At 45.6% G+C, this 664,525-nt stretch carries 681 protein-coding genes, 7 tRNA genes, 9 pseudogenes and 1 riboswitch; of the genes and pseudogenes, 315 read left to right on the forward strand and 382 right to left on the reverse strand.

Annotation, left to right across the window (positions count from 1 at the left end; all coding sequences use genetic code 11):
- The coding region (locus ACOGW3_RS04500) for an extracellular solute-binding protein (protein WP_419901878.1) at positions 1 to 504 on the forward strand (504 nt) is incomplete at its 5' end.
- Positions 505 to 722: 218 nt separating this feature from the next.
- On the opposite strand, the gene ACOGW3_RS04505 is transcribed toward ACOGW3_RS04500, so the two are convergent.
- A complete protein-coding gene (locus ACOGW3_RS04505) occupies positions 723 to 920 on the reverse strand; it encodes a hypothetical protein (RefSeq protein ID WP_419901879.1) in 198 nt (65 codons plus the stop codon).
- Here ACOGW3_RS04505 and ACOGW3_RS04510 point away from each other — a divergent pair.
- Positions 907 to 2,139: an ISL3 family transposase gene (locus tag ACOGW3_RS04510; protein ID WP_419901077.1), complete on the forward strand. Its 1,233-nt coding sequence runs from the start codon at positions 907 to 909 to the stop codon at positions 2,137 to 2,139. The genes ACOGW3_RS04505 and ACOGW3_RS04510 overlap by 14 nt on opposite strands.
- A gap of 169 nt (positions 2,140 to 2,308) precedes the next feature.
- Positions 2,309 to 2,701 carry a c-type cytochrome gene (locus ACOGW3_RS04515; protein ID WP_419901880.1) on the forward strand — a complete coding sequence of 131 codons (393 nt, stop codon included), beginning with the start codon at positions 2,309 to 2,311 and terminating at the stop codon, positions 2,699 to 2,701.
- Here ACOGW3_RS04515 and ACOGW3_RS04520 read toward each other — a convergent pair.
- Positions 2,661 to 2,789 (reverse strand): hypothetical protein, encoded by a 129-nt coding sequence (locus ACOGW3_RS04520; protein WP_419901881.1) that lies wholly within the window; start codon positions 2,787 to 2,789, stop codon positions 2,661 to 2,663. The two genes, ACOGW3_RS04515 and ACOGW3_RS04520, sit on opposite strands and share 41 nt — an antisense overlap.
- Here ACOGW3_RS04520 and ACOGW3_RS04525 point away from each other — a divergent pair.
- The 5 genes from ACOGW3_RS04525 (at position 2,776) to ACOGW3_RS04545 (ending at position 7,589) form a co-directional block, all read left to right on the forward strand.
- Positions 2,776 to 4,008 (forward strand): ISL3 family transposase, encoded by a 1,233-nt coding sequence (locus ACOGW3_RS04525; RefSeq protein WP_419901077.1) that lies wholly within the window; start codon positions 2,776 to 2,778, stop codon positions 4,006 to 4,008. The genes ACOGW3_RS04520 and ACOGW3_RS04525 overlap by 14 nt on opposite strands.
- Before the next feature lie 45 nt (positions 4,009 to 4,053).
- Positions 4,054 to 4,695 (forward strand): ABC transporter permease subunit, encoded by a 642-nt coding sequence (locus ACOGW3_RS04530; RefSeq protein ID WP_419901882.1) that lies wholly within the window; start codon positions 4,054 to 4,056, stop codon positions 4,693 to 4,695.
- Between the two features lie 11 nt (positions 4,696 to 4,706).
- Entirely contained in the window at positions 4,707 to 5,561 is an 855-nt protein-coding gene (gene ugpE / locus ACOGW3_RS04535) for a sn-glycerol-3-phosphate ABC transporter permease UgpE (protein ID WP_419901883.1), read from the forward strand.
- Positions 5,561 to 6,637, forward strand: coding sequence for a sn-glycerol-3-phosphate ABC transporter ATP-binding protein UgpC (gene ugpC / locus ACOGW3_RS04540; protein ID WP_419901884.1), 1,077 nt, complete (start codon positions 5,561 to 5,563; stop codon positions 6,635 to 6,637). Before ugpE ends, ugpC begins: the two co-directional genes overlap by 1 nt.
- 184 nt (positions 6,638 to 6,821) lie before the next feature.
- Positions 6,822 to 7,589: a DeoR/GlpR family DNA-binding transcription regulator gene (locus ACOGW3_RS04545; protein WP_419901885.1), complete on the forward strand. Its 768-nt coding sequence runs from the start codon at positions 6,822 to 6,824 to the stop codon at positions 7,587 to 7,589.
- A 30-nt stretch (positions 7,590 to 7,619) separates the two neighbouring features.
- On the opposite strand, the gene ACOGW3_RS04550 is transcribed toward ACOGW3_RS04545, so the two are convergent.
- The 5 genes from ACOGW3_RS04550 to ACOGW3_RS04570 form a co-directional block, all read right to left on the reverse strand.
- Positions 7,620 to 8,387 carry a substrate-binding periplasmic protein gene (locus ACOGW3_RS04550; RefSeq protein ID WP_419901886.1) on the reverse strand — a complete coding sequence of 256 codons (768 nt, stop codon included), beginning with the start codon at positions 8,385 to 8,387 and terminating at the stop codon, positions 7,620 to 7,622.
- Positions 8,388 to 8,599: 212 nt separating this feature from the next.
- Positions 8,600 to 8,953, reverse strand: a complete 354-nt coding sequence (locus tag ACOGW3_RS04555; protein WP_419901887.1) for a VOC family protein — start codon at positions 8,951 to 8,953, stop codon at positions 8,600 to 8,602.
- Between the two features lie 47 nt (positions 8,954 to 9,000).
- On the reverse strand, positions 9,001 to 9,474 hold the full coding sequence (locus tag ACOGW3_RS04560; RefSeq protein ID WP_419901888.1) for an SRPBCC family protein: 474 nt from the start codon (positions 9,472 to 9,474) through the stop codon (positions 9,001 to 9,003).
- A complete protein-coding gene (locus ACOGW3_RS04565) occupies positions 9,475 to 9,816 on the reverse strand; it encodes an ArsR/SmtB family transcription factor (RefSeq protein WP_419901889.1) in 342 nt (113 codons plus the stop codon).
- 75 nt (positions 9,817 to 9,891) lie between these two features.
- Positions 9,892 to 11,268 carry a PLP-dependent aminotransferase family protein gene (locus tag ACOGW3_RS04570; protein WP_419901890.1) on the reverse strand — a complete coding sequence of 459 codons (1,377 nt, stop codon included), beginning with the start codon at positions 11,266 to 11,268 and terminating at the stop codon, positions 9,892 to 9,894.
- 103 nt (positions 11,269 to 11,371) lie between these two features.
- On the opposite strand from ACOGW3_RS04570, the gene ACOGW3_RS04575 reads away from it, so the two are divergent.
- A complete protein-coding gene (locus ACOGW3_RS04575) occupies positions 11,372 to 12,112 on the forward strand; it encodes a pyridoxine 5'-phosphate synthase (protein ID WP_419901891.1) in 741 nt (246 codons plus the stop codon).
- A gap of 108 nt (positions 12,113 to 12,220) precedes the next feature.
- A complete protein-coding gene (locus ACOGW3_RS04580; protein WP_419901892.1) occupies positions 12,221 to 12,637 on the forward strand; it encodes a DUF1801 domain-containing protein in 417 nt (138 codons plus the stop codon).
- A gap of 2 nt (positions 12,638 to 12,639) precedes the next feature.
- Here ACOGW3_RS04580 and ACOGW3_RS04585 read toward each other — a convergent pair whose 3' ends face one another.
- Together ACOGW3_RS04585 and ACOGW3_RS04590 are read right to left on the reverse strand one after the other, a co-directional pair.
- Complete coding sequence (locus ACOGW3_RS04585; RefSeq protein WP_419901893.1) at positions 12,640 to 12,906, reverse strand: metal-sensing transcriptional repressor; 267 nt, start codon at positions 12,904 to 12,906, stop codon at positions 12,640 to 12,642.
- A 255-nt stretch (positions 12,907 to 13,161) separates the two neighbouring features.
- Complete coding sequence (locus ACOGW3_RS04590; RefSeq protein WP_419901894.1) at positions 13,162 to 13,290, reverse strand: hypothetical protein; 129 nt, start codon at positions 13,288 to 13,290, stop codon at positions 13,162 to 13,164.
- Between ACOGW3_RS04590 and ACOGW3_RS04595 the strand changes: the two genes are divergently transcribed.
- Positions 13,277 to 14,509, forward strand: a complete 1,233-nt coding sequence (locus ACOGW3_RS04595) for an ISL3 family transposase (protein ID WP_419901077.1) — start codon at positions 13,277 to 13,279, stop codon at positions 14,507 to 14,509. The two genes, ACOGW3_RS04590 and ACOGW3_RS04595, sit on opposite strands and share 14 nt — an antisense overlap.
- A gap of 78 nt (positions 14,510 to 14,587) precedes the next feature.
- On the opposite strand, the gene ACOGW3_RS04600 is transcribed toward ACOGW3_RS04595, so the two are convergent.
- From ACOGW3_RS04600 to ACOGW3_RS04635, 8 genes are all read right to left on the reverse strand, one after another.
- Positions 14,588 to 15,412 (reverse strand): hypothetical protein, encoded by an 825-nt coding sequence (locus ACOGW3_RS04600; RefSeq protein ID WP_419901895.1) that lies wholly within the window; start codon positions 15,410 to 15,412, stop codon positions 14,588 to 14,590.
- A gap of 28 nt (positions 15,413 to 15,440) precedes the next feature.
- Positions 15,441 to 16,454 (reverse strand): RDD family protein, encoded by a 1,014-nt coding sequence (locus tag ACOGW3_RS04605; protein WP_419901896.1) that lies wholly within the window; start codon positions 16,452 to 16,454, stop codon positions 15,441 to 15,443.
- Positions 16,439 to 17,446: a stage II sporulation protein M gene (locus ACOGW3_RS04610; RefSeq protein WP_419901897.1), complete on the reverse strand. Its 1,008-nt coding sequence runs from the start codon at positions 17,444 to 17,446 to the stop codon at positions 16,439 to 16,441. Before ACOGW3_RS04610 ends, ACOGW3_RS04605 begins: the two co-directional genes overlap by 16 nt.
- A gap of 20 nt (positions 17,447 to 17,466) precedes the next feature.
- On the reverse strand, positions 17,467 to 18,702 hold the full coding sequence (locus ACOGW3_RS04615; RefSeq protein WP_419901898.1) for a DUF58 domain-containing protein: 1,236 nt from the start codon (positions 18,700 to 18,702) through the stop codon (positions 17,467 to 17,469).
- Positions 18,703 to 18,782: 80 nt separating this feature from the next.
- On the reverse strand, positions 18,783 to 19,739 hold the full coding sequence (locus ACOGW3_RS04620) for an AAA family ATPase (RefSeq protein ID WP_419901899.1): 957 nt from the start codon (positions 19,737 to 19,739) through the stop codon (positions 18,783 to 18,785).
- Positions 19,726 to 20,982, reverse strand: a complete 1,257-nt coding sequence (locus tag ACOGW3_RS04625; protein WP_419901900.1) for a hypothetical protein — start codon at positions 20,980 to 20,982, stop codon at positions 19,726 to 19,728. The genes ACOGW3_RS04620 and ACOGW3_RS04625 overlap by 14 nt, the downstream gene beginning before the upstream one ends.
- On the reverse strand, positions 20,982 to 21,800 hold the full coding sequence (locus ACOGW3_RS04630) for a hypothetical protein (RefSeq protein WP_419901901.1): 819 nt from the start codon (positions 21,798 to 21,800) through the stop codon (positions 20,982 to 20,984). The genes ACOGW3_RS04625 and ACOGW3_RS04630 overlap by 1 nt, the downstream gene beginning before the upstream one ends.
- A 226-nt stretch (positions 21,801 to 22,026) precedes the next feature.
- On the reverse strand, positions 22,027 to 22,545 hold the full coding sequence (locus ACOGW3_RS04635; RefSeq protein WP_419901902.1) for a TetR/AcrR family transcriptional regulator: 519 nt from the start codon (positions 22,543 to 22,545) through the stop codon (positions 22,027 to 22,029).
- Positions 22,546 to 22,687: 142 nt separating this feature from the next.
- On the opposite strand from ACOGW3_RS04635, the gene ACOGW3_RS04640 reads away from it, so the two are divergent.
- The 3 genes from ACOGW3_RS04640 to ACOGW3_RS04650 all read left to right on the forward strand — a co-directional run bounded on the left by ACOGW3_RS04640 (position 22,688) and on the right by ACOGW3_RS04650 (position 25,167).
- The gene (locus ACOGW3_RS04640; RefSeq protein WP_419901903.1) at positions 22,688 to 23,377 is read left to right on the forward strand and encodes a cupin domain-containing protein; all 690 of its coding nucleotides are present in this window, start codon (positions 22,688 to 22,690) and stop codon (positions 23,375 to 23,377) included.
- Positions 23,378 to 23,507: 130 nt separating this feature from the next.
- Complete coding sequence (locus tag ACOGW3_RS04645) at positions 23,508 to 24,506, forward strand: D-cysteine desulfhydrase family protein (RefSeq protein WP_419901904.1); 999 nt, start codon at positions 23,508 to 23,510, stop codon at positions 24,504 to 24,506.
- A 22-nt stretch (positions 24,507 to 24,528) separates the two neighbouring features.
- A complete protein-coding gene (locus ACOGW3_RS04650) occupies positions 24,529 to 25,167 on the forward strand; it encodes a GDSL-type esterase/lipase family protein (protein WP_419901905.1) in 639 nt (212 codons plus the stop codon).
- Positions 25,168 to 25,190: 23 nt separating this feature from the next.
- On the opposite strand, the gene ACOGW3_RS04655 is transcribed toward ACOGW3_RS04650, so the two are convergent.
- Entirely contained in the window at positions 25,191 to 25,649 is a 459-nt protein-coding gene (locus ACOGW3_RS04655; RefSeq protein WP_419901906.1) for an Lrp/AsnC family transcriptional regulator, read from the reverse strand.
- 193 nt (positions 25,650 to 25,842) lie between these two features.
- Between ACOGW3_RS04655 and ACOGW3_RS04660 the strand changes: the two genes are divergently transcribed.
- On the forward strand, positions 25,843 to 26,748 hold the full coding sequence (locus ACOGW3_RS04660; RefSeq protein WP_419901907.1) for a DMT family transporter: 906 nt from the start codon (positions 25,843 to 25,845) through the stop codon (positions 26,746 to 26,748).
- A 110-nt stretch (positions 26,749 to 26,858) separates the two neighbouring features.
- A complete protein-coding gene (locus ACOGW3_RS04665) occupies positions 26,859 to 28,859 on the forward strand; it encodes a hydantoinase/oxoprolinase N-terminal domain-containing protein (protein WP_419901908.1) in 2,001 nt (666 codons plus the stop codon).
- Positions 28,860 to 28,886: 27 nt separating this feature from the next.
- Here the strand turns inward: ACOGW3_RS04665 and ACOGW3_RS04670 are convergent, their stop codons facing one another.
- Positions 28,887 to 29,303: a PilZ domain-containing protein gene (locus ACOGW3_RS04670; RefSeq protein ID WP_419901909.1), complete on the reverse strand. Its 417-nt coding sequence runs from the start codon at positions 29,301 to 29,303 to the stop codon at positions 28,887 to 28,889.
- A 133-nt stretch (positions 29,304 to 29,436) separates the two neighbouring features.
- Between ACOGW3_RS04670 and ACOGW3_RS04675 the strand changes: the two genes are divergently transcribed.
- On the forward strand, positions 29,437 to 30,402 hold the full coding sequence (locus ACOGW3_RS04675) for a lipid II:glycine glycyltransferase FemX (RefSeq protein ID WP_419901910.1): 966 nt from the start codon (positions 29,437 to 29,439) through the stop codon (positions 30,400 to 30,402).
- Between the two features lie 12 nt (positions 30,403 to 30,414).
- Here the strand turns inward: ACOGW3_RS04675 and ACOGW3_RS04680 are convergent, their stop codons facing one another.
- Complete coding sequence (locus ACOGW3_RS04680; protein WP_419901911.1) at positions 30,415 to 31,575, reverse strand: YeeE/YedE family protein; 1,161 nt, start codon at positions 31,573 to 31,575, stop codon at positions 30,415 to 30,417.
- A 277-nt stretch (positions 31,576 to 31,852) separates the two neighbouring features.
- On the opposite strand from ACOGW3_RS04680, the gene ACOGW3_RS04685 reads away from it, so the two are divergent.
- Positions 31,853 to 33,232 (forward strand): tetratricopeptide repeat protein, encoded by a 1,380-nt coding sequence (locus tag ACOGW3_RS04685; protein WP_419901912.1) that lies wholly within the window; start codon positions 31,853 to 31,855, stop codon positions 33,230 to 33,232.
- Positions 33,233 to 33,271: 39 nt separating this feature from the next.
- Here the strand turns inward: ACOGW3_RS04685 and ACOGW3_RS04690 are convergent, their stop codons facing one another.
- Positions 33,272 to 34,603: an NAD(P)/FAD-dependent oxidoreductase gene (locus ACOGW3_RS04690; protein WP_419901913.1), complete on the reverse strand. Its 1,332-nt coding sequence runs from the start codon at positions 34,601 to 34,603 to the stop codon at positions 33,272 to 33,274.
- A 416-nt stretch (positions 34,604 to 35,019) separates the two neighbouring features.
- Between ACOGW3_RS04690 and ACOGW3_RS04695 the strand changes: the two genes are divergently transcribed.
- From ACOGW3_RS04695 to ACOGW3_RS04705, 3 genes are all read left to right on the forward strand, one after another.
- Positions 35,020 to 35,751, forward strand: a complete 732-nt coding sequence (locus ACOGW3_RS04695; protein ID WP_419901914.1) for a substrate-binding periplasmic protein — start codon at positions 35,020 to 35,022, stop codon at positions 35,749 to 35,751.
- A gap of 94 nt (positions 35,752 to 35,845) precedes the next feature.
- Entirely contained in the window at positions 35,846 to 36,085 is a 240-nt protein-coding gene (locus ACOGW3_RS04700; RefSeq protein WP_419901915.1) for a DUF2798 domain-containing protein, read from the forward strand.
- A gap of 88 nt (positions 36,086 to 36,173) precedes the next feature.
- The gene (locus ACOGW3_RS04705; protein WP_419901916.1) at positions 36,174 to 36,557 is read left to right on the forward strand and encodes a DUF1761 domain-containing protein; all 384 of its coding nucleotides are present in this window, start codon (positions 36,174 to 36,176) and stop codon (positions 36,555 to 36,557) included.
- Between the two features lie 29 nt (positions 36,558 to 36,586).
- On the opposite strand, the pseudogene ACOGW3_RS04710 reads toward ACOGW3_RS04705, so the two are convergent.
- Together ACOGW3_RS04710 and ACOGW3_RS04715 are read right to left on the reverse strand one after the other, a co-directional pair.
- A pseudogene (locus ACOGW3_RS04710) lies at positions 36,587 to 37,516 on the reverse strand (alpha/beta hydrolase).
- A 45-nt stretch (positions 37,517 to 37,561) separates the two neighbouring features.
- Positions 37,562 to 38,791, reverse strand: coding sequence for an OpgC family protein (locus ACOGW3_RS04715; protein ID WP_419901917.1), 1,230 nt, complete (start codon positions 38,789 to 38,791; stop codon positions 37,562 to 37,564).
- 351 nt (positions 38,792 to 39,142) lie between these two features.
- Between ACOGW3_RS04715 and ACOGW3_RS04720 the strand changes: the two genes are divergently transcribed.
- Positions 39,143 to 40,648 carry a glucan biosynthesis protein gene (locus ACOGW3_RS04720; RefSeq protein WP_419901918.1) on the forward strand — a complete coding sequence of 502 codons (1,506 nt, stop codon included), beginning with the start codon at positions 39,143 to 39,145 and terminating at the stop codon, positions 40,646 to 40,648.
- Positions 40,649 to 40,662: 14 nt separating this feature from the next.
- The gene (gene mdoH, locus ACOGW3_RS04725; protein WP_419901919.1) at positions 40,663 to 42,507 is read left to right on the forward strand and encodes a glucans biosynthesis glucosyltransferase MdoH; all 1,845 of its coding nucleotides are present in this window, start codon (positions 40,663 to 40,665) and stop codon (positions 42,505 to 42,507) included.
- Positions 42,508 to 42,595: 88 nt separating this feature from the next.
- Here the strand turns inward: mdoH and ACOGW3_RS04730 are convergent, their stop codons facing one another.
- Both ACOGW3_RS04730 and ACOGW3_RS04735 read right to left on the reverse strand, forming a co-directional pair.
- Entirely contained in the window at positions 42,596 to 44,077 is a 1,482-nt protein-coding gene (locus tag ACOGW3_RS04730) for a sensor histidine kinase (RefSeq protein ID WP_419901920.1), read from the reverse strand.
- Positions 44,077 to 44,826, reverse strand: coding sequence for a response regulator (locus ACOGW3_RS04735; protein WP_419901921.1), 750 nt, complete (start codon positions 44,824 to 44,826; stop codon positions 44,077 to 44,079). The genes ACOGW3_RS04730 and ACOGW3_RS04735 overlap by 1 nt, the downstream gene beginning before the upstream one ends.
- A gap of 244 nt (positions 44,827 to 45,070) precedes the next feature.
- On the opposite strand from ACOGW3_RS04735, the gene ACOGW3_RS04740 reads away from it, so the two are divergent.
- The 9 genes from ACOGW3_RS04740 (at position 45,071) to eda (ending at position 54,773) form a co-directional block, all read left to right on the forward strand.
- Complete coding sequence (locus ACOGW3_RS04740) at positions 45,071 to 46,333, forward strand: ABC transporter substrate-binding protein (RefSeq protein WP_419901922.1); 1,263 nt, start codon at positions 45,071 to 45,073, stop codon at positions 46,331 to 46,333.
- 195 nt (positions 46,334 to 46,528) lie between these two features.
- The gene (locus ACOGW3_RS04745; protein ID WP_419901923.1) at positions 46,529 to 47,437 is read left to right on the forward strand and encodes a carbohydrate ABC transporter permease; all 909 of its coding nucleotides are present in this window, start codon (positions 46,529 to 46,531) and stop codon (positions 47,435 to 47,437) included.
- Entirely contained in the window at positions 47,430 to 48,317 is an 888-nt protein-coding gene (locus tag ACOGW3_RS04750) for a carbohydrate ABC transporter permease (RefSeq protein WP_419901924.1), read from the forward strand. Before ACOGW3_RS04745 ends, ACOGW3_RS04750 begins: the two co-directional genes overlap by 8 nt.
- A gap of 14 nt (positions 48,318 to 48,331) precedes the next feature.
- Entirely contained in the window at positions 48,332 to 49,456 is a 1,125-nt protein-coding gene (locus tag ACOGW3_RS04755; RefSeq protein ID WP_419901925.1) for an ABC transporter ATP-binding protein, read from the forward strand.
- Positions 49,457 to 49,463: 7 nt separating this feature from the next.
- On the forward strand, positions 49,464 to 50,339 hold the full coding sequence (locus ACOGW3_RS04760; RefSeq protein WP_419901926.1) for an SMP-30/gluconolactonase/LRE family protein: 876 nt from the start codon (positions 49,464 to 49,466) through the stop codon (positions 50,337 to 50,339).
- Between the two features lie 17 nt (positions 50,340 to 50,356).
- Positions 50,357 to 51,172: an SDR family NAD(P)-dependent oxidoreductase gene (locus ACOGW3_RS04765; RefSeq protein WP_419901927.1), complete on the forward strand. Its 816-nt coding sequence runs from the start codon at positions 50,357 to 50,359 to the stop codon at positions 51,170 to 51,172.
- A 57-nt stretch (positions 51,173 to 51,229) separates the two neighbouring features.
- Positions 51,230 to 53,023, forward strand: coding sequence for an IlvD/Edd family dehydratase (locus tag ACOGW3_RS04770; protein ID WP_419901928.1), 1,794 nt, complete (start codon positions 51,230 to 51,232; stop codon positions 53,021 to 53,023).
- 89 nt (positions 53,024 to 53,112) lie between these two features.
- Positions 53,113 to 54,105: a sugar kinase gene (locus ACOGW3_RS04775; protein WP_419901929.1), complete on the forward strand. Its 993-nt coding sequence runs from the start codon at positions 53,113 to 53,115 to the stop codon at positions 54,103 to 54,105.
- A gap of 23 nt (positions 54,106 to 54,128) precedes the next feature.
- Positions 54,129 to 54,773: a bifunctional 4-hydroxy-2-oxoglutarate aldolase/2-dehydro-3-deoxy-phosphogluconate aldolase gene (gene eda / locus ACOGW3_RS04780; protein ID WP_419901930.1), complete on the forward strand. Its 645-nt coding sequence runs from the start codon at positions 54,129 to 54,131 to the stop codon at positions 54,771 to 54,773.
- Positions 54,774 to 54,800: 27 nt separating this feature from the next.
- Here the strand turns inward: eda and ACOGW3_RS04785 are convergent, their stop codons facing one another.
- The 3 genes and pseudogenes from ACOGW3_RS04785 to ACOGW3_RS04795 form a co-directional block, all read right to left on the reverse strand.
- Positions 54,801 to 56,186, reverse strand: a complete 1,386-nt coding sequence (locus ACOGW3_RS04785) for a tetratricopeptide repeat protein (RefSeq protein ID WP_419901931.1) — start codon at positions 56,184 to 56,186, stop codon at positions 54,801 to 54,803.
- A gap of 44 nt (positions 56,187 to 56,230) precedes the next feature.
- Positions 56,231 to 58,618 carry a transketolase gene (locus ACOGW3_RS04790; RefSeq protein ID WP_419901932.1) on the reverse strand — a complete coding sequence of 796 codons (2,388 nt, stop codon included), beginning with the start codon at positions 58,616 to 58,618 and terminating at the stop codon, positions 56,231 to 56,233.
- An 86-nt stretch (positions 58,619 to 58,704) separates the two neighbouring features.
- Positions 58,705 to 59,936: pseudogene (locus tag ACOGW3_RS04795) on the reverse strand (methionine gamma-lyase).
- Positions 59,937 to 60,172: 236 nt separating this feature from the next.
- Between ACOGW3_RS04795 and ACOGW3_RS04800 the strand changes: the two are divergent.
- Positions 60,173 to 61,741, forward strand: a complete 1,569-nt coding sequence (locus ACOGW3_RS04800; RefSeq protein WP_419901933.1) for a sigma 54-interacting transcriptional regulator — start codon at positions 60,173 to 60,175, stop codon at positions 61,739 to 61,741.
- Positions 61,742 to 61,759: 18 nt separating this feature from the next.
- Here ACOGW3_RS04800 and ACOGW3_RS04805 read toward each other — a convergent pair whose 3' ends face one another.
- Entirely contained in the window at positions 61,760 to 63,784 is a 2,025-nt protein-coding gene (locus ACOGW3_RS04805) for an elongation factor G (protein WP_419901934.1), read from the reverse strand.
- Between the two features lie 259 nt (positions 63,785 to 64,043).
- Between ACOGW3_RS04805 and ACOGW3_RS04810 the strand changes: the two genes are divergently transcribed.
- Complete coding sequence (locus ACOGW3_RS04810; RefSeq protein WP_419901935.1) at positions 64,044 to 64,697, forward strand: glutathione S-transferase family protein; 654 nt, start codon at positions 64,044 to 64,046, stop codon at positions 64,695 to 64,697.
- An 89-nt stretch (positions 64,698 to 64,786) separates the two neighbouring features.
- Here the strand turns inward: ACOGW3_RS04810 and xsc are convergent, their stop codons facing one another.
- Both xsc and ACOGW3_RS04820 read right to left on the reverse strand, forming a co-directional pair.
- Entirely contained in the window at positions 64,787 to 66,562 is a 1,776-nt protein-coding gene (xsc, locus tag ACOGW3_RS04815) for a sulfoacetaldehyde acetyltransferase (protein WP_419901936.1), read from the reverse strand.
- Between the two features lie 419 nt (positions 66,563 to 66,981).
- The gene (locus ACOGW3_RS04820; RefSeq protein ID WP_419901937.1) at positions 66,982 to 68,364 is read right to left on the reverse strand and encodes an aspartate aminotransferase family protein; all 1,383 of its coding nucleotides are present in this window, start codon (positions 68,362 to 68,364) and stop codon (positions 66,982 to 66,984) included.
- Between the two features lie 502 nt (positions 68,365 to 68,866).
- Here ACOGW3_RS04820 and ACOGW3_RS04825 point away from each other — a divergent pair.
- Positions 68,867 to 69,244, forward strand: a complete 378-nt coding sequence (locus tag ACOGW3_RS04825; protein WP_419901938.1) for a hypothetical protein — start codon at positions 68,867 to 68,869, stop codon at positions 69,242 to 69,244.
- Between the two features lie 104 nt (positions 69,245 to 69,348).
- On the opposite strand, the gene ACOGW3_RS04830 is transcribed toward ACOGW3_RS04825, so the two are convergent.
- The 5 genes from ACOGW3_RS04830 to ACOGW3_RS04850 all read right to left on the reverse strand — a co-directional run bounded on the left by ACOGW3_RS04830 (position 69,349) and on the right by ACOGW3_RS04850 (position 73,865).
- Positions 69,349 to 70,152, reverse strand: a complete 804-nt coding sequence (locus ACOGW3_RS04830) for an ABC transporter permease (protein WP_419901939.1) — start codon at positions 70,150 to 70,152, stop codon at positions 69,349 to 69,351.
- Between the two features lie 82 nt (positions 70,153 to 70,234).
- Complete coding sequence (tnpA, locus tag ACOGW3_RS04835; RefSeq protein WP_419901154.1) at positions 70,235 to 70,669, reverse strand: IS200/IS605 family transposase; 435 nt, start codon at positions 70,667 to 70,669, stop codon at positions 70,235 to 70,237.
- A 183-nt stretch (positions 70,670 to 70,852) separates the two neighbouring features.
- Positions 70,853 to 71,902 carry an ABC transporter permease gene (locus ACOGW3_RS04840; RefSeq protein WP_419901940.1) on the reverse strand — a complete coding sequence of 350 codons (1,050 nt, stop codon included), beginning with the start codon at positions 71,900 to 71,902 and terminating at the stop codon, positions 70,853 to 70,855.
- Entirely contained in the window at positions 71,895 to 72,986 is a 1,092-nt protein-coding gene (locus ACOGW3_RS04845) for an ABC transporter ATP-binding protein (protein WP_419901941.1), read from the reverse strand. Before ACOGW3_RS04845 ends, ACOGW3_RS04840 begins: the two co-directional genes overlap by 8 nt.
- A gap of 114 nt (positions 72,987 to 73,100) precedes the next feature.
- A complete protein-coding gene (locus tag ACOGW3_RS04850; protein WP_419901942.1) occupies positions 73,101 to 73,865 on the reverse strand; it encodes an extracellular solute-binding protein in 765 nt (254 codons plus the stop codon).
- Positions 73,866 to 73,993: 128 nt separating this feature from the next.
- Here ACOGW3_RS04850 and ACOGW3_RS04855 point away from each other — a divergent pair, with 128 nt between their 5' ends.
- The 4 genes and pseudogenes from ACOGW3_RS04855 to ACOGW3_RS04870 form a co-directional block, all read left to right on the forward strand.
- Entirely contained in the window at positions 73,994 to 74,383 is a 390-nt protein-coding gene (locus ACOGW3_RS04855; RefSeq protein ID WP_419901943.1) for a hypothetical protein, read from the forward strand.
- A 123-nt stretch (positions 74,384 to 74,506) separates the two neighbouring features.
- Positions 74,507 to 76,015, forward strand: coding sequence for an IS21 family transposase (gene istA / locus ACOGW3_RS04860; protein ID WP_419901087.1), 1,509 nt, complete (start codon positions 74,507 to 74,509; stop codon positions 76,013 to 76,015).
- Positions 76,012 to 76,824 (forward strand): IS21-like element helper ATPase IstB, encoded by an 813-nt coding sequence (gene istB / locus ACOGW3_RS04865; protein ID WP_419901088.1) that lies wholly within the window; start codon positions 76,012 to 76,014, stop codon positions 76,822 to 76,824. Before istA (ACOGW3_RS04860) ends, istB (ACOGW3_RS04865) begins: the two co-directional genes overlap by 4 nt.
- Before the next feature lie 74 nt (positions 76,825 to 76,898).
- Positions 76,899 to 77,807 (forward strand): annotated as a pseudogene (locus tag ACOGW3_RS04870) (ISL3 family transposase); the annotation flags it as partial.
- 2 nt (positions 77,808 to 77,809) lie between these two features.
- Here ACOGW3_RS04870 and ACOGW3_RS04875 read toward each other — a convergent pair.
- Positions 77,810 to 78,184 carry a twin-arginine translocation signal domain-containing protein gene (locus tag ACOGW3_RS04875; RefSeq protein ID WP_419901944.1) on the reverse strand — a complete coding sequence of 125 codons (375 nt, stop codon included), beginning with the start codon at positions 78,182 to 78,184 and terminating at the stop codon, positions 77,810 to 77,812.
- 790 nt (positions 78,185 to 78,974) lie between these two features.
- On the reverse strand, positions 78,975 to 81,173 hold the full coding sequence (locus tag ACOGW3_RS04880; protein ID WP_419901945.1) for a methyl-accepting chemotaxis protein: 2,199 nt from the start codon (positions 81,171 to 81,173) through the stop codon (positions 78,975 to 78,977).
- Between the two features lie 191 nt (positions 81,174 to 81,364).
- Between ACOGW3_RS04880 and ACOGW3_RS04885 the strand changes: the two genes are divergently transcribed.
- The 5 genes from ACOGW3_RS04885 to ACOGW3_RS04905 all read left to right on the forward strand — a co-directional run bounded on the left by ACOGW3_RS04885 (position 81,365) and on the right by ACOGW3_RS04905 (position 88,794).
- A complete protein-coding gene (locus ACOGW3_RS04885; RefSeq protein ID WP_419901946.1) occupies positions 81,365 to 82,873 on the forward strand; it encodes a PLP-dependent aminotransferase family protein in 1,509 nt (502 codons plus the stop codon).
- 225 nt (positions 82,874 to 83,098) lie between these two features.
- Positions 83,099 to 84,016 carry a bifunctional enoyl-CoA hydratase/phosphate acetyltransferase gene (locus ACOGW3_RS04890; protein WP_419901947.1) on the forward strand — a complete coding sequence of 306 codons (918 nt, stop codon included), beginning with the start codon at positions 83,099 to 83,101 and terminating at the stop codon, positions 84,014 to 84,016.
- Between the two features lie 101 nt (positions 84,017 to 84,117).
- A complete protein-coding gene (locus ACOGW3_RS04895) occupies positions 84,118 to 87,075 on the forward strand; it encodes a molybdopterin oxidoreductase family protein (RefSeq protein WP_419901948.1) in 2,958 nt (985 codons plus the stop codon).
- Positions 87,072 to 87,821, forward strand: a complete 750-nt coding sequence (locus ACOGW3_RS04900; protein WP_419901949.1) for a 4Fe-4S dicluster domain-containing protein — start codon at positions 87,072 to 87,074, stop codon at positions 87,819 to 87,821. Before ACOGW3_RS04895 ends, ACOGW3_RS04900 begins: the two co-directional genes overlap by 4 nt.
- 19 nt (positions 87,822 to 87,840) lie before the next feature.
- Positions 87,841 to 88,794: a dimethyl sulfoxide reductase anchor subunit family protein gene (locus ACOGW3_RS04905; RefSeq protein WP_419901950.1), complete on the forward strand. Its 954-nt coding sequence runs from the start codon at positions 87,841 to 87,843 to the stop codon at positions 88,792 to 88,794.
- 68 nt (positions 88,795 to 88,862) lie between these two features.
- On the opposite strand, the gene ACOGW3_RS04910 is transcribed toward ACOGW3_RS04905, so the two are convergent.
- The gene (locus ACOGW3_RS04910; protein WP_419901951.1) at positions 88,863 to 89,948 is read right to left on the reverse strand and encodes a Glu/Leu/Phe/Val dehydrogenase dimerization domain-containing protein; all 1,086 of its coding nucleotides are present in this window, start codon (positions 89,946 to 89,948) and stop codon (positions 88,863 to 88,865) included.
- A 378-nt stretch (positions 89,949 to 90,326) separates the two neighbouring features.
- Between ACOGW3_RS04910 and ACOGW3_RS04915 the strand changes: the two genes are divergently transcribed.
- The 3 genes from ACOGW3_RS04915 (at position 90,327) to ACOGW3_RS04925 (ending at position 92,470) form a co-directional block, all read left to right on the forward strand.
- Complete coding sequence (locus tag ACOGW3_RS04915; protein WP_419901952.1) at positions 90,327 to 90,815, forward strand: Lrp/AsnC family transcriptional regulator; 489 nt, start codon at positions 90,327 to 90,329, stop codon at positions 90,813 to 90,815.
- A gap of 194 nt (positions 90,816 to 91,009) precedes the next feature.
- Positions 91,010 to 91,570, forward strand: coding sequence for a hypothetical protein (locus ACOGW3_RS04920; protein ID WP_419901953.1), 561 nt, complete (start codon positions 91,010 to 91,012; stop codon positions 91,568 to 91,570).
- 180 nt (positions 91,571 to 91,750) lie between these two features.
- Positions 91,751 to 92,470 carry a hypothetical protein gene (locus ACOGW3_RS04925; protein ID WP_419901954.1) on the forward strand — a complete coding sequence of 240 codons (720 nt, stop codon included), beginning with the start codon at positions 91,751 to 91,753 and terminating at the stop codon, positions 92,468 to 92,470.
- 117 nt (positions 92,471 to 92,587) lie between these two features.
- Here ACOGW3_RS04925 and ACOGW3_RS04930 read toward each other — a convergent pair whose 3' ends face one another.
- The 8 genes from ACOGW3_RS04930 to ACOGW3_RS04965 all read right to left on the reverse strand — a co-directional run bounded on the left by ACOGW3_RS04930 (position 92,588) and on the right by ACOGW3_RS04965 (position 101,460).
- The gene (locus ACOGW3_RS04930) at positions 92,588 to 92,929 is read right to left on the reverse strand and encodes a hypothetical protein (protein WP_419901955.1); all 342 of its coding nucleotides are present in this window, start codon (positions 92,927 to 92,929) and stop codon (positions 92,588 to 92,590) included.
- Positions 92,930 to 93,045: 116 nt separating this feature from the next.
- Positions 93,046 to 94,278, reverse strand: a complete 1,233-nt coding sequence (locus tag ACOGW3_RS04935) for an ISL3 family transposase (protein ID WP_419901077.1) — start codon at positions 94,276 to 94,278, stop codon at positions 93,046 to 93,048.
- Positions 94,279 to 94,352: 74 nt separating this feature from the next.
- Positions 94,353 to 95,012, reverse strand: coding sequence for a serine hydrolase domain-containing protein (locus ACOGW3_RS04940; protein ID WP_419901956.1), 660 nt, complete (start codon positions 95,010 to 95,012; stop codon positions 94,353 to 94,355).
- A gap of 25 nt (positions 95,013 to 95,037) precedes the next feature.
- A complete protein-coding gene (locus tag ACOGW3_RS04945) occupies positions 95,038 to 96,654 on the reverse strand; it encodes an acyl-CoA synthetase (RefSeq protein WP_419901957.1) in 1,617 nt (538 codons plus the stop codon).
- 70 nt (positions 96,655 to 96,724) lie between these two features.
- The gene (mmsB, locus tag ACOGW3_RS04950; protein ID WP_419901958.1) at positions 96,725 to 97,606 is read right to left on the reverse strand and encodes a 3-hydroxyisobutyrate dehydrogenase; all 882 of its coding nucleotides are present in this window, start codon (positions 97,604 to 97,606) and stop codon (positions 96,725 to 96,727) included.
- Between the two features lie 44 nt (positions 97,607 to 97,650).
- Positions 97,651 to 98,724, reverse strand: coding sequence for an enoyl-CoA hydratase/isomerase family protein (locus tag ACOGW3_RS04955; RefSeq protein ID WP_419901959.1), 1,074 nt, complete (start codon positions 98,722 to 98,724; stop codon positions 97,651 to 97,653).
- The gene (locus ACOGW3_RS04960; RefSeq protein WP_419901960.1) at positions 98,721 to 99,872 is read right to left on the reverse strand and encodes an isobutyryl-CoA dehydrogenase; all 1,152 of its coding nucleotides are present in this window, start codon (positions 99,870 to 99,872) and stop codon (positions 98,721 to 98,723) included. Before ACOGW3_RS04960 ends, ACOGW3_RS04955 begins: the two co-directional genes overlap by 4 nt.
- 88 nt (positions 99,873 to 99,960) lie before the next feature.
- Positions 99,961 to 101,460 carry a CoA-acylating methylmalonate-semialdehyde dehydrogenase gene (locus tag ACOGW3_RS04965; RefSeq protein ID WP_419901961.1) on the reverse strand — a complete coding sequence of 500 codons (1,500 nt, stop codon included), beginning with the start codon at positions 101,458 to 101,460 and terminating at the stop codon, positions 99,961 to 99,963.
- A 222-nt stretch (positions 101,461 to 101,682) separates the two neighbouring features.
- Between ACOGW3_RS04965 and ACOGW3_RS04970 the strand changes: the two genes are divergently transcribed.
- The 3 genes from ACOGW3_RS04970 (at position 101,683) to ACOGW3_RS04980 (ending at position 104,065) form a co-directional block, all read left to right on the forward strand.
- Positions 101,683 to 102,588 (forward strand): LysR family transcriptional regulator, encoded by a 906-nt coding sequence (locus ACOGW3_RS04970; RefSeq protein ID WP_419901962.1) that lies wholly within the window; start codon positions 101,683 to 101,685, stop codon positions 102,586 to 102,588.
- A 59-nt stretch (positions 102,589 to 102,647) separates the two neighbouring features.
- Positions 102,648 to 102,953, forward strand: coding sequence for an ArsR/SmtB family transcription factor (locus ACOGW3_RS04975; RefSeq protein ID WP_419901963.1), 306 nt, complete (start codon positions 102,648 to 102,650; stop codon positions 102,951 to 102,953).
- An 80-nt stretch (positions 102,954 to 103,033) separates the two neighbouring features.
- A complete protein-coding gene (locus ACOGW3_RS04980) occupies positions 103,034 to 104,065 on the forward strand; it encodes an NADH:flavin oxidoreductase/NADH oxidase family protein (RefSeq protein WP_419901964.1) in 1,032 nt (343 codons plus the stop codon).
- A 6-nt stretch (positions 104,066 to 104,071) separates the two neighbouring features.
- Here the strand turns inward: ACOGW3_RS04980 and ACOGW3_RS04985 are convergent, their stop codons facing one another.
- Positions 104,072 to 105,304: an ISL3 family transposase gene (locus ACOGW3_RS04985; RefSeq protein ID WP_419901965.1), complete on the reverse strand. Its 1,233-nt coding sequence runs from the start codon at positions 105,302 to 105,304 to the stop codon at positions 104,072 to 104,074.
- Between ACOGW3_RS04985 and ACOGW3_RS04990 the strand changes: the two genes are divergently transcribed.
- The 14 genes from ACOGW3_RS04990 (at position 105,291) to ACOGW3_RS05055 (ending at position 120,572) form a co-directional block, all read left to right on the forward strand.
- Positions 105,291 to 105,605 carry a hypothetical protein gene (locus ACOGW3_RS04990; RefSeq protein ID WP_419901966.1) on the forward strand — a complete coding sequence of 105 codons (315 nt, stop codon included), beginning with the start codon at positions 105,291 to 105,293 and terminating at the stop codon, positions 105,603 to 105,605. The two genes, ACOGW3_RS04985 and ACOGW3_RS04990, sit on opposite strands and share 14 nt — an antisense overlap.
- Before the next feature lie 370 nt (positions 105,606 to 105,975).
- On the forward strand, positions 105,976 to 106,362 hold the full coding sequence (locus ACOGW3_RS04995) for a MerR family transcriptional regulator (RefSeq protein ID WP_419901967.1): 387 nt from the start codon (positions 105,976 to 105,978) through the stop codon (positions 106,360 to 106,362).
- Positions 106,363 to 106,392: 30 nt separating this feature from the next.
- Positions 106,393 to 106,890, forward strand: a complete 498-nt coding sequence (locus tag ACOGW3_RS05000; RefSeq protein WP_419901968.1) for a PaaI family thioesterase — start codon at positions 106,393 to 106,395, stop codon at positions 106,888 to 106,890.
- Positions 106,891 to 106,940: 50 nt separating this feature from the next.
- Entirely contained in the window at positions 106,941 to 108,116 is a 1,176-nt protein-coding gene (locus tag ACOGW3_RS05005) for an isovaleryl-CoA dehydrogenase (RefSeq protein ID WP_419901969.1), read from the forward strand.
- Positions 108,116 to 109,723 (forward strand): carboxyl transferase domain-containing protein, encoded by a 1,608-nt coding sequence (locus ACOGW3_RS05010; RefSeq protein ID WP_419901970.1) that lies wholly within the window; start codon positions 108,116 to 108,118, stop codon positions 109,721 to 109,723. Before ACOGW3_RS05005 ends, ACOGW3_RS05010 begins: the two co-directional genes overlap by 1 nt.
- A 4-nt stretch (positions 109,724 to 109,727) precedes the next feature.
- Positions 109,728 to 110,513 carry an enoyl-CoA hydratase/isomerase family protein gene (locus ACOGW3_RS05015; RefSeq protein ID WP_419901971.1) on the forward strand — a complete coding sequence of 262 codons (786 nt, stop codon included), beginning with the start codon at positions 109,728 to 109,730 and terminating at the stop codon, positions 110,511 to 110,513.
- A gap of 30 nt (positions 110,514 to 110,543) precedes the next feature.
- The gene (locus ACOGW3_RS05020; protein ID WP_419901972.1) at positions 110,544 to 112,526 is read left to right on the forward strand and encodes an acetyl/propionyl/methylcrotonyl-CoA carboxylase subunit alpha; all 1,983 of its coding nucleotides are present in this window, start codon (positions 110,544 to 110,546) and stop codon (positions 112,524 to 112,526) included.
- Position 112,527: 1 nt separating this feature from the next.
- Positions 112,528 to 113,436 (forward strand): hydroxymethylglutaryl-CoA lyase, encoded by a 909-nt coding sequence (locus ACOGW3_RS05025; RefSeq protein ID WP_419901973.1) that lies wholly within the window; start codon positions 112,528 to 112,530, stop codon positions 113,434 to 113,436.
- Between the two features lie 56 nt (positions 113,437 to 113,492).
- On the forward strand, positions 113,493 to 114,245 hold the full coding sequence (locus ACOGW3_RS05030; protein ID WP_419901974.1) for an SDR family NAD(P)-dependent oxidoreductase: 753 nt from the start codon (positions 113,493 to 113,495) through the stop codon (positions 114,243 to 114,245).
- 60 nt (positions 114,246 to 114,305) lie between these two features.
- The gene (locus ACOGW3_RS05035) at positions 114,306 to 115,490 is read left to right on the forward strand and encodes an acetyl-CoA C-acyltransferase (RefSeq protein ID WP_419901975.1); all 1,185 of its coding nucleotides are present in this window, start codon (positions 114,306 to 114,308) and stop codon (positions 115,488 to 115,490) included.
- Between the two features lie 317 nt (positions 115,491 to 115,807).
- On the forward strand, positions 115,808 to 116,140 hold the full coding sequence (locus ACOGW3_RS05040) for a hypothetical protein (protein WP_419901976.1): 333 nt from the start codon (positions 115,808 to 115,810) through the stop codon (positions 116,138 to 116,140).
- Between the two features lie 123 nt (positions 116,141 to 116,263).
- A complete protein-coding gene (istA, locus tag ACOGW3_RS05045; protein WP_419901087.1) occupies positions 116,264 to 117,772 on the forward strand; it encodes an IS21 family transposase in 1,509 nt (502 codons plus the stop codon).
- The gene (gene istB, locus ACOGW3_RS05050) at positions 117,769 to 118,581 is read left to right on the forward strand and encodes an IS21-like element helper ATPase IstB (RefSeq protein ID WP_419901088.1); all 813 of its coding nucleotides are present in this window, start codon (positions 117,769 to 117,771) and stop codon (positions 118,579 to 118,581) included. Before istA (ACOGW3_RS05045) ends, istB (ACOGW3_RS05050) begins: the two co-directional genes overlap by 4 nt.
- A gap of 110 nt (positions 118,582 to 118,691) precedes the next feature.
- A complete protein-coding gene (locus ACOGW3_RS05055; protein ID WP_419901977.1) occupies positions 118,692 to 120,572 on the forward strand; it encodes an ATP-binding protein in 1,881 nt (626 codons plus the stop codon).
- Between the two features lie 6 nt (positions 120,573 to 120,578).
- On the opposite strand, the gene ACOGW3_RS05060 is transcribed toward ACOGW3_RS05055, so the two are convergent.
- Positions 120,579 to 121,811 carry an ISL3 family transposase gene (locus ACOGW3_RS05060; RefSeq protein ID WP_419901077.1) on the reverse strand — a complete coding sequence of 411 codons (1,233 nt, stop codon included), beginning with the start codon at positions 121,809 to 121,811 and terminating at the stop codon, positions 120,579 to 120,581.
- On the opposite strand from ACOGW3_RS05060, the gene ACOGW3_RS05065 reads away from it, so the two are divergent.
- Positions 121,798 to 121,956: a hypothetical protein gene (locus ACOGW3_RS05065; protein WP_419901978.1), complete on the forward strand. Its 159-nt coding sequence runs from the start codon at positions 121,798 to 121,800 to the stop codon at positions 121,954 to 121,956. The genes ACOGW3_RS05060 and ACOGW3_RS05065 overlap by 14 nt on opposite strands.
- 9 nt (positions 121,957 to 121,965) lie before the next feature.
- Here the strand turns inward: ACOGW3_RS05065 and ACOGW3_RS05070 are convergent, their stop codons facing one another.
- The 10 genes from ACOGW3_RS05070 to ACOGW3_RS05115 all read right to left on the reverse strand — a co-directional run bounded on the left by ACOGW3_RS05070 (position 121,966) and on the right by ACOGW3_RS05115 (position 133,307).
- On the reverse strand, positions 121,966 to 123,213 hold the full coding sequence (locus tag ACOGW3_RS05070) for a phenylacetate--CoA ligase family protein (protein ID WP_419901979.1): 1,248 nt from the start codon (positions 123,211 to 123,213) through the stop codon (positions 121,966 to 121,968).
- Positions 123,214 to 123,292: 79 nt separating this feature from the next.
- The gene (locus ACOGW3_RS05075; protein ID WP_419901980.1) at positions 123,293 to 124,120 is read right to left on the reverse strand and encodes an ABC transporter ATP-binding protein; all 828 of its coding nucleotides are present in this window, start codon (positions 124,118 to 124,120) and stop codon (positions 123,293 to 123,295) included.
- Positions 124,121 to 124,199: 79 nt separating this feature from the next.
- The gene (locus ACOGW3_RS05080) at positions 124,200 to 125,426 is read right to left on the reverse strand and encodes an ABC transporter substrate-binding protein (protein WP_419901981.1); all 1,227 of its coding nucleotides are present in this window, start codon (positions 125,424 to 125,426) and stop codon (positions 124,200 to 124,202) included.
- 70 nt (positions 125,427 to 125,496) lie between these two features.
- On the reverse strand, positions 125,497 to 126,636 hold the full coding sequence (locus ACOGW3_RS05085; RefSeq protein WP_419901982.1) for a branched-chain amino acid ABC transporter permease: 1,140 nt from the start codon (positions 126,634 to 126,636) through the stop codon (positions 125,497 to 125,499).
- Positions 126,637 to 126,655: 19 nt separating this feature from the next.
- Positions 126,656 to 127,549, reverse strand: a complete 894-nt coding sequence (locus ACOGW3_RS05090; RefSeq protein ID WP_419901983.1) for a branched-chain amino acid ABC transporter permease — start codon at positions 127,547 to 127,549, stop codon at positions 126,656 to 126,658.
- A 1-nt stretch (position 127,550) separates the two neighbouring features.
- Positions 127,551 to 129,527, reverse strand: coding sequence for an AMP-binding protein (locus tag ACOGW3_RS05095; RefSeq protein ID WP_419901984.1), 1,977 nt, complete (start codon positions 129,525 to 129,527; stop codon positions 127,551 to 127,553).
- On the reverse strand, positions 129,524 to 130,345 hold the full coding sequence (locus tag ACOGW3_RS05100; protein WP_419901985.1) for an ABC transporter ATP-binding protein: 822 nt from the start codon (positions 130,343 to 130,345) through the stop codon (positions 129,524 to 129,526). Before ACOGW3_RS05100 ends, ACOGW3_RS05095 begins: the two co-directional genes overlap by 4 nt.
- Before the next feature lie 122 nt (positions 130,346 to 130,467).
- A complete protein-coding gene (locus tag ACOGW3_RS05105; protein ID WP_419901986.1) occupies positions 130,468 to 130,920 on the reverse strand; it encodes a MerR family transcriptional regulator in 453 nt (150 codons plus the stop codon).
- A 521-nt stretch (positions 130,921 to 131,441) separates the two neighbouring features.
- The gene (locus tag ACOGW3_RS05110) at positions 131,442 to 131,597 is read right to left on the reverse strand and encodes a hypothetical protein (RefSeq protein WP_419901987.1); all 156 of its coding nucleotides are present in this window, start codon (positions 131,595 to 131,597) and stop codon (positions 131,442 to 131,444) included.
- Between the two features lie 672 nt (positions 131,598 to 132,269).
- Positions 132,270 to 133,307: a helix-turn-helix domain-containing protein gene (locus ACOGW3_RS05115; RefSeq protein WP_419901988.1), complete on the reverse strand. Its 1,038-nt coding sequence runs from the start codon at positions 133,305 to 133,307 to the stop codon at positions 132,270 to 132,272.
- 213 nt (positions 133,308 to 133,520) lie between these two features.
- Between ACOGW3_RS05115 and ACOGW3_RS05120 the strand changes: the two genes are divergently transcribed.
- The 9 genes from ACOGW3_RS05120 to ACOGW3_RS05160 all read left to right on the forward strand — a co-directional run bounded on the left by ACOGW3_RS05120 (position 133,521) and on the right by ACOGW3_RS05160 (position 141,612).
- On the forward strand, positions 133,521 to 134,525 hold the full coding sequence (locus ACOGW3_RS05120; RefSeq protein ID WP_419901989.1) for an alpha/beta hydrolase family protein: 1,005 nt from the start codon (positions 133,521 to 133,523) through the stop codon (positions 134,523 to 134,525).
- 26 nt (positions 134,526 to 134,551) lie between these two features.
- A complete protein-coding gene (locus tag ACOGW3_RS05125; protein ID WP_419901990.1) occupies positions 134,552 to 135,235 on the forward strand; it encodes an alpha/beta fold hydrolase in 684 nt (227 codons plus the stop codon).
- A 164-nt stretch (positions 135,236 to 135,399) separates the two neighbouring features.
- On the forward strand, positions 135,400 to 136,908 hold the full coding sequence (gene istA / locus ACOGW3_RS05130; RefSeq protein ID WP_419901087.1) for an IS21 family transposase: 1,509 nt from the start codon (positions 135,400 to 135,402) through the stop codon (positions 136,906 to 136,908).
- Entirely contained in the window at positions 136,905 to 137,717 is an 813-nt protein-coding gene (gene istB / locus ACOGW3_RS05135; protein WP_419901088.1) for an IS21-like element helper ATPase IstB, read from the forward strand. Before istA (ACOGW3_RS05130) ends, istB (ACOGW3_RS05135) begins: the two co-directional genes overlap by 4 nt.
- Before the next feature lie 60 nt (positions 137,718 to 137,777).
- Complete coding sequence (locus ACOGW3_RS05140; RefSeq protein WP_419901991.1) at positions 137,778 to 138,029, forward strand: alpha/beta fold hydrolase; 252 nt, start codon at positions 137,778 to 137,780, stop codon at positions 138,027 to 138,029.
- Positions 138,030 to 138,198: 169 nt separating this feature from the next.
- On the forward strand, positions 138,199 to 138,966 hold the full coding sequence (locus tag ACOGW3_RS05145; protein ID WP_419901992.1) for an SDR family NAD(P)-dependent oxidoreductase: 768 nt from the start codon (positions 138,199 to 138,201) through the stop codon (positions 138,964 to 138,966).
- Between the two features lie 108 nt (positions 138,967 to 139,074).
- Positions 139,075 to 139,770 carry an SDR family NAD(P)-dependent oxidoreductase gene (locus ACOGW3_RS05150; protein WP_419901993.1) on the forward strand — a complete coding sequence of 232 codons (696 nt, stop codon included), beginning with the start codon at positions 139,075 to 139,077 and terminating at the stop codon, positions 139,768 to 139,770.
- Positions 139,770 to 140,309, forward strand: coding sequence for an FAD-dependent oxidoreductase (locus ACOGW3_RS05155; RefSeq protein ID WP_419901994.1), 540 nt, complete (start codon positions 139,770 to 139,772; stop codon positions 140,307 to 140,309). Before ACOGW3_RS05150 ends, ACOGW3_RS05155 begins: the two co-directional genes overlap by 1 nt.
- A gap of 70 nt (positions 140,310 to 140,379) precedes the next feature.
- The gene (locus tag ACOGW3_RS05160; RefSeq protein ID WP_419901077.1) at positions 140,380 to 141,612 is read left to right on the forward strand and encodes an ISL3 family transposase; all 1,233 of its coding nucleotides are present in this window, start codon (positions 140,380 to 140,382) and stop codon (positions 141,610 to 141,612) included.
- Positions 141,613 to 141,671: 59 nt separating this feature from the next.
- Here the strand turns inward: ACOGW3_RS05160 and tcyJ are convergent, their stop codons facing one another.
- The 3 genes from tcyJ to ACOGW3_RS05175 all read right to left on the reverse strand — a co-directional run bounded on the left by tcyJ (position 141,672) and on the right by ACOGW3_RS05175 (position 144,978).
- Positions 141,672 to 142,478 (reverse strand): cystine ABC transporter substrate-binding protein, encoded by an 807-nt coding sequence (tcyJ, locus tag ACOGW3_RS05165; RefSeq protein ID WP_419901995.1) that lies wholly within the window; start codon positions 142,476 to 142,478, stop codon positions 141,672 to 141,674.
- Positions 142,479 to 142,648: 170 nt separating this feature from the next.
- On the reverse strand, positions 142,649 to 143,605 hold the full coding sequence (locus tag ACOGW3_RS05170; RefSeq protein ID WP_419901996.1) for a LysR family transcriptional regulator: 957 nt from the start codon (positions 143,603 to 143,605) through the stop codon (positions 142,649 to 142,651).
- Positions 143,606 to 143,745: 140 nt separating this feature from the next.
- Entirely contained in the window at positions 143,746 to 144,978 is a 1,233-nt protein-coding gene (locus ACOGW3_RS05175; RefSeq protein WP_419901077.1) for an ISL3 family transposase, read from the reverse strand.
- Between ACOGW3_RS05175 and ACOGW3_RS05180 the strand changes: the two genes are divergently transcribed.
- Both ACOGW3_RS05180 and ACOGW3_RS05185 read left to right on the forward strand, forming a co-directional pair.
- Positions 144,965 to 145,138, forward strand: a complete 174-nt coding sequence (locus ACOGW3_RS05180; protein ID WP_419901997.1) for a hypothetical protein — start codon at positions 144,965 to 144,967, stop codon at positions 145,136 to 145,138. The two genes, ACOGW3_RS05175 and ACOGW3_RS05180, sit on opposite strands and share 14 nt — an antisense overlap.
- Positions 145,139 to 145,246: 108 nt before the next feature.
- Positions 145,247 to 146,494 carry a threonine synthase gene (locus ACOGW3_RS05185; RefSeq protein WP_419901998.1) on the forward strand — a complete coding sequence of 416 codons (1,248 nt, stop codon included), beginning with the start codon at positions 145,247 to 145,249 and terminating at the stop codon, positions 146,492 to 146,494.
- A gap of 79 nt (positions 146,495 to 146,573) precedes the next feature.
- Here the strand turns inward: ACOGW3_RS05185 and ACOGW3_RS05190 are convergent, their stop codons facing one another.
- Positions 146,574 to 146,930 (reverse strand): GNAT family N-acetyltransferase, encoded by a 357-nt coding sequence (locus ACOGW3_RS05190; protein ID WP_419901999.1) that lies wholly within the window; start codon positions 146,928 to 146,930, stop codon positions 146,574 to 146,576.
- 156 nt (positions 146,931 to 147,086) lie between these two features.
- On the opposite strand from ACOGW3_RS05190, the gene ACOGW3_RS05195 reads away from it, so the two are divergent.
- Together ACOGW3_RS05195 and ACOGW3_RS05200 are read left to right on the forward strand one after the other, a co-directional pair.
- Positions 147,087 to 147,464, forward strand: a complete 378-nt coding sequence (locus tag ACOGW3_RS05195; RefSeq protein ID WP_419902000.1) for a hypothetical protein — start codon at positions 147,087 to 147,089, stop codon at positions 147,462 to 147,464.
- 183 nt (positions 147,465 to 147,647) lie between these two features.
- Positions 147,648 to 148,031: a hypothetical protein gene (locus ACOGW3_RS05200; protein WP_419902001.1), complete on the forward strand. Its 384-nt coding sequence runs from the start codon at positions 147,648 to 147,650 to the stop codon at positions 148,029 to 148,031.
- A 77-nt stretch (positions 148,032 to 148,108) separates the two neighbouring features.
- On the opposite strand, the gene tnpA (ACOGW3_RS05205) is transcribed toward ACOGW3_RS05200, so the two are convergent.
- Positions 148,109 to 148,543, reverse strand: a complete 435-nt coding sequence (gene tnpA / locus ACOGW3_RS05205) for an IS200/IS605 family transposase (protein WP_419901154.1) — start codon at positions 148,541 to 148,543, stop codon at positions 148,109 to 148,111.
- A 237-nt stretch (positions 148,544 to 148,780) separates the two neighbouring features.
- On the opposite strand from tnpA (ACOGW3_RS05205), the gene ACOGW3_RS05210 reads away from it, so the two are divergent.
- Positions 148,781 to 149,773: a rhodanese-related sulfurtransferase gene (locus ACOGW3_RS05210; RefSeq protein ID WP_419902002.1), complete on the forward strand. Its 993-nt coding sequence runs from the start codon at positions 148,781 to 148,783 to the stop codon at positions 149,771 to 149,773.
- A gap of 82 nt (positions 149,774 to 149,855) precedes the next feature.
- Here the strand turns inward: ACOGW3_RS05210 and ACOGW3_RS05215 are convergent, their stop codons facing one another.
- Together ACOGW3_RS05215 and ACOGW3_RS05220 are read right to left on the reverse strand one after the other, a co-directional pair.
- A complete protein-coding gene (locus ACOGW3_RS05215; RefSeq protein ID WP_419902470.1) occupies positions 149,856 to 150,431 on the reverse strand; it encodes an FAD-dependent oxidoreductase in 576 nt (191 codons plus the stop codon).
- Positions 150,432 to 151,664, reverse strand: coding sequence for an ISL3 family transposase (locus ACOGW3_RS05220; RefSeq protein WP_419901077.1), 1,233 nt, complete (start codon positions 151,662 to 151,664; stop codon positions 150,432 to 150,434).
- 100 nt (positions 151,665 to 151,764) lie between these two features.
- Here ACOGW3_RS05220 and ACOGW3_RS05225 point away from each other — a divergent pair.
- A pseudogene (locus tag ACOGW3_RS05225) lies at positions 151,765 to 152,025 on the forward strand (polar amino acid ABC transporter ATP-binding protein); the annotation flags it as partial.
- A gap of 48 nt (positions 152,026 to 152,073) precedes the next feature.
- Here the strand turns inward: ACOGW3_RS05225 and ACOGW3_RS05230 are convergent.
- The gene (locus ACOGW3_RS05230; protein ID WP_419902003.1) at positions 152,074 to 152,616 is read right to left on the reverse strand and encodes a GNAT family N-acetyltransferase; all 543 of its coding nucleotides are present in this window, start codon (positions 152,614 to 152,616) and stop codon (positions 152,074 to 152,076) included.
- A gap of 310 nt (positions 152,617 to 152,926) precedes the next feature.
- Here ACOGW3_RS05230 and ACOGW3_RS05235 point away from each other — a divergent pair, with 310 nt between their 5' ends.
- Complete coding sequence (locus tag ACOGW3_RS05235; RefSeq protein WP_419902004.1) at positions 152,927 to 154,177, forward strand: leishmanolysin-related zinc metalloendopeptidase; 1,251 nt, start codon at positions 152,927 to 152,929, stop codon at positions 154,175 to 154,177.
- 204 nt (positions 154,178 to 154,381) lie between these two features.
- Positions 154,382 to 155,188, forward strand: coding sequence for a serine O-acetyltransferase (cysE, locus tag ACOGW3_RS05240; protein ID WP_419902005.1), 807 nt, complete (start codon positions 154,382 to 154,384; stop codon positions 155,186 to 155,188).
- 66 nt (positions 155,189 to 155,254) lie between these two features.
- On the opposite strand, the gene ACOGW3_RS05245 is transcribed toward cysE, so the two are convergent.
- Positions 155,255 to 156,130 (reverse strand): MurR/RpiR family transcriptional regulator, encoded by an 876-nt coding sequence (locus ACOGW3_RS05245; protein ID WP_419902006.1) that lies wholly within the window; start codon positions 156,128 to 156,130, stop codon positions 155,255 to 155,257.
- Positions 156,131 to 156,350: 220 nt separating this feature from the next.
- Here ACOGW3_RS05245 and ACOGW3_RS05250 point away from each other — a divergent pair, with 220 nt between their 5' ends.
- The 5 genes from ACOGW3_RS05250 to ACOGW3_RS05270 all read left to right on the forward strand — a co-directional run bounded on the left by ACOGW3_RS05250 (position 156,351) and on the right by ACOGW3_RS05270 (position 161,681).
- The gene (locus ACOGW3_RS05250) at positions 156,351 to 157,181 is read left to right on the forward strand and encodes an N-formylglutamate amidohydrolase (RefSeq protein WP_419902007.1); all 831 of its coding nucleotides are present in this window, start codon (positions 156,351 to 156,353) and stop codon (positions 157,179 to 157,181) included.
- Positions 157,182 to 157,263: 82 nt separating this feature from the next.
- On the forward strand, positions 157,264 to 157,704 hold the full coding sequence (locus tag ACOGW3_RS05255) for a TRAP transporter small permease subunit (protein WP_419902008.1): 441 nt from the start codon (positions 157,264 to 157,266) through the stop codon (positions 157,702 to 157,704).
- Positions 157,704 to 159,026 carry a TRAP transporter large permease gene (locus ACOGW3_RS05260; protein ID WP_419902009.1) on the forward strand — a complete coding sequence of 441 codons (1,323 nt, stop codon included), beginning with the start codon at positions 157,704 to 157,706 and terminating at the stop codon, positions 159,024 to 159,026. Before ACOGW3_RS05255 ends, ACOGW3_RS05260 begins: the two co-directional genes overlap by 1 nt.
- Before the next feature lie 156 nt (positions 159,027 to 159,182).
- A complete protein-coding gene (locus tag ACOGW3_RS05265) occupies positions 159,183 to 160,235 on the forward strand; it encodes a TRAP transporter substrate-binding protein (protein WP_419902010.1) in 1,053 nt (350 codons plus the stop codon).
- Between the two features lie 75 nt (positions 160,236 to 160,310).
- Positions 160,311 to 161,681 (forward strand): glutamine synthetase family protein, encoded by a 1,371-nt coding sequence (locus ACOGW3_RS05270; protein WP_419902011.1) that lies wholly within the window; start codon positions 160,311 to 160,313, stop codon positions 161,679 to 161,681.
- Between the two features lie 137 nt (positions 161,682 to 161,818).
- Here ACOGW3_RS05270 and ACOGW3_RS05275 read toward each other — a convergent pair whose 3' ends face one another.
- From ACOGW3_RS05275 to ACOGW3_RS05290, 4 genes are all read right to left on the reverse strand, one after another.
- A complete protein-coding gene (locus ACOGW3_RS05275; RefSeq protein WP_419902012.1) occupies positions 161,819 to 162,445 on the reverse strand; it encodes an AAA family ATPase in 627 nt (208 codons plus the stop codon).
- Entirely contained in the window at positions 162,442 to 163,230 is a 789-nt protein-coding gene (locus tag ACOGW3_RS05280) for an ATP-binding cassette domain-containing protein (protein WP_419902013.1), read from the reverse strand. The genes ACOGW3_RS05275 and ACOGW3_RS05280 overlap by 4 nt, the downstream gene beginning before the upstream one ends.
- The gene (locus ACOGW3_RS05285) at positions 163,227 to 164,327 is read right to left on the reverse strand and encodes an ABC transporter permease (RefSeq protein WP_419902014.1); all 1,101 of its coding nucleotides are present in this window, start codon (positions 164,325 to 164,327) and stop codon (positions 163,227 to 163,229) included. The genes ACOGW3_RS05280 and ACOGW3_RS05285 overlap by 4 nt, the downstream gene beginning before the upstream one ends.
- 170 nt (positions 164,328 to 164,497) lie before the next feature.
- Positions 164,498 to 165,589, reverse strand: coding sequence for a sugar ABC transporter substrate-binding protein (locus ACOGW3_RS05290; protein ID WP_419902015.1), 1,092 nt, complete (start codon positions 165,587 to 165,589; stop codon positions 164,498 to 164,500).
- A gap of 181 nt (positions 165,590 to 165,770) precedes the next feature.
- On the opposite strand from ACOGW3_RS05290, the gene ACOGW3_RS05295 reads away from it, so the two are divergent.
- The 3 genes from ACOGW3_RS05295 to ACOGW3_RS05305 are packed head-to-tail and all read left to right on the forward strand — an operon-like array spanning position 165,771 to position 168,648.
- Complete coding sequence (locus ACOGW3_RS05295; protein ID WP_419902016.1) at positions 165,771 to 166,994, forward strand: ROK family protein; 1,224 nt, start codon at positions 165,771 to 165,773, stop codon at positions 166,992 to 166,994.
- 26 nt (positions 166,995 to 167,020) lie between these two features.
- Positions 167,021 to 167,707: a D-lyxose/D-mannose family sugar isomerase gene (locus ACOGW3_RS05300; protein ID WP_419902017.1), complete on the forward strand. Its 687-nt coding sequence runs from the start codon at positions 167,021 to 167,023 to the stop codon at positions 167,705 to 167,707.
- A gap of 2 nt (positions 167,708 to 167,709) precedes the next feature.
- Positions 167,710 to 168,648, forward strand: coding sequence for a carbohydrate kinase family protein (locus ACOGW3_RS05305; RefSeq protein ID WP_419902018.1), 939 nt, complete (start codon positions 167,710 to 167,712; stop codon positions 168,646 to 168,648).
- On the opposite strand, the gene ACOGW3_RS05310 is transcribed toward ACOGW3_RS05305, so the two are convergent.
- Positions 168,645 to 169,625, reverse strand: coding sequence for a GlxA family transcriptional regulator (locus ACOGW3_RS05310; RefSeq protein WP_419902019.1), 981 nt, complete (start codon positions 169,623 to 169,625; stop codon positions 168,645 to 168,647). The genes ACOGW3_RS05305 and ACOGW3_RS05310 overlap by 4 nt on opposite strands.
- An 86-nt stretch (positions 169,626 to 169,711) precedes the next feature.
- Between ACOGW3_RS05310 and ACOGW3_RS05315 the strand changes: the two genes are divergently transcribed.
- Complete coding sequence (locus tag ACOGW3_RS05315; protein ID WP_419902020.1) at positions 169,712 to 170,563, forward strand: TauD/TfdA dioxygenase family protein; 852 nt, start codon at positions 169,712 to 169,714, stop codon at positions 170,561 to 170,563.
- Positions 170,564 to 170,573: 10 nt separating this feature from the next.
- Positions 170,574 to 171,305, forward strand: coding sequence for a class II aldolase/adducin family protein (locus ACOGW3_RS05320; protein ID WP_419902021.1), 732 nt, complete (start codon positions 170,574 to 170,576; stop codon positions 171,303 to 171,305).
- 46 nt (positions 171,306 to 171,351) lie between these two features.
- On the opposite strand, the gene ACOGW3_RS05325 is transcribed toward ACOGW3_RS05320, so the two are convergent.
- The 4 genes from ACOGW3_RS05325 to ACOGW3_RS05340 are packed head-to-tail and all read right to left on the reverse strand — an operon-like array spanning position 171,352 to position 174,924.
- Positions 171,352 to 172,101, reverse strand: a complete 750-nt coding sequence (locus ACOGW3_RS05325) for a sensor histidine kinase (protein WP_419902022.1) — start codon at positions 172,099 to 172,101, stop codon at positions 171,352 to 171,354.
- A gap of 17 nt (positions 172,102 to 172,118) precedes the next feature.
- Positions 172,119 to 173,435: a cache domain-containing protein gene (locus ACOGW3_RS05330; protein WP_419902023.1), complete on the reverse strand. Its 1,317-nt coding sequence runs from the start codon at positions 173,433 to 173,435 to the stop codon at positions 172,119 to 172,121.
- The gene (locus ACOGW3_RS05335; RefSeq protein ID WP_419902471.1) at positions 173,425 to 173,691 is read right to left on the reverse strand and encodes a helix-turn-helix domain-containing protein; all 267 of its coding nucleotides are present in this window, start codon (positions 173,689 to 173,691) and stop codon (positions 173,425 to 173,427) included. Before ACOGW3_RS05335 ends, ACOGW3_RS05330 begins: the two co-directional genes overlap by 11 nt.
- A complete protein-coding gene (locus ACOGW3_RS05340) occupies positions 173,692 to 174,924 on the reverse strand; it encodes an ISL3 family transposase (protein WP_419901077.1) in 1,233 nt (410 codons plus the stop codon).
- Between ACOGW3_RS05340 and ACOGW3_RS05345 the strand changes: the two genes are divergently transcribed.
- Entirely contained in the window at positions 174,911 to 175,042 is a 132-nt protein-coding gene (locus ACOGW3_RS05345) for a hypothetical protein (protein WP_419902024.1), read from the forward strand. The two genes, ACOGW3_RS05340 and ACOGW3_RS05345, sit on opposite strands and share 14 nt — an antisense overlap.
- On the opposite strand, the gene ACOGW3_RS05350 is transcribed toward ACOGW3_RS05345, so the two are convergent.
- On the reverse strand, positions 174,995 to 176,239 hold the full coding sequence (locus tag ACOGW3_RS05350) for a sigma-54-dependent transcriptional regulator (RefSeq protein ID WP_419902025.1): 1,245 nt from the start codon (positions 176,237 to 176,239) through the stop codon (positions 174,995 to 174,997). The genes ACOGW3_RS05345 and ACOGW3_RS05350 overlap by 48 nt on opposite strands.
- A gap of 484 nt (positions 176,240 to 176,723) precedes the next feature.
- On the opposite strand from ACOGW3_RS05350, the gene ACOGW3_RS05355 reads away from it, so the two are divergent.
- Complete coding sequence (locus ACOGW3_RS05355; RefSeq protein WP_419902026.1) at positions 176,724 to 177,062, forward strand: hypothetical protein; 339 nt, start codon at positions 176,724 to 176,726, stop codon at positions 177,060 to 177,062.
- 142 nt (positions 177,063 to 177,204) lie between these two features.
- Entirely contained in the window at positions 177,205 to 178,461 is a 1,257-nt protein-coding gene (locus ACOGW3_RS05360) for an MFS transporter (protein ID WP_419902027.1), read from the forward strand.
- Between the two features lie 102 nt (positions 178,462 to 178,563).
- Here the strand turns inward: ACOGW3_RS05360 and ACOGW3_RS05365 are convergent, their stop codons facing one another.
- The 53 genes from ACOGW3_RS05365 to ACOGW3_RS05625 form a co-directional block, all read right to left on the reverse strand.
- Positions 178,564 to 178,980 (reverse strand): hypothetical protein, encoded by a 417-nt coding sequence (locus ACOGW3_RS05365; protein WP_419902028.1) that lies wholly within the window; start codon positions 178,978 to 178,980, stop codon positions 178,564 to 178,566.
- A 160-nt stretch (positions 178,981 to 179,140) separates the two neighbouring features.
- A complete protein-coding gene (locus tag ACOGW3_RS05370; RefSeq protein ID WP_419902472.1) occupies positions 179,141 to 181,144 on the reverse strand; it encodes an acetyl-CoA carboxylase biotin carboxylase subunit in 2,004 nt (667 codons plus the stop codon).
- A 79-nt stretch (positions 181,145 to 181,223) separates the two neighbouring features.
- Positions 181,224 to 182,756 (reverse strand): acyl-CoA carboxylase subunit beta, encoded by a 1,533-nt coding sequence (locus ACOGW3_RS05375; RefSeq protein WP_419902029.1) that lies wholly within the window; start codon positions 182,754 to 182,756, stop codon positions 181,224 to 181,226.
- A gap of 96 nt (positions 182,757 to 182,852) precedes the next feature.
- Entirely contained in the window at positions 182,853 to 183,584 is a 732-nt protein-coding gene (locus ACOGW3_RS05380; protein WP_419902030.1) for an ATP12 family chaperone protein, read from the reverse strand.
- A gap of 55 nt (positions 183,585 to 183,639) precedes the next feature.
- Entirely contained in the window at positions 183,640 to 184,290 is a 651-nt protein-coding gene (locus tag ACOGW3_RS05385; protein ID WP_419902473.1) for an HAD-IA family hydrolase, read from the reverse strand.
- Positions 184,291 to 184,402: 112 nt separating this feature from the next.
- Positions 184,403 to 185,479 (reverse strand): RluA family pseudouridine synthase, encoded by a 1,077-nt coding sequence (locus ACOGW3_RS05390; RefSeq protein ID WP_419902031.1) that lies wholly within the window; start codon positions 185,477 to 185,479, stop codon positions 184,403 to 184,405.
- Complete coding sequence (gene crcB / locus ACOGW3_RS05395; protein WP_419902032.1) at positions 185,476 to 185,856, reverse strand: fluoride efflux transporter CrcB; 381 nt, start codon at positions 185,854 to 185,856, stop codon at positions 185,476 to 185,478. Before crcB ends, ACOGW3_RS05390 begins: the two co-directional genes overlap by 4 nt.
- Positions 185,857 to 185,986: 130 nt before the next feature.
- The gene (locus tag ACOGW3_RS05400; protein WP_419902033.1) at positions 185,987 to 186,664 is read right to left on the reverse strand and encodes a cysteine hydrolase family protein; all 678 of its coding nucleotides are present in this window, start codon (positions 186,662 to 186,664) and stop codon (positions 185,987 to 185,989) included.
- 159 nt (positions 186,665 to 186,823) lie between these two features.
- A complete protein-coding gene (locus ACOGW3_RS05405) occupies positions 186,824 to 188,110 on the reverse strand; it encodes a replication-associated recombination protein A (protein ID WP_419902034.1) in 1,287 nt (428 codons plus the stop codon).
- A 58-nt stretch (positions 188,111 to 188,168) separates the two neighbouring features.
- Positions 188,169 to 189,587: a Do family serine endopeptidase gene (locus ACOGW3_RS05410; RefSeq protein ID WP_419902035.1), complete on the reverse strand. Its 1,419-nt coding sequence runs from the start codon at positions 189,585 to 189,587 to the stop codon at positions 188,169 to 188,171.
- A gap of 157 nt (positions 189,588 to 189,744) precedes the next feature.
- Entirely contained in the window at positions 189,745 to 190,164 is a 420-nt protein-coding gene (gene rplQ, locus ACOGW3_RS05415; protein ID WP_419902036.1) for a 50S ribosomal protein L17, read from the reverse strand.
- Positions 190,165 to 190,292: 128 nt separating this feature from the next.
- Positions 190,293 to 191,309, reverse strand: coding sequence for a DNA-directed RNA polymerase subunit alpha (locus tag ACOGW3_RS05420; protein ID WP_419902037.1), 1,017 nt, complete (start codon positions 191,307 to 191,309; stop codon positions 190,293 to 190,295).
- Positions 191,310 to 191,475: 166 nt separating this feature from the next.
- Positions 191,476 to 191,865, reverse strand: a complete 390-nt coding sequence (gene rpsK, locus ACOGW3_RS05425; protein WP_419902038.1) for a 30S ribosomal protein S11 — start codon at positions 191,863 to 191,865, stop codon at positions 191,476 to 191,478.
- A 15-nt stretch (positions 191,866 to 191,880) separates the two neighbouring features.
- Complete coding sequence (rpsM, locus tag ACOGW3_RS05430) at positions 191,881 to 192,249, reverse strand: 30S ribosomal protein S13 (protein ID WP_419902039.1); 369 nt, start codon at positions 192,247 to 192,249, stop codon at positions 191,881 to 191,883.
- A 263-nt stretch (positions 192,250 to 192,512) separates the two neighbouring features.
- Positions 192,513 to 193,085 carry an adenylate kinase gene (locus tag ACOGW3_RS05435; protein WP_419902040.1) on the reverse strand — a complete coding sequence of 191 codons (573 nt, stop codon included), beginning with the start codon at positions 193,083 to 193,085 and terminating at the stop codon, positions 192,513 to 192,515.
- The gene (gene secY, locus ACOGW3_RS05440) at positions 193,082 to 194,410 is read right to left on the reverse strand and encodes a preprotein translocase subunit SecY (protein WP_419902041.1); all 1,329 of its coding nucleotides are present in this window, start codon (positions 194,408 to 194,410) and stop codon (positions 193,082 to 193,084) included. The genes ACOGW3_RS05435 and secY overlap by 4 nt, the downstream gene beginning before the upstream one ends.
- 89 nt (positions 194,411 to 194,499) lie before the next feature.
- On the reverse strand, positions 194,500 to 194,964 hold the full coding sequence (rplO, locus tag ACOGW3_RS05445; RefSeq protein WP_419902042.1) for a 50S ribosomal protein L15: 465 nt from the start codon (positions 194,962 to 194,964) through the stop codon (positions 194,500 to 194,502).
- 46 nt (positions 194,965 to 195,010) lie between these two features.
- Complete coding sequence (rpmD, locus tag ACOGW3_RS05450) at positions 195,011 to 195,199, reverse strand: 50S ribosomal protein L30 (protein WP_380249529.1); 189 nt, start codon at positions 195,197 to 195,199, stop codon at positions 195,011 to 195,013.
- A 6-nt stretch (positions 195,200 to 195,205) separates the two neighbouring features.
- Positions 195,206 to 195,775: a 30S ribosomal protein S5 gene (rpsE, locus tag ACOGW3_RS05455; RefSeq protein WP_419902043.1), complete on the reverse strand. Its 570-nt coding sequence runs from the start codon at positions 195,773 to 195,775 to the stop codon at positions 195,206 to 195,208.
- A gap of 13 nt (positions 195,776 to 195,788) precedes the next feature.
- Positions 195,789 to 196,151, reverse strand: a complete 363-nt coding sequence (gene rplR, locus ACOGW3_RS05460; protein WP_380249525.1) for a 50S ribosomal protein L18 — start codon at positions 196,149 to 196,151, stop codon at positions 195,789 to 195,791.
- A 3-nt stretch (positions 196,152 to 196,154) separates the two neighbouring features.
- Positions 196,155 to 196,688, reverse strand: a complete 534-nt coding sequence (gene rplF / locus ACOGW3_RS05465; protein WP_419902044.1) for a 50S ribosomal protein L6 — start codon at positions 196,686 to 196,688, stop codon at positions 196,155 to 196,157.
- Positions 196,689 to 196,700: 12 nt separating this feature from the next.
- Positions 196,701 to 197,099 carry a 30S ribosomal protein S8 gene (rpsH, locus tag ACOGW3_RS05470; protein ID WP_380249521.1) on the reverse strand — a complete coding sequence of 133 codons (399 nt, stop codon included), beginning with the start codon at positions 197,097 to 197,099 and terminating at the stop codon, positions 196,701 to 196,703.
- Between the two features lie 15 nt (positions 197,100 to 197,114).
- Complete coding sequence (gene rpsN, locus ACOGW3_RS05475) at positions 197,115 to 197,420, reverse strand: 30S ribosomal protein S14 (protein ID WP_380249519.1); 306 nt, start codon at positions 197,418 to 197,420, stop codon at positions 197,115 to 197,117.
- A gap of 22 nt (positions 197,421 to 197,442) precedes the next feature.
- Positions 197,443 to 197,988, reverse strand: coding sequence for a 50S ribosomal protein L5 (gene rplE, locus ACOGW3_RS05480; protein WP_419902045.1), 546 nt, complete (start codon positions 197,986 to 197,988; stop codon positions 197,443 to 197,445).
- Positions 197,989 to 198,000: 12 nt separating this feature from the next.
- Positions 198,001 to 198,309, reverse strand: coding sequence for a 50S ribosomal protein L24 (gene rplX / locus ACOGW3_RS05485; protein ID WP_419902474.1), 309 nt, complete (start codon positions 198,307 to 198,309; stop codon positions 198,001 to 198,003).
- An 11-nt stretch (positions 198,310 to 198,320) separates the two neighbouring features.
- A complete protein-coding gene (rplN, locus tag ACOGW3_RS05490; protein WP_047763793.1) occupies positions 198,321 to 198,689 on the reverse strand; it encodes a 50S ribosomal protein L14 in 369 nt (122 codons plus the stop codon).
- 16 nt (positions 198,690 to 198,705) lie between these two features.
- Positions 198,706 to 198,951, reverse strand: coding sequence for a 30S ribosomal protein S17 (rpsQ, locus tag ACOGW3_RS05495; protein WP_419902046.1), 246 nt, complete (start codon positions 198,949 to 198,951; stop codon positions 198,706 to 198,708).
- 12 nt (positions 198,952 to 198,963) lie between these two features.
- A complete protein-coding gene (gene rpmC, locus ACOGW3_RS05500) occupies positions 198,964 to 199,158 on the reverse strand; it encodes a 50S ribosomal protein L29 (protein ID WP_380249509.1) in 195 nt (64 codons plus the stop codon).
- Positions 199,158 to 199,580, reverse strand: coding sequence for a 50S ribosomal protein L16 (gene rplP, locus ACOGW3_RS05505; RefSeq protein WP_419902047.1), 423 nt, complete (start codon positions 199,578 to 199,580; stop codon positions 199,158 to 199,160). The genes rpmC and rplP overlap by 1 nt, the downstream gene beginning before the upstream one ends.
- A gap of 26 nt (positions 199,581 to 199,606) precedes the next feature.
- Entirely contained in the window at positions 199,607 to 200,287 is a 681-nt protein-coding gene (rpsC, locus tag ACOGW3_RS05510; protein WP_419902048.1) for a 30S ribosomal protein S3, read from the reverse strand.
- Entirely contained in the window at positions 200,287 to 200,667 is a 381-nt protein-coding gene (gene rplV / locus ACOGW3_RS05515; protein ID WP_046510024.1) for a 50S ribosomal protein L22, read from the reverse strand. Before rplV ends, rpsC begins: the two co-directional genes overlap by 1 nt.
- Before the next feature lies 1 nt (position 200,668).
- The gene (gene rpsS / locus ACOGW3_RS05520; RefSeq protein ID WP_419902049.1) at positions 200,669 to 200,947 is read right to left on the reverse strand and encodes a 30S ribosomal protein S19; all 279 of its coding nucleotides are present in this window, start codon (positions 200,945 to 200,947) and stop codon (positions 200,669 to 200,671) included.
- 16 nt (positions 200,948 to 200,963) lie between these two features.
- Positions 200,964 to 201,794 carry a 50S ribosomal protein L2 gene (gene rplB, locus ACOGW3_RS05525; protein ID WP_419902050.1) on the reverse strand — a complete coding sequence of 277 codons (831 nt, stop codon included), beginning with the start codon at positions 201,792 to 201,794 and terminating at the stop codon, positions 200,964 to 200,966.
- A gap of 4 nt (positions 201,795 to 201,798) precedes the next feature.
- A complete protein-coding gene (locus tag ACOGW3_RS05530) occupies positions 201,799 to 202,131 on the reverse strand; it encodes a 50S ribosomal protein L23 (protein ID WP_419902051.1) in 333 nt (110 codons plus the stop codon).
- Positions 202,128 to 202,745, reverse strand: coding sequence for a 50S ribosomal protein L4 (gene rplD, locus ACOGW3_RS05535; protein ID WP_419902052.1), 618 nt, complete (start codon positions 202,743 to 202,745; stop codon positions 202,128 to 202,130). The genes ACOGW3_RS05530 and rplD overlap by 4 nt, the downstream gene beginning before the upstream one ends.
- Before the next feature lie 2 nt (positions 202,746 to 202,747).
- A complete protein-coding gene (rplC, locus tag ACOGW3_RS05540; RefSeq protein ID WP_419902053.1) occupies positions 202,748 to 203,461 on the reverse strand; it encodes a 50S ribosomal protein L3 in 714 nt (237 codons plus the stop codon).
- A 3-nt stretch (positions 203,462 to 203,464) separates the two neighbouring features.
- On the reverse strand, positions 203,465 to 203,779 hold the full coding sequence (rpsJ, locus tag ACOGW3_RS05545; protein ID WP_380249491.1) for a 30S ribosomal protein S10: 315 nt from the start codon (positions 203,777 to 203,779) through the stop codon (positions 203,465 to 203,467).
- A 157-nt stretch (positions 203,780 to 203,936) separates the two neighbouring features.
- The gene (tuf, locus tag ACOGW3_RS05550) at positions 203,937 to 205,127 is read right to left on the reverse strand and encodes an elongation factor Tu (RefSeq protein WP_419902054.1); all 1,191 of its coding nucleotides are present in this window, start codon (positions 205,125 to 205,127) and stop codon (positions 203,937 to 203,939) included.
- A gap of 36 nt (positions 205,128 to 205,163) precedes the next feature.
- Positions 205,164 to 207,239 (reverse strand): elongation factor G, encoded by a 2,076-nt coding sequence (fusA, locus tag ACOGW3_RS05555; RefSeq protein WP_419902055.1) that lies wholly within the window; start codon positions 207,237 to 207,239, stop codon positions 205,164 to 205,166.
- Positions 207,240 to 207,257: 18 nt separating this feature from the next.
- Complete coding sequence (rpsG, locus tag ACOGW3_RS05560; RefSeq protein WP_419902056.1) at positions 207,258 to 207,731, reverse strand: 30S ribosomal protein S7; 474 nt, start codon at positions 207,729 to 207,731, stop codon at positions 207,258 to 207,260.
- Positions 207,732 to 207,746: 15 nt separating this feature from the next.
- Positions 207,747 to 208,118 (reverse strand): 30S ribosomal protein S12, encoded by a 372-nt coding sequence (gene rpsL, locus ACOGW3_RS05565; protein ID WP_419902057.1) that lies wholly within the window; start codon positions 208,116 to 208,118, stop codon positions 207,747 to 207,749.
- A 289-nt stretch (positions 208,119 to 208,407) separates the two neighbouring features.
- On the reverse strand, positions 208,408 to 212,586 hold the full coding sequence (rpoC, locus tag ACOGW3_RS05570; protein WP_419902058.1) for a DNA-directed RNA polymerase subunit beta': 4,179 nt from the start codon (positions 212,584 to 212,586) through the stop codon (positions 208,408 to 208,410).
- A gap of 71 nt (positions 212,587 to 212,657) precedes the next feature.
- The gene (gene rpoB, locus ACOGW3_RS05575; protein WP_419902059.1) at positions 212,658 to 216,827 is read right to left on the reverse strand and encodes a DNA-directed RNA polymerase subunit beta; all 4,170 of its coding nucleotides are present in this window, start codon (positions 216,825 to 216,827) and stop codon (positions 212,658 to 212,660) included.
- Positions 216,828 to 217,055: 228 nt separating this feature from the next.
- The gene (gene rplL, locus ACOGW3_RS05580; RefSeq protein ID WP_419902060.1) at positions 217,056 to 217,430 is read right to left on the reverse strand and encodes a 50S ribosomal protein L7/L12; all 375 of its coding nucleotides are present in this window, start codon (positions 217,428 to 217,430) and stop codon (positions 217,056 to 217,058) included.
- 50 nt (positions 217,431 to 217,480) lie between these two features.
- Positions 217,481 to 217,999, reverse strand: coding sequence for a 50S ribosomal protein L10 (rplJ, locus tag ACOGW3_RS05585; protein WP_419902061.1), 519 nt, complete (start codon positions 217,997 to 217,999; stop codon positions 217,481 to 217,483).
- Between the two features lie 313 nt (positions 218,000 to 218,312).
- Entirely contained in the window at positions 218,313 to 219,011 is a 699-nt protein-coding gene (gene rplA, locus ACOGW3_RS05590) for a 50S ribosomal protein L1 (protein ID WP_419902062.1), read from the reverse strand.
- Positions 219,012 to 219,015: 4 nt separating this feature from the next.
- Positions 219,016 to 219,444 (reverse strand): 50S ribosomal protein L11, encoded by a 429-nt coding sequence (rplK, locus tag ACOGW3_RS05595; RefSeq protein ID WP_419902063.1) that lies wholly within the window; start codon positions 219,442 to 219,444, stop codon positions 219,016 to 219,018.
- A 106-nt stretch (positions 219,445 to 219,550) separates the two neighbouring features.
- Positions 219,551 to 220,081 (reverse strand): transcription termination/antitermination protein NusG, encoded by a 531-nt coding sequence (nusG, locus tag ACOGW3_RS05600; protein ID WP_419902064.1) that lies wholly within the window; start codon positions 220,079 to 220,081, stop codon positions 219,551 to 219,553.
- A gap of 4 nt (positions 220,082 to 220,085) precedes the next feature.
- Positions 220,086 to 220,283 carry a preprotein translocase subunit SecE gene (gene secE, locus ACOGW3_RS05605; RefSeq protein WP_419902065.1) on the reverse strand — a complete coding sequence of 66 codons (198 nt, stop codon included), beginning with the start codon at positions 220,281 to 220,283 and terminating at the stop codon, positions 220,086 to 220,088.
- A 134-nt stretch (positions 220,284 to 220,417) separates the two neighbouring features.
- Positions 220,418 to 220,493 (reverse strand) — tRNA-Trp (locus ACOGW3_RS05610).
- 97 nt (positions 220,494 to 220,590) lie between these two features.
- A complete protein-coding gene (gene tuf, locus ACOGW3_RS05615) occupies positions 220,591 to 221,781 on the reverse strand; it encodes an elongation factor Tu (protein WP_419902054.1) in 1,191 nt (396 codons plus the stop codon).
- Between the two features lie 98 nt (positions 221,782 to 221,879).
- Positions 221,880 to 221,953, reverse strand: a tRNA-Gly gene (locus tag ACOGW3_RS05620).
- A gap of 41 nt (positions 221,954 to 221,994) precedes the next feature.
- Positions 221,995 to 222,080: transfer RNA gene (locus ACOGW3_RS05625), tRNA-Tyr, on the reverse strand.
- A gap of 193 nt (positions 222,081 to 222,273) precedes the next feature.
- Here ACOGW3_RS05625 and rlmB point away from each other — a divergent pair.
- Together rlmB and ACOGW3_RS05635 are read left to right on the forward strand one after the other, a co-directional pair.
- Positions 222,274 to 223,137 (forward strand): 23S rRNA (guanosine(2251)-2'-O)-methyltransferase RlmB, encoded by an 864-nt coding sequence (rlmB, locus tag ACOGW3_RS05630; RefSeq protein WP_419902066.1) that lies wholly within the window; start codon positions 222,274 to 222,276, stop codon positions 223,135 to 223,137.
- Between the two features lie 293 nt (positions 223,138 to 223,430).
- A complete protein-coding gene (locus tag ACOGW3_RS05635; RefSeq protein ID WP_419902067.1) occupies positions 223,431 to 224,051 on the forward strand; it encodes a TetR/AcrR family transcriptional regulator in 621 nt (206 codons plus the stop codon).
- Between the two features lie 8 nt (positions 224,052 to 224,059).
- Here the strand turns inward: ACOGW3_RS05635 and ACOGW3_RS05640 are convergent, their stop codons facing one another.
- Positions 224,060 to 224,620, reverse strand: coding sequence for a cupin domain-containing protein (locus tag ACOGW3_RS05640; protein ID WP_419902068.1), 561 nt, complete (start codon positions 224,618 to 224,620; stop codon positions 224,060 to 224,062).
- A gap of 220 nt (positions 224,621 to 224,840) precedes the next feature.
- Between ACOGW3_RS05640 and ACOGW3_RS05645 the strand changes: the two genes are divergently transcribed.
- Together ACOGW3_RS05645 and ald are read left to right on the forward strand one after the other, a co-directional pair.
- Positions 224,841 to 226,130, forward strand: a complete 1,290-nt coding sequence (locus tag ACOGW3_RS05645; protein WP_419902069.1) for an aspartate aminotransferase family protein — start codon at positions 224,841 to 224,843, stop codon at positions 226,128 to 226,130.
- Positions 226,131 to 226,273: 143 nt separating this feature from the next.
- Entirely contained in the window at positions 226,274 to 227,392 is a 1,119-nt protein-coding gene (ald, locus tag ACOGW3_RS05650) for an alanine dehydrogenase (protein WP_419902070.1), read from the forward strand.
- Positions 227,393 to 227,705: 313 nt separating this feature from the next.
- Here the strand turns inward: ald and ACOGW3_RS05655 are convergent, their stop codons facing one another.
- Positions 227,706 to 227,924, reverse strand: coding sequence for a hypothetical protein (locus tag ACOGW3_RS05655; RefSeq protein ID WP_419902071.1), 219 nt, complete (start codon positions 227,922 to 227,924; stop codon positions 227,706 to 227,708).
- Between the two features lie 465 nt (positions 227,925 to 228,389).
- Between ACOGW3_RS05655 and ACOGW3_RS05660 the strand changes: the two genes are divergently transcribed.
- Positions 228,390 to 228,465: transfer RNA gene (locus ACOGW3_RS05660), tRNA-Thr, on the forward strand.
- Positions 228,466 to 228,586: 121 nt separating this feature from the next.
- Here the strand turns inward: ACOGW3_RS05660 and ACOGW3_RS05665 are convergent.
- The 39 genes and pseudogenes from ACOGW3_RS05665 to ACOGW3_RS05855 form a co-directional block, all read right to left on the reverse strand.
- A complete protein-coding gene (locus ACOGW3_RS05665) occupies positions 228,587 to 229,609 on the reverse strand; it encodes a tyrosine-type recombinase/integrase (RefSeq protein WP_419902072.1) in 1,023 nt (340 codons plus the stop codon).
- A 32-nt stretch (positions 229,610 to 229,641) separates the two neighbouring features.
- Positions 229,642 to 229,788 (reverse strand): annotated as a pseudogene (locus tag ACOGW3_RS05670) (helix-turn-helix domain-containing protein); the annotation flags it as partial.
- A gap of 179 nt (positions 229,789 to 229,967) precedes the next feature.
- Positions 229,968 to 230,285 (reverse strand): hypothetical protein, encoded by a 318-nt coding sequence (locus tag ACOGW3_RS05675; protein WP_419902073.1) that lies wholly within the window; start codon positions 230,283 to 230,285, stop codon positions 229,968 to 229,970.
- A 571-nt stretch (positions 230,286 to 230,856) separates the two neighbouring features.
- On the reverse strand, positions 230,857 to 231,726 hold the full coding sequence (locus ACOGW3_RS05680) for a hypothetical protein (protein WP_419902074.1): 870 nt from the start codon (positions 231,724 to 231,726) through the stop codon (positions 230,857 to 230,859).
- Positions 231,719 to 232,243 (reverse strand): hypothetical protein, encoded by a 525-nt coding sequence (locus ACOGW3_RS05685; protein ID WP_419902075.1) that lies wholly within the window; start codon positions 232,241 to 232,243, stop codon positions 231,719 to 231,721. The genes ACOGW3_RS05680 and ACOGW3_RS05685 overlap by 8 nt, the downstream gene beginning before the upstream one ends.
- Entirely contained in the window at positions 232,236 to 233,483 is a 1,248-nt protein-coding gene (locus ACOGW3_RS05690) for a hypothetical protein (protein WP_419902076.1), read from the reverse strand. The genes ACOGW3_RS05685 and ACOGW3_RS05690 overlap by 8 nt, the downstream gene beginning before the upstream one ends.
- 28 nt (positions 233,484 to 233,511) lie before the next feature.
- Positions 233,512 to 233,817, reverse strand: a complete 306-nt coding sequence (locus ACOGW3_RS05695; RefSeq protein WP_419902077.1) for a hypothetical protein — start codon at positions 233,815 to 233,817, stop codon at positions 233,512 to 233,514.
- Positions 233,807 to 234,079, reverse strand: coding sequence for a hypothetical protein (locus ACOGW3_RS05700; RefSeq protein WP_419902078.1), 273 nt, complete (start codon positions 234,077 to 234,079; stop codon positions 233,807 to 233,809). The genes ACOGW3_RS05695 and ACOGW3_RS05700 overlap by 11 nt, the downstream gene beginning before the upstream one ends.
- Positions 234,076 to 234,369, reverse strand: coding sequence for a hypothetical protein (locus ACOGW3_RS05705; RefSeq protein WP_419902079.1), 294 nt, complete (start codon positions 234,367 to 234,369; stop codon positions 234,076 to 234,078). The genes ACOGW3_RS05700 and ACOGW3_RS05705 overlap by 4 nt, the downstream gene beginning before the upstream one ends.
- A 95-nt stretch (positions 234,370 to 234,464) precedes the next feature.
- Positions 234,465 to 236,549, reverse strand: a complete 2,085-nt coding sequence (locus ACOGW3_RS05710) for an LPD29 domain-containing protein (RefSeq protein ID WP_419902080.1) — start codon at positions 236,547 to 236,549, stop codon at positions 234,465 to 234,467.
- Between the two features lie 29 nt (positions 236,550 to 236,578).
- Positions 236,579 to 236,755, reverse strand: a complete 177-nt coding sequence (locus ACOGW3_RS05715) for a hypothetical protein (RefSeq protein ID WP_419902081.1) — start codon at positions 236,753 to 236,755, stop codon at positions 236,579 to 236,581.
- The gene (locus ACOGW3_RS05720) at positions 236,752 to 236,973 is read right to left on the reverse strand and encodes a hypothetical protein (protein WP_419902082.1); all 222 of its coding nucleotides are present in this window, start codon (positions 236,971 to 236,973) and stop codon (positions 236,752 to 236,754) included. The genes ACOGW3_RS05715 and ACOGW3_RS05720 overlap by 4 nt, the downstream gene beginning before the upstream one ends.
- Positions 236,970 to 237,458, reverse strand: a complete 489-nt coding sequence (locus ACOGW3_RS05725; RefSeq protein ID WP_419902083.1) for a hypothetical protein — start codon at positions 237,456 to 237,458, stop codon at positions 236,970 to 236,972. The genes ACOGW3_RS05720 and ACOGW3_RS05725 overlap by 4 nt, the downstream gene beginning before the upstream one ends.
- Before the next feature lie 25 nt (positions 237,459 to 237,483).
- The gene (locus tag ACOGW3_RS05730; protein WP_419902084.1) at positions 237,484 to 238,017 is read right to left on the reverse strand and encodes an HNH endonuclease; all 534 of its coding nucleotides are present in this window, start codon (positions 238,015 to 238,017) and stop codon (positions 237,484 to 237,486) included.
- Complete coding sequence (locus ACOGW3_RS05735; protein WP_419902085.1) at positions 238,014 to 238,334, reverse strand: hypothetical protein; 321 nt, start codon at positions 238,332 to 238,334, stop codon at positions 238,014 to 238,016. Before ACOGW3_RS05735 ends, ACOGW3_RS05730 begins: the two co-directional genes overlap by 4 nt.
- Positions 238,335 to 238,591: 257 nt before the next feature.
- Entirely contained in the window at positions 238,592 to 238,963 is a 372-nt protein-coding gene (locus tag ACOGW3_RS05740) for a hypothetical protein (RefSeq protein ID WP_419902086.1), read from the reverse strand.
- A complete protein-coding gene (locus ACOGW3_RS05745; protein WP_419902087.1) occupies positions 238,960 to 239,670 on the reverse strand; it encodes a hypothetical protein in 711 nt (236 codons plus the stop codon). Before ACOGW3_RS05745 ends, ACOGW3_RS05740 begins: the two co-directional genes overlap by 4 nt.
- A gap of 485 nt (positions 239,671 to 240,155) precedes the next feature.
- A complete protein-coding gene (locus tag ACOGW3_RS05750; protein WP_419902088.1) occupies positions 240,156 to 240,449 on the reverse strand; it encodes a hypothetical protein in 294 nt (97 codons plus the stop codon).
- Between the two features lie 40 nt (positions 240,450 to 240,489).
- Complete coding sequence (locus ACOGW3_RS05755) at positions 240,490 to 240,810, reverse strand: hypothetical protein (protein WP_419902089.1); 321 nt, start codon at positions 240,808 to 240,810, stop codon at positions 240,490 to 240,492.
- Positions 240,794 to 241,009 (reverse strand): hypothetical protein, encoded by a 216-nt coding sequence (locus ACOGW3_RS05760; RefSeq protein ID WP_419902090.1) that lies wholly within the window; start codon positions 241,007 to 241,009, stop codon positions 240,794 to 240,796. The genes ACOGW3_RS05755 and ACOGW3_RS05760 overlap by 17 nt, the downstream gene beginning before the upstream one ends.
- Before the next feature lie 272 nt (positions 241,010 to 241,281).
- Positions 241,282 to 241,527, reverse strand: a complete 246-nt coding sequence (locus ACOGW3_RS05765; protein ID WP_419902091.1) for a hypothetical protein — start codon at positions 241,525 to 241,527, stop codon at positions 241,282 to 241,284.
- Entirely contained in the window at positions 241,524 to 241,943 is a 420-nt protein-coding gene (locus tag ACOGW3_RS05770; protein WP_419902092.1) for a hypothetical protein, read from the reverse strand. Before ACOGW3_RS05770 ends, ACOGW3_RS05765 begins: the two co-directional genes overlap by 4 nt.
- A gap of 42 nt (positions 241,944 to 241,985) precedes the next feature.
- A complete protein-coding gene (locus ACOGW3_RS05775) occupies positions 241,986 to 242,216 on the reverse strand; it encodes a hypothetical protein (protein WP_419902093.1) in 231 nt (76 codons plus the stop codon).
- Between the two features lie 46 nt (positions 242,217 to 242,262).
- Entirely contained in the window at positions 242,263 to 242,499 is a 237-nt protein-coding gene (locus ACOGW3_RS05780; RefSeq protein ID WP_419902094.1) for a hypothetical protein, read from the reverse strand.
- 9 nt (positions 242,500 to 242,508) lie between these two features.
- On the reverse strand, positions 242,509 to 243,114 hold the full coding sequence (locus ACOGW3_RS05785; protein WP_419902095.1) for a hypothetical protein: 606 nt from the start codon (positions 243,112 to 243,114) through the stop codon (positions 242,509 to 242,511).
- Positions 243,111 to 243,431 carry a hypothetical protein gene (locus ACOGW3_RS05790; RefSeq protein ID WP_419902096.1) on the reverse strand — a complete coding sequence of 107 codons (321 nt, stop codon included), beginning with the start codon at positions 243,429 to 243,431 and terminating at the stop codon, positions 243,111 to 243,113. The genes ACOGW3_RS05785 and ACOGW3_RS05790 overlap by 4 nt, the downstream gene beginning before the upstream one ends.
- Entirely contained in the window at positions 243,424 to 243,765 is a 342-nt protein-coding gene (locus tag ACOGW3_RS05795) for a hypothetical protein (protein WP_419902097.1), read from the reverse strand. The genes ACOGW3_RS05790 and ACOGW3_RS05795 overlap by 8 nt, the downstream gene beginning before the upstream one ends.
- The gene (locus ACOGW3_RS05800; protein ID WP_419902098.1) at positions 243,762 to 244,133 is read right to left on the reverse strand and encodes a hypothetical protein; all 372 of its coding nucleotides are present in this window, start codon (positions 244,131 to 244,133) and stop codon (positions 243,762 to 243,764) included. Before ACOGW3_RS05800 ends, ACOGW3_RS05795 begins: the two co-directional genes overlap by 4 nt.
- A gap of 47 nt (positions 244,134 to 244,180) precedes the next feature.
- Entirely contained in the window at positions 244,181 to 244,633 is a 453-nt protein-coding gene (locus ACOGW3_RS05805) for a helix-turn-helix domain-containing protein (RefSeq protein WP_419902099.1), read from the reverse strand.
- A gap of 580 nt (positions 244,634 to 245,213) precedes the next feature.
- Complete coding sequence (locus ACOGW3_RS05810; protein WP_419902100.1) at positions 245,214 to 245,453, reverse strand: hypothetical protein; 240 nt, start codon at positions 245,451 to 245,453, stop codon at positions 245,214 to 245,216.
- Complete coding sequence (locus ACOGW3_RS05815) at positions 245,450 to 245,857, reverse strand: hypothetical protein (RefSeq protein WP_419902101.1); 408 nt, start codon at positions 245,855 to 245,857, stop codon at positions 245,450 to 245,452. The genes ACOGW3_RS05810 and ACOGW3_RS05815 overlap by 4 nt, the downstream gene beginning before the upstream one ends.
- Complete coding sequence (locus ACOGW3_RS05820; protein WP_419902102.1) at positions 245,854 to 246,165, reverse strand: hypothetical protein; 312 nt, start codon at positions 246,163 to 246,165, stop codon at positions 245,854 to 245,856. Before ACOGW3_RS05820 ends, ACOGW3_RS05815 begins: the two co-directional genes overlap by 4 nt.
- Before the next feature lie 147 nt (positions 246,166 to 246,312).
- Positions 246,313 to 247,329 carry a DUF551 domain-containing protein gene (locus ACOGW3_RS05825; protein ID WP_419902103.1) on the reverse strand — a complete coding sequence of 339 codons (1,017 nt, stop codon included), beginning with the start codon at positions 247,327 to 247,329 and terminating at the stop codon, positions 246,313 to 246,315.
- Positions 247,326 to 247,517 carry a hypothetical protein gene (locus ACOGW3_RS05830; protein WP_419902104.1) on the reverse strand — a complete coding sequence of 64 codons (192 nt, stop codon included), beginning with the start codon at positions 247,515 to 247,517 and terminating at the stop codon, positions 247,326 to 247,328. The genes ACOGW3_RS05825 and ACOGW3_RS05830 overlap by 4 nt, the downstream gene beginning before the upstream one ends.
- A gap of 54 nt (positions 247,518 to 247,571) precedes the next feature.
- Entirely contained in the window at positions 247,572 to 248,429 is an 858-nt protein-coding gene (locus ACOGW3_RS05835) for a hypothetical protein (protein ID WP_419902105.1), read from the reverse strand.
- Positions 248,430 to 248,777: 348 nt separating this feature from the next.
- Positions 248,778 to 249,038: a hypothetical protein gene (locus ACOGW3_RS05840; protein ID WP_419902106.1), complete on the reverse strand. Its 261-nt coding sequence runs from the start codon at positions 249,036 to 249,038 to the stop codon at positions 248,778 to 248,780.
- Positions 249,025 to 249,225 carry a hypothetical protein gene (locus ACOGW3_RS05845; RefSeq protein ID WP_419902107.1) on the reverse strand — a complete coding sequence of 67 codons (201 nt, stop codon included), beginning with the start codon at positions 249,223 to 249,225 and terminating at the stop codon, positions 249,025 to 249,027. The genes ACOGW3_RS05840 and ACOGW3_RS05845 overlap by 14 nt, the downstream gene beginning before the upstream one ends.
- 226 nt (positions 249,226 to 249,451) lie before the next feature.
- Entirely contained in the window at positions 249,452 to 249,586 is a 135-nt protein-coding gene (locus tag ACOGW3_RS05850) for a hypothetical protein (RefSeq protein WP_419902108.1), read from the reverse strand.
- 171 nt (positions 249,587 to 249,757) lie between these two features.
- Positions 249,758 to 250,627 (reverse strand): hypothetical protein, encoded by an 870-nt coding sequence (locus tag ACOGW3_RS05855; RefSeq protein ID WP_419902109.1) that lies wholly within the window; start codon positions 250,625 to 250,627, stop codon positions 249,758 to 249,760.
- Between the two features lie 384 nt (positions 250,628 to 251,011).
- Between ACOGW3_RS05855 and ACOGW3_RS05860 the strand changes: the two genes are divergently transcribed.
- Positions 251,012 to 251,317 carry a hypothetical protein gene (locus tag ACOGW3_RS05860; RefSeq protein WP_419902110.1) on the forward strand — a complete coding sequence of 102 codons (306 nt, stop codon included), beginning with the start codon at positions 251,012 to 251,014 and terminating at the stop codon, positions 251,315 to 251,317.
- A gap of 15 nt (positions 251,318 to 251,332) precedes the next feature.
- Here ACOGW3_RS05860 and ACOGW3_RS05865 read toward each other — a convergent pair whose 3' ends face one another.
- From ACOGW3_RS05865 to ACOGW3_RS05880, 4 genes are read right to left on the reverse strand one after another with little or no spacing between them, the layout of a single operon-like run.
- The gene (locus ACOGW3_RS05865) at positions 251,333 to 251,713 is read right to left on the reverse strand and encodes a hypothetical protein (protein ID WP_419902111.1); all 381 of its coding nucleotides are present in this window, start codon (positions 251,711 to 251,713) and stop codon (positions 251,333 to 251,335) included.
- A 50-nt stretch (positions 251,714 to 251,763) separates the two neighbouring features.
- Positions 251,764 to 251,898, reverse strand: coding sequence for a hypothetical protein (locus ACOGW3_RS05870; RefSeq protein ID WP_419902112.1), 135 nt, complete (start codon positions 251,896 to 251,898; stop codon positions 251,764 to 251,766).
- On the reverse strand, positions 251,862 to 254,297 hold the full coding sequence (locus tag ACOGW3_RS05875) for a phage/plasmid primase, P4 family (RefSeq protein ID WP_419902113.1): 2,436 nt from the start codon (positions 254,295 to 254,297) through the stop codon (positions 251,862 to 251,864). The genes ACOGW3_RS05870 and ACOGW3_RS05875 overlap by 37 nt, the downstream gene beginning before the upstream one ends.
- On the reverse strand, positions 254,294 to 254,782 hold the full coding sequence (locus tag ACOGW3_RS05880; protein ID WP_419902114.1) for a hypothetical protein: 489 nt from the start codon (positions 254,780 to 254,782) through the stop codon (positions 254,294 to 254,296). Before ACOGW3_RS05880 ends, ACOGW3_RS05875 begins: the two co-directional genes overlap by 4 nt.
- A gap of 165 nt (positions 254,783 to 254,947) precedes the next feature.
- Here ACOGW3_RS05880 and ACOGW3_RS05885 point away from each other — a divergent pair, with 165 nt between their 5' ends.
- The 15 genes from ACOGW3_RS05885 to ACOGW3_RS05955 all read left to right on the forward strand — a co-directional run bounded on the left by ACOGW3_RS05885 (position 254,948) and on the right by ACOGW3_RS05955 (position 270,065).
- The gene (locus ACOGW3_RS05885; protein ID WP_419902115.1) at positions 254,948 to 256,687 is read left to right on the forward strand and encodes a phage terminase large subunit family protein; all 1,740 of its coding nucleotides are present in this window, start codon (positions 254,948 to 254,950) and stop codon (positions 256,685 to 256,687) included.
- A 34-nt stretch (positions 256,688 to 256,721) separates the two neighbouring features.
- A complete protein-coding gene (locus tag ACOGW3_RS05890) occupies positions 256,722 to 258,185 on the forward strand; it encodes a hypothetical protein (RefSeq protein ID WP_419902116.1) in 1,464 nt (487 codons plus the stop codon).
- Positions 258,182 to 258,511 carry a hypothetical protein gene (locus ACOGW3_RS05895; protein ID WP_419902117.1) on the forward strand — a complete coding sequence of 110 codons (330 nt, stop codon included), beginning with the start codon at positions 258,182 to 258,184 and terminating at the stop codon, positions 258,509 to 258,511. Before ACOGW3_RS05890 ends, ACOGW3_RS05895 begins: the two co-directional genes overlap by 4 nt.
- 2 nt (positions 258,512 to 258,513) lie before the next feature.
- The gene (locus ACOGW3_RS05900; protein WP_419902118.1) at positions 258,514 to 258,912 is read left to right on the forward strand and encodes a hypothetical protein; all 399 of its coding nucleotides are present in this window, start codon (positions 258,514 to 258,516) and stop codon (positions 258,910 to 258,912) included.
- A 15-nt stretch (positions 258,913 to 258,927) separates the two neighbouring features.
- On the forward strand, positions 258,928 to 259,431 hold the full coding sequence (locus ACOGW3_RS05905) for a hypothetical protein (protein ID WP_419902119.1): 504 nt from the start codon (positions 258,928 to 258,930) through the stop codon (positions 259,429 to 259,431).
- Positions 259,431 to 260,894, forward strand: a complete 1,464-nt coding sequence (locus tag ACOGW3_RS05910) for a hypothetical protein (RefSeq protein ID WP_419902120.1) — start codon at positions 259,431 to 259,433, stop codon at positions 260,892 to 260,894. Before ACOGW3_RS05905 ends, ACOGW3_RS05910 begins: the two co-directional genes overlap by 1 nt.
- A gap of 21 nt (positions 260,895 to 260,915) precedes the next feature.
- Positions 260,916 to 264,314: a LamG-like jellyroll fold domain-containing protein gene (locus ACOGW3_RS05915; protein WP_419902121.1), complete on the forward strand. Its 3,399-nt coding sequence runs from the start codon at positions 260,916 to 260,918 to the stop codon at positions 264,312 to 264,314.
- Between the two features lie 95 nt (positions 264,315 to 264,409).
- Positions 264,410 to 265,612 (forward strand): hypothetical protein, encoded by a 1,203-nt coding sequence (locus ACOGW3_RS05920; protein WP_419902122.1) that lies wholly within the window; start codon positions 264,410 to 264,412, stop codon positions 265,610 to 265,612.
- A gap of 11 nt (positions 265,613 to 265,623) precedes the next feature.
- Positions 265,624 to 266,046, forward strand: coding sequence for a hypothetical protein (locus ACOGW3_RS05925; protein WP_419902123.1), 423 nt, complete (start codon positions 265,624 to 265,626; stop codon positions 266,044 to 266,046).
- A 90-nt stretch (positions 266,047 to 266,136) separates the two neighbouring features.
- Positions 266,137 to 267,219: a hypothetical protein gene (locus ACOGW3_RS05930; RefSeq protein WP_419902124.1), complete on the forward strand. Its 1,083-nt coding sequence runs from the start codon at positions 266,137 to 266,139 to the stop codon at positions 267,217 to 267,219.
- A 52-nt stretch (positions 267,220 to 267,271) separates the two neighbouring features.
- On the forward strand, positions 267,272 to 267,688 hold the full coding sequence (locus ACOGW3_RS05935; RefSeq protein WP_419902125.1) for a hypothetical protein: 417 nt from the start codon (positions 267,272 to 267,274) through the stop codon (positions 267,686 to 267,688).
- Positions 267,688 to 268,407, forward strand: coding sequence for a hypothetical protein (locus ACOGW3_RS05940; protein ID WP_419902126.1), 720 nt, complete (start codon positions 267,688 to 267,690; stop codon positions 268,405 to 268,407). The genes ACOGW3_RS05935 and ACOGW3_RS05940 overlap by 1 nt, the downstream gene beginning before the upstream one ends.
- Position 268,408: 1 nt before the next feature.
- The gene (locus ACOGW3_RS05945; protein ID WP_419902127.1) at positions 268,409 to 268,939 is read left to right on the forward strand and encodes a hypothetical protein; all 531 of its coding nucleotides are present in this window, start codon (positions 268,409 to 268,411) and stop codon (positions 268,937 to 268,939) included.
- Positions 268,939 to 269,616 carry a hypothetical protein gene (locus ACOGW3_RS05950; RefSeq protein ID WP_419902128.1) on the forward strand — a complete coding sequence of 226 codons (678 nt, stop codon included), beginning with the start codon at positions 268,939 to 268,941 and terminating at the stop codon, positions 269,614 to 269,616. The genes ACOGW3_RS05945 and ACOGW3_RS05950 overlap by 1 nt, the downstream gene beginning before the upstream one ends.
- Positions 269,613 to 270,065: a hypothetical protein gene (locus ACOGW3_RS05955; RefSeq protein WP_419902483.1), complete on the forward strand. Its 453-nt coding sequence runs from the start codon at positions 269,613 to 269,615 to the stop codon at positions 270,063 to 270,065. The genes ACOGW3_RS05950 and ACOGW3_RS05955 overlap by 4 nt, the downstream gene beginning before the upstream one ends.
- On the opposite strand, the gene ACOGW3_RS05960 is transcribed toward ACOGW3_RS05955, so the two are convergent.
- Entirely contained in the window at positions 269,983 to 270,201 is a 219-nt protein-coding gene (locus ACOGW3_RS05960) for an Arc family DNA-binding protein (RefSeq protein ID WP_419902129.1), read from the reverse strand. The genes ACOGW3_RS05955 and ACOGW3_RS05960 overlap by 83 nt on opposite strands.
- 105 nt (positions 270,202 to 270,306) lie before the next feature.
- Between ACOGW3_RS05960 and ACOGW3_RS05965 the strand changes: the two genes are divergently transcribed.
- From ACOGW3_RS05965 to ACOGW3_RS06035, 15 genes are all read left to right on the forward strand, one after another.
- Positions 270,307 to 271,095 carry a hypothetical protein gene (locus ACOGW3_RS05965; protein ID WP_419902130.1) on the forward strand — a complete coding sequence of 263 codons (789 nt, stop codon included), beginning with the start codon at positions 270,307 to 270,309 and terminating at the stop codon, positions 271,093 to 271,095.
- 85 nt (positions 271,096 to 271,180) lie between these two features.
- Positions 271,181 to 271,612: a hypothetical protein gene (locus tag ACOGW3_RS05970; RefSeq protein WP_419902131.1), complete on the forward strand. Its 432-nt coding sequence runs from the start codon at positions 271,181 to 271,183 to the stop codon at positions 271,610 to 271,612.
- A gap of 2 nt (positions 271,613 to 271,614) precedes the next feature.
- Positions 271,615 to 271,878, forward strand: a complete 264-nt coding sequence (locus ACOGW3_RS05975) for a hypothetical protein (RefSeq protein ID WP_419902132.1) — start codon at positions 271,615 to 271,617, stop codon at positions 271,876 to 271,878.
- On the forward strand, positions 271,868 to 277,414 hold the full coding sequence (locus tag ACOGW3_RS05980; protein WP_419902133.1) for a phage tail tape measure protein: 5,547 nt from the start codon (positions 271,868 to 271,870) through the stop codon (positions 277,412 to 277,414). Before ACOGW3_RS05975 ends, ACOGW3_RS05980 begins: the two co-directional genes overlap by 11 nt.
- A 1-nt stretch (position 277,415) precedes the next feature.
- Positions 277,416 to 277,805, forward strand: a complete 390-nt coding sequence (locus ACOGW3_RS05985) for a hypothetical protein (protein ID WP_419902134.1) — start codon at positions 277,416 to 277,418, stop codon at positions 277,803 to 277,805.
- Positions 277,802 to 278,287, forward strand: coding sequence for a hypothetical protein (locus ACOGW3_RS05990; RefSeq protein WP_419902135.1), 486 nt, complete (start codon positions 277,802 to 277,804; stop codon positions 278,285 to 278,287). Before ACOGW3_RS05985 ends, ACOGW3_RS05990 begins: the two co-directional genes overlap by 4 nt.
- Complete coding sequence (locus ACOGW3_RS05995; RefSeq protein WP_419902136.1) at positions 278,284 to 278,778, forward strand: NlpC/P60 family protein; 495 nt, start codon at positions 278,284 to 278,286, stop codon at positions 278,776 to 278,778. The genes ACOGW3_RS05990 and ACOGW3_RS05995 overlap by 4 nt, the downstream gene beginning before the upstream one ends.
- Complete coding sequence (locus ACOGW3_RS06000; RefSeq protein ID WP_419902137.1) at positions 278,762 to 279,118, forward strand: hypothetical protein; 357 nt, start codon at positions 278,762 to 278,764, stop codon at positions 279,116 to 279,118. The genes ACOGW3_RS05995 and ACOGW3_RS06000 overlap by 17 nt, the downstream gene beginning before the upstream one ends.
- On the forward strand, positions 279,087 to 279,860 hold the full coding sequence (locus ACOGW3_RS06005; RefSeq protein WP_419902138.1) for a hypothetical protein: 774 nt from the start codon (positions 279,087 to 279,089) through the stop codon (positions 279,858 to 279,860). Before ACOGW3_RS06000 ends, ACOGW3_RS06005 begins: the two co-directional genes overlap by 32 nt.
- Positions 279,857 to 283,093, forward strand: a complete 3,237-nt coding sequence (gpJ, locus tag ACOGW3_RS06010) for a TipJ family phage tail tip protein (RefSeq protein WP_419902139.1) — start codon at positions 279,857 to 279,859, stop codon at positions 283,091 to 283,093. The genes ACOGW3_RS06005 and gpJ overlap by 4 nt, the downstream gene beginning before the upstream one ends.
- A gap of 1 nt (position 283,094) precedes the next feature.
- Complete coding sequence (locus tag ACOGW3_RS06015; RefSeq protein ID WP_419902140.1) at positions 283,095 to 283,706, forward strand: hypothetical protein; 612 nt, start codon at positions 283,095 to 283,097, stop codon at positions 283,704 to 283,706.
- 2 nt (positions 283,707 to 283,708) lie between these two features.
- On the forward strand, positions 283,709 to 284,548 hold the full coding sequence (locus ACOGW3_RS06020) for a hypothetical protein (RefSeq protein WP_419902141.1): 840 nt from the start codon (positions 283,709 to 283,711) through the stop codon (positions 284,546 to 284,548).
- Complete coding sequence (locus ACOGW3_RS06025) at positions 284,545 to 285,162, forward strand: hypothetical protein (protein WP_419902142.1); 618 nt, start codon at positions 284,545 to 284,547, stop codon at positions 285,160 to 285,162. Before ACOGW3_RS06020 ends, ACOGW3_RS06025 begins: the two co-directional genes overlap by 4 nt.
- Positions 285,163 to 285,822 (forward strand): hypothetical protein, encoded by a 660-nt coding sequence (locus ACOGW3_RS06030; RefSeq protein ID WP_419902143.1) that lies wholly within the window; start codon positions 285,163 to 285,165, stop codon positions 285,820 to 285,822.
- On the forward strand, positions 285,819 to 286,058 hold the full coding sequence (locus tag ACOGW3_RS06035; protein WP_419902144.1) for a hypothetical protein: 240 nt from the start codon (positions 285,819 to 285,821) through the stop codon (positions 286,056 to 286,058). The genes ACOGW3_RS06030 and ACOGW3_RS06035 overlap by 4 nt, the downstream gene beginning before the upstream one ends.
- Here the strand turns inward: ACOGW3_RS06035 and ACOGW3_RS06040 are convergent.
- A complete protein-coding gene (locus ACOGW3_RS06040) occupies positions 286,033 to 286,596 on the reverse strand; it encodes a GapR family DNA-binding domain-containing protein (RefSeq protein ID WP_419902145.1) in 564 nt (187 codons plus the stop codon). The two genes, ACOGW3_RS06035 and ACOGW3_RS06040, sit on opposite strands and share 26 nt — an antisense overlap.
- Positions 286,597 to 286,715: 119 nt before the next feature.
- On the opposite strand from ACOGW3_RS06040, the gene ACOGW3_RS06045 reads away from it, so the two are divergent.
- From ACOGW3_RS06045 to ACOGW3_RS06070, 6 genes are all read left to right on the forward strand, one after another.
- Positions 286,716 to 287,072 carry a hypothetical protein gene (locus ACOGW3_RS06045; RefSeq protein WP_419902146.1) on the forward strand — a complete coding sequence of 119 codons (357 nt, stop codon included), beginning with the start codon at positions 286,716 to 286,718 and terminating at the stop codon, positions 287,070 to 287,072.
- Positions 287,062 to 287,247, forward strand: coding sequence for a hypothetical protein (locus ACOGW3_RS06050; RefSeq protein ID WP_419902147.1), 186 nt, complete (start codon positions 287,062 to 287,064; stop codon positions 287,245 to 287,247). Before ACOGW3_RS06045 ends, ACOGW3_RS06050 begins: the two co-directional genes overlap by 11 nt.
- Before the next feature lie 66 nt (positions 287,248 to 287,313).
- Positions 287,314 to 287,631, forward strand: a complete 318-nt coding sequence (locus tag ACOGW3_RS06055; RefSeq protein ID WP_419902148.1) for a hypothetical protein — start codon at positions 287,314 to 287,316, stop codon at positions 287,629 to 287,631.
- Positions 287,628 to 288,215 (forward strand): glycoside hydrolase family 108 protein, encoded by a 588-nt coding sequence (locus ACOGW3_RS06060; RefSeq protein ID WP_419902149.1) that lies wholly within the window; start codon positions 287,628 to 287,630, stop codon positions 288,213 to 288,215. Before ACOGW3_RS06055 ends, ACOGW3_RS06060 begins: the two co-directional genes overlap by 4 nt.
- Positions 288,215 to 288,763: a holin family protein gene (locus tag ACOGW3_RS06065; protein WP_419902150.1), complete on the forward strand. Its 549-nt coding sequence runs from the start codon at positions 288,215 to 288,217 to the stop codon at positions 288,761 to 288,763. The genes ACOGW3_RS06060 and ACOGW3_RS06065 overlap by 1 nt, the downstream gene beginning before the upstream one ends.
- Before the next feature lie 96 nt (positions 288,764 to 288,859).
- Complete coding sequence (locus ACOGW3_RS06070) at positions 288,860 to 289,264, forward strand: hypothetical protein (protein ID WP_419902151.1); 405 nt, start codon at positions 288,860 to 288,862, stop codon at positions 289,262 to 289,264.
- Between the two features lie 69 nt (positions 289,265 to 289,333).
- Here ACOGW3_RS06070 and ACOGW3_RS06075 read toward each other — a convergent pair whose 3' ends face one another.
- From ACOGW3_RS06075 to ACOGW3_RS06150, 16 genes are all read right to left on the reverse strand, one after another.
- Positions 289,334 to 291,724: a hypothetical protein gene (locus ACOGW3_RS06075; protein WP_419902152.1), complete on the reverse strand. Its 2,391-nt coding sequence runs from the start codon at positions 291,722 to 291,724 to the stop codon at positions 289,334 to 289,336.
- A gap of 101 nt (positions 291,725 to 291,825) precedes the next feature.
- Positions 291,826 to 292,353 carry a hypothetical protein gene (locus ACOGW3_RS06080; protein ID WP_419902153.1) on the reverse strand — a complete coding sequence of 176 codons (528 nt, stop codon included), beginning with the start codon at positions 292,351 to 292,353 and terminating at the stop codon, positions 291,826 to 291,828.
- An 18-nt stretch (positions 292,354 to 292,371) separates the two neighbouring features.
- The gene (locus tag ACOGW3_RS06085) at positions 292,372 to 292,953 is read right to left on the reverse strand and encodes a hypothetical protein (RefSeq protein WP_419902154.1); all 582 of its coding nucleotides are present in this window, start codon (positions 292,951 to 292,953) and stop codon (positions 292,372 to 292,374) included.
- On the reverse strand, positions 292,950 to 293,885 hold the full coding sequence (locus tag ACOGW3_RS06090) for an FAD-dependent thymidylate synthase (RefSeq protein ID WP_419902155.1): 936 nt from the start codon (positions 293,883 to 293,885) through the stop codon (positions 292,950 to 292,952). The genes ACOGW3_RS06085 and ACOGW3_RS06090 overlap by 4 nt, the downstream gene beginning before the upstream one ends.
- Positions 293,885 to 294,256, reverse strand: coding sequence for a hypothetical protein (locus ACOGW3_RS06095; protein WP_419902156.1), 372 nt, complete (start codon positions 294,254 to 294,256; stop codon positions 293,885 to 293,887). Before ACOGW3_RS06095 ends, ACOGW3_RS06090 begins: the two co-directional genes overlap by 1 nt.
- 29 nt (positions 294,257 to 294,285) lie before the next feature.
- Complete coding sequence (locus tag ACOGW3_RS06100) at positions 294,286 to 296,307, reverse strand: hypothetical protein (RefSeq protein WP_419902157.1); 2,022 nt, start codon at positions 296,305 to 296,307, stop codon at positions 294,286 to 294,288.
- A complete protein-coding gene (locus tag ACOGW3_RS06105; RefSeq protein WP_419902158.1) occupies positions 296,304 to 297,293 on the reverse strand; it encodes a metallophosphoesterase in 990 nt (329 codons plus the stop codon). Before ACOGW3_RS06105 ends, ACOGW3_RS06100 begins: the two co-directional genes overlap by 4 nt.
- Before the next feature lie 12 nt (positions 297,294 to 297,305).
- Positions 297,306 to 297,554: a hypothetical protein gene (locus tag ACOGW3_RS06110; RefSeq protein WP_419902159.1), complete on the reverse strand. Its 249-nt coding sequence runs from the start codon at positions 297,552 to 297,554 to the stop codon at positions 297,306 to 297,308.
- 2 nt (positions 297,555 to 297,556) lie between these two features.
- A complete protein-coding gene (locus ACOGW3_RS06115) occupies positions 297,557 to 298,114 on the reverse strand; it encodes a 3'-5' exoribonuclease domain-containing protein (RefSeq protein ID WP_419902160.1) in 558 nt (185 codons plus the stop codon).
- Positions 298,107 to 298,538: a hypothetical protein gene (locus ACOGW3_RS06120; protein ID WP_419902161.1), complete on the reverse strand. Its 432-nt coding sequence runs from the start codon at positions 298,536 to 298,538 to the stop codon at positions 298,107 to 298,109. Before ACOGW3_RS06120 ends, ACOGW3_RS06115 begins: the two co-directional genes overlap by 8 nt.
- 71 nt (positions 298,539 to 298,609) lie before the next feature.
- A complete protein-coding gene (locus tag ACOGW3_RS06125; protein ID WP_419902162.1) occupies positions 298,610 to 301,402 on the reverse strand; it encodes a DNA polymerase in 2,793 nt (930 codons plus the stop codon).
- Positions 301,403 to 301,419: 17 nt separating this feature from the next.
- Positions 301,420 to 302,235, reverse strand: a complete 816-nt coding sequence (locus tag ACOGW3_RS06130) for a hypothetical protein (protein WP_419902163.1) — start codon at positions 302,233 to 302,235, stop codon at positions 301,420 to 301,422.
- 97 nt (positions 302,236 to 302,332) lie between these two features.
- The gene (locus tag ACOGW3_RS06135; protein ID WP_419902164.1) at positions 302,333 to 303,019 is read right to left on the reverse strand and encodes a hypothetical protein; all 687 of its coding nucleotides are present in this window, start codon (positions 303,017 to 303,019) and stop codon (positions 302,333 to 302,335) included.
- Between the two features lie 138 nt (positions 303,020 to 303,157).
- A complete protein-coding gene (locus ACOGW3_RS06140; protein WP_419902165.1) occupies positions 303,158 to 304,600 on the reverse strand; it encodes a helicase-related protein in 1,443 nt (480 codons plus the stop codon).
- A gap of 95 nt (positions 304,601 to 304,695) precedes the next feature.
- Positions 304,696 to 305,196 carry a hypothetical protein gene (locus ACOGW3_RS06145; protein WP_419902166.1) on the reverse strand — a complete coding sequence of 167 codons (501 nt, stop codon included), beginning with the start codon at positions 305,194 to 305,196 and terminating at the stop codon, positions 304,696 to 304,698.
- A 454-nt stretch (positions 305,197 to 305,650) separates the two neighbouring features.
- Positions 305,651 to 306,073 carry a helix-turn-helix domain-containing protein gene (locus ACOGW3_RS06150; RefSeq protein ID WP_419902167.1) on the reverse strand — a complete coding sequence of 141 codons (423 nt, stop codon included), beginning with the start codon at positions 306,071 to 306,073 and terminating at the stop codon, positions 305,651 to 305,653.
- A 527-nt stretch (positions 306,074 to 306,600) separates the two neighbouring features.
- On the opposite strand from ACOGW3_RS06150, the gene ACOGW3_RS06155 reads away from it, so the two are divergent.
- Together ACOGW3_RS06155 and ACOGW3_RS06160 are read left to right on the forward strand one after the other, a co-directional pair.
- Complete coding sequence (locus ACOGW3_RS06155; RefSeq protein ID WP_419901077.1) at positions 306,601 to 307,833, forward strand: ISL3 family transposase; 1,233 nt, start codon at positions 306,601 to 306,603, stop codon at positions 307,831 to 307,833.
- A 90-nt stretch (positions 307,834 to 307,923) separates the two neighbouring features.
- Positions 307,924 to 308,574, forward strand: a complete 651-nt coding sequence (locus tag ACOGW3_RS06160; protein WP_419902168.1) for a tetratricopeptide repeat protein — start codon at positions 307,924 to 307,926, stop codon at positions 308,572 to 308,574.
- A gap of 135 nt (positions 308,575 to 308,709) precedes the next feature.
- Here the strand turns inward: ACOGW3_RS06160 and umuC are convergent, their stop codons facing one another.
- The 4 genes from umuC to ACOGW3_RS06180 all read right to left on the reverse strand — a co-directional run bounded on the left by umuC (position 308,710) and on the right by ACOGW3_RS06180 (position 311,290).
- Complete coding sequence (gene umuC, locus ACOGW3_RS06165; RefSeq protein ID WP_419902169.1) at positions 308,710 to 309,984, reverse strand: translesion error-prone DNA polymerase V subunit UmuC; 1,275 nt, start codon at positions 309,982 to 309,984, stop codon at positions 308,710 to 308,712.
- Complete coding sequence (locus ACOGW3_RS06170; protein WP_419902170.1) at positions 309,962 to 310,399, reverse strand: LexA family protein; 438 nt, start codon at positions 310,397 to 310,399, stop codon at positions 309,962 to 309,964. The genes umuC and ACOGW3_RS06170 overlap by 23 nt, the downstream gene beginning before the upstream one ends.
- A 231-nt stretch (positions 310,400 to 310,630) precedes the next feature.
- Positions 310,631 to 311,014 carry a helix-turn-helix domain-containing protein gene (locus ACOGW3_RS06175; RefSeq protein ID WP_419902171.1) on the reverse strand — a complete coding sequence of 128 codons (384 nt, stop codon included), beginning with the start codon at positions 311,012 to 311,014 and terminating at the stop codon, positions 310,631 to 310,633.
- Positions 311,015 to 311,146: 132 nt separating this feature from the next.
- Positions 311,147 to 311,290 (reverse strand): hypothetical protein, encoded by a 144-nt coding sequence (locus tag ACOGW3_RS06180; RefSeq protein WP_419902172.1) that lies wholly within the window; start codon positions 311,288 to 311,290, stop codon positions 311,147 to 311,149.
- Here ACOGW3_RS06180 and ACOGW3_RS06185 point away from each other — a divergent pair.
- The 3 genes from ACOGW3_RS06185 (at position 311,277) to ACOGW3_RS06195 (ending at position 313,702) form a co-directional block, all read left to right on the forward strand.
- Complete coding sequence (locus ACOGW3_RS06185) at positions 311,277 to 312,509, forward strand: ISL3 family transposase (RefSeq protein ID WP_419901077.1); 1,233 nt, start codon at positions 311,277 to 311,279, stop codon at positions 312,507 to 312,509. The genes ACOGW3_RS06180 and ACOGW3_RS06185 overlap by 14 nt on opposite strands.
- Positions 312,510 to 312,703: 194 nt before the next feature.
- Complete coding sequence (locus ACOGW3_RS06190; protein WP_419902173.1) at positions 312,704 to 313,057, forward strand: DHCW motif cupin fold protein; 354 nt, start codon at positions 312,704 to 312,706, stop codon at positions 313,055 to 313,057.
- A 90-nt stretch (positions 313,058 to 313,147) separates the two neighbouring features.
- Positions 313,148 to 313,702 carry a GNAT family N-acetyltransferase gene (locus ACOGW3_RS06195; RefSeq protein ID WP_419902174.1) on the forward strand — a complete coding sequence of 185 codons (555 nt, stop codon included), beginning with the start codon at positions 313,148 to 313,150 and terminating at the stop codon, positions 313,700 to 313,702.
- A gap of 155 nt (positions 313,703 to 313,857) precedes the next feature.
- Here ACOGW3_RS06195 and ACOGW3_RS06200 read toward each other — a convergent pair whose 3' ends face one another.
- Entirely contained in the window at positions 313,858 to 314,436 is a 579-nt protein-coding gene (locus tag ACOGW3_RS06200; protein ID WP_419902175.1) for a carboxymuconolactone decarboxylase family protein, read from the reverse strand.
- Positions 314,437 to 314,561: 125 nt separating this feature from the next.
- Here ACOGW3_RS06200 and ACOGW3_RS06205 point away from each other — a divergent pair, with 125 nt between their 5' ends.
- A complete protein-coding gene (locus ACOGW3_RS06205; RefSeq protein ID WP_419902176.1) occupies positions 314,562 to 314,951 on the forward strand; it encodes a winged helix-turn-helix transcriptional regulator in 390 nt (129 codons plus the stop codon).
- 126 nt (positions 314,952 to 315,077) lie between these two features.
- Positions 315,078 to 315,416 carry a hypothetical protein gene (locus ACOGW3_RS06210; protein ID WP_419902177.1) on the forward strand — a complete coding sequence of 113 codons (339 nt, stop codon included), beginning with the start codon at positions 315,078 to 315,080 and terminating at the stop codon, positions 315,414 to 315,416.
- 46 nt (positions 315,417 to 315,462) lie between these two features.
- On the opposite strand, the gene ACOGW3_RS06215 is transcribed toward ACOGW3_RS06210, so the two are convergent.
- From ACOGW3_RS06215 to ACOGW3_RS06225, 3 genes are all read right to left on the reverse strand, one after another.
- A complete protein-coding gene (locus tag ACOGW3_RS06215; protein ID WP_419902178.1) occupies positions 315,463 to 315,684 on the reverse strand; it encodes a hypothetical protein in 222 nt (73 codons plus the stop codon).
- A gap of 140 nt (positions 315,685 to 315,824) precedes the next feature.
- Entirely contained in the window at positions 315,825 to 316,154 is a 330-nt protein-coding gene (locus ACOGW3_RS06220) for a DOPA 4,5-dioxygenase family protein (protein WP_419902179.1), read from the reverse strand.
- Between the two features lie 130 nt (positions 316,155 to 316,284).
- Positions 316,285 to 317,391 (reverse strand): cytochrome-c peroxidase, encoded by a 1,107-nt coding sequence (locus ACOGW3_RS06225; RefSeq protein ID WP_419902475.1) that lies wholly within the window; start codon positions 317,389 to 317,391, stop codon positions 316,285 to 316,287.
- Positions 317,392 to 317,506: 115 nt separating this feature from the next.
- Here ACOGW3_RS06225 and ACOGW3_RS06230 point away from each other — a divergent pair, with 115 nt between their 5' ends.
- From ACOGW3_RS06230 to ACOGW3_RS06250, 5 genes are all read left to right on the forward strand, one after another.
- Positions 317,507 to 318,199, forward strand: a complete 693-nt coding sequence (locus ACOGW3_RS06230; protein ID WP_419902180.1) for a plastocyanin/azurin family copper-binding protein — start codon at positions 317,507 to 317,509, stop codon at positions 318,197 to 318,199.
- 77 nt (positions 318,200 to 318,276) lie between these two features.
- Positions 318,277 to 318,918 (forward strand): MarC family protein, encoded by a 642-nt coding sequence (locus ACOGW3_RS06235; protein WP_419902181.1) that lies wholly within the window; start codon positions 318,277 to 318,279, stop codon positions 318,916 to 318,918.
- Between the two features lie 200 nt (positions 318,919 to 319,118).
- A complete protein-coding gene (locus ACOGW3_RS06240) occupies positions 319,119 to 320,606 on the forward strand; it encodes a PAS domain-containing sensor histidine kinase (RefSeq protein ID WP_419902182.1) in 1,488 nt (495 codons plus the stop codon).
- A 162-nt stretch (positions 320,607 to 320,768) separates the two neighbouring features.
- Complete coding sequence (locus tag ACOGW3_RS06245; protein WP_419902183.1) at positions 320,769 to 321,587, forward strand: phosphodiesterase; 819 nt, start codon at positions 320,769 to 320,771, stop codon at positions 321,585 to 321,587.
- A 429-nt stretch (positions 321,588 to 322,016) separates the two neighbouring features.
- Positions 322,017 to 322,589, forward strand: a complete 573-nt coding sequence (locus tag ACOGW3_RS06250; RefSeq protein ID WP_419902184.1) for a sigma-70 family RNA polymerase sigma factor — start codon at positions 322,017 to 322,019, stop codon at positions 322,587 to 322,589.
- 103 nt (positions 322,590 to 322,692) lie between these two features.
- Here the strand turns inward: ACOGW3_RS06250 and ACOGW3_RS06255 are convergent, their stop codons facing one another.
- On the reverse strand, positions 322,693 to 323,346 hold the full coding sequence (locus ACOGW3_RS06255; RefSeq protein WP_419902185.1) for a hypothetical protein: 654 nt from the start codon (positions 323,344 to 323,346) through the stop codon (positions 322,693 to 322,695).
- A 241-nt stretch (positions 323,347 to 323,587) separates the two neighbouring features.
- Between ACOGW3_RS06255 and ACOGW3_RS06260 the strand changes: the two genes are divergently transcribed.
- The gene (locus ACOGW3_RS06260; protein ID WP_419902186.1) at positions 323,588 to 324,373 is read left to right on the forward strand and encodes an amino acid ABC transporter permease; all 786 of its coding nucleotides are present in this window, start codon (positions 323,588 to 323,590) and stop codon (positions 324,371 to 324,373) included.
- 158 nt (positions 324,374 to 324,531) lie between these two features.
- On the opposite strand, the gene ACOGW3_RS06265 is transcribed toward ACOGW3_RS06260, so the two are convergent.
- Both ACOGW3_RS06265 and ACOGW3_RS06270 read right to left on the reverse strand, forming a co-directional pair.
- Positions 324,532 to 324,873 (reverse strand): PilZ domain-containing protein, encoded by a 342-nt coding sequence (locus tag ACOGW3_RS06265; RefSeq protein ID WP_419902187.1) that lies wholly within the window; start codon positions 324,871 to 324,873, stop codon positions 324,532 to 324,534.
- 60 nt (positions 324,874 to 324,933) lie between these two features.
- Positions 324,934 to 325,332, reverse strand: coding sequence for a response regulator (locus ACOGW3_RS06270; RefSeq protein WP_419902188.1), 399 nt, complete (start codon positions 325,330 to 325,332; stop codon positions 324,934 to 324,936).
- Positions 325,333 to 325,724: 392 nt separating this feature from the next.
- Here ACOGW3_RS06270 and ACOGW3_RS06275 point away from each other — a divergent pair, with 392 nt between their 5' ends.
- Positions 325,725 to 326,318: a pentapeptide repeat-containing protein gene (locus ACOGW3_RS06275; RefSeq protein ID WP_419902189.1), complete on the forward strand. Its 594-nt coding sequence runs from the start codon at positions 325,725 to 325,727 to the stop codon at positions 326,316 to 326,318.
- 46 nt (positions 326,319 to 326,364) lie between these two features.
- A complete protein-coding gene (locus ACOGW3_RS06280) occupies positions 326,365 to 326,790 on the forward strand; it encodes a DUF983 domain-containing protein (RefSeq protein WP_419902190.1) in 426 nt (141 codons plus the stop codon).
- Positions 326,791 to 326,825: 35 nt separating this feature from the next.
- On the opposite strand, the gene ACOGW3_RS06285 is transcribed toward ACOGW3_RS06280, so the two are convergent.
- The gene (locus ACOGW3_RS06285) at positions 326,826 to 327,077 is read right to left on the reverse strand and encodes a hypothetical protein (RefSeq protein ID WP_419902191.1); all 252 of its coding nucleotides are present in this window, start codon (positions 327,075 to 327,077) and stop codon (positions 326,826 to 326,828) included.
- Positions 327,078 to 327,299: 222 nt separating this feature from the next.
- On the opposite strand from ACOGW3_RS06285, the gene hutI reads away from it, so the two are divergent.
- Positions 327,300 to 328,517 carry an imidazolonepropionase gene (gene hutI, locus ACOGW3_RS06290; protein WP_419902192.1) on the forward strand — a complete coding sequence of 406 codons (1,218 nt, stop codon included), beginning with the start codon at positions 327,300 to 327,302 and terminating at the stop codon, positions 328,515 to 328,517.
- A gap of 1 nt (position 328,518) precedes the next feature.
- On the opposite strand, the gene ACOGW3_RS06295 is transcribed toward hutI, so the two are convergent.
- From ACOGW3_RS06295 to ACOGW3_RS06305, 3 genes are all read right to left on the reverse strand, one after another.
- The gene (locus tag ACOGW3_RS06295) at positions 328,519 to 328,947 is read right to left on the reverse strand and encodes an EamA family transporter (RefSeq protein WP_419902476.1); all 429 of its coding nucleotides are present in this window, start codon (positions 328,945 to 328,947) and stop codon (positions 328,519 to 328,521) included.
- Positions 328,948 to 329,038: 91 nt separating this feature from the next.
- Entirely contained in the window at positions 329,039 to 329,473 is a 435-nt protein-coding gene (gene tnpA / locus ACOGW3_RS06300; RefSeq protein ID WP_419901154.1) for an IS200/IS605 family transposase, read from the reverse strand.
- A 103-nt stretch (positions 329,474 to 329,576) separates the two neighbouring features.
- Positions 329,577 to 330,008, reverse strand: coding sequence for an EamA family transporter (locus tag ACOGW3_RS06305; RefSeq protein WP_419902193.1), 432 nt, complete (start codon positions 330,006 to 330,008; stop codon positions 329,577 to 329,579).
- A gap of 98 nt (positions 330,009 to 330,106) precedes the next feature.
- Between ACOGW3_RS06305 and ACOGW3_RS06310 the strand changes: the two genes are divergently transcribed.
- Positions 330,107 to 330,577 (forward strand): Lrp/AsnC family transcriptional regulator, encoded by a 471-nt coding sequence (locus ACOGW3_RS06310; RefSeq protein ID WP_419902194.1) that lies wholly within the window; start codon positions 330,107 to 330,109, stop codon positions 330,575 to 330,577.
- Positions 330,578 to 330,744: 167 nt separating this feature from the next.
- On the forward strand, positions 330,745 to 331,605 hold the full coding sequence (locus ACOGW3_RS06315) for a dienelactone hydrolase family protein (RefSeq protein WP_419902195.1): 861 nt from the start codon (positions 330,745 to 330,747) through the stop codon (positions 331,603 to 331,605).
- 44 nt (positions 331,606 to 331,649) lie between these two features.
- Here ACOGW3_RS06315 and ACOGW3_RS06320 read toward each other — a convergent pair whose 3' ends face one another.
- The gene (locus tag ACOGW3_RS06320) at positions 331,650 to 332,108 is read right to left on the reverse strand and encodes a deoxycytidylate deaminase (RefSeq protein ID WP_419902196.1); all 459 of its coding nucleotides are present in this window, start codon (positions 332,106 to 332,108) and stop codon (positions 331,650 to 331,652) included.
- 190 nt (positions 332,109 to 332,298) lie between these two features.
- Here ACOGW3_RS06320 and ACOGW3_RS06325 point away from each other — a divergent pair, with 190 nt between their 5' ends.
- The 3 genes from ACOGW3_RS06325 (at position 332,299) to ACOGW3_RS06335 (ending at position 336,818) form a co-directional block, all read left to right on the forward strand.
- A complete protein-coding gene (locus ACOGW3_RS06325; protein ID WP_419902197.1) occupies positions 332,299 to 333,624 on the forward strand; it encodes a glycosyltransferase family 87 protein in 1,326 nt (441 codons plus the stop codon).
- A gap of 30 nt (positions 333,625 to 333,654) precedes the next feature.
- The gene (locus ACOGW3_RS06330; protein WP_419902198.1) at positions 333,655 to 334,965 is read left to right on the forward strand and encodes a glycosyltransferase family 87 protein; all 1,311 of its coding nucleotides are present in this window, start codon (positions 333,655 to 333,657) and stop codon (positions 334,963 to 334,965) included.
- A gap of 77 nt (positions 334,966 to 335,042) precedes the next feature.
- Positions 335,043 to 336,818 (forward strand): SLC13 family permease, encoded by a 1,776-nt coding sequence (locus ACOGW3_RS06335; protein WP_419902199.1) that lies wholly within the window; start codon positions 335,043 to 335,045, stop codon positions 336,816 to 336,818.
- A 12-nt stretch (positions 336,819 to 336,830) separates the two neighbouring features.
- Here ACOGW3_RS06335 and ACOGW3_RS06340 read toward each other — a convergent pair whose 3' ends face one another.
- Complete coding sequence (locus ACOGW3_RS06340) at positions 336,831 to 337,424, reverse strand: DUF1415 domain-containing protein (protein WP_419902200.1); 594 nt, start codon at positions 337,422 to 337,424, stop codon at positions 336,831 to 336,833.
- 109 nt (positions 337,425 to 337,533) lie between these two features.
- The gene (locus ACOGW3_RS06345; RefSeq protein ID WP_419902201.1) at positions 337,534 to 339,204 is read right to left on the reverse strand and encodes a formate--tetrahydrofolate ligase; all 1,671 of its coding nucleotides are present in this window, start codon (positions 339,202 to 339,204) and stop codon (positions 337,534 to 337,536) included.
- A gap of 389 nt (positions 339,205 to 339,593) precedes the next feature.
- On the opposite strand from ACOGW3_RS06345, the gene ACOGW3_RS06350 reads away from it, so the two are divergent.
- Entirely contained in the window at positions 339,594 to 341,624 is a 2,031-nt protein-coding gene (locus ACOGW3_RS06350) for a PAS domain-containing sensor histidine kinase (RefSeq protein WP_419902202.1), read from the forward strand.
- On the opposite strand, the gene ACOGW3_RS06355 is transcribed toward ACOGW3_RS06350, so the two are convergent.
- Both ACOGW3_RS06355 and ACOGW3_RS06360 read right to left on the reverse strand, forming a co-directional pair.
- Complete coding sequence (locus ACOGW3_RS06355; RefSeq protein WP_419902203.1) at positions 341,607 to 342,317, reverse strand: ferredoxin; 711 nt, start codon at positions 342,315 to 342,317, stop codon at positions 341,607 to 341,609. The genes ACOGW3_RS06350 and ACOGW3_RS06355 overlap by 18 nt on opposite strands.
- Before the next feature lie 46 nt (positions 342,318 to 342,363).
- Positions 342,364 to 342,858, reverse strand: coding sequence for a YcgN family cysteine cluster protein (locus tag ACOGW3_RS06360; RefSeq protein ID WP_419902204.1), 495 nt, complete (start codon positions 342,856 to 342,858; stop codon positions 342,364 to 342,366).
- 151 nt (positions 342,859 to 343,009) lie between these two features.
- Here ACOGW3_RS06360 and ACOGW3_RS06365 point away from each other — a divergent pair, with 151 nt between their 5' ends.
- Complete coding sequence (locus ACOGW3_RS06365) at positions 343,010 to 343,879, forward strand: hypothetical protein (protein WP_419902205.1); 870 nt, start codon at positions 343,010 to 343,012, stop codon at positions 343,877 to 343,879.
- A gap of 181 nt (positions 343,880 to 344,060) precedes the next feature.
- Positions 344,061 to 344,765, forward strand: coding sequence for a DUF899 domain-containing protein (locus ACOGW3_RS06370; protein ID WP_419902206.1), 705 nt, complete (start codon positions 344,061 to 344,063; stop codon positions 344,763 to 344,765).
- Between the two features lie 45 nt (positions 344,766 to 344,810).
- On the opposite strand, the gene ACOGW3_RS06375 is transcribed toward ACOGW3_RS06370, so the two are convergent.
- Positions 344,811 to 345,707: a LysR substrate-binding domain-containing protein gene (locus ACOGW3_RS06375; RefSeq protein WP_419902207.1), complete on the reverse strand. Its 897-nt coding sequence runs from the start codon at positions 345,705 to 345,707 to the stop codon at positions 344,811 to 344,813.
- 159 nt (positions 345,708 to 345,866) lie between these two features.
- On the opposite strand from ACOGW3_RS06375, the gene ACOGW3_RS06380 reads away from it, so the two are divergent.
- Positions 345,867 to 346,205: a hypothetical protein gene (locus ACOGW3_RS06380; protein ID WP_419902208.1), complete on the forward strand. Its 339-nt coding sequence runs from the start codon at positions 345,867 to 345,869 to the stop codon at positions 346,203 to 346,205.
- A 6-nt stretch (positions 346,206 to 346,211) separates the two neighbouring features.
- Here ACOGW3_RS06380 and ACOGW3_RS06385 read toward each other — a convergent pair whose 3' ends face one another.
- Positions 346,212 to 347,444, reverse strand: a complete 1,233-nt coding sequence (locus tag ACOGW3_RS06385; RefSeq protein ID WP_419901077.1) for an ISL3 family transposase — start codon at positions 347,442 to 347,444, stop codon at positions 346,212 to 346,214.
- Between ACOGW3_RS06385 and ACOGW3_RS06390 the strand changes: the two genes are divergently transcribed.
- Complete coding sequence (locus tag ACOGW3_RS06390; RefSeq protein ID WP_419902209.1) at positions 347,431 to 347,997, forward strand: glutathione S-transferase C-terminal domain-containing protein; 567 nt, start codon at positions 347,431 to 347,433, stop codon at positions 347,995 to 347,997. The genes ACOGW3_RS06385 and ACOGW3_RS06390 overlap by 14 nt on opposite strands.
- A 5-nt stretch (positions 347,998 to 348,002) precedes the next feature.
- On the opposite strand, the pseudogene tnpA (ACOGW3_RS06395) reads toward ACOGW3_RS06390, so the two are convergent.
- Positions 348,003 to 348,425: pseudogene (gene tnpA / locus ACOGW3_RS06395) on the reverse strand (IS200/IS605 family transposase); the annotation flags it as partial.
- Between the two features lie 180 nt (positions 348,426 to 348,605).
- Between tnpA (ACOGW3_RS06395) and istA (ACOGW3_RS06400) the strand changes: the two are divergent.
- The 3 genes from istA (ACOGW3_RS06400) (at position 348,606) to ACOGW3_RS06410 (ending at position 352,678) form a co-directional block, all read left to right on the forward strand.
- Positions 348,606 to 350,114, forward strand: a complete 1,509-nt coding sequence (gene istA / locus ACOGW3_RS06400; protein WP_419901087.1) for an IS21 family transposase — start codon at positions 348,606 to 348,608, stop codon at positions 350,112 to 350,114.
- A complete protein-coding gene (gene istB, locus ACOGW3_RS06405) occupies positions 350,111 to 350,923 on the forward strand; it encodes an IS21-like element helper ATPase IstB (protein WP_419901088.1) in 813 nt (270 codons plus the stop codon). Before istA (ACOGW3_RS06400) ends, istB (ACOGW3_RS06405) begins: the two co-directional genes overlap by 4 nt.
- A 960-nt stretch (positions 350,924 to 351,883) precedes the next feature.
- Positions 351,884 to 352,678 carry a ferredoxin--NADP reductase gene (locus ACOGW3_RS06410; RefSeq protein ID WP_419902477.1) on the forward strand — a complete coding sequence of 265 codons (795 nt, stop codon included), beginning with the start codon at positions 351,884 to 351,886 and terminating at the stop codon, positions 352,676 to 352,678.
- 96 nt (positions 352,679 to 352,774) lie between these two features.
- Here ACOGW3_RS06410 and ACOGW3_RS06415 read toward each other — a convergent pair whose 3' ends face one another.
- Positions 352,775 to 353,674 carry a LysR substrate-binding domain-containing protein gene (locus ACOGW3_RS06415; protein WP_419902210.1) on the reverse strand — a complete coding sequence of 300 codons (900 nt, stop codon included), beginning with the start codon at positions 353,672 to 353,674 and terminating at the stop codon, positions 352,775 to 352,777.
- 111 nt (positions 353,675 to 353,785) lie between these two features.
- On the opposite strand from ACOGW3_RS06415, the gene ACOGW3_RS06420 reads away from it, so the two are divergent.
- Entirely contained in the window at positions 353,786 to 354,739 is a 954-nt protein-coding gene (locus ACOGW3_RS06420) for an EamA family transporter (RefSeq protein WP_419902211.1), read from the forward strand.
- A 25-nt stretch (positions 354,740 to 354,764) separates the two neighbouring features.
- Here the strand turns inward: ACOGW3_RS06420 and ACOGW3_RS06425 are convergent, their stop codons facing one another.
- On the reverse strand, positions 354,765 to 357,500 hold the full coding sequence (locus ACOGW3_RS06425; RefSeq protein WP_419902212.1) for a PAS domain S-box protein: 2,736 nt from the start codon (positions 357,498 to 357,500) through the stop codon (positions 354,765 to 354,767).
- A gap of 483 nt (positions 357,501 to 357,983) precedes the next feature.
- On the opposite strand from ACOGW3_RS06425, the gene ACOGW3_RS06430 reads away from it, so the two are divergent.
- The 6 genes from ACOGW3_RS06430 (at position 357,984) to ACOGW3_RS06455 (ending at position 363,903) form a co-directional block, all read left to right on the forward strand.
- Positions 357,984 to 358,676, forward strand: a complete 693-nt coding sequence (locus ACOGW3_RS06430) for a corrinoid protein (RefSeq protein WP_419902213.1) — start codon at positions 357,984 to 357,986, stop codon at positions 358,674 to 358,676.
- A gap of 30 nt (positions 358,677 to 358,706) precedes the next feature.
- On the forward strand, positions 358,707 to 359,324 hold the full coding sequence (locus ACOGW3_RS06435) for a DUF1638 domain-containing protein (RefSeq protein WP_419902214.1): 618 nt from the start codon (positions 358,707 to 358,709) through the stop codon (positions 359,322 to 359,324).
- A gap of 9 nt (positions 359,325 to 359,333) precedes the next feature.
- Complete coding sequence (locus ACOGW3_RS06440; RefSeq protein ID WP_419902215.1) at positions 359,334 to 359,639, forward strand: virulence factor; 306 nt, start codon at positions 359,334 to 359,336, stop codon at positions 359,637 to 359,639.
- Between the two features lie 11 nt (positions 359,640 to 359,650).
- Positions 359,651 to 360,577 (forward strand): methylenetetrahydrofolate reductase, encoded by a 927-nt coding sequence (locus ACOGW3_RS06445; protein WP_419902216.1) that lies wholly within the window; start codon positions 359,651 to 359,653, stop codon positions 360,575 to 360,577.
- A 176-nt stretch (positions 360,578 to 360,753) separates the two neighbouring features.
- Complete coding sequence (locus ACOGW3_RS06450; protein WP_419902217.1) at positions 360,754 to 361,653, forward strand: methyltetrahydrofolate cobalamin methyltransferase; 900 nt, start codon at positions 360,754 to 360,756, stop codon at positions 361,651 to 361,653.
- A gap of 237 nt (positions 361,654 to 361,890) precedes the next feature.
- Positions 361,891 to 363,903 (forward strand): ASKHA domain-containing protein, encoded by a 2,013-nt coding sequence (locus ACOGW3_RS06455; RefSeq protein WP_419902218.1) that lies wholly within the window; start codon positions 361,891 to 361,893, stop codon positions 363,901 to 363,903.
- A 118-nt stretch (positions 363,904 to 364,021) separates the two neighbouring features.
- Here ACOGW3_RS06455 and ACOGW3_RS06460 read toward each other — a convergent pair whose 3' ends face one another.
- Positions 364,022 to 365,191, reverse strand: coding sequence for an RNA-guided endonuclease TnpB family protein (locus ACOGW3_RS06460; RefSeq protein WP_419901410.1), 1,170 nt, complete (start codon positions 365,189 to 365,191; stop codon positions 364,022 to 364,024).
- A 22-nt stretch (positions 365,192 to 365,213) separates the two neighbouring features.
- Here ACOGW3_RS06460 and tnpA (ACOGW3_RS06465) point away from each other — a divergent pair, with 22 nt between their 5' ends.
- From tnpA (ACOGW3_RS06465) to ACOGW3_RS06475, 3 genes are all read left to right on the forward strand, one after another.
- Positions 365,214 to 365,636 (forward strand): IS200/IS605 family transposase, encoded by a 423-nt coding sequence (gene tnpA / locus ACOGW3_RS06465; protein ID WP_419901409.1) that lies wholly within the window; start codon positions 365,214 to 365,216, stop codon positions 365,634 to 365,636.
- Between the two features lie 136 nt (positions 365,637 to 365,772).
- Entirely contained in the window at positions 365,773 to 365,952 is a 180-nt protein-coding gene (locus ACOGW3_RS06470) for a hypothetical protein (RefSeq protein WP_419902219.1), read from the forward strand.
- A 560-nt stretch (positions 365,953 to 366,512) separates the two neighbouring features.
- The gene (locus tag ACOGW3_RS06475; protein WP_419902220.1) at positions 366,513 to 366,932 is read left to right on the forward strand and encodes a PAS domain-containing protein; all 420 of its coding nucleotides are present in this window, start codon (positions 366,513 to 366,515) and stop codon (positions 366,930 to 366,932) included.
- Between the two features lie 50 nt (positions 366,933 to 366,982).
- Here ACOGW3_RS06475 and yaaA read toward each other — a convergent pair whose 3' ends face one another.
- Complete coding sequence (yaaA, locus tag ACOGW3_RS06480; RefSeq protein ID WP_419902221.1) at positions 366,983 to 367,756, reverse strand: peroxide stress protein YaaA; 774 nt, start codon at positions 367,754 to 367,756, stop codon at positions 366,983 to 366,985.
- 209 nt (positions 367,757 to 367,965) lie between these two features.
- Here yaaA and ACOGW3_RS06485 point away from each other — a divergent pair, with 209 nt between their 5' ends.
- From ACOGW3_RS06485 to ACOGW3_RS06530, 10 genes are all read left to right on the forward strand, one after another.
- Positions 367,966 to 369,186: an alpha/beta fold hydrolase gene (locus tag ACOGW3_RS06485; RefSeq protein ID WP_419902222.1), complete on the forward strand. Its 1,221-nt coding sequence runs from the start codon at positions 367,966 to 367,968 to the stop codon at positions 369,184 to 369,186.
- 42 nt (positions 369,187 to 369,228) lie between these two features.
- Positions 369,229 to 369,624: a RidA family protein gene (locus ACOGW3_RS06490; protein ID WP_419902223.1), complete on the forward strand. Its 396-nt coding sequence runs from the start codon at positions 369,229 to 369,231 to the stop codon at positions 369,622 to 369,624.
- Between the two features lie 72 nt (positions 369,625 to 369,696).
- On the forward strand, positions 369,697 to 369,930 hold the full coding sequence (locus tag ACOGW3_RS06495) for a ParD-like family protein (RefSeq protein ID WP_419902224.1): 234 nt from the start codon (positions 369,697 to 369,699) through the stop codon (positions 369,928 to 369,930).
- A gap of 10 nt (positions 369,931 to 369,940) precedes the next feature.
- A complete protein-coding gene (gene map / locus ACOGW3_RS06500; protein ID WP_419902225.1) occupies positions 369,941 to 370,729 on the forward strand; it encodes a type I methionyl aminopeptidase in 789 nt (262 codons plus the stop codon).
- 358 nt (positions 370,730 to 371,087) lie between these two features.
- Positions 371,088 to 372,167 carry a hypothetical protein gene (locus ACOGW3_RS06505; RefSeq protein WP_419902226.1) on the forward strand — a complete coding sequence of 360 codons (1,080 nt, stop codon included), beginning with the start codon at positions 371,088 to 371,090 and terminating at the stop codon, positions 372,165 to 372,167.
- Positions 372,168 to 372,176: 9 nt separating this feature from the next.
- Positions 372,177 to 373,298, forward strand: a complete 1,122-nt coding sequence (locus tag ACOGW3_RS06510; protein WP_419902227.1) for a hypothetical protein — start codon at positions 372,177 to 372,179, stop codon at positions 373,296 to 373,298.
- Positions 373,299 to 373,324: 26 nt separating this feature from the next.
- Positions 373,325 to 375,286 carry an ATP-binding protein gene (locus ACOGW3_RS06515; RefSeq protein WP_419902228.1) on the forward strand — a complete coding sequence of 654 codons (1,962 nt, stop codon included), beginning with the start codon at positions 373,325 to 373,327 and terminating at the stop codon, positions 375,284 to 375,286.
- 5 nt (positions 375,287 to 375,291) lie between these two features.
- Complete coding sequence (locus ACOGW3_RS06520) at positions 375,292 to 376,710, forward strand: DUF6638 family protein (protein WP_419902229.1); 1,419 nt, start codon at positions 375,292 to 375,294, stop codon at positions 376,708 to 376,710.
- A complete protein-coding gene (locus tag ACOGW3_RS06525; RefSeq protein ID WP_419902230.1) occupies positions 376,711 to 376,995 on the forward strand; it encodes a hypothetical protein in 285 nt (94 codons plus the stop codon).
- Positions 376,996 to 377,002: 7 nt separating this feature from the next.
- The gene (locus ACOGW3_RS06530; RefSeq protein WP_419902231.1) at positions 377,003 to 377,674 is read left to right on the forward strand and encodes a DUF1523 family protein; all 672 of its coding nucleotides are present in this window, start codon (positions 377,003 to 377,005) and stop codon (positions 377,672 to 377,674) included.
- A 24-nt stretch (positions 377,675 to 377,698) separates the two neighbouring features.
- On the opposite strand, the gene ACOGW3_RS06535 is transcribed toward ACOGW3_RS06530, so the two are convergent.
- Positions 377,699 to 378,112 (reverse strand): GNAT family acetyltransferase, encoded by a 414-nt coding sequence (locus ACOGW3_RS06535; RefSeq protein ID WP_419902232.1) that lies wholly within the window; start codon positions 378,110 to 378,112, stop codon positions 377,699 to 377,701.
- A 164-nt stretch (positions 378,113 to 378,276) separates the two neighbouring features.
- Positions 378,277 to 378,467: riboswitch (FMN riboswitch) on the forward strand.
- Positions 378,468 to 378,600: 133 nt separating this feature from the next.
- On the opposite strand from ACOGW3_RS06535, the gene ribB reads away from it, so the two are divergent.
- Positions 378,601 to 379,296 (forward strand): 3,4-dihydroxy-2-butanone-4-phosphate synthase, encoded by a 696-nt coding sequence (gene ribB, locus ACOGW3_RS06540; RefSeq protein ID WP_419902233.1) that lies wholly within the window; start codon positions 378,601 to 378,603, stop codon positions 379,294 to 379,296.
- A 134-nt stretch (positions 379,297 to 379,430) separates the two neighbouring features.
- Complete coding sequence (locus tag ACOGW3_RS06545) at positions 379,431 to 379,919, forward strand: DUF1203 domain-containing protein (protein ID WP_419902234.1); 489 nt, start codon at positions 379,431 to 379,433, stop codon at positions 379,917 to 379,919.
- Between the two features lie 93 nt (positions 379,920 to 380,012).
- On the opposite strand, the gene ACOGW3_RS06550 is transcribed toward ACOGW3_RS06545, so the two are convergent.
- From ACOGW3_RS06550 to ACOGW3_RS06560, 3 genes are all read right to left on the reverse strand, one after another.
- Entirely contained in the window at positions 380,013 to 380,597 is a 585-nt protein-coding gene (locus ACOGW3_RS06550) for a FlgO family outer membrane protein (RefSeq protein WP_419902235.1), read from the reverse strand.
- A gap of 12 nt (positions 380,598 to 380,609) precedes the next feature.
- A complete protein-coding gene (locus ACOGW3_RS06555; RefSeq protein ID WP_419902236.1) occupies positions 380,610 to 381,404 on the reverse strand; it encodes a hypothetical protein in 795 nt (264 codons plus the stop codon).
- A 151-nt stretch (positions 381,405 to 381,555) separates the two neighbouring features.
- Positions 381,556 to 382,128, reverse strand: a complete 573-nt coding sequence (locus ACOGW3_RS06560; protein ID WP_419902237.1) for a hypothetical protein — start codon at positions 382,126 to 382,128, stop codon at positions 381,556 to 381,558.
- Positions 382,129 to 382,430: 302 nt separating this feature from the next.
- On the opposite strand from ACOGW3_RS06560, the gene cysQ reads away from it, so the two are divergent.
- Both cysQ and ACOGW3_RS06570 read left to right on the forward strand, forming a co-directional pair.
- The gene (cysQ, locus tag ACOGW3_RS06565) at positions 382,431 to 383,303 is read left to right on the forward strand and encodes a 3'(2'),5'-bisphosphate nucleotidase CysQ (protein ID WP_419902238.1); all 873 of its coding nucleotides are present in this window, start codon (positions 382,431 to 382,433) and stop codon (positions 383,301 to 383,303) included.
- A 37-nt stretch (positions 383,304 to 383,340) separates the two neighbouring features.
- Complete coding sequence (locus ACOGW3_RS06570) at positions 383,341 to 384,372, forward strand: L-threonylcarbamoyladenylate synthase (RefSeq protein WP_419902239.1); 1,032 nt, start codon at positions 383,341 to 383,343, stop codon at positions 384,370 to 384,372.
- Between the two features lie 17 nt (positions 384,373 to 384,389).
- On the opposite strand, the gene ACOGW3_RS06575 is transcribed toward ACOGW3_RS06570, so the two are convergent.
- Positions 384,390 to 385,058 (reverse strand): HAD family hydrolase, encoded by a 669-nt coding sequence (locus ACOGW3_RS06575; RefSeq protein WP_419902240.1) that lies wholly within the window; start codon positions 385,056 to 385,058, stop codon positions 384,390 to 384,392.
- Between the two features lie 115 nt (positions 385,059 to 385,173).
- Between ACOGW3_RS06575 and ACOGW3_RS06580 the strand changes: the two genes are divergently transcribed.
- From ACOGW3_RS06580 to ACOGW3_RS06590, 3 genes are all read left to right on the forward strand, one after another.
- Positions 385,174 to 386,616, forward strand: a complete 1,443-nt coding sequence (locus ACOGW3_RS06580) for an FAD-binding oxidoreductase (RefSeq protein ID WP_419902241.1) — start codon at positions 385,174 to 385,176, stop codon at positions 386,614 to 386,616.
- 33 nt (positions 386,617 to 386,649) lie between these two features.
- Complete coding sequence (locus ACOGW3_RS06585) at positions 386,650 to 387,111, forward strand: GNAT family N-acetyltransferase (RefSeq protein WP_419902242.1); 462 nt, start codon at positions 386,650 to 386,652, stop codon at positions 387,109 to 387,111.
- 176 nt (positions 387,112 to 387,287) lie between these two features.
- Positions 387,288 to 389,348, forward strand: a complete 2,061-nt coding sequence (locus ACOGW3_RS06590; RefSeq protein WP_419902243.1) for a methyl-accepting chemotaxis protein — start codon at positions 387,288 to 387,290, stop codon at positions 389,346 to 389,348.
- A 56-nt stretch (positions 389,349 to 389,404) separates the two neighbouring features.
- Here the strand turns inward: ACOGW3_RS06590 and ACOGW3_RS06595 are convergent, their stop codons facing one another.
- Positions 389,405 to 390,904 (reverse strand): CoA-acylating methylmalonate-semialdehyde dehydrogenase, encoded by a 1,500-nt coding sequence (locus tag ACOGW3_RS06595; protein ID WP_419902244.1) that lies wholly within the window; start codon positions 390,902 to 390,904, stop codon positions 389,405 to 389,407.
- A gap of 312 nt (positions 390,905 to 391,216) precedes the next feature.
- Between ACOGW3_RS06595 and ACOGW3_RS06600 the strand changes: the two genes are divergently transcribed.
- Together ACOGW3_RS06600 and ACOGW3_RS06605 are read left to right on the forward strand one after the other, a co-directional pair.
- Positions 391,217 to 391,582, forward strand: coding sequence for a GntR family transcriptional regulator (locus ACOGW3_RS06600; protein WP_419902245.1), 366 nt, complete (start codon positions 391,217 to 391,219; stop codon positions 391,580 to 391,582).
- Positions 391,542 to 392,693, forward strand: coding sequence for a PLP-dependent aminotransferase family protein (locus tag ACOGW3_RS06605; RefSeq protein WP_419902246.1), 1,152 nt, complete (start codon positions 391,542 to 391,544; stop codon positions 392,691 to 392,693). The genes ACOGW3_RS06600 and ACOGW3_RS06605 overlap by 41 nt, the downstream gene beginning before the upstream one ends.
- Positions 392,694 to 392,745: 52 nt before the next feature.
- On the opposite strand, the gene ACOGW3_RS06610 is transcribed toward ACOGW3_RS06605, so the two are convergent.
- Complete coding sequence (locus tag ACOGW3_RS06610) at positions 392,746 to 393,207, reverse strand: hypothetical protein (protein WP_419902247.1); 462 nt, start codon at positions 393,205 to 393,207, stop codon at positions 392,746 to 392,748.
- 190 nt (positions 393,208 to 393,397) lie between these two features.
- On the opposite strand from ACOGW3_RS06610, the gene ACOGW3_RS06615 reads away from it, so the two are divergent.
- The 4 genes from ACOGW3_RS06615 to ACOGW3_RS06630 all read left to right on the forward strand — a co-directional run bounded on the left by ACOGW3_RS06615 (position 393,398) and on the right by ACOGW3_RS06630 (position 396,185).
- Positions 393,398 to 393,736 (forward strand): hypothetical protein, encoded by a 339-nt coding sequence (locus ACOGW3_RS06615; RefSeq protein ID WP_419902248.1) that lies wholly within the window; start codon positions 393,398 to 393,400, stop codon positions 393,734 to 393,736.
- On the forward strand, positions 393,736 to 394,098 hold the full coding sequence (tnpB, locus tag ACOGW3_RS06620) for an IS66 family insertion sequence element accessory protein TnpB (RefSeq protein WP_419901186.1): 363 nt from the start codon (positions 393,736 to 393,738) through the stop codon (positions 394,096 to 394,098). The genes ACOGW3_RS06615 and tnpB (ACOGW3_RS06620) overlap by 1 nt, the downstream gene beginning before the upstream one ends.
- 55 nt (positions 394,099 to 394,153) lie before the next feature.
- Positions 394,154 to 395,707, forward strand: coding sequence for an IS66 family transposase (gene tnpC, locus ACOGW3_RS06625; protein WP_419902249.1), 1,554 nt, complete (start codon positions 394,154 to 394,156; stop codon positions 395,705 to 395,707).
- Positions 395,708 to 395,858: 151 nt separating this feature from the next.
- The gene (locus ACOGW3_RS06630) at positions 395,859 to 396,185 is read left to right on the forward strand and encodes a PilZ domain-containing protein (protein WP_419902250.1); all 327 of its coding nucleotides are present in this window, start codon (positions 395,859 to 395,861) and stop codon (positions 396,183 to 396,185) included.
- Positions 396,186 to 396,266: 81 nt separating this feature from the next.
- Here the strand turns inward: ACOGW3_RS06630 and ACOGW3_RS06635 are convergent, their stop codons facing one another.
- Positions 396,267 to 399,749, reverse strand: coding sequence for a response regulator (locus ACOGW3_RS06635; RefSeq protein WP_419902251.1), 3,483 nt, complete (start codon positions 399,747 to 399,749; stop codon positions 396,267 to 396,269).
- Positions 399,713 to 399,946 carry a hypothetical protein gene (locus tag ACOGW3_RS06640; RefSeq protein WP_419902252.1) on the reverse strand — a complete coding sequence of 78 codons (234 nt, stop codon included), beginning with the start codon at positions 399,944 to 399,946 and terminating at the stop codon, positions 399,713 to 399,715. The genes ACOGW3_RS06635 and ACOGW3_RS06640 overlap by 37 nt, the downstream gene beginning before the upstream one ends.
- On the opposite strand from ACOGW3_RS06640, the gene ACOGW3_RS06645 reads away from it, so the two are divergent.
- From ACOGW3_RS06645 to istB (ACOGW3_RS06655), 3 genes are all read left to right on the forward strand, one after another.
- Positions 399,933 to 401,165: an ISL3 family transposase gene (locus tag ACOGW3_RS06645; protein WP_419901077.1), complete on the forward strand. Its 1,233-nt coding sequence runs from the start codon at positions 399,933 to 399,935 to the stop codon at positions 401,163 to 401,165. The genes ACOGW3_RS06640 and ACOGW3_RS06645 overlap by 14 nt on opposite strands.
- 295 nt (positions 401,166 to 401,460) lie before the next feature.
- Positions 401,461 to 402,969 carry an IS21 family transposase gene (gene istA / locus ACOGW3_RS06650; protein WP_419901087.1) on the forward strand — a complete coding sequence of 503 codons (1,509 nt, stop codon included), beginning with the start codon at positions 401,461 to 401,463 and terminating at the stop codon, positions 402,967 to 402,969.
- Positions 402,966 to 403,778 carry an IS21-like element helper ATPase IstB gene (gene istB, locus ACOGW3_RS06655; RefSeq protein ID WP_419901088.1) on the forward strand — a complete coding sequence of 271 codons (813 nt, stop codon included), beginning with the start codon at positions 402,966 to 402,968 and terminating at the stop codon, positions 403,776 to 403,778. The genes istA (ACOGW3_RS06650) and istB (ACOGW3_RS06655) overlap by 4 nt, the downstream gene beginning before the upstream one ends.
- 23 nt (positions 403,779 to 403,801) lie before the next feature.
- Here istB (ACOGW3_RS06655) and ACOGW3_RS06660 read toward each other — a convergent pair whose 3' ends face one another.
- The 3 genes from ACOGW3_RS06660 to ACOGW3_RS06670 all read right to left on the reverse strand — a co-directional run bounded on the left by ACOGW3_RS06660 (position 403,802) and on the right by ACOGW3_RS06670 (position 407,474).
- Positions 403,802 to 404,446 (reverse strand): CHASE domain-containing protein, encoded by a 645-nt coding sequence (locus ACOGW3_RS06660; RefSeq protein ID WP_419902253.1) that lies wholly within the window; start codon positions 404,444 to 404,446, stop codon positions 403,802 to 403,804.
- A gap of 154 nt (positions 404,447 to 404,600) precedes the next feature.
- Positions 404,601 to 405,596, reverse strand: a complete 996-nt coding sequence (locus ACOGW3_RS06665; protein ID WP_419902254.1) for a GlxA family transcriptional regulator — start codon at positions 405,594 to 405,596, stop codon at positions 404,601 to 404,603.
- Positions 405,597 to 405,905: 309 nt separating this feature from the next.
- Positions 405,906 to 407,474: a trimethylamine methyltransferase family protein gene (locus ACOGW3_RS06670; RefSeq protein WP_419902255.1), complete on the reverse strand. Its 1,569-nt coding sequence runs from the start codon at positions 407,472 to 407,474 to the stop codon at positions 405,906 to 405,908.
- 560 nt (positions 407,475 to 408,034) lie between these two features.
- Between ACOGW3_RS06670 and ACOGW3_RS06675 the strand changes: the two genes are divergently transcribed.
- Positions 408,035 to 410,554, forward strand: coding sequence for a GcvT family protein (locus tag ACOGW3_RS06675; protein ID WP_419902256.1), 2,520 nt, complete (start codon positions 408,035 to 408,037; stop codon positions 410,552 to 410,554).
- A 226-nt stretch (positions 410,555 to 410,780) separates the two neighbouring features.
- Positions 410,781 to 411,533, forward strand: coding sequence for a substrate-binding periplasmic protein (locus ACOGW3_RS06680; protein WP_419902257.1), 753 nt, complete (start codon positions 410,781 to 410,783; stop codon positions 411,531 to 411,533).
- Between the two features lie 49 nt (positions 411,534 to 411,582).
- Here the strand turns inward: ACOGW3_RS06680 and ACOGW3_RS06685 are convergent, their stop codons facing one another.
- The 3 genes from ACOGW3_RS06685 to ACOGW3_RS06695 all read right to left on the reverse strand — a co-directional run bounded on the left by ACOGW3_RS06685 (position 411,583) and on the right by ACOGW3_RS06695 (position 414,735).
- Positions 411,583 to 412,392: a substrate-binding periplasmic protein gene (locus tag ACOGW3_RS06685; RefSeq protein ID WP_419902258.1), complete on the reverse strand. Its 810-nt coding sequence runs from the start codon at positions 412,390 to 412,392 to the stop codon at positions 411,583 to 411,585.
- Positions 412,361 to 413,302 (reverse strand): hypothetical protein, encoded by a 942-nt coding sequence (locus ACOGW3_RS06690; RefSeq protein ID WP_419902259.1) that lies wholly within the window; start codon positions 413,300 to 413,302, stop codon positions 412,361 to 412,363. The genes ACOGW3_RS06685 and ACOGW3_RS06690 overlap by 32 nt, the downstream gene beginning before the upstream one ends.
- A gap of 200 nt (positions 413,303 to 413,502) precedes the next feature.
- Positions 413,503 to 414,735, reverse strand: coding sequence for an ISL3 family transposase (locus tag ACOGW3_RS06695; RefSeq protein WP_419901077.1), 1,233 nt, complete (start codon positions 414,733 to 414,735; stop codon positions 413,503 to 413,505).
- Here ACOGW3_RS06695 and ACOGW3_RS06700 point away from each other — a divergent pair.
- Positions 414,722 to 414,946: a hypothetical protein gene (locus ACOGW3_RS06700; RefSeq protein WP_419902260.1), complete on the forward strand. Its 225-nt coding sequence runs from the start codon at positions 414,722 to 414,724 to the stop codon at positions 414,944 to 414,946. The genes ACOGW3_RS06695 and ACOGW3_RS06700 overlap by 14 nt on opposite strands.
- A 741-nt stretch (positions 414,947 to 415,687) precedes the next feature.
- Here the strand turns inward: ACOGW3_RS06700 and ACOGW3_RS06705 are convergent.
- Positions 415,688 to 417,499, reverse strand: a complete 1,812-nt coding sequence (locus ACOGW3_RS06705) for a gamma-glutamyltransferase family protein (protein WP_419902261.1) — start codon at positions 417,497 to 417,499, stop codon at positions 415,688 to 415,690.
- A gap of 216 nt (positions 417,500 to 417,715) precedes the next feature.
- Here ACOGW3_RS06705 and ACOGW3_RS06710 point away from each other — a divergent pair, with 216 nt between their 5' ends.
- Positions 417,716 to 418,543, forward strand: a complete 828-nt coding sequence (locus ACOGW3_RS06710) for a sulfite exporter TauE/SafE family protein (protein WP_419902262.1) — start codon at positions 417,716 to 417,718, stop codon at positions 418,541 to 418,543.
- Between the two features lie 40 nt (positions 418,544 to 418,583).
- Positions 418,584 to 419,321, forward strand: a complete 738-nt coding sequence (locus tag ACOGW3_RS06715; RefSeq protein ID WP_419902263.1) for a FadR/GntR family transcriptional regulator — start codon at positions 418,584 to 418,586, stop codon at positions 419,319 to 419,321.
- A 7-nt stretch (positions 419,322 to 419,328) separates the two neighbouring features.
- Here ACOGW3_RS06715 and ACOGW3_RS06720 read toward each other — a convergent pair whose 3' ends face one another.
- From ACOGW3_RS06720 to ACOGW3_RS06740, 5 genes are all read right to left on the reverse strand, one after another.
- A complete protein-coding gene (locus tag ACOGW3_RS06720) occupies positions 419,329 to 420,837 on the reverse strand; it encodes an FMN-binding glutamate synthase family protein (protein ID WP_419902264.1) in 1,509 nt (502 codons plus the stop codon).
- A gap of 181 nt (positions 420,838 to 421,018) precedes the next feature.
- Positions 421,019 to 422,413, reverse strand: a complete 1,395-nt coding sequence (lpdA, locus tag ACOGW3_RS06725) for a dihydrolipoyl dehydrogenase (RefSeq protein ID WP_419902265.1) — start codon at positions 422,411 to 422,413, stop codon at positions 421,019 to 421,021.
- A 3-nt stretch (positions 422,414 to 422,416) separates the two neighbouring features.
- On the reverse strand, positions 422,417 to 423,703 hold the full coding sequence (locus tag ACOGW3_RS06730; RefSeq protein ID WP_419902266.1) for a dihydrolipoamide acetyltransferase family protein: 1,287 nt from the start codon (positions 423,701 to 423,703) through the stop codon (positions 422,417 to 422,419).
- A 3-nt stretch (positions 423,704 to 423,706) separates the two neighbouring features.
- Positions 423,707 to 424,720, reverse strand: coding sequence for an alpha-ketoacid dehydrogenase subunit beta (locus tag ACOGW3_RS06735; RefSeq protein ID WP_419902267.1), 1,014 nt, complete (start codon positions 424,718 to 424,720; stop codon positions 423,707 to 423,709).
- Between the two features lie 2 nt (positions 424,721 to 424,722).
- Positions 424,723 to 425,955, reverse strand: coding sequence for a 3-methyl-2-oxobutanoate dehydrogenase (2-methylpropanoyl-transferring) subunit alpha (locus ACOGW3_RS06740; protein WP_419902268.1), 1,233 nt, complete (start codon positions 425,953 to 425,955; stop codon positions 424,723 to 424,725).
- Between the two features lie 150 nt (positions 425,956 to 426,105).
- Here ACOGW3_RS06740 and ACOGW3_RS06745 point away from each other — a divergent pair, with 150 nt between their 5' ends.
- Positions 426,106 to 426,576 (forward strand): Lrp/AsnC family transcriptional regulator, encoded by a 471-nt coding sequence (locus tag ACOGW3_RS06745; RefSeq protein WP_419902269.1) that lies wholly within the window; start codon positions 426,106 to 426,108, stop codon positions 426,574 to 426,576.
- Positions 426,577 to 426,725: 149 nt separating this feature from the next.
- Here ACOGW3_RS06745 and ACOGW3_RS06750 read toward each other — a convergent pair.
- Positions 426,726 to 427,292: pseudogene (locus ACOGW3_RS06750) on the reverse strand (substrate-binding periplasmic protein); the annotation flags it as partial.
- Positions 427,293 to 427,583: 291 nt separating this feature from the next.
- Entirely contained in the window at positions 427,584 to 429,194 is a 1,611-nt protein-coding gene (locus ACOGW3_RS06755) for a hypothetical protein (RefSeq protein WP_419902270.1), read from the reverse strand.
- Positions 429,195 to 429,478: 284 nt separating this feature from the next.
- Between ACOGW3_RS06755 and bmt the strand changes: the two genes are divergently transcribed.
- Positions 429,479 to 430,567 carry a betaine--homocysteine S-methyltransferase gene (gene bmt / locus ACOGW3_RS06760; RefSeq protein WP_419902271.1) on the forward strand — a complete coding sequence of 363 codons (1,089 nt, stop codon included), beginning with the start codon at positions 429,479 to 429,481 and terminating at the stop codon, positions 430,565 to 430,567.
- 88 nt (positions 430,568 to 430,655) lie between these two features.
- On the opposite strand, the gene ACOGW3_RS06765 is transcribed toward bmt, so the two are convergent.
- From ACOGW3_RS06765 to ACOGW3_RS06775, 3 genes and pseudogenes are all read right to left on the reverse strand, one after another.
- Positions 430,656 to 431,093, reverse strand: a complete 438-nt coding sequence (locus tag ACOGW3_RS06765) for an HAD family hydrolase (protein WP_419902478.1) — start codon at positions 431,091 to 431,093, stop codon at positions 430,656 to 430,658.
- Positions 431,045 to 431,266 (reverse strand): annotated as a pseudogene (locus ACOGW3_RS06770) (transposase domain-containing protein); the annotation flags it as partial. The pseudogene ACOGW3_RS06770 and the gene ACOGW3_RS06765, both read right to left, overlap by 49 nt.
- Positions 431,181 to 431,369: a hypothetical protein gene (locus ACOGW3_RS06775; RefSeq protein ID WP_419902272.1), complete on the reverse strand. Its 189-nt coding sequence runs from the start codon at positions 431,367 to 431,369 to the stop codon at positions 431,181 to 431,183. The gene ACOGW3_RS06775 and the pseudogene ACOGW3_RS06770, both read right to left, overlap by 86 nt.
- On the opposite strand from ACOGW3_RS06775, the gene ACOGW3_RS06780 reads away from it, so the two are divergent.
- Positions 431,356 to 432,588 (forward strand): ISL3 family transposase, encoded by a 1,233-nt coding sequence (locus ACOGW3_RS06780; RefSeq protein ID WP_419901077.1) that lies wholly within the window; start codon positions 431,356 to 431,358, stop codon positions 432,586 to 432,588. The two genes, ACOGW3_RS06775 and ACOGW3_RS06780, sit on opposite strands and share 14 nt — an antisense overlap.
- 2 nt (positions 432,589 to 432,590) lie before the next feature.
- On the opposite strand, the gene tnpC (ACOGW3_RS06785) is transcribed toward ACOGW3_RS06780, so the two are convergent.
- The 7 genes from tnpC (ACOGW3_RS06785) to ACOGW3_RS06815 all read right to left on the reverse strand — a co-directional run bounded on the left by tnpC (ACOGW3_RS06785) (position 432,591) and on the right by ACOGW3_RS06815 (position 438,382).
- Positions 432,591 to 433,955: an IS66 family transposase gene (gene tnpC, locus ACOGW3_RS06785; protein ID WP_419902273.1), complete on the reverse strand. Its 1,365-nt coding sequence runs from the start codon at positions 433,953 to 433,955 to the stop codon at positions 432,591 to 432,593.
- A 55-nt stretch (positions 433,956 to 434,010) separates the two neighbouring features.
- A complete protein-coding gene (gene tnpB / locus ACOGW3_RS06790; RefSeq protein WP_419901111.1) occupies positions 434,011 to 434,373 on the reverse strand; it encodes an IS66 family insertion sequence element accessory protein TnpB in 363 nt (120 codons plus the stop codon).
- On the reverse strand, positions 434,373 to 434,711 hold the full coding sequence (locus ACOGW3_RS06795; RefSeq protein ID WP_419901112.1) for a hypothetical protein: 339 nt from the start codon (positions 434,709 to 434,711) through the stop codon (positions 434,373 to 434,375). Before ACOGW3_RS06795 ends, tnpB (ACOGW3_RS06790) begins: the two co-directional genes overlap by 1 nt.
- 44 nt (positions 434,712 to 434,755) lie before the next feature.
- Positions 434,756 to 435,130: a hypothetical protein gene (locus ACOGW3_RS06800; protein WP_419902274.1), complete on the reverse strand. Its 375-nt coding sequence runs from the start codon at positions 435,128 to 435,130 to the stop codon at positions 434,756 to 434,758.
- Between the two features lie 18 nt (positions 435,131 to 435,148).
- Positions 435,149 to 436,348 (reverse strand): choline ABC transporter ATP-binding protein, encoded by a 1,200-nt coding sequence (choV, locus tag ACOGW3_RS06805; RefSeq protein WP_419902275.1) that lies wholly within the window; start codon positions 436,346 to 436,348, stop codon positions 435,149 to 435,151.
- Positions 436,349 to 436,368: 20 nt separating this feature from the next.
- Positions 436,369 to 437,229, reverse strand: coding sequence for a choline ABC transporter permease subunit (gene choW / locus ACOGW3_RS06810; RefSeq protein WP_419902276.1), 861 nt, complete (start codon positions 437,227 to 437,229; stop codon positions 436,369 to 436,371).
- Positions 437,230 to 437,431: 202 nt separating this feature from the next.
- Positions 437,432 to 438,382, reverse strand: a complete 951-nt coding sequence (locus ACOGW3_RS06815) for a choline ABC transporter substrate-binding protein (RefSeq protein ID WP_419902277.1) — start codon at positions 438,380 to 438,382, stop codon at positions 437,432 to 437,434.
- A 351-nt stretch (positions 438,383 to 438,733) separates the two neighbouring features.
- Here ACOGW3_RS06815 and betI point away from each other — a divergent pair, with 351 nt between their 5' ends.
- The 3 genes from betI to ACOGW3_RS06830 are packed head-to-tail and all read left to right on the forward strand — an operon-like array spanning position 438,734 to position 441,294.
- Positions 438,734 to 439,321: a choline-responsive transcriptional repressor BetI gene (gene betI, locus ACOGW3_RS06820; RefSeq protein WP_419902278.1), complete on the forward strand. Its 588-nt coding sequence runs from the start codon at positions 438,734 to 438,736 to the stop codon at positions 439,319 to 439,321.
- Positions 439,322 to 439,376: 55 nt separating this feature from the next.
- Positions 439,377 to 440,843, forward strand: a complete 1,467-nt coding sequence (gene betB / locus ACOGW3_RS06825; protein WP_419902279.1) for a betaine-aldehyde dehydrogenase — start codon at positions 439,377 to 439,379, stop codon at positions 440,841 to 440,843.
- 34 nt (positions 440,844 to 440,877) lie between these two features.
- Complete coding sequence (locus ACOGW3_RS06830; protein ID WP_419902280.1) at positions 440,878 to 441,294, forward strand: HIT domain-containing protein; 417 nt, start codon at positions 440,878 to 440,880, stop codon at positions 441,292 to 441,294.
- Positions 441,295 to 441,545: 251 nt separating this feature from the next.
- Here ACOGW3_RS06830 and znuA read toward each other — a convergent pair whose 3' ends face one another.
- Entirely contained in the window at positions 441,546 to 442,490 is a 945-nt protein-coding gene (gene znuA / locus ACOGW3_RS06835) for a zinc ABC transporter substrate-binding protein ZnuA (RefSeq protein ID WP_419902281.1), read from the reverse strand.
- A 159-nt stretch (positions 442,491 to 442,649) separates the two neighbouring features.
- Here znuA and ACOGW3_RS06840 point away from each other — a divergent pair, with 159 nt between their 5' ends.
- From ACOGW3_RS06840 to ACOGW3_RS06850, 3 genes are all read left to right on the forward strand, one after another.
- A complete protein-coding gene (locus tag ACOGW3_RS06840; RefSeq protein WP_419902282.1) occupies positions 442,650 to 443,147 on the forward strand; it encodes a Fur family transcriptional regulator in 498 nt (165 codons plus the stop codon).
- A gap of 71 nt (positions 443,148 to 443,218) precedes the next feature.
- Positions 443,219 to 444,097 (forward strand): ATP-binding cassette domain-containing protein, encoded by an 879-nt coding sequence (locus tag ACOGW3_RS06845; protein ID WP_419902283.1) that lies wholly within the window; start codon positions 443,219 to 443,221, stop codon positions 444,095 to 444,097.
- Positions 444,098 to 444,102: 5 nt separating this feature from the next.
- Positions 444,103 to 444,918: an iron chelate uptake ABC transporter family permease subunit gene (locus ACOGW3_RS06850; RefSeq protein ID WP_419902284.1), complete on the forward strand. Its 816-nt coding sequence runs from the start codon at positions 444,103 to 444,105 to the stop codon at positions 444,916 to 444,918.
- Positions 444,919 to 444,923: 5 nt separating this feature from the next.
- Here the strand turns inward: ACOGW3_RS06850 and ACOGW3_RS06855 are convergent, their stop codons facing one another.
- Both ACOGW3_RS06855 and ACOGW3_RS06860 read right to left on the reverse strand, forming a co-directional pair.
- Positions 444,924 to 447,299, reverse strand: coding sequence for a CoA transferase (locus tag ACOGW3_RS06855; protein ID WP_419902479.1), 2,376 nt, complete (start codon positions 447,297 to 447,299; stop codon positions 444,924 to 444,926).
- Positions 447,300 to 448,532 (reverse strand): ISL3 family transposase, encoded by a 1,233-nt coding sequence (locus tag ACOGW3_RS06860; RefSeq protein WP_419901077.1) that lies wholly within the window; start codon positions 448,530 to 448,532, stop codon positions 447,300 to 447,302. It abuts the gene before it with no gap.
- Here ACOGW3_RS06860 and ACOGW3_RS06865 point away from each other — a divergent pair.
- Complete coding sequence (locus tag ACOGW3_RS06865; protein WP_419902285.1) at positions 448,519 to 448,653, forward strand: hypothetical protein; 135 nt, start codon at positions 448,519 to 448,521, stop codon at positions 448,651 to 448,653. The two genes, ACOGW3_RS06860 and ACOGW3_RS06865, sit on opposite strands and share 14 nt — an antisense overlap.
- Positions 448,654 to 448,659: 6 nt before the next feature.
- On the opposite strand, the gene ACOGW3_RS06870 is transcribed toward ACOGW3_RS06865, so the two are convergent.
- Positions 448,660 to 449,892 (reverse strand): ISL3 family transposase, encoded by a 1,233-nt coding sequence (locus tag ACOGW3_RS06870; RefSeq protein WP_419901077.1) that lies wholly within the window; start codon positions 449,890 to 449,892, stop codon positions 448,660 to 448,662.
- Positions 449,893 to 449,962: 70 nt separating this feature from the next.
- Complete coding sequence (locus ACOGW3_RS06875) at positions 449,963 to 450,241, reverse strand: CoA transferase (RefSeq protein ID WP_419902286.1); 279 nt, start codon at positions 450,239 to 450,241, stop codon at positions 449,963 to 449,965.
- A gap of 79 nt (positions 450,242 to 450,320) precedes the next feature.
- Between ACOGW3_RS06875 and ACOGW3_RS06880 the strand changes: the two genes are divergently transcribed.
- On the forward strand, positions 450,321 to 451,178 hold the full coding sequence (locus ACOGW3_RS06880) for a LysR family transcriptional regulator (protein WP_419902287.1): 858 nt from the start codon (positions 450,321 to 450,323) through the stop codon (positions 451,176 to 451,178).
- A gap of 29 nt (positions 451,179 to 451,207) precedes the next feature.
- On the opposite strand, the gene ACOGW3_RS06885 is transcribed toward ACOGW3_RS06880, so the two are convergent.
- Both ACOGW3_RS06885 and ACOGW3_RS06890 read right to left on the reverse strand, forming a co-directional pair.
- A complete protein-coding gene (locus ACOGW3_RS06885) occupies positions 451,208 to 452,152 on the reverse strand; it encodes a LysR substrate-binding domain-containing protein (RefSeq protein WP_419902288.1) in 945 nt (314 codons plus the stop codon).
- Between the two features lie 354 nt (positions 452,153 to 452,506).
- Entirely contained in the window at positions 452,507 to 453,901 is a 1,395-nt protein-coding gene (locus tag ACOGW3_RS06890) for a PLP-dependent aminotransferase family protein (protein WP_419902289.1), read from the reverse strand.
- Positions 453,902 to 454,021: 120 nt separating this feature from the next.
- On the opposite strand from ACOGW3_RS06890, the gene ACOGW3_RS06895 reads away from it, so the two are divergent.
- A complete protein-coding gene (locus tag ACOGW3_RS06895; RefSeq protein ID WP_419902290.1) occupies positions 454,022 to 454,990 on the forward strand; it encodes a threonine dehydratase in 969 nt (322 codons plus the stop codon).
- Positions 454,991 to 455,002: 12 nt separating this feature from the next.
- Here ACOGW3_RS06895 and ACOGW3_RS06900 read toward each other — a convergent pair whose 3' ends face one another.
- From ACOGW3_RS06900 to ACOGW3_RS06915, 4 genes are all read right to left on the reverse strand, one after another.
- Complete coding sequence (locus tag ACOGW3_RS06900) at positions 455,003 to 455,671, reverse strand: hypothetical protein (protein ID WP_419902291.1); 669 nt, start codon at positions 455,669 to 455,671, stop codon at positions 455,003 to 455,005.
- Between the two features lie 1,117 nt (positions 455,672 to 456,788).
- The gene (gene phnY / locus ACOGW3_RS06905) at positions 456,789 to 458,222 is read right to left on the reverse strand and encodes a phosphonoacetaldehyde dehydrogenase (RefSeq protein ID WP_419902292.1); all 1,434 of its coding nucleotides are present in this window, start codon (positions 458,220 to 458,222) and stop codon (positions 456,789 to 456,791) included.
- Positions 458,223 to 458,244: 22 nt separating this feature from the next.
- Positions 458,245 to 459,495, reverse strand: coding sequence for a phosphonoacetate hydrolase (gene phnA / locus ACOGW3_RS06910; RefSeq protein ID WP_419902293.1), 1,251 nt, complete (start codon positions 459,493 to 459,495; stop codon positions 458,245 to 458,247).
- A 30-nt stretch (positions 459,496 to 459,525) separates the two neighbouring features.
- On the reverse strand, positions 459,526 to 460,680 hold the full coding sequence (locus ACOGW3_RS06915; protein ID WP_419902294.1) for a 2-aminoethylphosphonate--pyruvate transaminase: 1,155 nt from the start codon (positions 460,678 to 460,680) through the stop codon (positions 459,526 to 459,528).
- A 198-nt stretch (positions 460,681 to 460,878) separates the two neighbouring features.
- Between ACOGW3_RS06915 and ACOGW3_RS06920 the strand changes: the two genes are divergently transcribed.
- The 5 genes from ACOGW3_RS06920 to ACOGW3_RS06940 all read left to right on the forward strand — a co-directional run bounded on the left by ACOGW3_RS06920 (position 460,879) and on the right by ACOGW3_RS06940 (position 464,276).
- The gene (locus ACOGW3_RS06920; RefSeq protein WP_419902295.1) at positions 460,879 to 461,757 is read left to right on the forward strand and encodes a LysR substrate-binding domain-containing protein; all 879 of its coding nucleotides are present in this window, start codon (positions 460,879 to 460,881) and stop codon (positions 461,755 to 461,757) included.
- 103 nt (positions 461,758 to 461,860) lie between these two features.
- Positions 461,861 to 462,658, forward strand: a complete 798-nt coding sequence (locus tag ACOGW3_RS06925) for a substrate-binding periplasmic protein (RefSeq protein ID WP_419902296.1) — start codon at positions 461,861 to 461,863, stop codon at positions 462,656 to 462,658.
- Positions 462,659 to 462,863: 205 nt separating this feature from the next.
- The gene (locus ACOGW3_RS06930; RefSeq protein ID WP_419902297.1) at positions 462,864 to 463,154 is read left to right on the forward strand and encodes a chorismate mutase; all 291 of its coding nucleotides are present in this window, start codon (positions 462,864 to 462,866) and stop codon (positions 463,152 to 463,154) included.
- Between the two features lie 298 nt (positions 463,155 to 463,452).
- Positions 463,453 to 463,956, forward strand: coding sequence for a cytochrome c oxidase subunit 3 (locus ACOGW3_RS06935; RefSeq protein WP_419902298.1), 504 nt, complete (start codon positions 463,453 to 463,455; stop codon positions 463,954 to 463,956).
- Positions 463,957 to 463,958: 2 nt separating this feature from the next.
- Positions 463,959 to 464,276, forward strand: coding sequence for a cytochrome C oxidase subunit IV family protein (locus ACOGW3_RS06940; protein WP_419902299.1), 318 nt, complete (start codon positions 463,959 to 463,961; stop codon positions 464,274 to 464,276).
- Here the strand turns inward: ACOGW3_RS06940 and ACOGW3_RS06945 are convergent.
- The 10 genes from ACOGW3_RS06945 to ACOGW3_RS06990 form a co-directional block, all read right to left on the reverse strand.
- Positions 464,268 to 464,672, reverse strand: coding sequence for a YchJ family protein (locus tag ACOGW3_RS06945; RefSeq protein WP_419902300.1), 405 nt, complete (start codon positions 464,670 to 464,672; stop codon positions 464,268 to 464,270). The two genes, ACOGW3_RS06940 and ACOGW3_RS06945, sit on opposite strands and share 9 nt — an antisense overlap.
- Positions 464,673 to 464,686: 14 nt before the next feature.
- Entirely contained in the window at positions 464,687 to 465,211 is a 525-nt protein-coding gene (locus ACOGW3_RS06950; protein ID WP_419902301.1) for a TerB family tellurite resistance protein, read from the reverse strand.
- Positions 465,212 to 465,346: 135 nt separating this feature from the next.
- On the reverse strand, positions 465,347 to 465,712 hold the full coding sequence (locus ACOGW3_RS06955) for a nuclear transport factor 2 family protein (protein WP_419902302.1): 366 nt from the start codon (positions 465,710 to 465,712) through the stop codon (positions 465,347 to 465,349).
- Positions 465,713 to 465,857: 145 nt separating this feature from the next.
- Positions 465,858 to 467,561, reverse strand: coding sequence for a putative 2-aminoethylphosphonate ABC transporter permease subunit (locus tag ACOGW3_RS06960; RefSeq protein WP_419902303.1), 1,704 nt, complete (start codon positions 467,559 to 467,561; stop codon positions 465,858 to 465,860).
- A gap of 1 nt (position 467,562) precedes the next feature.
- Positions 467,563 to 468,726: a putative 2-aminoethylphosphonate ABC transporter ATP-binding protein gene (locus ACOGW3_RS06965; RefSeq protein WP_419902304.1), complete on the reverse strand. Its 1,164-nt coding sequence runs from the start codon at positions 468,724 to 468,726 to the stop codon at positions 467,563 to 467,565.
- Between the two features lie 230 nt (positions 468,727 to 468,956).
- Entirely contained in the window at positions 468,957 to 469,994 is a 1,038-nt protein-coding gene (locus tag ACOGW3_RS06970) for a putative 2-aminoethylphosphonate ABC transporter substrate-binding protein (RefSeq protein ID WP_419902305.1), read from the reverse strand.
- 240 nt (positions 469,995 to 470,234) lie between these two features.
- Positions 470,235 to 471,917 carry a Na/Pi cotransporter family protein gene (locus ACOGW3_RS06975; RefSeq protein WP_419902306.1) on the reverse strand — a complete coding sequence of 561 codons (1,683 nt, stop codon included), beginning with the start codon at positions 471,915 to 471,917 and terminating at the stop codon, positions 470,235 to 470,237.
- A gap of 292 nt (positions 471,918 to 472,209) precedes the next feature.
- On the reverse strand, positions 472,210 to 472,644 hold the full coding sequence (gene tnpA, locus ACOGW3_RS06980) for an IS200/IS605 family transposase (protein ID WP_419901154.1): 435 nt from the start codon (positions 472,642 to 472,644) through the stop codon (positions 472,210 to 472,212).
- 570 nt (positions 472,645 to 473,214) lie between these two features.
- On the reverse strand, positions 473,215 to 474,030 hold the full coding sequence (locus ACOGW3_RS06985) for an LOG family protein (RefSeq protein ID WP_419902307.1): 816 nt from the start codon (positions 474,028 to 474,030) through the stop codon (positions 473,215 to 473,217).
- A 298-nt stretch (positions 474,031 to 474,328) separates the two neighbouring features.
- The gene (locus tag ACOGW3_RS06990; RefSeq protein WP_419902308.1) at positions 474,329 to 474,802 is read right to left on the reverse strand and encodes a hypothetical protein; all 474 of its coding nucleotides are present in this window, start codon (positions 474,800 to 474,802) and stop codon (positions 474,329 to 474,331) included.
- A 307-nt stretch (positions 474,803 to 475,109) separates the two neighbouring features.
- Between ACOGW3_RS06990 and istA (ACOGW3_RS06995) the strand changes: the two genes are divergently transcribed.
- From istA (ACOGW3_RS06995) to ACOGW3_RS07010, 4 genes are all read left to right on the forward strand, one after another.
- Positions 475,110 to 476,618: an IS21 family transposase gene (gene istA / locus ACOGW3_RS06995; RefSeq protein ID WP_419901087.1), complete on the forward strand. Its 1,509-nt coding sequence runs from the start codon at positions 475,110 to 475,112 to the stop codon at positions 476,616 to 476,618.
- Positions 476,615 to 477,427 (forward strand): IS21-like element helper ATPase IstB, encoded by an 813-nt coding sequence (gene istB, locus ACOGW3_RS07000; RefSeq protein WP_419901088.1) that lies wholly within the window; start codon positions 476,615 to 476,617, stop codon positions 477,425 to 477,427. Before istA (ACOGW3_RS06995) ends, istB (ACOGW3_RS07000) begins: the two co-directional genes overlap by 4 nt.
- A 339-nt stretch (positions 477,428 to 477,766) precedes the next feature.
- The gene (locus ACOGW3_RS07005; RefSeq protein WP_419902309.1) at positions 477,767 to 478,126 is read left to right on the forward strand and encodes a hypothetical protein; all 360 of its coding nucleotides are present in this window, start codon (positions 477,767 to 477,769) and stop codon (positions 478,124 to 478,126) included.
- Between the two features lie 115 nt (positions 478,127 to 478,241).
- Positions 478,242 to 478,919, forward strand: coding sequence for a ribbon-helix-helix domain-containing protein (locus tag ACOGW3_RS07010; RefSeq protein WP_419902310.1), 678 nt, complete (start codon positions 478,242 to 478,244; stop codon positions 478,917 to 478,919).
- Positions 478,920 to 479,169: 250 nt separating this feature from the next.
- On the opposite strand, the gene tnpC (ACOGW3_RS07015) is transcribed toward ACOGW3_RS07010, so the two are convergent.
- The 9 genes from tnpC (ACOGW3_RS07015) to ACOGW3_RS07055 form a co-directional block, all read right to left on the reverse strand.
- Positions 479,170 to 480,723 (reverse strand): IS66 family transposase, encoded by a 1,554-nt coding sequence (gene tnpC, locus ACOGW3_RS07015; protein ID WP_419902249.1) that lies wholly within the window; start codon positions 480,721 to 480,723, stop codon positions 479,170 to 479,172.
- 55 nt (positions 480,724 to 480,778) lie between these two features.
- Positions 480,779 to 481,141, reverse strand: a complete 363-nt coding sequence (tnpB, locus tag ACOGW3_RS07020) for an IS66 family insertion sequence element accessory protein TnpB (protein ID WP_419901186.1) — start codon at positions 481,139 to 481,141, stop codon at positions 480,779 to 480,781.
- Positions 481,141 to 481,479, reverse strand: a complete 339-nt coding sequence (locus ACOGW3_RS07025; protein ID WP_419902248.1) for a hypothetical protein — start codon at positions 481,477 to 481,479, stop codon at positions 481,141 to 481,143. Before ACOGW3_RS07025 ends, tnpB (ACOGW3_RS07020) begins: the two co-directional genes overlap by 1 nt.
- Before the next feature lie 78 nt (positions 481,480 to 481,557).
- A complete protein-coding gene (locus tag ACOGW3_RS07030) occupies positions 481,558 to 481,839 on the reverse strand; it encodes a hypothetical protein (RefSeq protein WP_419902311.1) in 282 nt (93 codons plus the stop codon).
- Positions 481,840 to 482,119: 280 nt separating this feature from the next.
- Entirely contained in the window at positions 482,120 to 483,499 is a 1,380-nt protein-coding gene (locus tag ACOGW3_RS07035; protein ID WP_419902312.1) for a TolC family outer membrane protein, read from the reverse strand.
- 688 nt (positions 483,500 to 484,187) lie between these two features.
- Positions 484,188 to 484,263: transfer RNA gene (locus tag ACOGW3_RS07040), tRNA-Phe, on the reverse strand.
- A gap of 126 nt (positions 484,264 to 484,389) precedes the next feature.
- The gene (locus ACOGW3_RS07045; protein ID WP_419902313.1) at positions 484,390 to 484,575 is read right to left on the reverse strand and encodes a DNA gyrase inhibitor YacG; all 186 of its coding nucleotides are present in this window, start codon (positions 484,573 to 484,575) and stop codon (positions 484,390 to 484,392) included.
- Between the two features lie 14 nt (positions 484,576 to 484,589).
- Positions 484,590 to 485,783: a ribonuclease E/G gene (locus ACOGW3_RS07050; RefSeq protein ID WP_419902314.1), complete on the reverse strand. Its 1,194-nt coding sequence runs from the start codon at positions 485,781 to 485,783 to the stop codon at positions 484,590 to 484,592.
- 6 nt (positions 485,784 to 485,789) lie between these two features.
- Positions 485,790 to 486,380 (reverse strand): Maf family protein, encoded by a 591-nt coding sequence (locus ACOGW3_RS07055; protein ID WP_419902315.1) that lies wholly within the window; start codon positions 486,378 to 486,380, stop codon positions 485,790 to 485,792.
- A 305-nt stretch (positions 486,381 to 486,685) separates the two neighbouring features.
- Here ACOGW3_RS07055 and ACOGW3_RS07060 point away from each other — a divergent pair, with 305 nt between their 5' ends.
- Positions 486,686 to 487,459 (forward strand): substrate-binding periplasmic protein, encoded by a 774-nt coding sequence (locus ACOGW3_RS07060; protein WP_419902316.1) that lies wholly within the window; start codon positions 486,686 to 486,688, stop codon positions 487,457 to 487,459.
- Positions 487,460 to 487,510: 51 nt separating this feature from the next.
- Here the strand turns inward: ACOGW3_RS07060 and ACOGW3_RS07065 are convergent, their stop codons facing one another.
- From ACOGW3_RS07065 to ACOGW3_RS07100, 8 genes are all read right to left on the reverse strand, one after another.
- A complete protein-coding gene (locus ACOGW3_RS07065) occupies positions 487,511 to 487,954 on the reverse strand; it encodes a low molecular weight phosphatase family protein (RefSeq protein ID WP_419902317.1) in 444 nt (147 codons plus the stop codon).
- Between the two features lies 1 nt (position 487,955).
- Positions 487,956 to 488,453, reverse strand: a complete 498-nt coding sequence (locus ACOGW3_RS07070) for a UPF0262 family protein (RefSeq protein WP_419902318.1) — start codon at positions 488,451 to 488,453, stop codon at positions 487,956 to 487,958.
- Positions 488,454 to 488,657: 204 nt separating this feature from the next.
- Positions 488,658 to 489,950, reverse strand: coding sequence for a histidinol dehydrogenase (gene hisD / locus ACOGW3_RS07075; RefSeq protein WP_419902319.1), 1,293 nt, complete (start codon positions 489,948 to 489,950; stop codon positions 488,658 to 488,660).
- The gene (hisG, locus tag ACOGW3_RS07080; protein WP_419902320.1) at positions 489,940 to 490,602 is read right to left on the reverse strand and encodes an ATP phosphoribosyltransferase; all 663 of its coding nucleotides are present in this window, start codon (positions 490,600 to 490,602) and stop codon (positions 489,940 to 489,942) included. The genes hisD and hisG overlap by 11 nt, the downstream gene beginning before the upstream one ends.
- Before the next feature lie 75 nt (positions 490,603 to 490,677).
- On the reverse strand, positions 490,678 to 491,289 hold the full coding sequence (locus ACOGW3_RS07085; RefSeq protein WP_419902321.1) for a DUF2948 family protein: 612 nt from the start codon (positions 491,287 to 491,289) through the stop codon (positions 490,678 to 490,680).
- Positions 491,290 to 491,307: 18 nt separating this feature from the next.
- Positions 491,308 to 492,597, reverse strand: a complete 1,290-nt coding sequence (murA, locus tag ACOGW3_RS07090) for a UDP-N-acetylglucosamine 1-carboxyvinyltransferase (protein ID WP_419902322.1) — start codon at positions 492,595 to 492,597, stop codon at positions 491,308 to 491,310.
- A gap of 148 nt (positions 492,598 to 492,745) precedes the next feature.
- Positions 492,746 to 493,291, reverse strand: a complete 546-nt coding sequence (gene dcd / locus ACOGW3_RS07095) for a dCTP deaminase (RefSeq protein WP_419902323.1) — start codon at positions 493,289 to 493,291, stop codon at positions 492,746 to 492,748.
- Positions 493,292 to 493,467: 176 nt separating this feature from the next.
- Entirely contained in the window at positions 493,468 to 493,695 is a 228-nt protein-coding gene (locus ACOGW3_RS07100) for a hypothetical protein (protein WP_419902324.1), read from the reverse strand.
- Positions 493,696 to 493,856: 161 nt separating this feature from the next.
- Between ACOGW3_RS07100 and ACOGW3_RS07105 the strand changes: the two genes are divergently transcribed.
- Positions 493,857 to 493,931 (forward strand) — tRNA-Thr (locus tag ACOGW3_RS07105).
- 94 nt (positions 493,932 to 494,025) lie between these two features.
- Here the strand turns inward: ACOGW3_RS07105 and ACOGW3_RS07110 are convergent.
- The 12 genes from ACOGW3_RS07110 to ACOGW3_RS07165 form a co-directional block, all read right to left on the reverse strand.
- Entirely contained in the window at positions 494,026 to 495,168 is a 1,143-nt protein-coding gene (locus tag ACOGW3_RS07110; RefSeq protein ID WP_419902325.1) for a tyrosine-type recombinase/integrase, read from the reverse strand.
- Complete coding sequence (locus tag ACOGW3_RS07115; RefSeq protein WP_419902326.1) at positions 495,155 to 495,487, reverse strand: hypothetical protein; 333 nt, start codon at positions 495,485 to 495,487, stop codon at positions 495,155 to 495,157. Before ACOGW3_RS07115 ends, ACOGW3_RS07110 begins: the two co-directional genes overlap by 14 nt.
- The gene (locus ACOGW3_RS07120) at positions 495,484 to 495,855 is read right to left on the reverse strand and encodes a hypothetical protein (RefSeq protein WP_419902327.1); all 372 of its coding nucleotides are present in this window, start codon (positions 495,853 to 495,855) and stop codon (positions 495,484 to 495,486) included. Before ACOGW3_RS07120 ends, ACOGW3_RS07115 begins: the two co-directional genes overlap by 4 nt.
- Positions 495,856 to 495,960: 105 nt before the next feature.
- Complete coding sequence (locus tag ACOGW3_RS07125; protein WP_419902328.1) at positions 495,961 to 496,146, reverse strand: hypothetical protein; 186 nt, start codon at positions 496,144 to 496,146, stop codon at positions 495,961 to 495,963.
- Positions 496,143 to 496,811, reverse strand: a complete 669-nt coding sequence (locus ACOGW3_RS07130; RefSeq protein WP_419902329.1) for a hypothetical protein — start codon at positions 496,809 to 496,811, stop codon at positions 496,143 to 496,145. Before ACOGW3_RS07130 ends, ACOGW3_RS07125 begins: the two co-directional genes overlap by 4 nt.
- Before the next feature lie 157 nt (positions 496,812 to 496,968).
- Positions 496,969 to 497,430, reverse strand: coding sequence for a single-stranded DNA-binding protein (ssb, locus tag ACOGW3_RS07135; protein ID WP_419902330.1), 462 nt, complete (start codon positions 497,428 to 497,430; stop codon positions 496,969 to 496,971).
- Positions 497,431 to 497,433: 3 nt separating this feature from the next.
- Complete coding sequence (locus ACOGW3_RS07140) at positions 497,434 to 497,793, reverse strand: DUF2312 domain-containing protein (RefSeq protein WP_419902331.1); 360 nt, start codon at positions 497,791 to 497,793, stop codon at positions 497,434 to 497,436.
- Positions 497,794 to 497,804: 11 nt separating this feature from the next.
- On the reverse strand, positions 497,805 to 498,989 hold the full coding sequence (gene dnaN / locus ACOGW3_RS07145; protein WP_419902332.1) for a DNA polymerase III subunit beta: 1,185 nt from the start codon (positions 498,987 to 498,989) through the stop codon (positions 497,805 to 497,807).
- A 14-nt stretch (positions 498,990 to 499,003) separates the two neighbouring features.
- Positions 499,004 to 499,597, reverse strand: a complete 594-nt coding sequence (locus ACOGW3_RS07150) for a hypothetical protein (RefSeq protein WP_419902333.1) — start codon at positions 499,595 to 499,597, stop codon at positions 499,004 to 499,006.
- A 14-nt stretch (positions 499,598 to 499,611) separates the two neighbouring features.
- Positions 499,612 to 499,839, reverse strand: a complete 228-nt coding sequence (locus ACOGW3_RS07155) for a hypothetical protein (protein ID WP_419902334.1) — start codon at positions 499,837 to 499,839, stop codon at positions 499,612 to 499,614.
- Positions 499,836 to 500,051, reverse strand: a complete 216-nt coding sequence (locus tag ACOGW3_RS07160) for a hypothetical protein (RefSeq protein WP_419902335.1) — start codon at positions 500,049 to 500,051, stop codon at positions 499,836 to 499,838. Before ACOGW3_RS07160 ends, ACOGW3_RS07155 begins: the two co-directional genes overlap by 4 nt.
- Before the next feature lie 127 nt (positions 500,052 to 500,178).
- Complete coding sequence (locus tag ACOGW3_RS07165) at positions 500,179 to 500,634, reverse strand: hypothetical protein (RefSeq protein ID WP_419902336.1); 456 nt, start codon at positions 500,632 to 500,634, stop codon at positions 500,179 to 500,181.
- A 167-nt stretch (positions 500,635 to 500,801) separates the two neighbouring features.
- Between ACOGW3_RS07165 and istA (ACOGW3_RS07170) the strand changes: the two genes are divergently transcribed.
- Together istA (ACOGW3_RS07170) and istB (ACOGW3_RS07175) are read left to right on the forward strand one after the other, a co-directional pair.
- Complete coding sequence (gene istA, locus ACOGW3_RS07170) at positions 500,802 to 502,310, forward strand: IS21 family transposase (protein WP_419901087.1); 1,509 nt, start codon at positions 500,802 to 500,804, stop codon at positions 502,308 to 502,310.
- On the forward strand, positions 502,307 to 503,119 hold the full coding sequence (gene istB, locus ACOGW3_RS07175) for an IS21-like element helper ATPase IstB (protein WP_419901088.1): 813 nt from the start codon (positions 502,307 to 502,309) through the stop codon (positions 503,117 to 503,119). Before istA (ACOGW3_RS07170) ends, istB (ACOGW3_RS07175) begins: the two co-directional genes overlap by 4 nt.
- Before the next feature lie 259 nt (positions 503,120 to 503,378).
- Here the strand turns inward: istB (ACOGW3_RS07175) and tnpA (ACOGW3_RS07180) are convergent, their stop codons facing one another.
- Together tnpA (ACOGW3_RS07180) and ACOGW3_RS07185 are read right to left on the reverse strand one after the other, a co-directional pair.
- On the reverse strand, positions 503,379 to 503,813 hold the full coding sequence (tnpA, locus tag ACOGW3_RS07180; protein WP_419901154.1) for an IS200/IS605 family transposase: 435 nt from the start codon (positions 503,811 to 503,813) through the stop codon (positions 503,379 to 503,381).
- Positions 503,814 to 504,131: 318 nt separating this feature from the next.
- Positions 504,132 to 504,728, reverse strand: coding sequence for a LexA family protein (locus ACOGW3_RS07185; RefSeq protein WP_419902337.1), 597 nt, complete (start codon positions 504,726 to 504,728; stop codon positions 504,132 to 504,134).
- Positions 504,729 to 504,843: 115 nt separating this feature from the next.
- On the opposite strand from ACOGW3_RS07185, the gene ACOGW3_RS07190 reads away from it, so the two are divergent.
- Positions 504,844 to 505,071 carry a hypothetical protein gene (locus ACOGW3_RS07190; RefSeq protein WP_419902338.1) on the forward strand — a complete coding sequence of 76 codons (228 nt, stop codon included), beginning with the start codon at positions 504,844 to 504,846 and terminating at the stop codon, positions 505,069 to 505,071.
- 7 nt (positions 505,072 to 505,078) lie between these two features.
- On the opposite strand, the gene ACOGW3_RS07195 is transcribed toward ACOGW3_RS07190, so the two are convergent.
- Entirely contained in the window at positions 505,079 to 505,234 is a 156-nt protein-coding gene (locus ACOGW3_RS07195) for a hypothetical protein (RefSeq protein WP_419902339.1), read from the reverse strand.
- Between the two features lie 98 nt (positions 505,235 to 505,332).
- Here ACOGW3_RS07195 and ACOGW3_RS07200 point away from each other — a divergent pair, with 98 nt between their 5' ends.
- The 7 genes from ACOGW3_RS07200 (at position 505,333) to ACOGW3_RS07230 (ending at position 511,378) form a co-directional block, all read left to right on the forward strand.
- A complete protein-coding gene (locus ACOGW3_RS07200; protein ID WP_419902340.1) occupies positions 505,333 to 505,827 on the forward strand; it encodes a phage regulatory CII family protein in 495 nt (164 codons plus the stop codon).
- A 1-nt stretch (position 505,828) separates the two neighbouring features.
- The gene (locus ACOGW3_RS07205) at positions 505,829 to 505,999 is read left to right on the forward strand and encodes a hypothetical protein (RefSeq protein ID WP_419902341.1); all 171 of its coding nucleotides are present in this window, start codon (positions 505,829 to 505,831) and stop codon (positions 505,997 to 505,999) included.
- A gap of 331 nt (positions 506,000 to 506,330) precedes the next feature.
- A complete protein-coding gene (locus tag ACOGW3_RS07210; RefSeq protein WP_419901194.1) occupies positions 506,331 to 506,894 on the forward strand; it encodes a recombinase family protein in 564 nt (187 codons plus the stop codon).
- A 10-nt stretch (positions 506,895 to 506,904) separates the two neighbouring features.
- Positions 506,905 to 508,524, forward strand: coding sequence for an IS481 family transposase (locus ACOGW3_RS07215; RefSeq protein ID WP_419902480.1), 1,620 nt, complete (start codon positions 506,905 to 506,907; stop codon positions 508,522 to 508,524).
- 2 nt (positions 508,525 to 508,526) lie between these two features.
- Positions 508,527 to 509,498, forward strand: coding sequence for an AAA family ATPase (locus ACOGW3_RS07220; RefSeq protein WP_419902342.1), 972 nt, complete (start codon positions 508,527 to 508,529; stop codon positions 509,496 to 509,498).
- Positions 509,499 to 509,750: 252 nt separating this feature from the next.
- Positions 509,751 to 510,902 carry a CHC2 zinc finger domain-containing protein gene (locus ACOGW3_RS07225; protein WP_419902343.1) on the forward strand — a complete coding sequence of 384 codons (1,152 nt, stop codon included), beginning with the start codon at positions 509,751 to 509,753 and terminating at the stop codon, positions 510,900 to 510,902.
- The gene (locus ACOGW3_RS07230) at positions 510,902 to 511,378 is read left to right on the forward strand and encodes a hypothetical protein (protein ID WP_419902344.1); all 477 of its coding nucleotides are present in this window, start codon (positions 510,902 to 510,904) and stop codon (positions 511,376 to 511,378) included. The genes ACOGW3_RS07225 and ACOGW3_RS07230 overlap by 1 nt, the downstream gene beginning before the upstream one ends.
- Before the next feature lie 2 nt (positions 511,379 to 511,380).
- Here ACOGW3_RS07230 and ACOGW3_RS07235 read toward each other — a convergent pair whose 3' ends face one another.
- A complete protein-coding gene (locus ACOGW3_RS07235) occupies positions 511,381 to 511,680 on the reverse strand; it encodes a HigA family addiction module antitoxin (protein ID WP_419902345.1) in 300 nt (99 codons plus the stop codon).
- Between the two features lie 60 nt (positions 511,681 to 511,740).
- Positions 511,741 to 512,022 carry a type II toxin-antitoxin system RelE/ParE family toxin gene (locus ACOGW3_RS07240; protein WP_419902346.1) on the reverse strand — a complete coding sequence of 94 codons (282 nt, stop codon included), beginning with the start codon at positions 512,020 to 512,022 and terminating at the stop codon, positions 511,741 to 511,743.
- 293 nt (positions 512,023 to 512,315) lie between these two features.
- Between ACOGW3_RS07240 and ACOGW3_RS07245 the strand changes: the two genes are divergently transcribed.
- Positions 512,316 to 512,630: a KilA-N domain-containing protein gene (locus ACOGW3_RS07245; RefSeq protein WP_419902347.1), complete on the forward strand. Its 315-nt coding sequence runs from the start codon at positions 512,316 to 512,318 to the stop codon at positions 512,628 to 512,630.
- A gap of 7 nt (positions 512,631 to 512,637) precedes the next feature.
- Here the strand turns inward: ACOGW3_RS07245 and istB (ACOGW3_RS07250) are convergent, their stop codons facing one another.
- On the reverse strand, positions 512,638 to 513,450 hold the full coding sequence (gene istB / locus ACOGW3_RS07250; protein ID WP_419901088.1) for an IS21-like element helper ATPase IstB: 813 nt from the start codon (positions 513,448 to 513,450) through the stop codon (positions 512,638 to 512,640).
- Positions 513,447 to 514,955, reverse strand: coding sequence for an IS21 family transposase (istA, locus tag ACOGW3_RS07255; RefSeq protein WP_419901087.1), 1,509 nt, complete (start codon positions 514,953 to 514,955; stop codon positions 513,447 to 513,449). Before istA (ACOGW3_RS07255) ends, istB (ACOGW3_RS07250) begins: the two co-directional genes overlap by 4 nt.
- A 145-nt stretch (positions 514,956 to 515,100) precedes the next feature.
- On the opposite strand from istA (ACOGW3_RS07255), the gene ACOGW3_RS07260 reads away from it, so the two are divergent.
- From ACOGW3_RS07260 to ACOGW3_RS07300, 9 genes are all read left to right on the forward strand, one after another.
- Complete coding sequence (locus ACOGW3_RS07260) at positions 515,101 to 515,748, forward strand: KilA-N domain-containing protein (protein ID WP_419902348.1); 648 nt, start codon at positions 515,101 to 515,103, stop codon at positions 515,746 to 515,748.
- A 229-nt stretch (positions 515,749 to 515,977) separates the two neighbouring features.
- The gene (locus ACOGW3_RS07265; RefSeq protein ID WP_419902349.1) at positions 515,978 to 516,211 is read left to right on the forward strand and encodes a hypothetical protein; all 234 of its coding nucleotides are present in this window, start codon (positions 515,978 to 515,980) and stop codon (positions 516,209 to 516,211) included.
- On the forward strand, positions 516,192 to 517,730 hold the full coding sequence (locus tag ACOGW3_RS07270) for a DNA primase family protein (RefSeq protein WP_419902350.1): 1,539 nt from the start codon (positions 516,192 to 516,194) through the stop codon (positions 517,728 to 517,730). Before ACOGW3_RS07265 ends, ACOGW3_RS07270 begins: the two co-directional genes overlap by 20 nt.
- Before the next feature lie 165 nt (positions 517,731 to 517,895).
- A complete protein-coding gene (locus tag ACOGW3_RS07275) occupies positions 517,896 to 518,672 on the forward strand; it encodes a hypothetical protein (protein ID WP_419902351.1) in 777 nt (258 codons plus the stop codon).
- Positions 518,673 to 519,158: 486 nt separating this feature from the next.
- A complete protein-coding gene (locus ACOGW3_RS07280; RefSeq protein WP_419902352.1) occupies positions 519,159 to 519,749 on the forward strand; it encodes a hypothetical protein in 591 nt (196 codons plus the stop codon).
- Positions 519,736 to 521,757 carry a phage terminase large subunit family protein gene (locus tag ACOGW3_RS07285; protein ID WP_419902353.1) on the forward strand — a complete coding sequence of 674 codons (2,022 nt, stop codon included), beginning with the start codon at positions 519,736 to 519,738 and terminating at the stop codon, positions 521,755 to 521,757. Before ACOGW3_RS07280 ends, ACOGW3_RS07285 begins: the two co-directional genes overlap by 14 nt.
- A 3-nt stretch (positions 521,758 to 521,760) precedes the next feature.
- Positions 521,761 to 521,958 carry a phage head-tail joining protein gene (locus ACOGW3_RS07290; protein ID WP_419902354.1) on the forward strand — a complete coding sequence of 66 codons (198 nt, stop codon included), beginning with the start codon at positions 521,761 to 521,763 and terminating at the stop codon, positions 521,956 to 521,958.
- A gap of 5 nt (positions 521,959 to 521,963) precedes the next feature.
- On the forward strand, positions 521,964 to 523,445 hold the full coding sequence (locus tag ACOGW3_RS07295) for a phage portal protein (RefSeq protein ID WP_419902355.1): 1,482 nt from the start codon (positions 521,964 to 521,966) through the stop codon (positions 523,443 to 523,445).
- On the forward strand, positions 523,426 to 525,480 hold the full coding sequence (locus ACOGW3_RS07300) for a ClpP-like prohead protease/major capsid protein fusion protein (RefSeq protein WP_419902356.1): 2,055 nt from the start codon (positions 523,426 to 523,428) through the stop codon (positions 525,478 to 525,480). The genes ACOGW3_RS07295 and ACOGW3_RS07300 overlap by 20 nt, the downstream gene beginning before the upstream one ends.
- Before the next feature lie 132 nt (positions 525,481 to 525,612).
- Here the strand turns inward: ACOGW3_RS07300 and ACOGW3_RS07305 are convergent, their stop codons facing one another.
- Positions 525,613 to 526,845, reverse strand: a complete 1,233-nt coding sequence (locus tag ACOGW3_RS07305; protein ID WP_419901077.1) for an ISL3 family transposase — start codon at positions 526,843 to 526,845, stop codon at positions 525,613 to 525,615.
- On the opposite strand from ACOGW3_RS07305, the gene ACOGW3_RS07310 reads away from it, so the two are divergent.
- From ACOGW3_RS07310 to ACOGW3_RS07320, 3 genes are all read left to right on the forward strand, one after another.
- Positions 526,832 to 526,975 (forward strand): hypothetical protein, encoded by a 144-nt coding sequence (locus ACOGW3_RS07310; RefSeq protein ID WP_419902357.1) that lies wholly within the window; start codon positions 526,832 to 526,834, stop codon positions 526,973 to 526,975. The two genes, ACOGW3_RS07305 and ACOGW3_RS07310, sit on opposite strands and share 14 nt — an antisense overlap.
- A gap of 231 nt (positions 526,976 to 527,206) precedes the next feature.
- A complete protein-coding gene (locus ACOGW3_RS07315; RefSeq protein ID WP_419902358.1) occupies positions 527,207 to 527,767 on the forward strand; it encodes a GNAT family N-acetyltransferase in 561 nt (186 codons plus the stop codon).
- A gap of 58 nt (positions 527,768 to 527,825) precedes the next feature.
- A complete protein-coding gene (locus tag ACOGW3_RS07320; RefSeq protein ID WP_419902359.1) occupies positions 527,826 to 528,983 on the forward strand; it encodes an amidohydrolase in 1,158 nt (385 codons plus the stop codon).
- A gap of 21 nt (positions 528,984 to 529,004) precedes the next feature.
- Here ACOGW3_RS07320 and ACOGW3_RS07325 read toward each other — a convergent pair whose 3' ends face one another.
- The 3 genes from ACOGW3_RS07325 to ACOGW3_RS07335 form a co-directional block, all read right to left on the reverse strand.
- Positions 529,005 to 529,382, reverse strand: a complete 378-nt coding sequence (locus ACOGW3_RS07325) for a hypothetical protein (RefSeq protein ID WP_419902360.1) — start codon at positions 529,380 to 529,382, stop codon at positions 529,005 to 529,007.
- Positions 529,382 to 530,524 carry a trans-sulfuration enzyme family protein gene (locus ACOGW3_RS07330; protein WP_419902361.1) on the reverse strand — a complete coding sequence of 381 codons (1,143 nt, stop codon included), beginning with the start codon at positions 530,522 to 530,524 and terminating at the stop codon, positions 529,382 to 529,384. Before ACOGW3_RS07330 ends, ACOGW3_RS07325 begins: the two co-directional genes overlap by 1 nt.
- A gap of 141 nt (positions 530,525 to 530,665) precedes the next feature.
- Entirely contained in the window at positions 530,666 to 531,361 is a 696-nt protein-coding gene (locus tag ACOGW3_RS07335) for a glutathione S-transferase N-terminal domain-containing protein (RefSeq protein WP_419902362.1), read from the reverse strand.
- A 226-nt stretch (positions 531,362 to 531,587) separates the two neighbouring features.
- On the opposite strand from ACOGW3_RS07335, the gene ACOGW3_RS07340 reads away from it, so the two are divergent.
- Positions 531,588 to 532,343, forward strand: coding sequence for a hypothetical protein (locus ACOGW3_RS07340; RefSeq protein WP_419902363.1), 756 nt, complete (start codon positions 531,588 to 531,590; stop codon positions 532,341 to 532,343).
- A gap of 49 nt (positions 532,344 to 532,392) precedes the next feature.
- Here the strand turns inward: ACOGW3_RS07340 and ACOGW3_RS07345 are convergent, their stop codons facing one another.
- Positions 532,393 to 532,716 (reverse strand): HlyU family transcriptional regulator, encoded by a 324-nt coding sequence (locus tag ACOGW3_RS07345; protein ID WP_419902364.1) that lies wholly within the window; start codon positions 532,714 to 532,716, stop codon positions 532,393 to 532,395.
- A 182-nt stretch (positions 532,717 to 532,898) separates the two neighbouring features.
- Between ACOGW3_RS07345 and ACOGW3_RS07350 the strand changes: the two genes are divergently transcribed.
- Positions 532,899 to 533,384, forward strand: a complete 486-nt coding sequence (locus ACOGW3_RS07350; protein WP_419902365.1) for a hypothetical protein — start codon at positions 532,899 to 532,901, stop codon at positions 533,382 to 533,384.
- Between the two features lie 132 nt (positions 533,385 to 533,516).
- On the opposite strand, the gene ACOGW3_RS07355 is transcribed toward ACOGW3_RS07350, so the two are convergent.
- The 6 genes from ACOGW3_RS07355 to ACOGW3_RS07380 all read right to left on the reverse strand — a co-directional run bounded on the left by ACOGW3_RS07355 (position 533,517) and on the right by ACOGW3_RS07380 (position 538,813).
- Positions 533,517 to 533,909, reverse strand: a complete 393-nt coding sequence (locus ACOGW3_RS07355) for a hypothetical protein (RefSeq protein WP_419902366.1) — start codon at positions 533,907 to 533,909, stop codon at positions 533,517 to 533,519.
- Between the two features lie 148 nt (positions 533,910 to 534,057).
- A complete protein-coding gene (gatB, locus tag ACOGW3_RS07360) occupies positions 534,058 to 535,512 on the reverse strand; it encodes an Asp-tRNA(Asn)/Glu-tRNA(Gln) amidotransferase subunit GatB (protein ID WP_419902367.1) in 1,455 nt (484 codons plus the stop codon).
- Position 535,513: 1 nt separating this feature from the next.
- Positions 535,514 to 536,995 (reverse strand): Asp-tRNA(Asn)/Glu-tRNA(Gln) amidotransferase subunit GatA, encoded by a 1,482-nt coding sequence (gene gatA / locus ACOGW3_RS07365; RefSeq protein WP_419902368.1) that lies wholly within the window; start codon positions 536,993 to 536,995, stop codon positions 535,514 to 535,516.
- On the reverse strand, positions 536,995 to 537,282 hold the full coding sequence (gene gatC / locus ACOGW3_RS07370) for an Asp-tRNA(Asn)/Glu-tRNA(Gln) amidotransferase subunit GatC (protein ID WP_419902369.1): 288 nt from the start codon (positions 537,280 to 537,282) through the stop codon (positions 536,995 to 536,997). The genes gatA and gatC overlap by 1 nt, the downstream gene beginning before the upstream one ends.
- A 225-nt stretch (positions 537,283 to 537,507) precedes the next feature.
- Positions 537,508 to 537,936, reverse strand: coding sequence for a YbaN family protein (locus ACOGW3_RS07375; RefSeq protein ID WP_419902370.1), 429 nt, complete (start codon positions 537,934 to 537,936; stop codon positions 537,508 to 537,510).
- 181 nt (positions 537,937 to 538,117) lie between these two features.
- Positions 538,118 to 538,813 (reverse strand): NnrU family protein, encoded by a 696-nt coding sequence (locus ACOGW3_RS07380; RefSeq protein ID WP_419902371.1) that lies wholly within the window; start codon positions 538,811 to 538,813, stop codon positions 538,118 to 538,120.
- A 171-nt stretch (positions 538,814 to 538,984) separates the two neighbouring features.
- Here ACOGW3_RS07380 and ruvX point away from each other — a divergent pair, with 171 nt between their 5' ends.
- The gene (gene ruvX / locus ACOGW3_RS07385) at positions 538,985 to 539,467 is read left to right on the forward strand and encodes a Holliday junction resolvase RuvX (protein ID WP_419902372.1); all 483 of its coding nucleotides are present in this window, start codon (positions 538,985 to 538,987) and stop codon (positions 539,465 to 539,467) included.
- Between the two features lie 209 nt (positions 539,468 to 539,676).
- Here ruvX and ACOGW3_RS07390 read toward each other — a convergent pair.
- Both ACOGW3_RS07390 and ACOGW3_RS07395 read right to left on the reverse strand, forming a co-directional pair.
- A pseudogene (locus tag ACOGW3_RS07390) lies at positions 539,677 to 540,660 on the reverse strand (ISL3 family transposase); the annotation flags it as partial.
- A gap of 39 nt (positions 540,661 to 540,699) precedes the next feature.
- Positions 540,700 to 541,932 carry an ISL3 family transposase gene (locus ACOGW3_RS07395; RefSeq protein WP_419901077.1) on the reverse strand — a complete coding sequence of 411 codons (1,233 nt, stop codon included), beginning with the start codon at positions 541,930 to 541,932 and terminating at the stop codon, positions 540,700 to 540,702.
- Here ACOGW3_RS07395 and ACOGW3_RS07400 point away from each other — a divergent pair.
- Entirely contained in the window at positions 541,919 to 542,203 is a 285-nt protein-coding gene (locus ACOGW3_RS07400; RefSeq protein WP_419902373.1) for a hypothetical protein, read from the forward strand. The two genes, ACOGW3_RS07395 and ACOGW3_RS07400, sit on opposite strands and share 14 nt — an antisense overlap.
- Before the next feature lie 124 nt (positions 542,204 to 542,327).
- Here the strand turns inward: ACOGW3_RS07400 and istB (ACOGW3_RS07405) are convergent, their stop codons facing one another.
- Complete coding sequence (istB, locus tag ACOGW3_RS07405; protein WP_419901088.1) at positions 542,328 to 543,140, reverse strand: IS21-like element helper ATPase IstB; 813 nt, start codon at positions 543,138 to 543,140, stop codon at positions 542,328 to 542,330.
- Positions 543,137 to 544,645, reverse strand: coding sequence for an IS21 family transposase (istA, locus tag ACOGW3_RS07410; protein WP_419901087.1), 1,509 nt, complete (start codon positions 544,643 to 544,645; stop codon positions 543,137 to 543,139). Before istA (ACOGW3_RS07410) ends, istB (ACOGW3_RS07405) begins: the two co-directional genes overlap by 4 nt.
- A 119-nt stretch (positions 544,646 to 544,764) precedes the next feature.
- On the opposite strand from istA (ACOGW3_RS07410), the gene ACOGW3_RS07415 reads away from it, so the two are divergent.
- Both ACOGW3_RS07415 and ACOGW3_RS07420 read left to right on the forward strand, forming a co-directional pair.
- Positions 544,765 to 544,980: a PLD nuclease N-terminal domain-containing protein gene (locus ACOGW3_RS07415; RefSeq protein ID WP_419902374.1), complete on the forward strand. Its 216-nt coding sequence runs from the start codon at positions 544,765 to 544,767 to the stop codon at positions 544,978 to 544,980.
- A 125-nt stretch (positions 544,981 to 545,105) separates the two neighbouring features.
- Positions 545,106 to 545,285, forward strand: a complete 180-nt coding sequence (locus ACOGW3_RS07420; RefSeq protein WP_419902375.1) for a PLDc N-terminal domain-containing protein — start codon at positions 545,106 to 545,108, stop codon at positions 545,283 to 545,285.
- Between the two features lie 7 nt (positions 545,286 to 545,292).
- Here the strand turns inward: ACOGW3_RS07420 and ACOGW3_RS07425 are convergent, their stop codons facing one another.
- Positions 545,293 to 547,521 carry an ATP-binding protein gene (locus ACOGW3_RS07425; RefSeq protein ID WP_419902376.1) on the reverse strand — a complete coding sequence of 743 codons (2,229 nt, stop codon included), beginning with the start codon at positions 547,519 to 547,521 and terminating at the stop codon, positions 545,293 to 545,295.
- A gap of 296 nt (positions 547,522 to 547,817) precedes the next feature.
- On the opposite strand from ACOGW3_RS07425, the gene ACOGW3_RS07430 reads away from it, so the two are divergent.
- From ACOGW3_RS07430 to ACOGW3_RS07465, 8 genes are all read left to right on the forward strand, one after another.
- Positions 547,818 to 549,044 (forward strand): CaiB/BaiF CoA transferase family protein, encoded by a 1,227-nt coding sequence (locus ACOGW3_RS07430; RefSeq protein ID WP_419902377.1) that lies wholly within the window; start codon positions 547,818 to 547,820, stop codon positions 549,042 to 549,044.
- Between the two features lie 94 nt (positions 549,045 to 549,138).
- Complete coding sequence (locus ACOGW3_RS07435) at positions 549,139 to 550,113, forward strand: aspartate carbamoyltransferase catalytic subunit (protein WP_419902378.1); 975 nt, start codon at positions 549,139 to 549,141, stop codon at positions 550,111 to 550,113.
- On the forward strand, positions 550,110 to 551,420 hold the full coding sequence (pyrC, locus tag ACOGW3_RS07440) for a dihydroorotase (RefSeq protein ID WP_419902379.1): 1,311 nt from the start codon (positions 550,110 to 550,112) through the stop codon (positions 551,418 to 551,420). The genes ACOGW3_RS07435 and pyrC overlap by 4 nt, the downstream gene beginning before the upstream one ends.
- Before the next feature lie 35 nt (positions 551,421 to 551,455).
- Entirely contained in the window at positions 551,456 to 552,073 is a 618-nt protein-coding gene (gene plsY, locus ACOGW3_RS07445; RefSeq protein WP_419902380.1) for a glycerol-3-phosphate 1-O-acyltransferase PlsY, read from the forward strand.
- Between the two features lie 117 nt (positions 552,074 to 552,190).
- On the forward strand, positions 552,191 to 553,324 hold the full coding sequence (dprA, locus tag ACOGW3_RS07450) for a DNA-processing protein DprA (protein WP_419902381.1): 1,134 nt from the start codon (positions 552,191 to 552,193) through the stop codon (positions 553,322 to 553,324).
- A gap of 105 nt (positions 553,325 to 553,429) precedes the next feature.
- Positions 553,430 to 556,126 (forward strand): type I DNA topoisomerase, encoded by a 2,697-nt coding sequence (gene topA, locus ACOGW3_RS07455; RefSeq protein WP_419902382.1) that lies wholly within the window; start codon positions 553,430 to 553,432, stop codon positions 556,124 to 556,126.
- Positions 556,127 to 556,142: 16 nt separating this feature from the next.
- On the forward strand, positions 556,143 to 558,413 hold the full coding sequence (gene rnr / locus ACOGW3_RS07460; RefSeq protein ID WP_419902383.1) for a ribonuclease R: 2,271 nt from the start codon (positions 556,143 to 556,145) through the stop codon (positions 558,411 to 558,413).
- A 148-nt stretch (positions 558,414 to 558,561) separates the two neighbouring features.
- A complete protein-coding gene (locus ACOGW3_RS07465; RefSeq protein ID WP_419902384.1) occupies positions 558,562 to 559,608 on the forward strand; it encodes a S41 family peptidase in 1,047 nt (348 codons plus the stop codon).
- 2 nt (positions 559,609 to 559,610) lie between these two features.
- Here ACOGW3_RS07465 and ACOGW3_RS07470 read toward each other — a convergent pair whose 3' ends face one another.
- Complete coding sequence (locus ACOGW3_RS07470) at positions 559,611 to 560,843, reverse strand: ISL3 family transposase (protein WP_419901077.1); 1,233 nt, start codon at positions 560,841 to 560,843, stop codon at positions 559,611 to 559,613.
- Here ACOGW3_RS07470 and ACOGW3_RS07475 point away from each other — a divergent pair.
- The 3 genes from ACOGW3_RS07475 (at position 560,830) to rpmG (ending at position 561,832) form a co-directional block, all read left to right on the forward strand.
- Complete coding sequence (locus ACOGW3_RS07475) at positions 560,830 to 560,991, forward strand: hypothetical protein (protein ID WP_419902385.1); 162 nt, start codon at positions 560,830 to 560,832, stop codon at positions 560,989 to 560,991. The genes ACOGW3_RS07470 and ACOGW3_RS07475 overlap by 14 nt on opposite strands.
- Positions 560,966 to 561,523: a S41 family peptidase gene (locus ACOGW3_RS07480; RefSeq protein WP_419902481.1), complete on the forward strand. Its 558-nt coding sequence runs from the start codon at positions 560,966 to 560,968 to the stop codon at positions 561,521 to 561,523. The genes ACOGW3_RS07475 and ACOGW3_RS07480 overlap by 26 nt, the downstream gene beginning before the upstream one ends.
- A gap of 141 nt (positions 561,524 to 561,664) precedes the next feature.
- On the forward strand, positions 561,665 to 561,832 hold the full coding sequence (rpmG, locus tag ACOGW3_RS07485; RefSeq protein WP_026261645.1) for a 50S ribosomal protein L33: 168 nt from the start codon (positions 561,665 to 561,667) through the stop codon (positions 561,830 to 561,832).
- A 103-nt stretch (positions 561,833 to 561,935) separates the two neighbouring features.
- On the opposite strand, the gene ACOGW3_RS07490 is transcribed toward rpmG, so the two are convergent.
- Positions 561,936 to 563,345, reverse strand: a complete 1,410-nt coding sequence (locus ACOGW3_RS07490) for a PleD family two-component system response regulator (RefSeq protein WP_419902386.1) — start codon at positions 563,343 to 563,345, stop codon at positions 561,936 to 561,938.
- Positions 563,346 to 563,381: 36 nt separating this feature from the next.
- The gene (locus ACOGW3_RS07495; protein ID WP_419902387.1) at positions 563,382 to 563,759 is read right to left on the reverse strand and encodes a response regulator; all 378 of its coding nucleotides are present in this window, start codon (positions 563,757 to 563,759) and stop codon (positions 563,382 to 563,384) included.
- Between the two features lie 334 nt (positions 563,760 to 564,093).
- Between ACOGW3_RS07495 and ACOGW3_RS07500 the strand changes: the two genes are divergently transcribed.
- Entirely contained in the window at positions 564,094 to 565,395 is a 1,302-nt protein-coding gene (locus ACOGW3_RS07500) for a DNA polymerase IV (RefSeq protein WP_419902388.1), read from the forward strand.
- 34 nt (positions 565,396 to 565,429) lie between these two features.
- On the opposite strand, the gene ACOGW3_RS07505 is transcribed toward ACOGW3_RS07500, so the two are convergent.
- Positions 565,430 to 566,269 carry an EipB family protein gene (locus ACOGW3_RS07505; RefSeq protein WP_419902389.1) on the reverse strand — a complete coding sequence of 280 codons (840 nt, stop codon included), beginning with the start codon at positions 566,267 to 566,269 and terminating at the stop codon, positions 565,430 to 565,432.
- Positions 566,270 to 566,599: 330 nt separating this feature from the next.
- On the opposite strand from ACOGW3_RS07505, the gene ACOGW3_RS07510 reads away from it, so the two are divergent.
- The 6 genes from ACOGW3_RS07510 (at position 566,600) to ACOGW3_RS07535 (ending at position 572,397) form a co-directional block, all read left to right on the forward strand.
- Complete coding sequence (locus tag ACOGW3_RS07510; protein WP_419902248.1) at positions 566,600 to 566,938, forward strand: hypothetical protein; 339 nt, start codon at positions 566,600 to 566,602, stop codon at positions 566,936 to 566,938.
- The gene (gene tnpB, locus ACOGW3_RS07515; RefSeq protein WP_419901186.1) at positions 566,938 to 567,300 is read left to right on the forward strand and encodes an IS66 family insertion sequence element accessory protein TnpB; all 363 of its coding nucleotides are present in this window, start codon (positions 566,938 to 566,940) and stop codon (positions 567,298 to 567,300) included. The genes ACOGW3_RS07510 and tnpB (ACOGW3_RS07515) overlap by 1 nt, the downstream gene beginning before the upstream one ends.
- Before the next feature lie 55 nt (positions 567,301 to 567,355).
- Entirely contained in the window at positions 567,356 to 568,954 is a 1,599-nt protein-coding gene (gene tnpC, locus ACOGW3_RS07520; RefSeq protein ID WP_419902390.1) for an IS66 family transposase, read from the forward strand.
- 97 nt (positions 568,955 to 569,051) lie between these two features.
- Positions 569,052 to 570,560, forward strand: a complete 1,509-nt coding sequence (gene istA, locus ACOGW3_RS07525) for an IS21 family transposase (protein WP_419901087.1) — start codon at positions 569,052 to 569,054, stop codon at positions 570,558 to 570,560.
- Positions 570,557 to 571,369: an IS21-like element helper ATPase IstB gene (gene istB / locus ACOGW3_RS07530; RefSeq protein ID WP_419901088.1), complete on the forward strand. Its 813-nt coding sequence runs from the start codon at positions 570,557 to 570,559 to the stop codon at positions 571,367 to 571,369. The genes istA (ACOGW3_RS07525) and istB (ACOGW3_RS07530) overlap by 4 nt, the downstream gene beginning before the upstream one ends.
- A 266-nt stretch (positions 571,370 to 571,635) precedes the next feature.
- The gene (locus tag ACOGW3_RS07535; protein WP_419902391.1) at positions 571,636 to 572,397 is read left to right on the forward strand and encodes a GGDEF domain-containing protein; all 762 of its coding nucleotides are present in this window, start codon (positions 571,636 to 571,638) and stop codon (positions 572,395 to 572,397) included.
- Positions 572,398 to 572,589: 192 nt separating this feature from the next.
- On the opposite strand, the gene ACOGW3_RS07540 is transcribed toward ACOGW3_RS07535, so the two are convergent.
- Positions 572,590 to 573,090 (reverse strand): hypothetical protein, encoded by a 501-nt coding sequence (locus ACOGW3_RS07540; protein ID WP_419902392.1) that lies wholly within the window; start codon positions 573,088 to 573,090, stop codon positions 572,590 to 572,592.
- A gap of 241 nt (positions 573,091 to 573,331) precedes the next feature.
- Positions 573,332 to 575,119 carry an aspartate--tRNA ligase gene (gene aspS, locus ACOGW3_RS07545; RefSeq protein ID WP_419902393.1) on the reverse strand — a complete coding sequence of 596 codons (1,788 nt, stop codon included), beginning with the start codon at positions 575,117 to 575,119 and terminating at the stop codon, positions 573,332 to 573,334.
- A gap of 307 nt (positions 575,120 to 575,426) precedes the next feature.
- Here aspS and rnd point away from each other — a divergent pair, with 307 nt between their 5' ends.
- Entirely contained in the window at positions 575,427 to 576,578 is a 1,152-nt protein-coding gene (rnd, locus tag ACOGW3_RS07550) for a ribonuclease D (protein ID WP_419902394.1), read from the forward strand.
- Positions 576,579 to 576,636: 58 nt separating this feature from the next.
- Positions 576,637 to 577,656, forward strand: a complete 1,020-nt coding sequence (locus ACOGW3_RS07555) for a M23 family metallopeptidase (RefSeq protein ID WP_419902395.1) — start codon at positions 576,637 to 576,639, stop codon at positions 577,654 to 577,656.
- A 38-nt stretch (positions 577,657 to 577,694) separates the two neighbouring features.
- On the opposite strand, the gene ACOGW3_RS07560 is transcribed toward ACOGW3_RS07555, so the two are convergent.
- On the reverse strand, positions 577,695 to 579,872 hold the full coding sequence (locus tag ACOGW3_RS07560) for an RNA degradosome polyphosphate kinase (protein ID WP_419902396.1): 2,178 nt from the start codon (positions 579,870 to 579,872) through the stop codon (positions 577,695 to 577,697).
- Between the two features lie 133 nt (positions 579,873 to 580,005).
- On the opposite strand from ACOGW3_RS07560, the gene ACOGW3_RS07565 reads away from it, so the two are divergent.
- Positions 580,006 to 580,515, forward strand: a complete 510-nt coding sequence (locus tag ACOGW3_RS07565) for a SixA phosphatase family protein (RefSeq protein WP_419902397.1) — start codon at positions 580,006 to 580,008, stop codon at positions 580,513 to 580,515.
- A 6-nt stretch (positions 580,516 to 580,521) separates the two neighbouring features.
- Here ACOGW3_RS07565 and ACOGW3_RS07570 read toward each other — a convergent pair whose 3' ends face one another.
- The 3 genes from ACOGW3_RS07570 to ACOGW3_RS07580 are packed head-to-tail and all read right to left on the reverse strand — an operon-like array spanning position 580,522 to position 583,636.
- Positions 580,522 to 581,214 (reverse strand): HdaA/DnaA family protein, encoded by a 693-nt coding sequence (locus ACOGW3_RS07570; RefSeq protein WP_419902398.1) that lies wholly within the window; start codon positions 581,212 to 581,214, stop codon positions 580,522 to 580,524.
- Between the two features lie 38 nt (positions 581,215 to 581,252).
- Positions 581,253 to 582,350: an AI-2E family transporter gene (locus ACOGW3_RS07575; protein WP_419902399.1), complete on the reverse strand. Its 1,098-nt coding sequence runs from the start codon at positions 582,348 to 582,350 to the stop codon at positions 581,253 to 581,255.
- Positions 582,351 to 582,397: 47 nt separating this feature from the next.
- Positions 582,398 to 583,636, reverse strand: coding sequence for a DUF2066 domain-containing protein (locus ACOGW3_RS07580; RefSeq protein WP_419902400.1), 1,239 nt, complete (start codon positions 583,634 to 583,636; stop codon positions 582,398 to 582,400).
- Between the two features lie 255 nt (positions 583,637 to 583,891).
- On the opposite strand from ACOGW3_RS07580, the gene purM reads away from it, so the two are divergent.
- Together purM and purN are read left to right on the forward strand one after the other, a co-directional pair.
- The gene (gene purM, locus ACOGW3_RS07585; RefSeq protein WP_419902401.1) at positions 583,892 to 584,962 is read left to right on the forward strand and encodes a phosphoribosylformylglycinamidine cyclo-ligase; all 1,071 of its coding nucleotides are present in this window, start codon (positions 583,892 to 583,894) and stop codon (positions 584,960 to 584,962) included.
- Positions 584,950 to 585,594 carry a phosphoribosylglycinamide formyltransferase gene (purN, locus tag ACOGW3_RS07590; RefSeq protein WP_419902402.1) on the forward strand — a complete coding sequence of 215 codons (645 nt, stop codon included), beginning with the start codon at positions 584,950 to 584,952 and terminating at the stop codon, positions 585,592 to 585,594. The genes purM and purN overlap by 13 nt, the downstream gene beginning before the upstream one ends.
- A 60-nt stretch (positions 585,595 to 585,654) precedes the next feature.
- Here the strand turns inward: purN and ACOGW3_RS07595 are convergent, their stop codons facing one another.
- The 6 genes from ACOGW3_RS07595 to ndk form a co-directional block, all read right to left on the reverse strand.
- A complete protein-coding gene (locus ACOGW3_RS07595; RefSeq protein WP_419902403.1) occupies positions 585,655 to 586,671 on the reverse strand; it encodes a J domain-containing protein in 1,017 nt (338 codons plus the stop codon).
- Positions 586,661 to 588,139 (reverse strand): Hsp70 family protein, encoded by a 1,479-nt coding sequence (locus tag ACOGW3_RS07600; protein WP_419902404.1) that lies wholly within the window; start codon positions 588,137 to 588,139, stop codon positions 586,661 to 586,663. The genes ACOGW3_RS07595 and ACOGW3_RS07600 overlap by 11 nt, the downstream gene beginning before the upstream one ends.
- Positions 588,140 to 588,167: 28 nt before the next feature.
- Complete coding sequence (locus ACOGW3_RS07605) at positions 588,168 to 588,350, reverse strand: Hsp70 family protein (RefSeq protein WP_419902405.1); 183 nt, start codon at positions 588,348 to 588,350, stop codon at positions 588,168 to 588,170.
- A 138-nt stretch (positions 588,351 to 588,488) separates the two neighbouring features.
- Entirely contained in the window at positions 588,489 to 589,532 is a 1,044-nt protein-coding gene (locus ACOGW3_RS07610) for a zinc-dependent alcohol dehydrogenase family protein (protein WP_419902406.1), read from the reverse strand.
- 422 nt (positions 589,533 to 589,954) lie between these two features.
- On the reverse strand, positions 589,955 to 591,082 hold the full coding sequence (locus tag ACOGW3_RS07615; protein ID WP_419902407.1) for an aminotransferase class V-fold PLP-dependent enzyme: 1,128 nt from the start codon (positions 591,080 to 591,082) through the stop codon (positions 589,955 to 589,957).
- A gap of 200 nt (positions 591,083 to 591,282) precedes the next feature.
- Positions 591,283 to 591,705, reverse strand: a complete 423-nt coding sequence (ndk, locus tag ACOGW3_RS07620; RefSeq protein ID WP_419902408.1) for a nucleoside-diphosphate kinase — start codon at positions 591,703 to 591,705, stop codon at positions 591,283 to 591,285.
- 244 nt (positions 591,706 to 591,949) lie between these two features.
- Between ndk and ACOGW3_RS07625 the strand changes: the two genes are divergently transcribed.
- Positions 591,950 to 593,863 (forward strand): ATP-binding cassette domain-containing protein, encoded by a 1,914-nt coding sequence (locus ACOGW3_RS07625; protein WP_419902409.1) that lies wholly within the window; start codon positions 591,950 to 591,952, stop codon positions 593,861 to 593,863.
- Positions 593,864 to 593,884: 21 nt separating this feature from the next.
- Here the strand turns inward: ACOGW3_RS07625 and ACOGW3_RS07630 are convergent, their stop codons facing one another.
- Together ACOGW3_RS07630 and ACOGW3_RS07635 are read right to left on the reverse strand one after the other, a co-directional pair.
- Positions 593,885 to 594,739 carry a substrate-binding periplasmic protein gene (locus ACOGW3_RS07630; protein ID WP_419902410.1) on the reverse strand — a complete coding sequence of 285 codons (855 nt, stop codon included), beginning with the start codon at positions 594,737 to 594,739 and terminating at the stop codon, positions 593,885 to 593,887.
- Between the two features lie 231 nt (positions 594,740 to 594,970).
- Complete coding sequence (locus tag ACOGW3_RS07635) at positions 594,971 to 595,807, reverse strand: cysteine hydrolase (protein WP_419902411.1); 837 nt, start codon at positions 595,805 to 595,807, stop codon at positions 594,971 to 594,973.
- 151 nt (positions 595,808 to 595,958) lie between these two features.
- Between ACOGW3_RS07635 and ACOGW3_RS07640 the strand changes: the two genes are divergently transcribed.
- The 3 genes from ACOGW3_RS07640 (at position 595,959) to ACOGW3_RS07650 (ending at position 598,093) form a co-directional block, all read left to right on the forward strand.
- The gene (locus tag ACOGW3_RS07640) at positions 595,959 to 596,906 is read left to right on the forward strand and encodes an AraC family transcriptional regulator (protein ID WP_419902412.1); all 948 of its coding nucleotides are present in this window, start codon (positions 595,959 to 595,961) and stop codon (positions 596,904 to 596,906) included.
- Positions 596,907 to 597,044: 138 nt separating this feature from the next.
- Positions 597,045 to 597,356, forward strand: a complete 312-nt coding sequence (locus tag ACOGW3_RS07645; protein ID WP_419902413.1) for a hypothetical protein — start codon at positions 597,045 to 597,047, stop codon at positions 597,354 to 597,356.
- Positions 597,323 to 598,093 carry a universal stress protein gene (locus ACOGW3_RS07650; RefSeq protein ID WP_419902414.1) on the forward strand — a complete coding sequence of 257 codons (771 nt, stop codon included), beginning with the start codon at positions 597,323 to 597,325 and terminating at the stop codon, positions 598,091 to 598,093. The genes ACOGW3_RS07645 and ACOGW3_RS07650 overlap by 34 nt, the downstream gene beginning before the upstream one ends.
- 45 nt (positions 598,094 to 598,138) lie before the next feature.
- Here ACOGW3_RS07650 and ACOGW3_RS07655 read toward each other — a convergent pair whose 3' ends face one another.
- Both ACOGW3_RS07655 and ACOGW3_RS07660 read right to left on the reverse strand, forming a co-directional pair.
- Positions 598,139 to 598,594: a DNA polymerase III subunit chi gene (locus tag ACOGW3_RS07655; protein WP_419902415.1), complete on the reverse strand. Its 456-nt coding sequence runs from the start codon at positions 598,592 to 598,594 to the stop codon at positions 598,139 to 598,141.
- Between the two features lie 57 nt (positions 598,595 to 598,651).
- Positions 598,652 to 600,151 (reverse strand): leucyl aminopeptidase, encoded by a 1,500-nt coding sequence (locus tag ACOGW3_RS07660; RefSeq protein WP_419902416.1) that lies wholly within the window; start codon positions 600,149 to 600,151, stop codon positions 598,652 to 598,654.
- A 203-nt stretch (positions 600,152 to 600,354) separates the two neighbouring features.
- Between ACOGW3_RS07660 and ACOGW3_RS07665 the strand changes: the two genes are divergently transcribed.
- The 6 genes from ACOGW3_RS07665 to rsmA are packed head-to-tail and all read left to right on the forward strand — an operon-like array spanning position 600,355 to position 608,028.
- Entirely contained in the window at positions 600,355 to 601,491 is a 1,137-nt protein-coding gene (locus ACOGW3_RS07665; RefSeq protein WP_419902417.1) for an LptF/LptG family permease, read from the forward strand.
- Positions 601,491 to 602,615, forward strand: a complete 1,125-nt coding sequence (lptG, locus tag ACOGW3_RS07670) for an LPS export ABC transporter permease LptG (protein WP_419902419.1) — start codon at positions 601,491 to 601,493, stop codon at positions 602,613 to 602,615. The genes ACOGW3_RS07665 and lptG overlap by 1 nt, the downstream gene beginning before the upstream one ends.
- A gap of 3 nt (positions 602,616 to 602,618) precedes the next feature.
- A complete protein-coding gene (locus tag ACOGW3_RS07675) occupies positions 602,619 to 604,826 on the forward strand; it encodes an LPS-assembly protein LptD (RefSeq protein ID WP_419902420.1) in 2,208 nt (735 codons plus the stop codon).
- A gap of 54 nt (positions 604,827 to 604,880) precedes the next feature.
- A complete protein-coding gene (locus ACOGW3_RS07680; protein ID WP_419902421.1) occupies positions 604,881 to 606,146 on the forward strand; it encodes a peptidylprolyl isomerase in 1,266 nt (421 codons plus the stop codon).
- Positions 606,146 to 607,162, forward strand: coding sequence for a 4-hydroxythreonine-4-phosphate dehydrogenase PdxA (pdxA, locus tag ACOGW3_RS07685; protein WP_419902422.1), 1,017 nt, complete (start codon positions 606,146 to 606,148; stop codon positions 607,160 to 607,162). Before ACOGW3_RS07680 ends, pdxA begins: the two co-directional genes overlap by 1 nt.
- Positions 607,163 to 607,167: 5 nt before the next feature.
- Positions 607,168 to 608,028 carry a 16S rRNA (adenine(1518)-N(6)/adenine(1519)-N(6))-dimethyltransferase RsmA gene (gene rsmA, locus ACOGW3_RS07690; protein ID WP_419902423.1) on the forward strand — a complete coding sequence of 287 codons (861 nt, stop codon included), beginning with the start codon at positions 607,168 to 607,170 and terminating at the stop codon, positions 608,026 to 608,028.
- A gap of 38 nt (positions 608,029 to 608,066) precedes the next feature.
- On the opposite strand, the gene gmk is transcribed toward rsmA, so the two are convergent.
- Both gmk and ACOGW3_RS07700 read right to left on the reverse strand, forming a co-directional pair.
- Positions 608,067 to 608,711 (reverse strand): guanylate kinase, encoded by a 645-nt coding sequence (gmk, locus tag ACOGW3_RS07695; protein ID WP_419902424.1) that lies wholly within the window; start codon positions 608,709 to 608,711, stop codon positions 608,067 to 608,069.
- Between the two features lie 4 nt (positions 608,712 to 608,715).
- Positions 608,716 to 609,609 carry a YicC/YloC family endoribonuclease gene (locus tag ACOGW3_RS07700; RefSeq protein ID WP_419902425.1) on the reverse strand — a complete coding sequence of 298 codons (894 nt, stop codon included), beginning with the start codon at positions 609,607 to 609,609 and terminating at the stop codon, positions 608,716 to 608,718.
- 118 nt (positions 609,610 to 609,727) lie between these two features.
- Between ACOGW3_RS07700 and ACOGW3_RS07705 the strand changes: the two genes are divergently transcribed.
- Complete coding sequence (locus tag ACOGW3_RS07705; RefSeq protein ID WP_419902426.1) at positions 609,728 to 610,489, forward strand: SDR family NAD(P)-dependent oxidoreductase; 762 nt, start codon at positions 609,728 to 609,730, stop codon at positions 610,487 to 610,489.
- A 92-nt stretch (positions 610,490 to 610,581) separates the two neighbouring features.
- Here the strand turns inward: ACOGW3_RS07705 and infA are convergent, their stop codons facing one another.
- The 6 genes from infA to fabD all read right to left on the reverse strand — a co-directional run bounded on the left by infA (position 610,582) and on the right by fabD (position 615,522).
- The gene (gene infA, locus ACOGW3_RS07710) at positions 610,582 to 610,800 is read right to left on the reverse strand and encodes a translation initiation factor IF-1 (RefSeq protein ID WP_046507661.1); all 219 of its coding nucleotides are present in this window, start codon (positions 610,798 to 610,800) and stop codon (positions 610,582 to 610,584) included.
- A gap of 187 nt (positions 610,801 to 610,987) precedes the next feature.
- A complete protein-coding gene (mltG, locus tag ACOGW3_RS07715; RefSeq protein ID WP_419902427.1) occupies positions 610,988 to 611,989 on the reverse strand; it encodes an endolytic transglycosylase MltG in 1,002 nt (333 codons plus the stop codon).
- A gap of 11 nt (positions 611,990 to 612,000) precedes the next feature.
- Complete coding sequence (gene fabF / locus ACOGW3_RS07720; RefSeq protein ID WP_419902428.1) at positions 612,001 to 613,263, reverse strand: beta-ketoacyl-ACP synthase II; 1,263 nt, start codon at positions 613,261 to 613,263, stop codon at positions 612,001 to 612,003.
- A gap of 71 nt (positions 613,264 to 613,334) precedes the next feature.
- A complete protein-coding gene (locus tag ACOGW3_RS07725; protein WP_380254852.1) occupies positions 613,335 to 613,571 on the reverse strand; it encodes an acyl carrier protein in 237 nt (78 codons plus the stop codon).
- 185 nt (positions 613,572 to 613,756) lie between these two features.
- Positions 613,757 to 614,497, reverse strand: coding sequence for a 3-oxoacyl-[acyl-carrier-protein] reductase (fabG, locus tag ACOGW3_RS07730; RefSeq protein WP_419902429.1), 741 nt, complete (start codon positions 614,495 to 614,497; stop codon positions 613,757 to 613,759).
- A gap of 83 nt (positions 614,498 to 614,580) precedes the next feature.
- Positions 614,581 to 615,522 (reverse strand): ACP S-malonyltransferase, encoded by a 942-nt coding sequence (gene fabD / locus ACOGW3_RS07735; RefSeq protein WP_419902430.1) that lies wholly within the window; start codon positions 615,520 to 615,522, stop codon positions 614,581 to 614,583.
- A gap of 395 nt (positions 615,523 to 615,917) precedes the next feature.
- On the opposite strand from fabD, the gene rpsF reads away from it, so the two are divergent.
- The 10 genes from rpsF (at position 615,918) to ACOGW3_RS07785 (ending at position 625,182) form a co-directional block, all read left to right on the forward strand.
- The gene (gene rpsF, locus ACOGW3_RS07740; RefSeq protein WP_419902431.1) at positions 615,918 to 616,397 is read left to right on the forward strand and encodes a 30S ribosomal protein S6; all 480 of its coding nucleotides are present in this window, start codon (positions 615,918 to 615,920) and stop codon (positions 616,395 to 616,397) included.
- Between the two features lie 11 nt (positions 616,398 to 616,408).
- Complete coding sequence (gene rpsR, locus ACOGW3_RS07745) at positions 616,409 to 616,666, forward strand: 30S ribosomal protein S18 (protein WP_419902432.1); 258 nt, start codon at positions 616,409 to 616,411, stop codon at positions 616,664 to 616,666.
- 15 nt (positions 616,667 to 616,681) lie between these two features.
- Positions 616,682 to 617,251 (forward strand): 50S ribosomal protein L9, encoded by a 570-nt coding sequence (gene rplI / locus ACOGW3_RS07750; RefSeq protein WP_419902433.1) that lies wholly within the window; start codon positions 616,682 to 616,684, stop codon positions 617,249 to 617,251.
- A 197-nt stretch (positions 617,252 to 617,448) separates the two neighbouring features.
- Positions 617,449 to 618,972, forward strand: coding sequence for a replicative DNA helicase (locus ACOGW3_RS07755; protein WP_419902434.1), 1,524 nt, complete (start codon positions 617,449 to 617,451; stop codon positions 618,970 to 618,972).
- Positions 618,973 to 619,149: 177 nt separating this feature from the next.
- On the forward strand, positions 619,150 to 619,923 hold the full coding sequence (locus ACOGW3_RS07760) for an MlaE family ABC transporter permease (RefSeq protein WP_419902435.1): 774 nt from the start codon (positions 619,150 to 619,152) through the stop codon (positions 619,921 to 619,923).
- A complete protein-coding gene (locus tag ACOGW3_RS07765; protein WP_419902436.1) occupies positions 619,920 to 620,732 on the forward strand; it encodes an ABC transporter ATP-binding protein in 813 nt (270 codons plus the stop codon). The genes ACOGW3_RS07760 and ACOGW3_RS07765 overlap by 4 nt, the downstream gene beginning before the upstream one ends.
- A 98-nt stretch (positions 620,733 to 620,830) precedes the next feature.
- Entirely contained in the window at positions 620,831 to 622,243 is a 1,413-nt protein-coding gene (gene radA / locus ACOGW3_RS07770) for a DNA repair protein RadA (RefSeq protein WP_419902437.1), read from the forward strand.
- 22 nt (positions 622,244 to 622,265) lie between these two features.
- Positions 622,266 to 622,955, forward strand: coding sequence for a CvpA family protein (locus ACOGW3_RS07775; protein ID WP_419902438.1), 690 nt, complete (start codon positions 622,266 to 622,268; stop codon positions 622,953 to 622,955).
- A 34-nt stretch (positions 622,956 to 622,989) separates the two neighbouring features.
- Positions 622,990 to 624,447, forward strand: coding sequence for an amidophosphoribosyltransferase (gene purF, locus ACOGW3_RS07780; RefSeq protein WP_419902439.1), 1,458 nt, complete (start codon positions 622,990 to 622,992; stop codon positions 624,445 to 624,447).
- A 12-nt stretch (positions 624,448 to 624,459) separates the two neighbouring features.
- Positions 624,460 to 625,182 (forward strand): SDR family NAD(P)-dependent oxidoreductase, encoded by a 723-nt coding sequence (locus tag ACOGW3_RS07785; RefSeq protein WP_419902440.1) that lies wholly within the window; start codon positions 624,460 to 624,462, stop codon positions 625,180 to 625,182.
- Positions 625,183 to 625,234: 52 nt separating this feature from the next.
- Here ACOGW3_RS07785 and der read toward each other — a convergent pair whose 3' ends face one another.
- Genes der through ACOGW3_RS07800 form a run of 3 tightly spaced genes read right to left on the reverse strand, consistent with a single transcriptional unit; the run spans position 625,235 to position 628,723 of the window.
- Positions 625,235 to 626,704: a ribosome biogenesis GTPase Der gene (gene der / locus ACOGW3_RS07790; RefSeq protein ID WP_419902441.1), complete on the reverse strand. Its 1,470-nt coding sequence runs from the start codon at positions 626,702 to 626,704 to the stop codon at positions 625,235 to 625,237.
- A 37-nt stretch (positions 626,705 to 626,741) separates the two neighbouring features.
- Positions 626,742 to 628,076: a PQQ-binding-like beta-propeller repeat protein gene (locus ACOGW3_RS07795; protein WP_419902442.1), complete on the reverse strand. Its 1,335-nt coding sequence runs from the start codon at positions 628,074 to 628,076 to the stop codon at positions 626,742 to 626,744.
- A 5-nt stretch (positions 628,077 to 628,081) separates the two neighbouring features.
- Positions 628,082 to 628,723: a tetratricopeptide repeat protein gene (locus ACOGW3_RS07800; RefSeq protein WP_419902443.1), complete on the reverse strand. Its 642-nt coding sequence runs from the start codon at positions 628,721 to 628,723 to the stop codon at positions 628,082 to 628,084.
- Between the two features lie 261 nt (positions 628,724 to 628,984).
- Between ACOGW3_RS07800 and ACOGW3_RS07805 the strand changes: the two genes are divergently transcribed.
- From ACOGW3_RS07805 to ACOGW3_RS07815, 3 genes are all read left to right on the forward strand, one after another.
- Entirely contained in the window at positions 628,985 to 629,353 is a 369-nt protein-coding gene (locus ACOGW3_RS07805) for a hypothetical protein (protein ID WP_419902444.1), read from the forward strand.
- Between the two features lie 164 nt (positions 629,354 to 629,517).
- Positions 629,518 to 629,856 carry a DUF2794 domain-containing protein gene (locus ACOGW3_RS07810; RefSeq protein WP_419902445.1) on the forward strand — a complete coding sequence of 113 codons (339 nt, stop codon included), beginning with the start codon at positions 629,518 to 629,520 and terminating at the stop codon, positions 629,854 to 629,856.
- A 109-nt stretch (positions 629,857 to 629,965) separates the two neighbouring features.
- Positions 629,966 to 631,009, forward strand: a complete 1,044-nt coding sequence (locus ACOGW3_RS07815; RefSeq protein WP_419902446.1) for a GGDEF domain-containing protein — start codon at positions 629,966 to 629,968, stop codon at positions 631,007 to 631,009.
- A gap of 152 nt (positions 631,010 to 631,161) precedes the next feature.
- Here the strand turns inward: ACOGW3_RS07815 and istB (ACOGW3_RS07820) are convergent, their stop codons facing one another.
- Positions 631,162 to 631,974 (reverse strand): IS21-like element helper ATPase IstB, encoded by an 813-nt coding sequence (istB, locus tag ACOGW3_RS07820; protein WP_419901088.1) that lies wholly within the window; start codon positions 631,972 to 631,974, stop codon positions 631,162 to 631,164.
- Entirely contained in the window at positions 631,971 to 633,479 is a 1,509-nt protein-coding gene (istA, locus tag ACOGW3_RS07825; RefSeq protein WP_419901087.1) for an IS21 family transposase, read from the reverse strand. Before istA (ACOGW3_RS07825) ends, istB (ACOGW3_RS07820) begins: the two co-directional genes overlap by 4 nt.
- 234 nt (positions 633,480 to 633,713) lie before the next feature.
- Between istA (ACOGW3_RS07825) and ACOGW3_RS07830 the strand changes: the two genes are divergently transcribed.
- The gene (locus ACOGW3_RS07830) at positions 633,714 to 634,091 is read left to right on the forward strand and encodes a GNAT family N-acetyltransferase (protein ID WP_419902447.1); all 378 of its coding nucleotides are present in this window, start codon (positions 633,714 to 633,716) and stop codon (positions 634,089 to 634,091) included.
- A 10-nt stretch (positions 634,092 to 634,101) separates the two neighbouring features.
- Here ACOGW3_RS07830 and ACOGW3_RS07835 read toward each other — a convergent pair whose 3' ends face one another.
- From ACOGW3_RS07835 to tnpA (ACOGW3_RS07870), 8 genes are all read right to left on the reverse strand, one after another.
- On the reverse strand, positions 634,102 to 634,311 hold the full coding sequence (locus ACOGW3_RS07835; RefSeq protein ID WP_419902448.1) for a SlyX family protein: 210 nt from the start codon (positions 634,309 to 634,311) through the stop codon (positions 634,102 to 634,104).
- A gap of 88 nt (positions 634,312 to 634,399) precedes the next feature.
- Entirely contained in the window at positions 634,400 to 634,711 is a 312-nt protein-coding gene (locus ACOGW3_RS07840) for a hypothetical protein (RefSeq protein ID WP_419902449.1), read from the reverse strand.
- 457 nt (positions 634,712 to 635,168) lie between these two features.
- Positions 635,169 to 636,722 carry a glutamine-hydrolyzing GMP synthase gene (gene guaA, locus ACOGW3_RS07845; RefSeq protein WP_419902482.1) on the reverse strand — a complete coding sequence of 518 codons (1,554 nt, stop codon included), beginning with the start codon at positions 636,720 to 636,722 and terminating at the stop codon, positions 635,169 to 635,171.
- 206 nt (positions 636,723 to 636,928) lie between these two features.
- The gene (locus tag ACOGW3_RS07850) at positions 636,929 to 637,750 is read right to left on the reverse strand and encodes a TSUP family transporter (RefSeq protein ID WP_419902450.1); all 822 of its coding nucleotides are present in this window, start codon (positions 637,748 to 637,750) and stop codon (positions 636,929 to 636,931) included.
- 217 nt (positions 637,751 to 637,967) lie between these two features.
- The gene (locus tag ACOGW3_RS07855; RefSeq protein ID WP_419902451.1) at positions 637,968 to 638,402 is read right to left on the reverse strand and encodes a hypothetical protein; all 435 of its coding nucleotides are present in this window, start codon (positions 638,400 to 638,402) and stop codon (positions 637,968 to 637,970) included.
- 163 nt (positions 638,403 to 638,565) lie between these two features.
- Entirely contained in the window at positions 638,566 to 639,000 is a 435-nt protein-coding gene (gene tnpA / locus ACOGW3_RS07860) for an IS200/IS605 family transposase (RefSeq protein ID WP_419901154.1), read from the reverse strand.
- Positions 639,001 to 639,103: 103 nt separating this feature from the next.
- Positions 639,104 to 639,655: a hypothetical protein gene (locus ACOGW3_RS07865; protein WP_419902452.1), complete on the reverse strand. Its 552-nt coding sequence runs from the start codon at positions 639,653 to 639,655 to the stop codon at positions 639,104 to 639,106.
- Between the two features lie 220 nt (positions 639,656 to 639,875).
- Positions 639,876 to 640,310, reverse strand: coding sequence for an IS200/IS605 family transposase (gene tnpA / locus ACOGW3_RS07870; RefSeq protein WP_419901154.1), 435 nt, complete (start codon positions 640,308 to 640,310; stop codon positions 639,876 to 639,878).
- A gap of 342 nt (positions 640,311 to 640,652) precedes the next feature.
- On the opposite strand from tnpA (ACOGW3_RS07870), the gene istA (ACOGW3_RS07875) reads away from it, so the two are divergent.
- Positions 640,653 to 642,161 (forward strand): IS21 family transposase, encoded by a 1,509-nt coding sequence (gene istA / locus ACOGW3_RS07875; protein ID WP_419901087.1) that lies wholly within the window; start codon positions 640,653 to 640,655, stop codon positions 642,159 to 642,161.
- Positions 642,158 to 642,970 carry an IS21-like element helper ATPase IstB gene (istB, locus tag ACOGW3_RS07880; RefSeq protein WP_419901088.1) on the forward strand — a complete coding sequence of 271 codons (813 nt, stop codon included), beginning with the start codon at positions 642,158 to 642,160 and terminating at the stop codon, positions 642,968 to 642,970. Before istA (ACOGW3_RS07875) ends, istB (ACOGW3_RS07880) begins: the two co-directional genes overlap by 4 nt.
- A gap of 72 nt (positions 642,971 to 643,042) precedes the next feature.
- Here the strand turns inward: istB (ACOGW3_RS07880) and ACOGW3_RS07885 are convergent, their stop codons facing one another.
- The 6 genes from ACOGW3_RS07885 to ACOGW3_RS07910 form a co-directional block, all read right to left on the reverse strand.
- Positions 643,043 to 644,038 carry a tetratricopeptide repeat protein gene (locus ACOGW3_RS07885; RefSeq protein ID WP_419902453.1) on the reverse strand — a complete coding sequence of 332 codons (996 nt, stop codon included), beginning with the start codon at positions 644,036 to 644,038 and terminating at the stop codon, positions 643,043 to 643,045.
- Positions 644,025 to 644,408: a hypothetical protein gene (locus ACOGW3_RS07890; protein ID WP_419902454.1), complete on the reverse strand. Its 384-nt coding sequence runs from the start codon at positions 644,406 to 644,408 to the stop codon at positions 644,025 to 644,027. Before ACOGW3_RS07890 ends, ACOGW3_RS07885 begins: the two co-directional genes overlap by 14 nt.
- A 483-nt stretch (positions 644,409 to 644,891) precedes the next feature.
- Positions 644,892 to 646,193, reverse strand: coding sequence for an RsmB/NOP family class I SAM-dependent RNA methyltransferase (locus ACOGW3_RS07895; protein WP_419902455.1), 1,302 nt, complete (start codon positions 646,191 to 646,193; stop codon positions 644,892 to 644,894).
- Between the two features lie 130 nt (positions 646,194 to 646,323).
- Positions 646,324 to 647,787, reverse strand: coding sequence for an IMP dehydrogenase (guaB, locus tag ACOGW3_RS07900; RefSeq protein WP_419902456.1), 1,464 nt, complete (start codon positions 647,785 to 647,787; stop codon positions 646,324 to 646,326).
- Between the two features lie 271 nt (positions 647,788 to 648,058).
- The gene (locus ACOGW3_RS07905) at positions 648,059 to 648,757 is read right to left on the reverse strand and encodes an RlmE family RNA methyltransferase (protein ID WP_419902457.1); all 699 of its coding nucleotides are present in this window, start codon (positions 648,755 to 648,757) and stop codon (positions 648,059 to 648,061) included.
- A gap of 203 nt (positions 648,758 to 648,960) precedes the next feature.
- Positions 648,961 to 649,992, reverse strand: coding sequence for a Ppx/GppA phosphatase family protein (locus ACOGW3_RS07910; protein WP_419902458.1), 1,032 nt, complete (start codon positions 649,990 to 649,992; stop codon positions 648,961 to 648,963).
- A gap of 277 nt (positions 649,993 to 650,269) precedes the next feature.
- On the opposite strand from ACOGW3_RS07910, the gene ACOGW3_RS07915 reads away from it, so the two are divergent.
- A tRNA-Gln gene (locus ACOGW3_RS07915) sits at positions 650,270 to 650,343 on the forward strand.
- Positions 650,344 to 650,360: 17 nt separating this feature from the next.
- On the opposite strand, the gene ACOGW3_RS07920 is transcribed toward ACOGW3_RS07915, so the two are convergent.
- A complete protein-coding gene (locus ACOGW3_RS07920; protein WP_419902459.1) occupies positions 650,361 to 650,483 on the reverse strand; it encodes a hypothetical protein in 123 nt (40 codons plus the stop codon).
- On the opposite strand from ACOGW3_RS07920, the gene ACOGW3_RS07925 reads away from it, so the two are divergent.
- From ACOGW3_RS07925 to ACOGW3_RS07935, 3 genes are all read left to right on the forward strand, one after another.
- A complete protein-coding gene (locus ACOGW3_RS07925; RefSeq protein ID WP_419901077.1) occupies positions 650,470 to 651,702 on the forward strand; it encodes an ISL3 family transposase in 1,233 nt (410 codons plus the stop codon). The genes ACOGW3_RS07920 and ACOGW3_RS07925 overlap by 14 nt on opposite strands.
- Positions 651,703 to 651,896: 194 nt before the next feature.
- Positions 651,897 to 652,397, forward strand: coding sequence for a tetratricopeptide repeat protein (locus ACOGW3_RS07930; protein WP_419902460.1), 501 nt, complete (start codon positions 651,897 to 651,899; stop codon positions 652,395 to 652,397).
- 210 nt (positions 652,398 to 652,607) lie between these two features.
- The gene (locus ACOGW3_RS07935) at positions 652,608 to 653,354 is read left to right on the forward strand and encodes a tellurite resistance TerB family protein (RefSeq protein WP_419902461.1); all 747 of its coding nucleotides are present in this window, start codon (positions 652,608 to 652,610) and stop codon (positions 653,352 to 653,354) included.
- 83 nt (positions 653,355 to 653,437) lie between these two features.
- On the opposite strand, the gene ACOGW3_RS07940 is transcribed toward ACOGW3_RS07935, so the two are convergent.
- The 6 genes from ACOGW3_RS07940 to argE form a co-directional block, all read right to left on the reverse strand.
- Positions 653,438 to 655,183, reverse strand: a complete 1,746-nt coding sequence (locus ACOGW3_RS07940; RefSeq protein ID WP_419902462.1) for an ABC transporter ATP-binding protein — start codon at positions 655,181 to 655,183, stop codon at positions 653,438 to 653,440.
- A gap of 14 nt (positions 655,184 to 655,197) precedes the next feature.
- A complete protein-coding gene (locus ACOGW3_RS07945) occupies positions 655,198 to 656,133 on the reverse strand; it encodes an ABC transporter permease (protein ID WP_419902463.1) in 936 nt (311 codons plus the stop codon).
- Positions 656,133 to 657,101, reverse strand: a complete 969-nt coding sequence (locus ACOGW3_RS07950; protein ID WP_419902464.1) for an ABC transporter permease — start codon at positions 657,099 to 657,101, stop codon at positions 656,133 to 656,135. Before ACOGW3_RS07950 ends, ACOGW3_RS07945 begins: the two co-directional genes overlap by 1 nt.
- 63 nt (positions 657,102 to 657,164) lie before the next feature.
- Positions 657,165 to 658,760: an ABC transporter substrate-binding protein gene (locus ACOGW3_RS07955; RefSeq protein ID WP_419902465.1), complete on the reverse strand. Its 1,596-nt coding sequence runs from the start codon at positions 658,758 to 658,760 to the stop codon at positions 657,165 to 657,167.
- 69 nt (positions 658,761 to 658,829) lie between these two features.
- Complete coding sequence (locus tag ACOGW3_RS07960; RefSeq protein WP_419902466.1) at positions 658,830 to 660,002, reverse strand: M20 aminoacylase family protein; 1,173 nt, start codon at positions 660,000 to 660,002, stop codon at positions 658,830 to 658,832.
- A 36-nt stretch (positions 660,003 to 660,038) separates the two neighbouring features.
- Entirely contained in the window at positions 660,039 to 661,202 is a 1,164-nt protein-coding gene (argE, locus tag ACOGW3_RS07965; protein ID WP_419902467.1) for an acetylornithine deacetylase, read from the reverse strand.
- A 301-nt stretch (positions 661,203 to 661,503) separates the two neighbouring features.
- Between argE and ACOGW3_RS07970 the strand changes: the two genes are divergently transcribed.
- The gene (locus ACOGW3_RS07970; RefSeq protein WP_419902468.1) at positions 661,504 to 662,409 is read left to right on the forward strand and encodes a LysR family transcriptional regulator; all 906 of its coding nucleotides are present in this window, start codon (positions 661,504 to 661,506) and stop codon (positions 662,407 to 662,409) included.
- A 70-nt stretch (positions 662,410 to 662,479) separates the two neighbouring features.
- Positions 662,480 to 663,712, forward strand: coding sequence for an ISL3 family transposase (locus tag ACOGW3_RS07975; RefSeq protein WP_419901077.1), 1,233 nt, complete (start codon positions 662,480 to 662,482; stop codon positions 663,710 to 663,712).
- Positions 663,713 to 663,760: 48 nt separating this feature from the next.
- Here the strand turns inward: ACOGW3_RS07975 and ACOGW3_RS07980 are convergent.
- Positions 663,761 to 664,525, reverse strand: a 765-nt coding sequence (locus ACOGW3_RS07980) for an ROK family protein (RefSeq protein WP_419902469.1), incomplete at its 5' end; no start/stop codon positions are given.

The raw sequence follows: 664,525 nt of genomic DNA on the forward strand, positions 1-664,525 counted from the left end.
TCATCAGGCTCTTTCGGTGGTCTGACAAAAAGCGCTGAATTTAAATTCGGAGGTTCTTTCCTTCCCTATTGGAAGTCAATCGTTGATGAACCAAAAGGCACCTTTATCGGTGGCGCAGCCCTTTTCACAATGGCTGGTCATGATGACGAAGAGTACAAAGGTGTAGCTGACTTTATGAAGTTCCTAACCAGCCCGGAAATGCAGTATTTCTGGCATAAAGAAACCGGTTATGTTCCGATTACCAATGCAGCTTACGACCTGGCTAAATCTTCCGGTTATTACAAAACAACACCAGATGCTGAAATTGGAATTCTTCAGTTGAACCAACCTGGTGGCGATTGGACTAAAGGCTATCGTCTTGGTTATTATGTCCAAATCCGTGAAGTGCTTTACAAACATTACGATGATATTTTCGCAGGAAAATCATCTGTAGACGATGCTTTCTCTAAAATCGAAGAAGAAAGTAACGAATTGCTAGAGCGCTTTGACGCGACCTACAACTAAGTTGAGTTATGGACGGTGACTGAAAGGTCATCGTCCATAATTTTAGATACTACCGACGAATACGGAGCGCGCTTTCTGCTATGAAACGAGTTCAATTTAGCCACAGCCCGATACCTTATCTCTTTATCGCTCCGCAAATTATTATTATTTGTATCTTTTTCCTATGGCCTGCAGCTCAGGCCATATATCAGTCATTTTTGCTTGAAGACGCTTTCGGCCTATCTTCGCAGTTTGTCTGGTTTAGAAATTATGAAGACACCATTTTTAAAGATGCCTGGCTTCAATCCGCTGGCTTTACGATTGTTTTGGCTCTTCTCCGCTTTGTTGAGTAGAAAAAGATGCCGACCGCCAAGTAACCTGTTGATATGTATGGTTTCTGATAACTTTACATAGAGCAGGTATATGACAATCAACATCTCGCAGCATATTTTAGGCCTCAAAGGGCAACGTGTAAATGAAATTAAACTGGATGACGGCGGTGTTAAGATTGTCATTCACTGCAGCCGAGACGCGCGTAGGAGGGCTATAGACCCTGCTACAGGCCAGAAGGGAAGCATCAACCAGCATGTCCGCCGACAAGTAAACGACATCCCCCTTTTTGGGTATCCTTGTGTGGTCGAGATTGAGCTGGCGCAGGTTTATATTAACAAGGGCGAACGCCGCATTGAGGGGTGTGATTTTGTTGATAAAGGGTGCCGTTTCACTCACCGATTTTGCCGACTGATCAGTGGATTATGTCGGCATATGTCTATTCAAGCGGTTTCCAGACATTTGGATATACGATGGGAAACGGTCAAGAATATCGACAGGGCATACCTTATTGAAACTCTCCCTACGCTTGATCCTGCAGAGCTAACTGGCTTGGAATATATTGGTGTAGATGAAGTTGCCCGGGCGAAAGGTCATGACTACATGACGGTGGTCTACGATATGGTTGGCGGTCATCTGATCTGGGTTGAAGCAGGCCGAACTGCCGAGGTTTTTTCAAGGTTTTTGAAACAACTGCAACCAGATACAGCCTGCAAAATAAAGGCCGTAGCGATGGATATGGGGCCTGCCTACCAAAAGGCTGTCAGAGAGTCCTTGCCGTTGGCCGACATAGTATTTGACCGTTTCCACGTCATGAAAAACTACAGCAAAGCTATCCATAATCAGCGTCGACTTGAGTTCAGAAAGGCCGATCCAAGTGGTAAAGAGTTGATGAAAGGGACACATTATCTGTTGCTCAAAAATGCGGATAAGTTGAGTGAAAAACAAAGTGACAAGCTGCAAAGGTTGCTGGAGAGCAATAGCAACCTGAATGCACTTTACGTCTTGAAAGAACAGCTTCAGCTGCTGTGGAGTGCCGCTTCATTTGAGGCGATGGCGGAGCAACTGGAACGTTGGTGCCTGATAGCAGATCAGTCACAGATGCTCTATCTAAAAAAGTTCGCGAAATCCCTACGGAAACATTGTGTGGGCATCTGCAACTACGCCAAACACAAGCTCACAAGCGCCAGGATAGAGGCTGGTAATGTCAGTATAGGAATGATCCGTAAGCGAGCCAGAGGCATCAAGGATACCGAATACTTCAAACTCAAAATTAGACAATCATCCATTCCAGATAATCAATCTATGCTCTATTTGAAATCCTAAATCTACTCAACAAAGCGGAGAAGTGCCTAGAAAAAACGATAAAGTTGAGCAGAATCAAATCAAAACTAGATTCAAGAATCTATGCTGCGTCAAGATGGCAAACTAGGATCTGGTGACACGGTTAGCTATTTTTTCATTTATTTGATGTTAGTTCTTTTGTGAAAACAAAATGGCATCAACAACTCAGGAGAGAGTTATTATGGCGAAAGTTGCCAAATTGGTCCTAGGACTTGCAGTCGGTTTTGGTCTTAGCCTTAGTGCTGCCCAAGCCGGGGATGCAGCTGCAGGCAAGAAAGTTTTCAAAAAATGTAAAGCCTGCCATACTGTAGATGCTGGTGGGAAAAATAAAATCGGCCCGAACCTTCACGGTGTTGTTGGCAAAGCTGCTGCCACCGTAGAAGGCTATAAATATTCAAAAGCGATGAAAGCTTCCGGCTTAACTTGGACAGAAGAAAACCTGACTGGATTCCTAACCAAGCCAAAGAAATTTCTCCCAAAAACGAAGATGTCTTTCGGTGGACTTAAAAAACCAAAACAAATTGGCTCTTCTCCGCTTTGTTGAGTAGAAAAAGATGCCGACCGCCAAGTAACCTGTTGATATGTATGGTTTCTGATAACTTTACATAGAGCAGGTATATGACAATCAACATCTCGCAGCATATTTTAGGCCTCAAAGGGCAACGTGTAAATGAAATTAAACTGGATGACGGCGGTGTTAAGATTGTCATTCACTGCAGCCGAGACGCGCGTAGGAGGGCTATAGACCCTGCTACAGGCCAGAAGGGAAGCATCAACCAGCATGTCCGCCGACAAGTAAACGACATCCCCCTTTTTGGGTATCCTTGTGTGGTCGAGATTGAGCTGGCGCAGGTTTATATTAACAAGGGCGAACGCCGCATTGAGGGGTGTGATTTTGTTGATAAAGGGTGCCGTTTCACTCACCGATTTTGCCGACTGATCAGTGGATTATGTCGGCATATGTCTATTCAAGCGGTTTCCAGACATTTGGATATACGATGGGAAACGGTCAAGAATATCGACAGGGCATACCTTATTGAAACTCTCCCTACGCTTGATCCTGCAGAGCTAACTGGCTTGGAATATATTGGTGTAGATGAAGTTGCCCGGGCGAAAGGTCATGACTACATGACGGTGGTCTACGATATGGTTGGCGGTCATCTGATCTGGGTTGAAGCAGGCCGAACTGCCGAGGTTTTTTCAAGGTTTTTGAAACAACTGCAACCAGATACAGCCTGCAAAATAAAGGCCGTAGCGATGGATATGGGGCCTGCCTACCAAAAGGCTGTCAGAGAGTCCTTGCCGTTGGCCGACATAGTATTTGACCGTTTCCACGTCATGAAAAACTACAGCAAAGCTATCCATAATCAGCGTCGACTTGAGTTCAGAAAGGCCGATCCAAGTGGTAAAGAGTTGATGAAAGGGACACATTATCTGTTGCTCAAAAATGCGGATAAGTTGAGTGAAAAACAAAGTGACAAGCTGCAAAGGTTGCTGGAGAGCAATAGCAACCTGAATGCACTTTACGTCTTGAAAGAACAGCTTCAGCTGCTGTGGAGTGCCGCTTCATTTGAGGCGATGGCGGAGCAACTGGAACGTTGGTGCCTGATAGCAGATCAGTCACAGATGCTCTATCTAAAAAAGTTCGCGAAATCCCTACGGAAACATTGTGTGGGCATCTGCAACTACGCCAAACACAAGCTCACAAGCGCCAGGATAGAGGCTGGTAATGTCAGTATAGGAATGATCCGTAAGCGAGCCAGAGGCATCAAGGATACCGAATACTTCAAACTCAAAATTAGACAATCATCCATTCCAGATAATCAATCTATGCTCTATTTGAAATCCTAAATCTACTCAACAAAGCGGAGAAGTGCCATTGTTTTTTCCTTCCTTGTGACATTTCTTTCTCTCGCTTTGGCTATGTTGCTCGCTGTAAAAGCCAACGAAGTCATTCAAGGCGCACGCACCTATAAAACCATGTTGATGTGGGCCTATGCCATCGCTCCTCCTGTTGCAGGTTTGATGGGGAACTTGATGTTCAACCCACTGATTGGTGATTTATATTATTTCCTTAATGCCATGGGGTGGGACTTTAACCACAAGCTTGATTCTTTTGATGCAGGCTTTGTTGTTGTCCTTATTGCCGTCTGGAAACAGGTAAGTGTGAACTTCATTTTCTTCCTGTCCGGTCTGCAAGGAATTCCAAAATCAGTGATTGAAGCGGCAACAATCGACTGCAAAAGTAACCTAAGACGCTTTTGGACAATGACTTTTCCACTTCTGGCCCCAACGACATTTTTCCTCGTTGTCATCAACATTACCTATGCCTTTTTCGAGACCTTCGGCATCATTGACACCACAACAGGTGGCGCACCGGGTGGATCCACGAACACTCTCGTCTACAAAGTCTTTACCGATGGCTTTAGAGGTAACGATCTCGGCGGGTCATCCGCTCAATCCGTTGTTCTAATGCTTATGGTACTAGCCCTGACAGTCGTTCAGTTCCGTTTAATCGAACGTAAAGTTCATTATTAAGGGTGATGAGGATGTTTAAATTTTCTTGGCATACGATTTCTGGTCACCTGATCCTTATCCTAGGGGCCCTCTTTATGACGGCCCCGGTATGGGTCGCCTTTATGTCTTCAACCCATTCTGCAGAAACCCTCTTCAGAGACGGGCTTCAGGCATGGCCTGGAAGCCATTTTCTGTCGAACTATAACGAAGTACTCTTTGAAGAAGGTGGCGTGATGAAAAGGGTCACCGCCAGCATGATGCTCTGGAACAGCCTTATTCTGGGTATCGGATTTGCCGTGGGGAAAGTCGTCATTTCCATGCTTGCCGCTTATGCCATTGTCTATTTCCGCTTTAGACTGGCTGCGCCTTTGTTCTGGATTATCTTCATGACCCTTCTCTTGCCTCTAGAAGTGAGGATTATCCCCTCCTATGAGGTAGTTGCGGGCATGGGTTTGCTCGATACACACACAGGATTGATACTCCCGCTTATTGCTTCAGCAACAGGTACTTTCTATTTCCGACAGTTCTATAAATCTGTGCCAGAAGAGTTATTGGAAGCAGCACGTCTTGACGGTGCGAATGCCTGGCGGTTTTTCATAGATATTCTGGTCCCAATTTCCAAAACGATGATTGCAGCTATTTTGATCATTATGTTTGTCGTTGGCTGGAACCAGTATCTGTGGCCCCTGATCATGACAACTCAAGAAGACAACTACACTTTGGTAATCGGAATTAAGCAGATTTATCAGGTATTGTCTGAAGGGGGTGAACTCCCTCAATTCCAAAAAGCATATGCCCTTACCATTCTGGCTACGCTGCCCCCTGTTGTTGTGGTGCTCGTATTCCAGAGTTGGTTTGTTAAAGGTTTGGTAGAAAGTGAAAAATAATGGCCGATGTTAAACTTACCAATGTAAACAAGACTTACTCTAACGGCGCCCATGCCGTTCGGGGAGTGAATATGGATATTGCCAACGGCGAGTTCATCGTGTTTGTCGGTCCAAGCGGTTGCGGAAAATCAACACTATTACGAATGGTCGCGGGATTAGAGTCCGTTACAGAAGGCGATATTCACATCGATGACCAACGGATCAATGATGTCTCTCCTTCCGAACGCAATGTCGCCATGGTCTTCCAGAATTATGCCCTCTACCCACATATGTCTGTCCGCGGGAATATGTCCTACGGCCTCAAAAACAGAGGTGATAGCAAAGAAGAAATAAATAATAAGGTCGTTGCGGCTGCCAAGACGCTTCACATTGAGGAATTCTTGGACCGACGCCCCAATCAATTATCGGGCGGGCAAAGGCAACGCGTTGCCATGGGCCGTGCAATTGTTCGAAATCCCAAAGTATTTCTCTTTGATGAACCCTTAAGTAATCTGGATGCCAAGCTGCGTGTGCAAATGCGCATTGAAATTAAAAAACTACAACGAAAAATGGGTGTGACCAGTATTTACGTTACCCATGACCAGACTGAGGCTATGACTCTCGCTGATCGTCTTGCCGTCATCAACAACGGACAAATCGAACAGATGGGAAAACCGATAGAGCTCTATAAAGATCCCAAAACCTTGTTTGTAGCCAGTTTTATTGGATCCCCTCAGATCAACCTTATACCTGTGCGTTTTGATGGCAAACTCCTCAAAAGCGGAAACCTGGAAGTAAAAGGTTTTAACAACCTTCCTGAAGGGGAAAATCTGGCCTTGGGTATCCGACCAGAACACCTTCGTATAGACGACAAGGGGCCACTAAGTTTCAGGATCGATTTGGTCGAACAACACGGCGCAGATAATCTCATCTATGGAACATTAATCGATGCCGCGACTGAAGAAGGTCATGATTTAGAAATTTGCTTGCGGGTTAATCAAAAACAGGAACCCAAAATTGGAGAAACCCTAAAGCTTGAATATGATCATGAAAATGCTTTGATTTTCAACAAAGAAACAGGGCTTCGATTAGTTTGAACACAGATCACAGTTAGGTAATTTGATTTTGGTACACGGTCTGGGGTATAGATTTTCCGCACAACAGGTGATCTATATTTCAGACCCAAACCCAATACCGAGAAATGGCAATAAAAGGGCAAGTTCTGAATATTATATAAATTGATACGACAGTATAAATTTAACACTTACAACGGAAATTGGCATGACCATGCGCCTGAGTGAAAGACAGAACAAAATTCTCGAGTGGACCAGCAGAGAAGATGCCTTAAGCATCGATGACCTTGCTCAACACTTTCAATTAAGCACTCAGACTATTCGCAAAGACATTAATTCTCTTTGTGAAACCGGCATGCTCAGACGTGTTCACGGTGGGGTTTGCCTACCTTCGGCAATCGAAAATTTGTCCTTTAATACCCGGCAGGTCATGAACGCAGGCAATAAAGAACAAATTGGCCAAACAGTGGCAGAACAAATACCCGATGGCTCAACCATTTTCCTTGGCATTGGTACAACTGTTGGATCCGTTGCCAAAGCCCTTATGCAACATAACGATCTCAGGGTCTTGACCAACAACCTCAAGGTAGCAGCCATACTCTGTAACAACGATCGCATTGATACCCATGTATCCGGTGGAAAACTACGACAAAGCGACCATGATCTCGTCGGTGTCGAAACTATTCGGTTCTTCTCTTCCTTCAAGGCTGACTATGCCATCGTTGGTACAGGGGGCCTTGATCCGACATTTGGTATGATGGATTTCAAACCAGATGAAGCATATGTAACTCAGTCCATCCTAGAAAATAGTCGGCGTAAAATCCTGGTTGCCGACAACACAAAATGGAATCGACAGGCCAATGTCAAAGTAGCAGCCTTTAATGAACTCGACTTGATGGTCACAGATCACCTACCGAATAACACTATAAAAATTCAACTCGAGATGAATGACCTTGAAGTCAAAGAGTGTTGCTAGTTTTCAATTACTCTTATCACTCTCCAGACATCATAAAGCAGGTTTCGCATTTTCGCCAAGATGCTTAACCCATATTTTCTTTAGTGTCCCGTCATCTAATAGCAATTGATAGGCTCTATTAAATTCCAATATTAATTTTTCTCCATCAGGGTGATGTCGTGAAATAATCACGTGTTCTGTTGAGGTATTTAGAGGTTTTTCAGCTTCCTCGATGCCCCCTTGCCCTATCCAAATTCGTTTAGCCGCAGCCCATACGACCAAATTATTCAAAGCAACGAAATCTGCGCGTCCGGATCCAAGTCTGTCTATACAGCTATCAACGGTGTCTGCTCGAAAACGATTTATCACGCTTGCTTCGAGAAGAGGTATTAACTCATCTTCAGTTTTATACCCCAAGGGTTGGCAATAGGTAAGGCCGACAAGATCTTGAGGTTCGTTAAAATCTCTGGCGCTCCCTGTCCTCTGGAAGATACTAACAGTAAGCAGATTTACCGGCCGGGAGTATAAATAATCTTTCTCTCGTTCTGCAGTCTTTGCGTAGGGAAACGTCACATCGCTTTCAAGCGAGGCGACACGTTTCATTCCGCGGTTCCATGGATAGTACTGAAGGTCAATTCCGTAGCCCATCTTCCGAAAAACATGAGATACAACATCTGTGATAACACCCCCTTCAGGCAGATCTGGGCTGGTAAAGGGTGCGTAATCTGTTCCGGTAACAAGCTTCATGTCTTTTGCCACCGCATAAGACATAGATAACAAGCCGAGACATATTAGCCATAAGAAGCCAATTAACTTCATGTGATGCCCCAACATTTCATTCACTCCCTAATTTGGGATTCTGCGCTTATGAAAACAAAACAGAACCTACGTTACAATTACCAGCAACGGGTAAATGTAACTTATTAAGTAACATGAAAATTGTCAGTACAAATAGTATTACAATAAAAAAGAGCCTGCTTCTTTTTATGCAGACTCTTTTTACACTCACTTACTTTTGTCTAACGTAATTGTTAAGCCTCAATCACTCCCACACGTCGACCGTCGGGATCGTTAAACAAACCTATGGTCGGTCCGCCGGGTATTTCCATGGATTCCAAGACAATGGTTCCGCCTTTTTCAACAGCCCTTTTTAAAGTGTCTTCGACATTCGGCACCTCAACGTAAAATGTCAGATGCCCACCAGTATCAACCATGTCTTCACCGATACCGCCGTTAATTCCTTTATCTTCACTTTCAGTGTCGACCATACCGTAATTCATCGGATTATCAGCATCGATATTCCAACCGAATAAATCACCATAAAACTCCTGCGCTTTACCCGCATCATCAGAAATAATCTCAAAATGAACAACAGGACACCCCATTTTCTTCTCCCTACATAAATGATCCAGCTTAAACTTCCGGACACATTTTATTGTGAATTCAACAAATATAAATCAAGACAATCACAGGCACTCTCCCAACCATACCGATGTTTTTGACACTGATCCGCGTCAGAAAATACCGCCTGAGAAAATTCCATAAGTGTTTTTTCACCTTCATCAAACAGGTGAATAGTAACCACTGTTTCATCGCCGCGTGAACCATCCGGTTGCGTCCAGGCCCAGGTAAATACGAGCTTAGAAGGGGTATCTATTTCTTGATATGTACCGCCCACCTTATTGGTTTCACAATCATCAGCCCCGATAAGAGTAGTTTGCCAGGTCCCGCCTTCACGGAGATCAATCTCACACTCCGAACAATCACAGCCTTTAGGCCCCCACCATTGTTTAAAAACACTCGGTTGAGTAATAGCCTCGAAAACAACAGAACGAGGCGCAGAAAATCGACGCGTAATCTCAAGCACCTGTGCTGAATTAAGCTCAATACCTTCCACTTGTGCCATTCAGCCTTCTCCTTCAGCTTTTTTATCTATTACCATCTTTTTTAAGACCCCATCCAACTGATCAAAGCTCTCTTCCCAGAATTGACTATAGTGATCAAGCCACTCTGATGCTCCTTTCAAAGGTGCTTGTTGCAAGGTGCAACGTCGTAACTGCCCGTCCTTTTCCTTACGGATAAGACCGGATCGCTCCAGAACTTTAAGATGTTTGGTAATAGCAGGAGCCGACATATCAAATGGCTGCGCCAATTCACCAACAGTTGCTTCGCTCACAGACAAACGTTGTAATATTGCTCGACGGGTAGGATCAGAAAGGGCAAAAAAAGTATCGCTTAGCGCATCCATATTAACTACTCAGTTAATTAACTCATACGTTAAGTTATAATTTTAAATATAATTGTCAAACAAGTAATTTTAATTTCACATATGGAACTTGGTTGCTTGCGGACTGCTATTCCATAATTCAACGATCGATGATAACGATTTTTTCAGTAGGTCATCATCAATGTTAGTCAGATTTATCCTAACACCCGAAGGTGCAGAGACGGGATCAACCGCAAATATCTGCGAGGGTGAAACCCGTACACCTCTAAGCCCAAGTGTTTCGGCAAACTCTTCAGCCTTCCAAGCCCCAGACAAAGGTATCCAAAGATGTGAAGTCGCTTCATTAAAGCGATAGGGCATGTCCGCTAAGGCAATGCTCGCCTGGCGTAAAAGGTTTGCGGTAATTGTTGTACGTTGTCGCTCTAACTCAGTAGCTGTGCCATCCTTGATCCAATGACATGCCACTTCAGCCATCAATGGAGGCGCCATCCAACTTGTGGTTTGGCTAGCTGCGAGGAATTGAGATAACAAACCCTGAGGCGGCATAAGAGTACCAACCCGCAAACCTGGAGAAATCGTTTTGGACAGACTACTGATATAAACTGTTCGTTCAGGGTTAAAGGCCGCAATGGGCTTAAAATCAGAGCTCACAGGGCGCGGATTAACGTCATCCTCGATCACAAAGAAACCATAACGATCCGCCATGTCAGCTATCTCGGCGATACGCTCTTCAGACATTGTTGCTGTTGTCGGATTATGAGCAAACGGCATGCAATAAAGCGCTTTGACAGAATGTCGAAGACAGGCTTGTTCTACGGATTCAGGTACCAACCCGCCCTCATCCAAAGATACCGGAACAAGATTGATGCCAAAAAAGCGTGCGTAATTTTTAATACCTGGATAAGAAAGCTCTTCAACCAGAACAGTATCGCCCGGTGAAGTCAGTGCACCCAGAGCAGCGGTCAAGGCTTGCTGTGCCCCGCCCGTGATAATGACCCTGGCTGGATCGGCTTTAAAACCGCGACCATCAAGCCATTCACATAATACTTCTCTATGACGCAGCAGTCCCTGACTTTGCCCGTACTCCAACATGCCATCAAGATTGCTGTCCTTGCTGATCTCCATAAGAGAACGACGCAATTGAGCTTCCAAATTGATAAAGGGAGGCGCATTTCGACTTAAATCGACAGCACCTGTCTCGTCCAAGGCTTCCCGGACATGTTGTGCTTTAACATTTTTAGCGCGGACAAAACTCCCCCGCCCTGTTTGCTTGATAAGGAGACCTCTTTGCTCAGCAAGGTCATAGGCGCGAAGAACAGTGCCGACAGTAACACCGAGCTCATCTGCAAGCTCCCGCATTGGCGGAAGCTTCTGCCCCTCAGAAAGGCGTCCCTGCTCTATATCCACAGCAAGGCATTCGCATATAGCACGATAGACAGATAGATCTGGATCAAGATTTTGTGGAACCCACATTGTTACCCCAACAATGTTTTCATTGACTACAACAATAATAAGAACATTATTCTAACAATAACAGCAACCACAAATATTGTTACCATAACAATTCGAGGCAAACATGACTGTCCTGAGCATTAATTTAAACAAAGTCGCCCTATTGCGTAATCAACGTGATATCAACTACCCAAGCGTAACAGGGATGGCCAGAATTGCTTTAGAGGCTGGTGTTGGCGGTATTACAGTTCATCCCCGCCCGGACGAACGCCATTGCCGTAAAACTGACGTTTATGAGCTCGCCGAAATGCTTGAAAAAGACTATCCCGCCCCGATTGAGCTCAACATAGAAGGCAACCCAACCGAGGATTTTATGTCACTTGTGGCGGAAACCAGACCTCAACAAGTAACATTGGTTCCTGATGATCCCGATCAAAATACTTCGGATCATGGCTGGGATATTCTTGGCAACAAAGAACGACTAACTGAGATTGTTGAACGGCTTCATGCACAAAATGCCCGTGTATCCGTATTTATTGATCACGAACCTGAGATTGCACTCGCTGCCGCAGAAATCGGCGCTGACAGGGTTGAGCTTTATACAGGCCCTTACTTTGAATGCTACTTCAGAGAAGACCGGGAACAGGTTCTCTCACAATATAAGAACACTGCCATTGCGGCACGCGATGCTGGCCTCGGTGTAAATGCGGGCCACGACTTAAACCTCGACAACCTCGCTCATTTCCTCAAGGCAATCCCCTGGACCGATGAAGTTTCAATCGGCCACGCGCTAACCGCTGATGCCCTGATTTATGGTATGGAAGGTGCGATTAAAGCTTACCTAGGCGAAATTGCGAAGAAGTAAACCCAACGAGACAATGAGACACATTACGGGTGATTTTGCACAAGAAGGGGATCCTTTGTTAGGATTGCCCTTCTTAAGAACTTTCAAGAAGAAAACCGTATTGAGCAGATGTCAAAATACACCTTACCAAATACCCTAGAGCAGACGTTTCAAAACTACCCAGAGAATGTACGGGAAAAATTGTTATCCCTAAGGGATCTGATTTTGGAAACCGCCCAAGTTACTGACGGTGTGGGAAATATTGAAGAAACCCTTAAATGGGGACAACCAAGCTTCCTCACATCAGAGTCAAAAAGTGGCACAACAATTCGAATAGACCAAACCAAGGCAGATAACGGTCAATATGCAGTCTATTTCCACTGCCAAACAAATCTTATAGATCGATTTCGAGAACTTTATCCGCAAGAAATGAACTATGGCGGAAACCGGTGCATTATGTTCGAGCTCAATGACGATGTCCCAACAGACGCACTACAACACTGTTTCGCCATGGCCCTGACCTACCACTTAAACAAGAAACAATAAACTCAGAGGTATTTCGTAATTTCTTTGAACTCGCTCAAGACATCAGGCGTATTTTCTGTCCCATTGCGGTTCTCAAGACAATGATCAATATGATCATGAATTAGTACCCGCTTTGCTTGAACCACAGCCTTCTCAACGGCATAAAGCTGCTGGGCCACATCCACACAAGACTGTCCACTTTCCAACATATCCATAATTTTATGCATATGACCGTGCGCCCGCTTTAAACGGTTAAGTACCTGTTTGTGGGATTGATGAGTGTCATTCACAAGATATGCCTATTTTACTTTCCGAATAAAAGATACTTTTAGCTTCAAATCTCTTAAAAGGTCCACAGTATCAGTGGTCCTTGAAATACTAGCACGATGAGATTTAAAGGAATTAATTTACCGATAAATACACTAAATATTTTCCCTAGTGTATCACCAATACGAAAACCGATTGAACCACTCACATCGATCATAGTCATGTTTTCCCCAGAGAAATATAACAAAAAAACAACCACGTCTAACGGGTATAGAAGCCTAACTGAAGAGAAAAAAAAGGCTCTTCTCCGCTTTGTTGAGTAGAAAAAGATGCCGACCGCCAAGTAACCTGTTGATATGTATGGTTTCTGATAACTTTACATAGAGCAGGTATATGACAATCAACATCTCGCAGCATATTTTAGGCCTCAAAGGGCAACGTGTAAATGAAATTAAACTGGATGACGGCGGTGTTAAGATTGTCATTCACTGCAGCCGAGACGCGCGTAGGAGGGCTATAGACCCTGCTACAGGCCAGAAGGGAAGCATCAACCAGCATGTCCGCCGACAAGTAAACGACATCCCCCTTTTTGGGTATCCTTGTGTGGTCGAGATTGAGCTGGCGCAGGTTTATATTAACAAGGGCGAACGCCGCATTGAGGGGTGTGATTTTGTTGATAAAGGGTGCCGTTTCACTCACCGATTTTGCCGACTGATCAGTGGATTATGTCGGCATATGTCTATTCAAGCGGTTTCCAGACATTTGGATATACGATGGGAAACGGTCAAGAATATCGACAGGGCATACCTTATTGAAACTCTCCCTACGCTTGATCCTGCAGAGCTAACTGGCTTGGAATATATTGGTGTAGATGAAGTTGCCCGGGCGAAAGGTCATGACTACATGACGGTGGTCTACGATATGGTTGGCGGTCATCTGATCTGGGTTGAAGCAGGCCGAACTGCCGAGGTTTTTTCAAGGTTTTTGAAACAACTGCAACCAGATACAGCCTGCAAAATAAAGGCCGTAGCGATGGATATGGGGCCTGCCTACCAAAAGGCTGTCAGAGAGTCCTTGCCGTTGGCCGACATAGTATTTGACCGTTTCCACGTCATGAAAAACTACAGCAAAGCTATCCATAATCAGCGTCGACTTGAGTTCAGAAAGGCCGATCCAAGTGGTAAAGAGTTGATGAAAGGGACGCATTATCTGTTGCTCAAAAATGCGGATAAGTTGAGTGAAAAACAAAGTGACAAGCTGCAAAGGTTGCTGGAGAGCAATAGCAACCTGAATGCACTTTACGTCTTGAAAGAACAGCTTCAGCTGCTGTGGAGTGCCGCTTCATTTGAGGCGATGGCGGAGCAACTGGAACGTTGGTGCCTGATAGCAGATCAGTCACAGATGCTCTATCTAAAAAAGTTCGCGAAATCCCTACGGAAACATTGTGTGGGCATCTGCAACTACGCCAAACACAAGCTCACAAGCGCCAGGATAGAGGCTGGTAATGTCAGTATAGGAATGATCCGTAAGCGAGCCAGAGGCATCAAGGATACCGAATACTTCAAACTCAAAATTAGACAATCATCCATTCCAGATAATCAATCTATGCTCTATTTGAAATCCTAAATCTACTCAACAAAGCGGAGAAGTGCCAAAAAAAATAAGACAGATCAATACCTACTAAAAAGAAACCACACCCAGATATTAATCAAACACAGAAACTATTTGATCAGTAGGTGCCCCTTCCTTTTGGGCACGTAAGTTATAGTAGGTAATAGCAAAAAATACTGACAAGAATGCGACATACAGAGAACCTATGAACGTTGTCATAGCTACACCAGCAAGATCAAATCCTATAGCTATAGTATGAACAATGATAAGTTTTTCTAACAGTCCAAGACCATATGCCCCTGCTATAATCATCAATGACACTGCCAATAAAGACCAGTGATGTCCCTTGGTAAGTTCGCTACTTCTTTTAAAACTCGCAATAATACCAGGCTGTTCAACAACTATTACCGGGAATAGTACAAAAAAATACAACCCAAAATAAACGCCCGGCATAAGTAATAAGATCGTTAAGTTTGAATGATATAAAAGAGCATATATTTCTGGCATGAAATAAATCAAGTAACCAGAGTAAGACAGAAAAATTGACAACAATCCTGCCACGAGCACAGGGACAAACACAAATATACTGGCCGTTAAACATTCGGATATTGTGACAGCACGTCCCGTAATATGTAAAAAGACACCATATATAATTGCCACATCAGATATGAAAGACAGGATTATTGATAGAAACATTATCCCATAATGATCTAGCCAATTAACGGCAGCTACCGCATCCTCGTCTTCAAAGTTAATCGCGTAATCACCAGATGAGAAAGACCAAACAACGGCTGGAATCTGAAATAAGATAACGAGAAAGGTAAATCCATAAATATTTTGAGAGAAAATCTCATAACTTCTCTCAATGACTTTACCGATCTTGAACTCTTCCCCAAATTGCTGGTTTGTTGTCGTCACTTTTTACCCCCTTCCCTTATGCAAACTTTTATTTTGTATCGTATTTATTTTCCCGGCGCTTACCAAAGAGCATCTTTGCCTCCAGCCGTCGCCGCAAGGCTGCATAATAAGCTTTAAGAAACTCAGTATCCTTATGAATTTTTCCTTGATGGTTTTTCCAGTAAAAACTAGATGAGCTATTATCAACAGGTTCAACCCAGCTAATTTTGCTTTTAATTCGATCAGCCACTTCTTTAATGGTCTTCGGCGCAACCGCGGGTTTTCGTAGGAGCTCTTCCAAGGTTTGCAGTTCGTAAATACCATAGGCATCAACCTGTTCATCAGAGAAAACATAACGCTCTTTCTCTGCTTGTTCATTGCCGTCGATGTAAGATTTTCCTGATATCTGAGCACTATTCTCCTGGGCTATATCATCCATTAAAATGGTCTTTGGGATTTTGACCACCCAGGTTCCGGCGATCATATCTCCGGTACGGAGGCGATCCTTGTTAAAAAAGGGAATACAAACAAACAGCCCCACCCATATAATTGTCAGCAAGTTGATAAGCCCCTCACTACCTGAACTAAAAGGAGAGAAAAGGATAGAAATGGGTAAAAACATTTCCAGCTCTCGCATCAGGTTGCGTGCAAAAACCGCATCTGATTTCAACTGCCCGCCATGACGATCAACGACTTTAATCCCCAGCGCTTTTTTACCTGGTGTTCTTCCCTGCCATTTTATTTCAAAAAAAGTGAAATAAAAATTATACCAAAGAAACAGGACAACATTACTCAGAGCGAAGAGGATCTGTATTGATCCTTCATTACCGACAAGAGGCGTCCACATCGTAGAGAAAAAGAAACCAATAATCAAAACGACAGGCAAGCCGTAGACGATCATCAAATCCAGCAACAGGGCCGCGAAGCGATCACCTCTGGAAGCTAATTCCAACCTGACAGGAACCCCTTCGGGGGTAATAACCCGGCGCCAAGCTCCCTCAACCGTCTTCTTTACCTTTTTAGTGTTAGTCTGATCTTGAGCAGGAGTTAATGCCTTTGACATCTCTTCCTCCCGAGGTACCCAAAATAACCCAGCCATAAAACCAGCATCAGACCACCAATGGTAAAGCGGGCCGTAATATCTGTGATCCACTCACGACCAAAGCTCTCAAGCAAGGCCGCGACAAGAAGCATCAACACCGCCCCGATGACAATTCTTCCCGCCTTCTTGCCTTCACTTGCCAAGTTAGAAAGTCGTGATTTTCGCCCGGGCGAGATAACCCCCTTCGCAAGGCCCAACCCCGCAGCACCACAGAGAATAATAGCAAAAAGTTCTGTCGTGCCATGAATTGATAGCCAGGCTGCGATATCAACACCAAGCCCCCGACTTGCATAGAGCGCGACAAAAGACCCAAGTATCAAACCATTGTAAAATATAAGAATAAATGTCGGTACCCCCAAGGCAAAACCAAGGGCGAATGAAAACATACCAACAGAAGAGTTATGGGAAAAAAGCCCCGAGGCGAAATAATTCAGATCTTCCGCATCAATATCACCCCCATCATATAACCCTTTGCGAAGATCTTCTGTCGCACTTGCCGGTGTGCGCCCACTGGCCATGCCATCGCCGACCATCGTGTAGTACCATTCTTCATTACCTATGGTCAGATAATAAGCGATTAGAGCCCCGACCAGCATAATAAGGGTCGTTAACAATACCCGCCAACGCGCGTCCCAAACCGCAGCTGGGAGTTCTTCAAGAAGAAACTTAAAAACGGTTCCCCCAAAAGTATTATGTACACCGTAAATACAAAAGTAGGCTCTGGTAGAGAGTAGTTCCAAATATTCCAAAAGGTTACGGTCGAGCGACACCCCACGCGCCACTGAAAGCGAAGAAAGGGTAAAGCGGTAGAGATTGGGCAATCGGGTAAGCTCCTCAGCACTCAGGGCTTTTATGCCTTTTTTCTCAATAACCTCAACCAAGTGCTGGAGTTCTTTCCAGGACCCTTCCCGTTCCTTGCGAAACTGGGAGCTCTTGAGGATGCTATCTGACATTTAACCCGCTCCCTTCATGATCAGATAAGCTCCTGATGTTTGATCTCAAGATAACGTTCAACCAGCGCTGCACTTACAGAAGCTGCAGGCGCTTGCAGACAATGAACACCTAACCGACGCAGTCTCTCGAAGACAACTTGTCGGTCCCTTAAAAAATCATCTGCGACAACGGACTTAGCTATTTCGTTGATTGAGCTGGGCCTTTGATTGGCGACGTCAGCAAGCTCTCTGTCTTCCAAGGTGACAAAAATAATCAAGTGTCGCTTTGCTAATCGCGTTACATTCTCAATCATCAACTCTGCAGTCACCGTGTCGACAAAATCGGTATAGAGAACAATAAGGGATCGCCGTTGTAGCTTACCCATCAAATTAGAAAGGCCGAGGGTAAAATTTGTCTCGTTGTATTGATAGTCGAGCTTGGCACAATTTGACTGTAAGTGGTTAAAAGCCTGATTACCGCCCAGAGGCTCTGCGTGCATCCGGACCTTTGCATCAAATCCATAGAGACCAACACGATCTCCGCCTCGTAAAGCCATAAATCCTAACAGAAGCCCCGCATTAATCATATGATCGAGTTGTGGCAGGCCGTCCAATGGACGAGTCATAAGATGCCCGGTATCAAAAGCCAAAATCACATTATGATTGCGTTCGACCTGAAACTCTTTGCAGACCAGTTTTCTATGTCGGGCAGAGTGTTTCCAATCGATTGATCTCAAATCAAAGCCCGGTACATATTCTTTCAGAGCATCAAATTCAGTACCATCCCCCCGATGCTTTTGTATTTTTGTCCCATGGAAAGCATCGCGACTATTAATTTGAAGAGCAGCCGCTTTCACAGCATGGACATTAGGCAGGATCGATACTTTGTGATCGAGATCCCAGGTCGTTTGTCTTTGAACAAGCCCCCAGGGACTATACCACCTGACACAAAGACGAGAAATAATTGCTACTCCTCGACGTTTAACGACCAAAGGAAAAGCAATTTCGCCTTCCTGAGATCGATCCAGGTGATTTATTGTACCAACACTGGGTCTAACAAAATATTCATCATCAACTTCAATCAAAGCTTCTAGTCCATAAGCTTTGTTGCGACTGCCAACCGACAAAGAAAAATAAGCGTAATCTTCATGACCTGCGTAGAGAAGCGGCGTAATATTTTGAGAGAGAGTAACCCGTGAAGGTGCCAATGAGTTTAAAAAATCGATACCAACAAGCAACAGAACTAAAAACAAATAGACAATGCCAAACAACCACAAACTCTCATCCCATATAATTAAGACAAGACTAAGAGGGATCCCTAAGGATATCAGTAAGGCGGCGCGAAGAGTGGGGCGCATTATCTTGGTGCAGCCGTTTGTTCTAGAATTTCGCGAACAACACTGGTGGTTCGAATGCCTTCAATCTCTGCACTTGGGGCGAGGACAACACGATGATGCAATCCCGGAATGGCGACAAATTTCACATCATCAGGGATGACATAATCCCGCCCCTGCAGTGCTGCATAAGCTCTAGAAGCCGCAGCCAGCATGGTCGCTGATCGAGGTGAAGCCCCGAACTGAAGCGAGGGATGCTCTCGGGTAGAGCGAACGACAGAGACAATATAATTTGTAATTTCTGGACTTAGTTTAATTCCGCTAACAACCTCACGCATCTCCTCCAACTTCTCCAGAGTAGCGACACTTCTCACCCCAAACTCATCCAGCTTTGGCATCGAAGTTTGGTGGCCATGCCTGGACACAATTGCTCTTTCTTCCGCTTCGCTCGGATATTCAAGAACATACTTGAACATAAATCGGTCTAGCTGAGCCTCAGGTAGCGGGTAAGTACCTTGTTGTTCAATCGGATTTTGGGTTGCAATCACCAAAAATCCATCACCAAGATCATGACTGGTGCCATCGATTGTGACAGTGCGCTCACTCATGGCCTCAAGTAATGCAGACTGAGTTTTAGGAGGTGTTCGATTGATTTCATCAGCCAAGAGAAGATGGGTGAATATCGGCCCTTTTGTCAGGGAAAATTCATTGGTCTGAAAGTTGAACAGGTTTGTTCCCAGCACATCACCCGGCATGAGGTCAGGGGTAAACTGGATACGACCGAAATCAAGGCTCAGGGCCTTGGAAAATGATCTCACTAACAGCGTTTTACCCGTTCCCGGCACACCCTCCAAAAGCAAGTGCCCTTTACACAGCAAGCTGACGAGCATCAGATCCAATGCACCTTCTTGTCCAACGATTGTACGGCGGACTTCTGTTTTCAAACCGTTACTGATGGTCCGGATATCATCCAGTTCCATGCAACATCTCCTGTTTCCAACGATGAATATCCTGAGCTGCTTTTATCGCTGCCAGAGTATTAAATGAATTTGACGTAAACTGTTGTTCGGCTCTTCGAATGACATCACTGCCATTCATTTCCAATCCACGAGCCTGACCAACACGGTCTAGCCATTGAAGGAGCTCGTATTCTTCAAGGTTTTTTGGCGCGTGTAGGTTCGTTACCACAGAGTGTAACGACCGTTCGACATACTGGCGCAGCATCAAGGCACCATGCCCCCCAAAAGCCAATAGCTCAGCCGTGTTTCCGATCAAAAACTCTTTGCCAACCTGATAGGATTTTTCCGTTTTTTCCGCTGCACCAAATCGTGACACCGATCCCCATGCAAGCAATAAGACAGAACAAACCGCCAAAAGAGTTACCACAGCAAAAGGGAATTCGAACATCTTGCGCCATAAACTCGGCTCAGATGCATAACCATGAGACGTTTCGTCAACGATCACGCCTCCAGCCTTACCCAAGGTTAGCTCTTTGATGACATTAACGATGAACTCTGCATTGCCGCCATCATCCAAGCCGTGATTGGATAGAATATCGGGGTCACTTAATATCCATGTCCGATCAATATCATACAAGAAGCCGGGCTTAACAACCTCTGCCAACAATACGCCGTTATCGTTATAAACCAAAGGCCGGATAAGATCGGTATCTCCCTTGATCAATTGAGCCGCAATCAAGGTAGGCTGTTGATCTAAAGAAAAAAGTTCAGGATCCCATGTAAAACTTTCTGCTCGGACACTTATGTCACTTCGAACAAGTGCTATATCATTTGAAACATAATCAATGATTTTCTCAACCTGTGAAGGATGCCGCAGTTGAATTAGCTTTATCCATTTTGGTTTCTCACGATCTTGTAGGGCTTCCCATTTAGGCAAAACAATTAAGGACCCGACACCACTAAAACCAGATAATGCCTCAGACAATCCCTTTTCACTCTCGGGCTCAATAACGAGTTTGACATCTGAAAAATTAAAACCACTACGGGCTTGGCGACTGATCCGAACCCGGAAATCGAGCTGTTTAAGTAGTTTGGTAAAAGCCTTGTGACCAATGGCAGATTCAGAATAGGAGTTCGCCCCATAAGAACTGAGTTGAATTAATTTATCCTGAAATATTGAAGCAATAAATGCCCCGGCAAAAGATAAAGACCCAATTAAAATCAACCAGAAAAGAGTGCGTTTTGAAAAAATCCGATCATCCATCAGATGGTTCCCCCTTCACCCGCAGAGGATGAACGCTCGGGATTCACGAAAATATGGAACGCTTCCCTGCAAAGACTATATTCGTTTACCCCGGCAGAGCGCCCCCCGAATTCGGTGAGTTCTTCGGCTTCCACAATAACACTCATCTTAAGGCGGACATCTGAAGGCAACCAATCTGCTTTCAATATCTCTCTATTGGTCAAGGCCGCCGGAAGTCTTGAATGATAACTATCTTTGACGTGCTTTAAGCAGCAAAATAGCAAAGCACGGATCGCGGCTTCGAACTGGCCTTTTTCGGCCAATAGATCTGCGTATCCCAAAGTCTCTTTACTTAACTCCTCTGGCATATCGGTTACTCGGGAATAAGCCGCGGGGTTTTCCTCAAGTACGATTTTGTTTTGTGGGCGCCGTTTCAAATCATTGATATAGTTATAAATTGCTTTAACTATAAGCACCCCGGCTAAAGCCAAAAATCCATACATTAAAATTTTTCCAAGAAATTCTAATGCAGAAAGATCCGTCTTTTCCGTCTTTTCCGTGTTTTTTTCTTTACGGAGCGGCTGCGGTGGAGATTTTTTTTCGACCTTGGTTTCTTTTATTTCCAGGGGAAGTTCATTTTGATAGCGGTCATCTGAGTACAAACTCTCAATTGCCGGATCAATTTCGGAACTAGAGGCATAAGCAGAGAACGGAGGAGAAAAAATCCCCCCGAAAGCAAAAATAAGAAAGCAAAAAACAAACCACCCTCGGAACAAACCTTGGACTTTAATCTGCGTAATATTTTTTCCAGATGGCAACACTGGATAAGCAACCCCCAACAAAACAACCTAAACGCCTGGATGTTACAGGTGGCTTAAGAGACCGACACAGCCCAGCAACACAACACCAAAACTTTTACGAGCATTGGCCAAACAATGACACAGCCATAGGAAATCTGTCTAGAGATTTTCTCTCAATCAAATCAAGTAAAAAGCCATCACACCATTCTTCAGGATGCCCCTCGAATAACTTACGAAAACCAGCCAAAGCGAAAACGGCGATAGCTTAAGTTAATTCTTGAGAAGTTAGCTGATCGAAGGTTTCCAGTCCATCGAGCGAACGTGCAACGATAAGGCCCCCTTCAAGTAGAGCAAGAAGACGAAGTGATTTTTTTCGCGCTTGTTCAATAGTTAGGCTTTCCTCACCCTGAGAAAGATATACCTCATCAAGCCACAAAAGGTTTTTTACAAAAAAGACTTTTGATACTTTGATCATATTCTCTGGCAAAGATGAAATTTCAGCCCCAAGCATTCCGCAGAGACACATCTGATCACCTGCTGAATAAGAAGATCTAAAGGCCGAAATATATCGAGTTATTTGTTCTTTAAAGGGGTTACTATCTGCTGGCCCCAGACTTTCCAGAAAACGTTCTGTATAACGTTCTGCAACAGCAGCTCCAAGGTCCGCTTTGGATGAAAAATGATAGTGTATGCTGGCCGTTTTGATACCGACATCTGCCGCAATATCGCGAAAGCTAAAAGCGTTATAGCCTTTGGTACGAATATAACCTTCTGCTGCATCCATGATTTTTGTCGACGTGTCTGCTGTACTACTCATTTCAACCTCTTATCTACTACTTGATAGATAACCTCTTGCAGAATAAATTTAAAGACCTAAGTATAGAAACAATAGCCTACCTACTGATAGATTAGTACTGGATTTTCTTATGCGCATTAATGCAGACTTCAAACAAAAAGTGATAAAAAAACCAGAAAATACAAGCTGGATCCCCTCTCCCGCCAAAGGTGTTGATAGGATTATGCTCGACCGTGTCGGTGAAGAAGTAGCAAGAGCAACAACAATAGTGCGTTTTGCAGAAGGTAAGTATTTTCCAGAACATCAGCACGATGGAGGTGAAGAGTTTTTTGTATTAGAGGGTGTCTTCTCTGATCAATATGGTGATTTTCCGGCAGGGACTTATGTACGCAATCCCATCGGAACAAGCCATTCTCCCCATACTGTTGAAGGCTGCACTATTTTTGTAAAACTCTGGCAGTTTGAAAAAGAAGATAACAAACAATTTTCAATCAATAGCAATTCAGCGCACTGGACAGCCGGTGAAATTCCCACTCAAAAAATCCTTCCCCTGCATCAATATAAAAATGAGGTTGTCCAAATAGAAAAATGGGAAAAGGGCTCTGCAATAAAACGAGTTGCCCCTTTAGGAGGCCTTGAAATACTCGTTATCCGAGGCTCGCTTGAAAGCGAGGGAGAACAGTATCCAAAACGAACTTGGCTGCGATACCCTGAAGGAGAGGCCTTGGATTTCACCACGTCAGAAGGCTGTGAATTTTTCTGTAAATCAGGTCACTTGCTCAATCTTGATACCGAATTTGATTCCCCCTCAAAGGTATAGAGATTCAAGAATCATAATATTTTTATCGCAATTTCATAAAAGGGGATCGTATTTCGATCTCCTTTTTTGTTAGAGTACCATAACACGCCTTACGGTTTGAAACTGATACCTCTTTTCATACGGATTTCTAATGCTGACAGAATTCAATCCTTCCGTCCCCCTCGCGTTTCTCCCAACCCCTCTTCAGCCGTTGAACCGCCTTTCAAAAGACCTCGGCGGCCCTATGATCTATATGAAACGAGATGATTGTACCGGTCTAGCGGGTGGTGGAAATAAAACCAGGAAATTAGAATTCTTAATCGCTGATGCACTTGATAAAGGAGCAAACTGCGTAATTACAGCAGGCGGTTTGCAGTCAAACCATGTCAGGCAAACTGCGGCTGCCGCAGCACGTTATGGATTAGATTGCCACTTAGTTCTTGTTCGGAATGTCGCCTGGGATGATCCCGGCTATCAAACATCTGGAAACATTGTTCTGGATCACTTGCTTGGGGCTAATATTTCAATCCACCCAGCAGGTGCAGACCGTGATAAAATTATGGATGATTTAGCGGCTGAGTTAAGTCAAAAGGGACAGACGCCCTATATTATCCCGGTTGGCGGATCGAATGCAGTGGGTGCATTAGGCTATGCCTCCGCAGCTATTGAAATATTAGAACAGTGCCGCGAACTCAAAATCACTCCCTCTGCTCTTTACCATGCAACATCCAGTGGTGGCACCCAAGCAGGACTAATCGCTGGTTTAATAACGGCTAAACGCCCCTTCCCTGTTATAGGTATAGAGGTCGATGGTAAAGTCGGCCCGGTGACAGAAGCCATAGAAAATATTGTTCCCCACACCCTCGAAAAACTTGGCCGATTTGAAGTCTGGAACCCCGATCCTGATCTAAACGTCATTACGGGTTATGGTGGCGAAAATTACGGTATCCCCACCCCATCGGGAAAAGAAGCCCTGGAACTCGTTGCCAGAACAGAAGGTATCTTATTAGACCCAGTTTATTCTGGAAAAGGTTTTGCTGGCCTAATCGATCACATCCGACAAGGCAAATTTTCCAAGGACGAAAGCGTGGTCTTCCTTCACACTGGCGGCGCTCAGGCCATTGGAGCTTATCCATCCATTTTCTCTTGAAATACGAACAGGTTAGATTGAAATGAAACGCGTTTGTTTTGTTGGTGCCTCCATTATGGAAGGCATGGGCGACGAAGAGAAACTTGGGATGCCAGGACGGCTTGCGCGTCTTGAGACTCAGAACGACACCCCCATTATTCATTATAATCTTGGTGTTCGTGGCCAGACAATTCGCGAGATATCTGCAAGGGCCACCGCTGAATGTAATGCCCGATTGGTTACTCCTGAAACTGACTTTATCGTATTCGCTACGGGATCAAACGATTTTGCGCGAACAGAAACTGGTATCCCCCGGACACCCCGACACCGGGCGATGAAACATTTCAGAGAACTTGTACTTGATTTAAGAAGAATCGCCCCCTTAATGGTGTTTGGCCCAACACCTGTGGACGAAGAGAAAATGCCTTTTCTATCCTCACTAACCGGTATGAGTTTTGATTTTAATAACGAAGATCTTCTTGGGGGAGCAGATGAATACCAGAAGATCTGCGAAGAAGAAAAAATCCCCTTCCTTAACATGCATAAAGCGCTAAACAAGGACAGAGACTATATGGAAGGGTTAAGAAATAACGACGGATTGCATTCTACAGGTATCGGATATCAAGCAATGGCTCTGGCAGTTCATCATTCGCTCCAGTGGAAAGAGCTTCACAGGGTATAAATCCATATTTGAATGTGTTTGACTTAAATTGGAATTTCGAGGCCAACCTTAACTTTCTCCATAACAACAGTCGTCTCAAATTCTTTAATCGCTGGTTTATCAAAAAATAATCTACGCGTGAATTGCTCATAAGCTTCCATATCTTTGACCGTCACGATTGCAACAAAGTCGAAAGCGCCGGTTACATTGTAGCACTGTTGAATTTCTGGCAGGACAATGAGGTCTTGTTTTAGTCGGTCAAGCACCTCGGCACCACAACGCCCAACGACCAGTTGTACGATTAAGGTAACAGGCTTACCTGCAATTTCAGGATTTATGACAGCCACTTCCTTTTTAATGGCACCAGAATCTCTTAAACGTTTGATACGACGCTGACAGGCCGTAGCAGAAAGCCCTACTTTCTCGGCTATATACTCCGATTTAAAACGAGTGTTTTCTTGTAAACATCGCAATATCGCTTTATCGAAATTGTCTATCGTCATAACTCGCTTTCCGGCTTAACTTTTGTGTGTACTTAAGAGACCTGGGTCGTTAAAACTCATGTATGGCTCTTTTATGCAGTTTTTATACGCATAAACCACTTATTTTGCAGCCGATCATTTTTTATTCCCAGTAATATGCTTCCAGTTAATGAAGGAATTTCCTTTAGTAAAATTGGCGGACCAGGAACAAGTAATGTTAAATACACTCAAAGCAGATCAAAATACACTGACTATGGGTATAGTTTACGGCCTAATGGCCGCTTTACTATGGGGGGCCTGGCCTGTTGTTTCCAGTCTTGGTCTAAAGCAAAATACCCTAACGCCTTATGATATAACCGCATTACGGTTTGCTGTTTCCGGGACTGTTTTACTTCCTCTCGTTTTACGCAAAGGTTTTGGCAACATAGGATGGGCAGGCGCCTTACTTTTTGCCTTTGGTGCAGGCGCCCCTTACATGCTCATCACAGTAACAGGGCTAAACTATGCCCCAGCCAGTCATATGGGGATAATCGCGCCCAGTTGCATGATGACCATCTCAACAATAGGAAGCTGGTTTATCCTGGGAGATCGCCCAAATAAAAATCGTTTATTTGGACTCGCAATCGTTATTCTTGGCGTTGCCATTCTCGGCTGGCAAGGTCTATCCGCTGCAGGGGAAGATCAGTGGATGGGGCATCTTCTTTTTGTTGCAGGTGGAGGATGCTGGGCTTGCTATACTGTAAGCACAAAGTATTTCCAAGCAGACCCTCTACATGCCACAGCCCTTGTCGCCGTCTTATCAATGGTTATCTATCTCCCCCTATACTTCTTGTTTGGTGACCCACAAATTTTCACGGCCCCAATAAAAGAGTCCCTGTTCCAGGGCATCTTCCAGGGTTTTGGCTCTGCCATACTCGCCCTTTTGTTTTACACAAAAGCAGTTGCCTTGCTTGGTGCATCACGTGGCGCAGTATTCGCAGCTCTTGTCCCTGGAATTGCTGTCATACTGGCGTTTCCAGTACTTAGAGAGGAGCCAACAATCGTAGAAATAATCGGCGTTTGTGTTGTAACAATGGGCATGGTTGCCGCGCTTGGGCTAATTAAATTTAGGAAAAGCTGATCGCGTTTTCCTATTTGCGCCAAATGATTTCGTCGTTTTTAGTGAAGCAGCTGCCCGAGTAATTTGCTAGGTCTTTCGCATCATAAGAAATTTTCAGGGAATACCGAGTAATGTTGTTAGGGATTGATACAGGTGGCACTTATACAGATGCCGTCCTTTTTAATGAAGAAGAAGGTGTTCTTCGCACCGCCAAATCCCTTACAACAAAGCACAACCTTTCCCTAGGTATCTGTGACGCCGTAAATACCATTTTGGACGAGGAAGGCGATCACATCCGAATGGTATCGCTTTCGACAACACTGGCGACCAATGCGATTGTCGAAGCACATGGCAGTCCGGTTTGCCTCATTCTTATTGGGTATGATGAAGGCGCTCTTCAACGCTCAAATCTTGGTGAAGCGGTTGGTAAAAACCCCTGCCTATTCATTCAGGGTGGCCACTCTCCAATGGGCGATGAGCAGGCACCATTAGACATAAAAGCTGTCGAAGAAGCCGTAAAAAAGTATGCACCCTCTGTATCCTCCTTTGCCATTGCCGGGTATTTTTCAGTAAGAAATGCCTCTCACGAAGAAGCGGTTCGGGACATAATTTTCAAGGAAACAAATCTTCCAGTCTCTTGCGCTCACGAACTCTCATCCAGCCTTGATGCACCCAGACGTGCGTTAACGGCTTTGCTCAACGCCCAGCTCATCCCTCAATTACAACAGTTGGTTCTTGCGGTCGAAACAATGCTTGAGGAAAAAGCAATCAAGGCGCCCTTAATGGTGGTCAAAGGCGATGGATCCCTGATAACGGCGAAAACAGCCCTCGCTCGTCCGGTAGAGACTATCTTATCAGGTCCTGCGGCTTCAGTTGTTGGCGCGCATTATTTGTCCGGAGAAGAAAACGTTTTTGTCGTAGATATGGGCGGTACCACTACTGATATTGCCGTCTTGAAAGATGGCGAACCCCAATTGAGTAAAGAAGGCGCAATTGTTGGTGGCTGGCGGACAATGGTCGAAGCAGTTGACGTTCATACATTCGGCCTTGGGGGCGATAGTGAAATTGCACTCAACATTCCATCAAAATCCCTAACTATCGGCCCACGGCGTGTCCAACCTGTTAGCCTTTTGGCCATGCAATATCCTGAAATTCTCTCCGTTATGGAGCAACAGCTCCTTAACGATAGAGTTTGGCCAAATGATGGGCGTTTTGCCTTAAAATTGCGTGAACTCGATGCCGGTATATCTAGTCTTTCTCGGCTTGAACAAGAAATATGGGGAGGCCTTCAAGCTGGGCCAGTCGCCCTCAACAAAATCCTTGAAAGACCAGCTATGGCCCGCCCTCTTCAACGCTTGATCGATCGGGGTCTTGTTATTGTATCCGGCCTGACACCAAGTGACGCGAGCCATCTTCTCGGCCTTCAAGGTTCATGGAATAAAAAAGGCGCTGATCTATCTTCGCAACTCTTTATACGTCATGCAGAAAAAGAAGGGGTGTTCTCTAATCTAACTCCCAATACCCTTGCAGAGATGATCTACGAAAAAACTGTAACCGGATCCGCCACGACTATTTTGGAAACTGCCCTGTCGGAAATCAACTATACACCACTCGGTGAAAATCAAAAATTAGGGCAAGATCTCATCAACAATGCCCTAAGAGATAAAAGTAACAAAGACGGGCACTCAGTTATCGATATCGCGATCAATCTCGGAAGACCAATCGTTGCCACAGGCGCACCAGCGAATACTTACTACAAAGATGTTGCTACCCGTTTAAATGCGTCTCTTAACTTACCAGAACATGCAGAGGTATCCAATGCCGTCGGAGCTGTTGCAGGGGGCGTTGTTCAAAAGTTATCTGTGTTGATTTCCTCACCGGAAAAGGGACGCTATCGTGCACATATAGGTAAGGATCAGATTGATTTCACCGACAGTGAAGTCGCCATTGAATACGTGTTAACCTATGCAGAAAAAACGGTTAAAGCTCTGGCTCAGGAATGTGGTGCTACAGACATAACAGTAAAAGTCGATCGTCATGACAACGTCATAACCGATGCTGGGGGTGATAAACTCTTCATAGAGAGTCGAATATTCGCCACAGCAAAAGGCCGCCCTGTTTTGGCGGCCTAGTATATTCCAAAATTCAAAATCGGTGTATTACCTTAGGCGACCGAGAACAATTTTCTCCAAGGTGTTAAAATCCTTATTCCCGATATTAATAAAACGGGCACCGATTTTTCCTTGGCCGTGATCTGCTCGACGGATTTCAATATCAATAACAAAGGGATCGGATTTTTCTAAAATTATTTCCAACCTTGCGGAATCTCCAACCGCAAGGCCAAGCGCGGCAATATCAAGTTTTTCGCCGTCATCAAGAATGACGTCCATGCCAGCAAAATCTTCGAGGTCGGCTTCTTCACCCGATATACCAACTCCGCCTGGGCTTATATCATTAATTGTAACATTTGTACCATTAAGGCGGGCATCAAGGCCATTTAACTTGGCGGCCAAATGTACTGCTCTCCGTTGATCACGCCTTCTATCTTTATTAAATACGGCAACAACCTTCGCCATAGATCCTGTTATCCTAAGTTAATTAATCTTCATGTAGATCTACAAATAGCATGAAAATATGCAGAAAGCATTTACAAAACCCATAGTTAAGCATTATGGATACAAATAATGTTTTTCCTGCCCTGATGGTCCAATGCCAGATAAATCCTTAAACACCCCTGTTGAAATCAAGTGGAATTGTGTTTCTGTAAAGGAATGGCGGGAACTCGTTCGAAGGGCAGAAAAATCAAACTTACTTCAAAGCTGGCCTTACGCTCAGGCTGCTTTGGTAACAGAGCGATTGGTCGGTAAATTTGCAACCATCCATTACGACAACCGCATCGTTGGTATTTGCCAGGTTCTTGAGCAACGCTTGCTAAAAGTGTTTCATAAAGTCCGGCTTTATCGAGGGCCCCTCTGGCTGGAAGATAATCTTCCAGAGCATGTCCAAGAAATTTTTTGGCAGGAAATTCGAAAAAAATATCCCTCACGACTATGGCGTTTTACATATTTCCTACCTGAGACAGCAGATTCAAAAGAAAATCGTAATGTCCTGCTCAAGTCTGGTTTAAAACGGATTGATACCGATGGATATGCCTCGATTTGGCTCGATCTTACAAAGTCAGAAAATGATCTCAAAGCAAACCTAAAGTCAAATTGGAGAAACCAACTTAATCAATCTTACAAAAAAGGGCTTTCACTTGAGGTTGATACGAAGGGCGATCATCTAAACTGGTTGTTAGCTCGAAATGAAATGGATAAGCAGCTAAAGGAATTTAGGGGACCGAGCCCTGCATTGGTTGGCAATTTAAAACGTTTCACCAAAGATAGAAATGATTTCCTATTATTAAGGGCGATAGAAAAAGCGACACCTGTAGCAGCCGTTTTGGTCATCCTTCACGAAGCAAGTGCAACATACCTTATCGGCTGGAATAGCTTGGAAGGAAGGAAATCAAGGGCGCATAACTATCTTATATGGAATATGATACTGGAGCTTAAGAAACGTAACATTAAATGGCTGGATCTTGGAGGCATCAACCCCAAAGAGGCCGCAGGGGTTACGGCCTTTAAACGCGGTATTGGTGGTAAAGAATTCACCCTTACGGGAAGTTACAACTAACCTTACCGGTTCTTAAAGATTGATTTTTTTCCGTATACGAACCCCGATAAGATTGCCAGCCAAAGCCGTAAAAAGCCAAAGCCACCCATGAAGACTGCCAGAAGCAACCCCACTAAAAAATGCGCCAATATTACAACCATAAGCAAGGCGGGCACCGTACCCCAACATTAGCCCCCCTATAAGTGCTGTGATAATCCCTTTAGTATTAACATTTTGAGATTTACCAAATTTTCCAGCCAAGACAGCGGCGCTCATTGCCCCTGCAATAATACCTATATTGGTCGCAGAGGAATCACTCTTAAAAAGAGATCGATCTATGGCAGCGACCCGTCCCGACCAATAAGGGATATCCGAGAGATCCGCACCAAAAAACGTAACTAATTTCCCACCCCATAAGGTAATACCTGATGTAATTCCCCAAGGATGCCCCAAAGAGGCCAACATCGCAAAATTCAACAAGGCCAGCGCAACCGCCCCCAAAACTAAAGGCCAAGGCCCCTGGGTTATACGAATAGTGAAAGAGGTTTCATTACCCCCAGCCTCAATTTGAGTGGGAACCTTTCTCTCTATCTTCCGAATAAACAAATAGAGAACGAGAAAAACAATTAAGTGAAGAACCAGGGCGAATTCCCACCCCCAAAGAGATACCATTGAAAGGGGCTTTAGCTTCGGCAGGCCATGCCAGAAGGGTAAATTAATCGTCGCGAGTACAGACCCCAGCATAAATGTTATAAGAGTTACGACCATCCGAATACTGCCACCACCAACCGTAAACAGTGTCCCACTTGCGCAACCACCCGCAATTTGCATCCCGATACCAAAGATAAAAGCTCCGACAGCAACGCCAGTACCCGCAGGAGCTACAAATCCACCAGCTCTATGGCCAAAAATGCTACCGCTATCCAATACAGGGAAAAATAGCGTAACAACGATAGCCAGCATGATAACTTGTGCCTTTAGCCCTGCTCCCCACCTTTCGGTTAGAAAACGGCGCCAGGCAGAAGTAAATCCAAAAGCAGCATGGTACAGACTAATTCCCAGTGCCACACCTAAACCTGTTGCAATAGCTGCACGTTCACCAACAAATAAATACAGGTACCCAACAATACCAACGGAAAGGATCAGGGGTATAAATCGATTTAACATTGTAACAGGACGGGAACCAACGAACATAAATGAACCTTAATCATTACGAATCTTACTGTATATTAATCCGAAAAACCCTCTCGTTCCTTTCACAATTATGTCAGATCACTGTGTCCACGAATTTTAGACTTGGACTTGGTTCAGCGAAAATCGTGACTTTTCTGCCAGTTTCAAGAAATTACTGAGATCACAGAGATCACAACCTCCTAATCCACTCAACTTTGACACCTTTTGGGCACTGGAAAACAACGGTAGTTACATGCCATATGGAGTTAAGTTATTAAATTTCCTATGGAGGCATACCGTGTTGTTTGATTGTCGTGGACACGAAGTAACAGCTTTAAACCAAAACGCCGTTGATCATTTCGACAACACTGTCTCTTTATTTTTGGCGCATTCAAAAAAGACACCTGAAGCACTTGGTCGCACTCTTGATACTGACCCGCAGATGGTTATAGCTCTCGTCTCCAAGGGGTTCTTCTATAAAATGCTTGCCAAGGTAACCACTGATCCGGTTGCCTTAGAGGCTTTGTTTAAAGCGAAACTAAGTGTCAGAGAACGCGGTGCAAACCATAGAGAAAGAGAGCTCCTTCAAGCACTCGATGACTGGTGTTATGGCGAACTGGATAAAGCCATCACCCGCCTGGATAATCTATTAGATGTCTATCCTCTTGACGCCCTGATCGTTAAACTCACCCACGCATGTCAATTTCTCCGTGGCAAAAGCCTTGAAATGCGCGCATCGACAAGCAAAGTCCTTTCTGCTTGGAACGAAGGTGTTCGAGACTATGGCTTTGTTCTTGGTTGTCACAGTTTCGGCTTGGAAGAAACCGGGTCGTATACTGAAGCTGAAAAGGTTGGTAAATACGGCGTTGAACTTGCGCCGAATGATGCCTGGGGCACCCATGCAGTCGGACACGTTCTCGAGATGTCCAACCGCCCTTCAGAGGGATTAGAATGGCTAAGCCAATATCAAGATCAGTGGGAGCAATGCAACAACTTCTCGTATCATATGCACTGGCATAAGGCTTTGTTCCATTTAGAACTTGGTCAAAAGGACGAGGTTTTAAAACTATATGATTCTTACATTCGCAAAGACCATACAGATGATTTCCGCGACATAAGCAACGGTGTTTCCCTACTTTATCGTCTGGAACTCGAAGGTGTAAATGTAGGAAGCCGTTGGGAAGAAATGGCAACCCTATCAGCAAACCATGTCAACGATCACAGCCTTGCATTTGCCGATGCGCATTATCTCCTGGCAATTTTAAGCAGCGGCAACCGCAATGCGGCTGATGCTTTTATCGATACGATGCAACAAAAAAGTATGGGGGAAGGTACTTCACAACAGGTATTTCGCGACTTTGGAATGCCGCTCGCCAAAGCAATACGCGCTTGTAAAACTGGCGATGACGATAAATGCGTTGACCTTCTTTTACCTGTTTTTGATAACCTTCAACAAATTGGTGGCAGCCACGCCCAGCGCGATGTTTTCCACCGTCTACTCATTGATGCGACAATCCGATCCGGCCGTCATTCCACTGCCAAGAACCTCCTTAACCGTCGTCTTGAGGCCCGCCCAGATAACATGTGGGCGTTAAAGCGTATGGAGAAAATTTCTCACATACCAGAGACCGGAGCATCTGAGAACAATGCTCTAAATGATATGGAAATGACGGCTTAATAGTTTAATTTATTCCTAAAATTTTAGTCCCCATAGACCTTAGGCAGCATTACTAAGGTCTATAGGGGTACCATCAACAAAACGTTTTAGCTCAAACCTCTTCAGGTCATGCCCTGTCGGTCTGCCAATCAACTGATCCGCAACGATACGCCCAATAGCGGGCCCGATACCAAACCCATGCCCACTCAAACCTGCGACAACATGGAACCCTGGAATAGAATTAACCTCAGAGATAATCGGCAGGACATCCGGTGATGTTTCAATCATCCCCGCCCATGTTTCTTCAAAAGGAGTATCTGCCAATTCAGGAACATATGCCGTAAGATTTTTGCGCATCTGATCCAATAATCTTGGATCCGGAAGCGGATTTAATACCCGTGTTTTTTCAAAGGGAGTTACGTCACCTTCACCCCAGGTACTTTTACGGCCGATATCAGAAAAGAAAGATTTATCCAGCTTAAGGGAAACATCTCGGAAAGATTTTCTCATAAGCGGTAAAAATTTAGGAAAATACCTGAAACTATTAGGTGTAATATTGTGTGTCGTGTGATCGGCTAGTGCAATTGTGTATCCACCGTCCAGTCTTTTCCGAAAGGCAATATTTTCAGAGACTGCATTTCCTTGATAAAAACCAGGTACAGGAGCCGTTCTTGCAACGCAGCCTTTAACCTTTAATTGAGGTAGATAAACGTTATGGTGTCCAGCAAGGAGAGAAGACCAAGCCCCAGCTGCGGATACAACACGACGCGCCCTCACTCTGCCCAACTCGGTAACAACACCCTTTAATTTTCCTGCTGATAAATCAAGAGAGCGAACAGCACAGTTTTCAATAATTTTAACATCAAGTTTTTGAGCCGCACGAGCTAATCTTGGAACCGCAACAGAAGGTTCTGCGCGACCATCACTCGCCGTATAAAGAGCCCCTTTCCAAGGACCGTTAGATTGTCCAAGAAGACTGTTGGTTTCCTGAGTACTGAGAAGTTGCGTATCTAATTGATGTTGTCGAGCAACCTCAAGCCACCGTTCATTCTCGCCCTGCATAGCATTGGTCTCAGCCAAATAAAGGCAACCAGTTTGCCGAAAGCCAAGATCGTCACCAATTTCTTGCCCAAGACCTTTCCAGATCTGAAGGCTCTCTTTCATGATCGGAAGCTCAGAGGGATGACGTCCCTGTTGACGTACCCACCCCCAATTACGGCTCGATTGTTCCCCTGCCACACGACCTTTTTCGCAAACAAGGACAGATACCCCCTGCTTACCCAGGAAGTACGCAATAGAAATACCGATAATGCCTGCGCCAATTACAACGATATCAACTGCTTCAGGTAATTTATCCCTGAATGTAATTGGCGTTTTGTCATTTATTACCATTACCAAACTCAAAAAACACACCGACAAGAGAAATTTATATAGGATTTCCCGCAATCATGACAGTCTTGGGTCGTACAAATATAAAGCCTCAATTATACCAATGATTTTTTTATATTTTATTTCATAGAGTTAATACGGAATACAACATCCATCAATTATCTGTTATTCAGTACAACCTGGCCCCAAAACGCACAATAATTAGCAATTTGAATCATTATTGGCTGGTCACAATATACACAGGCACTAGATCTAGCTTTAAGTAATCAATAGCAGACCAGTAGACTCCCTCCTTCAATTCACATAGATAAAAATTAGTCTATGAACAAAATCCCTGCTATAATTCAGGCCTCAGGTGAGGTTGCCCTTAGTCGAATTACAATTGGTAATATTCTATGCTCGCGCATGAGGATAAGACTTTGTACAAGACATTCTCCATCTTACTATGCTTACTCTTCAGCCTCAGCATGACATCTTCGAGAGCCAATAACGGTTACGAACTTACCCTTACCACTGAAGAGTACCCGCCCTTCAATTTCACAGACAAAACAAATAACAAAATCACCGGGATTGTCACCGACATTGTCCGCGAGGCTTTACACAGGTCAAATATAAAGTACAGCCTGCGTTTATTGTCCTGGCAGCGTGCTATTTTTCTTGCCAGGCACAAGGAAAACACTTGTGTCTATTCGACAACAGTTACCCCGGAACGTTTACCTGAATTCAAATGGGTTGGACCTTTGATCAACAATAAATGGGTATTCATGGGCAGACGTAATTCTGCCATAACGCTGAATTCAATTGAGGATGCAAAACCATACAAAATTGGAGGTTATCTTGGGGATGCTACAGCTCTATATCTGGAAAAATTGGGTATGAATGTCGATGCAGCTGATAACGATCTGCAAAACCCCACAAAGCTTAAAATGGGTCGAATAGATTTATGGGCGACGGGACACCTTTTAGGCCCTTACTATGCCCGTGAAGCGAATGTCAAAAATCTTGAAATTATTTATATCTTCAAAGAAATTGAAATGAGTTTAGCCTGTAACAAATCTGTCCCAGATCAAGTTATATCCACTTTGAACTATACGTTAAAAAAAATGACAGAAGACGGTTTTATGCTTGAAATACAAGCGAAATACCGCTGAACAGAGCCACCCTCCACTTGAATTATTCAACTTATCAATTAAATTTAAAACCCTATGACAGTATATATCTGATAATTTATAAAAAGACCTGTTTATGAAGCCTTTCATTCCCTCCAGATTAGAATTCATCCTCTTTGGTTTTCTACTATCAGGCATGATGTCGAGTATCGTAACATTTATTGCAATGGTACAAACTATTGGCTTTACCCCTGAACTCTTGTTGGCTTGGCTAGAAACATGGCTATCGTCCTGGATCGTGGCTTTTCCTGTTGTACTCGTAGTTGCTCCATTAGTTAGAAAAACCATTCATAAATTAATTATCCCCTCGAGTTAAGCCCCCCTTCATATTATTATAATCTTGGGGTTGATTAGTCCTTTTATACGCAGACACTAAACCCAATGGTTTAATAAGGGGAAATTAGATGACTGAAATTGCGAATGTTAACTGGCTTGCAATAATTGTGGGTACACTCGTATCATTTTTTATCGGGTGGGCGTGGTATAGCCCCAAACTCTTTGGGAAAAAATGGGCTGAAGGTTCTGGGGTTTCTCTTGAAAGTGCAGAAAAAATGCCCGTATTCGCGATGGTTTCTCAGTTTATCGCTCTATTTCTTCTTGCATTGGTTATTGGGATAACAGCCACAAATAACGCATTATTCACAGCAATTTTCATGATTTTTGCAATTGCTGCTTTTATCGCTTCTGCAGGGGGTTTTGTTCGGAAATCAACTTATGCAATTGTCGTTGATTTTGCTTACATTATTGTGGCTGGCATCAGCATGATTATTATCCAAGGAATTTTTTAAAAACCTTCCACTATTAAAACAAACGTATGTCAGTTATCTGGACAAAACAAAAACCGTGGCGCATCGGCGTTGATATTTTCGGATAGATCCATTGCGGTTGCAGGAGAGAGATTACTCGCTAAAAACTCAAGCGCAGGCTCAATCTCTTTCGACCAAAGCTTCCAATCGTGATTACCGTCAATAACTCTAAGTTCTGCAGGAATTTTTCTGCTTTTCAACGCTTTGTAAAAAGCAAAAGTGCCATCGTAGAGACCAAACCAATCGTCATCCCCCACCGATAAATAGGTCGCGGGTGCATTTGATACCTTTTCCACAAGAGGAAATACGTTCTTAGTATTAAAAAGCTGTGTCGAAAACGGATCATCGAAAGCCCCTGCAAACAACTTGATTTGAACGGGCCTGAATTCATCTTCACTGCCAACATTTTCAAATATAGCAGGGCTTAACGCAGCCACAGCTGCGTAACTTTCCGGTGAAATAAAGGCAAACTTCAATGCCCCATAGCCCCCCATGGAAAGCCCTGCGACCGCTCGACCTTCTTTGCTATTTAAACTATGCAAATCGGGTTCAAGTAGCTTTGGAAGCTCGTACAACAATGCTGTTTCATATTTCCCGTGTTTAGATGAATTTACATACTAGGATTTATGTGCCGAAGGCATAACAACAATCATGGGAGAAATTCGTCCACTTGAAATCAAGTGATCGAGAGCTTGTCCAACACGGCCCGCCTTTAACCAATCCTTATGGCTCCCTCCGTAGCCGTGAAGGAGATACAAAACCGGGTAAGACAGTTCACCTTTACAATAACCATCGGGGAGATAGAGGGAATACGGCATAGGATTTGCCAAGGAGGGCAGTGTAATTACCCCGTCATCAATAACCTTGCTACCAGCAATCGCACCAGAATTTATGTAAAATATCAGAGAAAATGAAGTTACGAGAGAGCGCAATCTTAACATTGAGAATACACTTTCATATTAGATCCCCTCATTCTCTACGAAAATTTATTCGGCAGGCTGAACCGTGCTATCCCCAATCCTCGTATGTGCTATTGGCTTTGGGGCGGGTTTATTATCCCCGACTTTCTTTCTCCAGGGCGAGGATTTTGACCAAGCCATAACGTACGCAAAAGCGATCAAAATAATAATCCCGCTTATGTTTATTATTGTAAGACCAAAGGCATCGCGGCCAATTTGATCAAGGATTATCCCCCCAATCCAAGAAAGCGTCATGCTCAATAGAAATACCGGTAGAGCTTGTTGGCCACATTTAACGATGGGATCAAAATAACGATGTTTGAGTATCTGTTCACGCCCTTTGAGCAAAGTCACACATATGTACGCTAATGCCAGGAAATGTACCCAACGCAACAACCCAAAATTGGTTTTCTTAAACCCATAAATCAATTCAGACCTGACCTCTTTCAATACCGGGAACTCCCGCATAATGGGCCAGTTACTAATGGGAACAAGGGCAAGAACAAAGACGATACAAGCTATCAACAAATACTTATTAGGTGGCGGCGTTTTAATCCAACCTGCAGATATGGCAAAACCCGTAAAAAACAACAGCTGCCAAGCTAAAGGGTTGAAAAACCAGGGCCTATTCGAAAAGGGTTCAGCTGGAAATTGTAATTCCCAATACCAGGTCGCCACGTAAAGACCAAGAGAGAAGATGGGGACCAATAAAGGGTGCATGCGTGCTAATAATATTACCACAGGAACAAGGGCTAATACTCCTATGTACATCGGCATAATGTCAAAGAAGTTTGGTACGTAGGTTAAGGTGAACAAACCAACCAGGGCCTCGCCCGTATTATTAAAGAAGTATGTGAGGTTTAGTTTTCCGATATAATTAAAATCCACAAAATATGCGGTTGCTACCGCACAAACTGTAGCTAGAACAAAAAACAACCCTAGATGAGCCATGTAAATTTGAATACAGCGGATGACAATTCGTGCCGTACCCATAAAGAATCCTGAGCGTCGAAACGTTCCACCAAATGCAATCGCCGCTGCAAATCCAGAACAGAAGACAAACATTTCAGCAGCATCACTCGGCCCAAAACGAGCCGGTATGAATTTAGCCCAATAATTTCCAGGAACATGTGCAATAAAAATAATAAGCATTGCCACCCCCCTGAAAAAATCCAACCGAGGATCGCGTACTTTCTTCACCGCAGTTGCTGCTTCAGACAATTTTGGTTCTGTTGCAAGCGCTTTATCTTTATTCATTCACTCGTAACCCAGTTCATTTTTCATGGCTATCGCCTTCTCTATATTTAAAATGATACCTGAGCAATGCCCTATACAGTAAACCCTGTTCGCGAAGTTGTGATGAGGATTGTATATCCTCCCTCTTCCAGAAAGCTTACAAAAAACCAATCTAACACAGATGACAGAATAAATTTTGGAAGAGCGAATAACTTTTTATTTTTCAATGACACAGAAATAACCCTTGAAAAACCATTACATTTCAGCGACTTCCTCTGCAACATGGATTACATAGAATAAGAACTGATGAACCGTAGAGACTTCCTTCTGACTACCATCTCTTTAACTGGCGCTTTAGCTGGAGCCAGTGTCATGCCTGTAGCACTCGCAAATGCTGGGCCTGAGAATCTCTCTGCAAGTTATGATGATGTCATAGCAAAGGCAGAGAAACTCGCAAAAAGAGCTTATTCAGAATCAAATAATGGTTTAAGTAATTTTTGGAAAAACATGTCTGTAGAACAATTTTCAAAAATTTATTACAACCCACAAAAGCCTCTTTGGAATGACAACGGTCCCTATCAGTTACAGTTCTTTCATCCCGGCGGTCCATATTTTCACGATACCGTTAGCATCAATCTGCAGGATGATGGCAAGCAGGTTAATCAAAAAATTGAATCTGGCATGTTCTGGTACGAAGGCGAACAGCCTCAAAAAAATGATCTCGAAAACCTCGATTTTGCCGGATTTCGAGTTCACCATCAGCTGAACAGTGAATACTATGACGAGCTTATATCATTCCTAGGATCAAACTATTTTCGTGTTCTGGGCATGGGTCAACAATATGGTCTTTCAATCAGGGGGCTCGCCATCGACACAGCAGAGCCCACGGGAGAAGAGTTCCCAATTTTTAAAGAATTTTGGATTGAAAAACCTGCAACCAATTCAGCTGAAGAGGCCAACTCCATTGTTATAATGGCTCTTCTTGACAGCCCAAGTGTTACCGGTGCGTACCGCTTTACAGTTCATCCCGGTCAAAATACCATCGTAGACGTTGAAGTATCTCTCTTTGCACGTAAAAACATCAAAAAGCTTGGTCTGGCTCCACTTACCAGCATGTTTTTATTTGGTGAGAATACAAAAGGCTTGGATGATTACCGATCTGAAGTCCACGATTCTGATGGACTAATGGTACAGACGAGTAGTGGGGAATGGATTTGGCGCCCGCTTACACGAAGGAAAAACCTTACGATCTCATCTTTTGTAGATAAGGGATCAAAGGGATTTGGTCTCTCACAACGCGATCGAAGCTTTATGCATTATGATGACCTTGAATCGCGCTATCAACTCAGACCAAGTATCTGGATCGAACCAAATGAAGACTGGGGAGACGGACATATTGAACTTGTAGAGATTCCCTCTAACCTGGAGACAACTGATAATGTGGTTAGCTATTGGGTATCTGACAAACAACTTAAAGCAGGCTCATCTCTTCAATATGGTTACCGTTTAACCAGTTATATCAAATCGGAACAATGGCCTCCGGCGGGTAAGACCTTTAGCACCAGAGAGGGCCCAGCTAATCGGGCAGGCTTTGCATATGGGCACCCTGCAGATGCACGTTTCTTTGTCGTCGAATTCGATAGTCCCAAACTTAAATCGATTGCAGCAGACAGTCCTGTTGAGGCTATTTTTACCTGTGCCTCGGGGAAAGTATATAACGTTAAGGCTTTGAAAAATCCTGAAAACAATCTTTGGAGAGCAGAGTTTAATTTAGAGCCAAACAATGATCAGCCTTGTGATTTACGGGGCTTTCTTAAATTAGGGAATGAGACTCTGACAGAGACCTGGACCTACTTATATACAACGAAATACGCCTAATGCAGGACACATTAATGAACAAAGAAACAGAAATGCCCTGCTCAAAAGATATTTCAGCTCTTCGGTTTAAAAGAAGATCCCTTCTTGTTTTGTTGCTTTTCTTTACGGTTGGGGCCCTCGCGACAAACCTGACACTCAATTTATTTGAAAACGGCCTCAGCCTACTCGAAGCCATTTATGTTTTTTTATCAACGATCGCTTTTTTGTGGATCAGCCAATCATTTTGGACATCTATAATAGGCTTTATCTTTCGTTTGATTTACGCCAACAAAGCGGCCTCGATAGTCACCCCCCTGTCCCAGAATTTAGACCCAAACTCGACACCTCGTGGCCAAACGGCAATTGTAATGCCCGCCTATAACGAAGACCCCGATCTCGTTTTTTTGGGAATGGAACAGACGCTACGTTCTGTACTTGCAACAGGCCATGGTAATTCATTTGATTTTTTCGTATTGAGTGACACAACCGATTTGGCCATAGCTGAAAAAGAAGAAACCCTCGCTCAAGAACTTTATCATCGTTATGGTTTACAAGGTAAATTTCATTATCGGCGTAGAGAAATCAATACCAGCCGTAAGGTTGGTAATATTAAAGATTTTTGTGATCGTTGGGGCCATGACTACGATTATATGGTGGTACTCGATGCCGACAGTATAATGTCAGGAAAGACCATTCTCAATATGACTCGAATGATGGATAATAATTCGGGTACTGGGCTTATTCAGGTTCTCCCTCGCGCCATGGGTCAAAAAACTCTATTTGGCCGACTAACTCAATTCAACATCCGGTTAACAGGTGAATTATTCGCCACTGGTTTGAGTTATTGGACCATGAACGATGGAAATTACTGGGGACATAACGCTATCCTCAGATTAGCCCCCTTTATCGAACATTGTGATCTCCCCGTATTATCAGGAAAAGGCCCCCTATCGGGAGAAATTCTCAGCCATGATTTTGTCGAGGCAGCTCTCTTGCGTAGAGCTGATCAAGACGTGTGGATTTACCCTGAAGGCCAAGGAAGTTACGAACAGGTTCCAACCAATATCTTAGATCACATCGTCAGAGATCAGCGCTGGTGTCAGGGTAATTTCCAACATATGCGTCTCGTTGGTACCACAGGATTAAAGAAAGTCAGCAGAATTCATATGCTGATGGGGGCTATGAGTTATGCCTCTTCTTACCTTTGGATGATGTTGTTACTCATGAGCGCGTTTCTGGTTACTGAGCGCACCATGCCAATTAGTCCTGTAATTCCTCTTCCTTATGAATGGTCGATGCTGACGCCCTATACCGCTTCGCCATTAAGTCTATTCTTTATTGTCATGGCTATGTTGTTTGCTCCGAAGATTCTCGCGCTTCTGTTGGCTTATAAAGAAGCTAACTCTTACGGTGGATCGCTCAAACTAACAATAAGCTGTTTGATTGAGATGGTATTCTCAGCCATTACAGCACCGGTTTTAATGATTTTTCACGTTAAGATAATATCGGCTCTTCTCCTTGGAAAAACCGTAAAATGGGATGCTCAAAGCCGGAATGGTCGTACAATCCCTTGGCGAGAAGCCTTTAAGCAACACAGAGCCCATCTAATCGCCGCAATGGTTCTCGGAGCTGTGTATTTGAATCAGGCTCCAGAACTACTCCCCTGGTTGGCACCAATATTGACCGGGCTGATTCTAGGCGCACCCTTGGCGGTTGCTTTTGGTCAGGAGAAGATCGGTCTTTTCCTCCAGCGTCATGGTATTCTTCTCATTCCTGAAGAAACAAAACCCCCAGAAGAGTTACCGCTAATTTTCACGAAACTGATCCAAGAGCCTTCGGGCTTCAACGAAAGCAGCCTTTCTCATAAAGCGGCTGAATAACCGGCAGAAGGGAAACCAATTACTGGGCTCAGTAATTACCTCTTATTCAGGTTAGCAGATCCCAGTTACAGCTTTTCAGGTGGTATCTTCAAGGTAGGTCAATTGAGCGCGGTAAATCGATTGTGGCATTAAGCCCTTGTACAGGCTCATTGATCAAATCAAACGTACCATGATGAGTTTCAATGACACTGCTTACGATACTTAAACCAAGTCCACTACCACCCGTTTCTCTATTTCTAGATTTCTCAAGCCGATAAAATGGCTTGAGAACATTCTCCATTTCGTCTTCTGGAATTCCTGGTCCCCGATCGACGACTTCAATCAACACCCGAGCAGGTTCAATCGTTAAACTTACCTTCGCTTGAAATCCATATTTTACTGCGTTTGCAACGAGATTAGTGATAGCACGCTTAAGAGCTCGAGGGCGTCCCTTCATAACTCCCTTGGTCATACTATCCAAAGGCACAGACTTTTCCTGAGAACTAAAGACGGTTCCAGTGGTCCTTAAAGTTGGATATTGAATCGGTAGAAATGTTACAGGCATTCCAACGTCTGAAAAGTCATCACATATAGATTGTATCAGGGAGACAATTTCAAAAAATTCAACCTCCTCAGCTTCTAATCCACCCTTTAGGAAATCAATGGCATCCCTCGTCATGGCGAGCATCAGGTCCAGGTCAGCGAGTATCTTATTTTTTAGTCCTTCATCTTCCACGAATTCTGCGCGCAACCTCAACCTTGTGGCGGGAGTTCGTAAGTCGTGAGAAATCGCCGTTAGCATTCGGGTTCTCTCTTCAATCACTTCAGCTTTTTCTTCCTGCTCTCGAAAAAGACGGTTCGCTATTTCCCTTGCTTCCTTGGGCCATGAAAGGTGGGTGACTACCTTATCTCCGGAAATAGCGCCTTCTCCTAAATATCGAAAAGGACGTAAAATTTTTCGCGTACCAAGAACGTATAAAAACCCTGTCAGAACCATTCCACTGATTAAAATCAAAAGCCACTGAACTTCTGTGATCCGATCCCGCCAGTATTGGGGACTGGATACAATCAGTTCATCCCCGTTCGGCATACCCAATACTAACTTGGAGTACTTATCGTGTCGCGCTATGGCTGAAACCAAAAATGTTAATCTTGCGGTTAAATCTTCCGGGGGATGGTTTGTTTGTAGGAGCTTTGACCTTGGCTTTTCCCCAAAAACAATCAAAGTAATTTTCGGAGTACGCCATAGCGTCGAAGCATTTGTAACAACTTTTGAATTCCCTTGGGATAAGGATGTATCTTTGTTTTCTGAATTAGCCAGGGAAAATTGAATAGCATTTGCTCTGTTGAAGTTACTGGTGGCTATTGCCCGCCTTCCCTCTGGTATACTTGAAAGCTCTTCAAACACACGGGCAACAACGGGGCCTATCCAGGTCGCCTCAGCTATTTCTGCGCGGCGATTAATAATAGCTCCAACACCCACTGCCGCAAATGATGTCGCCAACAATCCACAACAAAACCCAAACACGAGTATACGCAACCGGACTTTTTCGGGTAAATACTTTATCAATAACGCATTGAGAACTTTCACTAAGACCGCCCTTTTATTGGGCTCATACCGACTTTCTCAGCAAAAATGTAACCTTGCCCCCTTACCGTTTTTATAAGTTTTGGCTTATCACAGTCACCTTCAAGTTTTTTACGTAATCTGCTTACTTGGATATCGATACTGCGATCAAAGGCAATTGCCTCTACCCCACGCGTAGCATTGATCAAGTCATCACGTGTCAGCACCTTCTGTGGTTGCTCGAGAAATGCCACAATCAATGCAAATTCACCAGATGATAGATGTACAACGAATTTATCGGGAGAACGCAACTCTCGTTTCCCTTCATGCAAGACCCAACCGCCAAACCTGAACAGGCGATTAGATACCTTTACCCCCTCATCCTCCTCGTCAGCGCCCCCTCCTGATACCCGACGAAAAATTGCCTTCATACGCGCCAGGAGTTCCCTGGGATTAAAGGGTTTTTCCAAATAATCATCCGCCCCGACTTCAAGTCCTACAATTCGATCTGAATCTCCTGTTACTGCCGTAAGCATTATTATGGGAACATCCGACTTTTCCCTTACAGATTTGCAAAGGCTAAGCCCGTCTTCACCTGGTAACATTATGTCGAGTATAATCAGGTCAATAGACCAACGGACGAGTTCACGACGCATTTCATCGCCATCTCCAGCGACGGAGACTCTAAATCCACGCTGCGTTAAAAACCCCGTTAGAAGCTCTCTAATCTCTTCATCATCATCTACGATTAGAAGATGTTTGGCCTTTTCCATACTTTTACCTGTAATATTTCGCACTTGCAGTAACGTGCTGGAAAATATCTATTTATTACCCTTAATGTATCCGTTTGTAACAATCGGACCTGTCTGCAATCTTCTGTTACCTTAAAAGGATCGCAAATCTTGCCCGAAGGAGTTTTACTAAGCCTATCGAAACCAAAGTGCCCTGAACAGCTAACAATAATCTATGGGGCGCAGTTTGGTTCTTTGTCAACATTACACGGGGAGGAATTTGGGAATGAAGAAATTTACTCATAAGCTTGCGGTTACAACCGCATTGGTCAGTTCACTCGTCCTAGGCGCAGTTAGTGTACAAGCAGATCCAACTGCAGAAGTACTTCACTATTGGACATCTGGCGGCGAAGCAAAAGCGGTTAAGGCTCTTAAAGAAGACTTCGAAGCCAATGGCGGAAAATGGGTCGACGCTCCTGTTGCGGGAGGCGGTGGAGATGCTCAAGCAGCTGTTCTTCGTTCACGCGTACTTTCAGGAAATCCTCCTGCGGCCGTACAAATTAAAGGACCAAACATTCAAGAATGGGCCGAAGCAGGTGCCCTTGCTGACCTAACAGCACTTGGTAAAAAAGAAGGGTGGGACAACGTTCTTCCTCCTTTACTTCAGGACATTGTTAAACACGATGGTAAATACGTTGCAGTTCCTGTGAACGTTCACCGTGTCGACTGGATTTGGGTTAACCCGGAAGCTCTTGCAAAAGTAGATGGCGAGCCTCCTCGCACTTGGGATGAGTTCAATGCGCTAGCAGACAAATTACAAGCTGCTGGCATCATTCCATTGGCACATGGAGGACAAGCGTGGCAGGACGCGACTGTGTTCGAAACTGTTGCCCTCGGTTTAGGTGGTGCAGAATTTTTCAACAAAGCCTTTGTTGAGCTCGATACAGATACTCTCAAATCAGACACCATGATCAAAATATTTGACCAGATGCGCAAAATGCGTGGTTATGTCGATGCCGACTTCCCTGGTCGTGATTGGAACCTGGCGACAGGTATGGTTATGCGCGGTGAAGCTGCTATGCAGATCATGGGCGATTGGGCCAAAGGGGAATTTGTCGCTGCCGGTAAAAAACCAGGCAAAGATTTTCTTTGTGTTCCAACACCATCGAATGGTGGCTACATCCTAAACTCTGACAGCTTTGCAATGTTCAACGTATCAAGCGCAGATGACAAAGCAGGACAAGAACTCCTAGCCAAGCTTATCCTCGGTGAAAAGTTCCAGGAAACCTTTAATCTCTATAAGGGATCTATCCCTGCACGCATGGGCGTATCTGCAGATAACTTTGACGAATGTGCCGTTAAATCCATGGTTGATATGCAAGCTTCATCAGAAGCAGGCTCGCTTGTCGGTTCTGTTGCTCATGAAATCGCAGCAGCCGGCGCTGTCCGCGGTGCTGTTCTTGATGTGGTAACAGAACACTTTAACTCAGACATGTCTTCGAAAGACGCCGTTGCGCGCCTTGCTGAAGCCATTGAACTCGCCGAGTAATTCTCCCGGTGTTGGCGGTGCGTCTCCCAAGGGGCACCGCCTCTTTTTATTAGGAGTGAGCAACTTATTAGATTGCTCATAATTTAAAGCTTCTCTCTCGATCTAAATTAGCAGAGTAGCTTTACTATTTTTACTTAGGGCCATGATATCCATAGGATATTTAGGTTTAAAGCCCTGTAATAGATGACGAGCCTCATGACTCAGAAATCCATACCCGCCAAACAACCATTGTTAGACTGGTTGCGCCGGAACGTGGCAAAACTGGTGGTGGCACCGACCTTTGCACTGATGATATTCTTCGTATATGGCTTTATCGCCTGGACAGGATATATCTCGCTTACAAAGTCAAAGATGCTGCCAAATTACTCTTTCGAGGGTTTTTACCAGTATATCCGTCTCTGGAAAATGACACCTTGGAATACCGCGATGGAAAATCTGCTGATTTTTGGCGGGCTTTTTATTCTTATTTCTATTGTTTTGGGCTGCCTTCTCGCTATTGCTCTTGATCAAAAAATTCGGGCAGAAGGTGTCTTACGCACCATCTTTCTTTATCCAATGGCTATATCCTTTATTATTACGGGTACTGCTTGGAAGTGGATCCTTAATCCTGGTCTTGGTATTCAAAACATGGTGCGGTCATGGGGTTGGGAAAGTTTTTCCTTTGATTGGCTTATTAATAGTGAGATGGCGGTCTACACCCTTGTGATCGCGGCGGTATGGCAATCCTCTGGTTTTGTAATGGCGTTGTTTTTAGCGGCCTTGCGTGGCGTTGATAGTGAAATTATCAAGGCAGCTTATCTGGATGGAGCATCTCTTTCACGGATTTACCTGGTAATTATTTTACCGACCTTGAGGCCCGTTTTCCTCAGCTGTTTCTTTATTCTGACCCACTTAGCGGTGAAAAGCTTTGACCTCGTTGTCGCTTTAACGGGTGGCGGTCCCGGAAACAGTACGATTTTACCAGCAAACTTTATGTATGAAATGACTTTCAGGCGTAATCAGATTGGACTGGGTGCTGCCTCAGCAATCATGATGCTGGCAACTGTCATGGCAATCGTCATCCCTTATCTATACTCCGAATTAAGGGAGAAGAAGCATGACTGATATCACAGCTCTGCCTGGTGGGAAAAATCCTTGGCAATCAGCCGCACGCTTTGGCCTTTATACGCTGTTATTACTTTTTGCAGCTTATTACATTCTTCCTTTGATCGTTGTTCTCTCCACCTCGATGAAAGATTTGGACGAAATTAGAAATGGAACTCTTCTCTCCCTTCCCGGAGAAATCAACTTAGATGCATGGGGTTACGCTTGGACCGAAGCCTGTATCGGCGTGAGTTGTAACGGCTTAAAACCGTTTTTCTGGAACTCTGTTGCAATGACCATTCCCGCTGTAACAATTTCAACTTTGCTGGGCGCCTTAACCGGCTACGCCCTGACAAAGTTTAAATTCAGAGGCGCAAATCTGATCTTCGCCATGATACTATTTGGCTGCTTCATTCCTTTTCAGGTTGTCCTGTTACCAATGGCGCAGTCTTTAGGCATACTGGGTATCGCCAATACGGTTCCAGGATTGGTTTTGGTCCACATTGTTTATGGACTTCCTTTTACGGTTCTATTTTTCAGAAATTACTACGTCAACATACCAGATGACTTGATCAAAGCAGCAACTATTGATGGTGCGGGATTTTTCATGATCTTTTGGCGCATTATGTTGCCCTTATCTCCACCAATTATTGTCGTCACCGTTATTTGGCAATTCACACAAATCTGGAATGACTTTCTATTTGGTGCGTCCTTTACAACAGGTGGCGGTCAACCGATCACCGTTGCTTTAAACAATCTTGTAAACACCACAACTGGCGTCAAACGATACAACGTTGATATGGCTGCAGCCTTAATTACTGCTGCCCCAACTCTCGTCGTTTACGTGTTGGCTGGTCGTTATTTCGTACGCGGTCTGACCGCTGGCTCAGTTAAAGGGTAAGGAGAAATATCCTCATGGCATCCCTATCCATCCAAAACGTCAAAAAATCCTACGGTTCAGTCGAGGTTTTAAAGGGCATCGATCTAGATCTTGATAATGGCGAATTCCTCGTTCTCTTAGGCCCTTCCGGTTGCGGGAAATCCACCCTGCTCAACATGATTGCCGGTTTGGACACGATTACAGATGGTGAAATTCTTATCAATCAATCTGTGGTTAATGATGTCCATCCCAAAGACCGTGATATCGCCATGGTTTTCCAAAGCTACGCGCTCTATCCAAATATGTCTGTTGCCAGAAACATTGGGTTCGGTCTTGAGATGCGTAAAGTAACCAAGGAAGAGCGTGAACGCAGAGTTGATGAAGCTGCTCGCATGCTGCAGATCGATCACCTCAGTGACCGTAAACCTGCTCAGTTATCGGGTGGTCAACGGCAACGTGTTGCTATGGGACGCGCCCTTGTCCGTGATCCAGAGATCTTTCTCTTTGACGAGCCCTTATCAAACCTGGACGCGAAACTACGCGTAGAGATGCGTACCGAGATCAAAAAGCTGCACCAACGCCTTGGTACGACGATGGTCTATGTAACCCATGACCAAATAGAGGCCATGACACTTGCAAGTCGCATAGCCATCCTAAGAGAAGGAGAGGTTCAGCAGTTTGCGAGCCCGCAAGAAGTTTACGAAAAACCGGCAAATATGTACGTCGCAGGTTTTGTTGGATCTCCACCAATGAACTTTGTTCCAGCAGCAGTTGTCAGCGAGAATGGAAAAATTGGTGTATCCATCGAACGCACAGCCAATGGAAGTCGTAGTTCCGTTTTTCTAGCTCTGCCTGAAGATCGCCAAAATATCAGCGAGTGGGTTGGAAGAGATGTCGTCCTAGGGATAAGACCTGAAACTCTTACACATCGTTCAGATGCTGAAATGTCTCTGAACAACAGATTACAAGCTTTTGATTGCCAGGTAGAAGTTCTAGAACCCACAGGGGCTGACACTCTAACTTATATTGAGCTTGGGGGACGTGAAGTTATCGCCAGGGTTAACCCGTATAATACGACGGAGCCAGGAGAAACCATGGCGTTTATGGTTGATATGGGTAAAGCTAGTTTGTTTGATCCAAAAACAGAAATGCGGATATAGCTTAAATATGGTACAGGGTTACACGATAGATAGGATTTGGACCGGGCCAGCCTTATTAGGGGAATCTCCACTATGGGATCACCGTGAAGACTGTCTTTACTGGGTCGATATTGAAAACTCCCTGCTCTATAAGCAAAACGGAGATGGAACCAATATGGGTTCCCTCTCTCTTCCTGCTCCAGCGGGTTCCATAGCTCTATGGCAGGAAGGCGGCCTTATCGCGGCCCTTGGCCAAGGGCTGTCACTCATCGATACAGAAAGCGGACTTGTAACACCCCTTGCCCCAAGTCTTGAGACTGAAGACTGTCTGATGAATGACGGTAAAGCAGATCGCGTCGGTAATTTTATTTTTGGCGCCAAGCACCTCATGGAAAGCAACGCTATTGCGGGGTCCTGGAGATACCAAACAGGGCAAATAACCCAACATGACCAGCGCTATATTGTATTCAACGGACCAGCCTTCAGCCCTGAGGGAAGTCGTATTTACTTTGCAGACTCTCCTTCCCAAAAAATTATGACGGCCCTCTATGACCCAAGCAAAGGGATAACCAGTAAACCAGAGGTATTCGTTCAACTCTCTGGGAACGACGGATATCCAGATGGTATGACGGTCGATAGTGAAGGTTGCCTCTGGAATGCACAGTGGGATGGTTGGACAATCACCCGTTACCTCCCAGATGGAACAGTAGATAGAAAAATCGATATGCCGGTTAGACGTCCAACATCGCTTTGTTTTGGCGGAAAGGACTTTAAAACTTTGTTTATCACTTCCGCTTCCACAAGATTAACACCTGAAGAATTGGCACAAAATCCAGAAGCAGGTGCTGTCTTTAAAATAGACCTTGATATACCAGGCATCGCCGAAGAATTAATTAATTCATAAAATCAAAGATTTATAGCATGATATTAAAGAATAAGATTATATTAGTTACGGGATCAAGTAGTGGTATTGGCAGGGTTATTGCTGAAGAAGCCCTTAAAGAAGGGGCAACTGTTTTCCTCCATGGCCTTAGAGAACAGTTAGTCGAAAAAGCAATATCTGAGTTAAGTGAGCAATATGGCAAAGACCGCGTGGCCGGGTTAGCCGGAGATATCGCGGAGCCTGATTTTCCCAAACTGCTTATTGATACTTGCCTCAATACATTTGGTTCTTTGCACGGCCTGGTCAACAATGCCGGGATTTCGCCGAGACACAATATAGACAACGCGACGGCAAGTGATTTTGATTACGTCATGTCAATCAACCTGCGAGCTCCCATGCTTATGGTTCAAGCTGCCATGGATAGCTTTCGCGAGCAAGGCTCTGGGAGTGTCGTAAATATTGGCTCCATAAACGCTCATTGCGGTCAACCAGATCTCTTAATTTATTCTACCTCCAAAGGAGGTTTACAGACTTTAACCCGAAATCTGGGTGATGCTCTTGGTCCAGAAAAGATCCGTGTAAATCAACTCAACGTCGGCTGGACGTTGACGGAAAATGAGCACAACTTGCAATTAGCTGAAGGTAATCCTGAAGACTGGCTTGATCATCTCTCACCTATTTCGGCACCATCTGGAACAATTTTAAGACCCGAACAGGTTGCGAACCATGTCGTTTTCTGGCTGTCAGATAAATCTGTCCCTGTTAGCGGTACAATTCTCGAGGTAGAGCAATATCCTTTAATAGGCCGCAATCGGGTAACGGGTGGTCAAGATAGCGAAATCGATAGCATTTAAATAAAAGCACAAATAAGAAACGACTTTAAAGTCGGGCAAGTAAGAAATGAGATCAGAATGACGAACCAAAAAAGAATAACTCCCGAAGAGCTTAGAAGTAAAAAATGGTTCGATGACGTCGATGATCCCGGCATGTCCGCGCTATATCTCGAACGATATTTAAATTTCGGCCTGACCCGCGAGGAACTTCAATCAGGCAAACCTATTATTGGTATCGCACAAACAGGTTCTGATTTAACCCCATGCAACAGGCACCACACAGATCTGGCCGTCCGTGTTAAAGAAGGCATCCGCGACGCTGGAGGTATCCCTCTGGAATTTCCTGTCCACCCAATTCAAGAAACCGGTAAACGGCCAACGGCTGCTCTGGATAGAAACCTTGCCTATCTTGGGCTTGTAGAAGTGCTTTATGGCTATCCACTTGATGGGGTCGTCCTAACCACGGGGTGCGATAAAACCACCCCTGCCTGCCTTATGGCCGCAGCAACGGTAAATATCCCAGCCATTGTTCTCTCTGGTGGTCCTATGCTTGATGGTTACCACAAAGGCCGTGTGGTGGGATCAGGGAGTATCATCTGGGAAGCACGGGAACAACTTGCTGCGGGTGAACTCGATTACGATGGATTTATGGATCTGGCAGCCGCCTCTGCCCCCCCTATTGGCCATTGCAATACTATGGGCACTGCGCTTTCAATGAATAGTTTGGCTGAGGCTCTTGGTATGTCATTACCCGGATGTGCTTCAATTCCCGCACCTTATCGTGAACGTGGTCAGATCTCTTATTATACAGGCAAACGTATTGTGGATATGGTTTGGGAAGACTTAAAACCATCGATGATCCTCACCAAAGAAGCATTTGAAAACGCAATTGTTTTAGCCTCATCACTCGGTGCTTCAACCAATTGTCCTCCCCACCTCATTGCTATCGCCCGTCATATGGGGGTTGAGTTGACGATGGATGACTGGCAAAGAATTGGTTATAGCGTTCCAATGATCGTCGATTGTCAACCTACAGGGCGTCATCTCGGAGAGCGCTTCCATAAAGCAGGGGGCGTACCTGCAGTCATTGCAGAACTTATTCAAACAGATCTCATTCACACTGATTGTTTGACCGTAAATAACAAAACCATTGGTGAGAACTGCCAAAATAGCTTCACACATGATCGGGACGTTATACGGACAACCGAAGATCCCGTCTTAAAATCGGCAGGGCTCATGGTTCTTTCAGGAAACCTGTTTGATAACGCCGTCCTAAAGACCTCAGCGATCGATGAGACTTTCAGCAAGAGATATCTGCAAGACCCTGAACAACCGAATGTTTTTATTGGTGACGCTATCGTTTTTGAAGGATCAGAGGATTACCACAAACGAAGGAATGATCCCGAACTTGGCGTAACAGAAAACTCTATTTTATTTATCAGGAACTGCGGTCCTGTTGGATATCCTGGTTCAGCAGAAGTCGTAAACATGTTACCCCCTGATAGCTTGGTAAAGCAGGGCGTTACTTCTCTTCCTTGCGTGGGAGACGGCAGACAAAGCGGGACATCGGGAAGCCCCTCTATCCTTAATGCTTCACCTGAAGCGGCGATTGGTGGTGGCTTAGCACTTCTCAAAAACGGCGATAAAATTCGCGTCGACCTGAATAACAGACAGGTAGATATGCTGATTGATGATTCAGAACTTGAAGAAAGAAAAACGAACCTGGTTTTACCTGAATTGGATAACCAAACGCCATGGCAGGAAATCTACCGATCAATGGTTGGTCAGCTATCCACGGGCGCTTGTCTGGAACCTGCCACTCTTCATCTGCGTGTTGTTGATGAAAAAGGCTTACCAAGGCACTCACACTAAAGATCAACCATGTCAAAAATGTCTACTATAGTGATCACCAGTCCTTTATATGGAATTTTATCTGGATAGATCTATGGGTTCACTGTAGAGTGGCGACCGAAAACAATTTCAACTTTCTTTACCAGGGAATAGATCAGTTGACCTCTATTGGAATTATCGGCGAATGCATGATTGAGCTTTCCCGTGCTGAGAACCATAAACCCGATAGCGAGCTCTATCAAAAGCGCTATGGTGGCGATACTTATAATACTGCCTACTACATTGCCCAATGTGCCAATCAGAGTTCACAAAGAGATATTAACGTTAATTACGTCACCGCTCTCGGGGATGATGATATCAGTGATGATATGATCGAAACCTTTGCCAAAGCCGGTGTAAATACTGATTTAATTGAACAAATTCCCGGTAACGTTCCTGGCCTTTACACCATTCAAACGGATCCTAAAGGAGAGCGCAGCTTTCTGTATTGGCGGTCTCAAGCCCCCGTACGGCAATTATTCCAAACGGCGAACACGGCAAAATTAAAGTCAGATCTTTTAAAATGTGATTGGCTGTATTTTTCGGGCATTACCCTAGCCATCCTATATCCAGAAGGACGTCACGAACTTTTCAAACTGTGTCGTGAATTTCGCGCCCAAGGTGGCAAGGTGGCTTTTGATATCAACTACCGGCCCCGCCTTTGGAACAATATTGAAGAAGCTAAAGACATCATCAACCAAGCTTATGGCATATGTGACCTCGCCCTTCCCTCATATGATGACGAAATACTCCTGTTTAATGTTACCACCCCGACCCAAGCAATGGAACGGATTGTAAATTACGGGGTAAAAGAAGTTGTGCTCAAAAATGGATCAAAAGAGATCACTCTTTATTCGGACAGCCAAATTCACACACTGCCTGTAACTCCAGCCAAGATCGTAAAAGATACCACCTCGGCCGGGGATAGCTTTAACGCAGGCTATATCTGCGCCAGACTTATGGGAAAACCCGTCACTGAGGCTGCTGACATTGCCGGCCAATTAGCCCGACAGGTTATCTCACAAGTTGGGGCCATCGTTCCGATCACACCCCCTACTCTTTAATTAGAAAGCTGTGATATTAAATCATGTCTCAAGAACAAAATAACCTATACCTCAGCAGTATTCTTGAAAAAGCGATAATATTACCCGTACTCGTCATTGAAAACCGCGACGATGCGGTGCCTCTTGCCGAGGCATTACTTGAGGGCGGGTGCACTTCCGTTGAGGTTACTCTTCGCAGCGAAGCCGCACTTTCTGCCATGGAAGAAATAGCCAAAAGCCTTCCAGAACTTGTCCTTGGTGCTGGCACTCTTTTGGAGCCCGAACAATTTTCACAAGTAAAAAATGCTGGTGCAAGTTATGCCCTGAGTCCTGGCACAACAAGAACTCTTGCTCAAGCAGCTATTGATACCGATTTTGCATATGTCCCGGCAACTGCAACGCCTTCTGAAGTTCTAGAACTACGGGAACTCGGCTTTAAGATCCAAAAGCTATTTCCCGCTGGCGCTTCTGGAGGGACCGAGATGTTGAAGTCCTTGGGCTCGCCTATTGCGGACGTTCGCTTTTGTCCAACCGGAGGGGTATCCGTTTCCAACGTGAACGATTACCTGAAACAATCCAATGTAATCTGTGTTGGCGGCAGCTGGCTCGCCCCAAAAGACCTTGTCGCAGAAAAAAACTGGTCCGCGATTACAAAAATTGTCCGTGAGAGCATGGCAGCCGTTAGTTAACGGCTGCCACAATCAAACAACGAACCTTCATCCGGCCATAAGGGATTGGGCTCTGGCTTCAGCTTTTTTCGCTTTATTTATATCACCAAGTCCCTTATGAGCGCGTGCAACATACTGCCAGTTTTGCACAGATGTTTTCTTCAAGGCACAACGTTCATTAGCCAAGGCAAGAGCAACGTTAAAACGTTTTGCCCGTAGTGCTGCCTCTAGAAGAGTCCACCCGATGATATCGCGCTGAGCATGGCTCCCGCCCAAACGGTGGGTACGATAGCGCACCGCCAACAAGCGATCGACACAGGTACTGTACTCTTCGTTTTCAAAATCCTGTAATGCAAGACAGAAGGGCAAACCAATTTCCCTGCTCATGGCTGTATTGGCATCTGTTGCGTGATGAATATGGCGTTCGTTGGCACTGAGCAATGTTTTGGCAGCATCAGACCGCCCATCTGAGACAAAAGACATCATCGCGTGAACATCGTTAAAAGCATAAAGAGTGTCAGCTGCACTTGGTTCCCATTTATCAGCAAGAGACACCCAACGATCGCCGACATCAACACCGAGCAACTTTAAACGCCACAACAAGGCAGCGGCATCAAGCTCTTCATATTTATCAGCCGTCTGTTGAGCAGTTCTCAGGCTGTTATCGTAAATATCAAAGACACGATCAACCTGCCCAACATCTAGATGGAAAAGGGATAAATGCCACCAGAGATGATTGGCAAAATGGCTCTTGGACCAACTTGCTTCTCTGTCTTTCATAAAGTTGATGCCACCAGCCTGACGCCCCTGCATCTCCATGACATGAGATACCGCATGAACAGCGTAAGGATTATCTGATCGTATCGCCAAAGACATCCGTCCCATCTCTTCGGCTTGCATATAGTCTGCGTTTTCTTCCAGCCCGAAAGAATAGAAGCCAAGAACAAACTCATACCCCGGCACATCTTCGTCCCAAAGAGCAAAGACACGGGCAACGCAATCTCGCTGACCGACAACATCCCCGAGAAGAACATCAGTGAGGTGGATAAGCTGAAGCGCTAAAAGATCAAATGGATATCTGGTTAAAACTTTTTCCCAGTGCAAAACCGCGCCAAAAAAATCACCATCGACCCACGCCCGAATAGCATTAATATGCCCCTGCTCGCGCTCATTAGCCTTACTCCAAAGAGCTTCGGCAGATTTAAGCGTAGAAACCAGTTTATCATAGATTCTGGTCTCAAGGGTCTGGGTCAACCAAGCAGCTTTAAAACAGTGCCCCATAACAAAATCAGGATGGTCCTCGAGAACTTTGTTTATCATGCCAATCGGGTCGCCAGAAAAATCCATGGCACAAATATGTGCCTTTTCCATGCCCACAATTGCACTATGACTGTTATAGGAAACCGGCATTCCCCGACAATCTTTTAAGGTCATAACGCTCTCTCCTGCTTTTTATCTCTACACTGCTTTGGCAACATTTATTCCATAGTCTTTCTATCAAAACGTTCCGCTGCTTTGGAAATCCAATGATCACTAATCCGGTAATGGTCGAAGAGATCGATCAAATCACCACACTGACCAAATGAATTCACCCCAAGCGGAGCGACCGCATGGCCACGAACACCGCCCAGCCAAGCCAAAGCTGCTGGATGCCCATCAATGACGGTAACGATACGAGCATCAGCGGCCAAAGGCTTTAAAAGATCTTCGACATGAGCAGATTTTCCACCATCAGATCCGATCAACCTCGCCCGTTCAAGATCCTGCCATTCATTGTAAAGCCGATCAGTCGACGTTACAGACAATAGCCCAAGGTCAGGTATTTTCGATTTCACTTCATCAAATGCCTTTAAAGCCTCTGGGGCAATAGCGCCACTAAACACAATTATTTTACTTGTTCCGGGTGTCGGAGGAATAAGCCAGTACCCACCCTTTACAATATCATCTTTGGTTTTTTCATCCAAAGTTCGATTTGGCTGATCAAGTTGGCGAGTTGAAAGTCGTAAATAAACAGATCCACCTTCATCATCATCTTGCATGTGGGCAAAGCTCCAGCCCATGATAACAGGAACTTCATCAGCGAAAGCCGGTTCAAAGGAAGTCAATCCAGGTTGCCCCATGCCAATTAACGGCGTGGAAATCGACTGATGCGCTCCACCTTCTGGCCCGAGAGTTATACCCGAGGGGGTCGCGACAAGCATGAAACGCGCATCTTGATAACAAGCATAATTCAAGGCATCGAGACCACGAGAAATAAAGGGATCATATAGTGTTCCAATGGGTAAAAGACGTTCTCCAAACAGGCTGCCAGAAAGCCCAAGTGCCGCCAGATTCAAAAACAAATTGTTTTCTGCAATACCGAGCTCCACATGCTGCCCATCGGGGTGCCGATCCCATTTTTGCATAGAGGGAACCTTGTTAGCTCTAAAGGCATCAAGTTTACGCTCACGCCCGAAAAGTCCCTGGTGATTAACCCAGCCACCAAGATTGGTCGATACAGTAACGTCAGGGGATGTCGTCACAATTCTATCTGCCAGGTCGCCACCGGCCTTTGCCAAATCATTTAAAATACGACCAAAAGTTTCCTGCGTAGATGCTTTATCTGTAGGAGAAAAAGGTAACTCTTCAGGTAGGTCCACCTTACGGGCCTCTTTATGCCCAGCCCCATCACTCACAAGCGAGGCATCTTCAATGATCTGTTTTATCTCTTCAAGATCACCTTTTAGACCTGCAAGATGAGACCACTCTTCTCCTTCAGGCACATCGCAGCTTGCTTGAAATTCTGCAAACTGCTGCGGATTCATCAATCCTGCGTGGTTATCTTTATGGCCTTGAAGTGGCAATCCATAGCCCTTGACCGTATAACAAACAAATGTGGTTGGTTTATCATCGGGAACAGACTTAAAGGCTTCAAGAATAGTTTCCATGCAATGACCACCAAGATTGGTCATTAATTTTTGAAGATCATCATCTCCGTAGCTATCAATCAATTGCAATAAAGCAACATTATCAGGCTGATCTTCCCTGATTTTCTTGCGCCAGGCGGATGCACCCTGGAAGGTTAAGGCAGAATAAATGTCGTTCGGGCATGAATTTATCCAGCGACGCAAAGAAGCTCCGCCCGGTTTGGCAAAAGCAGCGCGCTGAAGCTTACCATATTTAATGGTGATAACATTCCAGCCAACTGCACGGAAAAAACGGCCAATCGTACGAAAGAGGTCTTCATTAACCGGACCATCCAGACTTTGACGGTTATAATCTATAATCCACCAAACATTGCGAATGTCATGCTTCCAGGTATCCAACAATGCTTCGTAAATATTACCTTCATCGAGTTCTGCATCGCCAACCAAAGCAATCATACGCCCCGGATCTTCGCTATTCGGAATAATATTTTTATGCCTAAGGTAATCTTGCGTTAGAGCCGCAAAGTTAGTGACAGCGGCACCAAGTCCAACAGAACCAGTCGAAAAATCGATCATGGCACCATCTTTGGTCCGTGAAGGGTAAGACTGCGCACCACCAAAGGCGCGGAAACTCGCGAGTTTATCCTTAGTCTGGTTCCCGAGTAGGTATTGGATGGCATGAAGAACGGGACTGGCATGAGGCTTAACGGCAACCCGATCCTGAGAGCGGAGTTCATGCATGTAAAGCGCGGTCATTATCGTCGTAATAGAAGCACAACTTGCCTGATGCCCACCAACCTTTAGGCCATCGCGGCTTTCGCGGAGATGATTGGCGTGATGAATTGTCCAAGTAGCAAGCCAACGGACCTTGTTTTCTATTTCCAACAACGCGCGTGTATGCTCGTTTTCACCATCCCAAGCATTATCGTAAGTATTGTTTTCGGCTAGCTTTGCTTGCATCAATTTATTCCCGTAAAACTCACTTGAATATGTCTAAACACCTGCCCTCATAAACTTAGAGTGATTAGAGGGCAGGTTATTGTTCGTTAAGCGCTTTTTGACATCACACTGACATTACTTCCACCGCCAGCGATATCCAAAGCCCGCTCTAGATCAGCAAGAATATCTTCTTCTTCTTCCAGGCCTACGGAAAGACGAACAAGACTATCGGTAATATCGTATTTCGCACGCTCTTCTTCGGTATAGGTAGAGTGTGTCATGGTCGCTGGATGCTGAATGAGAGTTTCCGCATCACCAAGACTAACGGCACGGACAATCATCTGACAGGCATCAATCATATTGCGTCCCATGTCCAGACCACCCTTGAGTTCAAAAGCGATCATTCCGCCAAAATCTGACATTTGTTTTTTGGCAACATCATAGTACTCAAAGCTTTCAAGGCCCGGGTAGTACACTTTGCTACCAAACTGTGGCTTTCAAGGTAACGCGCAACGGTCAACGCCGATTTACAATGTCGATCCAAACGTAAATTCAGGGTTTTAAGGCCGCGTAGAATAAGGTTTGCGTCTTGTGCAGAAAGAACTGCACCTGTCATATCCTTCAACCCAATGAGGCGGATATCGTGCATGAGCTCAGCAGAACCAACGATAACACCCGCCATGAGATCACCATGCCCACCAAGGTATTTGGTTGCGGAATGTACGACGAGATCTGCACCGTGCTCTAAAGGCCGTTGCAGATAAGGGCTGCAATAGGTGTTATCGACCACAACAGTTGCGCCTTTACTGTGAGCTACTTCTGAGATTGCTTCGATATCAACCACACGCATATTCGGGTTGGCAGGAGTTTCAAAATAAACCACACGGGTTTTATCGCTGATAGCTTCAGCCAATTTATCTGGATCGGTAAGATCAACGTGGCGAATTTTAACGCCAAATCGTTCCAGACCATGGTTGAAGAAGGTAAAGGTGCAGCCGTAAAGTGTCCGGTCAACGATAACTTCATCACCAGGCTTAACCAGTGTCCAGAATACGGAGGTGATAGCCCCCATACCTGAAGAAGTCACCAGCGCGGCTTCTCCGCCTTCAAGAATTGCCATCCGTTCTTCCAACAAACCAAGGGTTGGGTTGGATATGCGGCTATAGATGTAACCACCTTCTTCTTCCTGAAAGCGACGTCCGCCTTGAGCAGCAGTATCAAAAGCAAAAGTCGATGTCATATATACCGGAGGGTTCAAAGCCCCTTGATGATCCAACGGGTTATAAGCGTGGTGGATTGCGCGGGTTGCAAAACCTTTTTTACCGGTAACGTCAGACATTTAGAACTTCTCCCAGAATGAGTATTTTGTATTGTGTGTCTATTTCATTCTGTAAGAGCAACAGTTATGCCAACTTTAAAAATTTAGCGATTTCAACAGCTTAGCATTAAGGTAGACTTATAACTGTAAATATATTCTTACGCCAATGTATTCTCCCTTGCTGTATTCTTTATTTTCTATTGATTTCAGAAGAATAACACGATGTAAATATATTCTTACGTAAGGAATTATTTACAATGAGAATACAGCTTACGGGTGACAATCGACTGGGAATCACCCAAGAAGTATTGACGGTACTTGTCAAATCGGGCCTGGACATCCGAAATTTGGAAGTGACCACTCACTATATTTACATGGACATTCCAGCGTTAAGAAAACCTGGCCTACAGGCCTTGGCAGACGCGGTAAAAACAGTTCGCGGCATTCATGATGTTAGCGCCATCGACTTACTCCCCACCGAACGTCGCCGACTACAACTACACACCGTTCTCTCAAGCCTACCTGATCCCGTAATTGCTATTGATACCCAAGGGCTCATCACACAGTCGAACGAAGCGGCTCAAAAGATCACCAATAGAAGTGAACACAAACTACGGTCTTACCCCCTGGACAAACTGCTAAACTCACCTATCACTGAATTATTACGACAAGCCGCATTCCAAATCCCTGAAACCGAGATGACACTCGGCGGCGAGACATTCTTGCTCCACGCTGACCCAATCAAACCAAGAGATAAGAGCGACTTAGAAGTATCCGGAAGTGTCCTCATTTTTCAACGCCCGACACGCATAGGACGCGCCTTTAGCGCTCTGGATACGAGACAGGCGACTAGAGGCTTTAGCGCCATTCTTGGCGAGACCGATGTTATGAAAAACATCAAGGGTAAGGCGCTGAGATTATCAAAAGTTGACGCACCTCTTCTCATTCTTGGAGAAACAGGAACAGGTAAAGAGCTTTTTGCAAGAGCTGCTCATGAAGCAAGCAACAGATCCAAACAGCCTTTCCTTGCTCTCAACTGTGCCGCTTTACCTGAGAACCTCGCCGAAAGCGAGCTTTTTGGCTATGCCCCAGGGGCCTTCACCTCTGCAGCTAAGGGCGGCAAACCCGGTCTACTTGAACTCGCAGACACTGGCACAGTTTTTCTCGACGAGATTGGAGAGTTATCCCCTTACCTTCAGGCTAAACTCCTTAGATTTCTTCAAGACGGCACCTTTAGACGCGTAGGCGGCACCAAGGAGATACAGGTCGATGTTAGAACGATAAGTGCAACCAACAGAGATCTTGAAAACATGGCCTCGACTGGGCAGTTCCGTGAAGATCTTTTTTATCGTCTCAACGTTCTCTCCATCACAATCCCTCCCTTACGAGATCGAACTGAAGACATCCCTCTCTTGGCCCAACATTTCATATCACGCGCGGCCAAACAAATTGGGTGCGAACCGCCCAATACCTCTCTCGAGTTGCTAACCCTTATAAACAGCTACAAATGGCCAGGTAACATCCGGCAAATGGAAAACCTGTTATTTCGCGCCGTTTCTCTTTGTGAAAATGGAGAATTACGCCCCCATGATCTTGAAATTCAAGATCATGAACTGCCAACAACTCCTCAACTCTACCCAAGTAGAGGCTTATCCAAAGTAAGTTCAAGTTACAAAGATGCACTTGAAGACTTTGAGAAGCAGCTTTTCTCGGAGCGATATCCCCTATACCCAAGCAGCAGAAAATTAGCCAAAGCTCTCAAGGTCTCACATACGACGATTGCCGATAAACTGAGAAAGTACGGCATCAAGCAGATCGAGATTTAAAGCCTTCGAAGCTCAACCTTATTCTGCGGCTGCTTTAGATAAATTGATAACTTCATCAGCCAACTTACCGCTTAGCTCTACCATATGGGCGAACTCACTACTAAAAGTACCAATACCCTGGGTTTGTGAACGCAATTCAATAATCAACTCACCCATCTCTGCCTGGGGCAGAAGCGCTGTTATTTCATCCCAACCTCTCCAGCCTTCTTTGGCATCAAAACCTAAAATTTGCCCCCGCCTACGCGCAATCAAAGCCTGCCCATTGGAGGTAAAGGGATTAGGTATAGAAATTTTGAGCTCGTATATTGGCTCCAACAAAACAGGATGACAGGAAGACATTCCCTCTTTCATCGCCATAATACCTGCCTTACGAAAAGCCAAATCGGAACTATCAACGGCGTGGTGCTGACCATCAAGAAGGGTAACGGCAACATCAACAACCTGAAAACCCAAAGGTCCAGAACTCATGTACTCATTCACACCAGCATGAACTGCGGGAATATATTTTTTAGGAACTGAACCACCCGTCACAGCGCTCTCAAAAATAAATCCATCACCTCTTGAGAGAGGGCGGATATTTAATTGAACATCACCAAACTCACCATGACCACCACTTTGTTTTTTATGCCGCGCATGGGAAACCGTTCCCTTCTGAATTGATTCTTTATAGGCAACTTTTGGAGAGGACGCTTTTACAGAAACATTGTATTGGCGTTCCAGTTTACTCAGAGCAACTTTGAGATGTATCTCTCCCTGCCCCCATAACAACAACTCGTGCGTATCCGGATTGCTTTTATAGGATAACGACGGATCTTCTTCACATAACCGGGATAGGCCCGTTGAGAGTTTGACCTCATCTTCATGCCGAGTGGTTTCAATAGAAAGAGAATAAACTGGCGGTTCGATTTCAGGACAATAAAGTTGCTCTTCGAGTAATCCGTTTTGATTGAGCACTTCACCTGAACGGATCTCTTCCATACGTCCCAATGCGGCGATATCGCCCTCTTTGACCCCGCTCACTTTTTCATATTTTTGCCCAACCATATAATTGAGGCCACTAACTTTATGCTCTCCGAAATGATTGCCATCTCCGATTACGCCATGCCAAATTCTAGAGAGTGATAGTTTTCCTACATGAGGGACAAATTGGGTTTTAAAAACCTGAATGAGTTGTTTGTCTTCCGGCAAACCCTGCCGCTGACGTGTCACTTCAAACGAAGGGCAGTCATGTCGAAGGGTCTTCCACAAACGGTTTATTCCATAACCATGCTCTGCGCCCCCCAGAAGAACGGGGACGACAAGATCATCACAGAGGTCTTTTGAAAATAATTCATATATTTCTTCAGAAGTTGGCTCTTCATCTTCGAGTAAATGCTCCAGAAGGACATCATCAAAATCAGCAAGTCCCTCCAACATCTCTTGCCTGGCTTCGATTTCACGTTGTTTGATGACATCAGGCATCTCAATAACATTCGACCCTTCAGCCCCATAGCGGTAAGCCTTTTCCGAAATCAGATCCACATATCCATTTATCTGCCCCTCTTCACGAAGGGGAACCTGACGTAAAATAAGGGGGCGCTCAGATACTTCCTGCAATGCGTCAAACACCTCAGACACCCGATGTGTTGAGTTATCAATTTTATTAATAAAAATCAGATGCGGAATACTATTTTTATCCAAAAAATGGAGTAAGGGAGCTAAAGCCAAGACCTTTTCTGGGTTGGGCTCACAAACAACGATCGCCATATCAACGATCGAGAGGGCAGCTTGGGTATCTTGATAAAATTCTACTGAACCAGGACAATCTAATAAGGTCCAGGTATCACCTAGGTAATTTGTGCGTGCGACGGATAGTTCGACAGACATATGTCGATCACGAGACTCTGGTGAAGTATCACCAACAGTGTTTTTTTCTTTTACAGAACCCCGCCGCTGGATTGTTCCAGAAGCGTTGAGTAAGGCCTCCATCACAGATGTTTTACCACTGAGATATGGGCCAACAATGGCGGCACTACGGGCCGCCGCGGATACAGATCCGGGCATAACGACCTCCTTTGTTAGATAATGGTCGTCCACCCCTGCTCCAGGGGCGGTCCCCCCTGATTGGTATGTAGGTTATATGGTTTCATAAGGTCGATAAGAAAGGCAACTAAAAAGTGAATTTTAACCAGTCCTCAGAGTACTATTTTCAGAACACAACTTGACTATTCTACCACACCCCTCATCTTAATTACTCTGACCTTTCGCCTTTAATACTAGAGGCAGCCTTTAACATTCGGCATCTACATCACGGGATTTTCTCATGGACAGAATGCACCTCATAATTGGCAATAAAAATTACTCCTCCTGGTCCTTGCGACCTTGGCTTGCCATGAAAGTTGCAGGTCTTGATTTTGAGGAAACCATAATCCCCCTCTTCCAAGACGGCACAAAAGCTAAGCTGTTATCTGCCTCACCTATGGGTACGGTTCCAGTTCTTCAAGACCAGGATCTGACCATTAGTGATTCTCTGGCAATTCTTGAGTACCTTAACGAGAAGCACCCAGAAGCGAACCTTATGCCAGCATCTCTCAATGAACGTGCGAAGCTTCGCTCTATTTGCAGTGAGATGCATTCTGGTTTCTTTGCCCTCAGGGGCGCAATGCCAATGAATACAAGAAAAAAGACTGCTATAGAACTAACAGAGGACGTTCTTCGCGATATAAAACGGATTAAATCCATTTGGCTGAATTGCCTCATGGATACTGCTGCTGAAGAACCATACCTCTTTGGACATTTCACCATTGCGGATGCCATGTTTGCACCTGTTGTAAGTCGTTTTAAAACTTACGGAATAGAGTTAGATCCAGTCTGTGCAAAATATGCGGACAAAATTCTGAACCTACCAGCTATGAAAGAATGGTACGAAGCGGGATCAGAAGAACCTTGGATCATTCAGGCATCTGAAATCGAATAATTTACCAAAGTCGGTTACATACAAAAAAAGGCTGCTCAAGTTGAGCAGCCTTTTCTTTTAACACTGAAAGCTATCAATAGCCTTGGAACTTACAGTCCCTTTTGAGGCTTCATATCAGCAGCATTTATACCAGCAACTTCCACAGGCTTTGTCATGGCATCACGACGGAAAGGCTCACCAAGTTCCTGGTTAAGAATAACCTCGATGAAGGTTGTCACCCCGTCTGCCTGAGCAGCTGTTGCCTCTTTCAGAGTTGCAGTAAGTTCAGCTTGAGACTTAACAGTCACCCCTTTAAGACCACAACCTTCAGCAACTTTAGCGTAGCTCAAATGCGGATCAAGTTCTGTTCCAACGAAATTGTTGTCATACCAAAGAGTGGTGTTACGTTTTTCAGCACCCCACTGGTAGTTACGGAAAATAACCATCGTAATCGCCGGCCATTCATCACGGCCAACAGAGGTCATTTCGTTCATACTGATACCAAAGGCACCATCACCGGCAAAACCAACAACAGGCACATCCGGGCAACCAATTTTTGCACCAATAATGGATGGGAAACCGTATCCACAAGGACCGAACAGACCCGGAGCAAGATACTTACGCCCCTGCTCAAAAGTTGGATAAGCGTTACCAATGGCGCAGTTGTTACCAATATCACTGGAAATAATAGCTTCTTGTGGCAAGCCTTCTTGAATAGCACGCCACGCCATACGGGGGGACATACGATCCGCATCACGTGTACGAGAATCTGCATTCCAAGTTGTACCGGGATCATCGTCTTCATGATCCATGGAACTAAGCGTCTGAAGCCAGGAAGATTTTGTGTGATGAATAAGCGCTTTACGCTCTTCACGGCCCGCATCACCTGCAGTCGGGCTCAATTGTGACAAAATCTGTTGCGCGACTTGCTTTGCGTCTCCACAAATACCAACAGTGACTTTCTTGGTAAGACCAATACGATCTGAGTTGATATCAACCTGAATAATATCCGCATCTTTTGGCCAGTAATCAATGCCATAGCCAGGCAGTGTAGAAAACGGGTTGAGGCGCGTTCCAAGGGCGAGAACAACATCCGCCTTGGCAATAAGTTCCATTGCAGCTTTAGAGCCATTATATCCCAAAGGTCCAGCAGCAAGCGGATGGCTGCCTGGGAAACTATCATTATGCTGATAACCACTACACACTGGTGAGTCCAGGCGTTCGGCCAGGGCCTGACAATCTGGAATAGCGCCACCGATAACGACACCAGCACCGGATAGGATTACAGGGAATTTGGCATTGGAAAGCAACTCAGCAGCTTTAGAGATAGCAGTTGCGCCGCCAGAGGGAAGCTCGATATCTACCATTTGTGGCAGCTCAATATCGATAACCTGTGTCCACATATCACGCGGCACGTTGATTTGTGCAGGCGCAGAACCGCGGATAGCCTTTTGAATAACCCGGTTAAGAACTTCCGCCATACGTGATGGATCACGCACTTCTTCCTGATAGCAAACCATGTCCTTAAACAAGGCCATCTGCTCAACTTCCTGGAAACCACCCTGACCAATAGTTTTATTGGCAGCCTGAGGCGTTACCAAAAGCATCGGTGTATGGTTCCAGTAAGCGGTTTTTACAGGTGTTACAAAACCTGTGATACCAGGGCCGTTTTGCGCAATACACATAGCGACCTTGCCTGTAGTCCGCGTATAGCCATCACAAATCATCCCACCGTTGGTTTCGTGGGCAACATCCCAGAACTGAATTCCCGCTTTCGGGAATAAGTCAGAAATAGGCATAAAAGCAGAGCCGATAATTCCAAACCCATGTTCGATACCATGCATTTGCAGAACTTTTACGAAGGCTTCTTCTGTCGTCATTTTCATTTTAGCAATTCCTTATTTCAAAAATTGTTCTCTGCTTTCAGAGAAAATTCTTAAACGCCCTTATTAAAATTCGGGCTCAATTCCAGTTACTCTCTAATTCGGCTTTTGCTTTTAAAGCTCTGCCCGTAAACCCAAGCACATATACCCGAGCATCGGACAGAGCGTGTGCTCGTCCTGTGACTAGAAAAGCAACAAATCACCTTGTCTCATAGGTCCAGATAAATTGATCAATGAGACCAGATATTTTCCACGGATTCACAAACAGATTTTTCACAAACTGTGGCCTATTAAATTGCCCCGTTAACCCTATGATAATAGCTATTTCCAAGTGTGAATCGAAAAAAATGGGTCTGATCACTTTTGATCAGACCCACTAGTCACAGGAAGGTATTCGTCGGTCCTGCATTAAAATTTAGTATTTAGGCACAGACTTTACTCAAAGCATTATCTATTGCCGTAACAATCTCATCCAACTCTACCTTACTACATATCAAAGCCGGGCTGAGACAAAGCGTGTTATTAAACTCTTTAAAGCTTCGGTTGGTAGCACCAATGATCACCCCTTGGGCCATGCAATCAGCAACAACGGCCTGGGTAACACTTTCATGAACGGGCTCTTTCGTTTCCCGGTCTACGACCAACTCTAAGCCACAGAAAAGGCCCTTGCCACGTACATCACCAACAACCGAGTGCTTTTCTTTAAGCTCATAAAGGCGATCCATAAGGTACTCGCCCATACAGGTAACATTATCCAGTAAGTTCTCGTCTTCAATGATACGAATATTTTCAAGCGCGGCCGCAGGCCCCGCTGTACATCCGCCAAATGTAGAGATATCGCGGAAGAAACTCATAGGATCAGAAGGATCACTCTTAAAATGATCGAACACTTCTTCTGTCGTGACCGTACAAGAAATAGCGGCATAACCAGAAGCCACGCCTTTGGCCATGGTTACGATATCCGGTTTAATCCCGTAATGTTGGTACCCAAACCATTTACCCGTACGGCCAAGCCCACAAACCACTTCATCAATATGGAGTAAAATATCGTACTTTTTACAAATTTCCTGAACTTTTTCCCAATATCCTTCAGGCGGCGTAATGACCCCACCACCAGCAGTGATTGGCTCAAGCACTAATGCACCAACGGTGTCTGGCCCCTCACGAAGAATGACCTCCTCAATTGCAAGAGCAGCTTTAACGCCGTAATCGGCACCTTCGCCATATTGAGAACGATATTCACAGCAGTGTGGAACCTCAACAAATCCAGGGGTAAAGGGACCATACTGATCTTTACGCTGTAACTGCCCCGTAGAGCTCAATGCCGTGATTGTGGTGCCGTGATAATCGCGATCCCGATAGAGAATTTTATGTTTTTTGCCACCATATTTATTATGCGCAATCTGGCGCACAATCTTATAGGCTTTTTCATTCGCTTCTGAGCCAGAGTTGGAATAATAAACCCGGCTCATGCCTGGCATTTTATCAATCAGACTCTTTGCAAAATTCGCCCCAGGTATAGACCCTGCTGAATTGGCAAAATAGTTTAGCTTAACCAGTTGTTCGCGTACCGCATCAGCAATTGTCTCACGACCATAACCAACGTTAACTGTCCAAACACCACCGGACACAGCATCAAGATACTTTTTACCCTTGGCATCCCATACATTCATGCCCTTACCTTCGATAATAACCATTGGATCAACGGTCTCATATCGTTTGTGTTGGCTAATGTGGTGCCACACATGGGCGCGGTCATTTTCGATGACTTCACTAAAGTCGTTTGTATGTTCTGTTAATGTCATGATTCACTTCCAACACTACAGGTCCTGACATCCCAATATTTTAACTGGTAGTACAAACCTGGGCCATTTCACTGATGTTACTTGAAGGAAAGTGTCACACGGGTTTTCAGAAAACGAATAGTTCCAGTTCAGGCAAATTGATGAACCCACTTTAGGTCCAACAACTTTAACTCTCTCAATACATAAACGACCAAACCCTAAGGATTGCATCGTTTAATTTACCAACAGCGTTTAAAGCCATTCCTCATCGTCATAGGAAAATGAAGATGTTAACAAACCACAATAGATAATTTGGTGAGTCCAGTTTTTACACTCCGTGGTCGCGAACCAGCTTACGTGATATGATTGTATTTCTAATACCCATATATCTTTCGATGTATGTCAGAGACTTCTTTTTGATAGAGTTCAAGAAAACGAAAATCTGTTTACGAATAATCATATCGTCCAAAGTGAAATTTATATAAGCCGCAAGCTGGACGATCGACTACAGAGGACGGGCCCAATGATGCCAACCACAGTACACAGTATCTCGAAATATACAGTTCAAATCCTCAATACAAAATCAACTCCAGAAAATCCAAAAGCCCAAATAATAATCAGACTTCTAAATGCTAAAGACGACGATTGTGGATTTGCTGTTTTCAAAGATTATGGTGATAACAACGCTCAAAATCCTCACGGAGATCATAAAAAAGGTACCGCTACGGCCTATTTCGATATTCAATATTACCAATCTTTTATTGATGTTTTGCGCTTGGAAAAAGAACTGTACTGGAAAATTGCCTGGAAACAGACCGGGCCAAACAAAACCGTTTCTGATATTTCTCTAGATACTAAAGAAGAGATCATCGGCGACCACTTTGGCAACGGAGGAGCTTAAGCTCCTCCTATCTAAAATAAGAATATTCAAACAAACAACAAAAGGCGGCGGTAGAGAAATCTCTACCGCCGCCTTTATTATTAAAACAACTATCTGATAGTCAGCTAAACTGGTGCCATTGCTTTATCTGCAGCATGGGCTGCCCGTTTAGCTGCCTCTGCCGCAAGTTCATCTTTTCGGACTTCTCTCCGGCGATAGATTTCATGGAAGGTTACACCCACCAAAGTAATCCCAACAATAACAACAGCCAAAGCACTAAGAGAAGGATCTGTTCCCAGTCGGGCCTTACTTGCCAATGCTGTGGTTAGGGTTTTTCCCTCTGTCATGGTAAAGACAGTCGTGTTGTAGTTTTCAAAACTTGTCAGAAAAGCCAATACAGCTGCAGAGCCGATTGCTGGCTTTAAAAACGGTAACATTATTTTCTTGAAAACTTGAACATTTGTTGCGCCTAAATCCAAAGCAGCTTCTTCTAATGTTCGATCAAACCTTTGTAATCGAGACAAGAAAATCAACATGCAATAGGCCGAAACAAAGGTGGATTGACCAACAATTGTTAGAAAGTAAGGATTATAATAAAACGCATCAAAGTCTTGCCCTTGAATTGTTCCAACCTTGTCCCAAAAAACCAATGTCGATATACCAATAATAACACCTGGCGTTAAAAGAGGAGACACAACAATGGTATAGTAAATTGGTTGCACTTTCCTATGGACTTGCGACATCAGAAGAGCTGCTGCTAATCCAATAGGCACAGACAAACAAATTACACCCAAGCCAACTAATAGGGAATTTTGAAGGCCTTCAAGGATTGTCTTATCATTCGCCAATACGGTAAACCATTCAAGCGTCCCCTCCTCAAAGGGAATAGCTGTTGGAAACTTTGGCGTATTAAATGCGGTAGTACCCATTAAAGTTAAATGACCCCCGGCAAAGCCGGGGGCTTAAGCGGGTGAGCCCCTTAAAGGGGCAAATTGGGAACCGCTAAAGCGGTTATGGATTGAATATATCCATTTGGTCAAAGTACTTATCACGCTCTTCTTGCGTTCTGATATACTCCCTCACCATCTGTTCATCGAGCCCTACAGTTGAGACGAAATATCCACGGGCCCAAAAATTTTCACCCTTGAAATTCCGTGCTTTATTTTTGAATTTTCGAGCTATGGCAATCGCGCTTTTTCCTTTTAGGTATCCAACGACTTTTGAAACAGCATGTTTGGGCGGTATGCTGATACACATGTGAATGTGATCCGGCATCAAATGGCCCTCCTCAATCTTACTTTCGCGATGCCCGGCCAGTTCATGGAAAATTTCACCAAGATACTGACGTAGGTTGCCATAGATAACTTTTTGCCTGCGTTTAGGGATGAAAACCACGTGGTATTTACAATCCCATCTCGTATGTGCAAGGCTTTTGTAATCTCTCATCGGCTAATTCCTTTGTTATTTTGGTCAATAAACAAAGAAATGTAAGACCGTGGGAACGGTCAAACCATTGAGAGTCCCCCGGCATAGCCGGGGGTTTACCGGATTAAATTAACGGACCAAACAGGTACAAAAAGAACATCGCAATATAAAATCGCACCAAATATTTTTGAATAAGATCAGAAGTCATTTAGCTAACTCCCCTAAATTAACCTTGAAGTACTTCATGACCGTGAGAACAAACACAATACACGATAGCAAAAACAAGAATGCGTACGCAGAACCACGGGTCCAATCCCCAAGATTAAACCAGTTCGTTATAATTTGCGTAAACCAAAGGCTACTTGGCCCACCTAAGATTTGAGGCGCAGCCAATGCACCAGCTGTAAGCATGAAGACCATTGTACAGCCAGATGCGATCCCTGGCTTAGCATAAGGCATTACAACCCGGTAATGTATACGTGACCATGAAGATCCAAGGTCTCGCGCGGCTTCGATCTGATTATGATCCAGGCTTTCAATTGCATTATAAATCGGGAAGATCATCAGCAGAATATAAGCATAACTTAAACCTGCATACATCGCGATATCGGCTTTGATAAAGTCAAATGGCTCATCAATTATACCAATGCCTATCAAGACAGAGTTAATCACGCCACTTGAACCAAACAAAATTCTGAACGCAAAGGCTCTAAGAATTTCATTCACCCAAAAAGGTAGTACCAAGCAAATTAAAAGTAACCGAACAGTGCCACCTTTAGCAGTTTGAGCCATGTAATAAGCAATAGGATAACAGAGCACAAAGGCAAGCAATGTAATACAAACTGACGCGATAATCGTTCTGAGGAAAACTTTTAGATGCAGTACATTAAAAAGGCTTTCATCACTACCACTACCAAATATGACATACCCATAGTTATTCAGAGTATAGGGCGTAAGTGAATAATCGTAATTCACATCGGCTGCTACTGTGCCGTCATGGAAAGAAAGCTCAACCATAAAGAACTGTGGAGCAACAATCATCACGACAACCCACAGGGAAACAGCAATGACTATATATGTTGAGACGACGATACCATTTCGCTCAATAAATTTGACTTGTTTTAGGTAATCCCACGTATGGGAAATTCCTCTTTGAGTTGGTGCGAGTACTAATAATGACGAGAGGACAGCTAAAAAAAATGTCAAAAAGATAGCGAAATATGGGAGGTCCAAATTTTGCAATTGATCACTCATCAGCAAGATCTCCTTCCGGAAGTACAATCGCTCGATCAACGTCAAAGCTAATCTTTGTGGTTTCCCCCACTTTCAAGTTTGATCCTGTGCCATCATTGCTGATCGAAAGAGCAATCTTTTTCGCAGTTTCACCTTCGAGATGGATATGGATCGAATGTCCTTCGAATTCTTCAGAGAGTATTGTGCTCTCAATTACATTTTCAGAAGGAGTATCACTGCTCACTAGAGAAAGAGCTTCGGGTCTAACAAAAAGAATAGCTGAATCGCCCTCAACTAGGCCTTGTGTATTCCGACCTCTGAGCAAACCAAATTTATTCTGAATTTGAGCATATTTGTCATCCGCTTTAACAACCTTACCAAAGAAGGGGTTATTTTCCCCAACAAAAGAAGCCACAAAAGCAGTTTCAGGCTCGTTATAAATCGTACTTCCGTCACCGACTTGTTCGATAAGGCCTGCCGACATAACGGCAATTCGGTCAGACATCGTCAAGGCTTCGCCCTGATCGTGTGTAATATAAATGAACGTAATACCAACACGCTGTTGGATGTTACGAAGCTCGCTACGCATATGCTGTCGCAACTTCAAATCAAGGGCAGATAATGGCTCATCAAGGAGCAACACTTCTGGCTCAACAGCGAGCGCTCTCGCAATCGCAACACGCTGCTTCTGCCCTCCTGAAAGCTCGGAGACCATTTTATCACCCTGCCCAGACAGAGCAATCAGATCCAACAACTCCTCGGCACGACGGCGGCGTTCAACGTACTTAACACCTTCGACTTCAAGTCCAAATGCAATGTTATCGGCGACAGACATCAAAGGAAAAAGCGCAAGGTTTTGGAAAATCAATGCGGTCGGCCTTTTATTCGGTCCGATCCCCTGCATATCATTCCCATTGATGCGCACGGTCCCTTCTGTAGGCTCATTAAAGCCCGATACAGCACGCAGTATTGTAGTTTTCCCGCAACCAGATGGTCCAAGAAAGCTAAAAAATTCACCTTTTTTTATCGACAAATTTACATCATCGACAGCAGTGAAATCTCCAAAACGAATTGTCACATGTTCTAAATCTACACCTGAGCTCATGACGACCCCACGACCACTCTCTCGGGCATACGAAACTACCCGCTTGTTTTTATTTAAGGAAGAAGAGGAGCACAGACGAAAATCTGTGCTCCCATAATCGGTATCAACTACAAATTATGCAGCGACAAATTTATCCCGGAACTCGGTACGAAGCTGGGCGTACCAAGTTGGCTCTGCAGGCCAAGCAAAGAGATTATCCAAAGCATCACCAGGATAAGCTTCTGCAAAGTTCTTCTTGGACGCATCTGAAAGATGAGCATCAGCACCAATCACCGCAGAGTTATATCCAGTCAAGTTAGCAGTCAAACCACCATTTTCTGGACGGAAGGAGAACTCAAGGAAGGCATAGATCTGATCAATATTCTTAGCACCTTTTGGCATTGCAAGACCATCAACCCAAGCCAGAGCACCTTCTTTTGGAGCCTGATATTGAACAGGATTGCCTTCACCTTTAAGGGCCAAGATTGGACCATCCCAAGTTTGTCCCATAATCACATCTTCTTGCATCAGACCATTTTTCTGGCCATCGGCATCGTTCCAGAATTTTTTCACATTGGCTTTGCGGTCGATACAGAATTTGGTAATTTTTGACCAAACATCCTTCATATCTTCTTCGCTTTTGTAAGCACGCTTTACATCACCTGGAGCAAGTTCACCAATGGTTTCCATATAAAGACCTGCACCCAGCATCATAGAATGCGGGCGACCCATCATTGTATTTTCGCCACCGTCTTTCCAAAGGTCGCCATAACTTGGAACGCCACCTTCTGGTGTCCATTTATCAGTACGCCAAGCAACAGCTTCTGTACCCCAAAGCTGCGGAAGCCAATGCGATCCCTTACCACCAAAGTTCCAGTCAGTTTCACCGACTTTAGCCATCGCAGCATTAACACGATCAATTTTGACTTTATTGGCTCTTCTCCGCTTTGTTGAGTAGAAAAAGATGCCGACCGCCAAGTAACCTGTTGATATGTATGGTTTCTGATAACTTTACATAGAGCAGGTATATGACAATCAACATCTCGCAGCATATTTTAGGCCTCAAAGGGCAACGTGTAAATGAAATTAAACTGGATGACGGCGGTGTTAAGATTGTCATTCACTGCAGCCGAGACGCGCGTAGGAGGGCTATAGACCCTGCTACAGGCCAGAAGGGAAGCATCAACCAGCATGTCCGCCGACAAGTAAACGACATCCCCCTTTTTGGGTATCCTTGTGTGGTCGAGATTGAGCTGGCGCAGGTTTATATTAACAAGGGCGAACGCCGCATTGAGGGGTGTGATTTTGTTGATAAAGGGTGCCGTTTCACTCACCGATTTTGCCGACTGATCAGTGGATTATGTTCAGCGACAATAACCTTGGCCGGTTGCGACAACCACCTTGGCCGGTGGATCTGATCATTAAAAAGGGCGTGCCCGTTTGATAATCAGATCCACCGGCCAAGGCTTAATTTGGTGTTAGTTACAAGCTGCTGTGAGTTGATAAATTAGGAACCTCTAGATGTAATTGGAGGAACCTGTTTGCCGTATAAATTTATCACAGATGAACAACTGAGACTTTACATGACAGATAGAAAAACTCATGGTCAACGAACCGCCGCTGCCCGCGCAGGGTTTAGCGAACGCACGGCCCGCCGATTTGACGTTGATGCGACTTTACCGTCACAACGCAATATAAAGCGAGGGCGAACAGTTTCTGATCCGCTTGAAGATATCTGGGATAAGGACATCCTTCCCATTTTGGATAAAGACAACTCGGTCAAACCCATTACTTTGTTGCGCCACATACAGAGCCTCTATCCGCTCCGTTTTCCCGATGACCGTGTCAAGCGCACGTTAGAGCGCCGAGTTCGGGGATGGCGGGCTCTGAATGGCCCTGAAAAGGATATCATTTTCAGGCAAACACCTGAGCCGGGTTACATGGGCCAATCAGATTTCACGGATGCAGCCGACTTAAGTATTACCATTGCAGGAGATCCTTTGGTGCATCGGCTCTATCATTTTGTTCTGGTATATAGCCGATGGGAACATGTTGGGGTCGTACTTGGCGGTGAGAGTTTTACAGCCCTTGCGGAGAACTTACAAAATGCGCTTTGGTCCTTGGGGGGCGCTCCTGAAAACCACCGGACCGACAGCCTGTCTGCGGCCTTTCGGAATTTGAGCGTTGAGGAAAAGGAGGACATTACCAAACGTTATTCTGCTTTTGTTGAGCACTACGGTATGGAGGCCAGTCGAAATAACAGAGGGGAATCACACGAGAACGGTGCCATTGAATCTCACCACGGTCACCTTAAGACTGCGATAAAGCAGGCCCTGATTTTGCGTGGCAGTAATGACTTTGACACTTTGGATGAGTATCGGCGATTTTTGGACGAGCTGATTGCTAGACGGAACAAACATCGTGACCAAGATATCCAAACAGAGTTGAAATCTCTCAAGGCGTTACCTCCTCGGCGAACAACAGATTACACTGAAGTCGTGTCGAGAGTTACCAAAACAAGTGGTTTTTTAGTTAAGCAGGTTTTTTATAGCGCCCCTTCTCGCCTAATTGGTCAACGCTTGCGTGTCCATATTTACGATAACCGGATAGAAGCCTATCTAGGCAGCACTCATGTCGTCAGCCATTCTCGTGAGCGGGGGCACGGCAAAGGCCCCCGCATTCATGTTATCAATTATCATCACGTCATTCATGCTCTCAAACGTAAACCTCAGGCACTCGCCAATTCTATTTATCGTGACAGTATTTTTCCAAGAACCGAGTACTCCCTGGCCTGGACATTGTTTCAGAAAAAGTTGTCCCGCAGAGATGCGTGTCGTCAGATGGTTGGGATACTTTTCCTTGCGCACGAAGAGGCTTGTGAGGCCGAAGTCGCGCACCTGATTTCGAGAGAAATCAATGCAGGAAGGCTACCTTGCGCAAAAAAACTTAAGCTGAATATCACAAAAAAGAACACGGATTTACCTCCTGATATTCCCGTGGTTCAACCTTCATTATCAGTCTTTGATACTCTGTTGGAGGATCGGGCATGACAAACATTGAAGTGGATCAGCACAAGCTGCCTCTTATGCTAACTGACTTACGATTACCCAGCTTTCACAAACACTGGCAAGATATCGCAATCCAATCCGACAAGGAGGGCTGGTCAGCAGCCAGGTTCCTTGCCGTTTTGGCCGAATATGAATTGGCCGAAAGGGACACGCGACGCATTCAACGCCATCTCAACGCATCAAACCTGCTGGGCGGAAAAACTCTGGCCACTTTTAACTTCAAGCGGCTGCCTAACGTGAAAAAGGCGCAGGTCGAAGCCTTGTCTGCCGGTGACTGGATTGACGCAAGAGCAAATCTGATTGCCATTGGAAATTCAGGGGGAGGAAAAACTCATCTCCTATGCGCCGTAGGTTATGCTCTTATAGAGGCTGGATACCGTGTGCTCTATACGCAAACCAGTGATCTGGTGCAAAAACTCCAGGCTGCCAGACGTGAACTTATGCTCGAAAACGCCCTCGCAAAACTCGATAAATTTGATCTCATCATTCTCGATGATATTACCTATGCACAAAGGGATATATCTGAAACATCCGTGCTCTTTGAATTGATCGCCAGACGATATGAGTACCGAAGTATTGCAATTGCTGCCAATCAACCTTTTAGCGGATGGGACAATATTTTTCAAGATAAGGCCATGACCGTTGCAGCAATCGATCGTCTTGTTCACCACTCAACCATTCTTGAGATGAATATCGACAGCTACAGACAATGGGAAGCCGCCCAAAATCTCAAAAAAATGTTGCGGAAAACCACAAACAAAAAGGTGAAAAATATGCCTGAAGCATCGTAAATAAACGTCAGATCACAGCCGCATCAAAAGCGGCCAAGGTGGTTGACGCAACCGGACAAAGTGGTTGACGCTCTACAGGATTATGTCGGCATATGTCTATTCAAGCGGTTTCCAGACATTTGGATATACGATGGGAAACGGTCAAGAATATCGACAGGGCATACCTTATTGAAACTCTCCCTACGCTTGATCCTGCAGAGCTAACTGGCTTGGAATATATTGGTGTAGATGAAGTTGCCCGGGCGAAAGGTCATGACTACATGACGGTGGTCTACGATATGGTTGGCGGTCATCTGATCTGGGTTGAAGCAGGCCGAACTGCCGAGGTTTTTTCAAGGTTTTTGAAACAACTGCAACCAGATACAGCCTGCAAAATAAAGGCCGTAGCGATGGATATGGGGCCTGCCTACCAAAAGGCTGTCAGAGAGTCATTGCCGTTGGCCGACATAGTATTTGACCGTTTCCACGTCATGAAAAACTACAGCAAAGCTATCCATAATCAGCGTCGACTTGAGTTCAGAAAGGCCGATCCAAGTGGTAAAGAGTTGATGAAAGGGACACATTATCTGTTGCTCAAAAATGCGGATAAGTTGAGTGAAAAACAAAGTGACAAGCTGCAAAGGTTGCTGGAGAGCAATAGCAACCTGAATGCACTTTACGTCTTGAAAGAACAGCTTCAGCTGCTGTGGAGTGCCGCTTCATTTGAGGCGATGGCGGAGCAACTGGAACGTTGGTGCCTGATAGCAGATCAGTCACAGATGCTCTATCTAAAAAAGTTCGCGAAATCCCTACGGAAACATTGTGTGGGCATCTGCAACTACGCCAAACACAAGCTCACAAGCGCCAGGATAGAGGCTGGTAATGTCAGTATAGGAATGATCCGTAAGCGAGCCAGAGGCATCAAGGATACCGAATACTTCAAACTCAAAATTAGACAATCATCCATTCCAGATAATCAATCTATGCTCTATTTGAAATCCTAAATCTACTCAACAAAGCGGAGAAGTGCCACTTTATTCATGTCAAATGCTTGCAGAAGGTTAAGGGGCTCCCACTGCTGAGCACGCATATTCGTTGGCGAAATAATATCAAAGCCACGACCACGTGTTGCGCGAAGTTTATTAATAATTTCTTCGTTAGAACCAATACCTGTATGATTGATTGTAATACCAGTTTCTTTTTTAAACGCTTCTTTAAACTCTTCCGGTAAGTAATCAGACCACATCATGACGTTAAGTTCGCCAGAAGATGAAAGTGCATTCTTGATAAATGCTGGTGCTGCCAAAGTTGATGCACCTGCAATCGCGGCACCTTTAAGAACTTTACGACGGCTTACATTTGTTTTTTTGAGTAGTGTCATATTAATTCTCCCAAAATCCTGCACCTGTTCAATGCGGAGTGTCCCTGTTCACAGTCCAATTCGTAGTTAATCCACAAATTTGGCTGTTTTTGATTTTTACTTGATATTTCTTTGACGATTTTTAAGACAAGTTGACCGAAACACCTCCCTGACTTGAAATAACGATTAACACTGATGATATCAAAACACTTAAACGATCAGTTGCATTTACATATTGTGTAAATCGAAATGGATTCTTCCCAGCAAAACCATTCCTAAGTTAGTTATCTTCGGAAGACTTACCCTAGAGACAAGAACACTTTATCCACCCAAGGATTCATCCTTCTTTTGAGCTCAATTAAACTTCAAGTATTTATCAAGATAATCTCGATAAAAATTGCCATTACCAAAAGTTATTTATGAAACTCATTAAAACCAAAATACATCATTTTAATACAATATGCTAACCCATTTAATATTCAGAGTTATCCCAACTTGATACTCAGGTTAAAATACTAAGTTCACACAAAGCAATTCAACCAATACAAAGTTCAACATTATACAAACATGATGTGATTCAGGTTTTACTAAACTTCAACTGCCCCCCAAAAAATTCCCTGCAGTATACATCTCTCATTCTACTTACAATTAAATACCTGCCAACATACGGTAATCGAATTAGAGATTGTATATAGTACCAGCCAGAAAAACTCTATGAGTCCAACATTTGTACAAAATACGTAATATTTAAAAACACTTGCCTACTGAACCTACACTACTCAAAGCTGCATAATCAACATCACGTCAGGCGCTATTTACGGATGATCGCCATGAAATCATCCACCTCTTGAGAAAGAGACTGAAGGTCACTTGTAAGCTGGCCTGAAGAGGATAAAACGACCCCGGCAGCTTCCCCGGTTTCCGCTGAGGCCTTCATCACATCCATAATGTTTTGAGACACACGACTAGTTCCGTCAGCAGCTAACCGGACATTACGGGACATTTCCCCTGTGGCAGAGGACTGCTCTGTTACTGCTGCAGCGATACCTGTGGTAATTTCATCCATATTCCCTACGGCTTTGGTAACTTTTCTAATAGCTTCCGCCGCTTGTTGCACAGTATTCCGGATAGCAGAAACCTGCTCTGAAATATCATCTGTTGCAGTTCCTGTTTGAGTTGCAAGGCTTTTAACTTCTGATGCCACAACAGCAAACCCTTTACCTGCATCTCCAGCCCGAGCCGCCTCAATCGTCGCGTTTAAGGCCAAAAGGTTCGTTTGGTCTGCGATTTCACTGATAAGATCGACAACAGCCCCGATTTTTTCTGCTGCAGCTGATAGAGTATCAACGGCTCTATTGGTTTCTTCGGCATCCTCACTAACTTCACGCGAGGCCGTTGCTGCCATTGAGGTTTGTCGACTAATTTCTTCTATCGATGCCGAAAGTTCTTCTGATGCCGCTGCAACGGATTCCACATTGAGGGAAACGTCGGATGAAGCTTCGGAAGCTTGAGATGACTGATTCTGGGCCTGACCTGCTGTTACATTCATATTTTCAGCAGTGCCTCCCAAATTGGAAACTGACTCCTGGACAGTAGAGACAATCGCTTTAACCCTGAGGTTAAATTGATCCGCCAAGGCATTCATATCGGCCTTGCGTTGCTTTTCAGCATTTTCCTTTGCTTCCTCGCGTTCGCTCCGAAGGCGTTCTACGTGCTGAGAGTTTTCTTTAAAAATATTCAACGCAACAGCCATTTCACCGATTTCATCTCGCTGCCCCGGCTGCACTTCAATAGTTAAATCTCCTTCAGAAATCTGTGTCATTGCATCAGATAAAGAAACAAGGCGATCAATGATCATTTTCCCAACAACAAAATACATAATGATCGAGGCCAAAACGACGGAAATGACCAAAATAACCAACAGCCAAATCTCACCATCTGCTATGGCAGAATTTGACGCATCAACCGACGACACAGCCCCATCTTCAGCCGTTACCGCAACATTATTAACAAGGTTTTTCAGTTCCTGTGAGAGCTCCAAGTTTTTGGCAATTAGTATTTTTGAATTTTGAATTTCAGAAAGTATCTGTCTTCTTTGCGAAAACACTGTTTCTTCTGCCGTTAATAAATCAGCTATTTTCTTTCCGAGCCCACGTATTTTGATAGCTTCTTGGGAAATATCATCTGTGATTAATGAGATATTCTCTTTGTTTCTTTTTGTCGCTTTTATTATTTTTTCTTCCGACACATCAATTTGTTCACTCTCAGAAGCCGTTGTGACCTCAGCCAACTGTGCAAACATCAAGTTTGTATCGACCTGCATAGATGAAGAAACTTGACTACGCGTAACCGAAATCAATATTTCAATAAGCTGGTTAGTAACATCAGAACTACCAAACGCTTCATCAATCGTGGTCTCAACAGCTTTTCTTGCCGCTTCTTGATAAGGGGTCACAACACTATCAAAGTCGCGCTTTATCGATAACAATTCGACCATCATTTCTGTACTACGGGTATTTAAATTTAACTGGCCTGTTACTGAACGGTTCAACTCTGCTAAATTTGCTTTTATATCTTTAGAAACCCGAACGAGGTTATTACTCGTATCCTGATCAAATCCGCTCGTTTGCAAAGCTTGGGTTAATTTCTCCAGACCCTGTTCTCTTTCTTGCAGAGATTTGTATACCGAGTTTTTCTCAGCAATATTTTTTGCTGAAATCAATGCTGGAGCAGTTGCGGCAATGTTGGTGCCGATCTCTGAGAGCTCAAGAGCTATACTCATCTGAGGGATAGACTTATTCGATATCTGGTCAAATGCTTTGCTTACTCCTTCAAAAGAAAGGAAGCTAACAAGTCCTGCAAGTAAGGTCGTAGATACAATACTTCCTACGGCGAGAAGCAGTTTGGTTTTAACACGGAGCCCCTGCTTTTCTGAAGAAGAGCCATCAGTATCGGACTGATCAATAACATCGTCCTCGACCATTTGTGTGTTCACTTCGGTTTCAGACACGATCTTCTCCCACAAAATGCTTACCGCAATAGCAATCAGTTTTTTGCTATTATTTGAAGTGACTACCTATCTAGATAGTGCCAAATCAATATAATGATGAGTCCAGTTAATATGCGTGTTATGCTTTTTGAAAAGATGCCATAAATTAGCGAATAAATATTTAAGCTGGATAACCGAGAGGGAACAAACAGTTGGCAAGCGATATACTTTTTCATCTAGAGAAAAACAGTCGAGAGTCTCTACAGAGCCAACTACGTCGTGCCATTTTGAATGCGATATTAAACAGTACCTTACCTGCGGGCTTTAAGCTTCCGTCCAGTCGTAAGCTGGCCAATGATCTCGGCATTTCCAGGAACACAGCCATACTGGTTTATCAAGGCCTTACTGATGACGGCTACCTTGTTACAAGAGAAAGAAGCGGCATCTTCGTAAACGAAGACTTTGTTGACGGCATAGAACAATCAAAGCTTTCGAGGGATAATGCACCTGCTCCTCGACCTGAAGACCTCGAAAGCCCTGACTGGGAAAACAGATTATTTCTTCGTCCATCAGAACGCCATTACCTCAACCTCCCCAAAAACTGGAGAGAGATTCCTTATCCCTTTGTTTACGGCCAGCCAGATAAAAGACTTTTTCCTCTGACAGCTTGGCGAGAGTGTAGTCGGCTAGCATTGAGTACTCGGGATATGGCGGACTGGATCCATGATGATAAAATCTATGATGATCCCCAACTTGTTGAACAGATTAGAACGCGTTTGTTGCCAGCTCGGGGTATACATGTATCCAGCGACCAAATCCTGGTTACCCTTGGCGGGCAGAACGCATTATTTTTACTTGCTGGACTACTCGTCAGAAAACAAACGCGTGTCGGGATAGAAAACCCCGGTTACCCCGATGCAAAAAACATCATGCAACTCTTTACCAAAAACCTTGCCCCCATACCTGTCGATGAAAAGGGAATGATCGTCGATGAGCATCTTGATGGCTGTGACTACGCCTTTGTCACACCTAGCCATCAGTGCCCAACGACAATAACCATGCCCCTCACCCGGCGTCGCAAGCTCTTGGAAAAAGCTGAAGAACAAGATTTCATCATCATTGAAGATGATTATGAAAACGAAATTAATTATTTCAAATCAGCAAGTCCTGCCCTGAAAGCGCTCGATAATAATGACCGCGTAATCTATACGAGTAGTCTTTCCAAAACACTGTTTCCAGGCCTTAGAGTAGGTTATGTTGTTGCGGCACCAGAGTTAATTGCTGAGTTGAAGTTTTATCGCCGTTTAGTTGTTCGCTATACCCCCAGCAACAACCAGCGCACAGTCGCTCTATTTCTTTCCCTTGGGTATTACGACAGTTTAATTTATAGCCTGAGAAGAAGATGGCATAACCGATGGAACGCCGTTCACAAGGCTTTACGCACTTATATTCCAGAATGTAGCTATTCCCACTCTTCGGGAGGAACGTCTTATTGGGTCAAAGTCCCCGATGGGATCAGTGCGAACCGACTAGTCAAGGAAGCTTACAAAGATGGTGTCTTGATTGAATCAGGCATGCCATTTTTCTTAGAAAGCCCAGCCCCAGATACCCATATACGCATAGGGTTTACCTCAATCGAAAACGCTAAAATTGAACCCGGCATTAAACGCCTGGGTAAAACTATTAATAGATTGATGGAAGAGGTCCAAGAACAAGAATAACGCCCGATTCTCAGGTAGGCATAAAACTCAGAGTAATTCTTGGACCCATCGAATGGGTCCAAATGGAGCTATAGTTAAAAGCCCATACAGATAAACAATTACCTCACAACACATTCTCTTGGAATGGCTTTATGTGTGCAATCAATCTTTAGAGAACCTCTATTGCATTGCCACATCAAATCCTGGGACAGGAGATTCATTTATTTGTGATCGAGGTATACGTTAATGTTGAGCCAGCACCCCATTGAATGTCCTAATGCGCTATTGGACAATGCCGCTCAATATTCTCCGGCCAGAACAGCCATAGTCAACGCGACCAGTTTGATAGCGATGGAAAGTGCATTCCTTGCAGCCAAATTCCGTTTGATAGAGCCAGTTCTTGTTGGTGATCGCAGGGTCATTACAACACTAGCCGCTGAACTCGACTGGGATCTCGCTCATACAGAAATCCATAATGCCGAAGACGAAGAGACTGCAGCAAAACTGTCCGTCAACCTTGCCAGAACTGGACAGGTCAGCGCGATCATGAAGGGCCAAATTCACACTGACACCTTTATGAGAGCGATCGTCAATCGGGACACAGGCTTAAGAACCGGGCGTCGGCTATCCCACGCATTCCATATGTCTGTTCCTGGATCTGACCGGGTTATGACCATTACTGACGCAGCGATTAATATTGCGCCCGATCTGGAAACCAAAAAAGCAATTATCCATAACTCTGTTGATATGATGCATGCCTTGGGAACAAAGACACCAAAGGTAGCCGTTCTTTCAGCCACGGAAGAAGAAAATCCACAAATTCCATCCAGTGTTGAGGCAGCAGAGCTTACACGTTGGGCAGCAGAAGAAGTGAGTGAAGCCAATGTCTTTGGACCTATGGCTCTCGACAACGCCATATCTCCAGAAGCTGCAAAAATCAAAAACATTCAAAACCCGGTAGCGGGACAGGCAGATATACTCGTCGTTCCAAACATTGAAACCGGAAATGCCATGTTCAAACAACTGGTTTACTGTGATAGCGCTTGCGCTGCCGGTATTGTCCTTGGCGCAAGCGTGCCTATCGTCCTTACCAGCCGCGCCGATCCACCAGCAGCAAGGTTGGCAAGTATGGCAATCGCAACCATCGTCGCACATTCTGTATAAAAATCAGTATATTGAATAAAATATAACAACCTGTACTATCAAAAATAAAAACCAAAAAAAAATCAAGTTACATCAGGGTAGCATCAAATTGGAGATGATTAATGGGCCTCTTTCCCACGTCCAAACAGGAGGAAGTTGACACTTCCCCACACGTATCGGACGAAGTTAAGACCACGACTTGTTACATGTGTGCCTGTCGTTGTGGCATCAAGGTGCACTTACGGGGCGATCAGATCCGTTACATCGAAGGCAATCCAGATCACCCCGTAAACAAAGGGGTCCTCTGCGCCAAAGGTTCTGCAGGTATCATGCAGCACAATTCTCCAGCACGGCTACAAAAACCATTGTTGCGTACAGGTGAGCGAGGCTCTGGAGAATTTAAGGAAATCGAGTGGGAAGAAGCCCTTGAAATGGCAACGGGATGGCTCGGCGAAATTAGAGAGAAAGACCCAGCCAAACTTGCATTTTTCACCGGACGCGATCAGTCGCAGAGCTTGACAGGCTGGTGGGCTGCCAAATTTGGTACCCGCAACTTCGCAGCCCACGGTGGCTTTTGCTCGGTCAACATGGCCGCGGCTGGCCTCTATAGTGCCGGCGGGTCGTTCTGGGAGTTTGGTGAACCAGATTGGGATTTAACCAAATATCTACTGATGTTTGGGGTCGCCGAAGACCATGATTCAAATCCAATCAAAATCGGCCTGGGCAAGTTAAAGAGCCGCGAGGGCACCAAGTTTGTCTCTGTCAATCCAGTGCGCACAGGTTACTCTGGCATTGCCGACGAATGGATTGGTATTCGACCCGGAACTGATGGCCTGTTTGTTTTCTCTCTCATTCATGAACTACTCAAAGCTGAGAAAATAGATTGGGATTATCTTACCAGATATACCAACGCCCCTTGGCTGGTGATACAGGACCAAGGCGCTGCGGATGATGGACTTTTTGTACGTGACGCCGAAGGTAATACACTTTGTTACGATGCAATTAGCAAGAAACTTACATCAGCGAATAATCCTGATGCCAAACCCGTGTTAGCGGGCGAGTACACACTTCCAGATGGCCGTAAAGCAGTACCTGCTTTTCACCTAATGGCAGACCGATATCTCGACCCCCAATACGCACCCGATGCCGTGGCTGAACAGATTGGATATAGCGCCGATAACATTCGCCGTATCGCAGCCGAAATCGCCCATGTTGCCTTTGAGGAAGAAGTTGAACTGGATGTTGCCTGGACCGATTGGGCGGGCCGCAAACAAGACAAAATGATTGGTCGTCCAGTCGCCATGCATGCCATGCGCGGTATCTCTGCCCACTCCAACGGGTTCCACACTTGTCGCGCCATCCATGTTCTCCAGATGTTATTGGGATCCATTGATGTTCCCGGTGGCTTCCGCCACAAGCCGCCCTTTCCGCGCCCCTGTCCTCCTGGACCAAAGCCCGCCGGACATGATTCTATTGCGAACACCCCACTACCCGGTATGCCATTGGGTTTCCCAACAGGACCAGAAGATCTTTTGGTCGAGGCCGATGGCACGCCAAAGCGCATAGACAAGGCCTACAGCTGGGAATATCCGCTTTCCTCCCATGGCATGATGCACATGGTAATACACAATGCCTGGAAAGGAGATCCCTACCCGATCGACGTCCTTTTCATGTACATGGCCAATATGAGCTGGAACAGCTCTATGAATGTGCAAGGCACCATCAAGTATCTCACCGATAAAAATGAAGACGGCAGTTACAAAATTCCGAAAATTATTTATTCGGATGCCTACAACTCAGAGATGGTCGCTTATGCCGATCTGATTTTACCTGATACGACTTATCTCGAGCGTTGGGATGCGATCTCCTTGCTTGATCGACCTATCTGTAGTGCGCACGGTCCGGCAGATTCAATTCGGCAGCCTGTGATCAAACCTGATCGTGATGTCCGTCCATTTCAGGATGTTCTTCTCGACCTTGGTGCCAGGCTTGGATTACCAGGCATGGCGAATGAGGACGGCAGTCCGACTTATCCAGGTGGGTATTCCGACTACATCACCAACCATGAACGCACACCCGGTGTCGGTCCACTTGCGGGCTGGCGTGGTAAGGATGGCGATCAACATGGTAAGGGCGATTCCAATCCTGATCAGCTTCAGCGTTATATCGATAACGGCTGTTTTTGGTCGGATGAATTCACAGCGGAACAATCCTATTTTAAGTTCGCCAATAGATCCTATCTAGATCGTTCAAAGGAAATGGGCTGGATCCCAAGTGCAGATCGCATTGTCATGCATATCTATTCAGAGTATATGCAAAAATTCCGTCTCGCAGCTCAAGGCCATGGTGATGTTCAGCCACCCGATGTACTGCGATCTCGGATCGAAGAGACCTTTGATCCACTTCCAATCTGGTACATGCCCTTGGAAGAAAAAGCCTTTGATGGTGAAGATTATCCTATGCACGCTATAACCCAACGTCCCATGCACATGTATCACTCTTGGGGGTCACAAAATGCGTGGCTTAGGCAGATCACGGCACAAAACCGCCTGTTCATTAATGACGTTACCGCCCAAAAACAGGGCATAGCTGATGATGACTGGGTGTGGGTAATCTCGCCACATGGTAAAGTCAAAACCCAGGTAAAGCTAATGTCTGGCGTTAACCCGCACACCATCTGGACATGGAATGCCATTGGTAAAAGAAAAGGTGCCTGGGGGCTGGATGAAAAAGCTCCGGAAGCAAACAAGGGCTTCCTGCTTAATCATATTATTTCAGAACTTTTACCCCCGCGGAAAGATGGCTATCGCTATTCTAATTCCGACCCGGTAACAGGTCAGGCCGCTTGGTACGACTTAAGAGTCCGCCTTGAAAAATGTGATGCTTTGGAAGAAGAAGTTACCATGCCAATGATGAGCGCTGTTGCTTCTCTACCAAACGCACCAGAACAAATGGCAGTACTCCGTTACGGCGCTGATTTCCCAGAGGCAAACAGTCCCGTCTCTCAAGAAATAAAAGCTGATAGCGACACCCAAACAACAATGCCAACCAATGAAGAATTACTGGGAGAAAAATCATGACTTGTCTCCCCCAAAACGGCACCCAGAAAAAACTGGGCCTTGTTATCGATCTCGACATTTGTGTTGGCTGTCATGCTTGCGCGGTAAACTGTAAGGAGTGGAATACAGGCGGCCATTCAGCCCCCCTAACCGACATGAACCCTTATGGCGAAGATCCAAACGGCGTTTGGTTCAACCGTATTCACAGTTTCGAAGTTGTCGATCAGGATAACGACAGCCGTACAGTTCACTTCCCAAAAAGTTGCTTGCATTGTGATGATGCGCCTTGCGTCACGGTCTGCCCAACGGGTGCGTCCTATAAACGCGAAGAAGATGGTATCGTCTTGGTCGATGCCGACAAATGCATTGGCTGTAAGCTTTGTTCCTGGGCCTGTGCTTATGGCGCCCGTGAATACGATGAAGATGCAGGGATCATGAAAAAATGTACCCTCTGTGTTGATCGTATTTATAACGACAATCTGCCCGAGACATCACGGGTACCAGCCTGTGTTTCCACCTGTCCGGCTGGCGCAAGAAGTTTTGGGGATCTAGGTGATCCCAATTCTGATGTCAGTAAACTTGTCGCCGAACGTGAAGGTTTCGATCTTATGGCTGAGTTGGATTATAAACCCACCAATAAATATCTACCTCCGCGTCCCAAACAGAACGAGCACTCAGCATCAAATATGCCTGCAAATCTCACCCCTGTTTCCACTGAAAAAGCCGGATTGTTAGCCAGATGGGCTGACAAGGTTTTGTCACTTTAAGTTTGTAGGGAGTTACAAAATGCATCCGGCTCAATCAGTCATTTTATTTACAACCGCATCGGGCGCAGGTTACGGCCTGCTCTTTCTACTCATCCTAGGACATATTTTAGGGATCTTTCCGGCGGACAACACTCTTGGTTACAGTGGGTTTGGGACAGCTTTCCTGATGATAATCATCGGATTGCTGTCTTCGACGTTTCACCTCGGCAGACCTGAACGGGCATGGCGGGCGCTTAGTCAGTGGCGATCATCCTGGTTAAGTCGAGAAGGTATTTTGGCCATTGTCACATTTATCCCAACAGGGATTTATGGCCTTTGGTGGGTTTTCGCCTCAAACACAACATTAAGCATTTTGCCAGTGATTGGCCTTATGGCTCTTCTGCTTTGTGCAGCAACAGTTTACTGCACATCAATGATATACGCCTGCCTGAAGCCAGTTTCAGCCTGGCATAACAGTTTTGTGCCCGCATGTTACCTTACTTTGTCACTATCCACCGGAGCCTTACTCCTGAATGGGATATTACATCTTCAGAGTAAGGATGAACTGTTGTTTGATATGATAACAATCGTCCTTATTTTAGTATCTGTGATTACCAAATTCTTTTACTGGCAACATATTGGAGAAACCAAAGGCAGCAGCACGGTTGGGAGTGCAACCGGGCTTGGCTCTTTGGGGGAAGTGCGGTTGCTAGAGGCCGCCCATACCGAAGCAAATTACCTTATGAAGGAAATGGGGTTCCAAATCGCTCGCAAACATGCCAAGAAACTGAGAAATATTACCTTTATATCAGGCTTTATTCTGCCAGTGTTTCTAATCTCACTCACCGGGATGGTTGAAACTTCCGGCATAGAGAACCTTGCGGTGATTGGCTCCATCTTCTTTGGCGCCATAGGGATAGTCACCGAACGCTGGCTCTTTTTTGCAGAAGCCAAACACACAGTCAGCCTCTACTACGGCGCCCAGTCAATATGATATGAGCGACAAATCAAAAAAGCCCCGAACCAGACATTTGGCTCGGGGCTTTTGTTCATAGAGTACGATCAAGCAACTATTTGATTTTTTTTGCTTGGGACAACAGTTTTTTCAGCAGCATTAATTTTCTCTTGAGCCATGAGATCTGCAATACCACTGGTGGATCCTTGCTCCTTATCAGCGCGTTCAAAGATATCAATCAACACATCATAGATCGCGGCTACCTTGGTATTGACCCAGGTTCGATCATAATTGCCCTCAATCTCAGCAGCGACGTTGATAATACCACCGGCATTAATGACATAATCAGGTGCATAAAGAATATTATGTGCTCGGAGGAGTGCACCGTCGGAGGCCTGGGACAATTGATTATTAGCGGCACCTGCGATAATAGAAGTTTTGAGCTTGGGGATACTTTTCTCATTAAGAACCGCACCTAACGCACAGGGTGCAACAACATCCACATCGCTAAATAAAACACTCTCACATGACACCGCTGTCGCGCCAAATTCCTTGACGGCGTGCTGCACGACTTCATCATTAATGTCAGCGACAACAAGGTTCGCGCCTGCACTATGGAGCTCCTTGCACAGATGCCATCCCACATGTCCAAGCCCTTGGACAGCAACTTTTAATCCTTGTACACCTTCTTTGCCCAAACGATGTTTAACCGCGGCTCTGATGCCATTAAAAGTACCGCGAGCAGTAAAGGGAGAAGGATCACCGCTCGCGGCTAGTCCAGAATTCAACCCCGCAACATGAGGCGTTTCCTGAGAGACAACTTCCATATCTGATACAGATATACCTACGTCTTCAGCTGTAATGTATTTACCCCCCAGGCTGTCGACAAAACGCCCATAAGAACGAAACAGATCTTCTGATTTATCTGATTTTGCATCGCCAATAATAACGGCTTTACCACCACCAAGGCTCAATCCGGCCATGGCGTTTTTGTAGCTCATACCTTTTGAGAGACGGAGTGCGTCACAGAGGGCTGAATCATCATCGCTATAGGCCCACATACGGCAACCGCCTGCTGCAGGTCCTAGTGCCGTCGAATGAACAGCAATAATCGCTTTGAGCCCTGTTTTCTCATCATGACAGAAAACAACCTGCTCGTGATCAGCAAAAGCTTCGTGATTATATACACCCATTGTCATGTCCCCTGATCTTCCAACGATCTATAAATTCATCAATCTCTATAAGACTGGCTAGCAGGGAATTCCTGACATCGAGTGTAAACCTTATACCTCACCAAAGGGTGAAAGCCTTGGATATACTGTCAGGGAAAAGAATGCGTATATCTAATTTCTCAGGTTTATAACAAACCCTGAGTTACAATACGGATTAATCCGTAATGCCTATTAGCCGCTCTCTCCCAGAAAGCCAAATCTTCAATACAGCCGTTTATTTTTATTTTTTCGGCTGAGTTAATTTTGACAAATTTTTTGAGAATATATATTTCTATTTTTTATAAATCTGACTTATTATAGCAACCTCATTCCATTCATATAAATTTTTGCGAAATATTTATGCTGCCAAAGATCGACAATACGGATAAAAAAATCCTTCGACGCCTGCAAAATGATTCTGATATCAGTAACGCCGATTTAGCTGAACAGGTTGGTCTCTCTGCGGCGCCTTGTTGGCGCCGGGTCAAAAGGCTTGAGGAAAAAGGGATCATCAAGAGGCGTGTCGCCATCATTGACCCTGATAGCCTAGGTCTGGAGATCGTTGTCTTCACCACGGTAAAAATATCTGCGCAAGCGCAACATGGCTTGGAGGATTTTGAACGTCGCGTGATCCGCTTTGACGAAATCACAGAGTGCTACACAGTAAGCGGCGGCATGGATTATATCCTGCGCGTGGTCACCACAGATATGCGTGCTTACGAACGTTTCCTGAGGGATCACTTGCTTCAACTACCAAATATTGCCGAAGTTCATTCCCGCTTTGCGGTATCGCAAGTAAAGTACACCACTGGCTTACCGCTGGATTTGGTAGAAACAAAAAAGGCCTAAAACAGGTCGATCTAATCAATCTATTGTATCTTGAGTTTTTTTATTCTAATGTCCGCGCAAGGTACACAGGGGTGCCTATCCGCCAAAAGTCATCACACCCTGTAGCGACGTTGCATAATTGGTTATGTAAGATCACCCAAAGAATTCTTCTGGATCGCATGGAGCGGAAAAGATCCGGTATTAGGAGAAACTCTATGGCTGATATTGTCCATGAGCTTAAACATAAAGCACGCATACTTCACCGCAATGTACTTACCGGTAACCCGGAAAGCCTCGTCTTTATAAAAAAACACCCTGAGTTAAAGCCCCTATCAGGTGTTGATTTGGCCAAAGCAGTACAACGAAAACATTGTCTGTCTCAGATCGCAAGACTTCTTGGATTTAATGGCTGGGCTCACCTTACTCAAATTCTTCAGGCGACAAGCCTACCTCCAATTTCTGAGGGGCGTTCTGAACTGGACTATGGAAAGTTACTCTCCCCTCCACGTTGTTATGCCTATACGAACGTCTGGTCGGTGTTTTACGAGGAAGCCAGAGAAGTAAGAGCGAATACCAATGGTTACCTCTTAACCTATGGCACCCAGTATCTGGTGACAGAGGCTGATTACATAGCAACCCTTGGCCTCGATCCCAATGATCCGGATTGGAGAAAAATCGGGATGAATTGGGCACAGCCTGATGATATCTCGGCAAGAGAAAACCTCTATCACAAGCTGATAGATCATACGCTTGCAAGCCAAGGCTGGATATCCTAAGAAAAAAGGTTGTTTAAACAAAACTTGTTCCAAATAAATAGAACAAGCTCACTCCCTGCGTTCATATGAAATTACATATATTTTTTGAACGCAGGGTTGCCAAACGTCAACTCAAGAGGGAAGTATATCAAACTAAGAACCTCCCTAATTATAATAAATAAAAGATTCTGAGTTTAAATTATGAAATTTAAATACTGTTTGAATTTTCTCTTTACGATTTCAATAGTTTTGTCTTTTTCTAATCCTGCATTTAGTGAAGAAAAAAAAGAAACCGTAACCATGAAAGCAAACTTGGAACTGGTTAAGAAGTATATGTTACTTTCTCTTTTACCAGAAAAGAATGGAACATTATCTAAATGGCAATCTGAGATATTTTTCGAAGTTATTTCAGAAAATAAATCACGTAAAGAATTAGAGAATTATATCGCCGATGCGAATGAGTATTTTAAACCAAAATTCTCACTGTCAAGAAGTGGGGATAATACGAATTACTTGATCATTTCAACAGCCAAAATGGAAAATGTCTTATCTGTATATAAAGATAGGATAATTAAATTAGCAGGAGATAGCTTTTATAATCAGATAAAAAATCCTAAAAGCTGCTCTACAAAAAATATTTCCACTAAAGACGGCGCTATCGTTGGTTCAATTTTATTTGTAAACGAAACTTTACCACTGGAATTATACATGAAGTGTTTAAATGTAAATTTCATGATTTCGCTAGGGTTTATCAGAACACTTGATGGAGCACAAAATTCAGTTTTAAGTAAAAAACCAAATCCGAATTCGTTTACTCTCTATGATTTTGTAATGGCTGATTTTCTTTATACAGATAGTTTTAAATTAAGAATGAACCAAAATGATTTCTTTAAAGCCGTCCAATCCCTAGGCGTAAATTAAATAATAAATAACACCTAATCTAGCCTAGATTAGCTTTAGCAGAAACTCGACCTTGCTTTATAGTTCACAGACACTTTGTGGGCCACGTGGTAAAAGTCGAGCATCAACCAAAGAACTCTATTTTTGAAAGATGCTTGGCAGAACAAACTCGGTGATAATTTTCACGGGAAGTTGCCAGGCATTGCGCTGATTATAATTCCCGGCGTAAATCACCATAACCAGTTGGTTGGTTTGATCGACAACAAGGCGTTGCCCCCCATTTCCAAATCCCGCGCCCCAATGTGGAGGAGATCCGTTTGATGAGAGCCACCAAAAATATCCATAACGTAACCCCATGGGTAACTCTGTTCTCGGAGCAAATGACTGTTCCAGCCAATCACGAGATACAATCTGTTTACCTTGCCAGTTCCCATCATCCACAATCATAGAACCGATTTTAGCCAAATCATGGATGTTCAAACGCAGTCCTGATGCAGCGGAGGGTACGCCATCCCAACCTGCAATCCATTCAAAATCAGTAATGCCAAGAGGCGTGAAGAGCTTTTCTTGGCTCTTCTCCGCTTTGTTGAGTAGATTTAGGATTTCAAATAGAGCATAGATTGATTATCTGGAATGGATGATTGTCTAATTTTGAGTTTGAAGTATTCGGTATCCTTGATGCCTCTGGCTCGCTTACGGATCATTCCTATACTGACATTACCAGCCTCTATCCTGGCGCTTGTGAGCTTGTGTTTGGCGTAGTTGCAGATGCCCACACAATGTTTCCGTAGGGATTTCGCGAACTTTTTTAGATAGAGCATCTGTGACTGATCTGCTATCAGGCACCAACGTTCCAGTTGCTCCGCCATCGCCTCAAATGAAGCGGCACTCCACAGCAGCTGAAGCTGTTCTTTCAAGACGTAAAGTGCATTCAGGTTGCTATTGCTCTCCAGCAACCTTTGCAGCTTGTCACTTTGTTTTTCACTCAACTTATCCGCATTTTTGAGCAACAGATAATGCGTCCCTTTCATCAACTCTTTACCACTTGGATCGGCCTTTCTGAACTCAAGTCGACGCTGATTATGGATAGCTTTGCTGTAGTTTTTCATGACGTGGAAACGGTCAAATACTATGTCGGCCAACGGCAAGGACTCTCTGACAGCCTTTTGGTAGGCAGGCCCCATATCCATCGCTACGGCCTTTATTTTGCAGGCTGTATCTGGTTGCAGTTGTTTCAAAAACCTTGAAAAAACCTCGGCAGTTCGGCCTGCTTCAACCCAGATCAGATGACCGCCAACCATATCGTAGACCACCGTCATGTAGTCATGACCTTTCGCCCGGGCAACTTCATCTACACCAATATATTCCAAGCCAGTTAGCTCTGCAGGATCAAGCGTAGGGAGAGTTTCAATAAGGTATGCCCTGTCGATATTCTTGACCGTTTCCCATCGTATATCCAAATGTCTGGAAACCGCTTGAATAGACATATGCCGACATAATCCACTGATCAGTCGGCAAAATCGGTGAGTGAAACGGCACCCTTTATCAACAAAATCACACCCCTCAATGCGGCGTTCGCCCTTGTTAATATAAACCTGCGCCAGCTCAATCTCGACCACACAAGGATACCCAAAAAGGGGGATGTCGTTTACTTGTCGGCGGACATGCTGGTTGATGCTTCCCTTCTGGCCTGTAGCAGGGTCTATAGCCCTCCTACGCGCGTCTCGGCTGCAGTGAATGACAATCTTAACACCGCCGTCATCCAGTTTAATTTCATTTACACGTTGCCCTTTGAGGCCTAAAATATGCTGCGAGATGTTGATTGTCATATACCTGCTCTATGTAAAGTTATCAGAAACCATACATATCAACAGGTTACTTGGCGGTCGGCATCTTTTTCTACTCAACAAAGCGGAGAAGAGCCCTTTTCTTTCGCATAGGCATCAAGTGGTTTGCCCGCACCCTTTGCAATTAACCCGGCAATCAACGCGGTTGCGCCACCGTTATAAGTCCATTTTTCACCAGGGGTTGAGACCATGGGGCGATCAAGCACAAAGCGATAGCGATCAGAAGAGTTTTCCATCGCGATTTCGCTGTTTCGGGGATCACTATAGGGCAGGTTTTCATCCCAATCGGTGCCCATCTGCATCGACAGAACATCTCTGATCAGAATTTTGCGGCGCTCTTGATCATTACTGAGGTCATCGTATTCGGGGAACTGATCGATAACGACAGCATCGAGAGTTGGGACAATACCCTCTTCCAATGCAATGCCGTAAAGAAGGCTGGTTATACTTTTGGATATCGATCTCAAATCGTGAAGTTGATAAGCGGAATGCTTGATCTCCCCAAGAGAAGTACCCCACCGTTGATCCTGTCCTGAATAATACCTCTCAGCCAGAACTTCTCCTTTATGGAGAATGTAGACGGAGTGAAGACCCGAAAGGTCTCCCTTCTGAAAAGCCGTATCCAGTTTTTCTTCGAGGGGAGTTTCTCCTGCTAGTGCAGACACACAAGAAAGAAGAACAACAATAAGCATCCAGCAACTATTGAAAAACTTCATCGACTTTTAATCCCACCTCTGGAATTTATCCCAGCTTTCTTAATTCACGGCGAATTATCTTACCGGTTGTGGTCATAGGGAGTTCCTCGATGAACGAGACTTCACGAGGGTATTCATGGGCGGCTAACTGCGTTTTAACAAAACTCTGAACATCTTTGGTCAAGTCATCCGTCGCTTCATAACCATCATTTAAAACGATAAAAGCTTTTACTATTTCAGTGCGTTGCGGATCAGGTTTACCGACAACACCTGCCATGCGTATGGCCGGATGTCCGATCAAACAATCCTCGATTTCTCCGGGGCCAATGCGATAGCCGGATGAGGTTATGACATCATCGTCCCGCCCCACGAACTGTATCCACCCCTGCTCATCAAGGATGCCCGTATCCCCTGTTAGCAAATACTCTCCCGCAAACTTGGCTTTTGTCGCCTCCGGGTTGTTCCAGTATTTCAAGAACATCACGGGATCAGGAGATAGAACGGCGATATTACCAAGCGTACCCTGAGGCACAACTTCACCTGCATCATCAACAATTGCAAGGTTATGGCCAGGAGCGGGGCGTCCCATGACACCGGGACGAGCCTCCATGATCTTTGCACAGGAAGAAACGATCATGTTGCATTCGGTTTGCCCGTAAAATTCGTTAATCGTCAAACCGAAAGTTTTGCGTCCCCAATCCAACAGTTCAGTCCCAAGAGATTCACCGCCTGAAGCGATGGAGCGCATATTCAAATCCCAGCGTTTTTCTGGATCAGCAACAGTGCGCATCATTTTCAATGCTGTCGGTGGGATAAAGGCGTTGCGTATTCCCTGCTCAGCAATCAATTCAAAGGCGGCTTCTGCAGTAAACTTCTCAAACCGACGCGCCACTACCGTTACTCCGTGGTGCAAGGCGGGCAGAAGAACATCGAGCAAGCCACCAATCCAGGCCCAATCAGCTGGCGTCCAGATCTTATCCCCGGCTTGAGGAAAGAAGTCGTGAGACATCTCCACACCCGGCAAGTGACCAAGTAACACTCTATGAGCGTGTAAAGCGCCCTTGGGCTGCCCAGTCGTTCCAGAGGTATAGATAATCACTGCGGGATCATTTGCCTTGGTAACAACAGGGGTATAGTCGTCAGATTGCCCTGATAGCTCACCATGGAGATCCTTGGCCCCTTCGATCGGACCATCAATGCAATATACCTGTTCTAACTCAGGCAATCGGTCGCGAATTTTGGATATTTTTTTCACACCATCTGCATTGGTGATTACAACTTTGGCCCCCGAATTCGACAAGCGGTATTCAAGCGCTTCAACACCAAAGAGCATGAAAAGAGGAAGAGCTATACAGCCCATTTTATAAGCGGCAATGTGGGAAAAAGCTGTCTCCAGAGATTGAGGAAGGAGGATCGCAACTCTATCTCCTCCAACGATCCCAGTGGAACTCAGCAAGTTTGCTAGTTTATTGGAATAGTCTTTCAAATCCCCAAAGGTATAGTCAGAAACATTTCCTTTGGTATCAATAAAACAGAGCGCCAGCCTGTCTGGCTCGCGCTCTGCCCATTTATCACAGACATCTACACCTATGTTGTAGTTGGCTGGTATTTCCCAGTTAAAAGCCTCTTGTACTTCTTCGTAACTCGACCTTTGGTCCAGCATGGTTATTTCCCATATTTAATTTTGCCAAAGGCCTGATACATATGTGTAATCTTACACTTAAGACATTAAGTTACTTTTCACCCTTAAGGAATTTAATAATACCAGAAAAATCAGTACCACTCCCGCCCGCGTCGTTAAAGCTCTGATAGAGCTCTTCCGCATGCGATCCCAATGGCGTAGCAACACCGCTGGATTTGGCCGCATCCTGGGAAAGCTTAAGATCTTTAAGCATCAGTGCAGCAGCAAAACCTGGCTCGTAATCATTGTTCGCCGGGCTCGTCGGAACGGGGCCGGGTACCGGACAATAGGTATTGATTGACCAACACTGTCCAGAAGACGTTGAAGCAACATCAAACAGAGCCTGTTTATCCAACCCTAGTTTTTCAGCAAGATTAAAAGCCTCTGAAGACGCAATCATGGAGATCCCGAGGATCATATTGTTGCAAATTTTAGCAGCTTGACCATTGCCGTTACCACCACAGTGAACAATCTTGCCACCCATAACATCAAGCAGTTCATGCGCCTTATCAAAGGCTTCTTTAGAACCACCAGCCATGAATGTTAACGTACCTGCAGTAGCGCCACTGACACCGCCGGAGACCGGCGCGTCAAGTGACAACATGCCAGCTTGCTCTGCTGCTGTGTGCGCCGTACGAGAGCTGTCAACGTCAACCGTAGAGCAATCAATATAAAGCGATCCAGATTTGGCAGCTTTTAGAGTGATTTCATAGACGCTTAAAAGGTGCTTACCGGCAGGCAGCATCGTAATGACCGCATCAGAAACTGCCACCGCCTCTTCAACGGATTCTGCAATATCTACCCCGTTTTCTCTTGCCTGCGCTTTGGCTTCTTCTGATAGATCAACTCCTTTAACAACATAGTTGGCCTTGACCAGGTTGGCAGCCATGGGACCACCCATGTGCCCTAAACCAATAAATGCAATTGTTTTCATTTTCTTATCCTTAATTTTCTCTGGATATCCGGGGCCCATCAAATCTAGCGGATCAATCCTGGCGCCAGACCAAGCTCTTTATCACCCAAACTGTTGAAGCATCCCGTGACCATCTCGAAAGAGACTTCTTCCAAAGCTGCTGGAACCCATTTGGGATCGCCGGTTTTATCAATCACTGCTGCGCGAACACCTTCTGAAAAATCAGGCCGTTCGAACATACGTAAGGCAAGGCGGTATTCCATATCGAGATCCTCCTCGATACCGCTAAGGGTTGCTGCCTTTCGAATAGCCGCCAGAGTAACCTTCATAGAATGTGGAGAATGCCTCAAAAGGATTTTGACCAGTTTATCGCTCCATTCCGTGCCAAGATTTTTGGCGGCAAGAACTATATCTTCAACCCGATCATGAGAAAAAACGCTATCGATCTCACTTCGTTGAGCTGCAAGCCCAGCTGGCCCTGTTGAAATACTGAAACCACGCAAGATCGCATCCACATCCGAATGTGCATTCCCACCGTAATCCGCCGTAGCAAGGGCATCGATGAGACCAGCTAGACGTTCGCTTGTGACCTCAATATCTGCCAGACCCGCATAAATGGCATCTTGTGCTCCAACCCGATGTCCTGATAACCCGAGATAAGTCCCAATTTCCCCCGGCGCATTGGCCAACAGCCAAGTCCCACCCACATCAGGAAAAAGACCAATTGCAGTTTCCGGCATCGCGATCATGGTACGTTCCGTAACGATACGATTACTTCCATGAGCGGACACCCCGACACCGCCCCCCATTACAATGCCATCCATAATGGCAACGTAAGGCTTTGGATAATTGGCAATCAAAGCATTCAGTTTGTATTCATCAGCCCAAAACTGCTGAGCAACACCGTCTTGTTCCTGGCCAGATTTATACAGGGCACGTATATCTCCCCCCGCACACAGGCCACGTTCACCAGCGCCGTCAACAATAACGAGCCGAACGGTTTCATCCGTCTGCCAGGCTTCGAGAGCCGCCAACATGCCATGTACCATATCCAAAGATAGCGCATTAAGGGCTTTTGGCCGGTTCAAAGTAATTCGGCCTGCAGCGCCTTCCTGTCGAACAATGAGTTCTTCTGTCATGCTGCACCACCTTTGAGAATATCGCGAGAAATAATCAGACGCATAATCTCGTTTGTCCCTTCAAGGATCTGATGAACTCTGAGATCGCGAACGATTTTCTCAACGCCGTAATCCGCTAGGTAACCGTAACCGCCGTGAATTTGCAGAGCTTCGTTAGCGACTTCGAAACCCGTGTCCGTAGCAAAGCGCTTGGCCATGGCACACCAACGGGTCGCGTCATGGGTCTTGGCATCCAGCTTGGTTGCTGCGGTATAGAGAAGTGTCCGTGCCGCGGCGAGTTCCGTTGCCATGTCGGCAACCTTGAACTGCAATCCCTGGAATTGGGCAAGAGATTTGCCAAATGCTTTGCGCTCGCCCATATAGGCTACAGCCTTATCCAGCGCAGATTGTGCACCGCCAAGAGAACAGGCACCGATATTCAAGCGACCGCCGTCTAGCCCCATCATAGCAATTTTAAAACCTTGCCCCTCTTCACCGATCATATTTTCGGCAGGGATACGCGCATCCTCCATGATGACCGTGCGTGTGGGTTGGGCTTTCCAACCCATTTTTTTTTCGTTCGCACCAAACGATACACCGGGCGCATCTTTAGGAACCAGGAAACAGGAAACACCGCCAGCGCCATCACCACCCGTACGCGCCATGACCAAATAAAGGTCAGAAGTCCCCGCCCCAGAGATAAACTGTTTTGAACCATTAAGAACAAACTCGTCCCCGTCACGAACAGCTTTGGTCTTGAGCGCAGCCGCATCAGAGCCTGCAGAAGGTTCAGTCAGACAATAGCTGGCAATAAGATCCATGGTCATCATCGAAGGCAGCCACTTTTGACGCTGTTTTTCTGTACCAAAACGGTCGATCATCCACGACGCCATATTATGGATCGAGATAAAGGCTGATACCGCAGGACAGCCTGTGGATAGCGCTTCAAAAATCAAGGCAGCATCCAGACGTCCAAGACCAGTACCTCCTACATCGTCTCTGACATAAATGCCCCCCATACCAAGGGCCGCAGCTTCGCGCATGACATCAACGGGGAAATGTTCTTTTTCATCCCACTCCAAAGCAAAAGGAGCGATTTTATCGCGGGCGAAATCCTGTGCCATCTCCTGGATTGCACATTGTTCTTCGTTCAGTTCAAATTGGCTCATCAGCTTAATCTTTTTGTTACCAGAAAATATTATGGGGTGATCGCTGATTACCTTCACAGTAATTTGAGACCACCCCGTATTCTCAGTATCAATCCATAGTCGGGATTGAGAACTCAGCACCCTCTTTCACACCAGAAGGCCAGCGTTGGGTCACTGTTTTGGTCTTGGTGTAGAAGCGTATTGCATCTGGTCCATGTTGATTCAAATCGCCAAAACCGGAACGTTTCCAGCCACCAAATGTGTAGTACGCAAGCGGAACAGGAATTGGCACGTTCACACCGACCATGCCGACATTTACTTTAGTCATAAAGTCGCGGGCTGTATCACCATCGCGCGTATAGATCGCAACGCCGTTGCCATATTCATGCTCACTTGGAAGACGAAGGGCTTCTTCGTAATCCTTGGCACGAACAACAGACAAGACCGGGCCAAAAATTTCTTCTTTGTAAATACGCATATCGGCAGTCACGTTATCAAACAAACATCCACCCATGTAGAAGCCATCTTCATAGCCCTGCATGACAAAGTCGCGTCCATCAACAACCAGCTTAGCGCCCTCTTCTATACCAAGATCTACATAACCTTTGGTACGTTCAACGGCTTCGGCTGTCACCATAGGTCCAAAATCAGCATCCGGGTCGGTGGAGAGACCAATTCTCAGGCTCTCGACACGTGGTGTTAGCTTTTCGATCAGACGATCAGCTGTTTCTTCACCTACAGGCACAGCTACTGAAATTGCCATGCAACGTTCACCAGCAGAACCGTAACCAGCACCGATAAGAGCATCTGCAACCTGATCAAGATCCGCATCCGGCATAATAATCATGTGGTTTTTCGCACCACCAAAGCACTGTGCGCGTTTGCCCTGAGCCGTTGCACGGGTATAGACGTACTCTGCAATCGGGGTTGAACCAACAAAACCAACAGCTTTGATATCTGGATCATCAAGGATCGCATCTACAGATACTTTATCGCCGTTTACAACGTTAAGAATACCCGCAGGAAGACCAGCTTCGAGCATCAATTCGCCAAGACGCAATGGCAATGAAGGATCACGTTCGGAAGGCTTGAGGATAAAGGCATTACCAGAAACAATCGCAGGAGCAAATTTCCACATTGGGATCATTGCCGGGAAGTTGAACGGTGTAATACCCGCGACCACACCCAATGGCTGGCGCATAGAGAACATATCAATGCCTGGACCAGCGCCTTCTGTGAACTCCCCCTTTTGAAGGTGGGGAATACCACAGGCAAACTCAACAACTTCGAGACCACGTTGAATATCGCCTTTGGCATCCGGTATCGTCTTACCGTGCTCACGAGAAAGCATGTCTGCCAACTCATCATAATTTTCCTGGCAGAGGTGAAGGAACTTAAGCATGACCCTTGCGCGTTTTTGCGGGTTCGTAGCAGCCCACGCAGGCTGAGCAGCTTTTGCATTCTCAACAGCAGCACGCAGCTCAGTTTCGGATGCCAAAGGAACCCTTGCAGCAACTTCACCCGTCATAGGCCAGAAAACATCGCTAAAACGACCAGAAGTACCTTTTACTTTTTCGCCACCAATGAGGTGGTAGAGTTCAGCGGCCATATCCGCATCTCCTTCATTGTATGTTGCCAACTCGAATACAACGCTTGAATAAGCGCTCTCTCATCGACGTATATTGTAGAAAGCTCAGTTTTTTTTAATGCAATGGCGAGAAAGAATCGCCAGAGCAGAAGAACTAGCTCTTTGATCCTGACACATAGACTTGCATTGTTTTTTTTGCACAGCTATAGCTAATAGCAACAAACCATTGTGCGAAAATACATTATGAACCCGACTTTTGACTGGAATGACCTCCGCCCTTTCCTCGCCGTTGCCCGGACAGGAAAGCTAACCATCGCAGCTAAACGCTTAAAGGTGGACCACACCACGGTTAGCCGACGCATTCAGGCTTTGGAAACGGCCCTAAATGCAACCTTGTTTGAGCGTGGCCCTCAAGGCTATGCACTGACCGAGATTGGTCTCCGGCTTTTAGGCGCCGCGGAGTCCATGGAAACCATGGCCATGGGTGTTCAAAATGAAATCGCTGGCGCTGACCTTGATCTAACTGGGGCAGTTAGAATAGGCACTCCTGATGGCTTTGGTAGCTTTTTTCTCGCCCCCCGTATATGCGATCTTTGCCGCGCTCACCCTGGGCTTGAAATCGACCTCGTCGCAATGCCTAGGATGTTCAGCCTGTCAAAACGTGAGGCTGATATTGCCATCGGCCTCAGTCGCCCAACTGAAGGCCGCCTGAGATCTCGTAAGCTTACCGATTACCGACTAGGGCTCTATGCTTCTCCAGAGTACCTTGAACGTCGAGGCCCCATTACCAGCAAGGATCAGCTCCAGGGGCACAGGATGGTTGGTTATATTGAGGATTTAATTTTCTCCCCAGAACTGAATTACGTGCCTCAACTGGGGAAAGAATTACGCCCACAACTTCGCAGCACGAACCTAATCGCCCAAATGCAAGCCACATCAACTGGCGCCGGGATCTGCATTTTGCCCTGCTTTATGGCAGATCATTACCCCAACCTTGTTCCCATACTTCGTGACGAAGTAAAAATTATGCGCACCCTATGGCTGATTTATCACGCTGATCTGCAAGGATTTGCCCGTATTAGGGCAACGGTTGACTTCATCGTGGAAAAAGTTACTGCTGCACGTAAATTGTTTCTCCCCGACAACTAATCAAAGGATGTTTCAAAAGTTTATTTGACAACAACCTATATATTGATATATTTCGATATATGAATAGCGATAAAATAATCTCTGTGCTTAACAATCCTGTACGCCGTAATATTTTGAAATGGCTAAAGGATCGCTCTAACTTTCCGCCAGCCCTGCCCGAACATCTTGATTTGGATGGAGTTTGCATTGGATACATCCAGGAGAAAGCTGGTCTGTCGCAATCAACCATTTCAAATTATATGGGATTGTTGAAGCAAGCAGGATTAGTGGAATCTGAACGTCATGGACAATGGACTTTTTATCGTCGCAATGAAGATTCCATCAGAACTTTTCTGAAAGCAATCGAAGAAGAACTTATCAACTAACACACATTAGTGACTTTAAGGCATCGACAGAAAAGCAACCACTTACATCGATAAATCTAGATATTTAGATTGGCAATTCAATGAAAAAGAACCCCTCACCTGCTCTGTGTGATTCGATAGAACTCCCATGTGGTGCTGTTCTCAAAAACAGATTGGCGAAATCGCCTATGTCTGATTCTCTTGGCGATGGAGAAGGCAACCCAACGGATGCACAAGTTCGCCTCTATGAAAAATGGGCGGAGGGTGGCGTAGGCCTTTCGATCATCGGAGAAGTACAAGGGGATCCTAGGTTCCCTGAGAAACCCGGAAATTTAGTATTAGGAAAACATGCTAATCATCAAGCTATGCGCTCACTCGCGTCACGTGCGTCAATAAACGGGGCTCATATCTGGCCGCAACTAGGTCACGCGGGTGCACTTTCACATTTGCCCGTTAGCTCGCCAACAGGGCCCTCCCCCTTGAATGTTGAAGGGTTGCAAAGTCGCGGCATGAGTTTAACTGAAATACAACAGCTACCAGATATCTATGCCCAAGCAGCATCTTACGCAAAGAAAGCCGGCTTTACAGGCGTACATATTCATGCCGGCCACGGCTTTTTACTAAGCCAGTTTCTCTCACCATTATTCAATCATCGAACCGATGGCTATGGCGGCTCCATTGAAGCTCGAATGCGTATTATTCAAGAGATTATTGAAAAGACACGTACCGCAGTAGGCCCCACCTTCCCAATTGGCATCAGAATAAATGCAACGGATAAATTAGAGGGAGGTTTAACCGAAGCTGATGCCCTAGAAGTCGTTCGCATCCTTGATCGAACCACAATTGATTTAATTGATATTAGTGGAGGCACTTATTTCCCCGGTGCAAAGGCAAGCTCGGATGGTGTTGCCTCAGGTAAAATATATTTTCTGGAATTTGCGAAACAAGCCAAGACACTCACCAATATTCCACTGATGCTAACAGGAGGCTTCACAAAACACGCACAAGCCATAGAAACTATCAACGATGGTTCTGCTGATATTATAGGCCTAGCTCGTGCCTTGGCGCTAAACCCAAAGTTAGCTGATAATTGGATAAACGGAGAAAAAAGCGGCACTTCTCCGCTTTGTTGAGTAGATTTAGGATTTCAAATAGAGCATAGATTGATTATCTGGAATGGATGATTGTCTAATTTTGAGTTTGAAGTATTCGGTATCCTTGATGCCTCTGGCTCGCTTACGGATCATTCCTATACTGACATTACCAGCCTCTATCCTGGCGCTTGTGAGCTTGTGTTTGGCGTAGTTGCAGATGCCCACACAATGTTTCCGTAGGGATTTCGCGAACTTTTTTAGATAGAGCATCTGTGACTGATCTGCTATCAGGCACCAACGTTCCAGTTGCTCCGCCATCGCCTCAAATGAAGCGGCACTCCACAGCAGCTGAAGCTGTTCTTTCAAGACGTAAAGTGCATTCAGGTTGCTATTGCTCTCCATCAACCTTTGCAGCTTGTCACTTTGTTTTTCACTCAACTTATCCGCATTTTTGAGCAACAGATAATGTGTCCCTTTCATCAACTCTTTACCACTTGGATCGGCCTTTCTGAACTCAAGTCGACGCTGATTATGGATAGCTTTGCTGTAGTTTTTCATGACGTGGAAACGGTCAAATACTATGTCGGCCAACGGCAAGGACTCTCTGACAGCCTTTTGGTAGGCAGGCCCCATATCCATCGCTACGGCCTTTATTTTGCAGGCTGTATCTGGTTGCAGTTGTTTCAAAAACCTTGAAAAAACCTCGGCAGTTCGGCCTGCTTCAACCCAGATCAGATGACCGCCAACCATATCGTAGACCACCGTCATGTAGTCATGACCTTTCGCCCGGGCAACTTCATCTACACCAATATATTCCAAGCCAGTTAGCTCTGCAGGATCAAGCGTAGGGAGAGTTTCAATAAGGTATGCCCTGTCGATATTCTTGACCGTTTCCCATCGTATATCCAAATGTCTGGAAACCGCTTGAATAGACATATGCCGACATAATCCACTGATCAGTCGGCAAAATCGGTGAGTGAAACGGCACCCTTTATCAACAAAATCACACCCCTCAATGCGGCGTTCGCCCTTGTTAATATAAACCTGCGCCAGCTCAATCTCGACCACACAAGGATACCCAAAAAGGGGGATGTCGTTTACTTGTCGGCGGACATGCTGGTTGATGCTTCCCTTCTGGCCTGTAGCAGGGTCTATAGCCCTCCTACGCGCGTCTCGGCTGCAGTGAATGACAATCTTAACACCGCCGTCATCCAGTTTAATTTCATTTACACGTTGCCCTTTGAGGCCTAAAATATGCTGCGAGATGTTGATTGTCATATACCTGCTCTATGTAAAGTTATCAGAAACCATACATATCAACAGGTTACTTGGCGGTCGGCATCTTTTTCTACTCAACAAAGCGGAGAAGAGCCAAAAAAGCGATCCGGTGTTCCCTAGATTTCAGTCTCCTCCCCCTGGTGGTATAACCGCATGGTACTCCATGCGTTTAACGGCCATCGGTGAGGATAAAGAAGATGTATTTAACCTTAATCTAGAAACGGCATTAAAGCTCTACAATGAACGAGATGAACAAAGAAACTCCCTTTGGATACAGAAGTTTTCATCCTTCTATGACTAAGTGCTTATCAAGAGCCCTTTTACTGTTTTCAATCCTATGCACTTCCCCATAAAGATATCTCACGACTTCAGGTTGCCGTCGCAGTTCAAAGAGGAAAGAGGAAAGCAACCTCCTCTTTCGTGAAAGACCTTAAGATCAACCGTTTCTTTTTAAATTTTATGCCTTCGATATCAAAAGCTTTTATCCAGACGTCATGGTTACCCATGTTCTTAATCTCCGTCTCGCCTCCCCCCTAACTTAACAAATCCAGCTTTATATCTACACAACGAATCACCTTAACGTACAAAATCAATAATACACAGGTATTTGATTTATTTATGTAAATTAAATTCATTTGACGCTTACGTAAAGTGCGTAAATAATAATAACTATGACTGAAAGACGCTATTACACCATCACAGAACTTACCACTGAGTTTGCGGTGACGACCCGTACGCTACGGTTTTATGAGGATGAGAAACTCCTCAACCCTGAACGTCAGGTCCGTAAGCGTCTTTACACTCCCCGAGATCGCACCCGACTGAAGCTCATATTACGTGGGAAAAGACTGGGATTTTCATTGGCGGAAGTCAGGGAAATCATTGAGATGTATGACCATGCCCCGGGTGAAAAAGGGCAGCTCCAGCGTCTGCAAGATCGCATAAATGAACGCACAGCTGAGCTAGAACAAAAACAAAGAGACATCTTGGAAACTCTGGAAGAACTCACAGAGGTTAAAAACTCAGTTCAGCTTAGACTGGATGAGCTGGATAAATAAAAAAGAAAAAACACAGGGAAGATAACCGTTATGGCCAGAACAAATTTTGAACCAAGAAACCCAAATTACGCTGAACTGATCAGAGACAGTCACGATAATACCGGATTTGGAAAAACACTCGGCGCCACTTTGACGGTTATTGAACCTGGATATGTCGAAATGGAGCTCCCTTTTCGGTATGAGTTGTCCCAGCATCACGGGTTCTTTCAAGGTGGTGTCATAGGCGCACTTGCCGATTATGTCGGTGGCTATGCGACTTACACCCTTATCGAAGAAAATGATTCCATACTGACCGTTGAATATAAAATCAACATGATGGCCCCCGGCGCAGGAGAACTTTTAATCGGAAAAGGCACCGTCCTGAGAGCAGGTCGGCGTGTTACAATAGCCAGAATGGACGTCCACGCTGTTCAAACTGATGGCAGCGCAGTACACGTTGCAGCCGCTCAAGGTACCTTCATGCGCATGGAAAACAAACCCGATGTCGCAGCAACCATTGCAAAGATACAAAAGAACAAAACCAAATAACGCGTAAAAGCTGTTTCACATAATATTCCGTAAGCGGAGATATAGAGATCATGAGTACCGGCCATAACTTCCCAAGCCTAAATTTCAACCTCGGCGAAGAAATCGACATGTTGCGCGATAGCGTAAAAGCCTTTTCCGATGCAGAGATTGCCCCGCGTGCAACTGAGATTGACGCAACAAACGAATTTCCCATGGATCTCTGGCGTAAGATGGGTGACATGGGATTACTCGGCATTACGGCGGATGAAGAATACGGTGGCAGTGGTATGGGCTACCTCGCCCATATCGTTACGATGGAAGAACTCAGTCGAGCTTCGGCCTCCGTCGGCCTTTCTTATGGTGCGCACTCAAACCTTTGCGTAAATCAAATTAAGCGCAACGGAACTCCAGAACAAAGAGCTAAATACCTCCCCAAGCTTATAACCGGTGAACACGTCGGCTCTCTGGCAATGTCAGAGCCGGGGGCAGGATCAGATGTCGTATCTATGCGTTTGAAGGCCGAGAAGAAAGGCGATCGATACGTATTAAACGGTAACAAAATGTGGATCACCAATGGTCCTGATGCCGATACGCTGGTTGTTTATGCCAAGACTGATCCTGAAGCCGGAGCCAAAGGTATTACCGCCTTCATCATCGAAAAAGATTTCCCCGGATTTTCCACGGCTCAAAAGCTCGACAAGCTTGGAATGCGGGGATCGAACACTGGTGAGTTAGTCTTCCAGGATTGCGAAGTTCCAGAAGAGAACATACTGGGGGCACTGAACGGTGGCGTCCGGGTCCTTATGTCTGGTTTGGACTATGAACGCGCTGTTCTCTCGGGTGGCCCGCTTGGCATTATGTCCTCTTGCCTGGATATCATTATTCCCTACATCCATGAACGCAAACAATTTGGCCAAGCTATTGGTGAGTTCCAATTGATGCAGGGCAAGATGGCAGACATCTATGCTACATGGAACGCCTGTCGCTCTTATGTGTACGCCGTTGGTCAGGCCTGTGATCGTGGAGAGACCACCCGCAAGGACGCCGCAGGGGCCATTCTCTATTCTGCTGAAAAAGCAACTTGGATGGCAGGTGAGTCCATTCAGGTCCTTGGGGGGAATGGCTATATCAACGAATTCCCGACAGGTCGGTTGTGGCGCGATGCCAAGCTTTATGAAATCGGTGCTGGAACAAGTGAGATCCGCCGCTATCTAATCGGTCGAGAACTCTTTGGGGAGACTGCTTAATGTCCGTCATCCGTTCAAAGATCTCTCCAAGATCGGAAGAGTTCAAAGCCAATGCGGCTCATATGCAGGGCTTAGTTGACCAACTCAACCAAGTTCTTGGTGAAACAGCAAAAGGCGGTCCTGAACGCGCACGCGAAAAGCATCTATCACGCGGAAAGATGCTCCCGAGAGAACGCGTCGAAGCTCTGCTTGATCCAGGTTCCCCCTTCCTTGAGGTTGCCCCCATTGCGGCACATGGCATGTATGATGCCAATATCGCTGCGGCAGGTGTTATCGCAGGTATAGGGCTGGTCTCTGGCGTTGAATGTATGATCCTTGCCAACGATGCGACGGTTAAGGGGGGTACTTACTATCCCATGACCGTCAAAAAGCATTTACGTGCCCAGGAAATTGCACAGGAAAACCGACTACCTTGCGTCTACTTGGTTGATTCTGGCGGTGCAAACCTCCCGAACCAAGACGAAGTCTTCCCCGATCGTGATCACTTTGGCCGCATCTTTTACAACCAAGCTCAAATGTCATCCATGGGCATCCCACAGATAGCAGTGGTTATGGGATCCTGTACAGCTGGCGGAGCCTACGTTCCCGCCATGTCGGATGAGACCATCATCGTTAAAGAACAAGGCACCATTTTCCTCGGCGGCCCTCCTCTCGTAAAAGCAGCGACAGGAGAAGTTGTTTCTGCCGAAGACCTTGGAGGGGCAGATGTCCACACCCGCCTTTCCGGCGTTGCTGATCATCTCGCAGAAAACGATGCTCATGCGCTAACCATTGCCCGACATGTTGTTTCAAACCTGAATTGGCAAAAACCCAACCAGCTTAACCTGTCAAAACCAGAAGAGCCGCTGTACGACCCCAAAGAAATTTACGGTGTCGTTCCGACGGATTTGAAAACCCCTTACGATGTTCGCGAAGTTATCGCCCGGATCGTCGATGGTTCAAGGTTTGATGAATTTAAAGCAAGATACGGCACTACCATTGTTTGTGGTTTCGCTCGTATCTGGGGTTATCCAGTTGGTATCGTAGCTAATAATGGTATTCTCTTTTCAGAAAGTGCTCAGAAAGCGGCTCACTTTATCGAACTCTGTGCCCAGCGCGGTATTCCCTTGGTGTTCTTACAGAACATTTCCGGCTTTATGATTGGTCGAAAATACGAAACAGGTGGTATCGCGAAAGACGGTGCCAAGATGGTAACGGCTGTCGCGACTGCGAATGTCCCAAAATTCACTGTCCTGATTGGCGGTAGTTTTGGCGCGGGTAACTATGGAATGTGTGGCAGGTCTTATCAGCCTCGTTTCCTGTGGATGTGGCCGAATTCTAAGATTTCGGTCATGGGCGGCGAACAGGCTGCTTCTGTGATGTCGACCCTCAAACGCGATAATATCGAAGCCAAGGGCGGAAGTTGGTCTGCAGAAGAAGAAACAACTTTCAAGCAACCCATGCTCGATATGTTCGAAGAACAAAGCTCTCCTTATTATGCCTCAGCCCGCCTTTGGGATGATGGTGTTTTCGATCCCGCTCGCACCCGTCGGGTTTTAGCCCTCGGTCTTTCAGCCTCTCTCAACGCACCAATAAAAGACACCAAGTTTGGTGTTTTCAGGATGTAACGATATGACTTATCAAACACTTGAAATCGAAATTAAAGAAGGTGCTGCCTGGGTTTGGATGAACCGCCCCGACGTGCACAATGCATTGGACGAGATAATGATCTCGGAACTCAGCAATGCCTTTACGGACCTCGGTCAGAAAGACAGCATTCGTGCCATTGTATTGGGTGGCCGTGGTAAGAGTTTCAGCGCAGGCGCCGATCTTGGCTGGATGAAGCGCGCAGCTGAATACACCGAAGAAGAAAATCGGGAAGATGCCCTTAAACTAGCCCAGATGTTACAGGCAATCGCTGAATGCCCTAAGCCCGTAATTGCACGGGTTCAAGGGGCTGCATTTGGTGGTGGGGTTGGATTAACCGCAGCCGCCGATATCGCAGTGGCGGGTGAATATGCAAAGTTCTGCTTATCGGAAGTAAAGCTCGGTCTGGTTCCAGCGACGATTGCCCCCTACGTGGTCTCTGCCATGGGCGAGAGACAAGCGCGACGATACTTCCTCACCGCAGAAATTTTTCGTGCAGAGAAAGCGGCTGAAATCGGATTTGTCCACGAACATTGTAAGGATGAGCAACTCGATGATCTGATAGAAGGGTTGCTTTCCTCTTTGGGCCTCGCCGCACCTGATGCTTTGGGCGTAGCAAAAGACCTCATCCAAACTGTGAGCAACCGGCAATTGGACGAGACACTTATGAATGAGACGGCAGAGCTTATTGCTAGTCAACGCCTCAAGCCAGAAGGTCGAGAAGGCCTCGCAGCATTTTTTGAAAAACGTAAAGCTTCTTGGGTTGCTTGAATTTGAGCAATACTCGTTGGGAATGAATTGATGTTTAAAAAGATCCTCATTGCAAACCGTGGTGAAATTGCCAGACGTATTATCCGCTCCGCTCATTTGATGGGCGTAAAAACGGTTGCCGTATTTTCAGATGCAGACCGGGATGCCCCCTTTGTCAGAGAAGCCGACGAAGCCGTTCATATCGGCCCCCCTGCCCCAGCTGAAAGTTATTTGTTAGCTGACCGGATCCTTGAGGTTGCCAAACAAACAGGTGCTGAAGCCGTACATCCCGGCTATGGCTTCCTATCTGAAAATGCTTCCTTTGCTGAAAACTGTGCAAAATCGGATATTGTTTTTATTGGTCCCCCTGCCTCTTCCATTATCGATATGGGCGACAAATCAGCATCCAAACGCTTGATGCGTGAGGCTGGCGTCCCTCTTTCTCCTGGTTATGAAGGCGAAGAACAGGCTCCTGAACTTCTCTCATCACAAGCAGATCGCATTGGCTATCCCGTAATGATCAAGGCCTCTTCTGGTGGTGGCGGTAAGGGAATGAGAATTGTCCATTCCCCAGATGATTTTGTCGAAGCTCTTGCCTCTTGTCAGCGTGAAGCCAAAGCAGCTTTTGGCGATGATCGGGTACTTATTGAAAAGTTCATCGAAAATCCCCGCCATGTGGAAATACAGGTCTTTGCCGATAATCATGGCAGCACCATTCACCTGTTTGAGCGCGATTGTTCTTCGCAACGTCGCCATCAAAAGGTCATAGAAGAAGCCCCAGCCCCCGGATTGAGTGATAAAACTCGGACCGGCATGCACAAAGCAGCTATTGCCGCGGCCGAGGCTGTTGGCTATCGCGGTGCGGGAACAGTTGAGTTCTTACTTGATCCCAGTGGCGAGTTCTATTTCATGGAAATGAACACTCGGCTTCAAGTCGAACATCCGGTTACAGAGATGATTACCGGGTTGGATCTTGTGGAATGGCAACTTCGTATAGCTTCAGGTGAGCCACTCCCTGCTCAACAAGATGAAATCACCCTCACTGGTCATGCATTCGAGGCACGCATTTATGCCGAAGATCCCAACAATGATTTTCTGCCCGCGACAGGTGATCTTGTCAGATTGTCCTTTCCAGCTCCTTCAGAAAACATCCGTATTGATGCCGGGGTTGAGCAAGGCGGTACCGTCTCCCCACACTATGATCCCATGATTGCCAAGTTGATCACTTGGGACGAGAACCGTGAAAAAGCCTTGGGACGATTAAGTTCCGCATTGGACGAAACCCACATAGTTGGCCTGACCACAAACGTTGCCTTTTTATCGAGGTTGGCAAATGTGCAGCCTTTCAAGGCGGCTGAACTGGATACGGGCCTCATTGAACGCGAACACTCTACACTATTTCCAGCAGCTCAACCTGTTCCTGACAAAGCCCTGATCCTTGCCTCATTGGTAGAGCTCCTTGGCCATAAACCGCAAGTACCCGAAAGCGATCCTTATTCTCCTTGGGGGTCGCAAGATGGATGGCGGTTGGGGGGCCGCGCAAGTCGCAAGCTCCGCTTTACCGAGGACGAAAAAGAACATGCGATAAACGTTATTTATCACGCCCAGGGCTTTTCATTAGAAATCGGCGATACGCAGTACGACGTAACAGGCCAAGTTATGGGTGATCAGATAGAAGCAAATATCGACGGTCATGCCATCAAAGCCTCCGCAATTATCAACGGACTTGAACGTCATATCTTTATCAATGGCACACATCATCAATTGGCGCTTTTCGACCCACTGATAGCGGCAGAAGATTTAGACGAAGATACAGGCGGCCTTCGCGCACCGATGCCAGGTAAGATCGTTAAACTTTTTGCTGCCGTAGGTGACGAGGTAGAACCCGGCGCACCTTTACTGGTTCTTGAGGCTATGAAGATGGAACACACCATCGTCGCCCCTAGCAAAGGCAAGATCAGTGCATTCCTTGCCCAAGAAAATGATCAGGTTAATGAAGGCGATATCTTGGTAGAACTTGAGGTAGAGGAATAAAATGTCTGCTTCGAAACCAAATCAGGTAAAACTCGTCGAAGTCGGCCCACGAGACGGCTTGCAGAACGAAAAAGAATTGGTATCTACGGAAGCCAAAATCGAGCTCATAAACCGACTGTCGGAAACTGGCCTTACGACAATTGAAGCCAGCGCGTTTGTTTCTCCCAAATGGGTTCCACAAATGGCTGATGCCAGTGAGGTTCTCGCAGGGATCAAAAGACACGAACAAATTTGCTATTCCGTGCTCACACCAAACATGAAAGGGTTGGAGCGCGCAATCGAGGCCAAGGTTACCGAAATTGCTGTTTTTGGTGCAGCCTCTGAAAGCTTTTCGCAAAAGAATATCAATTGTTCCATCAAGGAAAGCCTGGAACGCTTCACCCCTGTAATTGAAGCAGCTAAAAAAGCTGAAATTAGAGTGCGTGGCTATGTTTCCTGCGTCCTTGGCTGTCCTTATGAAGGTGAAATTTCCCCACAAAAAGTGGCAGAAGTCTCAAAAGAGCTCTTTGATATGGGCTGTTGTGAAATAAGTCTCGGCGACACCATTGGGGTTGGCACTCCATTATCCACAAGATCAATGATCGAGGCCGTTGCCAAAACCGTTCCCATAGAACATCTCGCGGGTCATTACCACGACACCTACGGTCAAGCCTTAGCCAACATTTATGCTTCGTGGGACATGGGGATCTCGGTCTTTGATACTTCTGTCGCAGGTCTTGGCGGCTGTCCTTACGCCAAAGGAGCCTCTGGTAATGTTGCAACTGAAGATGTGGCTTACCTGTTCAAGGGTATGCAGGTGGATACCGGTGTTGATCTCGACAAGTTGGTTGATACCGCGTGGTTCATAGCAGGAATACTCGGCCGAAAACCAAATTCAAAACTCTCACGGGTGATGGAGAAAGCAGATTAAAACTGCTCTCGAGCCCCAAACAACACATATAGATTTATCGTAAGAGGAACAAAGTCATGAAACTATCTGGTCTTACAGCGCTCATCACTGGCGCAGGTTCTGGACTGGGTGAAGCTGTTGCCCGCCATTTAACATCCAAAGGTGTTCACTGTGGTCTTTTGGATCTCAATGATGAGGGCGTGAACAAGGTTGCAGAAGACCTTGATGCGGTAGCTGTAACAGCTGACGTGACAGATCCAGACGGCGTTCAATCAGCCATTATGGCAATCGAAAACGCCCTGGGTCCAATACGAATTGTCGTTAACTGTGCTGGTATCGCACCAGGTGCGAAATTGGTAGGTCGCGAAGGGGCGCACGATCTCGATCTTTTCCGTAAAACCATTGATATCAACCTTGTCGGTGCCTTCAACCTTATGCGACTGGCTGCCGAACGCATGGTCACTTACGATGAGATTGATGGCGAACGGGGTGTTATCATCAACACAGCCTCTATTGCCGCTTGGGAAGGGCAAATTGGTCAGGCAGCCTATGCAGCTTCTAAGGGTGGTGTTGCCTCACTGACCCTTCCGCTTTCAAGAGAATTAGCACGCAGTGCAATCCGTGTTATGGCCATTGCCCCTGGGATCATGGAAACCCCAATGATTGCTGCTATGTCCGATAAAGTAAAAGACGCACTAGTTGAAAAGAGCCTGCACCCTAAACGTCTGGGCCAGCCTGAAGAGTTTGCAAGCCTTGTCGCTCACATTTGTGAGAATGCATTCTTGAACGGTTCGACCATCCGCCTTGATGGTTCCGTCCGCCTTGCCTAAATCAAGAGTAAGCCTAGCATTGCTTAAATCTGCTCCAGATCTTAACTATCGGAAAATTCAATGACTGACCCAATTGTAATCGTTTCTGCCGCCCGTACCCCTATGGGATCTTTCCAGGGTGTCCTGTCTCCCCTTTCTACAACCGACCTCGGTGCCGCGGCGATTAAAGCTGCTGTTTCCCGCGCAGGTATTTCTGCCGAAGATGTCGAAGAGGTCATGATGGGCTGCGTACTTCCTGCAGGCCTTGGCCAAGCCCCTGCTCGTCAGGCAGCCATAAAAGGTGGCCTTCCCTTATCAGCAGGTTGCACAACGGTAAACAAAGTCTGTGGTTCTGGAATGAAAACAGCCATGCTGGCCCATGACGCACTGAAAGCAGGTACGGTTGATGTTATTGTGGCTGGTGGCATGGAAAGTATGACTAATGCACCCTACGTTCTTCCAAAAGCACGTGGTGGTATGCGTATGGGCCACGGAACCGTCGTCGACCACATGTTTATGGATGGCCTTGAAGATGCCTACTTCGACAAAGGCGGCCTGATGGGGACCTTTGCTGAAAACACAGCCGATAAATATGAAGCGACCCGCGAAGAACAAGACGCTTTTGCCATCGAAAGCCTTAACCGAGCTAAAAAGGCAACCGAAGCAGGCCACTTCAAAGAAGAGATCGAGCCTCTTACAGTAAAGAACCGCAAAAGCGAAACCCTGGTTGAAACTGATGAGCAACCTTTTGCTGTAGACACCAACAAAATTCCTAAACTTCGTCCGGCTTTCCGTCCTGATGGAACAGTAACCGCAGCCTCTTCATCTTCCATTTCTGATGGTGCTGCAGCCCTCGTGTTGATGCGTAAATCAGAAGCAGAAAAACGCGGCCTCAAGCCTCTTGCTTCCATTCAGGCTCACGCCACCCATTCGCAAGAACCTTGCTGGTTCACCACGGCTCCGGTTGGTGCCATCAACAAAGTTCTGGATAAAGCAGGATGGACAAGTGAAGAGGTTGATCTCTATGAAATCAACGAAGCTTTTGCCATTGTAACAATAGCAGCCATTCGTGATCTCAATTTGTCACCAGAAAAAGTCAATGTAAATGGAGGTGCCTGTGCCTTGGGACACCCAATTGGAGCCTCAGGTACACGTCTTATAGTTACTCTTTTACATGCTCTGAAACAAACGGGTGGAACAAAAGGAATTGCCAGTCTTTGTATAGGCGGCGGTGAAGCCACAGCTATGGCTCTAGAGCTTCTCTAGGATATATATAGTTTTAGCTAATAAGAATATTTAGCCCGAGGCAGTTTATAAAGCCTCGGGCTTTTTTTTGCCTAAAGAATTGTAATTTGGCTACTACATAGGTTTTTCTTAAAGTGAGTTTTACCAATAATTAAACTTTATGCACCACCATAAGTAATCCAAAGACACAACCATCTATCGTAAAGGTAACAGTGATATATACGGATAAATCCCTCTCTCTGGTTACTTATTTTTGGACATTCGACCTTATCCCCATATCGCAAATCAGTAATTTTTGATGACTTTTTAAAATTACCAATCAGTGGGATGAACGTTAAATGAATGGTGATATCTTTAAAATTGCAGCCGGTACTTTTGGGCTTACTCTTAGCCTAATTCTGATATTTGCATTTGTGGAATCAAGAAAAATTCACCCCGTCCACATGCAAGAACTCAGTCTCATGCTTCAAGAACTAAAAGCAAATGAGAATTCCCTGAATGAGACACTTTTAAAATCACAAAAGGTATCATTACCAAATTTTACAAAATTCAAAGCTGCAGATAGCACTATAACCAATATTATCGGTACCCTGGAGCAAGATTATAATCACCACTGTTCAGCGACAATAACCTTGGCCGGTTGCGACAACCACCTTGGCCGGTGGATCTGATCATTAAAAAGGGCGTGCCCGTTTGATAATCAGATCCACCGGCCAAGGCTTAATTTGGTGTTAGTTACAAGCTGCTGTGAGTTGATAAATTAGGAACCTCTAGATGTAATTGGAGGAACCTGTTTGCCGTATAAATTTATCACAGATGAACAACTGAGACTTTACATGACAGATAGAAAAACTCATGGTCAACGAACCGCCGCTGCCCGCGCAGGGTTTAGCGAACGCACGGCCCGCCGATTTGACGTTGATGCGACTTTACCGTCACAACGCAATATAAAGCGAGGGCGAACAGTTTCTGATCCGCTTGAAGATATCTGGGATAAGGACATCCTTCCCATTTTGGATAAAGACAACTCGGTCAAACCCATTACTTTGTTGCGCCACATACAGAGCCTCTATCCGCTCCGTTTTCCCGATGACCGTGTCAAGCGCACGTTAGAGCGCCGAGTTCGGGGATGGCGGGCTCTGAATGGCCCTGAAAAGGATATCATTTTCAGGCAAACACCTGAGCCGGGTTACATGGGCCAATCAGATTTCACGGATGCAGCCGACTTAAGTATTACCATTGCAGGAGATCCTTTGGTGCATCGGCTCTATCATTTTGTTCTGGTATATAGCCGATGGGAACATGTTGGGGTCGTACTTGGCGGTGAGAGTTTTACAGCCCTTGCGGAGAACTTACAAAATGCGCTTTGGTCCTTGGGGGGCGCTCCTGAAAACCACCGGACCGACAGCCTGTCTGCGGCCTTTCGGAATTTGAGCGTTGAGGAAAAGGAGGACATTACCAAACGTTATTCTGCTTTTGTTGAGCACTACGGTATGGAGGCCAGTCGAAATAACAGAGGGGAATCACACGAGAACGGTGCCATTGAATCTCACCACGGTCACCTTAAGACTGCGATAAAGCAGGCCCTGATTTTGCGTGGCAGTAATGACTTTGACACTTTGGATGAGTATCGGCGATTTTTGGACGAGCTGATTGCTAGACGGAACAAACATCGTGACCAAGATATCCAAACAGAGTTGAAATCTCTCAAGGCGTTACCTCCTCGGCGAACAACAGATTACACTGAAGTCGTGTCGAGAGTTACCAAAACAAGTGGTTTTTTAGTTAAGCAGGTTTTTTATAGCGCCCCTTCTCGCCTAATTGGTCAACGCTTGCGTGTCCATATTTACGATAACCGGATAGAAGCCTATCTAGGCAGCACTCATGTCGTCAGCCATTCTCGTGAGCGGGGGCACGGCAAAGGCCCCCGCATTCATGTTATCAATTATCATCACGTCATTCATGCTCTCAAACGTAAACCTCAGGCACTCGCCAATTCTATTTATCGTGACAGTATTTTTCCAAGAACCGAGTACTCCCTGGCCTGGACATTGTTTCAGAAAAAGTTGTCCCGCAGAGATGCGTGTCGTCAGATGGTTGGGATACTTTTCCTTGCGCACGAAGAGGCTTGTGAGGCCGAAGTCGCGCACCTGATTTCGAGAGAAATCAATGCAGGAAGGCTACCTTGCGCAAAAAAACTTAAGCTGAATATCACAAAAAAGAACACGGATTTACCTCCTGATATTCCCGTGGTTCAACCTTCATTATCAGTCTTTGATACTCTGTTGGAGGATCGGGCATGACAAACATTGAAGTGGATCAGCACAAGCTGCCTCTTATGCTAACTGACTTACGATTACCCAGCTTTCACAAACACTGGCAAGATATCGCAATCCAATCCGACAAGGAGGGCTGGTCAGCAGCCAGGTTCCTTGCCGTTTTGGCCGAATATGAATTGGCCGAAAGGGACACGCGACGCATTCAACGCCATCTCAACGCATCAAACCTGCTGGGCGGAAAAACTCTGGCCACTTTTAACTTCAAGCGGCTGCCTAACGTGAAAAAGGCGCAGGTCGAAGCCTTGTCTGCCGGTGACTGGATTGACGCAAGAGCAAATCTGATTGCCATTGGAAATTCAGGGGGAGGAAAAACTCATCTCCTATGCGCCGTAGGTTATGCTCTTATAGAGGCTGGATACCGTGTGCTCTATACGCAAACCAGTGATCTGGTGCAAAAACTCCAGGCTGCCAGACGTGAACTTATGCTCGAAAACGCCCTCGCAAAACTCGATAAATTTGATCTCATCATTCTCGATGATATTACCTATGCACAAAGGGATATATCTGAAACATCCGTGCTCTTTGAATTGATCGCCAGACGATATGAGTACCGAAGTATTGCAATTGCTGCCAATCAACCTTTTAGCGGATGGGACAATATTTTTCAAGATAAGGCCATGACCGTTGCAGCAATCGATCGTCTTGTTCACCACTCAACCATTCTTGAGATGAATATCGACAGCTACAGACAATGGGAAGCCGCCCAAAATCTCAAAAAAATGTTGCGGAAAACCACAAACAAAAAGGTGAAAAATATGCCTGAAGCATCGTAAATAAACGTCAGATCACAGCCGCATCAAAAGCGGCCAAGGTGGTTGACGCAACCGGACAAAGTGGTTGACGCTCTACACACCACGGAACAATACAGCCAGAAACCAAAGTATTGCTGAAAAAGTATCTCGCAAATCACAAAAAACGAAATAAGCTCATCGAAACATTCGAGAAACAATTCACAGCCTACTGGGATAACCGTATTTTACTAAAGCATGCTGTTGTAGAGTTTTCAGAGAGTTACAAAGCCATAAATGATAACTCGGGATTGATACAACAGTTGATGAGTTTCAGCTTTATGCTTAACGCATCAACTGATGAAAATAACCAAAATATACATTCGACGATATCAGCATTTGAAGATGATATTAATAACTTTTCTCATAGCCTGAGTGATGATCAGCTAATTGAACTTCAACTAATTATCAAGTACGTCAAACAAACACTGAATACGAAGGCTAACTTAGCAAGTCTGACCACAGAACTCACCAACCTTGGAAATACAGAAATATTAAATAAATTGAGTGAAAAGCAAAATCATCAATTTAAAATTTATTATCAAGAATCAGAACTCTATACACAAATTATGTTTGCTGCGACATGTATACTTATTCTTGGAATTGCATTTGCATTTTATAAGCTTTTTAAAACAACTTCATCGCTCAACAGAACAAAATCCTTACTCGAAACCCGTGTGTTGCACCGAACTGCAGAGCTTGAAAATGCCAAGAAACAAGCTGAGGCAGCGAACCTTGCAAAATCAAGATTCCTCGCATCCATGAGCCATGAAATAAGAACTCCCATGAACGGCGTTCTTGGTATGGTTAGCTCTTTGCTCGGGAGTAAATTAACAAGTGATCAGCACAACAGCGTCTTTACCATTAAGGAATCTGGTGAGGCTCTACTTTCTCTGCTAAATGACATTCTGGATCTTTCAAAAATCGAAGCAGAAAAAATAGAACTCGAAGATATAGATTTCTCATTATCCAAAGTATTAGATTCTACAGAGGCACTTTGGGAATCCCGTGCCAGAGCAAAAAACTTAAGATTTCAAGTCCTGAACTCACCCAATAATCCTGATATAATCAGGGGTGATCCTGGCCGAGTACGGCAGATCCTTTATAACCTGATTGGAAATGCCATAAAATTTACGCAGTCAGGCAAGATATCAATTATCATCGAAGAAGTCCCAACCCAGAATGACAAAATAAAATTTAGATTTGAGGTCGAAGACAGTGGCCTTGGTATCACAAAAGAAAATCAGGAAAAATTATTCAGGGCATTCGCTCAAGCGGACGCAACAACAACTCGAAAGTTTGGCGGAACCGGGTTGGGTCTCGTCATTTGTAAGCAGCTAACCATGCTCATGGGCGGCGATATCGGGGTAGAAAGTACGGAAGGACTAGGCTCCACTTTTTGGTTCACCATTGAAGTAGAAAAAGGTGATCCAGCAAAAGTAAAAGCAGCTGAAGAGGCTGAGGTTCTTCGCAACAAACCACCTGACTATATTGGGAAGTCGATTAAAATATTGGTGGCGGAAGACAATCGTATAAATCAGAAAGTCATACAGTCACTACTAACACCATTGAACTGTAATCTACATATCGTCGAAAATGGTCTAGAAGCTTATATCGCCGTACAAAAACAACCATTTGATGTTGTCCTTATGGATGTTCAAATGCCCCAAATGGATGGACCAACGGCAACGAGGCGGATCAGAGAACTTACGACCCCTCTCGCTAAAATTCCAATCATTGCACTAACAGCAAACGCGATGAAGGGCGATAGAGAGTTCTATCTGGAATGTGGAATGGACGACTATGTATCAAAACCCATAGATCAACGGGCGCTAATAGGTGCAATTTCCAGATGGGTAAGCGCGTCGAACATTGGTCAGCCTATTAAAACGGGCCTCAAAGTTGTAGATAAGCCAACAGAATTAACAAAAGAAGCAAAATCAGAAATACAAAAGGGCTCTTCTCCGCTTTGTTGAGTAGATTTAGGATTTCAAATAGAGCATAGATTGATTATCTGGAATGGATGATTGTCTAATTTTGAGTTTGAAGTATTCGGTATCCTTGATGCCTCTGGCTCGCTTACGGATCATTCCTATACTGACATTACCAGCCTCTATCCTGGCGCTTGTGAGCTTGTGTTTGGCGTAGTTGCAGATGCCCACACAATGTTTCCGTAGGGATTTCGCGAACTTTTTTAGATAGAGCATCTGTGACTGATCTGCTATCAGGCACCAACGTTCCAGTTGCTCCGCCATCGCCTCAAATGAAGCGGCACTCCACAGCAGCTGAAGCTGTTCTTTCAAGACGTAAAGTGCATTCAGGTTGCTATTGCTCTCCAGCAACCTTTGCAGCTTGTCACTTTGTTTTTCACTCAACTTATCCGCATTTTTGAGCAACAGATAATGCGTCCCTTTCATCAACTCTTTACCACTTGGATCGGCCTTTCTGAACTCAAGTCGACGCTGATTATGGATAGCTTTGCTGTAGTTTTTCATGACGTGGAAACGGTCAAATACTATGTCGGCCAACGGCAAGGACTCTCTGACAGCCTTTTGGTAGGCAGGCCCCATATCCATCGCTACGGCCTTTATTTTGCAGGCTGTATCTGGTTGCAGTTGTTTCAAAAACCTTGAAAAAACCTCGGCAGTTCGGCCTGCTTCAACCCAGATCAGATGACCGCCAACCATATCGTAGACCACCGTCATGTAGTCATGACCTTTCGCCCGGGCAACTTCATCTACACCAATATATTCCAAGCCAGTTAGCTCTGCAGGATCAAGCGTAGGGAGAGTTTCAATAAGGTATGCCCTGTCGATATTCTTGACCGTTTCCCATCGTATATCCAAATGTCTGGAAACCGCTTGAATAGACATATGCCGACATAATCCACTGATCAGTCGGCAAAATCGGTGAGTGAAACGGCACCCTTTATCAACAAAATCACACCCCTCAATGCGGCGTTCGCCCTTGTTAATATAAACCTGCGCCAGCTCAATCTCGACCACACAAGGATACCCAAAAAGGGGGATGTCGTTTACTTGTCGGCGGACATGCTGGTTGATGCTTCCCTTCTGGCCTGTAGCAGGGTCTATAGCCCTCCTACGCGCGTCTCGGCTGCAGTGAATGACAATCTTAACACCGCCGTCATCCAGTTTAATTTCATTTACACGTTGCCCTTTGAGGCCTAAAATATGCTGCGAGATGTTGATTGTCATATACCTGCTCTATGTAAAGTTATCAGAAACCATACATATCAACAGGTTACTTGGCGGTCGGCATCTTTTTCTACTCAACAAAGCGGAGAAGAGCCTACAAAAGCTTCAAGATGATCTTGAAGATTTAATGAAAGATATCCCCTAGAGGTTTCCTTTAGCCTAAGACACTGTCACGAGAATCATTAATGACCTTACCGTCGTTGGGCAAAGTACCTACGGCTTCAAAAATTACATTTCCCCGTAATCGGCACTCTATTCGGATTGTATCGGCAATCTGATTTTCAAGATCTTCATTTGCAAGGCCGCTTTTCACTTCGCAATGTAAAGCCATGGTGTCTTTACCGTCACTATCAGACACTTCTAGCCGGGCCTTAATAATTTCCTCGTGTAACTCCACAACACGTGCAACCTGTTCGGGGTGAATAAACATTCCGCGAACTTTGGTTGTTTGATCCGCACGCCCCATCCATCCTTTAATGCGCCGATTTGTTCTGCCACAAGGGCTCTGCCCTTCTAAAATTGCAGAGAGATCCCCTGTTGCAAACCGAATAAGAGGGTAATTGGGATTAAAACAGGTAACAATAACTTCCCCAACCTCTCCATCGGGCACGAGATCACCTGTACCTGGGCGGACGATTTCAACGATGACATCTTCGTCGATTATCATGCCCTCCATTGCCTCACTTTCGTAAGCGATCAAGCCAACGTCCGCTGTGGCATAACACTGACGAACATGAATCCCCCTGCCTTCGTAATAATTTCGTAAATCAGGAAAAAGTGGCCCGCCGGTAACCAAGGCCCTGGTTATTGAAGTAATAGGCGTATTGAGAACCTCAGCTTTTTCCAAAATTATCTTAAGAAAATCTGGAGTTCCCATATAAGCATCTGATTGAAAACGATTAATAGCGTTAACCTGATCTTCTGTTTGACCAACGCCCCCTGGAAAAACAGCGCAGCCCAGCGTTCGTGCAGCATAATCAAACATGATCCCGGCTGGAGTAAAGTGGTAGGCAAAACAATTGTGTGCAATCCCCCCCTCGCGGAGGCCAACAGCGTAAAGAGCCCGGGCAACACGCCAGATATCTTCATCTTCACCTTGAGGTTCTACTATTGGTCCCGGAGACAAAAACAGACGCGCCATTTTCCCCGCGGGAACCATGCCCAAACCCCCAAAGGGTGGCTCTGAATTTTGAAGCTCTATCAGCTCTGACTTCCTAACGATAGGCAGTTTAGGCAGATCAGAAAGGTTCTGTATTCCATCGGCTTCGACCAAAGACAAGGATTTGGAATAAAACGGAGACAACTCTTTCGCTGAGTTAATTAAATCCTGTAGTTTGTTTAGGTGATCATTTTCGCGCTCACTTTGGCTGCGGATTTCTTTATGATCAAAATATTCACTCATTTTACAGCATTCCAAATTTTGCCGGTACCAGGTTCGTGTGAACCGGATTTATAATTTGATAATAACGAAGGATTTTCGACTAGAGCCAACGTTTACGGCGCTTGAAAGACTTGATGTTTTTAAAGGACTTACGCTCTTCTCCTCCACCACCGAGATAGAACTCTTTGACATCTTCATTATTCATGAGTTCTTCTGCGGTTCCATCCAGTACGATTTTTCCATTTTCCATGATATACCCGTAATCTGCTGCTTTCAGGGCCATGTTGGCGTTTTGCTCCACCAGAAGAACCGATATTCCAAGCTCACGGTTCATGCGTTTAATAATGCCAAAAACCTCTTTAACCAGCAGCGGCGACAACCCCATGGAAGGCTCATCCATCATAATTAGATCAGGCCGAGCCATAAGAGCACGCCCGATTGCCAACATCTGCTGCTCTCCACCAGAAAGATAGCCAGCGAGACCTGTTCTCTCTTTGAGGCGCGGGAAATAATTAAAAACTTTTTCAATGTCGCCAGCCACGTTCTTTTGTGGCTGGGTAAAGGCACCAAGGCGTAAATTTTCAAGAACGGTCATGTCATGAACAATTCCCCGCCCTTCCATCACCAAAAAAGTACCATTTCGAACTCGTTTTTCAGGCGGCATTTTGGTTATATCGGTACCGTCATAGATGATATCACCACGACTGACTTCACCGTCTTCAGATCCAAGCAATCCTGCAATTGCTTTTAATGTTGTTGATTTCCCTGCCCCGTTTGCGCCAAGAAGGGCTGTAATCTGCCCCCGTTTCGCCGTCAGGTTTAGCCCGCGCAAAACCAGAATAACCTCGTTAAAGACAACCTCTATATTATTAACCGAAAGAATCGTGTCATTTTGAGGTTGGTTTTGTAGTTTTGAGACAGTACTCATGTTCAGAACCCTTAGGTTTCGGAAAATCATCATTCGTGAAAGCAGGCCCATCCGTAAGAACGGGCCTGCCTAGGCTTACTTAGTAGCCAACCCAGTCATCACGACGAGGCAGTGTCATCTCAGCGATACGTTCGATGTTAACCGCGCCATCTTCGAAAGAGCCTTTGTTGATAGAAACAACAGTGCTTCCACGGTGATCTTCAGGAGACCAAGTGGATGGCAAGCAAACCCCTTCAAGACCTTTTGGTGTCCAGCCCTTGTTGACATACATACCCTGTTTGATGTTTTCACCGGTAATGCCACCATTAGCTTTGGCCCACTCCATTGCTTCTTTCATGTAAAAAGCAGAGCAAACACCACGGATATAGTGATGTGTAGGCTTGGTATCTTTAGCAAAACCACTCATATCCGCGATTTTGTAAACCAGATCCATGCCATCAGCAGCGGCATCCCAAAACGGTGTCGAGGTCGGGAACACATAGTCCTGAGCTTCAGCAGCTTTGATGGTTAGATAATCACCCGCCCAAACATTACCCATGTAGGTCACATCTGCGCCAACTGTGTTGCAAGATTTCAGTAAAGAAATCACCGAGCCACCAAGGTTGCCAACATAAGCGTAGTTCGCACCTGATTCTTTAATCGTTAGGCACTGCGCTTTATAATCACCTGGGCCAAGCGGCACCACAACGGGTGGCAATACATCCAGACCAAGCTCTGTCGCATACTCTGCACAACCTTCTTTAGGTGCATTCGGGTATGGGTGGTTATCGCCAGTGTGAACGAATTTTGGATCACTGATACCTTTTTCCTTGGCATCACCCGCTGCCCACTGAACCAGCGCACGACAAGCATCCGTGTAAGATGGGCCATAGAAGAAGTTATAGGGCGCAGGCTTTTTTGTCTTTGGATTTTTACCTGTAGGATCGGTTAAGTGTCCGGAATAAGAAGCAGACCAGACAGGAACTTCGTCTTTCGCAACAAAGCCGATAAGAGCTTCTGTATCGCCTGTGCCCCAGCCTTGAAGGGCGATCATCCCCTTGGACTTCCACTTTTTATAATTCGCAATTGCTTGTGGAACCTTATAGGCGTAATCGATCGTTTCCATTTCGATTTTGGTTCCATCGATGCCACCCGTGGAGTTGATATAATCAACGGCGTCACGAACCCCAGGTCCATAAAATTTACTGACAAAGGACGTCGGGCCTGTGTAATCGACGAGGTGGCCGACAAAAACGGAATCTTCTGCTAAGGCCGGGCTGCTTGCTGCCGCCAGGGCTAATGTTGCGGCGAGAATGCGCTGCTTCATGTCTTACTCCCTATTGGCGGCCTATTATCATTATCTCTACCCCGGCCGCCGCGGAATAAAGGCTCCTCTCTTAATGAGAGAATGGATAAAGTTTCCAACTAGCACGGATAAGGCGCCAGCGATGGATCAAACCTTCAGGCTCAAAGATCAGAAAGAGAATGATCACAGCCCCTACGGACATTTCTTTGATGTATGCTTTTCCTTGTTCGATCGTCCGGGCATGTTCGTTTGCGATGCTCAGAGCCGCTTCAGCTTCTTGAAAGAGACTTAAAACCCAAACTTCTACAATTTTGAAATACTCAACAAAGACCGCAACAGAACTTTCCATAAATTGCGGAAGCAGAAGTATAAATGCAGCACCAAGAAGTGAACCCGATACAGATCCAAGGCCGCCAATAATGATCATGGCTAGGAATTGGATCGAAAGCAGAATAGTGAAACCCTCAACAGAAACATATTGTAAATAGTGAGCATAAAGAGCCCCGCCAACACCGGCAAAGAAGCTTGAAACACCAAAAGACATAATTCGATAATGGGTGAGGTTAATCCCCATAATTTCTGCTGACAGGTAGTGATCGCGAACAGCAACCAGAGCCCGTCCATCGCGAGAACGACGAAGGTTACTCACCGCCAGGAATGAAACCACAACCCAGAAAAGAACGAGATAGAAGTACTTCTGATCGGTATCGAGATCTATGCCGAGGAAATTGACTACTTCAGCTGCCGAGCCGTAGGCCCCTCCAGAAAACCAATCTGCACGAGAGAAAAAATCTTGCAGGATAAACTGAGAAGCCAGAGTAGCAATAGCAAGGTAAAGGCCTTTCAAGCGGGCTGCAGGAATACCAAAGATCATTCCAACAGCTGTGGTCATAAGCCCTGCCAGAGGAATACAGATAAACACGGGTATCCCCGTGGTATTGTTAAGCCAGGCTGAAGCGAAAGCGCCAAAGCCAAAGAAAGCTGAGTGACCAAGCGATATTTGCCCGGTAAAGCCAACCAAAACATTAAGCCCCAGAGCGGCTATCCCATAGATCCCAATGGTGATCATCTGGCTGAGGTAATAATCGTTTAAGAAAAACGGCGCAATCAGAAGGGCAAAAATACCGAGATAAACGATCCGCCCTTCGACCTTTGTTCGAAACAACGATGTATCGTCGCTGTAGGTGCTTCTGAAATCACCACAAGGGCGCGGATGAGGAACATGTGACATAGCTAAAACCGCTCCCTTATCAAATACGTTCGATGTCTTTGGTGCCGAACAACCCGTAGGGCCGGATCATCAGGATGATGATCAACACATAGAATGGTGCAACGGTGTAAAGGTTACCGATATGGAGGAACTGACCATCAAAGAACTCAGCCATATTTTCCAACACTCCGATAATTACCCCACCAATTACTGCCCCGATGATTGAATCCAGCCCACCAACGATAACCGCTGGAAAAACTTTAATGCCAATAATTGCCAGAGAATTAGACACAGCATTTACCAGGCCAAGAACGACACCGGCTATACAGGAGACCAATGCTGAGATTGCCCAAGCCATCGCAAAGACCTGCTTTACCGAAATTCCCAAACTCTGCGCCACCTGCTGGTTAAAAGCGGTCGCACGCATAGCCAGGCCATAGCGTGAGAACTTGAAGAAATAATAGAATAGTCCCATCACCAGGAGGGAAAGAACCAAGGACATAAGGTACGCCATCTCGACCTGTAGCCCGCCAATCATGATGGTTTCCTCGCCAAAGACTTTTGGGAAGCTTTCAGCTGAGTTACCAAATACCCAGTTCATCAGGGCCTGCATAAAGATAGAAAGACCGATGGTCACCATGATGACTGAAATAATGGGCTCACCAATCAATGGTCTGAGAATAACCATTTGAACCATGATGCCGAAAGCCGTCATAAATGCCATGGCAAATAGAAAGGCCAGAATAAATGGCATTTGCCATTTCAAGACAAAAAACCAACAAACCCAGGCTCCAAGAACCAGGAACTCTCCCTGAGCAAAATTCACTACTTGGGTGGATTTGTAAATCAGTACAAAACACATGGCGACAACGCCATAGAGCATGCCAACAATGATACCATTGATCAAAAGCTGGAATAGAAGATCCCAATTCATTTTATTCTCCCCCGTCCAGCGTTTCTATTTTAAGTGTCGTCACAACCCTTTGTTTTGACCCATCTTGAAAATGAATAACCGTGTCTATATCGACATGATCATCACCTGAATAAAGCGTGTCGATGATATCGCCGTATTTTTCAGCGATTACACCGCGACGGACTTTGCGTGTACGCGTTAACTCGCCATCATCCGCATCAAGCTCTTTGTATAACAGCAAGAACTTTTTGATCTGTTGGGCCGGAGGCAGCGTTTTATTGACCATCTCCACCTCGGATCGCAACTGTTCATACACTTCTGACTGAGCCGATAGATCGGTGTAGGTTGTAAAACGAAGCCTTCTTTTTTCTGCCCACTTGGACACGATAGGATAGCGAATACAGATCATCGCAGTGAGGTAAGGTTTATCAGCCCCCAGGATAACAGCTTCGGCAACGTAAGTAGAAAATTTCAATTTATTTTCAATGTATTGCGGAGAAAATTTAACCCCTTCAGATGTGTTGGCCAAATCCTTTATACGGTCGATGACAACCAGGTGGCCGTCATCATTCAAATAACCTGCATCCCCGGTTAAGAACCAACCGCCATCCCCGAATGTCTCTTTAGAAGCCGCTTCATTTTTATAGTAGCCACGCATCATATTGCCATGATTGACGCAGATCTCTCCAAGGCCTTCTTTGTCCGGATTATCAATCCGAAGCTCGACACCTGGCATTGGGGATCCAACGCTCTCATGATTGACATCGTCACTTTTATGAATGGTATGGGCCCCGAGGGATTCCGTCTGGCCGTATAACTGTCGGAGTGGAATTCCCATAGACAGAAAGAATTTAAAAGTATCTGGCCCCATTGCCGCGCCACCCGTAGCCGCAGATTTAAGGTTTTTGAAGCCAAGACGATCTCGCAACGCACGCATCAACAACCATTCAGCAGCAAGGGACTCCTTGCCTTTTTCCAATGCAGAGAGGCCCTTTTTAGCCCCCCATTCGTACATTTTTTGCTTCCAGGCGCTTGAGTCCATCATGCGCGCACGAACATCAGCGGCAATCGTCTCCCAAACCCTTGGGGCAAGTAGAACAAAACTAGGGCCCACTTCTCGCAAGTCAGCCATAACGGTTGACTGTTCTTCGGGAAAATTCACCCGCATACGAGAAATTAAATTCCAGGCGACCGAATACATCTGTTCCATCACCCAACTTAAGGGAAGCACGGCAAGGTATTCGTCTTCGGGAGTTTTAGGATCAGCACGTAAATAAGAAGCAGCATGACCGAGGAAAGAACGATGCGGCCACATAGACAGCTTTGGGTTCGAAGTCGTTCCAGAAGTGGTGCAAAGTACAGCAACATCATCAATATCGGTTTCGTCAACCATCCTTTCATAGGCCGAAGCATCGTCGTTTAAGACACTTTGTCCCAAGGCCTCAAGTTCTTCCAGCGACATCAACCGGGGATCATCATACTTCCTCATCCCGCGCGGGTCGGTGTAAATGATATGCTTGATAGAAGGAATTCTGCCTTCAAGATTTAGGAACTTATCGACTTGCTCTTCATCTTCAGCAATAACAATTTTTGGTTCCGTATAGTCGGTTAGATAAGCAATTTCGTCTTCCAGTGCGTCCCGGTAAACTCCCATACTCATCGCCCGGCAACTGTGAGCCGCGATCTCGCCCCAAACCCACTCAACCCGGTTATCACCAATTAAGACAACAGTATCCCCAGAGGTTATTCCGAGCTTGGCCATCCCAAGTGACATCCGGGTAACGTGGTCGTAGAAATCTTTCCATGTGAAGATATTCCAAATCCCAAACTCTTTTTCCCGCTGCGCCACATCGTTTGGGTAATTTTTCGCATTGTAAGAAAGAATTTTTGGCAGGGTATCATAGGTAGAAACATCGACAGAACTATCTGGTATCGGGGCCCAGGCAATCTGGTCACCGTGTACCGTCGTAAGATTTGGACCTTGAGCTATATTACTCATATTGCCACAGCCTCCGCGTCATCATCACGGAGGAGATCATCCTCTTCCCCAAGATATGCATGGCGAACATGCTCATTTTTCATCACTTCTTCGGGTGAGCCCGATGCAATCATTTTTCCAAAATCAAGAACCATGACACGGTTAGATATATCCATAACCACCCCCATATCGTGTTCGATCATGACAACAGTGACACCCAGCTCTTCATTGAGATCCAGGATATACCTGGCCATATCCTCTTTTTCCTCAAGGTTCATGCCTGCCATGGGTTCATCAAGAAGTATGAGATCGGGATCAATTGCAATAGCACGGGCAAGTTCGACACGCTTACGAAGACCATAAGACAAGGTTCCGGCGGGCTCATTTCGCACGTGTTGTATTTCGAGGAAATCAATAATGTCTTCAACATCGCGGCGGTGCTTAAGCTCTTCTTTACGTGCGCCCCCAACCCAATAAAACATTCCGGTCAGAAAATTATTATTAAGCAGGTGATGGCGGCCAACCATGATATTATCGATAACTGACATATGGCCAAAAAGGGCAAGATTTTGGAATGTTCGACCAATCCCCATCGCTGCCCTATCATTGATAGACCGACCAATCAGGTTCTTGCCATTATAAATAATTTCCCCATCTTGAGGTTTATAACGTCCTGATATGCAGTTAAGCATGGATGTTTTACCGGCACCATTTGGTCCGATAATAGAAAACACCTCCCCTTTACGAACGGAAAAGCTCACGTCCGTCAAAGCACGGATACCCCCAAAGCGTAGGCTTACGCCTTTCGCCTCGAGCAAAAGATCGCCCGATTGAACCAAACTTCTTCTCCCTGTCTCCAGCTACTTAATAGCGGATTTATCCACTTATTCGTGTCCGCCGGATATAGCTGATTTTGCCAATTACTCCCCGGTTCAAAATCCAATGAGGAGTTCAACAATAATCAGCTTATTTTTGACGGTGTAGCAGACTGTTCTACCTCTGGTTCAGACAGGGATTGGGCATTTGAGAAGTGTCTCAACTCACCAAGACGACCAGCGGCTACAGCTTCTACTTCGGCCATTTCGAGCAGGATCTCATCAATGTCCTGTCGCTTAGCCCGTAGCTGCGCTCTGTGTTTAGCAATGCATTCCAACAAACGTTGGATTTGCCCACTTTCTCCAGGTTCCAGATCATACATTTCAATGATTTCGCGAATTTCTGCCAAGGAGAAGCCTAAACGTTTGCCCCTCAATATCAGTATTAATCTCGCTCTATCCCGTGAAGTGTATAACCGTTTGCGCCCTTCGCGATGTGGGTTGAGTAACTGTTCGCTCTCGTAGAACCGCAAGGTTCGGGTTGTGATCCCAAACTCATTTGTCAGCTCTGTAATGCTATAAAAGCCCTGTCCATTCATATTTCAATTCTTCTGACACCTTACGTTAAAGTCAATCAATTATTTTACCTCTCGATAAACTCCGGTTCTCAAAAGTTACTGTTTTTCAACCAAAACTCGTAACAATTAAACACCAAGTTATTGTTATAGAAATATAATAATTATTTTCTTCATCATTGACGTCTTGCTTGAGGACAATAGTGGCATCTGCTGTTTTGCAGATAAACACACAATTGTGCAGCAAAGATCTGCAGATTCGCAGATTAATAATTATAACATCGATAAGATATTGAATTAATCAGGAACTAATAGACAGTTTTTACGCACGACAAGGACAACTTACGCAATTATTATTGAAATAATATTACAAAAAATATGACGACAATACAGCCACAAGATGCGCCTTACGCATTCGAAAACACTCGAGGATGTAATTTGTGCCTCCTACTCACCCAGATAAAAAAGGCCAGGCACGACACAGCCTGGCCTTCGTTTAAAATTATAGGGTTTGATTGCTTGCACCTTGGCAAGTCACCCATCAGTTATAAATATTGCTCCCATGACCGAAGAGGCATTGGGGGATCAGGGTCTGCAGGTAGACCGATGTCGCGGCGAATGGACAGCGGTAAATCCTGTGCACGCCCCATTGCTGGGCGGCGCCTGAATACAATACTAAATAATTTCATGATACGCGTCATGACTAACTCCATTTGGAATGAAGGCACGACTGTCAGGAGATCAAAATGTCACTCGTAGTTATTCTCTTTAACAACTAGCTATTTATAACGGTTCTTCTCTCTGCTTAAGGCAAAGATGCACAATAGCGGCACTTCAACCAGAAGAGATAATACGGCTGCATTCCGCACGTAAAAACGCACGACAAAACATGCAATAGAAGAAATTTGTTATAGATAGTTAATGAGAAAGGTGAACTACTATTTCCAAACAGTCAGTACCAGAAAGTTGGGTACCTTACCGCTTCAGCAGGTATAACATCCGCTGAGAACGGCGCCGGAAACACGAGTGACATAAGCTGAGCGTGTACGAATCCCGTATGCACTCGTGCGGATATATGCAGAGGCAGAATAACGGGTCATAGAACGCTCCTTTTAAAGCTTAAAGTAAATCACGAAATCTTTTTAGCTTCGAAACTACTTGTTGCCAAGATCTTATCACGTTGAAATTACAACTTAATATTGAGTGATGCATTTTCACCACACGAGATGCTGATTTGCATCAGTTCAAAACAAACCTCCGTTAAAAGGATATAACGATCACCTCTAAATTTTTGATACCAAATTACTCAAATTCTTCAAAGTGAGACTTATAAATTCAGAATGACCAAGAAAACCGATCTTTCTTGCTCACAATTACTGAGGCTTATATTTCACATTTGGAAACTGATTGCGCCAATCTTTCGGACTAATGCCGGTAACACGGCGAAATTCTCTATTAAAATTTGATTTAGTCTGAAATCCGGCATCGAACATTACTGTTGTAATGGGTTGGTCAGAAGCGATGAGAAGACGACAAACTTCTGCCACACGGAATTCATTGACATATTGTGAGACATTTTGGTTTTTAATCCGGTTTATTGCGCCTGATATTTTTCGAGATGGAATTCCACATTTACGTGCCAAACGATCAAGATTTAAATCAAAATCACAAAAAACACCCCTCCCTCCAAGTAACTCATCCACTCTTTTAAGAACCTCAATATCTTCAGGTCCGAGTACAGCTTCACCAACGAGATCTTTTTCACTATAGGGCCTTTTCACCCTGGCGTTATCGGCAATAGCTGATGAAAGGCCTAACAAAACTAAGGCAGGAAGGTTAGCCAATGAGACGATGAGGGCCGAGTAATGCCCCTCGTTTAAATTAATATCCAACGATATGACGATATCGACCAGAGCAAAAAGGAGCAAAAAAATTGCCGTTACGAAAAGAGCTCTATGGGCACGGGGGCTTTCATCAAGTCGGGCCATAGAAAGGCAATCAGAGCCTGAGAATGCCATTTTTAGAAGGGCAAGGCCATAACCAGAATAGATCATGATCAGCACGACATCTATTGGGCTCGGCCACAATAAGATTAAAGAGAGCACAACTAGCGACGGAATAAAATGCATCCAGTCTCGGGATAAAAGAATGTCTGGACCACCCTTGGCCAACTGCCGAAAGCTTAACCACGCAAGTGAGGCCCAACTTGCCGCCAAGACAGACTGTACAGGTAAAAACATCAGCACTCCATACCCCCAGCGAATACCGATCAACACAGACAAGACAGCATAGAGAACGATCAGGGACACAAAAAGTCGACTTGTCTTTGGCGTTTCTTCTCGCCTCAACAATTGAGCCAAAATGATCACCAGCAAAAGAGTCACGACAAAAGGTAGCGGTACGAAAAGCATATGAGGCCCTGCGCAAAATCAGAAGTATTCAGGTCAGACGATAACCACGTCACAATAAATTTGCGAGGTTTAAAACCTAATCTTAATCGAGCAGGACCTACATCGTAATATTGTACGACCTAAATCATGATTTAGGTCTCACAGGAAAACACAACATGTCAGTTATTAGAAACTCTTCAACCTGAAAGACATCTAATACGAGGCATGATGATCATGAAATTCCTCCCCGGCATCGCAGCTCTGTTCCTAATAGCCAGTTTAACACAAGCAAAGGCCATCGGATTTCAACGCGAAATCGTTTCTGATCCGAGCGACAAACAGCTTGAAGTCGGCATTTGGTATCCAAGCAACAGTCCTGTTCCTGGACAAGACAATACACCATTCCGACAGGCACTTGCTCTCGGCGGAAAACTTGAAGGCCAGGACCTTCCTCTCATCGTACTTTCACACGGATATGGTGGCTGGATGGGCAGTCATGCTGGACTTGCCCAAACACTTACCCGGTCTGGGTACATCGTCGTAGCCCCCAATCACACAGGTAATAACTATGAAGACGAAAGTTACCCACCACAAAAATGGATGATTGATCGTCCACGGCACATAAAACTCGTGATTGATTTCATGCTCAATAACTGGAAAAACGCGAGCAAAGTTGCACCTTCAAAAATCGGAATGTTCGGTTTTTCTGCTGGAGCTTATACAGCTCTGGTCTCCTCAGGTGCGGTCCCCAATATTAAAAGGCTGATTTCTCATTGCGACAAAAATCCGACGGAACTTGTTTGTAAACTTGGCATAAATGACGAATTCAAAGCATCAGGGCTCGAAAACCTCCCTCGATCAGCATGGAACTATGATCCACGAATAACCGCAGCTGTGGTTGTTGCTCCCGGTCTTGGGTTTGCTTTTGATAAAAAGGGATTAGAGAACGTTACCGCTCCCATACAGCTTTGGGCGGGATCAAAAGACCTGAATGTTCCAACGATGACCAACACCAATATAATTTTAAAGGGGATACCAATTAAACCCGAGTATCACTTGATCAATAAGGCGGGGCACTTTGCCTTTCTTCCTCCATGCAATCCCCTGTTAGAAGAAGCCAATCCACGCGTATGGAAAATGGTATGCCTTGATGATCCAGCCTTTAATCGGCATAGTTTTCACAAAGAGTTCAATAAAGAGATAACAGCCTTTTATAACAAAACCCTCACGAATAAATAACCTTTCCCTTGAAAGAACAAAAGCAGATGCAATCTTCTACCTTGCCCGGCTTCACCCACACATACGTTAAAGTAAATGGCGTAAAAATAAGCGTGCACACCGCAGGTAAAGGAAAGCCGCTGCTTTTGTTGCATGGTTATCCTCAAACCCATGCTACCTGGGGAAAGGTGGCACCTGAATTTGCTAAAAACTTCAAATGTGTCATCCCCGACCTGAGAGGATATGGCCGAAGCGACACACCCCCAACAGATCAAGAGCACTATACTTACTCCAAACGGGAAATGGCCAAGGATATGGTCGCCCTTATGGAAAGCTTTGGCCATGAAAGCTTTAATGTCATCGGACATGACCGCGGTGCCAGAGTGTCTTACCGTATGGCACTGGATCACCCGAAAAGTATAGAACGCATTGCCATTATTGAGGTTGTCCCCACGATCGATATGTGGGAACGCTTCAATGCTGAAATGGCGCTAAAAGCCTATCATTGGACTTTTCTTGCTCAGCCCGCCCCTCTTCCTGAAAACATGATCTCGGCAGATCCCGTTGCCTACCTTGAATGGACCTTAAAGAGCTGGACAAAAGGCGGTAACCTGGACGTGTTCTCCCCTGTTTCACTAGAGAGTTACAGCGAACAGTTTAGAGATCCCGAGCATATCCATGCCCTTTGCGAAGATTACCGTGCCGGAGCAACAATTGTTCAGCGACAATAACCTTGGCCGGTTGCGACAACCACCTTGGCCGGTGGATCTGATCATTAAAAAGGGCGTGCCCGTTTGATAATCAGATCCACCGGCCAAGGCTTAATTTGGTGTTAGTTACAAGCTGCTGTGAGTTGATAAATTAGGAACCTCTAGATGTAATTGGAGGAACCTGTTTGCCGTATAAATTTATCACAGATGAACAACTGAGACTTTACATGACAGATAGAAAAACTCATGGTCAACGAACCGCCGCTGCCCGCGCAGGGTTTAGCGAACGCACGGCCCGCCGATTTGACGTTGATGCGACTTTACCGTCACAACGCAATATAAAGCGAGGGCGAACAGTTTCTGATCCGCTTGAAGATATCTGGGATAAGGACATCCTTCCCATTTTGGATAAAGACAACTCGGTCAAACCCATTACTTTGTTGCGCCACATACAGAGCCTCTATCCGCTCCGTTTTCCCGATGACCGTGTCAAGCGCACGTTAGAGCGCCGAGTTCGGGGGTGGCGGGCTCTGAATGGCCCTGAAAAGGATATCATTTTCAGGCAAACACCTGAGCCGGGTTACATGGGCCAATCAGATTTCACGGATGCAGCCGACTTAAGTATTACCATTGCAGGAGATCCTTTGGTGCATCGGCTCTATCATTTTGTTCTGGTATATAGCCGATGGGAACATGTTGGGGTCGTACTTGGCGGTGAGAGTTTTACAGCCCTTGCGGAGAACTTACAAAATGCGCTTTGGTCCTTGGGGGGCGCTCCTGAAAACCACCGGACCGACAGCCTGTCTGCGGCCTTTCGGAATTTGAGCGTTGAGGAAAAGGAGGACATTACCAAACGTTATTCTGCTTTTGTTGAGCACTACGGTATGGAGGCCAGTCGAAATAACAGAGGGGAATCACACGAGAACGGTGCCATTGAATCTCACCACGGTCACCTTAAGACTGCGATAAAGCAGGCCCTGATTTTGCGTGGCAGTAATGACTTTGACACTTTGGATGAGTATCGGCGATTTTTGGACGAGCTGATTGCTAGACGGAACAAACATCGTGACCAAGATATCCAAACAGAGTTGAAATCTCTCAAGGCGTTACCTCCTCGGCGAACAACAGATTACACTGAAGTCGTGTCGAGAGTTACCAAAACAAGTGGTTTTTTAGTTAAGCAGGTTTTTTATAGCGCCCCTTCTCGCCTAATTGGTCAACGCTTGCGTGTCCATATTTACGATAACCGGATAGAAGCCTATCTAGGCAGCACTCATGTCGTCAGCCATTCTCGTGAGCGGGGGCACGGCAAAGGCCCCCGCATTCATGTTATCAATTATCATCACGTCATTCATGCTCTCAAACGTAAACCTCAGGCACTCGCCAATTCTATTTATCGTGACAGTATTTTTCCAAGAACCGAGTACTCCCTGGCCTGGACATTGTTTCAGAAAAAGTTGTCCCGCAGAGATGCGTGTCGTCAGATGGTTGGGATACTTTTCCTTGCGCACGAAGAGGCTTGTGAGGCCGAAGTCGCGCACCTGATTTCGAGAGAAATCAATGCAGGAAGGCTACCTTGCGCAAAAAAACTTAAGCTGAATATCACAAAAAAGAACACGGATTTACCTCCTGATATTCCCGTGGTTCAACCTTCATTATCAGTCTTTGATACTCTGTTGGAGGATCGGGCATGACAAACATTGAAGTGGATCAGCACAAGCTGCCTCTTATGCTAACTGACTTACGATTACCCAGCTTTCACAAACACTGGCAAGATATCGCAATCCAATCCGACAAGGAGGGCTGGTCAGCAGCCAGGTTCCTTGCCGTTTTGGCCGAATATGAATTGGCCGAAAGGGACACGCGACGCATTCAACGCCATCTCAACGCATCAAACCTGCTGGGCGGAAAAACTCTGGCCACTTTTAACTTCAAGCGGCTGCCTAACGTGAAAAAGGCGCAGGTCGAAGCCTTGTCTGCCGGTGACTGGATTGACGCAAGAGCAAATCTGATTGCCATTGGAAATTCAGGGGGAGGAAAAACTCATCTCCTATGCGCCGTAGGTTATGCTCTTATAGAGGCTGGATACCGTGTGCTCTATACGCAAACCAGTGATCTGGTGCAAAAACTCCAGGCTGCCAGACGTGAACTTATGCTCGAAAACGCCCTCGCAAAACTCGATAAATTTGATCTCATCATTCTCGATGATATTACCTATGCACAAAGGGATATATCTGAAACATCCGTGCTCTTTGAATTGATCGCCAGACGATATGAGTACCGAAGTATTGCAATTGCTGCCAATCAACCTTTTAGCGGATGGGACAATATTTTTCAAGATAAGGCCATGACCGTTGCAGCAATCGATCGTCTTGTTCACCACTCAACCATTCTTGAGATGAATATCGACAGCTACAGACAATGGGAAGCCGCCCAAAATCTCAAAAAAATGTTGCGGAAAACCACAAACAAAAAGGTGAAAAATATGCCTGAAGCATCGTAAATAAACGTCAGATCACAGCCGCATCAAAAGCGGCCAAGGTGGTTGACGCAACCGGACAAAGTGGTTGACGCTCTACAAACAATAGACCGCGCCCTCGACGATCAAGATCGCAAGGCAGGAAATAAAATCAAAGCACCGCTTTTTTTCCTGTGGGCAGAAATCGGTTTTCCTGCACGTACAGGTAACCCTTTGGGGTTGTGGCAATCCTGGGCCGAAAATGTCGAGGGACAAGCTATTGATTGTGGCCACTTCGCCCAGGAAGAAAACCCGCAAGCTGTAGTAGAAAGCTTAATTCCCTTTTTTCAAAAATAAACCCTTCATTTTTTCCGAAAAAATAATCCGCTCAATTCGTTGAAACACAACATATTTTTCTAAATTTCATTTCACCTACCTACTTAAAGATAGGCAAGCATCTTGACTTCTTCTAATTTTCATCCATCTTTAAGTAAGTTACCTACCTACTGATAGATTGGACATTAAGATGACATCGAATGTGGCTCTAATAATTGGCGGCTCAAGTGGCATGGGCAAAGAAACAGCCAACAAGCTTCGTGAAAACGGAACAGACCTTATTCTTGTTGGAAGAAACCCGGCAAAACTTGAAGAAGTAAAAGCAGAACTGACAACAATAGGATCAGGCTCCATTGACCTACATTCTGTCGATCTGCAATCCGACAGTGAGGTGAGCGCGTTTGTAAAAACGATCTCAAGTGAAACACGGCATATCTCATACCTGGTAAATGCTGCTGGGACATTTAAACCAGTCTCTTTCCTGGAACACACCGCTGAAGATTTCGACGGATATCATCAGGTAAACAAGAGTTTGTTTTTCATAACCCAGGCAGTGGCCCAGAATATGAAATCGAATGGTGGAGGCTCTATCGTTAACATCGGATCGATGTGGGCAAAGCAAGCTATTAAAGCAACGCCATCATCTGCCTATTCCATGGCAAAGGCTGGCTTACACTCTCTTACCCAGCATCTCGCAATGGAACTCGCCGAATACAATATCCGGGTGAATGCGGTCTCTCCTGCCGTAGTTGTCACTCCGATTTTTGGATCCTTCATCGAACCAAGTGAGATTGAGGGTACTCTCACAGGTGGTTTTGATGATTTCCACCCCATCGGTCGGGTAGGTCGGACAGATGATATCGCTGCAGTGATCAATTTCCTTCTTTCAGATCAGGCCTCATGGGTTACTGGCGCAATCTGGGATACTGATGGTGGGGTTATGGCAGGCCGTAACTAAAGAAGTAGAAATTAATGGTTGGGCTTCTGACTTCACGGAAAAGTCGAAAGCCCAGCTATTATTTTTATGGCACACTGAAGCAAGTCATCATTGAACAGGGATTGCGTCATGTCAGAATTAAAACCACTCGCCATTATCGCAGGAGCAGGTCCCGGTCTTGGCATGACCATGGCGACAAAACTCGCGAACGAAAATCACCACGTCCTTGCAATTTCGAGGTCTAAACCTGATCAGGATCCTGTTAACGAGAACATTCACTTTAATCAGGTTGATCTCGGTGACAGAGCGTCCGTTGAAGAGATCATCAACCACTCAGTAAAGAAATTTGGGCCGCCAAAGGTTCTCATTCACAACACGGCACAACTCGTCATAAAACCGTTCTTAGATACAAATATCGAGGAGTTTTCTGTAACTTGGAACTCAATGGTTCAAACGGCGATTAATGTCTGCCAGCTAACCATTCCGCACATGTTAGCGCAGGGCGAAGGAACCGTTATCATGACAGGTGCAACAGCCAGTTTAAGGGGTGGCAAAAATTTTTCTGCCTTTTCCTCTGCCAAGTTTGCACTACGCGGCCTCGCTCAATCTCTCGCCCGGGAGTTTCAGCCTCAAGGTATCCACGTCGCCCATGTCATACTAGATGGCATCATTGATACCGAACGCAGCCGGGAGAGACACGCGTTAGATCCTTTGCGCATGATGAAGCCGGAAGACATTGCACAAGCTTACTGGCAACTCATCCAACAACCCAAATCGACATGGAGCCACGAACTGGACCTCCGCCCCTATCAGGAAAACTTTTAATGCATACTGACAACCTTATTATCGGTGGAGGTATTAGTGGTTTGTATCTGGCCTCCAAGTTTGCTGATCAAGAAAAAGACTTTCTGTTGGTTGAAGCAAGAGACCGTCTTGGTGGGCGCATAGACAACCACAAAGGGTTGGACTTGGGACCAACATGGTTTTGGCCTGGCCAGCGTCGAATGACCACACTTTGCAAAAACCTTGGCATCTCGGTATTTGAACAGCAAAACCAAGGAGACATGCTCTACGAAGATCCCAATGTCCAATCAGAACGCATCCCCTCACAGCAATATCAAATGACTTCTTATCGTGTTGATGGGGGCATCTCACAAATCATCAGAGGATTAGAACATAAAATCCCCTCCGCGAAATTCCTGCTCAATCACCAAGTAAGAGAAATTATCAGAACAGAAGATGGTTTAACTGTTAATTTGAACCAAACTACTAATAAAAGCTCCGTCTCCGCAAAGCGGGTTTTTCTCGCGCTCCCCCCCAGGCTGGCAGCTCGAAATATGGCTCTTCTCCGCTTTGTTGAGTAGAAAAAGATGCCGACCGCCAAGTAACCTGTTGATATGTATGGTTTCTGATAACTTTACATAGAGCAGGTATATGACAATCAACATCTCGCAGCATATTTTAGGCCTCAAAGGGCAACGTGTAAATGAAATTAAACTGGATGACGGCGGTGTTAAGATTGTCATTCACTGCAGCCGAGACGCGCGTAGGAGGGCTATAGACCCTGCTACAGGCCAGAAGGGAAGCATCAACCAGCATGTCCGCCGACAAGTAAACGACATCCCCCTTTTTGGGTATCCTTGTGTGGTCGAGATTGAGCTGGCGCAGGTTTATATTAACAAGGGCGAACGCCGCATTGAGGGGTGTGATTTTGTTGATAAAGGGTGCCGTTTCACTCACCGATTTTGCCGACTGATCAGTGGATTATGTCGGCATATGTCTATTCAAGCGGTTTCCAGACATTTGGATATACGATGGGAAACGGTCAAGAATATCGACAGGGCATACCTTATTGAAACTCTCCCTACGCTTGATCCTGCAGAGCTAACTGGCTTGGAATATATTGGTGTAGATGAAGTTGCCCGGGCGAAAGGTCATGACTACATGACGGTGGTCTACGATATGGTTGGCGGTCATCTGATCTGGGTTGAAGCAGGCCGAACTGCCGAGGTTTTTTCAAGGTTTTTGAAACAACTGCAACCAGATACAGCCTGCAAAATAAAGGCCGTAGCGATGGATATGGGGCCTGCCTACCAAAAGGCTGTCAGAGAGTCCTTGCCGTTGGCCGACATAGTATTTGACCGTTTCCACGTCATGAAAAACTACAGCAAAGCTATCCATAATCAGCGTCGACTTGAGTTCAGAAAGGCCGATCCAAGTGGTAAAGAGTTGATGAAAGGGACACATTATCTGTTGCTCAAAAATGCGGATAAGTTGAGTGAAAAACAAAGTGACAAGCTGCAAAGGTTGCTGGAGAGCAATAGCAACCTGAATGCACTTTACGTCTTGAAAGAACAGCTTCAGCTGCTGTGGAGTGCCGCTTCATTTGAGGCGATGGCGGAGCAACTGGAACGTTGGTGCCTGATAGCAGATCAGTCACAGATGCTCTATCTAAAAAAGTTCGCGAAATCCCTACGGAAACATTGTGTGGGCATCTGCAACTACGCCAAACACAAGCTCACAAGCGCCAGGATAGAGGCTGGTAATGTCAGTATAGGAATGATCCGTAAGCGAGCCAGAGGCATCAAGGATACCGAATACTTCAAACTCAAAATTAGACAATCATCCATTCCAGATAATCAATCTATGCTCTATTTGAAATCCTAAATCTACTCAACAAAGCGGAGAAGTGCCATAATTACGTCCATGGTGTTATCCAGCTAGAACTATTTGGTTGCGTCTAACTGGAACCATTTTTGAGAGATTGCAGCCAAGGTGCCATCTGCTCGTAATTCATCAAGACCTTTGTTAAGGGCTTTGAGGAGTTCTTCATTGCCCTTACGTAGGGCAACGCCCATGCGCTGCTTGTCAAAAGGTTCACCCGCAGCAACAACTCGACCACCGGAATTTTCCAATAAATATGTAGCTGCTAGACGGTCATTGAGAAAGGCATCCAGGCGACCAACTAGGAGATCTTGTAGTTTAGTAGCATTATCATCGTATGTTGAGACTTCTGCTCCAGGGACATTCTTTGATAACCACTCTTCGTAGTTACTACCTAGACCGACACCAACGTACTTACCCGTAAGATCTGCTGGGGTGTTGAAGTCACCTTGTTTGTCTTGGCGTGTGATAACCTGAATTCCCGAGACAGTATAAGGTTTTGTGAAATCGTATTTTTTCTGACGTTCTTCGGTAATGGTCACTTGATTTGTGATAATATCGAAACGCTCGGTTTCAAGGCCAGCAAGCATGCCGTCCCACTTTGTTGGAACGAATTCGGCATTTACACCGAGACGTTCAGCCAAAGCTTTGGCAACATCTACCTCAAAGCCAACGAGCTCTCCACTTTCATCCTGATAGTTAAAGGGGGGATAGGTGGCCTCTAGGCCAATCAAAATAGTTCCACGATCTTTAATCTGCGTTAGTAAGTTTTTATCGCTACCCGCGTTAGCAGTGCTGATAGAAAGGCCTAGAATAGATGTTGCGATTGTGGCCGCAGTAAGCAGTCCTTGAAAATAGGATTTGGTCATTATCGTTCACTTGAATGTTATATGAGGGTGTGTATTTACGCAGATATGTATCAAGTAAATTATAATTACAAGTTATTTTACAAAATAAAAAGTAAATATCAATATTAAACACAAAAATAGTGTGCATTGTAGGTGTCTTTTGAATCCCTGACTATGAAACCAATTACAAATTAGAAAAATTCGATTTCATTTATTGCCCACTGTAATTTGTCGCTAATCTGAGGCATTCCAACATTTTTAATATGCGCTTTGCACAGTTCTGAAAGTTCTTGTGGAATGTTTCCCAATTCTTTTTGCCGTGCAACCAGAGAAATAGTCCGGTGAAATTTGGTAAACGGAACCGGAATGATCTTAACCTTATCCAAAAAATGGCGGCTATCGAGTAATCCTGTTGGCGTTGTTAGGGCCCAACCGTGCCCCGCAGTGACCATTGGTAAGATAGCCCGAGTGGTATCAAGCTCATAGCGGTGGGGGATGGTTAGTCGCAAACGCCTCAAATGTTGTTCAATCAGACGGCTGATGGGTAGTTTCGGGCTATATCTTATAAAGGGCAGCTCTATGAGTAATTTCTCAAATGAATTGCTATCATACGAATAATCTCCGGGTAGGACGAGGACAAATGGTTCCTTATAGAGAGGATATCTCTCCATGTTATCGACATCATCCATTGGGTCCATGGTGATGATGAGATCTGTCTTTCTATTTAGAAGGGCTTCACGGTGATCATCTGTCTGTCCGCTAGATATCTTGATGTTACCTTTTGGCAGAAGATTACCGATCTTGTAGGTCAGTTCAGGCACGAGAGTGTCAGCAAGGGTGTCGATCACAGCAATCCTGATCTGATTGAGAGGGACGACATTGATTTTTTGAAGGGTACTCCACATTAACGATACCTGATCGAGTACCTGTAAGGCATGCTCGTAGTAAGTTTGCCCAGCAGGAGTGGGAGAAAGGGGACGAACTGATCGATCAAATAGGACCGATGAGAAGAGCTCCTCCTGATTGGAGATATGCTGAGATATTGATGATTGTGTCATTTGCAAATGTTTGGATGCCTCAGACATACTACCTTTTTCAACGACAGTAACAAAAATCTCCATAGCTCGGAGGCTTAAACCTTTAGTCATGCTCATAGGTTCGCCCTATCTTCAGTGTTTCCGGTTCATTGCGTAAATCATAATTCGTTTGGTCATCTAACTTAAGTCAAGTTAATAGTGTAGCCACATATGGAACAAAATATGGCTCTTCTCCGCTTTGTTGAGTAGATTTAGGATTTCAAATAGAGCATAGATTGATTATCTGGAATGGATGATTGTCTAATTTTGAGTTTGAAGTATTCGGTATCCTTGATGCCTCTGGCTCGCTTACGGATCATTCCTATACTGACATTACCAGCCTCTATCCTGGCGCTTGTGAGCTTGTGTTTGGCGTAGTTGCAGATGCCCACACAATGTTTCCGTAGGGATTTCGCGAACTTTTTTAGATAGAGCATCTGTGACTGATCTGCTATCAGGCACCAACGTTCCAGTTGCTCCGCCATCGCCTCAAATGAAGCGGCACTCCACAGCAGCTGAAGCTGTTCTTTCAAGACGTAAAGTGCATTCAGGTTGCTATTGCTCTCCAGCAACCTTTGCAGCTTGTCACTTTGTTTTTCACTCAACTTATCCGCATTTTTGAGCAACAGATAATGCGTCCCTTTCATCAACTCTTTACCACTTGGATCGGCCTTTCTGAACTCAAGTCGACGCTGATTATGGATAGCTTTGCTGTAGTTTTTCATGACGTGGAAACGGTCAAATACTATGTCGGCCAACGGCAAGGACTCTCTGACAGCCTTTTGGTAGGCAGGCCCCATATCCATCGCTACGGCCTTTATTTTGCAGGCTGTATCTGGTTGCAGTTGTTTCAAAAACCTTGAAAAAACCTCGGCAGTTCGGCCTGCTTCAACCCAGATCAGATGACCGCCAACCATATCGTAGACCACCGTCATGTAGTCATGACCTTTCGCCCGGGCAACTTCATCTACACCAATATATTCCAAGCCAGTTAGCTCTGCAGGATCAAGCGTAGGGAGAGTTTCAATAAGGTATGCCCTGTCGATATTCTTGACCGTTTCCCATCGTATATCCAAATGTCTGGAAACCGCTTGAATAGACATATGCCGACATAATCCACTGATCAGTCGGCAAAATCGGTGAGTGAAACGGCACCCTTTATCAACAAAATCACACCCCTCAATGCGGCGTTCGCCCTTGTTAATATAAACCTGCGCCAGCTCAATCTCGACCACACAAGGATACCCAAAAAGGGGGATGTCGTTTACTTGTCGGCGGACATGCTGGTTGATGCTTCCCTTCTGGCCTGTAGCAGGGTCTATAGCCCTCCTACGCGCGTCTCGGCTGCAGTGAATGACAATCTTAACACCGCCGTCATCCAGTTTAATTTCATTTACACGTTGCCCTTTGAGGCCTAAAATATGCTGCGAGATGTTGATTGTCATATACCTGCTCTATGTAAAGTTATCAGAAACCATACATATCAACAGGTTACTTGGAGGTCGGCATCTTTTTCTACTCAACAAAGCGGAGAAGAGCCCAAAATATAAAGCTTGTTGGTTATTAATGTGGGTTAGGTTAAGTAAAAATGATATTAAGGATTAGATAAATAGACGAGGCTTTCAATTGTGAATTCTACTCGGCATGCTTTCCAAGATACGAAATTGATAAATTTCTCAACACTTCTTAGATGCTCATGATTGGAAGAAAGCAATGTCACAACGTTCTGTTTTGGATCCTGCCGTAGAGAACGACTTTCCAAACTTCGTCACTCACCTTGAATGTTCTTACACTGGTGAGAAGCTTCCAGCCAATCAACTCCATGGTTTATCTCCTGTGGGGAAACCGATACTGGTGCGTTATGACCTCAAGGCGTTGGCAAAAGCTGTTACCAAAGAAGATCTTGCGAAAAGACCGGGAGGATTTTGGCGGTACCGGGAGTTCCTTCCCGTGCGAGATACTAAAAATGTGGTAAGTCTCGGCGAGGTGATGACTCCCTTGATGCCCTTACGCAAACTCGCAGGAAAAGGTGGTGAGCTCATTGTGAAGGATGAAGGTCGATTGCCGACGGGATCTTTTAAAGCGCGTGGTCTTGCATTGGCTGTGGCGATGGCAAAGGAACTGGGCATTACGCGTTTGGCGATGCCAACAAATGGTAATGCAGGGGCTGCGATGGCAGCTTATGCCACCCACGCAGGCATGGAGACGACGATTTTTTGCCCAGATGATACTCCTGAAGTAAATGTCTCTGAAATTGAATACCAAGGGGGCAAAGTTTATCGCGTTAATGGCTTGATCAATGATTGCGGCAAGATTGTTGGTGATGGCAAAGAGCCAACGGGGTGGTTTGATTGCTCAACATTAAAAGAGCCTTACCGGATAGAAGGCAAAAAAACCATGGGCTTGGAACTTGCCGAGCAACTGGGTTGGGAAGTGCCAGATGTAATTTTCTATCCTACGGGTGGTGGCACAGGCCTTATTGGTATGTGGAAAGCCTTTGATGAACTTGAGGCGATTGGCTGGATTGGATCGAAAAGACCAAAGATGGTCGCGGTACAGTCCACAGGGTGTGCGCCTATTGTAAAGGCCTATGAAGACGGTGAAGAGCATGCTCCGCTTTGGGAAAACGCTTATACCCATGCTTCAGGAATACGTGTTCCGATCGCTGTGGGGGATTTTCTTATCTTGAGAGCTGTCCGGGAAAGTGGCGGCTTTGCGATTGCTGTCACCGACGACGCAATTGATGTTGCTCAGGCGGAGGTCGTAAGAGAAGAGGGTGTTCTGCTTTGTCCAGAGGGAGCGGCTACTTATGCTGCTTATAAGCAGTCGTTAGCGGATGGTAGAATTAAATCAACCGATAGGGCAGTTCTTTATAACTGTGCAACAGGGCTTAAGTACCCAATGCCACCGATTACACGTACTCTGGATAAAAACCAGCCAATCGATTATTCAACTATTTAATTAGAGTTTAAGAGAGGGAGAGATTGTCTTTCCCTCTCGTCAGTTTTGATAGGCCTCTCATTATCCCAAGGAGGAGTGTTTAAGCATTCTCATTTCCGGAATAGGTATAAGAGTACTGGTTAATATCCTGACGCAGAGACCAGCCTTTGGAAGCCCAAAAAGTGTTCGCCAGGCTATTGTCTTTGAAGACAAAAATATGGGTTTTGTCGATGCCTATATCAGCCAGAGCATCAATGCACTTTTGAAACAGCTTTTCCCCGAGCCCTTGTTTTCGTGCTTTCGGCGCCACGATTAAATGCTGTAGGTACCCCCGGCGCCCATCATGCCCACACATTACACAGCCGATAATCTCGCCCCTTATTTCAGCAATAAAGCTTAAGCCCGGATTTCTATCCAGATATCTTGCTGTTGCCGCTTTAGAGTCTGCTTCACGCAATGTTACGCCAGGTGTTTTATCAAACAATCTTATGAGTAGTTGGTGATCTGAGTTAAGCATTTCGCGTATGTGCATATTCTTGTCCGGAAAATACATTGCTAAAGTTGGTGCGGTCTAAGTGATTGACAATTATGGGTGGAATTACCATGATACGCTATGACAATATATAATCTAAAATATTTATTGTTGCCATTTGTTCTCGTTTTCTCTGGGTGTGACGGGGGTGATAAGGGGCTTGATTTTAAGATGATCTCAAAAAGTAAATCGAATATCGGGATTAAAAATATAGGTATTCGGGACATCCAGGGCTGTGATATTATTATCAATGGTGCAAAAGGATTTAGACACGAACCCGGGGGTTCTGCCTTTGCATCAGGTGAAAGCCGGATGTTTTCAATGACGAGATTTTACAGTATCGGGCATCGGCTCTTTGATCAAAGAGTAGATCAGATAGAGGCGATTTTAGTAACCTGCAGGCAGCCAAATGTCAGTGTTCAGGTATATGACAGCAGTGGTGTTTTAACCAACTTCTAAACCAATCATATTGAACTTACTAAAATAAAATTTATCGTCACTCTGACCTTTTTGTCTCGATTATTCTGAATACTTTTCTTAAGTATCTATAATATATATCAAATGAAAAATGAAACAGCTGGACAGGCTCCCTCAATAAAGCCTAGGTAATAACCACTAATGGGGGAGTTAACGATAGATATTATGGCTGTAAATAAACTTTGGCTTGTGTTCGTTCCTGCCTTTTTGTTCCTTGTGGGGTGTCAGGGCAGTGAGGGTGATTTTGATTTCAAACTCACATCGTTAAATAAATCGAGTGTGGGAATTAAGAGCGAGGATCGCCGGGATATCGATGGCTGCATCATTCTTATTAATGGTGCAAAGGGGTTTTGGCACGAACCTGAGAAATCAACTTTTCTTTCGGGGCAAAGCCGGGTGTTTTCAATGACGAGGTTTTATGACACTGGGCAAAGACGGTATAATCCTAAGGTGGACCGGATTGAAAAAATTTCGGTAAATTGCGCTCAGCCAAAAGGAAGTAAGATTGTCTATAATGCCGATGATGTATTTAACTCATTTCTGAACTAGTTAAATGACCCCCGGCAAAGCCGGGGGCTTAAGCGGGTGAGCCCCTTAAAGGGGCAAATTGGGAACCGCTAAAGCGGTTATGGATTGAATATATCCATTTGGTCAAAGTACTTATCACGCTCTTCTTGCGTTCTGATATACTCCCTCACCATCTGTTCATCGAGCCCTACAGTTGAGACGAAATATCCACGGGCCCAAAAATTTTCACCCTTGAAATTCCGTGCTTTATTTTTGAATTTTCGAGCTATGGCAATCGCGCTTTTTCCTTTTAGGTATCCAACGACTTTTGAAACAGCATGTTTGGGCGGTATGCTGATACACATGTGAATGTGATCCGGCATCAAATGGCCCTCCTCAATCTTACTTTCGCGATGCCCGGCCAGTTCATGGAAAATTTCACCAAGATACTGACGTAGGTTGCCATAGATAACTTTTTGCCTGCGTTTAGGGATGAAAACCACGTGGTATTTACAATCCCATCTCGTATGTGCAAGGCTTTTGTAATCTCTCATCGGCTAATTCCTTTGTTATTTTGGTCAATAAACAAAGAAATGTAAGACCGTGGGAACGGTCAAACCATTGAGAGTCCCCCGGCATAGCCGGGGGTTTACCGGATTAAATTATTTTCTATATGTGGCCTGAAATAAGCCTGATTATAGGTCTGGCTTGATATACGGATAGCACTTTGTTATACAGCCGCCACATATTGTAGCTCTGGTTTTACGTTCCAGCCCGCACAAGGAAGAAAGATGTCAAATATTGTTGTTTCGGCACTGTATCATTTTGCCGTTTTGGAAGACTTTGAAAGTCTCCGCGAACCTCTACAGAAATTTATGCTTGAGCATGAAGTTAAAGGAACACTGTTACTCGCCCGCGAGGGGGTCAACGGTACTGTTGCTTCGACCCAAGAAGGTATCAATGCACTGCATGCTTATATTCGTGCTGATGACCGTCTAAAAAATGTGGTGACAAAAGAGTCTTATCACGATGAGATGCCTTTTCACCGTACCAAGGTAAAACTCAAAAAAGAGATCGTTACCATGGGTGTTGAGGGGATTGACCCCAACCAGATCGTAGGCACTTATGTGAAGCCACAGGACTGGAATACACTGATTTCTGATCCTGATGTTGTCATCGTTGATACCCGTAATGACTACGAGGTCGGTATCGGAACTTTCAAAAATGCAATCGATCCTAAGACAGCCACATTCAGAGAGTTTCCTGCTTATGTAAAAGAGAACCTTGAGGGGGCAAAGGATAAGAAAGTCGCAATGTTCTGTACCGGGGGTATTCGGTGCGAAAAATCAACGGCTTATCTGAAGGAACAAGGCTTTGGAGAGGTTTATCACCTAGAAGGCGGTATCTTAAAATACCTCGAAGAAGTACCTGAAGAAGAATCTCTTTGGGAAGGTGAGTGCTTTGTTTTTGATAGCCGGGTGGCGGTAAAACACAACCTGGAAAAAGGCATCTACGATCAGTGCTTTGCCTGTCGTATGCCGATCACCGAGGAAGATAAAGATAGTCCGCACTATCTGAAAGGCATCTCCTGCCATCATTGTCACGAAAACCTAAGTGATGAGCAGAGGCAGCGTTTTGAAGAACGTGAAAAACAGATTGGCCTGTCGGAAAAGCGGGGCATTGATCATATCGGTGGTGAAGTGGCCACGATTATTGAAAAGCGTCGTGAGTTAAAGCAACAAGAAAAAGAGCATCAGAAAAAGATCACACTTGGCGAGCTGTAACGGTCATTTGTCACAATAAATTAATGACAATAAATAAAAAGGAGAAGCTCTGCACAAGCAGGGCTTCTCCTTTTTGTATGCCTTAATTCGTAAGTACGATTGCTTCTTCTACTGCAGCCAACGCACCTTCTAGATAGCCGCCTTCTGAGTTAGCAACTTCAGTTCCTGTAAATATTAGTTGACCATCCCATAATCCTCGGAGGCTCTTTGGGAGTCCATATAGGGGATGATTTTGCAGAGGTTCCATATCGTCCTCTGTTGCCGTTAACCTATCGTTCCCCCAGTCTTTGATGGTGATGTCTAATGGAAGCGGAGTGTCTGTTCCATAAAGTCTGGTAATTTGTTGTTTTATAGCCGTTTTTAGTTTCTCTTCCCCCATCTCCTTACGTTGCCTTGGTGTGCCGCCGATAAAGCCAAAGAGTGCGAAAGGTGTATTTGACGAAGCTGAAGCGTCATGTATTTCCATCAGAGGGCCCAGGCGGCTAAAGGCTTGACCCGATAGATTACGGTCTCTCCAAAAGGGCTTTTCGAACTGAATAAGAGCCTTGGCCTGTCTCGCCATCCAGGTGGGAATGGATATCATACTCTTTTTGACCTCATCTTCGAGAGCGGGAGTAAAGTTAATATTTCGGGCACTTCTCCGCTTTGTTGAGTAGATTTAGGATTTCAAATAGAGCATAGATTGATTATCTGGAATGGATGATTGTCTAATTTTGAGTTTGAAGTATTCGGTATCCTTGATGCCTCTGGCTCGCTTACGGATCATTCCTATACTGACATTACCAGCCTCTATCCTGGCGCTTGTGAGCTTGTGTTTGGCGTAGTTGCAGATGCCCACACAATGTTTCCGTAGGGATTTCGCGAACTTTTTTAGATAGAGCATCTGTGACTGATCTGCTATCAGGCACCAACGTTCCAGTTGCTCCGCCATCGCCTCAAATGAAGCGGCACTCCACAGCAGCTGAAGCTGTTCTTTCAAGACGTAAAGTGCATTCAGGTTGCTATTGCTCTCCAGCAACCTTTGCAGCTTGTCACTTTGTTTTTCACTCAACTTATCCGCATTTTTGAGCAACAGATAATGTGTCCCTTTCATCAACTCTTTACCACTTGGATCGGCCTTTCTGAACTCAAGTCGACGCTGATTATGGATAGCTTTGCTGTAGTTTTTCATGACGTGGAAACGGTCAAATACTATGTCGGCCAACGGCAAGGACTCTCTGACAGCCTTTTGGTAGGCAGGCCCCATATCCATCGCTACGGCCTTTATTTTGCAGGCTGTATCTGGTTGCAGTTGTTTCAAAAACCTTGAAAAAACCTCGGCAGTTCGGCCTGCTTCAACCCAGATCAGATGACCGCCAACCATATCGTAGACCACCGTCATGTAGTCATGACCTTTCGCCCGGGCAACTTCATCTACACCAATATATTCCAAGCCAGTTAGCTCTGCAGGATCAAGCGTAGGGAGAGTTTCAATAAGGTATGCCCTGTCGATATTCTTGACCGTTTCCCATCGTATATCCAAATGTCTGGAAACCGCTTGAATAGACATATGCCGACATAATCCACTGATCAGTCGGCAAAATCGGTGAGTGAAACGGCACCCTTTATCAACAAAATCACACCCCTCAATGCGGCGTTCGCCCTTGTTAATATAAACCTGCGCCAGCTCAATCTCGACCACACAAGGATACCCAAAAAGGGGGATGTCGTTTACTTGTCGGCGGACATGCTGGTTGATGCTTCCCTTCTGGCCTGTAGCAGGGTCTATAGCCCTCCTACGCGCGTCTCGGCTGCAGTGAATGACAATCTTAACACCGCCGTCATCCAGTTTAATTTCATTTACACGTTGCCCTTTGAGGCCTAAAATATGCTGCGAGATGTTGATTGTCATATACCTGCTCTATGTAAAGTTATCAGAAACCATACATATCAACAGGTTACTTGGCGGTCGGCATCTTTTTCTACTCAACAAAGCGGAGAAGAGCCAAGTTGTTCTCTTTGACGAACCGACCTCAGCTCTCGATCCTGAGTTAGTCGGAGAAGTCCTTGCTGTTATCAAGGATCTCGCAAATGAACACAGAACCATGGTCATTGTGACCCACGAAATGGCCTTTGCCAGAGACGTGGCAGACCGCGTAATTTTTATGGCAGACGGACAAATTGTCGAAGAAGCCCCAGCAACGGAACTTTTTTCAACGCCCAAGAGAGAGAGAACCAAGAAGTTCTTGAAGAAAATTTTACAAGAAGAATAAGTCTGAGATTTCCGATCTTCAGCGCGGAGCTGTAAAGTTAAAGCCCTCTTACAACTCGTCTGCAAGAATGGCATAAAAAACTTCATCCCACCAAGTACCATCAGGGCGAGGAATACATTGCTTGTAATGGCCTTCTCTTCTCATACCAACTTTTTCCATTACACGCCAAGATGCTGGATTTTCTGGCTGAGCAGTTGCGATGATCCTGTGCAAGCCCATAGTTCTAAATCCTAGATTGATAAGTGCTCGTGCGGCTTCACTTGCATACCCCTTACCTTGATAGGCGGGTAAAATCAGCCACCCTATTTCCCATGTTCGCTCGACAAACCAGAGATGAAAGGTCATTTCCCCGACAATCTCTCCTGTATGCTTGTCTTCAACGATAAAGTCTTGCGCCTTATCAGCACTTGATTTCGCAACGTATTCTCTGTGCTCTTCCTCATTGAAAACCCCGGACGGTATCCATTGTCTCAAGACAGGATCCTGGCTCATTGGCCTGGTTTCTTCCATGTCAGTTAACCGATATTTTCTGATCCTCAACCTGTCAGTATCTAAAGGAAGGTACTCTCCAATGGCGGCGGTATCTCTCATAGCCCGAACAATGCTCAATTATATAGAAAGGATTATTTATTCGAACTCACCTTACCGAAGCGCCATTAAGCATAAAAGAGATAAAATATAATCCCGCCTAAAGCTTGCAGGCATCACACCAGACCATTGAATATAAATAAATAAATTCAATCAATACGAATAAATTAATAATCATTAACTTACTTACAAATAAAACAACATACATGGGTATGATTATTGACGCTTAAGAGCTAATTTCTTGAATACTTCACATATTTTACATACAATTTTACTTAAATTCGCCCAACAATTACTATTGAGGGATTTTAACATGCGCTCCCACTCCACAGGATTACAAAGTGAAAACGAAATAATTGATCAGCAATTAAAATTTGCAACTGAGGCCAGCCTCATTCCAATTGAGATCAAGAGCGCACAACTCTCAGAAAATGAACTCGCCACCCTATTCCCGGAGGTAAGCCCAGAACCCGACCTCCTCTACTTGGAAAAACCAATTCATATTGAGGAGTTACCCACTCCACCCACAGAAGATCTCGCCGGACGCCTTCCACCTTCCAGCGATAACTTCTCATCCCTTACAACAGAAGCATCGGTGAGTATAAATCTATTGGCTGCGTCAGGAGCACTTGTCGAAACGGGCACTGGCACAACATTGAATTTACTTCCCTTTTTTAATAATCACGAAACAGAAAACACCCCCTACAGCGACAATACCTATACATCACCCTCCGAATATCACTCGTCCTCAAATGACCTCATTTTCCTTGATAATACTCCCTATGCAAAACCCGACAATCCAGGGAATGGCAATGGAAACGGCAATGGAGGAGGAGATGACGGTGGGGGAGATGGAGGTGGAGATCCCACAATTCTTGATGAATACCTGAGTGGCGATGACGGCACCCCGGATAGTCAGGAATTCAACATCCTAATCGACTTTAAAGGGACGTGGACTGAATCATTACAAGATGCCTTTGTATGGGCCGCCGACTGGATTACGGATATCATCATAAGTGATATTCCTGATGTTCGGTTCCGGGGGAAAACCATAGACGACATTAAGATTACAGCTGAATTAACCGCGATTGATGGTGAAGGCGGGGTCCTGGGTCAGGCAGGACCAACAGCCATTAGAACAGATGGCTTCCTTCCCGCTCTTGGGAAAATGGAATTTGACAGTGCGGATGCCAGCTATTTTGAATCTATAGATCTTTGGGATTCCATAGTCATACACGAAATGCTTCACACTGTAGGCTTTGGCACGATTTGGGATAATCTGGGGCTTATCAGCGGCCTAGGAACAAGCACACCAACATTTAATGGCCCTGAATCCGTTTTGGCCTACGCTGATTTATTCAGTGGTGTTGGGGAAGTACCATTAGAGTGGGGTGAAGGTGCTGGAACAGATTATTCACATTGGGATGATGCCCTGTTTGGCAATGAAATTATGACTGGATACATAAGCTCCTCCAATGTCATGACAGGTTTGACTGTCGCTTCTCTTGATGACCTTGGGTATGACACAGTCGATTGGAATACATTTGTCGAATTTACTGTTTGATGTTGGGAATAGTTAGAAGAGATATAACCAGCGTACCAATAATGGCCTATCAGCCGATATTGGTACGCTTGCGTTTGACCTCGAACAATAGCATTTGATTTTCAAATAGAGACAATCACAAATAATCATTTAAAATGATTCGGCTTCCCCTTATATCCATATACAATACCCACTCTAGGCAAACGCAACATCAAAGGAAGAGCAATGGCCTATACAGCTGAGCAAGCTGACACGACAGATATTATTTGGTCTTACATCCGAAAAGAGGCCCATGAAATGGTTGCCAAAGAGCCTGTACTTTCAGGTTTCTTGCAATCGACAATGCTCAGCCACAGCTGTTTAGAAGAAGCAATCAGTTTTCTCTTGGCGGAAAAGCTTGGCAATAACGCCGTTCCCGCTCAGCTTCTCGGCCAGGTATTTGAAGATGCCTTTAAAGCAGATCCATCGATCGTCACTTCGATACGTGCAGATATACTTGCCGTCTTTGAGCGCGATCCCGCTTGCACATCACACCTTGAACCCCTGCTCTACTTCAAGGGCTTTCACGCTCTGCAGTGTTACCGTCTAAGCCATTGGCTCTGGAACAATGACAGGCAGGCCCTTGCCCTCTTCCTACAGAACCGTATTTCGGAAGTCTTTGGCCTCGACATTCATCCCGCGGCCTGCATTGGCAAAGGCATCATGATTGACCACGGCACAGGTGTTGTTATTGGTGAGACAACTGTGATTGAAGACAATGTTTCCCTCCTGCAAAACGTAACGCTTGGCGGTACAGGTAAGGGCACAGGAGACCGCCACCCAAAAATTCGTCAAGGCGCATTGATTTGTGCTGGGGCCAAGATCCTAGGCAATATCGAGGTTGGCGAGTGTGCCAAGGTCGGAGCAACATCGGTTGTTCTCGAAGATGTCCCCGCTCACTGCACTGCCGTAGGTGTTCCTGCTAAAATTGTAGGCAGCTGTTGTCCACAGCCCGCTCGCGAAATGGATCAAAGCTTGCCTAAGCCTGATTGATCCCAAGCGTTAAAGAACAGAGAACCCAGGTTGAATCTTTAATGTGTTCACCTGGGTTTATCTTTTCTAGATAAACTTCTTGAACATCTTGGTTTGATCGAACAGCTCTTCCAAAGTTTTCATTCTCCCTTTGGTCTCTTCCCAGGTATCTGTTTGAACTGCGGCGATAATAGCCTCGACAAGGAATAGTGTCACAACAAGGGAATCCCACGCAGAAGGAACTTCTATACGACAGTTTAGGCTGTAAGCCGCTAATTTGGCTGCCGGAGACCCCCATTGATCCGTAAAGAGAATGAGCTTTACACCGCGTGATTTCGCAACTTCCGCCAGACGGAGGATATCATGCTCGTATCGCCTGATATCAAAAGCAACCAGCACATCACCTTCTTTCATATTCAAAACATAGTGCGCCCAAGTATTTGAATTAGGCGCAACCAACGTCACACCGGAACGCATAACCTGCATATGAGTGAAGAAATTATCTGCCATCGACCGGGTTATTCGGCCACCCACGACATGGATATCTCGATCAAGATCCGAGAGAAGCGCAACAACAGCATTAAAGTCTTCGGGATTAATTTGCCGAAGTGTTTGGCGCATATTCTCCATCACAGAGTCAGCAAAACGATTTAATATATGTGTGTCCGGAACGTTTTCAGCCCAAAGATCATGTTTGGCGATCGGGTTCGATATTGTGGCTTTCAGCTCAGTACGTAATTGAGCCTGCATTTGAGGAAAGCCACCAAATCCCATCTTTTTCGCCATTCTGGCAACAGTTGGAGTCGATACTCCAGATGTTTCTGCAACGTCAGTAATACTTCCCAAGCCAGAAACTGGATAGTCCTCTAAAATCGCATTTGCCAACTGCCTTTCGGCACGCGTTAAGCTATCAAACTTATTCCGAATGCGTTCCGCGACAGTAAGATTTTGATTTTCATCCATTTTCAGATTTTCTGTTTCCTGCAGGGTTTACGCCAATGGCCAAAAAGCTAATGCGCCAATAAGTAGTTAAAGAATGACTACTCTAAACACAAATGAAGAAATATCTCCACAAAATAATATTTTGAAATTTTCTTTTCAGAAAATATCTTGACTTTTTTTTTGGTTCTGAAAATATAATTTCAAAAATACCTAATAAAAAAAAACACCAGGGGTATAGTTATTGTCGAGTAAGTTAACAAAATCTGCAGACGAATCTTCAGCTGACGGCGTGGTTAAAACAACCAACCTGTCTGGCGATGGAGAGTTTGTTATCGTCTGCGAACATGCATCCAACTATATACCACCGAAATACGACAACCTCGGCCTTCAAGAAGATGAGCTAAAAAAGCACATCGCATGGGATCCCGGCGCTCTTGCCGTTGCACAAACCATGTCAAAGCTCTTGAATGCACCCCTTGTTGAACAATGTGTTTCTCGACTTATTTACGATTGCAATCGTCCACCCGAAGCACACAACGCCATGCCTGTTCAAAGTGAGATCTTTGAAATTCCCGGCAATAAAAACCTTTCTCAAGAAGAACGGGACGAACGCATAGCTTCGGTTTATACACCTTTCAAAAATGCGGTTTCTTCTTGTATCGATCAAAAACTTGCCGAAGGACGCAATCCGGTCGTTATAACTGTTCATTCCTTTACACCCACTTATAAAGGCGAGAAACGCGACGTTGAAATTGGGTTCCTTCACGACGAGGATGAGCGCTTTGCAAAAGGTTTAATTAAATCATTTGCATTAGAAACTGACATCTATGATCTGCGCTTGAACGAGCCCTATGCCCCAATCGACGGCGTAACGCACACCCTCACAGAACACGCCTTATCACGTGGACTGATGAACGTTATGCTTGAAATTCGCAACGATCTGATTTCTGATAAAGCAAGCCAACTTAAAATGGCAAACCAGCTATCCCAGGCAGCTTTAGAGGCAAGAGCAGTTCTCGTTAAAGAGAACAGCAGTTCTAGTAGCGCAAACCAAACAATAACGAGAAACTGAAATGTCCTCAACAATGCCACGCGCAATAAAAGCATACGTGAAATGCGTTGATGCAGTTAGCCGAATTACAGGGCGTCTAACCATGCACCTCATTTTCGTAATGATCGGGGTACTTTTGTACTCTTCTATCTCTAGAACAATATTTGATACCCCTCTTCTATGGGTCGTCGAAGTATCTCAATTCATGATGGCTGCCTACTATCTTCTTGGAGGCGCCTATTCCATGCAGCTTGATTCTCATGTGCGTATGGATCTGTTCTACAGCAACTGGTCACCAAAGAGAAAAGCAGGAACAGATGCCTTCACATCTATCTTCCTGGTCTTTTACCTCGTCATACTCCTCATTGGGGCCATCTCTAGCACCGCTTACGCCATTGAATATGGTCAGAAGAACTATTCATCTTGGGCTCCACCATTGGCACCAATCAAAATTATCATGACATTTGGCATCTTCTTGATGCTTTTGCAGGCCGTAGCAACGTTTTTTAAAGACCTCGCGAAAGCTAGAGGAGAGACACTCTAATGAGTTACGAATTAATCGCCTTAATGATGTTCTCGACAATGATCGTGATGATGTTGACGGGACAACGTGTTTTTGGCGCTATTGGGTTTGTCGCAGCAGCTTCTGCTCTATTTCTATGGGGTGACGGAGGCATTGAAATACCTTTTACGGCAAGCTTTAAACTCCTAAACTGGTATCCTCTCCTCACACTGCCGCTCTTTGTATTTATGGGCTACATGCTCTCAGAATCTGGCATTGCGAGCGATCTATATAAGATGTTCCATGTTTGGATGGGCCCCCTACATGGCGGTCTCGCCATTGGTACGATCTGCCTCATGGTTTTGATTTCGGCGATGAACGGTCTCAGTGTAGCGGGTATGGCAATTGGTGCTACGATTGCCTTGCCGGAAATGCTTAGGCGCGGATACGACAAGGTTATGGTAACGGGTGTCATTCAGGCCGGTAGCTCACTCGGTATTTTAGTACCGCCAAGTGTTGTTCTCGTTCTTTATGGTATGATCGCAAGACAGCCAGTCGGACAACTTTGGCTTGCTGGTGCCATTCCTGGTCTCATGCTTGCTGGCATGTTTGTAGCCTACATTGTCATTCGTTGTAGGTTGCAGCCTGAACTTGGCCCCGTCCTTCCGAAAGAAGAGCGACAGATGCCATTGGGTGAGAAGCTTGCTCTCCTAAAGGCCGGAATTCTTCCATTGCTGATTTTCATCGTCATGACCGGGTTCTTTATTGCGGGTTATACCAGCTTGGTTGAAAGTTCCGCCGTCGGTGCATCGGCAGCTACTCTGGCAGCTATTCTCAGACGTCGACTAACCATCAAGGTACTGGAATCAACAATTCGCCAAACTTTGGGCATCAGCTGCATGTTCATGTGGATCATCCTTGCAGCCCTTTGTTTTGGTGCCGTGTTTGATGGCCTAGGTGCGGTAAAAGCAATTGAACATCTTTTCCTTGAAGAGTGGGGCCTAAGCCCTTGGGAAATTTTGATCATGATGCAGCTTTCCTACATCGTTATGGGCATGTTCCTTGATGATACCGCAATGTTGGTAATCGTTGCTCCGCTCTATATTCCACTGGTTATTGCTCTTGGGTTTAACCCGATCTGGTACGGCGTACTCTATACCATCACGGTTCAGGTTGCTTATATGACACCGCCATTCGGCTATAATCTCTTTTTGATGAAAGCCATGGCACCACCTGAAATTTCACTAATCGATATCTATCGCTCTGTAATTCCTTTTGTGCTGATCATGGTCTTCGCATTGGTGGTTGTTATGTACTTCCCAGAAATTGCTCTCTGGCTGCCAGAATATATTAAAGGCAGCTAAGTAGAGTGGGGAACGGACAGGAATAATAAAAACGATAACAGGAGGTTAGAAGAAATAACAAGTGAAGAAGAGACAATACTAATAAGTGAAAGAGCTTAAATTCGGCCGGATATCTCATTCGGTTGTGAATGAATAATAACAGGGAGTAATATTATTATGACGAATAGACGCGAGTTTATTAAAAAGGCAGGTCTGGCTACCGCAGGTGCCGTAGGCGCATCAGCACTAGCAGCACCAGCTGTTCACGCGCAAACTCAGATCAAATGGCGCCTTCAAACTTATGCTGGCCCAGCTTTGGGTGAGCACGTGATCAAACCAGCCATCGATGCTTTCAACAAAGCAGCAAACGGCGAGATGGTTATCGAACTTTATTACGCTGATCAGTTGGTCCCAACAGGCGAGCTTTTCCGTGCCATGCAAAAAGGTACTATCGACGCAGTACAGAGTGATGACGATTCAATCGCTGCACCTGTAGATGTTTCTGTATTCGGTGGATACTTCCCATTCGGTACACGTTATAGCCTCGATGTTCCAGTTCTCTTCAACCAGTATGGTTTGAACGAAATCTGGGAAGAAGCTTATGACGAAGTTGAAGGCGTTAAATGGCTTTCAGCTGGTGCATGGGATCCTTGTCACTTCGCGACTAAAGACCCAATCCGCAGCCTGGCTGACCTGAAAGGTAAGCGTGTCTTTACTTTCCCAACTGCTGGTCGTTTCCTCTCCCGCTTTGGCGTTGTTCCAGTAACACTGCCTTGGGAAGATATCGAAGTTGCCATGCAAACTGGTGAGCTCGACGGTATCGCCTGGTCTGGTATTACCGAAGATTACACTGTTGGCTGGGCCGATGTGACCAAATACTTCCTCACCAACAACATCTCTGGTGCATGGTGTGGTTCTTTCTTCGCCAACGAAGAAAAATGGAACGAAGTTCCAGATCACTTGAAAACCCTCTTCAAGCTTTGCATGGATAGCTCTCACTACTACCGTCAGCACTGGTACTGGGGTGGTGAAGCACAACTTCGTACAGAAGGCACCAAGCTTGAACTTACAACTATTCCTGATGATGAGTGGGCAACTGTTGAAGCTGAAGCTTACAAGTTCTGGGATGAAGTTGCTGAGAACAGCCCGCGTTCCAAGCGTGTTGTTGATATTCTCAAAAAATACGCAAAAACAATGGAAAAAGCTGGTAAACCTTACCGTTACGGCTAATTCTAACGTTATGTCACAGCCCGGTCTTCGGGCTGTGACACCCCTAATAATCATTTAAGAATAAGAGCTAATCGAATGTCCGGTAACCTTTCCTTTGAAGATCTGAAACAGGCCGTTTCCAGCGGCGAGATTGATACAGTTCTTGTTTGTCTCGTAGACATGCAAGGTCGCCTCATGGGCAAGAGGTTCCATGCGGACTTTTTCGTGAAGACTGGCGCCTCAGAAACCCACAGCTGCAACTATCTTCTTGCCACAGACATGGCGATGGAAACTGTTGAAGGCTATAAATCCACAAGCTGGGAAGCGGGTTATGGCGACTACACCATGAAACCAGATCTTAGCACCCTGCGTCGCGTTCCTTGGCTCGAAGGTACTGCCTTTGTCTTGTGCGATGTTCTTGATCATGCAACACATGCAGAAGTTCCCCATTCTCCTCGCGCCGTTCTCAAGAAACAGGTCGCACGTTTGGAAGCAATGGGCATGAAAGCCTTCATGGCTTCTGAACTTGAGTTTTATCTCTTTGAAAAATCTTTCGAAGAAGTCCACAAAGACGGTTATCACAACCTGGAAACACTCGGTAAATATAACGAAGATTACCATATCTTCCAAACCACCAAAGAAGAAGATGTTATGCGCGCGATCCGCAATGGATTGCATGACGCAGGTATCGTGGTTGAGTGCTCCAAAGGTGAAGCTTCTGCCGGACAGGAAGAAATCAACGTCAAATATGATGATGCAATTATCTCTGCAGATAACCACGCCTTCATCAAAAATGGCTGTAAAGAAATCGCCTGGCAAAAAGGCAAAGCATTAACCTTCCTCGCCAAGTGGCACAACGATGCTGCTGGAAGCTCTTCACACGTGCATCAATCTCTCTGGTCTGCGGATGGCAAGGAATCCCTATTCCACGATCCCAACGGTCAATACGGCATGTCCGAACTCATGCGCCAGTATGTTGCCGGATTACTACACAATGCCAGTGACCTGACCTACTTCCTTGCGCCTCATATCAACTCTTACAAGCGCTTTGCAGAAGGCACCTTTGCCCCAACAAAAGCCATTTGGAGTAAGGACAATCGCACGGCAGGCTATCGTCTTTGCGGTGAAGCCTCTAAAGCAATCCGGATTGAGTGCCGTGTTGGTGGCTCAGATCTAAACCCATACCTTGCTATGGCTGCCCTACTTGCAGCAGGAATTGACGGAATTGAGAACAAGCGTGAACTAGAAGCAGAGTTCAAAGGCGATGCCTACGCATCTGAAAGCGCCCGCTCTATTCCAAGTACTCTTCGCGGCGCAACTACCGCTCTCAACCAATCAGAAATGCTTCGTACTGCCATGGGCGATGATGTGATTGATCACTACACCCGCGCTGCCGAGTGGGAACAAGAAGAGTTTGATCGCCGCGTAACCGATTGGGAAGTATCCCGCGGTTTCGAAGGGGCTTAAATAAACCGACACCTAAAGCATTAAGCGTCTGAGTAAGCCGTCTTCCCAAATAAAAAAAGCGAACCAGACGTAAAGCTCCCACCTTAACAGGTGGGGGCTTTTTAAATTTCAGAGATCAGGATTTTTAAACTTGTGCCCTAGACATACAAAATATCCGCAGGCACGGAGTTTTGGATTGTAAACTCAGCGTTTGGGACATCATTCGACAACGCTTTTTTCTCAGCCTCATCATGTGAAAATCCGTGTTCGAGCCACCTGTTGATCAACCTCACCCTTAACACATCCAAAGGCACTTCAAGAAAGATACTAAGGCCATAGTATTTTTTTAGCCCCCCCCAGGCGCCGCCTTTCAATAGAAGATAATTACCTTCTAATAATATAATGCGATGTTGCCTTTCAACCACACGAGCTCCAGCGATTGATCGGTCGCTTACTCGGTCAAAAATCGGTATGACTACATCACGGTCTTGAGCCATAACGCGACTGAGATCATGAGAAAGACCATCAACATCAAAAGTCGGCGGAGATCCTTTTTTATCTAATAAGTCCCGAGCTTTCAGAATGTCATTATCGAGATGGTAGCCATCCATCGGCATCTCAACCGTAGAATTAGCCCCAACAATCCGATTTAATTCGTCACATAGTGTCGTGGAGAGCGTTGATTTTCCTGAGCCTGGAGGACCCGATATTGATACAATTAAACGCGAGGTCGTTTCTGCCTGGAAAATAATTTTCTCAATAAGGTCATCGATGGATTTTTTCAAGCAGCTACAACTTCTTTTGGAGGCTCCTTCGCCCCGGTCATAAAGGCGACCGCATCAGACATAGAGTATTCTTTTGGGTTAATGACACATAGTCTTTTACCCAAACGGTGGATATGTATTCTATCCGCCACTTCAAAGACATGAGGCATATTGTGAGAGATTAGAACGATCGGAATCCCTCGAGCTTTAACATCCTTTATCAGCTCAAGAACCCGCCGAGATTCTTTCACCCCGAGAGCCGCTGTGGGCTCATCCATGATAATAACCTTGGAGCCAAAAGCCGCAGCACGCGCTACAGCCACACCTTGCCTTTGTCCTCCAGATAAGGTTTCAACAGCTTGAGAAATATCTTGTATCGTCATCAAGCCGAGCTCATTCAATTTTTCACGCGCAATCTTATCCATTACACCATGGTCAAGTTTACGGAAAAGAGATCCCATTATTCCCTTTTGGCGAATTTCTCGCCCCAGGAATAAATTATCAGAAATAGAAAGCGCTGGTGATAAGGCAAGATTTTGATAAACAGTCTCTATTCCTGCTTCACGTGCGGCCATTGGAGAGGAAAATTGAGTGGATACTCCGTCCAGCTCTATATTTCCATCATCGATATGAATTGCGCCAGAGAGAGCTTTGATTAAGGAGGATTTCCCGGCACCATTATCACCAATAACGCCGAGAACCTCTCCTGGGTAAAGGTCAAAATCAGCGTGATCAAGAGCGGTTACGCGACCATAACGTTTCACCAGACCTCTTGCGTACAGAACCGGTTTTTTCTCATCAATCATGCTGATAATTTCCTGATCCACTGGTCAATGGCAACCGCAATAATGATGAGCCAACCAATCGCAAAAACCTGCCAAAGCACGTCAACACCTGACAAGCGGAGGCCTGATTGGAAAACACCGACAATCAGCGCCCCAATTAGTGGCCCCATGATTGACCCTCGCCCACCAAAAAGAGAGACACCACCAATCACAACGGCTGTAATAGACTGCAAGTTGCCTTCGAAAAAACTCTGTGGTGAAACGGATCCCACTCTCCCAATGGAAGCCCATGCCCCAATTGCACAGATCAAACCAGCGACGGCATAGACAGAAACCAATGTTCTATCAGTTCTTATCCCTGCGAGTTCTGCTGCTTCCTTATCGTCACCAATTGCATAAACATGACGCCCCCAGGCTGTGCGATTAAGCACGTACCAAAGAGCGCCAAAAACCACCATCATCAAAATAGTGCCATAGGTTAATTGGGCACCGAAAAAGACTATTCGTTCCCCAAACCATTTCAACATAGGAGCGGTTTTATCAATATCCTGGCCCCGTATAGATTGAGCTCCGGAATACCAAAGGTTCAGGGCGTAGAATATATTCCAAGTCCCCAAGGTCACGATAAACGGTGGCAGCTTTAATAGCGTAATAAGCTTCCCATTCAGATATCCGCATAAAGTCCCGACAATAAATCCAAGCGGAATAGCGAATATAACGGGCACACCATAATCAACAGCAAAACGCCCCATGACCACAGAGGTAAGCACCATTATTGCTGCGACTGACAGATCAATACCCGCAGTAAGAATGATCAAACTCTGTCCCGCGGCAAGAATACCAATAATAGAAACCTGCTGCATGATCAGGGATAGGTTAAAGGGGTGGAAAAATTTTGACCCTGCAACCACGCCAAAAATAACAATACTTAAAACCAGAACGATCACGGGTACCATGGTCGGATTGCGATGAAAAAAATGCTGAACATGATCAGCAATAGATCTTTTCCTCTCATCAAAGACAGCATGTGCGACTTCGGTTTCAGGTAGTGACTTTTCAAAATCGTTTGTCCCGGCTTGGGCATCACGATCTACCTGAGGATTTAGGCTACGCGTCAAAATAACAACCACATCTTCTTAAGTTTCAGGGCTAAATCTTTAGGGGTACTCAACTACGTTTACCAAATAACCTTATGATGAAACATGATTTCATCGGCTAAGGCAATATAGGCCCTCTTTTATCGAAAAGGGCTGGCCATGTTAGATAGCCAACCCTTTACTTTGATCAATTATCCCCAGCACTTTTCTAGTGCTGTTTTTGTATCCAATGAGCTCACACCCTTTACTGGTGTATCTGAAATAAGCTCGACGCCAGTATCATAAAAATCCAGCCCAGCTGTATTTTTCGGCTTTTCGCCAGTATCAGCCCAGGCTTTGATCGCCTCAACTCCCTTAGAGGCCATAAGAAGCGGGAACTGCATTGAGGTTGCACCGATGACACCATCTTGGACATTCTGAACTCCAGGACAGCCCCCATCAACGGATACAATCAGGACATCTTTTTCACGCCCAACGGCTTTTAGAGCTTCATAAGCACCAGCGGCTGATGGCTCGTTGATCGTATAGACCAAATTGATCTCAGGATCTTTTTGAAGCAGGTTTTCCATGGCCTTGCGACCACCTTCTTCATTTCCTTGTGTAATATCGTTGCCGACAATACGAGGATCGTCTTCATCACCGATGTCTTTTGGATCTTTGATATCGATACCAAACCCGGTCAAAAACCCTTGATCCCGCAAGTAATCGACCGATACCTCTGAAACGTTTAAGTCCAGCAAGGCAATTTTTGCATTATCTGCATCACTACCCATTTTGGCTTTGGCCCACTCCCCAATAAGAACACCGGCTTTAAAGTTATCGGTTGCAAAGGTGGCATCTGCGGTATCCGCAGGCTCAAAAGGTGTATCGAGAGCAATAACGAGAAGACCGGCTTCACGTGCTTGTTGTACTGCAGGCGTAAGCGCAACAGAATCAGAAGGAGTTATCAAAATCCCCTTTGCCCCGGAAGCGATGCAGGTTTCTATTGCAGCTACTTGCGTTTCCACATCGCCATCAATTTTCCCAGCAAATGTTTGTAACTCAATGCCATTTGCCTTTGCACCTGCAAGTGCACCTTCTTTCATCTTGACGAAAAAAGGGTTTGTATCTGTTTTTGTAATTAAACATGCACTCACGTCATCAGCAAAGGCAGAAGAAGCACCCATTGCACCTAAGGCTACAGCACCCAGTAGACCGTACTTTAAAGAATTGAACTTCATGACAGCTCTTTCTCCCAGTTGTTCGAAGACTAGTTTTATCCAGTTATATTGTGAATTTTCCAAAGGCTTATTCAGATGCCCTTCTTAAAGCCAACACCATCACGCATAATCTGTCAATAAATAAATCACTCTGATTTATTTATTGACCTAGCCCTTTTTTTATTGATGATCATTTACATGTATCTATTCAAAGGTTCTATAAGAGCATAGTGGAAATCAAGACAACAAACTTTGGGGAAACCAGGTGAACATTGAGACACGATCAGTACCAAACTCTGATTTGAACCATCAAACTCGTGGATCAAATCAAAGCAGTATGCGTGCCTACAATGAACGGCTTGTCCTTTCTTTGGTTAGAAGACACGGCCAGCTGGCCAAAATGAAAATATCTCGCATGACAGGATTATCTGCGCAAACAGTCTCGGTTATTATGCGTGCCCTAGAAGCAGATGGCCTGCTTATTAAAGGCGAACCCGTTCGCGGCAAAGTGGGACAACCATCCATCCCCCTTTCCTTAAACCCTGATGGCGCCTACTTCATAGGCTTAAAGATTGGTAGACGAAGCTCAGAACTGGTTCTTGTTGACTTTCTAGGTACTGTCCGTAAAAAAATAATTCATACCTACCCTTTCCCAGAGCCAAAAGGTATCGAACAGTTCGTTACTCAAAGCATTATTGAACTGGAAAACAGCCTTGGGCCTCAAGCGGATAAAATATCAGGATTGGGTATAGCCATGCCGTTTGAGTTATGGAACTGGGCCGAAGAAATCGACGCACCCAAGGCTCGAATGGATGCTTGGAAAACTTACGATATACGTGCTGTCCTGAGTGAAAAATATCCCTACCCCGTATACTTGCAGAACGATGCCACGGCAGCTTGCGGTGCAGAGCTCGCATTTGGTGAGAACCAGAATAAACGTGACTTCGTCTATTTTTACATCGGAACTTTTGTTGGGGGCGGCGTTGTCATTAATGGCAGCCTTTTTTCAGGGCGTACCGGCAATGCCGGCGCTTTGGGATCCATGTTAATTAACGATGGAACCGGTAATAGCTGCCAACTTATTGACGAAGCTTCAATCGTTACATTCGAACGATTACTACAAAAGGAAAACAAAGACCCCTCTCCTCTCTGGAAGTCGGATGAAGGATGGGATCAATTCGGTGAAAATACAGATCTGTGGTTAAAGAAAGTCTCCAGAGGTCTGGCACAAGCAATAATATCTTCTGCCGCACTGATCGATATAGAAGCTGTCATTATCGATGGGGCTTTTCCTCAATATATCAGAGATAAAATTGTAAAATCCACTCACGAAGCACTTGATGATTTTGATCTTCAAGGAATTCAAAAACCAACTGTTGTACCAGGATCCTTAGGACCGGTAGCCCGAGCCTTAGGGGGGGCTAGTTTACCTTTGTTTGATCGCTACCTAGTCGATCAAAACGCTCTCCTGGTACACCAAGCCATTTAAAAACAGCTCACTAGAGGTCGATCAAAATGAAACGCTCTGAAGTCAATGACATCCTGATGGAAGCTGATCAATTTATAAAAGCAAAAGGGTATATATTACCTCCCTTTGCTTATCTCACTCCTGATGAATTTAAAGCCGAAAAATTGAAACTTGATGGCATTACCAAGGCTCGATTGGGCTGGGATATTACTGATTATGGCTTAGGTAAATTCGATGAGCTAGGCCTATTTCTCTTCACGGTCCGTAACGGCTTTGCTGAGGATTTAAAGGCTGGTAGAGGCATGCTTTATGCTGAGAAAATTATGATCTCAAAGAAAGATCAAATATCCCCTATGCACCGTCATAACTTCAAAGCTGAAGACATTATCAACCGGGGTGGGGGAGATCTGATCCTAGAACTGTTTATGTCTGATGAAGAGGGAAATATTGATCCAGAAGCGAAAGTCGTCGTCCCCTGCGATGGTGTATTAAAAGAGTTAAAACCCGGTAGCCTGTTAAAATTGGCTCCAGGCGAAAGTGTTACCCTCTTGCCTGGCGTCTGGCATGCTTTTTGGGGAGAGAAGGAAGACGTACTTATCGGTGAAGTATCTACCGTAAACGACGATTTAACGGATAACGTCTTTAGAGAAAAGATTGGTCGTTTTTCAAATATAACAGAAGATGTAGCGCCCCAACATCTACTCGTTTCAGATTATAACAACTGGTTAGACTAAACATGATCATCTGCTGTGGCGAAGCACTTATAGATATGGTGCCAATAGAAGGCTGTACAGGGTCTTTAGGAAACAATAACGGTTATCACCCTATCTCGGGAGGGGCAATTTTCAACACCGCTATCGCACTGGGCAGACTGGGTGTGCCAACTGGTTTCTTAAGCGGACTTTCAAACGACCTATTTGGTCAGCAACTCTGTGACAGTCTCAGTGAATCTGGAGTTGATTATCGTTATTCCAACAGAATGGATGCCCCTACCACCCTCTCCTTTGTAAAGCTGATTAATGGTCAGGCATCTTATGCTTTTTATGATGAAAATACAGCAGGCCGCCTTCTAGATCTTAGCCATCTCCCCAGTCTTCTTGCAAACACTCAAGCATTACATTTTGGAGCGATTAGCCTGATACCAGAACCTTGTGGTTCAACTTATGAAGCGCTTATGAAACGTGAATACAAAGGCCGAATTATTTCCTTTGACCCTAATATTCGGACCAGTTTTATAAGCGACGAAATTTCATATCGTAAACGTATCGACCGTATGCTTGGCATGAGTGACATCGTCAAAATATCCGATGAAGATTTGAACTGGTTGGCCCCCGGCGCCAATATCCACGACTTTGCTCATCAACTTCTGGAAAAGAACAGCTCTCTGGTTCTTTATACGGAGGGAGCCAAAGGCGCGACAGCCTTCACTAAAACGGTCAAATACTTTGAGCCAGGCCTGCAGGTTGAGATGATCGATGCGATCGGTGCCGGAGATAGCTTTAATGCCGGTGTTTTAGCCAGCCTTTATCAGCAAGAACTTTTGACAAAAAGAAAACTTAAAGAACTCTCCGAGGAACAAATTAGATCTGCATTAAGACAAGGCAATAAGGTTGCCGCCTTTACTGTTACCCAAACGGGCTCGAACCCACCTTGGAAGAAGCAAATCAATCTCTAGAGATAGTGCTTTCTTTCTGAAGAAGGCGTGTGGCCAAACCGTTTTTTATAAGCAACACCAAATTGACTTTGGGATTCAAACCCAGTCGCGGATGAGATTTCCGAGATCAAGAATTCTGTCTGTCTTAATAAGTGAAAAGCCCGGTCCAACCGCAGTCTCAAATAATACTGTTGTGGTGAAAATTGAAAATGTTGTTCAAATAATCGACCGAGTTGCCGTTGCGAAAGAAAGACGCGCCCAGCAATATCAGGAATACTAACCAGCGTCTCAAGGTTACCTTCCATGATCTCTAGTGCTGAGCGCAATTTTTCGTTTCTAATTGCAGAGCGAGCCGAGCTGGACAAATCTATTTGTTCGCTTTGATCTCTAATATTTTCGCGAACCAATCGCTCATTTATTTGAGAAGCAAAATGAAACCCAAATCGCTGCCCCATAATTGTCAAAATCATATCCAGAGCCGCCATACCTCCAGCACAGGTAAATCTTTGACGGTCCAGCTCAAAAAGATGACTGGTAACCTCCAACTCCGGGAACATTTCTTTAAAAGCTGTCATTTCCTGCCAGTGTATGGTGCAGCGATACCCATTGAGCAAGCCAGCATGCGCCAACACCCAACTACCACTTGTTATTCCCCCAACAGAACAGCCCATTCGATCCAGATGCCTGAGCCAGCTTAATACACCTTCATCATTGTAATCATGGACATTCTTAGAGCTGCAAACAGCTAAGCGATCAAAACGAAGATCAGTGCCATAAACTAAATCCGGAATAATCGTTAAATTGTTGGCCGATTTTATCGGATCCGAGGATGCTGCGACAGTGCACCATGAATAGACTTCAGCTTCAGCGATCTCATTTGCAATACGGAATGCTTCAGCCAAAGTCGAATATGCAAGTAGAGAAAAGCCTGGTGTCAGCAACAAACCAATTTGCTCGGTTTGACTATATTTTTCCACTACATTGACCATTGAGTCCATATATCACTAATTAACGTCCAATAAAAAAGAAATATTACGTATAAATATCCTTAGGCTGTTCCTAACGAATACAATAGGAAGCCCGAATGAATTATCATTACAAGCATATCTCCACTGAACCTATCGCCGGGGCATTGGGAGCAGAAATTAAAGGCGTTGATCTCTCCACTCCCATAGATGAAGGATTGTTATCAGATATAAAGACCGCCCTTTGGAAGCATAAAGTTCTCTTTTTTAGAAATCAGGATCTAACTCCGGAACAGCATATCGCGTTTGGGCGCCAGATTGGCCCTCCTCAGTCGGATCTATTTGTTAAGCACCATGACAAATACCCAGAGTTAATTGAACTTCTCAAAGAAGCAGATGATACCGGCTATAATTTTGGAGGTTCTTGGCACTCTGATACCTCTTACCTTGAGGCGCCAAGTATGGGCGTGGCTCTCTATGCAAGAGAATTACCACCGTATGGCGGCGACACGACCTGGACCAATATGGAAATGGTTTATCAAAACCTTTCGCCAGCTATGCGAAATATGTTGGATGGGCTACGCGCTGAACACGTCGCACATGGCTTAAAACAACAATTGAAAATTCGAAAGGGGGATTACGCCATCAGCTTTAACAATGCTGATGAGATCAGAATTGAAGTAAAGCACCCTGTTGTCAGAACTCACCCAGAAACAGGTAACAAATCTCTGTTTATCAATCCTGCATATACCTACCGACTTGAAGGGATGTCTGAAGAAGAGAGTAAACCTCTTATCGACTTCCTTTGTGAATTTGCCATTCGTCCAGCCTTCACATGCAGATTTAAGTGGGAGCCAGGGTCTCTTGCTCTTTGGGACAACAGAAACACGATGCATTTCGCGATCAATGATTACGAAGGCCACAGACGCTTGATGCATCGTTACACAATAGCTGGAGAGATCCCGGAATAAGGATATGAAAATGCATGAAATTTCCAATCAGGAATGGTCCATTCGCGTGGATCTCGCAGCATGTTATCGGCTGGCCGCTCAACATGGCTGGACAGATCTGACCTCAACACACATATCCGCACGTATTCCCGAAGATGGTACATTCCTCTTAAACCCACTCGGGCTTCATTTTGATGAAATCACGGCTTCATCACTCGTAAAAGTCACCGAAGATGGCGAAGTGGTTTCACCGGGAGGTGCGACAATCAACAAAGCTGGCTATGTCATCCACAGTGCAATTCACATGGCCCGGGAGGATGTTGATTGCATTATCCACACTCATACCCGGGCAGGCATGGCACTTTCTGCAATGCGGGATGGGTTATTACCACTTAATCAGCATGCTTTGCGGTTTTATAACCGCCTGGGAATTCATGATTATGAAGGTATCGCACTGGATTTGGATGAAAGAGAGCGCTTGGTACGTGACTTAAAAACACACGAAGCAATGATCTTACGTAACCACGGATTATTATCTGTCGGGAAAACGGTCGCAGATGCTTTTAATGCCATGTTTTACTTGGAAAAAGCTGCTCAGGTACAAGTGGATCTTATGGGGGCGCAAGCAGAATTGATGATGCCGTCACCTGAGGTCTGTGAAAAAACAGCACAGCAATACGATCTCTATCCAGATATTGGAGCGCGAGACTGGGCCGGCCTTATACGCAAATTAGATCGTGAAGAACCTAGTTATAAACAATAATTAAAACATGAGGCGGTTTCGAGATGAAACCGCCTCCTCGAATAAATTACGCAATTTCTGCGAAAATATCCGCGTCATCACTGGTTAGGTCTTTATAGATATTTGGAGAAAACCAAATATAAAAACAACTCCCCACACCGACACGAGATCGAACTTCTATTTCTGCTTCAAACCGTTGCAAAATTCCATAACTGACGGATAGCCCAAGTCCTGTACCACTATTCGTTTGAGTGAAAAACGGGTCAAAAATCCTTGGCAAGACACTTGGCTCGATTCCACATCCATTATCGTGAACAGCCAACAATACGCCTTTATTTTTCCAATCACGCGTTCGAAGAGTTATGGTCCCGTTATCCGATAAAGCATTCATCGCATTAACGATTAAGTTAATCAGTACTTGCTGATATTGCTGATGGTTTCCACCGACCCAGTTGGTCGATCTCAGATCCAATTTCAGCTCAACCTCTTTCCTCTCAAGGTCGTGCTGTACAAGAACCAAAGTATCCCTGATCACCTGATTGACATCAACAGGCATGGCGTGATTTTGAAAGTCTGAAGGTCGAGAGTATTGCAACAGATTGTTTATAATCGCTCTAATACGGTAAACCTGTTGAATTATAAGACGCGTTTCTCCTTCCACTAATGACGCATTTTCTCCAAGCTCATCAGTAATCAGGTCCATGTTTCCGAGTATTACAGCGGTTGGATTATTTATTTCATGCGCAATACCTGCGGTTAACTCGCCGATCGCGGCCAGTTTCTCTTTAGCAACGAGCTGTTCCCGGGTCCGTTTCAACAGATTGATATTGCGTTCTAAATCCTCGTTCTTCGTTGCAACTGAACTGTACGTTGATCCACTTTACGTTCGAGCTCATCTGCATCACGTTGAATTTGATCTCTTTGTTGTTGCAATTGGTCGAGCAAGGCATCGAATTGGTTAGCAAGGGTTGCCACTTCATCCTGGGCTTTAACCCAACCGATACGAAGATCATCGCCCTTTTGTACACGCGAGATAACATTTGCCATTGCCTCTATAGGCTTGAATATCGATCTCGCAACCAGCATCGCAATAGCAACACAAAACAAAGTAATAGCCACAAAAAGAACGAGAAGCTTCATCAAACCTTCGAGGTAAATATCCTTAAAAGGTGCCTCAAGAAATCCAGCGTAGAGCATACCAACACGGTTATCATGAACATCAACGATAGGCTCGTAAGCTGAAATATACCATTCGCTGACAACAAAAGCTCTGTCTATCCAGTTTTCACCTTGATCAAGGACACGGGTCCTCACCTCTTCGGATACTCTTGTACCAAGCGCACGTTTTCCAGGGGATTGCAAAAGGTTAGGCACATTGGTGTTGATGCGTACATCTTCAAGAAACACCGTAATAGTCCCAAGACTATCCTCTGCCAAACTTCCTTTACTATAGACAATATCACGAAGACGATCGACAAATGCAAAATCCTTATTCACCAGGACCCCGCCAACCAGATAGGCTTCGATGTCCCCCTTATCATCACGCACAGGAAAATAACTGTGTAAAACCATCCCACGGTCTTCATACAAACGATCCGTGGCCTTCGCACGGGGGGTAGGAATAAGAGGCAAATAAACCTGATCTGATAACTCAGGCCCAATCGCAGCTAACTCATTTGCGCTGAAAATTTCCACACCTGTCGACGGTCCATGAGTCCTAGATCTTTCCAGTAAGGGACTATTTTTATATTCACAGAGATTGCGCTGCCAATAATCACACCCTCGACGGTCGACAAGATAGACAAAATCAAACCCCTCTCGGCTTTTAAAATCCCTTAGTAAAGGGCTGATAGGGCTCCTCTGTTCTACGGGCGATAACCTTTGTTCCAGCGCCTTGCGAAAAGAATGGGATTCCGCAAGAAGGGTTAATTTTGATAAATAACTATTTTGAGCGCGAAGGAAAGCTGCATGAGCGACGGACAAGTCACCATTTACCTTCATCAATAATTGACGATAGCTAATATCGTTACTCCAGATATATGCCATACCAATAACTGTCGGCATAACTATCAAAACGGGAAAAAGAACCAATAACAATAACTTGTACCGCAGACTTTGCGTCACAACTGCATAGAGATGTTTAATCATCATCTAAGCCATTGGTATGATCGTCATCATCAACTCGGTTCCAGAGCTGGAGCTTTCGCGTTAAAGTTTTCCTGGCAACACCGAGTATTTCGGCGGCCTTGGTTTTATTTCCTCCCACCAAATCCAAAACCTTACAGATGTGATCCTTTTCGACCGCTTCTAGCCCCCAACGAGGAGAATATCCGGTACCCTCTTTATTTTCAGGCGGGTTGCCAGCAAGTAACTCTTTAGGGGCACTTCTCCGCTTTGTTGAGTAGATTTAGGATTTCAAATAGAGCATAGATTGATTATCTGGAATGGATGATTGTCTAATTTTGAGTTTGAAGTATTCGGTATCCTTGATGCCTCTGGCTCGCTTACGGATCATTCCTATACTGACATTACCAGCCTCTATCCTGGCGCTTGTGAGCTTGTGTTTGGCGTAGTTGCAGATGCCCACACAATGTTTCCGTAGGGATTTCGCGAACTTTTTTAGATAGAGCATCTGTGACTGATCTGCTATCAGGCACCAACGTTCCAGTTGCTCCGCCATCGCCTCAAATGAAGCGGCACTCCACAGCAGCTGAAGCTGTTCTTTCAAGACGTAAAGTGCATTCAGGTTGCTATTGCTCTCCAGCAACCTTTGCAGCTTGTCACTTTGTTTTTCACTCAACTTATCCGCATTTTTGAGCAACAGATAATGTGTCCCTTTCATCAACTCTTTACCACTTGGATCGGCCTTTCTGAACTCAAGTCGACGCTGATTATGGATAGCTTTGCTGTAGTTTTTCATGACGTGGAAACGGTCAAATACTATGTCGGCCAACGGCAAGGACTCTCTGACAGCCTTTTGGTAGGCAGGCCCCATATCCATCGCTACGGCCTTTATTTTGCAGGCTGTATCTGGTTGCAGTTGTTTCAAAAACCTTGAAAAAACCTCGGCAGTTCGGCCTGCTTCAACCCAGATCAGATGACCGCCAACCATATCGTAGACCACCGTCATGTAGTCATGACCTTTCGCCCGGGCAACTTCATCTACACCAATATATTCCAAGCCAGTTAGCTCTGCAGGATCAAGCGTAGGGAGAGTTTCAATAAGGTATGCCCTGTCGATATTCTTGACCGTTTCCCATCGTATATCCAAATGTCTGGAAACCGCTTGAATAGACATATGCCGACATAATCCACTGATCAGTCGGCAAAATCGGTGAGTGAAACGGCACCCTTTATCAACAAAATCACACCCCTCAATGCGGCGTTCGCCCTTGTTAATATAAACCTGCGCCAGCTCAATCTCGACCACACAAGGATACCCAAAAAGGGGGATGTCGTTTACTTGTCGGCGGACATGCTGGTTGATGCTTCCCTTCTGGCCTGTAGCAGGGTCTATAGCCCTCCTACGCGCGTCTCGGCTGCAGTGAATGACAATCTTAACACCGCCGTCATCCAGTTTAATTTCATTTACACGTTGCCCTTTGAGGCCTAAAATATGCTGCGAGATGTTGATTGTCATATACCTGCTCTATGTAAAGTTATCAGAAACCATACATATCAACAGGTTACTTGGCGGTCGGCATCTTTTTCTACTCAACAAAGCGGAGAAGAGCCTCTTTAGGAAAGGCCCCCAGTAAGAAACACCTCTCGATCAAGTTCTTTAACTCTCGAACATTTCCTGGCCAAGAATACAACTCAAGTTCGTGGAAATCCTGTTGATCAAAAGGAATTGTTGTCATTCCCAGCTGCGCGGCCAACATATGCGAAAAGTGCTGGACCAACGGCATAATGTCTTCTCGACGCTCGCGTAAAGCAGGAATGGATAGTTTGACCACATTCAATCTGTAAAAAAGATCTGCACGGAAATTACCTAAATTCTTCTCTTCCTCAAGATCCCGATTTGTCGCTGCAACGATCCGTACATCGACAGGGGTTTCACGCTCGCTTCCCACAGGTCGAATTGTTTTTTCTTCCAAAGTCCTTAGCAACTTAGCCTGCATCATCAAGGGCATCTCGGAGATTTCATCTAAGAACAACGTCCCTCCATCGGCGTATGAAAAAAGACCGTCTCTGGCCTTTTGTGCTCCGGTAAAAGCTCCTTTGAGGTGTCCGAACAGTTCTGATTCAATTAGCTCAGGAGAAATCGCACCACAGTTTACGGGAACGAACGGCCCCTTCCGTCCACTTTCCTTGTGAATAGCGCTGGCAACGAGTTCCTTTCCAGTCCCCGTTTCCCCTTCGATCAAGACAACGGAAAGGCTGGGGGCTATCCGGGATATCATGTGGCGCAGATTGGTGAAGACGTCACTATTGCCGATCATTCCCTCAGCAGAATATAGATTATCTATGCGGCGCTGTAGCACGAAATTTTCTCTCATCAAACGCCTTTTTTCAACACAGCGCCGAATTGAAGAGGCCATTTGTTCGAGACGAAATGGCTTTAAAACGAAGTCAGAAGCCCCCATCCGTAAAGCATCAATCGCTTTATCAACATCTGCAAAAGCCGTCATAAAGATTACATCTGATTGCCAATCCTGCTCAACAATGGATTTAAGCCAGTCCACCCCAGAAAGTCCTGGCAGGCATATATCAACAACAAAGAGATCAAAATGAATAGTAGATCTGAGGGTTTCTGCTTCTTCTGCAGATGAAGCTATTTCCACATGGCTGTATGTCTTCGATAGAGAGCGTTTTAGGAAGTCGCGAATACCAGGCTCATCGTCAACAACGAGAATTGAAAAGGTTGTCTTGCCATCTTTTACAACTGAGGCAACAGAACGGTGTTCACCCTGCTCTAGTTGCTTTGAGTTATTCCCCGCTCGCGATGTTGGCATCCCGTCCTCCCGTTCTCATTTCTTATTTCTTATTTCTTATTTCACGCTGTTATCTTCAACGCTGAAAAGCACTCTGTTAACCTGCTCCTTAGGCTCTTTTCGGCCGTATTTTCTTATATTTTTAATGATTTACAGCCCTCTTGTCACCCTTCTCCAATTTTACACTATCTAATTGGCAATACTTTTAGATCACCATCACCTTAAGTTATCGGGACATAATGTCCCACACAAAAATATGTCGAGCCAATATGTCCCATTCCCTTTTCTGCAATCTTTCAGATCAAATACCAAAACTGACTGTTTTACTCGGCTAAACCCTCACCCCACCAGCTTGGCATGCCCTTTGCTCTAATGGGCCTATGCTTCATCGCCTAAGCCCTGAAAGCAAAGGCACGAAGTCAATAAACAGGGAGACCGCTTGCTGAAAGACTCCGGTCTGGATTGAAGCGGATAAATAATAAATCGATTTGAGGAGATCATAACCATGTCCGGATTAATGGCCATGCTAGGAAAAGAGCGAATTATCGCCAAACCAGGGTTTAACCGGTGGCTCGTCCCCCCCGCCTCTATAGCAATTCACTTATGCATCGGGTCCGTTTACGCTTGGAGTATTTTCAATACTCCTTTGGTGAAAGAGTACGGCGTTGTCGCAGGCGCTGCTGATGACTGGAGTTTAAGCTCAGTCGTCTGGATATTTTCAACAGCCATCGTCTTTCTTGGTTTAGCAGCTGCAATTGGCGGCAAATGGTTAGAGAAAGTTGGTCCCCGTGCTGTAGGCGTTCTGGCAGCTTGCTGTTGGGGGGGGAGGTTTTTTAATCGGTAGCGTCGGGATTTCTACCCATCAACTCTGGCTAATATATCTCGGTTACGGCGCCATTGGTGGCATTGGGCTTGGCCTTGCTTATGTTTCCCCCGTTAGTACGCTATTACGCTGGTTCCCTGACCGTAGAGGTATGGCCACAGGTATGGCCATCATGGGTTTTGGTGGTGGTGCCATGATCGGAGCACCTCTAAAAACCTATTTGCTCGGCGCTTTTTACCAAGCCCCTGAATATCTCGGCAAAGTTACTGATATAGAGCTGATCACCGAGGGCGGACGCCGTTTTGCCCAGGTTGCGGGTAACCAAATCGAAGTTGTTGTCGCCTCTGTTGCAGACATGGCCAAGATCCCCCTGGCAGGGCCAGAGGGCGTCTATGTCGTGGGTACGGGGAATACAGGTGTGTCCGGTGTATTTCTGACCCTTGGCATCGCTTATTTCATCGTCATGGTTATTGCGGCCTTTTCATACAGAATTCCCGCTGTTGGCTGGAAACCAGAAGGTTGGGTTGCCCCGACAGCAGACGAATCAACGAAACGCATGATTACCAACGATGATGTTCACATCGATCAAGCGACCAAAACTCCCCAGTTTTATCGTTTGTGGATTGTTCTCTGCTTGAATGTGACCGCAGGCATTGGTGTTATTGGTGTTGCCAAAACCATGATGACAGAAATTTTTGGATCGACCCTACCCGGCATCGTCGATGCAAATTTCGCTGCCACCTATGTTTTGATGATATCCGTCTTTAACATGTGTGGACGTTTTATCTGGGCATCACTGTCAGATTTTATTGGCCGGAAAAACACTTACCACTGCTTCTTCATTCTCGGCATGATTCTTTATCTCTCCATTCCGCTTGTTGCCAATCAGGTCAGTGTGAACCCCGCCGTTATGTGGTTGGTACTGTTCTATGCCGCGACAATGATTATCTTCACGATGTATGGCGGTGGTTTTGCAACCATTCCAGCTTACCTCGCGGATGTTTTTGGCACCCTTCATGTGGGCGGTATCCATGGGCGCTTGCTGACGGCTTGGAGTACAGCTGGCGTACTTGGTCCTTTTGCCATCACTTACCTTCGCCAGAAATCATTGGACGGGGCCTTGATCGATCTCGCGAATAAAGTCGATCCAGCAGCGTTCCAGGCTAAATTCGGAGCGGGTATCGACAAGTTGCAAGAATTGATCGCAGCCAAGACGGTTACCATCACAACACTTATGGATATAGCTCCAGAAGGTACCGTGGACCCTACGCCAAGCCTTTACAATACCACCATGTATGCAATGGCTGCCTTATTACTCATTGCTTTCTTCGCCAACCTTGGCGTTAAACGCGTGGAAGAAAAACACCACGTACACAACACTCACCCAGAGGTCGCGAAAGAAATCAAAAAAGCTGCTTAATAACGGCAGCCTAATAACAATAGTCCATATCCTGTCTAAAACTAAAAGCCCCTGAAACATTTTCAGGGGCTCTTCTTTTGTGGGCTTCAATAACGGAAAAGCTCAGTCATCATCTTCATACTCGTACAAAGCCTTAAAAGTTATTTCTACGGCTTTGCGCGCACGTTTTTCCCATTCATCCCGTCGGGTCCATTGATCCTGGATCGTAATGCCTGGTTTTCGTTTATCGCCATGAACCAGCCTATTCCTTAACTTATTCATCCAGGTCAACTCTTTCGGGTCAATCCAGGTTAGATATGTACCATGCTCTTTCATCTGTGCCTGAACGATAGATGTCGATAAAATTATCGTTGCGGCCCATGCCCCAGCACAAAAAGTGGCCTGGAGATCGATCATCAAGGCGCACGCCTGTTCACTCGGAGAACGAGAACCAGCCTGACTATATTGAGTTTCTAGATCCTGAAACCAAAATCGGCGATCCGACCAAACGATATCACTTGGTAACTCTAGCTGATCCATATCGCAGCCCTTTTATTGAGAAACAAACTAACAAAATACTTAAAAAACACACTGTAAGAAGACATTGTTAACTTACTCCTCTAGAGGTGCAAGAAACAAAAGGTCTGCACATCGGCAGCCCTTTCGCAAAACAATTCAACCAATAAGAAGTTCTTACGACCTATTCAAATTCAATTATCATCTGGTCAACAACTAGGCTTTCACCTGCCGCGGCTGATATTTTACTGATGACAACATCTTTTTCAGCCCGAAGTATGTTTTCCATTTTCATGGCTTCAACAACTGCAAGCTCTTCTCCGGCCTTAACGGCCTGTCCCTCTTCCACGGCGACAGACACCAATAAACCTGGCATCGGCGACAGAAGGAATTGAGAAAGATCAGGTGGCAGTTTCTCTGGCATCAAAGAATTATATCCAGCCAATCTGCTTTCAATAACCAGCGCCTCAACAGTTAACCCTGACAGTGTCAGCTTAAGGGCGGGCCCCCGGCGGTCGACTTGAACAACAGTTTCTTTGCCATTTACCTCTGCAAAGAAAACGGGTTCATGAGCCATCCAGTCGCCTCTAACAACGGCTTCATAGTCTTCGCCAGATACGAGGTAACCGTCTTCTTGAAGATCGATAACCACAGGATGAGGCTTACGATCGATAAACACTGTCAATTCAACAGCTATATCTACCCCTTGAATGCCATTGAGATGAGCCGCTAGTGCTGTTTGCTCTGACAAGTTTGTCTGTAAAACAGCTGCCACAGCCACCAACAGTTTGTTTTCTTCTTCGCTTGCCTGAATTCCATGGAAACCATCAGGGAACTCTTCTGCAATGTAATTTGTCGTCAGACGGCCTTCCTTAAAGCGATCTTGTGACATTACCGCAGAGAGGAAACCCATATTGTGGTTAATCCCGCGGATATAATAAGCATCCAACGCCGTGCGCATGCTCTCAATGGCAGTCTCGCGATCAGGCCCATAGGTACAGAGTTTGGCGATCATTGGATCGTAGAACATAGAGATCTCGGATCCCTCTTCGACCCCTGTATCAACACGGATTACCGGACGACCATTGTACTCTTCGTCAGATTCTGGCGCTTCATAGCGTACCAGACGACCAATAGACGGCAGGAAGTTACGCAAGGGATCTTCAGCGTAGACACGCGATTCAATAGCCCAACCTTCGAGCTTAACTTCATCCTGTGTCAATGCGAGCTTTTCGCCAGCAGCAACTCGGATCATCCACTCGACAATATCGATACCGGTGATTAATTCGGTCACCGGATGTTCTACCTGAATACGTGTATTCATTTCCAGGAAGTAAAAGTTCTTATCTTTATCGACAATAAACTCCACTGTACCTGCAGAGTGATAATTTACAGCCTGACCAAGAGCGACAGCTTCGCTCCCCATCTTTGCCCTCGTTGCTTCATCCAAAAAAGGAGATGGCGCTTCTTCGATTACCTTTTGATGGCGACGTTGGATAGAGCACTCACGCTCACCAAGATGGATAACATTTCCATGTTTATCGCCGATAACCTGAATTTCAATATGCCGAGGCTCTTCAATAAACTTTTCAATAAAGATACGATCATCACCAAAACTCGTCCGGGCTTCGTTCTGGGCAGAACGATAACCTTCTCGAGCTTCGTCGTTATTATAGGCGACACGCATCCCCTTACCACCACCACCGGCAGAGGCTTTGATCATAACGGGATAGCCGATACTGCTTGAAATCTGGACGGCTTCTTCAGCGTCCTTGATCAAATCCATATGGCCTGGAACCGTACTTACTTTTGAAGCCTGAGCCAGGTGTTTGGATTCAATTTTGTCACCCATCGCCGCGATAGCGTTTGTAGGAGGACCGATGAAAACGATATCCGCATCATCCAGCGCCTTAACGAATGTAGAGTTTTCAGATAAAAATCCGAATCCCGGGTGAACCGCCTGGGCGCCGGTTTCTTTACAAGCTGCGATAATCTTCTCGATTACCAGATAGCTTTCAGCTGAAGCCGCAGGACCAATATGAACAGCTTCATCAGCCATTTCTACGTGGAGCGATGATGCATCAGCATCAGAATAGACAGCAACCGTTTTAATACCCAGGCGTTGGGCGGTACGGATGACGCGGCAGGCAATCTCGCCACGATTTGCAATAAGGATCTTCTCAAACAAGGCCACGATATTAAGCCCCCTGATTTGTTAGACACATTAACTTTGAACCCTGTCCGTTTACAGGACAGTTATCCAATAATTAAAGCGGCAAGTTGCTATGTTTTTTCCAAGGATTCTGCTGCTGCTTGTTCTGAAGCATACGCAGGGCTTTCGCGACACGACGACGCGTACCATGCGGCATAATCACATCATCGATAAAGCCACGAGAGGCAGCGACAAAGGGGTTCGCAAACTTCTGACGATACTCTTCAGTCCGCTCCTCAATCTTCTCCGCATCGCCGATATCCTGACGGAAGATGATTTCAACAGCCCCTTTAGGGCCCATTACCGCAATCTCGGAAGTTGGCCAGGCGTAGTTCACGTCTCCTCGCAGGTGTTTAGAGGACATAACATCATAAGCACCTCCATAAGCCTTACGGGTAATAACCGTAACCTTTGGAACTGTCGCCTCTGCATAAGCATAGAGAAGCTTGGCACCATGTTTTATGATCCCATTGTATTCCTGGGATGTGCCGGGCAAGAAACCAGGAACATCAACCAGAGTAACAAGTGGAATATTGAAGCAGTCACAGAATCTGACAAAACGCGCAGCTTTAATAGAAGAAGCAATATCCAGACAACCAGCGAGTACCATTGGCTGATTGGCAATAATACCGACGCTCTCTCCATCGATGCGCGCCAAACCGATCAAGATATTTCCAGCATATTCCGGCTGAATTTCAAAGAAATCGCCATCATCAACCATCTTGGTGATCAGCTCTTTCATATCATACGGCTTGTTAGGATTATCGGGAATTAGGGTATCAAGAGAAAACTCATCCCGATCAGGAGCATCAGCTGTAGGTTTTGAGGGGGCTTTTTCGCGATTGGAAGAGGGAATAAAATCCATGAAACGACGGAGTTCAAGTAAAGCCTCTACATCATTTTCAAATGCGAGATCAGCTACACCTGATTTACTGGTGTGGGTAATCGCGCCACCAAGTTCTTCCGCAGTTACTTCTTCGTGGGTCACGGTTTTAACAACATCAGGACCTGTCACGAACATATAAGAGCTGTCTTTAACCATGAAGATGAAGTCTGTGAGAGCCGGTGAATAAACAGCACCACCCGCACAAGGACCCATAATCATAGATATTTGAGGAACAACCCCAGATGCCATCGCATTGCGTTGGAATATCTCTGCATATCCGGCAAGAGAGTCCACACCTTCTTGGATACGTGCACCACCAGAATCATTAAGGCCGATGACTGGGGCACCGACCTCCATGGCTTTATCCATGATTTTGATAATTTTGTGGGCGTGAGAGGCGGAAAGGGATCCGCCAAAAACGGTAAAATCCTGGCTATAAACAAAAACCAAGCGTCCATTAATGGTTCCGCTACCCGTTACGACCCCATCACCGGGGACACTTTGTTGTTCCATTCCAAAGTCGATGCAACGGTGTTCAACAAACATATCCCATTCTTCAAAGGACCCTTCGTCCAAAAGAATATCGATACGCTCGCGCGCTGTTAATTTACCTTTGCCGTGTTGAGCCCCTACTCGACGCTCTCCACCGCCTGCTCTGGCAGCCTGTCGCTTTGCTTCCAGCTTTTGAATGATATCCTGCACGTGTTCCCCCACGTTGTTTTATGGTTATATTAGTGCCGCAGTTTTGCACTGCGATATAAACAGGACGTCATTGATAGCACGTAGGGATAAGGGATACTAGTGCTCTGTAACGTGATCGTCACGGACTAGACTTAAAAATTTCATTGCAGTGCGAAAATCAGTTAATATATTTACATGGCGCTCTTCTGCTTCATCATCCACACCCCAGCGTTCCATTTGAAAAACTTCATGTAAAAGAACCGCTTCGTGCGCCTTTTCAGCATTGATATGCCCTTTGAGCATTGCTAAACCAACGACAAGAGATCCTCCTATCCTTACCACACTCGATAAAGCTGCCAATTCCATATTGGAGAATGTGCACACTGCGTTATGCAGTGCTTTCAAAGAGCTCTCTTGCTGATCTACACTTAAAAATCCACTGGTAATTGCAAGGGGGGCATCTAGCGTCAGCGCCGTCCAATCCAGAAGTGGCTGCCATATTTCATTCTGGAGATCTTGAAGCTCTGGCATGCTATCATCCCAATAACACAACAAATCATGCCCTGCATAAGCAGAAATACCTTCTGCGACTTCATCACGCTGTCCTCCGATCCAATCAATCGCCGTACAGGTAAAGGTCATCATCGGCATTGTTGTCGAATCAATCTCTTTACCTTGCCGATCCCATTCATCTGCAACAACTTGCGCCAGTCCCATTGTTGGGAAAAGCAAAGGCAATTGCTCAGGTGTTTTAACGATCCGTCCGTCTAAAAGCACAACGAAGCCCTCTTCTTGAGCTTCTGCAGTGGCTTTTTTGTAAAAACGTTTTAAGGCGAGTGATGAAGACATGACGTTCAAAATATCCGTAGTCTAGTTGCTTGTGAGCTCAAAAAAGCTGGTGGGATTATACCAGATCTCGGAAAGACGTGGGTAAATCTTCGCAAGAATTTACAATTGTATGCGCACCGGCTTGAAAAAGTTGATTATTTGTATGGTAACCCCATGAAACTCCCACGGCTGTAACACCAGCAGAACGGGCCATTTCTATATCGTAAGTGGTATCACCAATCATGACGGTATCAAAAGGATCAACCCCATTTTCGGCCATTGCCTGATGCAAAATTTCAGGATGTGGTTTACTTGGCCCGTCATCAGCTGTTTTTAATGTTACAAAATAATCAGATAATTTATGGTGTTCGAGGCTCTTCTCTAGCCCCCTAAGGTTTTTCCCTGTTGCGATCGCCAAAAGAGTATCCGGTGTATTAAGCCTATCTAACATCCCTCTCACACCAGGAAATACCGGCTCGTCAAAATCAGGGAGCTGTCTGGCCTTGATAAAAGCCTGCCGATAAGAATCAGAGACAGAACAAGCCAACTCCCAAGGCGATCTCTCAGGTAACATCTCCGCAACCGCATATTCCAACTTCAAGCCCACTATGCGCCTGACATCGTCAAGAGTGGGGGCTTTGAGACCGTTTTCGATAAAGGCGGCGACCATATATCTATGAATATTGTACTGGCTGTCGACGAGGGTTCCGTCGAAATCAAAAATCACCAACTTGAAACGATGTTGTAACACTTGCACCCCATTCATTCATTATGAACCGTCCAGTACCAGCTAGCCCTAAGACGAAACGGTCTCAGGGGCATAACGGCTCATATATCAATTAATCGTGTAATCTATCTTCTTTAGTATTGAAGAAATTACGAAGTTCTTGAGGTGGACAGTGAGCAAGATCCCCCGCATAGCCTTCAAGAAGTTCAATTGAGTTTTCGCCGTGTTTTGGATTGAATCCAAGGCTCTCCCAAGCTTGCACCATATGAGGAGACAACTCTGCTCTTATACGTAGGGTTGTTCCATCTTCTGGATGCGGAATCGCTATTTCACGCGCATGTAACATCATGTCTTTTGGTATTTTATCACCTAGCGGATAGGCATTTTTGCCACCGTACTTGCCATCTCCAAGGATTGGAGCCTCAAGCGCGCCACAATGAGCACGTAACTGATGGGTACGACCAGTGAGCGGCATAAGGGCAACCCACGCAGCTTTACGTCCTGCTTTATCAATTCTGTTATAAAGGGTCAGGGCTTCTTTACCGGTATCGTAATCGACAACCATTTTTTCGCCTTGAGAACCTGGCTGCTTATCCAATGGCAAGTATATCCAGCCCTTCTTTTGGGGAGGAACCGCACCAACAAGAGCCCAATAAACCTTTTTAGCCGTTTTCCCTTTAAAAGATTTTGTTAGAACCCGAGCAGCGGGTGCATTACGCGCCAGAAGCAAAACACCACTGGTATCTTTATCAAGACGATGCACAAGTCTTGGCTTCTCTTGTTTCTCATAGCGCAATGCATCCAACATACCATCCAGATGCTTACTTTGACCTGTACCACCTTGCACAGCTAAGCCTGCAGGCTTGTTAATAGCCAAGACCCAGTCATCTTTATAGATTACCATATCCCGAACGACCTGCATCTCTTCACGGGTCATCACCACTTCAGAGGCTGATTTCCTTGGCCGATCAGCTGCTGATTTATCTGGAACCGGAGGCACGCGAATTTCTTGACCAGGTTCTAGGCGGGTAGAAGCCTTCGCTCTTTTTCCGTCGATGCGCACTTGCCCTTTACGGAGCATTTTTTCGACCTGAATATAGCTAAAAGCTGGATAATATTTTTTGAACCAACGATCCAGACGTACACCACCATCATGTGGCCCAACTTTAACCATGGTTACAGCGCTCATACGACAAAAGACCTCATTAGATAATAGCCAGCAATAAAGGCTGCTATAGAGAGAAAAACAGACAAACACAAGTAGAGTACTGCTAGACCCATCGCATCGCGTTGGATCAGCACAACAACATCCATTGAAAATGTAGAGAAAGTCGTAAAGGCCCCGAGTAATCCGACGGTAAGAAATGCTCTTATTTCAGGAGAGGCAATACCCCCGGACCCAATCCAGGGAACAATAAGTCCCATGACAAAGGAACCAACGATGTTCACAGTCAACGTACCACTTGGGATCATAGTACCGACAAGTGAGCCCATCATGAGAAAGACCAGGTATCGGCCCATTGCGCCAATAGCGCCCCCCAGGGCAACTGCCGCCAACATTTTCATCTTAGACCTGCCTTACGCGTTCCCCTGAAGGAATACTTCCTACATCTAACAATTAGTTATGAAATAGGTATCAAAGAAGCTGGCCTATTGCAAAAATCTCTATTCTCAATTGAAATCTATATAGCAGGTCTTAAGCCGCTTTATCTTTTTCGCTATCTTCGCGTGGATCATTCAGCCAGGACAGCAGTTCATCCGTATCCATAAGATATACACCCATACGTCCTAGCTCTCTCAGACCTTGCTCTGTGGCGTTGCAAAGTGCATCAGGAACAACAATCACACGGAAATCACGGGCACTTGCTTCGTAAATCGTGGCACGTGTAGCCGTCGTAAATGAGAAACCACACAGTACAAGCGTGTTTACATCACGACCACGGAGTTCGTCTTCCAATGGCGTGTCATGAAAAGCACCCCAGCGTGGACGATAAAAAATAGATTCATTATCGCCAATCGATTGCAGCTTTCCATCAAACAGGATATCAGGATTAATTCTGACTTCCGCACCTTCAGGTTGGATCTCATCAACCAACTCAGCACCAAGACTGCCTGGCATGAAAATCCGAAGACCTTCTTCAACGGCCGTACGACGACACAGATCAACATTTGATCCATCTGTCTTATAAAGACGAATTGAATGGTACACAGGTGCTAACCGATCGCGGAATCCTTGAACCAATTTCTCCATGGCAGGAATGGCTCTGGAAAGTCCCGATGCCCGTATGGGGGAGCTCGGAAGAATATAGTCTCTCTGTGCAGACAGGGTAATGAGGGCCACATGATCTTTTTGCGGTCGAATATACTCTGGCATAAGTGACTTACCCTCTAGGAACGTCGCCCATGTCTGCTGGACATGGTGATTTGTTGTAGGATCAATTCATACAAGTAACACCGAAATGTCACATCTCCGCAATCGCCAGATGTTCATGGCAGCTACGCAGAATTTGCATTCCTTAGCAAATCACTAGGATTACTGCCGCTCTTGGCGAAGCTTATCCCAATACAAAAGACGTTTTTTTACTTCACGCTCAAAGCCTCTTTCCACCGGTTGGTAGAAATTGTGTCGCGGCATATTATCCGGAAAGTAGTTTTGTCCGGAAAAACCATCTTTTGCATCGTGGTCGTATGCGTAGCCTTTTCCATACCCAAGATCCTTCATCATCTTGGTTGGGGCATTAAGAATATGCTTTGGAGGAGACAGCGATCCTGTCTCTTTGGCGACGTGAACACTCGTTTTATACGCTTTATAAGCCGCATTTGATTTCGGTGCCGTACCCAAATAAATCACTGCCTGTGCCAAGGCCAATTCACCCTCAGGAGAACCCAATCGTTCAAATGATTGCCATGCATGCAGGGCTTGTGTCATGGCATTGGGATCAGCCAAACCAATGTCTTCGACGGCGAAGCGCAATAACCGACGCGCTATGAAGTTAGGGTCCTCTCCACCAGCCAGCATGCGCGCGAGCCAATAGAGGGCACCATCGCAATCAGAACCACGGAGAGATTTATGCAACGCAGAAATTAGGTTGTAATGCCCCTCTTGCCCCTTGTCATAGATCGGTGCTCTTTTCTGTATAACTTCTGCGAGTTCACTACTATCCATTTCATTACTCGGCGGTAGGTTAAAGAGCTCCTCTGCCATATTGAGTAAATAGCGCCCATCACCATCTGCCATGGCAATCACGGATTGCCTGGCTTCATCTGTCAGAGGAAGAGTAAAGCCCATCTCCTGCTCTGCACGAACAAGTAAATCAAGCATTCCACCTTCATCCAGCCGCTTAAGAACCATAACTTGCGAACGCGATAAAACCGCGGCGTTCAGCTCAAAAGATGGGTTTTCGGTAGTTGCGCCGACAAGGACGATTGTGCCGTCTTCCATATGCGGAAGGAAACTATCTTGTTGTGCCCGGTTAAAACGGTGAATCTCATCAATAAAAAGGAGTGTCCCCTGCCCCATGGCCCGGCGTTCCCGAGCACGTTCAAAAATCTTCCTGAGATCTGCCACACCGGAAAAAATAGCCGATATAGGCTCAAAATGAAGATCCGTAACATCTGCCAGTAATCGTGCGATAGTCGTCTTACCACAGCCCGGCGTCCCCCAAAGGATCATGGACGCCAACCGTTGAGCACGTACCATCCGCCCTATGGGTCCAGTTTCACCAACTAGATGGTCTTGCCCCACCACCTCGTCCAGTGTTTTAGGGCGCAAGCGATCAGCCAAAGGCCGTGTTGCTTCATTTTCAAAAAGTCCCGCCACGGATCTATCCTCTAACAGACGGTGAAGTACTATAAAACATTGTTATAAAAACTTTATACTAACGTTTGATTTCAAGATTTTGTAGACGCCCATCTCTACGAATAACAATCCTCCAAGTAGGTGTTTTTTTGCTTAGAGCAACCTCGACATCCTCAACCCTTTTGATCGGTGTGTCATTCAAATCAACCAGAATGTCATTGGATTGCAGGCTAATCTGATGTGCAGGGCTGCGTCTTGCTACATCCGTAACGATAACCCCTTCCCACATACTGCCGAGATCTCTTTCTACGGCGAGAGCTGGGGAAAGGTTTGCTATGAGCGCCCCAGCTAAAGGACTAGTACCCCTTACCTCTCGACGGTTACGAGCAGGAGTTTCGGGCGCAGGCGCCGCTGTGTAGGTTATCGTACTAGCCTTACGATCCCGCCATAATTTCAATTGAACTTTATCCCCGATGGGAACTGTCGCTATTCTAAAACGAAGAGATTCGACATCGATCACTTCTTTACCTGCGACGGACAAAATCACATCACCGGCCTCAACACCGGCAATATCCGCTGGACCACCCTGGTAGACGGAACTTACAACGACACCGCCTGGGCGGCTCAGGCCAAATCCAAGAGCGAGATCAGAATTTAAATTTTGCCCCAGAATGCCCGGCCAAGCTCTGACAAGTTCATGGCCTTCTTCTGCAGAACGAACAACAGTTCGCACCATATTTGCCGGGATAGCAAATCCAATTCCGACCGAACCACCGTTACGAGATGAAGAGAAAATAGCCGTATTGATACCGAGTAATTTGCCATCCATAGTAACAAGTGCTCCACCTGAGTTACCAGGATTGATCGCAGCATCGGTTTGGATGAAAAATTGAAAATCAGCAACACCTACTTGTGTGCGCGCTAATGCTGAAACGATACCACTTGTAACGGTTTGCCCGACGCCAAAGGGATTTCCGATAGCAAGGACAAGATCTCCCACATCAATAGTATCAGAATCCATCAACTCCAGGGTCGGCAGTTCTTCACCCTCGGTATCAATTCTTAGAATGGCAAGATCGGTACCTTCATCACTTAATATTAATTCAGCTGAAAACTCCCTCCGGTCAGCAAGAACAACCTGTATCTCTGTTGCTTTATCGATCACATGATGATTGGTTACAATCAGTCCGTTACTGCGAACTATGACCCCTGATCCAAGTGATTTACCCATTCGATTACGTTCTTTTCCGGGCAGGTTATTTCCGAAAAATCGTTTAAAAAACGGGTCATTAAAAAGAGATGGTACCGAACGCTCTTTTACTATTGTTTTGGTGAAAATATTCACGACAGCAGGCGACGTCTGCTTCACGATCGGTGAAAAGCTTAACTTGATCTGCTGTTGACTTGTGGGCACGGTTTGAGCACCCACTGGTGTGAGAATAAGCAAAGACACGAGCGTAAAAAAAACGGTCACTAGCGTGCGTGCACTATTAATCATCTGCTTTTTCATCCTTACAATAGTAGAGATATTTATATCGATTTTAGAGCCATACCATAGCGATGAAATTTTCTAAATATTATAAAGTCCATAAAACCACAAAAGGCAGCCACGAAGGCTGCCTTTTGGTAACACTGAAATGTGTAGAAAAAGAGACTTACTCTTCTCCTTCACCTTCATCGCCTTCGACAGGACCAGAATCCTGACCTTTAGCATCAAGATTACGATCAACAAGTTCGATGAATGCCATTGGCGCCATGTCACCATGACGGAAACCAGCTTTAAGAACACGAGAGTAACCACCCTGACGCTCTTTGTAACGTGTTGCCAACTCATCAAAAAGTTTTGCAGTAATCTTTGTGTCGCGAAGAACAGCCAGAGCCTGACGACGTGCGTGCAGGTCACCGCGCTTACCAAGTGTGATCAACTTCTCAACAATAGGACGAAGATCTTTAGCTTTAGGAAGCGTAGTTTTAATCTGTTCATGTTTGATCAAAGCGTGAGCCATGTTTGCAAACATAGCCTTACGGTGGCTAGAGGTACGATTTAGTTTACGACCGCTCATTCCGTGACGCATTACTGTTCTCCTTTATCTAATGTCTCGCTCACGAGACGGATTTAAATTCCTATCGCCGCCTGGATATAAAGCCAGATGATGTCGATAGGTTTCGGGGGAACTCCCCCTTAGGGCCTAGATGAACCTTATTAAAACGGTTCGTCGAGACGTTTAGCCAATTCTTCGATATTCTCAGGTGGCCACTCAGCAATTTCCATACCGAGGTGGAGACCCATAGCTGAAAGAACCTCTTTAATTTCATTGAGGGACTTACGACCGAAGTTAGGTGTACGAAGCATTTCTGCTTCGGTTTTCTGAACGAGATCGCCTATGTAAACGATGTTATCGTTTTTAAGGCAATTAGCAGAACGTACGGACAACTCGAGTTCGTCAACTTTACGAAGAAGATTACGGTTGAACGGAGGTTCGCTTGGACGATCATCAACTTCTTCAACTTTTGGCTCATCGAAGTTAACGAAGAGAGAAAGCTGATCTTGAAGAATACGGGAGGCTACAGCGATTGCATCTTCAGGAGTAATGGATCCATCAGTTTCGATATCAAGTGTCAAACGGTCGTAATCAGTAACCTGACCAACACGTGTGTTGTCGACTTTGTAAGATACTTTACGAACTGGTGAGAAAATTGAATCAACTGGAATAAGACCAATTGGTGCATCTTCTACTGAATTTTGAGCTGCTGGTACGTAACCCTTACCCGTATCAACGGTAAGTTCCATATCCAAATGAGCACCATCATCCAGAGTACAGATGATAAGATCTGGGTTCATCACTTCGATGTCGCCAGTGGTCTCGATTTGGCCTGCAGTAACAGAACCAGGACCCTCTGCGCGCAAACGCATACGCTTAGGCTCTTCACCTTCCATGCGCAATGCAATGGCTTTGATGTTTAGAATAACGTCAGTAACGTCTTCGCGAACACCAGTGATAGAAGAGAACTCATGTAGAACACCATCAATGTGGATGGATGTTACAGCTGCACCCTGTAGGGATGACAACAGTACACGACGTAGAGCATTACCAAGTGTAAGACCGAAACCACGCTCTAGCGGCTCAGCAACAACTTTAGCAACACGATTGCTATCAATACCAGTCTCGACAACGAGACTTTCCGGCTTGATCAAAGCACTCCAGTTTGTCTGAATCACAGTATAATCCTTGTGACGCGCAAGCTATCGATTACTAACGGAAGTAACAATGGTTCTTGCAGTGTCATATATATGCCAAAAAGCCGGAGAACATTATAGAACATTCCGGCTTTTGACTAGATTGAAAAAGGCAGGCTATCCGTTAATCAGCCTGCCTAAAATCCACTTATACGCGACGGCGTTTAGGTGGACGACATCCGTTATGCGGAATTGGTGTCACATCACGAATACCAGTGATAGTGAAGCCAACTGCCTGAAGGGCACGAAGAGCGGACTCACGTCCAGAACCCGGACCTTTAACATTTACTTCAAGAGTTTTCATTCCGTGATCCTGGGCTTTTTTGCCAGCATCTTCTGCAGCAAGCTGAGCTGCATAAGGAGTAGATTTACGAGAACCCTTAAAACCAAGACCACCTGCAGAAGCCCAGGAAATAGCATTTCCCTGTACATCTGTAATTGTGATGATGGTGTTATTGAAGGTAGCACTGATGTGTGCGATTCCGGAAGAAATGTTCTTCCGCTCGCGACGACGAACTTTCGTCTGAGGTTTAGCCATTATCTAGATACCCTCTTATTTCTTCTTGCCAGCAATAGCGATACGAGGACCTTTACGCGTACGAGCGTTGGTCTTAGTACGCTGACCACGAACAGGAAGACGTTTACGATGACGAAGGCCACGAAGGCAACCAAGGTCCATCAGACGTTTAATGTTCATAGCTATTTCACGACGAAGATCACCTTCAACCGTGCAGCTGTTATCAATAGTTTCACGAATACGAAGTACTTCGTCTTCTGTAAGTTCGTTAACACGGCGTTCCGCCGGAATGCCAACTTCGTCACAGATTCTCTTAGATACCGCAGGACCAATACCATGGATATAGGTCAATGCGATGAGTACCCGCTTTTGCGTCGGGATGTTGACGCCAGCAATACGAGCCACTACGCTCTCCTCACAAACATTGAACGGGCGCCAACTATCTGGCAACCCTAGGTTAATTCAATCCGCGACTATCTCCAGAGGTGAAATGAGAGACGCCGTTTAATTCTGTCTGAGCCGAAACTCAGAAGTGTATGGGGTGCTAGATAAGTTCACCTTACATACTGTTCGTTAGACAAAAGCCTTTAAAAGGACCGTTCTCTAACTAAATTGTCCATTCGGCGGCGGATTATATGCCAATCCATCCGCCTGTCAATGGCCAAGTATTACTTTAAGAAACTCGCGATCTGATTCGCGACTTCTGCAATAGCCTGCATACCGTCTACTTTGTGCAAATTGCCTTTATTTTCGTAGTAAGGCAGCACTGGAGCAGTCTGCTCATGATAGACCGCTAGACGCTTTTTTAAAGTCTCTGCGTTATCATCAGCACGGCGTTCAGCTTCTGGTGTTTCTTTTACACGTTGTTCGATGCGGCCGAAAAGGATTTGCTCATCAACAACAATTTCGATCGTGCTGTCGAGCTTTAAGCCTTTTTCCTCGAGCATAACATCAAGCCCTTCAGCCTGAGCAACTGTGCGTGGAAAACCATCAAGGATAAAACCATTCTTACAATCGTCCTGATCTACACGATCAGAAATAATACCGATCATGAGTTCATCAGCGACAAGTTGGCCAGCATCCATAACTGTTTTAGCTTGTTTACCAAGTTCTGTACCAGCAGAGACAGCAGCACGAAGCATGTCACCTGTAGAAAGCTGCACGATACCGTGCTCTTTCACGAGTATTTCAGCTTGAGTACCTTTTCCTGCCCCTGGAGGGCCAAACAATACTATGTTCATCCACGCCTACCCTTTAATTTTGATTTTTTAATTAGGCCTTCATACTGGTGGGCCACCAAATGAGAATGGATCTGTCCGACTGTATCCATTGTAACGGAAACGACAATCAAAAGACTTGTCCCGCCAAAATAGAATGGTACAGCATATTGAGAGATCAAAATCTCAGGTAACAAACATACAGCCACCAGATATGCAGCTCCGGCTATTGTTAGCCGATTGATAATGTAGTCAAGGTGATTTGCAGTGTTCTTTCCTGGGCGAATACCAGGGACGAAACCGCCGTTCTTTTTAAGGTTGTCTGCAGTATCTTCTGTATTGAATACAATGCTTTTGTAGAAGAAAGCAAAGAATGCAATCAGAGTACTGAACAGGAGCATATAACCAACAGATCCACGGCCAAGATTTGCTGTTACCCACGTAAGCCACTCTGGACCGCTGCCAGCTGAGAACTGTGCGGCAGAAATTGGCATTAACAACAAGGAAGAAGCAAAGATCGGCGGGATCACACCAGAAACATTTAGTTTAATTGGAAGGTGAGAAGAATCACCACCAAACATTTTGTTACCAACCTGGCGCTTAGGATACTGAACGATGAGACGACGATGCGCACGCTCAAAGCAAACAATACCGGCGATCACAAGAGGCACGAGAATGATAATGAGAGCCACAAACCCATTGCTTTGACTTAAAGTAAAAGTCTGAGCTAAGGCAGAAGGCAAGCCTGCAACAATACCAGAGAAGATAATGAGAGAAATACCATTACCAATACCCCGTTGCGTAATCTGCTCACCCAACCACATCAAGAAGATAGTTCCGCCTGTGAGGGTTATAACCGTGGTAAGTTCAAAGAATACACCAGGGTTAATAACGGAAGCTCCAAAGCCTTGCGCCCCTTCAAGACCGCGGGCAATACCAAAGGCCTGTACGGCTGCCAGAATTACTGTCCCGTAGCGTGTGTATTGATTTATTTTTTTACGTCCGGATTCACCCTCTTTTTTAAGAGCTTCAATTTGCGGTGAAATCGCGGTCATAAGCTGCATGATAATAGATGCAGAAATATAAGGCATAATGTTAAGAGCAAAAATAGTCATTCGCTCCAGAGCACCACCCCCAAACATATTCATCATCCCAAGAACACCGCCTGCCTGGCTATTAAAAGCCTGCTGGAAAACGATTGGGTCAATGCCAGGTATAGGTATATATGTGCCCAGACGATAAACAATTAGCGCACCCAGTGTGAACCAGATACGCTTTTTCAAATCTGTGGCTTTAGAAAACGCACTAAGATTAATGTTCGCGGCTAATTGCTCAGCAGCAGATGCCATATGCCTATTCCCGGTACTAATAAAAATTGACTAAAAAAAAGCAAAGGCAGAAACCCCTATCCGAAGATGGGAGTTTCTGCCTTTACATATTACTTGCTCGCAGGAACGGTGACAGAGCCACCAGACTTTTCTACGGCTGCAATTGCTGCGGCAGAAGCGCCTGCTACAGTGATTTCCACTTTAGCTGACAATTCGCCGTTCGCCAAAAGGCGAATGCCGTCACGAGCGTTCGTGATAATACCAGAAGAAACGAGTACTTCTTGATCAATCGGCTTTTTGGCATCGATTTTCTTAGCGTCAATCGCTGCCTGAAGACGACCGATGTTCAAAGGAACATAGTCTTTCCGGAAGATGTTGTTAAACCCACGTTTCGGTAGACGACGATGCAATGGCATCTGCCCGCCTTCGAAGCCTTTAATGCTTACACCGGAACGGGACTTTTGACCCTTGTGTCCGCCACCGGCATTCTTGCCGTAGCCAGACCCGGTACCACGACCGACGCGTTTGCGATCTTTGGTAGCACCCGGGTTATCTGAAAGCTGATTTAGCTTCATCGTAATGGTCCCAGTTTCCCCTTCTTGTAAAGAGATTGGAAGGCCCTTAGGCCTCCACAACCTTCACAAGATGGCTAACTTTATTGATCATGCCGCGTACAGAAGGAGTATCTTCTAGCGTACGACGACGGTTCATTTTATTGAGGCCCAGACCAACAAGAGTTGCGCGCTGATCTTTAGTCCGTCCGATAGGACTTCCTATTTGAACCACAGTAACGGTTTGTTTCTTAGCCATGGTATCTTATCCTTGAGCTTCTGTGCTGCCAGCAGCACGGTTACCTAGGATGTCAGAAACTTTCTTACCGCGACGCTGAGCAACCATACGAGGACTACGTGAACGTACGAGACCATCGATAGCAGCTTTAATCAGGTTGTGCGGGTTTGAAGTACCAGTGGACTTAGAGACCACATCCTGTACACCAAGAGCTTCGAAAACAGCACGAAGAGGACCACCGGCAATAATACCAGTACCTACAGGTGCGCTACGCATCACAACATTACCTGCACCGTAATGACCTTTGATGTCATGGTGCAGAGTACGGCCCTCACGTAGAGGAACACGTACCATGTTCTGTTTAGCAGCTTCCGTTGCTTTACGAATTGCTTCAGGAACTTCACGGGCTTTACCAGTGCCATAACCTACACGACCACGGCCGTCACCAACGACGACAATAGCAGCGAAGCCAAAACGACGGCCACCTTTGACCACCTTAGCAACACGGTTAATACCAACCAGTTTTTCAATCAGTTCCGGTTCATCGCGGTTGCGATCATCTCTACGACCGCGATTTTCTTTTTGAGAACGTGCCATAAAACTAGTCCCCTTAGAACTTTAAGCCAGCTTCACGAGCGGCGTCGGCAAGAGCCTTAACACGTCCGTGATAAATGTATCCACCACGGTCGAAAACGACGTCCGTGATGCCGGCGGCGACGGCACGCTCTGCAACAAGTTTACCAACCTTGATAGCAGCGTCTTTATCTGCTCCAGTTTTCAACTCGCTCTTCAGAGCTCCGTCCAGGGTTGACGCAGCGGCAACAGTGACACCCTGCTTGTCATCAATCACTTGAGCATAAATATTTTTGCTTGAGCGAAATACTGACAAACGAGGACGACCATTACCCGTGCGCCGTAGCTGTGTACGAACGCGACTTTTGCGGCGATCGTGCAATGAAATAAGCTTACGCATGGGTTATTTCTTCTTGCCTTCTTTGCGCAGAATAACTTCATCCGCGTACTTAACACCTTTGCCTTTGTAAGGCTCAGGTGGACGGTAAGCACGGATAACAGCAGCCACTTGGCCAACTTTCTGCTTGTCGATCCCCGAAACGGCAACTGCCGTCGGTTTCTCACACTTGATTGTAATTCCTTCAGGAATGTCGAAAATTACATCGTGGGAGTAACCGAGTTGCAAGTTCAAGGCATTACCCTGAACAGCCGCGCGATAACCAACACCGTTAATCTCAAGGTTCTTAGTGTATCCTTCGGAAACACCAGTCACCAGATTCTGTACACGACTGCGAGCAGTACCCCACATAGAGCGAGCACGCTTGCTGTCATTAGCTGGAGTTACAGTAACTTTACCCTCATCGAGAGTGATCGTTACATCATCCGTAGCTGCGAAGCTGAGTTCACCCAGCTTCCCTTTTGCAGAGACGACATTGCCGTCAATCTTTACTTCTACCCCGCCTGGGACTTCTACGGGGTTTTTGCCTACACGAGACATATCATATTCCCCTTAGAATACCTGGCAGAGAACCTCACCGCCAACATTGGCGGTACGGGCTTCCTGATCGGACATAACGCCGCTAGGCGTAGAAAGAATGGTTACACCCAATCCATTGTAGTAACGTGGTAGTTCCTTGATTTTGGAATACACGCGACGTCCTGGACGGGAGACACGGCTGATTTCAGAAATCGCCGGATCACCATCTGCATATTTAAGTTCGATTGATAGCTCACTAATTCCAGCGCGAACATCTTCGACACTAAATCCGCGAATAAAACCTTCGCGTTTTAGAACTTCGAGAACGTTTGCACGTAATTTAGAAGCAGGAGCACGAACTACGTTTTTACCAACCAGCTGTCCATTACGGATGCGGGTAAGCATATCCCCTAAAGGATCACTCATAGCCATATCGTCGGTCCTTCCTTACCAGCTCGACTTGGTCACACCAGGTGCCTGGCCTACAGAGGCCAGATCACGAAGTGCAATCCGAGAGAGCTTGAACTTACGATAGAAACCACGTGGACGTCCGGTGACACCACAACGGTTACGTACACGGATTTTCGCTCCGTCACGAGGCAACTGAGCCAATTTCATGCTCGCCTGGAAGATTTCTTCCGGGGAAGCTGAACGGTCTGTTGCAATCGCTTTGAGAGCAGCACGCTTTTCAGCTTGATTCGCTACCATACGGCGGCGTTTCTCATTTTTAGCAATGGCACTTTTCTTAGCCATACTACTATTCCTTTCTGCCCGTTCAGTCAGCGAACGGCATGTCGAACCTAGCCAGGAGAGCTTTCGCTTCCCCGTCGGTTTTCGCCGTGGTGCAGATAGTGATATTCATTCCACGGATTTCGTCTACGCGGTCGTATTCGATTTCCGGGAACACAATCTGCTCCTTGAGACCCATGTTATAGTTGCCAAGGCCATCAAATGCATTACCTTTCACGCCGCGAAAATCACGAACACGTGGAAGAGCAATGGTAACAAGACGGTCAAGGAACTCATACATGCGATCGCCGCGAAGCGTTACCTTACAGCCTAATGGCATGTTTTCACGAACTTTGAAACCCGCAATGGATTTCTTAGCACGGGTAACGACAGGCTTCTGAGCTGCGATAGCTTCGAGTTCAGAAGCTGCATTTTTCACCTTTTTGGTGTCCAGCACGGCTTTACCAACGCCCATATTAAGCACGATCTTCTCGAGCTTAGGAATTTGCATTGGATTAGTGTAGTTAAACTCGCCTTTAAGAGCGTCTCTAACTTCACTGTTGTAATGTGCTTTTAAGCGTGGCTGTGTCATTTCAACCTCGCCCTATACATCTACTACTTCGCCAGATTTTTTGGCGAAGCGCACTTTACGACCGTCTTCTGTACGATAACCAACACGTGTGGCATCTCCAGATTTAGGATCGATTAGTGCAATATTAGAAATGTGAACGGAAGCTTCTTGCTCGATGATTCCGCCCGGTGATGTCTGGGAAGCAGCTTGGTGCTTTTTCACGACGTTGATACCTTGTACGAGTACACGGTCTTCGTCGCGAAGTACTTTAAGCACTTCGCCCTTTTTTCCCTTGTCGCGACCAGTAGTCATGATGACTTGGTCGCCTTTTTTGATCTTCAACTTTTTGTTCATTACAGCACCTCAGGCGCCAATGACACGATTTTCATGAAGCTGCGCGCACGCAATTCACGAGTAACCGGGCCGAAAATACGGGTACCAATTGGCTCATTTGATTTGTTAATCAATACAGCCGCATTAGTATCGAAGCGGATCGAGGTGCCGTCTTGACGACGGATTTCTTTTGCCGTGCGTACAATCACGGCACGATGAACGTCACCTTTTTTGACTTTGCCACGTGGAATTGCTTCCTTGACAGAGACTTTGATAACGTCACCAATACTGGCGGTTTTACGTTTGGAACCACCAAGCACCTTGATGCACTGTACTCTTCGAGCACCGGAGTTGTCAGCTACTTCGAGCTGAGATTGCATCTGGATCATGGCTATATCCTAAATACTATGCTTCGGTAGAAGCGTCACGGACCAGTTCCCAAGACTTAGTCTTGGAAATTGGACTGCATTCACGAATCTTGACGACATCTCCCGCTTTTACCGCGTTGGTTTCGTCATGAGCGTGATACTTCTTCGAACGCTTAATGAACTTCTTGTAGATCGGGTGCATAACGCGACGTTCTACAAGAACAGTAATGGTCTTGTCGGTCTTATCGCTAACTACGACACCCTGCAACACACGCCGTGGCATTGTGTAAACTCCTTAAGAAGCTGCCTGCAGAGACTGCAGGACAGTTTTGACTCGGGCGATGTCACGGCGAACCTGACGGCACCGAGCCGTGTTTTCAAGTTGACCGCTGGCTTGTTGGAAGCGGAGATTGAACTGCTCTTTGCGCAGTTTAATCATTTCTTCCTTGAGCTCATCAGCCGTTTTAGTACGGAGATCACTTGATTTCATTAGTTCACTCCCTCACCCGGACGAACAACAAATTTCGTCGGAATTGGTAATTTAGCAGAAGCTAGTGAGAATGCCTCACGAGCAACTTCTAAAGGAACACCATCGAGTTCAAAGATGATACGACCAGGTTTAACTCTGGCTGCCCACCACTCAATGTTACCTTTACCTTTACCCTGACGAACCTCAGCAGGTTTTGCTGTTACAGGAACATCTGGGAAAATACGGATCCACAACTTACCGACACGTTTCATATGACGTGTAACGGTACGACGGGCCGCTTCGATTTGGCGGGATGAAACACGACCAGGGGCCATGGCTTTTAGACCAAAGGCACCAAAATTTAATTGGGTACCCCCCTTAGCATTACCGTGTATCCGGCCTTTAAATGCTTTGCGGAACTTAGTCCGCTTAGGCTGTAGCATAGTTCTACTTCCTCAAGCTAAGCTCGTTACGAACGAGCTGCCTGTGAATCCTGAGCTCGTTTATCCATGGCCATTGGGTCATGTTCCATGATCTCGCCTTTGAAGATCCATACCTTCACACCACAAATACCGAATGTGGTGGATGCACGGGACTCAGCGTAATCAACTTCCGCACGCAATGTGTGAAGTGGAACACGGCCTTCACGATACCATTCAGTCCGAGCAATCTCTGCACCACCAAGACGGCCAGCACAGTTAATACGAATACCCTGTGCGCCGAGACGCATAGCGGATTGAACGGAACGTTTCATAGCACGACGAAAAGCCACACGACGTTCTAACTGACTACAGATGTTGTCTGCAACCAATTTCGCATCTATTTCTGGCTTCCGAATCTCTACGATGTTCAGATGGACTTCGCTAGAAGTCAATTTCTGAAGTTCACGACGTAGTTTTTCGATATCCGAACCCTTCTTACCAATCACAACACCCGGACGGGCAGTGTAAATAGTAACGCGGGCTTTTTTAGCTGGACGCTCGATAATGATCCGAGACACACCAGCTTGTTTCAAGCGATTACGCAAGAACTCACGGATGCTTAGATCTTCATGAAGCAATTCAGCATAATCAGAATCCGCAAACCAGCGAGAATCCCAGGTCCGAATGATACCGACACGAAGGCCGATAGGATTAATCTTTTGACCCATTACGCTGTCTCCTCGCGTTCACGGACAACCACTGTCAATTGGCTCCAAGGCTTAAGCAGACGACCAACACGGCCGCGAGCACGAGCACGGAAACGCTTCATGACAAAGCTTTTACCAACGAAAGCCTCAGATACAAAGAGACGATCGACGTCAAGCTGGTGGTTATTTTCAGCATTAGCAATTGCAGACTGAAGTGCTTTTTTCACCTCAATAGCAATACGACGCTTGGAGAAAGTCAGCTCTGCCAAAGCAGATTCTGCTGATTTCCCACGAATGCTAGCCGCAACCAAGTTTAACTTACGTGGTGAAGTGCGAAGGTTGACAGCAATAGCACGAGCTTCATTGTCAGCTAACGCGCGATCACGTTTTGACTTACTCATATTATTTCCTCTTCGCCTTCTTATCTACAGCGTGACCCCAATAGGTACGTGTAGGCGCGAATTCACCGAATTTATGGCCAACCATATTCTCAGTTACTAGAACTGGGATGTGCTTACGGCCGTTGTACACACCAAAAGTCAAACCAACAAACTGTGGCATGATGGTGGAACGACGGGACCATGTCTTAATAATTTCGTTACGACCCGCGCTACGCACGGTCTCAGCCTTCTTTAAAAGATAGGCGTCAACAAACGGGCCTTTCCAAACGGAACGAGCCATATGGCCATCCCCTCACTTAGCGTTTTTGATGACGGCGACGGATAATTAGTCCATCGGTCTTCTTGTTAGAGCGAGTACGTGCACCCTTGGTAGGTTTCCCCCAAGGAGTGACCGGGTGGCGACCACCCGAAGTACGACCTTCACCACCACCGTGCGGGTGGTCCACCGGGTTCATAGCTACACCACGGACCGAAGGACGCTTGCCAAGCCAGCGATTACGCCCAGCTTTACCAAGTTTCTGATTCGAATTGTCCGGGTTAGACACGGATCCAACCGTAGCCATGCATTCGGCGCGTACCATACGTACCTCGCCAGAGTTCAAGCGAATTTGGGCATATCCTGCATCGCGACCAACCAATTGTACATAAGTACCGGCTGAACGAGCAATCTGCCCACCCTTACCAGCCTTTAACTCGACATTGTGGACAATAGTTCCCACAGGAATCGCGCTAAGTGGCATAGCATTACCAGGCTTAACATCAGTTTTAGCGCCAGAAATGACACTATCACCGACCTGCAGGCGCTGAGGAGCCAAGATATAGGCTTGCTCACCATCTGCATATTCGATTAAGGCGATAAACGCCGTACGGTTCGGATCGTACTCAATACGCTGAACTGTACCAGCAACATCAAACTTTGTACGTTTGAAGTCGATAATACGGTACGAACGTTTGTGACCACCGCCGCGACGGCGCATGGTGATCCGACCATTGTTATTACGTCCACCTGATTTTGTAAGGCCTTCTGTCAATTTCTTAACAGGCTTGCCTTTGTAAAGATCAGAGCGATCGATCAGCACCAGGTTTCTTTGACTTGGTGTGACTGGATTAAATGTTTTCAACGCCATCGGATTAAATTCCCGTCGTCACGTCGATGCTGTCCCCGTCGGACAGGGAAACAATAGCCTTCTTGACGTCTGAACGACGACCAGGGCGACCTTTAAAACGTTTGCTTTTGCCTTTAACGCGAAGCGTATTAATCGCTTCAACCTTAACGCCAAACAAACCTTCAATGGCCAAACTGATTTCAGGCTTAGTTGCATCAAGCGGAACTTGGAAGGAAACCTGGTTGTTCTCAGAACCCAGAGTAGCCTTCTCGGTGATGACCGGACGACGGATGATTTCATACATCCGTTCTTTAGAAATGGTCACCGGCTTGGTGTTACGTGCGCGTGCTCTGCTCATTTTAGACGCGCCTCCAGCGCTTCAACAGCATCTTTGGTCAGAACCAGAGTGTCGCGACGCAAGATATCAAATACGTTAGCACCCTGCTGAGGCAGAATGTCAATGCATGGGATATTGCGTGAAGCACGAGCAAAACCTTCATTCACCGTTGCTCCATCGATAACCAGAGCTGAAGACCAACCCAAAGCTGCCAATTTCTTAACGAGAATAGAAGTCTTTGGTTCTTTGACTTCAGTGTTATCCAAAACAATCAACTTACCTTCTGCAACTTTTGCAGAAAGAGCTGTCTTAAGAGCAAGAATACGTACTTTCTTCGGAAGATCGTGTGAGTGATCCTGAACGCGAGGTCCATGAACAATACCACCACCACGGAAGATGTTAGCACGAATAGAACCGTGACGGGCGCCGCCACCTTTCTGATTCTTGATCTTACGGGTTGAGCCGCGAACTTCGCCGCGTTCTTTAACCTTGTGAGTGCCAGCACGACGCTTGGCAAGCTGATAGTTGACCATGCGTGCGAGTAAATCAGCACGTACAGGAAGACCGAAAATAGTTTCGTTCAGTTCAACTTCACCAGCTTTTTTGTTCTCGAGGGATGTAACCGCGATTTTCATGGTTATTGATCCTTCTCTTCAGCTGCAGGCGCATCAGAGCCAGAAGCCTTAAGGCCAGCTGGGAACGGAACACCTTCGGGAAGGGCACGCTTTACAGCATCGGCGATGTACACCCAACCACCCTTAGATCCAGGGATAGCACCCTTGACCAGGATCAGGCCGTTATCACCATCAGTGGCAACAACTTCCAGGTTCTGTGTAGTCACGCGACGGTCACCCATGTGACCAGCCATTTTCTTACCTTTAAACACCTTGCCCGGATCCTGACTGTTACCAGTAGAACCGTGACTACGGTGAGAAACAGATACACCGTGAGTAGCACGAAGACCGCCAAAATTATGACGCTTCATTGCACCAGCAAAACCTTTACCGATAGAAGTCCCGGTAACGTCTACATACTGACCAGCAACAAAGTGGCCTGCATCGAGCTCAACGCCGACTTCCAAAAGGGCATCAGCGGAAACGCGGAATTCTGCAGTGTGTTTTTTAGGAGCAACTTTAGCTTTGGCATAGTGGCCACGCTCAGCTTTACTCACATTTTTCACCTTGGCTACACCAGAGCCAAGCTGAATCGCAGTGTAACCATCCGTATCTTGTGTACGAACAGCAACAACCTGACAACTGTCGAGCTTCAGAACAGTTACCGGAACATCAGTTCCAGATTCTGTGAAGACACGAGACATGCCAAGTTTTTGCGCAATAAGACCAGTACGCATCGCTTAGCCTTTCAGTTTGATCTCGACATCAACGCCAGCCGCTAGATCGAGCTTCATCAGCGCGTCAACGGTTTGCGGTGTCGGCTCGACGATATCGATAAGACGCTTGTGAGTCCGAATCTCGAACTGTTCACGGCTTTTCTTATCAACGTGAGGGCCACGCAATACAGTAAATTTCTCAATGCGAGTCGGAAGTGGTATTGGACCACGAACTTGAGCGCCAGTGCGCTTAGCCGTGCCAACGATCTCAGAGGTCGATTGGTCTAGGACCCTGTGATCATACGCCTTTAGGCGAATTCTAATATTCTGGCTGGACATTATCAGCCACCCTTGATTAACCCGTTCATACCAAATCGATAGAGGAACGCAGTTAACCCCTTTCAGAGTTAATACAGATATTTGTCACATAAAAAAATAGCGACGGTGCGTTCTTTACCAAAACGCACCGCCGCTATCAATGTTTATTTTATTTTTTTTATTTTGAGATGCTTGAAACGACACCAGCACCAACGGTACGGCCGCCTTCACGGATCGCAAAACGTAGACCTTCAGTCATCGCGATTGGTGCGATAAGCTCAACGTCCATAGCAATGTTATCACCAGGCATAACCATTTCTGTGCCTTCTGGCAGAGTAACGATACCGGTAACGTCAGTTGTACGGAAGTAGAACTGTGGACGATAGTTTGTGAAGAATGGTGTGTGACGACCACCTTCTTCTTTCGTCAGAATGTAGGCTTCAGCTTTGAAGTTGGTGTGCGGAGTAATCGTTCCTGGCTTAGCAAGAACCTGACCACGCTCAACGTCTTCACGACCAACACCACGGATAAGAGCACCGATGTTATCGCCAGCCTCACCCTGATCAAGAAGCTTACGGAACATCTCAACACCAGTACAAGTGGTTTTCTGAGTGTCACGGATACCAACGATCTCGATCTCTTCACCAACCTTAACAACACCTGTCTCAACACGACCGGTTACAACTGTACCACGACCGGAAATTGAGAACACGTCTTCGATAGGCATTAGGAATGACTGATCAACTGGACGCTCTGGCTGTGGGATAGCGGCATCAACGGCAGCCATCAGCTCAAGAATTTTCTCTTTACCGATGTTGTCGTCACGACCTTCTAGAGCTGCAAGAGCTGAACCAGCTACGATCGGAAGATCATCGCCTGGGAAGTCGTAAGAAGATAGAAGCTCACGGATTTCCATTTCAACGAGCTCGAGAAGCTCTTCGTCGTCAACCTGATCAACTTTGTTCAAGAAAACAACAAGTGCTGGAACACCAACCTGACGGGCAAGCAAGATGTGCTCACGTGTCTGTGGCATTGGACCATCAGCTGCGTTAACAACCAAGATAGCGCCATCCATCTGCGCAGCACCAGTGATCATGTTCTTAACATAATCGGCGTGGCCTGGGCAATCAACGTGCGCATAGTGACGTGCTTCTGTTTCATACTCAACGTGAGCAGTAGAAATGGTGATACCACGGGCACGCTCTTCAGGTGCTTTATCGATATCTGCAAAATCAGTCGCTTCGCCACCACTTGCTTCTGCCAATACTTTCGTAATCGCAGCAGTAAGAGTTGTCTTACCGTGGTCAACGTGACCAATAGTACCTACGTTACAATGCGGTTTCGTCCGCTCAAACTTTTCCTTAGCCATCGGCTATAACTCCTATTTTAGTCTTTTAAGAGGCCGTTAAGCCAGTTTTGCCACTACTTCATCAGCTACCGCTTTCGGTACCTGTTCATAGTGATCGAAGACCATTGAATATTGTGCACGACCCTGGCTCATTGAGCGCAGGTTATTAACGTAACCAAACATGTTTGCCAAAGGCACCATTGCGTTGATCACCTGAGCGTTACCGCGTGCATCCATGCCCTGAACTTGACCGCGACGGCTGTTCAGATCACCAATGATATCACCCATGTACTCATCAGGAGTAACAACTTCCACCTTCATGACAGGCTCAAGAAGAACGGAACCGCCCTTCGGGATACCTTCACGGAAAGCCGCTTTAGCAGCGATTTCAAAGGCAAGTACTGATGAATCGACATCGTGGCTAGCACCATCAAGCAGCGTAGCTTTGTAATCGATCATCGGGAAACCCGCGATCACACCAGCATCGTTAGACTGTGTAAGTCCTTTTTCAACACCAGGGATGTATTCACGAGGAACAGAACCACCAACAATTTTGCTTTCGAATTCGAAACCTGAACCAGGCTCCAAAGGCTCAAATGCAATCTTGATACGCGCAAACTGACCAGAACCACCAGACTGTTTCTTATGCGTGTAATCGATTTCACATGCACGTGTAATCGTTTCACGATAAGCAACCTGTGGAGCACCAACGTTCGCTTCAACTTTAAACTCGCGACGCATACGGTCGACAAGAATATCAAGGTGAAGTTCGCCCATACCCTTAATTACAGTTTGGCCACTTTCGTTATCAGAAGATACACGGAAAGAAGGATCTTCCTGAGCCAAACGATTAAGAGCTAGGCCCATTTTTTCTTGGTCAGCTTTTGTTTTTGGTTCAACAGCAACTTCGATAACAGGCTCTGGGAATTCCATACGCTCAAGAATAATTGGCTTGAGGTTATCACAGAGAGTGTCACCAGTTGTTGTATCCTTAAGACCGGCAATCGCAACGATATCACCAGCGCGAGCTTCTTTAACATCTTCGCGGCTGTTTGCGTGCATTTGCAGCATACGGCCGATACGTTCGCGCTTACCCTTAACAGAGTTTGTGATCTGAGTACCTGTTTCGAGGATACCAGAATAAACACGTACGAAAGTCAAAGAACCCACGAATGGATCCGTCATGATTTTGAAAGCCAGAGCAGAAGCTGGTACGTCGTCTTTTGTCGGACGGGTGTCTTCTTTCTCTGTATCAGGGTGAACACCCTGAACATCTTCAACATCAAGCGGAGATGGCATGAAGTCAATCACAGCATCAAGCAAAGGTTGAACACCTTTGTTTTTGAAAGCCGTACCATTGAGAACAGGAACGAAAGCCAGGTTCATTGTACCTGTACGGATACAACGTTTCAGCGTTTCCATATCAGGCTCATTGCCTTCTAGGTACGCTTCCATAACGGCTTCGTCTTGCTCAACAGCAAGTTCCATCATCTTTTCACGGTACTCATTGGCTTTATCAACCAAATCTGCAGGAATTTCTTCCTCGTCATAGTTTGCTCCCATGCTTTCGTCATTCCAGACGATAGCTTTCATTTTGAGCAAATCAATAACGCCTTTGTATTCTGCTTCTGCACCAATCGGCAGCTGAAGAACCATAGGGGTTGCAGCTAGACGAGTAACCATCATATCGACACAGCGATAAAAATCTGCGCCAGTACGGTCCATCTTATTGACGAAACACATACGAGGAACAGCGTATTTATCAGCCTGACGCCAAACAGTCTCTGATTGAGGCTCAACACCAGCAACCGAGTCAAAGACAGCCACAGCACCATCGAGAACACGCAGAGAACGTTCTACTTCAATAGTGAAGTCAACGTGACCAGGCGTATCAATGATGTTGATCCGATGATCATTCCAGAAACAGGTTGTTGCAGCTGAGGTAATTGTAATACCACGCTCTTGCTCCTGCTCCATCCAGTCCATAGTCGCATTACCGTCGTGAACCTCACCAATTTTGTGAGAAACACCCGTATAATACAAAATACGTTCTGTAGTCGTTGTTTTACCAGCATCAATGTGTGCCATGATACCAATATTACGATACCGCTCAAGCGGGGTCGTCCGAGACATAACGATGACCTTTTTAAATTACCAACGGTAGTGAGAAAAGGCTTTGTTAGCCTCTGCCATTTTATGCGTGTCTTCACGCTTTTTAACAGCAGCACCGCGGTTGTTTGCAGCGTCCATTAGCTCATTAGCTAGGCGGTCAATCATTGTGTTTTCGGAACGCTTACGCGCTGCACCGATTAACCAACGAATAGCAAGTGCTTGCGCACGGACAGAGCGAACTTCAACAGGTACCTGATAAGTTGCACCACCAACACGGCGGGAGCGAACTTCCAGATCCGGACGAACATTACCTAGCGCTTCATGAAAAACAGAGATTGTATCTTCTGTCTTATTACGCTCAGCGACGCGATCTAACGCACCGTAAACGATGTTTTCAGCGACTGCTTTTTTACCGTCAAGCATTAGGCAGTTCATAAATTTACTTAGCGTGACATCTCCAAACTTTGGGTCTGGTAAGATTTCACGCTTCTCAGCTCTATGGCGACGAGACATGGTAGATCCTTTGCCTTACTTCGGACGCTTCGCGCCGTATTTTGAACGACGTTGGCGACGATCTTTGACACCCTGGGTATCCAGAGTACCACGAATTACGTGATAACGAACACCAGGCAAATCCTTCACACGACCGCCGCGAATCATCACGACAGAGTGCTCTTGAAGGTTATGACCTTCGCCTGGAATGTAACTAGTAACTTCAAACCCGTTGGTAAGACGCACACGTGCGACTTTACGAAGAGCGGAGTTAGGTTTTTTTGGCGTCGTGGTATAAACACGAGTACATACGCCACGTTTTTGTGGGCATGATTCTAGCGCCGGTACTTTGGTCCGTTTAAACGGCGTTTTGCGCGGATTACGGATCAATTGGTTAATTGTAGGCATCAGGCAATCCTTAAAGCCAGTATTTACAGTACTAATTGTCACGCGGTGGATAATATCGTCCCGCGGACAGCTCATCCTGTGTAACAGCTAGAAAACTAACGTTTCGAGTCTTTTGCTCACACCTGACGGCAGGAGCTAAATTCCCGAAAGTGGGCGCATACTATTGTCGCGTCCACCAACCGTCAAGCCTTGCAATGAATTTTTGACGGTTCTTATAAAATCCCGGTCCAGAAACGCAGTTTACTGCGGTTCTGGACCGGACTTTTTATTCTCTACCCTAAGAAGTAAATTACTCCGCAGGGGTCTGCTCACTAGGGAGGCTAGAGTCGATAGCCTCATTTGCTGCGGCATCTCGAGACGCTGCAATCAATTGATCCTGTTCTTCTGCAAGTTTTTTAACTCGCTTCATCACAGCACCAGTACCTGCAGGTATCAAGCGACCAACAATAACGTTCTCTTTCAGACCGATCAGCGTATCCATTTTACCATGGGTCGCAGCCTCAGTCAGAACACGAGTTGTTTCTTGGAACGAAGCAGCAGAAATGAAAGATCTCGTTTGCAGACTAGCCTTCGTAATCCCTTGCAGGATTGGACGACCAGTGGCAACGCGTCCACCTTCCTTAATTGCTTTTTCGTTTTCTTCCGCGAACTCTTCACGGTCAGCAGTTTCCCCAACCAAGAAGGTTGTGTCACCACCATCCATAATTTCAATTTTCTGCAACATCTGACGGATGATCACTTCGATATGTTTATCGTTGATCTTCACGCCTTGCAGACGATAGACGCTCTGAACTTCATTGATCAGGTAATCAGCCAAAGCTTCAACACCCAACACATCCAGAATATCATGTAGAACCAGGCTACCATCCATCAAGAGATCACCAACTTCTACGGTGTCACCTTCTTGAACAGCTAGATGCTTGCCTTTTGGAAGCATATATTCACGTGGCTCAATTGTTTCATCATCTGGACGGACGATAATACGACGCTTTGCCTTATAGTCCTTACCGTACTCAACACGACCAGCGATATCTGCCATGACAGCAAAATCTTTTGGCTTACGCGCTTCGAACAGTTCAGCCACACGAGGTAGACCACCCGTAATATCACGTGTTTTAGAACCTTCGCGAGGAATACGAGCCAAGACATCACCTGCCTTAACTGGTGTACCAGGTTCCACAGAAAGAATAGAGCCAACTGACAAGAAGTATCTAGCTTCCATATCATTGTCGAGTAGTACCACCTCACCGTCGGCATCACGTAGAGTGATACGAGGCTTCAGGTCTGTTCCCTTAGAAGCTTGCTTCCACTCGACGACTTCGCGGCTGGAAATACCTGTTGTTTCGTCAACAACTTCACGCATAGAAACGCCGTCAACGAGATCAACAAAGTTAGCCAAACCTTCTTTTTCAGAAATAATTGGAATCGTATAAGGATCCCATTCAGCCAGCTTTTGCCCCTTCTCACATGCGCCACCTTCATCAACCAGCAATTTGGTACCATACTGAAGACGGTGACGTGCACGCTCGCGATTATTTTCGTCGCGAATGATAAGCTCCTGACTACGTCCCATCACAATAGGAAGACCGTCAGAATTCATAACCACGTTACGGTTTTTAATATGAATAGTACCGGAAAGCGATGCTTCGATAGAAGATTGCTCTGAACCACCCTGCGCAGCACCACCGATGTGGAAGGTACGCATTGTTAGCTGTGTACCAGGCTCACCGATTGACTGAGCAGCAATAACACCGACAGCTTCACCTGTGTAAACCTTCGTACCGCGAGACAGATCACGACCATAACATTGTGCACAAACACCGTTCTTTGATTTACAAAGAAGTGGTGAACGAACATGAATAGTATCGAGACCAGACCGGTCAATCTCATCCAAGTGTTCTTCAGAAATGATTTCACCAGCGGATACGATCACATCTTTGGTCAATGGGCTTACAAGATCATCAATTGTTGTACGACCAAGTAGGCGCTCACTCAGAGAAGCAATAACTTCACCACCATCAATAACCGCAGAAATCTGCATACCAATATCGGTACCACAGTCTTCTTCGTTAATGATAGCATCCTGGGCAACGTCAACGAGACGACGCGTTAGATAACCAGAGTTAGCCGTTTTAAGAGCCGTATCAGCAAGACCTTTACGCGCACCGTGCGTAGAGTTGAAGTACTCAAGAACGGTCAGACCTTCTTTAAAGTTGGAAATAATTGGTGTTTCAATGATCGAACCATCCGGTTTCGCCATCAAACCACGCATACCCGCCAACTGTTTGATCTGCGCTGCAGAACCACGCGCACCAGAGTGAGCCATCATGTAAACAGAGTTAACATCACGACCTTGAGATGCACCAATGACTTTCATCATTTCATCAGCAACACGATCAGAACACTGAGCCCAGATATCAACAACTTTGTTGTATTTCTCACCACGAGTAATCAAACCATCGAGATACTGTTGCTCAAATTCTTTAACCTGAACTTGCGCCTCTTCGATCAGCTCTTCTTTTGCATCTGGAATACGCATATCGTCTTTACCAAACGAAATACCAGCCATACACGCGTGAGTAAAACCAAGCTTCATGATTTTATCACAGAAGATTACAGTCTCTTTCTGACCACAGTGACGATAAACCATATCAATGATTTCGGAAACTTCACGCTTTGGAAGCAAACGGTTAAGCATTGTGAAAGGAAGCTTTGGATGACGAGGATACAACTCGGCTAGCTTCATTCTTCCTGGTGTCGTCTCTTCAAGAGTAGAGATCGGATTACCATCAGCATCGACAGTATGATAGCGAGCAGTGATTTTTGTATGCAGTGAAATCACTTTATTGTTCAGCGCATGGTCAATCTCGGCCATGTCGCCAAACGCCATACCTTCGCCCGGCTCACCTTCCATCATCATGGAAAGATAGTAGATACCAAGGACAATATCCTGTGACGGAACGATAATCGGCTTACCATTCGCAGGAGACAGAATGTTGTTAGTAGACATCATCAACACACGCGCTTCGAGCTGAGCTTCCAGAGAAAGCGGCACGTGCACAGCCATTTGGTCACCATCAAAATCGGCGTTAAAGGCAGTACAAACAAGCGGGTGAAGCTGAATAGCCTTACCTTCAATCAGTGTAGGCTCGAAAGCTTGGATACCAAGACGGTGAAGTGTCGGAGCACGGTTAAGCATAACCGGGTGCTCACGGATAACTTCCTCGAGGATATCCCAAACCTCTGGACGGGTTTTCTCTACCATACGCTTCGCAGCTTTAATGGTCGTCGCCATGCCATAGAGTTCTAGTTTCGAATAGATAAACGGCTTAAACAATTCAAGCGCCATCTTCTTCGGCAAACCACACTGATGTAGTTTCAACTCCGGTCCAACAACGATCACGGAACGTCCGGAATAATCGACACGCTTACCGAGAAGGTTTTGACGGAAACGACCCTGCTTACCTTTAAGCATGTCTGAAAGTGATTTCAGAGGACGCTTATTCGCACCTGTAATAACGCGTCCACGACGACCGTTATCGAACAATGCGTCAACGGATTCCTGAAGCATACGTTTTTCGTTACGTACGATGATATCAGGTGCGCGAAGCTCAATCAGACGTTTCAGGCGATTGTTACGGTTAATTACACGACGATATAGATCGTTCAAATCAGAAGTCGCAAAACGACCGCCATCCAATGGAACCAACGGACGAAGTTCTGGTGGAATAACCGGAACAACATCGAGGATCATCCATTCCGGACGAGAACCAGATTCTAGGAAAGCTTCAACAATTTTAAGACGCTTAACCAGCTTCTTGCGTTTTGCTTCTGAATTGGTATCGCGCAATTCCTGACGGATATCGTCTTTTTCTTCTTCAAGATCGAGGCTGCCAAGGATATCTTTGATTGCTTCAGCACCAATTTTGGCTGTGAAAGCATCATCCCCGTATTCGTCCTGCGCATCCATGAACTCTTCTTCAGAAAGCAACTGATGCTGCTTCATCGGAGTAAGGCCAGGCTCAACAACAACGAAATTCTCGAAATAGAGAATACGCTCGAGATCTTTCAAAGGCATATCAACCAATAGGCCGATACGACTAGGAAGGGATTTCAAGAACCAGATATGCGCGACAGGACTAGCCAACTCAATATGGCCCATACGTTCGCGACGTACCTTGGAAAGAGTAACTTCAACACCACATTTTTCACAAATGATGCCGCGATACTTCATACGTTTGTATTTACCGCACAAGCATTCGTAATCTTTGATTGGGCCAAAGATACGTGCGCAGAACAGACCGTCGCGCTCAGGCTTGAAAGTACGGTAGTTGATGGTTTCTGGCTTTTTGATTTCGCCAAATGACCACGACCGGATCCGCTCAGGGCTCGCAATAGCGATCCTGATCTGATCAAATGTCGCAGGGCCACTAGTTTGGCCGAAAAGGTTCATCAACTCATTGGACATCGGTGTCTCCCGACAAAATTTTATTCTCTAAACCCTTAACGTTTGAAACCGGGGCCTTTCGGCCCCGGATATCAAGCATCACTTTGTGTCAATTCCACATTCAGACCAAGGGAACGAAGTTCCTTGACCAAAACGTTAAAGGACTCAGGAATACCTGCTTCGAAGTTTTCGTCGCCTTTGACGATAGCTTCATAAACTTTAGTACGCCCTGACACATCATCAGATTTAACAGTCAGCATTTCTTGCAACGTGTAAGCGGCACCGTAAGCTTCAAGTGCCCAAACCTCCATCTCACCGAAACGCTGTCCACCAAACTGAGCTTTACCGCCCAATGGCTGCTGCGTAACAAGAGAGTAAGGCCCAATAGAACGAGCATGGATCTTATCATCGACAAGGTGATGCAATTTCAACATGTAGATATAACCAACGGTTACACTACGGTCGAATTGTTCACCGGTACGACCATCAATGAGACGAACCTGACCAGAGCTATCGAGGCCAGCTTTAACCAGCATATCGACAACGTCTTTTTCTTTGGCACCATCAAATACTGGCGTAGCAATTGGAACACCGTTACGAAGGTTGTAACCGAGTTCATCCAGCTCATCAGTATTCATATCTACGATGTCGTTGTTATAGTCTTTTTCACCATAGACATCGAGCAACTTAGATTTAAGGTTGTCGTACTCACCTGTACGACGGGCATCAATTGCCATGTCACCAATTTGGTGACCAAGACCACGACATGCCCAACCTAGATGGGTTTCAAGGATCTGACCAACGTTCATACGTGATGGAACACCAAGTGGGTTCAACACGATATCAACTGGAGTGCCATCTTCGGTATAAGGCATATCTTCCACAGGCATAATGCGAGAGATAACACCTTTGTTTCCGTGACGACCAGCCATCTTATCACCAGGCTGAAGCTTACGCTTAACGGCAACGAAGACTTTAACCATCTTCATAACACCAGGAAGCAGCTCATCACCACGCTGAAGCTTTTGTACTTTGTCATCAAAACGCTTCGTCAGTTCGTCGATAGAGTCTTCAAACTGTTTATTCAGCGCTTCGATTTCAGTCTGAGCACCATCGTCTTCGACAGCAATTTGACGCCACTGACCAGGAGTGAAGTCAGCCAGAAGAGCATCATCAATACTCACACCAGTTGGCATTCCCTTAGGTCCGGTAACAACAACGTTGCCAGAAACGAATTCTTTCAGACGGTCATAGAAACTACGTTCTAGAATTCCGCGCTCATCATCGCGGTCTTTCGCCAGGTGTTCAATCTCAAGGCGTTCGATAGCAAGTTCACGTTCATCTTTCTCAACGCCACGGCGAGAGAAAACACGAACATCAACAACAGTACCAACACCCCCAGGTGGAACACGCAGGGAAGTATCACGAACGTCGGAAGCTTTCTCACCAAAGATTGCCCGAAGAAGTTTCTCTTCCGGTGTCATTGGAGATTCACCTTTTGGTGTCACCTTACCAACGAGGATGTCACCGGGAAGAACTTCAGCACCGATGTAAACCATACCGGCTTCATCAAGGTTGCGAAGGGCATCTTCACCTACGTTTGGAATATCGCGAGTGATTTCTTCCTGACCAAGTTTGGTATCACGCGCCATGACTTCATAAGCTTCGATATGGATCGAAGTAAAGACGTCATCACGAACGATACGCTCAGAAATCAGGATTGAATCCTCATAGTTGTAACCATTCCATGGCATAAACGCCACGAGCACGTTACGACCAAGAGCGAGTTCACCAAGATCCGTAGATGGGCCATCAGCCATGATATCGCCACGACCAACACGGTCACCAACTTTTACCAACGGACGTTGGTTGATACATGTGCCTTGGTTTGAACGCTGGAACTTAGACAGGTTGTAAATATCAACCGCACCCTCACCCGTTGACATGTCATCACGGACACGAACAACGATACGAGTAGCATCGACCTGATCGACAACACCACCACGACGGGCAGAAATTGACACACCAGAATCCTGTGCAACACGTGGCTCCATACCTGTTCCAACGAACGGAGCTTCTGCTTTAAGCAGAGGAACCGCCTGACGTTGCATGTTCGACCCCATAAGGGCACGGTTCGCATCATCGTTTTCCAGGAACGGGATCAAGGCAGCAGCAACTGATACCAGCTGTTTAGGCGACACATCGATCAAATTGATTTCAGAGCTTCGCGAAACGAAGTAATCGCCGCTCTTACGACAAGAAATCAGCTCTTCAACGAATGTATTGTCGTCATTTAACGTCGCATTCGCCTCAGCAATTGTATAGCGACCTTCTTCGATCGCGCTAAGGTAAATAACATCGTCAGTTACAACACCATCAACAACTTTACGATATGGGCTTTCGATGAAACCGTATGGGTTCACACGAGCAAATGTCGCAAGGGAGTTAATCAGACCAATATTTGGTCCCTCCGGTGTTTCAATCGGACAAATACGACCATAGTGAGTTGGGTGAACATCACGTACCTCAAAACCAGCACGCTCACGAGTCAAACCGCCAGGGCCCAATGCAGAAACACGACGCTTATGCGTAATTTCTGAAAGAGGATTGGTTTGGTCCATAAACTGTGAAAGCTGGGAAGAGCCAAAGAACTCACGTACAGCAGCAGCAACAGGTTTCGCATTGATCAAATCATGCGGCATGACCGTATCGATTTCAACAGAGCTCATACGCTCTTTGATCGCACGTTCCATACGGAGCAGACCAACACGGAACTGATTTTCCATCAACTCACCAACGGAGCGGACACGACGGTTACCAAGGTGATCAATATCATCGATCTCACCTTTACCATCTTTCAGTTCACAAAGAATTTTCACGATTGCTAGAATGTCTTCGCGACGCAGGATACGAACTTGATCGTCGGTCTCAAATTCGAGACGGGCATTCATTTTCACACGACCAACAGAAGACAGATCATAACGCTCTGAATCAAAGAACAAGCCATGGAACATCTTTTCCGCAGCTTCCAGGGTCGGTGGCTCGCCAGGACGCATCACACGGTAGATGTCTAATAACGCATCTTCACGTGTAGCGTTTTTATCAGCAGCCAGTGTGTTACGAATATAAGGGCCAACCTTAACGTTATCGATACCCAGGGTATCAATTTCAGTCAGACCAGTAGCAGCAAGAGCATCAAGAAGTTCATCCGTAATCTCTTCACCAGCTTCGCAGATAACCTCACCGGTCGTTGCATTGATATGATCGTTAGCGATAAAGGATCCGAACAGATCTTCGCTTGGTACGAAAATATCAGTCAAACCACCATCGACCAATTTACGAATGGCGCGTGGAGTTAACTTTGTGCCTGCTTCAACAGCAACATCACCAGTTTTAGCATCGACTAGATCATTTGTAAGCTTAACGCCTTTCATAGCGTCCGCATCAAATGGTCTCATCCAACCGTTGCCAGTTTTCTGATAAGAAACTGTGTCGTAGAAGAAATTCAACAGATCCTCAGGGGACATACCCCGAGCTTCTTGAGGATCCAAAACTTCATTTGCTTCGCTCAACTCAGCACGACGTTTCGCAGTTTCCTCGTTATCCAAGGCGAGCAACAATGTTGTCGCAGGAAGTTTACGACGGCGATCAATGCGAACGTAAGCTAAATCTTTAGCATCAAATTCAAGATCGAGCCATGAGCCACGATAAGGAATGACGCGAGCAGCAAATAGGAATTTACCAGAAGAGTGCGTTTTACCACGGTCATGGTCGAAGAACACACCAGGGCTACGGTGCATCTGTGAAACGATAACACGCTCGGTGCCGTTTACCACAAATGTGCCGTACCGTGTCATCATCGGCAGATCACCCATGTAAACATCTTGCTCTTTGATGTCACGGATTGACCTCGCGCCGGTATCTTCGTCTACGTCCCAAACTACAAGTCTCAAAGTAACTTTGAGCGGAGCTGCGTAGGTAATGCCACGTTGTTGGCACTCTTCTACGTCAAATTTAGGTTGTTCCAGCTCGTAGCGCAGAAACTGCAGTTCAGACTTTTCAGCAAAATCTTTAATCGAGAAAATCGATTCAAAAACTTCCTGAAGTCCGGTAGTTTTGCGCTCAGAAGCAGGAACGCCTACCTGTAGGAACTGATCGTAAGAAGCTTTCTGAACTTCGATTAAATTCGGCATAGTGCTCACTTCCGTGATATGCCCGAAGTCCTTGCGAATGCGCTTGCGACCCGTAAACGATCTCGCCATGTCAGTAACGTCCTCGTCCCATTGGGTGTTGACGAAAGGGAGGCTCCCTAACGCCAAATATTATCTCAAAAATCACTGATAAATTATCTTTTCTAGAACAGACAAATATATCAGTTTGAGGGTTAATTTACACCTAACCCCTTAAAGGCGCAGAAAACCGGCGCGACACACAGCATTAGCTGTGTACCGGCCGGGTTCTCTAAAACTGGTAGTGACGCAAAATCAAGATTACTTGACTTCTACAGTAGCGCCAGCTGCTTCCAGTTTACCTTTGATCTCGTCAGCTTCGTCTTTAGCAACACCTTCTTTAACAGCTTTAGGTGCGCTTTCAACCAAGTCTTTCGCTTCTTTCAGACCGAGGCCTGTAATAGCGCGAACTTCTTTAATGACGTTGATTTTCTTTTCGCCAACAGCGGCAAGAACAACATCAAATTCTGTCTGAGCTTCAGCAGCACCGCCGGCATCACCGCCAGCAGCTGCAGCAACAGCTACAGGAGCAGCGGCAGAAACGCCCCAGTGCTCTTCTAGCTTTTTAGAAAGTTCAGCAGCTTCTAGAACAGTCAGTTTAGACAGTTCTTCAACCAATTTATCAAGATCAGCCATAATAATTCGTATCCTCTAAAGGCTTGAACAGAGAAAATTTAACAAAACCGTTAAGCAGCTTCGCCTTGAGACCCGTAGGCACCAAATACGCGTGCTAGCTGACCAGCCGGAGCTTGCGTAACACCTGCAACTTTAGTAGCAGGCGCCTGCAATAGGCCAACCAGTTTGCCGCGTAGTTCGTCGAGTGATGGAAGTGAAGCAAGAGCCTTAACGCCATCAGCATTAAGGATTGTGTCACCCATTGCACCACCGACAATAGTCAGCTTCTCGTTCTTCTTGGCGAACTCGACGCAGACTTTAGCCGCTGCAATTGGATCAACAGATGTCGTAACAGCTGTTGGTCCAGTGAACAGTGGCTTCAGTGCCTCAAATTTCGTGCCGTCAAGAGCAATTTTCGCCAGCCGGTTTTTCGCAACTTTGTAGCTAGCGCCAACATCCCGTGCGCCTGAGCGCAATTCGGAAACTTCTGAAACTGTCAGGCCGGATTGTTGAGTAACAACAACCAAACCGGAGTCGTCGAAGACTTCCTTAAGGAAACTGACGAGCTGTTCTTTCTGTGTACGATCCACGGTAGCTCCGCTCGTTTTTGATTCGTCCCAAATGGAATCGAATCGATTTGCACGAGAACCTCTCATCACCAGAGAGATTCGGTTCGCCTGTCCTGGAAGTTCAAGCCTTACACACCGGAGGACCCGATGTGTCTACAACTCGCTTCCCGTCTATGTAGGCCCCTAAAGGACTTAAGCCTCACTTACGCGAAACACCCACAGTCTTGGACAGGTTGCAACGAAATCCGAAAATTTCGCTGCAGGAACAGCGGAAGAATAAATTCCCCCGCTGAGTGATGCCCTAATACACCAAAAATTTCACTACGTACAGAGATTACTCTGCAGCAGTAGAAGAAATTTCCAGTTTAACGCCCGGACCCATCGTAGATGAGATCGAAATGCGTTTTACATATGTACCTTTTGCACCGGTAGGCTTTGCTTTGTTGATCGCACCAACGAACGCGCGAACGTTCTCAGAAAGCTGATCTTCACCAAAGCTAAGTTTACCAATACCAGCGTGAATAATACCGGCTTTTTCAGCGCGGAATTCAACCTGACCGGATTTAGCAGCTTCAACAGCGCCTTTCACATCAGGAGTAACCGTACCGAGTTTTGGGTTAGGCATAAGGCCACGAGGACCAAGCACTTTACCCAAACGACCCACTACAGCCATCATGTCTGGAGTAGCGATCACACGATCGAAATCCATCTCGCCGCCTTGGATCTTTTCCATAAGATCTTCAGCACCAACAATTTCTGCACCAGCTTCTTTAGCTTCGTCAGCTTTTGCATCGCGAGCAAAAACAGCAACACGAACAGATTTACCAGTACCGTGTGGCAACGGAACAACGCCACGAACGTTCTGATCAGCATGACGCGGGTCAATGCCCAGGTTCATTGCAATCTCAAGTGTTTCGTCGAATTTTGTTTTAGTCGCAGCCTTGATGAGCTTTACAGCTTCGTCGAGGTTGTAAGACTTTTCACGGTCAAGACCTTCATAGGCGCTTGCAATACGCTTACCTTTTTTCGCCATGATCTTATCCCTTCACTTCCAAGCCCATGGAGCGCGCAGTACCCTTAATAATAAGGCTGGCAGCATCCAGGTCGTTTGCGTTCAGATCAACCATTTTGGTCTGCGCGATTTCACGAACCTGATCCATAGTTACAGAACCAACAAAAGCCTTACCGGTTTCGGAAGCCCCTTTAGCCAGACCAGCAGCTTTTTTCAAGAAATAGCTAGCAGGAGGCGTTTTGGTTACGAAAGAGAAAGAACGGTCACTGTAAGCAGTAATGATAACAGGAGTAGGAGTATTTTTCTCCACATCACCTGTAGCAGCATTAAAAGCCTTACAGAATTCCATGATATTTAGGCCACGTTGACCAAGCGCTGGACCTACTGGCGGTGATGGATTAGCAGCACCGGCAGGGATCTCAAGCTTGATATAGCCTGCGATTTTCTTTGCCATTGATTTACCCTCTTACAAATGGGTGCGCGGTATGGCTATGGCAGGCCCACCGCACTAAAGAACGGACGTAATTAGATACGTCCGTCACACGAAAACAGAAAAAGAATTACTGCTTTTCTACCTGTTCATATTCCAACTCAACCGGAGTGGAGCGTCCGAAGATAGAAACAGCAACTTTGAGGCGGGCTTTTTCTTCATCAACATCTTCAACAACACCGTTGAAAGAAGCAAACGGACCGTCCGTAACACGAACAGTTTCACCAACCTCGAATATAACAGATGGACGTGGACGATCGACACCCTCTTGGACCTGCTGCAGCATAGCTTGCGCTTCCCGCTCGGATATCGGTAGTGGACGCCCTTTTCCACCAAGAAAACCTGTGACTTTTGGTGTATCTTTTACCAGGTGCCAGCTTTCATCAGTCAGGTCCATTTTGACCATCACATAACCTGGGAAAAACTTGCGCTCAGCATTAATACGTTGACCACGACGCATTTCTACAACTTCTTCAGTAGGAACTAAAACTTCCTCGAAGCGCTCTTCCATGCCTTTTTTAGCAGCCTGCTCTTTAATAGATTCAGCAACCTTCTTTTCAAATCCGGAATACACATGGATTACATACCAACGAGCAGCCATGATTTTATCCTCCCAGACCTAAAACGAGTTTCACACCCTGGTTTAGCACAAGGTCGACGAGGAAGAAAAATATCGCTGTAAGAGTAACCATTACGAATACCATACCAGTGGTAACCAATGTCTCCTTACGCGTCGGCCAAGTAACCTTACTCAGTTCCTGACGAAATTCTTTCATGAGCTGACCTGGGTTGGTCTTTGCCATTCCTAAACGCCTTTGACTTAGTGCCCAACTACGGGGCAGATCTATACGAACTACTTTAGTTATACACCGTTTTACATCAAGATATAAGAACGATTGCCAACTAGACCAAAACCCAGCTTACGCTGGGTTTGAAGTGGCAGGAGAGGAGGGACTCGAACCCACAACCCCCGGTTTTGGAGACCGGTGCTCTACCAATTGAGCTACTCTCCTACATTATGTCGCTGAAACTGAGTGAATCGATTAACAATCAATCAGCTGACGAGGCGTTCTAGCAGGACGCCTCGTCGCTATCAACGTTTTATTTTTTTTATTTTGAGATGCTTGAAACGACACCAGCACCAACGGTACGGCCGCCTTCACGGATCGCAAAACGTAGACCTTCAGTCATCGCGATTGGTGCGATAAGCTCAACGTCCATAGCAATGTTATCACCAGGCATAACCATTTCTGTGCCTTCTGGCAGAGTAACGATACCGGTAACGTCAGTTGTACGGAAGTAGAACTGTGGACGATAGTTTGTGAAGAATGGTGTGTGACGACCACCTTCTTCTTTCGTCAGAATGTAGGCTTCAGCTTTGAAGTTGGTGTGCGGAGTAATCGTTCCTGGCTTAGCAAGAACCTGACCACGCTCAACGTCTTCACGACCAACACCACGGATAAGAGCACCGATGTTATCGCCAGCTTCACCCTGATCAAGAAGCTTACGGAACATCTCAACACCAGTACAAGTGGTTTTCTGAGTGTCACGAATACCAACGATCTCGATCTCTTCACCAACCTTAACAACACCTGTCTCAACACGACCGGTTACAACTGTACCACGACCGGAAATTGAGAACACGTCCTCGATAGGCATTAGGAATGACTGATCAACTGGACGCTCTGGCTGTGGGATAGCGGCATCAACGGCAGCCATCAGCTCAAGAATTTTCTCTTTACCGATGTTGTCGTCACGACCTTCTAGAGCTGCAAGAGCTGAACCAGCTACGATCGGAAGATCATCGCCTGGGAAGTCGTAAGAAGATAGAAGCTCACGGATTTCCATTTCAACGAGCTCGAGAAGCTCTTCGTCGTCAACCTGATCAACTTTGTTCAAGAAAACAACAAGTGCTGGAACACCAACCTGACGGGCAAGCAAGATGTGCTCACGTGTCTGTGGCATTGGACCATCAGCTGCGTTAACAACCAAGATAGCGCCATCCATCTGCGCAGCACCAGTGATCATGTTCTTAACATAATCGGCGTGGCCTGGGCAATCAACGTGCGCATAGTGACGTGCTTCTGTTTCATACTCAACGTGAGCAGTAGAAATGGTGATACCACGGGCACGCTCTTCAGGTGCTTTATCGATATCTGCAAAATCAGTCGCTTCGCCACCACTTGCTTCTGCCAATACTTTCGTAATCGCAGCAGTAAGAGTTGTCTTACCGTGGTCAACGTGACCAATAGTACCTACGTTACAATGCGGTTTCGTCCGCTCAAACTTTTCCTTAGCCATCTCGCCTAATTCCAGTTCCGATGGACGACCACGCGTCCTTAGCTCAAATACATTAAAAGCCCGCACTTAAAAGCATGCGAGCTTCGGGGAATAATAATTGGAGCGGGTGGGGGGAATCGAACCCCCATAACTAGCTTGGAAGGCTAGGGCTTTACCACTAAGCTACACCCGCATACATCGCGGCACCTAATTTTGCTTGAAACTGAAAGCGGATGGTGGAGGGAGTTGGATTCGAACCAACGTAGACATACGTCAGCGGATTTACAGTCCGCCCCCTTTAGCCACTCGGGCATCCCTCCATTTAATCCACGCGGCCCCAGGGTAGAGGCCTCAGCTACCGAGCATTTCGGTGTGCGTTGATGATGCGAAATATGTTCATTTCCAGACGGATGTCAACGGTAAGATCTAAAAAATATCATCATTAGTGTTTTTTTCTTCGGCTCTAACTGTCATATAGACCATCAAACAGAAACCCAGGAGCAAAAGACTGTCATGGCAAAGCCCAAAAAACTGCGGAAAAAGAGCGCTTCGCAACGCACTGGTAAAAGAGATGGAACCGTAGCAGGAAATTTATGGCTCTATGGCATTCATGCCGTACTTGCTGCACTTGGGAATCCAAATCGAACGATAAAACGATTCGCAATCACACCTGACACACAGTCCAAGCTAGAATCGGAACTGGCTGAAATTGCTTATGAAACCGAACGTAAAATTGTTCCCGACCTTATCGGAAACAATGATCTAAACGAACTACTCCCCCCAGGAGCCGTTCACCAAGGCATCGCCTGTTTAGCTTCGTCACTTGAAGAGGTCTATATAGAGGACGTTCTTACCGAAGTCGGTCTTGCGGATCGAGCCGCAGGGAAAAAAGGAAAAGAAGACTGGGAATTCCAACAAGAAGGAAGAACCGTAATTCTTATTCTCGATCAGGTCACAGATCCACAAAACGTTGGTGCCATCCTGCGCTCCGCCGCAGCCTTTGGTGCAAAAGCGGTTATCACAACTGATCGCAACTCAGCACAGCCTACTGGCTCTCTTGCCAAAGCAGCTTCTGGCGCCCTCGAAAAGATCCCTTATATAGGAGTGACGAATCTAGTGCGCGCCATGGAGCAAGTTAAAGAAGCCGGCTTCTGGTGTTACGGGCTGGCTGGTGAAGGTGAAAAGCCTATATCGGAAGCTTTACCCGAAAACGGAAAAATTGCTTTGCTTATGGGTGCTGAGGGAACAGGTATGCGCCGTCTCACCCGTGAACACTGCGATATGCTGGTAAACCTCCCAACGCAGGAGTCGTTCGGTGTCCTAAATGTATCCAGTGCTGCAGCCGTTGCACTTTACGAAGCTTCCCGCGGGAAATAAGAGTTAAATAAGAAAAAATAACGCCTATACGAATCAATTACCTAGGGGTGGAGATCATCATTCTGATCTCCACCCCTTTTATATTGAGGGTTTACTCCCCGCCTACTTTTCCCGTATCAGAAGCCAACCAGTTAAGAGCGACAAATCAATTACAGCGATTTGCAACGCCTCCCTAATTCAGTTAGGCTGACAATAATAACGAGTGCACAAGCGCCGTGATAAAAAATAATAACAATAAAAACGATAAACCGTTTAAGCGTCCCTAGTTACAAAATCGAGCAGAAGTTTCCGTCATGCCGCCACCAAAGCGTAATAAGTATCTTTCTAGTTCTCTGAGTACCCGTGACCTCATAATCGATGTAGCAGAGCAACTCATCGCCCAACACGGCGTAGAAGGACTTAAACTGAAAGACATTACCAAAGAAATTGGTATTCAGTTGCCCTCTCTCTACGCACACTTTGCTGGCCGAAGTGCCGTTCTGCTCGAGATTGGTAAACGCATCTTCGAAGGGATCGTTGCCGACTTTGATCAAATCGAAAACCTTCCCCCTCGCGAAGCTCTTCGGGAACACACCCGCCTGATGGTGAAACGCTACACGGCCAATAGAGCACACGTATTGGTTCTTCTTGCCGATTTCGCGGCTCCTCAGGGTATAGACGCCCTCAACGCCAGCGAAGCTATTCTCTACCCCTATTATGAGAAGCTCACTGCCGTTTTAGAACGTGGACGCGAAGAAGGCTTGTTCAACAAGCTTGAAACACAAGAGTTCATCGCAAATCGATTAGGCATTATTCTGGTCAATATTGCTTTTGCCTCTTTGAAGACCGGTGTCTTTACAGAAGAGCAAGCTGCAAGACTGGAAGTTAATGTTCTGGCCCAAATTGATTTCATGCTCTCAGGCAACGATACCTAACCAACAACTTAAAATGTTGGCGGTGTACAGGCCGAGATAATGACAACTTCAACCTCACCCGGATTACGCCAACGGTGAGGTATGCGGCTATCGAAATAAAATGCATCGCCGGCTTTCAAAATTTTGCGCTGATCCCCCACGGTCAGTTCAATTTCTCCACTGACAACAATTCCTGATTCTTCTGACTCGTGTCGCAAAAGGGTTTCCCCGGTATCAGCCCCGGGTTTTAGCCTTTCGTGCAGAATTTGCAGCGCCCGATCACTTAAGTCTCGGCCCACCTGTCGATAGGAAATATTCCCGCTTCCGATTTCGGTCAAGTCCTCAGCACGGTAAAACACTTTCTGCCTGGGCGTGAGATCCTCAGAGAAAAATGCCGAAACGGATATCGGTATCCCCGCAAGCACCTTTTTCAACACCCCTACTGACGGACTGCTCTTATTCTGCTCAATAAGAGAGATAACCGCATTTGAGACTCCAGCCCTTTTGGCAAGCTCCCGCTGAGACAATCCGTTCATTTGCCGTAGTGCGCGCAAGCGCAAACCCAGGTCAAAATCATCATCTTCCATCATTTTCGCTCTCCTGCTTATTATTATTAACACTATTAACAAAAAAACCGCTCTAAGGGTATAAAAAAGGGGGTGTTGTCTATTTTTTTAATCATGTATGGTATTTTAAAAGCGATGCACAAGCATCAACGTGAAACACTGAACATGGGAGGCAGGCGGAATGAGCGACCTACCTTTAAATAACGAATTCGATAGATCACCTAATAATCTGGACGCTTTCTGGATGCCCTTCACCTGGAACAGGCATTATAAGAAAGAGCCTTTAATGCTCACCAGTGCCAAAGGCATGCACTACACCACCATCGAAGGTAACGAAGTCCTCGACGGGACTGCTGGCCTCTGGTGCTGTAATGCGGGTCACGGATGTGATCGCATCACCAAGGCCGTTCAGGAAACCATCGCCAAGCTCGACTTTGCGCCGACCTTCCAACTTGGCCATCCGCTTGCCTTCGAACTCGCCTCTCGCGTAACCTCAATGCTTGATGGCTATGATCACATGTTCTTCTGCAACTCCGGTTCAGAAGCAGTGGATTCAGCGCTAAAGATCGCCCTCGCCTATCACAGAGCCCGCGGCGAAGGTCAGCGTACGCGTTTGATTGGTCGTGAGCGCGGGTATCACGGTACAGGCTTCGGCGGCATTTCCGTGGGCGGTATTGTTAAAAACCGTAACGTTTTTGGCACCCTCCTCGCTGGCGTTGATCACCTCCCACACACTCACAATCTGGAAAAGCAGGCTTACACCGTTGGCCAACCAGAATGGGGCGCCCATCTTGCCGATGATCTCGAGCGTATTTGCGCGCTGCACGATCCTTCAACAATTGCCGCCGTCATCGTAGAGCCTATGGCTGGTTCTACCGGCGTTCTGATGCCACCAAAAGGGTACCTCGAAAAACTGCGCGCGACTTGTGACAAACACGGCATCCTTTTGATCTTTGATGAGGTCATCACCGGATTTGGCCGCCTTGGCACACCGTTCGCGGTTGATAAATTTGGCGTTAAACCTGATTTGATCACCTGTGCCAAAGGCCTGACCAACGGAACGATCCCAATGGGTGGCGTTATCTGTCGCGAAGGCATCTATGATGCGTTTGAACAAGCAGCAGACAACGATCCGAACAGCACAATCGAGCTGTTCCACGGCTACACCTATTCCGGACACCCCGTTGCTGCTGCAGCTGGTCTTGCTACACTGGAGACTTACAAAGAAGAAGGTCTCTTTGAACGCGCACAGGAATTAGAAGGCTATTGGGGCAATGCCGCGCATGCTCTCAAAGGCACACGCCATGTCATTGATATCCGTAATCTTGGCCTTATCGGTGCGATCGAGCTGGAATCACGCCCCGGAGCCGTTGGACAACGCGCTTATGAAGCTTTCCGCAAGTGCTTTGAAAAAGGTGTTCTCATCCGGACAACCGGCGACATCATTGCCCTGTCCCCACCGTTGATTATTGAAAAAGGTCAAATTGACCAAATTTTTGAAACAATCCAGAGCGTATTGAACGATTTGGACTAACTGCCTGTAAAAATACAGTGCGGATAACCGGTGTGGACCCATCAAAATGATTGGTCTGCACCTACTAAGAACCAACTGCTGGAAATAATCTCACTAAAAATAGAGAAACTGCAGTTTGTGCGACAGATAAGGAAAGAGAAGTCATGTTGATTGGTGTTCCCAAGGAGATCAAAAACCACGAGTATCGTGTTGGTTTGGTCCCAGGCTCAGTACGTGAGCTCGTTCACAACGGTCACCAGGTTATTGTTGAAACCAATGCCGGGGGTGGCATTGGCTTTACAGATACTGATTACGAAACAGCTGGTGCTTCTATCGTTGGAACAGCAGCAGAAATTTTCGCTAAGGCGGAAATGGTCGTAAAGGTTAAAGAGCCACAAGAAGTTGAATACAAGCAGCTCCGCGAAGGTCAGTTGCTGTTCACTTACCTTCATCTGGCACCGGATGCGCCGCAAACTCATGGTTTGGTAGAATCCGGTTGTGTTGCCGTTGCTTACGAAACCGTGACCGACAAAAAAGGCACGCTCCCTCTCCTGCGCCCAATGTCAGAAGTTGCCGGCCGTATGTCCGTACACGTCGGCGCCAACAGCCTGCACAAAGCGGCTAACGGCTCTGGTGTTCTTCTTGGTGGTGTCCCAGGTGTTGCTCCGGGTAAGGTTGTCATCATCGGTGGTGGTGTTTCCGGTACTCACGCCGCGCGTATGGCCATGGGTCTGGAAGCTGAAGTTACGATCCTCGACCGCTCCCTCCCCCGCATTGACGAGCTTAACAGCCTCTATGGCAACAAATTGAAAGTGGTTTATTCCACACAGGATGCCATTGAGAAATACGTCTCCGACGCTGACCTCGTAATTGGTGCTGTTCTGGTTCCTGGCGCTTCTGCTCCTAAACTGGTGAGCCGCAAGCTTCTTAGCAAAATGCGTCCGGGTTCCGTTCTTGTTGATATCGCGATTGATCAGGGCGGTTGCTTTGAAACATCCCACGCGACAACTCACCAGGATCCGACATACGAAGTTGATGGCATCATCCACTACTGTGTTGCGAACATGCCTGGTGCCGTTGCCCGTACTTCTACAATTGCGCTGAACAATGCCACCCTGCCATTTGCATTGGCACTGGCAAACAAAGGCTACAAAAAAGCACTCGCAGACGATCCACATTTGATGGAAGGCCTGAACGTTGCTTTCGGTAAAGTAACCTGTGAGCCCGTAGCAGAAGCTCACGGCATGGAATACGTACCAGGCGCGAAAGCCCTTGGCATGTAATTTTAAAAAAGCTGATCTCCAGTGTTTATAGGCAGGAGATCTTTTGCAAGGACTGAGGCGTCCGAGCAAACTAAAAGGCAGCTGATTTCAGCTGCCTTTTTCTTATTCCGCTTTTTAAACCTGCTTTTTAATTTGCGGGATAGCTGTTTATTTCCAAAACTAAAAAACCTTCTCAAGCCCTATCGCTTAAGAAGGTTTTTTAGCAGTTGTAGCCACAGCATTATCTTGCATTGCTACGGCAGGGAGCCCCAAGGCGCAAGCTATCACACCCTCAGGAATCAACAGGAACAAGAAAGATTAGGAAAGTCGAGCATCAAGAAATCAGGCCAGAGAGATCACCGCTAAGCACGTCGCTTAAACCCGTTGTATCCAATAGAGGTGCAGAGCACAGATCGATATCCATCAAATCTCCATATGACAGGCGACCGCGCTCTGGTAGCGTATGCGCCCCCAGACGAGCAGCAGTCGTAAGATCTATACCCTCTAGTGATAAATCGGTTTTGTGATCAAGAAACTCTGTTTTCATTTCCATGTGTAAACACCCTCGGCATTCCATCCTGTGATGAAATCCATACTAGGGCCTTTAACAAAAAAAGGGTGTAGCATGGTGGGGGCAAAGCTAGGGCATTCCTGTGATGAAAAACTTTACATAATGTTAACCATAACATTCGCAGAATATTTTTATCCTATAAATCAGTCTGTTAACCGAAACTCACTATTCCTCCGATTCCAAAATATGGTTAACAAGCCTGGTGAAGCCGTTGGTAACATTGAATTTTACCGACCTCTAAAACATAACGACGACGACGAGATAACAAACGGTCGAAACAACGCAAAATTTACCAAGCAATATCAGCTACTTAGATAATATTTAAAAAAAATCATTTTTTTGTAATTTTCCTCTTGAGTAATTCAAACGAATCACCTAAATTCCGCCTCGTCGACACGGTGACTGTCAAACACAGTCAGACAAGAAAACAACGTGTACGACCTATGTGCCTCTATAGCTCAACTGGTAGAGCACCTGATTTGTAATCAGGGGGTTCCGGGTTCAAGTCCTGGTGGAGGCACCACTTTTCTTCTTTATATATCATTGTCTTACTCCTCTTTTATCGACTTCTTGTTTGTTAAAATCAGGGGCTTGTGTGCCACCTAGTGTGCCAGTCACAACGACCGCAAAAGGTCGTAATGACCTCACTCTTCATAAATTCTATCCATCTCCTCTTGTATATCTTCGAAGGTCAAATGAACGTAAGACTTCGTCATTTTTGACGTCTTATGTCCCATGATTTTATTAAGAGCGTTTTCACGCCCTCTTCTCTGTTCCCACCAAGTTGCAAAGGTGTGACGAAGATCGTGAAACCTAAAGTCCTCAATTTTTGCTTTTTCTACAGCAGGATTAAACCAATTTTTGAAGGTCGAGTATCCGCTGGCTTTACCGTCGGGGTTCCCATGCCAGAATACCTTCTTACAGGTTGGGTGTTTTACTGTGCGGGAAAGTGTGCGGATCGCTTCAGGTGAAAGCGGAACATCCCGCTTAGTACCGTTTTTGGATATCGCTATATGTAGTGATCGCTTCTGGAAGTCAATGTGGCCCCATTCTAACCTCATTAACTCCTCTCTACGCATCCCCGTTTCAACAGCCAGTTCAAGGATTGCTTTGTGCATCTCGTTCTCTACAGCCTTGTGGAGCTGCTTATACTCAGCCTTACTCAGAAAACGTTCCCGACGTACTTCTTTCAACCTTTTCTTATTGAGAGCCTTAACTGGATTCTCTGTAGGTCCGTCCGGATAGTCCTCCATGTGTGAGAACAATGTGGATAGGAAAGATAGGTCGCGACGAATAGTCGTATCGCTAACCTCCTCCTTCTTCCGCTTCTGGACGTAGGTTTTCAAAGTAGTCGTATCGATCTCGTCTAAATAAAGATCCTCAAGAGTGGAGCGCCAGTTGCGAGCATTATATTTGTAGTTATCAACAGTCTTTTCACGCTTATCGCCGCAGCAGTCCTCGAAAAAGCGCACAACGGCCTCTTTATAAGGTAGGCGCGTCTCCCCCTGAGCTAATGCTTCATGTTCTTGGTATTTTTCTTCGGCGTACTTTTCCGCTTCCCACCTTTTGCTGGTCCGAGTAGATCCTCGAATTTCGACGTTATTGTAGAAGAAACGGTAATACCAGTTTGGGCTCCTTGGCCTTTTGTAAAGCGTGAAGTTTGACATCTTGTTTCCTCTTCTTTCTCCTTACACCACTGTTCAAAGGCTTCGACGTTGAAACGCCATTTTGTGCCTACGCGAGTAGCGCCAGGGATCTCTCCTTGGGCGGCAAGACGTCGTACTGTTCGTGGGGAAAATTGTAAGCGTTCAGCTACTGCTGAAGCAGTTGCGTATTGAATATTCATAAGTCCGTCTCCGGATGGTTGTATAGTAAAGAATAAAATCCTATGGATTTGCAACCCAGCGAGCACCGCTGTACCGCACTTAGATATGTTCCAGATGGAGTGATCTATAAATAACTAACCTAAAAAGTGTAAGCAAATAGAATTAGGGATCAAATTGATCTCTAAATTTCACGATTAATTCACGACACATTTATCTTATTTTTTAGTAAGTTATAAAACTCTTTTGAGATAATTACTCGTTTTTGACGATAATCACTCTCATCTTCATAGAGTTCAATAAGGCTATAAACCCTCATCTGGCTCAAGGTTCTCTTTATGGTTGCATCCGATGCGTACTCCTGGGTAACAATTTCCTTCACAGTTGGGAAACTTCCCCTATTATTCTCTGCAAGGATGTATAAAACGAGTGGAATAGTGGGCCACGGAGTTAAGCTCTGAATAAAATCCTGAAGGCTTTCCATAACCCTGAGGACATCCTGTGCTCTCAGGTTATCCAATAAGTACTACACCAAACGCTTCCTTAGATTTTCTGGATATCTAAGATTTTAATAAAATTTACGCATACGACCTCCTAATATGGGCGTTACTTCTAGTTTGTCTAGACAATTGGTTGAACCAAGACAATTGGAAGCAACCTTTACTTGATTGGTTGCTTCCTCAAAATAGTCTCTACCACCCAATCCAAGAGATAACTTTCTCAAAGAATGACTTCGGCTTTGGCTTCACAACTGGTTCTCGCTCTCTGACCAATGAGTGCGAGATCACCTTCCGGATAGGATGTGAACGACTAACCATTGGCCATATAGATGGTGTTTTCACAATTAACTCAGCTAACTTCCCAATATTACTTTTATCAGGTTCTATGATCAATTCATCACGAAGGGTGGCGCAGGGCATACATGTTTTATATGACACTGGAGGTTGTCCGGATTTGATGAAACCTGACCGACGTTCGTAATGGTCCCCTTTAGGGATCTCTGACATACATTCAATACAAACGTGCGACTTATTAGCCTTAGGTGTGGTTACTTTTAATACCATGATATGATCCTTTATGGATTAAGTTGGTTAGACAATACCGTCTAATCGTACACTCAAGCTATCTCTGATCTCTAACTCCCTGGAGAGAACTTTTTGATAGATATATTCATCGATCCGATCTGAGATTGCCTCCTGAACCAGAGATCTCAGATCTCTTGGAGGGATTGCCTCAGCTTGAGTAGTTAAACCATCAAACGATCGCTTGTCCGTAGGTTTTGGAGGAGCGGTAGGCAATCCCATACTCTCGACTTGATCTGGAGTGACAGCAAGTCGGGTTACATTAACCTCTCCACCATACTCATGTATGAAGGCCTGTAGATCCTCATCTAAGCTCTTACACATGTGAACACCCGAAGGATCGTGGTCGCCAATATGTAGGATTTCAACACTATCGTAATTCGAGAGTTCTAATGCGAGGTTATGTTTTGTTGTTACACTATCAAACCCACCGCTTGATAGGACTGTTATACTATAATCCCTACAAGCAGAGGCAAGTTGAGGGACCATACCTCCTGCCTCACACCACACAAGGAGGCGCTGATCCTGATCTTCTTGCCTATCCAGCTTGAAACTATTGGCGGAGCTTTTAAACGTGTTTACAAGCTGCTGTTCATTATCCCAGAAATGAGGAACTTCCCGGGTTAATCCGTCGTCGCGAATAGTATCCATCGGTATCATTCGAGCTCTACGAGCTCTATTCATTACCTCGCACAATCGCTTATAGTCTTTCTCCGTCTTGGCGTAATCATAGTTGGATACCAACATGTAGAAGACCTGACGAAGGGTCAGCGGTAAAATATCACTATTCTCGTCAATGATATTACCGACCTGTTTAATAAGTAACTGGGTGGCTGGTTTAGGCTTCCAGTTGTGGATAAATCCCCGAGGTCTACTCATCACCATACTCCTCAATCAGAGCCCAGTATTCAGACATTTTCATAAGCTCACATCCCTCTTTAGGAGGTTCATGTTTTCCGTCATCGTCTATAGGAATGCCAACGACGTGGAGATCTCCATGCTTGTCGCAGATAGGAGAGCGTATATAGCGACCCCTTACAATTCTCTGAGAACTGGTTTGAAGTATCTCTGCTAAAACGCCAGAGTTTGGAATAAGGGGCAGCTCTTTGAAGATTTTAAGATCCTCAGAACATTTCTTATTCTTAAGGCCCGGTCGATATGCATCATTGTCTCGAACATATCGGTTTCTCACCCAACCTTCAGGTATTTCTCCCCTTGGGAATGCATAACCGCTGACAAAACTCCCGTAGAAAAAGTTTTGCGCTCCCTTTGTTTCGCCGAACTCTTTAATCTTGTCGAAAGCAGAGAGCCTATCAGCATAAAACTGGTCCATCTCTGTGATAACGTCTGCGCCTGTTATTTTATAGTAGGCGTAATCAGGAGAAATATTAGACATAAGACACCTCCGACTTATCGTCACGGATACCTTTGAAACGAGCATGTCTTAAGGATCCGTCCGGTGTTTCTTCGTGGTACTCAACTTCAATAAGTTGGTCGACTGGAGGATTGTCCCAGAAGCGAGCTCGGTCAGCATCTGTAAAGCCCATGCCGATGGAGGTTTCAACTCCTTTGAAATCGCAGATTAAAGCACCAAGGGAACCTCTATATTTCCCCTCCCCTTCTTCGAAACCTGTCACCTTGATGTCGGCTGACAATTGATCTTTGATCTTCATCCAGTTGTAAGACCGTTTTGTATCGTAGGTTCCTTCCAATGGTTTGACGATGATGCCTTCCAGACCCCGGGCTCTCATGTCAGCATAGAGCTGGAGAACTTCCTCATCAGTGTGGGCCAGATGTTGTTCGATGACCTTTATGAAGGATGTATCTTCAATCTCAGCCTTTAACTGGACGTATCGTAGGTTTTGGGAAACCGAAGACCCGTTTAGGAATTCTTCCTTGGATAACATTTCAAAGATGTGAAGTTCCGCAGTGGAAGAGGATCCCGTTTTTGTACGGATGGAAGAGGAAGTTTCATTAAAACCTCCGTCAGTGATTTCAGCATCTAAATAGAAGCTGTTCTCACCCAGGTTTAACTTGAGGAGTTCCTCCCGTAAGATCGGTAAGTCGCAGAAGTCATCTTTCCCCTTTCGAGAAAAGAACTTCACTTCCTGAGCAACTGGATCTACGTAAACCAGGGTTCGAAAACCGTCCAGCTTAGGTTGAACTGCCACCGGCCAGCTCTTAATCCTCTTAGGATCGTATTTATGAGCCAGCATGACTTTAAATTCGGGGATCAACTTCTTCTTGATCTTGTTAACTGTTGAAGCTGTAAATCCTGCTCGTAAATCCTTACGAAGAATTCGAGTTAAAATAATACCCTCTTCAGGGCAGAGTGAGGCGTACATTTCTTCAACAGCCTGAACAGCCTTATTACCTGTAAGATCTCTCTGATAAAGAGCCTCTAAAAGCCCTCCTAGTAGGAATGGATCTAAAGAGTTATAAGGCCTCTCCACACCGGTCCCTGGCCGTTCTTCTGTTGGTACTAGTCCAAAGCGTTTGTGTGGGTGATAGGCGAGAATAACAACCTCTTGGAATAGGTTAAACTCCAGATACTTTCGAAGGAGTTCCATCTTGCCGTTACGGCTCGACACTGTAGCGATTTCCTCAATCGCTAGGTAAACATCTTTTAAATTCACGATATGATCCTTTATGGATTAGATTTTATTAGTGTAGTTGTTCTGGTGATCGACTTGGGTAAACTTCATGAGCTTCAAGTCTGCGAAGGCTGGTGAGTTTATCCCCCTGCTCTTCCAGAGTGTTTTTCTCCTGTGAAGCATCTTCAGGAGTACTAAACCAATAGTTGGGTGCAACTTCCCAGTCGAATGCGACTTCACCAGCTTCTTCAACCGCTTCTACGCTGTTGGGGGCGAATAGATCTACTCGTGTAAAAACATCACGCCACTGTTGGTTAGAGGGAGAAAAATCGCCCCCGCGCAGAATTACCGTGTAATGTTGGATATCAGTGGACACTCACTTTCTCCAATTTTGAAAGCTCAGAAAGGGTTTTCCTGAGCGTCTTAACCCGCTCCATATTTCCTTTAGTGTGAGCAAAGTTGTCATTTTCAAGAGTGGCAATTTCAACCTGGATTGATGACTTCAAGTCCTTAAAATTGTGGACCTCTGTAAGACATCCCTCTCTTTCGAAAGAACGAGCAGAAGACCAGCAGGAGGAATAATCTCCGACGCGTGCTGGAATACTGTCCTTTAAGGTTACGAAGGCTACGAAACTCATGCTGCAATCTCCTTCTTATCTTTAAAGAGAAGGATTGCTTCAGCCCGATGCTTTATCATCTCAAGCTTCAGCTTCGTTTGTTCGTAAGCATGGGTCGCATTACGGAACCAGTTCTCGCCACGGTCCGAACCGTAGTAACCGCTTTTGTACCGTTTAAATTGAACCTCCAAGCACAGTAGAACACGCTGAAGATTGAGTTCAGCACCTTTACATTCATGAGCTGTGTTTAAGGAGTTCGGGTCTAGTTTTCGGACTTCCTCAGAAGTCATAAGGTCAGATTGAATAGGCATAATTTATAATATCCTCACGGATTAGGGGTTGAAGAATAGCAAGGGGGATGCACCACGTCCCCCTCTAAAAACGCAAGTATAGTGTACTTAAAAATTTAGTCGGGCTTGTCGACAACGATCATGATGGTTGAGACACCGGTACCACTAGGTTTGAAGCTACCTTCAGGCAGTTCAATCTTGTGGCCGTCCAACATTTCGAACCATTGGCGGAAGCTCTCGGCTTTCTTACCTGATCGGAAGAAAGGCGCCGGTGACATAATTGCGACCAGTCGGCCTCCAGGTTTTAATAAATTGAAAGCCATCCGGACGTGAACAATATCCTGCTGGTTTTCAAACGGAGGGTTCATCAAAATCCGATCATACTTTTCAGTAAGATCCGCCTCCATTAGATCGTGACCAACGAGGTTGTGATCTTTGAGCTTAAGAATATCTCGGAGGGTGTTCCAAGGTTCAATGCAATCCACAAACTCGGTAATATCGCGGACAAGGTCGGCAATAGCACCACTACCAGCTTCGGGTTCCAGCACGTAGTGATTGGCCCGAACGTCAGCTTGTTCCAACATCATTTCCACAATCGGACCTGGAGTAGGAAAATACCCCGGGATATTTGCGAACTTAAGATCACCAACCATGGAACGAAGAGCTTCTGCTTTCACCTCTTCTTCTGATTTTGGTTTTAGGAGAGCCCAAGCTGCAATTGCTTGTGGAGTTTCAGAAAAAGGCTTACCCAGCATGTGGGGAACGTTGTAATAACCCTGAGCAGGTTCGTAAGCTTCCTCCATCAACTTATAGACAGCCTTCTTAGTTGTCACAGCCATAAGAGCTGAAGGAACAGTTCCAGCCTCGTGCATATCAGCAAGAGCGTTGAGGACAGTCTGGGTACGTTTTAAACGCTCCCCTTCTTGTCGGGCAAAAGCGGCCTGCTGTTGTTGTTTAAGAGTGTTCTCTCGACGATCAGCAAACTTATCGTCGATAGACTTCTGCAGTTTACCCGCCATTTCCCGAAGTCTTTCAGCCAAGTTTGTATTCTTGGGCGCCGGCGCTTTTGCCCCAGGTTGTTCTGTATCTATTTCACCTTGGATCTGCTGGGAAAAAGATAGAGCGTCATCAAACATCTTGAAGGCAAATCCTGCTGGAGTTTTCCCCCACTTTCTGGAGTACCAACCACCGAGGCCTCTTGCCAACTCTCTCTGTTGATCAAACACGTCCCGTTCAACACGTTCAGAGTTCACGACAATGAACATCTGGAACCCTTTCTTAGTGTGGGTGTGTTCCTCAATCGCAAAATTGGAAGAGTAGGATAGTTTTATCTCAGGAAGTTCGGGAGTAGGCTCGCTCCACTCAAATCGATAGTCACAAATCTGGCGACCAACACTGTCTCCCCAACCTTCAGGATAAGTAGAGCCCAGCTTTCCGGCGCTGTAGTTCTCAAGGTTCACAGGTAAGAAATCTGTTTGATAGGCTACAACATCTGGATGCTCTGAGATGAAGCGATCTACTGCAGCTTGGTTGGCAAGAGCAGAGTAGTCCCGTTGAGTAAAGACGTATTTCAGATCTCCAAACGCTTGGTTAAAGGGGGATACGTTACGCTCGTAGATGTCTTCCATCCCATTGAAGTTACCAGCTTGGTATCTATCAACGATCTCGTCGACCACCTTCACTGTAGGACCGTCGGTCCAACCGATCCGAGCTACATCGTAACCGTCTTTGCGAACTGAAAACTTCGTGTGAGGAAAATGTTTCTTCAAATCCAGGCGGATGTTTTTCATCGCAAGCGTATCACCTTCCTGAAGAAGATGAGCGTGTTCTGGATCCGTTTTAAGCCGTTGTACCTCAGCGTTAAAGAGGGCTTGTTTATCTTCTTGCTCTTGGGCTTCCTTTTGTCGACGTTCATCAACATCTTGCTGGACCACAGCGATTTCATATTCTGTCGCAATCCCATCGCGAATTTCATATCCACCGCCCCGGAGAATGGTTTCAGGAATATGTGTACTCTGTGTCCCTTCCAAGAACACAATGTCGAAGGTTGCTCTTCCTCCGCTGAGCATAATTCCACAAGTGTTCGTGCAGCTGGCAGGATCCTGCTTTCCATGGATTTCTTTAATGTATCCGAGGCCGTGTCGGTTTGAGAAAATGTGTTGACCGATTTCGAGAATGTAGGTTGCAGTGTCGATAGTCATAATATGATCCTTAATGGATTGGGTTAGAATTAATCGGGAATAATCCCTGAAGCTTGATAGTCCCCTAGGACGGTGCAGAACTGGGAATAACTGTCAGCCTTTGCGACTGTTAGAAGTTCCTGAACTCCTTTCCGATAGCCGGTATCGTGACCAGCGTCGGCTGCGATAATTCCCGCTAGGAAGAAAAGGACGAGTTTGAAGTTCATGCCGCTAACCTCACCTTTCGGGTCTCCATTGCCTGAAGAACTGCGACAATCTGAGGAACTTCTTTTTTAACTCGATTTCTCTCAGGGGCAGTTAGGGTTGAAGCCTGATTGAGATCAGATACCCAGGAGTAATCCGTATGGGTTCCAACGTGGGTCGTTCTGCTGCTTACGACGAGGTACTGTCCCTCATCGTTGAGGGCTACGTAGAGGTGGCTCATGCCGCGTCCTCCACTTTTACACACTCGCGGATCTGGCTCATCATATTGTCCAGCTCTTCGTCAGCTGTATCTTTTGAGCTAATAAGGGCGCGAGTTTTGTGGTGAAGACTGTGGGACTTCTTCAGTAAAGCTTCAAGAAGGTCAATACGTGCTCTATCATTAATGATTTGACTATCGACATCGCACCCCTCTTCTTCAAGAGCATCCAGCTGCTCAGAAAGTTCGCTTTGAACCTTCTTGTAGTGGTCGATTTCAGCGAAAAGATCTTTTAAAACCTCTTCTAATATAACAATGATAGCTGACTTGCCGTGATAACCGTTGATCAGCGCGTTAGCGATGACCCAGACTGGTTCTCCATTCAACCAACTTGTTGAAATGTGATCTTCTTCATACCCATTCTTATGTGTGAGCTCTACCTTGTAACCTTGTTCGGCGGTGGCTTTAACGATTTTATTTACGAAAATTTGTGGGTCTAATTTTAACATTTAATAAGTTCCTTCTCGGATTGGATTAGTGGTTCATAAATTCAGCCATCAGGCCGTCGTATTCAGGTTCAGGATGTAGTTTTTTCTCTCCTATTCTGAATTTCTCAACGGCTGACAGATGTCCGGCCTCTTGATTACAAGAGCGACATGCCAGAGCTAGATTGTTGATGTGGTTAGGGCCTCCGCAGTTAAGAGATACGACATGCTCTAAGGTGAGATACTCAGAAGTGGTTCCACAGTAGACGCACTTCTCTCCATCTCGTTTAACAAGCGTATCGTAATGTTGACCTCTTTTCGTTCGTTCCCCTGCAGGACATTTACCGTCCCACTTTTCCCCGTTGCAGTAGGCGTCAAAAGCTTCTTTAGATACTCCAGTTACACTTCTAGAACCGTGTTTATTGGTGTAAACGATGCCGACCCCGGTACTTCCCCGAAAACGGAGTACTTCCCACTCACTGGTGGGCTCCAAGATTTCAGCTCCTGCAGCTCTAAGCCATGTTGCGAACTGTTCGAGCTCCAGGCATAGGCGGCTCAAACTGGCAGGGGGATACTTACTCATGATCGGTTCGTATTACGTAATACGACCTCTTTCCAGTCAGGTTTGACCTGCAACTCATCGTCAACACATTCATTCAAGAACAAGGGAACGAACTCAAAATCAAAAGGATCGACGTAACCCGCCTCCTCTGCGACTTCCCACGCTGCATCTAGAGCAGGAACGAGTTGGGCGAACATGTCCCGTAGCTCCACTGTTCCATTATCTCCCCGAAGATGTTCAACATATGGGTAGCTTGTGGGATCTTCCAGGTAGGTCTCCCAAAGGGTCATTGCTGACGTAGCAAAGTTGAGAGTTTCTTGAGGGATTTCTTTTGTCATAATAAGATCCTTCCATTCGGATTGAATTGTTGTTATTGTCGGAGGGCGGTAGGAACCTAAAAGGCCCCTACCCCCTTACAGGACACTGTCCGGCTTAATCTGACAGCAAATCTAGAATTAGCCGGACAAGTATCCGTATAAGGATCACAACAAGCTTCTTAAGCATGTTGAACCCTCCGAAAATACTAACCTTCAAAATTGAAAATTAGGCGGTAAACCGCGACGGCCACTAGGACCGTTTCGACCTGACGGTCTCGTCAGGCGGTTGGAGATTTCTTTGGGATTGAGTTGTAGATTTTCTCTACCCGTTCGTGTTGCTCTTTCCCTTGATTAAGATCCTCTCTGGAGAGCATAGCTGTCGCAAAGAACAACATTCCCCAGTCATCTTCGAAAAGATCTCCTTCCTCTCTATGTTTGTTAAGAAGATCCTCTACAAACTTTACAACAGGTATTAGGTTCTCTTCGATTGAAGCCTTCAAACTACTCAACTCGTCAGCGGCCTCAGATAATTTGTTTTCAAGATCTTGAACTTCCTGACTTGTGGGTTGGTTAAAATGTTCAACTGTAGCCAGGATCCGTTCCTTATCTGGGTGCAGATCCAGTTCGTGAGGATAGAAGGGAGTTTTCATGCTGCCCTCATTCGATTTAGAGTTAATCCGCCCCACTGATCCGCCATAGCGTCAGCAATACCTGGGAAGAATTTGCTTCTCTCTTTCCAGCGGTCTTTACCCGGGCTGGCCTTATGGCATTCATCTCGGGCAGTACTCCCGTCGAGTAACCCTGTAGGTGTTAACTTTGGAAGGTTCTTCAGCCAGAGGCAGGTTTTCTTTTTGACGTTGTCCTCAGTTTCATCTGCCTTTGCAAATTGCCAAGGTTGGATGGCTTGAGCATGAGGTTGGAAATTATCTATCCGTTCCTTAGCGTGTTTGTGCATGACGGGATTTTCAATCGCGACTAAGGGGACATCAGCATTCCACAAAGAGGAGAATAGTTTGACGCCCTTGCGTAGGCCGTCCCACATGAAGGCTAGGCGCTCTTTCTCATTCATCGCAGCATAGGCAGCTCGTTCCATATCTGTGTAGTAACTGGCCTCTAACCGTTTTGGAGGAGAGCTGAGCCACCGAACCCCACTATTACACAAGCGGGTACAGGGTGGATGCGCGACCATTAAGAGGTCCCAGTCGTCCATATTGATGACGTTTAGAACGTCGTCCTGAATGTGGCGATTAGTGTTTGTATCTGCAGGAAGAAGGTCACACGACCAAGCGTCGTGGCCTCTTGCGAGGAAGGCGTCACGGACAATTCCGGACGTCTCGCAGCCGATTAAAACTTTCATGTATTAGATCCTTCACGGATTGGATAGAGGTTGCTCTTTAATTACACAGATTTCGAACTTCCCATACACGTAGAGATCCTTGCTGTTCTTGTACCAGCCTTGGACAATTCTCCAATCAGAGCACATGAAGCGAACCTCTTCCTCAGAGATGGGAAGCTTTCCACAACTAACTAGAAGCAAGGTGAGGAAAATGAGAAAAATGAGCCTGTATCTCATAGTCCTTTCGTCTCCCACCATGGGTCATACTGAAACGGAAGATCCAGCCAGGGGGTTCCGTCTGTTTCTGATTTAAAAGTTCTAACTGTTAGAGGAGAATGAAGGTTTTCAGACCTATATTTTAGAATGATCTCTCGGGCTTCTGGAGTAGATTTAACGTAGAGATCGCTCTCATGATTATCGAGCTCGCAATTCGCCTCAAGGAGGCGTTGATAGATGGTCATTATAAGATCCTCTCGGATTGGATAGATATTACGTAATACCTGGGGTTACATTGCTACAATTCTGTAGCGATCTCGGTCCATCTTGGCGTCTTTACGATCCTGCATAGCTTCTCGGATCGCATCTAGCGCAGACTGGAATGTTGAGAAATATTGCAGCTCATCATCTACGCGCCACACGTTCTCCCAGCCGTAGATAAATTCGGTTTGAACTTCGTACCTTGCTGCAATTGCTGGTACTCCCTGAACACTCTCCCCGCACTTACTACAGAGACGGGTTCCGGTTTTTGTTTCAGGGGCGTGTTCTGTACCGCAGTTGGGACAGTTGAATAGGTGTTTCACAATAAGATCCTCACGGATTAGGGTGGAGACTAGTCTCCCGTTAAATAATATCCTTTATTGGTCGGAGTTCGCCAGGAGTACGATCATCTTTTTTCATCGCTGCCCAGGTAAATCCATTCTCTCTGAAGATTGATCGAAGAGCCGTGTCGATATGGTCGTCATTTAAATAGGCATATAGATGAAGATCACCTTCTTCTAGTCCGTCAGTTATTCTTATTTTTGAGGCGTACAACATAGCTTCTCTAAACTCCCGAGGTTGATAGAAATTAGAGAAATAGTAGGCTTCAACATTCGGATTACAGTTGATGGCTTTTTCTATAAAATTCTTTAAAATTTCATAGTCTTCAGGCTTTATCTTCATTTTCATCAACCTGTTTGGTTTTAGGTATAGATAAAGGTGGAAATCTCAACCTGCTCATAGCTTTGGAAACGTCAGCTGCCGAAGTAGAAAACTGATTAAAAACTCTCTGGAAATCAACGATTACCTTATTGAACCTGACTAAAGCTTCAGGATCTGGGCCAGTTTCGTATATTGTAATTTCCTCAATCTTTTTTGACATGACGCCTCCATTTCTCAGGAATACTAGTACATCCAAACTCTTACTTCCATCAGTATGTCTCCCAATCTCTACCACCTGCTGCCTTATACTTCTCGTAGGCCACTTGGGCCTTATCGTAGTAAAACTTCCGAGCATCGGGAGTTGAACAATTATCCCCCCTATCGACAAGTTCAAAGTGTTGACGTTTATACTTCTTACGGTCTCGGGCTCGTTTCTCCTTCTGAGCCGGTGTTAATTTCTTCATAATAAGATCCTCTCGGATTGGATGGGTATTACGTAATACCTCTAGGCATTTTATGAGGTTTATACAGAGGTCCCCATTTAGGATTGGGACCTGCTGCTTTTATAAAGGTTTCAACAACCCTCTCAGGTGAATGTGTTTTAAGACAATCCCTGAATTCTCCGGCAACTCGTCGACCTTTAAAACCAATACAATGGCCATCGCTGTATCTGGCAATGGTGAGAAGACCGGTTTCGTATTCGACGAGATAATCCTGGGTCTCAGCTAGGATGGTCATGATTTCTTATTCACCGCTTCAACAATTAAAGGACCATCAAGGTGACCGATATGTTCGGTAACAATGTTTGTGTCAGCGTCCTCAATCCAATCGTGGCGACCTGAAGCGTTCACGGAAGAGGCTATATTATGGTAGGTCCAAGGTAGTGGAGAGTGATGACCAGTTATTAGCTCTCCTACAAAATTTGCTGCTACGACTGTTCCCTCGCCCATCTCCAGGTAGAGATCAGACCCTGCAAAGAAGTCATCATAACTACCGATGTTGACCATAAGGTCTGCAATATCGTGAGGACTGGCGTCCTCCAAGGACGGTTGATCTTCTACATCAAGATTAGCTTCTACAGCTAAACGCTCTCGCTGATCTGGATCGAGATCCTCTAGAGGGAATTCGAGTGTGACACGTAGTGTTTTAGACATGATATGATCCTTACGGATTGAATTAGAATTGGGCTGGAATTTCTACATGTGGGCTAAAGCACTAGGGTCGATAGACTTCACATTGATGAGTTCACCTGGAATACCTCGCTCTACATAGGTTCCCGACTTGACGGGGGTGGACATTACTTTCCAGTCATTATTGTCCTGTTTATTCAGGAAACTGTGCATATCGTCCGAGTGTTTAAAGGCTTTGACCTTCACGCGATATTTGAAACCGTTACCAATTTTTACGTCTTTGCGGATTGAGTACATGAGAGTTACTCCTGTTAATAAGTTCCAACTAAGGAATGAAAGGGCGTTATCCCCACGAATACCAAGAGCCTTCACGTTGTAAGGCGAGGGCGAGGGTGGTTTCGTCGTGATTAACACAACGACCTGCAGCTATTAAGGTTGCTAAAACGATACTGGTTGTCTTATTTATGTCTTGGCTCGGGTCTTGAAGCATTGAATGATCAAGAGCGTACATCGCTCCACTATCTGCTGCTTCTTGTGCCGAGGCGTAATCGCCCGGACGATAGATGCCGAAGGTATTCATAAGTTTCTCCTAAGCTGCAGCAAACCAATCTGGTTTTCCCGTACTGGCGAAAGCTTCCTCTCCCTTCACCTTCATATTCACTGGCATAACGACGGAGAATATTTTTTCAGATGCTCCGTATCGTGCGATATGAGCGTCTGTTGCATTATCACCTACGATCCAAACCGGTGTAAGTTTATTCCGACTGGGGGTTAGTATCTTGGCTACATCCTTAATATGGTCGAGGATGGGAACGTTGAAGGCCCCGGAGGATGTGAGACCTTTTATATCGGGCACAATATGTCTAAAATTAGGGTAGGTGCCGTCTATCTCTTTCACCGGTTCCATGTGAAGGATATTGTGGTGTCCGTCGAGTACCTTAATGACGCCATCGTCTATTTCCACTGTTGAGGCGTTGGACTTCTTCGCTGCAGTTTGTACCTTTTTACTAATTGGCAGGATCGCACCTTGGCCTGCTTCCAGACCTGTTTCCTCCTGCGCGCAAGTGAAAATATTACCGTCGGTAGCGGCCATCAGGCCGTTCTCAAAATATACTCCGCATATGTAGTAGCGGGTTTTATCTGTTGATTGAGCTAGGGAAACAGCCGCCAGCAGTTTTGCGTTCACGTTAATCATGTACTTGGCTCCAAGGTTTTAGGGGCGACTAATTCGCCGTCTTGCATTGTGATTTCGAGGATAAAATCAGGACAGAAATGCCAGTCGAGGGTGTCCCATTTCTCCCAACCATTCAGCTCATGCCATAAAGCGTTACAAGCTGGAGCTAGTTCGGCTAATGCCTCGCGTGTTTGATTAGCACCGAGGTCACTTCGAAATTGACATATAGGATTTGTTCCCGCTTCATCATAAATTTCTAGGTGGGCTTCCCAGAGGCACATTGCGGTGATTACGTCTTGGATATCCATTCCAGGGGTTTGGTCGGCATTACTACTCATTGGATTGCTCCTTTGCTCTAACTATCGCCTCACCTAGATTTGAAAACTCCTTTAACTTTACGTTGTGATCTTTCTCATAACCTTCGAAAAAATTGAGTAGTCCTTCAGAAGCAGAAATAAGAGCTTGCATAGGGGTTTGAGGTATTTCCCCATGGGAGTTAACAGTCAAACGCGCCAGATCGAATTCTTCATTCCAAGAACGATCACATACGTTACAAGTTATCAAGCGTGTAACTGTCTCATCATCATCAGTAGTGAATTCATCAGCGTGTCCATGTTCGCTTAATTTAGATCCACAACAGACACAAAGGGTAGGTCTGAAGACGTTGCTCATGAGTGGCTACTCCAGATAGGGCAGGCTAAAGACCCGTGATTGACCCAAGCCCCTTCCATTTTGACTTCCTCATCAACTTTGACTAAGGCGCTAAATTCCCAAGCGACTTTCTTACCGTCAAGGTTGACGACTTTATTATCTATCAACTTCAGTTCGAGGTGATGGTCTTCTTTGGCGGGATATAGGAACTGGTTCTCGACCAGTTTAGATAACCATCGTTCGCTATCCGCCGTCTTGCGGGATTTATAGGCAAATTGATAATTTCCACTATCAACACCCATTTTATATAGCGTCTCTTTCATCTTCAGTTCGTGACGCAGGGTGTTCGCAAAGATACGACGGGTCTCGTCGCAGCTGAATATTAGCATTGTATTGATCCTTCTCGGATTGGTCGTGCGATCCTCTCGGATTGGTCTTAGGCAACCTCAGCCTGCGTTTTTCCTGCAGCTTTAATTGTCAATAACATTGAGTGGCGAACGTGAAACGGTAGATTGTAGTAAGCCTTCACCAATTCCATGGTCTCTCGTCTGTTAAAGTCCGGTTTCTCAATGTTTATAGGTTCCACATTTTCTTTAAATGTGATGTAACCAGGAGACTGTTCCATCACCTCTTTAGGTATATCTGATAAAAAATAATCTGGCACTTCATCTAAGACGCGACATAGATCGACGATGCGAGCTCCGGATACTCGGTTGGCGCCCTGTTCGTATTTCTGGATCTGTTGGAAAGTGAGGCCCATTAACCGTCCCAGCTCCCCCTGCGACATGCCTTTGAAAGTACGAGCAGTTCGGATTTGCTTGCCGATATAAACGTCAACAGCGTTAGGTTGACCTTTAATTTTTCCGTTCGGGTTCGGGTTCTTTTTCATAATATGTTCCTTTGGATTGTATTGGTCTTAGGTATTACGTAATACGACGTAATAGAAGCTCGCCCCCATGCCAGTCTCACGATATGGCACATCTGGAGCCTGCCCCAGAAGCCGAATTGAAGGGCGAGCTACTGTTAGGTCGCGGGTCTATACCCTGCTACTCGATATAGGTCAGAGTATTCCGAAACACATTTGATCCATGTGTGGTCGTTTTGCCATCCTCGGTCTAGCAATAACCAAGATGAAACTCCTTCGTAACCAAGTTCCTCATAGAAGTCAGAAGTAGCTGCAAAGAGTGTCTCGTCGATCTTTCGAAAATACTCATATATCTCAGTGAGCTTAGGTTTATCTGGATGGCCAGCGTTTAATATGGGCCATTGAGCGTCTATCTGCTCCAACATATGGTTTCGTAGCCTGTGTGTAATACGATACGAAAGTTGTAAACAGTTATCGAATTCAAGATCGATAGATGGAAACTCTCCAATTAACCTCTGAGCAAAAACGCTTGTCTCATGAGTTGCACATAGACCGTCTCGCATCTCGGCTACAATCTCGGCTAAAGCCTCTCTTTCTCGTTTATTCATGAGGTCTTCCTTCCTTCGTAGTACTCATAGATTTGAGACGCGATCAGGAATACAGGCCAAGCCAAGATGACTGCTGCCATGTTTTGGTAGTGTCTGAAGCTGCTGCTGTTGGGCTTAGGCTTCCAGCCCCAGCCACCCAACCAGTAGAGAATGGCGCCAGCTAACCAGAGGATGCTGAGAGCACCTCCGATTTCAGTCCAGAAGATGATCCACTGCATGGTTTCGAGGAAGCTCATAGTCCATCTCCCTCCCGACAGTCGATTTCTACTTCGACGCAGGCTATACGGATTAATGTTTCAGAACGATTTTCTAAATTGGGGATGAGATGACACTTGTCAGCCAACTCTTTAGAAGCGTAGAAAATTGTCGTTTTACTATCGTCGAAGATGTTGAGATATCCCTTTCGTTGAATACGGGGTACACATTCAACAAGCTTGAGGAGACGTGCGTACTCTCCTTCTACCTCGGCGTGATAGAACTCACCTTCAGCTGTCCAGAAATCGGCACATCCTGAGCCTTCGACTGATCCGATTACAGGGCAATCAGGATTGGGACCGTCAACGCATATGATACGGACAGGATCACCGTCGAGGGTTTCGTACTGTTTATCCATACTGATTATTACAGGTGTTTCGGTCATCGGCCTTTCCTCCTGTAGCTGTCTCTGGGGCGGAACCTCTTCTTGTCGTGATCGTCCTTCAAAACTAAAGGGGAAAGCTCGCGACAAGGCTTCGGAAGTGATGGAGGTGGAAGGTCTAGTACCAGATGATTTAAAGCATCAATTTCCACCTCCACGGTAACTACATCAGCGGCTTCAGCTTCGGATCTAAGTATCGCCTCAGCTGTGAGAATGTTCATCCCAAACGAGAGAGGGTTAATTAGAATTTTACGTTCGGTCACGAGTAGGTCTCCAGTTAATGGGAACAGTCTGACCAGTTCCGGTTTCAAGCCAGTGCTCTCCACGTCGGACAGCTGCCTTCTTACTGCGACATTCGAACCACCAGACGCTGTAGCCGTCGGATCTGAGGACTAGGAACTTCCGATCAGGTTGGTTCTGAATGTCTTCAATTGCGTAAGATCGTTTATGAGACATTATTAACCCTCCGGTGCTGGTGGTAGAGGCATCCAGTGGGTGGGTTCTCCGTCGAGGCAGTTACCGTCTGTGTAACTGTCCCTATCTTGACCTACAGCATCCCAATTATAGCATCTCGAACCTTTGCGTTGGTAAGGGTAGGCGACGGCGAAATAGCCTTTGTCGGTCATGACTAAAACATGCGTTCCATCCTTCGGCGCAGTCTCTATCGGTTGCCATGGGCTTGGCTCCATACCTTGGTCGGACTGTGAGAGGGCTTCGTTGGCGATATCCCCACATCGGAATAACGCCTTAGCGAGCTCATCCGCGTTTAATTCTACCAGCGAGATTTTCTGCAGAGCCTTCAGCAGATCGTTCTGTTGAGCTTGAAGATTTTGGAGTTTCTTATTCTCCCTGAGCTCACCGATTTCCCTAAGTTCCTCATCGTCCTTAGGGCTGATCATGCACTTGTACTCATCGACGAATTCTTCCGAGTTCTCGAATGGATCTTCTGGCAAAGGGGAGTGTTTAGGTTTAGCTGCTTGTTTAGCTCGAATTTGGTTCTTCTTTTCCCAAATTCGCTCCAACTCAGTCCAACCGTTTTGTTCCAAGTTGGTGTCGTTGGCACTACATAACGCAGCTAAAGTTACAATCACTCCACCTACTTCCTGCGACAATTCCCCGACCGGTCGGTTGAAGACATAGTCAACTAATTGATGGGCTTCAGAACTGGTACATCCAGTAGATTGAACCAGCTCTAACGCCTCTTCTAAGAAGCGATGATTACGTTCAATCCGATCTTTACTGATCTCACTTCCGAAACAGGCCTCCATCCAACTATCAACACCAGCTTGGAAGCTAGGCGGAAGCTGCTCAGCTTCTTCGATTGCTGCCGTTGCTTCTATTGCTCGAGAACATCTACAGCATTTATCGACGGAGGTTAGACCACTGTGACAGACGTAGTCGGTGATAGTCTCGCGGCGCTCCGCAAAGGGTTGGAGCGCGTTGATAAGACGGCGGATGACCTTGTCTTGGCTCATGCCGCCACCTGTTTCTTTTTCAGGTTTTGGTTCTGAGGCTTAGGCAGGGTGCTGATGATCGTTTCAGCTCTTTGCGTCGCTTCAGCTCGTGTTGGATATACAGGTGAGATGATGCGGGGATCACCGTTGTTGAGGTGAAGAGTGTACCACCAACCATTGCTGGCGTTGTGAAGCTTGTATGAATACATGATAAGATCCTCTCGGATTGGAGTGTTGGTGTATTACGTAATACCTTCTAGAATTCATTCTTTTGGGGGTAGGAGCTCCCTTCCCTCTGCCCAGCTCTTCGGGACTACGAATTCAGTTCCTTCGTTTATAAGGAGTGGTTGCAGGCGTTTTTGGTGTCCGGAGACCTCCCATAGTCGTTGCAGTTCGTTTTCCGGCACGTCGTCCAGGAGCTCGTCGAGGCGATTAGTGAAGTCTTCGAAGGATCTGAAGTTCCCGTAGTTTTCACATTCCATTTCCATGCACTCGAGCAGGTCCTCGAAGTCGGCCTCGGAGAGTTGTTGAGTACCGTCTTCGAGCGTTGTTAGGCCCTCGGCTTCGGGTACTACTGTATCTTCCTCCTCAAGGAACTCTTGGTTCTCCTCGGACAGGATGTTTTCCAGCGACTGAGGCTTGAAACGGGTCCAGCGTGTGGGGTTCAGGTCGTAGGTGTTGGCGATGTGGTTCTTTTTGAAACGTAGTTGGTAGTTCTCGGGGATGTTCCCGCACAGGTGCAGGAATACGAACTTGTGGACTTGAATGGTTCCGGAGCCCTTGCGGATGTTGAAAATGTGAGGTTCAAGGTTAGGTGAGACCTCAGTCATTGGGATGGTGGTTCGGGGGTAGCTTCTGGAGTTGACAGTTGCTGCAAGACGAACTTTAGAGAAGCGTCGTGATTTAATTTGACGCGTCGCTCTGGACACCACAGTGGCCATCTTACCCGTCCAGATCCAAGGGGAATTGATGATCTCTTTCCGCTTGGGCTCAGGGATGAATTTCAGGTCCGGACAACGTAAATCGTCGGGATGATTTTCCAAGTTTTTGAGTAGGTCCTTGTGGGGGACGTCGAGCTTGTCGAGCACCCGCAACCAAGGGGATTTGGCTGGTCTAGCCATGAATAAGATCCTTTCGGATTGGATTACTTTAGTGTATGATCCTGTTATGGATTGGAAGTGAGTATTACGTAATACTTTTGACCACACAAGTGGGTAAAATACCAAGTATAGTATACTCGAAAAGATAAAATAGTTTTACCTCCGTTTATCGCACCCCCAGTTCAACTTCTATATTCTTTTTTAATTATACTATATTTAACTTTCCTATAATAAATAAACAGGGATAGTGATACACAGGGGTAAAATGAAATTCGAGGACGATTTCGAGCACCATTGTGGTCAAAGCTTCGTGATTTCAATGGCTTAAGCATCCCGCCCGGTCCAGATCGACCTCCGATCCATCTCTAATCAACCTCCTATTTCCAACTTCAATCGTCGCAATTTCTGGATAGCTCTCTGGCCACGTTCCCGATCCATACCCTCTTTACGGGTAATTTCCCATTTTTCAGGTTCACCTCCCATACCGTCCACCTTCTGGACGCGGCGAAAAGCACGATGACGACTGGTCCAAAAACTGGCTTCCAGCTCTAATTGGTCCCTTTGATCTCGCTCAACATCCAATGTCTTTGATACCACTTGGCCCCGAAAGGGGTATTCAACTGTGATCATGACGCATTCCATATTTGAGTACTCGGAGGATTAGAACCAGAACCGTGATCATGCCCAGGATCGGAATAATTGCGATCCAGTGAGCCCCTCCCGCCAGCCCCTGAACAAACTCAAGGGTGGTGAAGAGATGACGAAATAGAACCAGCAACGGGATCAGGCCAAGGGCTGCGAAAACTAACCGGAGCATGAGTGCATCCTCCGTTCATTAAATTCTGCAAGGGTTCGGCAACCCTGGCGCACTTTCACTGATTGGCTCAGGGCGCAAGCCAGATTATAATCTTTAATGGCTTGAGGGTAATTTCCCTCAGCTTCGAACTGGGCCGCTCTCTCTAGCGCCTCGGTACAAAGTTCTCGGTTTCTATGGTTTGGCATAAGATCCTCCCGGATTGAATTGAGCTGGTATTACGTAATACCTAGCCAGCGTGGTGGACGAAGATTGCGCCAGCCAGCGTCGTGAGCAGGATACCAATTGCCCAAGCAATCACTTCCTGTTCAGTCATGGGTTCAGGGGCTGGCGTTACCAGCAGTTGACCTAAGAGATTTTCCATTGGTTGATCCTTCACGGATTGGATTGGTATTTCTGGTTTTGGACTTCTTAAAATCGCTCAATCATTTTCTGGGCCAGTTCCTTTAGCGGAGGCCGATTGAGCTGGTATTACGTAATACGAAAGATGGGGGGACCCCCAGACGATTTTACTCGCCTAGGGATCAGGGGGGGGTTAAGCGGCGACTTTCTCGCCTTGTTTCTTGGTATTACGTAATACTTTCCCAGTGGCCGCTTTTTGATCCATCAGCGCCCGTTCATGGCTGGAAAGAAGGGCTGTAATATCTGCAATCGCCTGTTTATTATCGCTTGATAGTAAGGCCTTAACTGCATCATAAGCAGTTTCTGCAATCGCGGCCTGTTCCTTTTCCTGTTCCGCTACCTCAAAAAGGCCTTGTCCCTGTTCAATTAGTTGAGCCATTCTCACAAGAGAAGTCGCCTTATTCCCGTGGTCCAGAACGTCAACCACTGTTAAATTATCAGGGTTAGATTTTGAGAGGGCCAACTCTATCAAGGCCTTGGTCTGGTCCTGTTCAATAGCGGCCTGTTCTGCTTGTTCCGCTTGCTGATCCTTAATAGCCTTCATATGTTCGCTAATAGCTTTCTGAAGGGCTGGAATAGTGAAGTTAGCCAGTCCAGCGGCAATATCTGGAATATTTTCTTTAGAGATTGTAGGGCAAGAAAGCTCTTTAATAGTCCACTTATCTTTACCAGAAATAGAAAGGCCGTTGTTTAGTTCTTCATATGTGCGCTTACCTTGTGACCAAGGTAATTTTGCCGCTTTATAATCGCTATTTTCCTTCACTTGGCTTTGCAGTTTTTCCGCTACGTCGTGGAAAGAAGCAACAAAAGAAATGTAAGCAATAGTCGCACCGAAAGAAGTTTTGTTTTCTTTGGTTGCGCCTAATTCATTCTTAATTTTTTCAATCGCTTTATCAGCTGTATTAATACCAGATACAGCCACTTTTAAATCTGTTTGCAAAGCAGTAGCTTTATCAGTTGCGGTTGCTTTGTTTAGGTCTAACTTATTGAAAGAGTTTAACATTTTTATATGATCCTTTATCGGATTGTATTACGTAATACCCTGAACCCTGAAAGACATACTGGTGGCGTCTCTAGCGCAGGCCGTACTAGTGGCCGTGGCGCAAAGGTGGCGGGGTATTCACAGTTCAAACAACACTTACTTAACTACTTAACTTCTACATTTAATGTACTAAATTATACCTACAATGTACAATAGTTTATTCCTATTAAGTGATAGGTAAAACGAATTAAAGAAGGGTACTATCTTTTTATGTCTATACATAATGGCAGGGGTGGGTCCTCACCCCTCCCCCCTATCAGTTAAATTTTTGAAATTTTAGGTACTAGTACATACCTATATGAGGTACAGTACGCGCACCATTTCTACCGATAGGAGCACCCCTACATGCTGAAACCGAGCCGATACCTGCCTCTGATCCTGATAGCGACCCTCACAGGTTGCGCTAATAGTGCCTTAGAGCGAGCAGCCAATCCGGATAAGGTGTCGGTACAGGTTGCAGGTAATTCTTATGGTGTAATTCAGAGAACTAGTGATCGCGCTGATGTGTGGAACAGTGGGGTGCGAGTTGTAAACGACGCCTTCGCTATGAAACAGGATCAGATACTCGCTGTGGAGAAAGCGACAGGATGTAAGGTCGTCGATTTCATATCTATCGATCCAGCAAACGGACAAGCAAAAATTAGATGTTAAAGAAAAGGCTGAGATTTAAATCTCAGCCTTAAGTTCTTTCAGTTTCTGATAGGCTTGATCTTCACTTTCAAACCCGTAGTAGGATTGCCCTTTAAACGCAACCCTCCACTTATCGCGATGCCTGGATATCCCCTTATACCTAGAGGCGGGTTTATGGCCGTTCCCTGTCGGACGCCCCATTGGAGGAACAGTACTCCCCCTCCTCCAATCCCACCATGTAGTTTTACGAGCTCTTAGATTTCCAATACTCAGAACCTCGGATAGGGATTTAACCCCGCTGGAATTATGACATTCGATAGTATTGTCCACTGTCCGAACAAGTTGCCAACCTGACAACTTGTCCTCGTCTTCATCATCTATCAATATCTTCACAGTATTTATTGCTGCTAATTCCATAACTTACTCCAAAAAATAGTACATAAAGGTACACAATATAGGTGACTACGTCAATACTTCTCCGTAATTTCACCATCAACAAGTTCATGCACATCTAGTTCCTGGAGTTCTCGGCGTATATCAAGAGCATTTATCTCGACTTCACCCTCTATTTTCCCACAGGTATGAGCCCATCGTAAAAACACTCCCTCGCCCCCGTTCTCACGTTCCGCGTCAGTTTCTGACCAAACCCGAGTTCTAGGCTGAGTTCCTTCATCCCGCTTCTGAAAGGCTTCAGCCCAACAGGCCTTGCATCCCCCACCCCGAGACAAAAAGAGTAGTACTTTTCGTAAAGGATCTTCTCGGACATGCTCGGAGAAGTCTTGTCTGAAACGATCTTCACCATCGCGCTTTCTTGGATAAAAAAACGCATACTATTATTCAGTGTTGCCACTTCCTCCATTGTCTCAGTATGGGAAGGAGGAAGTGTATATTCTCTCTCACTCAAGACCCGAGGGAGAGCTTCAACCGCCCAGGCGACAATTGCCTCACGCTCTTCAGCAACCAAAGTGTCCCCAAAATCGAGAACTCTCTCATCTTTATGTATCACCTTGTCAAAACAAAGAGCCAACCAACGACGATTAAAGCCTGAGGAAGTATCATCAGTCCGAGGTAAGTGATTAGAAGCAAACCAATGCGTACAGACCGGATTGAACCTGAAGATCTGCTTCCCCTTATGTTGAGCCTCCATCTCCTCACCACTAACAATCTTTTTAAACTGGCGCCCGTCAATAGGCCGTTTATCTGACAGTTCACCGCAGACATTGATCAACTTTTGATGCATCTGAGCTGGTGAGAAGGTGTCGTTCCAATTTTCAGGAGGACAGGCAGACCGAGCACTATCTGGTACCAACGATTGAGCGATAACCAGTAGTTGGGATTTACCGGATTTTGGAGGTCCGTAGAGTAAAATAGCTCGCTGTAGTGAGGGACCAATGCCAAAAATCGTCGAACAAAGCGCCTCTTGCAGAGCCATAACCCTCTCTTTGTAGTCGTCACAGTGTCCCCAAGACTTCTCAAGGAACTCCTGAAACTTGAACGCTTTACCAGAAAGCTCAGGTAAGTACCTGAAAGGTAGGGTGTAGGTCATACCAAACGAAGGATCGTGAGGCCTCAGCTTCATATTTTGAGCGAGAACACCGTTGGCAAAGTTCACCCCATACACATTGAAAGTTTTAAGCTCCTGGGGAACGAGAGACTTCATTGTCCTCATGATCCCACCATGATCTGAATTTCGTTTAGCAGCCGGTAGGAAACCATATCGATCAGCAATATGTCGAAGGATCTCAATCTCTGGCTTTTCTTCCCAATGAGATCCCTGCCAAGCCCAGAACTTCTCACCGTGATATCGAAGTGGAGTGATGTCCTCAAAATCTTTGATAACAGCTTGAGCGATTTGAGTGTGATCAGTACCAGCAATTTCACCAGCTTCCAGCTCTTTAATCCGTTGAGTAATAGATCCCTTTTTCAAGCCCATCATTGAAGCATCAACGATGTATTGAATAATACGATCCTTCTCCAACGTAGACATCATTTTAGACTGGGAAAGCTTCTTCAAAACGTACTCAATAGCATCCATTCGCTCCTGAGTGTCGGGCTTATAGGTCTCGAATTGAGTTTGAAGATACTTTTTAAGCTCCGCAAACTCCCACTCGACGTGATCCTTGTCGAATTTGAGCCCCATCTGCTCCTTAATTTCGTCAGTAAGACCCTCATCCCATTGTGGAGGTAGAATTTTACCGCGATCAATTACGTCACGGAGGACGAATTTCACGACGTTTTGAATGCCTTTATCAATATCGACATCATCACCGGCAACCTTCTCAGTACAGGTCGAGTACCAAGCCTTCATTCGCTCAATAGCTTCAAGCAGTGGAAGTTCTCCACGCATCACTCCGTAAGCCCAAAGTCCGGCCACCCGGGTCATCTGGACATCCCGAGCCCCCGACGGCGTCCATTCAGTCGTCTTCGTCCACCCAGAGTGAGATAACTCTATATCAGCCGTCTTAAACGCCCCACGCAAGATGGCTTCTATTTCACTATCGAGCACTGGTAGTTGATCAATTACACTGAGAAGCTCGACATTTGCTTCATAAGGTCGCTTCGTCTCCGGATGGATTGATGGAGGTAAAACAACTTGGGTCCGAGATGATAGCACCTCAACCAAAGTCGCTCCGGATATATCTTTTATTCGAAACGTTGAGAAAGAAGGATTGTACCTGTAAGCGAGGACCATTCCTTTCTTACCAACACGACACCAAGGTGATGATGGAAGTTGTTTAAGAATGAGTTCCTTTATACTTTCATCTTCAGTATCAATATCAACAACACAAATGCCCGACTTTTCACCTAAAACGAGGCCAATATTCGCGTGTGGTTGACGTTGCAACCATGACGCCTGCTCCTCTGGGGTAGGTAGACGATCATGAAATCTCGACCAATCCCCAGGTATAGGACGCTTGTCTTGATGGTAAAGAGGAATAACAGGGAGACCAGCAGCGTAATAATCAGCAGCAACTGATCCAAAAACAGAATTTTGCGTCATGCTTTCTCTCCAATTACACCTTTTAAGCGGGAAATAATCGTTGTTGCTTGATCTGGAGAAAGTTCATCTTCCATCACAGTAAGTACGGCCTGAGTAAAGGCGTTAACCTCGTTAATGCCGGAAGCTCTTTCTTTAAGAACAACAAGTTTTTCAATTAGAGGAACAGTTAGACGGTAGTAAGAATTCATTTCAGTTTTGTCTGAATTCTGAAGCTCCTCTTTAAACTTTTTCAAGCCCAAAAGAAGACCGACAACTTCGTCTTCGAGATTAATATCGTCGATACTAGCCTCGGTTAACTCGGAGATATCTGAGGAGGCGACTGCCTCCTCAGATCCAATAAGATCCTTAAGGATTGCAATCGTCTCAGCATCATACGGACACTCAGAACTACTTAGATATGATCCATCCGCTTTGGCTGCATTGACCGCTGTATTAACTTTCCACGCGTCATTTTCACCAAGCTCAGGATAAAAAACGTCACTCACTATATGACCCTCTCAGTTTTGGGTTGAGTAAGTAATAGTAGTAAAATAAAACGGAGTCTAATACTTATTTTTTAAATAGACTATACTTAAATATATTTTAGGATTTAAGTAAAAATCAGATATATGATGTATTAATAGATATATTTTCAAATGCTCAGGCATCATATGGCTAATATTCACCTAAACAACCTCATCGAGAGGGCAGAAAACAGGTTCTCAATCGATAGTAAAAACATGTCGATGACCGATTGGATCTGCGAGAATACTACAATCCATGGTAAGAAATTCTCTGTTGAGCGTTACCCGTTTCAACGAGACATCTTGGACGACATGCACCCTAACATGGATGTAAAAAAATGCTCTCAGGTAGGGCTAACAGAGGGACAAATCCGTAAAATGTTAGGCTTCCTCGTTAGAAACCGAGGAACAAAAGGGATCTTCACTCTTCCTAACGAGAAGCTTTATGACAAGATCTCTAAAACCCGTATCCAGCCTATTGTAGAGAAAGATAAGGTATTCAATCCAGAGGGAGCCGGTAAGGTTACCCGTTCCAAAGAGGTAATGCAGTTCGGATACAGCTGGTTATATGTGACCGGATGTACTGAAGCTGACGCAACATCCACCTCTGCAGACGCGGTTTTCAATGATGAGGTAGACCTCAGCCCTCAAGACATGTTGGCCCTATTTAACTCGCGTCTCCAAGATTCCGACTGGAAGATTAGACAACGATTTTCAACCCCCACATTTCCCGCTTTCGGAATTGATCAAGGCTTTCAAGTTTCAGATCAGCACCTGTATCTTTGTAAGTGCGATAAGTGTAATCATTGGAACTGGCCAGAATTTAATAGGAAGTTTATCACAGTCCCTGGCCTACCTGACCACATTCAAGAGATTGTTGATATTGATCATAACATTGTCGACGATATTGATATTCTCGGCGCCTACGTTCATTGTGAAAAATGTAGAGCTCCGTTAGATCTTAGTCGCTTAGACAACCGGCAATGGGTCGCAAAACATCCAAACAGAGCCCATCATAGAGGATATTCAGTAAGCCCTTTCACCACTGAGAGGCTTCCTCCCTCCTATATTATTACTCAACTCCTAGATTACAAAAAACGTGAGTACATAAGAGGTTTCCACAATACCGTCCTAGCTCAAACTTATTCCGACAACAACATTCAAATCAGTAGAGAAGCCATCGACCGTTGTATGGGATATGAGCAGATACTCGACGTATCTAAAAGTTCTAACACTTGGGTGGGGATAGATGTTGGGCAAACTTGCCACATTACTTTAGGGGCAGGATCTAGTGCACACGATATGTCCGTTTTCGATTTCAGAACAGTCCACGTAGATAACCTAATCCGGACAGTAGAAGAAATCATGGATCAGTATCGCGTCGTAGGTGGAACGATCGATCGACACCCGTATGAACCGACAGCTGATGCAGTTTTCAAAGCTTCAGACGGTAAAATCCTTCCGGCAGAATATCGTGGAAACAAGGAGGTTAACCTCGTCAACGACGCAACTCAGACCCTTACCCACGTTCAAATAGATAGAACAATGGCTCTGGATCAAGTCGCTAGGCAGGTCAAACGGGGTACGATTAGTTTCAACGGTTATAAACACCAAAGATCAATAATCACTGACCACCTACGCAACATGGTTAGAGATGAGAAGCCTGACGAGCCAGCAAAGTGGATCAAGTTAGATAGTAACGATCACTATTTCCACTCTTTAGCCAATTTACTGGTTGCCCCTAAAGTCAGCGACGTTGTCTTACTGAAATCAAATCATGAAATTCGCACATTAGTAAGTAGCGCAGTAGTATCCATGCCAAATCAGCAAAGCCAATTACTAGGAAGATCAAATAAAAGAGTAGATTTTCCAGTATTAGGAATGTAGTAATAATCTTATCTATACTTTGAAGGCTGAAGTAATGGCTTCCACGACAGGAAAACTATTAAAAATTATACTTCCAAAGCGAAAAGGAAATGAGAAAGGTACTGGCCTCACCTCAACTCATAGTCCAGGGCAAGCAGATCGCGTCCTCACCGCTCCTGATTATCGAGACCACATCAAGGATCTCTTTACCACCCGAGGATCAAACGATAGTCGTGAGATCCTTCAAGAATTGTTTAAATTTGATACAGATGTATCAGCTGCTGTTAACGCCTACCTTACCGTTGCCAACACAGAACCTCTTCTGAAAGTTTATGATCTTGAGGGAAATATCGACCGTGAGGGCCACAAACTACTCAACGAGATCCTCACTGGCCTGACCACCCGGTCGGACTACTCCAAGGGCTTTCAGTTACGCCCTTCGCTGAGAGCAATTTGCGAAAATATGCGCTACATGGTTCTCCTCAGAGGAGGCATTGGGTCGGAGCTGGTTCTTGATAAGACACTGGTACCCTCAGAAATTCGCCATATAGATCTTAAAACGATCCAATGGTACGAACAAACTCCAGGTCAGTATACGCCCGTACAACTACCTCCAGGCTCGAACGACGAGATAGACCTCAATATACCGACCTTCTTCGTCAGTTTTTACCGTAGAGATCCAACTAAGATCTACAGCTACTCACCGTTCGTATCTGTAATCAACACGGTTGCTGCTAGACAGCAGGTAATCAACGATCTTTACAGGATCATGCAGATCACCGGCTTCCCCCGTATGGACGTTACAGTTACTGAGGAAGTCCTTCGAAGAAACGCCCCTGCAAACGTTAGCCAAGATGAGAACGAGTTAAAAACGTGGCTTAATAGTCAAATGCAGGCAATCTCTTCTGCAGTTACCAATCTTCAGGCAGATCAAGCATTCGTTCACAGTGATAGTGTTGAAGTAGGAATTGTTAACGAAGGTGGTCCCAAGCAAGCAATGGACGTCCGCGCCGTTATTGAAGTCCTAGACGCCCAGAACCAAGCTGCTCTGAAGATCATGGCGACTGTAATCGGTAAAGGAGATAAAGGTGTTAATACAGCTTCTGTTGAAGCCACTCTCTTCGCTAAAAACGCAGAAGAACTAAATAATCCTGTCGCAGAGATATTAAGCAAAATCCTCACCTTTGCATTACGTCTACACGGCTCTGAAAGCCGAGTGGAAGTCTCTTTCGATACAGTAATTCTGAGACCAGAAATTGAGCTCGAAAACCACTTTGTAATGCGCCAATCCAGATACCTAGAGCTACTTAGTAGCGGCCTAATCTCTGATGATGATTTTCACGTAAAACTCTTCAACCGAATTCGGCCAGATAATGTCCCGGAACTGTCTGGAACAAACTTCTACGGAAAATCTAATGCGATAGACCCAAGCGACGCCAGTACTAACGGCGACCCTATGGGTAGAAGCTTAACCCCTGAAGGCGCCAAAGGCGGTCGAAGCAAGGAGGTTAAGAAGTGAGCATCCTCTCTAACGTCCCCCTCTATGAAACTTGGCAGATGGCAAAAGGAGCAACGTGGGAAGCTTCATACAACACTATCAATCGAAAGACACGAGAACCCCTAGACCTAAGCGACGCCAGTGGAACAGTGAAAATCAAAAACGGTTCCACGGTACTTTACGAACAATCTATCACCATCACAGCTACAACCGTAGAGGTGGTTATTGCCGACACGGTAACCACAAATCTCAACGGATCTAACGCAACATTTGAAATTGAAATCCTTCGCCAATCTAAAGTTCACAAGGTTGCGCGAGGGAAGGTCGAATTCTACGAGGAACTATAATTATGGCAAAAGATTTTAAACTCTCCAACGCTGCAGCAAGTGCCGCTGCTAACGCAGTTTGCGCCCAAGTAAATAGTGGATATATCGAAGTACGCTCTGGCACTAAACCTGCTACTGCTGACACAGCTGCTACCGGAACACTTTTGGCAAAACTCAATTTTAGTGCTGAAGCTTTTGCTTCTGCTGTTAACGGTGTAGCCAACGCAAACGCCATAACGCAGGAAGGTAAAATCCTAGCTAGTGGAACAGCAACTTGGTTCCGAGCCTATAACACCGACAATTCAGCCATTTATGACGGAACAGTCGCTACTTCTAATGCTGATATGATTGTAGACGACGCCTCCTTTGTTACAGGCGGTAATGCCAGCATTCCAAGCCACGTTTACACGCAACCTAAGTAATCTGATAGGTGAGGTATGCCTGGAGATAAGATCACAGCTGTTCCAGCTGTAGCTACAGAGCTGACGGACTTAATTTTTGTTGCTGCAAAAGTAATTGAGGGACAGGATAATGAGAATTATCAAGTACCTGCCGCACTCTTTGGCACCGGCAGCGCATCTTCAACAGTCCCATTAATTGCAGGAGAAACTCTTGCAGTTAACGATCTCTGTTACCTGTCTTCTTCAGGCAAACTCCTCAAAGCCCAATCCTCAGTAATTACGTCAGTCAAAGGACTGTTAGTTTTTGCAAAGGAGGTGGCCGTATTAGATGAAGTTAAAGATTTTCAAGTCTCTGGAATTCTCGCAGGATTTACAGGGCTGGCACCTGGAGACACCTACTATGTTAGCCCAACCACTCCAGGAGGTATTACCAACACCTTACCTGCAGTCAGTGGCGAATGGGTACGCATTGTTGGTTATGCAGTTTCTGAAACTGAGCTTCTTATCTATCTATCTCCAACTTTCTTTAGAAATATCTAATGATTAAGAATGTTGACGTTATCGCAGGTGCAGCTAGACCAGCCTCAGAGACCAGCTTTGACTTTAGTTTAAAACTAGATTTAGCAGGTACAGGAAGGCTTATACTTATCACGATAGGAGCAAGCACTGTAAGCGACATGTCGAGTGTAACTTGCGGTGCAGTAGTTAATTCAACGTTCTACCCGTTCACCCCCTTAATAACGCATCACTCAACCGTAGGAATAGGACTATATAGCTACACCTTCTACGCCACAGAAAGTTTTCTCAAATCCCACAACCTTAATTATTTCGTAGATCTTAGAGTTACCAAACCCTCGACAAGTAAAGGAGCTCGAATAGATGGGGTGTCTTACTCAGGAGTATCTGAAACCCCTCCAGTGGTAATAACCACCTTTAGCGACGTGGAAAGCCCGACCGGTGTGGATATCCCGTCACCTCCAGCTGCTTCTCCCCCCTCCCAGGTTGGCGACTTCCAATTATGGATAATCTCTGGAGCAAATAGAGGCACCACTCAAAATATGAATGCTTTCGCAAATCCTCCCACAAGGCTAGTAGACGCAGGAGGATCCCATGGTGAAAATGATATTTACAATCTCTACTACAGAAGAACTATTGAGATAGCAGAGCCAGCTGAGACCACTACATGGAGATATACGACCGCCTGTCCTAATTATGTATGTAGTGCAGTAATTTTTAAACCTATCGATCTACCCGAAGATTCTGCAACATTAATTTCAGAAATCAACGAAATACCTTACATTGGCCTACTAAGTATAAACGGGCTATCCCCAACCAATCTTAAGGCTATCGTTGGCGGAGCATCCTTCCATCAAGACACTGGATTAGGAGCCTCCAACCCTGCGGACACTAAAGTATTTAACTCTTTCGATAGTACTGATGAAATATCCCGCATACGAAAAATTGACGCGACTACTAATCCTGAGCCAGCTGCTACGTCGTTTATCAGCGAATCAACAGCCAGCACTTCGACTGCTGCAGATGTAAATCGCAGAAGCTCAAGCGCCCCTTCGCCAGGAATAGGGCCAGACAGCGCCTACAATGGAGGCTTTTATGTCTATTGTGAAACATCATCCCCAACGAGCTTAGGGGATTATTTTTACCTGAGATTTGAAGATATTCTAGACGCCTCAACTCCTGGAGGCCTGAAGGTAGAGTACCACTACATGCAGAGAGCCGGTATTAACCCGGAAATGCAGTGGCAATATTTACCTGAGGGAGCTGACGGAACGACAGGATGGATCGATTGTAAATTACATGTTGGCCCTACCGTTGCCCAAGACGACCCCGCAGTCTGGTCAAAAGGTTTCTTCAACCTAAAATACGATTTTGGCTTCAATTCGGGCAACGTTCAATTGAGAGTTCGGTGGAAGGTCTCAACTACTGGAACTGCTTGGCACAACGACCAAGCGATAGACAATGTAATTTTCACTTCTAGAGCCTAACGAGAAGAGGACACCTATGAAATGGCAGGTAAATTTATTCTTCTCGAGAATGGTAACGAACTTCTTTTAGAGAATGGTAATAATCTACTTTTTGAAAGTGAGGTTATTCAGGGAATAGTTGATGTTCAAGCCTCACCTCCCTCAATAAACGCCACCCTTTCTGTTGCCGCCCCAGCTTTCTCAGGAACCGTCGACGTTCAAAGCTCAAAAGCTGAACTTATCACAACCGTACAAACCGCATACCTACCTACAGGGTATGCATCCTACACCTTTTGGGACACTAATCTCGACAATCTTTTCTGGGATACTCAAGACCCTTTCTGGCTGCGGCTTCCACCTATTACCGCGAATATCAACGTTGAAGCCAAAGCCTCGGAAAGCTCTTCTAATATCGCCGTCAACGACCCAACGATAACCGGCAATATCGACGTTGAAACCAAACCTCCTGAAACAGACTTCGGAGGTACGGCAGAGCCGACTTACGACGAGACAATTCTAAGTATCAATGGAGGACCTAGTTACAGGTGGAAGTTTGATAATAATAAGTCCGAAGAAGGCGGACACAGCACTTCTGGAACATACTCCGCAGGCTCAAGCTTAATCCCTACAGTACCTTGGAATAGCTTAAGATGTGAAGGGAATGCGAACATTGTCCCAGCTAACGCAAGTAACGTTAACAGCGCCGTAACAACTAAAAAATCAATTTCCCTTTGGTTCAAAGCTGACACCGTAACCGGACGACAATCTCTTTGGGAAGAAGGAGGAGCAATCAACTGGTGCCATCTTTACCTAGATGGCCCAGATCTATATTGGTCAGTAGGTGAAGGAAGCAGTTCTAAAGGGTTTATAAAACTAACGGACGCAATCTCCGCTAACGTAGTATCCCATGTGGTCATGGAGTTAGATACTACGACCGACACAATCAACCTTTACCTAAATAAGGTAAAATATGCGGCAACAGCAGGATGTGGGATCGATTTTGCATCTCATACCGGCGACTGGACTATAGGTAATTCCGCAGATGCTAGAGACCATGCGAGCGCACAAGTCACCTCATTTTTCACCGGAGAAATAGCCGACTATTGTTACTGGGGAGAAAAGTCCCAACTGCTAACCGAGACCCAAGTCCAAAATATATATGATAGAGGACTTACAACATCTTCTACACCTACAGTAACAGTAACACGTCCCACCTTGTCGGGCTCCATCGACGTTGAAACCAAGTCCTCTGAGATCTCGTCTAACATCTCAGTCGATGATCCAACCATAACTGGTAACATCTACGCTGAAACCAAGTCCTCTGAGATCTCGTCTAACATCTCAGTCGATGATCCAACCATAACTGGTAACATCGACGTTGAAACCAAGTCCTCTGAGATCTCGTCTAACATCTCAGTCAACGATCCAACCATAACTGGTAACATCGACGTTGAAACCAAGTCCTCTGAGATCTCGTCTAACATCTCAGTCAATGATCCAACCATAACTGGTAACATCGACGTTGAAACTAAATCCCCTGAGATCTCTACCAACATCTCAGTTAATGATCCGACCATATCTGGCAACATCAATGTTGAAACCAAATCCCCTGAGATCTCCTCCAACATCTCAGTTAATGATCCAACCACATCTGGCAACATCAGCGTTGAAGCCAAAGCCCCTGAGATCTCCTCCAACATCTCAGTTAATGATCCAACCATATCTGGTAACATCGACGTTGAAACCAAGTCCTCTGAGATCTCGTCTAACATCTCAGTTAATGATCCGACCACATCTGGCAACATCAGCGTTGAAGCCAAAGCCCCTGAGATCTCCTCCAACATCTCAGTTAATGATCCAACCATATCTGGTAACATCGACGTTGAAGCTAGATCCCCTGAGATCTCTTCCAGCATCTCAGTTAATGATCCGACCATATCCGGCAACATCGACGTTGAAACCAAGTCCTCTGAGATCTCGTCTAACATCTCAGTCAATGATCCAACCATAACTGGTAACATCGACGTTGAAACCAAGTCCCCTGAGATTTCTTCCAGCATCTCAGTTAATGATCCGACCATATCCGGCAACATCGACGTTGAAACCAAGTCCTCTGAGATCTCGTCTAACATCTCAGTCAATGATCCAACCATAACTGGTAACATCGACGTTGAAACCAAGTCCTCTGAGATCTCGTCTAACATCTCAGTTAATGATCCGACCATATCCGGCAACATCGATGTTGAAACCAAAACTCCCGGGATCGCTACAAACATCTTTAACGGGGATCCAGGTGTAGTAGGCATCATTAATACTGAAGCCAAAGCCCCTGAGATCTCTTCCAACATCTCAGTTAATGATCCAACCATATCTGGCAACATCAACGTTGAAGCCAAAGCCCCTGAGATCTCTTCTAGCATCTCAGTCAATGATCTAACCATAACTGCTAACATCACTGTTGAGGTCAAAGCCCCTGAGATCTCTTCCAACATCTCAGTTAATGATCCAATCATATCTGGTAACATCAACGTTGAAGCCAAACCTCCTGAGATCTCTTCCAATATCTCAGCCAATGACCCAACTATAACCGGTAACATTGACGCTGAAGCCAAAGCCCCTGAGATCTCGTCTAATATCTCCGTCAACGATCCGACCACATCTGGCAACATCAGCGTTGAAGCCAAAGCCCCTGAGATCTCCTCCAACATCTCAGTTAATGATCCAACCATATCTGGTAACATCGACGTTGAAGCTAGATCCCCTGAGATCTCTTCTAGCATCTCAGTCAATGATCTAACCATAACTGCTAACATCACTGTTGAGGTCAAAGCCCCTGAGATCTCTTCCAACATCTCAGTCAATGATCCAACCATAACTACTAACATCGACGTTGAAGCTAGATCTCCTGAGATCTCGTCCAACATCTCCGTCAACGATCCGACCATTTCTGGAAACATTGATGTTCAATCGAATTCTGCAAAAATAGTCACTCACCTATTCGTAGGCGACCCTGGCATTGCCGGTAACGTAAGTGTAGAGAGTAAATCTCCTGAGATGTCTTCGAACATCTCCGTCAACGCCCCAACCTTAACTGGGAACATCGAAGTTGAAGCTAGATCCCCTGAGATCTCTTCTAATATTTCAGTCAAAGATCCGACCGCAATTGGCAACATCGACGTTGAGGTCAAAGCCCCTGAAGTATCCTCTAACCTAACTACCTATTACGGGGCTCAGGACGATATCGTACCTGCCCTCATCACCAAACCACTAGCCACGAGCCCTTCTCTAATTAACGGCCAGTCCAACGTGGTGAAATTAGAAACCAAATCAAAAATCTCAACAGACCTCCATCTATCCGCCAAAGCTTCAATGGAAGTACAGTTAACGCCCTCAACAAGTAATAATGAACTATTACTAGTGAGATTAAATAAAACAGCTTAATTATTCTCAGTAATACCTACTAAATAACTTCTTGATTTGATTTTTACTTGCCTGTATTTGTTTTGTAGTAGCAAATTCAAAATATTGAGCAAGTAATGCCTAAAAGCTTAGAAATAACAGACCAAATAAAGCAGCGAATTGTCAAAGCCACCGGCGACGAGCAGTTCGACTTCGATGGTGTAGTTGTTTTTGAGACTATTCTTGCTGACAGTCGCCCTCTGAAACAGAAGGGCTCTCTTTTTGACAGAGGACGAATTACTCATAACACCCTAGAGAAGATGACCGTCATACCGAACGGTGGACAAACCATCCCTCTACACACCCTACATCGGTACGGTGGAGAACTACCTGTCGGACGAGTGTTCTATGCAGAAACGCGAAGAACTTCAGAAGATGAGGTTGAGCTACGAGGTCAATTCTTTATCGGAAAGAATAAGACCGAACTCGTTACCGACATTGAGAATTCGACATTAAACAGTGTAAGCATCGGGCTTAGAGGCGAGAAACTACTCTGCTCTGAATGCGGTTGGGATTTCAAAGGTGAGGATGCAAATTTTAGCCACCTCTACAACCGCACCTGTGCAAACGATCACACTATTGGCGAAGATGGAGCACATATCCGTATCTCAGGCGTCGAAGCCTGGAACGAAACATCTTTAGTCAGCAATGGAGCGGTTGAGAGCGCAAAGATCGCCTCCCGGGCCAAGGCTCAATTATCAAGCGAAGCCATTGAGCAGCTTGCAGCTTCAGACACTCCGTATGAAGCAACCCTCGTCACCGCAGAATTTAAGGAGACTGACACCATGTCGGGTCAAAACAAAGGTGAGAATATTACTCTTTCTGAAGCCATTACCCCCATGGTAACTCAAATGGCAGAGCTTTCAGCAAAGAATGGTTCTCTTACCACTGAAAAAGCAGATCTCGAATTGAAGCTTAACGCATCAACTAAAGAGGTTGAAGATCTGAAGGCTGCAAATGTAGAGCTTCAGAAAAAGCTCGAAGCCTCTGATGCTGAGGCGATTGAGAAAGCTAAGTCTGACTTAGAGGCCTCAAACACCTCACTGAAAAAAGCGGCAAGTTTCATCAAAGAAAATGTTTCAGCAGCTCTCGTTGCTTCTGGAAAATCAGCAGATGATGTGCCTGAAAACCTGGACGACCAGATCAAGGCCTTTGCAGACGCAAAGATCCAACTTCACCAATCCTTACCAGCAGACGGCGTCAGTGTCGAAGCCTCAGGTGGATCCGGTGAAACCGAGCAGAAGCGCGATGTTTCTGCCTTCAAGACTAACCGTACATAAGGAAATCTGACATGAGCGTTATTGGAAATGGCGTTACCCTACTAGGTTTTCCTCAGGAAGATTCCCAGTTTACGGTGAATCTTGCTTCAGGGATCACCGCTGAACACATTGGCCGACCATTGGCCTTAGATGCCTCTGCCGCAAACACGATGAAACTAGCAAGTGCTGGCGACGTAATCGTAGCAGCATTGGTATCTGTTGAAAATCGGACCATTGAAGGCGTATTGGTCGGCACTGCGGCCCTTAAGTTTATCGAGGCCTTCCCTGTCAATACCGGCGCCCCTGGCACCCTTTCAATCGGTGATACCGTTGAGGGATCAGGTACTGGTCAAGTTCAAACCCTGGGCGGTGCCTCACCTACCCCTGATCATAGCGTCAACTACGTCGCTGAAATTCTAGACGGTGGGAATACTGCTGTCGTAGTTAAACTTTAAGGGAGCTTCTCAATGAGCCTCAAAAATCTAGCAGATCTTAAGAAGCGTCCCGTCGAGGAAGTAGTCGGAGCCCTTCTTAATGACAACAACATGGAATCAGCTCAGCAAGGTATGAACCTAGCTCGAGAAGCCTCAGCTTATGGCTTAAACCTTCGAGACTACCTCCAGCTGGCTTGCTCACCTGTGGACGGCCTAAATGGTTATGAAGCCGCTCTTCAGCATTTGAACCTGCCGGTAAATGATAACTTTGATGCTGGAGTAACACTCCAGGCGGCATCAAATACGTTTCAAACTTACTCAGGTACGCGAGCACTTTTTAAAGAAGTTCTTGACGATGTAATCCGTTGGAAAAATCGCCAGACAAACTTCGAAAACATCGCGGCAATTGTTTCCAACTCTCGTACCATCTCTGGAAACGAGCTGGTGTCAACTATCGTTAACGACGATAGCGATAGTCGAGGCACTTATACCGTGGCCGAGGGTGGTCGTATTCCGGTACGCACTATCCGAACATCTGAAACCAGTGTACGGATGTATAAACACGGTGGCGGTATCCGCACTACCTATGAGTTCAATCGCCGCGCAGCATTGGAACTTGTTGTACCATACCTTGCTCGTGTTCAACGTGAACTCGAAGCATCAAAAGTTGATGCAGCAATGGGCATCATCCTAAATGGAGACGGTGTAAACGGCGCAGCTCCAGTCGTCGGCCAATCTGGCTACGACGGCAATACCGGCGTTACAGCTACAAACGGAAAGATCAGTATTGATCACCTTCTGTACTGGCTGGTTATGCGTGCTAAGGCAGGTGCTCCTGTTGATACAATCGTTGGAAACTGGGACACTGCTTTCAAGTATGCTCGCCTTTGGTCTACCCAAGGTAGCGACACGAAAGCAGACGCTGAAAACTTCCAAACCATGGCGAATAAATTCGCCGATGGTATGATTGAAATTCCACTGCCTAAGTTTGCACTCTCCTCCTCAGTATCTGCCAACAACTTGGTGGGCATCACTAAGGCTGAAACAGTTGAAGAACTGATCGAAGCTGGCTCCGATATTGAAGAAACTGAGCGTAACGTGAACAACCAGACCATTTCTGTCTATCACACCGAAAACTCTGGTTTCCGTATGCTGTTCGACGATACCCGTTCAGTGTTCGATTACTCCTCTTAATCAGAACGGCCACTTACCTTCTTGGTAAGTGGCCACTTTGAAAGGTTTACCCATGCCAAAACTACTGGTTAAGACAAAAGGCGACTTCATGCTTTCTGATCGCTCCACCGGCGATGTAGCACAATGGAACCGCCCATCCGTTGTAACCCACAGTCACTTTATCTCTCAGCGTATTGGGCTCGGCCAGTTGATCCTTATTGCCAACCTTCGCGATGATGCCTCTGACGAACTACTCAACTCTTCGCTGCAAAAGACAAAAAATGCGAAGGAGCAGAAGCAACTCATTAAGGACTTCTGCGAAGAATTCGAGTTGCCATCTGAACCTGACGCCGATGAAGAGGACGAGGAGAAAGAAAAACCCTCCAATCCTGCGGACACTAATGCAGCCTCTAAACCTACAGGCGGCGATACATCGACTAAAGCTGCCGACGAGAAAGCTTCTCCAAAGGCTGATAAGGCTGCAAAATAATGCAGAACGTTACGGACGGTGATGACTTCACCTTGAGGTTTGACTTTGTTGAATTGGGGGAGTTTATCTCACCAGATCTCAATTCAGTAACTTACACCGTCCGTGATAATAACGGGGTTGTGATTGCAACCCAAAACAACATTGCAGTCTCCACCTCCGAAGACACCACTGAAGTAACGATAACCATCCCCGGCAGCGTTAACTCAAATACGCTCAATCGGGAATATCGTTTTGTCATACTTAAATATACGTACCAAGGTAACTCCAAGGTACTAACCCAACAGTATCGAGTTACCCCATGGTTAAACATTGGAACAAGCACTGAAAGAGTTCGAGCTAGACTTGGTGTAACCTCATCCGAACTACCAGATCAAGATATAGATCTTTATGAAGCATACTTCACCTTAGACGAGAAGCTTGGAGATACCGTATTAAATACAGCTCTCACCTCTGGAAACATTAACGCAGATAATGCCAACAATACGCTTGAAGTTGTTGCAGCATTGAAAGCGTTTCCGTCCCTTCAGCTTCGAATTGCCCAAGTGGATAAAGCAGATACTCACGAGTTTAGGAGATTAAGCAAGATTGATTTCCAGCAGCTCCACCAAACACTGATTGAAAAATATTCTGAACTTGTAAACAAGTTAAGTGGTAGTACAGAAACCCAGTTCAATCTTTTCTCGGTAGTTACCCCAACTGACGCTATTACAGGATCTTAAAATGTCGATCCATAATGTTGGCCAAAGGTTTAAATCTCGACTGAGAACGATTGATGGACGATCATTCTACGGATTGATTGGTAAGCTTCCTAACAATAGATCAGATATTAATTTTGTAACACCTAGGCGGGTTTTAGAGGTTTCTCCAAATACAAAAATCACAGTACGAACTACCTTTAAAGCCCCCGACAGGAAAGTTTATCTAACAGCTGATAATGGCTCAATTTCTCAACAACTTGAAATCTACAAAACCTTTAGATTGTTTGAGATGCAGCAGCTTCTACCATGGTCAACCAAAATCAAAACGAAGAACCCAGTTACTGGCTTAGAGGAAACGACTTCAAACAGTCCATCAACCCCTATTTACACCACCCTGGAACCGTTGAGTGACGAAAGGGATAGTTTAAAAATCCCTGGTCGTCGATTTCGGTTAATAACTGGTGCTGACCTTAAGGTTGACGATAAGGTAGGAGCATATACCGTTACCAAAATTGACACTCTTCTGGGAGTAACCATCGCGGAGGTTAAATAATGGCCAGATCGCGAAACTCTAGAATAATCGACAACTTCAAAAACGCTGTCACCAACGACGCCTTAACCGGCTTACGTCGAAATATTGACAATGTTGAAAAGGAATTAGAAAGACTTCTAAAGGCCTCTCACGGTCGCTTATTCAAAGCCATGGTAGCCAAGTCTATTGGGGTAGATAGAACGCCAAATATGGGCGCTTTTACACCTCCCTGGATCACGAAATATTCCAAGAGTTACGAAACCCGGAAAAGTAAGATGCCTGTCGGGCTTAAGAAGTTCTATGTAAAGACAGGAAAGTTAAAGACCTCTCTTGAGACCTTAAACCCTAAAACCGTTCTAGGTAACCCCGTAGCCTCTCACTCCAAAGGCGGAACAGTGGGAGTTAAAGGCGTGAGACTGGTTCAAACGAAGAGAGGACCAGCAGCAAGGGGATCCGATGGACGCTTTGCCAAACGAGGGGATATCGAGAGAGCTCTACCAGACACAATCACAATTACTCCCTTCAGGGAGTTACCTAGCACAATCCAGCTGTCAGACGTATTAGATCAAATGAGATTGTCACCTGGAGATGAAAAGAAAATCACCGTAGGAAACTCTTCCAGACCCTTTATTGTAAATTATCTCAATTGGTGGGCTGAACGAGAGGTTCGAAATGCCCTTAGAAAGATCGTAAAATGAACGACACCTTCAAAATCGTCCACACCTCAATCTTAGCTTTCTGCAATCAATTTGCAGAGCAATCTCAAACCAACAACATGTCGGACACGCTAACAATAACCGACTTTGATGCTCATGCTGATATACAGAGATTACCTACCGATGAGGATCTGATAGGTCCGTTGGAGTTTTCAATGGTAATGGATGAGAAGCTAATTGAAGTGACTACAAATATAGCTATCTCAACAGTTGAGGATACAAACATAACTCGACTTAGAGCCCTAACAAACTCTCTATTCCAAAAGCTCACCCCTGGCCAAAGAATACCCCTGGTCGACCCAACTAACCGAGCCCCAATAGGAACATTAGTAACTATGAATGGGACAGCTATCTTACCGATTTCAAGGACGTCAACTCGTCCACTTCAGTTAATCTCGGTTCAGATGGGGGCAGATCTTGCTGGCCCGTAGGTCGGTCGAAAGATCGCTCTAATCTATATACCATTTCAGCATTAGCACTCCTCCTGTTTAAAACCCTCGAAGCTTCGATGAGCTCCGCCAGAGTTTCAGGAAGTCGAATTGTTCTTGCAATACAATCACTTGTCATATCTGGTGCATTCTGGTTGCCATAAAAACCATAGTATAGTCAAACAATACGAAGTATTGATCAAGTATAAATTGTAATTTCGCATCCATTTTGGAGACTTATACTATGGCCGGTACTGCTAAAACTAACAAGTTCATGCTCGGCACTGCCACCGTTATGATCGGAGCGCAGGCCGACCTTCTTAAACTAAACCCAGACGAACACTCAATCGGTCTGGTTAAAAATTTCTCTATGTCTGCTGAACCTTCTTACACAGATCTAGCCCAAGGCGTACAAAACACTTTGGTCTTCTCAAAGATGACTGGGAATGAAGTTCGGGCATCGATGGAAGCCTATGAGTTCACAGCTCAAAACCTCAATTATGCCCTGGGCCTTAACGGATCAGGTGTCTCAACCATGACCGTGAATGGCTCCGTGAACGGCGCAGTTACTGGGGACGGTTCCGTCGCAGTATTCAACGTCCAAACTGGTGAAGGATCCAACTTCTCTACAGATGATTACGTTGCAATCGACATTAATGGAGATGACAACGTTGTTATTCGTAAAGTTGCATCTGTAAGCACCGATGCTGTAACAGTAACCCAGGCACTTGACACCGGAGTTAACCTTCCAGACGGTGCAGTAGTCCGCAAAGTAAATATGGTTGGTATCGGTTCAAAAGTCGAACAACCGTTCCTATCAGCCAAGGTTGTAGGTAAACTTGCAGACGGATCTACTATCGCTCTTGAAATTCCGAAAATTCGCGTTGTAAATGGCTTCACACTTGCGTTTTCAACTGACGACTACGGTAATCTACCTCTTGAGCTCACGGTATACGATCAGGTTACAACCGATCCAATGTTTGCTGAATTCGGCGGCGCCCAAGGTGAATCAGCGAGAGTATATCTACCCTAAGAATTATTGACGCTCCACAATAATTCTTGACCAGAAGACCAGTAAAGATAATATCTTTACTGGTCTTTTATTTGGAGCACACAAAATGAATACTGAAGAAATTACAAATGTCTTAGAGGAAGTTCCCGACACGATTGCTGTATCAGTCGACGATACGCTTCGAGAAATCACCATGTATTACGCTCTTCTATCTGAAGTCTGCACCCACACAAAATACGCCGCGTCTGACGGTGACTATTTAACGATCTACATGGATCCCATTTTCCAAAGTACCATCCTCGGAATACTGCTTGTTCCTAGAGATGAAAAAGGTAGACCCGAGCCCGACTTTTCTGTCGAGAGCCTAAAAATCATGCCCTCTGAAGCGGAAAAGCTCATCGAGTGGGCAAGGCAGCATTCCTTTAATTTTTTTCTGAAGGCCACTCTGTCGATGGTGAAACTGGGGAACCTACATCAGAAACTGGAAGTGGCAATGAAAGCGACCTCAACGTCTTCACCAGATGGTACTCCGGATTAACAATGACTGAGGCTTTGTGTTGGGCAACCGACACAAGGCCTAGTCAAATTGCGGTATTACTTTGGTCACACACCCATAGAGATATCAAAACAATCCTAAAGATAAAAGTAGGGTACGAACAAACAATTATACTTCAAAATTACGCCTCTATTTCCCTCTTACTTAACCAAGCCTTTGGTGGTAATAGTAAAGAGCAAGTAAAAACTCCATCTAATATTATGGAAGCCAAGCAGCAACTATCGGGAATATTTGGCAATGGCAAGTAATAACAGCAACGAACATAGACTAGGCCTTGGAGTAAAAGGGGTCGACGAGTTTAAGAGACTTATCGACCTCTTAAACAAGTCTTCTACGACCATTGATAATGTTCAATCCAAGCTGAATAAGACTGAAGCCAAAGTCTTCAACATGTTGAAGCAAACCTCAAAATCTTTCAAAGATGTTGAGACAGCCTTTAACAAGGTGGGAAACCTTGGCGACGGTAACTTCCAAAAACTCCTAAAACAGCTTAAGCAAGCTAGTCCCGAAACCGCTCTGAGAGATGCTGCAATACAGGGCGAATTAAAGAAGATCCGTACACAATCGAAAACAGCTCAAGCAGCGATCACTAATGCCTCAGTAAACGCCCTTAAAGATGTTGTTAAGAGCGTTCAAAATGAACTTGTTAAAGAATTAAAGACTGCTCGCCAATCCATTGCCTCAACCGATCAAAATCGCTTTAGAGCCCAACGAGAAGCTCAGAGGTTTCGTGTAGCCGAAGCAGGTCTCGCACGACCTATCGGTTTTAAAGGTGGAGCAGCAAAGGCTAAAGCTGAACGTAATCTTGAAGCAGAAAAGCAGGCATTAAGAGAATTAGAAGAATCCCACAAGCGCAATGTCGCCGCCGTTCAGAAACAAAATCAGCTCCAGGAAAAGCTGAACGACAATACCCGTAAGTATCGGATTGCCCGGGAGCAAGGCCTAAAGAGTGAACGTGTAAGCCTTCTCATCGCCAGACAACAAATAAATCTCGATAGACTTCGCGCAACTTCTAACGGAAAGATTACGGCTGAGTATAGAAAACAAGAGAAACGCCTCATAGGGCTGAAGCGGACACTAGAAGGGATTACGAAGCAGGAGCGAACTCAGGCCCAGAGGGATGGAATATCTGACAGGTTATTCGACGACGGAGGCGCGTTCCTCTTCAAGGTTCAAGCACAATTAAGGTTTAACTACCTGCTGATGAACCAAGTCTTCAACCTTATGAACTTCGGTCGAGACTTCGTCATTCAACTAGATAAAGCCTTTTACGACCTACAGGCGATCACCAACACGACCAACACCGAGATGGTTGGACTACGTGATAGCCTTATTGACGTATCCGCCAAGACAAAGTTCACAGCGGTGGAGGTTGCGGAAGCTGCCAAGACCATGGGTCAAGCAGGCTTCTCCTCTAAGCAAATCACCGACGGGATTGAGGCTATTACCCTCCTAGCCGCTGCAACAGGCTCTGAACTAGCCCCGGCTGTAGATATCGTCACCTCCTCCATGTCTGTGTTCAATAAATCTGGATCAGACACCGGCGAAATTGTTAACACCTTCACTGCAGCAATTAACAACTCCAAGCTAACAATGGAGAAGTTAACACTTGGGATGCAATACGCAGGTAATATCGCCTCCCAAGCAGGCCTTGAATTTGATGAAGTTGTTGCAAGTTTAGGTGCAATGGCTAATGCAGGTATCCGCTCCGGTTCCAACATCGGTACTGGAATGCGACGCCTTATCACTTCTATCCAAAGCCCAACCAAGGAGCTGCAAGACACCTTCGCAAAACTCGGTATCTCTATGGCTGACGTCGACCTGGAGACCAACGGTTTAGCTGGAGTGCTACAAAACCTAATGACAGCAGGTTTTGATAGCGCCACCGCAATGGAAACATTGGATATCCGAGCCGGTGCAGCCTTCGCAGCACTTTCTAACAATGTGGATACGTTAAACAGTTTAAGACAACAGTTTATTCTCTCCACTGCTGCTACAAAAGCCAATGCCACCCAGATGGGCTCCCTGTCTAACAAGTTGAAGCTACTCCAATCCGCAGCTGGGGTGGTAATAACACAAATGTTTGAGCCCCTACTCAATCTGACTAAACTTGTTGTGGATGGACTTGCGGCAGCAGCTCTAGTGGCAAAAGACTTCAGCGGAACTTTAAAAATCCTTGGATCTGCTATAGGAGCTCTTGGTATAGGCGTTTTAGTTCCAGTTGTAGTAAGACTTGTCAAAAATCTATTTACCGCCTCAGCTGCAGCCAAGGCGACTGCTGCCAGCTTTGTAACATTCGGCAACAGCGTAAAACGAACCGCCCCTCGCCTGAAAGCCTTAGGAGTGGTAGCTGGTCGATCCGGAACCCAGATTGGCAGACTTACCACTTTAATCAGAGGCATCCCCGCAGCATTAGGGGGAGGTCTCGTCAGCATTGCCATATCAGCACTCTCTTTCGCATTCTTCGAATTAGGAGAAAGCGCAGAGACCACTGAAGAAAAGATGGATAAGCTCCAAGCAAGGATCAACGAGACTAAGTCTGCGTTCGAAGATTACCAACAACGTATTGATAATCTCGACAAGACCATGGACAACCTTAACCGTCGCCATGAACTACTTGAGAATGACCAAGGAGCTCTTCGTACAGAAGCTCTAAAACTAACTCAACAGTTTGAAGAATTGGCCGGCAGTATCGATTTCAACAAATTGTCTGTTGATGGATTAATCCAATCAACAGTTCAGCTCAAAAAGGAAATGCTGGCCCTCCAGAAAGTTAACGCCCAGAGAGCACTGGAAGCCGCTAGAACGGAACTCACCCAAAACCGTCTCAATTTTGAGAAAGGTAGGGATGGTGATGTTCGCCAGCAGGCTCAGGACGCCTTAGACTTACTAACAATTGACTTCCGTAGGGCAACACAAAGTAAAGCCGAGTTCGGTGGAGGAGACCTCTCTAAAAGCAGATCAAACCAAGGTGTCGGCATTACGAACACTCAATTCGACCAAATACAAGCACTGGTCAAAGCGGTTGATACTTTACCCTCTATAGACACCCGCGAGGGAGCGAATGCTGCCTTCCAGCAAATACAACAAGCTGGACTGGAGCTATCGAGACTAAGAACAGACCTACAAAACAATAACTCTCCTGAAGAAATCACCCAGGTGGTTACCGCGATCAATGCTGTAGAAAAGTTAATTATTAGCCAAGAAAAGCTGATAAAGGGCGTTCTCAGTGGCACCAACCAAGTTACAGATCGAAAGACACAGGTAAGAGTTACAAGTCTAAACGAGAGCCTCATTGGCACCAACCGTGGCGGGACAGGAGTAGACGGCAGTATTGATAAAAAACTCCATCAAGCCCGAAATCGAACCACAGAACTGATTAAGAAAAGTAGTGGTATTGATGACGTCACAGGCCTCGAAGCCATTAAATCAGAACTTGAAAAAGCTGAAGACGCTATAGACGGCATTGAAGGCGCAATGCTTCTTCAAATGGAACTTTTGAATGAAACTTTAGAAGGTGACAACAAGTTCACCGTTAAAGATTTCAAGAATACCGGTGCCTATAACCGCCTACAGCTAGAAAGAAACCGGCTAGAGAAAACCATTCGCGAAAATGAGAAGGAGCTTCTTGAGGCTACTAAGCGTGAAGGCGAAACAACTATCGCTACAGCTAAGGCTAAGCTTAAAACTATCAAGAGCCAGACTGATAAAAGGTCCTCTCTTAAGCAAATCGATCTAGCTAAAAATGAATCTGTCCGCCTCTTCAAACTTCAGAGAGAAAACGAACGACTTATTGAGCAGCGACGCTTACAGGACCAGAGGCACAGTCAGAAGGAACAAGGCATTCTCCTCGGTCTATTTGACGGAGAAACCTCCTTTGGAGCCCAAACCATAATTGAACAATATGAAGATCTCGACCTACAAGCTCGGGAATTTCAGCTAAAAGAATACAAGAAGAAGCGAGAAGCAGAGGTCAAAGCTCTACAAGCGGAACTGAAGAAGAACAAGTCGTCAGTCTCTGCTGATAAAACTACCTCTTCTGGCTTAAGTGTTATTCAAGACAATTCTGCTCGCGTGTTAGATGAGATACATCAATTAGAAAAAGATATGCTTGAAAAGGCTATATCCCTCGACCTGATCGACAATATTGAAGAAGCTCGTAAAACCCTCGTAACCCAACAAACCTCGGAACGTTCAAAGCAAAACGTGGACTACGAAAAAGTAGGCCAACGGATAGACGACCTCATCGAAAAAGCCGCCGCAGACGTTCTCGAAGCTCGCACTAGTATCGCAATCGATAACTACTCCACTCGCATATCGCGAAGTAAGTCTTCCGTTGATGACTACAGTTCATTAGACGAGGTGGCCAAAGCTAGAAGTGAAGCCTTAGCCCTACTCGAGAAAAAGCAAGCCGAAGAGTATGGCAAGAAGAAACGGGAACTACTGAGTAAGCGAGGCATCGGGCTCAACGACAGTGACGCCAAGACGGCTTTGAACACCCTAGACCTAAAGCAGGATGCTGAAACAGCCTCCCTGCAGGATTATTTTGATAGAGCTTCGGATCGCATTATTCGAGCAAGCGAACTTGGTATTTCTTCTATAGAAAAACTATCTAAAGCTTTTGCAAATATCCACAAAGCTGCAGCCCTAAGAGAAATCGAAGCAGATTTCCCCGTTAAGGAAGCTCAAGCAAAAATTAGCACTCTCAGCCAGCCTAATCTGAGAAATCGGTTCTCTGACGTCCAAGTACAGGACATGGAAGAGCGGGTCTACAAACTTCAAATCGAAGCCAACAAGGCCAAACTGGCATCACAGAAAACACAGCAGCAAGAGGTTGAGGCCAAGCTGGCGGAACTCGCATTCGAAATCAGCGACAAACAGCTGCAGGTAGACCAGCTCTACGAGAAAGCTGATCAAGCAGGCTCAGGTACAAAAGACTACAAGAAAGCTACTGACGCTCGCGTTAAAGCAGAAAGAGACATTGCTGCCGCAAAAGACGAACACAGAAAGCAAACCCTTAAACTCAACGAAGTTCAGCAGAAATCTAAAGAATTATCCGTACAACTCGCAGCCCAAACAGGTGCCTCTCAAGAAGAAACCTGGAGCCTCGCTAAAACCATCGAAGTTGCAGCGGCCCAGTGGGCAGAAGCTAACGGCTCAATGCAGAGTTCAGCGGTTAGGATCGGAAACTCCATTAAAGGTGTTTTTGATAATATGCGAAGTAGCTTCGGCAACTTTGTCAGGGACGTCGCCTCAGGAAATAAATCGGTAGGAAATAGTTTCCGAGCGATGGCTGAAAGCATAATCTCCTCAATGCTGGATATTGCAGCACAAGAAGCAGCAACCGAAATATTTGGAGGCCTGAAAGGCTTGATACCTAAAGGCTTCAGCTTCTTTGGAGACGGAGGCGGAGGGGCTGACGCTCGAGCAAGAGGCGGAGAACTTCGAGCCAACCAAGGTCGGGCCATCCCAACGAGGGATAGTGTAAACGTAAAAGCCCAACCTGGAGAATACATTCTAAGGAAATCCGCCGTCCAAGCGATTGGTCGTGAGAACCTAGATAAGATCAACGCTCACGGAAATCGAATGATATCAGAGAGCGCCCCAAATATTCCTTCCTCGAACGACAATAAACGAGACCCAGACTTGGTGAATGTTTACGTCGTCAGCCCAGATCAAGTACCTCCCCTCTCAGAGAAAGACGTCCTTGCAACGGTGCAGAGGGACATCTCGAACGGAGGAACTCTTAAGAAACTGGTGAAACAGGTAGCGATAGGTAGATAAGATGGCCGTTTTTGATTTTCCATACCACGTAACACCTGAAATCGAGTATCCAGAATCAGGTGTTCGTATTCAATTTGGAAACAACTACACTTCAACAGCAGAACCCGACACTCCTGACGCTCGAAAATTCACCTTAAGCTATAGGGGTTTTCAATATTACGTCGATAACGCCGGTGTGGTTGACTTAACAACAAACGCCAACATCAACAACATGGCTACGTTGGAAGCTTTCTACACTACACATCGCCTGTGGAAATCCTTCATCTTCCCCCATCCTGTTTACGGAAACATCGAATGTAAATTCAGCAAACCTCTTAAGGTCCCTAAAGGTATCCCCGGCAAACTTGGCGAGCTTGAAGGTTTTACAGTGGAGTTGATTGAACAGCCATGAGCAACACTCCAGCCGAACATAAAGAAGAGAACCAGAAGCTTGCTGCAGACAGTTATGTTGATCTCTTCCAAATCGTCCTCAGGTCAGGAAGCCGTGTATATTTAAAGAATAACAATGACCGAGATTGGCAAGGAAACACTTATGAAGGAACAAGCATAAAGCTGTCTGAAGTCAGAAGATCATCAGATGAAGAACAGTCTCGCCCCACCCTGTCGATAGCAAACCCTAAAGGCATCTACTCACCCTTAATCCGAGATGGAGACTTAGATAGGGCGACGTTAATCAGGTACAGAGTTCTAAGTAAAAACCTTACGAATAATTTAGCAGTATTTGAACGAAATTCTTGGACCTTTTGGCGCCCAACGCTGATCACTGGCGAGGTCGCTACCTTTGAATTAAGACAACCATTGGATGGTTATAATTTCACAACGCCTGCCAGAACCTTCTCCCCTCCTGAATTCCCAGCGGTATCCCTAACATGATGATAGATGAGATCAAATACGAGCACCTTTTAGGCACTGAATTCAACCACGGAAAGCAGGACTGTTACACGCTTATTCAGCAATTCTATCGAGACAACTTTGACATATCTCTAAGGGATTATGCTCGCCCCACCAAATGGTGGGATAGGGATATGGATCTGTATTCAGATAACTTCAGAACCGAAGGTTTTGAGGTCGTAGATCTCCATATTCGCGACTGGCAACCTGGAGACTTAATCATGATGGCCATCCAGACATCAGTAGCCTGCCATGCCGGTATCTGGATCGGCGACAATAAAATCCTTCATCATTTTCTAAACCGAAGAAGTAACATTGAGAATTATTCTGGAATATGGAGAAACAATACTGTATTTGTATTGAGACACAATGAAGTAAAAGAACTAAAACAAAGATCTATTACTTACGACATTATGGAAGACCCTAGAATAAAGAGCAAATTGGGCGGAGTATTAGATGGGAAAACTTCTTGATTTCTACGAGGACACTGGGAAAGAGAGAGTTGGAGCAATTCTCAAGGATGGTAGCGTCTATGAGTTTGAGAACGTCCATCCGGAACCCTATGAGGCTTTTGACGTAGCCCCTGAAGAACTTATTCGGCTTGACGATGAGATGAAAGCCACGTTCCACACCCATCCAAAATTCACATCCAACCTGTCCGCTGAAGATTACCAAGCCTTCACCAACTGGCCAGATCTTATTCACATCATCATCGGCAACGACGGCCCAAGCGCCTACATCGTGGAAAATGGAAAGGTGCTAAATGCGAGTGAAAGTGATCTTGCATGGTTGTCTAAAAAAGATCTGCTCTGAAACCTTAGAGTTTGACGTTAGCACCCCTGCCGAAGCCATTAGAGCCTTAAGTTCTCAAGTAAAAGGACTTGCTCCTCTCCCCGGGCAACCGATGAAGCAGCTGCGTATTGTTGGAGTGGACGCCGACAGTATCTTTGCTCCTTTGAAACTTAAGGAACTCCATATCGTTCCAGATTTTGCAGGGGGAAAGAAGGGAGGCTTCTTTAAAATTATTTTAGGTGTCGCCCTAATCGCCGCATCTTTCCTAATCCCCGCAGGGGGACTAACTATCGGTTCTTTCACCCTAAGCGCATCCTCACTACTTTGGACTGGAGCGTCTATGATTTTAGGGGGATTACTTGAGGCAGTAAGTCCCGCACCTAAAGCAGATGTTGAAACCGGACCAGGAGACCCTCCAGCATCGAAATACTTAGGAACACCTCAAAACACTACAGCTATCGGAACCCGTATCCCTATGGGTTACGGAAGAAGAAAGGTAGCTGGACACTTTATCTCGTTCGATATTCAGGCCACAGATGTTTCTGGATACCCTTCAGGGATTTCTAAATACGATCCTTATACACCTCCACCTCCTGCCCCCACACCTCCACCAGCTCCTCCACCAACCCAAGATACCGGCTCCTCCAATCCTGACTATGGACAAGGTGGGTCCGCAGAGGCCGGTGCGAACAACACCGGAAGAGGTGATAACGGTGGCTCATATGGCGGACATCGTGATGCTGGCGGAGGTTACCAAGTATGATTGCTGCTCAATTTAAAGGACAAAAAGGTGGGGGCGGAGGCGGCTCCACCTCATCTGTCAGAACGCCTGACAACCTCAGATCTCAAGACACTATGGAAGCTATTCTTGGCATCTGTGAAGGGGAGATCGAAGGACTTGAGGATGGCCTTAAATCGTTCGAAATCAACGATACAAAACTACAAAACCTCGACGGCACTTATAACTTTCAAGAATTTGATATCGAAGTTTATCCAGGCTCCGGAGTTGAAGAGCCTATTCAACTATCGTTAGGAGGCGTCACCAAGTCTCACAATATCAACGTGAAGCTTGCAAAAGACGTTTCAGTTACTCGACAAACGGATTCAGGCGACATTGACTTTGTAGATATTCGCTTAGCATTTAACACGCTCTACAAACAAACTGACAAAGGCGTCTTCGACACCTCTATTGAATTTGAAATTGAATATAAAGCACTCTCAGCTACTGAGTGGAATTACATTTACCCTGATAACCCTCGGATTAAATTAAGCGGCAAAACAACCTCTGTAGCAGTAAAAGAATTTAGGGTACCGACAGAACGTATCTCTGAGCCATACGAGTTTAGGGTCACCAAGATTACAGCAGAGAGCGATACTAAAACCTACTTCAGAGAAATGGCTTGGGAGAGTTTCCAAGAGGTTAATGCTGAAGTCCACTCCTTCACAAACACTGCATGTGCAAGAGTGAGAGGTAAATCCTCAGATCAGTTAAGCAGCATCCCCAAACTCGCTGCTGTCTATAAGCTTAAAATTGTAAAAGTCCCTACTAATTATGACCCTGTGGCCAGGACTTATGACGGCTCGTGGGATGGAACGTTTAAGAGAGCTTGGACTGAATGCCCTGCTTGGCACGTTTATGACTACCTAGATAACGATATCTACGGACTACGATCATACTATCCTGTAAACATCGACAAGTGGTCTTATTACGAAGCAGCCCAATGGTGCGACGTGAAGGTTTCTGATGGGAGAGGAGGATTACAGCCTCGTTATTCCAGCAACCTTCTACTTACCGACGCCATGGAAGGAACCGAACTCGCCAGATATATGGCGGGCGCTTTCAATGCTGTACTCACTGAAGATCAAGATGGTTCTGCAGGCATTAAAGTTGATAAGGACGAACAAGCACTCCATCTCTTCACACCTGAAAACGTTGAAGACGGAGAGTTCAACTACACCTATACAGATCCTAGCACCCAGTATAACCACATCACTGTTAGCTTTGTGAACCCCGAGCTTAACTGGGTCAATGATCGTCGCATTGTTCAAAGCCAAGCAAACATAGATAAGTTTGGCAAGGTTCCTCATGAATTCGTAGCGGTAGGCTGTACTCACGACGGGGAAGCGATCCGTCGCGCTCAATATAAAATGATCACAGCCCTGACTGAGCGGGAGATTGTAACTTTTAAAACAAACCGCCTTGGTCAGAACGTTGAACCGTTTAATATTATTCTGATCAGCGACCCAAACGCTGGTTACGGCCTATGTGGACGAATGCTGAGCCTTAACACTGCTCGGGATGAGATCACATTAAGAGATCCCTTATATCTTGAAGCAGGTATCTCCTACACCATCTCCGTCACTCTTCCCGACCAGCTGGTTGAGAGAACCCTCTTAAACAACACCACCGGAACAACAACCACCCTATCGTTAGATAGTCCTCTACCAGTTGGGGTACCAGCTCTCGCTACATTCACAATTGGATCTGTCGGCCTGTCCGGCGCACCTAAACCGTACCGCATCACACACGTTGAGGAAATCGACGCAGATCCGGACCACCATGAAATCACAGCGATTGAGGTAAATAGATCTAAATGGGACGACGCAGATAACGTTACACTCACAGATCCCATCATTTACAATAACCAACCGGACCCAACGGTCGTCCCCTCACCCGACGCTGTGTATTTCCTCGAAACTTACATTCGAAGTCAGAATGAATTCCACCTCACGGTAGATGTCACCCTAAATACTGCAGCTTACAAATTCTATAATGGGGAATACGAAGTTTACAGCCGGTGGGATGGTTCTGAAGGCTCATGGCAAAAGCGCGAGTTGATCGGTGGTGACACCATCATCAACCACCCATCGGGGGATTGGGAATTTAAGATCCTTCCCAAAACTCATATCGGGACAAAGACAGAATTAAATCAGGCTAGGATTTGGAAAGTCAGTTTACAGGCCGTTGTTGATCCACCCGCTGACATACCTTCTTTCATGTATCAACTCGTTGGACAGAGTAGGCAGGCCATCTGGTCGTTTACAGATAATGTCGGAGATTTAGACGGCTTCAGGATCCGGTACCAGTTTGGGAACAACCCAACTTGGTCAAACGCTATCCCCGCCTATGCTGGATTAGTTCAGACATCACCCTTTAACCTAAATCATCTACCTAAGGGTCCGATCACAATTATGATCAAGGCAGTTGATTTGTCAGGCGTAGAAAGTGAGAACCCTGCCGTAATCATTGTTGATCAAGGCGACGAGATTGTTGCAAACCTAATCGAAACTCACGACCATAAAGTATTAGGATGGCCAGGGACTGCAATAGGTGGGGAGATCATAGACAACACCCTACACAGCCAATCTGTGGCCACCTTCTGGAAAACCGACGGTGACGACCCTTATTGGCCAGCGGATCTCAATGAACAGTACTGGAACAACCAGTTTGCTAAGATGATTTACGTCTTAACAGCTGTAGCCCCTGACGATTGCTGGATGACATTAGAGCTGGATGTAGAAGGCGTCACATACAACATCGGATATTCCGATAACAACAATCTGAATTTTTGGGGTGCCGCAAACGATAACTTCTGGAAAGCTGATACTGGTGATTACTTCTGGGACTACAACGACCTAACTACTTGGCCCGGGAAACTCTGGGTCAAGCAAGGGGAAGTATATAATTTTGAAATTATTCTACCTGCAGGAACAACTCTCGGGAAAATTTCCAATCTTAAGGTCAACTTCGACGTGGATGACGTTCTTGAGACATTTGAGGACCTAGCGATAAGCCCTTCCGGCACTCGTCTCCCTCTCACAAAAAACTATCGAAGTATTCGAAATGTAAAAATAACAATGCAAGATGACGGTGGTGACGCTGTTGTAGTAAAGGTAGCAAATAAAGATCCTGTACTTGGACCATTACTTGTGGCAATAAATAATAACGGCACGAATACTACAGCCTCTGTCGATATTCAAGTACAAGGATACTAAGGTGACTTCGCTTCCGCTTTCCTCATATGTGATCAACCCAACTCGGACTGTTAGCGACATACAGCAGGCCTGGACAGACACTCTAAACTTCGTAGCGCAACAAATCGGTGGGGCTCCAGAAACCGCCCTGACAATTGTCGGAGGGAACATCACCCCCACAGGCGGGTCACACTCCTTAGATACCGAAGGCTCTGCAGCCGCTGATGATCTCACAAACATCGCAACCACTAACTTGGTAGAGGGCAAAATTATACTTGCCCACATCACAGATGCAGCTCGAACGATCACACTCAAACACGCTGCTGGTGGAGCTGGACAAATACACCTTGGCGGATCTGACATCACACTAACAGATCCCACGCAAACTATTATTCTGCAGCGTCGCGGAGCAGACTGGTACTTCATCTCCCCTTTCACGCCTTTCGTCTCCCACGGTCACACCGCAGGGCAGATATCTGGATTGGGAGCTCTAGCGGCCCTCGATACAATTTCAGGTACTGAACTGGATGCTAACGCAGCAACAAAAGACAAAGTTAATCAGAAGTTCACATATGGAACTACCCTCCCTACCGGAGGTAAAGCTGACGATGTCTATTTCCAACATGAGGCCTAACCATGCCCGGTACGTCAGTTAATGTTGCAGGTACTTGGAAGGTAGCTACCCCTTGGATTAATGTTGGTGGCGTCTGGAAGCCTTGTACAAGCGTGTGGGTCCGCGACGCAACAGCGTGGAAGCTGGCATTTGAGAGCACCCTCATCCTATCTATCACAACCGAAGTAACCGATTACAACATTAAAGACGCGGCGATTGCTTCAGGCTGGAACGGCACTGATGATATCAGCATCCAGTTGGATATCTCAGCGGCAGCTATAATCGGCGCAACCAGCAAAACTGCCGCCCTTCGAACAGGAGGATTTGGAGCCCCGCTTAAAGGTTTGATCATCAATAACGCCGGAAGCATACAAGGCCAGGGCGGTTCAGGAGCTGGTGGAACAGCCTTCTACGCCGAGGACGACTGCGAAATAACCAACTCTGGAAACATCTGGGGCGCAGGTGGTCAGGGCGGAACAGGTGAAGGCGGAAGGGTTCAACAATATAGTTGGAGCACCGGAGGCGGAGGTGGTGCTGGACAAGGCTACAATCAAGCCAACGGTGGTGGAGGCCGACAAACCGCAAGTGGTGGCGCAGGATCCTGCGATAGAGGCCAAGACGACACGGACTACTACCAAAGCTGGTCCGGAGGCTCTGGTTCTGGAGGTACAGGCGGCACATGGGGCAACGGAGGAAGCTCAGGTAGTAATAACGGCTACGGAGGTTCCAACACTGGGCAATGTGTATCCTTCCAACATTACAACAATGCTTCGGGGGGATCCCGAGGCGGCTATTCAATTAACGGAGTTTCCAGAGTAAACCTCACGAACACCGGTAGCATTCTCGGGAGCCAAGTAAATTGAAGCATCATTTTGTCTTCCTATCTGGTGGTCCCGATGGTTGCGCCGTATTGAAAGAGTTACTCAGCAAGACAGATGACCTCATCTCATGCTTTCACCTCGATCTTGGAAGAGATAAGAGGCGGCAGAAGATGGAAAATTGGGCTGTTAAAGAACAAACAACCTACCTGCGAGAGAACTACAGAGAATTCGAACTCTACACAGCTGAAGCCAACCCCAGCACAAGCTCCGTCTGCCACGATCTCGTCTTAGTAGCAACTATGGCGAGCGGGATAATTGAGGTCTTAAACCCTCCAGTTACCGACGTATATTCCGGTTCTTGTGACTGCGACTTCAAAGCTCACGATGCTGACAATTACCCTAACGACATGGCGGCACAAGAACTGCTCCGCACATTAGCTGGGATCTATAAATTTCCGGTCCCTACCTATCATGGGAATACCGGTAGGAATAAGTCGAAGAAAGATATCCGCCTAGAACTGGGCGAAGAACTGTGGTGCAAAACTTGGTCCTGCAGAACCCCCGACACCTGCGAAGACGGTAACTGCATATTAAGCTGTAATAAGTGTTGGGGCTGCACTACTCGAGCTGAAGCATACGATAAACGGAGTAATTAAATGGCTTTAAACAGATACGCCAAAGAACATGATGGAGGCTTTGAAGCAACTGCTGGAGCCCTACCCTACTACATTCACGATGAGAACGGCGACCCTAAGGAATCATCTACACTTGATGACCTTCAAAGAGCAGCTTTCGGCTGGCATAAGGTGGAACAACGTGGTTGGAGAGATATCGATCAAGATATTGAAATCCGCACTCAAGGCGCCCTATTTGTTGAAGAAGGTAAACCTATTGAAGAATGGACCTACTCCTTCAAAGATGATGCCCGAGCTGAGATGCTTAAAAAGGTTGACCGAGACGCTGAAAACTTACGTCTAACCGTAGTTACTCCAGGCTCCGGACAGGCTCTGGAATATGAGAGAGCCTCAGAAGAAGCTAAAATTGTTAAGGCCCTGGCTCCAGAGGATCCAATCACCGATAATGACTACCCCTTCCTTGAGGCGGATCTTAACTCCACCCACTCCCCTTTAATTGGTGGGATTGTCACCACGATACGTGAGGCAGCAGACCTTGTTTTAGCCATGGAAGGTTCATTCAAAGTGTTTGGAGCCGCAATCCGGAAGGTTCGCCTTAAAGCAAAGGCAGACATCACTGCAGCTGCAAACGACCAGACGGCTTACGATATTTACAAAGCAATTGTATGGCCAACCGCATGAAACTAAAAACCTATCTATGGAATATTCTTATTTCCATCGACCAGCTGGCTAACACCCTCACCTTCGGAGACCCTGATGAGACTATCTCATCAAGGGCTGCGAAGGCTCGTATTAAGGGGAAAAAATGGGGATGCGTTTTATGCTGGGCTCTAGATAAAATCGATGAGAAGCACTGTGCAAAGTCCATAGAACTGGACGAAGGTGAGAAGATCAACCCTCAGCAAGCGGGACAATAGATAGAGCAGTCATGTAGGTCTCCATCAGCAGCGTTTTCTCCTTGTGAGCAGCCACGGCCTTCGGGTTTAACTTAAACTTAACCATCTGCTTTGTAATTTGAATGTCGAACCCAATGCCCTTCAGATCAGCATAGTGTTTATTGATCGTATTCCTGGTCTCAGAAACTTCATCATCAATTTCAGTGATCGTCTTAGTTCGTTTTTGAGCGAAGTCCCTCTCAAGTTCTGTCATACCACCAACCAGAATAGGCTTATCAAACTCCGCAATATCGGCAATCACTGTACGCCCAAGTATAGCCCCGGCTTTAAGTAGGTTTTCTGATTTTTCGGTAACCTTTGCGTCGTCCTGCTTTGCAACCGTTATTAACTCAGAAGTCGGAAGCCCTCGGCTTTTCATTTCCGCGACAAACTGTTTTCGATCAACTTTGAGATCCTGAATTCTCTTCTCTTCATCTACGATCTCATTCACAACGTCCCTTAGAACGGCTTGCGTATTACTGTTGGTTTCTTCTTCGATATTCTCTACTTGATCTTCCATAATATGAACCCTTCGGTTTGGTGATATTTATTTTGATATACTTTAAATTACTTACTTGCAACAAGTAATGTACTAGTATAAAAAATAATCTCACTCAGACCAATAGGAGCACCTATCTTATGAATATCGATGTAACCCAGCTATCAGAAGACCAGCTTGAAGCCCTCTCTCAAATTGATCCAGAGGTTGCTTCCAACGAGCGAACTCGCCGCATGGCCTACGAAACGTTGGGCGACGGCTTCACACAGTTAAAGCAAGCTTCACTGCAACTCGAAGCAGAGACAGCCTCACTGCGAAAAACGAAGGCTGGAAAGGCCTTACAGGACAGCGCAATCTTGGACATCGTTAAGCGCCTCCTCGTAACTGCCGAGATTAACGATATTGAAATTGGAGACGTTCAATTTCCATTAACTCCGGCAATCGAAGAGCCGGACGAGCCGTCTGAGCCTTCAGAAGAGAACACGATTGCCGCGTAAGTCCCGCCAGTTAACAGCCTACGGATCCGAACAGGATCAAGCTATGGCGGATGCTCTATCCGCTCATAAGAGAGTATCAGTATCCAAGTTATTCATTAATTACATTCGCACAGAATACAAAAGAATATTTGGAAAAGAAGATCCTGAGCGCATCATTAAAGTATTGAGCAAATAAAAGTCTGGATCATTACTTTCTTATTATTATATAGTCCCTATAGATAATTCTTTAGGGACTATTTTTATGCCTAGCTCCGCCGATCCTAAACTCGAACAAGACCTCAACAAACTCGAAGCTGAGGTTAAGTATCGTTTTACAAATCTCGAGAAGTGGATGGGGCGAATATCAGACGTACTGGACAAGATGGCAGATAATAAAGAGAGGGTTATAACTCTCGAGGTATCTCAAAAGCATCTCACTAAGGAACTTGAAGCCTTAACAGAGATCACCAAAGAGCAGAGCAAAATGATTAGTGCTCTCAACACTCGGATAACAAAGATCACAACTGGTGTTGCTTTATTAGCCTTCGCCCTCCCCTTAGCCTTAAGATTTCTGACATGAGCCATTCCATCACAGAAATGGTCCATGAGATCATTCGGCTTGAGGGTGGTTTAGTCGACGATAAGGATGATCCAGGTGGGATCACCAACAAAGGCGTAAGCCTTCGATATGCTAAAGGGATTGGATTGGATCTTGATGGGGATGGAGATACTGACGCAGACGACATTGTCTTAGTCGATCACGATAAGGCGGTGGAACTGTTCCTTGAGGATTTCTATCGTAGCCCACAGGTGGACCGGCTTCCACCGATGATACAGCCCCACATGTTTGACTTCTCGGTAAACTCAGGCGCCCCTAGAGCCATCATGACGATGCAGGATGTCCTGAACGATATTATCGAAGAAGCTCCGGAGCTGGGCTATCTCCCCTTAATGGACGATGGTCGCATGGGTCCTAAATCTCGCAGAGCTGCTGAGATTGCCCAGGAGGCCATGGGGAAAGAGCTAAACAACGTCATCTGCAAAGCCCGATTGGACTTTATGCGTAGAATTGCTCGCAAGAACCCTAAGCTAAATAAATATTTAGTCAGAAGAGATGGTGGCAAAGGCGGTTGGGTCACCCGTGTAGAGGGATTTCTACTGTAATGATTAAGAAAGTATTTGATTTTTTAGGTGGGGGAATTTTGGGAGGAGTAAAGGAACTCTCAGAAGTTTTCTTCGGCAATAGATCCAATAGAGAAAGTGCTGAAGCTCGGAGAGTTGAAGCTGTCCACGGTCAATTTGCAGCTGAATTTAATACTCGGCTAAATCGAACGATTTGGGACAGTCTTGTTGATGGGTTAAATCGACTACCTCGACCGATCTTTGTGGCTCTAATAATCTACTACTTCTGGCTGGCCTACGCTGACCCTACAGAGTTTCAGATTATGAACCTCGCCCTGGACACCGTTCCAGAGACGATGTGGTGGGTATTGTCGTCCATTATAGCGTTCTACTTCGCTGCCCGGGAGCTGAAATACTCTCGCGAAAAGAAAATGTCTCTATCTAAGAAAGAGTTCAATGAACAACAGCGGAGAGTGAAAGAGTTGAGAGCGTCTCAACCTCCGACTTTTGAAGAAGAGATGAAGAATACAGATAAACCTCTATCTCTTGATGCAATCAAGACATGGAACAAACGAAGAAAGGGCCTTTAACAGGCCCTTTTTATTTTCTATGAAACTTTTGCTAGAAATTTAAAACCTCATACACTATCTAGAAGGATCATTTTAACAGGTCGAGAGTGTATTATTATGGGGTATTTTAAAGCTGGCGTCCAATACGGCGACTGGGAAGGTACTGCGGCTGCAGACAATGCGGACAACCAAGATCTTGCGGATTATTTAGAGAATATAGGGCGATACGATCCCACTACCGAGTTTTTAATCAGCGCAAGTTTATATGTTGGAGAGAACAACGGAGGGCAACTAGGCGGCACCTATATTGTGGCATACGTTCTAGATGCTGTTGGGGCTCAAGCAGCACAACAAGTAATTGCTAATACTCCAGACCCCTTACCGGTGAGATGTATTCGAATTGAAATCAGTTTGGAAGAGTTTGTCGCCCTGTTTAAACGCTTTAGCGTTATGCTTACTAAACGAGGCCTTCAGCTTGAAGACAGAGAATATCAATGTCTTCCCACGGACGATGAAGACTGATATATAATAGTATCTTGATTGTAGAACGGTCGCCGTCACATCTCTATGAGATGGACGGCGACTTTTCTTTTAGATAGGGCAAGCCCCTGAAGCACATTGTAAGTGTGCTAGATCAATATCTCCAACACCTTCGGGATCATTAATATTTGCAACGGTATTAATGAACTGATCCATAGAAACAGTTTCTTCAGGCAAGTACTCTTGCCCCATTTCCTCCGCAGGCATTGTCGGCATAATAGTGCAACAACGTAAGGTAGGTTGATTTTCAAGTACGATACGACGGTACTCTTCTAGAGAGTGTTGATCAGTATAGACTTGGATTGTATACGAGATCTGGTTCCCCTTCTCTTTACCAAGCCAATACTTCTCAAGAAGCCTTACCCACTTATAGTGCATCTCAGGCGTTGCTTCCTGAGCAGTAACAATCTGGTCCTCAGACATACCAATTCTGGTTATCAGAGGCATCGTCGGGAAACCAACGATTGTTTGATTATTATAAGTGACCAGCTCTTTGTATGGGTATCCTAGTTCAGCGTAACGTTTGATAAGCTTATCACCATTAACGTACTGAACCCAACGTAAGTACTGGCGATGTGGAGGAAGGTGAGCACCTTCAGTACAGCCGTAAAGCTTACTGGTTGTCCCTTCAGGTTTGAAGGTGACTACGGTATGTGGAGGCTCAATTCCAAGCTCTTCAGCATAACGAACAGATTCATCTTTAGCTGCGTTTGATAGTCGCTCAATGTGAGCCCAGAAGCTTGCAGACCGGTTCTCATCCAGAAGATCGTGGAATGTGAGACCATGGCGGACCCAAGCATATTCATGAACACCTGTTAGGCTAACGCCAATGCGTTGAGTACGACGAACTTCCTTACCGTACAGACTGTCCATCTGGTTCACACGCATTAGGAAGCGGGTTTGAAGACGAACGGTCTCCTCGTCCATCATATCCCATTGCTTACACTCTTCTAAGGTGGGCTCTTTACGAGTACCCCCGTTAGTAACAACGTAATTAAATGGGCAGTTGTTCAACGGCATCATACCAGCAACGACGCAGTATGCTCCAAGCATATGAAGCTCTACCTCGCCACAGGGGTTAGGGATCATCAGATAAATCGCTGTCATACAGCGTTTAGCAATGTCCTCTAAGAGTTTAACCCCAATGTCTGCTTGATATTTGAAAGAGCCAAACTCCTGATCCTCATCAAGAACCCGCTCTTTAGCGCGACCAGTACGTTCGCTTTCAAAGTTGTCGACATTAACCCAGCCAGGGTCTCCAGTCTGCCATGAACAGGTTGTTGCTTGCTGAAAAACCAAATAAGCCCAGTGGTTCAGATCTCCTAGCTGCCATTCTGGCTCCCCAAACTCGGCAACATGTTCTTGCATCTTCCTCACCCGGGTCCAGAACTCAGCGTCGACGACAACAGAGTTATTACTGGTCCAGAAATCGGGAAATTGAACCTTTAGCCAGATGAAGTTGAAGATCCCCTCTTCTTTCCAATGCTTCACAGCAATACGAGCTGTTCGACGAGCACCGCCCACAACCACTTCTTTTGAGAAGAAATGATCAACAACTAAACCCTGGAACCAAGGTTCGTCTCGGAGATCGCTCTGTGAGTTTTCTACGATCACCTGATACCAAGGCTCATCACTTAGATGGGGAAGTTTAGGGGCTGGGTGGGAGAAGAATTGTTCAGTATTAATGAAAGCCCGTATGAGAGGAACAGGACCTGCAGCAGGTCGATCCTGCATCCCAGCAATTGGAGATCCTTCACATCGAATATCATCGAAATTTAAAATGAGAGTATCTTTAGATCTCTCCTCGTAGGCCATAGCTTCGTATATCTCTAAGCTTTTGGCCATCCCCTCACGACTATCTTCGAGCCTATAAAGGTGGTCAAAAGTTCTCTTCCGAGGGTTCTTTTTAATCACGTAAGCTTTGAAGAGTGACTTCAATTGGTCGATGGATAATCCCTGATCATGAAGCCCTGAAGTGAACTTGATCCACTGTTCGTCAGTGGTGGGATAGTCAGGATGTTTATCAGAAAGAACCAGCTTAATCTTTGGTCGCTTCAGCCAGTTTACAATCCGAACGTGACTATCGTAACAGCCCCCTACTCCTGATCCATTTAAAGCTAGATATTTATTACTGAACGCCGCAGGTGCCGAACTACAGTTCGTAAACACTTCCATATTACGTTCAGGCTGGTTTTCATCTCCATGCTGGAGATGTCGGCCAGAAGAAGGAAAAGCTCCGCGTGATAATGCGTCACGGAGCTTTTCGAACTCACCTTCAAATAGGAATTTAGGGTCAACAAGGCCTGTATTGCCAACGGCCACACGGTGACCAACTTTGCCCATACTCTCATCGTCTTCAGGTCTAAAAACGGTACGTCGGGCAACTGCCACACCCATCCCTTTATCAAGGGGGCGTGGATTTTCGTAACTAAATGGGTGCATAGCTACCTCAATTTTTTATTGGTGTAATCAAAGTGAAAGAGGTCGACGGTATCACTTGAATAAAAATATATTCAAGTGATCACGTCTATTGACTTTATCGATTACTTGAGGAGAGCTTCCATTTCTTTATTTTTATTTGGATTAATAGCTAAATCAGCTTCAAATTTACCCGGAAACCGTTCTTTCAACTTCTGGATATTGCGATATTGTAGCTCTGTGAAATTAGTATCGTAGGCGTTCATACCGATAGCTTGATACCAAAGCATATCCCCCGTTTCATCCATGTACTTTTCCCGAGGAATGGCTTTACCTTCCATCATTGCCTCGGCAAGCAGCTCCAATAGCTCTGCCGCTTCTGTGAAACTGCCGATGATCGAATGAATTACATCTGGATCCAGGTGGTTGAAGTCAGCCTTTAGCCCCCGATAAGGTCTATCTGCATCTTGTCCAGCTTCTAGAGCATCTTCAGGGATCTCTTTCCCGTAGAACAATCCTTTTTTCACAGCATCTAAAGCACCGGAAACTTTCACAGCCCTATCCATGAGGGCAATAAGTTCCCAAGGATTGACTTGATCACTGTGAAAAGCGTCCGACTTTGTACGGAGAGCGTTGTTTATATAGTTTTGCATAATATTATAAGATCCTATTCAGGAGTTGAGCCAGCTTGTGGCGGTACTTATTACATCGTTTTGGTAAGAAAAAAGTTCGGTATTATCGAGATCTAGAACCTCAATACCTAAGCTTTCAGGATTTAGATAGCTTCGACTATCCCCTTCAAAACTGCAGCCTTGGCGGCGGACGCGAATGAAGAGAACATCCTTGGCAGGGATACCTCTCTTCAGAATGGTTTCGACTTCCTCAATGAACCCTCCCTCAGGGACAGTGAAGATCGTATCTTGATGCCGCTCTACAGTGTTCATGAAAATATGTCCCCAGACGTCTTTACCGTAGAGAACCTTCATGTGTAGTTCAGAATAATTGATGTAAGCCTGTCTAGGCGTAGAACCAAAGAATTCTGTTAGAGGAACGTCTTTCACTCGTTCAAAATGATCAACATCAAGTTCACGTCCGTCTACATGTCGCAGATCAAAGGCTGCATGGGTCGCCTTTTTCAGAGGATCGGAAAACTTTAACCTTTTAGCCCTTGGAAACGACTTCGAAATCGTTTCGCCACCAGTATCTTTTCCTGAGCGAGGCGGACCATTGAAGATGATTATCTTATTACTCAATGTAACACCTCCCCATTAGGCCATAGGCTTGGCTCCGGTGCACATTCAAAGGCCAGCATTTTTCGGTGTTGGAACCACCCGGTAAAGTTACCGTGGTAGTGAGGAGCTCCCCAACGGTTACCTCCTGTTTGATCGGTTACAACTGCGTCCGGCGTCCCTTGGTGTTCCGTAGGGCTTGCATGTAGCGGAGCAGATCCGACGAGTTTTTTATAGAGCTTCAGATCCTCTCCTAGGTCAGCTTTCTTACCGCAGTGTAGGTTGAAAGATACCCTTGCACATCTAGCTGAGGAGCACTGAGCCGCAACGAGGTCGAGGCTCAAACCTCTTTCGACCAGACCCTGTACTTCAGAGTGTTCAAGAAACTCCTCTGAAGTTTCTGTAACGTAAGGTAGGTGCCAATCCCCCGGGGAAAGTACTTTAGGTGTTGATTTCCCTCGGGCTGATTTCATTTCCCTAGCAAGAACCTGGATCTCCTCCATAGCGTCTGGATGATCTCGTAAAGCGAAGAAATTTTCGTAAGCAGTTGAACTCACCAACACGTTGATATGTTGATATGGCATCAATACTCGGTTGGCGTATTGTTTATGGAGCCCAACTTTAGCGAGACTTTCAGCTTGATCCACAGCTTCATCTCGCCCCATGAGCCAGAGAGATTTTAACTGTCGGATCTCGTCGAGGTCTGTGACCTCAACCTGTGGAAACATTCCCTTCCCGTTCTTATAGAACTTCAGAGGAACGAATGGATCTTCCTTCACTTCATCGATAAGTTTCTGAACGGGAATAGCCCTATTAGAAGAAGCGTTACGAGAGAAAACACGATGGGTCATAAGTTCCGCGTGGATTACCAATGGGTAACGCAGTTGGAATGTGGTCAGGCGAATACCTTCAGGGCTGATACTGTCAGCAATCACCTTTGCAGTTATTGTAGTCATTAATATTTACCTTCTTGGTATGTAAAGTAAGGTCGCGGCTTATTCACGACCTTCCTTGGGATTGAGTATTGAATGATATTGAAACCGTCGCGAGCCTGAACCAACTCGACCTCACCTTGGTCGTATTTGACCTGATGCTTTGAAATTTCAGCCATATCTTCGCGTTTCCACAGCTTATCGACGTGGCGGATTGCGATGATATATTTACGGAGTTCTCGCCGACCTTTGCCGTCTTTACTTTGGAAGTATCTCTTACCGACGGTAAGATCTAATTCCCGAACTTTGGCAGCGGTGGTATCGAACCGTTTTGAAAGGCGGCCATAATCAGGACGAGTTGTGTTTTTTAAAACGGTTAGTAGTTCTTTACTCACAATATGTTCCTTCCGGAATGGTACTTTGATTACAGTTGTATTGTTCTATCTGCTTCGATTTGTTTATGGGTTACGATTAAGATCTGATCGATTGTACTGGTCAGATTACGGATACATTGGGCGGTATAGTTTGCTCTATTGTCATCCATAGAGGCGTCTATCTCATCTCCAAGGAATACTGAGAAAACCTTATTAGTTAGGACCTGACCGAGACCGATGCGGATAGCTAAGTTTGCTACCGCCTTGCCCGATCCTGATAGAGTGCTTAAAGGTTGCCCGTCGATTTGAATGTCAAAGTCCTCATCGATTGCGACAATTGTCCGAGCACCGTTTGTCATTTGGTTCAAAAGGTGGGAAGCCACGCGATTAAGGCTTGGGACCAAGTATGTTTTAACTCTAGTTTTAAGAGCTTTTAGCGCCTTCTGAGCTAGACGATATTGATCTGACTTATTGCGAAGTCCTTCCAACTCGTCCGACTGGGTTCTGTAAGCCTTATCAAGATCGGTAAAAGTGGCTAAGCGAGTTTCATAATCTACAAAACGGACAGCTTGCTCAGCTAGTGTTTCCCACTTCTGATGGCACCCTTTATATTTCAGTGTCTCCTCTTGCATCGCTGCTCTTTGCTCTTGATCAGCGTTATAGCGTTGAAGGTCATTATCGTACTGAACGACTTCCCTCTCGTACTTATGGAGACTATTCAGGAGTTCTGATACGTCTGGCACGTCCTTTAGCTGGATCTCTAAATCATGTAGAAGCTGATTAACCTCTCCCCGTTTGGCGTTATCTCTTACAGAACGACGAAGATCTGCAATTTGATTAACGGAAAGTAGTGGCTCGACAACTCTTTCAGGAACCTCCGTAGGAATGTAGTTTTTGACCTTCTCCTGTTCCACAGCGATCTGGGCGGGAGTAAGCCCCAGGGTTTTAGAGAGATCGATGTTGATTTCTGGAAAGTCCTCTAACTGCTTTCTCAATGGAGTTAATCGATCAACTTCTACGGGGAAAATGGTAGAACACTCCGGACACTCCACATCCCCACACTTTTCCAGCTTGGAAATTTGAAGTTTCAGATCTTCTCGTTGAGCCAATAACTCGGACTGACGGTGAGCTTCCTCAGCTTCTTGAAGCTGTTTAAGAGTAAAGCGAGGAGTTGGGTTATTGTTTGCCTCAACTAATTTTACTTTGTAATGATCAAAAGCTGTTCGCTGTTGCTCAATTTCAAGAAGCCCATTCTCAGTCCACTCAGTAACCGGACCCAACGTTTGCAATTGACCTTGATACGTACCCCGCTTGACTAACAGTTCCCCTCTGAGATCCTGTTGTTTGCTGAGTTCTTCAATAGTCCTTGTCGTTTCAGGCGATACTGGACGCACAGGAGCTGAGATGGGTTCTCTTTGAAGTTGGACCTTAATCTCATCATGTCTTTTGACTTTGACGTACAGTTCATTTGCTTCAGTGCGGACCACCCCACTTGGTCGATATCCTTCTGGAGTTTCTGGAGCTGTCGGTTGAACAAGAGTGTCTTCCATGGTTTCAGCAGCTTTTGCATTAACACTGGCATTCTCCCCAAGAATTTTAATTACCTTGTCGAGCACATCCAGGCCAATAGTCTGATCCACCATTGCACGACGCTCTGTCGGCTTCATATCTCCTAAGGCTTCTACTTGTCCTTGCTGACAACTGTTAGCCACGTCGAAGGCTGTTAAATCATAACCAAGAAGTTCGATTACCTTGTCATTAACCGGACGTGTACCAGTAGCTAAGGGATCCTCACCTTGAAATATGTCGGACTTGCCGCCTTTACGAATAATCCGATAGGCTTTACCTCGAACCTCAAATTCCAGTTCTGAGTAGAGCCCCTTATAATCAGAAGCTGAAGAACGTAGAGCTTTCGTCCCAAACAAGGCATACCGGATCATTTCGAGACGGAAACTTTTACCTTTCTCGTTCTCACCAGTAATGGTCGTCATGCCGGTTAGGAAATTGTGTTCCCCAGAAAGAGTTTTACCGGTTGAGGGGAAAACAACGCTAAATTTAAGTGATTTAATCATGCTTCCACTCCTTTCTGAGCTTCAACTAATTGCCAAGCTTCTTCTACGACCGAAGCGTCTACTTTGAATTCCGTCATAACGTCACTAAAGAGAGCTTTCAGATTGAAGTCTTCAATTACGACCTCTTCCGGCTCCTGATCTTCTTTAGTTTCAATTCGTTTAGTTGTTAATTGGAGACAGTCTATGTCCGGCACGTCTTCACCTGGGTTTAGAAGGATCCGAACACACTTATTTTTCAAACTCTCAAGATCTAACTCGTCGAGCTGTTTCAGTGTTAGGGATACGTACTTTTCAGCCTTAGGATCTTCTGAGTGACTGTAGGGAAGCATTGATCCAGTGACTGTCAGTTTCACTCCTGGAAGAGGCTCACGCTCTTCAGGAGTATGAATGTGACCTGTTACGATGTGTTTGGTTCGCTTCGCCAACTCCTCCAAAGGCACGAGGTTAGGGTTTTCATGACCGAAGCTATCGATGTCCCAATGTCCGAAAATATATTCGAAAGGTAATTCGGGTAACTGTTGAACCATTTCCACAGCAGGTGTGAAGGGATGCCAAGGAACGAATGCTATTGGACCGAAAGCGTCCGATGCGTTCACAACTGTTCTAATTGTGTACTCTGCGAAGTCGCTGTTAATTAGAGCTGAAAACAAATCAAACGACGAAACTTTTTCAGCATCTCTGGAGCCGTCATGATTCCCTCGAATAACGTAATAAGTTACGTCAGTATTTCTCAAGGCAGCTCTAGTGTAGACCTCGACAGCTTTAAAAAGGGTCTCATGAGAAACCACGAACTTATCAAACAGATCTCCCACACATATGTGGTAATCCACACCCTCGACATCGTTGAGGTGTCGTTCAAATTCTGCCCATTGTTCAGCTTCCCGATCACCGCGACGATGAAGAGGAACACCATGGATAAATGAGCGTCCTAAGTGAGGATCTCCAAGTACGGAGATCATTTCTCCATTTGAAAGTTCGAGTTTCATCATAAGCTCCAGTTACATTTGAGAGTTCAAGAAGAGATCCATGTAATCAGTTGTTGAACTGAATAGGTGGACAACTATTCCCAAAAAGATTTTTCCAACGCTCCACAGAGCGCCGATAAGAATGATTGCAAAGAAAAAGATGAAGGCAACTAAGCCCAGAATGCAGAAGACGATTAAACAAGCTAACGTCTTGTCCCCGACATAGCGCAGCCAACCTAGGCTGAGGAAGGAGAATTCCTTAAAGTGTTCTAACCAGTTCATAGTTATTTACCCACCGCATCACAGTGGAGGAACAGATATTTAATCTGGTTTAAAACATCATGGATTGCGTTGTGAGCATCTCCTTCGAACTGAAAGTCAACTTCATCAACTTCTCGGGGATGATAAATTCCCCGTAGGAAGGAATTCATGTCGTTCGCATGGCGATAATGGAATGGATTATGTAATCCGTAGTCTGTGCAATAACTTGCAACAAAAGAGAAATCAAAATGAGTAGGCTTACCCCAGAAGCGCATTGAATCCTGAGGATAGGCCCAAGTGCAGAAATCCTTCATTACTAGACCAGGATCTTCCGCCCGAGAAGTGATGCTTCGATAAACCTCTTGATTTTGTTCTGACCACCACTTGCGTGTATCTTCTCCCCAACGACGGGTAGGAGGCATCTTCAAACAGCGATCAAACATGTCCTTTGCATCGACAGTTCGCTTTTCAAGATTAAATCTCACAGCAGCCAGTTGAATTATGGCTCCACGGTCGGGCATTGTATCTGTGGTTTCGATGTCGACCATGACATCAGGGAATTCATGATTACGATTACGCATCGTGTGCTAATCTCCATTTATAAGATCCGAGCTCTGACCATTTGAGCGAGGATTTGGTGGTACTTAAAATAAGATCCGCTGGTATTTGGAACCATTCATCCGTGACCAGGGAGTGAACAAAAAAGAAGTATTGGCCTCCTGCTGCGAGCTGTTTTCGAGCTCCTCGCATTTGGCTCTTAGAGATCATCCCGAAAGGAAATGACGTTTTATTCTGAGTGGATTTCACCTCCGCATAAAACATCTGGCCATCTTCAGTAACGATCCAGTCTGAGGGCTGTGCTTCCACCCCTCCAACGCTTTTACCTTTGGTTCTCCCGTAGGTATCGGAGTTGTCTGGAACGCGATGAACGAAAACGCGTTTTCCCAACTTAGAGTAGATTTCCTGAAACTTCTTTTCTGAAGGTTTTCCAGTGTTTTTACTCATGGGAGAAAGTTAGCACTCCCTCCCATTATGTAAAAACGCTATATTCTTAAGTATAGATTACTTAAGAATTTTTAGGCTGCGAGCTGTCGATTTAACCATTCAACTACAGCTCCCGTTTCATCGCGACCAAGTTGACTTCCCTCAAGATGTGAAGGAATACAATCCAACTCTGGCGCCTCATCCAATTCAATCTGTCCGAGTGGGGCTTTCTCAGCGTGGAAAGGTTCAAATGTGAAACCTACCGCAGCTGTAGCATCCACTGTCAAATTCCGGATAATGTCTGGATGATTACACATGATGCCTTTTGCCATCTGGATGAAATCCCAGATCTCATTCTTATTGACTGAGAATAGAAGTTCATCATGGACCGGCAGCATGAAACGAGCATCAAACCCGGCGGAATTAATTTCCTTATTAACTCCGATGATAGAGCGTTTCGCGAGAGTGGCACAGGTACCTTGAACCCTAGCATTTACAGCCTGATTATTAGCTCTAGATTGAATAGATCGCATAACCTCGGAACCAAACTTTGTGATACCCGGCTGGTTATAACTATTAAATCTTTGAGCCATAAGCTGTCGCCAAAGAGGGGTTGCCTCAAATCGAGTTCTACGGTGGCCGTCAGGGAGGGTGATGTACCCATTAGCCTTAACCTCGTCGATCAATCCCTTACGCCAAGCTTCTGCTACAGCAAAACGCTGACGGTAATTATCCGTCGCTTCCCACATCTGATCTGTGGACCAGCCTAGCTTCATTCCCACAGTGCTTAGGGCTCCGGAGTACCAATAGTTAAAGTTGGACCCCTTACCGATTTCGGTTCTCCAATACTTCTTGGCCTTGCCAGGAGAGAGCAGCTCACCGTTAACATTGGTCAGGATCTTAGGGTTGATCTCTAGAACTTCTTCCTCGTCCATCTTATGAAGATCGAGAAGAAGTTCCTCCGTCATCTCTGGGATGGTAACTCGCAACCCATCTGCAGCTGCACCCAGGTGGAGATCTTGATAGGGAGTTTGACCATAAGCTTTAGCAAACTCAGGATCTCCACTTTCATCTCCAATAATCACCAGCTCGATCTGTGTCCAGTCAATTGATACGATGAGGTGATCAGAGTTATCGGGCTCAAAGAAACCACGGACGTAGGTACTTTCACCACGCTTGGCCAGCTGCATGGCGTTAGGGTTCTTACCGCCCATTCGACGTGTCGCAAGCATTGAACTTGTTACCGGATACATCTTCCCAGTATCTGGATCTGTCAACTTGCTATACGGAGTGAGATACAGCTTCATGCGCTGCTCAATTCCGGCCAACTCACCAAGAGTGGTCATGACATCAAGAGAAGCTGTAAAGAATGCACCTTGGACCTTAACTGCTTCCTTAAACTCATATTGATCACGAAGCCAGATTGCTGCCAGTTCTTCCGTTCGAGGGTCTGACTGGATCCAACGTAGAGCATCAGCGATAGCTTTCGCAGGCTTCTCTGTTCTCTCGAAATCTAAACGGAGTAGGTTTTCACAGCCTTTTAGCTGCTTCTTTATCCGATCCATGATCCGTCCGCGACATTCCGCATCGGACTGAACTTTTCCCTTCATGATGACTACCTTCTGTTCCATCAGGTCGTACATCACAGTCCGCATTACCATGTAATGTGTAAAGTTTGGTCCGCTTGGTTTTCGTTTGCCGGTTTCGGCAGCCCATGCATTGGATACGGCTCCTGAAGCCTGTAAGCATTGATCATAGGCATCGTCACAGTCAGGAAGGAAGGCCCATGTTTGGACGCGATTACGATAGGTGTTGAAACTTTTTGCATACCACTTCTCCTTTTCGAAAAGCACCGGATTAGGTTCAGGATTGAAATTCAACAGTTTGTTGATACCGGCCTTAAGGCGCCGGAGGACCTTTGCACATTCTTCGCGCTCAGTTGAACGGCGGCTCTTAATTGCAGCAGCGTTTACAACCATCCCCTCGTTCCAAGTGGTTCCAAACACTTCCACCATCGGGAGCTCTTGCTCGAAGTAGGTTTTAATAACGTCAGGATTAGTTTGAGCCATAAACTCTAGAAGACGTCTGAACAATTTAACCGCCCAGAAAGCGTCGTCAGCACCGTAAGAAGCCACGTCTTTCCCAGTGAGTTGTCCCATATGTTCCTTATCACCGAGACACTTTTCAAAGGTTGTCATTTGGTATCCAAACCAACTCCTCACAGCCTTTTTCAAATTGTATCCGTATGTCAGATTACTGATGAAGCCGTTGTAAGAATGTTCAGCGTTACTCTGCTTACCGGTTACTTGTGTGAATAGTTCAGCTTGTTCAGTATTCATGTCTGATCCAGGCTCATATTCAGCAAAAACTTTTGCAGCTTTAAGAGCGACACGTTCCATGGCGCCCAGTCCTGCACTTAAGAACTGGTGCTGGTCGTACTCATCGGGACCATAAGCTGAAACTGCCATTTGGAGGGTGCAGATAACTCGTTCCAGTTTGTAACCTAGTGAAGCGAGATACATACAAAATTCAAATGGCGCGTTGTGTGCAATGAAGTAAGCAGTGTCCTGACGAGCATCTAAGAGTGTCTTTGCGGTTTCCCACGGAATACGATTTTCAACGTCAGCATGAGCCAAATTAACGTAGTACGCCTGATCGTCATGCTCAGGATAAATGGAGAAGCCGGTAATCGTTGTCCGACGAATGTCGAACACCTTAGCGGTCTTCTTTCCACGGAAGTCTTTAATACCTTGGTGGGCGTCGTCGTCGTGTGTTTCAATATCTAAACCAATGAAGGCTTGCGCCTTAATTTTTTCAATAAGTTTAGGAGCTTCGACGTCCCAGTTTCGAGCGTCGATAAGGACTGAGTTCACAGTCTCAACCATAATATGATCCTTTCGGATTAGAGGAAGTCGTCTACGGAGGGACTTCCAGTTTGCATTGTGGGATCTGGATCCCTTGGGATTAAAAGATGTTCTTCAATAATGCTGTAGAAAGCATCAGGCAGCGGGTTTCCAACTACGGTGTGCTCTTCTATGAGCTCATCGGAAACAGGTAAGAAACCAACAATCTGGTAGTACTGAAAAAGTTGGCGGCGATTGAGCTCATCTTGTAACCACGTTTGTACTCCCTTGGTAACAGGGAGATCCTCATGGTTTCCTGAGACAACGAGTTTTTCCAACTTCTCTAGTAGATTTAGATCCGAGAGCTTGTGCCAAGCACCTACTCCGAAATTAGGGATACCTGGGATCTTATCCGAGCTATCACCAACAGTGGCTTTGTAGAGCCGGATCCATCTAGGAGGAACGCCTTTATAGTCTTTACTATCCCTTTCAACATTGTCGATCTGAAGAAAGTCGCCATCGTTTGAATGGATATGGATAGAATGTCCCTCGTCTCGATATTTTATTGCAAGTTTTGCAATAATGTCGTCAGCCTCGTATCCCGGGACTTGGATTACGATTGCACGACTTAACGAAAGCAACTCTCGGAACATATTCATCGACTTATAAATCTGTTCTCCTCCCGGCTTTCGACCAACTTTATAACCTGGGAAGATCTCTCGACGAGCCTTCAAAGATCCTGCACCGTCGAAGACATAAACCGGAATTCCGTCGCAGTGCATTACCTCTTCATAAAGGGTTTTAATTGGTAATCCTGAAGGGTCGGTCTCCAACCGCCTTCGGACGTGATTATTTCCATCAAATATTCGGATCATGTATGCCTCCAGTAAAAAGAATGCCCAGAGGGTGAGGCCTCTGGGCATAAGTTATGAGAGAGCTTCAGCTCTCAAACATGCTGCAGGGAGGCGCATGTTATGCTGCGGCTTGATCGACTTCTTCGATAAGCTTGAAGGTGAGGAGACCCCAAGTATTCTGACCTTTGTTTCGAACTTCATTACCAAGTTCGACTTTTACAAATGAGCCTTTTGGATCAAGTCCTGCGTTAGTTATGGAACGAATAAATGATTGCCAATTGTTCCGGTTGGTTGTTGATAGGGAGTAGCCAAGGAGTTGGCCAGCTTCCATGTGTTCAACATCAACTTCCTGATCCAACACCATTGGGATGTCTGCAGAAGCGTAAGGACGCGCTTTATCACCATCAACCGCCTTGGCGTTGGCGATAGCTTGGTGCCAAGTGATACCGTCGGCTGTGGTAATGCGGTCATAAGTCTTATGATATGTTGCAGGATTACCGTACTTAATGGCTTCACAATATTGCACTTCAGCAAGATTAATTTTAACCAGAAGTGTTTCAGTGAGCTTGCCTTTAGCGAGGGCAATTCCGAACTCGGATGGTTTGATCCAATGGTCGACAGAAATCCCACCTGTCATAAAGTCATCCATACCGAGTGGAACACCTGAAGCAGGAGCCGGAGCCAGGTCGTTTACACTTTGATTTGCAGGTAGATTTTGGGGGGCTGGAGAAGAAGCAGGAGTAGTAGGGGCTTGAGCGGCACTCTCGTTAGCTTGTTCAATAGCGTTAGAAATAGCGTCAGTCATAATATGTTCCTCACGGAGTTTTAGTTTCAGTTTTAGTATAGGATCCGGATTGTATTGGATTAGTAAGATCAATATACTTCACTAATAAATATCGATCTATTCTTAATTCTTTAAGTAATCTATACTTAAAGAATTAATTCATATGAACATATCAGCGCCGATGGGAGTTTCTACATTCACCTCGGCATTTGTTTTACTTAAGTTCAATTTTTTGTAAGAACCGTCCACTTTGTTTTGGCTGTCAGATTTAGCGTCTACAACCTGGAAAATTCTTTGGTCCATAGAACGAGCGTATTGATATATTGAAACGCGTAAAGGTCGCTTACGCTTTCCACGGATAGCCCGTCGTACAGCTTGGACGAAATTACTATCTTTATAATCGATTGAGAGAAAGATCGTGTGATCGATGTGAGCCCAGTTGTACCCGACTGAGGCAGTCTCAGCAGAAGCAGCCACACAATCTAACTTACCCTGACGGAACTTAACGTCGATCTCAGCCCTCTTCTTAGCGGATATTGTACCGTTTATTAACTCAGTTCTGAGCCCCATCTTTCGACAGAGATCAACTGTTCTCCTTAATTCAAGATCGAAGACCCCGAAAATCAAGAGGGGCTCACCAGTATTTTTATGGTCAGCAATATCAATAAGAAGTTGCTCGTCCTTACCAGTAGGCTCGCCTTTAGTGAGATCGAACTTCTCAGGATTGGCCATTATTTGTCGGCATCGGATAGCATGAACTCCAGCACTCGAGCCGTCGAGAAAATCTTCCTCTAATTCTAAGAGGCCTTCTTTCTCAAACTCGATATAAGCTTTCCTTTGCCTTGGGCTCATTTCGCAGGTTCGGTGTTCGTAAACGACCTCCTGCTCTCCGAAAATCTCCTCAAAGGTCCGACGAATAGAGTGACGTTCAATTATCCGGCCTAAGCGATCATGATTTTTCCAACCAATAATGGCCCCCCACTCATCAAAGTAGGCATGATAATTCTGGAACGCCTGCCAAGAGAAGTAATACCGTGGTTCGATTATATGTAAGGTTGGGTAAGCACTATCTAACCGACCATTGATTAAAGTTCCGGTCATAGGTAAGAAGCGTTCGATCTTCCGACTGGACCTATATAAAGACTGGGTTCGTTGACTATTATGTCCTCCGAAACCTAAATGTATTTCATCTACGGCGTGAAGCTTTATATCGGGGTGAAATTGGAGGATCCGTTCCCAGTCATCTCCAAACCGTTTAAAGCCCATTAAAAATACTTTTATGTCTTTATTCGTTAAAATCTTTTCTCGTTGTTTAGGGGTTCCATCCAGTATTGCGACCTCCTCGGGTTGGAAGTCTGTGAATTGGAGAATTTCATCTCTATTTTTTCCAAGTAGAGATTTCGGCATGGACCAGATTGATCGACCGTTTAAATACTCCCACACAAATTGAAATAACTTACAGACACTTGGTGTCTTACCGGTACCAGGGTCAGAAAGATTAGCGACCCGTTCATTAGGAATGTAGAATGCGAGATCCTCGACTTGATAGTCTCTAAGGTCCCACACTCCATGTTTAGGAGGTAGGTGATTAATTTTTTGCATAAGATCCTCAACGGATTGTTGTAAAATGAAGATACAAAAAACTCCCCAAGTGAGCCACTGGAGAGTTCTTAACTAAGCTATACTTAAAAATATAATTACCGGTGAGCAGCCTTTCGACCAGATCGGGCTTCTGTTGGAGGCCACTCCTTACGCATCCACTTCTTAACCACAGTAGCTCCGAGAGCCTCCCATGGAGTGGCTAGTAAGGTTTGATAATCAAATTTTTCAGTATCAAGCTCAGTTGTAATTCTTTTTACGGATGGAGGAACAACCACATCTGGTTGACCTGCAAGAACAACTGTTCGAGGAGCATAAGTACAAGCTTGACCAATAGTGTTTACCATTGGTGAATCTTTAGCAGTCAGCTCAGAGACTACAAAAGGTTGAATGTTCGTGTTTTGCAGTTCATTAATTACGTGATCTGCACGAATTGCCCAGGCAGGGTTTACAACTCTTAAAATTGGACTACTCAACTTTGATAATAAAATCAAAATTTCTACAAGACGTCCTTCTGGATCATCTACGTAAAAAGCCCCTGCTCCCTGTTTTGGGATAGGCATCATAGCTCGGACCAACGGGTCGTCAATCATCTGCATGAAGAAGTCCCAATGATGATCATTAGGAACTGGAATATTCAATGGGATTTGGTGATTACAGTGTTTGTTTCGGCTTTCTAACCGAACGTCAAACGGCGCTCGGTGTTTTAAACCGACCGCATTGGTCCCTCCCCGACCCTGCATAAGATACGCGGTACCTTTGTCATCGAAGTGTATACCATAGCTAGATACAATCGCATTAGACGTAGTATTTGGCATCTTTCTCCCTTTCCCTCAGAATACCTGAGATAACTTAGCTGGCAACTGCAAGTTTCGCCGAGGCACTCTCATACAATTCTCGAACTCGATGAGCAAGACGTTCATGAAGATCTTGTTCCAATAAGTTGACAATACTGGTCAACAAATTATCAACATCCGTCTGTTTCAACTGTCGTAGCTCATGTGATATGAGCCAATAATATCTAACTTTTTCCTCTAGGGACATGTAGTTCTCCTATGTGATCATAGCAGCCTCAGAGACCAACTCGTGTATCTCAAGGCCTATTACATTACAAATTAGATCCAGTTCTGACACAGAAATGTCATAGACACCTCTCTCTATTCGAGAAAGCGTTTGAACAGACACTCCAATTAATTCCGCAAAGGGTTTTGGAGACATGTCACGTTTAAACGTTCTTACATGAAGAATTCGTCGACCTAATCTTTCATGAATGTCAGAAATTGGATTTTTATTCTTCTCACCCAGACGGGTAGAGACGCGATTACGATCTTCCGGACCGAGGCCATAGCTCTTTACGATCCTTCCAACCATTACCGATGAGAGACCCCCGTTGTCCCTTCCGATATCTTTTAATGTCATCCCAGCTTTATATTGTGCGATGATATTCTGATTACGTTCTTCTTTCGTATTCAACATAATATTGGATACCCCCAATTGGGAACACTTCTACTATATGTAGTATTACTAAGTGTGCCAGTAAATTGTGCGGTCTTTGGGGTTGACAGTGTCCTCCAAAGACCTCATAAGACTATGAAATCTTTAGATTTTCTAGAAAATCCGTAATTTTACAACTGATTTGTAATCAGGGGGTTCCGGGTTCAAGTCCTGGTGGAGGCACCACTTTTCTTCCAAAGAAAATATTATTTTAATCAAATCTCTCTGCACGACATTGCTACGTGATTTTTTATGCAATGCCTGATTAACTAGCAAAATCATCCCCATTACACGACACTAATACTCTCATCAAAATCAGTTTCTATCGGCTCACTATTTCCAGTTTTATATCGAGAGAACGCTCACCTAAAAAATCACGAGCAAGGCACGTAAATCCATAATATAGTGATTAAGGGCTCTTCTCCGCTTTGTTGAGTAGAAAAAGATGCCGACCGCCAAGTAACCTGTTGATATGTATGGTTTCTGATAACTTTACATAGAGCAGGTATATGACAATCAACATCTCGCAGCATATTTTAGGCCTCAAAGGGCAACGTGTAAATGAAATTAAACTGGATGACGGCGGTGTTAAGATTGTCATTCACTGCAGCCGAGACGCGCGTAGGAGGGCTATAGACCCTGCTACAGGCCAGAAGGGAAGCATCAACCAGCATGTCCGCCGACAAGTAAACGACATCCCCCTTTTTGGGTATCCTTGTGTGGTCGAGATTGAGCTGGCGCAGGTTTATATTAACAAGGGCGAACGCCGCATTGAGGGGTGTGATTTTGTTGATAAAGGGTGCCGTTTCACTCACCGATTTTGCCGACTGATCAGTGGATTATGTCGGCATATGTCTATTCAAGCGGTTTCCAGACATTTGGATATACGATGGGAAACGGTCAAGAATATCGACAGGGCATACCTTATTGAAACTCTCCCTACGCTTGATCCTGCAGAGCTAACTGGCTTGGAATATATTGGTGTAGATGAAGTTGCCCGGGCGAAAGGTCATGACTACATGACGGTGGTCTACGATATGGTTGGCGGTCATCTGATCTGGGTTGAAGCAGGCCGAACTGCCGAGGTTTTTTCAAGGTTTTTGAAACAACTGCAACCAGATACAGCCTGCAAAATAAAGGCCGTAGCGATGGATATGGGGCCTGCCTACCAAAAGGCTGTCAGAGAGTCCTTGCCGTTGGCCGACATAGTATTTGACCGTTTCCACGTCATGAAAAACTACAGCAAAGCTATCCATAATCAGCGTCGACTTGAGTTCAGAAAGGCCGATCCAAGTGGTAAAGAGTTGATGAAAGGGACACATTATCTGTTGCTCAAAAATGCGGATAAGTTGAGTGAAAAACAAAGTGACAAGCTGCAAAGGTTGCTGGAGAGCAATAGCAACCTGAATGCACTTTACGTCTTGAAAGAACAGCTTCAGCTGCTGTGGAGTGCCGCTTCATTTGAGGCGATGGCGGAGCAACTGGAACGTTGGTGCCTGATAGCAGATCAGTCACAGATGCTCTATCTAAAAAAGTTCGCGAAATCCCTACGGAAACATTGTGTGGGCATCTGCAACTACGCCAAACACAAGCTCACAAGCGCCAGGATAGAGGCTGGTAATGTCAGTATAGGAATGATCCGTAAGCGAGCCAGAGGCATCAAGGATACCGAATACTTCAAACTCAAAATTAGACAATCATCCATTCCAGATAATCAATCTATGCTCTATTTGAAATCCTAAATCTACTCAACAAAGCGGAGAAGTGCCTGATTAAGAATCTATTCCTTCTTTGCTTGAGCACAGTTACTCTGGAAATAAATAGGACATCTTATGAAATACCTTTTTACTTTAGTACTTTTTGTTCTAAGTGCCTCTATTAGCTCAACAGGCAATGCTCAAAACCAAACGCTCCATGAAAAAGATTGTGAAAATGGAGATTATTTAGCTTGTTCGCACGTCAGCAGTATGTACCAACTCAGGCCATTAACCGACAAGGCCATTCGCCACTATGAAAAGAGTTGTGAAAGAGAGCATTTTCCATCATGCATCTATCTTGGCAACATATATGCTAGCCGTACAAGTTCTCTTCAGGACTACAGCAAAGCAGCAACCACATATAAGAAAGCATGTAATGGTGGTCTTATGCATGGATGCGTATACGTAGCAGACTTGTATCAAGATAAACGCATAACAGGTAAAGGCTACAAAAACGCAAGACCACTGTTAGAAAAATCCTGTGATGAAGGATACTTGGATGGATGCGTTAAACTGGGAGTTCTCTATAAAAGAGGGTTAGGAATAGGCGAAGACCAAGAAAAAGCAAAAGAACTTTATAATTTTGCTTGTGATAACGGGAATGCCGATGGATGTAATCTTCTTAGAATTATGTATAAATATGGTGATGGTGTTGAGAAAGACGTCAACATCGCAAAGGATTATTTTAAGAAAACTTGCAGCATAAGTAAGAGGTCTGGTTGCTAAGATTTACCTAGATAAACGCGCAACGCTTTAGCCAGAGTATACAGCCATGTTTTGCGACTATCCGCAAAATAGCATCAGCAACAGCACGTGAACCCTCTCCTCTCCAGCTAAATACAGCCAACCGAATTGATTACCTCACCGCACAACACGCAAGTCACTCCACCTCGTTGTATACTTTGGTGAAACCATTTGTCGGCGCATTTTCCAGTCTTCGTTTACGCCGGAGGCGGCAAATCTAACTGTGTCTCGGCCGTGGGCTTTGTTGAGTTTGTCTAGCACCGCCATAAGGGTTTGCGCTTTGGCCGTATCCGGTTTGAAGAAAAAATCCTGTTGGGTTGCCCCAGCGTCGACCAGGCCATCGAGAAACACCCCTGCCTTTTGATAGCGAAGACCAGTTCGATAGATCTTCTTTAAACAAAACTGTGCCGCCTTGATGATCAGGCCGGTGTCAAAGGTGGCTTCTGGGAAGGCAATGCTGAAGGAGTTCGAATAATATACCTGGTTCTTTCCGTGCGGGCTTGTCCGCAGAAAGGTTGTCAGCTTGTTCGCGGCGAGGTTCTGCTTTCTCAGTTTTTCCCCGGCTCTTGTGGCGTAACTGGCGACAGATTCCTGAACCCGGTAAATATTATCCTGATACTTCCCAAACCCGCGCGAGACCATGATCCCCTTCTTGATCGGCGCGACCTCTTCCAGCTCAAGACACGACCTGCCATTGAGCTCGTAGATCATGCGCTCGAGCACAACAGAGAATTTTGAGCGGATCATCTTTGGGTCTGCCTGGGATAGATCGAGCGCGTTGTAGATGCCGAGCCCCTGCAGCTTGGGAGACAGGCGCCTTGAGACCCCCCATATATTTTGATTCTCGATCCCATCAAGCCGATCCCGGTCCCCGGTCTCGAGCAGGAACACGCCACCGTGTTCGGGGTTTTTCTTCGCAATCCGGTTGGCAATTTTGGCCAGGGTCTTGGTCTTGGCGATGCCGACACAAACCGGTAAACCGATATCCCGCTTTATCCGGGCCTTGATTTCACGGCCAAGGGCGACCGGATCCTCGGCGCCGGTGAGGTCGAGAAAGCTTTCATCGATAGAGTAAACCTCTATATGCGGTGAAAAGAGACGATAGACATCAACCGCCCGGTCCGACATGTCGCCATAGAGCGCGTAATTTGATGAGAAAACCCTGACCCCTGCCCTTTTCAGATCAGGCAGAAGCTTGTGGAACAGCCCGCCCATCTTAAAGCCAAGGTCTTTGGCCTCTTGAGAGCGCGCGATGATACAGCCGTCATTGTTTGAGAGCACAACAATAGGAACACCCTCGAGGTCCGGCCGGAATACGCGCTCACACGAAGCGTAAAAGTTATTTACATCAACCAGGGCGACCCACTGATCAGTCAAGCGGGTTGATAACATTGGTGACCACTCCCCAGATCTGGAGATCCTGCTCGTCCGAAATCAACAAGGGCGCGTATTTGGGATTTTCAGGCATGAGCTTGATCACGCCGCGTTTCTTAAACAGGCGTTTGACCGTGAGCTGGCCATCAATAACAGCGATCACCACCTTGCCATGCGCGGGTTCTATCGAGCGGTCCACAACAAGCGTGCCCCCAGACATAATCCCAGCGCCAATCATGGAATCACCAGAAACCTTTAACAGGAATGTCGCGTGGGAATTCTGGATCAGGCGGTCATTAAGGTCGAGCTGACACTCCATATAATCTTCGGCTGGCGACGGGAAACCTGCCGGTATCTTGGACGCGTATAGCGGTAGGGGGAAATAGCGGCCAATTTCTGCACGACCAATGTACTCAACGGCATCATTTTTCATTTTTTTGTCCTCAACATGCGAATGAACACACAAGAACAAAAAGAGAACATTATTTAAGTAGTGTCAATAAAAGAAAATTTTCCGAGAAAAGAGAAGTCCAGTAATTATCCAGAAATCACACCCAAAATTACAGGGGTAGAAATGACAAAAAAAGGGCCTCAAAATACGCGTCACACAATGCGAGAGTATTTTGAGACCCAGATATATACCCGAGTATATCAGATAAATCGATTACGCCTGTTCAGCTTCCTGAGTATCCTGGATACCGCGCTGAACCCGGTTGACCTCGCTAGAGATTTCAAACAAGAGCTGTACCATGCGCTCATGCATTGACTGAAGGCGGACAATTTTACTTTGTAGATCAGCAGTTTCAACAACATCCACGTTGGGTGGAAGACTGCTGCCATCGTCGGAACCTTCGAGCAACCAAATCATGTTCACGCTCAACACTCCAGCCAGCGCCACCAGTTTGTTGGCCCGAGGCTCAGAGCGATCAGATTCCCAGTTGTTCAGCGTTGCAACTTTCACACTCACACGACGCGCCAGCTGTGATGGGCTCAAGCCCTTGCTTTTACGTGCCGTCTGAATTCGTTCGCCCATGGTAACATATGACATGAAATTTTCCTTTATTATTTACTCTTACAAACACCGACGAGAGCGAAAAGGGGAATGTATAATTCAAACCGCAATGCTCTCAAATCGGGTTTCGGGCGTATCCCTTTAGCTAGTGCCATAGGGATACACTCCCTAGGTGCAAAGATCAACTGCCAATCTAAAAAAAAGGCTCTTCTCCGCTTTGTTGAGTAGAAAAAGATGCCGACCGCCAAGTAACCTGTTGATATGTATGGTTTCTGATAACTTTACATAGAGCAGGTATATGACAATCAACATCTCGCAGCATATTTTAGGCCTCAAAGGGCAACGTGTAAATGAAATTAAACTGGATGACGGCGGTGTTAAGATTGTCATTCACTGCAGCCGAGACGCGCGTAGGAGGGCTATAGACCCTGCTACAGGCCAGAAGGGAAGCATCAACCAGCATGTCCGCCGACAAGTAAACGACATCCCCCTTTTTGGGTATCCTTGTGTGGTCGAGATTGAGCTGGCGCAGGTTTATATTAACAAGGGCGAACGCCGCATTGAGGGGTGTGATTTTGTTGATAAAGGGTGCCGTTTCACTCACCGATTTTGCCGACTGATCAGTGGATTATGTCGGCATATGTCTATTCAAGCGGTTTCCAGACATTTGGATATACGATGGGAAACGGTCAAGAATATCGACAGGGCATACCTTATTGAAACTCTCCCTACGCTTGATCCTGCAGAGCTAACTGGCTTGGAATATATTGGTGTAGATGAAGTTGCCCGGGCGAAAGGTCATGACTACATGACGGTGGTCTACGATATGGTTGGCGGTCATCTGATCTGGGTTGAAGCAGGCCGAACTGCCGAGGTTTTTTCAAGGTTTTTGAAACAACTGCAACCAGATACAGCCTGCAAAATAAAGGCCGTAGCGATGGATATGGGGCCTGCCTACCAAAAGGCTGTCAGAGAGTCCTTGCCGTTGGCCGACATAGTATTTGACCGTTTCCACGTCATGAAAAACTACAGCAAAGCTATCCATAATCAGCGTCGACTTGAGTTCAGAAAGGCCGATCCAAGTGGTAAAGAGTTGATGAAAGGGACACATTATCTGTTGCTCAAAAATGCGGATAAGTTGAGTGAAAAACAAAGTGACAAGCTGCAAAGGTTGCTGGAGAGCAATAGCAACCTGAATGCACTTTACGTCTTGAAAGAACAGCTTCAGCTGCTGTGGAGTGCCGCTTCATTTGAGGCGATGGCGGAGCAACTGGAACGTTGGTGCCTGATAGCAGATCAGTCACAGATGCTCTATCTAAAAAAGTTCGCGAAATCCCTACGGAAACATTGTGTGGGCATCTGCAACTACGCCAAACACAAGCTCACAAGCGCCAGGATAGAGGCTGGTAATGTCAGTATAGGAATGATCCGTAAGCGAGCCAGAGGCATCAAGGATACCGAATACTTCAAACTCAAAATTAGACAATCATCCATTCCAGATAATCAATCTATGCTCTATTTGAAATCCTAAATCTACTCAACAAAGCGGAGAAGTGCCAAAAAAAAGCTATTTTTTATTTTAAACCGAGTAAGATAAGCAACTCAGGAGAACAAATGATGAGCCCGCTATTCCCAAGTCATAAAAGGATATTCGCGATATAATTACAGTTCGGAGTTACTTCGGAACTAATGAGATCCCACCAAAAAAAATACAGGAACAGTTAAATGGCGACCGAGAACATTCCTTTTCAAACCATCAATTGGGCGGAAGTTCCCAGAACCGAACATGTCGGCGACAGCGGCATGGCCTATTGGCAAACAGCACAATACCAAGGACTGAGAGTTAGGATTGTTGAATATTCAGCCGATTATATTGCGGATCACTGGTGCGAAAAAGGCCACATTGTTCAATGCCTTGAGGGCGAGTTTGTCAGCGAGATGAGCGATGGCACCGAGTTTACCTTATCAAAAGGCATGACCTACATCGTTTCAGACGATTTGAGCTCTCACCGGTCTGTGACAAAAAACGGTGTTAAGCTGCTAATCATTGATGGTAATTTTCTGAAAGCCACTCTATAGGAAACGCGCAAAAATTTCCTTTCAACCCTCAAACAGACCTCCTACCCTACAGCAGGTGAAACTTAGAATCTCATCATGGTAAAGAACTAAATGTCTGATCTTTTTGAAAATTGCCTCCTAAAAACGGCACGTTTACTTCTTCGCCCCTATGCGCCAGACGATGCCATATCCCTTCAGAGAATTGCATCAGATCCCCGAGTTCTCGAGCACCTCCCCGATGATCCTCTCTCCCTGGAACAGGTAAAAGACATCATTGAATGGTCGATGAACTGTCATAAGAAAAATACCAAAGAGAAACTCTACAAGTTGAACCTCAGTATCCTTTCAATAGAAACTGGCGAACTCATTGGATGGTGTGGGTTGGGACCGGCGGACTGGGATACTGAGCAGACAGAGATCTATTACGCCATCGCCTTTGAACATTGGGGAAAAGGTCTCGCCAGTGAAGCCGCCAGGTCCTTGCGAGATCACGCCATAAAAAACATTGGGTTACAGTCCCTCGTCGGCATTGCAGCACAAGCCAACACAGCTTCCAACCGGGTCCTGCAAAAATTAGGTATGAAAAGCAATGGCCAGTTAACAACTCCCCCGGAAGGATGCGATCCCTATTTCCTTGGTCAAAACCTGTATTCACTTACCGACTAAATCACGGCATTAAACAACTTTCCTTTACGCCCTCTTGATCTGAAGTGATAGCTATAAAGTTCATGCATTAAAATCCAAAACATGAAATCAGGAAGTTAGGCTGCTTAAACAGGCACCTCTTTCCTGATCTCAAATAACTTGGAGAAACGAACTAGCTATCCACGTAGAGAGGGCTTAGCCCACTCTTTATGGATTGCCTCTTTGTCTAACGGTGTCTGAGCTATAGCATTCGTAAAGTTACTCATGGTTTTAACGCTCAAGCCAAGAATAACCTCTAAAGCCTGCTGTTCTGTGTATCCACTGGTCAGAAAAGCTTTAAGTGTATGGGGCGCAATGCTCCCGTTGGTACGCACGAGATCCCGGGCAAAAACCCTCAAGGCCTCAGCTCTAGGATTAGAAAGGGCAGCTCCCTGACGTAGCGCTTCAACATCGGCCGCAGCCATTCCTGCCATTTCAGACAATATTGTGTGCCAAGGCATGCAATACTGGCAGTTGTTCTCAAAATTCGCTGTTTGATAAACAATTTGGCGCTCAACGTCAGAAAGAGAACTTTCATTAAACTCATCCCAGGCGGTCATGTAGGCAGCCAATAAACTCGGGGCCTGAGACATAACCTTTTCAACATTGGGAATCAGGCCAAAAGCTGCTTTTGCCTGGGCAAGATAGGGAAGAGATTTTTCAGGAGCTGTCGCCTCGTCCAACAAGGGAAAAGGCGTAGGGATTGCATCGTTCATTTAAATATACCTTTGCATCAACTTTAACGTTACAGGGTGATTGAAAGCTTTCGAATGAGAAGGTAATATTGCAGAAACTAAAATAACAGTACGCACCTTTTGGTAACTATCAGAAATATTTCAAGATGTATGAAATCCCCCAAGATCGAAGCAAAGCAAAAGCCAACGTTTTTCACCAGAACTGCCCTGCTCGGTACCTGCTCAATAAGGTCGCCGGGAAATGGAGCCTATTGATTATTGATGCTCTAAAAAAAGAAAATCTACGTAATGGTGCGCTCATGAGAAGAGTGGGAGGTATTTCACAAAAGATGCTTACCCAAACTCTGCGCGAACTGGAAGAGATTAAGATTGTCCAACGGCATGATATGGAGACCATTCCCCCTCATGTAGAATACAGCCTGACCGACCTCGGCGTTTCACTTCAAGAAAAAGTCTGTGCAATGGACCGCTGGATAGAAGAGAATATGCTCGAACTAATTACAGACAATCCGTCAATAGAGTTGAAAATAATCTGAAGAACAGATACTCAGCTACACTAATTTCCTTGCTATGCATACGCATTCAAATACAGGAAACATGAAAACTCAGGCGAATAGCGGAGATGACAAATTAAGTTATCTTCACATAAAGGAACAAAACCAGTGCCTCAAAAGAAGAACCCACTAAAACTGAACAAACTCCAGCTCCGCACCCTTGTCCTTGCGCAAGTTATTGGTCGCGACGAAAGCCAAGCCGTTCACCACCCCAATGGAGAGGTTACAATTTCAAACCTTCCCCACGCACATGGCAATCATGTGCACGTTGGCGAGTTTGTTGTATCCACAAAAGATACCAGCGGCTTCACCAACCCTGCGGTGTGGGCTGCTCTGGCGCGTAAAGGACTGGTAAAGGACGCGGGACACCCGATTACTCTGACAGCAGAAGGCGTTGCCTATGATACCGGGCTGGGTAATAAATTTTTAGAAAAATCTGATCACTAGAGCCTCGGATTCCTGCTTAAGAGTAACCGGGTTTAATATCCTGAAATTATTCCCGGTTAGCAGCTGTGCCGCGCACATGACTGCAGCCAAGACAAACATGCAAGGTAAGATCCACGGAGACCTTGCCGCCTTCTACATCAGAAATGTCTTCGGGCTGGTATTTGGAAATATCATTATCCAAGTGCCAGCTTCCGCTGCCATCGATATCCTGGCGTGACAGCTCGTAACGGACGACGCGTTCGGAAAAGCATTTGTTACATTTTTTCATAACGTCCCCTCAAATTGTTCTTGTAAAACTATACGTTACCTAATGGACAAAGCATAGCCCTTTAAATATGGAGCTAAGGTTAACGATCTTTGGCCACAGAGAAAATGATAGAGAAAAAGATCGTAATTTGACAATTTTATTTAGGCAAAAATAGAGAGATCAAGATCAAGCATCTCACCCATCCAGATGGCGTGATCGCGGTGATCTTTTAAATCATCCCCGGTATTTGCATGAATAAAAACGGTCAGCCCCTGACGGTGCAGCGAAATCCAAGATACCAATTCGCCAAAAATTTCCGGTGATGCCAACAACTGACAGCTCCAACGCGGGTGTGGTCCAACATTCTTTTCGTGAACACGGCCCATCTGAACGGGAAACTTCTCTTTTGCCTGCTCGCAAAGCTGTTGCGCTTGGATAATGGTATCCTGATCAAAATAGACGTGAACGTGAAAATCTTTAATTACCGTCATTATGCCCCCACCTGATTAAACGATAAGACAGACTAAAATCAACACCATCCCAGGTAAAGGGTTCTATTATGGGAATCCCGCTTCATACATTATTCGTACAACAATTGTTATCAAGCGCACTATTGGGTCTTTAAGGAAGTGGCTGCATTAGAGGGATATCCGGTTCTTCAATCTCCAAAGGCTCGCCAGATAGACTCAAAAGAAAAGCTTTCAGGTAACCCTTCTCAGTACCCGTGAGCCCCAATGGCTTAAGAAGGGGTGTTTTATTGGCACCAAACTCGTTCACCCCGCCTCCGGCGTTGTAAAAATCAATGACCTGATCCAAAGTCGTAAAAGCCCCATTGTGCATATAAGGGGCGGTATATTTCGTATAGCGTAGTGAAGGAGTACGAAATTTACCCAGATCAGCTTTTTGCTTGGTGATAAAATAATGCCCCGGATCATCTTTGGTCCATCGATAAAGCGGCTCGGTTACGCCTTTGGCCAGGAGTTCATAACGAAAGGTAATCTGAGCCATACCCTCTTCTTCCCATAGCCAGGCAGCAGGGACACCAATATTATAATACTTTTCATCCGATAACAGAGGCCCCTTGTGACAACCACGACAGCCCGCCTTGCCAGAAAAGAGAGTAAGCCCAAGCTGTTCATCCTGTGTTAGCGCCGTATCATCACCATCCATGTACCGATCAAAGGGCGTATCCCGCTGTACGAGGGTTCGCTCAAAAGCAGCAATAGCGTTCCAAGCATTTCCAATGGTCGGCCAGGTATCGCCAAAAATTTCTGCAAAACGTTTTCTGTACTCGGGGACAAAAGCGAGGCGCGCCTCCATCATGTCGCTCTCGCCATTTCCAGCGACAGCGCCTTTGGCTGCAGATGCCGCCTGTCGTTCTAACGAAAGAGAAGATCCATCCCAAAAGAGCTTTTTATAATAAGCTGAATTAACGATTGTTTGACTATTTCGCCAGTGCACCGTCCCCGGGTATCCCAAAGAAAGTGTGTCGGCAAACCCCCACCCCATCTGGGGCAGATGACAGGAAGCACAGGACATCGTGCCATTACCCGACAATCGAGAATCAAAAAAGAGAATACGCCCGAGGTCAACTTTCTCTTTGGTTTGGGGGTTATCGGAAGGGATCGGAACAGGCCCCAGAGAAGACAGCATCTCTGGCCGCGATACAGGAAAATTCTCACCAAAAGAACTTTGTTCAGCCAGAACGGGGTAAGAGACAAGAAACACAAACGCCAATAATGAAACAATAAATCCAACAATAATTGATATTTTTATTTTAATCATCAAAATACTAACCATCAATTACTAAAAATATTTTCATAATTACAATACAAAATCATTGATGTTGCATAAATTACTTGATATTACGCTCTTGCAACTAGTGATATCGATTCTCAACGAGGGTAAAATGACTAGCTCCCGAAGAACCTTCTTACAATTTGCAGCCAGCATATTACTGCCCTTGAGTGTGTTAAATTCGACAAGCAAGGCTACAACACCTTCCATGATAAGAGCGGCTGCGACGGTAGAACTTCACTACCCACTCACTTTAAATGCGAATGACCTCTGCCTACCTGATGATGAAGATCAAGTCACAAGTATTGACCGCAATGTACCATTGATAGCCGAGCTTGACGGCCGCTTCATTGATGTTGATCAATTAATATCTGCAGAGGCTGTTGATCCTTTGGAAATGTTCAAGTTCTCCCCTGGATTTGTCGAGCTTAATCCCGGCGACACAATCCGTTTTATGAACTCTATGGGTCAGCACACTGTTGTTTCAATCAAGGGCATGCTGCCCGATGGCGCAAAGCCTTTTCAAATTTCTCATCAAAAAATAGCCGAGATTCAATTTAATCACCCAGGGGTCTATGGTATCCGCTGTAAAGTCCACACCCGTTATGGCATGGTCATGTTGGTCAAGGTCGGTGACACCATGCCCAATTTGGAAAAGGCAAAAGCCGTAAAGCACGGACGCATGGCAAAAAAGCGTTTTAAACAACTCTTTGAAAAACTTGAAAAGGCAATCGCTTAAATATTTGTTATCAGATATAAAGCTATACAGTCTTGCGAACTCCGCCCAAGACAGAGCCTTTAAATTGAGACACATAAATGCTTACACCTGCTATTTTTGACATTGCCTTAACAGCCTTTGTTTCCTTGTTTGTTATCATCGATCCCCTTGGGCTTTTACCCATATTTATCGGTCTGACCCAGGGTGCTGATGCAGCTCACAAAAGAAAAATGGCACTCAAAGGTGTGCTTATTGGCGGGATAATCCTTGTCTTCTTTGCCCTGTTCGGTGATCGTTTTCTAGAGGTTCTAGGGGTCGGGTTACCTGCGTTTAGAATTGCTGGCGGGGTCATGCTGTTCCTGATCGCCCTGGAAATGGTTTTTGATAAGCGATCGAAACGACGAGAAGACAAAGCGGAAGAGCTCAAGGAATCTGATTTCCATGAAGATATTGCTGTCTTCCCACTTGCAATTCCTCTGATCTCTGGCCCTGGGGCTATTGCCTCAATCATGCTACTTATGAGCGCAAACAAAGAAGATATTATTGCCCAGACTGCCATTCTATCCGTGCTGGCTGGTGTCCTTCTCTTGTGCCTGGTTCTGTTCTTTCTTGCAGATAAACTGGAAAAATTTATTGGCGACACCATCACCCATATCATCTCTCGGGTCCTTGGCATAGTACTAGCGGCCCTTGCAATTCAATATATTCTTGATGGATTAAAAATAGGGTTACTAAGCTAAGCCATTAGAGATACACAGCATTTGTTCTTTATTACGCCTAATTCTTTGTACTTTCGAAACCTTTAACCGTTATAACCACCATCGAAGGTTAGGCAGGACATCTCTTATCGTGAGTTTGTCCAAAAAATAAAAAAGATGGCCTCACCTACCTGGGGAATTAAATTACTTATTTTAGAGTTCGAGTGCGGTAGGAGTGGCTGGTGAAAAGGTATGATGACTTAGTCTTTGATAGACAGACATTGCTGGATGCATTCCCCCTGCCCGTTTTCATTTCTGATGATGATCAGCTATTTATAGCCGGCAACAAAGAATTCCATACTTTTATCGGTAAAGCCAAACTTCCAGAAGGCTTCAGAATCCCAATGATAGGGTTTACTCCTTATCCAGAGGGCACCGTTCAACAACTAGACAATGAAGTCCTGAAAACAGGCGTATCCAAATCAATAGAACTTTCCCTTGAAAGGGCAGATGGCGTTCAATGCCAGGTATTATTACGGAAAACGCGGCTGATTGATCCCAACCCAATAGAGCCCCCACGAATTTTAAACACATTACAGGACATTACGGAACAACACCTCGCTCAAAACATCCTTTTAGACGCTGTTGATTCAATCGCAGAAGCCTTTGCAATGTACGATAACAGGGGAGAGCTGGTTTTATGTAACCAAAATTTCCGTGATATGTACGGTTATACAGAAGAACAGGCCCGCCCGGGTGTGCATTTTCAGGAACTCGGCGAAATCGACATCAAAAACGGCAATGTGGCAATAGGCGATGAAGCGGGTGAAGATTACCTTGAACGCAAAGCGGCATATCGCCGAGAATTACAGGGCTCCTTTACTGTAAATTTAAAAGACGGCCGCTGGATTAGAACGACGGATAGACGCGTCCCTGGATTAGGTTTTGTTTCAGTGCAAAGCGATATTACCGCTATTAAAGAATCACAAAACCTACTTACGAACGCGAAAGAAACAGCAGAATTCGCCAATCGGGCAAAAACCGAATTTCTTGCAAACATGAGCCATGAACTCCGGACTCCCCTAAATTCAATTATAGGGTTTTCCCAAATCCTCATGGGTGAAATGTTTGGCAATCATTCCAACAAAAAATACAAAGACTATTCAGAAGCAATTAATAGATCGAGCAATCATCTTCTCGAACTGATTTCAGAAATTCTGGATCAATCCAAAATTGAACTCGGAACAGTTACGGTAGAGGCAGAGCCTGTCGATGTAAGTGTAATGCTGGATGAATGCTTGACCTTAATGAATGAACGAAGCGAAAAAGCCCATGTAGAAGTGACTCTCGAATGTGATGATAAACTCCCTAAATTTTCACTGGATCGCCTGAAAGTAAAACAGACCGTTCTCAATCTTCTGACCAATGCAATAAAATTCACAGATCCTGATGGCACCGTATCCATAAACGCGCGCCAAAATAGCGATTGCGACCTGATCATTGAGGTCCAAGATACCGGTATCGGAATTTCGGTTGAGAACATCGATCGCGTTTTAGAACCCTTCGCTCAAGTAGCAGAGAGTAAAACAAGAAATCATGAGGGTACTGGCTTGGGGCTATCAATAGCCAAATCATTTACCGAGCTACATAACGGGACCCTTATGCTTGAGAGCTCCTCTGGAGATGGAACGACTGTTACTTTATGTTTCCCATCTGAATTCGCCCTATAGACTCTTTCCCCCACCAATAATTATCATCTGGCCTCTCTGAGCAATACAATCTGGCTCTTTCCCCACTTTTCGATCACGGGCATAGTATCGAAGATATAATTTTGTGCTTAATGATTGAGCACAAGTTGCTAGAACCAACACCAAGAAAAAAAAGAGCAACAAATGCTGATTGCCCAGATTACAGATTTTCATATTGGCCGCATTATAGAAACGGATTGCGGTACGATTGATCTTTTTGAACGCCTAAAAGACACGATAACACATCTAAGAGAACTGAAGCCAAAACCAAACCTTGTTGTCGTCACTGGTGACATATCAAACCATGGCAATATTGAGGACTACCAACGGACCAAGACGTTACTGGATTCAATGGACATCCCTTATCTTGTCATGCCTGGAAACCATGACAGCCGCGATAAACTGCGAGCTCTATTTAACGATGATGGATATCTCCCGAAAGAAGGGGAGTTCTTACAGTATACATTCGAAGATTACCCTTTGAGATTAGTCATGCTCGACTCTCTGGAAAAAGGGCATCATCACGGTATGATTTGCAGCGAGCGCCTAGATTGGCTGGATAATAAGTTAGGCGAACAGCCAGATCGTCCAACGCTCGTGTTTATGCATCACCCTCCGGCAAAATTACACCTTCCCTATCAAGATAGTATGAACTGTCAAAATGGAGCCAACCTCGCCGAGGTGATTAAATCGAATACACAAGTTTTAGGCGTGGTTTGTGGACACACACATCGGGACAGTATCGCCAATTGGGCAAACACTATCCTTTTTGTCACTCCCAGTGCGACTTTTTCGTACGGTCTCCAAATGAATCCCGTAGATGATATCAATCCAAGATTTGAGCCTGCCTGTGTCCGCCTTTTCAGCTGGAAAGAAGAAACAGGGCTCGTGTCACACCTGAGTTTTGTTGGGAAATATCCAGATGGCTTAACCGAAGGCGTACCAACGCCAGCAACGAACTAAAATGTCGAACCTTTCCTGGCTATTTTGGGCCATTTTTCGACTTCAAAAGTCTGGTGAATTTCTCAAACAAGAAATGAAAATCAATTAATCTGCAAAGTTAACGATCTGTATCTATATTGTGCGATATAGTAAGAGTACGACACTTGTAAACCTACGGAAATGAAGAACAAAGTTCTTTGGAATTCCTTAAAGATTTTTGCCCTCCTCAATTCCGCCACAGTATCATTCTACAAAATACAGTAGGAGAACGTTAGAAGTTGTAATCGGAAAAGAAACGTTCCGAACCTTTTTACAGAATTCATTGGGGGGACTGTTCCAACAAATTCGGTAATATGAAAAAAAACGCATACACCAATAAGTTGAGGCAGACATCACAACGTATTCTGGTATAGACTTAATTATTGGCCACGCTGAGGGAGTTAATAAGCGTTGGAAAATGGTGTAACAGATAGCCTGAGTGCTAAAGAGCAGGCAGAATTATTGGCTCTGGTAGCCCATTCCAGAGACAGAGGAGCTTTTGTCAAACTTTTCAGACACTTTGCTCCTCGTCTAATGTCTTATATGCGCAAACTCGGTACTGATAACAACATCACTGAAGGCCTGGTCCAGGATGTGATGCTGACTTTATGGCGGCAAGCTGATAGTTATGATCCAGATAAAAGTTATGTATCAAGCTGGGTGTTTGCAATTGCCCGCAACCGGCGTATAGATCGCTTCCGAAGACAACGCCTCATTCCGATAGATCAAAATCAGCTCCAAAATCAGATTGATGAAGCGCCAAGCCAAGATAAGGATCTAGAGCATCACGAGGTAGAAGCTCTGCTAAGAGAGGCCGTAGAAAGTCTGCCTGAGAGACAAGCCAGCCTATTGCAACTCGCTTTCTATGAAGATATGACCCATAAAGAAATCGCTGAACACGAGGGCCTGCCTCTTGGCACAGTCAAATCACGATTACGATTAGCAATTAACAAACTTCGCCGGACACTCGGTTCCAGCATTTAATCCAGACACGTTAAATCAATTGAATGAACTGCGACTACGTCAGTTACGAACAGCTGATCTGATTTTACGTGAGGTGAGATACTCCTCAGGTAGAGAACTGACCTTAAGCACCATCTTGAATAAGCAGAAGGCAAAAAGTCTGTTCTGAAGAGCCCCCGGCATAAAAATCGCCCTTGAGATCAGACATCGGCTTTAAATCACCTGCCAGTAAATGATCCTCATTTCCTTCTAGCCCACCACTAAGAACGAGTAGTTGCCCGGCTGAATTGTCGTACTCCTGGATAATGCCGACCATCTTCCCTGCAGAAATACGCACCAAAAGCATCCGAATAGGGAGGACAGGTAAATCAACAAAAGCTGTGCCTTCTTCTCCATGACGCCATTCAGTCTCATCAAGACTGTCGGGTATTAATTGCGCAACGGGAAGAGGCAGATCTTTTGAGTTCTCGCATTTTGAACCTGGAAATGTTGTTATCTCTGCAGAATCCAATAAATCCAATACCCGCTCTTCCATACCTTCAGGTAAATCTTCGGCAGGTAACTTTTCAAGCAAAGCACCGCCTAAGGCTTTTAAACGACCCACTTCTGCTCGACATTCAGCACACAGAGACAGATGGGCTTCAATTATCAAATCCCAACCGTCACCTCCCCGTCCAGACACATAATCGACTAGGTTTTCTTGAGGCGGATGATATTGCGGCACATTGACCGCAGTCACATCATCCTTAGTCATGGATCCAGAAATGATGCCTGTCATGAGTACACGTCCCTTATTTTCTAGCTCGGCTTATCGGCGAGCCAGCCGTTTTTTGTCTTGCTTATTGATACGTCCAACTTCTGCTTTTGGATCACAGAATTGTGTCTGTATTTGAATATATTGGCAATTACTATGCATGAAAGCTTGATCTTGCGTCAGCTCTTTTCATCATAGCAACATACTCCTAAACTGGCGAAAACTAAAGACGCCAACCGTTAACGGCAAAGGCCAATCAAACCATATGTGTTTTCCTAAGCTTCCAATTAAATCATTTTCCTTACTTCTCCTTCCCATTTTCCTGACAAGTTGTGGTGGTGACTACACTTGGGGTTGGTATGTAATTGACCCGCTCAAAGACGCAGGTAGGAGCAATATTGAGTTTTTAATCGGAGGCTTTTTAAATACTCTGAGTATTTCTTTGGTAGCCATCACAATATCTGTAGTCGTCGGTCTACTCGTTAGTATCCCCGGCATTTCGACAAATAAATATCTCAGGGCCTTTAACGTTGGCTACGTGACCATAATAAGATCAATACCAGTGTTGGTAATGGTTCTTTGGGTGCACTATGGACTGCCCGTTGTACTGGATATTCATTTAAGCATATTTGCAACTGGTGTCATTGCGCTTGCAATTTGTGACAGCCCATTCGAAGCAGAAATATTCCGTGCGGGAATACAGTCTATTGAAAAAGGGCAACACGAAGCAGCAGAAAGTATGGGGTTAAAATACTTCCAGAAAATGCGGTTAATCATTTTGCCACAGGCCATCCGCCGGATCATCCCGCCCCTTGGTAATCAGTTCGTTTATATGCTTAAAATGTCTTCTCTGATCTCAGTCATAGGCTACACAGACTTGACAAGAAGAGCCTCAGAATTAAACGTCACAGAATACCGCCCTTTAGAAATCTATAGCTTTTTAATTCTGGAATATTTGGCCCTGATCCTCATCGTCACTTATTTGTTTCATCGAATTGAAAAACATCTTAAAGCAAACGAAAAAATCCAAAATCCAAGCTCTACATCCTAATAATTACGCTGGGCAACAAACCTTGTTTCCATTGAATGAATTCAGATCGTCACAGAGACAACATAGACAAAAAAGCATCGTCAAGGGCAACGCCTGATGCGACCTGTCAAAGACAGCGTATATATGTATAGTGGAGAGCCAACAGGTAGTTTTTAGAGTTAATGAGCCGCCGAAACACTTAAATGACTGTCACCGTAACGGGAAAGTAGTCGCGCAACACCAGGGTTAAGCTCCACCCCGACTTCGCTTACACTATTCCACTTTACAATACCAAGAACACTACCGCAGTCTTCGTGTAAAAGAACAACTTCGCTTCCGATTGGCAATTTTGTATTCAGTAACAAACGCGCTCCACAGAACGATAAATCGAGAAGCTCGCAATCATAGTTCGTATCAAACACGGTTAATTTCACTTTAGTTCCTGGAAGAACAGAATGGCGCGGAGCATGCCGTCGGTTCAATAGCCGTTGAAGCGAAACGGAAGAAAACTCTTGATACAAACTTAACCCCTTAAACACTCAATTAGATCCGCTTTATGCGTAATCCACCTAAACTCAGTCTTATTGTTTATTCACACACGCTGCCAGTATGTGATGTTTAACCAAATCAGTTGTGACTGGTTTGGGCATATAGCCCGATATGCCCTTTGACAACACCGTATCTGTTTTTTCGTAACCGCTCATCATAAGAAAAGGCAACTCGCGGGTTAAAGATTCCGTAGAATCTCTTATCCGTTTGAGTAAATCCAATCCCGTTTCCGGTACCATGTAGTAGTCCGATATCACTAGATCGGGCTGTTTATCTTCAATACCATCCATAGCCTCGGCCACATTCTCATAGAGTAGTACCTCGCCAACACCCAACGATAAAAGCATTAACTTCATCATAGAGCGTACAGGTTTACTGTCATCAACAACAGCCACACTCAAATTCGTCCAGTCGTCCTCTGTCCAAGACAAGACACACCCTCCACTTTGCTGAACAGGGGAACAAAAAAGATAATAGAATCCGAAAGTTCCCGTCGTGTTTCTTTTATGACGGTAGAATCTTAAAAATCTCCTACTGATAGACTGCATTCGTTTTAAATTAGAGACTATCTTGAGCACAGACCTCCCGACATTTGTTTTTTATAATTATTTTTCAACTATTTATAGAATTACAAGGCATATCATCCACAATAAAAATAAGTGACAAAAAGTGTAAAAAGGAAAAATAACAACCTAGCTTTTCGAATTTTATTTAAAATTGATACGGTAAGTTCTCAGTCTGTCCATAATTTGTTTAGGAATTTGTCGTAACTTCATTCTGTTTCCGATAACATTCTGGAAATAAGATTCGCAGGGAGCGGTAAATGAGCCTAAGAACATACACTTATCAGATTCAAACGGATCCAATGTCACGGGTTGAATCTGGTCAAATTGAAGCTAAAAATGTTGAAGATGCCAAGCGGCAACTCCGGGTACAATATATGTTGTCCAACCTGCCAGATGACACCAGCATAGTCGACCAGTCGGAATTGGATGAAAATCAAGCGCGGGAAAAATCGGCGAAAGCCCGGGATCTTCTTCGCGTTCTTGCCGAGCATCATGCATGGACAAAAGATTCAAATCAGGGTGCCCGTGCAAACCTAAACAATCTTAATCTTTCAGACATGGTCATGCCAGGTTCGCAGCTGCAAAACGCAGACATGGCGGGAGCTGATTTCTCTGGGGCTGATTTGAGCGATGCCAATCTTGCCAACGCAAATTTAGTACGTGCAAGCCTTCATGGCACAAATCTTAAGGATGCAGATTTATCGGGCGCGGATCTCAGTGATGCCGACCTAAGAGGAGCCATTCTGACGGGCGCGACATTAGATGGTGCCGATCTCTGGAGAGCTAATTTAATGGGGTGCGTCATTTCGCCCACTGCCCTTCACAAGGCTCTTTCCTGTAAAACAAAATAACCAGAACCTTTATTATCCGGTTCTCTAATATTTTGCTGCGGTTGAAATGAGCGAAAATAATAAAACCCTTGGGGAAGTCGCCACCTCTGCACCGGAAGATCGATCTGTGTTTCAAGCCTTGCTAAAAGGCTTGCGCAGAAAGTGTCCCCGTTGTGGAAATGGAAACATCTTTCGGAAGTATGTGACGGTAAACGATGAGTGTGCAAACTGCAGTGAAGAGCTTAGCCACATTCGTGCCGATGATATCCCCCCTTACTTCACCATCACAATTGTGGGGCATATTGTTGTGCCTGGAGTAATGTGGTCAGAACAAGCCTGGTCGCCCTCTCTTATGACCCACGTGGCTATATGGCCAGCCCTTACTCTCGCGTTAACCATGGCCATTCTCCCATTTGTAAAGGGGGGAGTGCTTGGCGTTTTATGGGCTCTTCGCATGTTTGAAGATGAAAAACGGTTCCCGTCAAAAGCCTGATAACACTCTCCTTTTTAGCAGTTTTTTAGCGGGCATTAATTGGGTGTCGATAGATGCTCTTTCTTAGCCATTTCGGTGTAGGTAACAAACCGGAAGGGGTCTAAAAACTGAACGGCTGCCCGAGCTCGGTCTGCGGCCTCTTCTCTCAACAGAGTTATGTCGGCCTTATCCTTGTATCGAGCTTCTGCTGCAATGGCCATTTGCAGTGCCAGCTCATAATCTCCACCCTCCATCATTGATCTCAAAGCATCTTCTACATCTTCCGCAGATTGATCGAGATAAAGCACCAGAAAACGTCCGTATTCTACGGAGGTAATAACATCCAGCCCGAGGGCTCTTTACCAGTAATCCCCTCCTGTCATATCACCTGCATATGATCACCAAGGCGGGCTATTATATGATTATTGGATTTTTAGATTAGAGTATTTACGATTATCATTTGACTTTACCCAACACAATCAAGTTGTATATACAATAGTGAATTATTGAAAAGCCATTCGGAGTTTAATATGTGGGATAGTCTTTGGATCAACTGCAACCTTTGCACCATGCAAGGTACAGGACTGGGTACAATCACCAATGGCGCAATTGCAATTGAGTTCGATAAAATTGTCTGGATTGGTGAGTTTAACGACCTTCCGGATACTCCCGACAAATTGGCCCGAGAAATCAATGATCTCAATGGCAGTTGGGTTACTCCTGGATTGATCGACTGCCATACTCACATCGTCCATGGTGGAGAGCGGGTAAATGAATTTAACATGCGGCTAGAAGGTGCGAGCTATGAAGAAATCGCACGTGCGGGTGGCGGCATTAGATCCACGGTAAAGGCAACAAGAGCAGCAAGTGAAAAAGAGCTCCTCGAAGCAGCCCTTAAGCGCGCTTCTGCCTTACAATCAGAAGGTGTTACTGTTATCGAAGTCAAATCCGGTTACGGTCTGGATTGGGAAAACGAAACCAAACAACTTCGTGTTGCTCGACAAATCACAGATCACCTCCCTCTGAAAATAATGACCACTTATCTCGCGGCCCATACTGTACCTGAGGAATATCAGGACAATGGCGATGCTTATATCGATAGCATTATTGAAAAGTTACCCGAACTCAAAAAGTCTGAACTCGCTGATGCCGTTGATGGCTTTTGTGAAGGTATTGCTTTCTCGCCCGATCAAATAGAGAAGCTCTTCAAAGCAGCATCAGAACTCGGATTTGATCTAAAGCTCCATGCTGAACAGTTAAGCGATCTTAGTGGTGCGGCTCTCGCAGCTAAATATGGCGCGAACTCTGCGGACCATTTGGAATACGTTTCAGATAGCTCCGCCGATGCAATGGCAGAAGCCGGATCCGTAGCCGTAATCCTGCCCTGTGCTTTTTACTTCCTCAACGAAACAAAAAAACCGCCAATCCAACTCTTCCGTGACAAGAATGTTCCCATGGCGGTCGCAACCGATATGAACCCAGGCTCCTCTCCTTGTTGCTCCATCCTGCTTGCCATGAACATGGCATGTACATTTTTCAAAATGACACCAACCGAGACCATGCGCGGCGTTACCATTAACGCCGCACAGGCTCTTGGGATTGAGGCAAGTTACGGCAGCCTCGAAATAGGGAAAACAGCTGATCTTGCGATTTGGGATATAAACAACCCAGCGGAGCTCTCCTACCACATGGGTTTTAATCCTCTACAAGAGTTGATCAAATCAGGTAAACAGATCATTCAAAAATAAGCTAACGCGGTTTGTGAACGGCGATACCGACCATAACCAGAGCAATTCCGCACAAATCCTGCCCTGTTGGGAATTGCGAAAGCACGACCGCGGCAACAATAGTTGCGGTCGTGGGTAAGAGAGCCAAAAGAAGAGCGAAACTTTCACGTGGAAGCTGTGACATCGATAATTGATCACAGATGTAGGGAATAACAGAAGAACAAACCCCTACGGCTATTCCAGCGAACACAAGATTTAAAGAACCAAACGCTTTTGCAGCTTCCACAAGCCCTACTGGCAGCAACAGTATAAATGCGATCATCATTGCAGCCCCTAACCTTTCAATCCCGCCACTTGCACCGGTCTCCGCTGCTTTGTGTCCCAAAACGATATAGACTGTAAAAAGCAGAGCATTTAATCCCGCCCAAAATAACCCGATGGGGTCAGCTATCCATTTAAGATCAGTTAAATGACCCCCGGCAAAGCCGGGGGCTTAAGCGGGTGAGCCCCTTAAAGGGGCAAATTGGGAACCGCTAAAGCGGTTATGGATTGAATATATCCATTTGGTCAAAGTACTTATCACGCTCTTCTTGCGTTCTGATATACTCCCTCACCATCTGTTCATCGAGCCCTACAGTTGAGACGAAATATCCACGGGCCCAAAAATTTTCACCCTTGAAATTCCGTGCTTTATTTTTGAATTTTCGAGCTATGGCAATCGCGCTTTTTCCTTTTAGGTATCCAACGACTTTTGAAACAGCATGTTTGGGCGGTATGCTGATACACATGTGAATGTGATCCGGCATCAAATGGCCCTCCTCAATCTTACTTTCGCGATGCCCGGCCAGTTCATGGAAAATTTCACCAAGATACTGACGTAGGTTGCCATAGATAACTTTTTGCCTGCGTTTAGGGATGAAAACCACGTGGTATTTACAATCCCATCTCGTATGTGCAAGGCTTTTGTAATCTCTCATCGGCTAATTCCTTTGTTATTTTGGTCAATAAACAAAGAAATGTAAGACCGTGGGAACGGTCAAACCATTGAGAGTCCCCCGGCATAGCCGGGGGTTTACCGGATTAAATTAGAATGACAACTCCCAATATCACCAAACATAAAGCAATAAGATTTCGCTTTGTCCGCAATCCATAAAGAGCAACAGCAATTGTTCCAACAAATTCCATTGCTGCGACAAGGCTCATCGGTAAGCGGTCTAACGCTAAATAAAAAGAGACATTCATAACGGCTAGACAACATCCCAAACTCAAAAGAAACCAACGGGCTTTCCGGTCAGCGAGCAGAAGAGTTTTTACAGGATGAGTAAAAGGCGCAAAGAGCACTGCAGCTGTTGCAATTCTAAACCATGCGACACCGAGAACACCTACAGCCGGGAAAAGTAAAACAGCAAAAGATGGCCCCAAATAGTGAAAAATAGCGCTGACTGAAAACCACATTTGTGGCGGCACAGCCTTTGAAACCTTATTAAATGTTTGTTCTTGGGATATCATCATCACCTCCTATGCAATAATCATAAAAGGGAAAAACAAGCGACTACATAACATAAAAATGTTACTGTAAAGATATTACCTACTTTACGAAGGTCATAACAATGAAACGCCTAAAATACAAAAACGGACCACTAGACGCGATTGATATAAAACTCTTAAAAGCCCTTACCAACGATGCCCGGGCCTCGGTCACAGACCTTGCCCGCCTTGTTCAGCTATCCGCCCCCAGTGTATCTGAACGGTTAAAAAGATTGGAAGAAGCAGGAGTTATTGTGGGGTATTCTGTAAATATTAATCCCGAAGCTTTTGACTTACCTCTCGCCGTGTTCCTTCGAATCAGGCCAATCCCAGGAGAACACAACAGAGTTGCCAAAATACTTCAGGCAATGCCAAACATAGTAGAATGCGACCGAGTTACGGGAGAAGACTGTTTTGTGGCTAAAGCCCATGTACCATCCGTAAAAGCACTTGAAGAGCTCGTAGATGAAATCATCCCCTATGCAATGACCAACACATCTATCATACAATCATACAATCATACAATCATACAATCATACAATCATCACCCGTAGAGAGGCGTCTTCCACCTTTCAACCATTTTTCTGATTAACTAAAAGAATCAACTCGGCGTTTTTATGCCTCTAAAGCCTGATAACCAACGTCCCGACCCAACGTTGTAAACCAGACTGTTTATAAGTATGGTAGCTGGCTCTAGATCATCTTTTTGGGGGAAAGAAACATGGTATTTAGAAGAATTACAACAAGCATTCTTACAATTTTTCTGTTGTTAGGCGGCACTTATACATATGCAAGCGAAAGAGTAACTTTCCCCTCTGCACCTGTTCCTCCCTCAGCCTTTAAAATTAAACAGGCGAAAGCCAAAGGAATTACTCTAACCCCCAAACCAGGCATTGATATAACTGGTATATTGTTTCGCCCGGAGCGATCAACTCCACGTCCCGCAATCATTACCCTCGTCAGTGGTGACGGGCTTCAGAATTCACATATTCAGTGGGGAGAAAAACTTGCCAGTTGGGGATATGTGAATTTACTCGTCGACAGCTTTGGCTCCAGAGGCGGCACGAGCCGGCAGGATACGAACAATGCAAATATGTTTGCTGATGCTTACAATGCGTATCACTTCTTGCAAAAACAACAATATGTCGACCCAGATCAAATTGCTCTTTTAGGCTTTTCTCTGGGGGGAAGTAGCCTGTTCTCCATCCTGAACAAATCCAATCCCAGACGCCCCGCAGATATTATCTTCCAAGCGGGTATTGCATTTTACCCCAACTGCGACACAAACATTGAACTCATCGCTCCCTTGATGATTCTTCAAGGCGACAGCGATCCTTTCAATTCTTCTTTTTCTTGTGACAAGGTTTCATCTGAAGCAGAAAAATGGGGTAATGATATCTCCTACCACCTCTACCCCGGTGCCACTCATTTCTATGACAATAAAAACTACAGTAAAGTTGACGGGGAAAGAGACAAAACCGCCCCGATCCCCTTTCAATTTAAAAAAAATCACTACAATGCGGAAGCTCACCAAGATAGCTTGATACGGACAAAAGCCTTTTTTGATAAGCATTTGAATTGATGCTGATGGATGGCCTTAGCTGACAATCTCATTGATAGACAAAATCAGTCCTCAACTTTTGCAAATCGCCACGTTACAGACGCTTCCTTGAGCATCACTTCCTGGGTTTGGATTTCGCCCCAACGCTCGGTAAAATCGGGATCAGACTTACTTTTTTCATCGACGATGATTTCCCGGATACCGGATTGAATAATGGCTCTAGAGCAATCTGAACAAGGAAAATGTGTCACGTAGATAGATGCCCCGTTTAAGCGAACACCAACTCTCGCTGCGTGGAAAATCGCGTTTCGTTCGGCATGTTCTGTCCAATCATACTTAAGCGGGCGAGCGTGGCGTTCATCTGCATCATCATCAACAGCCCGTGGAAAACCGTTAAACCCGTAAGGCCCCGGTGTGTTATCCTCAAGTATAATAACAGCCCCCACTTGTGTGGAACGATCTTTCGACCAGGTTGCGACTTCCCTAGCCAATTTCAAGTACCGCGTATCCCATTTCCCAGTCATCTTCCCTGCCATCGTGTTGCCTACTCTTTTTGTTCGATTGCAGCATATCAAGTCGTATGGCTTTTCAAAAACATTAATGTCGCAAACGCCTAATGAGAGGAGATACTTATCCTGCATTGTATGCTTTATGATTAATTAAGGAATTTGACCTACTTAGGAATAAACTTCTACTCGCAGAAATGGAATAAGTGTGTTTTTTCAATATCCTTTGACCAAGGGCTTTAAAGAAAGAGCTTTGGCCTACGGCACAATCATGGCCGTCATTACTCTTATTTTTCATATCTTTAGTATAATTTTAGGTCATGGCTTACAAACCTACTTTGACACGCCTATTGGCTCGGATTTTATCGCCTTCTATACAGGGGGAAGCTTTTTCAACCTTGGCAACCTTGAAAAAATATATGAATTTGCCCCTGAAATGTACTTTCCAACACAATTTGAATTTCAGAAACAAATAATAGGACCGGATTATATGGGCCATAGCCCCTTTATAAATCCTCCTTTTGCCGTAATAATTTATGCTCCTTTTGCTTTACTCGATTATATACCAGCGTATATATGCTGGCTTATATTTAACCTATCCTTGCTCGGTCTTTGCGTTCGGACAATTCATAAAGAACTTCCAATTTATAAAAATACTCCCTTCTACAAATTATTTTTATGTTGTTTTCTATTCTTCCCAACCATTGCCAGTTTCATGTTTGGCCAAGCAACACCAATTATTCTTCTCTGTTATTGCTTGTGTTTTGTTTCCCTCAGAAAAAAGCAAGACTTCAGGGCTGGGTTTTACCTCGGTTTACTCGCATTCAAACCTCAGTTAGCCATAGCTGTTGCCTTAATTTTAATTTTTAAATGGCGTTGGAAATCACTCTTGGGAGGAATGCTATCTCTCTCTTTAAGCTTAGGCGTTGGTTTTTTATATATGCCCGATGCAATGCATGCATATTTAACAGTCAGCCCCCAATTACTAGATTTTTTAAGAAGCTCGGTCTATCCCATTCAAGGTGTAGATTCATTCTTTGGTTTTTCTGTTCTTCTTTTCAATAACATAAACCCAAGCCTAGCCATTACCTCCACCTTTGTTCTCACAGGCATAACTATCTTGTTTTTATTATCACTGTGGAGAAAAATTGATTGGCTTGAGAACAAGGTCCATTGGGATCTGGCGATGGCGGTTACCTTTTGCTGGGGCCTTTTGATAAGTCCGCATCTTTTCTATTATGATTTAATGCTTTTATTGCTTCCTGCTGCAATCCTGGTGCAACATTTGCCCTGGCTGTATCTGCGCAATAACAAAATACTCTTGTGGACGACAGTTTTGTGGACAGTATCTTATTTGGGTAGCTTCATATCCGATGCTCAAGTCAATATACTCTCCTACTTCAATCTGATGGAGATAGGATTTCAATTAGCCACGCCGACAATTTTTTATTGGGGTTATTGTATCTATAAAGCCACTTTGGATGAACAGCGACAAAGGACTTTCTCTCCCACTCAGGAATTACTCGTACAATAACGTAGATACTTCTTTTAGGATCGTCTTATTTTGTTTTGGCAATACCCCCTATCCAAAGGCTTTAAAGAAAGAGCAGTCGGCTATAGCACGATAATGGCGACAATTTCTTTAATTGCCTTTGCCCTAAGCATACTCGCGGGCGATGGATTACTTACCTATTTCCAAAAACCAGTCGGGGCTGATTTTTTGGCATTCTATACCGGAGGGGCTTTTTTTAACCAAGGGATCCTAAACCAGGCTTATGTTTTAAATGACGGAATGTATTTCCCTCACCAATTTGAATATCAAAAGGGAATAATTGGAGAGGGCTACAACGATCAAAACACCTATGTTAATCCGCCTTTTACCGCCTTACTGTACGCGCCTTTTGCCCTGTTAGACTATCTACCCGCTTATATACTATGGGAAATATTTAATTTATCTCTTCTCGTATTAAGCGTCTTAATAATTAGAAGAGAGCTAAGCTTTCTTAAGGCTTTTTCTCTCCCAAAGATTATCTTCTGCTGCTTCCTATTCTACCCCACGCTCGGATGGCTTTTTAATGGCCAGGCAACGCCAATCATTCTCTTGATTTACAGTCTATGTTTTGCCTCATTGAGAAACAGAAAAGACTTTCAAGCCGGGTTTTATCTAGGGTTACTCGCCTTTAAGCCACAACTGGCAGTGGGCCTTGCTCTCGTACTTTTATGGAAACTGCGATGGCAGTCGTTACTTGGAGGTGTTCTATCCGTATCACTTGCTGTTGGCCTGGGTTTCCTGCTTGTCCCTGAGGCAATGATAACTTATTGGGATATAAGCCCAAACTTTATCGACTTACTCAGACTCCCCAACTATCCGACCTGGGGCATACACTCATTTTTTGGCCTGGCTGTTCTTCTCTTTGATGGGCTAAACCCGGCTATAACGATGGTTGTTACAATCACGCTATCCGCAATTACGCTCATATTTTTATTAAACTTGTGGCGGAAAAATAATTGGTTAGAAGATAAACGACTATGGGATTTATCCATGGCAGTCACCCTTTGTTGGGGATTACTGCTTAGCCCACATCTTTTTTACTACGACCTAATGCTTCTGCTCCTCCCCGCCGCTATAATGTCCCAACACCTAAAATGGTTATATGCCCGAGATAACAAGATACTAATGTGGACCACAATTGTTTGGGTTATCTGCTATTTGGGGAGTTATATATCCTTGGCTCAGATCAACATTTTTTCAACGTTCGACCTTCCCAAAATATGCCTACAGCTATCTACGCCCATACTCTTCTACTGGGGGTATCGTATCTATAAAGTAACAATCGCCGAATACACCCTTTTGGATCAGCCAACAAATTCATGAATTAATCAATTCAAATCTCTTGATTTTTTCAATCAGAAGATGCTTTGGTAGTTTAGATATTTGTTGGGGGATAAAACGTGACGACTGACCAGTCTTTTCTATTTGCTTTGTTTGGCTTGGTTTTCATTCTGCTCATCTGGGGCAGAATACGATATGACCTTGTAGCTTTCGGTGCTCTCGTCATCGCTGTTATTGCTGGTTTTGTTACACCTGATGACGCCTTTAGTGGGTTTGGTCATCCTGCCGTGGTCATCATTGGATTAGTCCTTATCGTTTCCCGCGGCTTGATGAATTCCGGGGCTGTCGAAATGATCTCAGGCGTTGTCTTATCTTCCAATCGTCCTCTCCCATTGCATATTGGGATCATGTCAGTAGTAGGGGCAGCCTTATCAGCGATTATAAATAACGTCGCAGCCCTAGCACTTCTCATGTCTCTTGATTTAGAGGCCGCCGAAAAAGCAAAACGTGCTGCTGCTCTCAGCCTCATGCCGCTATCCTTTGCCACAATACTCGGAGGTATGATTACTCTCATTGGTACGCCTCCCAATATTGTCATTGCCCAATACCGCGAAAGGGTACTTGGCGAAAGTTATGGCATGTTCGATTTTGCCCCCGTTGGTTTATGCGTGGCTTTTGCTGGAATACTCTTTGTTGCCCTTATAGGCTGGCGGTTAATTCCCAACAGAGAACGACCAGGATCGATACGCACAGCTGAGGATACAGACCTTTTTGTCGCCGAGGCACAAGCCCTTGAAAACTCAAGTTCTATCGGCCTGAAAGTCACAGAACTATACCCACAAGCCAGAGAACATGACATTACAGTGTTAGGCCTCGTTCGGCGGGGCAAAAGGCTGCCTGGTTTTGCGAGATACGAAGTAATTCGTAAAGACGATCATATCGTCCTTGAAGGCAATCCCAAATCTATCGAGGCTTTTCTAGGCAGCGCCCAGCTAGATTTTGCCGGTAAAGACAAATATGAAGCCGGCCTCACCAGCTCTTCACTAAAACTTACGGAAGCAATCGTACCAGATGGTGCTAGAATAAGTGGGCGATCAAGTTATAGCCTACGCCTTCTCTCCAGGCATGGCGTTACCCTTCTCGGTGTTTCCAGACAAGGCAAACGATTTCGGGATCGAGTACGTAAACTCACCGTCAAACCAGGGGACGTATTACTTCTTCTAGGTCCTGAAGACCGCTTGGCGGATATTACGAATTGGCTAGGCGTGCTGCCTCTGGCTGAAAGACAGCACTCTGTCATCCAACGAAAAAAAGCGACCCTGGCCATTGGATTGTTCCTCGGCGCGATCGCCCTCTCCGTTGCTGGCCTCTTATACCTCCCCATCGCCTTGGCGGGCTGTGTCATTGGATTTTCAGCTCTTGGGATCGTTTCGGGCAGAGAGGTATATGAAAGTGTGGAGTGGAAGGTTATCGTCCTTCTGGCCTCTCTAATTCCCCTTGGAATAGCCTTAGAAAATTCGGGTGGGACAAAGTTAATAGCCGAGCTTATCGTGTCTCAAACCGCGGGCTGGCCAAATTGGGCAATCCTCACGGTTCTTATCATGATAACCATGACGCTGTCAGATTTCCTCAATAATGTCGCCACGGCTTTGATCGCCGCCCCGATTGGCCTGGATGTCGCCAATGCTATTGGAGTGTCACCCGACCCATTCCTAATGGGCGTCGCAGTGGCGGCATCTTGCGCTTTTCTGACCCCAATAGGGCACAAGAACAACACCATCATCATGGGGCCTGGTGGTTATCGCTTTGGCGATTACTGGCGCATGGGCCTGCCGCTAGAAATTTTGGTCGTGATTATATCCGTGCCGTCCATACTCTTCTTCTGGCCGCTCTAGACCATGGGCAAGTTATGTCGAGGAAGGTTCCAGACAGTACTCAGCAAAAGGGGGAAATCGTTTGATCAGCCCATCACGCCCTAAATCAGTCATCGTTTGCATATTCTGTTCAGGAATTTCTTCGGGCGCCTTGTAGTTGGTCAACACGCGTCCCATTTGCCCCTCCCGAATAATATGGAGGGCAGGGAACGGTGCACGATTTGTCCAGTTTGTGATGTCGTCTTCAGACACGCCATCAAAAAGATATTGAGGGTGGAAGCTGGCCAACTGAAATAACCCTTCAAGCCCTGCTTGTTCAAGGCAATCTTCGGCCAGCGCCAGTAGGTCGAGAAAACACTCAAAATCATCTTGCCCGGTGGGATAAATCACGAGGGTCGTCGATATTTCCTCTTCTGGGCTTTCCTGAATAAACAGTATCTCTTCCAGGAAGTTTCTTACCGCCTCTTCAGGTGAGTTCCCGCCAACCACGGCATAACGAATACTGTTTCGGTTAATTTCGGGTGCAGCAAAGGGACAAAGATTTAGCCCTACAACCATCTTCTCAACCCACAATCGGGTAAGCTCGATAGCATTTTCAATTTTGTATGGAGGATAATTTTGTTTCATAACTGCATACTATCAGGAAGCTGTATTTTTCCTAGGCTAAGGCTTGTAATTGAAATAAAAAAGGCGGCCCCAAAGGACCGCCTTTCAAATACCGATAATACCTTAAGACTTAGAACAGACCTTCGATCTGGCCGTCGTCATTGAGGTAAATATTGTTTGCGGCAGGAGTACGCGGAAGACCAGGCATAGTCATGATCGCACCGGTAACAACAACGATAAAGCCAGCACCCGCAGAAAGGCGAACTTCACGTACAGGAACAACATGTCCAGATGGCGCGCCAAGAAGCGTAGGATCTGTAGAGAAGCTGTACTGTGTTTTCGCCATACAAACTGGGTAGTGGCCGTAAGTTTCTTGAAGTTCAGCAATCTGTTTACGAACAGAAGCATCCGCGATGATTTCGCTTGCGCCATAGATTTCTGTGGCAATCGTTTCGATTTTTTCCCACAAAGGCATTTCATCGGGGTAAAGCGGAGTGAAATCTGCAACACCTGAATCTGCAAGCTCAACAACATGGTGAGCAAGTTCTTCTGTACCAGCACCACCGTTTGACCAGTGACTAGCAACGATTGCTTTAGCACCCAGAGCTTCACAAGCTGCAGAAATCGCAGCGATTTCAGCATCAGTATCAGTGATGAACTGGTTGATCGCAACAACAGCAGGAACGTTGAATTTTTTGATGTTGGCAATGTGACGTGCCAGGTTCTCAGAACCTTTGGTTACTGCATCAACATTTTCGTCACCAAGATCAGCCTTAGCAACACCACCGTGCATCTTAAGAGCACGAACAGTAGCAACGATAACAACTGCATCTGGTTTCAGGCCAGCTTTACGACATTTAATATCGAAGAACTTCTCAGCGCCGAGATCAGCACCAAAACCAGCTTCGGTTACAACGTAATCAGCAAGTTTCAAAGCAGTCTTGGTTGCGATAACTGAGTTACAACCGTGAGCGATGTTTGCGAAAGGACCGCCGTGAATGAACGCTGCGTTGTTTTCCAAAGTCTGAACAAGGTTTGGAGAAATCGCATCTTTCAAGAGAACAGCCATCGCGCCTGGACCTTTAAGGTCACGAGCGTAAATTGCTTTTTTCTCACGAGTGTAAGCAACAATGATGTCACCAAGACGTGCAGAAAGGTCATTCAGATCAGTTGAAAGACAGAAGATCGCCATGATTTCAGAGGCAACAACAATGTCGTAACCGTCTTGACGAGGATAACCGTTAGCAACACCACCCATTGAGTTGGTAATGGAACGCAGAGCACGGTCGTTCATGTCAACAACACGTTTCCACTGAACACGACGGGAATCAATGCCCAGCTCGTTGCCCCAATAGATGTGGTTGTCTAGAAGTGCAGACAAAAGGTTGTGTGCAACACCAATTGCGTGGAAGTCACCTGTGAAATGCAGGTTGATGTCTTCCATAGGAACAACCTGGGCATAACCGCCGCCAGCAGCACCACCTTTAACACCGAAGCAAGGGCCAAGTGAAGGCTCACGCAAAGCCATAATAGCTTTTTTACCGATACGGTTCAGACCATCGCCAAGACCAACAGTTGTTGTTGTCTTACCTTCACCGGCAGGTGTTGGATTGATCGCTGTAACCAGGATCAGTTTTCCGTCAGGGTTGTCCTGAATGGAGTTGATAAAGTCAAAAGACAGTTTTGCTTTATGCGGACCATACTGAAGAAGCTTATCAGCAGGGATTCCAATTTTTTCAGCAACCGTAGTAATTGGTTGCATCGTTGCCTCACGGGCAATTTCAATATCACTTTTAGCCATCGGGTTTACTCTCCATCCCTATCGGACACCAACATTTTGGGGACACTAGCTGGGGTTTTCTTTTTGGGATATCGCAAGAGCGTCATCTCGTCACCCATAAACACCGAAATTGGGCTTTATTAGCGTTCGGAATTTACTATCGAAGCATCCGGATTTCAAATCAACGATATAGAATGCGGAAATTCCTCTCGGTAAATCACTGAAAGAAAAACTAAATTTTGGTTACCGTAATTTATGTCCCTCTTTGGACAATATCCGAAAGATCTAATCTTATCTTGGGTGATCTGGATACTCAACAGGATGAACGAGCTTTAGAGGTAATTGCTCTTTACCCCCGATGATATAGCTGCTGGTACTCTCACTATAAAGTGAACACAGGTGACAGGCATATGAGTAATTTAGAACTATTTGTTAGCAACTACTCTTTATTTGATAACAAGCCCTGTCCCTCGTTTACACTGACACAAAGAAACCAGCACACAATGTTTCCTGCCGAATACCTACGACAAGTAAATTTGTTCAGAGAATTAACCAGAAGCCGATTATCAATGCAGATTGCGGCAATGGTATTTCTCAGCATTCTTGTGGTTGAGGCAATAATCCTCATTCCTTCCTATCAAAACTATAAACGCGATCTTTTAACCAGGCTGGCAGATATTGGGCAAACAGCAGTCGTTACCGGCTTCCAAACCCACGCTCAGACAATCCTTGGCAACTCTGTCAGCACCCCTCCCCTTGTTACCGGAGAAAAGATAACCCGAATAACCAAGTTCAAAGGCGGCACTCTTTATACCCAAGCAGGTGAGATGATGGGCTCTTTCGGGGAAGCTCCAGAACTTACGCTCAACAGCTACAATAATCAGGACGTCAAAACACAACTTAATTCAGACAAAACCAGATATGACATCATTTGGCTTCCGTCAGAAACCCAACTCCCCTTTATTGTTATAAGTCGGTTAGATTCCAGTTGGATCGCTGATGAACTCACAGCTTTTATCTGGCGGATCATCGGTTTGGTTCTGCTTATCTCTCTATCAACATCAATCGTTACTTTTTTCGTACTTGGTAAAAATGTTCTCTCGCCCTTATTAGCATTACGACATCATTTGGTTACCGCTCAACGAGATCCGGGAAACACTTCGAAACTTGATATGTCTGGGTGGAAAATTAAAAACGAAATCGGGGATATGGTTTCCGCTTTAAACGTTCTTTTAAATCGGCTTTCGGATTTGCGAATTGCGGAACGCGAAATGAATGAACAGCGCTTCAAGGATTTTGCCAACACCGCCTCAGACTGGTTTTGGGAAACGGATCAAAATCTAAATTTTACTTTTATTTCCAAAGATTTTCCCAACATCCCCGGTCTAAACACACAAAATTTAATTGGGAATAACTGGAATTTTCTCAAAAATCCTCCTATCGAAACCAAGGCCAGCGACGATTATTTTAGGATGCTACAGCAACAAAAACGTATCCGAAATATGGAGTTTTGTTATACCTGTCACCGGAACACCAGAATTCATCAAACTCTCAACGCCACGCCATTTTACAGTGAAGATGGGCAATTCGCAGGTTATCGCGGTACGGGTAAAGATGTTTCTATCAGTTATCTCGCAGAACAAAAGCTCGTGGAAGCAAAGGAACAGGCGGAATTTGCTAATCGTTCAAAATCACAATTCCTAACAAACATGAGCCATGAACTCCGTACCCCGCTCAATGCAATCAATGGTTTCTCTGAACTCATAACAAGTACCGAAGTTGATGAAAAATCCAATTCTCAGACCAAAGAGTACGCTCATGAAATTAACACCGCAGGAAACCATCTGCTTAAAGTTATTAACGAAATACTCGACCTATCCAGAATAGAAGCAGGTCAGTTAACCCTTAACGAAGATACTCTGGACATCCAAACCCTTCTGAACTCTTGTAAAAGTATGATGGCAGAATATCTTGAGGGACGCGATCTTTCGTACAATCAACAACTCCCTGAAGAACCTATTTATTTCACTGGCGACAATAAACGATTAAAACAGATTCTACGTAATCTATTATCTAACGCCGTAAAATTTACCCCAGACACCGGCGCTATAAGTTTGGAATCTCTCATCCTTGAAAGCGGGGACATCCAGATATCAATTATTGATAACGGCGTGGGTATCTCATCAGATGTACTTCCAATAATTACCAAACCTTTTGAACAGAGTGATGGAAAAATTGATCGCTTTTATGAAGGTACCGGACTTGGACTCGCAATATCAAAATCCCTAGCAGATATGCACGGTGGAGGTCTTAATATTTCCAGTGAACTGGGCGAAGGTACGACCGTCAGCTTAATTATCCCTCAAGCTCGACGAGTTAGGCTCGTCGAAGGAAAGATGGTTCCCTTTAACACGATTTATACATCAGAAAACTTCGCCTGAGTCTCTTCTTGCTCTGGTAAAAGCAGCCATATGAAAAGCAACGTGTTCCGGGGTGAGTGTAAATTCCTGCCCCACGGGACAAACGCGTCTCGCCAGACACCCCTTAGAGGCACAATCTGCCCCTTCCTCAGAGACAACATGCTTGGCGCAGGCTAGATAATCATACACTTGTCCTATCCCAAAAGCATCAACTGGACAGGACGAGAGACAGGGCTGATCTTTGCAGCTCAGACATGGGCTCTGCTTTTGAGACAATTCTGGTAAATTATCTACAGATTCTGGCAGCAATATTGCTGCTCGTAAGGCGTGCCAGGTTCCCCAGTCATGACTAATGTAAAGCCCAATAGGACTTGGATACAAACTTTCAGCACGAGAAGACCAGCGCTGAAAAGGATAATAAGGAGGACCATCAGAGGGAAACAAAACTTCTCCTCCAAAGTTCTTGGCCAAATCCTCCATCACGCGTCTGGTCCAATTATCCATTGGATTTTGGCTATCCGCTTTGTATTCAGATGACTGGGTAAAGCGGTTCCAAAAAGGAGTTGAGCCCGCATTTCCGATCATTATAACGGTTTGAGTTGGCTGACCCGAAGACAAGTTCGGCACGGTGTCCTCCCCCTCAGGGGCAAATCCCCCTCTTACCAAAAAACCAAGTCTGGTAACTTCTTTCTCAATTTGCTGATATTCCGACATCAAGAAAAAACCTAATCAAAAATGAGCTATTGCCCGATTATTTGCCTTAACTCTCATAACGCACCCAAGGTTCCGGTGGGCTTGGATCTTGGGGCCACTCAACCACATGATCTTCAAGATCAGCATCCTCAACTTCAGTTTCAGATACGACCTTATCAAGTGTAGAGACACCTGCTTCATGAACTGAATTAGGATCTCCGGTGATTAAAGGATGCCACCAGGGCAGATCTTTACCCTCGTAAAGTAAGCGATAAGCACAAGTAGGTGGCATAAAGCTCAGGGTTTCAATATTTTCGGCGGTTACCTTAATACAGTCAGGAACATATTGGTGACGGGTTTTGTATTGGCTACACTGACAAGTTCCAAGGTCGAGAAGTTTACAAACCACGTCAGTATCAACAATCTCTTCCGTATCGGCGTCTTCCAACTTAACCAGGCAGCATTTCCCACAACCATCACAAAGGCTTTCCCACTCTGTGTCGTTCATTTCTGTAAGCTGTTTGGCCTGCCAAAAAGGCAGCTGTAGTTCTTGATTACTCATGACGCTGATTAAACTCTTTTTATTTTCAAGCCATTCTTCATAACGAATTGGCCCTCACTTCACCTATCTACCCAATTAAATAAAAGCTAACAAATCTATTATAGAATAAAAAATGCGTAATTTTGTTTAACACTAAATTACCTATTACCTAATGCTCGCAAAGGATGAAACTCATGACTGGGAAGCTCTAGCTGTGCCTCAATTCCTTATAAAATTGTTATATTCTGCTGCCACGATTTTGATTCTAAATATCTGCCACATTGCTCAAGCAGAAACTCTGACCCTCAGAATGACAGAAACAAATGAAGGTACCTCCAAATTTTATCACGAACTATTATTACAATCCCTGGCATCCAATGGTCATACACTCAAAATTATCAATATGGGTGATCGCCCGCAAAAGCGATCCGTTGTCATGTTTGAAAATGGCCAACTGGATATCATCTGGCTGCTTAAATCAAAAGAAAGAAGCCAAAAATATATAGATGTGAATGTCAATTTAACGTCTGGCCTTATGGGACAAAGAGTGCTTTTTGTGCCGCCCGACACCAAAACAGACTATGCCAAAGTTAAAACACTGGATGATTTTAGGAATTTGGAGAAAATTGGTGCCTTTGGGGCCAACTGGTTTGATGAGAAGGTATGGCTTGCGAACAACTTACTCTACTATGTTGTCGATGGGGAATGGCGGTCTATCTATGAAAGACTTCTCAAAAAAAATTCAACTAAATCCGGTATTCCCTTCGACTATTTTTCACGAAGCGTAATAGAAATAGTTATCGAAGCTAAACATCACCCCAATCTAGCAATTGAACCACACCTCTTGTTTCAATACGACCGAGATTTCCACTTTTATTTGAATAACAAAAGCGCCCACCTAAAGCCCATAATTGAGGATGCATTAAAAAAAGCAGCGAAATCTGGGCTACAAAAACAGCTTATTAACAAACATTTTTCAACGCAACTCCGCTCTTTAAGTTTAGATAAACGCACACTTATTTCTCTCTATACGCCGGAATAACATGCGCTTTAAAGATCGCTTTATCACATTCAATATTAAGCCTTGGTATTGACGCTCTCAACCCACACAATTAACCAGTAAGTTAAATACCCCTTGACCGCCACAAGCTATAAGCAAATAATAAACCAATCAGTTAAATATATATGCGCAGTTAATTACAGACAGTTAAAAGGATAAAGACATGAATGAAATGAGAGTGGTTTCAAGAGAAGAATGGCTTATCGAACGCAAAGAACTTTTAATACAGGAAAAGCAATTTACCCGGGCCAAAGATCAGCTTTCAAAGCATCGTCGCGATCTTCCATGGGTAAAACTAGAAAAAGATTACACCTTTGAGAGTGAAAGCGGCACACAATCTCTATCTGACTTATTTGGTTCTTGTAGCCAGTTAATTGTCTATCATTTTATGTTTGGTCCGGATTGGGAAGCAGGTTGTGTCTCTTGCTCATTTTGGGCGGACAATTTCAATGGCACCGAACAACACTTGAACGCACGCGATATCTCCCTCGCAGTTATAGCACGCGCGCCGATGAGCAAACTCACCCCATTTAAAAAGCGCCTCGGCTGGACATTTAACTTTGTGTCTTCAGAAAACACTGATTTTAACGAAGATTTTGGAGTGAACTTTGGTCCTGATCACAAGCCAGAAGAGCAAATCACCTATAACTATCGCACAACGACATTTCCAATTGATGATGCCCCTGGCATAAGTGTCTTTATTAAAAGCGAAGATGGCACCATCCATCACACCTATTCGACTTTTAGCAGAGGTTTGGACAATCTAAATGGCACATACCATTATATAGATCTCACCCCCAGAGGCCGGAACGAAGACAACGAAAGCGGCACCATGTCATGGGTCCGCCATCATGACAATTATTCCTAAATTTAGCCTGAAGAGTGATACTTGTGCCCATATCACCAAATTATTTTAGTTCTCTTTTTGGGTCATATCTTCGAGCCACCCGATAACCTTGTCGACTGCCATCTTCGTTTTTGTCTCTTTTGGCAGCACAATCCAATAAGCATTCGACAAGGTCACCTCCTCACCCTCAAACGGCTTAATCAATAAACCCGTCGACAAATCGTCTTCAACCAAACGGCTTCTTGCCAAAGCAACTCCCAGTCCTTGTACTGCGGCGCGTAACACAAGATCAGAAGAAGCAAACCGAGATCCCCCCCTGTTATCAAGCCCTGTAATCTCTTTCTGCTTTGCCCACTCAAACCACGACGCCTGCGGATCGCGGTCGTGCAAGAGAGGCAAATCCATTAGCGAGGAAACAGATGTCGGCCGCCCAACCTTTAGCCAAAATGATGTGCTCATCACCGGGAAAAGCGCCTCATCCATCAAAGGCTGACAATCCAAACCATCCCAAGGGCCCTTCCCCATTCTAATGGCGAGATCCGCCTTCTGATCTGAGGGAAAATTAAGCTTTTGATCAACAATAACTGACAGCTCAATCCATGGATAATTCGTGTTAAAATCCTGTAATCGCGGCAACAGCCAACGTGCAGCAAAAGAGGGTGTAGTTGAGATTGTCACCGAATTTCCGCGTCGGCTCTCTCGAACGGCCTCAACTCCATTTGACAATAGGCCAAGTCCCTCAAGGCTGATACGACCGAGATCTTCGCCCTGGGCTGTAAAGGAGAGGGATCTTGCCCCTTTTTCCCTATGAAGGAGAGGAACACCGATCCAGGCTTCAAGTTCATGAACATGCTTACTGATCGACGAATGGGTGATATCCAATAGCCGGGCGGCGGAGCGTACGCCCCCCGTTTCATAAACAGCCGCAAAAGCACGAAGAGCATTTAAAGGTAAATTTTTCATGGTCTAAATAATAGACCGATTACGGACATTTTGAAACCAGTCATTTTCTGATTCAACTGATATCGTCTTATAAATCGACAAAACCACTTTGCCCTACATAGGCTAAAAATTCAATTGCTTACACTAAGTAAATAAGAAGAAAACAAAGGAATCAAAAGAATGGGAATGCTCATTGAAGGAAAATGGAATCATGAAGACAGAATATTCTCAAATGGTAACTATGTACGCCAGACCAGTGTCTATTCTGACAGGATATCAGATGAAATTATCGGCAATATAACCTCTGAGCCAGACCGTTATTTGTTGATTGGTTCAAACAGTTGCCAGTGGTCTCACAGAACCATGTTATTCCGAGAGCTGAAAGGCTTAACAGGTTGCCTCCCCTTACATATTGCCCACGGACCACGCCGAGAAGGATACGCGATTAACGGTGGGACCCCCTGGATTGTACCCGGCACGACAGAAGAGATAATTCACGGCTCTTCTCCGCTTTGTTGAGTAGATTTAGGATTTCAAATAGAGCATAGATTGATTATCTGGAATGGATGATTGTCTAATTTTGAGTTTGAAGTATTCGGTATCCTTGATGCCTCTGGCTCGCTTACGGATCATTCCTATACTGACATTACCAGCCTCTATCCTGGCGCTTGTGAGCTTGTGTTTGGCGTAGTTGCAGATGCCCACACAATGTTTCCGTAGGGATTTCGCGAACTTTTTTAGATAGAGCATCTGTGACTGATCTGCTATCAGGCACCAACGTTCCAGTTGCTCCGCCATCGCCTCAAATGAAGCGGCACTCCACAGCAGCTGAAGCTGTTCTTTCAAGACGTAAAGTGCATTCAGGTTGCTATTGCTCTCCAGCAACCTTTGCAGCTTGTCACTTTGTTTTTCACTCAACTTATCCGCATTTTTGAGCAACAGATAATGTGTCCCTTTCATCAACTCTTTACCACTTGGATCGGCCTTTCTGAACTCAAGTCGACGCTGATTATGGATAGCTTTGCTGTAGTTTTTCATGACGTGGAAACGGTCAAATACTATGTCGGCCAACGGCAAGGACTCTCTGACAGCCTTTTGGTAGGCAGGCCCCATATCCATCGCTACGGCCTTTATTTTGCAGGCTGTATCTGGTTGCAGTTGTTTCAAAAACCTTGAAAAAACCTCGGCAGTTCGGCCTGCTTCAACCCAGATCAGATGACCGCCAACCATATCGTAGACCACCGTCATGTAGTCATGACCTTTCGCCCGGGCAACTTCATCTACACCAATATATTCCAAGCCAGTTAGCTCTGCAGGATCAAGCGTAGGGAGAGTTTCAATAAGGTATGCCCTGTCGATATTCTTGACCGTTTCCCATCGTATATCCAAATGTCTGGAAACCGCTTGAATAGACATATGCCGACATAATCCACTGATCAGTCGGCAAAATCGGTGAGTGAAACGGCACCCTTTATCAACAAAATCACACCCCTCAATGCGGCGTTCGCCCTTGTTAATATAAACCTGCGCCAGCTCAATCTCGACCACACAAGGATACCCAAAAAGGGGGATGTCGTTTACTTGTCGGCGGACATGCTGGTTGATGCTTCCCTTCTGGCCTGTAGCAGGGTCTATAGCCCTCCTACGCGCGTCTCGGCTGCAGTGAATGACAATCTTAACACCGCCGTCATCCAGTTTAATTTCATTTACACGTTGCCCTTTGAGGCCTAAAATATGCTGCGAGATGTTGATTGTCATATACCTGCTCTATGTAAAGTTATCAGAAACCATACATATCAACAGGTTACTTGGCGGTCGGCATCTTTTTCTACTCAACAAAGCGGAGAAGAGCCTAATTCACCTCCATCAACTCTATACCCTTTCGGACAGTTCTTACACAGGAAGGTCAACTGTTCCCATCCTTTGGGATAGTCATGAAAGAAAAATCGTCTCTAACGAGTCTGCCGAAATCATGAAGGCCCTGGACAAAACCAGTCATAATACAAAAAGAACACAAACAATATATTACCCCCCAGAACTAAAAGAAGAAATGTATCAACTAGATACGGCAATTTACCATGGATTGAGTAATGGAGCCTATAAAGCGGGTTTTGCCCAATCACAGGAAGCTTACGACCTCGCGGTTCAAAAGGTTTTTGAAACACTGGATACCTTGGAGGAGCGCTTATCAGATAACCGATACCTTCTGGGCTCGACCATTACCGCCTCAGATTGGAAGTTAAATGACCCCCGGCAAAGCCGGGGGCTTAAGCGGGTGAGCCCCTTAAAGGGGCAAATTGGGAACCGCTAAAGCGGTTATGGATTGAATATATCCATTTGGTCAAAGTACTTATCACGCTCTTCTTGCGTTCTGATATACTCCCTCACCATCTGTTCATCGAGCCCTACAGTTGAGACGAAATATCCACGGGCCCAAAAATTTTCACCCTTGAAATTCCGTGCTTTATTTTTGAATTTTCGAGCTATGGCAATCGCGCTTTTTCCTTTTAGGTATCCAACGACTTTTGAAACAGCATGTTTGGGCGGTATGCTGATACACATGTGAATGTGATCCGGCATCAAATGGCCCTCCTCAATCTTACTTTCGCGATGCCCGGCCAGTTCATGGAAAATTTCACCAAGATACTGACGTAGGTTGCCATAGATAACTTTTTGCCTGCGTTTAGGGATGAAAACCACGTGGTATTTACAATCCCATCTCGTATGTGCAAGGCTTTTTGTTCAGCGACAATAACCTTGGCCGGTTGCGACAACCACCTTGGCCGGTGGATCTGATCATTAAAAATGGCGTGCCCGTTTGATAATCAGATCCACCGGCCAAGGCTTAATTTGGTGTTAGTTACAAGCTGCTGTGAGTTGATAAATTAGGAACCTCTAGATGTAATTGGAGGAACCTGTTTGCCGTATAAATTTATCACAGATGAACAACTGAGACTTTACATGACAGATAGAAAAACTCATGGTCAACGAACCGCCGCTGCCCGCGCAGGGTTTAGCGAACGCACGGCCCGCCGATTTGACGTTGATGCGACTTTACCGTCACAACGCAATATAAAGCGAGGGCGAACAGTTTCTGATCCGCTTGAAGATATCTGGGATAAGGACATCCTTCCCATTTTGGATAAAGACAACTCGGTCAAACCCATTACTTTGTTGCGCCACATACAGAGCCTCTATCCGCTCCGTTTTCCCGATGACCGTGTCAAGCGCACGTTAGAGCGCCGAGTTCGGGGATGGCGGGCTCTGAATGGCCCTGAAAAGGATATCATTTTCAGGCAAACACCTGAGCCGGGTTACATGGGCCAATCAGATTTCACGGATGCAGCCGACTTAAGTATTACCATTGCAGGAGATCCTTTGGTGCATCGGCTCTATCATTTTGTTCTGGTATATAGCCGATGGGAACATGTTGGGGTCGTACTTGGCGGTGAGAGTTTTACAGCCCTTGCGGAGAACTTACAAAATGCGCTTTGGTCCTTGGGGGGCGCTCCTGAAAACCACCGGACCGACAGCCTGTCTGCGGCCTTTCGGAATTTGAGCGTTGAGGAAAAGGAGGACATTACCAAACGTTATTCTGCTTTTGTTGAGCACTACGGTATGGAGGCCAGTCGAAATAACAGAGGGGAATCACACGAGAACGGTGCCATTGAATCTCACCACGGTCACCTTAAGACTGCGATAAAGCAGGCCCTGATTTTGCGTGGCAGTAATGACTTTGACACTTTGGATGAGTATCGGCGATTTTTGGACGAGCTGATTGCTAGACGGAACAAACATCGTGACCAAGATATCCAAACAGAGTTGAAATCTCTCAAGGCGTTACCTCCTCGGCGAACAACAGATTACACTGAAGTCGTGTCGAGAGTTACCAAAACAAGTGGTTTTTTAGTTAAGCAGGTTTTTTATAGCGCCCCTTCTCGCCTAATTGGTCAACGCTTGCGTGTCCATATTTACGATAACCGGATAGAAGCCTATCTAGGCAGCACTCATGTCGTCAGCCATTCTCGTGAGCGGGGGCACGGCAAAGGCCCCCGCATTCATGTTATCAATTATCATCACGTCATTCATGCTCTCAAACGTAAACCTCAGGCACTCGCCAATTCTATTTATCGTGACAGTATTTTTCCAAGAACCGAGTACTCCCTGGCCTGGACATTGTTTCAGAAAAAGTTGTCCCGCAGAGATGCGTGTCGTCAGATGGTTGGGATACTTTTCCTTGCGCACGAAGAGGCTTGTGAGGCCGAAGTCGCGCACCTGATTTCGAGAGAAATCAATGCAGGAAGGCTACCTTGCGCAAAAAAACTTAAGCTGAATATCACAAAAAAGAACACGGATTTACCTCCTGATATTCCCGTGGTTCAACCTTCATTATCAGTCTTTGATACTCTGTTGGAGGATCGGGCATGACAAACATTGAAGTGGATCAGCACAAGCTGCCTCTTATGCTAACTGACTTACGATTACCCAGCTTTCACAAACACTGGCAAGATATCGCAATCCAATCCGACAAGGAGGGCTGGTCAGCAGCCAGGTTCCTTGCCGTTTTGGCCGAATATGAATTGGCCGAAAGGGACACGCGACGCATTCAACGCCATCTCAACGCATCAAACCTGCTGGGCGGAAAAACTCTGGCCACTTTTAACTTCAAGCGGCTGCCTAACGTGAAAAAGGCGCAGGTCGAAGCCTTGTCTGCCGGTGACTGGATTGACGCAAGAGCAAATCTGATTGCCATTGGAAATTCAGGGGGAGGAAAAACTCATCTCCTATGCGCCGTAGGTTATGCTCTTATAGAGGCTGGATACCGTGTGCTCTATACGCAAACCAGTGATCTGGTGCAAAAACTCCAGGCTGCCAGACGTGAACTTATGCTCGAAAACGCCCTCGCAAAACTCGATAAATTTGATCTCATCATTCTCGATGATATTACCTATGCACAAAGGGATATATCTGAAACATCCGTGCTCTTTGAATTGATCGCCAGACGATATGAGTACCGAAGTATTGCAATTGCTGCCAATCAACCTTTTAGCGGATGGGACAATATTTTTCAAGATAAGGCCATGACCGTTGCAGCAATCGATCGTCTTGTTCACCACTCAACCATTCTTGAGATGAATATCGACAGCTACAGACAATGGGAAGCCGCCCAAAATCTCAAAAAAATGTTGCGGAAAACCACAAACAAAAAGGTGAAAAATATGCCTGAAGCATCGTAAATAAACGTCAGATCACAGCCGCATCAAAAGCGGCCAAGGTGGTTGACGCAACCGGACAAAGTGGTTGACGCTCTACAGCTTTTGTAATCTCTCATCGGCTAATTCCTTTGTTATTTTGGTCAATAAACAAAGAAATGTAAGACCGTGGGAACGGTCAAACCATTGAGAGTCCCCCGGCATAGCCGGGGGTTTACCGGATTAAATTATTCACCACTTTGGTCAGATTTGATCTCGTATATTACACCCTGCACAAATGCAGTAAGAAACGGATCGTCGATTATCCAAATTTATGGGCATATGTCAGAGACTTATACACCGTGAAAGGCGTGTCTCGTACCATTGATTTTGAAATGATACGCCTAGCGAGTTATCAAAATGATACCGAAAACAACCCCCACAATATTATTCCTATCGCTACAGAAATTAACTGGAACTTTCCCCACAATAGAGAGGCCCTCAGTTAAAAGATGCATTTATCCTCCCTGCTACATTATAACGCAGATGCAGGATCCATAAATTCAACAATAACACACTAAATTTTGGTAATATTATTATGCAATAATAACAGTTAGATATAATAATTGATCAATTATACACACAAAATATTGGGATATTTTTCTTGAAATAAAGAATAACTATGTTAAATGAGAATGAATTGTCATGTGCTTTTTTTAATTATTATGATACATAATCGACGAAAATTACGTGACACTTCATACCAAAATTCAAGGTTACGGTCTAACGATAGCCGAGAAGATACTGGTAAATAACAATGTGCCGTCTGTCTTTTGATAAAAGCATGAGACAGCAATCTTATACCTGACGATTATCGTAACATGGTAAATCGCAGGAATTGACAAAGTAACAAGCTTCGGCACCGAAGCTGTCACAGTAAGAAAGCAGGATCAGTTTATGAGTGTTGAACAATTGGCAATAGCAGAACCGGCACCGGGCGATATCATGACCTCTACAGAAAAGCCGCTACCGAAATCGGTGACGGGCGAAACAGTTCTCTCTGTTAAACACCACACAGATTCACTGTTTTCTTTCAAGATTACCCGACCTGCAGCTTTCAGGTTCCGTACGGGTGAATTTGTCATGATCGGCTTGATAGTTGATGGCAAACCTTTATTGCGCGCTTACTCTATAGCGAGCCCAGCTTGGGATGAAACCATTGAACTTTATTCTATTAAAGTTCCAAATGGCCCTCTTACTTCAAGACTTCAAAACATCAAACCCGGCGATATGGTCCTTCTTGGCAAAAAACCAACAGGAACCCTGGTTCTGGATGCACTTGTTCCAGGAAAACGCCTCTACATGATGTCGACGGGAACGGGTCTTGCACCTTTTGCCAGCGTCATTCGCGACCCTGAAACGTATGAAAAGTTCGAGGAAGTTATCCTGATCCACAGCTGCCGTAAAAAAGAAGAACTTACTTACGGTGAAGAACTCGTCGCCAGCCTTTATGATGACGAATTCCTTGGTGAGATGGTTTCTGAAAAATTGCGTTACTATAACTCTGTAACGCGAGAAGACTTCATTCGCCGTGGACGCATCCCAGAACTATTCCGTTCCGGGAAAATAACTTCTGACCTAGGCACTCCGGCACTTAATCCGGAAACAGATCGCGTCATGATTTGCGGATCCATGGAAATGCTCAAATCCTGCGCTGAACTTTGTGAAGAAGCAAATCTTAGCGAAGGCGCGAATAGTAAGCCAGGCGAATACGTGGTTGAAAAAGCTTTCGTAGGCTAAACTAAATATTAAATGAACAAATGCAAAAGGCGGCTCTATTTTTGGGAGCCGCCTTTTGCATTTAATCCACGGTACAAATACGCCTCATCACCAAAATTAAACGTGGAAATCAATATTCGATTGGTCAATAAGCCACGCTTTAAGTTGCGTAACCTGCCCCCCTCCCCCGATCATAGTGGGCTGAATAATATAATTCGAAACATCATCGCAAATAACCTCCTTAAGCGGAGAAACAAGTCGACCAGATTGCATGGCATCCACAATCATTGGCCTGTGACCAATAGCAATACCAGCACCTGACATAGCTGCTTCAAGCGCGTGACTAGAACTGCCAAAAGAAAGCCATCCTCGAGGTTCCACCTTCAGGCAACCAACCCTTTCCAGCCATAATGGCCAATCAGCATCTCTTGGCGAACTTTCTACGCGTATCAACACATGCTTTCGCAAATCCTCCAAACAACGAACAGGGGTCCTCTTTGCGAGATCAGGCGACATTACGATCCGTGCTTCATCCCCCATTAAATACATCGCATCCTCAGGGGCTTTATTTCTGAGAATAGGCTTAATTATGAGATCGACCCCACCTCTATCGAGATCTTCCAACTTTGAACTGGTAATAAGTCTCAGGTCGATATCCGGAAATTTTTCCTGGAGATCGGGCAACCGGGGGATCAACCACCTCTGTGCAAAAGTACTCAACACGGCCAAATTCACCTGTCCTTTTGACATAGCCGCTTCCATGCCATCCCGCATTATGCCAAAGGCCGTATGTAGTGAAAGCGCAAGCTTCTCCCCTTCTGGAGACAACCGAATAGTATTGGACACCCTTTCAACCAGCTTAACACCCAAGTGTAATTCAAGTTTTTTCACTTGCTGACTAATAGCTGGTTGCGTAACCCCGAGATCAAGACCCGCAGCAGAAACACTCCGTAACCGAGCCACAGCCTCAAAGGCGCGTACGGCGGACAGAGGGTGAAGAAGGTCACGTGTATTCATATTAGAAATTCTTATATATTTAGAATTATTTCGAATTTGATATTATTAAAATTAAGGAGCTCATTAAAGGCCTAGCATAACAATCATTAGTTTTACTAAAAAGAACAAACTATGGAACTCTGGATCCCCATAACTGTTGCGGCAGCCTTATTTCAAAATATTCGCACAGCGTTACAAAAACACCTTAAAGGCAAACTGGACACAACTGGTGCCACCTATGCCCGCTTCCTTTATGCCGTTCCATTCACCTGGATTTATTTATCGCTCCTAAGCAGTTACGAGAGCTTACGGTTTTCAAGCATCAACATACTACCGAGCCCAAACCCTGAGTTTCTTTTCTTTTGTGCCCTTGGTGGTATTGCTCAAATTTTAGCGACATTTTTACTTGTTTGGCTTTTTGGGCAACGCAATTTTGCTGTCGGTACAAGCCTAACAAAAACCGAAGCCGTCCAGACCGCAATGTTTGGATTAATACTACTCGGTGATACCTTAAGCTTCCAAGCCATATCAGGCATATTAATAAGCCTTGTAGGCGTCCTTACCCTTTACAGAAAAACCGGCAGTTCCGCCCAGAAAATGAATTTATCCAAACCAGGGATTGGGCAGAGAATTGGAACCCTACTAACCCAAGACAAAAGCATTTTACCAGGCATTACAGCTGGAGCTCTTTTTGCGCTATCTGCGGTCTCTTACCGCGCTGCCTCCCTTTCACTAGAAGGTAATGGCTTTGCAATTCAGTCCGCCTATACTCTCGTGTGGGTTACAGGGTTTCAGACCTTGTCCATGGGCGCTTACCTGGTAATTAGAAAACCAGGAGTGCTATCTCGCGTCTTCAAAAGCTGGCGTGCAGCTATCTGGGTCGGCCTCACCGGAATGCTCGGCTCCGCAGGATGGTTCACAGCGATGACTTTGGAAAACGCAGCCCATGTACGCACTCTCGGTCAAATAGAGCTCATCTTTACGCTGATCATCGGATATGTCTTCTTTAAAGAACGCCTAAGCCGCAAAGAGCTTATTGGTGTTTGCCTGATTGCCGCGGGCATCCTTACTCTGGTTATAGAATAAATCAGGGATAATCTATATATAAACTCTATGCAGTTAAAAGTTGCTCCTCTAACGGGAACACCAACGTAACTGTCGTCCCTGCTCCAAGCTCACTCGCGATCAGGAACTCAGCCCCGTGCAGCTCTGTCAAACGCTTGGAAAGTGGTAGGCCAAGCCCTGTCCCCTCATGCTTACGACTTAAGCTAGAATCAACCTGCCCAAAAGGCGCCAGAGCTTTAGGAATTTCGCTGGCCGCCATTCCAATGCCCGTATCCATAACGGACAACTCAAGCCCCCGATTAGTAACATAAGAGCTCACAGTAACAACGCCTCCAGCTCGCGTGAATTTCAGCGCATTAGAAATTAAATTAATCAACACCTGCTTAATACGCTTTTCATCACCAATAAGGCGGGGCATTTCGTTTGCAAGGTCCAAATTAAGTGATAATCCTGCTTCTTCCGCCCGCCCCAACAACATCTTTTCACAACGACTTATGACCGCATTAACATCAAGATCATCTTCGTATAACTCAATCTTCCCTGCCTCCGCTTTGGAAAGATCGAGAATATCATTAATGAGATCAAGAAGATGCGCCCCAGACTCGTTAACATCGCGGGCATAATCACGGTATCGCGGGCTCCCGAGAGGCCCAAACATTTCTGTAGCCAGTATTTCTGAAAAACCAAGGATGGCATTTAACGGCGTTCTAAGTTCATGACTCATCAAAGCCATGAATTCCGACTTCGCCCGACTTGCCTGCTCAGCACTTTCCTTTAAAACCGTCAGCTCCTGCTCTACTTCTTTTTGATTCGAAATATCCTGCATCACGCAAACGAAATATTGGATATTATCCTCATCATCGAAGATTGGACTTAAATCTATTTGATTCCAGAAAGTGCGCCCATCCCGATGATAATTCAACATATCCACACGCGCATGGCGATTATCTCGCAAGCTCGTCTCCAGAACAGCACGAGCTTGCGGATTTGTCCCTTCACCCTGCATAAAACCAGGGTGAAGCTCAGGAACTTCTTCCCGGCTATATCCGGTCAGTTTTGAAAAGGCAGGGTTTGTGTAAACAACAGGCTTACCTTCACCCCGAGCATCCGCGATGAGAACCCCCGCATCAGTCGACCCAACCGCTGCAGCTAATCTGTGGTTTTCACTACTTAGCTCCAATAGCTCTTTCTCTCGAGCCTTGAAATCACTGATATCAGAATAAATTGTAAAAAGGTCACCTTCAGGTGTTTGATGATCAATAATCTTAAGCCACGAGTCTTCCGAGAAATTAAACTCTCTATTTCTCTTCCCCCGCCTTCGCATCATCGCATTGATGTAACGCTCTCTCTTACTGACACTTAGCGGATCCTGCCCAGTGTTTACATATGAAATAACGACATCCTCATATGTCATGCCAACACGAATTGCCATCGGACGCCCCGGAAAAAATATCTCCTGAAAGCGCCGATTAAAGGCAACAAGCTTGTCCTCGTCATCATAAAGCGTGACAGCACCGGAAAAGCTTTCAAAAGCGCGGAACAATCGCGCATGAGCAGTAGCTATCTTTTGCTGCTCCTTACGCCGCTCGGTTATATCACTCCCCGCGCCCCTATAGCCTTTAAACTCGCCTTTTTTATCAAATACAGGAACACCACTCAGCCGAAGAATTCGCGATACACCCGCGAGATCAGGAATAACCAGCTCTAAATCCCGGAACGATGATCGTGCCTTTAATACCTTCAGAAACCTCTCGTCAGTCAGCCCGTCCCCATGAACATCGCTAAAGCTCTTCCCTAACAGATTCCATTCCTGAAGTTGCGAAACAAAAGTAAACCGGAGATCCGGACCCATTTCCCAGAACCAGTCAGTCGCAGAACTTGCAATATCACGAAACCGGCGTTCACTTTCCTTCAGCGCGAAAATAGCACCATCTCTTCTCTTTGCTGCAGAGATAAAAAAGCGCCCGCCAAAATATAAAGCGGTCATCATGATTAAGCAGGCACACAAGGCAAAGCCCACAGAAGCCGAATAACGATCCCGCCAAACGACTTTGTTATAATCAGCAGGAATACCGATTACCACAGCCATGCCAAAGTGTTTAAGCTCACGCCCAACGACAACCCTATCAACCCCATCAAGGTCCTTAAAAGCTAAATGCTCCCCCCTCAAAAGATCTGATATTTTGTACGGCGACACTCGACCAATTAGATCAGAAGAAAAGTTATCATCCAGCCACAACCCCCCGTCTTGATCTTGTGTTTGAATTGAAACCAACGAACGTTTTGGCAAACCCAGAATCGCCCATCGGCTCATAAACTCACGAACTCGAAAGGTAGCGGCAACATAAGCACCAGTACGCTCGTTGTTTTTTGAAACAGAACGCAAAACAGTCGCATACCATTGGTCATTACTATTATAAGGCAAACTGACTAGGGGCTGAGACGCATTTGAAGCTCCATCGATCAACCTCTGTAGTACATCTTTTTTTGGCAAGGGTATCGTAGGCTGCCCGGCTAAAGCTTCACCTTTTTGAGAGATAACGGAAACACTGGCTTGGGAAAGAACCTCATCAGTAACTATCTGTGCCCCTCTTTGCTCTGACAGAGAAGCAGTACGTTCAACAGCGCTATTTACCTGAGACAAAAATTGATCAAGTGGTAGAGCAATCTTATTTATTGCCGCCTCCACCTGGTTATCGATTTCCGCTGTAACTTCCCGATAAGTATCTGCTACCCATAACCCAATAAGAAGAGAGGAAAATAAAAGAGCAGCAGCATTCAATTGGATTGCGCGTATGCGCAACCTCCTTACGGAAAAAGTTCTGGATGAATTGCTACTATCCAGAACGTCATTATCAAGCCCCTCACCTTGAACAGGCTGACCTGAGTCGCCTTTTACCACCACACACCCCCACTACCTTAGCAAACCACCCTACAAGAAGACTGCCATACCTATGCATCCCATCTACATAGAACCCTAAGCTTCATTTTATTTCTTATGCTTAATTTGTTGCGCATCACCTCTATAGATCAAGACTTAGTAAATGGTTAAAAAGTTCATTATTTTGGTGACAATCCCATGACAGTTAAAACAATTGTTTGTCATAACTTCGTCTAAGGAAAAATGAGCGTCGCAAATCGAACATGAATCGTTTATTCTTTAGGGCTATATAGTGTTAAAATTGATATCAGTCTCAGGACCCCATTTGGGATTATCCAAAAGTACTGATGTTGGATGTTAAACTTTGTATGAGAGTATGTGGCCATGTCAGAAGAAGACGATCTCGACCTGAAATCACTTGATGACGACGAACTTATCCTGCAGATGCACGATGACCTCTATGATGGTCTTAAAGATGAAATCCTGGAAGGTGTTGAAATTCTTCTGGAGCGCGGATGGGCACCATATGACGTCCTGACCAAGGCTCTTGTTGAAGGAATGAGAATTGTCGGCATCGATTTCCGCGACGGCATTCTCTTTGTTCCTGAAGTACTTCTCGCTGCAGGCGCCATGAAAGGCGGCATGGGCATTTTGCGTCCATTGCTTGCTGCAACCGGCGCCCCAAAACTTGGTAAAATGGTTATCGGCACCGTTAAGGGTGACATCCACGATATCGGTAAAAACCTCGTTTCCATGATGATGGAAGGTGCTGGTTTCGAAGTAATTGATCTGGGTATTAACAACCCAGTTGAAAACTACCTTGAAGCACTAGAAGAGCACAAACCTGACATTCTTGGCATGTCTGCACTTCTGACTACCACAATGCCGTACATGAAAGTTGTTATCGATACCATGAAAGAAAAAGGTATCCGTGATGATTACGTTGTTATGGTTGGTGGCGCTCCGCTTAACGAAGCGTTCGGTGAAGCTATCGGTGCTGATCATTACTGTCGTGACGCTGCTGTCGCCGTTGAAATGGCAAAAGATGCCATGAAACGCCGCCACAACGCCGCGTAATAAAGCACGAAATACTAGGGTTTCAGGACCATGTCCCAGCAAGCCACAGAATCAAATGATAAGGGGAGCAAAACTCTCCTTATCGCCTGTGGCGCCGTGGCCCGGGAAATCTTGGCAATAAACAAAATCAACGCCTGGACCCACTTAGATATCACCTGTTTACCTGCGATCTGGCACAATACTCCTGACAAAATACCTGGAGGTGTTCGTGAGAAAATTCGTGAAAACAGAGATATTTATAAAAACATAATTGTCGTTTACGGCGATTGCGGTACTGGCGGTGAACTAGATAAAGTTCTCGAAGAAGAAGGCATCAAACGTATTGATGGTGTTCACTGCTATGCTTTCTACACTGGCCTTGATGCCTTTGAAGAAATGCACAATGACGACATCACGTGCTTTTATCTTACAGACTATTTAACCAGACATTTTGACACTCTCATCATGGATGGCATGGGAATTTCCAAACACCCAGAACTCTTACCGATGTATTTTGGTAATTACACGACATTGGTTTATCTGGCACAGACAGAAGACCAAGAACTCCAGGACCTGGCCAAACAAGCAGCTAAAAAAATAGGCTTGAAATACCAGTATAAATTCACCGGATATGGAGAGTTGGGTAGCCTTATGGCTGCAGCCAACTAGGAGCACAAAATGGCCAAGTTAACCCTCGTATACTGGCGGGACATCCCTGCTCAGGTCATCGTTAAGGCTGGTAGAAAAAATGCCAAAGTCCAATTGGACGAACGGTTTGAAAAAGCCATTGACCGCGCAGCAATGAAAGCCAAACTTCGAGACAGTGATTCTTATTTGGAACACTGGCGCAGAAGCGATCCCGTCACATGTGGTGACGACCTAGAAGCCGAAGCAAAAGCTATGGCCTCTACTATTGAAAACGAATACACCGATGAAAAACTAGATATTCTAGTTGCTGCCGGTGGCCTTGCAAACGCCAGTTAGGTTTTAAGAAGATGAGTACAGAATTCAACCCAGATATCGTGAAGCAACAAATCATTGACTTCATGAGCGGATTTACAATTGAAACCACTCCCGGTTCAGCGGCCAAAACGCCGGATTACCGCGTTCATTTACGCCCAGGAACCGAAATAGCTGTAACCTTCTTACCCGGCTCCGATTTTGCTGACACAGTCGCGACATCCAAGCGTCTAAAAGAAGAAGGCTTTGTACCTCTCCCTCACTTTGCTGCAAGATCCATTCGCTCCAAAAACGAGTTTGAAGAGAACCTAAAGATCTTACAAAGTGAAGTCGGCATTGCACATGCTGTGGCTCTCGGTGGTGCTGTTGATAAGCCTTTGGGTGAATTTGAAAGTTCAATGCAATTGTTGGAAACAGGCCTTTTCGACAAATATGACATCAAATCCATCGGTGTTGCCGGCCACCCAGAAGGAAGCCCGGACATTTCCGAGTCCGGCTTGAGAGAAGCCCTTGAATGGAAAAATTCATTCAAAGAGCGTACGGACTCTTATCTCTATATCGCGACACAGTTTTGCTTTGAAGCTGATCCAATTATTGCCTGGGATAAGAAAATTCAAGCCGAAGGCAACCAGTTGCCAATTCACCTTGGTGTCCCGGGGCTCGCAACAATTAAAACTTTGCTGAACCACGCAAAAGCTTGTGGAATTGGCTCATCAATGCGTGTCCTTACCCGCCAGGCTAAAAACATAACAAAACTTTTGACGGTCAAAGCACCAGACAAGTTAGTGATGGACTTGGCCCGTTATCACGCTGAAGACCCTAAATGCGGCATCAAGAAAGTCCATATGTATCCTTTGGGCGGCATGAAAAAATCTGCAGCCTGGAGTTACGCAGTAACTGACGGCGACTTCACCGTTGACCCCAAAGGCAAGGGCTTTAAGGTCAACAGGGATATCAGCTAATCTTTGATCCACAGGTATCCTTAGGGATTACGTAGGATTAATTTGATAGGTGTCGCTTATGCATCTGAATTGACGCCACTAGGTGCAATTCAGATGCATTTGTTCTGCTAGTATTGTGCAAATTATTAGATTTTCAGGCCGATAAGTTTCGGCCCCTTATCCGGAGACGCAAAAAGATGACCCGTACCATCGTCAGTTCAGCCACCAAAGAATTTGCGATTGGCTTTGATGAGCCTTTTAGCATTATCGGCGAGCGTATCAACCCGACTGGTCGTAAAAAACTAGCCGCAGAAATGGCTGCCGGTGATTATAGCCGCGTTGAATCTGATTGCTTGGCGCAGGTTGCTGCCGGTGCACACATGCTGGACGTAAATGCAGGTATTCCTCTTGCTGACGAGCCGAAAATCTTGGCTGAAACCATCCAGTTGGTTCAAAGCCTCACTGATCTCCCGCTTTGCATTGACTCTTCAATCATTGACGCTTTGGAAGCTGGCTTGAAAGTTTATAAAGGCCGAGCGCTCGTTAACTCTGTGACAGGTGAAGACGAATCACTCGAACGCGTTCTTCCACTGGTTAAAAAGTTTGATGCCGCAGTTGTTGCGATCTCTAACGATGAAACCGGGATCTCCGAAGATCCAAACGTTCGCTTCGAAGTTGCCAAGAAAATCGTAGAGCGCGCTGCTGATCACGGTATTTCCCATGACCGCGTTGTTGTTGATCCCCTTGTGATGCCAATTGGCGCTATGGGGACTGCTGGTAAGCAGGTCTTCGCGCTTCTTCATCGCCTGAAAACAGAGCTCAAAGTTAATACGACCTGTGGTGCTTCGAACATTTCCTTTGGCTTGCCAAACCGTCATGCCATGAACGCACACTTCCTTGCTATGGCTGCTGCTGCAGGCATGACATCTGCGATCATGAACCCACTTCACGAGGAAGAACTCGCTGGTATCCGTGCTTCTGACGTTCTTTTGAACAAAGATAAAAACTGCCTGGACTGGATCAAAAAGTACCGTGAACCAGCTGCTGAAGGCGCTGCCGGTGGCCGTGAAGGTCGTCGTAGTCGTCGTCGCGCATAAGCTTGGTAACGAGCCGAATAGAAATATAAAAATAGAAACCCTTACATCCCAGTGGTGCAAGGGTTTTTATTTATTACACGACCTGATTTACTTTAAGTGTCACTCGATAATAAAGTATCCGTTAATAAGTACTTTTGTCACATAGACATAAAAGCCAAAAATCAGCTAAATAAATGACAGACATAAAAATAAGTCTGCATAAAAAATAATTTGGGGAATTGGGACAAGGAGAGTTTTATGTCCAAGGATGCACATATCGTATTCACACCTTCAGGAAAGCGTGGTGACTTTCCAGTTGGTACACCTGTCCTAACCGCAGCACGAAACCTTGGCGTAGATATTGATTCTGTTTGCGGTGGGCGTGGCATATGCGGACGCTGTCAGGTAGAAGCTGGCGAAGGTGAATTTGCGAAACACAAAATCGTAAGCTCTTGCTCGAACATGACAGCATTTTCTAGCGTTGAAGAACGCTATGCAGGCAAAAAGGGCATGAAAGATGGTCGCCGCCTATCTTGCCAGGCACTGATAGAAGGCGACCTGCTTATTGATGTACCCGCAGAAAGTCAGGTTCACAAGCAAGTTGTCCGCAAACGTGCCGATGTACGCCAAATTGAAATTGATCCCCCAATTCAGCTTCACTATGTTGAGGTCGAAGAACCCGACATGCACCACCCTTCGGGTGACCTTGAACGGTTACAGTCGGCTCTCAAAGCACAGTGGGGCTTAACCAATCTTCACTGCGACCTACGAACCCTCCAGACACTTCAACCGATACTGCGCAAGGGAAAGTGGCAAGTTACCGTCGCCGTCGAAAACAAAAAAACCATTATCGCTATTTGGCCCGGGTTCAAAGAAAATGCCTATGGCATTGCTGTTGACCTTGGCTCAACAACCATAGCGGCCCATCTGTGCGACCTTCAAACTGGCGAAGTTACCGCCTCATCCGGTATTATGAACCCTCAAATTCGCTTTGGCGAAGATCTCATGAGCCGCGTTTCATACGTCATGATGAACCCGGGTGGCGAAAAGGAAATGACCGCAACTGTCAGAGATGCTCTCGACACCCTGGTTGGTGTCGTGGCTGACGAAGGTGATATCGAGCGAACAGATATCCTTAGCATGACATTTGTGGGCAATCCGGTAATGCATCACTTGCTGCTGGGTATTGATCCAACTGAACTCGGTGGCGCTCCCTTTGCCTTAACCCTTAACTCCTCTATCCACCTTTACGCCTCAGAACTAAATTTAAACATCAGTTCTGACGGCAGGGTTTATATTCTCCCTTGCATCGCAGGTCACGTTGGGGCGGATACCGCAGGTGTTATCCTTTCTGAAGGCCCGCATTTACAAGATGAAATCACTCTCATCTGTGATGTTGGTACAAACGCAGAAATCGTCCTCGGTAACAAAGACCGCCTACTCGCATGCTCCTCGCCGACAGGCCCGGCATTTGAGGGCGCGCAAATAACAAGCGGACAGCGCGCGGCACCTGGCGCTATAGAACGTATCCGTATTGACCCCGTGACCCTTGAACCTAGATATCGGGTGATTGGCTCTGATCTCTGGTCTGACGAAGAAGGTTTTGCAGAAGCCACAAAGTCTAGTGGTGTAACAGGCATTTGTGGCTCAGGTATTATTGAAGCTATCGGTGAAATGTTCCTGGCCGGCATCATCCAAACCGATGGCATTATTGACGGATCCAAAGCGGGCATATCACCGCGCGTTCAATCCAACGGAAAAACATTCGATTATATAATCAGTGAGGTTGAACCCCTTATCAAGGTCACACAAACGGATGTCAGAGCTATTCAGCTAGCCAAAGCTGCGCTTTATGCAGGCGTTAAACTTCTAATGGAAAAGTTGGATGTAGCTACGGTCGATCGAATTCAATTAGCTGGGGCCTTTGGCAGTCACATAGATGTCAAATACGCTATGATTATCGGTCTAATCCCCGACTGTGATCTTGAACGTGTAAAATCTGCAGGAAATGCAGCAGGTACAGGTGCCCGTATCGCCCTCCTCAACAAGCAAGCACGCATTGAGATCGAAGATGTCGTTAGCAAAGTTGAGAAAATCGAGACTGCCGTAGAGCCAAACTTCCAAGAGCATTTTGTCAACGCGATGGGAATGCCCAATACCATTGATGAGTTTCCAAATTTATCAAAAATTGTGACCCTCCCAGAAAAAAAGGTCGGCAAAGCAGAAGACGGAGATGAGCAAGGTCGTGGCCGGCGTCGACGAAGAAGATAAACAATAAACAAGTAAGAAGGGTAGAATTGATCTGCCCTTCTTACTTTAAAGATTATCAAAAGGACTATCTATTTTTAAGTGACTACTCCTCGCCCTAAAGGACGAGGCTTCTTGTTTCTCAGGCTGCAACTGGCAGTGTGCCAGAATTACGCGAGCCTCCACAAGCAGAGACGGATAGCCCTTCCGCCTTTAGTTTCAGGATACCTTGCTGCCGAATATTGATGGCAGCGTTAATATCGCGGTCATGCTCTTGGTCGCAGGTCTGGCACGTCCATTGCCGCACCGACAGCGGCATAGCATCAACCTTAGTGCCGCAATCAGAACAGGTCTTACTGGATGCAAACCACTGGTCAATTTGCACGAGGTGCTTACCTGACCAAGCTGTTTTGTAGGTCAGCTTTCGGAGCAATTCGCCCCATGCCGCGTCAGCGATATGTTTGGCAAGCTTCCTATTCTTGAGCATGTTTTTGACTTTCAACGTCTCCACGCAGATTGCTTGATTTTCGTCAACCAGTCGTTTTGACAATTTATGTTGAAAGTCATTGCGCGTGTTGGCAGTTCTTTCGTGAGCCTTGGCAACAAGTACACGCGCCTTGTTGCGGTTTGCCGACCCTTTCTTCTTTCGTGACAGTGTTTTTTGCTTGCGGCGCAAATTGGCCGCCGCACGTTTCAAAATACGGGGGTTCTTTTGTTTTTCACCCGTGCTGGCAATCGCTAAATGCGTTATGCCCAAATCAATACCCGTCACCGCGTCCGCTTCAATCGTTTTTAAGAGGGCTGGAACCTCCAGCCCATCATCACACAAGATTGACGCATAGTACTTACCTGTTTGAGTGCGCGAGATGGTGACGGTCTTAATCTTACCTACAATCTCACGGTGCAGAACTGCTTTGACCGTGCCGACTTTGGGCAAGTACAGACTGACACCATTTACAATTTTGACCCGTTGCGGGTAGGACATGGCTTGTTTGCCGTGTTTGCTCTTAAAGCGGGGATAGCGGCCCTGTTTTCTAAAAAATCGCTTAAAGGCATCATCCAAATGCATCACCGATTGTTGCAAGGCTTGGCTATCGGCTTCCTTTAGCCAGCCTGTTTCTTCCGTGGCTTTCAGTTCAACGAGCTTGTCCAAGGTCTGGCGCTTGCTGATGCTTTCGCCGCGCTCTTTCCAAGCGGAGCTACGCCAGCCCAAAGTAAAATTATACGCCCACCGCATCGCGCCAAATTGAAAGGCAAACGCCTTCCTCTGGTCAACAGTGGGATACAATCGGACTTTGGTTGCCTTTAGCATATCTCGACTCTACCATTGGTCTATGGACAACTCAAATGAATATCGCACAGGAAGACATTGTGTTTTTGCGCTACACGTACACTTGGTATTTATTACCAAATACCGCAGAGATGTGCTGTCAGAACTGGCTATACAGGACTTGCGGCACATCTTTGCCAAGGTCTGCAACGACTTTGAGGCGCAACTCGTCGAGTGTGACGGGGAAGACGACCATGTGCATCTGCTTATCAATTATCCGCCCAAAATATCCCTCTCTAAGCTGGTCAACAGTCTCAAGGGTGTATCCAGTCGCCGTTTGCGAAGCTTTCGCCCTGAAATTACGGGTAGGTATCGCAAAGGTGTCCTTTGGTCGCCGTCTTATTTTGCCGCTTCATGTGGTGGTGCGCCGCTCGATATTATCCGCAAATATGTCGAAACGCAGCGAGCCAACAAAAAACCGCGCTAGCGCGGTTGCGCCTTATATCCCCGCCCTGAAGGACGAGGTTTTACGGCGCGTTCCGATTAAGATGTCACAGGCAAGGCATCAACGTCGCTCTTACTTATCTAAACAGTAAGGGGACACCTAAAGGAGGCAATGACTTATGCCTACGACAGAACAGTTAGAAAATCGTCTGGCTGAAGACAATATAACACACAGAACCTTTGGTATCAGTAGAAGTGCCTACGGGGGTGTTATTTCTTACCAATTAGAAAAACACGGATTTGATGGTGCATTGCGCATCATAAAGCAGCAAGTCCAAGCCCTGCAAACTACCCATTAAATATATAGACTATTGCGTAAATAATATTGTAGAGCGGACCTCTTGATGGGTTGCTCTTGATTTTATGGAACATTTCCAAACAAGAAAAATTTCTAATTTTGACCAATTTTTCGTTGTTGCAGTGTTTATTGATAATCCAACAAATGATACGGCGCAATTTTACAAGGGATTTTCCTTAAATACCTTTGCAAAACCCTCCCTTCCAACATTACTTTAGCACTGCTATCCCTCAGAGACTTAAAGTCGAGTTTGTATTTTTAAGCTTCTTGGGAAGTTTTAGCTACACGCACAACACACCGAAACCACTCATCAAAGAAACAACTCCAATACAACCTTACGAGTTACTTTTAAGTACTTTAGAGAACCCAAAATAATCACAAAGTTTAACTTAAAGATTACCTCTACCTACTTACCAAAATACAAACGAATACAACTCAAAGTTAACCAATTAACACATCGTTAACTATATAAAAGTATTCTGCTCAACAATATTTACCAAGGTGTTTAATACTTGTAGGCGTGTGATACATAAAAAATCAGAGACCTAAAGGATGTAGCACATGTTCTACTCATCATTGTTGTTGCCTGAATTTAATCACGTTACAGAAAATGAGCCCATTAGTTATTCGGTGATTACTTCTGCTTCCATTACAGGCAACCCCATCTCCTTCGCCAGTAATAATTTCTTTCTTTACACTGGGTATACTCCAGAAGAAGTTTACGGAAGTGATTGTAATTTTCTTCAAGGCCCCGAAACCGGCACAGAAGATGTACTGACTATTATCAGAGGGCTAAAAAGCCTACGCCCCTTTGAAAGCACCATTTTAAATTACAAAAAAGACGGCACCCCTTTTTGGTGCCAGCTGCAGATTACACCATTAAAGATTCATAATGGAAGGACCTTACGGTTCTCTGGCCACCAAACCCCTTTATGCGAAATTCACGATGGAGCCATGACTCCCATAACCCCCCTAATTTGAAGGAATTAACCTGGGGCAACAAACTTATCTAAGTGCTCGGAGTAGCAGGCTTATCCCTGCTCTCTGATGAATACATAAATTTCATCATTTGAAAGGTGATCTTGATAACCATATCCTGCAGCAGAAAAATCCTTAAGCCCTTCCGGGCGATCAATGCGCTCTTGAATCATATATCGAGACATCATCCCTCTTGCACGTTTAGCAGGAAAACTAATGATTTTAGCAACACCGTCTTTTACTTCTTTAAAGACAGGCGTGATAACTTTCCCCTTCAAATTACGAGGCCTAACCGCTTTGAAATATTCGTTAGAAGCGAGGTTAATCAAAATAGGCTCATTCATTTCGGCGAGCAATCTGCTCAACTCATTTGTAATTTGATCACCCCAAAAATCATAAAGGTCTTCACCGAGAGGATTGCGCAACTTAGTGCCCATCTCCAGGCGATAAGGCTGCATCAAATCCAGAGGGCGCAGCAATCCATAGAGGCCAGATAGGATGCGAAGGTGGTCTTGTGCGTAAGTAAGCTCTGCTTCCGTAAGTGTTTCCGCTTCCAAACCTACGTAAGTGTCCCCCTTAAAAGTATCGACAGCGGTTTTGGCATTATCCTCTGTGAATGGAAAAGAGAATGACCGATAACGTTGATAATTTAGATCGGCAAGATTATCACTAATACTCATCAGGCTCCGAAGGTCTGAACGAGACAGGTCCCTTGTTACATTAAGCAAATCTTTTATCTGGTCAGCAAACACCGGGAGTGACGTCGCCAACTCAACTTTAGCAACGCCTTCATCTAATTTCTTTGCCGGAGAGATAACAGCTAACATAACAACCTCAATTCCAATAAATTCATATAACTCTAAAGCTAAGAAATGAGCTCGTCGGAAACAAGGCCAATAACCGCTATTCAAAAAATAATTCTCTCATACAGCCAATGACCAATATGTGATTTTATCCGCTCTGCTCCCTGCATCATTTTTGTGATAGGCTTACCTAAATTTCAAACGGCTGAATCAAACGACAGAAAGAGCAAGCTATGCAGAGGATCAAAGTAACCTTTAAAAGCGACCAAGGTACAGATCTGGTTGGTGCGCTAGAACTACCTGATCAAAATCCTCTCGGGTATGCCCTGTTTGCTCACTGCTTTTCATGTGGAAAAGATATTCCAGCTGCAACGAGAATCAGCCGTAGCCTCGCAGAGAAAGGCTTTGCCGTATTGAGATTTGATTTTACAGGTCTAGGGGGCAGCAATGGGGACTTTGGCAATACAAATTTTTCTTCGAACGTCAAAGACTTGGTAGCAGCGGCTAACTTGCTTCGAGAGCAATACACAGCACCTGCGTTATTGATAGGACATAGTTTAGGTGGTGCCGCAGTGCTGGCAGCTGCGGAACAAATACCCGAAGCTGAAGCCGTGATCACAATTGGAGCGCCAAGCACACCCGATCATGTTACCCACTTATTATCCGAGCAAATCGAGACAATAGAAAAAGAGGGGATCGCCCCGGTAAAGCTCGGAAGCAGAACCTTTAATATCACCAAACAGTTTCTTACCGATATTTCTGCCCACAATATGAAAGATCATATCAAAAACTTAAAAAAGGCCCTCCTTGTCTTTCACTCCCCGGTTGATACCACTGTAGGAATTGATGAGGCCCGTGAAATTTTTCTCACAGCAAAACACCCTAAAAGTTTTGTATCCCTTGATCAGGCAGACCATCTATTAACTAACGCAGCTGATGCCGTATATGTGGGTCGAACAATCGCGGCCTGGGCAGAACGCTATATTTCTTTCCCCTACGCCCCAGTACAGGCTACACCACCTGCAAAAGGTCACATCATTGTCTCTGAAGAGAATAAAACCTTCCTTAGAAACATCCAAACCGATCATCACAGCTGGCTTGCTGATGAGCCTCTCGCCGTTGGTGGAGGCAACCAAGGCCCAGATCCATATGAAATGCTTTTAGCCGCTTTAGGTGCCTGTACATCCATGACCATAAGGATGTACGCAAACCACAAAAAATGGCCCCTTGATGACGTTAAAGTAGAACTATCCCACAACCGGGAACACAGCCAGGATTGCGCCGGCTGTGAAAAGAATGGCAACCAAATTGATGTTATGGAACGAAATATTGAACTTATCGGAGATCTAACCGATGACCAGAGACAGAGATTATTCCAAATTGCGGGAAAATGCCCCGTCCACCGGACCTTGGAAAATAAAATTGAGGTTAGAGATAAACTCGTAGAAGGTTGAGCTATTCAAACAAGAACTCTACAATAAACAGGTCTTAGCTCAATGCTTAAAAATTCAATTATCCCAAAGGATTTACAGGGCAACTATGACAATTGGCACTTTTCCCCGGCAGTTCAATGTGAAGGCTTTATATTCTTCTCGGGCTGCACAGGACGTCGACCAGATGGTACGATTGCTGATAACGTCGAGGACCAGGCGCGCCAAGTCTTTCTCACTATTGGGAAATCTATTCAAGAAGCAGAGATTACATTTGAACATATTGTTGAAATGACAACCTATCACGTTGGAATACAGAAAAGCCTCGAAGAGTTTATGCGAGTAAAGGATGAGTTCATAAAAGAGCCCTATCCCGCCTGGACTGCTATCGGCGTATCAGAACTTGCAGTAGCCGAAGCTGTTATTGAAATTCGCGTAATCGCTCGTCAACCAACAAAGTAACGATCATACCTCTTTACATTAAACACACGAAACGTATACGATACATATATAAATCATATATGGATTCGGAATATGGGTATCGTGAAGATTTCAGGTGAGATGCACGAAAAAACACGTGTTGCCAGCAAAGCGATGACACGGTCAATCAATGCACAGGCAGAACACTGGATGAAAGTCGGCTTGCTTGCAGAAACTCACCCTCATCTCTGTTACACTGATTTACTTGGCCTCATGCTAGACGAAGCAAGACAGCAAGAAACTGCAAACCATCAATCCACTCCTGCGCAATCACGAGACATCGCCTGAGTTTCGAGACATGTCCCCAATAATTAAAACTGGCGATGCCATTGAGAAAATGAGAACTGCTGGGGCCCTAACAGCTAAAGTACTTGAAGCTGTGAATGAGATCATAAAGCCCGGTATCTCAACCATGGAAATTAATAATTTCTGTGAGGATTACATTGTAAATACTCTCAATGCCTCTCCTGGAAGCAAAGGGCAATACGACTACCCCTATGCGATCAACACTTCACTTAATCATGTTATTTGCCACGGGCTTCCCTCAGACAAGGTAAGGATTAAAAACGGTGACATTTTTAATGTGGACTTAACCGTCTTAAAGGATGGTTATTACGGGGATAGCAGCAAGATGTTCACTGTCGGGGATATCAAACCTTTTGCCAAGAGACTAATCGAGGTTACACAAGAGTGCCTCTACACTGCTATCCAACGTGTAAAACCAGGTGTCACGCTCGGCGATATTGGCTGCACGATCCAGGAAATTGCAGAGAACAACAAATACTCAGTCGTTCGCGAGTTTTGTGGGCATGGTATAGGCTCCAAGATGCACGAGCCCCCCGAGGTTGCCCACTTTGGCTCTCCGGGCCAAGGCTTGGTTCTAAAAGAAGGAATGACCTTCACTATAGAACCCATGATCAATCTAGGTAAACCTGCCATACGACAACATCCAGATGGCTGGACGGTAACAACCAGAGATCGTCGCCTCTCCGCACAATGGGAGCATACAATTCTCGTTACCAAAACAGGTTATGATATTCTTACGTTTCGCGGAGATGAGGCCGAACTAATTTCAAAATGCACTTAGCTGAATAACCGCTCTAGAAGATAAAAAACATACCACTCGTCCTTCATGGCACCCAAATAAATGCACCGCATTCTTTATAAAAACAAAAAACCTTGAAGCATTCCCCATAAACTTCAATGTATTAAGCAACTTCATCAGTTTCCATTACATTGTATCGTAATATAAAATTCATTCGTGAATTTCTTAATATCTTTTTGATTTTCTCGGCCTCCTCCTTTACCTTTACCACACTACAAACGAGAAAATTATTCGTCTCTATTTCCTTATTCGTATATAGCCGTGTACGATTTTACGGGAAATATGGATAGGCGATACCTATATATACGTACAGTAGACACATTTAGGGGGTACTCAACAATTGGCCAATTTTGAAACTGCAATTCAGAAAACTCAATCTGAAGTAGAGAACGCTCAAGCCAAGATAAACGAACTCACCAGCCGAATGGAGACTGCCCAGTCAAAAATGAAGCAAGGGGGGGATATTTCAATCGATATTGAAAATGCCACTCTGGATGACGTTCATGCTCATAGTGATTCAATGAATGCCAACATTGCAGATCTGATCATGGGTCTGGATGATGTGACCGCTGGCTTTTCAAAAGACTTCGATGCAATGCGTCAGAAAACCGCGTGGGAAAGTATCATAGGTTTTCTATCTTCGGCCAAAGCAGATTCCATGCGTGAAGAACGCATCCGCGCTGCTTCCATTGACGACAAACTACAAGACCTGATTGGTAAATCCGACGTTATTGTATCCTTGCTTCAGGGACAGTTGGCCGTACTGGAAGATCATAAGGTACGCGTTGAGAAGAACCTCTCAGAAACCTTGACCGAGCGCGAAGCGACAGTTGGCGAACTCGAAAGCTTAAAAGCCCGTATCCTTGCTATAGATCCAGATATTATTCAACTCGAAGGTAAGATATCCGTCGAACAGGATGCTGCGGCCCGTACCAAGTTGGAAAGTGAACTTGCTGAACTCAATGGTACTTACAACGAAATGGTGCAAGAAGAGCAAGTCAAGCTGGCAAAATCTCAAACCCTTGAGCGTTATATAGAAAAGGGTAAAACCTGGGTAGACAGTTTGCAGAATCAAGCAGCAACCCAAATGGTTCTGATCAACAAACTCCAGACCGATACCAAACAACGTGTCGTCCTTTATGATGCCCTGACAAAATCATTAAAAACAGCTCAACAGCAAGACGTTGCTCACCGGATTAACGAAATTGGCGTTGCAACAGATCAGGAAGCACAAACAGCTATGGCTGCTATCGGCTCTGCAACCAACCAACGCATGGCTGAGATGATGGAAAAGCACGAAGATCACATCGTCTTTGCCCGCAAGGTTTTGGAAGAAAAAGCCAAATCTGATGAACGTTTTGCGCGTCGCTTTGCTGGCATCGTGGAAAAGCACGACAAAAATCTATACGGCCAAAGTTAAGGTAAGAATTTGACCTTAAGAGAGGATCATTACCCTCTTCCCAATGCTGCGGCAACACGGCGATATTTTGCCAAGTTTGACCGCATCATTGGGCATATGAGGGATGTTGCTGCTGTGGCAACTGGGAATGGACGCCTGGCGCAATCCGAGCTAGAGATTGTCGAGGGCTACCTAATCTGCCTGTCTTCCACATTTTCAGCATTATCATACAAACACTTAATGGCAGGTCATATTTCCAATGCCCTGCCTCACGAATTGGAAATCGATCGTCAGGATTCCGGCTTTCCGGTTTATCGCGAGCTATTGCAGATGGCCAATGACTGCGTTCAGGCAGAGCACCATCTCGATACCCTGCCACCGAAGAAAAATTTAATCGAGGATATGACGAGTTATATTCTCAATGAATTAAAAATGCCGCGGCGACTTCAATTTGCAATGTCGCAAAGGCTTTATTACGAACACCTGCAAAATAGGGCTTTGTTCTGGGCACAAAACCATCCTCAAATTCGCTCACAACCCAATTCCCATAAACTCAGACGAAGTTACCTGGTACACTGGGCTATATTTGACAGCCAAACGAACCTGCCTGTCATCTACATCATGAAGCTCGAAGATTCTGGAAAGGCATTTTTGCAACATGATGAAGAGCGTTGGCCACGTATGCAAAGCCATTTACTCGCCCAGTCTCCAGCATCGTTAAAACTTCTGACCATAGCCAAGGGTTTTGACAAAGATTTTGATGATCTCCACCCAAAATCATTACAGCGGATCACCATAGGTCCAATGTATTCCCACGCTTTTACCCAACAAACGGGTCCCCTGAGAGAGGTTCTTGAAGAAGCCTCTGGTGAACCTGGATTAGATTGGTGCCTTGCGTGGACGATCGAGACACTCGTCTCCAAAGGGGTTGAGAAAAAGTCGACCGGCTTATTTGAAAAGGTTGAACAAGAGATCTTTGACCTGAACCAATATGCGAGGGACGAGGTTGAGACTGGCGCCACCGAGATGAACCGCTATCTCATCCTGCCCCAGCGTCCTTATCAAGTTCTGGAAGATCGCGATCCTCCTGGTTTACGTAACATAAGAAAATACGTAGTTGGCGCCGATGGGAAAGTCCTCAGCAGCCTTTGATACACCCCAGAAAACGAGACATTATTATGAGTACCTCGCAAAATTTGATGGAAATTCGTGAAGATCAAATCCGAAATAACTACGCTTCTGCTGAAGGTATGCTCGATGGATTTGACCACACACCCAGAATTGCAAAGCCAAGGGATGGCGCCAAACCAGCAACCACCGAACGCTCACCCGGGGTTGGTGTGCGGCGCAGGTTTAGATCAACCACACCAGGTCTGGCGACCAGATCCACGGCCCGCCCCGAAGGTGTACATCTTATCGACCGCATAGAAGCCGCTGATGAGAAAGACCCTCTCACAAGTCCAGCTCAGGCCGCACTCATGCAGGGTATGCGTCGGGCCTTGGCAACGGCTCATAGTGTCGCTGATTTATACGCCGATCAAACCGCTCTTTCAGAGCTAAAACGAGACAATCTTGAGGGAACATTAGATGCAACACGTAAAGTCGAGTTTTCAGAACTTCTCTCAGCTGCATCCCTAATTTCTCTTCAGGTTTTTGCAAGCATGACAACCTTTCTTCTCTCTTCCCATGTAGCCGAAGCTGGTGAGGGAGAATTGGATTTGGGTGAAGTAGAAGAAATTTTGACTGACAATCCACAGCTCGCATTACATGGCGTGCTATGGGAACTGGATCAAACTCTGGGTCTGGTGGCAACAGACGATGGTAAAGCAATCCGGGTTGTATCGATCTTTTGTGAAAAACTTATGGAGAAAGTCTCCTTAAAAGCTCAAAATGCCCCTCGTCTTGATAGCTTCAAGAATGTCAGTTATCGGGTGGAAGCTGACGATTTTCAGATCGACGGCTTCACACCTGCAAGCAAAAGCCGAAGCACACAGCTGATAATGACCTTTAAGAAACCCCATGAGGTCGTTGGCAATCACATCGCCAAATATCAAGCTATGAAGTTATCCAAGATGCTTATGGCCTATGATTTCGATCGTCATCTCAACCCCTTTGCAGAACTCGGTGGTTTTATCTTCACCTTCATGGGCGATGGTAAGCCGGGAACAGGTAAAACAACACTGATCCAAATGATGGCTGGACTGCTCAATGAATACTGTACCAATGCAGGCTATCCCTTCCGCTACGCCAATCTTTCAACGGATTCAATCGACAGCTATCAGGGTAAATCTGCTCAGAACGCCAAGGCCTTTATTCAGGGAGTGCTTGATCCACAGGTTATAGGTTTTGGTACCATTGATGATATTGATCAGATCGCAGGCAAACGTGGAGACAGACAGTCCTCTGCTGGCCAGCAGGAAATTACTGCCGTTCTTATGGAAAGCTTTGCGGGCGCGAATACTGTGGTAAGGGGAAACTGTACTTTTGGGATGTTCTCTAATTATCCTGAACAAGTTGATGATGCCTTGCGCCAGCGAGCAGGCGCAAGGTTCCTTGTCGATGGTCCACAGTCCAAAGATGATTACATAGATATTCTACACCTTCTCTTAGGCAAGCAGCATGAAATCCCATTGGGTGAACATGACCTTTATGCCGCTCAGGAAATCAACAAAGCAGTCGCGGCATCCTATGATGGTTACTCACGGCCTTCTGAAGCCCGATTGGTGTCTGTTTTTGATACGATACAAGAGAAAATCGGAGAATTAGACACCATCGCCAAACTTGGTTCTTACTTAAAAGCCATCCAAGAAGCTGATGAACGCTTCACCGGTCGCGCCATTAAAAATATAACCGATGCAGTTAAAGTACGTGCTATGGATTTTGAACTTCCTGATGAATGGATGGAAAAACCTGATTTATTTTTAACCAAAGACTATGACACCAAGAAAAATATGATTTCTGACCTCGCCAAGCCGATTACGGTTGATATGGTTATTCAAGAGGTAAACCGCTACGCCGATAGTGAGTTCAGATACTCAGGAAAATCAGATGAAGTTGCCATTGAGAACCAAGTTCGAGAAATGCAACGCCAAGCCGAAGCGCGCCGTCGATTTATAGCAACAACTGGAGAGCAAGGTTAAAACTCATGATGCGTCTGGTAGAACGTGGCTTGATGTATGGCAACCTCTTTGAGGTTGCTACTCCTGTGCTTGTCGAACGCTATAACGAGGCACTTGAAAGGCTTACGGGACGACGAACTTTATTGGACAGCTTCCACATTGATCTTTCAGGATTTGCTCCTGAAATCGCTGAAGAGTTTGAGGATGATCGATACCTCAACCCCCATGGCTGTAATCGTCAGTTCATTCTTCTTTCTGTGGAACAAAAACGTTCCCCATTGTTGAAGATGAATTTCTCAACTTCTCGATCGATCCTAAAACGATTTATTCATGAGAATGAAGCTGCTTTGTTCGCGCTCACATCACGTGATGCCGTGTTTGTGGAATTGATGAATTCAGTTTACCGAATTTCTAAAACCAAACACCTTTTGGACATTCGCAAAATCCGTATAGATGCAGACACCATAGATCGAACAATTGCCAAGGCAGATGAGCTCTCTGAACTCGTTGAACGTTTTCAGGTTGAGCCTGATGGTTGGTGGGATGATGAACTGGCATCCAAAATGATCGAACTTGCCCAAAGCACAGGGGACGTAAAAAGATACCCTGTCAAACTTGATAAAAATGAATTTCAGCAAGGAAATTTCCATACCAATCACTTTAATGGAGCTTATATTTTTCGAGATACAAAGCGACCATCCGTAATATGCAAACAGCCACAAGATGATTTCTCTGACTTCCCAATCGAAAACGTGCTCGATATGTCAAACAGGTCATCCATTGCGATGTTTCTTGAAGAAAACCAACTTGCTGAACCTCTGATAGATGCCAAAGACATCGATGCCGAAGAGATCATTCAACAGCGTCTTGATTTCATAATGGCAGAGCAGCTCGCGGCGGAAGATATAAAAGCAGACAAGTTATCACGCCATGAACTACGCTCATTAGCTCTCAGAACCAAAGAAAGCCTTCCAGAAGAATTTGATGGTCTCAATGACCTTCTCCGTTGGCTCGAACAAGGTGGGCGCAAGCCAAAACTGACACCAGAGCATCCTGCCTATTTTTATAGCTTGAGGGCCAAATTCCATCCTGATCGTGATCTGGTAAACATGCTGCTGGCAGAGCTCATGCCCCAAGACATCCTTCAGCTTTTTATTTGCCATAAAGAAGCATTTTATGCAGCCTACTCAAAATGGAATGAGACAAAACGCACCTACGTCGCAGAGTTCCTGGCTGAGGAATATGTTACTGACAAAGCCAAAGCGAGACGTGCTCTTTTTGGAGACGATAGCCCTGCGGCTCTTAAAGAGCTCCATGACAAGCGACAACGTGAAGCCCCTCCCAAACAGCCTTGGGGTAAATACCCTGTAAAAAGAGATGACAAATCCAGAGTGAAGAAGCCAACTCGGAAGAAAACAAAAGGCCCTTGGGGAGGAACCCTTTAAATGCTGTTCTGGCTGTTTCGACTTGTCCTTATCTTTGGCATTCTAACCATCATATATATCGCGTTGTCTTTTTATTACAGATGGGACAAAAAAAGAGAGCTTACAGCCGAATACGATGCCAATCCTCCAAAAGATCATAACCAGGAAGATCTTAAACAGGAACAATACATAGCCGAAGGTATCTCAAAGTATGATCAATCTTTAAAAAAGAAACTCTTGCTCGGTGTATATATTGTCCCTCTGTTCATCGTTTTCGGTCTTTTATTTATTGCAAACTTTATGTGAGTAGCGAATGCAAATCGTTAAATGGGCCGCTGGCCTCATGCTTGTTATTCTTTTAGGGGGCTTCCTGCACTACAATCTGCCCGGGCAGGATATTGTTCGTGTTGTTGGTACCGACGTAAAACGAATGGACACCTTTGGCCTTTTTGATACCGAGGCCCCCAAAACCAATCCTGAGCGAACCCGTGATGTCCGCTTTGTGAATACTGCCTGGCCTGATGCAACGCCTCGCGTTTACAGGAATGAAGACACCGATTGGCATTGGCCGCCTTACCTAAAGTTCGATTCAGGTAATTTACAGGCACAATCCCAGGCCTGGGTCTCAACAGAAGCTGACCCCATATGGGTTGTTGTCACCCACTATGGCTGGCGCATTCCCATCCTATCCCTATTTCCCAACGCCGTGGATATAAGACGTGCAGAAGGCCCCACCGAGCTAATCATTCCTTGGTTTAATATCTTCTTTTTCGTCTCGTTCGGTATCCTTGGCTTTATGATATGGAACTTTCTTACCAAGATAAAACGGAGACATATTGATCCCGCACTAGAAGATGTTTCTGAGGTAGTAAGTGATATCTCTTCATCTGCAGAAGCCGCGAGTGAGAAAACCCGACAAACTGGCAACAAATTTGGCCGCTGGATTGACACTTGGCGCCCGAAACACAAACGTAAATATAAATAAGAAAGCGCCCGGATATTATTTTCTCTACCCGAGGCGTTTTCCCATGCTTACCCGCGGTTCAATAGCAAATCCAAGACTTTGATAGAGCGCCACCGCGCCCTCATTACCATCGCGCACCTGAAGGTTAAGCTTGTTACACCCGAGTTTAGCCAATTCTTTTTCCGCAAAATTTAGTAAACTCGTCGCGATCCCCTTACGCCGGTGTGCTGGGCTGACAACGACACCATAGATCCACCCCCGGTGACCATCATAGCCTGCCATGGTTGTTCCCACGACTTCTCCGCCCTCTTCTGCAATATAAAGAAGCCCGGGTTGAAATTCTTCCTTTTGCCTCAGCGCCAAGGCTGGATCATTCCAGGGTGAAGGATTGGGTTCATCTTCTTGCCAAAGATTGATGACCCCGGCTTTATCCTGTTCAAGGTAATGTCTGATTTTCATTTTAAATCCCCCGACTAGACACAATTAAATATCACTTCTGTCGCAAGTCGCAGATTTTGTCAAAAATGACGGTTTCCAGCTTGCCTAGGACAAAAAAAATGGTCTAGGCTCACTTTGTCTTTCGCTAAAGGATTTCCTTCAGGGAGAGATATGTGCATTTAGGCGCTTGTTCTCAGGGCAGGGTGAAATTCCCGACCGGCGGTAACTATCGAAAGCCAAAAGCTAACGACAGAAGCCCGCGAGCGCCCTTAGTGATTGGGGAACCTGACATAAGGTTCTTCAAATTAGTAAGGGGTCAGCAGATCTGGTGAAACTCCAGAGCCGACGGTAACAGTCCGGATGGGAGAGGATAGGCAAGAACAATTCAGGTTAACCACCTGTAGGGTTCTGGCGCGTGCGTGTGTAATTGGCTCATGAAAAAGCCAAACCATACGTCCTTTCTGAACACGCCCTGATTCTGGTTACGCCGCTTTTTTGGAGTGACAACCATGAATCAGATCGCAAACGATCACACACACCAGTCTTTACTGGCCCAATTCGGAACACCTATTGACCGTGTTGAAAAGGCCCTCGCATCTATGCGAGCAGGTAAAGGCGTTCTCGTCGTAGATGACGAGAGCCGCGAAAATGAAGGCGATCTCATATTTCCGGCAGAAACACTTACCAACGAGCAGATGGCAATGCTTATCCGCGAATGCAGTGGTATTGTCTGCCTCTGTATGACAGATGAAAAATTGCGTTCTCTCGATCTCCCCCAGATGGTCAGTGACAACAACTCTTCCATGGGCACCGGTTTTACTGTCACGATTGAGGCTAAGGTTGGTGTCACAACTGGAGTTTCAGCGGCTGATCGAGTTACCACGGTTAAAACCGCCATCGCAGATGACTGCGCACCAGATGATCTCGCTCGACCAGGTCACGTCTTCCCTCTCCGCGCAATGGCAGGCGGCGTTCTCACACGCCAGGGTCACACAGAAGCCACTTGTGATCTCTCCGCCATGGCGGGCTGGAAACCAGCAGGTGTTCTCTGTGAAATAACAAATCCCGACGGCACCATGGCCCGGTTGCCCGAAATCATTGCCTTCGGCCAAAAACATGACCTTCCCGTTGTGGCGATTGAGGATATTATTCTTTATCGCCAGAAAACAGAGATCACGACTGAGCAGGAAGTTCTCGCAAGTTAAGACCGTAAAGTATCTATAAAAAAGGCCCCAGATTCTGGGGCCTTTTTAGTTTTCCGAATACAAAAGCAAGAAATGGATAGAAGCAACTCACCAATTTCTGGTTTTCTCTTATCAGCAAATAAATGGAGAAGATCATGACAAAATCACACAACACACAAATTCGTTTTCTTGGCATTCCAAGTGAGCACGCCCAACAATTACAAAATGGCGGATCAGATGAAAACGGGCAACTTCCAGAACGCATGACATCAGATGGATCCGGTTTTCCCTGTCGCCACTGCCTCAAGGAGATTGCAGACAAAGACGAACTCCTGATTCTTTCCTATCGTCCTTTTGAGAAAAAACAACCCTATGCAGAAGCAGGACCAATTTTCATTCACAGCGAAAGTTGCATAAGCCACTTGGATAACGGAGAAATTCCCAACAACATTCTTTCGCAGGGAAATACATTAATTCGAGGATATAGCGAGGATAACCGGATTGTTTATGGCACAGGAAAAATAGTGAAATCAGAAACCGTTAAACAAGAAGCAATCAAAATGTTTGCCTCTGATAAAATTGCCTACATTCACGCCCGTTCAGCTACAAACAATTGCTTCACCTGTCGGATAGAACGAGCTTAATCATTCTTACGTGAATTTTGTCAGGAAGAATAAAACGCAAAAATAAAGCCCTGTAATTATTACAGGGCTTTATTTGGTAAGTGATCCGTTCGTTTATTGCACGAGAACCCAACCGCCTTGCGGTTTTCTCGGCAACATCGAATCAATATCTGCATCTTTTGAGAGGTGGAAATCAGTGGCTGAAAGAACCCGACCATCTCCCGCCCGAAGAAGTCGAAGATTTACGAAAACGCTTTTCTCCCCAACAGAATAAGTTCCGGTTAGGATGGCCTGCGCATCTTGACGTCCTGCCAAAAATGCAAGGTCTCTCGAAAGCATTAATTCTCCCTGATGAGGCCTAACGGCTAAAGAATCACGCATTTTCACCTCTGAAACACTGTAACCGAGTTGTGCCATACGGCCTGAAAGCTGTTCACTAATCGTGCGACCAAGAGTCGAACTTGTTTCAAGCGCATCAACATCAACAATGGAAGCCACAAGAACTGATGCTTTTCTATCTAAAGCTTGATTGGAGGAATAAACCAATGTATCCGCAGCATTATAAACTTTAGGTAGAAGCTCCTCAGCGCTCGCAGAGTTTACTGCGGGAACAGGATCGCTATACAAATTATATGAATCTGGAGCACAGGCAGAAAGCCCGCATAAAATCACAGTAGAAACGAAAACACTCTTAATCATCAATTTTCTCCTCTACTGTGTCACAATTGCGATGGATCGAACGGGTAATTTTTCTTCTTCACCTGTCGATGTTGTCCTTATAGGACGTTCAGAAGGGAACCTTGTCATATACAATGACAATTCCTCTGGACGAATATATACCACTTCAGACTTTTGATGAAGAAGCTCAGAACCATGTGCAACCGATGTGGTCAAAACCATCTCTGCGTCGGTAACTGCGCCAAAATCTATCAGCCCCTGGACAAGCTCCATTACGGCTAATCCAGCACCAATCGTGGTGACAGTTCCCCAACTACCATACTCTTCTATACCAATAGCGGTCGCGAGACCAAATACAGATTCAGGAGAAGCAGGTAAGCGGTAGCCTTCATCGTCATAAAAGAAACTTTGCACCTGATAATTAACGATAATAGCACCTTTGGGAGAGGTTACGACAGGTACGCCTTTCGCCAAGAGTTTATCTTCAAGAATTCGTTTGAATGCACGGCTGAAAGGCATATCAACCGGACCGGGTTGAACGTAGAAGGGTTTTGAAGAACCATAACTAATGGGCTCTTCTTTCTTTCCATCAGATGATGGAGGAGAAACATCCATAACTGGGGCAACATCAAAATCTGGTGTTGCTGAAAGGTCCCTTACGACCCGGGTTGCGGCTCTATCACCAAGAAGCCCCCAATCGTTCCACCCGAGTGCCTTATATTGACTGTGTGTTGTTTGTGGTTCTTGGTCTCGTTTGACCCAAGGTTTACCGCAAGCTGATAGGGCCACACTAGCAAGGGCCAGAATTATTACGGCTGGCTTCAGCATGAAGCATCTCCAATCACAGGTTCAACAAATGGTTAGATATGAGTATTTATACCCAACGCCTATAACCTGTTTATAGGAAAACTCTTTCAGTACCGTTAATTTTTTCTAAAGGCGTATATATAGCTTTTCAACTGAGGGTTAAGCAATTTTTTCAATTAACTCCACCTTCAGGAACCCAGCCGCTTTGCCATTGTGTCAAAGGAGATACAGTCGCACTTTCTCCGTTCTTAAAAAATGAACTATCAACGGACCATAAGACTACCTCTTCTGACTTGTCCCCATCAACCTGCTCAAGTACTGCCGTAGCATGAAGGATATTTCCACTCACCCAACTACGTAAAATTGGCTGGCGAAGTTCGTGATATCTAATAAGTCCATCACGCTGAAGCAGGCTGATAAAATTGCTCGCATTAACCGCTTCATCAATACAATCGAGTTGACGCCTACCAACGTCACTCAGAAAAGTTCCGGCTTTATCAATGGATGTACCGTTTTGATCCCCTGCGATAAATTCAATTCGACCCACTGCAATCGCTATAGCTTCACGTTCAGAAGAAGGGGTTAGCTCTTTTCCTTTAAAGAGAGATTGAATTTCACTCCACTGACTTTCATCGATGGAGATCGTTCCTTTTCTTTTACACCCATGCCCAAAGCAATATCCAACTTGATCTGTGGAGTAACTTGTTGAGAGGTGAGACAATGCGCTCTCTGAAGGTTTAGTCACACTACATCCTGCTAACATCATAGAGAATATGGCAGTAGATATTAGAAGACTTTTTGACACAGAAAACTCCAAAGTAAGGAACAAATACAAAACGAAAATTTAACGGCAGAAATGCCACCTTGAACTGGTTATTGCAACCTTTGAAAGTAATGTCGATGTAGTAGAAGTAACTTTGTTGTGTTTATCACTCCATGTTAGCCCAAATAAACTGGCAAAAACCTAGACAGGTCAGATTAGATAAGCTACCAGCAATTCAATTACCTGATTATTGCCACCCGTTGGTGCCCCATAAGGAGAAAACCATGAGCCAGTTGCAAATTCCTGCCGAGATTCCGGTTCACGATGATAATCGAGATCTTATGAACGCATTGCTTATGATTGCTCAGCGTGCTGGTAACATTATCATGGAAATTTACAATCGCCCCGAAGGCATTGAGGTCGAAAAGAAAACAGACTCTTCTCCTGTAACCGAGGCGGATAAAGCAGCAGAAGCCTTTATACTCGGCGCATTGAACACTCTGACCCCAGACATACCCGTTGTATCAGAGGAAGCAGCCTCTGAGGGAGAAATTCCTGACTTGGGTGCCGATCCAGATCATAGTTTGTTCTGGCTCGTTGATCCAGTTGACGGCACGAAAGAATTTATCAACAAAAACGGTGAATTCACTGTCAATATTGGCTTAATTGAAAATGGTGTTCCCGTAGCAGGTGTCGTTCATGCACCTGCAAAGGGTTTAACATGGGTTTCTGCCGAAATTTGCGTTTTCTTTGAAGAAGGTTACGAACCTATTGTTGCTCAAGTTCGTCAGATCCCCGAAGAAGGAGCAACTGTCGTTTCAAGCCGACGTCATGGTGACAATACCGATCTAAAAGCCTTTTTGGATACTCGGAAAGTATTTGAACAAATTGGAGCAGGTTCTTCTCTTAAAATCTGCCTGATAGCTGCAGGGCGAGCAGATCTCTATCCACGCTTTGGACCGACAATGGAATGGGACACAGCAGCAGCACATGCGGTTTTACTCGCTGCAGGCGGTCACTTAAGCGATGCCGATGGTGATCCCCTGACCTACGGAAAATTTGATTTCCGTAACCCATACTTCGTAGCTGAAGGCGAACATCTTGATGCTGGCTTTGATCTTGATGACGATGAAGAAGATAGCGATGAGGATCTATAGCTCATAGATCCAACCATCAGGTCGGGAAACAATTAAAATGCCACTAGCATTATCCGGGAAATATCCAAACGTAATTACTGCGGATCAACGTGGAATTGATCATGCCTGTGATATATTACGTTCTGGTGGACTAGTGGCGTTTCCAACAGAAACGGTTTACGGGTTGGGTGCGGATGCGACAAAATCAATGGCATGCGCGTCGATCTACGAAGCCAAAGGGCGGCCAAGCTTTAATCCCTTAATTGTTCATTTCCCAAATCAAGAAGAGGTCGAAAAACGTGTTGTTTTCCCTGACCTAGCCATAAAGTTATCGCAAAATTTTTGGCCCGGGCCAATGACCCTGGTGTTACCCAGAAAACAAGATTGTGATATTGCAGATCTTTGTTCTGCTGGCCTCAATAGCCTTGCGGTTCGCGTCCCAGGCCACCCAATCGCACACGAACTGCTTAAGAGATCAAAACTACCCTTGGCTGCTCCCAGTGCGAACGCATCAGGAAAGATCAGCCCAACGACTGCAGAACACGTGGTAAACTCTTTGGGTAATCGTGTTTCTTGTATACTCGAAGGATCGGCCTGTTCAGTGGGCCTGGAATCAACCGTCATCGATTTGACTGGTGACACCCCCATACTTCTGCGTCCTGGCAGCCTTACCAAAGCAGAAATTGAAGCAGTCATTGGCCCTATCGAGCTCGGCCAATCTCTTATGGAAAGCAAAGCGGAAAAAGAGCCCCCCCCAGCAAGTGAATTGAAATCACCTGGTTTGCTCAAAAGTCATTACGCCCCAAGCCTGCCGTTACGTTTAAACGCAACATCCGTTCGTTCAGATGAAGCTCTTCTCGCCTTTGGGTCAAGTCCATTAGTGGGCGCAGCCATCACCCGAAATCTTAGTACATCAGCTGATCTGAAAGAAGCTGCAGCCAACCTTTTTGCAGCTTTACACGACTTAGATGCTCAAGGTGAAATTACTGAAGGCAAACAACTCAAGGGAATAGCCGCCATGCCTATCCCCACGGAGGGTCTCGGCTTAGCAATCAACGATCGTTTAAAGCGAGCTGCTGCTCCTCGTTAATTTTGCGAATTTAACTCTTATGCCTTGAATACATTGAGCTCATTTAAAGCTTTATTCAGCAGGGCAGGATCAGTGAATTGGATCGCCTGAAATCCGAGATCTTTTGCGATCATGACATTATCACTGCGATCATCAATAAAAAGACACTCTTCCGCAATGAGTGAAAAATCGTTTAGAAGCCTGTGATATATTCTTGGATCGGGTTTGGCTAATTTGACCTGTCCAGAAACAGTAATCCCCTTAAACCTCCGCATAAAAGGAAACTCCTCAGCATACTTAAAGGTTTCCGCAGACCAATTTGTAAGGCCGTAAAGTGGGGTTCCCTGTTGATACAGACACTCCAAAATCTTAACTGTCCCCTCAATCTCACCTCCAAGGGTTTCAGGCCAACGTGTTAAGATGGCTTCTAAAGGCTCATGATAATGTGGGAACTTATTTTGAAGCTCCGCAATGACATCATGAAAAGCTTCACCAGCATCTAATCTATGGTTAGCTTCAAAAGTAAAAGCTTCGCTTAAGAAAGTTTCCATTTCATTGGGGTCATCAAATATGGATCTGTAGAGATGTCTAATCTCCCAATCGATAAGCACTCCACCAAAATCAAACACAACATTTTTAATCATAAAATCCTCAATAAAATAATTTTCTATTATACACCTCAGTTGAGACTTCTGATACCCAACCATATTTTACTGCACCCAAAAGATTGTGATTCCCTCTGGCGCCCAACATGAAAAGCGATTTAAATTAGAGTTATTAATAGTCCGCCGTTCTACCATCATGAGAAATTCTGTCAAAAAGATGACCAAACCTGAAATTAGATCACCATTATCCGATAGCTTTCTCTCTGCTTTGAAACAAATAGTTTCGGCAAAAGGCATAATTACTGAACAAAGAGAAATACTGCCTTATATAACCGAACAGCGTGGGCGTTTTGTCGGCGAGACATCTTGTGTTGTAAAACCAGGAACAACAGATGAAGTTGCCTCCATTGTTAAGCTTTGTGCAGATAACAATATAGCGATCGTTCCACAGGGTGGAAATACAGGGCTGGTAAGTGGCGGCATCCCCTTTGCCGAAGACAAGGCCATTATCCTGAATCTAAGCCGTATGAATGAGATCAGAAATCTTGACCCCATCAACAATACCATGACTGTAGAGGCGGGATGCATTCTCCAAACCATACAAGAACATGCCGCAAACAATGATCGCCTATTCCCCCTCTCCCTCGGTGCGGAAGGTACTTGTGAAATCGGTGGTAACATTGCCTCTAACGCAGGTGGGATTAACGTCATCCGCTATGGGAATACGCGCGCCCTTGTCTTAGGTTTGGAGATTGTCACCCCAACGGGAGAAATTTGGGACGGCCTAAGAGCCCTGAGAAAAGACAATACAGGTTACGACCTCAAGCAGCTTTATATCGGCTCGGAAGGAACTCTTGGGGTTATTACGGCTGCAGTATTAAAACTCTTCCCAAGCCCTAAAGAACAACAAACTGCCTTTCTCGCACTCAACAGCCTAGATGACGCTCTTCCCCTACTCAATATGGCGCAATCCATGATCGGCGATGCCCTGACTTCGTTTGAACTCATCCCCCGGATTGGCATCGACTTTTCCCTCAAACACGGACACGGTGTTATTGACCCCATTGAGGGAGAATACGAGTGGTATATATTAATGGAAGCAAGTGCTGGAACAAATAACTCAGCCCTTCCCGATTTGTTTGATAGCTATATGGAAAAGGCCTTTGAGGAGGAATGGGTCGTTGATGGCGTTTTAGCGCAAAGTAAAGCGCAGTCGGATAGTTTTTGGCTAATTCGGGAAAACGTTACTCTTTGCCAAAAACCGGAAGGTGGGTCGATTAAACACGACATTGCCGTCCCCGTCTCATCAATCCCTACATTCATTACAAGAGCCAATGCCGCTGTAGAGAAACTGATCCCCGGTATCCGCCCTCATCCCTTTGGCCATGTAGGTGACGGCAACATTCACTACAATTTGTCGCAACCAATTGGCATGGATAAGCAAGAATACCTCGACCGTTGGGAGGAAGTGAACCGTGTAGTTCATGACATTGTCATTGATCTCAAGGGCTCAATTTCAGCAGAACATGGTGTTGGCCGCGTAAAAATAGACGAAAATGCACACTATAAATCTTCCATAGAAATCAAATTGATGCAGCAAATTAAGCGAAGCTTTGATCCGCAAAATATTATGAACCCTGGCAAACTCATTCCCCGGTAGATCCGAAGGTAAACATTCCAAGGCCAATGTATAATGCGCATAAGAAACTATACCCTTGATGATGGCCCCGTCCTCTTGAAGTTGTTTCACGATACCGTTCGCAACATAAACATTCGAGACTACACACAAAATCAAGTTGAAGTTTGGGCGCCGGGAAATTTCGATTTAGTCCGTTGGAGCAACCGTGTAAAAAATTACAAGATATTCGTTGCCGAAGACGATAAAGGCATCGCTGGATTTGCTGAACTCGATACAAACGGATACATCGATTGCTTTTATGTCCATCACGAACGCCAGGGACAAGGCGTTGGGAAAATGTTAATTGCGAGTATCGAAAAAGAAGCCCTCGACCAAAATACTCCTCTTTTGTTCGCAGATGTAAGCATCACGGCGCGTACTTTTTTTGAACGTTTTGAATTTACTACGATCCAAGAACAAGAGATCGAACGAAAGGGTGAAACACTCACCAATTTTCGAATGGAAAAGCGGCTATAAATTTCAATAAATGCTTATTGTTCCTTCACACAAACCTTAATAACAAAGAAGTGAAATTTTCTTTGCATTTATTGTCAGTCAATTAATCTCTTTTCCCAATAATAATTCCTGCGTTTAAAGATTGGCTCACCGTCTGGGCCAAGATGTCCATTCCCCCTACTCACGGATTATTAGTTATGTTCCGCTTTTTTAGTGATCAGAAAATTCGCACACGAATTATCTCTTGCTTGTTTCTCCCCATTCTAGCGCTAATTGTACTATCCAGCTTTGCACTTCTAAATGAGCAAAAAGCGGTAAATAACTCTCTAAAAATTGAAGCCTTAGCTATTCTCGCTCCTAACTTGAGCAATCTGGTCCATGAACTTCAGCAAGAAAGAGATACAGCTGCCAGCTATACAAACAACAAAGGTAAACAGTTTGAGAGTGAGTTAAAAAGCCAGTGGAAAAAAACCGATGCTCTCCTTACAAATTACGAAACCAACATGCAAGCTTTCAACGTCTCTGCTTATGGCGAAGCTTTTATCAAAAAAGTCGATAACATCGAAAAATCGCTTAACGAACTGAATAGAGTAAGAAAAGAGAGCCTATCCCTATCAATTAAGAGAAATGATCTGATCTCTTTCTATCGGCGATTAATTACACGTCTCCTTACCACAGTGGAGGTGATGGCCGTATTAAGTGATGACGCACCTATAACCCGGACAATAGCCGCTTATACGTCCTTCCTTCAGGCAAAAGAACGTGCCAGTCGAGAAAGAGAATCCGGGGCAAATGGATTTAAATCAGGCACCTTTTCCCCTGCCCTTTATCGTAGTTTTGTTCAGATGATTGCCTCTCAATCAGCATACTTGAACGATGCAGGAAAGTTCGCCAGTCCCGCTGAATTTGAATACTTTAACAAAACCATATCCGGACCTGTCATCAAAGAAGTCAACCGAATGAGATCAGTTGCTTTCAAAAGTCTCATAAGCAACACGGTTGGCGACGTAACCGAGGTGCAGTGGTTTGAAAAAAGTACGGCAAGAATTGAGCTTTTAAAACTGATGGAAGATCGTTTTGTAAGTGATCTCATTGAGCTGGCTGATACAACACGTTCCGATCAAGAAACACGTTTTGCTATTATCCTTGTAACCTTGCTGGTCCTCCTGACGCTGACAGTGATTATTGTTCTTTTCACCGTGCGAGGGATTGTCGGCCCAATTTCGGAACTCACCGGAGTTATGAGAAAACTCGCAAGCGGAGATCATACCGTTGAAATTACCGGCACAGACAAGAAAAAATTTGAAATTTCTGAAATGTCCCGTGCTGTTTCAATCTTCAAAGAAAATGCTCTACGTAATACTGAACTTGAACTTGGGGAGGCAGAAAATAGAAAACGCCGTGAAGAACGTACCCATAGCATTGAAAACTTGATTGGCAGTTTTGACACCACAATTAACCAGACACTTGCTGATTTGGCCGGATTGTCAAATAATCTGGCAACCTCGGCAAAAACAATGTCAGCAACGGCGAGTTCTGCGACTGAGGATACCTCTGCTGCCGAAGTATCAACGGAGAATGCTGCCAACAACGTAGATACTATGGCAGGCGCAGCTCAAGAACTTGTTAGTTCAATCAATGAAATTTCCAACCAAGTATCTCAAGCCAAGCAAACAGCTTTAGAAACCGTCGATGCAGCAAAGGAATCAACAGCGACCTTGCGTGGTTTATCTGATTCGGCACAAAACATTGGCGAAGTAATCAAACTAATTCAGGAGATTGCAGAGCAAACTAACCTTCTAGCCCTTAATGCGACCATAGAGGCTGCCCGTGCAGGAGAGGCAGGCAAAGGGTTTTCAGTTGTCGCCAACGAAGTTAAAAACCTTGCGAACCAAACCGCCAAGGCAACTGAAGAAATTTCGACACAAGTAACTGACATACAAAACACAACTGAAGCAGCCGTACAAACGAACGAGTCCGTAGCCCAACAAATCGATCAGATATCAGAAGTCTCTACAGCCATTGCCGCCGCTGTAGAAGAACAATCCGCCGCAACATCGGAAATCACGCGCAACGCACAGCTTGCGGCTCAAGGGACATCAGATGTCAGTGGTAATATCAAGCGGGTTAAAAGCTCAACGGATGATACCGGTATAGCTGCAGGAAGTGTTTTAGAGCTTTCAGGGGTTCTCCAGGCAAAAGCTGATGACCTCCGCGGTGATGTCAGCCAATTTCTCGATGGTGTTCGATCTGCCTAAAGAAAAAGCCCCGGACAAAATCCGGGGCTTTCATTCTTCAGAAAAAAGTCAGAAACTTATTTCATAGTCGGCATCATAAATTCTGCCCCACTACGGATCCCTGTTGGCCAGCGGGTTGTTACCGTTTTTAGACGGGTATAGAAGCGAATACCTTCTGGTCCGTGCATGGAATGGTCACCAAACAGGGACCGCTTCCAGCCACCAAATGAATGGAAAGCCATAGGCACAGGGATTGGCACATTAACACCAACCATACCAATCTGAATTTTATGAGAGAACTCACGTGCGGAATCTCCGTCACGCGTAAAGATCGCAGTACCATTTCCATATTCATGATCGTTGATCAGCTTAACGGCTTGGTCAAAAGTATCGACACGGACAATTGCGAGAACCGGACCAAAGATCTCTTCTTTATAGATACTCATATCAGAAGTTACGTTATCGAACAGGCAGCCACCGATGAAGTATCCGTCTTCCAGGCCTTCTGGCTTTTTACCGCGGCCATCTACGACAAGTTTTGCACCTTCATTCACACCAGCATCGACAAAGCCTGTCACCTTGGCTAGGTGTTCAGCTGAAATAAGGGCGCCCATCTCCGCATCAGCAACTTCGTAATGAGCGACTTTGAGACCTTCGACCTTAGGTGCCAATTTCTCAATAAGAGTATCAGCCGCTTCATCGCCAACAGCAACCGCCACTGAGATTGCCATACAGCGTTCTCCAGCTGATCCATAAGCTGCCCCCATCAGAGCATCTACAGCTTGGTCCATATCGGCATCTGGCATAACCACCATGTGATTTTTAGCGCCACCAAGAGCCTGAACACGCTTACCGTTAGCCGTACCGGTTTTGTATACGTACTCTGCAATAGGTGTAGAGCCAACAAAACTAACTGCTTTTACTCTTTCATCTTCCAATAAGGTATCTACGGCTTCTTTGTCACCATTAACAACGTTAAGCACACCATCAGGAAGGCCAGCTTCTTTCAACAACTCTGCAAGGCGTAAAGGACAGGACGGATCTTTTTCTGAAGGCTTTAGAATAAATGTATTTCCGCAGGCTATAGAGATCGGGAACATCCACATCGGTACCATAGCCGGGAAGTTAAAAGGTGTGATGCCAGCACAGACACCTACGGGTTGGCGGGCCGAATGGCTATCTACACCAGTGCCAACATTTTCACTGTGCTCGCCTTTCAGTAGATGAGGAATACCACAGGCAAACTCAACGACTTCAAGACCACGGGTGATAGACCCCATAGCGTCACTAATAACTTTACCATGTTCTGCACTGACCATAGCCGCCAGCTCATCCATATTCTTTTCAATTAATTCTTTGAATTTGAACATAACACGAGCTCTTCGAAGAGGAGGTGTCGCCGACCATGCTGGTAATGCAGCCTCTGCTATCGCAATTGCCTCACGCATCTCGTCAGCGGATGCTAAAGCAACTTCACCAGTTACCCGTCCCAAGGCAGGGTTATGAATTTTCGCGGTACGACCGCTTTGTCCTGCAACGATCTGGCCGTTGATAAAGTGTCCAATCTGTTGGCTCATGAGCCTGCTCCTAATAGGGTTATATATAGCAACTACGCGGTTTTTAATAAGCCGAGATCTGATTAACCGAGCCTCAGCCCTCTTAATAGTGGATATAAATGCTTTTGGCATCTCAGCAGTTTCTCTGATTATTTAAGGGAGATGACGCTTTTTCTCATATATCCAATTTTACCTATTTACTATATCCAGTAATCATGAATACGAGATCTGTACTTAACTTGTGGTAATGTCGATTACCGCACATTGGAATTCGTATTCAGCATTAATAATATTTGGAATGTTTATTTCAAATAAATGTAACACAGGGAAATAATGACAGATAATCTGTTCATACTGGATCGGGACAGTTCAGAATCTCTTCAACTACAAATTAGACGCCAATTTGTAGCTGCCATATTGGGCGGAACCCTTCCTTCTGGTGCAGCGGTACCATCGAGTAGAAAACTGGCGACCCAGTTAGGGGTTTCCCGTATTACTGTTACTCAGGCCTACCAAGCATTAATTGATGATGGATTTTTGTCTTCTAAAGAGCGCAGTCGCATTTCTGTTAGTGATCGTTTGACCCTCCCATTAGAGGAACACCGCACCAAAGAAGACAAAAACACCCCTGAGCCAATAAGAGCCAATAAGAGCCAATTTGCAAATAAAACATACACCCAGTCATCAACAAAATATTGAAAAACCAGAAAATTGGCGTGAATACCCCTACCCATTTGTGACTGCCCAAGTGGACAAATCACTTTTTCCTATTGCTGCCTGGCGCGAATGTTCTCGGCAAGCCTTAAGCCTTAATGCAATGGCTGACTGGACAGAAGATCGGATGGGAACAGACGATCCTTTTCTCGTTGAACAAATTAGAACCCGGTTATTGCCAACCCGTGGCATACATGCGAGCGAGGATGAAATCCTTGTTACCGCTGGCGCGCAAAATAGTCTCTATATGCTTGCGCGACTTTTTCTAAATAACAACACCCTTTTTGGAATTGAAAATCCTGGGTATCCGGATTTACGTAATATTATTCAGATGATTGGTTCTCGAATAAGATGTTTAGAGCTGGATGAATACGGGTTAATTCCAGATCAACAACTTGATGATTGTAATATGATCACGGTCACACCCAGTCATCAGTTCCCAACTACGGTTACTATGCCCCTAAATCGCCGGAAGGAATTACTGGAGAAAGCCGAACACAACAACATGGTGATAATAGAGGATGACTACGAGCCAGAATTAAACTTCCAGGGCTCCCCGACACCCGCGATTAAGTCACTCGACCAAACAGGAAGGGTCATATATGTCGGCAGTTTATCAAAATCGTTCTTCCCTGGATTACGTTTAGGTTACCTCGTTGGACCTGCGCATATAATTAGAGAAGCACGGGCGCTTGGACGGTTAATCCATCGGCATACCCCAACAAACAACCAAAGAACTATGGCCCTTTTTCTCGCTCTTGGCCATCACGACGCCTTACGAAAAAGGTTGCGAAAAATCTATAAAAGCCGTTGGTTAGAGATGAAAAATGCCCTGACAAATGCAAGCTTGAACTTTCAATATGCAACGGGAGGATCTAGTTTTTGGGTAAAAGGGCCAGATCAACTGGACAGCAAAAAATTATTGCAACAGGCCCTCAATCTAGGCGTCGTGGTCGAACTTGGTAGTATCTATTATTCTAACGCTCTACCGAAAAAACAATATTTCAGGGTAGGTTATGCGGCAATCGAAAAAGAGAACATTTCAGAAGGCATAAACCACCTTAAAATGGCCATAGATTCAACTTTAAGACTATAAAGTCTCCCCTCTTCAGATGGGATCAATCCACACTAGAGAAAATAATCAAGATCTAGTGGATTGCGCTAGTATTTGGGACTGGTGCCAATTCATCATCTTGAATTAAATGAGACATTGGAAATATTGATTTATTTTCTTCACCATCTTCTGAATGCATATAATAGGACAACATCCCCTGATCAAGGAAGGGTCTTGGTCGGAATTTGGTATCGTCACTTATATCGAGAGTAGCTCCCTGGGTAAATAAAGCTTCATCCGAAATTATTTCGTCACTAAATAAATCTGACAGTCGTTGTGCTCCTCCTTCGAGGGCTCTAAGTGCCTGATTTAGATCAGACGGATCATGTCTCGTGGAATTTTCGTGCAAAATCGAATTCGCAAGCATTCCCTGCAAGGCATGAACTCCTTGATCAGAAGTATCAGGTACACACAACAGATCGTCTTCGACCTCTAATAATAACTCTTTACCCACGACTTTGGTAAAGAAATTCCCCACCTCTGCGACAGCAAACATAGTAACCTCCCAATCTCAAAACTATTTTAGGAAATTAAGTCTAAAATTTGCGTTAAATATTAGTTGACGGAAATTAACCATAATTACTGTCAAAGAGTTCAAATTATTGTGAGCGTGACGTTAACCCCATCTTTTTGAGTTAAGTCGCAGCAAGTATGCTTCATTTTTTCCTTATGAATGGAGTAGCTTAATGTCCTCAGTTGATCAAAAATTATCGCCTACAGAAATTCAGTGGCTGTCTCATACGCGTATCTGTGATCAGAGTGGACTTGGGATGAAAGCTTATGCCGAGGCCCACGATCTTGATCTGAAGGATTTTTACCACCATAAAGGTGAACTGGTTAAGAAAGGTCTTTTTGCTGTTACAGGTGTGGATGAAAATTTGCATCGGGTTTTATCTGGTTCAGAAGATATCCCAGTACGACTGCATTGCCTGGTTATCTTGCGCAACGGGCTTGAAGTTAACTGGCCTGTGTCGGGCCGGACATCAGATCTGACATCCATTGTTAATGCCCTTGAAGGTGTCTGATGCGCCGACCTTCGGATGCTTTGCCTGTTATTTATCTTTGCGCGAAGCCTGTGGATTTTCGCAAAGGGATAAATGGCTTGTCCATTCTTGTAGATGATATCCTGAGCCTTGACCCATTTTCAGGTCATCTCTTTGTTTTCAGCAATCGCCTAAGCAACAAGATAAAAATGTTGTATTGGGAAAAGAACGGATTTTGTATGTGGCAGAAGAGCCTTGAAAAGGATCTATTTTCATGGCCTGTTCATTTGAGCAAAGGAGCCCTGATTGAGCTCAATGGCAGGCAACTGAACTGGCTTCTGGATGGTGTTGATCTTCGCCATGTGAACGAGCATAAATCTGTGAATTACTCGGCAATATATTAAATATTTATAGTACTTTATACTATTTTGGTGAGTATAAATTTGCTATACTCCGGCTATGTCAAAAGCGCACTCCAACCTCCTGGAAAGTAATGAAGAATTGCGGGTATTAAACCGTGGGCTTCATGCGCGTATTGATATTCTTGAAGAGCAAAACAGGTTGTTGCGGCATCAACAGTTTGCCCCCTCCAGTGAGAAGTCAGTCCCTGAACAACAGGGCCATTTGTTTGATGAAGCTGAGGAAACGGCTGAGGATGGCACCGAGACAGAAGACGACATTGGGGAAATTGCAGTTCCAGCTCACACTCGTAAAAAAGGTGGGCGCCGTTCTTTGTCTGAAGACTTGCCTCGTGTCCGGATTGAGCACGATATCCCAGAAGAACAAAAGCTTTGCGCCTGCGGGTGCGGCCTCATGTCCAGGATCGGGGAAGAAGTCACCGAGCAGCTTGATATAATTCCCGCTAAAATACAGGTGTTACAGCATGTGCGCTTCAAGTACGCCTGTAAATCATGCGAAGAAGGCGTAACAATTGCACCTCTGCCGCCACAACCCATACCAAAAAGCATCGCATCCCCAGGGTTGCTGGCTTACATCGTAACGGGAAAGTATGTGGATGGCCTGCCCCTCTACCGTATGGTACCTGTTCTGAACCGCTCCGGGATTGAGTTTAACCGGACATTACTCTCCCGGTGGGTGATCAAATGTGGCGATCTGGTTCAGCCCCTGATCAATCTGTTTACTGATCACCTTTTAAACTACGATATCATTGCTATGGATGAGACCGGGGTTCAGGTGCTGAAAGAACCAGGGAAAAAGCCTCAAAGCAAATCCTACATGTGGGGACAAAAAGGTGGGCCTCCGGATCAGCCGGTCATTCTATTCCACTACGATCCATCCAGGGGAGAGCACGTGGCAAAGGGATTGCTGGAAGATTACACCGGTTATCTTGTCAGTGACGGGTATCAGGTCTATCTGAATGTGACATCCGACAGCACAATCGTTGGGGTTGGCTGCATGGCTCACGTTAGACGCAAGTTCAATGATGTCATCAAGGCACTAGAGAAATCCAAAAAGCGAAAACCTGGTCTCGCCGACCATGCTATGAAAGCGATCAGGAGCTTATACCGTATAGAGAAACTGGCCAAAGACATGAGCAATCACGAACGTCAGAGATTGCGTGAGGAAAAGGCCAAACCAATCCTTGAAGACTTGAGAGAGTGGATCACCAAAGTTATATCGACGACCCCGCCGACATCGTTACTTGGTAAGGCTTTGCACTATATCGACAAGCAGTGGCCGAGGCTCATTCGCTACCTTGATGATGGCCGTCTACCAATTGATAACAATGAAATGGAGCGCGTAATCAAACCATTTGTTATAGGAAGAAAAAATTGGTTGTTTTCAAACTCCCAGAACGGGGCAAAGGCCAGTGCAAATCTCTACGGCATAGTGGAGACGGCTAAGGCTAACGGCATCGAGCCATATTCTTACCTACGACATATTTTTACTGAGTTACCAAAGGCTCAAACCGTCGAAGACTTCGAAGCTTTGCTACCCTGGAACGTCGACAGAAACAACGTAACACCTTTCATCAGGCAAAAGAACCTGTAGTTAACGTCACGCTCACAGTTGACGGAAATTAACCATAATTACTGTCAAAGAGTTCAAATTATTGATGAGAATTACACAAATTTTAAGTTTTCATTAAATATAATTAGCGGACAATAGATACTATATTCATGCACAATAGAAGAATCTGATAATGGCTAATTCAAGTGAAGATCGTCGAATTTTTCCACGCGCTGAGGTTATCTTAATCGGGAGCATGGATGGTAGTGTCGATAAACGAGATTGTGCCGTTATGGACATCTCGCTAACCGGGGCGAAACTTGAGTTAGATGAACCACTTGATGATCGGAAAATTGATACTATTCGTTTTTCACAATCATCCGCTTTAAACGTTTCAATTGCTTGGAATAATGGCAAAAGCGTTGGCGTCAATTTTACTGATGATCCGCACCATATCGCCAACACATTGGAAGCTTTACTTCCGGAAAGCTGTTTTGAGCCATTCGACAAAAAGGCTTAAGACATTTTTTAATAATTTTTTTCATTTAACATATAAAATTATCAACTGATAATGATGAATTACCATAGCAGATAAGATTGATTATAAACTTTCTATATCTGTAAGCAGATCGATCATATCATCCTCAATACCCTTAGAAATAGTAACCCTTTCAGTCGGATTAGAGTTTTCCTCAATTATCACTGAAGGTGTTTTACCCTTAAAAATTTCAACATTATCTGGAATTTCAGCTATTGTCTTTTGGCCAATAGCCCCAACACAAGCAGATATTTTAGAAAAAAGGTCACCAGGGCTAATCGGCTTAGAAACGTAATCATTCATCCCAGCAGAAATACACAATTCACGATCCGTTTCCATTGCATTGGCAGTCATAGCGATAATCGGTATTAATGCGAGATGGGGGTTATCAAGATCCCTTATCCGTCTGGTCGCTTCCAAACCATCCATAACAGGCATTTGCATATCCATAAGAATAAGATCAAAGTGTTGCTCAGATAATAAAGCATTCAGAGCTTCTTGCCCGTTCTCAGCATTAAAAGCCTCATGCCCTCCCTTAATAAGCATAGACATTGCCAACTTTTGATTAATCTTATTGTCTTCAACAATAAGGATTTTCAGGCTTTGTTTTTTAAGAGCGACTTCTCTAAGTGAGAATGGGTTATCTTTTTCTGCTTCTTCTGTTTGTACGAAAGCTTTGTGAAGGAAGGCACTAATTGAGCTATGGCTAAGGGGTTGAGGGAGTGTTCCTGAAAAACCGAGCCCCTTGGCCCACAGTTGAGCTTCATTTGATTTTTGCTGAATGGCAACAGCCGAGAAAAACTCACTCTCTTTAATTAATTGTGTGCTTGCTAAGCCCAGCTTTTCCAAATCGTTGTTAAGCCAGTGGTCACTAGCTATAAAAAGGGAGATTTTTTCATTGTTTAAATACTCCAATGCCTCATCACAATCCTGAGTTGATATCACATTGATTTCAGCCTCTTTGAGATATTGCGTAAGAATTTGGGAGCTAATGGTATCTTCCATATAGAGAAGAGCGTTATGGCACTTGAAGACTTCACTGTTTATTACAGGACCTATAAGTTCAACTTCTTTAATTGATTTATCTAACTCGACACTAAACCAAAATGTACTTCCCTTACCTAGTGTACTTTCAACGCCAATTTCGCCTTCCATCAACTGTACCAGTTGTTTACAAATCGCAAGCCCGAGGCCTGTACCGCCAAATTCCCGGGTCGTTGAGGCATCAGCTTGAGTAAATTTCTCAAAGAGTTTTCTTTGCACCTCTTCCTTTATACCAATCCCGGAATCTTTAACGTCAAATCGTAATGTAACTTTAGATTCAACAGCCTTGGTATCTGTTTCATTATTCTCACCATCAAACACTTTTTGAGATGTCTGCTCACTTACCCGGATCGAAACGCCACCGTTTTGGGTAAACTTCATTGCGTTACCAAGTAAGTTCAAGAGTATTTGACGAAGCCGCCCTCCATCAGCAATCACATGACGATTAAGGTCTGGGGGTAGATATGTGGTAACTGATAAACCTTTGTCATTTGCTCTGGCCGCCAAAAGATTGACACTTGATTCAACAATAGAGACCAAGTCTACCTCTGATACTGAGAGATCCATCCTTCCAGCTTCAATTTTGGAAAAATCCAGTACGTCGTTGATTATACTCAGCAATGATTCGCCAGATTCATTTATCATGGATGCAAATTCATATTGCTCTTCATCCAACTCAGTCTCGAGTAACATGGTCGCCATCCCCATAACTCCGTTCATAGGAGTTCGGATTTCATGGCTCATGGTCGCTAAGAATTCGGATTTAGCTTTATTTGCAGCTTCAGAAAGGTCACGCGCGATACTGAGTTGTTCAGCCATAATAACTAACTCTTGGCTTTGATTTTCTAGAGCTTCATGGGCAAGCTGTAAGTCCATCAGATTCTGCTCAAGAGCCAATTCTGCTTTTTTGTGATCAGTTACATCTAATAGTATTCCATCCCACTGAAACTCCCCACTGTCACTCATGCTCAATTGGGCAATAGAACGTATCCATCTTGTCTGTTCACCCTTCTCGTCCTTTAAACGCATTTCAAAATCAAGCCGAGGTATGACATCGTTTGTTTTTTGCATGGAAGCCATCCATTCACTGTAATCACGCTTATTGATTACAGTCGCCAGTAAATCAGGATTTACTTTAATAGATGTAGCACTCAGGCCGGTAATACTGGTAACCCCGTCACTGACGTAAGGAATGGATATTTTACCGTATCTATCTCGGTTAAAACGGTAAACCGCTCCAGGAAGGTTTGATGTCACAGCCTGTTGGAATTCTTCAGCAGCTCTTCTTTCACTAACATCGGTAAATGTGAGAACCATACCACCGTCAAGAACAGAGCTTGCTGTCACCTCAAGGTACTTACCATTACGTAAATTCAGCGATAGGAAAAAGGGCTCTCCCTTGACAAGAAGATCAAGTAAATTCCGATCCAGATTACTTTTCCCTGTATTCCCAAAATCACGTCTCGCTTCTATTAGATTAAAGAGCTCATCAATTTTAGTTCCAACAGGGAATACTTCGAAAGGAATGTCCAGAATTCGATAAAACAAAGGGTTATTTACAGCAATCACTCTATCGCGATCAACCATACAAACGCCCTGTTCAATTGTATTCAGGGTTGTTTTTAAAACAGAATAATGATGTGTAATTTCATCTGTGCGCTGCTTTAGATTTGAAATATCTCTCCAAGAGATAAGTTGGCCTTCCTCCCCCAGAGTTTTGATTTTAGTTATGGTAATTTCAATCGGATACTCTTCACCAGATGTCGGACTTATCAACCATTCGAACCGGCTAATTCCTTCCGCCATGGCTTTATCAATCATGGAAAGGAGTTTAAAGGATGACCGTTCACCATCGGCTTGAAATTCAGGTGCAAGTTCAGTCATCTGAAGCCGTAAGAGTTCGGCTTTGGTTTTACAACCACTCATTCTGACTGCGGCTTGATTACAATCAACGAAGCCTTCTTTACCACGCAATAACAGCGCATCTGAGGAATGTTCAAAAAGTGTTCGAAAACGTTCCTCAGTTATAATCTTGTTTGTAACCTCACTCGCACTCCCCCGATAACCCTGAAATTTATTATTTTCAGCAAATTGAGGTACGCCACAGAGACTTATCCAAACCAGGTTACCGTCGTTATCTCTAATCTTGCATAAGATATTTTTAAAAGGTTTGTGATGCTCAAGTACACGTAGGATTTCGTCCGTGTCATTTCCCTCATCTTCAATATAAAGACTGGAAAGAGGTTTCCCGAGGTAGTCACTATCCGATCTGCCTGTAATTCTAGTTACCTGAGGACTTACAAAGTTAAAGATAAGATTTTTGTCACATTCCCATAACCAATCCGATGCAATCTCTGAAAAGGCCTCAAATCGGTGTTTATTTTCCGTAAGTGCTCTGTTAGCTGTATGTAATTCAGCAGACTTACTTTGGGTGAACCCTGCAAGATGTAATAATCTTGTCAGTATTAGAGTAACAAATAGAGCACCAAATAATCCCCACATCGGATAGCTACGATGGTTGGCTTGGAGAACTTCAGCGTTAGGCCATACTTCCAATTTCCAGCTGGGATTACCCGGAAAAGGTAAAATGGGCTCTTCTCCGCTTTGTTGAGTAGAAAAAGATGCCGACCGCCAAGTAACCTGTTGATATGTATGGTTTCTGATAACTTTACATAGAGCAGGTATATGACAATCAACATCTCGCAGCATATTTTAGGCCTCAAAGGGCAACGTGTAAATGAAATTAAACTGGATGACGGCGGTGTTAAGATTGTCATTCACTGCAGCCGAGACGCGCGTAGGAGGGCTATAGACCCTGCTACAGGCCAGAAGGGAAGCATCAACCAGCATGTCCGCCGACAAGTAAACGACATCCCCCTTTTTGGGTATCCTTGTGTGGTCGAGATTGAGCTGGCGCAGGTTTATATTAACAAGGGCGAACGCCGCATTGAGGGGTGTGATTTTGTTGATAAAGGGTGCCGTTTCACTCACCGATTTTGCCGACTGATCAGTGGATTATGTCGGCATATGTCTATTCAAGCGGTTTCCAGACATTTGGATATACGATGGGAAACGGTCAAGAATATCGACAGGGCATACCTTATTGAAACTCTCCCTACGCTTGATCCTGCAGAGCTAACTGGCTTGGAATATATTGGTGTAGATGAAGTTGCCCGGGCGAAAGGTCATGACTACATGACGGTGGTCTACGATATGGTTGGCGGTCATCTGATCTGGGTTGAAGCAGGCCGAACTGCCGAGGTTTTTTCAAGGTTTTTGAAACAACTGCAACCAGATACAGCCTGCAAAATAAAGGCCGTAGCGATGGATATGGGGCCTGCCTACCAAAAGGCTGTCAGAGAGTCCTTGCCGTTGGCCGACATAGTATTTGACCGTTTCCACGTCATGAAAAACTACAGCAAAGCTATCCATAATCAGCGTCGACTTGAGTTCAGAAAGGCCGATCCAAGTGGTAAAGAGTTGATGAAAGGGACACATTATCTGTTGCTCAAAAATGCGGATAAGTTGAGTGAAAAACAAAGTGACAAGCTGCAAAGGTTGCTGGAGAGCAATAGCAACCTGAATGCACTTTACGTCTTGAAAGAACAGCTTCAGCTGCTGTGGAGTGCCGCTTCATTTGAGGCGATGGCGGAGCAACTGGAACGTTGGTGCCTGATAGCAGATCAGTCACAGATGCTCTATCTAAAAAAGTTCGCGAAATCCCTACGGAAACATTGTGTGGGCATCTGCAACTACGCCAAACACAAGCTCACAAGCGCCAGGATAGAGGCTGGTAATGTCAGTATAGGAATGATCCGTAAGCGAGCCAGAGGCATCAAGGATACCGAATACTTCAAACTCAAAATTAGACAATCATCCATTCCAGATAATCAATCTATGCTCTATTTGAAATCCTAAATCTACTCAACAAAGCGGAGAAGTGCCGTAAAATGACACTTTCGGTATATGGCAACCCGATTTCATTACCTCTTGCATGCCAGTAATAAAGACGTTTTTCGCCATCTAGAACAGATGTTCAGCGACAATAACCTTGGCCGGTTGCGACAACCACCTTGGCCGGTGGATCTGATCATTAAAAAGGGCGTGCCCGTTTGATAATCAGATCCACCGGCCAAGGCTTAATTTGGTGTTAGTTACAAGCTGCTGTGAGTTGATAAATTAGGAACCTCTAGATGTAATTGGAGGAACCTGTTTGCCGTATAAATTTATCACAGATGAACAACTGAGACTTTACATGACAGATAGAAAAACTCATGGTCAACGAACCGCCGCTGCCCGCGCAGGGTTTAGCGAACGCACGGCCCGCCGATTTGACGTTGATGCGACTTTACCGTCACAACGCAATATAAAGCGAGGGCGAACAGTTTCTGATCCGCTTGAAGATATCTGGGATAAGGACATCCTTCCCATTTTGGATAAAGACAACTCGGTCAAACCCATTACTTTGTTGCGCCACATACAGAGCCTCTATCCGCTCCGTTTTCCCGATGACCGTGTCAAGCGCACGTTAGAGCGCCGAGTTCGGGGATGGCGGGCTCTGAATGGCCCTGAAAAGGATATCATTTTCAGGCAAACACCTGAGCCGGGTTACATGGGCCAATCAGATTTCACGGATGCAGCCGACTTAAGTATTACCATTGCAGGAGATCCTTTGGTGCATCGGCTCTATCATTTTGTTCTGGTATATAGCCGATGGGAACATGTTGGGGTCGTACTTGGCGGTGAGAGTTTTACAGCCCTTGCGGAGAACTTACAAAATGCGCTTTGGTCCTTGGGGGGCGCTCCTGAAAACCACCGGACCGACAGCCTGTCTGCGGCCTTTCGGAATTTGAGCGTTGAGGAAAAGGAGGACATTACCAAACGTTATTCTGCTTTTGTTGAGCACTACGGTATGGAGGCCAGTCGAAATAACAGAGGGGAATCACACGAGAACGGTGCCATTGAATCTCACCACGGTCACCTTAAGACTGCGATAAAGCAGGCCCTGATTTTGCGTGGCAGTAATGACTTTGACACTTTGGATGAGTATCGGCGATTTTTGGACGAGCTGATTGCTAGACGGAACAAACATCGTGACCAAGATATCCAAACAGAGTTGAAATCTCTCAAGGCGTTACCTCCTCGGCGAACAACAGATTACACTGAAGTCGTGTCGAGAGTTACCAAAACAAGTGGTTTTTTAGTTAAGCAGGTTTTTTATAGCGCCCCTTCTCGCCTAATTGGTCAACGCTTGCGTGTCCATATTTACGATAACCGGATAGAAGCCTATCTAGGCAGCACTCATGTCGTCAGCCATTCTCGTGAGCGGGGGCACGGCAAAGGCCCCCGCATTCATGTTATCAATTATCATCACGTCATTCATGCTCTCAAACGTAAACCTCAGGCACTCGCCAATTCTATTTATCGTGACAGTATTTTTCCAAGAACCGAGTACTCCCTGGCCTGGACATTGTTTCAGAAAAAGTTGTCCCGCAGAGATGCGTGTCGTCAGATGGTTGGGATACTTTTCCTTGCGCACGAAGAGGCTTGTGAGGCCGAAGTCGCGCACCTGATTTCGAGAGAAATCAATGCAGGAAGGCTACCTTGCGCAAAAAAACTTAAGCTGAATATCACAAAAAAGAACACGGATTTACCTCCTGATATTCCCGTGGTTCAACCTTCATTATCAGTCTTTGATACTCTGTTGGAGGATCGGGCATGACAAACATTGAAGTGGATCAGCACAAGCTGCCTCTTATGCTAACTGACTTACGATTACCCAGCTTTCACAAACACTGGCAAGATATCGCAATCCAATCCGACAAGGAGGGCTGGTCAGCAGCCAGGTTCCTTGCCGTTTTGGCCGAATATGAATTGGCCGAAAGGGACACGCGACGCATTCAACGCCATCTCAACGCATCAAACCTGCTGGGCGGAAAAACTCTGGCCACTTTTAACTTCAAGCGGCTGCCTAACGTGAAAAAGGCGCAGGTCGAAGCCTTGTCTGCCGGTGACTGGATTGACGCAAGAGCAAATCTGATTGCCATTGGAAATTCAGGGGGAGGAAAAACTCATCTCCTATGCGCCGTAGGTTATGCTCTTATAGAGGCTGGATACCGTGTGCTCTATACGCAAACCAGTGATCTGGTGCAAAAACTCCAGGCTGCCAGACGTGAACTTATGCTCGAAAACGCCCTCGCAAAACTCGATAAATTTGATCTCATCATTCTCGATGATATTACCTATGCACAAAGGGATATATCTGAAACATCCGTGCTCTTTGAATTGATCGCCAGACGATATGAGTACCGAAGTATTGCAATTGCTGCCAATCAACCTTTTAGCGGATGGGACAATATTTTTCAAGATAAGGCCATGACCGTTGCAGCAATCGATCGTCTTGTTCACCACTCAACCATTCTTGAGATGAATATCGACAGCTACAGACAATGGGAAGCCGCCCAAAATCTCAAAAAAATGTTGCGGAAAACCACAAACAAAAAGGTGAAAAATATGCCTGAAGCATCGTAAATAAACGTCAGATCACAGCCGCATCAAAAGCGGCCAAGGTGGTTGACGCAACCGGACAAAGTGGTTGACGCTCTACAAACAGAAAACGAAAAACCCCTCTCCCCCAGATTACCGATAACAGCCTCGAAGAAACGGGGAACCTCAATGACACCCGTAATAAAACCGTTATACTGACCTTTCATAATCAGAGGAAAATCAACAACTATCGCGTTACCTGATTGAATTAGCTCGAACGGTTTGGATACATGCATTTGCCCTTTCCGGACAAAATCTGCGATATCCTTTCGACGCCATTCAATTGTATCAAGATTTAGACCAAGGGCAGGTTCATTATCTTTTAGCGGAAAAACCCATTGGATGACATTAGAACGATCAACCCATTCAAGGGCTCTAAAACCGGGAAAATCATTAACAATCAGGTTCGCATCATGAGCCCACTTACGCTGATCCATCTTACCTGAAATACGAGTTCTCTCGGTTAATCGACGTAATGCCTCTACGCGATTATCGATTTCGGTTAAAATATGCTGCTGAAAAAGAGTAAGCTCATAACGCACGTTTTGGCGTTTGTTTTCTTCATTGAGTGTATTGAGAAAATACCATACCAAAGCGCTGGCACAAACCCCAGCTAACGCCCCCATCAAGGTTGCGGCCTTTGATATCCTCATTTATTCACACTCTTTGGTCGAATGACAACGAACAACTTTCTCCAGAAAGAAGAACGGACATTAGTGTACTAAAGACTAAGTGAATGCTTCTTTAACAAATTTTAATTTTTCACGTTAGCCTAAGTGACAAGGGTCTCGAACCAAACAGATAAAATTACAACTCTTCACTTTCGCCCTCAGACAGGGCAGGCAAACCACGTTCTTTCCGAGGAGTCCGAGCAAAGAAATCTCGATAACATTTAGAGAAGTGTGAAGCCGAAACAAAACCACATGCCAAAGCGACATCAATTACAGACATATTTGTTTGAAGCAGCAGCAACCGAGCTTTATTAAGTCGCAATTCCAAATAATATCTCGCAGGTGAACGACTGAGATATTTACGGAACAAACGTTCAAGCTGGCGTGTAGACAACCCTGCGTCTCGAGCCAATTGAATACGTGTTAGAGGTTCCTCGAGATTGTCTTCCATCAATTTGATCACAGCAAGAAGCTTGGGGTGTCGTACTCCCAAACGAACAGGCATAGACATACGTTGCTGATCATGTTGATCACGAATTCGGTCATGCATAAACTGATTTGCGACTTCACCAGCAAGCTCGTGGCCATGTTGGGCGGAGATAACATTGAGCATCATATCCAATGAAGCTGTACCACCAGCACAGGTAAAACGATTTCGGTCGATCTCAAATAATTCAGGAGTAACTTCAATTTCTGGAAAATCTTCGATAAACCCTTCTAAGTTTTCCCAGTGAATCGTACAACTGTAGTCGTCAAGCAAACCCGCTTTTGCAAGGATATGCGCCCCTGTACAAAGAGCACCAATATCTGTCCCCATGCGTTCGACACGGCGCAGCCAGGAATGAACCCTTTTATCAGCTAGTTTGTGAGCATCTTCACCGCTACAAATGATCGCTGTGTGAACATTTGTAGCGTCTTCATAATTAAGTGTCGGTGATATCGGAATGCCACAAGATGAAATCACGGGCTGATCATCAGCACTCACCAAGTCCCAGCTATATAACTTTTTGCTAGATTCTCTGTTCGCCAAACGCAGAGGTTCGAGCGCAGAAGTAAACGCGATTAAAGAAAACTTGGGTACGAGAAAAAAAACAATGCGCTGAGGCAATTCTTGCGGAGCTTTTCTAATCATATTTTTCGACCTGACACGCTTGTTTAAATAACTTGAAAAAACGCTATCGTCACCAAATTACCTACCATAAATCAGGTGAATGAACGAAAGCATAACATCAATTTGCTCTGCTTGTTCAAAAATGTCTTTTCAAACTATTTCGGATCCATTCCGATATTACAAAATGCCAATATCAGAAAGAATAAGACCTAACAAGATGGGAAATCAACTTTTCTAGTCTCTATATAAAAGAAGAGGCAACCCAAGGCTGCCTCTTCATAAACTTAGAATTGAAAAAGCAATACAATATAGTAATGCTTGCTCTTGATCTTAGGTGAAAGCGTCCGGCATGGACTCTTTCTTTTTAGACATGAACTCATTAAGAGCTTCATCGATAGCAGGATCCAAGTCAGGAGCTACATACTCATCCAGGGTCTTTTTAACCAGCAGATTAGCACGTTGATAAGCATCCTGAGAGCCTTCTGACTCCCATTGCTCAAATGAGTTGTTATCAGCAATCGTAGAACGGAAGAAAGCTGTTTCAAAGTTAGCTTGCGTATGCGCACAACCAAGGAAGTGATTTCCAGGACCAACTTCCCGAAGGGCATCCATGGCCTGACCGTTTTCAGTCATGTCATAGCCTTCGAGCATGCGTTGCATCATGCCAAGTTGGTCTGCATCCATCACAAGTTTCTCATAGGATGAAATCAAACCACCTTCGAGCCAACCTGCAGAGTGAAGGGTAAAGTTGACGCCAGCAAGAGCCGTTGGAAGGATTGTGTTAGCAGATTCATAAGCTGCTTGAGCATCTGGAAGCTTTGATCCACATAGGGATCCACCGGAACGGAATGGAACTCCAAGACGGCGGGCCAAATGTGCCATTCCATAAAGAACCAGGGCTGGCTCCGGCGTACCAAATGTAGGAGCACCAGATTGCATGGAAATGGAACTCGCAAAAGAGCCCATTACAACTGGTGCACCTTTACGTACCATCTGAGCAAAGGCGATACCGGCCATACCCTCGGCCAATGACTGTGCCATAACACCAGCAGCTGTCACTGGGGCCATAGCTCCCGCAAGAATAAATGGCGTAATGATACAAGCCTGCATATTCCGAGCATAAACTTTCAAGGCACCAAGCATGGTGTCATCAAAGGTCATCGGAGAGTTGGCATTGATCAAGCTGATCATAACCGTATTGTTATCAACAAACTCATCGCCAAACAGAATCTTAGACATTGCAATAGAATCTTCTGCACGCTCTGGTGCAGTCACAGACCCCATATAAGGTTTGTCTGAAAGACGCATGTGAGAATAAAGCATATCCAAGTGACGTTTATTCACTGGAATATCTACAGGCTCGCAAACCGTACCACCAGAGTGATGCAGAGCAGGCATAGAATATGTCAGTTTCACAAAGTTACGAAAATCTTCGATCGTGGCATAACGACGGCCACCATCAATATCGCGTACAAAGGGAGGACCGTATACAGGAGCAAAAACCGTATTGTTACCACCAATGATTACATTACGATCACTGTTGCGTGCATGCTGGGTAAACTGGCTCGGCGCATGTGCACACCACTGGCGAGCAAGGCCTCGAGGGAAACGGACCCGTTCGCCCTGAACATCACAACCGTTGTCCTTTAAAATCTGAAGAGCTTCAGCATCATCTCTGAACTCAATTCCGATTTCTTCAAGCACGGTTTCCGCGTTATCTTCAATGATTTGAAGCGCTTCTTCGTTAAGCGTTTCAAAATACGGAATTTTCCGTGTGATGAATTTAAGCTGTTCGCTAGAACCGCCAGAACGAGCCGCACGACGAGATGCTGCACCACCACCGCCACGACCTCTGCCACCACGACTTGCGCGACTTGCGCGACCTTCTGTATCACTCATAATATGCCCTCCGAAATAATCATCGATTTATTCCTCCCAGCACGCTTTACCTCTGTCTGGTTTGCGACAGCCTAAAAACCAAAAGCGGCAAGCAAGGATATGAGGTTCATTTCTTGGAATAAAAAACCACTTACGGCCAATGATCCAGCAGCTATAGTATAAGAAATTTGTTAATTTTGGAATATACTAGCGTTTTTCAGAAGCGAGACTTGGTAGGAGTCGCTTTCCCAAATGAGGCCCTTTATTTTAACTTATGAGACAAAAAATTGATTTCCCTATCTCTCTCATCCACCTTATCCTGAACAAATCATCCGACATTTCTAATTTTAAAAATGTCGCAAAAAATCACTTATGTCGTAAACTGCAAGTGTGATGACGCAAACCGATAGGACGATTACAGGACTGTTCCTCATCATTATGGATGAAAGCTATCAATAGCATCGGTTCTCTAAGGCACCTTAAACGTGTCTGCATTGTATCCGGGCTATTGAGAAGTAACAAAACAAACAACTTGTATCCGTGCATAAGCACGTTTAGTCGCATTTTTTTGGAGACTGGCGATGAAATCTCACTACAAAGCCGTTGTTATCGGTGGTGGTGCTGTTGGTGTTGGTACACTATACCACTTAGCTAAAAAAGGTTGGTCAGACGTTGCTCTTTTAGAGCGTCACGATTTGACTTCTGGTTCTACCTGGCACGCAGCTGGTCTGTTGCCACTGTTCAACATGAGCTACTCAGTTGGTAAGATTCACCAGTACTCTGTTGACCTCTATGCCAGACTAGAAGAAGAAACCGGTCTTCACTCTGGCCTTAAGCAGGTGTCCAACATTCGCCTGGCCCGTACTCAAGACCGTATGGATGAATACAGGTATTATGTTGGCGTTGCAAAAACACTTGGTGTTAACGTTAAATGGCTTTCCATCGAAGAACTAAAAGAAATCTGGCCACTTTGTAACACTGAAGGTGTTCTTGGCGCTATTCAGCACATCGATGATGGATACGTTCAGCCTGCTGAGCTTACTCAGGCTCTTGCAAAGGGTGCTCGTAACTGTGGCGCTGAAATCCACCAACACACGGCGGTAATCGGACTAGAGCAACAAGAAGACGACACTTGGTTGGTTCAAACTGACAAAGGTGACATCACTTGTGAGCACGTCATCTCTTGTACTGGTAACTTCGCACGGAAAACAGGCGAGATGGTCGGCCTCGACATCCCTGTAATTCCTGTTGAGCACCAGTTCATTGTTACCGAAGCACACCCAGACATCAAAGCCCGTCACGCGGCTGGCCTTCCTGAAATGGGCGTTCTACGTGAATCAGATTCTTCATGGTACATGCGTGAAGAAGCTGGCGGTTTGTTGCTTGGCCCTTACGAAGTTGGCGCTCCTTGCTGCTACGTTGACGGTCCTGCACCTGACGCTAAATACGAGCTGTTCAACGAAGAACTAGAACGCTTGATGCCTTACATCGAAACTGCTTTCGAACGCGTGCCTGCTTTTGCTGAAGTTGGTATCAAAGAAGTTTATAACGGCGCTATTGCCTACACGCCTGACGGTTCACCAATTATTGGCCCTGCTTGGGGCCTGAAAAACTTCTGGCTGAACGAAGGTCACTCCTTCGGCATCACCGCTACGGGTGGCGCAGGCTGGCAGTTGGCTGAATGGATCGTCGATGGCGAACCTACAATTGACATGTCTGGTGTTGATCCTCGTCGTTTTGGTCCTTATGCAGGCCTTGGTTTCTTGAAAGAGAAAAACGAAGAAGCTTACGCAAACGTCTTCACTGTTCACTATCCAGACGAATCCCGTCCGGCAGCACGTGGCCTGAAGCGCTCTCCTTCTTATGATCGCATGAAAGAACATGGTGCGGTCATGGGGACTATCTTTGGCTGGGAACGTCCGAACTGGTTTGCGCCAGAAGGTTACGGTCTAACCGAAGAAGACTTGAACCAGGATGACACCATCACCCGCGAAAACCACGCCCCTGCAGACGAAGGTAAATTACCTGTAGAAAAATGGTCTTTCCGTCGCTCAAACTATTTCGAGCACATCGGCAATGAATGTAAGAACGTAGAAGAAAATGTCGGCCTGCTCGACATGTCTGCTTTCTCTAAGTTCATCGTCAAAGGCCGCGGCGCGGAAGCTTGGTTGAGCAGCCTGGTTGCGAACAAGATCCCTAAAAAGATCGGCCGTATGGCGTTGACACACATGTTGACCCTACACGGTGGTGTTCGTGCAGAATTCACAATCTTGAAAACTGGCAAACAGAGCTATTACCTCGTGTCTGCTGGTGCTCAGGAGCGTCACGATTGGGATTATCTAACAAAACTCAAGCCAACTGATGGTTCTGTTGAACTAGAGAAAATCACTACTCAACAGGGTGTTTTCATCATTGCGGGTCCAAAATCCCGTCTGCTGATGGAAAAGCTGTCTGATGCTGATTTCTCTAACAAAGCCTTCCCATGGTTGACTGCACAACAGATCTCCGTTGGCATTGCTCCTGTTACTGCTGCCCGTGTTAACTTCGTCGGTGAATACGGTTGGGAACTTCATCACCCAATCGAAATGCAGAACTACCTCTTTGATATTCTGATGGAAGCTGGTGCTGAATTTGGCCTGAAACCTTTCGGTATTCGTGCCATGGATTCCATGCGTTTGGAAAAATCCTATCGCTTGATCCCAACAGAAATGTCCATCGAGTACTCTGCTCTTGAAACCGGTCTTGATCGTTTTGTTCGCTTGGACAAAGAAGACGATTTTATCGGCAAGCAAGCTTTGGCTGAATGGAAAGAGCGTGGTTTTGACAACCAGTTCGTTACGATGGAAGTCCATGGTGTAACGGATCGTGATGCCCGTGGTTCTGAGCCAATTTATCTTAACGATGAAATGGTTGGTCGTGTAACATCAGGTGGTTATGGTTTCCGTACTGGAAAATCTATTGCGCTTGCAATGGTTCGCCCTGATTTGGCTGAAATTGGCACCGAATTGGAAATTTATATCCTCGGTGATCGTTTCAAAGCGACTGTTGTCGAGGAATCACCATACGATCCTGAAAACAAAATCCTGCGTAATGTTGAATAATATCGACTGACGTTAAACATAAAAAAGCCCTCAAATTAAATATTTGGGGGCTTTTTTATATTCTAAGTTATATGACACTAATCAACCCTCAACTCTCTCTGCAGTAATTTTCCTCTGTAACGAATTGCTCTTCGCTGTCTCTTTGCAAGTTTAGTAATAAATTAACAGGAACGACCTATCGTTAAGATCAAAATTTACCGCGCCCCAACGAGGGGAACTCGAAACATTGATCAGCCTTAAACTGATAGTTATTTGTTCTATTTTCTTGGCATATTTCCCCTGTGCCGCAGAAACCATCAAGCTTGTTCAAGATCCATGGCCACCAATAACTTCCGAAGATATCGCTAATGAAGCCCTCGCTACAGCTATTGTCACGACTGCATTTAGCCACGCCGGTTACACCCCAATAGTAAAAACAATTCCCTGGAAGCGTGCTCTGATAGAGGTTGAAACCGTAAAAAGTGACGCCATAGTCGCTGCCTATTATAATGATGACCGTAGCCAAATCTATAATTACAGCGCCCCCTATCTGATAACACCAATACTGTTTTTGAAGCGCAAAGATTCTGAAATTAGCTTTCAATCTTTAGAAGACCTTCGCGATTATCGGATTGGCTTTGTAAGGGGCACTTCCTACGGCAATAGCTTCGACCAAGCGGAATTTCTAAACAAGGTCGAACTCAACGACCCAAGTACCGTTATAAAAATGCTTTATAATAAAAGAATTGATGTCGCCCCTTTTACCAATGTGGTCGGCATGCACCTTATTAACAGCAGGTTTCCTGATTGGCGAAATGAACTGGAATATTTTGGCCCCCCAATTGAAAAGCTACATTACTACGTTATTGTCGGAAAAAACCATAATAAGGGATACGAAATTCTCTCTAAATTTAATAATGCCATTGCCAAAATGTTGGATTCAGGGGCGATAGAGAAAATTATCAAAGACAATGGTCTTCAGGATGCCTTTCCTGATTGAATCTCTTAAATTACCTACGGCAATCTCTTAATATCGACCTTCTAAAAGTTCACTCTCTTAAATAACTCGCAATAATATCATCGATAAAACCTGACTTTCTCATCTCGGAAATGATCACCGAAATTTTATGGGAGAGCTGCTGATCTTCTTCTGTACCGAGTCCGAACATAATATAAGCCTCTCTGGTCATAAGGTCTGTCCCCTTGGTAAAAGGATGTGCCAGATTACGATCATAAACCCCTTCTTTACCCAGGGCCTGTAGATCAAATAGAAATGATAATGATTCCGTGATGTAGCAATCAATCCGGCCAGATAAGAGTTTTTTCATATTACTTACGACATTGTCTGTCGGTGTCACCCGAACTTTATTGCTAAGGGACTTCGCTTTATCACCAAGAAAATTTGTGTCGTCACCGCGTCGAAAACCAACGACCAATCCTTGGTAATCCACAGGCCATTGCTGCCTACTGTTTTCATCAAAAACATCATCAGTACAAACCGTGATTATTCGCTCTGTCAGTAACGCGCTGGAATAAGTATTCCGATCACCTTCTGACTTATGAGCCGGGACCATGGCAAAGCCCCGCCCCGCCCGGAGGTATTCCTTGGCTCTTACGGTCGGAACCACTTCAATTTTGGGGTGATAATTTTCAATCCTGGAAAATATTTCATTGATAACACTTACGTATATTCCTTGGGGCAGTTTCTCAGCCTCAAAAGAATAAGGAGCGAAGTTATCCGCGACATAAAAGGTAACTTCCCGGTCAGCATAGGCACGGGTCCAGAATAAGAAAAAGAAGAGTATGAAAACTAGCCTCCAAATCATCCTATTGCCTCCAGGTCTGTAACAATTTTTCATAGGAAATTGTCTTCCCCGGCGGGTCTTCATTTGCTAACGATGGTTTTGGGGAGCCTTCCCGCTTTAGCCAAACATTATCATTTTGGGGTTCATTTAATTGGGGACTGCATTTCCCCATGCCAATACGTTCCAGTCGAGCCAAAACTCGGTCCATCTCTCGAGCCAAACCATTCATAGCCCTTTCTACAGAAACGGATCGATCCACGGCCAACCCAATATTTTGCCACCACAACCGCGCTAATTTGGGATAGTCAGGAACATTCATGCCAGTTGGAGTCCATAGCGTCCGCGCAGGAGATCGATAGAACTCGAGAAATCCTCCCAATCGTTCAGATACCTCACTCATTGCCGTAGAATTCAAATCAGAATTTCGTATAGGCGTTAAGCCCACGAGTGTTTTTTTCAAAGACACAGTTTTAGATACGGTAAATTGAGCATACAGCCATGCCGCTTTTCTGCGTTCCAATCGAGTTGATTTGAAAAAAGTCCACGCACCTGCATCCTGATAGCCAAGTTTTTGTCCTTCTTCCCAATAAGCACCGTGGGGTGACGGCGCCATCCGCCATTTTGGAGTTCCATCTCTATTCACCACAGGTAAGTCTGGTTGAGTGAGGGATGCCGTGAAGGCCGTGTACCAAAAAATTTGCTGTGCTATATGGCCTTGTCCGGGAACAGGTCCTGCTTGAGAAAAAGTCATGTGCTCAGAACCGGGCGGAGCAAACTTATGAAGCCAGTCTATGTATTTTCGAACCGCATAAATTGCAGCCGGACTATCGGCTGCACCACCACGAGATACAGAAGCTCCAACAGGCCTACACCCTTCCATCCGGATCCCCCATTCATCTACAGGGCGTCCGTTAGGAATTCCATGATCTCCAGCTCCTGCCATAGCCAACCAGGCATCGGTCATACGCCAGCCAAGTGAAGGGCCCCGATTACCATAGTCCATATGACCATAGACCCTTTCCCCATCTATAAATTTGACATGATTGGTAAAAAAATCGGCTATATCTTCATAGGCTGACCAGTTGAGAGGAACACCCAGTTCGTATCCAAAGATATTACGAAACTTTTCTTGAAGATGGCACTTCTCCGCTTTGTTGAGTAGATTTAGGATTTCAAATAGAGCATAGATTGATTATCTGGAATGGATGATTGTCTAATTTTGAGTTTGAAGTATTCGGTATCCTTGATGCCTCTGGCTCGCTTACGGATCATTCCTATACTGACATTACCAGCCTCTATCCTGGCGCTTGTGAGCTTGTGTTTGGCGTAGTTGCAGATGCCCACACAATGTTTCCGTAGGGATTTCGCGAACTTTTTTAGATAGAGCATCTGTGACTGATCTGCTATCAGGCACCAACGTTCCAGTTGCTCCGCCATCGCCTCAAATGAAGCGGCACTCCACAGCAGCTGAAGCTGTTCTTTCAAGACGTAAAGTGCATTCAGGTTGCTATTGCTCTCCAGCAACCTTTGCAGCTTGTCACTTTGTTTTTCACTCAACTTATCCGCATTTTTGAGCAACAGATAATGTGTCCCTTTCATCAACTCTTTACCACTTGGATCGGCCTTTCTGAACTCAAGTCGACGCTGATTATGGATAGCTTTGCTGTAGTTTTTCATGACGTGGAAACGGTCAAATACTATGTCGGCCAACGGCAAGGACTCTCTGACAGCCTTTTGGTAGGCAGGCCCCATATCCATCGCTACGGCCTTTATTTTGCAGGCTGTATCTGGTTGCAGTTGTTTCAAAAACCTTGAAAAAACCTCGGCAGTTCGGCCTGCTTCAACCCAGATCAGATGACCGCCAACCATATCGTAGACCACCGTCATGTAGTCATGACCTTTCGCCCGGGCAACTTCATCTACACCAATATATTCCAAGCCAGTTAGCTCTGCAGGATCAAGCGTAGGGAGAGTTTCAATAAGGTATGCCCTGTCGATATTCTTGACCGTTTCCCATCGTATATCCAAATGTCTGGAAACCGCTTGAATAGACATATGCCGACATAATCCACTGATCAGTCGGCAAAATCGGTGAGTGAAACGGCACCCTTTATCAACAAAATCACACCCCTCAATGCGGCGTTCGCCCTTGTTAATATAAACCTGCGCCAGCTCAATCTCGACCACACAAGGATACCCAAAAAGGGGGATGTCGTTTACTTGTCGGCGGACATGCTGGTTGATGCTTCCCTTCTGGCCTGTAGCAGGGTCTATAGCCCTCCTACGCGCGTCTCGGCTGCAGTGAATGACAATCTTAACACCGCCGTCATCCAGTTTAATTTCATTTACACGTTGCCCTTTGAGGCCTAAAATATGCTGCGAGATGTTGATTGTCATATACCTGCTCTATGTAAAGTTATCAGAAACCATACATATCAACAGGTTACTTGGCGGTCGGCATCTTTTTCTACTCAACAAAGCGGAGAAGAGCCTTGAAGATCTTTCCTTGAGAACCAATCGTGCCGAAACCAGTACAAGTTGGCAAACTGTTGATCCGGTAATTGGTAGAGCTTTCCATCCGGCCCGGTTCCAAAACTCAGACCAATAAAATCTTCTAAATCAAGGGTAGGTAAAGTTACATCCCGGCCCTCTCCTACCATAAAATCTGACAACGGAACGATCTGTCCTTGCCGATAATGGGTTCCAATTAAATCAGTATCATTTACATAGGCATCATAAATGGAGCGCTCTGACAACATCTGCATCTGAGCCATTTCCACAACATCACCTTCGTGTTTGAGGTGATGGACAACCTTGATCCCGGTGATATCAAAAAAAGCCTTGGTGAGTACTTCGGACTCATAGACATGGGTATCAATGATTTCTGAAAGTACGTGAATAGTTAGTCCCCGAAAGGGTTCAGCAGCATCTATAAACCAGGACATTTCTTCTAGTTGTTGATCCTGGGTAAGTGTAGAAGGCTGAAATTCTCTTTCCACCCATTCCTCTGCATCCTTCATAGCCGCAAGGGCGTCCGAATTCATAACAAATGAGAAAAGTAAGAAACAGATCTTTACTATAAAAAGCCGAAGCATTTGTAAGGATATTTTTTGGTGCCAAGTTTCCAGATTAAGCCATGAAAAACAATGTGGGCGAGCAGAATATCCGAGGCCTTTTTTAGTGTCATTCTGATTTGACATTCTAGCGCCCGTCAGGCTCCAAAACCCCTATTGTCGGCTGATTAAAGATATCAACGATTGCTTAAAAAGAAGATAACACTCCTGGCAATAAAAAAGAGGCCCTGAATACAGCACCTCTTTTCTCCTAAATTGGCAATTTAATCGTTTTTCTAACGGCCAATCGCATAACCTTGCATAAAGCGTGCATTTGCTGCGGCCTTTAAAAGACCATCCTCTTTTGCAGCGGCTGTCATTCGCCCGAGGCTCCAATCTGGTTCGACAACGACTTTATGTCCCCGGCGCTTTAATTCATCTATGGTTTCTTGTGGGAAGCGCCCCTCGAGTGCGAGATTTCCGGGGTCACACTCTCTGGGATAGAATGAACTCGGAAAGTGTGCTGTCTGAAACCCTGGCGCGTCGATGGCTTCTTGCAGATTCAAGCCAAAATGAACGTGACGTAGGAAGAAGTGTAGTGACCATTGGTCCTGCTGATCTCCACCCGGTGTACCAAAGGCCATATATGGAATTCCATCCTTTAATGCCAGTGACGGTGTAAGTGTCGTTCGTGGGCGCTTACCAGGAGCAATACAAGCCGGAGAGTTCTTATCAAGCCAGAACATCTGCGCACGATTGGTCAAACAAAATCCAAGTCCCGGGATAATCGGGGAGCTTTGTAACCATCCGCCACTTGGTGTCGCAGAAACCATATTCCCCCAACGATCAATGATATCCAAGTGGCAAGTATCACCTTTGGCGCCCCCTTTATCATCAGGGGTTGGTTCGTCATCAAATCTAGCAACCGTCGGCTCGCCGAGGTCGGTATTGTTTTTACCTTCTTCAGAGGTCCCCTTTAGGCGAACAACAACATCGCCTCCTTTACCAGAAATTTGACCAGGCCGGATTTCGAGTGAGGCTTTATCTGTAATAAGCCCTCGTCGGTCGTTGTTATAGGCGTCTGAAAGCAGCTCATCCATTGGCACATCAACAAAATCTGGATCACCATAAAAGGCTTCTCTATCTGCAAACGCGAGCTTTGCACTTTCAGTAACCAGATGAACAAACTCTGGGGAATGTTCATCAAGAGAATTTAAATCGTATCCTTTGAGAAGTGCAAGTTGTTGCAAGAACACAGGCCCCTGCCCCCATGGTCCCGTCTTACAGATCGTATAACCATGATAATCATAGGTAAGTGGCTCTTCATAGGTTGCGGACCACTTTGCAAGATCCTCACCATTGAGAAGTGCCTTGTTACGACGACCTGATGTGTCCATCACCTCAGCGGTTTTGCAGAATTGATCAATTTTTTCAGCAACGAAGCCTTCAGACCAAATCTTCCGCGCAGCTTCAATTTGTCCTTCACGACTTTCAGATGCAGCCTCTGCTTCGGAAATAATCCGTTCATACATTTCTGCCATTTCGGGATTTTTGAAAAGCTCGCCCGGTTTTGGAGCCCTCCCCTCTTTCAGATAAACACCGGCCGAAGATGTCCATTCATCCTCAAATAACGATTTCACACTATTTATGGTATGGGCAATGTTGGGCACCAGCGGATACCCATCACGGGCAAAACCAATGGCATGTGCTAATACGTCCCTTAGGCTCATAGTGCCGTAATCGAGCAGCATAAGCATCCAGGCATCAAATGCCCCGGGCACTACGGCTGATAACAGTCCCGAACCGGGCACAACGGATAAATCTAGCGCCTGATAGGCTTCTAAAGTTGCTTTGGCTGGTGCTGGGCCTTGGCCATTAATAACTTTAACAGGTCCATCAACAGGCGCTACAATAATAGGGACTTCACCACCAGGACCATTAAGGTGCGGCTCTACAACCTGCAAGGAAAATCCTGCTGCAATGGCAGCATCATAAGCATTTCCCCCTCGCTCTAGAATCGCCATCCCAGCCGCAGTCGCCAGCCAATGTGTGGATGTAACGACCCCAAAAGTACCTAGAATCTCAGGCCGTGTTGTAAATCCGCTCATATCCAATCTTCCCATAAACCTTCAAACACCCCACAAAATCATCGAATTGTTTTTGAGGTAATCTGAGTGACAGCATAACTTGACAGAGAATTTAAGGCATGATGATAATTGGTACAACCAATAAATTTTGGTCTATCCAATATTTATTCTTTCATTAACAACTGGAACTTATTTAGAGTTCCCCTTGATCATTCCTAACTTCAGTCAGGCTTTTTGATGGACGCATTTCTCTCTACCGACTTTCTTATACTCGCGGGTATTTTACTCACAACTGGCGTTATTGCAGGCTTCATAGCCGGTCTTCTCGGTGTCGGTGGCGGAATTGTTATCGTCCCAGTCCTGTACCACCTCTTTAGCCTGATAGGTGTCGATGAATCCGTACGCATGCACACAGCCGTTGGCACATCACTCGCCACAATCCTGGTCACAGGTTTTGCCTCTGCCAGATCCCATTATAATAAAGGCGCTGTCGATCTCGAATTATTGAAAACCTGGGGACCGGCTATTGCTATTGGTGTGATCATAGGTGTTGTCGTCGGTGGGAATATCGGCAGCACAGCCTTGATTGCTGTCTTCGCCATAATCGCCCTACTCGTTGCTTTAAACATGGCATTTCGTCCAGCCGATGCGCACATATCCGACACTTTACCCGGCTCTCCCTTCAAACAATTGATTGGCGTTTTTATTGGGGGCTTCTCTGTTCTTATGGGAATTGGTGGCGGAACGTTATCGGTCCCGATCCTCACCCTTTTCAACTACCCCATTCGAAAAGCTGTAGCGACTGCCGCAGCAATCGGCCTTATCATCGCGGTTCCGGGATTTATTGGCTACATATACTACGGTTTAGATTTACCCGGGCGACCTGACTTCTCGTTGGGTTATGTCAATCTCGTCGGCTTTGCTTTGATAATACCGACGTCCGGTTTCTTTGCCCCAATCGGTGCAAAAATCGCCCATGCCATCCCGCCACGATTACTACGTTTGTCTTTTGCTCTCTTTCTCTTCATCACAAGCTTGCGCATGATGTATGACTTGCTAACATGAGTAAGCTGCCAAATCGGGCAGATGTAGCGGAGAAGCAAATATGGCAGAGCAGACTCAGGCAGTTACACTTGAGGAAGAGAATACTAATCCACAGGGCTCCACTACTCCAGTCAGGGCCTACGAAGATGTTATTGCCAAGATCAGAAAGCTGATCAACGATGAAGAAATGGGTCCGGGCGATGCTCTCCCTTCTGAACGTCGTCTGTCTGAACTCTTTACCGTCTCTCGTCATTCTGTCCGTGAAGCTATACGCGTTTTACAAGAACAAGGGGTTCTCGCCCCTCGACGTGGCAGTGGTAACTATATCCGTTCGTCATCACGCGAAGAGTTAACCCGCGCCTTATCTTCGCTTGTATCCGGGGACTCCCGCAGATTGTTCGAGGTCTTTCAACTTCGTCAATTGATGGAACCTCAGATAGCAGCTCTCGCTGCAGAGATGATTCTTCCTGAGCAACTTACTGAAATGGATCAGCTGGTCCGCCGACAAATGGCGACTGAAGATCTTAATGAACTCAGGCAGATTGATCGAAACTTCCACGCGCTTATAGCCAAGGCTACAGGTAATTCCCTGCTCGCCGATCTGATGGATAAAATCAGCGAGTCCATAGATCCTTCGCGGACCGAAGGCCATCAAAGCGACGAACGACGCGTTGCCTCAATCTCGGGTCATTGTCGTATTTTATCAGCGCTTCAGGCCCATGACCCTACAGCAGCAGCCGACGCAATGCGGGATCATATCAACGATATAAAACACGCCGTCGCGCCGGATGTTGCTTAAAACAAACCTACTCAGCAGCTTTATTGATAACGGGGTCTGGATACAGCTCATCCATAGAAACACTGCGGCCTGTATCCAGAACGATCCTCGCATGAAAACGCTTCAGGGCACGAGCTTCGGGTACTCCGCAACTGTGGGCAAGGATTCCAACTTCTTTGCGCATATTTTTGGCATAACTGGCAACCCGCTCAGACTTGGTATGCGGGTCCAGACCAAATTGTAACTTTTTATTGTGGGTCGTTACTCCTGTCGGGCAGGTGTTTTTATTACATTGAAGTGCCTGAATGCATCCAAGAGCGAACATAAATCCCCGCGCAGAATTAACAAAATCGGCACCCGCACAATAAGCCCACGCGACATCTGATGGGTTAATCATCTTTCCGCTGGCACATACTTTTATTCGCTCTCGAAGGCCATGTTTTTTCAAGGTATCGACCACATGCGGAAGACTTTCCCGAAGAGGGACGCCCATATTATCAATCAAACTCATTGGCGCTGCACCCGTTCCCCCATCAGCGCTATCAATGGTGATGAAATCTGGCGCCGTTTCAATGCCGCGTTTGTTGATCTCTTCGCACATATCAACAAAGAAACCATAGGCCCCAACGACCATCTTGAAACCAACAGGTTTACCCGTCGTTTCACGAATGAAAGCCAACATATCAAGAAGATCGCACACACTGGTCACTTCCGGATGACGGTTGGGGCTAATCGCATCCTCACCCACTGGAATGCCTCGAATTGTGGAGATCTCTTCTGTTACCTTTGCTCCCGGCAGTATCCCGCCTTTGCCAGGTTTAGCCCCCTTACTTAGTTTGAGTTCAAACATTTTGACTTGGTCGTGTGCGGCAACCTCCCTCAATTTCTCTTCGTCAAATCCACCTTCAGGCTTACGAACCCCAAATTTAGCCGTCCCAATTTGAAAGACGATATCCGCACCACCTTCCAGGTGATAAGGCGATAAGCCCCCCTCACCCGTGTTCAACCAAACACCAGCTTTTTTCGCGCCCTTTGACAAAGCCCGAACCGCCGGTATGGAAATCGCCCCGTAACTCATGCCTGAAATGTTAAAGATACTATCGGTTTCATATGGATGCTTGCAGTAGGGGCCAATCTGAACATAACCAGGCTCCACTGTATCTTCCGTGAGTGTTGGAAAGGGACAATTGACAAAAAATACCGTGCCCGCAGGTCGGAGATCGCGCGATGATCCGAAGGCAACTGTGGAATCTACATTCTTCGCTGCCCGATAAACCCATGAGCGTTCAGCCCGGTTAAAAGGCATCTCTTCACGGTCCAGTGCAAAGAAATACTGGCGAAAAAACTCGCCTAAATGCTCAAACAGATAACGAAAACGTGCAATAACCGGGTAGTTTCGTCTTAAGGTACTTTCTGTCTGAGTGACATCTCTGACATAAGCAACGATGAACCAAAGAATGGCTATTCCGATGGCCGTAATAAATAGAAAAGACAACAGTTCTAAAATCGTAACGACAAACTCTGATATCTGGCCCATTGCTATCCTATCCCCATCCGAACGTTATTTTTTGCTTATTGATTTTATTATTCAGCAATAGAGTACACGGATAAGTGCGACAAAACACTATTAGGTTATTGCGCGATGATTTAAGCAGAACCAAAACAAAAAGCGCCGGAAAAATCCGACGCTCATGTGCTTAGCTCTTTTTAATCTTCGGTTAGATATGTAACGCATGTCCCAGCGTTTTAAGAGCGGCCTCTTGTAAAGCTTCACTTTGGGTTGGATGAGCGTGGATCGTCGCCGCGATATCTTCGAGCCTGGCGCCCATTTCAAGAGCGAGCGCAAATCCCGCTGAAAGTTCGGAAACGCCGACACCTACGGCTTGAATACCCAAAACCAGATGATTATCGGCACGGGCAACAATACGCACAAATCCCTCTTCGCGTTCTGCCGACATTGCACGACCATTGGCCTGGAAGGGGAAACTATCGGTCTTGATAGCGTAGCCCATATCTTTTGCTTCTTTCGGAGACAGTCCGGCGGTCACGATTTCAGGGTCTGTAAAGCAAACCGCAGGAATGCAAACTTTATCCCAAGTGCGTTTTTCACCTGCAATGATCTCTGCAACCATTTCCCCCTGGGCCATGGCCCGGTGCGCAAGCATTGGTTCTCCCGTTACATCCCCAATGGCGTAAGTCCCTCGCATTGAGGTCTGGCACTTATCATTGATATGGATAAACGGGCCATCCATACGAAGATCAATTTCTTCTAGCCCCCAGCCATGAGTAACTGGTTTTCGACCAACCGTCACCAGTATTTTATCAGCAGGGATCTTGTGATCCACTCCACCACCATTCTCGACAAGTAGGGAGTTTCCTTTGGTCGATAATCCTTTGGCTTTTGCCTTTGTCATCACTTTAATACCAAGTGCATCAAGGCGCTTTAGGACTGGACGAATAAGATCTTTGTCGTATTGGGGGAGGATAGAACTCTCTGCCTCGACCACGGTCACTTCGGACCCCAGCTTTGCATAGGCGATCCCGAGTTCAAGACCGATGTATCCACCACCGACAACAGCTAATTTACCTGGAATTTCAGTTAAAGACAGAGCATCCGTAGAAGAAATCACCTTGTCGCCAAAGGGAAGAAATGGAAGTTCTACGGGAGCGGAGCCGGTCCCGATAACCACATATTCCGCTCGTATGATTTGTGGCCCAGTCGGGGTATCAACCTCAACCGTTTTCCCATCCCGGAATTTTGCCCACCCTTCAACAGTCTTCACCCCGTGTTTTTTCAATAGCCCTGCAACACCAGAATTGAGACGACTGACAATACCGTCCTTCCATTCCATTGTTTGGGACAAATCAATTTTCGGCTTCGAAGTTGATATACCAAGGGCATTTTTTCCAGAAAGTCGGGATACTTTTTCGTATTCATCTGCGGCATGGATGAGTGCTTTTGACGGAATACAGCCGACATTTAAGCACGTTCCACCTGGCTTTCCAGCTTCAATGACAACAGTATCAATACCCAGTTGGCCGGCACGAATAGCGCATACATATCCACCTGGACCTGCACCGATAATAAGTAGTTTGGTTTTGATCTCTTTCATGGTTTAGCCCTCCATAAAGATCATTGCAGGTGTTTCCAACAGGGACTTGATACGCTGCACAAATACAGCAGCATCCCAACCGTCGATAACCCTATGATCAAAACTCGAAGAAATATTCATCATCTTTCTTGGCACAAAATCAGTGCCATCCCACATTGGTCGAATAGCCATTTTGTTGACGCCCAAAATAGCGACCTCTGGATGGTTTATAACAGGCGTTGTCGCGATAGCACCTAAAGGACCGAGAGACGTAATGGTTATGGTCGAACCACTGAGTTCTTCCCGGGTTGCCGTTCCCGCTTTAGAGGCAGCAGCAAGACGATTAACTTCTGCAGCACACCCCCAGACATCACGGGCTTCAGCATGTTTGATTACGGGCACAACAAGGCCGTTTGGCGTTTGTGCTGCCATTCCGATGTGAACACCGCCGTATTGATGTACCACCCCGGCTTCGTCATCAAAAATTGCGTTCAGGTTTGGCTGCTCATCAACCGCCTTAACCAAGGCGCGCATCAAAAATGGCAATAGGGTTAACTTGGGTTGATCCTCTGATTTTCCTTTATTCAGAGTTCCGCGCAATTCTTCAAGGGCGGTCATATCAACTTCTTCAACGATGGTAATGTGCGGAATGCGCGATTTTGAGATCGACATCTTTTCCGCAATTTTACGGCGCAGTCCAACGATCTTCACATCTGAAACAGAGGTATTCGCGACAAGACCTCCTCCGGGGCGGGCTTTTACAGTACTACCATCAAAATAAGCATCGAGATCTTCATGAGAAATTCGACCCGCGGGCCCCGTTCCAGATACCTGGCGAAGATCAGCTCCTGCATCAAGTGCACGCTTTCGTACTGCGGGTGATGCTATTGGCTTTTCCCCTTCCGCGCGGGCAGGGCCAACTGTTGCTTGACGCGCAGGAGATGCAACAGGCTTTTCAATCGTCACTTTCGCCTTTGGCGGTTCGACCACAAACACTGAAGGTTCTGAGGTTTTTACAGGAGCAGGCTCTTCAGGTTTCACCTCCGTGCCAGCTGCAACATTGCCTTCACCATCGACCTCCAACTTGATAATCGGAGAGCCTACAGACATAACGTCACCCGGTTCAGCACCGAGCCAGATGATACGGCCATCCACAGGCGAAGGGATTTCAACTGTTGCTTTATCGGTCATAACAGCGGCAAGAACAGAATCTTCCTGCACGACATCACCAATTGCAACTTCCCATTCCACAATCTCGGCTTCTGCAACACCTTCGCCAACATCTGGAAGCTTGATTATATATTCACCCATTGATCAGGCCTCCATTACTTGTTCAAGTGCGCGGCTTACCCGCGCAGGTCCAGGGAAGTAATCCCACTCTTGGGCATGAGGATAAGGCGTATCCCATCCTGTGACGCGCTGAATTGGGGCCTCGAGATGATAGAAGCAGGTTTCTTGTACTCTGGAGAGTAACTCACCACCAAAGCCGGATGTCAGGGTTGCTTCATGGACCACAACACAACGACCGGTTTTCTTAACTGAAGCAATGATTGTTTCTTCATCCAATGGCAGAAGTGTACGCAGATCAATAATTTCTGCGTCAATTCCAGTTTCCTTAACAGCCGCTTCGGCAACATAAACCATTGTTCCATATGCTATGATCGTAACCTCAGCACCTTCACGGGCAATCTTTGCCTTACCAAGAGGGATATTATAATGCCCCTCGGGAACTTCGCCTAATTCGTGTTTTGACCACGGTGTTACGGGTTGGTCATGATGACCATTGAAAGGGCCATTATAGAGGCGTTTAGGTTCCAAAAAGATCACGGGATCATCATCTTCAATCGCAGAGATAAGCAATCCTTTAGCATCTACGGGGTTCGAAGGTACAACCACCTTTAGTCCAGAGACTTGCGTGAAGATGGCTTCTGGACTTTGACTATGGGTTTGTCCGCCAAAAATTCCCCCACCCGTTGGCATCCGAATTGTGAGCGGAGCAGTAAAATCGCCAGCTGATCTGTACCGAAGACGTGCAGCCTCTGATACAATTTGATCATAAGCAGGATATACATAATCAGCGAACTGCATTTCAACACAAGGGCGTAAGCCATACGCCGCCATTCCAATAGCTGATCCGACGATACCGGACTCATTAATCGGAGCGTCGAAACAACGGTTCTTTCCGTATTTTTCCTGAAGGCCATGCGTACAACGGAAAACACCGCCAAAATACCCCACGTCTTCCCCAAAGACGACGACGTCATCATCTTTATCCATCATCACATCCATCGCATCCCGGATGGCTTCAATCATCGTCATTCTGCTCATGTTTATATTCCTGCTTCCTGACGTTGCCGCCTTAAATGTGGAGGCATTTCTTTATAGACATCTTCGAACATATCCCGGGTAGAGGGAGACCCTCCAGCGTGCAGAGTGCCGTGACTTTCTGCTTCTTTTTGTGCCGCGAGCACTGTGTCTTTGATTTCAGCATCAACCTGTTTGTGGCGTTCTTCCGACCAGGCTCCTATGGAAATTAAATGTAGCTTTAATCGTTCAATAGGATCGCCAAGTGGCCAGGCGTCAGACTCTTCTTTCGGGCGATAGGCTGCGGGATCATCAGATGTCGAATGTCCCCCGGCACGATAAGTCACATACTCGATCATCGTAGGTCCGAGATCGCGACGTGCCCGCTCCGTAGCCCATTTGGCCGCGGCGTAAACCGCGAGGTAATCATTGCCATCAACACGTAAGGCCGGAATACCAAAGCCGTGCCCGCGTGCTGCAAAGGTACCTGAGCCCCCTTTTGCAATCCCTTGGAATGTAGAGATTGCCCATTGGTTATTCACCACATTAAGGACGACAGGCGCTTTATAGGTCGAGGCAAAGACAAGAGCCGAATGGAAATCTGATTCAGCGGTAGATCCATCCCCAATCCAACCCGCAGCTATTTTAGTATCGTGTTTAATGGCAGAGGCCATAGCCCAACCAACAGCTTGGATATACTGAGTCCCAAGATTTCCCGAGATGGAGAAAAATCCGTACTCTTTTTCTGAATACATAATGGGGAGTTGACGGCCCTTCAAAGGATCTTCTTCATTGGAGTAGATCTGGTTCATCATCTTAACCATTGGATAATCTTGCGCCATCAACAAACCAGCCTGACGATAAGTCGGAAAGTTCATATCCCCTTTTACAAGCGCACATTGGAAAGCTGTCGAAACAGCTTCTTCACCCAAGTGCTGCATATAAAAAGAGGTTTTTCCCTGGCGTTGGGCCATCATCATTCTGTAATCGAAAGCGCGCAACGTCATCATATGACGCAGCCCCTTGATCAACTCATCTTCACCGAGAAGTCCAGCCCACGGTCCCACGGCCTCACCATCACGGTTTAAAACTCGAATAATCGAATAGGCCAGGTCCCTGATTTCTTCAGGTGCAACATCCACGTCAGGTCGCCGAACAGATCCAGCTTTGGGGATATCAACATTAGAGAAATCAGGCGTATCTCCCGGACGGAATTCTGGCTCAGGTACATGTAGATGTAGCTGCTTTTTTTCCGACATATATCACTCCCTAGGTTCATTGCCTTTTGAAGGCTTATTCATCTGTCAGTAACTATGACATATAAATCCTGGTGATTATTACTAAAGTTGGTAGTATACCTCACAAAATGAGCTACTTTTCACTAATAACTGACACACTGGTAGAGATTTATGGAACTTGATACCATTGATATAAAGATATTGCGAATCCTCCAAACAGAAGGACGCATCCGATCTATTGAGTTGGCGGAACGTGTTGGATTGTCGCCAACCCCCTGTGCACGCAGAGTAAAAATGCTGGAAGATGAAGGCGTTATCACTGGGTACGCTGCGAGGGTGGATCAAACCAAACTTGGTTACATGATTAACATCTTTGTTTCTGTAGAGCTTGAAAAACAAGCATCTGAAAACCTTAAGCAATTCGAAGAGGAAATTGATAAATTTGAAGAAGTTGTCGAATGTTACCTTATGACTGGAAGCCAGGACTTCCTGCTTAAAGTTGTCGCGACAGACCTCATGGCCTTTGAGAAATTCTTGCAGGAAAAATTGACTCGCATCCCCACAATCCGGGCCGTCAGATCGCGGTTCGCCCTTCGCAGCATCGTCGAGAGGAACGCGCTGCCCAGTCCTCAACGCCCCTAAAATCGACAACCTATTATACAAATCTTGAATATGTTTTTTCACGATCGCTTCTGTTGGCACTCCTTTTTCGTAGCAGCACTCCCAGTGATCAACAATCGCACAAGTTGATTTATAAAATCATAATACCAGTAAAATCATGAGATCGAAACCTACTGGGAGAATTCAGACAAAGCCTTCGGGATCTCTCCCCGTTGACCATGATTTTGAAACAAGGCCAGATAGCTACCATCCTTAACCATACCAACCAGACCACGGTTAAAGGCTTCAACATAATTCCCTGTCAGTGATACTTTTCTCGAGAAGGCAATATGCGCCAACTGACTTGCCAAATAAGGTTTTAAAATAACAAACTGATCAGCATCAAGCTTATCCTGCTGAATCAAGTACGACATCATTGGTATTGTTATTGCGAGAATATCAACACGGCCTTGCTGTAAGCGAAGGAGGTCAAACTTGGTAGATTTGTCTTTTGACAGGAAATCAGCATTATCAAATTCTGGGCTATAAGCCCAATCAGAAAATACACCAATACGGTATCCCTCTAGATCACGTAGAGTGGAATAACTAATTAATCCAGATTTTTTCAAAGCTATTAGGGCTGTAACTTCTTCATAGATAGGAAGAGTATATCGAAAATCTTTGCTCCTTTCTTGAGTATAAAATGCCCCAAGAATTCCGTCGTACTTACCGTTGCGAACTTCGTGTAGCACGCGGCTCCAGGGCTTAAAGGTAACGCTTAAGCTATGCCCCTATCGCCGAAAGACCTCTTTAGCCAATGCGACATATACTCCTTGTTCAGGAAGTGATGCTGATGCCATTGGAGCAAAATCGCCCGTAATCAATCTGATTTCGTCAGCATTACCATGAACGGCTACAGAGGTCTGTAGCAGGGCTAGAAAGAATATCGATTTGATTAATATCGATTTACGCATGATTAAACTTGCTCAGAAATATCAAAATTTCTAACCGAGTATACCCATGACTAACTTAATAAAATCGAAAAGGAGTTATTCTGCGGCTTCCGGTAAGGCTGAACGATGGCGAACCAGTAGGTCACCAATGCTGTTGGCCTTGTGCTCAATCAAGGTATCCGGACCGCCCCAGATAGGAACCGCACGACCAAGGCGAGCCATTAGATCGTAAATGATAAATTTAGCGACCGCATTTCCACCGCGTGTTCCCTCATAAAGCAGCTGTAATGGATAAGCTGCATTACCAATAACGGGAACAAAACCGACAAACAACGCCAACCAAGGTCTTTTCGCTCCACGGGCAGTTGAGGCAATAATCCGACAACTGGTATAGATCGTACGAACAATCACTCCTGCACTGAGATACCCGATCACACCACCAGCTAACCCGATAACACCCAGAGCCCCTAAGATGAAAATTGTCGCAAGTGTAATTACTTTTATAAACGGTTTAAGCGCCATCAACACCCCAAAATCGGTGATATAAAGGCTGCTCTCACTGTTTTCCATTTCGTGTTTAAGCGTTTCGGCTTCGTGATCGGAGAGCTGACGGCGTTTGCGCCAATTTTCAATCCCTCTAGCGACCACCAACCGGCTCAATTGTGCACGATATGAAGGCATAAGCATAAAGGCTTTTACCATCGGTAACAGATGACTTAATTGCTTTAGTAATTTACTTTCTTTGATCACTCGACCAAGTTTCGCATATCCACGCGAAATACCCGTTTTAAACAGGCGACTATACCAACGGAGAGGACGTGATTTATAATGCTCAGCTTCTTCTTCTGTAATTTTACCGCGCGCAAGTCTTGACTGAATACTGCGCTGCAGGCGCGACATAAATCGCCAGTCATCTTCCTTGTGAACGAGCCCCTCGGCATCATTGCAAAGATCTTCATATTCTTTTTCGCTCAAGACGCCATTTAAAGCATCCCGGTTCTCTTCAATATAACGACGTAACTTTGGTACATCGACATCATCGTAAAGGGGGCGTCCATTTGCGAAAGTTCGCTGAAGATAGAAGCTAAAAAGAAGAATGGGGTTAGCTGGGAAAAGTGCGGGTACGCCAGATTCCAAATCAACCCAGACCCAGCGTTTTTCACCTGTTTCCGTAGACTCCAGTAAGAAATTACTGGTCGCCACGGGGTTACCATACCCTGCCTGCCACGCCAGTCCATCAAAACCAGAATCAAGAAGCAATGTTTGAAGAGGTTTCATGACATTATCGACGAGGTCTTTGATTTCAGCTTCTTTCATCGAAGAATAAGGGTGATGAAGCGAAGGCGCCCGTCCGTCGATGAACTCCATAGTGATTTCGTTAGCAGAAAATTCTTCGTTCCAGGAAACCGATATAATTTCAGCAATTCGAAGCTTTTCAGGGAGCCATAATTTCATGAGGGCAGCAAGCACTCGGCGACGGCAAGCGGCTTCAACAATAGAGCCCTGATGCCATATATAAGGATTATTGGCACCAAATATTACATTGTGAACCAGGCCAGCCAAACTCGAGCCAACAAAAATTTTACGTGCTGTCGCACGGCCATCTGGTAGATGATCCAGATATACCGTAGCCGAACGGCCCGCGCCGATCTTTCTGTCTTTTAAACTCGACATGTAGTTTTTATCCAACCTTTGTATGATGCTCATTATCCCCATCTGGTCTTCAAACCGGGTGTTTAATTAACGGCGCTGCGGGGAGAAATATCGCGAGCAGGATATATCTATACTTTTTTTGCCGAAAAGAACACCCACCAGAAATAGAAATGTCACTTTTATGACCCAATTAGTTCACTTCACTGTAATTACAAGTGACATTAACCATACTTCCTCAAAAATCTATATAAAGAATTCCTGATATAGCTTGCGTATCTTAAAAAAAAAGCCTAATTTCTGACAACGGATTAATTTCAATATTATGTGGTATATGAACCATGGCGAATAAATTTCTTGAACTCCTTAAAACCCGTGAATGGCTCCTCGCTGATGGCGCGACCGGAACAAACCTATTTGAAGTAGGCCTCCAAACGGGTGACGCTCCTGAGCTCTGGAATATTGAGCAGCCAGAGAAAATTTACGACTTGCAAAAGTCCTTTGTTGATGCCGGTTCAGATATTATTCTAACCAATACCTTTGGCGGTACACGCAATCGAATGAAGCTTCACAAAGCTCAGGACCGTGTTGTCGAAATCAATGCCGCCGCCGTAAAAATCACAAAAAAAGTTGCGGACAATGCTGGACGCCCTGTAGTTGTCGCCGGCTCAATGGGACCAACAGGGGATATATTTGAACCGGTTGGAAGCCTAACCCGCGAAGAAGGAATTGCAGCCTTCCGCGAACAAGCCTTTGCACTAGCCGAAGCTGGTGCCGATGTTCTTTGGCTAGAAACAATTTCTGCACCTGAAGAACTTGAGGCCGCGGTTACAGCCTGTAGCGAAACCGGATTACCAATCGTAACGACCCTGAGCTTTGATACCAACGGCCGCACAATGATGGGGCTCACCCCTGCTGACTTTGCAAGGCGCGTAAAAGATCTCAGCCCGATTCCAGTTGCTTATGGTGCCAACTGTGGCGTTGGCGCATCTGAAATGGTAACCGCGTTACAAAATATGGCTATGTGCGCTGAAGACGGTGATGTTCTCGTTTCAAAAAGCAACTGTGGTATTCCTGAATATGTAGATGGCGCCATTCGCTATACTGGCACACCTGAGCTTATGGCTGAATACGCAAGAATTGCAGTTGATTCAGGCATCAAAATCGTAGGTGGCTGCTGCGGTACAACAGCAAATCATGTCAAACATATGCGTGAAGCCTTGGACAACCACACACGTGGCCCTAAACCAAGCCTAGATGAAATCGTTTCTCGCTTAGGTGAAATTTCCAATGGTGCACGCGCAATGAATGAAGCCGGTCCTCTTGGTGCAAAACCGGCTGAGCCTGTGACTGGTGGCGGACGCAAACGCAGAGGTCGCGATCCAAAACGCAAGGCTGCTGATGACGGTAAATTTCCTGGTGAAGTTTAACTGAACCAATATACAAGAAAAAGGACTGCATTTTTTTGCAGTCCTTTTTTTATGTTCATATCTACGCTTTACGCCAAATACACGACTTCTAGTCCAGAATACTTTCAAGTTCTTCGATTGAGGTTAGGACGTGATCTGCCAGAGTAGCGAGGAGTTCTCGCTCGGATGTTCCCGTAAGAACCCCGACTTTCATTCCAGCACCAGCATTCACACCCATTTCCATATCGTGAAGGTTATCCCCGACAACCATAATGTTTTCAGGGGCAAGCTCCATCGCGGCACAAAATCCATTGACCATACCAGCTGTAGGCTTAAGCCCATGGCCAGAATTATAGCCCGCAACAAAATCCAGCTTGTCCAGGGCATTAAAGCGACTGAGTGATCGGCGAGCCCCCTGTTCACTATCACTCGTGGCCACACCCAACTTAAGGCCGCGAGCTTTTAAGCGATCAAACGTGAGCGTGACGTTAACCGCACCTATTTTTGCATGATGTAAGGTGTTACGTTGTTTCTGTTGACGTTCCAGGGCAGCAGAGCTTCAAAGTCTTCGACGGTTTTTGCTTTAGGTAATTGGGTAAAAATGTGTCGAAGATATGAATATGGCTCGATCCCGTTAGCCTTGGCGGTCTCGACGATAGAGTAAAGATTTGCACTGGCCTTGGCACCATTTTGGGATTTTGAGAACAGCCAATTGGCTCTTCTCCGCTTTGTTGAGTAGAAAAAGATGCCGACCGCCAAGTAACCTGTTGATATGTATGGTTTCTGATAACTTTACATAGAGCAGGTATATGACAATCAACATCTCGCAGCATATTTTAGGCCTCAAAGGGCAACGTGTAAATGAAATTAAACTGGATGACGGCGGTGTTAAGATTGTCATTCACTGCAGCCGAGACGCGCGTAGGAGGGCTATAGACCCTGCTACAGGCCAGAAGGGAAGCATCAACCAGCATGTCCGCCGACAAGTAAACGACATCCCCCTTTTTGGGTATCCTTGTGTGGTCGAGATTGAGCTGGCGCAGGTTTATATTAACAAGGGCGAACGCCGCATTGAGGGGTGTGATTTTGTTGATAAAGGGTGCCGTTTCACTCACCGATTTTGCCGACTGATCAGTGGATTATGTCGGCATATGTCTATTCAAGCGGTTTCCAGACATTTGGATATACGATGGGAAACGGTCAAGAATATCGACAGGGCATACCTTATTGAAACTCTCCCTACGCTTGATCCTGCAGAGCTAACTGGCTTGGAATATATTGGTGTAGATGAAGTTGCCCGGGCGAAAGGTCATGACTACATGACGGTGGTCTACGATATGGTTGGCGGTCATCTGATCTGGGTTGAAGCAGGCCGAACTGCCGAGGTTTTTTCAAGGTTTTTGAAACAACTGCAACCAGATACAGCCTGCAAAATAAAGGCCGTAGCGATGGATATGGGGCCTGCCTACCAAAAGGCTGTCAGAGAGTCCTTGCCGTTGGCCGACATAGTATTTGACCGTTTCCACGTCATGAAAAACTACAGCAAAGCTATCCATAATCAGCGTCGACTTGAGTTCAGAAAGGCCGATCCAAGTGGTAAAGAGTTGATGAAAGGGACACATTATCTGTTGCTCAAAAATGCGGATAAGTTGAGTGAAAAACAAAGTGACAAGCTGCAAAGGTTGCTGGAGAGCAATAGCAACCTGAATGCACTTTACGTCTTGAAAGAACAGCTTCAGCTGCTGTGGAGTGCCGCTTCATTTGAGGCGATGGCGGAGCAACTGGAACGTTGGTGCCTGATAGCAGATCAGTCACAGATGCTCTATCTAAAAAAGTTCGCGAAATCCCTACGGAAACATTGTGTGGGCATCTGCAACTACGCCAAACACAAGCTCACAAGCGCCAGGATAGAGGCTGGTAATGTCAGTATAGGAATGATCCGTAAGCGAGCCAGAGGCATCAAGGATACCGAATACTTCAAACTCAAAATTAGACAATCATCCATTCCAGATAATCAATCTATGCTCTATTTGAAATCCTAAATCTACTCAACAAAGCGGAGAAGTGCCAGCCAATTTTTCCTTCCTATTACAAACGGCTTAATTACGCGCTCCATTTCATTGTTATCAATTGGCAAGCGGCCATCATCAAGGTAGCGAATGAGCCGAGGCCACTGCTTATCAATGTAGTGCAAAGCCTTGCCAAGTAACGATGTCGGCGGCACCGACGATTTGACCTTGGTAATCCACTCTCTCAAGTCTTTAAGGATTGGTTTGGCCTTTTCCTTGCGTAATAGCCGACGTTCGTTATCGCTCATGTTTTTTGCGAGCTTTTCAATGCGGTACAAAGCTCTGATGGCCTCCATGGCATGATCGGCAAGGCCGGGTTTTCGCCTTTTGGACTTCTTCCGTGCCTTGATGACATCATTGAACTTACGCCGGGCGTGAGCCATGCATCCGACGCCGATGATTGTGCTGTCGGATGTCACATTCAGATAGACCTGATATCCATCACTAACAAGATACCCAGTGTAACCTTCCAACAATCGCCTTGCCACATCCTCCGCCCTGGAGGGATCGTAGTGGAACAGGATCACTGGCTGGTCCGGAGGGCCTCCTTTTTGCCCCCACATGTAGGATTTGCTTTGAGGTTTTTTCCCAGGTTCTTTCAAGACCTGAACGCCAGTCTCATCCATGGCAATGATATCGTAGTTTAGGAGATGGTCGGTAAACAGATTAATCAGGGGCTGAACAAGATCACCACATTTGATCACCCACCGCGAGAGTAATGTACGGTTAAACTCCACACCGGAGCGGTTCAGAACAGGTACCATACGATAGAGAGGCAGGCCATCCACATACTTTCCCGTTACCACATAAGCAAGAAGTCCAGCAGAAGCGATGCTTTTGGGGATGGGCTGTGGTGGCAAGGGCGCGATTGTTACGCCTTCTTCGCATGATTTACAGGCGTATTTGAAACGCACATGCTGAAGAACCTGCATTTTAGCCGGAATTATATCCAATTGTTCGGTGACTTCTTCCCCAATTCTGGCCATAAGACCACATCCGCAAGCGCAAATCTTTTCTTCTTCGGGGATATCGTGTTCAATCCGCACACGGGGCAAGTCTTTTGACAAAGAGCGGCGTCCACCCCTTTTACGGGTATGAGCTGGAACTTTGATCTCTTTATCATCGTCTTCTGCCCCTGTGTCGTCCTCAGCCGCTTCCTCTGCTTCATCAAACAAGAGACCTTGCTCTTGCGGGGATGTCTTCTCACTGGAAGCGGCAAACTGCTGATGACGCAATAATCTGTTTTGCTCTTCAAGAATATCAATACGCGCATGAAGACCACCTATTAAAATACGTGATTCTTCAAGGCTTTCAGGGAAAGAAATGGGCGCTTTTGACATAGCCGAAGTATACCAAATTTATACTCTTCAAAACAGTATAAAGTGCTGTAAATATTTAATATATCTCCGAATAATTTACAGGCTTATGCTCTTTCACATGACGGAGGTCAACACCATCCAGCAACCAGTTCAATTGGCGACCACTGAGCTCTATACGGGCTCCTTTGCTCAAGTGTCGTGGCCAATGAAACCGATCTTTTTCAAGGCTCTTTTGCCACAAACAAAATCCGTTTTTCTCCCAGTAAAGTAACTTGACCTTGTTGCTTAGACGATTAGAAAAAACAAAGAGGTAGCCAGAGAATGGATCAAGGCTGAGGATGTCGTCAACAAGCATCGACAAACCATTTATGCCGCGACGAAAATCAACGGGATTTGCGCAAAGATAAATGACGGGCAAAGCATCTGAAGGCCGCCGCATCACAGACCTTCAAGTGCATCTACAATAGATGTTAAATCCGATGTTCTCCCCGAAACAGGCCATTTGACTTCTAGCCCGTTACGAAGGCAAACCTGACAATACAATAAGCCTGGGCCATCAGCTGAACCATTTACAATCTTGTGTAAATTTTCATCTCGACTAGAAACAACAAAAAGACCCCGCTTAACAAGCTCCCCCTTTTGATGATAAAAATCCTTCAGGTCAAGATCGTGTGCCTCGGCATAAGCTTTCATGCCCACCCCGTTTAACTCACACGAACGCGCATGCTCAAGCCAATGGAATTCTGTTCGCGATAAATCGTTCTCAATTGCTGACATTAAACGCTCCATTCAAAAGAAAAATGAAGCATAACCATTATTCATTAGCTCAAACAGATGCGGTTAACGTCACGCTCACGATCAAACAACACACCCAAATCCGTAACCGCAACTGCCGCAGCCTCACCATCTTCTTGAAAGATCGTTTCAACCTTGACAATGAGCGCGTCATAATCAGCATCGGGTAGATGCTCACACCATTTTGCAACGATCTCACCATTACTACTGGCAGCCAGCATAGAACCCGGAAGCACCCGCCCTAAGTGATGATCATAACCTGTTTCGGCGAGCAGTTTAGCCGCAAGACTTTCGTCGCCCTCCGCCGCCATCAAGGCGGCCTTACGGTTCAACGGCATCCAGCTCTGCTCGTAATCCAGCAAAGTACCATCCTTATCAAAAAGGATTGCTTTTATTGTCATCGTCTATAATTCCCAGGACTATTCGGCAGCGTCAGCAATGGAGCTCTGACGAAGAATACCTTTATAAATTTCCTCATCCCCAACGACACCAACCAAGCGGTTGTCTTCAGCAAGCAGAACAGGGTTTCCCGTGGCTTGACGAAGCTCAATTGCCCGCTTCATCGTAATGTTCGGAGAGGCAATAACAATACTATCTTCGCCGATATCAGAAAGGTGGTTTTCTTCTCCAAAACGGAAGAGCTTCAGATCAACTTTATCTTCGAACACCGCCTTGCTAATGGCTCCATCGTTACCAAGCGTAACTTTAAAAGCGCTGTATTTATCAAGAATGAGTTGGTCGTTATCTTTCTTCAACTCATCAGTAAGCGTCATAAGAGATGCACAGCGAAGTACGTTTAGCGGGTTCATATGTGCGACAAACTCTGCCACATATTCATTGGCTGGATTGAGAACGATCTCTTCCGGCTCACCATACTGCACGATACGGCCCCCTTCCATGATCGCAATATGTGTGCCGATTTTGAGGGCTTCATCCAAATCGTGACTAACAAAGATAATGGTCTTCTTGAGATTACGTTGAAGCTCGAGCAACTCGTCCTGAAGGTGATCACGGATCAAAGGATCTAGCGCTGAAAATGGCTCATCCATAAGCAGGATATCTGCATCTGTAGCGAAAGCACGCGCGAGACCGACACGCTGCTGCATTCCTCCAGATAACTCATGTGCGTACTTGTCTTTCCACTGATCCAAGCTCACCATCTTGAGCTTTTCTTCAACGATAGCTTCGCGCTCTGCTTTTGGCATCCCCTTAAGTTCAAGCCCGAGACCTACGTTCTCGGACACCGTGCGCCAAGGCAACAGAGCAAACTGCTGGAACACCATTGAAACACGTTCCATACGCATATGACGGAGAGTCTTTGCATCACAAGAAGCAACATCCACCATGGTATCACCATCTTGAACGAGAACCTCGCCACGCGTAACAGGGTTTAAGCCATTCACAGCACGTAACAATGTGGATTTTCCAGAACCCGAGAGGCCCATGAGAACACAAATCTCACCCTCTTCGATTTTGATAGATCCATCTGCAACACCAAGAACACATCCCGTGGCCTCTAGGATTTCGTCACGGGTTTTCCCGGCGTCGACCATCGGTATGGCTTCTTTTTGCTTATCACCAAAGACAATATCGACGTTTTTAAATTCTACAGCTGACATAATTATGCTCCATCCCTACCCTAAGCGCCATCAACAGGGGCATTGCGCTGTTTACAAAGTCGATCAAGTAAGATCGCCACAATAACAATAGCTAAACCAGCCTCGATACCCATATCGATCTGCCGTGAGTTCAAAGCACGAACAACTGGCTTACCTAGACCACTGGCACCAACCAGTGCCCCGATAACAACCATGGATAATGACAGCATAATACATTGGGTAACCCCAGCCATTATCGTCGGCAGCGCATAAGGAATTTCGACTTTCCAGAGCAGTTGCTTCTTGGTGGCGCCAAATGATTCTGCAGCTTCAACCAAAGGCTTGGGCACAGAAGAGACCCCTAGGTGTGTTAAGCGGACCGGAGCAGCAATTGCAAAGATAACAGTTGCAACAAGCGCAGGTACCATACCAAGACCAAACAGTGTCATCGCTGGTATGAGGTATACAAAGGTAGGAATTGTCTGCAACAAGTCCAAAATCGGCCGTAGAATGGAATAGAGCCAGGGCCGATGTGCGGCAGCGATACCAAGGGGAACACCCGCAAGCATACATACCAATGTCGCGTAAACAACCAAAACAAGGGATTCAATCGTTTCTTCCCAGTAGCCCTGATTAATAATGAACAATAGGGAAAGCACGACAAACAAGGAAAGTTTCCAAGATCGCTGCAAATACTGAGCAACTCCAGTTACCAACAAAATCAGAATAACGGATGGAACCAATAAAAGTAATTCGACCGATCCATCGATCAAAAAGCTACCACCATCTGTAATCGCGTCAAAAAAACCTGCAAAATTATCAATGAGAAAATCGAAGAAACTCTCTCCCCAACTTCCTACAGGAATTTTATGGTCAACCAACCATTGTTCGATGCCGGACATAGTGAATCCCTCTGTTACAAAAGCAATCTCGACGTTTTATCGAGCTCTCGCTCATTATTTTTTAGCCAGTTTTTATTCCAGCCCGCGCTCATTTAATTATCAATCAAACGAACACTTACTATCACTGGCTTTATTTTCTTTAAACATACAAGAGGGCCGACAAAATGCCAGCCCTCTGTAATTTATTTACTTGGTGACCAGTTTAGAGACCAAGGTGAGCTTTTACTGCAGCAATACCATCGCCACCGTCAAAGGTAGTAACACCGGCAAGCCAAGCATCGAGTGCACCTGGATTTGCTTTGAGCCATTCAGTCGCAGCAACAGGGCCGTCTTTACCATCATCAAGGATAGCGCCCATGACTTCGTTTTCCATTGCGAGGGAGAACTGAAGATTTCCAAGAAGCTTACCCATGTTAGGACAATCAGTGGCGTAGCCTTTACGCACGTTTGTGTAAACGTTGGCACCACCGAAGTTCTCACCAAAGATAGCATCGCCACCTGAGAGATAAGTAAGTTCGAAGTTAGAATTCATTGGGTGTGGCGCCCAGCCAAGGAAGACAACTCCCTTGTCGCGACGAGTTGAACGAGAAACCTGAGACAGCATGCCTGCTTCAGAGGACTCAACAACTTCAAAACCTTTGAGACCGAAAGTATCAGCATCGATCATGTCCTGGATCAGACGGTTACCGTCGTTACCTGGCTCAATACCATAAATTTTACCATCGAGCTCATCTTTGAACTTTGCGATATCAGCAAAATCCTTAAGGCCTTTGTCGGCAAGATATTTTGGAACTGCGAGGGTGTATTTCGCGCCTTCTAGATTTACACGAACAGTCTCAACTGAACCTTCTTCCCGGTAAGGAGCAATATCAGCTTCCATTGTTGGCATCCAGTTGCCGAGGAAGATATCGATATCGCCATTCTTGAGACCAGCATAAGTAACTGGTACGGAAAGAATTTGAGTTTCAGGCTTGTAACCAAGACCTTCAAGGACAACAGAAGTCGTCGCGGTTGTTGCTGTGATATCAGTCCAACCAACATCAGAGAAGGTTACAGATTGACAGCTTGCTGGGTCGGCGGCTTGCGCACCAGTTGAAAGTGCAGCGGCAGCAATAGCGAGTGTGCTAGCCGAAACCAAGTGTTTGAGTTTCATTCACTTGTCTCCATTTTATTTGCGCTCGGAATGAATCCTGAGGCTTAAATTATATTTATAGCAAAGTTTCTGCGGTTTTGTTCTTTTTTTGCAGAATTATTGCCTGATTAACTCCCTTGAACGACATCTAAAAACGTCGCCACACTTTTATCAATAATTTATTTTGATTGAACGTTCAATCAAAATAAATTATTGATATATTCAACAAACATAAATGATCTCATTACAAAAGATGCCTTTTCATAATGAAATCAAATAGTAACACCAACAATTGGTGATTTGAACAGGTGAAATATTTCTATCCAGATGACTCCGCGTAGATAGAAATGAAGCTTAAAGGATTATAGAGTCTTGCCAAAAGTCGGAATGGAAGAGATTAGGAAAGCCCAGTTGATCGATGCGACAATCGCCATGATCCACGAGGAAGGCTTTACCAATGCCAGCATTTCGAAAATAAGCAAGCGTGCGGGTTTGTCTTCGGGAATTGTTGCCCATTATTTCGCTGACAAATCTGGCCTTTTAACTGCCACACAACAACACCTTATGCGTATCTTGGGGGAAGAGACCAAAAGGCAATTAGCCTATGCAAAAACCCCTATGGATCGCCTCCTGGCAATCGTGAACTCAAATTTCTCCGCCGACCAGTTTAAACCTGGTGTGGTTGATGTTTGGCTCGCCTTCTGGGCACTAGTGCCAACTTCACCTGATTTGGCGCGGTTACACAGAATTAATGAGCGGCGCATGCAGAGTAATTTGCAGCATGCCCTAAAACCTCTTCTACCAGCAGAGAAAGTTGCCAGCACGGCAACTGGCCTCGCTGCTATGGTCGAAGGGCTTTGGATCCGGTGCGCTCTAACAAAAGGCGGCGTAACACCGAAACAAGCAATTTCCATTATGGAAAGCTACATCAACAGTCAAATTCTGGTGAACCAGGACTAACTGAGCACCTGTATTTTATTAAGAACAACAAGATCTAGACCAAGGACTAAAGACAATGGCCCAGCTTCCAACACAAAAGCTTTATATTAACGGTAGCTATGTAGATGCCACATCGGGACAGACTTTCGAGACAATCAACCCTGCAACGGGGGAAGTTATCTGTGACGTTCAGATCGCATCTTCCAACGACATTGATAAGGCAGTAGAAGCTGCAAATTCTGGCTTCAAGGTTTGGTCAAAGATGAGTGGGACTGAGCGCAGTCGCATCTTGTTAAAAGCTGTTGCTCTACTTCGGGAACGCAATGACGAACTCGCCGCCCTCGAAGTTACTGATACTGGTAAACCAATGCAGGAAGCCAACTGTGTTGACGTTGAATCCGGCGCAGAATGTATCGAATATTTTGCAGGCCTTGCAGCATCAATCAATGGCGAACACATCCAGTTGGCCAACGGAAACTTTGCCTATACCCGCAAAGAACCACTGGGTGTTTGCGCTGCTATTGGTGCTTGGAATTATCCAATTCAGATTGCCTGCTGGAAGTCTGCCCCCGCGCTCGCCTGTGGCAATTCAGTAATCTACAAAGCCTCGGAAGTAACTCCTCTTACAGCTCTAAAGCTTGCAGAAATTTATACTGAAGCCGGATTACCAGACGGTGTGTTCAACGTGGTTTCAGGCCTCGGCCCTGTTGGGCAGATGCTCGCAGAGCACGAAGGCATTGAAAAAATTTCCCTCACAGGCTCTGTCCCAACAGGCAAACGTGTGATGGAATCGGCCTCGAAAACATTAAAACACGTGACACTTGAGCTTGGCGGCAAGTCCCCTTTGATCGTGTTTGATGATGCCAATATCGACAACGCTGTATCAGCTGCGATGCTCGCGAACTTCTATACCCAGGGCGAGATTTGCTCTAACGGGACTCGCGTTTATGTTCACAAAGACATCAAAGAGGTTTTCCTTAAAAAACTAATTGATCGCACCTCCAAGATGACTATTGGAGATCCAATGGATCTCGATACTCAAGTTGGCTCACTGATCCATAAAGAACATATGGAGAAGGTATTAAACTACATCGAGATTGGTAAGAATGAAGGCGCAACTCTCTCTTATGGTGGAAACCAAGTTACGGTTGAAGGCTTTGAAAACGGATGTTTCATAGAACCTGCCATTTTTACTGATGTAAAAGCCGAAATGCGCATCGCCAATGAAGAAATTTTTGGCGCAGTGATGTCAGTTATTACCTTTGATGATGAAGATGAGGTTGTTGCAGCAGCTAATGACACAGTATTCGGCCTTGCAGCAGGCGTCTTCACGCAAGACATTAACCGTGCCCACCGTGTGATTGAAAACCTGGAAGCAGGAACCTGCTGGATCAATAACTACAACATCACCCCAATTGAAATGCCTTTTGGTGGATACAAACAATCGGGTATCGGACGTGAAAACGGTACGGTTGCCATAAATCACTTCACTCAGATTAAGTCCGTTTATGTGGAAATGGGCGACGTGGATTGCCCCTACTAATCAAAACATTATTGGAATTGAAAGTAATCTCAATATGACATTTGCTCTTCACGAACGCCTGGAAGCCGATACTATCTTCATCAAAGACTTGGCACACAGCCGAGTTCTTCTGATGAATGACAGCCAATACCCTTGGTTGATTTTGGTGCCGCGTTATGAAGACTTACGTGATTTGCATGATCTGCCATCAGAAAAATTGGCTGAAGTCATGGAAGAAATAAGGAACGTATCCGAAGTTCTTGTCAGAGATTTCAATGCATTCAAGATCAATGTTGGCGCTTTGGGGAATATGGTTCCCCAATTACACATACATGTTGTTGCACGCTTTGAAAATGATCCGGCCTGGCCTGGTCCTGTTTGGGGCGCGCACCCGGCAATTCCTTATAGCAAGGAAGAAATTTCGACCTTAAGAGTTTCACTTGAAGCCGCAATCAGGAGTGGGAACCATTAACCTGAGACAAATTGCCTCCCTGAGCTATGCTCAAGTATATTTATCTCAGGCTCCTGCCTAACCATATCCCACAATTCCGATTGCGGCTTCCTTTTTCGCCAAAGATGTTTTTTTAAAGAGCAGCTCCCATGCTCTTTAAAAATCCTTCTGAGCGAAGGCACATCTATAAACCTAGATTCGATTAAAGAAGATAACGCTTACACCAATATTGTGGCTACTTACGACAAATTTATCCGTCCTTTAGATAAATTCTAGTCAGATAAGCACTCTGTAATTGAGCCTGCCAAACCATTGAGCAACTGACCGTAAGCCATTTTACCGGCTTCAAATTCACTCCCCATGGGATCAAGTTCGCCCTTCTTTATCGCCAACCCTTCTGAGAGAACATTAACGACTGCCGGCTTGAACTGCGGCTCACTAAAAATGCAAACAGCTCCACTAAGCCTGATATGTTCACGTAGTTCCGTTAACCTCTTCGCCCCCGGCTTCCTTTCTGGATCAATTGTTACAGAACCGATGGAATTGAGAGAAAATTCTTGTTCAAAATACTGATAAGCATCATGAAAAACCAAATAGGGTTTGTTTTTCACATTACTCATTTGGGCCGAGATGTCTTGCTTCATAAGCCCAAGGGAAGCCAAAGTCACTTCTACATTTTTATGGTAAAGCTGAGCGTTATCAGGATCGATTTTTACGAGTTCACTCCCAACCCTTTTAACAATAGCGCGAGAGTTATCTAACGATAACCAGATATGAGGATCATATTTCCCATGGTTATGATTTTCATCGTGATCATGTCCACCCTCTTCCTCGTGGTCGCCATGGCCCTCTTCAGCGTGATGTTCATCCCAGGTTCCCGCAGTACGGTTTTCCAGCAAGTGAATTGTTTTTAAATCCATTAATTCGAGAACTGTCGTATTCGCTGGCTGCTGGCTTAGAGGTTTTTCCAAAAAGGTTTCCAACCCTTCTCCGACCCAGACGATGAGATCGGCTTTATTCAAAGCCCTGACCTGTGATGGCCGAAGACTATAACCATGAGGCGATGCTTTTTGGTCGACAAGAAGCTCGGCATCGCCAACGCCATCCATGACAGATTGAACAAGTGAATGTATCGGCAATATCGATACAACAACCTTTGGGCCTGTGTCTGCGACAGCCGCTGAACTATACGTGCTTAACCCAATTACACTGGCCAAAGAAGTCACTCTTACCATTGCAGTAAAACACTTGGACATACTATTCATCAGTACCTCTGAAATAACTTAAGCACATAGGCTCAAATAAATATTATAGAAAATTCATTTACGTTATGTTATAACATTTACATACTTGTCAAGACGAGATATCACAGTGCTATGAAAAACTTTGATACTGTTTCCCTTTCCTTTTGTAGCGGCTCCCATGACCATGGACGCTGTGTCAAAACCGCCCTCAATGCAGCTGAGGAACTTTGCGTTTCAAGAGGAGTACGCCTTACGGATGCCCGAAAGAGGATCTTAAAGTTAGTTTGGGACAGCCATCACCCTGTCGGGGCTTACGACGTGCTTTCTAAGCTTTCCCAAGAAAGTGGCAAAACCGCCCCTCCCACAGTCTATCGAGCTCTCGATTTTTTGCTTGAGCAAGGCCTGATACACCGCATTGAATCCCTCAATGCCTATGTAGGCTGCGCTCATCCAGCCGAAGAGCACGCTGGCCTGTTTCTGATTTGCAATGATTGTGGCTGTGCCGCTGAAGTCCATGACGAAACCATCGATCTTGCCATTCTAGGCAAAGCTTCTGATCTTGGATTTAAACCAGAACAGCGCACGCTAGAAGTCAGAGGCATCTGCCCCGATTGTCAAAGTCCTCAATAAATCGATTTCGACCTGATACCCAAAGTAGCTAACTAAGACTAAAACAAGAAATACCGAGCGCCAGAATGGTCATGGAAATAACAGACACACCTACGAAAAACTCAAATAAACCAGCCACATCCCAATCAATTGAATGCGGCTGCGGGCACGATCATTTAAACCCTCCATCCGCGGGTGGTGAGCCGTTAATTCAAGCATGTGATCTAACGATCAAATTTGGCGGACATACGGCCATTCAGGACGTTAATCTCACCGTTCATAAAAAAGAGATAGTTACCCTGATTGGCCCCAACGGTGCTGGCAAATCAACTCTTCTTCGCGCGCTCCTTCAGGCTATAAAACCAACTTCAGGAGAAGTTTGGAGGCGCCATGGTTTGGTTATTGGCTATGTCCCACAGAAGCTAAATATCGACCCGATTATGCCAATGACTGTAGAGCGCTTCCTTTCTATACCAGCGCTCCGGCCTCTGAATGAATGCAAAGAAGCACTTAGTAATGTTGGCGCATCGCATACTCTAAAGCAATCTGTACAGAGTCTTTCCGGTGGAGAGTTCCAACGTGTTTTACTCGCTCGGGCGATTTTGCGTAAACCCGATCTCCTCGTATTAGACGAACCCGTTCAAGGAGTTGACTTTCAAGGACAAACGGAACTTTACAAATTAATATCCAGACTTAAAGAACAAGCGGGATTTGGTATTTTAATGGTCTCTCACGATCTTCATATTGTCATGGCGGAAACGGATCGAGTTGTTTGCATTAACGGCCACGTATGCTGCTCCGGGGCGCCTACTCAAGTAAGTGACAGCCCAGAATATCTTGCCCTGTTTGGCGGCCAGACCAAACCTGGCCTTGCCGTATATCACCACCTACATGATCACAGCCACAATTCCGGGCATGAAAATGGTCACCAACACGGCCCTGACTGCGACCATCCTAGCGAAGGCGAGTAAAATCAATGCTATTTGAAGACTTTTTCCTGCGCGCGATTGCAGCGGGCGTCGGTGTCGCAGCCATAGCCGGACCATTGGGATGTTTTGTGGTTTGGCGTCGCATGGCTTACTTCGGTGACACCCTCGCGCATTCGGCCTTGCTCGGCGTAGCCCTTGGGTTACTACTTGGCTTCAATCTAACTGTCGGCATTATTGCAACCGCAATTATGATTGCCCTGCTTGTTACCCTATTCCAACATCAAAAACGCCTCGCCAGTGATACACTCCTCGGCATCATGGCCCATTCAAGCCTCGCTATCAGTCTCGTTGTCCTAGGGCTGTTACAGGGTTTCCGTGTCGATCTGCTTTCTTACCTCTTTGGTGACGTCCTCGCTGTGACACTTGAGGATATTTACTGGATTTATGGTGGTGGCATCGTCGCAATGATCCTGCTTTCGCGCATATGGAAAGACCTGCTTGCCTTAACCCTGCACGAAGAACTCGCCAGGGCTGAAGGCATTAACGTCACGCTTGTTCAGACCCTTTTTATGGTCACAGTCGCCATTGTTATTGCCATTGCCATGAAAGTAGTCGGCGTCCTACTCATTACCTCTTTGCTCATCATCCCAGCGGCCGCGGCTAGACGCTTTTCAAATACACCGGAACAGATGGCGGTGATTGCTTCTGGCATCGGAGCGCTTTCTGTAATCGGTGGATTGATGGGGAGCTTACAGTGGGATACCCCATCAGGTCCTTCGATCGTTGTCGCTCAAGTAAGTCTTTTTATCGGCGGCCTGTTGATCGGAAGCCTCCTGAACAAAATGGTAAAAAGATCAGTATAGCTCATTTAGTCCGGCATATACTGATCACTCCATTTATCCGCGATAATTGAGCTGTCTATCAAGTCATTAATTTCATGATCGGAATAGTCCAATTCTCTCATAATCTCCCGTGAATGTTGCCCATACTTGGGAGCCGTAGCCGGGAAGATTATGCCTCTCGATTGAGGACGAATTGCATTAGGCGCTACCAGGTCCACCGTCTTGCCACAAGGATGTGACGCGTTGCGCGTAAAAGCCGTAGTGGGATTGAACAAATCCACATCGCCTTTACTTTCACAATACAAATTCCGTGCCCTTACTCCGGCCATGCTGTCCAGCTTCAAGGCACCGACATCCACTGACTGTAGAGTTTTGACCCAATAATCACAGCTCTGTTGCGCAAAAGTCATCTCTAGAAAGGCTTCTCGTCCACCAACAGCCAGCGTGGCAAAATCCGCAAGTTCTTTAACACTTGATAATCTACCTATCTGTTTTTCTTCGACGGCAAAGAAGAACCAATCATCTGATGCCCGATAACATCGGTACAGCGCATGGGCCCCTTTGATATGACGCCCCGAAGGTTCGTTAAAGGGGCTGCGACCTTCGAAATCATACATAAAGGGGATCTGGATTAACTGCCCAGCCGCCGCCAATGAAGATCTGGCGAGATCACCACCGCCTCCATTTGCCCCCTTAACCAAGGCAACACCGATAGCAAGGGCAGCACAATAGCCGCCGAGGACATCAATTGTGCCAAAATGAGCGTGCTCTTCCGGTGTCTCTATACTGCCTCCAAACCGGGCCATAATTCCTGTTGTCGCCTGAACCAGATCATCGTACCCCGGGTACTCACTCCTTGGGCCCCTTTTAGGTCCGCCATAAGCATCAAACTGGCATAAAATAATTTCTGGATTGATTTCCTTCAACTCGTCGTAACTGATACCGAGGGATTCCAATTGCCTGTCCATTGCATTTATGGTGACAACATCACTATCCTTCACCAACCGCACTAACAATTCACGACCTTCCGGCTTTTTGATATCTGCCAGAAGACTTCTTTTTCCACGGTTAGCCTGCATCCCAAATACAATGGAATTCCAGGGGTCGAGCATAGGCTTCACGGGATTTAAGCTTATGACTTCTGCACCAAAGCGGGATAGGAGACTGGCAATGGTCGGTCCCGCAATAACATTGGTCAAATCCAAAACTCGAACACCTGATAAATACTCCCTATTGGTCTCTGCCTGATCAACAAATTTATCTTTGACCTCACTCGCTTCCCAAACATCTAGTGCAGACAGGATCTCATCACGATCTGCATTCAATTCAGGAGCAGGCGACTTAATAACCACCTCTTTGTTATCACTTCCCAGCCAGGAAACATTTCCAGCAACCCGCATCCGGCCATAAACAGCATCGTCCAACTCCAGGATAAGGCCAGAAGTCAATGCGTGATCAGAGGATATCCAATCTTTTGTCATGCGGTGCGCTGTTCCAGGCACCCCATTTTCACCAAAGATTGTTTCCCACTCCTCGGCCGTTTTGGACAGGAACGCCTGCTTCATCGTAGATGAAACAAGCTCTGCCCATTTCCCGGTCAGGGGATAGGCCAGCAGGGTACATTCCGGATCTTCTTTCCACTCAGACATTGGCAGGTAAGGATCGTCCATTGGGACTCCTGCAGCCTTTATTTCATCCCAAATGCCTAACAACTCAAGGGCACGAATTGGATGGCGCGTATGCGAAGAACAAACGGCATAAAATGGCTTTCCATCGGCACATATATATGTGCGATAGAAGGGGTCCAGATATTCCTGTAGTGCCTCATAAGACATATTCATCGGCTCACCAGAACTACGCCGGCGATCAATCTCACGCTCCCGTCTTGACTTATATCGCTCAGGAAGATCCTCAACATGCATGGCGTTATAGGCCAAGCCTTCCATGAGCGCGGCGGCAAGTGGGACCTCGATAACATCCCCACAACCACTCGACTTTCGAGAGAAGAGTGCAAAATTTACTGCTGCAGCGGGGAGAACAGACGCATATGCAGAAGCCAGCGTTAACGGGGAGAAGGAAGGGTTTATCCCCATCAACACCCGGTTCAAACCCATATCGGTGCACTGACCTACCGATGCAGCAACGACGCCTTCCCATGCCTGTACACAAGACAACTCTTCATCTCTGGATGAAAACCCAGGCAAGGACAAATACACCAAACCTTGGTTTTCTCGGGTTAATTCGTCACTTCCCAATCCAAGTCGATCCATTACACCTGGGCGAAAATTTTCGATCAGGACATCAGCTGATCTTACCAGCCTTTTGGCAACAGCCAGATCTTCTTTGTTTTTGAGATCCAACGCTATGCTTTTTTTGGCACTTCTCCGCTTTGTTGAGTAGATTTAGGATTTCAAATAGAGCATAGATTGATTATCTGGAATGGATGATTGTCTAATTTTGAGTTTGAAGTATTCGGTATCCTTGATGCCTCTGGCTCGCTTACGGATCATTCCTATACTGACATTACCAGCCTCTATCCTGGCGCTTGTGAGCTTGTGTTTGGCGTAGTTGCAGATGCCCACACAATGTTTCCGTAGGGATTTCGCGAACTTTTTTAGATAGAGCATCTGTGACTGATCTGCTATCAGGCACCAACGTTCCAGTTGCTCCGCCATCGCCTCAAATGAAGCGGCACTCCACAGCAGCTGAAGCTGTTCTTTCAAGACGTAAAGTGCATTCAGGTTGCTATTGCTCTCCAGCAACCTTTGCAGCTTGTCACTTTGTTTTTCACTCAACTTATCCGCATTTTTGAGCAACAGATAATGTGTCCCTTTCATCAACTCTTTACCACTTGGATCGGCCTTTCTGAACTCAAGTCGACGCTGATTATGGATAGCTTTGCTGTAGTTTTTCATGACGTGGAAACGGTCAAATACTATGTCGGCCAACGGCAAGGACTCTCTGACAGCCTTTTGGTAGGCAGGCCCCATATCCATCGCTACGGCCTTTATTTTGCAGGCTGTATCTGGTTGCAGTTGTTTCAAAAACCTTGAAAAAACCTCGGCAGTTCGGCCTGCTTCAACCCAGATCAGATGACCGCCAACCATATCGTAGACCACCGTCATGTAGTCATGACCTTTCGCCCGGGCAACTTCATCTACACCAATATATTCCAAGCCAGTTAGCTCTGCAGGATCAAGCGTAGGGAGAGTTTCAATAAGGTATGCCCTGTCGATATTCTTGACCGTTTCCCATCGTATATCCAAATGTCTGGAAACCGCTTGAATAGACATATGCCGACATAATCCACTGATCAGTCGGCAAAATCGGTGAGTGAAACGGCACCCTTTATCAACAAAATCACACCCCTCAATGCGGCGTTCGCCCTTGTTAATATAAACCTGCGCCAGCTCAATCTCGACCACACAAGGATACCCAAAAAGGGGGATGTCGTTTACTTGTCGGCGGACATGCTGGTTGATGCTTCCCTTCTGGCCTGTAGCAGGGTCTATAGCCCTCCTACGCGCGTCTCGGCTGCAGTGAATGACAATCTTAACACCGCCGTCATCCAGTTTAATTTCATTTACACGTTGCCCTTTGAGGCCTAAAATATGCTGCGAGATGTTGATTGTCATATACCTGCTCTATGTAAAGTTATCAGAAACCATACATATCAACAGGTTACTTGGCGGTCGGCATCTTTTTCTACTCAACAAAGCGGAGAAGAGCCACCATGGCTCTTCTCCGCTTTGTTGAGTAGATTTAGGATTTCAAATAGAGCATAGATTGATTATCTGGAATGGATGATTGTCTAATTTTGAGTTTGAAGTATTCGGTATCCTTGATGCCTCTGGCTCGCTTACGGATCATTCCTATACTGACATTACCAGCCTCTATCCTGGCGCTTGTGAGCTTGTGTTTGGCGTAGTTGCAGATGCCCACACAATGTTTCCGTAGGGATTTCGCGAACTTTTTTAGATAGAGCATCTGTGACTGATCTGCTATCAGGCACCAACGTTCCAGTTGCTCCGCCATCGCCTCAAATGAAGCGGCACTCCACAGCAGCTGAAGCTGTTCTTTCAAGACGTAAAGTGCATTCAGGTTGCTATTGCTCTCCAGCAACCTTTGCAGCTTGTCACTTTGTTTTTCACTCAACTTATCCGCATTTTTGAGCAACAGATAATGCGTCCCTTTCATCAACTCTTTACCACTTGGATCGGCCTTTCTGAACTCAAGTCGACGCTGATTATGGATAGCTTTGCTGTAGTTTTTCATGACGTGGAAACGGTCAAATACTATGTCGGCCAACGGCAAGGACTCTCTGACAGCCTTTTGGTAGGCAGGCCCCATATCCATCGCTACGGCCTTTATTTTGCAGGCTGTATCTGGTTGCAGTTGTTTCAAAAACCTTGAAAAAACCTCGGCAGTTCGGCCTGCTTCAACCCAGATCAGATGACCGCCAACCATATCGTAGACCACCGTCATGTAGTCATGACCTTTCGCCCGGGCAACTTCATCTACACCAATATATTCCAAGCCAGTTAGCTCTGCAGGATCAAGCGTAGGGAGAGTTTCAATAAGGTATGCCCTGTCGATATTCTTGACCGTTTCCCATCGTATATCCAAATGTCTGGAAACCGCTTGAATAGACATATGCCGACATAATCCACTGATCAATCGGCAAAATCGGTGAGTGAAACGGCACCCTTTATCAACAAAATCACACCCCTCAATGCGGCGTTCGCCCTTGTTAATATAAACCTGCGCCAGCTCAATCTCGACCACACAAGGATACCCAAAAAGGGGGATGTCGTTTACTTGTCGGCGGACATGCTGGTTGATGCTTCCCTTCTGGCCTGTAGCAGGGTCTATAGCCCTCCTACGCGCGTCTCGGCTGCAGTGAATGACAATCTTAACACCGCCGTCATCCAGTTTAATTTCATTTACACGTTGCCCTTTGAGGCCTAAAATATGCTGCGAGATGTTGATTGTCATATACCTGCTCTATGTAAAGTTATCAGAAACCATACATATCAACAGGTTACTTGGAGGTCGGCATCTTTTTCTACTCAACAAAGCGGAGAAGAGCCCTTTTTTTACCCCGGTTGAGCACTCTTGCAGCAGGAGAATTCCATTTCGGCCCATCAAGGGGGTCAATCCGAATAACTTCAGCGCCCTGATCCGCCAGCATCATCGCAACCGCCGGACCCGCGATATACTGACCAAAATCGATTACCCGATACCCACTCAAAGGACGCTGTGTCATTTCTTTCCCCTCATCCGAACAAATTAATGCAATAGCTTTATCAGGATGAGTTTTGGATTGGATAGCTCCAAATTTCATTCAGGTTGTTCATTATTTTTTGACAGCTATAATCCCTAATAAATAACAAATTATCTGTAATGGTGAAAAGAACCCGCCTATGGATTTACATTCTGTACGTACTTTTTTGACTCTGGTTGAAACTCACAATTTCAGGGTCGCCTCTGAACAACTCAACCTGACGAAATCTGCGGTTAGTGCACGTATAAAACAGCTTGAACAAGTATTACAGGTAACGCTTTTTCAGCGCGGGCAGGATGGGGTGCATTTAACACCTGCCGGTAAAAAATTTTATCACCATGCCATGGCACTCAAACAATGCTGGGAAAAAGCGCAAAAAGATGTCCGCTTGGGAACAGATATTGAAGGTCACATCAGCCTGGGTATTCACAGTGCAATGGCAGAAGATATCCTTCTCGACTGGCAGGGTATGATTAGACAACAACATCCCCATATTTCTGTTCATGGGGAAGCAGACTATTCCACAAACATCGTCCAGATGGTTGCCAATGGCTTATTGGACATAGGCGTTATCTACATTGCGGAAACAAGGCCAGGGCTTTCAATAGAACGTCTATTCGACGATCAACTTGTATTGGTTTCCACTGATCATCTTTATTTGAAGGATATTGAGCCGGCAAATTACCTATATTTGGATTGGGGCAGCGGTTACACCTCATGGCACGCGGAAAACCTCCCCAAACTTGAACAAGGGCCAGCCTCGCTTGGCTTAGGTTCATTGGGTTTAAATTACCTTCAAAAATTCAGGGGGTCGGCATATTTGCCTGCCAGATTATTGAGAAATCGCCCCTTAGATGCTCAAATCAATGTTGTTAAAGACGCACCAAGTTTTAAGAGATCCGTCTACGTCACATATCCAACAAAACCACACGATAAAACATCACAAAAAATAGCCTTAAAAGCGCTAAACGAAATTGTACATGTCCTCGCTAATTAACAAATAGGAAGTGCTGTAATTAAAGGAACTTAATATACGATCGCCCCATTTTCTCGGCGCTCTTTTATCGCGATTTCTTCTTTAGCATAGTGCTCTTTGATTTCTCCGAGTATCCAGTCGCGAAATTTACGGATTTTGGGAACATTGCGCCTTGCCTTTGGATAAACCAACCAATAGCCATGATCATCGTGACACACCCGTTCAAAAGGCTGGATCAAACGCCCGCGGTTAAGTGTATCGCGATAAAATGCAGGTGTAAGGATCGCGACCCCTTGCCCAGACTTAGCTGCTTTCGCTTCTAGAGTTTGTGTCCCCATTCGGCTGCGGGGCTTACATTCAAGTTCATCCGAAGGTGTATCCATGGCATCGAACCATATTTTCCACCAGGGATCTGAAGGATCGATAAAGGGTAATTTCAAGAGATCACTTGGATGTTTGATACCTCCGATGGAATCCGCTAATTCGGGACTGAGCATGGGTGAAAATTCAGCAGGCACAAGTAGATGTTTTTCCAAACCCGGCCAATCCCCTTTACCTGCACGGATTGCAAGATCAAACTCTTCACGTGCAAAATCGACAAGAACAGGTGAGGTATCGAGACGAACGGCAAGATCTTCGTGTTTAAATTGAAACTTACCTATGCGTTCGGCCAGGAAATTTGCCGCAAATGTATTCACCAGCGTAATAGATAGCAGCCCCTGACTGGTATCATCGGCTTGAGCGAACGCCCCTCGTAAGAGCTCAAAGGCCTCACTCACCACAGGAGCTAGACGCACCCCTGTTTCGGTCAAGCTCACTTGCCGTGGCTTACGCAAGAAAAGAGGCGTGCCAACCCGCTCTTCCAAAATTTTAATTTGATAGCTCACCGCTGCCTGGGTCATGCCCAACTCTTCCGAGGCGCGGGTAAAGCTACAGTGTCTTGCGGCAGATTCAAAAACACGAAGTGAGGAAAGCGGGGGTAGTTTAGTTGCCATTATACATAAAATCTCCTTATGCATAGTAATCATAATTTAGTTGGAAAACCAAGCCAAGAAATCGCAAGTTAAGCTCATCAAATAAACAACCCTATTTAGGGAGAGTGAAAATGACTTTAGCAAACACCCCTTGTGAAAAACAATACATCCCCACATCATCCAAAAGTGGATTAAGTCTTCGTCCTCTAAATATCCTTTTAAAATCAATATTTAAAAAGAAAGACAAAAAACGCATAACCAAATTTCACGATCTTCATCATTTCTCAAACCATCTGAAGTCAGACCTTGGAATATGTGATATTCGCCCACCCTTAAAATAATGATTTTAAATATGGCAAGAAATTGATGAACAGGTTATTTATCGTTCAAAAACACATCACGGCATTGAACAAGCTTATCCAAAGCGTGACTTAACACAGTCCTGCTTTCAGGTGCCGTTAAACAAATACGGATACAATCTGTCTCTTGCCTCCCGGCGGCGAAGAAACTGTCTGGTACAACCTCCACTCCCCCGGCTCGTAGCTTTCTCGTTGCCTCTGCCGAAGATACCGAGGTCGACAACCAGAGATGTGGACAAGGTGTGCGATCCCAACACACTGCCCCAAGCTCTCTCAATCTTGATTTAGCAAGGTTCCACCGCCTTTTAACTTCGTGCCTTTGCCAATCAGCCCTGGTGAAGGCACGATCTTCTTCAATCCACATGCAAGCCAATTCGATCATAAAGGGGCTCATGGACCAGTTGGTGGCATGAACTTCTAAACGAATAGGGGCAATCCAACGTTCCAGCCCGCTGAGAAAACCAAACCTGAGACCTGGGGCAACTGTTTTTGATAGGCTAGAAACAATGACACTGTTGTCTGGCAAATCTAAAGCTAGTGGCGGCATCCCGCTAAGTGCGCCATAAACATCATCTTCAATGATTAGGAGATCATGGTCCCTTGTTATTTTGGATATAACTCTGCGCCGATCCTTAGACATAATAGACCCAGTTGGATTTTGAAGGTTCGGGACGAGAACTGCGATTTTTGCCCCGCTGTTTCGAATCGCGACTTGATAAGCCTCAGGAATTATTCCCTCTGCATCACAAGCTATTGTGTGTAGACGAAGACGCAATTGACGGGCAACGGCCTTCATACCAGGAAAAGTATGTTCTTCTACCAGCACTGTTGCACCGGGTTCACACAAAGCAAGCAAAGTTGCCAAAAGACCTTGTTGCGCCCCTGCACACGGTACAATTTGTCTGGGCTCAACTTCATGACCGCGCCAGGACAACCACTTACTGCTTGCTACTTGTGCTCGAGCTAAAATTTCAGGTGAATGATAAGACAAAGCTTCAATTCCAGCGCCTTTACCAAGAGCTTCCTTCAAAAGGCTTGATGAGTCCTTATCATCAGGATGGCGAGCGGGAAGGTTCGTCGAGAGATCGATCAAACTACTAGGCTCAGTCTTTTTTAGGGCAAAAAGTTCAGCTTCTCGACTGGTCGCAAGCACGAAGGTCCCTCGCCCCACTTCACCTCCAATCAGATAGCGACGCGTTGCTTCCTTATAGGCCTGAGTGATTGTGCTGACATTTACTTTTAGTTCCCATGCAAGGTCACGATGGGTCGGAAGCTGATCTCCTGGGCACAGTTCACCCGCACGTATCGCGCGGATAATGGCGTCTACAACTGCGAGGTATTTAATCTGGATTGAAGGATTGAGTTCAGGTTTCCACACTGTACCAACTTTTCTGATTACATTGTCACCCACACAATATTAATATTGAACCATACAATCAAGTTGATAAGGTCAATAGCACTCTTCTTAGATATCGGCGATCACGACATCAAAGAGGATACGAAAGAGACTTATCAATGAATTGAGAAATAAATGTTTACGAAAGAGCAAATAGAACGCGCGGCAAATTATATTTATCAATACATGTCCGCGACCCCACAATACAGCTGGCCACAAATCAACAATCGCGTGGGATGCTCAGTTGTCGTCAAACATGAAAATCACACCCCAATAGGAGCCTTTAAAGCCAGAGGAGGCCTAACCTTTGCCAGCTGGCTTCGAGCAAACCACCCGAATGTCGAGGGTATAATTACAGCTACCAGAGGCAATCACGGGCAGGCACAGGCCTTTGCAGCTGTTATGGCTGGGATTAAGCCTGTTGTTTTGGTTCCACATGGCAATTCTGTTGAAAAGAATAATGCAATGCGTTCCTTTGGCGCAGAACTCATTGAGTATGGTAATGATTTTAATGAATGCCTGATCGAAGTTTCAAGACTGGCGAAAGAGCGGAATCTATTTATCGTTCCACCATTCCATGAACAAATTATGTTGGGCGTCGCGACCTATGGACTGGAGCTATTCTCCGCCGCTCCTGATCTTGATCGTGTATATGTCCCAATTGGATGTGGCTCTGGAATATGCGGGACGATCACAGCCAGAAATGCTCTCGGCCTCAAAACCGAAATAATCGGGGTTGTATCCAATCAATTTTCCGCTGCAAAAAAGTCATTTGAAAGCGGGACTATCACAGGTACAGGCCCAGCCAATTCATTTGCTGATGGCATGGCCGTTCGCGTCCCCGTACCAGAAGCCTATTCGATATATTCTGAAGGTGCGGAACGTATTATTGAAGTCAATGACGATGAAATCGCTGAAGCCACTAGGATTTACTTCAAAGACACACACAATGCAGCCGAAGGAGCCGGCGCCGCATCGCTTGCTGCGGCTTTGAAAGAACGTGATCAGCTCAAGAACAAAAAGGTCGGCGTTATTCTAACAGGTGGCAACATCGATACGGACACTTTCCGCCAGATACTGGCAGGTGAAACGCCAAAGCCATAGGTAAAGGAAATTCTAGTTAGTCATTTCGATAGTTTGGCTGGGTCCTAGATGAGCAAAAGGTGTGTGCGATCGAAGGTAGGAGGAAAATAATTCCATGAAGGGCGTAAATTCAGAACCCAGATAATGATATAGCGGAGCTGCCATTATCCTTTCCCCCAAATAAGGTGGTTTCGCAAATTCATTATTTGATATCCGATGCTGAACCGCAAGATCGGAACATAGGAAGCCGCCCAACTCCCCTTCTTCGTATGCTTTAAAAACTTCATCCAGGCTTTTAAAGACCTTGCCACGACGTCCTGCCATGTATTTTTCATTCCAAATTAAACCGAGGACATAGCCCGTTGGAAGACTTTCATGCATACCTTTATCCGGGTGCAACCATATTGACCCGGTAAGAGTAAAAAGAGGTAATTCAGAGCGTACAAAATTTCGGCTATAACGGGGCTCGACACCCTTTATGCGATACATCTCACCATCAACACTACCATTATTAAAAGAAGCAATCCCTCTACGGCCCGGGAACTTATTTATAGCGGTAGTACAGCCGAGATCTTTATATACCTCGAGCAGGATTTCTTTACTTATCTCAGCAAGGGTGCTGTCACTCAGTACTGCAATCCTTTTCGGACACTGCAAACCCTCTTGGCTGTAACCTGCAAAGCTATAACCAAAAATTAACACCAAAGATCCAAGTAAGAAACAAAACCGTTTCATATAAAAGCCTTATACCCCCGTATTTCGGCTTTTATATGTTAAACCAAACAGCCTTAAGCTTTTGTTAGTATTTTAAAATAAATTTTTAAAAGTAAGTTGTTATGCATTGCCTACATGAGATCACAAGCTCTTGTAGAACGTCATGTAAAAAGGGAATGGACTATTATTAATACAATAAGAATATCGAGATACTTAAAGGTATCGAGTAGAAGAAAATCTATCCGTGACGCTCATTAACCTATTGTAGTATAAGGGATATAAAGAAAAATGGGCTACAGCAACAGCTGCAGCCCAAGTTTAGCTAACCTGACACAAACACCTAAAATGTCAAGCCGCCTTCCAATTCCTGTAATAACCCAATTTACTATGTTTAGGCAACGGGTAAGTTATTTTAATCTTGGAATAAGTTCTTGATGACAATGATCAAGACAATATCTGAAATGGCTCTAAACTCGTCACAAAACAAATACAGTAAAACCCTAGCGCTTCGTCAATTATATTTATGGGGTTCTGTTAAATTGTACAATTCAACGATTAACATAATATTGCACAATTTAATACCAAGTAAAACTTGGGACACTGAACCACTATTATTACCCTCTCCAAGATAAACACAGGCAATACCAACCCTGATAGCCCTTAAAACCCCGCTCCGTTTTTATGACGTCCTCTCAGAGGCTGTCTTCGATTTAACGACGGGTTTCGGCATTCATAACCCGACTTGTTGCTTCGCCAAGCTCTATACGTTTTATAGGTCTGGCAACACACACATCCATTCCGGTTTGAACTTAGAGAAATTATTGGTATCTATGAGTTGTCAGATACAATTCGACGAATGACATGCGTTACTTCTGAGGCACTCAATTCAGGCCTTTGGACAAACTTAGTATAAAACAATAATCGACCCCCAAGAACTCTGATCATGCGCATAAAAAAAGGGAGAGCATATGCTCTCCCATAAGTGAATTTATCAGACCTTTTCAAGTCTCCCATCTTTTAAGATTATGGGCCACAACCAAACCAACCTAACGGTTGCGGGACAAACCTTTCAGCAAGGTTACTTATAGATCCGACGCGCTATGACTTAAAGCCAAGGCAGGGAGTAAGTTTTGATATTGGTATAGCTCTTCATGGCTTCGATAACGCCTTCTTTGTAGCCGAGGCCGGAATCTTTGATGCCACCAAATGGAGACATCTCGATACGGTAACCCGGTACTTCCCAAACGTTTACCGTTCCGGTGCGTAGCTCTTTAATAAAGCGCTGAATGTACTTGAAGTTATCAGTACAAACCCCAGAAGAAAGACCGAAAGCCGTTGAGTTAGAAACCCGGATGGCATCGTCGATGTCTTTGACACGGATAATCGGAATTGCTGGACCAAAGGTCTCTTCTCGAACCAACTCACAGTCATAAGGCACGTGATCAACGACAGTCGGTGGATAAAGCGCACCTTCGCGGTTGTTACCATAAAGTAATTTGGCACCAACTTCGACAGCTTCGTTCACCCGACGTTCGAACATTTTTGCAGATTGCTCGTCAATAACACAGCCAAGATCGGTTTCAGGATCCATAGGATCGCCGTATTTGATCTTTTGTGCTTTTTCGAGAACCAATTTAGTAAAGGCATCTGCGATTTCTTCAACAACCAGAATACGCTTCACAGCAGTACAGCGTTGACCAGAGTTTTTGGTCGCACCAGCTACAGCTAATTCAGCCGCTTTATCTAGATCAGCGTCTTCCATCACGATCAGTGGTGCATTGCCACCGAGCTCGAGAACTGTACGACGATAACCTGCGTTTTCAGCAATGTATTTACCAACCGGCACACCACCAGTGAAAGTCACCAGTTCAATGTTTTTGTTGGTGATGAACTCATTACCAAGATCCTCAGGAAGGCCAGTGATAATGGTCAACATCTCTTTAGGAAGACCAGCCTCATAAATGATGTCAGCCAGGATCAAAGCCGTCAGAGGGGTTTTCTCTGTTGGCTTACAAACGATGCAGTTGTTTGTGGCGATCGCTGGCGCAATTTTATGCGAAATCATGTTCAAGGGATGATTGAACGGGGTAATCGCGGAAATTGCTTTCAAAGGCTCACGCTCGGTGAAGATCTTACGTGATTTACCATGTGGTGTGATATCACAGGAGAAAATCTCGCCATCATCAAGAATACACATCTGGCCCGCCAGTGTGTAAACGTCGTAAGCACGACCGACTTCGTAGAGAGAGTCCTTCTTACAAAGGCCGGACTCTGCTGTGATGATATCCGAGATTTCCTCTTTACGTTCGTTCAAGATCTCTCCTACACGGAAGAGGATCTGCTGACGCTCGTAACGGGTAAGTTTTGATTCGTAGTTTGCCGCAATTTCAAATGCTTCTTTGGCATGTGCAGTAGTACCACGAGGCACAGTCCCGATCACCTCGTTTGTGTAGGGATAGTGGACGTCGATGCGGCCTTCGGTATCAACTTTCTTACCAGCGATACGCATTGGCTCATGGCCAACAATCTTTACAGACATTTTATTATCCTTTTAAGGCCAATTACTCAGCGTAGTTTACAGAGCAATAGAAAGCGTCAAAATTACGAAGACGCATATCTGATGGAATACCTGACATTGGGCGGTTACTGATGAAAGGAACTTTCTGCTCAGTGATACCACCATGCGTACGCAGAGGACGATCAAGGGCAGAAAGATCATGACGATCTTCAGAAGTACCAAGTGCCAGATGACGCTCGGAAATAATAATAATGTCACCCATACGATCTTCAGGTAGCTCCAGCATAGCACAACCAGCAGGACCAGATATTGCCAATTCAACACCATCTACTTTTGATAGGCGCTCAACGGCTGCATCCACGCTTTCGCCTTTTGGAAGATAAGCAGTTGCAAAGGAGCCCAGTGCCCCATGGTGGACGACATACGGATCGGTAATTGGCAGAATAACGCGGGCCGCTTCTTTACCATACCACTCATCAAGAAGGTCCTGAAGGTAAAGTACGTTAGGTTTGCCATCGCTATCATGTTTTGGGTTCATACCGTGGTCAGCTGTCAGGGTTAGAACGGCACCCATTTCATCTAGCTGCGCCCAGTATCCATCCATCATTTCATAGAAAGCAAGCGCACCTTCTTCTTCTGGAGCATACTTATGCTGAATGAAATCTGTGGTGGAGAGATACATGATCTCAGGACGAACAGTTTCCATAAGCTTAACACCAGCTGCAAAAACGAACTCTGAAAGATCAGCACTATAAACGGATGGAACAGGCTTACCAACGAAGTCGTTAACGTTCTCGATGCCGTTGTCTTCCATGTTCGCCAGATCAGACTTTTCTGCAGAGAAGCAAATCGCATTGCCTTTGCTATAATCAAGACCGTGACCAAGAAGAAGGCGCAGCTTGTCCTTCGCGGTTACAACAGCAACTTTTGCACCGGCATCCTGATAGGAAGAGAAAATGGTTTTGGCGCGGTAATAACTTGGCGCATTCATTAGCTCTTCTTCACCAGTTTCCTGATTGTAGAAGTAGTTGCCACAGATACCGTGGTAGCGGGGTGGGCAACCACTCACAATCGAAAGGTTATTCGGATTTGTGAAAGAAGGCACAACTGACTCAGCAATCAAATTAGTATTTTTGTCACTGCTGAGAAGGCTTTTAAGCCATGGCATACGCCCAGCTTTCATAGCCACTTCCATGTAATCAGGTTCACTACCATCTACACAGACAACAACAACCGGGCGGTCCGAACGTTTATATAAGCGGCCGTTGGCCTGAACTAGTTTACCAGCACTCATAGGATATCTCCTGAATTCATAATTACCGTTTTAGGCAGCAGACGAGGCGCAATTTGTAACGCCCATTTCATTAAGTGTCTCTTTGATCACAGTAAGAGCATCACGAATATCGTCATTACCCATCCGACCAATACAACCAACCCGGAACGAGTCTGCAACGGTGAGTTTCCCTGGATAGATAAGATAGCCGCGTTCGGCAAGTCGATCGTAGAAGTCTTGGAAATCAAATTTCGGATCAGTTGGTTTGTGGAACGTTACGATGATCGGTGCCTGTAGATGATCAGGCAACAAAGTTTCGAACCCAAGTTCACGCATACCATCGACAAGGATTTTGCAATTTGATGCATAACGACCACCACGACCGTCGACACCACCCTCTTCCTCAAATTCACGAATTGCCTGCTCAAACGCCACAATGCAATGTGTTGGTGGGGTAAAACGCCATTGGTCCGTTTTTTCCATCTGAACCCATTGGTCATAAAGATCAAGAACCAATGAAGGTGCATTTCCTTGAGCTTTTTCAAGAGCAGAACGACGGATCAGGACGAAGCCCATACCCGGCACGCCTTCTAAACATTTATTAGAAGAAGCCGCAACCGCATCATAGCGGATCTTTGAAGAATCGACTGGTAAAGCGCCAAAAGCAGACATTGAATCGATCAACAAGGAGCGACCGTGTTTTTCAACAACTTCAGCAACACCCGCAATTGGGTTAAGCACGCCAGAGGTTGTCTCGCAGTGGATCACAGCAACATGGGTAATTTCTTTATCTTCGCTCAAACGGGCATCCAGATCAGAAATACTAACGGGTTGGTCTTCCGGATATTCCATGACCTCATTTTTACGATCATAGTATTTACAGATTTTTGCCATGCGATGACCGTAAGCCCCGTTAACGAGGATAAGCAGCTTACCATCACGAGGAACAAGTGTTCCCAGCATTGCTTCAACTGAAAAGGTCCCGCTGCCCTGAAGAGGAACACAAACGAAGTCATCCTGCCCGTTGATGATGTTCAACAAACTACTGCGAACACGGCGGTTGATCTCGATGAATTTCTTATCACGCGAACCAAAATCGTGAAGCATCGCTTCCTTCGTGGTTACGGAAGTTGTCAGCGGACCCGGCGTTAAAAGCCAAGGATCGCCTGACGGGGAAGCGGCAACTGCAGATGTCTTATCAGACATTAAGGATCTCCTCATTTGACCCGAATACAAAGACCGGAAAAGCAACTTACTCAACCAGCTTGATTAAAATTTATCAGTTCAAAACTTCCTACCTCTGTTTTATTCAGTCTCAGGTGTTTTGAACTTCTTGCTCTATATGCCGCGAATCTCTATCATAAATCAAATCGATACTTTTTATATGACAGATTGGTTTCACCAATGAATCATGCTCAGATCCGTGCCTTCCACGCCGTAGCCAACGAAGGCAGCTTCACCAAAGCCGCAGATGTGCTCAATGTTACGCAGCCAACTCTCTCTGGTCAGGTCGCAGCTTTAGAAGAAGCCTATGGCGTAAAACTCTTTGAACGAAGAGGGCGTGGCATAGAAATAACCGAGATAGGACGACGCCTTCACGCCGTTACTCTCCGTCAGTTTGCTGTCGAACTTGAAGCTGAACAGGTTCTTTTATCTGCACGGGGATTAATGTCGGGACAACTTCGCGTCGCAGCTGACGCACCATATCATGTGGTCCCCCTGCTCGCGACCTTTAGCCGACTTTACCCCGGGATCAATTTTTCGATGAGCTTTGGTAACTCCCAACAAGTACTACAAGGTCTGTTTGAACGTAAATCCGATGTTGTGGTTATGCCTAATATTCAAGAAGATCGACGCATTCACGCTGCCCCACTAAAACGCGAACCCCTAATTGTCTTTGTTGATCGTAACCACCCCTGGTCAGCGAGAAGAAGTATTAGTATTACGGAACTTCCGCACCACCGTGTCATCCTTCGGGAAAAAGGCTCGGTTACTCGAAAGATTTTTGAAAACGCCCTTGAAAGTGCCGGAGTTAAACTTGGTGAAATTCTTGAAGTTGGAAGCCGGGAAGCGGTACGAGAGGCCGTAGCATCAGGGTTAGGGATCGGTGTGGTATTTGAAAGTGAATTTGGTAATGACACAAGATTACATGGCTTAACCGTACGAGATGTACAGCTCGAAGGTCTCGAGTACGTTGCCTGTCTAAAGGACAAAAAGGACTCACCGGTAATTAGGGCCTTCTTTGACCAAATTCAAAGTTTAACGGCCTCTAATATGACTTAAGGCTCAAGGAAGGCTTATAACAGGAGACATCATTGATAGATTTTGTTCCGAATTTATGATACTGTGAGACACTATTACATCTCCCTTTTTAAAAGGCCCTATAATGATGTACCCCCTCAAAAAATGCTTATCCCTACTTACCGTAATTGTAGCGCTTTATATTCTTCCAGCCTCTTCGATCTATGCGGCAGATCAATGCACTTCTTTTACTGGTAACGGTATCAACAATTGGTATCCCTTTTCTTACAGGAACGCAGAGGGTGAATTAACCGGGATCGTCGTCGATGGAGCTCATGAAGCTGTTAAACGCATTGGGCTTACAATAGAAATAGAGCCGGACAAACCCTGGAAACGCATCATGTATGACCTGGAACAAGGCAAGGTTGACATGGTTCTTGGCGCGTACTGGAACAGTGAACGTGCGGAAAAATATCATTATTCAGAACAACTTGGCACAGATGAATTACGCGTGTTCGTCAAAGAAGACAAACAGTTCTCCTTAAACTCAAACGAAGACTTAATCGGTCGCTCCGGGATGAGAATTCTTGGAGGCTCTTTAGGGGACGAATTCGATAACTTTGCCAAAAAACATCTAAATTTCATCGAGGTTCCGAAAAGCGATACTATTGTCCTTATGCTTCAAAATGACAGGGCAGATTATGGAGTTTTGGGTTACGTTGAAGGACTACTTCATGTTCAGGGTCTCAATTTAAAAGGAAAAATTGTCCCCCTTGCCTTGCCGATTTTATCTAACTCCATGCATGTCTTAATCAATAAAAAGGCGTACTGTGCCGACAAAGTAAAAGCCATGAACACCGCCATAGTTGAAATGCAAAACGATGGCACCTTGGACAAGATTATCGCTCATCACTTAAGTCAGATTTCAAAACGGCCACAATAACTTTCCCTATTGGCCTCTTAGATACAAACCTTCCTATTAATTTCATTCATACGAGCAATCTATTTTACTCGACGCTCCTGCACATTTATAAGAAGGTATAAATGTTTCAGGCTTAGCTAAACTCGATTCAGAGTTATGACAAACAAGACACATGACAAGGCAACAAAATGAAAAATCACGGGCGTTGGTGAGGGGAAATAAACTTATGGCTGAAGACGTTAAAGCTAAACTAATCGAGTACCGTGACAGTATCGATAACATTGATGCTTCTTTAATCTATATGCTTTCAGAACGCTTCAAGGTCACTGAAAAAGTTGGTTTGTTTAAAAAAGAATATGACCTTCCGCCTGCCGACCCTTCAAGAGAACAAAAACAAATTGCCCGGCTACGGGATCTTGCTAAATCCGCAAAACTAGATCCTGATTTCTCTGAAAAATTCATCAATTTCGTAATTGATGAAGTTATCCGTAATCATGAGAAAATTCGTAAGGGTTGATAACTGATCCCTCCCTCAAGGAGTTCACATCTCCTTGAGGCATTATGTCGTATTGCTACCAGTGACCTCCTAGTAAAGGATGAATAATCTTGAACTAAAGCTGGTCCTAATAAGCGTATGCATCCCCCCCGACAAAGACAGTGATCTCTACGAGATATATTTAGTGGAAAAGGCTGCAGCCTCCCAACTGTCAAGCAAGGGCGAGATATTCTCGGAAAAATTACCTCAAACAAAGATAGAAACTCAACCACACCAAAGTGCATGGGGACCTCTGGATGCCCTCCCAGGTAACCCTATGATGTGGATACTAATCATAAGTGAATTGATGGTATTTGGGTTATTGCTTGCGGGATATTCTTTAAAATTTATAGAAGCCCCCGATCTGTTCCTGAGCTCCCAAGCCCAACTCAGTCGTCTTATTGGTGGCCTTAATACGCTCGTTTTAATAACCAGCGGACTGTTTGCTGCGCTGGCAAACGAAGCTAGAAAAACCAGCAAAATTACTTTAACCCGCGGTTATCTCGCGATCACGGCAGCTTTTGGGCTTCTTTTCCTCGTCCTAAAATTTTATGAGTACAGCGACAAGGCAGCTTTAGGGATCTCTATAGAAACCAATAGCTTTTATACATTGTTTTACCTCATGACCGGATTTCATGCAGCACATGTCATTTTCGGGTTACTGATCCTTGGGCTGGTTTCAGTCTACAGCAGCCGAGAAAACATCCAAACAGCCTGTGCCTTCTGGCATATGGTCGACCTGATCTGGTTGATCCTCTATCCCATACTCTATTTGGTCAGATAAACATGCTCCATACGCCCCGTAAAACAAATCCTGTTTTCCGCCTTTTGCTGACCTGGGTCCTCATGTCCGGTTTAACAATCATTAGCATGCTCAGTGGCGATGTACTTGAAACAAAGGGTCATACCAAGTCAATCGGACTTGTCTCCGTTAGCATCCTGATGATGATAACACTGTTCAAATGCCGATTACTTCTATTGGATTTTCTGGAACTTCGTCACTCTACCAAGGGATGGCGAAGGGGATTTATTTTCGTCATTTTACTTATTACGACCATGATTGCTGCAGCTTATGCTTTAGCTAGAGGCTTTGATTTATTCTGATAAAGCTTTTACGTAATACCAACGTCCAGATTTTTTTCGAAAAAGGCTCTTTTCACGCTGTTCATTAGCAACGCCATCAAAAACAGAACGTGCAACAAAGAGAACATATCCTTCCTTATCGCCCTTTAGCCCTCTACCCGTATCAAGGATTTCGAGACCAAGCCATCTACTATCTTTAGCCCTAAGAAGAGTACCAATTTCATTGAAATCGCTCTGATACCGGGGCCAAAGAGTTTCTTTTAGATACTTAATCTCTTCTTTAACATAAGCTGTATAACGCGACCGCATAAGCTGTTCAGCTGTCTCTGCCACACCCTGTCCAGTGATAAAAACACCGCAGCAGTTATCATAATCCTGCCCTGAATTACAAGGACAGGGATTACTTTCTAAAGTCATGTTGTGATCTGTTCTTAAGAGATTTGTCGACTAAGTTGACTTAGGCTTTGTTGTTGGTGCTCGCTCATACCGTCACCCTCAACCGAAGCAACGCGTGTAACCATTGATAAAAGCTGCTTTTTCTCGTCGGCTTCGAGACCACGGCGCAGGATCCGGCTTAGCTTTCGAATTGCGTCATCAAGGTTTGCTGACTGTTCCATTAGCCAGCGGCTCTGCCCCGCGATTTCTACAGCTTCTTTTTCACTGGCCCCAAAGACACTTTGGCACTCTTCTTTTATTGCAAGGAGTTGTTCGCGTGTATAATCCCCATCCATACGAGCGAAAGCTGCCATCACAGCCGCAGCTGCAACTCTGCTGTCTTCGATAGCATCTAGTGGATTAACTTTTGTTTTGCGGTTGTGGCCAAAACGTCTTGCTGCCGAACGAATGTCATCCGCAGCTTCAACAATATCCTTTGCTGCCGCTGCTGCCGTTCTGACACGCCATATGAAAATTGCAATTCCCCCAAGAACTGCAACAATACCCAATAGTATATGCATAGCTTATATATCAACCCCCATGATTGCTGATAAACTATATAAGTCGAACCTTAATAATGTGTAACTGTAATCAATTATAAGTTGACGTAACAAGCTCAATTAAAAGTGATTTATCTCAAAATCAATAAGTACAGATTATTCGGTAATCATCGATGGTAATTTGTTCGTACGCTCAAATCGAACTCTTTGGATCAATCCCTCACCTATTTCATAAATTGCAATGACATACAAAGTATCAACATCAGGAAGACCTGTGACCACCTCTTCATCAATCACAACCCTTCCCAAGGCAATTCTATTTATAAGTTTAGCGTGTAATTCAGGATTGCTAAACCGCTCTGTATAAGCAATTCGCAAAGCTTCTATTCCCTCAAAGAGAACCTCACCTTCGACCAATAATTCCGCCTTTACATCATTGCCAAAACAAGCACAAAAAGTGTCGATGTCATGCGCATTGTAAGCAACAAGCTGTTTTTCAGCCACTTGGGTAGGTGTAAGCATTATCTTGAGCCCTCATTGTTAGCCTGTTAATTATTATAAACTTAACAGGCTCAGCCTCACAAAAAAAAGAGCGAGATCAAATCTCGCTCTTTTTTCAATTTCGCTCAAATGAGCTTCTAATAACAGGGCTGATATCCCTATTAGCTTATCGTTGACGCCATGCCTGGGTCTTATTCACCAGTACTTTGGATACGACAGCATGCAAGATACGCGCACCTGCATTGGTATAGAAAATCATCATGCCCATTGCAGCAGCTGGAGCAATATCGCCAGCATCATCCATATTCAACACTGCAACTGATGCCAATTGAGTGTGATACGAATAGATAAACACAACAGCCGAAACAGTGGTCATAGCATTCACGAAGAGATAAATCGCTATTTCCAATATTGCGGGCGTACAAACAGGAACAGTTACCTTCAAGAACATCTTGTAGAATGGTTGCTGTAGTGACTGAGAGACAGACTCAAACTCTTTATCCATCTGCTTGAGAGCAGTCATCGCAGTCAAATGAGCCACGGTATAAAAGTGAGTTACCGTAGAAACCACCAGAATTGCCATTGTACCATAGATAAAGTTGAAAGGGTTATCCGGGTTGTTAAAGAAGAAGATATAAGAAAGACCCAGTACCATCCCGGGAACTGCCATAGGCATCATCGCAAGGAACTGAAACGCCGTCCGTCCAGGACCAAATCCCCTACCTTTTTCCACCATGTAGGCACCGGTGAAAACGATACTGGTCCCCACAGCAGCAGTCCACAAAGCCAATTGGATAGAGTTGTAATAGGAATCCCAACCGCCCCCGTCCATAAGGTCGAAATTGTAATGCTGAAGGCCAAGGCTCAAATTGTAAGGCCAGAATTTGACCAAAGCCGCATATTGGCACGTTGCAAGAATAGTCACGATGATAAGCACAATCAGACTTGAGTATGACATCATCAATGTATCGAATGACCGGTCAGGTTTTGGCTCATACGGAACAGCACGTGCCGACAATTGTGAAACCTGCTTTTTCTGCACCTGACGATCGATATAAAATGCAAAGATCGCTGGGATTAGGAGAACAACAGAAACAACAGCACCCATTGAAAAGTTTTGCTGCCCAATAACCTGTTTATAAATATCCACAGCCAGAACATTATATTGACCGCCGATAACCTTAGGCACACCAAAATCTGTAATCACAAGGGTAAAGACAACAAACGCTGCAGAGATCAGGCCGTAACGTGCACCAGGCAATGTGACCGTCCAAAAGATCTTCCATTTCGGCGCACGAAGTACGGTTGCCGCCTCATATAGCCGTGCATCTGATATCGCAAGAGCCGTCATGATGATCAGGAGAGCATGCGGAAAGGTAAAAAATACTTCTGCAATCACAATCCCTAAGGGGCCATAAATTGTTTCCCCAAACAGGAGCCATTTCATATAGCCCTGCTTACCAAACATATAGATAAGCCCGATCCCTGGTAGGAGTGACGGTACCAGAATAGGGATCATCGCCATGATCTTAAAGAACCCCTTAAACCGCATACAGCTACGGGTTAAGGCGTAAGCATAAATAAAGGCCAGTGTTACTGTAATGAGCATTGTCACCACAGATATGATCACCGAATTTTCGATCGAATTAAAAAGTGCGGGCGTGGAAAAGTATTTGATATAGTTATCAATACCGATGAACACACCGTCTTTATTTTCGAAAGACTTCGAAAGCATCGTGTATAGAGGGAAAGCAAGCGCAATAAGAAGGTATGCGCCAATCATCACCATGAAGCCACGCATCGTCCAGTCATCCCGACTAGATTTCGGCTTCACCTCCTTCAAAAGAGAAGTATTTGTGACATCCGTCATCTTAGTTTACTCCCGGAAAAACAGATACTCTGTCCTGAGGAATAGATACGGTAATAGTATCGCCAATTTGCACACCGGTACGGCGAACCATATTGATTGAAAAATCACCTTTGATGTGCGCGCTGCCGCTTGCTTGTTGACTTACAAGATCAACCCTGAAGAAGGCTCCCATAAATTCCATATACTTAACTTCAGCCTCAAATGAGTTTGGCAGTTTAGCATCACCTTCTTGAACCAAAAGGTTTTCCGGACGGAAAGCAACCGTGATATCACCTGTTTCTGTTATATTCTCAGGATCACAATTCAAATCAACTTCGCCCATTTTAAGAACAGCGCTACCGTTGGCTTTTCCTGGGATGAAATTCATAGTTCCAATAAAATCAGCGACAAATGCAGAAGCTGGATTACGGTAGATCTCTAAGGGAGAACCGACCTGCTCAATTACACCGTCATTCATAACCACAATACGATCAGCCATAGTAAGAGCTTCTTCCTGATCGTGTGTCACCATGACAGTTGTCACGCCTAAGGTACGCTGTAGCTCTTTGATTTCATGTCGAAGGTGTGTCCGAACCTTGGCATCAAGCGCTGAAAGAGGTTCATCAAGCAAAAGTAAGCCAGGGTTCGTCGCAATTGCACGTGCAAGCGCAATACGTTGCTGCTGCCCACCAGATAACTGTGCAGGATATTTGTCACCTTGCGAAACCAGACCAACCAGCTCCAGCAATTCAGTCACTCGTTTTTCGATATCAGCTTTCGGCAACTTCCGATTTTCCAGACCATATGCAATATTCTTACGAATGCTCAGGTTTGGAAAAAGCGCATAGGATTGGAACACGATACCAAAGTCACGTTCACTCGGTGGTAAATTGGAAACATCTTTACCAGCCTGGGTCACTTCACCATAGGTCTGAATATCAAGCCCCGCAATGGCTCGCAACAAGGTTGTCTTCCCACACCCTGATGGCCCAAGAAAGCAGACAAATTCACCTTCGAAAATTTCCAAAGATATGTCTGATAAAGCAGTAAAATCACCAAACATCTTTGTTAAATTAGACGTGGTTAAATAAGGGGTTCGCCCGGTCTCAGTACCGACAGTATTTGCGCTCATCGCCATTCCTCTCAAGGGGCAAAGTGGCACAGTTTTCCTGTGCTCTTCTTGCAAACAGCGTCTCTCATCAATCAAAGGTGGGTTTTAGACAGATCACAAACATTCTGATCTCTGGCCAACAACGTTTTAAACGATAAGGGGCGCTGATATTCAAAATAGGTGAGTAACTGTGTTCTTGTGACACATATTTACTCAGAGTTGTTTCATGATATTTTCTGAATTCCGCTCTCTAGCCAAGGCCAGAGAGCGGATCCAGAATTATAAAATCTTACGCTCTAATTCGATTATGATTTAGGCTCAGATTTAGAATCGTAACGATTAGTCCATTCTGCAAGGATCGCATCACGATTGTTTGCAGACCATTCGAAATCCATCGCAATCATGCTGTCTGTGATGTTCGCAGGATAGTTTTCAATTGGCTTGGAAATACCAGGCATCGCCACAACAGCATAACCTTGGTTGTAATGTTCCATGGCAGGTTTTGACACGAGGAAGTCCATCAGCTTTTTAGCAGAATCAAGTTTATCTGTGCCTTTAACGATGGCAGCAGCTTCCATTTCCCAACCAACACCCTCTGTCGGAATAACGATTTCCAATGGTGCACCTTGGTTTTTGGATTTTGCAGCACGGAAAGCAAACGAAATACCGATTGGCACTTCACCAGCCGCAGCCTGCTTACAAGGCTTGGAACCAGAGTGAGTATAATGGCTGATGTTCTGGTGCAGGTCATCCATAAATGCCCACCCGTCTTCTTCACCGAACATTTGTAGCCAGCTTGCAACGTCTAGGAAACCAGTACCAGAAGACCCTGGGTTTGGCATCGCAACATGGCCTTTGTACTCAGGCTTAGTCAAATCTGCCCAAGACGTCGGCATTGGAAGATTGTTTGCTTCTGCTTCAACAGTGTTAACACAAACAGCAGCTACCCATGCATCCATACCTGCCCAAACAGGATCGGAAGAATTATCACGGAAACGGCTGTCGAGCTTATCAACACCCGCTGGCGCATAAGTTTCAAACATGCCTTCTTTTTTCATAAGAAGAAGGCTTGAACCAGCTAGACCCCAAACAATATCAGCTTGTGGATTGTCTTTTTCCGCAAGAAGCTTAGCAGTAACAACACCGGTAGAATCACGTACCCAGTTGACAGTAATGTCAGGGTGTACTTCGTTAAATGCAGCGGCATAACGCTTAAGGTCTTCAGCCTCAACAGCTGTATAAACAGTAAGATCTTCAGCCGTTGCACTACCAGCCAAAATGCCAAATGCAGCAATCGTTGTGGCAACACCGCCAAGTAGTTTAGTAGCAAATGTTTTCTTCATTACTTTCACGCTCCTCAGTTTGATCGCCCTAAGAGACTTTTCTCTAAGGCATCCCTATTCGGTCATTATGTACTGCGCCGTCTATAGCGACACTTTGTTACATTTATGCTAAGTCTTTGTTACTCAAAAACTTAATTTTGAACATATGTCCATTTCCGCTTTCCTCAAATCAGGGGTGCGGCCCCCCTCTTATAAGAAACCATCCTGCCGACAGTCTCCCTTAACCTCCGGCAAGCCGGATTAGTTACTCACCTCTGCACGTTCAGCATGAGGACGTACCCTTAGCCGGCTTTCATGCAATTCGCCGCTTGCATCCAATATTGGGTAAGCGACTGATGTCAGATGAGAATTAATTCTTTTAAGATCCCGGATCATATCGATATGTAATGCTGACGATTCTATCGATTCAATTCGGCCTTCACGCAGACGCTCAAGGTGCTTATCACCCCCAGCTTGCTCCATGGTCCTAAAGTGTTCTTTACCCGCAATTAATTGACGCGCAATATCTACATCTCCCGATACAAATGCCGTCATGGCGAGTTGCATTTGATCCAACGCCATTTGATGAAGCTCAACAAGTTCGCTCCAACCCTGCTCTGAAAACTCTATTCGTTTTTTGATCTTCTGGCTGGCGATTTCGAGAAGATTTTTATCGATGATATCACCGATGTGTTCCAAATTGGTCGTAAAGGCTATCAACTCCACACACCGGGCAGAATTTTCTTCATTCAATTGATTTTTACTTACTTGAGTTAGATAAAGCTTGATGGCTTCGTGCAACTCATCGACCTGATCATCCAGTTTACTGACTTCAGATAACAAAACAGGATCGTTCGTAGAAAAAACATCGATTGATTTACGCAACATGTTTTCAACAACATCAGCAAGGCGTAACAACTCTCGTGTGGCGCAGGCAACTGCAACAGTAGGTGTTTTAATAACCGCTTCGTCCAAATACTTAGGCTTAAGGTCACTTTCCTCCCCAGGGCGGTCGGGCAGTGCGCGCTCCATAAGGCGTGTCATCACACCAACAAAGGGAAGGAATACAAGTGCAAGTGCAACATTGAATGCTGTGTGGAAATTCGCGATTTGCCGGCCGAGATCTCCACTGCTTATTTCAGCAATATAAGGGCTAACTAAACTCATGAAAGGCAGAATTAACAACACGCCCCCAACACGGAATAACAAATTTCCAAGTGGTATGCGTCTACCCGCAGGCGTTTCACCCATAGTTAACGCAAAAGGAACAATCCCGGCCCCAACGTTTGCCCCGAGTACAAGCGTAAACCCCAATGCGATGGGAACGACACCAGCAATTGTAAGCGACATTATTAAAAGTACCATCGCCACAGAAGAATGAGTGATCCAGGTTATGAGGGCAGCAAGGATAACAGCTATTATGGGCTCTTCAGATAAAGGGATGAGTATGTTTTGAAGAGTTTCGCTATCGCGCATAGGCTCAGATGCAGCTACGACCAACTTTAAAGACAACAACATCAAGCCAAGGCCAATAAAAACACGACCTAAATGCCGTATAGTCATCGTCGGTCGCGTGGTGAAAGAAATGAGGCCAATTAGTATTAGTAACGGAGATAGCCAAGAGATATCGAGAGAAAGAACTTGTACAACCAATGTCGAGCCGACATCTGCCCCGAGCATTACAGCGAGAGCAGGCGCTATCGCAATTAGTCCTTTTCCAGCAAAAGCAACTGTCAACAATGCTGTCGCAGTAGAACTCTGCAGGATGCCTGCCATGCCAATTCCCATACCAAAGGAAGACACTGTATTTCTGGTTGCTGACCCGAGAAAGCGACGAAGCTGGCTACCATAGGCACGCATGACACCTGTACGCACCATTCGTGTCGCCCATAACAAAAGAGCAACACCACCAGCAATTTTTAGTAATAGGTCAAAACCAGACACGCTGTAACTTACCTCACCTTAGAATAGAGTATGTTTACCTTTTACTTATCCCAATTCTGTCAACCCAATGACGAAGCCTTTTTCACTTCAATCAAGATTACCAAGCCATTAATTGTTGATTTCTCCTACCAACAATGAACTTTCACAAAACTGTCATAATATCGAAATATTTTTGTCATCCACAATTTGTGGTATTTATCCGGATATATCAACAGTTAAATGACCCCCGGCAAAGCCGGGGGCTTAAGCGGGTGAGCCCCTTAAAGGGGCAAATTGGGAACCGCTAAAGCGGTTATGGATTGAATATATCCATTTGGTCAAAGTACTTATCACGCTCTTCTTGCGTTCTGATATACTCCCTCACCATCTGTTCATCGAGCCCTACAGTTGAGACGAAATATCCACGGGCCCAAAAATTTTCACCCTTGAAATTCCGTGCTTTATTTTTGAATTTTCGAGCTATGGCAATCGCGCTTTTTCCTTTTAGGTATCCAACGACTTTTGAAACAGCATGTTTGGGCGGTATGCTGATACACATGTGAATGTGATCCGGCATCAAATGGCCCTCCTCAATCTTACTTTCGCGATGCCCGGCCAGTTCATGGAAAATTTCACCAAGATACTGACGTAGGTTGCCATAGATAACTTTTTGCCTGCGTTTAGGGATGAAAACCACGTGGTATTTACAATCCCATCTCGTATGTGCAAGGCTTTTGTAATCTCTCATCGGCTAATTCCTTTGTTATTTTGGTCAATAAACAAAGAAATGTAAGACCGTGGGAACGGTCAAACCATTGAGAGTCCCCCGGCATAGCCGGGGGTTTACCGGATTAAATTAATTGCTATTTTCCACCATTTTACAACAGAATACCACTTAAGATTGCTTATCTAGAGAGCTAGACTCAACTAAATTCATTATCTTTTCTATTTTGTATAGCTCCACACCATTAATCAAATCGATAATACACATACATATCATATGCACAGCCTATGTATATTTGTGATTTTGAGTAATAAAAGGTCGTAATCAATAAACTCCCACCAGCCGGAATATAATTGAAATCCATATTTAATATATAATTCAGTATGTTAACTAAATACCTCACAAATATTACAAATGTGACAGCCAATAACATCTCAAGGAAACATCTATTGACGAACCTATAGCCTGATAATAGCTCTCTGGTATATCCAAAAATTTACAGTCACAAAAACAACAGGCCTCACATTTGTAAGGCCTGGTCGTTTAAACATTAGTCAGAGTTTATTTTACTTAAATAAGTAGGTAGGTAATTTGTTAGAGCATGGGGCCAGGAGTTTCCAAGGAATACTCTATCAACCCCTTGGTCACATAATCAAACGCCTCATCCATTGAATCTGTTACAAGGTAAAGATCCAGATCCTCTTCACTTATTGTTCCAAATTCACATAGCGCTTCAAAATTAACAACCTTATTCCAATAATCTGCACCATAAAGAACGATGGGCATTTTCTTTTTAATTTTTTGTGTTTGGATTAAAGTTAGAAGTTCACAGAACTCATCAAGGGTCCCAAACCCGCCAGGCATAACCAAAACAGCCTTCGCAAGATAAACGAACCAAAATTTACGCATAAAGAAATAATGAAATTCTAACGCGAGCTCTCTTGTAATGTAAGGATTTTCATTCTGCTCAAAAGGTAGCGAAATATTCAACCCTACATTAACGCCCTTACCTTCAGAAGCACCTCGATTAGCCGCCTCCATAATACCGGGGCCTCCCCCTGTGCAGACAACAAACCTACGCTCATCATTATCAAGCGTTTTAGACCACTCGGTAAATCGACGTGCCAGTTCCCGCGTTTCTTCATAATACTTGGAAAGCCTCATAAGCTGCTTGGCTTTTTTCTCACCTTCACCAGTCAACTTAGCTTCTTCCATTGCCTTGTTAGCAACTTCCTTTGATTGAATACGCGCAGATCCAAAAAAGACGATGGTGTCATCTACGTTAAATTCTTCGAACCTTTGTTGCGGCCCAAAGTATTCAGACAAAATCCTTAATGGTCGTGCATCCCCTGAATCCATGAAATTATAATCGTGGTAAAATCTTGGAACATCATTTTTATTATTATCCATGCAATACCTTTCAATAAATCTCAACTTCCATCCTCGATACAATTACCCAAGGAAAAATAAGGACAGAAACTAGAGCATCATTCTACATCAAACAAAAATCTTTAAATATGGCGGCAAAAATCGAAAACATTATTGTTATTATTACCTTATTTGTACTTTAACTAGAATTCCCTACTCATATCTTAATTTTTAATACTGTAATCTTGCGACAAAATCTCTTTCGCTATAACCAGCGCCCCCAAAGAAATTGACTAAAAGCACAAAATTGTTAGTGGGTTCAATAGTTGTCATATTGCCCTTACTGATCTTTTATCCACGCCTCTCGTAGACCTCGACCAATTTTGCGCAATGCATTATTAATCTGAACTTGATGGGTTTCAGCCACAGAACTATAAAGCCCACCGCTACGCCACAACTCAACTCGACCAATCAGCTCACTCATGGATGCAGGGTTATAATATCGCGTATTTGCGTAAAGTGTGACCTCAACATTACTTACACAATTTATATCATCAAATATTATGGTCGTAACTTGGGTATGCAGCCAATAGGAAGACGATTTACTTAACCGTATTTCCCCCTCATGAAATCCCCCAAAAAGGGCACGCTCAAAGACATCCCGACCTAATCCACACTTTTTACTATAGTGTCCCAACCCAGAAACATTAAGCTTAACGTCTTGAATACCTGTTAAGGCCCCCGCTTGAACCGAGCCTCCCCCAATAATCAAAAACAAAACAATGGCAAATACACCCTTAAAGCCTAGATACAACGACTGCATTTTTCCTACCCTACGTTTTTAGTTATCCTCAACTCTTCCGAGCTCTTAACTAAATTCAAGTTTCACCACTAAACTATGACCACTAAATATGTCTCCATCAAGACAACAGGCACTTAAGTGTTCAGCGACAATAACCTTGGCCGGTTGCGACAACCACCTTGGCCGGTGGATCTGATCATTAAAAAGGGCGTGCCCGTTTGATAATCAGATCCACCGGCCAAGGCTTAATTTGGTGTTAGTTACAAGCTGCTGTGAGTTGATAAATTAGGAACCTCTAGATGTAATTGGAGGAACCTGTTTGCCGTATAAATTTATCACAGATGAACAACTGAGACTTTACATGACAGATAGAAAAACTCATGGTCAACGAACCGCCGCTGCCCGCGCAGGGTTTAGCGAACGCACGGCCCGCCGATTTGACGTTGATGCGACTTTACCGTCACAACGCAATATAAAGCGAGGGCGAACAGTTTCTGATCCGCTTGAAGATATCTGGGATAAGGACATCCTTCCCATTTTGGATAAAGACAACTCGGTCAAACCCATTACTTTGTTGCGCCACATACAGAGCCTCTATCCGCTCCGTTTTCCCGATGACCGTGTCAAGCGCACGTTAGAGCGCCGAGTTCGGGGATGGCGGGCTCTGAATGGCCCTGAAAAGGATATCATTTTCAGGCAAACACCTGAGCCGGGTTACATGGGCCAATCAGATTTCACGGATGCAGCCGACTTAAGTATTACCATTGCAGGAGATCCTTTGGTGCATCGGCTCTATCATTTTGTTCTGGTATATAGCCGATGGGAACATGTTGGGGTCGTACTTGGCGGTGAGAGTTTTACAGCCCTTGCGGAGAACTTACAAAATGCGCTTTGGTCCTTGGGGGGCGCTCCTGAAAACCACCGGACCGACAGCCTGTCTGCGGCCTTTCGGAATTTGAGCGTTGAGGAAAAGGAGGACATTACCAAACGTTATTCTGCTTTTGTTGAGCACTACGGTATGGAGGCCAGTCGAAATAACAGAGGGGAATCACACGAGAACGGTGCCATTGAATCTCACCACGGTCACCTTAAGACTGCGATAAAGCAGGCCCTGATTTTGCGTGGCAGTAATGACTTTGACACTTTGGATGAGTATCGGCGATTTTTGGACGAGCTGATTGCTAGACGGAACAAACATCGTGACCAAGATATCCAAACAGAGTTGAAATCTCTCAAGGCGTTACCTCCTCGGCGAACAACAGATTACACTGAAGTCGTGTCGAGAGTTACCAAAACAAGTGGTTTTTTAGTTAAGCAGGTTTTTTATAGCGCCCCTTCTCGCCTAATTGGTCAACGCTTGCGTGTCCATATTTACGATAACCGGATAGAAGCCTATCTAGGCAGCACTCATGTCGTCAGCCATTCTCGTGAGCGGGGGCACGGCAAAGGCCCCCGCATTCATGTTATCAATTATCATCACGTCATTCATGCTCTCAAACGTAAACCTCAGGCACTCGCCAATTCTATTTATCGTGACAGTATTTTTCCAAGAACCGAGTACTCCCTGGCCTGGACATTGTTTCAGAAAAAGTTGTCCCGCAGAGATGCGTGTCGTCAGATGGTTGGGATACTTTTCCTTGCGCACGAAGAGGCTTGTGAGGCCGAAGTCGCGCACCTGATTTCGAGAGAAATCAATGCAGGAAGGCTACCTTGCGCAAAAAAACTTAAGCTGAATATCACAAAAAAGAACACGGATTTACCTCCTGATATTCCCGTGGTTCAACCTTCATTATCAGTCTTTGATACTCTGTTGGAGGATCGGGCATGACAAACATTGAAGTGGATCAGCACAAGCTGCCTCTTATGCTAACTGACTTACGATTACCCAGCTTTCACAAACACTGGCAAGATATCGCAATCCAATCCGACAAGGAGGGCTGGTCAGCAGCCAGGTTCCTTGCCGTTTTGGCCGAATATGAATTGGCCGAAAGGGACACGCGACGCATTCAACGCCATCTCAACGCATCAAACCTGCTGGGCGGAAAAACTCTGGCCACTTTTAACTTCAAGCGGCTGCCTAACGTGAAAAAGGCGCAGGTCGAAGCCTTGTCTGCCGGTGACTGGATTGACGCAAGAGCAAATCTGATTGCCATTGGAAATTCAGGGGGAGGAAAAACTCATCTCCTATGCGCCGTAGGTTATGCTCTTATAGAGGCTGGATACCGTGTGCTCTATACGCAAACCAGTGATCTGGTGCAAAAACTCCAGGCTGCCAGACGTGAACTTATGCTCGAAAACGCCCTCGCAAAACTCGATAAATTTGATCTCATCATTCTCGATGATATTACCTATGCACAAAGGGATATATCTGAAACATCCGTGCTCTTTGAATTGATCGCCAGACGATATGAGTACCGAAGTATTGCAATTGCTGCCAATCAACCTTTTAGCGGATGGGACAATATTTTTCAAGATAAGGCCATGACCGTTGCAGCAATCGATCGTCTTGTTCACCACTCAACCATTCTTGAGATGAATATCGACAGCTACAGACAATGGGAAGCCGCCCAAAATCTCAAAAAAATGTTGCGGAAAACCACAAACAAAAAGGTGAAAAATATGCCTGAAGCATCGTAAATAAACGTCAGATCACAGCCGCATCAAAAGCGGCCAAGGTGGTTGACGCAACCGGACAAAGTGGTTGACGCTCTACACTTAAGCCACACTCCACAACAATAAACTATCAACCGCTGATTTAAGCACCAATTTAACGATGATATCATTGAAAAACATACTAAACTTGAAATTGTGGGGTTTATTTTACCCATACGTCCATTTACTTACGTCTCATTAACCATTTGACCTTAATTTTAACACCGTCTGTATTATGAAAAATACTGTAACAATTATTTATACGACTTACGGCAACACAGGGCTGCTCATTTCGTTTTAGTCATTTGCCCTCAAGGAGATTTCATGCCTTACGTTTCAAGATCAGATGATGGTAAAATCACTGGAGTTCAGGAAGCAAAAACCGAACTTGCAAATGAATTCATAGAAGCAAACTCTCCTGAAATTACTAAATTCCTTACAGGCATTGGCCAAACTACTGCCCATCATGAAGGAGGAATTCAGCAAGAATTAGCTGCTTCTGACTTAGAAATGATTCGTGTAATTGAGGATTTAATTACAACATTGATCGACAAACGCGTCTTGATGATGACTGACTTACCTAAAGCAGCTCAAAGCAAACTCGCCAAACGCTACTCATTGAGAAGTAAATTAACAGACCTTGGAGGGATTTTAGGTGAAAACGATGAAATTTTACTTCCCTAACCTAAAGATTATACATTTAACTAAGTATATTTTCGTTTGTTAAGAACTTATAACCAGTGGTCTTCATTTTGTGTTAGGGGTTGGCAACAAGAACAAGTAATTTAAATAGAGGATTATGCCCAAACCCATCTTACCAGTGAATTTTGCCGACCAAAGCCCCAAGGCCAGAGTCGTGCAGTACAATAAAAAACGGTATTCTATTAGGTTAGAACCCGTATTTTGGCGCGCATTAGAACTAGTTGCCAGTGATCATGAATTAAAATTAGGAAAGTTTATAGGTAAACTAGAAACGATTTATCAGGGACCAAACTTCTCCTCATTTTTACGTGTTTTTTGCATGGTCTCTGCGGAACGCCACCTTGCAGCGACTCAAACAGACACACACAAGAACACCATTCTCTCAATTATTGAAGCAAGCCCAAGTCCTGCGGCCCTGCTTTCCTCTGACATGACCATCATGTCCTGTAATAATTCATTTTATAATTGGCTCGGCGAAACCAGTATTGGCCTTGAAGGCTCAAATATCACAAAACTCTTTCAATTACGTACAAAAGGGCAACTTCAACAAGGCTTGGATGAACTTTTACAAACTGTCTCTCAACACCTTGACGCTCGGATCATACGAGTAGTTCCAGGAAAGGTAATAACCGCACAAGCCCGCATGGTCAGAGCAAGCCTGTACAATCACAAAAAACAATACATCGTAATCTGGATAGCAAGCAGCCCTCGCCTTGCTGCAGCAAAACAAAATAAACAAAGAAATGTAAGACCGTGGGAACGGTCAAACCATTGAGAGTCCCCCGGCATAGCCGGGGGTTTACCGGATTAAATTAGATAGAGTTATTGAAAAAATTGGGATTTCGGAGAAACTATTGAGACTTAATCGGCGTTTAACTCGATAACAACACAAGTTTACTCTCTGCACAGGACTTAAAGAAACTTAGCCCTCTGTCTGTATAATAACTTCGCTTTCACTATACAGAGTCAAGCCACTCGCAAAGTTATAAACATTCAAACCCGTTACATCGTGAGCGTGACGTTAACTACAGGTTCTTTTGCCTGATGAAAGGTGTTACGTTGTTTCTGTCGACGTTCCAGGGTAGCAAAGCTTCGAAGTCTTCGACGGTTTGAGCCTTTGGTAACTCAGTAAAAATATGTCGTAGGTAAGAATATGGCTCGATGCCGTTAGCCTTAGCCGTCTCCACTATGCCGTAGAGATTTGCACTGGCCTTTGCCCCGTTCTGGGAGTTTGAAAACAACCAATTTTTTCTTCCTATAACAAATGGTTTGATTACGCGCTCCATTTCATTGTTATCAATTGGTAGACGGCCATCATCAAGGTAGCGAATGAGCCTCGGCCACTGCTTGTCGATATAGTGCAAAGCCTTACCAAGTAACGATGTCGGCGGGGTCGTCGATATAACTTTGGTTATCCACTCTCTCAAGTCTTCAAGGATTGGTTTGGCCTTTTCCTCACGCAATCTCTGACGTTCGTGATTGCTCATGTCTTTGGCCAGTTTCTCTATACGGTATAAGCTCCTGATCGCTTTCATAGCATGGTCGGCGAGACCAGGTTTTCGCTTTTTGGATTTCTCTAGTGCCTTGATGACATCATTGAACTTGCGTCTAACGTGAGCCATGCAGCCAACCCCAACGATTGTGCTGTCGGATGTCACATTCAGATAGACCTGATACCCGTCACTGACAAGATAACCGGTGTAATCTTCCAGCAATCCCTTTGCCACGTGCTCTCCCCTGGATGGATCGTAGTGGAATAGAATGACCGGCTGATCCGGAGGCCCACCTTTTTGTCCCCACATGTAGGATTTGCTTTGAGGCTTTTTCCCTGGTTCTTTCAGCACCTGAACCCCGGTCTCATCCATAGCAATGATATCGTAGTTTAAAAGGTGATCAGTAAACAGATTGATCAGGGGCTGAACCAGATCGCCACATTTGATCACCCACCGGGAGAGTAATGTCCGGTTAAACTCAATCCCGGAGCGGTTCAGAACAGGTACCATACGGTAGAGGGGCAGGCCATCCACATACTTTCCCGTTACGATGTAAGCCAGCAACCCTGGGGATGCGATGCTTTTTGGTATGGGTTGTGGCGGCAGAGGTGCAATTGTTACGCCTTCTTCGCATGATTTACAGGCGTACTTGAAGCGCACATGCTGTAACACCTGTATTTTAGCGGGAATTATATCAAGCTGCTCGGTGACTTCTTCCCCGATCCTGGACATGAGGCCGCACCCGCAGGCGCAAAGCTTTTGTTCTTCTGGGATATCGTGCTCAATCCGGACACGAGGCAAGTCTTCAGACAAAGAACGGCGCCCACCTTTTTTACGAGTGTGAGCTGGAACTGCAATTTCCCCAATGTCGTCTTCTGTCTCGGTGCCATCCTCAGCCGTTTCCTCAGCTTCATCAAACAAATGGCCCTGTTGTTCAGGGACTGACTTCTCACTGGAGGGGGCAAACTGTTGATGCCGCAACAACCTGTTTTGCTCTTCAAGAATATCAATACGCGCATGAAGCCCACGGTTTAATACCCGCAATTCTTCATTACTTTCCAGGAGGTTGGAGTGCGCTTTTGACATAGCCGGAGTATAGCAAATTTATACTCACCAAAATAGTATAAAGTACTATAAATATTTAATATATTGCCGAGTAATTCACAGATTTATGCTCGTTCACATGGCGAAGATCAACACCATCCAGAAGCCAGTTCAGTTGCCTGCCATTGAGCTCAATCAGGGCTCCTTTGCTCAAATGAACAGGCCATGAAAATAGATCCTTTTCAAGGCTCTTCTGCCACATACAAAATCCGTTCTTTTCCCAATACAACATTTTTATCTTGTTGCTTAGGCGATTGCTGAAAACAAAGAGATGACCTGAAAATGGGTCAAGGCTCAGGATATCATCTACAAGAATGGACAAGCCATTTATCCCTTTGCGAAAATCCACAGGCTTCGCGCAAAGATAAATAACAGGCAAAGCATCCGAAGGTCGGCGCATCAGACACCTTCAAGGGCATTAACAATGGATGTCAGATCTGATGTCCGGCCCGACACAGGCCAGTTAACTTCAAGCCCGTTGCGCAAGATAACCAGGCAATGCAGTCGTACTGGGATATCTTCTGAACCAGATAAAACCCGATGCAAATTTTCATCCACACCTGTAACAGCAAAAAGACCTTTCTTAACCAGTTCACCTTTATGGTGGTAAAAATCCTTCAGATCAAGATCGTGGGCCTCGGCATAAGCTTTCATCCCAAGTCCACTCTGATCACAGATACGCGTATGAGACAGCCACTGAATTTCTGTAGGCGATAATTTTTGATCAACTGAGGACATTAAGCTACTCCATTCATAAGGAAAAAATGAAGCATACTTGCTGCGACTTAACTCAAAAAGATGGGGTTAACGTCACGCTCACGTTACATCGACACCTGAAGACGTAACATGCGAGGTGGAAATGCCGCTTGAAATGACCATTTCAACTGTTTCAAGGTACACTTGATTACCTTCACCTGCGAAAAGTACTACAGCCCCAGAGTCGTCTGGTAGCAGGTCATCTAAATGAAGAGAAACCATCTCCCCTTCAGAGTCATAAACGGATTCAAAAGAAGAATCATAAAAGTCATTCAAAGTCTGATGACTTGGATTGTTTTTATCGACACCAACTGTCGCATTATTTCTATCGTTGGCACTCATAACAATTCTCTAGAAACCGATCGCCCTTAATTAGGTATTATAGACATCTATATATTAATTTTAGTAAATAACAATCACCTTTTACATATAATAGTATTCTTTAAAATATCCAGGCTTTACCGGTCAGCTCTTAAACCAAGATACAATACCATTTAGGCAAGGCGTTTGTTTATACGAGATTGAAATAAACCATCCAAATAAAACAATGGTGTATGACATTTACAAGATACGAAAAAGGGCGCCAGAAGCGCCCTTTTTGTATTTAGAACTTAACATCAACTTAGTTGATAAGGCCATCAGCCCAAGTTTGATGATCAACAACTGCTTGCTCAGGAGCTTCAACACCAACACTTGTCATTAGCTGGCCGCTAAGAGCTAGAATACGGTAAGAAGCAAGCTGTTCATTAGTCATAGCAGAAACCAATTGTCCACGTGATGTGAAAAGTTCATTTTCAGCATCAAGCACGTCGAGCAAAGTACGCTGCGCAACTTCAAACTGATCTCTGTAAGCATCGCGAGTTTCTGTGTTGTATTGAACAGCAGAAGCAAGATCTGTTACCGACTGACGGTTTGATTCAAGCGCAAACCAAGACTGACGCATTTCACGTTGAGCATCTACAACTGAGCTGTAACGCTGATTTTTGCTTTCAGAAAGACGAGAAAGAGCTTCTTGACGAGCTGAACGATCAATACCACCGCGGAACAAGTTCCAGCGAAGGCGCAGCATCACTGAATTGTTTTGCTCATATGATCCAGGTGTTGCATCAAACTCATCACGATGTTCAGTAGACGCTTCCAAGTTTACGGAAGGATACATAGGAACTTCAGCCAAAGTGACCTCAGCTTCCGCTGTACGAACATCAGCTTCAAAGATACGGATTGTTGGATTGCTGTTTACTGCCAGATCAACAGCATCATCCAGGCCACCCGGAAGCTCCGAAGAGAACGCTTCTGGTGTGTCTAGCTCTTCTGGGAAATGACCAACAATACGCGTGTAGTTTGCTTCAGCATCACGCAAATCATTATAAGTCGTTGTCAGCGTGTTACGAGCACGAGCTGCACGAGCTTCAGCTTGAGACACGTCAGCACGACTGCCACCGCCACCAGCTAGACGCTCTTGCAAGTTAGCAACAATATCAATGTGGATCTGAAGGTTATTTTTGGACAGGTCAAGAAGTTCACGCTGACGAATAACTTCTAGGTAAGCACCGATAGTATCCAGCGTTAGGAATTCTGAGTTTTCCTGGACGCGATTAGCTGCGGATTCGACACGCGCTTTTTCACGATCAACAGTACTGCCAGCCTCAAAACCATCAAATATACGTTGCTGCAATGTAATTGATACATCAGTAGGATTAATCACATCATGCTTACCAGTGCTACCACCGGCACGAGATGTTGAATCATCGTTACTTTCGATACCTGCGCCAGCAGACAAATCTATCTGAGGAAGATAAAGACCGCGTGCCTGACGCAACTCTTCGTCAACAGCTTCGCGATTATGTGCAACGATCCCAATATCCGGGTTAGTCGCAAGAGCTTGCGTTATAGCTTCTTGAAGTGACACAGCCTGAGCTGATGTAATAGCTGGCACAACTAACGTACTCGCGAGAAGTACTGTTTTAAAGCTTGTTGCCAAGGTTTTACCAAACTGGCGCATTGGTATATTTCCCCCGATGCTTACCTGAGCTCTTTAATAAACTTCAGGTAAAATAAATGACGATTCACAACCACCTAATATAATTCAGTGATCTTTCTACAGTTTGCACACAGTAAATGTCAAGAATCCAAAAGGGATATCGGGCATTTAAACACCTGTGTTGCAAAAAGATCACAGACTAAATTTTCTATTTTGCAGCACATCCAAACTCAAGGAAACCTTAGTGGTTACGCGCAAAACAAGAAAAATATTCTCTTTTCGCCGCAAAACTTAGCCTAGTGACATTGTTAACTCAAGAGAAAATCCGATTTCTCCTAAATATATTTGCACTTTTTAAGTATCCCAGCCAATTACAATAACCAAAGCATGGTTGCAGGAGATGCAAGAAAAGGACGACAAAAAAGAAATTGTATCTTTTACAAACGCTTACCTGATTGGAACTTAAAACTGCAATTAACAGTTACTTTTCTTTTGCCCCAATCAATTACCACCCTCAGCAAGTTACAGCTATCGGTGTCTTGCTCATGCCAACATAGGAAAAGTACCCATTATTGATAGATGAATCCAATGGGTAGGAATTTCGAAAAACTTGCTCGAACCGAGGACAACAAACGTTGATAGATTCTAAGACGCAAATCACTGCGATACGTCACACCTAACAACAATGTAATTTTTCTGGAAATTAAAATGGTGCCCAGGGGCGGATTTGAACCACCGACACGCGGATTTTCAGTCCGCTGCTCTACCAACTGAGCTACCTGGGCACCGTGGGCTTGCCAACCATGTTGACCGCCGATGAAGGGCTTATAGAAAATGATTGAGGCCGTGTCCAGCCCTATTACAAAGAAAATATCAAAAAAGAGATTTTTATTATAGTTTCAAGCTCTTACTCACATGATTTCATCATCATCTGCTATGCCAATTGGCCTTTCCTCACTTGGAATCCGATACCCGCCACCTAACCACCGGCTGAGATCAACATCAGCACAACGCTTAGAACAAAAAGGAGTATATTTTTCAGCGCTTTCCCCCTTACAAACAAGACAGTTCGAACTCATTTTTTTAGCATTCACCATAAAAACATCTCTTATTAAAATTCGACGTGGAATCCAGATCCTAATTCTTCAGCCGATAGTGTAGGGTCAACAGAAAGTAGAATCGAGCAACCGATCCTATCTTGTACATACTGGAGTGCCTTACCCTGCTCCAATACCTTTATCGTCATGGGACCAGCAGAAATCTTAGGAATTCCTTGTTGCTTGCTTGATAACGCTCCTGCCCAAAGTGACCTTAGTGCCGAAAACCCCAGGGTAAGAGGGTCGGCAATGCACCCCAGCCCCCCAATACCAATGGGCTGTAACAATAAACCCTGTAAACTATGCCCCGCGCGTTTACGTGTGAGTTCTTGCAACCCAGAGAGATAAAGCGGGAAAAGCTTATGACGGGCATAATCTTTCTTGAGCTCTGCTTTCAGAACTCCTTGCAGGCGCTTTCGATTCTCAGTGGATTTCATATTTGGGAAATCAATAAGTATCCGACCGGCAATATTCCGAAGACGAAGTTGGCGCGCAATTTCTTTCGCCGCCTCCTCGTTTAATTCAGAATGAAGTTTCTCCGCTCCGCCATTATGCTGCATAGAGCCCTTATTGACATCGACAGCGGTCAAAGTACGACCTTGTTCGATGATAAGGCTTCCACCCGATGGCAAAGGAACGTCAACCTGAAGCAACTCTTCCACCGCTTCTTCAATCCCGTTAGCTTCAAAAAGCATCGGATTTTCTGGCACAAATTTCACATTAACGTCCCCTCTCCCCAGATCGCTCAACAGGCCTTTAACGCGCCTTACCAGGCTAGCATCGGTAACCTGAACCTCATCGAACTCGACAGGTTGGCGGTGTAACCAATCATAGAGGGGATCGATTTCGCTATATAGATTTATCTTTTGCTTCTCTACCTTGTCATTAAGGGCTTTAACTTTAACACCTTTGCCATCAGCGCCTTCACGCGTAACGGTCACCTTTAGATAGAGCCCTTCTGATATGCCCTGTTCACGTAAAGATTTTGGTATTTCATTCCGCGGCAAAAATCCCGGGGAGCTCAATCCAATATCCACAAATGCAGCATCGAGGCCTTTATCTATGGAAAGGATTTTACCGACGTAGATATTTCCCACGTAAGTTGGCTTGTCATCCCGCAAAATAAGCAGGTCATCTAGCCCCTCATCGCTTAGGTTTGCAGCGCGCAACAAACCGGGGAGATAGTCGATATAAATCACTCCAGTCATAACAAGTTAAAACCCGTTACCTACCAACATATTCGTCACCTCAGGTAAAGAAAGACCAACAACATTGGTATAAGAACCATTGATAGAAGGGATAAGCGCCGCAGCACCTCCCTGAATAGCATAGCCACCAGCCTTACCTTGCCAGTCCATACTTTTGATGTAAGCGTCTATTTCACTTGAATGCAGTCGCTTAAATTTAACAGATGTTAGAACCAACTTCTGCCTAAACTCTCCCGCGGGAGTTACCAATACATGGCTCGTCATGACTCTGTGGCGTCGACCAGATAACAAGGCCAAACAATCCCTCGCATCCATCTCATCTTCTGCTTTGGGCAGTATCCTTCTACCGACAGCAACAACGGTGTCAGCTGCCAAAATAAAAGACCCCTTATGACGCGAGGCTATAACTGCAGCTTTTTCCAGAGAAATACGCTTACCATAATCGGTAGGTAATTCCCTGTTCTTTGGGCTTTCATCAATATCGGCGGGATCGATGACATCCGGGACGAGCCCTATTTGTGCGAGAAGATCTCGGCGACGTGGAGATGCAGAAGCCAAGACAAAGGGGGCAGAGGATTGACGAGTTACAAGTTGCATAAAAACCTAAGGTATCCTCTATAACATTCGTGCGTAATTCGATAACGCAGGTGATATTTAGATGAGTTGAAGTCAGCCAAAAGCTGGGCAGTCATTCAACTTAACTTTCACATTATTATGTAATTGGTGATAACAAAAAAGCACCAGAGAAACAATGAATGTAAACCGCACTATATTGTTGGAATTAAATCACACAAATTATCGGCCAATTACTTTTGTTCAAAAAAGGAAAATGTTAAGCTTTTACCCAGATAGTAAACTTTCAATAACTGATCGCTAATCCCTGGGGGAGGGAATCGGCCTTAATGATTTTAAGAACATTACTTCTATTGGTTACATTTTCTTGCTGGAGCTTTTCCGTGGGCGCTGAGCCTCTTGTTTTGGCGTGTAATCCATGGAAACCCCTAATAGATAACACCCTCCCAAACCAAGGGCTATTGAGCGATATCGTTGTAACCGCAGGAGCGCGGGTTGGGCTAGAAGTCGAGCACCGAATTCTTCCCTGGAACAGATTAGTGGCCCAGGTTAAACGAGGCGACATCGATGGTATCTCCTGCTCCACTTATGTAGACGAAGATAAAAGCTGGATTACCTATACCAATCAGCCCTTTTGGGTAACAGAAGTTGGTTTCTTCGTCCGCAAGGACAGCAAGATAAAACTCGATCAACTAGATACCTTAAGAAAACACACATTTGGCGCCTTGAAAGGGGGAAAATATACCGAAGTATTAAGAGGCCTGATCAGTAAGGACATCAAAATCATCCCCTACCCTAAAGAAATGCATGGCATGAAGATGCTAATTGAAAAGCGATTTGATATCCTTTTCACGGGTGAGGTCGTAGGAAATTCTGTGCTTAAAGAACGCAACCTTGATCGCGCGAATGAAATAACATATCTCGAGGCTCTTTACTTAGAGCACGTTCACCCTGCCATAAGCCTACAAAGACCCGATGCAAAACTTATCGCAAGCCGCCTCAGTGAAGGCTATAAACTGATCAAGGCTGACGGCACACTTGAAGCTCTATTCCAAAAGCACCAGCTTTTTCCCTCTTCATATAGCGTGAAGTTTACAAACTAACTCTCGTAGCCTTCCCAATTCCGACCAATTTCTTAGGCCCAAGAAAGAGCGCTATAGGTTTGGTTTAAGATCCATAGTGAAGCGGGTCTTAATTTTTTTATATAAAAAATCTCGCACCTGCCTGTAAGCCGTTAATCTGGTTTCACGGCTTCCTTCAATAAGAGTCGGATCAAACGTGTGCCAGAACTCAACATCGCAAGCCATTGTCCTTGTCATCTCGACTGCAGAGTGCTGGGCTTCTGGAGATAGGCTAATGATCAAATCAAAAGAACTGTCTTCCAAATCGCTAAAGTTCTTTGCATTATGCCGAGATATATCGATCCCTATCTCATCCATAACTTCTATGACAAATCCATCAATCTCCTGAGATCGCACCCCCGCAGAATCCACGAAAACCTTATGCCCAAGCAAGTGTTTTAATATTCCTTCTGCCATAGGAGATCGAATAGCGTTATGCGTACAGGCAAAGAGAACTGCTTCAGGTAAATCGACCAAGTTAACGGCCTCTGACACTGTGGAGAGCACAAATCAGCGTGAAAAGACGTCGCGCAGTATTAAAGTCAATTTCGATTTTACCTTCGAGACGTTGCTGGAGGATCTCCGATCCTTCATTGTGCAGCCCGCGACGCCCCATATCAATTGCTTCAATTTTGGCCGGGCTCGCCATCTTAATAGCTTCAAAGTAGGTCTGACATACTGAGAAATAATCTCTAATAACGCGTCGTAACGGGGTAAGGGATAAAATGTGCTCACATAAAAACTGGCCCCCTTCCCGGTCAACTCTAAAGCGAAGACGGTTCTCTACAATTGCGAGATCAAGAAGGTAAGGGCCGACATCCGAGCCAAAAGGAATAAAACTGTTTTGTTCAATTAAGTCATAGATAGCAATGGCGCGCTCTTTCTCAACATCGGGTGTCGAACGTGCCAAAGAGTTTTCATCCAAACGGATATGGATAAGATGATGATTGCTATCTTGGCTTGCCTGATCGCTCATTCGACCCCTCGAAAAAGAAGATATATTATAAAAGTAATACCGCTCTTAACTCTTTTACTATGCCAGCCAGCCAAGCTACTCGTAAAGTCGGGATTTTATTAACAAATAAACAATCCCGACCTCATGTTTCCGGACAAGAACTAAAAGCTCTGCGACAGAAATAAAGGCCGGGATTACATATGGTTATAGCTAACTTTTGTTTTATCAGTCTTCTAATCGCAATGAAACTGAAAGCGCATGTGCTGTTAGCCCCTCTTCTTTGGCCAATGTCACTGCAGCCGGACCTATTGCTTTCAGGCTTTCTGCATCACAAGCGATCAAAGATGTTCTTTTCATGAAGTCCAATACAGAAAGTCCCGAAGAAAACCGCGCGGATCGAGCTGTTGGCAGTACATGGTTCGGACCTGCCACGTAATCGCCAATAACCTCTGCAGTATGGCGTCCAAGGAATATTGCACCTGCATTGCGTATTTTAGCTGCCAGCTCTTCAGCATCGTCAACGGCTATTTCAAGGTGTTCAGGCGCCAGACGATCCGTCAAAGCCACAGCTTCCTCAAGATCATCTACTAGAATTATGGCACCGTGATCATTCCAACTCTTACCCGCGATTTCACTTCGAAGAAGGGTTTGCAGATGAACCTCTACGGCTCGTTTTACCGCTTCAGCGAAATTAGCATCATCCGTGATTAGGATTGATTGAGCTGCTGTATCATGTTCTGCCTGCGCCAATAAGTCCGCAGCAGTCCAACGTGGATCGTTCTTGCCATCAGCAATGATCAAGATTTCAGATGGGCCAGCAATCATATCGATACCAACGGTACCAAAAACCTGCTTTTTGGCCGCGGCGACATAAGCATTACCTGGACCAACAATAATATCCACAGGTTTGATGCTGTCTGTACCATAGGCCAAAGCACCAACGGCCTGTGCCCCACCAATACGGTAAATTTCATCAACTCCAGCAATTGAAGCTGCCGCGAGTACCAGTGGATTTAACACACCATCCGGTGAAGGAACAACCATGACCAAACGATCCACCCCGGCGACTTTGGCAGGAAGAGCATTCATCAATACCGATGAAGGATAACTCGCCAATCCACCAGGCACATACAGACCCGCTGCCTGGACAGCTGTCCAACGGTGCCCCAACTGAACCCCGGCCTCATCCGTATAACGGAGATCTTCCGGCTTCTGGCGTGCGTGATAATCGGCAATGCGACGCGCGGCAAGCTCAAGAGCTTCAATCGATTTGGGGTCACACTTGGCCACCGCCTCATCAATTTCTCTTTGAGGAATACGCAAGGCTTCAGCGGTTAGTTCCAGCCGATCAAACCGCTTTGTATATTCTATTAATGCGGCATCCCCACGGCTTTTCACTTCTGATAAAATCTCTGCAACAGCATCGTTTACATCGACAGAGACTTCTCTTTTAGAAGAAAGAAGATCTAGAAAGGCATTTTCAAATTCAGCTGAGTCCGCTTTGAGATCACTTGGCATTGACCGCCTCCTGAAAGCTGCGGATCCAGTGATTAATCTCAACAGGGCGGGTCTTCATTGCTGCGCGGTTTACAATAAAGCGAGAGGAGACCTCCGAAATTTTTTCAACTTCTGCCAACCCATTGGCCTTCAATGTGTCTCCAGAAGAAACCAAATCAACGATACGACGGCACAAACCTAAATTCGGGGCAAGTTCCATAGCACCATTTAGTTTGATGCACTCGGCCTGCACTCCCCGAGAAGAGAAATGTTTTTGGGTTATTTTAGGGTATTTCGTTGCAACTCGAATATGGCTCCACTGAGAAGGGTCTTCACTTTCCAAAAGAGTTGTTGGCGCTGCGACTGACATACGACAGTGCCCGATGTCGAGATCTACCGGAGAATAAATCTCTGGGTAATCAAACTCCATAATGACATCACTACCGGCAACCCCGAGATGGGCCGCACCAAAAGCAACAAAGGTTGGAACATCGAAACTGCGAACACGTATGATTTCTAGATAATCAACATTGGTTGCAAACTTTAACTGACGGCACTTGTCATCAAAGAAGGACTCTTCGGGTTCAACCCCCGCACTTTTCATAAGCGGTAGTAATTCTTTGAGAATACGTCCCTTAGGGACAGCCAGGATCATCGGTTCGATCTTGGGCATAATAATATAATCCGTTTTGTCTCGGCGATGGGTTCTTTCACCCTATCTGCCTTAGTAATTTCTCTACTTAATCAATCACGCTTCTTCCGGGGAGCGCGTACCCCCTGAATGTTCAGAAGTAGGGGAATGTTCAGCATCATGAGCATGTTCGCTATCGTCCTTCGCGTCAGAACCACCTTCAACATCGTGACGTGGTTGATAAAGCGTTGGCCAAGGCTCACTGATATCATCCATATGGCAACGAATTTGTGACACAACCAAACGAATTGCGGCCCCACCGGAAAAATGTAAGGTGATATAGCCCGGAATTGCGGCAACAGTCAGAAGATTTAAGATCTCATCCTTCATGTTCAAATCCACACCCTTAACCTGGACGGATTTGACTTTGTCAAAGCAAAGGCCTGTATTTACACGGTGGAACGTCGGCAGATCATCAACATCAGAAAATGAAACATCATCATTTTCAGCCTGTCCTGCAGGCGTATCCGGCGCAGAAAGTCCCCGCTCACGGAGTTCAGTCGGAAGCATTTCCCAGCAAAAGCGATTAACAACGAGAACGAAACGGTTCTCGTCCCGAAGATAAGCCACATCACATAGCGGAGCCAAAGAATCCTGAAGCAATCCGGATAATGTACGGATGTCTTCGGCATCGTGTGCCCGGATTTTCAGTCTTTTGCTCTCTGCCATATTACTAATTCCCCGCCTTTATTCGACTTTGACACGTTCTATATCGGCACCGCATGCCGCAAGTTTATCTTCAACCCGCTCATATCCCCGATCAAGGTGATAGACACGGTTTAACACAGTTTCCCCATCTGCAACCAGCCCTGCCATGATAAGAGAGAAACTAGCCCGAAGATCCGTGGCCATTACTTCAGCCCCTGTCAATTTGGGCTGGCCGCGCACAAGGGCCGAAGAACCGTGCACTGTAATATTAGCGCCCATACGACAAAGCTCTGGTACGTGCATAAAACGATTTTCAAAAATCGTCTCTGTAATCATTGATGCGCCGTCAGCCGTGGAAATCAAGGCCATGGTTTGAGCTTGTAAATCGGTTGGGTAACCAGGGTACGGTTCGGTCATGATATCAACACCGGTAACGCGTTCACCAACGCACCGGGCAATCATACTGTTTTCCAGCTCTTCAATGACAACACCCGCGTGAGCAAGTTGATCGATCATAGAGCGTAGATGCTCAGGACGCGCCCCAATTAACTCCAGCTCTCCGCCTGTCATAGCCGCAGCCATGGCGTAGGTTCCGGTTTCAATGCGATCAGGCACAACGGTGTGAGTATAACCATGCAGACGATCAACGCCTTCAATAGTGATTGTATCAGTCCCCGCGCCTTCAATCTTTGCGCCCATACCAATCAAACATTCTGCAAGGTCAACCACTTCGGGCTCACGTGCAGAATTGATCATCCGGGTTGTGCCTTTTGCAAGCACAGCAGCCATCATGATGTTTTCAGTCGCACCGACAGATACTTTGGGGAACATAACTTCCCCACCCACTAGTCCACCGGGAGCTTTTGCATGAACATAACCTTCTTTAAGTTCAATCTCGGCGCCAAGCTGCTGCATCCCCTGAAGATGCAAATCAACCGGGCGAGAACCGATCGCACAACCGCCGGGCAGAGATACTTCTGCGTGACCTTCGCGAGCCAGCAATGGTCCAAGTACAAGAATGGATGCCCGCATTTTACGAACGAGTTCATAAGGTGCTTTGGTGGTCTCGATCGTCTTGGCATGCATATCAAGAACCCGGCCGGCACAGCCTTCACTGCCCGCGGCACCGTTCATGTGCAATTCAACCCCGTGCTGAGCGAGAAGGTTTGCAAGAGTTGTTATATCGGCCAAATGCGGGAGATTACGAAGCGTAAGTACTTCATCGGTCAGAAGTGCTGCCGTCATAAGAGGCAAGGCCGCATTCTTAGCGCCAGAGATCCAAATTTTCCCTTTGAGCGGGTTTCCACCGCGAATTTTAATTTTATCCATCGTATCTTACCGTTTCTGCCTGGTTGTCATCTGTCAGACAGGTCTATCCAAGGGCTTTGTTCAAATCGTGGCACTGATCTGTTGAAAGAAAAGCAGTTTGAGCTTTAGGTACAACAGATCAATAATGCTGGGTCTTTAAAGATCTAAATTACAGTCGCGGTAAAGTAACGCCACGCTGTTTCATATATTTTCCGGCGCGATCTGCGTAAGAGACATCACAATCCCCTTCTCCTTTGAGGAACAGGAACTGGCACACACCTTCATTCGCGTAAATTTTCGCCGGTAATGGCGTCGTGTTCGAGAACTCTAGGGTAACGTGACCTTCCCACTCCGGCTCAAGCGGCGTGACATTAACAATAATGCCGCAGCGGGCGTAGGTGGATTTACCAAGGCAAATAACCAGGACGTCGCGCGGTATACGGAAATATTCAACAGTCCGGGCAAGCGCAAAAGAATTGGGCGGGATGATGCAGACATCATCATCTTTTTCCACAAAACTCTGATCAGAAAAATCTTTCGGATCCACGATCGCATTGTGAACGTTGGTGAAGATCTTAAATTCGTTTGATACCCGCGCATCATAACCGTATGAGCTGACACCATAGGATATAACACCCTCACGGCGCTGTGCTTCCACGTATGGCTCAATCATGCCATGATTTTCGGCCTGATCTCGAATCCATGTGTCCGGCATAATTCCCACGGCATATCCTCCCAAATGTCACCGATTCCATTTTTTTACGCTGAAATCAGCGCAAAACCATATGCCTTCTACTGTCTCTGGGCTGAAAGCTCAAGATTGAAGATGGTTACAGTACCAAATTTAATATAGGGAAATTGTCTGAACAGGATAAGCCTGCGCTCTATGAGCTATTTACGCTCTCGCATTTGCCCCTTGCGCTTGCGCAAATTATCGCGCAGAGCCTTGGCTTCACGGTTAAGCCTGTTCACGGTACGCTCCGCAACAGCCTTTTCAGAAGTAATACTCTTCTGGCTTCTTTCCCCATCGCTCTTATGGGTTTCTTTAAGGTCTTCACCCGCCGAATGCTCGGTCTTTTCTTCTTCGTTCATGGCCGCAGATTGCAAAGTCTTACCCAAGAGGTCAAGCCCTTAGTCATTTCCTTGCCTTCACAAAAAGATATTTCAAATATGATATTCATATGCACCAATAAAATTAAGTGACAAGAATATTGTTAAAAGTTAAAAATAAGCCTTGCAATCAAACTCGGACAGAGGCATATAACGCCCGTCCAAACGAGGCCGTGGTAGCTCAGGGGTAGAGCACGTCATTGGTAATGACGGGGTCGGCAGTTCAAATCTGCCTCACGGCACCATTTTTATTTAAGTTTTTCAATAGCTTACCGGACACAAAAATCTTAACACTTTCCAGTTGTAGACTTTTCAAAACCCCAGTTGTAGACTTTTGCATCATTTTGGGGCCTTTTCCGGTGCTATATTTTCACTTTTTTCCAGCTTAGAAATAGCATTTTCAGCCTGTTTATAGGTCCGTTGCCAGTAGTGCGCCAGGATGCTTTCCACATTAGTTAAAGAGTGGCCGGTAATGCTGGCAATCTCTGTTGTCGTGCATTCCGCTTCCGCCAACCTGATAACGGCGGTCGAGCGGATATCGTGGCGGCGAAGGTTTGTTAGCCCGGTCTTGGCCATAACCTTGTCCCACCGGCTCGAAAAATAACGTTTCTTGAATTCTTGGTGGCCAATGGTCTGTAAAATATTACCGCCGATATGGCCCGCCTGGGCGCGGTCTTTTATATGCTGGTTGATTTTAGCTTTTAATACCTGGTGGCACGGTACCCAGATTTTTTTATCTGTCTTCTCCTGGACCACCCGGATTTTATCGCCGTCAAAATCGGTTGTGCCCATACCGAGACAATCGGAAAGCCGTTGCCCGGAATAAACCATAAGGTAAAAACCCATGGCCACTTCAGGGTCTAGCTTGTGAGCGACCTCTAAGAAGGTGGATTGCTGGTCTTGTGACCAGAAAACATCGCGGGGCGCGACGCCTTCTTTTTTGCCGTAGCGTTCCACACCGTGGCAGGGGTTCTCTGTGATGCCAAATAACGAAGTGTGAAGCCTAGCTTCACGAAAAAGGGCTGATAGCACAGACAGCGCATAATTGGCGGCGTGGGGTTCGTGGGCCATAGAAGAATGAATAGAATTTATTATTTCCGTGGTGAAATCCAGAATGGGTTCACTATGGAATTTCTTTAAAAACCTATCCAAGTAAGTGTTGTATTTACCTTGGGTGCTATCGGCCAGCTTGTTCCAGGCTTTGGACGGTTTGATTTTATCCTGGGAAGAACCACGATAAACCCGGACCAGGTGGTCAAAGGTGCCAGGAACAAAACCGGTTTCCATGTCTTTTAACCGGGCGCGCTCACGGGCTACCTGTTCGTTCTTTGCCATGGCCCTTTGAATTGCGGCGTGGCGATCTGTTCCCAGGCCTTCATTTGCAAAGCCCAGGGCGCGAACGTGTTTACCTGGTCGCCAGGCGAAATATACCCGGCCTTTTTGCGTAAATTCTACAAGGTAAGGTATTTTAACCTTTGCCAAAGTTTGCCGCCTTTTCCATTAGAGTAAGGGGTTTTTCATGTTCTGCCCCTTGGGCATGTTCTGTCAATCGGGAACTTCTTGTCTTTGAAGCGGTCAAAAGGGCCATTTTAGCGGGTAAGTCTTCGGAAGCCTGGTCCAGGGCGGCACGGTCCCAGCGGGCTTGCGCGCCTACTCTTTTGACGGGTTTGGGCCATAGGCCCAAGTTTACTTCTGTCAGGAACGAAGTTTCTGTAATGCGAAGGTAAGCACACGCTTCTGTTTTAAGCAGGAAGCGCGGCCAGGTCGGAAGGTCCGACAAAGGCATTAATTTTGCACTCATTGGGGGCCGTCCTCTCTGCCTGTTTGGGCTTTGATAAAGTTGATAATCTGGCTTCTATCGTCCCGGCTCCAAACCCTATTGCCGTAGATACCTTTATTTTCGCATTTCCAATGACGTTCTGTTTCATCCCACCAGAACGACCAATCGCCTTCTTTAAATTTGAGCGGTTCACCGGGCTTGTCTTCAGTTTGAACAATTTCGGCGGCCTTTCTCTTCTCATTTAGCCTAGCGATTACCGCCTGTTCTGATGCGCGTATTCCACCAATACGGACTTTTTCTAATAAGTCCGAACCTTCACACCAGGTGCGGCCCCTGGGTGGTGGGTTGCATCCATCAATTTCAATCGTATCTGAAAACTTTTCAGTCATATTCCAATCCAATCTAGGGCACGGGTTGCGGCGACCAGGAAGGCGGCGGCGGCAAAGAGTTGATAGTTGATTACGGCTTTAGTCATGGGGGGTGTCTTCCTTCGGCTAGAGGATTGAACCTACAAAGGCGATAGCGAAGGCCGCCGGGGTAAAGATTGGCCACATCATGGCCAGGAAAACCTTGGCCAGGGGGCCGGTTTCTTCACCTCTGACGGTGTCTTCTCTCTTGATACGGGCCAGGGCTTGGACTATACCAAAGGCATAAAGCCATATTATTATGGAAAGGGTCATTGTGCGGCCTCTTCCTGCTGAACTTCTCCGTTGGCCATAAACACCGCCCGCGCAAATCCCATAGGGGTGGCGCTTCTGATATTCGCGCGTTCTGCTGATGGCGGGCATTTGTGGATACGGTCGTCGGGGGTAACGTTTTCAGGGTGGTACATTTCAGGCATTACGAAGCCCCCCCCTGTCCATAAACAGGTGTTTTTGGTGTAGTTGTCGTTTTCTTCGTACCCGCAAAAATGCCACGGGTGGAAACTATAGTCCGCCTTGCGCCAGTAGGTACTTATGGTACTAACCGGATTTTCCAGCATATAGGGAACGCCCAGCCATTCGGCCCAGAAGGCAGCCTGGGCAAACAACCCTATGGCGTCGGACAATTTGCCCAACCCCTTGCCTTTGAACCATCGTGCCCCGGATACTGCGAGATTGTCACAGGGTGGAAATGCTGCAAAAAAGGCGACGTTTTCCACTATCTGGCGCGGTGGCACCCACTTGAACATATCACCGTTCAAAAACACGATACCGTTCTTTTCCGTGGGGTCTTTTGGGTGCTGCAAGTCGATGCACAGACAGTTGTAACCCGCTTCCGCCCAGGGCCTTGCCATAACACCGGTCTTGTCAAATGTGCTGATCATCCAGGGGCCGGGACGGTCAAATATAGAGTTGTCATTCATAGCTATCTTCTCTTAGGAGGTGGGATTGGTCCTGGTCGGCTATCCGCGCATTTGGGACTTACTGTCCTGGTGTCGGTGCCCTTTTCTGATAAGGACACTCTACCCACCGCGACACCAACCAGGATTAACAAGGCAATATCGAAAATGTTTTCCACGGTCAGAGCGGGATTTCGTCGTCCAGGTCGTCCATGTTCGGGTTATCGTCTTTCGGCAACCCACCAGAAGACCCGCCAAACCCGCCGCCGCCAGAATTCCCGGCGTTGTCGTTCTTACCATCCAGCATGACCAGGACACCGTCAAAGGCGGCCAAAACCACTTCGGTGGTGTACTTTTCGACCCCGTTGTTATCGGTCCACTTGCGGGTTTGCATTTGGCCTTCCAGGTAAACTTTGGAGCCTTTGTGCAAGTATTGTTGGGCAATGCCGACCAGGTGTTTATTGAAGATTACCACCCGGTGCCATTCGGTCCGCTCGCGCTTTTCGCCGGTCTGCTTGTCCTTCCAACTTTCACTGGTGGCAATGTTGAGGTTAGCCACCTGGTTGCCGTTGCCCATGGTGAGGACGTCCACGTCGCGGCCCAGGTTGCCAATAATGGTTACTTTGTTAAGTGATCCAGCCATGATTTAAATCATCCCTAATGCGTGTTTATAAACGTCTGTTAATTCTTCAATTTCCAGGCGTTCTTGTTGATCGATCTTCCGAAGGGATAGGACGATATTAAAAATCTTGATATCAAAACCGAGGCTCTTGGCTTCTGATTTGATTTCCTTGATATCGTCAGCAATCGCCTTCTTTTCTTCTTCCAGGCGTTCCACCCGTTCCATGAAACCGCGCAACCGGTCAGCGGCCACGCCGACGATTGCGCCTTCTTCAGCCCCGGCCAATTCCATGGCAGCGGCGACCGTATCCGGGCCGGTTTCCGCCTGGTCAAAGGCCTCTACCTGGTCCGGGTGGTGCAAAGTGGGGGATTGTTCTTCGCTCAAGTGTCTAACTCCTAAACTCTCATTGGCATGGTTACGCACGTGAAACCGGGGTCCTGGTTATCCAGGCCCCTAAAAATGATTGGACTGTGGCGGGCGTCTTCGCCTATGCCGGGCATCATGCAAATGCCGTCGGCGTCTATGTTCTTGATTGCATCCAGGGCCAGGCGACCGTTAATGCCAAAGGCGGGGATATCTTCTTTTGTAAGCGCGGGTATGCGGGTGTGTATATCGCCTATTTTTTCAGACCGGTGCTTTATATCCATGCCGGTGCCGTCGGCGTGGATTTCTAAGGCCGGGAATTTTAGTTTTACCGCCTGGGCCACTTTGCTGAAGGCCTTTAAAGCGCGGGTGGTGCGGGTTTTATCCAAGGATATCTGGGTCAGTCCCGCTTCGTTTGGAATGACCCTTTTATAATCCGGGTAGGTCCCGTCTATCAGTTTGGTGGTGATGGTGACTTCATCGGCCACAAAGAGCCTGAAGTATTTTGCCACGCCATCTTTGGACGCCAGGCAATAACTAACCGTGGCATTACTGCCCTGGACAGGAAGACACGCCAAAATGGGCGCAACGGCGGAACGTGGAAGGATGAAGGGTTCAAACTCAGACGCCGCTTTGAAGGTGCCGCCGAGGTCGCTTTTATAAGTCGCCATGCGGTGGCCATCGGTGGCCACGGTGACCAGGTTATCTTCTTCGCCGTGGAAGTAAATTCCATTGAGGTAATAACGGGTTTCCTCGTTGGATATGGCAAATTTAACCTTGTTGATATGGGTTGCCAGGTCACCGGCTGAATTTCCTATGACCGTCTGTTCTTTCGGGTCGGGTGCATAGGGCAAATCACCAAGCGGAACCCATTCCAAAGACACCTGGATTTCAAAATCATGGGTTGGCACGGTGGCCTGGATGGTGCCTTCGTTGCCGCCAAGACCCAGTAGATTGACGGTTTTATCGTCACCGCAATCATCCAAAAGAGCCATCAAAGGCGCGGGGTCAAACACCCGGATACCAGGGCTTTTTATTTCGGCCTCTATGGTCTGTTCAATCCACATATCCATGTTGGTGGCAGATAGAACAACCTGGCCTTTTAACGATCTTATTCTAATACAATTCAGCACTGGAATTGTATTGTCCTTTTCTATGGCCATGGTGCAGTTTTTAAGGGCCGACTTAAGGGTCTTGGCGTCAATATTGATATTCATTTTTTTATCCTTGCCTAGCCAAACAATTCATCAAATTGCGGGCGGTTGTTGGAAGTGGCCCCGTGGCCGATAAGCAAATCAAACCTGGCCATGAACAGTTCCGCCGCGCGGTCTTCTGGCAGCGGTTTTATTACTTTTTTCAAGGGGCGGTATGAGCTTGGCCAAGCGGGTGTTGGGGCCAGTAGGTCCCGCTTTTCCGTGGCCAAAAGAACCAAGTCGGCGCATTTAATTTGCTGTTTTTGCGTCTTTCTTAACGGCCAAGCCAAACCGGCAATTTCGTGGATACGTTCGTCCCATATGCCCGCCAGGTAAGCCAGACCAGCACTACCGTTTGGGTTGACTTGATCCAAGGCGCGTTTAACCGGCGAAGTGGTATCGCCTATGAAGGCTTCGTGGGCGTCGTGTAACAGGCCATAGGCTTGTAATTCCGGTGGCAAACAATCCGCGACCAGGACACTGTGTTGGGCGACCGAATAAAAACTGGTGGTATGGCCGCTAAAGCGGCAAAGCTTGGCAAGGGAAAAAGCAATATCTCGAAAGTTGATATCATGTTCCGATGGTCTTAACAGGTTGATATCCTGGCCGCTATGGGTCTGAATAATGGGCATGTTTAATTAAGCTCCTACGCTTTGACCGGCGGCTTAATGCTGCCTGTTTCGATACCTTGTAAAAGTTGGGTGTGGAGATTTTCTATTGTCTTCAGACCGCCGTCGTCTTTGCCGCCCATTTCACTGGTCCACTGGCCACCTGGACCAATTGAAAAGATCATGACGCCGCGTTGGCGGGTGTGTTTTAACAACCAGAAAACAGCGATTTTTAAGGCGCGGTCTGTGAGGGTGCGCGCACTCATACCGGGCCACCCAAGACTTTGTAGACCACATAGACTTCCAGTGCCTTCCAGGCGAGAACGCCAAGACAGCCACCAATAAAGAAAGCGGGGAACCAGGACCGCGCCTTGGCCCACGCCAGACGGCGACGGGTGGCTGTGGTGGGGTAAAATGTCAGGGTAATAGGTTGTTGCATTTCTCGACCCTCAGTTGTTCGCTGAAAGTAAGATGACAAATAGGCATGCATCTTGTCAATAAAAAAGTGACAAATAGGTACTTTGTCACTTTTAAACTTTAATTAGGATGATCGAATAGAAGATAAGTAAATGAGCATAAGGATCAACAAATTAAAAATAAGATAGCTATTTCTGAGGATTTCTATCTAACAAAGCCATTTCAACAACAGCGGTGTGTAACTCTGGGTGCCCTCCCTCCTTATGTTTACGGATTTCCCTCTTCTTTCCAACCGCCATACTGGGAATACTGTATATAAATTCTTTTTGCTCTGAATTGCTCATACCAGCTTTATCAAGTAGCGCTTTTACTCTGATACTAGTATCCACAAGATAATTATCCCAACCAAGCAAAGATTTGTTCAAAATCCTTAAATGAATCACAACGATAATCATAGATGCATAAGACATCAAAGCTAAAAAGATCATCATAATTAAGTCGATCCGATGCTTAGAACTGAAAGAACCAAACCCATTAGAATAAATTTCACTTATTCCCGTTGTTAATTCAGTATCAGGAGAAACATGCTTACTACTTATGATACCCATAAAAACAACAGTACAAACAGTGCTGTTCAGCGACAATAACCTTGGCCGGTTGCGACAACCACCTTGGCCGGTGGATCTGATCATTAAAAAGGGCGTGCCCGTTTGATAATCAGATCCACCGGCCAAGGCTTAATTTGGTGTTAGTTACAAGCTGCTGTGAGTTGATAAATTAGGAACCTCTAGATGTAATTGGAGGAACCTGTTTGCCGTATAAATTTATCACAGATGAACAACTGAGACTTTACATGACAGATAGAAAAACTCATGGTCAACGAACCGCCGCTGCCCGCGCAGGGTTTAGCGAACGCACGGCCCGCCGATTTGACGTTGATGCGACTTTACCGTCACAACGCAATATAAAGCGAGGGCGAACAGTTTCTGATCCGCTTGAAGATATCTGGGATAAGGACATCCTTCCCATTTTGGATAAAGACAACTCGGTCAAACCCATTACTTTGTTGCGCCACATACAGAGCCTCTATCCGCTCCGTTTTCCCGATGACCGTGTCAAGCGCACGTTAGAGCGCCGAGTTCGGGGATGGCGGGCTCTGAATGGCCCTGAAAAGGATATCATTTTCAGGCAAACACCTGAGCCGGGTTACATGGGCCAATCAGATTTCACGGATGCAGCCGACTTAAGTATTACCATTGCAGGAGATCCTTTGGTGCATCGGCTCTATCATTTTGTTCTGGTATATAGCCGATGGGAACATGTTGGGGTCGTACTTGGCGGTGAGAGTTTTACAGCCCTTGCGGAGAACTTACAAAATGCGCTTTGGTCCTTGGGGGGCGCTCCTGAAAACCACCGGACCGACAGCCTGTCTGCGGCCTTTCGGAATTTGAGCGTTGAGGAAAAGGAGGACATTACCAAACGTTATTCTGCTTTTGTTGAGCACTACGGTATGGAGGCCAGTCGAAATAACAGAGGGGAATCACACGAGAACGGTGCCATTGAATCTCACCACGGTCACCTTAAGACTGCGATAAAGCAGGCCCTGATTTTGCGTGGCAGTAATGACTTTGACACTTTGGATGAGTATCGGCGATTTTTGGACGAGCTGATTGCTAGACGGAACAAACATCGTGACCAAGATATCCAAACAGAGTTGAAATCTCTCAAGGCGTTACCTCCTCGGCGAACAACAGATTACACTGAAGTCGTGTCGAGAGTTACCAAAACAAGTGGTTTTTTAGTTAAGCAGGTTTTTTATAGCGCCCCTTCTCGCCTAATTGGTCAACGCTTGCGTGTCCATATTTACGATAACCGGATAGAAGCCTATCTAGGCAGCACTCATGTCGTCAGCCATTCTCGTGAGCGGGGGCACGGCAAAGGCCCCCGCATTCATGTTATCAATTATCATCACGTCATTCATGCTCTCAAACGTAAACCTCAGGCACTCGCCAATTCTATTTATCGTGACAGTATTTTTCCAAGAACCGAGTACTCCCTGGCCTGGACATTGTTTCAGAAAAAGTTGTCCCGCAGAGATGCGTGTCGTCAGATGGTTGGGATACTTTTCCTTGCGCACGAAGAGGCTTGTGAGGCCGAAGTCGCGCACCTGATTTCGAGAGAAATCAATGCAGGAAGGCTACCTTGCGCAAAAAAACTTAAGCTGAATATCACAAAAAAGAACACGGATTTACCTCCTGATATTCCCGTGGTTCAACCTTCATTATCAGTCTTTGATACTCTGTTGGAGGATCGGGCATGACAAACATTGAAGTGGATCAGCACAAGCTGCCTCTTATGCTAACTGACTTACGATTACCCAGCTTTCACAAACACTGGCAAGATATCGCAATCCAATCCGACAAGGAGGGCTGGTCAGCAGCCAGGTTCCTTGCCGTTTTGGCCGAATATGAATTGGCCGAAAGGGACACGCGACGCATTCAACGCCATCTCAACGCATCAAACCTGCTGGGCGGAAAAACTCTGGCCACTTTTAACTTCAAGCGGCTGCCTAACGTGAAAAAGGCGCAGGTCGAAGCCTTGTCTGCCGGTGACTGGATTGACGCAAGAGCAAATCTGATTGCCATTGGAAATTCAGGGGGAGGAAAAACTCATCTCCTATGCGCCGTAGGTTATGCTCTTATAGAGGCTGGATACCGTGTGCTCTATACGCAAACCAGTGATCTGGTGCAAAAACTCCAGGCTGCCAGACGTGAACTTATGCTCGAAAACGCCCTCGCAAAACTCGATAAATTTGATCTCATCATTCTCGATGATATTACCTATGCACAAAGGGATATATCTGAAACATCCGTGCTCTTTGAATTGATCGCCAGACGATATGAGTACCGAAGTATTGCAATTGCTGCCAATCAACCTTTTAGCGGATGGGACAATATTTTTCAAGATAAGGCCATGACCGTTGCAGCAATCGATCGTCTTGTTCACCACTCAACCATTCTTGAGATGAATATCGACAGCTACAGACAATGGGAAGCCGCCCAAAATCTCAAAAAAATGTTGCGGAAAACCACAAACAAAAAGGTGAAAAATATGCCTGAAGCATCGTAAATAAACGTCAGATCACAGCCGCATCAAAAGCGGCCAAGGTGGTTGACGCAACCGGACAAAGTGGTTGACGCTCTACACAGTGCCCAAAAACATCCACTGAAGAAGGGTAATGTATATGTCTCGATAATGAATTGAACTTGTCTTAACTAAGCGTACCTTATCAAATTCCCGTACAAGTTTAGTTAAATGACCCCCGGCAAAGCCGGGGGCTTAAGCGGGTGAGCCCCTTAAAGGGGCAAATTGGGAACCGCTAAAGCGGTTATGGATTGAATATATCCATTTGGTCAAAGTACTTATCACGCTCTTCTTGCGTTCTGATATACTCCCTCACCATCTGTTCATCGAGCCCTACAGTTGAGACGAAATATCCACGGGCCCAAAAATTTTCACCCTTGAAATTCCGTGCTTTATTTTTGAATTTTCGAGCTATGGCAATCGCGCTTTTTCCTTTTAGGTATCCAACGACTTTTGAAACAGCATGTTTGGGCGGTATGCTGATACACATGTGAATGTGATCCGGCATCAAATGGCCCTCCTCAATCTTACTTTCGCGATGCCCGGCCAGTTCATGGAAAATTTCACCAAGATACTGACGTAGGTTGCCATAGATAACTTTTTGCCTGCGTTTAGGGATGAAAACCACGTGGTATTTACAATCCCATCTCGTATGTGCAAGGCTTTTGTAATCTCTCATCGGCTAATTCCTTTGTTATTTTGGTCAATAAACAAAGAAATGTAAGACCGTGGGAACGGTCAAACCATTGAGAGTCCCCCGGCATAGCCGGGGGTTTACCGGATTAAATTATTCTTTTTTCTGCTGATATCCTGTTTCTTTTTGCAATAAAATCGGCAAGCCATTTTTTCCAGAAATATACAATTATCGGCACACTTACAGCCAACAAGCTCACGTAAATCATTAACCAGTTAACTTGATCTGGCACCGCCCCTTCAGGAGTAATTAATTTAATAAAATCAGGCGTTGCAAAAATATCTCTCTGGTCGAAAAACCGTGTTACAAGTCGTTAACTACCTTAATAACACGACCAACAACTTCGGTCCCATTTTTTGGGAAGATAGTCTTATGCACCGGATCATAACTGACCGGCTCCAGCCGTGCTGGCTCGGCATTAAATCGCTTAAAAGTAGTTTCTTCTTCCAGAATAACGACATAGTAACAGCCGTCTATTAAGTCTTTGTCTAGTGGGTTTACCACAATATGAGAATTATCTGGGGCAACAGCGTTCATAGAAGTCCCGCGTACTTTTAATGCAAACAGATGGGGGTTATTAGCATTTACTACGGGGACGCGCTCACAGTCGCTTAAATCAAATTCAGGAATGGCTTCAGCAAAAGCACCAGCCTGAACCCAGGACAAAACGGGAATTTCAGTAACTATTGGCTCAGCAGATGCTTTTGTAATAAGGGCATGCGGCTGCACACCTAAAGCTTCAGCAAACAACTTCATGTTCTTCACTGACAAATTACGTTTTCCGTTTTCAAGCCGAGTAATATAAGTAGGAGAAAGACCTGTTAGCTCTGATAGCTTTTCAGAAGTCATACCTCTTTCTTTACGAATGACCCGTATATAATTTTCAACTGTATCGTTCATTTTTAGGTCCCCCATCAACCACTTGGCCAATTATGCCTATTTGGAACTCACACGATAGAGCCAAATAGGCATTTTTTCTTTGACAACCAAAATGTCTATTTGGTATGTTTGTCTCATGAAATTAAATATCTGGTTAATCAAAGAGAATAAAACAGCGGAAGACTTTGGATTTGAGATCGGTTATACGGGCTCAGCATTGACCCGTGTGATCACTGGAACCCGCCAAGCTGGCCCCAAACTGGCCCAGGCGATCTTTGAAGGCACGCGCGGGGAAGTGACACCAAACGACCTTTTTAAATTTATGCCACCGGGCCAATGGGTCCTGGATAAAGAGGTCGATTAACATGTCCCTAGCCTTCAAACGCTTTCAAAAGCCTGCCCTGTTTTCTTGCCAAGCAACCCGCCGGGCTTCCGGGCCAGGCCTTTGCCAAGGTGCCCAGGCGTTTAACCAGGTCTTTATCACCGCTTTCCCCTTTGACCGGCGGGGGTGTCTTTTTGTCGGTCATGTTTCCCAACTCCTCCTGACTTGCCAGGCCTTCATTTTGAAGGCCTGGCACCTTTTTGCAATCGGGACTTTTGGGGCCAAATTCCGAAGGGTCGAAGAATGAGCAGAAACACGACAAGAGAACAGCGCGAAACCCTCCAGGTATATTTTAAGGACCTGGTTAGCGCCAACGGCGGCACCCACCGCATTGAACACCACGATATTACCCGCGTTAAAAAATCTAATCTTTCGGACTATGGCAATATTAACCGCCCGGATATCAACGCGCCAAACGACGTTATCTTGGACCTGGAATTAGCCGCCGGTGACCCCATTGTCACCCGTGAAATTGCCAGAATGCAGGGCTACGCGCTTATGCAAATGCGCTTTAACCAGGACATAGACCCGGCGGTGGCGGGATATTTGGCAAAAGTGGGCAAGGAAGTGGCCGACGTGTTCGCGGAAGTGGGCCACGCTATGGCTGATAACGGCCAGATAGACCCCGACGAAGCCCTCAGGATTGGCAAAGAATTGGACGAAGCAATCGACGTCCTGGTCCAGTTGCGTGGCTATGTAAAGCAGATTGAAACGCCGACCAAAAAAGGGTGCACATAATATGCGGGTTTCTGTCGTCATAGATGCGGACGGGGTCGAGGTCGATTTAACCGCCCACGAAGACTTGCCCGCAATCCGTCGGCGGGAAATTGAAATTTATGTGGCTAATTGTAAGGGCCTGAAATCATCCGGGCTTGGGCTTGAAATCATCGGAAATTTGGACCCGAATTAAATGAAACTATAAATTAGTCTCGGCTCGAATTAAGTGATAATGAACCCGAATTAAATGAAACTGAGCTTGAAATCATAAAGTTCGGCCCACTTTAAGTGATACTATAATTTTTCCCAAATTTCATATTTTTTCTACCACGTTATTAGACTTGTTAATGACTTCATTTGTGCCTGGTTCTACATATTGTATGGTCAAGAAAAGGAAGGTTTTCTAGCCCTTGAGTGGTGGTCAGGCCCCTTTATTGATAATCCACAAAAATTTAGTCAATGTACTAAGACTAGCAATCAATGTATAAGTAATAGCCTCTTTTACGGTTTCTCGGACAATATTGATGTTAGTTGGCTATTCGCGCGTTTCAACCGATGATCAAAATCTTGATTTACAACGGGATGCTCTTCATGCCTGTGGCTGTGAAAAATTCTTTGAAGACACCTTAAGCGGTGCCAAAGCTGATCGCCCAGGTTTAAAGGAAGCACTCAAACAACTCCGTGATGGAGATACTCTCGTTGTCTGGCGGCTTGATCGTCTTGGGCGAACTCTCAAAGACCTTATCATTCGTGCAGAAGAGCTCCGTGAACGCGGGATTGGTCTCAAAAGCTTGCAAGAATCAATTGATACCAATTCAAGCGGCGGTGAACTGGTATTTCATATGTTTGGCGCTCTTGCCCAATTTGAGCGAGCGCTGATCAGAGAACGCACGCACGCAGGTTTACAGGCAGCCCGGGCAAGAGGTCGAATGGGTGGTCGTCCAAAATTGCTGGCGACCAAGCAACGCCAACATGCCGTCAGTCTCTACAAATCCCGAGACCACACTGTCAAAGAGATATGTGAGCTAATGGGGATATCCAAACAAACGCTTTACACCTATGTCGAGGAATTTTCCGATGGGCCGTAAAGGAACCCTTCTGCCAGCGGAAACTTTATTGTCTCTACGAGCCAAGCTGGCGTCTTTGCCATTAAGATCTCCGCAGCGTCAAGAAGAGGTTACTCGAATTGCAAAGTTATTTGATGTTAGTTCTGTAACAGTTTATCGAGCGCTCAAGGCATTGAATCAACCAAAAGGACTAAGTCGATCTGATAGAGGGCATACGAGAAAAATAGATGAGGCTGACAAACTACGGTACTGCGAGATTATCGCTGCCTTAAAGATTAGGACAAGTAATAAACAGGGACGTCATATCTCGACAGGCAGGGCTATTGAAATACTGGAAAAATTTGGGGTAGAAACACCAACTGGACATATTAAGACTGAGAAAGGGCTCTTAACGAAATCAACTGTAAATCGTTGGATGAGTGAACTTGGTTATGACCATGCCAGAATGGTCCGTGCTCCTGCAGCTGTCAGGTTTGAAGCCAAACAATCCAATGAACTCTGGCAGTTCGATATTAGTTATTCTGATCTCAAACATATCAAGCAACCTGAGTGGATTAATCCCGACAAAGGACAACCAACCCTTCTACTATTCAGCGTCGTTGATGACCGGAGTGGTGTCGCCTATCAGGAATATCACTGTGTATATGGCGAAGATGCTGAGACAGCATTACTGTTTTTGTACAATGCCATGGCCCCAAAGGAAGACACGCCGTTTCAAGGCATTCCAAAAATGATCTACATGGATAATGGTCCCGTTGCAAAGAGCCTTGTTTTCCAGAACATGATGGAGCGGTTGGGCGTTGACTGGAAAACGCATCTACCGGCTGGATCTGACGGACGACGAACAACGGCCCGCTCAAAAGGCAAGGTTGAGCGTCCGTTCAGGACAGTCAAGGAAGCCCACGAAACTTTATATCATTTTCACAAGCCGGAAACCGAGGCAGAGGCCAACCTCTGGCTTGTGAATTATATCAAGAGATATAATGAAAAGGATCATCGCCGGGAACCTCACAGCAGGATTGAAGACTGGCTTTCAAATTTACCAAAAACCGGGATCCGGGAAATGTGTTCCTGGCAACGTTATTGTGTGTTTGCCAGGGAGCCGGAACACCGGAAGGTTGGGATTGATGCTCACATAACAATAAGAGGTACTTCCTATGAAGTGGACCCTGGCCTTTCAGGAGAAGAGGTTACTCTCTGGTGGGGGCTTTTTGATCATGAGCTCTATGTTGAATGGGAAGAGAAGCATTATGGTCCCTACCGACCGTCAGGAGGTCCAATACCTCTCCATCGTTACAGAAAGCACGCCCGCTCTGCCCGGGACAAACGAGCAAACACTGTCGCCTCTCTCGCTGAAAATATAACGATCCCGAGAGCTGCCCTTAGTGGATTACAGCTGGAAACCCTGCCTGCTGAGATTATCCAGTTTCCTAAAATCACATTTCAGGATCCGGATCCGTGGGGGGAGATTACGTTCTCCAATACACTTAGTGCTCGTAGAGGGATTGCGGATCAACTCGGAAAGCCACTTGCTGAATTGTCGCCAGAAGACCTCACATTCATTACAGATCTTTTAGAGAATACTTTAGACAAGAAAACGATTAAAGACCTTGTTTATAAGAGGTTTATCCGCAGAGCAAAGGGAGACTAAAATTGTTAACGGCTCAGGTTATGGAACGCTTTAGTATTATCCAGGACTGGTCTCTGGCCGGATATTACGAGACATCTCGGTTAAAACAGCTACAGGATGATATTCGGGTAGCTTTACTTTCCGGGAAATTAATATCCGTCACCGGGCCAATTGGAACGGGTAAGACGACGATGATCAACAGGTTACGAAAAGAGATCAAAACAGATAAGAAAATTATCGTTGCCCGAAGCCTGTCCGTTGAAAGAAATCGTGTTACTCTCCCCTCTCTTTTAACAGCACTTTTCCTTGATGTTTCAGGTAAACTGGATTTTAAAATTCCAGGACCTGAAAATAGGGAACGAGTACTGCTGGAACTGATCTGCAAAAGAAAAAAGCCGGTTGTTCTCTTTATTGATGAAGCTCACTACCTTCATGGGAACACACTTAACGGTTTGAAACGGCTCATGGAAATTTTGAATGAAGAACCAGCCGTTTTCTCGATCGTGCTGGTTGGCCATCCCAGACTACAAAACAATCTAAAGCGTCCGACTATGGAAGAGATCGGCAATCGGACTATCAAATTTGACTTTAGTGGTATTGGAGATGAGAGGCCTCAGTTTTTGGACTGGTTACTCGAACAATGCCTCACTAAAGAGACAAAGCTCGATCAGGTTATCTCTGAAGACGCACGGGAATTTATGGCTGAACATCTGGCAACACCTCTCCAGTTCAGCGAACACCTGAACAGGTCTTTTATAAATGCTTTCAGAGTTGGTGAGCCAACGGTGACAAAAGAAATTGTTGAAGAAATAATTTCACCAGGATTTCAGGACCTTGATGCCAGGCTTGCAAGAATGGGCTACACGCCAAAGGATTTGGCAGTACAATTTGAAACGAGTCTTCCTATTATGAGGGCATTTCTCAAAAGTAAGTTGGGCCCTGAAAGAACAGACGAGCTTGCTTCTGAGATGCGCAATGCTGGCTTGCCTGTATAACTACATTTGAGGCAATAATTATAGTTTCACTTAAAGTGGGCCGAACTTTATGATTTCAAGCTCAGTTTCATTTAATTCGGGTTCATTATCACTTAATTCGAGCCGAGACTAATTTATAGTTTCATTTAATTCGGGTCCAAATTTCCGATGATTTCAAGCCCAAGCCCGGATGATTTCAGGCCCTTACAGCTAATACTGTGCAAGGCCTGGTGGTGCTTTACGATAAGCCCTACCAGGGCAAAGGGGTGGCCCATGGCTAAAACCTTTGGTGACGGTTATCTGGCCGAAATCCGCGCCCGCGCGCCGATATCGGAAATCGTTGGCCAATACGTAGATTTACAAGCGGGCAAGCAGAACGAAATGGAAGGCTTGTGCCCGTTTCATGACGAAGCCACGCCCAGCTTTACCGTAACAGACCAGAAGAAATTTTATCACTGCTTTGGCTGCGGTGCCCACGGGGATGCCATTTTATTTTTGAAAGAAATCAACGGCTGGGACTTTCCCAAGGCGGTTAAAGAGGTGGCATATTTTGCGGGAATGGAAGTCCGCGAAGGCCACGCACCCAAGCCCAAAAAGCCAAAGGTGGTTGTAGACAAGAAAAAGCAAAAGGCCGCCCGCGACCGTAAAATCTACAACGCCAAGCGCATTTGGACAGACGCCCAGATACCAGAGGGCACTCCGGTGGAATACTATTTGTTGGACCGGGGGTTAAACCTGGAAAAGCTCGGCGGCATACCGCCCACCATACGTTATCACCCCAAATTGCGTTACACCGAAATCATTAACGGCAAACTTCAAGATTTTGGGTTCTTCCCGGCTATGGTTGGCCAGGTCGTGGCCATTATTGAGGGTCACCCCAGAATTGTAGGTATTCACCGCACCTTTTTAACCCGCCCAACCTTCAGCACCCACCCTCTGGTAGAGAACGCCCTGAAGGTCTTTCCTCAAGCCACGGTCATGGCCGGGGAAGAATTTATCCGGGTTCCTGATCCAGTGGGCAAAGCCCCAGTGCCAGAACCTAAAAAGATGTTGGGGCCGACCTGGGGCGGCGCTATCCGCTTGGCCCCTGCTGGTACGATTTTGGGTCTCAGCGAAGGTAAGGAAACCGGGTTGGCGTGTATGCAAGTGGATAAAATTCCCGTGTGGTCCGCTGGATCAGCGGGGGCTATGGCGGCGGTTATCCTGCCTGATGTCGTCAAGGAAGTGGTGCTTTACCTCGACAACGACAACAAAAAGCCCGCCCTGGCCAAAGAGCTAAACGAAAAAATTGTCAAAGCCCACGAAGACGCGGGCCGGATTGTCCACCAGGTCGAAGCCCAAAGAGGCATGGACCACTTGGACATGCTTAATGAATACGGCGACCAAAACCGATTTTTTGTGCCGACTAACGAGGGGAAAGAATAATGGAACACCAGGACGTTTTAAAATTGCCAAAAGCGGCTGTGCCCCTCTTGGAAGTCTTGCGCCAAGACCCTGGACAACGATGGTCAGCCAAGGGCCTGGCGCGGGCGTGTGATTGCTCAAACAATCACGCCCATAAGGTTTTAATAATGCTGAAGGATAAAGGCGCGGCCCAGGTCGTAGAGAAACAACAACGCGTTCTTGGCGGAACCCCAACAAGCCTTTTCTCTCCCACTCCTTATGGCTTAGAGGCCAACACAGAAATAGTGGTCAAAAAGAGAAAGAAGCCGGGCAAACAAGACAACGTCCCTCCAGCCCCGAAAGGCCAGGAGAAGGAAAGAACCTGTCTGATGGGCGGCGGCAAATTTAAATCCGAATGGCCTGGGGAGCGCATTTGCGACAACTGCAAGGGCACCCCTGAATGGAAAGCCCTTGGTTACTCAGAACATGGCCCCGTAGACACAAGCGGTGGTCAATAATGTTAGGCCGCAACCGGGTGGATTTTGTCCAGGCCGTCCATAATATCTTTGTCGGCACGGGCCAGGCGCATTTCATAGTCAGCCTGAAGACTGGTCCAGACTTCCGCGCTGGTATTGAAATACTTACCCAGACGCAAGGCGGTGTCTGTTGTGATGGCCCGGTCGCCCTTCAGAATGCCGGTAATCCGGTTTGTGGGGACGTCAATGTCCTTGGCCAGCTTATAGGCGGTTATATTGTACTCGTCCAGGAACTCCATTTTAAGGACGGCACCAGGGTGCATAATTGGGATTTCATTTGTCATTTTGGTCTCGTTTTTTGCTTATGCTTGTTACTTATTAAAGCGCGCGGGGGCGGTGCCCCCTTAGTGATAATCAATGATTTCTACGTCGTGGGCGTGTCCGTCTTTCCAAACGAAACAAATCCGCCACTGCTTGTTGATACGGATAGAGTGTTGGCCCTTGCGGTCGTTTTTCAGAGCTTCCAAGTGGTTAGAAGGTGGCGAACGAAGATCGTTAATATCTTTTGCCGCATTCATAAACAGCAGTTTTGCATGGGCGCGGGTCAAGATATCACCCGGCAACTTGCGGGGCTTTTTGTTGTTAAAGACTTGTTCAGTCTCTTTATTTCGAAAGCTCTTTATCATGTCATTATAGTTACACGTCGCGTAACTATATGCAAGCAATTAATTACGCGACACGTAACTAATTTTGGTCTATTGACGAAAAATATATTCGGGCGTAGGGTCGTTGGTGAGGCGTCAGAACCTCTAAAAGAGCGGATACCCACCCCGAAAGTGTGGATTTTTTGTGCCCGAAATTCGGGTATCTCACTACGGTGGGAGGGCGGTGAATACAACACCCTTCGGGGGAATAAGCCCGCCTGTCTCTTTTCAGGTTCTGAACCTCCCGCCACCAGTGGGTCGTCAGAAGCTCTTTGGTGTCGGTTGTTCAACAGCCGAAAAGAGGGCTTGATATGACGAAACTTATTCCACACACCATAAATGCGTCCGTAATCAATCAACGGGCAGAAGACGGCTTTATCAATGCTACTGCAATGTGCCAGTCAGCGGGTAAACGTTGGCACGACTACTTTACATTAGACACCACAACAAGCTTTCTTGACGTGCTTTCCTTAGAAACCAGAATTACGGTTTCTAAGCTTATTTGTGTAATTAGAGGCCGTGTAGAGCGTCAACCACTTTGTCCGGTTGCGTCAACCACCTTGGCCGCTTTTGATGCGGCTGTGATCTGACGTTTATTTACGATGCTTCAGGCATATTTTTCACCTTTTTGTTTGTGGTTTTCCGCAACATTTTTTTGAGATTTTGGGCGGCTTCCCATTGTCTGTAGCTGTCGATATTCATCTCAAGAATGGTTGAGTGGTGAACAAGACGATCGATTGCTGCAACGGTCATGGCCTTATCTTGAAAAATATTGTCCCATCCGCTAAAAGGTTGATTGGCAGCAATTGCAATACTTCGGTACTCATATCGTCTGGCGATCAATTCAAAGAGCACGGATGTTTCAGATATATCCCTTTGTGCATAGGTAATATCATCGAGAATGATGAGATCAAATTTATCGAGTTTTGCGAGGGCGTTTTCGAGCATAAGTTCACGTCTGGCAGCCTGGAGTTTTTGCACCAGATCACTGGTTTGCGTATAGAGCACACGGTATCCAGCCTCTATAAGAGCATAACCTACGGCGCATAGGAGATGAGTTTTTCCTCCCCCTGAATTTCCAATGGCAATCAGATTTGCTCTTGCGTCAATCCAGTCACCGGCAGACAAGGCTTCGACCTGCGCCTTTTTCACGTTAGGCAGCCGCTTGAAGTTAAAAGTGGCCAGAGTTTTTCCGCCCAGCAGGTTTGATGCGTTGAGATGGCGTTGAATGCGTCGCGTGTCCCTTTCGGCCAATTCATATTCGGCCAAAACGGCAAGGAACCTGGCTGCTGACCAGCCCTCCTTGTCGGATTGGATTGCGATATCTTGCCAGTGTTTGTGAAAGCTGGGTAATCGTAAGTCAGTTAGCATAAGAGGCAGCTTGTGCTGATCCACTTCAATGTTTGTCATGCCCGATCCTCCAACAGAGTATCAAAGACTGATAATGAAGGTTGAACCACGGGAATATCAGGAGGTAAATCCGTGTTCTTTTTTGTGATATTCAGCTTAAGTTTTTTTGCGCAAGGTAGCCTTCCTGCATTGATTTCTCTCGAAATCAGGTGCGCGACTTCGGCCTCACAAGCCTCTTCGTGCGCAAGGAAAAGTATCCCAACCATCTGACGACACGCATCTCTGCGGGACAACTTTTTCTGAAACAATGTCCAGGCCAGGGAGTACTCGGTTCTTGGAAAAATACTGTCACGATAAATAGAATTGGCGAGTGCCTGAGGTTTACGTTTGAGAGCATGAATGACGTGATGATAATTGATAACATGAATGCGGGGGCCTTTGCCGTGCCCCCGCTCACGAGAATGGCTGACGACATGAGTGCTGCCTAGATAGGCTTCTATCCGGTTATCGTAAATATGGACACGCAAGCGTTGACCAATTAGGCGAGAAGGGGCGCTATAAAAAACCTGCTTAACTAAAAAACCACTTGTTTTGGTAACTCTCGACACGACTTCAGTGTAATCTGTTGTTCGCCGAGGAGGTAACGCCTTGAGAGATTTCAACTCTGTTTGGATATCTTGGTCACGATGTTTGTTCCGTCTAGCAATCAGCTCGTCCAAAAATCGCCGATACTCATCCAAAGTGTCAAAGTCATTACTGCCACGCAAAATCAGGGCCTGCTTTATCGCAGTCTTAAGGTGACCGTGGTGAGATTCAATGGCACCGTTCTCGTGTGATTCCCCTCTGTTATTTCGACTGGCCTCCATACCGTAGTGCTCAACAAAAGCAGAATAACGTTTGGTAATGTCCTCCTTTTCCTCAACGCTCAAATTCCGAAAGGCCGCAGACAGGCTGTCGGTCCGGTGGTTTTCAGGAGCGCCCCCCAAGGACCAAAGCGCATTTTGTAAGTTCTCCGCAAGGGCTGTAAAACTCTCACCGCCAAGTACGACCCCAACATGTTCCCATCGGCTATATACCAGAACAAAATGATAGAGCCGATGCACCAAAGGATCTCCTGCAATGGTAATACTTAAGTCGGCTGCATCCGTGAAATCTGATTGGCCCATGTAACCCGGCTCAGGTGTTTGCCTGAAAATGATATCCTTTTCAGGGCCATTCAGAGCCCGCCATCCCCGAACTCGGCGCTCTAACGTGCGCTTGACACGGTCATCGGGAAAACGGAGCGGATAGAGGCTCTGTATGTGGCGCAACAAAGTAATGGGTTTGACCGAGTTGTCTTTATCCAAAATGGGAAGGATGTCCTTATCCCAGATATCTTCAAGCGGATCAGAAACTGTTCGCCCTCGCTTTATATTGCGTTGTGACGGTAAAGTCGCATCAACGTCAAATCGGCGGGCCGTGCGTTCGCTAAACCCTGCGCGGGCAGCGGCGGTTCGTTGACCATGAGTTTTTCTATCTGTCATGTAAAGTCTCAGTTGTTCATCTGTGATAAATTTATACGGCAAACAGGTTCCTCCAATTACATCTAGAGGTTCCTAATTTATCAACTCACAGCAGCTTGTAACTAACACCAAATTAAGCCTTGGCCGGTGGATCTGATTATCAAACGGGCACGCCCTTTTTAATGATCAGATCCACCGGCCAAGGTGGTTGTCGCAACCGGCCAAGGTTATTGTCGCTGAACAAGGCCGTGGTGATCGTGTCACCCAAGGCACATGGGTGCATCCAAAAGTTGCCATTCATTTGGCGCAATGGCTTTCCCCTGAATTTGCCGTCCAAGTTACCAACTGGGTGTTTGATTGGATGAACGGGGGAAGCACCGCCGCCCCACAAGAACCCACAAGGCATATATCTTCCGAAGAAAGCCACGTTTTATACCTCTGTGATGAAGCGTCGCGGTCTATGGAAGGTTTCCACCGGTTGCGTGAGTTCTGCGCCTTTATGGGCCGCAAGCATTCGAAGATGGAAGCGCAATTAATTAACGTCCATTCTCTTTTGCAAAGCCAGACACCCCAGCTTGAAACATTCCACCAGGTGAGGACACAAACTCCTCTACTTGGAGATGTGGCGACCGATTTGGTGGTTGAATTTTTAAAGGCAAAAACCATCGCAGCACCCAAATCCGAACGGGTGCTGGCAAAAACACTATTTTCAATATTTTTAACCTGGTGCAAGGGAAAGGGGTATTCGCCATTTTCCCAGGCGACCTTTGGCCGTGCGCTTTCCAGCATTGGCCTGAAGCGCCGAAAAAACGGCATTACCTATTACCATGGCATTCAATTATTGGAGGCAATATGACTAAAAACATACTATAGCAACCAGTGGTTTCTTTTTGCGAAAAAATACACTTGATAGAGTTATTACGGTTGTGTAATAACGATTAATGGCTTCACCACTCAATTATTACACCAATAACGAGTGGTGGGGCCTAATAAGTCCTTGCCGGGACTTTTCAACCGAGAAATGCGACAACATTCTCACATGTCCACCACTCTACCCGTACAGGTAGGTTATGGGAGCATTAGTCTTGTTCGCTCGCAATAGTCAAGTTGGGCTTAAAAGCCCTGTTTCTCAGGTTATTAGTGATTTTCCAGAAGAAACCCTTTCAATTGTACGCGCCTTGCTGGAAGAAGCGGTCATAGACACTTCTTTTGATAAAGACGCAACACCAAAACAGTGGCTAATGATGCCTCTTTCACCAGAGACATTAGCAGCCTTGGAGTTGTTGAAGGGACATTTCAATGGAGGTAAAGAACCATGAAAAAAGTGGTCAAATTCCACCAAAAAGTGCCGATATAGTCGAATTCCGCCGCCGAGGGGGCGGGGGTACAGTCGCGGAAGAGTTGTCGAAGCTTCCGCGCAACGACTACGGTAATTCCCAACGCCTTATACACTATTTCGGTGACGATATAATGTATGTGCCCAACGTGGGTTGGCATGCCTGGACCGGGACCCATTGGTCAGGTGATAGAGGCGAGGAAATCGCCCACCTACACGCGCAGGAAATAGGCTTCAAGATTAAAGATGAAGTCGCTTTCCTGGATGCCCAGGGGCCTTGGAAAGACGAAGACCCAAAGGACTTTGATAAACGTATCAAAGCCCATGCGGGTTGGGCGTCAACATCAGGGAATTCCAACAAGATAAAGGCCATGCTGATCGAAGCGGCGGTCCAACTTGTGGTGCCGTTATCCGAGTTAAACCAGGACAAGATGGTCTATAATTGCCTGAATTGTACCTTGGAGCTTCGGCCACGTTCACAAGGGGGGATTAAAGCCCGCCCCCATGACCGCGCCGACCGTATAACCAAAATTGCAAACGTCAATTATGACATAACAGCAAAAACCCAGGTCTTCGATGGCTTCTTAGAAAGCATCTTACCCGACGAAGACGTCCGTTTGTTCCTTATGCGCTGGTTTGGTTATTCCATGACTGCCTTGACCGGCGAACAGTGTTTGGCGTTCTTCTATGGCACTGGCTCCAATGGTAAATCCACCCTTATGGATTTCATGTCCTATATCAACGGGACCTATGCCAGTACCTTGCCCATTAACTCATTCAAGGACGACGACCGTAAAAGCGGCGGTCAAGCCACGCCAGACCTGGCCGTCTTGCCCTCTATTCGCTATCTGTGCCCGTCGGAGCCAAAGAAAGGCTTCAAGTTCGCTGAAGACCTTATCAAGTCTATGACCGGCGGCGAAAAAATGATGATGCGGAACCTTCATCAGGGTTTCCAAGAGTTTTACCCTGAATTCAAGATCACAATAGCGGGCAACCATAAGCCCATTATCCTGGGTGGTGATGAAGGGATATGGCGGCGTATAAACCTGGTTTTGTTTAACCAGCACATACCCAAACACAAGTGTGATAGGCAACTCCCCGAAAAGCTACGGGCTGAAGCGTCAGGCGTTCTTAATTGGATGATTGACGGCCTTATGATGTGGCTGGAAAGCGGCCTGGAACCTCCGGCGGCGATCACAGAAGCCACCGACGAATACAGGATGGACAGCGACCCCGTGGGGCAATTCCTGGAAGCATGCACCGAAGAAGACGACATGGCCGAAACTTCAGCCACCGAACTGTACCAACTCTATACCGCTTGGTGTTCGATCTTCTCTTCAGAGCCTATGTCTATGCGCTATTTTGGTTTCAAGTTGAGCGACAAGGGATTGAACAAGCGCAAGCGTGGTTCGTACTATTATCAGGGCTTAAAAGTGGTGGAAACCGTTGAAAGTCTTAAACAAAATGTGGGTGAAGACTATGGCGAAGAAGACAATATCTAATGGACCTTGCTGGACCTTAATTTTACAAGGTCCAGATATGTATCCCTTATATAACAACGGTCTTGGACCTTATGGACCTTAGGGACCTTATTTACACTATTTTATATATTCGCACACATGCACATGCACACATCAATTTTAAAAAAAACATGGAGATAAGGTCCTATGGTCCAGAGAACAGGGCTAAGCAAAGGAAAAGAAAAGACTTTTTGCCATTCGGCAAGGTCCAAACCAAGGTCCCCTAAGGTCCACAAGGTCCAGACCCCCGACAATCAAAACAGTCTTAAACGCCAACAACCTAACGAAATCATAGGCTTATTACAATGGGTCTATGAACATCACCAGGCCCACATAGGATTGCGCCGGGGTGATGGCCTGGAAGATATCGAGAAACAGGCCGATGGTATCCAGGTGTTTAAATCTAGTGCGGACGGTATCGTGTCGATTGAACGTATTGGCCTTCTGGGTGTGAAGATCGACTATTCCGGCCCCGGCCATCACGGCTTACCTGAAGCATGCGAGATCGTCCACGGGGAAGTCACGGCCCTGGACGGCATGGTCGCCGGGTTCGTCATGTCCCACGCCATAGCCGGAACCACACCCGATTGGATGCCAGGCGCGCGCCCGCTCATGGGGCCGGTGATCAATCCAAAGACCGGTGGCCCGCTGAAGATATGGGACAACAAGGGAAACGATAGGGGAACACACGTTGAACCCAAGCTGACCTTGGACAACATCAAGGCCGCCCGGCGCATTTACCACGGATGGTGGCTGACCCTGGAACGCCTGGCCGAAACCTTGACCCGTTCCGGTATTGAAGTGGCTGGCCCCGCCGCCGAATACGAACCCTGGATTATAAATACCCTGCTCGGCGCGATAGACCGGGCAATATCCCCTCACAAAATACCTAATGATATCAACCACCTGACTTTTTACGGTTGACTTTTTACGATCAAACGTTGACAGTAAGCACCAGCAACAGGTGCAAGCGAAGCACCAAGAACATAACCCCGGCTCGAAAGAGTGCGGGGTTTTCTTATGTCCAAATCGCTGGAGGAAATCCGATGAACTCACCGGGCCAAAGCCCCGGACAGTCAGCCCCTGCCCGCCCGCCTAAAACTTTGGGTCCTTCCTAGCCTTTTGGAACCATCACGGGTGGCTTGGGCGCGACTGTTATGTAGTTTTATTTTGTTTTTCAATAGGTTGACAAGGTTGACAGGGTTGACAACTCGTTGACGTGTCCCTGTTTACAGCTTTGAAGTTTTAGCAGAAACCACCCAGAAAAAATATATCATTTTGCAAATCTTGCCCTTTCCTCTTTGCCAAGCCAGCAAGGCGGCCAAAGAAATCTGGGTTTAAAAAACAAATCGCATTACCAACAAAATTACGCCACGGCCTTTTCAGCCGCACGGCCCCCTGGGGGAAAGCATGGAAAAATCGACCGGCAATCAATCGGACTACGGGCGCCACATTGGGAAGTCCCGGTCCTATGTTAGCAAGCTAGTGAAACAAAAAAAAATCCCTGTTGAACCCGATGGAACTATTAATTTCGCCCGTGCTGATTATGCCCTTCAGCGTGTGGCTGATCCGGCGCGGCAGACTGTGAAACCTCAAGAAACCGAACCAGCGGAGCAAACCAACCTTTTAAGCTCAGCCGCTGAAGGGATTTCGAAAGTTTCTCAGTCTGCCCCACCCGCTTCAAATACCTACGCGGATTTAAAAACCGAAAAAGAAAAATACAACGTTGAACTGGCCCGGATTGATTACGAGACCAGACAAGGCAACCTTCTTCCAAAATCAGAAGTACTTGAAGCCATGGAAGGCGCGGCCCGAACAATTGCCCAGGGCTTGGAAAGTTTAGTCGCCTACTCTTCTGAGATTGCAAGTGCCGGACGCACCGGCGGCGAAGAAGCCGTCCGGGCATGCCTGAAATCAAAAATTAAAGATATCAGATTACTGACCTCTGAAAGTTTACAAAAGGCGGCCAGTTTGGAGACTGAAACCGATGGCAGCACTTAACACAAAGGGCCAAATTTATGCTGCCCTTGCTTCAGGTTTAGCTCCGGCGCCAACGTTAAAGCCTTCAAATTGGGCTTCGGAAAATATTGTCCTGGTTGATGGCCCCCGCGCCGGTCAAAAATGGGACCCAAACTATGCGCCCTACCTGGTAGAGATACTTGACCGTATGGACCCGGCGGACCCCTGCACAAAAGTACGGGTAAGAAAACCCGGCCAGGTTGGCTTCACCCAGGTAGCCACCGCGTGGCTGGGTTATATTGCAGCAATATCGCCAGCTAACACGCTTGTTGTTATGCCGACAATTTCAGCGGCCCTTGATTACAACGAAGAAAAGTTAGACCCGGCGATTGATGCCAGCCCGTTGCTGAATAAAAAAATTAAAGCAATTGGCAATAGATCGGGCAAGGCCTCAACCGCAAGGCGGAAGAAGTTTGCCGGGGGGTTCATCACTCTAACTGGCGCGAATTCTTCTGTGGATTTAAGGTCCAAGACAATCAAATACGCCTTTCGGGATGAGATTGACGACTGGCCTTTGGATTTGAACGGCCAGGGCGACCCTATGGAAATGGTGGACGCCCGGCAAAGGTCCTTTTACAAAACCGGAGACTACAAAGATTTGGGCGGGTCAACGCCGACCATCAAAGGCGCCAGCCGGTCAGACGAAGAATTCGAAAATGGCGACCAACGTTATTTCAAAATCACCTGCCCAGGCTGTGGAGCGAAGCAACGAATGGTTTTTGAACATCTAAAATTCGATAAGGTCTGGCCCTATAACGCCTATTATGTGTGCCCTAACCAAGGTTGCATAATTGAACAAGCCGACCAGGAAGCTTTGGTGGCTGCGGGTTCTTGGGCTGCGGAAGACCCGGCCCCTGGGAAATATCCTTCATACCATATTGATATTCTGATCTCACCGGCGGTGACCTGGAACCAGGTTGCTGAAAAATTCCTAGATAGCAAAGACGATCCAACCAAACATAAGGCTTTTAAAAACCTATGGCTTGGCGATAGCTGGGAAGAGCGTGGCGACGCCCCGGAATGGACAAAACTTTATAACCGGCGCTTGACCTACCCACGGGCAACCATCCCAGATGGAGGCCTGGTTATTACCATGGCGTGTGACGTCCAGGCCGAGGGAATTTATTATGAAGTCATGGCCTGGGGGCGTGATGAAGTGAACTGGTCAATAGATGCCGGTTACCTCTATGGCGATACCGGATCGGGGGAAAACCAGGTCTGGAAAGATTTGGACCGCATTTATTTACGCGAATATCCAGATGCCTACGGCCAACTCCGCCCACTTGATCTTTGCGGCATAGATAGCGGTTTTAACACCGAGGCGGTTTATACTTGGGTAAAACGCCATGATAGGGCTATCGCCCTAAAAGGTGCAGACGGCTGGGGCCGTGCGGCAATAGGCACGGCGACGGAACAGGACGTCAATACAAAGGGGAAGAAGAGAAAGAAGGGCGGCTTGAAAGTCTGGCTGGTTGGAACCTGGGGTTTGAAGTCCAAATTTTATTCCAATCTAAGAAAAGACGGCGCTAGGGACGGCGCGGAAATAGACCCGCCAGGCTATTGCCATTTCTCTGAATTTCACGACGAAGGTTACTTCAAACAAATCACCGCTGAATACCTCAAAGAGGTAGAACAGAAAGGCCGGATAGTCAGGGTATGGCATGCCGGTGGCAAGGCCAACCACTATCACGATTGCCGTATTTACAACATGGCTCTGGTGGCTCATCCCTGGATTAATCTACCAGGCTTGTTACCGGAACAATGGGCGGAATTGGAGCGTGAACGCTGTCAGGCGGCCCCAGATATTCAAACCGATATGGCGGGAATATGGGCCGGGGTTTCTACCGATACCGCCCCACCAGAAAAAGAAGAACAACAGCAACCAGAAAAAAGCGCTGCCCCGATGGGTGGCGTTTCTCATTCCGGGACCGTGCAAACCAGTGGTTACCTCTCTGGCGCGGGTGGTTCTGGCTGGCTCAAAGGAAGGTAAAGCATGGCCTACACACAAGCGGATTTGGACGCGATAAAAACCGCAATCGCCAGTGGCGCGTTGTCGGTAGAAATCGACGGTCAAAAGATCGTTTACCGAAGCTTTTTTGAACTAGAGCGCGCCGAAGCTCGTATCCGCCGTGAAGTCTTCGGCCCAACTTCAAGGCCGCGTAGCGTCCAAGCCCGTTTCCGTCGGGAGTAATGCCTATGAAAAATATAAATATGCTGGACAAACTGGTTAACTATGTATCGCCGGTGGCCGGGGCTAAACGCCTGGCCGCTCGACGGGTTGCAAACATAACCGCCCGTTATGAAGGAGCCAAAAAGAAAGATGGCTGGCAGTCCGTTGGTACTTCTGCAAATTCTGAAATTGGCCGGGACCTAAAGAGCCTTCGCAATGTTTCGCGCGATCTATGCCGTAATTCTCCTTATGGCGCCCGTATGTTGGAAGTGTTTAGCTCTATTGTCATTGGCGACGGTATCACCCCGGCGGCCCTAGGGGATGATGACGCCGCCAAAAAATTAATGTCGTTTTGGGACGAATGGGCTGGTACCACGGCTTGTGATGCTTCCGGGATGACTGATTTTGCAGGACTTCAGACCCTGGCCGCCCGTTCTGTATTTGAAAGTGGTGAAGTTTTAATCCGCCGACGTGACCGCCGACCAAAAGACGGTTTGCCCGTGCCTTTGCAATTACAATTGCTCGAAGCCGACCACCTCGACGATATCACAGGGACGGTAAAAAACTCTTTAGACGTAGATATACAAGGAGTTAGATTTTCAGCTACCGGAAAAATTCTTGGGTATCATATATTTACCCACCACCCCGGTGACAATATCTGGGCAGCACAAAGAAAATCCGCGTTTGTTGACGCCAAAAATATCTCCCATATCTTTGCCAAGCAAAGACCCGGACAAGTCCGGGGCGTCCCACGCGGGCACGCAATCTATAATCTCTTGCGAGATATGGATGAATACCGAGAAGCCAGGTTGTTAAAGTCTAAAATTGAAGCAACTCTGGCCATCTTTGTAGGCACACAAAGAGAAGAACAAGAAGACGGTACCCGTCTTGGTTTATCGGCTCAAGCTGAAGCAGAGCCAAGAAATGACATGGTAGATTTGGCGCCAGGTATGGTCCACTACGGGCGACCTGGTGAAACCATAGAGACAATAAACGCCAGCTCCACTTCTGATGGCAACGCCCTACACCGAACCTTGGCCCAGGAAAGTTCTGTGGGTTTTGGTACAACATACGACCAAACCACCGGGGACGTTTCCCAGGCGAACTATTCTAGCTTGAAGGCTGGCGGTATCGTGCAACGGCGCATAGCCAGCCAAATACAAAAACAAGTATTCATCCCTTTATTTTGTCGCCCCGCCTGGCGGTGGTTTGTTGAGGCTGGTGAACTAAACAACTCCTGGCAAGGAAGCAGCCACAAAGCTAAGTGGGTGCCGTCGGCTAATGAAAAAATAGACCCGAAAAAGGACATGGAAGCCGACGCCCTGGAGCTTGCCAGCGGTCTTTCTTCCTGGGCCGACCAGGTGCAATCCCGTGGCCATGATCCCCGCGAAAAATTTGATGAATTGCAAAAGGAAATTCAGCGTTTCCGAGATGCGGGCATGAAACACCCCATGGATACCGAAATCATAAGAGTGAGCGAGAACAGCAATGAAAACAATGCAAGCTAAAAGCGCGGGTGCCGCCCGTGCTGAAAAAGGTAGTGGGGTGCGTATTGAAGCCATGGGTAACCAGGCAGCGGAGATTTACCTATATGGTGAATTTGGCTGGGAAATCCAAGCCTCAGATTTCCGGTACCGCTTTGAAGACCTTGGCCCCATCACTGCGGTGAAGGTGCGAATTAATTCTTTTGGCGGTTCGGTGTTAGAGGCTTTGCCTATTTACAACCTCTTAAAAGAACACCCGGCGGAAGTAACCGTCCAGATTGACGGCTTCGCCCTGTCCGCTGGCTCTTATGTGGCCATGGCTGGTGACAAAGTCATTATGCCGCAAAACACAACAATGATGATCCACGACCCAGCCATGTCGGCCTGGGGTAACGCGGAAGAACTCAAAAAAATGTCGGACTTTCTCGACCGCCACGCCGACCAACTGATGTTGGCCTATGCGGAGAAGTCGGGAACCCCGCCTGATAAAATGCGCGACATGATGCGCGAAGAAGTCTGGATGACGGCTGCGGAAGCCGTTGACATGGGTTTCGCTGATGAATTGGTGGAACCCCTGGACATGACGGCAATGGTTAAGCCGGACATTTCCGCTTTTAAAAAGGTGCCTTTGCACATTGTTAATCTCTTCAAAACAGAGGAAGAAGACCCTATGAAAATGCAAGCGAATGCAACTACTACACAAACGGCCCAGGCGGAACCTGTCCAGGTTGTTACAACTACGGCGCCCACGGCTTCCACGGCCCAGGCAGTGCCAGAACAAGCGGGCAATACTGACATTGCTATGGCCGCCGAACGCGAACGCTCCACGGCTATTTTTGACCTGGGTATGCGTCATGGTGTTATCGCCGGAGATATTACCAAGATGATTTCTTCTGGCTTAACTGTGATTGAAGCTAAAGCCCGCATTCTTGACGCTAATGCGGCCCTGACAGATGCGGCCCCTTCAGCGGCGGCCACCTCTGTGGAAATGGTCGAGGATGGCCAGGACAAGTTCCGCCAAGGTGTGGAGCTTTCCCTACTCAATCGCGCGGGTATCGGCGGTGAGCGTAACGAATTTGTTGGTATGACCCTAACAGAAATTGCCCGTGAAAGCCTGAAACTGCACGGTGTTAAGTCGCGAGGCATGAACCGTATGGAGATGGTGGGTTCTGCTTTTACCCTGGGTATGGGGGCGCATAACACTTCAGACTTTACCCATATCCTGGGTAACGTTGCCAACCAATCCATGTTGCGTGGGGCGGAAGAAGTTGAAGAGGTATTCCCCCTCTTTACCTACAAAGGCACCCTGACCGATTTCAAGGTTGCGTCACGGGTGGACCTGGACCACTTCCCAAGCCTTCAGCAAGTGAACGAGGGGGCGGAATATAAAAACGTCACCATTGGAGACAGCGCCGAAACACTAAAACTGGCCACCTATGGGAACGTTTTCGCCATCACCCGCCATGCCATTGTTAATGACGACATGGACGCATTCACAAAAATTCCGCGTCGTTTTGGCCGTGCGGCACGTCGCACCGTTGGTGATTTGGTCTTCGCTCAGTTGACCAGTAACCCGGTCATGGCGGACGGCAAGGAGCTATTCCACGTAGACCACAAAAACTTATCTGGGGCGACGGGTATTACTTCCGACAGCCTGGACGGCATGCGCGTGGCTATGGCCACCCAGAAAAGTGGCCAGGCAACGCTTGGCATTCGCCCGCGCTTCCTTTTGGTGCCAGTGGCACTTCAGGGGACGGCGTCTTCTGTGGTTGCCGGTGAATACCACTCTGAAAAGGGTGACAAGAAAATCCCTAACCCGGTTCGCGATAGCTTTGAAGTTATCAGCGATAGCCGCCTGGATGCGAACAGTGCCACAAAATGGTACGGGGCAGCAGACGCCAACGTCCAGGACACCATTGAAGTATCCTACCTTGATGGCAATGAAATGCCGTTCTTGGAAAACCGGGACGGCTGGCGCGTAGATGGCACGGAATTTAAAGTCCGTATTGACGCGGTCGCCAAGGCTTTGAGCGCGAAGGGTCTGCACAGAAACGGCTAAGCCCTGGCTTAGCTTTCCCACGACCAGGCGGTCTTCTCTTTTGCGATTAAGAGGACCGCCTTTTCTATTTCATATTTTTGCGAGGAAAAGCAGAATGAAAAACTAGGCACTTCTCCGCTTTGTTGAGTAGATTTAGGATTTCAAATAGAGCATAGATTGATTATCTGGAATGGATGATTGTCTAATTTTGAGTTTGAAGTATTCGGTATCCTTGATGCCTCTGGCTCGCTTACGGATCATTCCTATACTGACATTACCAGCCTCTATCCTGGCGCTTGTGAGCTTGTGTTTGGCGTAGTTGCAGATGCCCACACAATGTTTCCGTAGGGATTTCGCGAACTTTTTTAGATAGAGCATCTGTGACTGATCTGCTATCAGGCACCAACGTTCCAGTTGCTCCGCCATCGCCTCAAATGAAGCGGCACTCCACAGCAGCTGAAGCTGTTCTTTCAAGACGTAAAGTGCATTCAGGTTGCTATTGCTCTCCAGCAACCTTTGCAGCTTGTCACTTTGTTTTTCACTCAACTTATCCGCATTTTTGAGCAACAGATAATGCGTCCCTTTCATCAACTCTTTACCACTTGGATCGGCCTTTCTGAACTCAAGTCGACGCTGATTATGGATAGCTTTGCTGTAGTTTTTCATGACGTGGAAACGGTCAAATACTATGTCGGCCAACGGCAAAGACTCTCTGACAGCCTTTTGGTAGGCAGGCCCCATATCCATCGCTACGGCCTTTATTTTGCAGGCTGTATCTGGTTGCAGTTGTTTCAAAAACCTTGAAAAAACCTCGGCAGTTCGGCCTGCTTCAACCCAGATCAGATGACCGCCAACCATATCGTAGACCACCGTCATGTAGTCATGACCTTTCGCCCGGGCAACTTCATCTACACCAATATATTCCAAGCCAGTTAGCTCTGCAGGATCAAGCGTAGGGAGAGTTTCAATAAGGTATGCCCTGTCGATATTCTTGACCGTTTCCCATCGTATATCCAAATGTCTGGAAACCGCTTGAATAGACATATGCCGACATAATCCACTGATCAGTCGGCAAAATCGGTGAGTGAAACGGCACCCTTTATCAACAAAATCACACCCCTCAATGCGGCGTTCGCCCTTGTTAATATAAACCTGCGCCAGCTCAATCTCGACCACACAAGGATACCCAAAAAGGGGGATGTCGTTTACTTGTCGGCGGACATGCTGGTTGATGCTTCCCTTCTGGCCTGTAGCAGGGTCTATAGCCCTCCTACGCGCGTCTCGGCTGCAGTGAATGACAATCTTAACACCGCCGTCATCCAGTTTAATTTCATTTACACGTTGCCCTTTGAGGCCTAAAATATGCTGCGAGATGTTGATTGTCATATACCTTCTCTATGTAAAGTTATCAGAAACCATACATATCAACAGGTTACTTGGCGGTCGGCATCTTTTTCTACTCAACAAAGCGGAGAAGAGCCGAAATTTCAACAAAATAAAGACAGCGACGACATAGCTTCAAAACTTACTCAGGAGGAAATAAAAGCTATTTACAGCCTTAAAAACATTGAAGATTTCAAAACCATCATCCCCAAATTTAACGCCCTTGAGCCTAAAATCGAAAACACAGGCAAAGAATTTTCAAAAGAGATCATTGCCAATATATTCCCACAATTGTTAAAAATAATCGACAAGTACGAACCTTTGATCAGCGCCTATCTGCTTATACCAAAAATGAATTTAACTAATGGCTAAGCTAAAATTAAACTTGGCTTTAGCGACCACCGCTCGCCTGAAATTACGTTTATTTGAAGACGGCGACGCTATTGTAATATCTGAATTAATGACACCCGACGTAAGCAGGTGGCTCTCAAGTTGGCCCGCAAATATTACAAAACAGGAAACCTTGATCAAAATATCCAAATATAGAAACGACACTATGGATAAGAGAGGCCTGACCGTTGCCATTATCCGCCTCGAAGACAATTGCGTCATTGGCTCCCTCAGTGTAGGCGTAAAGCCAGATAATACCAAAGTGGGCGTCATAGGATATTGGATTGGAGAACAATTCCAAGGAAAAGGATACCTGGGAGAAATCATTAATTGTTTCGTTAACGATGCTTTTAAGTATCTTGGGATTAAAACTCTCGAAGCTGGTGCCCAGCTTGAGAACCATGCTTCTTTTGCCATGATGCGGAAAATGGGAATGGCCCCAATCGGCAAAAAATCACTTTATGTCCCCTCTCGCGATAGAGATGAAGAAGTCCTTTATTATGCCCTATCCCGGCCAAATGAATCGGACAAGTGAGCCAACCAGGTGAAAACGTATAAGCTTCCCCTACAATTATATATTTTGGTAATTTATCATGTTGTTTGATCAAAAGACCTACGACGATCTAATCGTGTTTCGCCACGAACTACATCAATTTCCAGAAGTTTCCGGAGACGAAAAAGAAACCAGTTCTCGTGTTGCAACTTTTTTAGAGCAATTTGAGCCGGATCAGCTTGTTCGCAATTTAGGAGGGCATGGCCTTGCAGCTGTATATAAAGGTCTCGCCGAAGGCCCTACGGTTTTGATCCGCTGTGAACTCGATGGCCTTCCGATCGAAGAAACCGGAACAGCCCCCTACAAATCAACCATTTCAGGAAAAGGCCATCTTTGTGGTCATGACGGCCACATGACAATGGTTGCAGGAATTGCATCCCTTCTTCATAGAACCCGCCCCACTAAAGGGCGAGTTATCCTAATGTTCCAACCAGCAGAAGAAACTGGTGCAGGCGCTAAAGCCGTCATCGAAGACCCAGCTTTTTCAAACCTAAAACCCGATTATGCTTTTTCACTCCACAATCTCCCAGGGCGTCCCCTTCATGAAGTCGGTTTGAAATCCGGACCTTTCAATTGCGCCTCTCAAGGCCTTTGGGTAACGCTAGAGGGAAAAACATCTCACGCTTCTCACCCTGAAGACGGTCGTAGCCCCGCCAATGCAATGTGTGAGTTGGTAACCAAATTAGCTGATATCCCGAAATCACCTGAACTTACAGACAACTTTTCCCTTGTCACCGTAGTCCATGCCCGCCTCGGCGAAGAGGCCTTTGGAATAACCCCGGGCGCTGCCAAAGTCATGGTAACCCTACGCAGTGAAACAGATGAAGTGATGGCTCAACTTCAGGCGATATCAGAAGGTTTTATCAAGGAAATAGGCGATAGACACACTTTAGAAACAAACTTTGGCTACGAAGATATTTTTGCGGCCTCTGTTAATGATGACGAGGCGACAGACCTACTACGGGCTGCGCTGAGTGGTGAAAAAGTAGGGATGGGAGAAATGCCTGGTCCCATGCGTTGGTCAGAAGATTTTGGTCAATTTTCTCGCGTCAGTAAAAGCGCGATGTTCACTCTTGGCTCAGGGGTTCACCAGCCCCAGCTCCACAATCCTGACTTCGACTTTCCAGATGAGCTTATCGAAACAGGGACCAAAATATTCCATAGAGTGATCAGAAACATCCTTGGTCCAAGTAACTAACTTAGAGAGCGATATTAAAATCTAACCAAAAGCAGGAACATTACGCTTCAGTTCCGGATCACTATGGATGAATGTTAAGGTGATCTGTCCCCGTAAATCCCCTTTCTTCTTTTCAAGAAGGGGGCCATCAAACTCTGGGAGAAAAGACGCCGTCTCTAAGCTGGAGATAAATCCCTCCACTTCATTACGGGGAAGTTCAAAATTGAGTGTTGCTGCAATATTAGAAAGCAAGGTGTGATTAACAATCCACCCTCCGTTACCATTAATGGCCTCACTCACTTTTGTGATGGCTTCGTTCCGTTCCATAGAAGTCATAATTGAAATACGAAAAAATTTCACAGCTCTAACTTTCTGGTAGAGATAATTTGCTGGACAATTTTCAGGCTTTGATCTGCTCATTAACAATCAAGAGCCTGTTCGATATCTTTGATAAGATCCTCGACGTTTTCAATACCTATAGAAAAACGAAGTAAATCGTCTGGGACTAGACTGCCTTCCCCCTCTACAAGGGCACGGTGCTCAACGAGACTCTCAACACCTCCGAGAGACGTGGCACGCACAAAGTATTTCATCCGTCCCATGATTTTCGCGGTCTCTTCTCTCCCGCCATTAAAACGAATGGACAGCATGCCCCCAAAACCACCTGTCATCTGTTTTACTGCGGTTTCATGGTTGGGGTGAGATGTCAGTCCGGGGTAAATAACTTCTGACACCCCAGGATAATTCTGAAAATGTTGAGCTATGCGCATCGCATTTTCACAAGCCCGTTCAACACGTAGATGCATAGTCCGCATCCCTCGAAGTAAAAGCCAGCTTTCAAAGGTTCCAAGAATACCACCTTGTTGAGCCCGTACCTTACAGAGGCGTTCCCAACGCATATCTTCTTTAGCCGTAATCACGGCACCTGCGACGACATCACTATGCCCGTTAATGTACTTGGTCGCGGAATGAAAAACATAATCCGCGCCATATTCTATCGGCTTGGTTAAAAGTGGGGTGGATACGGTAGAATCTGCAACCAATTGCGCGCCCACAGAATGTGCTAGCTCAGCGGCTTTGGAGATATCAACCACTTCCCAGGTTGGGTTTGCCGGGGTTTCAATCCAGAGCATATGGGTAGTTGCAGCCTTTACGACAGAGCACATGTCCTCTTCATTACTCGGATCATAGAATGCGAGCTCCACATTCCAATCTGCGCAATAGGTAATCAACCAGGCACGTAGAGACCAGTACATGATCTTTGGCGCGACGATACGTTCTCCCGGTCGGAGCGTCTGTACCAAGGCCGTTGCCGCAGCCATACCTGATGCAAAAAGCTTGCAAGAGGCGCCGCCTTCTAGCTCACACAGAATAGCTTCTGCCATCTCCGCGTTAAAGCTATGGTCCCGGGCATAAATCCGGTTTTCATCATAAAGATCGCCCGTTTCATCTCGGGCGAAAGTCGTGGAAGGTTGGATGGCAGGCACAACAGACCCGGTTTCACGATCTAAATAATGTCCAGCCTGTGCAAGAAGCGTTTCCACTCTACCTTTATCACCCATCATCGACTTCCTGAAATATAACAATTATTAGAATATGATCAGGAGTTTAGAGAGCTCTTTTCGATATGAAAACTCCTCGCTTCCCACAAATGTAAAAAAGGGCCGTAAAAACAGCCCTTCTCGATATTTATGTCCAGGGCCTCAATGCTTTTCGTATTGGGTATGGCCAAAATAGTTCTCACGCATCTCATCAGTAATCGGGCCTGATACCCGCTTATCCTCCAGTACCTGGAGTCCTCGCTTGACAGCGGGGCGCGCAGCTATATCTCCAAACCAGCGGGCTACGTTTGGATAATCAGCCATATCAACCCCCTTACGGTCCGGATTTCTTATCCAAGGGAAGGTTGCCATGTCAGCAATAGTATAATCATCTCCCGCGAGATATTTACTTTCACCAAGGCGGCGGTCCAACACCCCATACAAACGATTGGCTTCGTTTGTGTAGCGTTCAATGCCGTATTCTATTTTTTCTGGTGCATAAACCCTGAAATGATGCGCTTGCCCCAACATGGGGCCAACTCCGCCCATCTGGAACATAAGCCATTTCATGACTTCGTACCGTCCCCTTGGATCACTCGGCATAAACTTGCCCGTTTTTTCTGCGAGGTAAATAAGGATTGCCCCGGACTCAAAAAGGTCTATTGGCTCTCCACCAGGTCCATCAGGATCAACAAGGGCAGGCATTTTATTATTAGGACTGATCTTAAGGAACTCAGGCCTGAACTGATCACCCGCGCCAATGTCTATTGGATGTACATGGTAATCCAAACCAAGCTCTTCGAGCATGATATGCACCTTATGGCCATTAGGCGTCGCCCAAGTATAAAGATCTAACATTTTGCCTCTTTCTTTCGTTGAATAAGCCTGGCCTAGCATTGGTCGGCATGATGGTGCTCTATTTGACTTAAGAAGACGAAGAGCTAATCACAAGTCGTGACCATAAGATAAAATCGCCTTATTTTTATAGGTAGAAATATGGTAAAATATATACAACCGAAATTTTGCGGTGCGGTTATTACTACAAATGTTCCCACAGAGTACTAAAAAAACCCTGGAGGCTTAAATGCAGTTTAACCGTCGTGAATTAATGACTTCACTGATCGCTTTGACCTTTACCAGTTATTGCCCTCCCTCCTTTGCAGAGATCAAACAAGAAGGACATAAACAAGATCAAGATCGTGACGGAAAGGACCTTGGGGAGGATTGGAGCAATCCCGGCTTTCTTAGGTTACGGACAATTACCACCATCATTCAAATTAATAATATCATCATGATAACAGCACTTGCTATTTACTTTATGCGATTTATCACACTTGGTAATCAGTTAAAGCGACAGAATGAAAACAGAGTAACGATCCCAAAGTCTGTCCCACTTTTGGGGAGTTTGTTCAAAGAATCATACGAAGCTGATGATTTCGCCGCGAGTAAAAAAATGGGGCTGGCTTACACTTATGATAACTCTTTAATTCTCGATCTTGTTCCCAATCGCCCACAAATAGGGGAAGACAATCATCCTGATCTGAACCTGGATACAACGATCACAGATCTGGATCGAATATTTCCCTCTGTAGGTAAAAATTTTGCCTTGAAAATTGGAACAAACAGCTACTCAAGTGAACGAGTTGACCTTCTGAATGATGACTATAGCTACCGCATGCCAACAATGGAAATAAAGGCCGTATCTGGGGACAAACACCCTCTCACCTTTATGAACAATATCCCGCTAACCTCTAGCTTGTTCAAAAACAGAGTGGGAGAAGTTTATGGCGCAAGAAATCTACACATATTAGTCCGCCCTTCTATTGTCGCAGACTATTAAAGGCTCTCTGATCTTTGTAATCAAAGCCACCATTCATAGGGCTAAACGCTCACGCTCGCCCTGACGCCTCTCCATCAGCGAACAATCGATCGCCTTGCTCGTCAATAATTTGGCGCCCTTTACGTAAAGAGAAATCAATTGCCTCCTCGCGGGTAGGAAATGTGTCAGCTCTTAAATAGAACCTCTCCAAATCATCCTGTTCATCATCCTCTATCGTTTTGATGATATAACCAGAAAGACGCCATTGACCATTATCCGCTTTTGCAGGTTCAGGTCGGATCAAGAATTCCTTGTAGAGGACGGGCTCCTCTTTTTGGGGAGCTTCGGCTGCCTTCGGTTTGGAGCTTCCGAATAATTTTGAAAAAAATGACATTCTATATCCATTTCTCTAACGAGATCTCATTCACTACTTTAGGGTATCACCCCTATCATCCAACTGGTGGAGATCTTAAAATGAACCGATCAATTACTGATTAATTCGTTTCAAATTAACGTTTTATTACTCAACCTTAGATAAACTAAAGGCCACAACTTTCAAAATAAAAAAGTAAAAAAGTGCCGATAGTCAGATACGAGGTACTCGATTACTACCCTGTATCAAATGAAGATGACCTTGTTGGTGAAAGCAATCGTGCTCTTCTCAAGTGGTGGTTATCCTATGCCCCTGCCACGCCTAAAAAAGTTGATTTCGATATACTGGATCACCTATCACTTGCACCTGACATATTTCTCGTAGAGCGAAAAAGTGAAACCGCTTTTGAGTTTAAATTGCACGGGGAAACAGCTCATAACATTTTCGATGATCATAATGGAAAAATTATCTGTACGGATGGTCCATCAAGCACGGCTCAAGAACGTGAAGATATCAGGTTGGCACATTATTATAATGAGATCGTTATGAATAAGTTATGCATCAAAAACCTAGGTAAACTTACTCTCATAGATAAAAGTTTGAAAAAATTTGAATCACTCGATTGCCCTCTTGTTGATGAAACGAAAAACGTGACACACATTATTGGGACGATTACAGCCTTAGAATAATTTATTCCAACATTATGAAAAATGAAAACAGGGAATCCAAAGGCTCCCTGTTTTAATCACTTCACTGAAAATTATGACAGGCCATTTTGACATTCATCGTGGCTTTAAAATATTCCTTACAAGTATACGTTGTTAAGTCCGATTAAGGCTTGCCATTCCCTTACAATACTCACTAAACCAAGGCCCACTTGCCTGACCTTTAGCAAATGTGATGTCGGCACCTCCCGCGGATACTCCCAGCAAACCGATATTTGCATTGAGTTTTCCATCAGAACCAATCTCGCCCCAAAAATCTGCTTTTGAAACACCTTGTTGATAAATTTTACCGAGGAGTTGACCATATCTTACTTCAAATTCAGCAGTTACATCTGAACATCCTGACTCATCAGATTCAAGAAGACCTGTCCATAAACCATCAAATTCAGAAGGCGTACCGCTCACAGGTAGTGTCGGCCCTACACAAGCTGAGAGAATGAGCGCCAGAGAGATTGTCCCACTTAATAATTTAAAACGATTTCGATTCATACTACCGCCCACATCACATTGAAAACTTTAAAATAATTCGACTTACAGTAGCATTACTACTCCAGTCATACTCGATCAAGAAAACTAATAACTCCCAATTAAAAAAGGGAACCCGAAGGCTCCCTTTTCTCAAAATATATATAAGGTGTTAGCCCGCCAATTTTTTCTTAAGAAGCTGATTGACCATACCCGGGTTCGCTTTACCGCCCGTTGCTTTCATGGTTTGACCAACAAACCACCCGATCAGCTTCTCATTCCCGCCTCTAAAGGCTTCGACCTGACTTGGGTTAGCAGCCATAATTTCGTCAATAGCAGCTTCGATAGGTCCGGTATCAGAAATCTGTTTAAGACCTTTTTCTTCGACAATGGTATCAGCGTCTTTGCTGGTTTCCCACATTGCTTCGAAAACTTCCTTGGCGGTACGACCTGAAATCGTATTGTCTTTGATCAAGGCAATCAGGCCACCAAGTTGCTTAGCGGAAACGGGTGTTTCACCCAAAGCGAGGCCACTCTTGTTCAAGGCACCAAAGAAATCGCCCATGACCCAGTTAGCGGCCATTTTGGGATCCCCACCTTGAGCAACTTCTTCGTAGAAATCTGCACGATCCCGATCAATGACAAGGATGCCAGCATCGTAAGAAGAAAGACCAAAATCAGAAATAAAGCGCTCTTTTTTCTCATCCGGGAGCTCTGGAATAGAGGCTTTGATTTCCTCGACCCATTTGGGATCAAGAATAAGCGGCAACAAATCAGGATCAGGGAAGTAGCGATAATCGTGCGCTTCTTCTTTACTGCGCAGCGAGCGTGTTGTCCCGTTGCTTGGATCAAACTGACGTGTTTCCTGAACGATTTCTCCGCCATCTTCAAGGACTTTGACCTGACGTTTGGCTTCAAACTCAATGGCCTGTTGAACGTAACGGATAGAGTTCACGTTCTTGGTTTCCGTACGGGTACCAAGTTCGTCGCCGGGCTTACGAACGGATACGTTCACATCTGCACGCATGGAGCCTTCGTCCATGTTCCCGTCACAAGTGCCGAGGTACCGAAGGATCGAACGCATCTTACGCAAATATGCACCAGCTTCTTCCGGTGAACGAAGATCCGGATCAGAAACGACTTCCATCAACGCAACACCAGTACGGTTCAGATCGATATAGGACTGTGTCGGATGCTGATCATGAATTGATTTACCGGCATCCTGTTCCAGGTGCATACGCTCAATACCAACAACCCGCGTTTCTCCACCTTCGAGATCAAGGGTAAGATTTCCCTGCCCTACGATGGGCTCTAGAAACTGAGAAATTTGGTAGCCTTGTGGCAAATCGGCATAAAAATAGTTTTTACGCTCGAACACAGACTTCAAGTTGATCTGAGCACGAAGGCCCAAACCGGTACGAATACCTTGTTCGACAACTTCTTTGTTGAGAACCGGTAACATGCCAGGCATTGCGGCATCAACCAGTGAAACCTGATAGTTTGGATCTGCCCCAAATTTTGTAGCCGCACCAGAGAAGAGTTTTGATTTTGAAATTACCTGGGCATGAACTTCCAGCCCGATAACAACTTCCCACTCACCTGTATTACCTTTGATTCTGTAGCTCATCTTATTTGCCTCCTGCAATCAGCTGCGGAAGAGCAGAGAAGCCTGCGGCTTCTTCAACAACACCAGCGACTTTAAGAACGGTCTCTTCATCAAAAGCCTTACCCAGCAGCTGTAGCCCAAGTGGCGTACCCTCGCTTGAGATGGCCGTTGGAATAGAAATCCCTGGAAGGCCTGCAAGACTTGCAGGAACGGTAAAGACATCGTTCAAGTACATGGCAATCGGATCATCCATTTTCTCACCGATGCCAAAAGCTGGGCTTGGAGCTGTTGGGGTGAGGATCACATCAACGCTCTCATAGGCCTTTTTGAAATCATTTGCGATCAAAGTACGAACGCGACGGGCTTTGTTGTAATAGGCATCGTAATAACCAGCTGAGAGAACATAAGTCCCGATCAGGATACGGCGCTTAACTTCATCGCCGAAACCTTCTGCACGGGTTCTTTCGTACATGTCATCAAGGCTTTCACCATCGATGCGCAGACCGTAACGAACGCCGTCATAGCGAGCGAGGTTTGAAGAACATTCAGCCGGGGCAATAATGTAATAAGCTGGCAAAGCATATTTAGTATGCGGCAGACTGATCTCAACTGGCTCAGCACCTGCAGCTTTGAGCCATTCAATACCCTGCTCCCAAGCCTGATCGATTTCTTTCGGCGTACCATCCATACGATATTCTTTTGGAATACCAACTTTCAGGCCTCTGATATCACCCGTAAGTGCTTTTTGATAACTCGGGACATCTAGTTTGACAGAGGTCGAATCTTTTTCGTCATAGCCAGCCATTGCTTCGAGCATAATCGCGGCATCTCGAACAGAGCGGGTCATGGGACCGGCCTGATCAAGAGACGAAGCAAAAGCAACAACACCCCAGCGAGAGCAGCGACCATAAGTCGGCTTCATACCCACGATACCAGAGAAAGCAGCTGGCTGACGAATGGAACCACCAGTATCCGTTCCAGTCGCGGCCATAGCGGCGCGCGCAGCTACAGTTGCAGCGGAACCACCAGACGATCCACCAGGCGTGAGTTGAGCATCACTACCTTCGCGTTGCCAAGGGTTAATCACGTTTCCAAAGTAGGATGTAATGTTGGCAGAACCCATCGCAAACTGATCAAGGTTCGATTTCCCAAGCATTACCGCACCAGCGTTCCAGAGATTACCTGAAACAGTTGATTCGTAAGTTGGTACAAAACCTTCGAGAATGCGTGAAGCGGCAGTTGTCTGGGTCCCTTCCGTACAGAAGAGATCCTTCATTGCGATCGGAATCCCCTCCATAATACCGGCATTGCCAGCGGCACGACGCTTGTCGGAAGCATCTGCCATTTCGAGGGCAATTTCCGGAGTCTCAACGATATATGCATTGAGATCGCGGGTTTCTTCCATCGCACTTACGTGTGCTTCGGTCAGTTCACGAGCGGTAAAATCGCCCTTGTCCATGCCATCGATAGCATCGGCAATTGTTAGATGTGTGAGGTTGCTCATTATTCGATCACCTTAGGAACAGCAAAGAAACCATGGGCAGACTCAGGTGCATTTTTTGTCACCCGATCAACATAGTGCCCGTCATTGACCACGTCTTCACGTAGAGGTTGGCTCATTTCAACAACAGATGTCATTGGCTCGACACCCTCAGTATCGAGCTCTGAGAGTTGCTCAATCCAGCCAAGGATCTGATTTAGTTCCCCGGTCAGTGCTTCTTGTTGTTCTTCATCAACCCGGATGCGCGCCAAAGAGGCAATTTTCGCGACCGTTTTTTTGTCGACAGACATACTCGGTTCCAATCTTCTATGGATATCGAAAGTATCACGTACTAATTTCGTGCGGAAAGTAGCACCCGTTAGCCAAGGCTGCAACGCCCGGTAACAGCATTTTTGTGCTCGGAAACATCTTTTCTTTTGCAAGAAACCAGGATTTCAAATTTATCTCGGGAATTTCTTCATCGAAATGAGAATTTTTGAAACTCTTCTCAGCGCAAAAATTAACGCAAACTAACTTTAATTATTGATATTCTGAGGACGTTTACTAGGACATCTGATGATAAACAAAGCCACGCAAGACAGGCTTAATCCAACCAACACAAGGCCCCATAGGGGTAAAACGCCCTTGTAGGCAATTAAAACGAGGCTGGCACTCATCATGGTGACGGCTAAAATCTTCGCCTTCTTTGGGATAACATGGAATTTATTCCAGTCCTGGACCATGGGACCCAGGTACTTATGGGTATAAAGCCAGTTGTGAAAGCGGAGGGAGGAATGAGAAAAAGCCCAAAGCGCAACCAGCAAAAAGGGAGTCGTCGGCAAAAGTGGTAAAACAACACCAATCACCCCGAGAAGAATGCACGTCCACCCCAGTCCAATTAAACATATGCGGCGTAAACCAGTTTTACCAACCTTTGCTTCACCTGTGAATTCAGGCTGAGACATGCGAGCAAGCACCCAAAAAAATTTGACTAAGAATTAATACCATAAAGAAAAGCTCTACGCTTCACTAATAAGTATATGACCACAGAACTTACGACCACATTGTAATATTTCAAGGGACAAGTTGTCACTCCTCCAAGCTTGAGGACTTCAACATTTCAAAACTTGATTTTCGCACTTACCCTCAACTAAAGCCAGATAAGGGATAAACATCAAATAGTATAGGATGCAGGAATATTGCCATAGCAAAGAGAGCCAATCCCCCCAAAAAGGCATAAACATCTTTTACTGTAGGCCGACAATTCCCGCCCTTTAACAGCCCGAGAAAAGGGATATTTGATGTTCCCGAAGATAATTCATTCCAAGCCACCGCACCTAAAGTACGTTTTTTACGGCGATCAACGATAGCCATTCCCGCGAGTGATAGGACTAATAATCCGCCAAAAAACAACACTTCTGCAAGGCTCCCATTTGGAAGAAGATGCGCCCCAGCCCAAAGAGCAAAACCCCAAAGGGCAGGATGACGGACAATACCGACAAACCCTTGGCGCTTCTTGTCGTAACCGTCACTTGGACCAATAGACAGAGGGTTCGGCCTTAAAAACCCTGCCACAAAAATGATTGTTGCTAATGGCATTGTATGAGCGGTTGCGCGGGCTGCCCAGGCCTCAAAAGGCCAAACTTCAATATAGGGTGCAGCCCAAACTTCTCTGATCAGCCATACCAACACCAGAACGGAAACTACCGAATAGCTGAAATAGTACCCCCTCTTACCCATAACGGAGATCAGATAACTTTTCACGCGTTGCATGGGAGGGATGGAGTGCAATATCAAAAACACTATAAACGCTGCGATCAGATTGCCAAAACCACCAAACATATTAATTCCCATCAACTTCAGCTAAACTATTTTCATAGCATTATATCTCAATCAAACAGGTGTCTTGCCAGATGACAGACTGTCGCGCATGATCGCGCACCCCTGAGAACAAATCCTGTGCTGGAACTATAAGCTAGTTCCCCTTGGAACAAAGTAGTAAGTGAGCCCAAAGTGCAAGACCTCGACATCCATGACCTGCCAGATATTCTTGACCGTAATCAGCGCCTTCTTGGCCTTGACCCCGGGACAAAAACCATTGGCATGGCAGTATCTGATCGGGACTTCACCGTCGCATCCCCCATAGGCACGATTAAAAGAACAAAATTCAAGAAAGATGCCGAAGAACTCAAAGCGATCTGTTTGGACAGAAACATCGGTGGTATTGTAATGGGGCTCCCCGTTAATATGGATGGTACCGAAGGACCCCGTTGTCAGTCTGTCCGAACTCTTGCAGAGAATCTCCAGGCTATAGCCAACATTGACCTGCCGATTGTCTTTTGGGATGAGCGGATGTCAACTTCTGCTGTCGAACGTTTTCTCATTGGTGAAGCAGATATGACCCGCAAACGTCGGGCAGAGGTCGTTGATAAGGCAGCTGCTGCTTATATCCTGCAGGGAGCATTGGACGCTATCCAGCGTCAGTTAAAATACTAACGCCGTCGTTAATTACCGACCCAATTCAATAGAACATTACGAAGAAGCCTTCACACCTGCTATTCTTGTTATGCTTAGGAAGCAACAAAGAATACTTTTCGACGTCCCAACCTAGCAGATAATTACGCACACACCCTTAAGTTGTGCAATTTCCTTTTGCACTTCGATTTCATGAAAATTTTGGCACTTCTCCGCTTTGTTGAGTAGATTTAGGATTTCAAATAGAGCATAGATTGATTATCTGGAATGGATGATTGTCTAATTTTGAGTTTGAAGTATTCGGTATCCTTGATGCCTCTGGCTCGCTTACGGATCATTCCTATACTGACATTACCAGCCTCTATCCTGGCGCTTGTGAGCTTGTGTTTGGCGTAGTTGCAGATGCCCACACAATGTTTCCGTAGGGATTTCGCGAACTTTTTTAGATAGAGCATCTGTGACTGATCTGCTATCAGGCACCAACGTTCCAGTTGCTCCGCCATCGCCTCAAATGAAGCGGCACTCCACAGCAGCTGAAGCTGTTCTTTCAAGACGTAAAGTGCATTCAGGTTGCTATTGCTCTCCAGCAACCTTTGCAGCTTGTCACTTTGTTTTTCACTCAACTTATCCGCATTTTTGAGCAACAGATAATGTGTCCCTTTCATCAACTCTTTACCACTTGGATCGGCCTTTCTGAACTCAAGTCGACGCTGATTATGGATAGCTTTGCTGTAGTTTTTCATGACGTGGAAACGGTCAAATACTATGTCGGCCAACGGCAAGGACTCTCTGACAGCCTTTTGGTAGGCAGGCCCCATATCCATCGCTACGGCCTTTATTTTGCAGGCTGTATCTGGTTGCAGTTGTTTCAAAAACCTTGAAAAAACCTCGGCAGTTCGGCCTGCTTCAACCCAGATCAGATGACCGCCAACCATATCGTAGACCACCGTCATGTAGTCATGACCTTTCGCCCGGGCAACTTCATCTACACCAATATATTCCAAGCCAGTTAGCTCTGCAGGATCAAGCGTAGGGAGAGTTTCAATAAGGTATGCCCTGTCGATATTCTTGACCGTTTCCCATCGTATATCCAAATGTCTGGAAACCGCTTGAATAGACATATGCCGACATAATCCACTGATCAGTCGGCAAAATCGGTGAGTGAAACGGCACCCTTTATCAACAAAATCACACCCCTCAATGCGGCGTTCGCCCTTGTTAATATAGGCACTTCTCCGCTTTGTTGAGTAGATTTAGGATTTCAAATAGAGCATAGATTGATTATCTGGAATGGATGATTGTCTAATTTTGAGTTTGAAGTATTCGGTATCCTTGATGCCTCTGGCTCGCTTACGGATCATTCCTATACTGACATTACCAGCCTCTATCCTGGCGCTTGTGAGCTTGTGTTTGGCGTAGTTGCAGATGCCCACACAATGTTTCCGTAGGGATTTCGCGAACTTTTTTAGATAGAGCATCTGTGACTGATCTGCTATCAGGCACCAACGTTCCAGTTGCTCCGCCATCGCCTCAAATGAAGCGGCACTCCACAGCAGCTGAAGCTGTTCTTTCAAGACGTAAAGTGCATTCAGGTTGCTATTGCTCTCCAGCAACCTTTGCAGCTTGTCACTTTGTTTTTCACTCAACTTATCCGCATTTTTGAGCAACAGATAATGTGTCCCTTTCATCAACTCTTTACCACTTGGATCGGCCTTTCTGAACTCAAGTCGACGCTGATTATGGATAGCTTTGCTGTAGTTTTTCATGACGTGGAAACGGTCAAATACTATGTCGGCCAACGGCAAGGACTCTCTGACAGCCTTTTGGTAGGCAGGCCCCATATCCATCGCTACGGCCTTTATTTTGCAGGCTGTATCTGGTTGCAGTTGTTTCAAAAACCTTGAAAAAACCTCGGCAGTTCGGCCTGCTTCAACCCAGATCAGATGACCGCCAACCATATCGTAGACCACCGTCATGTAGTCATGACCTTTCGCCCGGGCAACTTCATCTACACCAATATATTCCAAGCCAGTTAGCTCTGCAGGATCAAGCGTAGGGAGAGTTTCAATAAGGTATGCCCTGTCGATATTCTTGACCGTTTCCCATCGTATATCCAAATGTCTGGAAACCGCTTGAATAGACATATGCCGACATAATCCACTGATCAGTCGGCAAAATCGGTGAGTGAAACGGCACCCTTTATCAACAAAATCACACCCCTCAATGCGGCGTTCGCCCTTGTTAATATAAACCTGCGCCAGCTCAATCTCGACCACACAAGGATACCCAAAAAGGGGGATGTCGTTTACTTGTCGGCGGACATGCTGGTTGATGCTTCCCTTCTGGCCTGTAGCAGGGTCTATAGCCCTCCTACGCGCGTCTCGGCTGCAGTGAATGACAATCTTAACACCGCCGTCATCCAGTTTAATTTCATTTACACGTTGCCCTTTGAGGCCTAAAATATGCTGCGAGATGTTGATTGTCATATACCTGCTCTATGTAAAGTTATCAGAAACCATACATATCAACAGGTTACTTGGCGGTCGGCATCTTTTTTCTACTCAACAAAGCGGAGAAGAGCCAAAATTTTCTCGTTTTGAACGCTTGCATTACCCCCTAAGACCCATCATTTCCTGCTCAGGACTCAGTAGTAATACGAATGTTTACATTCTTCTTTTGCGTGTAATCAATACCAAAATCCTAGGGCACCTGTGTCAGAACCATTCAAAGAAAGTTAACTTAAGGAAACGCAGCTAATGATTAGCCATGAAACCGGCAGCATTATTGGTTTTGTCATACTTATTTGTAGAGCGTCAACCACTTTGTCCGGTTGCGTCAACCACCTTGGCCGCTTTTGATGCGGCTGTGATCTGACGTTTATTTACGATGCTTCAGGCATATTTTTCACCTTTTTGTTTGTGGTTTTCCGCAACATTTTTTTGAGATTTTGGGCGGCTTCCCATTGTCTGTAGCTGTCGATATTCATCTCAAGAATGGTTGAGTGGTGAACAAGACGATCGATTGCTGCAACGGTCATGGCCTTATCTTGAAAAATATTGTCCCATCCGCTAAAAGGTTGATTGGCAGCAATTGCAATACTTCGGTACTCATATCGTCTGGCGATCAATTCAAAGAGCACGGATGTTTCAGATATATCCCTTTGTGCATAGGTAATATCATCGAGAATGATGAGATCAAATTTATCGAGTTTTGCGAGGGCGTTTTCGAGCATAAGTTCACGTCTGGCAGCCTGGAGTTTTTGCACCAGATCACTGGTTTGCGTATAGAGCACACGGTATCCAGCCTCTATAAGAGCATAACCTACGGCGCATAGGAGATGAGTTTTTCCTCCCCCTGAATTTCCAATGGCAATCAGATTTGCTCTTGCGTCAATCCAGTCACCGGCAGACAAGGCTTCGACCTGCGCCTTTTTCACGTTAGGCAGCCGCTTGAAGTTAAAAGTGGCCAGAGTTTTTCCGCCCAGCAGGTTTGATGCGTTGAGATGGCGTTGAATGCGTCGCGTGTCCCTTTCGGCCAATTCATATTCGGCCAAAACGGCAAGGAACCTGGCTGCTGACCAGCCCTCCTTGTCGGATTGGATTGCGATATCTTGCCAGTGTTTGTGAAAGCTGGGTAATCGTAAGTCAGTTAGCATAAGAGGCAGCTTGTGCTGATCCACTTCAATGTTTGTCATGCCCGATCCTCCAACAGAGTATCAAAGACTGATAATGAAGGTTGAACCACGGGAATATCAGGAGGTAAATCCGTGTTCTTTTTTGTGATATTCAGCTTAAGTTTTTTTGCGCAAGGTAGCCTTCCTGCATTGATTTCTCTCGAAATCAGGTGCGCGACTTCGGCCTCACAAGCCTCTTCGTGCGCAAGGAAAAGTATCCCAACCATCTGACGACACGCATCTCTGCGGGACAACTTTTTCTGAAACAATGTCCAGGCCAGGGAGTACTCGGTTCTTGGAAAAATACTGTCACGATAAATAGAATTGGCGAGTGCCTGAGGTTTACGTTTGAGAGCATGAATGACGTGATGATAATTGATAACATGAATGCGGGGGCCTTTGCCGTGCCCCCGCTCACGAGAATGGCTGACGACATGAGTGCTGCCTAGATAGGCTTCTATCCGGTTATCGTAAATATGGACACGCAAGCGTTGACCAATTAGGCGAGAAGGGGCGCTATAAAAAACCTGCTTAACTAAAAAACCACTTGTTTTGGTAACTCTCGACACGACTTCAGTGTAATCTGTTGTTCGCCGAGGAGGTAACGCCTTGAGAGATTTCAACTCTGTTTGGATATCTTGGTCACGATGTTTGTTCCGTCTAGCAATCAGCTCGTCCAAAAATCGCCGATACTCATCCAAAGTGTCAAAGTCATTACTGCCACGCAAAATCAGGGCCTGCTTTATCGCAGTCTTAAGGTGACCGTGGTGAGATTCAATGGCACCGTTCTCGTGTGATTCCCCTCTGTTATTTCGACTGGCCTCCATACCGTAGTGCTCAACAAAAGCAGAATAACGTTTGGTAATGTCCTCCTTTTCCTCAACGCTCAAATTCCGAAAGGCCGCAGACAGGCTGTCGGTCCGGTGGTTTTCAGGAGCGCCCCCCAAGGACCAAAGCGCATTTTGTAAGTTCTCCGCAAGGGCTGTAAAACTCTCACCGCCAAGTACGACCCCAACATGTTCCCATCGGCTATATACCAGAACAAAATGATAGAGCCGATGCACCAAAGGATCTCCTGCAATGGTAATACTTAAGTCGGCTGCATCCGTGAAATCTGATTGGCCCATGTAACCCGGCTCAGGTGTTTGCCTGAAAATGATATCCTTTTCAGGGCCATTCAGAGCCCGCCATCCCCGAACTCGGCGCTCTAACGTGCGCTTGACACGGTCATCGGGAAAACGGAGCGGATAGAGGCTCTGTATGTGGCGCAACAAAGTAATGGGTTTGACCGAGTTGTCTTTATCCAAAATGGGAAGGATGTCCTTATCCCAGATATCTTCAAGCGGATCAGAAACTGTTCGCCCTCGCTTTATATTGCGTTGTGACGGTAAAGTCGCATCAACGTCAAATCGGCGGGCCGTGCGTTCGCTAAACCCTGCGCGGGCAGCGGCGGTTCGTTGACCATGAGTTTTTCTATCTGTCATGTAAAGTCTCAGTTGTTCATCTGTGATAAATTTATACGGCAAACAGGTTCCTCCAATTACATCTAGAGGTTCCTAATTTATCAACTCACAGCAGCTTGTAACTAACACCAAATTAAGCCTTGGCCGGTGGATCTGATTATCAAACGGGCACGCCCTTTTTAATGATCAGATCCACCGGCCAAGGTGGTTGTCGCAACCGGCCAAGGTTATTGTCGCTGAACATACTTATTGTAGATCTATGGGCAATTACCAAAATTTTCCAAAGCCATGAAAGCAGTATTGTAAAAATTTTGTGGATAGTCACCGTTGCCCTCATCCCGCTGTTCGGGTTCTCTTTTTGGTACTTCATGGGACCGCGCAAAGAGCAGCACGGGTAATCAAACGTTATTTCCTGAACTCTTCCCATCAGTAATCATACCAATACCCAATATCTTCCGAACTCTGTACTCTCTAATGAATAGACAACACAGGCTTAATCGTTGAATTCAAAAGGAAGCAAGAAATGTTTGGTTTAGAAGTCGGGGGTATTTTTGGATTACTTATCCTTATTGCGGATATTTGGGCAATCGTTAAAATTTTTCAAAGTCACGCGTCAACGGGGTCTAAAGTTCTCTGGATCGTTATCATTTTACTTCTACCTATCATCGGGTTGATCCTTTGGTACCTCATGGGACCCAAATAACTCACCTTTAAATCAATCCAATTCTAGATTTGGGGTTAGGTAAAGAATTGATAACCGCAATATTGTTGCCAAGTACTTTTGAAAAGGGCCAATTAAGGGTAAAGAGCGTCCCTCTGCCGGGTTCACTCTTTACCTGCACAAAACCACCGTGCATTTCACAAAGGCTTTTTGAAATATACAGACCCAATCCTGAGCCACCATATTGTTTACTTATAGAACTGTCCCCCTGATAGAACGCTTCCCCTATTTTCTCTTGATGTTCTCTGGAAATCCCGACCCCAAAATCTTCAATCTCGATAATTGCCATCTCCCCAGAACCCGATTTTGTGCGCAATATTACTTCGCCCCCTACGTGGGAAAATTTCACAGCATTAGACAACAAATTCAAAAGCACCTGCTTTAAAGCACGTTGATCGGCAAGAACAGGTGACAGGTTTTCTTCAAGCTGAGAAACCAAGGATATGTTCTGTTCGACAGCACGTGGGGACATCAACCTGATAACAGAAGCAGACAGCTCGTTTACATCAGTCGCTTCCCGTTCAATCCGATAACTTTTTGCCTCAATTTTTGATATATCAAGAATATCAGAAATTAAGCTCAGCAAATGCGTTCCGCTTTCATGTATATCCTCGGCATAATCACGATACTTTACCGGCACAATAGCGCCAATCCGCTCTTCTTTGAGGATATCTGAAAATCCAATAATTGCATTTAATGGCGTGCGTAATTCATGACTCATATTCGCTAAAAATTCTGACTTCGCCTTGTTGGCAGCAATGGCTTCATCTTTTGCCACGACAAGGCTCTTCTCCACCTGTAGCCGCTCTTTTTTTTCAAGCATCAAAGAAAGAAGATTTGCAACGGATTCCATGAAAGTTATTTCTTCAACCGGCCAATCTTCACTCAATGCTTTTCGTTCAACCGTTAAGATTCCCTTGAGAGTGTCCTTTTGGAAAATACCCACACTAATTGCACTATGAATATCATAACGACTGAGAAGAAAATTCTTCAGTGCGATAAGGGCATGACCACCTTCTGACTTTTTTGAAGAAGTGATTTGGTATTTGCTCAACTCCTCAATCAGTTCATCAAATACCGCCTGCGGAAGAGGGCGAATATTGGAGACATGCCCCCCTTTCGAAGACAAAAATCTGTTATGGCATGCCACACTCTCATCTCCTTCCCCCAACAACCAGATAGTTGCTTCACTTGCTTCTAACGCCTCACAGGACACAGATGTGGCGAGCTTTAAAATTCCCTCTCCCGTTTTTTCTCCGTGTAAGTTCTCCTGCACCAGCACTTTTAAAGCTTGTGCCTGCCTTTCCAATTTTTCTCTTTTAAGGGCACGAATTAAATTTTCATCAGAAAGCATAGAAATAACCCGATGGCCCCGCTTAACGATCAACCATACAAGAATAGCCACTACCACAAGGACGATAGCAATCCATGGAATGCTGTCTTGAAAGAGATTGCTTCCCTTAAGGGATAAGGACCAGTCAACAGTGCCCAAAGAAGCACCCGTTTCTCCAATCACAACAAAGCCATGTTGGAGCTCCGACGACGGGTTTGTTTCTGAGAAAGCCAGATGTCTAAGTCCTAGGTATTTCGCAAAGGGGTTAATCTTCTTAAAGTCTATGATCTTAATGAGAATAAGGTAGCCTTTTTTATTAGCTGAATCAGAAGGGATGTGTTCATAGCTATCAGGATAAATGGCACCAACAGATAGAGCGTACAACTTCCCACCATGGACAACAAAACTTCCAGAAGTTGCCGTTTCCGGTTGCCGGCGCTCCACCTGCACAAAGAGTTGGTCGACTTCTGCCATAAATGATGGCGCCACACCATCAAGAGGGAAAAACCTAGACGCACTTCTTTTGTCATTTAAAGATTGAAACAAAAGATTACGATCGCGGTTTAAGACGACAACCTCATGAAGCTGGTTCGCTTCCAGAAACGCCTGTCCAAGATGATTTCCTGCCCATTTCAAGTCCGTTTTTGTGACCAGGCTTTGAAAGCTGTCATCCCAATAGCTGTTGGCATTTGTCAAATATACAAGTTCATCCAGATCCTCATTTAAGGATCGTTCTATAAGCTCTGCATAGTTTTTTTGAATGACAACGTCTTGTTTATGTACCGCATACCAGAGAACACCCAATGTAAGTGAAATCGTTAGGCCGATAGCACAAGCTACTTGCGCATAAAGGCCATAGACCACGACGTGCCGTTTGTTACTCAAAAAATAAATTCCCACCAAAAACTTTGCGAATGATAATCTATCTTAATTAAGATTTACAAAATATTAAACATCTGATTCAAATACATTAAATTAATAATTATGGTTTGATCCAACTTCAATCCGTCCAAACCTCAGAGAACAAAACGTTATTATCAAAAACAAAACCGTGATTGATCATTATCAGTATTGCCTAGGGTACGAGCCCTTTCTACACTCGAACTTCGACATTAAGCTAATTAAGATCTTCAGATGGCCCCATCGATTAAAGAATGTTCCCATCGAGCAAAGGATGTTCCATGACTAACTCCACTGGTCCACTTTCAGGATTGCGCGTATTTGATCTCTCCCGGATTATGGCGGGTCCAAGTTGCACACAAATGCTGGGTGATATGGGAGCCGATGTCATAAAAGTTGAACGACCGGGGCAAGGTGACGACACACGCAAGTGGGGCCCTCCTTTCCTAAAAGATAAATCTGGCGAGGATACAGATGAGAGCGCCTACTACCTTTCTGCCAACAGAAATAAACGCTCAATTAGCCTGGACATCTCCCAGCCAGAAGGACAGAAGCTTGCAAGAAAGATGATCGCTAAGTGCGATATTCTGGTCGAGAACTTTAAGGTTGGAGGACTAGCGAAATACGGTCTCTCATACGAAGACCTTAAAGAAGACTTTCCCAACCTGATTTATTGCTCGATTACCGGTTTTGGCCAAACTGGTCCCTACGCCCCTCAAGCTGGATACGATTTCCTAATTCAAGGAATGGGCGGCATTATGAGCTTAACAGGCGAGCCCGACGGGCAACCTATGAAAGTCGGCGTCGCCATCGTTGACCTTATGTGTGGCATGTATGCCAGTAACGCCATTCTCGCCGCATTACATCATCGAAACAGTACAGGTCAGGGACAATTTATTGACGTTTCCCTGCTCGACACACAAATAGCCTGGCTCGCAAATCAGGGTCTTTACTACCTCACCTCTGGCGAACTTCCTCCACGCCTAGGCAACGGTCATCCCAATATTGTTCCCTACAATGTTTTTCCTTCTTCCGATGGCCACTTTATTCTCGCGATTGGTAACGACGGTCAATTCCGCAAATTTTGTGAGTTCACAAAATCTATGGAACTCTTCGAAGATCCCCGTTTCAATACCAACCAGAACCGTATTAGAAACCGCAATGAACTCACCCCATTGATGGGTGAAGTGACAAAAACGCAAACCTCGGCTTACTGGATTGAAAACCTACCACCGTTAGGAGTCCCTTGTGGTCCGGTAAACGATATGAAGGGCGTATTCTCCCACCCCCAAACGGTTGCCCGTGAAATGAAAATATCAATGCCACATTCAGAAGCAAGCGGGGGTTCTGTTGATCTTATCGGAAGTCCAATGAAATTCTCTGAAACACCCGTGGATTATCGCAAGGCTCCACCCCGAATGGGCGAACATACCAAAGATGTTTTGAGTGAATTATTAGATATAGAGCAAGAAGAGTTAAGCTCGTTGGAAAGCAGTGGTGTCATCTAATTAATTTTACCATTTGGGAAAGCTTTTAATTTGGCAAAAAAATCAACGCTAGTCGTTTGCATTAATCAGACTTCAATGACATATTGCCGCTTTAATGACTACTTATGCTGAAACGATCGCTGCTGGCCTTACAGGCCACGGGCACCTGCTAGGAATAGAGGGCCTGAGAGCGGACCAGATTTCCAATCTGCTTGACCTAGCCGATGGCTACGTTGACCAAAACAGAGCCGTTAAAAAGACCACTGATTTGCTCGAGGGTCGAACGGTTATCAATCTCTTTTTCGAGAATTCCACCAGAACCCGCACCTCATTTGAACTTGCTGCAAAGCGGTTGGGTGCGGACGTTATCAATATGACCGTGGCATCAAGCTCGATCAAAAAGGGGGAAACCCTGGTCGATACTGCCATGACGCTCAATGCCATGCACCCCGACGTTATGGTTGTCAGGCATTCGGATTCTGGAGCCGTTAAACTCCTCTCTGAAAAGGTCAATGGTTCTGTAATCAACGCTGGTGACGGAAGCCATGAGCATCCGACCCAAGCTTTATTGGATGCGCTGACTATTCGTCGTCGCAAGGGTGATCTCTACGGATTGCGGGTTGCAATCTGCGGTGATGTCGCTCACAGTCGTGTTGCCCGTTCGAACATTCATCTGCTCAATACCATGGGTGCGGAAGTCAGACTTATCGCCCCTCCCACTTTGCTACCCGCCGCCGTTGACCGCATGGGCGTGGATACCTTCCATAACATGAAAGAGGGTTTGGAAGGTTGTGACATCGTCATGATGCTCCGTCTTCAACTGGAACGTATGCAGGGTAGTTTTGTTCCCTCCATTCGCGAGTATTTCCGCTACTTCGGGCTCGACCAGGAAAAGCTGGCAATGGCCAAACCCGATGCCCTGGTCATGCACCCGGGCCCAATGAACCGCGGCGTTGAAATCGATAGTGAACTCGCTGATGATTTGGATCGTTCTCTTATTCGCACCCAGGTAGAAATGGGTGTTGCGGTCCGTATGGCATGCCTCCATGCCCTGACCCAGGGCACACTTGCAGACGGGAACAAACCATGAGCCAGCGGGATAACAAAACAAAGCGCGCCTATATCAATGCACGCATCATAGATCCTGCCAGTGATCTGGATATCAAAGGCACTTTGCTTACTGAAGGCATGCACATTGTCGATTTCGGGGAAAAACTCTTCAAAGACGGTGTTCCTGAAGACATCGAAGTTATTGACTGTGAAGGAAATTGCCTTGCGCCTGGCCTTGTCGATATGCGGGTACACCTGCGCGAACCCGGCGATGAGCATAAAGAAACTATCCTGACAGCCGGACAAGCCGCTGCAGCTGGGGGAATAACGGCAATTGCCGCCCTTCCGGATTCCAAACCAATACTGGATGACGTCTCTGGTGTGGAATACGTTGCACGACGTGCGCGTGAAGCCAAAATGGTAAAAATCTTCCCTTATGGCGCCATCACTCGCAACCTTGAGGGCAAAGAACTCACAGAGTTTGGACTGTTGTCAGAGTTTGGAGCAGTGGCTTTTACCGACTGCACCAAGGCTGTCGCCAATGCACAAACCATGCGCCGTGCACTAAGCTATGCCAAAACGTTCAACGCTCTTATTGTTCAACACCCCGAAGAACCTACTTTGGCTGGCGGCGTGATGAACGGCGGAGAAATCTCAACGCGCATGGGACTGTCAGGTATCCCTAACCACGCCGAGATCATCATGGTCGAACGCGATATGCGTCTGGTAGAAATGACGGGCAGCCGGTATCACGCCGCTCACCTATCTACTGCAGGTGCTATTGACGTCATTCGCCAGGCCAAAGCCCGTGGCTTGCCTGTTACTTGTGACACAGCTCCACATTATTTCTGCCTAAACGAAAATTCAGTTCTGGATTATCGTACCTTTGCCAAAGTATCACCCCCCTTGCGCTCTGAAACCGATCGTGAAGCGGTTTTTGCAGGCCTTGCCGACGGTACAATTGATGCGATCGCAAGTGACCACAGCCCTCACGATCAGGATTCTAAACGACTGCCCTTTGCACAGGCTGAATTTGGAATTGTCGGACTGGAAACCCTGTTTCCTCTGGCGCTACAGCTCTACCATAAAAAAGCTCTTAGCCTGATCGAAGCACTATCTTTGGTTACCAACAAACCCGCTGACATTCTCGGTCTTCAGGTTGGACGCATTTCCAAAGGAGGCGCAGCTGATCTGGTTATCTTCAATCCTGACAGCCCCTACTTTATCAACCCAGAAAAGTTCAAAAGTAAATCGAAGAACTCCCCCTTTACTGGTTTCCCAGCTCAGGGCAAAGTTTTAAGAACAGTGGTGGATGGTCGCACGATTTATGATAGAACATCTGCCTAACTAGTTTATTCAATTACCTGAGGAACAGTATCCCAATGCCAGACCCGATATCATGGAGCCATGTGGCCCCTTATTATCTGATCGCATTTTTCTGTAGCTACCTATTGGGGGCTGTTCCTTTTGGACTCGTTATCACGCGACTATTCGGTCTTGGCGATATTCGTCAAATCGGATCAGGTAATATCGGTGCAACCAACGTTCTGCGAACAGGCCGTAAAGGCTTAGCCCTCGCTACGCTAATATGCGATAGTGGTAAGGGAGCTGCTGCCGTTCTCATCGCCTCCTATTGGGGACCAGACACCGCATTGATCGCTGCTTTGGGCTCTGTCCTTGGTCATCTTTTTCCTATATGGCTTAAATTTAAAGGTGGAAAGGGTGTCGCGACCACTCTTGGTGTCGTACTCGCTCTTTCCTGGCAGGTTGGCATAGTTGCTTGCCTTGCCTGGCTTGTCACCGCCCTAACATTGAGAATTTCATCTCTGTCGGCTTTAATGGCAATGCTTGCCACCCCAATTGCAGTTTGGTTCCTGCATGCAGACCTGCAAATGGTGGAATTAACAGCCGTACTTGCCGTACTGGTATGGATTAGGCATCACGAAAACATTCGACGCCTTCTTAAGGGGCAAGAACCTAAAATCGGTAAAAAAAAATAATTTACCCTGTTATAACAAGAAATTAACATTACAACACGCCCACAGATTCAAACAAATCGAGCCTCGAACAACACCCAAGGGTTGACTAATAAGCCATTAATCTCCCAAATTGATGGCATGCTTAATCTTGTTATGCCTCCTTCAAATTTTGATGAAAAGCTCGACTGGCTACAGCTTATTCGATCAAAAAATGTCGGACCGATCACATTTTACAAATTGTTACAGCACTTCGGATCCGCCAAAGCTGCGCTTAGTGCCCTCCCTATAAAAGCAAGTACAAACGGGAAATCCAACCCTGTCTTCCCACGTAAAAAAGCAGAAGAAGAATTTGCAAGGATAGAAGCTTTTGGTGCGCAACTTGTTGCACTTGGAGAAGAGAGTTACCCCCCACTTCTCGCTCACATAGAAGATGCCCCCCCTTTGCTTCAGGTTCTAGGCAATGAAAACTTCCTAAAAAAACGCACCGTCGCCATTGTCGGTGCCCGCAATGCCTCATCAAATGGGCAAAGCCTTGCAAAAGAACTCGCTCAGGATCTCGGACGATACGGCTTCCTTGTTGCTTCGGGACTTGCAAGGGGAATTGATACGGCAGCCCATGAAGGATCTTTGAACACCGGAACAATTGCAGCAATAGCAGGTGGCCTTGATATCGTTTACCCACCCGAAAATCGTGCCCTACAAGAAGCTATTATGGAAAAGGGCGTGCTGATTTCCGAAATGCCTCTCGGCAGCAAGCCTCAGGCCCGACATTTTCCACGACGCAATCGTCTGGTCTCAGGACTAAGTCGAGGTGTTGTGGTAATAGAGGCATCCTTAAAGTCAGGATCCATGATAACGGCCCGCCTCGCCCAAGAACAGGGTCGAGAAACCATGGCCCTTCCAGGAAGCCCCCAAGATCCCAGAAGCAAAGGGGGAAATTTTCTCATCAAACAAGGCGCAACACTTGTAGAATGTGCAGAAGATATCATGGAAACACTGGAAAGACCTTTTGATCCCCCACCCCAAAAAAGGGAACCCAAAGCATCAAGCCCCACTCTATTTGAGAGCAAAACAGAGAAAAAAATTACCATAAATGCGGATGATGCTCGACTTTCTGTAAAAGAGTTGTTAGGTCCTAGCGCTGTATATGTAGATGACCTGCTCCGGCAGTGTCAGTTATCGCCGAATGAATTAAACGGTATCTTGCTGGAATTTGAGCTGGCTGGACAGATCGAGTGGCAACCGGGAAACAGGGTTGCCCTGATCTCATAAGACCTAATGTTTATACGAATTATCGGCAAGAGTTACGAAATCAGGCCTTGGGACTTTATCCTGTAGGCAACTTAAAAATATTTGACGTAGGTAGCACCTGAAACCATGAAAATTGTCGTTGTTGAATCACCTGCCAAGGCCAAAACAATCAACAAATATCTGGGAGAGGATTATCATGTCCTTGCCAGTTATGGGCATGTACGCGATCTCCCGCCAAAGGATGGATCCGTCAATCCAGACGAAGATTTTGCCATGTCCTGGCAAGTAGATAGTGGTTCAGAAAAGCGTCTGAAAGACATTATCGGGTCGCTTAAAGATGCCGACGAACTCATCCTCGCAACCGATCCGGATCGTGAGGGAGAGGCCATTTCATGGCACCTAGCAGAAGAGTTAGAGCGTAGAAAAAAATTAAAGGGTAAAACGGTCTCTCGCGTTGTCTTTAACGAGGTGACAAAAACGGCTATTCAAAAAGCCTTCTCTCAACCGAGAGAGCTCAACATGGAATTGGTTGAAGCCTACCTCGCCCGTCGTGCTCTTGATTATCTTTTTGGCTTTACACTCTCCCCAGTCCTCTGGCGCAAATTACCGGGTAGCCGTTCGGCCGGCCGTGTTCAGTCTGTGGCTCTACGCCTGATCTGTGACAGAGAATCCGAAATTGAAATTTTCAAACCCCAGGAATACTGGACGGTTGATGCAAAACTCAGTACTGCTGACGGACAAAAATATCCTGCACGCCTAACCCAATTGAACGGCAAAAAACTCGACAAGTTTGATCTCGGCGATGCAAAAGCTGCTGCTGATGCGGTTCAAGTATTGGAAGATGCGACCAGCTTCACAGTAAAAACCGTCGAGAAAAAGCAATCTCGTAGAAACCCTCATCCACCATTTACGACATCAACCCTTCAGCAAGAGGCTTCACGTAAATTAGGATTTGGCGCTTCTCGCACCATGCAAATTGCGCAGAAACTCTACGAGGGCATTGACCTCGGAGGTGAAACCGTTGGTCTGATTACCTACATGCGTACCGATGGGGTTAGCTTATCCGCAGATGCGATTGCTTCAGGCCGTGACCTAATTGCCAAACAGTATGGCAAAGACTATCTGCCTGCGAACCCACGCGTTTATAAAAGCAAAGCAAAGAATGCGCAGGAAGCACACGAAGCGATCCGCCCAACAAACCTTGAACTCTTACCAAAAGATGCTGCCAGCCACCTTACCGATGAAGCACGTAAACTCTATGAGCTTATCTGGAACCGTACTGTCGCCAGTCAGATGGAAAGTGCCATACTTGATCAAGTTGCTGTTGATATAGAAGTCGGCAGCGGAAGCGCCGTCCTGAGGGCAAATGGATCTGTTCTACGTTTTGATGGCTTCTTAAAATTATACAAAGAAGACAAAGACGATGCGAAAGATGATCAGGATGATGATCGCCGCCTGCCAAAGTTGACCGAAGGTGACATCGCCAACCGTGAAGAAATAAATCAGGAACAGCACTTCACCCAACCACCGCCGCGCTATTCTGAAGCCAGCCTGGTTAAGAAGATGGAAGAGCTTGGTATTGGCCGTCCTTCTACTTACGCCTCTATTATTCAGGTCTTACAAGACCGTGATTATGTGGTTCTCGAAAAGAAACGCTTTACCCCGGAAGATCGCGGCCGAATTGTCGTCACCTTCTTGAGAAATTTCTTCTCACGCTATGTCGAGTTTAACTTCACGGCAGACCTTGAAACACAACTCGATGATATCTCAGCGGGTTCAGTAGAGTGGAAAAAGGTTCTGCGCGGTTTTTGGGAAGCATTCCATACGGCCGTTGATGAGACCAAAGGCCTCACCATTACAGAAGTTATCGAAGCACTGGACGAGGATCTCAGTGATCACTTCTTCCCAACTCCTGAAGATGCCGATACTAAACATCCACGCGAATGTCCAACATGTGATGATGGACGACTTGGCATTAAACTAGGTAAAACAGGTGGCTTTATTGGCTGCTCCAACTACCCTGATTGTCGCTACACTCGTCAACTCTCCCTCCCGGACGGGGAAGGAGGCGAAAACGATCTCAGCCAGCCAAGAGAATTGGGCACAGATCCTGCGACTGAACTCGCGGTTACTTTGCGCAAAGGCCCTTATGGTGTTTATATCCAGCTTGGTGAACCGGTTGAAAAGAAAAAGCCGAAACGCGTTTCTATCCCAAAAGGTACCGCGATCAGCGATGTAACCTTCGAACTCGCACAGGGATTACTTTCCCTTCCCCGAGACATCGGACCTCATCCTGATGACGGGGAAATGATCATCGCCGGAATCGGACGCTTTGGCCCTTACGTCAAACATAATGCGACCTTCAAATCACTTACGAGTGATGATGACGTTCTCTTCGTTGGTCTAAATCGTGCTGTTGCTCTCATTGCTGAAGCTCCCAAAAGAGGTCCTTCTACTGCACTCCGCACCATTGGCGCTCACCCGGAAGATAGCGTCGACATAACCGTTCACTCCGGTCGTTACGGCCCTTACGTGAAGTGGAATAAAGTCAACGCGTCTATTCCAAAGGATAAGGAAGTTGAGACGATAACTCTTGAAGAAGCTATCGAAGTAATCAACAAGCAGATAGAGAAAAAGGGTCTCAAGAAAAAAGCCCCTGCCAAAAAGAAAGCGGCCGCTAAAAAGCCTGCCGCGAAGAAAACGGCAGCGAAGAAAACGGCAGCAAAAAAGACCGCTGCTAAAAAGCCTGCTGCTAAAAAAGCTGCAGCAAAAAAGACAACCACAAAAAAGGCGGCTGAAAAAGCTACTGCCGAAGAGAAATAAACGATAGGATAAGGGCGTGGCTACTGATCGCAATTCCCCGCCCTTTCCCACGAAAGAAGCGGTACTCGACTTTATAGAACAATCTCCTGGTGCCGTTGGCAAACGGGAGATTGCCAGAGCATTCAACCTGCGCGGTAACGATAAAATTCCGCTCAAGCAACTTCTAAAAGAGTTAAAAGAAGAAGGCCGCTTTGGACGGGAAGCCCGCCAAAAGAAAAACAATTTAGATGGGCGGCTACCCCCGGTTCAGGTCATCGAAATCACCAAAATCGACAGTGACGGCGAACTCATCGCGGTCCCTGCTGCTTGGGAAGAAGAACATCCCGCCCCAATGATTTATGTGCTGCCAGATCGGAAAAGTAAATTTGATCTCGTGGTCGGTGACAGAGTATTAGCCAAGCTTAAACGCCTGGATAATAAAAGTTACCAAGGCATTCCTATTCGCAAGTTAGAAGCTGCTCAGCTGAAAATTTTGGGTATTTACCAAATCACCGACGAAGGTGGTTACGTAAAACCTGTCGATAAAAAAGCTAAAAAAGATTTCATCCTTAATCCTGAATATGCCAAAGACGCCAAGCAAGGAGAGCTTGTCCTTTGTGAAATTCGCAAAGGCCGATCCAGAAAAGGCCTCAAGGAGGTCCGGGTTATTGAAACTCTGGGGGAGATTAATAGTCCGAGAGCTCTGAGCCTGGTAGCTATTCACGAAAGAGGGATACCAAACGTTTTCCCTGAAGAAGCGATACAAGAAGCCGAAGATGCCAAGAAAACGGAGCTTGGTAAACGCACAGATTTACGCGACCTGCCTCTGGTCACAATCGACGGAGCAGATGCGCGTGATTTTGACGATGCTGTCTGGGCCGAGCCTGACCCAGACAATGAAGGCGGCTGGAAAATTATCGTTGCTATTGCGGATGTCTCACACTACGTCCGCTCAAATAGCCCTCTTGATAATGAAGCACAAACACGCGGTAATTCTACCTATTTTGCAGACCGTGTCGTTCCAATGCTTCCAGAGAAACTATCCAATGGCTGGTGCTCTCTAAAACCCAATGAGGATCGCCCCTGTTTAGCCGCTCAGATGTGGATTGATGCTGACGGTGAACTGGTAAAACACAAGTTCATCCGTGGCCTTATGCGTTCTCAAGCTCGTTTGACATACGAGCAGGTGCAAGATGCTTTAAACGGCTCTCCTGACGAAACGACCTCTGAACTATTAGACACAGTCATCAAGCCCCTAAAAGGGGCCTACGACGCCATGCTGAGAGCACGTCATAAGCGGGGAACCCTCGAGCTTGAAATCCCTGAATTCCAGGTGAAAATGGATGAGCAAGGCGAAGTAACAGATATCGTCAAACGCGATCGCCTAGATAGCCACAAGCTTATCGAGGAATTCATGATCATGGCCAATGTTGCAGCGGCCATTGAACTGGAAAGCCGTCAGCTTCCTTGCATGTACCGCGTCCATGAGGCCCCCGACCCTGTAAAAATCGAAGGCCTTGCGGATAGTTTACACGGCATGGGGATAAAGTTTGCCAAGGGGCAGGTCATACGGCCAAAGGTATTAACTCAAGTCTTGGAGCGAACATCCGACTTACCTGAAGCAAAGCTTGTTAATGAGCTTATTCTTCGCGCCCAAAGCCAAGCGAGATACGACCCTACGAACCAAGGACATTTTGGCTTAGCCTTAAGTAGGTATGCCCATTTTACATCCCCTATCCGGCGCTATTCCGACTTGATGGTTCACCGCGCACTCATCAGAGGACTTAAGCTTGGTAAAGATGGCCTCACCAGTGCAGAGGAGACAAAATTCAACGATATAGCTGAGCACATCTCAGCAACGGAAAGGCGCTCTGCCGCGGCTGAGCGTGACACGGTTAACCGCTTCACGGCATCGTTTCTGTCCCACAAAATTGGTACTATTTTCCCAGGCAAGATTAACGGCGTCCATCGCGCGGGTCTTTTTATCACTCTGGATGAAACTGGGGCTGATGGTTTGGTCCCCATGAGCCACTTGCCTGATGATTATTATATCCATGATGAAAAAAACCACACCCTAACGGGACGCCGTTGGGGACGAGAATTCCATCTCGGCGAAAAAGTGATGGTTCGAATTATGGAATCTAATCCCGTTTCTGGAGGAGTTGCTCTTCGTATTGTAGAAGGTGATGATGATGAACTCGTCCCACCCAAGGGAAACAGAAGAAGCAGAACAGGCCATAAATCTCGCGGAAAGAAACCTGGAACTTCACCCAACCGAAGCTTGAACAAAAGGCCCAGGCGAAAATAACGCCCCTTTTATCTATTCCTAAACTGAAAATAATTTAGAAAGTAAGCTTGCAGTTTGATATAATTAAGAAATATGCTGCTATAATATTATTTCGGGGTCACGGGCTCGTATAAATGTAATGGTTAAATAACAACAGGAGAAAGGGTAGATGCCCTTACGCCCTATTCAGCATCTGCGCCATCTCAGCCAAAGACTTGTATTCCTTGGAGGCACAGCCTTAGGCATAATCTCGCTGAGCTCATGCTCAGTACCCTATTCACTACCCATAACCACCTACAATCCCCAAGCTGAATACGACCTGCAAACGGCTTCAGAAATATATACTGATGCCTTTGATCATATCACAGAGTATTACATTGAAGAGATTGACGTATCGCAGCTCGCCCTTGCTGCAATGGATAATTTAACAACAATTGATCCAGAACTAGAAATAATTGATAACGGCAACTCTCTTACGATTACCTATTCGGGAGAACCTATTTCCCGACATGGTTACCCATCTACTCTTGATAGTATTGCATGGGCCTGGTTAACGGCGTCAGTCATTTCAGAAGCACAAAGCCTGTCATCTGAGTTTCAAAAATCCAGCGGTGAGAAAATAAATCAAGCTGTTTTTGATGGTGTCGCAGGAGAGCTGGATAAATTTTCTCGTTATTCTCCACCCGATAAAGCTAAAATAAACAGAGATAATAGAAATGGCTTCGGAGGTTTGGGCATACGTTATGTAAAAGACCCCAAAGGAGCCCATATAATTGCCGTCATGGAAAAAACCCCCGCCGAAGCTGTTGGGTTAATGGCTGGTGATATTATCACCCGGGTTGATGGGAAAAACATCAGCCAATTATCTGAAAAAAAAATCACACGCTTAATGAAGGGCCCGGAAAACTCAAAAGTTAGAATTTCCGTTCTTCGAAAGAATAAAGCTTCAGACACGATAGAAATGGAAATAACCCGTAAAAAAATTATCGTGCAAACAGTATATTACTCATCCAAAGATGGAATTGCTTACTTTAAGATAACAAGCTTTAACAATCACACTCCTCAAAGCATGTTAGACAAAGTACGTAAGGCTCAGAAGGAGAATGGTGATAATCTCAAGGGCTACATAATCGATTTAAGAGATAACGGCGGGGGGGTTAAAAATGCTGCGGTTGTCACTGCCGATTTATTGGCTCTTCTCCGCTTTGTTGAGTAGATTTAGGATTTCAAATAGAGCATAGATTGATTATCTGGAATGGATGATTGTCTAATTTTGAGTTTGAAGTATTCGGTATCCTTGATGCCTCTGGCTCGCTTACGGATCATTCCTATACTGACATTACCAGCCTCTATCCTGGCGCTTGTGAGCTTGTGTTTGGCGTAGTTGCAGATGCCCACACAATGTTTCCGTAGGGATTTCGCGAACTTTTTTAGATAGAGCATCTGTGACTGATCTGCTATCAGGCACCAACGTTCCAGTTGCTCCGCCATCGCCTCAAATGAAGCGGCACTCCACAGCAGCTGAAGCTGTTCTTTCAAGACGTAAAGTGCATTCAGGTTGCTATTGCTCTCCAGCAACCTTTGCAGCTTGTCACTTTGTTTTTCACTCAACTTATCCGCATTTTTGAGCAACAGATAATGCGTCCCTTTCATCAACTCTTTACCACTTGGATCGGCCTTTCTGAACTCAAGTCGACGCTGATTATGGATAGCTTTGCTGTAGTTTTTCATGACGTGGAAACGGTCAAATACTATGTCGGCCAACGGCAAGGACTCTCTGACAGCCTTTTGGTAGGCAGGCCCCATATCCATCGCTACGGCCTTTATTTTGCAGGCTGTATCTGGTTGCAGTTGTTTCAAAAACCTTGAAAAAACCTCGGCAGTTCGGCCTGCTTCAACCCAGATCAGATGACCGCCAACCATATCGTAGACCACCGTCATGTAGTCATGACCTTTCGCCCGGGCAACTTCATCTACACCAATATATTCCAAGCCAGTTAGCTCTGCAGGATCAAGCGTAGGGAGAGTTTCAATAAGGTATGCCCTGTCGATATTCTTGACCGTTTCCCATCGTATATCCAAATGTCTGGAAACCGCTTGAATAGACATATGCCGACATAATCCACTGATCAGTCGGCAAAATCGGTGAGTGAAACGGCACCCTTTATCAACAAAATCACACCCCTCAATGCGGCGTTCGCCCTTGTTAATATAAACCTGCGCCAGCTCAATCTCGACCACACAAGGATACCCAAAAAGGGGGATGTCGTTTACTTGTCGGCGGACATGCTGGTTGATGCTTCCCTTCTGGCCTGTAGCAGGGTCTATAGCCCTCCTACGCGCGTCTCGGCTGCAGTGAATGACAATCTTAACACCGCCGTCATCCAGTTTAATTTCATTTACACGTTGCCCTTTGAGGCCTAAAATATGCTGCGAGATGTTGATTGTCATATACCTGCTCTATGTAAAGTTATCAGAAACCATACATATCAACAGGTTACTTGGCGGTCGGCATCTTTTTCTACTCAACAAAGCGGAGAAGAGCCGATTTATTTATATCAAGTGGCACAATCATATCGGTAAGAGGGCGACACCCTAAAAGCCATGAAATAGATATTGCGGAAAGTAGAGATGTCGGAAAAGGCTTACCTGTCATTGTTTTAATTAATGGGAACTCCGCATCCTCTTCTGAGATCCTCGCAGCTGGATTACAGGATTCTGGAAGAGCAATAGTGATTGGCAGTAATTCTTACGGCAAAGGAACGGTACAAACGCTTAATGGCTTGCCAAATGGAGCAGAATTTAGGGTAACATGGGCCCGGTTCCATGCTCCATCAGGTTACGCCATTCATAATCGGGGCATTATCCCTAATATATGCACAGCCACAGCCGCCGCAACCTCTCCAGAGAGTATCATTGCCCACCTTAAATCAGGTGCCCGACAAAAACCGCCTCTTCGTTCAACAGAAAATGAGGTAGTAGCTTTAGAAACCATCAAAGCTACTTGTCCACAAAGCACTGAATTACATGATTTAGACATTCAAATAGCAGAATCTCTCCTGTCTCAACCGAACTTGATAGACTTAGCAAAAGGCATGCCTAACTCAACAACCTCCGAACTTATTCCATAAGAGATAGCCATATAATATTTTGCTTTATCACTGACGAAATGATAATCAAAGAAAATGTCATTTCAGGGCTTGACTTAGGGGCTCAAAACGTTATGTTTCGCCCCTGTAATTATTCAATACTAGCGCGATGAGGATTTCGCAATGGCTAAGCCGGCTACACAACTAATTCGCATGGTAAGCACCGCGGACACTGGCTACTTTTATGTAGCAAAGAAAAACCCGCGCACGCTTACTGAAAAACTCGAACTTCGCAAGTACGACCCAGTCGCTCGCAAGCACGTTGTTTTCAAAGAAGCGAAAATGAAATAAGCTCTTCGAGCTTTTAATAAAAAAAGACCGCTCTAGGCGGTCTTTTTTTATGTCATAAATACACCAGAGCAACAGCCTAAAGACTGCCGATTAATAAGATTGATTATATCGTCGCAATGTGCCCAGAAGGCCCCTTACCTGATTGCTCTATACAAACACAATTCCGGCCTTTCGATTTGGCTTTGTAAAGAGCAGTATCTGCACGATCCAACAAACTGTCCGCAATCTCCATCGGATCAGATGTCGTCGCAACACCCACTGAAATTGTAATCGTAAGCGGCTCTGCTGACCCGGGAATCTCAATAGGCTTATCACCGACGCGGATTCTCAATCTCTCCGCCACAGTAAAGGCTTGTTCTGTCGTTGCACTTGGCATCACCACGACAAACTCTTCCCCACCATAACGGGCCAACATGTCAAAATCACGGAGAGCGTCGGTCACACGTTTCGCGAGGACTTTCAAGACTTCATCACCACTGGCGTGGCCAAAAGTATCATTAACATTTTTAAAGTGATCAATATCCAGCATCAACGTTGAAACAGGCTTGGCCGTTTCAGCGATTTCCATAATCGCTCTATCAAGGTGAGCGTTCATGTAGCGGCGATTAAATACACCTGTAAGTGGGTCAGTATAAGCAAGAGCAACACTCTTCTTAAGCATATCCGTTAGACGATCATGGTAACGTCGACGCTTAATCTGCGTTTTACACCGGGCGCGAAGCTCATTCGGATCAATAGGCTTGACCAGATAATCGGTCACCCCAATATCCAGGCCTTTTGCTAATTGAGAGAGATTTTCCTCTTCAAGAACCAAGAGTATGGGGACATGACGGGTTTCCTCGTGAGCCCTTAGCTGGGAACACAATCGAAGACCATCTTCATTCCCCAAGTCGAGGGCAACAATAAACAAATCATAGCTATTTTCCTGACCGAGATCTAATACAGAGCGAGAATCTCGCGCATGATCAACGCTATGGTCTAACTCAGTCAGAAAGTTAATAATTTTGCTCGCGGTCAGGTCATTCGTTTCCGCCAAAAGGATCTTGGCATTTGCAATTTCTTCTTCATCGTCTGGCTCGTTAGAGCCAATCGATGCAAAGCGAGACGAAGCCTCCTGACGAACACGAAGCTCGTCTGTCATCATTTTCAAACGAACGAGAGAACGAACACGGGCAAACAAAGCAACATCATTTAACGGTTTGGTCAAAAAGTCATCGGCCCCGACCTCTAATCCACGGACACGATCACTAACCTCACTTAATGCCGTAACCATCACAACAGGAATATGACGCATCTTGGGATTACTTTTGAGACGACTACAGACCTCGTAACCATCCATCCCCGGCATCATAACATCCAACAGGATAATATCGGGCATTTCTTGAGCGGCAATATCAAGTGCGGATTGACCATCTGAAGCCGTTATTACTTCAAAATATTCTGCCATGAGTTTAGCTTCGAGAAGCCGAACGTTAGCAGGTATATCGTCTACGACCAGTATCCTTGCCGCCATGGATGTCGCACTCTTTCAATAAGTTTTAAGGCAATTCTATTTTAAAAACCGCTCAACAGTCTCTAAGAATTTCGTTACAGAAATTGGTTTGGGAATATAGGCTTCGCAGCCGCCTTCTCGGATTTTCTCTTCGTCACCCTTCATGGCAAAAGCAGTTACCGCAATGACGGGAATCGCACGAAGATTATCATCCTCTTTAAGCCATTTCGTAACCTCAAGCCCTGATACTTCCGGTAATTGAATATCCATTAAAATTAGATCTGGCTTATGTGTTCGCGCAATAGAAAGCGCTTCCATACCATCCTTGGATTGAAGAATGTTGTATCCTTGAGCTTCCAGTAAATCATGGAAAAGCTTCATATTCAGTTCGTTATCTTCGACAACAAGAACGGTTTTTTCGCTATTAGCCTTCATAAATGAATCCTGCCGATGCCTTCTGAAAAACACATAGGGCCCTATGTGTTTCATAAAATGTCTCAGATAGTTAACCATAAAACACTGAAACAATACCCTTGAATGTCACACTACTCAACTTTAGTTAACATAAGGTAACGGAAATATTGATTAAATTTATATATAAGACAAAATTTTCTGCCAATGTTTCTAAGAATATTAGTAAATTAACTAGTTATTTTAATTTAATTTTCAAATACGACTAAAACAACCATACATCATGTGAAGTCGCATATAAGAACAAATTATTGCACGTAGCAGAACAAAAAGGATATAAAAAGGGAACATTTATTTATTGCGACAAACCATGCCCTCACTTTGCAGAGACTGCTTTAACTGGCAAAAAGAAATTCCAGCTCAAGAGCAGCAACCTAAGCGCTGCCCTCATTGTCATTCCCCTCGCATTTTAAGTCACCCAGAACTTGATACCTTAACCATGGCACACATTGACTGCGATGCTTTTTATGCAAGTGTTGAAAAGCGCGATAACCCAGATCTTCGTGACAAACCTGTTATTATCGGTGGCGGACAACGAGGTGTCGTTTCAACCGCATGTTACCTCGCACGCCTTTATGGTGTAAAATCAGCCATGCCCATGTATAAAGCACTGCAAGCTTGCCCCAAAGCCGTGGTCGTGAAACCAAATATGAGCAAGTACAAAGAGGCTGGCCTCAAAGTTAGATCCATGATGCAAGATCTCACACCACTCGTAGAGCCCCTATCCATTGATGAAGCATTTCTGGACCTCTCAGGAACTCAAACACTACACGGTCACTGCGCCGCAATAACTCTCGCCAAATTGATAAAAAAAATCGAAGAAGAGGTTGGAATATCTGCTTCGGTTGGCTTGAGCTACAATAAATCGATGGCAAAGATAGCCTCTGATTTAGACAAACCACGCGGTTTTTCAATTCTTGGAAAAAGTGATACTCAAGAGTTCTTAAAAGAACAACCGGTACGCCTAATTTGGGGAGTTGGTTCAAGTCTGGAAAAAAGCTTGCATCGCGATGGCTTACGTCAAATCAAGGACCTGCTCCCCTATAGTGAAGATGAACTCATGCAGCGTTACGGTCTGATGGGGAAACGGCTATATCACTTTATTCGCGGTGAAGACGGGCGCTCAGTACAGCCCGTATCACCGACAAAAAGCATATCAAATGAAACGACGTTTAATCAGGACATCGGCGACTTTGACAAACTTTCCGAAATTCTCTGGAATCTCAGCGAAAATGTTTCTTCCAACTTAAAAAAGAAAAAATACGCTGCAAGAACAATAAATCTTAAGCTAAAGACAGCGGATTTCAAACAGATATCACGCAGTCGTAAATCCTTCTCCCCAACACAATTAGCCGAAGAAATATACCAAACGACCTTACCCCTCTTGAAAGAACTGTGCACGGGCCAAAGGTTCAGATTGATTGGAGTGGGTGGAAGCGACTTGGTTTCAGATGAACAGGCAGATCCAAAAGATTTTCTCGACCCCCAAAAAGAGAAAAGAAAAAAAATTGAAAACGCCCTCGACGCGGTACGTAACAAACTAGGTCAAGACAGCATCGTAAAAGGACGCTCTTACAAGGGTCCTGAAAAAAAATCCTAACTAAAGTCTAATCACAAGAAAGAGTAACTTTCTCTTATTCACAAATCGGTGCTTTCGTTGCCTCAAATTCAACCAAGTCTCCAGCGACTACAAATTCTCCAAAATCGAGCTCAATCTCAGTAACAACTCCATTTTCATACAGTAGAAGCGACTGCTCTTGAACCGGAACGGAGCTCACAGCATCCTGTTCGTAAAACCCTAAAAAAACTCGCCAGGCCTTGAGTCCTGCCATTTCAGGAAGACTACTTTGCCCTTCTACAGGAAGAATAACGGCCGAAACATTAAAAGCTTTCAGCTCAGTCGTCCCATCAAATACAGGGTAGCTGATTGACATCTTGCCACTTTGTGCTGCTTGAATGATCTCTGATAAAAAAGCCGTTGGAAATAGAGCTCCTTTCAACTCTGCCTTGCCCTGCTCCGGTGCTGTAATTTCCACGGCGACTAAGTTATTCTCATCATTACGCAAGGCTCTGCCTATGTAGCTAGACACCCCCGATATACTATCGTTTTGATGCACAGCAAATCGGTATCTGGAACCATCCTGAGCTTCCCACGTACTAAACCGAAGCTCCATTCTCACAGTTTGGCCACTACTATATGCCACATCCATGTCTAATTCGTTTTTGACAACCCACCCCTTACAATCTCCGGTCCAATCGTAAGTGATATGACCGCTCATTGCATTTATCGCCCCACGATCAGAGGCCTTAAGCCCTAAACTGTAGACGGCTTTGTGGGGTAATAAATCAATACCAGCAGGTGCCGCATAGACTTCCCTTACTGTAGATAGAATAAGCGTAATAAAAGTCACAAAGATCACTGCCATGTATATATGGGGTGATAAATAATCTTGTGTCCGTCTATTTTTAATCATTGGCAATCTCATTCCGAACAATCACAAATTTAACGCCTATGCATGGCATCATTCTCTTCACACAAACACAACACCTTGTGTAAATTATGACATAAAATATTCGACAAAATGGCTTTAATGGAAAACCGTTACCTAACTCAGACCCAACACAAACGATCTGCTGCAAAGACACAAAAAGACGAAATGCATTTTTTGCCGCCCCCCACCGTTATGGTCCCTATAGTCTAAGAACATTTTGCAGATTGATAGTGAGCGTGACGTTAACCCCATCTTTTTGAGTTAAGTCGCAGCAAGTATGCTTCATTTTTTCCTTATGAATGGAGTAGCTTAATGTCCTCAGTTGATCAAAAATTATCGCCTACAGAAATTCAGTGGCTGTCTCATACGCGTATCTGTGATCAGAGTGGACTTGGGATGAAAGCTTATGCCGAGGCCCACGATCTTGATCTGAAGGATTTTTACCACCATAAAGGTGAACTGGTTAAGAAAGGTCTTTTTGCTGTTACAGGTGTGGATGAAAATTTGCATCGGGTTTTATCTGGTTCAGAAGATATCCCAGTACGACTGCATTGCCTGGTTATCTTGCGCAACGGGCTTGAAGTTAACTGGCCTGTGTCGGGCCGGACATCAGATCTGACATCCATTGTTAATGCCCTTGAAGGTGTCTGATGCGCCGACCTTCGGATGCTTTGCCTGTTATTTATCTTTGCGCGAAGCCTGTGGATTTTCGCAAAGGGATAAATGGCTTGTCCATTCTTGTAGATGATATCCTGAGCCTTGACCCATTTTCAGGTCATCTCTTTGTTTTCAGCAATCGCCTAAGCAACAAGATAAAAATGTTGTATTGGGAAAAGAACGGATTTTGTATGTGGCAGAAGAGCCTTGAAAAGGATCTATTTTCATGGCCTGTTCATTTGAGCAAAGGAGCCCTGATTGAGCTCAATGGCAGGCAACTGAACTGGCTTCTGGATGGTGTTGATCTTCGCCATGTGAACGAGCATAAATCTGTGAATTACTCGGCAATATATTAAATATTTATAGTACTTTATACTATTTTGGTGAGTATAAATTTGCTATACTCCGGCTATGTCAAAAGCGCACTCCAACCTCCTGGAAAGTAATGAAGAATTGCGGGTATTAAACCGTGGGCTTCATGCGCGTATTGATATTCTTGAAGAGCAAAACAGGTTGTTGCGGCATCAACAGTTTGCCCCCTCCAGTGAGAAGTCAGTCCCTGAACAACAGGGCCATTTGTTTGATGAAGCTGAGGAAACGGCTGAGGATGGCACCGAGACAGAAGACGACATTGGGGAAATTGCAGTTCCAGCTCACACTCGTAAAAAAGGTGGGCGCCGTTCTTTGTCTGAAGACTTGCCTCGTGTCCGGATTGAGCACGATATCCCAGAAGAACAAAAGCTTTGCGCCTGCGGGTGCGGCCTCATGTCCAGGATCGGGGAAGAAGTCACCGAGCAGCTTGATATAATTCCCGCTAAAATACAGGTGTTACAGCATGTGCGCTTCAAGTACGCCTGTAAATCATGCGAAGAAGGCGTAACAATTGCACCTCTGCCGCCACAACCCATACCAAAAAGCATCGCATCCCCAGGGTTGCTGGCTTACATCGTAACGGGAAAGTATGTGGATGGCCTGCCCCTCTACCGTATGGTACCTGTTCTGAACCGCTCCGGGATTGAGTTTAACCGGACATTACTCTCCCGGTGGGTGATCAAATGTGGCGATCTGGTTCAGCCCCTGATCAATCTGTTTACTGATCACCTTTTAAACTACGATATCATTGCTATGGATGAGACCGGGGTTCAGGTGCTGAAAGAACCAGGGAAAAAGCCTCAAAGCAAATCCTACATGTGGGGACAAAAAGGTGGGCCTCCGGATCAGCCGGTCATTCTATTCCACTACGATCCATCCAGGGGAGAGCACGTGGCAAAGGGATTGCTGGAAGATTACACCGGTTATCTTGTCAGTGACGGGTATCAGGTCTATCTGAATGTGACATCCGACAGCACAATCGTTGGGGTTGGCTGCATGGCTCACGTTAGACGCAAGTTCAATGATGTCATCAAGGCACTAGAGAAATCCAAAAAGCGAAAACCTGGTCTCGCCGACCATGCTATGAAAGCGATCAGGAGCTTATACCGTATAGAGAAACTGGCCAAAGACATGAGCAATCACGAACGTCAGAGATTGCGTGAGGAAAAGGCCAAACCAATCCTTGAAGACTTGAGAGAGTGGATCACCAAAGTTATATCGACGACCCCGCCGACATCGTTACTTGGTAAGGCTTTGCACTATATCGACAAGCAGTGGCCGAGGCTCATTCGCTACCTTGATGATGGCCGTCTACCAATTGATAACAATGAAATGGAGCGCGTAATCAAACCATTTGTTATAGGAAGAAAAAATTGGTTGTTTTCAAACTCCCAGAACGGGGCAAAGGCCAGTGCAAATCTCTACGGCATAGTGGAGACGGCTAAGGCTAACGGCATCGAGCCATATTCTTACCTACGACATATTTTTACTGAGTTACCAAAGGCTCAAACCGTCGAAGACTTCGAAGCTTTGCTACCCTGGAACGTCGACAGAATGTTCAGCGACAATAACCTTGGCCGGTTGCGACAACCACCTTGGCCGGTGGATCTGATCATTAAAAAGGGCGTGCCCGTTTGATAATCAGATCCACCGGCCAAGGCTTAATTTGGTGTTAGTTACAAGCTGCTGTGAGTTGATAAATTAGGAACCTCTAGATGTAATTGGAGGAACCTGTTTGCCGTATAAATTTATCACAGATGAACAACTGAGACTTTACATGACAGATAGAAAAACTCATGGTCAACGAACCGCCGCTGCCCGCGCAGGGTTTAGCGAACGCACGGCCCGCCGATTTGACGTTGATGCGACTTTACCGTCACAACGCAATATAAAGCGAGGGCGAACAGTTTCTGATCCGCTTGAAGATATCTGGGATAAGGACATCCTTCCCATTTTGGATAAAGACAACTCGGTCAAACCCATTACTTTGTTGCGCCACATACAGAGCCTCTATCCGCTCCGTTTTCCCGATGACCGTGTCAAGCGCACGTTAGAGCGCCGAGTTCGGGGATGGCGGGCTCTGAATGGCCCTGAAAAGGATATCATTTTCAGGCAAACACCTGAGCCGGGTTACATGGGCCAATCAGATTTCACGGATGCAGCCGACTTAAGTATTACCATTGCAGGAGATCCTTTGGTGCATCGGCTCTATCATTTTGTTCTGGTATATAGCCGATGGGAACATGTTGGGGTCGTACTTGGCGGTGAGAGTTTTACAGCCCTTGCGGAGAACTTACAAAATGCGCTTTGGTCCTTGGGGGGCGCTCCTGAAAACCACCGGACCGACAGCCTGTCTGCGGCCTTTCGGAATTTGAGCGTTGAGGAAAAGGAGGACATTACCAAACGTTATTCTGCTTTTGTTGAGCACTACGGTATGGAGGCCAGTCGAAATAACAGAGGGGAATCACACGAGAACGGTGCCATTGAATCTCACCACGGTCACCTTAAGACTGCGATAAAGCAGGCCCTGATTTTGCGTGGCAGTAATGACTTTGACACTTTGGATGAGTATCGGCGATTTTTGGACGAGCTGATTGCTAGACGGAACAAACATCGTGACCAAGATATCCAAACAGAGTTGAAATCTCTCAAGGCGTTACCTCCTCGGCGAACAACAGATTACACTGAAGTCGTGTCGAGAGTTACCAAAACAAGTGGTTTTTTAGTTAAGCAGGTTTTTTATAGCGCCCCTTCTCGCCTAATTGGTCAACGCTTGCGTGTCCATATTTACGATAACCGGATAGAAGCCTATCTAGGCAGCACTCATGTCGTCAGCCATTCTCGTGAGCGGGGGCACGGCAAAGGCCCCCGCATTCATGTTATCAATTATCATCACGTCATTCATGCTCTCAAACGTAAACCTCAGGCACTCGCCAATTCTATTTATCGTGACAGTATTTTTCCAAGAACCGAGTACTCCCTGGCCTGGACATTGTTTCAGAAAAAGTTGTCCCGCAGAGATGCGTGTCGTCAGATGGTTGGGATACTTTTCCTTGCGCACGAAGAGGCTTGTGAGGCCGAAGTCGCGCACCTGATTTCGAGAGAAATCAATGCAGGAAGGCTACCTTGCGCAAAAAAACTTAAGCTGAATATCACAAAAAAGAACACGGATTTACCTCCTGATATTCCCGTGGTTCAACCTTCATTATCAGTCTTTGATACTCTGTTGGAGGATCGGGCATGACAAACATTGAAGTGGATCAGCACAAGCTGCCTCTTATGCTAACTGACTTACGATTACCCAGCTTTCACAAACACTGGCAAGATATCGCAATCCAATCCGACAAGGAGGGCTGGTCAGCAGCCAGGTTCCTTGCCGTTTTGGCCGAATATGAATTGGCCGAAAGGGACACGCGACGCATTCAACGCCATCTCAACGCATCAAACCTGCTGGGCGGAAAAACTCTGGCCACTTTTAACTTCAAGCGGCTGCCTAACGTGAAAAAGGCGCAGGTCGAAGCCTTGTCTGCCGGTGACTGGATTGACGCAAGAGCAAATCTGATTGCCATTGGAAATTCAGGGGGAGGAAAAACTCATCTCCTATGCGCCGTAGGTTATGCTCTTATAGAGGCTGGATACCGTGTGCTCTATACGCAAACCAGTGATCTGGTGCAAAAACTCCAGGCTGCCAGACGTGAACTTATGCTCGAAAACGCCCTCGCAAAACTCGATAAATTTGATCTCATCATTCTCGATGATATTACCTATGCACAAAGGGATATATCTGAAACATCCGTGCTCTTTGAATTGATCGCCAGACGATATGAGTACCGAAGTATTGCAATTGCTGCCAATCAACCTTTTAGCGGATGGGACAATATTTTTCAAGATAAGGCCATGACCGTTGCAGCAATCGATCGTCTTGTTCACCACTCAACCATTCTTGAGATGAATATCGACAGCTACAGACAATGGGAAGCCGCCCAAAATCTCAAAAAAATGTTGCGGAAAACCACAAACAAAAAGGTGAAAAATATGCCTGAAGCATCGTAAATAAACGTCAGATCACAGCCGCATCAAAAGCGGCCAAGGTGGTTGACGCAACCGGACAAAGTGGTTGACGCTCTACAACAGAAACAACGTAACACCTTTCATCAGGCAAAAGAACCTGTAGTTAACGTCACGCTCACGATTGATACTATCACTCCACAAGCACTAGCTCGTTTTATGTTTAAAAACAAACCATTATAAAATGAGCCATTCTTGGCACTCAAATTGCATATTTCATTCCGTTATCGACAACAGTGATGGTGGTCAATGTGACATATACGGATGCTTTTAACGAACTAGAGCCCCTCTATACAGGGTCTTTTGAGAAAGATGATGAAGTCAAAATATCGGCGGACAGAGATAGCCTGATGTTTCGACTCAGACGTATAGCTTACACCAGTCCAAACGACAGTAAGCGTTTCACAGACAAACAAGTTCTGGAATTACTAGAGGCTGCTGCCCTTGCAGAACAAACCCTCTCAGAACAGCATGAGCGTATTCGTTATCTAGAAACTCTCTCCATCACAGATGAGTTGACAGGGCTTTTAAATCGTAGAGGGTTTCAAAAAGAACTGGATCGCACACTAAACCGAGCCGAAAGAAATGGCGATCAAGGCGTTCTTGTGATTTGCGACATGAATCACTTTAAATCCATAAACGATACCTATGGCCACCTGGCTGGAGATAACGTTCTTAAAGAAGTCGCAAACAAATTACAAAGCCATTGCCGGAAAAGTGACTACGTTGCTCGCCTAAGCGGGGACGAATTTGCTGTCCTCATGCCGAACACTCCGCCCACCAAAGTCTCAGCTATTGTTGGCAAACTTAACAAGGTACTTAACCTACTTGTTGTTCGATGGGGAAAGCATGAAATTCCGGTTTCAGTAAGCGTAGGCCATGAAGAATACACAGCCTCCAGCACAGCAAACCAACTGCTCCATCAAGCAGATAAGGCTATGTACCATAGCAAGGGCAGCAAGCTAACCAGCCCAGGTTCAAAAAACATCTATTTAGAAGGGAGTTCTTTCTAAGATCACACATACTCGTTTCTAACAACTGGCTCCTAACCATAATGACAACGAGTATAGCTCGATGTGTTCTTAACCAAGATAGAACCAAGACACCTTCACAAAAAAACAGCCTCGGCAATTCAGCGAGGCTGTTTTTTTGTCTTGAAACCATAACCTAGCCGAGGGAAGTAACTTGTCCGCTTCTCTCAAGCGTTAACCATCAAATCCAACCGGGCTGACACCATCTGCCAGATAATCAACATCATTGAAAAGCTCCGCAGTCTGACCGTCAAAGATCACTTCCTCAACAGCAAGGTGATCTGTTTGCGCTTCAACAGCAGCAATTTCTTGTGAGTAAGCAGAAACAGCATTGGGATCTACGCCACCCAATTGGGCATCCTCTGAAAAGTAACTAACAGAACTTTCAAGATCAGATACTTCTGCAATATCAATTTGATCTACGGGAGAAAGAGGCTCAAGCATCGTGTCTGCAACTTCAAAATCAACATAGTCTTCACACACCCCACCTTGCATGATTCTGATCAGGGCACAGTCTTGCTGTGCAACGGCAGAGATGCCGTGGTCAGTAAGAGTTTTACCACTAAAGAAATAGCTTGCAACATCAACAGCCAGGGATGCAACGCCGACTGCAGGAGGCAAAGCGCAGCCCGATAGCGTTAATGCGAATGTAGAAGCGATGAGAATTCGCCGCATGGTATCCCCCCAAGAATAACCTTTAACCTGCTAGAATCATGAGTCATTTGAGCTCTCAAAGCAAGTAATAATATGGTTAAACATAAAATTTTATCTAAATTTTCCACCAGAGAGGGAGGAGGATCTTTCTTCTCCAACTGTGGCGAGTCAAAACCGCCCTGCAATAATTGCAGAACGGTCTTGGTTTTAAATTACATATAGAGAAGCCCCGATACAGGACATCCATTAAGTAATGAAAGACTTATTCAGTGTCTTCCAGGGGTAAATCCAACTTAATGTGCAACTCACGAAGACGCTCTTCATCAACTTCAGCAGGCGCTTTCATCAGTAGATCTTCTGCCTTACCGTTCATTGGGAAGGCAATGACCTCACGGATATTTGGCTCATCAGCAAGCATCATGACCATACGGTCGACACCAGGGGCTGAACCACCATGCGGAGGAGCGCCAAACTTAAAGGCTGACAACATGCCGCCAAAGCTTTCTTCAACATCGTCGTTGCTATAACCGGCAACTTCGAAAGCTTTGTACATGATATCTGCGCGGTGGTTACGAATAGCACCAGATGAAAGCTCAATACCATTACAAACGATATCGTACTGATAAGCATTAATCGTCAAAGGATCTTCGTTTTCAAGTGCTTCCATTCCACCCTGCGGCATAGAGAATGGGTTGTGACTGAAATCAATTTTCCCAGTAGTTTCATCAAGCTCGTACATTGGAAAATCAACAATCCAGCAGAATTTGAAGACTTTATTGTCCAGAAGGTCGAGATCGGTCCCAAGTTTGTTGCGAACCTGACCTGCGAACTTCGCTGCAGCAAGCTCTTTATCACATGCAAAGAATACCGCATCGCCGTTATTAAGGCCTGCAATCTCTTTAATCTGTGCCAAACGCTCTTCATCAAGGTTTTTGGCAATTGGTCCTTTTGGCACACCTTCTTTATCAAAGATGACATAGCCAAGACCAGCAGCGCCCTCTTTACGCGCCCAGTCGTTAAACTTGTCAAAGAAGCTACGTGGGTTCCCGGCGGTACCCGGAGCTGGGATAGCACGAACGACAGAACCTCCCTCAATTGCACGAGCAAAAATACCGAAGGTAGAACCACGGAAGGCTTCAGTTACATCATTAATGATAATCGGGTTACGCAGATCTGGCTTATCTGAACCATATTTGGCCATAGCTTCTGCGTAAGGGATGCGCGTGAACGGATAAGGTGAAACTTCACGGCCATCGGCAAATTCTTCAAATACACCATGAAGAACAGGCTCAATCGCGTTAAAGACATCATCCTGTGTCACATAGCTCATTTCAAAATCGAGCTGATAAAACTCACCAGGAGAACGATCTGCACGACTATCTTCATCACGGAAACAAGGCGCAACTTGGAAATAGCGATCAACACCACCAACCATCAACAGCTGCTTAAACATCTGAGGGGCTTGTGGCAAAGCATAGAACTTACCAGGATGAATACGACTTGGGACCAAGAAATCACGTGCACCTTCTGGGCTTGAGGCCGTTAAGATAGGTGTCTGAATCTCCATAAAGTCTTGTTCAATCATACGACGGCGAAGAGAAGAGATCACGCCAGAACGAAGTTTGAGCTTCTTGACCATTTTTTCGCGGCGCAGATCCAGGTAGCGATAACGCAAGCGTGTATCTTCACCGGCATCTTCATCGGAGTTTACTTGAAGGGGAAGAACTTCTGCACGTGACTGGATCTCAAGATCACGCACCCGAACTTCGATCTCACCTGTTGGAAGTGATGGATTAATCGTTTCAGCAGTACGACTAACAACTTCACCCGTTACAGTGATAACTGATTCGACCCGCGTATCTTCTAGCTTTTGAAAGAGCGGGCTAGAAACATCAACCACACACTGCGTAATACCAAAACTGTCACGCAAATCTACAAATAGAAGCTGCCCGTGATCACGTTTACGGTGGACCCAACCAGATAGGCGAACTTCCTGACCTTCGTCTGAAAGGCGTAGTTCAGCACATTTATGGGAACGATACGGATGCATAGTTTTTCCTTTGGCATTTTAGCGATCTAGATTTGGCAAGAATGCGTAGTTTACAATCTAAAAAGGCAAGAGCCAGAGCTCAAAAATTTATTGCCTAACAGATTGAATCGTACACTTTGCCAAAACCATCAAATATTCCGTTGGAAAAAGGCATCCAAACGCCCTTTTGTCAAGGTTTAGAGCCCCAAGTTTGACCAAAGTAATGGAAAAAATATTCTCAGAGGCCATTTTGGATAAATTTTTAAGGAAATTACAGGATTTCCATATTGCTCTTTCTAAGCGGGGATGAGCCACGTATAGTCCCGCCATGACATTGATTACATCTAGTACAGAACTATCAGATCTCTGCCAGGAATTGGCCAAATCTGACGTCGTAACTGTTGATACAGAATTCCTTCGTGAATCGACCTATTGGCCGAAGCTGTGCCTTGTCCAGGTTGCTGATGCCAATCACTACGCAGCGATTGACGTCCTGGCACCAGATATTGACCTCACACCGCTTTTTGAACTGATGAAAAAGCCAGATGTCTTGAAGGTTTTCCATTCCGCGCGTCAGGATCTGGAAATATTTCACCTGCTTATGGACGAAGTTCCCTACCCCTTATTTGATACTCAAGTAGCAGCAATGGTTTGTGGGTTCGGAGATTCTATTGGTTACGATAACCTCGCTCGCCGACTGGTAAATGTTGAAATAGACAAATCAGCGCGTTTCGCGGATTGGTCTCGTCGCCCACTAACACCCAAACAAATTTCCTACGCTTTATCTGATGTTACTCACCTACGGGACATCTATGCAAAATTGCGTGAGCAAATTGACAAAAGCGGCCGAGCACATTGGCTCAACGAGGAAATGGCGATCCTGGAAAGCTCAGAGACCTATAGGCAAGACCCAGAGACATCATGGCTAAGATTAAAAACGCGTTCAAATGACCGGCACTATTTGGCTATCTTAAAAGAGCTGGCTGCTTGGCGTGAAATCGAAGCACAGCGCCGGGATACCCCAAGAGGGCGAGTCATAAAAGACGAGCAACTTTACGACATAGCCTCTAACAGGCCAACAAACCCAAAAGAGCTCTCTAAAACCCGTGGCGTATCTGTCGACATGGCAGATGGCCGCCTGGGTAAAGAGATATTGGCTGCCGTAAAAAAAGCGATGGATCTGCCCAGAAAGGATTGCCCTGCCCCCAAGGAGCGTACAATCCCCAACAACGGGCTAGCTGCCATTATTGATTTGCTGCGAGTACTGTTAAAGCAATCATGTGACGAGTTTGACGTTGCACAAAAACTGATTGCAAATAGCAGTGACTTGGAAAAGATTGCCGCAGACGATAACGCAGATGTTAAAGCCTTATCTGGGTGGCGTCGCGAAGTATTCGGGGAAAAGGCTCTCCGCCTTAAGAAGGGGCTCATTGCCCTCAGCATCAAGAATGGCAAACTTGTCGTGGAGGATCTCGATTAATTTCCAGCTGATTGTTCCAACTCAGTATTTATTGAGCTTTATGGCTGGATTGTTCCTCATGTCCGGAACGATGACCTTGGCTGAAACCAAGTCGACTTCTGCGCCTTTATTGGGCTTCCCTGTTGTTTGTGACACAGCAACGGATTGTTTTATACAGCACTACTTTGATTACGACCCGGGCCCTGGTGCCCTTGATCATACATGTGGCATTCTCACATACAATGGGCACAAAGGCATCGACATCCGTGTCAGCTCCCCGAAATGGAAAGAAACAGGGTACCCAGTAGTTTCAGCCGCCAGTGGCAAAGTTGAAGTTATTCAGGATGGTATCTCTGATCGCGCATTAAATCAGGAAGAAGTTAAATTTTTAAGTGGCGCCCCGCCAAAACGTAGTAACTCCGTGGTTATTAACCACGGCAACGGCTGGCGCACACTTTATGGTCATTTGAGGCAGGGAAGCGTGATTGTCAAGCCTGGGCAAGAAGTTTCAAGAGGATCGGTACTCGGTTTGGTCGGCTTATCAGGCTCTACAAGCTTTCCACACTTACATTTCCACCTTTCATATAAGCATGAGACCATAGATCCCTTTACCGGCATGAAAGGAAATGAGGGTTGTGATACTGCTGCAAATGGTAGGTCTTACTGGTCAGCCGACGCTAACGCTAAATTAGGATACAGAAAAGGCGGGGTGCTTAAAACTGGATTTTCAGATCACCACCCCAGCTTTGATGAACTTGAAACCAGCGACATAGACATTGAAACCTACAAGCCTGGCACGAGAGAAATCTACTTTTGGGTTAACCTCTGGGGAATACGCGAAGGAGATCAAGAGGAGCTCCGCATCCTGTCACCAGATGGTGATGTATACAAACGCAACAATCGAGTAAGCAACAGCACTGTAGAAGGGTTAAGAACCTTCTACTATGGCCAAGACATCTCCCTCCCTTCTGGTACATATCTGGTAAATTACAAACTTCGAAGAAGAGCGACAAAAAACCTTTCTGAAGTTATCATTAACGTTGATGCCACCATGGAAATACTTCCCCAGAAGCAACAATTCACCTCACCCGAAAACTAAACGCGCTCCCCTTCTTCGAACGACTTCAATACAAAGTATTAGCGAAGACGCTTAAGTCGTGGCGTAGCGCGCTTATCCTTCAGTGCTGCTCCCCGACCTGATAAAGAAGGATTTGTCATAAAGTAATTATGTGCTGAGAAATTATCTTCACATAACTCATCCCTAAGGTAACTTCCATCAGAACTCAGATTCCAGGATTGGGCCGTATCATTTAGTGTCGCAATCATAACCTGTTCCAACACTTGCTGATGTACCGTCGGATTTTCAATTGGAACAAAACTCTCAACACGTCGGTCAAGATTTCGAGGCATCCAATCCGCAGAAGAAATAAAGACTTTGTTTTCACGTGATGGAATGGAATGACCATCGCCAAAAACTACAATTCGGCCATGTTCCAGATATCGCCCGACGATACTTTTCACACGAATGTTCTCTGACAGTCCTGGAACTCCGGGACGTAGACAGCAGATACCTCTTACCACCAAGTCGATGGAAACTCCCGCCTGAGAGGCTTTATAGAGATGATCGATGACTTCCCGATCAACAAGCGCGTTCATTTTAGCCCATATCGTGGCTGGTTTACCTTCCCTGGCGAGTTCGGTTTCCTGGTTGATATGGCTGAGCAGCCGCTCTCTAAAAGTCAGCGGCGCATACTCAATTTTTTCCATCGGAAGAGGTTTTGCGTAACCTGTGATGTAATTGAATAGTTTTGCCGTATCCCGGCAAAGCGCGGGATCAATACTAAAGAAGGATAGATCTGTGTATACCTTGGCTGTAATGGGATGATAATTCCCCGTGCCATAGTGAACATACGACTTCAACTTCTTACCTTCACGGCGTACTACGAGAGACAGCTTCGCGTGTGTTTTTAGCTGTATAAAGCCATAAATCACCTGAACGCCAGCTCGCTCCATATTGCGCGCCCAGCGAATGTTTCTTTCTTCATCAAAACGGGCTTTAAGCTCAACCAAAGCCGTAACGGTTTTCCCTCGTTCAGCAGCTTCAATCAGTGCCTTTACAATCGGAGAATCTTCGCTGGTGCGATAAAGTGTCTGTTTGATTGAAACAACAGCAGGATCACTCGCGGCTTGGCGGATGAACTGGACAACAACATCAAAACTTTCATAAGGATGGTGAACCAGCAAATCCTTTTCGCGTATTGCCGCAAAACAATCACCACCAAACTCACGAATGCGCTCAGGAAAGCGAGGAGTATAGGGCTGAAAGACTAGGTCGGGGCGATCCTTAATGATCAGCTTACGGGTATCGACTAAACCAAGCAGGCCTTCGAGAACAAACACACGTCCCTGATCCACATCGAGTTCACGGGTGACAAAAGAACGTAAGTTGTCCGACATCTTAGCATCAATCGAAAGACGGATACAGCTCCCTCTCCGACGTCGTTTCAAAGCGCTTTCAAAAACTCTGACAAGATCTTCCGCTTCTTCTTCAATCTCAATATCACTGTCTCGTAACAAGCGGAAATGGCCGACGCTTTTCACCTTAAACCCCGGAAATAATTGGGATATATGTAGGCGAATAATCTGCTCCAGACGGATAAACCTGTGATGATCACCCGGCAAGCGAACAAAGCGATCAAGCTGGTGTGGCATCGCAATCAAGCCGTTAATAAACTTGTCTTCAATTTCGTCTTCCAACTCCAAAACCATGCAAAAACCATGATTAGGGACGAAGGGAAAAGGGTGTGCAGGATCGATGGCAATTGGGGTGAGAATTGGAAAAATTTGATCTTGGAAATACTCGGACAACCATTCTTCGTCTTCCTGACTAAGATCGGTTCTCTTCAGAAGATCAAATCCCGTCTCACCAAGTTCACGGCTCAAACTGGACCATATTTCCTGTTGCCGATGCATCAACAACTCAGCTTTCTCATCGATCGCCTTAAGCTGTCTTTCCGGAGACAAGCCGTCTTGGCTTCGACTGCTCACGCCCGCATTAACCTGCCCCATAAGTCCGGCTACACGTACCATATAGAATTCATCAAGATTTCCAGATGAAATCGACAAGAACCTTAAGCGCTCAAGCAGGGGATGGGTTGGATTATCAGCTTCCTCAAGTACTCGCTCGTTAAATGCAATCCAGGAAAGTTCCCTGTTGATAAAACGATTAGGGGAATCTTCCGCTATTGATAAGACTTCTGTTTTATCTTTTTCGCTATTCCCTATTGAAATATCTTGAGCAACCTTAGCAGGCATAAATTTCTCCACGTAATTGAACTTTAAGAGTAATATATAAAAAGAATGAAAATATATATAAGTGTGATCTCTGTTTCTTTAGTATAGTGCATGCTTCCCATAAGACTAGATACAAATATTGCTGTGATTTGAAATGAAAACAATTTTTATTGCGCGCCATGCGACGACTAAACCAGCGAAAAAAAATCAAGACGATTCAGATCGCCCCCTTACATTAAAAGGACAAGACGAAGCTCAATGGCTTGGGCAAGCTATTAGTAAAATTTCAAGCCCATCGCAAATTGTGACCTCCTCAGCCACACGCGCTCAGGAAACATCCCAATTTGTAGAAGAAAACCTCGCATCAAGAATACTTATAGAAACCACGCCCGAATTGTACCTAGCACCTTCTCAACTGATCTTAAAATTTTTGAAAAACCGGCCTGATACAACAGAGACTGTCGCTTTGGTTGGACATAATCCTGGCTTGAGTCAATTTTTACTTGATATCAGTGGTATTGAATCCAATCCAGAGGCCGTTAAACGGATCTACCGTGGCCTGCCCCCTGCTGGTCTTGCCATTCTCGAGTGCCAAGCAGACAGTTGGTCTGATTTATCACGTGACAACACTGTTTTAATGAGACTTCTCCACCCAGGTGAATAAGCAGCGTTACTCTTGGGTAGATATTTTGTGTAGGATTGCCTTGGCGAATGGGATGGTTATTTCGCGCTGAGATGCGAGTGAAGCGTGATCCAAGTTAGAGACAATTTCACGCGCGGCTTCAAAGGATCGATCCAACCTAAGAACCAGAAATCTTAAGACCTCTTTGCTAATTGTAAGCTGGCGATCATAAAACAATTTCACCAACAGAGCTTCAAAGAGAAAATCGTCCGGAGATCCCATCTCAAATGAGGGAACTGCCGATAATCGAGAAGCAAGATCTGGTAGAGAGATCGCCCATCTGGATGGGGCTTCCTGCCCGGTAAAGAGAATGGTGCCGCTTTCTTCTCTCACATAATTATAGAGATGAAAAAGCTTGCGCTGTAACTCAGAGGAGCCGAGGAGTTCACTTGCAATGTCATCGACGATACAGTTTTTTTGTAAACTCAACAGCTCGTCTGGATCACTTTTTAACAAGTCCGCTGCAGCGATTGAAATAGCCGCGCTTTCGTTTTGCCAAACATGAGCAAGATGGGTTTTTCCGCAGCCGGAAGGGCCATAAAATGCCAAGGCATGCCCCGGCCAGTCAGGCCAGCGGTCAATCCATGCAACAGCCACCTCATTGCACGGTGCAATAAGGAAATCTTCACGACCAAGCGCTGGGCGATGCCCAAGATCAAGAGGTAGCTGGGAACTATCCATTTACAAAACGACTGTCTTAATTTCAGTTTCTTAAGGTTTTAAGAATCCCCGGACTTACCATCCTGGGATCCTACGGGGCGATTGATACCATAATAATACCGACTGTCCATATATTCACTTAGAGCAAATCGTACACCAACGCCAATTACAGCTGCGACAGGTAAGGCAAGTAACATTCCGACAAACCCAAACAACGCTCCCCCAGCTAGCAGACCAAAAATTACCCACACTGGGTGGAGGCCAATTTTCTCTCCTACCAACTTAGGCGTGAGAACATTACCCTCTAAAATCTGCCCTACAAAAAAGACAGCCGCGACAATTGCAATTGGCCCCCAGCTATCAAACTGAAAAAAAGCAAGTCCTACCGAAAGAACCAAACCGATGCCGGATCCCACAAAAGGTATGAACGATAAAAGGCCAGCGATCATGCCCAGCACCAAGCCAAACTTAAGTCCTGCCAAGCTCAGACCAATGGCATAAAACCCTCCCAACACCAAGCAAACTGTACCCTGCCCACGAATAAAACCTGCAAGCGTATCATCTACTTCTTTTGCTAATCGGCGAATAGTCTCTAATTGAGGACGCGGCAGCCAATTATCCACACGGGCGACAATTTTATCCCAATCTCTCAAAAGGTAAAAAGTAACCACAGGTGTGATCACAAGTAGAGACATTAAATTTGCAAAGGCGACCCCGCCATCGACAAGACCACCAGCGAGTTGAGAAAGCCATTTAGCAGTTGTCTTCAAGCTATCACCCAGAGCTTGCTTTAAGCTAACCAGGCTCTCCCCATCGACACGGTTTTCTATAACCGCAAGGATCTTACTTACCTGTCCTCGAACAGCCTCAACCAATATAGGAAGGCTTTCAATAAGATCCAGGACCTGTCCAACAAGTGCAGGGACCAGTAAAACAAGGGCTAGAACCAGTGTCAGAATGAAGATAACGGTGACCAGCGTTGTAGCAAGGGTACGAGACAGCCCCATCTCCTCAAGTTTGTCACAAACCGGATCGAGAAAATAAGCTATTGCCATACCTGCCACAAAGGGCAGAAGGACCGAACGTAAGAAATAAACCGATACTAAAAAGAAAACTAACCCGATTAACCAAAATCGTATCTGTCGTTCCGCTGTCATCGTTCCCCCTAGATATAAAAAACCTTACCCCTGATTAAACCATGAGTTTATTCCGGAGCAACAACTTCTTTTTTTCCGCCCAAATCAATTTCTTGCGCAGGAACGGCAACTTCATCAACAATTGTTTCAGATGGATTAATCACCGTTTGATCCTGAGCAGGTAAAGCCAGGCTTGAAGATGATGCCGGCCGATTCAACAATCGTAATTCCCAGTTACTATTTTCATTAAGCGACATGGCTAAATCTTTTTGTGCGAGCGCAAGAGAGAGTTGACGTTCATCCCCTGAGAAATAGATATCCAAATCCACCTGATTACGATTAATGGAACGTGTATTTAAACGATTTATCGCAGGCACCCCTTGAAGACGATTATTGATCAGCACCCAATCCTGCAGTCCAGTGATCGGAACTTGAACGAGAATCCACCGCTCAACGCCAAACTGAAGCAAGTTAGCTTGCTTCCAATCCTGTTGAAGAGAACGGTTAAGAGATATAGCCCCCCGCTCCAACATTTGTAATGTTGATTCTTCTGCTGTTTTAACAAGTTTTTGGCGATAAGTTCTACCATCCCCAAATTTTCCTGTGCGTACGGCCGTTAAATTTGCTGAAGCTCCATCGGAGGCGATATCTGCAACGGAAAGAAAAACGTCATTGCTTCCATACTTGGATGCCAGGCTCCATAGACCGCTATCCCCGGCCAACGCGCCCTTGGCGTTCACAGAACTAATATCTTCCAAATCGCCTAATGGCATGGTCAAAGGAACCAAACCGTTGGTGGTTCCAAGGTTTCCCCAGGCCGCACGCCATTGGTTAGATTCGCTCCAAAGAGAGGCTTCTCCCCCCTCTTTTTGAATAGGCAGAACCAAAACCGGTTTGCTTATTAATTCAGCTAAAGCTGCACCAGTATTTCGAAAATAGCCCCGAGTCTGCGATTCTTTAAATCGTACCGTCATTTTGGCAATATAACGAACGGATGATGATCGTTCAGAAGACAACGAGATATCGAGAACATAGCCTAAAGCATCCGTTGCATTCAAAAGCGGTACTTTTGCATGGTCCTGCTGAGGGACAACCCTCTCGATTAAAGCTCTAAAAGCTCTTTGATACCCTTGACTTAACGCAAGTTTCTTTGCGTCTGTAGCGGACTCTGCTGTCGCATCAATTGGTATATCCTTTACGGTATATACGTGATTTTCTGCGTGGGCAGGTGTCACCAACTGCTGCCCGACCAGAGCAAAAAAAGCGACAAGAAGTGCTGTTCTATAGAAAAAGCGGCGAAACCGCATTGCAAACCATCCCGGATTAAGTATCTTCCCAAGTTATAGAGCCTGACGCCAAAGGCGTAAGGTAATGCCTGAACCTGATAATAACCCTGAACTGTGACCTTTATGAGGATCATTACAAGATCATCATATAAATTACAGGGCAATTAACCGGCCAGAAATGATCCGGGATTATTATCAGGTTCAGACACTTGAGTACATTAATACTCGAAGTTACAGGAGGATACCATAAGTACCATCCCTAATAATCCTGAGTCCTTGAGTTACAAGGATGCTGGAGTTGATATCGATGCAGGAAATGCATTGGTAGAGGCAATTAAGCCACTTGCAAAATCAACGACTCGTTCAGGCACCATGGCTGGTCTAGGTGGCTTTGGCGCTTTTTTTGATCCCAGAGCTGCTGGTTTCACAGATCCGCTGTTGATCGCCTGTAACGATGGTGTCGGCACAAAGCTTAAAGTCGCGATCGAAGCAAACAAGCACGACACCGTTGGTATCGACCTCGTCGCCATGTGCGTCAACGATCTCGTTGTCCAGGGCGGAGAGCCCCTATTCTTCCTCGATTACTATGCCACCGGCAAACTCAGCGTTGAAGCTGGTCGCGATATCATAGCAGGCATTGCCGAAGGTTGTGTTCAATCGGCTTGTGCTTTGATCGGTGGTGAAACAGCTGAGATGCCAGGCATGTACAGCGACAACGATTATGACCTCGCAGGGTTCTCAGTTGGCGCAGTCGAACGAGGACAGGCTCTTACTGGCGATCTGGTAAAAGACGGTGATGTTGTCCTGGGTCTTGCCTCAAGCGGTCCCCACTCCAACGGGTATTCTCTTATTCGTAAGATCGTTGAAATCTCTGGTCTAGCCTACAGTGACCCAGCGCCTTTCCAGGAAGGTGCAACACTGGGCGAAGCTCTGCTGACACCAACACGGATTTACGTAAAAAGCTGTCTCGAAGCGATCCGCGCCTTTGGCCCTCACGGCGAAGGCGTTAAAGCTTTTGCCCATATCACTGGCGGCGGTTTTACCGAAAATCTTCCTCGCGTATTACCCGAAGGCCTAGGTGTAACTATCGATGGCATAGCTTGGCCTGTCCCGCCTGTATTCAGCTGGATTAGAAAAGTAGGTGGCATTGATCCGCATGAAATGATGCGCACCTTTAACTGCGGTATCGGCATGGCCGTCGTAGTTGCTGCTGACAAAGTTGAAGCTGTAACAGCTATTCTCGAAGGGCAAGGAGAAACAGTTGTTTCTCTTGGAACTATCGAAGCCCGCGCAGAGGGTGAAGAAGCCGTTCAAATCGAAAGGCTCGCTGAAACGTGGCCCGCTTAAAAGTTGGCGTACTGATTTCTGGCAGGGGAAGTAATCTGCAGGCATTGCTCGATGCCGCCGCAGATCCATCTTTTCCTGCAGAGATCGTTTTGGTTGCCTCTAACGTACCCGACGTGGCCGGGCTTGACCGGGCTGAAAAAGCAGGCGTTGCGACAGCAACTGTAAACCATCGCGATTATGAAAGCCGGGCAAGCTTTGATAGTGCAATTACGCAAACGCTAGAAAACGCTGGCGTTGAATTCGTTTGCCTTGCCGGTTTTATGCGTCTTGTCACCAAAGAGTTTGTTGAGCACTGGCACAATCGGATGATCAACATTCACCCCGCCCTGCTCCCTCTTTTCCCTGGCCTTGATACCCATCAACGCGCCCTGGATGAAGGATGTAAACTCCATGGCTGTACCGTGCACTACATCCGCCACGAAATGGACAGCGGACCTATCGTGGGCCAAGCTGCTGTACCTGTCCTCTCAGGCGATACCGAAAGCAGCCTCGCCGCCCGTGTCCTCACCGCCGAGCATAAGCTCTATCCTGAATGTCTAAAACTGATTGCTGAAGGTAAGGTGACGATAGAGGGCAATAAACTGACCTCGCCAGTTAGTTTCCCAGAAATCGGGATGATTTGTAATCCTTGAGTTTAAACTTGCCGTACCATGAAATAATCTTAAAAGGCGCCTTTTTCTAAGGCGCTTTTTTTATGTCTTAAACTTTTTAAGAAGAGGAAGGAGAAAAAAATAATACGCAATTCGCACTGCTTCCCTTGATAAGAGCTCGATTGATTTTAAGATTCTCAAAAACATACTAAAGATAACCCAAATGCCTAAAACAGCCGCAATGACCCGCATTATTAATAGAACCACATTCGGAGCAGCAAGTCCGTCAAACATGTAGGGAAGATTAACTGTTACAAGTAATACTACAATATATACCCCCAAATACAGCAGAAGCCTCAAACTCCCTTTCCAAATATCAACTAGCTTTTCTTTTGCCGCCTTTTTTTCTTCCGGAGGTTCGTTTCTTTTTGATTTGACCGTCCCCCTACGTTCAACCAACGCTGGCATCATCATATCAGCAGAATAAAACTTCCTGCTAAAAGTCGTATAGTCTGTTAGCCAATCAAATTTCTCATCGATTAATTCTATTAATTCCCTTGTTACTTCTCTTTTGAAAAATGGAAGTCGATCTTCAGGATGGACCAACTTTTCTTCAAGGTATTCGAAAATAGAAGCTTCAAGAGCTGTCATTGCCTCAGCATCGATAAAGACCGGGTCTTTTAATATTCGAGCAAATTTAGCTTTATCTGTTTCAAAGGGTGTTGAAGTAGAAAGTTGTGCAATAAGCCCATTTACAGTTTCCCAGTCAATAGCGAGAAACTGTGCTTCCTTTCCATCATCAAAATCACCCTCAGAGGATTGTTCGAAATCAGTAATTTCCCCCACCACCATGGTACTATCACGATTAGAACCATCCTCATCTTTATGAGAGGTAAACTGTTCGGTATATTCGCTATCATCGAGAAAATAGTTGTTTCGAGCGAGATAGACTAGATGCTCATAGGCTTCCCGTAATTCTTGAAATTTTTGCAACTCTTGTGACTGGTCTATTTTCTTTAAGCGCCGCGCATATGCACGCTTTATATCTTTGACCTCAGATGGGACTTGAGTAAACCCAAGAATATTATATGGCCACCCCAGATCACTTTCATTGCACATAGGCATTCTCAAACTGGTCCAGGGCTATTGATAACTGCTCGCACATTTTATCAATCTCGGTAAGATTTTGCTGCTGTAAAATTGCCTCAAATTCAACGAGCATTTCCTGGATTGGCTCTCTATCTTCCAGCCTTGCCATGGCATAACATTGCTCAATCCTGTTCTTAATGTGAATGTTTTTAGCTGCTTCTCTAGGATGTACTTTCAAATGCCTCAAACTCTGGAGAGTCGCCGATATTTCTTTATCAGTAATTTCCCCAACCAAATTCTTAATGAGGAGATTAGAAGTTTTACCTGTCGACAAAACGGTTGCATCTACTTCCAAAAGACCCGAGACATCATAGGTAAAACGAATAGAAATAGCTTCATGTTCTTTTCGATTTACAGGAATAGGAACAGATAACTTCCCCAAAGGAATGTTGGACGCAACTATAGGCGCTTCCCCCTGATACACATCGACTTGAACAAACTCCTGACCGAGTTCAACAGCAGATACTATTTCTTCACGAGAAACAGGTACCACAGTATTCCGTTCTAGAATCGGAAGAAAATAACCTGCTTGAAAACTATTCCCCACAGCTCTCGCGGTCTCTATGCCAAGTGTAAAGGCACTAACGTCTGTCATCACCACGTCTTCCAGGGCCTTGTCATTACCAATTAGCCCGGCTTGGCACGCAACCCCCATTACAACCACGTGGTCAGGGTCAAGGTGTGAATCTGGAAGTCGGCGTAGTTGTTTACCCACAATTGAACGTATAACAGGCATTCTCGTTGCTCCGCCAACAAGAACCACCCTATCAATCTCTTCAACAGAAAGGCGCGCATCATAAAGAGCACGCTCTACGGGGCGCCTTAAACGCGTTAGAATATTTGTCGTAATCTCTTCAAAATCTGCTCGGGTAATTTCCGTCTTTAGATCTTGTTTGCCAATTTTGCTATCAACAACAACTGATTGTTTGCTCGAAAGCCCAAGCTTAACCTGTTCGGCAATTTTCAAAAGTGCAGACTTCGCTCCTTTTTCTTGTACTGGCTTACTTAATTTCGTCTCCAGATGACTTGCGAGAGAGTTTGTAAAATCTTCTCCTCCCAAATAAGCATCCCCAGCCGTTGCCCTGACTTCCATCACACCTTCGAATGATTCAAGTATTGATACGTCAAACGTCCCGCCGCCGAGATCGAAGACCAAAAAAGTGCTTTCAGCGTCAAGGTCTTGCAGCCCGTACGCCAGTGCTGCAGCTGTGGGTTCATTGATCAAGCGCAAGGGATTTAATCCAGCCATCTTACCCGCAGCCTTAACGGCTTTGCGTTGAATTTCGTTAAAATAGGCAGGTACAGAAATCACAACATCTGTAATGGCGTGACCAAGATAAGTTTCTGCATCATTTTTGAGCGAGCGTAATACGATGGCAGACAATTCGGGGGCAGAAAATTGCTTTTTCCCAAGTTTATATTTCTTTTCAGCTCCCATGGTTCTTTTAAACACTGAAGCACAGTGATCAGGATACGTTACCAATACGAGCCTTGGCTGCCTCGCCGCTTATAAGGGTATCCCCATCAAGACTGACAACAGAAGGAGTTAGCACTTTGCCCAAGCTGTTAGGTATCAGCTTAGGTACCGCATCCTCATACACAGCTATTAATGAATGTGTCGTCCCGAGATCGATACCAATATAAGCCATTTAAACCCCCTACAAAAACTTATCCGGGAAAAAGATAAACGCTGTTCTAACAAATGACACTATTAAACTCGTAGAAATTATAATTAACAGCTATGAATGAACTCATACGCAAATTTTAAGAAAATAAATATTCTAGAGTTAGAACCTATCAATAACCACCACGCCACTTGGAGATGTGTTTGACATCTCCATGAGGACATCCGCTCCCTCTTTAAGATCAATGGTTCGATCGATAAGCTTTTCAGGGACCAGCTCACCCTTAATGATCATGTCGAGCATCTGTCCATATTTATGGCCTTGCATGCCGTGGCTTCCGTAGATGTCCAATTCCCGGCCAATTACTAAGTTCATCGGGATTTTCATGTCTTTATGATCACCCGCAGCAAGGCCTATTTGTACGTGTCGACCTCTTTTACCCAAACAAGCAATGGAGTTATATGCCGTGATAGGAGAACCCAAAGCATCCAAAGACACATGGGCACCGCCATTGGTAAGTGACGTAATCGCTTCGACGACATCGTCGACTTTACGGGCATTTATAACCTGGTCAGCACCAAGTGACTTTGCTTGGGCCAGAGTGTCATCGTTAACGTCAATCGCAATCACTCTTGCCCCAAAGGCCTTAGCAATCATGAGCGCGCTTTGGCCAACACCACCGCAGCCATGAACCGCGACCCATTGGCCGGGAGCAACACCGCCCCGGTTCACCACCCCCCGAAAAGCCGTCATAAAGCGGCAACCTAGGCTTGCTGCCACTGTGTGGGTTATCTGTTCAGGCAGTTTTACGAGGTTAACATCCGCGTATTCTACTGCCAGATATTGGGCAAAAGCGCCCCAACCGGTAAAGCCTGGCTGGAAGTCGTCATCGCAAATGTGCTCATTACCATTTTTGCAAGTAGGACAAACACCGCACCCACAACTAAAAGGCACAATAACTTCGTCCCCTTTATTCCAGCTCCGAACACCCTGCCCCACAGCAACAATGGTCCCAGAGCATTCGTGGCCGGGAACATGTGGAAAGCTCGTTATACCCCCGTCATGACCAACCCAACCATGCCAATCACTACGGCATACCCCGTTGGCTTTGACTTCGATAACAACACCGCCAACAGGTGGTTCTGGATCGTTCAGGTTACCTACTTTGATATCACCATTGAATTTTTCATAAAAAGCAGCACGCATTGTTCTTCTTCGGTTTTTTTCAAATAAATGGGCGGGAATTATAGTAAGCCTAGCTTGACATATTTTACTTTGAAAACAAAAACCTGAAATAATATCGGCATTTATTTGGGCACCGCATCTCTCCGTTAGAAGAGAACTCCCTTGAAAACGCGCTGTTGTCTGATAAAGTCGCCTCGAGTTTGGCCTCTGGCCAAGATATTATATAATCGTGGGACAGAGGAATTTATCACCATGACGAATGAAGAGTTAACGGTTGAACGTCAGCTTGGCTGGGAAAGATTCACCAAAGTATCAACATACTCCGTAGTAATCATTATGGCGATTCTCGGACTAATGGCCGCAACTCTCGTTTAATTTAACGAATGAGTTTAGCGCAAAAGGAGGCTTTTCAACCTCCTTTTTTTACCCGATTTTTGATCAGTTTAACCCCTGATAACGTTGTCCAGGGCGTTAAATAGCCGCTCTATATCGCTTCTATTATTGTAGAGATATGGCGATACTCGCAATCCAGTGCCACGCTCACTGACAAAGACGTTTTCTACCGCGAGCCTTTTTTGCACGTTTTCCGGCCTGCCCTCAGGAAAATTGATGCCAATGATGTGCCCAATCCGATTATTTTTCCCCGGTACGATCCAGCCCCTCTCCTCGGCTTGTTCGGCCACTAAATCTGTCAGTGGTGTTAGCTCCCTTTGAATATTGCCGGGCCCCCACTCATTGACCTGCTGCAAAGACTTCAAGGCCAAGGACTGCAGGATAAAGTTATTACGCCCGCCCATATCATAACGCTGAGATCCCTCTTTTGCAGAATAGATGCCCGAAACAGGATCCCGATCAAGGCAATTAAATGTAGAGTGTTCTATGGCCTTTCCGAGCTGCTGCTTTGGCGCGGCATATAAAAAAGCCGAGCCGATTGGACTAAGAAGCCACTTATATCCAGATGCGATCAAGAAATCAGGCTTAATGGCACCAATGTCCAGCTCCATGGCGCCAACCACCTGGGTCGCATCAATAACAAAGGCAGCACCGACTTGGCGGCAGCGCTCTCCGATGGCAACAAGATCGAGCTTGCTACCATCCATCCAATGACAAGGTGGTAGAGTTACAATCCCGGTTTGATCGGTAATGGCTTCGATCACCCATGGGGTCCAGTTATAATCATCTGGCCGGGCAACCTCTTTTATTACCCCACCTTGATCGGTGGCGAGCCTTTCCCAAGCGATAACATTAGATGGATATTGACCTTCAATAAGCACAATATTCTGCCCCTTTTCCAAGGGCAGATTGGCCGCGGCCGTGGCCACACCATATGCCGTCGAAGGGACCAGCGCGATATCCGTTCCCTTTGCCCCAATTAGCCCGGCGAAAAGGTTACGCAATTCATCCGAGTTCCTGTTCCAGAATTCTGGATCGAGGGTCCAGGGATGGGACTTGATTGCAATGCCCGCCTCTCCCCCGTCCTTAGCGGCAAGAGTGTGTGGTGACTGTGCCGCGCAATTCAGGTAAGTGACATCAGATGGGATATCAAAAAGAGATCGTACGTTTTCAAACATGTCAGCCCCAGTAAATCTGAAATTATCCTGATATATTAGGATAGAAGAATAAGAACTGTAGGATGATCAGAAAAAGCGCGTGAGTACACAAAATTATTGTATCGATACAGATTGAAAGCAGACAATCTGGAAACGAAAAAGGGGAAGCCGAAGCTTCCCCTTTAAACTCAGATAATCCGCATTAAGATCGTCTGGGATTATTAGCCAACGAGTTCAGCGTCGGAGAAGAAGTATTTGATTTCTTCTGCAGCTGTTTCTGGAGCATCTGAACCGTGAACTGAGTTTTCACCGATTGAAAGAGCGAACTCTTTACGGATTGTACCTTCAGCAGCTTCAGCAGGGTTAGTTGCACCCATAACTTCGCGGTTTTTAGCAATAGCGTCTTCGCCTTCGAGAACCTGAACAACAACTGGCTCAGAGATCATGAAGTCAACGAGTTCGCCAAAGAAAGGACGTTCGCTGTGTACAGCGTAGAAACCTTCAGCCTGTGCACGGCTCATGTGGATACGCTTGGAAGCAACGATGCGCAGACCAGCTTCTTCGAACTTGGCGATAACTTTACCAGTCAGGTTACGCTTGGTGGCATCTGGCTTGATGATAGAGAAAGTACGTTCAAGAGCCATGTCAGGCACTCCTACAATATATAAAAGATTGGAATTCGTTTGGCGGCCTTATACAGCCAGAGCGCCCTTGGGGCAACTCTATTTACATGACATCTTTGCTTTGGCTGCCATGCGTATAAAGCATCCACAAAAAATTGTTGTAAACATTAGAGAAAATCGATCAAACAACTATTTTCTGTACTCTTCTTAACAATCCCTAAAAAAAACCCTTACCTCTTCGGCGCTTCAGTGATATGAAGCGGCCATGCTACATATTAAAAATCTTTCTTATCGCATCGTAGGTCGCCCAATCTTTGACGGCGCCTCTGCAACGGTACACAACAATGACAAAGTTGGTTTTGTTGGTCGTAACGGTACTGGTAAAACGACCCTTTTGAAGATTATTTCAGGTGAAATTCCTTCAGAATCCGGGGATATTAACGTTCCCAATAAAACCAAAATGGGCAAGGTCGCTCAGGAAGCTCCATCAGGGGACGTAAACCTCGTTGATACAGTTCTTGCTGCGGATACAGAGCGTGCAGCCCTAATGGAAGAAGCTGAGACCACAACAGACCCAACCCGGATTGCCGAAGTTCACGAACGCCTGGTCGATATAAAAGCCGATACAGCGCCAAGTCGAGCCGCACGTATTCTCGCGGGACTGGGCTTCAACGAACAAGCCCAGCAAGAGCCCTGCTCATCCCTTTCCGGCGGTTGGCGGATGCGTGTGGCTTTGGCCAGTTTGCTCTTTGTCGAACCAGACTTTCTATTGCTTGATGAGCCAACCAACCATCTGGATCTCGAAGCGACGATTTGGTTAGAAGGTTATCTGAAAAATTACCCGGGAACCCTTCTTCTGGTCTCGCACGACAGGGCTCTATTGAATAATGTAGCCAATAAGATTATTCATTTGGAAGACCAGCAACTGATCTCCTACACAGGTAACTATGATCAGTTCGAACAAGTTCGTCGGGAACGCCTTGAACATCAGGCAGCTCAACACGCCAAACAACAAGAACAGCGTAAACACATCCAGAGCTTTATTGACCGTTTTAAAGCCAAAGCCTCCAAGGCCAAGCAGGCTCAATCACGGGTAAAAATGCTGGAACGTATGAAACCAATTGCTGCGGTTTCTGAAGATAGCACCCTGGCTTTCGATTTTCCCTCCCCACAAGAACTTGCACCACCACTCATTAATCTTGATCGCGTTGATATTGGTTATGAGCCAGGTAAATCAATCTTGAAACAGCTCGATCTTCGTATCGATATGGAAGATAGAATTGCACTGTTGGGCGCAAACGGTAACGGTAAATCAACCCTTGTAAAACTACTTGCTGGCCGTCTCGATCCCCAGGATGGGCAACTTTATAAATCATCAAAACTAAAGGTCGGCTATTTTGCACAGGATCAAGCTGAAGAACTTGATCTTGAAGCCACGCCTTATACTCTGATGTCTCGCCTGATGAAGCCCGGTACACCTGAGTCAAAAGTTCGAGCTCAACTCGGTCGTTTTGGCTTTGGTGTAAACCACGTTTCAACCAAGGTTGGAAAACTGTCCGGTGGAGAGAAGGCACGATTGTTATTTGCCCTTTCAACCCGGGATGCTCCTCATATTCTTCTCATGGATGAACCGACCAACCACTTGGATGTCGATTCACGTGAAGCTCTCATTCAAGCTATGAACACCTTTGAAGGTGCAATTATCCTGGTCTCGCACGATCCGCACTTGATCGAACTGACTGCAGATCGGTTCTGGCTGGTTGCTGATGGTACTGTGCAACCCTACGAGGGTGATCTTGAAGACTACAAAAGACTTTTGATGGAACAACGCCGTAAAGAACGGCAAAAAACGCGTAAACAAAACGATGACAAAGCTGCTGGAGATGAAGCTCCTCGCGCCAAAAGCATCAGTAAAAAAGAAAAACGACGCTTGGCTGCTGAGGCACGTGCTTCTGGCGGGGACCTCAAAAAGGCTGTTCGTCTTGCAGAACAAAAGATGGAAAAGTTTCAAGCTAAAAAAGACAAACTTGAAGCCGAACTTGCTAATCCATCACTTTATGAAGGCGATAACAGCAAGCAACTGGAACTCACCAGAGACATCGGCAAGGTCGATAAAGAGTTAGCTAAAGCCGAAGCCCAGTGGCTTGAAGCCCAGGAAAAGCTCGAAAAAGCAGGATAAACCAACAGATACTGCTGAAATTTAATTCGACGGTGATCGCTGTAGGTCTCCATCAAGATATTTAGGGATGAGTTGTTCAGTCAATTCATCCCTTTTTTCTGCAATAGCATTCCAAACCGCATCTTTGGTTTCAGAATGTTCACTTGAAAACTTGTGACTGAAAATCAGAAAATAATCTTTGGTTACTAGCGGTTTCAATAGCTTGACGACACCGTTTAATTTATTTTTCCTCAGGTAAGCATCCGCAACAACCTCTTGATCTGCGACAGCTACGACCCTAGAGCTGCGCAACTTCGCAAAGTTGTTTGAAGTAGATTTTGCCTCTTCTACGATTACGCCCTTTTTCCTCAAGTCTGCGACGATTGAATAACCAGCATTTGCACCAATCGCTCCTCTAAGATTTTCAAAAATCTCACCATTCCAGTTGAGATCTGATCCCTGATTTTTATAAAGAACATACGACAGGACGGCTAAACGCCGTTCACTGTCTGGCGTCTCTCCAATCATGGGATAAACCCCAAATTGTTGCCGCTCAGGTTTAAAGGAAAAAATGAATGCTGCATCCAGGCGGTTGGCCTTTAGCTCGTGTAAAACCCGTCGACCAGGCAACCTGACAAACTCGATATCAAACTCTAATTCATCTGCAATAATCTTAATAATATCAACGGAAAGACCTGGCGGGGTAGCTGGAAGGGGACCGACCTCCAAGAAGTGTGGGTAAGATGAATTCTCGTTGTATCCAATACGCAGCTTCAAATGAGAAGCATAACTTTCGTTTAAGCTCAGGAATATAGATAGACCCAGAAATATTCCGCATTTGGTTATGCGGTGAGACTGGGTCCATGAAGAGCGAATTAGAGATAACAATGCAAGCAATAGAAACTCCCCAAATGCCAGCAACTCAAACAGCTTATACCTACAAGATGTTTGTTTCCTTAATATTAAGAACACCAGATTATTTGTTACTATGCTAAAAAAATGCCTCTCTACTCCTTAAAAAGGAGCAAAGAGGCAAGGAGTATCAGATCAATTTTTTATATTATCCGGGCTATATTATCCCGAGCTTTAGTATCCCAGGGGGGGAGCGATAATATAATGCAGCCGAAATTAAGCGGCAGCAGACCCAATCCTTTTAACGGCTTCTTCTGTTGTCCAAAGAGCATTTGCCACATAGCGGAAGTTAATCAGTGCTGCGTGATAGCCATCGCCTTCTGGAAGCTTGGCAGCTGCAGTTGCATCTCGGACCTCTGCAACCTCAAACCCTTGTTCAAGCAGGTCGTATAAATGTGCCTGAACACAGAGGTTGGCAGACATTCCTGATAAGATAACTTTGCTAATGCCATTTTTGCGAAGTTGCAAAGCAAGGTCATTGTTTTGAGGACCATATATTTTATGCGGACTTGCAATGATGGTTTTCCCATCAAGAATATGCTCTTTATATTCCGGCATAAAATCAGCGCCTGAATTTTCAAAACCGTCTAAGTTCAATGAACCCTTACGGTTGAACATACCGATCTTGTGCATCAGTTGTTCCAAGGGACCTTCAAATTTCCAGCCATGGTCGGTTGGATAGTAATAGTGCGGAGATATCGCGACAGTCATTCCAGCTTTTTTAGCGGAAGAGAGGAGGTCACCAATATTTTTTACGACGTTATGTTCCGTAACGCTCTCACCAACGACACCCCAGGTGACGCCATTTTCACTTAAAAAATCAACCTGGGGATCAACGACGATTAACGCTGTGTCACTTAGGTTTACATTGACATCAACAGGCGGCAAAGCAGGTTTTGCGGGATCACTGTAATTAGGGTTAGTCGAGGCAGCTTGAGCTGTGCTTACAATAGAGCTCACCGCGACGCCAGCTGCCGCGAGAGAGACAGCTGCCCCCCCGAGCATTGCACGGCGTGTAAATGCTTTATCATTATGATCGTGACTTTCACACATAGGGAAATTCCTTTTAATAATCATTATGTCCGTCTTCAGAGAGTTCGATTTTAAAAATTACGAACGAAAAACTCTCGATGACTATTAAGTAACCCTTCCTATGTTCCCTATCGTCTTCAATGTGTTCTCTTAAGAAAATTGAACCATTTTTTTGTCTTTCCGACTTGTTATTAGAGTAAATGAAGCCAAGTTTGGTTACATGACAATTGACCGTATCCTTGAAGCCCTTGAAGTTGATCTGAAGCCCTTTGCCTTTTGCGAGATTAGAGGCGCGAGCACAACTCTTGCTCTGCCCGGGCAAACTCAGGCAATCCTGCATTATGTAACCGGTGGTACTGGCAAAATTGTTGTTGGAAAACACTCGGAACAAAAAGTGTGCCGAGGCACAATCATTTTATTGCCTGCGTTTCAGCATCACAGCTTGATAAGTGCCACAGAAACATTTGATCCACTTCCTCAATGTCGCCCCATAGATGCTGCCTTAAAACACATACAAGCAGGCGATGGCCCCCAGACACTTGGAGCCGTTTGCGGGCTTGTTGATATTTCCTACCGGGGCATATCGGGAATTTTAAACTTAATTCAGGAGCCTTTGATAGAACAGCTAGAACCCGGGGATAGAATACGCAATGCAATGGACGAGCTTGTTTTAGAGTTAGCCAACCCGACCCTGGGTACCCGCGCACTTGCCAGATCTCTGCTAGAACAGTGCATCATAATGCTTTTAAGACGGCACCATAGTAAGGGGCATAAATCGGTAAATTGGTTACGTGGTGCCGAAGATCAGCAGATGTGGGAAATTTTACAGCATATACTCGACACACCCAGAGCGTCTCATACCGTTGAAAGTCTATCTGAAAAAGTTGGCATGAGTAGAGCCAATTTCGCCAAGCGCTTCAAAGAAATTTATGGTACTGGCCCGATTGAGCTCCTGAGATCAATCCGTTTACAAAGAGCAGCTGAGCTACTGAGCGTTTCAGATTTACCAATTAAGACAATAGCATCAAAGGTTGGTTATCAAAGCCGAAGCTATTTTACCCGAGCATTTGAATCTGAATTTGGAAAAACGCCTGATAAATACAGAAAATCAACGCCTTAATCTTCTCAGCAAGAATAGTAGCCATTGACTAATTGACCTCGATCAATGCACCATACTGATTAATAGCTCAATATATATTTGGTTACAAAAATGGCCGTCACTGGCTGTCAATAGAATGCGCATGGATGGAGCTTCAAAATGCTAAGAGATATCCAAGTCCAAATAGATAATAACATCGCGAGCAAAACAAGATTAGCTGCAGCTTTACAACTGTCAGCAAAGTTAGATGGCACTCATATAATTGGAGTACACGCACTTAAAACGCCCGAAGCCATTTTACACGGCGCTCCACACGGCGTTATAGGGTACTTCCCAGAAGAAGTTATCGAAAATCAACGGGACGCTATACAAAAACAAGCTGCTGAGCTGGAAAAATCCTTCACATCAACAGTATCAGAAGTAGGAGCAACATATGAGTGGCGTCAGCTTTACAACTGTCAGCAAAGTTAGATGGCACTCATATAATTGGAGTACACGCACTTAAAACGCCCGAAGCCATTTTACACGGCGCTCCACACGGCGTTATAGGGTACTTCCCAGAAGAAGTTATCGAAAATCAACGGGACGCTATACAAAAACAAGCTGCTGAGCTGGAAAAATCCTTCACATCAACAGTATCAGAAGTAGGAGCAACATATGAGTGGCGTCAACTTGAAGGACCAGAGGTTGATATTATCGCCTTTCACGCCCGTTTCACAGATCTGACAATTATCAGCCAGGCCAAGGGAAAATTTGCAGACGAACTCGAATTTTCCGGATCCCTTCTTATGGAAAGTAGCCTTCCTATCCTTGCTATTCCTGAAAAGAAAATTCCCGAGGATATGACAAAAAATATCCTAATAGCTTGGGACGGATCCGCGGAATCCTCCCGTGCCGTCAGGGGAGCCTTGCCACTTTTAAAAATGGCTGAGAAAGTAATTTTGCTTTCTGTTGGTCTGCCCGACGAAGGCAATATTCCGCAATCGGACATCGACTCTCATCTGCAACGTCATGGTATTCATTGCGTTAAACGCGTTGTGGATAATCCCTTCCCTGAAGATGTGATCAAATCTACTGCAAGAGAAGAAAATGTGGGACTAATCGTAGCCGGAGCTTGGGGGCATAGCAGAATTCGTGAAATGATCTTTGGAGGCGTAACGAAGAGCCTGTTTTCAAACCAGGAGATCCCTGTTCTTTTGTCTCACTAAACAACCATTCAAATAGATTGCATTAATCGGGGAAAGAAAGTTACTTTATGCTTTCTTTTCCCACGAGCCTCTTTCGGTCTGTTGCCAGTAGGTAAGTTCGTGATCGGCGGCTTTTAACTCTTTCCAAAAGCCTCTAGCATCTTGTACTGCGGTAGCATTATTTCCATCAAACAAGATAGCGCAAAGGGAAGTCTCTGCGTTTTTCAATGGACCAGGAGAGGCTCCATGCACAACAAAAACCACTTCCCCGGCTTCGGCCTCTTCTGGAGCTGTCGTCAACCAGATAGGGTGCTCTGAGATATCTCCATCTCGTTTTGTCCCATGAGGCAAAAACGAATCAGATCGGTAACTCCAAAGTGACTGGTCCAATTCACTAAGACGTCTGTCATCTGATGAGAGGATCACAGCCTTTTGCTCGCGTTCAAGTACTTTTTCAAGCATCTTTGGAAGCGCCTCATCAAGAGGCGTTTTTGTCAGGTGGTAAAACCGTACGTCTGTCATTCAATTCTTCACAAAGTAGGGAAACGGGGAAGAAATAACCTCCCCGTTTTAAAATAATCAAGCTTCGTAGTTATCTGCAACAAAACGGTCCAATAATCGAACACCAAAACCCGTCGCCCCTTTAGCGGCTGTCGGTTTTTCTTTTGTAGCCCAAGCAACACCAGCAATATCAATGTGAACCCATGGCGTACCATTTTCGATAAATCTCTGTAAGAACTGAGCCGCTGTAATAGATCCTGCAGCACGTCCGCCAATATTTTTCATATCCGCAGCGTCACAATCCAACAGCTTGTCGTAACAATCCGCCAAAGGCAGGCGCCAAACTCTCTCCTCGACGATATAACCCGCTGCGGTCAATTGTTCAGAAATCTTATCGTCATTAGAGAATATGCCAGCAATATCATTACCTAGTGCCACGATCATTGCACCCGTAAGGGTCGCCAAATCAATAACCAAACGAGGATTGTATTTTTCCTGTGTGTAAGAAAGAACATCCGCGAGAACCAACCGTCCTTCTGCATCCGTGTTCAAGACCTCAATTGTTTTTCCTGAATAGGAGGTGACAATATCGCCAGGGCGCTGAGCATTACCAGCAGGCATATTTTCTGCCAGACCGCATGCACCAACGACGTTGACCTTCGCCTTACGTCCTGCCAATGCTTTCATAAGGCCAAACACGGTGCCAGCCCCTCCCATGTCGAACTTCATGTCTTCCATGCCAGCAGCAGGTTTTAGAGATATCCCCCCCGTATCGAAGGTTACCCCCTTGCCAACAAATGCCAATGGTTTCTCTTCAGCTCCCTTGGAAGAGCCATTCCACTCCATGATGACGACTTTAGATTCTTTATCAGACCCCATACCCACAGCGTAGAGAGCATTCATACCGAGGTCGATGATCTCTTTTTCATCCAAGACCGTAACTTTGACCCCGAGAGCTTCCAATTCTTTTGCTTGGGCTGCAAATGTTTCAGGGTAGAGGCGATTAGGTGGTTCGGAAACCAGTTGACGGGTAAAGAATACGCCTTCGGCTATTTTTTCCAAATCATCAAATGATGCCTTTGCTGAACTACTATCAGCACAGACCATAGTTAATTTATCAAGCTGGGAGCCGCTATCCACTTTCTTAGCTGTTTTGTATGTATCAAACTTATATGTACGCAGTAATGCGCCATAGGATACATGCGAAGCGAGTACTGAAGTACTTAAGTCATTAATTTTCAGATCATCCAGTACCACGGTGATTTCTTTTTCACCCTTAGCCGATAAATCTTTATAAATTTTCCCGCCAAGGTTTTCTAAGTCGGTCACCTTTAACTCTGACCGTTTACCTAGCCCGGCCAGAACAACTCGCGTGTTCGACACACCGCTTGGAGCTAATAGCTCTAACAAGTCACCTTTTTTGCCTTTAAAACGATTACTCTCGACCCCGCGCCGAAGTGCGCCACCTGTTGTTTTATCAAAAAGCTCGGCAGAGGTGGAGAACTCCCCCCCTTCAAAAACTGTTACTACGATAGCTCCCGAAGTAGAAATTTCGTCTGAGACAAAGGAAAAATTCATGCCGTCCTCTTATAAAATGAATAAATGAAACACTGTACTTATACATACATGGTGCAACAAAATGCAGCCGCAATCATAGAACTTTGCTTGCTATGACTCAAATCCCTTTGACCATGTATGAAAAATCCACGAATTAACTGGACGTGGCAAGCCTGTTCTGGCTATTTCTACTCAGTATATTTTGTAAATAAACAACGGGTTCTATGCAGACGATTTCACGTTATATGTTGGTGCAGCTAATTTTGTTCGCCATTTCTGTCGCAGTATCTCTTGCTGTTGCCGTATGGTTGGCGCAATCCCTGCGATTCGTGGACATGATTGTAAATGATGGATTGCCTGCTTCGACCTTCTTTTATTTCGTTATACTATTGATGCCGTACTTTCTGGTCATTGTAATACCCGTTGCAACCTTTTGTTCGGTACTTTTTATTTATAATAAGATGAATACAGATAGCGAACTCGTCGTATTGAAGGCTGCCGGATTCTCTCAGTTCCAACTTGCAAAACCTGGAATCCTTCTTGGGGCTTGCTCAATGCTTACCGTAGTCGCGATCAATTTGTATTTCCTACCAGTTTCCTACCGCGAGTTTAGAGAACTTCAGCATTACTTCAGAGACAATCTCTCTCCCGTCCTACTGAAAGCCGGGAAGTTCAATACGATAAATAACGAATATACGATTTATTTCAAAGAAAAGACCCCGGCCGGCGAACTTAAAGGCTTGCTTGTCCATGACAGTAGTACACCAGGGGTTCAGGTTACTTATATTGCGGACACCGGTGCCTTAATAAAAGAAGAGAGTGATTTTAGGGCCGTACTTTGGAATGCAAGTCGACAAGAAGTCGACCCTAAAACCGGCCGGCTTTCTATTGCGTATTCAGATAAATACGTTCTCAAATTTGGAGATATCGGTCAGGAAGAGGGCGACCGTTGGCTAAAGCCTAGAGAACGGTTTTTGAATGAACTTCTGTTACCGGATGAAACAGATCAAAGAGATGTCAGGAATTACGATAAATTAGTCGCAGCTGGACATTACCGTTTGGCAAGTCCTCTATTTACCCTTGCAATGGCCTTTATCGCTCTTGCATGCCTACTCTCTGGCGAATTCAGCCGGAGAGGTCATCTTGGTCGTATAATGTTCGCCATCGTGATTATGGGTGTCATGATGCTTACAATGTTCTTGTTTAAAGATATCGCCGAAAAAAATAAGAACCTTATTTCATTACTTTATTTATGGCCTCTCTTTGTCATCATTATTTCTATTTATTTCATAGGTAAGAAAAAGAAAAGAAAAGCTGAAGCGATCATTCATCTCGATAAAGCAACTACGGGAAAGAGCTAATGACAGCCCTGACAAGTAAAAAATCTGTCAAAGCCTCCTTCCTATCCTGGACGCTCTTTCGCTATGCCTCAAAAAATTTCCTGATAAGTTTTCTGAGCTTCTTCTTTGTCCTCATGGGTGTTGTTTTCCTCATCTCCCTCGTAGAAGTATCAGACGACTTGGAAGATAAAGCCGTTCCCTTTCTTACCGTTGTAAAGATCGTACTTTTCCGAATGCCTCAATTGAGTGAGGAGATCATGCCTTTTATGATCCTCTTTGCAGCGATGGCAACTTTTTGGAAACTTACCCGCGCGAACGAACTTGTAATAATCAAATCTGCAGGCGTGTCTATTTGGGGAATTATTTTTCCCTTTGCATTTTGCTCTCTAATGATTGGCGTCCTCTCATTCTCAATCATTAACCCCATATCCTCTGCCCTTTTTGCCAAAAACAAAGAAATCAGCAGGGCGTACAAGAAAAAAGATCAAGCCATTTTTAAAGTGTCGGAAACCGGACTGTGGCTTCGACAACCTGATAATAATGGCCTCTCGGTAATTCACGCAGGATCAGTGAATAAAGATTTATCATTGAACGAAGTGATTATATTTAACCTTGCTGATGATGGAGAATTTCTTTCCCGTTACGATTCATCTACGGCTCGTTTAGCCGATGGCAATTGGGTACTCAAACAGAGTTGGCACTCATATCCTGGTAAAAAACCTTCATTCTTTGAGGAAGTTTTGATCCCAACGGAACTAACTATGGAGAAGGTACAAGACAGCTTTGCCAGTGCAAAATCCATTTCCTTTTGGGAGCTACCCTACTTCATCAATTTACTTGAAAATGCGGGTTTTTCAGCCGTAAAACTAAAGCTTCAATTTCATAAACTATTATCCAAACCCTTCTTATTTTTGGCTATGGTATTACTTGCGGCTACTTTTTCTATGCAACAACATCGACGCGGTAAAGTTGGTTTGATGATCCTTTCTGGTATTCTCACTGGATTTCTGCTTTATTTCCTATCCAACTTTGTTTTTGCCTTGGGCCAATCAACCAAAGTTCCTGTAGCTTTGGCAGCTTGGTCGCCAGCGGGGGTATCATTATTGTTAGGTGTTACAATGCTTTTACATCTGGAAGACGGATAAAACATGTCTTTTAGGGGGGTAAAAATACTGTTTAAAAACAGCGCATCGATTGTGGCGATAACGCTTGCTCTTAACCTTGTCATCAGCACAGATAGCTTAGCCCAAGCAGTAGAAGGAATTAATCGAGAAATTCCTGCACTCATAACGGCAGATGAAGTCATCTACGATGAAGGTCTAGGTATCGTTACTGCATCCGGAAATGTAGAGATTTCACAAGGCGATCGTACAGTTTTAGCAGATAGCATTTCTTACAACATGAACAGCAATGTTGTGACGGCAACCGGAAATATTAGTCTTCTTGAACCAAGTGGTGACATTGTCTTTGCTGAACATGTCGAATTAACGGACAATCTCAAAGAAGGTTTCATACGTGATATCCGGGTTTTACTTACTGATCGCAGCAGACTCGCAGCAACAACAGGACAGCTAACGGGTAGTAATACATCTGTTTTCACGAATGGTGTATTTAGTCCCTGCGAACTCTGCAAAGACGACCCAAGTAAAGCACCTATTTGGCAGCTTAAAGCCAAAAAAATTACTCACAACAAAGAATCTCAAACCATCAAATACGATCATGCTTGGATGGAGATCTTTGGCGTACCTGTAATTTACACACCCTATTTGGCCCACCCGGATCCTACTGTAAAAAGACGCAGCGGCTTTCTTTTACCTAGCTACGGAACATCTACCCAACTGGGTATCACTCTCCAAATACCTTATTACTGGGCTATTGATGAGTCCTCTGAACTCCTTTTCGCCCCGATTGCGACGACAAAACAAGGAGTGGTACTTGCAGGTGAATACGAGAAAAAATTTAATACTGGCGACTTATCCATTGAAGCAAGTGGGACTATAGCGGATCTCGACGAGAACAATGGGAATGTTAAAAAAGATCAATTTCGAGGCCAGATCATAAGTGAGGGACGCTTTGACCTCGACAAGACTTGGCGTTGGGGTTTCAATGCTGAACAAGCTTCCGATGACACTTATGGACGAGTCTACGGTTTCAATACAGATTCTGAACTTGAAACCAGCGCCTTTGTTGAAGGTTTCAGAGGCCGTAACTATGCAAAGATTGACAGTTACAAATTCCAAAGTCTCCGAAGTAATGTTGATGATTCAGAAAATCCTTATGTTCTTCCCCGTGCTCAGTATAACTTTCAAAGTCAACCGGGGATAACTGGTGCCACTTATCGATTGGATGCCAACGCCCAAGCACTCGGGCGCTCTGAAGGAAGAGATAGCCGTAGGGTCTCTCTCATTGGTGGTTGGGATCTTCCCTATACAGGATCGTGGGGAGATCAATACAAATTAACAACCCAAGTACAAACTGATGGCTACTGGGTTAACTCCGTAAACCAAAGCAATGACGAAGTTCGAAAAAATGGAGACACTTACAGCGGTGTCACTGGCCGAGTATTTCCGCAAATGGCTCTGGAGTGGCGCTATCCATTAGCAAGCTATCGTGGGAGTTTTACTCAAACGATTGAACCAATTGTCCAAGGTGTACTCGCCCCAAATGGTTCCAATCCGAGTGAAATACCAAATGATGATAGCCGTGACTTTGAATTTTATGATGCCTCTCTCTTTGATCTCAATCGTTTTGCAGGAACTGATCGAGTAGATTCAGGAAGTCGCGTGAGTTATGGTTTAAAGTGGACCGCGAGTACAACAAGTGGAAATTATGCAGACTTCCTCCTGGGTCAAAGTTATCGCTTTAACGGGGAAAATGACCTTTATGAAGAAAATTCTGGGTTAAGAGATGCAGCCTCTGATATCGTTGGACACATTGGCATCTACACAATCGATGATTTTTCTGCCCTCTATCGATTTAGATTTGACCCGGATGACTTGGGGTCAAATAGAAATGAGGTTGAATTAAATGTTGGCCCTAAGGCTTTAAATCTAAGTTTGGACTATGTCTTCTTAAAAAATGATAATATTGATGGTGTAACTTCGGATAGAGAAGAAGTAGAGTTCGGTATTAACAGCCAACTCTCTAAATACTGGAGTCTTAACTCTAGTTACACCAGAGATATTGATGCAGGATCATCGAGAGAAGCCGGTTTTGGGCTGATATATCATGATGAATGTATTATTATTGACACTCAATATTCACGAACTTGGTTCGAGGATAGAGAGTTAGAGCCAGATAACAGGATAACACTCGAGCTTACATTCAAACATCTCGGAACAATCCAACCACTGTAACTCGACAAACTTAGACAGCAACCCTCTGTCAGTCGTCACTGTAGTAATGCCTTAATGGATAAGGAAATAGATACTCAAATGAAACACTTGCTTATCACTTCTATGTTGAGTGTCACATTGCTTTTTGGAGCTCCTTCCCTGGCACAAGATGTTTTGAGACCTGCTGCCGTTGTAAATGATGATATTATTTCTTTGCTTGATGTCACCCAACGTACTCAGTTGGCTATTATCTCAGCTCAAAGAAAAAACACTCCTGAAATACGGAAGCGCATGTTGCGCCAAGTTGTTCGAACCTTAATAGATGAAAGGCTTAAGGTCCAAGAGGCTGAACGCCTTAACATCACCATCTCAGATAAGCAGGTTCAAGCAGCCCTGGCTGGCGTTGCTAGTCAAAACAAAATGTCTTCGGAACAATTGCTTGAAGGTTTACGGAAGAAAGGCATTCTTCCGAATACATTATTTGACCAATTTAGAGCCGATTTGGCCTGGCGTGCAGTTGTGAGTAGGAGCCTACGTTCATCGGTCAATATCTCTGAGGCTGAAATTGAAGAAGTCGTGGCTAAAATTAATGCTGAAGGTTCTGGTACTCAAAAAAGAATATTTGAAATTTTTCTTGGAGTTGATACTGCATCAGAAGAATCAAAAATTAGGCAACAAGCCAATGATGTTGTCGCGACGATAAAAAATGGCGGCCGCTTTTCTGCTATCGCCCGACAGGTTTCCCAATCAAATAGTGCCGGCCTTGGAGGAGATCTTGGCTGGCTACAAACGGGACAAATGTCTCCTGAACTTCAAACTGCCGTCGCAGGAGCTTCCACAGGAAGTCTGGTGGGACCTATTCGAACAACTAGAGGGTTTTACATCCTTCTTGTTCAAGACGAAAGATCATCCAAGAGCGAACAAAAGGTACATCTAAAACAGTTTCTTTTTTCCTTACCGGCCAACTCAAATTTCGAGCAATCTCAAAAAGTTCAATCCCGAGCGGCTGATGCTAAAAGAAAGTATGATGGTTGCAGCACTATGGACCAACTTGCAGAAAAGCTTGGAGATGAAGGGTCTGGTGATCTTGGCACCATAAACACGAGTGACTTACCGCAAACAACCCGTGACGCAATAAGCCAGGTCAAAGTTGGTGATACAACCCAAGCCATTCAAGTTTCTGGTGGCATTGCCATTATTGCAGTCTGCGATCGTCAAGAAAGTGGTGGGGTTGATAAACTGGCAATTCAACAAAAACTGACAAATGATCGCCTGGACACATTGGCACGCCGGTACCTTCTCGATTTAAGACGTAGTTCAAACGTGGATATACGTCTGTGATGAAACATCCCCCTGCCCGTCCTCCTCTGGCTATTACAATGGGGGAACCTGCGGGTATAGGGGGTGAATTATCTCTAAAGGCATGGAAAGAGCGTCACAAAGGCCCTTCCCCTTTTTTTGTCGTCGATAGTTTAAAACGACTGAGAACCCTTTCAAATTCCTTGTCATTAAATATTCCGGTAGAAAGTATTTCATCACCTTCACAGGCTATTGATTGCTTCAGTTCCGCTCTCCCAGTTATAGAACAAGAGCTCGTCGAAGAAGTCATACCTGGAGAAGCTAACTCCCTAAATGGCGCTTCTGTCTTAGCCTCAATTGAACGATCTGTTTCTTTTGTTCAATCAGGGCAGGCCTCAGCCATCGTGACCAACCCGATAAACAAGGCTGTTCTTTATGACAGCGGATTTAAACACCCTGGTCATACAGAATATTTAGCTGATCTCGGTGGAAGCAATACGGCGTCGATAATGATGCTCGCTTGTAAGATGCTAAGAGTAGTCCCAGTAACCATTCATCTCTCTCTACAGGATGCGATAAAAACCCTGAATGAGGATTTGATTGTACACACGATACGCACAACAAATTCTGCATTAAAAAATGACTTCGGTATTCAAGAGCCTCGAATAGCTATTGCAGGCCTCAACCCCCATGCCGGAGAAAACGGTGCTATGGGGCGAGAAGAGATCGAGTTGATCGCACCTACCCTGGAAAAGCTCCGCAATGAGGGCATTAACCTGACGGGCCCACTTCCAGCTGATACAATGTTTCATGCCCGAGCACGTGAACAGTATGACGTGGCTGTTTGCATGTATCATGATCAGGCATTGATACCGATCAAAACCCTTGATTTCGATGGCGGAGTAAACATAACCCTAGGGCTTCCCTTTATCAGAACCTCTCCTGACCATGGTACCGCTTTTAACATTGCAGGTCAGGGAATTGCCAACCCAAGCAGTTTTATTGCTGCCATTGATATGGCTACTGATATGGTCGCCAAACGCACACAAAAACAATAGAAAACATGACAATGTCATCTGACAATCTCCCCCCATTACGTGAAGTGATTTCGCAATACGATCTCGCGGCAAAAAAATCTCTTGGTCAAAATTTTTTACTCGATCTAAATCTGACATCCCGTATTGCACGTAGTGGTGGCCCTTTAGATCAAGGAACTATTTTTGAAGTTGGTCCCGGCCCAGGAGGATTAACCCGCGGTTTACTCATGGAGGGTGCGAACCATGTCATTGCCCTCGAAAAAGATCAGAGATGTATTAAGGCACTAGAAGACGTCACAAGAGCGTACGATGGAAAATTAGAGGTCTTGGACCAAGATGCTCTAAAAGCGGATTTGACCCAGTTGGGGGCAGCTCCTAGACGGGTGGTAGCTAACTTACCATATAATATTTCGACTGTTTTACTTTTAAATTGGCTAAAACAACTCGCGGCAGATCCCACTGCCTTTGCGAGCTTGACCCTGATGTTTCAAAAAGAAGTCGTCGACCGTCTTACCGCCAAGCCGAGAACAAAAAGTTATGGTAGATTAACCATCATGACACAATGGCTTTGCGAAACGTCTGCACTTTTTGACATCCCCCCCCGCGCTTTCATTCCGCCTCCAAAAATCACCTCAACAGTCGCACGGCTAGAACCACGCCAGAAACCATTGGCAGAGGCTGATGTTTACGATCTTGAAAAGGTAACCGAATCTGCATTTGGGCAAAGGCGTAAAATGCTGAGGCAGAGTCTAAAAAATCTCGGAGTAGACACTGCTCAACTCATAACCCTTGCAAACGTCAAGGAAACAGCACGTGCAGAAGAGCTCTCTATTGAAGAATTTTGCGCTCTTGCAAGGGCCTATAACTCGTTGAAGCAGAACTCCTGATTAGCCTAAATTGCTGCACATTATCTACACCAGATTATTTACGCTTGCCTTAAGTTCCGAACGAAATCGTCTAGTCCAGGTCTCCGATCTCGTTTAAGGCGCTCAGAACGCAATATGGCCTGAACGTCCTCAACTGATTTTTCAACATTTTCATTTATGATAATGTAGTCGTATTCGGCCCAATGGCTCATTTCATCTGCAGCTTTGGACATACGTCCTTTCACAACCTCTTCACTATCTTGAGCTCTGGCATAAAGACGACGCTCAAGTTCTTTTAAAGAGGGAGGAAGTATAAATACCCTTACAATATCATTTGCAGCTCTCGCAGCGACCTGTTGAGTGCCCTGCCAATCGATATCAAACAATACATCCTGACCGCCACTCAAGCCCTTTTCGACGGGCTCCCGAGGAGTACCATATTTGTTATCAAAAACAGTGGCATATTCAAGCATGTCCCCGCGTTCAACCATTTCGTCGAACTCTTTAACACTCACAAAATAATAGTCTTTACCGTGAACTTCTCCGGGCCGCTTTCTTCTTGTCGTAGCAGAGACAGATAGTGTCAGCTCGTTTTCTTTATCTAGTAGAATTCTTGATATGGTTGTTTTTCCCGCTCCAGACGGAGAGGACAATACCAACATCAAACCACGACGTTTAATAGGATTACTCGAAGTCTTTTTCATCTTATCATTCAACATTTTGAATTTGTTCGCGGAGTTGTTCGATCGTTGCCTTTAGCTCAATACCAATCCTCGTCATCTCTACATCAGAAGACTTGGAACAAAGTGTATTCGCTTCACGGTTAAATTCCTGACAAAGAAAGTCTAGGCGTCGTCCACAAGGGCCACCTTCAGAAAGAAGATCTCTTGCGGCAGCAACATGGGCAGTAAGACGATCCAGCTCTTCACGAATATCCGCTTTGGTAACAAGAATGGCAATTTCCTGAGCTAAGCGTTCTTCAGGAACAGGACTTCCATCTTTTAAAAGATCGGACATCTGCCTCTTGAAGCGTTCGTGTAAAGCTGCTGGTTGGGTTGCCGCGAGCTCCGATGCTTTTTCTTGTAGAGTCTCGATATCACTTAACTGGCTTTGAGCAATTTCTCCGAGCCGACTTCCTTCTTGAAGCCGCATTTCAGCCATCTGCTTTATCGCTTCACCTAAGCTAACATTAATCAATTCCATGCGTTTTTCTTGGTCGGCAACCGTTTCTTCTTCCTCTACAAGCTCAAGAACTCCTCGTAAGTTGAGAATACCATCTATGGAGGGAGCGACAGCATCGAGTTCATTACCAATACGGGTTGCTAAAGGAATAACCTGCTGAAGGATATCTTCATTAACCTGAAGCTTTACTGATTTTTGTTTATTATCAATCACCAGATTGACGTGAAAATTTCCACGCTTAAAGCTTTTCGCGAGTTCAGAGCGTACTTTGGCATCCAGGGATTCAAACCCACTGGGTACTCGGCATCGTGCATCAAGATTTTTGCCATTCACACTTTTGAGTTCCCAGGACCATGTCGTCCCAGCATATTCTCCTTCGGATCGGGCAAACCCCGTCATACTCGCAATAGCCTTAGCCATAAATAGTTCCTCGATAAAATATTTGAAACGTTAATTACTCAGCCAAATAGTTTGCATTCTTCTAGAGCTGCATTATTTTCATATGGCTTATACTCAATCCATACGAGACCCTGCAAGAATGACTGAACCAAATACAATATTTATTACGGGTGCTTCCAGCGGCATAGGGGCTGCACTGGCAGAATCTTATGCGGCTTTTGGTAAAAAACTCTTCCTTGCAGGCAGAAATAATAATCGTCTCAATGATATTGCCACAAAATGTGAAAAACTTGGAGCAGATGTTCACAGGATAATTCTAGATGTAAAAGATCCATTGCTTTGCGCACAGGCCATAGAACAAGCAAACGCAATACGGCCTCTGGATTTGGTGATAGCGAATGCCGGTATTTCTGGAGGAACAGGGAGTTCAGGAGAAACAGATAACCAGGTCAGAGAGATCATGGATATCAATATTCATGGTGTTCTCAACACTGTACTTCCGGCAATCGACGTTATGAGATCTAACGGAGGGGGACAAATCGCGATTATGTCGTCCCTAGCCTCTTTCAAAGGGTTACCAAGTGCCCCAGCTTATTGTGCAAGTAAAGCAGCTGTCAGAGCGTGGGGAGAAGGCCTAAGAGGGGACTTAAAGAAAGATAACATCAAAGTTTCCGTCATCACTCCTGGTTTTGTAAAAAGCGGCATTACAGCCGTCAATAAATTCCCGATGCCCTTTTTAATGGAAGGGAAAAAAGCTGCACAAATTATCAAATATGGCTTGAGACGGAACAAAGCCCGAATTTCATTTCCAAAGCCAATGTATCTCGCTGTCTTATTCTTTTCAGCACTTCCCCTCTACCTGTCGGAAATGATCTCGGACCAACTTCCCAAGAAAAGCTGAACATAAGCCAAACTAGAAGCACAAAATGCGCGTTTCATCACAAGACAAAACGCGCAACTGTATTTTATCTTCCTACAAAGTAGAAAGAATTCTTATTTGTGACGGAAGGTAATCCGACCCTTAGTTAAATCATAAGGGGTCATTTCAACGTCAACTTTGTCGCCAACCATGGTACGGATGCGGAATTTACGCATTTTCCCACCAGTATGAGCAATAATCTCGTGTCCATTTTCAAGCTCTACCCGGAACATTGCATTCGGGAGCTTTTCAATAACAGTACCACTAAACTCAAGGAGTTCTTCTTTAGCCATTCAATCTTGCCTTTTTCTACCGCATTCTTGCGTTGCGCAAAACTACCCAACATCTGCAAAAGGTCAAGCCATCATCGACTCTTAGAGCCAAATCAGAGAAAGAAATTAAAGACCAGTGCCTTTTTAGGTAGATTACATCCATTCTAGCTTTAAAGTTTTATGAAATTGATAACAAATGAGGGAATTATTATTTCATTTTCACAGAACGCCACAAACGAACATTCTTGTTATGCTCTTTTAAGTTCTTTGCAAAGGAATGTCCGCCCTTACCATTAGCCACAAAATACAAAAACTTTGTTTTATCTGGCTGTGTAACAGCTTCTAAAGCAGAGCGACCAACATTGGTGATCGGTCCCGGCGGAAGCCGGTCTATGGTATAGGTATTGTATGGGGTTGGCGTTTTAAGATCTTTTCGAGACAAACTTCGCCCTAGAGGGGCCTGGCCCATGGTAATTCCATAAGAAACTGTCGGATCTGATTGTAGTCGCATCTTCTTATTTAGGCGATTTATAAACACGCCGGCAACTAGAGGCCTTTCAGAGGCAATACCCGTTTCTTTTTCGACAATAGATGCCAAAACCAAGGCTTCTTCCATGGATTTCAAAGGCAGGCCTTTTTGCCTATTCAGCCAAAGTTCGTTCAAATTTTCATTAAGAGCTTTTTGCATCCGGTCGACGATAGATTGCCGTGTCCCACTTCTTTCGTATTGATACGTTTCAGGAAGCAGGCTGCCCTCTTTAGGAATTATTGAAATCTCACCAGAGAGGTTGGGGTCACTGCGTAAAATATCGATTATTTCACGGGAGGTTTTACCTTCGGGAATCGTGATCGAGTAACTGACGACCTTCCCTTCTTCCAAAATTTTAATAACGGCATCCATAGAGGCCGTTGCTGGAAAAAGAAATTCGCCCGCCTTAAGGTTTCTTGCCCGCTTTGTATAGCGTGCGCCTAATTGAAATATGAGAATATCACTAATGACCCCTTCATTTTTCAAAAGGGTCGCAATTTTCTCCAGACCAGCGCCACGAGGTATGACCACCGTTGCATCACTTTTAAGGGGGCCTGGTGCAATAAACGTCTGCTGAGCATAATAAAGAACGATGCTTGCCATCATAAAAATAAAGACAATACAAAGCGAGACCCACCTTAAAAAAGAGGGCCTCTTTGATACTTTATTTTCTTCAGTCACGACTGAAAGAATTAATTAAATGCTTTTAGCACAAGGCTAGCATTCGTACCGCCAAAGCCAAATGAGTTGGAAAGCGCCATATCGATCTTCCGCTCTTGAGCTTCCAAAGGCACAAGGTTGATACCCTGACAAGATTCAGAAGGATTTTCGAGATTCAACGTCGGAGGAACAACACCTTCTTTGATAGCCTTAACAGAGAAGATCGCTTCAACCGCACCAGCGGCTCCAAGCAAGTGCCCAATTGCAGACTTCGTTGAAGACATGCAAAGCTCCTCATTACCGCCAAACAAACGCTTAACCGCACCAAACTCTATTTCATCGCCAAGAGGTGTAGAAGTACCATGCGCGTTAATGTAATCGACATCTTCGGCATTAACACCAGCGCGTTTCAGCGCAGCAGACATCGCACGGAAGCCACCATTTCCATCAGAAGGAGGGGCCGTTATGTGATGAGCATCTCCAGAGAGGCCATATCCAACGACTTCACCATAGATGGTCGCACCACGTGCTTTTGCATGTTCTAGCTCTTCGAGTACGACAACACCCGCGCCTTCGCCCATAACAAAACCATCACGGCCCTCATCCCAAGGGCGAGAACCTTCTTGTGGCGAATCATTATAGCCAGTGGATAGTGCACGAGAAGCACAGAAGCCTGCAATCCCGAGTCGGCACGCTGCGGCTTCGGCACCACCCGCAATCATCACATCAGCATCATCAAACTGAATCAGCCGAGCAGCATCACCAATTGCGTGAGCGCCAGTTGAACAAGCTGTGACGACAGAGTGATTAGGACCTTTAAATCCATAGCGGATTGAAACGTGTCCTGAAATTAGATTGATAAGAGACGAAGGAATAAAAAATGGTGATAATTTTCGAGGCCCCTTTTCCTCAATCATCAAAGCACCATTTGCGATGGTCTGAAGACCACCAATGCCAGAACCGATCATCACACCAGTTCGGAATAAGCTCTCTTCATCTTCAGGTTTCCACCCAGAATCTTCAATCGCTTGCTGAGCAGCTGTGATCCCGTAAACGATAAACGGATCAAGCTTACGGCGGTCTTTTGCTGCGACATGATCGTCAGGATTAAAGTATCCCTCAGAAGTTTCACCCAGAGGAATCTGTCCCGCGATCTGACATGGAAGATCCGAAGTTTCGAAACCTGTGATTTTGCCTAAACCTGATTCACCGTTGATGATGCGTGACCAAATGTGATCAACACCACAACCAAGTGGGGATACCATACCGAGACCGGTGATTACTACACGACGCATGATTTGGGAATGTCTCTATCTATTAAATACTAAAACGCCGGGAAAAACCCGGCGTTATAATAGGAAAACAATTAGATGTTTTCAGAAATGAAATCGACAGCATTTTGAACTGTAGCGATTTTTTCTGCAGCATCGTCAGGAATTTCACAACCGAACTCTTCTTCGAACGCCATAACGAGTTCGACAGTGTCCAGGCTGTCAGCGCCAAGATCGTCGATGAAGCTTGCAGCTTCCACAACTTTGGCTTCTTCAACACCGAGGTGTTCAACTACAATTTTCTTTACGCGATCAGCGACATCGTTGCTCATAAAACTTAGCCCTTAACTATTTATCGCCTTTCGGCGGTGTTACTAACGACCCTGCGGCCAGAATTTCTATATCATACCCTGCTTTCGCAGAGAAGCGCCGCCTCTTAACATACTTTTCAGCAGCTTGCCAACGCTCTATATCCATATATTTCATAAAGCTTCAAAGCGTGGGGGTCAATTACAGATTATATCATGGCCATTCCGCCGTTCACATGCAAGGTCTGGCCTGTCACGTAAGCAGCTTCGTTACTAGAAAGATAGGTCACTGAAGCTGCAATATCTTCAGGTGTACCTAATTTTCCGCAAGGTATTCCGCTCAAAAGATTCTCTTTAAGATCATCATTTAGAACATCTGTCATCGGAGTTTCGATAAATCCAGGAGCAACACAATTGACAGTTATTCCCCGAGACGCAACTTCTTGAGCCAGAGACTTACTCATACCAATCAACCCGGCTTTAGAAGCCGCATAATTGGTTTGTCCTGCATTACCGGTCGTTCCAACCACGGAAGTAATACCAATAATACGTCCCCAACGCCGTTTCATCATACCGCGCAAACAGGCTTTTGATAACCGAAAGCTTGCGGTCAAATTAACGGCTAGAACAGTGTCCCAGTCTTCATCTTTCAAACGCATTGCGAGATTATCTCGTGTCAATCCGGCATTGTTTACCAGAATATCCAACTGCCCCATTGCTTCATCAGCACGCTTGATAAGATCAGCAGGCGCGTCAGGATCTGAAAGATTTGCAGGAAGCACATGAACCCGCTCTCCCCCGAGGTCGGCGGCAACTTTTTCCAATGCCTCAACTCGTGTACCAGAAAGCCCAACAACAGCTCCCTGATCGTGCAAAGCTTTTGCAATTGCATTGCCTATACCGCCAGAAGCACCGGTTACCAGTGCCGCCTTGCCAGTAAGATCAAACATATTTTACTCCTAGGAAATATATTTCGTGCACAAGGCTACATAATTTTGCATATGAGACCAAGCACGTTAAAAACAAGTTCTACTTAGAAACTTTTAAGTAATTCTTCTATTTCGGCAGAGCTACCTGCATTCGCTGATGTAAGCTCGCGATCAATCCTACGGACCAAACCACTTAAAACTTTACCAGCACCAAGCTCGACGAGCTGTTCAATGCCCTGGCTTTTCATAAACTCGACAGATTCGCGCCAACGCACAACACCTGTTACCTGTTCAACCAATAGATTACGAATCGTTTCAGGATCAGTCACAACATCTGCTGCGACATTACAAATGACTGGGACAGATGGCGCCTGGAGTGTCACGCCAGCCAGAGCTTCAGCCATGGCATCAGCAGCTGGAGCCATCAAAGAACAATGAAACGGTGCAGACACAGGTAATAAGACAGCGCGTTTGGCGCCTTTGGCTTTGGCTATATCCAGAGCTCGTTCAACGGCTCCTTTGTGACCACTAATAACAACTTGGCCAGGGGCATTGTCATTCGCAGCAGAGCACACTTCACCCTGAGCAGCCTCTTCAGCAACTGCTTTGGCTGCATCGAAATCAAGACCTAGGAGAGCAGCCATAGCACCCTCACCGACAGGAACAGCCTGTTGCATGGACTGACCGCGTAACTTTAATAGCCTCGCAGCATCAGAAAGTTCTAAAGAACCTACCGCAGTTAGAGCAGAATACTCCCCGAGTGAGTGTCCTGCGACGAACGCGGCATGATCTCCGAGTGAAATATTGCCTTCACTTTGAAGCACACGGACAACAGCCATACTTACCGCCATCAATGCTGGCTGGGCATTCTCGGTTAGTGTTAGCTCTTCAATAGGACCTTCGAACATAAGCGTTGAAAGCTTTTGCCCAAGGGCATCATTCACCTCTTCAAAGACCTCACGGGCAACAGGAAATGCTTCGGCCAGTTCCTGCCCCATGCCAACAACCTGAGAACCTTGCCCAGGAAAGACAAATGCGCGTTTCATAATATAATCTCCTCCACGAACGTCTGATGTCTTTAAATAAGGAAGGACATTGCCCCCCCTTCTTCTGAATACTCAAAAGTTGATATCATTATGACTTCAGAACGTATTGCTATCTGCGCCCAGAGATACCGCTCCCAAGTTAAATATGCAACGAAACAGAACTGTATTTATAACGCAGCATATGAAATACAGCTTATTCCGGGAATGTTTTCCTTAATAATCAAGTAGATAGAAACACCCAAAAGCATGGTACTTGACCCCAGCGTCAGGATCGCTATATTCCGCACGTTAATCCGCACTAAATCAACTCCTTGCTGGTGACCTCTAGCGGAAGACAAGGACACCAGCTCCGGGTTCAGGTTTGCCCTGTTCCCCTAAAGCCGTGAGGAGTAACTATGGCTTTTTATGAATGCGTATATATCGCTCGTCAGGACATCTCGTCCTCTCAAGTCGATACACTAACTGAGCAGTTCACTGCTATTATCACCGAAAACGGTGGTTCTGTTACTAAGACCGAATACTGGGGTCTACGTAACATGGCCTATCGCGTTAAGAAAAACCGCAAAGGTCACTACGTTCTTCTTAACATCGATGCTCCTTCTGCAGCGGTCCAGGAAATGGAACGCGTTATGCGCTTGAACGACGATGTTCTTCGTACACTGACTATTAAAGTTGACGTACTTGAAGAAGAGCCTTCCGTAGTCATGCAAAACCGTGGCAGCCGTGATGAACGCGGTGGTCGTGGTGGTCGTGGTGGTCGTGGTGGTCGTGATGACCGCGGCGGTCGTGATGGTGGTCGTGGTCGTGATGACCGCGGTGGTCGTCCTCCTCGTGAAGGTGGCGATCGTGCACCTCGTGAAGCAACAGCTAGCTAAGGAAGAGCAACATGGCCGTTCAAATCGTTAGCCAGGGCGTTGGTTCTCGTCGCCCATTCAATCGTCGCCGTAAAAGCTGCCCGTTCTCTGGCGCTAATGCACCAAAGATCGATTATAAAGACACACGTCTTTTGCAGCGTTTCATTTCAGAGCGCGGTAAAATTGTTCCAAGTCGTATAACAGCAGTTTCTGCTAAGAAACAGCGCGAGCTTGCAAAAGCTATCAAACGCGCTCGCTTCCTAGCTCTGTTGCCATACCTGATCGGATAAGAAGGAGATCGTATCATGCAAGTCGTCCTTCTAGAACGCATCGAAAAGCTTGGCCAAATGGGTGAAGTAGTTACGGTTAAGCCGGGCTACGCACGTAACTTCCTGCTTCCAAAGCAGAAAGCTATGCGCGCCACCAAAGCCAACCTTGAACACTTCGAAAATCAGCGTGCTCAGCTCGAAGCAGATAACCTCCAACGTCGTGAAGAAGCTGTAAAAGTTTCTTCTTCACTCGAAGGTCTGACTGTTTCTCTGATCCGTCAAGCTGGTGATTCCGGACAACTTTACGGTTCCGTTAACACACGCGACGTCGCTGAATCAGTTACTGAAGCTGGTGTTACAATCACCCGCTCTCAGGTTGTTCTCGACAAAGTCATCAAAACACTTGGTCTGCACGACGTAAAAATCGTTCTTCACCCTGAAGTTACTGTTGGCATCGTTGTTAACACAGCACGTTCAGCTGAAGAAGCTGAACAACAATTACGTTCTGGTTCTGTTGCCTCTTCTCACGATGAAGTTGCAGAAGAAGAAGTAGTTGAAGAAGCTGCTGAAGAAGTTGTTGAGGCAGAAGGCGAAAGCGAAGAGTAATCTTCTCTTTTCACTCTGAGAGACTTTATGAAACGGCACCCTTTTGGGTGCCGTTTTCATTTTTATGCCGCAGATCTATTCTGTACTTCTGTCCCCTGACAAGATACATTCCCCTACCCTTAGTACGTTTTGTTCCGTGATCGGTGCAGTGCGGTATTTAAGCTTGGCATAGACTAACAATTTAAGACCAGAGGCCCATGGAAGATCACGCGATCCCACATTATGATTCAGATATTCCTTTTGATGATGGACCTGAATTGCGCTCACCCCCACATAATTATGAGGTAGAGCAAGCCCTGCTGGGTGCCTTATTGGCGAACAACAAGGCATATGAACGGATCTCTGATTTCTTATTACCAGTTCACTTTGCAGACCCCGCGCACTCCGAGATTTACCTCGCCTGTAAAACTTTGATTGAGCGCGGGCAACTTGCCAATGCGACAACCCTTAAAAATTATTTTACCAGTAGCGGCAACCTCGACGAATTAGGCGGTACGAGTTACCTAGCAGAACTGCAAAGCAACATCGTTACAATCATTAATGCTTCTGAATACGGCAAGATCATCCACGATCTTTATATCAGAAGAGAGTTGATCGATCTTGGTGAAGAAGTTGTAAACAACGCACACACACATGAGCTTGATCTCTCAGCTACTCAACAAATCGAAGGTGCCGAACAAAAGCTGTATCGACTTGCAGAAGTTGGGCAAACAGAAGGCGGGTTTACATCCTTTGCTGATGCTCTTTCCGAATCTATCGATTTCATAAACGTCGCAATGAAACAAGGTGACGGCCTTGCTGGTGTATCCAGTGGGTTGCGTGATGTTGATAAGCTCCTCGGTGGTTTTCACCACTCGGATTTGATCATTCTTGCAGCCCGACCTTCTATGGGTAAAACGGCCTTTGTTACCAATATTGCCTTCAACATCGCCCAAACAAAAAAGCCGGGGCATTCTGCTGACGGAGAAGAAGCTGAAATCCCAATGTCTGTGGCTTTTTTCTCCCTAGAGATGTCCGCAGATCAGCTAGCAAGCAGGATCTTGTCTTCTGCTGCGGAAATGCCATCGCACCTAATGCGCAGAGGTGAGTTATCTGAAGATCAATTCGAACATGTATTCCAGGTCAGCCGGGCCCTTTCAGAATACAAACTCTTTATCGATGACACACCGAACCTTACAGTTCCAGGGCTTCGCAATCGGGTCAGACGATTAAAAAGACAACACGGCCTCGACATGATTATCGTTGACTATCTTCAGCTAATGTCCGGGGCTCCGGGTGGCAATAGTGATAGTCGTGTTCAGGAAGTTTCGGAAATTTCCCGTGGCCTCAAGGGTATTGCGAAGGAAATGAACGTTCCCGTCATTGCCTTGTCACAACTTTCTCGACAAACCGAGCAACGTGAAGATAAGCGGCCTCAGCTTTCAGATCTTCGCGAATCCGGATCAATTGAGCAAGATGCCGACGTGGTGCTTTTCCTCTACCGAGATGAGTACTACATCGCACGTGAAAAGCCTGGTCAGGGAGCCGACGATTCTACTGATCGGTTCCACGAAAAGTTGGCAAACCACGAAGCACGCCTGGATCAAGCTCGGAACAAAGCGGAAATGATTATTGGTAAACAACGTCACGGTCCTATTGGAACCGTCGAGCTTCACTTTAACGGCGAGTTCACCAAATTCTCTGATCTCGCCGAAGAAGATCATATGCCCGAAAGTTATTAAATGATGGCAATTACCTTCAGATTTAGACCCCAGATTGACGCTACAGGTCGCCTTGGGTATTGTGCTTCCACTCTGCGATTAAAATGTTCACCAACACGGTAATTGCTAACTGTTATTTTCCAGCGTTTCAGCCTTGTTCATCCAACATCCAATCAAGACAATTAGACGGTAACCTGTATGCCACTTCTACAACCCCTCGGTCGGCTTATCCTCACATTTTTTGAGATTGTTGGACGCCTGTCAGTTTTCGCATCAACTTCGATTTCGCATTGTTTTCGCCCACCTTTCTACCCCAGGCTCATCCTTAAACAGATGATCGAGGTCGGATACTATTCCCTTCCAGTTGTCGGCCTTACAGCTATATTTACCGGGATGGTTCTTGCCCTACAGAGCTATACGGGCTTTGCACGCTTTTCTGCCGAAAGTGCCATACCCAATGTCGTTATCGTTTCAATCACTCGTGAACTCGGCCCTGTTCTAGCTGGCCTAATGGTCGCAGGACGCGTCGGCGCAGCAATGGCTGCTGAGATCGGGACCATGCGCGTTACAGAGCAAATTGACGCGCTTTACACCCTTGCGACAAATCCTTTTAAATACTTGATCGCCCCAAGGGTTATCGCCGGGGTTTTGACCTTACCAATTCTTGTACTCGTTGCGGATACAATTGGCGTCTTCGGCGGATATCTGGTCTCTGTCCACAAACTCGGTTTTAACCCTGCAACTTACCTAAAAAACACCATCGATTTCATGCAATATCTCGATGTCGTATCTGGGTTGGTGAAAGCGGCAGCCTTTGGTTTTATCATTACTTTGATGGGCTGTTATCACGGTTTCAATTCTAAAGGTGGTGCACAGGGTGTTGGTTCTGCAACAACGAATGCAGTTGTTTCTGCATCGATCCTTATTCTCACCTTTAACTACATTATCACTGAGCTGTTTTTCGCCATATGACCAATCAGTCAGAAGTAAACAACAAAGCAGTTAGAATCAAAATTCGGGGGCTCACCAAAGCCTTCGGTAAAAAGGTTGTGCTTAACAATCTGGATTTGGATATTTACGAAGGCGAATCCCTTGTCGTAATTGGGGGATCGGGTACGGGAAAGTCCGTTCTGTTGAAATGTATCCTTGGATTGCTCAGCCCCGATTCCGGTAGTATTCAAATTGACGGCCAGGAAATTGTCGGGCTCAACGGTAGTGTTATGGAAGGCGTACGTCGAAAGTTTGGTATGCTATTCCAATACGCGGCGTTATTTGATTCTCTGACCATATGGGAAAACGTCGCCTTTGGGTTGATGCAAGCACACGGCGTGCCCAAGGATGAAGCCCATAAAATAGCCATTGAAAAACTTTCAGAAGTCGGTCTGGGCGAACGCTTTGCCACAAAAAATCCTGCTGAACTTTCTAGCGGTATGAAAAAGCGGGTCGGCTTAGCCAGAGCTATTGCAACTAGCCCAGAAACACTGTTTTTCGATGAACCCACCACAGGCCTCGATCCTGTCATGGGCGATGTCATTGATCGTCTGATTGTACAATCCGTCAAAGAGCTCGGGGCAACTGCTTTAACGATCACCCACGATATGGATTCTGCGAAACGCATATCAGATCGCATTGCGATGCTCTATGAAGGCAAGATTGCATGGGTCGGCCCAACGGCAGACCTTGAGACAACAGACAATCCCTACATCCACCAGTTCATAAACGGATTGCTGGAAGGACCAATCAAAATCAGTGTCGCAGATTCTGATCGCGCTGCTGAATAAAACAGCTAAAAAAAAACCGCCATAATACGCAGAACACAAACTTGAACAAATCAAGAACATCTGTTAAATCATGACTTTGAACAATAGGGAGACCGACCTTGGCACGCGCTGTTACTCGCTATGTCTGCCAGTCATGTGGCGCTGATTACGTCAAGTGGAGCGGAAAGTGCGACGCTTGTGGAGAATGGAACTCTATCGCTGAAGAAGCCAGTTCCGCATCTCCTGTACCCGGAGGCCTTTCAAAAAAGAACGTCCGAAAGGGAAAACAGGTTGAGTTCGTTAGCTTGGAGGGCAGTAGCAAACCCGTACCCCGCATGGTCAGCAATAACACAGAGTTCGATCGGGTATGCGGGGGGGGACTTGTCCCAGGCTCTGCCGTATTGATCGGTGGTGATCCCGGCATTGGAAAATCCACACTTCTCACTCAAATCCTAGCCGCTCTTACCACGAATGCGGGGACCAGATGCGTATACATTTCCGGAGAGGAAGCCATAGATCAGGTTCGTCTCCGAGCCCGGCGCCTAGGTCTAAAGGGAGATGATTTTCTTCTCGCTTCCGCGACCTCAGTTCGCGATATTGCCACCACACTAGATGACAACAACGCCCCTCAGGTCGTCGTCATTGATTCTATACAAACCATGTTTGTTGATAGCCTCGATTCTGCACCAGGTACCGTCTCCCAAGTAAGAGCTTCCGCACAAGAATTAATACAGCTCGCTAAAAATAGAGGCTTTAGCCTCCTACTGGTTGGTCATGTAACCAAAGAAGGCGTTATTGCCGGTCCAAAGGTTCTTGAACATATGGTCGATACCGTCCTTACCTTTGAGGGTGAACGTGGACACCATTTCCGAATTTTACGTGCAGTGAAAAACCGCTTTGGCCCCACAGACGAAATCGGCGTCTTTGAAATGTCAGAACAGGGCCTTGAGCAGGTCTCGAACCCCTCAGCCCTATTTCTTGCCGAACGTCGGGGTAACGTCACAGGGGCAGCCGTTTTTGCGGGCCTAGAGGGAACACGTCCCGTTTTGGTAGAGATCCAGGCTTTGGTCTCTCCTTCACAGCAAGCAAACCCACGCCGGGCAGTCGTCGGATGGGATTCGGGAAGACTTGCCATGATTCTCGCCGTACTGGAAGCTCGTTGCGGGTTGGTTCTGGCTGGGAATGAGGTATATTTAAATGTCGCCGGGGGGTTGCGAATTGGCGAACCTGCCGCTGATATGGCCGTAGCAGCTGCTTTAGTATCGGCAGCAATGGATATTCCTGTGCCCGAAGATACTGTAGTGTTTGGAGAAATTGGCCTTTCGGGTGAAATTAGAGCCGTTAATCAATCGGAAAGCCGCCTCAAGGAAGCAACTAAGCTTGGCTTTAAAAATGCAATAATTCCGCCAATTCGTGTAAAGAAGAATTGTAATCAGATCACTTCGGGGTTAGATACAAGACAGATTGAACATTTGCAGGACCTTGTTGCACTGTTTGCGGCAAGATCAGTTAAGAAAGCTGCAAGTAACTAACCGACAAAAGCGTTAGGCATTGATGGAAAACTTACCCATCTCACTCTTGGATGTCGCCGTAATTGGCATCATTATCGTCTCAGGCCTTTTTGCCCTGTTTCGTGGATTTGTACATGAGGTCCTGTCCGTTGCCTCATGGATCGGTGCAGGCTTTGTTACACTGTGGGGGTTTCACCCCTTACTTCCCCACGTTCAACAATTTATCAATATACCTTTCGTGGCGGAACTCGCCACGGGGTTTGCTTTATTCGTTGTTACCCTTGGTCTACTGATGGTTCTCATTAGATCGATTTGCAGGCATGTTCGGGAAAGTACTTTCGGTCCGTTAGATAGATCACTTGGGTTCTTATTTGGGCTTCTGCGCGGTGGTATCATAGTCTGCATTGCCTGGATTGCTTTATTTGTATTTCTCATGCCCCAAGATGAAGGTTGGCCCGTAGACGTCGAGCGCGCGAAGACGCGCCCCGCTATACAGCAAGGCTCTGCCATTTTGGTAAAACTTCTACCAAGGAAGTTTCATAACGAAACAATTACAAAAGTTCTCGCACAGGCAGAAGCTGCGAGACAGGCTTATAACGCAAGCCAAACATACCAAAATCTTATAAGCCCAGAATCAAAAGCGCTCACCGAAGAAGGTGGTGATTCCGGATACAACGATACTATGCGCACACAAATGCAAAAAACCATCGAAGCCGTAAGCGGTAGCGAATAATGGTTCCCAGTCTGAGTTCAGGAAAGCGAAAGCCATGACACTCGAAGATCTTCATGATGATGATAAACTCCACGAAGAATGCGGCGTCTACGCCGTACACGGCCACAAAGGCGCAGCAGCACTCGTTACGCTAGGACTGCATGCCCTTCAACATCGGGGCCAGGAAGCAGCTGGTATCATCAGCTATGACGGTGAAGAGTTTTATAATCACCGCGCCCTTGGATTGGTTGGTGATAACTTCTCCTCACAGGAAGTAATCGAACGTCTCAAAGGACATTCATCCATTGGGCATACTCGGTATTCCACAACCGGAGAAACAGCTCTCAGAAACGTACAACCACTATTTGCTGACCTGCACGAAGGTGGCTTTGCTCTTTGCCACAATGGGAACCTCACCAACTCTCAAAAAATCCGTGATCAACTCGTCATGCGGGGATCTATTTTCCAATCCACGATGGATACGGAAGTCATTCTTCACCTTGTTGCTACCTCTATCCAAGACACGATCGTTGGTAAGGTTATTGATGCGATCCAGAGAATCCAAGGTGCCTATGCACTCCTTTGCATGACCAAAGAAGGTGTCATAGCAGTTAGAGATCCGAACGGCATTCGCCCTCTGGTCCTTGGCAAGTTTGAAGATGGTTATGTTGTTGCCTCTGAAACCTGTGCCCTTGATATCATTGGCGCAGAGTTTATTCGCGATGTTGAGCCAGGTGAGCTTATCGTCATCACAGATAAAGGGGTTGAATCAATGCGCCCCTTCCCGCCGACACCGCAACAAACCTGTATTTTTGAGTACATTTATTTTGCGCGCCCTGACTCTTTCATCGACGGTGTTAGTGTTTATGAAGCCAGAAAGAATATCGGTAAAGAGCTCGCTATCGAAAATCATGTAGAGTCCGATGTCGTCGTTCCCGTGCCTGATTCTGGGGTGCCAGCTGCAATCGGATACTCTCAGGAATCTGGGGTCCCATTTGAGCTCGGCATTATCCGTAATCACTATGTGGGAAGAACCTTCATCGAACCAAGTCAGCAAATTCGTAATCTTGGGGTCAAGCTCAAGCACAACGCAAATAAGGCTGTCCTTGAAGGTAAGCGTGTCATTCTTGTTGACGACTCACTTGTTCGCGGTACGACCTCTCTCAAAATTGTAGAAATGGTCCGCGCTGCCGGGGCAAAAGAAGTTCATATGCGAATTGCATCCCCCCCCATTGGCTATCCATATTTTTACGGTATCGACATTTCTAAATCCAAAGAACTCCTTGCTGCGCAAATGAATTTGGAAGAAATGACCAAATACATTGGTGTCGATAGCCTGGCATTCCTTTCTATCGACGGAATGTACCGTGCCATGGGTCTTGAAGGACGTAACAACGAACTTCCGCAATATTGTGATTCGCCCTTTACCGGATTTTATCCAACTCAGATTGATGATTATCAAGAAGACGTCACCGAAATTCCTGAGTTTATGAAATCCAAAAAAGCCGGCTAGAGAGATCCAGAAATGACCGAGATAAAAACTGGCCGCCTAGAAGGGCGCCTTGCTCTTATAACCGGGGCATCCCGCGGCATAGGTAGAGCCGTTGCAAAAAGGTTTGCATCAGAAGGCGCTCAGCTGTTGCTCATGGCACGGACTGTTGGCGCCCTTGAAGAACTCGACGATGAAATCCGTGCTGATGGGGGAAAAAACCCCATCCTTATACCTCATGACCTAAAAGATATGGATGGCCTCGACCAGCTAGGTGCCTCCCTGTTTGATCGTTATGGAAAACTGGATATCCTCGTTGGAAATGCGGGATCACTCGGTCCTCTTTCTCCAATTGGACATATCAAACCCAAAATTTGGCAAGAAGCTTTCGATATCAACGTAACAGCAAACTATCGATTGATACGCAGCCTGGATCCCCTGTTAAAAAAATCAGACGCAGGCCGCGCTATATTCGTGACTACGGGCTCAACACCAAAAGCTTACTGGAGCCTCTACAAGGCCTCTAAAGCGGCGTTATCGACTATGGTGCAATGTTATGCCAGCGAACTAGAGAAAACCAACGTACGGGCTAATCTGATCTCTCCTGGCCCCATTAGAACGACCATGAGAGAAAAAGCATTCCCAGGTGAAGACCCGATGACTATCCGGGCTCCAGAGGAAATCACAGATAGCTTTGTTGAACTTGCATCGGCTGATTGTGATATCAACGGTCAAATCATCGATATTCGAGAAGATTGATCTTCCCCTTAGACGTATAAGAAAAAGGCCGCTTTTAAAGCGGCCTTTTTTATTACTGATTTCGTTTCTTTTTACCAGCGTAAGGATTATCGCCCTTTTTCATATGCATTCTCAGCGGCACTCCCGGAATATCAAAGGTTTGTCGAAGATTATTTTCGAGAAACCTTGTGTAAGAAGCCGGGAGGTCTTCTGGTAATGAGCATGAAATGGCAAAGGTCGGCGGACGTGCACGTGCTTGGGTAATGTATTTCAGCTTAATCCGTCGTCCACCAGGTGCGGGTGGTGGATGCCTCTCTAGCAACTCAGCCAACCAGCGATTCAAACCTGCAGTTGGTAATCTGATGTTCCAGACGTCATAAACATCTAAGACCATATCCAGCATCTTGTTTAATTTGTGCCCTTTAAGAGCAGAAATCGTCACGACAGGAATGCCTTTAACCTGAGGCAAGGAAGTCAGCAAGCGGTCTTTCAACCGCTGCATCACAGCGTCCTTATCTTTACAGATATCCCATTTGTTAATCACGATAATGAGGGCACGCCCTTCATCGATCACATGGCGGGCAATGGTCAGATCCTGTTTATCCAACACACCGTCGGGATCAAGAACAAGAGCAACCACCTGAGCATACTTCAATGCACGAATGGTGTCTGAAGCCGAGAGCTTTTCAACTTTGTCTTCAATTTTAGATCGCCGACGTAAACCAGCTGTATCAACGAGTTTTAGCGGACGACCTTTATATTCCCATTCAACAGCAATCGCATCACGTGTAATGCCGGCTTCTGGACCAGTCAAAAGACGGTCTTCATCAATAAGTTTGTTAATCAATGTCGATTTGCCGACGTTAGGGCGACCCACAATAGCAAGCTGTAGTGGTCCTCTTTCTTTTTCGTCTTCTTCGAATTCCACAAAGTCATCGTCAAGAGCTTCTTCGTCTTCTAGAGCTTCTTCTTTACCGCTATCTGCTGTTTCTTCTTCGATTTCAACAGGCTGGGCGAAAACTTTAGAAGCAGCCTCTTCTTCGGCTGCACGCTTCATGTGCTCACTGATAACATCATAAAGATCACTACTGCCCAAGCCATGTTCAGCAGAGAATGGGATAGGTTCCCCCAAACCAAGTCGGTAGGCATCGATCAAGCCTTCATCACCAACCTTGCCTTCGCATTTGTTGGCCATCAAAGCAATCGGTGTTTTACCCCGCCGTAGATGCTTGGCGAAATGTTCATCAATAGGCATCACCCCAACGCGGGCGTCAATGACCATAATAACAAGATCAGAATCTTCCACGGCACGTTCCGTCTGTCGACGCATTCTCGCTTCCAAGCTACCGTCAAAGGCTTCTTCGAGCCCAGCAGTATCGATAATACGAAAACGGCAATCAAACAGATAGGCATCGCCTTCGCGGCGATCACGGGTAACACCAGGTTGATCGTCGACCAATGCCAAGCGTTTACCGACAAGGCGGTTGAAGAGCGTCGACTTACCCACATTGGGACGGCCCACAATAGCTACTGTGAAAGTCATTACTTTAGTCTTTCTCTCGCTGATAAGCCGTTCAGGCTTACTGCATCGCGATAATTTCTGCTTCTGCTGTCAGGAAGTACAAACTATTTCCGACAACAACTGGTGGCATTGCAGCCCCATCTGGCAGTTCCAGATAACCCAAAACTTCTCCGGTATAAGGAGAAAGTGAAATAGCTTCGCCATGAGAACCAGCTGCGATTAGTCTATCACTGGCAAGAACAGGCCCTTGCCATACGATTAAACCTTTTCGATCTTCTGGATCTATGTACCGTGGTAATGGTTGCACCCAACGAATACGACCATCCTGACGCCTTACGGCTGCAATTTGGGAATCATTGGTAAGAACATAAATAAACTCTCCCGCTACCCATGGCATCTGAACGCCACCAATATCGGTATCCCATAGTCGCACCCCTTCTTTCAGGTCAATGGCAACCATTCGGCCGGAGTGACTTACCGCGATAACACGATCTCTGTCAATAACAGGTATAGCCCGGATATGTGCAAGATCTGTCAGAGGATCGGTTTTTTTGACTGAAGACAGATCTAGAGTCCACTCAACGTCTCCTTCAATGACATCAATTGCCACGATTTCGCCAGAAGAATAAGGAACGATAAGTTTTCGACCTGCAACAGCAGCACTCGCACCGCCGAGGAGGCTTGTTTCAGACTGAACACCAATATGGCTCCACAGGCGACGCCCATCATCGGCCGCCAGGGCAAGGGTCTGATTATCAAGGGTTACAATAAATACACGACCACCATTTACCGTTGGAGCTGCGCGCATAGGAGCTGGCGCATTTTGCACCCAAATGACATCGCCGGAACGGACATCAAGTGCAAAAACCCTTGCAAAACCGGTTGTCACATAGATGCGACCATCAGCATAGGCTATACCGCCCCCAAAATAACCATCGTCTTCATCCGCTGGCTCAAGATCTTTTTCCCAAAAGACCTTCCCTGTTACACGGTCAAATGCCTTTACCGTAGAACGGGCATCCATGGTAAAGAGGACAGATTCAACGACCAGCGGCTGAGCAAGAATAAGTTCATCACCGTCGCTTTCCTCGCCAATATCATCGGTCCAGGTTTCACGTGGCAAATCACTTAGCGATAAATGGAACATCGCGTGTGCAGGGTTACCACCGTTGTGAGTCCAGTAGGTGTTGACAAAAGGTTGAGGTAGAATAATCCGCTGATCAGCAATTGTCGGATCTGCTGTTAGTCCTTTGTCCACTGATTGAATGGAAATACGAGCCCCGGGTAAAGGTGGTAATTCTTCATCACCGAACCATTCATCGGTAAGACTACATCCCGTCAGTACAAAACCTAGTCCTAAGACCAAAATGACTTTCCGCATTTCCAACAACATCAAAATTACTCCGCCAAGCTCTCAAGTATTTGGACAGCGCGCCCTCTCATACCGTTTGGTGTCTCGGTATCATCAGCCAGCTGTTGGAAAAATGTACGGGCTGCAGCATTGTCGCCTTCGCGCAAAGCCACAAGAGCCTGTAACTCAATAGCGCTTGAACGGAAAGGAGCACCAGCAACAGAAAGGTTTGCTAAACGTTGTTTGACATCGGCAACATCACCTTGTTCAACCAAGTGCATTGCTGCCAGCAACGATGCAACATCTTTCAGCTTTTGGATCGGAGGATCACTCTTGGCGATATCATCCCAAATAGCAATTGCAGCGGCGCTATCGCCTTCATCAGAAAGCATCCGGGCCTGTTCAAAACGCGCAAGCGTTCCGTATCCATCGTCCTCGGTAGCTAAACCCACAAGCTTGTTGTGAGCTTCATCCTTTTTCCCCTCTTCGCTAAGCGCAAAAGCAGCAGCAAAAGTTTGTGATTTCTCTGATTGAACGGATTGCTGATAGTTCTGCCAGACTTTAATACCAATTGTCGCGAGAACAATCGCTACAGCTGCACCAATTACCCAATTACCATATTTTTTCCAAAGAACCTCAACGCGCTCACGTTTTAGGTCTTCTTCGATTTCCTGAAAAATATCAGCCACTAATTAATAATCCCTCGGTTTACGAACACTTGAATCTTTCTTTCGTCCTCCCGGCAAAAGGCGAACAAATCAGACTGCACTCGAAATTCGTTGAAGTTTATATAGAAATTTTGCCTTCTCAACAATCGCCAATAACTAAAATCGTCCGTTATCTCACGTCGATTTGCATTAATATCCTAATATTTTATTTACCAACACCTTATAAACTAATACCACAGGCATTCTGTCGACGTCATGTTCGACTTGAAACTAGGCAAAATTATGAAACGCGTACTTGGTATTATTCTCGCTAGCATTTTTACTCTTTCATTCCTTTCGGGATGCAGTCCCATTACAACTGCCGCAAGTGTCGGTACGCTCGTACATACCGACAAAACCATATCGGACCACTTCGTTAGCTGGGCAATGGCTAAAGACTGCTCCATTCTTTATTCCTCCAAAGGTGAAGCTTACTGCCGAGATGAAGAATTAGAGAATGGATTGGCAAACTCCTGGTATGAAAATCTATATTGTTATCGGAATATAGGTGGTGTCACCTGTTATGAGTCACCTTATGATGAAGCAAGCTCCCAAACGACGATATATCACAGCCCTCAATCCTCTCAGCCAGCGGTTGCCACAGGAAATTAAACAGGGAATTAAGCCAAAAATTAAGTTGGGATTTTATCTGGGAATTATGTCTGGATATAAACGTTCAAAAACGTCTAAACACCATCTATTGAGCAATTTTATAGATTTTTCACCAAAAATCATCCACTCTGTACTTTGAAGGAGAATAGTGGAGTAAGGAATATATGACCGCAGTCTATTATTTGAACAAAGGAAAAAAATCGTCACTTCATGTCACCTTTAACCGAAGTGAACTCGGGCTCCTTCTATCCGTTTACAGCCAAAGAGTAGCTAAAGGTGAGTGGCGCGATTATGCAATTGACCTATTAGGGGATTGCGCCGTTTTTTCAATATTTAGGCATGCTCATGAAACCCCCTTGTTTGCAGTTGTAAAAACGAAGGGCCATAAGAACAAATATGATGAATTTACCGTGTATAACGGACAAAAGCGATTAAATCGGTCCCGTAACTTATCTGAAGCCCTTGAGGTCTTTAACAACACACTGGTTCCGATGAACCATTAAATAATTTTTTACAATACAATCGATATTGTAATTTATCCAATACATTAACAACGACAAGACTCACACAAGAGTTCTGAGAGTAAATTTAGACATTAAGGAAATACCAAAAATGTTGGTTGCCGATACTTTTGCAAATGCTCAAGAATATTCTGAGCAAGCCATTAAAGTTATGAAGCAAAGGGCCATCCCATCGACGCCATCCAACTTTACGATTTGGTATGATTATGTCAGTGGGAAAAATCCGCATCTGACGACAGCTATCAACGATATAATAAGTGGTGATGGTCTGTTTTCAGCAGAGGTTTCGAACGAGCTCTATACCAATTTTTATCTCACCGATAAGCAGCAAAGCGAAAACATCCACGAAGCTGGAGACAAGCTCCAGAAAACTCTGAAACACGTTATTGAGCAGATCAGCGAAGCCGGAAGTGACACAGAAAACTATGGAGAAAAAATCGCCAGCCTCGCGATAGATATCTCTGAAACCATTTCGGGGCAAGAAGGGTCAACTTCGCTTAAGGACTTTGTTGCTGAAATCGTCCGGGAAACGGCGACAATAACAGAGAAAAATAGAGCTCTACAGGGCCAGCTACAACAATCTTCAAATGAGATCAGTAGTCTCCAACAAAATTTGGAGAAGGTAAGAACAGAATCTCTAACGGATGCCTTAACCCAGATTGGAAACAGAAAACACTTCGACAACAAACTTATTGAAGAGACCAAATCATCAATAGAAGAAAACTCAGAGCTCTGCTTGTTATTGATGGATATTGACCATTTCAAAAAATTTAATGACACTTACGGCCACCGGGTCGGTGATGAAGTCCTTAAAGTTGTCGCTAGGATGATAAAAAGCGCAGTAAAAGGTCAAGATACTCCTGCGCGTTATGGCGGTGAAGAGTTTACCTGTATCCTGCCAAATACAAGTCTTCATGATGCAGCGAGCCTAGCTGATCAAATCCGTGAAAAAATCTCAAAACAGGTCCTAAAAAATAAGAAAACGGGTCAGGGATTTGGCCGTATTACTCTTTCCATTGGCGTATCCAAGTATGTACGTGAAGAGCCTCTAGAAGGTTTTGTCCAACGGGCCGACGAAGCTCTTTACCGGGCAAAAGATCAGGGACGAAATCGGGTAATCAAAGAAATATCTTGAACCTTACAGAGCTGATCCCATACATCTCCAAACTACAGATAAAGTGAATAGTCGATGCATTTGACTTTTGAGCCTTGTAGAGCGTCAACCACTTTGTCCGGTTGCGTCAACCACCTTGGCCGCTTTTGATGCGGCTGTGATCTGACGTTTATTTACGATGCTTCAGGCATATTTTTCACCTTTTTGTTTGTGGTTTTCCGCAACATTTTTTTGAGATTTTGGGCGGCTTCCCATTGTCTGTAGCTGTCGATATTCATCTCAAGAATGGTTGAGTGGTGAACAAGACGATCGATTGCTGCAACGGTCATGGCCTTATCTTGAAAAATATTGTCCCATCCGCTAAAAGGTTGATTGGCAGCAATTGCAATACTTCGGTACTCATATCGTCTGGCGATCAATTCAAAGAGCACGGATGTTTCAGATATATCCCTTTGTGCATAGGTAATATCATCGAGAATGATGAGATCAAATTTATCGAGTTTTGCGAGGGCGTTTTCGAGCATAAGTTCACGTCTGGCAGCCTGGAGTTTTTGCACCAGATCACTGGTTTGCGTATAGAGCACACGGTATCCAGCCTCTATAAGAGCATAACCTACGGCGCATAGGAGATGAGTTTTTCCTCCCCCTGAATTTCCAATGGCAATCAGATTTGCTCTTGCGTCAATCCAGTCACCGGCAGACAAGGCTTCGACCTGCGCCTTTTTCACGTTAGGCAGCCGCTTGAAGTTAAAAGTGGCCAGAGTTTTTCCGCCCAGCAGGTTTGATGCGTTGAGATGGCGTTGAATGCGTCGCGTGTCCCTTTCGGCCAATTCATATTCGGCCAAAACGGCAAGGAACCTGGCTGCTGACCAGCCCTCCTTGTCGGATTGGATTGCGATATCTTGCCAGTGTTTGTGAAAGCTGGGTAATCGTAAGTCAGTTAGCATAAGAGGCAGCTTGTGCTGATCCACTTCAATGTTTGTCATGCCCGATCCTCCAACAGAGTATCAAAGACTGATAATGAAGGTTGAACCACGGGAATATCAGGAGGTAAATCCGTGTTCTTTTTTGTGATATTCAGCTTAAGTTTTTTTGCGCAAGGTAGCCTTCCTGCATTGATTTCTCTCGAAATCAGGTGCGCGACTTCGGCCTCACAAGCCTCTTCGTGCGCAAGGAAAAGTATCCCAACCATCTGACGACACGCATCTCTGCGGGACAACTTTTTCTGAAACAATGTCCAGGCCAGGGAGTACTCGGTTCTTGGAAAAATACTGTCACGATAAATAGAATTGGCGAGTGCCTGAGGTTTACGTTTGAGAGCATGAATGACGTGATGATAATTGATAACATGAATGCGGGGGCCTTTGCCGTGCCCCCGCTCACGAGAATGGCTGACGACATGAGTGCTGCCTAGATAGGCTTCTATCCGGTTATCGTAAATATGGACACGCAAGCGTTGACCAATTAGGCGAGAAGGGGCGCTATAAAAAACCTGCTTAACTAAAAAACCACTTGTTTTGGTAACTCTCGACACGACTTCAGTGTAATCTGTTGTTCGCCGAGGAGGTAACGCCTTGAGAGATTTCAACTCTGTTTGGATATCTTGGTCACGATGTTTGTTCCGTCTAGCAATCAGCTCGTCCAAAAATCGCCGATACTCATCCAAAGTGTCAAAGTCATTACTGCCACGCAAAATCAGGGCCTGCTTTATCGCAGTCTTAAGGTGACCGTGGTGAGATTCAATGGCACCGTTCTCGTGTGATTCCCCTCTGTTATTTCGACTGGCCTCCATACCGTAGTGCTCAACAAAAGCAGAATAACGTTTGGTAATGTCCTCCTTTTCCTCAACGCTCAAATTCCGAAAGGCCGCAGACAGGCTGTCGGTCCGGTGGTTTTCAGGAGCGCCCCCCAAGGACCAAAGCGCATTTTGTAAGTTCTCCGCAAGGGCTGTAAAACTCTCACCGCCAAGTACGACCCCAACATGTTCCCATCGGCTATATACCAGAACAAAATGATAGAGCCGATGCACCAAAGGATCTCCTGCAATGGTAATACTTAAGTCGGCTGCATCCGTGAAATCTGATTGGCCCATGTAACCCGGCTCAGGTGTTTGCCTGAAAATGATATCCTTTTCAGGGCCATTCAGAGCCCGCCATCCCCGAACTCGGCGCTCTAACGTGCGCTTGACACGGTCATCGGGAAAACGGAGCGGATAGAGGCTCTGTATGTGGCGCAACAAAGTAATGGGTTTGACCGAGTTGTCTTTATCCAAAATGGGAAGGATGTCCTTATCCCAGATATCTTCAAGCGGATCAGAAACTGTTCGCCCTCGCTTTATATTGCGTTGTGACGGTAAAGTCGCATCAACGTCAAATCGGCGGGCCGTGCGTTCGCTAAACCCTGCGCGGGCAGCGGCGGTTCGTTGACCATGAGTTTTTCTATCTGTCATGTAAAGTCTCAGTTGTTCATCTGTGATAAATTTATACGGCAAACAGGTTCCTCCAATTACATCTAGAGGTTCCTAATTTATCAACTCACAGCAGCTTGTAACTAACACCAAATTAAGCCTTGGCCGGTGGATCTGATTATCAAACGGGCACGCCCTTTTTAATGATCAGATCCACCGGCCAAGGTGGTTGTCGCAACCGGCCAAGGTTATTGTCGCTGAACAGAGCCTGTCGAAATCTGCGACCTTGAAGTTCTTGTGACAATCAGGATTTCAGCAATGAAAGAAAGTCTCGAAAATGTCGGCCGTTTTGACCCTGACCGCGCACGAACAAGGTTTGTAGAGACCTTCAAATCAACAGACACGGTAAAAATCGTTCACAACGATGAAATCGTTGCCTTCTATATGCTTACCACAATGGATAAACATTTCTGGCTCAATCATTTATATATAAAGCCTGATTTTCAGGGATATGGCATTGGCTCGCGTATTATGGCTGCTATATTTGTAAAATCGAAGGAACAAGTACTTCCTGTTAAGCTGTGTGCTTTAAAAGAAAGTAAAGCAAACATATTTTATAAGAACCACGGCTTTGTTGAGACCCATTCAGATGAATGGGACCATTACTATACCCGTGCCGAAACTATCGGAAATTGAGACCTCAAATTTAAATCATCACGCCAAGTGAGTTTGCATCTTCGTTATCTGGTGTTTCGATATTTTCCAATACCTGTTGCATCCGATCCAATCGCTTACTTAAAGTCTCTATTGTCTGCCACTGTTGAGCGAGAACATCACTTAACTCAGTGATCGTTTTCTCCTGTTCAGCAATATAAGTCTCAAGCGTGATTATACGTTCTTGAAATTCCTCACTCACCCTACCTCATCCTCTCACACAAAAGAGAATTACGAACCAGATCCATAAACTTTATCCTTGAATATCACTGTTAATATCAACAGTTTCGTCAGTGTATTTGATCAATTTTCAAACGGGTTTCCATCTTCATACGCTCCGCCATCCGATTGTACTCATCGACCATGCTTTCCGCATTGTGCTTGAGGTTGTTTAAATAGCCTTTAGGGTTTCGTAACTCCCAATGTTCCGGCCCCCAGATCAGCTCACCTTTGGATTGTTTTAAACGCAGATACTGCGGAGAACACCAAACTTCACCTTCACCACTAGATTGGTGATAAAACCAAAGATTATTTTCATCTGCATCCTTATAAAGAGCTTTCAAACTCATTAAAATTGCAGATTCCTGAACAGAAGTACTCATAGCAGGCCCCTTTCCACTGTTAAGTGAGGCGTAGAGTTTACTCCATGTTTGAAGGCAAAACTATCTTCTGGATAATTTTTCTTTCAAAGCTACATAATTCCATTATAATATTTCGATAATTCTGGAATAATGGTAAAATAAGGACTAACTGTCATGAACACTGATCAAAGTACAGAAGAGTCAGACAATAAGAGCAATAAAGCAGCGGAAAAATCTTGTTGTGGAGGCTCAGCAATCACGCGAGAAGATGCCTGTTGTCAAGCGGATGAAAAGATCAAAAATCTTGGGGGCACAGGATGTGGTTGTGTATGTAGCTCCCCTAAAGACACCTAAGCATTAAGAAAAGCACGTCTGTAGATTAATAATAAAATGCTCGATGAAGTACAAACACCAAAGGGCGAAACACTCCGGTTCCGCCCTTTGGTTTTCTAAAATATCACGACCAATGCTTGCCGTCTTATTCCCACTCAATGGTTCCTGGTGGTTTGGATGTGCAATCGTAAACCACGCGGTTGATACCACGGACTTCATTGATAATACGATTTGTCACACGACCAAGGAACTCGTGATCAAAGTGATAATAGTCTGCTGTCATGCCATCAGTCGAGGTTACAGCGCGTAGAGCACAGACAAAATCATAGGTTCTCGCATCGCCCATAACACCGACAGTTCGAACCGGAAGCAACACAGCAAAAGCCTGCCAGATCTCGTCGTAAAGGCCAGCCTTACGGATCTCTTCGAGATAGATTGCATCAGCCTTGCGAAGGATGTCACAGTTCTCTGGAGTTAAAGGTTGGCCAGGAATACGAATAGCAAGACCAGGTCCCGGGAAAGGATGACGATCAACAAAACTATCCGGTAACCCTAACTCGCGACCAAGGCCTCGAACTTCGTCTTTGAACAGCTCTCTAAGAGGTTCAACAAGCTTCATGTTCATGCGTTCTGGAAGTCCACCAACATTGTGGTGAGACTTGATCGTTACGCTGGGACCACCTGTGAAAGATACTGATTCGATCACATCAGGATAAAGCGTTCCCTGAGCGAGGAAGTCGGCGCCACCAATTCTGTTGGCTTCTTCTTCGAAGACATCGATGAAAAGACCTCCAATGGTTTTGCGCTTTTTCTCAGGGTCAAATTCATCGCCCAGAGCATCAAAAAAACGATCAGCCGCGTTCACATGAACAAGTTCAATATTGTAGTGATCTTTAAAGAGCGAAACCACCTGCTCCGCTTCTCCCATACGCATAAAGCCAGTGTCAACAAACACACAGGTCAATTGCTCACCAATGGCTTCGTGAAGCAACACTGCAACGACCGAACTATCCACTCCGCCGGAAAGGCCACAAATAACTTTACCGTCGCCAACTTGTGCGCGAATGGCTTCGATCTTCTGATCTTTGAAAGCAGACATTGTCCAGTCACCGGAACAACCCGCAACACCATGTGTAAAGTTTTTCAGAAGCTGTGCGCCATGTGGCGTATGGTAAACCTCGGGATGGAACTGGACGGCGTAAAATTTCTTTTCATCGTTGGCGACAGCCGCATAGGGCGCGCCTTCGGAGGTTGCAACAACTCTAAAGTCAGGAGCAAGTTTACCGACACGATCACCGTGGCTCATCCAGACCTGTTCTTGTGTTCCAACACCCCAAACGCCGTGAAATAGAGCACAATCTTCTGTGATGTCAATAATTGCGCGACCAAATTCCTGATGGTCAGATGTTTCAACTTTACCACCAAGTTGTTCCATCATGGTCTGTTGGCCATAACAGATACCCAGAACAGGAACACCCATTTCAAACACCTTAGTCGGTGCTGAAGGGGAATCATCCCAAGTCACAGAGGCAGGACCGCCAGATAGAATGATTGCTTTTGGAGAGTAACTATCCAAAAAAGCATCATCGATGGTGTTAAAGGGATGGATCTCTGAATAGACACCACTTTCGCGCACACGGCGAGCGATAAGCTGGGTTACCTGAGACCCGAAATCAATAATGAGAATACGATCAGTCATGGATGGAACTCGTGCTCCGCAATAAGCCCGACACCAAGTATTGGAAATCCCAATACCAGCATCCAGGGCGAGTTCAGTTTCACGCCCCTTACCTGCCGCAAAGTGTGACAAATGTCAAAGGCAGAAACACCCGTTTCTCTAGTTTTTTGTAGATAATATCATGAAGTAGAAAGGTGAACTTTCTCTTCTAAACATCAAATTATTTTCTACGAAAGAAAAACATCCAAAAGCGAAACTACCCACTGATCCCAAAACCGAGCAAGGATATGATCGGGGTTTGAGTGAATTAATTTTACAGTCATGAGAATCGAAGTCAGCACCAGTAGAGGACGAATAATCCGAGCGCCGTGTTTCATCGTCATGTGCGCACCGAGATATCCCCCTGCGACGGAACCACAAGCCATAATCAGTCCCACGGACCAAACCAGACTATCACTGAGAATAAAAAACAACAGAGATGCAAAATTACTGGTGAAATTAAGGAGTTTCGCGTGTGCTGTGGCCTTTAGCATGTTGTAACCAAGCAGGGTTACAATGGCGAGGGTAAAGAACGACCCCGTGCCTGGCCCGAAAAATCCATCATAAAAGCCAATACCTGTACCAAAGAAAAAGGCAAATACATTACGAGAGATCCGTTGGTGGCGATCATCTTCACCTAGTTTTCGTTGAAACAAGAAATAGATTGCAATTGCAATCAGTAAAAACGGGATGGCATTGACGAGAAAGCTGCTGTCTACGGATCGTAAAACCACAACGCCCGAAGCAGCACCAATAAAGGTCAAAATGATGGGCAGTATCCAAACGCGGATATCTAGATGCCCTTTACGGACAAAGTTCAGTGTTGCAGAAAATGTCCCAAATGATCCCTGCAGCTTGTTTGTCGCGATTGCCTGGATGGGAGAAAGACCGACCGTTAGCAGAACAGGAAGGGTGATTAATCCCCCTCCTCCAGCAATGGCATCAACAAAGCCCGCAAAGAAACCAGCTGCAAACATAAGAGCAAGAAGCTCTGGTGAGAAAAAATCCATATTAGGAAGACCTGTCTGACCGTTAAGCCACAGAATTTAAAGATATTGCACTTGGGCAAAAAGCCTTCGGCCTCTTTTTCATAACAAGCTTCCCTGACAATTACAGCAAGGATATTGTCAGGACACAAATTGTCATCGCATCAATTTCGATATGAGCGCCTTAGGAACGTGATCCTACCTAACCACTTTTATTAAAGGCATAAATAAGCCTTTCGAATTAAAACCTCAGACCAAAGTGCGAAATATTTATAACAATTTTTGTGCTGTCCCAAGGTTTTGAATAGCTAGAAACATCAAGTTCAACTGAATCTTGGCCGGACAGCCATGCGTTGTGTATATATAAGTAAAATTCATCGGACCCATCTATATCGATCCCATTAACATTATTAATCCTGTCACCCTCTTTTAGGTTCTCATTTACATTGGAATTGACTCGACGAATTATCGTCGATCTATAATATCCCTTTGTGCCAACTGATATATTCGCCTTATCAGTATCAAAGCTATTATTAATCAAATGAAGTTTTTCTTGGCGTCCAGATATTGCCTCTCTTATCCGTAACGATGAAACATTAACGATCAGTTGAGTACCATATTTCAGCGCCTCACTATAATTTCCCTGATCACGTTTACTAATTACCAGCCAGTTCAATGCGTTGTCATACGCATTACCCTCTGGATACTCTCTAAGAACTGTTTTAAAATACCTATCTGCTTTTGTTGGCTCTCCCTTAATAGTTAAATGACCCCCGGCAAAGCCGGGGGCTTAAGCGGGTGAGCCCCTTAAAGGGGCAAATTGGGAACCGCTAAAGCGGTTATGGATTGAATATATCCATTTGGTCAAAGTACTTATCACGCTCTTCTTGCGTTCTGATATACTCCCTCACCATCTGTTCATCGAGCCCTACAGTTGAGACGAAATATCCACGGGCCCAAAAATTTTCACCCTTGAAATTCCGTGCTTTATTTTTGAATTTTCGAGCTATGGCAATCGCGCTTTTTCCTTTTAGGTATCCAACGACTTTTGAAACAGCATGTTTGGGCGGTATGCTGATACACATGTGAATGTGATCCGGCATCAAATGGCCCTCCTCAATCTTACTTTCGCGATGCCCGGCCAGTTCATGGAAAATTTCACCAAGATACTGACGTAGGTTGCCATAGATAACTTTTTGCCTGCGTTTAGGGATGAAAACCACGTGGTATTTACAATCCCATCTCGTATGTGCAAGGCTTTTGTAATCTCTCATCGGCTAATTCCTTTGTTATTTTGGTCAATAAACAAAGAAATGTAAGACCGTGGGAACGGTCAAACCATTGAGAGTCCCCCGGCATAGCCGGGGGTTTACCGGATTAAATTAGGTAAAACCAGCCTATTTCTGCATAAGCATCATCAGCGTAAATCTTATCTGGTTGTTCCAAGACATATTTCCGTAGCTGCGATAAATAGGGCTTGTAGTCATCGTTATGCTTGTTTGCCAGTGCAGCTAAAAAAAGTTCCTTATGGTAATATTCTCCATCATTATTATATAACAACTCCATAATATTGGAAGCAGCCCGATGGAAACTTACATAATTGCCAAAAAAATTAATTAATGAATTACAAAGAACTTCTTCCCCTTCTCGGAAGATACTTGCGTCCTTGAACTCACGAAAATCTCCGCAACGTTTAAGAAAATGCCCCCTTTTTTGAAGTGCATTTAAGTTTGCGCTTGTAATCTCCAGATCCCATGCCAGAAAAAAATCACGTAAATTAAGAATTGAAGAAGATTCGATCGTTTGTGAAACTACATTGTAAAAGCTAATACCGCAGTCAAAGCTCAATCTCTCAATGTCACCCAACTTCATAACTGCACTATAATTTATTCCAAACAATCTAGTGAATTTATCATAAAACTCTTCCAATGATCCGCTCAACGAACGGTAATTCATATTCACGAACTGTCTTCGGTAATCAATACATTCACCCCAAAATTCTTTTTCAGAATTTTGAAGTAAAACACGCAATTTTGAAGTTAGTATGGGGTTCTCTCCGGGATAACGACTAGTTAAATGACCCCCGGCAAAGCCGGGGGCTTAAGCGGGTGAGCCCCTTAAAGGGGCAAATTGGGAACCGCTAAAGCGGTTATGGATTGAATATATCCATTTGGTCAAAGTACTTATCACGCTCTTCTTGCGTTCTGATATACTCCCTCACCATCTGTTCATCGAGCCCTACAGTTGAGACGAAATATCCACGGGCCCAAAAATTTTCACCCTTGAAATTCCGTGCTTTATTTTTGAATTTTCGAGCTATGGCAATCGCGCTTTTTCCTTTTAGGTATCCAACGACTTTTGAAACAGCATGTTTGGGCGGTATGCTGATACACATGTGAATGTGATCCGGCATCAAATGGCCCTCCTCAATCTTACTTTCGCGATGCCCGGCCAGTTCATGGAAAATTTCACCAAGATACTGACGTAGGTTGCCATAGATAACTTTTTGCCTGCGTTTAGGGATGAAAACCACGTGGTATTTACAATCCCATCTCGTATGTGCAAGGCTTTTGTAATCTCTCATCGGCTAATTCCTTTGTTATTTTGGTCAATAAACAAAGAAATGTAAGACCGTGGTAACGGTCAAACCATTGAGAGTCCCCCGGCATAGCCGGGGGTTTACCGGATTAAATTAACTCCGCCTGATACTTATCAAATACTGCAGAAATTATGTCTTTATCACCTATGTTCAGCGACAATAACCTTGGCCGGTTGCGACAACCACCTTGGCCGGTGGATCTGATCATTAAAAAGGGCGTGCCCGTTTGATAATCAGATCCACCGGCCAAGGCTTAATTTGGTGTTAGTTACAAGCTGCTGTGAGTTGATAAATTAGGAACCTCTAGATGTAATTGGAGGAACCTGTTTGCCGTATAAATTTATCACAGATGAACAACTGAGACTTTACATGACAGATAGAAAAACTCATGGTCAACGAACCGCCGCTGCCCGCGCAGGGTTTAGCGAACGCACGGCCCGCCGATTTGACGTTGATGCGACTTTACCGTCACAACGCAATATAAAGCGAGGGCGAACAGTTTCTGATCCGCTTGAAGATATCTGGGATAAGGACATCCTTCCCATTTTGGATAAAGACAACTCGGTCAAACCCATTACTTTGTTGCGCCACATACAGAGCCTCTATCCGCTCCGTTTTCCCGATGACCGTGTCAAGCGCACGTTAGAGCGCCGAGTTCGGGGATGGCGGGCTCTGAATGGCCCTGAAAAGGATATCATTTTCAGGCAAACACCTGAGCCGGGTTACATGGGCCAATCAGATTTCACGGATGCAGCCGACTTAAGTATTACCATTGCAGGAGATCCTTTGGTGCATCGGCTCTATCATTTTGTTCTGGTATATAGCCGATGGGAACATGTTGGGGTCGTACTTGGCGGTGAGAGTTTTACAGCCCTTGCGGAGAACTTACAAAATGCGCTTTGGTCCTTGGGGGGCGCTCCTGAAAACCACCGGACCGACAGCCTGTCTGCGGCCTTTCGGAATTTGAGCGTTGAGGAAAAGGAGGACATTACCAAACGTTATTCTGCTTTTGTTGAGCACTACGGTATGGAGGCCAGTCGAAATAACAGAGGGGAATCACACGAGAACGGTGCCATTGAATCTCACCACGGTCACCTTAAGACTGCGATAAAGCAGGCCCTGATTTTGCGTGGCAGTAATGACTTTGACACTTTGGATGAGTATCGGCGATTTTTGGACGAGCTGATTGCTAGACGGAACAAACATCGTGACCAAGATATCCAAACAGAGTTGAAATCTCTCAAGGCGTTACCTCCTCGGCGAACAACAGATTACACTGAAGTCGTGTCGAGAGTTACCAAAACAAGTGGTTTTTTAGTTAAGCAGGTTTTTTATAGCGCCCCTTCTCGCCTAATTGGTCAACGCTTGCGTGTCCATATTTACGATAACCGGATAGAAGCCTATCTAGGCAGCACTCATGTCGTCAGCCATTCTCGTGAGCGGGGGCACGGCAAAGGCCCCCGCATTCATGTTATCAATTATCATCACGTCATTCATGCTCTCAAACGTAAACCTCAGGCACTCGCCAATTCTATTTATCGTGACAGTATTTTTCCAAGAACCGAGTACTCCCTGGCCTGGACATTGTTTCAGAAAAAGTTGTCCCGCAGAGATGCGTGTCGTCAGATGGTTGGGATACTTTTCCTTGCGCACGAAGAGGCTTGTGAGGCCGAAGTCGCGCACCTGATTTCGAGAGAAATCAATGCAGGAAGGCTACCTTGCGCAAAAAAACTTAAGCTGAATATCACAAAAAAGAACACGGATTTACCTCCTGATATTCCCGTGGTTCAACCTTCATTATCAGTCTTTGATACTCTGTTGGAGGATCGGGCATGACAAACATTGAAGTGGATCAGCACAAGCTGCCTCTTATGCTAACTGACTTACGATTACCCAGCTTTCACAAACACTGGCAAGATATCGCAATCCAATCCGACAAGGAGGGCTGGTCAGCAGCCAGGTTCCTTGCCGTTTTGGCCGAATATGAATTGGCCGAAAGGGACACGCGACGCATTCAACGCCATCTCAACGCATCAAACCTGCTGGGCGGAAAAACTCTGGCCACTTTTAACTTCAAGCGGCTGCCTAACGTGAAAAAGGCGCAGGTCGAAGCCTTGTCTGCCGGTGACTGGATTGACGCAAGAGCAAATCTGATTGCCATTGGAAATTCAGGGGGAGGAAAAACTCATCTCCTATGCGCCGTAGGTTATGCTCTTATAGAGGCTGGATACCGTGTGCTCTATACGCAAACCAGTGATCTGGTGCAAAAACTCCAGGCTGCCAGACGTGAACTTATGCTCGAAAACGCCCTCGCAAAACTCGATAAATTTGATCTCATCATTCTCGATGATATTACCTATGCACAAAGGGATATATCTGAAACATCCGTGCTCTTTGAATTGATCGCCAGACGATATGAGTACCGAAGTATTGCAATTGCTGCCAATCAACCTTTTAGCGGATGGGACAATATTTTTCAAGATAAGGCCATGACCGTTGCAGCAATCGATCGTCTTGTTCACCACTCAACCATTCTTGAGATGAATATCGACAGCTACAGACAATGGGAAGCCGCCCAAAATCTCAAAAAAATGTTGCGGAAAACCACAAACAAAAAGGTGAAAAATATGCCTGAAGCATCGTAAATAAACGTCAGATCACAGCCGCATCAAAAGCGGCCAAGGTGGTTGACGCAACCGGACAAAGTGGTTGACGCTCTACACACCTAAACCATATGCTCTTTCGAAAATTAATCGTAAAGCATAGTCAAAATTATCTGATTGAGGGTATTTACTAAGAAAAGTATCCAAAACTGAAATCGCTGAAGTTCCATCGTCTAACTCCACCTTGCCCAAAAGGGCCAAATCATAAAGATAAGATCGAGGAAAATCCTGAATTATTTTTTCATAGTTCCCATTTATAAAGTAAATAAAATCTATAAATCCATGCCCTTCTTCCCTTAACAATTGATTTGCGAATGCAGCATCCTTTTCATCAAAAAAACCGTAGCTAGTAAACTCTGGCACATGCCCTTTTTCTAGAGCACGCATATCTTCAAGAGAAATAGGTATCCAAACTTCTGAAAAATCATCCCGCTGGCAGTCTTTGTTATTTTTGATATTTTTAAGTACTTTGCGAGCATAATCATGATCAAATTTATTAACCAACGCTCGCATATGGGCATGGATATCATGTCTAAATCGATAACTCCAAGATGCTCGAAACTTGTATTGTTGACAAATAAATCGCAACCCTTGGATATGTCGTCCTGAACCATAATAACTCGCGGTTACTAGCCCTTCGATTTTATTATAACCAATATCTTCTAAATTAAATTGTTCAATTATTTCTTCATAAAGTGAAGCTGATAATGAATATTGACCAATTTCAAACGCATAGTTGGCAACGGCTAATTCGGTGGCTAATTGTGATGATTGTCCAGGAAGTATTTGTGTAGCTTTCTCAAGGAGATCAGGTCTACTTTTCTCTAACAATTCAATCACAGCTTTAGCTGTACGTTGAACTTTTAACCCATTTTCACGAAAAATCAGAACCTTCGACCCACCAGTCGCGATGATGTTAATACTATCGTTTCCACCCGTTATTTGATTTCGGGAAATATCTTGTGCTGTGGGCGTTGCCCATACTCTTTGCTCTAACCAGAAAATCGAACTTAGAAATAGGACAATCAAGACTATTTTAGTTGGAGACATTCGAGCCTCCAGTAGAGATGACGTTTGTACTATTATCTCCTGAGTTTATGACGTTACTGTTATCACTATGGACTGCTCCCTCATCCCTAGGAGAAAATCCATTCTCGTAAAATTTGGTGGTGAGTAAAATTGCAGATCCAAAAACAATCACAATCGAAAGATAAAGAGCTATCTTAGTCTGGTCACTATAACTGATCTGAATGATATCTCGTCCTGCTGAGTTACTCTCATTACGGTTCAATTCTGTTACTTTATTATTTCCAGTTTTCTTCATAAATTTTTGAATAAAAACAATCAAGATAGCCGCGACACTACTGCCACCAAATATCCAATCGCTATTTTCTTTTAAGAAAAAGATAAAATCAGACATATTAATACTCTTTACTCAGTTTTAGTTTAAGAAAAATTGCAATGGCTTTGATGCTATACATGTCCAGAGATACAGCAATAACTGAAGAAATTTTTACCTAGAATATCTTTGGGCGCAAAACCATACCACTAATAATTGTAAATTCAAAAAATTATATGTTTGCGCCACAATATCTCGCCCACTCACTGGGGCCACTTGATTGGGAATTTAAACTATTGATCTCAATTCATCTTCGAAGTTTAAAACGTGATATAAAATGGCACATGTATCATTCAATTTTTGATAGGAAAACGCTTAACAATAACTAGGAGTTTTCTAAAAAAAAAGGATAAGAACAATAGGACTTTTCGACACTTTATTGCATGCCTACAATGCCACTATTATACAAATTTGAAGGTATAAGGATCTAATAAGAACACTAAGTATTAGATGCTGCGAATACGACAAAAGTTAGAAAATTTTAATAGTTAAAATCTCTCTACTTTAAGAACTTCTTTCCAGCACGGTACAGAAAAAGCCATCAAGTCCGTGTTGAGACGGGGTAAGTTTCATCGTTTGACCTTCAAATGGGCAATCGATATCACTCACCTCTGGCCACAACTGTGATGCATCCCGAAGATTGAACTCAGGGTGTTTATTCAAAAAACTCTCCACCTGATCACTGTTTTCACCATCAAAAAGAGAGCAGGTTGCGTAGATCATACGACCACCAACTTTCACGCACTTGGAAGCTTTCTCCAAGACATCGGCCTGCATAGCCTGGTAGTTCTCATACTTTTCTTTGGTAAGACGTAATCGAGCATCCGGTTGTCTTCGCCAAGTACCGCTACCGGAACAAGGCGCATCAACGAGAACCCGATCAAATCCTTTGGCTGCCATTTTGTGCAAATTATCTTTATTCAGGGTCGCATAGCGGACGTTTTCAACACCCGCCCGTTCCATGCGCGGCTCAGCCCGTTGCAGCCGACGTGCATCGACATCCATTGCAACGAGATCACCTTCGTTCCCAAGACATGCGGCCAGAGCTAAGGTCTTGCCCCCTGCCCCTGCGCAAAGGTCAATCACCGACATACCAGGCTTGGTATCACAAAGAATAGCGATGAGTTGAGAACCTTCATCTTGAACTTCGACAAGGCCTTCACGAAAAGCCTTACAGTTACCCAGAGCGGTTCGGCCCTGCACTCTGAGCCCCCAGCCAGAATGTTGCATGTCCTCACTGAGCACATCATCACCAGCCAGTAACTTTCTAGCTTTTTCCCGGTTCCCCTTTAGCAGGTTTACCCGCAGATCCAGCGTCGCTTCTTTTTGCAGCCCTGCCATTTCAGCAGTGGCATGCTCCGGCCCAAACTGTTTTACAAATAACTCCGAGATCCAATCCGGTAGCTCTCCCATCACCGCTTGCGACATATCAGGGTGATCTAATGATTGTCCTTGTAACGTTGCCAAGGCTTCGTTTTCAAAGTCACTTAACTTTTGCGGACTGTATTGTTCGCCATCACAGATTTCATCCAGTTCAGAAGCCCGCATGCCTTCAACCAGAACGACATAGGCTAAAACACTGGAGCGAATACCAGCTGCCAATCCTGCTTGAGTGGTCCACCAATCAAGACGGCATTTTGATCTGATGACACCGTAGACCCGAGAGCTGATATCACGGCGATCTTTGGAGCCAATAAAGCGACGTGCGCGAAGATAAGTGTTTACCACTCGATCCATCGGTAACGGGCTCTCCTGCACTTCGTTGAGGAGCTCTATTGATGTCTGGATACGGCCGTTAGGTCTCATAATGGGGTCTCTTACTCTTTTGAATTCGCCAGGTTTAATATGGCTCGGGGTGCCCAGGTAATGAAGTTGATAGGCGGGAACTAAAAAAGGGCGGCATAAAGCCGCCCTCTCAAAATACTCTTAAAAGAGCTTATAAGCCACCACGATAGTTAGGAGCTTCACGTGTGATTGTTACATCATGCACGTGGCTTTCTCTAAGACCTGCATTGGTAATGCGACAGAAGGTGCAGTTCTTACGCATATGATCCACTGTAGGAGATCCCGTGTAGCCCATAGAAGCCTTAAGACCACCGACCAACTGATGAACAATAGCAGAAGCAGAACCTTTGAAAGGTACGCGTCCTTCGATCCCTTCCGGAACCAATTTAAGGTTATCGGTTACATCCGCCTGGAAATATCGATCTGCTGATCCCCGTGCCATCGCTCCCATAGAGCCCATTCCACGGTAGGATTTATAAGAACGCCCTTGATAAAGGAAGACTTCCCCCGGGCTCTCTTCGGTACCACCGAGTAGGGACCCGACCATAACGGCCCGTGCACCAGCAGCGATCGCCTTGGCAATATCGCCAGAGTGCTTGATGCCACCATCTGCAATAATACCGACATTGTTTTTCTCTGCGACATCAACCGCATCGAGGATTGCAGTCAACTGAGGAACCCCAACACCCGCAACAATACGTGTCGTACAGATAGAACCCGGTCCGATACCAACTTTTACGGCGTCTGCACCAGCATCGATCAGGGCGCGTGTCGCATCGCCGGTGGCGACGTTACCAGCAACCACCTGCGCCGTTGGATAGAGTTTTTTGATCTTTTCAACAGCAGAGATAACGCCGCGAGAGTGACCATGAGCGGTATCGATCACCAAGAGGTCAACACCTGCATCGATTAGAGCTTCTGCACGTTCAAAGCCTTCCTCACCAACACCCGTAGCAGCCGCAGCACGCAACCTGCCGTGTTCGTCTTTGCAAGCGATTGGATGTTTGGCAGCCTTATCGATATCTTTCACTGTAATCAGACCAATGCAGCGATAGGCATCGTCAACCACAAGAAGCTTTTCAATCCGGTGTTGATGTAAAAGGCGTTTGGCTTCTTCACCCGTAATGCCCTCTTTCACTGTAATCAGGTTTTCACTGGTCATCAGTTCAGAAATTTGCTGGCTAGGATCAGCCGCAAAGCGCATGTCGCGGTTGGTTAGGATACCAACCAATTTACGGGTTTTGTCTTCAACGACAGGGAAACAGGAAAAGCTTACGCTTTCTTGAAGTCTGTGAACATCGGCAAGCGTCGCATTGGGTGGGAAGGTCAAAGGATCGGCAACCATGCCGGATTCAAATTTCTTAACCTTGCGCACTTCACTTGCCTGCTCTTCGATTGACAGGTTCTTATGAATAACCCCGATGCCACCAAATTGTGCCATGGCGATCGCCAAACGGCTTTCGGTAACGGTATCCATCGCAGAAGAAAGCAGTGGAATGTTGAGTTCAAGAGAGGCCGTCAGCATAGTGCGAGTATTGGCCTGGGCGGGAAGAACAGAAGATTCTGCTGGCAAGAGCAGAACGTCATCAAATGTGAGAGCTTCGCGGATGTGCATGTCAATCTTTCCCTTGTGCGCAGAGGAAACCGTGGTTTCCCAAATGGGTTGCCATCATAAAAATGGCTAAATCCGATTGACGCCGCATTCTACACAGAAGCGACCTAAAGCCAAGTGATTAAAATAAGTCTATTTCAATTATTTTAATCAAGCAGAGGAACTAGCGTAGATACGCCATCTTTTGGTGAAATAGAGATCATTTTCCCGGGGATAGTCTCACAACTAAATGACCATAGGCCCTAAAGCTTTAAATGAACTCAAGACGATAAATTTAAGATTTAAATCCAGTCGCAACCAGGAACATTTCTGAAGAATCTTTTCGACTGGCTTCGGGTTTAAAGTGGCGAACACTTTTGAATTTTGTTTTTACAAGCTTTAACAAATCAGCCTGAGCTCCACCTTGCAGAACTTTCCCAACAAAGCTTCCTCCAGGAACAAGAACTTCCTCGGCAAACATCAGTGCTGTTTCCATCAAGCCCATAATCCGCAAGTGATCTGTTTGTGGATGTCCTGTTGCAGCAGCAGCCATATCCGATAAGACAATATCAGCAGGACCGTTCATCTCTGCCTTGAGGCGATCAGGCGCATCGTCGTCCATGAAATCCCCCTGAAGAAAGATAACACCCGCAATCGGCTCAACTTCCTGGAGGTCAATACCAACGATATGCGCTCCCGGTCCACAGCGTTCAACAGCCACCTGGCACCAACCGCCCGGCGCACAACCCAAATCGACAATTCGCGAATTCTTTTTGAAGATTTTGAACTTGTCATCAATTTGCGCAATCTTGAACGCCGCCCGGCCACGATAGCCACGCTTTTTGGCTTCTTGCACATAGGGATCATTAAGTTGACGGTTTAGCCAACGGGCAGAAGAATTGGAACGCCGGGCAGCAGTTTTCACACGAACCTTTAGTCCGCGTCCCGAAGGATTACTGCTGGGGCGCGAGCCGCCTTTTTTCGATGAGCTCATTCTTCTGCTTTCTTATATATTTCGTGGCTTGGTTTTGGTGTCATGAATTATAGAATTCACCAATATCAGCCACTATCTCTTAAAATCTACAACGTTTCATAGTGTAACCAGCCCAAATTAACAAACTGAATTACAAAGGACAGATATAAGGATAGCGGTTTAGGGGCTACATTTCCACACAAGAACAGCCCCAAAAGGGTGACTTAGTTGCCGTTCATTAACTTATAGAGAATACCTTCGCGCAGGCCACGGTCTGCAACGCGCAACTGGGCCACAGGCCATAATTTGGCCAAGGCTTCAAATATGGCACAGCCCGCAACAACCAAATCTGCACGTTGGTTTCCAATACAGGGGTTCGCAACCCGCTGGGCATAGGTCATGCTGGATATCTTATGGCAAAGACCAATCGCCGTATCACAATTGATCAAGGTACCATCAACCCGGTTGCGATCGTAGCGCGGAAGCTTTTTATACACCCCGACCAATGTCGTCACCGTACCCGAGGTACCGAGCATTTGAATTTTTCCATCCCGAACGCGTTGGGCGAAGTCATACTTTTGCTCAAACTCAAGGAAATCTTCATAGATTTCCTGAACCATCTGCTGATAGATCTCGGGCGTAATATCACGTCCGCCGTATTTTTCGGCCAGAGTAACAACACCTTTGGAAACAGAGTACCAGTCTTCCATCATTGGCTTTGGCAATGCACGGCTAGAGCTTGATGTATCAAGACGAATCCAGCTCACCTCTGTACTGCCGCCACCAATATCAAAAATCAGTGCTTCGGGGACTTCTGGGTTAAGAAGCGGCGCACAGCCCATAATCGCAAGTGATGCTTCTTCACTGTTATCAATGATCTCGAGATCAAGCCCGGTTTCCTGCTTAACCTGCGCGATAAAGTACGCACCGTTATCAGCACGCCGACAAGCTTCTGTCGCCACGCAGCGAAGACGGGTCACGCCCCGGCGTTTAAGTTTACCAGCACAGATTTTGAGGGCAGATATGGTCCGGCGCATGGCATCTTCCGAGAGCTCGCCATTGCGACTGAGGCCTTCACCCAAACGAACGATCCGTGAAAAGGTATCCAGAACGCGAAAACTCTTACGGCTCGGACGTGCAACGAGCAGGCGACAGTTATTCGTCCCCAGATCGATCGCTGCGTAAATATTATTGTCCGCCCGCTGCTGTGCCCTCTTGGTATAGGGTCGTTTGCGGGTATGCGAAGTCGCCGTCAAAAAATTCTGCTCCTGATGCAGGCCGATACTCTGGCTGAATAAAACAATCAGCCCTCCCTTCTTACGAATTGCACAGGGGGTAGATCAACCACGGAATCGCAGAATCCCCCGGAAAAACGTATAAAATCACTTATTGTGTAAAAAACATGTTCTGTGTTCAAAAAGGTGTTGTAAGATCTTTTGGAACCGACTATATGAAGGCCCGAAAGTTACCGTAAGCTGGTGTCACAGCGTAAAATCTAGGTACTAAAACCTAAATATAAGACACAGCCCCTGATCCGGGATAGTTTAACGGTAGAACTAAGGACTCTGACTCCTTCAGTCCAGGTTCGAATCCTGGTCCCGGATCCAATTCTTCCTAAATCAAATCAGAATTTAAATTGGCTCTTCTCCGCTTTGTTGAGTAGAAAAAGATGCCGACCGCCAAGTAACCTGTTGATATGTATGGTTTCTGATAACTTTACATAGAGCAGGTATATGACAATCAACATCTCGCAGCATATTTTAGGCCTCAAAGGGCAACGTGTAAATGAAATTAAACTGGATGACGGCGGTGTTAAGATTGTCATTCACTGCAGCCGAGACGCGCGTAGGAGGGCTATAGACCCTGCTACAGGCCAGAAGGGAAGCATCAACCAGCATGTCCGCCGACAAGTAAACGACATCCCCCTTTTTGGGTATCCTTGTGTGGTCGAGATTGAGCTGGCGCAGGTTTATATTAACAAGGGCGAACGCCGCATTGAGGGGTGTGATTTTGTTGATAAAGGGTGCCGTTTCACTCACCGATTTTGCCGACTGATCAGTGGATTATGTCGGCATATGTCTATTCAAGCGGTTTCCAGACATTTGGATATACGATGGGAAACGGTCAAGAATATCGACAGGGCATACCTTATTGAAACTCTCCCTACGCTTGATCCTGCAGAGCTAACTGGCTTGGAATATATTGGTGTAGATGAAGTTGCCCGGGCGAAAGGTCATGACTACATGACGGTGGTCTACGATATGGTTGGCGGTCATCTGATCTGGGTTGAAGCAGGCCGAACTGCCGAGGTTTTTTCAAGGTTTTTGAAACAACTGCAACCAGATACAGCCTGCAAAATAAAGGCCGTAGCGATGGATATGGGGCCTGCCTACCAAAAGGCTGTCAGAGAGTCCTTGCCGTTGGCCGACATAGTATTTGACCGTTTCCACGTCATGAAAAACTACAGCAAAGCTATCCATAATCAGCGTCGACTTGAGTTCAGAAAGGCCGATCCAAGTGGTAAAGAGTTGATGAAAGGGACACATTATCTGTTGCTCAAAAATGCGGATAAGTTGAGTGAAAAACAAAGTGACAAGCTGCAAAGGTTGCTGGAGAGCAATAGCAACCTGAATGCACTTTACGTCTTGAAAGAACAGCTTCAGCTGCTGTGGAGTGCCGCTTCATTTGAGGCGATGGCGGAGCAACTGGAACGTTGGTGCCTGATAGCAGATCAGTCACAGATGCTCTATCTAAAAAAGTTCGCGAAATCCCTACGGAAACATTGTGTGGGCATCTGCAACTACGCCAAACACAAGCTCACAAGCGCCAGGATAGAGGCTGGTAATGTCAGTATAGGAATGATCCGTAAGCGAGCCAGAGGCATCAAGGATACCGAATACTTCAAACTCAAAATTAGACAATCATCCATTCCAGATAATCAATCTATGCTCTATTTGAAATCCTAAATCTACTCAACAAAGCGGAGAAGTGCCTTTAAATTCTACAAAGTACCTTTTACACCTTTGCACTTATCTATTTTCCACCTTAGCTTGTAAGAATAATCTTAGTACTTACATTCTATAAGTATAAGGGAAATCAGGTTGAAAATGATTTAGCTCTCAAATCTGAGAGATATTGTTACTTAGTTATGGGAGTAGGTATGACGCGATTTTTTGGGTACTTTGGACTTCTTATTATTTTCGTTCTTCTCGTCAAACCAATATTACCTGAGAACCGTGGAACCCAGCATCAGAGAGAAGCATTCACCGCTTATACAAAAGGATGTGAGAACGGCAATGCTCAGCTATGTGACCTAGTTGGTGTTTATTATTTCGGTAACAAAGTTGTAGATGTGGACTTAGACAAAGCTATCACATATTTTAAAAAATCTTGCCTCGGTGGATATCCTGCAGGCTGTCAACGGCTTGGAAGTATTTATAGAAGAGGTGACATAATTAACCAGAATTACAAAATGGCCGTCACATATTATAAAAAAGCCTGTGATGGAGACCTTGCTATAGGGTGCGCTTATCTGGGTTATTTATTTAAAAACGGGCTTGGCGTTGATCAAAATAACGAGATGGCTAATAAGCTATATCATAAGGCATGTGACCAAAGGCCTAATCAGGGATGCATAAATTTAAACGAACACGGTTGGTAATAAATACGGTATCTTTTTCAATCCTGTAACGTAACCAAGCAACTAATCGCCCCCCCCGAGCAACAAAAAATCTCACTGAGACATATTGTCCAGACCTTCGCTTCACTTGAATCCAAGGATTGAATTTTTTGCCCCATATCCCATATGACATCAGGCAACAGATCGAAAGATTGTGGTTGCTATTGGTTTCCATAGATATGACGGGACAGAATGTTTAACGCATCCAATCTGATCAATGAAGTGCTCGGCGCGGGCAGTGGCGCAAATATGCAGAAGGGGAAGGATTACCTTTCAAAAAATGCTGGTGGCCTTGCAGGAGGAGCTGTCGCGGGTGGCTTAGCCGGTTATATGCTTGGCTCTAAAAAGGGCCGTAAAATGGCGAAGAAAACCGTCCAGTACGGCGGCCTCGCCCTTGTCGCCGGATTGGCCTTCAAAGCCTATAAAAATTGGCAGGGCGGTAGGCCTCCAGGGCAAACAACTCCGGGGCAAACTTCAGCCCCCGCAACATCGCATATGCAAAGCTCCCCTCCTCCTATTTCAGAAATTCCTTCCGTTCCCCGGGACTCTGCCTTTGCAGTAGAACCTGAAACGGAGAATTCCAATTGTTTTGGCGCCGCCCTGGTGAGCGCCATGATTGCTGCGGCAAAAGCGGATGGTCAGATTGATGGTGCAGAGCAGGATGCCATCTTTGCAAAAATTGATGACCTCTCCCTATCCAACGATGAAAAAGCTTTTCTGATGGATCAGCTCAGAAGACCGCTTGATATCGATAGCCTCGTTGCCCTTGCCCAAAACAAGGAACAGGCCGTAGAGCTCTATGTCGCCTCACTCATGGCCATAGAAGTCGATAATCCGGCAGAGCAAGGTTATCTTGGTATGCTTGCTGCTCGGTTAAGCTTAGAGCCGGAATTGGTAGAACACATTCACGGCTCCATGGCAGAGGCCGCTTTGGTTTAAAAGAACCGCACCTATAGAATACAAAAGGGCTCTCCATTCGAATGAAGAGCCCTTTTCTAATAACAGGAACCAACGGTTTAACCTTAACTGGCTTCAGCTTGCCCTTCTTCGGCATGACCGGGTTCTTTGTTCATAAGTCCCGTATAACTCGGCATCAGACTGATTAGGTGTTTACTGTAATCATGCTTCGGCGCCACAAAGAGTTCTTCGGTCTCCGCAATCTCGACCATTTTCCCTTTCGACATCACCCCAACCCGATCGCACATCTGACGAATGACGGGAAGATCATGACTGATAAACATCATGGTCAAACCGAGTTCATCCTGTAGATCTTTGAGCAAGTTCAAGATCTGAGCCTGAATGGATACATCAAGTGCAGATGTTGGTTCATCACAGATCAAAAAGCGTGGCCGCGTGGCAAGCGCACGGGCGATAGAGATCCTCTGGCGTTGACCGCCTGAAAACTCGTGCGGGTACTTTACTGCCGCTTTAGCACCGAGCCCGACGTGATCAAGAAGATCATCCACAATCTGTCGGGTTTCAGCTTCGGAGCCCGCCAGTTTATGAAAGCGGATTGGTTCCGCAATAATATCCCGAACCTTCATACGTGCATTAACAGACGAGAAAGGATCCTGGAAGATCATCTGCATCTGGCGTCGATGAACGTTAAGCTCTTTACGCTTTTTGATCTTGGTAAGATCAGTCCCTGCAAAGTTGATCGATCCACCTGCAGATTTATAAATCGAGGTCACCAAGCGGGCGATGGTCGATTTACCAGAACCGGACTCGCCAACGATACCAAAACACTCACCGTTGCGAATATCAAAACTGACGTCATCCACGGCGCGTACAATACTGGTGCCACTACCAAACATACCGCCGGATTTGAATACCATCTCCAGGTTATCGACCTTGAGCAAAGGGCCATCGCTTTGACCAAAATCACGTGTTTTACCAAGCCAATGGGTCGATAGGTCCAGATCCTTGCGCTCGCCAGCGGCTTCGATACTTTCCACCATTGGGAAGCGGTGCAAACGCACATCAGGTCTTGGAACGGCTGATATCAAACTACGTGAATAAGGATGATCCGGGTTACCAAGAATCTTCGCCGTAGGTCCAGTCTCAACTACCACGCCTCGATACATAACAGCAACGCGATCAGCTACCTCGGCAATCACCCCCATATCATGGGTAATAATGATCATGCCCACGCCCTTTTCCCGGACCAGCTTCTTCAGAAGGTCCAAGATCTGAGCCTGGATGGATACATCAAGTGCCGTTGTCGGTTCATCCGCTAAAATGACATCTGGTTCAGCACACAGCGCCAAAGCGATAACAACACGCTGACGCATGCCCCCAGAGAACTGATGCGGGTAGTGATCTACACGCTCAGAAGGATTTGGAATACCCACTTGATCAAGTAGAGAGATCGCCCGTTCGCGAGCTTCTTCATCCGATAGGCCAAGATGTGTCTGTATCGTACCAATCAGCTGCTTGGAAATTGTCTCGAGCGGGTTAAGCGAGGTCAGTGGATCTTGAAAGATCATGCCGATCCGCTTACCCCGGATCTTACGCATTTCAGCTTGCGAACGGCCGCTGATATTTTCCCCCTCGAGAAAGACGTCTCCCCCACCGACGCGACCGGGGCGCTCTAACAAGCCCATAACTGCGTTACCAATGGTCGACTTACCCGCGCCAGACTCACCAACTACACCAAGGATTTCACCACTGGCGACAGATAAGGAAACTTCCTTAGCCGCAATGACATCCCCATGGCGAGAGGGAAACTCAACAATGAGGTTCTTGATATCTAGCAATGTTTTACTCATGACATCACCCTCTCTTAGCGCAATTTGGGGTTCAGGGCATCACGGAGCCAATCACCCAGAATGTTGACGGAAAGCACCAGAATAACCAATGCGGCCCCAGGGAAAATAGTGATCCACCATTCTCCAGAGAACAAATAGTCATTACCAATACGAATTAGAGTACCAAGCGACGGCGATGTCGGTGGCACACCCACACCAAGGAACGAAAGTGTTGCCTCTGTAATCACAGCCAAAGCCAATTGAATAGTCGCAATAACAAGTACTGGCCCCATCACGTTGGGTAGGATATGGCGCACAAGAATGATCCAATCCGGGAGGCCAATAACCTGCCCCGCCTGAACATACTCTTTGTTGCGTTCCACCATCACCGAACTTCGAACCGTTCTTGCATACTGGACCCAGAAACTAAGACCAATGGCAACCACAAGAACATAAACAGCGAGTTCATCGTGAGTTTCACGCGGCATAATACCACGAGCAACACCATCGATAAGCAGCGCAATCAGGATCGCCGGAAAGGACAGTTGTACATCCGCAATACGCATCAGGATCGAATCAACAACCCCGCCTGCATATCCAGATATGAGACCAACAGCGATCCCAAGGATTGCTGCAAGACCAACCGAGGCAAAGCCAACGATCAGGGAAATCCGCGAACCATAAAGAATGGTTGAGAAAACATCCCGGCCCTGATCGTCTGTTCCCAGAAGATAGGAGGCATTACCCTCTTCTTCCCAAGCAGGGGGAAGGAGCGCATCAAAAAGATCAACGGTCGCAAGATCAAAAGGATTATGAGGCGCGACAAAGTTTGCAAAAGCAGCCCCAAATACCATGAGAAAAGTCAGAATGGCCGCGATAATTGCGCCAGGAGACCCTTTAAAATTCCACCACAAATCACTCTCGACAAGACGAGTGAAAAAGGAAGGTCTTTCGTTTGATATATCGCTCATTAGCTCTGCACCCGCAAACGTGGATCAACGACAAAATAGAGAATATCGACGATCAGATTGATCACGACAAAAACGAAGGCAATCAATAATAAATAAGCCGCCATTACCGGGATATCGACTTCTGATACCGCCTGAATAAATAACAGCCCCATACCCGGCCACTGGAAAACACTCTCGGTAATAATGGCAAAGGCGATAATCGAGCCCACTTGCAAACCGATAATGGTAATAACCGGAACCAACGTATTTCGAAGTGCAATAGAAAAATTGATCAAACGTGGGCTCAAGCCCCGGGCGTGCGCAAATTTGATATAGTCTGTCCGCAGCACTTCAAGCATTTCCGCCCGGACCAAGCGCACAATCAAAGTCATTTGGAATATGGCCAGTGTTATCGCGGGTAAGATTAGCGATTTCAGGCCACTAGCGGTCAGGAAGCCCGTTGACCACCAACCGAGATCGACAACTTCACCGCGTCCAAAGGTCGGCAGCCAGCGCAGTGTTACGCCGAAGAAAAGAATAAGAAGAATACCAATGAGGAATGTTGGTAGAGAAACGCCCATCAGCGACAGCGTCATAAATCCACGGGTAAAAAGTGACTTTGGCTTAAGGGCCGTATAGATCCCCATGGGGACCCCCAGCGCCAGGGCCAGGAAAGCAGAGATAAGGGACAGCTCTAGAGTTGCCGGAAACCGCTCAGCTATGAGACCACTGACGGGTTGCCGTAACCGATACGACATTCCAAAATCACCCTGTACAGCATTAGAAATAAACCGCCCGTACTGAACAAGGAAAGGATCATTTAAACCGAGTGATTCTGTCAGAGCTTCACGTTCGGCCAGAGTAGTATCTTGACCAACCATATTGTTGATGGGATCGCCGACAAATCGGAACAGTGCAAACGCAATCAACCCAACAACCAGCATCACGACAATCGACTGTAACAGTCGCATCGAAACAAACTTGAACATAACGTCCCCTAATAAAATGGGGGCCTCAAAAGCAAGAGGCCCCCTGTAGCAATTACAGCAAACTTATTTGCCGATTACAACATAACGCAGATCAAGAACGTTATCTGCACGCTGAGAAAGAGTTACACCGTCACGAACACCCCAAGACAAAGGCTGTTGGTGAAGCGGAAGGTAACCAACTTCTTTCTGAAGAATTGAGAAAGCTTCAGCGACCATGTTTTGACGCTTAACCTGATCAGTTTCTCTTTCAACGTTTCCTGCGATCTCATCGATACGGGCGTTGGAATAGTGACCATAGTTGAATTGGCCAGTATTCTTTTCAGTATCAAAAGAAGACATCAGGTTGAACAGAACGTTGTGAACGTCCATTGAGCTTGGTGTCCAACCCAAGAGGTAGAAAGATGTGTCGTTACCGTTTTGTGGGCTAACTTTGGCAAAGTACTTTGATTTCGGCTGAGCATTCAAGTCAACCTTGATGCCAACACGTGCCAACAAACCGACAACTGCCTGACAGATTTTCTCGTCATTTACATAACGATTGTTCGGGCAATCCATGCCGAGTTCAAAACCTTCGGGATAACCAGCTTCTGCCAGAAGTTTTTTGGATTTTTCTGGATCATAAGCGTAAGGGTTATTCAGATCAGCATCAAAACCGTTGATCTGTGGAGCCACGAGAAGACCAGCAGGAATAGCTGCGCCACGCATGATCTTTTTGTCGATAGCGTTCAAATCAATAGCATGCGCCATTGCTTCACGAACACGCTGATCTTTAAACGGGTTCTTTCCTTTGATGTTGGAATAGAGCAGCTCATCACGCCACTGATCCATACCAAGGAAAATTGTCCGCGCTTCAGGACCGGTTAAAGGACGAACACCTTCAGCACTTTCCAGACGCTTCCAATCCTGTACAGGAACAGGATAAACCAGATCCAACTCTCCAGAAATCAAAGCAGCAACACGTGTCGCACCTTGAGAAATTGGTGTGAAATTCACTTCAGTAACGTTTGAAGCAATATCTTTCCAATAACCATCAAATCTTTTGAAAGTTGAGCGGACGTCAGGTTGACGCTCGGTCAGAATAAACGGGCCTGTGCCATTTGCATGTTGAGCAGCATAAGTAGCTGTTGAATCAGCAGATTTAGGGCTTGTAGCCTCTACTGCGTTATGCTTTTCAGCCCACTCTTTGTCCATCATGTAGTAGGAACCGAGCTCACGCGGCAGAATTGGGTTTGGAGCAGGAGTTTCTACTTCAATAGTGAAGTCATCAATTTTCTTGATGTCTTTGATACGAGCGCCATAGCCCTTCATATCAGAGCCAGGAGTTAGAGTACGCTTCCAAGAAAAAATAACATCATCGGCATTAAAGTCGCCGCCATCGTGGAACTTCACGCCTTCACGGAGCTTGAATATCCATGTTGTTGGCCCAGTGTTTTCCCAACTTACAGCCAAACCAGGCTGAATAACCATGTTGTTATCATAGTTCGTCAGACCTTCGTAGACATTACCGAGGAAACCAAGAGTAAAGGTTTCGTTCAGGCCATGCGGATCAAGAGACTGTACATCGCCTTGAAAGGACCATTTTAAGGTTTCTGCATTCGCAACCCCGGCACCAAGTGCGAGCACACATGCACTTGCCGCGAGAATATTTCTTATTTTCATTTTGATACTCCCTGTGTTTACCACCAAAGACCTGATGGCCTAATTTTATACTCAGACTTTTTTTTATACTTATCTTTTAGCAGGCATAGCTGTTTCAACCAGCTTAGCCCAATATGAACAACCAACGGGAATTATTTCGTCGTTAAAGTTGTATTTAGGATGATGTACCGGTGCGGTGTCACCATTCCCTAGGAAGATGAACGATCCTGGGCGCGCATTCAACATAAAGGCAAAGTCTTCTCCGCCCATCGTTGGATTTGCATCCGTATCAACCCGATCTTCACCTGAAATCCCCGAGGCAATATCTACCGCAAAGGATGTTTCTTTCACATGGTTCATAACAACGGGATAGTTCCGCTTATAATCGAGAACCGCTGTGGCTCCATGTGCTTTAGCTGTATGTTCAACAACTTCCTGAATACGTTGTTCCGTGAGATCACGAACACCTTCATCCAGCGTCCGAACCGTACCGTTCAATGAAGCTGTGTCTGGGATAACGTTGAAAGCCGTACCCGCGTTGCAGGTTGTCACTGATACAACAACGGATTTTACAGGATCAACACTACGCGAAGCAATCGATTGCAGGGCCAAGATAATGTGGCTGGCAATAACAATAGGATCAACGGTTTCATGTGGTTTTGCCGCATGACCACCGGAACCCTGAATATCAATGGTAAAGATATCAGTGGCCGCCATCAAAGCGCCTGGGCGGGTACCAAAGTTTCCAACAGGAACGCCAGGCCAATTGTGCAAGCCATAAACTTCCTGGATGTTAAAACGGTCCATCATGCCATCTTCAACCATTTCACGACCACCGCCGCCGCCTTCTTCAGCAGGTTGGAAAATCACCGCAACGGAACCATCGAAATTCCTGGTCTCAGATAGGTATTTTGCTGCTCCTAAAAGCATCGCAGTATGACCGTCATGCCCACAGGCATGCATTTTCCCATCAACCTTAGATGCATAATCTAAACCGGTCTCTTCATGGATTGGAAGCGCGTCCATATCAGCACGCAAACCAATAACCTTGCCAGAGCTGGTATCGTTACCCTTAATAATGCCAACAACGCCCGTGCGCCCGATGCCTGTCACAACCTCATCCAGACCGAACTCTTTTAGCTTTTCGGTTACAAACCCTGCGGTTTGTTCAACATCAAAAAGAAGTTCCGGGTTTGAATGGATTTCACGTCTCCACCCTGTAATTTCATCATGTAGTTCGGCAAAACGGTTAATAATCGGCATTACTATTCCCTGAGTATATTTTTTATAGTTTGTTGTTTAACTTGCCAGGCGTTCGATCAACTTGCGTTGAAAATCTTCGCCGGCATTTAGTTGTTCAATAGATAAAAATTCGTTGGCCGCGTGTGCTTGTGCGATATCACCCGGCCCACAGACGATGGTCGAATAGCCACCATCCTGGAACTGTCCAGCTTCAGTACCGTAGGAGACAACGTGTTCTGCATTGTCGCCCGTTATCTGACGAACCAGGCGTTCTGCAGCACCATCATTTTCACGGCGGCAACCGGGCACATTTGCGAGCACGTCGATAGTTATTCCGGTAGACGGGTCTATCGCTTTCATTTCGGCTTCTAACTCGGCGACATAAGCGCGGTATTCCTCAAGATACTGTAGAGGATCTTCAGTCGGAAGAACTCGAAAATCGGAAGAGAATGAGCAGTCTTTAGCCGTGATATTATGAGCAGTTCCGCCATGGATCACACCACAGTGCAGGCTGGTATATCCAGGCTCAAACAAAGCGTTCTCGGCAAGATGTTCTGTCCGTAGTTTGTTCTCTTTTGTTTTCTGCTCATGCCAGACAACCAATTTGGCTGCGATATGAACGGCCGAGACCCCTGTATGCAACAGACTGGAATGAACCTCTAACCCGCGAACTTTTGTCATTAGACCTATCACACCCTTATGCCCGCTCACCACCTGCATCATCGTTGGCTCGCCAACGATAACAGCTTCGGCTTTCACCCTAGGCGCCATGTCTTCAACCATTAACGGCGCACCAAGACAGCCGATTTCTTCATCATAGGACAGAGCAAGATGGATTGGTCTTTTCATATTAGACCGCAGCATTTCTGGAACCAGCGACAGAGCGATGGCTGAAAAAGCCTTCATATCTGCTGTGCCACGCCCATAGAGCAAACCATCTTTTTCAATCACCTCAAAAGGATCGGTGTCCCAGGGCTGCCCATCGACAGGTACAACATCAGTATGACCGGATAAGATAACACCACCATCCGTATTCGGACCAATGGTCGCCCACAAATTGGTTTTTGTTCCATCTTCATTCGGAACGCGTTGGGAGGATACGCCGTGTGAAGACAGATATTCTTCGACAAATTCGATCAGGGGAAGGTTGCTGTTTCGAGAAACAGTATCGAAAGCAACCAGCTTGGTAAGCATTTCTTTTGCTGAGTAGTTACCAGCCACAGATATCTCCCTATTCAAAATTTATCGCACCAATTAATTGGTACAAAAACCATCCCTTAATTGACTGCTCTTTATTCTCTAATTGGAATTTCAGGATCATGAGATCCTCCATGAAATCCACATGAGATCGTTTGGCAATCTTATTTGAAGAACAGGGAATTACCGTAAACAACAATAGTCGGCCACATGTTGTAGAACAGCAACTCTCCCGATCTTCCCTTTTAGGAACCACGAACTTTAATTTGAATCAATGCATAATGATGTATATAGGTATGCAAAAAAAGCATAATGGATTTTTGAAATGCGGATGCGCCAACTCGAAGCTTTTCGGGCCACGATTATTAACGGGACAATTTCGTCTGCGGCTAAAAGCCTGAACACAACACAACCAACGATAAGTCGCTTACTTGCCGATCTCGAATACTCCTTGAAGCTTACTCTATTGCATAGGAGGAAGGGTCGGGTTGTCCCTACCGAAGAGGGTATGATCTTTTACCGTAAACTGGATGAGGTTTTTGAAGCGTTTACCAAGTTAAAATCTACCGCAGAAGAAATATCAAGGGACCGAAAACAGGAACTTCGAATTATATCCCTGGGCGCGCTATCTATCAGTATTGTACCTGAGATCATGGAAGAATTTACCGCAAATCATCCCGAGATATCCATTACCATAAACACTACAGACGTAAAAAATTACTTCAATATGATCATGGATGAAAACCTTGATATTGCCTTTGGCAACCAGATGGGAGAGCAACCTGGTGTCGAACAGGTAATTCTTGCAAAGGTAGATTACGTCTGCGCTCTTCCCCCAAATCATTCTCTCTGTGAAAAAGATATTGTATGTGAGGAAGACCTGGTGGGAGAAAAACTCATAGCCCTGGACAGTGACGATGTACTGGCTTTTCACCAGCACACCGATCTTTACAAAAGAATTAACCCCATTACCCAGTTCAGCACTCAACACTCAGCAAATGCTTATTCGCTGGTCAATCAAGGTCTATGTTGCGGCGTACTGGAACCTTTTTCTGCCAAGGTATGGGCGGCATCCGGGGTAGAAATCCGCCCCTTCAAACCAAAAATTTCTTATAAATATTCTGCCTACTATCAAGAGACCAGAAAGAAAAATCCACTCATCCGAGAACTGGTAGATATTGCGGCTCGAAAATTCAAGAAATATGAGGCTCTTCTCCGCTTTGTTGAGTAGAAAAAGATGCCGACCGCCAAGTAACCTGTTGATATGTATGGTTTCTGATAACTTTACATAGAGCAGGTATATGACAATCAACATCTCGCAGCATATTTTAGGCCTCAAAGGGCAACGTGTAAATGAAATTAAACTGGATGACGGCGGTGTTAAGATTGTCATTCACTGCAGCCGAGACGCGCGTAGGAGGGCTATAGACCCTGCTACAGGCCAGAAGGGAAGCATCAACCAGCATGTCCGCCGACAAGTAAACGACATCCCCCTTTTTGGGTATCCTTGTGTGGTCGAGATTGAGCTGGCGCAGGTTTATATTAACAAGGGCGAACGCCGCATTGAGGGGTGTGATTTTGTTGATAAAGGGTGCCGTTTCACTCACCGATTTTGCCGACTGATCAGTGGATTATGTCGGCATATGTCTATTCAAGCGGTTTCCAGACATTTGGATATACGATGGGAAACGGTCAAGAATATCGACAGGGCATACCTTATTGAAACTCTCCCTACGCTTGATCCTGCAGAGCTAACTGGCTTGGAATATATTGGTGTAGATGAAGTTGCCCGGGCGAAAGGTCATGACTACATGACGGTGGTCTACGATATGGTTGGCGGTCATCTGATCTGGGTTGAAGCAGGCCGAACTGCCGAGGTTTTTTCAAGGTTTTTGAAACAACTGCAACCAGATACAGCCTGCAAAATAAAGGCCGTAGCGATGGATATGGGGCCTGCCTACCAAAAGGCTGTCAGAGAGTCCTTGCCGTTGGCCGACATAGTATTTGACCGTTTCCACGTCATGAAAAACTACAGCAAAGCTATCCATAATCAGCGTCGACTTGAGTTCAGAAAGGCCGATCCAAGTGGTAAAGAGTTGATGAAAGGGACACATTATCTGTTGCTCAAAAATGCGGATAAGTTGAGTGAAAAACAAAGTGACAAGCTGCAAAGGTTGCTGGAGAGCAATAGCAACCTGAATGCACTTTACGTCTTGAAAGAACAGCTTCAGCTGCTGTGGAGTGCCGCTTCATTTGAGGCGATGGCGGAGCAACTGGAACGTTGGTGCCTGATAGCAGATCAGTCACAGATGCTCTATCTAAAAAAGTTCGCGAAATCCCTACGGAAACATTGTGTGGGCATCTGCAACTACGCCAAACACAAGCTCACAAGCGCCAGGATAGAGGCTGGTAATGTCAGTATAGGAATGATCCGTAAGCGAGCCAGAGGCATCAAGGATACCGAATACTTCAAACTCAAAATTAGACAATCATCCATTCCAGATAATCAATCTATGCTCTATTTGAAATCCTAAATCTACTCAACAAAGCGGAGAAGTGCCAAATATGAAACGACCTAGGGCCTAGACCCTAGCTTTTTGTCGATTTGAATGCGTGTAGAGTTCAGCGTTAAATTCATAGAATATGGGAACACTGGCAGCACCATGCGCAGGAGCAGATGGCGCACTAACACCAAGCAAAATGCGTTCATCCAAAGGCTGAAGCTGTGTCACTACAGAGGGCAATGGGGGTAACATCTGATCAATCAGTGCCTGTGCAATCCGGGTAGGTAGTAGTCCACCAATGAAAATAACCTCTGGATCAAAAGTACTTTCAAGAGCGTGAATCCCGATGCGTAGTTTTTCAGCAGCTTCATTTAACCAAGCCATAAAGGCGGGGTCTCCTTCATCAAACAATTTTTCCAATTGTTCAGGTGTTCGTTGCGTGCTGTCGGTCTCTCCAATGGCTTCATATGCCGCTCGTAAGGATACATAGCGCTCAAAACACCCTTTGTTGCCACATTCACAAGCAACACCATCAGTCTCAACAACAATATGGCCTATCTCCCCCGCGGCTCCTCTAACCCCATGATAAACCTGACCGTTAAGAAACAATCCTGCTCCCAGACCCATTCCAATAAAAACATAAACAAAATTTTCGAATTTTTTTCCTGCGCCGTGAAGGCGCTCAGCAATCGCTGCAGCATTTGCATCATTCTCTATAATTACTGGTAAACCAGTACGTTCTCGCAAATGTTCTTCTATTGGAAAATCAACCCAACCAGGGCCAACTCCTGTAGGTCCACTGACATCAAATGGACCGGGAATTGCGACCCCAACACCAAAAAC

The organism is Kiloniella sp. (assembly GCF_965205715.1).
Lineage (GTDB): Bacteria > Pseudomonadota > Alphaproteobacteria > Kiloniellales > Kiloniellaceae > Kiloniella.

Bases quoted from the DNA above. Each gene is read 5' to 3' on its own strand.
- ACOGW3_RS04510 (WP_419901077.1), top strand. From the start codon at position 907: ATGACAATCAACATCTCGCAGCATATTTTAGGCCTCAAAGGGCAACGT.
- ACOGW3_RS04505 (WP_419901879.1), bottom strand. From the start codon at position 920: ATGTTGATTGTCATATACCTGCTCTATGTAAAGTTATCAGAAACCATA.
- ACOGW3_RS04515 (WP_419901880.1), top strand. From the start codon at position 2,309: ATGGCATCAACAACTCAGGAGAGAGTTATTATGGCGAAAGTTGCCAAA.
- ACOGW3_RS04525 (WP_419901077.1), top strand. From the start codon at position 2,776: ATGACAATCAACATCTCGCAGCATATTTTAGGCCTCAAAGGGCAACGT.
- ACOGW3_RS04520 (WP_419901881.1), bottom strand. From the start codon at position 2,789: ATGTTGATTGTCATATACCTGCTCTATGTAAAGTTATCAGAAACCATA.
- ugpE (WP_419901883.1), top strand. From the start codon at position 4,707: ATGTTTAAATTTTCTTGGCATACGATTTCTGGTCACCTGATCCTTATC.
- ugpC (WP_419901884.1), top strand. From the start codon at position 5,561: ATGGCCGATGTTAAACTTACCAATGTAAACAAGACTTACTCTAACGGC.
- ACOGW3_RS04545 (WP_419901885.1), top strand. From the start codon at position 6,822: ATGACCATGCGCCTGAGTGAAAGACAGAACAAAATTCTCGAGTGGACC.
- ACOGW3_RS04550 (WP_419901886.1), bottom strand. From the start codon at position 8,387: ATGAAGTTAATTGGCTTCTTATGGCTAATATGTCTCGGCTTGTTATCT.
- ACOGW3_RS04555 (WP_419901887.1), bottom strand. From the start codon at position 8,953: ATGGGGTGTCCTGTTGTTCATTTTGAGATTATTTCTGATGATGCGGGT.
- ACOGW3_RS04560 (WP_419901888.1), bottom strand. From the start codon at position 9,474: ATGGCACAAGTGGAAGGTATTGAGCTTAATTCAGCACAGGTGCTTGAG.
- ACOGW3_RS04565 (WP_419901889.1), bottom strand. From the start codon at position 9,816: ATGGATGCGCTAAGCGATACTTTTTTTGCCCTTTCTGATCCTACCCGT.
- ACOGW3_RS04570 (WP_419901890.1), bottom strand. From the start codon at position 11,268: ATGTGGGTTCCACAAAATCTTGATCCAGATCTATCTGTCTATCGTGCT.
- ACOGW3_RS04575 (WP_419901891.1), top strand. From the start codon at position 11,372: ATGACTGTCCTGAGCATTAATTTAAACAAAGTCGCCCTATTGCGTAAT.
- ACOGW3_RS04580 (WP_419901892.1), top strand. From the start codon at position 12,221: ATGTCAAAATACACCTTACCAAATACCCTAGAGCAGACGTTTCAAAAC.
- ACOGW3_RS04595 (WP_419901077.1), top strand. From the start codon at position 13,277: ATGACAATCAACATCTCGCAGCATATTTTAGGCCTCAAAGGGCAACGT.
- ACOGW3_RS04590 (WP_419901894.1), bottom strand. From the start codon at position 13,290: ATGTTGATTGTCATATACCTGCTCTATGTAAAGTTATCAGAAACCATA.
- ACOGW3_RS04605 (WP_419901896.1), bottom strand. From the start codon at position 16,454: ATGTCAAAGGCATTAACTCCTGCTCAAGATCAGACTAACACTAAAAAG.
- ACOGW3_RS04610 (WP_419901897.1), bottom strand. From the start codon at position 17,446: ATGTCAGATAGCATCCTCAAGAGCTCCCAGTTTCGCAAGGAACGGGAA.
- ACOGW3_RS04620 (WP_419901899.1), bottom strand. From the start codon at position 19,739: ATGGAACTGGATGATATCCGGACCATCAGTAACGGTTTGAAAACAGAA.
- ACOGW3_RS04625 (WP_419901900.1), bottom strand. From the start codon at position 20,982: ATGGATGATCGGATTTTTTCAAAACGCACTCTTTTCTGGTTGATTTTA.
- ACOGW3_RS04635 (WP_419901902.1), bottom strand. From the start codon at position 22,545: ATGGATGCAGCAGAAGGTTATATTCGTACCAAAGGCTATAACGCTTTT.
- ACOGW3_RS04640 (WP_419901903.1), top strand. From the start codon at position 22,688: ATGCGCATTAATGCAGACTTCAAACAAAAAGTGATAAAAAAACCAGAA.
- ACOGW3_RS04645 (WP_419901904.1), top strand. From the start codon at position 23,508: ATGCTGACAGAATTCAATCCTTCCGTCCCCCTCGCGTTTCTCCCAACC.
- ACOGW3_RS04650 (WP_419901905.1), top strand. From the start codon at position 24,529: ATGAAACGCGTTTGTTTTGTTGGTGCCTCCATTATGGAAGGCATGGGC.
- ACOGW3_RS04655 (WP_419901906.1), bottom strand. From the start codon at position 25,649: ATGACGATAGACAATTTCGATAAAGCGATATTGCGATGTTTACAAGAA.
- ACOGW3_RS04660 (WP_419901907.1), top strand. From the start codon at position 25,843: ATGTTAAATACACTCAAAGCAGATCAAAATACACTGACTATGGGTATA.
- ACOGW3_RS04665 (WP_419901908.1), top strand. From the start codon at position 26,859: ATGTTGTTAGGGATTGATACAGGTGGCACTTATACAGATGCCGTCCTT.
- ACOGW3_RS04670 (WP_419901909.1), bottom strand. From the start codon at position 29,303: ATGGCGAAGGTTGTTGCCGTATTTAATAAAGATAGAAGGCGTGATCAA.
- ACOGW3_RS04675 (WP_419901910.1), top strand. From the start codon at position 29,437: ATGCCAGATAAATCCTTAAACACCCCTGTTGAAATCAAGTGGAATTGT.
- ACOGW3_RS04680 (WP_419901911.1), bottom strand. From the start codon at position 31,575: ATGTTCGTTGGTTCCCGTCCTGTTACAATGTTAAATCGATTTATACCC.
- ACOGW3_RS04690 (WP_419901913.1), bottom strand. From the start codon at position 34,603: ATGGTAATAAATGACAAAACGCCAATTACATTCAGGGATAAATTACCT.
- ACOGW3_RS04700 (WP_419901915.1), top strand. From the start codon at position 35,846: ATGAAGCCTTTCATTCCCTCCAGATTAGAATTCATCCTCTTTGGTTTT.
- ACOGW3_RS04705 (WP_419901916.1), top strand. From the start codon at position 36,174: ATGACTGAAATTGCGAATGTTAACTGGCTTGCAATAATTGTGGGTACA.
- ACOGW3_RS04715 (WP_419901917.1), bottom strand. From the start codon at position 38,791: ATGAATAAAGATAAAGCGCTTGCAACAGAACCAAAATTGTCTGAAGCA.
- ACOGW3_RS04720 (WP_419901918.1), top strand. From the start codon at position 39,143: ATGCCTGTAGCACTCGCAAATGCTGGGCCTGAGAATCTCTCTGCAAGT.
- mdoH (WP_419901919.1), top strand. From the start codon at position 40,663: ATGAACAAAGAAACAGAAATGCCCTGCTCAAAAGATATTTCAGCTCTT.
- ACOGW3_RS04735 (WP_419901921.1), bottom strand. From the start codon at position 44,826: ATGGAAAAGGCCAAACATCTTCTAATCGTAGATGATGATGAAGAGATT.
- ACOGW3_RS04740 (WP_419901922.1), top strand. From the start codon at position 45,071: ATGAAGAAATTTACTCATAAGCTTGCGGTTACAACCGCATTGGTCAGT.
- ACOGW3_RS04745 (WP_419901923.1), top strand. From the start codon at position 46,529: ATGACTCAGAAATCCATACCCGCCAAACAACCATTGTTAGACTGGTTG.
- ACOGW3_RS04750 (WP_419901924.1), top strand. From the start codon at position 47,430: ATGACTGATATCACAGCTCTGCCTGGTGGGAAAAATCCTTGGCAATCA.
- ACOGW3_RS04755 (WP_419901925.1), top strand. From the start codon at position 48,332: ATGGCATCCCTATCCATCCAAAACGTCAAAAAATCCTACGGTTCAGTC.
- ACOGW3_RS04760 (WP_419901926.1), top strand. From the start codon at position 49,464: ATGGTACAGGGTTACACGATAGATAGGATTTGGACCGGGCCAGCCTTA.
- ACOGW3_RS04765 (WP_419901927.1), top strand. From the start codon at position 50,357: ATGATATTAAAGAATAAGATTATATTAGTTACGGGATCAAGTAGTGGT.
- ACOGW3_RS04770 (WP_419901928.1), top strand. From the start codon at position 51,230: ATGACGAACCAAAAAAGAATAACTCCCGAAGAGCTTAGAAGTAAAAAA.
- eda (WP_419901930.1), top strand. From the start codon at position 54,129: ATGTCTCAAGAACAAAATAACCTATACCTCAGCAGTATTCTTGAAAAA.
- ACOGW3_RS04785 (WP_419901931.1), bottom strand. From the start codon at position 56,186: ATGACCTTAAAAGATTGTCGGGGAATGCCGGTTTCCTATAACAGTCAT.
- ACOGW3_RS04790 (WP_419901932.1), bottom strand. From the start codon at position 58,618: ATGCAAGCAAAGCTAGCCGAAAACAATACTTACGATAATGCTTGGGAT.
- ACOGW3_RS04800 (WP_419901933.1), top strand. From the start codon at position 60,173: ATGAGAATACAGCTTACGGGTGACAATCGACTGGGAATCACCCAAGAA.
- ACOGW3_RS04805 (WP_419901934.1), bottom strand. From the start codon at position 63,784: ATGCCCGGATCTGTATCCGCGGCGGCCCGTAGTGCCGCCATTGTTGGC.
- ACOGW3_RS04810 (WP_419901935.1), top strand. From the start codon at position 64,044: ATGGACAGAATGCACCTCATAATTGGCAATAAAAATTACTCCTCCTGG.
- xsc (WP_419901936.1), bottom strand. From the start codon at position 66,562: ATGAAAATGACGACAGAAGAAGCCTTCGTAAAAGTTCTGCAAATGCAT.
- ACOGW3_RS04820 (WP_419901937.1), bottom strand. From the start codon at position 68,364: ATGACATTAACAGAACATACAAACGACTTTAGTGAAGTCATCGAAAAT.
- ACOGW3_RS04825 (WP_419901938.1), top strand. From the start codon at position 68,867: ATGATGCCAACCACAGTACACAGTATCTCGAAATATACAGTTCAAATC.
- ACOGW3_RS04830 (WP_419901939.1), bottom strand. From the start codon at position 70,152: ATGGGTACTACCGCATTTAATACGCCAAAGTTTCCAACAGCTATTCCC.
- tnpA (WP_419901154.1), bottom strand. From the start codon at position 70,669: ATGAGAGATTACAAAAGCCTTGCACATACGAGATGGGATTGTAAATAC.
- ACOGW3_RS04840 (WP_419901940.1), bottom strand. From the start codon at position 71,902: ATGAGTGATCAATTGCAAAATTTGGACCTCCCATATTTCGCTATCTTT.
- ACOGW3_RS04845 (WP_419901941.1), bottom strand. From the start codon at position 72,986: ATGAGCTCAGGTGTAGATTTAGAACATGTGACAATTCGTTTTGGAGAT.
- ACOGW3_RS04850 (WP_419901942.1), bottom strand. From the start codon at position 73,865: ATGGCTAAAGTCGGTGAAACTGACTGGAACTTTGGTGGTAAGGGATCG.
- ACOGW3_RS04855 (WP_419901943.1), top strand. From the start codon at position 73,994: ATGACAATCAACATCTCGCAGCATATTTTAGGCCTCAAAGGGCAACGT.
- istB (WP_419901088.1), top strand. From the start codon at position 76,012: ATGACAAACATTGAAGTGGATCAGCACAAGCTGCCTCTTATGCTAACT.
- ACOGW3_RS04875 (WP_419901944.1), bottom strand. From the start codon at position 78,184: ATGACACTACTCAAAAAAACAAATGTAAGCCGTCGTAAAGTTCTTAAA.
- ACOGW3_RS04890 (WP_419901947.1), top strand. From the start codon at position 83,099: ATGTTGAGCCAGCACCCCATTGAATGTCCTAATGCGCTATTGGACAAT.
- ACOGW3_RS04895 (WP_419901948.1), top strand. From the start codon at position 84,118: ATGGGCCTCTTTCCCACGTCCAAACAGGAGGAAGTTGACACTTCCCCA.
- ACOGW3_RS04900 (WP_419901949.1), top strand. From the start codon at position 87,072: ATGACTTGTCTCCCCCAAAACGGCACCCAGAAAAAACTGGGCCTTGTT.
- ACOGW3_RS04905 (WP_419901950.1), top strand. From the start codon at position 87,841: ATGCATCCGGCTCAATCAGTCATTTTATTTACAACCGCATCGGGCGCA.
- ACOGW3_RS04910 (WP_419901951.1), bottom strand. From the start codon at position 89,948: ATGGGTGTATATAATCACGAAGCTTTTGCTGATCACGAGCAGGTTGTT.
- ACOGW3_RS04915 (WP_419901952.1), top strand. From the start codon at position 90,327: ATGCTGCCAAAGATCGACAATACGGATAAAAAAATCCTTCGACGCCTG.
- ACOGW3_RS04920 (WP_419901953.1), top strand. From the start codon at position 91,010: ATGGCTGATATTGTCCATGAGCTTAAACATAAAGCACGCATACTTCAC.
- ACOGW3_RS04925 (WP_419901954.1), top strand. From the start codon at position 91,751: ATGAAATTTAAATACTGTTTGAATTTTCTCTTTACGATTTCAATAGTT.
- ACOGW3_RS04935 (WP_419901077.1), bottom strand. From the start codon at position 94,278: ATGACAATCAACATCTCGCAGCATATTTTAGGCCTCAAAGGGCAACGT.
- ACOGW3_RS04940 (WP_419901956.1), bottom strand. From the start codon at position 95,012: ATGAAGTTTTTCAATAGTTGCTGGATGCTTATTGTTGTTCTTCTTTCT.
- ACOGW3_RS04945 (WP_419901957.1), bottom strand. From the start codon at position 96,654: ATGCTGGACCAAAGGTCGAGTTACGAAGAAGTACAAGAGGCTTTTAAC.
- mmsB (WP_419901958.1), bottom strand. From the start codon at position 97,606: ATGAAAACAATTGCATTTATTGGTTTAGGGCACATGGGTGGTCCCATG.
- ACOGW3_RS04955 (WP_419901959.1), bottom strand. From the start codon at position 98,724: ATGACAGAAGAACTCATTGTTCGACAGGAAGGCGCTGCAGGCCGAATT.
- ACOGW3_RS04960 (WP_419901960.1), bottom strand. From the start codon at position 99,872: ATGAGCCAATTTGAACTGAACGAAGAACAATGTGCAATCCAGGAGATG.
- ACOGW3_RS04965 (WP_419901961.1), bottom strand. From the start codon at position 101,460: ATGGCCGCTGAACTCTACCACCTCATTGGTGGCGAAAAAGTAAAAGGT.
- ACOGW3_RS04970 (WP_419901962.1), top strand. From the start codon at position 101,683: ATGAACCCGACTTTTGACTGGAATGACCTCCGCCCTTTCCTCGCCGTT.
- ACOGW3_RS04975 (WP_419901963.1), top strand. From the start codon at position 102,648: ATGAATAGCGATAAAATAATCTCTGTGCTTAACAATCCTGTACGCCGT.
- ACOGW3_RS04980 (WP_419901964.1), top strand. From the start codon at position 103,034: ATGAAAAAGAACCCCTCACCTGCTCTGTGTGATTCGATAGAACTCCCA.
- ACOGW3_RS04990 (WP_419901966.1), top strand. From the start codon at position 105,291: ATGTTGATTGTCATATACCTGCTCTATGTAAAGTTATCAGAAACCATA.
- ACOGW3_RS04985 (WP_419901965.1), bottom strand. From the start codon at position 105,304: ATGACAATCAACATCTCGCAGCATATTTTAGGCCTCAAAGGGCAACGT.
- ACOGW3_RS04995 (WP_419901967.1), top strand. From the start codon at position 105,976: ATGACTGAAAGACGCTATTACACCATCACAGAACTTACCACTGAGTTT.
- ACOGW3_RS05000 (WP_419901968.1), top strand. From the start codon at position 106,393: ATGGCCAGAACAAATTTTGAACCAAGAAACCCAAATTACGCTGAACTG.
- ACOGW3_RS05005 (WP_419901969.1), top strand. From the start codon at position 106,941: ATGAGTACCGGCCATAACTTCCCAAGCCTAAATTTCAACCTCGGCGAA.
- ACOGW3_RS05010 (WP_419901970.1), top strand. From the start codon at position 108,116: ATGTCCGTCATCCGTTCAAAGATCTCTCCAAGATCGGAAGAGTTCAAA.
- ACOGW3_RS05015 (WP_419901971.1), top strand. From the start codon at position 109,728: ATGACTTATCAAACACTTGAAATCGAAATTAAAGAAGGTGCTGCCTGG.
- ACOGW3_RS05020 (WP_419901972.1), top strand. From the start codon at position 110,544: ATGTTTAAAAAGATCCTCATTGCAAACCGTGGTGAAATTGCCAGACGT.
- ACOGW3_RS05025 (WP_419901973.1), top strand. From the start codon at position 112,528: ATGTCTGCTTCGAAACCAAATCAGGTAAAACTCGTCGAAGTCGGCCCA.
- ACOGW3_RS05030 (WP_419901974.1), top strand. From the start codon at position 113,493: ATGAAACTATCTGGTCTTACAGCGCTCATCACTGGCGCAGGTTCTGGA.
- ACOGW3_RS05035 (WP_419901975.1), top strand. From the start codon at position 114,306: ATGACTGACCCAATTGTAATCGTTTCTGCCGCCCGTACCCCTATGGGA.
- ACOGW3_RS05040 (WP_419901976.1), top strand. From the start codon at position 115,808: ATGAATGGTGATATCTTTAAAATTGCAGCCGGTACTTTTGGGCTTACT.
- istB (WP_419901088.1), top strand. From the start codon at position 117,769: ATGACAAACATTGAAGTGGATCAGCACAAGCTGCCTCTTATGCTAACT.
- ACOGW3_RS05065 (WP_419901978.1), top strand. From the start codon at position 121,798: ATGTTGATTGTCATATACCTGCTCTATGTAAAGTTATCAGAAACCATA.
- ACOGW3_RS05060 (WP_419901077.1), bottom strand. From the start codon at position 121,811: ATGACAATCAACATCTCGCAGCATATTTTAGGCCTCAAAGGGCAACGT.
- ACOGW3_RS05070 (WP_419901979.1), bottom strand. From the start codon at position 123,213: ATGAGTGAATATTTTGATCATAAAGAAATCCGCAGCCAAAGTGAGCGC.
- ACOGW3_RS05075 (WP_419901980.1), bottom strand. From the start codon at position 124,120: ATGAGTACTGTCTCAAAACTACAAAACCAACCTCAAAATGACACGATT.
- ACOGW3_RS05080 (WP_419901981.1), bottom strand. From the start codon at position 125,426: ATGAAGCAGCGCATTCTCGCCGCAACATTAGCCCTGGCGGCAGCAAGC.
- ACOGW3_RS05085 (WP_419901982.1), bottom strand. From the start codon at position 126,636: ATGTCACATGTTCCTCATCCGCGCCCTTGTGGTGATTTCAGAAGCACC.
- ACOGW3_RS05090 (WP_419901983.1), bottom strand. From the start codon at position 127,549: ATGAATTGGGATCTTCTATTCCAGCTTTTGATCAATGGTATCATTGTT.
- ACOGW3_RS05095 (WP_419901984.1), bottom strand. From the start codon at position 129,527: ATGAGTAATATAGCTCAAGGTCCAAATCTTACGACGGTACACGGTGAC.
- ACOGW3_RS05105 (WP_419901986.1), bottom strand. From the start codon at position 130,920: ATGAATGGACAGGGCTTTTATAGCATTACAGAGCTGACAAATGAGTTT.
- ACOGW3_RS05110 (WP_419901987.1), bottom strand. From the start codon at position 131,597: ATGACGCGTATCATGAAATTATTTAGTATTGTATTCAGGCGCCGCCCA.
- ACOGW3_RS05115 (WP_419901988.1), bottom strand. From the start codon at position 133,307: ATGCTTTTCGTACCGCTACCTTTTGTCGTGACTCTTTTGCTGGTGATC.
- ACOGW3_RS05120 (WP_419901989.1), top strand. From the start codon at position 133,521: ATGAAATTCCTCCCCGGCATCGCAGCTCTGTTCCTAATAGCCAGTTTA.
- ACOGW3_RS05125 (WP_419901990.1), top strand. From the start codon at position 134,552: ATGCAATCTTCTACCTTGCCCGGCTTCACCCACACATACGTTAAAGTA.
- istB (WP_419901088.1), top strand. From the start codon at position 136,905: ATGACAAACATTGAAGTGGATCAGCACAAGCTGCCTCTTATGCTAACT.
- ACOGW3_RS05145 (WP_419901992.1), top strand. From the start codon at position 138,199: ATGACATCGAATGTGGCTCTAATAATTGGCGGCTCAAGTGGCATGGGC.
- ACOGW3_RS05150 (WP_419901993.1), top strand. From the start codon at position 139,075: ATGTCAGAATTAAAACCACTCGCCATTATCGCAGGAGCAGGTCCCGGT.
- ACOGW3_RS05155 (WP_419901994.1), top strand. From the start codon at position 139,770: ATGCATACTGACAACCTTATTATCGGTGGAGGTATTAGTGGTTTGTAT.
- ACOGW3_RS05160 (WP_419901077.1), top strand. From the start codon at position 140,380: ATGACAATCAACATCTCGCAGCATATTTTAGGCCTCAAAGGGCAACGT.
- tcyJ (WP_419901995.1), bottom strand. From the start codon at position 142,478: ATGACCAAATCCTATTTTCAAGGACTGCTTACTGCGGCCACAATCGCA.
- ACOGW3_RS05170 (WP_419901996.1), bottom strand. From the start codon at position 143,605: ATGACTAAAGGTTTAAGCCTCCGAGCTATGGAGATTTTTGTTACTGTC.
- ACOGW3_RS05180 (WP_419901997.1), top strand. From the start codon at position 144,965: ATGTTGATTGTCATATACCTGCTCTATGTAAAGTTATCAGAAACCATA.
- ACOGW3_RS05175 (WP_419901077.1), bottom strand. From the start codon at position 144,978: ATGACAATCAACATCTCGCAGCATATTTTAGGCCTCAAAGGGCAACGT.
- ACOGW3_RS05185 (WP_419901998.1), top strand. From the start codon at position 145,247: ATGTCACAACGTTCTGTTTTGGATCCTGCCGTAGAGAACGACTTTCCA.
- ACOGW3_RS05195 (WP_419902000.1), top strand. From the start codon at position 147,087: ATGACAATATATAATCTAAAATATTTATTGTTGCCATTTGTTCTCGTT.
- ACOGW3_RS05200 (WP_419902001.1), top strand. From the start codon at position 147,648: ATGGCTGTAAATAAACTTTGGCTTGTGTTCGTTCCTGCCTTTTTGTTC.
- tnpA (WP_419901154.1), bottom strand. From the start codon at position 148,543: ATGAGAGATTACAAAAGCCTTGCACATACGAGATGGGATTGTAAATAC.
- ACOGW3_RS05210 (WP_419902002.1), top strand. From the start codon at position 148,781: ATGTCAAATATTGTTGTTTCGGCACTGTATCATTTTGCCGTTTTGGAA.
- ACOGW3_RS05220 (WP_419901077.1), bottom strand. From the start codon at position 151,664: ATGACAATCAACATCTCGCAGCATATTTTAGGCCTCAAAGGGCAACGT.
- ACOGW3_RS05230 (WP_419902003.1), bottom strand. From the start codon at position 152,616: ATGAGAGATACCGCCGCCATTGGAGAGTACCTTCCTTTAGATACTGAC.
- ACOGW3_RS05235 (WP_419902004.1), top strand. From the start codon at position 152,927: ATGCGCTCCCACTCCACAGGATTACAAAGTGAAAACGAAATAATTGAT.
- cysE (WP_419902005.1), top strand. From the start codon at position 154,382: ATGGCCTATACAGCTGAGCAAGCTGACACGACAGATATTATTTGGTCT.
- ACOGW3_RS05245 (WP_419902006.1), bottom strand. From the start codon at position 156,130: ATGGATGAAAATCAAAATCTTACTGTCGCGGAACGCATTCGGAATAAG.
- ACOGW3_RS05255 (WP_419902008.1), top strand. From the start codon at position 157,264: ATGCACCTCATTTTCGTAATGATCGGGGTACTTTTGTACTCTTCTATC.
- ACOGW3_RS05260 (WP_419902009.1), top strand. From the start codon at position 157,704: ATGAGTTACGAATTAATCGCCTTAATGATGTTCTCGACAATGATCGTG.
- ACOGW3_RS05265 (WP_419902010.1), top strand. From the start codon at position 159,183: ATGACGAATAGACGCGAGTTTATTAAAAAGGCAGGTCTGGCTACCGCA.
- ACOGW3_RS05270 (WP_419902011.1), top strand. From the start codon at position 160,311: ATGTCCGGTAACCTTTCCTTTGAAGATCTGAAACAGGCCGTTTCCAGC.
- ACOGW3_RS05280 (WP_419902013.1), bottom strand. From the start codon at position 163,230: ATGATTGATGAGAAAAAACCGGTTCTGTACGCAAGAGGTCTGGTGAAA.
- ACOGW3_RS05300 (WP_419902017.1), top strand. From the start codon at position 167,021: ATGAAACGCTCTGAAGTCAATGACATCCTGATGGAAGCTGATCAATTT.
- ACOGW3_RS05305 (WP_419902018.1), top strand. From the start codon at position 167,710: ATGATCATCTGCTGTGGCGAAGCACTTATAGATATGGTGCCAATAGAA.
- ACOGW3_RS05310 (WP_419902019.1), bottom strand. From the start codon at position 169,625: ATGGACTCAATGGTCAATGTAGTGGAAAAATATAGTCAAACCGAGCAA.
- ACOGW3_RS05315 (WP_419902020.1), top strand. From the start codon at position 169,712: ATGAATTATCATTACAAGCATATCTCCACTGAACCTATCGCCGGGGCA.
- ACOGW3_RS05320 (WP_419902021.1), top strand. From the start codon at position 170,574: ATGCATGAAATTTCCAATCAGGAATGGTCCATTCGCGTGGATCTCGCA.
- ACOGW3_RS05330 (WP_419902023.1), bottom strand. From the start codon at position 173,435: ATGATGATTAAACATCTCTATGCAGTTGTGACGCAAAGTCTGCGGTAC.
- ACOGW3_RS05345 (WP_419902024.1), top strand. From the start codon at position 174,911: ATGTTGATTGTCATATACCTGCTCTATGTAAAGTTATCAGAAACCATA.
- ACOGW3_RS05340 (WP_419901077.1), bottom strand. From the start codon at position 174,924: ATGACAATCAACATCTCGCAGCATATTTTAGGCCTCAAAGGGCAACGT.
- ACOGW3_RS05350 (WP_419902025.1), bottom strand. From the start codon at position 176,239: ATGCCAACATCGCGAGCGGGGAATAACTCAAAGCAACTAGAGCAGGGT.
- ACOGW3_RS05355 (WP_419902026.1), top strand. From the start codon at position 176,724: ATGTCCGGATTAATGGCCATGCTAGGAAAAGAGCGAATTATCGCCAAA.
- ACOGW3_RS05360 (WP_419902027.1), top strand. From the start codon at position 177,205: ATGGCCATCATGGGTTTTGGTGGTGGTGCCATGATCGGAGCACCTCTA.
- ACOGW3_RS05365 (WP_419902028.1), bottom strand. From the start codon at position 178,980: ATGGATCAGCTAGAGTTACCAAGTGATATCGTTTGGTCGGATCGCCGA.
- ACOGW3_RS05380 (WP_419902030.1), bottom strand. From the start codon at position 183,584: ATGTCTTCATCACTCGCCTTAAAACGTTTTTACAAAAAAGCCACTGCA.
- ACOGW3_RS05390 (WP_419902031.1), bottom strand. From the start codon at position 185,479: ATGAGCGCTGTAACCATGGTTAAAGTTGGGCCACATGATGGTGGTGTA.
- crcB (WP_419902032.1), bottom strand. From the start codon at position 185,856: ATGAAAATGTTGGCGGCAGTTGCCCTGGGGGGCGCTATTGGCGCAATG.
- ACOGW3_RS05400 (WP_419902033.1), bottom strand. From the start codon at position 186,664: ATGCCAGAGTATATTCGACCGCAAAAAGATCATGTGGCCCTCATTACC.
- ACOGW3_RS05410 (WP_419902035.1), bottom strand. From the start codon at position 189,587: ATGATTAATAGTGCACGCACGCTAGTGACCGTTTTTTTTACGCTCGTG.
- rplQ (WP_419902036.1), bottom strand. From the start codon at position 190,164: ATGCGTCACGGAATGAGCGGTCGTAAACTAAATCGTACCTCTAGCCAC.
- rpsK (WP_419902038.1), bottom strand. From the start codon at position 191,865: ATGGCTAAACCTCAGACGAAAGTTCGTCGTCGCGAGCGGAAGAACATT.
- ACOGW3_RS05435 (WP_419902040.1), bottom strand. From the start codon at position 193,085: ATGAACATAGTATTGTTTGGCCCTCCAGGGGCAGGAAAAGGTACTCAA.
- secY (WP_419902041.1), bottom strand. From the start codon at position 194,410: ATGGCATCTGCTGCTGAGCAATTAGCCGCGAACATTAATCTTAGTGCG.
- rplO (WP_419902042.1), bottom strand. From the start codon at position 194,964: ATGAAGCTAAATCAGCTTTCAGATAACCCGGGTGCTACCAAAGATCGC.
- rpmD (WP_380249529.1), bottom strand. From the start codon at position 195,199: ATGGCTAAGAAACAAACCGTTACTGTGGTTCAAATAGGAAGTCCTATC.
- rpsE (WP_419902043.1), bottom strand. From the start codon at position 195,775: ATGGCACGTTCTCAAAAAGAAAATCGCGGTCGTAGAGATGATCGCAAC.
- rplR (WP_380249525.1), bottom strand. From the start codon at position 196,151: ATGCGTAAGCTTATTTCATTGCACGATCGCCGCAAAAGTCGCGTTCGT.
- rplF (WP_419902044.1), bottom strand. From the start codon at position 196,688: ATGTCTCGTGTAGGCAAAAACCCCGTAGAAGTCCCAGGCGGGGTAGAA.
- rpsH (WP_380249521.1), bottom strand. From the start codon at position 197,099: ATGGCTATGAGTGATCCTTTAGGGGATATGCTTACCCGCATCCGTAAT.
- rpsN (WP_380249519.1), bottom strand. From the start codon at position 197,420: ATGGCTAAGAAAAGTGCCATTGCTAAAAATGAGAAACGCCGCCGTATG.
- rplE (WP_419902045.1), bottom strand. From the start codon at position 197,988: ATGACACAGCCACGCTTAAAAGCACATTACAACAGTGAAGTTAGAGAC.
- rplN (WP_047763793.1), bottom strand. From the start codon at position 198,689: ATGATCCAGATGCAATCTCAGCTCGAAGTAGCTGACAACTCCGGTGCT.
- rpsQ (WP_419902046.1), bottom strand. From the start codon at position 198,951: ATGCCACGGCGTGTGTTGCAGGGTGTCGTAGTTAGCGATAAGACCGAC.
- rpmC (WP_380249509.1), bottom strand. From the start codon at position 199,158: ATGAAATCAAGTGATCTCCGTACTAAAACGGCTGATGAGCTCAAGGAA.
- rplP (WP_419902047.1), bottom strand. From the start codon at position 199,580: ATGCTACAGCCTAAGCGGACTAAGTTCCGCAAAGCATTTAAAGGCCGG.
- rpsC (WP_419902048.1), bottom strand. From the start codon at position 200,287: ATGGGTCAAAAGATTAATCCTATCGGCCTTCGTGTCGGTATCATTCGG.
- rplV (WP_046510024.1), bottom strand. From the start codon at position 200,667: ATGAGTAAGTCAAAACGTGATCGCGCGTTAGCTGACAATGAAGCTCGT.
- rpsS (WP_419902049.1), bottom strand. From the start codon at position 200,947: ATGGCTCGTTCCGTTTGGAAAGGCCCGTTTGTTGACGCCTATCTTTTA.
- rplB (WP_419902050.1), bottom strand. From the start codon at position 201,794: ATGGCGTTGAAAACATTTAATCCAGTCACACCAAGTCAAAGAAACCTG.
- ACOGW3_RS05530 (WP_419902051.1), bottom strand. From the start codon at position 202,131: ATGAGCAGAGCACGCGCACGTAACACCAAGCCGGTGACCATTTCTAAA.
- rplD (WP_419902052.1), bottom strand. From the start codon at position 202,745: ATGAAAATCGCGGTTACATCCCTCGAGAACAAAAAAGCTGGTGAAGTT.
- rplC (WP_419902053.1), bottom strand. From the start codon at position 203,461: ATGCGTACTGGTCTTATTGCGCAAAAACTTGGCATGTCTCGTGTCTTC.
- rpsJ (WP_380249491.1), bottom strand. From the start codon at position 203,779: ATGTCCAGCCAGAATATTAGAATTCGCCTAAAGGCGTATGATCACAGG.
- tuf (WP_419902054.1), bottom strand. From the start codon at position 205,127: ATGGCTAAGGAAAAGTTTGAGCGGACGAAACCGCATTGTAACGTAGGT.
- fusA (WP_419902055.1), bottom strand. From the start codon at position 207,239: ATGTCTCGGACGACCCCGCTTGAGCGGTATCGTAATATTGGTATCATG.
- rpsG (WP_419902056.1), bottom strand. From the start codon at position 207,731: ATGTCTCGTCGCCATAGAGCTGAGAAGCGTGAAATCTTACCAGACCCA.
- rpsL (WP_419902057.1), bottom strand. From the start codon at position 208,118: ATGCCTACAATTAACCAATTGATCCGTAATCCGCGCAAAACGCCGTTT.
- rpoC (WP_419902058.1), bottom strand. From the start codon at position 212,586: ATGTCCAATGAGTTGATGAACCTTTTCGGCCAAACTAGTGGCCCTGCG.
- rpoB (WP_419902059.1), bottom strand. From the start codon at position 216,827: ATGGCGAGATCGTTTACGGGTCGCAAGCGCATTCGCAAGGACTTCGGG.
- rplL (WP_419902060.1), bottom strand. From the start codon at position 217,430: ATGGCTGATCTTGATAAATTGGTTGAAGAACTGTCTAAACTGACTGTT.
- rplA (WP_419902062.1), bottom strand. From the start codon at position 219,011: ATGGCGAAAAAAGGTAAGCGTATTGCAAGCGCCTATGAAGGTCTTGAC.
- rplK (WP_419902063.1), bottom strand. From the start codon at position 219,444: ATGGCAAAGAAAATCGCAGGCTATATCAAGCTTGAGATCCCTGCCGGT.
- nusG (WP_419902064.1), bottom strand. From the start codon at position 220,081: ATGGCTGCTCGTTGGTATGTAATCCATGTGTATTCCGGATTTGAAAAG.
- secE (WP_419902065.1), bottom strand. From the start codon at position 220,283: ATGGCAAAGACCAACCCAGGTCAGCTCATGAAAGAATTTCGTCAGGAA.
- tuf (WP_419902054.1), bottom strand. From the start codon at position 221,781: ATGGCTAAGGAAAAGTTTGAGCGGACGAAACCGCATTGTAACGTAGGT.
- rlmB (WP_419902066.1), top strand. From the start codon at position 222,274: ATGGCAAAGCCCAAAAAACTGCGGAAAAAGAGCGCTTCGCAACGCACT.
- ACOGW3_RS05635 (WP_419902067.1), top strand. From the start codon at position 223,431: ATGCCGCCACCAAAGCGTAATAAGTATCTTTCTAGTTCTCTGAGTACC.
- ACOGW3_RS05640 (WP_419902068.1), bottom strand. From the start codon at position 224,620: ATGATGGAAGATGATGATTTTGACCTGGGTTTGCGCTTGCGCGCACTA.
- ACOGW3_RS05645 (WP_419902069.1), top strand. From the start codon at position 224,841: ATGCCCTTCACCTGGAACAGGCATTATAAGAAAGAGCCTTTAATGCTC.
- ald (WP_419902070.1), top strand. From the start codon at position 226,274: ATGTTGATTGGTGTTCCCAAGGAGATCAAAAACCACGAGTATCGTGTT.
- ACOGW3_RS05655 (WP_419902071.1), bottom strand. From the start codon at position 227,924: ATGGAAATGAAAACAGAGTTTCTTGATCACAAAACCGATTTATCACTA.
- ACOGW3_RS05665 (WP_419902072.1), bottom strand. From the start codon at position 229,609: ATGTCAAACTTCACGCTTTACAAAAGGCCAAGGAGCCCAAACTGGTAT.
- ACOGW3_RS05680 (WP_419902074.1), bottom strand. From the start codon at position 231,726: ATGAGTAGACCTCGGGGATTTATCCACAACTGGAAGCCTAAACCAGCC.
- ACOGW3_RS05685 (WP_419902075.1), bottom strand. From the start codon at position 232,243: ATGTCTAATATTTCTCCTGATTACGCCTACTATAAAATAACAGGCGCA.
- ACOGW3_RS05700 (WP_419902078.1), bottom strand. From the start codon at position 234,079: ATGAGTTTCGTAGCCTTCGTAACCTTAAAGGACAGTATTCCAGCACGC.
- ACOGW3_RS05705 (WP_419902079.1), bottom strand. From the start codon at position 234,369: ATGCCTATTCAATCTGACCTTATGACTTCTGAGGAAGTCCGAAAACTA.
- ACOGW3_RS05710 (WP_419902080.1), bottom strand. From the start codon at position 236,549: ATGACTATCGACACTGCAACCTACATTCTCGAAATCGGTCAACACATT.
- ACOGW3_RS05715 (WP_419902081.1), bottom strand. From the start codon at position 236,755: ATGAACTTCAAACTCGTCCTTTTCTTCCTAGCGGGAATTATCGCAGCC.
- ACOGW3_RS05720 (WP_419902082.1), bottom strand. From the start codon at position 236,973: ATGAGCCACCTCTACGTAGCCCTCAACGATGAGGGACAGTACCTCGTC.
- ACOGW3_RS05725 (WP_419902083.1), bottom strand. From the start codon at position 237,458: ATGTTAAAATTAGACCCACAAATTTTCGTAAATAAAATCGTTAAAGCC.
- ACOGW3_RS05730 (WP_419902084.1), bottom strand. From the start codon at position 238,017: ATGAGTAAGTATCCCCCTGCCAGTTTGAGCCGCCTATGCCTGGAGCTC.
- ACOGW3_RS05735 (WP_419902085.1), bottom strand. From the start codon at position 238,334: ATGACAAAAGAAATCCCTCAAGAAACTCTCAACTTTGCTACGTCAGCA.
- ACOGW3_RS05740 (WP_419902086.1), bottom strand. From the start codon at position 238,963: ATGAAAACTCCCTTCTATCCTCACGAACTGGATCTGCACCCAGATAAG.
- ACOGW3_RS05745 (WP_419902087.1), bottom strand. From the start codon at position 239,670: ATGAAAGTTTTAATCGGCTGCGAGACGTCCGGAATTGTCCGTGACGCC.
- ACOGW3_RS05755 (WP_419902089.1), bottom strand. From the start codon at position 240,810: ATGAAGATAAAGCCTGAAGACTATGAAATTTTAAAGAATTTTATAGAA.
- ACOGW3_RS05760 (WP_419902090.1), bottom strand. From the start codon at position 241,009: ATGTCAAAAAAGATTGAGGAAATTACAATATACGAAACTGGCCCAGAT.
- ACOGW3_RS05765 (WP_419902091.1), bottom strand. From the start codon at position 241,527: ATGACCATCCTAGCTGAGACCCAGGATTATCTCGTCGAATACGAAACC.
- ACOGW3_RS05770 (WP_419902092.1), bottom strand. From the start codon at position 241,943: ATGTCTAAAACACTACGTGTCACACTCGAATTCCCTCTAGAGGATCTC.
- ACOGW3_RS05775 (WP_419902093.1), bottom strand. From the start codon at position 242,216: ATGTACTCAATCCGCAAAGACGTAAAAATTGGTAACGGTTTCAAATAT.
- ACOGW3_RS05780 (WP_419902094.1), bottom strand. From the start codon at position 242,499: ATGAATACCTTCGGCATCTATCGTCCGGGCGATTACGCCTCGGCACAA.
- ACOGW3_RS05785 (WP_419902095.1), bottom strand. From the start codon at position 243,114: ATGATTAACGTGAACGCAAAACTGCTGGCGGCTGTTTCCCTAGCTCAA.
- ACOGW3_RS05790 (WP_419902096.1), bottom strand. From the start codon at position 243,431: ATGAGTAGTAATGCCGACCAAACCCCTGGAATGGATATCCAAGACGTA.
- ACOGW3_RS05795 (WP_419902097.1), bottom strand. From the start codon at position 243,765: ATGAGCAACGTCTTCAGACCTACCCTTTGTGTCTGTTGTGGATCTAAA.
- ACOGW3_RS05800 (WP_419902098.1), bottom strand. From the start codon at position 244,133: ATGCTAATATTCAGCTGCGACGAGACCCGTCGTATCTTTGCGAACACC.
- ACOGW3_RS05805 (WP_419902099.1), bottom strand. From the start codon at position 244,633: ATGAAAAAGAACCCGAACCCGAACGGAAAAATTAAAGGTCAACCTAAC.
- ACOGW3_RS05810 (WP_419902100.1), bottom strand. From the start codon at position 245,453: ATGAGCTTCCTCGAAACCATGCAGTGGATCATCTTCTGGACTGAAATC.
- ACOGW3_RS05815 (WP_419902101.1), bottom strand. From the start codon at position 245,857: ATGACCGAAACACCTGTAATAATCAGTATGGATAAACAGTACGAAACC.
- ACOGW3_RS05825 (WP_419902103.1), bottom strand. From the start codon at position 247,329: ATGAGCCAAGACAAGGTCATCCGCCGTCTTATCAACGCGCTCCAACCC.
- ACOGW3_RS05830 (WP_419902104.1), bottom strand. From the start codon at position 247,517: ATGTATTCATACAAGCTTCACAACGCCAGCAATGGTTGGTGGTACACT.
- ACOGW3_RS05835 (WP_419902105.1), bottom strand. From the start codon at position 248,429: ATGGCTAGACCAGCCAAATCCCCTTGGTTGCGGGTGCTCGACAAGCTC.
- ACOGW3_RS05840 (WP_419902106.1), bottom strand. From the start codon at position 249,038: ATGATCACAGTTGAATACCCCTTTCGGGGCCAAGTGGTATCAAAGACA.
- ACOGW3_RS05845 (WP_419902107.1), bottom strand. From the start codon at position 249,225: ATGCTCCGGTTAGTTTTCGCAGCCCTTGGCCTGATCCCGTTGCTGGTT.
- ACOGW3_RS05850 (WP_419902108.1), bottom strand. From the start codon at position 249,586: ATGGAAAATCTCTTAGGTCAACTGCTGGTAACGCCAGCCCCTGAACCC.
- ACOGW3_RS05855 (WP_419902109.1), bottom strand. From the start codon at position 250,627: ATGTTAAACTCTTTCAATAAGTTAGACCTAAACAAAGCAACCGCAACT.
- ACOGW3_RS05860 (WP_419902110.1), top strand. From the start codon at position 251,012: ATGCTGAAACCGAGCCGATACCTGCCTCTGATCCTGATAGCGACCCTC.
- ACOGW3_RS05865 (WP_419902111.1), bottom strand. From the start codon at position 251,713: ATGGAATTAGCAGCAATAAATACTGTGAAGATATTGATAGATGATGAA.
- ACOGW3_RS05875 (WP_419902113.1), bottom strand. From the start codon at position 254,297: ATGACGCAAAATTCTGTTTTTGGATCAGTTGCTGCTGATTATTACGCT.
- ACOGW3_RS05885 (WP_419902115.1), top strand. From the start codon at position 254,948: ATGGCTAATATTCACCTAAACAACCTCATCGAGAGGGCAGAAAACAGG.
- ACOGW3_RS05890 (WP_419902116.1), top strand. From the start codon at position 256,722: ATGGCTTCCACGACAGGAAAACTATTAAAAATTATACTTCCAAAGCGA.
- ACOGW3_RS05900 (WP_419902118.1), top strand. From the start codon at position 258,514: ATGGCAAAAGATTTTAAACTCTCCAACGCTGCAGCAAGTGCCGCTGCT.
- ACOGW3_RS05905 (WP_419902119.1), top strand. From the start codon at position 258,928: ATGCCTGGAGATAAGATCACAGCTGTTCCAGCTGTAGCTACAGAGCTG.
- ACOGW3_RS05910 (WP_419902120.1), top strand. From the start codon at position 259,431: ATGATTAAGAATGTTGACGTTATCGCAGGTGCAGCTAGACCAGCCTCA.
- ACOGW3_RS05915 (WP_419902121.1), top strand. From the start codon at position 260,916: ATGGCAGGTAAATTTATTCTTCTCGAGAATGGTAACGAACTTCTTTTA.
- ACOGW3_RS05920 (WP_419902122.1), top strand. From the start codon at position 264,410: ATGCCTAAAAGCTTAGAAATAACAGACCAAATAAAGCAGCGAATTGTC.
- ACOGW3_RS05925 (WP_419902123.1), top strand. From the start codon at position 265,624: ATGAGCGTTATTGGAAATGGCGTTACCCTACTAGGTTTTCCTCAGGAA.
- ACOGW3_RS05930 (WP_419902124.1), top strand. From the start codon at position 266,137: ATGGAATCAGCTCAGCAAGGTATGAACCTAGCTCGAGAAGCCTCAGCT.
- ACOGW3_RS05935 (WP_419902125.1), top strand. From the start codon at position 267,272: ATGCCAAAACTACTGGTTAAGACAAAAGGCGACTTCATGCTTTCTGAT.
- ACOGW3_RS05940 (WP_419902126.1), top strand. From the start codon at position 267,688: ATGCAGAACGTTACGGACGGTGATGACTTCACCTTGAGGTTTGACTTT.
- ACOGW3_RS05945 (WP_419902127.1), top strand. From the start codon at position 268,409: ATGTCGATCCATAATGTTGGCCAAAGGTTTAAATCTCGACTGAGAACG.
- ACOGW3_RS05950 (WP_419902128.1), top strand. From the start codon at position 268,939: ATGGCCAGATCGCGAAACTCTAGAATAATCGACAACTTCAAAAACGCT.
- ACOGW3_RS05955 (WP_419902483.1), top strand. From the start codon at position 269,613: ATGAACGACACCTTCAAAATCGTCCACACCTCAATCTTAGCTTTCTGC.
- ACOGW3_RS05960 (WP_419902129.1), bottom strand. From the start codon at position 270,201: ATGACAAGTGATTGTATTGCAAGAACAATTCGACTTCCTGAAACTCTG.
- ACOGW3_RS05965 (WP_419902130.1), top strand. From the start codon at position 270,307: ATGGCCGGTACTGCTAAAACTAACAAGTTCATGCTCGGCACTGCCACC.
- ACOGW3_RS05970 (WP_419902131.1), top strand. From the start codon at position 271,181: ATGAATACTGAAGAAATTACAAATGTCTTAGAGGAAGTTCCCGACACG.
- ACOGW3_RS05975 (WP_419902132.1), top strand. From the start codon at position 271,615: ATGACTGAGGCTTTGTGTTGGGCAACCGACACAAGGCCTAGTCAAATT.
- ACOGW3_RS05980 (WP_419902133.1), top strand. From the start codon at position 271,868: ATGGCAAGTAATAACAGCAACGAACATAGACTAGGCCTTGGAGTAAAA.
- ACOGW3_RS05985 (WP_419902134.1), top strand. From the start codon at position 277,416: ATGGCCGTTTTTGATTTTCCATACCACGTAACACCTGAAATCGAGTAT.
- ACOGW3_RS05990 (WP_419902135.1), top strand. From the start codon at position 277,802: ATGAGCAACACTCCAGCCGAACATAAAGAAGAGAACCAGAAGCTTGCT.
- ACOGW3_RS05995 (WP_419902136.1), top strand. From the start codon at position 278,284: ATGATGATAGATGAGATCAAATACGAGCACCTTTTAGGCACTGAATTC.
- ACOGW3_RS06000 (WP_419902137.1), top strand. From the start codon at position 278,762: ATGGGAAAACTTCTTGATTTCTACGAGGACACTGGGAAAGAGAGAGTT.
- gpJ (WP_419902139.1), top strand. From the start codon at position 279,857: ATGATTGCTGCTCAATTTAAAGGACAAAAAGGTGGGGGCGGAGGCGGC.
- ACOGW3_RS06020 (WP_419902141.1), top strand. From the start codon at position 283,709: ATGCCCGGTACGTCAGTTAATGTTGCAGGTACTTGGAAGGTAGCTACC.
- ACOGW3_RS06030 (WP_419902143.1), top strand. From the start codon at position 285,163: ATGGCTTTAAACAGATACGCCAAAGAACATGATGGAGGCTTTGAAGCA.
- ACOGW3_RS06035 (WP_419902144.1), top strand. From the start codon at position 285,819: ATGAAACTAAAAACCTATCTATGGAATATTCTTATTTCCATCGACCAG.
- ACOGW3_RS06040 (WP_419902145.1), bottom strand. From the start codon at position 286,596: ATGGAAGATCAAGTAGAGAATATCGAAGAAGAAACCAACAGTAATACG.
- ACOGW3_RS06045 (WP_419902146.1), top strand. From the start codon at position 286,716: ATGAATATCGATGTAACCCAGCTATCAGAAGACCAGCTTGAAGCCCTC.
- ACOGW3_RS06055 (WP_419902148.1), top strand. From the start codon at position 287,314: ATGCCTAGCTCCGCCGATCCTAAACTCGAACAAGACCTCAACAAACTC.
- ACOGW3_RS06060 (WP_419902149.1), top strand. From the start codon at position 287,628: ATGAGCCATTCCATCACAGAAATGGTCCATGAGATCATTCGGCTTGAG.
- ACOGW3_RS06065 (WP_419902150.1), top strand. From the start codon at position 288,215: ATGATTAAGAAAGTATTTGATTTTTTAGGTGGGGGAATTTTGGGAGGA.
- ACOGW3_RS06070 (WP_419902151.1), top strand. From the start codon at position 288,860: ATGGGGTATTTTAAAGCTGGCGTCCAATACGGCGACTGGGAAGGTACT.
- ACOGW3_RS06075 (WP_419902152.1), bottom strand. From the start codon at position 291,724: ATGCACCCATTTAGTTACGAAAATCCACGCCCCCTTGATAAAGGGATG.
- ACOGW3_RS06080 (WP_419902153.1), bottom strand. From the start codon at position 292,353: ATGCAAAACTATATAAACAACGCTCTCCGTACAAAGTCGGACGCTTTT.
- ACOGW3_RS06090 (WP_419902155.1), bottom strand. From the start codon at position 293,885: ATGACTACAATAACTGCAAAGGTGATTGCTGACAGTATCAGCCCTGAA.
- ACOGW3_RS06100 (WP_419902157.1), bottom strand. From the start codon at position 296,307: ATGATTAAATCACTTAAATTTAGCGTTGTTTTCCCCTCAACCGGTAAA.
- ACOGW3_RS06105 (WP_419902158.1), bottom strand. From the start codon at position 297,293: ATGAAACTCGAACTTTCAAATGGAGAAATGATCTCCGTACTTGGAGAT.
- ACOGW3_RS06110 (WP_419902159.1), bottom strand. From the start codon at position 297,554: ATGAACTGGTTAGAACACTTTAAGGAATTCTCCTTCCTCAGCCTAGGT.
- ACOGW3_RS06115 (WP_419902160.1), bottom strand. From the start codon at position 298,114: ATGCGTAATCGTAATCATGAATTCCCTGATGTCATGGTCGACATCGAA.
- ACOGW3_RS06120 (WP_419902161.1), bottom strand. From the start codon at position 298,538: ATGAGTAAAAACACTGGAAAACCTTCAGAAAAGAAGTTTCAGGAAATC.
- ACOGW3_RS06125 (WP_419902162.1), bottom strand. From the start codon at position 301,402: ATGGTTGAGACTGTGAACTCAGTCCTTATCGACGCTCGAAACTGGGAC.
- ACOGW3_RS06130 (WP_419902163.1), bottom strand. From the start codon at position 302,235: ATGATCCGAATATTTGATGGAAATAATCACGTCCGAAGGCGGTTGGAG.
- ACOGW3_RS06135 (WP_419902164.1), bottom strand. From the start codon at position 303,019: ATGACTGACGCTATTTCTAACGCTATTGAACAAGCTAACGAGAGTGCC.
- ACOGW3_RS06140 (WP_419902165.1), bottom strand. From the start codon at position 304,600: ATGCAAAAAATTAATCACCTACCTCCTAAACATGGAGTGTGGGACCTT.
- ACOGW3_RS06145 (WP_419902166.1), bottom strand. From the start codon at position 305,196: ATGCAGATGATTGACGACCCGTTGGTCCGAGCTATGATGCCTATCCCA.
- ACOGW3_RS06150 (WP_419902167.1), bottom strand. From the start codon at position 306,073: ATGTTGAATACGAAAGAAGAACGTAATCAGAATATCATCGCACAATAT.
- ACOGW3_RS06155 (WP_419901077.1), top strand. From the start codon at position 306,601: ATGACAATCAACATCTCGCAGCATATTTTAGGCCTCAAAGGGCAACGT.
- ACOGW3_RS06160 (WP_419902168.1), top strand. From the start codon at position 307,924: ATGAAATACCTTTTTACTTTAGTACTTTTTGTTCTAAGTGCCTCTATT.
- umuC (WP_419902169.1), bottom strand. From the start codon at position 309,984: ATGTTATCAACCCGCTTGACTGATCAGTGGGTCGCCCTGGTTGATGTA.
- ACOGW3_RS06170 (WP_419902170.1), bottom strand. From the start codon at position 310,399: ATGAAAAATGATGCCGTTGAGTACATTGGTCGTGCAGAAATTGGCCGC.
- ACOGW3_RS06175 (WP_419902171.1), bottom strand. From the start codon at position 311,014: ATGTCATATGTTACCATGGGCGAACGAATTCAGACGGCACGTAAAAGC.
- ACOGW3_RS06185 (WP_419901077.1), top strand. From the start codon at position 311,277: ATGACAATCAACATCTCGCAGCATATTTTAGGCCTCAAAGGGCAACGT.
- ACOGW3_RS06180 (WP_419902172.1), bottom strand. From the start codon at position 311,290: ATGTTGATTGTCATATACCTGCTCTATGTAAAGTTATCAGAAACCATA.
- ACOGW3_RS06190 (WP_419902173.1), top strand. From the start codon at position 312,704: ATGGCGACCGAGAACATTCCTTTTCAAACCATCAATTGGGCGGAAGTT.
- ACOGW3_RS06195 (WP_419902174.1), top strand. From the start codon at position 313,148: ATGTCTGATCTTTTTGAAAATTGCCTCCTAAAAACGGCACGTTTACTT.
- ACOGW3_RS06200 (WP_419902175.1), bottom strand. From the start codon at position 314,436: ATGAACGATGCAATCCCTACGCCTTTTCCCTTGTTGGACGAGGCGACA.
- ACOGW3_RS06205 (WP_419902176.1), top strand. From the start codon at position 314,562: ATGTATGAAATCCCCCAAGATCGAAGCAAAGCAAAAGCCAACGTTTTT.
- ACOGW3_RS06215 (WP_419902178.1), bottom strand. From the start codon at position 315,684: ATGAAAAAATGTAACAAATGCTTTTCCGAACGCGTCGTCCGTTACGAG.
- ACOGW3_RS06220 (WP_419902179.1), bottom strand. From the start codon at position 316,154: ATGACGGTAATTAAAGATTTTCACGTTCACGTCTATTTTGATCAGGAT.
- ACOGW3_RS06230 (WP_419902180.1), top strand. From the start codon at position 317,507: ATGTTGCATAAATTACTTGATATTACGCTCTTGCAACTAGTGATATCG.
- ACOGW3_RS06235 (WP_419902181.1), top strand. From the start codon at position 318,277: ATGCTTACACCTGCTATTTTTGACATTGCCTTAACAGCCTTTGTTTCC.
- ACOGW3_RS06245 (WP_419902183.1), top strand. From the start codon at position 320,769: ATGCTGATTGCCCAGATTACAGATTTTCATATTGGCCGCATTATAGAA.
- ACOGW3_RS06255 (WP_419902185.1), bottom strand. From the start codon at position 323,346: ATGACAGGCATCATTTCTGGATCCATGACTAAGGATGATGTGACTGCG.
- ACOGW3_RS06260 (WP_419902186.1), top strand. From the start codon at position 323,588: ATGTGTTTTCCTAAGCTTCCAATTAAATCATTTTCCTTACTTCTCCTT.
- ACOGW3_RS06275 (WP_419902189.1), top strand. From the start codon at position 325,725: ATGAGCCTAAGAACATACACTTATCAGATTCAAACGGATCCAATGTCA.
- ACOGW3_RS06280 (WP_419902190.1), top strand. From the start codon at position 326,365: ATGAGCGAAAATAATAAAACCCTTGGGGAAGTCGCCACCTCTGCACCG.
- hutI (WP_419902192.1), top strand. From the start codon at position 327,300: ATGTGGGATAGTCTTTGGATCAACTGCAACCTTTGCACCATGCAAGGT.
- tnpA (WP_419901154.1), bottom strand. From the start codon at position 329,473: ATGAGAGATTACAAAAGCCTTGCACATACGAGATGGGATTGTAAATAC.
- ACOGW3_RS06305 (WP_419902193.1), bottom strand. From the start codon at position 330,008: ATGATGATATCCCAAGAACAAACATTTAATAAGGTTTCAAAGGCTGTG.
- ACOGW3_RS06310 (WP_419902194.1), top strand. From the start codon at position 330,107: ATGAAACGCCTAAAATACAAAAACGGACCACTAGACGCGATTGATATA.
- ACOGW3_RS06315 (WP_419902195.1), top strand. From the start codon at position 330,745: ATGGTATTTAGAAGAATTACAACAAGCATTCTTACAATTTTTCTGTTG.
- ACOGW3_RS06320 (WP_419902196.1), bottom strand. From the start codon at position 332,108: ATGACTGGGAAATGGGATACGCGGTACTTGAAATTGGCTAGGGAAGTC.
- ACOGW3_RS06340 (WP_419902200.1), bottom strand. From the start codon at position 337,424: ATGAAACAAAATTATCCTCCATACAAAATTGAAAATGCTATCGAGCTT.
- ACOGW3_RS06345 (WP_419902201.1), bottom strand. From the start codon at position 339,204: ATGGCTAAAAGTGATATTGAAATTGCCCGTGAGGCAACGATGCAACCA.
- ACOGW3_RS06350 (WP_419902202.1), top strand. From the start codon at position 339,594: ATGAGTAATTTAGAACTATTTGTTAGCAACTACTCTTTATTTGATAAC.
- ACOGW3_RS06355 (WP_419902203.1), bottom strand. From the start codon at position 342,317: ATGTCGGAATATCAGCAAATTGAGAAAGAAGTTACCAGACTTGGTTTT.
- ACOGW3_RS06360 (WP_419902204.1), bottom strand. From the start codon at position 342,858: ATGAGTAATCAAGAACTACAGCTGCCTTTTTGGCAGGCCAAACAGCTT.
- ACOGW3_RS06365 (WP_419902205.1), top strand. From the start codon at position 343,010: ATGCTCGCAAAGGATGAAACTCATGACTGGGAAGCTCTAGCTGTGCCT.
- ACOGW3_RS06370 (WP_419902206.1), top strand. From the start codon at position 344,061: ATGAATGAAATGAGAGTGGTTTCAAGAGAAGAATGGCTTATCGAACGC.
- ACOGW3_RS06375 (WP_419902207.1), bottom strand. From the start codon at position 345,707: ATGAAAAATTTACCTTTAAATGCTCTTCGTGCTTTTGCGGCTGTTTAT.
- ACOGW3_RS06380 (WP_419902208.1), top strand. From the start codon at position 345,867: ATGGGAATGCTCATTGAAGGAAAATGGAATCATGAAGACAGAATATTC.
- ACOGW3_RS06390 (WP_419902209.1), top strand. From the start codon at position 347,431: ATGTTGATTGTCATATACCTGCTCTATGTAAAGTTATCAGAAACCATA.
- ACOGW3_RS06385 (WP_419901077.1), bottom strand. From the start codon at position 347,444: ATGACAATCAACATCTCGCAGCATATTTTAGGCCTCAAAGGGCAACGT.
- istB (WP_419901088.1), top strand. From the start codon at position 350,111: ATGACAAACATTGAAGTGGATCAGCACAAGCTGCCTCTTATGCTAACT.
- ACOGW3_RS06410 (WP_419902477.1), top strand. From the start codon at position 351,884: ATGACCTCTACAGAAAAGCCGCTACCGAAATCGGTGACGGGCGAAACA.
- ACOGW3_RS06415 (WP_419902210.1), bottom strand. From the start codon at position 353,674: ATGAATACACGTGACCTTCTTCACCCTCTGTCCGCCGTACGCGCCTTT.
- ACOGW3_RS06420 (WP_419902211.1), top strand. From the start codon at position 353,786: ATGGAACTCTGGATCCCCATAACTGTTGCGGCAGCCTTATTTCAAAAT.
- ACOGW3_RS06430 (WP_419902213.1), top strand. From the start codon at position 357,984: ATGTCAGAAGAAGACGATCTCGACCTGAAATCACTTGATGACGACGAA.
- ACOGW3_RS06435 (WP_419902214.1), top strand. From the start codon at position 358,707: ATGTCCCAGCAAGCCACAGAATCAAATGATAAGGGGAGCAAAACTCTC.
- ACOGW3_RS06440 (WP_419902215.1), top strand. From the start codon at position 359,334: ATGGCCAAGTTAACCCTCGTATACTGGCGGGACATCCCTGCTCAGGTC.
- ACOGW3_RS06445 (WP_419902216.1), top strand. From the start codon at position 359,651: ATGAGTACAGAATTCAACCCAGATATCGTGAAGCAACAAATCATTGAC.
- ACOGW3_RS06450 (WP_419902217.1), top strand. From the start codon at position 360,754: ATGACCCGTACCATCGTCAGTTCAGCCACCAAAGAATTTGCGATTGGC.
- ACOGW3_RS06455 (WP_419902218.1), top strand. From the start codon at position 361,891: ATGTCCAAGGATGCACATATCGTATTCACACCTTCAGGAAAGCGTGGT.
- ACOGW3_RS06460 (WP_419901410.1), bottom strand. From the start codon at position 365,191: ATGCTAAAGGCAACCAAAGTCCGATTGTATCCCACTGTTGACCAGAGG.
- tnpA (WP_419901409.1), top strand. From the start codon at position 365,214: ATGGACAACTCAAATGAATATCGCACAGGAAGACATTGTGTTTTTGCG.
- ACOGW3_RS06470 (WP_419902219.1), top strand. From the start codon at position 365,773: ATGCCTACGACAGAACAGTTAGAAAATCGTCTGGCTGAAGACAATATA.
- ACOGW3_RS06475 (WP_419902220.1), top strand. From the start codon at position 366,513: ATGTTCTACTCATCATTGTTGTTGCCTGAATTTAATCACGTTACAGAA.
- yaaA (WP_419902221.1), bottom strand. From the start codon at position 367,756: ATGTTAGCTGTTATCTCTCCGGCAAAGAAATTAGATGAAGGCGTTGCT.
- ACOGW3_RS06485 (WP_419902222.1), top strand. From the start codon at position 367,966: ATGCAGAGGATCAAAGTAACCTTTAAAAGCGACCAAGGTACAGATCTG.
- ACOGW3_RS06490 (WP_419902223.1), top strand. From the start codon at position 369,229: ATGCTTAAAAATTCAATTATCCCAAAGGATTTACAGGGCAACTATGAC.
- ACOGW3_RS06495 (WP_419902224.1), top strand. From the start codon at position 369,697: ATGGGTATCGTGAAGATTTCAGGTGAGATGCACGAAAAAACACGTGTT.
- map (WP_419902225.1), top strand. From the start codon at position 369,941: ATGTCCCCAATAATTAAAACTGGCGATGCCATTGAGAAAATGAGAACT.
- ACOGW3_RS06515 (WP_419902228.1), top strand. From the start codon at position 373,325: ATGAGTACCTCGCAAAATTTGATGGAAATTCGTGAAGATCAAATCCGA.
- ACOGW3_RS06520 (WP_419902229.1), top strand. From the start codon at position 375,292: ATGATGCGTCTGGTAGAACGTGGCTTGATGTATGGCAACCTCTTTGAG.
- ACOGW3_RS06525 (WP_419902230.1), top strand. From the start codon at position 376,711: ATGCTGTTCTGGCTGTTTCGACTTGTCCTTATCTTTGGCATTCTAACC.
- ACOGW3_RS06530 (WP_419902231.1), top strand. From the start codon at position 377,003: ATGCAAATCGTTAAATGGGCCGCTGGCCTCATGCTTGTTATTCTTTTA.
- ACOGW3_RS06535 (WP_419902232.1), bottom strand. From the start codon at position 378,112: ATGAAAATCAGACATTACCTTGAACAGGATAAAGCCGGGGTCATCAAT.
- ribB (WP_419902233.1), top strand. From the start codon at position 378,601: ATGAATCAGATCGCAAACGATCACACACACCAGTCTTTACTGGCCCAA.
- ACOGW3_RS06545 (WP_419902234.1), top strand. From the start codon at position 379,431: ATGACAAAATCACACAACACACAAATTCGTTTTCTTGGCATTCCAAGT.
- ACOGW3_RS06550 (WP_419902235.1), bottom strand. From the start codon at position 380,597: ATGATTAAGAGTGTTTTCGTTTCTACTGTGATTTTATGCGGGCTTTCT.
- ACOGW3_RS06555 (WP_419902236.1), bottom strand. From the start codon at position 381,404: ATGCTGAAGCCAGCCGTAATAATTCTGGCCCTTGCTAGTGTGGCCCTA.
- cysQ (WP_419902238.1), top strand. From the start codon at position 382,431: ATGAGCCAGTTGCAAATTCCTGCCGAGATTCCGGTTCACGATGATAAT.
- ACOGW3_RS06570 (WP_419902239.1), top strand. From the start codon at position 383,341: ATGCCACTAGCATTATCCGGGAAATATCCAAACGTAATTACTGCGGAT.
- ACOGW3_RS06575 (WP_419902240.1), bottom strand. From the start codon at position 385,058: ATGGTTGGGTATCAGAAGTCTCAACTGAGGTGTATAATAGAAAATTAT.
- ACOGW3_RS06580 (WP_419902241.1), top strand. From the start codon at position 385,174: ATGACCAAACCTGAAATTAGATCACCATTATCCGATAGCTTTCTCTCT.
- ACOGW3_RS06585 (WP_419902242.1), top strand. From the start codon at position 386,650: ATGCGCATAAGAAACTATACCCTTGATGATGGCCCCGTCCTCTTGAAG.
- ACOGW3_RS06590 (WP_419902243.1), top strand. From the start codon at position 387,288: ATGTTCCGCTTTTTTAGTGATCAGAAAATTCGCACACGAATTATCTCT.
- ACOGW3_RS06595 (WP_419902244.1), bottom strand. From the start codon at position 390,904: ATGAGCCAACAGATTGGACACTTTATCAACGGCCAGATCGTTGCAGGA.
- ACOGW3_RS06600 (WP_419902245.1), top strand. From the start codon at position 391,217: ATGACAGATAATCTGTTCATACTGGATCGGGACAGTTCAGAATCTCTT.
- ACOGW3_RS06610 (WP_419902247.1), bottom strand. From the start codon at position 393,207: ATGTTTGCTGTCGCAGAGGTGGGGAATTTCTTTACCAAAGTCGTGGGT.
- ACOGW3_RS06615 (WP_419902248.1), top strand. From the start codon at position 393,398: ATGTCCTCAGTTGATCAAAAATTATCGCCTACAGAAATTCAGTGGCTG.
- tnpB (WP_419901186.1), top strand. From the start codon at position 393,736: ATGCGCCGACCTTCGGATGCTTTGCCTGTTATTTATCTTTGCGCGAAG.
- tnpC (WP_419902249.1), top strand. From the start codon at position 394,154: ATGTCAAAAGCGCACTCCAACCTCCTGGAAAGTAATGAAGAATTGCGG.
- ACOGW3_RS06630 (WP_419902250.1), top strand. From the start codon at position 395,859: ATGGCTAATTCAAGTGAAGATCGTCGAATTTTTCCACGCGCTGAGGTT.
- ACOGW3_RS06635 (WP_419902251.1), bottom strand. From the start codon at position 399,749: ATGTGGGGATTATTTGGTGCTCTATTTGTTACTCTAATACTGACAAGA.
- ACOGW3_RS06645 (WP_419901077.1), top strand. From the start codon at position 399,933: ATGACAATCAACATCTCGCAGCATATTTTAGGCCTCAAAGGGCAACGT.
- ACOGW3_RS06640 (WP_419902252.1), bottom strand. From the start codon at position 399,946: ATGTTGATTGTCATATACCTGCTCTATGTAAAGTTATCAGAAACCATA.
- istB (WP_419901088.1), top strand. From the start codon at position 402,966: ATGACAAACATTGAAGTGGATCAGCACAAGCTGCCTCTTATGCTAACT.
- ACOGW3_RS06660 (WP_419902253.1), bottom strand. From the start codon at position 404,446: ATGAGGATATCAAAGGCCGCAACCTTGATGGGGGCGTTAGCTGGGGTT.
- ACOGW3_RS06665 (WP_419902254.1), bottom strand. From the start codon at position 405,596: ATGATTAGAAAAGCTCCGCAAGAATTGCCTCAGCGCATTGTTTTTTTT.
- ACOGW3_RS06670 (WP_419902255.1), bottom strand. From the start codon at position 407,474: ATGAGTGATACAGAAGGTCGCGCAAGTCGCGCAAGTCGTGGTGGCAGA.
- ACOGW3_RS06675 (WP_419902256.1), top strand. From the start codon at position 408,035: ATGAAATCTCACTACAAAGCCGTTGTTATCGGTGGTGGTGCTGTTGGT.
- ACOGW3_RS06685 (WP_419902258.1), bottom strand. From the start codon at position 412,392: ATGAAAAATTGTTACAGACCTGGAGGCAATAGGATGATTTGGAGGCTA.
- ACOGW3_RS06690 (WP_419902259.1), bottom strand. From the start codon at position 413,302: ATGACCGATGCCTGGTTGGCTATGGCAGGAGCTGGAGATCATGGAATT.
- ACOGW3_RS06700 (WP_419902260.1), top strand. From the start codon at position 414,722: ATGTTGATTGTCATATACCTGCTCTATGTAAAGTTATCAGAAACCATA.
- ACOGW3_RS06695 (WP_419901077.1), bottom strand. From the start codon at position 414,735: ATGACAATCAACATCTCGCAGCATATTTTAGGCCTCAAAGGGCAACGT.
- ACOGW3_RS06705 (WP_419902261.1), bottom strand. From the start codon at position 417,499: ATGAGCGGATTTACAACACGGCCTGAGATTCTAGGTACTTTTGGGGTC.
- ACOGW3_RS06710 (WP_419902262.1), top strand. From the start codon at position 417,716: ATGGACGCATTTCTCTCTACCGACTTTCTTATACTCGCGGGTATTTTA.
- ACOGW3_RS06715 (WP_419902263.1), top strand. From the start codon at position 418,584: ATGGCAGAGCAGACTCAGGCAGTTACACTTGAGGAAGAGAATACTAAT.
- ACOGW3_RS06720 (WP_419902264.1), bottom strand. From the start codon at position 420,837: ATGGGCCAGATATCAGAGTTTGTCGTTACGATTTTAGAACTGTTGTCT.
- lpdA (WP_419902265.1), bottom strand. From the start codon at position 422,413: ATGAAAGAGATCAAAACCAAACTACTTATTATCGGTGCAGGTCCAGGT.
- ACOGW3_RS06730 (WP_419902266.1), bottom strand. From the start codon at position 423,703: ATGGGTGAATATATAATCAAGCTTCCAGATGTTGGCGAAGGTGTTGCA.
- ACOGW3_RS06735 (WP_419902267.1), bottom strand. From the start codon at position 424,720: ATGAGCAGAATGACGATGATTGAAGCCATCCGGGATGCGATGGATGTG.
- ACOGW3_RS06740 (WP_419902268.1), bottom strand. From the start codon at position 425,955: ATGTCGGAAAAAAAGCAGCTACATCTACATGTACCTGAGCCAGAATTC.
- ACOGW3_RS06745 (WP_419902269.1), top strand. From the start codon at position 426,106: ATGGAACTTGATACCATTGATATAAAGATATTGCGAATCCTCCAAACA.
- ACOGW3_RS06755 (WP_419902270.1), bottom strand. From the start codon at position 429,194: ATGAGCATCATACAAAGGTTGGATAAAAACTACATGTCGAGTTTAAAA.
- bmt (WP_419902271.1), top strand. From the start codon at position 429,479: ATGGCGAATAAATTTCTTGAACTCCTTAAAACCCGTGAATGGCTCCTC.
- ACOGW3_RS06780 (WP_419901077.1), top strand. From the start codon at position 431,356: ATGACAATCAACATCTCGCAGCATATTTTAGGCCTCAAAGGGCAACGT.
- ACOGW3_RS06775 (WP_419902272.1), bottom strand. From the start codon at position 431,369: ATGTTGATTGTCATATACCTGCTCTATGTAAAGTTATCAGAAACCATA.
- tnpC (WP_419902273.1), bottom strand. From the start codon at position 433,955: ATGTCAAAAGCGCCCATTTCTTTCCCTGAAAGCCTTGAAGAATCACGT.
- tnpB (WP_419901111.1), bottom strand. From the start codon at position 434,373: ATGCGGCGGCCTTCAGATGCTTTGCCCGTCATTTATCTTTGCGCAAAT.
- ACOGW3_RS06795 (WP_419901112.1), bottom strand. From the start codon at position 434,711: ATGTCAGCAATTGAGAACGATTTATCGCGAACAGAATTCCATTGGCTT.
- ACOGW3_RS06800 (WP_419902274.1), bottom strand. From the start codon at position 435,130: ATGACAATAAAAGCAATCCTTTTTGATAAGGATGGTACTTTGCTGGAT.
- choV (WP_419902275.1), bottom strand. From the start codon at position 436,348: ATGTCAGCTGTAGAATTTAAAAACGTCGATATTGTCTTTGGTGATAAG.
- choW (WP_419902276.1), bottom strand. From the start codon at position 437,229: ATGTCCGGCATCGAACAATGGTTGGTTGACCATAAAATTCCTGTAGGA.
- ACOGW3_RS06815 (WP_419902277.1), bottom strand. From the start codon at position 438,382: ATGAAACTCAAACACTTGGTTTCGGCTAGCACACTCGCTATTGCTGCC.
- betB (WP_419902279.1), top strand. From the start codon at position 439,377: ATGGCCCAGCTTCCAACACAAAAGCTTTATATTAACGGTAGCTATGTA.
- ACOGW3_RS06830 (WP_419902280.1), top strand. From the start codon at position 440,878: ATGACATTTGCTCTTCACGAACGCCTGGAAGCCGATACTATCTTCATC.
- ACOGW3_RS06840 (WP_419902282.1), top strand. From the start codon at position 442,650: ATGAAAAACTTTGATACTGTTTCCCTTTCCTTTTGTAGCGGCTCCCAT.
- ACOGW3_RS06845 (WP_419902283.1), top strand. From the start codon at position 443,219: ATGGAAATAACAGACACACCTACGAAAAACTCAAATAAACCAGCCACA.
- ACOGW3_RS06850 (WP_419902284.1), top strand. From the start codon at position 444,103: ATGCTATTTGAAGACTTTTTCCTGCGCGCGATTGCAGCGGGCGTCGGT.
- ACOGW3_RS06865 (WP_419902285.1), top strand. From the start codon at position 448,519: ATGTTGATTGTCATATACCTGCTCTATGTAAAGTTATCAGAAACCATA.
- ACOGW3_RS06860 (WP_419901077.1), bottom strand. From the start codon at position 448,532: ATGACAATCAACATCTCGCAGCATATTTTAGGCCTCAAAGGGCAACGT.
- ACOGW3_RS06870 (WP_419901077.1), bottom strand. From the start codon at position 449,892: ATGACAATCAACATCTCGCAGCATATTTTAGGCCTCAAAGGGCAACGT.
- ACOGW3_RS06875 (WP_419902286.1), bottom strand. From the start codon at position 450,241: ATGAAATTTGGAGCTATCCAATCCAAAACTCATCCTGATAAAGCTATT.
- ACOGW3_RS06880 (WP_419902287.1), top strand. From the start codon at position 450,321: ATGGATTTACATTCTGTACGTACTTTTTTGACTCTGGTTGAAACTCAC.
- ACOGW3_RS06885 (WP_419902288.1), bottom strand. From the start codon at position 452,152: ATGGCAACTAAACTACCCCCGCTTTCCTCACTTCGTGTTTTTGAATCT.
- ACOGW3_RS06895 (WP_419902290.1), top strand. From the start codon at position 454,022: ATGTTTACGAAAGAGCAAATAGAACGCGCGGCAAATTATATTTATCAA.
- phnY (WP_419902292.1), bottom strand. From the start codon at position 458,222: ATGTCTGTAAAGATTGTTGGCCATGAGCCAATGCGTATCGCTGGTAAG.
- phnA (WP_419902293.1), bottom strand. From the start codon at position 459,495: ATGAGTGCTGGTAAACTAGTTCAGGCCAACGGCCGCTTATATAAACGT.
- ACOGW3_RS06915 (WP_419902294.1), bottom strand. From the start codon at position 460,680: ATGTCTGATAAGACATCTGCAGTTGCCGCTTCCCCGTCAGGCGATCCT.
- ACOGW3_RS06920 (WP_419902295.1), top strand. From the start codon at position 460,879: ATGAATCATGCTCAGATCCGTGCCTTCCACGCCGTAGCCAACGAAGGC.
- ACOGW3_RS06925 (WP_419902296.1), top strand. From the start codon at position 461,861: ATGATGTACCCCCTCAAAAAATGCTTATCCCTACTTACCGTAATTGTA.
- ACOGW3_RS06930 (WP_419902297.1), top strand. From the start codon at position 462,864: ATGGCTGAAGACGTTAAAGCTAAACTAATCGAGTACCGTGACAGTATC.
- ACOGW3_RS06935 (WP_419902298.1), top strand. From the start codon at position 463,453: ATGTGGATACTAATCATAAGTGAATTGATGGTATTTGGGTTATTGCTT.
- ACOGW3_RS06940 (WP_419902299.1), top strand. From the start codon at position 463,959: ATGCTCCATACGCCCCGTAAAACAAATCCTGTTTTCCGCCTTTTGCTG.
- ACOGW3_RS06945 (WP_419902300.1), bottom strand. From the start codon at position 464,672: ATGACTTTAGAAAGTAATCCCTGTCCTTGTAATTCAGGGCAGGATTAT.
- ACOGW3_RS06950 (WP_419902301.1), bottom strand. From the start codon at position 465,211: ATGCATATACTATTGGGTATTGTTGCAGTTCTTGGGGGAATTGCAATT.
- ACOGW3_RS06955 (WP_419902302.1), bottom strand. From the start codon at position 465,712: ATGCTTACACCTACCCAAGTGGCTGAAAAACAGCTTGTTGCTTACAAT.
- ACOGW3_RS06960 (WP_419902303.1), bottom strand. From the start codon at position 467,561: ATGACGGATGTCACAAATACTTCTCTTTTGAAGGAGGTGAAGCCGAAA.
- ACOGW3_RS06970 (WP_419902305.1), bottom strand. From the start codon at position 469,994: ATGAAGAAAACATTTGCTACTAAACTACTTGGCGGTGTTGCCACAACG.
- tnpA (WP_419901154.1), bottom strand. From the start codon at position 472,644: ATGAGAGATTACAAAAGCCTTGCACATACGAGATGGGATTGTAAATAC.
- ACOGW3_RS06985 (WP_419902307.1), bottom strand. From the start codon at position 474,030: ATGGATAATAATAAAAATGATGTTCCAAGATTTTACCACGATTATAAT.
- istB (WP_419901088.1), top strand. From the start codon at position 476,615: ATGACAAACATTGAAGTGGATCAGCACAAGCTGCCTCTTATGCTAACT.
- ACOGW3_RS07005 (WP_419902309.1), top strand. From the start codon at position 477,767: ATGCCTTACGTTTCAAGATCAGATGATGGTAAAATCACTGGAGTTCAG.
- ACOGW3_RS07010 (WP_419902310.1), top strand. From the start codon at position 478,242: ATGCCCAAACCCATCTTACCAGTGAATTTTGCCGACCAAAGCCCCAAG.
- tnpC (WP_419902249.1), bottom strand. From the start codon at position 480,723: ATGTCAAAAGCGCACTCCAACCTCCTGGAAAGTAATGAAGAATTGCGG.
- tnpB (WP_419901186.1), bottom strand. From the start codon at position 481,141: ATGCGCCGACCTTCGGATGCTTTGCCTGTTATTTATCTTTGCGCGAAG.
- ACOGW3_RS07025 (WP_419902248.1), bottom strand. From the start codon at position 481,479: ATGTCCTCAGTTGATCAAAAATTATCGCCTACAGAAATTCAGTGGCTG.
- ACOGW3_RS07030 (WP_419902311.1), bottom strand. From the start codon at position 481,839: ATGAGTGCCAACGATAGAAATAATGCGACAGTTGGTGTCGATAAAAAC.
- ACOGW3_RS07035 (WP_419902312.1), bottom strand. From the start codon at position 483,499: ATGCGCCAGTTTGGTAAAACCTTGGCAACAAGCTTTAAAACAGTACTT.
- ACOGW3_RS07045 (WP_419902313.1), bottom strand. From the start codon at position 484,575: ATGGTGAATGCTAAAAAAATGAGTTCGAACTGTCTTGTTTGTAAGGGG.
- ACOGW3_RS07050 (WP_419902314.1), bottom strand. From the start codon at position 485,783: ATGACTGGAGTGATTTATATCGACTATCTCCCCGGTTTGTTGCGCGCT.
- ACOGW3_RS07055 (WP_419902315.1), bottom strand. From the start codon at position 486,380: ATGCAACTTGTAACTCGTCAATCCTCTGCCCCCTTTGTCTTGGCTTCT.
- ACOGW3_RS07060 (WP_419902316.1), top strand. From the start codon at position 486,686: ATGATTTTAAGAACATTACTTCTATTGGTTACATTTTCTTGCTGGAGC.
- ACOGW3_RS07070 (WP_419902318.1), bottom strand. From the start codon at position 488,453: ATGAGCGATCAGGCAAGCCAAGATAGCAATCATCATCTTATCCATATC.
- hisD (WP_419902319.1), bottom strand. From the start codon at position 489,950: ATGCCAAGTGATCTCAAAGCGGACTCAGCTGAATTTGAAAATGCCTTT.
- hisG (WP_419902320.1), bottom strand. From the start codon at position 490,602: ATGCCCAAGATCGAACCGATGATCCTGGCTGTCCCTAAGGGACGTATT.
- ACOGW3_RS07085 (WP_419902321.1), bottom strand. From the start codon at position 491,289: ATGGCAGAGAGCAAAAGACTGAAAATCCGGGCACACGATGCCGAAGAC.
- murA (WP_419902322.1), bottom strand. From the start codon at position 492,597: ATGGATAAAATTAAAATTCGCGGTGGAAACCCGCTCAAAGGGAAAATT.
- dcd (WP_419902323.1), bottom strand. From the start codon at position 493,291: ATGCCGGACACATGGATTCGAGATCAGGCCGAAAATCATGGCATGATT.
- ACOGW3_RS07115 (WP_419902326.1), bottom strand. From the start codon at position 495,487: ATGAGTGCAAAATTAATGCCTTTGTCGGACCTTCCGACCTGGCCGCGC.
- ACOGW3_RS07120 (WP_419902327.1), bottom strand. From the start codon at position 495,855: ATGACTGAAAAGTTTTCAGATACGATTGAAATTGATGGATGCAACCCA.
- ACOGW3_RS07125 (WP_419902328.1), bottom strand. From the start codon at position 496,146: ATGACCCTTTCCATAATAATATGGCTTTATGCCTTTGGTATAGTCCAA.
- ACOGW3_RS07130 (WP_419902329.1), bottom strand. From the start codon at position 496,811: ATGAATGACAACTCTATATTTGACCGTCCCGGCCCCTGGATGATCAGC.
- ssb (WP_419902330.1), bottom strand. From the start codon at position 497,430: ATGGCTGGATCACTTAACAAAGTAACCATTATTGGCAACCTGGGCCGC.
- dnaN (WP_419902332.1), bottom strand. From the start codon at position 498,989: ATGAATATCAATATTGACGCCAAGACCCTTAAGTCGGCCCTTAAAAAC.
- ACOGW3_RS07150 (WP_419902333.1), bottom strand. From the start codon at position 499,597: ATGCCCATTATTCAGACCCATAGCGGCCAGGATATCAACCTGTTAAGA.
- ACOGW3_RS07155 (WP_419902334.1), bottom strand. From the start codon at position 499,839: ATGAGTGCGCGCACCCTCACAGACCGCGCCTTAAAAATCGCTGTTTTC.
- istB (WP_419901088.1), top strand. From the start codon at position 502,307: ATGACAAACATTGAAGTGGATCAGCACAAGCTGCCTCTTATGCTAACT.
- tnpA (WP_419901154.1), bottom strand. From the start codon at position 503,813: ATGAGAGATTACAAAAGCCTTGCACATACGAGATGGGATTGTAAATAC.
- ACOGW3_RS07185 (WP_419902337.1), bottom strand. From the start codon at position 504,728: ATGAACGATACAGTTGAAAATTATATACGGGTCATTCGTAAAGAAAGA.
- ACOGW3_RS07190 (WP_419902338.1), top strand. From the start codon at position 504,844: ATGAAATTAAATATCTGGTTAATCAAAGAGAATAAAACAGCGGAAGAC.
- ACOGW3_RS07195 (WP_419902339.1), bottom strand. From the start codon at position 505,234: ATGACCGACAAAAAGACACCCCCGCCGGTCAAAGGGGAAAGCGGTGAT.
- ACOGW3_RS07200 (WP_419902340.1), top strand. From the start codon at position 505,333: ATGAGCAGAAACACGACAAGAGAACAGCGCGAAACCCTCCAGGTATAT.
- ACOGW3_RS07205 (WP_419902341.1), top strand. From the start codon at position 505,829: ATGCGGGTTTCTGTCGTCATAGATGCGGACGGGGTCGAGGTCGATTTA.
- ACOGW3_RS07210 (WP_419901194.1), top strand. From the start codon at position 506,331: ATGTTAGTTGGCTATTCGCGCGTTTCAACCGATGATCAAAATCTTGAT.
- ACOGW3_RS07225 (WP_419902343.1), top strand. From the start codon at position 509,751: ATGGCTAAAACCTTTGGTGACGGTTATCTGGCCGAAATCCGCGCCCGC.
- ACOGW3_RS07230 (WP_419902344.1), top strand. From the start codon at position 510,902: ATGGAACACCAGGACGTTTTAAAATTGCCAAAAGCGGCTGTGCCCCTC.
- ACOGW3_RS07235 (WP_419902345.1), bottom strand. From the start codon at position 511,680: ATGACAAATGAAATCCCAATTATGCACCCTGGTGCCGTCCTTAAAATG.
- ACOGW3_RS07240 (WP_419902346.1), bottom strand. From the start codon at position 512,022: ATGATAAAGAGCTTTCGAAATAAAGAGACTGAACAAGTCTTTAACAAC.
- istB (WP_419901088.1), bottom strand. From the start codon at position 513,450: ATGACAAACATTGAAGTGGATCAGCACAAGCTGCCTCTTATGCTAACT.
- ACOGW3_RS07270 (WP_419902350.1), top strand. From the start codon at position 516,192: ATGGAGGTAAAGAACCATGAAAAAAGTGGTCAAATTCCACCAAAAAGT.
- ACOGW3_RS07275 (WP_419902351.1), top strand. From the start codon at position 517,896: ATGGTCCAGAGAACAGGGCTAAGCAAAGGAAAAGAAAAGACTTTTTGC.
- ACOGW3_RS07280 (WP_419902352.1), top strand. From the start codon at position 519,159: ATGGAAAAATCGACCGGCAATCAATCGGACTACGGGCGCCACATTGGG.
- ACOGW3_RS07285 (WP_419902353.1), top strand. From the start codon at position 519,736: ATGGCAGCACTTAACACAAAGGGCCAAATTTATGCTGCCCTTGCTTCA.
- ACOGW3_RS07290 (WP_419902354.1), top strand. From the start codon at position 521,761: ATGGCCTACACACAAGCGGATTTGGACGCGATAAAAACCGCAATCGCC.
- ACOGW3_RS07295 (WP_419902355.1), top strand. From the start codon at position 521,964: ATGAAAAATATAAATATGCTGGACAAACTGGTTAACTATGTATCGCCG.
- ACOGW3_RS07300 (WP_419902356.1), top strand. From the start codon at position 523,426: ATGAAAACAATGCAAGCTAAAAGCGCGGGTGCCGCCCGTGCTGAAAAA.
- ACOGW3_RS07310 (WP_419902357.1), top strand. From the start codon at position 526,832: ATGTTGATTGTCATATACCTTCTCTATGTAAAGTTATCAGAAACCATA.
- ACOGW3_RS07305 (WP_419901077.1), bottom strand. From the start codon at position 526,845: ATGACAATCAACATCTCGCAGCATATTTTAGGCCTCAAAGGGCAACGT.
- ACOGW3_RS07315 (WP_419902358.1), top strand. From the start codon at position 527,207: ATGGCTAAGCTAAAATTAAACTTGGCTTTAGCGACCACCGCTCGCCTG.
- ACOGW3_RS07320 (WP_419902359.1), top strand. From the start codon at position 527,826: ATGTTGTTTGATCAAAAGACCTACGACGATCTAATCGTGTTTCGCCAC.
- ACOGW3_RS07325 (WP_419902360.1), bottom strand. From the start codon at position 529,382: ATGAGCAGATCAAAGCCTGAAAATTGTCCAGCAAATTATCTCTACCAG.
- ACOGW3_RS07330 (WP_419902361.1), bottom strand. From the start codon at position 530,524: ATGGGTGATAAAGGTAGAGTGGAAACGCTTCTTGCACAGGCTGGACAT.
- ACOGW3_RS07335 (WP_419902362.1), bottom strand. From the start codon at position 531,361: ATGTTAGATCTTTATACTTGGGCGACGCCTAATGGCCATAAGGTGCAT.
- ACOGW3_RS07340 (WP_419902363.1), top strand. From the start codon at position 531,588: ATGCAGTTTAACCGTCGTGAATTAATGACTTCACTGATCGCTTTGACC.
- ACOGW3_RS07345 (WP_419902364.1), bottom strand. From the start codon at position 532,716: ATGTCATTTTTTTCAAAATTATTCGGAAGCTCCAAACCGAAGGCAGCC.
- ACOGW3_RS07355 (WP_419902366.1), bottom strand. From the start codon at position 533,909: ATGAATCGAAATCGTTTTAAATTATTAAGTGGGACAATCTCTCTGGCG.
- gatB (WP_419902367.1), bottom strand. From the start codon at position 535,512: ATGAGCTACAGAATCAAAGGTAATACAGGTGAGTGGGAAGTTGTTATC.
- gatA (WP_419902368.1), bottom strand. From the start codon at position 536,995: ATGAGCAACCTCACACATCTAACAATTGCCGATGCTATCGATGGCATG.
- gatC (WP_419902369.1), bottom strand. From the start codon at position 537,282: ATGTCTGTCGACAAAAAAACGGTCGCGAAAATTGCCTCTTTGGCGCGC.
- ACOGW3_RS07375 (WP_419902370.1), bottom strand. From the start codon at position 537,936: ATGTCTCAGCCTGAATTCACAGGTGAAGCAAAGGTTGGTAAAACTGGT.
- ACOGW3_RS07380 (WP_419902371.1), bottom strand. From the start codon at position 538,813: ATGTTTGGTGGTTTTGGCAATCTGATCGCAGCGTTTATAGTGTTTTTG.
- ACOGW3_RS07400 (WP_419902373.1), top strand. From the start codon at position 541,919: ATGTTGATTGTCATATACCTGCTCTATGTAAAGTTATCAGAAACCATA.
- ACOGW3_RS07395 (WP_419901077.1), bottom strand. From the start codon at position 541,932: ATGACAATCAACATCTCGCAGCATATTTTAGGCCTCAAAGGGCAACGT.
- istB (WP_419901088.1), bottom strand. From the start codon at position 543,140: ATGACAAACATTGAAGTGGATCAGCACAAGCTGCCTCTTATGCTAACT.
- ACOGW3_RS07415 (WP_419902374.1), top strand. From the start codon at position 544,765: ATGATCAGATCCACCGGCCAAGGTGGTTGTCGCAACCGGCCAAGGTTA.
- ACOGW3_RS07420 (WP_419902375.1), top strand. From the start codon at position 545,106: ATGTTTGGTTTAGAAGTCGGGGGTATTTTTGGATTACTTATCCTTATT.
- ACOGW3_RS07430 (WP_419902377.1), top strand. From the start codon at position 547,818: ATGACTAACTCCACTGGTCCACTTTCAGGATTGCGCGTATTTGATCTC.
- ACOGW3_RS07435 (WP_419902378.1), top strand. From the start codon at position 549,139: ATGACTACTTATGCTGAAACGATCGCTGCTGGCCTTACAGGCCACGGG.
- pyrC (WP_419902379.1), top strand. From the start codon at position 550,110: ATGAGCCAGCGGGATAACAAAACAAAGCGCGCCTATATCAATGCACGC.
- plsY (WP_419902380.1), top strand. From the start codon at position 551,456: ATGCCAGACCCGATATCATGGAGCCATGTGGCCCCTTATTATCTGATC.
- dprA (WP_419902381.1), top strand. From the start codon at position 552,191: ATGCTTAATCTTGTTATGCCTCCTTCAAATTTTGATGAAAAGCTCGAC.
- topA (WP_419902382.1), top strand. From the start codon at position 553,430: ATGAAAATTGTCGTTGTTGAATCACCTGCCAAGGCCAAAACAATCAAC.
- ACOGW3_RS07465 (WP_419902384.1), top strand. From the start codon at position 558,562: ATGCCCTTACGCCCTATTCAGCATCTGCGCCATCTCAGCCAAAGACTT.
- ACOGW3_RS07475 (WP_419902385.1), top strand. From the start codon at position 560,830: ATGTTGATTGTCATATACCTGCTCTATGTAAAGTTATCAGAAACCATA.
- ACOGW3_RS07470 (WP_419901077.1), bottom strand. From the start codon at position 560,843: ATGACAATCAACATCTCGCAGCATATTTTAGGCCTCAAAGGGCAACGT.
- rpmG (WP_026261645.1), top strand. From the start codon at position 561,665: ATGGCTAAGCCGGCTACACAACTAATTCGCATGGTAAGCACCGCGGAC.
- ACOGW3_RS07490 (WP_419902386.1), bottom strand. From the start codon at position 563,345: ATGGCGGCAAGGATACTGGTCGTAGACGATATACCTGCTAACGTTCGG.
- ACOGW3_RS07495 (WP_419902387.1), bottom strand. From the start codon at position 563,759: ATGAAGGCTAATAGCGAAAAAACCGTTCTTGTTGTCGAAGATAACGAA.
- ACOGW3_RS07505 (WP_419902389.1), bottom strand. From the start codon at position 566,269: ATGATTAAAAATAGACGGACACAAGATTATTTATCACCCCATATATAC.
- ACOGW3_RS07510 (WP_419902248.1), top strand. From the start codon at position 566,600: ATGTCCTCAGTTGATCAAAAATTATCGCCTACAGAAATTCAGTGGCTG.
- tnpB (WP_419901186.1), top strand. From the start codon at position 566,938: ATGCGCCGACCTTCGGATGCTTTGCCTGTTATTTATCTTTGCGCGAAG.
- tnpC (WP_419902390.1), top strand. From the start codon at position 567,356: ATGTCAAAAGCGCACTCCAACCTCCTGGAAAGTAATGAAGAATTGCGG.
- istB (WP_419901088.1), top strand. From the start codon at position 570,557: ATGACAAACATTGAAGTGGATCAGCACAAGCTGCCTCTTATGCTAACT.
- ACOGW3_RS07540 (WP_419902392.1), bottom strand. From the start codon at position 573,090: ATGCGGCGAATTCTCATCGCTTCTACATTCGCATTAACGCTATCGGGC.
- aspS (WP_419902393.1), bottom strand. From the start codon at position 575,119: ATGCATCCGTATCGTTCCCATAAATGTGCTGAACTACGCCTTTCAGAC.
- rnd (WP_419902394.1), top strand. From the start codon at position 575,427: ATGACATTGATTACATCTAGTACAGAACTATCAGATCTCTGCCAGGAA.
- ACOGW3_RS07555 (WP_419902395.1), top strand. From the start codon at position 576,637: ATGTCCGGAACGATGACCTTGGCTGAAACCAAGTCGACTTCTGCGCCT.
- ACOGW3_RS07560 (WP_419902396.1), bottom strand. From the start codon at position 579,872: ATGCCTGCTAAGGTTGCTCAAGATATTTCAATAGGGAATAGCGAAAAA.
- ACOGW3_RS07565 (WP_419902397.1), top strand. From the start codon at position 580,006: ATGAAAACAATTTTTATTGCGCGCCATGCGACGACTAAACCAGCGAAA.
- ACOGW3_RS07570 (WP_419902398.1), bottom strand. From the start codon at position 581,214: ATGGATAGTTCCCAGCTACCTCTTGATCTTGGGCATCGCCCAGCGCTT.
- ACOGW3_RS07575 (WP_419902399.1), bottom strand. From the start codon at position 582,350: ATGACAGCGGAACGACAGATACGATTTTGGTTAATCGGGTTAGTTTTC.
- ACOGW3_RS07580 (WP_419902400.1), bottom strand. From the start codon at position 583,636: ATGCGGTTTCGCCGCTTTTTCTATAGAACAGCACTTCTTGTCGCTTTT.
- ACOGW3_RS07595 (WP_419902403.1), bottom strand. From the start codon at position 586,671: ATGTGCAATGAAAGTGATCTGGGGTGGCCATATAATATTCTTGGGTTT.
- ACOGW3_RS07600 (WP_419902404.1), bottom strand. From the start codon at position 588,139: ATGGGAGCTGAAAAGAAATATAAACTTGGGAAAAAGCAATTTTCTGCC.
- ACOGW3_RS07605 (WP_419902405.1), bottom strand. From the start codon at position 588,350: ATGGCTTATATTGGTATCGATCTCGGGACGACACATTCATTAATAGCT.
- ACOGW3_RS07610 (WP_419902406.1), bottom strand. From the start codon at position 589,532: ATGCGTGCTGCTTTTTATGAAAAATTCAATGGTGATATCAAAGTAGGT.
- ACOGW3_RS07615 (WP_419902407.1), bottom strand. From the start codon at position 591,082: ATGTTTGAAAACGTACGATCTCTTTTTGATATCCCATCTGATGTCACT.
- ndk (WP_419902408.1), bottom strand. From the start codon at position 591,705: ATGGCTCTTGAACGTACTTTCTCTATCATCAAGCCAGATGCCACCAAG.
- ACOGW3_RS07625 (WP_419902409.1), top strand. From the start codon at position 591,950: ATGCTACATATTAAAAATCTTTCTTATCGCATCGTAGGTCGCCCAATC.
- ACOGW3_RS07635 (WP_419902411.1), bottom strand. From the start codon at position 595,807: ATGTGTGAAAGTCACGATCATAATGATAAAGCATTTACACGCCGTGCA.
- ACOGW3_RS07645 (WP_419902413.1), top strand. From the start codon at position 597,045: ATGCTAAGAGATATCCAAGTCCAAATAGATAATAACATCGCGAGCAAA.
- ACOGW3_RS07655 (WP_419902415.1), bottom strand. From the start codon at position 598,594: ATGACAGACGTACGGTTTTACCACCTGACAAAAACGCCTCTTGATGAG.
- ACOGW3_RS07660 (WP_419902416.1), bottom strand. From the start codon at position 600,151: ATGAATTTTTCCTTTGTCTCAGACGAAATTTCTACTTCGGGAGCTATC.
- ACOGW3_RS07665 (WP_419902417.1), top strand. From the start codon at position 600,355: ATGCAGACGATTTCACGTTATATGTTGGTGCAGCTAATTTTGTTCGCC.
- lptG (WP_419902419.1), top strand. From the start codon at position 601,491: ATGACAGCCCTGACAAGTAAAAAATCTGTCAAAGCCTCCTTCCTATCC.
- ACOGW3_RS07675 (WP_419902420.1), top strand. From the start codon at position 602,619: ATGTCTTTTAGGGGGGTAAAAATACTGTTTAAAAACAGCGCATCGATT.
- ACOGW3_RS07680 (WP_419902421.1), top strand. From the start codon at position 604,881: ATGGATAAGGAAATAGATACTCAAATGAAACACTTGCTTATCACTTCT.
- pdxA (WP_419902422.1), top strand. From the start codon at position 606,146: ATGAAACATCCCCCTGCCCGTCCTCCTCTGGCTATTACAATGGGGGAA.
- rsmA (WP_419902423.1), top strand. From the start codon at position 607,168: ATGACAATGTCATCTGACAATCTCCCCCCATTACGTGAAGTGATTTCG.
- gmk (WP_419902424.1), bottom strand. From the start codon at position 608,711: ATGAAAAAGACTTCGAGTAATCCTATTAAACGTCGTGGTTTGATGTTG.
- ACOGW3_RS07700 (WP_419902425.1), bottom strand. From the start codon at position 609,609: ATGGCTAAGGCTATTGCGAGTATGACGGGGTTTGCCCGATCCGAAGGA.
- ACOGW3_RS07705 (WP_419902426.1), top strand. From the start codon at position 609,728: ATGACTGAACCAAATACAATATTTATTACGGGTGCTTCCAGCGGCATA.
- infA (WP_046507661.1), bottom strand. From the start codon at position 610,800: ATGGCTAAAGAAGAACTCCTTGAGTTTAGTGGTACTGTTATTGAAAAG.
- fabF (WP_419902428.1), bottom strand. From the start codon at position 613,263: ATGCGTCGTGTAGTAATCACCGGTCTCGGTATGGTATCCCCACTTGGT.
- ACOGW3_RS07725 (WP_380254852.1), bottom strand. From the start codon at position 613,571: ATGAGCAACGATGTCGCTGATCGCGTAAAGAAAATTGTAGTTGAACAC.
- fabG (WP_419902429.1), bottom strand. From the start codon at position 614,497: ATGTTTGATCTTACTGGCAAGGCGGCACTGGTAACCGGTGCTTCTGGC.
- fabD (WP_419902430.1), bottom strand. From the start codon at position 615,522: ATGAAACGCGCATTTGTCTTTCCTGGGCAAGGTTCTCAGGTTGTTGGC.
- rpsF (WP_419902431.1), top strand. From the start codon at position 615,918: ATGGCTTTTTATGAATGCGTATATATCGCTCGTCAGGACATCTCGTCC.
- rpsR (WP_419902432.1), top strand. From the start codon at position 616,409: ATGGCCGTTCAAATCGTTAGCCAGGGCGTTGGTTCTCGTCGCCCATTC.
- rplI (WP_419902433.1), top strand. From the start codon at position 616,682: ATGCAAGTCGTCCTTCTAGAACGCATCGAAAAGCTTGGCCAAATGGGT.
- ACOGW3_RS07755 (WP_419902434.1), top strand. From the start codon at position 617,449: ATGGAAGATCACGCGATCCCACATTATGATTCAGATATTCCTTTTGAT.
- ACOGW3_RS07760 (WP_419902435.1), top strand. From the start codon at position 619,150: ATGCCACTTCTACAACCCCTCGGTCGGCTTATCCTCACATTTTTTGAG.
- ACOGW3_RS07765 (WP_419902436.1), top strand. From the start codon at position 619,920: ATGACCAATCAGTCAGAAGTAAACAACAAAGCAGTTAGAATCAAAATT.
- ACOGW3_RS07775 (WP_419902438.1), top strand. From the start codon at position 622,266: ATGGAAAACTTACCCATCTCACTCTTGGATGTCGCCGTAATTGGCATC.
- purF (WP_419902439.1), top strand. From the start codon at position 622,990: ATGACACTCGAAGATCTTCATGATGATGATAAACTCCACGAAGAATGC.
- ACOGW3_RS07785 (WP_419902440.1), top strand. From the start codon at position 624,460: ATGACCGAGATAAAAACTGGCCGCCTAGAAGGGCGCCTTGCTCTTATA.
- der (WP_419902441.1), bottom strand. From the start codon at position 626,704: ATGACTTTCACAGTAGCTATTGTGGGCCGTCCCAATGTGGGTAAGTCG.
- ACOGW3_RS07795 (WP_419902442.1), bottom strand. From the start codon at position 628,076: ATGTTGTTGGAAATGCGGAAAGTCATTTTGGTCTTAGGACTAGGTTTT.
- ACOGW3_RS07805 (WP_419902444.1), top strand. From the start codon at position 628,985: ATGAAACGCGTACTTGGTATTATTCTCGCTAGCATTTTTACTCTTTCA.
- ACOGW3_RS07810 (WP_419902445.1), top strand. From the start codon at position 629,518: ATGACCGCAGTCTATTATTTGAACAAAGGAAAAAAATCGTCACTTCAT.
- ACOGW3_RS07815 (WP_419902446.1), top strand. From the start codon at position 629,966: ATGTTGGTTGCCGATACTTTTGCAAATGCTCAAGAATATTCTGAGCAA.
- istB (WP_419901088.1), bottom strand. From the start codon at position 631,974: ATGACAAACATTGAAGTGGATCAGCACAAGCTGCCTCTTATGCTAACT.
- ACOGW3_RS07830 (WP_419902447.1), top strand. From the start codon at position 633,714: ATGAAAGAAAGTCTCGAAAATGTCGGCCGTTTTGACCCTGACCGCGCA.
- ACOGW3_RS07840 (WP_419902449.1), bottom strand. From the start codon at position 634,711: ATGAGTACTTCTGTTCAGGAATCTGCAATTTTAATGAGTTTGAAAGCT.
- guaA (WP_419902482.1), bottom strand. From the start codon at position 636,722: ATGACTGATCGTATTCTCATTATTGATTTCGGGTCTCAGGTAACCCAG.
- ACOGW3_RS07850 (WP_419902450.1), bottom strand. From the start codon at position 637,750: ATGGATTTTTTCTCACCAGAGCTTCTTGCTCTTATGTTTGCAGCTGGT.
- tnpA (WP_419901154.1), bottom strand. From the start codon at position 639,000: ATGAGAGATTACAAAAGCCTTGCACATACGAGATGGGATTGTAAATAC.
- tnpA (WP_419901154.1), bottom strand. From the start codon at position 640,310: ATGAGAGATTACAAAAGCCTTGCACATACGAGATGGGATTGTAAATAC.
- istB (WP_419901088.1), top strand. From the start codon at position 642,158: ATGACAAACATTGAAGTGGATCAGCACAAGCTGCCTCTTATGCTAACT.
- ACOGW3_RS07885 (WP_419902453.1), bottom strand. From the start codon at position 644,038: ATGTCTCCAACTAAAATAGTCTTGATTGTCCTATTTCTAAGTTCGATT.
- ACOGW3_RS07890 (WP_419902454.1), bottom strand. From the start codon at position 644,408: ATGTCTGATTTTATCTTTTTCTTAAAAGAAAATAGCGATTGGATATTT.
- ACOGW3_RS07895 (WP_419902455.1), bottom strand. From the start codon at position 646,193: ATGAGACCTAACGGCCGTATCCAGACATCAATAGAGCTCCTCAACGAA.
- guaB (WP_419902456.1), bottom strand. From the start codon at position 647,787: ATGCACATCCGCGAAGCTCTCACATTTGATGACGTTCTGCTCTTGCCA.
- ACOGW3_RS07905 (WP_419902457.1), bottom strand. From the start codon at position 648,757: ATGAGCTCATCGAAAAAAGGCGGCTCGCGCCCCAGCAGTAATCCTTCG.
- ACOGW3_RS07925 (WP_419901077.1), top strand. From the start codon at position 650,470: ATGACAATCAACATCTCGCAGCATATTTTAGGCCTCAAAGGGCAACGT.
- ACOGW3_RS07920 (WP_419902459.1), bottom strand. From the start codon at position 650,483: ATGTTGATTGTCATATACCTGCTCTATGTAAAGTTATCAGAAACCATA.
- ACOGW3_RS07930 (WP_419902460.1), top strand. From the start codon at position 651,897: ATGACGCGATTTTTTGGGTACTTTGGACTTCTTATTATTTTCGTTCTT.
- ACOGW3_RS07935 (WP_419902461.1), top strand. From the start codon at position 652,608: ATGTTTAACGCATCCAATCTGATCAATGAAGTGCTCGGCGCGGGCAGT.
- ACOGW3_RS07940 (WP_419902462.1), bottom strand. From the start codon at position 655,183: ATGAGTAAAACATTGCTAGATATCAAGAACCTCATTGTTGAGTTTCCC.
- ACOGW3_RS07945 (WP_419902463.1), bottom strand. From the start codon at position 656,133: ATGAGCGATATATCAAACGAAAGACCTTCCTTTTTCACTCGTCTTGTC.
- ACOGW3_RS07950 (WP_419902464.1), bottom strand. From the start codon at position 657,101: ATGTTCAAGTTTGTTTCGATGCGACTGTTACAGTCGATTGTCGTGATG.
- ACOGW3_RS07955 (WP_419902465.1), bottom strand. From the start codon at position 658,760: ATGAAAATAAGAAATATTCTCGCGGCAAGTGCATGTGTGCTCGCACTT.
- ACOGW3_RS07960 (WP_419902466.1), bottom strand. From the start codon at position 660,002: ATGCCGATTATTAACCGTTTTGCCGAACTACATGATGAAATTACAGGG.
- ACOGW3_RS07970 (WP_419902468.1), top strand. From the start codon at position 661,504: ATGCGGATGCGCCAACTCGAAGCTTTTCGGGCCACGATTATTAACGGG.
- ACOGW3_RS07975 (WP_419901077.1), top strand. From the start codon at position 662,480: ATGACAATCAACATCTCGCAGCATATTTTAGGCCTCAAAGGGCAACGT.